This window comes from Pectobacterium peruviense (assembly GCF_003312355.2).
GTDB lineage: Bacteria > Pseudomonadota > Gammaproteobacteria > Enterobacterales > Enterobacteriaceae > Pectobacterium > Pectobacterium peruviense.
In genome coordinates this window covers 3,400,961-4,323,706 of the sequence record NZ_CP161826.1, presented here as the reverse complement: position 1 = coordinate 4,323,706, position 922,746 = coordinate 3,400,961, and the positions used below count along the sequence as shown (strand labels likewise).

Sequence of the window (922,746 nt, the reverse complement as noted above, 5' to 3'; positions counted from 1 at the left end):
TTAACCGCGGTGGTGAAAAGATCGCTGCCGAAGAAATCGAAAATCTGCTGCTCAAGCATGACGGCATTCTCCATGCCGCGCTGGTATCCATGCCCGATCCGGTCATGGGCGAAAAAAGCTGTGCTTTTCTGGTGGTCAGCGATTCCTCACTGAAAGCCATCACGTTAAGAAAATATCTTCGCAATCAGGGTATTGCCGAATTCAAACTGCCGGACCGCTTCGAGATGATCGACACCTTGCCCGTCACACCGGTCGGCAAGATTGATAAGAAATCACTCCGTCAGCGTATCCAGACCCAACTTAGCATTCACGACCCAATTTAGTATTCAAAATAAATAAGGATTTTGTGATGGCAATCCCTTCTATTGCTTCTTATCCCCTGCCGCGCGCACAGGATTTCCCAGAAAACAAAGTTTCCTGGGCGTTTGAACCTGAACGTGCGGTGCTGCTGATTCACGACATGCAGGACTATTTCGTGAATTTCTATGGTGCGGATAGCCCGCTGGCACAGCAGCTGATTGAGAATATTTCGGCGCTGAGAACCTACTGTAAAGCTCTGGGGATCCCTGTGGTGTATACCGCGCAGCCTAACGCGCAGAGCGCCGCTGATCGTGCGCTGCTGAATGATATGTGGGGCGCAGGGCTGAATAATCATCCTGAGAAACAGCGTGTTGTGAGCGCCTTGGCTCCGGATGAGCATGACACGGTGCTGGTGAAGTGGCGCTACAGCGCATTCCATCGTTCCCCGCTGGAACCGATGATGAAAGAGATGGGCAAAGATCAGCTGATTATCTGCGGCGTTTACGGGCATATCGGCTGCATGATTACCGCGACGGATGCCTTCATGCGCGATATCAAACCCTTCATGGTGGGCGATGCTATTGCGGATTTCTCACTTCAGGAACATCTGATGGCGCTGAAATATGTGGCGACGCGCGCCGGACGGGTGGTCAGTACAGCAGAACTTACGGGAGAGAAAATGGCACAGGCACTGACGAAACAAGGACTGAGAGCGCATCTGCTGAGCTTAATCGACGAAGAAGAAGATCAGTTCGATGAAGATGAAAACCTGATCGATTATGGTCTGGACTCGGTGCGCATGATGGCGCTGCTGACCGAATGGCGCAATCAAGGCGTTACGCTGAGTTTTGTCGATCTGGCGCGTAACCCCAGCCTGAATGCCTGGTGGGCGCTGATCGAAAAACAGCAGGGAGCCGCATTATGAAGCCGTTGAGCGTTGCGCAGCGCGGGCTGTGGTTAGGCCATGCGCTGAACGATGATAAGGCGACGTTCAACACGGCGGAATGCATCGCATTTGATGGCAAAGTCGATATTGACGCCATGCTGAGCGCAATTCGTCAGGCCGTGATGGAATGCGAGTGCCTGTACTGCCAGTTTGTTGAGGTTGCGGGTGAATATGCAGAGCAACCAGAGATAGGTTTTGTGGCTTCGCAACTGCCCGTTCCGATTGGCGTGCTGCCGATTGTCGAACTGTTGCCTGCACCGATGACGGACGAAGAGCAGACGATACGTCAGTGGGCGCGTGACGAAATCTCTCTGCCGCTGGATTTACTGAACGGATTACCCTGCCGTTTTGCGCTGCTATGCGGTGAAAAACGCGATTTTCTCTACAGCTGTGTTCACCATATTGCATTAGACGGCTTTGGCACCACGATGCTGTTTCAACGCATCGCCCAGATCTATACCTCGCTGACGGCGGGGCAGTCCGCACCGCTGGCCGAGTTTGGTCCGTTCAGTGAGGTGTTGGAAGAGGAACGGCAGCGCGATGCCTGCGGGCAGACGGCGCAGGCGCGTGATTTCTGGCTAGAGACGCTGAACGCGATGCCGGAACCCGCCAGTTTTAGTGAGAAGAAAGCACCGATAGCCGCGCGTTTTTTGCGTCAAAGCTGTGATATGCCTGCGGATCTCTGGCAACCGCTGACCGCTCTGTGTGAAGGCAATAAAATCAGCTGGCCGGATCTGTTTTTAGCGATGTTGGCGACGCATCTGAAACTGGTGTCCGGCATCGACCGACTGACGTTCGGGATGATGGTGATGAACCGTATCGGTTCTGCCTCGCTGATGGTGCCGAGCATGCAGATGAATATCGTACCGCTGTGTATTCAGGTGGATGAACAGGCGGATTTTGTGGCGCTGGCGCAACAGGTTGCCCGCACCAAACGCACGCTTCGTCGTCATCAGCATTATCGCTATGAGCATTTACGCCGCGACCTGAATCGCGTTGGCGGCGAACAGCGCCTTTTCGGGCCGCTGATCAATATCATGCCGTTCGATCATCCACTCAATTACGGATCGCTGTCGTCCAGCACGCTGAATCTCAGTGCCGGGCCGGTAGAAGATCTGACGATCGAGATCCATTTCAAACCTGATGGCACGCCGGTGTTGGATTTTGATGCCAATCCAGCTTGTTACAGCGCAGAAGCGCTTGCCAGCCTGCAAGAAACTCTGTTCACGCTGCTTCAGCGCTGGCTGACGCAGCCGCAGCAAACCAGCGGCGAACTGCTGGGACGCTGGCTGCGTGAAGAACGTGAACTGGCGCTGATCACCAGCCGTGAGCCTGAACCGTTTGTTGAGCCGGTTCTGACGGCGATTGCCAAGCAGGCGCGTAAAAACCCGAGTCATATCGCATTGGCGCAGCGCGATCGGCAATACAGCTATCAGCAACTGATGGATCTAAGCGGTCAGGCCGCTGCGGCGCTACATGAGCGCGGTGTACAACCCGGCGAACGCATCGGGATTATGCTGAACCGTAGCCCTGAAACCATTATCAGTTTGCTGGCCGTGATGCAGTGCGGTGCGGTTTATGTGCCGCTTGACCCTGAACAGCCGCGCGAGCGTCAGCAACACATCATCCAGATTGCCGAGCTGCGTACGATTGTGACGCAGGCGGATTACCAGCATCGGCTGGCTTCGGTCTTTTCCGGTGAAATCGTTCTGGCGGGGCATCTTCTGTCATCCAATGCGCATGCCGTGGCGCTGCCGATGGCGGAATCGAGAGAAGGCCAGATTGCCTACGTCATGTTTACTTCGGGATCGACCGGATTGCCGAAAGGCGTGGAGATCGGTGCTAGCGCGCTGGATCATTTCACTGCGGCGGCACGTCAGCGCTACGGCCTGCGTGCCGCGGATCGCGTGCTGCAATTTGCTCCGTTTAACTTTGATGCCAGCATCGAAGAGATTTTTGCCACGCTAACCAGCGGTGCGACGCTGGTGCTGCGTACCGATGAGATGTTGGAATCGATTCCCACCTTTGTCGAACAGGTAGACGCACAGGCGATTACGCTGCTCGATCTGCCGACCGCATTCTGGAACGAATGGGTGGTGGGGCTGAAAACCGGCACGCTGACCCTGCCTTCTGCACTGCGCGCTATCATCATCGGTGGTGAAGCCGTGTATCCCGAACAACTGGTGCAGTGGCAACGCCACGCGCCGGATACGCTGCGATTAATCAATACGTATGGCCCAACGGAAACCACGGTGGTGGCGACCAGCTGCGACCTGCAAACCCAGTCTGCTGATGTGGCGCAGCTCCCTATCGGTCTGCCGTTGGCAGGAGTAAACGCGTTGGTTCTGGCGACGGGCGATCGCCCTGCGGCGGAAGGTGAACTGGTGCTGCTGGGGCCAACGCTGGCCGCGGGTTACATCGGCACGGAACACACGGCGTTTACGCAGCTAGCAGTGGGCGAACGGGATCTTCCGGCTTATCGTACGGGTGACAGAGTGCGTCTGGAAAAAGGACAGCTGCTGTACCTCGGGCGCATGGATAACGAATTTAAAATCAGCGGCTATCGGATTCAGCCAGGGGAAGTCGAAGCCCATTTGCTGGCGCAACCGGAAGTCGATGAAGCCTGCGTGCAGGGCATTGTTTACCCCAACGGGGTGCGACGTCTGGTGGCGTTTATCGCCACGAAAGAGGGCGAGATCGATGCCCGCGCGCTGAAACAACGCCTGAGCAGCGTACTGCCGCCTGCCATGATCCCCACCGATTATCGTGCTTTCCATCAGTTGCCGAAAACCGGATCCAACAAGGTCGATCGCAAGCGTCTGCTGACGGAATATCACGATGATGCACCGACGCAGGCGCTAGCCAGCGACACCGAGAATCGGGTCAGCGCCATCTGGCAGCAGATCCTCGGTGTGTCGGGGATTCAATCGCGGGATAACTTCTTCGAACTGGGCGGACAGTCATTACAGACCATCCAGATCGTCAATCGTCTGGCCGCAGAGTTTTCCGTCAGCATCAAAGTCTCTGATGTGTTCGATCATCCACAGCTCAGCGACTTCTGCTGCTATCTGGATGACAGGCTGTCACAGGATGAAAACAGCGTGGAAATGGTGTGGTAGGGAAAATGATGAACAAGGCACAACCTCTTCAGTTTGATTTCAGCGGGCAGACCGTCTGGGTAACCGGCGCGGCGAGCGGCATTGGCGAAAGCATTGCCCGACAGTTTGTCTCGCTGGGCGCGAAGGTGATCGGATTCGATCGCGCATTCCAACATAACGCTTCCCCGTATAACGATCGCCCGTTTACCTGCGTGACGCTGGATATCAGCGAACCGAATAGCGTGGCGGCAGTGTGTCGTCAGCAGTTGGCGGAAACGGGACTCGACGTTCTGGTCAATGCCGCCGGGATCCTGCGTTTAGGTGATATCGATGCGCTGAGCGTGGATGACTGGCAGCAGTGTATTAACGTCAATGCCTCCGGCGCATTTTATCTGCTGAATGCACTGGTGCCGCACTTTAAGCAGCAGCGCTGCGGCGCGATTATCTGCATCGGCTCCAATGCTGCGCATGTTCCCCGCATGCAGATGGCGGCGTACTGCGCCTCGAAAGCGGCGCTTACCAGCCTGTCTCACTGTGCCGGTCTGGAGCTGGCGCCTTACGGCGTGCGCTGCAATCTGGTGTCACCAGGATCGACGGATACGCCGATGCAGCGCGGCATGTGGCACAGCGCCGATGCGGAACAGCGCACTATCGCGGGCTTTCCTGACCAGTACAAGCTGGGGATTCCGCTGGGCAAGATTGCTCAGCCGGAAGAGATCGCCAATACCGTGGTTTTTTTGGCTTCCGATCTGGCCAGCCACATCACCATGCAGGACGTGGTGGTGGATGGCGGGGCAACGCTAACGGCCTGATTTGCTGAGAGAGTGACAAGTCATGAAAGATATCGTAACGCTGTTAAAGCAGCTGGAACGGCAGGGTGTACGTCTGGCGTTAAATGCGCAAGGACAGCTGATTTCGCAGTCCAATAAAGAAGCGATCACGGCAGAAATTGGGCGCACGATTAAGGAAAACAAAGACGCTATCGTGCGCTGCCTGACGGCGCAGCAGGCGTTTGAACGCCCTATCACACCGCAGAATGCGACGTCTGGCCCGCTGTCATCATCGCAAAGCGGACTGTGGTTTATCGAACAATACGAAGAGCAATCACACCTCTACAACATGCCGGTCTATTTTCGTCTGACTGGCACGCTGGATGTGGCCGCGTTGGAGTTTGCCTTTGACGCGCTGGCGCAGCGCCATGCCAGCCTGCGCACCCGTTTTGTGGTCAATGAACAGGGCAAGGGTGAACAGCGTATCGATGCCTATCAGCCGTTTGTGATACAGCATGATGACTTCTCACGGTTGCCGGAAGACGAGCGGGAAGAGCGCTTGCAGCAACAGGTGAAAGCGGAAATCAGCCGTCCGTTCGATCTCACGGCGGGCGATCTCACCCGCGTGCGGCTGGTGAAGATGAGTGAGTGGGTACATGTTCTGATGATCACCCAGCACCACATCATTTCCGATGGCTGGTCAGTGAAGAATCTGTTTGCGGACTTCAAACCAGCCTTTTTGGCCTGTCAAAACCGCCAGCCTTATCCCGTCGAGACCACCCAGCTTAACTATATCGACTACGCACACTGGTTTAATTCCGACGCATTTCTGGATTACCACAACGAATTCAAACCGTTCTGGGTTGAGCGGCTGACGGGTATTCCTGAAGTACACAGCCTGCCGCTGGATAAACCGCGTCCGGCGCATCAGAACAGCGGCGGTGAGGTGATCTTCTCCGCGATCAACAACGATCTGTGGGATAAATTCAAGCGTCTGTGTCAGCGCTACAATACGTCTAACTTCATTGGCCTGCATGCGGTGTTCTCCCTGATGCTGGCGCGCATCAGCGGCGAGAAAGACATTGTGATTGGCTCCCCGCTGGCCTATCGCGAACGGCCGGATATCGAAGATGTCGTCGGCTTCTTCGTTAACACCATCGTGTTGCGTACCCAGTTGGAGGACAGTCAGAATTTTGTCGATTACCTGCAATACTGTCGCGAACAGGATCTCTCAGCCTTCGATCATCAGCTCTATCGCTTTGAAGCGCTGAGTGAGGCGATCGGGTCCGATCGCACCACGGCGATCAACCCGATCTTCCAGGTCATGCTGGTTTATCAAGCCAAAGTGGATTTCAACGATCTGATCCCTGGCTGTGATGCGGCGGAGGAAACTTCGCCGGTGCTGCCCGCCAAGACGGACATTTCGGTCAAGGTGACGGAACTGATGGGCGAAGTGCGGCTGGACTGGTTGTTTGCCACCTCGCTGTTTGAACGCCAGACAATCCAGTATTACGCCGACCGCTTTATCCGACTGATCGAAGCCGTGGTGGAAAACCCGGAAACCGATGTCTGGCATCTGCCGTTGATGGAAGCGGATCGATTTGCCGCCGTGCTGGCTGAAACCGAGCAGTTGCCGCGTAGCTATCCGCAGCCACAGTTGACGGTAACCGACGTGATTGAAGCCGTGGCACAGCGTGATCCACAGCAGTTGGCGATTGCCTTTGATTGTGAGGAGCGCACCGACACGCTGACGTATACCGAGCTGAACAGGCAGGCTAACCAGCTCGCGCACTGGCTGCATCGTCAAGGGCTGGGCGAACAGTCGCTGGTTGGCGTGCTGGCGAAACGCGATCGCTATTTTGTTATTGCGTTGCTTGCCATCTGGAAAGCGGGTGCAGCCTATGTGCCGCTGGATCCTGACTATCCGCCAGAGCGACTGCGCCACATTATTACCGATGCCAATCTTGCCGTTATTCTCGGCGGCGATGGGCAACAGCTGGCGCAATGGTCAGCCGAACAGCGCATCGATCTGACCGATCCGGCGGTTGTCGATCAGTGGCAGGATCTGCCGGGTGATGAACCCCCTGCAATTCCGCGTCATGCACAGCAACTGGCACAGGTGATCTACACCTCGGGATCGACCGGCTTGCCGAAAGGCGTGATGATCGAACACGGTTCGCTGATCAATCTGCTGGACGATCATCGCGATCGCATCGATTTCACGCCACAAAGCACGATGTTCAACTGCATGTCGCTCTCGTTTGATGCCGGTAACATGACGACGCTGCTGCCGCTAAGCAGCGGTGGAACGTTAGCGTTTGGCGAGCCGAACGATCGCGCAATTATGCAGGCCGAACAGGCGGGTGCGACACACCTGATCCTACCGACGGCACTGATGTCGATTCTCGATCCTAAACAGGTTAACGGTATTCAAGCGATTGGCATGGGCGGGGAAGCCTGCCCGAACGCGGTGGTGGAAAACTGGGCCGATAAGGTGGCGCTGTACAACATGTACGGGCCGACGGAATGTACCGTCACGGCGTTGAGTACCCGTCTGCGTAAAGGCCAGCCCGTCACCATCGGTAAACCGCTCACCCATATTCAGGCGCTGATTCTGGATGCGGCCGGACAGCTGTGTCCGGCGGGCGTGCCGGGTGAACTGTGCCTTGCGGGGCTTGGTCTGGCGCGTGGTTATCTCAATCAACCGCAGATGACCGCCAGCCGCTTCGAACACATCACGTTAAACGATGTGAACAATGCGGGGCACGGCACGGCAACGTTGCGTATTTATCGCACTGGCGATAAAGCCAGACTGCTGAACAACGGTGACTATGAATACTGTGGCCGTATCGATGAGCAGATAAAGCTGCGTGGTTACCGCATCGAACCGGGTGAAATCGAGGCTCAGCTGTCGACAGTCTGCCCATCGCTGAAGCAGGTTAAAGTCATCGTGGCGCAGGTGGGAAGCCGTCCTGCGCTGGTCGCTTATGCCACGGTGAAAGCTGACAGCAGCACGCCTGAACCTGCCGCCGTACTGATTGATGTTGCAAAGTACCTACCGGAATACATGGTGCCTTTCCGGCTAATGCTGCTGGAAGACATGCCGCTGACGCCGAACGGTAAGCTCGATATGAAACAATTGCCGCCGGTGCTGGAAGCCAACGAAGGCGACGGTGAGGCTGATAACCCGTTGGAAGCGGACGTGCTGGCGATTTGGCGCAGCGTGCTGAATACACCGCTGGGCGTTGAGGATGATTTTTTCCGCTTAGGCGGTGACTCTATCCTCAGTATCCAACTGACAACGCGACTGCGCAGCGCAGGCTATGCCTGCACGGTGAAAGACGTTTTTGAAGCGAAGAGTGTACGGCGTTTGTGCCGTGTGCTGGCGCAGAATAATCGAGATACAGGCACTGTCGCGGAGCAGGGCACACTGGAAGGCGGGTTCGCGCTGCTGCCGATTCAGCGCTGGTTCATGGAGCAATCTCTGGCACGTCCTGAGCACTGGAATCAGGCGGCGATGATCCAACTGCCGGAAGTGGATACCGAACGGCTTGCCACGATGTTGCAGGCGTTGATGGCACAGCACGATGCGCTGCGTCTGGCCTGTGATGCCGAAGGGCAACGCTATCTGGCGGATGCGCCTTGCCCTGCTTTGCCGACGCTGGATTATCGCCAGCTTGGCGACGATGGCCTGCAACAGGCATTTACCGTATTGCAGAGTGAATTCGATCCTGCGCAGGGAAGAACGATGGCCTGTGCGCTGGTGCGGCACCATCCACAGGCGGATACCGCCTTGTTCCTCGCTTTCCACCACCTGGTGATTGATGCCGTGTCCTGGCGCATTCTGGTTGACGATCTGGAACGGTTGTACCTCGGTGAACCGCTGCTGCCGAAAACCTCCAGCTATCGTCAGTGGGGCGCGGCGCTGCAACACTACGCCACACAGCATGTGGAACAGCTGACGTACTGGCAGGCGCAGGAAGACGGCGTAGATCTGACGGCGCTACTGGCGGCGAAAGATCCACAGGGCCATGCCAGCGCCGCCATTCTGACGCTGGATACGGAAACCACGGGCCAACTGGTGAGCGAGGCCAATCGTGCCTTTAACACCGACGTCAGCGATTTACTGCTGGCGGCGCTGACTCGCACGCTAAACGATCTCGGCTGGGGCGATAAAGCACGCATCATGTTGGAAGGGCATGGTCGCGAAGCGATTGATCCGACGCTGGATGTCAGCCGCACCGTCGGGTGGTTTACCAGCACCTATCCGGTGTGCCTGCAAGATAAGCCAGACTGGGCTTCTCTGATTCAATCCAGCAAGGAACAACTGCGTCAGGTGCCGGATAAAGGCGTCGGGTTTAATCCGCTGCGCTACCATCACCCGCAAGGCAATTCGCTGACTTTGTCGCCGATTGTGTTCAACTATCTTGGGCTGTCGGTTCAGGCTGCGGGTACGTGGCGTCCGGTAGATATCGCGCCGGGATGCTGCGTATCACCAAAGAATAAACCGGCAGAGGTTATCAGTCTCCACGGTGGTATTACGGGCGGACAGCTGACGCTGCGTCAGGTTGGTTGCCTCAATCAGCGTTACAGTGAACGTCTGATGGCGCGGCTGACCGAGAATCTGCGTGCGCTGACGGAAGCCTGTTTGACACAGCTAAGCCACGGAATCGTCTTTACCCCCAGCGATTTCCCGGCCGTCAATCTGAGTCAGACGCAGCTCGACAGCCTGTCACAGCGTTATGACATCGACACACTGTTGCCGCTGTCATCGCTTCAGCAGTCAATGTTGTACCACCGCCTGCGCTGTCCACAGGACGATGCTTACCATCTGCAAACGCCGATTCGCTATGCGCAGGCGCTGGATGTGGAAGGCTATCGTCAGGCGTGGCAGCGTCAGATTCAGCGTTTCCCAGCCTTGCGTGCCGCGCTGGAAAGCGAGTGTGCCAACGTACAGGTGATTGTGAAGCAGGCAGACCTGCCTTTCCACTATCAGGATTTGATGCAGGATGCCGATCCGCTCGCAGTCATCGAACGCTATCGTCAGCAGGATTTACGCACCGGATTTGATTTGTCACAGCCGCCGCTGTTGCGCATTGCCTGTTTCCGTTTGGGCGAGCAGGACTATCGGGTGGTTCTTAGCTGTCATCACTGCGTGATCGATGGCTGGAGCGGACCACAGTTGCTGGGTGCGGTACACCGTGACTATCAGATGCTGATGCAGGGGCAGGTGTTAATGCACGGCGACGCACCAGCGATTCAGGTGGATCGCGCCTATGTGGATTATGCGCGGCATGCCGTAGCACAGCAGCCTGCCGTCGATGCTTTCTGGCAGCAGCGGCAGTCGCTGCTGGCACAGACGAACGATGTGGGCGTGCTGTTTGCGGCTGCGGGGAAACGCGCCGATCTCAACCAGCATCTGACGCAAATTGAACCGCAGGTCACCAGCGTGAGTCTGAACGAACAGGATCAGGTGACGCTAATCGCTTTTGCCCGTGAAGTGGGCGTTACGCACAGCATTATCGCGCAATACGCCTGGCATCGGCTGCTGGCGCGTTCGACTGGCGATGCGGTCAGTATTGTCGGGAACGTGCTGTCGGGCAGAGAAAGTCCGGTGGAAGACGTGGCGAGCAGCGTGGGCCTATACATCAACAGCCTACCGCTGGCGCTGAGCTGGCAGCAGTCCGTGTCGCTACAACAGCATCTGGTGCAGTTGCAGAATGAACTGATGGCGATGAATCAGCATGCCACGCAGTCGCTGATTGCGCTTACGGCTGGACGTTCTCGTCTGTTCAACAGCTTGTTTATCTATGAGAACTATCCAGATGCGAAAGCGGAGGAAGGCCAACGCGCTGACGATCCGCATCGGCTATATCCCGAGTTTTCAGCAGCCTATGAAAAGGTAGAAATGCCGCTGAATCTGGTGGTGCGTGAGCAGTCTGGCTGCATGCTGCTGCGCTTTGAGTTTGATGCAGACGCGCTGGACAGCGCGCAGGCGCGTCGGGTGTTAATGCGCTGGCATGACGAAGTGGTGGCGCTGATCAATAGCGCACCGCAGCAGCCAGCCGAGATTATCTGGCATGGGAAAGCGACAGGCTCGGTGGCGGCACAGAAAATCGTGCCGGATAGCAGCATTAGCCAGCCTGATACGCCGTTTGCCCAAGCGCTGCTGCGCGTGTGGGCGCAAACGCTACATCCCGGTGAACCCGGCCTCGGTGAGTCTGGCCTCTGGTCACGTACGTTGTGTGAAAGTGGTGTCGATTCGCTCCAGCGTATTGCGCTGGCACAGGCGCTGAGCCGTACGCTAGCGCAGCCAGTGAGCGTGGCGCTATTGCAGCGCTACTCTTCACCGCAGGCGCTGAGTGGATATCTGGCACGGTCGAAGGCTACCGCCAATGAGGAAACGCTGTCATGATAGGGAGCAATGGTGTCATCGAGAATCTGTTGGCCGATATTCAACAACCGACAGCCTTCGGGCAGCGGGCGGGTGCCGCACACGGGGAACAGCGCCACAGCGGTGAGTTGTCCCGTCAGTATCCTGCATCATTGGTGTGCGCGGCGTGGAGCTGGCTGCTGTACAAATACAGTGGTGAAGAACAGGTCTGTGCTGCGCTCGTTACGTCCGATCTTCCTGATAACGTGAGGCCGTTGATCGCTCATTTTCAACAGCGCGATCGTCTTGTCAGCGAGTGGATCGCAGAGGTGGGATCGTCGTGTGATCCGCAGTCTGCTCCAGCGGTTCTGACCGCTGAAACCCTGCATGCGTTGTTTAGCAGCCTGCTAATTGCGGGAGATGTGGCGTCGTTACCTGAAGCCGTGCAAAAAGTGGCGCTGATCGTACAGGTGCAGAACGATCGGTTAATTCTGACCGCGCCTGATGGACAGCTCGATAATCAGCAGCTTCAGCGTATTGCGCGCCATCTCACGCGGCTACTCGATGGCCTGTTGGCACAGCGCTGGGAGCGGCTGGCGCAAATTCGCCTCAGCCCGCTGGTGGCGCCGTTACCCCACAGGACGCAGGCGCGTGCACTGCATGAGGAACTGTTCATGCGACTTGCTCAGGATGCGCGTCAGGATCGTGTCGCGATCCGTTTTCAGGAACGCGCCATTAGCTATCGGGAACTACTGCAACGTGTGGCGTTGATTCAGCAGACGTTAGCTGCGCAGGGCATCACTGCCGGTCAGCGCGTGGGGCTGCATCTCAGTCGGCAGCCTGACACGGTGGCGGCGCTACTCGCCTGCCTGTTTTCTCAGATAGCGTTTGTACCGCTGGAGCCAGATTTCCCTGGGGAGCGGCTACAGGCGATTCAGCAAGAAGCCGCGCTGGCTGCGGTCTTGCAGGATGGTTATACCGGTGGGTCGCTGACGTTTGACTGCCCGATACTGAACCTCTGTGATTTACCGGATGCAGACCGTGCCCCTTCCGTGGGCGTACAGTTGGCACAGGCGGGTGGGCCGGAAACGGCAGCCTATATGATGTTTACCTCCGGTTCGACGGGGAAACCGAAAGGCGTGGTGATTGGTCAGCGGGCGCTGCAAACCTTTATTCATGCCAGCGTAGAGCGGCTGGCCTTAACGGATAACGCGAACTGGCTGCTCATCACTACGCTTGCCTTTGATATCTCCATGCTGGAAGTGTTTGCGCCGCTGTGGGTCGGTGGCGTGCTGCATCTGACCACACATGAGGAGTACAAAGATCCGCAGGCGGTTGTGGCGTATTTTCAGGATCGACCGGAAATCAACGTGTTGCAGGCCACACCTGCTTTCTGGCGCATGATGTTCAAAGCGGGCTGGCAGGGTAAACCTGATCTGGTGGCGCTATGCGGCGGCGAAGCGCTGGATCTGCGACTGGCACAGCGCTTGGTCAGCCGTTGCAAGACGCTGTGGAATTGCTATGGGCCAACCGAAGCGACAATTTGGTCGCAGATGGCGCAAATTGACGGCGCTGCACTGGAGAACCAGCACACGATTGCGCTTGGGAATACGCTGGCGGGCTATCAACATCTGGTGATCGATGACGATCGTCATCCTCTGGCAGAAGGGATGGTGGGTGAACTGTGCATTCTCGGTGAGGCGCTGAGCAGCGGATACTGGCAGCGTGACGATCTGACGCAGGATCGTTTTGTTCAGCAGATGGAATCCGGGCAGCGAATGTATCGCACGGGTGATAAAGTCCGGTTGCTGGGGGACGATCGCTATCAGTATCTCGGGCGTTTCGACGATCAGGTGAAATTACGGGGATTTCGCATCGAACTAGGGGAGATCGAAGCGCAATTGAAGCGGATCGAACAGGTGCAGGATGCGGCCGTCAAACTTCAGGGCGAAGGGGATGACGCGGTGCTGGTTGGCTACGTTGAATATAAACCCGGTTCAGAGATGACCAAGCTGGCGCTGCGTAAACAGCTGCATCAGTTCTTGCCCGCTTACATGGTGCCGGGGCGCATCGTGACGTTGGATAAGCTCCCCAAAACTGGCAGCGGTAAGGTCGATCGTAAACGTCTGACCGACGTTTGAAAGTGATAAAGGGCAGCATCGCTGGCCAATGACATGATGCGGTGATTTCTCCGCGATGAGAGGTTTCCGAATACACAAATAATTAGGGAGTGAAATCGGAGTTGGCCGTTATCCGGCGTAAGAAATTATGCTGAGGAGATAGCAGGCTTAGGATGAGCCGCAGGGACGCGGCGAAAGCTTGCGCCACGTCGGGAACGTGTCGCAAGCGGTCCGTTAAGCCTGATGCCGACGAAGGCATCGCGCAGCGACATAATTTAGCCAAAAGCCAGGGTTCACAGGGCGACGGCGCTGAGCCGCCCTGTGTCGGGCGCGTGCTACGAGGTAGCATGAAAATGACGGTATTGTGGCGCACGAAACTGTCTCCGCGTTCGCATAAAATATGACGAAGAGACAGCACGATGGGGAAAGCCTACTGGTGTTCCTGATGGGCGTCATCACCAAACGTGATTGCACGTCCACGCGCATCTATTTTCGCTTTATCGCGGTTGAAGGCCATCTTCGCCCGGACGCCACCCAGCATACCGCCGCGTTGATAGATTTCGTTCGCCCGATCGTGGTTGTATTGGCTATCAGGGCTGATTTCCAGCGCGCGATCGATCCACACTTTCGCCAGATAGCTATTTTGGGCTACGCCTGCACCGTTACGGAAAGCATACGCGTAGTAACCTGCCGCATAGTCGCGGTTGGCATCGTCGTCGTCGTCCCATAACACCGGCAGTACGTTATCAACACAGAGCGCCTGATCTTCAGGGATATTGCTAAACAACAAAAGTGTGCTCAGTTCTCTTGCCGAGCGTTGCCAGACGGTTTTTCCCAGATTAGGGCTACGCAGTACGCTGAACAACAGTGTGCTCGCACGCTCATATTGTTCCGGCGTCAGCGTGTCATTTTCATTGATCAGATTATAGGCCACGTTGTACATGCTAATGACATGGCCTTTCTCCGCCGACACACCCTTCCAATAGCGTGATTTTTCGTGATCTTCATAAGGTGAAGGATCCCGGCCGTGCATGCGTGATAGATGGCCTGAATAGAGGTCACCGAGTGACGCCATTGAGGAGACTTCTCCCCAACTTGCGGCTTCGTGTAGCAGAAAGACCCCTGCTTCTTCGGAAACCGACTCAAACAGGTTAGCGGCGGCTTGGCCAAAATTGACATCGGATTCGAGAGTGCTGCAACGCGCAAGCAAGGCATCGCTATCGAATTGGCCTTGAGCGATGCCATAGAAACCAAATTTGCTGGCGAGCGCGGCGATAGTGGTTTCATACGCCGAATCTGCCCACGCCTGACAGCGTTCCAGAAATTTTGGCATCAAATTGAAGCTGTCTTCGATACCGGCAAAATTCACACAGCTGATTAAGGTATCGAGCGCACCCTCATCAGGGTGTGATTCAGGAAGATCAACCTGCCAGGCTTCAACCATCAGGTCATAAGCCTTCTGCATATCGGCCTTATTCCAGTGGATCTCGTTACCTTCTTCGGTTCTCGCATACGTGCTGAGGAAGCTGGCGTATTTACGTAGAACTCTAGCCCGAACATCGACATCAAGTTCAAGCGTCAGCAACCAGTCGAAGGTTCTTCGGCAGTACGCCACGCTTTCTGTGTCCTGAGCATCGGGTAGTAGCCCGTTATAGCCAATATAGTCCCAACACTGCGTAACACGCAGGCTGTTACGTTCTGGCTCTGTCAGTGCTTCACACAGCGGCCCATCAATAAATTCAGTCATTATTTCATGACTACCGCCCCAGCGTGGGTATAGGAAGTAAACGCACTCGTTACGAATGGATAAGTCCTGTGGGCGAGTGGCTAAGGTGACCCGCAGCCAGTAGTGCATGGGCTCTTCCCATTCGTGCTCCTCTCTGGCTGGCAGTGGAGTAGGCAGAGCAACAGGGAGCTCAACAAGCGCTTGCGCACCCTCATTACGCAAGTGCTGTAGGCCCGCTTCCCAAAGCTCGGGTTCAACCTGCGCCTGACGCTGCGTGTAGGTCAGAGGTTCACCGCCTTGCAGTAATACGCCTAGCCACTGTGGTTCACCTAAATAGCAGGTCAAACGAAACAGGCGCGAAAAGGTCAGGGCAGGTCGCTGATGTAACGCGCTGGCGCGCAGGTAGGCCGCGACGCCCAGATCGCGAGCCAGTTCGGCCCCCATCCAGCGATCGTCTTCTACATATTCTCCACCATTTGAGGTACGAATCCGTGCTGCCGCATTTTCCCAGTACTGCCCGGTGAGGTGGTGGGCGTGGTAGCTCTCAGGACGTGCGGCAACCCAGGCCTGCAAGTGCGACAAAATGTTGGCATGAGACACTGCTGGGTCAAAGATCGAATTGATATTCCAGTTATAGGTATAAGGCAGATTCGGGCCATCCAGCCAAATCTGGTGCTCTTGTTCCAGCAGGCTATCGAGTGCATCGAATTGATGCGTCGCGAACATCTCGCGCAGCTGCGCGCGGCGATTAATCAATACGGTGAGTGATTCAGAGATTGATGTCATAGAGTAAATTCTTAGGCCGTTGTTGAGTCATTACGCCGACAACATCACGCTTTATCAGCACTATGCGCAGGCAGGATTTCGGAGAGATATCGTGCTGTATCTCATTGATAATGAATATTGTTATACCAACAAATCGGTACGCAAACATCGATATTTACATAAATGTAAATAATCTTTTAAAACGGTGTGATTACGGCAGGGGAGAAGAGGCATATCTGAGGGGGCGTGTTATACCGCTATCATGAAACAGAAATCGGATTGTCATAAAACCATGAGAGTTTATAAGTCTCTCCTACATTTTCATGATCATTATTTACCCGCGAATAATATACTCAACGGTGAATACACATAAGAATAGTATTTCCGCTCTCTACCCCATCGATAAGAATAGGTGTTGAAGTAAAAAACTAAAGATTGCTATTTTTTTAGTTTTTTAACATGAATAAAGGTGTGCGCGTTAATTAATATCCTGTTTTATTAATTTTAATCTAGTTCAAATTGATTCCATTTCAATAAGGTAGGTGAAATTAAAAAATAAACAAAAAATTTTTACCCCTATTGAAGTGTTGTTTTCAAGGAATAGAATCACCCTGTTGGTATATTTAATTTAAATAAATATAACGTTGCGTGTTCTTGTGATTGTTGCGCTTGGTTTACTAGGGAAAGTATACCCCCAACTCTATGGTACATAGGAGATAACCATGTCTGTTATTTTATCTAATCATACCCCGACGGATTCATATAAGGGGTGCACGCCGGGTTCGCGTCGCAGCGCACTTCGTGAATTATTACAGCAGCAAAAAGGCATTCGTGTGATGGAGGCTCACAGTCCGCTTTCTGCTTTATTAATTGAACAAGCCGCTTATGAAGATGGCGATATTCATTATCAATTTGATGCATTTTGGTCTAGTTCACTCACCGATTCTACTTTGCGGGGAAAACCCGATACGGAGTTGGTCGATATCAGCCATCGTTTCCATGCAATTACGGAAATATTTGATGTTACCAGTCGCCCATTAATTTTTGACGGCGATACTGGCGGGCAAACTGAGCATTTGGCCCACCGTATTCGTGCTGCCGAAAATCTGGGTATTTCTGCCATGATTATCGAAGATAAAACCGGTCTGAAGAAGAACTCTTTATTTGGTAATGATGTAAAGCAAACGCAGGCTTCCGTAGAGGACTTTTGCGAAAAAATCACGACCGCCAAAAAAGCGCAGCTGACGCCCGAGTTTATGCTGATTGCCCGTATTGAAAGCCTGATTCTGGACGTCGGTATGGAGGATGCGATCAACCGTGCGCTGCATTATGCTGATGCCGGTGCTGATGGGATTATGATCCACAGTCGACACAAGAACCCTGGCGAAATTTTAACGTTCGCCAAACAATTCCGCGTTCATTACCCACATTTACCTTTGGTTTGCGTTCCCACCAGTTTTAACGATATTACTTTCGATCAGCTGATTGATGGTGGATTCAATATCGTGATTTATGCAAACCATATGTTACGTGCGGCTTATCCTGCAATGAAATCCATTTTGCCAGAAATCCTCAAACATGGTCGGACGCTGGAAGTTGAGGATAAATGTATGTCGATAAAAGATATTCTGGACCTTATACCCGGAACGCGCTAACGCAATATATTGGGGTGTCAGTATGATCATTTTATAACGCTATTATTTGGCGCTATAAGATGGTCGTTCTTCTTGATAAGAAAATGTTATGTCACCTCTAATTATCTGTATCACATAATGAAAAATTAAGGCGTCATCATTGCTGTTAAATACAGCATGATGCGAAGGGGAGGTTTATTGTGATTGACCCTAATAAGCTCATCGAATTTCTTGCTCAGCGCGGCGTGCATTTTTTTAGTGGCGTCCCTGACTCATTATTAAAAGCATTCTGTTTGGCAATTGGAAGTAATAACGGTGGGCTTTCACACCGTATCGCGAGTAATGAAGGTTGCGCGGTGGGTATGGCGATTGGGTATTATCTGTCTACTCGAACGCTGCCCGTGGTCTATATGCAAAATTCGGGGTTAGGCAATGCGATTAACCCTCTCTGTTCTCTGGCTACGCCGGATGTTTATGGTATTCCGCTGTTACTGATTATCGGCTGGCGTGGCGAAGTTGATGACAGCGGTAAGCAGCAGCACGACGAACCTCAGCATGTTATGCAAGGGCGAGTCACGTTACCTCAACTTAATGTGCTTGATGTTCCGCATATTGTGCTGGATAGCCATAACCCACCCCCGTGGGATGACATTCAGGCTTTGCTCCAGCGTGCGCATGATGAACGCCGTCCTGTGGCACTGGTGGTGAGAAAAAATACCTTTTCCTCGCCAGCAGTACCTGCCAACCCAGCAACTGAGCCAGCGTTGATGTGGCGAGAAGCTATCGTTGACGCATGCCTGAAAGCGCTGCCATCCACGATCCCGATTGTGAGTACTACGGGCATGTTATCCCGTGAACTCTATGAACTACGCGAACAGCGTGGCGAAGGACATCAGAGGGATTTTCTAACCGTTGGTGGCATGGGCCTCGCCAGCCAAATCGCACTGGGCCTGTGTGATGCGCAGCCGCAGCGGAAAGTTGTCTGTCTGGATGGAGATGGAGCGCTATTGATGCACATGGGCGGCCTGACGAACACCGCCCAGGCAAGCAACCTGATACACATCGTCATCAACAACGGTGCCCATGATTCTGTGGGAGGGCAGCCCACGGCGGCGTCCCGCTTACCGCTGGCACCCATCGCTGCCGCCAGCGGTTATGGAAAAACCTACTACGCCGAAACGGAAGAAGCCTTACAGGCCGCGCTGCAACAGGCTTTGCGGGCGCAAAGTAGTCAATTCATTGAGGTGCAATGCCGCGTAGGTCATCGCAGCGATCTGGGGCGGCCTGCGACGTCTCCTGCCGAAAATCGCGATGCGTTTATGCAGTTTCTTAATACAACCCCTCAGGCCTCTTGATGAGCGGCAATACCCTGAGTATTGCCACCCCTTAGCGACAAGGATTGCCGATATGACTCATTCTGTTTCTTTAGTTGGCGTTGGTGTATTAGGAAAAGCTATCTCGCTCAGACTATTACAGCGTCAGTTCTCGCTCAGCGTGTTCAACCGGACTTACAGTAAAGCGAGCGAGGTTGCCGCCGAAGGCGCTCAAGCCGTCCCTGAACTGCACCAGCTGTTCACGCAGGAAAAACAAGTTGTGCTGATCTGCCTGAAGGATGCGGAGGCGATACGTGACGTTTTTCAGCCGGAGGAGGTCACACAGAAACTGACCCGCTATCGCCCTTTGTTAATCAATATCAGTACGATAGGGCCGGAAGAAAGCCGCTGGATGGAGGCTTTTTTTCACCAGCACGGTGCACATTATGTGGAATGCCCGGTGTCGGGCGGGCCGGAGGGCGCGCGACAGGGCAAGCTTGCCGCCTGGGTGGGGCCGTGTGTGGATGATTTTGCCAGCGTGGTTAACGGTGTCGTCACCAGCCTGTCGGATCGCTATGTGCTGATGGCGAGTAACTACAGTGCACAGACCATGAAGGTGATTAATAACTATTGCGAGGCGGTGCATCTGCTGGTGGCGGCGGAAGCGCTATTGGTGGCGGAAGGCCACGGCATCGCCCCCGATGTACTGGCAGACGCGTTAACGCTGGGGCGCGGCCGTTCGACCTATATGGACGTCATGTTAGATCGCTATCTGAACCCGCGTGAAGCTGTATCTGTCCCTTTATCCATCCGACTGAAAGATCTCGATCTGGCGCATACGCTTTTCCAACGCGCCGAGATCCAAAGCGAATTCTTCGATACGGCGCGTCAGTGCTATCAACACACGGCGGATCTCTCGGCTGAGCCTCAGGATCAAACTGCCTGCTTTTCTTATCTCTCACGCAGCTTGTCTGCGGGGAGGGAGTAGATGTCAGAGTTAACACAGCGCCAACGCTGGATGTCCATTCTTGCTCACAGCGATCCTGCCGAGCTGGAAGAACACTGGGGAACGTTGAATTTCCCAACGAATTACCAGCTATTACGCCCGACACAGATTGGTTTGATCCAGCTACAGGGAAGAATGGAGGTTGATGGCCCGCGCTTTATTGTGGGCGACATGACGGTGACCCGTGCGGCGGTACAGCTGGAAGATGGAACGTGTGGCTACAGCTATATCGCGGGCAGAAACAAACCGCATGCCGAGCTTTGCGCCTGGATCGATGCGCTCTTGCAAACCCGATCCTATTTCCATGAAATCTGGGAGCGCATCATCACGCCATTAGCAGACCAGCAATGTGCGCACCGGGAACAGCTACAGCATGAAGTGGCTGCCAGCCGGGTAAATTTCTTTACTTTGGTCAGGGGGGGAATGATTTGTCATGACAACGATGACGGGCTTCGCCCACCCTGTATTTGGCACACAGCTCTGCTTTCGTAAAATCGTGAAGGCAATGAGCGAGCCGGGCTCTCTGGTGACGGTGCCGAATGTTTCCGGTCTGGAATCGATATCGTCTGCCACGGCGGCCACGCTGCTTACGCTGACCAGCCACACTACGCCGCTGTTTATCGATCCTCGGATTGGTAACCCGCTGCTGCTGCGCACGCTTTGCCTGCATACGAACGTGCCAATCGCCACGACGCTGGAAGAGGCCTACTTTGTGCTGCTGAGCGGCAACCCTTTTTCTTATGATCTAATGGCGCTCTCCTGCGGCAGCGAAGTCGAACCAGAAAAATCCACCACCGTTATTGTCGAAGTGGAAGGAATGCATGACGGGCCTTGTTTAAAACTGACCGGTCCGGGCATCAAGACACATCGCATTATCTCTCCCCGTTTGCCCGGTAGTGTCAGGAACTATCTGTGCAACCGCCCTCATGCTTTCCCTACAGGATTGGATTTTCTTTTTACCTCTGGGAAAAAGCTCTTTGCGATCCCGAGAAGTACCCACGTGGAGGAATGCTAATGTACGTTGCCGTCAAAGGTGGGGAAAAGGCCATTGAGGCCGCTCACCAGCTACAGTCCTGTCGCCGCCGCGGGTGCACGGATATTCCAGAATTAGACTGTTCACAAATAGAACAGCAGTTGAATTTAGCCGTCGATCGCGTCATGACCGAAGGCAATATTTACGACCGCCAACTCGCCGCACTAGCCATCAAGCAGGCCAGTGGCGATCTGGTAGAAAGTATCTTTCTCTTACGAGCCTACCGTTCCACGCTGCCACGCTGGGGAATTAGTCAGCCGCTTAATACGCCTGATATGCGTCTTGAGCGCCGCGTTTCGGCCATTTTCAAGGATTTACCGGGCGGGCAGCTATTGGGCCCGACCTACGACTATACCCATCGCTTGCTGGATTTCTCTCTATTGGCCGACGGTGAGGATCCTGTCGCACCACAACCTGACGCTGTTGATGAGGATGAAGGAACCCGTGAACACATTCCTCATGCGTTTCAGTTCCTTGCTCAACAGCACTTGGTCCCCGAACGGAATATCAACGACGACAGCGATCCGCCAGACATCACGATGGAGCCGCCGAGTTACCCCGGCACGCGTGCGGCGCGTCTTCAGCAGCTGTTTCGCGGCGACGAGGGGTTTCTCCTGTCACTCGGGTATTCAACCCAGCGCGGCTATGGCCGCAACCATCCGTTTGTCAGTGAGATCCGCACGGGATATATCACCGTCAGTATTGTCGCCGAAGAGGTGGGCTTTGCCATCGATATTGGGGAGATCCTGCTAACCGAATGCGAAACCGTAAACGGCTTTGTTAAACCCACCAACGACGCGCCGCATTTTACCCGTGGATACGGGCTGGCATTCGGCCGTTCGGAGCGTAAGGCCATCACGGTGGCATTAGCCGATCGCGCGCTTCAGGCCGCCGATTATCAAGAGGAAATTCGCGGCCCGGCTCAGGATGAGGAGTTTGTGCTTTCCCATGCGGACAATGTGGAGGCCGCGGGGTTTGTCTCGCACCTGAAGCTTCCGCATTACGTCGATTTCCAGTCAGAGCTGGAGCTATTAAAACGACTACGTGAGGAATACCTCGCGTCTGTGCCAAGGAGTAACGCGTGATGGGCCAGACAACGATCTCCCGCCAGAAAGGTAGCCGGCCAGAAACGGCATACGACGATTCAGACACGGAATACAACTATGCTTATCTGGATGAAAGCACGAAGGGCATGATACGGCGCGCGATCTTGAAAGCGATCGCCATCCCAGGGCATCAGGTGCCGTTCGGCAGCCGGGAAATGCCAATGCCTTACGGCTGGGGTACCGGCGGCATTCAAATCACCGCCAGTATCATCGGGCCGGACGATACGCTCAAAGTTATCGATCAAGGCTCCGACGATACGACCAATGCGGTATCGATCCGTACCTTTTTCCGCAAGGTGACAAATGTGCCTACCACGGAAAAAACCAGCGAAGCGACGCTGATTCAAACGCGACACCGCATTCCTGAAACGCCGCTTAAGGAAGATCAGATCTTGGTCTTTCAGGTGCCGATCCCTGAGCCGCTGCGCTTTATTGAACCGCGTGAAACCGAGACGTGCAAAATGCATGCGCTGGAAGAATACGGTGTCATGCAGGTGAAGCTCTATGAAGACATCGCGCGCTTTGGGCATATCGCCACGACTTACGCTTACCCGGTGAAGGTGAATCACCGCTACGTGATGGATCCATCACCCATCCCGAAATTCGACAACCCGAAGATGGACATGATGCCCGCGCTGCAACTTTTTGGTGCCGGGCGTGAGAAGCGGGTCTATGCCGTTCCGCCGTATACCGTGGTGGAAAGCCTAGATTTCGACGATCACCCTTTCACAATACAGCAGTGGGACAAGCCGTGTGAGCTGTGTGGCGCACGCGACAGCTTCCTGGATGAAGTGGTGATGGATGATGACGGCACACGCATGTTCGTCTGCTCCGACACAGACTATTGTCAGCAGCGCCAGAGTCAGGGAGGAAAAACGTCATGACGACAGAACATCACGTATCCGACAGCCCTCTGCTTGATGTGCGACATCTCACGCATTTATATGCGCCGGAAAAAGGCTTCCGCGACGTGTCGTTTCAACTGTGGCCGGGGGAAGTGTTAGGGATTGTCGGCGAATCGGGTTCAGGAAAGACGACGTTGCTGAACGCGATTTCCGCACGTCTGGCACCGCAGGATGGTGAGGTTATCTACCGTAACGCCGAGCAGCAGGCGCTCTCGATCTATGACATCAGCGAACGGCAGCGGCGAGCGCTAGTGCGAACCGAGTGGGGAATCGTCTGGCAGCACCCGCTGTCAGGGCTACGCCCGACCGTGTCTGCGGGCGGCAATATTGGCGAACGGCTCATGGCAATTGGTCATCGGCACTACGGCGATATCCGTAGTAAGGCAGCGCAGTGGATGGCAAACGTCGAACTGCCCGAAAATCGGCTGGACGATCTGCCGACCACATTTTCCGGCGGGATGCAGCAACGCCTTCAGATCGCGCGCAATCTGGTGACGGCACCGCGGCTGATATTTATGGATGAACCCACCGGCGGGTTAGATGTGTCGGTTCAGGCGCGGTTGCTCGATCTGCTCAGGACGCTGGTGGTGGAGATGCAGCTTTCTGTCGTCATCGTGACCCACGATCTCGGGGTAGCTCGTCTGCTGTCACATCGTCTGCTGGTAATGCAGCGAGGGCGAGTTGTCGAGCAGGGATTAACGGACAGGGTGCTCGACGATCCGAGCCATCCTTATACCCAGTTGCTCGTTTCTTCCATTCTGTAAATCCAGACAAAAGGACGCTTGATGGATACGCAATTACGCATCGAGAACGTTGATAAAACGTTCGTATTATATAACCAGCAGGGCACACGGTTGCCCGTTTTCCACGATATTAGCCTGTCCGTGAAATGTGGTGAATGCGTCGCGCTGCATGGGCATTCAGGGACAGGAAAATCCACGCTGCTGCGCTCGCTATACGGCAACTATCGGCCCGATGGCGGCCATATCTGGGTGCGCCACCGCGAACACTGGGTCGATATCGTCAACGCGGATGCCCGGCATGTACTGGAAATCCGCCGTGAAACGGTGGGCTGGGTAAGCCAGTTTCTGCGCGTCATTCCGCGTATTAGCACATTGAACGTGGTCATCCAGCCGTTACTAGAACGCGGCATGTCGCGTCAGGAAAGCGAGATTCGCGGCGGTGAACTGCTGACACATCTGAACGTCCCCGAGCGGCTCTGGTCGCTCGCGCCCGCCACCTTTTCCGGCGGTGAACAGCAGCGCATCAATATTGCTCGCGGATTTATTGGTGATTACCCGATTCTGCTGTTAGACGAACCGACGGCCTCGCTGGATGCCAAAAATCGGCTGGCCGTCACACAGCTCATCGATGAGGCAAAAAACAAAGGGTGTGCCGTCGTCGGCATCTTTCATGATGATGAAGTTCGCCAACACGTCGCCGATCGCCTTTACTCAATGGCAATGATTTCCCGCACTCAGGAGAACGTAAATGATCATTAATAACGTCAATATGGTGCTCTCGCAGGAAATCATTCATGGCTCATTGGAGGTGCGCAACGGCGTAATTCACCGCATCAGCGATAGGCCAAGTCGTCATCCCGGTGCGCTGGATGGTGAACAGGCTTGGCTCCTGCCTGGGCTTGTCGAGTTACATACGGATAATCTTGATAAATGTTTTACACCGCGCCCCGGCGTTAACTGGCCTTCTGAGGCGGCGATGCGCAATCACGACGCGTTGATTATCTCCAGCGGGATCACCACCGTTTTGGATGCCGTTGCGGTCGGGGATGTGCGCGACGGTGGGCATCGGCTTGAGAACCTGCGGCGCATGACGGATGCGGTGTTGTACAGCCAGCAACATGGCACCAATCGGGCTGACCACCATCTGCATCTGCGCTGTGAGCTGCCGCATCAGGATACGTTTCCCCTCTTTGAACAACTGGCGGATATTCCACTGGTCGCGCTTGCATCATTAATGGATCACTCTCCGGGGCAGCGGCAATTTTCTTCCCAAGAGAAATATCATCAGTATTACAAAGGCAAGTATCACCTCAATGATGAACAAATGGCTGCGTTTGAGGAGGAACAACTCGCCGGTTCACGCCGCTGGTCGCAGCCGAACCGTGAGGCTATCGTTCGCCTTTGCCATGAAAAAGGCATCACGCTGGCTAGCCATGACGATGCGACGCCTGAACATATCACCGAGTCCCACCAGCATCGTGTCGCCATCGCTGAATTTCCCACCACCGAGATCGCGGCACAGCAGGCACACGGTGTTGGAATGGACGTGCTGATGGGGGCACCGAATGTCATCTGCGGCGGCTCGCATTCCGGCAATGTATCGGCACATCATCTGGCTACGCTTGGTGTGCTTCACATCCTGTCTTCGGACTATTACCCGGCCAGTTTGCTGGAGGCGGCATTCATGATCGCAGAGGACGCTCGCAATGATTACGATCTGCCGCGAGCCATTGCTCTGGTTAGCAGCAACCCCGCTCAGGCACTGAAATTTGACGATCGCGGCTGCATTGAAGAAGGGCGGCGAGCCGACCTGCTGCTCGTCAAACGGCAAGCGCCGCAAATGAAGCTGATGCGAGTGTGGCGTCAGGGCGTTCGGGTATTCTGATCATGACAAAACTCATCTACCTTATTGGCCCTTCCGGCGCAGGCAAAGACAGCCTGCTTCGGGCGATCCGTCAACTGCCGCTGCCACGCCTGCTGGTGGCGCATCGGTACATTACCCGTCCCGCAGAAATTCAAGGAGAGAACCACATAGCGCTTACCCCCGAAGAGTTTGCGATACGTCAGCAGCTTGGTATTTTCGCACTCGATTGGCAGGCGCATCAGTGCCATTACGGCATCGGGATAGAGATTGATGACTGGTTACAGCGGGGGAGCTACGTCATCGTTAACGGCTCGCGAGCTTATCTGACTCAGGCGCGTGAACGCTACGGCAATACGCTATTTCCGATATGCCTGACCGTCTCTGAATCTGCACTGCGGCAGCGGCTACGCGCCAGAGGGCGGGAAAGTGAACAGCAAATTGCCACACGTTTACAGCGTGCCGAGGACGAGCAAAGCCACTTACAAAGCGACTGTGTTTTGTTGAACAACGACGGCGATCTGCAACGCACCTTATCCACCTTTCAGTCGCTGCTGCCGTTCGACCGGGCTTGCGCGGCGCACCGCGAAGAATAATAGGTCGGGTGACAAGCGTACCGAATAGCAGGAGAAAACCGATGATAGCAAATATAGCAGCAAATAGTGACGGGATCGTTTTTCACTTTCTGGGAACCGGCGGTGCGCAGCAGGTTCCTGCATTTGGCTGTGAATGTGAGGTTTGCCAGCAGGCGCAACGCGATGAAAGCAAACGGCGTCGTGCCTGCTGTGCGGCAATCACAACAAAAGACCGTATCATCCTGATTGATGCCGGATTACCTGAGCTATCGCCTTATCTACTCCCCTATCCGCATCGACATATTTTACTGACCCACTATCATATGGATCACGTTCAGAGATTATTTCCCCTTCGCTGGGGCTACGGTGAGCCCATTCCTGTCTTTGGCCCACCAGATGAGGTGGGTTGCGACGACCTCTTCAAGCACCCAGGGATTCTGCATTTTCAAAAACCGCTGATGGCTTTCCAACCCTTCGAACTGGACGGCATCAGGCTCACGCCGGTTCCCTTAATCCATTCCAAATTAACCTATGGCTACCTCATCCAAACGCCGACGCATACGCTGGCCTACCTGACCGACACCATCGGGTTACCGCCCGAAACGACTCAGTTTCTCTCCGCCCACACGCTCGATTATGCGGTTGTCGATTGCAGCCATCCTCCCCAGACAACGCCTCCACGCAACCACAACGACGTCACTCGTGCGCTGGAGATCTTCACCCAGCTTAAACCTAAACAAATGCATCTGACCCACATCGGCCACGAACTGGATCGCTGGCTCCAAACGCAAACGCTGCTGCCTGAGAACGTTCATGCGGCGTATGACGGGCTGGTGCTGGGGCTTTCGTGAGCAGCGTTCAAATTGGCTTCGCTCATCCCAGTCACTGACCGATGTAAGCTTCTGGGGATTCCCTGCGCCACCATCTTCCTAAAACTCGAATTATTTAAAGTATACCCGTAATACTTCAAGCTGCATGTGCGTTGGCTGCGTTCACTCACCCGAATCACTTACTTGAGTAAGCTCATCGGGATTCCCTCTCTTGCCGCCTTCCTGCAACTCGAATTATTTAAAGTATATGAATTTCACGTTAATTAATTTTTAATGTTACCCGTCAATATGTCGTAGTAATTGATTTTATAGATCTTTATTTATATTTAAATGGTTAAATGTAAACTCTTATTAAATGAGATAATGATCAATGTCTGTTATTTTTAAAAAAGTTTTTTCTGATTTATTTTAAATATAGTTAAATCAAATGCATGTTGTAAATAAACACCATGGTGTTAATTATTCTAACTGATATTTTGTTAATTAATGGTTTTTTGTTGGGCGGTTATCGTGATGAATATATTGAATTAATTGCTTACGGTGTGTTTTTTTAATGCGTAAATAAATGTTTATTTTGCTATTAAATAGGCTGGTGTTTATTTTTTAAATGAAAAATATATTTGCATAATATGGAATAGTGGCAACAATTAAATGGTTCTTTCTGGAACGTAGTACCGTAGTCAATTTTCTAAAAATACCGATCCCATAGCTAATTACACTCTAAATAATTCGAGTTTTAGGAAGGCGGCAAGAGAAGGATAAATTCGTCAGGAACGAATTTATCCATCCGGCGGCTGGCCTTTGGTGAGAGACATTCTGTCTCCCATTTCATCCCGATGAGCTTACACAAGTCAGTGATTCGGGTGACTGACAAATCTGTCATAGGCAGGTTTGAACGCTGCTTGCAGCGGGGCGAGATATACGTAGTAAGTGTATCGAGTCGCGCAGCCAACGCACAGGCAACTTGAAGTATGACGAGTACATACTTAAAGGAAATACATTTATGTCTTCATATAGTCTTTCTGTGTTAAATGCTAGTGGTGCTCCAGCAAACATTGCCATCTATCAGACTTACCCTAACCTCACTGCAGGTTTGCCCTTGGTATGGTTGCTGCAAACGGTTAATGATGGAAATACCAACACTTACAATTGGACAATCGATTGGGCGCTTAACTGGGGTACAACTCAACAACCCCTGGCGCCGGGCGTTAAGTGGACTTCTGGTGGGCCGCTCCAAAGCATGGACCCTACAGCATCTAGTGGAAACAACTCGATGGGGGTAACTTACTCCGGCGGTCAGTTCAAAACAGATCCTTTGGCATTCCACAACCAAGACGTGTCAAGCGGCAGCATGTTAGTAAGTACCGACTCAACATTTACCGTCACACAATCACAAGCGATGAGCCTTGCTGTTTACATGAACTCTTTACCGGCATTTGCCATGCAAGGCAAACCGAATGGGAATTTCTTGTTTGATACACATCCAACCTATTGGATTTGTACTACTGATTCAAAACAAGGCGTTGCTGTCTCGGGAACATTTGTTAGTAGCCCAACGCAATTCTCCTTCGCGGCTGGCGTCACGTCGTTGCAGTTCAAACTCAATGAAACGTTGCAATTTATTCCAGTCTAATAGTGCGGCTTTCTTAGGAAGAAAATAGAGCATCTTGTTTATGAAGAACCAATCTGTAGTAAACCGCAGATTGGTTCCTCAATATTTTGTATTGAGAGTTAAGTATTCCTCTTTAACCATGTTAATTTAAAATTTATTTTAAGTCTGTTAACCAATACGTTAACTATTCTATTATCCACAATGTTTATTCATATTTACTTTTAAAGAGGACGCCCGATCGTGACTTATTCTGTAAACGTAACGAATAGCAGCGGGGCGCAGCAAAATATCGCTATATTCCTGTCTGATGCCTCAAATAACAGCGGGTTTTCTCTGGTTTGGTCACTGAAGACGATAAATGATGGTGGGAATTACTTATTTCAATGGGATCAAAATGCCTTTGGACTAGGTTGGGGAAGCAGCTCACTACCTATTGATGCCAGTGTTCAATTCAACAGCGGACAGTCCCCAACGGCGGTTTACCCTGGTGTCGCAGGGGGAACGAATGGGCTTCCTATTCAATACAAGAGTAGTAGTGGCTTTTTTTCGGGATCCCCTTATGTAAATAGCAGCCTTTACAATAAATTAGAAATTATGACAGACACCAGCTTTACCGTTCAAAATTCATTGACGATGAGTGTTGCTCTATATATGGGTACATCGCCGGCCTTGGTAATTCAAGGTGCGCCGAATACCTACTATTATTTCGATCTCTCACAAATTTCATACTATTTAACGGTAACTAACCTTACACAAGGAAGCGCGCTGCCAAAACCTAATACAAATAGTAACCTTCTTCTCAAGCCAACGGCGAGTATAAGTAATCCGACTAAGATTGAATTTTCTTTAGGAGCACCGAGCCTTGCGTATATTTTGAATGAAACGCTGATTTTCAAAAAAATCTGAATTGAGCGGCGATTTTATTGATGGCATAAGGAATACTGGTCAGGCAGCCATTTACGGGTGAGCCATGTCCGGCTGTTCAACGTCGATACCGTAATCGTGTGGCAGCTATAACAGTCATTGTGGGTACACCCGATAATAAAATAATGGATGCAATTTATCTCCTATCAGACTTAATTGTGATTAAAGAAAAAATAGTATATTTTTCGAAACGGAATTACTGAACGATAAAGAATATATAAAACCGTATTGATCGATTCCAGAATTTTATTGAAAGAGCATAGCGTGAAACAGCGCAAATGTATGGCTACCATATTACAGACGAAGATATGCATAAACCTATTCATGGTCACCTGACCTTCCCCCAGTCATTAATGGTTTTTTTTGCGTGAACGATATCGCTGAACCAGTGCTCATTTAGACATTCGGCACGATGTTGCGACAGATCCGTTACCTCACACATGACTTCCACGGCTTCCCGCTTCTGGTCTGTCGTCAGAACTTTCGGCCCAGAGCCACCTGCAGCGCCTCCTTATCCAACATGGCTTCGGCCTCGCGGAGGATACTAATGATCTGTTCGTCGGAAAAACGCTTCTTCATGGAGATGTCCTCACGTTGTTGATGAAGATATTACTAACATCGCGGTGTGTTAATTCACGGGGAGCAGGTCACTGCCATCAATAATGATGGCAGTGACCTATGTTAGCGCATGACTCAGCCTGATAGTCGGCGAGGCGCTGTGAGCGGACCGCAAGCCTTACTGTGGGAGAACGAAATGGCGTATTGAATAACTCAGTGACCGTGAACAGTCAATCCTACCAACCGAGTAACAATGGGACGGACAATCAGTATGCAAACAAAAGCAGCTGGCATGGCAACCTGATAAGCATTCATCACATTTTCCATGTAATGTGGCCCCATTCCAAATTCGGCAAGAATGATGACCAGACACATCAGAAATGCCATGATGGTCGCCATATAAAGAGCAAATACGTAAGGTGAAGTGTGCTTCGGGAAGCGGAATCGCGAGGTATTTTTAGCAACAGCATTAGTCATCAAGTTATCCTGGTTAACAACGATTAGTGAAACGGCTGCTAACCTATCAAGCTAACCAAGACGGCAGTAGAGCCGTTATGCTTTAATCATTATTAAATAAAAGTAACGAATAAAGCGTCGAGGATAATATGGATGTGTTAGGGCTGATTAGCAATTTTATCCGCGTGGTGGAGAACGGCAGTATCGCCGCGGCGGCACGAGCTAAAGGTATGAGTCCGGCGGCGGTAAGCCAGAGCCTTTCACGGCTTGAGACACATGTGGGCGTGCGTCTGATATCGCGCACCACTCGTAGCATGACATTAACCGAAAACGGTAAACGTTATTTCGAGAAAGTACGTCATATTCCACATGATATCGAGCTTGCTTCGCAGGCTGCTGCGAGTGAAACCAAACTGCAAGGTCCGCTTTGCATCGCGACGACTGCCGCGTTTGGTCGGTACGTTATCGCATCCACTGATGCCTGCTTTCAAAGAATCTTTCCCCGATATTGATATCGAACTGATTAGTACCGATCGTAACGTCAACCATCGGTCGGAAGGCGTTGACGTCAGCATTCGCATCGAGGCACAGCTGAACGATCAGTTGATTGCCAGAAAAATCGCATCGCTGCCATTTGTATTCTGCGCGGCCCAGGCTTATCTGGATCGTGCGGGCACCCCTCAGACTCCCGAAGAACTAAGCCAGCACGCCTGCCTGGTTTTCCGCTATCCTACAGACGGACGTTTTCTTCCCTGGACATTTATGGTCAATGGGCAACCTGTTAACGTGAAGCTCAACCCTAAATTTATCAGTGATGATATTGATATTATTGCAAAAATAGCAGCAAACGGAGGCGGAGTTACCCGTCTGGCAAGCTTTGTTGCCCAGCCGTTGATAGACAGTGGTCAACTCACGCCTTTGTTCTGCTCAGACCGCAGTAGCGGTAACCACGTAGAGTCTTTACCGATGAATATTTATGCCTGTGTCAATGAACGCTCGGCACTGAATTCAAAGGTAAGGGCATTTATTGCGTTTTTAGAAGCTGAGATTTAAGGCGAGGACGCAGCGATTTTCTGCGTGAATACAGTTAAATGTAGGCTCAGTAGTTAGGCTGGTTTTTTGAGTAAGTGGCCTGTAGTGTCGTTATGTGTGGAGTAGTTCCACACATAACAGGGCTAAAAACCCACATTTTGGAACGGGTGTTTCGAGATAATGCATCGAAATCATTGTGATAAATATATTGATTTAACTGATATTTTTTATTGTTTTTTGAGATGTTTCTAGGCGTCAGTTGAGATAACTAAACAGCGTGGCTCAATTCAATCTCTTTAAGCTTCTGAGTCCGGGCTAAAAATGTTGTTCCAGAACCTTCTCAAGCTTACCTACTGCCGCGCTAAATTTGGCCGGATTTTTAGCATGTAAAGCCGATAAATTACGCTGTTTCCAGCGAATGGCGGGAAGATGTTGAATATCAGGATAGCGATACAGCGACCAGTCAGGGTTGTTTTGCTTATAGCTGAGTAAGAATTGCCGGTCCTGAGCGGTAAAATGAGATTTCAACGCCTGCGGCAGTAGAGTCGCTACTGATAACAGCGATTCCAGTGATGTTTCCTGCTGCGTCATGCCTGAAAATTCCTGTGCGTATAGTGTGGCGATCCGCGATGTGTCCCAATTCGGTGACAGCAGTTCGGCAATAGGGCGAGGATGTCCTGCCAGATAGCAAAGAAAACCATCAAAAATCTCACGCGTCAGGCACGGTTTTTCCAGCATATTAAGTACATCAAACAGATCGCGCGGATGCTGGCGGTCAAGCGCAGCGCAGATTTTACCGCCGTAAAGATCTGCCAGAGAGACGAGATTCATGGTGGTAAAGCCGAATTCCATTTCCACCTGCTCGCATACCGGCATTTCTGCTGGAGGTAACAGCAATCCACGCCAAACCGGGCTGACTTCAATCTTTATCTGCGCATCAACGGTGTTAACGATGATGCGTTTTTCATCGGCTTTATTCTCCTGCCGGATCGCTGTGATCCCCTGCCTGCCGTTCAGCGATTCCGTAATACGCATCAATGCATCGTCAATAGCGATTAGATCGGTATCACGATCTATGAAGGTTTGATAAACCAGATCGATATCTACCGATAGACGAGGAAAATCCTGCACAAATAAATTAATTGCTGTGCCGCCTTTCAGCGCGAAACAAGGTTCTTTCGCCACATACGGCAGGGCGGTCATTAACAACTTGACCTGTCGGGCATAAATATCACGCTGATCCATCTTCGACTCCTTCCGATTTAAACTCCCTGGGAACAGTGATCTGGTAATCCGGTTCCAGCCAGCCGCCGGGGACAATTTGCCGCTTTCCAGCGCCTGTTTCTATACCACTTTTATCGAGATACTGAAAATAAGGATGTCCATTGCGCTGGGCAAGGTAGAGCATCACCCTGTTGGTTTTTACCGAATGGCTGGCATAGAGCAGTGCCTGTAATTTACGCGGACTGAGAAGGTGTAGACCCTGAAACAATGCATCAGCATGCTCAAATGATATTTGTGTGGGAACACCGCAGGCGATTTCATATGCGGCAAGTTCTGGCACGCTGCCAGTCAGCCGCCGATCGCCGATTCTCAGTTCTGTCGTGAATGGCATCACATCAACCGACAGGCCCGATGTATAGAGCACGACAAAGGTGGCGGATGGCTCAAAGGCGGCGAACCATCCCGGCAGCTTTATGTAAGCCGGGAGCGTGAGCCAAACTTGAGGTTTACCCAGTTCGGTATAATGGGAATAGCCCTGTAGCGCAAGGCTGGTCAGCCCTGCCACCCGCACAGGTTTTTCCCATTGAGTTTGCAGGCAGTAAATCGCATCCACCCAGTCTGGTTCACGACCCGTCCGGCAGTAAACGCCGTGAGCGATCCGCCTGAGCCAACCGTTTTTGACATAGACGTAAGAGAGCTTACGGTTTATGCCGTTGCGGGTAAGCCATGACTGTAGCAACACCTGGCCGGGCAGGGTGTTTTGCATCAGCCAGTTTAGATAATTTTTCAAATGTCGCCTCTGAATAGACAATTTTAAAAATTATTAAACCATCTTAGGTTCATCCGTTCTGCATAACAAGATTAAGTTTGATTATTTTATGATTTGTCGATTATCAATCGACAAATTGTGAAAAATATAAACCTTGAATGGAAACGGGTACCCTCAGCTCAACTGATAGTAGGTTACGTGTTACCGCAAAATATGGCGCGGACGCTGACCGTGCTGTTAGGGGAACTGGTTCGCTATTTTGCCGCAGGGCTGAAAGCACCGCGCTGGATACGCACCGCGGACGGGGTGAAATTTATTGATGAGGTGACCGAATGAATGAGCAAGATTGGCATCCTGCCGATATTATTGCTGCGCTGAAAAAGCGGGGAACATCGCTGGCGGCGGTTTCACGTAACGCTGGGCTGGCTTCTTCCACGTTGGCAAATGCGCTGAAAAGGCACTGGCCCAAAGGGGAACGGCTGATTGCGGAAGCGTTAGGTTCATCACCTGAACAAGTATGGCCGTCACGCTATAACACATAGCCGAACCCAGTTCAGAACCCAATCCCCAAAAGCAAAAAACCAGCCGTTAGGCTGGTTTCTTTAAATTAGTGGTGCCCGGACTCGGAATCGAACCAAGGACACGAGGATTTTCAATCCTCTGCTCTACCGACTGAGCTATCCGGGCAACGGGGCGCATTAAACCTTAATCCCGTATGATCGTCAACCCTATTTAGGGAAAAGCTGTTCAACTGCTTAACTTTACGGCAATCTGATCGGGCAGGTGTCAATTTTGCACAAATCTTCCAGATTGATGCGTATGAACGGGTAATGCTGATAGCGAAAAGAGGGGAGCGAGATGGCGAACGACTGGCTTGAGCTACGTCAGCATGCAGATACGGGAATTGAAACGATCAAGGCTCACTTTGAGGGGCACGCCTACGATCCACACTGGCACGACAGCTACCTCGTGGGGGTGACGCTTTCCGGTACGCAGCAGTTTCACTGTCGCCGTGAACGACATCATAGTCGTCCTGGCGACGCCTTTCTGCTGGAGCCGGGTGAAATCCACGACGGTGACGCGCCAGTAGATGGCGGGTTTACCTATCTGACGTTTTATCTCGATGAGCAGTGGCTGACCAATGCGCTGCACGGTTTATATGCTTCCATGCCAGGAAGTTACTCGCTTCATTTTGCGCAAACACTTACACGTGATCCACCGCTGATTCGTTCGATTGGCGACACGTTCGCCACGCTTCACAACGATGAAATGAAAATTGTGCAGCAGAGCGCTATGGATAACCTGCTCTCACAGATTACCGCACATTGTCACTGGCGAAAAAGGTTACCCTCGCAGCTGCAAAGCACGGCGGTGGCTCATTGCGCACGCGATTATCTTTATGCGCATCTGGGCGAAAATATCGGTCTGTCTGACCTCGCGCGGGAGACGGGCACCGATCGCTTCACGCTGACACGTTGCTTTAAACGTGAATTTCATCTTGCTCCGCACGCCTGGCTTATCCAGCTGCGTTTGGCGAAAGCACGACAGCGATTGGCATGTGGTGAGCAGCCTGCCGACGTGGCTGCGACCTTAGGTTTCTCCGATCAAAGCCATCTTGGCCGTTGGTTTCAGCGGGCGTATCGGATCACGCCTGCCCATTACCGTCGGTTGTGCACAAACCTTCCAGACGTTTCCAGAAAATAGCGGCACAGTCAGGGCTCTTAAAAAAGGAGTGACCTGTGAGTTTGATGCCGTTTCTGCTGTTTGCATTTGTCGCCTCGATAACGCCGGGGCCAACAAATATCCTGATTTTAACCAATAGCCAGCGCCATGGCGTGAGAAACACGCTACCTGCGGTGGTCGGTGCCTGTGTGGCAGCAAGCGCTATCGTCCTGATTTCTGGAGCTGGCGCGGGAGAGATGCTGCATCAGTATCCGGTGGTTCGTCAGGTGATGAGCTGGGCTGGTGTGCTGTGGCTAAGCTGGATGAGCTGGCAGTTATTCAGGGCGCCAGCGGTTAATCTCTCTGGCGAATCGCATAACCGTTTTACGGCTCGCGCAGCGGCGTTGTTACAGGTGATTAACCCGAAAACGTGGATGATGGCATTGGCTGTCGTCAGCCTGTTCGCCCCCGCGGGGGAGCATGCATTGCGGGAGATATCAATAATGGCGCTGTGGTTTTTGATTATCTCGATGGGCTGTCTGGTGTGCTGGGCAGGGCTGGGAAAGGCCGTGAACAGAGTGTTTCGCACCACCGTTGCCATGGTGCGCTTTCAGCGCCTGATGGCGCTGTGTCTGTTCGTTTCCTCCTGGGCAGGCATGCTCGCTTAGGTCAACGCGCCGTTTTTGCGGCACAGCGCAAAGCGTAATACATCCTCTGCTAACCGTTGGGCGGTGGCGATGCTGGCGGCCTGATGTTTGACCAGCAGGTTACTCAGGCAGCCTTCCAGAATCAGTTCCATCTGCTGTGCGACCATCTCGGGATCGTCGGTTTCCAGCTCTTCCAGCAAATCGCGAGTGTAGCTGTAGGAAGCCAGCTTCTGCTGTTCTGCAATTTGGTGGATAGGGTGATTGATATCAGGGAAAAAGCTGCACGCTGCGATAAACAAGCAACCTGGATAACGCTGTTTGTTCACCGACTCATGCAGCACCTGATAGCGTGCCAGCAGCTTTTGCTCGATACTTTTCTCGTCGTCCAGTAGCAACTGACGCCGCCAGGTATCGACCTGTTGGCTGTGGTGACGCAGGCCGTCGTACAGCAGCGCCTCCCGATCCGGCCAAAATGGTGTCAGTTCCCCGACAGGAACACCCAGTTTCTCCGCCAGCATATCCAGCGTCGTCATGGCAAATCCGTGCTGCTCCAGTAGAGTAAGCGCATGTTCAAGAACATCTTCCCGTTGCATTAGGTCTCCTCCAGAAGCACAAAAATCGAATAGAAAGTGTCGTTTATGGGCTGAACTTCTGCAAATGTGCCTGAAATTGTTCAGCATTCATAAAGCCGGTGACGCGCGAGCCGGGGATCTCTTTCCCCTGAGCGTCAAAAAACACGATAGTCGGTAATCCTAAAACCTGTAGCTTTTTCAGCAGCGCGTTCTGTTCTTCGCGGTTAGCGGTAACATCCGCCTGTAGCAGCGTGATGCGCGACAGATGGTTCTGCACCACCGGGTCGCTGAACGTGTATTTCTCAAACTCTTTGCAGGCAACGCACCAGTCAGCGTAAAGGTCGAGCATAACAGGCTGATTGTTCTTTGCTAGCGCGCTGTTGAGATCGGCAATATTAGCGACAGGAGCGAAGTTCAACGCTGATGTGTGGGTTTGCGCCACGCTAGCCGAGGGAAATACCCAATCTTGCAGCGGTTTGGCGCTGATCACCACGCCTGCCAGTAACAGCAACTGCACGCCACGCATCCAGCCTTTTTTGCTGCGCAGCGTCAGCATGAGCGCCCAGCCGAAGAAGGCGATGCCCAATGCGCTCCACAGGCGTATTCCCCAGACCTCGCCGAGAATACGCTCCAGCAGGAAGACAGGCAGCGCCAGAATGATGAAGCCAAAGGCTTCCTTAACGTACTGCATCCACGGGCCGCTGTGTGGCAGCAGTTTGTTGCCGAACAGCGTGACCAGAATGAGTGGTAAGCCCATACCAAGCGCGTAGAGATAAAGCGTGCCGCCACCTGCCAGCATGTTGCCGCTCTGCGCGATGTAAAGCAGGATGGCGCTAAGCGGGGCAGTGGTGCAGGGTGAACAAATCAGACCTGCCAGTGCGCCCATGCAGAATACGCCAGTGACGGAACCGCCCTGCTGGCGGTTGCTCCACTCTGTCAGCCGGGTTTGTACCGATGACGGGAGTTGGAGCGTATAAAGTCCAAACATGGACAGCGCCAGTGCGGCAAACATCACCGACAGGCCAATCAGAATGTATGGATGCTGGAGCGCCGCCTGAAAGCGTAATCCTGCGGCAGCGACAACTAGCCCGAGCAGCGTGTAGGTCAGCGCCATACCCTGAACATAAGTCATCGACAGCAGCAGCGTGCGGCGCGGCGTCAGCTGTTCTTTTCTGCCCAGTACCAGACTGGCAATTAACGGATACATCGGCAGGACGCAGGGGGTAAAGGCGACGCCGATGCCAATCAACAGCGCCCACCACGGTGAGAACGGCATGGGCGTTGTCTGCGGCGGTGCGGTCTGGCTCGATGTGATATTGAGTGGTGCATCCGTACCTACGTTAGCAAGCACTTGACTGAGCGGTACGGTACGCGTTTCTGGTGGATAGCAGAAACCCGCATCAGCGCAGCCTTGATAGGTCACTTTGACGGTCGCACCGCTTTCGGCTTGTTCAATCGGAACCGCTAGCGCCAATCGATCCCGCAGAATAAAGACCTGACCGAAGAACTCGTCATTATGGCTTTCGCCCTGTGGCAACTCCACCTTACCAAGCGTAGCGCCGTTCCCTTCGATCTTGATTTGCGCGCGGTACAGGTAGTAATCAGGATGGATGTCCCAGCGCAGATTGAGCTGGTTTCCCTGCTGCTGAAACTCAAAGGCGAAAGCCCCATCGACGGGTAGAAACCGTGACGTCGTGCTGTTGCCGAACAGTTTCTGACCAAAAGAAGAAGCGGCCACATGGGGTGTGCCGACAGCTGTCCATAACAGGAAAATCAGCGTAAAGATGCGTTGAGCCATGTCAGATAATCGCTATCGCCCCCAGATACCGGCAGGACAAGCAGCTCCGGCGTATCATAAGGGTGTTGTTGTTTCAGATGAGTCAGCAGCGCTTGCTGATGTGAGGTGTCGCTTTTTATCAGCATTTGTACTTCTGATTGCTGTTCGAGCTTGCCTTCCCAGTAATAGAGCGAACGGGCACCGGGCAGCAGGGTGACACAGGCGGCAAGCCGCGTTTCCAGCAGCGAGTTGGCAAGCCGTTGCGCACAGGCATCGTCAGGTGCGGTACATAATATGACGACAGCATCGCAAAGCGGGCGGTCAGACATCATATCCTCCGTGTCAGATGAACAAAATCCCAGCTAACCAGAGCCACACTATACCTTGCTTTATTGTTTGAAGGGAATGAACTGCTCGAAGGGAAATGATACGGATCGACCTGTCAGGCCGATCCGCGAGGTACTGCTCGAAGGGCAATCTTTAGATCAGGATGTTGCCGAGGATAAAGCCAAATATCACCGACAGCGTAATGGCGATCACGCCGGGAATCAGGAAGGAGTGGTTAAACACAAACTTGCCGATACGCGTTGAGCCAGTGTCGTCCATCTCCACCGCCGCCAGCAGGGTTGGGTAGGTAGGCAGAACGAACAGGGCAGAAACGGCAGCAAAAGAAGCCACCGCCGTGACCGGAGATACGCCCAGCAGCAGCGCGGCAGGCATCAGCGCCTTCGCCGTTGCCGCCTGAGAATAAAGCAGCGTGGCGGCGAAGAACAACACGATGGCCAGCATCCACGGGTAGCTTTGCAGCAGTGCGCCTGCGGTGTCCTGAATATCGGAAATATGCGCTTTAACAAAGGTATCGCCCAGCCAGGCAACGCCCATCACGCAGATACAGGCGCTCATGCCGGACTTAAATGTGCTGGCTGAGAGGATGCGTGAGGTGTCGATCTTGCAGGTGATGCAAATCAGCGTGGCGATGGTCAGCATGAAGACCACAATCGCTTCGTTACGTGGCAGAACTGGATTCTGAATCAGCCCAACGGTGCCGCTGATTGCCGTCGCATACAGAACGACCGCGATAATACCAATCAGGAACAGCACCACGGACAGCTTGGCGCCCGGTTTGATCTCATGCTGGCTATTACCGCGCCGCGTGGTTTCCCCTTTTTTCAGACGTTCCTGATAAATCGGATCGTCTTTCAGCTCTTTGCCTAGGAAGTTAGTCACAATCGCCGTCAACATGATCGCGGCTAACGTGGTAGGAATACAAATCCCTAACAGCAGCAGGTAGCTGACGCCATGTGGTTCAAGAATACCGGCGACAAACACCACCGCCGCAGAGATTGGCGAGGCGGTAATGGCGATTTGCGAGGCGACAACGGCGATGGAGAGTGGGCGAGAAGGGCGAATGCCTTGCTCTTTGGCGACTTCAGCGATAACGGGCAGAGTGGAAAATGCGGTGTGCCCGGTACCTGCCAGAATCGTCATGAAGTAGGTGACCAGCGGTGCGAGAAAGGTGACGTATTTAGGGTGTTTGCGCAGCAGTTTCTCCGCCAGACTGACCAGATAATCCATTCCGCCCGCCACCTGCATGGCAGCGATGGCGGCGATAACGGCCATGATAATTTCAATGACATCAAAAGGGATTACGCCGGGTTTTATCTGAAACCCTAACGTAAGTACAAGCACTCCTAGGCCACCGGCGAAACCAATGCCGATGCCTCCTAGTCGTGCCCCCAAATAGATGGCGAGCAGAACAATGAATAACTCAAGACCAAGCATGACTATGCTCCTTAATTAATAATAAAAATTTCATAACTTATTCTTATGGCTGTATGCGGCAAAAAATAAAGGCACGCTGTTCTTCGTGAACGGACGTGCCTGAAAAAATTAAATGTCGGTGTTAAGGAAGCTCGTTTTCGTCAGTGTAGCGTTTGGCTTTGTACGCTGGATGCATCAGGTTCTGGATGGAGAAAATGTCATCCAGCTCAGCTTCTGTCAGCAGACCTCGCTCCAGTACGACCTCGCGCACGCTCTTTCCTGTTTCCGCACAGATTCTGCCGACGATATCGCCATTGTGGTGGCCGATGAACGGGTTCAGGTACGTCACAATTCCGATGGAGTTGAAAACATAGGCTTCGCAGACACCCTTATTAGCGGTGATGCCGCTGACGCATTTCTCCAGCAGGTTGTAGCAGGCGTTGGTCAGAATGTGGGTTGATTCAAACATCGCCTGACCGATAACTGGCTCCATCACGTTCAACTGGAGTTGCCCGGCTTCCGATGCCATGGTCACGCAGGTGTCGTTACCGATGACTTTGAAACACACCTGATTGACGACTTCCGGCACCACGGGGTTAACCTTGGCGGGCATGATTGAGGAACCCGCCTGCAATTCCGGCAGGTTGATTTCATTCAGGCCAGCGCGAGGGCCGGAAGAGAGCAAACGCAGGTCATTACAAATCTTCGACAGCTTCACGGCCAGACGCTTTAACGAGCTGTGCACCATGACATAGGCACCACAGTCTGATGTGGCTTCGATTAAGTCTTCTGCTGGCACGCACGGCAGTCCGCTGACTTCCGCCAGACGTTGCACCGCCAGTTGTTGGTAGCCGTCCGGTGTGTTCAGACGCGTACCAATCGCGGTAGCACCTAAATTGACCTCAAGCAGCAGTTCTGACGTGCGCAGCAGGTTTTTGATTTCTTCCTGCAACAGCACGTTAAATGCATGAAACTCTTGGCCGAGGGTCATCGGCACGGCGTCCTGCAACTGGGTCCGCCCCATTTTCAGAACGTCTTCAAATTCTTTGGCTTTGTGCTCGAAGCCATCGCTCAACTTCGCTATCGCATCCGTCAATTTCAGTATGGCTGCGTAGACCGCAATACGAAATCCGGTAGGGTAGGCGTCATTGGTGGACTGGCATTTATTCAGGTGATCGTTGGGGTTCAGATACTGGTATTCGCCTTTTAGATGGCCCATCAGTTCTAGACCAATGTTGGCTAATACTTCGTTGGTATTCATGTTGACCGACGTACCTGCGCCCCCTTGATACACATCTACCGGGAACTGATCCATGCATTTGCCGTTATTCAGCACTTCATCACAGGCGCGGATAATGACGTCAGCGATTTTTTTCGGGATAGTTTGCAGCTCTTTGTTCGCCAGCGCGGCGGCTTTCTTCACCATGACCATGCCGCGTACGAACTCGGGAATGTCACTGATTTTATTATTACTGATATAGAAGTTTTCGACGGCGCGCAGCGTATGAACGCCATAATACGCGTCTGCGGGAACTTCTCGGGTGCCTAACAGGTCTTCTTCAATACGGATGTTTTCTGACATGAAAATTCCTATCCTGTTGTACGACTAGTGATGTGACTAGACGTTGTGGGCTGGTTTTTCGGATGGCCTTACTTCGGAAAACGCCTTACTTCGGAAAATAGCGCGACTACGGATAAACCGTCTTCTCTCGGCAATAGTATTGGGATGTTTGACCAACCATATATCCATTGCCGTGAGGATATGTCGTTACGACAGTGAAAAACAGGTGTTTAGATCACTATACTGGCGTTCTCTACCGTTACGGTAAATGAACTGTGATTGTAGTCACGAGTCATTATTTTAGAACAATAATCGTGGGATGGCGGCTTGAAAACGTGCAAAGGCGCACCCATTTAACTAAATCATGATGTGCCGGATCGCAGAGCAGGGCGCGTGCTTTACCTAATCCATAGGGAGTAAAGCGTATCTGGATTTTCAATCGCGATGGCTTAACACGTTTTCATTAATACGCGTTCTTATTAACGACAGTACGCGTAAAAAAACACAGGAGAACCGGGTGCGCTGGTTACCGTTATTACTTATTTTTCTTTTAGCTTACATCGAGATATCGCTGTTTATTCAAGTGGCTGAAGTGATGGGCGTCGCCATGACTCTGTTGCTGGTCGTCTTCACTTCCTGCCTGGGCGTTTCGCTGGTGCGCAATCAGGGGATGAAAACGCTGGTGCAGATGCAGCAGAAAATGGCGGCAGGTGAAAGCCCAGCGGCTGAAATGGTAAAAAGCGTTTCGTTGGTGCTGGCTGGCTTCCTGCTCCTGATTCCGGGCTTCCTGACTGATTTTCTGGGGCTGTTGCTGTTACTGCCGCCTGTGCAGAAAAGCCTGACGTTAAAGCTGATGCCTCACTTGCACATCTGGCGTTCCGGTTCCAGTGCATCGCCTTCCGATGGGAACACCTTTGAAGGTGAATACCAACGCAAGGACGGCGGGCGCGGAAATATTGAACACCGAGACGATCGGGATGACCGTTAACGTCGCGACAGTCTGAAAAGCAGATAAGGATTATCATATTGATAATCCTTATTTTTTATCTGCTATTGGTAACGCGTAGCCGCCTAACGCAAAAAAAATGAATTTTTTCCCTTGAAGGGCTAAGAAACGCCCCCACTTAGAACACCACAAGGCCGATTATGAAAACATAGTCGGTGTTTATCCTAAACCGATATGGACTTTCTCAAAGGAGAGCTATCAATGAATATTCGTCCATTGCATGACCGCGTGATCGTCAAGCGCAAAGAAGTCGAGTCAAAATCTGCTGGCGGTATCGTACTGACTGGTTCCGCTGCTGGTAAATCTACCCGTGGTGAAGTTCTGGCCATAGGTCACGGACGTATCCTGGAAAATGGCGAAGTGAAGCCGCTGGATGTGAAAGTGGGCGACATCGTTATTTTCAATGATGGCTATGGCGTGAAAGCAGAAAAGATCGATAACGAAGAAGTGTTGATCATGTCTGAAAGCGACATTCTGGCAATTGTTGAAGCGTAATTGCGCGTAATCATCTGAACTGAACGAATTTAAGGGAAGTACATCATGGCAGCTAAAGACGTAAAATTCGGTAATGACGCTCGCGTAAAAATGCTGCGCGGCGTGAATGTACTGGCTGATGCAGTGAAGGTTACCCTGGGCCCGAAAGGCCGTAACGTAGTTTTGGATAAATCCTTCGGTGCACCGACCATTACTAAAGACGGCGTATCTGTTGCACGTGAAATCGAACTGGAAGACAAGTTTGAGAACATGGGCGCACAGATGGTGAAAGAAGTTGCCTCTAAAGCGAATGACGCAGCAGGCGACGGCACCACGACCGCAACCGTATTGGCTCAGTCCATCATCACTGAAGGCCTGAAAGCTGTTGCTGCGGGCATGAACCCGATGGATCTGAAGCGCGGCATCGACAAAGCAGTGATTGCTGCTGTTGAAGAATTGAAAAAACAATCTGTCCCTTGCTCTGATTTTAAAGCAATCGCACAGGTTGGTACCATCTCTGCAAACTCCGACGAAACCGTGGGTAAATTGATTGCAGAAGCGATGGAGAAAGTAGGTAAAGAAGGCGTTATCACCGTTGAAGAAGGCACAGGCCTGCAAGACGAGTTGGACGTAGTTGAAGGTATGCAGTTTGACCGTGGCTACCTGTCTCCGTACTTCATCAATAAGCCGGAAACTGGTTCTATTGAACTGGAAAGCCCGTTCATTCTGCTTGCCGACAAAAAAATCTCCAACATCCGTGAAATGCTGCCAGTACTGGAAGCCGTAGCGAAAGCGGGCAAACCGCTGCTGATCATTGCAGAAGATGTTGAAGGTGAAGCGCTGGCGACACTGGTAGTGAACACCATGCGCGGTATTGTGAAAGTGGCTGCGGTGAAAGCACCGGGCTTCGGTGACCGTCGTAAAGCTATGCTGCAAGATATCGCGACGTTGACTGCGGGTACCGTAATCTCTGAAGAGATTGGCCTGGAGCTGGAAAAAGCGACGCTGGAAGATTTGGGTCAGGCTAAACGTGTTGTTATCAACAAAGACACCACCATCATCATTGATGGCGTGGGTGATGAAGTGGCAATTCAGGGTCGTGTGACTCAGATTCGCCAGCAGATTGAAGATGCAACGTCTGACTACGACAAAGAAAAACTGCAAGAGCGCGTGGCTAAACTGGCGGGTGGCGTAGCCGTTATCAAAGTTGGCGCCGCGACTGAAGTTGAAATGAAAGAGAAGAAAGCACGCGTTGAAGATGCGCTGCACGCCACTCGCGCCGCTGTTGAAGAAGGCGTTGTTGCAGGTGGTGGTGTTGCACTGATTCGTGCTGCGGCTTCTATCAGTGTATCTGGCCTGAAAGGCGATAACGAAGACCAGAACGTGGGTATCAAAGTTGCGCTGCGCGCAATGGAGTCTCCGCTGCGTCAGATCGTAATCAACGCCGGTGAAGAAGCCTCCGTGATTGCCAATACCGTTAAAGCGGGCGAAGGCAGCTACGGTTATAACGCCTACACCGAAGAATACGGCGATATGATCGCAATGGGTATTCTGGATCCGACTAAAGTAACGCGTTCTGCTTTGCAGTATGCAGCTTCTATCGCTGGTCTTATGATTACCACCGAATGTATGGTGACCGACCTGCCGAAAGGCGATGCGCCTGATTTAGGTGCTGGTGGCATGGGCGGTATGGGTGGTATGGGCGGCATGATGTAATGTGACTCCCCTTGTCGCCGGAAGCCGTTTTCCGGTAGCAGGACGTCAGGTTACAGAAGCTCGTCTTTCTGTCCTTTAAAGAGCACCATCCGGTCGCGATACCGGGTGGTGCTTTTTTTATGCGCCGTATTGCTGAAATGTTGCTACATCGGGGATGAATTGGTTTATAGCGTGTTATCAGGGGAGCATTCTGCGCTACAATGGGGGCGCTTACTTTATTTGCGAATACGTTTATTTACGAAGACTTGTATTTGCAAAGTAACCTGTTCGGAGTAGGGAAATGTCTGACGATGCGTCAACGCTTCTGCGCACCATATCCTGGTTTACTGAACCCCCTTCGGTATTGCCTGAACACATTGGTGACTGGCTGATGGAAACCAGTTCCATGACACAGCGGCTTGAAAAATACTGTGCCGAATTGAAGGTCACGCTTTGTCGTGAGGGTTTCATTACGCCACAGATGCTGGACGAAGAGCGCGATCAATTACCGCCTGACGAACGTTACTGGCTGCGTGAAGTGGTGCTGTATGGTGACGATCGCCCTTGGCTTTTCGGCCGAACGATTGTCCCGCAACAGACGCTCGAGGGTTCTGGCGCGGCGTTGACGAAAATAGGCAATCAGCCGTTAGGTCGTTATCTGTTTGAGCAAAAATCGCTGACGCGTGATTATATTCATACCGGATGCTGCGAAGGCTTATGGGCGCGGCGTTCCCGCCTGTGTCTTTCCGGTCATCCGTTACTGTTGACTGAGCTTTTCTTACCGGAATCACCGGTTTATTACACACCTGGTGATGAAGGTTGGCAGGTAATTTGAGGAGATAAATCCTTGGAAAGAAGTGTTACAGCAGGGAAATGGCTGGCTTATTGTCGCTTGATGCGGATTGATAAACCGATAGGTTCCCTGTTACTGCTGTGGCCAACGCTATGGGCGCTGTGGCTGGCGGGAGGGACTACACCTGCACCGTGGACGCTCTTTGTTTTTGTCGCGGGTGTCTTCTTAATGCGTGCTGCGGGTTGCGTCATCAATGACTATGCCGATCGACATTTTGACGGCCATGTAAAACGCACGGCTTCTCGTCCGTTACCTAGCGGCGAAGTGAGCGAGCAATCTGCCAAAGTTCTGTTTGTCGTGCTGGTTTTGCTGGCGTTTGGTCTGGTGCTGACGCTGAATAAGATGACGATCTTGTTGTCTGTCGCTGGGCTGGCTTTGGCATGGGTCTACCCGTTTATGAAACGCGTCAGCCATCTGCCTCAGTTTGTGCTGGGTGCGGCATTCGGCTGGTCGATACCTATGGCTTATGCTGCGGTGAGTGAAAGCCTGCCTGCGACCTGCTGGATGATGTTTCTGGCGTATATCTGCTGGACGGTGGCTTACGATACGCAATATGCGATGGTCGATCGTGATGACGACTTGAAGATCGGCGTGAAGTCTACTGCGATCCTGTTTGGGCGTTTTGACAATATCATCATCGGATTATTGCAGTTCAGTATGCTGGCGTTGCTGCTGGCTTTGGGAAACATCACCGGATTGGGAATTCCCTACACTATTTCACTGCTGGTGGCTGCTGGGATGTTTATCTATCAGCAAATACTGACAGCCGGGCGCGAACGTGATGCCTGTTTCAAAGCATTCCATAATAATAAATATGCAGGAATGGCGATATTTATTGGTGTGCTGTTTGGCCTGTAGGCGGATCGGCAGATACAAAAAAGCAGCGATAAATCGCTGCTTTTTTTATGACGGAATGTGCTGTGTACTTGCTATGCCAGAGGTATCCACAGTTTGATGACGGTACTTCTCCGCCATCTTTCCGTTACTTCTGTCTGGCTATTCCTGTGTTTTTTCTTCCACTGCCTGACTACTTTCCATCTCAGTAGATGAGCTGGCGCTTTCGATAGTCAACCGAACTTCTGGCGTGATCAGATCGCCGAGGATGTTATAGATTGCCACGATATCGCCTTGCGCCGCTTCCGCACTGTCGGTGATATACCCTTCCGTACGTAAGGTTGCGACCAACGTTGAGAACACTGCTTTATCAAAGAATTCCGGCGCATTGATACCGTGTAGAACGGATAAGCGCTGTGCCATGTTTCGGCTTTCTTTCTCCAACGTTCCACGGTTGATTTCTGGGTTTGCGCACAGCAACGATAGCGTAATCGCATAACGTTGCAGCGTTTCACGCACGCCTGCCGATAGCAGTTGTAGCGTACGGATGCGTGGCGGGTTAATCGCCAATTGACCATCACGGCTACACAGTAACTCTTGTCGAGTCAGTTCGTTGGCCAACGTTTCCAGTACGTCCGGCAATTGTTCTTTGGAATAGTGCAGGAACAGCTCGGCTTGCAGCAGCGGATAGATCAGCGTGATTTGTCGGACGACTTCAGCAAGCGTAATTCGGCGATGATGGATGACGATGCTGGCGATCAGCGACGGTAACACCAACAGATGCTGGATGTTATTACGGTAATACGTCATCAGAACCGCCTGCTCGCGCGGCAGAATGATGATGTCGCCAATACTGTCCTTCTCCACTTCGAACTTGTTCATGCTCAGCGCGTGTTCCAACAGCTCATCCGCTGTCTTCTTAGGTGCTGTAATATCTTTGTGGTAGGGAACCTGACGCAGCAATTGCAGGTAGCAATCCAGCTGTTCGTGCATTTGCTCACGTGTCAGTGAGCGCTGGCGCGATGCTAACAGGGCGGTGGAGCACAGGTTCATCGCATTTGCTGCCGCAGCGTTATTGATGCGCACCATGATATCCATAGAGATATCCTGCACCGTCGGCGTTAGCCAGCTTGGACGCTGTGCCTCGATGGGATCAATCGCATCACGCCATTGCGGTACATGTTGGTTCAGATAGGTTGTGAGCGGGAGCGGTTCGCCGAAGTTCACGTAACCTTGACCCAGATTACGCAGCTTACGTAAACCGCGCACCATCTGCATAAAGCCTTCTTTTTCCTTCACCGCGCCGCGCAACTCTTTTGCATAGGTGCCGACTTCCATCACATGCTCGTAACCGACATAAATCGGCACCAGTGTGATAGGGCGCGTACCGCCTCTGAGCATGGCCTGAATGGTCATGGCTAGCGTACCGGTTTTGGGATCCAGAAGACGCCCTGTACGTGAACGCCCGCCTTCCATGAAGTATTCAACCGAATAACCCCGGGCAAACAGCTCACCCAGATATTCGCGGAAAATCGTGGAATAGAGTTTGTTGCCTTTGAAGGTACGACGAATAAAGAACGCACCAAGACGGCGGAAGATCGGTCCCGCTGGCCAGAAATTAAGATTGATACCGGCAGCGATATGCGGCGGTACTAAGCCTTGATGGTACAGGACATAGGAAAGCAGCAGATAATCCATATGGCTACGGTGGCAGGGCACATAGACAATGCCGTGGCCATCCTGCGCCAACTGACGAACGCGTTCGGCGTTATGGACGTTAATTCCCTGATAAAGGCGGTTCCACGTCCAGCTCAATACGCGGTCTGACAGACGCACCGCTTCGTAGGAGAAGTCGGCAGCGATTTCTTCCATGAGTGCAATGGCGTTTTGCTGCGCTTTCTCATGAGAAATCTTCTTACTGCGAGCCTCATCGTCAACGGCTTTCTTGATCGCTTTTGAATCCAGCAGCTTATTAAACAGCTCCTGACGCACCGGTAAGCGTGGGCCAACTGCCGCCAAACGCTGGCGAGAGAAGTGCATACGTGCGACACGTGCCAGTTTGTGGGCTATGGTTTTGTCAGTGCCATGCTCGGTCGCCATATAGCGTAGTGACACGGGGCTGGAGAAGCGGACAAAGCTGTCACGGCCTAACCACAGGACGGCGAAGAATTTTTCAATGCCGTTGAGCAATCGCAGGTGTGGTGTGGACTGAGAGTGACCTTCCCGACCAGGAGAGCGCCCAAACATCACGGAAACAGGCACCATCTGTACGTCTAAATCTGGATTGGCGCGGTGCAGGTCCAGATAATCGTGGAACAGCTTGACGGATTTCTGCTTGGGAACGTAATAACGGAAGACGCGCGGCCCGTCATTAATAAAGACGTGGCTAGGGAGTTCGACGCCATTGAATTCGAACGATTGCGAAGGATCGGGTAAGCCCAATGCCAGACATTTCGTGCGTAGCGTCAATAGATCTGCCTGAGAGTTATAAGGCAGAACATAGAGTATAGGACGTGAGGGATCTAACCCCAACTCGACCACGGGATCTGCGGGAATAACTTTACTTTTCACCAGCAGTTTCAGCGGGAGATTCAATAATTTATAATAAATTTTACGCCAACCTGACATAACAACGTGGAGCCTCTTGTTAGCAATTCGCCGCAAGGATACCAGAAACTGCGCCGGAGATCTGTGGTGATGAGACAACGCAGGTGCGTTAAAATGCGAACTATTTTGCATATACTCGTCATACTTCAAGTTGCATGTGCGTTGGCAGCGTTTAGTCACCCGAATCACTTACCTGAGTAAGCTCATCGGGATGAAATGAGAGACATCCCGTCTCTCACCAGAGGCCAGCCGTTGGCTGGTCAAATTCGTTCCCGACGAATTTGTCCCTCTCTTGCCGCCTGCCTGAAACTGGAATTATTTAGAGTCTAAATAATGGAGGATAAATGAATAAAGCAACGGGGATGACCCGGATTATCAAGGCTACCGGTTATTCCTTTAAGGGGCTGAAGCAGGCGTGGCAGCATGAGGCGGCGTTTCGTCAGGAAACGATACTGACGATTGTCGGCGTCATTATTGCTTGTTTATTGCCAGTGACGCTGGTCGAAAAACTGCTGCTGATTGGGTCTGTAGTATTGATTATGTTGTTTGAACTGGCCAACAGCGCTATTGAAGCCGTCGTCGACCGCATTGGTCTCGAGCATCACGAATTATCCGGCCGGGCGAAAGATATCGGGTCGGCGGCTGTCTTTGTTGCCATCTTGTTGGCTGCTGTCGTATGGGGCAGCATCCTCTGGCAACATTTTGCTTGACGGTGCGCATAAATGAATAAAAGTCAGGGGCTTTGCCTATATCCCGATTCCCAATTGTGCCTTACCTGTATATACTCACAGCAAGACTGTATAAACAACCAGGGGGCGGAATGAAAGTATTAACAGCAAGGCAGCAGCAGGTTTATGACCTGATCCGCGATCATATTGCGCAAACCGGAATGCCGCCAACGCGTGCGGAAATTGCTCAACAACTGGGATTTCGCTCTCCGAATGCGGCCGAAGAACATCTGAAAGCGCTGGCGCGTAAAGGCGTGATTGAAATTGTGTCGGGTGCTTCTCGTGGTATTCGCCTGTTAATGGAAGAAGAAACGGGTATTCCTCTGGTTGGGCGTGTGGCGGCAGGTGAACCTCTGCTGGCACAGGAACATATCGAATGCCGTTATCAGGTTGATCCTGCGATGTTTAAACCTAGCGCTGACTTTTTGCTGCGTGTCAGCGGTATGTCGATGAAAAATATCGGTATATTGGATGGCGATTTGCTAGCTGTACATAAGACAGAAGATGTGCGCAACGGGCAGATTGTCGTGGCGCGTATTGAAGATGAAGTAACCGTTAAACGCCTTAAAAAACAAGGCAATACTGTGCATCTTCTCGCTGAAAATGAAGAGTTCGCCCCCATCGTTGTTGACCTGCGTCAGCAAAGTTTTTCGATAGAAGGCTTAGCGGTTGGCGTGATTCGTAACAGCGACTGGAGCTAACCGTTATTGATGCACTGCTCTCCAATCTGGATCAGTGCATCATGTTCTGTGTATTAATCTGCTAGTCATATATATTTAGTTACATTTAGCTGCGTTCTCTACTCTCCCCTATTACCGCCTGTTTTTTCACTGCTTTTTTGCGATAGTTTTCCCTTTCTTTGCTCTATCCTAGTTACAGATACTTGGTTTTTTATTTTTAGTAAAATATTCGACTATAATTTTTATCAAGGTAAGCATTTTTGTCTTGATTGGTCGTTTGATGATTGATCATTAACTATCACATTTAGGTTCACCCAGTAATCAAGGGAGACAGTGGCGAAGAACACCGTGATGGTTAATACATTTATGATGCTACTTACTGAATAAGCCTATTTATCTGAAACTGACGCATAAGTTGGTCGTGACGATTCGTTTATGCGCAATGCACCTAAGGTATGGAGATTCTTATGAATAAAGACCAAGCCAGCGGTAACTGGAAACAGTTTAAAGGTAAAGCGAAAGAGCAATGGGGCAAATTAACTGATGACGATCTGACGGTCATCGAAGGTAAACGTGACCAACTGGTGGGTAGGATCCAGGAGCGTTACGGGTATGAAAAGGAAGCGGCAGAGAAAGAAGTTAAACACTGGGAAGATCATCACAAATATCACTGGTAGCAAACGTGATGTCTCTCCGCAGAAAAGGAACGATAGCCCTCAGGGCTATCGTTTTTTAATGGGAACGGTATGGTCGTGATCGCAATGATCCGGCTGTTTGCATGTCGCTACTTCCTGACAGCCTCCGCACAACCCGTGTGCTTCCACAACGCTGTGACGCAGTGTAAATCCAGACTGCTGTGCCAAGCTGCGTAGCGTTTCTTCCACACCTTCGGTTTGACGTTCCGTGACCTGCCCACAGCGATCGCAGATGAAAAGGGCAGACGTATGGCTGTGGTCTTCGATATGGTGACACAACACATAGCTGTTGTTTGATTCGACTCGATGAATGAAGCCTTGTTCCAGCAGAAAATCCAGCGCGCGATAGACGGTCGGCGGCTTGGCCTGAGGCTCGGAAACTCGCAGTAGGTCCAGCAGGTCATAGGCGCTGATAGCACCGGACTGCTGTGCCATAAGGCGTAAAACCTCTAGCCGCTGTGGAGTGAGACGCACAGCGCGCTGCTGACAAATCTGTTCAGCCTGGGCAAGAAGTTTGTCCTGTTTGGTTGAATCCATTGTCATATCACCCTGACGCATTGAGGAACAAGACGGATATCTTACCACGACTGAGTAAAAACGCCGAGTGAGTGACGTTTTCCTGCGAAGACAACAGACAGAGGAACTACACGACCAGATCGATGAGCAGTGCCCGCAACGGTGATTCTGCCTGTAGCGTCAACGTCGTTTCTTCCTTGATGAAGGCTCCGTCGCCACAGTGTAATGTTTCGCTGTGCTGGCTACCTTTCACCGCCATGGAACCGTGGATCAACTGGAGATAAGCCTGATTTCCCTGTAGGGCGATCGTGCTTTGCTCATTGGCCTGAAGATCGACATGATGGATCCAGACCTGCTGGCGCAGTTGTAGACTATCCTGCTCGCCTTCTGGTGAGGCAAGTAGAGTATGATTTGATGAATCCAGCCCCATACGCTGTAACGGGCTGTTCTCTCGGGTCTGGCAAGCATTCAACCATAACTGCAAGCGTGTCAGTGGTTTACTGGCATTGGTATTATGTTCGCTATAGCTGACGTTCGGCTGAGTGGCGAGCAACAGCACATCTCCCGCTTTAGCCTGAATGTGGCAGCCGTTGCTGTCGCGGTATTCCGCTTCGCCCTGAAGAATAATGTTCAGGATATCTACACGCGGATAGGTTCGAGGCTGGAATGAGGCTCCCGGCGCCAACACTTCCTGATTGAGCACGCGAAGAGAAGCATATCCCAGTAACTGTGGGTCAAAATAGTGACCGAAAGAGAATGTATAGCGTGCCTGCAACCAGCCATAGTCGGCTTGGCCGCATTGCCCCGCTGCTCTTCGTGTGATCATAATCTTTATCCCCCAGAGAATTATTTATTAAACTGATAGTAATTGTGTGGACGTTGGATTGTTAGCTAGTTAATCTGGTCGGTATATTCAAAATTCCTGAATGAGTACGAAGATGGCGAGAGAACGAGCATTGACGCTGGAAGCCCTGAGGGTGATGGATGCGATCGATCGTCGTGGCAGCTTTGCCGCCGCGGCAGACGAGCTGGGTAGGGTGCCTTCGGCACTGAGCTACACCATGCAGAAACTGGAAGAAGAGCTGGATGTGGTGTTGTTCGATCGTTCCGGGCATCGTACTAAATTCACGAATGTCGGACGAATGCTGCTGGAACGCGGACGTATCCTGCTGGAAGCTGCGGATAAACTCACTACGGATGCAGAAGCACTGGCACGTGGTTGGGAAACGCACCTGACGATTGTGACGGAGGCTCTGATTCCGACTCAGCGGATTTTCCCATTAATCGATAAACTGGCGCTCAAAGCGAATACGCAGGTATCAATCCTGACGGAAGTGCTGGCGGGTGCGTGGGAGCGTCTTGAGCAAGGTCGCGCTGATATCGTGATTGCGCCGGACATGCATTTTCGTGCGTCTTCCGAAATGAATACCCGCAAGCTGTACACGATGAATAACGTTTATGTTGCTAGCCCAGAACATCCTATTCACCAAGAGCCGGAGCCGCTGTCGGATGCGATCCGTGTAAAATATCGTGGGATTGCCATGGCGGACACCGCGCGTGAGCGTCCAGTGCTGACCGTGCAACTGTTGGATAAACAGCAGCGTCTGACGGTGAGTTCACTGGATGATAAACGGCGTGCGTTGCTGGCTGGGCTAGGTGTCGCGACTATGCCTTATCCGATGGTGGCACAAGATATTGCAGAAGGGCGTTTACTGGTGATTGGGCCAGAGCACCAGATGGAAAGCCAGATTATTATGGCGTGGCGGCGAGACAGCATGGGCGAGGCAAAATCCTGGTTCCTGCGTGAAATTCCAAAACTCCTGAACCAGCCCTAAATCCTGCGTTTTCTGAGGCAAGATGTGGAGCCACACCTTGCCTCAACACTTCATGCTTTACGTCAAACGTTAGTATAAATCGACAAACGCCCTATCACGGTGGTGAGGCTGGTTCAGATCTTGCTCTGGACCCAGCGAAATCACTCCGTGAGGATTAATCGTGCCGTGGCTGCGATAGTAGTGATGACGAATATGCGCCATATCGACAGTCTCAGCGATGCCAGGCGTCTGATAAATATCACGCAGAAAACCGAACAGATTTGGATAATCGCTCAGGAGATATTTATCGCACTTAAAATGCGTGTGATAGACCGGATCGAAACGGATCAGCGTCGTCCACAGCCGCAGGTCGGCTTCTGTTAACTGCTCACCAGTCAGGTAGCGCTGTTTTGCCAGTATGGTTTCCAGATCGGATAACGCAGCGAAAACGGTGGTTGCAGATTCATCATAGGCTGACTGAGTCGTCGCAAAACCGGCTTTGTAAACACCGTTGTTGACCTTGTCGTAAATCCAGCTGTTCAATTCGTCAATCTGAGTACGTAGTGCTTCTGGGTAGTAATCTCCCGCTATTGCACCTACGCCATCAAACGCGCTGTTCAGCATGCGGATAATATCGGCGGATTCGTTACTGACAATAGTATGTTGCTCGGTGTCCCACAGGACGGGTACGGTTACCCGACCGCTATAGTCTGATTTGGCGTGCAAATAGAGTTGATAGAGGAATTCATGCTGATAGAGTGAATCACCCGTTGCGGCCTCAAAATCGGTACCGAACGTCCAGCCGTGATCGAGCATGAGTGGGTGAACCACCGAAACGGCGATGTGATCCTCTAACCCTTTCAACTGCCGCATTAACAGCGTGCGATGTGCCCACGGGCAGGCGAGAGAAACATAGAGATGATAACGGCCAGACTGGGCGGGAAAGCCGCCTTTGCCGGTGAGGCCGGGGGCTCCATCGGGTGTTACCCAGTTGCGGAATACCGATTCTGAACGCTTAAAGTGACCGCCGGTAGATTTGGTTTCATACCAGGTATCGTGCCATACGCCGTCAACCAGTTGTCCCATAAATCCTCCCGTTAGTGAATGATGATAAAACAACGGCAAGCCTTGAATGCTTGCCGTCGCTATTGAGTGTATTCGCTATTCAACTATTAAGTGTAGTACAGGCCGGAGAAGGCTCGTCTTACCACTTTTTGCCCAGCAGGCGGTCGATGCTGAATGCGCCTGGACCCGTTACAGCCAGCAGGAGGTAGCCACCCGCGATGGTCAGGTTTTTCATGAACATCAGTTGGTTCATGCCTTCCGCAAAGTTAGAGTGGAAAAGCAGTGCGGTCAGCAGCGTAAAGCCCGCGGTGAACAGTGCGACAGTACGAGTCAGCAGGCCAAACAGAACCGCCAGACCACCACCCAGTTCCAGCAGAATTGTCAGTGGCAGCAGGAAGGTCGGTACGCCCATCGCCTGCATGTATTGCTGTGTGCCTGCATAGGCATCGCCCAACTTACCGTAACCTGCAACGATAAACAGAATCGGCATTAAGATACGTGCAACCAGTAGGGCCGTGCTTTCTAAATTTTTCATCATATCTCCAATTAATTTTATTGTGGGCTATGTCGCCCTGTTGTGTTTGTTATAGCAGGTGCTGTCTGAAATCTCGGCCCGCCATCAGGTTATGGGCAGATAGTATAGAGAGATGATTTCCGCTACCAGCGAGTATAATTGTTGTTTTATTTCAGAAAAATTGATGTTCGGTTAAATCTGCAAGAACGCGCTGCCATGACGTGAGCGCGTTAGGCAAGAGTGAGATAAAAAAGTGAGAGGAAAAGTGTCGTATAGGAAAGGAAAATAACCGAAGCGATAGAATGGGTTACGTACGTTGGTCAAATGTTTTGCGGACGAGCCTGAATGTCCCCCACAGCCCGACGAGGCGGCGTCCCCAGCGAATCATGCGGCTGGGATGGCGTACGCCATAGAGCGCCACGAGGCTGGAGCCAACGATCCAGTATTTACGCCACTGCATCAGGCTTTGCCAGCTGCGATCGTAGCGAGCAGTGGTATCCAGCCAGTGTTTCTTACCTGCCGATAAATCCAGCCGCTGTTGCTGTATTCGGCGTAGTAGCTGGGCTTTTTCTCTGTCTCGTTGCTGACGTTGGTTCACTTGGGATCGTCCCCCAGCAGCGATCTGTCGGTCGCCAGCTCCTTACGCGTCGCTTTGAGTAAGGTAGAACGGCGTACCTTCAGGAGTGTCCATATGCCGCCTATCAACGCCAGTCCAAGCAATGTGGCGGTAATACACCCCAGCGCAAAGAGACGATATTGCGGGTCAATGCCCCAGATGATCAGCGCAATCAAGCTCATAATGCCAAAAGCGGCAAAAAGTAGCGTCAGGCCGACCATGATCAGCAACTGAATTAGATTGGCTTTTTCTTCCTCTAATTCGATTACAGCTAGTCGGACGCGGCTTTCTACCATGCTGACAATAATGGAGATGATGCGCTGGGCAGAAGCCATGACCCCGCTAGCGGGGCCTTGTTGAGATTTATCCGTCATAACAATCCGCTAATTAGCGACGAGACAGCAGGACGCCAAGCACGACACCAACTGCCGCGCCAATGCCGACACCAGTCCACGGGTTCTGACGTACATAATCGTCCGCAGATTCAACCGCTTCTTTGGTTTGGGAAGCAATACGCTCACCGGTATCGCTCAGGCGGCTGCGTGTTTCTTTCAGCGCGCTTTCGGCCTTGTTGCGCAGTTTGTCGAGCTCTGCTTTAGATTTATCGCTGGAGGTACTTAATACTTCTTCCAGCGTGTCCGCCAGTGATTTCAATTCAGCGCGTAGGTACTCAGAATTTTGATCTTTAGCCATATTAATAACCCTTCATGTTATAAACCTGAACGTTAACTATAGCTGAAGTTGAAATTTATGCCGCCCTAAACGGGTACGGACAATTCTGATAACTCGCTGTAAATTTTAGTGATTTGGTTTTTGATTGTAAAATGAACAGTTGTCGTGTGTTTTGTATGGACAATGTTTTACAGAAGCGTGTGGTGATGGGTTATTGCGACACGCTACTTTCCGCAGCGCGTAATTCCTGCTCGGCTTCTGCTAACTTTCTTTCGCGTTTGAGGATCTTGTCTGCATCATCCCCTTTCTGGCGGCTTTCGCTCAGTTCCTGTTGCCGTTCAGCGACTTGTTTACGTTTTTCCGCAATGGCTTCCTGACGTTTCTCTGCTAGCCCGGCATCCGTGCAGTGGGTTTTTACACCCTCCAACGCCTTTTCTAACCCATTGATACGGTTTTGGTTACCGTGCTTGTGTGCTTCATCGATTTGGCGCTGAATGTCCTGCGCTTTTTGCTGACAGGTTTCTACCTGACCGGAGGTATTAGCAAGAGCATGACCGGAAAGCAGGATAGATAATGCGATAACGGATGGAGATAGTTTCATATTCGTCACCCCAGTTTGGATTGTTTTTGTGTCAGTTTCTGCTGCCAAAATGGTGTCGGGTTTGTTGCCTGCTGCGCGGTAATGGTGACTTTAGGCAGAGACAAACGCAGAACGTCTCTGGCTGCGATGCTCTGTTCCGGCGAAGCAAGGCGAACGATCAGGCTATCTTGCTCTGGCGTAATGCTTTTGATCGCAATCCCTTTTTCATTGAGGCGCTGATACACGTAAAAGCCATCTGGCAATGCGGCACCTTCATAAGGCTTGATGTGTAGCATAGCATCGTCTTGGGAATGACGTGGTGACTGGGACTGCGTCAATACGATAATTGGCAGAGCAAGCAACAGCAGTATGCGGCCTATTTTCCTGGGGGATAACGTGGGGAATAACCAGCGGATTGACACGGTTAGCTCCCTTTTTCTGCATTATTTGCTTTAGTGTCGCGTTTTTTACGCCAGAGTACAAAGAGTGATCCAAACAGGCCGACAAACAGCAGTACCAGCGGCAGCATCATAAGGCAGAGCATGAGTTCGTCTTCATATTTCAGGAATATTGTCGTTTTTCCTAAAGCGAAGCCCAGCGTAACCAGAATAAATACCCACAGGAACCCGCTCATCCAGTTAAAGAACTGAAAACGTGCGTTGTTCAGGCCTGACAAGCCTGCAATGGTGGGTAATAGCGTTCGGACAAAAGCCAGAAAGCGACCAACTAAAAGCGCGGATAATCCATGACGGTGGAAGAGCTGGTGGGCACGTTGGTGATAGTGTGCGGGCAAATGTGATAGCCAGCCCTGAACAATTCCCGTATTGCCAAGCCATTTCCCTTGGATATAGCTTGCCCAGCAGCCGAGGCTAGCGGCCGTCGTCAGTAGAAATATCGTAAAAGGGTAATTCATTGTGCCTTTGGCGACGAGAACGCCGACCAAAATGAGCAGGCTATCGCCGGGCAAGAAAGCGGCCGGAAGCAGGCCATTTTCCAGAAAGATAATCAGAAACAATAATATATAGATGGTCCACACCAGCTTTGGGTCGGCTAAAATATCGAAATCCTGATGCCAGAGTGCGTTTAACAGTTCTTTGATTAATTCCATCCGGTATTCCTAATACTGCTGTTGCATTTTAGCCTTGGCGACGATCACGCTTCTAGACATAACAAGAGTGAATAGTGTTATCAGGGCACAGGATTATGATTTTTTGATGATCTCTGTTTTTTCCGCCCGATAGTGGCGCTGGTGTCTGACTTGATGCTCGCTTTTCGCTGCGAACCCGATAAACAGGCAGCTTAGGGATTGTTTGGCCTTGGCAGACTTTGCATCCAAAGCGGCGGATTAAGCGTAAGAAAGACGCGTTAACTGTAACAAAATAGGTGTTGCTGAGACAGAAAAATATTACGACAACTTGGGCGGTTTAGGGGGATTTTTCGAGGAAGAGTTGGGATTTCTGCGATATTTTACACTCGCTGACAGAAATCAACGTTTTCTGACTTTTTCCCCTCTGGTGCAAAATTTTCCCCTTCGCTTAAAACGAGGGGGAAGATGCACATCTTAGGACTTGCCAGTGTGAATTTGGTCGAGATGAACAACCGGATTTTCGGCGAACATATAGCGATCGACGTTAAACTCGAAATCATCCGTCGTGGCGCGAAACAGCATCTGTTTCGTATTTTCCAGATGTTGCCACATTGCCAGTTTTGCCGCGTAAGGATCTTTGCGAATCAGCGCTTTAAGGATGCGGTCATGCTCTTCGCACCAGCTTTCAATCGACTTGTCGTCAATGTGTTCATGCAGTTTGCGCCAGTAGGGATTGTGAATCCGTTGGCTCCACATTTTCTCAACGATAGTTGCCATTGCTGAGTTTTGTGTTGCGAGTGCGACCTGAACGTGAAATTTGAGATCCCACTGAGAATCACGGAAGCGGTCTTCCTGACGCGCATATTCCTGAATTTCCATCAGTTGGATGATGTCCTGACGGGTCACCTGCGTTGCTGCAAACTCAGCAATATTGCTTTCAATGAGTTGGCGTGCCTGAAGCAGCTCAAACGGACCGGCTGCGACGAATTCGATATCACCGCTATTAATGAACGCGTTCTTCTGCTGGCTGGAAATAACGTGGATGCCTGAACCCTTGCGGACTTCAACGTACCCTTCGACTTCCAGCATAATGATGGCTTCACGCACCACGGTGCGACTGACGTTCATTTCTTCAGCAATATAACGTTCTGCCGGTAATTTTTCGCCGACCTGATACATACCGCTTTCGATACGCTGTTTTAATTCTGCGGCTAACTGCTGGTATAGCCGTCGGGGTTCAGTGAGTGCCATGATGATGTCTACTCTCGATAGATGACGGTCCATGTGCCACGTCAGGGCCTGAGTGTCTATCTCGTTAATCTTTGAGGAATGATTTGTTATACCACTTAATAATAGCAGCAACCAATGTTGTGGTCACAGTTATTACAATGTGTTAATGGGGAGGTGGCTCACCCGGTATCGGATCATACCGGATGAGTCAGGATAATGCAGGAGTTATCAGTGCTGGTTGGCTTCTTTCAATGTTTCAGCGGCTGCGGCGACTTCTGACGCGGGTTGGTTTTTCAACACCGTCCAAATCACGACAGCGCCTAACAGGTCAAAGACTGCTAGTGCAGCAAACAGCGGGCTAAAGCCCATCGTATCAGCCAGTGCGCCGACAACGAGTGCAAACATGGTACTTGCCATCCAGGCAGCCATCCCTGTTAAACCGTTCGCCGTGGCGACTTCATTACGGCCAAATACGTCAGATGACAGAGTAATCAGTGCACCAGACAGCGACTGGTGCGCGAAACCACCGACACACAGCAGTGCAATGGCGACATAAGGACTAGAGAACAGCCCGATCATCCCCGGAGCAATCATCAGTACTGCACCCATGGTGACAACCAGTTTGCGAGAAACGATCAGGTTCACTTTGAAATGCTTTTGGAACAGCATCGGCAAGTAACCGCCCAAGATGCAGCCGATATCGGCGAACAGCATCGGCATCCAGGCGAACATGGCGATTTCTTTCAGGTTAAAGCCGTAGGCTTTAAACATGAACAATGGGATCCATGCATTGAAGGTTCCCCAGGCTGGCTCAGCCAGGAAACGTGGCAGCGCGATACCCCAGAATTGGCGATTACGCAGAATCTGCCAGGCAGACATTTTCTTCGCATTATTGGTTTGGTGCTGTGCTTCTTGCCCACTAAGAATATAGTCGCGCTCTTCGTCGCTGAGTTTTTTCTGATCTTTCGGGTGCTTATAGAAAATGAGCCAGCAGATGGCCCAGACCATGCTCAGTGCGCCAGTGATGATAAAGGCCATTTCCCAGCTGTGCGCCACAATGGCCCAGACCACCAGCGGTGGAGCGATCATCGCGCCGATGGATGACCCCACGTTGAAGTAACCGACGGCGACTGAACGCTCTTTTGCCGGGAACCACTCGCTGCTGGCTTTCAGACCCGCAGGGATCATCGCCGCTTCCGCCATACCGACCGCGCCGCGGGCGATAGCCAGGCCACCCCAACTGTTTGCCAGTGCGGTACCCATACAGCAGATCGCCCATATAATGGCAAACATGGCATAGCCGATTTTTGTGCCAAGCAAATCCAGTATATAGCCAGCGATGGGCTGCATAATGGTATAACAAGCTGAGTAGGCTGCAACGATGTAAGAATACTGCTGTGTGGTGATATGCAATTGATCCTGTAGCGTTGGTGCGGCGACAGAAATTGCATTACGCGTCAGATATCCCAGCACGGTGCCAATAGTCACCAGGCCGATCATATACCAGCGTAATCCTTTGATTTTACGCATTTAACTTTCTCTCCGAGTCAATGAAAAACACGGTGATGGCTCTTGAGTAGCGTCACGGTGTGATGTGTCTTGTGATGTCATGCAACACGTTTTTTTGTTGTGCTTGGCAGGAAAACCCTTCTCTTTATGAGATAGCGATTGAATCCTTGCTTAAGGCAGCGCTACAATAATTTGTCATACAACTTTAAAAGTTGAGTGATATCACAAAACCATTATTTTTATGCGGAATAACGAATCCCTCGTTTAAACGAGAGAGACAAGGCATTTAAGGCGATAGGTGCTGGGTTATTGTACTGTTTGTTACATTTTTGCGATCATGACCTCACAAATACTGTGAGATATCGCGCATAATTGGTGTGATATCTTTTAATGACCAACCCATTTGGTGCACAAGAAGCACGGTAAGGAAGAAAACATGCCCCAGTTTCTGAGTGAAGATTTTCTGTTAGATACTGAATTTGCTCGTCGCCTTTATCATGAGTATGCCGTCGATCAACCTATCTTTGATTACCACTGTCATTTACCGCCTGAGCAGATCGCGGAAAACTATCGTTTCAAAAATTTGTATGACATCTGGTTGAAGGGCGATCACTACAAATGGCGTGCGATGCGTACCAATGGCGTGCCTGAGCGCTTGTGTACGGGTGATGCCAGCGACTGGGAAAAATTTGAAGCCTGGGCTGCAACCGTGCCACACACCATCGGCAACCCGCTTTACCACTGGACACATCTGGAACTGCGCCGTCCGTTTGGCGTAACGGGCACGCTGCTGTCGCCAGGCACGGCAAAAGACATCTGGGATCGCTGTAATGCGATGCTGGAGCGTGATGATTTTACTGCGCGCGGCATCATGCAGCAGATGAATGTGAAAATGGTCGGTACGACAGACGATCCGATTGACGATCTGCGCCACCATAAAGCCGTTGCTCAGGATTCAAGCTTCTCTATCAAAGTGTTGCCGAGCTGGCGCCCAGATAAAGCGTTCAACATTGAGTTGGCAACCTTTAACGACTATATGGCGAAGTTGGGTGAAGTCTCTGACACCGACATTCGTCGCTTCAGCGATCTGCAAACAGCGCTGACCAAGCGTCTGGATCACTTTGCGGCGCACGGCTGTAAAGTATCTGACCACGCGCTGGATGTGGTGATGTTTGCCGAAGCGGATGATGCCGCGCTGGACAAAATTCTGGCGCGTCGCCTTGCTGGCGAAACGTTGAGCGAACATGAAGTGGCACAGTTCAAAACGGGTGTTCTGGTTTGGTTGGGTGCGGAATACGCGCGTCGCGGCTGGGTTCAGCAGTATCACATTGGCGCACTGCGCAACAATAACCTGCGTCAGTTCAAGCTGCTGGGGCCGGATGTGGGCTTCGACTCCATCAACGACCGTCCGCTGGCTCAGGAACTGTCTCGCCTGCTCAGCAAGCAGAATGAAGAAAATCTGCTGCCGAAAACCATCCTTTACTGCCTGAATCCGCGTGATAACGAAGTGCTCGGCACGATGATCGGCAACTTCCAGGGCGAAGGGATGCCGGGCAAGATGCAGTTCGGTTCCGGCTGGTGGTTCAACGATCAGAAAGATGGCATGCAACGCCAGATGACTCAGTTAGCACAACTTGGTTTGCTGAGCCGCTTTGTCGGCATGCTGACCGATAGCCGTAGCTTCCTGTCTTATACCCGTCATGAATATTTCCGCCGCATTCTGTGCCAGATGATTGGCCGCTGGGTGGAAGATGGCGAAGCGCCAGCAGATCTGCCGTTGCTGGGCGAAATGGTGAAAAACATCAGTTTCGATAACGCTAAAAACTATTTTGCCATCGAGCTGTAATTCCGCCGCGTCGTAAGGTGTGAATTGCGCGAGATACGCGGCAGTAAGATTCCCAAAGGGGCTTACGCCGCGGTTCTCGATGCCTCGGTCTTTTGTCATCAGCGCGCGTGGTTATTTGGTGCTGGTGAATATGAATATAGGGATGACGGTGGTCGATCGGTCGTGCCCTGAATGTGAGATTCGTCCTAAGGTAGCCTGTTAATGCAAACGTTAAATCGTCGTAACTTCCCCGGTCGTCAACACCCGGATCGTGTTATTCAATTTGGTGAAGGCAATTTCCTGCGCGCTTTTGTGGATTGGCAGTTGGATTTGCTGAATGAACACACCGATTTGGATGCGGGCATTGTTGTGGTTCGCCCGATCGATTCTGATTTCCCGCCCGCGCTGGACACTCAGGATGGACTTTACACCACTATTATCCGTGGCCTGAACGAGCAGGGTGAGGCGGTTCGTGAACCGCGTCTAATCCGTTCAGTAAACCGTGAAATCAATGTGTACCGTCAGTTCGATGAATATCTGGCTCTGGCGCACGATCCAAACATTCGCTTCGTTTTCTCTAATACCACAGAAGCGGGCATCAGCTATCACGCAGATGATCGCCTGAGCGATGCTCCACCTGTCAGTTTCCCGGCGAAATTAACCCGTCTGCTGTATGAGCGCTTCTGCCATTTTGACGGCGCGGCGGATAAAGGCTGGGTGCTGCTGCCGTGCGAACTGATTGATTACAACGGTGTAGCGCTGAAAGAGCTGGTACTGCGCTATGCCGCGCAGTGGGAGCTGACGCCAACGTTTACCGCCTGGCTGAACGATCACAACACGTTCTGCTCGACGCTGGTTGACCGTATTGTCACAGGTTACCCGCGTGCCGAAGTTGAGGCGCTACAGCAGGAGATGGGCTATCAGGATACATTCTGGGATACAGCGGAACACTTCTATCTGTTCGTGATTCAGGGGCCACAGTGGCTGGCAGAAGAATTACGCCTGAACAAGCTGGATCTGAATGTCCGTATCGTTGATGACATCAAGCCATATAAAGAACGCAAAGTGGCAATTCTCAACGGTGCGCATACCGCGCTGGTGCCGGTCGCATTCCTGGCAGGTCTGGATACCGTTGGCGAATCGATGAATGATGCCCTGGTTGGCAAATTCGTGGAAAAGACCATTGCCGAAGAGATTGTGCCGGTATTGGATTTGCCGCATGACGAGCTAACCTCGTTTGCTCAGGCCGTGCTAAGCCGCTTCCGCAACCCGTTCATTCAGCATCAGCTGTTGTCTATCTCGCTGAATGGCATGACCAAATTCCGCACCCGCATTCTGCCGCAGTTGTTGACTTACCGTGAACGTCACGGGGAACTGCCTGCGCGCTTGACGTTTGCGCTAGCGGCTCTGATTGCATTCTATCGCGGCGAACGCAGCGGTGAAGGCGATGCGTTACAAACCTATCCGTTGCAGGATGACGCACACTGGCTGGAGCGTTATTCCACGCTGTGGGCGGGCGTAAAAGAAAACACCGTCAGCCTGGCTGAGCTGGTGAATGTAGTACTGCGCGATGCAGACCACTGGGAACAGGATTTAACGCAGGTTCCTGGTTTGGCTGCGCAGGTGACTGAACAGTTACAAACCATCGTTGAACGCGGTATGCGCTCAGCTGTGGAAGGTTATTGCTAATCAGCAAGAAGGGTTATCCATGCAAAGTATTATAAAAATTCATTCTCTGGACAATGTGGCTGTCGCCCTGCGTGATGTCGAGCAAGGCGAAACGGTGTCGGTGGATAGCCATACGGTGACACTTCAGCAACCTGTCGTGCGCGGACATAAGTTCGCGCTAGAAACCATCGCACCGGGAGAAATGATTACCAAGTATGGCCTGCCGATCGGCCATGCATTGGTGTCTATTGCTCCCGGAGAACATATTCACTCCCAGAATGCGAAAACCAATCTGAGCGATCTGGATGAATATCAGTACCAGCCTGAATTTCTCGAACTGCCAACACAGATGGGCGATCGGGACGTGCAGCTTTATCGCCGCAAAAATGGCGATGTCGGTATCCGTAATGAACTGTGGATCCTGCCAACCGTCGGTTGCGTGAACGGGATTGCCCGCCAGATTCAGCAGCGTTTCCTGAAAGAAACCAATGATGCTGAAGGTATCGATGGCGTTTACCTGTTTAGCCATACCTTCGGCTGTTCACAGCTCGGTCAGGATCACGAGAATACCCGCACGATGCTGCAAAACATGGTGCGTCACCCGAATGCCGGTGCGGTGTTGGTGATCGGTCTGGGATGTGAAAACAACCAGGTTGACGCGTTCCGCAGCACATTGGGTGGTTTTGATTCTGATCGCGTCACGTTCATGGTATGTCAACAGCAGGACGATGAGGTTGAAGCTGGTCTGGAGCGTCTGCACACGCTGTATGAAGCGATGCGCCATGATAAACGTGAACCGGGTAAGCTGAGCGAACTGAAGTTTGGTTTGGAATGTGGTGGCTCCGACGGGTTGTCTGGTATTACTGCCAATCCGCTGTTAGGCCGTTTCTCCGACTATCTGATCGCCAACGGTGGCACGACTGTGCTGACCGAAGTGCCGGAAATGTTCGGTGCGGAACGTATTCTGATGAGCCGCTGCCGTGATGAAGCCACGTTTGAGAAAACGGTGCACATGGTGAATGACTTCAAACAGTATTTCATCGCGCACAACCAGCCGATTTATGAGAACCCATCGCCGGGTAACAAGGCGGGCGGGATCACTACGCTGGAAGAGAAATCACTGGGCTGTACGCAAAAAGCGGGGCAGAGCAAGGTGGTGGACGTGCTGAAATATGGTGAGCGCTTACACACTCCAGGGCTTAACCTACTCAGCGCGCCGGGGAATGATGCTGTAGCAACCAGCGCGCTGGCGGGCGCGGGTTGTCATATGGTGCTGTTCAGTACCGGGCGCGGCACACCTTACGGCGGATTTGTCCCTACCGTAAAACTGGCGACCAACAGCGAGCTGGCGAAGAAGAAACCGCACTGGATTGATTTCGATGCGGGGCGTCTGATCCACGATATGCCGATGGATGAACTGCTAAGTCAGTTTGTAGAACTGATTGTGGAGACTGCTGACGGTAAGCAGACGAAGAATGAAGTAAACGACTTCCGTGAATTAGCCATATTTAAGAGCGGCGTAACGTTGTAAATATTATTCATTCCAATTAAAATAAAACGGCGTTTCATTTTTATAATGGCGCCGTTTTTTTTCGCAGCAACTTTTTAGAGGCAGGGATCATGACACAGTATTGGATTGCCCAGTCTGTTGGTGTACTGGCGTTTCTGGTCGGTATCACCATGTTTTTCAACCGTAACGATCAAAAATTCAAAATACAGCTATCGGCATACAGCGCCGTGATTGGCCTGCACTTCTTCTTGATGGGGGCAAATGCGGCAGGTGCAAGTGCAGTGTTGAACTCGGCACGTACGCTCATTTCACTAAAAACGCACAATATTATTGTGATGTTTGTCTTCATCTCGCTCACGCTGCTGTTTGGTTTGTCGGGCATGCGTCATGCGATGGAACTGTTGCCGATAGCCGGTACGGTCGTCAGTACCTGGGCGCTGTTCCGCACCTCTGGGTTAACGACTCGCTGCGTGATGTGGTGTTCAACTGCTGGCTGGGTTGCGCACAATATCTGGCTGGGCTCGATTGGTGGATCGCTGATCGAAGGCAGCTTCCTGCTGATGAATGGCTTTAACATCATCCGCTTCTGGCGCATGCAGCAGCGCGGTATCGATCCTTTTAGCGTAGAGAAGAAAGCATAATTTCAGGTTTTGCTCGTAACCCTAACGCCGCTCGTTCTTAAGCGAACGGCGTTAAAGATCAGATAAGATTAATCATCCCCTACGATTTACAGCAGATTTAAGCGCTCTTTTTCCGCCAGTTTGGCATCTTCCGCGTGACACACGGCGGCGATGAACATCACATCTGTTGAGGAGTTCACCGCTGTTTCTGCCGAGTCCTGCAAGACGCCGATGATGAAGCCAACGGCAACGACCTGCATGGCGATATCGTTGGAAATACCAAACATGCTGCACGCCAGCGGAATCAGCAACAGTGAGCCACCCGCCACGCCCGATGCACCACAGGCACACAGCGATGCGACGACGCTAAGCAGCAGCGCCGTCGGTACGTCGATCTGAATGCCGAGCGTATGTGCGGCGGCCAACGTCAGTACCGTGATGGTAATCGCCGCGCCTGCCATATTGATGGTGGCACCCAGCGGGATGGCGACAGAATACGTGTCTTCGTCCAGATTCAGCTTACGGCACAGCTCCATATTGACCGGAATATTAGCGGCGGAGCTGCGGGTGAAGAAGGCGGTCACACCGCTCTCACGCAGGCAGCGCAGCACCAGTGGATAAGGGTTGCTGCGAATCTTCCAGTAAACGATCAATGGGTTGACCACCAGCGCGACTAGCAGCATGCCGCCGATCAGTACCATCAGCAGATGAGTATAGCCCCACAGTGCACCGAAGCCGGTTTCCGCCAGCGTTGACGCCACCAGACCGAAAATCCCCAGCGGCGCGAAGCGAATCACCACGCGCACAATCATGGTGACCGCGTTGGAGGCATCGTTAATCATGTTCTTTGTGCTATCTGAACCGTGACGGAACGCAATGCCTAGCCCAACGGCCCAGACCAGAATACCGATGTAATTCGCATTCAGCAGCGCGTGAATCGGGTTGGCGATGACGCTCATCAACAGCCCTTCCAGCACTTCGACAATACCTGACGGCGGCGTGATGTCGGCGGCCTGCGCGTTGAGCGCGAGCGTGGAAGGGAAGAGGACGCTTAGCACGACGGCAATCAGTGCCGCAGAGAAGGTGCCGATGAGATAGAGAAACAGCACAGGGCGGATATTAGTTTTTTGCCCTTGCTGGTGGTTGGCGATAGAGGCCATGACCAGCACCAATACCAAAATTGGCGCGACGGCTTTCAGTGCGCCGACGAACAGCGTTCCCAATAAACCGGCAGCCAGCGCGGCCTGCGTAGACAGAGAGGCCAAGATAATACCGGCCGCAAGCCCCAGAAGGATCTGTTGAACCAGACTACCGCGAGTAATGTATTGCAAAAAGCGAGACTGTTGAGTTTCCATAATTTTGACGGTGTAACCGTTCCGTTTAGTGATTGTGTGTACGGAGCTGACACCTCTGGCATGTGCCGGGTGGCTTTTTCTTTCCGTAACTAAATGTGTTTGCGTGTATCAGTATATGAAAATTTACTTTTGAGAAAAGCGATGATGTGGTTTTTTATGACGGACATCCTTGTCCATCACCCTTCGGGCCGTTGCTGTGCAACGTTGAAAAACGCTCCCGACGTTTTTTTATGACGGATATCTTTGTGTAGCACTGATTTTCGCGCAGAACGTGCGTGGGAATGATTGAATATGGAAACTTGAATGAGGGAAGACATCTCCGCACAGCGGGAGCCGTGCGGAGAGGAAGAAAAGGATTAACGCTCGGCGCGTTTGTTCACCCAGACGTTGATCAGCATGGTAATGATCAGGATGCTGGCAACGACGCCCAGAGAAATCGCCACTGGAATATGGAAAATGTCGATGAGCATCATCTTGGTACCAATGAAGATCAGAATGACGGCCAGACCATATTTCAACAGCGAGAAGCGTTCTGCCACGCCAGCCAGCAGGAAGTACATCGCACGCAGGCCCAGAATAGCGAACAGGTTAGACGTCAGTACGATAAAGGGATCGGTCGTGACGGCGAAAATAGCGGGGATACTGTCAACGGCGAAAATCACGTCGCTGATTTCAACCATAATCAGCACTAAAAACAGTGGCGTGGCAAACAGTATGCCGTTACGACGGACAAAGAATTTATCGTTCTCGATGCTATCCGTCATGCGCAGGTGGCTACGCAGCCAGCGCACCAGCGGTTTGTCACCGATCGCTCCATCACCTTCTTTAGCCAGTGCCATTTTAAGACCGGTGAACAGCAGGAACGCGCCGAACACATAGAGCAGCCACTGGAATTGTGTGACGAGCCAACTGCCGCCAAACACCATCAGCGTTCTGAGAACGATGGCACCCAGCACGCCGTAAATAAGCACGCGACGTTGGTATTGCGGAGGAACGGCGAAATAGCCGAAGAGCATCAGCCAGACGAAGACGTTATCGACAGCGAGCGCTTTCTCAATCAAATAACCGGTCAGGAAGGCTAGCGACTGCGCGTTAGCGACTTCGCGACCGACTGTGCCATCCAGATACCACCAGAAGCCGGCGTTGAACAACAGAGAGAGCGTGACCCAGATGATCGACCAGACGGCAGCCTGTTTGAACGTCATTACCGTCGACCCTTTGCGCCCTTGATAGAGCAGGTCGATGGCCAGCATCACTATAACAATGGCAGCGAAGCTGCCCCATAACCATGGCGTGCCGATGGTGTGCATAGCAAGATCCTTAAATAGAAACAAAAACGGCCAACATCGGAAGGACGCTGGCCGCTTGTTATTAAAGCTGCAAATGCACCTCGCCTCCCGGCAAGGTCTCACTTACAACGTTAATGAAGCTGTTTCATTAAGAATCAAGCTTTTCATCAAAGTTGCCCAGTAACCGGATGCGGTAAGCATCGTAATGACGATTAGCTGGCGGAAAAGTTACTCCCCTTTGCCTGACAGAAGATAGGTGAAAAGATGATCTTGGTCAAATAATTATCACCGTCTTAATCCGCATTTCCCGGTGTCGCGGCATCGGCAGGAAACACGACACCCGTTTGGCGGCGAATTTCCGTCAGCAGTCCAGCAACGGTGCGTGATCGTGCCAGTTCTGCATGGTTGATGTCGTTATCGTTCACCAGTGTGGCAAAGGTTTCTGCTTCGTACAGCATGCTATTGATATGCTGTGGCTGGCTGAGATCCAACTGCTTGCCTTCACGCGGGATGAATTTCACGTTATGGCATTCAGAGACTTTTTCAATCACCAGCGAACCGTCCTCCCCCTGAATTTCGCTGGGAATGGCGGAGTGGCTGACTTTGGAATGGACGATGGTGACATCGAAATCGCCGTAATTCAGGATGATACTGCCATGTGCGTCCACACCGCTTTCCAACAGCGTTGCGCTGGCCTGCGTAGTGCAGGGTTCTCCCCACAGCGCTACGGCGAAGGCCAGACAGTAGTAGCCGATATCCATGATGGAACCGTTTGAAAACGCCGGATTGAAGGTATTCGGGTTCTCGCCAGCCAGATAGCGCGGGTAGCGCGAGGAATACTGGCAGTAGCTCAGTACCACTTTACGCAATCTGCCGACTTTCGGCAGCGCCTGCTGCACCACGCTAAAGTTAGGCAGGCTGGCGGTTTTGAACGCTTCAAATAGCACGACCTGATTTTCTCTGGCACAGGCTATCATTTGTTCGACTTCATAGCGGTTGGAAGCCAGTGGTTTTTCACAGATGACATGCTTGCCGTGGCTCAGGAAAAGCAGGGCCTGTTCGCAGTGCAGTGAGTTAGGGCTGGCCAGATACACGGCGTCTATAAGGTCGGATTTCGCCATGGCTTCCAGTGAATCAAAGAGCGTATCCACCATGTAATCGGCTTGAAACGGCTGCGCTTTTTCTACCGTTCGGGAATAGATGGCGGTGAGCTTCAGCTTGCCGGTTTCATGGGCGGCATCAACAAACTGACGGGTGATCCAACTGGTTCCTACAATAGCGAAGCGAATCATAAGCGTTTGGTATCCTGAGGGCATCGGTGATGAATAGGCAGATTATCACGGTGAAATGACAAGGCAACGTCAATCATTTCCCTTTCTGGCAGAGAAAAGCATTTACTGATGAGCTATTTTAAGGGATAAACAGCGCAAATTTTATGATGTAGGAGAGGCTAATGAGCCAACTCGAATTGGAAACGTGCAACCTGACGTTGGTGCGTTACCCTCAGGTCGCTGAAAACTCGGCGCTACAGGCTTGGGATGCCGCAGATGAATACTTGCTGCGTGAGCTGTCCACCATGGAAATCGCGCCGGGTCCGCGCCTGATTTTCAATGATACGTTTGGTGCATTGGCTTGCGGTTTGCAGGCGCAGTCGCCTGTCAGTATCAGCGACTCTTATCTTAGCCAACTGGCGACGCGGCATAATCTGGAACTGAACGGCTATGATGCCGCTGCAGTAACGCTGTTGGATAGCATGGCGGATCTACCCGATGCGCCAGCGCTGGTAGTGATGAGGATTCCCAAAACGATCGCGCTGCTGGAACACCAGTTGAGAATGTTGCGTAAGGTTGTCACGCCGCAAACACGCATTATTGCCGGGGCGAAGGCGCGGGATATTCATACTTCTACGCTGCAACTGTTTGAGCGCGTGATGGGGCCGACGAAAACCTCGCTGGCCTGGAAGAAGGCGCGTCTGGTTCACTGTGAGTGGGCGGAGCTCAAAGTCAGTGAGCAGTCACTTACTACTGAGTGGGAGCTGGATGGCTACGGCTATCGTATTCAAAACCATGCTAACGTGTATTCGCGTAATGGGCTGGATATCGGCGCACGTTTCTTTATGCAGCATTTGCCGGAACAGATAGACGGTAAGATCATCGATCTCGGTTGTGGCAACGGTGTCATTGGGCTGGCGGCGCTGGAAGCCAACCCGGACGCCACCGTCGGTTTCTTTGATGAATCCTACATGGCGGTAGCATCGAGCCAGATGAACGTTGAAGTCAACCGCCCGCAGGATGTTGAGCGCTGTAGCTTTGTGGTGAATAACGGATTGTCCCGCGTTAGGCGCGATACGTTGCAGGCCGTGCTGTGTAATCCGCCATTTCATCAGTTACAGGCCGTGACCGATGAAATCGCCTGGCAGATGTTTATGGATGCTCGCCGCTGCCTTCAGGTTGGTGGAGAGCTGCGCATTGTGGGTAATCGCCATCTGGATTACTTCCACAAGCTGAAGCGTCTGTTCGGTAACTGTGAAACCATTGCCAGCAACACGAAGTTCGCCGTACTGCGTGCGGTTAAAACGAATTCGTCCCGCTAAGCTGCTTCTGTATAAATTACAACGTTAACGCTAGCCGGGTGGCCTGATCGATTGCCCGGCGAGCGTCTAATTCCTGTGCCACATCTGCACCGCCAATCAGATGAACATGACACCCAGCAGCCAGTAAGGGGTCATACAGTTTTCGGTTGGGTTCCTGACCGGCACAAATAATGATGTTATCCACCGGCAGGCAGCGTATTTGCTGGTCGTGGATAATGTGCAGCCCCTCATCATCAATATGGCGATATTCCACGCCGCCCAGCATCGTCACGCCGTGACGCAGCAGTGTCGTGCGGTGTATCCAGCCTGTCGTTTTCCCCAAATTTTCGCCGGGCTTGCCCGTCTTCCGCTGTAATAAGGTAATGTCCCGCTGGTGGGGAAGCTCGTTAGCGTGGTGAGGCAACAGGCCGCCCCGGTGCTGTAACTGCTTATCAATCCCCCATTCCGCATAAAAGTCGCCGTCCAACTGAGAAGTGAGGGGGTTGGGACGATGGTTGTGATTAAGGAGATAGTGCGCAGTATCAAACCCGATGCCGCCTGCACCGATGATCGCCACGCGTTTGCCGACCGGCTTTTTGTCGCGCAGTACGTCCAGATAGCTCAGCACGCTAGGGTGATCAATGCCAGTAATCGGGGGGATACGTGGCACGATGCCAGAGGCCAGAATGATGTCATCAAAACCGAGTAAATCAGCGGCGGTTGCCTGCGTGCTCAGGCGAAGCGTGACGCCGTGGAGTTCTAGCTGTCGACGGTAGTAGCGCAGTGTTTCATAAAACTCCGCTTTGCCGGGAATCTGTTTGGCAATATTGAATTGCCCGCCGATATAGGAAGACGCTTCAAACAGCGTGACCTGATGGCCGCGTGCAGCGGCGTTGACGGCAAAGGCCATGCCTGCGGGACCCGCGCCGACCACCGCAAAGCGTTTACTGACTCGCGCGGGTTGGATAGGTAGTTCGGTTTCATGGCAGGCGCGTGGGTTGACCAGACAAGAGGTAACCTTGCCAGCGAAAATCTGATCGAGGCAGGCCTGATTGCAGCCGATGCAGGTATTGATTTCATCGGCACGCCCCGATTGTGCTTTTGCCACCAGTTCGGCATCGGCGAGAAAAGGACGCGCCATCGATACCATGTCGGCGCAGCCCTCAGCCAGCAACTGTTCCGCCACGCCGGGGTCGTTAATACGGTTAGTGGTAATCAGCGGGATGCGGACTTTCCCCATCAGTTTCTTCGTCACCCAGCCGAATGCGCCGCGTGGCACTAGCGTAGCGATAGTCGGAATTCGTGCTTCATGCCAGCCGATCCCAGTATTGATGAGGGTAGCACCCGCTTGTTCAATCGCCTGTGCCAGTTGAACAATTTCCTGCCAGCTTGAGCCTTCCTCTATTAGGTCGAGCATGGACAAGCGGTAGATCAGGATGAAATCAGGCCCCGTTCGTTCCCGTACGGCGCGGACAATCTCAAGCGCGAAACGGCAGCGGTGTTGGAAATCCCCGCCCCATTCGTCATCACGATGATTGGTATGCGTCACCAGAAACTGATTAATCAGGTAACCTTCCGACCCCATGATTTCCACGCCATCGTAGCCTGCTTGCTGCGCCAGTTCAGCGCAACGAGCAAAGTCGTCGATGGTTTGCACAATATCTTGCGTACTCATTGCCCGTGGCGCAAAACGGTTAATTGGTGCCTGAATGGCCGAGGGTGCAACCGGATCGGGCTGATAGCTGTAGCGGCCGGCGTGGAGAATTTGCAGGGCGATTTTCCCACCTGCATCGTGTACCGCTTGCGTCAGTACCTGATGGTGCGCCAACTGCGCGCCGTCATGCAGGGTGGCACCTCCTTTGGCGACGGCGCCTTTTTCATTTGGCGCAATACCGCCTGTGACAATCAGGCCAACGCCGCCCCGCGCACGCTCATGATAAAATGCGGCTAGCCTTTCGGTGCCATCCGGGTGTTCTTCCAGGCCAGTATGCATGGAGCCCATCACAACGCGGTTCTTTAACGTCGTGAAGCCAAGATCTAGTGGGGAAAGCAGCGTGGGGTAGGCAGTCATTACACTCTCCGGTGAAGTTAACTGGTCTGATGAGTTATGGTGTTCAATTTAGCCGTAATTGAGTGAGTTGTGAAATTTATGTTTATTTATTGTGATTGATGTCATTGCTGAATGTAGGGAGAACCGCGTGTACGCAAGGGATCGTGCGCTGGAATGTTTGTTGTCGGGGGCGTGTGACATTATAATCCGCGGGTTTATTGGGCAAAGGTATCGTTATGCGGGTGGAAGAGTTGGAATATCGGCTGGATAGCGCGCTTCAGGCGTTAGAGCAAAGCGTTCAGCGGCAGCAGCAGACGTGGCGGCAGGAACATCAGTCCCTTCAGCAGCAGTTGCTTCAGGCGAAAGAACGTGACGCTTACCTTTGTACGCAGATTGAACGGCTTTCTGCGCAATTGAGTGCGATGGATAGTTCACCAGAGCGAAACCCGTTGATTCAGAAAATGAAAGTCATTCATGCCCATCTTGATGCGCTGGCACAAGAGGCCACCGCCTTTAGGCGTTCACTTCGGTAATGGCACCGCGAGCCTTTTTCACCCATTGGCGCGCGGTGTTGTAGAAGCATTAAGGGCAATGCAGCAATATCGCGCTACGTCGTTAACGGAATACTTCCGCTCCTTACACAATTCCTCCTCATTCTCCATAATTGCCGCAAATGTGGAGCCGACACTTGCAGAGATTTACCCTTACTCTAATTAACTGAAGGTGTCAGGCCTATACTTTCTCTCGTAGCACGGCACCCGCCGTCGACAAGTCAATTCAGAGAGAGGAATAAAATATGCGTAAACTCACTGCAATGCTGGTTGCTTCTTCTTTGGCATTGGGCGCGGCAGGTATCGCGCATGCTAATGAAGCACCTAAAGGTCCTGGCTCGGAACACAAGATGATGATGAAAGAGGGTCGGGAGCATCGTGGCATGATGGGGCCGGATGCGATGTTTAAAGAGCTGAATTTGACGGAAGCGCAGAAGCAGCAAATTAAAGACATCATGAAAGATTCCCGCGAGAAAATGCACAAAGCTATGCAGGATGATCGTCGTGATATGCATAGTCTGGTCGCATCAGATACGTTTGATGCCGCTAAAGCACAGGCACAGTTGGATAAAGCCGATGCCACACACAAGGCCAGAATGCTGAGCGGGCTGGAAACCAAAAACAAAATTTACAATGTTCTGACGCCAGAGCAGAAGAAGCAGTACAACGACAGTTTTGAAAAACGACTGACTCAACCACCAAAACCTGACGGCAAGCCTGTTCCTACGGAATAACGCGTCCGCGCGGAAATAAATATACTCTAAATAATTCGAGTTTCAGGCAGGCGGCAAGAGAAGGACAAATTCGTCGGGAACGAATTTGACCAGCCAACAGCTGGCCTCCGGTGAGAGACAGGATGTCTCTCATTTAATCCCGATGAGCTTACTCAGGTAAGTGATTCGGGTGACTAAACGCGGCCAACGCACATGCAACTTGAAGTATGACGAGTATAAGTTAGTAAGACCACCGGATTGACGTATTACCTCACGGGTAATGCATCAGTCCGGTGGTTTTTTTATTTATTTTCCCCTCCACCATCACACTGTGAGTAGGGAAATGATTAATGTTATTCTCACAGGAGACAGCAGGCGCGGGACTATCGGATAGCGGGCGGTAAAGGACAGATGAATAACGATTTGACGTTGAAAACTATAAAATTCATGCCGCTTCTGTTTCTGACCACCCTAATCGTGAGCTGTATGGGATTTCGGTTTCGAGTGCTGGATGAACTGTCGCTGTTTTGGCCTGCCAATATTCTGGTTTTTTGTCTCATGATTAGTTTCAGGGCCAGAAAAGGGACGATAAAAGGTAAAGTACTCTCGATCAGTGCGGGTTTTTTGGTGAGTTATGTGGCAATGCTGTCGGCAGCGTTACTGATGGACAATAACTCACCGTTAAAAACCAAGGTACTGTTATGTTTGTGCAATATGGTTTTTGTGGTGGCGGCCTGGTGCGCCTTTTGCCTGATGTGTCGGTTTACCGGAAAGTGGTCGACATTTGAAAAATTCAGCAAATATTATGCCTATATTATTTTCGCCTCGACGTTTGTAGGCGCGTTCTTATCCGGTGTGGTGTATGGGTTTTATGCGTATGTCTACGATACGGGGAATCGCTATGACGAGTTTATGGACTGGTTCAGTGAACAACTGGGAACCGGCATTATTCTCGCGTTCTTTTTCCTGCGAGCGAAAGACATCCTGAGGGCGCTACGGAATATTCCGCTTTGTCCTAAGCACGTCAGAGAAAATATTTTTCCCTTTCTGGTCTTCATCATTTTCTTACTGGTTAGCCTATTTTTTCTGGATGCTAGCCTAATTACGCTGTCCGTTATTCCACTCACGCTGTGTGCGTTCAATTACTCTTTCCCGATTATGTCGTTGCTCTGTGCAATTACGGGCGTAATACTGAATTATCTCTATATTAATCAGGTTGGTATACTCATCAATTCAAATTCCGAAGCGTACATTAATTCGTTTCTCACCACGGCACGGCTGAATATTGCGATGCTCATTATGGCGATGTTAAGCGTCTCGCATTTTGTCTCGATGAACCGGCGACTGATTAAAATCATCGAAAGCAACAGCCTGAAGGATGCGCTCACGAATACCTTCAATCGCCGCGCTTTTCTCAGTATGTTGAACGGGAGACAGGGCGTGCTGATGAATAAGAAAAAGCGTCAAATAACGCTGCTGTTTCTGGATATCGATTATTTTAAGCAGGTCAACGATACCTACGGGCATGCCTGTGGTGATGAATTGATCGCCAGCTTTGCCCGCATGCTGAGTGCGAATATTCAGCCGAGCGATATTCTGTGCCGCTGGGGTGGGGAAGAGTTCGTGATTGCGGCTTATGACCTGACGGATGAGCAATCTGAAGCCATGGCCGAAGCGCTGCGGCGTCGTACGGAATCCACTCCGCTTATGCTGTCCGATGGCCGGGAAATCTATTTTACTGTCAGCATCGGCGTTGCCATATTTTCCCAGTATGAAGGCGGCAATATTTACGATCTCATCGGTCTGGCGGACGAGCAGCTCTATAAAGCGAAGGCTCAGGGGCGTAATTGTGTCTGCATGCGTCTGGCCGAGAGCGTCTGAATCTTTTCTTGACCTTCCCCTTACTGGAACGTCTACCCTCAAGAAGTACTGTGACTGATTGAGGGGTTATGATGAAGAAAGTCCATTTGTTATTAACAGCGACCTTGCTGGTTCCATTTCTCTCGTTTGCGGCCGACAGCGCCCATAGTGGCCATGGTTCAACGAACGGTGAGTCGCCTTCCCAACAGGCGTATACGAAAGGGATGGATGCGATGCATACCGAGATGATGGACGGTATGAAATCCAGCGACCCTGATATTGCCTTCGCCAAAGGGATGATTGCGCACCACCGCGGCGCGATTGATATGGCGAAGACGGAACTGCAATACGGCAAAGACCCGGAGCTGCGCAAGCTGGCCGAAGAGATTATCAAAGCCCAACAGCCGGAGATCGACCAAATGGAAGCCTGGCTGAAGAAGCAGGGCAAACAGTAAATTTGCCGATGGCGTTTCTTTGAGAAGCGCCATTTTGTTTTTACGGCGTCGTCGAGTCGTGGATTAGGCGGCTTTGCCGGATTGGCAGAAATTTAGTGACTGTTTTCACAGAATAAAACGTAGAGATAGCTTTCTCTGCGTTAACTTGTTAGAAAACAGGAAAGGACGTCACCAGAATTTTCTGGGCGAGACCTGGATAAAGCAGCGTATACCGCACGCTGCTTTATCCAGGTTTTTTTTTGCTTATTTTCCAGCTGGCCAGCGGATAACAAGCGGGATGACGTGTATTAGGCAGTCGCAGCCATTGACGAAACGGGAAGTCATTATGAATAGCAAAGTGCTCGCTGAAAATATTCTGGAGTTAGTCGGAGGGGAAACCAACGTTTCTACTCTGGTGCATTGTGCAACACGCTTGCGCTTTAAGATTGTTGATCACGGTAAAGTCGATGTGGCTGCGCTGGAGGCGTTAGAAGGTGTCATTACGGTCATCAATGCTTCCGGGCAGTTGCAGGTGGTTATAGGGAATCGAGTGCCGGAGGTTTACCGCGCCTTTGGGCCGATCTCCAAATTGCTGGAAGACGGCGACGGGAAACGCCAGACGGCGGAAAGTGAGCAATCGACCTCTGCTATGGGACGCTTGATCGATCTGGTTGCTGGGATCTTTACTCCCTTGTTGGGAGCGATGGCGGCGGCGGGGGTGCTGAAAGGGGCGCTGGCTATCGTAATTGCGCTTGGCTGGCTCAATACCAAAGAAAGTACCTATGTCATCCTGCATGCGGCGTCCGACAGCCTGTTCTATTTTTTGCCGATGCTGTTGGCGATTACCGCTGCGCGTAAATTCGAAACCAACATTTTTGTGGCGGTGTCGATTGCGGGTGCACTGGTTTACCCGACGATTCAGGGGTTGTTTGATGCCGGTCAGCCTGTGACATTCTTCGGCCTGCCGGTCGTGATGATGAAATACACCTCCTCAGTGATACCGATTATCTTCAGCGTGTGGTTGATGTCATACATCGAACGTTTCCTGAATCGCCATATTCACGAAAGCGTGCGCAATATCCTGACGCCGTTCTTCCTGCTGGTGCTGATGGTGCCGCTAACGCTGATGACCATCGGGCCGATTGGGATTTCGGCCAGTAAGCTCATTGCGTCGGTGTTCGTCAATATCTATGAATTCAACCCGATTATTGCCGGGGCGCTTATGGCGGCGTCATGGCAGGTCTTAGTGATATTTGGTGTGCATTGGGGCTTCGTCACCGTCTTTATCAACGATCTCTCGGTTATGGGGCACAGTTATCTTAAAGCAGCTTCCAGTCCGTCGGTCTTTGCCCAATCCGGTGCGCTATTGGGCGTAATGGTGCGAACCAAAGATAAAAAGCTGAAAGCGTTGGCAGGAAGTACCTTTATCGCGTCGCTGTTTGGCATCACAGAACCTGGTGTTTACGGCGTCACGCTGAAGCTGAAAAAGCCGTTTATCTGTGCGGTGATCGCTGCTGCGCTGGGTGGCGCTATCGTTGGCTATGCGAAAAGCTCGGCGGTCTCTATGGGGATGCCCGGCTTGCTGACGTTGCCGATTTTCTACGGAGAAGGCTTTGTTGGATTCCTCATCGGCTGCGCGATTGCTTTCGTGGCAAGCTTTGTACTGACGGTTATCGTCGGGTTTGACGATCCCGCCCCGCCTGCTGAGAAAGCGTCAACGCCGCCGCGTTCACCATCTACAACACCTGCTGCGCCAGTAGCACGTCAGAACACAAATGCTCTACCGCTGAAAGACGCTCCAGAGACGGCTGAACAGCTGGGATCGCCAGCAAAAGGCGAGTTGATCTCATTGGAAGAGGTGAACGACAAGGTGTTCTCTTCCGGCGTCGTCGGGCAGGGCGTTGCCATCCTGCCGCAGGAAGGCCGTATCTATTCGCCAGTGGACGGCATGATTGCCAGCACGTTCGCCAGCGGCCATGCTGTCGGAATTCTCTCGCAGAAAGGGGCGGAGATCCTGATTCATGTCGGTATCAATACGGTACAGCTGGAAGGTCAGCATTATCAGATGCACGTTGCAGAAGGTGACAAGGTGAAAAAAGGTCAACTGCTGCTGGAGTTCGATCTGGAAGCGATCCAGAAGGCGGGCTACGACACGGTGACGCCAATGGTTATCACAAACGCGGAAGAATATCGCGTATTCAGCCAGGGCGCTGCACGTCAGCAGCAGGCCGGAGAGACGATCATCGCGCTGGCTCATGTTTAATTAGCTAATAAAAAAGACGGCGCAGTGTGAACGCGCCGTCTGGTTTTCTAGATTGTTACAACGACTTTCCGTTGCTGCTAATCACATCCTGATACCAGTAGAAACTGTCTTTGCGCCGACGTTCCAGCGTGCCTTTGCCTTCATCATCACGATCGACATGAATAAAGCCGTAGCGTTTTGACATCTGTGCCGTACCCGCGCTGACCAGATCGATTGGCCCCCAACTGGTGTAGCCCAGCAGTTCTACGCCGTCGTCGATGGCTTCCCGTACCTGAATTAGATGGCGACGCAGGTAATCAATGCGGTAGCTGTCGTGAATACTGCCATCGTCTTCCACCACGTCGCGCGCACCCAGCCCGTTTTCTACAATAAACAGCGGCTTCTGATAGCGGTCATACAGCTCGTTCAACAGGAAACGCAGACCTTCGGGGTCGATCTGCCAGCCCCATTCGGACGCCTCAAGATGCGGGTTAGGAATCAGGCGGATAATGTTGCCGCGCGAGGACTGGTATTTTTCCGGCTCGAAGGTTGCACAGCCGCTCATGTAATAGCTGAATGAAACAAAGTCTACGGTGTGGCTCAGATCGTCTTTGTCCTGCGCGGTAATAGTGAGTTCGACGTCATTTTCCCGGAAATAGCGCTGAATCCAGGCCGGATAGGTGCCGCGTACCTGCACATCACCGAAGAACAGCCATTCCCGGTTCTTGTTCTGCGCTTCCAGCACGTCTTTCGGGTGGCAGGTCATGGGGTAGCGCACGGCGCCCAGTAGCATATTGCCAATTTTGGCATCAGGGATGATGTCGTGACAGGCTTTCACCGCGCGTGCGCTGGCAACCAACTGATGGTGGATGGCCTGATAAATATCCTGTTTTGACGGTTCGCCGCTCAGCCCTATACCCGTAAAAGGTGAGTGCAGCGCCATGTTGATTTCATTGAAGGTCAGCCAGTGCTTCACCTTGTCTTTGTAGCGGCTAAAGACGGTACGGGCATATTTCTCAAAATGGTCGATGACGGCGCGGTTGCTCCAGCCCCCCAGCTTTTTCACCAGACCGTACGGCATTTCATAGTGCGATAGCGTAATCAGCGGCTGAATATGATGCTTCGCCATTTCATCAAACAGACGATCGTAAAAGGCCAGACCCGCTTCGCAGGGTTCTGCTTCATCGCCTTCGGGATAAATACGCGTCCAGGCGATGGAGGTGCGCAACACCTTGAAGCCCATTTCGGCGAACAGCTGTATATCCTGCGGGTATTGATGATAAAAATCGATTGCCTGATCTTTGATGCAGCTAATGTTCTCATCGCGTTCTGTCACCGGACCATGCACGCCCTTTAGCTGAAGATCGGAGGTCGACACGCCTTTGCCGTCTTCATTCCATGCCCCTTCAACCTGGTTTGCTGCGACTGAACCGCCCCATAAAAATCCTTCGGGGAATGCTTTCATGGTATTTCTCCTCATCGTTTTCTACATCATTACGCTGTGCCGGACGGCGGCCTCGCGCTGTCGCGCAGGGAATTGCCGAACAACAGGCAAAAAAAAACTTGGGCAGAAGAGAGTAGTGCTACTCACCTCTGCCCAAGTCTCGCCCGCCATTGGCGGTAACGTCTTGTTAGAACACTATACAATCCTGAATTTCTGCGGCAATGCCCCCGTCTGGTTATGTGACTTTGGTCACGACATCTCTGTTGGCATGATCCGCGCCGAAAGGCGTTAGGTGTTTTCCCCTAACGCCTGCTGATACGGTAATTACGCTTTCGCTTGCAGTGCCTTGACGACAGCTTCGCCGAGCGCTTTAGCGGATGCTGGGTTTTGGCCGGTGATCAGTCTTCCATCAACGACGACTTTATTTTCAAAGATCGGGGCTTCTTCAAATGTTGCGCCATCCTTTTTCAACGCGGCTTCAAGTTCAAAAGGCACAATCTTGTCGTAATGGCGGAATGCCTCTTCTTCTGCCGTAAACCCGGTAAGGTGACGCCCTTTAATTAACAATTCGCCGTTGCTGAGCTTCACATTCAATAAGCCAGCCGGGCCGTGGCAGACTGCGCTGACGATGCCGTTGTTTTCATATGTTGTACGTACGATGTTGATCAACTCAGGGTTGTTGACGAAATCCCACATTGGCCCGTGTCCGCCGACGAGCAGGATCGCGGTGTACTTAGCGGGATCAACCTTCGCGAGTGGGATTGAATTGGCCAGCTTGTTGCGATGCTCCGGGTTAGTCCAGAAATCCAGACTCGCCTGATCTTTCAGATCGAACCCGTCGAAGGGCGGTAATCCTCCTTTAGGGCTGGCAATATCGTAATCCAGCCCGGCTTTATCGAAGACTTCAACCGGATGAGTCAGTTCTGGAAACCAGAAACCGCCAACAAGCTCTGGCGTCTTTTTATCCAGACTGGAGACGACAATTAATACCTTCTCTTCTTTCTGTGCGTTCTGCGCAAAAGCAGAGGTGGAGGCTGCAAATACAGCCATCGCGGCGATAAGACCTGTACAGCGTTTTATTATTGACATAGAAAATTCCTTCAGCAGGTGGTGTCTGCCGACTATATCTTTGATAACTGGTTGAAAATAGACGGTAAAAATGGAACGTATTGTTTAATAAATCGATGTAATAATTTTGTATTGGCGTGAGAAACTGTCGTAAATTACGTTTGATAATCCCTGTATCGCATGACGATGAGGAACCCTAATGGGGCAATCCGATAGCTTTGATGGACTTGCAGAATTTCTGGCTATAGCGAAACGATTGAGTATTCGCAAAGCGGCGCTCGATCTGGGCAAGACGCCGGGCTCGGTGAGCTTGTCGCTCCAGCGACTGGAACATCGCCTCGGCGTGCCACTTTTCCACCGCACGACGCGCAAGATGGCACTGACAGAAGCGGGAGAAGACCTGTTACTGAAAATTGGACCTGCCGCACAAGCCATCGCGGCAGGTTTTGAAGATGTCGCGCAATCGGCAAAAAAGCCGTCGGGGACGTTGAAGCTGATTGTAGAGCGTTTAGCGCTCCCTCATGTTATCGAACCGCTCATTCCAGCATTTCGTCAGGCGTGGCCGAATTTGAATGTCGATATCACGGTGAGTAATCGTCACGATAATTTCGTCTCTGAAGGCTATGATGCCGGCATCATGATCGGTTCGTACATAGAGCAGGATATGATCGCGATACGGCTCTCCCCACCATTTAAGTGGGCAGTATTTGGATCGCCTGACTATTTTAAAGCGCATGGAAAGCCGAAAGCCACGTGCGATCTAGTACATCACGAATGCATTCGCTTTCGCCGCCCTGAAAAGGGAGATGTTTATCGGTGGGAGTTTATCGAAAATAAAGAAAGTGTAAGATTCGAACCAACGGGCACAATTACCGTCAACGATGGCGAGCTAATGCGTAGCCTTGCAGTGAGAGGCGTCGGACTTATTTATTCATCCACTTTCCATACCTCACGCGAACTTGCAAACGGCACGCTGGAAGCGGCATTACTCGATCTCTCGCCGGGAAACGATGGCCTTTTTCTCTATTTCTCAAAAGCCGCGAGGAATCAACCCAAACTGCGTGCATTTATCGACGTGTGTTCGCAGGTTGTTAGGACGTGAATTCTTCTACCCTAATAGTTTCGCAATGAAAATAACTCTGCAAAGCTCCCCTTTTCAGCGGCATGTACGCCAACAGCGGTAAACATCACAATACCGCTCAACACGCAGGTTAAAATCTTACTCATGAGTTCCTTTCAGATATTTATCGTAACTAGCGCTATTTTTATAGTGTATTTCTCTAAAAAATAAACTGATAACAGCACGTAGGAAAACGGTAGGTGCAATGAACGTGGAGTTTGTTGGGGCATTCTGCGGGGGTAAAGTATCTGAATTACTGTTTAGCGTAACGGTTAGATAGGGTAAAAGTTGTTGCTGTTGGTCATCTGAGAGTATAATTTTTACCACTTTTTTACACTCTATCCGGCTAAAATTCTTTGACAAGTTTTGAAGTTTTGCCGAGCGTGAACTTAGCCTAATGACAACATCGAATTCTCATCTTTCACACCCAAAGTACCGCCCCGACATTGACGGATTAAGAGCCGTTGCTGTTCTCTCTGTTGTGGCTTTCCACGCCTTTCCTGATTGGATGAAAGGTGGTTTTATTGGTGTTGATATTTTTTTGTTATCTCCGGCTTTTTGATTTCCACCATTATTTTCGAGAATCTAGATAAGGGAACATTCAGCTTTTCTGAGTTCTATGCACGCCGTATCAAGCGGATATTTCCCGCCTTGCTACTGGTTTTGACTGTTTCTATTGTATTTGGCTGGTTTGCTTTACTTGCTGATGAGTATAAGCAATTAGGTAAGCATACAATGGCGGGGGTTGGATTTGTTTCCAACTTAGTGCTATGGGGCGAATCTGGCTATTTTGATAATGCCGCAGAAACTAAACCACTTTTGCACTTGTGGAGCTTAGGTATAGAGGAACAATTCTATTTTCTCTGGCCTTTGCTGTGTTGGCTTTTTTGGCGAATGAATTTTCGCCGAATTGCGTTACTACTTAGTTTTATTTTGGCTTCTTTTGTTCTGAATATTTATATGATAAGGAGCGATGGAGTCGCAACGTTTTACTCTCCATTGACCCGATTCTGGGAACTGTTGTTCGGTAGTTTATTGGCGTTTATCGTTCTTTATCACAAGAGCTTTGTCGATAAGTTTCAAAAAAATCAGTTTGTGATAAATGGCTTTTCACTATTTGGTTTTTTGATCTTGGGTTTTGGCTTTTTATCCATCAATAAAGATGCATACTTTCCTGGCTTTTGGGCTCTTATTCCCGTTATTGGTGCTGTTTTAATCATTTTTGCCGGCCCTAATGCGATGCTCAATCGTTTGTTTTTGAGCAATAAGATAGTGGTTTGGTTTGGTTTAATCAGTTTCCCTTTGTACCTATGGCATTGGCCGTTATTGACTTTTTTGAGAATTGTAGAAAGAGGCACGCCAGATCGTTTTTTGCGATTAGCCGCTGTCTTTTTATCGATCTTATTGGCCTGGCTTACGTATAAATTTGTTGAAGGGAAAATAAGAAAATCAAAGGGATATAAATTTGTTGGTACATTGGTTCTTTTAAGTGTTGTACTATTTTTATCTGGTTCTGCTGTTTTTTATAAAGATGGATTTGCAGAACGCAAGGCTGTGACAACGAGTGATTTTACCAAAGAGGTCCAGTATCAGTTTATGGGGCCAATATGGGCCTATACAAAGAATGATATTTGCCTGTCTGAATACCCTTATAAAGATCAGAATACACTCGCTTGGTGGTTCTGCATGAAGAGTGGGACTAAGCCGCCAACGATTCTTCTTTTGGGGAATAGCTACGCAAACCAGCTCTATCCTGGGTTCGCTAAAAATGAAAAATTGAAGCACCAGACTATACTTTCGATAGGAACGTGTGGGGTTGGTTTTGATAACTCTGGTGACGATCCGAGAAGCCCTTGCTATGGCTCCAGGATAACCGATCAAGCAAAATTTATTGATGACATTATCAAGAGAACACCATCCATAAAATTTGTTATTTTAGACGGTCTGTCACGACAGCCGTCTAGCGATGAGATTGCCAGAGTGATTCAACGCATCGACTTCCTTGAAAAACAGGGGGTGAAGGTTATTATTTTTACGCCACACATAAGACCGGGTTTTCATCCAAAGGCCTGCTTTAAATCGCCCCTTAAACAGCATCCAAAGGATTGCTTGGCTTCCTCTGATGTTCGTAGTTCTATTCTGAAAGATTTCAACCCACTGCTCGTGGCGGTTAATAAAACCCACCCCAGCGTGCTTGTTTTTGAACAGAATGATGTATTCTGCGATAGAAAGGACGGTAAATGTTCTTATGTTAAGAATGGCCTTCCATTATATCGTGACGAGGGCCATACCTCAGAATATGCTTCACTGCTGCTTCAGGATTACTTTACTAAGTGGGCATCGAGTCATGTTCCATCGATTCTCGATTCAGCGCCTGCCGACAATTAATAGTGTGAGTACATCTATTTTATTTTCACGCTTTTCTTGAGGTAGTCAGCTTTTCGGCTGGTATTTTCCAGTACCAGCCTATTCAGATATTCACGGGGCGCTTGCTGTTATAATCATACAGAGAGCACCCCGTGGTTTATTTGATTTTACCCCCCGTTCTGAACAGGTAAAAATCCAGTCTTTCTGTCTGGTATTTCCGGTTAAACCCTTCGATAAAAACACTCTGGTTGACTCGATTTGATAAACCTCAAGCCACGCCATTGAAATGGTAATGGCCGATATTGCGAATACTATGATGTGTTTTTCTCAATCGAGAGGCAGGCGAGTTAATGCTAGTGAGTCGTGGGTGAGGTAAAGCGCTGTGATGGTGTTTGCTAACCACGCATCCTGTTTGAAAACACCCTGGAAAAACAAAGGAGTCACGCTATTAACGCAACTCCTTGAATTTGGTGGCCCCTGCTGGACTTGAACCAGCGACCAAGCGATTATGAGAACAATGAACTATCTTTTAAAATCAATGGTTTATTTTATTTTTCAAGTGCTTGGCTGTTGAGTGTTATTGATCAATATTGAACTTTTGAGTCCTAGGGGGACAATAAGGGGGCATGCTAATAAGGAGCAAGATTCTCTTTTGCAAGCCTGAGTAAGTCATTAGGTGTTTGAGAAAAATCAGGCCAATTCTTAAATATTGATATTGACTCTTCAATCTGATGCTTTAATTGTGCTTCTAGAAGAAATCTCCAAGTATTATCAATCCTGTTCTCAAATATAATTCTGTAAGCATCAGCGAATGAAGGAGGCGCCGTGTGGATTATTTTTAAAATTGCGAAGCATAGTATCGCTTCCTGCTTTAATTCTGTAGTGTAATAATTCATTAAGAAACTTTTGGTTTCTGATTTGCATATTTCATCAATCTGATTGTTATCATCGTAATTGACTATATTATAATGTCTTGTTGCTTTTATTATTGTTCGTTTTTTTCTGTCAAACCATTCTTCAAGTTTTATTTCATTGCCATTGGTGTCGGTGATTGTTTTTTTATCTATTGCAGAATTTAATTCACGTAGAAGTAAAGTGAATTCCCTTGTAAATTGCTCGCTTGATAATATACTCATCTGTTCTTTGTTTATTTTTCTTGACTCGTAATTGAAGTATAATATAGCAATTAAACTTGCAAAGGATAAAATGACGCTATACACACCACCAATGTACGAACCAAAATAACCCCAGTCATCATTTTTTGGGGAAAATTTTACGCTCATATTTGATACATATAAAATAATTGGCACTGCGAGTATTACGAGTGCGCTGATAATGAATATGATTGTTTTTTTATTGGTTAAGTTATTTTTCATTCTAATTTTCCAATGGATTGTATTTTAAAGCGTTTTCAAAATGATCAGGTGCAAAATGCGAATAACGCATCGTCATTTTTATATCGGTGTGGCCGAGTATCCTTTGTAACACCAAAATGTTGCCGCTGTTCATCATAAAGTGGCTGGCAAAGGTATGGCGTAGAACGTGGGAAAGTTGGCCGTCTGGTAATTCTATTCCTGTTCTCTGCATCGCTTTACGGAATGCAGAATAACAAGGAGTGAATAACGCACCGTTTGTTTGTGGCAGTGATTCATAAAGTGCCCGGCTAATGGGCACAGTTCTGTTTCGGTTCCCCTTTGTGTTCATGAAGGTAATTCGATACGGCGTGACGTGCACTCGTCGTAGAGATTGTGATTCACTCCATCGCGCGTCGATAGCCAGGCAAATACGCACCACGTCATATAAGCATTCTGAGCGGCTGTTCTGACATTCTTGCAAAAGCAGGTCTATCTGCTCTTTTGTCAGGAAGGACATTTCACTTTCTTCTGTCTTGAATGGGCGCATGGTTTCTAGCGGATTTTCATGTTTACAATGCTCCAGCCGTTTTAACTCATTAAAAACACAAAGGAAGTAGGCCAGTTCTAAATTCATCGTCCTCGGCGAAACTTGCTTAACTCTGGCTGTTCTCGATATCTCGCCCGAAATGCGTTTTTCTCTGTCATCCAGCGTCATGCCGTGCTCATCGAACCACATATAAACCAGTTGTCGCAGCGTCCGGCGATCTTCTTTTCCGTCAAGCCACGGCTTGTTATGTAGGTTTTCAATAACGTGATTTTGATACGCTAGGGCTTCCTCTTTTGTGGAGAACGTCTTGCGAATTCTTTTGCTGGGTTTGCCCTTTGGTTTACCTTCTGGATAGAAATCCAGAAGCCATTTACCGTCTGGGGTTCTCCTTATAGACATAGGAGTTTATTAAAGAGCCTTAATCGAGGAACGGAAAGTTTCACTATTAACACATTCATATCTTGTATTGCCATGATTGAATAATAAATTGTTATTTTCATCTGTGCCGAGATACTTTCCATATACAGTATCTTCGTCGTAAAATTCTGTCCCAATGGGATCTATTCCTAATGTGTCAGATATAAAACTAAATGTTTTCCCTGTAAGTAACCCAACCCCACCCACAGTAGGTTTACCCATCCATGACTGTGTTTGTTTACTTATGGAAAATGGATTATTATTACTTTTTGGCGATGAAATTCTAGATACCTTTGCATCAAGATTCCTGATTAAATCATAAAGAACTGATTCTTGGTCATTTAATTGTACTTTGCTGACTTGTGCCGGTTGAATCCTGAGCAGATTGACGATGGAGTTTATATCATCTTCACTGGCTTCCTCCGTTTCCTTTAGCATCGCCGAGATTTCCTCTATATCACCTAGGACGGTATCAATTCGTAAGGAATCTGAATATTTAACATAACGAAATCCGGTGATATCGAAAGGAGTCTGTGTCATACCATCTGTAATTAGAATCGTTTTTTTATTGAATGCTTGGCGAAGACCTAGTTCGTAAAAAACATTGGCATTCTTTGAGCTTAAATCACAAATAGCCATGTCGCATTCGACAATGTTTTTTTAAATATCAAACATAATCATATGAGAAGCCTTTGCATCATCAGCTCGAATTACTTTATACCCGGCTTTTTCACATGCTGGTTTTATTAAATGGTTATATACACGGGTAAAATGACCAGGGGTGTAATCAGAATGATCAGCTATAGGCATGATCGCAAAACAGGTCTTTTGCTTTTCTTCAGTAGACTCTGTCTGTGGTTTTTCGGTTGAAGCGGTTTTCTTTGGTGTAGTCATTTTAGTTTCCTTACTCAATTCTCATTACGACTCGACCTAATATGGATATATCTTCCAACGCACAATCAAACGCCATACCTACGCCACTAACGCACAGGAATTCGTGTCAGCGTTCTAATGCTTATTTTTTCTTCAATCTCAACCAGCCATTGACTGTCATAAACATCGGCAAACGTTTGATCGATGATGGACTGCGTCTTTTCATCAATGATGCAGGTAGGGTTTTCCGTTAGGGAAAAACCAAGAAGAAAGAGCGCGTTATCTATCATAATATAGCTGGAGTCGAGTAACCGACCATCAATCAGCTGCTTGAATGGAGACTTAATCATATTTAAGGCTTCATCGTCAAACTTCTTGCCTTTGCCAGTGGCTATTCATTCAGAGTTAGCTCCTGTTTCAGCTATACGGTGAACAACGAGATTGACTGGAAAAGTCTGTCTTTTGTATAGCATGGAGAGGTTAATTGCAGAAACATTGAAGTTAATAGGAAATTTTTCTCGATGAACGGGAAAAGTGCATCAACGTCATTCAGGACGGGGCAATTTTTTAACAAAAAAGCCACCGTAAAAGGTGGCTTAATCATATGATTTTAAATCTAAAATATGGTGGCCCCTGCTGGACTTGAACCAGCGACCAAGCGATTATGAGTCGCCTGCTCTAACCACTGAGCTAAGGGGCCGAATGGGCGGTGATTATACGGTAATGTGCAGGGGAAGGTCTATAGCCTATCTGCCGGGTGGTGATTTTATACTCAAGATAGCTTGTTGTTATTCTTATCAGAATTTACGATGGGCGTAGTCAACGGCGGTAGGGAAAGACATGATTACCGATATTCTAGCTATGAACCTTCAGGTTGTTTTCTGCGGTATTAACCCAGGGCTGTCGACGGCCCATCACGGTTACCACTTTGCTAATCCCAATAATCGCTTCTGGAAAGTGATTCATCAGGCGGGTTTTACCGAACGTTTGCTGACACCTGCGGAAGAACAGCATCTGCTGGACACGGGATGCGGCATTACCATGCTGGTGGAGCGTCCAACGGTTGAGGCGACCGAGCTAGGGCGAGATGAGCTGTTGCAAGGCGGGAATGCGATCGTTGAGAAGATGACGTGCTATCAACCGCGTGCGCTGGCCGTGCTAGGGAAACAGGCGTTCAGTCAGGCGTTTGGTATCAAAAAGGTTTCATGGGGGCGTCAGGAGCGGCGTATTGGTGAGACGCAGGTTTGGGTACTGCCGAACCCTAGCGGGCTGAATCGTGCGACGCTGGAGTCGCTGGTGGCGTCATATCAGGAACTGCATCAGGCATTGCAGGATAACGTATAAGCGCGAGCTGAGTATTCTGACAGGCAAAAAATAACCCCAGCGAGCTGGGGTTATTTAGAGAGAAAGCTATTTAGCGTGGATTAGCTGAGAGATTAATTAATCATCCAGGAAGCTACGCAGCACTTCGGAACGGCTTGGGTGGCGCAGTTTACGCAGCGCTTTCGCTTCGATCTGGCGAATACGCTCACGGGTAACGTCAAACTGTTTGCCCACTTCTTCCAGCGTATGGTCGGTGTTCATATCGATACCGAAACGCATGCGCAGGACTTTCGCTTCACGCGCAGTCAGGCCAGCCAGTACGTCGTGTGTCGCAGAACGCAGGCTTTCCGACGTCGCGGAATCCAGCGGCAGCTCCAGCGTCGTATCTTCGATGAAATCGCCCAAATGTGAATCTTCATCATCACCAATCGGGGTTTCCATTGAAATCGGCTCTTTCGCGATCTTCAGCACTTTGCGGATCTTGTCTTCTGGCATCAACATACGTTCAGCCAGCTCTTCCGGCGTTGGCTCGCGACCCATTTCCTGCAACATCTGACGAGAGATACGATTCAGTTTGTTGATCGTCTCAATCATGTGTACCGGAATACGGATAGTACGCGCCTGATCGGCGATAGAACGGGTGATCGCTTGACGGATCCACCAGGTCGCATAGGTCGAGAATTTGTAACCACGGCGATATTCGAACTTATCTACCGCTTTCATCAGACCGATGTTACCTTCCTGAATCAGATCGAGGAACTGCAAACCACGGTTGGTGTATTTCTTCGCGATAGAAATAACCAAACGCAGGTTGGCCTCCACCATTTCTTTCTTGGCGCGGCGAGCTTTCGCTTCACCAATCGACATACGGCGGTTGATGTCTTTAACTTGCTCGATCGTCAGACCGGTTTCTTCTTCGATCTGTTGCAGTTTTTGCAGGCTGCGGGTGACGTCTTCTTCAACATCATTCAGTTTTTCAGACCAAGGTTTGCCCATCGCTACTGCTGCGGCAAACCAGCTGTTGTTGGTTTCATTGCCAGTGAACATCGTGACGAAGTTTTTCTTCGGCATTTTGCACTGTTCAACGCACAACTTAATGATCAAACGTTCCTGAGTACGGACGCGATCCATCATGGAACGCATGCTGTTAACCAGGAAATCAAACTGTTTCGGCACCAGACGGAACTGTTTGAAGACTTCAGACAGATTCAGGATTTCCTGTGCTGCCAGCGCATGGCTACGACCGTGGGCTTTTATCACCTGGCGAGTCGTTTCATACTGCTCACGCAGTTCGGTGAACTTCTCACGTGCCAGCTCAGGATCGATGCTGTTATCGTCTTCTTCTTCTTCCTCGTCTTCTTCCTCGTCGTCATCGTTTATTTCTTCGCTCGAAAGCTCGGAACCGACGTGAGTCGCGGTAGGGGCAATGTCCTCTTCCGCATTAGGATCGACGAAACCGATGATCAGATCGGACAGGCGGCTTTCGCCGGCTTCGACACGATCGTATTGTTCCAGCAGATAGGTAATGGCTTCAGGATACTCCGCGACAGAGCACTGAACCTGATTGATACCGTCTTCAATACGCTTGGCGATATCGATCTCGCCTTCACGCGTCAACAGTTCAACGGTACCCATTTCACGCATGTACATGCGAACCGGATCGGTGGTGCGACCAATTTCCGATTCAACACTGGATAGAACCTGCGCAGCAGCCTCTGCCGCATCTTCATCGGCATCATTGGTGTTTTCGGCTAGCAACAGATCGTCAGCATCCGGTGCTTCTTCCATCACCTGGATGCCCATGTCGTTAATCATCTGGATGATATCTTCGATCTGATCCGAGTCGATGATATCTTCCGGCAGATGGTCATTGACCTCAGCATAGGTCAGGTAGCCTTGCTCCTTACCACGGGTAACAAGCAGCTTCAGCTGTGACTGCGGGTTTTGCTCCATAAGACGGTATCCACACTTCAGAGTATTTGGGTTGGTGTCGGTCAGCGTAGTTCGCTAACAATAGCATTAGGGGTATTTTTCTTATCGCCGCGGCCCCTGCAGCGGCTCTTTGCAGGGATCAACCCTGCTATTTATCGGCAATTAAGCCTCGGTATCAGTGTTTTCTGGTCAACGCCAGTTGCAACGACCAAAGCTCTTTTTTTTCTTTGGCGTTGAGCCCATGCGTTCTGTCACGGGCAATTAATGTTTCTTGTCGCTGTTTCAGCAGTTGATCGTAGAGCTCTGCCAGACTGATTCTGAACTTCTCGTCTAGCTCTTCCTCTTCAATCATATGGTTCCATGAAGCCATGGTTTCAAGCTGTTTGCGGTACGTGCTGTCGCGATATTTTTCCAACAGCAGACCCATATTCATTCCAGGGCTGGCATTACAAGTTTTCACCAAATCCTGAAATAGCGATAAACCGGGAACTTTGTCTTCTTCAATCCCTTCTAGCGCAAGGTCAGGAACCTCTGCAGCCAGTCTCGGGTTTTGTACTAAAAGTCCTACAAGTATACGCATAGTTGTGACTTTTAGTTGTGGCGGCTGGTAGGACTGAGCCTGATCTGCCACTTTGGGCAGCAATCTGTCCAACTGACTGTCGTCCAAAATTCCCAGCTTGTTGCCGAGCTGCTGGCGTAAATACAGCCGCAGCGTTTCTCCCGGTACCTGACCTATCAGCGGCAGTGCCAGCGTGCTGAGCTTGGTACGGCCGTCGGGTGAACTCATATCCACCTGCTGTTGCAGTGTTTCAAACAGGAACTGCGACAGCGGCAGCGCGTGTTCCATGCGCTGCTCAAATACGGCTTTACCTTCTTTACGCACCAGCGTGTCGGGGTCTTCACCGTCCGGCAGGAACATAAAGCGTAGCTGACGACCATCATTCAAATAGGGTAGCGCAGTTTCCAGTGCGCGCCATGCTGCTTCGCGTCCGGCACGGTCGCCGTCGTAACAACACACCACCAGGTCTGTGGCACGAAATAGTAACTGAATGTGATCGGCTGTCGTGGAAGTACCCAGCGAGGCCACCGCATAATCAATTCCAAACTGTGCCAGCGCCACCACATCCATATAGCCCTCAACAACCAACAATCGCTTGAGTTCTGGGTGGTTTTGCTGTGCTTCATACAGGCCGTACAGTTGACGACCTTTATGAAAAATCTCTGTTTCCGGCGAGTTAAGGTACTTTGGGGTACCGTCGCCTAATACGCGTCCACCGAAGGCGATGACTCGACCCCGTTTATCGCGGATGGGGAACATCACACGCTCGCGGAAGCGGTCATACATTCGGCCCTGATCGTTAGTCACCAGCATGCCGGCATCGTTCAATGTGCTGCGATCGTCATTATTGCGGCCAAAGCGCTTTAAAACATTATCCCAGCCGGGCGGAGCGAAACCAATCGCAAAATGGCTGATAACCTCTGCGCTTAAACCGCGCTGTTGCAGATACTGCAACGCTGGTGTTCCGATCGATTGGCTCAGTGCTTGCTGATAGAACCCGCTGAGCTGCCCCATCAATTCGTACAGACTTTGCCGTTGGTGACGCTCTAACTGGGTTGGGCCTGTGCCAGTTTCATAAGGCACTTCGAGGCCGTATTGCGTGGCAAGTTCTTCAATGGTTTCAACGAATTCGAGACGATCGTAATTCATCAAAAAATCAATGGCGTTGCCGTGTGCGCCACAGCCAAAACAGTGATAGAACTGTTTGTCACCGTTTACGGTGAATGAGGGGGTTTTTTCGTGATGGAACGGACAGCACGCATGGTAGTTTTTGCCCTGCTTTTTCAGTTTGACGCGCGCGTCAATGAGATCGACGATGTCGGTGCGAGCCAGCAGGTCATTAATAAATACGCGTGGGATTCGTCCAGCCATAAGCCCCTGGTGTATACCTTTCTGTAACGTGGTTACATTGGATATAGCTTATAAACGACAACAAGCCGCGCTTCCTTTAGGAAAGCACGGCCTTCGTATGCAACTGCTAAGTCTGCGGATTAATCACGCGTTGGAGGGAAACCCTCCTGAAAATTAATACAGACGAGTGCGGCGTGCGTTTTCTCGAGCCAATTTCTTCGCATGACGTTTCACTGCAGAAGCTTTGGCGCGCTTACGTTCGGTCGTTGGTTTTTCATAAAACTCACGACGACGAACTTCAGCCAGAACGCCCGCTTTTTCACAGGAACGTTTGAAGCGACGCAGAGCTACGTCGAACGGCTCGTTTTCACGTACTTTAATTACCGGCATGTGCCTCTCACCTCAATAAATTCGGTTTGCCGCTGGCCTTGTGCCAGCCTTTTCAAAATGGTGCGGAATTCTACTGCAAACGTGACGCCTTTGTAAAGCATTGCGGTGATCATAAAACACCCAACCGCGGCCAGCGCAGAAATCAGGTCGCTTATGGTAGACTATCCGCAGTTTGAAGCAAGCGGCATTTTACGAATGCTCGTATCGTCATCAAAGTAGGAACAGCAATGCGCGTATTGGGTATCGAAACATCCTGTGATGAAACCGGAGTGGCTATTTATGGCACGGAAGTGGGTTTGCTCGCCAATCAGCTATACAGTCAGGTCAAATTACATGCTGATTACGGTGGCGTAGTACCTGAGCTAGCCTCACGCGATCACGTGCGCAAAACGGTTCCTCTGATTCAAGCGGCGCTGCGTGAAGCCGGGTTACAGGCTGACGATATCGATGGTGTGGCTTATACCGCCGGCCCTGGTTTGGTTGGCGCGCTATTGGTGGGCGCGACGGTCGGCAGGTCGTTGGCGTTCGCTTGGGGCGTGCCAGCGGTTCCTGTGCATCATATGGAAGGGCATTTGCTGGCGCCGATGCTGGAAGATAACCCACCAGCGTTCCCCTTCGTGGCGCTGCTGGTTTCTGGTGGTCATACGCAGCTCATCAGCGTGACAGGCATTGGCGAATACCGCTTGCTGGGCGAATCGGTTGACGATGCGGCGGGTGAAGCGTTTGATAAAACGGCGAAGTTGCTGGGATTGGATTATCCCGGTGGTCCAATGCTATCGAAAATGGCGCAGGCAGGTGATTCTCAACGTTTTACATTCCCGCGTCCGATGACCGATCGTCCGGGGTTGGATTTCAGTTTTTCTGGGCTAAAAACGTTTGCTGCCAATACGATTCGTAGCAACGGTGATGACGACCAAACGCGTGCCGATATTGCGCGTGCTTTTGAAGATGCCGTCGTGGATACGCTGGCCATCAAGTGTCGTCGTGCATTGGATGATACGGGCTTTAAACGACTCGTCATGGCCGGTGGTGTGAGCGCAAATCGGACATTGCGCCAGCGCTTAGGTGAAGTAATGGCAAAACGCGGTGGTGAAGTGTTTTATGCGCGTCCCGAATTCTGCACGGATAATGGTGCGATGATTGCCTATGCGGGCAGCGTACGTCTGCTGCATGGCGCAAGCCAGACGCTGGGCGTATCCGTTCGTCCACGTTGGCCGTTGGCTGAATTACCTGCGGTGTAAAAATGCCTGAACGATACTCGCTACGTGTAGCGGCCTACACGTAGCGAGGAAGGCGCAGCAAAGAATTGAGTAACCAAAAAACGGCAGCGGACAAGTGGAATTACAGCTCTTGTTCGAAGAGTACCAGAATCGCTTCGTAAAGCTGTTTGACGCTGAAGCCTCTTGCTGGGGTGGTGAAGATGGTGTCATCACCAGCGATAGTGCCAAGAATCCCTTCTGACTTCCCTAGTGAGTCCAGCAGACGAGCAATGAGCTGTGCGGCACCTGGGCTGGTATGTATGACGACGACCGAGTCGTTGTAGTCAACGTCGAGCACAAGGTTCTTCAGCGGGCTGGATGTGGTAGGGACGCCGAGTTCAGCAGGGAGGCAATACACCATTTCCATTTTTGCATTGCGTGTGCGCACCGCGCCAAATTTCGTTAGCATGCGTGACACTTTGGATTGGTTGATGTTTTCAAATCCTTCGTCTTGCAATGCCTGAACAATCTCACTTTGAGAGCTGAACTTCTCTTCCTTTAACAGCGCTTTGAACGCTTTAACGAGGTCTTCTTGTTTTGTCGAATTTCGCATTCTGCACCGGATTAATTGTTATGGTTAATCTTTCTATTATGCAGTTGTGTGAATTTTTATGCAATTAAATCGCCTATAATTCCAGTCTATTTCCCCATATATGCGCTAGTCGCTGTTTTCAAAAAAATTCATCCTATCGGGTAGTCCGAGAAATGCGTCCTGCGTCACATAAAAGTAAATCAAATGTTATCAGAATGATGTTGTTTGGACGCCATTGATCGGTGTAATGTAGCCCACTGGTTAAACGCACGTGAATGAACACCACGTTATAGCTCAATAGCTTATTAACTTTACTTACCTTTCAAACGAATGATTGTTTTTGATTTATTATTAGAGACATAGCGAATTTTTTGTCTCTCGTTCATTTGTAGAAAAATAAGTAGACTGATTTTATCCCCATTTTTATATTCTGTTTATAACCAAATGAATTCACGGCACTTTTTTATTTTACGATAATAAGGAGTTTAGGATGAAAGTTGCAGTTCTCGGAGCAGCAGGTGGTATCGGTCAGGCACTCGCACTCCTCCTCAAAACCCAGCTTCCTTCAGGTTCAGAACTATCCCTCTACGATATCGCTCCGGTAACGCCGGGTGTTGCCGTCGATCTGAGCCATATTCCTACAGCAGTGAAGATCAAAGGCTATAGCGGTGAAGATGCTAAACCGGCGCTTGTTGGCGCGGATATCGTGCTGATTTCCGCAGGTGTGGCACGTAAACCTGGTATGGATCGTTCCGATCTGTTCAACGTCAATGCTGGCATTGTGCGTAATCTGGTTGAGCAAATTGCGGTTACCTGCCCGAAAGCCTGCATCGGTATCATTACCAACCCAGTGAACACGACCGTTGCCATCGCAGCCGAAGTGCTGAAAAAAGCCGGCGTGTATGACAAAAACAAACTGTTCGGCGTAACCACGCTGGATATCATCCGTTCCAACACGTTCGTTGCTGAGCTGAAAGGCAAACAGCCGCAGGATATTAATGTGCCGGTTATCGGCGGGCACTCTGGCGTGACGATTCTGCCTCTGCTGTCTCAGGTTCCTGGCATTAGCTTCAGCGAGCAGGAAGTGGCCGATCTGACCAAGCGCATTCAGAATGCGGGCACCGAAGTTGTTGAAGCCAAAGCAGGTGGCGGATCGGCAACGTTGTCTATGGGTCAGGCTGCTGCGCGTTTTGGTCTGTCTCTGGTTCGCGCGCTGCAAGGTGAAAGCGGTGTGGTTGAGTGTGCATACGTTGAAAGCGATGGCAAACATGCGCGCTTCTTCGCACAGCCAATTTTATTAGGCAAAGATGGTGTCGCTGAGCGTAAAGATATCGGCGCATTAAGTGCGTTTGAGCAAAACGCACTTAACAGCATGCTGGATACGCTGAAGCAGGATATTGAGTTAGGCGAGACGTTCATCAAGTAATTGATTACCCGTCATACTTCAAGCTGCATGTGCGTTGGCAATACTTGGCTCATTTCTGAGCCTCGCCCTAGAGGGCCGTCGCAAGCGACGTTCAAATTGGCTAAGCCAATTTTTCCTCGCTCACCCCAGTCACTTACTTATGTAAGTGACTGGGGACTCTCTGCGTCGCCGCCTGCCTGCAACTCGAATTATTTAGGGTATTATTGAATGTTAATAATACGCAGAATAAAAAGCCGGAGATGTCTATCTCCGGCTTTTCTTTTTTAATCGGGGCGGATGAGTTTTTTTCTATCGATGAGCTCATTGGTCTCTGGATTGTAGTACCGGCTGGGCCAAATCTCTGATGGATGAATACTCAGCGCATCGGCGATAAGCCATTCTCCCTTGGGCCAAGGGCGTGAGAGCGCGTTGGCTAGCGTAGATGAGCTTAATCCGGCCGCTCGCGATACCGCCGCCAGCGTCGTATTTTTCTTGCGCAGTGCAGCAATGATATCAGCGGGATGCCAGTCTTGTTTCCTTAAAATCATAATCCTTCCCTTATTTGCTATAAGACGACTGTAGATTAGTGGTATAAATAACGGATGTTAGTTATATGCCGAGCTAACATGACATTATTATTTGGAAATAATATAGCATTAATTTTTCTTAAAATTCTCAATTAATTTCCAAATAAGCGCGTTTTTGTTAGGGATGGCACTATCAGGATGAATGGCAATGAAAAAAGAGTGGTTTGCTACCAGCGAATTGGTTGGAGTCGGCGGCCTTCCGAAATCAAGACAAGGATTAAATAAGCGCGCCCGCGAGGATGGATGGGAGAAACGCCGCCGTAAAGGCGTCCAGGGAAGAGGAGTGGAATACTCAATTCATAGCTTGCCGGATACGGTAAAAAAGTCCCTATTACTCGAAAACGAGCCTTCCGCCTACTCGGCGAAACAGCCTGCGGCACTAGCCGTATGGATGCAGATTTATCAGCAACTATCTGAAAAAGAAAGAGATGAGCTAATCGCTTATATTTTGCGAATCGGTGTGTCCGCCACACTGAGCCAGTTAGGTATTACGCCGTCGGATGAGGAACCACTCTCATCAATGGTGATTGACTGATTCGCTGCTGACGATCTCTCCGAACGTTAATCATCAGCGATGAAAAGAAGCTGTATTTTCTTTTGTTTTGTCGCATTTTTTTTAGCTGCGGTGTTTGGGCATCGCGCTAGATTTCATCATTTCTTCTATGTCTTAGGTGTGTCGGTAACGTGTAAGGGTTAGCAGTTTAGGTAATTATAGTCTATTATATGGAAACTTTTGGGCGAGTTGACGTAATGCCTGTTCAAAACAAACAAGGGAGTGACGAGTATGGACAAAGAATGGTTTGCAACAAGTGAGCTGGTTGGCGTAGGTGGATTGCCTAAATCACCGCAGGGGCTGAACAAACGGGCGCGTGACGACGGTTGGGAAAAGCGCAGGCGGAAAGGGGTTCAAGGGCGTGGCGTCGAGTACTCCATTCGCAGTTTGCCGAATGAAGTCAGGCATTCTCTGTTAGTGAAAGAGAATCCGCCAACAGAATATTATCGTATTGATAATGAGCCGACCCTGCTGTCGTCATGGGTGCATATTTTCCATCAGCTATCCGTTGATGAGCGAGCCCGACTGATTAATTTCATCTTGCGTGAAGGAACAATAGCGATGTTGTCTCGACTGGATGATGTCACGCTCGATCAAACCGCCTAGTCTGTCGAGCGAGTAGCGCTGCAAGGCAGCGCTACTTAGGCCGAATCTGAATCAACGATCTTGTCAGATAAAATCCCACACCACGTTAGAAATCGCGCTGTACTGCCAAGTGGGCGAGGCCTTCAAGCGCCATGCGGTATGGTGTTTCTGGTAGATGCTGTAGTGCGCTGATTGCTTTATCAGCCTCTTCTTCAGCACGCTGACGCGTATAATCAAGCGAACCACATTGTTGCATCGCGGCAAGAACCGGTTCCAGCAAATGACGTCCGTTTCCTTCTTCAATCGCCTTACGAATCAGCGAGCTCTGTTCCGCATTACCTTTACGCATGGCATGCAACAGTGGCAGCGTTGGTTTGCCTTCATTGAGATCATCGCCCGTGTTTTTGCCTAGCGTTTTACCGTCAGCACTGTAGTCAAGCAGATCGTCAATTAACTGGAACGCGGTGCCCAGATAGCGGCCATAGTCCTGAAGTGCTTTTTCTTGCTCTGGCGTAGCGCTCGCAAGGATGGATGAAGATTGCGCTGCGGCTTCAAATAAACGCGCTGTTTTGCTGTAAATGACGCGCATATAACTTTCTTCGGTGATATCCGGGTCGTTGCAATTCATTAACTGCAAGACTTCTCCTTCAGCAATCACGTTGACTGCTTCTGACATCAGTGCCAGCACGCGTAAGGATTCGAGGCTGGTCATCATCTGGAAGGCGCGGGTATAGATGAAATCACCAACCAGCACGCTCGCTGCGTTGCCAAAGGCCGCATTTGCTGTCGCTTTACCTCGGCGCATGTCAGATTCATCTACCACATCATCATGCAGCAGCGTTGCGGTATGGATAAATTCGATCAGTGCGGCGACAGTGACGTGTTTATCACCGTTATAGGCAAGGGCTCTAGCTGCAAGCACAGCAATCATTGGACGTATACGTTTCCCGCCACCGCTGATGATGTAATGACCAAGCTGGTTGATCAAAACGACGTCGGAATTCAGTTGTTCAAGAATGACTTTATTAACAGCAGCCATATCCTGCGCGGTTAATGTTGTAATTTGTTCTAGGTTCATGGTTTGTGCCAACGTATGTCTTCAACACTGCCGTAAGATTACTGTTGCATATCGGCAAGACGAAACTGATAGAGCCGATTGTACTTGAAAAATGAGAGAGATAAACGGCAGTTCATTCGTTGTATTCTTTTTCTTCACATCCGTTGATTATGCACTTGTCATCCTCAGTATTTTTGCGTAGAATTCGCGCCCTATTATGAATATTTATAGCGCGCTCTGAAACCTATTAATGGGTGCGCGGAAAGCGGAGTTTTATATGTACGCAGTTTTCCAAAGTGGTGGTAAACAACACCGAGTAAGCGAAGGGCAAACCGTTCGCTTGGAAAAGCTGGACATCGCAACTGGTGAAGCCGTTGAGTTTGACCAAGTTCTGATGGTTGCCAATGGTGAAGAAATCAAAATCGGCGTTCCTTTCGTCGATGGCGGTAAAATCAAAGCTGAAGTTGTTGCTCATGGTCGTGGCGAAAAAGTGAAGATCGTTAAGTTCCGTCGCCGTAAACACTACCGTAAGCAAGCAGGCCACCGTCAGTGGTTCACTGACGTGAAAATTACCGGCATCAGCGCTTAAGACTAGGAGAGCGGATAAATGGCACACAAGAAAGCTGGCGGTTCAACCCGCAACGGTCGTGATTCTAACGCACAACGTCTGGGCGTAAAACGTTTTGGCGGCGAAAGTGTACTGGCTGGCAACATCATCGTTCGTCAACGTGGCACCAAATTCCACGCAGGAACTAACGTTGGTTGCGGGAAAGACCATACTCTGTTTGCTTTGACTGACGGTAAAGTTCAGTTTGAAGTTAAAGGCCCGAAAAACCGTAAATTTATCAGCATCGTTGCTGAATAATTTTCCGCGTTAGGTCTTACGGATTTAAGCCCCGCAATTCTTTGCGGGGCTTTTTACATTCTGATTCTGAGTAAGCCATCTGGATAAGTATGAATACTAAACAACAGACGGGTATCGGTCTTTGTCTGGCGCTTACCACGGCTGTTTGCTGGGGGGCGTTGCCGATAGCTATGAAACAGGTTCTGGTGGTTATGGAACCTTATACGATTGTTTGGTACCGCTTTCTTATCGCATCGATTGGACTTGGTATTATTCTTTCATCCCGTAAGAAGTTACCGCCAATGCGAGTTTTCCGTCATCGGCGTTGGTGGGTTCTGTTGCTGATTGCGACGGCGGGGTTATTAGCCAATTTTGTTTTCTTTAGCTCATCTCTGCAATATCTGAGTCCGACTGCGTCTCAGGTTATTGGACAGCTTTCCCCGGTTGGTATGATGTTCGCCAGCGTACTTATCCTGAAGGAAAAGATGCGTGGCACGCAGATCATTGGTGCAATTATGCTGATCTGCGGTCTGATTCTATTTTTTAACACCAGCCTGATTGAGATTTTTACTCGTCTAACAGACTACACGCTGGGTGTGCTGCTTGGCGTTTGCGCCTCGGCAGTATGGGTATCCTATGGTGTGGCGCAGAAAGTCCTGTTACGGCGTCTGACATCGCAGCAGATTCTGTTTCTGCTCTATGTTCTGTGTGTGGTCTTTATTACGCCTTTTGCCAAACCTGACGTTATTCTCCAGCTCAGCGGGTGGCAGCTTATCTGCCTACTATTCTGCGGTGCGAATACATTGATTGGGTATGGCGCGTTAGCGGAGGCGATGGCTCGCTGGCAAGCGTCACAAGTTAGCGCGGTTATTACGTTGACGCCGCTGTTTACACTGTTGTTTTCTGATTTACTTGCGTTGGGGTGGCCGAGCCTTTTTGCTGCGCCAGTGCTGAACTGGATTGGCTATGTTGGCGCGTTTGTCGTCGTTGCTGGCGCTATGTTCTCTGCTATCGGACATCGTTTCCTTCCCGGAAAAAAAGAACCAGTTTCACCGTTGATGGCGCAAAAGTAGATTAAGAAAAGCGTATTGCGGTAGGTCACCTGCCATTTTTTGACATTCTGCATGCGTTGTTTATTTTTAATACAGATGAAATTATTGGAGCAGGCAGGTACAATCCTGCTCCTTTGCTGGAATGCGTTCTGGTGCGTCATTTTTTTAATGGTGAGTAGAAATACGCTACATGCCGTAAAATCAAAACGTTACGCCAAAGAGAACCAATAACAAGCCTAAAACACGTAGATATTCTCTATTGGTTTTTTGCGGAGAGAATCAATGAAGTTTGTAGATGAAGCCACAATTCTCATTGTGGCGGGCGATGGTGGTAACGGTTGTATCAGCTTTCGCCGTGAAAAATATATTCCCAACGGTGGCCCAGACGGCGGTGATGGTGGTGACGGCGGTGACGTTTATCTGCTGGCAGACGAAAACCTGAACACGTTGATCGACTACCGTTTTGAGAAATCCTTCCGCGCTGAGCGTGGACAAAACGGGCAAAGCCGTGATTGTACGGGCAAGCGCGGTAAAGATATTACGATTAAAGTTCCTGTTGGGACTCGTGTTCTTGATCAGGGAACCGGCGAAGTACTGGGTGATATGACACGCCACCAACAGAGCCTGATGGTCGGGAAAGGCGGCTGGCATGGCTTGGGGAACTCGCGTTTTAAATCATCCGTCAACCGTGCCCCCCGTCAGAAAACCAACGGTACAAAGGGCGAAGAACGTGAACTGACGCTGGAGCTGTTGCTGCTTGCCGACGTGGGAATGCTCGGCCTGCCTAATGCCGGTAAATCGACCTTTATCCGTGCAGTATCAGCGGCGAAGCCGAAAGTGGCCGATTATCCGTTTACCACACTGGTACCTAGCCTTGGCGTGGTCCGTATGGATAGCGAGCAGAGCTTTGTTGTGGCGGATATCCCTGGTTTGATCGAAGGCGCATCCGAAGGTGCAGGGCTGGGTATTCGTTTCCTGAAGCACCTTGAACGCTGCCGTGTGTTACTGCATTTGGTTGATCTGGCGCCGATCGATGAGTCAGACCCGATTGAAAATGCCAAGATTATTATCAACGAGTTAGAGCAGTATGGCGCTGGTTTGGCAGACAAACCGCGTTGGCTGGTTTTCAACAAGGTTGACTTGATCGATAAGGCTGAAGCAGAAAAACGTGCCAAAGAGATTGCGGCTGCGCTTGGCTGGGATGATAAATATTATCTGATTTCTGCGGCAAACCGTGAAGGTGTCACCCCACTTTGCTGGGACGTGATGAACTTCCTGAACGCCAATCCGAAAATAACAGCGATTGCTGAAAGTGCACCGGAAAAAGTTGAATTCATGTGGGATGATTATCACCGTGAACAGCTGGCTGAAGTAGAAAAAGAAGCCGAAGAAGAGTGGGATGATGATTGGGACGATGAAGATGATGAAGGCGTTGAGATTATCTATCAAAAGTAATCCATTCTTCAGCTAGTCAATTCTCGCCTATCGCGGCCTTACCCTGTCAGGGTAAGGCCGTATTTTTATGCTAGTTGCTCTGATAAATATCTTTGTAGAGACGGCTTTCAAATCTCACCAGAGGGACGCGACGTTCTCGCTGGTCTTCTGGTGGTACGGCATAGCCGGACAGGAACTGAACGAAGGCCATGCGCTGGCCGCTTGCGGTGGTAATGAAGCCCGCCAGATTGTATACGCCCTGTAACGCCCCTGTCTTAGCCGAGACTTTGCCATCTACGCCAGCTTCGTGCAGGCCGCCACGATAACGCAGCGTACCGTCATAACCGGCAAGTGGGAGCATCGTGATGTAATTCAGCTCATTATCATGCTGCGCGATGTACTGTAATACCTGCATCATCGTTTCCGGTGAAATCAGGTTGTGTCGTGACAGGCCTGAGCCATCGACAACAATACTGTTTCCTAAATCCACACCCGCTTTCTGACGCAGAATCTGGCGCACTGCGTCGGCACCAGCACGCCATGTTCCCGGTATGCTAAAGCGTTCATGCCCGATAGTACGAAAAACCGTATCGGCAATCATATTGTCCGATTTTTTTAGCATGATAGTGAGTAGGTCGTGTAGTGGAGCTGATTGCGTCTGGGCCAGCACGCTTCCCGCTGGACCAGGCTGAGTCTGGCGACGAAGGCTGCCTTTAATGCGGATATCCGCCTGCTGGAGTTCATCTTTAACGATAGCGCCAGCATAGCTGGCTCCATCCTGAATCGCGAACGCCAGCGGAAGTGGTTCTGTGCGCTGAGTCAGGCAGCCAGTGAGCGTAAAGCGGTTCAATTCTCCAGGGACCACGTCCAGTTCGCAGTACTGGGCATCAGGGGAGCCTTTAGCCAGCGTGCGTACCTCGCTGAACATCTGCACTGGATAATAGGATGCAACGCGGATAAATGCGTTATCACCCGCTTTAGGTGCGCTGTAGAGTGAGACGGAAAAGCAGTTACGATCGACAATCGCTGCACCCGGCGGTGCGCTGAAACACTGTGTCATATCGTTCCAGGGCCAACCCGGTGCTTTATCATGGCTGGCAAAAACGGAAGTATCGATCAGCACATCGCCTGCGATTTCCCGTATTCCTCGTTTCCTTAATTCCTGCACCATATTCCGTATTTGTTGGCGCTTCAGGGTTGGGTCGCCGCCAAACCGTACGATCAGGTTGCCGTTCAGAATACCGCTGGTTACGGGGCCATGGCTCTCCATCGTGGTGATGAATCGATAATCTGGACCCAGTTGCAGTAATGCTGCTAATGCGGTTATCACCTTTTGCGTACTGGCAGGTAGCGCCATTTGCTGGCTATTGAAGGCCATGCTGGGTGTTGTCGCGCCAACTTTTTGTACCAATAACGCCAAATTGGCGCCATCAGGCAAATATTGACGATGATCTTCAACAGAAGCTGCATTGGCATGCAGAACAAAAGCGCAGGCAAGTCCGGTAACAATCGATGAAAAACGCATAATCTCAGCTAAGAACGGGGTAACGTGTGGTCATACTACGGCGCAATAAGGTCTAAAGTAAACGATGACCCTCATTGAACTCTGGGGTAAAATACGTATCAAAATGCAAAACCGCTACTAGCCTGGAAATTTTGTTCCGGGGCTGGTTGCTTTTGTTTTATGTCCAGTGAGGACTGGGACGTTGCAGAGACTCCGTCGCCTTTGATTTTTAGCGCGTCAGGATGACGATTATTTGAGTCTTACGGACTTTTTTAGAGGTATAGACAATATGAAACAATTTCCGATGACGTTGCGTGGCGCTGAAAAATTGCGCGAAGAGCTTGACCACCTGAAATCTGTACGCCGACCTGAAATTATTGCGGCGATTGCCGAAGCACGTGAGCACGGCGATCTGAAAGAAAATGCAGAATATCATGCTGCACGCGAGCAGCAGGGCTTCTGTGAAGGGCGAATTCAAGACATTGAAGCCAAACTGTCTAACGCTCAGGTTATCGATGTCACGAAAATGGCCGCTAACAACGGGCGCGTCATTTTTGGTGCAACCGTGAAGGTGATGAATCTCGATAATGATGAAGAGCAAACCTACCGGATTGTTGGCGATGACGAAGCGGATTTTAAGCAGAATCTGATTTCTGTTAACTCTCCGATCGCGCGTGGTCTGATCGGCAAAGAACAAGATGACGTTGTGGTCATTCGTACACCGGGCGGCGATGTGGAATACGAAGTACTGAAGGTCGAATATCTATAAATTTTGCCGAATTGTTGATTTAAACAGCAAAAATTGTAAAGAAAAGAAAAAGGCCGCTTGCGGCCTTTTCTCTAACCGAGAGGCATGGCACCTTTCCGTTAAAACCGAGTATCCTGAAATAAAAAGTGTTATCGTGGTAACACAATTTTACGTTCTTTCGCAGGACGGTAGAGCACCAACGTATGGCCGATGACCTGGACGTTAGCGGCACTCGTTTCACGAACAATCGCTTCAACAATCAAGGCTTTGGTTTCACGATCTTCTGTCGCTACTTTTATCTTGATCAGTTCGTGATGCGATAATGCTTGTTCGATCTCAGCCAGAACACCTTCGGTGAGACCGTTATTGCCTAGCATGACAACCGGTTTTAGCGGATGTGCCAAGCCTTTCAGGTGTTGTTTTTGTTTATTACTTAGGTTCATTGTCTTTTTTACTTAGGTTGGGATTGAAAACGGTTCATTCTACCGCCATCTCATGATTATAACCAATTTGACTGTTCTGATTGGTAATATGTGAGAAGTTTCTCCCCACCACGAGCGTGTTACTGAGAATAGTTGGAAAATCGATGGCGAATAAAAAGCGTTCTGCAAGCTCCAGTCGCTGGTTGCAGGAACACTTTAGCGATAAATATGTGCTGCAGGCCCAGAAAAAAGGGCTGCGCTCACGTGCTTGGTTTAAACTTGACGAAATACAGCAGAGCGACAAACTGTTTAAACCTGGGATGACGGTTGTAGATTTAGGCGCTGCACCTGGCGGCTGGTCACAGTATGTGGTCACGCAAATTGGTGGAAATGGTCGAATTATCGCGTGTGATATTTTACCGATGGATCCGATTGTTGGCGTCGATTTCCTGCAAGGGGACTTTCGTGATGAACTGGTCCTCAAAGCCTTGCTCGAAAGGGTTGGCGATAGCAAAGTTCAGGTGGTGATGTCTGACATGGCCCCTAACATGAGTGGTACACCAGCCGTTGATATTCCGAAGTCGATGTATCTGGTTGAATTAGCACTTGGTATGTGTCGGGATGTATTAGCGCCAGGCGGAAGTTTCCTGGTGAAAGTGTTTCAGGGAGAAGGCTTTGATGAATACCTGCGGGAAATTCGCTCCCTGTTTACGAAGGTGAAAATTCGTAAACCAGACGCCTCACGTGCCCGGTCTCGTGAAGTGTATATTGTAGCGACAGGGCGCAAACTGTAGTACCCTAACGCTGTTTTTTAACACAGTTGTAATATGAGGTTAATCCCTTGAGTGACATGGCGAAAAACCTAATTCTCTGGTTAGTCATCGCAGTTGTGCTGATGTCTGTTTTCCAGAGCTTTGGGCCCAGCGAGTCGAATGGCCGTAGGGTGGATTATTCAACCTTCTTGACTGAAGTGAATCAGGATCAGGTCCGTGAAGCACGTATTAACGGGCGTGAGATCAGTGTTATCAAAAAAGACAGCAACAGATACACGACTTACATTCCTGTCAATGACCCCAAGCTACTGGATAACCTGCTAACGAAGAACGTGAAAGTTGTTGGTGAGCCACCGGAAGAGCCGAGCCTGTTGGCTTCTATCTTTATTTCCTGGTTCCCGATGCTGTTACTGATTGGCGTCTGGATCTTCTTCATGCGTCAAATGCAAGGCGGCGGCGGTAAAGGTGCCATGTCTTTCGGCAAGAGCAAAGCGCGTATGTTGACTGAAGATCAGATCAAGACGACGTTTGCTGATGTAGCCGGTTGCGACGAAGCGAAGGAAGAGGTTAGCGAGCTGGTCGAGTACCTGCGTGAACCTAGCCGTTTCCAGAAGCTGGGTGGTAAAATTCCATCAGGCATTTTGATGGTCGGCCCGCCGGGAACGGGTAAAACGCTGCTGGCGAAAGCCATCGCCGGTGAAGCGAAAGTGCCTTTCTTTACGATTTCCGGTTCTGACTTCGTTGAAATGTTTGTGGGTGTCGGTGCTTCACGTGTTCGTGACATGTTCGAACAAGCGAAGAAAGCTGCACCTTGTATCATCTTCATCGATGAAATCGACGCCGTTGGCCGCCAGCGTGGCGCAGGTTTAGGCGGTGGTCACGATGAACGTGAACAAACGCTGAACCAAATGCTGGTTGAGATGGACGGCTTTGAAGGCAACGAAGGCATCATTGTTATTGCGGCGACCAACCGTCCAGATGTTCTTGACCCAGCATTGCTGCGTCCAGGCCGTTTTGACCGTCAGGTTGTAGTTGGGCTGCCGGATGTTCGCGGTCGTGAACAAATTCTGAAAGTTCACATGCGTCGCGTCCCCTTGTCTCCAGATATCGATGCGTCAGTGATCGCTCGCGGTACACCAGGCTTCTCTGGTGCAGATTTGGCTAACCTGGTTAACGAAGCTGCATTGTTCTCCGCTCGTGGTAACAAGCGTGTAGTTTCGATGGTCGAGTTCGAGAAAGCGAAAGACAAAATCATGATGGGTGCAGAGCGCCGCTCCATGGTAATGACTGAAAAGCAGAAAGAATCGACGGCGTATCATGAAGCGGGGCACGCTATCATTGGTCGCCTGGTGCCAGAGCACGACCCTGTCCATAAAGTGACGATCATTCCGCGTGGTCGCGCACTCGGTGTGACGTTCTTCCTGCCTGAAGGTGACGCAATCAGTGCTAGCCGTCAGAAGCTGGAAAGCCAGATCTCTACGCTGTACGGAGGTCGACTGGCCGAAGAAATTATTTACGGTGTGGAACATGTCTCTACTGGTGCGTCCAATGACATCAAAGTTGCAACGTCTATCGCGCGGAACATGGTGACGCAGTGGGGCTTCTCTGACAAATTGGGTCCATTGCTCTATGCGGAAGAAGAGGGTGAGGTATTCCTCGGTCGCTCCGTAGCAAAAGCCAAGCACATGTCAGACGAAACGGCACGCATCATCGATCAGGAAGTGAAATCTCTGGTTGAGCGCAACTATGTGCGTGCTCGCGAACTGCTGATAGCAAATATGGACATCCTTCATTCAATGAAAGACGCGTTGATGAAGTATGAAACCATTGATGCACCGCAGATTGATGATTTGATGGGACGCAAGCAAGATGTACGTCCACCAGCTGGTTGGGAAGAGTCTCGCTCTGACAACGATTCTGGTAATAGCGGTGGTACACCTAAAGCGCCTACGCCAGTAGATGAGCCACAAACGCCTAATCCAGGTAACACAATGTCTGAGCAAGTGGACGATAAATAATTCGTCCGTGATAGACATCTGTAACGTTACGAAACCCCAGCTCAGGCTGGGGTTTTTTACTGGTCATGTTCTTCAAATCATATTTCATACTCACTACACCAGAATGCGGAGGTAAATCATGCAGCTGGTTGCCAGAGACTCAACCCTGGACCTTTCCTGCCCACACGTCATGGGCATTCTTAATGTTACGCCGGACTCTTTTTCCGATGGCGGTAAACACAACAAGCTCGATGCTGCATTACTGCACGTTCAGGAGATGATTACCGCTGGTGCGACTCTGATCGATATTGGCGGTGAATCGACGCGTCCTGGTGCGAGTGATGTGAGCACGGAGGAAGAACTGGATCGTGTGGTTCCCGTGATTGAAGCGATTGCTAAGCGCTTTGACGTATGGATCTCGGTCGATACCTCAAAGCCGGAAGTGATGACGGCGTCTGCGCTGGCAGGAGCGCATCTGATTAATGATATTCGCGCTTTGCAAGAGCCTGGTGCTCTGGAAGCTGCTGCAGCCACCGGTCTGCCAGTGTGCTTGATGCACATGCAGGGTATGCCGAGAACCATGCAGCACAAACCTCATTATGATGACCTGATGCAGGACATTGGGGATTTCTTACAACAGCAGATTGAACGCTGTGTGAACGCCAATATTCCGAAAAGTAAGCTATTGCTGGATCCTGGGTTTGGATTCGGTAAGAATCTTGCCCATAATTACGCGCTTCTGGCTCGCCTGAGTGAGTTACATCGTTTCGAGCTGCCGCTTTTGGTTGGCATGTCGAGGAAATCGATGATTGGACAGCTCCTCAATGTACCGCCTGCACAGCGTGTACATGGTAGCGTCGCCTGTGCAGTCATCGCGGCGATGCAGGGTGCACAGATTATTCGCGTTCACGATGTTAAAGAAACGGCTGATGCCATGCGCATTGTTGAGGCCACGCTTTCTGCGAAGGAATAAAAACAAGATGAGTAACCGCAAATATTTTGGTACCGATGGTATACGTGGCAAGGTTGGCGATACGCCGATTACACCTGACTTTGTGCTTAAACTGGGCTGGGCAGCAGGGAAAGTGCTAGCGCGACACGGTTCTCGTAAAATTATTATCGGCAAAGATACCCGCATTTCTGGCTATATGTTGGAGTCTGCGCTGGAAGCTGGGCTAGCCGCTGCCGGTTTGTCGGCTTCTTTTACCGGCCCAATGCCTACGCCTGCGGTTGCTTATCTCACGCGAACATTCCGCGCTGAAGCTGGCATCGTTATTTCTGCTTCTCACAATCCTTATTATGACAACGGTATTAAATTCTTCTCGATTGACGGCACCAAACTGCCTGATGACGTGGAAGAAGCCATTGAAGCTGAGATGGAAAAACCGCTAACGTGTGTTGAGTCCTCGGAGTTAGGTAAAGCTAGCCGGATTGTTGATGCCGCCGGACGCTATATCGAATTTTGTAAGGGGACTTTCCCGAGCGAGCTGAGCCTCAATGGCCTAAAGATTGTTGTCGATTGCGCCAATGGTGCCACCTATCATATCGCCCCCAGCGTCTTGCGTGAGCTTGGTGCTAAAGTCATCGCGATTGGCTGTGAGCCGGATGGCATGAATATCAATGAAGAGTGCGGCGCAACGGACGTCAGACAGCTACAGGCTCGCGTGCTGGCTGAAAAGGCGGACGTGGGTTTGGCCTTTGACGGCGATGGCGATCGGCTCATCATGGTCGACCATTTGGGTAACAAGGTTGATGGCGATCAGATTCTGTACATCATTGCCCGCGAAGGCCTGCGTCAAGGGCAACTACGTGGCGGTGCGGTGGGTACGCTGATGAGTAATATGGGACTAGAGGTCGCGTTAAAGCAGCTCGGCATTCCGTTTGCTCGTGCCAAGGTGGGCGACCGCTATGTATTAGAAATGATGCAGTCAAAAGGTTGGCGTATTGGCGCGGAAAACTCCGGCCATGTCATCCTGCTAGATAAAACTACCACGGGTGACGGTGTGATTGCCGGTTTGCAAGTACTTACCGCGATCGTGAAAAACCATATGAGTCTGCATGACTTATGCAGTGGTATGAAGTTATTCCCACAGATCCTGGTTAACGTGCGGTTTACGGGTGAAAACGATCCGCTTGAAGACAACACTGTGCAGCAGATTACGCTGGATGTAGAAAAAGAGTTGGCCGGACGCGGACGCGTATTGTTGCGAAAATCTGGTACTGAACCACTCATTCGCGTAATGGTTGAAGGCGAACACGAAGAGACAGTGATCGCGCTGGCGAATCGTATTGCTGATGCGGTGAAAGCCGTCAGCTAAGGTTTTTTGATTCATCAATCAGGTAGATAAGGCTCTCGATGTGCACCTTGTGTCGAAAGCCGCTGTTTTTTTCTGCAATCAACCTGCGGTGACCAAATTACCCTTGCGTACGTTACATCCTTTGGTTAGTATTCAGACCCGCTTGATATGGGATGTCTCTACATCCTGCTTAGCGGAATGACACGCGGTTTACCGCCAGAATATAGCATCTCCATGAATCATGGAGAAAACGGTTAACGGGTACGACTATGTACGAAGCTCTATTAGTGATTTTCCTGTTAGTATCGATCGGGCTAGTTGCCTTGATCATGCTTCAGCAGGGTAAAGGTGCTGATATGGGAGCCTCGTTCGGAGCAGGTGCTTCTGCCACTTTGTTCGGTTCGAGCGGCTCTAGTAATTTCATGACCCGCATGACGGCGATACTGGCGACCCTGTTCTTCATTATCAGTCTTATTCTGGGCAACTTAAGTTCGCTGCAGAAAAAAGGCGGAGCATGGGATAACCTGAGCCAGCCAGAAAAAGTCGAACAGACGACAACGCCTGTTGCGCCTTCAACGCCGGCGAGTGACATTCCGAAGTAAGCGTTTTAAAGCAGTAATTGTGATGCCGTGGTGGTGGAATTGGTAGACACGCTACCTTGAGGTGGTAGTGCCCGATTGGGCTTACGGGTTCAAGTCCCGTCCTCGGTACCAACATAAAAAATAGACGTCAATAGACGTCTATTTTTTTGTCTTTAATTTCTCATATCAGCCTTACAGGCGTACCAGTTGCTTGCCAAAGTGTTTGCTGTCTAATAAGTCGATAAAGGCCTGAGGCGCATTCTCTATTCCCTCAATAATATTCTCCCGATATTTCAATCGTCCTTTCTCAACGGCATCCAGTAGCCAAATATCGGCTTCCGCATAGTCTTTGAACCATTCGGTCACGATAAAAAAGCGACTCAGCGGGGCATTAGGCAGAGAAGAGAAAAATGCTACCGGGCTGGAGGCGTCAACGTTAGGATCTTGATTGTATTGTGCTGCACTGCCACAGACGGGAACGCGAGCGCCTTCGTTCAGTAATTTAGCGACAAATAGCGAAACCCGACCGCCAACGTTTTCAAAATAGATATCAATTCCATTGGGACAAGCGGCCTGCAAGGCGTGATTTAAGTCATCTTCTTTATAATTAATGCAGGCATCAAAGCCTAATGTCTCAACGACATAGCGACACTTTTCTTCGCTACCAGCAATACCGACAACTCGGCATCCTGCCTGTTTACCTAACTGACCGACAGCGGATCCCACGCCTCCCGACGCAGCGGATACCACCAGTGTTTCTCCTGCTTTAGGTTTAGCAATTTTGTTCATGCCAAAATAGGCGGAGCGCCCAGGTGTTCCTACTGCGCCAAGAAAAATAGACGGTGAAAAGGTCGTTGGTGGCACTCGGTGGGTAATGAAATCCTGAGGCGTGCCGACATAGTATTTCTGCCAACCTGAAAAGGTGAACACGCAATCCCCAACCCGAAATTTGGGGTTTTTCGTGGCGACGACATAGCCTATCGTTTCGCCCTGAATGACCTCTCCCTCTTTGATTGAACTGACGTAGGCCGTGCTTTTATTGAGGCGAGGGCGCATGTACAAATCAATAGACAGCCATTTATTTTCAACCAGATACTCACCGGGCTGTAGCTCATTGACATCACGTTCTTCCAATCTGAAATTGTCTAGCTGTGCAGGGCCATCAGGATGGCGATTCAGCACAACCAATTTGTTTTCTAACGGACTCATAATATTCCCTATATTCATCGTTCATTATGTTATGCATGGCTGGATGACCAATTCAGGCAGCGTTATCGTGTGCATGTGAAGACCAGCGATACGTTGGCCATTTGAAACTGAAGATCACCAGCAGTAACGTAAGCGGCCATCCGCTAATGAGGACAAGCGTATCCATCGGTAATTCTGGCTGGCGGGAGAGGGTGTAGATGATGATGGCTTTCACCAGATAAACCAGAATCCAGACGAGAGCTACCTCGTTCCAGACTTTGACGTACAGCGGTGAGCCATAGACGGGCAGCGTCTTGAGTTTTGGTGTGGCCTGTTCCGCCAATGTCCGTATCACTGGACGTCCCTTGATGCTGTAAGCGCTAAAGATAATGACGGTAGAAATTGCGCCGCTGACCGATAAAAAGACGCTCTCCTGCCTGATATCAAACAGCATGACCCCTTCCAAATAGAGATAGTGGCTAAGCCCTGAGACCAGGATGAGGGCGATGATTGGCAGAGTCCCTTCCCAACGGCTGAAATATTGCAGCGCACCAGAATAGATGGCTGTAATTAACAGAGCAACGCCAGCTCCCCCCAGCCAAAATGCGATGTTGTAAATAACGACCGGTATGATTATGGTCAGAAGGGCATCGCGTGATACCAGATATCGCCAAACGGTTAATGACGGGGGATGGCTCATTTTTTCTCCTCGCTTACGTAATAAAACCGCCGTTCTACCCTTGAAGGCGTAGACGGCGGACGTGTTATCGCAATATGTTCTTTAGCTGTTCGGCTATGCGGGAAATATGTGGTGCATTCATCATCGAGATATGATCGCCGGAAGCCGGCAGTACCGTCAGGCATCCTGCCGTGAGACGCCGCCACCCTAGCCCTGACTCTGGCAGGCGGGTACGACCCGGTAAGATATCTTCCGCCTCGACGACCAGTACATCTCCTGGATAGGGTTGACCACGATAAGCTTCTGTTGCGTAGATATGGGCTTGCAGGATGTTGATAAAGTCCTGAAATTCCGCCAGCCCAATCGACTCAGGAACTAATCCCACGCGTTTAAATTCAGCCAGAAAACGCGCTGTTCGCTGCTCGTTGCTTATGTCTGAAAGTGACTGCTCTGAAAGATCGAAAGATGCGCCAGTAAATAAGGCGACTTTCTGCGCAAAGTACGACAGACGCTCGGCCTCGTTCATATCTGCCGATCCGTCGATGTTGATCTCTGGCGCAGGCTGGTCCAGCACTAATACGGTGGGTTTTATGCCTTTTTCCGCGAGCTGTTGCGCCATTTCAAACGCGATAGTTGCGCCGAGAGACCATCCTCCGAGCACCAGACGAGAGTGATGAATAACGTCACCCGCCTGTGAAACATAAAAAGCCGCAAGCGCTTTGATATCTGAGTTATAAGGTGGGTTACGGCTGAAATCGGGTACTTGAATGCCGTAGATCGGATAGCTCCCGCCCAATTCACGCGCCAACGCGGAATAACACAGCACGTTACCGCCCGCAGGGTGGATCAGAAGCAAAGTAGATTTATTTTCAGGCTGCCCAATATTGATCGTCACCCTTGCTGTTTGAGTCTGGGATCCTTTTTCTCCAATAACGCAGGCCAACTGGGAAATGCTGCTGTTTTCAAACAGCTGTCCCAAAGACAGGGATGTCCCAAAATGCTGATTAACGCTGAGGATGAGTTTTAACGCGCTGAGAGAATTCCCGCCAAGCGTGAAAAAGCTCTCCTGCGTATCAACGGTATCGTTTTGTAAAATATCGCGATAAATCTCATGCAGATCGTGCTCGCGCTGATTTTCCGGGGCATGGAACGAGACATTTTTTTCCATCGAAGGCATCGGTAACGCGGCATAATTTATCTTGCCGCTGGCCGTTAATGGCATCGCATCTAGCCACACCCAACGTTCGGGATGCATATAGTCCGGCAGCTTGTTGTGCAGTGCTATTTTTACTGCGGCCTGATTGGGTTCAGTAATGCCGCACAGGTACGCGGTTAGGACTGCATCCCCGTGTGGCAGCGTATTTTGTTTAATGGCAACGTGAGTCGCATTAGCGACCTGCTGTAATGCCTGCTCGATCTCCGCCAGTTCGACACGGTAGCCACGTACTTTAACCTGGCGATCCAAGCGCCCCATAAACTCAAGGTTGCCATCAGGCAGGAAGCGGCCTTTGTCACCGCTGCGATAAAGCCGTTCGCCCTCAAGGTAAGGATGAGGAATAAAACGTGCGTCATTCTGCTCCGGCAGGCCGATGTATCCTTCCGCGACATGTGAACCACCCAGATAAATTTCTCCCGGCAATCCGTTTGGAACCAACTTCTGATAAGGATCGAGCAGCAGCACATGGCTATCGGATAAGGGTTTACCGATGGGTAAATAGTCACCCGAAAGGGCACTGAGGTCGTCTGGTACTGGGTAGGTAGTGACGCCGACGGTGCACTCGGTTGGGCCATAATGATTGAGGATGCGGCAAGGCGATCGGAACTCACGTACGCGCGTGATGAGGGACAGAGGGACGCGTTCTCCGCCGATAATCAACAGGCTATGCGGTAATAACGCTTCAGCTTGCGATGAAGTCAATAACGTCGCTAAATGCGATGGCGTAATTTTTATGCAATCCACCGGATAGTGCGCCAGATAGGCGAATAGTTCCTGTGGGGAACGGAGTAATTCAGTCGTGATCACGTCCAACTGACCTTGATGGATCAGCGCGGGAAATAACACCGTGTGTGCCAAATCGGTTGTGAAGGATGAAAACATGCCGTAGCGAGCATCTGGCGGCAGGTTGAGTACCGGCTGAATGGCTTGGCAATAGTGGCTTAACTGCGAATGTTTGACCCGTACACCCTTTGGTTTCCCTGTGCTGCCCGAGGTATAAATGATGTAAGCGGGGCCATCGATAACCGCCTGTGGGTTACTGTCTGGCATCATGCTGCGGTTTTGTTTTACGTAGAGGCAGGGGAGCATTTCACCGGGCGCTTTTTCGTCGATGATGACACAGCGGGCGGCGGCGTTTTGCAGTATGAACTCAATCTGCTGAGTGGGGAGGTCCATATCGACTGGAACATAGCATCCGCCAGCTTTTAACACAGCCAGAATCGCGACGACGTAATATTCGCTTTTAGGCATAAAGATCGCGACGCACTCACCATGAGAGACCCCGTCTTTCTGTAGCTGATGAGCTAGCTGGTTGGCCCGTTCATTGAGCTGAGCATAGGTAAGCGTGCGCCCTTCACAGCGAACCGCGATGGCATCCGGCTTTTGTTGTGCCTGTTGTTCAAACTGCGAATGAACCGCAGGCGGGGGCGTGTTCACTGTCGAGTGGCATTGCGCGATTGTTGCGCTGCGTTCTTCGTCGCCTAACAGTGAGATATCCCGCACGGTTAACTGCGGTTGGGTGATTAAGGTTTCAAGAAGGGTTCGCAGATCGTTCAGCATGCGCTGGATGGTAGCGCTGGAAAATAGCGCGCTGCTGTAGTTCATCGTGAATAGCAGGCCGTCGCTATCTTTGTCTTCCTCTACCCATAAATTCAGATCCAGCTTGGCAGTGCCGTAATCCACTTTTAACGGCTTATATTTGAATCCGCCATGGCTGCTGTGAAAATGAGGAAAGACCTGATAGGTCAATATTGCCTGGAAGATCGGGTTGATCTGGGGATTACGCACATAGGTAATCTCGTCTAGGATATAATTGAACGGCACATCCTGATGCCTCATAGTTTCTTCACATTCGGTGCGCGCGCCCTCAATCAGGGAGGCGATACTGGCATCAGGATCGATATCAAAACGTAATGGCAGGGTATTCATGAATAGCCCCATCATGTTTTGCGTGACGGGCAGATTCCGGTTGGCAAACGGCGCCCCGATGATGATTTCCTGCTGTCCGCTGTATTTATGCAGTAGGAGTTGGTAAGCCGTGAGGATAACGTGGAATTGCGTTGCCTGATGCTGCGCTGCACAGGTTTGTAAACGCTGGCAGAAGGACGAATCAAAGAACTGGCTGGCTATTTTCCCAGCCGTGCTCATTTTCGCAGGGCGAGGGTAGTCCATTGCCAGATCTAATTGCCCCGTGATGCCATCCAGTTTTTTCGTCCAGTAGGCAAGCCCGGTCTGGTATTCCCCTTGGGCATACCATCGATTTTCCGCCAGCGCGTAATCGGCGAACTGGAGCGTTTTTTCGATGGGTAATGTCCCTCCTTGCAACAGACGAAAGTAGTTTTCCATGAGCATCTTGAAAAACACATTGACCGTCCACCCATCGGAAATGATGTGATGAAATGTCAGGAACAGGACATATTCATACCGATGGGTTTTGACCATATGGAGATAAACCAATGGGCCATTTTCCAGATCAAAAACAATTTTTCCTTTTGCCTTGGCCGTATCCGAGACATATTTTTCAATGTCTTCCTCGTTGAATGCTGAGATGTCGTCAAAGCTAAAAGTTGTGAAAGACATATCGTCAGCAATGCATTGGCACACGTCGTTATCGACCAGACGGAAGGTTGTACGCAGAATGTCATGTTGTTGCATTAGATAGTTGAGCGTTTGTTGTACTCGCGCCGGCTCCATGTCGTGTTCAATCCTGCATGCAAGAACATAGGGATTATTATAGACCTGACTATCGTCAAGGTATTGGGCGAGCATCCAGATACTCTTCTGCGTACTGGTCATGGGGAAATGCGTTTTGCCAGGCGTGGCATGCGGAGTAATGGTTTTGCCTGATAGCGCGGCACCTGTTTTTTTCTTTTCTCTTGCCAGCTTTTTAATCTCATCCAAGCTGAGTGAGGTGAGTTTTCCAGTGGGAAGATGCGTCATTATCGAGTCTCATTTTATGGCATTCGGTTTTCACGTTAGCAGCCGCCTTCGGCGCTTATGCTGAAGGCGGCCGTTCCCTTATTCCTGCAATAAGGCTTCCAGCTCAGTGAGGATCAGCGTCGATAGCCCTTTCACTGTCTGGTTCTGATAAAACAGATCAACGCGAATATCGATTTCAAATATGCCGGAAACGGTGGAGACAACCTGTACTGCCAGCAGTGAATTCCCGCCGAGTTCAGTAAAGCTGTCGTTAACGCCGATACCCGAAATCCCCAGAATGGATTGCCAAACTTTGACGATCTCTTTCTCAATGTCATTTTCTGGCGCAATGTAATCCACAGAGAGTGCCGGTCTGGCGTAGCCTTCCGTTGCTTCGCTGTCTTGCAGGGTGAGTTCAGGCGTTTCCTGCTCAGGAATAGACTCATAAATGAGTTGTTCCAGATCGCTGGTAACGACCACTAATTGGTCAAATTCCAGGTGTGCGAGCTGGCGTTTTATCGCATCCAGACCTTCTGATAACAGAATGTCTTTATCTGCCAGATTCACTTTCACTGCGGCTGGAATCGCCACTGAGGCGTTTTCCTGCGTGCCGACCTGATTGCCCAGCGTCATCTTCATCAGCGTGTAATTTTCCAGCGTCAGCAGCCGAACGCCTGTCGGTGAAAGGAACGTGATATCCATGACGATGGCACTATCCTGCGGTTGATAGGCTTGCTTGAGCTTGACGTGGGCGTAACACTCTTTCTCCAGCGGAGATAAGAAAGCCATTTTCCCATAGCTGATTGGCAGGAAGTTCTCCTGGGTAATCAATGCTATGCAAGATATGGCCGTTGCATCAATAAGTGCAGGATGGTACGGGTAGCGAGTAAGATCGTGCTCATATTCGCTCCCCAGCTCTTTATGTATCAGCCATTCGTTATGGCCCTGAACGATCTCGCGGTGGTTGTTCCAGCGCTGGCTGAACGACAGGAAACTCTCGCCCGTGTTGGCATTTCCCAGCTCGGTGATAAACGGCGAGTAGGCAATCTGCGTGGTGCAGCGCTGTCTGATCGCATCAATCGACAGTGGCGTGATGTCAGCCGCCTGAGCGCTGTGGCCAATGCCCCCGAATGCGTGTTCTTGCCATACGAGCTCAAGCACGCCCCGGCTCTTAAGGCTGAACTTATAATTTTTCCCCTCTGGCGTGATGAACAGTCTCATCTTTCGTGGCCAGTCATCGGTGTAAATAATAGGCTTAGTCAGCATCAGATTTTTGACCTGAAGGCTTTCCTGTGGCTTAACGTGCGTAATGAACTCATGCAGCAGCGATAAGATCGTCGCGCCAACCAGCGATGCCTGACCTGCAAGGCGGTGTTCATCAATAACCCAGTCCTGCTGCACAGCGAGATTGACCTGATAGCTTTCCTGCATACCTTCGCGTTCGACGAGGGTAAGCAGGTCACCTTTGGTTTCTTCAACTGCGGGTAGCTTGCTGTGTTTCTTCTCTTGCAACTGCTTGCTCCAGCGAGCTGCCATCCCCACATCACCCCATTGTCCCCAGTTCAGCGAGACGGTGCGTCCACGGCGACGCTGGTTGCGATAATGGGCAAAGGCGTCCATAAAGGCATTGCCTGAGCAGTAATCGATGCGGGCTTCATCACCCACAATGGCGGTAATGGAGGAAAACAGAACAAAGAAGTCAGGCTGCTTGTCTTGCAGAAGTTCATCCAGAATGAGCGAACCTGCGACCTTAGGATCAAGCACGCTGGCGCAATCGGTATCGCTTTTCAGTGGAATGATGCCACCGCCGGGCACACCTGCGGTATGGAACACGCCATCGATCTGTGGGAAGGCGGATAGCACGTCACGCATACCGCGATAGTCACTCACGTCTACCTGTGCCAGATGTACCGGGTTGCCACGCGCTTCCAGACGTAAAATGCTCGCCAGTTTTTCACTGATAGCATCATCGACAGGGTGCTGCTGGAGCCAGGTTTGCCATTCCTCACGAGGCGGCAGCTCGGTACGGTACGTCAGGATGATCGTTGCATTGCTTTGTTCGGACAGGTGATTGGCGACCAGTATTCCCAGGCCACCGAGACCGCCAGTGATGAGATAGACGCCGTCGTTTTTCAGTTCAGCCGGTAAGCCAATAGTGTCCTGCTTCAGATGCACGGCCTGGTAACTTTCTTCCCAGCGTTGATTTCCGCGGTAGGCCACCAGATTGCCATGTGTTGCAATATGGCTTTCTGCAATCAGCCACTGGGCAAGTGCATCTGGCTGAGCGGCATTCTGTTTTAGATCGACATCTACCAGATGGCACTGTACTTCGGGATATTCGTGATAGAACACACGCGAAGGCCCAACGAGCAGCGCATTTTCTGGTGAAGTGACGCGCTCGCCCATGACGCTGAATGTGTTGCTGGTGGCAAAGATCACATGCAGATCGTCCAGCAAATTCTCGTTCACCAGCGCCTGTTGGAGATAGAGGGCAGGGTAGAACGTATTCAACGGTGAGGAGAGATAGGTATGCTCAAGCGGCTGTGCCTGTCCTTCCGCCGTAAGATTCCATAAATACAGAATATGAGACGGTCGCAGCCCTTGTTCCGTCAGGCTTTTCAGTAGCCGGACATGATCGGCTCGCGCGGACGGGTTGAGGGTATATCGTCCTTCGGAAAGCGTTTCCTGATACTCCGCTCCAGGGCTGATAACGAAGACCTTATGCCCATCATTTTCCAGCAGTTGCTTCGCGTGTTCGGCGATGCCCAGCGTATCGGTCAGGAGCAGCCAGCAGGTGCTCTCAGTTTCAGCGCGTTTGCCTGCCATGTATTTTGCCGGAATAGTTTTCTTCCAGGTCGGCATATAGAACCAGTCACCGATATCGGCCTGTTTGCGCTTTTTAGCTTTAACGGATTGTTCGCTTTGCGCATCATGGCTTGCTGACGACAGAGCAGGCAGGGCGAAGCGTTTGCGCTCGAAAGGATAGCCCGGCAGCGGGATGCGGCGGCGGTGTTGTTCTGAATGATGCTGATGCCACGGAACGTCAACGCCGCTTGCCCACAGTGCGCCCAGCGTCGAGAGGATATGCTCGCCGGATAAAGCAACGTCTTTGGCCGTTGGCAGTGAGGCGTAAATCAATGCGCCGTCTTCTGCGCTGAAATGCTGCTTGGCGGACGATTCCAGTGAACGCCCCGGCCCGACTTCGAGAAACACAAAATCCTGATGTTCTTCAGCCATCAACGTTTTGAAGGCATGAGAAAACATCACTGGGTTACGTACGTGACGCACCCAGTAGTCGCTGTTCTTCGCCAGTTCTTCAGTGACCCATTCCCCGTTAACGGTAGAAACAAACGGGATCTGCGGCGCGTGCAGCTTGATGCTATCAATGACCTTTTTGAAGGCGGGTAGCATGGGTTCCATCATGTGCGAGTGGAAAGCATGCGAGGTATCCAGATGTTTGCAGAAGATATTCCCGTCTTCTAACTGCTGTTGGAAACGTGCGATATCACTTGAAGCACCAGCGATGACGCATAGTCCTGGGTAGTTAACTGCTGCAATTTCCAGCTTGGTGCCGTGAAGTTTTTCCTTCAGGCTTTCTTCATCGAGCAGGACGGCCAGCATATCTCCTGCCGGTAATGCCTGTACCATCTTGCCGCGCAGCGCCACGGCTTTCAGCGCATCTTCCAGTGAGAACACGCCGGACAGGCAGGCTGCCACGTATTCACCCACGCTGTGGCCAATCATGGCATCCGGCTGAATGCCCCACGACATCCACAGTTTTGCCAGACAGTACTCCACCACGAACAAAGACGGCTGGGTAAATTGGGTTTCATTGATGCGGGAAGCGGCGGTATCGTCGGTGTCTTGGAAGATAATCGACTTCAGGTTGACGTCCAGAATCGGTTCCAGATAGTCACAGCATTGATCCATGTTCTTGCGGAAGACGTCGTATGTGGCGTATAGCTCGCGCGCCATATTGATATATTGATTGCCTTGTCCTGGGAACATAAACACAACGGATTTTTGATTTTTCCCCTGTCGTGTCACCATCAGTGAAGGCTGATCCAATTTGGCCAGCAGCGAATCGCGATCCTTTCCAATAATGGCCGTGCTGTGTGAGAACCTTTGTCTTCCGACCTGTAGGGTGTAGGCGATATCCGCCAGATTGGCGTCGTCATGCGCACTGAGGTAATCGCGCAGGCGGCGTTTCATATCGTCCAGTGCCGTACGGCTTTTCGCGGAGAAAGGTAAAACCAGCAGACTATCGTCATGGGCATCACCCGCGTCTAACGGCGGTGCGGCTTCCAAAATGACGCAGGCATTGGTACCGCCAACGCCGAAAGAGTTCACCAGCGCACGATGCGGTGTTTCCGACGGTTCCAGCTCACTGAGTTCGGTATTCATGACAAACGGGCTGGTTTCAAACTCAATGTTAGGGTTTGGCGATTCGAAATGGAGCGAGGCGGGTAGCTTGCCAGTTTCCAGCGCCAGTGATGCTTTGATGAGGCTAGCCATGCCCGATGCCGCGTCCGTATGGCCGATATTGGTTTTTACCGAGCCCAGGCGGCAATACTGGGTTTTATCCGTGTATTCCTGAAACGTTTGTGTGAGCGAGGTGAATTCGATGGGATCGCCCAGCGCTGTCGCGGTACCGTGAGCTTCAACAAAATTGATTGTTGCGGGATCAAGCTGCGCATTCGCGATTGCCTGCTTGGCAACGGCGATTTGCCCGTGGATGCTCGGTGCGGTAAAGCCTGCTTTCAGGTTACCGTCGTTATTTACCGCGCCGCCTTTCAGCACGGCGTAAATATGATCGCCGTCGCGTACGGCGTCATTCAGGCGTTTCAGTAATACCACGCCCGCACCACGGCTGAACACCGTGCCATTGGCACGTGAGTCAAAGGCATAGCAGCGGCCATCTGCGGATTCCATGCCGCCTTGCATATAGGGGTAACCCCGGCGTTCTGGCGTATCCACGGAAACACCGCCAGCGACGATCAGATCGCTTTCCCCGTTCAGCAGGCTGTTCATGCCCATCACGACGGCGACCATCGCGGTTGAGCAGGCTGTCTGTACGTTAACACTCGGCCCTTTGAGGTTGAGTTTGTAAGACACCCGGGTCGTTACGTAATCTTTATCGTTGTTGGTGACGACCGATGCGCCGCTGGCGTATTTCTGTACTTCAGGATGGGCATTCACTTTACTTAAATGCCAGGCGGTTCCCGTTCCGCCAAATATGCCAACTTTGCCGGGGTAGGTGGTGGGCACATAGCCCGCATCTTCAAACGCGTGCCAGCAGCATTCCAGAAAGACACGATGCTGTGGATCCATAATTTCGGCATCACGAGGCGTAATATCAAAGAAATTAGCATCAAAGTGTTGTGCGTTACCCAGAATTCCCCGACGGCGAACATAGTTGGGTGAGGCGATCATCTCTTCTTCAATACCTGACTCCCTCAGTTCTTCTTCACTGAATGTGCTGATCGTCTCCACGCCGTCCAACAGGTTTTGCCAAAATATTGCGGTATCTTCTGCACCGGGAAAGCGGGCTGACATTCCTACAATGGCAATATCCTTATCGCGGAACTGTTCTTGCTGTTTCATTTCATTACCTCACCGTGAATATATTCGCCTCCTTTCACGGCGCAGGCCGTTAACCTTCCCTCTGCGAATGATATTCAGAGAAAGAAAGGTCGACGTCCTACGCCGTGAATATAGAAGGGACAGCTAAATTAAAAGTGAATTACTTTTTGCTACCTGCGATTTCAGCAGTAATCCGGCTGATAACGCTTTTCAGGCCGGATGCTGACGGGTGTTGCAATGATGCTTTGAGTGAAACTGGAATGGCTGGAATAGACTTCGTACGCCAGTATTTTTTGACGTTAGGAAGAATTTTCTGACCAATCGCATAGTAGTGAGCGGGTTTAGATGAGTTTTGGTGACTCAGAACAACATTAATTGCTGAAGCCACTTTTGCTTTTACTGCCGAAGCAGAGTTCAGTTGATTTGCAGACATGGTATTACCACCTATTATCAGTGAAATAAGAATGATGAAACACATTGCCCATTGCTGGGCGGTTATTCCCCCGGCTGATATACGCGTCATACTTCAAGTTGCATGTGTGTTGGCAGCGTTCAGTCACCCGAATTACTTAATTGAGTAAGTTCATCGGGATTCCTTCGCTTGCCGACTGCCTGAAACTCGAGTTATTTAGAGTATAAATCCGCTTTTTGGCGTAATTACTTCTTGTTGCTTGATTTCCCAGCGTGTATTTCGCTAATACGCTTGCTTAGCATCTGTACCGTTGGGTATTGGAATAAATCAACAATAGAGATGGGTGACTCTATTTTATTTTTTATTTCTCGATAAACTTTGGACATCAGCAGGGAATTCCCTCCCGCATCGAAGAAGTTTTCTTGAATGGAAACCTTTGGATTGTTAAGTACAGCCCGCCAGATAGAAATAATATTTTTTTCTATTTCTGAAGGTAATATTGCTTTGTCATTTGACATTTTTCCACCATTAGTTATTTACGCAGGAACACAGTTTAGATTTATCAATTTTTCCATTGGGATGTGTTGGCATTTTTTCCAACGCAACGAAATGAGAGGGCACCATGAAAAAAGGCAATATTTTGGCAAGGTGCGCTTTTATCTCCTGGATATCGATGCTCTTTTGATGTCGTAATACATAAAACGCCGAGAGTGATGGCGCAGCGCTTTCCAGACGCCTTTCGAGAATAACTGCGGCATGGTTAATTTGCGGTAGCGCCTGTAGGTGAGTTTCTATTTCTGCCAGCTCAATACGGTGCCCGCGCAATTTAACCTGACTGTCTATTCGGCCAATGAACTCCAGTACGCCGTCGGCACGCTGCTTAACCCAGTCACCCGTTTTATACATTTTTTGTCCAGCCTGGTGGCTGAATGGGTCATCCACAAATCGCTCCCGTGTCAGCTTTTCCGCATGCAGATAACCTTTTGCCAGAATATCCCCTGCCAGATAAAGCTCGCCGCTTTCCCCCAATTCGACAGGCTGTTGCGCTTCATCTAATACATAAGCGGCTGCATGAGGGATTGGCTTGCCAATTGGGGCGATTTTTTCCTCTGCCCCCGGTTGGCAGTGCCAATGGCAAGCAAATATTGTTGCTTCGGTCGGGCCGTAGAGGTTGTGGATTTTTCCCAGATATTGCTGGGAAAGATCGTTGACTAGGCTTTGATCGAGCGCTTCACCACCGGAAAAGATATGGCATAGCGAGGTGCAGCGAGATAGCACCTCCGCATCAGCAATAACACGCAGCGCCGTTGGCACAAACTGTGCGACGGTGACCTGATGACGGCACATAAATTCTGCCAGCAGCAGTGGATCGTACTTTGCGTCCTCGGTGATGACTGCACAGCTTGCGCCAGCGATCAGTGGCCAGAAAATTTCCCACACCGACACGTCAAAACTGAACGTAGACTGGTTAAGGACGACGTCTTTGTGATGCAGGTCGAAGGCGCTTTGCATCCACGCCAAATAATTGACCACCGTCCGATGGCTGACCATGACGCCCTTTGGTGTTCCGGTTGAGCCGGAGGTGTACATCACATAGCAAAGGTGTTCTTCGCTGACCGTGGGAAGCGTTGGCATTAGCTGAGAGGTCAGATCGATCTGGTTGATATCAACAATCTCACAACGGTCTGGCGTCAGCGTCAGCGCGTGTTCATCGTCAGTAATGACCAAACGCGCATCGGCATGATTGACCATATAATCCAGACGCTCATGCGGGTAGTACGGATCAAGCGGTAAATAACATGCACCGGTTTTCAATACGCCGAGCAGACTGACGATCAGATTCGGGCTTTTATTTAAATAGATACCGACAACATCCTCTGGCTTTACGCCCCGCTGCAACAGATCGCTCGCCAGCGCGTTTGCACGCTGATCTAATTGCCGGTAGGTCAACGTTTCTGTATCGCTTCTCAGGGCGATGGCGTCCGGCGTCTGATGCCGCTGCTGTTCAAATAAGGTATGGAGCACTCTTGCCGATGCCATGATCTGATCCTCTGGTGATGCCAGGGGTCACGCCAGGCATCCTTTTACGCGTTATGCAGGTACGGCATGCACTATGCCGCTGAGTAATGTGTTTTGATTATGACGATGCTTCTTGCTGCTCCGTAGACGCTGGTGGCGCGGCGTTTTCCGCTGTTTGTGGCGTACTTTTTTCTGCTGGAGTGCTTGGCCTGGTTGCAGCATCGGTCAGGAAATCGATGACACGCATGAGCGCTTCAGGCGCAGGTTGGCGTTTTACCTGTGTGTGAATGCTGTATTTGGCGCGCGTGTCCGTAGTCCGGGTCTGCGCTGATTTGTGTGATACCCGACCGGCCATTTTGACCTTGAAAGCCCCCCATCCCAGTGAAGCAGCCAGATTGCCGTCTTCTCCCGTGTCATCGGATGAAGATTCACTCTGTGTCACTTCAAGCTCGAAATCGATTGTCCCTTCTTCAATAGAAATGATCGGATGGGTAATCGCGGCAATCAGCGGTATGCGCATCGTTTTCGTCACCGCGCCTTTTGCTACGCCACTTTCATCAATCAGTGTCTCGTCGTAATCGAATTGGATGGCGACGGCTTTATTATTCTGAATGCATACGGATAATAGAAAATCCGTGTAGGCCTTGCTGGCTTGAACCTGTGCGTTAATCATTGCCTGTAATGGCCCGCTAATCATATTTTCCAGCGGTAACGCATTAATAACAGAACCGATAAATTGTGAATCCATCGGAGCCTCCAATTATCTGCAAATAGGGTGTGATGCACTGTCAATAAAAAATAGCAAAGGGAAGGGGAAATAATACCCGTCAGGGTACGGGGAACCTGTCGAATTCTGGCGTAGTCCTTTTGGTATATAGGCAATCATGTCTTTTATTTGTTAAACCCATACTCAGGCATACGTGTTATTCCGCGAGCCTTTCCTGGTATTGGTATAGCGAACCCATCGATTTGTACAATATTAATTATCACCGCATGAGATACCGGAATTCGCGTTAGATCCATTCCCGCAAAAAAGCATCCTTTTACAATATGGAAGGAAAATGATGAAAAGTAGAAAAGCCGTCTTTGAAATTATCTCTGAATGGTCATTGAAAAAGCCCAATAAGACTGCGGTGGAATTTAATGGCGATAGGTTGATTTATCAACAGTTAGAAGCACACTCACGCCTGTTGGCCGATTATTTGTTATCACGCTATCCGGATAATAAACGTGGCAGAATTGCCGTCTATCTGGAACCTGGCGTCATGATGCCCGTGGTCTTACTGGCTATTTTAAAGGCTGGACACACCTATGTTCCTCTTTCTCATTTTCATCCGTCAGAAAGAATAATTCAGATCCTTGATGATTCTTCGGCGTTTTTACTTATCTCGACGCGAACGATGGTAAATAAAACAGCTATCGATAAGGTTTTTCCCTCCACGCTTGCACTAGAGGATATTCATTATCCCGATGAACCTGTGGCGGTGTTACCACCCGTTTGCGAAAACGATCTCGCTTATATTCTCTATACCTCTGGTTCTACAGGGAAGCCAAAAGGGGTGGCTATTGAACACCGGAACCTGAGCTATTATCTGAACTGGTTTAATGAGGATGTGTGGCCAGAGACCCGTGCGACGCTCCCTTTGACATCGACACTCAGCTTTGCCGCCGCCGTGACACAGCTCTATGCGCCTTTATTACGCGGCGACACTCTCTTTATTTTGCCTGCCGATAGCTTGAATGAGCCGGAGGTTTTATTACGCTGGCATCAACAGCATCCGGACGGGGCTATTTACTGCGTGCCGACCGTTTGGGATGAACTGCTGCGCTATCAGAAATCTTCTTCTCACGCATGGGCTTTGCCTAAAACGGTCTTTCTCTCTGGCGAACCCGTCTCTTTTGATTTGAAAGAGCGCACGTTCCAGCAAATCCCTGATGTTAGGCTCTTTAATCTGTATGGCCCGACGGAAACGACGGCCAACTGCTCGTTTGCTGAATTAAAACCAGGGAAAAGTGTGACGCTCGGTAAGGCACTGCGTGGCAGCGAAATTCTGATCGTGGATGAGAGTCTGCTCCCCGTGTCTGAAGGGGAAGAGGGGGAGATTTGCGCTATTGGTGAAGGCGTCGCCCGTGGCTACATTAACCGCGATGAACTCACTCAACAGCGTTTCTTTACCCATGTCAGCGGCGATAAAAGCTATTGGGGACATCGCACCGGCGATCTGGGGAAAAGGACGCCGGACGGGGAGATCCTATATCTGGGACGTATCGATCGGCAGATTAAGATTAATGGTATTCGTATCGAACCTGAAGAGGTCGAAATCGTTTTACGTCAGCATGCGGATATCGATAAGGCGCTGGTGCGGCCGATTCAGGAAAATGGGCGTCAGCGTTTGGTGGCCTATCTGGTGAGTCGTAATCCATCGCTTGCGACAAACGACCTGCGCCGATTCTTGCAAGACAAGCTGCCGAGAGCGATGCATCCGTCCCATTTTATTATGCTGGAAACCCTACCTAAACTGCCTAATGGAAAACTGGATGTGAGCCGGCTCCCGGCGCCTTGTCCGCAGCGCCCTGAGCTAGGATACCCTTTTAAAACCGCAGGTAATGAGCTGGAACAGGAACTGATTGATATTTGGCAGGAGGTGCTTGGCTATCGTGAACTCGGTGCCAACGACAACTTTTTTGATTTAGGGGGCGATTCACTTCAGGCGATGAAAGCTAGGCTACTGATTCGCAAACGGCTGTTTAGCGAAATTGATTACCCACTATTTTTCAACAACGCGACGCCCCATTTACTTGCTTTCATCGTTCCTTACTATGTTAACGATGATGAGCCCGCGTTTGATGAGAGTAAAACGGATATCGAGGCACTCGCGCCATCATCGCAGCAGCGCTATTTTCTAACGCTGGATCAGCTCAGCCCAGAGCCATCGGTCTATCAATTAGCTTTTCGTCTGACGGTAGAGGGCACGCTGGATGAGTCTGCCGTGGAATGGAGTCTCCGGCGTATTTTGGAAGGTAACCCGGTGCTGCGAACCCGCTTTGATCTGGACAGGATGCAATGCCTTGAAGGGGATTATCCGATCGAGGCGATTCCGATTGAACGACTGACGGCTCTCCCTCCTGGTGGGTTGGCCAATACGCTGGGTGACCGACAACTGCTGGAGCTGGTCAATACGCCAGAGATGGATGTAGAACATTCGCCGCTCATCTGTTTTCATCTGGTCTCGCTGACGACTCAACGGCATATTCTGCTGGTGCGTGTGCACCATACGGTATTCGACCATGATGCGATTGGATTATTTTTCAATCAATTTGTTGAATATATCCGGGCTTATAGCGCGGGTGACCGCAGCTACAAGATAGGCGGTGAGGAACGTTATCTGCATTATCGGCAACAGCAGTTGCGTATCAAAGATAAATGCTATCCGGTAGAGCGCCAGTTCTGGCTGGATAAGATGGAGGATTACCTGACTGCGGGAGCCGATGCGACGGCATTTCCGCTACGTGAAAGCCAGAACGGGGAAAATTATTGGTGCATTTTGTCCGATACGCTAACGCAGGCGATAAAACACTATGCCCAGCAGCATCGCACGACGCCGTTTGTCTGCATGCTGACGGCCTTTACACTGCTGCTCAAAACAACAGACTATCGTCATGTTCCTATCGGTATTCCCGTGTCAAATCGCATGCTGACAGAGAACGCCACTACGGTAGGTTGTTTCGTTAACATGGTAACTTACTACGATGATTCGCCTGCTCAGGAATCTTTCAGAACGCTTTTAGCGCGTAACCAGAATAAGATCCATGCCATTTTGGACAATCAGACGTTGCCCTACGATGTATTAATGACTGACGTCCGAGCCAAAGGGTGGGCTGATAAGCTGCGTTTCCCTGTCAGCTTTAACTATCTGACGGCAATGCCGCAGGTTGTGCAGATTAATGAGGCTGAGTATCAGATTGCGGATATTGCGAGTCGTCAGGCCCGGTTGGATTTAACGCTCTCTGTTTATGACGATGATGCACTGACGCTGTGTTTTAATTATCAGCAAGCAGCGTTTAAAGCGGAAGATATCGCTGTGCTGTCCCATCAGTACCATCAAATTCTCATGGATATCGTACAGCCAACGACCCCTTTCTTATGCGGTAATCTATAGCTCATGCAAACGAGGCGTCCCGTGCTGAGACGCCTCGTGGAGATGACTGTATGGCTGTGCAAGTGGGGGAAATGATAACAGGAAGGCTGAGAGGCGCCTTCCTGTTATGTGGACGACTTACGGTTGAGGAGAGGTGATTAACGGTCTGATGAGTTTTTGTCATCGGGCGTTTTTTCCCGAGCCTCATTGATCGAATGAACACCTTTCGTTGCTTGTTTTATTTCCGATGCGACATCCAGGATATCGCTATTCTCCCGATAGCTGAAGAAATTTGCCAGCAACGTAACCAGGCCTACGCTAATAGCACCAACCAGATAACCTAATCCTATTGCGTTCTCCATTTTACTGATATTAACGTGCAGCAATTCGGCGATGATTCCTACCAGTGAAAAGGCCGCTGAAATACTGATGATAATAATAATTAAGGCAGCGACAAACTTGTCGTAATTATCCAGTTTTTGTGGCCGCCAAAAGAAAGAAATACTGAGGCCACCGAATAATCCTGCAACTGATGCAATAATATCACTGATCAGAATGTCATAAATGATAGGGATTTCTGAAGTATCCATAATATATCCACAATGATTTTCTCTATGAAATGGCGAATTTAAAATAGTAGTTTGGCTAGACGGCCTGTAGGAAAAGTGCTTCTTCTGCTTTTCTACGGCGCAGGAGTCCTTCCACGACTTGCTCACCATCTTTGTCCCAGCGTGGAAATTGATCGGCAGCGGCGCTATAGTTGCCCTGATTAAGCAGGCGTAATAATGTCGATTCTGCCAGGTTTTCTACTCCCAGGTTGTAAGTAAATGAAGTTAATGCACCAAATTGATTTCCATTGAGATCAACTTTTACGTGCTTTTGAACCCCATTTTCCGCTGTTTTTAAGTCTTGACGTAATAGAGATTCAGCCTCCTGAGAGGTGATTCCATTATCAAAATTCTCATTTGGTAGTATTAAATGTCCATATCCAATGGTCCATCTGCCTGCTGTATCAAGATACTTTGTTAATCTCAATCCTTCAAAGCTCTTAATCAAATTAAGGCCAGCCTCGTTGATTGTATCTGGAATGTTAGCCATTGTTTTTTTCCTCTTGGGTTATTCGGGGGAGAACAAGATTGGTATACTCATCAATTAACCGCATGATGCTTTCTGGTGGTTCGATCGAAGTGAACTGCATTTCTATATCGACGTGTTGACTATTTCGTCCCTTTTTCTCTTTGCCTGAAGGTGAAATGCTGACGTGAAAGTTACTAACGTTATAATCGTCTAAAGGGGAGGCTATTTCGTCCTTGCTGACTGAATCGGTTCTCACCGTCATCTGCACTTTCATTTTTTCCAGCATCAATCCCCTTGGACTAGAAAGGGCGACCAGCGGTAGTTCGACGTGGTGGCGAGAATCGAGCTGAATTGTAATTGTCTTTGGGGTTAACGTGCCATTCGCATCACGTTCAAAAAAAGGATCGAGCGTTTGTTGATATTGGTGGGCAATAAATTGATTGGCGGCGGTAGCTGCGTGCTGCATGCCACGAGCAATGTCTGCTAGTGTCATTGCCTTTGATGATGTAACGTGATTATTCAATGTGGCGTGATTGTTTTTCTCTTGGCTATTATCAACACTATCTGGTTTTTTATTTTTTCCCGTGATCCAATTTTTGAATGACATTCTCTCACCTTATCTTATTTTTTCAGTTGCTAAACGCAAATAATCTGAAGGGAAATAAATAATAATTTGAGAAAACGTTAACAACTAATGAAAGGGAAACATATCCGTCATTGTGTTGGATATAGAATGAAATGTGTCATAGGCCATTTTTCTACGAATTGATAATTCATTGCGTTAATCTTTATGTGTTTATGAAATGATTACATCATTATAATTTATTTTGAGGTACCATTATTATTGGTAATGGTATTCCTCCGTGGTTTCTTATCTGAAATTATCATGTCAGTATGCGCTAATAGATATGAAAATGTCCATAAGGTAAACGGCGTATGCCAAATAGCGTGACATTGTTTTTTCAAGATAGGCTAAAACTTCTTAGAGGATTTTTTTAAATATAGCATTTTAAAATAAATGTAAATGGAGATTGCACAGTGAATGTTGTTATTATCGATAAATCCCCTATTTTTATTCATGGTCTATCTGTTGGGCTGAATGATTTCATGCGTGATGTTAATATTGTTGGCGTAAATGATATTGACAATGTATGGCCTTGCCTTGAGGGGATGAACAACGCTTTTATTTTACTAAATTGTAATAAAGAAAATGGACAGTACAGCCTTTTTCTTGAAACTCTTCATGAGAAATATGTTGGTGTCAGCGTGATTATTATGGTTGATGTTATTGAAAAGCATGTTTTGAATAATTACCTGAAACACCATGTTATGGGCGTCATTCTTAAAACATCACCCGTTGATTCGATTGCTCAGGCATTAAAAACAGTGTCGATGGGGATGGTCTGTCTGCCGGATGATGGGGTGGTCTATGAAGGGTGGAGTGTAGATAACAGCGTAAAAGGCAAACTCAGTGAAAGACAGCATGAGGTTTTGCAACTGATTGCATCAGGTGCTTCTAATAAACAAATTAGTCGGACATTAAACATCAGCGCAGGAACCGTGAAGTCACATTTGGAGTCGATTTTCAGACGACTTAATGTGCGTAACAGAACGCAGGCTGCGATCGTGTTGTTAGAAGAAGAACGAAGATAAGTTTTATTTATTGCATCATTTAGATTTAGTTATTGTTTGATTTAAGCATCAGGGAATCTTCATCGCATTATCTCTTTCTGCCGCCCTTGGCAGTAGGTCTTTCCTCAATGGTTGACCAGCTTTGTGGCTAACGTGACGATACAAGATCTGCCCACAAAACGTGGAGTGCAATTGCGCGATGGCCGCGACCAGGCGACCCGCGTTTGTTGACAAAAGAACGCATTCCGCGTATAAAAATCGGCTTCGAACCAATCCTATGGATGACTTGCATTTATGCAGTTGTCAGCGTAGTATTTGCCACGTTTTCGGACGCGGGGTGGAGCAGCTTGGTAGCTCGTCGGGCTCATAACCCGAAGGTCGTCGGTTCAAATCCGGCCCCCGCAACCACTTAACTTCCAGTAAAGTGTTTTTTCAAATACGTTCTTCACTCAATTTCTATCTCTTTTTGCAGTGATTTTTGAAAAAATCCTTCACCGAAGTTATGCCGCGTTGTCAGCGGTATTAGGGTCCAGTTGCATAAAGCCCCGATTTATCGGGGTTTTTTGTTATTTGGCAACAAACAACTGGGCTATTAGGCCCTTTTTTTATGTCTTGGGGGTGGACTTGTCCACATTAGAGCAAAAATTAACAGAGATGATTTCAGCACCCGTTGCCGCATTAGGCTACGAATTGGTTGGGATTGAGTTCATCCGCAGTCGCCAATCGACGCTGCGTATCTATATTGATAGTGAAGATGGGATCACTGTTGATGATTGTGCTGATGTCAGCCACCAGGTCAGTGCGGTATTGGACGTAGAAGATCCAATCACTGTCGCCTATAACCTGGAAGTTTCGTCTCCAGGGCTTGAGCGTCCCTTATTCACGGCGGCACATTATCTGCATTTCGTCGGTGAAGAGGTGACAGTGGTGCTGCGTATGGCAGTCCAGAATCGCCGTAAATGGTTGGGTGTGATCAAAGCTGTTGACGGCGAAATGATCACCATAACAGTGGAAGGCAAAGATGAAGTATTCGCGCTGAGCAACATTCAGAAAGCGAATCTTGTACCCCACTTTTAAAGTTTGGATGAGGCAACTAGGATGAACAAAGAGATTCTGGCTGTTGTTGAAGCAGTTTCCAATGAGAAATCCCTTCCGCGCGAGAAGATTTTTGAAGCGTTGGAAACCGCACTGGCGACAGCGACCAAGAAAAAATATGAGCAGGAAATTGATGTGCGCGTCAGTATCGATCGCAAAACGGGCGATTTTGATACCTTCCGTCGTTGGTTAGTGGTGAATGAAGTCACTCAGCCAACTCGCGAAATTACACTTGATGCCGCCCAATTTGAAGATCCTTCGCTTGATGTTGGCGGTTACGTTGAAGATCAAATCGAATCCGTAACCTTTGACCGCATCACGACGCAAACGGCAAAACAGGTTATCGTACAGAAAGTTCGTGAAGCTGAACGTGCGATGGTTGTTGATCAGTTCCGTGAACAAGAAGGCGAAATTATCACCGGTGTCGTGAAGAAGGTGAACCGTGATAATATTTCGCTCGAAGTCAGACCTATTGATGGTTCGAACACCAGTGCAGAAGCGGTAATTGGCCGTGAAGATATGCTGCCTCGTGAAAACTTCCGCCCTGGCGACCGTATTCGTGGCGTACTGTACTCTGTTCGTCCTGAAGCTCGCGGTGCTCAACTGTTTGTCAGCCGTTCCCGTCCGGAAATGCTGGTTGAACTCTTCCGCATTGAAGTGCCAGAAATCGGTGAAGAAGTTATCGAGATTAAGGCAGCGGCCCGCGATCCGGGTTCACGTGCGAAAATTGCAGTGAAGACGAATGACAAGCGTATCGATCCTGTCGGTGCTTGTGTTGGTATGCGCGGTGCACGTGTACAGGCTGTCTCCAGTGAACTGGGCGGCGAGCGTATTGACATCATTCTGTGGGATGATAATCCTGCGCAGTTTGTGATCAATGCAATGGCACCTGCCGATGTGGTATCGATCGTGGTTGATGAAGATACCTACACGATGGATATCGCCGTTGAGTCGAGCAATCTGGCTCAGGCGATTGGTCGAAACGGGCAGAACGTCCGTCTGGCTTCCCAACTGTTGAAACAGCATCGTTCAGACGATCGTTGGGAACTGAACGTGATGACAGTGGAAGATCTTCAAGCCAAGCATCAGGCCGAAGCACATGCTGCAATCGACGTCTTTACCAAGCACCTTGATATTGACGAAGAGTTTGCCACTGTGCTGGTTGAAGAAGGTTTCTCCTCACTTGAAGAACTGGCCTATGTGCCAATCAAGGAACTGTTGGCCATCGAAGGCCTTGATGAAGAAACCGTTGAAGCATTGCGTGAGCGTGCTAAAGCTGCATTAACAACGCTGGCACTGGCGCATGAAGAGAGCCTTGGTGACGGTCAACCTGCTGAAGACTTGCTTAGCTTGCCTGGGCTGTCGCGTGAGTTGGCGTTCAAGCTTGCTGCGATCGGTGTTTGTACGCTGGAAGATCTTGCTGAACAGGGCGTTGACGACCTGACAGATATTGAAGAGCTCAATGATGAGCAAGCGGGCGAATTGATTATGGCCGCACGTAATATCTGTTGGTTTGGCGACGACAACGAATAACGAACTGTAGCAGGAAAGGAACAGCATGACAGATGTAACCGTAAAATCGCTGGCCGCAGAGATTCAAACTCCGGTTGACCGCCTGGTACAGCAGTTTGCTGATGCGGGAATGACCAAGTCTGCATCGGACTCTGTGACCCAGCATGAAAAAGAAACGTTATTAGCGCATTTGAACCGCGATCGCGGTAATGCGCCGAGTAAATTGACGCTGCAACGCAAAACGCGCAGCACGTTAAATGTCCCTAGCACCGGCGGTAAAAGTAAGTCGGTGCAGATCGAAGTCCGCAAGACACGCACTTATGTAAAACGCGATCCGATTGAGGCCCAACAGGCTGAAGAGGAAGAGCAGGCACGGCGTGAAGCGGAAGAACAGGCACAACGTGCCGCTGAAGAGCAGGCTAAACGCGAGGCCGATCTGCGCGAAGCCGCTGAGAAAGCGAAGCGTGCTGCCGACGAGCAAGCCAAACGTGAAGCCGCTGAAAAAGCTAAGCGTGATGTAGCGGAAAAAGAAAAAGTGACGAACCAACAAAACGAAAATATGACCAAGCCGGCTCAGTCTGAGAAAGCGAAACGCGAAGCGGAAGCTGCCGAACTTAAGCGTAAAGCAGAAGAAACTGCACGTCTTAAAGTTGAAGAAGAAGCGCGTCGTATTGCTGAAGAAGCTCGCCGTATGGCTGAAGAAAACGCCGGGCGTTGGGAAGCGGAAAGCGCGACTAAACCTGAAGAATCTGCCGATTATCACGTGACGACGTCTCATCATGCCCGTGAAGCGGAAGATGAAAACGACCGTCAGGTTGAAGGTGAACGCCGTACACGCACCCGTGCTGCTAAAGTAACCAAGCAGAAGAAAGGCAATCGCCAATCTGAGTCCAAAGCTGACCGCGAAGAAGCGCGTGCCGTTACCCGTGGCGGTAAAGGCAAGCGTAAGCCAAGCTCACTGCAACAGAGCTTCAATAAGCCTGTTCAGGCGGTTAACCGCGATGTTGTAATTGGTGAAACCGTTACCGTAGCTGAACTGGCTAACAAAATGGCCGTTAAAGGCTCTCAGGTCATCAAAACGATGATGAAGCTGGGTGCGATGGCAACCATCAACCAGGTCATCGACCAGGAAACCGCGCAACTCGTTGCGGAAGAGATGGGCCATAAAGTCATCCTGCGTCGTGAGAACGAGCTGGAAGAAGCGGTAATGAGCGACCGTGACATGGGCGTGGCAGCAGAATCCCGCGCGCCAGTCGTGACTATCATGGGTCACGTTGACCACGGTAAAACCTCACTGCTTGACTATATCCGTTCAACTAAAGTAGCAGCAGGTGAAGCGGGTGGTATTACCCAGCACATCGGTGCTTACCACGTTGAAACTGACAACGGTATGATTACGTTCCTGGATACACCGGGACACGCCGCGTTTACCGCAATGCGTGCTCGTGGTGCTCAGGCTACGGATATCGTGGTACTGGTTGTTGCGGCGGACGATGGCGTGATGCCTCAGACAATCGAAGCTATCCAGCACGCGAAAGCGGCTAAGGTTCCGGTTGTTGTTGCAGTAAACAAAATCGATAAGCCAGATGCCGATCCGGACCGTGTGAAAACCGAGCTGTCTCAGTACGGTATCATGCCGGAAGAGTGGGGCGGTGAATCTCAGTTTGTCCATGTATCTGCTAAAGCTGGTACGGGTATCGACGAGCTGCTGGATGCAATTCTGTTGCAGGCCGAAGTTCTGGAACTGAAAGCCGTCCGCAGCGGCATGGCAAACGGTGTGGTGATCGAATCCTTCCTGGATAAAGGTCGTGGCCCGGTTGCAACCGTACTGGTACGTGAAGGTACGCTGAATAAAGGCGATATCGTTCTGTGCGGCTTTGAATATGGCCGTGTCCGTGCGATGCGTGATGAATTAGGTCGTGAAATTACGTCCGCAGGTCCTTCTATTCCGGTAGAAATTCTCGGTATGTCCGGTGTGCCTGCCGCAGGTGATGAAGCTACGGTAGTTCGTGACGAGAAGAAAGCGCGTGAAGTTGCCTTGTATCGTCAGGGTAAATTCCGTGAAGTCAAACTGGCTCGTCAGCAGAAATCTAAACTGGAAAACATGTTTGCCAACATGACAGAAGGTGAAGTTTCTGAACTGAACATCGTTCTGAAATCTGACGTACAGGGTTCTTGCGAAGCGATTTCCGATTCACTGCAGAAACTGTCTACTGACGAAGTGAAAGTGAAGATTGTCGGTTCCGGTGTGGGCGGTATCACAGAAACGGACGCCACGCTGGCAGCGGCATCGAATGCGATTATCCTTGGCTTTAACGTTCGTGCAGACGCATCAGCTCGCCGTGTCGTTGAAGCGGAAAGCTTGGATCTGCGTTATTACTCCGTCATCTATGATTTGATCGACGAAGTGAAACAGGCTATGAGCGGTATGCTGGCGCCAGAATATAAGCAAGAGATCATCGGTCTGGCCGAAGTGCGTGACGTCTTTAAATCACCGAAATTTGGCGCTGTCGCTGGTTGTATGGTGACTGAAGGTATCGTTAAACGTCACAACAAGATCCGTGTACTGCGTGACAACGTGGTTATCTATGAAGGCGAGCTGGAATCTCTGCGCCGCTTCAAAGATGACGTTAGCGAAGTCCGTAACGGCATGGAATGTGGTATCGCCGTGAAGAACTACAACGACGTTCGCCCAGGCGATATGATCGAAGTCTTTGAAACGATTGAGATCAAACGTACGATCGCGTAATCCGTTTTTAGCGACGATGTAAGTGATTCGTAAGGGGGGCCTAGTGCCCCCCGATTTTTACTGGAGGATTTATCATGGCAAAAGAATTCAGCCGCACCCAGCGCGTTGCGCAGGAAATGCAAAAAGAAATCGCCATTATCATTCAACGTGAAGTGAAAGATCCACGCATCGGCATGGCGACCGTATCCGGTGTGGAAGTTTCTCGCGATCTGGCGTATGCCAAAGTTTTTGTGACCTTCCTGAATGATAACGAGCCAGAGCAAGTTAAAATAGCGGTGAAAGCACTGCAAGATGCGTCTGGTTTTATCCGTATGATGATCGGTAAGGCAATGCGTCTGCGTGTTGTTCCAGAATTAACGTTCTCCTATGACAACTCATTGGTTGAAGGGATGAGAATGTCCAATCTGGTGACCAATGTAGTCAGAAACGATACGGAACGTCGTTCTGTTACGGGCGAAGATCAGGAGGATTAATGAGTCGTCCTCGTCGCCGTGGCCGTGATGTACACGGCGTATTGTTATTAGATAAACCGCAGGGCGTGTCGTCTAATGATGTTTTGCAGAAGGTAAAACGGATTTTTAACGCTAATAGAGCGGGCCATACGGGTGCGTTGGATCCATTAGCAACCGGTATGCTGCCGATTTGCCTTGGGGAAGCGACGAAGTTTTCCCAATACTTGTTGGATTCTGACAAACGCTACCGTGTCATTGCTCGGCTTGGGCAACGAACCGACACCTCTGATGCCGACGGTAATGTGATCGAAGAACGTGCCATTGGTTTTTCTGCTACGGATCTGGAGCAGGCGCTGGAGAGCTTTCGCGGTACCACGCAACAAGTGCCATCTATGTACTCGGCGCTGAAATACCAAGGGCGTAAGCTGTATGAGTATGCGCGTCAGGGGCTGACGGTTCCGCGTGAAGCACGTGAAATCACCGTTTACGAACTTCAGTTCATTCGCTGGGAAGGTGATGAACTGGAACTGGAGATTCACTGCTCTAAAGGGACGTACATCCGTACCATTATTGACGATCTGGGTGAACAACTAGGCTGTGGCGCGCATGTGATTTATCTGCGCCGCTTGCAGGTTGCGACCTATCCTACCGAAAGAATGGTGACGCTGGAGCAGCTAGCGGCATTGGCCGAGCAAGCTCAGACGCAAGAACACCCACTGTCGCTGAGTCTTGATCCGTTGCTCATGCCGATGGAAAGTCCGGTTATTGATTTCCCTGAAGTGAATTTGCCGCCCGTTGTTGCAGGCTATTTGAAGCTGGGACAAGCGGTTCAGGCAGCGAATGCACCGTTGAACGGCATGGTGAGGATCACCGAAGGTGACGCGCATAAATTTATCGGAATGGGTGAAATTGACGGCGATGGCCGCGTTGCACCTCGGCGTTTGGTTGTTGAGTATCCGGTGTAAACCCGCCCGTTGCTGCCTTGCTATCGCAGAACGCTGAGGGTAGAATAGCGCGGCTTGACTATTGGGTGGCTGAATTAGAGATCGGCGCCTGTTTTTTTATCTATAATGTTTTGGAGTATTACAATGTCTCTAAGTGTTGAAGCTAAAGCTAAAATCGTAGCAGACTTCGGTCGTGGCACTAACGATAGTGGTTCTACTGAAGTTCAGGTTGCTTTGCTGACTGCGCAGATCAACCATCTGCAAGGCCACTTTTCTGAGCACAAAAAAGATCACCACAGCCGTCGTGGTCTGCTGCGTATGGTTTCTCAGCGTCGTAAGCTGCTGGACTACCTGAAGCGTAAAGATGTAGCACGTTACACCAGTCTGATCGAGCGTCTGGGTCTGCGTCGCTAAGTCTTCTGTGTTTCAGTGGGAAGGGGCCTCTTTTGGCCCCTTTCTTCTAGGAAGCATTAGCAAAACAGAGTAGTGTATTGTTGTTAAATATGATCTTTCATTACAGAGGTTCGCGCGGCTAATGAGAGGCTTTATCTGCATAAGCAAGATAAGGGTTGTCATTAGTCGTGAGGATGTAGTGCAAAGGTCGGGAGTTCACTGGTGCGTTTATCTTGAATACGTGTAACGCGCCCCAGCTAAGGATATTATTTTGCTGAATCCGATCGTTCGTAAGTTTCAATATGGTCAGCATACCGTCACATTAGAGACAGGTATGATGGCACGCCAGGCTACCGCCGCTGTGATGGTAAGCATGGATGATACAGCGGTATTCGTTACCGTTGTCGGCGCTAAAACCGCCAAACCCGGACAAAGTTTCTTCCCGTTGACGGTTAACTATCAGGAGCGTACCTACGCTGCTGGACGTTTCCCTGGTGGTTTCTTCCGCCGTGAAGGCCGTCCAAGCGAAGGTGAAACACTGACCTCTCGCCTGATTGACCGCCCAATTCGCCCGCTGTTCCCAGAAGGTTTCCTGAATGAAGTTCAGGTGATTGCGACCGTTGTTTCCGTTAACCCACAGGTTAACCCTGACATCGTCGCCATGATTGGTGCCTCTGCGGCGCTGAGCCTGTCTGGTATTCCGTTCAACGGCCCTATCGGTGTTGCACGCGTCGGCTACCTGAACGACCAGTATGTCCTGAACCCAACGATGGATGAGCTGAAAGAAAGCCGTCTGGATCTGGTGGTTGCAGGTACAGAAGGCGCAGTTCTGATGGTGGAATCCGAAGCTGAAGTGCTGAGTGAAGATCAGATGCTGGGTGCGGTGGTGTTTGGTCACGAGCAACAGCAGATCGTTATCCAGAACATCAACTCACTGGTTGCTGAAGCGGGCAAACCGAAGTGGGAATGGCATGCGCCAGAAGTTAACGTTTCTTTAGAGCAGCGTGTACAGGCGTTGTCTGAAGCACGTCTGGGTGACGCTTACCGCATCACTGAAAAACAAGAGCGCTATGCACAAGTTAACGTCATCAAATCTGATGTTGTTGCTGCGCTGCAAGCCGAAGACGAAACGCTGAATGCTGGTGATATCCAGGAAATTCTGGGTAACGTCGAGAAAAACGTCGTACGTAGCCGCGTGCTGGCTGGCGAACCGCGTATTGATGGCCGTGAAAAAGACATGATTCGTGGTCTGGATGTGCGTACTGGCGTACTGCCGCGTACCCACGGTTCTGCGTTGTTCACCCGTGGTGAAACGCAGGCGTTGGTTACGGCAACGTTGGGTACTGAGCGTGATGCGCAGAATATTGATGAACTGACCGGTGAACGTACCGATCGCTTCCTGCTGCACTACAACTTCCCTCCGTACTCTGTCGGTGAGACTGGTATGGTTGGTTCGCCTAAGCGTCGTGAAATTGGTCACGGTCGTCTGGCTAAGCGCGGCGTGCTGGCAGTGATGCCAAAGGCGAACGAATTCCCGTACACCGTGCGTGTGGTATCTGAAATCACGGAATCTAACGGTTCTTCTTCCATGGCGTCTGTCTGCGGTGCTTCTCTGGCACTGATGGATGCAGGTGTGCCAATCAAATCAGCCGTTGCGGGTATCGCGATGGGTCTGGTGAAAGAAGGCGACAACTTTGTTGTACTGTCCGACATTCTGGGTGACGAAGACCACCTGGGCGATATGGACTTCAAAGTTGCTGGTAGCCGTGAAGGTATTACTGCGCTGCAAATGGATATTAAGATCGAAGGGATTACCCGTGAGATCATGCAGGTTGCTTTGAATCAGGCCAAAGGTGCACGTTTGCACATTCTGGGTGTGATGGAACAAGCAATCAGCACGCCACGTGGCGATATCTCCGAGTTCGCACCGCGTATTCACACCATCAAAATCAGTACCGATAAGATCAAAGATGTAATCGGTAAAGGTGGTTCAGTGATCCGTGCGCTGACTGAAGAGACGGGCACGACCATTGAAATCGAAGACGATGGTACTGTGAAGATTGCTTCAACTGACGGCGAAAAAGCGAAACACGCGATTCGTCGTATTGAAGAGATCACTGCCGAAATCGAAGTTGGTCGCGTGTATCAGGGTAAAGTTACCCGCATCGTTGATTTTGGTGCTTTCGTCGCTATCGGCGGCGGCAAAGAAGGCTTGGTGCATATTTCTCAGATCGCCGATAAGCGTGTTGAGAAAGTGACTGACTATCTGCAGATGGGTCAGGAAGTGCCGGTCAAGGTTCTGGAAGTTGATCGTCAGGGCCGCGTGCGCTTAAGCATCAAAGAAGCAACTGCGCAAACTCAGGAAGCGGCAGCCCCGTCTTCTGAGGAATAACGACTGTTAGAAAACGGTCTTATGGCACCTTGCCTGATTATGGCAAGGTGCTGCATGTATCGTAAGGGTATGGATGTCCTTGCGTTGAGCGGTCCGGGACAGGATGTTCATCCAATGTTTGTCTTCGGGAGTGGGAAATGAAGCCTTTCTTGCGCTGGTGTTATGTTGCAACAGCACTCATGCTGGCAGGATGCAGCAACACGGATTGGCGTAAAGACGCAGTATTGGCGATTCCGTTACAGCCGACTTTACAGCAGGAAGTGATCCTGGCACGCATGGAACAAATCCTTGCAAGCCGGGCATTAACCGATGATGAGCGAGCACAGCTATTATATGAGCGCGGAGTGCTGTATGATAGTCTCGGGTTACGGGCATTGGCGCGGAATGATTTTTCACAAGCGCTGACGATCCGCCCTGATATTCCAGAAGTTTTTAACTATTTGGGTATCTATTTAACGCAGGCAGGCAATTTTGATGCTGCCTATGAAGCGTTTGATTCTGTACTAGAGCTTGATCCAACTTACAATTACGCGCGTTTAAACCGTGGCATCGCTTTGTATTATGGCGGTCGCTATCTGTTAGCGCAGGATGATCTGCTGGCGTTTTATCGAGACGATCCGAATGATCCTTTCCGTTCGTTATGGCTGTATCTTGTGGAGCGAGAAATCAATCCAGAGACGGCCAAAATTGCGTTGAAGAAACGCTATGACGACGTGAAGAAAGGGCCTTGGGGATGGAATATTGTCGAATTCTGCCTGGGTAGTATCAGTGAAAAAACACTGATGCAGCGTTTACAGGAAGAAGCTACGGATAACACTTCGCTCGCTGAGCATCTCAGTGAAACTGACTTCTATTTAGGTAAGCACTACCTAAGTCTGGGGGACAAGAACACCGCTTTGGCGCTGTTCAAGCTGACGGTTGCTAACAACGTTCATAACTTTGTTGAGCACCGCTATGCATTGTTGGAATTGGCGCTATTAGGCCAAGAGCAAGACGACCTATCAGGATCGGACCAGCAATAGCTGACGAACACTTAATCAGCCTGAAAAAACTTCGGTTATCACCTTCACGGGTGAGGGCTTTTTTGTTCGCTTTTTAATCCAATTTGAGCCGGTTCACACTTTTCAATGAAAATGACTGAAAATTTTCACGACGAGTTATGTAGACTGGCCGCCATGTCTAATGAGGCACGTTTACATGACTGATTTACTTACTTCTTTTTCCGATTTGGGGCTGTCTGCTCCTATTATTAATGCCCTGACCGATCTGGGCTATGAAAAACCATCGCCGATTCAGGCTGAATGTATTCCTCACCTGCTGAACGGTCGTGATGTGCTGGGTATGGCACAGACCGGCAGTGGTAAAACTGCGGCTTTTGCTCTGCCATTACTCAATAATTTAAAACCTGAGTTAAAAGCACCGCAGATGCTGGTGTTGGCTCCAACCCGTGAGCTGGCTGTTCAGGTTGCTGAAGCCTGTAATGATTTTGCCAAGCATATGCATGGCGTTAATGTTGTTGCCTTGTATGGCGGTCAGCGTTATGACGTTCAACTGCGTGCTTTGCGTGGTGGAGCACAGATCGTTGTTGGTACTCCAGGTCGTCTGCTGGACCACCTGAAACGCGGTACGCTGGATCTGTCTAACCTGAGTGGTTTGGTACTGGATGAAGCTGATGAAATGCTGCGTATGGGCTTCATCGAAGATGTTGAAAACATCATGGCTCAGATCCCTGCTACGCATCAGACGGCGCTGTTCTCTGCAACCATGCCGGAAGCGATTCGCCGTATTACGCGTCGTTTCATGAAAGATCCACAGGAAGTTCGCATCCAATCAAGCGTGACTACGCGTCCAGACATCAGCCAGAGCTACTGGACGGTGCAGGGTATGCGTAAAAATGAAGCATTGGTACGTTTCCTGGAAGCTGAAGATTTTGATGCGGCGATTATTTTCGTTCGTACCAAGAACGCTACGCTGGAAGTGGCCGAAGCGTTGGAACGTAGCGGTTACAACAGTGCTGCGCTGAACGGCGACATGAACCAGGCGCTGCGTGAACAAACGCTGGAGCGTCTGAAAGACGGTCGTCTGGATATCCTGATTGCGACCGACGTTGCGGCGCGTGGTCTGGACGTTGAGCGTATCAGCCTGGTAGTAAACTACGATATCCCGATGGATTCCGAGTCTTACGTTCACCGTATTGGTCGTACCGGTCGTGCGGGTCGTGCTGGCCGTGCACTGCTGTTTGTAGAAAACCGCGAGCGTCGCCTTCTGCGCAACGTTGAACGCACAATGAAGCTGGCAATTCCTGAAGTGGAATTGCCAAATGCGGAATTGCTGGGACAACGTCGTCTGGCTAAGTTTGCTGCTAAAGTACAGCAACAGCTGGAAAGCAGCGATCTGGACATGTACCGCGGGCTGCTGACTAAACTGCAACCGCAGGAAGAGTTGGATATCGAAACGCTGGCTGCTGCGCTGCTGAAAATGGCACAGGGCGAACGTCCTCTGATTCTGCCACCGGATCAGGCATTCCGTCCTCGCCGCGAATTCCGCGATCGTGATGAGTCTCGTAGTGATTCACGTGGCGATCGTCGCCGTGAACCCCGCGATGCTCGCGATTCCCGTGAACCCCGTGACGGTGACCGTCCACAACGCCGTGAGCGTCGTGAGTCTGGTGAGATGGAACTGTATCGTATCGAAGTGGGTCGTGATGATGGCGTTGAAGTTCGCCACATTGTTGGTGCTATCGCCAACGAAGGGGATATCAGCAGCCGTTACATCGGTAACATCAAGCTGTTCGGGTCCCACTCAACGATCGAACTGCCGAAAGGCATGCCGGGCGATCTGTTATCACACTTTACCCGCACGCGTATTCTGAACAAACCAATGAATATGCAATTGCTGGGTGATGCAGTTGCACAGCCAGAACGTCGTGGCGGTGGTCGTCCTGCTGGTGCAGGTGGCGAGCGTCGCGATGGCGCAGCTCCACGTCGCTCTTTCGGCGGTGGTGAACGCCGTGAAGGTAACGGTAACGGCGGTGAGCGTCGTGAACGTTCTTTCAATCGCGATGCTGCACCGCGCGCTCCACGTCGTCGTCCTGCTGACGCGTAAGCTTCAATACAGTTTGTTTTAATGCGGACTGTTTCAACGAAATAAGCTGCAATGCAAAACGACCCGTTCACGGGTCGTTTTTTTTGGGCTGCAATAAATCTAGCTATACATGTTAGAGCGTCTTCTGCACATCCATCGCGATTTCAAAAGATTGCAGCCGTGCCTGATGGTCAAAGATCTGGCCAGTGATCATCACTTCATCTGCCTGTGTTTCACGTAAAAGACTCTGCAACCCATGACGGACTTTCGCACGATCGCCGACAATCGACAGCCGCAGTGCTTGCTCCGTGCCAAACTGCTCAGCAGGTGACCCGACCGTGTCGATGTTTTCTACCGGCGCGGGTAACGGGCCAGGTGTGCCACGGCGAAGGTTGATGAACTGTTGCTGCATCGAAGTGAAGAGGAAGCGCGCATCACGGTCACTATCGGCTGCAACCACATTGACGCACACCATCGCATAAGGTTTAGCGTGAGTGGCGGAAGGGATAAATTTTTCGCGGTAGAGGCGGAATGCTTCCAGCAACATATCGGGAGCGAAATGGGCAGCGAAGGCAAAAGGTAAACCCAGTCTTGCCGCTAGCTGCGCACTGTACAAGCTCGATCCCAATAGCCAGATCGGAACGTGTAGACCCTGTCCGGGGACGGCCTGTACTGCCTGACCCGGCTGTGCATCGGCGAAGTAGCGTTGCAGTTCCTGCACATCGCGTGGGAAATCGTCAATATCGGCATTAAGGTGACGGCGCAGTGCCATCATGGTGCGTTGATCGGTGCCGGGAGCACGGCCTAACCCTAGATCGATACGGCCGGGATAAAGTGATTCCAGCGTACCGAACTGCTCGGCGATGACGAGCGGTGAGTGATTCGGCAACATCACACCGCCAGAGCCAAGACGGATGCGTTGCGTACCGGAGGCAAGATAGCCGAGAAGCACCGATGTTGCTGCGCTGGCGATACCGGTCATGCTGTGGTGTTCCGCCAGCCAATAGCGGTGATAGCCCCATTTTTCTGTATGTTGCGCCAGATCCAGCGAGCGATGGAAAGCGTCACGTGCTGTCGCGCCTTGCGGAATCGGTGCAAGATCGAGGACGGAAAACAGAGCGGATTGAGAAGGTGTGGACATAATATGGCTCACTTTGTTGTTCACTGACTCTACCTTGTCGGTAGATGCTAATGCCGTCAGTCAATGATGAAAGTCAGATCAGTATGATGGAATGTCGCGGTTATACGTAGTTCAAAGGTGCGCTTAGGAAGGAAAAGGGCGGTTGGCCGCCCTGATAGGATGTGAGTTATTGAACGAGTTCTAGCCCTGCGACGCGACGCCAGTAGCCGTTACAATCGGCCTGATTTTGCAGCGTTAATGGCATATAGCCTTGTTCGTTGGCGCGGAAGGTATCCAGCATGGCTGGAGTGGTGATGTCGTTTGGCGACAGACGAACAATATCGACCAGATCTCGCATTGACGTCAGCTCGTTGCCGAGGTTGTAGCAGTAGCCGCTTTGCGTCTGGATGCCATTGAGGACAAAGACCTGCTGATTTTCCTGCGATAGCATTTTTCTGCCTTGCGGATAGCTTAGGCAGCAGGTTTCGCATTCATCTTTTGGTCGATCTTCTGAACGGGCAGTAAAGCAGCGGGCGGAATAGGCTAACGGTAAATGGCCATAGCTAAGTACTTCCACTTCAAACTGATGGCGAAAGCCAAGCTCTTCACATTGGTTCAGCAGGTTTTGCAGCCAGTCACGAGAAAGCTCGACCGGCATGCACCAGCGCACCATGCCTTGTTTGTGCAGCACACGTAGGGTGTAGGCGTTGTAGCAGTTGAGCGCGTGTCCGGCGACAAACGGCAGGTTGCGTTCGGCTGCGATGTTGACGGCGCCCAGATCGTTAGCTTCCAGCAAGAACTCGCCATTTTCCACATAACGCCTTAACTCTGTGAGTTCAGACGGTGCCTGTAAGAGTGCCAAGGTAGAGATCACCACCTGCTTGCCGCTGTTGGCGACTTCGCGGGCAACGTTGAACCAGTCCGCCACTTTCATCAGACGGCGCTTGCTGCACACCGTTTCGCCGAGATAAATGATATCGGCGCTGCTGCTCACCGCGGCCTGATAAAACGCCTCGACGTCTTCTTTCGGCCAATAGTAGAGGATATTGCCTAATGCGTATTTCATATGTTCTCCTGCTACTGCCATTTGCGGTGATACGCGCCAAGCGTGGTCTGCGTGCCTTCTGCCACTGCGCCTAATGCATCCATCCAGGACTGAGTGGGTACGAATGTCTCAGGATTGGCGCGGCAGCGATCGATAGCCTGTCGCCACACCTGCGTAATCTGGCTGACGTAGGCTGGACTGCGCTGGCGACCCTCTATCTTCACGGAGGCAATATTGGCAGCCATCAGCTCAGGCAGAAGCTCCAGCGTGTTAAGGCTGGTTGGCTCTTCCAGCGCATGGTAGCGCTGTCCATCGACCAAATAGCGGCCTTTACACAATGTGGGGTAACCGGCGTTTTCATCGTCCTGGTAGCGGTCGATCAGGATATTGTTCAAGCGCGACTCCATGCCGTTTTCCGTCTGCTGCCAGCGTACAAACCGCGCAGGCGAGCAGGCACCCACGGTATTCGGTGATTCACCAGTCAGATAAGAAGAAAGATAACAGCGTCCTTCCGCCATGATGCACAGGCTACCGAAGGCGAAAACTTCGAGCGGTACGGGGCTGGTGCGAGCGATTTGCTTCACCTGATGAATGGACAGCACGCGCGGTAGCACGATGCGTGAGACATCGAAATGACGATGATAGAAGCGGATCGCTTCGGTGTTTGTTGCGGAAGCCTGAACCGACACGTGACGTTCAATGTTGGGATAGCGCTCGGCGGCATATTCCAACATGGCGAGATCGGCGAGGATCAGCACATCGGCGCCGATCTGCGCGGCCATATCTACGGCGCGCTGCCAGCGTTGATAGCCATCCGGGTGAGCAAACGTATTGATGGCGATATGCAGTTTACGTCGGTGGCGGTGCACGTACTCACGTGCTTCCTGTAGTTTCTTATCAGTAAAGTTCAACCCGGCAAAATGACGTGCGTTGGTGTCATCTTTCAGGCCGATATAGACCGCATCTGCGCCATTATCGATGGCAGCTTTCAGTGCCGGCAGATTACCAGCGGGGCAAAGCAGTTCCATACACAATCCTTCATTAATCCCTTCGGGCCGTAGCGGGTCGGTGCGATCAATGATGTTCAGACTGATACCGCTTTTATGACGTGCGTTTTGTCAGCCACCCTTGCGGGTCGTCGTAAGCGATTATTTATCAGTCGATGAATGTTATTAACGATTGGGAATCTTAATTAACCCATCAGGTAAGGACTTTGATTTAAGGCAGTTTATGGTGCTAATCGTCGCGCAAGGACAAAATCTGTTGGGCATAATCGGATAAGCGACTAGATTATTGACATAGACCTCTGCCGCTTGCGGTGGATGTGGCAAAATGTTTGCAGATTATCTGAACAGTCAGATTGCTTTAAGAGGAGTACGCCAGTGTTGGAAAAACTACGAGCGCAGATTGTGCGTCAGGGGCCGAGCTTATTAGGTAAGCCACTCAAGTTCACCCCCTTTGCGCTACAGCGTCAGGTTTTGGAACAGATGTTGGGCTGGCAGTTCCGTCAGGCGCTGGAAGAGGGCGATCTGGCATTTCTCGAAAGCCGCTGGCTGAAAATTGAGGTGCGTGATGTCGGTTTGCAGTGGTTTATGACGCTGCGTGAAGGTCGTCTGGTGGTAAGCCACGATGAGACGCCAGATGTCAGCTTCAGTGCGGATGCAAACGATCTGATTTTGATCGCCGCGCGTAAAGAAGATCCCGACTCGCTGTTTTTCCAACGTCGTCTGCGCATTGAAGGCGACACCGAGTTAGGTTTGTATGTGAAGAACCTGATGGATGCTATTGAACTGGAAGCGATGCCTGCGCCGCTGCGTATTGGTCTGCTGCAACTGGCGAACTTTGTTGAAGCTGGGTTACAGGAGGGCGTGGTGCAAGCAACGAATCACGCGCCAGTATCATGCTAGTTCGGGTGGAAATTCCCGTTGATGCCGCAGGGATCGACAGCTTATTGCGCCGTTCTTTCCCTACGGGTGCAGAAGCAGATCTGGTGCATCAACTGCGAGAAGACGGCTTATTGACGCTTGGCGTCGTAGCAACCGACGATGAAGGTGGCGTGGTGGGTTACGCCGCATTCAGCCCAGTACTGATCGAAGGTGAGGATCGGCAGTGGGTGGCGCTTGCGCCATTGGCGGTAGACGACAGTCTGCGCCGACAAGGCGTGGGGGAGAAGTTGGTCTACGAAGGGCTGGATGCACTGAATGAATTTAGCTATACCGCCGTCGTCGTGCTGGGTGAGCCTGCCTACTATTCTCGCTTTGGTTTCGTTCCGGCGACAGAGCACCAGTTGCATTGTCGCTGGCCGGACAGCGAATCGACGTTTCAGGTCTACCCACTGGCGGACAATCAGGTTGCTGGTGAAGATTCGCCTGAAGGCGAAAGTGGATTTGAACATGTGACCGGGCTGGTTGAATATGCTGAGCCGTTTAACCGCTTTCTCTAGCCGATAGCGTATCAAGACAAATCGTCTGAGGCTGGTCTTGTACCAGCCTTTCTTTTTGGTTTTTGCTCAACTGCTTAATGCGGTATTCCAGCTTGAGTGCATTTGAACGATCGCCAGCTAGACATTGAAACACCAGCGTCAACTCCCCTTTCCCCCGCAGTGCTTTTGCCCCTTTCCCTGCTTGATGTTGATTCAGACGGCGGCTGACATCCGTCGTGATACCCGTGTACAGCGCCCCAGTAACCGTGCGCAGCATGTACAGATACCAGTGGGAGTGTTCGGCGTGTTCGGTCATGGTTTTGTCTGCGGTTTCTCGGAAGCAGTTTTGTTGGCAGTCAGTGTAGGGTGCTTATCTTGTCACGTGAAGTAGCACGTCGCTGTTGTGAAACGGATTGCAACCTTCCGTAGGGAAATAATTTTCTTGCTCTGCTGCGGTTTCCCCCTGTACTTAGGGAGAAGCCGCTATGCTTATTCTATACCCGTCATACTTCAAGCTGCATGTGCGTTGGCTGCGTTACTTGGCACACTTACGTGTCCCTCGCCCCGCAGGGGCCGCTGCAAGCAGCGTTCAAACCTGCCTCTGGCAGATTTGTCAGTCACCCGAATCACTTACTTGAGTAAGCTCATCGGGACTCCTTCGCTTGCCGCGTTACGAGGCCATAAATGGGCCTCGCCCTAAAGGGTCAACGCTTTGCGTTGTTCAAAACGTTAACGTTTTGTCCTGAAACTTGAATTATTTAGGGTATATATATGACTTCAACCAGAAGCATTGGGCGATCTGCGACTGTGTGCTGCCGCCTCTTTATTCATTTATGAAGGGCGGAGCTGGCCGACAAGGCTGTCACTTTTAATTCATCGGATGAACCTTATTCTGGGCAGTATGTGTGATAAAAATCACATATAATCATTATCTATTGCATTTCTCTTACATCAAGTGTGAATGAATGCACAAAATAGTCCGGCATGGCGTGTTCAAATATCTGATATGCCCACGTGTATAAAGCGTTTCTTTCGATATCGTTCTTTCGGTGTTGAAATAATCACAGGATGAAGGGTTGAGGAAGGTTGACTGCGGTGAGAAGGATCTCAGTGCCGCTACAGGTTGTTTCTCCTGAGCGCTATCTTCAAGGAACCAAGTCCGCTCGCCAAACGTGCTGGTTTTACACCAGTTAATGTTCAGGGCCGGTTAGACCGGCTGACGAGTTGGAGAGTTGTATGACCAAACTGACCACGGCCGCGCAACGCGCGCTGGCGCTAATGGATTTAACCACGCTGAATGAAGATGATACGGATGAAAAAGTGACGGCACTCTGCCGTCAGGCAAATAGCCCGGCAGGAAAAACTGCTGCTATCTGTATCTATCCACGTTTTATCCCTCTGGCGAAAAAGATCCTGCGTGAGCAGGGTACGCCGGATATTCGCATTGCGACAGTGACCAACTTCCCGCACGGCAATGATGATATTGACATCGCTGTTGCAGAAACCAGAGCGGCGATAGCCTACGGCGCTGATGAGGTTGATGTCGTATTCCCTTACCGAGCACTGATAGCAGGCAATACGCAAATCGGTTTTGCGCTGGTGCAGGCATGCAAAGCCGTATGTCAGGATGCCCACGTGCTGCTGAAAGTGATCATCGAAACGGGTGAGCTGAAACAGGAGGCGCTGATACGTCAGGCGAGCGAGATTGCGATTGATGCAGGTGCCGATTTCATTAAAACCTCAACCGGTAAAGTACTGGTGAACGCGACGCCGGAAAGTGCAGCGATCATGCTGAAGACGATCCGCGATAAAGGCGTGGGCGAGCATGTCGGCTTTAAAGCTGCTGGAGGTGTGCGTAACGCGGAAGATGCCGCCATCTATCTGCAACTGGCGGACGATATCATGGGTGCTGAATGGGCGAATGCGCAACATTTTCGCTTTGGCGCATCCAGTTTGCTGGCGAGCCTGCTGACAACGCTCGGGCACGCGACAGCAGCCCCACAGGGCAGCTACTAATCACGCGCATACGGCGCACTATTTTATTCGTGACAACATGTTGTTGATGACCGCATTGGTTCACAACAGCAAATGTGCTCACAGCGATAGGCTGCTGAGCCATATCAGAATTCATCAGGAGTACAGACCTTGTTTCTGATTCAAGAAATTATTCGTAAGAAGCGTGATGGAAAAACTCTGAGCGAAGAGGAAATCCGCTTCTTTATCAACGGGGTTCGTGACAACACCGTTTCTGAAGGTCAGATCGCCGCTCTGGCGATGACCATTTACTTTCACGACATGTCGATGGATGAGCGTGTGGCGCTGACGTTGGCGATGCGTGACTCCGGTACGGTGCTGAACTGGAAGAGCCTGAACCTGAACGGTCCGCTGGTGGACAAACATTCTACCGGCGGCGTAGGGGATGTCACCTCGCTCATGCTGGGGCCGATGGTCGCCGCCTGCGGGGGCTACGTCCCGATGATCTCTGGGCGTGGGCTGGGACATACTGGCGGCACGCTGGACAAGCTCGAAGCGATTCCGGGACTGGACATTTTCCCGAACGATGAAAATTTTCGTCGCATCATCCAGCAGGTTGGCGTCGCGATTATTGGGCAGACTTCATCGCTGGCTCCGGCGGATAAACGCTTTTACGCCACGCGTGACATTACTGCTACGGTCGATTCGATCCCGCTGATTACGGCATCGATTCTGGCGAAGAAGCTGGCTGAAGGGCTGGATGCGTTAGTGATGGACGTCAAAGTGGGGTCTGGGGCGTTTATGCCGACCTATGAGCTGTCCGAACAGCTGGCACAGGCGATTGTCGGTGTAGCAAATAACGCAGGATGCCGCACCAGCGCACTACTGACAGACATGAATCAGGTGCTAGCCTCCAGCGCGGGTAATGCGTTGGAAGTGCGGGAAGCCGTGCGTTTCCTGACGGGAGAGAGCCGCAATCCACGCCTGTATGATGTTACTATGGCGCTATGTGGCGAGATGCTTCTAGCGGGCGGGCTAGCAAGCTCGGCGGACGACGCGCATTCACGTTTGCAGGCCGTGTTGGATAACGGCAAAGCCGCCGACGTCTTTGGCCGCATGGTCGCCGCACAGCGTGGACCGGGCGATTTTGTCGAACACTACGATCGTTACCTGCCGGTGGCGACGTTAAGTAAGCCGGTGTTCGCGACGCGTGAAGGCATTGTGACCGCGATGGATACCCGTGCTCTGGGCATGGCGGTCGTGTCGCTGGGCGGCGGACGTCGTCAGGCCTCGGATACGATCGATTACAGTGTCGGTCTGGATAGCATGATTAGCCTGGGTGAACGCGTTGACGCGCAGCGCCCGCTGGCGGTGATCCACGCCAATACGGAAGCGCAATGGCAGCAGGCGGCGAATGAAGTCCGAGCTGCGATCCAACTGGGCGATACGGCACCAGAAAAGACTCCGATGGTCTATCGTCGGGTGAGTGCGGAAGCGTGATTGCGTAGGGTTGGCGATAGATAACCTTGAATTGATTTTCCCCTGCCGGTAGGCAGGGCGTGAGCGCATCGCTGCGCAGGAGAGAAAGAATGAAACGTGTACATATTATGATTCTCGACTCGTTCGGGATCGGCAGCAGTGCTGATGCAGAACGCTTTGGTGATGTCGGTTCGGATACACTGGGCCATATTGCTCAGGCGTGTGCGGCGGGAAAGGCGAATAAAGGGCGCAGCGGCGCGCTGCATTTGCCAAATCTGAGCCGTCTGGGTCTAGGTAAAGCCGCCGAAGCCTCAACGGGAACGTTCCCAGCAGGGCTGGATGAAAACGCAGAAATTATCGGTGCTTACGCGCACGCCAGCGAAATTTCTTCGGGTAAAGATACGCCGTCTGGTCACTGGGAAATTGCTGGTGTACCTGTCCTGTTCGACTGGGGCTATTTTAAAGATGAAGAAAACAGTTTTCCGCAGGAGCTGTTGGATAAACTGGTAAAACGCGCCAATCTGCCGGGCTATCTGGGCAACTGTCACTCTTCCGGTACGGTGATTCTGGATCAATTGGCTGAAGAACATATGAAAACGGGCAAGCCGATTTTCTACACCTCTGCGGATTCGGTGTTCCAGATTGCCTGCCATGAAGAAACTTTCGGCTTGGATAAGCTGTACGAGCTGTGTGAAATCGCCCGCGAAGAGCTGACCGAGGGGGATTACAATATCGGGCGAGTGATCGCGCGTCCGTTTATCGGTGACAAACCTGGCAACTTCGAGCGTACTGGCAACCGTCACGATCTGGCGGTTGAACCGCCAGCGCCGACCATCCTGAAAAAGCTGGTGGATGAAAAAGGCGGTGAAGTGGTTTCTGTCGGTAAAATTGCGGATATCTACGCGCAGGTCGGTATCACGAAGAAAGTGAAGGCGACCGGCATTGATGCGCTGTTTGACGCCACGCTGAAAGAAATGGATAGCGCGGGCGACAATACTATCGTGTTTACCAACTTTGTGGATTTCGACTCCGCCTATGGCCACCGCCGCGATATTCCGGGCTATGCGGCCGCGCTGGAGCTGTTCGATCGCCGTTTACCTGAGTTGATGTCCCGCGTGAAAGACGATGACATCTTGATTCTGACGGCCGACCACGGCTGTGACCCGAGCTGGCACGGCACCGATCATACCCGCGAGAACGTACCGGTGTTGATCTATGGACCAAAAGTGAAGCCGGGATCGTACGGTCACCGCGAAACCTTCGCCGATATTGGGCAGACGGTTGCAGCTTACTTTGGCCTGTCGTCTATGGACTACGGCAAATCGATACTGTAAAAACACCGTTTTTAGTGAAACTTGATTAATTAAGGAATAAACGCATGGCTACGCCACATATTAATGCAGAAATGGGTGATTTCGCTGACGTTGTACTGATGCCGGGCGACCCGCTACGCGCTAAGTTCATTGCAGAAACCTTTCTGGAAAATGCCCGCGAAGTGAACAACGTGCGTGGCATGCTGGGTTTCACCGGCACGTATAAAGGCCGTAAAATTTCGGTCATGGGTCACGGTATGGGCATCCCATCCTGCTCGATCTATGCGAAAGAACTGATCACTGAATTCGGCGTGAAGAAGATCATTCGTGTGGGTTCCTGCGGTGCGGTGCGTGAAGACGTCAAACTGCGCGACGTAGTGATCGGTATGGGCGCTTGTACGGATTCCAAAGTGAACCGTATGCGTTTCAAAGATCACGACTATGCAGCGATTGCCGATTTCGACATGGTGCGTAATGCCGTTGATGCGGCTAAAGCACGCGATGTTTCTGTGCGCGTAGGTAACATCTTCTCTGCCGATCTGTTCTACACGCCAGACCCGCAGATGTTCGACGTGATGGAAAAATACGGCATTCTGGGTGTGGAAATGGAAGCGGCCGGTATCTACGGTGTTGCGGCAGAGTTCGGTGCGAAAGCGCTGGCAATCTGTACCGTTTCTGACCACATTCGTACTGGTGCACAAACCACGTCAGAAGAGCGTCAAAACACGTTCAATGAGATGATCGAGATCGCGCTGGAATCCGTTCTGCTGGGCGATAACGAGTAACCTCATCACAGCCCGGACATCCGCTCCGGGCTGTGTTTTTCCTGTCTTCGTCTTCACATCCTTCCGTAAGAAACCTGCTGACCGTCCACCTCTGGTGACGTAATCGAACAATCGATAGCGTGGCTCCCTGATCCCTCTTTTTCCTCTGGCGCGAGTGGCGTTAACGGTATCTGATGCGTGAAACAAGCCAGCATGGCAGGCTGATGGCTGACGGCCAGAACGATGGTTTCTGGCAGCGTTATCCTGATGTGCTCTAACAGCTGAAGCGCCGCCGCATCATCGAGTTGACTAGTGGCTTCATCCAGACAAAGCAATGTCGGGCGCAACAGCAGCGCACGCGCCAGTGACAGACGTTGCTGTTCGCCGCCAGACAGCTCTCGGCCCCAGTTCGCCTTGTCATCCAAACGCGGAATCAGTGAGGCGAGTCCGGTTTGTTCTAATACCGTGGAGAGTTGTGAGCGATCGGCTAGCTGCGCCTGCGGATAACACAATACCTGACGCAACGTATCCTGCGGCAAATAGACTTTTTGCGGCAAGAATAGTGATCGACCCACCGGAAAGTGCCACTCTCCCTGCGATGCAGGCCACAGGCCTGCCAGCGCCCGCAGCAGGGTGGTTTTCCCACTGCCGCTAGCTGCGCTGAGTACCGCCCACTCGCCAGCCGGAAGCGTGAGCGTAAGCGGGGCGAAATACGGTGAACCATTCGGGCGTGCTACAGATAACGCGTTGATATGCAGAGCTTGCCCTTCATGGCGCGGCGCGTCTGGCGTCGGTAACTGCTGTAAACGGTGCTGGAATTCCCACAGCCGTTCAATTGTCGAAGACCACTGAACCAACTGACGATATGCATCGATAAACCAGCCAAAGGCATCCAACACATACCCGAAGGCGGATCGCGCCTGCATAATCGCCCCGAGGCTAATCTGGCGGGCGAGAAACAGCGGCAGGGTCGCGAAAACGGGGATAATCAGGCTGAAACGAAAATAGCTGGTGGTAAAGCTTTCTAATCGAAACTCCCTCGCCATTAAACGCTGCCAGTTTTGCACGATAGGCAGAAAGTGTTGCCGCATCCGCTGCTGTTCGGCGTCGCTGCCCTGATAAAACGCGATTTGCTCGCTGTTGTCCCGCACTCGCAGCAGCGTGGCACGGTAATCGGCCTCTGTCCGCTGGCGCTCAGTATTCAGCTTGTGCAGACGGTGTCCCAATAGGTGCGTCACGACGCTGGCTAATGACGCGTAAGCTAGCGCGATCCACACCAGATAGCCGTGTATCGTGAGGGTGTAGCCGCCCAGCGTGAAGGTATGGACGCCGGAAAGCTGCCAGAGAATGACGATGAAGGAGAAGAATCGGGCAATGTTCTTTAGCAAAGAGAGCAGGAGTTCGAGGCTTTGTTCGATCAGCAGACGAATATCTTCCGCAATGCGCTGGTCTGGATTATCCAGCCCTGAATTGAGCTGATAGTGGGCATGATTGCTCAGCCAATCCTGTTCATACTGACGCGTCATGGTATCGCGCCAGCGGATAATTAGCTGTTTCTTGAGCCAGTTTCCGCAGATGATCACCAGCACGAATAGCAGCGTGTAGGCAAGATAGCGCACGGCCATATCGTAGATTGAGGCGTGCTGAAAGTAGTCGGCCAGTGCGTCGTAAAAATCCCGGCTCCAGTTATTGTACTGCACGCTGATCCACACGACAGACAGCGTCAGGCTCATAATCAACATCAGTAGCAGCCAGAGCAGGGTTGCACGCGCGGTCAGCCAGAAAGGCGCGACCAGCGAATAAAAGCGTTTAAGAGTTTGCATAATGGATTGAGCGATAGCCTGCCAGCAAAGGCTGGCAGGCGAGTGCGCTTAGAAATTCCACTTCGCGGTTAGCATAAAATTACGTGGGTCGCCGTAATAGTTATTGCCGCTGAGGTGGCGGTTATTCAGGTTCAGGAAGTAGGTTTTATCCGTCAGGTTATTGCCTACCAGATTGAAGCTCAGATTTTTGCTGTGCTGATAACGAATATTGGCGTTAAACAGCGTGTAGCCGCCCTGATGCAAGCCATAAACCCGATTAGGGTAGGTTTGTGTTTCGGTTTGTGCCGTCATTCCCGCGCCAAGCGTCCATTGGTTCAGCTCACCTGGCAGGTTGTATGAGGTGTACAGTTTGAACATATGCTTCGGCGTGCGTGGGCTGAACTGCGCGGCCTTTTCGCTCGCGCTTCCTTCAAGGTATTTACTGTTAGTCAGGGTATAACCCGCCTGAACCTGCCAGCCTTCAGCCAGTTTCCCCGTGATATCGAACTCGACTCCTTGGCTGCGTACTTTGCCTTCGGATTGCGAGCAGCTTGTCCCGATCAGGCAAGATGAACTATCCGCGACGGCCATCGCTCGGTTCGCTTGAATGATGCGGAACAGCGCCAGCGAGGTATTCAGATCGCCATCAAAGAACTCGCCTTTCACGCCGGTTTCATAGTTGGTGCCGGTAATGGCGGGCAGCAGCTTACCGTTGCGATCTTTTTCGCTTTGCGGCTTGTAGATCTCGGCATAGCTCAGATACCAGGTGTAGTTGTCAGCAAAGTCCCACAGCAGGCCACCGTAAGGCACAAACTCATTGCTGGCATGCAGGCTGCTGAGCGAAGACGTGTTGCGAATATGGTTCGTGAAGTATTCGTCATAGCTGTAGGCGCTGTAGCGGCCGCCCAGAATCAGCTTCCAGTCATCCGCCAGTTCGAATCTGGCCGTGGCGAATGCGCCGCGCTGGTACAGATTAAAGCGGTCATTGTAGTTATTGCTGTAGAGACTCGCATTTGACCAATCTGGCTCTGCCAGCGAATTGGGCTGCCAGTTGAAGATGTTCACGGCGCTGGTGTTGTTGATACGGATGTGGTTGTTATCGAAGTTCTCTTTCTGATAATCACCGCCCACCACCAGTTCATGGTTGCGTCCTAGCAGTTCAAACGGACCGTTCAGGCTTAGGTTGTAGCCCCACTGTTCGGCCTTATTGTCGTAGCGTAGGTTATTGTTCAGCGAAGAATTTCCCGTCGCCGGGTTCACGCCGCTCGTGCCGTTCATGATTCCGATATAGCTGCTTGCCGCGCGGGAGTGGACATAATTCAGTGCGGTTTTCAGCGTCCAATCGTTATCGAACTGGTGCTCCAGTTCGACGAACGGGTTAATTTTTTCAAATTCGATGCGGTTCCAGCTTGCGCCCAGATACGTCGAACGAGGCAGATTCAGGCTGCTTTTATTGGTGGCAAATGGGACGCCATACACGTCAGGCACGCCTCGGGTCTTCTGCCAGTTGATACCGCCAGTAACGGTAGTGGACGGCGTGAGGTCGTAGGCTAGCGTACCGAACAGCACTTTTCTTTCACTGTGCTCGTAATCTTTAAAGCTTTGCTTATCCTGATAAACGCCAACGACACGGCCGCGCAGGCTGGCATCGTCGTTCAGTGGCCCAGAGACATCGAGTTCGCTGCGGTAATTATCCCAACTACCTGCGCCCACGCTGCCAGACGCCTGAAAGTTGTGAGTCGGCTGTTTGCGCACCAGATTTACGGTACCGCCGGGTTCACCATTTCCCTGCGACAGGCCAGACGCCCCGCGCAGGATTTCGACACGATCATAAATCGCCAGATCGGGAGATTCGCTTGAAGACTGCACCGCCCCCATGTTGGATACGCTGTTTTGGCTGGAAAAGTTAACGCCGTCTTCCTTGATATTATCCATCACGAAGGCGCGCGATTCGTATTTCACCTGATAGCTATTCTGATTGACCACGTTGATGCCGGTGGTTTGCTTCATAGCCTCATCCAGCGAAGTCATATTTTGATCGTTCATCTGCTGGCGCGTTACGACGCTCACCGACTGCGGTGTTTCTCGCGGTGACAGATTCAACTGTGTTGCGGTGTTCATGCTTCGCGTGGTGTAGGACTGTGTGCCTTCGGTCACGCCATTGCGGTTGACGCCTGCCACGACCAGCATTTCATCTCCTTGCGGTATTCTCTGTAAGCGCCAGACGTCGTTAGGCTGCGGAATCACCTGAAGCCCGCTCCCAGCCAGCAGCGCTGAAAATCCACCATCGACGCTGTAATTCCCTTTTAGGGACGGCCCGGTTTTTCCTGTCGCCAGTTGTGCATCGCCGACCAGATAAACGCCCGACTGGGCAGCAAACTGGTTGAGTTGCTGGTTAAGCGGCCCGGCGGGGATGGAATACGTTTTGGTTGCCGCAGCAGTTGTCGTTTCTGCCGCCGTTGCGGTGGAATGCACAAGCAGAGGTGCACCGCATAGCAACAGATGGACGGCAATCGCCAGTTTGGACGGTGTGCGCTGTGTAGAGAAAAATGGAATCAATGCCATGAAAATTCGCCTTCTGACCCAGAGTAAAAATTGGTGGTTTTACTGTGAATCGAACGACAGTGGAAAAAGGGGAACTCAAAAGAGAAAGTTTTTTGTCTGTATTCAAAAAACGGTAGCTAAAAAGGGTGACGGGTATGAGAGCAATATCAGTGTGGCTCGACGGTCACCCACCACGGAAAACGTTGATGGATACGGACCGGGAAGGCCTGCGCCAGCATGTTCAACGCCATGTCGGTATCGGTTAACGGGAAGGTGCCCATCACGCGTAAATCAGCGATGGCAGGCTGGCACGCCAAATAGCCGTGGCGATAGCGTGACAGCTGTGTCACGAGTTCTCCCAGCGGCATATTGTCCGCCTGTAGCACGCCGTGTGACCAGTCGGCATCGTTCTGCTGGTTGGGCAAGATGTCACCCTGACCGTTCGCGTTAAAACGCAGGTGATGGCCTGAATTAACCCGACGCGCGGTGGAAGCGTATGTGGCGTTGACGTCGACGGCATGCTGGTAAACGGCTAGCGTGGTCGTGTCCGATTCCTGCGCGACGCTGAATCGTGTGCCCAGTGCCTGCAAGCGCCCTTGTGCCGTGGTCACAAAGAAAGGACGGGCGTCGGCGGCGGTATCAATCAGAATACCCCCTGTCAGCAGGGCTATTTCCCTACGCTGGTCGCTGTAGCGGATATCAATCGCGCTGGCGGTGTTCAGCCATAGTCGGGTGTTGTCCGATAAGGTGAGGGATTTGATTTCTCCTACCGCACTGTGATGATCGGCCGTCATCGCCAGTAGCGAGCCTTTTAACGGCGTATGGCGGTACGTCAGCCAGGAAAGCAGCGAGCCAGTGCTAAACAGCGCGGCGAGCTTGAGTGCACGGCGGCGGCTAATGGATTTAGGTTGGTGCAGTAGCGTATTCAGTGCGGGCTGCTGACCATCGCCGCGCAGTGGTTGGAAACGCTGACTGACCATTTGTACGTATTCCCAGGCATGACGATGCTCTTCGCTTTCCTCCACCCAGCGCTGCCAGTGGTGGTAATGCTCATCGTCAGGTTCCCGATCGCACAGTTGGGCGTACCATTGCGATGCCTGCTGTAAGGCAATAAAGCTGGGTTTATTGATGCTGGGTTTACTCATGAATGAACGACCTGACCGTCCGCGTCTATCTCCGCTTCCAGCAGCACGCAGTGCAGCATGGCCTGCGCCATGTATTTTTTCACCATGCGTTCGGAAACGCCCAGTGTTTCAGCAATTTCCCGATAAGGCTGCCCTTGAACCTGCGCCATGATGAAAGCAGCACGCACCTTCTCTGGCAGCGCACGCAGCATCGCATCGACCTGATACAGGGTTTCGAGAATGATATTGCTGTCTTCCGCCGACAGCGCAACCGGCTCCGGCTGTTCGGCTAACGAGGTGAGCCAGACCCGCTCAATTTCGCGTTTACGCCAGAGATCGACGCACATGCCCTGCGCCATCACGCTCAGATAAGCTCGCGCACCGGCGTGGTTGTCGAACTGCCGTGGTTTCAGCAGCAGCCGTAAGAACACATCCTGCGCCAGATCGGCCGCGTCACACAGATTCCCCAGCCGCTTGCGCAATAGCCCTTGCAACCAGCCGTGATGCTGACAATAGAGCTGATGCATATCTGCTGAGGTATCAATATTGGCTGATGACATGTCTGGTGCCTGAAACGGAGCGATAGGAGGTCAAATTTCAGGCGCATCTTAGTTGAGAATGATTTTTATTTCAACGCTAAGGAAAATGTGGGTAACGATGAAGAAGGGGAAGGCGAGGTGCGGGGGGACAACAAGGCTGGAAAGCACCACACCCGTTAGCAACTGCTGGTGTGGTGCTTTCCACGAAATCGGCATGAACTAGCCTGAGCGCCAGACTATCCCAACCCGTTACTTAATTGCCTGAGAAGGAACCTGCGCAGCGCTGTTAAAGCTGATCTCGTTGATGGCGCTCCACTTGTTCACATCGGTGCCAAACGTATCCAGCTTAAAGAATTTTGCTTTAACGGCAGGGAAGGTGAATTTTTCACCGTCTTTGGCATTGCTGGACGTGACCAGATTGTCGGCCAGTTTTTTCCAGGCTTTACCATCGGTGGAGTAGGAAACGGAGAACTTCAGCTTGCGCTCGTCCGCTTTGAAAGGAACCAGAACAAAGTTCTCAACGGATTGTTCTTTATCCAGTTCTAACTGAACCCAGCTCTCACCATTTGCCGCCCAGCGCGTTTTTACGTCGCCGTCGGCAATATTGGCAGGCTTGTGGCCCTTGTCTGAATCATAAGCGGAGGCCGTAACCGCCGTGACTTGTACCGCGTAAGCGGAAAGAGAGAATAAACCGCACAGGAGCGTCGTGGCCAGAGTGTATTTTTTCATATTATTCCTCGTAGATAACGGATAAACCATGGCATGCCTGCAAACCAGAAACATGAAATGGAACCTTATTGTGATAAAAAAGAAACGAGGTTTTATTTATGACGATCACGTTGCGGGGATTTTTCTGTCGGGAAAAAAGGCAGAGCGGGACGGGGCGCACATTATGGCACCCGTCTTGTCGCGAGGAGTATAGATAAAGAGGTTAGCCGAGTGGCAGTGCCATGAGGATCGCGTCCTCTCGGCCTTGTGTTGCGGGATAATAATCACGGCGCACGGAGACTTCGTTAAATCCCAGGCTTTCATACAGCGCGATAGCCCGTGCGTTTGACTCGCGGACTTCCAGCCACAGCGTCACAATACCGCGCTGCTCCATCTCGTCGATCAGGTGTTCCAATAGCTGTCGGCCTAGCCCCTGACGCTGGTGGTCGGGATGCACGGCGATATTGAATAACGTTGCTTCATCCAGCACCACTTGCGTGATGGCGTAAGCGGCAAGCTGACCGTCATGGCTCAATTTCAGATTGAAATAACGTTCACCCTGATTGCTGATAAACGTTTTTTCCGTCCAGGGAAAGGCGTGGCTAGCTTGTTCAATTTTAAAGGCTTGTGCCAGATCGGCTGGCGTCAGAGAAGATATCGTGTTCATGTTCACAGATCTGTTGCCACAGCGCCCGTTTGGCGTCGGCATTTTGATAAAGTTCGGAAAGCAGAGGGCTGGAAAGCTGAACGCCCTGTAGCGCAATGGGCTCCGCGATGCCCAGCCGCCAGCTATGGCAGCGTGCATCGGCGGGCAACATCTCTATCTGCTGCGGCGTCAGGCGGTAGGCTTGCGCAGGGGTGAGCGCAAGACTGTGCAGAACGTCGGTCAGTAGCGGTTCATCATCGGCCAGCGGTTCGGCGGAGACGATCACCAGACGCACCTGATCGGGCAGACTGACGGCGATTTCGCCTTGCAGCACTGTCGGGCGACGCAGCGTCCACTGCGTAATCCCCAGTTGCTGTAGCAGCCTGTCACGTCTTGATTCCATGCGTTATCCTGTCTGGCGTGCGAGAAAATGATTCGTGCCTATGCTAACAAACCCCGCCATGCTGCGCCAACGTCGGTGCGGTTATTTCCTCTCCGCTCTGCAACTTCGAGGCCGAAGCGTATATAATCCCCCGTTCAATGATTAAGGAGCCGTAGCCCGATGTCCGCATTAACCCCCGCCAGTGAAGTCATACTGCGCCATAGTGACGAATTTCTTTCACGCCGAGTTCTGTTTGCCGGTGATTTGCAGGATACCCTGCCCGCGCAATTTGAGGCGGCGTCGGTACGTGTCCATTGCAACCAATATCACCACTGGCAACAGATGGCAAAGCCACTTGGGGATAATGCTCAATATAGTCTGGTAGCGGATGCTGAGCTGGTGGCGGATAGCGATACGCTGATTTATTACTGGCCAAAGAGCAAACAAGAAGCGGAATTCCAGTTGCGTAATCTGCTGTCACTGTTGCCGGTCGGCGCGGAGATCTTCGTTGTTGGGGAAAACCGCAGCGGGGTACGCAGCGCTGAAACTGTGCTGTCTGACTTCGTTGAACTGGTAAAAATCGACAGTGCGCGTCGCTGTGGGCTTTACCACGGTCGAATTGATAAGCAGGCCAGCTTCACACTGGATGAGTGGTGGGACGAATATGTGACGGACGGCGTGACTGTCAAAACGCTTCCGGGCGTCTTCAGTCGTGATGATCTGGATCCAGGTAGCCGACTGCTGCTGTCTACGTTTGAGCCGCATATGAAAGGCAAAGTGCTGGATATCGCCTGCGGTGCGGGCGTGCTGGCATCGGTGCTGGCGAAACAGTCGCCGAAAATCCGCCTGACGCTGAGCGATGTCAGCGCCGCAGCGGTGGAGTCCAGCAAAGCTACGCTGGCGGCGAATGCGCTGGAAGGCCGTGTGATTGCGAGTAACGTCTATTCAGATATCGATGGCCGCTTCGATGTGATCGTGTCCAATCCGCCGTTCCATGATGGCTTGCAGACTAGCCTGCAAGCCGCGGAAATGCTGATTCGTGGTGCGGTGACCCATTTACCGATTGGTGGACAGCTACGCATCGTCGCTAACGCCTTCCTGCCTTATCCGGCGCTGTTAGATGCCGCATTTGGTAGCCATGAAGTGTTGGCGCAGACCGGACGCTTCAAGGTGTATCAGGCCACCGTTGGACGCCCTCCGCGCACAGGCAAAGGCCGCCGCCGGTAATCATCATTTCCCTACTGATTAAGCGCCGCCATACTCTCCTTGCCGTAGCGTTCACCTGCTGCGGCATCGGGCGGGAAGATGGCATTAATGGCGGCCAGTTCCTCTTTCGTCAGTGTGACATCCAGCGCCGCAACGTTCTCTTCCAGATAGCGGCGGCGTTTGGTACCTGGAATCGGCACGATATGTTCGCCCTGCGCCAGTACCCACGCTAACGCCAGCTGTGATGGTGTGACCTGTTTTTCCTGCGCCAGTTGGTTAATTTTCTCTACCAACTGCAGGTTTTTTTCGAAGTTTTCCCCCGAGAAGCGTGGATTGGTGCGACGAAAATCGTCGGCAGCCAGATCGTCCGGGCTACGAATTGCGCCAGTCAGAAAGCCACGCCCGAGCGGGCTATAAGGCACAAAGCCGATGCCCAAACGCTCGCAGGTGGGCAGAATCTCGGCCTCCATATCGCGCGTCCACAGTGAATATTCGCTCTGTAACGCCGTAATCGGGTGCACGCGATGTGCACGTTCCAGCGTGGTGACGGAGGCTTCACTCAGGCCGATGTAGCGAATCTTGCCTTCTTTAACCAGCTCGGCCAGCGCACCCACCGTCTCTTCAATTGGAACCGCCGGATCAATACGGTGCTGATAGTAAAGATCGATAACGTCCGTACCGAGCCGCGTCAGGCTGCCTTCCACCGAGCGACGGATATAATCCGGTTTACCGCAGACGCCGCGAGCGTTGGGATTCGCCGGATCGCGCACGATACCGAATTTCGTCGCCAGAAAAATCTGCTCGCGCTTGCCTTTTATCGCTTTGCCTAGCAACAGTTCATTGGTGTGAGGGCCATACATATCGGCGGTATCCAGCAAGGTGACGCCCAGCTCCAGTGCGCGATGCAACGTGGCGATGGACTCTTTTTCATCCTGCGCAGTAGAGTAAAAATCACTCATTCCCATGCAGCCTAGCCCAATCGCTGAAACCTCTGGACCGTTCGCTCCTAATTTTCGCTGTTGCATTGTCATCTTCCTCATCTCGTTGGCAGTGAAAGCAGTCTGGTTGTTTATCCAAAAAAGATAAATACCGCTTTTTATGCAACACTATTCAAAAATAACCAACAATGGTGGTGGCGATGGATCATATTCAAGCGATGCGGGTTTTTGTTCGTATTGTTGAACTGGGCAGCTTTAGCCGTGCAGCGGAGCGGCTGGCGTTACCGCGTGCAACGGTGAGCAACACCATCAAACAGCTTGAAGGACGGCTGGGTGTACGTTTACTGCAACGCACGACCCGCCAGGTGCACATCACCGATGAAGGGCGCGTTTATTATGAACGTTGCCTGCAATTGCTCGCTGAAATTGAAGAGATCGACACGCTTTTCACACAGCAAAAGCTACAGCCGGTTGGTAAAGTGCGGGTGGATATGCCGCACTCTCTGGCGCGGGAAATCGTTGTTCCAGCATTGGGTGAGTTCTATGCGCGTTATCCGCAAGTGACGCTGATGCTGAGTGCTAACGATGCGGCGATTAATGTGCTGCGTGAAGGCGTCGACTGCGTGCTGCGTGCCTGGCAAACGGATGATGAGACGCTAGCGACCCGCCATTTGCCGTCGATGCCGCAGGTCACCTGTGCGTCTGCTGACTATCTGGCGCGATATGGCGTGCCGCGTTCGCTTGATGAACTGTCGGGGCATCACATGGTGGGTTATTTCTCTCTGCGTACCGAGTTCCTCTATCCGCTGGAATTTATGTCTGGCGACGAGCGTATTACGCGTATGCTGCCCGGCACGTTGCAGGTAAACGGTGCTGATGCCTATATCGCAGGTGCGTGCGCTGGGCTGGGGATTATTCAGGCGCCGCGTCGTGGTCTGCGTCCTTTTCTTGAAAGCGGAGAGCTGGTAGAAATTTTGCCGGAGATACCGCCGCCCGCAATGCCGCTTTACGTGATGTATACACCCGGTCGCTTTCTTGCGCCGCGGATTCGGGTGTTCATAGAATGGCTCGATGAACTCTTTACGCGCAACGCCGTTGTGAGATGATGAATTTTGCAGCAAACCCCGCATTCCAGAGGAAATAATCATTGACGTGAACGCGAAAACCTCTAGAATTCGCCCCCGTAGTGATATTGCGTAAAGCAGTGTTGCGAAGGTGGCGGAATTGGTAGACGCGCTAGCTTCAGGTGTTAGTGTTCTTACGGACGTGAGGGTTCAAGTCCCTCTCTTCGCACCAACATCACTACGACGGTTCTGGTTTGTCGAACCGAAGCAGTAATCAGTATTGCGTGACCAGAAATACATGACAGAATTGCGAAGGTGGCGGAATTGGTAGACGCGCTAGCTTCAGGTGTTAGTGTTCTTACGGACGTGAGGGTTCAAGTCCCTCTCTTCGCACCATGTCGTGATAGGTTTGCCGCATAAGACAGTTATTGCATAAAATAGTACTGTGTAAGACAAGCAACGTTCTCAGTGCGAAGGTGGCGGAATTGGTAGACGCGCTAGCTTCAGGTGTTAGTGTCCTTACGGACGTGAGGGTTCAAGTCCCTCTCTTCGCACCACCGAACGCCTCGGTATTTTCCTGATTTTCCTCTCTGTTTATTCTTTTTTATCTTATTCCTAGCTATAGCGCTTTTCTGCGTTTGTTGGCCATTCTGTGCTGTTTATCATTCCGCGTGTGTTTATAACGTCGTCAAATTAAACATAACGGATAGCGCCGCCAAACCGCCAGCCAGCGCAATGCAGGATGGCAGCAGCAAATAGTGGCGCAAACGTTGATGAAACAGCATGGCGAGGGTTGCCAATAAAGCGATGGCGATAATCACTTTCAGGTGCGTCAGGTTCAGATTGAGCAGCGCTAGCAACGGCATAATGGCACAAGGTAACAGCACGCCCCAGGCACTAGACAGATGCTTCCCCATACACCAGCTCACACCCCATAGCCCACAAGCTGTGATCATTGCTGTCAGCATTTCTCCACCCGTCAAAAATGATAATGATAACCAATATCATATAAGAATTTATATCAATTACTAGTTTTTTGACGAGCAGATTGCTGGAATTTTCTACTTAGCGGCATTAATCGGAATGTTGGCGACTTAGATGCTGGCGTATCAGGTGGATCATGTTCACGATCACGGCTGATCGTTCATGTTTACGCCAGATAGCCGCAATTTGTGTATGGACTTCGGGCATGCCGATATCATGATAGGTTACATTATCAGCCTTAATACAGGCGAGCGACTCCGGTATAAGGGTAATGCCGAAGCCTGCGGCGACCATCCCGATGGTGGCCGTCAACTGTGGGGCAAAGGGACTCGGTTTGGGACCATAACCTGACAGGTAGCAAGTCCGAATAATCATATCGTGCAGCCCCGGACATACCTCGCGTGGGAAAATAATCAGCGGTTCCTGGCGCAACTCGCTTAGCGAGACCTGCGTTTTATGGCTAAGCGCATGCCCAGCAGGTAACACCAATTTCATTGGCTCTTCGGCCAAAATTTCCCCGTTAATATCATCACTGAGATCGCAAGGTAAGCGCAGAAATGCGATGTCGATATTGCGTTCTTGCAGCGCGGTGATGAGCAATGCTGGATTTTCTTCCTTCGGTAGCGGCTGAACATGAGGATGCTGCTGGCAGTAGCAATGCAGCAGCCCAAGCACGGTGGGATGGAACATGGCCGACGGTGAAAAGCCCACGTTCAGGCTACCTTTTTCGCCTCGTGCAATGCTTCTTGTCCGCGCGATCGCCGAATCGGTGAGTTGCAGAATCCGGCGCGCGTCCTCATACAGTGCTTGTCCCGCCTCCGTCATTTCTACGCCGCGCGTCAGCCGCTTGAACAGCGGTGTACCGATCTCCTGCTCGAATTTCTTGATTTGCTGGCTGAGGGGCGGTTGTGACATCCCCAGATTTTCTGCCGCACGAGTGAAATTCCGGGCTTGTGCAACGGCGACAAAATAGCGCAGGTAACGTAGTTCCATTCACGTAACTCCATATCTTTCCGATCTTGAAATGACCTTTATTGCATATTGGAATTTTGTTCTCTCCTGCGTCAATCTTTATCTAAAGATTAGTAATGTTTAAGTAATTGGGCGGTGAGAAGGAATGTATGAAAACGAGTATCGGTGAACAATCCTGTGAAGAAGCCTTTGCTAGCTACGCTTATGACTTTCGGCAGGAGCACGCAGACTGCGTTATTTATCAGACTTCATTAATGAGTGGGCTAATAAATGGCGTATACGAAGGTAGCAGAACGATGGCTGAATTACTGGAGCATGGCGACTTTGGATTAGGAACATTTAATAGTTTGGATGGGGAACTGGTTGCATTAAATAGCCAGATTTTCCAACTGTTATCTGATGGTAGCGCACGGGCGGCGAGGCCGGAGCAGAAAACGCCATTCGCGGTAATGACGTTCTTCCGCCCGACGGAAACGATCCGTTTTCATCGCTGGACCTCACGTGAAGACGTACATCGCCAGATCGATGAGATCGTAGGAACGGACAACCTGTTCTGTGCGTTGCGGATTGATGGACGTTTTCGCTGTGTTGAAACGCGTACCGTCCCTCGGCAGTGCCGGCCTTATAAGCCGATGCAGGAGGCCATTGAAGGGCAGCCGACGTTTCATTTTGAACACCGGAGCGGCAGCGTTATTGGGTTTCGCAGCCCAGCTTATACTCAGGGAATTAATGTCGCGGGTTACCACGAACACTTTATTACTGACGATCGCCAAGGCGGTGGCCATATTCTGAATTATGACGTTGAAAACGGCACGCTGACATTTGGCGTGATCGCCAAATTGATCATCGACCTGCCTCAGGATCGGGAGTTTCTCAATGCCGATCTGTCATCAGAAAACCTCAATAGCGTAATCAAGTCAGTAGAGAGCTAGTCATTTCATCGGAGTCATGTCATGGAAAAGTCCACCGAACAGCAAAGCTGGAGTAGCGGAGCCGAGCTGATTGTAAAACACTTAGAAGCGCAGGGCGTGAAGCATATTTTTGGTATTCCCGGCGCAAAAATTGATCGTGTGTTTGATGAGCTGGAAGACTCGACGATTCAAACGATTCCAGTACGGCACGAGGCGAACGGCGCATTTATGGCGGCGGCAATAGGACGCCTCACAGGGAAAGCTGGCGTGACGCTGGTGACATCCGGCCCCGGCTGCTCCAATCTGGTGACGGGATTGGCGACGGCAACCGCAGAGGGAGATGCCGTCGTGGCGCTGGGCGGAGCGGTTAAAAGAGCGGATAAGCTCAAGTTGACGCACCAGAGTCTGGACACGGTTAGCCTGTTTCAGCCAGTCAGTAAATTCAGTGCGGAAATCACGGCATCTTCTGCAATATCGGAAGTGTTGGCTAATGCATTCCGGGCAGCGGAAAGTGGGCGGCCGGGGGCGGCGTTTGTCAGCCTGCCGCAGGATATCGTCAATGAGCCGGTTATTAGCCCGATACTGGCCTGCCCGCATTTGCCGCTGTTAAACGGTGCGCCACAGAGTGACATTGCTGAAGCGGCCAAACGGCTGCGGCAGGCTAAAAATCCAGTGTTGCTGCTCGGATTAATGGCCAGCCAGCAGGAAAATGCACAGGCACTGCGCCGTTTTCTGCACCATAGTCAGTTGCCGATGACCAGCACGTATCAGGCTGCTGGCGTAATCGACCAGCAACAGTTCAATCATTTTGCCGGACGTGTCGGACTATTCAACAATCAGGCTGGAGATAAGCTGCTGCAACAGGCGGACGTGATTGTCACCGTGGGTTACAGCCCGATTGAGTATGATCCATCGTTGTGGAACAACGGCAAAGCGACGCTGATTCACATTGATGTGCTGCGAGCGGAGATCGACAGTGCCTATCGCCCTGATATTGAGCTGCTCGGGAATATCGCGATGACGATGGACACGTTGAATGCCTGTATCAGTGAACCTTTTATCTTGTCTGCTGATACACAGTCTGTATTGCAGGATCGTCAGCGCCAGCGGCACGATCTCAGCACGCGTGCCATCAACATGACAGGATTTGCAATCCACCCGCTGCGTCTGGTGCGGGCGATGCAGGATATCGTGAATGAGGATGTCACGCTGTGTGTGGATATGGGGAGCTTTCATATCTGGCTAGCGCGTTACCTGTATAGCTTCCGGGCACGACAGATTCTGATGACTAACGGTCAGCAGACCATGGGGGTAGCATTACCGTGGGCGATAGCCGCATCGCTGGTACAACCCGGCAAAAAAGTGGTCTCCGTTTCCGGCGACGGTGGATTTATGCAATCCAGCATGGAGCTGGAAACGGCGGTGCGCCTGAAAAGCAATCTCCTGCATATCATCTGGGTGGATAACGGCTACAACATGGTGGAAATCCAGCAACTGCACAAATACCATCGCCCTGCGGGCGTGTCGTTCGGGCCGATTGATTTCAAAGCCTACGCAGAAGCGTTTGGCGCGAAAGGATTTGCGGTAGAATCTGCCGATGAACTGGTTAGCAAACTCCGCCAGGCAATGGACGTTGACGGCCCCGCAGTGATTGCCATTCCGGTTGATTATTCGGACAACCACTGGCTGATGGAGAATCTGAATATTAGTGTGCTGATTTAGTGTGTATAGATTTAGCGTATATACATGTTGTGCCCGCACAGTAACGAGAGCGGGCACAAAACAAAGCCTTGTTGTCATGCGCTAATAAATGGTTATAAAACCTCAATAAATAGACTGATACAGCGCTTTTATGTCGTCGATGTTGGTATCGCGCGGGTTACCGCCGGTGCAGACATCGTCAAAGGCGGCCTGCGCCAGCGCTGGAATATCCTCTTCTTTCACGCCGACATCGCGCAATCTCGGTGGGATATCTACATCGTGAGAAAGCTGTCGCACCGCATGAATCGCCGCTTCTCGCGCCTGAGTGATTGGCATGTCTGCCGCGCCTTTTACCCCCATCGCAACCGCAATATCCCGGAATTTTTCACCGGTGTAATCGGCGTTGTAGGCCATGATGTGCGGCAGCAGGATCGCATTAGCGACGCCGTGCGGGGTGTTGTAGAACGCGCCGAGCGGGTGCGCCATGCCGTGTACCAGCCCAAGTCCAACGTTCGAGAATCCCATACCGGCGATGTATTGCCCCAGTGCCATTTCTTCCACGCCTTTCGGCTGCCCGGCAACGGAATCGCGCAGTGAACGGCTGATAATTTCAATGGCCTTTAGGTGTAGTGTATCAGTCAGTTCCCAGGCGGCTTTGGTAGTGAAACCCTCAATGGCGTGCGTCAGAGCGTCAATCCCCGTTGCAGCTTTAAGCGAGGCAGGCATGCTCATCATCATATCGGGATCGACAATGGCAACAATCGGAATGTCATGTGGATCGACGCACACGAATTTGCGGCGTTTTTCTTCATCGGTGATTACGTAATTGATCGTAACCTCAGCTGCCGTGCCGGAGGTGGTCGGGATAGCGATAATCGGGACGGCAGGGCGCCGGGTGGCTGCAGCGCCTTCGAGGCTGCGAACATCGGCGAATTCAGGATTATTGATAATAATTCCGATAGCTTTACAGGTATCCTGCGGTGAGCCTCCGCCAATCGCGATCAGGTAATCGGCCTGCGAGGCCTTGAAGCGCTCAATGCCCCTTTCCACCACGCTAATAGTGGGGTTTGGAATCACCTCATCGTAGATATCGTAGGGCAACCCAGCAGCATCCAGCTTCGCCGTAACCTTGGCAGCGACACCGAATTTAACCAAATTCTTGTCTGTCACCAACAGCGCTTTCTTGAACCCTCGCCGCTTCACCTCATCGACTATCTGAGCGATGGAACCGGCACCAAAATAGGATGTTTCGTTAAGGATCATTCTGTTAGCCATCATCTCTCTCCTAATAGCGTTTGATTTTGATAAATCGAAAAATACATGCTGCGCAATTCCTTGCTATTAGTATGGGAAATGTTGGCTATGAATGCCTTCCACCTGCTGCCATGTACAGCTTGTACGCTGGCACTGAGGTAAAGACGCTTGAGAAGTGGCTCACAGAATCGTGATGGTGGTTGTGTAAGGGGGGAAGCTAGGTTGAGATTCGCTGTTAGATTTTGATTGAAAAAATCTAATTTAGGTCTGTTTTTATCATTATTTTATCTAATCCGAATAGGTTTTTTATTCAGTTGGCATTTCCTGAGTTATCCAGTTTTAATGTCATAAATTCGTGTTATCTACTCGTTTAAATAATTTATGTGCTTAATTTTGCCTATTGTTAAGCATATTACGCTGCTTTGTTTTTTGTGAGTGACTCGATTTTCTTCTCTTTCTATATAATTTATCTTATGACTAAGAGTGTGGTTTAACCTGCGCTTCGGTGGTAAGTTCAGTTAGAAGATATCGTTTGCGCAGTGTGTTTTATCGCCTGAACGCCGTGCGCTGAAGAGGGATGAGGAATGGCAAAGCAGACCCCGTTGTACCAACAGCATCTGGCCGATGGCGCCAAAATGGTGGATTTTCATGGCTGGATGATGCCACTGCATTACGGCTCCCAACTGGATGAGCACCACATTGTGCGTCGGGACGCTGGCATTTTTGATGTCTCCCACATGACTATCGTCGATTTGCATGGTGTGAGAACCCGTGAGTTTCTGCGTTATCTGCTGGCGAATGATGTCGCCAAACTCACACAGCCAGGCAAAGCGCTTTATACCGGCATGCTGAATGCCTCCGGCGGTGTGATCGACGATCTGATCGTTTATTTTCTGACAGAAGACTATTTCCGTCTGGTGGTGAACTCTGCAACGCGTGAAAAAGATCTCGCTTGGATCGAGCAGCATGCTGCCGCGTTCGGTGTCGAAATCCGTGAGCGCGACGAGCTGGCGCTCGTCGCGGTACAAGGTCCGCAGGCGCAGGAAAAAGTTCAAGGCCTCCTGAAGGCAAAAGGCCTGAGTGATGAAGACGTGGCTGCGGTTGCCAGCATGAAGCCGTTTTTTGGCAAGCAGGCGGGGGACTTCTTCGTCGCCACGACGGGATATACGGGCGAAGCGGGTTATGAAATCGCGCTGCCAAATGAGCAGGTGGTCGATTTCTGGCAGCAACTGCTGGCGGTTGGCGTGAAGCCTTGTGGACTGGGCGCACGCGATACGCTGCGGCTGGAAGCTGGGATGAACCTGTACGGTCAGGATATGGATGAGGGAATTTCGCCGCTGGCGGCCAATATGGGCTGGACAATCGCCTGGCAGCCGGAAGATCGCCAGTTTATCGGGCGTGAGGCATTAACGCATCAGCGTGAAAAAGGCACCGAGCAACTGGTTGGTTTGGTACTGACGGAAAAAGGCGTATTGCGCAATGATTTACCTGTGCGCTTTACTGATAGTGATGGCGTAATGTGCGAAGGGGTGATCACCAGCGGATCGTTCTCGCCGACGCTTGGCGTCAGTATTGCGCTGGCGCGTGTTCCGGCGGGAATTGGTGAGCAGGCTATCGTGCAGATTCGTAATCGCGAACTGCCCGTGCGCGTGACCAAACCCGGCTTTGTTCGTGCCGGAAAAGCCATCGTTCAGTATTAATAGCAGCTTGCTTATCAAAATAAGCCTATAGAATTAACGACTTTAAGAAAGAGGGGATTTAATGAGCAATGTACCAACAGAATTAAAATATGCCACGTCACACGAATGGGTACTGCATGAAGGCGGCGGTATCTACAGCGTGGGTATTACCGAACATGCGCAGGAACTTCTGGGTGACATGGTGTTTATCGATTTACCGGAAGTGGGCACGGTAGTCGCGGCAGGCGAGGATTGTGCGGTGGCGGAGTCGGTAAAAGCGGCCTCGGATATTTATGCGCCTATCAGCGGTGAGATCGTGGAAGTTAACGACGATCTGGAAAACTCCCCTGAGCTGGTTAACAGCGCGCCTTATACTGACGGCTGGCTGTTCCGTATCAAAATTTCTGATGAGTCTGATTTGGATGAACTGCTTGATGCCGAAGGCTATCAGGCGTCGTTAGAAGAAGACGAGTAGTTATTGCGCCCCGGCCTTTGTGCTGGGGCGTTTGATTTTATTCGCTGCGTCGTATTCCAACGCGGCAGCGATTTATTACGATTGATGCAGGAATTTACTGTAATGACCCAGACACTCAGTCAACTCGAACATGACGGCGCGTTTATCGAGCGCCATATCGGTCCTTCCGTCAGCCAGCAGCAGCACATGCTGTCGGTGGTGGGGGCGACATCGCTGGATGCGCTGATTCGCCAGATTGTCCCTGCGGACATTCAACTGCCTAGCCCGCCAGCGGTGGGGGAAGCCGTGACGGAACATGAGGCGTTAGCTGAGCTGAAGGCCATTGCAGGACGCAATCAACGTTATAAAAGCTATATCGGCATGGGCTACAGCGCCGTGCTGATGCCGCCAGTGATTTTACGCAACGTGCTGGAAAACCCAGGTTGGTATACCGCCTATACGCCGTACCAGCCGGAAGTCTCGCAGGGGCGTCTTGAAGCGCTGCTGAATTTCCAGCAGGTTACACAGGATTTAACCGGGTTGGATCTGGCCTCCGCTTCGCTGCTGGATGAAGCCACTGCCGCTGCGGAAGCGATGGCGATGGCAAAACGCATCAGTAAACTCAAACAGGCCGAGCGTTTCTTCGTTGCCGATGATGTACACCCGCAAACGCTAGACGTGGTGCGTACCCGTGCGGAAACGTTCGGTTTTGAAATTGTGGTCGGCAAAGCTGAAGAGGCGCTGAAAGACGATGCGGTGTTCGGCGTCCTGCTGCAACAGGCAGGAACCACGGGCGAACTGCACGATTACAGCGACCTGATGGCCGCACTGAAAGCGCGTAAGGTCGTCAGCTGCGTGGCGTCAGATATTATGGCATTGGTTGTACTGACCGCGCCGGGCAAGCAGGGCGCGGATATCGTCTTTGGTTCAGCACAGCGTTTCGGCGTGCCGATGGGCTACGGCGGCCCACATGCGGCGTTCTTCGCCTGTCGTGATGAACATAAACGTGCCATGCCGGGCCGTATTATCGGCGTGTCGCGCGATGCGGCGGGCAATACTGCGCTGCGCATGGCGATGCAGACGCGTGAACAGCATATTCGCCGCGAGAAGGCGAATTCCAATATTTGTACTTCGCAGGTGTTGCTGGCCAACATTGCAGGGATGTATGCGGTATTCCACGGGCCGGAAGGGCTCAAACGTATTGCGGGGCGTATCCATCGTCTGACTGACATTCTGGCGGCAGGGTTAACGCAGGGCGGACTACTGCTGCGCCACCGCAGCTGGTTCGACACGCTAACCATTGAGGTTGCGGACAAGGACGCGGTACTGAGCCGGGCATTAAGTTTTGGCATCAATCTGCGCAGCGATTTGGCGAGTGCCGTGGGTATCACGCTGGATGAAGCGACTACGCGTGAAGACGTGCTGGCGCTGTTCGCGGTGTTGTTAGGTGAGGATCACGGGCTGGATGTTGAAGCGCTTGATGCGTCCATCGGTCAGCAGGCTGCAACGATCCCGGCTGGTTTGCTGCGTCATGATGCGATCCTGTCGCATCCGGTTTTCAACCGCTATCACAGCGAAACCGAGATGATGCGCTATCTGCACCGTCTGGCGCGTAAGGATCTGGCGCTGAATCAGGCGATGATCCCGCTCGGCTCTTGCACCATGAAGCTTAATGCGGCGGCGGAAATGCTGCCGATTACCTGGCCTGAATTTGCCGAACTGCACCCGTTCTGCCCGCCGGAACAGGCGCTGGGCTATCGTCAGATGATCGAGCAGCTATCGGGCTGGCTGGTGCAGTTGACGGGTTATGATGCCGTTTGCATGCAGCCTAATTCGGGCGCACAGGGTGAATATGCGGGGCTGTTGGCGATCCGTCGCTATCATGAGAGCCGCAATGAAGCGGGTCGCCATCTTTGCCTGATCCCTAGCTCCGCGCACGGAACTAACCCAGCATCGGCGCAGATGGCGGGGATGGAAGTGGTGGTCGTTGCCTGTGATAAACAGGGCAACATCGACCTGCACGATCTGCGTGAGAAGGCGCAGGCGGCGGGCGAACAGCTTTCCTGCATCATGGTGACCTATCCGTCTACCCACGGCGTCTATGAAGAGACGATTCGCGAAGTGTGCCAGATCGTGCATCAATACGGTGGTCAGGTGTATCTGGATGGCGCGAATATGAACGCACAGGTCGGCATTACGACGCCGGGCTACATTGGCGCGGACGTATCGCACCTGAACCTGCATAAAACCTTCTGTATTCCGCACGGCGGCGGCGGGCCGGGCATGGGGCCGATTGGCGTGAAAGCGCATCTGGCGCCGTTTGTGCCGGGTCATCAGGTGGTCAAAATTGATGGTGTGCTGACGGAACAAGGGGCTGTCTCTGCGGCACCGTTCGGTAGCGCCTCTATCCTGCCGATTAGCTGGATGTACATCCGCATGATGGGCGCGGAAGGGCTGAAGCAAGCCAGCCAGATGGCGATCCTGAACGCTAACTATATCGCAACGCGCTTGCAGCAGGCCTATCCGGTGCTTTATACCGGCCGTGATGGTCGTGTTGCGCACGAGTGCATTCTGGATATTCGTCCACTCAAGGAAAGTACGGGCATCAGCGAAATGGATATTGCCAAGCGTCTGATTGATTACGGTTTCCATGCGCCAACTATGTCGTTCCCAGTAGCGGGCACGCTGATGGTGGAACCGACGGAATCAGAAAGTCAGGTGGAGATCGACCGCTTTATTGATGCGATGCTGGCGATCCGTTCCGAAATCAATCGCGTTGCGCAGGGCGAATGGCCGCTGGACGACAACCCGCTGGTCAATGCCCCGCACACGCAGGCAGAGCTGGTGGCTGACTGGGCGCATCCATACAGCCGCGAGCTAGCGGTATTCCCGGCAGGTAGCGAACACAAATACTGGCCGAGCGTGAAGCGTCTGGACGATGTTTACGGCGACCGTAACCTGTTCTGCTCGTGTGTGCCGATGAGCGACTATGCGTAATTAACCGCACTGGCAGTCATTTACAACGTCAGTCGCGTTGTTGCTCATGGTTCTTTAAAGCCTCCTCTCTACAGAGGAGGCTTTAATTTATTGATTTTGTTATTTTTATCCCTCCTCAGTCGGCATCGTGTGATTAGCCACCATCAGCCAATGTTTTGCCATGTGCCCTCATCCAGTCTGCCAGCGAATCCAGCGTTGGCTGGAGCGATTTGCCCAGTGGCGTGATCTGGTACTCCACTCGCGGTGGCACTTCGGCATACACCTTACGTTGCACCAGCTTGCGCTGTTCAAACAGGCGCAGTTGTCGTGTCAGTTCCTTCTGAGTGATAGGGGCGATAGCGCGTTGTAGTGCACTAAAGCGCACGGGTTCGCCGATCACGATCAGGCGGTACAGTATGGGGATCGCCCATTTCCCCGCGATGAGATTGACAAAATTTACCATTGGGCACGGTTCTGCCATGTCAGATGGCGTATTTGCTGATGGGCCGTGAACAGACATAGGGTTCCAATATCCTCTTTAGTATCCAATTGGTGCCTACTTACAAAAGGATACTATTGATGAAATACTGCCGTTTTTCAAGCAACGAGACAGGACACATCATGATGAAACGGCTACAAGATAAGTTTGCTTTGATCACGGGTGGCACCAGTGGCATTGGGATAGAAACGGCACGTCAGTTTCTGGCCGAAGGGGCGACGGTCGCGATTACTGGACGCGATGAGAACGCGCTGGCGCGTGCGCAGGCTGAGTTAGGCCATTCTACGTTGGCGATCCGTTGCGATGCCGGAGACATCCGCGCCCAGCATGATCTGGCGCAGACGCTGGCACAGCAATGGCCGCGTCTGGACGTGTTGTATGCTAATGCAGGCGATGTCACCCATCGTTCCCTGGAGGACTGGGATGAAGCGGCTTGGGATCGACTCATGGCAACCAATATCAAAGGGCCGTTCTTTCTTGTTCAGGCACTACTGCCGCTGCTGAACAACCCGGCCTCGGTGATCCTATGTGGATCAACCAGTGCCCATATTGGTTTACCGCAGAGCAGCGCCTACGCCGCGAGCAAAGCGGGATTACTCTCACTGGCGCGCACACTGTCGGCTGAACTGGTGACGCGCGGCATTCGGGTTAACGGCTTGAGTCCTGGCCCCACCGAAACGCCCGCGCTTGATAAACTGGGTCTGTCCCCCGAACAGCAACGTGCCATGCAGGAGCAAATTCGACAGTTGGTGCCGATTGGTCGAATGGGAACGCCGTGGGAACTGGCGAAGGCTGCTGTTTTCCTAGCCTCTGACGAATCCCGCTTTGTTGTCGGAACGGAACTGCTGGTCGATGGTGGCGTTGCTAATTTGTAGAAGATGGGCCTGCGAAATCATTCGCAGGCATATTTTCCCAATCGGAAAACAAACTGTCATTAAACTGACGCCCCTTTGACACGCTGGCGTTCTAGGGTAAGGCCTCTGTGTTTCACACTGAGCGACCCTAGAGTTATGCGTGCAAAATGCTTTCCCTACCTTGTGCTGTTGCCGACGCTGGTTTTTTTGCTTGCCTTCACCTATTTCCCTCTGCTGCGTTCAGTCATCGACAGCCTGTATGACACTCGTTTGAATGCCGATACGCCGCTGTTCGTCGGGTTGGATAATTTTGTGCGTCTGGTGCAGGACGCCGTGTTCTGGCAGGCGTTGCTGAACAACGTGCTGTATATCCTGATGACGGTCGTGCCCGGCGTGCTGTTGGCGCTGTTGCTGGCGGTGCTGCTGTGGGAAAACACGCGCGTGAATCGCTGGCTGCGTACTGCCTTTTTCTTTCCGATGATTATTCCGCTAGTGAGCGCCGCAACGCTGTGGCTGTTCATCTTTATGCCGGGGCTGGGGCTGCTGGATTATTATCTGGCGAAAGTGTTCGGCCCGATGAACAACAACTATCTCGGTATGAGCGACAGCGCGCTAGTGGCGGTGAGCGTCATTGGTATCTGGAAGTTTGCGGGTTATTACATGCTGTTTTTTCTCGCTGGTCTGCAAGCGATTTCTGCCTCTGCACGCGAGGCGGCGCTGATGGAGGGAGCCTCGCGGCGTCAGGTGTTTTTCTACGTCACGCTGCCGCTGCTGCGGCCAACCATCGCCTTCGTGGTCACCATCGCTTTTATCTACGCCATTACTCAGATTGATCACGTCGCCGTGATGACGCGCGGCGGGCCGAATAACGCCACGACCGTGCTGCTTTATTACATTCAGGATCTGGCGAATGACACCCACGATCTGGGCAAAGCCTCTGCGGCTACCTTCCTGACACTGGTGCTGTTGTTCGCCTTTTCCATTATGAATCTGAAGGTGCTGGAGAAGGGGGCACATTATGAGCGCTGAAAATCAGATCGTTGACGTTCGGAGCGTGAAAAGCCAGCGCGCTGAAAGCCGAAGCGCGACCAACCCTCTACGTATCACGACGCGGTTCACGTTGCCGCTGCTGCTGATTTGCGCCGCGTTGCTGTGGGTCAGTCCGTTTATCTGGATGCTGTCTTCTTCCGTCAGTGCCAGCAGTTTTGGCGTGGATATGGCCTCGCTGTTGCCGCGTTTTCCGTTGACGTTCGACAACTTCCGCGATGCGTGGGACAGCGCCGACTGGTTACGGCTCTACACCAACACGCTGATCTTTGCGGTCGGCACGTTTCTGGTTCAGTTGGTCACGATCACCACGGCGGGCTACATCTTCGCTTATCACGAATTCCGTGGCAAAACGCTGCTGTTCTACCTGTTGCTGATTCAAATGATGATCATGCCTGTCGTCATGATGGTGCCAAACATGATGACGCTAAAACAGCTTGGCCTGCTCAATACCCTGACTGGCGTGATGATGCCGTATTTCGCCTCCGCATTTGGCGTGTTTCTGATGCGTCAGGCGTTTCTCAATATCGCTAAAGAGATCGAAGAAGCCGCGTTGATGGAAGGCTGCCGCTGGTGGCAGGTGGTGTTTCACGTCCTGATTCCTATGACCTGGCCGTCGATTCTGGCCTTCGCCACGGTCAGCATTACCTACCACTGGAACGAATATCTCTGGCCGCTGATGGTACTCAACGACCCGGACAAACAGGTGCTGACCATCGGGCTGGTGTCGTTCGCGATGGGCGCAGAGTCCGGCGGACAGTGGGGATTGATCTGCGCGGGTACGCTGCTGGTGTGCCTGCCGCTGATGGTGGCCTTTGTGGTGTTCCAGAAGCAGTTCCTGAGCAGCTTCGGCTTCTCGGGCATTAAGTAAATAAATCGCCAACGGGAAGATGCGGGTTACTTACTTTTATTGATTAGGAGAAACACAGGGGGAGGTTCCCGCAGGGACGCCTCACCCCTGTGGTCGCTCCGTGTATCTCGATCCTTAAGCGATCGGTGTTCGCCAACGGGCGAAATAATGATAGAGGTGGTTGTTATGTTGCTGGCTCAGATTTCCGATCTGCATTTTCGCAGTGAAGGGCGCAAGCTCTATGAGTTTATTGATATTAACGGGGAAAATGCCAAAGTCATCAATCAGCTAAATGCGCTGAGCGAGCGGCCGGACGCGGTGGTCATTAGCGGCGACATCGTCAACTGTGGGCGTCCGCAGGAGTATCAGGTTGCCCAGCGTGTGTTACAAATGCTGGATTATCCGCTGTACGTGATTCCGGGAAATCATGATGACAAACAGCATTTTCTCAACGCGATGCGTCCACTTTGCCCGCAATTGGGCGATGATCCAGAAAATATTCGCTATGCGGTGGATGATTTCCCGATGCGTCTGCTGTTCATCGACACCAGCCTGACTGGTCAGGCGAAAGGCTGGCTGACGCCGTCCACGCTAGGCTGGCTGGAACAGCAATTGCAGGATCACTCAACGCGTGAAACGGCGATCTTCATGCACCACCCGCCGCTGCCGTTGGGATCGGCGCATATGGATCGTATCGCCTGCGAAAATGGGCACGAGCTGCTGACGTTGATCGAACGCTTCCCGCAGCTTACGCGGATCTTCTGCGGCCATACGCATCGCCTGATTATGACGCAGCATCGGCAGGCGATTATCGCTACGGTGCCGGGCACCGTCCATCAGGTGCCGTATTTCTACTATGACGACACGTCATACTATAACCTGGAACCCGCCAGCGTAGTCATGCACCGCTATGTACCAGTAACCGGGCTGGTGAGTTACAGCCAGTCGATCGCGTCGAACACCGGGCCTTACCTCTACGATCCACGAATCAGCTGTCCGGTGGATGCGTAATGGCCGTGATTCAGTTACGCAATATCAGTAAACGCTTCGAACACATGCAGGCGCTGGCGTCGCTGTCGTTAGATATCGCCGACGGTGAGTTTCTGGTGCTGGTCGGGCCGTCCGGCTGTGGCAAAAGTACGCTGCTGCGTATGTTGGCCGGTCTGGAAGACGTGAGCGATGGGCAAATTCTACTGGGTGATGACGACATCACGACATGGAGTCCGAAGCAGCGCAATTTCTCGATGATCTTCCAGAACTACGCGTTGTTTCCGCACCTGACGGTTGAGCAGAACATCACTTTCGGCATGCGGATGCGCGGTGAGCCGAAAGCCGAGTATCCACAACGGGTACAGCGCGTTGCCAGCCTGCTTCAGCTTGAGCCGTTACTCAACCGCAAGCCGGGAAAACTGTCCGGTGGCCAACGTCAGCGCGTGGCGATGGCTCGGGCGATCGTGCGCGATCCACGCTTGTTTCTGATGGATGAACCGCTGTCGAATCTGGATGCTCGGCTGCGCAGTGATGTGCGGGACGGCATTATGGATCTGCATCGGCAGTTGAAAACGACCACCGTCTACGTCACGCACGATCAGATCGAGGCAATGACGATGGCGGACAGGATCGCCGTGCTGGATCGCGGTGTGTTGCAGCAGGTCGGTACGCCGGAACAGCTGTATTCTCACCCGGCTAACGTCTTTGTTGCCGGATTTATCGGCACGCCCGCAATGAATATGGTGACGCTGGCATGTTCCGATGGTCACGCGTTTTTACAAGCATTGCCTGTGGCGCTGCCCGCGAGTGAAGAAACACGTTCATTAACCAGTGTGCTGCTAGGGGTTCGACCGGAGCATCTTACCGAACACGCCGCGTCAGACGGCGATTTGTCATTGTCGGGAACGGTGAAGCAACGGGAGCTGTTTGGCGCGGAGTATCTGATTCATGTGGATACGCCGTTGGGCAATATTCGCTACCGTCGTCCAAATCGCGATGGCGTGCCGAACATCGGCGCGTCCGTGGTGCTTCATTTTTCACCGCAGGATTGTCATTGGTTTTCTGGGCAAACCGCCCGTAATTTATCCCAGGAGAAAAGAAATGCGTAAGCCTCGTATGATGGCGCTGGCGATAGCCTTGCTGATGTCTGGCCCTGCTCTGGCAAAAGAGAATATCGATTTTATGTTCCCCGCGCCGGTTGATGGCAAGCTGACGATGGAAATGACGCGCATCATCAAAGAGTACAACCAATCGCAAGATCAGGTTGAAGTGCGTGGGATCTTCACCGGCAGTTACGACACGACGAAAGTGAAAGCGGAAGCCGCTGCCAAAGCGGGCGATCCGCCAGCGCTGGTGATTATGTCTGCAAACTTCACCGCCGATCTGGTCATCAAAGATGAAATCCTGCCGATGGACGAGCTGTTCAAATACGGCAACGAAAAAGCCACGCCTTTCCTGACCAAAAACTTCTGGCCCGCGCTGCATCAGAACGCGCAGGTGATGGGGGTGACTTACGCGATCCCGTTCCACAACTCGACGCCGATCCTCTATTACAACGAAGACATGCTGAAGAAGGCGGGCTTTAACGAACCGCCAAAAAATTGGGATGAAGTGGCTGCGGTCGCCAAAAAACTGACCGATCCGGCGAAAGGGCAGTGGGGCATCATGATCCCGTCCACGAACGATGACTACGGCGGCTGGATGCTGTCTGCACTGACGCGTGCTAACGGCGGGGCGTATTATAATGCCGACTATCCGGGTGAAGTGTATTACAACACCGCATCGACCAAAGGTGCGCTCCAGTTCTGGCGTGATTTGGTGTACCGCGACAAAGCAATGCCTGCCGGTGTGCTGAATTCCAAACAAATCAGCGCCGCGTTTTTCTCCGGCAAGTTGGGTATGGCGATGCTGAGCACCGGTGCGCTGGGCTTTATGCGCGAAAACACCAAAGATTTCTCGCTCGGTGTGGCGATGATGCCGGAAAAAGAGCGTCGCGGTGTGACCATCGGCGGGGCGAGTTTGGTGAGCTTCAAAGGGATTTCCGAGGAGAAGAAGAAAGCGGCCTGGCAGTTTATGAACTATCTGGTCAGCCCGGAAGTCAGCGGAAGCTGGAGCCGCTTCACTGGCTACTTCGCACCGCGTATGGCAGCCTACGATCTGCCAGAAATGAAAGACTATCTGGCGAAAGATCCGCGCGCAGCCATTGCGTTGTCACAGTTGCAATATGCCCATCCGTGGTACGCAACCTATGAAACGGTCGCGGTACGCAAAGCGATGGAAAATCAGCTTGCGGCGCTGTTAAACGATCCAGCGAAAAAGGTCGATGACGCTGCTGCCGCTGCACAGAAAGAGGCCGATGGCATCATGAAGCCTTACGTGGATAAAACCGCGCTGCGAGACGTGAAATAACACTATCTCCCCCGCCCTGTTGATACTCATTCAACGGGGCGGGATGAGTGCCCGGAGTGAGACAGTTTTTAGTGCGCAGCCTGAGAATGTAGATTCGTCGTACTGCGTGAAGATGACAGCGTAAAGGCGGAGATCACCGTAAAGGTGAGCGCGATGCCACCAAGAATCAGGTAAGTCTGGTTGAAGCCGATACGATCGTACAGATTGCCCGCGGCAGAGGAGAGAAATATCGCCATGAACTGTTTAGCGAACTGGAAGCCCACCAGATAAATCGTGGCCGACAAGCGCGAATCAAACGTATTGGCGATGTATTTAAAGACCCCGATGAGCAGTAACGGCACTTCGAAGGCGTGCAGCATCTTCAGGATGATGACTTCTGTGATAGACGTAGCGCAGGCTGAACCCAAGATTCTGATCGACATAATGGTTCCCGCCACCAGCAGCGCATTTTTGGCACCGATCCGACCGATCAGCCACGGTGTGCAGAACATCACCAGCGCATTCGCCGCTTCCCCAGCCGTGGTGACAAAACCAAAGATCTGATTACCCTGTTCCTGTGAACTAAAGAACGATTTAAAGAAATTAGCGAATTGCTGATCGTAGACGTCATAAATACAGGCGACGCCGACCACGTACAGCACCAGCAACCAGAACTGACGATTGGCCAGCAGGCCTAATGCCAGCTTCAGGCTAAAAGGCGAGGCATTGGCACCGAGCGAGTCTATGACGGCGGCGGTCGGGTTACTTTCTGTCTTCGCCAGACACAGCAGCACGATCAAAATAATTGCTGACCCGGATCCCATCCAAAACACAATATCGGGATTGATGTTAAACAGCATACCCGCCGTTGAGGCACAGATTCCCCAGCCAAAGCAGCCAAACATGCGCGCCTTACCGTACTCAAAATGGTGCTGTCGGCTGATGCGTTCGATATAGGCTTCAATGGCTCCGGCTCCTGCGCTGAAAGAGAAGCCGATATACAGGCCGCCGACTAAAGCACCCAGTATCACGTTGATTTTTAACAGCGGGGCGAAAACATACAGGAAGAAAGGGGCAAAAAAGAGCAGCAGCACGGATATCACCCAGAGCAGGTGCTTCTTCATGCCCAGCTTGTCGGACAGAATGCCGAGGAACGGTTGAAACAGGATTGCGAACAACGACAGGAAGGAAAAGACGATGCCAGTATCGGTTTTATTGAGCCCGATAACGTCCGACAACCAAATCGGCAAAAACGGAAAACACGTCGCCATGATGAAAAAATAAAGAAAGAAGAACGCGCCGAAAATCCAGAAGTTACGGTTATTTTTGTAGTAGCAGGAAGTAGTAGGCATCTTTATTCCCTCCTAGAGGGCAGAAGTCATCATGACGCGGGACAGTGCTGTCCCGCGCGGTCGTGTTGCGAATGTGTAGGGCTGGGGAAAAAGCTAGCTGCTGGTGCTCTCCGGTACCGCGGAAAGCTCGACCAGAATGGCGGTTTCTGGCGTCAGGATGGGGAGGGCAAGACCGGCCTGCATCAGCCAATCGCCGGACACCACCAGCGGTTGGCGTAACCAAGGTGGAAGTTCACGCATGGTGCCGCCACCTTCGCGCACCGTTTTGATTTCCGGGCCGTCCAGCAGTTTGATTTCATAACGTGCGTCAGGCAGCAGGCCAGGGAAGCGAAGCGTGCCTGCTAGCGAATAATCTGGCATGCGCAACTGGGCTACCTGGAAAACGGCATGCTGCCGATCGCGGCTCACCACGCCAGTGACTTGCACCGTATCGTCCGGCATCTCGACCCGCCAGGTTGTGCCGCTGTGCAGCAGCGGGCGCAGCGTTTTATGCAACTGGATATAGTGGCGATAGCCTTCCAGCTCGTCATCATCGGCTTTGACAGGATCGAGCTCGATTCCCATATGGCCGAACAGGGCGGTCAGGCCGCGAAACGCGATAGTGTGACGCCGATACGTGGCGTGGCAGCGGGCGTGTCCGATGTGTTGCCCCATCACCTCTGGCGGGAAGAAGTAGCTCATACCGCGTTGGATGGTCTGACGCTCCAGCGCGTCGTTGTTATCCGATACCCAGAAACGTTGGGTGCGCGCCAGCACGCCATAATCGATGCGGCCGCCGCCGGAGGCGCAGGATTCAAATTCGACATGGGGAAAACGCTGGCGCAGGGTATCGAGCAGGCGATAAAACTGTCGGGTTTGCGCATCGGCGGCCAGACGTCCTTCATGGCCGGGCTGCACCAGTTCGCGGTTCATATCCCATTTCACATAATCGACAGGGTGCTCGCCCAGCAGCCAGCTCAGTCGCTCCAGTAAATAAGCGAAGGCGTCGGGCTGGTTTAAATTCAGCACATACTGGTAGCGACCCGTGGGCTGCTCGTAGCCGGGCAATTGCAGCACCCACTCAGGATGAGCACGGAACAAATCGGAATCGGGGTTAATCATCTCCGGTTCGACCCAAATACCGAACTCCATTCCCAACGCTTTGACATGCTCAATGACCGGCATCAGCCCGTTAGGGTACTTTTCCTCGTCCAGATACCAGTCACCGAGCGCGGCTCTGTCGTGATGACGCCCGCGGAACCAGCCGTCGTCGATAATGAAGCGCTCTACGCCGACGTCGGCTGCTTTGCTCGCCATCTGCATGATGTACTCTGGGGAGTGATCGAAATAGATCCCTTCCCACGTATTGAGGTGCACCGGGCGGGGCTTATCGCCGCAGAATTGGATCAGCGATTGGCGTAAGAAGGTGTGATAGCGCTGGCTCATGCCGTTCAGGCCAGTGTCGGAGAACGCCGCGTAGACCCACGGTGTCGTGAGCGATTCCGACTGTGCCAGCGTGATTTCGCCCGGCAGATAAAGGGCTTCTGCCTGTACGACGCGACGTCCGTCGGTTTTGATATCGGCACGCAGACGGTGGTTGCCGCTCCAGCCTAAATGCACGCCCCAGACGGTGCCACGCTGTTCGCTAAACGCGGACTCACCGAGAATAAAGGCAGGGAAATATTCGTGCGAGCTTCTTCCCCGTCGGCTTTCCTGAATAAAACCGCCGTGCTGCAACGTGAGGCGATGAGCCTGAAACTCACGCAGCCAGCGACCGTGAAACGCCATGACATCGCTCGCTCGTTCTGGGACGGGCAGCGTGACGGCAAGACGCTGTACTTGCCAGGCGTCAGCGCGCAGATTCTGTAACGTGTGGCGCAGTTGTAGCACATCGGTCTGCGGATCCAGTCGCAGTTCACTGGTCAGGCGAAGGCCAGCCTGTGTGTCGTCTGCCGTGATGGTGAGCGTGTTGTCTTGAACATCAACCTGCGTGGTCGTGAAGATCGGCGCGGCGTCGTAACCTGAACGGTGGCCTTCAATACCCGGTGAACCGAACTGACCACGTCCGTATTCCATCGCCAGCGTCAGGGGGAGATCGACATCCAGACGACCATTGGCGACGGGGCGTTGCAGAGAAACGATATCTTCTGGCGAAAAACCGCGCAGCTGTGGCCCCCAGTAGAGAATTTCTGCTGCCGGGGCGCAGCGCACGATGACATCGCACGCTGCGCTGGTTAATTGAACAATATCACGCATCATAAGAAAGGCTCCAAATTACGACCAAACTGCAAGTTGTGCCTTTCAGTGAAAGCTTAAACGTTTAAGTCATCAACTTAAACGTTTAAGAAATGTGATTTTGTTAAAATAATCGTCAGTAAATGGGAGCGAATTTCGATGAAGATGTGAACGGCGTCTCGCTGGCGGCTGGCATAAAAAACCAACCGATGTCTTTATGAGAGAGGGGGCGGAATAGCTTAGGCGGGAAAACTCGTTTTACCGATGCGCAGCGTCGGCTGCCATAACACCTGCAAATTTTCTACGGCTTCGCCTGCGATGAGCGCCTGCGTCATGCTGGCAATCTGTTCGCCAACCTGTTCGCGTGTCGCCTGTTCTATTGCGGTTACGTTGAGGTCGGTCAGGCTGTCCTGTGGTAAACCGTCATACATCACTAACGCGATAGGATGTGAACCGGAAAGGCGACCAGCCTGCTGCAATACGGCAACGGCGCCGTCGCCGTGAACGTTACCATCCATCACAATCGCGGTTGGCGGTTCAGGTAACGCCAGAAGGTCGAGCATGGCCTGGTAGCCCGCGCGACGTGTTGGATCAACACCACGCAGATAGGCATCGTGAAACGGCAAATCGTGGCGTTGCAGAGCATCGCGATAACCCTGACGGCGCTGCATGATGAACGCCTGCGGATGGTCTTCGCTTAACATGGCGATGCGGCGGTGGCCGAGCGTAATCAGGTGTTCAGTCGCCAGCGCCATGCCTGCGCGGTTGTCAAAATCGAACCAGGCGTAAGGGTGTGGTAGCTGGCTGCGTCCCAGCGCCAGAAAAGGCACCTTGTGGCGTTGTAGCAACATCAGTCGCGCATCCTGTTCGCACGTGTGTGCCACAATCAGCGCGTCGATACGGTGGCTGGTGATCAACCGGACAGCGCCCTGACAGGCGTCTTGTTCGTCTGCCAGTAGGAGAAAATCCACGTCGTGCTGCGCCAGTTTGCTGCTGATCGCGCCAATCATCTCAAAAAAGATATCGTTACTCAGGGAGGAGGCGTAGGGATAGACCAGCCCAACCGCATTGCTTTTGCCCATTTTCAGTCGTCGCGCGTGCGTATTGGGGCGATAGCCGATGCGTTCCGCTTCTTCCTGAATACGCTGGCGCGTAGCTTCGGAGATATCCCGATGACCGTTCAGAGCGCGGCTCACCGCCGCCACCGACAAACCCAGGTTATTCGCGATTGTTTTTAAAGACATCACCCTCTCCTGACGTGAATGCCCGGCGACGGGGCGTCTATCGGGAAAACCGAATTATAGCAACCATCCCTTGGCTTTGGCGTCTTCCAGATGCTGCTTCATGTATTGCCACAGTTCCGGGTTGATCGTGGCGATGAACTCGGCGCGGTCGAGAACCTGTTCCAGACGGATGCCGTTTTCTACCCAACTTTGGCCGCCGTTGTACAGATTCATCAGCATCGGCATAACGCGATCGAGCACCAGAGCAAACTGGGCGCTGGGGGTTTCATTCGCTTCGTATTCTTCCCACAGATCGTGGAATTGTTGACGCTGCGGCTCCGGCAGCAGGCCGAAAATGCGGGCTGCGGCAGCGACTTCCTGGTCGTGAATCGCAAGACGCGCGGAAAGATCGTAAACGATCACATCGCCCGCATCGATTTCGACGATATCGTGAATCAGCGCCATTTGGATCACGCGCTGAATATCTACGCCTTCACCCGCGTAAGGCGCCAGCGCCATCGCGGCGACGGCAAAATGCCAGCTGTGTTCGGCAGAATCTTCGTGACGTTCGCTGCCGATAATCTTTGTGCGACGCTGCACGCTTTTCAATTTATCGATTTCTATCAGAAAGCCGAAGACATCGGTCATGGAACCGAAATTCAGAATAGATGGGGAAGATGACATGAAAAGCTTACCTCTTGCAGTGAAAACGATGCAGTAAAAATCATGCACTGACAAATACAGAAAGGCGCTGTGAGCGTCTGAACCGGATAACCGTTAATGCGAATAACCGATAAGGACGACAGAGCCCTTCAAAAAACAGGAAGATATCGAAGTCGGACATTCTAGGGGATGTTGCCCGAGATTGACATGCATGATCGCACGTTAAGAGGGCGGAGAAGCCAAAAGTAAGGCGGGAATAATTATTTTAGCTTACACGTGTACACTGAAACTATTCTCAGTTAATCTGCTCAAAGGTTAAACACTTCGCCTGTTTCGCCCTGCACAAGAACGGGAAAGGTAAGGTGGATGACGTCAGCGCACGACGCTGTTGAATGTGTACTGTTAATACTACGGAACCTATTGATGTCAAAAAATGCACAGATGTCGGACTACTCGCTGGCAGAGGAAATTGCGAATAGCATAAGCCATGGAATTGGTGTGATTTTCGGTATTGTGGGTCTGGTTTTACTGCTGGTACAGGCGGTCAACAATGACGCTGGCAGCGTGGCGATTACCAGCTACAGCCTCTATGGCGGCAGCATTATCCTGCTGTTTTTAGCGTCGACGCTGTACCACGCGATTCCCTCGCCGCGCATCAAACCGTGGCTGAAAAAATTCGACCACTGCGCTATTTATCTATTGATTGCCGGAACCTATACGCCATTTTTGCTGGTCGGGCTGGATTCACCGCTGGCGCATGGCTTGATGGTTGTCATCTGGAGCATGGCGTTGTTGGGTGTGATCTTCAAGCTGGCGTTTGCCCACCGTTTTGAAGTGCTGTCGTTGATTACCTATCTGGTCATGGGCTGGCTGTCGCTGGTGGTGATTTATCAGATGGTGATGAAGCTGTCGGCGGGGAGTGTGACGCTGCTGGCGGTGGGCGGCGTGGTGTATACGCTGGGGGTGATTTTCTACGCCAGTAAGCGCATTCCCTATAATCACGCGATTTGGCACGGATTTGTTTTAGGCGGCAGCGTTTGCCACTTTTTGGCGATTTATCTTTATATTTAAGTTCGTATAAAACGCATGAGCCTAACTGGCTCATGCGTGATGTCACTCGTCGGATTAATCCGTGATCTCATACGGTAGAGGTTGAACCGTGAGTTGGCTTTCGGCATCGTCACGTACGCGCAGGATATTCTCTGCGTTCAGATCGTTATTCAACACCGCCTGCACCCACACGTCACCGTTCTGCAATTGGCTGGCGGCCAATATTGTCCCGGTACGACGCCAGTTCTCGCCAAGTTGCAATTCGAGATCGTCCCCAGCCTGAGGCACCCGGTTTGCTTTACCCGCCAGCCAGTAGAGCGCACGCTTATTCGCCCCGCGATATTTTGCTCGAGCGACCATTTCCTGACCGGTATAGCACCCTTTGCTGAAGCTAATCCCATTTAATGCCTGTAAATTAGTCGCTTGCGGGATGAACTGCGCACTGTTTGCGCTGTCAATGATGGGCTGACCTGCTTCAATCTCTAGCGTCAGCCACTGACGGCTGTCATTTAAACTGACTTTATCGCCGAGCTGTTCAAGCAGCGAAGCGCTCTGCTCAGGAGACAGCACCAACAGGAAACGTTCTGCAGGATGGGTGAAATGCAGTAAGGTTGCGCCTTCGTGCTGAACGACAGGGTGCTCGGCATCTGGAAGTTGGCTAAATACAGAGGCCAGCAACTCGCGGATACCTGCACCCGCGGCGCCCAGCAGGATAGCGTTATCGTCTGGCGCGATGGTCGTTTTCGAGAAAACGGCGTATTTTTTCAGTTCGCTAAGTTGGGCGTCGCGTAGATTACGGCGCTCAATGAAAGCAAAGCCTTCGCCGTGATGAAACAGACGCAGGTTGCTCCACATTTTCCCTTTCGCGTCGCAGTGGGCGCAAAGGATGTGCCCATCGTCAGGCAGCGCCCCGACATCTGCGGTGACCTGCCCCTGAAGATACTTGACGGTATCCGGCCCGACCAGCGTGGACAGTGCCCAGTCATCCAGTGAGATGAGCGTGGCGGCCAGTTGGGCGGAAGCAAATGGGAGCTGTGAGGCAAACGGAAGTTGATGGGCCGTATGTTGGTTAACCATATAGTACAATCCTGCGCTAAGGGCGATACCCGAATGGCCTAATGGTAAAAGAGCGCTCAGGGTTTGCAAGTGGTTATTCACGCAGCGTTATGGCATAGCACATCTTGATGCTGATGAACGCACTTGGCGCAGTGCATGCGGGTAAACTATGTCAAAATGTTACTATTAGTTGATACCCGCTACCGGAATCAGAGTACACTAGCGGCAAGCAGCGATAACAAGGTGGACATGAAATATGGAAATCGATAATAAATCACGCATTCATTGGGCATGCCGCCGTGGTATGCGTGAACTGGATATCGCGATCATGCCGTTTTTTGAGCATGACTATGACACACTTAATGACAGTGATAAGCGCACGTTTGTACGCCTGTTACAAAGCGACGATCCTGATTTATTCAACTGGCTGATGAACCACGGTGAACCGAAGGACGGAGAGTTGAAACGCATGATTTCCCTTATTCAGACGCGAAATAAAGATCGTGGCCCAGTGGCAATGTGACCTTCGCGTTTCCTGGCGCATGCAACTGCTGTCACTGGTTGTGCATGGCCTATTAGTGTTGCTCATTCTGCTGGCACCGTGGCCGGACGGCTATGCATGGCTATGGCTATGCCTGGTCACGATGGTTATGTTCGGTTTTATTCGTAGCCAAAGGAATATCAAATCCCGACAGGGGGAAATCGTTTTGCTTAGCGAAACGACCCTGAACTGGCGGCAGAAGGAATGGCAGATCGTCAAACGACCGTGGCTTTTGAAAAATGGCGTGTTGTTGGCGTTGCAGTCGGTTAACGATAAAGAAAAACAACAGCTGTGGCTGGCATCAGACAGTATGGGCGATGAAGAGTGGCGCCATCTGCGTCAGCTTCTTTTGCAGCAGAAGCACTGGGCGAGATAACGACGCATTTTTACGCGGTGTATCGCGCCCCGTGTGTAGAAAAATCACCACGATGATTTACGGAAATAATCGCAGCAGGTATCTTACGCCGCTTCGTGAGGATAGGATATCGGCTGTTCCCGTCAGGGGAATGTCGGCTTTCCTTTCTCTTTTTCCCTGTTTGAACCTGAGTTTATTCGGTCACCGCCTGACCGTGCCTTACAATCTGTAGGGTATAACAATCTATTGGGTATAACTGATGACTAAGCCCGCAGTGCAAAAAAATGGTCTGCATCCTCGTAATCGCCATCGCGACCGTTATGATTTTCCCTCGCTCAAGCAGAGCTATCCTGCTCTGATCCCGTTTGTGAAGGTGAATGCCTACGGTGATGAGTCAGTGGACTTTGCCAATCCCGAGGCGGTGAAAACGCTGAATCAGGCGTTGTTGTTGCATTTTTATCAGATTGAGCACTGGACGATTCCAGACGGCTTTCTGTGCCCACCGATCCCCGGTCGCGCTGACTATGTCCACCATCTTGCTGATTTACTGGCGGAAGATAACCGTTCGGTGGTACCGCGTGATGCATCCGTGCTGGATGTCGGCTGCGGCGCTAACTGCGTCTACCCGCTGATTGGGTTCCGTGAATATGGCTGGCGCTTTACTGGCAGCGAGATTAATCCGCTGGCGATGAAAGCGGCCAATGAGACGATTGAGGCGAACCCTGGCTTGAACCGATCGATTCGCCTGCGCCGTCAGAAAAATAGCAAAGCGATACTGGCAGGCATTATTCACAAGAACGACACGTTTGATGCCGTCATGTGTAATCCACCGTTCCATGCCTCCGCGGAGGATGCCCGCGAGGGATCGCAGCGCAAGTTGCATAATCTGGGGCTGGATAAACGCTCCCCGCTGAATTTTGGCGGTCAGCAGGACGAGCTGTGGTGTGAAGGTGGCGAGTTAGCCTTCATTGGTCAGATGATCAAAGAGAGCGCCGGTTTTGCCCGTCAGTGCCTGTGGTTTACGTCGCTCGTATCGCGCAAAGAGAACTTGCCGGAGATTTATCGTGCGCTGGAAGCGGTTGAGGTGGAAAAGGTCAGAACGATAGATATGGCGCAAGGCCAGAAGCAAAGCCGCTTTGTCGCGTGGAGCTTTATGGATACCGCCGCGCGGAACCGCTGGTTACAAAAGCGCTAAGCGACTTCAGGCTTTACGGATATCAATATTCGCGGATACGTCACAGAGGTATCCGCGAACGTTTTACTCGACGCTAACCGTATCCGGTTCCTGTTTGGTCACCTTCAACGATGTACCCTGAATCGCCATAAACACCGCTTCCCGCCTTGTCAGATAGCCTTTGACGGGATGTGGCTTAATGGCGCCAGTCAGCGAGGTATCGGTGATGATGCCGCAGCCTGTCGCGTGCGCTATTTGCTGTGCCGTCTCATCAAACCTTGAGAAATCGATATCGTAATATTGCGGCACATCGCATTTCCCGCCCAGATTTTTGGCGTATTCCTCAGTGCCTGTTTGCGCACAGCCTGCGAGCAATAATCCTGCGACTGCGATGAGTAACATCTTCATCGTGTTTACCCCTGTTGACGCGTACCGTTTACAGCAGTGACGCCATTTCCTGTAGGATCTGTTCGCACCACTGCTCCAGCCGTTCATCGCTGAGATCGTATTGATTCACTTCGTCCAACGCCAGCCCGACAAAATGTTTGCCGTCAGCAGCCAGCGGTTTTGGGCTGGTGAAGTCGTAGCCATCGATTGGCCAGTACCCAATGAATGTGACACCTAACGGCAGCAGTTGTTCATGCAGCATGCCCAGCGCATCAAGGAACCATTCGCTGTAGCCAAGCTGGTCGCCCATACCGTAAAGTGCGACGACTTTGCCTTTGAGGTTCAGCGTTGCTAACTGGCCCCAGATGTTCTCCCAGTCTTCCTGAATCTCACCGAAATCCCAGGTTGGGATGCCGAGAATCAGCGTACTGTAGTCTTCCATACGTTGAGGGTCGACATCCTTAACGTTGTGCAGATCCACCAGTTCTTCGCCCAACATGTCGCGAATTTTTTCCGCTGCCATTTCGGTGTAACAGGTGCTTGAGCCGTAAAACAGACCGATTTTCATACTATCTATAAGTCCATGATTTAATTATTTTCTACAATCAATGCGTTGATTCAGTCTCTGCGCTGTAACGTGATTGCCTAAAGGCGACAAGTCCATAACTCATGTGCAGCAGAAAACAGGTAATGGCTGCCATATTCGATGATATTGAGGTCTTTTACAATCGCTGGTGAAGCACGCGGTGCAGAGCGATTGGCTTCAATGGTGGAGGTTAGGGGATGATTTCAGGGGGAGGAACGCCTCTCTGCGATGGACAAGTGAAAAGAGGAGGAACCTCCCTCGGTGCCGCGACCCACAACGAAATATGTGTCGCCAGCATCACCGACATCGTGAGTATCGATGTCGGTGATGCTGGCGGCGTTGTCATTTTGATTGGCTATGGTCTGCTCCATTGAACAGAAAGTTGCGGCTACTGATCGTTTGCGATCGACAAATATTCCTCCAAAACATTGGTGCGTTCGCAGAGACGAAAAATTTCTCTCTGCATGACTTCAAAGCTGCTCACCGTTTCGCTGCCATAGAGTGACGACTCAAAGGTCTTGCTGGCGCTGTGGAAATCGAGCCAGGCGCGCTCGGCGCGGATCAGATTGTCCTTGGCCGTGCCACTCTGTTTGCTGAGCAGCGCTTTATAAGCAGCGTTCAATCGTGCGTCTTGTCGTTTTTTCTCCGCAGATTGACATGCAGCAAGTGCGATGTTTTCTGATCCCGCATTTTCAACGCAGCTATAGAACACATCGGTAATGCCTGCTGGCGCTTGACGTTTGATGACCTGAGCGGTGCTCTCATTCGCCTGTGCGCCCGACGCATACATAACGAGTGCGAGGCTGAGGGTAAAAATTCCGGTTGCTGTTTTCATGCGATTCCAACCTCGATGTAGGAAAGTGTTGAAAGAAAGTGTTTGCTCGGGTGCACGGTGGGCACATGGATCACCTTGGAATTCGCCGTGTACCCTGAACTACAATGAGTTTGTTGCCGTTCTCACCCTGCGCCACATGATCGATCTGCTTAAACCCTGACTGACAAGCCGCTAAAGCCAACGTGCCGGCTGCATTGCAGGCGCGCTGATCGGAGGCGATGCCGTGCTGGGCATTGATCTTCTCCATACCGCGGTAGGTGATGACGATTGCCCCTGTGACACGCTTGTACGGTGCGCGTGTAGTATGACTTGAAGAAATGGAAGCGGCAAAAAATCGAAGTTAATCGAAGTGCGAGAGAGCAGGTGAGGTACGTGCTGCTCAGCGGAGCTTGACCTGGTGGCTCCGTACGATGCCTCAAGAAACTCACCTGTTCTTGTTTGAAAATTTCAGCTAACGGATACGGACTGGAGGACTGCAAGCGCTGTAGTAAGTCTCGCATTTCTTGTCTGTTTCATTACACTTTTTCAAGCCATCGGCAACCGCTTGGTGAAGTGTGGCCATGGCCCCGCGGTAATAGTTCCGTTCGCCGATCGTAAAAGCGGTGCAGCCGTTTACATAGGAAATCTCGATCTGGCAGTTGTCACCACCTTTGACTTTGCAGTGATTCAGCGCAGCCGACTTTGCGGCTTGCTCACTTGGGAACTCAGCGGATGCACCCAATATGAATTTGGGTCCATCGAATGCAATTGCGCCCCATCGATCCTCCCACACAGGCTCGGGAGCACTGGGCGCTTGCTGTTGTCCGCTGCCGTTACCGGGAATAGGAGCGCATCCTGCTGTGGCACCTCCGCCAATCGGGTAGGAACCTGGCGGGCAGTTTCCTTCGGCATGGACGTCTATGCTGAAGCAAGAAAGAGCGAGCAACGCACCTGCCAAGTGTATGTGTTTCATTGCCGTGCTCCCGGATCACCTTGATAGGGCTTCACGCTATCAGAAGGCTCGCGCGCTGGTCAATTAATTCAGGACACTTCTACAGGTGGTTCTGATGCCATCGTCCGTTCGTATACGGTCGGTGGTAGAGAGCTCAGCTTTGAGTGAAGCCGTTCGTTGTTATAATACCCAACGATGTATTCCGTGATGTCTCTTATCGCCTCGGCATGATTGGCGTAATCGCGCCTCCAGACAGGCTCCATTTTTAAACTCAGGAAAAAACGTTCAACGATGCCTTGAGTTGTACAACCACAGGGCAACTGTGCTGAACAGGCGCCTTGGCACGCTTCTGGGCCTCGTAGAAGCCGGATCGACTGACATTCAGTATCGACAGGCATACGCCACCGAATTTGATTGTTACATCGACAGGCTTGTTGGTATACCTCGCTTAATTAGCGTGGTAAATGCGGAAATGTATCAAAGTGATAATAACAAAAGGTGATGATTTGAGGTGGTAACGGGCTGGTGCCAGCGTGAAACAGGAAAGATGCAGTGAGGGCCGTAGCCCTCACGGAAGGGAAATTATCCCAGAGACTGGTGACGCGTTTCTTTAGTTAACAGCAGCGCAATCAGCGTCAGTGACGCCATGGCTGCCAGATAAACGCCGACATAGAACAGGCCGTAGTTGGCTGTCAGCCACGCGGCGATATACGGTGCAACCGATGCGCCGAGAATCGACGAGACGTTATAGGAGAATGACGCGCCGGTGTAACGGACTTCCGTCGGGAACAACTCCGGCAGCAGGGCACCCATGGGGCCGAACGTCAGCCCCATGATGCTCAGACCCAACACCAGGAAGCCCATCACCAGCGCCTGATTGCCTGAACCGAGCATATAAGGGAACAGCATGGCGAAGACGATCATGAGGCAGGTAATGGTAATCATGGTCTTACGGCGGCCAAAGGCATCCGCCAGATAGCCTGCGACTGGCACCATCAGACCAAAGCCGATCACCGCGATCATCAGCATCAACAGGAAACTGTTACGTGAGAAACCCAGTCCCTTAGGTGCTGGCGTCGTACCGTACGTCATGGAGTACACGGTCATGATATAGAACAGCGTGTAGGTCGCCAGCATGATGAAGGTGCCGAGAATCGTGACTTTCATATGCTTGCTGAGCAGCGTGCCCAGCGGCATACGTACCTGCTTACCGGCTTTGACCGCTTTGGTAAAGACCGGAGCTTCATGCAGTGATATGCGGACATACAGGCCAACCAACACCAGCACGGCAGACGCAACGAACGGCACACGCCAGCCCCAGCTCATGAACTGTTCTTCCGTCAACAGCCAGGACAACAGCAGGAAGGTGCCGTTAGCGAAGAAGAAGCCAATCGGTGCGCCAAGCTGGGGGAACGACCCATAGAGTGCACGTTTATTGGACGGGGCATTTTCGGTCGCCAGCAGCGCCGCGCCACCCCATTCACCGCCAAGGCCCAAGCCCTGACCGAAGCGAGCGATGGCCAACAGAATTGGTGCAAAAATACCGATGGTTTCGTAGGTGGGTAACAGTCCGATCAGAACGGTCGAAATACCCATTGTCAGTAGAGACGCGACCAGCGTGACTTTACGTCCGACGCGATCGCCAAAGTGACCGAATACCGCCGAGCCAATAGGACGAGCCACAAAGGCAATCGCAAAGGTTGCCAGCGACTGTAGCGTGGCGGCAGTCGGATCGCCCTGTGGGAAGAAAATGTGCGGGAAAATCAGCACCGCAGCGGTGGCATAGATATAAAAATCGAAAAATTCGATAGCGGTGCCAATGAGTGACGCAACAATCACTTTATTGCGTGAATTTACGGGTGGTGCTTCCGCTTCGGCATCGAGAGTGGGGGTGATGGTGGCTTGCATAATGTTTCTTTATTTTAACAACACGAACAGCCATTCTACGCATAGAAAAATCGGCTTTTCAACGTTGATTAAGTAAGGTCAATACCAGTAGACATGCGGCTTCAAGGAGCCTGTTCCGATATATTGACGATACATAAAATATAATGTGCCTTGGCCTTATTTTTGCCGGAGAATGTTATGGCGATGTTGAGGTTCACGGAATATGTGAGATCGCACACAATTCCGTTTGCGAGAGAATACCGCCTTGATGAAGGTGTAAAGTCGTCGCTTCATCGGCATAATATTGCCAATAAGTGAAGAGGGACACGGCGATGCAAGAACACGATCAGGCACTCATCGAACAGTTTCTCGATGCGCTGTGGCTGGAAAGAAATCTGGCCGAGAATACGCTGGCGTCTTATCGCTTGGATCTGCGTTCGCTTGCGGAGTGGCTTGCGCACCATGATAACGCTCTGCTACAGGCGCAGGCGCTCGACCTTCAGGCGTTTCTTGCCGATAGGATTGAGGGAGGCTATAAAGCGACGAGTTCGGCTCGTTTGCTGAGCGCGATGCGTCGCTTCTTCCAGTACCTTTATCGAGAAAAACAGCGTAGCGACGATCCGAGTGCCGTGCTGTCGTCTCCGAAACTGCCGCAGCGTCTACCCAAAGATTTGAGCGAGGCGCAGGTTGGTGCGTTACTCGATGCCCCGAGCATTGAACAACCGCTGGAATTACGCGATAAGGCCATGCTTGAGGTATTGTATGCGACGGGGCTGCGCGTTTCCGAACTGGTTGGTTTGACGATGAGTGATGTCAGCCTGCGGCAAGGCGTGGTACGCGTGCTGGGTAAAGGCAATAAAGAACGGCTGGTGCCGCTGGGTGAAGAGGCGGTGTATTGGATCGAGTATTATCTGGAGCACGGTCGTCCGTGGTTATTAAACGGGCAGACGCTGGATGTGCTGTTTCCCAGCAATCGCGCACGGCAAATGACGCGCCAGACGTTCTGGCATCGCATCAAGCATTATGCGGTGCAGGCGTCGATCGACAGCGAAAAGCTCTCGCCGCACGTTTTGCGTCACGCGTTTGCTACCCATTTATTGAACCACGGCGCGGATTTACGGGTCGTACAGATGCTCTTAGGGCACAGCGATCTTTCCACGACGCAGATTTACACCCATGTGGCGACGGAACGGCTGAAGCAGCTCCATCAGCAGCACCATCCGCGCGCATAGCATAGAGTAAATAGACAGAGTAACAGGATGTTATCTGACTGGCGGGGCCTCTCGCCAACCACCTTAGCGTATTGCTACGAGCGACGTATTCACCATGACGTTGCGACACAAACAGGATTGATGAAATGAAAAAAGGGTTATTACTGCTTTCTTTGCTGGTGGCGACGGCGACCAATTTTGCCCACGCCGACGATGCCGCAATCAAGCAGACGCTGACGCGTCTGGACATGCAAGGTGCGGAAATACTGCCTTCGCCGATGGCTGGCATGAAAACTGTCATTACCGAGAGCGGCGTGCTGTACATCAGCGAAGACGGCAAGCATTTGCTGCAAGGCCCGCTTTATGATGTGAGCGGCACGATGCCGGTCAACACCACCAATAAAATCCTGATCGGCAAGCTGGATGCGCTGCAGGAACAAATGATCGTTTATAAAGCCGCGCAGGAAAAACACGTGATTACCGTTTTCACCGACATCACCTGCGGCTATTGCCACAAACTGCATGAGCAGATGAAAGATTACAACGCGCTGGGCATTACCGTGCGCTATCTGGCCTTCCCGCGTCAGGGCATGAAATCGCAGGCAGCGAAAGATATGCAGTCCATCTGGTGCGTGGCCGATCGCAATAAAGCGTTTGATAACGCGATGAAGAGCGAAGCGATCTCGCCAGCAACATGCAAAACCGATATCGCTGCGCATTACCAACTGGGCATCCAGTTTGGCGTGCAGGGGACTCCCGCTATCGTGCTGCAAGACGGCATGGTTGTCCCTGGATATCAAGGGCCGAAAGAGATGCTGGCCATGCTGGAAGCACACAAAGCCTCGAAGAAAACTGGCGGTTGATGCTACGTGGATATGATTACCCAACTCCGTCGGCGTCCGCTGGCGGAAGACATTGATTTACCTGACTCCGTTCCGCCTTTGTTGCGCCGTCTTTATGCGCAGCGCGGCGTTAAAGGGGCTCAGGAGCTGGAACGTGGCCTGAGTGGTTTACTCAATTACCGTTTGTTAAGCGGCATTGATAAAGCGATCGACCTGTTGCAACTGGCGCTAGCCGAGAAGCGCTGCATCGTGATTGTGGGCGACTTTGATGCCGATGGTGCCACCAGCACCACGCTTGCCGTACTGGCGCTGCGCAGCATGGGCGGCGCAAACGTAAAATATCTGGTGCCGAACCGTTTTGAAGATGGCTACGGGCTAAGCCCGGCCGTGGTGGCGCAAGCTGCCGCGCTGGGGGCTGAGGTGATTGTTACCGTTGATAACGGAATATCTTCTCATGCGGGCGTCGAAGATGCGCATCGTCGCGGTATCACAGTGCTGGTGACCGATCACCACCTACCGGGCGAAACCTTGCCTGACGCCGATGCCATGATTAACCCTAATTTGCCTGACTGTCAGTTTCCCTCCAAAGCGCTTGCAGGCGTGGGCGTCGCGTTTTACTTGATGATGGCGCTGTTTGTGCGCCTGCGCGATAGCGATTGGTTTACGCAACAGGGTCTGGCGAAGCCGAATCTCGCCGAATTACTGGATCTGGTCGCGCTGGGCACGGTGGCGGATGTTGTTCCGCTGGATGCCAACAACCGGATTTTAGTGGCGCAGGGGCTGAATCGTATTCGTGCCGGCGAGTGTCGACCGGGCATTCGAGCGCTGCTGGAAGTGGCGAACCGCGATGCCAGCCAACTGGTCGCCAGCGATTTAGGCTTTGCCATCGGGCCACGGCTCAATGCGGCCGGGCGGCTGGATGACATGACGGTCGGGGTCGAACTGTTATTGAGTAACGACATTACTCAGGCGCGCATGTTGGCTAACGATTTAGATGCGTTGAATCAGGATCGACGAGAGATCGAACAAGGAATGCAGGTCGAAGCCTTGCGCCTGTGCGAATCGCTGGAGCGTACACGCACCGAATTGCCTTACGGTCTGGCGATGTATCATCCTGAGTGGCATCAGGGCGTTGTGGGCATTTTGGCCTCGCGCATTAAAGAGCGTTTTCATCGTCCGGTGATTGCCTTTGCGCCTGCCGGTGACGGCATACTGAAAGGATCGGGACGCTCCATTGCAGGTCTGCATCTGCGTGATGCGCTGGAAAGATTGGATACGCTGTATCCCGGCATGATGGATAAGTTTGGTGGACATGCAATGGCCGCAGGGCTATCGCTGCATGAAGATCGATTTGAGGATTTCCGCCAGCGCTTTGGCGAACTGGTTGGTGAGTGGCTCGATCCGTCTCATCTTGAAGGCGTCGTCTGGTCTGATGGCGAATTGGCTCTGCCGGAGCTGAATTTGCTCTCAACGGCAGAAATGCTGCGCTACGCCGGTCCATGGGGGCAAGCGTTCCCTGAACCCACATTCGATGGCTGCTTCCGCATTCTTCAACCTCGCCTACTCAAAGAACGTCATTTGAAAGCGATGTTTGAGCCGATCGGTGCAACAGGAGCCGTGCCACTGTTAGATGGCATCGCGTTTAATGTTGATACGACCGTTTGGCCGGATCCGAGCATTAAAGAAGTGGAAATGGTGTACCAGCTGGATATTAACGAGTTTCGCGGTAAACGCTCGGTGCAGTTGCTGATTCAACATCTGTGGCCGCGTTAACTTTGCGAACCGAATAGGGTGGGCGGAAAGTCTATAAAATGCGCCTTTTATCCGCTAGAATGGCGGGTTACATCATTCCGTTGTCAACGACTTAACGTAAGAATATAAAAAATCATGTTTGAAATTAATCCGGTAAAAAACCGCATCCAGGATCTGGCTGAACGTAGCGCCGTTCTTCGGGGGTATCTTTGACTATGATGCCAAGAAAGAGCGCCTCGAAGAAGTAAACGCCGAACTGGAGCAGCCAGATGTCTGGAATGAGCCTGAACGTGCTCAGGCATTGGGAAAAGAACGCTCCTCGCTGGAAGCTATCGTCGACACCATCGATCAACTGGCTCAGGGTCTGGAAGATGTGACCGGTCTGCTTGAGCTCGCGGTGGAAGAAGACGACGAAGACACCTTTAATGAAACCTCAGTAGAACTGGATGTGCTGGAAAATAAATTAGGCCAGCTCGAATTCCGTCGCATGTTCTCTGGTGAGTACGACAGCGCGGATTGCTATCTGGATATTCAGGCGGGATCTGGCGGTACGGAAGCGCAGGACTGGGCCAGCATGCTGGTGCGTATGTACCTGCGTTGGGCTGAAGCCAAAGGGTTTAAAACCGAAATTATTGAAGAGTCAGACGGTGACGTGGCCGGTACGAAATCCGCCACCATCAAGATCATCGGTGACTATGCGTTTGGCTGGCTGCGTACGGAAACCGGCGTACACCGCCTCGTGCGTAAGAGCCCATTCGATTCCGGCGGTCGCCGTCATACCTCATTCAGCTCCGCGTTTGTCTACCCGGAAGTGGATGACGATATTGATATCGAAATCAATCCAGCCGATCTGCGTATTGACGTTTATCGCGCATCCGGTGCGGGTGGTCAGCACGTTAACCGGACAGAATCTGCGGTGCGTATTACCCACCTTCCGACCAACATTGTCACACAGTGTCAGAATGACCGTTCCCAGCATAAAAACAAAGATCAGGCGATGAAACAGCTGAAAGCCAAGCTGTACGAGTTTGAGATGCAAAAGAAAAATGCTGAGAAACAGGTGATGGAAGACAACAAGTCTGACATCGGCTGGGGTAGTCAGATTCGTTCCTATGTTCTGGATGATTCGCGCATCAAAGACTTACGTACCGGAGTGGAAACACGTAACACTCAGGCCGTACTTGATGGCGATCTGGACAAATTTATTGAAGCAAGTTTAAAAGCGGGGTTATAAGAATTCGCATGGCTGAATCACAATCACAGGGTGCCGATCAGGCGCAAGATCTGAATAATGAATTAAAAACGCGTCGTGAAAAGCTGGTGACGCTGCGTGAAAACGGGATCGCATTCCCGAATGATTTCCGCCGTGACAGCATCTCCGATCACTTGCACGCTGAGTTCGATGCCAAAGAGAACGAAGAGCTGGAAGAACTGGGTATCGAAGTGACCGTTGCGGGCCGTATGATGACCCGTCGCATCATGGGTAAAGCCTCTTTCGTGACCTTGCAGGACGTCGGTGGCCGCATTCAGCTGTATGTTTCCCGCGACGATCTGGCGGAAGGCATCTATAACGAGCAGTTCAAGAAATGGGATCTGGGCGATATCCTGGGTGCGCGTGGCAAGCTGTTCAAAACCAAAACGGGCGAGCTGTCCATCCACTGTACCGAACTGCGTCTGCTGACCAAAGCGCTGCGTCCGCTGCCGGATAAATTCCACGGTCTGGCCGATCAGGAAACCCGCTATCGTCAGCGTTATCTGGATCTGATCGCTAACGACGACTCCCGCAATACTTTCCGCATCCGCTCTAACGTGATGGCAGCCATTCGCCGCTTCATGGTGGATAACGGCTTTATGGAAGTGGAAACGCCGATGATGCAGGTGATTCCCGGCGGCGCGTCTGCCCGTCCGTTCATCACGCACCATAACGCGCTGGACATCGACATGTACCTGCGTATTGCACCGGAACTGTACCTGAAGCGTCTGGTTGTCGGTGGTTTTGAGCGCGTGTTCGAGATTAACCGTAACTTCCGTAACGAAGGTGTTTCCCCACGTCACAACCCTGAATTCACAATGATGGAACTTTATATGGCGTATGCCGATTATAAAGACCTGATTGTGTTGACGGAAAACCTGTTCCGTACGCTGACGCAGGACGTGCTGGGCTCGACGACGGTGGTGTACGGCGATCAGACGTTCGATTTCGGTAAGCCGTTCGATAAGCTGACGATGCGCGAAGCGATCTGCAAATATCGCCCTGAAACCAACGTTGCCGATCTGGACGATCTGGAGAAAGCGACCGCGATCGCACTGTCTCTGGGCATCAAGATCGAGAAAAGCTGGGGCTTGGGCCGTATCGTTACCGAGATCTTCGAAGAGACGGCAGAAAGCAGCCTGATCCAACCAACCTTCATCACCGAATATCCGGCTGAAGTATCTCCGCTGGCGCGTCGTAACGATCAGAACCCGGAAATCACCGATCGCTTTGAGTTCTTCATCGGCGGTCGTGAAATTGGTAACGGCTTCTCCGAGCTGAATGATGCTGAAGATCAGGCAGAGCGTTTTGCTCAGCAGGTCAATGCTAAAGATGCGGGCGATGATGAAGCGATGTTCTACGACGAAGACTACGTGACGGCGTTGGAGCACGGTTTGCCGCCAACAGCGGGTCTGGGTATTGGTATCGACCGTATGGTGATGTTGTTCACGAACAGCCACACCATCCGCGACGTCATCCTGTTCCCAGCGATGCGTCCACAGAAGTAAGCTCGTTTTAGCTGAGCCTTCTAAACCGGTGCAATTGCACCGGTTTGACGTTATCGGCTACGTCAAATTTTAGGGGAAACACGGGGATGAGGTTCCCGTAGGGATACCTCGCATGTATCTCGCTCTCACCTCGATAGTACTACCTCTCGTTTTGTCTCTGCATTCTTGTCGTCATTTTGTAATTGTTGCCCGACGGGGGAAGATGCTATTTTCAGGCATTCATTCACTGTCGGAACGCCCTCATGATGACTTACCGCGATGCCTGGTTTGAGCTGGCGCTGTTAACCAACGGCCGCAGCTTTCCACGTCATACGCACGATGAGTTCGTCATCAGCGCCAATCTCAGCGGATTGGAAACGGTCTGGCTGGATGGAGAGACCTTTGTTGCCACCAACGATATGGTGACGACTTACAATCCTAATCAGTTACAGGGCAGCGATAATGCGTTTGGCCGCTGGCAGTGCGCATCGCTGTACGTTCACCCGCAGGCATTCGAGCATTATTTCCATCAAACGTTTTTATTCTCACAGGGCTGGAATCCGTCGGCGCAATTAGCGTCCGAGCTAAAACAGCTCGTCACCTCTGATTTGGATGACAGCAGCCGTCAGGAGCGCATTATCCTGCTGTTGGCAGGATTGATGGAAGGTCAGCACCGAATGCTGCCTCAAAGCCAAGTCAAAGAGGCTGAGCGGATCACGCGGATCAAAGAGGGGCTGCTGAACGATCTCAGCGATGTCCCCACGCTTGATCAGTTGGCGCAGCAGGAAAGTCTGTCGGTTGCACATCTGGTACGTTCATTTAATCAGGCGGTTGGCTTGCCACCGCTGGCGTGGCTAATGCAACGGCGTATGTGTAAAGCGCGAGAACTGCTGCGGCAGGGCACCGCGATTAGCCAAGTCGCAGGTGATGTCGGGTTTGCCGATCAAGCGCATTTCACCAAAGCCTTCAACCGCTACAACGCAATGACACCAGGGCAGTTCCGCCGTATCAATTTTTGACAATACAGTGTTTCCTCCGAGCTCTACACTCGCCTTATTGCTTAACGCTCGAAGGGAATATCATGCTGTTAGTTGTCTTCACGGGGATATTGCTATCCCTGTCGTTGTGTCTCGATCTGGGGATGGTCAATACCGCGATTATTAACCGTGGGCTGCGGCACGGGGCGCGTTCGGCGTTTTATATCGGGCTGGGTTCCTGTTTCGGCGATCTGTTTTATGCCACGTTGTCGGTGCTAGGGCTGGCGGTGGTGTTTAATCTAACACCGGTGCGCTGGGTGCTATGGATTGGCGGCGGACTGATTCTGATCTGGATGACGATCAGCATGGCGCGTGCGGCATGGCGTGACTATCAGGTTAAACGCTTTGCCGATCTGTCTACGACAGCGAATGCGGTGGATTCCACCACGCCACCTGCCCGGTACACCGAGTTTTTCAGTGGCGTCGGAATGGCACTGGCGTCACCGACGGCGCTACTGTGGTTTGCGGCGATTGGCGGCACCATTATTGCGCAGTCTACGGATGGCTCTGCTTTCATGATCAGCCTGTTTCTGCTGGGTTTTTTCGTCGGCGGTGTACTGTGGACGTTCTTCCTCGCGGCGCTGGTGAAGTACGGTCAGCGGTTGCTGAAAGAACGCATCTCATTTTACTGCAGCCTGATCTCCGCGCTGTTATTTGCCTACTTTGCCTGGCACGTCATTTCCAATGGCTATGAGACGTTGTTCCTACCGCTATCCACGGCCGCATGACCGGTCAAAACAACAGCACTTTGCCGGGTTTTTTACTTGCTCGGCAACGGCATAGCGCTATAATGCCACTCGCCTCTCCGTGCGAGTGTAGTTCAATGGTAGAACGGCAGCTTCCCAAGCTGCATACGAGGGTTCGATTCCCTTCACTCGCTCCAAAACATTTCTGATCTCTTGATTCTAAAAATACCTATCTGCGTGATATACAATCAACTGCATTACCCTATGGTTACCCATTAAATTTGTAACTGCTGGACTACGTCTGCGTAATTCCCAAGAGAGTCATGATTTCTCGGCCACTGATGAACAAGTTGAGCAAATTACTCGCTATTATTGTGGCGCTGGATGAGGAAAGAGGGATTTAATACCCGTTTCTATTGAATTTTCACGTCAGAATGTTCTGCGCCACGTTACTGAGGTCAATGCTTATGAAGCCACATCCGATACGCGAAATCATTGAAGCCTGTGATAGAGCAATATCTGAACGAAATTTTGATGCCTTGATGAATTATTATGCCGAGGATGCCGCACTTGTTATCAAGCCTGGAATGGTTGCAAAAGGGAAAGGTGATATAAGAAAAGCATTTGTCGCTATTGCCGATTACTTTAAAAATCAACTTGTTGTTGAACAAGGAAATATGCAGGTCATAGAGGGCGGTGGTGACGCTTTAGTTATCATGGAAACGGTGCTTCATTACCCAGACGATCAGGGGAATATTGTCACAACAACTCGGCGAGCGACCTATGTGTTCAGGAAAGAAGCTGATGGAAACTGGCTTTGCACCATTGATAACTCCTATGGAACAACACTTCTTGACTGATTATGTCTAGTCAATTCAGGTGCGCTCGGGATGATTCTGGCGCGTTTTTATTCTCTTTCCCCATGTTTGAATATGAGGCCCGCGAGTGGCCCCAGTTTCTTTCATTTCCCCGGTTTAATCACAGTCGCTATCCAGTAGGGTAAATCCCAGGTGCCCCCGAGGCGGATCATACGGCATGAGCCTGTAATTGATGCTCGGCTTTGCTGGAATGTTTTGCCATCCCATACCCAGGCACTATCGCTCATGCAGTCTGCGAGTCCACGCCCTTTCTGTACGGCGGTAATTTCACCGTTTTCGTAGCCTACGCCGATTGTGGTCACGAGTTGGGGCTGAGTTTGCATGGCGTTGTCGATGACCCAGTAAGCATAGCCTTCGTTGTAGGCTGCACGCCAGCAAAGGGTGCTGAGTAGCGACATGTTGCCATTGAGCGGCGTGAGAATCATCGGTTCTGCTGCTCTGTCCTCCTGTGGCGGAAAGTCATCGCAGTCATCTTCCTTTAGCGTCTTAAGCAGCTTTTTCTGGATGGCAGCTTGTTCTGTATTCGTCAGATGTCGTGAGGGTTCCTGTTGGGTTGCTGCCGAGTAGATAACGGGGGCTGCTACGGCAGGGTGCTCACTGCTTTTGTTGCCTTTTTTGGTGATGGCGTCCGTCGTACCAATGCGACCCTGCCTCTCATCCATCTTTAGCAAGACAGCGTAGGCACCTGTTCCAGACAGTTCGGAAACGATGCCATCATGCAGAAACGCGACTTTCCCGCTTCCTTTCAGCGCCTGTAATACGGCAGGGATTTGTGTTTCATTGAGCTGCCAGAGATTGTCTTCGGTTGAGGTGAGTGGACCTTTATCCACACCGTCAACGGTTAGCGTGAGTTTGGTGCCTTTAGGAATCTCTTTGTCTACCTCAGCGAGTGTCACCTCAGCCGTTATTGGCGTGTTTTTTCCGGCATGGCGCGTTATAAGCAGGGAAACGTCTTGCGCTTTTTCATCTTCTCCCATGCTTTTCTCCTCTGACGTGTAGCCTGCTGCCCGGCACGTTAGCGTGTTATCGCAGACCACTTCCCAGTCTTTATGAAAGAAAGTGCTATCGGCGAATGTTGTGGCAAAAGCTAGCGTAGGAATGCTGGCGATCACAACAATTAATGCATTGAATCGGTAAGGGAGAGAAAAGAACATTTTCAATCAAATCCTTGATTATGCTATGGCTTGTTATTCTCTGTGACCTGATGTCGGGAAGCCAGTCGCGTTTGTTGGCGCAGGGTATTATGTTAGCTTCAGGTTGTCTCAGATTGCGAATATTTCTTATCCAACTACTCCTTTATTGAGTGTGAATCAGGTATGATACCGCTACCGTCAGCCGTTCATCGGCTGTGCAAAATCCCCTCTGTGTTATCAGCATGTTTATCCTGCTTTTTAACCTCATGCGCGATAACGGTCAGAATTAAGTTTTCCACACAGCTGAAACGATCCCTATAAATAAGTGTCATGATAGATGTAGCGCGATGAGAACGACTCTTTATGCGGTACGCTGTTAATCACTTAAAGATGAGTATCATGAAGATTAAGCAAACATTTACCAGGGCATTACTCCACCCGCGCTATTGGACGACTTGGTTCGGCCTTGGCGTGCTGTTTTTATTAGTCCAACTTCCTTATCCGCTGTTGATGAAAATCGGAAGCAGTGCAGGTCGTTTATCCCGTATCTTTCTTAAACGTCGGGTGTCGATTGCCCGGCGCAATCTTGAACTGTGTTTCCCTACGATCTCTGATGACGAACGAGAAGCCATGATCGACAGCAACTTTGCTTCGCTCGGAATGGCATTGGTTGAAACTGGCATGGCCTGGTTTTGGCCCGATCGTCGCGTGCGTCACTGGTTTGATGTTTCAGGGTTGGAACATTTACAGCGTGCTACCGCAAAAGGTCAGGGCGTGATGGTGATTGGTATTCACTTCATGTCGCTGGAACTGGGCGGTAGGGCGATGGGGCTGTGTCAGCCGATGATGGCGATGTACCGTCCGCACAACAATAAAGCGATGGAAATGGTGCAAACCTGGGGACGTTCTCGCTCGAACAAGGCGATGATCGATCGTAAAGATTTGCGTGGCATGGTGCAATCACTGAAACGTGGTGAAGCGGTATGGTTCGCTCCCGATCAGGATTACGGCCCTAAAGGCAGCGTGTTTGCACCGTTCTTTGCGGTGAAAAATGCGGCGACCACCAGCGGTACCTACACCATCAGTCGTCTGGCAAAACCCGCGATGATGACGACGGTGCTGATTCGTAAGCCCGATGCTTTGGGTTATCAACTGGTGATTCAGCCTGAATTACAGGATTATCCTTATCATGATGAACAGGCTGCGGCTTGCTACATGAATAAGGTGATTGAGAAAGAAATCATGCGTGCGCCTGAACAGTATCTCTGGCTGCATCGTCGCTTTAAAACTCGCCCAGCAGGTGAAGTCTCACTCTATGCCTGATGACGTAGTGAAAGTGTATAGTGAGATAGCGTAAACACGTGTGATATCGGATGGCGCTTCGGCGCCATCACTGCACAGCGAGCAGAATCCGTTACGCAAGGTGTAGGAAGGAAGGTAGAGAAACAAGGAAAGCGTACAAACAAAAATGGCTACCAGATGGCAGCCATTTTAGGGTGGTTAACGTACAGAGTACGATTAACGGAAGATAGCGTGGGGGTTAACACCGCGATAGGTTTTGCCCAACGCTTTTAATATTTGATTGATTTTGCGGACAACGCGCATCTTTTTTATCCCCACGATTCTTAAATAATTATTGGTTGAAAGTACCAAAGTTGATGTTGATGTTTTCAAACATAGCGATGATTTTGTTCAGCAGTTTCATGGTCATTTCCTCATTGTTAGTTGATTTGTTTTCTGTGATGCTGTTCACGTTTTTAAGAATACTCGCACTGATACGGGTGGTCAACTTTTTTGTGATGTGAATCACAAAAAAATGAACGATCAGTTTGTGAGGAGTAAACCGCTGTTTTGATTTCCGTCTAAGAACCCTTTCTGCTTTTTCTTCATACTGGTGTGTTTTCAGCGAGTTGTCGGATTGACGATTACCTGTACTGGCTGCGCATTTCCTTATCGAAAAGATGAAGTGAGATAGGTAAATTGTCTCGATTAGCAGTTGAAATAAGCGCAGGGGAAGCGGGATAATCGTGCGCTTCGCATTGCCTGCCATCGTTTTATCCAGCTTGTTTTAGTACAGCCTGTTTTGATTCGGCAATGTCTTGAGACAGTAACGTTTTTCCGGTTCTGCATTCAGCGAGCTAATCGTTTGCGTGCGGGGCTATAGCCTAAATAATTCGAGTTGCAGGAAGGCGGCAAGAGAGGGAATCCCGATGAGCTTACTTGAGTAAGTGATTCGGGTGACTGAACGCAGCCAACGTACATGCAGCTTGAAGAATGACGGGTATATACGGTTCATGATGCGCCAGCGATGCTGGTGCACTCGCGGGGCAAGGCTGCGGGAGCCGTTCAGTATTGATCTTAAATAATAATGACATTTCAGGGGATACCACCATGTCAAACACCACTCGTCAGGCTGGCTCGCAAGGCTCGCTTGATGCTTTTTTCAAAATTACACAGCGCGGCAGTAACGTGCGTCAGGAAGTGTTAGCAGGCCTGACGACGTTCCTGGCCATGGTCTACTCGGTGATTGTCGTGCCGAGTATGCTGGGCAAGGCTGGCTTCCCGCCGACGGCCGTGTTCGTTGCGACCTGTTTGGTTGCCGGACTGGGATCGCTGTTGATGGGATTGTGGGCCAATCTGCCGATGGCGATTGGTTGTGCGATTTCTCTGACTGCATTCACCGCGTTCAGTCTGGTGCTGGGACAGCAAATCAGTATTCCCGTGGCGCTGGGTGCGATCTTCCTGATGGGCGTGCTGTTTACCATCATTTCAGTTACGGGCATCCGCTCTTGGATCTTGCGTAATCTGCCGCTGGGTGTGGCGCACGGTACAGGAATTGGTATCGGTCTGTTCCTGCTGATTATTGCCGCCAACGGTGTGGGTCTGGTGGTAAAAAACCCGATTGACGGCCTGCCGGTTGCGCTGGGCGACTTCACCTCTTTCCCCGTCATTATGTCTCTGTTGGGGCTGGCGGCGACTATCGGTTTAGAGAAGCGTCGCGTACCGGGCGGTATTTTGCTGGTTATCGTCGTGATCTCTGTTCTGGGACTGATTTTTGATCCGAATGTAAAATACGCTGGCTTCTTTGCATTGCCGAGCCTAAAGGCCGCTGACGGTTCATCGCTGATCTTCAGTCTGGATATCATGGGTGCGTTGCAGCCACTGGTTCTGCCAAGCGTGTTGGCACTGGTAATGACTGCCGTGTTCGATGCCACGGGCACGATTCGTGCTGTAGCTGGACAGGCGAACCTGTTGGATAAAGACGGGCAAATCATCAACGGTGGTAAGGCTCTGACCGCAGACTCCGTGAGCAGCATTTTCTCCAGTCTGGTCGGGACGTCACCGGCAGCAGTCTACATTGAATCCGCAGCGGGTACGGCAGCCGGCGGTAAAACTGGCTTAACGGCAACCGTCGTCGGTGTGTTGTTCCTGCTGCTGCTGTTTGTCTCTCCGTTGGCATATTTGGTTCCTGGCTATGCTACTGCGCCAGCGCTGATGTACGTCGGTCTGCTGATGTTGGGCAACGTCTCTAAACTGAATTTTGATGATTTCGTTGATGCGATGTCAGGTTTGGTATGTGCCGTATTCATCGTACTGACCTGTAACATCGTGACTGGTATCATGCTGGGCTTTGGTGCGCTGGTATTAGGACGCATCTGCTCCGGTGAATGGCGTAAACTGAACATCGGCACTGTGATTATTGCTGTTGCGCTGGTGGTGTTCTACGCGGGCGGTTGGGCGCTGTAATCCCTTCTCACAGACCTTCTGGCTCGGTCCAGAAGGTCTGTCATTCCTCGTTTTTCCCTCCTTCATCATTACCCGCGCCAAATGCGATTTTATGTGCCCTTTTATTGGCTTTGGGTTGATGTTACTTGTGTGATAATCAAGAAAGTAATTATCCGTCATACTTCAAACCGCATGTGCGTTGGCAATACTCGGCTCATCTCTGAGCCTCGCCCTGAAGGGCCGCCGCTAGCGGCGTTCAAATCGGCTAAGCCGATTTGTCCTCGCTCACCCCAGTCACTTACTGATGTAAGCTCCCGGGGATTCGCTGTGTCGCCGCCTTCTTGCAGCTTGAATTATTTAGGATGAAACCTCTCTTCTTTACCGAGAAATCCATTTTCATACCGGACTAAATGCGTTAAATATGGAAGGGCAGTTCACGCGCTCGCAGGCAGAATTTTTTGATTTAGGAGTACGTCTAAGGAAAGCATGGAAATATTTTTTACGATTCTTATTTTGACCCTGGTTGTATCCCTGTCCGGGGTAGTTACGCGCATTTTACCTTTTCAAATTCCTCTGCCTTTAATGCAAATCGCGCTGGGTGCCATCCTTGCCTGGCCCCAATTCGGTTTGCACGTTGATTTCAATCCTGAGCTGTTTATGGTGCTTTTCATTCCGCCATTGCTGTTTGCTGACGGCTGGAAAACACCCACGCGTGAGTTCCTGAGACACGGTCGAGAGATTATCGGTCTGGCGCTGGTTCTGGTACTGATCACCGTGGTGGGCATCGGCTATTTCATCTACTGGATGGTGCCGGGAATGCCGCTGATTGCTGCTTTTGCGTTGGCTGCTGTGCTGTCGCCGACGGATGCCGTGGCGCTGTCTGGCATCGTGGGTGAAGGTCGTATTCCGAAAAAACTGATGGGCATTTTGCAGGGCGAAGCATTGATGAATGATGCGTCCGGCTTGGTATCGCTGAAGTTTGCTGTCGCTATTGCGATGGGTACGATGGTATTTACGGTTTCCGGTGCGGCGCTGGAATTTACTCAGGTAGCGCTAGGCGGGCTGTTGGCGGGCGTCGGTGTGACCTGGATATTCGGTAAATCGCTGCGCGTTATCAGCCGCTGGAGTGGTGATGACGCTGCAACGCAGATCGTATTGTTGCTGTTGCTGCCTTTTGCGTCGTATCTGATTGCAGAACATATTGGCGTGTCGGGCATCTTGGCTGCCGTAGCTGCGGGGATGACGATTGGTCAGTCTGGTGTGATTCGTAGCGCGCCACTCACGATGAGGATGCGTGCCAACGGCGTGTGGTCGATGTTGGAGTTCGTGTTCAACGGCATGGTGTTCATCATGCTGGGTCTGCAATTGCCGGACATTCTGGAAACCTCGGTTACGCAGGCGGAGCTGGACCCAACGGTTGAAACCTGGATGCTGTTTACCGATATTGCGATCATCTATGGTGCCTTATTGCTGCTACGTTTCAGCTGGCTGTGGGTGATGAAAACATACAGCACGCATATCCAAAAAAAGCGGCCGATGGTTTTCGCCGAGTTTTCCACGCGTGAACTGTGGATCGCGTCCTTTGCTGGCGTCCGAGGGGCGATTACGCTGGCGGGTGTGTTGTCTATTCCGCTGTTGCTAACTGACGGCACGGCGTTCCCGTCACGCTATCAGCTGGTGTTTATCGCCACGGGCGTCATTTTATTTTCTCTGCTGTGTGGCGTACTGGCGTTACCGTTTCTGCTGCGCGGCGTGGTGGTGGCAGACAAAGCGGCGCATGCCAAAGAAATCCGCATGGCGCGCATGGCTGTGGCTGAAGTGGCGATCAAAAGCATGCACAAAATGGAGGAGCGTCTGGCTGCCGATCGAGAGGAAAACATTGATGAGCAGGTGCTGAAAGAAGTCAGCGCACGCGTTATCGGTAATCTACGTCGACGGCTAATTAATAAAGACGATCCTGAAAACGGTATGTTGATTGAGGATCTGGAGCGGCGTTTTCGTCTGACTGCGCTGAATTCCGAACGTGCAGAGCTGTATCACCTGCGTGCCACGCAGCAGATCAGCAATGAAACGTTGCAAAAAATGCTGCGCGATCTCGATCTGATGGAAGCGCTCCTGATCGAAAATGAGTAAGACGCTGTGAGACGATCCCCGCTACTGCGTTGATTTATTTCTCTTCTCTTTCTTTCCTCTACATCCCCATGGCGTAAGCGATGGGGATGTTTTTTATACGCCTAACCTAAGAACTGTGTCAGGTGATTGTAAACTGCTTGTCACTAAATGATAATGATTGTTATTATCCGTAGGATTTTTCTTAGCAGTAGAGAAATCCTGAGTAAAAAGCTAAGAAGTAGAAAACCAGAAATAAAAAACGGCCCGCACGGTATCAGAACCGCGTGGGGTGAATGGCTGTTTGAAAGACCAGATAAAAAATAAACGGACATTAACCCTGAATTAATTAGGTAATAAGCCACGTTTATAGAGGAAAATTATGCGTGTATTAGTGGTTGATGATGATTCTGTACTGTGCCATTGGCTCGGGTCTAAATTACATTCCCACGGCCATTCTTGCCGGATGGTGCACGATGGCGCACACGCATTAAAAGCGATCAAGGATGAAGTTTATGATGTCGTTCTGTTGGACAGAATGCTCCCTATCATGGATGGATTTACGGTATTACGTGAATTACAAGGGTCACGTCATCCGCCTATTATGCTGCTCTCGGCACTGGATCGTGATGTCGATCGAGTGATGGGACTGGAGCTGGGTGCGGAAGATTATCTCGGCAAGCCTTTTAATTTTAATGAGCTTAGATTACGTCTGGATATTATGGCGCGGCGCGGTAAACGTCATGTCGATAATCCCTCTATGCTGACTTTTGAAGATCTACAACTTGACCGTATGCAGCGCGTAGCATGGCGCGGCGGCAAGCGTATCGATTTGACCGATAAAGAAATCAAGTTGCTGATTATATTGATGGAAAATCCGGGGCAGGCGATTACGCGCACGATGCTGTTAGAGCGAGTATGGGGCTACAATTTTGATCCGCAAACCAATCTGATCGATGTTCATATGTCAAAGCTGCGGGCGAAAATTGATAAAGGATTCCCTCGTCCATTAATTAAAACGCTGAGAGCGATGGGCTACGCATTAGGCGCGGTAGATAAGGACAAAACCGATGTTGGCAGCCACGCTGAATAGAATAAAAATAAAGAGGCTGGGGCAGCGCTGGCAGATAAAAATAAAACACTGGCAATTACTGGGGGCAAGCCAATATCCCGGATTTTTATGCACCTCTAATTTTCGTCAGGCAATAACCATTGTTTTTCTGTTCTTATTAATGATGCTGATGTGTATTGTCGGCTTCAGTTCATTAAGCGAAACACTGATTCGAACGCATGTCCGTGAAGTTATTCTGGGTAATATTTACGATTACTCGATGCAGTCTCGTTTAACGAATGCCGATAGCTTGATTGCGCAATTACGACAGGATAATCGATCGAAAGGTGATGAATTACCGCTGTTTTTGGTGATGAATAAACACGGCGATATTCTGTATCACAATCATCCTTTAAGAACGCATCCTTTAAGAACGAACCCATTAACGTCTGATTCTGCCAACACACATCCTCTGGAAATGCGGCAGCATACTGATTGCCGGATGGATGTCAGCTGTCTTAAAGCCGAAATTTCCAGCCCAGACGACCCTAATCTGATCGGTTTGTCCGTCATGTTGGATGATGGGGGCGTGTTGTTTACTGCTTACAACATTCGTCCGATGTTAGAGCGGGTGAGGACGATCCCGCTTGTAGCGGGGGCGGGATTATTTATCGTGCTGCTCTTCTGCCTGTTTGTCAGCCGTCATTTCAGCTTACGTAGTTTGCGCAGCGTGGAGAAAATTCGCGCGGCGCTGCATCGCTACAGCAGCGGTGAGCAACAGGTGCGTATGCCTCTATCGCCTTACGATGATGATTTTGACAGCCTGAGCGCCGATATTAACCAGAACCTGGAACGGATTGATCGCCTGATGGAACAGGTGCGCAATACATCGAGCCACGTCGCACACGAACTGCGTACCCCGTTGACGCATCTGCAAAATCGTCTGTTCAACCTGACGGAGCGTGCAGGGCTGGATAACGATATTCGTGATGAATTGAATCTGGCGGTGGACGAGGTACATAAAATCCTCGGACTGTTCCGTACCGTGATGCGTATCGGCGAAATCGAAAGCGGACGCTGCGTGCACCAGTTTGAGAACATTGAGGCGCGCCAACTGCTGGAGGAAATTGCCGAATATTATCAACCGCTGGCGGAAACGCGCGGCTGTCGCCTGAAGATTGAAATCAAAGCTGGAATCCAGCTCTTTGGCGACCGTGCTCTGCTGTTTCAGGCGCTGGCGAATCTGGTGGAAAATGCGCTGAAATACGCGGCACAGGGGAAATACATCACGTTGAGCGTGACGCTTTATCGCGGCTGGATTGCCCTAAGTGTTGCGGACCGTGGCCCGGGGATTCCACCCGCACTCCACGGCAAAGCGCTACAGCGTTTCCAGCGGCTGGATACCTGGTTTCAGTCCGGCTATGGGCTGGGATTGTCTCTGGTTCAGGCGATTATCGATCTGCATGGCGGTAAACTCTATCTGGACTCCTCCGAGCCGGGATTGAACGTCTATCTCTGCCTTAATCGCTGTTGATGTCTTTTTTCTCGCGATGAATACGACTCGTGGTAAGCAGTTTGTACTCTGTTTACCACGACGATCCTCTCTTGTTTTTATGAATATCCCTGCAAAAAATATGAATATTTATTAATTTTCTCTGTAGCGGAATTTATGTTAATTATTGATTTATATTGATAATTTTTCGTATGAAAAGATTAACGAATATTAATGTTCTGCTGCTTGCGGTGTTTGATAATAAGTCTCATTATTAATCTTATTATCATCATGGCATCCCCCGAATCCCAGAGTAGGCCATGATTTCTTTGGCTGCGGATTAGAGAGTCTTCCTATGAAAAATATGAAAGCAAAATTGCGTTCTTTCCTGCGTGACGAGAGCGGTGTAACGGCGATCGAATACGGCATCCTTGCCGCGGCAATGGCTGCGGCTATCGGTGCGATTTTCGGCGGCGACGGTATTTTCGTAAAAGCGCTGAATGAAAAATTCACCCAAATCGCCGATCAAATTACTGGAACGGGCACCAGCGGCGGTACATCCGGCGCAGCGAAATAAGCGCGAGATGGCGGATTACACGCACTGGCTGCAGACGGCACTGCTGATGGGCTGCCTGCTGTGGTGTATCAGTACCGATCTGTTAGTACGCAAAATCACGAATCAGGCGGTATTGATTTTATTGCTGGGCTGGCTGTTCTTCAGCGCTTCACATGTCCTGCAATCCGGTGCGTTAGATAGGTTGGCACTACAGAAAGTGTTGTGGGCGCTGCCAGGCGCGGCGGCAGTGCTGGTTGTGGGATTTTTGCTTTTCCTCACCGGCAGATTAGGCGCCGGGGATGTCAAGCTGATGAGTGTGCTGTGCCTGTGGGTTGGGCAAGGACACCAGATCGTTTTCGTCATGGTCACGGCACTGGCTGGTGGGGTTTTAGCACTCAGTCTGCCGCTGCTTAATACCGTACCCACAGCGGTGGCGATGGGCATTCAAACCACCAACCGGGTATTCAAGAGTCGGTTGCCTATGCCACCCGCGTTGCCCGCCGATCTTTCTCAAGGCATACCTTACGGTGTCGCCATCGCGTTTGGCGCAATGTATGTCCTGATTTTTCCCTTGTTTTAATTCTGTCGCAGCTTTAAGACACACACGCTAGGGTAGGCAAGTTGAAATGAAAGTGAACTCTACATACGTACTGTCAGGCGCACTCGTGCTGGCAGGCATTGTTGCGCTGATGGTGCGTAGCTACCTCTCTTCTGAACCCCCAGCACCGCCTCCGGTGGTTGCTCAAGCGCCGGAAAAAGCCGCTGTTTTGGTGGCCGCGAAAGATCTGAATCCCGGTGATTTTATTGATTCAACCTCGCTGCGCTGGCAGGTCACCGAAGAACCTGTTTCCCGCACATTCAATTTTATCCGTGGTAAGGACAGCCAATCACTATTATTTGGGGCGACGCTACGTGAAACCGTGCCCGAGGGTTCTGCACTGACGAGCAACGTCTTGGTGAAGCCGAATGAACCCGGTTTTATTGCCGCAGTCTTGAGTAAAGGGATGCGAGCCATTTCAGTTCCTACTAGTGCTGTTGCCAGCAATGCTGGGTTAGTGACGCCAAACGATCGGGTTGATGTCATCCTCAGCATGAGAAGAGATGACCAGTCTGAGTTACCGCCAAGTCGCGTTCAACCGGTGGTTATGCCGCTGTTGGCCTCACAAACGATTGCGAGTGATTTACGCGTTCTGGCGCTGAACGAAAAAACCATGAACCCTATTTACCCCCGTGCGGATGTTGCAGAAGACGGCGCTGCGCTTGATACCGCTGCCAAAAGTCGTGAGCCTGCAGCGGGTGTTCGTTCGCGTTCGACTACCTATCAAACCGTCACGCTTGAAGTGACGCCTCAGCAGGCAGAAGTGCTGGCCGTTGCCAAAGAGTTGGGCGTTTTGCATCTGGCGTTGCGCAGCGCCAATCAGGGAGATGTGGTCGATCCGCTGACAGGGCGGTCGCATGTAACCACCGTGCCACAGGCAACGGACATCTACGGTGCGTTATCTGCTGGTGGTCATAAGGTTAAAACGTATCGCGGTGAGCAAAAAGACGTGGTGACGTTCCCCTCCCGATAGAACAAATACGTAATCTGACAACCTGCGGGGTGCCGCGAGTTGCTCATAGAACAATGAAGCCCATTACGGAAATTAAGTAAATGACGATGTTTTCGCTGTTTTTGAAATCGGACTTTCGGGGTACGTGCAAACGATTGCTGGCCGCTGGCCTGTTTAATGCGATATTGCCTGTCACGCTGACGACGATGATGTTGCCTGTGACCACGCTGGCTGCTGGGGTATCTGAAGTGGCTGAAACCAACGTGGTGCACCTGACCGTGCATCAAGGACGGTTGTTACAGCTCGACGCGCTGCCAGACAGCGTGCTGGTGGCCGATCCGAATATTGCCAGTTTTGAACTGCCTTCACCGGGCAACCTGTTTGTTTACGCCAAAAGCGTCGGTACCACCACGCTCTATGCGATGGACGAAAATGGCAATGTCATCAACGCCATTCGTCTGGTGTCTGAACATGATTTGAAAGCGTTGGGTGAACGCATGAAGCGTGAATTCCCCGGTGCGGATATCCAACTGGAAGCCTCGATTCCCAGTGGTGTGATTGTGCGCGGCAGCGTCGATACGCCGCAGGATGCCAAGCGTGTTATCGACAGCATACAGGCTTATATCAGTGCATCCTCAAGCGGCGGGCAGGGCGGCGGTGGAGGCGGTGGTGAAAAACTGCCAGGCTCCAGCGAATCCTCTAGCAAAGTGATCAACCAACTCAAAATCAAAACGCCTTCGCAAATCAATATTCAGGTTCGCGTCGTGGAAGTGTCCCGAGCACTTACACACGAACTGGGTTTTAACTGGGAAGCGTCGTTGAATGGTGGATTAAGCTGGGATCATGGACGCACCGTTGGCGGTATTGGTGGGGCAATGGGAACTAGCCGCGGATTTTTTAATTCAGCAACAGGTGCAATCACTAACCCTACTGGAAACTCGATAGGTCTTGGTTTTGGGGGAAAAGATGGCTCGCTTAGTACGTTGCTCACGGCGATGAACCGACAAGGTATGGCAAGTGTGTTAGCCGAACCCAACCTGACGGCGATGTCAGGGGAAACCGCTGCGTTTGCTGCGGGTGGTGAAGTGCCTATTGTCCTGATCACCAATAACAGCGTCAGCATTGATTACAAATCCTACGGTGTGATCCTGCGTATGACGCCGACACTGCTGTCTGCCAACCGTATCAGCCTGCACATTGCGCCGGAAGTCAGTGAGTTAACTGATGTGGGTTCCGTACAGCTGGAAGGCGGATCGCGCATTCCAGCATTGAAGGTGCGTCGTGCAGATACTACGGTGGAATTGGCCAGCGGACAGAGCTTTGCCTTGGCGGGAATGTTGCGCAGTGCGGGTAGTCAGACTGTAAACAGTGTTCCGGGGTTGAGCAGTATTCCATTCCTAGGACGTGCATTTGAAAGTGAAGCCACCAGTCAGGAAGAAACGGAACTGGTGATTATCGCAACCGCTTATGTGGTCGAGCCGGTTAATGCAGGCGATCTTCAGACGCCGGGACAAGGCATAAAAACACTGGATGCTGCAATGCCACGTTCTGCATCTATTGGCTATCTCTACTGAGTCTGTGAGGGGCAATAAAATATGAAAACGATCAATAACAGCTACCCTCCGTTTCGCCCGCTGCACATGCGTGGGGCAGTGCTGACCGCCGTTTTTCTGCTGGCAGGATGCGAGGCGGATCGGCCGATTAACGATGTGCGTATGCAGCGCTTCGATCAGCCTGCGCTTCAACCTGTTGCCGTCCAGCCTTCATCGGTGTCTGTGTCGTTGCTGGTTGCACCGAACGGACGAGGCTTTCTGCCTGAATCCCTGAAACAGCTCAACATTATGTTGAAAGATCAGGGGCGGTTATCCGCACAAACGCTAACGCTTATCCCGCACAGTGTGAGCGGCGAGCAGATGGCTGGGCGACTGGCGACGGTGCTGAAAAATGCCGGTGCCAATGCGCAGAATGTGAAACAGATGCGCCGTTCTACTGCGAGCGGACAAACTGGCGATCTGGAAGTGATCTCCGAGGCGTTGGTTGTCAAAACCACCCGCTGCACGATCAACGATCCCAATCAGCTGATGGTGAAGCCGTTTGATGGTGTGGGCTACCTTGGCTGCGCCACGAAAAACAATCTGGCGATGATGGTCGCCGAACCCCGCGATCTGATTCAGGCGAAAGCGCTGGATAGTGCGGATGGTGTGGCGGCAGTCAATAGCATCGAACGCTACCACAAAGGTGAAGTGAAAGAGCTCATCGACATTAACTTTGAAGAAGATTAAGGGCGTGACATTCCATGAGTGAAATTACCCCTAACGATGGTGAAGAACTGGCGCTACCGCTGGTGGCGTTCGCCAATGATGTGCGCGATGTGGCCGATATCAGCGATCTCTTTGCTCGCCTGAAACAGCCGGATGTGCCGGTGATGCCTAGCGGCATTGCCGCTGCTCGTCAATGGTGCGAATTGAATGTCCCGCCGCGCGTTTTACTGGTGGATCTGGAAGGGGCGCACTGGCCGCTTCCCGCGCTGGAAGAACTACTGAGCGTCTGCGGCCCTACCAGTCAGGTTATTGCGACAGGCAAAGAGCAAGATGTGAGTTTATACCGCGCGCTGCTTCAGGCGGGCGTGGTGGACTACCTGGTGAAGCCGCTCACGCTGGATTTGCTGGCAGCAACGCTGGCGAAGTGTGAAGGCCAACAGGCAGGGCCGGAATATGCACGCATGGGCAGAACGATTGCGGTCGTCAGCGCCAGCGGCGGAAGTGGTGCCAGTACCGTGGCGATGGGGCTGAGCCGCCTGCTGTCTGGTGAACGTCATTTACCCGTGGCGCTGGTGGATTTTGACCGTCGTAACGGTGACCAATTGCTGCTGCAAGGGCAAACCGATGATGCGGGTCTGGCGGCGGTGTTGGGGACTCAGGAACTGGATACCCGACTTTTGCAGCGTGCCATGCTGCGCGTGGATACCCGTTTGCACCTGTTGGCGCAGAAGCCAGAGCTGGGCGAATTGAGCCCGGTTGAGGTGGATAACGTGCTGAATCTCGGTGGTGCGCTGTGCCGCATGTTCAATCAGGTGATTTGGGATCTGCCCAGCAGCTATCCGACCGGGGCACTGGACGTACTGACCTACGCGGATCTACGCATCATCGTGACGGAATTGACGCTTCAGGATGCACGTAATGTGCGGCGTGTACTGAATGAAATCGGCGACGAAAGCGAAGGGCAGCGTCTGCTGCTGGTGCATAACCAGAGCCGTTTTGCTACGAACGCGCCGTTAAGCCGCGATCAGTTTGAACAATTTACCGGCCGGAAGATTGATGTCGTGTTGCCGAATGCAGGCCACGCGCTGGCGCAGAGCCTCACGCTCGGCGCATTGAATCTGGCTGCGGCTCCTGCTTTCCAACAGGGATTACGCCAATTGGTCGATCTGGCCTGCGGCGTGCGTGCCAGACCAGCAGAAAAACGCTGGTTCTCGCGTTGGTTAAAACGCGCCTGATGATGTTAAGCGTTTGCCGTTTTTCAAAGGGTTAAGGACTATTTTAGGGTTACGAACATGTTGATTCGTAAGAATAACCTGCAAAAAAGTGAAGCAGGGAAAAGTGCGCCTCAGGCCGCGCCTGCTGCCAACGTGGCAGAACTGAAAACGCGTCCGGCTGCGGAGAACCGTACACAGCCAACGGCGAACACGTCTTCTGGAGCTGCCCCTGCTGCCCGCCAGACGGACAATCGGAACAGCCAGCGTCGGATTATCCGCGCACAGCTTTACGATCAGATCGATGCCGGTAAAGCGGCGATGATGGGGCGTGACAAACTGCTGGTGCAGATCGAAACGGTGATCCGCCGCATCTGTGATGAGCAACGGTTACAGCTTTCTCGGCAGGAAGAGGAAGCTATCGCCACCGAAATGCTGGATGAGATGACGGGAATCGGGCCGATCCAGCCGCTGTTGGCGGATGACACGGTCAACGATATTCTGGTTAACGGTGCTGGTCAGGTGTTTGTCGAGCGCTTTGGCAAACTGGAACTGTCGCCGATTACCTTCATCGACGAAGAGCATGTGTTTAACACCGCGCAGCGTATTGCCGCCGCGGTGGGACGCCGTATCGATGAAGCCAGCCCGATGGTGGATGCGCGTCTGCCGGACGGCAGCCGCGTTAACGTCATTACTTATCCGCTGGCGATCGACGGCACCACGATCTCGATCCGTAAATTTATGCGCCGCAACCTGTCGCTGGAAATGCTGGCGGAGCGCCGCTGCATGTCCTACGCGATGGCGGATGTTCTGAATAAAGCGATGCAGGCACGCGTTAACGTGATCGTCTCCGGCGGAACGGGTGCGGGTAAAACCACCTTGCTGAATGCGCTGTCGCAGAAGATTGGCACCACCGATCGCATTATCACCATTGAAGATGCCGCCGAGCTGCAATTGCAGCAGGAGCACGTGGTGAGATTGGAAACGCGTCCTGTCAGCGCCGAAGGCACTGGCCGCATCGATCAGCGCGATCTGATGCGTAACGCCCTGCGTATGCGCCCCGACCGCATCATTCTGGGTGAAGTACGTGGCGGCGAGAGCTTCGACATGTTGCAGGCGATGAACACTGGCCACGATGGTTCGCTGTGTACGGTGCATGCCAATACCTCGCGTGACGCGATACAGCGTCTGGAAAACATGGTGATGATGGCGAACATGCAGCTGCCGCTGATGGCGATCCGTCGTCAGATCGCCAGCGCGGTCCACCTGATCGTGCAGATCGAGCGTATGCGCGACGGTATGCGTCGTGTGGTGTCCATCACCGAAGTGTGCGGCATGGAGAACGAAGTGATCCAGCTTCAGGATCTGTTCAGCTTCAACATTCAGGGGATGGATGGACAGGGTCTGTTGACGGGGGAATATGTTCAACACATTCAGCGCCCACAGTTCTACAGCGATAAAGCGCATCTGTTTGATGCGCAATGACGAACTGAGGAGACGCTGATGAGTGATATACGCCTGAATCTGATCACGCTGCTGGTATTTGGCAGCGTGCTGATGCTGCTCTTGGCGGTCAACGCCTGGAGAAAATCACGCCAGAACCGTTTGCAGCGTGAACAGCGCTGGCTGCAGGTTTTAAACGAAGTCAGCCCGTCGGCTGCGGCTGCCGTGTCTGATTCGATCCTGCGTGACGAGATCAAAACGCCGTTGATGGGCGTCCCTGTCATTGGACGCTTGCTCGCTATCCTCTGGGCGCAAATGACGTTCATCGGCTGGAAAAAAAACCTACCTCAGCGTTCTCTTTCACTGGGGGCGGTCAGCCTGATACTCGGCATGATCTTAGGGCAGCGTACTCTGCTGCCGCTCACGATGGGACTGATGTTTACGCTGCTGCTGTTTGTCAGCATCGGCATGATGTTGTTTCGTTCGACGCTGCAAAAACATCTGAAAGCGCTGCGCGAAAGTCTGCCCGAAGCCATTGATGCGATTACCCGCAGCTGTCGTGCTGGTGTTCCGGTGGCGAATACTTTCTCGATTGTCGCCGAGCACCTGACTGGGCCGTTGGCGAATGAATTCAAGACGATTGACCACTGGCTGAAACTCGGTATTCCACTGCGTCAGGTCATTCAGGCCTCGGCGACGCGCGTGCCGATGGCTGAATACCGCTTTTTCGTGGTCATTCTGATCATCAATCAGGAAGCGGGTGGGCGACTGGGGGAAACGCTGGAGCGTCTGTCCGCGACGCTGCGTGACCGTCGGGAACTGCAATTGAAAGTGCAATCCAAGACGTCTGAAGCGCGTGCGTCTGCCAAGATTGTCGCCGCGCTGTTCCCCGGCTGTCTGGCCTATTTGTACATGAAATCACCCGACGATTTCAGCTTCCTGTTCTCCGATCCGGTCGGAACGACGGTACTGATTTACGCCTTGTGCAGCGTCTCGGTCGGCATGCTGGTGACGCACGTTATGGTTAAACGGATAGGGTAAAGGGAGAGCCACTCATGACTGTTTTTGACGATCCCTTACTGTTGTTGGCGCTAGTGCTGATGGTGGCTGGAATCTATCTGGCCCGTACACAACATAAAATCCAGCAATACAAACAGCTGGAAATTCGCATGCGTGGGCATTTACCCAGCGCCTCTATAGAGGCGGCCTCTCAGGATAACATCCTGAGAGGCCAGGGAACGGCATTATCCCCCCTGTTGGAAAAGCTGTTGCAGCCTCTCGCCACGCAGGGCGAACGCCTGTCGGGATCGGATCGCGATCGCCGCAATCTGCGTCGCCTGCTGGATCTCGCAGGGCTTCGCCGTAACGAAGCGGTGGGCTGGCTGGTGATGGGGAAATTTGCCGCTGGGGCGCTGCTCGCTATCGCCCTGGTGTGGGGCTGGTTGCCACCTGCCGATCGTGCGGGCTTGACGGGCGTAGCTGCAGGTCTGATTGGCTTCTTTGTCGGCTCCATGGTGCCGGAGTGGTGGCTGAAATGGCGTGCGGCAAGCCGAGGTGAAAAGCTGGCGCGTGCGGTGCCGGACGCGCTGGATCTGATGGTGGTCTGCGCCGAAGCCGGTCTACCTATCGGACGCGTGTTACAGGTGGTATCGAAGGAGTTAGGGCTGTCTTCACCGGAAATGGCGGATGAACTGCATTACACCGCCGCCGAATTACAGATCCTGTCGGATCGTACGCTGGCGATGAAGCATTTGGCGGAGCGTACCCGGGTCAGCGAGATCGAAAGTATGGTGGCGACGCTGATTCAGGCGGAGCGCTACGGCACACCGCTGTCTCAGGCGCTGCGTACGATTGCCGATGAAAGCCGCAAGACGCTGATTCTGGGGCTGGAAGAGAAGGCTGGGAAATTGCCTGCGCAGCTGAGCGTGCCGTTGATGGCGCTGATCTTGCCGCCGATTATCGCGATTATGGCATCACCCGCGTTGGTGCGAGTGATTCGCCTGCTGGCGCAATAGCTTTTTACTTTCAAGATATTGATTTTAAAGCATTGATTTTAAAACGTTGAGTTTACAAACATCGATTTCCGGTATGAACCGGAAATTACTAGCGTTACAACCGATGGAGTTATCGAAGATGGTCGATCTGGTAGCAAAACTTAAGCGCGGCGCGCCTATGCTGGCACTGCTGATTGTCAGTACCGTGCTGGCGGGATGCGGCAGCTCGATGGCGATTAAAGGCAGCAAAGATGAAGGCTTGCGTCTGGCTCGTCTGCTACGCGATCAAGGACGTGTTGAAGCGGCGACGGAAGTGTACGCGCGCCTCGATAGTCGTGATGCGCTGAAAGGGGCAGAGATGCTGGAATATGCCAGCGTTGCGGCTCTGGCACGTTCGCCACAGCAGACGCTAGAACTGTACGGACGAGCGCGTCAGGCGCTGGGCGGTGATACCAACCAAATGACGTCGGGAGAAGCGCTGGCGGTGTGTCTGGGAATGGGACGTGCGCAGCTAGCATTAGGACGTAATGCGATGGCGCAAACCGACTTTGCCTGTGCGCTGAAAGCACAGCCGAATGACGCTGGCGCACTCAATGGCATGGGCGTGGTGATGGATGCATCAGGCAAACACGCAGAAGCGCGTCAGCTGTTTGAAAAAGCATTGCAGGTGAACCCAGCCGATGTTGCGGCACTCAACAATCTGGCGCTTTCATGGTTGGCGAGCGGTAATACGGACAAGGCGATTTCTCTGCTGCGTTCGGTGGATGAGAGTAACGCAACCAGCAGGCTGAATCTGGCGCTGGCCTACCTTTCTGGTGGCAGGGACGATGAAGCGCGTTCGGCGCTGGCGACCATTGCACAGCCACAGCGTATTGATGGCTTAATGGACGAACTGAATCAGCGTTTACAGCAGATGCAGCAGGATAAATCCCGCGGCGAAGCGCTGCTTTTGTCCAGCCGTCAACGTCTGCAATTGAGTGCACCTGAGTAATGGTGTGGCTTCGTAATCGCGACCCGTGGCGTAAGAAAGGTCTTGTGCCATGGCATGAACGTAACTGGCGCAGCACGCGCGGCGTGATTGCTACGGAAGTGGCATTTCTGGTGCCGGTGGTGCTGGTCGGGGTGATGATGCTGTTTGAACTGGCTCGTATCGGGCTGGTGATCGCCGTTGGCAGCGCCGCGCTGGATAAAGCCGTACAGACGTTTCGTCTTGATAACCTTGTTACGGACAGTGCGGAACAGATGGGAACGCGGCTAAAAGCGCGCATGGTTGAATCAGGATACGGCTACCTCAAGGAAGACGATTTAACCGTCAGCGTATTGCACTTCGACAATCTGACTCAACTTGGCGGGCTGACGAACGGCAATAGCAGTCAGGACAACCCCAATGACGAAGAAACGACGACGCTGCCAGTGTGGTCCGTGACGGTGCAGATTAAAAAAGCGTTTATTACGCCGCTGCCGGAAGTGTTAACGCTGGGTGACACTTTCCGTTATCAGTACAAACATGTGTTTGGGACGGAACTGCGTAATGACTGATCGCTTATTGAAAGCCTGTCGTTTATTAAAAACCGACCGTTTCCTGAGCGGGATCCATCGCTTCTGGTATTCTCGCCGTGGTTCTCTTGCGGTAGAAACGGCGCTGGCGTTTCCGATTGTACTGGCGATAGGTTCGCTGTGTGCGGATCTCTACACCGTCGGGCTGGAACGTACGCGCATGGAACAGCGAGCGGGTGCCATTGCGTCAATATTAGCGATGCAGCAGAAGCTGGATGAAAAAGGGCTAAAGGGGCTGCTCGATACGGTATTGCCAATGGAAGGGGCAGGGAACTATCAGTTGTTAATCAGCAACGTGCGCCAAACTGGTGAGCTGTACTGGCAGTTGAGCAGAGGCACAGCAGAAGCGCTGTGTGTGGAAAGTGAAACACTGCCAGGTGAAGAGTATCTCCCTGAACTGCCGGAAAGAGATCGTGAAGAAGGCAGTAAGACTACCTCCATGATAGTGGTCGAGATTTGCCGTCAGGGTAAAGACGTGAGCCTGCTGGGCGGTATGTCGCTGGGCGGTCTGCTGCACGCGTCGTCAGTCAACCGGGTCGCTATCAACGTGGTTGAACTGGATGAGGTACTCAGAAAAGAGGCTCTGCTAGAGGAAGAAGATCAGTAATAACCGACGTATATAGAGATACAGAAGCGGCAAATAGACCGCAAACGGCAGCGAGTGTCTCGTTACCGAAATAACGAAACGATTAAGACAAATAGGCATATGAGCAATGTCGTTTTTATTTTCCCGTTTTATGGGCGGGTTAAGTACGTGCTGAATCCAGGTATACAGGACAGGAAGTAATGAAAAAAACCTTACAGAACAGAAGCGTAAAAAAAGACGACATTGGAATAACGCTATTCTGGCGTGAGCGCCTGTCTGCCTTCATTCAGCAGGAAAAGGGGGCGGGTACTGCATTCTATACGCTAGGTGCGATGGCCTTATTAGTGACAGCGGCTTTTATCGTCGATACCTCGACGGCAACGGGTGACGCGACGCAGATCAAACGCGCGACAGATGCCGCCGCGCTGGCTGTCGGGCATCAAGCGACCATTAATGGCGAAGAATACAGTCAGGAAGATACCAATAAGTTGGCGTATGAATACGTCAAAAACAATCTGGGGATGAATAAGGCCCTGAGTGAAAAACTGCTGGCGAGCGATGTGTCCGTTACTGAAGGGCGCAACAGTGCCACACGTAAAACCTATACCGTTACTGCCGCCTTTGAAACCAAGCCTAGCCTGCTGAGCCTAGGCGCAAAGAAGCAGGAAGTGTATTCGACCTCGGAAGTCATCAACCGGCCGACCGAAATTGCCTTTGTTATGCCAGTGACTGGCGATATGAGTGATGGGGATATCCGCTCGCTGAAAAGCGTCAGCCGCGCGTTTGTCGAACGCATGCTAAGCAGCGCGGACGGTAAACGCGACAACCTGTGGCTATCGCTGGTGCCGTACAGCCAGTCCGTAAACGTGTACGACGCAGAAGATGCGAATCGCATTCGTCGCTGGTCTACGCCGAGCGCGCTAAACCCGCCGGAGCTGCGTTCGCTTTTTGCCAGTGGCGTTGTCAGCAGTCTCGCCGATCGCCGTTTCCCCGATCGCCGCGCTAACCTACTGTGCATGTATCGCGGGCTAGGCCGGGAAGAAAACTTCTTTTGGGATGAGCCGCCCGCAGGGCAATTCCGTATTTACTACCGTCACGACTTGCCGCAAAACGGCAGCCCCGGCGCACCGCCGATCTCTTGGCGCGGCCCGAATCCCGACCTCTATCCGTGGGATAACAACTCCAATGCCGTAGATACCCGCTTTATTGTGGCAGACCGTGGGTGCCCAAATGCGGCGCTGATGCCGCTGACCAACGAAGAAAGCCTACTGAATCAGCGTATCGAGCAATTTTCTGCCCGTTTTAACGTGAACTACGCCATCGGTATGTCGTGGGCGGGCGCGGCGCTGTCACCTAATATGCGCGGCTCAGACGGCTGGGGTGATTCCAAACTGCCGCTGGACTTCAATCTGGACGGCAATGGTGATGGGCAAAAAGTGATCATAATGATGGCGAATACCATCGGTAACTGGTTTGACACCGACAGCTATAACTTCAATCGCAATGAATTTCGGGGTAGTACCGGAACGGATCCTGCCCGTTCCTTTGCCGCACAGCGCTTCCGCGATCTGTGTTCCAGCTTCCGTGCGAGCAATATCAAATTTTATTTTGTCGGCATTCGTCCCGGCGACCCTGAAGACTTTGGCCGCAACCTGTTCGACAGAGAAGCGACGCCGGGCCTACTGGTCTGCACTGAAGGCGAAAAACGTATGAGCTTTATCGATGGTTCAGGCTTCGGCGCAGAAGGCGTTGAGGATCAATTGATTCAACGGTTGGATCGTATTGCTGGCCAGATCGAAACCGAGGGCGGCTATGTTCGGCTGGTTGAATAACTGCTGAATGTAGCCAGGAATGACGCGATTTGCCCCTTTTATTACAGGACATGACACGATGACTTTTTCCCGCTCAAAATCTGGTTCAGCCTTAACGCGCACGCCGCGTCAGGCGTGGGTATTGGAACCGCGCATGATGTTTGATGCCGCCGCTGTGGTCACCGCAGTGGATGTGGCTGCGCACGTTGCGGCAACGGACACCGCGCCCGGCGTCGATGCCACGCCAGCTAAGGCAACGGTCACCATCACCGATTCCAGCGACAGCTTTGCGCCTATTGATCTGTTCAGTAGCGTTAGCGTGTCAGCGGATAAAGGCGGGCAGGAACTGAAAGATCTCGTGATTACGGTCAACCGCACGGGCGCGAATCAGGCATTAGTCATTGATGGCACTGAAATTACATTAGAGTCTGGTAATGGTGCAAAAACGACTGTTGGTGCTGGTCAATATAGCTATACGGTTGCTGTCAGTGGCGCGACGACAACCGTCACCGTTAGCATTGCTTCATCTGAAGCGTTTGAGCCTAATGACGTTGCTAAGCTGATTGATGGTATTGCCTATAAGCCACTTGATAAAACCGTGGCTGGCGGCGATGTGACGGTAACGTTGAAAAGTCTGAGTGACGACAGCGACACGGCCGATCTGAATATTCATGCGACCGTCACTATCGACAGCAAGATCAATGTGGCGCCCGTGGTGTCTGCATCGGATGCGCCCGAACTGGCCGAATTGATCATCGTACCCGGTATGGAATCGCCACAGGACGTGCGTTATTCCAATAATGGCGATCGCGCCTATGCCATAGGAAGCGATGGCACACTGGGGGTCTTTACCGTTGGCGAGCATGGCAAACTGACGTTGAGCCAAACGCTGAGTGATATCAGCGCGCTCAAGGATGTGAAAGACATCGCACTGAGTGCGGACAATCGTTCACTTTATGCCATCACGGGCGATAGCAATATTGTCGCACTTAGCCTTGATGATAACGGACAGGTCATTCAGGTCGATGGCAGCTATACCCAAACCATCCCCTCGCAAAACGGCAATATTACCGGGCTTGCCGTCTCCAGCGATGGCACTCAGGTTTATGTTGCCACTCAGTGGAACGGCATGGTCATCTTTACTCGCGATGCGACGACAGGCGGCCTGACATTCCTCCAGCGCGTGAATGACAGCGGAATCGATCGCAGCGGTATTGTGGCGAGCAGCGGTAACTATGTTGTCACGATGGGGATGGGGGCAAAGCACACGCTGTCGGTTTATCAGCGTAGTGAAACCGGAACATTAACCTCTGTCGCGACGCTGGAAACGTCTGGGGAAGGTTATGGCGCGGTAGATTATCAACTGACGATCTCGAAGGATCAGCAGTTCATCTACGTTGCCGATCCTGACAGCGGTGAAATCAGCGTCTATCAACTGCGCGATGGTACTGAAGGGAAGACGCTGACCCGCACGGATACGAAAACGCTGGAAGGTGTCAACGCACTCTATCTTAACGCCGACGGTAGCCAGCTCTATGCTTTAAGCAGCGAAGGCACATTGCAGATTTATAGCGTCAGCGCCTCTACGGGAGCGCTAAGCGAAAGCGGTCAGATTAAGGATATCGGCGATACGCGTGGCATGGTGCTATCGCCAGATGGGCAGTCACTCCTGATCGCCGGTGAGGCGATTCAGCGCTTTAGTGCGTTACGCACTTACCTCTATGGCAGCGACTTACCGTTTGCCGATCATGTTGCGCTTTCGGATAGCAATCTGGATGTGTTAAACGGCGGCGCAGGTAACTATAACGGTGCCACGCTGACCATCGGTCGTGAAACGCCTTCCGCAGACGATCAATTCGGCCTGAGTGCAGGTAACAGCCTGACGCTGCAAGATGGCAAAGTTCTGCAATCAGGCACAGAGATTGGCACCTTCGCACAGAATCAGGGCACGCTCAGCGTAACCTTTACCGCGGATGTCACGAAAGAGACAGCCAATGCCGTCCTGAAGCAAATCACCTACCGCAACATCGGTAGCCAGAGCGCTACCGAAACGGTGGTGCTGACGGTGACCGCGAACGATGGCGAGCTGAACAGCACGGTGACTACCGTCGCGCTATTGCTGACCGCCAACAGCGCACCAACGCTGGTTAGCCAGGGCGGAAATAACCTGACGCTGGATACGCGCGGTGGCTCCGTCACGCTGTTCAAAGATACCGCGATTAACACCGGAGAAGCCGGACAGGCGCTGACAAAACTGTCGATCGGGATTGATGGTCTAAACAACCCGCATCAGGAATACCTGACGGTGGATGGCACGGTCATCGACCTGAGCAAAGACAGCGCTGGCACCACGGTGAGCGGTTACCAGTATAGCTACACCTATAACGCCCCGAGCGGTGAATCCTCACTGGTGCTAAGTAGTGCTCAGGGCATCAGCAGCATGGCGATGATGAAGTTGGTCGATGGCCTGAACTACTCGGCTGGCAAAGAGAGCACCAGCGCCAGCGGGTTGCGTACCATCACCTTAACCGAGTTACAGGATAACGGCGGCACCGCCAATGGTGGGAGCGATACCGCGACGCTGGTGGTATCCGGCAGCGTCAATCTCGCCTTCAACGAACTGCCAACGATCGAGGCGACCTATTCCCCCGATGCTGCGCTGTTTTACAACGATGGGAAACTCAGTGACTACAACGAGCGCGTTTCGGCGATCGGTGTTTCTCAAGATGGTAAGACGTTGTTGGTCACCGGCAGTGAAGGGAACAATAACAGCGGCAAGACCTACCTGCGCGTTTACGCTCGTGATGCGGAAACCGGCGAATTGACGTTGTTACAAAGCTTCACGCAGGGCGAACAGGACGATCCGTCCACCCCTGTGATTGAAGTTAACGGCCTGAATACCCTCACCACGCTGGTACAGTCGAAAGACGGCAGTAGCGTGTATGTGGCAGGGGGAAGTGGAAGCGCCTACTCTTTGGTGCAGTTTAGTCGTGATGCCACGACGGGGCTGCTCAGCTATGTCGGGATTGTCGCCACACAAGGTGTGAATGGCGTTAGCGGCCTGGATGCGGCGGTTTCCGAGATCGTGCTGTCCGACGACGGCACCTCGCTATATACCATTAACGGCGTGACGCCGACGGATGGATCGACCAATAAAAACGCCGTTGTTTTCTTCTCACGCGATACCACTTCCGGTGCGCTAACGTTTGTCGGCTCGCTGGTTGGTAGCGATACCATTCCGCTGAAAAGTCCAAGCGGCATTGTGCTGTCCAGCGATGGTAAATCGGCCTATATCTCTAATCTGGGGAACAACAGCATTACCGTACTGTCGCGCGATGCGGAGACGGGGAGCCTGAGCTATGTCAGTACGATCAATAAAAGTACGATCGCTGCTGATGTGAACAGCGCAGACATTCCTAAGGACGATCGTTACCTCACCGCACTGCAAGATATCGTTATTTCACCCGATAACCGTTTTGTTTATGTGTCGTCAAATACGCAGGGTACCGTCTCAATTTTCAGCCGTGATGGGGACACCGGGGCGCTGACCTACGCGGGGACAATGGATTTATACAACAGTGAAAGCCATGTTCCTGCGGAGCTACGTGCGACATCACTGCGCGAAATTATTCTCTCTCAGGATGGTTCAGCGCTGTATGTTGCGGCGTTCGGCGGTAAATCACTGCTGGTCTTCGCCCGCGATGCTGATTCTGGTGCCTTAACGTACCGTAATAGTGTTGAGCTCTCGGTTGCCACCGTCAACCACCTCGCTGTTAGTGCCGATGGTAAAAATATCTATGCGGGCGTCAGTACGTTCTTTGCGGGGCTAAACGTGTTCACCGCAGCGGCAAATGCACCTTATAGCCAGACGGCAGATATACCGTTTGCAACCAGCGTTACGCTGTCAGACCAGGAGCTGGATGCTGCTGATGACTATAAGAGTGCATCAATCACTATTAGCCGTAATGGCGAAGCATCGGCAAACGATCACTTCGCTTTCCAGAGCGGAAGCGATCTGACGTTGTCCGGCAGCGAGATTCAATATCAGGGTGCGACCATTGGCACCTTCAGCGTGAGTGAAGGGACGGTGACGGTGGTGTTTACCGAAAGCGTCACTAAAGCGGTCGCCAATCAGGTTCTGCATCAGATTACCTATCGCAATGATGGTGATACGGCTGGCGCATCGATTCCACTGAATATCACCTTTAGCGATGGTGCTAAGGATACCAGCCTGCTGTTGACGCTGGTGCCGAATAAAGCACCGATCGTAGATAACGTGGAATATGTCCCTGCGTCTGGTGCTGCTGGCCAGTCGTATAACGTGGAACTGCCAGAAAACTTGTTCCTCGATCCTGAAAATGGCGCATTGACGTGGCGGGTCAACGGTCTTCCTGATGGATTAACCTTCGATTCTGCAACCCGCACGATTTCCGGTACGCCAGCGCTTAATGGCGCAGGATCCTTTGCTATTACCGTGATAGTGACCGATGAATCGGGCGCTGAGGCGGAACAGACGCTGATGTTGAACATTGCTTCCGAACCCGCACAAATGCCAGCGATTGGCGGTGAGTCGAGCGCCCTTCAGAATGATTACGGCCTTGATGGCTATGACTCTACTAGTTATGTCGATGTGCTGAGCGGGGTAAAAGATAGCGCGCTGGCTGCGGATGGGAAAACCCTCTATGTCGTGAGTTCACCTGAGGGGGGATCTGCGGTACTGAGTATTTTTGTACGTAATGAGGAAGGCAAATTTACCCTGTCGAAAACCTTCTTTAATTACCGCTCTGTTTATAACGATGAGACAGGGCAAAACGATAACGTTGTGGACAATGCAGGATTAGCCGGTGCGTCAGATGTGATTCTGTCCGCTGATGGGCAATACCTGTATGTGGTGGGTAGCGAAGGCAATGCGGTGACCATTTTCAGCGTTGGCAGCGACGGTGAGCTGACGCAGGCTGGCGTCCTTGATCAAGCCGCGCTGGGCGGTCGTTCGCTGGATGTGCGTTCTCACATTGTTTCTCAGGGCGATTACCTCTACCTCACTACTGCCCAATCTGACAGTGATAATGACAGTCGCAGCGTGCTGGTGTTTAAGCGCGGTACGGACGGTAGCCTGACATCGGTTTCCCAGACCGATAATCTGATCGGGGCGAGCCGTCTTGTGCTTGATTCAACCGGGCGCTATCTGTTTGTGTCGGGTTCCGGCGGTACCGTCGGTGTCACCGCATTCAGTATTGATGCTCAAGGCGCGTTGTCTCAGGTCGGCCAGATTAGTGGAGCGAGCGAGTATTACATCAATTCACTTGCTCTCTCACCTGATGGCAAAACGCTGTATGCGATTAATGCCGATGTGGGTAATTACACGCTCAATACGATAACGGTAGGTGCAGATGGGGCACTGACGCTTACGGATACAACGTCAATCACCGATGACGGTGGTGATTCCGGTGAAGCGCTGGCGACCAATCTGGTGGTTTCTGCTGATGGCACGGCGCTGTTCGTCATTGGCAAGAATATTTCTGTTTTCGCTCGTGCTGAAGATGGCAGCCTGACGTTGAAGCACACGATTAGCGGCAGTTGGGATAGCCCGCTCAATATTTCCTTCTCTGATCTGCAAAACGTCGAATTGAGTGCAGACGGCAAGCAGCTGTACCTGATTGGCGGCGATAAGATCCATGTGCTGAATGTCGGTACTGCTGGGGCCACCTACACCGAAGATACTGATGCAACGGTGCTGCTGCCATCAGGTCGTTTGTCCGATCCGCAGTTAGATGCGTCAAATAACGGTGCGGGTAACTATAGCGGCGCGAGCATCACGGTGGGCCGACAAGAAGGCGGGCTACCGGAAGATACATTTGGCTTTAAGGCGGATAACGGTCTAACGCTGGACGGTAACACCCTCGTTAAAGATGGCACTACGATTGCTACCTTTACGCAGATTAATGGCGTGCTCACGGTGACCTTTACGGCTGCGGTGACAAAAGCCGATGCGCAGAATGTGCTGCGTCAGATTACCTACCAGAACACCAGTCAGGATCCAGAACATGCGGGATCGTCACCTGCCTTCACCTTCAGCATCAATGATGGCGACAATAACGTCGCTACGATGGACGTGACGGTTAATCTTGTTGGCGTAAACGATCCGGCTGTACTGAATACGACGGTGCTGAATCCACAAATTCCGGGCAACGGCGAGTTCGTTAAGCTGTTTAAAGATACGCATATCGACACCGTCGAGAGTGGACAAACCATCTGGCAGGTGGTGCTGACGTTTGATGTCTCAGGGCCAAATGAGACGATCAGCGTCGATGGCAGTACGATCGTGCTCGAAAAATCCAACGGTACACCGCGCACAGCCAGTGGATTGCAATATTCCGTTGAAGTGAAAGACGGTAAAGCCACGGTTCTTCTGTATGTCGGGAAAGACGGTAGCGGCACGGCTGAGATTATTGACAGTATCGGCTACAACTATCTGGGCAGCGATCCAAGCGGGGAACGCCACGTTACCCTGATGGTCAAGGAAAATAACTATAGCGGTAGCGCCCCGGAAACTACGCTGGAACAAACCATTACGCTGACGCTGGTACCTGCGGCAGAAGCCAATACCGCGCCGGTTATTACTGTTCCGGCTACAACACCGACGTATACCGAACGCGCCGATCCTATCGTGCTGGCACCTGACGCAACGGTGTCTGATGCGCAGATGGACAAACTTAACGGCGGCAAAGGCAATTACGACGGCGCGACGCTGAAGATTACGCTGGGTGACGGTAAAACGGCGCTGGATAAGCTGAGTCTGAATGCTGGCAACGGCCTGACATTATCGGGTGATACGCTTCAGAAAGACGGTGTGGCGATTGGTCAGGTCAGTAATAAAGACGGCGTGCTGACGATTCATTTTAATAGTCATGCAGGCACGATCCCCACCACGGAAGATGTGCAGAACACGCTACGTCAAATTACCTACGCCAGCGACAGCCATACGCCTGCCGCACTGGTCGCGGTGACGGTAACGCTAGCCGATCGCTATCTGGAATCTCAGGTTACGGCCTTGTCGGTGGCGATTACCGCTATCAACGACACGCCTGTGGTGGCGAACGATCCGGTGCTCTCTGCCGATGAATTGCGCTTGGTGAATGCGTATACCGCGATTACCGGGCTAGGCACGGTGACGGCGGCAGCCCGCACGGCAGATGGGCTGGCGGTGTATGTCAGCGATGATAAAGGGGCGATTGCCTTATTCCAGCGTGATGCGAACAGCGGCGAATTAACCTATGTGCGTACTTTTGCCGCCGTAGACGGTGTCCAGGGGATAAGCCAGTTACAGGTTTCTGTTGAGGGCAACAGCGTGTATGCACTGCGTGCCGACGGCAACGCGATTGTCTGGTTTAGCCGGGATGCTGAAGGCAATCTGGAACATAAAGAAACCATCGTTGATGTCTACGAAATACACAATAGTAACCTTTACGACATCAAAGGCATCACCCTGTCTGATGATGGCAAGACGCTGTATGTCATCAACAACTACAACCTCCTCTGGTTTACCCGCGATACGGCAACAGGCAAGCTCGATTATGTTGGATTGATCGAGGGGGGGATGTGGAGTGAACCTTACCTATGGCAAGCCAGCGAAGTAGTTAGCCGTGGCAATTTGCTATTTGTGACGACAAATACCAGCAGTGGTTCATCACTGATTGTGTATACGCGTGGTGACAACGGCGAGCCGACGCTATTGGGGAACATCCGCGACTTTACCGATGCCTCAGGTAATACCGTGCAGCTTTCTGGGCTGGAACAGATAACGGTCAGCGCCGATGGACGCAGAGTCTTTGTCGCCAGTGCAGGGCAGATCGATGCCTTTGCGCTGGATACGGCAACGGGAACCTTCACGCACCTTGCCCGCGTCGCAGCAGAAGGCTCGGTGAGTGACATCGCTTTCTCTGCTGATGCGCGAGTGCTGTACGTTACGCAAAGTGACGGTTCGCTGACTCGCTATGTGCTGAATGGTCAGGCGCTGATACCGCTCGATACGCAGGTAAGTGGCGGTGCAGGCTTCACCCATCTGCTGTCGGTTGACGGTGGTCTGATTGCGCTCGGCAATGGCGTAACGGCGCTGGATGAAGTCTCTCGTCTGCCGATTTATCGCATTGATGGCTCAGCGGTTATCGTCGCGCCGTCTATCATCTTCAGTGATGCGGAACTGGATGCACTGAACGGCGGGACGGGAAATTATCAGGGTGGGTCGATCACGCTACAGCGCGGTGAAGCGGCGTCAGCAAGCGATCGTTTCGATTTTACCGCTGGTAATGGTTTCACGTTGGCGAATGGTGTGATTAGCAAAGAAGGACAAGCGGTCGCGACCTTCACACAGGTGGACGGCAAACTCACGGTAACCTTCACCGCTGCTATTTCTCGTGCGGATGCGACGGCGCTTGCACGTCAGATTAGCTGGGCGACGAGCGCTCCACTGACCGGAAGCGCGGTATCACTGACGTTGGTATTCAATGATGGCGAAGCCAATTCCACCGCGCAGACGCTCGGTGTTACGTTGCTAAGAGAGAACAATCTACCGCCTGTTGGTCATGCTGAGCAGTTCACTCCGCCAGCCGCACAGGTTGGCACCCGCTGGTCTTATTCCTTGCCTGATAGTCTTTTCAGTGATGCGGAAAATGACGCACTGACGCTGTCGATCAACGGTCTACCGAACGGGCTGACGTTTGATACCGCAACGCGCACGATCGGGGGCGATCCGACCGTGTCGGGAACATTCAGCCTGACGATTACTGCCACGGACAGCGTGGGCAACGCGACGGCGCTGAATGTGGCGCTGACGGTCAATGCCGCCTCGACGCCAGTCGACCCCGGTACACCAACGGAGCCAGCCAATCCTGACAACACCTCCACAGCGGCACCGGTCATTCTGGTGCAGCAGGGGGTAAGCCTGCCTGTTGATTCGGACGAAAGAGAACGCGAACAACCGCTGGGTGCGATTGTCGCCGATCTGTCTCGTCCAGACGTTCAACCGCTACCGACTAACATTACTGCCGAACCTGTGCGGCAGCGCGATGCTGATACGGCGCGCCAGTCTGATGCCCCGTGGGTGCTCGATCCCGTGATGTCACAGCTGATGCCGACGCTGGATCAGGTCAACTTCTCTTCTCGTGCTAACACCGTCGTGCGCGATAGCACGGCAGTCTCTCCGGCGGATTCCAACCTGTTCCTGAGCGTGCGCGGTCAGACAACGGCATTGGAATCGGCGTTCAGCAGCGTGCAGGGCGCGTTACGGCCGGATGCCTCCGGCGCACTCGCCTTTAGCTTGCCGCAGCGCATGTTCAGCGTGCGTGAAGGCAATGCCACGCTGACGCTGCAACTGGCGAACGGGCGTCCGCTGCCTGCGTGGGTGCAGTTTGATGCCCGCAGCGGCGTGGTGCGGATTACCGATGCCAGTGCGTTGCAGGTGAATCAGATCCAACTGGCGCTGAAAGCCCAAACTGCAGACGGCACCAGCCGGACGGTGCCGATCACGCTGCAAACCGGGCAGAACGATGGCGCAGCGATGGCCACTGACCGCGGCGCGATGCAATCTCCTTCACTCCCCACTGAAAACCGGGATGTGGAGCCGTTAGCGCAAGCGGGGAAAACTGCCTTTACCGAACAGTTGCGTCAGCATCAGCCTGAACAGGATGAACTGCTGGCGGCGCTCAGTGAGCTGAGCAGCCTGCGTACATAGCACACGTAGGCTGAATATTAAGACGAGATTTTATTTACTTATACCCTAAATAATTCGAGTTGCGTGAAGGCGGCAACTGCACGAATCCCCAGGAGCTTACTCAGGTAAGTGACTGGGGTGAGCAAGGGCAGCCAACGCACAAGCAGCTTGAAGTATGACGGGTATAACCACTAACCCGGGCGCTTGCAGGTGGTAATCAATCCACAGCCTGCAAGATGAAGGGAACAGACAAATAGAAGATGGGGAGAACCCGGGTGAATCAGCACATAGCGCATTTCTGGGATAGCCAGCAGCACGACAGTCAGCAGCAGAACGTTCAACGCGAGGCTACACCACGCTCCGCAGGTTCCCGGGCGTTACGGATCGCGGTGACCCTCGCCTGTCTGGGGTTGGCAGGCTGTGCCGTCAAACCTGAACCGGTAACGGTTGAACAGCAGGTTGCACAGGCGCTGAGTGACAGAACACAGATGTTCGCCAATCAGGAACCGGTGCGCGGCACGATCACACTGGATGAAGCGATTGCCCGTGCGCTGAAATATAACCTGCAACAGCGGGTCGCACTGATGGAACAGGCAATGGAAGATGACCTGTTGGGCGTACAAAATCTGGACATGTTGTTGCCGAAACTGACTGCGCGTGCCGGATTACAAACCCGCGATAACGTGGCAGGTTCCAGCAGCCAGTCGGTCACTACTGGCCGACAGTCGTTGGAAGCGTCTACCAGTCAGGATCAGACCCAGCGTACTGCCGATCTGACGATGAGCTGGAATGTGCTGGACTTCGGTATCAGTTATTTCAACGCCAAAGTGCAGGCAAATAAATCGCTGGCGGCGGAAGAGCGTCGTCGTCGCGTCGTGGCAGATATTACCCGTCAGGTGCGGACTGCCTATTGGGAAGCGGCTACCGCGCAGCGTTTGCAGCCGGAAGTCACTACTTCGCTGACGCAGGCACGTCAGGCGTTGGAATACGCGCGTCAGACCGAACAGCAGCGTCTGCTGGCACCGGTTGAGGCGCTGCGTTTCCAGAAAAATATGCTGGAGATGGTGCGCCAGTTAGAAATTGTCGATAGCGATCTGGTAGTGGCGAAATCCCGTCTGGCGGCGTTGATGAACCTGCCGCCGTCCAGCAAATATGATGTTGTCGTGCCTAATGAAAGCAGTCTGGTTGCACCGAAGATGGCTTACTCGCTCGACGATCTGGAAAACTTCTCGATGGTGAAACGTCCGGAAGTGCGTGAAGAGAACTATCTGGCACGCAACAGCGTACTGGAAACCCGGAAATCGCTGTTGCGTCTGCTGCCGGGCGTGTCGTTGTTTGCCGGTATCAACGGCGACAGCAACAGCTATCTGGTCAATCATCAGTGGGCGAACGCGGGCGTTCAGGTCAGCGGCAACCTGCTAAACGTGCTGTCGTGGTCATCGGTGAAACGTGCCGGACAGGCGAATGAAGATCTGGCAGAAGTCCGTCGTCAGGCGTTGCGTATGGCAGTGCTGACGCAGGTGAACGTCGCCTGGCAAGAATACCAGCAGAGCACGCGGATGTTCGGTCGTTATCAGGAACTGGCGCGGATTCAGCGCGGCATCCTGAACCAAACCACGCTCAGCGTACAGCATCGTGCCGAGACGCAGATGGAGCAGGTGCGCGTCAGTACGGAAACCATTCTGACGACCCGCGCGCGTGACCGCAGCTTTGCCGATGTGCAGAATGCGCTGGGTGCGGTGTATCAGGCTGCTGGGCTGGATGTGCTGCCGGATAACGTGAACGATGTCAGCCTGGCTGCGTTAAGCAGTTCGATTGCCCGCACCACGGGGAATCTTGAAAAAGGCGGGGTTGCGGTGCCGCGCTTGTCCTTGTCAACACCGGCTACGCCTGCCACCACGACGGCTTCTACCGTAATAGCTCCATCTGCAACCAAGCCCATCACGCCTGTTGCCGTGACGCCATCGGCTAATGCAGGGAAACCCTATCGCGTGGTGAACACGGATATGTGGGACAACCTGCAATCTCTACAGGCGGGAGGCTCGCGTTAATGGCTGTCGGCATGATGCGTCCGCTGTTGCTGGTGAGTGCGTTAAGTCTGCCCCTGTGGGGGCAGGCTGCGACCACGGGAGACATTCGCGTGCAGCTCAGTGCGCAGCGTTATACCGTGTTATCCAGCGAAATTGCCGGGAAAGTGACGGATATTGCAGTGAAAGAGGGCGAACACTTCAAACAGGGCGATACGCTGGTGACGTTTGACTGCACCGTGCTGCGCGAAAAGCTGAACTACTCGAACGCCGCAGAGAATGCCGCGCGTAAGAAGCTGGCGATTGCCGATCGGTTGGATAAGCTCAATTCGATCAGCCTGTCGGATGTCGATCAAGCGCGATCGTCGGTGTCGATGGCGCAGGCGGAAAGCGGCGTCAATCGGGCGATGCTGCAACGCTGTGTGATTAAAGCCCCGTTTTCCGGTCGTGTAACGGAAACCAAGGTTAAGCGTTGGGAATCCGTGGCGGAAGGGAAAGAGCTGTTGGCGATTTATGATGACAGCGCGTTCGAGTTGGAAATGATCGTGCCGTCGCGTTGGCTAGTGTGGTTAAAGCAGGGTAGCGCTTTTCAGGTTACGCTGGATGAAACTGGCCTGAGCTATCCGGCAGAAATCAGCCGCCTCTCGTCGGCTATCGATCCGGTCAGTCAGTCGGTGAAAGCCTTTGGTCGGATTACGCAATCCACCGCTGGATTACTGCCGGGTATGAGCGGCGTCGCGCAGATTGCACCGCCTGACGCAAGTAGCGTAACGCCATGACCGAGCGGCATTCGACGACAGTAGCATCAACCGAACAGGATACCCGGCTGGCGCTGTTGGCCGAGCTGTTACAGTTGCAAAGCCGCGCCAGAGCGCGAGAAACGCTGGATGAACTGGCGTTTTTCATCGTCAATGAGACGCACAATCTGGTGAAGTATCGGCAGGCGTTGCTGTGGGATAGCGACAAACGACGTTTGCAGGCGGCTTCCGGGCTGGCCTCGCTCGACCACAATGCGCCGTTTTGTACCGAATTTAGCCGCCTGTGTCGCCAGTGGCAGGAGGAAGGGCGCCAAACGCAGGTGCTGCAATGCCGAGAACTTCCTACCGACGATCAAGTTCTATGGCAGGAACACCTGCCGGAGTTTTTACTCTGGCTGCCACTGCGTTTACCGCAGGGGGATGCGCCGCTGGTACTGGTGTTAGCACGCGATAGCGCATGGCTACCTGCCGAAATCGTGCTGTTGGAAAAGCTGGCTGACGCCTACGCGCATGCGTGGTCTAGCCTGTGCAAAGTGCGTCGTCGCCCATCGAAAACGCCGCCTGCCAGACGTCGCCTGATCCTCGGCGCTGTGGGGGCGCTGGTGTTGATCTTATTGATCCCCGTTCGCCAGTCGGTGTTGGCTCCGGCGGAGATCGTCGCACATCGTCCGGTTATGGTACGCGCCCCTGTCGCGGGCGTGGTGGATGACATTCTGGTTCGACCTAATCAAACCGTCAGCGCTAACCAGCCGCTGGTGCGGCTGGACGTGCGCGAACTGGAAAACCGGCTGGAATCGGCGCGGCAGGCTTTTGCGACTGCCGATGCCCAGTACCGTCAGGCTCAGCAGCAGGCGCTGTTCGATGCCAACAGCAAGGCCAGTCTGGCCGTGCTACAAAGCCGCCGCGAGCAGGCGCAGAGCGACATGGATTTTCTGCAACGTCAGCAGGAACGTATGCAGCTGATTTCCCCGCGTGACGGCGTGGCGATTCTTGATGACGCCAGTGACTGGATTGGGCGTTCGGTAGCAGTGGGAGAACGCATCATGATGATCGCCGATCCACACGATGTAGAACTGGAGATCCAATTGCCTGCGGCTGATGCCATTGCGCTGGAGAATGGTGCGGATGTGCGCCTGTTCCTCAATGTCGCACCAAATTCGGCACAGGAAGCGCGGCTTGAGCAGATTGGCTATCGCGCAGCGCCGACGCCGGATAATGTGATGGCCTATCGACTGCGGGCGCGTTTTACGCAGGATGACCCACAGCTTCGCGTAGGCCTGAAAGGCACCGCCAAGCTGTATGGGAAACGGACGGTGCTATTTGTGTATCTGCTGCGTAAACCGCTCGCGTCCCTGCGCGTCTGGCTGGGCGTCTAACGATGGCTGGAGCTGCAACGCCAGCCGCCGGGCTTAGCCCGCTGCGCGATGAACTGATCCTGCATGCTGGGCCCGCTAACCGTGATGGATCGCCAAGCTGGACGCTGGAAGATCCGCTACGCGGTCTTTATTTTCGCATCGGCTGGGCAGAAATGGCGATGCTATCGCGCTGGTCGATGGGGAACGCCGAGCAGATCGTGGCCGAGGTTAATCAGACTTCTGCGCTGACACTCGATGACAGCGATGTGCAGTACTTCAACCGTTTCTTGCAGGCTAACAGCCTGACGCGTGTTTCCGGTGATGAAGCGCTGGCGCAGTTTACCCGTCAGGTGGAGCAGTCGCGCGTCTCGATTTGGCGCAAGCTGCTGAAGAATTATCTGTTCTTCCGCATTCCCTTATGGCATCCCGATCGCTTTCTGGGCGCTACGCTGCCGTGGATCGCGCCGCTTTTCAGCCGTACTTTTCTCAAACTGACGCTGCTGGTGGCTGTGCTGGGGCTATTCCTCGCCGGACGCCAGTGGGAAACGTTCAAGCATACGTTTCTGCACTTCTTCACGCTGGAAGGGGCGGCGTTAGCGGGGCTGACGCTTTGCTTTACCAAGATCCTGCATGAGTTCGGCCATGCCTACACCTGCAAGCGCTTTGGTGCGCGGGTCGCTACCATGGGCGTCGCGTTTCTGGTGATGATGCCGGTGCTGTATACCGATACGTCCGGTTCATGGAAGCTCACCCGCCGCCGACAACGGATGGCGATTGGCGCGGCGGGCATGATGACCGAACTGGTGCTGGCGGCGTGGGCAACGCTGGCGTGGAGTTTTTTACCGGACGGCATGCTGCGTAGCGCCGCGTTCATGTTGGCGACGACGACCTGGATCATGACGCTGGCGATTAACCTCAGCCCGCTGATGCGCTTCGATGGTTATTTCCTGCTTTCTGACGGATTACAGGTGCCGAATCTACAAAATAGAGGCTTTGCCATCGGCCGCTGGCAGATGCGCGAATGGCTGTTCGGGCTAGGGGATGCGCCGCCGGAACACTTTCCGCGCTGGCTGCAACGCACGCTGGTGGGCTATGCCTTTGCGGTGTGGATATATCGCTTTTTCCTGTTTACCGGTATCGCGATTCTGGTTTACCACATGGCGTTCAAGCTGCTGGGGATGCTGCTTTTTGCGATTGAAATCGGCTACTTCGTGGTGATGCCCGTGGTGAATGAAGTGCGTGAATGGAGTAAACGCCGTAAGGACTATCGTATGAACCGTAATATGACGACGACGCTGTCCGTGAGCGCCGTGATTCTGCTCTTGCTAATGATTCCCTGGCAGCGCAGCGTGTACGCTCCGGCACTGTTGCGGGCGGAACAGCAAAGCAGTCTGTATATGCCCGTACCCGCGATGATTCAACGCATTGAGGTGCAGGTTGGTCAGCCTGTACACGCTGGGCAGACGCTATTTACGCTGTCGTCTGATGCGCTGGCGCATGAACAACAGCAGTTGGAGCGACAAATCGCTACGCTGAACTGGCAAAGTACCTTTCAGGTATTCAACAAGGAAGCGGCTGGCGATCACCAACGGGTGAAGCAGGAGCACGAAGCCGCGCTGCAAAAATTGCAGGTATTGCAGCGTCAGTCTGAACAGTTGACGGTACGTGCGCCGATAGACGGCGTGGTGGCAGACATGGCGACGCCGCTGGAAACGGGCGAGTGGCTGGGGCAAGGCGAATGGCTAGCCGTGGTGACCAAGCCAACCGGCGGGCTGGTGGAAGCATTTGTGTCGGAAAAAGACTGGCAGCGGCTCAGCACGGGTGGAAAAGGCACGTTTTATTTACAGGATGTCAGCCGCTCGTCGCTGCCGCTCACGATTGTGGAAATTGCCAGCACGGCGACCCGCGATCTGAATGCCGCGCCGGAACTCGCTTCGGTTTACGGCGGCGATATTGCCACGTTGAGCGATTCACAACGTAAGCTGCATCCTGAGCAGGCAGTTTATCGCGTACTACTCAGCCTGCCTGCCGATTATCGTGCTCAGCCGCAAGTGCTGCGCGGCACAGTCGTCATGGACGGCGAGGCGCAAAGCCTGTTGATTCGCGGTTGGAAAGTGGTATCTGCCGTGCTGATCCGCGAACTGTCATTCTGATCGGTTTTGATTTCTGCGATGTCGATCCTGACTTTCTTCCCGCTAGTGCCAGATTCTTGTTTTTGCTGGCAGTAGCGTGAAGGAGGGCGCTTATCTCCTCGATTATGTTGTTCCTGATATCTCTATCCCATCTATTTAAAATGGCAGAAATTTTTAATTTCAGCGACAAGGTTTGGTGCCATACCGAGATACACGGGGCTACCACGGTGCGAGGTGTCCCTGCGGGAACCTCATCACCGTGTTTCCCCTAATATCTGACATTTGCCGTGGCCTGAACCACCGTGATGAAAATTCTTGTCTAACCGACTGAACACAAGAGGGCTGACTGTGAAGCGATCTGTCTTGTTGTTGGTGGGTGTCATGCTGGCACCCTATAGCTATAGTGCACAGGATAATGCCGTGTCGTTATCCGTTTCGGGCTTGAATACCGTTCTGGATAACGGCTTGCTGAAAGCCACATTCGGGGAGGATGGCAGCGCGGTGGGCATGGTAACGGGCGGCAAAAATATTGTCACCAACCTGTCTGGTGCGGCGCGCGATCCGAGTAAAACGCGTAGCGCTTACCTCGATTACTATATTAACGATGCTCATGCTAAAGGCGTCAAAGATTTCACCCCCGAGCGAGTGGAAGTGCTACGTAACGATCGTGAGATGGCGCATGTGGCCTATATCGATGACCGAGGCGGATTGCTAAAGCTTGAATACCACTTGATTATGCGTCGCGGCGTTAGCGGTCTTTACAGTTATGTGGTGGCCGAAAATAGCGGACGTCAGGATGTTAACGTCAGTGAGCTGCGTAATGTCTATCGCTTCGACCCTGCACGGTTAGACCATCTCTATAGCGGCGTTCGTCAGGGTAAACCGCTGCTCTATAGCCAGCTTGAAGCCTCGCCAAAGGTGCAGGATGAAACCTGGAGACTGCCGGATGGCAGTATCTATTCCAAATATGACTTCGCTGGTTATATGCGGACCGCGCCTTTCTGGGGTGTTTTCGGCAATGGCGTGGGTGCATGGTTGATTCACGGCAACCGGGAGTATTTCTCCGGTGATGCGCTTAAGCAGGATTTGCTGGTGCATCAGGATGCGATCATTCTGAACTATATGACGGGGTCGCACTTTGGCACGCCGGATATGGCGGTACCACCGAGCTGGAAAAAATTCTACGGCCCGTGGTTGCTATATATTAATCAGGGCGATACCGAACAGATGCTGGCGGATGCCCAGCGTCAGGCGCTGACGGAAACGGTCAGTTGGCCGTATAAATGGGTGGACGATTCCCGCTATCCTATCGATCGCACTCAGGTCAGCGGACGCGTTGCCAGCCAGCAGTCAGTCACTGTTGTGCTTTCATCATCATTGGATGAACCGTTTGATGTGCAAACCCGCGGCTATTCGTATCAGGCAACGACTGACTCGCAGGGGAATTTTGCCATTCCTCATGTCCGACCGGGTAATTACCATCTGGCCGTGTACGCTAACAGCGGTACGCAGCCGGGGATACTGGCGGAGCAAACGCTGTCCGTTTCTGGTGATAAGCAAGTACTGCCGATGATAACGCTGCCTAAAGCCGAATCGGTTGTCTGGGCCATTGGGCAAGCCAATCGGCAGGCGAGCGAATTCCGCTTTGGTAACGAAGCACGTAACACCCGCTGGCAGCATGAGGTTCCGGCAAATCTGACGTTCGATATTGGCCGCAGCGATTATCAGCGCGACTGGTATTACGCGCAGACCAAACCGGGAAAATGGGATATCCGCTTTGCTCTAAAACCTGAAAAGAAAACCTATTTCCTTAACATCGCACTGGCGGCAGCCAGCAACAGCGGCATGAGCGAGCCAACCGTGCCACAACTGGCGGTAATGGTAAACGGCACCACGCTGGAGACACTAACTTACGACAACGATAAAGCCATCTATCGCGGTGCGCTACAGAGCGGTCGCTATCACGTTGCGCGTATCCCCGTGTCATCCGGTTTCCTGAAAAAAGGCAACAACACGATCACGCTGCAATTAAAAGGCGGTAGTGTGATGTATGACGTGGTGACGTTAAGCGAGGAGTAAACCCCGTTTCAGCAACTCAGAGCGTAGGATTTCATAAAGGAGCTGGCCCGCGAAATGCGGGCCAGAGAGAGACAGAGATTAGTGAGAACTGCCTTTTGAAGCACCGACGCCGGTTTGTGAGCGGACAAACTGCGCATGGAAGCGAGCACGTTCCTGCTGTCCTGTTTCGGAACGATCGGTGATGGAGAAGAACCAGATACCGATAAACGCGACCAGCATGGAGAATAGCGCTGGATAATCGTAAGGATAAATCGGCGTGGCGTGACCGAGGATTTTCACCCAGATCGTCGGCCCCAGTACCATCAGAATGACGGCCGTTAACAGCCCCGCCCAACCACCAATCATGGCGCCGCGTGTCGTCAGCTTCGACCAGTACATGGAGATGATAATGATGGGGAAGTTACAGCTGGCAGCGATGGAGAACGCCAACCCAACCATGAAGGCGATATTCTGGTTCTCAAACAGGATACCGAGCGAAATAGCCACGACACCCAGCACCAATACGGTGATTTTCGAGACTTTCAGCTCATCACGTTCTGTCGCTTTCCCTTTCTTGATCACGTTAGAGTAGAGGTCGTGGGATACGGCAGAGGCGCCCGCCAGCGTCAACCCAGCGACGACGGCCAGAATGGTGGCAAAGGCCACGGCGGAGATAAAGCCGAGGAAGAAATTGCCGCCGACCGCATCGGCCAGATGCACTGCCGCCATGTTATTCCCACCGATGAGTGCGCCCGTCGCGTCCTTAAACGCCGGATTGGCACTCACCAGCAGAATAGCGCCGAAGCCGATGATGAAGGTCAGGACGTAGAAATAGCCCATGAACCCAGTGGCGTAGAACACGCTTTTTCTGGCCTCTTTGGCATCGCTGACGGTGAAAAAACGCATCAGAATGTGTGGCAAACCGGCCGTACCGAACATTAGCCCCAATCCGAGAGACAATGCGGATATCGGGTCAGAAACCAGTCCGCCGGGGCTCATGATCGCTGCGCCTTTCGGGTGAACCGCCATCGCCTGTTTGAACAGCGCATCAAAGCTGAATCCGACGGATTTCATTACCATGACCGCCATGAAGGTGGCGCCGAATAGCAGCAGGACGGCTTTGATAATTTGTACCCATGTGGTGGCGAGCATGCCGCCAAACATCACGTACATCACCATCAGAATGCCGACCAGTACCACGGCTACATGGTAGTTGAGGCCGAACAGCAGTTCGATGAGTTTCCCTGCGCCCACCATCTGTGCGATGAGGTACAACGCCACGACCACCAGAGAGCCGCAAGCAGAGAGGCTGCGGATGGGGTTTTGTTTCAGACGGTATGACGCGACGTCAGCAAAAGTGTAACGCCCGAGGTTGCGTAGTCGCTCCGCGATCAGAAACAGAATAATCGGCCAGCCGACTAGAAAGCCGAGTGAGTAAATCAGACCGTCGTAACCGGAGGTATAGACCAGCGCAGAAATACCGAGGAAGGAGGCGGCTGACATGTAGTCACCCGCAATCGCCAGCCCGTTCTGGAAACCGGTAATGTTGCCGCCAGCCGTATAATAGTCGCTACGTGAGCGGGTTTTCTTCGACGCCCAGTAAGTGATATACAGCGTGCCGCCGACGAACAGCAGAAACATCACGATAGCCTGAATATTCAAGGGCTGGCGCTGGACATCCCCCGTGAGCGCATCTGCCGCCCACGCAATCACGGGTAGCGTCAACAGTCCGAACAGCATCATAAAGCGTATTTTCATTGCTTTACCTCATCCAGTAACTGCTTGGTCAGGCGATCAAATTCACCGTTAGCGCGATACACATAGACGCCCGTCAGAATGAAGGAAATCACAATCAATCCCACGCCAATCGGAATACCACGGGTAATGCTCGAATCGGGAGCGATCGGTGTTCCCAGCCAGCCTGGTGCAAAGGCGATCAGTAGAATAAAACCGACATAAAGCACCAGCATGATTAGCGAAAGGAAAGCGGCAAAACGCTGTCGCTTGTTGACCAGTTCTCTGAATAGAGGGTTACTTTCAATCCGTTGATAAATGGCATCATTCATCGTAAGTCTCCAGTAATCTGTTAGGTTGAGTATTGCCGCAACGTTGCTACCTGATTTATCGCCAGCCACATCCCCGCAAGCCACGTCATGGCTTACGGGAATAGAGAAAGCTTGGGTCAGGTCGTTATTGAGAGGCGGTACTCATGGCCTGCTTTTCTTCGAGCAGTTTTTCGACGACGCCAGGATCGGCCAGCGTTGAGGTATCCCCCAGATTGCTGGTGTCACCGGCGGCGATCTTACGCAAAATACGACGCATGATTTTGCCGGATCGCGTTTTCGGTAAGGAGTCAGTCCAGTGCAGGATGTCCGGTGTGGCAATGGGGCCGATTTCCTTACGCACCCAATTGCGCACTTCCGTATACAGCTCGCTGGACGGCTCTTCGCCGTGATTTAGTGTGATATAGGCGTAAATGGCCTGCCCTTTCATATGGTGTGGGATACCCACCACGGCCGCTTCGGCAATCTTAGGATGTGCGACGAGCGCAGACTCGATTTCTGCCGTCCCCAGACGGTGCCCGGAAACGTTCAGCACGTCGTCAACACGACCGGTGATCCAGTAATAACCATCCTCGTCACGGCGCGCGCCGTCGCCGCTGAAATACATGCCTTTGAAGGTGGAAAAGTAGGTTTGCTCAAAGCGATCGTGATCGCCAAACAGCGTTCTTGCTTGGCCTGGCCAAGAATCCACAATCACCAGATTGCCTTCGCTGGTGCCTTCCTGTGGATTGCCAAGATTGTCGACTAATGCAGGTTGTACACCAAAGAATGGGCGCGTCGCGGAACCGGCTTTCGCTTCGATTGCGCCGGGGATCGGGGTGATCATGAAACCGCCCGTTTCTGTTTGCCACCAGGTATCGACGATAGGGCATTTACCATTGCCGATTTTGTTGAAATACCATTCCCAGGCTTCCGGGTTGATCGGTTCGCCAACGGAACCCATGATCCTGAGCGATTCGCGCGATGTGCCTTCGATCGCCTTGTCACCTTCAGCCATCAATGCGCGGATCGCAGTAGGAGCGGTATAGAGAATGTTGACCTTATGCTTATCGACCACTTGCGCCATACGTCTAGCGTCCGGCCAGGTTGGTACGCCTTCGAACATCAGCGTAATCGCGCCGCATGCCAGCGGACCATAAAGCAGGTAGCTATGCCCCGTAACCCAGCCAACGTCTGCTGTACACCAGTAGATGTCGCCGGGATGGTAGTCGAAGACATACTTGAAGGTCAGTGCGGCATAAACCAGATAGCCGCCGGTGGTATGCAGAACGCCCTTGGGCTTACCGGTCGAACCCGATGTATAAAGGATAAACAGTGGGTCTTCCGCATTCATCTCTTCTGGTGGACAGTGATCGTCTGCTTTTTCAACCAGTTCGTGCCACCACAGATCGCGCCCGTCCTGCCATTCATTGATTTTACCTGTACGGCGGAAAACGATAACGCTGGAAATGGTGGTGACGTTCGGGTTCTTTAATGCTTCATCAATGTTCTTTTTCAGCGGAATCACACGCCCGGCGCGTATGCCTTCATCGGCGGTGATGACCAGCTTGGCGCTGGAATCGATGATGCGCCCAGAAATGGCTTCAGGAGAGAAGCCCCCGAAGATCACCGAGTGGATAGCGCCGATTCTGGCACAGGCCAGCATTGCGACAGCGGCTTCCGGCACCATCGGCATATAAATAGCAACGACATCACCTTTTTTGACGCCCTGTGACTTCAACACATTGGCGAAGCGGCACACGGACTGATGCAACTCACGATAGGTGACTTTTTTACTTTCGGTTGCGTCATCCCCTTCCCAGATGATGGCGGTTTGATCGCCACGCTCGGCCAGATGGCGATCCAGACAATTTGCTGCCACATTTAATGTACCGTCTTCAAACCAACGAATACGGATATGGCCAGGGTCGAATGAGGTGTTCTTGATCGTTTCATAGGGTTTTATCCAATCGACGATCTTTCCCTGTTCACCCCAAAAGGCGGCGGGATCGTCAACGGACAGCCGATACATATTTTCGTATTGCTGGGCATTTATCAGTGCATTTTCCGCAATAGCGGCGGGAATGGCGTGTTTATTATGTTGTGTCATAGCGCTTCTCCTTAAACATGTTAATGCTATGTCAAATAATGGTTAATTGTAGTTAACCTGTTATCTTTGTTTCTTTTTTGCGCGATTGATCACGCAATGCAGGAAAAGCAATGAAGCGTTACTTAAAAGATAGTCTTTTGGTTCAGAAAGTAGGCAGTTTTTTCGTGATAGCCAAAATGCGATAAGTGATGTATGTCACAATATGAAAGTCAGCAGAATTATGTAGGCTGTTATAATGTCATTAACGATCAATTCATTGTTTTCAATAGATTATATCTATTGTTATCAAGTTTTTGATCGCCCTTTACGATCAAAAGGCATAAAGATCCCGCTTATTCAGCCGATAGTAAAAAACCTGTTCAGAGTATATTCCTACGTGAGCCAGCTATTTAGCGCGTTCAGTAGTGGTCTGTGTGTTGAAATTTTGTTCTAGTTGTTAATTATATGTAGGCTATTAATGAAATAGATTTATCTGATTATCAACGAGCAGATAAGTGTGAATAATCTACACTCTAGGTGGGTTCCACAGCACAGATGTGGGCCATTCTTAAAATGGGTAAAGATGCTGTGTGCTAGCCGCTAACAAAAAGAAAAGTGAAGTGTTATTTTTTGTGTCTTATTCAGAAATATCCGGTTTCCAAAAATAAATAACATAGATATACCCAACATCACTGACGCTGAGTAAGGCGGCAGATGTTTGAGCCCCGGTAACCAGAGAACCGATAAACGGTTCCGGTTAGCGAAATTCACTATTTTCATTAGGTGATTTTCTGGGGTTGGGAAGAACACTATTAGTCCGGAAACCTTTTAAATTCCGGTAGGTTGATTGCTTATCAATGGTGTGCCGTGACGTCATGGCACGCTGTGAGATATCTTTTTACATAGCATGATGCAGAGGAAACAATGAGTCTGATATTTGGCCGGAATGAGATTTTAGGCATGCTTTCTCAACCAGTTCAGAATGATCGGCGTGCTGTGGCGGTGATTGACGAAAAATGTAAGGTCGTCTGCGCGAATTCTGCCTTCAACGCCCATTTTGGATTGCGTGCTGAAATGAATACGCCCGTCTCAATTGATGATGTACTCCCTATTAACGTGAAGTTTGCCTATCACGACTTTATGACCAATTCCAACGTGTTGAGTACACGCGTGGTCTCGGATCTGCTGTCTGATGGCTTTACTAAAAAGCAGTTAAGTACGCTGTCTTTTTCTAAGCTGAACGTTGAGAATCGAGTGCTTTCTCTGCTGATCCTGAATCAGGATGCGGTTGAGCCTTCGACAAACTTGGCTTCATAAGCTTGAGTCATTGTAGATTATCTGGCCGGAAGAGTAGATATGTATACTTTCCAGTGGAAAATAACGACAAAAGACAAATTGTTGTTATTGATAACGTTGTTATTGCTAATTTAGCATCGTTTTATCAACAGCAATCGATTGCGTTGGTTATTCTCTGATTACCCACTGGCGGCCAGTAGAACGATAAAGCAGCACCAATTTTTCGTGCATGGAGAATAAAAAACGTTTTTATTAACCACCATGATGTGAAAAGTTAAGAAAAATAGAGAGTTAACTATTTTATTGCATATAGTATGCTTCTTTAAAATAAACAGCGAAACGTTTCGATATCATCCCGCCTTTCTCCTTGCCTATTCCCTTTTCCTTCTGCCTTTTTTTGGATTATTCCTTTAGGCAACATGGTTTATTAATCATTGATAATAAGCTCTGAAAATTTTCTTTATTTTTAGTGCGTTGAATCATGATGGATGACAAATGAATAAATAGACTCTCGTCTAATTATTGATGAGGTCGAGCCGATACAGCGCTTATCGACATATAGCACTTTTTGATAAAATTCGACGTTGGTTTTTTATAGTTAATGGTATTTCTGCACATGGGGTTACCAATATCGGCAACGCAATTTCCGTAATATTTCTGATTCATAACGCTTACTTTAATTATTTTTCGATTTTTAGTTCCCCTTTTTACTCTCTCAATTGGCATAGCTTCTGAAAACAAGCGTTTCTTATGCGATAGGGGATAAATAATGGTTACATTCCGTACCCACCTGTTGGCTCGTATTTTACGTGCCGGGGTACTTGGGGCATCGTTTGCTTCAGTGCTGCCAATGGCGGCGGTCTATGCTGCATCTGCGGTATCCGTTCAACAATACGCGGTGTCGTCCGGCCCGCTCAATCAGGTGCTTAATCAATTTGCCCAACAGGCTGGCGTATTACTTTCTTACGATCCAGCATTAGTGGCGGGTAAACGCGGTGCGGGGTTACAGGGGAACTACAGCGTTGAGCAGGGTTTCCAGCAGATTCTCAGCAATAGCGGCCTCAGTGCACAGTACAGTGCTGATGGCAGTGTGACGCTAGTGCCGCGCGCGGCGGGTGAGCCAGTACCCGTTTCTGCACCTGTTGGCGCTAAAAACGATCGAATTGTCGTTACTGCTCCACCGAATACTGCGATGAAGTTGGATGTACCCATTTCAGAGACGCCGCGTGCGGTTGCCGTTGTGACAGAGAAACAGATCGAAGAGCGCGGGGCGCAAAAAATCGATCAGGCGCTGCGCTACAGCAGCGGTATTCTGGCGACGCCATATGGGCCGGATAACAAGGCTGAATGGGTGACTATTCGTGGATTTAGCGATCAATCTCGGTTCCAAAATGGTCTGGCTACGCTGAATGAAGATGGATTCTATGGTCAGCAGATTGAACCGTTCGGCGTCGAGCGTATCGAAGTGCTGAAAGGCCCAGCCTCTGTCCTGTACGGACAAAACCCGCCGGGCGGCCTGGTTAATGTCATCACCAAACGACCGACGCGTCTGCCGCAGGGAAAAGTGGAGCTGGAATACGGTTCTAACGACTATCGCCATCTGGCCGTCGACAGTGCGGGTCCGTTAAATGATGATGGCTCGGTGCTGTATCGCGTTGTCGCGCTGGCTCGCGATACCTCGGGTGAGATGGATTTCTCGAAGAGTAAGCGACTTTACCTGGCTCCGAGCGTCACGTTCCTCGGAGAAGACACGGAACTGACCGTATTAGCCAGCTATATGGATACTAACTCGGACACGACCAACGGCTTTAAGCTGCCGTACGGTACATTACATGGCACGCCGTTTGGCAAAGTTGGCTATAAAACATCGCTGGGTGAACCGGGAATGAACCGCCATGATACCCGGCAGTTCACTCTGGGTTATGAGTTCACGCATCATCTGAATGACACCTGGACGTTCCACCAGAACCTGAACTACGCCTACCTTAATTTGGATCTGCGTAATGCTTATGCGCTGAGTATGGCTGATGCGCGTCATGCTAATCGTGGGTTGACCTACCGCGACGGCTTTGCGCAAAACTGGGCCACGGATAACCGCTTAGTGGGGGAATGGCAGTGGGAAGATATTGAAAACACTCTGTTGCTCGGGTTTGACTATCGCCGCGCCAATGCGCAAAGCCGCGATGGTAATCTGTACTCCTTTGGCGCCCCTATCGATATCTTTAATCCGGTTTACGGTAACTACACGTCACCGGACAGCCAGTTGTTCGATCACCGCTCTGGACGCCATCAGACCGGTTACTACGTTCAGAATCAGATCAAATATGACGAGCGTCTGATCTTCTTACTGGGTGGACGTTACGATGTGGCGAAGTCTCGCGACCGTAATTTGTCATCAGGCGCGGATACCCGAACAGACGATACCAAATTCACCAAGACTGCTGGGGTAATGTATCTGTTTGATAACGGAATTTCCCCTTACATCAGCTACTCGGAATCGTTCCTGCCGGTGTCGGGCCGCGATGGTTACGAACGTCCTTATGTGCCAGAAGAAGGCCAACAGACGGAAATTGGCGTGAAATATACGCCGGAAGGCTTTAACGGTTATGCGTCTGCTGCCTTGTTTAATCTGGAACAGAAAAACGTTAAAACGACGGATCCTAAAAACCCGAGTCTGACTATTCAGGCGGGTGAAGCTCGTTCACGCGGCCTCGAATTGGAATTGAGCGGTGAGGTCTATACCGGTCTGACGCTGACGGCAAACTATACTTACAACGAAGTGGAGACGACTAAATCCGGTTCCGTTGGCGAAGTAGGCAAACGTCTTCCGGGACTGCCTGAGCAAATCGTGTCTGGCTGGGCAACCTATGCCTTTAACGGCAAACTGGAAGGGTTAAGTATCGGTAGTGGCGTGCGATATGTTGGCAGTTCTTACGGCGACATAGCCAATACGGCGGATATGAAGGTTCCGGCTTATACGCTGTGGGATGCGATGATTGCCTATGATTTCAGCAAAGACTGGCGGTTGCAGGTTAATGCCACCAACCTGACAAACCGTGAGTATGTCAGCGCCTGTAACTACTGGTGCTACTACGGCGAAGGCCGTAACGTTAGCGCGAATGTCAGCTATCGTTGGTAATCTCCCGTTTTGAATATCGCTGAAAGAAGCCTTCGGGCTTCTTTCTTTTTTGTACCGCTCGCCATGTAATCCCTCCTTTTTACTGTAATCGGCACGATAGTCGTTGACTTTGCTTTTAATGATAATGAAAATCATTTCATTGCTGTCACATTGAGCGACCACCGTGAAGAGTCCCGCCGTTACCTGCCCTAATCAGCCTGAAACCTTAAGCGTTCAGCAGATTTATCATGACCACCATGCCTGGTTACAGGGATGGTTACGTCGACGTTTAGGATGTTCACAGCAGGCTGCGGATCTGGCGCAAGACACGTTTTTACGTTTGATCTGCCAACATCAGGCCGATCACATTCGTGAACCGCGTGCCTGGCTGACGACCGTGGCCCGCGGGCTGGTGGTTAACCACTGGCGACGTAGAGACATCGAGAATGCCTACCTTCAGGTGCTGGCTGAGCAAGAATTTAACTTTTCCCCTTCGCTTGAGCAGCAGGCGATGGTGGTTGATGCGCTGCTAGCCATCGACCAGATGCTGTCTACATTGCCAGTTAAGGTGCGTCAGGCATTCTTGCTGGTGCATCTTGACGGCTTGACCTATTGGCAGGTTGCTGAACAATTAGCCGTTTCCGAGCGGATGGTAAAAAAATATATGGCACAGGCAATGCTGAATTGTCTATTGTGTCAGGACTTATGATTTCCTCTATTACTTCTTCTATTCCGAAAGATGTTCTTTATGCTGCCGCTGAGTGGTATGCGACGCTGTATGACGAAGACTGTTCCGAACACGATCGTCAGACATGGCAGCGATGGTTACATGAAGATGAAACCCATCGGCTTGCCTGGCAGCAGGTTGAACAGATTCATGCCCGTTTCCATGCGGTAGACAGCCAATTAGCTTCCTCGGTACTGAGCAAGCGGGGTGAAGAACGCCGACGTATGCTCAAATTGTTGGTTATCGCCAGCGTGACCGGAGGTATGGGTTTTAGTCTGCCGTGGGAAAGCTATGCAGCCGATTACCGCACGGGAACGGGAGAAACGCGCGAGCTCAGCATCGAAACGGGGATGACCGTCTGGTTGAATACGGATTCAGCATTGAATCAGCAGGGCAACCCCGCCTTGTCTCAGCCGCTGACGTTTCAATTGATCAAAGGTGAGTTGATGCTGGACAACCAAACTGCCCATGCAGCCCGGTTGACCACACCCCATGGCGATCTCGCTGCTGCTGCGCATTCTTGCCAATTGACGCTCCGCTACACTTCTACCCACAGCGTCCTCTCTGTTTTTAGCGGAGAGGTTTTGCTACAAACGGCAGTACCCGCTGCACAGCGCGTGACGGCGGGGCAACAGGTTACTTTTACTCGAGACAGGTGCAGTGAGCCTGCGCCCGTTGAGAATTTCCGCCAGAGCTGGCGCAAGGGGCAATTGGTCGCGGATAGCATGCCGTTAGGGCAGCTCATCAATGAAATTTCCCGCTATCATAATGGCTATTTTCATGTCGATTCTGCTGTCACAAATCTACGGATTTCGGGTGTTTTTCCGTTGAATGAAACCGATCGCCTGCTTGACGCCGTCGCACGGACGTTGCCAGTGAAGGTGAGTAGACGTTTTTCATGGTGGGTGGATATCCGCCCAAGCTAAAACACTGCTGGTATTTCGCCGATAAAACACCAAAAATATGCCCCAATTGTTAGCTGGTTGGTTATCACTCGCAGATTAAACACAAATCTGGGGCATATATATCAATCTGTTGATACCGAAAAAGGCGTAGCATACTCCACAAAGGGTATTCTCAGCGTTGCCTCTTCATACGGGATGTCATCATGCAGTTACTGAACCTGAAACAAGCTCGCCTGTTGAGCTTTTTCTTTATTATGGGTGGCCTGTTTATATTGCTGCCTTTACGCCTGCTGACCTGCTTTATTGCCGGTTTTTTGGTGTATGAAATTGTGAATTTGCTGACTCCCTATTTTCAACGGGTCATCAGTGGTAAACGCGCTCGTTGGATTGTGGTCGCAGTGATCAGTACGCTGGTAGTCAGCCTATTGAGTCTATTGTTTGGCAGCCTGGTCGGATTGTTGATGCAGGAAATGAAGGATACTGCCGCGTTCAATATACGCATTGGCTACATCCTCAATGACATCCAGCAGCAGATTATCCACTACTTACCGGGGTATCTGCCAGTCAGTATTGAAGAACTCCAACACGAGTTTCTGCAATGGGTTCAGGCGCATATTGTGATGTTGCAGAACATGGGGAGAAGTTTCCTGCATGGATTTGTGACGATGCTCATCGGTATGGTGCTTGGGGCGATTGTCTCGCTTTATAACGTCGATCCGGACACGGAGAAACCGTTACTAAAAGCGGAGTTACTGCGCCGGGTTTCGTTGCTGTCGGCATCGTTCCGCAACATTGTTTTCGCCCAGGTGAAGATTTCTGCCGTTAACACGTCGCTGTCCGCCATTTTTATTCTCGGCGCTTTGCCGCTGTGCGGTATTCATCTGCCGTTTGCCAAAACGCTGGTGGTGCTCACCTTTGTTTTTGGTTTGCTACCGGTCATCGGTAACCTGATTTCTAACTCCATCGTCTTTCTGTCTGGTTTATCCCTTTCGCTGCCAATCGCGCTGGTTGCGCTGGTGTATTTGATGCTGATTCACAAGCTTGAGTATTTCCTCAATGCACAAATCGTCGGAACGAGGATCAAAGCGCATGCATGGGAAATTCTGTTGGCAATGCTGGTGTTTGAAGCGGCATTTGGCTTGTCCGGTGTGATTGCGGCTCCGATATACTACGCCTACCTGAAAAGTGAATTGAAAGAAGCTTCACTGATTTAATCCTGCATTTAGGCAGGTGATTGACGCAATCGCCTGCCATATTCTGCCATTTCCATATAGATCGCTACAACGGCGCACCAACGGCCCAATATCATCCTTTCCTAAATGATACCCTTAGCAGCATTACTATCGTCGTACGGATTCGTGAAGTATGAGTAAAGATGTTGCTGTTGTTGTTCGCCGTTTGGGATTTGCCTTGATGCTGGCGGTGATTGTGGGCCTGGTGTTACTTGCGCTGTTTATTGATGTGGTGGTGCTGAATAACGCAGTGGAGGAGATTTCCATTACTGAGTTTTCTCAGGAGGCGTTCTTATTATTGACTGGGCTGCTGTTCTTGCGCATCGGAATAAAATGGCGTGCGCGTCGAGGTGGCTATCTGCTTATCGCTGGGTTCTTTTTCTGTTTGTTGATTAGAGAAATGGACTTCTTTTTGGATAATATTGCGCATGGCAGCTGGTTCTATTTTGCCACACTGTGTGCGGTGGTCTGCATTGGCTACGCGGTGTCTTCACTAAATAATACGTTTGCTGGGCTGGCGCATTTTCTCCAGCACGCTAGCTACAGCTATATGGTGTGTGGGTTACTGGCTGTTCTGGTCTTCTCTCGCCTGTTTGGTATGACCCAGCTGTGGGGAACGCTGATGGATGATGGGTATATCAGAACCGTGAAAAACGTTGCAGAGGAAGGGGCTGAACTGTTCGGCTATACGTTGTGTCTGATCGCTGGCGTGCTGTATACCCGCTCTGTTAATCAAAAAACGACGCTCTAAATAAATCAACCCAATGCGAGATTGGGTTGATTGTTAAGAATACTTGTTTTCAATAAACGATGATCTTCAATAAACGATGGTCTTCGATTAATGCTGTGGAGTAGCAACCTGCGGTTTCGCCTCTTCTGGCTGAACACCTAATGGGTTGTTGCCCCAGCACTTCTCATATTCCCAGCCTGTCAGCTCTTCAGCAACAACACGAGCATGAGCTGGGATATCGGCAATGGCACCGCCTGCTTTGATACGTGCAATTTCTTCCAGCAGAATGGCGTGGTTCTTACGATCCAGCTTCATCTGCGTCGTGTAGTAAATCGCAACCAGTGCAAGAGCGATAACGCCCAGTGAGAACACACCAACAATCGCCTGTACGGCAGATTCCGGCTGTACCGACTGTCCGGATACAAAGCCAAATTGGCTCAGCGTCCAACCCATTGCGAAGACGATGACGGAACGCACCATTTTGCCCGCAAACGTCATTGCGCCTGCGTAAATACCTTCACGGCGACGTCCAGTCAGAACTTCATCCACATCGGCGAGGAAGGTATAAACCGTCCAGGGAATGTAGTAAATACCGCCAGTGCTGAGGCCAAATACAGCAGTAATGGCAAACAGGACGAAGATAGTCATGTCTTCTGACCAGTTTGCAAAATAGAGCGCCGCATAAGCGATTACGCTGACAATCACCACCATCAACGCTAGACGGAACGGCCGTGCAAAGCCCATTTTGACGCAGATACCGATGAAGGCTGCGGTAGATATGAGCTGCATGACTGAACTGAAACTGTTGAGGTGTGACACCAGCGCGGTGTTCTGTTTCAGGCCAAAGACGATGAAGTAGGTAAACGCGGAAGCGAAAAGCCATTCAGCGCCGAAGCCAAACAGGTACATTCCCAGATGCTTGCGGAAGATGCGCAGGCGGAAAGTGGAGACCATATCCACACTCAGCTTTTTCATGGCCTGCCACAGGCTTGATGTGCTTTCACGGACAATTTCGTTTACCGGACGCTCCCAGGATGTCATATAAAGCGCGATCATCGCCGCAGCCATAATGGCACCGTAGACCAGGCCGGTGTAGAAAAATGGCGTTGCTGAATCTTTACCGTAGACGGCAATAAACTGCCCCGGAATGAACGCTGCCAGGAAGTTGGCGATTTTACCGAAAATGGCTTTAGAACCTGTCAGCTTAGACCGCAGTTTAAAGTCGGAGGTCATTTCGGTAGCCAGCGTCTCATACGGCACCATGATCGAGGTATAAATCAGCTCGAACAGCACGTATGTCGCCAGATAATACCAGAAGCCAAAGCCTTCAACCCATAGCATGGGGTAGACCAGAACCAGTGGGGCACCTAGCAGAATAAAGAAGCGTCGGCGACCAAATCGGCGACCAATACGGGTGTTGTAAAAATTATCACTGATGTACCCCATGATGGGGTTACTGATAGCGTCAATGATGCTGGCGACGGAGAAAATAGCAGCAGCCTGAACCAATGTTAAACCACAAAATGTGGTGTAAAAGTACATCAGCCATGCGCCGCTGATAGCAAGCGCGCCACTGCCGAGCAGGTTCGCGCTGCCGTAGCAGAACGTATGTTTAAAAGAGATTGGTTTATTCATGATCAGCCTAATTACAAATATGAAACAATATTTCAGTTCGATTGAACTATCATTTCTTTATAATTTGCTCTATTGAAAAGAAAGTAAACTGACGATCACGCTTTTGAGTGCTTTTAATAACGATCTGTCAGGTGGATCATGAAATAAGATATTTTAATTTGATTTTTATAATTTTCTGATTTTTGTTTTATGTTCTTAATTTACAAAGTTTGTAGGTTTACTACAACAGCGCCGTACACGTATTGATTGGCGAAGAGACGATAGTGGGCGCTACCCCACAAATCGATAGCATGGTATGAAATAACGCATTGACCTCAGAGAGGAAATGTCGTCATCATCCCGCCCAGTTTACTTTATCGTATTCCCTCATCAGGAGCCGTAACGTGAGTCATTTGCTGGTCTATGCCATTATTTATGTGATTTTTATTGCTGTGGTTGGGTTGTTTGCTTTTCAGGCCTGGTTGCCTTCTTCTGCGCCGCGTGGATTGAGAGATCGTGCAGGTATTCTGGTCGGGGTATTACGGTGTGTTACGTTGTTTCTTGTCGTTTCCGCGTTGCAGATTCTGTTTCCCAATTCGCTGCTGGATAAGCTTGTTTGGCTGGTGGCCGCAGCGATGTTAGTGATCGCGGTTATCGGCGGGGGAATGAGCTGGTCATCGCTGCCGTGGTTGGATGAAACAAAAGGTAAAAGCCGCACTCTATCACTGGGTGCCCAAAGTGCGGTATATCTTGTGTTGCTTGGGTTTATCGTTATTTAAAGTCTTGTACCAGTGCAGCTACGGTGTTCTTTGCGCCGTGATCGCGCAGCTTCAAATAAGCCTGTGCGATAGCGTTAAATACATCGTGGTTTGCAGGCAGATCCTCACCAAAAATAGAACGAATATTGAGAAACGCACTGACCCGCTCGGCGCTATCTGACGTCTCTGCAACGATGTATTCGAGCTTCTCCGCTAGCGGATCGCGGATTTCGATAGGATTACCTGCATCATCTTTTCCACTGACATAACGCATCCAGCCAGCGATCCCCAATGCCAGAACACGATAGTCCCCTCCATTACGCACATGCCAGCGTAGGGATTCCAACATGCGCTGAGGTAGCTTCTGTGAACCGTCCATCGCGATTTGCCAGGTTCGATGCTTGAGCGCTGGATTAGAAAAGCGGGTAAGTAGCTGAACAGCGTAGTCTTTCAGATCGATATCCACCACGCTGAGCGTCGGTGCCTGCTCCAGCAGCATCAGATGAGACACAGTCCGACGATAATTCTCGTCATTCATACAATCGCTGACGTGATCATAACCGGCGAGATAGCCCAAATAGGCTAAAAACGAGTGACTGCCGTTCAACATGCGCAGTTTCATTTCTTCAAATGGCAGAACATCCTGCACCAGCTGTACGCCTGCTTTTTCCCACTCTGGTCGTCCGGCCGTGAAATGATCTTCAATCACCCATTGAATAAAGGGCTCACAGGCTATTGCGCAGGGATCGGTTACGCCAAGATGCTCGGCAATTTCCTGCAATGCTTCAGGCGTCGCAGCAGGGACAATGCGGTCCACCATCGTATTTGGGAAGGATACATTAGCCTTGATCCACTCGATCAGATTCTGATCGTTGATCCCCGCAGATTCCAGCACTGCGTTTTTGGCCGTTTTGCCATTTTCCGGTACGTTATCGCAGGACAGTACGGTGAACGGCGCGATCCCACGTTCGTGACGCAGGCGCAGCGCTTCTGCCAGTAACCCCGGTACGGAGGCGGGATGTTGGGGATCGATAAGATCCTGTTGAATCAATTTATTGTTACGATCCAACTTGCCGCTTGTTCCATCCATGCAATAGCCTTTTTCGGTAATTGTCAGGGAAACGATGGCAGTTTCTGGCGCAGCGAGTTTCTCAATAATAGCGCCAATGCCTTCTATTTTGGCATGTAACGATTCGCACACGGCACCGACGACAATCGGCTGATTGCCCGTTGCGGCTTTTTCCAGTACGGTAAACAGATGATCCTGCTGACGAAGCGCATTGATCATGGTGTCGTCACTGAATAGCACGACTTCACAAATTCCCCAGTCTCCTCCCACCATATTCAGCACGCGATCGGTTAGCAGCGCCTGATGAGCGCGATGGAAAGCGCCAAAACCGATATGGACGATGCGCGGCTTCAGCGCCCGGCGATTGTAGTGAGGGAATTGAACGTTAGCGGGCAATTCGCAGGTGGCGATATTTTTTATTTTATCAGTCATTTATTGCGCTTTCGGGTGGGTGATCCATGACGTTAAAAGTAGCTGTGATTTACGGGCGGTGCAATACGCGACGCGCAGATAGGTTACGGTGCGCACGTTTTTTTCTCTGCGCAAATTTTAGCGCTTTTTCAGATTAGGTTCAGCGGCAGTGTGCGGTTTTGTGAGGGGGCTCCAGCGTAATAATGTAACGCTGAAATTTAGTCTTGTTTTTACTAACTTATCTCCATTTCTTCTACATCATCAAGTGCCTTTCCCGATTGCAGTCTGCTATTTTGTTTCGATATTTCCTCACTCCAACGATCAACAAAAAGGCCTGTAAGATGAAACTTGAGTCCCTCGCGCTACATCATGGTTATGAATCTGAAGCGACAACGAAGTCCGCCGCAGTGCCGATTTATCAAACGACCTCTTACACTTTTGACGACACGCAGCACGGTGCCGATCTGTTTGATCTGAAGGTGGCGGGCAATATCTATAGCCGTATCATGAACCCGACGAACGCGGTGCTGGAACAGCGGCTTGCGGCTATTGAGGGCGGGATCGGTGCGCTGGTGCTTTCATCCGGCATGGCGGCAATTGCCTATTCGCTTCAGGCACTCACGCAGGTTGGGGACAATATTGTCAGCACCAGCCAACTGTATGGTGGCACCTATAACCTGTTTGCTCACACGTTGCCGCGTCAGGGTGTTGAAGTGCGAATGGCTTCTTTCGATGATTTTACGACGCTAGAATCGCTGATTGATGAGCGCACCCGCGCCGTTTTTTGTGAATCTATCGGGAATCCGGCGGGAAATATCGTGGACATTGCTAAAATCGCGGAGATTGCACATCGCCATGGTGTTCCGGTGATTGTTGATAACACCGTGGCGACGCCCGTGCTGTGCCGACCTTTTGAGCACGGCGCAGATATCGTCGTTCACTCGCTGACCAAATATATTGGCGGTCATGGCACCACGATCGGCGGTGCGATTATCGATTCTGGCAAGTTTGACTGGGTCGCGAATAAAGCACGTTTCCCGTTATTGAACGAGCCTGATCCTTCTTATCACGGTGTGGTGTATACCGATGCTTTCGGTCCCGCGGCCTATATCGGACGCTGCCGTGTGGTGCCGCTGCGTAATACTGGCGCGGCGCTTTCTCCTCACAGCACGTTCTTGTTGTTGCAGGGATTGGAAACGCTTAGCCTGCGTGTTGAACGCCATTGCAGCAATGCGGAAGCGTTGGCTGGCTACCTGAATCAGCATCCTCTGGTGACTTGGGTGAACTATGGCGCATTGCCAGATAGCCCTTACAAGGAAAACTGCGACAAAATTACCTCGGGTAAGGCGTCTGGAATTATCAGCTTTGGCATCAAAGGTGGGAAAGCATCGGGTGGCCATTTTATTGATGCGCTGAAGATGATCTTACGGCTGGTCAATATTGGCGATGCTAAATCGCTTGCGTGCCATCCGGCGAGTACTACGCACCGGCAGTTGAATGCGGAAGAGCTGGCGAAAGCGGGAGTGAGTGAGGATCTGGTTAGAATTTCAGTCGGCATTGAACATATTGACGACATCATCGCTGATGTGGCGCAGGCGCTGGAAGCCTCGCAGAAAAGTTAAACAGTAGAGTGTTTGAGAAACACGTTGGAAACCTGAATCGGTTTCCAACGTGTCATAGCGATTACGAACGGTTAGCGTTGGCTTCTGTCGTAGTCGTCTGTGGCTCAACGGGGGCCGCGTTTTGTACTGCATTGAGGCTGTCTTGCAGCTGTGCTTCCGGGGCTTCTTGTTGTGTTTCTGGTGTAGCAGGTGCTGCAGCAGATTCAACTGGGATTGCCGGTGTGGCTTGTTCGATCAGACCATTGATTTTGGTCGGCATACCAGAACGTACCTGGATTGCCTGATCGACTTCGCTCGTGTTCACGCTAGCATCAGCCAGAACCTTGCTCACTTTTGGCGTCATGCTGATCGGTGCCGGAGAATCAGAATGGAATTCTTCTACCGTACGGGACAGTGGATTGTGAACTTCGACATAGCGTGAACCGTCCGGCTCAACAGTGGCTTTCACGGGCTCGTTGATGAATTGAACACGTGTACCGACTGGAACATGGTCGAACAGGTATTTGATATCATCAGCACGCAGACGAACACAGCCGTGGCTTACGCGCAGGCCGATACCGAAATTGGCGTTGGTGCCGTGGATCGCGTACAGGTTGCCGATGTACAGCGCATACAGCCCCATTGGGTTATCTGGGCCAGCTGGGAAAACTTTTTGCAACGTTTCGCCGCGTGCCGCATATTCTGCGTGCATCTTCGCGGTTGGTGTCCAGGTTGGACCCGCTTTCTTACGCTGAACGGAGGTTGTCCAGTTAATCGGCGTATCTTTACCTAACTCACCAATCCCGATTGGCAGCACGATCACGGTCTTGGAGCCTTTCGGATAGTAGTACAGACGCATTTCTGCGCTGTTGATGACAATGCCTTCACGCGGTGCATCCGGCAGAATTAACTGATGAGGAATCACCATTTTGCTGCCGGGAATTGGCAGGTAAACGTCCGCATCTGGGTTGGCTTCCATCATATTGCTCAGACCCATTTGGAACTGTGCGGCAAAATGCTCCAACGGCTGCGTGCTATCTGCCGGTACGGTGATTTCCAGATTCTCGCCTATCAGTCGGCTGTTAGCCGCTGGCAGGGGATAAACAACGGCAAAAGCGGCCTGGCTGAATGTGGCGGCTGCAAGAACTAAAGTAAAGATCGCGCGAATACTCATTTTCATTTCTTTATTTGAGTGATAAATGCGCCTCCGAATAGGGAGGCCGGGCTGCTAAGGTCGATAACGACCGGATGCGCATTATATGTGCAGAATGGCCTTTGAGGGAAACAACATGTGCAACTAATCACACTTTTTGACGCACCAATGAGAAAGCCGGTTTATCGAGTATATCGCTAACTCAGTTTTCTCCTTCCAGCGTGGGTTTTTGAAAGCGGCGATTAGCCAGTACTGGAAGAGCCCGACGAGCGTACGCCAGCCGTTCTGGCTCAATGTTGGCATAGATAAGAGCGGGTGTTTCCGGTGCCTGAACCACGACAACGCCCAGAGGATCGACAACCATGCTGTTGCCGATATTCTTGACGCCGCATTCGCCAACAGCAACGAGATAAGTGGTGTTTTCGAGTGCTCGTGCGCGCACCAGTAGCTCCCAATGCACTTCTTTCAGCGGCCCCTTAATCCAGGCGGAAGGGAGGACGAGTACGTCTGCGCCGTCCAGCACCAGACGGCGAGCAAGCTCAGGGAAGCGAATGTCGTAGCAGGTCATCAACCCGACGTTTAGTCCGGCGATGCTCAACAGCGGTGGAATCGCTTCACCTGCCAGTACATTTTCCGACTCTTGTACGGAAAACGCATCATACAAGTGCAGCTTGCGGTATTGAGCGATGATCTCGCCATTGCGCAGCGCCAGTAGCGTATTCCAGACTTTCCCTTCTCCGTTCGGGATATGCACACACAGCATGGTCGTCAGGTTGTTGCCCTTGCTGGCTTCCAGCAGATGCGACACAAACGGGCCATCAAGCGGCTGAGCGGCGGTGAGCACCATGTTGGGGTTGGTGATATCGCGAGCCAGCACGCCTTCAGGCAGCACCAGCAGATCGGCACCGTTTTGCTGTGCTGCCGACATGAATTCAGCGATTGTTGTGGCGTTTTGTTGCCACTCGCGGTCAACGGCGAATTGTCCCAGCGCGACTTTCATTATTGATCCTTCTTTACCTGATTAATCACGTTTGGCTGGCATCATGCGCAGTAGCGTGTTGTCTTTCATGACATAGTGGTGGAGCAAGGCTGCCGCGGTATGCAGTGCAATGAGCCAGTAGCCCAACGGTGCCAGCGTTTCATGCCAGCCAATCAGTGTTTCAGCGAGCTCGAAATTCGGCGTAGCGGATGTTGGCATTCCGATACCAAAAAGCATCCAGTCGCGGCCGTTGTAGTAGCGTGAGGCAACGCCCAATATCGGCAGTGTGATAAACAGCAGGTAAATAACGGCATGAGTGAGTGAACCCAGTGCACTCTGCAAACGGGACGGCGGTGGGGTAATCGCGGGTGAGGTATGCCGATGGCGTAAGAACAGACGAGCCAGCATGAGAACCAGTATGGCTACGCCACAGCTAAAGTGCGTCACGATCATCACGGTGCGCAGCAGTGAACCTCGTTCAGCAAATCCGCGTAGTTCTATCGTGGCATAGGTAACAACGAGCAAAATAAAAACCAGCCAGTGCAGTGCAATCTGCGATGGTGCGAACTTTCCTTTCATGTTTCATCCTCTGCAACGTTGAGATCGATTTAACACCGTAACGAGCGAATAATCCCATAAAGTATAAGGTAACGCGCTTCTTGTCAGCCCTTCTTTACCCTGCCTGACAAACTGGATTACCCGCGTTGGATTTTTTGGTATTAATCCCAGTTTGCTGCTCCGTTTGTCGTAGGGATCAGCAGATAAAATCGCATTGATGAGCCAGTACAAAGGGGAGCGTGAGAGTAAACGCAGAGATAAAAAAACCGGCCGAAGCCGGTTTGGAGGGAAAAGGTTATTCCTGCGGGTTTTTCTCTGCCTTGCCTGCCATCATGGTCAGGAAGTCAAAGCGACGGCGCAGATCCAGTTCTGCCTCTTCATAGAGCCGCGCGGTTTCTTCCGGCATCATGCTATTCAGGCGGCGGAAGCGTTGTTCTTTCAACAGCGTTTCGCTCAGGCTGCTTGATGGCGGACGAGAATCCGTCACTAACGCGGCTTTACCTTCTTCGGTGCGACGTGGGTCGAAGCGATAGAGTGGCCAGAAGCCGGTAGCCGTCAGTTGACGCATCTGATCGTGGCTGAATGCCAAATCGTAGCCGTGTTCTTCACACGGGCTGTAGGCGATAATCAGTGACGGACCCGGCCAGGCTTCGGCTTCCTGAATCGCTTTCACGGTCTGGTTCAACTGTGCACCCAGCGAGATCTGCGCGACATACACGTGACCGTACATCATGACGTTGATGCCCAGATCTTTACGCGCTTTGCGTTTACCTTTCTCACCAAATTTGGTCACTGCGCCCAGTGGTGTCGCTTTGGACTGTTGGCCGCCGGTGTTGGAATAACATTGCGTATCCAGCACCATCACGTTGACGTTTTCGCTCAGGCTCATGACGTGATCTAACCCGCCGTAGCCGATGTCATACGCCCAACCGTCACCACCGATGAGCCAGATGGATTTATCGACAAAGTGGTCGGCTTCGCTCGCCAGCACCTTGGCGTCAGTATCATTGATGGCTGTCAGCAATCCACGCAGTTGCTCAATCTGCTGACGGCGCAGATCGGGCGCGATAGACTCTTCCTGCAACGCACTGACCAGATCCTGCGGTAGCTGCGGTGCCAGTTTATTGAGCAGGCGCGCGGCGCGCTGACGGTGTTGATCGACGCTCAGACGGAAGCCCAGGCCGAATTCGGCGTTATCCTCGAACAGCGAGTTAGCCCAGGCCGGACCGCGACCGTTGGCATCGGTAGTCCACGGCGTGGTAGGCAGGTTACCGCCATAAATAGATGAGCAGCCCGTCGCATTCGCTACCAGCAGACGATCGCCATAGAGCTGCGTTAATAGTTTGATGTACGGCGTTTCGCCACAGCCGGAACAGGCACCGGAATACTCGAACAGCGGTGAAATCAGCTGAGAAGTACGGATATCAATACGTTCCAGCGTGGATTTGTCGATTTCCGGTAGTTGCAGGAAGAAATCGAAGTTCTCTTTTTCCACCGTCAGGTTATCCAGACGGGATTCCATATTGATGGCTTTGATTTCTGGGTTCTGACGGTCTTTGGCCGGACAGACTTCCACACATAAATTACAGCCGGTGCAGTCTTCTGGGGCGACCTGCAATACGTATTTCTGGCCGCGCATGTCGCGCGCTTTCACATCCAGTGATTGCAGTGAAGCTGGTGCATTCTCCATCGCATCTGGCTGGACAACTTTGGCGCGGATGGCCGAGTGCGGGCAGGCGGCGACACAGTGGTTACACTGCGTACAGAGCTGCGGCTGCCATAGCGGAATCTCTTCCGCGATATTACGTTTTTCCCACTTGGTGGTGCCGGTTGGCCAGGTGCCATCGGGTGGGAGGGCAGAAACGGGCAGCGTATCACCCAGCCCAGCCAGCATCGCGGCTGTGACGGTCTTGACGAAATCAGGTGCGGCGTCGGAAACCACTGGTGGCCACTGCGGGCTGTCTGGGTTGACGGCTTCTCGCGGGACTTCTGCCAGTGCTTCCAACGTGGCGCTCAGCGCCTGCCAGTTACGTTCAACCAGTTCCTGACCTTTACTGCCGTAGCTCTTGGCGATGGCGGTACGCAGTTTTTCTACTGCGACATCCGCTGGCAGAATCTGTGACAGGTGGAAGAACGCCATCTGCATGACGGTGTTAATACGCGCACCCAAATGGCATTCGCGGGCAATTTTAGCGGCGTTGATACAGTACACGCGTGCGTTGCGCTGATTCAGCCCTGCCTGTACTTCCTGCGGCAAACGGTGCCACAGATCGTCGCTGCTATATGGCGAGTTGATCAGGAAAACGCCGCCGGGTTTCAGCCGCTCGACCATGCTGTATTTGTCGATAAACTGCCACTGATGACAGGCGACGAAATCGGCCTGATCGATCAGATAGGCTGAGTTGATCGGGTGTGGGCCAACGCGCATGTGGGAAACGGTGAGGCTACCGGCCTTTTTCGAGTCATAAACAAAGTAGCCTTGCACAAACATCGGGGTGGTTTCACCGACGATTTTGATCGCATTCTTGGTCGCAGAAACAGTGCCGTCACTGCCCAGACCGTAGAACAGGGCCTCTAGTGATGCGCTGCTTGGAAAGTGCTGCTCTGGCAATGGCAGGGACAGATTAGTGACATCGTCATAAATCCCCACAGTAAAGCGAGGTCGTGGGTTAGCGAGTGCTAACTCATTAAAGATTGCCTGTATGCACTGCGGGGTAAATTCTTTGGAAGACAGCCCGTAACGTCCACCAATCACGCGTGGCATAAGTGAACGCTCACCAGCGGAGAACGCCTCGGCTAGCGAGGTCATCACATCGAGATACAGCGGCTCTGCCAGTGCACCTGGCTCTTTAGTGCGATCCAGTACTGCAATGCTCTTCGCCGTTTGTGGAATGACGGCCAGAAAATGTTTGGCAGAGAACGGGCGATACAGGCGAATTTTCACCACGCCGACTTTCTCGCCGCGCATCAATAGCGTATCGACCACTTCTTCGCAGGTGCCTACGCCGGATCCCATAAGGATGACGATTTTGGTCGCTTCCGGGTGGCCGTAATATTCAAACGGTTGGTACTGGCGTCCTGTCGCGGCAGCGAAATCGTTCATTGCCTGCTCAACGTGCCCATAGCCTGCGTCATACCACCGGTTAGTGGCTTCACGTGCCTGGAAGAAGGTATCTGGGTTAGAGGCGGTACCACGAATTACCGGACGTTCCGGTGTGAGTGCTCGCTCACGGTGAGCATCAATGGCCTTCTGTGGCAGAAGCTGAAGGAGCACATCATCACTCAGCGGTTCAATCTTATTAATTTCGTGCGAGGTACGGAAACCGTCGAAGAAATGAATAAACGGCAGACGGCTGTTCAAGCTGGCGATGTGCGAAATCAGCGCAAAATCCTGTGTTTCCTGCACATTGCTGGCACACAGCATCGCGCAACCCGTCTGGCGTACGGCCATGACGTCCGAGTGATCGCAGAAGATGGACAGTGCATGCGTCGCAACCGTACGCGCCGCGACGTGCAAGACGAATGGGGTTAGCTCACCGGCCAGCTTATATAGCGTTGGGATCATCAGCAGCAGACCCTGCGATGAGGTAAACGTGGTGGCGAGTGTGCCCGTCTGCAATGCGCCGTGGACGGTAGCGATCGCGCCGCCTTCCGATTGCATTTCAACAACGCGGGGCGTGTCTCCCCATATATTCAGCCCGCCGTCGCTCGACCACGCAGCCGCGTGCTCAGCCATGCTGGAGCTGGGAGTAATGGGGTAGATGGCGATGACTTCATTGCTTCGCCACGCCACAGAGGCGACTGCGTTATTACCGTCGGTGGTGATCATGACCTATAGCCTTCTTGCTCACTAAGCCTTTCATTTTACATGGTCTTTTCGGGCGATGAAAATGACTTGGCATAAACGAAAATACGATTTTTATCGGAGGATTATCGCATTTCAGGAAAAAAGAGGGTGGAACGATGTATGCAGAGTTGTATCAATATGTGTTTTATCTCCGCCATACTTCAAGCTGCATGTGCGTTGGCAATACTCGGCTCATCTCTGAGCCTCGCCCTAGCGGGCCGCCGCAAGCGGCGTTCAAATTGGCTACGCCGATTTGTCCTCGCTCACCCCAGTCACTTACTGGTGTAAGCTCCTGGGGACTCGCTGCGTCGCCGCCTACCTGCAACTCGAATTATTTAGGAGATGCCCCGTCATACTTCAAGCTGCCTTTCTGCGCGTTGCTTTCGTAATGAGGAAGAGCCCGCGTTTCCGAAAGATGGGCGTTATTATACACCTCAGCGCTGGTTGATGTCTTTTTGTACCTCTTCAAGAGTACGGGTGCGTGATTTTGTTTGCTCATTACTGTCATGACAGGTAGCGTGCTTATACTAAAATAACATCTGCAATGAATGTATGAAGGAACCGAACGATGGCAAATGATGAAATAAAAAATAAATTGGTTTCCGTACTGGCTTCACAACAGGCGCAGGGAAAAACGCCAGAACAGGCCGTCGAACACATCCTTCAGGCATTGGGTGGGCGAGCGGGTGATGTGTCCAGGATTTCAGTTTTGACGTCGACATTAATTGCTGATGTGCTTTATACCGTGTATCAAGATGCGATAACACACCAAGAGATTGCGGTGATTTTACGCAAACTGTGTTACGCCGCTCGCGATATTGCCGTCGCATCACACGCCATCTACCCTCAGTTGACGGTGCAGGAAATTGGCCAGCTTTTGCAGAGCCCAGAGATTTATCCGACGATCGATCGCGCCGCGCTACTCGATGCGTTGATCTACGCAAACTTTTCCAAAGCGGAAGGCGAGCAGGCTGCTGATGCTCTCGGTGTTTAATACCAGAGCGATTCGATACCAGAACAGTACCGAAGAGTAGACAGCCAGACTCGTGATTTTCCTATAGCCGCTAGCGGACTATTGTTCGATAGCGGTGACTTTAACGTCCTTGACCCAAGCGTGACTCCCGCTATTTCCTGATGCCGTCGTCAGGGCGTACAACCCCACTTTAGCGCCGACCCACTTGCCAGGGCCTGCGGCGAAATGTTCGTCAAGCGTACAGTATTCCCCGTTATCGCCCAGCCAGGCGAACTGGCAAATAGCATTCTGCCGCACGGTGACGCGCAGGGTGATGTTCCGCTGTCCGGGCAATACGGCCAGAGGTTTCTGATATTGCTCCAACTGCTGTGCGTCACTCATCCAGCCAAATCCAGTCACTAATTCAAGGCCTTCCGCACTTTTCTCAACGCCGAGAAAAGCGAAGCGTTCGCCATAAATAATCAGGCCGCAGCGATCGCCTATCTGCTCAAGAACCGGTGTCAGGTGTGTCGTCACCACGAATTCTTCTGCTGGAAATTTTTGCATCAGCAAATTAGGGACGTCATACCATGACGGTTCGCCCGCGCGGACAGGCATAGGCTGACAGAATAACTGGAGCCCCGGCTGAGTGAGTGTCAACCAGCGTGCGTCTGGGTTTGCTTGCCACTGCCATTGCTTTCCCAGTGTGACTGAAGAGAAATCGTCGGAGGTTAATGGCTGTTGCATGGCAACAGGAGTATTAACACGAGGTTTGAGGGCTTCCAGCACCGGTTGTCCTAATCCCTGAGAATTATGCTGTTCGCCGATCAGCGGCCAGTCATCCTGCCAATGCATCGGCTGCAGATGGACAACCCGGCCATAGGCATGGCGATCCTGAAAATGCACGAACCAGCTTTCGCCGTTATCTAATTCGACCCAGCCGCCCTGATGCGGGCCATTAACTGAAGTGGTTCCCTGATGCAGAACGATCTTGCTCTGCCACGGCCCATTCAGCGAACGTGCGCGCAGCACTGTTTGCCAGCCGGTGGGAACGCCACCTGCTGGGGCGAAAATGTAATACCAGCCGTTGCGCTTATACAGCTTCGGCCCTTCGATGGTTGGCTGTGTTGCCCGACCATCGACAACGATCCTTCCTTCATCAAGCAGAGATCGGCCATCTTCTGCCATTTTGCACAGTTGCAGCAGATGTTTCTTGCCACTGCGGCTGAAGGCGAAAGCGTGGATTAGCCACGCCGTGCCGTCATCGTCCCAGAACGGGCACGGATCGATCCAGCCTTTAACCTGCTTCAGGCAATGCGGTGTGCTCCATTTACCTCTGAGATCGTCAGCCTGTGACATAAAGATCCCTTCGTCGGGCGTGCTGAAAAACACCCAGAACTTTCCAGCATGATAACGAATGCTGGGGGCCCATACGCCTTTGCCGGGTTGAAACTGTTCATATCCTGGTAGATCAAGTTGGCTGAATACGTGATTGATCAGTGTCCAGTTCACCAGATCCTGAGAATGCAGGATTGGTAACGCAGGCATGTGGTTAAAGCTGGACGACACCATGTAAAAGTCATCGCCGACGCGCACGATGTCAGGATCGGAATAATCGGCGCATAAAATCGGATTTTTATAACGTCCATTGCCCAAGTCTGGGTTCCAGGGAGAATGTGTTGTATTCATGTCATCATCCTGATAGTTAAAGAGCGGGCAGCGTGCTACCCGCAGATATCGCGATTAGGCTGCGCCTTTTGGCGTTAGACCCTGATCGACAGGAAGTTCGCTTTCCGGCGCGCGGTCAGCCGTGCTGTGACGCTTCGCTAAATCGGCCTGAATGGTTTCCATCGTCTTATCGTCCAGTTTGTAAAAACGTACCAACCAATACAGCACCAGATAGGAAAGCGATGGCCCGATGCTCAGCAGGCCGATAATGCCAGCGGTAGCAAGTGGCGTTTGCGTAGGGGAACCCGCGACATAGCCGAACCAGCCGAGTGAAAAGCCAACGGTGGCTCCGGCAATTGCCATACCCAGCTTCAGCGCAAACAGATTGCCAGAGAAAGACAGGCCAGTAATGCGGCGGCCCGTTTTCCACTCGCCGTAATCGGCGGCGTTCGCCATCATGTTCCATTTGAAAGGTTGGTACATCTGGTGGAAAAAGCCGATCAAAAAGTAAAGTGGGAACACGACAGCCAGCCACTGTGGCGGCACCATGAACAGGATGACGCCGACAAACACCAGCAGCAGGTTGATGTTTTTGAATAGACTTATGCTGCTGAAGCGCTTGCCAAAGTAGCCTGCCATCATTGCGCCAATAATAGTGCCGACAACGCTGGTGGTAATAAACGCGGATTTCATTGCCGTTCCGGCGGCGCTACCCTGATCTGGCCCCACCATCAGGTAGGTTGCATAATAAAGCGTTGCCGCGCCGCGCATGACACCTGCCATGCTGGAAAAGAACGTAATGATGGCTACGATACGCCATTGATCGTTGCTCAGCAGGTTTCTGACATCGTCCCAAACATTCTGATTTTTATCTACGGCAGGGTTGATACGTTCGTTTGTAGTGAAAAAGCAGAAAAACAGCATCACGACAGCCAGGCTGCCCATGATCATCATCGTGCCTTGATAGCCTAATTGCTTGTTGGTGCCGCCAATCCAGTCAACCAGCCACAGCGTGCCGACCGACACCACAAGCCCAGCCATTGAGGAGATGGTAAAGCGGTAAGACTGTGCGGAAATTCTGTCCTTTTCATCACTGGTGATGACACCGCCGAGCGAGCAGTAAGGAATGTTGATAAAGGTGTAGAACAGCATCAGCAGCGTGTAGGTGATGTAGGCATAAACCAGTTTGCCGGTGCCGTTCAGCTCCGGTGTGGTGTAGGCCAACACAGCAATCACGGCGTAAGGGACGGCAAACCAGACTAGCCACGGGCGAAAATGTCCCCAGCGGGTTTTGGTGCGGTCTGCAATCAGGCCAATCAGCGGGTCAACGATGGCGTCCAGCACGCGGGTTACCAGAAACATCACTCCTACCGCAGCGGCGGAGATGCCATAGATATCCGTATAAAAGTAGGTAAGGAACATGGTTACGGAAGAATAGACGATGCCACAGGCGGCATCGCCCATGCCAAAGCCGATTTTCTCCGCAACGCTCAGCTTATTATTGTTGGTCATTGGAAACTCCAAAAAATGATCGAGGAACTTCTTGCCAGGCTCGCGGCTATTGTTATCCCCTTGGCTGGGATTAACTATTGCGGATTTTATTAAGAAGGTTACGTTTCTTGGTATGTGTTAGACAGGTCACAAAAAAATGACAGCAAAAGTAGCGTAAATAGACGGTGTGCGGAGCTATTTCCATTTAATATCAATAAATTAACGTGGTTTTTTTCTAATTTATCTGTATGACAAGTTATCTTGCGGATCTATTTATTGGGAAAATGGCCATCTGTAGATGGCTTTCGAAGCCCGATGGTGGGGAAATTGCGGAGCAGTGGCGTGGATTTGGTCATGTGGATCGGAAGCCCATCGCGCTACTGTATGGAGGGATTCGTCAGGCTGTGTAACAGATTTTTAATCCACTGACTGGCTTCCGAACGGCTATTGCGGCGATGGCTATAAATCTTCACGCGATAGGACGGCACAGTGAAAGGAAGGGCGTGAATGCGCAAAGGCAGAAATTGTGCAAAGATTGTCGCGACATTGCGCGGTAATGCCATGATCAGCGTCGAATCGGCAATGATAAACGGTGCGCTCATCATGGACGGCGTTTTCAGCGCGACATGACGCTTCTTATTGAGCTTATCCAGCGCGTAGTCAATCACCCCGCGTGATTCATTCCATGGCGTAACCACAAGGTGCCGTGCGGCAAGGTAATCATCCAGCGTAAGCGTTGACGGATAATTCGCGGCAGTGATGATGACATAGCTATCTTCAATCCAGTCTATTTCCTCAATCTCTCTGTTCTCGGCTTGCGTCATGTCGGTGAACCCTAAAGCAAAGTCGATTTTTCCCGCTAATAAATCCGTAATCGCGACCTTCTGCGGTGAATAGACCAGATTGAATTTGATATGGGGCGCCAGCTTTTCCATGTGCGCCATCAGGGTAGGAAATACCGAAAATGCGGTGTAATCGGTGATGGAGAAGGTAAAGCTTTCCGTACTGCGTGCAGGATTAAAACGTGGTCGCGGCGTCAGTCCTTGCGTTAGTAGCGCCAGACTTTCCGCTATCGGCCCAGCGATATCTTCCGCTAATACGGTTGGGTGCATGGTGTTGCCAACCCGAAAAAACAGCTCATCAGAAAACGTATTGCGCAGACGCGTCAGCGCATGGCTGACTGCCGATGCGCTCATCGCAAGCTCTTTTGCCGCGTCGGCGACAGATCGATGCTGATAAACGCTGTTAAACACCACGAGCAAATTTAAATCGATACGCCGTAAATCCAGATGCATGATGTTCATCAGTCGCTGTAGAAAATGCAGTTCATACAGTATTTTTAATCCGGTAGCATGGCAAGCCTTGGTTATGGTTGGTACTGGAAAGCTAGCACCGGAGAAGAGAGATTTTATGGACATAGTTATTCGCACCGCGAAAAAATCAGATGCGAGCGTGATTCTGGATTTAATTATTGAACTGGCCGTGTACGAGAAAGCGCGTCACGAAGTGCTAGCCTCGCTTGAGAATATTGAGCACTCGCTATTTGGCGAAGATGCGACGGCCGAAACGCTGATTTGTGAGATTGACGGCAAGCCTGTCGGTTATGCGATTTTCTTCATGAGCTACTCAACCTGGCTGGGGAAATACGGCATCTATCTGGAGGATCTCTACATTGCGCAGGCGTATCGTAATGCTGGAGCGGGAAAAGCGCTGCTGAAACAGGTTGCGCGTCTTGCACAGGAAAGACAGTGCGGACGGCTAGAATGGAGCGTGTTGGACTGGAACCAACCTGCGATCGATTTCTATAAAAGTATTGGTGCGAAGCCGCAGGATGAGTGGGTTCGCTATCGGATGGACGAGAAGGGCATTGCTGATTTCGTTACGGCATCGTAACGACGTTGCTCCTGCTGGCTTTGAGGCAGCAGGAGCCCTATTGCATCAGCGCGTTGACGCCGCCAACGTAGTGCCTGCCAGAATAAAGATCCCACCCGTTGAGCGGTTAAACAGCTTGATGCGACGTGGGTTGGAAAACAGGCCCGAGAGACGGCGGCCGGTGCAGGCATAGATAAACATGATGCTGAAATCGAAGAAAGCCCAGGTTACCGCCAGAATGATGAGCTGCAAGGCGTGCGGCGCGCTGGTATCGATAAAATTTGGGAACAATGCAGCGAAAAACAGCAGGTCTTTTGGATTGCTGATCCCGACCAGAAAGCCTTTACGGAAGAGGGGAAACCAGCCCGGTGCAGATGCTTCCTGCACGTCCTGCTCCGCTGTGGTCATATCCTTGGAACGCCATGACGCGATGCCTAACCAGATGAGATAAACCGCACCAATAATTTTTAAGGCGATAAATGCGGTGGTTGACGCGGCGAGGATGGCACCTAACCCCAATGCTGAACAGGACATCAATATCATTGCCGCGCTGACTCCGCCGAGTACGGTTGCTGTCGCGCGCGACGCGCCGTAGCGTAAACCATGCGACATGCTGATTAAGGCGGACGGGCCCGGAATGGCAATCAGGGCGATGATGATTCCTGTATAAGCCAGCCAGAGGTGAAGGCTCATGATTTCTCCTGCGTGTAGTTCACTGTGAAAGCGTCATTGAGAACGATGATATTGAGCGAAATATATTTACATGCATAACGCCATTTTCCAACGCGTGATAGTAACAGAAAAGGGGCTGATGGCGCTCTCCTTCTTATCAACATTCTCTTGCTGACGCGGGTGTAGCACTTGGAACGCGGCGGTAACCACGCCTGATATTATTCCTTCACGCTTAAATCGATATCGCCAAAATAGCGCTGCTGTATATTGGCATATATGCCTTTTTGGACGATATTTTTCAGCCCCTGATTGATGAGCTGCCTTGTTTTTATATCGTCTTTGCGTACACCGTATGCGGAACCAATACTGAATAAATCTGCGTCGGTGACTTCTGGGCCTTTTAGCTCAAAGCCCTTGCCCTGCGGAGTTTGTAAAAATCCAAATGTCAGAGCAACGGACGGGCATAGCGCAGCTTCAACTCTGCCTGAATATAAATCCTCATAAATGGCTTCCTGATCAGGATAGCTTTTAACGATTACTCCAGTGGGCAGCCAATATTTGTTGGCGTAGGCTTCCTGAATGGTGCCTTGCTGTACCGCGATATTTTTCCCGCGCAGCATATCGACATTGGGAAGAATATTTGCCTCTTTCCTTGCGACAAGTTTGGTGGGGACGTGGAAGACGTAGTTACTGAAATCTATCGATTCTCTTCTCTTTCGCGTCACTCCAAGCGGAGCAATAACGTCTATTTTTTTCGAGAGAAGAGCGGGAATCTGGGAATCGAATGTGTTGACGATATAGTCGCATTTTATATTTATTGATTGGCAGATGGCATCGGTCACCTCAATATCAAAGCCCGATGGATTGCCATTTTGACTCATGCTCTGAAAAGGAGGGTATGTTAAATCGACGCCAATACGCAGTATGTCCGATTTTGCACATGCAAAGGGTGAAATAGAAAAAATGATAACGATCTTCAGGAGAGATAATTTTCTGAACATAGCAGTAACACCTCTTTTTAGTCGTATGAAATGAATAATAATGTTCCGACAGTCGTATTATCACCAGTGATAGGTCGTGAATGGTAATGCGGTGTCATCCAGCCCACACTTGAAAAATTGACGTTAATTTACACTTTAAATTATAATCAATTGTTATTGTTTTCTTTCGGGATGTAAGATTGAGAAAACAATGATGTCAGACGTGTAAGCAGGAAATAATTTCCTCTCGATAATTTCACTGTTGGCCGGAGAGTTTCACTTATAGGTAAAACGATAATCGACAATATAAGTGCCGAGTTTATTAACCCGTGCGGTGATCCATAATTCATCCATTCCTTGTCTTCTTTTTTTAAACAATGTCTCTCTATTGGTACACAGTTGTTTAAATTGACCGGTATGCACATCTTTAATCCATAAACCTGCTTCGCAACGACTACTTTTTCCTTTGGATGGCCCAGGGAAAACGATCTCATAGTCTGATGTGTAATTAATCACGTCATCGGGGAACAGATAAATGTATACGTCAAAAATATTTACGATCAAAAGAAATCCCAAAACAAAGCCACCCATGAACATTTCGAGCATGTGTTTTAGTTTTTTCTTTATTGATTGAGAGTAGAGCGCTCGCACAGCAAAGATCAGCCCCAGAACGATCCCAAAGGTAAGATAGAGGGCGAAGTCTGGAAGTGTCTTTATCAATATTGTGCTACGCGACAGGTTCGACGCCCAAAGCATGTACCAGAAAATCAGTAACATGATAGATAAGGCGAGAAGAGTAACGAGAAAATCCTTGGATAATAAATAGGTTATTGATTTTTTATAGAGACGCCGCATCTATCCATGACCTTGTATCAACAGCTTGTTTTGTCGATATGTTACATGACTTTACTACTTAGAGAACCAAGATGATTACTTGTTATTGCTTAGGGATTGTGCGCTGAGCTTACCAGCCAGATCGAACTAGATGTGTTTATCCTTCACGCATGAACATTCGATGTTGACGACATTAATATCTTACTAATAATCAATGTATTAATGGAAAATTAATCGGTGAGTTACCCATCACTTGAGTGCATTTTCTGGTTATAACATTTATCATAATGATTTGCGGGTACTTAGTCTGGTTAGATTGACTTGACCAATTTCCGGCGACGCATTATGATTAAAATATATACAGATAATGAATGAGAGGATGTGATGGAAAAGGTAAACATCTACGAGGCAAAAACGAATCTTTCCAGACTACTTAATGATGTGGTGAAAACAGGAGAGCCATTCCTAATTGCGCGCAATGGCAAGACGTTGGTAAAGGTTGTGGCTTACACGGAAGAGAAGCCACAGCGTAAGCTGGATTTTCTAAAGGGTAAAGGAACGGTTCCGGATAACTTTGACGAGCTTAATAGCACAGATATTCAGGATATGTTTGAAGGGAAATATGAATAATGTATTTACTCGATACCAATATTTTGATCTTTCTTGCCTATAGTTCAGAACACCTCACGGAAGAGGTGAAAAACATTATTCAAGATACCGATAATGAACTTTATTTCAGTTCTGCTAGTATTTGGGAAGTTGCGATCAAATTTTCTTTAAATAAACCTGATTTTAATATTAACCCAGATTCACTAAGGAAAGGGCTTTTTGATAATGGATTCAAGGAGCTTGTGGTTAAAGGGGAACACTCACTCAATGTGTTAAATTTACCAGAGTCGCTACATAAAGATCCTTTTGATAGAATGCTTATTGCACAAACAAATCATGAAGGTTTTACCTTTATTACATCAGATAATAAGATAATCGATTTATCCTCTAATTTTATATCAATTATACCGAATCGATAAGGTTTATTAGCTCAAATTTTATCTGGCGGTGTTCTTCTGCGATAGAACACGATTAAACCTGACAGTCGGCAATCATCTGCTAGCTGCACGTACTATGTGTTTAACATAGCAATATTCTATTGGCAGATTTAGGCTTGGCGGTTTTTATCTCTGTATCCGTGAGCGGTTTTGTCAGACGTGCCTTTAGGTACCTCTACGATTTAGGTACCTAAAGGCACCAGAAGTCACAAGACATTAGAAGATGTCCAAGGGCACAAAAAAGCCCGCAGGGCTTGCGCCGTGCGGGCTTTCCGTACTTCATCGGACTTATCGGGCTGGGGGAGGTTGAATAATTCACGTAACTCAATGATATTCATGTTTTAAGTTTGAGTTCAGACTTTATTCATAGGCCTAAGCGTGAGCCTACGAAAAATGACGATGAATATGTGAGATAAAAATGAGAACAATTTTTACTCAATTCTTCACGCTTTAATTTATAATTCATCTAGATCGACCCTAGCGCGTTTCCCCTTCATCTGTGATACGGAATTTAACGCCCAATCCAAAAAGCAGCAATAGGGGGTATAGACATGATGCCAAGATAAAAAGATTTTGTACAAAACTGTTCACTCTCTTCACCTTTCATTTTTTATCTTTATTTTTAGCGGGTTAAGTGGTTAACACTGAGTGAACAGGTGACGAGCCACTCATCACCCATGCAGGTAAGATACGCCTAGGTCGTAATTGTGATACTCTTTATCGCATATATATGCGGATTAAAGGTGAAAGCACATGCGCTATGAAATGGCGGTACTCGCGGCTCTGGTACAAGAGGATTCCCCTAATACGCACTCTATCGTGACCGCTACAGGTATCTCTGAAAGAAAAGTACAGGACGTGTTAAACACGCTCCAGTCAACGATGGATATCAGCATTACACGCGTAAAAAATGGCAAACGGCAAGCCTTGTCTATCTCGTCATGGGGCGTGTTTGGTGACGGAGAAAGGTTGATCGAGAAATTGAAAAATACCGATCTGTCGATATTTAAACAACACCGGAAAATCACGACAAAAGCACTGCCAGACAAAGCGCGATCCCCGCGTATGGTGACGCTGGAAGAAAAGCGTGATTACTACAATCAGGTGAAACTCAAAAACTATCGGGACAGTATGCGTCTTGAAGGATTCAGAGTTGAGGATACGCCACTTCCCGCAGACAAGCAGGAAAGGGAAGCGCTGAGAAAAAACCTGATTGCCATTTATAAGGCGAGTGGTTATGTCTGATAAATACGGCTCAGGGCAAGATCCTTATACCTACCCTGATAGCGATGTTCTGATAAATAAGCTCGGCATCAATGATGACAGCCAATTCGATGATGCGGAGCGTCAACTATCCGAACTGGCTGTTCTCGATATTGAATTTGAAGAACCGCCTTACGATCTGCATTATTGGTGTGGTCTGCACGGGAAAATATTCGGGGATTTATTCGATTGGGCAGGAGAAATACGGCGTATCGATATTTCTAAAGGTCAAACACGTTTTTGCACCGTATCCCGTATTGAAATTGAAGCCAATAAAATTTTTATGCAGTTATCCAATGATGATTTTTTACAAGGCCTTGAACGTCGAGCACTAATAACTCAGTTAGCTGAATATTATTCAGATTTGAATGTGATTCACCCGTTTCGGGAAGGCAATGGACGTTCTCAGCGTTTATTGTTCGAGCATATGATTATCAATTGTGGCTATGGTGTTTCTTTCGAAAATATCAGCGTTCAGGAATGGTTAGCGGCTAACGTGGCCGGATACCACGGCAATATTCGACCATTAGCCGATATTTTTGAGAAAAGTATTCTCTGACGTCCCAATAAAAAGATTTTTCACAAAACTGTTCACTCCCTTCACTACGGTTTTTTATTTTTACTAATCAATGAATCAATGAATCAATGAATCAATGAATTAATGGGTGATGAGTTTGTGAACAGGTGATGAGTAACTCGTCACCCGTTGAAGTGTCTGGACGTAAAAAAACCGGCCGGAGCCGGTTTGTCGTTTCTGGTGTCTACCTCGCTATCTCGCACTTGGGTAGCCAGTCGGCGTCGGATTCGTCTTTTAGTTCAAGGTTAGTCTGTATGCCCTGATTGGTTCTGCCTTTGAGGTACGTCTGCCCGTATTCCGACATCATGTTCGGCAGTACCTTACCAAAGGCCGTCAGGCTGATGGGCTTCTGGTGGCCGTGCGACTCCATAAAGGACAGATAGGCGTGGTACAGGTATTTACGCGGATTACGTGGCGTAATGTTGGCGTTACCCATATACAGCCCGGTAGTGTCGCCGTGCGCCAGCAGGTAACCGCAAAAATCAACCAGCGGGTCAGCCTGCCGTTTGATTTCCAGTGCCTCAGCGGAATGTTGCTGTGCCTGTAACAGCGTTCGGGCGTCGTTCGGGTCGGCAAAGCGCTTCATCAGGTGACGCACAATCACCGCCAGCTCTGCGCGGATTTTCTCTTTCAGCTTGGGGTCGCGTTCGCTGGCCGGGATGGTTTCGCCGAAGTGGATTATCACCCGGCGACGGGACACGCCGCCGCTGCGGTCGCTAAAGCGCATCGGCGAGTTATTCACGGCCAGAATCACCGCCGGAATACGGGTGGAATAGGCGTCACGGTATTTCGGGTCAACCATCACCGCATCGCCGCCGGTAATGGCCTTGATACCTGCGCCGTCACCGCTCCATTTTTCTTGGTCAGGCAGCACGATTAACGAGAAGCCAATAATCGACGAACGCTCACGGGACGATTCAATGGTGTTGATGGTGGCCGCTGTGGTGTTGTCCTCCCCGGCCAGCATGGTGGCGATTTCAGCCAGAATACTTTTCCCGCTACCGCCGGGGCCGGTGACCTCAAGGAACAACTGCCAGTCGTAGCAGTTCGCCAGCACCATAAATAGCGCGGCCAGAATACGCTCCTGCTTATCCGCGTGGTTCCCGGCGGCACGGGTCAGCCAGCGCCAGAAGTGCGGGGCATTATCAGCAAGGTTTTCCCCGGCCTTAAACGGCGTGTAATCCACATCATTGACGGTATTCAGCCAGTGCTCCCGGCGGTGCGGTTTAAATTCACCGCTGACGGTATCAAACACGCCGTTACGAAAACCGATTAACCAGCGCTGGGGCTTCTCCTGCATCGGCACAATCAGTTTCAGGGTGTCCAACACGCTGCCAATGCCGGACGCGGTAAAGGGGGCGTGTATCTTCTGAAACAGCGCCGCGATATCCCGGCTTAACAGGCGATAGGGCAACACTTTCCATGCGCCGTTCTGATACTGGAAGAACGTTTCCCCAAACGCATCAATTGCCAGCGTATCGCGGTAGTGGTCGCGTATCTTCTCCGCTTTCTCGCTGGCGCTCATGGCCTTGAACTCGGCCTCGCCCAGCGACGCAAACGGGCTGACCGGCTCTGGTTGAGTCAACGCATTCAGATGCTGCCGGGTGGCGTCGGCACCCTCGGCACGATACACATCATTCCAGTCACCAAACACCGGCGGCAGCGCGACACGACCATTCACAGCCGCGGCGGCTTGTTCGGCCTTGGTCTGGCCGGTGCCGTTCTCGTCCCGGTCAGCGGCTATCAGCAACGTGACCGCCGGGTGGCGGGTTTTCAGCTCACGGGCAAGGGACGGCAGGTTGTTCGCACTGAGCGCAACATACACCGCATCACCGGTTAACTGATGCAGCGTTAAGCCGGTGGCGTAGCCCTCAGCCAGCCAGATAACGCTGGCCTGTTTGCCACTGAAACAGTGAAAGGTGCCCTTGACCTGCCCGCCTTTCAGCGTGCGCTTGTCACCCTGTGCATTGATAAGCTGGAGATTCACTACTTCACCGTCCGGTGTGGTCAGTGGCACCAGTACATCACCGGGCTGATAGGTGATACCACCCACGCGCAGCGGCTTACCCTGTAGGGTGGGTAAAGCGATATCCGGCCAGCCTTTGGCGCAGAGATACGCGTTGCCGGGTTGTGTCACTGCCTCTTTCAGTTTCGCCTGTGCCTGAACCGCCGCCCGTTGCCGGGCGGCCTCGCTGTCTTCTTCATCGGGTGTTGATGCTGCCGGGCTGTCCGGCAGGTCGCCCAGCCATGCGCCCACTTTCAGGGCGGCTTCTGTCGGCGTCAGGTTCAGGGCTTTCTCCACCAGATTCAGGCCGTCCCCCGCGCCGCACTGGTTACAAATCCATGTGCCGCGCCCTTCCTTGTTATCGAAGCGGAAACGGTCTTTGCCCTCGCACATCGGACAGGCGGTATGCTGCCCGGTGGCATCAATGCGGATACCCACTGCCGGGAGCAGTTGCGGCCAGTGGCCGCTGGCGCGTTTCACAGTCTGTGTCACGGTAAGGTGTGCCATGCGTTGCCCCTTAATGCAGTGTGGTGGTTGGGGTCGCCACTGTCGCGCACTGGCACAGCTCCCCCATGATGATGTGCCCCAGCGCGGTTAACCGGGGTTTATCAGTCAGTAACGTAGGCTGCACCATATCGCCCAGCATGGCGCAGGCGATTTCCATCCCGGTGGCGGTGCCGTGCTCACGCACGTGTGCGCCCTCCAGCTCCAGCGCAATGGCGATTTCCAGTTCGGTTAAGTTGCAGTTCAGGGCAATGCCGGTTTCCCGGCAGTTATCCAGATAAGCCTGTGCCACAGCGCGGCGGTACACGGCAGTACGCACTTCCAGCGGAATACAGGACTGATTATTAATGTTCATTGTGCTGTCTCCCGTGCGGTGAAAAGGTGGGCTTCACAGTGGGTCATGACGTGGCCTATCTGGTCAGTCAGCAGCGCCACCAGTGCGGCCATATCATCGGCCGGTAACGTATTGGGTTTGGCGGCGGTCATGCCGCATTGCTGAGCGTCCAGCATATCGAGAAACATCACACCGACGCGGTGCGCATGAGACAGGCGCAGGTAGTCAGCGTGGGGAATGGGATAGGTATCATGGTTATTGAGACGGGCGGCTAAGCTATTCTGATCCTACCCACGTAATGTGGACACGGCACTAAGCGAGGTTCTGGTTTTCAAATTGTTCAGGACTAAGCCCGCCACAGGCACTGTGGCGACGCCAGCGATTGTAATCGCACTCGATATAATTAAATATCGTTGTTCTCATCATTTCCCGGCTGATAAAGCGTTCTCCGTGGATACATTCCACTTTCAACGAGTGGAAGAAGCTTTCCACACACGCATTATCATAGCAGCAGCCTCTGGTGCTCATGCTCCCGCGCAGATTATGCCGCTTCAACAGGGCCTGATAATCCGCTGAGCAGTACTGACCACCGCGGTCAGTATGAACAATGACATTTTCAGGACGCTTGCGCCGCCACAGCGCCATCTGTAACGCATCGCAGGCCAGCTGTGCCGTCATTCGCGCTGCCATTGACCAGCCGATTACCGCTCGCGACCACAGGTCAATGACAACCGCCAGGTAAAGCCAGCCTTCATCTGTACGTAAGTAGGTGATGTCACCCGCCCACTTCTGGTTCGGGCCGCTGGCGTAAAAGTCCTGCTTCAGCAGGTTCTCCGACACCGGTAGTCTATGCTCCCGGTAACTGACCGGGCTGAACTTGCGGGCTGCCTTTGCCCGAAGCCCCTGAAGACGCAGGCTGACAGCTATCGTTTTGATGTTGTAGGTCGGGAGTTCGTCCGCGAGTCGTGGCGCACCATACCGCTGTTTTGCATCAGTGAATGCCCTGAGAACAGCGGCATTATAGGTCAGACGGAACTGCTGTCGCCTGTTTATCTGATGACGCTGGGAGCACCAGGTATACCAGCCGCTGCGGGCAACCCGCAGCACCCGGCACATGGCTTTGATGCTGAACTCAGCCTGATGCTTTTCGATAAAGACATACTTCATTTCAGGCGCTTCGCGAAGTATGTCGCGGCCTTTTGGAGAATGGCCAGCTCCTCTGCCTGCTCCGCAAGCTGGCGTTTAAGCCGGGCATTTTCAGCAGCCAGTTCGCTTTTGCGTTCAGATGACGTCAGTTGTTGCTGTTGTTTGCTGCGCCAGGTATAGAGCTGAGACTCATATAGACTGAGTTCGCGAGCAGCAGCGACGCCAATGCTTTCAGCAAGTTTAAGGGCTTCTTGGCGGAATTCGGGTGTGTGCTGCTTACGCGGCTTTTTACTGGCTGTTACTGATTTTGTCATGTGAGCTACCTCTGGTTGAGAGTTTACTCACTTAGTCCCGTGTCCACTATTGGCGGGTAGGGTCATGCTGACCAGTCCAATCAAACGGATGCAAAAAGGTCAGGCTATACGCGAACAGCGGGAGAATGCTAAATGATGTCTTGCCCGTTCTGTGGTCATGCCGCCCATGCCGCCCGTTATCGGAGAACGTCAAGCAGCGTTATCACCAGTGCCGGAATATTGAATGCTCGGCAACCTTTCGGACACTGGAATCGATAGAGGAAATTATTCAGCCATCGAATAGACGCGATCTGCCGGTGCCGGATATTCCGTTATCACCTGCCATGCAGAAAAAATATAAGGATTACCCAGCCTCCGCCCTGCGGAACTAATTAGCCAGATTATAATTTCATTATTCCCAACATCAGGAAACGGCTCACCACTGTGTGTAATGCCAGTCAGTTAAGCAACTGACTGGTTGTTTTTACAAGCTTTTCCGTATTTTTGCGGCCTTTCTTTTACCACTCGGGGGAAGGCCCTTTCCCGCCGCATCGGTAATTTTACCAGTTGACCCAGACTCTCCAGATCGCGCATCAGCTCCGGGATCCGGCCAGGTGAAGCTCCCTGTAAACTCATCAACATTCTCATGACCAACCCGCATGACTCTGAGAAGCTCAGTTGATTTGCCCAATATCCTTTCAACTGACTTGCCATCTTTATCATCTGATACCTCACCAGATTGTAGGCCAGCAGCACGCCCCAGAGTTCCTGCTCCACAAGCGCCGGTTTTTTGCTCCTCAGTGTCAGTCTGCTCAGTAACATCGTCTGCTTTATTTCACGGTATCCCAACTCTATTTCCCACCGATGGCCGTAAAGCTCGACCATTTCTCTACCCGGATAGCGCATGGCGTCTGTCATTGACGTCAGCAGATAATACGTCTTTTCTTTCCGGGTAAACGTCAGCAGCCGCGCCGTTATTTCCCTTTCCAGACCCGACCACTTCTTTCGTGCCTGAGGGCTGGTTTTCAGCTTTACCAGATAATCCCCTTTACCCAGCTTTCTTACCTCCTCGTACTGCGCCCCCTTTTTCAGCGGTATCATCCAGTGTCGATGCCTCCCTGCCTGATTCCAGGCATTCAGCAGGCCCAATGAGTAATAACCTTTATCAAGTAATGTCAATGTGTTATCACCGGTCTGGCTTATCAGTTGTTCAGCCAGCGTACACTCGCTTTCTTTCATTGTGCCGAAGGCGGCTGCCGTTAACAGATGGCTGGTCAGCTCCATCTGACAGACCATCTTTACCTGAGGGTAGAGTCCGGGTTGACCGGCATAGGTCTGACGCGGGAAAGCCGCATCATTCTCCGGCGTATCGGGTGTTCGCCAGACAACCCCATCCACAGCCAGCAGGGTCAGACCGCACCAGTGAGGGTGAGTGGTGGCACCGTGCCACAACTGCGCGGTTTGTGTGAACACACGGCGAACAGCCTCGCTCCCCAGTCTCTGCCGGGCCTGGATAACTGCGCTGGTTGCCACGAAGGGGCGGTCACCCGGCAGCATAATATCAAGGCGGTTAACTATCTGATGAAGCGGCTCTTTGCGCTCCAGCGCCATACCCACAATGCACCAGACCATCATTTCCAGCGGGAGACGGCGTTTACGCAGAGTGACAGTCCCGGACTCTTGAAGACAACGGGAGATGAGCTCCGGGTCAAGAAAGTCACCCAAAGACGTCAGGGGATTACGGGTGGAGTCGTAGCAGGAGACAAGATCAAGAGCCTGAGCAATACGCATAAAAAAATCCGGAAACGAAAGACATTTCCGGATTTTTACACAATGACTGGATCGTTCAACCGATCCTTAACTGATCGGCATTACTCACCACTGTGTGGGCTTTTTTGCGAGTTTTTTTCTCTTGCTAGCGATTTTTTGATCGTGCATACATACGGTGCATGGATTTGCATGCAATACTTACCACCTAATCTGCCCTACAGCGCCAGTATTGGCGCGGCCTGAGCGCTTCCATGCAACTGCATGAAATGCGCTACATGAAGCGGGCAGGCGTGGCGGGGATAGCATTGCGTGCGGGGGGGAGTAAGAGCATGGCTGCGTGAAGGCAGCTATTGAGGATTGAGGATACTTGTTTTACTCGTTCGATTTTATTGCATCGAAATTATGAAGGGCTAGCTTGAATTAATTATTTTTTCAATGTTACAATTTTTCTATCTGTTTTTTTTGCAAGGTTTTATTCACCCTACCCTAATGTGCTTAAACTCTAAGATACTTGTAGTGTTACATTGTTATTATGGCTCGAATGAACCCTGGGGGCTTTAAGTTATACACTGAAGCATTGTTATGTATATAGTAGAAGTGATACAAAAGGATAAATAAGAGAGGGAAGTAATTGGATGTGTTTGTAATAGTGCCTTTTTCGAATGTTTGTGTGTATTTTTTTTAGGTGGTTATTTCTATAACATTTTTAATGAAAGTACTTGTCTTTTTAGGAAGGTACTTTCATTGTTATGAGGTAAGATATTGCTTTTGTTAAAACCCTTCTAATAACTGATTTATTCCATTGCTTTCGTCTTCATTGATTTTTTGTAACTCAGTTAATGCTCCTTCATATTTTAACTTTGGTGATTTATCAAATGATAAAATATAGTTTATTAAATTCATTTTGCACTCGCCTGAACATAGTATAATAGTTTCTTTAGAGATATCTATTTTTGTCTCAGGGTTCTCTTCGACAAGTTGCTTTAGTTTAATACTCTCTTCAGGTTCATCATAAGTGTGTACCTGAATCTTTTTAAAATACTCAGGGTTCCTTGATTTCAATATATTAAGAATATACTCGGTTATTGTGTTACTTCTTGCAATCACAATCCAAGTATTACTGATGTCAAGAAGGCTGGTACTTAAGTACCCGAATTCTGAATTCAATTCTTTGAATTCACGTAAATCTCCATTAATAAGATTGGTTAGTTTTTCGCTTTCTTTCTTTTTATCAAATATGTAAATTAGTTTTCTTCCTGAAAATAAAATCTCAACTTTATTATTTATATGTTTGCAATGTGTGCTTTTGGCGTGTATCTCATCATAAAGATTTATGTAGTCGATAAGTAGTATTTTTATCACACTTGCTCTAAATGTTGAAAAGTCAATGTCCGCACAAAGCTCGAAAAGATTCTTATAACGTATTGCACCAGAGTTTTTATATAACTTTATAAGTATTTCTTGCTGTCTTTCTTTGGTGTCTCGACATATAAACATTGCTGCGAAATACTCCATCAGAGATTTATGTGACCATCTAACGATGGCGCCTTCTTGTACAAAAAGAGGGACCGTTTCCACAAGATCTTTTACAAGTAAAGCAGCTGGCGTTTCTAGGCCAGGTATTTTTGAGATAATGCTATGAAGTATTATTTGCAAGTCATCTTTAGTAAATTCAATTTTACCCCCTTCTTTCAAACACCAAAAGGCAAGCCTTCTCAATATATGATGGAAGTCTGTAGAATCAAGACCAGAAAATTTTTCTCTCACATAACCGAGTTCTTTTGTTAGATCGTGAGATTCATATAGTGCATCAAACACTTGGCTATAAAATAATTCTTTTTTTCTTGGTATTATAGGTTTGAATTTATAAGCGCAGAAAAGTAATGATACATATAATGGGGTGGAAAGAAATTCATCTAGATTTCCTCCCTCTTCATGTGTGAGGCCATTGATTAATCTGGATGATATGTAACCATAATTATCATACTTTCTTAGTAGGCTATGTGCTTGATATCTATCTAAAGGATTTATTCTGAATCGAGTGAATCCATATAACTCTGACAAAAAACCATCATGTCTTGACGTTATTACTATTTTACTTTCTGAAAAAATTTCAGAGAATTTTTTTAATTGTGATACGACGTTTGATTTTATATTTTGAGGGATTTCATCAATGCCATCAAATAAATATATAAATGGTATTTCTTGGAGTACTTCATCTGAGATATTTTTACTTAAGCCAAGTTCATTCTTTATTTGTGTAGATATGCTGTGTTCTTCAATTTTTCTTAATTCAATATAAAAAGGAATGTAAATACCTTGGTCAATACAATCAAGAACAATCCTTTTTAATATTGTTGATTTCCCCATGCCCGCTGAGTCAGTAAGTAATATACGATTAAAATCCTTTATCGCGGCAATGTTTTTATTTATTAAACATTCATATGTCTCTTTCTCACTTTCGTGTATGATGCTCATAGGTTCGTATATGTTTAATAAATTAATAGGCGTATTTTTAAAAGCTAAGGTATTTACTAAAGTACAGTGGCCTTTTACTTTTGAAAGGAATCTTCCTAAGCTGTCATGTAGAAAACGCTCAGCTCTAGCATCGGCGATTTGTCCACCTAGTTTACTATAAATCACAGGGAGTATTTTGTTTTTTATAATGTCTTTAGCCCAAGGGAGCGATGCAGCAATCACCCCTTCAAGTGTAAATTCTTGCATTTTATTTCCTTTTTATTAGAATGACTATTTATTGGTAGCCTTTAATCCCCACCAAGTCATTAGTTCTACTCTTGCACTTAAATAAGTAGAACGATTATATGCCTTACGTACTTCATTTCTATCACTATGAGCCAACGTCGCCTCAATCACATCAGGATTAAAACCGGCTTCATTCATGGCGGTACTGGCTATCGAGCGTAAACCATGTGCGACCAGTTTGCCACCGTAGCCGATGCGTTTTAACGCGGCATTCGCGGTCTGGCTGTTCATGGGCTTTTTAGGATCGTTACGGCTGGGAAATACGTGTTCGCGGTTACCGCTGATAGGGCGCATGATGTCGAGCAGTTCCAGTGCTTGAGCTGAGAGCGGCACGATATGATCACGCTTGGCTTTCATTCGTTCAGCCGGAATGCCCCACGTTCTTTTTTCAATATCGATCTCTGCCCATGCTGTGGCTGAGGCTTCCGCTGGGCGAATCAGTGTCATTAGTTGCCATTCCAATAGGCAGCGGGTCGGGATGGACAAGTTAGACATGGCAATGGTGCGCATCAGCTTGGGAAGTTCTTCTGGCCGGATAGTCGGCATATGCTGCTTTTTAGGGCGTTCAAAGGCCATACCAATGCCAGAGGCGGGGTTAGCGTCAATCAGCCCCGTATTGACCGCGTAAACCATGATTTCGTTAATGCGCTGCACTAACCGCCTGACGGTTTCCAGTGCGCCACGGGCTTTAATCGGTTCTAGCGCCTGTATCAGCGTGCGGGCTTTGATTTCTTGTACCGGGATATTCTCAATCGCTGGGAGCACGTCTTTTTCCAGCGATCGCCAAATGTCTTTGGCGTGATCCGCACTGACTTTGGTCTGCTTCAATGTGAACCAATTACGTGCCACATTGATGAAGATGCTTTCTACCGCGATTTGCGCTTCTTCTACTTCCTTAGCCACTTTTTCCTGTGGGTCTATGCCTTTTGCAAGCAGGGCTAAATGTTCTGCCCGTAGCTGTCTTGCGTCAGCCAACGATAAGGCTGGATAGCTGCCAAAAGAGAGTGTCGTGCGTTTCTTGGTATCAGGGCGTAGATAGCGAAATCGCCATAATTTTTTCCCTGACGGTTTGATAAGTAGAAAGAGGCCATCGCCATCATGCAGGCTTAACTCTTTATCAGGCGTTCGTGCTTTGCTGACTTCGGTATGTGTCAAAGGGCGGGCAATTCTTGGCATAGCGGTGTCGTCCGTGTTTTAGGCCTACGTTTTTAGGCCTATATGATACCGTAGGCCTAAACGTAGGCCAATAATCTCTGGATTCAGGCGAATATCGTCGGACAATAGCGGACACAAAAAAGCCCACAGGGCTTGCGCCGTGCGGGCTTTCCGTACTTCATCGGACTTATCTGGTAATACCCGATGTCTAAATTGGTGGAGCTGGGGGGATTTGAACCCCCGTCCGGAACTACTCTACCGTCGGTACTACATGCTTAGTCAGTCTTTACATTCGCTTGCCAGCTGCGGACAGACACGCCACTAACAAACTAGCCTGATTAGATTTAGCCCTTCAACCCCAGGCAGGGCATCCACGCGATCTCTTTTGGGTTTGACCTCTCTTGATCCCCGTCCTAAGAGCGGAGGCTAGGGAGAGAGGGCTCTTAGCAGGTTATTAAGCTGCTAAAGCGTAGTTTTCGTCGTTTGCGACTATTTTTTTGCGGCTTTTTACGAGGCAAACCGCCCCTCGGCATGCACCTTGGGCTTTGCAAATCCCGTCGAATCCAGAATCAGCCCCCAAGAAACAGTCACCAGTATATCAGAACTTACCGTTGTTAAGCCAGTGGCTTAGCGATTGGCGTTCTTCATGATACGGGCTTTATCTAACTTCCATTCACGTTCTTTAATGTCATCACGCTTATCGTGATCTTTTTTGCCTTTCGCTACGCCGATTTTGATTTTGCTCCAGGCATTTTTCCAATACATGGACAGCGCGACGACCGTGTAGCCATCACGGCTGACGCGGCCAAACAGCGAATCCATTTCGCGTTTGTTGAGCAGAAGTTTGCGCGTGCGGATGGGATCGCAAACAACGTGCGATGAAGCCACATTCAGCGGCGTGATCGTTGCGCCAAACAGGTAAGCCTCACCGTTCATGAAGGTGACATAGCTGTCGCTGAGGTTTGCTTTGCCTGCGCGCAGTGATTTGACCTCCCACCCTTGCAGCACAAGGCCAGCCTCAAATTCTTCCTCAATGGAGTATTCGTGACGGGCGCGCTTGTTCTGCGCAATGGTGGCGGAACCGGGTTTGTATGCTTTTTTCTTTGTCATAGTACTGTCATTATACTGGATGTCATTGGGAATGAAATCCCCGCAGTGCGTCCGTGTCGTGGTTAATGATATCGTGCGATAAGCTTCGCAGAATTTTTGCCTACCGGGCTATCAATGCTATTATTTTGCGCGTTTTATGAATCTCGGAAAATAGTATGCCAAAGATAAGTCGTTCCGCACTGGTGCCGTTCAGTGCAGAGCAGATGTACAAGCTGGTGAATGATGTCGCTTCCTACCCTGCGTTTTTACCGGGCTGTACGGGAAGCCGCGTACTTTCTTCCTCAGAAGAGGGGATGACAGCCGCAGTAGACGTTTCCAAAGCCGGCATCAGCAAGACATTTACTACACGTAATACGCTGACGCACAACCAGAATATCAATATGCAACTGGTCGATGGCCCATTCCGTCAACTAACTGGCGACTGGCACTTTACACCGCTGAGCGCGGATGCCTGTAAAGTTGAGCTGCATCTGGAATTTGAATTCACCAATGCCTTGATTGAACTTGCTTTTGGCAAAGTATTCAAGGATTTGGCAGGAAATATGGTGCAAGCTTTCACGCAGCGAGCAAAAGAGGTTTACCGTGTCCGCAATGCAGGTTGATGTGGTCTACGCGTTGCCGGAACGCCAGTATCTACGCACGGTGAAGCTGGAAGAGGGTAGTACGGTTGAGCAGGCGATTGTGAAATCAGGTCTGCTGGAGCTGCGCCATGATATCGATTTGCAGGTGAATAAAGTCGGTATTTACAGCCGTGCGGCGAAATTGGCCGATGTGGTGCGGGATGGTGACCGCGTAGAGATCTATCGTCCGCTGATTGCCGATCCGAAAGAGCTACGCCGACAGCGTGCTGAGCGTTCTAAGAACAAACCCTGAGCAATACTGTTAAACGACAAATGTCGTTTTCCTGATACTCCTAAGCGAAATACCCTTATAAAAAAACACAGGCAAACCTGAAATGTTCAGATTTGCCTGCTGTTATATCTGTCATACATCAAACCGCGTACGTTGGCTTCCTTTAAGTACTCTGCCGCAGTGGGCTTCGCCTTAAAGCGACGCTTCTCGCCGATAGGATTATTCGCCCTGATTCAACTGAGCGGCATTGAAAGCATTAATCCAGCGCAGGCTTGTTGTTGATGTTGGTTAACACGCCACTGCCGCTGAAGGTTAGCGTCAGCGTCTGCTGTTTTACTGATTCATGGCCAGGCTGCTGGCGGAAGATGTAAAACCAGGTATCGCTGCCAAACGGATCCTGCATCATAGGCGTACCCAGCGTATAAGCGACCTGTTGTTTGGTCATGCCGGTGTGAATTTTTGAAACGTCAGCCGGTGCCAGATAGTTTCCCTGATTGATGTCCGGCCGATACACCACCTTTTCCAGCGTGGAACAACCGGCGGTCAGCATAACAACCACCGCGGCGACGACAGTCAGCGTTTTACAGCGCATAGTGATTACATTCCTTAAGGGCATAGGTTGCCGATGATAATAGACCTTGCAGGACTTGGAAACCTACAAGGCGATTGTATGACCCCAGGAAGGTAAAAAAGTTGAGCTTTTTTACCTGTGATGCACCTTTCTTGCCCTGTCGGCAGCGGATTTTAGGCTGCCAACAATTCTTTGGCGTTCGCCAGCGTGTTTTTGGTCACGGCGCTGCCGCCCAGGAGACGAGCCAATTCCTGTAACCGTGCGCGTTTATCCAACGGCTGCATCAACGTTTCTGTTTCTGCGCCGTCCGTTTGTTTGCTCACGAAGAAGTGTTGGTGACCGCAGCCTGCGACTTGCGGCAGGTGTGTCACGCACATGACCTGCGTGGATTCGCCAAGCTGACGCAGCATTCTGCCGACGATGGCGGCGGTTGGTCCGCTAATACCCACATCGACTTCATCGAAGATCATCGCTGGTGTATCCATTTTCTGCGCGGTAATGACTTGAATAATCAGCGCGATACGCGACAGCTCGCCACCCGATGCTACTTTCGCCAGCGTCTGATGTGGTTGACCAGGGTTGGTGGTTACGCGGAATTCGATATTGTCGGCACCGGTAGCGGTCAGGCTATCTGGCGTAAATTTCACATCAATGGTGAAGTGGCCGTGTGGCATGGCTAATTCACGCATATTGGTGGTGATGAGCTGTGCCAGTTCACTGGCATGGTGCTGACGGCGAACGTGTAATTGTTCTGCAAGGTGCAACGCCTGCTGGTGATATTCACCAACGGAGGCGCTAAGCACCTCATGGTCGCTTTCCTGTTGTTCCAGTTGTCGGTGTTCTTCCAGCAACTGCTGATGGAATGCTGGGATCGCTTCTGGCGCGATATGGTGTTTGCGTGCCAACGCCAATTGACGCGACAGGCGCTGTTCTAGCTCATACAGTCGAATCGGGTCGAGGTCCATTTGTTCACTGTAGTGCCGCAGCTCATCGCTGGCTTCGCTAAGCTGAATGCCTGCTTCTTCGAGCATGGACAGCACGCCGGACAGCTTGTCATCCATGCCAATCAGTTCGCCAAGCTGATTTTCTACGCGGTGCAGCATACTGAGTATGTTCTGCTCTTCGTCTTCGCTCAGCAACTGCATGGCCTGTTGGCTCATTGTCAGTAGTTGACCGCTATTCGCCAGACGCTTGTATTCAACGTCAATCTGTTCATATTCGCCAGGCTGTGGCGCGAATTCATTCAGCTCTTTTAATTGGTATTGCAGCAGTTCTCGGCGGGCTTCGCGTTCAATTGCTGCTTGTTGCAGCTGCGCCAGTGCGCGACAGCTTTGGTGCCACTGATGCCAAACCTGTTGCATCGCAACCAGCAATTTCGGTTCATCGGCATACGCATCCAGCAGGTGTTTTTGATGATCGGGGCGCAGCAGTAGCTGATGAGCATGCTGGCCATGTACCTGAATCAGGTGCTGACCGAGTTCACGCAGTTGAGACAGCGGCACAGCGGTGCCGTTAATAAAACCGCGTGAGCGACCATCGGCGCTAATTACACGGCGTAACAGGCACTCGTTGCTGTCATCCAACTGGTTTTCTTCCAGCCACTGACGTGCCATTGGGGTATCCGTCAGCGCGAAGCGGGCACAGATGTCGGCTCGGGCAGCTCCCGGCCTGACCATGCTGGCGTCAGAACGATTTCCCAGACATAAACCGAGGGCATCAATCGCGATCGATTTCCCCGCACCGGTTTCTCCGGTGATTACGCTCATTCCTGACTGAAAATCGATTTCTAATTCGCGCACGATGGCGAAGTTACTTATAGTGAGTTGCGCCAGCATGATAGTTTTCCTGTATGGGGACTGTGTTTACATACAGTATAAACTGGTTTTATATACAGTAAAGTGGCTTGGTGGAATTTTAGAATAATTTTTTTGACCAGCCGAGTTTTGAACTTAGTGTATTGAAATAGCTATAGTTTTTTGGATGGATTAAATTCAGGTAATGTTCGCTACGGCGAATCAGCACTTCTTCACCTTCCTGCACCGGTAGCGCAATCTGGCTGTCGCAGCTGATTTCCAGATCGTTGGTAATACAGGAAAATTTCAGCCGAATTGTGCTACTGCTGTTGATCACCAGCGGACGGGCAGACAATGTGTGCGGGAACATCGGCACCAGCGCAATGGCTTCCAAAGACGGCGTCAGGATAGGGCCGCCGGCGGAAAGCGAATAGGCGGTTGAGCCTGTCGGCGTGGCGATAATCAGGCCATCCGAACGCTGGGAAAAGGCGAATTTGTCGTCAATATAGACTTCAAATTCAATCATATGTGCCACTTTCCCCGGGTGAAGTACCACTTCGTTAATGGCAGTGCTGATGCTGTCGGGCTGGTTGGTGCGGCAAACGTGCGCTTCCAACATAAAGCGCTGTTCGCTCAGATAATGACCGTCGAGAACGTCAGAAAGCTGCTGCTGCGCATGATCGGGATCGAGGTCAGTCAAAAATCCGAGATTGCCGCGGTTCACGCCGATCACCTTGATGTCATAGCGCGACAACACGCGTGCCGCGCCCAGCATGTTGCCATCACCGCCAACGACCACTGCCAGATCCGCCTGCTGACCGATGTCGGCAAGGCTACCTGTCGGCGCATCCTTCAGGTTCAGTTCACGCGCGATCTGCTGTTCGATCAGAACGGAGTAACCTTTTTCGGTGAGCCAATGGTAGAGCATTTCATGCGTTGCCAACGCCGTTGGGTGGCGCGGGTGGCCGACAATGCCAATACAATTAAACGGCCTGTTCATTGTAAGCGGTGTGTTCATTGCTGTTTTGTCCTCAGCGTGGTGTATCGGCAGCGTTGGGAACCAATATATGACCGATTCCCTTGAATCCCCGATTTTGATCCCCATAATAAGCAACTAGCGAGATTAATGCTAAACCGCGGAGAATTTCATGAGTAGTAAAGAACAGAAAACGCCTGACGAGCAAGTCCTGGATCAAAAGGAAGCAGCAAAAGGGCAGCAAGCGGATGCCACGCCAGAGACGGCAGACGTAGCTGACCCGCGTGATGCGCGCATCGCCGAGCTGGAAGCCCAGTTTAGTGAACTGCAACAGCGCGAACGTGACAATATGCTTCGCGTCCGTGCTGAAGCCGATAACGTTCGCCGCCGTGCGGAAATGGATGTCGAGAAAGCGCATAAATTTGCGGTAGAGAAATTTGCCAGTGAAATGCTGCCGGTCATCGATAACCTGGAACGTGCGCTGGATACGGCGGACAAAGCCAATGAATCACTGGCTTCAATGATTGAAGGTGTCGAGCTGACGCTGAAATCGCTGCTGGATGCCGTGCATAAGTTCGGTATCGAGGTGGTTGGTGATGTGGGTGTACCGTTTAACCCAGAAGTGCATCAGGCGATGACGATGTTACCTTCAGCCGATCATCAGCCGAACCATGTTATGATGGTCATGCAAAAAGGCTATACGCTGAATGGCCGCTTGCTGCGTCCGGCGATGGTTGCTGTATCAAAAGCACAAGACTAATACTTTCTGCTTTTACGTACGCTATTTAAAACGTATCTTCATCCCAAACCCCGTGCTTTCCGCATGGGGTTTTTTGTTTATATCTTGTTAAGATTTGTTTGATAAAAAAGATGTTTTTTAGGTTTTGAATGACTCATCATCGTTAGCTATCAAAAGAATTGGTATTACCACTCTAAATGCACTTGATAATCATTATCATTTTTGTGAGAGTAATAAAACAACAGTGTTAGAAGGGTCATACTATGCCGGGTAGCCGTGTCATTGAGTCAACAAGCCGTACCTCAAGGAAGGTTAAACTTTCTTTGATGGGCCCGGCGTTTATCGCGGCGATTGGTTATATCGATCCGGGCAACTTTGCCACAAACATCCAGTCTGGCGCGGCCTATGGTTACACGTTGCTGTGGGTGGTGGTGTGGGCAAACCTGATGGCGATGCTGATTCAACTGTTGTCTGCCAAGTTAGGCATCGCAACAGGCAAGAATCTGGCAGAACATATCCGCGATCGCTTTCCGCGTCCTGCCGTTTGGGCGTACTGGGTGCAGGCAGAAATTATTGCGATAGCGACCGATCTGGCTGAGTTTATCGGTGCGGCGATAGGTTTTAAACTGCTATTGGGCGTGTCGCTGCTGGAAGGCGCGATTCTCACCGGGATTGCCACTTTCCTGATTCTCATGCTGCAACAGCGCGGTCAGAAGCCGCTGGAGATGGTCATCGGCGGCCTGCTGCTGTTTGTTGCGGCAGCGTATATTGTCGAACTGGTGTTTTCTCAGCCTGAGTTGTCCGCTTTAGCCAAAGGCATGGCGATCCCTAGCTTGCCGACCTCTGATGCCGTGTTGCTGGCCGCAGGCGTGTTGGGGGCAACGATTATGCCGCATGTGATTTACCTGCACTCTTCTCTGACGCAGCATGGAGGCAGCCATTCCCGTGCTGAGCGCTATTCTGCAACGAAAGTCGATGTCGCGATTGCGATGACGATTGCTGGGTTCGTTAATCTGGCGATGATGGCAACGGCGGCGGCGGCGTTCCATTTCAGCGGCAATCAGGACATTGCCGATCTGGATAAAGCCTACCTCACGTTAGAGCCTCTGTTGGGTAAAGCCGCCGCGGTGATTTTCGGTCTGAGTCTGGTGGCGGCAGGCCTTTCTTCTACCGTTGTTGGTACGCTGGCGGGTCAGGTGGTAATGCAAGGGTTCGTGCGCTTCCATATCCCGCTTTGGGTTCGTCGTTCTGTGACGATGCTGCCGTCGTTTATCGTGATTCTGTCCGGTATGGATCCGACGCGCGTGCTGGTGTTGAGCCAGGTGGTGCTGAGCTTCGGGATTGCGCTGGCGCTGGTTCCTTTGCTGTCGTTCACCGGTAACCGTGAACTGATGGGATCGATGGTTAACGGCAAATGGGTGCAGCGCATCGGGCAACTCATTGTCGTGCTGGTGGTTTCTCTGAATATGTATCTGTTGATTGATACCATGTTGGGGATATACCCGTAATACTTCAAGCTGCATGTGCGTTGGCCGCGTTCACTCACCCGAATCACTTACCGGAGTAAGCTCATCGGGATTCTCTCTCTTGCCGCCTTCTTGCAACTCGAATTATTTGGGGTATATAAATCTGGTGCCACATGGCGTGGCACCGTTTCGCTATTTGCTTGCCTTCCTCAGCTCCGTCACTGGCACGCCGCCGATTCCCCAGTTGTCCGTTTCGACTTCATCAATCACCACCACGGTGGTTTTCGGATTTTTGTTGAGTACATCGACCAGCAACTGAGTTACGCCTTCGATCAATTGACGTTTTTGTTCAGCGGTGACGCCTTCATTGGTGATTTTGATATTTACATATGGCATAGGTTCTCCGGGATTAGGGTGATGAGCGGCGGTGGGGTAAGCAGAGTCCAGCCGCGATGAAAAGTGCTGCTGCGCTACATACAATCGCTGGCGCGATAGCGTGGGTAGTCGTCAGGACGCTGGTGAGTATGGGGCCAAGAATCTGACCAATGCCGTAAGTGAGCGTCACCAGCCCAAGCAGGTTGATGCCGTGCGGCGCGTGTAGCCGTTTGGCTAATGGCATCACCAGCGAGGTGGTTCCCATAAAAGTAGCACCAAAGCCGATACAGCTGAATATCAATGCCACGAGAGAGTGGCTGAACAGCGTCATCAGGACACATACGCCCTGAATCAGCAGATTGGCTGTCAGGCAGGGTAACGTTCCCCAACGGTTGGCTGCCCATAGCCAGAAAAAGCAGCCAGGAATGATTGCCAGCCCAACCAGTGACCATAAATGCAGGGATAATCGCGGTACGTCTAGCGCCGTCACCATCAACGGCAGATAGGTAGCGATGACGATATAGCCGAAGCCCGCGAGGCCGTATAGCAGCGCGAGCCGTCGCCAGCCAAGGTGAGGTGGTTCATCGACATTGGCTATCTTCTGCTGCGGTACAGTGTTTTTATGGGGCGAAAGTATGAGTAGGGCGATCAGAAGTAGCGCGGAGATCAGCGCAGCTCCCCACCACAATAGTTCGGCAGTCAGAGCGTAATGTTGCCCAATAATGATGTATTCATTGCCTAACACGATCCCTACGCCAACTCCAGCATAGAGCGAGGCAATAATGCCGGTATGCCTTGTGTGGTGTAAAACGATCAGGGACCCGAAGATCATCATCGCCGCGCTGGCGATCCCCGTGATGAAGCGAATGAACATGACCAGCATTGTATTGGTGGTCAATGTCATCGCGAAGAGCAACACGCTGGTCGCAGCGGCTGCGGCAAACAGCAGGAACACGGGCTGAGAGGTTGAGGCACGACGGCTGAAAGAGAAAAGCAGGCTGCCGAACAGATAACCAGCGTAGTTTGCGCTGGCAATATAGGAAAGCTGGCTGAAGGTGAAATCACTTTCCTCCAACATAACGGGCAGCATCGGTGTATATAAAAAGCGTCCAAGCCCCATACCCAATGCCAGTACGACCGTCCCAAAAAGGGCAAGAATCAGCGTGTCCGATAGTGCGATAAAGCGAGGACGTTCCATCAAATGATGACCTAAGACATAGAGAATATGTCCTTATCCTGCCCGTTTTCTCATCAAATAAAAGTGAATAGTAATGAGCAGGTTGATGACGCAGAGATAACGTCTCTGGCATGAATACGGTAGTGAGAAACGAGTTGGTTATACCAAGCCCGGCTCCATTGTACTGATCTCGCTGGAGCCGGTTTTTTTACCTCAATTACGGTTAGCTGATGGTTTTACTGAATGCATCGACGGCAATAATCGCGTGGGCGACGTCTTCAGCCGTTAACCCGCTGTCCAGATTTTTCAACGTATCGGCGTCGCTGCACGCCAGTTCACCCACTTTGATCAGATTCTCAAATGGTTCATTTTCCAGATGCAGATCTTTTAGCCGCGTCGGCATGTTAATCGCGCGGTAGAAGCGAATGTAGCGTGCAATTTCTTCGTCAGGACGTTGCTCCAACACCATATGTGTCAGCGTGCCGTAGGCAACTTTTTCCCCGTGCGTGAGGTGGTGAATATCGCCTTTAATCGCGGTAAATCCGTTGTGGATGGCATGAGCGCCAGCTAATCCACCATTCTCAAAGCCCAAGCCGGAAAGTAGCGTGTTGGCTTCAACTACGGATTCCACCGCGGGCGTTACCACGCCTTTTTCCACCGCTTTGTAAGCGCTGTAGCCGTAGGTTAGCAGCGTTTTTTCGCAGGTTTCGGCAATCGCCATACCCGCTAGTGTGGGTTTACCGCCCAGCATGGAAAGCGCGTGAGAGCGTAGAACCGCCTGTGCTTCGACAAAGGTTGCCAGACCATCGGCAATGCCGGAGGCAAACAGGCGTGCGGGTGCCTGCGCACAGACGGCGGTATCGACCAACACCAGATCAGGATTCTTGTCGTAAAAGCGATAGGACTCAAACACGCCTTCGTCGGTGTAGATGACGGACAGCGCGCTGCACGGTGCATCCGTTGAGGCCACGGTAGGGACAATCGCCACATTATGTTTTAGCTCATCGGCGACCGCTTTTGCCGTATCCAGCGTTTTACCGCCACCTAACCCAACAACAATGTTCGTGCCCGCGTCGCGCGCGAGCTTAGCAAGACGGGTGATTTCGTTGCTGGATGCTTCACCGTTAAAACACTCGTAATGGTGGCCGATGCTCGCCTGCTTGAGGGACGCATCAACGCGCTGGCCGATGATGTCCCAAACAACGCCGTCCGCCATCAGAAACGCTTTTGTTCCCAGCGGCTTGAGTTGTTCACCCAGTTCATCCAGCACGCCGCGACCCTGAACATATTTTCTAGGTGAAGAGAAAATGAAATGACTCATGTTATCTACCTCGATGATGTGGTTTGAGAAGTGATGCAGTATTGAATTCGAGTGAATCATGGAAGGCGGTTGCGTTACGCGCATGATGACGAGACGAGTTGACGGTAGTGATGGGGGAAACGAAAGCGCAGCGCGACTTCCTGAAACAGGACTGATTTAAGGTATAGCATAGTCGATAAACGTCAGATGGACGAAAAGAGCGGAATGAGAGCGTGAGACTAAACCATGAATATCATAGGGTTGGTGCGTAACTCTGCTGTGATTTCCACCAGACATACGTTTCCTTACCCGTTTATGCAGGAGTTCAAAAGGGATATGATGGCATCGTCGTTATAAATGAATGCGCTCTTCCAACCATCGATCACCGAGGTGTTTGCATGTCGTCTCCTATTGATATCGTCGAAAAGAAGCTGCTATCCGATAACTGGTATATTCTGAATAAATATACTTTTGATTTAAAAAGAAACAATGGCGGCGTAGTGCGCCAGGTTCGTGAGGTTTACGACCGAGGTGATGGTGCGACGATTCTGCTGTACAACCGGGCGAAAGGCACGGTGATCCTGACACGACAATTCCGTATTCCCACCTACGTTAACGGTAACGAAAGCGGCATGCTGCTGGAAGCCTGCGCCGGTTTGCTGGACGACCATTCGCCTGAAGAATGTATCCGTAACGAGTCAATCGAAGAAACTGGCTATGCAGTCGGCAATGTGGAAAAGCTGTTCGATGCTTATATGTCGCCGGGCAGCGTAACGGAGCGACTGCACTTTTTCGCTGCTGAATACGATGAGTCTCTGCGGGATAATGCGGGCGGCGGTGTAGAAGATGAAGATATTGAAGTGCTGGAGCTGCCGTTCAGCGAAGCCGTTGAAATGATGAACGATGGCCGGATTAAAGACGGCAAGACCATCATGTTGCTACAGCACGCCATCATTCGCGGCTGGTTTGCCAAAGGGTAAACGTATTTTATGGCACACGGATCTCTCCGTGTGCCGTTTGATTTGTAGTGGTAGCGTTTTCATTTTTGGGTGATTCCGCAGTGACGATGTGATTATGCCAATTATTACCTGAGTAAACGTTTTGTTTGTTCTTCTTTTTCTGGTTTTTTACTTAAATTTCAATTGTATGAGTTGGTTTTTAGGTTGGTTTTCATCACTTTTATCGGTCAGTTATAGACTTTTTTTGAGGAAACTTTTCCTAAATTTCTTGTATTGAGATCGAATATTCAGCTATTTCTCTCCCTGTTATGTGACCCGTATCACTGGATGAAAGAATGTAAGCGGTGTAACTCGTTGCTTCATTATGCAGTAACTCATATTCTCTCTTTACAAAAAGTAAAGAAGGACTGCGCTGATGAAGATCAAGAATAAAGTATCTACCCTATTTGCAGTTTCATTTTTCACGCTCGGCTTATCGAGTCAAAGCCTGGCTGCTGACGTCACCGTATGGGCCTGGGATCCTAACTTCAATGTTGCGGCAATGCATGAAGCTTCATCAATATATAAAAAAGCTGATCCAAGTTTCAGCCTGAAAGTGATCGACTCAGGTAAAGAAGATATTGAACAGAAATTAAATACCATGTTGGCTTCTGGGGTTAAAAATGTTCTTCCTGATATTGTGCTTATAGAAGATTATAATGCACAGAAATACCTTCAGGCTTATCCTGACGCGTTTGTGCCATTGCAGGATGCCATCGATTACAGTCAGTTCGCGCCTTATAAAACGAAAGTGATGACGATAGGGAATAAGGTTTACGGTGTTCCTTTTGATTCCGGCGTGGCAGGGATGTTCTATCGGCTCGATTATCTGGAAGCTGCCGGATATAAAGAGAGTGATATGGTGAACATTACCTGGGATAAATACATTGAGATCGGCAAGAAGATAAAAGAAAAAACTGGCGTTGATATGCTGACTTACGATATGAACGATGTTGTTCTTCCTCATATTATGATGCAGTCTGGTGGAGAATGGTTCTTCGATAATCAAGGTCAACTTAATCTCACCAAAAACGCGGCATTGAAAGAAACGTTAAAAACGATTAAAGCGATTAACGACGCGAAAATCGCGCGTCCTATTTCTGGCTGGTCGAGTTTTGTTGGTAGTTTTAATGCTGGGAAATCGGCGAGTGTGGTTTCCGGTGTATGGGTGATTGGCTCAATTAAAAGTGCCGAAGATCAAAAAGGAAAATGGCGTGTTGCGCCGATTCCACGGTTAAATCTCGACAAAGCGGTGCGAGCATCTAATCAAGGTGGGTCGAGTTGGTATGTATTAAAGGACGGCAAAAATACCCAACAGGCGATTGAATTCCTGAAAAAAACATTCGCAGCGGATAGTGATATGTACCAAACCCTTTTGGTTGATCGCGGCGCGCTTGCAACCTTCCTTCCCGCCACTTCTGGCCCCGCTTATGCAGTAAAAGATCCGTTCTTTGGTGGGCAGCCCGTGTTTGCTGATTTCTCTAAATGGGTGACTGAAATCCCACTGGTCTCCTATGGCATGTATACCCAGGAAGTTGATAACGCGATTGCTGCTGAAATACCCGCATTACTGAAAGGCGATTCTGTTGATGACGTTTTAAAACGCGCCGAAACTGCATTAAAAAGTCAGATTATGCAGTAGTGAGTCTGAGCTTGGGGACAGCGAGTCCCCAGGCACTTCTCTCCAGAAATCTATGGTGTGATAATGATGTATAAACCTAAAATGAATAGGCTTTATAACATCAACGGCTGGGCGTTTGTCTCTATAGCTGTTGGGTTAATTGCCCTAATGACGATATACCCTATTTTCAAATCACTTTGGCTTTCCTTTCAGTCTGGCCGTGGTGTGGTGACGCAATTTGTCGGCCTGGGAAATATCATTCGTTTATTTAATGATCCGATGTTTAAAACGGCGCTTTGGAATACACTGACGTTTCTGGTGATCCAGGTGCCGATTATGATTTTGCTATCATTAGCGATTTCTTCTTGCCTGAATTCGTCGCAGCTTAAATATCGCCAGTGGTTTAGAATTGCGATTTTTTTACCCTGTGTGACATCGCTGGTAGCCTACTCGATTCTATTTAAGAGTATGTTTGAACTGGATGGCGTGATTAATTCATTCTTGATGTTTATTCATGTTATTGACGATCCGATTCCGTGGCTATCCGATCCTTTCTGGGCGAAAGTGACCATCATTATCGCAATCACATGGCGTTGGACGGGATACAATATGATATTTTATCTTTCCGCCATGCAGAATATTGATAAATCGATTTATGAAGCCGCCAGAGTCGATGGTGTTAGTCCAATCAAGCAATTTATTTTTATCACCATACCATTATTGAAACCGGTCATTCTTTTTACCAGTGTGACATCAACAATTGGCACACTACAGTTGTTTGATGAAGCTATGAATATCACGAATGGCGGTCCGGCAAATGCGACCCTGACATTATCACTTTATATTTATAACCTGTCGTTTAAATTTGTACCTAATTTTGGTTATGCGGCAACAGTTTCGTACGTGATTGTCGTTTTTTCAGCCATATTGGCGCTGATTCAATTTAAAGCGGCACGGAAGGGATAATATGAGAAAAAGTAAAATTAACAGCATATTGATGCATGCTTTTCTCGTGTTGATGAGCATTTTCTCACTTTTTCCGTTCTATTGGATGGTGGTATCCAGTACCAATAGCACCAGCCAAATCAACATGGGGAAATTTACGTTTGGCGATCAGCTATTGGTCAATTTCACCAACTTGACGAGCCAGGTGGATCTCGCGTTGATATTTTGGAATACATCAAAAATTGCGCTGATCAGCACCGTATCGACGCTTGTGGTGTGCTCCATTGCGGGTTATGCATTTGAGATTTATTCCAGTAAACATCGTGAACGTGTCTATGTCGCACTATTAGCGACGATGATGATTCCGTTTGCGGCGTTAATGATCCCACTCTTCACCATGTTTGGTAAGGCGGGTTTACTGGACACACACTTTGCCGTGATTATGCCGACGGTGGCAGGGGCATTTATTATTTTCTACTTTAGGCAGTGTACTAAAACGTTTCCGAGAGAGTTGATCGATGCTGCCCGCGTGGAAAGCGTCGCAGAGTGGAAAATTTTCCTGTATGTCTATGTGCCAATTATGCGAGCCAGCTATTCTGCTGCGTTTATCATTGTTTTCATGACGTCATGGAATGCTTTTCTCTGGCCGCTTATTGTCCTCCAGTCTACTGAATTAAAGACGATTAATCTGGTGCTATCCAGCTTTGCTTCGGCCTATTCTCCAGACTTCGGGCTTATTATGGTGGGAACGGTTATTTCTACTCTTCCTAGTTTGCTTATCTTCTTCGCCATGCAAAAGCAATTTATTGCCAGTATGACGGGCGCAGTGAAGTAATACACGCGCAATGGAAAATTAAGTTTGAGGTTCAATATGGCTGATATTTTATTAAAGAATATAGTGAAGCGTTACGATAAGACGGAAACGATCCATCGTATCAATCTTGAAATTAATTCAGGCGAATTTGTGGTATTTGTTGGCCCGTCTGGATGTGGTAAATCGACGTTACTGAGAATGATCGCGGGATTGGAAGAAATAACAGATGGCGAGATCCATATTGATAATCGCGTAGTTAACCATTGCGATCCCGCAGAGCGGGGAATTGCAATGGTGTTCCAGTCATATGCGTTGTACCCGCATATGACGGTGGCTGAAAATATGGGGTTTGGGTTGAGAATGAACGGGCACCCCAAAGCTGAAGTCGAAAAAATGGTGCGAAAGGCTGCGATGACACTCCAGCTAGAAGCCTTGTTAGATCGGACACCGAAACAGCTATCTGGCGGTCAGCGTCAGCGCGTTGCGATTGGGCGGGCCATTGTACGCGATCCTAAAGTGTTCTTATTCGATGAACCCTTATCGAACCTTGACGCCGAATTACGCGTTGAAATGCGTTTGCAAATTGCCCAGCTTCATCAGGAAATGCGTAACACCATGATTTATGTGACGCACGATCAAGTGGAAGCAATGACGTTGGCGGATAAAATCGTAGTGTTAAACAAGGGGGATATTGAGCAGGTCGGGACGCCGATGGAGCTATACCATAAGCCAGAAAATATTTTTGTCGCCGGTTTTATCGGTTCGCCGAATATGAATTTTCTACCCGGTGAAGTGTTGCAGGTTGAAGGAAATAACGTGAGCATCTTGATTAATAAGCTCAATACGCTTTCCATTAATCTTGCTAGCCACGGATTGCGTGTCGATCAGAGAATTACCGTAGGTATTCGTCCTGAACACCTGAGTATTGATCCGCAGGGGGGAGATGTCAGCCTGTCGATCAATAGCGAAGTAACAGAAAGGCTGGGTAATGCCACGTATATTTTTGGTACTTACTCTGGAGTTAATCATTTTAAAGTACATTTGTCAGGTGACAATAGTATTGTGCCTTACTCGACGATCCCGCTCACATGTCGTAGTGAACATCTTCATTTTTTTGATGAAAATGGGAAGCGAATGAATTAACTATAAATAACTGGTTGTATGGGGATCAATAACGCCATAGAAAATGCTACGTTGACTCAGTGGAAGAGTCATGAATTTAACTAAGCAGCCGTTTGTATTCACATTAGCTGCTTATTTTACTATGCGATATTTATTTTTATAAATATCGTCCTCTGTTTTTAATCTGTCCCTAGAAATACCCTTTAAGAGTATCGCCTCAAGGAGAAATGAATGAAAAAGAATAATTATTCAGGAATGATCTCTATATTGTTAATGTTATTTATAGGGTTCATGGCAGCCAATGTGGCGAAAGCAGCGCAGCCGTTTGCTTATGGCGCGGATATTGGCTGGGTAAAGCAATTGGAAGATCGGGGGGTGACCTGGCGTGACGATGCCGGAACTCAGCGCGATGTATTACAGATATTGCGCGATCACGGCGTAAACTCTGTACGGCTACGCATTTTCGTTAATCCTGACCCCAGTGCACTATGGCATAAAGATAATACGACCTGGACGATGCTCGGTTATACGGATAAAACTCGCGTGGTGGATGCCGCTCAGCGTGCCAAAGCGATGGGAATGCGTGTCATGGTAGATTTCCACTACAGTGATGTCTTCGCGGATCCAGGTCATCAAATAAAGCCAGCCGCGTGGGCGAACTACAATATTAGCCAATTAACTACGGCCGTTTATAACCACACACATGAGGTGATGACTGCGCTCATTTCCGCTGGCGTGACGCCGGAATGGGTGCAGGTTGGTAACGAAATGAACCCGGGGATTTTACTACCGGAAGGGAGCACAAGTCGGTTTGCTAATTTAACGCAGCTACTGAATGCAGGCTATGATGCGGTTAAAGCGGTCAGTCCTTCCTCTAAGGTGATCAGCCATTTGGCGCATGGGGATAATAATTCAAACTCTCGCTGGTTTTTTGACAATTTCCTCACCACGCACGGTGGGAAAACTGATGTGATTGGCTTTTCATTCTATCCCTACTGGGAAGGGAAAAATTATTGGGAGCTCACCGGCGCACTGGCTAGCAACCTCAATGATATGGCGAGCCGCTATGGTAAGGAAGTCATGGTCGTTGAAGTCGGCGGCTTGGAAACTAACCCGACAGACAGTTACTGGACGATTAGGGATACGATTAATCTTGTTAAAGCGGTGCCGGGAAATAAAGGCATCGGGGTTTTTTATTGGGAACCTGCGGGTAATGCCAATGTGCTGCTGGATGGCTACGCATTAGGTGCGACGAGACAAGTTTCAGCTAATGTATTGCAATTTACCCGAGCTCTGGACGCATTTGCCGAATCACAAATCAATTTTATCAACGGAACCCGCTATAAGATCGCTAATCGGCATAGTGGTAAATCGCTTAATGTCGTGAGCGGCTCACATGAGGATGGCGCATTTGTTGAACAATACAGTGACGGTAACTGGGACAGTCAGCGTTTTTATTTTAACGCGATTGGCAATGGTTACTTCAATCTGGTGAATGTTAATAGTGGAAAGTACATTGATATTGATTCCAGCGCTAATGAAGATGGTGCGCAAATTCTCCAAATGTATAACACCGGTCATTTTAGCCAGCAGTGGCTGATTTTGGATGCCGGCGATGGCTATTATAAAATTCTGAATAGGAACAGTGGGAAGCTTTTGGATATTAACAGCCGTTCGATAGAGAATGGTGCATCAGGTATTCAATGGCATGATAACGGGGGATGGAATCAGCTGTGGAAAATAACGGCTAATTGACGCCCGTCGGCCGCGTAATTTCTTTGCGTGGCCGCATTATCTTTTCAGGTAAGTGTGCCGAGTCGCGTAACCAACACAGTCAACTTGACGTATGACGGATATATAAGTAGGTACCGTTATATCGTGCTGAGTGTGAAACTTTCACGCCAAACCATGTCATAACCAATCTGTACGTGTTTCTTATAATGGCGTCCCGCGACGAGTTCTAAAAACAGATCGACGGCGGCTTCGCCCATTTCATTGGGATAGAGTCGCATTGTGGTCAGGCTGGGGTTGAGGTGCTGCGCCATGGGGATATCATTCATTCCAATCACTTTTATTTGTCTGGGAATGGAAATGCCTTTTTCTTGAATCGCGCGGTACACACCGATAGCGATAATGTCTGTCGCGGCGAACACAACATCGGGCCATTCTTTTTGTTGCAGCAACTCATTCATCGCCTGATAGCCGGATGCAATACAGAATAGCTGACTGACCTTACATCGTGATTCATGATAGATACCGTATTTTTGGGTTATTTCTTGAAATACATGTAGTCGACTCTCATTGTTCCCGATGAATGCAGGGCGCTCAGCACCGCTCTTAACAATGTAGTGTAATACTTCGCGCGCAGCCGCTTCCCGGTCAAAAATCACGGCGTCACATTTTTTATCGAGGGGAGCCGAATCGATAAAAATCAGGTTTTTATTTAATGAATAGATTAAGGCGATATCATCATCGCTAAAATGCCCTACGCAAATGATCGCCTGCGCCTGAGATAACGTATGACTATTGGATGATAAGTTTGTGGTGAATATATTTCGCAATGAAATAGCAAAATGGTGGCAGCGATTTTCAATGCCAATGCGCATTGCGGTAAAATAAGGATCGTTGAGTTCTTCAGAGGGTGTAAGAAAATGGACGACGGCGAGATGTAATGAATTGTCGTTATCCATTTTAAAATGAGATCGTACAACAAGCGAGTTCTCTAACTTTTTTTTCTGCTGCTTGCGTTGTGTGGGCGATAAATAGGCCAACTCATGGGCAATGTTCTTGATAAGCTGGCGCTTTTCTTTGGTTACCGACAGGCTGGGGTCGTTATTAAGTACGCGAGAAACGGTTGATGCTGCGACCCCGGCTTTTTGGGCAATATCTCTAATCGTTGTCACAAAAAATTTTCCATAATTTTCCTATGAAACTGATATTAGCCAATGATTAATTAATTTAACATCCTCATTATTCAAAAATACGAGTAAATCGTCAGAAATCTGATAGTTGCCAATAGCAATGACTGTACCTGCGTTGTTACAGCACCGTTGAGAAAAAGGCCTGCGTACGGCGGTTTTGCGGGGCATCGAGTAGCTGTCTGGCTGGGCCCGTTTCGACAATTCTGCCATTTTCCATAAACACGATGTTATCGGCAATCTCACGGGCGAAACCGATCTCGTGTGTGACGATGACCATCGTAATACCGGAATGCGCCAGCTTTTTAATTACCTGAAGCACTTCGCCGACCAGTTCCGGGTCTAACGCCGAAGTCGGTTCGTCAAAGAGCATCACCTGGGGATTCATGGCGAGGGCGCGGGCAATGGCCACCCGCTGCTGTTGGCCACCGGAAAGCTGGTGCGGCCAATCGTCGGCTTTTTCTACGAGTCCAACCTGTCGCAGCAGCGAATACGCCTGATCGAACACTTCCTGCCGAGCGCGTTTTTTGACACGCAGCGGTGCATCGCTAACGTTTTGCAACACGGTACGGTGAGGGAACAGGTTAAAGTGTTGAAATACCATACCAATCTTGCTGCGCTGGGCCGCGACCTGTTTGTCACTCAATTCATAGAGCCGATGGCCTTTTTGCCGATATCCGACCAGCGTGTCGCCAACGCAAATCGTGCCGCCATCGAGCTTTTCGAGGTGGTTAATACAGCGTAGCAGCGTTGATTTACCCGCACCGGACGGACCCAGAATCGCAGTAACCGAACCCGCCTCCATCTGCAAATCGATGTCATCTAAAACCAGGTTTCCCGACAGGGATTTACGCACGTTCCGTAGTGTAATGGCCTCGCCCATAGTTGAGTTTCCTTCATGATTCATTGAGTGCATGACATTGTTTGCCAGTCGTTGATGCGCGATTGCCCGCCGGTTCAGGCGCTGGGCTGTGGCCTATTCGTTGGCTGATCACGTTGGGTAAACCTTGCGGCACGCAGTTTGCGGCTTTTACCTGGCTTGTTGCGTTTGAGCGTTGAACGGCCGAAATAGCGTTCAACATAGTATTGGCCGACAGACAGCACGGAGGTCAGCAGCAGATACCAGATAGTGGCAACCAGCAGCAGCGGGATGACTTCATAGGTTCGCTGATAAATGATCTGTGCCGAGTACAACACATCCTGAAGTGAAATCACCGAAACCACCGCTGTGGTTTTCAGTTGGCCGATGACCTCATTGCCCGCCGGAGGCAGGATGGCGCGCATCGCCTGCGGCAGAACGGTGTAGAAGAATATCTGCGGTTTACGGTACCCCAATGCTCTGGCGGCTTCCAACTGACCGGGGTTGACGCTCTGAATACCTGCGCGAACAATCTCCGCCGCATAGGCAGATTGATGCATAACCAGCGCCAGCACGGCGGCATTAAACGGGCTGATGAGCGTATTGCCAGGAACGCTGAAAACCTCGCCGAAGAATGGCAGCGAGAGTGAAATCGTCGGGTAGAGCGCTGCAATGTTGTACCAGAGAAACAGCTGCACCAGCGTGGGGACGCCACGAAAAAACCAGGTGTAGCCGCAACTGACTGCCACCAGCACGGGGTTGCTGGATAGGCGCATCAGCGCCAGTATCGTGCCGCCGCCAAAGCCTAACACCACCGACATTGCGGTCAGTTTCAGCGTCATGATGACGCCCTGAAGAATGGAGTCTTCCGTAAAACTGTCCACAACGACCCGCCATTCAAAGCGGGGGTTGTTCAGTACAGAATGGGCGATAGCGCCTAATAACAGCAAAACCAGCAGGGCGCTGAGCCAGCGCCCATAGTGTCGGTTGGCGACAATATGCAGTTCCTGATGTGAAGAGGGGAGACTCATCCGAAGATCTCTGCGTTACGTTTCGCCTCTGGGACCGCGCCGTAGCCGATATCCCACTTATCCAAAATCTTCTGATAGGTGCCGTCTTTAATCAGCGAGTTCAATGCGGCCTGAACGGCGTCTTCCAGAGCAGAATCTTTAGGAAACGCAATAGAGACTGGCGCATCGTTGACGGCGATATCACCGCTGATGGCTAGCCGTTTGACCTGACTCACCTGATAGCGTAACCCTTCATAAGGGCCGAAGAACAGTGGAACACGTCCGCTGATCACCGCCTGTACGCCGGATGGACGATCGGGGAAGATCGCAATTTTGATTGCGTCTTTCTGTTCTGCAACACACTGTTTGTCGGCTTCTTGTAAGCGCAGTAGCTGAGTGGTACCGGCCCCCGCACCAATGTCTTTACCGCACAGTACGCTGAGGGAGGTAAATGGCGCGACGTTAGCGTCTTTAAGGGAAATGATGGCCAGTTTTGACGCGTTGAAATAACCGATGAAGTCGATCTGCTCAAGGCGCTTCGGTGTTGCATTGATATTCGACAGTGCCACATCGTAACGGCCTGATTTTAAACCAGGAATAATATTGTCGAACCCACCGGTATCGTGCCAGTTCACCGGCACGCCCAGCCGGTCGCCAATGGCGTTCATGATATCGATCTCGCGGCCTGCCAGCGTTTTATTATCTTCCTGATAAAAGGTGGTTGGCGGCGTATTGGGATTGGTGCCTGCAACGATAAATCCTTTTTGTAAGACGGCCTCTGGCACTTTGGCTTTTAAGGCCGCATCGGGCTGTATCTGAAAGGTGCGAGTCGTGGGGACGTTTTGATCGGCAGAGAAGGCAGGCGGTAATACGGCAAGCATCAGTAATGGAAAGGCAAACAGGTTTTTTTTCATTATCTTTACCCAGATTAATTAGCATGTCCTTTTCATCGGACATGGAAAAATAAATGCATTTCTCTTATCAAAAGAAAAGGGACTGATGCGGTATGTGATTTGCCAAACGGCATTTTTTGACACCTTTCTCTTTTAATCTTCAGGGTAAAACCGGACAAATAAAAAAAGGTTATAAGTTATAAGAGGGCGATTTTGTTACTTTTTTTTTTGCAAGAAAAAGTGGGCGAGGTATTTTTTATCTCTAATAAACAGAGTGATAGAAGACGTTTTATTGTTCACACTTCAGTATGAAGACTAAAGAAGAAATATCGCAAAGCAAAGGTGAACCACAGATATACCCGATGCTCTGCCAGATGGTAATCGCCGAGACTCTACCCAACAGCGGCGGTTTGCCTGGCTAATGGGTGAGGCTTACTCTTGCGGAGCGATACGGACGATATGAATAATCAGGTACAGCATTTCGTCATTAGAAATGTCGATATTGAGCAGGTTGTGAATATAGTCTTTGATCAGTCGGCTGCATTTATAAGCATCAGGATATTCTTTGGTGACCTGATCAAAAATAAAATCATCATTTGAATGAATCAGGCTGTTTTCCAACAGGCGCTGGATAAAGAATTGCATGTGCGTCAGGAAGCGTGAGTAGTTAATCGATTCTTTATCAATCACGATATGGAAGTTGTACTGGATGATATTAAAGATATCTTTCAGCATCTTGACCGACTGGAGCGTGTTCTCCATATTCTGGACGTCGGTTTGCGCATTGACTAAATGAAACGCGATATTGCCTGCTTCCTCTTCTGGCAATTCCAGCGTCATCTGCTGGTTAATGTCGTTGAGCGCCCGCGAGGCAATCGCAAACTCCTGCGGGTAGAACCGCTTTACCTCATAAAGCAGACGATTTTGTATGCTGATGCCTTTGCGATAACGCTCAATCGCAAAGCTGATATGGTCGATCAGCGTAAAAAAGACCTGCTCGCTCAAGCGGCCATGAAGCCGTCGGTTCGCATCATCAATAATCTTATTCACGATGTGAACATATTCTTCCCCGACGTGCTCAATCAAACGGGCAAATTCACGTGGTGACGTGCCATCCTTGAGAATAAAGGTTTTCTCAATTTTGGTAGGATCGAGAATATCTCCGGTCTTGCTGTTAAAACCGATCCCTTTTCCCATGACAATGATTTCGTTGTTATCTGCATCAGAAGATAACACTAGGCTATTGTTCAGTATTTTTATTGCTTTTATTGGTTCAGCCATCATGCGTTTCTTGAGTGATATCAGTGGGAACGTGAGTGAAATAATAACCTATTTCTTCTCTTTCATGTTGCGGGTGGTGGTCCCGCAACATAAGTGGTTCAGAGTAGGGCTTATCCCCGTTTTAACACGGTGTTCTGGGCGTCAGCATTAGGGCTCGCGGGGAAATAACCCGGCACCGTTTGATGCTATGACACCCTGATACCAGTAAAAACTTTTCTTTTTAATACGGCGTAGATCTTTCAGATCGAATTCATCGCGGTTCACATAAATAAACCCGTAGCGCTTACCGTAGCCTTGATGGGTGCTGACCACATCGATCGCCGACCACGGACAATAGCCAATCAGATCAACGCCATCGCTGATGGCGAGCTGCATTTGTTCAATATGACGGGCAATAAAATCGATACGGTATTGATCGTTGATTGTACCGTTTGCCTCAAGTTTATCTGGCGCGCCCATGCCGTTTTCCGTAATCAATATCGGCAGGTGATAGCGCTCGTAGGTTTTACGTAATGTTAAGCGCAGGCCAACAGGATCGATGATCCAGCCGTAGGGCGTTTTATCAACGTGCGGGTTTTCCGCTGCGCGATAGACGCCGGGTTCACCCAGCATGATTTGCTGATCGCCCGCGCGGGCGCTGACGTCTGATGCATCGCCTTTGCTGGCGGCAATGGTGGCGGTGGAATAGTAGTTGATCGCCACGTAGTCGGGCTTTCCTGACTGTAGGATCTCGTCATCGCCGGGTAATGTCTCCGGTGCCAAACCGCGATCTTCCAGATAACGCCAGGCTAGCGCGTTGTAGCGACCGTGCACGGCGACATCCAGAAAGCTCCAGCAGCGCAGCGTTTCCCAGTTGTGCGCGGCGATAGCGTCTTCCGGTTTACTGGTGGCCTGATACATCGACGTGGTGTTGATCGCCGGACCAATCAAACCGTTGGGTGCGAGTTCGTGACACAACGCCATGACCTGAGCCTGCGCCAGCATCATGTGATGGTTCTGCTGATACAGCACTTTTTTGGATGGCAAAACGCCACTTTCAGGTAAGCCAATCGCGCCGGGATGCAGAATCATGGTGTTCTGCTCATTAATCGTTAGCCAGTATTTAACCTTGTCACCGAAATGCGTAAATAGCGTGCGGGCGTAGTGAACAAAGGCATCAATCGTGGCGCGATTTTGCCAGCCCCCCTGAGCTTCGAGACAATAAGGCAAATCGAAATGGTAGAGCGTTACAACTGGTTCGATACCGTGCGCGTTCAGCTCATCAATCAGCTCGTTGTAAAACGCGATGCCCAGCGGATTTACTACACCGGTGCCGTTGGGGAGAATACGCGTCCAGGCGATAGAGAAACGGTAAGCCTTCAACCCCAGCTTGGCAAAAAGCTGCACATCGTCTTTAAACCGATGGTAGTGATCGCTGGCTACGGTGAAGTCAGCGGTATTTTCCGGGTGCTGACACTTATCAATGATCGACGGGCTTTTCCCATCGGCCTGCCAGCCACCTTCTACCTGATAAGCTGACGTCGACGCTCCCCACAGAAAGCCCGCCGGGAAATGTTTTTGCTGTTGATAGTGCATATTTTCTCTCACATCAAGAAAGACGGTAGAGGCAGTGGGTAGGGCACCCAATGCCGTTATACCCGTCATACTTCAAGCTGCATGTGCGTTAACTGCGTTCAGTCACCCGAATCACTTACCTGAGTAAGCTCATCGGGATTCCTTCCCTTGTCGCCTTCCTGCAACTTGAATTATTTAGTGTATATGGGCGATCAGGCGTTCACGTTAATGATGGTATCCATCGGAGCGATCGGCTGTGGCGCGGTGCAGACGACGCTAGCGTATTCATCGCTGTTGATGATCACGACTGGCGTAATCGGGTCATAGCCCAAACGCGTTATCTCATGCAGATCGAAGCTAATTAACCTGTCGCCAGCGGTGACACGGTCGCCCGGTTTGATGTAGCCGGTAAAGTGCTTGCCGTTGAGGTTCACGGTATCGAGACCGACATGAATCAGTAATTCCAGACCGTTATCCGCGCGGATACCGACAGCATGTTTGGACTCAAGGAACGTGATGATCTCGCCACTGACGGGCGCGACGACTTCACCATTGTCAGGAATAATCGCAACGCCTTGCCCCAGTAATCCTTGTGAGAATACGTCATCGTTGATGTCGCTCAGCGCGACCAGCTTGCCGGACAGCGGACTGAGAATAGCTTGCGGCTCAGCGTGGTTTTCTGTGGCCTGCGATTTTTGTGTGGTATTCGCTGCTGGTGCAGATTGGCGCGCGTCTGATTGGGTCGAGTCGGTTTGGGCGTTGTCAGTTTCATCCACCGGATCGTCGAATCCCATAATCCAGGTGAGCGCAAACGTGACGACAATCGCAATGGCGCAGGTGATCAGCGCATGTACGATGTTCATCGGGTTTTCACCAATAAAAGCAGGCAGCGCTGCCAGACCCGGTGAGACGAAGGCATAGCGAACCAGCCCCGCTAAACCGGCATAGATACCCGCACAGCCCCCGCCAATCATGGCGGCAATCAGTGGTTTCTTCAGTTTTAGCGTGACCCCATATAAAGAAGGCTCGGTGATACCCAATAGCGCGGTGAAACCCGCTGAAGAAGCCAGCTGTTTCAGGTTTTTATTCTTGGTTTTAAACGCGACGCACAGTGTGGCGGCACCCTGAGCAATGTTTGAAGCCAGCATGCCGGGACCGTTAATCATCTCGAAACCGTTGCGGGTAAGCTGCGAGGTGGCAATCGGCGTCATCGCCCAGGCCGTACCTGTGATCACCAGGAACGGTTGCAGGCCACCCATCAACATCGGAATGAGCCAGCTTGCCTTTCCGTCAATAATGGCAGCACCGCTGGCGACTAAATCGTTGAGGAAAATACCGAAAGGCCCAATCACTACCAGCGCCAACGGTGCGGTAAACAGCAGCACGATCATTGGCTTGGTGAAAAAGGTGATCATCGAGGGCGAGATTTTTTCAGCGAAGCGCTCGATGTAGGACATGATCCACACGGTGAGGATGATCGGTAACACCGATCCGGCATAGTCCGCCAGCCGAACGGGAATACCGATAAAACTGATCGGCCCGCCTGATGCGAGTAACTGAGCCAGATTTGGGTGCAGCAAGGCACCCGCAATCGTCATCGCCAGAATCGGGTTACAGGCGAACTTGATGGAGGCACCGTAGGCCAGCAGCACGGGCAGGAAGAAGAAGGCCGCATCGGAGATGGTGTCTAGCAGGCGATAAGTCGTGCTGTCGGCGGAAATTAATCCGGTCAGTTTGAGGATCGCCAGCAGCGCTTTGATCATTCCCGCGCCGGTAATCGCTGGAATAACGGGGGTGAAGGTGGTGGAAATTACGCTGATGATTTGCGTAAAAATGCCGCCTTTTTTCTGCCGATCTTTGCTAGCGGTACTGCGCTGGCTATTCATCTCGCCAATCTCGTTCAAAATCGCCCGGTAGGTGATTTGAACGTCGTTGCCGATCACCACCTGAAACTGACCGCCGCGATCGACCACGCTGATGACGCCAGGAAGTTTAGCAATTGCTTCTGCCTGTACGGCATGGCTGTCGTTGAACTCAAAACGTAAGCGAGTGGCGCAGTGGGTCAGTTTGCTGACATTCTGCTTGCCGCCGCTCAACGCGAGTATGTCGACCCCAAGTTTTTGATAATTCATTTTTTGATAATTCATAGTTTCACCCTGTGTTGACGCCAATTAGGCCAAAAAAAAAGACCAAAATAAAAATGCACCTCTTAAAAAGAGGAAATGCATTTTTACTTTGGTCTTGCCTGCCGTAGCAGTAGCACGCCGCGATAAAAATAGGCTGGTGCAACGTGTTGTGTTGCGCCGCAATATCAGCATGCGGCGCCAGAGTCATGCAATGTACTCAGGTGAATTAATTGATCTGGATCACAAACAATATCGCCGTTTACGATCCTTTTGCGGGTTATATCGCAGTCTTACTTCGCTGCAATATAACCCATCACAATACTAACTCAGCAGCGCCTGCGCTTTTTCGACCACGTTATCGACAGTGAAGCCGAATTCTTCGAACAGCAGTTCAGCCGGAGCCGACTCGCCGAAGCTCGTCATACCAACAATCGCGCCGTTCAGGCCGACGTACTTGAACCAGTAATCCGCGATACCCGCTTCAATCGCTACTCGCGCCGCTACGGCTTTCGGCAGTACAGCTTCACGGTAAGCCGCATCCTGCTTGTCGAATGCGTCCGTTGACGGCATCGACACCACGCGTACCTTGCGGCCAGCGGCAGTCAGCTTGTCATACGCACCGACAGCCAGCTCGACTTCAGAACCGGTAGCAATCAGGATGAGTTCCAGCTGACCGTCGCTGTCTTTCAGCACATAACCACCCTTCACCACGTTCGCCAGCTGTTCGGCAGTACGCGTCTGCTGCGCCAGATTCTGACGGGACAGGATAAGCGACGTCGGACCGTCCTGACGCTCAATGGCGTATTTCCACGCCACCGCCGTTTCTACCTGGTCCGCCGGACGCCAGTTGCTCATGTTCGGCGTGACGCGCAGGCTGGCCAGCTGTTCAACCGGCTGGTGCGTCGGGCCGTCTTCGCCCAGACCGATGGAGTCGTGGGTGTAGACGTAGATGCTGCGGATTTTCATCAGCGCCGCCATACGCACGGCGTTACGCGCGTATTCCACAAACATCAGGAAGGTCGCGGTATACGGCACAAAGCCACCGTGCAGCGCAATTCCGTTGGCAATGGCGGTCATGCCGAACTCGCGCACGCCGTAGTGGATATAGTTGCCCGCATGGTCTTTATCCAGTGACACCGAGCCGGACCAGATGGTCAGGTTGCTCGGGGCCAGGTCGGCAGAGCCGCCCAGGAATTCCGGCAGCAGTTTGCCGTAGGCTTCCAGCGCATTCTGTGACGCTTTACGGCTGGCGATTTTCGCCGGATTGGCCTGCAGGTCTTCGATAAATTTCTGTGCATCGGCCTGCCAGCTGGTCGGCAGTTCACCACCGGTACGGCGTGTGAATTCGGCAGCAAGTTCAGGATACGCGCTGGCGTAGGCGGCAAACGCCTCGTCCCAGGCCGCTTCCTTACGCTGACCGGCCGGTTTCGCATCCCAGGCGGCATAAATATCGGCCGGAATATCAAACGGTGTGTGCGTCCAGCCCAGCTGTTCGCGGGACGCAGCGACTTCACCCTCGCCCAGTGGTGCACCGTGCGAGTCGTGCGTACCGGCCTTGTTCGGTGAACCGAAGCCAATCACGGTTTTGCACATCAGCAGCGACGGCTTATCGGTCACCAACTGTGCTTCGCCGATGGCGCGTTTGATGGCATCCGCATCGTGACCGTCCACGCCGCGCACTACGTGCCAGCCGTAGGCTTCAAAGCGGGCGGCAGTATCGTCGGTAAACCAGCCTTCTACGTGGCCGTCGATGGAGATGCCGTTGTCATCATAAAATGCGGTCAGTTTGCCGAGCTTCATGGTGCCTGCCAGCGAACAGACTTCGTGGGAAATCCCTTCCATCATGCAGCCGTCACCCAGGAAGGTGTAGGTGTGATGGTTAACGATGTCGTGGCCCGGGCGGTTGAACTGCGCCGCCAGCGTGCGCTCGGCAATCGCCATCCCGACCGCGTTGGCAACACCCTGACCCAGTGGCCCGGTGGTGGTTTCGACACCGGCGGTGTAGCCGTATTCAGGGTGACCCGGAGTTTTGGAATGCAGCTGACGGAAGTTTTTCAGTTCTTCAATCGGCAGGTCATAGCCGGAGAGATGCAGCAGGCTGTAAATCAGCATGGACGCATGACCGTTGGACAGCACGAAGCGGTCGCGGTTGACCCAGTTGGGGTTGGCCGGATTATGGTTGAGATAATCGCGCCACAGCACTTCGGCGATATCGGCCATGCCCATCGGTGCGCCCGGGTGACCGGATTTGGCTTTCTGCACTCCATCCATGCTCAGCGCACGGATAGCATTGGCAAGTTCTTTACGAGAGGACATGCTTGACTCCAAAAGTTACAGCTTGGCCGCCAGCAGCGCTTCCAGCTTTTGTTGATCGGCGGCGAACAGGCGAATGCCTTCCGCCAGTTTATCGACAGCCATCGCATCCTGATGGTGTTCCCAGCGGAATTCGGCTTCAGACAGCGGTGAAGGGGGATGGAATGCTTCGGTGGACGGTGTCAATTGGCGTTCGACAGGAGCACTGCTGTTTTTCAACTGCTCCAGCAGCGCAGGGGAAATCGTCAGACGATCGCATCCCGCCAGCGCCAGAATCTGTTCTACTTTACGGAAGCTGGCGCCCATGATCACGGTTTGGTAGCGGTGACGTTTGTAATAGTCGTAGATATCACGTACGGAGATCACGCCGGGATCGCTTTCGGCCTGATAGTCGCTGGTGGGCTGTTTTTCCTGATACCAATCATAAATCCGGCCCACAAACGGCGAGATCAGGAAGACGCCCGCTTCGGCGCAGGCACGCGCCTGAGCAAACGAGAAAAGCAGCGTCAGGTTGCAGTTAATCCCTTCTTTTTCCAGCTCTTCAGCCGCGCGAATGCCTTCCCAGGTGGCGGCGAGTTTGATCAGAATACGCGAGCGCGGAATGTCTTTTTCCTGATACATCCCAATAAGTTTACGGGCTTTGGCGACGCACATCCCGCGATCGAATGAGAGGCGGGCATCCACTTCGGTGGAGATGCGGCCGGGAATACTTTTCAGGACTTCTGCGCCGATGTTCACCGCCAGTCGGTCGCTGGCGTTGATGAGCCGCGTTTCCGGGCTACCGCCTTGCTGGTTTGCATAGGCAATCGCGTCATCAAACAGCGGCTGGTATTGGGGCAGGGTGGCAGCTTTTAAAATCAGAGACGGATTCGTGGTGGCATCTTGCGGTGAAAATTGGCGAATGGAGTCGATATCGCCGCTATCGGCGACTACCACGGTAAACTGCTTAAGGGCTTCTAATTGATTCATGATTGAGCTCCTTGATGTCAATAAAGAAAGGGCATGCGCAAAACAGAGCTAACACACTGCACCATGAGGTCGTGGAATAACATGCGCTTTTTCCGATTGCTGCGGTTGGGCTCTCTCGACTGAACACTATTTTGCTGCACGGAAAGTCGACTGAACGAACAGTAAGACGGACGGCCAGTCAGTCTGGGGATAACTGCGGGCCGTCAGACAGGATTACTGGTGTTTTTCCTGATGTTCGTAGTAGCCGATTTTCTCGACTTTAGGCGCGGACCCGCCACCTTCAAACTCGGCATCCAGCCAGGCGCCAATAATCTCTTTTGCCAGTTCGGGACCGATAACCCGCGCACCCAGTGCGATGACCTGCGCATCGTTACTTTTTCTGGCTCGCTGAGCGGAATAGGTGTCATGGCACTGAGCGGCACGAATGCCGTTGACCTTGTTAGCCACGATACACATGCCGATCCCGGTGCCGCACAACAGGATCCCACGCTGATGCTTACCGTCTTTAATCGCGTGTGCCAGCGTGTAGGCAATATCGGGGTAGATCGGGTTTTCCCCGCTGGGATCGTAGCTGTAGTCGGTCACCGTCAGCCCTTTCTGCTGTAAATAATCAGTAATCGTGTTTTTCAGATCAATCGCGGCGCTGTCTGCACCAATTGCAATCGAGAGCATATCTATCTCCTGCCTGGCTGAGGGTCAAAGTGAGCCTGATATGTCGCTTTCGTTAGGTTGTTTATAAAAGCATTAATAAACAGAAGCTAACGAGAATCTCTCTGCCTGATTCCGTACATTTCCGGCCTTTTCATGGCTAAACATATACTGCTTCTTTCAAATGTTCAACGTGTGATTATTTGTTTTTTGTTTTGTCAGGGAAGATAAGGCGGTAAAAAGAGTGATCTTGGTCACTTTTACACCTTTTATGGCGATATTTTACCTTTTTTATACATATTTAGATCATGCTCACAAATTTTAAACAGATAGATAGGCAAAAGATCGGGGCGAATATATCGTTCATATGTTCATTGTGTGTATTAATGATCTAAATCTTTTAGAGGACATAACAATGTGTCAGACCTGTATGCAAACCATAAAAAAGACAACAAACAACAAAGGTCACACCGGGTATCGAATGACGAAAGAGGATGAAATGCAGGAACAGCCTAGCGTAGAGGCAATGACAGGGAAGGGATTGGCTATCGGTAGTAAGGGGGCTGTATGAGTAAAGTATCGGCTACTGCAACGACGGGGCAATCTGCCACAAACCCGTCCACCACAAAACCATCTGCTGTAGAACAATCTGCCATTCGCAAGATCTCCTGGCGTTTGGTGCCTTTCGTCGGCTTGATGTTCTTCATTAACTTCCTCGATCGTACGGCCATTTCGTTTGCGGGCCCGAATGGCATGAATGCCGATCTTGCGCTAACCGTCGCACAGTTCGGGCTAGCTTCTGGCATTTTCTTCATTGGTTATATTCTGCTGGAAGTCCCTAGCAACCTGGCGCTGCACCGCTTCGGGGCACGCAAATGGTTGTCGCGCATTATGGTGTCGTGGGGCATCGTGTCACTGCTGTTTACCTGGGTAAGCAGTCTTGAAGGGTTGTATATCCTACGTTTCCTGTTGGGGATTGCAGAGGCGGGGTTCTTCCCCGGGGCGATCTTGTTCCTCAGTATGTGGGTGCCTGCCCGCTATCGCAGCAGAATCCTGTCATTGTTCTATCTGGCACAACCCCTGACGGTGGTACTCGGTGCGCCACTGGCTGCCTGGCTGATTGAGCAGCATGGCCTGTTCGGACTGTCCGGTTGGCGGGTGATGTTCCTCGGTGTCTCTATTCCCGCCATTATCGTCGGTATTATTACTTGGTTCTATCTGGTGGATCGTCCGGCCGATGCCAAGTGGCTTAACGCCGATGAGAAACGCTGGCTGGTCAGCGAGCTGGAAAGCGAACACGCCACTAAAAATCACAACAAGCACCCTGGCGTTATGACCGTGATGTTTAATAAACGCGTGTGGGTATTATGCCTGATTTACTTCGGTTTTATTTACGGTCTCTATGCGCTGGCGTTCTTCCTGCCTACGATTATCGCGGGTTTCCAACAGCAGTTCGGCACGACGTTTAATGTCATGGATAAAGGGCTGATTACCGCCATTCCTTACTTGCCAGCAGCCATCGTGATGTATTTCTGGTCGCGTGATGCAACGCGCCGCGGCTGCCGTTCATGGCACATCGCCATCCCAGCCTTGACCGGTGCGATCAGCATTCCGCTGGCGCTGTTTATGGAATCCCCGACGGCGACCATTGCGGTGATCACCGTAACGGCCTGCTCCATCTTTGCTGCGTTACCTAACTTCTGGACATTACCGACCCAATTCCTGACGGGAGCATCAGCGGCAGCGGCTATCGCGCTCATTAATACCATTGGCAATGTTGCCGGATTTTCAGCGGGATACATCACCGGTGCGGTACGGGGCGTAACGGGAACCTACGTGATGCCTATGATGATTGTCGGCGGATTTATGCTGCTTTCCGCTGTGTTAATGGTTCTGCTCAGTCGTTCGGATCGGGTATCGAAAGCCGCCTCAGTAACACAGGAGCATTAATATGACGTATTTGTTCAACCAACCTTCCGCCTTTGCTCGGGAACTGACCGAAGGCTTTGTGGCGGCGCATGCTGACAAAGTGCGTCAGGTACCTGGCGGCGTGGTCAGAAGTACTCGCAGTCGTGAAGGTGGGGTCGCCATTGTGGTCGGAGGTGGCTCCGGCCACTACCCGGCGTTTGCCGGACTGGTCGGTCAGGGGCTGGCGCACGGTGCGGCGATGGGTAACCTGTTTGCTTCGCCATCAGCCCAGCAGATCTGCTCCGTCGCCCGAGCGGCACACAATGGCGGTGGCGTGCTGCTGACGTTCGGTAACTATGCAGGCGATGTGCTTCATTTCGGACAGGCCAAGGCACGTCTGAATGCGGAAGGAATTCCGTGTGAGCTGCTGGCGGTTACCGATGACATTTCCAGTGCGCCACTGAACGAATGGCAAAGGCGTCGCGGGGTTGCCGGCGATCTGATGGTCTTCAAGGCTGTCTCTGCGGCGGCGGAAGCGGGCTACGATTTGGCCGCCGTGCTTGAGGTTGCCGAACGCGCTAACCAGCGCACCCGCTCGCTCGGCGTGGCCTTTTCTGGCTGCACTTTGCCGGGCGCGGAACACCCGTTGTTCACCGTTCCTGAAGGAATGATGGCGGTGGGCATGGGGATTCACGGCGAGCCGGGCATCCGTGACGTCCCCATCTCAACTGCCGATGAATTGGCTGAACTGCTGGTTAGTTCACTGTTGAAAGAAGTGCCGCACGATATTACGACGCTCTCCGGGCAGCGGATCAGCGTGGTACTCAACGGCCTCGGTGGCGTGAAATACGAAGAGTTGTTTGTGGTTTATCGCCGCGTTTCACAACTGCTGGTTGAGCAGGGACTGACGGTGGTTGAACCGGAAGTTGGTGAGCTGGTAACTAGCTTTGACATGGCGGGTCTATCGCTCACGCTGTTCTGGCTGGATGAAGAACTGGAGCGTTTCTGGCGTGCGCCTGCTGATGCACCTGCCTTTCGTAAAGGCAGTATGTCTCCCGCCGAACCGCTGGCTGAGCGCACATTCACGGCAGAATTCGAGGTGATCCCACCCGCTACGGCGGCATCGAAAGCGGCAGCACATTGTGTTGCCGCGGCGTTGAATGCGGCGCGTGACATTGTGCTGGCTAATGTCACCGAGTTGGGTCGTATCGATGCGATTGCCGGAGATGGCGATCACGGCATTGGCATGGAGCGCGGGGTGATTGCCGCCGCGGAAAAAGCCACGGAAATGCTGGAACGGCAGGCGGGGGCTGGCACGTTATTGCAACGTGCGGCAGATGCCTGGGCTGATCAGGCTGGGGGGACGTCTGGCGCAATTTGGGGAGTTGCGTTGAATGCGCTGGGAACCGTGTTGGGTGATGAACAACGCCCTGACGGTCGCCGTGTGGCAGATGGCGTACGTCAGGCCAAAGAGAGCGTGATGCATTTCGGTAAAGCAAAACCGGGGGATAAAACGCTGGTGGATGCTCTCATCCCCTTTAGTGTGGCACTGACGCAACAAGTAGAAGCGGGAGTGAGCTTGCCAGAAGCCTGGCAGCAGGCCGCGCAGTGCGCCCAACAGGCCGCTGACGACACGGCACAACTGTTACCCAAAATTGGCCGCGCCCGCCCGCTGGCAGAAAAAAGCCTGGGCACGCCCGATGCGGGGGCGATATCGCTAGCCATGATCCTTGACGCGGTGTCGGTCGTGTTGAACCGCGATACGACATCAACTCTCTCGAATCAGACGGCGACACAAGCGGAGAGTGAGCGATGAGTTCGCGCAAATTGACGCTGGGCGTCAGCCTGAAAATGTATTTCGGCTATCAGCAGACACTCGACTGGTGCCAGAAAATCCACGAGATAGCCGAACAGCATCCGCTGGCGTCACTGCCCTCAGCCCGGCTGTTTGTGCTACCTGCGTTTCCTACGTTAGCACCCGTGGTGCAGCGGTTTGCTCAGTCTCCCGTTCATGTCGGTGCACAAGATCTGCACTGGGCGGATAACGGTGCCTTCACCGGGGAAGTGAGCGGCACCCTGCTGCACGAAATGGGGTGTCGCTATGTCGAAATCGGGCACGCCGAGCGTCGCCGCTATTTCGGCGAAACGGATGAACATTTCGCGCTGAAAACGGCGGCGGCCTGGCGAAATGGGCTAACGCCGGTGCTGTGCGTCGGCGAGGAACAACGTGGCTCGACGCAACAGGCAATCGACACCTGTCAGGCCCAACTGGCGGCGGCGCTGAATCTGGCCCAGAAGCAACAGCTGACGGGCGATCTGGTGCTGGCCTATGAACCGCAGTGGGCGATTGGCAGCACGGAGCCGGCCCCAACGGCGTACATCAGCGAAGTCTGTCAGGCATTAAAACAGCATCTTCCAACACAGGTTGGCGTGCGCGAGGGGCGAATTATTTATGGCGGTAGCGCCGGGCCGGGATTGCTGAGCCAGCTTGGCGACGCCGTTGATGGCCTGTTTCTGGGGCGCTTTGCCCACGATCCGGCCGCGTTTAACGCCATTATGGATGAAGCCTTCACGCTCAGCTCGCAGGCGTAAGAGAGAGGAAATAACCATGGCAATTGGATTAAGTACCTACGCGTTCTTCTGGCGAGCCTCTTCTCGTGTGCCGAATCCGCTCGGTTTGGAAGCCATGCTGGAGCAAACGGCAGAGTCTGGTGCGGGCGTTTTTCAGATTTGTGATTACGCGGCGGTGGAAGCACTCTCGTCTGCCGAGTTGGAGAAATTGCGGCAGCGCGCGGTCGATCTCGGTATTCAACTGGAACTGGGAACACGAGGATTAGCTACTGAACACCTGACGCGCTATCTCACGATGGCTCGTGCGCTGGATGTCCGTTTTATCCGCACCATGTTCAACACCGCAACACACAAACCGACGCAAGATGAGGCGCTTGCTTTGCTGCGTCGCGTGCTGCCTGAGTTTGAGCAGCACAACATCCAACTGGGGTTGGAAACCTACGAACAGGTAAAAACGCGCGACGTGCTGGCGGTGGTTGACGCCATCGACAGCCCGGCGCTGGGTATTTGTCTCGATCCCGGTAACTGTGTTGCCGCGTTGGAATACCCGCATGAGGTGATTGAATTAACCGCCTCTCGGGTGGTTAACCTGCACATCAAAGATTTTGCGTTTGCCCGTCAGGAAGGATGGGTGGGCTTTACCTATTCCGGCTGTCTGCTGGGAACTGGCCTTTTGGATTACGACGCGCTTCACCAGATCGTACGCCCGAACGAACGAAATATTAACCAAATCGTTGAGCATTGGCTGCCGTGGCAGGCCAGCGCGGAAGAAACGTGCCGTCTGGAAGACGCCTGGACGCGCCATAGCCTGAATTATCTCTACACGCGTAATCCCTATGCGAACCGTTCATCACACATTCTTTGAATATCCCAAATCTGAGGAGTAACAATCATGGCTGCTGAATTGAAAACCATTACCGTACTGGGCGCTGGCGGAAAAATGGGCATGCGTATCTCTGCCAATTTCCAGAAAAGTGACTATCAGGTGTTTTACTGCGAGAACTCGCCACGTGCGCAGGAGCAAGTGGTTGCCGCAGGTAGGGAATTGTCCATTGCTGAACAGGTGATTCCTGAAAGCGATGTGGTAATTTTGGCTGTGCCGGATATTGCGCTGAAAGTGGTCTCTGGGATTGTCATTCCGCAGATGAAAAGCAACGCAGTGCTGCTGACGCTGGACCCGGCTGCGGCCTATGCCAATCTTATCGCCAAGCGTGATGATATCGATTATGCCGTCGCCCATCCGTGCCATCCTTCCGTGTTTCTTGATCGCTTCACGCCGGAAGAACATGCCGATGCTTTTGGCGGCGTGGCCGCGCCACAGCACGTTGCCGCTTCTTATGAGACGGGCAGTGACGAGCAGAAAGCCACGTTAGCCCGCGTAGTTAAAGTGATGTATGGCCCGGTGATTGATGTGCACTGGGTGACGGTAAAACAGCTGGCCTATCTGGAACCGACGCTGGTTGAAACCGTCGCCTGTATGGTTGGTACGTTGATGAAAGAAGCGCTGGATGAAACCATCAACACGATTGGCGTGCCGGAAGCGGCGGCGAAAGCCATGCTTTATGGTCACATTCAGATTGCACTGGCCGTGGCTTTCCGCAGCACTAACCCGTTCTCGGATGCGTGTATGATCGCGATTGAATACGGTAAAGAGAACATCATCAAACCGGATTGGAAGAAGATTTTCGATGAGAAAGAGCTCGACCTGGTGATTGCAAAAATGCTGAAGATCGATGCTATTGAGCGGTAATGTGTCACGTTGCCGGAGTCAGTCTTTTTGTCTGGCTCCGGCGCTTCTGCCTCTGTCCGTTTGCGCCACCATCAGGGATAATCGCGCTGGGCTTGAGCCTCTCCTCCCGGCGTGTAACAATTATTCATTGCGACGGTTTTCATCTGTAGACACAGCGTCTGTATAAACCGATCCCCCTGCGTAAGGAAAATGTGACCAGATGGAAAAACAATCAGGATCTCAGGAAAGCGAACTTCTGACTGAAATCGCCGTCGCTTATTATCAGGACGAAATTACTCAGGAAGAGATCGCCAAGAAATTCGGTATTTCGCGCATCAAAGTCGGGCGTTTGCTGAAACGCGCGAAAGAAGAAGGCATTGTTGAAATTACCGTGCGCTATCACCCAGTCTTCAGTACGCGCCTTGAACAGCAGATGCTGGAGCGTTTTTCGATCAAGCGCGCCCTGATTGCGCTCGACCATCAGGATGAGGAGGAACAGCGGCGGCAGGTTGCGGCACTGGTTTCCAACTATCTGGCGCTGTCGTTGAAAGACGATACGGTGGTCGCGGTGGGTCAAGGACGTAATGTGGCGGCGGTCGCCGACCATGTGAGCAACGTGACGGAACGTAATTGCCGCTTTATCTGCGGTATCGGCGGAACACACCGTCCCGGTGATGCGATTAACGCCGACCATATCAGCCGCCGTCTGGCAAAAAAATTCGGTGGCAGCAGCGAAACGCTGTATTCACCCGCCTATGTCGAAAACCGGGCGCTGAAAGAAGCTTTCATGCAGAACGGTACCATTAAAGAAACGCTGGATCGGGCGCGCAAAGCCGATATCGCGCTGGTGGGCATTGGGGATATGAATGAGAACAGCTACATGGTCAAACTCGGCTGGTTCACCCCGCATGAAATTATTGACGCCAGCCTCAACCAAGGCGTGATTGGCGATATCGCCGGATATGATTTCTTCAACGCGCAGGGCCTGCATGTCGATACGGTGATGAACGAACGGGTGATTGGCGTGAGTATTGAAGAGTTACATAAAATCCCCTGTGTGATTGCGATTGCCTCTGAAAACACCAAAGCCTTAGCGATTCTCGGCGCGCTGCGCACGGGAGCCATCGATATTATCGCCACCAGTGCAGGTAACATTCGTACTATTCTGAATATGACGCAGTAACCTCTCTTTCTCCGTTGCGTGGTGTGTTCACATCACGCGACGATCTTCCCCGTTTTCTCTGTATCTCTCCCGATTATCCTGCTCGGCGTATCTGACACTGACTGCAAGCTGAACAAAAAACCGTCAAATAAAATAACTATATTAACCAGCATTGCCCCTCAGTTTTTGCCATCCTCGGTAGTTTAGCCATTGGTAAACATTATAACCTAAATAATTCGAGTTGCAGGAAGGCGGCAACTGCGCGAATCCTCAGGAGCTTACACAGGTAAGTGACTGAGGTGAGTAAGGGAAGCCAACGTACATGCAGCTTGAAGTATGACGGGTATATACTGGGTACTCTTTACCCTACAGACACAAAAAACCGAAAAGGTACGTAAAATGGATGAACAGCTAAAGCAAAGCGCCCTTGATTTCCACCAGTATCCGATTCCCGGCAAAATTCAGGTTTCCCCAACGAAGCCGCTGGCAACGCAGCGCGATCTGGCGCTGGCGTATTCCCCAGGTGTCGCTGCACCCTGTCTGGAAATTGCGGCGGATCCGCTGGCCGCTTACAAATACACCGCGCGCGGCAATCTGGTCGCCGTTATTTCTAACGGAACCGCCGTTCTGGGCCTCGGCAATATCGGTGCACTGGCCGGTAAACCGGTAATGGAAGGCAAGGGCGTTCTGTTTAAAAAATTCTCCGGCATTGATGTTTTCGATATCGAAGTCGACGAGCTGGATCCTGACAAGCTGATCGATGTGATCGCCTCGCTGGAGCCGACGTTCGGCGGTATCAATCTGGAAGACATCAAGGCACCGGAGTGTTTCTACATCGAGAAGAAACTGCGCGAGCGGATGAAGATTCCCGTCTTCCACGACGATCAGCACGGTACTGCGATCATCTGTACCGCCGCCGTTCTGAACGGTCTGCGCGTCGTCGAGAAGAATATTTCCGATGTGCGTCTGGTGGTGTCCGGTGCGGGCGCGGCGTCTATCGCCTGTTTGAACCTGCTGGTGGCGCTGGGTCTTCAGAAGCACAACATCGTGGTGTGTGATTCGCGCGGCGTAATTTTCCACGGCCGTGATGAAAATATGGAAGAAACCAAGGCCGCTTACGCGATTGAAGACAATGGCGCACGCAAGCTGGCTGACGTGATCCCTGATGCGGATATTTTCCTTGGCTGTTCCGGCCCCGGCGTACTGACGCCAGACATGGTGAAAACCATGGCACCACGCCCGTTGATCATGGCGCTGGCTAACCCGGAACCGGAGATTCTGCCGCCGCTGGCGAAAGCAGTACGACCAGATGCGATTATCTGTACTGGCCGTTCAGACTATCCAAATCAGGTGAACAACGTACTGTGCTTCCCGTTCATCTTCCGTGGCGCACTGGATGTCGGCGCCACCACGATTAACGAAGAAATGAAGCTGGCCTGCGTGCACGCGATTGCCGATCTGGCGTTGGCAGAGCAGAGCGAAGTTGTCGCCTCTGCCTACGGCGATCAGGAGCTGTCATTTGGCCCGGATTATCTGATTCCGAAACCGTTCGATCCACGTCTGATCATCAAGATCGCACCAGCGGTGGCGAAAGCGGCGATGGATTCCGGTGTGGCGACGCGTCCGATCGAAGATTTCGATGCCTATGTCGAAAAACTGACTCAGTTCGTCTACAAAACTAACCTGTTCATGAAGCCGGTCTTCGCACAGGCTCGTCAGCAGCCGAAACGCGTGGTATTCGCCGAAGGTGAAGATGCTCGCGTATTGCACGCCACGCAAGAACTGGTGACGCTGGGGCTGGCGTTCCCGATTCTGATTGGTCGTCCGAGCGTCATTGAAATGCGTCTGCAAAAGCTGGGGCTGCAACTGACCATCGGTAAAGATTTCGAAGTGGTTAATAACGAATCCGATCCGCGCTTCAAAGAGTACTGGAGCGAGTATTTCGAACTCATGAAGCGTCGCGGTGTGTCGCAGGAAAAAGCGCAGCGTGCGGTGATCGGTAATCCAACGCTGATTGGTTCGATCATGGTTCACCGTGGTGAAGCGGATGCGCTGATTTGTGGCACGATTGGCACGTATGAAGAGCACTTCGACGTCGTCGAGAAAGTGTTCGGCTACCGCGAGGGCGTACATACGGCGGGGGCGATGAACGCGCTGATGCTGCCGAGCGGCAACACCTTTATCGCCGATACCTACGTCAATGCGGATCCGACACCGGAACAACTGGCGGAAATTACCCTGATGGCGGCAGAAAGCGTACGTCGTTTCGGTATCGAACCGAAAGTCGCGCTGCTGTCTCATTCCAGCTTCGGCACCTCTGATTCTCCGACGGCGCAGAAAATGCGTGCAACGCTGGCGCTGGTCAATAAGCTGGCACCGGAACTGGAAATTGATGGTGAGATGCACGGTGACGCCGCGCTGGTGGAAGCGATCCGCCGCGAGCAAATGCCGGACAGCCCGCTGAAAGGCTCCGCCAACATCCTGATCATGCCGAACATGGAATCTGCGCGTATCAGCTATAACCTGCTGCGCGTGTCGTCTTCAGAAGGTGTGACGGTTGGGCCGGTGCTAATGGGGATCTCGAAACCGGTACATATCCTGACGCCGATTGCTTCGGTACGCCGGATTGTAAACATGGTCGCGCTGGCGGTGGTGGAAGCACAAACTCAACCGCTGTAAGTTATTTCCAGTAATACAGACAAACCCAGTCGATTGTTGGCTGGGTTTTTTATTTACCGCAGTTTATCGACCAAATAATCGCCTAACCAATATGAACCTATGAGGCCAAAAACGCCGGCGGGAAACAACAGGTTATCTGGGAATATAGATACGACGACAACAATAGAAAAAATACAGAGAATAAATGTCAGTATCATGGAAAGAATATCGAATAAAACAGATTTCACAGCTTTCAGCATTGCTTCATCATCCTTAAATTACTTTTCCTTTAACCTCTTACAACTAACACGTCATTTTTAGCAGAGCGTGGATTTTCCCATACGGTGGCATAAGTTAAATCAATGGAATAATTTTCGTTTTATGCCATGATCCCGCCTCGTCTGTAGGAGCCCCTTTTTTCCGGACTCGATAAAAAAACCAACGAGCGAATATCGGCTATGGCAACACGCGCAGTGAAAGAAAATACAGTAGAAAAAAACGGTACAGAAAAACGTCTTCCTTCGCTGTTTGGTGGGGCGATGATTATTGCAGGGACGATTATTGGCGCTGGGATGTTTTCCCTGCCGGTGGTGATGTCGGGCGCCTGGTTTTTTTGGTCATTTGCCGTGTTGGTCTTCACCTGGTTTTGCATGTATCACTCGGGATTAATGATTCTGGAGGCTAACCTTAATTATCCGGCGGGTGCCAGCTTCGATACGTTGACTAAAGATCTGTTGGGTAAGAGTTGGAATGTAATTAACGGCATATCGATTGCCTTTGTCCTCTACATTCTGACCTACGCCTATATCTCTGCGAGTGGTTCAATCATTCACCACACGCTGGCTGAGATGTCGGTCGATTTCTCTGCCCGCGTCGGTGGCTGCCTGTTTGCACTGTTTGTTGCGTTTACCGTATGGCTGAGCACGGCGGCGGTGAGCCGCATGACCGCGTTTTTTCTGGCAGCAAAGGTACTGACCTTTTTCATGACGTTCGGCAGCCTGCTGTGGAATGTGAAGCCCGTTGTTCTACTCAACGTTGCGGAAGAAGCACCCAGCTACCTTCCATATGTGTTGATGACATTGCCATTTTGTCTGGCCTCTTTCGGTTTTCATGGCAACGTTCCCAGTCTGGTGAAGCATTACGGCCACAAGCCACAGGTAATCAAGCGTTGCCTGTTTATTGGCAGCGCGCTGGCGCTGGTGATGTATGCCATCTGGTTGATTGGTACGATGGGAAATATTGCCCGTCCTGATTTTATCGGGATTGCAGAGCGGGGCGGTAATATTGATGTTCTGGTACAGACGTTGGGTAGCGTGCTGAACAGTCCTTATCTGGACGTGTTGCTCACTGTCTTTTCCAACTTCGCCGTCGCCTGTTCGTTTCTTGGGGTAACGCTGGGGCTGTTTGATTATCTGGCAGATTTGCTGAAATTTGATGATAGTCGAACCGGAAGAGCTAAAACGGCGCTGGTAACTTTTCTGCCGCCTATTATTGGCGGGCTGGTCTATCCGAACGGTTTTATTTACGCGATTGGGTTTGCTGGGTTAGCCGCCACCGTATGGGCTGTGATTACGCCTGCGCTGCTGGCGCTTGCATCGCGTCGCCGCTTCGGTAGCCCGCTGTTCCGTGTTCGTGGCGGTAATGCGATGGTGGCGCTGGTGCTGCTATTTGGTATTGGCACCGCGCTGATACATATTCTTTCTAGCCTCGACTTGCTACCGGTTTATCGCTAGTCGATATCGCCATCCCAGTGACCTGCTAAAGCAGAAGAGACAGGATGGCGAGCGTTCCAGATAACGACTCTCAGATAGTTATGGCTTCCGCACCTGCTGCAACCACTTGTCCAGTTCATTAGCAAACTGCTGGCGATCCCGCTGGTTCAAGGTGCTGGGGCCACCGGTCTGTATCCCGCTAGCGCGCATGGTATCCATAAAATCCCGCATGTTCAGCCGTTCCCGAATGGTATCTGGCGTATAGCGCTCGCCGCGCGGATTCAACGCGATGCCACCTTTTTCTATCACTTCTGATGCCAGCGGAATATCGGCGGTGATCACCAGATCGCCTGATTCAACGCGGCGTACAATTTCATTATCGGCGACATCAAAGCCTGCCGCGACGCGCAGCGTGCTAATAAAGCGTGACGGCGGTACTTTTATGGTCTGGTTGGCGACCAGCGTGACCTGCATTTGTGTGCGATCCGCCGCGCGAAATAGCACTTCTTTAATGACGTTAGGACAGGCGTCGGCGTCGACCCAAATCTGCATGACTTATGCTTCCTTGTTGTACGTATTACTTTCTGCCAGCCAGTCTCTGGCGGGCAGGAAATCTCGATAAAGTGCGGCTTCCGGGCTATCCGGTTCAGGTTGATGCTGGTATTCCCAGCGTGCCAGCGGCGGCATCGACATTAAAATGGACTCGGTGCGTCCGCCGCTTTGCAGGCCAAACAGCGTACCGCGATCCCAAATCAGGTTGAATTCCACATAGCGGCCACGACGATAGAGCTGGAATTCGCGCTCGCGTTCTCCCCACGGCAGATCTTTACGCCGCTCGACGATGGGTAGATAACCATCGATAAATCCATTACCAACGGCACGGATGAAGGCGAAGCTGGTAGCAAAATCCGGCTCGTTCAGATCGTCAAAAAAGAGCCCGCCGATACCGCGAGCTTCATTACGGTGTTTGAGGAAGAAGTAATCGTCGCACCACTTTTTGTAGCGCGGATACACATTGTCACCGAACGGCTGGCACAGGTCGTGGGCGGTCTGGTGCCAGTGCACAGCATCTTCTTTAAAACCATAATAAGGTGTGAGATCGAATCCGCCGCCAAACCACCAAACCGGCACTTCTCCCGGTTTTTCGGCGACGAACAGGCGTACGTTGGCGTGGCTGGTGGGAATGTAGGGACTTAGCGGATGAATCACCAGCGACACGCCCATCGCCTGAAAGCTACGACCTGCCAGATCGGGGCGATGCGTGCTGGCAGAAGGGGGCAATGACTTGCCGGTCACGTGGGAAAAGTTTACGCCAGCGCGTTCAAAGATACGTCCGCCCGACAGCACGCGACTGCATCCACCGCCGCCTTCGGCACGTTGCCATTCATCCTCGGCGAAATCGGCTCCGCCATCGATCGCCGCAAGCTGCTGACAGATATCTTTCTGTAAGCTAAGCAAAAAATGTTTTACCGCGTTGATGTCAGACATAGTGGGGATCTCGTTTCCATAGCGATGGTGGCACAGTAATAAGGCGGGCAGTATACCATCAATAAAATCGATCCCCGGTCACCCGTCGTGTGATTCCTGATAGCGGCGCGCAATTTTGGATTGCGTCTGATAAAAATCACGCGATAATCACGATTTACCTTATTGCAAAATGGCGACTGTGATGGAAATCCGCATATTCAGGCAGGATGACTTTGAAGCCGTGATCACCCTCTGGGAACGCTGTGATTTGCTGCGCCCGTGGAACGATCCTGAAATGGACATCGAACGTAAGCTCAATCACGATCCCGAGCTGTTTCTGGTCGCAGAGGTGAACGGTGAAATCGTGGGATCGGTAATGGGCGGTTACGACGGCCACCGCGGTTCGGCGTATTATCTGGGCGTACACCCTGATTTTCGTGGACGCGGCATTGCGAATGCGTTGATTAGCCGGTTGGAGAAAAAGCTGATTGCCCGTGGCTGTCCGAAGATCCATCTGATGGTGCGTGAAGACAACGACGCCGTGATCGGTATGTATGAAAAACTCGAATATGAGACCGTCGATTGCATCACGCTAGGAAAGCGTCTGATTGAAGATCGGGAATATTGAGCGTTATCTCACTGACGCTAAACCGCTATTCCCGTACTGTTTTGCCTCCTCTATTTTCCCTTTAAGTAAAAAAGTGTGCCTTCGCCAGCGCACTTTTTTATTTAACCTCAATGCGTTACTTCGACTTGTAATGATATTGCATGCAACGTGTTAGATCTTGTAGATAACAGTTTTCATTTGTAAAACGATTCTCATTTGTATTATTATTTATTAATGTTGCCCGATCGACCTTGACATGTTTTTTGGTGTTTCGATCTTGCTTACATTTTTATCGCCTGGAAGATTGTGATTGCACGACTGACACCAGGAAGTTGACGTTCAAGAAACGGAGTTGGATAGTGAGTCGTGAAAATCTTCATGGGGCTTTATTGGGTGCGAATCGCACCGGCAGCAGAGTATTGCTTGCTCCTCTTACTCATTCCTATTCAACCACAGCGCTAAGCCCCGATGTGCCTAACTGGCGCTCGCTGGCCTTTTTTGTTTTGTCCTGCGTGGCGCATGCGGCGCTGGCGGTTTTCTTTTTATTGCACTATTCCCCGAAAGAAAGCATTGAAGAGATGGCGGGAAACGCAGGCGGAAGCATGCAGGTGACGATGATGGCTGCGGCGATGTCACAGGCTGCTGATACGTCGCCACCTGTAGCCGACCCTCCCGTTGCTCAACCGACTCCCGTAGTGATGCCGATTTTAACGCCATTACCAGAACACCCCAATCCTGTCATTAAACAGCCAGTCATCGAGCGCAAGCCTGTCACCCCTGTTGCGGAAAAGAAACCGCCAGTGCGTGAGAAAAAACAGCCTGAAAAAAAACCGGAAGAGAAACCGAAAGAACAGCAGCAGGCCCGATCGCAGCAAACACAGCAGACACAGCAGGCAGAGAAGAAAAGTGAGTCTCCGGTAGCGACAGCTCAAACCGGTGATGCCCCGTCTCCGATGCCATCTTCTGTTGGCACGCCGGGTAGTGCGTCAACGGCCAAAGCAGGAGAAAGCGAGAGCGGTCAGGCAGCGCGTGGTGCAGGGAAAAGTAATAGCCAAAATTTCAAAGCGCTGCATCGCCGCGTGAATTATCCCTCTCGGGCAAAAGCGCTGGGCGTGGAAGGAAACGTACGCGTCAAATTCGATATTACCGGTAGCGGGACGGTCACTAACGTACAAATTCTGTCTGAAACGCCAGACGGCGTATTTGGTGATGATGTGATGAAGGACATGGCGCGTTGGCGCTATCGGACAGAGGCACCGGTTGAGAATCAGGTGGTTTCCATCGTTTTCAAATTGAATGGTCACATTCAGGTTGACGATTAGTCGTAAGCATTACACGCGGTACATACAACAATAATTTTATTTTTTAATAATTGGATTTATTGGGGATTTTGAATAAATGAATAAGAACGTCTATTTAATGATGCTACTGTCATTATTATCAGGGCCTGCACTCGCACAGCAAAACGACACCTCTGCCGATGACAATCAGCAGAAAAAAAATGCAGAAAGCGAAGAGGAACAGCAGGGTGATTCGTCTTCGGGAAATAGTGAAGATACCATTTTAGTTCGCTCAACCCCGACCAGCCAGTCGATGGGGACGCAGATTCTGAATGCTGAGCAGATTAAAAAAATGCCAACCGGAAACGGGTCGGTCACCGAATTATTAAAGAATAACCCCGCAGTGCAGTTCTCGAATACGGCGAATAGCAGCAATATTCCAGGGGAACTGTCACCGGAAAATGTCTCGTTTCACGGTGAGAAGTTTTACAACAATAACTTTATGATCGACGGGTTATCGAATAATAGCAATATCAACCCCGGAGCCAATAAAGGCCAGATGAATGGGGATCCTGACGGATATAGCGCGATAGATTTGCCTTCGGGTGGACCACAATCGTTCTGGATTAACTCGGAACTGATTGAAACGTTGGAAGTGTTTGACAGTAATATCTCCGCTAAGTACGGCGATTTCACCGGTGGCGTGGTGGATGCTAGACTGATGGACCCCAAGCTAGACAGCGTATTTGGCAAGATCTCTTATCGTACCTCGCGCGATAGCTGGACGAGTTATCATGTCGATGGGGGGATTAGCGAAGACTTCTATTCTGCTACTAATCTGTACTACCAGCCTAAATTTAAGAAACAGTTCTATTCAGCTACCTTTAATCAGCCGTTGAGTGATAAAGCAGGCTTTATTTTTGCCTATAACCGGCAGCAGTCAGATATTCCTTATTATCATTCCTATATGGGACAGTGGGACGATCAGGAACGCATTAGTGAAACCTACCTGCTAAAAGGTTCCTATCTGGCGGACAACGGCGATATTATCCGCATGACGGGCATGTATTCCCCGCACGAATCTAAATATTACAAAAAGAATATCAAGAACGGTGCATTTACCAATACCGGCGGCGGCTACCGCTTCAATATGGAGTGGGAGCACAATGCCAGTTGGGGGAAAATGACCAGTTTGGCAGGCTATCAGTTTGAACAAAATAAGACTGAGCATGAAGCTAATGAATTTACTCAGTGGGTTTACAGTACTTCTCGGGTGCCAGGAGGTTTTATCTCTCCATCGCTGGACTGGCAATCGGCCGCGACAAACTCACAGATTGGTGGTTATGGGACATTCAGTACAGAAAAAAAGACCACCACGTTAAAGCAGGATTACGAACTTAACCCTAAATTTTTATTGGGGATGACCCATCAGATCGATTTTGGCTGGCAGGCTGACTTTGCGAGTACGCAGTATAGACGTTTTCAGGATGCTTATACCTCCAGCGTTGCGGCGAATGCTACCTACGTCAATCCCAACGTTGTGTGTTTACCCGGTGATTCAATGTGTATTCCTGGTGAGCAGTTTGCAGGCACCCGTACGCTCTTTCCTGCGAGATCTGTGCAAGCCAGCTACAACAGCTATGCTGCCTATTTACAGGACAGCATGAGCTACGGTCGCCTGGAAGTGACCCCTGGCGTGCGTGTCACTTACGATGATTTCCTGGAGAATCTGAATTTTGCCCCTCGTTTCGCCGCCTCTTACGATGTATTCGGCGATCGCTCAACGCGCGTATTCGGTGGAGCAAACCGCTATTATAGCACGAATATGCTGTCGTATAAGCTGCGTCAGGGTATTGGCACGAATATCCTGGAAAGACGCACCTCATCCACTGCACCATGGGTTTCCGATCCCGCAAGGTTGGGTAGCAATTACACTGTTTCTGATTTAAATACGCCTTATAGCGATGAAGTGACGCTGGGCTTATCGCAGCGTGTGATGAATACGGTGTGGACGGCCAAATGGGTCAGCCGTCAGGGTAAAGATCAGTTTGGTCGCGAATCGATAACGGCTAATGGTCAAAGCTACCGCGTGATGAATAATCAGGGCCGAACAGAGGGGAATACACTGTCTCTGGAAGTGCAGCCCATCAGCCCGCACCGTTTCAGCTTCGCGGAAGTGAACTGGAAATTGGGTGCCAGCATGGTGAAAAATAAATCTAACTCAATCGCTTACTATGATGATACGAATACCGATGAGAGTCGGGTGATTGTTGATGGCAAGTTGATGTATAAGGGTGACATGGATGCGATGGACTTCAATACCCCATGGACGGCTTTCTTGAGTGTGGATACCTATTTCCCGGCGATTCGTGTCAACTGGGGCCAGCGCGTGGGCTATACCTCCGGCTACAAAGGCTATCTGACGGCGTCAGCACAGACGGTGTGCCCTGGAGGTAGTCCAGCGTGTGACGCGGATCCTAGCTTTTCAGGGAGTGCTGCGGAACATGTTTCAACTAAGTACGACGACTTTATCTCCTACGACTGGCGTTTATCCTACTCTCAGCCAATCTACAAAACTCAGACGCTGGATTTCACGTTGGATGTGCTGAATGTGCTCGATAACGTCGTGGAAACTCAGCAAATTTCGCGTTTTGATACCAAAGTTGTCACCTACAAACCCGGCCGTCAGTTCTGGCTTGGCGTCGCTTACACCTGGTAAATCCTATGCCCCGTCATACGTCACATTCTGACGTCTGACGGGGCATTTTGCATTGATGCACTCAAAGAATTGCCTTACAGGCAAAAATAAAAACGAAAAGGTTGTTATGAACTGGAAGAAATGTTGCTGGTTATCGCTAACGGCTGTCAGCCTGTTAGCGGGAAGCGTGGTAAGCCAGGCCGAAGAAATAAAAAGCCCGTTGCCAGCCATTAAAGAAGGCACGCTGGCGAATGGATTTCGTTACACCCTCGTTCCGCTGGAAGGGACGAAGACGCGGGTGGATGTTCGCCTGATTGTTGATGTTGGTTCGATTGATGAGAAAGACAACGAATCCGGCGTGGCACACATGGTGGAGCACATGGTGTTCCGCGCCAGCGATGCGTTTCCTCAAGGCGTGAGTACGGAGCTGCATAAGCAAGGTTGGGGACGCGGACAGAGCTATAACGCCGTGACCAACTACGAACGTACCATGTATATGATGAGCCCGCCGAAAGGCAATCTCGATCTGGGCGTGACGCTACAGGCGTTGAGCCAGATGACGGGCCATGCCAAGCTGTTGCAAAGCGATCTCGACGATGAGCGCAAAATCATTCTGGAAGAGTGGCGTGGCAAGCTGGGTGTAGCAGAGCGCATGAACCAGCAGCGTGTACAGGCGATTCGCCATGACTCCCGTTATCCTTCTCGCCCTGTGATTGGCACGGAACAGTCGATTAATGACACGCCAGCTAGCGTGCTACAGGATTTCTATCAGCGCTGGTATCACCCGGCGAATATGCGTTTGATGATTATTGGTGATATCACGCCTGCGGATGCGGAACGTGAAATTCAACGCTATTTCGCAGCGCTGCCCAATGTCGCGGTGCCTGTACGTGATTACTACGAGCCGTTACTGAAACCGCGGCTTAACGTGGCGCGTTTGCAGGATAGCCAAAGCGGCAGCAGCCAGGTGTCATTTGTTTACCGTTTCAATGATAAAGACGCATTCGGCCAATCAGATTACCGTCACCGTTTACTGACGCAAATCACCATGTCTGCGGTCACGCGTCAGATTCGTCGACAACAAGCGGAACTACCGCAAGACGCCAGTAGTCTGGTAGTGCGTAAATCGGATATCGGTAAAACTACCGCCGCGCTGGGCTTTTTCGCGAACGTGATGCCAGGTGGCCATGACGCTGCGATTTCTGCGGTATTGAAAGAAATTGAGCGGTTAAAACGCTATCCGTTAAACGCGCAGGACATCACGGAGATCACCTCCGACATTCGTGAGGTCGCGCAGCGTATGAGCGTTACCCCTGAAACTCGCGAGTTCGCGGATTGGGTTCAGCAGTTGACCATCGTATGGCAGCAGGACCGCCCTTATGTTGGTAGCCAGCAGCGTGGTAAAGATGCGCTGGAAGCGTTGGATACCATCACGGCGGAAGATGTGAATCGCCATTTGCAGCGCTGGTTAGCGTCACCGGATACCCTGGTGCAGTTTAGCGTGCCGGGCGCGACGCCTTTCACGCTGCCTAAGCCGGATGCGATTATCAAATTGCAGAAGCAATGGGCGGTGGCGACACTAACACCGTTGCAGGTAGAAAAAGAGAAAGTCATCCCTGAACTTCCTGCTGTGACACAAAGTGGAAAACGCACGGCAGTGAAGACCTTTGCCGCACAAAAAGTCGAACAGTGGCAGTTGAGTAATGGCGACCGTGTGGTATGGCTGCGTGCGCCGGAAGCGGGTAAAAAAATCTGGCTGACTGCCGTCAGTCAAGCAGGGTTCATGGCAACTTCGCTGAACCCATGGCAGGCACAGTTGGCGAGTCAACTGGTCAATCAAAGCGGCCCCGCGACGTGGAGTGGTGAAGCGTTAAGTAACTGGAAAAAAGAAAAAACGCTGTCGCTGAGCATCGATCAGGAAGCGGAACAACTGACGTTGAGTGGAACCGCACCAACGGAACAGTTAGCAAATCTGCTGGGGTTATACCGTGAGCTGAATGTGGCGCCGGGCATCGATCCTGATGTGATGAAAGAGAGCATGATGAGTCTGGCGCGTCAGAAGGCCAATGACGATCAGTCCGTCGGTGGAAAACGTGCTAGCGAAATGACTAAACTGCGCTTTGGTGAACCCGCCTGGCAGCAGCCTGAAATTGCAGAACTGAAGAAAATTTCTGCGCCAGCCTTGCTGTCACAGTGGCATAAAGCCGCTGCTGCACCGGTGACGTACTATTTGATCGCAGATATGCCTGCTGCACAGCTGTTGCCACCGGTTGAACGCTATCTCGCGACCATTCCGCGTCAGCCTGCCAGCGAGGTAAAACAGCATCTGGCACTGCCGGGCAAGCGTGAAGCAACCTCTGCCATCAATATCGAACCGCGTGCCGATATCCTGACCTGGAGCTTCACGCCACATGCGTGGACGCCGCAGGCAGCGGTGCAGGTGAGCATTGCCCGTAACATTGCGAGTAAATATCTCAAGACGAGCCTGCGTGATGACGCTCTGGGTATTTACCGCATGCGTGTCGATAGCGAGCTGGAAGATAAAAAACAGCGTATTGAGACGGAAGTGAGCTTCACCAGCGCGCCTGAACGTGCGCAAGAATTGTGGAAACTGGCGGAACAAGCCTTCGCTGAACTGCCGACAAAGATTACTCAGCAGGATGTGGATGAGCAGAAAGCACAGTTCATCCGTGCTGAAAAAGGGCGTCAGAGCGATCTCATGACGATACAGCGCCGCCTGCTGCTGAGCTATCGCCATTACAACGATCCGCGTTACCTGAGTAGTGTCTCTACACTGGCAGACAGCATCACGCTGGAAAGCGTACGCGCGATGTCAGCGAAGCTGTATAACCCGGATAACCGCGTGCTTTACATCACCTTGCCGCAAGAGGTGAAAGAGTGAAGAAGGTTATGGCACAGTTTGTCGATCTGTGCCGTCCCTTCTGGGGCGGTAAACGAAGCTGGCAGGCTTGGTTGCTCTTGTTCATTGCTATCGGGATGGGCGGAATGATCGTCTATCTCAACGTGTTGTTAAACGAGTGGAGCAAATCCTTCTATGATGCGTTAGGCGCATTCGACAGCAGTTTGCTGTTGTCCCTGATGAAAGATTACGGTATTTACATCCTGATCTATATCGGGGTGATCGTGTATCAGGAATGGTTTACCAAACTGCTGATTATCCGCTGGCGCAGTGCATTAACCGCAGAGCTGGTGGATAGCTGGCTGGCGAAGCGGGCATTTTACCGCATGTCAGTTGCGGGCAAGATTGATAACCCAGATCAGCGTATCGCCGAAGATATCAACCTGTTCGTCGACAAAGCTGTTAGCCTCGTTGTCGAGTTTTTGATCGTGACGGCACGCTTGTTCTCTTTTGTCGTTATCCTGTGGGGGTTATCGGGCGTTCAGCGCTTTACCCTGTTCGGTGAAGAGTGGGTAATCAAAGGTTATCTGGTCTGGATCGCAATTCTGTATACGTTGATCGGCAGCCTGATCACGCATGTGGTTGGAAAGCGCCTGCACGATATTAATTACGAGAAGCAAAAGGCGGAGGCCGATTTCCGTGCTGCTTTGCTGCGTAAGCATGATAACGCGGAACAAATCGCGCTGTACGGCGGTGAGGCGCAAGAGAAGCGTCACCTTCAGCGTCATTTCTCGTCCATCGTGTCGAACTGGCGGCGTTTTATGAGTGCCGAGCGTAATTTGGGCTTTTTCACCACGGGCTACATGCGTGTGAGCCTGATTGTGCCTGTCTTTGTTGCCATGCCTGCTTTCCTGAGTAAGACGGTAACGCTGGGCGGACTGATGCAGATCCGTGGGGCGTTTGCGCAAGTACACGGTGCACTCAGTTGGTTTATCCATAAATACAAGGAATTGGTGATTCTGTCCGCCAGTATGGCGCGTCTGAGCCAGTTTAAGGAAGAAATCAAACGTCATCAGTCTGAGCAGACCGATGCACCAGTAGGTCAGGATTTGCGTATTGAGCAACTCTCCTTGGCTACCCCGCAAGGTTCTCCGCTGTTGCAAAATGTGGATCTGAGTTGTGACGCAGGTAGCTGGAGTAAACTTTCTGGCCGCAGCGGGTTAGGAAAGTCTACGCTGCTGCGTACGTTAAACGGTCTGTGGCCGTATTACGATGGCCGCTGGCAGTCGCTTGAAGGGCGCACCCTGCTGTTACCGCAGCAAAGCTATTTGGGGCAAGGGACGCTGGCAGAGATTCTCTGCTACCCGCATCCACCGCTGGCCGATAGCGAGATGCTGCGTCAGACGCTGGATAGTGTCGGGCTGGGTGCATGGCGCGATCGGTTGGATGAGCAATTAAACTGGGATCGGGTATTCTCCGGTGGCGAACGGCAGCGTATCGCTTTTGCTCGTGCGTTGATTGCTAAACCGGATACGCTCTATCTGGACGAAGCGACCAGCAATCTGGATCATGACTCTGCCAGACAACTTCTGGCGCTGGTCAAACTGGCGTTGCCGATGTGCACCGTGGTGGCAATTACGCACCAGACGGAGCTGGACGATCTGTTCCCGCATCGTTATGACTTAACGGATTTTGCCTCACAGCGTAGTTAATGTTGTCCGCTGGCCTTCCGACTCTCGGGAGGCCAGCAGTTCTGGTAGGTTTCTTCCCATATGCCCCCTATAATCCTCTGCAAGATTATCTAATGCCGATCGTTTAAAGATCGAGATAACGGGGCGACCACGGTGCGAGGCATCCCTGCGGGAGCCTCATCCCCGTGTTTCCCCTCAATCCACGATTAGGTGAACGGTATGGCATCAGCGTGATTTCGTCTTTTACGGCACTTTTCGTCGCTCGCAGACTCAAATCCCCATCTTGCTAGGGTGTCTGACGACAGAAGCCGCTCAATTTTGAGGAGTACATACCATGAATTTTCGCCCGCTGGGTTTATCGCTGGTGTTGGGTTTACCGCTGTTGCTGGCTGGATGCAGCACGCTTTCCAATTTCTCCTGGTCTAGCCTGTCGCCGTTTAACTGGTTCGGCAGTGCATTACAGGTCACCGATGCAGGCGTCGGCGGCATCAATGCGGGTACACCGTTGTCCGAAGGGGCGTTACAGAACGCGCTGGATGGCAATTATCAACTGCGTAGCGGAATGGGGACATCCAACGGTCAACTGGTCGCGTTTTATCAGGCGCTGGACGGCAAAGACGTGAAGATAATCATCAGCGGCCAGCCGAAGGGCAGTGTGCGTAAAGTTGAAGTCATGGATCCGGCGATTGGCAGCGCAGGTGGCGTGAAAATCGGTGACGCCTTTAGCAATACTTACAGCAAAGCGTTTGAATCCTGCCAGTTGGGACAAGGTGACGATGCGCAGAGCGTTGAGTGTGCTGCGCCGCAGAGTGCGCATATCAGCTATGTCTATTCCGGCGAGTGGGGCGGCCCAGAAGGCTTGATGCCATCTGACGATATCCTGAAAACCTGGAAAGTGAGCAAAATCGTCTGGCATGCGCAGGCGCGAAATTAATTCATCTTAATGTAAAAGACTAATTTGTTTTTACGCAAGGTAAAAGTCAGGTGGCTTCGGGTATGATACCCGCGCCGCCTGATATTTTTTCGGCAGCCGTATTTGCCATCACTACCGTAGTAAACCATAACAACAAAAGAAAAAACTGACGCTTGAGGAAGCAGAAATGACACCAATTCAAAGCGGTATTTTATTGGAACACCGCCGTTTTGCCATTTTTATGGAAGCGATGATTCAGGGAGAGTTTGATGCTATCCGGCAGGGATGCAAAAAATTCTGTCAGATGTTACACGATTTGCAGCAGCAGTATCCCGACGCCGGGTTAGGCGCGGTGCTGGCGTTCGGCAACGATGTTTGGCGCGATCTGGACTGTAACCACAGTGCGGCAGAGCTGAAATCATTTACGCCGTTGGGTAACGGGCTTGCTCCTGCTACGCAGCGCGATTTGCTGATCCATATTCAATCGCTCCGCCATGATGTCAATTTCACGCTGGCACAGGCGGCACTGGCCGCGTTTGGTAGCGCGATTCGTATCGAAGAAGAAACACACGGCTTCCGCTGGGTGGAAGATCGCGATTTAAGTGGCTTTGTCGACGGCACGGAAAACCCGCAGGGCGATGCCCGCCACGCCGTGGCGATTATCCCTGAAGGCCAGCCGGATGCGGGTGGCAGCTACGTGTTTACCCAGCGTTGGGAACACAATCTGAAGCAGTTGCAGCGCTTTAGCGTGGAACAGCAGGAACAGATGATCGGGCGTACAAAGCAGGATAATGAAGAGCTGTCGTCCGATGAGCGCCCTGTGACCTCGCATCTCAGCCGCGTGGATTTAAAGGAGGACGGCAAAGGTCTGAAAATCCTGCGTCAGAGCCTGCCTTATGGCACCGCCAGCGGGAAGAACGGGCTTTACTTCGTCGCTTACTGCGCGCGTTTGCACAACATTGAGCAGCAGTTGCTGAGCATGTTCGGCGATCGTGACGGTAAACGTGACGACATGCTGCGCTTTACGCGCGCTGTCAGCGGCAGCTACTTCTTCGCGCCATCTCTGGATCAGCTTTTGTCGCTGTAAGATCCAACGTGTTTTCCTGATGCCTGTCTCCGTGCAGGCATCGGTTCTTTCTCCTTCTTTTCATCGGCTAGCCTGCTACATTTTTTCCTGTTATCCCTCGCCGTGGTGTTATGCCCTTTAGCGCTTAAAAACTCCGAAATGTTATATATAAAGGTTATATGTTAACCACCACTTCCCCCTACACTGATTTGCACTGACAAGTGCATTTTATTCAAAAAATGGCTATGCAAACGATAGACCACCTATAACAAGGCCTACCGAATAGGCTCTAACTCTGGCAGGAAATAAGATGAATCAAGTACAGGTGAAAGGCTGGCTGGTGAAGGGTTCTCTGGCGCTGTCATTGCTGCTGGGCGGACAGAGCGCTGTCTCTGCTACCGAGTTGCTGAACAGTTCTTACGATGTGTCTCGTGAGCTATTTGTTGCGCTCAATCCCGGCTTTGAAAAGCAGTGGTTGGCGCAGCACCCCAACGATCCGCTAACGATCAAGCAGTCGCATGCTGGTTCGTCCAAGCAGGCGCTGGCTATCCTGCAAGGCTTGAAGGCTGACGTCGTAACGTATAATCAGGTGACTGACGTCCAGATCCTGCACGATCGCGGTCAGCTGATTCCCGCCGATTGGCAGGCGCGTTTACCGAATAACAGCTCTCCGTTCTACTCAACCATGGCCTTTCTGGTTCGCAAAGGCAATCCAAAAGGGATTCACGACTGGAACGATCTGGTACGTGACGACGTTAAGCTGATTTTCCCGAATCCAAAAACCTCCGGCAATGCGCGTTATACCTATCTGGCAGCCTGGGGCGCGACCAGTAAAGCCAACGGTGGTGATGAGGCTAAAACCCGCGCGTGGATCACGCGTTTTCTGGCGAACGTCGAGGTATTTGATACTGGTGGCCGCGGTGCAACGACCACGTTTGTGGAGCGTCAGTTGGGCGATGTGCTGATCAGCTTTGAATCCGAGGTAAATAACATCCGTAATCAGTACGGTGCCGAGAATTACGAGGTGATCGTCCCGAAAGTCAACGTACTGGCGGAATTCCCAGTAGCGTGGATTGATAAGAATGTCGAGAAGAATGGCACCGAGCAGGCGGCAAAAGCCTATCTGAATTACCTTTATACGCCGGAAGCACAGAAGGTGATTACCGATTTTTATTACCGTGTGAATAACCCTGAACTGGCGCAAGCGCTAAAATCCCGCTTCCCAGAGACCACGTTATTTCGGGTAGAAGATCAGTTTGGGTCATGGCCCCAAGTGATGAAAACTCACTTCGACACCGGTGGTGAATTGGATAAATTGCTGGCGGCTGGTCGTCAATAATGTCTTTTGGTTCGGGTAACCTCTTTTCTGGTTCCAGTAAACGGGTGCTGCCGGGATTCGCGCTGAGTCTGGGCAGCAGCCTGCTATTTGTCTGTCTGATTCTGTTACTGCCTTTAAGTGCGCTGGTGATGCAACTCTCAGAAATGAGTTGGGCGCAGTACTGGGCGGTGATTACCAATCCACAGGTGATAGCCGCTTACAAGGTGACGCTCTTGGCGGCCGGGTTGGCGACGGTATTTAATGCGGGATTTGGCCTGTTAATGGCGTGGATTCTGACGCGTTACCGCTTTCCCGGCCGTGCTCTGCTGGATGGGCTGATGGACTTACCCTTTGCGCTCCCCACCGCTGTAGCGGGGCTGACGCTGGCTGCACTGTTTTCAACCACCGGTTGGTACGGCGCATGGCTGGCCGAATACGGTATCAAGGTGTCCTATACCTGGCTTGGCATTACGATCGCGATGGCGTTCACCAGTATTCCTTTTGTGGTGCGTACCGTTCAGCCCGTGTTGGAGGATCTGGGTCCAGAATACGAAGAAGCCGCGCAGACGCTGGGGGCTAATCGCTGGCAGTGTTTTCGCTACGTCATTTTACCAGAATTAACACCTGCGCTATTAACGGGCACCGCGCTGTCGTTTGCCCGCAGTCTGGGCGAATTCGGCGCAGTTATCTTTATTGCGGGGAATATTGCCTGGCAGACGGAAGTCGTTTCGCTGATGATTTTTATCCGTTTGCAGGAATTTGATTTCCCTGCCGCCAGCGCGATTGCTTCCGTCGTGTTAGCGGTTTCCTTATTGATACTGTTTGCTGTCAATGTGCTGCAAAGCCGTTTTGGTCAACGGACCCGGAGCGTGTAATGGCGGAAATTCCTGATGTGAAGCCGCAGCGCCAACCTCACCCTGTTCGACAGGAGCGCAATTGGGCGAAAGCGGCGTTGATTGCGCTGGGCGTGATATTATCGCTCATCATGCTGGTCATCCCCTTGGTGTCAATTTTTGCCGCTGCGCTATCGCACGGGCTGGGCGGTGTCTGGCGTAATCTGAGCGATCCTGACATGCTGCATGCGATCGGCCTCACGCTGCTGGTGGTCGCGATTGTCGTGCCAGTGAATCTGGTCTTTGGCACGCTGCTAGCGTGGCTGGTCACGCGCTTTCAGTTTCCGGGGCGACAACTGTTGCTCACGCTGATCGACATTCCTTTTGCCGTCTCGCCAGTAGTCGCCGGTTTACTGTATCTGCTCTTTTACAGCACTAACGGCCCGGTCGGCGGCTGGCTGGACGAGCAGGGGCTACAGCTGATGTTTGCCTGGCCGGGCATTGCGCTGGTGACGATATTCGTAACCTGCCCGTTTGTGGTCAGGGAACTGGTTCCGGTGATGATGAGTCAGGGCAGTCAGGAGGAAGAAGCTGCCGTGCTGCTCGGCGCGTCAGGCTGGCAGGTGTTCTACAAGGTGACGTTACCGAATATTCGCTGGGCGCTGCTTTATGGCGTTGTGCTCACCAATGCCCGAGCGATTGGTGAGTTTGGCGCGGTATCCGTGGTTTCTGGCTCGATTCGTGGCGAAACCTATACGCTGCCGTTGCAGGTCGAATTGCTGCATCAGGATTATAACAGCGTAGGGGCGTTTACCGCTGCGGCGCTATTAACTGTGATGGCGATACTGACGCTGTTGATCAAAAGCGCTATTCAGTGGCGTGTAAAACGGCAAATGAACAAACACTAACTTTTATCTCACTCACGTTGTACGCGTGAGTTTTTTAGGACTCAACTTGTGACAACGCTTGAGCAGTGTATTGGCAATACCCCGCTGGTGAAATTGCAGCGCATGACGCAGGGGTTGAAGAGTGAAATCTGGCTGAAGCTGGAAGGGAATAATCCCGCCGGTTCGGTAAAGGATCGCGCTGCATTCTCTATGATCCAGCAGGCTGAAAATCGCGGTGACATTACCCCAGGTGACAGGCTGATCGAGGCGACCAGCGGTAATACTGGTATTGCGCTGGCGATGATTGCGGCGCTAAAAGGCTACCGGCTGCGCCTGCTGATGCCGGACAACATGAGCTATGAGCGCCAGACTGCGATGCGTGCGTATGGCGCAGAGCTGGTGTTGGTTAATCGCAAGCTGGGGATGGAAGGGGCACGAGATCGAGCGAAGCAGATGGTGCTGGCGGGAGAAGGGAAAACGCTCGACCAGTTCAATAATCCGGACAACTCGCTGGCGCACTTTCTCACAACGGGGCCAGAAATCTGGCAGCAGACGGCGGGCAAGCTGACGCATTTTATCTCCAGTATGGGGACGACAGGCACAATCTCCGGTGTTAGCCGCTATCTAAAGCAGCAGAATTCGGCAGTCTGTACCGTAGGGTTACAGCCTGCTGAAGGGAGCCACATTCCCGGTATTCGCCGTTGGACGCCGGACTATATGCCAGGCATTTTCCGCGCCGATCTGGTCGATCGTATTCTGGATATGACGCAAGTGGATGCCGAGAATACGCTGCGGCAACTGGCGCGTCAGGAAGGTATTTTCTGCGGTGTCAGCACCGGTGGGGCGGTGGCTGGCGCGCTGCGGATTGCGGTGGAAAACCCCGGCAGCGTGATTGTGGCGATCGCCTGCGATCGCGGCGATCGGTATCTGTCCACCGGGGTATTTGATTAAGGTTACTCGAATTATTTAGAGTATTTCGAATGATTACTCCCGCTCCAGCGCATGAATCGGTTCCATCCGCGCTGCGCGACGGGCGGGGAAGAAGCCGAAGATAATGCCGATCAAGCTGGAGCACAGGAACGCGGCAATGATCGATGAACTGGAATAGATCATCGAAAAATTGCTGCTGAGCTGTGCGAATAGCACGCCGATAGCCAACGACAGCGCCACGCCCGCAATACCGCCGAACAGGCAAACCAGCACGGCTTCGATAAGAAACTGCTGCATGATGTCGCTAGTGCGTGCGCCGACCGCCATACGAACGCCGATCTCTCGGGTTCGCTCCGTCACCGACACCAACATGATATTCATCACGCCGATACCGCCGACCAGCAGCGAAATCAGGGCGATCATCGAAACCAGTAGCGTAAGCGTGGTGGTGGTTTTCTCGATCATCTGTCGGATGCTATCGGTGTTCATGATAAAGAAGTCTTTCGTACCATGCCGTTGCATCAGCAGGTCGGTAATCCTCTGCTCGGCGATGCTCATATCAATATTGTCTTTCACCCGCACCGTGATGCTTTTCAGGTAGGACTGCCCGACCATGCGCTTCATCACCGTGGTGTACGGCAACCAGACGTTCAGGTTTTCATCGCTGCCAAAGCCGTTTTGATTCTTGCTGACGACGCCAATAATCCGAACGGGCAACGATCCCAGCAAAATCACCTGACCAATAGGATCTTCGCCGTGGGGAAAGAGCTTATCGCGGGTATTTTTGTCAATCACCGCATCCTGCGTTAGCTCATCGACGCTGCTACGAGGGAAAAGCACGCCACGTTCCAACGTATAGCCACGCACGGTGAAGAACTGTTCGCCGACCCCAGAAACGCTGGCGGAAACGGCAATGTTACCGTAGCGCATCGTTACGCTGGTGGAGACAGAGGGCGTCACGCTATGCACGTAGGGCTGCTGCGTCAGTGGCTGAATATCGCTGGCGCGTAGCGTCTGGATAGCACTAGCATCCATGTCGCCGAAACCTTTGCCGGGGAAGATCTCCAGCGTGCTGGTGCCCATCGAGTTGATATCGGCTAGCACCTGCTCTTGTGAGCCTTTTCCCAGAGCGACCACTGAAACGACGGACGCGATACCGATGATAATGCCAAGCATGGTCAGAAAGGTGCGCATCCGCTGGGCGTTCATTGCCAGCAGCGCCATTTTAAACGCGTCAATAAAGCGATCTTTGAACTGATTCAGGGCGGAGGTGGCCGGAGAGTTTGCCGCTTCTGGTAACGATGCGATAGCTTCTTCGGGGCGCGTCTGTCTATCGGCAATCACTTCGCCATCGCGCAATTCGATGATGCGCTGTGCATGTTCAGCAATCGTCATATCGTGCGTGACGATCACGACCGTATTGCCCTGTCTGTGCAGGTCACGAAGTATGCTCAGAACCTCATTGCCGCTGTGGGTGTCCAGTGCACCAGTCGGTTCATCCGCCAGAATGATGCCGCCAGCGTTCATCAGCGCCCGCGCGATACTCACACGCTGCTGTTGACCGCCGGAAAGCTGGCTGGGTCGATAGTGAAGGCGGTTTTCCAGCCCCAGTCTGGTCAACAGATCTGCTGCCCGTTGACGGCGCGCCAATCGGCTCTTTCCTGCATAAATCGCGGGTACTTCGACATTTCCCAGTGCGGTCAGATCGCCAAGCAGGTGATAGCGCTGGAAAATAAAACCGAAATGTTCGCGGCGCAGTTCAGCGAGCTGGTCGTTATCCAACTCACCAACGGAACGTCCTGCTACCTGATAGTCACCGGCGGACGGTTTATCCAGGCAGCCGAGAATATTCATCAGCGTGGATTTTCCCGATCCTGACGCGCCGACAATCGCTACCATTTCGCCCTGATTGATGGTCAGGTTGATGTCTTTGAGAACGGTAACGTCCTGTTCGCCGTTGGAAAAGCGGCGCGTAATACCGGTCAGCTTAAGTATGGATGTGGACATGCGTTACATCCCCATCGGCGGGCTGGGATGCGTGGAGGCTGCATCGCCGGATGACTGGGTGACAACCACCTGCTCACCGACGCTGAGCCCCGAGCGGATCTGGGTACGCACGTTATCGTTGAGGCCAAGCGTCACCAGACGAGACTCAATCTTCTTATTCGCGTTCACGACCTGCACGTACCACATGCCATTGCGTAAAGTGAGTGCGGTCGCGGGGACGACGATGGCATTTTTCACCGAGGACAGCAGAATATAGACCTGCGCCGTCATTGAAATACGCAATACGCCGTCGGGATTTTTCACATCGAACTGGCCGTTGTAATAGATTGCGGTACTGGATGATGAACTGGAGCTGCTTGTGCTGGATGACGTCGTGGTGGTATCCGTGTTGATGGAGTCGGGCGCGGGCTCGATCGAACTCAGCGTGGCTTCGTAGCGTTTATTCGGCTCGCCCAGAATGCTGAACCAGACGGGCATACCGGTTTTTACCTTGACGACGTCGGCTTCTGAGATTTTTACCTTGATGGTCATGGTGTCCAAATTGGCGACCTTGGCGATGGTCGGCGTCGTCTGGATCGCATTCACCGTTTGGCCTGCTTCAACCGGAATCGCGACGACGGTGCCATCCATCGGTGAGCGAATCTGCGTATATCCCAGATTAACCTTGGCAGTGTTGACGGTGATCTGTGCCTGAACGATTTGGGCATCTAGTGCGTCGATATTGGCTCTGGTCGCGTCGAGTGTCGCCTTCGCACTATCGTAATCGGCCTGTACGCCCACGCCGCGCTTCACCAGCATTTGCTGACGCTGCCAGCTTAATTCGTTATTACGCAATTCCGCCAGTTTGGCGGCTCGCTGAGCCTGAACGTTTTTTAGCGCAGCTTCGCCATTCTTCAATGTGTCCTGCTGGGTGAGGTCATCAATCTCGGCGATCAATTGCCCTTTTTTCACTTTATCGCCGAGTTCGACGTGCAGCGCTTTGATTTGTCCTGAGGCTTGTGCACCGACGCTGACCTGCTTCTGTGCCTCAATTTCCCCGTCGGCGAGTACCGTCTGTTCGAGATCCGCAATCTCTGCGGCGGCAGTGAGCGCATTGGGTGCTGGCGATGGCTTGTTGAAAAATAAATGAATAAGCACGGCTGTGACGATAAGACCAATGGCGATCGTTGTACGGCGGCGTGTAAAAAATCGTGGTTGCATCAGGGGGAGTCGTCCTTAATGAATGCATCTGTATCCGTCATACTTCAAGTTGCATGTGCGTTGGCTGCGCTTAGTCACCCGAATCACTTACCTGAGTAAGCTCATCGGGATTCCCTCGCTTGCCGCCTGCCTGAAACTCGAATTATTTAGGGTATCAACGGGAGTAAATAGCGCAGGTGAGTAATTTACCCTGAGTCCGTAAAGGTATCGGTAATCTTTGCTGAAAGAAATGGTAAGGATTAAGTAAATCTGGCTGCGAATATTCACGTCAGGCCTGAGAATACATTATCTATACTCGTCATACTTCAAGCTACCTGTGCGTTTTCCCTCTCATAGCTCGAATTGTTTAGGGTATATCCGATTAATGAGGACTGGATATGAATATTTTATTGGTCGATGACGACGTAGAGCTGGGCGATATGCTCTGTGAGTATCTGAACGCGGAAGGGTTTTCCACATCTCGCGTGCTAACAGGAAAAGAAGGCGTCGATGGCGCGATATCGGGTGATTATACCGCGATGATCCTGGATGTCATGTTGCCGGATATGAGCGGGATTGATGTGCTGCGCCAGATCCGAAAAACCCAGCAACTGCCCGTTATTATGCTGACGGCGAGAGGTGACAACATCGACAGGGTCATCGGTTTGGAAATGGGGGCGGATGACTACATGCCTAAACCTTGTTACCCGCGTGAACTGGTGGCAAGGCTGCGTGCGGTGCTACGTCGCTATGACGATCAGCCGAGTACAAAACGAGACGAAAGTGTGGCTGCCAGTGGCGATCTGGTATTGAACCCCGCAACGCGCATCAGCGAATGGCGTGGGAAGCCGTTTGATCTGACGGCGTCTGAGTTTAATTTGTTGGAGCTGCTGCTCCGTTCCCCTGAGCGGGTTGTGTCAAAAGATGAGCTGTCCGAAAAATGTCTGGGGCGTCGCCGCGAGGCCTATGACCGCAGTGTGGACGTGCACATCAGCAATATTCGTCAGAAGCTTGGAGCCTTGGCAGGCAACACGATGACGATTGAAACCGTGCGCAGCGTAGGATACCGGATTCGCTGATGATGATTCGTGGAAGACTTTTCTGGAAGATATTACTGGGATTTTGGCTGACGTTTCTCGTCATGTCTCAACTGCTGTGGTTGGCTTTTTCCTTGAGTGGAGATCGTCATAAGCCGTTGGAAGAAATTGTGGTTTCACGCATTGCGACGATGCAAACCGAGATAGTGGCCGCGGCGTTGCAACATGGCGGTTTGGGGGAGCTGAACGATGTGATGTCGCTGCTACCGGAGAAAGAGCAGCAATACATTTCCATCACGGAATCGCCTCTGCCGCTGTCGGAACAGGAATTAGTTTCCTCCCCGCAAAACGCTTTGCTCGACGAGGCTTTTGCACCGGAAAAACGTGGCGTGCAGCGTGCCACCTACGTTATCAAACAGGTCAGCGGCCCAGCAGGAAAGTGGTATCAGATACGCTATGACGCTGAATTGCTACGCAGCGAATTTCGTCCTCCTCGTCCCGTCGAGTTCCTCAATGTGCCTGCGCCGTTTGTAGTCATTGCGGGGTTTGGTGGACTGCTGTTCAGCTCGGTGCTGGCATGGAGTTTGGCACGTCCGTTGAACCAGATCCGCGCCGGTTTTGATCAGGTTGCGCAGGGCGATCTGAATGTGCGCCTGCTGCCGGTGATGCGTAAACGTCACGATGAAATTAGCGATGTAGCGCGCGATTTTGATTCCATGGTCGAACGGCTGGACAGCTTGGCTAGCGCGCGTGAACAGCTGCTTCATGATGTTTCGCATGAGTTACGTTCCCCACTGGCGCGTTTGCAGCTTGCCATCGGGCTGGTGAGGCAGAACCGGGACAATCTAGAGAATTCCTTGCAGCGCATCGAGCGTGAAGCTTTATTGATGGATAAGATGATCGGCGAACTGCTGACGCTATCGCGCACGGAGAATTCCGGCATTGAGGAAGCCTATTTCGATCTACTGGGGTTGGTGACAGCCGTGGTAAACGATACACGCTATGAAGCGCAGGTCACGGGCGTTGAAATCCTGCTCGCCGCGGATGAAGACGACGATTACACGATTAAAGGCAATGCGGAGCTGATGCGTAGGGCTGTCGATAATGTGATGCGCAATGCGTTACGTTTTTCTGCACCCGCACAGCAGGTTGCGGTGTCGTTAATTGGCAATGAGCAGGAGTGGACGATTCAGGTTGCCGATCAGGGGCCTGGCGTGGAGAAAAGTAAGCTCTCCAGTATCTTCGACCCTTTCATTCGGGTTGATTCGCCGCTGTCCGGCAAAGGCTATGGATTAGGGCTGGCGATTGCCCGTAAAGTGGTGCTGGCGCACGGTGGACATATTGAGGCGGATAATGGTGAGCAGTGCGGGTTAGTGATTCGGCTGTGTGTGCCGCGCTGGAAAGCCTGAAACGAAAACGGCACCATCCTGGTGCCGTTTCGTGCAAACGTAGTAAACCATCCGTAGAGTGGCGGCTTACTTTTTGATACGGATAACCGGCGTTTCACCGACAACAACCGTACCACTCAGTTTGGTCAATTCCTTGATTTCATCCATGTTGGAAATAACCACTGGTGTCAGGGTAGACTTCGCTTTTTCTTCTAGCAGAGCCAGGTCAAACTCGATAACGACATCGCCTTTCTTCACGCGTTGGCCTTCTTCAGCGATACGCTTGAAGCCTTCGCCTTTCAGTTCAACGGTATCGATACCAAAGTGCACAAACAGCTCAATGCCGCTGTCAGACTCGATGGAAAACGCATGGTTGGTTTCAAAGATTTTACCGATGGTGCCGTCTACCGGTGCGACCATCTTGTTGCCAGTTGGTTTGATGGCAATGCCGTCGCCGACGATTTTCTCTGCAAACACGACATCAGGAACATCTTCAATATTGACGATTTCACCAGACAGCGGGGCAATGATTTCGATGCTGCCAGTGTCTTTTTTATCGTCAGAAACCAGAGATTTCAATTTATCGAACAAACCCATGATTCTCTCCTAAGTATTAATATTGGGCCAGCGTATACCCTAATCTTTCAAGTCGGTGTGGCATTAGCTTTCTTCGCTACCCCGACTGCGATGGTATCGCTTGTCGGGGGTGCTGATTGCCACCTTGAAACCTATTAGGTAAAGCAGAATCAGCAGAGCGTTTTTTCTTTAATGAAGCGGCTCACCAGATTGCTTAACTCTTGTGCTGTCGGTTGAGCTAATGCTTGCTCCGCCAGCGCCTTCGCATCTTCGTAATTCGCATTACGGATGATTTTCTTGATGCTCGGGATAGAGATCGCACTCATGCTGAATTCGTCCAGACCCATTCCCAATAACAGTAGTGTAGCACGTTCGTCACCGGCGAGCTCACCGCACATCCCTGTCCATTTGCCTTCGGCGTGAGATGCGTCGATGACTTGCTTAATCAGCGTCAGAACGGCTGGGGACATCGGATTATAGAGATGAGAAATCAGCTCATTACCGCGATCAACTGCCAGAGTATACTGGGTTAAGTCATTTGTCCCAATACTAAAGAAGTCGACTTCTTTGGCTAAATGTGGCGCGATAGCAGCGGCGGCAGGTGTTTCAACCATAACGCCGACTTCAATGCTTTCGTCGAAGGCTTTACCTTCTTCTCTCAGCTGCGCTTTTAGCATCTCCAGTTCGGCTTTCAGCTCACGTACTTCTTCCACGGAGATGATCATCGGGAACATGATACGCAGTTTGCCAAATTTGGACGCGCGCAGAATAGCACGCAGCTGTGCGTGCAGGATTTCTTTACGATCCAGACAGATACGGATGGCACGCCAGCCAAGGAACGGGTTCTCTTCCTTCGGCAGGTTCATGTAAGGCAGGTCTTTGTCGCCGCCGATATCCATGGTACGGACGATAACGGCCTGAGCGCCAACGGCTTCGGCAACGGCCTTATACGCTTGGAACTGCTCTTCTTCGGTTGGCAGTGAGTCACGATCCATGAACAGGAATTCGGTACGATACAGGCCGACACCTTCTGCGCCGTTACGTTCTGCACCTGCGACATCACGCACGGTACCGATGTTGGCACAGACTTCAACCTGATGACCGTCCAGCGTGATGGCTGGCAGATCTTTGAGCTTGGCCAGCTCATACTTTTCAGCGTGGTATTGCTGCTGAACAGCTTTTAATTCTTCAATTTTATCCGCAGTCGGATTCTGGTAAATCTTGTTGTTTACCGCATCCAGAATCAGATAGTCGCCGTTTTTGACCTGACGGGTCACATCGGTCGTGCCGACGATCGCAGGCAGTTCCAGAGAACGGGCCATAATGGAGGTGTGGGACGTGCGGCCACCGATATCGGTAATGAAGCCCAGCACTTTGTCCAGATTCAACTGCGCGGTTTCTGACGGTGTCAGGTCCGTTGCGACCAGAATGACTTCATCCTGAATATCGCCCAGATCGACGATGGTCATATTGAGAATGTTGCGTAGCAAACGCTTCCCAATATCACGCATGTCCGCAGCGCGTTCTTTCAGATATTCATCATCAAGCTCTTCCAGTGCTTTGGCCTGATTTTCAATAACGGAAAACGCAGCAGCGTCGGCGGAAGCATGTTCATCTTTAATCAGGGCTATGATTTCCTGCTCGAACTCTTCATCTTCAAGCAGCATGATGTGCCCTTCAAAGATGGCTTCTTTCTCTGCGCCCAGCGTTTCGCCCGCTTTCTTCTTGATAGCTTCCAACTGTGCGGATGCTTTGGAACGGCCAGTCAGAAAACGTTCAATTTCCTGCTCTACCTGATCCGCAGAGATTTTTTTCCGGTTGATGAGAATTTCATCTTCTTTCAGTAACAGTGCCTTACCAAAAGCAATACCCGGTGATACTAATATGCCTGAAATCATAACCCTACCTTACTCGATTCTGGTGTTCACTAAAAAACTCGTCGGTTACTCGAGCTCAGCCATCAGCTTGACCAGGTGTTCAACCGCTTTTTGTTCGTCTTCGCCTTCCGCAGCGATAGTAACCACAGTTCCTTGTGTTAAGCCGAGTGTTTGTAATTTGAACAGGCTCTTGGCGCTAGCGCTCTTGCCGTTGGACGTCACGGTGATGTCTGATGTGAAGCCTTTAGCTTCTTTGACGAACTGAGCAGCGGGACGAGTGTGCAGGCCATTCGGTGCGGTGATAGTCACTTCTTGCTGGAACATGCTTTTTTCCCCAACTTATGGATTAGATTAATGTTGTGGAACTAAAGTTTAGCTGATTCACTGAACTTTAGCCTGTTTGGTTAGCTCCTGATTTATGTTACAGGGGCAGGCCACGATGCGACAAGAAAACCGTCAAACGTATTTCCTGAATAAAATACCATCAAACACCGCAGATTCCGCCACCCATTATCTTAACCTCAGTCGCAAAACGGCGATGTGGGCTATCGTGCGCAGGAAACAAACCGTCGTACGCAGGACAAAACAATGTGATGGGGCGTGGTCTTTGTCGGATATTAATTTCACGCATCAAAATAATTGTTCGGTTAAATACTAAACCTGATGCAGAAAAGCAATCTGTATGTGGTGGAAAGTTTGAAGTGTGCCACAAAAAAGCACCTAAATAGGTGCTTTTTTAACACATTGGTTACTTATTGTCCGAGGATGACCTAGTGGACTATTGTTGCAGTTCCTGCTCGGTGAACAGGTCGGCAAAGAGTGCGGTGCTGAGGTAACGTTCGCCGGAAGAAGGCAAAATTACGACGATAGTTTTACCGTCGAACTCTTTCTCTTTGAGCAAATTCAGCGCTGCGGCAACGGCTGCACCGGAAGAAATACCAGCCAGAATGCCTTCTTCTTCCATCAAACGGCGTGCGGTGCTGATCGCTTCTTCATTCGTTACTTTTTCTACGCGGTCAATCAGTTCCAGATCCAGGTTACCGGGAATGAAACCTGCGCCGATGCCCTGAATCTTGTGTGGGCCTGGTTTTAATTCTTGGCCTGCTAGCGCTTGGGTGATTACTGGTGAATCAGTAGGTTCAACCGCCACGCTGATGATGGCTTTGCCTTTGGTGTTCTTGATATAGCGGCTCACGCCAGTCAGCGTACCGCCTGTACCGACACCAGAGATAAAGACATCAACCTGACCGTCGGTATCTTCCCAGATTTCAGGGCCAGTGGTTTTTTCGTGGATCTCTGGGTTAGCTGGGTTGCTGAACTGCTGCAACAGCAGATAACGGCTCGGATCGCTAGCGACAATCTCTTCTGCTTTGGCGATAGCTCCTTTCATGCCTTTTGCGCCTTCGGTCAGCACCAGGTTAGCACCCAACGCTTTCAGCAGCTTACGACGCTCGATACTCATGGTTTCAGGCATGGTGAGCGTGAGTTTGTAACCGCGAGCCGCCGCGACGTAGGCCAGGGCAATCCCTGTGTTTCCGCTGGTAGGTTCAACCAGTTCGATACCCGGTTTGAGAACGCCGCGCTTTTCTGCATCCCAAATCAGGTTGGAACCGATACGGCATTTTACGCTGAAGCTGGGGTTGCGGGATTCTACTTTAGCCAGAATGCGTCCGTTGCCGATACGGTTCAGGCGAACCAGCGGCGTATGGCCGATTGTGAAAGAATTGTCTTCGTAGATCTTGCTCATAGCCTGTCCTTATAACTGTATGAAATTTTTGCGAACGTAGAGAGAATACCCGTTCACACTTTTCAGTGAAGTAAAGAATTGCTATATCGTTATGTTCTTAAGAAATATCTTTTCATTACAATAGAAAGCACTGGCCGCTGTGAGCCAGTGCACATTGTTTCTTATGGCGCTTTTTTCGGCAGCGTTGCGGATAGATTCCGATAACGATCCACCCACAGCTGCGTTGCGCCACAGACTGCGACGGGCATGATGACCAGATTCAAAAAAGGTACCAGCGTAAACAGGCTGACCAATGCGCCAAACTGCATATTGGCGACCTTGTGGCGGCGTAATGCCTGCCGCATCGTGGCAAAGCCCACTTTGTGGTTATCAAAAGGATAATCGCAGTACTGAATTGCCAACATCCACGCGCTGAATAGGAACCACAGAACCGGAGCAACAGTTTGCCCGATGCCGGGAATGAAATAGAGAAGCAATAGCACAATGGCGCGCGGCAGGTAGTACGCCAGCTTTTGGACCTCACGCTTCATGATGCGAGGGACGTCTTTGGCGATACCCAATATGCCGCTGTCTGGCAGCGTTTGGCCGGTTAATTTTGCTTCTAACTGCTCCGCCAGCAAGCCGTTAAACGGTGCGGCAATAAAATTGGCGATAGTACTGAATAGGTAGCTGAATACTAGCAAGATGGAGAGTACGGCGAGTGGCCAAATGAGGTAGCTGAGCCATTGAAGCCAGCTTGGAATATGACTCATGATCTGAGGAATCCAGGCATTCAGCTGAGTGAAAAGCCACCAAAAAGCGCCGCCCATCAGCACGATGTTCATGAGCAAAGGAAGAATAACGAAACGCCGGATGCCCGGCAGTGAGATCAAGCGCCATCCGGCAAGAAAATAGTGTACGCCGCTGCGAGTTTGGTCTGGCGTGTTGTTGTAAGACGGTTTTTCGGAAGACGATGGTTTTTCTGGAAACATGGTGCCGATATACTCAGTCATTTGTTTGTTAAGGCATCATATCGGGATGATCTTATGCTGGCTAGCCTGCATTTGGATGAAAAAACAGCAAAAAAGTGCGTTATGCCTATCTTTATTGTCATAAAGTACCGTGCAGGCTTGCACTTGTGTACTCAGGCAAATAGAGTTAGTAGTATAAGTATTTGTCATGTTGGCAATGTATTGTCGGAAAAATTGGGATAGCAATGATGCAGGACTTGCGTCTGATATTAATCGTTGTTGGCGCTATCGCTATAATAGCGCTTTTACTTCACGGCTTGTGGACCAGCCGTAAAGAGCGTTCGTCCCTTTTTCGTGACCGCCCGGTTAAACGTGCAAAGAAAGCGCGCGATGAAACGCCGCTTGACGATCTGGATGAAGGCGTTGGCGAAGTTCGCGTGAAAGGTGCTCGTCCGCAGCAGAGCGAACCTTCATTTGGCAGTGCTTCGGTTGATCATTCCTCATTTGATAACACTTCGTTTGATAACTACAACGCGCGCGAAGAGGCTCGTTCAGAGGCGAAATCGCCGTTTGAACATCTGTCTCCCGTCTCTTCTTACGATCCGTTACTGGACGAAGCGACGCCAGTAGATTCTCCGCGTTCTCAGGTGCGTGGCGATGCCAATCCGCTTGCTGTCGACCCTAGAGAAAACCCTATTCCTGACGCCCCGCGTGAACCGTTTGCATATGATGCTCCGCCATCTGCGCCACAACAGCCTGTCGCGCATTCGCTACATGAGAAAGTACAGCCTGCACCTCAGCAACCTGCTGAACCTGCTGCGGCAAAAGAAGCCGTTTTGGTGCTGCACGTGGTGGCACATCAAGGCGGTGTCATCGGTGGTGAACTGCTGTTACAAAGCCTGCTTCAGGCCGGTTTCCAGTTTGGTGAAATGAATATTTTCCATCGCCATGTGAACCCCGCTGGCGCAGGGCCGGTGTTGTTCAGCTTGGCGAATATGGTTAAACCTGGTTCGTTTAATGTGGACACAATGTCTGAATTCTCGACGCCCGGCGTGTCCATTTTCATGATGGTGCCGTCTTATGGTGACGCCAGCCAAAATTTTAAACTGATGCTACAGTCTGCGCAGCGTATCGCTGACGATGTTGGCGGTGTAGTGCAGGACGATGAGCGTCGTATGATGACGCCGCAAAAGGTTGAATCCTACAAAGCTCGCATTCGCGATGTGCTGAAGGCCAACACTTGATAGCATAATGTATGTGAAAGCAGTAGGTGAGAGAGAAGCCTCCGTCAGTGGAGGCTTTTTTTTATCCTTCGATCCGACCGTGATTCTTTGATCCGACATTGATGTAGAAAAGCAGGAAAAGGTGAAACGTTGTGAGTGAAGCAAAAGGATTAAAACAAGAGCTTGGCCTGATTCAAGGCGTTGGGCTGCTTTCTACTTCGCTATTGGGGACCGGGGTGTTTGCGGTTCCTGCGCTGGTCGCGCAATTGGCACAGCAAGACAGTCTGTGGGCATGGCCGATATTGATCCTGTTTGTTTTTCCTATCGCCATTGGCTTTGCTGCGCTGGGGCAACGTTTTCCTCATGCGGGCGGTGCCGCACACTTTGTTCATTTAGCCTTTGGGCCGCGCATGGCGCGTGTGACCGGCTGGCTATTCCTTTCCGTTATTCCTCTTGGCCTGCCTGCGGCTTTGCAGATTGCTGCGGGGTTCTGGCAGGCGGCATTTGGCTGGAGCGATCTGGGGCTGCTCTGCGTACAACTGTTGACGTTAGGTGGTATCTGGCTGCTTGGCCTGCGCAGTGCAGGGTCCAGCGCTAACATTCAGATCGTCATCGCGATGTTAGTTGTAGGGCTGGTTGCCGCGATCTGGTGGCAGGGTGATATTGCGCCTGCGCACATTCCTTGGCCGTCGGTGAGTGAACTGTCATGGCCTAACACCTTCGGCGCGCTGGCTGTGATGTTCTGGTGCTTCGTTGGTCTTGAAGCGTTCGCTCACATGGCGACGGAATTTCGGGTGCCGGAGCGAGATTTTCCACGGGCTTTACTCATCGGCATGCTGGTTGCTGGCGCGGTTTATTGGGGATGCACGGTAGCGGTATTGCATTTTAAGGCTTACGGGGAGGGGATTGCCGCAACGGCGTCACTGCCAGGGATCGTCGTGCAGTTGTTTGGTCAGCACGCCTTGTGGATTGCCTGCTTTGTTGGGTATCTGGCCTGTTTTGCCAGCGTGAATATCTACACGCAGGGATTCGCCCGTTTAGTCTGGTCGCAGGCACCGAAAGGCAGTGCGCTGGCGAAGCTGTCCGCAGGGCAGGCGCCGGTGAATGCGCTGTCGATTGTTGTTGCCTGTTGTCTGGTGTGCTGCCTGTTAATTTATTGGCTCAGGCTGCCGTTGGATATGCTGATTGTGTACGCGAATGGCATCTTTGTGCTGATCTATCTGCTGTGTATGCTGGCAGGGTGGCGTTTGCTGAAAGGCCGCGCCAGAGTGATGGCGGCAATAGGAGGCATGATTTGTTGTGCGCTGTTGCTGATGATCGGCTGGAAATCGCTGTACGCGTTAATTATGCTGGCCGTGTTATGGCTGTTTCTGCCGCGCAAGTCGGTTGAACTGATTTCCCACTGAGCGGGCGATCGTCGCTGTTGTGGTGATAATCGAGCAACGCCCTGAGCAGGGCGTTGTATCGCGATGATGATTAGTCGTTTTCCGGCGCGACTTCCTGCACTACGGCTGGCTTTTCTTCCGCAGACAATTTTGCTTCCAGGTCGGTCATGCGTTGTTCCAGGCGCGCAACCTTCTCGCGCGTGCGCAGCAGAACTTGCGTCTGAATATCGAACTCTTCACGGTTCACCAAATCCAGTCGGGTCAACTGTGCTTGCAAGACCTGACGAATCTTTTTCTCCACATCATCACCCAATTCCCGGATACCTTTTGGCATGGATTCATGCACTTGACGGGCGATTTGCTCAATCTTCTTTGGGTCAATCATGTCGCTTTCCTGATTAGGTTATGTAAGTAATGACTATAGCAAAAGCAAGTGTAATGCCTATAAACGAAATCCGACATCTGCTTTGCACATATTCAGCATAATTTTACTGTAATCCAGCATACGTTTTGCCCTATTTCCTGCCGTGGATCAATTGCCCTCTCGAGGTATTAGCGTTATAGTAAACCCGCTTATTCTCAGGGCGGGGTGTAATTCCCCACCGGCGGTAAACCAGTGAACATATGAACGAATAAGGTTCTGTGTACTGGAAGCCCGCGAGCGCTCACGCTATGTTTTTCGATATTGATTGGTTTTCCGATTTTATTATCGATTTCACAACGTGAGGTCAGCAGACCCGGTGTAATTCCGGGGCCGACGGTTAAAGTCCGGATGGGAGAGAGTAACGGTATCTGTCGAGCTTTATGCTCGCTCGCGTTATTTTTGTTAGCCATTGCTATGCAACCAGTAGTAGTGGTTACTCCTCAAGCTCGCCCTGATTCTGGTAACCCATAATAACATTGAGGTTTTTTACCATGAATCAGACATTACTTTCTGAATTTGGCAATCCTACTGAACGCGTAGAACGCGCACTTGATGCATTGCGTCATGGCCGCGGCGTGTTGGTACTGGATGATGAAGATCGTGAAAACGAAGGTGACATGATCTTTTCCGCTGAAAATATGACCGTTGAACAAATGGCGCTGACGATTCGTCACGGCAGTGGCATTGTGTGCCTGTGCCTGACGGAAGAGCGTCGGCAGCAGCTGGAATTGCCGATGATGGTGGAGAAGAACTCCAGCCATTACCAAACGGCGTTCACTGTGACGATCGAAGCCGCTGAAGGCGTGACGACAGGTGTTTCCGCTGCGGATCGTTTGACCACCATTCGTGCTGCGATTGCGGATAACGCTAGACCGAGCGATCTGAATCGCCCTGGTCATGTATTCCCGTTGCGTGCTCAGCCGGGTGGTGTACTAACGCGCGGTGGTCACACCGAAGCGACGGTAGATCTGATGACGCTGGCGGGCTTGAAGCAGTCTGGCGTCCTGTGTGAGCTAACGAACGATGACGGCTCAATGGCGCACGCGCCGGAAGTGATCACGTTTGCCAAGCAGCACGATATGCCGGTGCTGACGATTGAAGATCTCGTTGCTTACCGCATAGCGGCAGAGCGCAAAGCGAGCTGATTCACGCAGATAGAGAACCAAAAGGGCCGATTAATCGGCCCTTTTCTATTTTATGGTTCAGGTTGTTAACGACCTATTTCTTAATGAATTAGGCTTTTTAACGGCTGATGCGATTAGATTTTTCTTGCCAACAGCGTAGCGAAACGCAGCTTGATGCGATTACCCTGCGCATCTGTCTTGTGTAGTTCGCCCATGTCCTCGTTGTATTTAAGGATTTCCCAATCGGTGTAATAGTTCTTCAACTCGTCTTCTTTAAAGGTAAACGAGAAGGGCATCGGGCACGGACAGTCTTCCGTCGACATTGCTGCGATAATCAGGTTATAGCCACCGTCAACGGTGCTGTTTTGCATATTGCTGATGATGTGCGGAATACGGTCGCGTTCCAGGAACATCAATACGACGGTCGACAGGATGAAGTCGTACTGCTCTTTGATTTCAGCCTGATTGATGTTGTAAACGCCCGCTCGAATGTTTTCCAGCGCTTCGCTCTGGATGATGTTATTCAGCGAATCAATGCTTTGCTCGTGTTTATCACAGGCGGTCACGTCAAACCCGCGCAGGTTCAGATACAGCGAGTTACGTCCGCCACCGCAGCCTAAATCCAGCGTTTTACCCGGTTTGATGTGCTGTACTGCGTTGATCACTTCGGAATGGGTTCGCGTCAGGCCGTATTTTTTATGGTAGAAATCTTCCGCCGAACAGAAAAAGCTAAGCTGACATTCCAGATCGTCAGAGAACGAGACGATGCGGTGCCACGCCTGTGGCTCCACAAACGGCGGCTGATTCTGCTCAGAGAAGTGGAACGTCTCCAGCGTATCGCCATCTTCGGTCAGCATGGAAAAGGTCATTTCCCCTTTCAATACGGTCAGTTTTGCCCAAGTGCCTTCCTGCGTGTTGTGCTTTTCCTGAAACGCGGCAGGCAGCGTCTGGCTGTTCCACTGCGGCATCTTCTTATAACAAATGAGATCTTGCATCGTTACCTCGGTCCGTAAATTCAACAATCTATAGCCGTATTCTATTAATCCGCACGCAGGCTGACCAGAAATATGTATTTTAAATGCATTATTTATTTTTTGCCGTCTCAGACGGTGGCAGAAAGCTGTCGAAGTAGCGGAAATGCCTCTTTCATCCGCTCACCGCCGACCACAAAGGCACGCAGCCTTTGCTGACTATCCAGCGCTTTGGCCACCATACCCTGTTCGTTCCATTCCTGTTGCCAGTGCAAATCGCTGCTGGTGGTATCGCCTGCCATCTGTAAGGGAAACTGCGGCGTCTTGATTTTAACCAGCATCGGCGGCAGGGTTAACGCCTCATTGGCACCCAGCAGGTTTTTCGCCAGCGTAATCGCGCTGAGTTGAATGGGTTGCAGGAACGGTAAAAGTTTACCGCCAATTTCCGCGCAGTCGCCTAACGCATAAATCTGCGGATCGATGGTCTGTAACTGCGCATTAGTCTGGATGCCTTTCTGCACCGCCAAACCTGCCGCTGTTGCCAGCTGCGTGTTGGCCTGCAAACCGACGGCGGAGATGATTTCGTCCACCTCCACCGTGCGCCCATCGGTAAACATAGCCTGCACGCCTGTTTCGGTTTTCTCCAGTTGCTGCACAGTCGTGTTCAGCAACAGCGAAATGCCTTGCTGCGTCAGCGTGAATTGTAGACGTGCGCTGACTTCGGGTGGCATCAACGCAGGCAGAATGCTGCTGGCGCAATCAACCAGTGTGACGTGTTTTCCGGCGCGGCTCAGATCCATTGCCAGTTCAGTGCCGATGAGTCCGGCACCGAGCACCAGCACGCGTTCGGCCTGCCAGAGTCGGGCTTCGTGAGTGCGGTATTCTTGCTGACTGTTGAGCGTCAGCATATGTTCGCGCCCTGGAATCGGTGGCACGATTGCGCTAGCCCCGGTCGCGAACACCAGCTTGTGGTAATCGTAACGCTTCGTGCCACAGACAACCTGTTGCGCGTTGCGGTCAATGGCGGTAACGCGGGTGTTTGCCAGTAGCGCAATGCGGTTTTCTTCAGCAAACGCGGTTGCCTGCATCTTGGTTAGATCGTCGGCGTGTTGTTGCAGGCTCATCACATGGCTTAAATCCGGCTTGTTGTACTCATCGCCGCTGTCGGCGGTGATCAAGCGGATAGAGCAGTGGGCATCTAGCTTACGTAGCTGCCGGATAAGCTGGCGGGCAGCAAAGCCTGCGCCAATAATCACGATATCTTTCATCACCCTCTCCTTAGCGAATCGGATTGAAAACGTCTTTACCCAGCCCACATTCCGGACAGAGGAAGATGTCTGGCACGTCCGACCACATGGTGCCTGGTGTGACATCCTGCATCGGTTCGCCAAGTGCCGGATCGTAGATCCACTGGCAGACGCTGCACTGCATACAGCCGCTTTCTGACTGTACCATCGGCTGTGCGGTTGTCTGTGGTGCCGCGACTTCATTGCATCCACAGGCGCTTTCGGCAGGGGCGTTCACACTTTGTGGTGCGGTTGCGGCTTGCGGTACGGCAGCCTGTTTTGTGGGGGAAATGACGCGACGGGCAGGCGTATCATCCAGTGGATGCAGCGCCCACTGGCGAGCAATTTCGCGGCCGTGCTCGCGGCAAATTTCCAGCGCCGAACCGTCAGGACGCCACTTGGTTTTCAGCGCCAGCGTGGTTTCAAAACCGGCGTCCATTAGGCGGGTTTGAACGCGGTCTACCGCACCACCGTTCCAGCCATAGCTACCAAATGCCGAGGCTTTCTTGTTTTGGAAGCGCAGGCCAGTGATCTCTTCCAGCATGGCGGCGACTTTCGGCATCATTACGTTATTCATGGTGGATGAACCGACTAACACGCCTTTCGAGCGGAAGACCTGCGTCAGGATTTCGTTCTTGTCGTGGCGGGCGACGTTATAGATTTTCACCGCGACACCGGGATCGACATCGTTGATGCCTTGCGCAATCGCGTCGGCCATCATGCGGGTGTTATTGGACATGGTGTCGTAAAACAGTGTGATGCGATCTTCCTGATAGCTGTCCGCCCACTTCAGATACAGATGGATGATCTGGGCTGGATCGTCGCGCCACACTACACCGTGGGAGGTAGCGACCATCGACAGCGGCAGGTTAAAGCCGAGCACTTCGTGGATCTTGGCAGTTACCAGACGGCTGAATGGCGTCAGAATATTGGCAAAATAGCGCTGACACTGCTCGAACAGCTCAGTTTGATCCACTTCGTCATTAAACAGATGCTCATCACAGTAGTGCTGACCGAACGCATCGTTACTGAACAGCACGGCATCCTCGGTCATGTAGGTCATCATACTGTCCGGCCAATGCAGCATCGGGGTTTCGATAAAGATCAACTGCTTGCCGTTGCCGATATCCAGCGAGTCGCCAGTTTTGACCGTGTGGAAATTCCACTCAGGATGATGGTGATGGCCGGTAATGGAATCGATCGCATTATAGGTGCAGTAAATCGGCGTGTTGGGAATACGCGCCATCAGCTCGCTCAGCGCGCCAGCGTGATCCTCTTCGGCATGGTTGATCACGATGTAGTCAATCGTGTTCAGATCCACTTCCGCCATCAGGTTCTGCACAAACTCACGGCTGAATTTGTGATCGACGGTATCGATCAGTACGGTTTTCTCTTCGCGGATCAGATAGCTGTTGTAGCTACTGCCTTGCAGCGTTTTGTATTCCGTGCCGTGAAAATCACGGACTTCCCAGTCGCGTTGTCCAACCCAGTGGATGTTGTTCTTTACGTGAATCGTCATATTCTGAAACCTCAATAAGCATATGCGAGAAAATATGCTGTAAGGATTGCAGGAAGTATGCCAGTTTTTAATGTATTGATTCATAAGGTTTTGATAAATGTTAATTGTCAAAGTGACACACTTTATCTATTGTCTTAATGACACAGGTATTGTCATTAGGACACACCATGACGCTTTCTATTAACGCCCTTGCCCGTATCGCTATCGAGCTGCAAATGGGACTATCGAATCAGGATCGTTTTCAGCGCTTGATCAACAGCCTGCGCCAACTGCTGCGCTGTGATGCGTCGGCGTTGCTGCGTTACGAAAATCAGCTATTCCGCCCGCTGGCGATAGATGGCCTGGCACCGGACGTGCTGGGGCGACGTTTTCGCCTGTCCGACCACCCCCGTCTGGAGGCAATTGCCCGTGCTGGGGATGTCGTGCGTTTTCCGGCGGACAGTCAGCTTCCCGATCCGTATGACGGCCTGATCCCCAGTCAGGAGGATCTTAAGGTGCACGCCTGCGTTGGCCTGCCGCTGTTTGCCAATCAAAACCTGATCGGAGCGCTGACCGTAGACGGCATGGATCCGTGCCAGTTCGACCATTTTAGCGATGAGGAACTGCGGCTGGTGGGGGCGATGGCGGCGGCGGCGCTGAGTAATGCGCTGCTGATGGAACGTCTTGAGCGGCAACTGCCCGCGCCGGTGCGTGCCGAAAGTCCGGCAGCGGAAAACGTGGAAGAAATGGTTGGATTATCAGAACCGATGCAGCGGTTGAAGAAAGAGGTCGATATCGTCGCGGGTTCCGATCTGAACGTGCTGATCATGGGGGAGACTGGCGTTGGGAAAGAACTGGTAGCGCGTGCGATTCATCATGGTTCCAGTCGTGCAAATTATCCTCTGGTGTATCTGAACTGCGCCGCGCTGCCGGAATCGGTAGCAGAGAGCGAATTATTTGGTCATGTGAAAGGGGCGTTTACTGGGGCGATTCATCATCGAACCGGCAAGTTTGAAATGGCGGACAACGGTACGCTGTTTCTGGATGAGATCGGCGAGCTGTCGCTGACGCTACAGGCGAAGCTGCTGCGCGTGTTGCAGTATGGCGACCTACAGCGCGTGGGGGATGACAGTAGCCTGAAAGTAAACGTGCGCGTGCTGGCTGCGACCAACCGCGACCTACGGCAGGCGGTGCTGGATGGCGCGTTTCGTGCTGATTTATTCCACCGCTTGAGCGTGTTCCCACTGTCTGTACCGCCGCTGCGTGAGCGCAGTCAGGATGTGGCGCTGTTGGCCGGTTTCTTCTGTGAACGCAGTCGTGCACAGCTTGGGCTGGCACGTCTGGCGTTAACCGCGGAAGCGGGCGCATTGCTGGAACAGTACGACTGGCCGGGGAACGTACGCGAGCTGGAGCACGCCATTTACCGCGCCACTGTGCTGGCGCGTGCCGGACAAGAATCGGGCGAAGTACTTTTAGGCCCTGAGCATTTCAATCTCGAACTTCCCTCTCAACCTGTTCATTCCAGATCAGGATCGTCGAATGCTATTGAAACCGCGCCTGCCTATTTCATCAGCGGCGGCCTTCGAGAGGCAACGGATGACTACCAGCGTCGGATTATCCAACAAACGCTGGCGCGTCATGAGGGAAACTGGTCATCCTGTGCGAGAGAATTAGAAATGGACAGCGGCAACCTACACCGTCTGGCGAAGCGACTGGGTATCAAATAAAAAACGCCCCGATAGTCGGAGCGTTAGCGGCTAACCTCTAATCACGCAAAAGCTTCTTTAACCGCATTTCACGCACTTGGCGCTCTGAATCACCTGGAAGAAATCGTTGCCTTTATCATCAACCAGAATAAAGGCCGGGAAATCTTCGACTTCGATTTTCCAGATAGCTTCCATACCCAGTTCAGGGTACTCGACGCAGGTCAGGCTCTTGATGCTGTTCTGCGCCAGAATCGCTGCCGGGCCACCGATGCTGCCGAGGTAGAAGCCCCCGTGTTTATGACATGCGTCGGTCACCTGCTGGCTGCGGTTGCCTTTTGCTAGCATGATCATGCTGCCGCCGTTGGCTTGCAGCAAATCGACGTAGGAATCCATGCGGCCAGCGGTGGTTGGGCCTAATGAACCTGACGGGTAGCCTTCCGGTGTTTTTGCTGGGCCTGCGTAGTAGATCGGGTGATCTTTGATGTACTGCGGCAGGCCTTCACCGTTATCCAGACGCTCTTTCAGCTTGGCGTGAGCAATATCACGACCCACGATGATGGTGCCCGTTAGGGAAAGACGGGTGGATACCGGATACTGCGACAGCGTCTTCAGGATCTCTGTCATTGGGCGGTTCAGATCGATTTTAACCGCATCTCCTTCGCCCGTTTCACGCAGGTGCTCAGGGATATATTTACCCGGATTCTGCTCTAGCTGCTCCAGCCAGACGCCCTTGCGGTTGATCTTGCCTTTGATGTTGCGGTCAGCGGAACAGGACACACCCATCCCGACCGGACAAGATGCACCGTGGCGCGGCAAGCGGATAATCCGCACGTCGTGCGCAAAATATTTACCACCGAACTGTGCGCCCAGACCCAGATCGCGTGCCGCTTCCAGAATTTCCTGTTCCAGTGCGACATCGCGGAATGCCTGACCGTGCTCGTTGCCTTCGGTTGGCAGTGCATCATAGTACTTGGTCGAGGCCAGCTTAACGGTTTTCAGCGTGGTTTCTGCCGAGGTGCCGCCAATCACAAACGCGATGTGGTACGGCGGACAGGCCGCGGTGCCCAGTGAACGCATTTTCTCGATCAGGAAGCTTTTCAGCTTACCCGGCGTCAGCAGCGCTTTGGTTTCCTGATACAGATAGGTTTTATTGGCTGAACCGCCGCCTTTGGTGACGAACAGGAATTTATAATCTTCGCCCTCGGTGCTGTAGAGATCAATCTGTGCAGGCAGGTTGGTGCCAGTGTTGACCTCTTGGTACATATCCAGCGCGGCGTTCTGCGAGTAGCGCAGGTTGTCTTCAATGAACGTGTTGTACACGCCCTGCGACAGTGCTTCGGCATCGTTACTGCCAGTCCAGACGTTCTGGCCTTTTTTACCGACGATAATCGCGGTACCGGTATCCTGACAGGTCGGCAGAATGCCCTTGGCGGAAATTTCTGAGTTGCGCAGGAATTGCAGGGCAACGTATTTATCGTTTTCGCTGGCTTCTGGGTCGTGGAGAATATCGGCAACTTGCTGCTGATGAGCGGGGCGGAGCATGAAAGAAGCATCGTGGAAGGCTTGCTGTGCCAGAAGGGTCAACGCTGCTGGCTCGACTTTCAGGATATCCTGGCCTTCAAATTGCGCGACAGAGACAAAATCGCTGCTCAGCAGGCGATATTCGGTGTCATCTTTACTCAGTGGAAAAGGATCTTGGTAATAGAAGGGTTTATTCGACATTTTTTTCTCACTTGCAATTGCATTAATTAGTAAATTCCGACCTTTATAGGATTCAACGTCTTATTATTAAGGTAAGGCGTATTACCGCAGCACCACAGGGATGTCTCGAATACAAAAGTAGTAATCCCTATAATAGTATGGTTTTTTGTCGGGAAGTACTACTTTGGTACATCACAATAATAATGATGATGTGCATTATTTTTTCCTGTGACAGACGAGAGAAGCCGCGCGCAGCACAGGTTTTTCGTGTGCAGGTGACACAGGAAAATGCACACGGATTAGCGTGGAAATATTCCTCTTTTAATTGCCTTAATTAAGTAAAGTAAACGGTGAAATTAAAAATAATAACCATTTAATCTTTAATGTTATCCATTGGCGATATAAAGGAACCGTTGTCGGCTTTTTATCTCTTCATGGAAAACGAGCGCATCACAAAAGCCATCGCGCTGCGACCCGTAGGATGCCCGCTGTGATTTTGCCTGCGTTATGACGGCGTATTCTCTTGTTGAGCAAGGAGATTGTCGATCATCCACAGCCCAGCAGGGCCGGGCGGATGAGGTTTAGACCAGACGACATCGACGTCAATCCACTGCGGCCAGCCTGACACAGGCAGTTCCACCAGTTTTTGTCGGTCGTATTGCGCCACCAGCCAGCGCGGCAGGATGCTCCAACCATGCCCCTGCTGTGCCATTTCCAACAGCATAAGGTAGGACGGCGCAGACCAGACGATCCCTTCCGGTTGCAGTCGGTCGCTACGTTTATAGGTATTGAGATAGAGTTGGCGGACGGTCGCCAACTGGCTACGTGTTACGGTTTCTTCAGTCGCGAGCGGGTGGGCTGCCGATACGAAGACGGCCATTTCAGTCTTAACCTGCAAACGCGCAGCGGCAATATCGGGTGGATAATCTGTCTGAGCGCGCAATAGCCCGACATGCGCGCGGTCCATTTGCAGCAGGTCGATGACATCGTCGCCTTCCGCAACCAGACATTCAAATTCAATATCGGGAAAGTTGTGTGCGAAACGCTGAATCACGGGTTCGTAATGGGTGGCTTGCCAGATGTCGGATAGCACGAACGTCAGGTGGGGCTCGATATGGTCGGCCAGACGGATCGCCAGCTCATCCAACTGCTCGCTGGCGGATAAGATAGCCTGTACGTGAGAAAGCACTTTTCTGCCTGCCAGCGTCAGTACCGGTTGGTGGCCGCTACGATCAAACAGCGTCAGCCCCAGATCGGCTTCCAGATTGGCAATGGCGGCGCTGATGGTGGACTGGCTTTTATGCAAGCGCCGGGCGGCAGCGGAAAAGGAACCTGCATCAACGGTGGTGATAAAAGCCAGCAAAGATTCTGGTGAATAACGCATAATGCACCTATCGTTTTTATCGATGGAATCTAACTGTACTCTACCATCTTATGCGATGAAAATAAGGCCGTAATACGATGCCATCCATGGTCATGGCAAAAAACTGACCAGTAACGTGCAATAAATAAAAGTGAATATGCTATGCAGAACAAGAGCAGCAAAACCTTACGTGAACGCCTGTGCCATGCCGTAGGCTTTGAGCTGATTGCGTTGATGATCTGTGCGCCAGCGGGTGCCTGGCTGCTGAATAAATCCCTTTTCGATATGGGCGCGTTGGCGATTATGTTGTCCAGCGTCGCGATGATCTGGAATATGATCTACAACTCGATATTTGATCGCTTATGGCCTGCGGATCGCGTGAAGCGTCGGCTGCCGATCCGTGTCGCGCATGCGTTGGGGTTTGAAGGCGGTTTTATCCTGATTGGTCTGCCGCTGGCGGCGTGGATGCTGAACGTTACGCTGTGGCAGGCGCTGATGGTGGAGATCGGCTTCTTCCTGTTCTTCCTGCCGTATACCGTGGTGTATAACTGGGCTTACGACACATTACGTGAGCGCATTGTGAATCGTCGCAATCATGTCCAACACGTGTCGGCGAACTCCCGCCTGCGCTAGTTCCTTCCTTTACCGGTGTGTCAGTTTGAAACTCTGATACGCCGGTAGCTCAAGCGATCGCCATAAATACCATGATGCCACCGTGCGATAAGGCTGACATTGCAGGCTCAGTGCCTGCAAATCGCGCGGTTTCGGCATATCCGGTAAATCATAGACGTAGCGCAATCCCTGACGAATGCCCAAATCGTCGAGCGGCATGATGTCGGTGCGTTCCAGCGAATAAATCAAAAACATTTCTACCGTCCAGCGCCCGATTCCCTTGAGCGAGGTGAGCTGCTGGATAAGCGTATCATCGTCCATATTTGCGGCCCGTTCGAGGCTCGGCACCAGCCCGCTGAGTGCACCCTGTGCAATGCCATGTAGCGTATCCGATTTGCGGGCAGAAAAGCCGCACTGCCGCAGTGTGTCGGTGGGGCAGGCCAGCATCTGTTCCGGGCTGGGAAAGACATCGTCATGCACTCTCAGGAGCTTTGCGACCATCGCATCCCCGGCACGCGTCGTCAGTTGCTGATAGGCAACGGCACGCATCAACGCCTCATAGGGTTCTCGGTGTGGCGCGGTCTGATGGCGACAGTCGCCGACTTGCTCGATCACGCTTGCCCAGCGTGGATTAATTGCACTGAGATGTGTTTTGGCGTGCTGCATTAAATCTGACGGCGAGTGGGATGGCATAAACGGCTTCCGTTGTGAGAACGCAAAGGGCAGGAAACGAGCATAGGTGATTGCCGTGCGGCGCGCCATCTGGGAAGGGCTATTCGTATGAAAAAGAAAACCCGAATGAAAAAGCAAGAGTTGAACGTGTGCGTAGGGGGGCTTCGGTTTAGCGTTAGCGCATGACGTGACTTTCAGTAATAGTAAGACTGTCAGCCATACTGAATGAGAATGAGGTGCACCAATGCGTAACGACACGATGCTTAATGATACGCCATTTCAGGATGCTGACTCGCGCTGGCAGGCAGTGGTTACGCGTAATAAGGCGGCTGACGGCTACTTTATCTATGCGGTGAAGACGACGGGGATTTACTGTTCTCCATCCTGTGCATCACGCCAGCCCCAGCGTGAAAATGTGGTGTTCTTCGCGATGGCTAATGAAGCTCAGGCCGCGGGTTTCCGCCCGTGTAAACGGTGTCGTCAGGGGACGCTGTCGCGACAGGAACAGCAGACACAGCAGATTGCCCGTGCCTGCCGGATGATAGAGCAGTCGGATCGTCCGCCGACGCTGGCGATGCTGGCTCAAGCCGTAGGGATAAGCGCTTTCCATTTTCATCGCATGTTCAAAACCACAACGGGTCTGACGCCAAAACAGTATGCCAACGCCCATCGTCACCTGCAGTTACGTGAACAATTGGCCGATAATGATGAGGTGACCACGGCGATTGTCGCGGCGGGCTATGACGCCAGTGGGCGTTTTTATGCCGAAGCCGGTACGCATTTAGGAATGACACCGACGGCGTTTCAGAACAAGGGAAAGGGGATGACGATCCACTTTGCGATTGGCTGCTGCTCACTTGGCGACGTGCTGGTGGCGGAAAGCGAAAAAGGGATCTGCGCGATCCTGCTGGGAGACGATCCTGAACCTTTGCTCAATACGCTTCAGGAGATGTTTGCTAACGCGCATTTGGTCGGCGGTGATGCTGCGTTTGAACGACGGATGGCGCAGGTCGTCGGGTTTGTCGACGATCCATCCATCGGCCTGAAGCTGCCGCTCGATATTCGCGGCACAGTATTTCAGCAGCGTGTCTGGCAGGCACTGCGAGCCATTCCGGCAGGAGAAACGTTAAGCTATCGTGAGGTTGCTGATCGAATTGGCTCGCCCGCTGCCGTGCGCGCTGTTGCGGGTGCCTGTGCGGCAAACCGGCTGGCGGTCGCGATTCCTTGTCATCGCGTGGTTCGGCATGATGGCGCGCTGTCAGGCTATCGCTGGGGCGTTGAGCGTAAACGTGCCCTATTGGAGAAAGAGCAAGTGGAGAAAGAACAAGCCGCACATCATTCAGAGGACTCGCTGCCGTGAATCGTGGTTTATTTGCCGATGAAGCGCCACCGTACGGTAAGGCTGACAGAGCAAGCTAAGCGTCTGCAACTCGTACGGCTTCGGCATCTCCTAAACGTAACGCAGCCCTGAAATTATTCAATGGCATGGTGAGTTTTTCGTTTTTCTCTTTGCTCATTTATTTTTCACCGTCTTTGATTTTGCACAATACGTTGCTCCCATACAGGCAACGGTAATTGCCAGTATGCCGCTAGATTGAGCGAAGCTAAGTTTTTCTCCCAATATAAAAAAACCAGATAATGCACTGACGGCGGGCGATGCACTCATCAGAATTCCAAAGGTATTGCTAGATAAGCGGCGCAGCGCATAGATATCCAGTAAAAAAGGTAGCGCACTCGACATAATCGCAATCAAAAAACCGAGCATGAAAATATCGGGAATAAGAAGTGCAAAGCCGCTCTGATAAATACCGATTGGTACGATAAACAGTGAGGCAAAAACAGTGCCAATAGCAACGCCACGACTACCAAACTCTGCCGCTTTGCTGCCAACTCGTACATACATTCCCCAGCAAAAAGCGGCGGCTATGACGTAGGCGATCCCGCGTGGATCTAGGGAACCATTCTGGCTGCCTAACGGTAGTAGTAGAAGTCCAAGAATGGCAAAACTGATCCATACCAAATCGGATTTTTGGCGCGAAGCGAGCATTGCAACGGTGAGTGGCCCCAATACTTCAATGGAAATGGCGATGCCCACGGGAATGTATTTGAATGACATATAGATGAGGATGTTCATTGCCCCCATCATCACACCGTAGATGGCGAGAGTTTTCCATCCCTTTTTGTCCGTTCGTAATTGCCAGGGTTTAAATACTGCAGCGAGCAACAGCATGGCGATACCCACTCTTAGCGCAGACATACCAAATGGTCCCACCACGGAAAAGGCACTTTTGGCAAAAGCAGCCCCTACCTGGATAGAAATAAGCGAAACGAAAACAGCCAGTAATGGCAGGTGAACGGATTTATTCATTATGGTGTCGCTATTTCTTAGTTAAAAAAGAACACGTTGGCAAATATTTAGAAAAACGGTTTTGCCGCCATCATTGGTATCGTTAGCGCGGTAAATTTTACCAATGACAGGGTGGTGGATGTGTGCAAACATCTTCATGTAATGCATTTAAATTGACGTAAAGCGGCAAGATATTTTCTTTTTTGAAGGAAACGGCTAAGTATGAAATTAGACGCTATCGATCGTCGTATCCTTGCTACCTTGGTCAGCAACGGCAGAATGACTACAGCAGAGGTGGCAGAACGCATCGGGCTTTCGCCTACGCCTTGTGGGAGACGTATCCGGCAGATGGAAATGGCTGGGGTGATTGAGGGATATTCTGTAAAGCTAAATCCCGGTGCACTTGGTCTGGGGATTTGTGTTCTGATTTCAGTTAAATTGTCTCGCCCTAATCCTGGCGCGCATCGGGAGTTTGTTAACGCGGTGAAAGGCATGGAAGAAGTCACCGAATGTATGCTTGTGACAGGAGAAAGTGATTACATGCTGAGAGTATGGGTAAAGAGCATGGACACGCTGGCGGATTTTGTCACTACTGAGCTTCAGGGGATACCTTGTGTCGCAGAAACGTCGACTACGCTTGTGATGAAACACATTGGCGGGACACCGTTGGTTCCCTAGTGAGATAGGCTAAATACCGTGAATTTTGATTTATTTGCCGATGAAGCACCGCGTCGCTGGACAGAAACGTTAGCACCGGGTGCGCTGATCTTGCGTGGTCGCGCCTATGACGATGCGCCAGCGTTGCTGGCGGCGCTGCAAACCGTCATTGCGCGCGCACCGCTGCGTAATATGGTCACGCCGGGCGGCTTTGTTATGTCGGTGGCGATGAGTAACTGCGGGCAGCTCGGCTGGGTGACGGATGAACAGGGCTACCGTTACACTTCACACGATCCGCTAAGCGGAGAAGCGTGGCCCGCTATGCCGGAGGTCTTTTTCCGACTGGCGCAGCAGGCGGCGAACGAAGCCGGTTTTGCTGATTTTGAACCGGATGCCTGTCTGATCAACCGCTATGATGTCGGTACGCGCATGTCTCTGCATCAGGATAAAAACGAACGGGATTTTCACCAGCCCATCGTGTCTGTTTCGCTGGGGCTTAGTGCGACATTCCTGTTTGGCGGCATGGCTCGTAGCGATAAAGCACAGCGCGTTCCGCTGACGCACGGCGATGTGGTGGTCTGGGGCGGTGAATCGCGGCTCTATTTCCACGGTATTCTGCCGCTGAAAAATGGCACCTTACCGGAAGGAATGCCTGATGAATGTCGTTTTAATCTGACGTTTCGTAAAGCCGGATAAGAGAGCGCTATGCTGCTTACCGTGGATTTCGTTTGTGTTTGAGTGAATTCCTTTTAAATAGATAGCCAGCCTACATCGGCATACAGGCTGGCTTAGGGGCATAATGCTGATCGCTTAAGCCCGTTGTTAGGGGAAACACAGGGGGAGGTTCCCGCAGGGACGCCTCACCCCTGTGGTCGCCCCGTGTATCTCGATACTTAAACGAACTGCAGTAGACTTAAGGGACGAGCTTATTTCTTGCTGAACTTCATATAATCAAGGGCGCTTTCTGCCGCAATACGACCTGAGTTGAGCGCAAAGCCAAACGTGCCGCCGCCTAACAGCAGGTCATAGGTGTCGCCATACATGCCAGCGGCATCATTACCTGTCACGTACAGGCCCGGAATGACCTCACCGGATTTATCTATCGCCTGCATTTTCTCGTCGATTTTCACGCCACCCAAGGTGCCCAGCGCGGCGGGTTGCATTCTCACCGCATAGAACGGGCCGGTTTTTATTGGACGCAGGTAATCCATGTTTTTGTTGAACACGTCATCCCGTTTTTGTGTCGCAAACTTGTTATTTTCTTCCAGTGTATTTTTCAGCACGCTGGCATCAACGCCCATCTCTTTCGCCAGTCCGTCAACGGTGGCGGATTTGAAGACGAAGCCGCGATTTTTCTGACTTTCCTTCGTAAATTCGCTATCGAATTTAGTCAGCTTGGTATTGGCGATAACCCATTCGCCAATCGGTACATCAATACCATCTTCGACGTAATGCTTACGGGATGCCTCGTCAAAAATGGAGTACATAATGCCGCCTGCTTTTGACAACGCGTTACCGGAGTGTGGCCAGATGATGACGTTGGATTCATCGGTAAAGCGGCGACCATGCTGATCAATCCACAGATAGGGCTGACGCGCAGCGGCTAACAGGTGAGAGTTAGGCGCGTAGTCTGGCAGGCCGGGACGATAGGCTTGCAGCAGACCCAGACCGTCCGGTTTAGCACCGGCTTTCCAGGCCATATTAATCCCGTCACCGTCTTTACCGACGTTGCCAACCATAATGGTATCGGGGAAGGCGGCGTATTTTTGCAGCATCTCTTTATTGTTGGCGTAGCCGCCAGTGGCGATGATGACGGCCTTGGCGTCTATCTGGAAAGTGTTGCCATCGCTATCTTGTGCAATGACGCCCGTGACTTTACCGTCTTTCACGACCAGATCTTTACCCGCCGTTTTCACCAGCGTGGTGACATCCATACTTTTAAACTGCTCATGGAATGTCTTAATCAGGTGGCGTCCGTGGCCGGGGCCGTCGATCACATGCCAGGTCAACATACCGCCGGGGCCGCCGGGGCCGATGTATTCAAACTTGATGCCTTTCGATTTCACCCACTCAATCGTGTCCGCCGAGCGGTTGACAAAGGCGCGAACCACGAAGGGATTTGCCATCCAGTGGCTGTAATCCATGATGGTTTTAAACGCCATATCAGGCGTCACTATAATCCCCTGACGTTTCTGCATGCTGCTGTTGGCGGCGAAGATGCCTTCGGCAAAGTTACCTGTGCCACCGACAATCGGCTGTTTTTCCAGTAAGACGATTTTCGCCCCTTTTTCTGCGGAGGCCATGGTTGCCGAGGTGCCAGCCGCGCCTGCACCGATAATAACGATGTCGGCACTTTTCGGAATTTCCGGCTTTGCCGCATCCGCCGCCTGTGCGGTAGACCAGCTCATCATCGAGAGGCAGAGCGTCGCGAGTACACTTTTTCTGAAGCGTTTCATGATGTTTTCCTTGATGTTATTAATATTCTTACAACACGGTGTGTTATCGCCGCGTTCCCGCTGCCGTGTTTCGCGCATGGAGAGCGTTGCACGTGGAGAACCGACGGTATTAATTCGCCTTAGCCTGTGAGTACGCGTCTTCCGCCGCTTCTTGCACTGCGCCACTGGTCATCGTGGCACCCGACACGCCATCAACCTGTATGCTCTGCTTTTCGGTCATGGTTTTTGCGAGTTCAATTGCCGCTTCCCCGCCGACTTCGGGCGTCTCTTCTGGGGCATCAATCGTCGATTTGAGGACTTTCCCCTGTGCATCGATATCGAGCGTGACGGTGACATCGCCGCCGATACCCTGTCTGGCGGCAGAGTAGGTGCCAGCTTTAAAATTTCCGTCTTGTGCGACTGCGGTTCCCATGACGAATAACAAACAAAGTGGAAGGATTCCTGAGCATATTTTCATATCAATAGTTCCGTTAGTTTTTGAATGAATACGGTGAATAACTACGTTATCTCCCATAAATAAAGTTATCTCCCATGAATAAAGTGATAGCCGTCGTCGTTATTGAGGGGCCTGAATATCAGGCAGCAAATTGGTAACCCAATGCCGAGTAATAAAAATAACAGGCTGAAATGGTTAAGATTGAGAGCGATTTCGAACTGAGAAAGAACGCGTAATATCGGAAACGTCAGCGTCATACTGAGCATGACAGAAAGCAGTTGGCTAATGGTTAACAGGTTATTACCGCTGTGGTACGTGCTGTTATTCAGATTACTGAAAGCCAGTGTGCTTTCCGCTGAATATAACGTCGAAATCAGCACACCTAAGAGCATGGCGATAATACCGATGAGGTGCATCGATCTCTCTTGCACGGCGACACTCAAGGCAAGCACGCACAGCGATGTGATGCCGGTCGTCAGCATCAACAATCGTCGGTAGCCGATACGCTTGACCAGTGGCTCGAACAGCAACTTTGACAGCAATGCACCACTGGAAAAGAGCAGCAGAATCAGGCTGGTTTCTGCGGGTTTACAGGCCAGCGTCGTTTGCAGCATGAGTGAGAGCACGACGGGTATTGATGCCAGTAGCGTTCGCGTCACAATGCCGCCAATAATGCCGATAGAGAAAGTTCTGATGCCAAACAGGGCGCGAGGGAATAATGCGGTCTCTGCAATGAGATGTTGCCGGTAATAAATAAAAACCAAACCCAGCGTGCTGCAAGATAGGAATAACATGACGAACGTTGGCAGTATATTTCTTGTGGCGGTGGTTAACATGAAGGCCACAAGGAATAGCATCAAAATGGGAAAGGCGACTTCATAGGCACCGGTGCGTGACGTCTCTTTAATCGTCGCAACAGGAATATATTTGGTTGCCAGAAAAAAGCAGACGAAAGCCAGCGGAATATTAACGAGAAAAATAGCCTGCCAGGAAAGAAAGCTAACCAGAATATTACCAAATACGGGGCCGATTAGGGTGCCGAGTAATCCCAGCAAGGTCACCCGATTAAGAAAGCGTAATTTCAGGCTCTGCGGGGTGGTACGCAGTATCACGGTTCTGATGATGGGCAGCATGAGCGCACCGCCGATGCCTTGAATAAAGCGGTAAACGCTTAAACTGCCGAGTGTGGTAGCCGTCATGCACAGCAGCGAACCGAGCGTGAAAATGGCAATTGCTATCTGGTAGGTTTTCCTTTCTCCGAGTCGTTCCGCCAGCCAGCTATTGGCCGGCGTAAACGCGACGACCGTGACAATATAAGAAATCACGATCGTTTCCATATGCAATACCGGCTGATGCAGCGACTGTGCGATAGCCGGAATGGCGATATACACCATGGTGGTATCCAGGGATTGCATGAAAAAGGTGGCGGAAGCAATCCAGAATAAGACCCATGACGTATTCATTTAGGCCACCGTCATTTGTCCGGCATAAAGCACGAACAGTCGTAGCAGGAACACGCCGAACAGGCTCATGACGGCTAAGGTAATCACTTGCCCTTTGCCGGAATGGGCAGAGGGTTTGCGTACCCGATTGATAATCGAGGGGATCACAATGCCGATGCCGATAATGCCAATCCAGAATACGCCTCCCCAGAAGCCCGATAGCGCGGTCTGGGCGGCGACAACTTTTTGCCCGCCGCCAAGCAGCAGCCCGACAAAAAATGCGAGCAGAAGGAACAGTTCGGCATACACCACCGGGGTTTCCACACGATGGATGAAATGCAGGGAGCGTGAATTCCCTGATGCCTGATGCCCCCACGCGCTGGCCAGCAGCATGACGGCAATACCGGATGTCGTACCGGATACTAAAAACAGGACGGGCAGAACGGGGTTGTTCAGTAACGGGAACGATTTCAGCGCGGACAACAGGAAACCGGTATAGCAGCCGAGCAGGACGGCCAGTACCAGCAGCAGGTTTTCAATTATCGCGGCATTTTTAACGATAATCGCCGTTAACTTACGCGCTCGTGCAGCCAGTGCGGGACGGTGCCAGACGGTCTCAAGCTGGGTCAGCCATACGTCATGATAAAGCGTAATGAGCCATAACAGCATCACGACGAAATACACCTGAAAGAGCATCACGCCAAGCGACATGATGGAGGTGGGATTGTAAAAAACCATCAAATACCAAAAGGTCAGCGGTTTAGTCAGATGAAAAATCAGAATCACCAGCCCGAGGATCACGGCGAGCGGTGCCACGATGGCCGTGGCTTTGATCATGCGATTACTGCCGTGGTATTCGGTGGGAACGTAGTGCCTGAGGAGCAGAGACAGCGACACCATCCCCGCCGAAATGCCGACCAGAAGAAGGTAAACGGCGATGGGCCAATCCCAGACCAGCGTGTCGAACGTGAAGGCATTATGCATTGTCGATTGCTCCTCGTTTCCCAGGAATACGATAGAGTTGAGGCTCGGTGCCCAGATAAACCTTGGAGCGGTAGGTCGCGTTGCTCTCGATCATCTTAGAAATGTTGCTTTCAGGGTCGTTGAGATCGCCAAATACCAACGCTTTAGTGGGGCAGATTTCTACGCAGGCGGGCTGCTTCCCTGCTGCCAGATTGCTTTCCCGACAAAAATTGCATTTGTCTGCCGTTTTCGTGACGGGGTTGATGAAACGCACATGGTAAGGGCACGCGGCAATACAGTAGCGGCAGCCTACGCAGCGCTTATCGTTGACGTCGACAATGCCAGTGAGCGCATCTTTGAAGGATGCGCCCGTTGGGCAGACGGCAACGCAGGGCGGATTCTCACAGTGCTGGCAGGACTTACGGAAAAATTGCTTGATGGCGCGCGTTTTCTCGACGGCGGGAATGTCGACGGTTTGCAGTATGTCCAGCCGGGTTACGCCGTCAGGGACGTTATTCGTCTCTTTGCAGGCTTTGATACAGGCTTTGCATCCGATACAACGCATCTCGTTATGCAATAAGCCATATTTAACGGCTACTTTAGCCTGCGGCTTTTCTGGCTCATTTTGCGCTTGTGCGAGACCGATATTTCCACTAACGGCAATCGCACTTCCCATATAGGCAATAAAACGACGGCGAGATAACTCTTCCATATCATAAATCTTCACATTGAGGTGATAGCCGTGCGAACCCCTATCTGTCATAGACATTATTAACCCAATAATAATGTTAATCGTTCGCAGTGTGATGCTAATAGAAAAGAGTGACCCATAATTACGATGGAAATAATGAATAGGCCACGTTTTTATTGTGGTTTTATTGGAGCATGGCAATAAAAGGCTAAGTGTGCGTTTGGTCACATTTGTTTTTTTGTAGTTTCCTATATAACAAACATCGATTTGTTATATATGCCATTCAATTGGTTTTTTTTATTTATTTCTTAGAAGGGTTGTTTTTAGGAGGCAGCGTTTCCATTGGAGTGGTTTGTTTTTTTTATTTTTTCCGTTCGCGATGATAGTGAATAATTGATGTATGTCAGATTATACGTTTTTTTATCCGATAATGATGGCGTATAAATTGAGGTTAGTCTTTTGTTTGCAACAAATAAAAAACGTTAGTGCTTATTTGTCACTAACGTTTATGTAACATAAATAATTAAGAATAGAAAATATTAATGGTAGGTTGGTATCAGGGTTTTAAGTGCTTATCAAGAAAGCGGACGGTAATCTGCATGATGTCCGGTTGCAACCAATGTGGTCCGCCGTGCTCTGCATCCTTAACGCTATAATAGGTCGATTCGATATTTTTCGCCGTCAGAGCCTGATGCAGGCGCTCGGTCTGGCGTGGAGAAACCACCGTATCGTTTGTACCGTGCATGATCAGGAATGGAGGCGTCGCACCGTTGATAAAGTTAATAGGGTTAGCCGCTGCGGCTTTGTCAGGATAGCGGGTGATTGCGCCACCCTCATTAAATACCGACGTGCCGTTGACCCAGATAGCTTCTGTTGCAGAAGGCGACGTGTGTCTCTGAACGACATCGTCAGGGAAGCCTTCACCAACGAGCGTCAGATCGGATAATCCATAGAAATCAATCACGGCCTGCACATCACTGCTTTGGTCAAGATTATCGCCTTTATCGTAGGCTTTCGAGCCATTGGTTGCCCCGGCAAATGCTGCCAGATAGCCACCCGCAGAAGCGCCGAAAACCGCCGCATGTTGGCCGTCAATACCAAATTTTTTCGCATTAGCGCGCAGATAACGAATGGCGGATTTTACATCTTCCAGCGGCGCGGGGAAAAGAACGGTAGGGGCGACACGATATTCCATACTAGCAACCACATAACCCGCTTCGGCAAGGTTAAGACGCTGTTGCAGGTAATTATCCTTATTGGCATTAACGAATCCGCCGCCCGTAATGAATAATACGACGGGGAGTGCTTTCTTCGCTTCAGGCTGAAGAATATCCATTTTTAATGCAACATTCGGATAGCCCCGCACCGATACCTGAGAATAAACGACGTCAGAGATTAATTTCACCGATGTGGTTTCCTGCTTTACGGTGATGTCATGTTGATTCGGTGCTGCATTGATTGCAGTGGTGCTCATCATTGCCAAGGTTGCTAACCCTATTTTTGTTGTTTTCGAATAATCCATATCTTAAGTCCTTTTGTTAGGGGGATGTAAACTTTTTTGGTTTGTGAGGAGTGATGTTATTATTTGTAAAGATAATATTAAAAAATCTTTAATATTATTGATGTGCCGCCTTAGCTAATCAACTATTTCCTTATTGATAATAAGTTGACTACATCTACCATTAACGTTATTTCTCATTAATTAAATGTGCATCTAATCACATTTGATTATTTACAAAGCTATATAATTATTATTGTGGTTAGTTATAAATGAGGCAGTTGATGCGTAATATAAAACAATGTTTAGTATAAAGCGTGTGATTTATTATCAGGAACTCATCCGGGTCGGGAGTTTCACCAAGGCGGCGAAAGCGCTGAATATCTCTCAGGCTTTTTTGTCACAGGAAATCGCGCGCCTGGAGATTGAAACGGAAAGAAAACTGATTAACAGAACCACTCGACAGTTTTCTCTGACGCCATTTGGGAAGATCTTTGCTGACAAAATTCAGGGAATGATTAAAGAACATTATGAGCTGGAACAGTTCGTTAGCAGCTATGAGGAAAGCACGGACGGCGCACTGCTGGTTGGCGTAATCCCGATTTTTAATCGTCTGGCCCACTACAATATGTTTAACCTGTTTCAGAAAGCCTACCCCAATATTGATATCTCTTTTATTGACGGCGTGAGCACCGATTTGCTGGAAAGGGTGCGCAATAGCGAGATCCATCTGTCTTTTTCGACGCCTTTCGATGAATACCTGAACGATCCTTTGTTTCATCACACCATTTGCCAGATTGACGACATTGTTGCCGTGATGGCGACGTCGCATCCCCTTGCTGATAATAAAACGCTAAGCCTGCCGCAGCTGGTAAAAGAAAAGCTGATCGTTCCGCAGAAAGGGACGGGGGAGCATGCCGCTGTTTCTGAATCCTTCACCAGACAGGGCATCAACCCCAGCTACTTTCGTGAATGCAGCAACATGGACATCATTATGGATCTGGTGATGAACCTATCCGGCGTGGTCTTCCTCTGTTCGTCTGTCGCCAAAAGCCTGACGGCTTACGATGTCGCGGTTATTCCGCTGGAAGAGCAGTTAAAAAGGACTTTTGCTATTAGCTATCTAAAACGCAGCGTGAACATCCCCATGGTGCGCCTGTTTTTGGATTTCCTGCAAGATTACAGCGAGTCTGTTCGGTAGCGCATTTTACCTCCCTCGATTCATTCAGCTTCCGCTTCCCACTATTCACACGTTTTAGGTAAATGTTGCAAATGTGAATAAATGTGAGGCGATTCAAATTATCGTTATTAATATACTTGTATGGTAGTCAGCACAAACGAATGACTACATGCATAGAAGGATAAGTAACGTGAAGATTGTCAGCGCTGAAGTGTTTGTCACCTGCCCGGGGCGGAACTTTGTCACTCTGAAGATTACGACAGACAGCGGATTAACCGGCCTTGGTGATGCGACGCTCAATGGGCGTGAGCTGCCGGTCGCTTCTTACCTCAAAGATCATGTGTGTCCGCAGCTTATCGGCCGTGATGCGCACCAGATCGAAGACATTTGGCAGTATTTCTACAAAGGCGCGTACTGGCGTCGTGGCCCGGTAACCATGTCCGCGATTTCGGCCGTCGATACCGCGCTGTGGGACATCAAGGCTAAAGCCGCCAACATGCCGCTCTATCAGCTGTTGGGAGGCGCATCGCGCACGGGGGTGATGGTGTATTGCCACACGACGGGTCACTCGATTGATGAAGTACTGGATGATTACGCCAAGCATCGCGACCTGGGCTATAAAGCGATTCGTGTGCAGTGCGGCGTGCCCGGCATGAAAACCACCTACGGCATGGCGAAAGGCAAAGGGCTGGCGTATGAGCCTGCAACAAAAGGCAGCTTGCCGGAAGAACAACTGTGGTCCACGGAAAAATACCTCGATTTCACGCCGAAGCTGTTTGAAGCCGTACGCGACAAATTTGGCTTCAACGAACACATGCTGCACGACATGCACCATCGCCTGACGCCGATTGAAGCGGCGCGCTTTGGTAAAAGCGTTGAGGACTATCGTCTATTCTGGATGGAAGACCCGACGCCAGCGGAAAATCAGGAGTGCTTCCGTCTCATTCGTCAGCACACCGTTACGCCGATTGCGGTGGGAGAAGTCTTCAACAGCATCTGGGATTGTAAGCAACTGATTGAAGAACAGCTCATCGACTACATCCGTACCACCATTACCCACGCGGGTGGGATTACTGGTATGCGCCGCATCGCCGATTTTGCCTCGCTCTATCAGGTGCGCACCGGTTCACACGGCCCGTCGGATCTGTCGCCTATCTGCATGGCGGCGGCGCTGCATTTTGACCTCTGGGTGCCAAACTTTGGCGTGCAGGAATATATGGGTTACTCGGAGCAAATGCTGGAAGTATTCCCACATAGCTGGACATTCGATAACGGCTATATGCACCCAGGCGAAAAGCCAGGTTTAGGCATTGAGTTTGATGAAAAGCTGGCGGCCAAATATCCCTATGACCCCGCGTATTTGCCGGTTGCCCGTCTGGAAGACGGCACATTGTGGAATTGGTAAGAGTCGAATGGGTAATTAGAGGCCAAAACATGAAAAGTATTGTGATACAGCAGCCAAATGCGCTGGTGATTGAAGAACGTAGTATTCCACAGCCAGCGGCAGGTGAAGTTCGGGTGAAAGTGAAGCTGGCGGGTATCTGTGGTTCCGATAGCCACATCTATCGCGGGCATAACCCTTTCGCTAAGTACCCGCGCGTAATCGGACATGAATTTTTCGGCGTGATTGAGGCGGTCGGTGACGGTGTGGATGCCGCTCGGCTGGGCGAACGCGTCTCGGTCGATCCGGTGGTGAGCTGTGGCCACTGCTACCCATGTTCAATCGGTAAGCCGAACGTTTGTACCTCGCTGGTGGTGCTGGGCGTGCATCGTGACGGTGGGTTCAGCGAGTACACTGCCGTACCGGCGAAGAATGCACACGTCATTCCCGATGAGATTCCTGATGAATTTGCTGTGATGGTGGAGCCTTTTACGATTTCCGCCAACGTGACCGCGCAGGTGAAACCGACAGAACAGGACATCGCCCTGATTTATGGTGCAGGGCCGATGGGGTTGACCTCGGTTCAGGTACTGAAAGGCGTGTTCAACGTGAAAGAAGTGATCGTCGTTGACCGCATTCCTGAACGTCTGGATATGGCATTACGTAGCGGAGCGGACAGGGTCATCAACAATGCGTCGCTGTCATTAAAAGATGAGTTGGAGGCGCTGAATATCAAGCCTACGCTGATCGTTGATGCCGCCTGCCATCCGTCTATTTTGCAGGAAGCGATTACGATTGCTTCTCCTGCGGCGCGTATCGCCATCATGGGCTTTTCCAGCGAACCTTGTCAGATCAGTCAACAGGGAATCACCAGCAAAGAGCTCTCCATTTTCTCATCGCGCTTGAATGCCAATAAATTCCCTATCGTGATTGAGTGGCTGAAAGAGAAACGTATCGATCCGGCAAAGCTGATCACACACCGATTTGATTATCAGCAGGTAGTACAAGCGATTGAGGTCTTTGAAAAAGATCAAAAACGCTGCTGCAAAGTCCTGCTGACGTTTAATGATGCATGACACGTTATTGGCAACAGGGGATATATAAAAGGGAAACACACTATCGATTACAGAAAACTATAATGATTCCTTTGAAGTAATTATTTCTCTCTTAATCACTCCAGACCATAAATAACGGGCTGGAGTGGATTGCGACACCATGATGAACAGTAACTTTACTTACTGTTATTTATACCCTAAATAATTCGAGTTGCATTAAGGCGGCGACGCAGTGAATCCCCAGGAACTTACATAAGTAAGTGACTGGGGGGAGCGAGTAAACCAACGCACATGCAGCTTGAAGTATGACGGATATACCATAATTACAAAACGTCGAGAGTATATATATGAATACGAAAATAGCATCTGGACAAAATAAACCTGCAAGAAGTACCTCTGACTTAGTTAAAGCGGCGGTGTCCGGCTGGCTGGGCACGGCATTAGAATTCATGGATTTCCAACTGTATTCGCTCGGGGCGGCGCTGGTCTTTCATGAAATATTCTTCCCTGAACAATCAGCGGCGATGGCGCTGATTCTGGCAATGGGCACCTATGGCGCAGGCTATATTGCACGTATTGTCGGTGCCTTTATTTTTGGCCGCATGGGTGACTCCATCGGTAGAAAGAAAGTGCTCTTTATTACCATCACCATGATGGGTATCTGTACCACGTTAATCGGTGTGCTGCCGACCTACGCACAGATTGGTATTTTTGCACCGATCTTGCTGGTGACCTTGCGTATTGTGCAAGGGCTAGGGGCGGGCGCTGAAATTTCCGGTGCAGGCACCATGCTGGCTGAATACGCGCCGAAAGGGAAACGCGGGATTATTTCCTCACTGGTTGCCATGGGCACCAACTGCGGCACGCTCAGCGCTACGGCTATCTGGGCCGTGATGTTTTTCACCCTTGAAAGAGAAGAGTTACTGGCATGGGGCTGGCGTGTACCGTTCCTGGCCAGCGTCGTCGTGATGATATTCGCGATCTGGCTGCGTATGAACCTGAAGGAAAGCCCAGTCTTTGAGAAAGTCAGCAATGACGTCTCTGGTACTGAAGATCCATCATCTGCTCCGGTGGTTGAGCAAAGCGAGCAAAAATCCATATTGTCGATGTTCAAAGGCAAAGCGTTTTGGCTGGCAGTCGGGTTGCGTTTCGGTCAGGCGGGAAATTCAGGATTAATTCAGACCTTCTTGGCTGGGTATTTGGTTCAAACGCTGCTGTTCGAGAAGTATATTCCGACAGATGCCTTGATGATTAGCTCTATTATCGGTTTCATCACCATTCCATTCTTAGGATGGTTGTCAGATAAAATCGGTCGTCGTGTGCCTTATATTATTCTGAATATCTCGGCGATATTGTTAGCCTACCCAATGCTCTCTCTTATCGTTGATAAAGAGAATAGCGTTAATGTCATTATCGTCAGCATTATCATTATTCATAACTTTGCGGTGCTGGGATTATTTGCACTGGAGAATATCACTCTGGCAGAAATGTTCGGCGGACGTAGCCGCTTTACGCAAATGGCGATTGCCAAAGAAACCGGTGGTTTGGTTGCCGTTGGTTTTGGTCCGGTATTAGCTGGTATTTTCTGCAACATGACCGGTTCGTGGTGGCCGATTGTTGTGATGCTGATTGCTTATTCCGTGATTGGCTTATTCGCGGCTATCTGCATGCCGGAAGTCAAAGATCGCGATTTAGATGAATTAGACGACGCAGCATAACGTTCAGATTGTCATTGTTCGAGTTGCAGGGGCGTTGACCTTTCTGCAACTCGAATTATTTAGGGCGTAGACGTATTTTTTGAATCACCTATCAGGGATAACGATGAGTATTAATGAGTTTTCTACCCTTAAACCGCAGGTTGCGGTGCCGCGTTACGACCGACGCCTGCTAAAAACACGTATTGCGCATATTGGCTTTGGCGCATTCCATCGGGCGCATCAGGCGGTCTGTGCCGATAAACTGGCGGCGGAGCAGAGCAGCGACTGGGGTTATTGCGAAATTAATCTGATTGGCGGCGAGCAGCAGATTGAGGCTATTCGCCAGCAGGATTTACTGTGGTCGGTTTCCGAAATGGCGGACAGCGGCTGGAATAGTCGGGTCATCGGCGTGGCGACGACCGCACTGCATGCGGAAGTCGAAGGCATCGAGGCGGTGCTGGAAGCGTTAAGCGCACCGGATATCGCCATCGTGTCGATTACCGTAACGGAGAAAGGCTATTGCCACCATCCGGCGACGGGGCAGTTGAATAGTGAACATCCGCTGATTTGCCACGATCTGGCGTTACCCGCAGAACCACGCTCCCTGCCCGGTGTGATTCTGGCTGCTATCAAACGCAGACGGGAACGCCAGCTACCGGCATTCAGCGTGATGTCCTGCGACAATATGCCGGAGAACGGGCACGTTACGCGCAACGTTATCGTACAGTTGGCGGAACAGCAGGATGTCGAACTGGCGCGCTGGATTGAACAGCACGTCACCTTTCCCTCCACCATGGTGGACAGGATTGTCCCTGCCATTACCGAAGAAACGCTGGAGACAATCCAAGGGCAACTGGGCGTCGCCGATCCGGCTGGGATCGCCTGTGAACCGTTCTTCCAGTGGGTGATTGAAGATAACTTCGTTAACGGTCGTCCCGCATGGGAAAAGGCTGGTGCGGAGCTGGTACAGGATGTGCTGCCGTTTGAGGAAATGAAACTGCGCATGCTCAACGGCAGCCACTCGTTTCTGGCGTATCTCGGCTATCTTGCTGGCTATCAGCATATCAGCGAGTGCATGCAGGACAGCGCGTTGGTCGCGGCAGCGCACCATCTGATGCTACGTGAACAGGCACCGACGCTACGTACGCAGGGTGTCGATCTTGCCGCCTACGCCGGTGCGTTGCTTGATCGCTATCGTAACCGGGCGTTAAAACATCGTACCTGGCAGATTGCGATGGACGGTTCGCAAAAACTGCCGCAGCGGATGCTGGATTCGATCCGCTGGCATCTGGCGAAAGGTAGCCGTTTTGATGCGCTGGCGCTCGGCGTAGCGGGATGGATGCGCTATGTCGGCGGTGTGGATGAGCAAGGGCAACCGATTGAAATCAGCGATCCGCTGAAAGAGGCGATTGCCGAAACGGTGCAAAACAGTATGGAAGGGGAAAGCCGTGTCGTTGCATTGCTGGCGCTGACGGCGATTTTCGGTGAGGATTTACCGCAGAATCCCGCTTTTGTGGAAGCCGTGACGCAGCACTATTTATCGCTGTTAGCTAAAGGTGTGAAAGAGACATTGCAGGCGACGGATTGGTAGGATGAAAAGCGCGGCGGGTTCGGTAACACTGACACTCGCTGCGCTAAGCGTGTATCATAAGCGGTAAATTTCTTGGCTAAGCACAGCGGCATGGATACCTCTTTTCAGATCAACAACAGCGAACCAGTCAACCAGCAAATTTATCGCGTACTGCGCAAAGACATTGTGGAATGCAATATTCCGCCGGGTAAACTGCTGTCTGAAAAAGAAATCTCTGTGCGTTTTGATGTTTCTCGCCAGCCGGTCAGAGAAGCCTTTATCAAGCTGGCCGAGGCCGGATTGGTGCAGATCATGCCGCAGCGCGGCACGTTTGTAATGAAGATCTCCGAACAGCGCGTGGCGGATGCTCGCTTTATCCGTCAGGCACTGGAATGCGCCATTGTGCGCCGTGCAGCCGAAATGGTGACGGACGAGCAACTGCTGACGCTGGAGCACAACTTGCGCCGTCAGGAATTGGCTGCGCAGAATGAGCAGGTTCGCGAGTTTCTTAGCCTCGATGACAGCTTCCATCAGCTTCTGACGCAGATTGCCAACTGTCCGCTGGCGTGGGAAACCATCGAATCGATCAAAGCGACGATGGACCGCGTGCGTTTTCTCAGCCTGAGCCAGGTTTCTCCCCCACCAAGCTTGATCCAACAGCACTACCTGATTTTTAGCGCCCTGAAAGCGCGCGATCCCGATGCGGCGGAAAAAGCGATCCGTGAGCATTTACAGGAAATGATCTATTCGATCACGCCGATTGCACAGCAGAATAGCGACTGGTTCGAGCACGTCTGAGTCGCTATTGCGTTGAATAATTTGGTGGGAAGCACTCGCTGAAGTCCATTGTCCTCAGCGAGTGGGTGAGGCCGTCCTATCTTCTGGCTGCTATCACAGCATGGCGTTTATGTGCTTATGCTGTGATGGTTTGCTCACTCAGCGCGATAACGCCACAATTTCACTGCCGCTCAAGGCTCCATCGTAGATTTTGAAATAATCATATCGGCCTTTCATATAGGGATCGGTTGGGTATTGCGAACGCCCAAGATAGGCGCTATTCAGCTCACCGAGTTGATAAGGTGCCTGAGTGAATGTGTCGCTGCGAGCCACTTCTGTGCCGTTAATATAAAGAACGGCGACATTGTCTGACATTGTCATTGCGGCGGTTACCCAGCTACCGAGTGGGAATGTCTCGCTGGTGCTTTCAAATGCTTCCATCATGTAGCCATGCAGAATAGACATTCTGAAGGACATCTTTCCAGCATTGCTAAACGGCAACAGCGCGATCCAGCGTCGGGTGCCAGAACCCATGTCGAAAATACGTGCCCAGACTCGCCTGTCGTCCGCACAGAAGCGGGTAATGACGGTGAAGTCACCTAAATTTTCCATCACTTTACCGGTAAGGCTGACATAGCCATCGACGCCGTCTAACACCAGCGCAACGCCTGAACCATCCGGCCCGGTTCCCCAACTGACTCCGCCGTGCAAGGTGCTGGCTTCCCATTTTCCAGTGCTGTCAGCCAGTGTGGTGCCTGAACCTTCATTGAACGCCAGATGGAAGATTTCTTCCGCTTTGATCGCGACGCTCACCGCATTAGATGCCGTGGTTTCTGCGCCATTAACTACGGCCTTAACGCGATAGTAATAGCGGATTGCGTTGGCAGCGATATCCCGATCGCTATAGGTCAGCCGATCGGTAATATCGTAAGCGATGGTGCTAAATGCGCCATTCGCAGAGGCGGAACGTTCAAGCGTATAGCTTGTGGCGCCGACGACACCCCACCATGAAAGCTCAATACTTTGCCCACGGCGATAAGCGGTTAACCCCGTTGGCTTCAAGGCAGAATTCTCGACGGTCAGTTCGCGGGTATACAGCAACGTGCCATAGCCCGTACCATCACCACCTCCGCCATTTTCGGGTGAGAGTCTCTGCACCTGTTTATAAACGTAGGGCGTATCAATCCCTTTGCGTTTGGCGTAGTGGTTATAGATGGTTTCCCAACATGGTCGGTTATTCCCTTGGCTCACCGTGCCCAACCCTTCCATCCAGCCATGTCGGTTGCGATAGGTTTTCCACGGTACGGGATAATAGGCACCGTTTGCATCGGCAAGATTGGATTTCGCGACATATTCGGCACCGGCGAGAAAACGGTTGTTAGCATAGCCGTAGATATCGTCTCCCTGATTCCACGCCATTTCACAAAATGCGACACCCAAACTCATTCCTAACGTGGTGTGTCCCTGATCGCGGCCGCTTTCTTGCCATTGCCCCAGATAGCCGGGGTGTAAATGAACCACGGCCTGCATACCGGCGCCGTTGCCCTGACCATACTTGTAGTAATCAAGCGCTTCCTGATAGATATCCGGCCGGTCGCACAGCACGCCAATCGCCAATATGTTGGCAATGGCACACTGATCCCAGTTAGCCCAATAGTTTGTGATGTCCGCGCCATTATGAGCGTCTAAAAAATTACGCGACATCGGATAGAAAATGGTCAGCATCATGTTCTGGAAACGCTCAAGGTCAACCTTGGCCCAGCCGGAGTAGGTACGCATAATTTCTGCGACGTTAGCAAACTGATAGCCATAGATACCTGCGGCTAACCAACGGTCTGCGTTGCCTGTGATCGTTTTTAGAGTAGAAGACCACGCGTTGAGATATCGCAGAGCTTCATCAGCATAGGACGTATCCTGTGTGATTTTCCAACGTACCGCCAGACGATAGGAACGCTGAACGTCGATATATAGAATCGGGAAATTTTGCCCATCGCCCCCGCGTATCAGCGTTTCTGCTGCACGAGGGTTGGCACCTATCTGCGAATACGGATCGGCAATAAAAGGCGTCCACGCTTCTGTCCAGGGGCTCTCTTTTCTGGCGAGCTTTTCTCGAATGCGAGAAAAATCCTCTTCGGTATGCAAGAGACCTGGGTGCGAGAAGGTACGATCTTCGGCATAAATTGAGGGCGCAATAGCGCCTGTTGCCACTGCGGCGATGGCACGAGTGAGAAAATTACCTTTGAATTGCCCTAATAATCCACTGAAAGCCACGCCCGCTCCGGCTTGTAAAAAGCGGCGACGAGGCAATGACCCCAGCTTTTCTGTTTTAGCGTGTGAATCAATAGATGTGTTTGAATTCTCGTTGTGTCGCTGTTGCGGTATTTTTTTCATGGTGGTTTAACTTCCCTATTGAATACGTGTGTTGAATCACTTCACCTATTACCAACACCGCTCCGGTTTTCCATAACCTGTCGATTATCAGGCAACGGAAAAGGGCTGTGCGATCCCTCAGTTGCTCTGTACCTGTATTTTTTGATGTGTTGCACACACCGAGTGCCGAAAATAAGGCTTTCTTTATTGAAGTGTCGAGGGAAATCGTGCTGGAAAATTTTTGATCTGTATTACGGGGAGGTATGGGAAGCACGCATTGATTTTTTTATGAAAACCAATGAGCGTAGCGTGTTATCTCAGCTTTTTTGGGGCGTTTAGCATGAGCCTCCGGTGGAGACCCATGCTGCGCGCTATCTTATTGAAATCGCTATTTCAGCGGTTGCGTCAATGTAATCAACCACAGCTCGTTATCGGCTTCTGGTTTCTGCAACGGTTTGATTTCCAACGTCGTATCGACTGCTTTTCCGTCTCGCGTGAGTTTGCCGTCGGCAGTGACCTGGTAGTCGTCCGCTTTGTCTTTTGCTTTCACGGGAGAATGCAGTACGGATTGCAGGCCAAAGTCGTTGTCGTTAATGATGGCTAGCGTTTGTTTATCGACTAGCGCCAGACCTTCCACTTTCTCCTGCTGCCAGCCGAGCTTACGTAGGTCAACCAGCTCCTGCTTGTGCGCGAGCGTTATACCGCGTTTTTCCAATTGGGCGGGATCGTCAAATTCTGGCGATTTACCGTTGGCATCGAACGGCGTCAGGTCGCTCGCCTTACTGAGATCGACCAGATAGATACGGTTCTGCATTTGTTTGTCTTTATCCGTACCTTGCTCGACCAGTAAAATACGCTGATTGTCCAGTGCGACGATATCGCCGATCTTGGCATCCTTCGCTTTCTTATAGCTGTCGATGTTGATGGGATAACCCAGCATGCGGCTGGTTTGGGTTTCCGGGTTAAACATCACCAGACGCGTAAACTGCGCTTTGTTTTTACTTTTGCCGTCGATATCCAGCGTACTCTGCACAGCCATGACGATGGTGCCGTCCGGCAGGCGAGTCAGCCCTTCAAAGCCCCGATTCGGCTGACGCCACTTGATAATATTTGGTAAGCCGCTGGCAACCGAGTGCTCATTGCCCGCAGGCGTTGGGCCAAATTTTTGCAGGATCTTCCCACTGGCATCAACGTGGATCAGGAACGGGCCGTATTCGTCACACAGCCAGAAGCCGCCTTTGCCATCCGGCGTAACGCCTTCAGTGTCGAGTCCACGCTGGCTGGTGCTGAGCGGTTGCAGGGTATCATTCAGCGCCACTTCATTGGTGGCGCCAATAAAGTCTGCTGGCAGCGGCAGGCCAGTGATGTTGCCCTCTGCATCGTGCAGCGAGCGAGGGTTTATGGCTTCGGCTGCTTTCGCGCTGACTCGAATATCCATCATCAGTGGTGCGTAATCAGGGCTGGCGAATATCTTGGCGTCTTTCTCGCCGACCAGCGGTGCATCGGCATTCGGGCCACGATCGGTGACGGTGGTGAACATCAGGTCATCGCCCTGTTTACCAGTGAAATAGAGGCCAGAGCCAATGCCGACAGGCAGACCGTTGGGGAAGTTTTTGGCGAATTTGCCCTGATATGGAACCTGATCGCCAGCCGGGAAGGTGACGACATAGCGCGTCACTTTTTCTCCTTCGGCTTGCGCGCTGAACGGCAGAAATCCGGCAACCAGCAGTGCTAACAACGTGTGTTTCATGCTATTCCCCATCAAATGTCATTCTGGTGGTGGCTACGGTGCGGTGACCGTGCCGCCTGTCGTGGATGAAGGGCTGTCTTCCTTCGTTTTCTCTTTTTCTTTCACACCACCCGGATTGGGCTGTGGGTAATCATAATCAATACGCAGAGGATGCGCGTACGCACTGTTCCACAGTTGTGTATAGAGCAGGTCTACCCGCTGCGCCATCGCTGGGTTCTGAATCACCATCTCGAGATTACGCGAGTTATCCAGATAGCCGCCGCTCCAGTTACTGGTGCCGATCCAGGCTTTTTTGCCGTCGATGGTCATGATCTTACTATGGATCACGCGGGCAAAAGGGATGAAGCCGCTGCTGGCTTGGGGTATCGACACCGTTTTTATCTGGATATTTGGGATCAACGCCAGACTTTTCAGGTAGGCGATATTCGGCATTTTGGTGCTCCATTCGGACACCATCAGCTCTATCTGTACGCCGCGTGCGGCGGCGGTGCGAATCGCATTATCGATAACTGCATAATACGGGCGCGTTTTATCGGGGCCGTAGGAGAGCGGGACATAGTCCATCACCTGAATGCGAACCTGTTGCTGGGCTTCCGCCAGCAGACGAGGGAGTTCTTCTTCGGAATCAATCACGCCAGCGGGATTAAACGCTTTGGGGCTGGCAACCAGATAGTTGCCTGAACGGTCAACGGCGTCCGTTGATGCGGGTAGTGGCGGAACGGTTTCACCGCTAGCCAGTCGTGCCTGTGCCTGCCAGTCTTGTTCAAAAATGGTGCTAATCTGCTTAACCACGTGCGGATCGTCGATCAATAGCCCCGTTTCGTGAATGTGCTCCAGTGCTCGCCAGTCAAGATTCTGGCTACCCATGTAAGCCTGTTTGCCATCAACCAGCAGGTATTTGGCATGCACAATACCGCCGCTCAGACGTTCAAAGGGAATCACGCGCAGTTCCAGATTCGGAATGGTTTTTAGCTGATCCAGCGTGTCCTGCGTGGAGATTTTTATCCCTTTTTCTTCGAGCAACAGGCGGATTCGCACGCCGCGTTCTCCGGCGGCACGCAGATGCTGCAAGACGCTATCGAAGCGAGTGCCTGCCTGATTAGCAACATAGAATTGGCCCAGTTCAATCGTGTGCTGGGCGTTATCAAACAGCGATATCCACACCGCATCGCTAGGGCGTAAATCGGGGGCGGTCAGCGTGGTTTCTACCGGGGCGTCATACACTAATTCATAGCCGAGAATGCGATAGCCGCTCGCACTAGGGTCGGCATGGGCTGACGCACTGACAATAAACAATACGCCTCCTGCTAGCAGCGTGTAGATGGAATGCTTCCAACGTCGCCCCGGATAGGTGAAACCACCACGATTAAGCATAGCGTTTCTCCGCCATCGCTTTCTCTGTCATGGAATTATGTGCCACCGCAGGGCCCGCTTTCTGTTGGCGAGTATGCGGCATTCCGGCGCGAATCAGCAGGACTTTCAGCATTTCGTTGATGTGTTCCATCCGGCTTTGCAGGAAATTATTCCCCAACAGGCACACCAGCGCGATGGCGATCCCCAACCCGGTAGCGTACAGCGCAGTTCCCATTCCGGCAGAAACCTGACTTGGGTCGGAAATTCCGGCGGCGGACAGGGCTTTGAAGGTTTCGATGATCCCCATGATGGTGCCGAGCAGCCCCAGCAACGGTGCTGCGGTAACGACGGTTTCCAGAATCCATAGCCCGCGAGACAGCTGTGGCTTGCTTTGCAGATATTGTGCGTCGATCAGGTCGTTAAGCGCATCGCGGTTTTCTGCCTGATGTGACTGCGCCAGAACGGGGGTGACTACCGTGATAGGCAGGCTGGGGCGCTGGGTCAGTGCGTCCGGCAGATCGTGGACGTGGCGAATATCTGCCGTTAGCGCGCGGTCCAGACGTTTGGCCTGCCGACGCGTATAGGAAAAATAGAGACTGCGTTCGATGATGATCATCAGGGCGATCACCAGTGAGGCGTACATGACGTAGAAAATAATCTCGTGCAGCATATCGGCGTTCATGGCCTGATCCTTCTGTTGCCTTGTTGGGCGTGATTTGTGATTGGCGACAGCGCGGTTGCCCGCGCTGTCGTATTACGTAATTGAATTAGAACGTGGCTTCCAGTGAGGCGCTGAAGGTGCGTTCTTCCCCGACGTTGTAAAACGGTGTGCCTGCCGATACGCCGTTATACGATCTCGAGTTGAAGCTCACCGAGCGCGCCGAGTCGAGATATTCTTTGTCGAACAGGTTGCTGACGCCAAAGCGTAAGGTGGCACTTTTCACGATCTTCTTATCCACTGGCAGATAGACACCGGCGCTGAGATCGAAAACGGTACGTCCGCCGATTTTCTCGTCATTGGTCATATCGCCGTAGAACGAACCGACGTAGCGGCTATTCACGCCCGCGTAGTAGAGGCCGTCGTCATAGCCCAGTCCGAGGTTGAGCATATTCTTCGGTGCATTGGCGACCTGCTTGCCCGTGGTGGGGAGCTGGCTGCCGCTGGTGGCGAGATTATTTTTCTGCTCGGTGTCGGTGTAGGTGTAAGCGGCGAAGTAGTTGAAGTTATGAGGCAGCTTGCCGCTCCACTCCAGTTCCAGCCCTTTGTTTTCTACTTTCCCGGCATTGATCATTTCGTAATCGCCGTTGGCGTCACGGCTGGAGATCTGGCGATCGGTAAAGCGGATAAAGAACAGCGAGGCGCTCAGCAGCATGTCCTCATCCTGGAAGCGCCAGCCGAGTTCCTGATTCCAGCTCAGCTCAGGTTTGGTATTGATGGAATCGCCAACGTTGTACAAGACGTAGTTGGGCGGGGTGCGCATATTGCGCGTGATGTTGTAGAACAGCTGATTTTCGGTATTGATGCGGTAAGCCGCGTTAAAGCTGGGCAGGAATTCGTGGTACTTCTTGTTCTTTTTCTCTGCAACGTTATACAAGCTGCCGAGGTTGGTGCCGTCACGTTCTACGTGCTGATAGGCCAAACCGCCGGTGAACGTCCATTCAGGTGAGAAGAACCAGGTGTCCTGTACCCAGATTTTATGTGCTGGCGTGACGGTAAACTGGTTACGACCCTGAACCACTTTCCCGTTGGCGTCGGTGATCTGATTCGCATCGCCGGGTTTGCCGGAGACGTTAACGGGGTTGCCGTCACTCTGGATCGGAATGAATGGCTGCGTTTGGCGTTGGCGGGCACGTTCGAACCAGTAGCCGATATCTAGGCTATGCTCGTCGTTAAGATCCCATTTCAGCTTGGTGGTGATACCCGGTCGCCAGGTTTCCGTCCACGACGGGCGGTAGTAGGTGTTGGATGTCAGATTACTGAGATCGTAGTTACCTGCACGGTCTGATGTTGCAGACAATACGCTGGCGCTTCCGCTGCCAAAGCTGCCTCCGTTCGTCGAGAAATAATAAGGCTGTAAGGTCAGTGCCAGATTATCGCGTAGCTGCAATTTCTGAGTAAATGTGACGTTCAGCGTTTCAAAGTTATTACGGTTGAGTTTGTAGTATTGGGAAATCTGTCCACGGTTGTTGTAAACGGGCGCAGTGGCGTAATCCATCGTACGACCGTTTTGCTCGAACTGCCGTTTGCTCAGCGTCGAATAGTTGATGGTATCTTGCTGATTATATTTCACGATCAGGCTGCTGCTGTGGCCATTTTCATGTTCGTACAGGCCATTCCACTCGACTTTATCGGCGCGGGAATACCCTGCGCCACGCCATTTGTCGGAATCGGTATACGAGTAAGAAAGCCAACTGCTGAAGCCGTTGTGTTTACCGGTTTCCAAGCGTGCGAAGGTCTTGCTGAGGTTGTTGCTGCCGAATGTCTGCTTAACGAAGCCGCCAAATTCTTTCGCCGGACGGTGGGAAACGAGCCCAATGTTACCGCCGCTGGCACCGATGTGCGGACCATCCATTTCTGACGAACCTTGGGTAACGAAAATCTGCTCCAGGTTTTCCGGGTCGCCCATTCCGTTCGGGTACACGGCGTAGTCGCCAGAGTCATTGACGGGAATGCCGTCCGACGACAGGCCGACCTGATCCGCACTCATGCCGCGCATGGTATAGCTGACGCCGCTCAAGCCGCTGGCGTCATTGCTGCTGACGTTCAGGCCTGCGGTGTATTTCAGTTTATCGATGGCGTTGCCTGCTGCGGGCATTTTGTCCAGTGCGTCTTTTGTCACGGTCGAGCGCGATTTGGCGCTGTCTTCCTGAACCATTAGCCCTGCGCCGAGCGGTTGCCCCTGAACGTTGATGGTGCCGACATTTGTCGCCTCCTCCGCCAGCGCGGAGCCTGCCAATAATGCGCCGACGACGGACAAACATACCCCAGAAAGTTTGAACGGTTTCATTTCACAATCCTAATATTATCAGTAGCTTGTTTATCAACGTATTGTTGACGTTATTTTGCTGATTCACTCTCTTGCTCAGGTGCGAAACGCTACTGCGCCTGATAATCAAACGTGGCTAAAAAGCGTTTTGTGCTTTGTCCTGCAAAGGCATCGGCAGGGAAGGCCCGAACCTGTTTGATGCTCTGTAAACTGGCCTGTGCCGCGCGGTTCAGCAGCATATTGGGCGCTTTGCTGTTGATCCCAGAATTGATGACTCGCCCTGTGCGATCGACTTCCAGCCAGACTTCAACCCGACCTTCGGGGCGTTCAAGCGATGCCTGTCGTCCAGTCGGGTAGCGTTTGGTTTGTTCAAGCTGTGCGCGTAGCGCCTGTGCATAGCTATTTTCCAGCGCGGCGACATTCACCGACGGCGCGGAAGGAGCAACTGGTACCGTACGCTTGGCCGGAGCTTCCGGGCGTGGCGTAGTCGGCTTAGCTGGCGTGGGGGTCGGTTTAGGTTTGGTTTCCGCCTTGTGCTTAACCTCTGGTTTAGGCTTAGGCTTCACTTCCGGTTTCGGAGGCGTAACCGGCGGGGCTTCTATGATCGGATCAGGGTCATTAACCGGCGTCGGCTCAGGCTCGGGTTCAGGTTGTGGCACCGGCTCTGGTTCAGGGATCGGTTCGGGCTGGGGAATCGGTTCCGGTTCAGCCAGCGTGATCGCCATGGCCATTTCGTCGTACTGCTGCTGAACTTTCAGCGGCGGCTGTTGGCTGGCGAAGAACAGGCAGGTGGCAAAGACCGGCAATGGCAACCAGCTGATGGCGTGGCGTGAACGATAGAGCTGATACATGTCACAATTTCCGGGTAGCGATAGAAATGGACGAGAACCCACCCTGACGCAGGGTATCCATCACGGCGACCAGACGCTCAACTTCGACGCTTTTATCGCTGTTGATAATGATGGTGGTTTGCTGATCTTGCTGCTGCTGTTGCAGCGTCGTAACGAGATCGCTCAGGGCCATCGGCTGTCCGTCCAGCTCAAGATGATCCTGTGCGCCAAGCGTGATGATCGCTTTTTTCTGCGGCTTAAGTTGTTGTGCGCTGCCTGCGGCGGGGAGCTGCGTTTTCAGGCCTAGCGCAGGAATAACGTTCATGCTGATCAGCACAAAAAAGACCAGCAGGAACATCATCACATCGATCATGGGGACCAAATCGATGTGGGCTTTTTGCTTCTTGGGTTCGTTCCAGTTTCTCATTACTCACTTCCCTACAGGCGCGAATGTCTGAATGTTTGAACAGGGCAATTCGCGTGGCGCCGAAACAAAGCAGCCAATATAGGTAGGGTTTGTTTAATTTTTTTTACATTTATGTGATTAATTTTTCATACTGATACGAATTGGTGGTGATTTTTTGTCAAAAAATAAGTTTTTTGATGTTTTTACATCATTTATAACAAGGGAGGAATTCCCTGAGAAAGGGAGAGGTACATAGGGCGGGGCTAAGCGAGAGAAATGAATGGCCAGCAGAGCCACTGGCCGGAGCGTTATCCCTTTCCGCGCGGTTTCCTGAAAGCGAAAAAGAGTTGTAGCGTATTGCACAGCACCAGAACGGCGGTGATGACGAAAACCCAGCGGAAGCCCATCAGGGCGGACACGCCGGAACCCACCAGCGGCCCCAGTACGTTGCCCAGATACATGAATGATTGGTTATAGCCGAAGATGCGGCCTGTCACTTGCTGGCTGCTGTATTTGACCAACAGCGCCTGCACGGTTGGCATCAGTGCGCCATCGGCAAAGCCCAACAGAAAGCGCAGGATGCCGAGCTGTGTAGGGCTTTGTACCAGCGCCATGACCAGGAACAGCAGTACGCTGATCGCCAGTGCGGCGATCAGGACGCGATGTGCGCCGATCCGGTCGCCTAAACGGCCAAGTCGCGGGGCGGAAAGCAGGGCGGACACGCCGGGAATCGCGGCAATCACGCCGCTGATAAAGGCAATATTGTCGGTGCCGGGAGCCAGATCGCGGATGAACAGGGTCAGGATGGGGCTGATGGAACCGTTCGCCATCTGGATCATCATTGTCGTAATGAACAGACAGATGATGAGTGCCGGATACGGCAGCGACGCGAAGACGGCTTTTCCGCTGAGCCGATTCTCTTTGGTGACTTTAACCACACTCTCTTTAATCGCGAAAAGCGTAATCAGGAAGCTGATAAACAGCATGCCGCCAGTGATGAAAAAGACGATGCGTAGCCCGATATAGTCGGCCATAAATCCGCCGAATAGGGGGCCGAGAATGACGCCCGCGATTTGTCCAGTCGATAGCATGCCTAGCGCCCAGCCGCTTTTTTCACGCGGAACCTGTGAGGCGATCAGCGCCATCGCGTTAGGAATGTACCCAGAGGTCAGCCCCATGAGCGTGCGCAGTATGAACAGGTGCCATACGTTGGTTGCCAACCCTTGCAACGACATCACGATCGCCATGCCGAGTGCGGCGCGCAGCAGCATGAGTTTACGGCCTTTACGGTCGGCGAGGCTTCCCCACAGTGGCGCAACGGCGGCTGAGACGAGGAAAGACGAACTGAAGATCAAACCGGACCACAGGCTTAGCGACTCATGCGAGTGAACGCCAAGCTGCTCAATGTACAGCGGCAAGAAGGGTAATATCTGGCTCATGGCCAGCCCGGTGAAAAAACATCCCAGCCAGGTAGAGAAGAGGTTAAGTTTCCAGGTTTCCATGGGGGTCGGAACGGGCCTTCATCAGCGAATAACCAATGGCGAAACCGTGGTGACTGCGCGTGAAAAAGTGTGCTGCCGACAGTGAATGGCGCTCAATTAATAACGAACAGTGACTAAAATTTCGTCTTTCATCATGAGCATAGCATAGCCAGCGGCGTATTGGTCACTGAGGGTAATGATTCGCAACAAAAGAAAATGAGGGTGGATTGGGGGAGGGGGCAGGTGAATTTTATTGTGTGACTTGCGTCACAAAAAATGTGCTTTTGCTCAACAAGGGTGTACAATTCACCATCATAAGGCAGGTCACTGCCAGTAAGACAAGATCAACTCCATCGCGTCATTAGAAAGTAAAACCAAGGTGAAAAAAGTGCGTAACTTATTTAAAAAAATGCTGGCGGCTTACCTGAATACCTATAAAAACGTGCCGCCTGGCGCACTGTTCTAAGAATCTATACTCTAAATAATTCGAGTTGCAGGCAGGCGGCAAGAGAAGGAATCCCGATGAGCTTACTCAAGTAAGTGATTCGGGTGAGTGAACGCTGCTAACGTACATGCAATTTGAAGTATGACGAGTATGTGCTATGCATCGCATAAAGCAGGCCGCCATATTGGCGGCCTGTTTATTTATGGTGATCCGTCCTGAATAGCGTTGACACGTCCCTGACTTAAATACGGAGAACGTGATGATGACTGAGTTCAAACGTACCCAACGTGATTATCCTCTATCCTTTAAAATAGCCGTCGTTGAACAGGTCGAAAAAGGCGAGATGACCTATAAACAGGCCCAGCAGCGATATGGCATTCAGGGGCGCTCCACCGTTCTTGTCTGGCTGCGTAAATATGGCCAGCTTGACTGGAGTCCCGGACTTCCTGACCTGATGAAAAGGAAACTGCTTGTGGCTCAGACAAATACCCCACTTACACCCGAGCAAAGAATCAAAGAACTTGAAGAGCAGCTTAAGCTGGCGAATCAGAAAGCTGAGTTTTTTGAATCTGTTATCAACGTCCTGAAAAATGATTACGGGGTAAGTGTCGTAAAAAAGCGGCCCGGCAAGTCCTTGCGCAGAGTCAGGCCCCAAAAGTCACCGTGACACGCGCATGCCAGCTCCTGGGGCACAGCAGACAGGCATGGTACCAGCATAATGCAAGGTGCAATAAACGACATGAACACAATAGTCAGGTTCTTGATTTTATTGCCCGAGTTCGGTGCCGTCAGCCACGTATAGGCACACGCAAACTCCACTCTCTGTTGAACCGTCAGGCAGGTGAAACACTCAATATCGGGCGTGACCGCCTGTTTAGCCTACTGGGTAAACACCGGCTTCTGGTACCCGTAAAGCGGGCATACCACAAAACGACCAACAGCCATCATCGTTTTTACCGGCATCCGAACTTGCTGAAGTCTGGCCCCGAACAGGTTACTGTCCTTCAGCCGGAGCAAGTCTGGGTCGCCGATATTACTTATCTACCAGTACGCAGTGGCACGGTCTATCTGAGTTTGGTCACGGATGCCTGTTCCAGAAAAATCATGGGTTACCATGTAGGGGATAATCTGCAAACTGAAAATGTGGTAAAAGCCTTCAAACGTGCGTTACGACAAAGAAAAACAAAAGGGCCGTTGATACACCACTCTGACAGAGGGCTACAATACTGTTCAGCGCTTTACCAGTCGGTACATGAGAGAAATGGGATAACCTGTTCAATGACAGATGGTTATGACTGCTATCAGAATGCGCTGGCTGAACGGATAAACGGCATCCTGAAAAATGAGTTTTTACTCTCTCGCCCAGCTAATCTGGCACAAGCGAGGAAAATGGTAAAAGAATCTGTGGCGATTTATAACCATGAGCGGCCACATCAGGCCCTGAAATACAAAACGCCCGATGAGGTTCATCAGGCGTTTTACAGGCAGAAAACTGTCAACCCATATCAGGACTAGTCATGGAGCCGACTTATTTTTAGAACCAACATGGTGTGGTTCTAAGTCAACTCCCTTTTCGTGGTGAGATTATTTCGTGCTGTAGACCGGCACCGCTGTCACTTCTGGTACCGCTTCAGTCAGGTAAGCACCCGCTGCGCTGCTTCTGACTTCCTCTTCATCAATAAAACCATAGAACACGCCCTGCGACGCGGAAACGCCGCGAATTTCTGCATCTCCACGCATCTGCGCATTGCCTGACAGCACAATGCCGCGTTCATAGGCTCCTGGTCCCATGAAGACCGTATGCAGTCGCGCGTTATCGCGCACGATAGTATTGCCCTGCATTACCGTCAGGCCGCTGACAACGGCGCGTCCTTCCACCGTTCCGCTCAGAATCGTTGCACGATCTTCAATTCTGGCGTTATCCCTCACCGTACCACCGATCACGCGAGCATAAGGCCCAACGTATGCGGTAGGGGCGACATTCGCAGAGTTAGATACCCAGCCGCCGCCGTTTGCGTGGCGAGAACCGTTAGCGGTTGGATTCGGTGCGCCAGGTTGACTTCCTTCCGGCCAAACGCCAGTGAAATCAGCCATCCACGGGTAGCGATAAAGAGAGTAGTAAGCCTGATCCCACTTGATTTTCTGCATTTGCGACGGTGTACCCATTACCACCATGTAAATGCCGCTATCGTCCTGTCGGATGGTGAAGTTTTTCACCGTGGCAGACGCGCCGCGCTGCAATTCGCTGTAGCGTGAAACGCCGTCCGAACCGATAGCGACAATACCCCAGCGCCAGTCGGAATTCGGCTGTGGCATCGTTGCTGGATCGTTTTTCAGCCCAGGGAAGCGGGTAATGGCCGATTTGCTCTGCACCATGCCACGGAATTTAACGGTGATTTTCGTCGCACCACTTTCTGGAATCAGCCGGACGATGTTGTAGCCCAACTGCTGCGGAGCCTGATCGAACGGTACGGAGAAGCGTCGCAGGCTAGCATTGGCACCAGCAACCGGCTCAAGCGCGGTGGTTCTCAGCAGGCGGTCGGCGTTATTCTGGTTGGGTTGGACTGCACCATAACCGCCGTAGGTTGAACGATAAAAACGACCACGATCGAAGCCGTCTGGATCAATGTAATCCCAGTTGACGTTATGCATCGCCCAGTCACCGAAGGTATCGTTGAATTCAGACTGGCTCCAACCCATGTTAGTACGCAGAACGGACAATGGATCGGCGGTAGACTGGCCGCTTTCGCCCCCTTTCGGCGCTTTTGACCACATGTCATTGATGGCGCTATAGCCAAAGCGGTTCTTCAGATATTCCATAAACTGCCAGTTGCAGTAACGGTTACGTGTTGAACCCAGATAAATATGTGAATAGTTGACCTGCATTTCCGAACAGTGTGCAGACGTACCGCGGAATTCATCCATCTGGTGCGTCATCCAGTTCGCGTGGGATTCCCAAATCCAGCCAACGTAGTCATCCCCGCCCGCACCCTGGAAGCCGCCGGTTTGCCCTTGTAACGCATGGGTAAATTCATGCGCCAGTCCCCAGTTGTCCTTCAGCGATGCTGGGCCGATCCACATTCCCATGCTGCCACCGCCAGCAATACCACCGCTGAGTCCAAAAGTGGGATCAATGTGAATATTGGCTTTATATTTTACCGTCTGCTTGCAGTAAGGCTCGGGGTACTGAATTTGGTTAATGAACTTATCCCAAATTTGTTCCAGTTTCTGCCCCGCGGCAACCGCATCATTACGGTTAACGTCGTTATTATTCCAGCGGAAGGCAAAGTGCTCAGTCTGGTATTTTACGGAAGGCATATCGGTGATGGAACTATTTACCTGCCAGTTACCCGCGACGCAAGCTTCAGCAGCATTTGCCGTATTGACCATCAATGCACCACTTAAAACGAGTAGACAGTTTAGCGGCGTGAGAAGTGTTTTTATTTTTGGCATAAATCCTTTTCCTAGCATGAATATTGCTAATCAGCCTTATTATTTCACGAGAGGGAGTTTCTCGTTGATATATAAGACCCCATCCTATATATCCGTCATATTGAAAACTGCTCGAGCGTTACTACTACATGCAGTTAGAATTATTCAGGAACTATTTTTTTCTTAAGTAAAAAATTCGACCTCTGTAGAAAGAGGTCGATTGGATTATAGATTATTTTTATCTTGTTACCTATTTCATTTTAAATTTTGGTTATGTTCTGGTTTCCTAAAATGAATAGAGTTATTGGTATAAATCTTTATTAGCCAATAGAGAAGACTGGCTCCCAGTAACGAATTAAACGCGGGCACGCCCCATTCAAAGGCTAATCCGACGATGGAACCGACAATACTGGCAATAATAGCCGGCCAGCCAATCAGCGGCGTTTGTGCGATGTCGGGTAGCTGGCCTTCGGCACGACTGGTGTCGAGCAGCGTTCTGTGAGTGCGCAAAATATAATAATCAACCAGCATCACGCCGATAATGGGTGGAAACAGCACGCCCAATAGCGTCAGAAAATCGATAAAACGGTCTAGAATACCCGCGACGGATAGCGCGGTGCCGATGAGGCCAATCACCAGCGTTATCGAGACATAGCGTAATTTTTTCCCCGTGACGCCCTCTATGGCATTGGCGATTCCCAAAGAGGAGGAATAAAGGTTGATATCGTTCACCCTCAATGTCGAAAATATAACGGCAATTAGCCCGATGCCACCAGCCGCCTGGGACATGATCGTCACGACATCTGCGGTATTGAGTGCGCGGGCAATAATGATGGCGAGGCCATTCACAATAAACTCCCCGACGATAATCGACAGCATCGTCATCCAGAACACGTGTTTTCCCTTTTGGGAATAACGCGTCATATCTGGAGTAATTAAGCTGGCGACGATGCAACCGCCTACTACCATCGTCGCGCCAGCACTAATGGAAATGACCTCGCCGTTAGGCGCTGAGGCGATCAGTTCAGCAATATTGTGACCTGAGAGCGTCATTATCGAGATATAGCCGATAACGATAATAAACATGGGTACGGCGATTTTGGCCGTGAAACGTAATGCTCTGAAACCAAAGGCAACCAGTAGCGTCAGCGCCATGCCGGACAGGGCGGCAGACCAGCCAAAGCCGAGCTTATCTGCCATCGCAAAGTTAAGCGCTTTGGCGAACACGGCATTCTGGACGCCAAACCAGCCGATGAGGCTAATGGCGATCACCAGCCCAATCAGGACGGAGCCAATACGGCCAAAGCCACACCAGCGTACGAGCAGGCTGCCCGACATCCCTTCTTTCATTCCCGCATAACCCAGCCCCACGGTCACTACGCCAAAAATGGCGCTGCCAATAAAGATGGCGAGAAATGCCTGGCCTAGCGTCATGGAGTGGCCGAGCACCGCGCCTAACATAAACTGGTCTAGCGCGGTTAGCATGCCGATGTGCACTAATGCTACATTTAAAAAAGGCAGCCGGACACTAAGTGGAACGCGATTGACCGGATAGTCATCTATTTTTTCCATAGGGATATACGAGCCTATATAAACTGAATGCCTTTTGTGATGAGTGAGCGGGGAATATAACCATCCACGCCAAGGTTCCGGCAAAATGCTTCAAATTGATGGAGAGAATGCACATCCGCTTTTTGATACATGTTATAGACTCTGTTCTCTATTGTTTTCGGCGAGACATTCATTTTTCTGGCAATTTCTTTATTTGAAAAACGCTGTAATAGCAGGAAGATAACGTCGAGTTCTGCTGGCGTAAAAACATCAGTGGTGAGTTCTGTTTGTAATAGAGTAGGTTTTTGTTGATTGATATAGATCAGCGGCGACAACGAGTCTAACTGTCTGGCGCTCCACATGGTTCCAATGCAGATTTTATTTCCATCAAAGATAGGAATCTTTTCGCTAACACAGGGCGTGAGCGTTTTTTTTCCATACCAGTAATGTGTCTCTATCACGGTTACTCGCTTTTCACTATTTTCTGTCAGACGGTCATGCTCTTTTAAATCGTCGGAGAGCTCCGCCCAACTCGCGGGAAATTCATCATCAAAGCGACCTTCGATATCAAATTTTTCTGGCGTACTGGTGTAAATATACGCGGCCTTGTTCATGTAAATATGTCGCGATGATAAATCCTTAATCCCCCATGGCTCGTTTAAACACTCCATCATAGTAATCAGGTTATGAATGTAGTCAGTCATGTGTTCCGCTGATGGTGACACTCAGCCCTCCTTGAAGGTGGCATAATTCAATGGGTGTTAATATTGAATTTTAGTTAATAGTACAATGATCATTATTATCAGGGTAATTTATTTGGCTGCGAGTTAATTTTCTTTATCATGAACATTTTTGTCATGCAAGGGTGTTTTTTGCCTTTTATGGTTTTATATTCTTATGCTATAATTTTCGCCACTGCGTTTTACGCCAATTATATGTCGATAACTTCGCAAAATTAAACGAATATTCGCCGCACCAGGGAAATAATACCGAATCCTGTAAAGGATGGTATTTGGTCTTACATCGAAAAATAAAAAGATATCATTTACACGTTACTCGTTGACTATTAATAATTTTTATATCGTTAATTTCTCTGTGTTCTTTTGAAGGCGCAGAGTATCGCCCGGTTTGTGCCAGCGAAGTGTATTACCGTTTCGCTGGCCCTCTATCTCCTTCATTCTCCTCCCCCCACCAACGTATGTTGCGCCATGTGTAAAAAGGCGACGCCACGGCGACTACCTAGCCGATAAAACTCTGCTCAACCGGTCAAGTGAATATGTCGTTGTATCAGGAAGAATTCTGGATCATCGCGTCACCGGAATGGCGATTTCTGTCTAGAAGTATCTTCAGTAAGACGATTATCGGTTTAGGTTTGCCGTGAGGGATTGAACCGATACTGAAATCACTCAGGCAGATGTCGGATTGCCACTGGCCGTTCTTGGGCTGGCTGGGCTGTTATAAATGTCACGTATGTTCTTTTTGTAACAATACCTTGTTAACGACATGGTGATTCATTCTTTTCTATCAGTCTGTATTTTAAGGAAATTAACCATTTCATTGAAATAACAATAATAATGCGTATAGTTATCATTTACCTTTCTGTGCAAATGTTGACAAGAAACGCATCAGCATCTCGCCAAAATCATCATTCGTTAACCAAGGATATACCATGTCTTTTGGAGTTGCTCGCGCCGGAAAAACGCGCGTTTGTGATTCTTCGCTGGCTGGAACAAAACCATTCGGAGTCTCTCTTCTCGCCCTATTGATTTCTGCCTCTTTCCTGCCTGCTCAGGCTATTGCCGAAGAAAATCCTGCCTCAGGCGACACGCTTGTTGTCAGCGCTAACGCCAATGCTAATGCAGAAGCCAGCGATCCACTGGATTACAGCGTGAAAGTCACTAGCGCCGGAACGAAGATGACGCTGACGCCGCGTGATATCCCGCAGTCGGTGAGTGTCATCAGCAAGCAGCGTATCGAAGATCAGAACCTGCAAACCATTGGTGAGGTGATGGCGAACACGACGGGTGTGTCCTCTAAAATTATCGACTCCGAACGTGCGACGTATTTCGCTCGTGGTTTCCGTATCACTAACTATCTGTTTGACGATATTCCGACAGTGGTTAACGAAATCTGGGATTTTGGTGATTCAGGCTCAGACACGGCGATCTATGACCGTATTGAAGTGGTACGCGGTGCGACGGGACTCATGACGGGAACAGGTAACCCTGCTGCTGCGGTGAACATGGTGCGCAAGCATGCGGACAGCCGCGAGTTCAAAGGCTCGGTATCTGGCAGCTACGGTTCATGGGATAAACAACGGATGGTGGCCGATCTGTCTGCGCCGTTGACGGAATCCGGTAACGTGCGCGGGCGTGTAATTGCGGGCTATCAGGATAACGATACCTGGCTCGATCGTTACCATAGTCGTAAGAAATTCCTCTACGGCGTGATTGATGCTGATGTAACAGAATCCACCACGTTGTCGCTTGGCTATGATTATCAGGAACACAACACCGATAGCCCTACCTGGGGTGGTTTGCCGACGTGGTTTACCGATGGCAGCCCCACGAATTTTGGACACAAATTTAACTCCGCGCCGAACTGGAGTTATTCCGATAAAACGTCGAGAAAAGTGTTTGCCGATCTGACTCAGCGTTTTGATAACGGCTGGCAGGTGCGTATGAACGGGACGCATGGCGAAACCAACTTCGATTCTAAACTAATGTATGCCAACGGTTTCCCGGATAAAGCGACTGGGCAGCTTGTTGATCCGTATGGCGCTAATGTTGGTGCTTATGGTGGATGGAACAAAGGAACCCGTAAAGTGGATGCGGTTGACACTTATGCTTCTGGTCCGTTCGATCTACTGGGACGCCAGCATGAGTTGGTGGTAGGCGGCAGCTACAATCGACAGCGTAGCCAGTTCTATAACTCTCAATCCACGATTAGCACTGCAGATATGGGTAATTACTACAACTGGGATGGCAATATTGCCGATCCAGCTTGGGGGGCTTGGGCAGATTATGAACATTCAACCACGCGCCAAAAATCGCTCTATGCGTCGGCTCGTTTCTCTCTGGCCGATCCGCTGCATCTGATTGCAGGCGCGCGTTATACCGACTGGAGCATCATTGGTTCGACAGGTGATACCAGCAATAATCGCGTGACGCCTTATGTTGGTCTGGTTTATGACATCAACGATACCTGGTCGACGTATGCCAGCTATACCGATATCTTCCAGCCGCAAACGCAAAAAGATATTAATAAAAAATATCTGTCTCCGACTACGGGTAAAAACTATGAAACGGGTGTTAAAGGGGATTGGTATAACAGCCGCCTTACTGCCTCGGTTTCAATTTTCCGCATTGAGCAGGATAACTTGGGACAATCAACAGGAATCGCGATTCCTGGCGGTGGTGGGGAATTTGCCTACCGTGCCGTTGATGGTGTTGTCAGTAAAGGGATTGAATTTGAAGTGAATGGCGCGGTGACAGATAACCTGCAAATGACGTTTGGTGGTTCGCGCTATGTGGTTGACGATCAAGATGGTAAGTCGGTCAATCCAGAACAGCCGCGCACGTCGTTCAAGCTGTTTACCCGCTACCAATTACCAACGCTGCCGGAGTTAACCGTTGGCGGCGGCGTGAACTGGCAAAATGGTATCTGGCAGGAGGGTTCCGGCCCGCAAAATACCACGCTGCGTGCCGAGCAAGGCAGCTACGCGCTGGTTAACCTGTTTAGCCGCTATCAGGTCACTAAACAGCTGGCGGTACAGGCGAATATCAATAACCTATTTGATAAAGAGTACAACGACTACCTTGCGCCTTATGCTGTGTATGGCGCGCCTCGCAGCGTCTCTATGACGGCCAACTATAATTTCTAAGTTGATATTTTGAGCTGATGAATAAGTATCGGTTCAAGAATGTAGGTGTAGCATCACTCGTGTTGTAATACTGTTTCCTCGCTCACCATATCGGTGAGCGAGGAAACTATTGCTAATTAACCCGCAACTAACCAGAAAGAAAGCATTGGGACTTTAATATAGAACAACGTTTTGTCTTCAACCGGCCACAGTTGAAGGCTGACGCTAAGGTTTTCATATTGTAAATCATCCAGGAAAATAGCATTTCCGCCTTTATAATTGTGCGGGTTATTGGCTTTTCCTTCGCGATAGCGAACATTCTCTACTGGACCACCATCGAAACTGACGGTGGCAGAACCAGATGTTGAACTCGGATCTTTATCAAGCAGGTTAATATCCACCGTCGCATTAAAAGGGACGTGATGAATATTGACTGCAATAGTGATATTGGCGCTGTAATCACTAATAGAATTAACTTTGATCGTACCACATTCACTCATGCTGCCTCTGGAGAACAATTGCCATGATGCTGGCAGTAATTTTCCAGCAGTGGCTTCGGTTCCTACAAACTGTGTGATTTTAGCCATGATTATTTTCTCTCTATTAGGTTTTATTGTGTGTTTCCCATGCTTCACAAATAAAATAATTAATTCTTTCCTTGTTAAGGTTGAATTGAAAATATTTTCTTTGTTTGCATGTTGGATTAATTTAGTTATGAATAGGGTAATGCACAATATGACCTGTGGATGAGGGGGGGATGGCATACGTCAAATTAAATATAATGTTATTATGCTGGTGATGTTTTTTTCGGACTATTATTTTTGTTGAACTAATACAGAGTTATTTTTTATTTCACGCTGTGTTAGGATATTTTCACTCATTACCTGTCAGGAAGACTGCGTATGATCTCAACGCAATACATCAGTCGAATCGCGCTGGCACACGAAAAAGTGGATTCACTTGAGGTGTATCCGTTTTCGATTCCGTCGATTCGCTCACTGGATAAGCTGGATCTGCATCCAAAAGTCACGTTTTTTATCGGCGAGAATGGCTCAGGAAAATCTACGTTGCTGGAAGCCATTGCGGTTTCGATGGGATTTAACCCTGAAGGCGGCACCCGCAATTTCAACTTCGGCACCCGTACCTCGCATTCCAGACTCTCGAATTTCTTGCGGGTAGCGAAAGGCATCAAGCGGCCTAAAAATGGCTTCTTCTTACGCGCGGAGAGCTTCTTCAATGTCGCGACGGAGATTGAGCGGCTGGATAGCGAGCCTGGCTTTGATCCACCCGTGATCGATTCCTATGGCGGTCATTCGCTGCATGAACAATCCCACGGCGAATCCTTCATGGCGCTGCTGCTCAACCGTTTTGGTAAAGAGGGGATTTATCTGCTCGACGAACCAGAAGCCGCACTGTCGCCCAGTAAGCAGCTGGCTGCGATTGCCCGTATGCACGACCTCATTCTTGAAGGATCGCAGTTTGTTATCGCGACCCATTCCCCGATCCTGATGGCGTACCCTGATGCTACTATCTTTGAGTTCAGTGAAGAGGGAATACAGCAGGTGTCCTATGAGGACACAGAACACTATCAAATCACGCGTTCTTTCCTGAACAACCCTGAGCGAATGTTACGTGAGCTACTGGCAGAGTAGGGATTAACACGGCGTTGGGGTAAAGGATAATGAGGCGTTATATCAAGACGGGAAACCGCCTTTTTTCTTTTAGAACATTTTAAGGGATTAAGAAATGAAGTGCTTAAACTGCGATAACGATGCGCGTAAAGAGTCTGGCTTGTGCTCAGAGTGTGAAGAGAAAGAACAACAGAAGATTAACGGCATTCTTTACCTTCCGGCGCTGGGAATTATTCTTTCTGTCATTATGACGCCGTTCTCACTGTATGACATTATCAACGCGATGCTTATCCACTTTAAGAACACTGGGTTTCTCAGCTATTACGCTTTGGCTCTAGTGTGTTTCCTGCTTGCCATGTTCGCACTGGAAATTTTCGCTGCAATGAGCTTCTTCCGACGTAAAAAACGTACGCGGAATGTTATGGTTGCCTACTATCTTGTTAGCGCGCTGCTGGTGGGATATATGACATTGCTACCAGCTTACTTGTTTGATGCTAAGCTCGATACTGGCGATATTCGCGCAATTGCCTCTTCGGTTTTCGGCATTGTCGTTTGGATTCCGTATTTCATGTTATCGAAAAGAATTCCGGTGGTATTTAGTCGATAAAAGGAAACCACTATCCACGTTAGCTGATAACATACCAAACGATCGGTAGAGGATAGCGAACCATGAATATCAAACAATTGCGTTATTTCTGTAAAGTGGTTGAAGCAGGAGGAATAAGCCAGGCCGCGAAGGTTTTTTCTCTTGCTCCTGCGGCAATCAGCCTGCAAATCACGTCGCTGGAAAAAGAGTTGAACGGTGAGCTGTTTAACCGAACTTCTCGACCCATTACGCTGACAAAGCTGGGCGAGTTTCTTTTTAACAAAGCTCATGAAGTGATATTCAGCTTTGACAAGCTCGAAAGGGACGCGTTGCAGTATGTGAGTACTGCATCCGTTAATCTCAATTTGGGGTTTGTCCGGTCGGTAATGTTTAATCTTATTCCCGAAACGATCAAACTTTTTTCAGAAAAGCACGGCCATATTAGTATCACCCTAAAAGAGGTGCTTTCTGAATATCAGACCGATCTGCTATCAACGCAATCCATTGATATTGGTTTCACCCGTGAAATGGATATCAGCGAGCCGACTGACGGGCAGGAGCTGTCGCGTGAGCTGATTTTGGTTGATCCCCTTGTGGCAGCGATTCCGATTAATCACTATTTGAGCCGGAAGAATTTTATTACGCTGCGAGATTTTTGTAATTCACCCTTTATTATTTTTCCGAGCGATCCTAAAAGCAGTTATGCCATGCGAATTCAGGATAAATTTATCGAATATGGCGTACAGCCCGCCGTTGCTCATCGCACGGTCGAAATACATACGGCGTTGGCATTGGTCGGGGCAGGATTAGGCGTCACGCTTGTTGGAAGATCAACGATTCCTAATAATCGTCAGGATATTCTTTTTCTGCCAATCGAAGATTTTAAATGCTTGAGCTATATCTACGCCGTTTATAACGCGAAGAACCCGAACCCGAATATTATGAATTTTATTGAAACGATGAAGACGATATCAGGTTGAGTGCGGCTGGCTTTCGTTTAAAGGCACATCCTTGTGCCTTAACGATAGGATGATTAGGCTGCTTTCCGATCAATTTGATCGTCAGAGAGCGGTTCAGAAATGGTGAAGAGGACAAGCAAGCATAAGAAAGAGCCTAGCGCCATGAATCCGAAAACGTGTCCCCAGGTGTAATGATCGAGCAAGTATCCTGCGACCAAAGGACATACCGCACCGCCTAACTGGCCTCCGGTATTAATTAACGCCCCAGCAACTGGAAAGACATCTTTAGTCGTCAGTGACATCGGATAGACCATATAAGCTGAGAAGCCGAGATTGAACAGAATCCCTGTCAGTAACAGCAATGGACCAAGAATCATCGGGTTGTCTGGTGCATTGATGAGGATCACCATCATGATCACCGTTGCAATCGCTGATAGCATCATTAAAGGCTTGCGGCGTTTATTGAGAATGCGATCTGAGCACCAGCCACCAATAATATTGCCAATCACTGCGCCAACCCACGGTGCAGAGGCCAGCATTCCCATTTTGATAATGGAAAAGCCTTTTTCATTCATTAAATAGGTAGGGATCCAGGCAAGGAGAACATTCACAATCCCCATCATGAAGAAGTAGCCTAACGTGCTGCCAAGAATATTCCAGGACTTGAAGATGCCCTTGGAATTATCAATCAGTTTCACCTGCTTGGCACGAATCAACTTGTCCAGCAGTGTGAAGCGTCGAACAGGGACGACTTTTTTCTGCGTGGCCGTATTCGCCGATGGTGTGGAAACACTGTCTCGTTCTTCAATTAGCGCGATCTCGCTTTCGGAACAAAAGCGACTTTCCTGTGGCGTGTTAGGAACGAGCAAGTACCATATAACGCTAAGAAAAATACCCGGAATCGCGAAGAAATAGAAAACGTAGTGCCAACTATAGTGATAAAGAATAAAGGCACAAACCGGAGGAACAAGCACAGGGCCGAATTTTGCGGCGGACAAAAATATTGAGGTGACAATGCCTTTCTCGCGAGAAGGGAACCATCGATTGATTGTCGATGTTATACCAATCGGCAATGGACCTTCCGCAAGCCCCAGGATGAAACGGGAAACTTTGAGCCCGAGAATGGAGGTAGAGAAACCCACCAAGCCAGTTGCCAATGAGGTCAGGATCATGGATAGGGAGAATATTTTCCTCACGCCGAATTTTGAATACAAAAAACCGCTTGGGATCTGCGCTATTGCATAAGCGAGCAGGAATAAACTTGCTAAGGCGCCAGCTTCTGTATTAGACATATGAAAATCGTTACGGATGAACGGTAAAACAACCCCGATGTTGGCTCTATCCGCTGCGGCAATGGTGTACACGAAGAAAATCAGTGTTGTGACAACCCAGCGAAACGTACTGCTATTTTTTATTTTATTCATTTTTTTTACCTGCTGATTAAATAAGTAAGTGTTTATCTTTCATTTGGTTTTAATTATTTATTTTTATAACGTGCTTCTTTTTTATGTTTTTACTTTTATCCGACATGATGCCATGCCGGGATGTTTATTTCAGATTCAGATTTTTAAAAATGCTATTTAGCTCCATTAATTCAGCCGTTGATGAACCCTGTGATATCTTTTCTTTGTAGATGTTCTCTTTTTCCTCACGCTCTTCAGAAAGATGGATAACCTCTTCCAGACGTGATTGCTCTATGACGACGAGGCCGTCTGAATCACCGACGATAATATCGCCGGGATGAATTACGCAGTCACCAATCAGAAGTGTTTCATTCATTTTCCCTGGCTGCTTTTTCTCTGTACCGCGAATAGAAAGCCCTTTTGCAAAAACGGGAAAGTTTGACTCGATAATCGCATCGCTGTCTCTTACTGCGCCGTTCACGACTAGTCCAGCCAGGCCAATATTTTGCGCCTGTGCTGTTAACACATCACCCCAAATGCCTGCGCCAGTGAATCCATCGCAGTTGATGACCAGCACGTCACCTTTTTTAGCGTGGAGCAGTGCATAATGAATCATCAAATTGTCCCCTGGTCTCATCTGTAGCGTCGTTGCAGGGCCAACGAGTTTCATACCCCGTGCCAGTGGTTTGATAGAAGAATCAAGTGAGCCTGTTGCTCCTTGTGCTTCATAGAGCGTTGCCGTACCCAAGCGTTTTAATTTCTCTGTTAATTCGATATTTAGTGTGTTTTTTTCATTCAACATATTTTCATTCAACATAGTTGTGCCTATTCTATTTTCCAGGTGCGATGTTTGACGCATGTAAATAATTTTTTCACATGTGTAGATCAAATCTATTTGGCTGTGTTTAATTCTATTGTTTATTTTTGTAGTGTTGTTTTTTTCTCGATATTGATAATCCAATAGATAGAGAGAAATAGTGTTTCTATTAGCTGCTCCGTTCTTGGTAGTGATGATAGAGGTAGCGCGGAATTACTCAATATAGGGTTATTTAAAACAGTTTAAGAAAAACTTAACATGAGGGGATGTCTGGCTGGAAAGAGAAGAGGGTTGTTATAGAAAGTGATTTAATACAATGATTTAAACTATTTTTTAAACGATAAAATATAGTTTTCTAGCTAAACTGACTGCTGATTATGTGATTTCTGAGTAATTTTTTATGTACGGCATTATAGCGAATGACTGAGCCGCCGGTTTTTGGGAAAGCACATCGCGGCCCAGATCTTAGCCTCGTTATAAATAGCTCAAGGTGAAGTTCGCCGTTGCCACAAAATCACCGGATTGAATCAGGTCGTCGCGTATCTTTTCGATGCGAGCCGAAAAGGGAATGGCGTTGTCCCCGCTTTGCAGCACCACACTACCCGTGCTGTTGTTAATGCCGACCAGTTTGTTTTCATGGTAAATGCCAACTGCGATGCCTTTGGCACCCGATGAGGTATCCAGCGCTAACCGCTTTGGTAATAACGGCTCTTCTTTTCCTGAAAAAAGGATCGTGACGTTTTGGTAGGTATCCAGATTGCAGTCCGTAAGGTTAATCGTGAAGTCATGCCAGTCACCGTAACTATTGGCTTTTAAATAGCGATCGGAGACTTCACTCATGTCCACCACAATGGCTTTGCTCTCCGTACTCACATTGCAGGCGGCGTTGACGACTAAAACGTGAAACGTCACTTCATGGTCGTCCAGTGATGACTTCTGTTGTGCGATGGACGACCCCGATGGCAGAGCCAAAATACCGAGTGTGAAAGCGAGTAATGCGCCGCGTGGCCTGGCTTTCATTACCGTGTTGTCATTTTTTATCATCGTTGCGATCTCGCGTATGAAGACAGATTAATGATAATTAAACCGCAGAATAATATTTTTCTCGGTATCGCCTATTACGGCGGGGCCGGAAGCGTAGAGCTTGGCTGTATAACGCCGTTCGAGCATGCCGCTTGATGCCGTGAGGCCGTCAACCAGACCGATGAACTGGTTAAACGCCACGTTATTACCGCTGCGCATATCTTCGATTTTTAATGTGGCGCCATTTCCCATATTCATGCCGTCTATCCCGACGAGCGAATTGCCCCGCGAAGAGGCATCAAAGTTGATGTCGAGATCGAATCCCTTACCGCAGTCTTCTCCACCGTCGGTCGATACGTTGATGTGGAACTCCGTTTGCGCCAGCGCGTTGGCCTCTGTACCTGACCACGCTCTCACCGTACCAAAATCGACATAGCTATCGGGCGAGACATTGATCTTCGCCGCGCACTGCATAATGTCGATGCCGTGTAGCCCTGACAGGCTTAGGCCATAGTTGCTATCGGGCTTATTGTTGATGCCCCCTTCACCGTCAATCTGGAAGACGCGCAGTGAATCGACTCCCGCTGTGGTGTCGGTGATATTCGCCGTTTTTTCGAGATAGAGCTGCACCGTGACATTGAGCATGGTCGGGTTGGACGGCGGTGCTGAACCATTGGGCCCCGGCGAGATCCATTGTCCTGTGGACACGCGAGAGGCGGTAGTGCCGCCATTGGTAATCACACCGAGATCCTGGCCGTTATAGATGATGCCAATTCCAACGCCTTGGCTGATGACCTTGCCTTCAGGATTGGGATAGAAATAGGACATCTCACCCTGCGGGCGCACGGATTTATACGCCCAACAGGCCAGGCTGCGGGTATAGGGTTTTGATGTCCAGAGACGGCTGCCAATAGGCAAGGTCGCTGGGATTTTTAGCGTACCGATATCCTCATAATCGGCGACGGGGCCGGTCACTGTGCCCAGACGGCATTCCAACGCGCTGGCGTTAAACGCCGTTAGACCGAAAAAGAGTGCCGCGCAGAGGGCGACATAGCGATGTTGACGAGCGGCTAACCAATACATGGCGGATATCCCTGTAGCTTATTTACGAATTACGGGCTGGCACTGGTTTTGTACGCAGGTAAAAGGCAACTCCAGATGGCCGCCGTAGTCATTCACGTAGTACAGATAGAAGCGATCGACAGCACCATCATTCACCTCAATCGAGAGGGTTGAGCGTGGCGCGATCATAAAGGCATTTCCCTTCAGCAGGCTGGTCGGGGTGGCTCGCGTCGCTTTGGGCTGTTTCAGTATGCTGCTTACCGTGATGTAGTACGGCGTTGGGTTTTCTACCTGAAAGGTCTTTCCCGTTTTTCTGACGATCAGCTTTTCCTGCCATATTTCGTCTTTGGCTGGCTTTACGCTGCGGGGACGGAAGAACACCTTGATTTCAGACTGAATCGCTATCTGTAGTACGTTAGGTTTTTCCGCCTTGGGGGGGATTTCCCGGACGTTAAGGTAAAACAGCGACTCGCGGTCTGTCGGTAATTGGCTGATTTTTTCGGTTTTGACCAGACGGATCAGGCTATATCCTTTTGCTTCGATGCGCTGTAATGGCGGTAGCACCATCAACGGCGTGGTCACCTTATTGTGTCGCTCGTCCGTCAGCCACGACTGCGCCAGAAACGGGTTCTCTGCGTTTTGGTTCATCAACATGACTGTCGCGGATTGCTCATCATCGTTAAAAATAACGCGGGTGCGATCGAGGCTCAGGGCGCTATAGGCCGAGGGCATCAAAAACAGGCAACCGATGATGAATCCTACTGCTCGCCGATAAGATGGGTATTTCATAACGTACTCTCCGGGCTTCTCTATATTCTTCACGCCGCTTATTTACAGGGAAGCAGCAGCGCATCAAGGTGATTTAAGGTGGCGGGTAGGGTGATGGAACACTGCGTTCTCCCCTCCCAGATGACGGATAGCGTTTCGTCAGGCGATACGCCCGTGATATAGGCCTGTCCGCCGTTGGTAACCATGGCGATATCGCGGCCCTTCTTGTTCTTGATCTGGGCGGCGAATGGGGGATATTTGCCATCGGCCAGCGCAATGTGTGCCATGACTTTTTCCCCGCTCACCACCTCGAATTTGCGGTAGCCAATCGCGCCTTCGGTCAGCGTGCCTTGAACCACCGTCGTCATGGCTTCAATATTTTGCGGTAATTTCTGTATATCGATGCGGGTCGACACATCGTAGTAGCTACTGGTACCGGCAATGACGGCCAGGCCATAGCGGTTAGTTTCGACCTGACTGCCAGAGAACGGTACGTCCGCCTGTTCTGTGTCGACCATGATGCGAGTGCCGCCCTGGTTGCCTTTCGGATGTGCCGCGACGCCATGGCGGGTTGCGGTAATCCCGCCGCGCAATGAGCCATTCAGGTAGGTATAGCGATCTTGCTGCCAGGCAACGCCCACGGTGGCATCCGTCATCGGTGCCAGATGGGTGTAGTTGCCGCTTAGGTAGATGTTCTCTTTGCTGTCGTGCCGGGTACTCAGATTCCAGGTACGACGCGGATCGGCGTTATTGGAATAGGTCAGTGCCTGATTGCTGCCGTCGTTATAGTGTCCCATGCTGTAGCTCAGGCGATCTTTTTCTCCGAGTGGAATAGAAAAGCTCAGATACAGACTGTCATCGGTACGGCGGTTGAATTCGGTGCGATAGGCCGATAAATTCGCAGAAATTCCTTTAAATGCGCCGATATCAAGGTACTTGTTGAGCGAAATGCCGTAGCGATCCTGCTCGGCTTCATTCCAGTAGGTTTGGCGTGTATAGGTAACGTAGGTCGACAGCCCGCTCAGCAGCGAAGATGACTCTTGTGTCGCGAAGTTTTTTGAGAGCGTAATGGTGTAGCGCTCTTTTTCATTGCGATCGCGGTTATCAAGATTCAGCGCATAGAGATACTGCGCCATGCTCATGTAGGTCTTCTCTGAAAAGCGATAGCCAGCAAAACTGACCTGGCTATCGATCGAATTGAAATATTTAGACCAGTTAAGCGAAAACGCATGCCCCATTTGCGACGAGGACATTGTCGGAAGCGTCGCGCGCGACTGTGTGATATCTGCGGACAGTGCGCCCAGCAGGTAGAGATTTTTCCCTATGCCTGCTGACCAGGACTGGTAGTTATTGGACAAAATACTGCCGCCGTACACCGACCACGCGTTGGATAATCCCCATGAGGCTTCGGCAGCAGAAAAGGCCGGGTCTTGCAGACGGTGGTTGGCATTCGAGGGTTTACCTGCGGCGAGTTTGTACTGCACGTGTCCGGGGCGTGTTAGGTAAGGCAGGTTGGCCGACTCGGTCTGGAACGTCGTGACCGTGCCGTCTTCTTCCGTCACCCGGACATCTAGCGTTCCGCTGACGCCATTTTTCATATCCTGAATCGCAAAAGGGCCAGCAGGAACGGTGGTTTCATAGATCAGCCTGCCATTTTGCGTGACGGTCACCGTCGCGTTTGACTTGGCGACGCCGCGAATTTCGGGCGCGTAGCCACGCAGTGAAGGGGGAAGCATGTTCTCGTTATTGGCTAATGACACGCCGGTAAAGCGATAGCTATCGAACAGATTGCTGTTGAAATACATTTCACCCAGCTTGAGATCGGCTGACAGGGTGGGAAGTGGACGATAGGCGTAAAACTGATCCCATGAGAAGCTATCGCGATTCGAGTTGCGCGATTTTTGCAGAAAATAGCGGTAATCGGCACGGTAGCGCCAGGCTCCCTGATTAAATCCGGCTGTTCCATAGCTGCTTAGATAATGTGATGTGCCTCTGCCATTGGTCTCACGACGTACGTTTCCGACGAGGTTATAGTCCAGCAGTGCGCCGCCGATTCCATGATCCCATTGTTCGGGCGGAATCCAGTTGCGATCGCTGTACACCAACCAGGCCTGAGGAATGGTAATATTTAGCGTTCCCATGCCTATTTGGTTAGAGATTTTGACGCCAGCAATTGGCGTCAGATCGACACACGTGCCGTTATTCCATAATTCAGCTTGGTCGCGTGCTTCTTTTTTTAGCGCCAGTTTATCGACGAGTTCAGTCGAGAGGCAGGCCGTTGGTCGAGGGCGTTTATTACCTTCCGGCAGGTAGCTAATCATCTCTTGCTGTATTTCACGTGCGTTGACTTTTATTGATAAAAGATAGGTGCCAGGCGTGACGTATTCGGGGTCAGAAAAATGGCTAAGATCAATGTCACTGCGCTCATCGACATCCAGTACATTAATGTTAAATTCCGTTGCACTGAGTGATGTTGAACTCAAAGAAAAAATAAAAATACCATAGTGAAATAAAGCGAGTTGTATTTTTTCTTTGAGTGTAATGTTCTTCATTTCCATAGGATTATATGCTTAAGCAGATGCAGCACTGTGGTGTCCATTCATGTCAAACGACATGTGGAATAAAGAAAGGGTATAGGGGAGGAGACCTCCCCGTTTGGTTACAGATACCCTGTTGCTAGCGCATAAATATTTTATTGATAAGACACAACAAAATTAGCTGTGCTGGAGAAAGCCCCTGTGGTTATTGTTGGTGACTCGCCGTCCTGTGGGGTTGGGAGTTTGGCGACATAAGACGTGAAGGAGAAAATATTATCTCCGTTTGCCAGCGGCGTAGCAGGAACGGCTGGTGTTGTTCCGTCGAATTTAATTTTTTCGCCGATGCGTTCTACGGCAATACCTGCACCAGTTGCACTGCCGTTTAATGCCAGAAGCTCATTATTGGTGCCTGATGCCGCGCCGCCGGAGAAAACAATTTTGGCGCTGGTTGCGGTATCCAGACTGCAATCTTTTAATGTGATATCAAACGGCTTAATTTCTGAGGTGCCGCCGTTTTCCAGCACGGTTTTGCTGATTTCGCCAAACTCAATAGTTTGATGCAGATCTTCCTGAGAAACTGAGCAAGGCGTATCAATAATTTTTCCTTTAAACGTCACCGATCCATTATGTGAATCTGCGGCATAGGCACCGACAGAAAATATCACGGAGATGATAGATGCCAGGGTGATTATTGATGGTTTCATATTATGCTCTCTCTGTTGGTTACTCTATTTAAAAGATGAACGCTATGTATGAGTGTTCACCGTATTCATACATAACGGATAATGCTTTCTCTATTGATTGACTGACGGCTTACCACCTTTCATGTGGTGGATATATTTCCCAGCCTGTCCAGCTTATTGCTCTGGAACGAGGTGAATAGTAATGATGGTTGATTTTATGGTCAAATATATTGCTTTAAATATATTTATTTAGTTTATATGTTTTAAATTTACAATTATTTAGGTTTTTATGCTGATGTGGGTTTTTTCTTGTTTTAGATGTATTTTAAGAAGGGAATATCGTTTTTAGATATAAATCATGTTAATTCAATGCGTTATTTTACGATCTATTTCCTTTTCGTTGATGGGGTAAAATGGCTGTTTAGCTATAAAAATAATGAAATGTCTTTTTTGTTTAGGTAGTGATTTAATGAAAGTTAAATAATCTTTGACAATAAATGGGGAAGTTTTTATCCTTGCCGAAGATAGCCTCGCTAAGGCTATGTATATAATCAGTTTTACTTTTATAGATAACCTGTTTTTTTCTCATGGCGATTTTTCAGATTATTCCGTAGGTTTTATGATCATAAAAAAGCATATCTATAATGTTACTGTAACAAATGAATAGTGTCTCTAATCTTGATGGAAAAGGTCGAATGGTTTATTTGATTAATGATTTAATCATTTTCAACGAGGGAGAGGGAACACTGGCATGGATAGAACGTGAAAATGAAGCAACCTCTGTGAATTTTCCTATTTCTCGATTGCTCTGTTTATTAATAGAAAATCAAGGGGTAACGCTAAGCCGTGATTTTTTGTTAAAGGAAGCACTGGAAAAGCATGCACTTTGTCCTTCTCTTAATAATCTCAATAATTATCTATCTCTACTAAGGAAGGTATTGCGCGAGTTTGACCTTTCAGATTCGATAGTGACTATTCCTAAAATGGGTATTGTCTTTAACGTTGAAAGTATTGTTTTACATCTGAATGAGGATGTGGGAGATGAAGAGAAAAAAAAGTTAAATCAGGAGGTTGAAGAGGGATTTGAAGAAAAAGGTTATGAAGAAAAAAAACCATTTTCTATGAAACATCATACTATTCCTGAACCAGTAAGGACGCAGCAATATATCAAATTTTTTCTTATCTGTGCTGCGATAGTCGGGGCTTTCCTACTCGTGTTGGCGAACGTAAACCGTTTCCCGTATCGGCACCTTGTTGATGTGAAGATGAACGGGAAATGCGAGCTTTTCTATTTATATGATAGCGTTGGCTACCCTCTCCCTACTGATTATGAAAAATTGTGTTCAGATAACATATTGTTCTTCCTGTCGAAAAAGATCGTTATCTCTGAAATGCTGGATAAGAAGAGTGAAATTGTTATTTCCTGCAAGAAAGACGGGAAGGGATGTGTGACTTATGTTAATAATTAAAGTCAGAAAGAAAATTTTTTGCACCGTGGTGGTGCTTTGTATTTCATTTTCTCTTGGGATCATTTTTTATTTAACAAGTAATTTATACAGAAAACCGCTGATATGCCAGGGTGAGGTAAAGCTCTACGCAGAAGATCAGACGATCAGAAAGGAATATGACGTCTATTTTTATCTCAATAACCAAAATAAGGCACTGGTTTTGGTCAACGGTTTTTACATTGGCGAAGATGGCGTGCCGCTAACGATTCGGCGTACGTTCAGCTTTGATTCAGTGTGGGAGGGGAGTCGTCTGGTGGTGAACAATATCGCGATGAATAAGCATACCAATGACAATTCCCCCAATGAAGCAATCCCCATTCTGGCTGAAAATGATGTTATTCAGTTTGAAATGTTGACGAAACATACCTATCTGATTAGTAACGTCCAATCAAAAATGGCATGCAACATCCGCGATTAATGTGTGTTGGAACGATGCGTGCACATTAATCGCTACTCGGAATGGACTGCTCACGTGCGTCACAACACGCGTTGTATAAAATCATCAATATCTTCAATTGCTTGCTGAAAATCGGCCGGGGAAGGGTTAATAATCAAATGGTCAGAGTAGCCGTTTAACAATGCGCCCAACTGGCGGGAGACGCGCTGAGTATCGGCATTTTTAAAGGCACCGGATGCGACGCCTGACGCAATAATGTCTTCCAGTAAGGCAAACCACTTCTCTGTCATTACCTGGGCGAGCTCGGCGTAAGCGGTATTGTGAACCGCCAACTGCCATAGCGATCCATAAAGATTCCAGATGACGTCAGTGGCATCCGGTAGGTAATTTTTTACCAACCCGCGCAGTTTTTCTTTCGGCGTCAACGTGGCGATTTCTGCCGCGACGTCTTCCAAATCTTTCTGCATGAACACTGTTAGCGCCTCAATCGACAGTGTCTGCCAGTCAGGAAAGTAGTGATAAAGATGGCTACGCGAAATACCGACGTGCTCTGCCAGTTCGCGTGTTGTCACTTTCTCTATACCTTTCTCAATAAATAGCTCGATTGCGCCACCAAGGATTTTGTCTTTTAGCGCTTTCGTCGTCTCTTTCATTCCCGTCCCCGCGTTGACTTTGAGCAGGTGCTCAAATACAATTTTTACTCTTGAGCAACCGCTCAAGTATAACTCTGTTAGATGCTATTCTCATGCAAACCCATAATATCAGCGAACCGGTTAAGGTTTCGCATAGTGCCGCTGTCACCCTTAAAAAACTGGGAAAGCTGCATGGCAAAAAACTGATTCTCACCCTGCTGTTAGTGGTGGCTGAGAATGTGACTTATCTGCTTTATCCCCTCATGGCGGGCTTCGCGATTAACGCGATTCTGAATACTCAGCCCTGGCATGCGGTATTGTATGCTCTGATGGTTTTTATTATGTGGGCTATTGGCGCAGCGCGACGCAGCGTGGATACGCGCACATTCGCCCGTATCTACGCCGCACTGGCGGTGCCGGTTATTCTGGCGCAGAGAAAAGAAAACCACAGTCACTCGACGATTGCGGCGCGTGTGGCGCTGTCGCGCGAGTTCGTGGATTTTTTTGAAATCCATCTTCCAGTGCTGATCACATCACTGGCGTCGATCATCGGCGCCGCCGTGATGCTGCTGGTGATTGAATCCTGGGCGGGCGTTGCCTGCATCGTCATTCTGCTGTTTTTTACCCTGTTCCTGCCAAGTTACACGCGTAAAAATGAAGTCCTGTTCGGCAAATTAAATAACCGTCTGGAAAAAGAGGTAGGTTTTGTCAGCAGTGCGACGGCAGCTTCATTGGCCAAACATTATCACGTGTTGGCTGGGCTGCGCATTCGCCTGTCGGACCGTGAGGCGCTAGGTTACTTAGCTATCGGGGCGGCTGCGGCCGTGCTGTTTTCACTGACCATCCTGTATATGACGCTTAATGGCGGAACTAACGCGGGACATATCTATTCGGTGATGACCTATATGTGGATGTTTGCCATGAGTCTGGACGACGCGCCCGGCTTGTTAGAAAAATATTCGCAGCTAAAAGATATCGGTAAGCGCGTGGATACGGGCGTGGTGTGAGTGCATCCCGTCAGCGTTCGATAATTCGTCTGTTTTTCTTTTAAATAAGAAACCCAGCGCTGCGGCTGGGTTTCTCAATCAATACTCACGACTTCTCTTTACACCCGTTCTTTCAATGGCAACGTCGTCATGCAGGTCTGGCTGTCGTCATAGGTCGCAAACGTTGAGCTTGCCACGCGCCCCTGATAGGTGACATTAATCGTCCCTTCAATATTGCGCGGTAACCATACGCCAACAAAACCGTTTTGGTGGCTGTTTAGGGTTTTTTGCACGATAACGTTACCGGCTTTATCCGTGATTTTTACGTCAAACGCCGTATTAGCGAGTTCACCCTGACACCCAGACAAACTGTGGTTAAAGCAGGGATGCGTTTGTTGAATATAAGGGGCGAATGAGAGATAGAATTTATTTCCCAGCGGATAGCGATACTGCTGCTGCCCATCTGACAATTTCAGTTCTTTGCTGGTAATGGACGCGCCGTAGGCCAACGGCCTTGCCTGCGGCGATTGATCGATAACATCGACAATCTGCTCGACAGTTTTCCCCGCCAGTCCTTGTTTGGCGAGAAAGGCATTGGCGTCAGCTGTCGCTGCGAAACCTGAGCCGCTTAATGTCAGACCGAATAGTACCGCCATCATCTTTATCTTCATCATTACTTCCCCTCAATAGAGTCATTATCTTGGAATCACATGCAATGACGTTACACCTTCCCCCTACGGGAAGGTCAAAAGGTGGAGCGTATAGAAAAGTAAAGTAATGTATTTACTGGTTTTTTATTGATTTTGGTCAATTTTAAACCATAGTGAGTAGCGGCGATATGAGTGCCATTATTGATGCCGGTCATGAGTCGGGGATCCTTCCTTCACGCTTACTGACCTGACCAGTAAAACTCGATGCGGATTCCACTCGGTTCATAGCACATCATATGCATTGCCGGACCAGCATTAATCGGAGAAGGCGCGAACTCAATGTTGATGTTATGGGCCGATAATTTCTCAAAGATCTCAAACAGCGCGGCTTTGTTATCAACCTTAATGGCAAGATGATGTAACCCGACGTTGTTTTTTCGATCGAACGCAACAGGCTCGCTGGTTTGTACTTGCCACAGTGTGAGCATTATCGTTCCGTCGCTGACAAAAATAGCGGGATAATCCTCTCGTCGTTTTACCTCTTTCCATCCCAGCAGCGTGGTAAAAAAGTGCGCGCTTTCTTCCAAGGCTGATACCGTCAAACCAATATGGTGAACGCCTTGTGTGGCTGGTGAATTCATGGCTAGTTCCTCAATTAAAGACAAAACCTAGGGTGACTACGCGTTCGTCGGTTCGCTTTGCTTTGCCGATGTGCGATAGGCACCGCGTTATTACTGGCTAAGAGAAGAATGGGATAAGGCTAAGAGCTTCGCGTGTCGGCGATAAACATCCTCTCCGCTGGTTAGGCCGATAAATTCCGCTCTCACGATCATCCCTTCAAGAAACGTCATGATAGCTTCGGCTTTATATTCCTTGTCTGGTTCTTCGGGAGTGAAGATTGATAGTAAAAATGACTTGAGCCAGGTTTTATGGCGCAGCGCTAGAGCGGTAATGGTTTCATCTTGTCCTTTAAATTCAGCCAGCGCATGCATGAACATACATCCTTTAAAGTTCACGGTTCGGAACCAGGAAAAATGCCAATCCATCACGGCATCCAAGCGGCTTTCCGCGTCTTTACGCCCTGATACCACGCGCGTGAGCCCTTCCTCAAAATGCGTATGCCGACGAATCAGCACGGCTTCAATCAGCTTGTTTTTTGAACCGAAATGGCGATACATGGAGGTCTTGGAGACTTCCGCCTTATCTCGAATCAAATCCACGCCAACGGCGGTATAGCCAAATTCATTAAAGAGCGCTTCGGCGATATCTACAATGTGCTCTTTCTTACCCATGCTCTCTTTCATCGTTTTTCTTCATCAGTAATGGGTTGTTTTTGTGTGTACAGATCTGTACTATTTATTTGGTTGTGTACAGATCTGTACACACAATATAGCACGGCAATTTCATAAAACTCACATTTTTATCGGGGATGAGCAATGAAGAAACTCAGGGGGGGCGGTGCTTTACCGCCAAAGCCAACGTTTACCCAATTAATGAAAGGGTTAGTGGGTGGGAGCGTAGGGATTCTGATCCTAAGTTACTTGGGGCAATCCACTGGCGTACCGTGGTTGATGGCACCTTTTGGAGCAACGTGCGTCATTTTATTTGCCGCGCCAGCATCGCCATTCGCACAGCCAAGGAACGTAATTGGAGGACATTTCATTACGTCAGCCGTGGGCCTGATTGCGTTATATGGATTCGGTGACACGATCGTTGTTCTGTCACTCGCGGTTGGTGTGGCGACGATGTTGATGCAATATTTTCGTGCGGTTCATCCACCGGCTGGCGCTAACCCACTGGTCATTATTCTGGCAGGGAAAAGCGCCGTGGGGTTTGAGTTCTTAGTCACGCCCGTTCTGCTGGGGAGCATTGTGCTGGTGGCTATCGCCGCCGTGATCAATAACTACGCTGAGGAAAGTCATTGGCCTGCGTATTGGCACGGCATTGGGCAGCGCAAGCGACAACCCTGAGATGGCATGCCTCAGGGATGAGGTAAGTCGTTGGCTATTTTTTGATGTGGGGCGTTTTCTTACTAATCCAGTCTTAGACCTAGACCGCTTCAGCTGTTTTGCAGGGAAGCGTTATTGACGCTCGTTTATACAGCACCTTTGCACCATAGAAATAATCACATGGAATAGCTCATCCCTAGCCTGTTGTTCCGTAATAATTCCTTTAACCGCAGCATAAGATAATCCTTCTGCGGAACCGAGCATGGCACGCAGTGCGGCGTCATGAAGTGGTTGGCTTGCACAGAATGGAGCAAAAAGAGTACGGCATTTCTCCGTGAAAATGGCATCGTACTCCTGTCTGATGTATTCCAGTTCGGGAGTGCCAGTGAGTGCTGCCATAACGTTAGGCATTTCGCGCCCCTGAAGCAGCACGCAATCAATGTATGAGGTGGCAATTACTGTCGCCAACTTATCGAGTACGGGTTCAGTCTTACGGATAATGTCATCCATAATTGCCGTCTGGCGAGCATCATATTCCTTGTAAAGTGCAGCTAGCAGCCCCGAACGGTTAGTAAAGTGATCGTAAACCACCGGTTTCGTTACGCCCGCCCGCTCTGCCAGATGCCCAAGCGTCAGCGCTTCCGTACCTTCCTCCCGAATAATCTGCCAGGTGGCTTGTATCAGTTGTATATGGCGCTCTTCTCTTGATAAACGCTGTCGTGCCTGTGGTCTGGACATCACCGATATTATCCTGTTGACATTCTTATGTACCAAAAGTAACTTACTAATGGTAGGTTACTGTTAGTATATAAGACTATATCTGACGTCGTTTTATGGCAATAGGGAGCACCCAGAATGCATGCATTACTTGTCGTTTCTCATCCTGTTAATACCTCATTAACCCATAGTGTCGCGACCGCTATCGCGGAAGGGATTGTTGGGGTAAACCCGACAAATACGTTTGAAATCGCAGATCTCACCCAGGAAGGCTTTAACCCAGTGTTTTCTGTGTCAGATATGGCGGCTTTTCAGCGCACAGATGCAACACCGCCTGACGTTATTGCGCAGCAGTCCCGTATTGATAACGCAGATGCGTTGGTGCTGGTCTTCCCGATTTATTGGTGGTCCATGCCGGGGCTGTTGAAAGGGTGGATCGATCGTGTTTTTGCAAACGGTTGGGCCTATGAAGAAACAGCTGATGGACGTGTGATAAAGAAACTGGGGCATTTACCGGTGCACCTTGTGGCTCTGGGCGCTGCCAACCAGAGAACATTCGAAAAGCGTGGCTACGCAGATGCCTTTCATGCGCAGATCGCACATGGGATTTTTGACTATTGCGGTGCGCCAGTCTTGACGTCTGAAATGCTGTTGATGCCGGAGTTGGGAACACCAGTGGCCTGTATTGATGCCGCACGTCATATTGGTGAGAAGATTTTTCGATAATCACTGTTATTGATCGCTTGTTAGCAGAGCCTATTTTTTAAAATAATATCGCTTTATACCCCAAATAATTCGAGTTTCAGGACAAAACGAGTTCGTTTTGAATAACGCGAAGCGTTAGCCCTTTAGGGCGATGCTCATTAATGAGCATCGTAACGCGGCAAGCGAGGGAATCCCGATGAGCTTACTCAGGTAAGTGATTCGGGTGAGTGAACGCAGCCAACACACATGCAGCTTGAAATATTACGGGTATAATTCCTTATTTCTTTTGGCCGAGACATAAATAGCTGATTATGGCTCGGCCAAATGGATGATACCTTTTTAGCCTCATTTCAGCATACTTTGCGTATCGCCATAAATGACGTGCTAAATAGTCATTCCATCCTCGCTATGAAATCAGATAATAAAGGGAAAGATATGAATTCCGCTGAGAATATAAGACGTATTTCAGAAATAATGATGATGCCTTTAGCTGCAAAAACATTATGTGTCGCAGCGGAAATAGGGATAGCAGATAAAATAGAAGAGCAGGGTTCAACCATTTCTGAATTAGCAAAGGCATGTCATACATGTGAAAAAAACCTTTTTGATATCATAAAGGTACTTGAGGTATTTGGTTTTTTTGAAGTGAAAGATGAAAACTTTATTAAAAATAACGCATGTTCTACGCTACTGATGTCAGATAACGTCAGTTCAATGAAAAGTTTCTGTATGTTATTTGGCAATGAATACTATCAGGGGTTTGATGGATTACTGCATACGTGCCGTACAGGGGAGTCGGGATTTAAGCAGAGGTTTGGGCTGACACTATATGAGCACCTGGCAAACTCCGCATCACGAGCCGAAGTTTACGATCTTGCCATGCGGGATTTATCGCGCCCGGTTGGATCTGTACTGGCTAAAGAATATGCGTCACTTTTTAAAAATACTGGCAGCGTCATTGATATTGGCGGCGGTAGCGGCGTTATTTTGACTGAACTTATAAAGCAGTACCATAATCTAACCGGTTGTCTTTTTGACATGACTGGCGTCTGTAGCCGAAGCGAAAAGAGCGTCGCACAGCACTATCCTGCATTGAAAGAAAGAATGGTTTTCACTCCCGGCAGTTTTTTTGAAGCGATTCCTTCTGGTTATGATGTCTATCTGCTTAAAAACGTATTACATAACTGGAATGATGAATTCTGCCTGAAGATCTTAAAAGAAATAGCGAAATCAATTGGAAATTCAACACTGTTAATCATCGAGCCTCTACTGGAGCATGAAGAAGCGTCACCAAGATTATTGATGAATGCACTTTTCCAATCCGTTATCTGCCAAGATGGCACACGATACAGGACATTGAAAGATATGGCAGATATTCTGGCGTTAGGTGGATTAGTAGTCGTTGGCACAAAGAAAATAGCAACCGGCCACACGGTCGTTGAAATTAAATTAAACACAGCGTTGCTAGAATGAATGGCGTAAAAGACCTATTTTCTTACGTTTTTCATATCGACATTCTCATGACTACTGTTATTAAAAACATGTTATTAAAAACAGTATTGACACTGTTTTTAAAATCCGTAAATTGGTTATCAACAGCGGCGAAGTTCCAGTCTGCTGTTATAGTAAAGACAACGAACACGTTCTTTAATAAGAGTTTTGCGATAAAGGCCACGAAGTATTTTTTGTATGGGTAATCAATGTTGAGAGGCGTTAATATTCTCGCTTGATGATGCTTAAGGCCACGTAGTCAGTATCTACGATCGCAAAAGGGGACGAAAGCGCGATGATGTAAGGCTATGATTTAATTTTTATTGTTTGCGATAGGCGGTGATTGAGCCATTCGCAACATGAGTAAGGCCACGCATCAAAGAGTATATATCGCGATGGGGGATGTACCTGTACCTGCCATACCACTAAGGTTGGTAGGGGGTTTAAACCAGTAAATATAGGGGGAGGTTTAGTTAATTTTAGTACCCAATATTATCTGTTATAAACGTGTACATTTGAAGCAGTACAAATAGTAGTAAAATGTTATTAAGTCAATGAATGTTAAATCTTAAATCTGTAGTACCTTAAAAGCCCTGGCTAACACAGTCAGGGCTTTTATCATTTTGTACATCTCACTATTAGAATATTCCTTCGGTCGGCAGACTGAACGTTAATCCCCTATGCTTTCGTCCTGCGAAAGAGGGCTGTTGAAACCATTAGCAAATGTTCGACCAACTCACCTGAAGCAGCCTCTATAGCAATTTATAAAAGAAGGTTGTGCCATCGAGAGTACCTGCGGAGCTGCGAGCAAACTGTGGGATTTGACCCGCTTCCTGATAGCCCGATTTACGATACAAAATGGAGGCTGTGTCATTGGTGCGGGTATCAAGGACGAGTAGGGTACGCCGATTGACCTGCGCCTGGCGTTCTACTTCTGCCATTAACTGCTGAGCAATGCCACGTTGACGAAATGCCGTATGCACCATTAGTTTTTCTACTTCAGCACGGTGGTTGCCATTTTTCTTTGGACAATAGCTGATCTGCACTGCGCCCGTGATGCGCTCCGCTTCACGCGCTACCAATAACGTACGATCGCCTTCAGCCAGATCGGCAGCGACCCCCTGCCAATAGCGTTCTGCTTCACCGGCTTCCAGTGGCGCAAGAAAACCAATCGATGCTCCACTTTCCACACAATCATTCAATAAGATAACTAACTCATCATGGCTTTCTGACAGAGTACTCAATTGCTCAATTTTCATTATGTTCTTGTCTCATCTTTTGCAAAACTGCCGTTTAGTCTTTTCAGCACCTCGCTTATTCCTCTGCTGACAATCCGATCCTCCCGCATTACCGTCGCGAGGGTCCGGTACAGAAAGGGCACCATGGAATACACGCTGAGCCCCTGCCTTTCTCCCATGCTTCTAACGGACATGCGGGGAACGATGCTGTAACCCAAACCGGCACGAACCATCCTTTTAATGGCTTCAATACTGCCAAGCTCCATCACAGGACAGGCAACATGTCCGGCATAACGGAACCACTCATCAATCAGGGCGCGGGTCCCGCTTCCGGGTTCAAAGATAATCAGCGGCAGTGACAAAAGGTCGTCCGGAGACAGCGGCTTGGCACTCTGCCCTAACGTATCTTTTTCCATGATGATAACAAACTCATCCGTACCCAGCGGGTTAACGCTCAGGCATTTACCAGCTGCTGGCAGTGTTACCAGACCAATATCTATACGATTTTCTTCCACGCCCCGCACAATATCTGAAGTATTGCCAGTGCGTACGTCCACTTTCAACAGAGGATGCATCTGTCGTAACTGCTGCAGTAAGGGGGGCAGAAGATGAATGCAGGCCGTTGCGCCGGTACCGACAGTGACGGTGCCGGTTATATCGTCTGAATGCAGGGACACCGATTCAATCGCCGCACTTACCACTGCATCAATTTTCATACAGTGCTCAGAGAGCGTCATTCCAGCAGGCGTTGGCCTTATTCCCCGGCTGGTTCTCTCAATAAGACGGGCCTGAAATACTTGTTCCAGCTGTCTTATCTGCAGGCTGACGGCTGGCTGTGACAGTCCGAGAGCTTCTGCTGCCCCGGAGAAACTGCCCCGGCTGATGACCATCCTGAAGGTAGTAAGGTGAGCGAGGTTCAGGGTTGCCATATCAAAGTTTTCCTTATACCGCTGATAAGCCCCGTGGCCTGTCTGAAAATATTAATCCGGGTTAGTCTCTGTTTATGAAAGTAAAAGGAACCATACCGATGGAAATAACTGAAGCAGACGAACGACATATTCCTGCGATTCAGCAGATTTATGCTTACCACGTATTACATGGCACCGCCACTTTTGAAACCGAACCGCCGGATGCGGTTGAAATGACCATCCGCTTGAAAAAAGTGCTTACAGCAGGGTTGCCCTGGCTTGTAGCGGTTGATGAAGGACAGGTCCGGGGATACTGCTACCTGTCTTTTTACCGGGAACGGTTTGCCTACCGCTTCACCCTAGAAGACTCTATATATATTGACCCCACGTTTCAAGGGCGGGGTATCGGCAAACGGCTGTTGTCCCATGCAGTCATGTGGGCAGAAGCCCGTGGTTTTCGTCAGCTCGTAGCCGTGGTGGGTAACAGTGAGAATGCCGCCTCTCTTTCCCTGCATCGTGCCGCGGGTTTCAGCATCACTGGCACACTCACATCCGTAGGGTTCAAACACGGGCGCTGGCTCGATACGGTCATCCTGCAGCGTACGCTCGGACAGGGTGATACCACGCTTCCAGAGTGCAACGATTGACAGGCGGGCATCTGACTGGCCGCACCGTTTTCTGCACCGGGATGACGCAGCTTATCAACTGGGGGATCACGTTCTACATGCCGGGTGTTTTCGGAACCGCCATCATGGCTGAAACGGGCTGGTCTCCTGTTGTAATATTTTCCGGCCTGACTGTTGCCATGCTGGTTATGGGGCTGGTTTCACCGCTGACCGGGCCCGTTATGGCACGTACTGGCGGACGAGCATTGATGATGGCGGGTACTCTCGCCATTGTCGTCGGGTGTTTTCTGATGGCTTTTATCCATTCAACAGCCGCGTGGATTGCCGTCTGGATCCTGATGGGAGCTGGCATGCGGCTTGCCCTGTATGATGCCGCGTTTGCCCTGCTTGTGGAAACCGCAGGTGCAGGTGCCCGTCGGGCAGTCTCTCTGGTCACCCTACTGGGTGGCCTCGCTTCAGCTGTGTTCTGGCCTGCAGGGGCTGCCCTGCTGCACGTCACTGACTGGCGACATGCCGTTATCGTTTATGGCTGTGCTGGCTTGGTGAGTTTGCTTTTTCTGACCGCTGTTCCGGCCGGCCATCAGGTAAAACCTCCCGCTGCTGGTTTGTCTGGTTTTCCGGCATCGGCGACAGCAGAGAATCGAAAAACACTCACTAGCGGCCTGTGGTATGCCGCCTTGATTGCGCTGCTTAGCTTTGTCTCCACCGGCGTATCCACGCATTTTCCCCAGATACTGGCCGCTTATGGTATGCCTGCCCTGGCTGGCATGCTCTGGGGCGTTGGACAGGTGGGTGCCCGCCTGCTGGACGTGATTTCTGGCGCACGAATCTCCGCGCTACGTCTGAATCTTATTATCGGCATCCTACTGCCGATCTGCTTTCTGGTCGGTCTTGCGGGTAACGTTACCCCGTTTGCGACAGTCTTATTTGTTCTGGCTTATGGGGCCGTGAACGGGCTGTTCACGGTCGTAAAGGCCCTACTTCCTCTTATGCTATTTGATCCGCAGCGGTACGCCCGCAAAACAGGCTTACTGCTGTCACCGGGGTTTTTCCTCGCGGCGCTGGCCCCGTCTGCATATGCCATGCTGCTGGAGCAGTACGGTATACAGGGCACGCTGCTTGTTTCCACCATCTTGACCTTGTTCATTACGGCAATATCTGTGGTGCTCTGGCGACGTCATTCCGGCTCTGCTGTGCCGAACTAGATGGATAAATTCTACGATGTCTAACCTTCTTTCCCCGTTCTCGACTTTGGCGATAAACGATTGGGGACGCTCCTGCTCCGTTGTCCTGATTATGCCTGCGTCAGCAGACGTGCTAAGTCCGTCCATATCCCTTTCAAAAACCCCACGCGCGGCGAGATTGCCCATCTCGTTCTCGATTTCACCGGCATCTGTCCCCGAACAACGTGACTGATACGGAGGTATTCCTGGGACTTATCCGTTAGACCCATCGTAAGATTAGAGTGGTTTATTCAACAAAGCCCCTGAACAACTGACGATCGGTTAACTATATACAGAATGAAGAGCATAACGGCTGAAAGCGTCGTTATGCTTTTACCGTTTAAATCATCACGGATAATCCAGACACTTCCCCGCCAGCAATAACCCATCACGATAAATCGTCTACGCCAAAAGGCGGATTTCTTTTTTTATCTCTGCTGTTATTTTTAAAAATGTTTATAGCGAAAATGTATGTCTGATGAATATCATTTTAATGAGGAGATAAAGATATGCCATCTATTTATTATCGCGGGGATAATCGGGCTATTGGGGAAATTCAGAAAGCTGGGTTCCAGCCACAAATAGAGTCGTGCCGAGGGAGAACACCAGTCCAGGCAATAGCGTATATTCAGAAAATTATTAAAGATAACAATTTCAAAAGCCTTGCTGATATTGGCGCTTATATTATCAGTAACTCAAAAGGTGACTCTGTTTCCACCTCTTGTGTCCTGGATGGCGCATCCTACGGGAAGTATAAGTATCAAATTACTGCACCGGATAATGCCCTGTATTTTGAATTCAACCTCGATGGTAGCGTGGGCGCGCAGCAGCCAAATCAAGGGATAATGTACGGGCGCAAGCCGTACTACATTTTAACCAACGTTAACCCGGCGCTCAGTCTGTACGTCATTGTTGGCACACGGACTGCCACACAAGAAGCCACGTTTTTTACTGATATCCCCAGTGGCTGGGTAACGTTACTGAGCTAATTGTATCTCATCATTGTCATTATCGTAACGATGCGTCATTTTTTATTGGGGTTCAAAACCTGAATATTTTTTGCGATGTCATTAATATTACGGCTATATAGCTGCAATGCCGTTGGTTTAATCAACAACGGCATATTTTTCCACATAACCAAATTTCAACAGCGAACAATCCAGACTATTGTTACAATATATTCAGGCTTTCTTGCAGCGAGAGAATATCGTCCGGCGATCCTTTACCTTCTACGGTATTGGTAAAGTAGTTGTAATCGAGATCAATCCATTTCTGCAATTTCGCTTCATAGTTCTCTGGATATTGCGCCTGCTCGATAGCTGGTAATGTCTTATAGTGGTCCAGCACCTCGCTAAAGAAACCAGTCAGTTTCCCGCTACTGTTGTATTCCGCCATCGCTTTGGCGACCACCTCTTTGCGCCATGCATATTCTTGATCGTATGACTCTTCCCATGCCGCTCTTCTTTCGTTGGTGGTATAGAGTCCACTGTCGTCATAGGTAATTAAAGCAAGCTGATCGCGTGAAAGGCCGGCAAACGGATTCTTTCCGGAACCATTAACAAATTTTGTGGCGTCTGCTGCCCTGCCCAAACGTTCAGGATCGGAAGAATCGGGCACTTCAGCGTTATTGATCGCCCGCTTAGCGTCATAATCTGGCCCGGTGATTTTTTTGAGCAGCATGGTGGCTTTATCGCTGAGTTCTTTTCTGCTGAGGCCCGCATACTCGGCATCAGCACGATTTGCGCTGTCGCTTAATTGCTGCGCCAGAGAGGAAAACACCACCTCTTGTTTGGTCTGGCTGTCGGCATTTACGATCACGCTATTCGCAGTGGCAGATTGGGTTGCCGCGCGCTGGGTATCTGCGGCCTGTGTGCTGGTGCTATAGGCGGTTCCAACCTGGTTGATCATACCTGAATTTCCTTCTGGCAGTTTTTTTAAGGCGTTGGATGAATACGGTGGGCCGGTATCGGGCATCGCTTCTCATCAAAACAATAAAGATATCGGTCAGTGAAGGGCAATCTTTATACGTTCGGGTGCGAACGGATCACTCCCGTTCGTCGAACTGGATGACTCGCAATCTGACCCACAAATTCCCCGATACGAAGGGATAAATCAAAACGCATCGGAAAAGATCTTTACGTCAACTTATTGAATCAAAAAACAGAGGAGCAGACTTGCCTGAACGGCGAAAATTTACTCTTTATCTACTACATTGGAATAATTACAGAATACAAATATTTAAAATTAAATCATAATAAAATAAATATTTAGAGAAATTACTAATATGAGAAATTATATTTTCTACGTTAATTATTATGGTTGCGTGTACTAGCAGTTTGTGTGTTTTGCTGAAAAAACTTTAAGATTGATCTGATTGTTATTCTAAATTTTTTTTATGTGATATATTATCCGGCACGGAATAGCGTTAATAATAAAACTTAATGGATTAAGATTAAAAAGTGTCTACTAATCAGATGAATATTTCCTATGGAAATGATTTTTTTGTTATTAAATTGATGGACTTTTTATCAATAAACTTGACGTTAATAGTCAGCGCTAGTCTATTTATGATGGGCGATTTCGATGATGTCATTATGATTAGTCTGCTATTCTCAACCTCTTTTTTACTTATTGGGGAATATACTGGATTATATCACCATGGCCTTAAAAATATGCAGCCTGGTGGACAGAGAAGACTGTGGGGTTCCGCATTATTTTCGGTCATCTTTGTGGAGTTAGTCAGGAATTATGCCGGTACGCTGTACTCGCTGGGTCTATTGCATCAATTCGATAATATATATTTTTCCGCAACGCTGTACTGGTATATTATTTCGTTATGTAGTCTCTATATTACGCGTTTAATTACGTTTAAATTTACAACTAAAAAACGGATCCGAATTGCTATTGTGGGATTAACGCCCGGTGGGTTAGCGGCGGAAAAAGCATTGCTTAAAGAATATGCCAACATGCAGTTAGAATTGGCTTTTTACGACGATCGTAGCCCAGCCCGTTGTGGCTATCTGTTTAAGAGCCAATTTAAAGGCAAAGTGAGTAAGCTGGTTGAAGAAGCTAAAGCGGGCAGAGTGGATGAGATTTATATTGCGCTGCCGATGGTTGCGCTACAACGCATTCGTTATTTTCTGTCGATGATGTCCGATACGACGGTAGATACCTATATCATTCCCGATCTTTATTCCTACAGCTCATACGTATCGCAGTTTCGCTCCATCAATAACATTCAGACCATCAGTATTTTCAGATCGCCGTTTGATGGTATTGGCTCGCTGATTAAGCGCGTTGAGGATTTAGTGATTGGTGGCGTTATTACGCTGATGATTTCGCCATTGCTGCTGGTGATTGCTATTGGTATCAAACTGACGTCACGGGGGCCGGTGTTATTCAAGCAGGATCGTTACGGCCTGAGCGGCAATAAAATCAAAGTGTGGAAATTCCGCTCGATGCACGTGATGGAAAACGCCGGCGTCGTGACGCAGGCGACTAAAAACGATCCGCGTGTTACGCGTTTTGGCGCATTTTTACGCCGGACTTCGCTGGATGAACTGCCGCAATTTTTCAATGTATTGCAAGGGACGATGTCGATTATTGGCCCGCGTCCTCATGCCGTCGTGCATAACGAGCAGTATCGTCAGCTAGTCGAGAATTACATGATTCGCCATAAAGTGAAGCCTGGAATTTCAGGCTTGGCGCAGGTTAATGGTTATCGCGGCGAAGTGGATACCCTCGATAAAATGGAAAAACGGGTTCACTACGATATTGCCTATATTCAGAGTTGGTCCCTTTGGTTGGATATCAAAATTATCTTTAGAACCATTTTCAAAGGCTTTATCGGTGAAAATGCGTACTGAATTGATCATCGCCGCTGGAATGATAATCCCCCTCACATCCTGGGCCGACCTGATGCCGAAATCGCATATCGGTGTCGCCGGTATTGATTTTCAAAGCCAGGTGGGGCTGGACTATGGGCATGAGAATAACGTGACCTATCAGGCTGATGATCAGGATGCGGTGAGTTCTCATTTTCAGAGCGTCAGGCCAATGATTAAGGCCATTGGCGTGCGTTATCAGGATCAATATCTGTTGATGTATTCCGGTGATTATCGTCGTTACGACAGCGATCCGGCGGATAATTACACTGACCATTTCTTTCGCTTTAATGGCGCATGGCGCTACGGGTTGAGGCATGGATTAACGCTCAGTCTTGAGGAGGCGCTTGGGCACGAAGTGCGTGGGCGCGGTATTACCGAAGGTTTTCGACCACAACAGTTCAGCGATTTCGGTATTCATTCGCCGTTGAGTACCGCGCTTTTCAACAGTGAATTGCGTTATAGCTATGGCGCGCTGAAAGGGCGCGGTAAAGCCGATGTCGCGCTGCTGTTTAGAAAACTACGGTTAGGCCGCACGGAGGATATTAAAAATACCGATATTGATTTTTATAACTATGTTCTTGGGCAGGAATGGCACGAGAACGGTTTGATCGCCGAATTATCTGACCAATACTCGTCGGCAACGCGCTTTCGCTACCGTTTTATTGGTAATCAGCGGCGTTATGAAATCGATTCGCAAAAAGATAGTGATGAATATTATCTGGAATACGGCATTAAATCGCAGCTTACGGGAAAAACCGGTATTGATGCCAATGTGTCCTGGCTCTACAAGACATTCATTAATAACCCGAACGCCAGGGATTTTAGCGGGATAAACTGGGATATTCAGACCGAGTGGAAACCACTTAAACAATCCATTTTTACCGTACATACATCGCAGCATATCAAAGACCCGTCAGAAATCGGCGGCTATATCCTGGCTTCTAAATACGGCATCTCTTATCAGCACTTTTGGCTCGTCGATCGTTTCTCCACCACGTTTGACTATTCATACCTGACGGACGTTTACAAGAATTACCCGCGAGATCGTAAAGACAGAAACAGGGTGTTCACATTCGCCATGAATTATAACTTCAGGCCCTCTATTAACGTTGAATTAAAGTATCAACTGAACACGCTACGTTCCAATCAAGATAGCGATTCTTTCTTTATTGGCCCTAACGGCGATCGCCAGGTCGTCAGAATGCTGGGCCGTGATAACTCTCTGATTATGTTTACGGCTAAGGTACAGATCTAACGTGAAAATAATAAAACTGTGCATTTTTCTGTGCCTCAGCGTCTGGCTAGCAGGATGCTCCCTGTCGAGCCAGCGGCAAATGGACAAACCTGAAAGTGAAACCACCGGTTATCAGTTAGGTGAAGGCGATGTTGTCAATATTCTGGTGTACGGCGAGCCGGAGATGACGATGAAGTTCATGCTGGATAAAAGCGGCGCGATTACCTTCCCCTACATTGGTCAACTGGTGTTGAAAGGGAAAACGCCAGAGCAGGTGGGCGAGGAGTTGGCTAATCGCCTGCGCGGCGACTATCTGCAAAATCCGATGGTGACGGTCAGCATCGCCGAGTTCCGGAAATTCTATATCACTGGTGAAGTCGAGAAACCGAACGGGTATGCCTACGAGCCGGGCTTAACCGTTGAAAAAGCGCTGGCGCTGGCCGGCGGATTTACCGATCGCGCAGACCGCAAGGATGTGGGTATTCGTCTATCGAATAGCAATCAACTGATTGAAAATGTTGATGTAAGACGTGTCGTTCATCCTGGCGATACCGTGATTGTCGGTATGAGCTTTTTCTGACCATGAGTCTGTCTATCGTGGAAAATGGCAGAAAACTGGAAAGCATCATCGATGTCTCCAGATTTGCCCAAGAGATCAAACAGAACGGCTGGAAGATCGTGCTGGCCGGCCTGATTGTGGTGGTAGTGGCTTACCCGCTGATTAACATGATCACGCCCAAATATGTGTCGACCGCAACGGTACTGCTTAAAGCACAGCAGGATAACGTTTCGCCTTTGCCGCAGGTCGATGGTTATGATTCCACCCGTAGTGGCTATTACGAAACCCAGTATGCGTTGATGCAGTCGCGTATTGTGCTGGAACAAGCCGTGCGGGACATCAAGCTGGACCAAAACCCAGCGTTTAACGGCGGTACAGACAAAAACGCGGATAACCGTGGCGATGCGCAACAGCGGGTCGATCACGCACTGGATTCGATAGTGGCAAACCTCACTATCACTGGCGTTCGCACCACGCACCTCGCCACTATCTCATACGAATCGGCGTCGCCTGAGCTGGCGGCCGACATCGCTAACGGCGCGGCGCAGGCATTTATTGACTATACGGCCAGGCAAAAGCACCTCAAGACACTGAAAGCCAAAACGTTGAACCAAAAACAGATGGAAGAGGTGTGGCAGCAAGTCGTCGAGCAACAGGCCGTCATCGACCAATTTCTGAAGAAAGAAGGGCTGCTGACTTTCCGCGGCGTGGATGGCTTCGAAACTGAACAACTGGGGATCGTCACCACCAAGTTAGCGGATGCCACCCAACGTCGCATCAGGGCGGAAACGAATTACAACAGCGTGCGTTTGAATGTGGGTACGTCGCTGGAAAACATCATTTCTCTGCCTGATATTTCTAATCATGCGCAAATTCAGGATTTGCGCATTGCGCTAATTCAGGCCCGGCGTTCTTTATACGAGTTACGGAAACGCTACGGGCTGAAGCATACCAAAATTTTAGAAGCCGAAGCCCAGGTTCAGGCGATTGAAGAGCAAACCCACACCGTGTTACTCGAACTGGAAGCGGGGCTGAATAAGCAGTATCAGGCGGCGTTGAGGGATGAAAAATATTATCAGCAACTGCTGGAGAAACAGAAAGCGGATTTCCAAACGCTAGCGTCTAAACGTGATGAATACAATAACCTGATCACCGCGTTGGATAAAACAAAAGAGCTGTATAAGGCGCTCTATCAGCGCACCAAAGAGCAGACGCTGGCAGGTAACTATTTAGAGCCGGACGCGGTACTTTACGACCCTGCTGTACCGGCGGACCACCCGTCGAAACCTAATAAAGCGATGCTGCTGGTGATGGTTGTCATGCTAACCCTGATTTTCTCGGTGGTTTACTTCATCGTGAGAGCCGCGCTGGATAATTCAATCAACAGTATCAGCCAGATGAAAAAGCGCCTGAATGTGGCGCCGGTGGGGGAAATTCGCATCTTCGCCAGTGGCGTGAAGCGCTCACAGGTTGTGCGTTTGATCACCAAAGCACCGCTGTACGTCGATATTGTCCACAGCATGCGAACCCACATTTTGTTATCGCATCCATCCTGCCAGGCCATTGCCATCAACTCGGCAGAGCATGGCGAAGGGCGATCGTTGCTGGCGCATTTGCTGGCGACATCTTTCAGCGCTGACCAAAAAACGCTGCTTATCGACCTGGATTTCTTTAACGACGGCGGGCTGACGCAAGACCTGGCGCCCCCTTCCGCTATCGGTGTGGCGGAACTGCTGCAAGGGCAATCACCGTTGGATGTCGCACTGGTGACAATCAGTGAAAATTTAAGCTTCCTGCCGCGTGGTAATGCCTTGATGTCTTCTTTACTGATGCTGTCGTCCGAACATGTCGTGACGTTGATGGCCGAGCTGAGAACTCGCTATCAGCGAATAATCGTTGATGTGGCCGCGGTGAATCAAACGCAGGATAGTCAACTCATTAGCCGGGTAATAGACGGCGTGGTTTTTGTGCTGAAAGCCGGCGAGGGGCGTACGGGTGATGTGCTTAATGCCATTGAGAAAGTTAAGCAGCACCGCGCGGTGCTGATTGGCGCGGTAATGAATCGGGTTGCGGATAAAAACCTCGAAACCAAAGAGGGGATACGTTCCCTAAACCATAGTATGAATGCACTAATCGACAGTACCGGTCACCTGTGAGTTTATTAAAAAGATGAGTTTACTAAAAAGCGTTTCTACCATTGCGGGTTCATCGGTGGTTTCACAACTGATTGGCGCGCTGTCTATCTGGCTGATTTCGCATAAATACAACATGGCCGAGGTGGGGATCTACGCGCTGAGTTACAGCATCGTGTTGGTGGGGGCGCAGGTCTGTACCTTTGCATCGCAACTGCTGATTCCGAAACAGCAAGACAGTGAACTGGCGCAGAGTGTGGTGTTCAGCACACTACAAAGCCTGCTTATCGCAGTGCCCTATGCAATGTTGACCGCATGTCTGTTTCAGCGAAATGTGTTCTTTCTCTATCTGCTCACGCTGTCCTATGCACTGGTGCTGATCTCGGAGAATTTGTCGCTGCGCGAGGGTAACTACCGTTTTCTGGCCTTTCAGCGACTCGCCGTCTCGGTGGTGGTCGTGCTTTCGCTGGTGTTCACTTCACATACCACCGCGTTTTATTGGTCCTGGGCCTGCGCCATGATGGTGCTGATTAGCGGCTGTATTCTGTTCTCGTTCAATATCCGCACCGTTACGTTTGGACATTTTAGTCTGCAACGTAATAGGGCTTTCTTTCATCAGCATGCTCATCATCTCACCCGCGTTGGCAGCGCCGAAGTGCTGGCGATGGTTAATAATAATTTGCCGGTTATGCTGATTAATTTTTGGTTTTCCGCATTGACGGCGGGGTATTTCTCGGTGGTGAGTCGTTTTTGTTTGTCTCCGGTGGTGATTATCGGCAATGCGGTGCGTCATTCTATTTTTTCAACTTGGTCTACCGATTTCAGAAATAAACGTTTCAACTATGATGAGTTCAAAAAAGTCCGGCTGGTATTATTGATGTCGGGGGTGGTCTGCACGCTAGGCGTGTTTATTTTCTATCCGTTGGTGATGCATCTGTTTTTTAGCGAGGAATGGATTAACTCTATTCCAACCTCTCGCTATATGTTGCCTTATTTATTTCCGGCGCTGGCGGTGTGTCCGCTGACGGTGATTGAACTAATATTTGGTTCTCATCGCTATTTTTTACGTATTCAATTAGAACAGTTGAGTGTGGTAGTAATCGCATTTGTGATTGTGCCTTATTTTTATAATCACTATGCCACATCAATAATTCTTTTTTCTGTGCTGACGTTTGTACGTTACGCGTTTATTTATCTCAAAGTAAACAAACGTGCTAATGGGCTGAAAAATATGATGACAGAACCATGATCTTGAATACAGGGCTTTACCTACAGGTTTATGTTGTTATCACGCTGGTATTCTGCGGACTGACGCAGTATTTCACCGGTTTGTTGGCGGTGCTGTGGTTACCCTTTATTTTGGCGCTGAACATGGTGGGGTTGCTGATTATGCAGACTCGCTACGATAGATTGCATTTGGATACGCAGGAATTGATAGTTCTCACGCTTTACCTCTCTTTTCTGGCGATGGCGGGATTATCTACCCTTTTACAGGGCGGAATAACCGTCGCTATCGTTGGGTTTAAAAACGAGGTTGCATTGTCGCTGATGATGCTTTGCCTGCTGCTGGGGTTTTGCCGCGAATCACAGATTTATCGCGTGACCCGCAGTTTGTATTGGGTGTTCTACGCGCAGTTCCCGGTGGTGATTTATCAGGTGTTGTTTGTTTTACCGCGGCGGGTGGCATTGCGGGGAGAAGACGAAAAATGGGACTCGGTCGTCGGCACTTTCGGTGGCGACCCGATGGGCGGGGGAAATACTGCGGCGATGGGGTTGTTCTGCCTGTTGATTATGCTGCTGAAAGTCTCGGAATTTAAACATGGTTTGACGTCGTTTAAATCCACGGCGCTGCATATTGTTCTGGGGTTTGGCTTGTGTATCCTGGGGGAAGTGAAATTTGTGATCCTGGTATCGCCGTTATTACTGGCCTGGGTTTGGTTAATGCCGAGCTACATCAAAGGCATGAATAGCGTAAACCTGAAAGCGATTTTGCTTATTTTCACCGGCACGGCGTTGCTGATTACCGTAGCGATTACCATTTTGGCCTCGGGTTACTCCTCGGCGTTTGGTGGCGACCCGACGAAAAGCGCGATGAGCGTATTTCTGGATTCATTGAATTATATTTTTGATACCAGCTACATTATGGAATCCGGTGAACTTGGGCGTCTTACTACGCTATTTTTCTGGCTGAAAAATCACGATATGTGGGGGATCTCCGGCACGTTGTTTGGCTATGGATTAAATGCGACAAATAGCGGCAGCGCTGTCTCTCCCGGCTTTTTGAATATCATCTATAACCTGATCATTGATTCAACTTCATTAAGTGTGCTGCTATGGGAAGTCGGCGTGGTTGGAACGCTATTTTTCATCGGGTTAATTATTTATATCTTAATCATTACGCAGCCAAAGCCGGGACTAGATCGTAATAAATTAGACCAACAGGATCTGCAACTGCTGAGTTTTTCTCCGGCCTTTAACGTTTTTGCGGTTGGGTGCCTGTTGAGTCTGCCTTATAGCCAGATCCTGATGATTATTCCCATGCTGCAATTCCTATTTTATTTATCTCTGGGCTCAAGTCTGGTGATTCGCCATTCTGTCCGCCGTTATATCGGAAAACTGTATGAGTGATAAACCTTTTATTTCAGTGAGTATTAAGACATTCAATGAGGCGGAATGCATCGGAAAAACCATCGACAGTATTCGTCGCCATATTGTGGATTACCCCCATAAAATCATTGTTGCCGATAGCTTATCAACCGACAACACTCAGCAGCTTGCCAGCGCCAAAGGCGTTACCGTGGTGTCGCTGACTGAACCGTCCGAACGCTGCTGCGGCGTGGGGCATCAGCTTGGTTACCTGTACAGTCAGGGGGATTATTTGCTGCTAATGGACGGCGATATGGAGCTGGAAGATGGCTTCATTGAGCAGGGCATCGCATTTTTAACCGCACACCCTGATTACGCCGGCGTGGCTGGAACGGTAGAGATGGATGGCGCGGCGAACTATGAGTTTACATCACGTAAACAGCGGCTTCATAAAATATATCCGTTGGGCGACTGTGGCCATTTAGGCGGTGGGGGCTTATACCGCCGCTCGGCAATTGAAAAAATAGGTTATCTCACCAACCGCAGCTTGCATGGTTATGAAGAGGCTGAATTAGGCATTCGCCTGCGCTATGCCCACTATAAATTACATCGACTTAATGTTCCTTATTTCCGTCACACGTCGTACACCATGCCAACATATAAAATGCTGCAATATCGTTGGCGGAACGGTTTTCTCTGGGCTCCGGGCGAGCTTTTACGCAGCGCATGGGGGATGCCTTATTTCCGTGAGGCATTGCATATCGTTAAAAACGAGGCAGTTTTTGCGGTTTATTTGCTGGTGCTGTTGATGAGTTTATTGACGTTTAACGCCGCTGTTATTGGCATCGCGTTGCTGCCGTTACTCGCTTTTGTGGTATTAAAAACGATTAAGAACCGTTCACTGCTGAACGGGGGGCAGAGTGTGATGAACCTGGCTGTGTTTTCTGCGGGATTGATAAAAGGGTTAACCAGACCCGTGCGCGACCCTATGACACCACCAAGCAGCAAGGTTATTCATGAATAGGCAGGTATGATGAAAGTTTTATTGGTCAATAAATTTTTCTATATTAAGGGCGGCGCTGAAACGGTTTATTTTCAAGAGATTGATATGTTGAAAAAGGCTGGCGTTGACGTTATCGCTTTCTCTATGCAGCATGAAAATAACTTCCCGTCAGACTACGCGCCCTATTTTGTCGGTAATGTGGATTATCATCAAAATAGCAATGCGATTGGGGCAATTAAAACCGCGGTTAACTTTATTCATAATGCTGAGGCATGTAAGAAATTGCTGGTGCTATTGCGTAAAGAAAAGCCAGATATTGTTCATTTTCACAATATCTACCACCAGCTCACGCCGTCGTTGATTAAAATTGCCCGTCAATTTGGGTGTAAAACCGTGTTAACGGCTCATGACTACAAGATTATCTGCCCTTCGTACACCATGCTGCGCGATGGCAAAGTCTGTGACGCGTGTTTAACTGGTTCGGTATTTAACGCTTTTAAATATCGGTGCCAGCAAGGTTCTGCATCGAAAAGTCTGCTTCTTTCGTTAGAAGGTGCCTGGCAGAATATTGCCAAAAATTATCAGGCGCTGGATGTGATCGTTTCACCCAGCGAATTTCTGCGTAACCAATTAATGCGCAAGCTGCCGAATGTTCGTATTGACGTGATTGTTAACGGTATTAATGACAGCCTGTCGGTGGAGGATGTTAAAGACGACGGTTATTTGCTGTTTATTGGTCGCCTGAGTCGGGAGAAAGGCGTTGCTACGCTTGCCAGGGCGCATCAGCAAATGCGGAATAAAATTCCGTTAAAAATTGCGGGCAGCGGGCCGCTGTATAACGATTTGGTCGCGCAATTTCCGCATGCGGAATTCCTGGGTTATAAACAGCAGGGCGAAGAACTTAACCGGCTGATTAAATACGCACGCGCGGTGGTGGTACCTTCCGAATACTATGAAAACTGTTCAATGTCGGTACTGGAGTCGATGGCATTCGCTAAACCGGTGGTAGGCGGGCGTATTGGCGGTATACCTGAACAAATTCGCGATAAGATAGACGGCATTTTATTCGAACCCGGCAATGTGCAGGCATTAGTCGATGTGCTGGATGACTTGGCGTTGAATCCGCAAAAAGCCAGAGAAATGGGATTAAATGCGCGCCAACGTCTTCGCGAAAAATATTCATTACATAAACACACAGAATCTCTATTGGCGCTTTATCGAGAAATAGTAATCGAAAAATAATATGACTACGAAAATTACCGTTCTGGGAACACGTGGTATTCCAAACGTGTTGGGTGGTGTGGAAACACATTGCCAAAATTTATATCCGACGATTAAACAGCAATTCGACGTGGATATTTGCGTTCTCGCACGCTCACCTTATGTGAATTATAAAAAATCACAATATCGAGGCGTGATGACTCGCGCTTTACTGTCGCCGAAAAAGCGTTCATTAGAGGCTATCGTTCATTCGGTGCTGGCAGCATTTATCACCTGCTTTGATCAGTCCACGGTGGTGCATGTTCACGCTATTGGTCCAGGTCTGGTGGTGCCGCTTTTGCGTTTGCTGGGTAAAAAAGTGGTTTTTACTCATCATGGCCCAGACTATGACCGCCATAAATGGGGATTCCTGGCAAAGAAAGTTTTATTGCTGGGTGAAAAGGTTGCCGTGAAATATGCCAATGAAGTGATTGTGATCTCCGAAGTGATTAATAATATGATCAAGCAGAAATATGGCCGCAATGATGCCCATCTTATCTATAACGGTGTGAATCTACCCCAGCGACTTACTGCGGACGTTATCCATCAAACATTGGTGCGTTTTTCTCTTCAGCCACAACACTATTTGGTTGCGGTTGGCCGCTTCGTGGAAGAAAAAGGCCTGCATGATCTTATTGCGGCCTATCGGCAATCGGGCGTCACGATGCCACTGGTTTTGGTTGGCGATGCCGATCACCCCACTGCGTATAGCATGCGATTAAAACAGTTAGCCCATGAAACCCCGAATGTGATCCTGACCGGATTTTTAACCGGCCAGGAACTACAAACTGTTTTTTCACAGGCTAAACTCTTTGTGATGTCTTCATATCACGAAGGGTTACCCATTGCGTTGCTGGAGGCCATGTCATTCTCATTGCCTGTCGTGGTCAGCAATATTCCAGCCAATCTGGAGGTGAAATTAGCGCCAGAAACGTATTTCAATGTAGGAGATGTGGCGGATTTATCCGAAAAAATCACATTGCGCTCTAAATCGTTATCTGTTGATTACTCTGAATATTTACAACGGTATAATTGGCAACAAATCGCGGAACAAACGATGGCTGTTTACACCGCAGTAAATGAATGAGTCGATAGATCAATAGGCTAATAGTGAGTGAGTCGAATAAACGCCCGTTAGTCATTGAGCGCTTCTATGAAGCCCTTGATGGAAAAACCGATACAGAACTGACCTCGGAACAGCGGCTGGCCGTTGAGCAGGCGGTGCTGTCGATTACGGCATCTTCAATGCATTGGGTCGACGTGCGTAAGAGTTTCCCTTTTTTGAACAGGCGCTATTACTTCGTTTTTTTGTTCGGTCTGGATCACCGCAAGCGTCCACGCAAAGAGTCAACGCTATTTCGCATACTGCTGACTGCGTTGATCCTGTTTACTGGCTTGTCCTGCATGCTTGCGGCGCTATTGATGCTTTACATGATTAAGTCTGCCTTGGGTATTGATATTTTCCCACATTTCCACTTAGGAGTTTGGGATTGGTGGCTCAGCCTGAAGGATCACTGACCCCCGGTTTCTACTGATGTGGAAATAAGGAGTCATAAGTGCATTGTAAAATTATCGCTGTAGGAGGTTTGCTATTTTCTGTATTGGGTGTGGCCGATGGCGTGATGACGACCGTCACCCCCAGAGGGCTAACTGGCCCGCTAACGAACCCAGGTACTGGCGTCGCCAGCTTTAACAAGGGTAATGGTACAACGTTGTCGCTGGCTGATTATCCCGACACCGGCATTGAATATGATCGTTTGTACTGGAATGAACTTGAGCCAGCAGAAGGCCAATATAATTTTCAAGCCGTGGACGCTATTTTCGAACTGGCTAGCCAGCATCAACCACCGATGAACGTGGGGTTGCGCTTTATGGCGCTTGATGAGCCTGCCAGTGGTTCGGAGATTCCTGACTGGCTGATCCAAAAAGGCATCAAGGGCGAATGGACGCCGGACAAAAAAACCTTTGTGCCGGATCTGGACGACCCGGTGTTTATCGAATACAGCCAGCGTTTGCTTAATGCTTTTGGGCAGCGCTATGACGGTAATTCGAATTTGGCTTATATCGATATTGGGTTGGTGGGGTCATGGGGCGAGTGGCACAACACCAATTTCCCGACCATTACGCCGCTGATTGAACGCTACACGTCAGCCCAGTTGGATAAATACGTGGAAATGTATTTTGCCGCGTTTCCCAACAGCCCAAAAATTATGCTCATTAACGGCGGCGACACGTTGGTCAGCGCAGTGAAGCAAGGCGCTGGATGGCGCGCGGATTGCTGGGGAGACTGGCATAATTTTTCGACCACATGGAGCCACATGCAAGATGATTACCCGCAGCGGCTGCAAAACGCGGAGGCGCTTTATCCCAATTTTAGCTCTGCGTGGCAACGTGCGCCGGTGAGTCTGGAAATCTGTGGTCATATGTCGGAGTGGCAGAGCGTGCAGCACTATACTCGTGCGCAAGTGCAGGTGGCCTTTGACTGGGCGCTGGCACAGCACGCCAGCACCATTAATCTGAAATCGCGCAGCGTGCCGACGGAATATCGGGACATTGTGGATAATGCGCTGACCAAACTCGGCTATCGTTTCCGTTTGGCCTCGTTAACTCATGAGTCTGAACTGGCACAAGGGCAGAGCCTGACGTTAAACCAGCAGTGGTTTAACGACGGCGTAGCGCCCATTTACCTGAAATATGATGTGGCCTATCGTGTGGTGAATGATGCCAACACCGTAATGAGTATGGGAAAAACGGCTGATGACATCCGCACTTGGTTGCCAGGGCAGCATACCTTCGTCTACCAATTGGCGATGCCGGAAGCGCTTCCTGCCGGGCAGTATAATATTGACATGGCGATGCTGGACGCAAAGGGTGTATCGCGAATTAATCTCGCCAACGAGGGCAAGCAGGCTGACGGTTGGTATCGAATTTCCACGGTAACGGTGCGCTGAGCACGGAATTAAGAATAGATATTCATATGCTGAAAAATATCGGCCATGTATGGTGTGAAATAAAAGCGGCGGGCAGTATTAAAGCTAAACTAGTCATACTGCTGTTTCGCCTTTCAACCATTTACCAGTCATCAAATGCGCTGCTGAAAATTATCAGCGTTCCTTTTGTTGTCCTGAATAAAGTGATTAATGAGTGGCTGTTCTGTGTGGAAATTCCGCACAGAACTCAAATCGGTTTTGGGCTAAAAATATATCATCCGCACTGTATTGTGGTGAATTATGATGTAATCATCGGGGCGAACTGTACATTACGCCAGGGGGTCACCATTGGTAGCGTGATAAACCGTGAGGGTCATGTCACCAAAAGCCCGGTGCTGGGTAATCAGGTGGAGCTTGGTGCCAATGCCATTCTGCTAGGCGACATTACATTAGGTGATAACGTAAAAGTCGGCGCGGGAACCGTGGTAACAAAAAGCCTTGCTGCTGGAAAGGTGGTCGTAGGGTATGGAAACAGGGAATTGAATTGAGTGTGTATGCTCATTTCTGTGCAAGTGTAATGTGACAGCGGGTTGCCATTCTTGCTGTCTACTAAATAATGGGCCACATGCGATAAAGAAATGTCCGGCTCGTTCCTTCGGTTCAATTTCCTGCGACGTCGATAAGTCGTAATGACATTGGCGTTATGTTATCTGTATGATTAATATCCAAAGCGTGTGCCAGAGGATAACATCATGCCAGCGACGAACAGCGTTTCTGTTAAACGCGAAACGTTGAATTTACGCATCAAGCCTGCCGAATGCGATCTGATGGATCGTGCTGCGAAGGCCAGAGGGGAAAATCGCACTGATTTTGTCCTTGAAGCTGCTCGCGTTGCCGCAGAGGAAGCGTTGATCGATCAACGCATCATTATGGCAGATCCCGACGCTTATCAGGAATTCCTAGTCCGTTTGGATCAGGCTCCTGCACCAAATGCCGCGCTGCGTAAAACCATGCAAACGCCCGCTCCGTGGGAACAGAAAAAATGAATGGTTAGGTTTAGTGGGGATTACAGTATAGGTAGTGCTAAAAGTAAGGGGGAGGAGGGAAATCATTAGGTTCTCCGTGGGAATATTTGGGAATAAATCGATGTACATTTTTTAGAAGAAAATTTAACTTAAGGGAGTAGTTATGTCTTTTGTACTTTTGGTTATTTTTGCATTTTTAACTAAACCGATCCTTGAATCATCTATGGTTAGAGGACGGTTAGGTTTCTTTAAAACATATTTTATCTTTGGTGGGGTTGTAACTTTTACTGTTATGTTTTTAGTCATGTATTTTGTTATGAATGACATTGCCGATATGGGGGGGCGAGGTGCAGTTTTTAAATTAAAAAGTGTAACCAAAGCTCTTTTAACGATAGCCTCTTTTTATTACCTGATACTGAGTTTATCTTTATACAATGTCGCAAGAAGGAAAAGCACTTATGTGGTTAAATTAGCTTGCTATCTATTTATTTTTGTTTTTATCTTCACTGCAATTACTGGAATATTTTTTAGCTTTGTTAATTCCTTTATATACATAGCTCTGGTGTTTTTCATCTACAGATTTGTGTGGAAACAAGGTTTTTCCCAAGTATTACAATCAACTGTAAATCTCTGATAGCAGATTAGTGCCACTAAACAGGCCTATATCAGATAACACCCCTCTCTAGAGAGGGGGGCGATTGCTAGAAAATCCCATGTTTCTGCATTAGGTTCTGTTTTTATTAGTAACCGTAGATTGCGCTCTCGATATTTTTTATGCCCCGTGGGTAGGATCATCCTTGCTCGTTTGGGTCAGGATCCTGTGCTGAATACCGCGCTGAGTAAAACGATGCAAACACCTGCACCGTGGGAACTGGAGGAATGACCTCCTCTCCTAAGTCATTTCACGCTTGATTGTTAAGATCTATGTCAACTAGAGGCCTGAATACGGAATCCAATTTGTTGTATTGTCTTTCTCTTTGACCAATAGGGAAAAGAGTAATAGTGAAAAAACGTATAAAAAAGATGCTGTTAAGTAAGGCGCTGGATAAATATTTTTCTACGGTTTCGCGACATAAACGAGGGCAATTGCAGGAGTTCTACCGAATCAACGTTATCAAGCGTTCGCGTTTGGCTAACAGAAATATGGATGAAATTTCATCTATAGACATTGCAGAATATAGAGATAACAGATTATCGGAATTTAACGCCAGAACGCAAAAGTCGATAAGTGCGAATACAGTGAGACTGGAATTAGCATTGTTATCAACGCTTTATAATCTGGCAAAAGTGGAGTGGGGAACGTGCTCAATAAACCCCGTTGAAAATGTTCGCAAGCCTACCGTATCGTCAGGCCGTACTCGGCGGTTAACGACTAAGGAAGAGCGACACCTAACCCGATATTTCAAAGATAAAAATCCTGAATTGTTGGCTATTTTTCAGATCGCGTTGGAAACGGGAATGCGGCAAGGCGAAATTTTGTCGTTGCGATGGGAATATACCGATCTTCGCCTTGGCGTTGCCCATTTACCTTTGACGAAAAATGGGACATCACGAGACGTTCCATTGTCATCAAAAGCACGGCAAGTTCTGTGTGGCCTGGGTGAACGGCCACATCATGAGAATGGCTATATTTTTAGCTACACGTCGAGTGGGTTTAAAAGCGCATGGCGTGTGGCTCTGAAGGCTCTGGCTATCGACGATCTGCATTTTCACGATCTCAGACATGAGGCAATCAGCCGATTCTTTGAACTGGGAACGTTAAATGTTATGGAAGTGGCGGCGATATCAGGCCATAAATCAATGAATATGTTGAAACGCTATACCCACCTTCGTGCAGCACACCTCGTAAGCAAACTGGATGCACATAAGAAACAGGCTAAAAAGCTCGCCTCCATCTTTGTTCCTTACCCAGCGGATATTGATGTCGATGATACAACGGTTACGCTGAAATTCTCCGATCTCGATAACCTGTCTGTGACGGCTTCAACGCATGATGACGCCCTGAGAATTGCCTCTGTGGAATTACTTCGATTTCAGGCTATAGCGGCGAAAAACGGTAAGAGGCTTCCGCCACCCGGCGCTATCTCAGTCAATTCGATTGATCGAGTTCTTATCAGTCCACTGTAACGATGTCGGTAACCTTATATGACGATGTTGAGTTAAATATCGTCATTTTTTATTCCGAGAAACTCGACTTACCAGACATCCTACCCAGACGACGTTTTTAACATATCACACTGATAATCCGGTGTGTTTTAGTGATTGTTGTACATAACATAGGGATGTTACGGGTCATTGAGTCGATAGCAATAATTAATTTAGCACCTCAGAAAGATGATGCCTGCTGATTTTGCCTGATGCCGCACCGGATTATCAGTATGGCAAATGAACGTATTACTGAACATAGCGCTAAACAGAAAGAAAATGCTGAATCGAGTTGCAGTATTGATGCTCTGGCCGAGCGTAGACAGGATGAGTCCTGTTCACCACTACACAACGATCTTTTTGATATCCCAAGCAGTACCCCTAATTTCCGCACCGAACTGGCTGGTCAGCTTGCTGAACTGATTCCAGAGGCTGTTGCTGATGGCAAGCTGGATGTTGAAAAGCTCCGTGAGCTGCTGGCTGATGATGTGGCTGACAGTAACGAACGCTTTGGCCTGTTTTGGCCGGGGAAAAAACGAGCTCTGCGTGCCGCACAAGCCCCGACAACTGCAACACTGAAACCAGACTTTGCTAACTCAAAAGACTGGGACGCGACGCAGAATGTGTTTATTGAGGGAGACAACCTTGAAGTACTGAAGATCCTGCAACGACACTATCACAACAAGGTCAAGCTGATTTATATCGATCCCCCTTACAACACCGGCAACGATTTTGTTTACCCTGACAACTACAGAGAGGGGCTGGATACTTACCTTGAGTGGACGCGGCAGGTGAACGAGGAAGGCAAGAAGGTTTCCACCAATAGCGAGACCGAAGGGCGTTATCACTCCAACTGGCTGAACATGATGTATCCGCGTCTGAAGCTAGCACGCAATCTGCTTACTGATGATGGTGTGATTTTTATTTCGATTGATGACCATGAACAGGACAACCTGAAGAAACTATGTAATGAAGTATTCGGCGAAAGGAATTTTATTGCCCAACTTGTATGGGAAAAGAAAAAGAAAGGAGCCTTTTTATCTGAGAGTTCAACAAATATAAAGGAGTATGTTTTTGTATATTCTAGGAGCGTTTCTAATTTCAATGGACTTATTGGTGAAATTGCACGAAATGTAGAAACATATCCTGTGATTAAAACTACGAATTCTCGTGGTGTACGCCTTATCAAAAAAGGGATACCGAGTAGATTCAAATCAAAAAATCATATTGTTCCAAGCGGAAGCCGGATTAGCTCCGGCAATATGGAGATGATTTTACTATCAGACCTTGTTATCAAAGACGGTTTTTTGGCTGAGGATGTCAAAGTTGATAGTAATTGGATTTATTCCCAAAAACTCTTGGATAGCTATGCTGATGAGAAGAGCTTGTATGTTACGCAAGATCTTTATTTTCGTCGTATTGTCAGTGAACCTAGAGAGAAAAAACTGAAAGATCTACTTCCTATGAGGGGGACTTCTTCCTCTGGAGCAAATTTTTCAATTTCGGACGATTTATTTTCGGATGGTTGGGGAACGAATGAAGATGCCTTTGATGAGCTGCATGCTATCTTTGGGCTTCAAAATATAATGAGTTTTCCGAAGCCAACAAAGCTATTGGCAAAACTATTCCTTGCTGCAAGCCGCTATGATCCTGATTGCATCGTTCTCGATTTCTTCGCCGGCAGTGCCACCTCTGCCCACGCTGTAATGCAGCTCAATGCTGAAGACAAAGGCAAGCGCCGCTTTATCATGGTGCAACTGCCGGAACCCACGCCTGAAGGATCTGAAGCACGTAAGGCAGGCTTTGCTACTATCGCCGATATCTCGCGCAAGCGCATCGAACTGGTGGGCGAGAAAATAAAGTCCGATGTTGTAGAAAGCCATGTAGATACCGGTTTCCGCGCCTATAAGCTGGCGGACACCCACTTCACCAAATGGCGCGTCACCAGCGATATCGAACCTGACAAGCTAACCCAGCATTTGCTCGACTTGCGCGACAGCAGCACTGATGATGCCAACCCAGACGGCCTGCTTACTGAGCTGCTGCTGAAGCTCGGCTATTCGTTGAGCGAGCATCTCAGTACTAAAGCTATTGCTGGGTTAGATGTATGTAACATTGCTGGTGATGCCGACAAGCCGCGTCTGCTGGCGTATTTGAACGAGAGAACTAAACCCACACTGGAACAATTGCGGGAACTAGTGAATGCCGAGCCTATGCGCCTGATCGTTCTGGAGGATGCCTTTCAAGGCGACGACGAACTGAAAACCAATATTGCTCAATATGCCAGGAGTAAATGTATTGAGCTGAGGACGGCGTGATGAACCATCATTCTCAAAATACGGGCTTTCAATTTGATTCGCAGCAGCAGTATCAGCTTGATGCCATCAATGCCGTGGTGGATTTGTTCGATGGTCAGCCAAAGGATGCCGACAAGATCGCGATTGCCTTGCGTGGCAGCGTTGCCTGCCGGGAAGGTGAGCTGGATTTAGGTATTGAGCAGGAGATCGGCGCTATCGGCAATAATCTGGTACTGGATGAAGGCACTATCCTTGCTAACTTACAAACGGTACAGGATCGCAACGGGCTGGAGGTCAGCGAAAAACTGGTTGATGACAAACTGGATTTCGACATCGAAATGGAGACCGGTACGGGTAAAACTTACGTTTATCTGCGGACTGTTTTCGAACTGGCAAATAAGTACGGTTTCACCAAGTTTATCGTTCTGGTTCCCAGTGTTGCCATCCGCGAGGGCGTGAACACCAGTATTCGCCTGATGCGCGAGCACTTCCGCAGCCTCTATCCGGCGCAGCCTTTCGATGCCAATGTCTACAGTGGCGACAGAGCTGAGGAAGTGCAAGCTTTTGCCACCGCGACTAACGTGCAAATACTGGTGATGACGATTGACGCGATACGCGGTGATAAGAATACGCGCATCATTCATAAACCACGCGACAAGCTCAATGGCTTGCGTCCATTGGATTACCTCAAAGGTACGCATCCGGTGGTTATCATGGATGAACCACAGAATATGGAATCACTTCTATCGCAGTCCGCAGTAGGCGAACTCGATCCCGTATTTACGCTGCGTTATTCGGCCACGCACAAGCAGTTGCGAAATTTGGTTTATCGGCTCGATCCGGTTGATGCACACGAGCTCGGTCTGGTGAAACAGATTGTCGTAGCTGAAGTCGCACAGCACGGTGCGGACGTTGCGCCTTACGTCAAACTACTGGAAGTGAACGACACGAAAGCCGCGAAACTTGAGCTGGCTTGCCGCAAGGCCGATGGTTCTATTGCGCGTCGTAGCAAAAAGGTCAAGCCGCATCAGGAATTGTCCTATGTCACGGGAAATCCGGCTTACGCTGGCTGGCGTATTAATGCGTTGAGTATCGCCGCTTTCGGTGAGTCAGCCAGTATTGAACTGACGCCAAATGGAAGCCTGCTGTACGAAGGTGAATCCCTGGGAGGCGCAACGGGCACGATTTACAAGGAAATGATTCGGGAAACCGTGCGTGAGCATTTGCGCAGGGAGGCCATGTTGCGCCCGAAAGGGATCAAGGTGCTGAGCCTGTTTTTCGTGGATAAGGTGGCGAGTTTTCTCGGTGACGGGGTGAACAACGAAGACGCAAACGGCGAGTTCACCAAGTGGTTCGATGAGGTGTTCAGAGAAGAGCGTAGTAAGTCTGACGTTTACCAAAAATTGCTGCCGCTGGAACCTTACGAATTACGTCGGGCGTATTTTTCTCAACTGAAAACGCGTGGCGGAACGACCTTTGTGGATTCATCCGGCACAACAGCCAAAGATGACGACGCCTACAAACTCATTATGCAGGACAAGCAGCGTCTGCTGGACGATGCAGAACCCGTACGTTTCATTTTTAGCCATTCCGCATTGCGCGAAGGCTGGGACAACCCCAACGTGTTTCAGATTTGTACGCTGCGTGAAATGGGCGCGGAAACGGAACGTCGGCAGACGCTGGGGCGTGGTCTACGTTTGCCGGTAGCGAAAACAGTAAAAGGCTATGAGCGTGTTACCGACCGTAGCATTGCACAGCTCACCGTGGTTGCTAACGAATCTTATGCTACGTTCGCTCAGAATCTGCAAGCCGAATACAAAGATGCGGGCGTAGCTATTGGAAAGGTACGCCCCAATGAATTTGCCAAATTGATGAAGCGGGATTCCCATGGTGCGATGACCGATGACATACTGGGGTTCAACGCCTCTTCTGCCATCTTCAAACATCTGGAAAACGCGGGATTCATCAAGGATGGTAAGACAACCTCCATGTTTCTGCCGGATGCAGAAGGATTCTCATTACATCTGCCTGATGAGCTCAGGCCCTACGAATCAGATATTATCCGGTGCATCCTTAATGCGGGTATTGAGAAATATGTGAAACCTGTAAGTGCGCGGGCTAAGCGCAAATTCAATAAAGAGCTCTACGCCTCGCCGGATTTTGAGAAGCTTTGGAGCGCTATCAGCCAGAAAACTACTTATCGGGTGACAGTTAAACACCCTATGCTGGTTGAGGCGTGTATAAAGGCGATCAAGGCTGAACCCAAAATCCAGCCGTTACGTATTAATGTCACCCGTGCGGGGGTCAGGGTGCTGCGTGGCGGCACGCGAGGGCAAGAGCTGGGTGCGCGGACTGTCGACCTAAAAGGCAGCTATGACCTGCCGGACATTATCGGTGAGTTGCAGCAAGGTACGTCTCTTACGCGCAAGACGCTGGTGGACATTCTCACCGGCAGCGGCAGGCTGGACGAGTTCATTGCCAATCCGAACGACTTTATGGCGATGGTACGCCGTTGTGTAGAGGGCGAACTACAGCGCGTCATTGTCGAAGGCGTTCAGTATGAAAAGATCGGCGGATCCGTCTATGAACTCCGCGAGTTGCAAGCCGACGGCCTTGCCGAAAAGGATTTTTTCAAAGAACATCTGTACCGTGTTGAACACCCCGAGAAAACTGACTTTGATTATGTCGTGTTCGATGGCGGACCAGACAGCCCGGAGCGAAAATTCGCCGAGTTTCTCGATCACCGCGAGGATATCAGGTTGTTTATGAAGCTGCCGCCAAGATTCCAGATCGACACGCCGGTTGGCCCCTATAACCCAGACTGGGCCATCATCAAATCCGAAGACGGCGAAGACCGCATCTATATGGTGCGTGAAACCAAGAGCACCATGGATGAACAAAAAAGGAGACCCTCCGAAAATGCCAAAATCAAGTCTGCCGAGGCACACTTTAGAGAAATTGGCATCGAGTATGCGGTTTCAGTACCTGAACAGTGGAATATCTGAGTGTCGGCTGTAGCTGCATGGGCCTGTGAGGAATAGGCTGGATAATCAGTGTGGTAAACCTGCCTCTTTGACGGCAGGTTTACCAAAAAATAGATTACTTGATCTTTTCAACGTTACGTTTTGGCACTCCGTTTTCTGCCGACGGGGAATTTTCGATATAAGGTATCTACTGCTACGTCATAAATCAGTGCCACCTGCTGTCGCGGGACGCCATTAGCCAGAAGATGTCCGGCTTGCGCCCATTGCTCCGGCGTCAGCTTGGGCCTGCGTCCGCCTATGCGTCTTTTAGCCCTAGCGGCAGCCAAACCTGCGCGGGTTCGTTCGACAATTAGTTCTCGTTCCATTTCAGCCATCGCCCCCATAATGTGAAAAACAAACCTTCCCATTGGCGTGGCGGTATCTATGGAGTCGGTTACGCTACGAAAATGAATCCCTCGTTGTTGTAACGTGTCCATTAGTTTGACTAGTTGTCTCATACTGCGTCCCAGTCGATCCAGTTTCCACACCGCGAGCGTATGGGTCCAAATCATGGGGAGGGGGAGGCGAGATAGCGCTTTCGTAGAGAATCGAACGGTGTTCGATGAAGAGTCCACAAGCCAGAAACGAAAAACCCCCGCCAAAGGCGAGGGTTAAGAATTAGTGGTGCCCGGACTCGGAATCGAACCAAGGACACGAGGATTTTCAATCCTCTGCTCTACCGACTGAGCTATCCGGGCAACGGGGCGCATTAAACCGTATTGACCGCGTGGCGTCAACGGGTTTCTGTCACAAAGCGGAGAGCCTGCGCTATTTTCAGGCAATTATATTATTTGCTAGCCGATTCCTGGCGATCCTTTCAGCACGCTTATACCCGTCATACTTCAAGTTACATGTGCGTTGGCTGCGTTTAGTCACCCGAATCACTTACCTTAGTAAGCTCATCGGGACTCCTTTCCTTGCCGCGTTATTCGGCCTTATGGCCTCACCCCTTTGGGGTCAGCGCAAGCGCTGTTCAAAACGAATACGTTTTGTCCTGAAACTCGAATTATTTAGGGTATAGCGCGGTAATGCTTCTTCCCGTATACGTTCGGCATGTTTCGTTGCACTTTTTACCGCGTTGAGTTCGGGCTGGATTGTTGAATTTGATGAAGAATAATGCCACTATTGCGCGGTTTTTAACGTCCCGTTCACCTGAACGCCCCTTTAAGCGTAGTTAGCGTATAGCTAAAAGAGGATCGCCGATATGTCAGATTCATTGCTCATGGTGCAGAACGCTCGCGCCAGCTCGTTGATGACGTCACTGCGTGTATCTTCTTATCACCACTGCGCGGTTTACTTTTCTTCCCGTCGATTATCCTCCTTCACCATGCGGTGAGGCGTTCGTTCGCTCGCTGTTAGGCATGAGTAAAAATAGAGGGCTGCTCTGCTTTTACTGATGTCTATCGGATGGTGCTGGCTCCAGTTTTTCCATTCTTAGCCTACAGTTTACCTGTAGGGATCATACGCTTGTCGTTATTGATTGGCATTGTGATTGGTCGGGATTGTTATCCCTGAACGGTGTCTTCTAGGCACGTACACTTACCCTTAACCGTTTGGGTTTGGTTACATGAAACAGTTAAAAATTGCGGCGAATGCAGCGGTTGCCACCCGTTTAATCACAACGCGCGAGATTGTCGCGTTGAGTCAGACTGACTTCACGGATGTGGCGGCGGTCGTGGTTTCTATTGAGGAAGCCCGTAGCGGTATCCTGTCGATATTGCAGAACACCGGTTTTACCATCCCGGCGTTTGTCGAAGAGCCCGATGAAGATAAAGAGTCAGATGTTCTGCCTGCGGGCAGCGAATGGCTGGTTCTCGATGATGAAGGTGAGCACGCGAGCGTGCTGGAGCGTGCGGCGAAAGGCTATCAGGATGCGCTGCTGCCGCCATTTTTCGACACGCTGACCAAGTACGTCAAAATGAAAAATACGACGTTTGCCTGCCCGGGACATCAGGGCGGTCAGTTCTTCCGTAAGCATCCGGCAGGGCGTCAGTTTTTTGAGTTTTACGGTGAGAACGTTTTTCGTTCTGATATCTGTAATGCCGACGTCAAACTGGGCGATTTGCTGATCCATGAAGGAGCGGCGAAGAAGGCACAGAAGCACGCCGCGCGCGTGTTTAACGCCGATAAGACCTATTTCGTGTTGAACGGCACGTCCTCTGCGAACAAAGTGGTGACGAACGCGCTGTTGGCGCGTGGCGATCTGGTGCTGTTTGACCGTAACAACCATAAGTCGAATCATCACGGTGCGCTGATTCAGGCGGGCGCGACGCCGGTCTATCTGGAAACCGTGCGCAATCCGTTTGGCTTTATCGGTGGCGTGGATGCGCACTGTTTTGATGAAGCCTATCTGCGCAAGCTGATTGCAGAAGTCGCGCCGGAACGCGCCAATGAGCCGCGCCCGTTCCGTCTGGCTGTCATCCAGCTTGGTACCTATGACGGTACCATTTATAACGCCCGTCAGGTTGTCGATAGCATCGGGCACCTGTGTGACTACATTCTGTTTGACTCTGCATGGGTCGGCTACGAGCAGTTTATCCCGATGATGGAGCAGTGCTCGCCGCTGTTGCTGGATTTGAATGAGAACGATCCGGGCATCTTCGTCACCCAGTCGGTGCATAAGCAGCAGGCGGGTTTCTCTCAGACCTCACAGATCCACAAAAAAGATACGCACATCAAAGGGCAACGCCGTTTTTGCAACCATAAGCAGCTGAATAACGCCTTTATGCTGCATGCGTCGACCAGTCCGTTTTACCCGCTGTTCGCCGCGTTGGATGTGAATGCCAAAATGCACGAAGGAGCCAGTGGGCGTCGTATGTGGATGGACTGCGTGAAGCTGGGCATTGAGGCACGTAAGCAACTGCTGACGCGCTGTTCGCTCATCAAACCGTTCGTCCCTGTCACGGTGGGCGGTGCGCTCTGGCAGGATCACGATACGGAGACGATCGCGCAGGATGTGCGTTTCTTCAACTTTGAACCGGGCGAGAAATGGCACGCGTTCGAAGGGTACGCAGAAGATCAGTATTTTATCGATCCTTGCAAATTACTGCTGACTACGCCAGGTATTGATGCGATTAGCGGCGATTACACCGAATTTGGTATTCCGGCTACGATCCTTGCCAACTATCTGCGTGAGCACGGCATCATCCCTGAGAAATGCGACATGAACTCGATCCTGTTCCTGTTAACGCCAGCGGAAGACGGCGCCAAAATGCAGGAACTGGTTAATGCGCTGGTTCATTTTGAAACGCTGATCGCCCGCGATGCACCGCTGAGCGAAGTGCTGCCTAGCCTGTATCAGAAATATAAAGAGCGCTATCGCGGTTACCGACTGCGTCGGCTGTGTCAGGAAATGCATGATTTTTACGCCCAGCATAATGTGAAAGATCTGCAAAAAGCGATGTTCCGCAAAACCGAATTCCCGTCAGTGGCGATGTTGCCGCAGGATGCCAACAGGGAATTTGTGCGCGGGAATATTGAGCTGGTTCCCATCGTTGAAGCTGAAGGACGTATCGCGGCGGAAGGCGCATTGCCATACCCGCCGGGCGTGCTGTGTGTCGTACCGGGGGAAGCCTGGGGCGGAGCGGTACAGCGCTATTTTCTGGCGCTGGAAGATGGGATTAACCTGCTGCCCGGCTTTTCGCCGGAATTGCAGGGTGTTTACAGCGTCGCGGAAGAAGATGGCAGCAAACGGCTGTACGGTTACGTAGTAGAAAAGTAACGATATTTCTCTTCAACTCAGGAACTCAGGCTCGGAAACGAGCCTGAGTTTTCTCTGTCTTAAGGCATTGTTTCTTATCGTAAGATCGTTAACGCAGGTTGGATTCCTGCTGGTTAGCGAGTTTCACTGCTTCGCGCTGCTTTTTCAGTCCGCGCCAGCCTATCATCAACATGATTGCCAGCACCGGAATCGTTGCAATCGTCCAGGTTCCGTTCGGGTAATCGAACGCCATCAGTCCCAATACGCTCACCAGAAAAGCCAGCGTCAGCCATGATGTTACCGGTGCACCGGGCATTCTGAACGCAACTGGTTTGGCTTTCCCTTGATGAATCGCTTTACGCAACTGCATCTGGCACAAGATGATGAACGCCCAGGAGCAGATAATGCCGATCGAGGCGATATTCAGGACGATCTCAAACACCTGCGACGGCACCACATAGTTAAGCACCACGCCGATAATATGGATGCAGACCGTCACCAAAATGCCGGTATAGGGGACGGACTGGTTGCTCATTTTCGACAGGAAAGCGGGAGCCGAGCCACCCAGCGACAGCGAGCGCAAAATTCGACCCGTCGAGTACAGACCGGAGTTCAGGCTAGACAGCGCGGCGGACAGCACCACGATATTCATGATTGTCCCGATATAGGGAACGCCCAGCTTGCTGAAGAAGGTTACGAACGGGCTTTGTCCTGCCTGATACGCATTCCACGGCAGCAGGCAGACCAATAGCACGACAGAACCGACGTAGAACAGGCCGATACGCCAGATCACACTGTTGACGGCTTTCGGCAGCACCTGCTCCGGGTTTTTACACTCGCCTGCCGTTGTTCCGATGATCTCGATACCAGCAAAGGCAAATATCACCCCCTGAACCAGCACGAGTGCGGGCAGAATACCGTGTGGGAACAGGCCGCCGTTATCGGTAATCAGATGCAGGCCGGGCGTGTTGCCATCCAGCGGGCTGCCTGTGCCGAGATAGACCGTACCGACCACCAGAAAAATGGCGATAGCCGCGACCTTAATCAGCGCGAACCAAAACTCCATTTCTGCAAACCACTTCACGCCGATCAGGTTCATTAGCGTGACGATGGACAGCGCCCCTAGTGCGAACAACCACTGGGGGATATCGGCAAAGGTGCCCCAGTAGTGCATGTAGAGCGCGACGGCGGTGATGTCGACAATCCCGGTCATTGCCCAGTTGAGGAAGTACATCCAGCCTGCCACGTAGGAGGCTTTTTCACCCAGAAACTCACGCGAATACGAAACGAAGCTGCCGCTGGTGGGGCGATGAACGATCAGCTCGCCCAGCGCGCGCAGGATGAAAAAAGAGAAAATACCGCAAACCAGATAGACCAGCGCCAGTGCTGGCCCCGCCATTTGCAAGCGTGCACCCGCCCCAAGAAACAGCCCGGTGCCGATGGAGCCGCCAATCGCGATCATCTGTACATGACGGTTGCCGAGACTTTGGTGATAGCCTTTTTCGTGGAGGTTCTGCTGAGCGGTATGGTGCTCACTATGAGGGGAAGAATGTTGTGTCATTGATGTCGATGTTTTCCTGTCTGTCACGCATCCTGTGGTGATGCGTTCGTTATTATTATTTAAAACTCAAATGGTTATGTTTTTACCTGCGGTATTTTTTTATTGTGCATTTAACGCGGTCGGTCGCATGGCAGAAAACAACGGCAGCGATGCTACCTTTTCCTGCCTTCTGTGGCAAAAAATGGAGAGAAGGAAAGTGTGTCAGGGAATGATGGCGTGTGGGATGCGCGGTGCATTAGACGGCGGAATTTTCACCGCCCCGTCTATGTGATGGATATCTGGGGCGGGATGAAGAGCAAAAGGTAACGAATTACACGCTGATATCCGCGCGCGTTGGTCCTTGAAAATGGATGGCATTGATATGACAGCTGCGCGGCTGGGTGATGACAAAACGCATCGCTTCCCATATCGAGCGAGCGTTCAGCAAGTGCTCACCCATTTTTTCTCCGCTAGCGGGATATTCATCAAAGCCGGTAACCTCAAAATCTGGCGGATAAAACCCTGTCACGCGAATATTCTCCTGTGCGACATGATGTGCCAGATTCTGGCTAAAACCGCTCATGCCGTGCTTGGCGGCGAAGAAGGCGGGGTGGGCGATCGAGTTGTTGAACTGCGGGATGCCGCAGACGGAAACCATCGCCAGAATATCGGCACTCTGTGAACGGCGTAAGCTCGGCAATAGCGCTTTGGTGAGCAGGATAGAGCCGGTCAGGCCGGAGTTGATGGTGCTGACGATATCCGTATCGGCATCTTCTTCTCCCAATGCGCCTTCCAGCCATTGCGCGGCGCTTAGCACGAGAATATCGACGGGCGTGCTGTCGTCCAGCAGTTGCGCAGAAAAATCCCTGACTGAATCAGGATGGGCAATATCGCACTGATAGGCGCGAGCCGTGCCGCCCTCCCGATGAATGATGTCCACGCTGGCCTGTGCATCGGCCAGTTTGCGGGCGCACAGATCGACTTTCACCCCTTCGCGAGCTAGCCAGACGGATACCGCTTGTCCAAAGTCGCGACCACCGCCAGTGACAATCGCGCGTTTACCTTTCAGCATCATGTTTTCCCTGATCACCGTATCTTCTTTCGTTCATACGCATCCGGCAATGTGGTGGGATGCGGCATGACTGTATTCGTTAGGTTTTCGGTGAGTCGGCCTGCGCGGCATCTTCTTCCGCCTGCCGTAAAATAGCTTTGGCAACCCACTGAGTGACATCCTGAATACCGTCTTCTTCCAGGTTCCAGATATCTTTCAGCACCAGAAAAACTTCGGAACCATAAATGAGCGATAGGGCATAAATCACCCGCTGTTGCGCGTCTGGCGTGATTTTTCCCTCCAATGGCTCGGTGGCAATCTTGAGCAGGCGTTTACGATTGCCGCGTGTCAGCGTATCGGTATGAAGACGATTAGAACGGCGATCGGCCCACTGCTGGAGTGAAAGATGCAGGGCGGCACGTAGCGCACCTTCATGCTCCAGCATCCTTGGGTAAGCAAAATGCAGCAGTTCGGCAACGCGTTCGCTGGCGTCCGGCTGTGTCGGATGCCAAGCCAGAATCGGACCAAGGCTTTCGCCAACAACGGCTGAAACTAACGCGCTTTGCGTCGGAAAATAGCGGTAGGCCGTCGCGCGTGACAGCTGAGCCGCAGCGGCAATATCGGTAATGGAAGGAAATATGCCTTGATCGAACATATTCATGGCGGTATCAATCAATAAACGACGAGTTTTCGCCCGCGTTGATGTCAGTTTTTCATCCTGTTCAATCACATAGACCTCATTGAATTTTTCTGGCCGGAAGCTATCAGGCAGTACGGCGTTATAGCCTGAACTATAGCAAATTGAGTGATTCTTGTGCCACGTCAAGCTTTCTTACTGGTAGTGTGTTGCCATACATAACATTTTGAGACTTTTGTCTCATTTGGGTATTTAATGATTTGTCTTTCTGATACTCAAGTCTCAATATGGCGACAAATTAATCTTATCTGTTTTTGGCTTATTATAATTATCATTTATATCAATCTGTTAATTGTTTCGCTAACGGTGGGAGGGATACCAAGTGGGAAGTGAAGTTGGCAGCGTTTATATTGCGAGTACAGCGGATACTAAAGGAAAAGAGCAGATTTATGTCCGCGATCTTATTGCCGCAACGGGCTTGAAAACGGTCATGGTCGATCTTTCAACGCACTCACGAATGTCGAATACAACAGATATCAGCGTAGAAACGGTGGCATCTTACCACCCACAGGGCGCATCGGCGGTATTTTGCCACGACAGAGGACAGGCGATTAGCGCTATGGCCGTTGCATTCGAGCATTTCATGCTGTCGCGCGATGATATTGCCGGGGTGCTTGGTCTTGGCGGTTCCGGCGGTACGGCGCTGATCACTCCCGCCATGCAGGCTCTACCGATTGGTATGCCCAAGCTGATGGTCTCGACGATGGCCTCTGGCGATATTTCCGGCTACATCGGTGCCAGCGATATCAGCATGATGTATTCCGTTACCGATGTGGCGGGTCTGAACCGTATTTCCCGTCAGGTTCTCGGCAACGCCGCCCACCAGATCGCCGGAGCCGTGAAGTTTCATATTCAGGAACACCATGAAGATAAACCCGCGATTGGCCTGACCATGTTTGGTGTCACGACGCCCTGTATTCAGGAAGCCAGCAAATTGCTGGAAGCGGAGTTTGACTGTCTGGTCTTCCACGCGACGGGCAGCGGCGGCAAAGCGATGGAAAAGCTGGTGGACAGCCATTTGCTCACTGGCGTGCTCGATCTCACCACGACCGAAGTGTGTGATTTACTGTTTGATGGCGTGCTGGCCTGTGGGCCGGAACGGTTTGATGCGATTGCCAAAACTCAGGTGCCTTACGTGGCGTCCTGCGGTGCGTTGGACATGGTTAACTTTGGCGCCCCTGCTAGCGTGCCGGAGAAATATGCGCATCGCCTGTTCTACAACCACAACGCACAGGTCACTCTGATGCGTACCACGATAGATGAGAACATTGCGATGGCGCGCTGGATTGGAGAGAAGCTTAACCGCTGTGAAGGCGAGGTGCGCTTCCTGATTCCTGAAGGTGGCTTCTCAGCACTGGATGCGCCGGATCAGGCATTCTGGCACCCCGAAGCGCGTGACGCGTTTATCAGCACGTTGGAGAGCATTGTCCAGCAAACGGCAAGACGACAGATTATTCGTCTGCCTTTCCATATTAACGATCCTTTATTTGCCCTCGCGGCTGTCGATGCGTTCCGGGCGTTAGTGAAGTAACAGGGAGAAAGCATGATGTCAGGCATAAATCGTCAGGAACTGCTGGCAAAATTCCGCGAGATGATCGCCCGCCGTGAACCGATTATTGGTGGCGGTGCGGGAACAGGGCTTTCCGCAAAATGTGAAGAAGCGGGCGGCATCGACCTGATCGTGATCTACAACTCCGGGCGCTATCGCATGGCGGGGAGGGGGTCGCTGGCTGGCCTGTTGGCTTACGGCAACGCGAATGAGATCGTCGTGGATATGGCGAAAGAAGTGCTTCCTGTTGTTAAGCACACGCCAGTGTTGGCGGGAGTAAACGGTACCGATCCTTTCTGTCAGTTTGATAAGTTTCTGGATGACCTGAAAGCGCTAGGTTTCTCTGGCGTACAGAATTTCCCAACCGTCGGCCTGATTGACGGTAATTTCCGTGCCAATCTGGAAGAAACCGGTATGGGATATGCGCTGGAAGTCGACATGATTCGTCTGGCGCACGAAAAAGACATGCTGACCACGCCTTATGTGTTCAACGCAGAAGATGCGGTCGCGATGACGCAAGCGGGCGCGGATATTATTGTGCCGCACATGGGGTTAACGACTGGCGGTAACATTGGGGCAGAAACCGCGCTTAATCTGGCGGATTGTGTTCCATTGATTAACCACTGGGCGGATGCGGCGAAGGCCGTGCGTAAGGATGTGATTGTACTGTGTCACGGCGGACCGATTTCAACGCCGCAGGATGCACAGTTCATTATGGATCACTGCCCGCAGTGCGATGGTTTTTACGGTGCCAGCTCCATGGAGCGGTTGCCGACAGAAACAGCGTTAACAGCGACTACACAGCAATTCAAAAAAATTAAGCGTTAACAGACTTTTTTGGCTCTATATCCGCCGATGTCCTAACTCAGGAAGAAAAACGGGTAAATTTTGTGCCAATATCAGGGAATACGGCCAGCTTATGCTGGCCGTAGTTTTTTGTGCATTAAGAAGAGGTACTAAATAGCGTTTTAGGTCGCATAGGAAAGAAAGCCATTGTTATAAATACTGTTTTTCACAGTGCAGAAACTTCGGAGAAATAGGTATGACATGGCGTATCACAATAGGATTGCTCACGAACTTACTACTCAGCTTTGCTGTTATGGCGGATGCCGGTATTGGGTTTCAACAAATAACGTTGGCCGATGAGGCCAATCATCGGCAGTTGGACGTCGCCGTCTTTTATCCGACGTCGTTATCACAACAGACTGAGATAATCGGTGAAAATGTTGTTTTTCCCGGTATCGCAGTGAGCAAAAACGCTGCGCCTGAATCCGGTGCACATCCTTTGATTGTGGTTTCACACGGCTACGGTGGGAACTGGCTTAATCAACTGTGGCTGGTGCAGGCGTTGGTTAAACAGGGCTATATTGTCGCTGCCCCCAATCATCCAGGAACCACCACTAAAGATATGCGGACGGAGAACGCTCAGGAATTGTGGCAACGGCCTAATGACATCAGCCGAGTCATTACGGCATTACTTGCTACGCCAGAAAAGACGGGGCGAGTTGATGAGAAGCGGATTGCGGCTGTGGGCCACTCGTTAGGAGGATGGACGGTGCTTGAGCTTGCGGGTGGACGTTTCAGCACGGATCAATTTGAGCGGGACTGTCTAACGCATGTCGGGCTGGCGTCCTGTAAGGCCTATGAAAAGATGCAGATCGCAAAAAGTGCCTCATCGCGTGCGCAGCTTGATAAGTCATTAGCGGATCCGCGCATCAGCGCAGTGGTATCGCTGGATATGGGACTGGCGCGAGGGTTTACCGCAGAGAGTCTGGCAGCAATAAACATTCCGGTATTGATCTTCGCGGCAGGGTATCCGAGTGAGGAACTGCCTGCCGACTTGGAATCTCACGATTTGGCGCGGAAGCTGTCACCTGCGCATTCAGCCTATAAGGAAATTGCTGACGCAACGCACTTTAGCTTTATGCAGCTTTGTAAGCCGGGTGCCGTTGAGATCATCAACGCTGAGAACCCAGGGGATGGCATGATTTGTCTCGATGGTGGTGAACGTTCGCGTGAGCAGATTCATCAGGAAGTGGCAAGGGATATCAGCGATTTTCTTCAGGCGGCGTGGCGGAAGCCGTAGCCTGTTCCCGAAGTGGGTACTGACTACGCCAGACGCTGGGGCTCATGCCCGTTAGCCGCAAAAACTCGCGGTTGAAGTTTGATTTAGTCTGAAACCCGCTCTCCAGCATGATATCCGTGATGCGTGCATCCGTTTGGCTGAGGAGGCGCTTAGCCTCCTCGATTCGGTATTCGTTGATCACCTGCGAGAAATTACGGCCGTGAACGCGGTTGATGGTTTCGGACAGGCGTCTGAGTGGGATTCCCATGCGTCTGCTCAGGCGCTGAAGCGTCATGCTCGGATCGGTATACAACGCATGAGTACGAATGAAATCATCTAACGTTTTTGCCAGTTGGTGTTCATCATCGGTAGCGGGTGGCGCTTCCGGCTTTTGGTCATGTGTAACGATAAGCTCAGTCTGCGAGCGTGCAGAATGCGTGACGATAAGCATGGCCAGGATCGCCAACATGACAATATGGAATACGGTAATGATGGTTGCCGCGTGGCTACCGTTGTTGAAGGCGATATCCAGTGCAATCACTAGATCGATAGCGCCGGAGATAAGGACATACCATCCTGCGATAAACGGTGCGCTCTTCCACATGGAGGAGGACGTTCGAGGATGGCGAGCGGTGTATACCAGCGAGACTCCATAACCGAAGTAAACACTCACCAGCGTGATATCGATGAGCGGAATAGTCGTTCTACTTTGGATTACGCCTGCACCAAGGGTGAATAACGGCGGTAACAGATGAAGGAAGGTCGCTTGCTGTCTGCGGGGTAAGGCATCTGGCGCGTTCTTGCTGTAGGGGAAAAGGCAAAGCCATAGCAGTGACGGAATTGACGCGGCAATCGCGGGCTGGATGAACGCAGGGAAAGCCATATCGCTGCCCCAGCGCAACGCCACCAATGTCAGGGCAATACAGCTCACCCCGATGAATATCGCCTCTACTTTGCTATTACGTCTTTTTGTTTTGTTGTTATGAATATCTATGTTGTTTTGAATATGCAGAAACTGGATGCGAAAAAACAAAATAACCAGCAAAAGTGCGGTAATAAACGGTAAGGGAATCGTGGTCATATTGCTCGTCTGATGACGCCGCGCTGCCGGAGTAAAACCGGTAGCGCGGCGTTCTGTGGCTGACGCGGATTAGCGGCGATAATTTTTCTGCGCCGTGTTCACTTTGTTCAGGTAGCGACGTGATTCACCAGAGGGGTGTTTCGTCGTCAGCGTTTGGTAGACATCGCCCGGTGACATGTTATTGATAATGCCTACGGCGCGATCCCGATCGCTGGAGAAGACGCGCAACACGCTGCCTGCGCCACCGTTATAAGCGGTAATGACGGCGTAGCGTTTCGACGTTGGGTTCTCAATACCGGCCAGATAGCTGTTCTTCAGAATCGACAGATAGGCAGTACCCGCGTCGATATTTTGTTCTGGGTCGAACAGATAGCTGCGGCTCGGCTGCCCCCATTTCCCTTTCATTTTGAAGACATCACGTCCTGCGCTGTGCTGCACGACCTGCATCAGACCTAGCGCATCGGAACGGCTGACGGCGTAAGGGTTGAAGCTGGATTCTGTCTGCATAATCGCCAGAATCAGCGACTCTTCAATGCCGTAACGCTCAGAGGCTTTACGCACTAGCGGCAGGTATTTGTGCGCACGTTTGTCCAGATGGTTAGGGACGAGCTGGATCGTGACCGACCAGATAACATGCAGGCCGGAGGTGCGTTTTTGCAGACGATTTTGGAGCAGGTAATCCGCGAAGCTGGCGGCACGGCCTTCCCAACGGATCGCTTGTCCCGTGTTATCCAGCACCTGTCCATACAGCAGCGGTTCGCGGCTGATTTGAATATCGTTAGCGTCGGAATACAGGTCGGTGTTACTGGCGTCATCACCCATCAACAGGGTCGTGATAATCGCCTGACGCAGGCTGGCGACGGAGTTGGTCGCCGAAAGGGTTTCGATAGTGATCGAACCGGCATCAAAGTTGATGTGGCTACGCGTCTGATATTGATCGGTATATTTGACGTAGTCTTTCGGACCAGCGATCAGAACTTCATTCATCCCCCAGATATTTTCGATGTTGTTGGCAAATTGCCCCATCAAAATATCGAAGGCGTTGGTATCCTTGAGAAACTCTTCGTTGTCGGTATTCCCTTTGTTTCCCGAACAGGAAACCAACAATGGTGCAATCACCAGCAGAGCTAACATTTTCTTCATATAACAAGCCGTGTCGGAATAGGGACGTAAGCGGGCCCGAAAGCCCGCAATCTCAATGGCTCGGAGGCGTATAGCCTTCGATGTGAACGTCCTTCCCTTCAAACAGGAACTTGATCATTTCCTGTTCCAGCAGCTTACGGTCGTCAACATTCATCATGCTGAGTTTTTTCTCGTTGATCAGCATTGTTTGCTTGGTTTGCCACTGCGCCCAGGCTTCTTTAGAAATTTCGTTATAGATGCGCTTGCCCAGATCGCCGGGGTAGAGCTGGAAGTCCTGCCCTTCAGCGTCGCGTTGTAACACGGTACAAAAAATCGTTCTGCTCATGCTTCTTCCTCATCAATTGCGCAGGCATTCAAAAGTGTTGACTGTGGGTGAGCCAGTTCCCTCAGCAAGCGTTCTACCGGGGCGGCCAGTCCGACAGACGGCGGCTGCGCTAAGTTATACCAGAGACCTGCACCGTCATCCATGCAGGACCTGTTTTGTGAGCTATCGGTCTGCGATACGTTCAACCAGAGTGGAACGATATCCAGATGAAAATGGCTAAATGTGTGGCGGAACGCGACAAGCTGTTGCAATCCATCAGGATTCAGACCACGTTGTTGCATCCAGAGTTCCAATTCCTGACGTTCGCTAAACTGTGGGAAGCAAAATAATCCGCCCCATAGGCCTACGGCAGGGCGCTGTTGCAGCCAAACCTGAGAGCCTTGTTGCATCAGCAGGAACCAGCCGGTTTTTTCCGGTAGCGTCTGTTTCGGTTTCTTACCGGGGTATTGTGCCCAGCTGTGGTTAGCGTAAGCGACGCATCCCGTGCTCAGCGGGCACAGCTCGCACTTGGGGCGGCTGCGGGTGCAAACCATCGCGCCGAGATCCATCATCGCCTGATTAAACTGGCTGACACCTTCGGCGGGTGTGACATCCTCACTCCGTGCCCACAGCTTCTTTTCGACCTCTTTCTTGCCCGGCCAGCCGTCAACGGCGTAGCAGCGTGCCAGCACGCGCTTCACGTTGCCATCGAGAATGGGGTAATGCTGGCCGAGAGAGAGTGATAACACAGCTCCAGCGGTAGAACGGCCAACGCCCGGTAACGCGGCGACTTCATCAAAGGTGGCTGGGAATTTGCCGCCGTGGTGTGAAACGATGGTCTGTGCCGCTTTGTGTAGATTACGCGCACGGGCGTAATAGCCCAGCCCGGTCCATAAGTGGAGCACTTCATCCAGCGGCGCTGCCGCTAGTGCGTTAACGTTGGGAAAGCGTTCCATAAAGCGTTGGAAATAGGGGATAACCGTGGTGACCTGCGTTTGTTGCAACATCACTTCGGATAGCCATACTTTATAGGGAGTTTTCTCAAGCTGCCACGGCAGGGTTTTGCGGCCATAGCGTTGATACCAGTCCAGCACCTGATGGGCGAACTGTTGCGCTTGCATCATAAAATGGAGTCACTATCCGACAAATAAAAAGTTTGATAGCGATTCCAGCACAGAGTGAATGTGCTGTAAACCGGAACTTTCCGAGGCTGTGGGCTTGCTAAACCACGGTATCCTTGCATAATGCGCGTTTCCTTAACGAAATCGGACAGCAAGTAAGCACTCTTTATGATTAACAACGTCATTTCACCGGAATTTGATGAAAATGGGCGCCCGATGCGTCGTATCCGCAGTTTTGTCCGCCGCCAAGGGCGTTTGACCAATGGGCAACAGCTGGCGCTGGATAACTACTGGCCGGTGATGGGCGTGGAATATCAGACCGATCAGGTAGATTTTAACGCGCTATTTGGGCGTGACGCACCCGTGGTGCTGGAAATTGGTTTTGGGATGGGCGCATCGCTGGTGACGATGGCGGCACAGCATCCCGAGCAGAATTTCCTCGGTATTGAAGTTCACTTGCCGGGCATAGGGGCGTGTCTCGCTTCCGCACAGGATGCCGAAATCAGTAACCTGCGCGTGATGTGTCACGATGCGATCGAGGTTCTGGTGAAGATGATCCCTGATGGTTCATTGTCCATGGTCCAGCTCTTCTTCCCAGACCCATGGCACAAAGCTCGCCATAATAAACGCCGTATCGTGCAGGTGCCATTCGTCGAACTGGTGCAGAGTAAATTGAAAGTTGGCGGTGTGTTCCATATGGCAACAGATTGGGAACCTTATGCGCAACACATGCTCGAAGTGATGACGTCTGTCGCCGGGTACCGTAATCTTTCCGATAATAATGAGTACGTTGTGCGGCCGGAATCCCGTCCGCTGACGAAATTTGAAGCACGCGGCCAGCGTTTGGGGCATGGCGTGTGGGATCTGATGTTTGAGAGGATAAAATAAAATGGCACAAGCTCGTAGCCGTCGTTTACGTAAAAAACTTCACATTGATGAGTTTCAGGAATTAGGTTTTTCGGTCAGCTTCCGCTTCCCAGAAGGCACTGATGTGGAAGACATCGATAAGCTGATGGATAAGTTCGTCGACGATGTCATTGAACCAAAAGGGCTGGCATTTGAAGGCAGCGGTTATTTGCTCTGGGAAGGGCTGGTCTGTCTGCAAAAAATTGGTCACTGCACCGACGAGCATCGCCAACTGGTTAGCCGCTGGTTGGAAGAGCAGAAACTGACAGACGTGAAAGTCAGCAATCTGTTCGATATCTGGTGGGATCTGCCAGAACACCTGCTGTAATCCTTGGTCTTATCAAGGAATGCCTGAGCTGATTCTGGCTCAGGCGTTATCTGCCTCATCAAAGGGCGCATTGCCGCTTTCTCGCCACTGTCGTTGTTTTCTTCAGGAGAAAATATGTCGCGTAAAATGACCTTGGGTTTATTGATGTTGCTGTCCTGGCAAGCCCAGGCGGCTTACCAGTGCAACGTGAATCCGCAGGACGACATTATTATCAGTCCGCAGCACGTACAGGTTGTGGGTGCCAGCGGCAATTTACAGCTTTCTCCACAGGGCGATATTGTCCGTAACGGAACGCCATTGACCCTGAACGCCGAACAGCGCCAAAAATCCAAAGCCTATCAGTCAGATTTACGCCAGCAACTGCCGTGGATCGACCAGGGAGCGCAGCAGCATCTGGAAAAAGCGCGAGTCGCACTGGATAAAGTGATTGTGCAGGAGCTTGGCAGCGACAGTAATGTGCGCAATCGTCTGACTACGCTGGATAAACAGCTCAAACAGCAGATGAACCGTATTATCGAACACCGCAGTGATGGTCTGACGTTCCACCATCAGGCGATCAAGCAGGTTGAGCAAGATGGCAAGCAAATCGTGCAGCAAAGCATGGGCGGCGTCTTGCAGGACAGCCTGAACGAAATGGGCGTAAAACAGATGTCCAGTGGCGGCAATCCGCTACAGGCGATGATGGGCAACCTCGGCGGTTTGCAGAAAGCGATTCAGGCCGAGTGGAACAATCAGGAACTGGAGTTCCAGCGTTTCGGCAATGACGTATGTAGCCGCGTTACGTCGTTAGAAGACCAGCGCAAGAGCCTATTGCAGTCGCTGAAGTAAGCGCGCAGTAGATCTACATATATTGCTGTGCATCTACAAACATTAAAAAACCGGGCGATGCCCGGTTTTTGCGTTTACGGTGCCGGGAACGTGAAGCGGCGGTGGATGGCTTCTAGTTCATCGAGAATCTCGCCGTCCAGCGTCAGGTTCTGGCTATCCAGGTTGATTTGCAACTGTTCCAACGTGGTTGCGCCCAGCAGTGTACTGGCAACGAATGGCTGCTGACGAACAAATGCCAATGCCATCTGTGCCGGATTCAGACCGTGCTTTTGCGCCAGTGCGACATATTCGGCAACGGCTGCCTGAGCCTGCGGGCCGGTATAGCGGGTGAAGCGGCTAAATAGCGTGTTGCGGGCATCTGCGGGTTTTGCGCCATTGAGGTATTTACCCGTCAGCGTACCGAACGCCAGTGATGAATAGGCGAGAAGTTCCACGCCTTCATGCTGGCTGATTTCCGCTAAGCCAACTTCAAAACTGCGGTTCAGCAGGCTGTAGGGGTTCTGAATCGAGACGATGCGCGGCAGATCGTGTTTTTCCGCCAGATGCAGATAGCGCATCACGCCCCACGGCGTTTCGTTGGAGACACCGACGTAGCGAATTTTACCCGCACGCACCTGCTCATTCAGCGCTTCCAGCGTTTCCAGCAGCGTCACTACCGATTTGTCGTCGGTATATTGCGGTTTGTCATCAGTATATTGATAGTTCAGCTTGCCAAAGCAGTTGGTCTGGCGCTGTGGCCAATGCAACTGGTAGAGATCGATATAGTCAGTGTTCAGGCGTTGCAGGCTGGCATCCAGCGCTGCGCGGATGTTTTTCCTGTCTAATGCTTGTTGCGGGCGAATGCTGTGATCGTTTCCGCGCACAGGGCCGGAAACTTTGCTCGCCACGATCAATTTTTCACGTCCGCCACGGGATTTCAGCCAGGAACCGATATAGCTTTCGGTTAACCCCTGTGTTTCTGGGCGAGGAGGAACGGCGTACATTTCTGCTGTGTCAATCAGGTTAACACCTGCGGCAATGGCGTGATCTAACTGAGCATGAGCGTCAGCTTCGCTGTTCTGTTCGCCAAAGGTCATCGTACCAAGACCCAGCACGCTCACTTCTAAAGAACTATGGGGAATACAGTGATATTGCATTGCCAGCTTCCTTATGTCTGAAAATAGCAGGCGCATTTCCCATCATCTCCGCATGATTTGCTGCGATTCCAATGAGTTTGGGAAGACACACCTGAATTCGACTATAACGAAGCCGTGACGAGTGGGGAAGTCTCTTCTGTTATCCCTTTCGGATTATTCTTGATAGTACTACCCGATGTGAGGTGATCGTTTCGAGTTGGCTGCGATCTCAACGCTGCACGATCTGGGAGACTTGGTCGCTGTTTATTTGTTTCTGGTTACCTTGCTCATCGGTATAGCTAAGTAAGCCAGTATCTTTATCTAACACAGGTTTCCCCTGTGTCAGGAGCATTTGCCCCTCTTTTGTCGCCATCACATAGTTACTGGAACAACCCACAAGGGTGAATAATAACGCCAGTGTTACCGCCATTTTCATCCGTTTTTTCATCATATCAACCTGTTAATAAATGCAAAATCTAAAGTGAGTCTAGCAAATGGTCGCGGGGGATAACGTAGGAATAATGGAAAAAATGCGTATAGAGGGAATTAATGTTGTGTAATCAGGCGGCAGGTTGCCGCCTGATGATGACGTCTTTATCGATAAAGCGCGTTATGCGGCGATTAGTGCGCCGTTTTTTCTTTCTTACTACGTAACAGGTTCAATGCCTCGACTGACATCGAGAAGAACATGGCGAAGTAGATATAGCCTTTTGGTACGTGAACGTCGAAGCTTTCCAGAATCAGTGTGAACCCGACAAGGATCAGGAATGATAAGGCCAGCATTTTGACGGACGGATGGCGTTCAACAAACTCGCCGATAGGGCGTGCGGAGAACATCATCACGAGAACGGCGATAATCACGGCAGCCATCATAATAAACAGATGGTCAGACAGGCCGACGGCAGTGATCACCGAATCCAGGCTGAAGATAATATCCAACATCATGATCTGCACGATCGCACCAAAGAAAGAGTATGTCTTGGAGGTATGATCTTCTGAACCGCCTTCGACCGTTTCGTGAATTTCCATGCTGGACTTCCAGATCAGGAAAAGCCCTCCGAAGAACAGAATCAGATCGCGTGTGGAAATTTCATTGCCTGCTACGGTAAACAGCGGGTCGGTTAGACGCATTACCCAAGCGATAGACGCGAGTAGCCCCAAACGCATAAACATTGCACCCATCAGACCGATACGGCGAGCTTTGTTTTGCTGGGCTTTAGGTAATTTGGCGACAACGAGGGACAGGAAAATAATGTTATCGATCCCAAGAACGATTTCCAGAATAGTCAGCGTTCCCAATGCCAACCATGCGTTCGGATCAACAATCCAATCAAACATTATATCAATACACCTTAAACGAAACGTAAACGATATTATACTCTGCCAGCTCGGTGCGTAGGCAAGTGAAAGTGTGATGTCGTGAAAAGATACTCGTCATACTTCAAGTTGCATGTGCGCTGGCGTCCCTTTTTGCTCTGGGTCGGCGTCAGGCGTTTCCCTGAGTCGTATTCCTTTGTCGCACGATATGCGGCATATGGCATATCGTGGGGTCTATAAGGCTAGTGTACGATGAAGCGCCATGCTGATGAAGTATCATGCTAATAGAACATAGCGCTAATGAAACATGATGATAATGACATTCAGTTGCTGAGCTGCATAAAGTGGCGGGCCAGTAGCGGAGCGGTAAAGGTTTTTTTCAGGTAAAACCCGCGCGGTAAGGTCAAAATCGGTTGACCAAACTCGCCAATGGCCTCTGTTAATGCTCGACTGTTTGCCGCTTTGGGGCGTAATTGCAGTACTTCGCCATGTCGGGCGGTGATGCTTTCTACCCGGCCAAGCACAATCAGGTCCATCAACTCTTCCCAGTCACAGCGCAGCTGTTCTTCCTCTTCTTCATTCGGGCTCCAGATCAGCGGCGAGCCAACACGCCGTTCTCCCAGCGGAATGTGACGCGAACCTTCCACCGGAATCCACAGTACCCGAGCGAGCTTGTGTCGTACGTGGCTGCTTTCCCACGTTACGCCGCTATTACCTGTTAACGGAGCGACGCAGACGAAGGTGGTTTCAAGCGGTTTACCCTGTTCATCAATAGGGATGGTTTTTAGCTCGACACCAATTTCAGGGAAATCCTGCTCGGGTTTGCTGCCTGCGCTCGCACCTAGAAAACGTTCCAGCAAGATGCCAATCCAGCCTTTATCGCGTTTCAGATTGGCGGGAAGGGGCAGGAGAGCGATGTCCGCTAATTCCGCAAGATTATAGCCTGCGAGGGACTGTGCACGTTGTAGCAACGCTTGTTCATTTTGCGGCGCAGCCGTGTGGACCGAGGGTGAATTCATAGCGTATCGCTCGATATTTTTTCGCTCAAAAAAAATACAACAAATGGAAAATACAAATGTACAACCTGCAAGGTTGTGGAGAGAAACAATAATAGCATGATTCGTAGCGTTTTTTTTCAGTGTGATGGCGATCACTGAACGCAGTTTTACAAACTGTGCACGTATAGCCACCGACAATGAACAGGATCTTACACTAGGTTATCCACAGATTTCTTGGATAACCCACGTAAACATGGATTACTGGTTCCATTTACAGCCTTGACTCACAGCATTTTTGCTGTGTTTGCCTATTTATTGCCTGAGTTTGAAACATTCCCTGTGGATAAAATCGGCATAGTGCGATCTTTCGCCAATCTTGCATTGTATGCCATTTGAACAAAAATAAAGGGGTAGTCATTTCAATTAAAAAGGTTTGTAATTTTATGAATAAAAAGAATTATTTTTTAATTGTTAGTGGTTTTTTTTCTTTGTGGAAAATGAGTTTTACTCACTTCTTCATGGGTTCTGCACAAAGATGTCCACAGAAAAAGTGAATAAACTGCAGGTTATAGCCTTTACATGTTTATAACTTCGATCTTATCTGTGGGTTATCTTACTTTTATTAGTATCACATGCTTTCTAAGCAGTGGTTTACCGCCTGACGGGAGTGTGAAACAATCAGGTCATCTTTGCATTGATGTTTATTGAGGTAGTCCGGTGATCGATGATGATGGCTACCGCCCAAACGTTGGTATTGTAATTTGTAATCGGCAGGGACAGGTGATGTGGGCCCGGCGCTATGGTCAGCACTCATGGCAATTTCCACAGGGGGGAATTAACCCCGGTGAAAGTCCCGAGCAAGCGATGTTCCGCGAACTGTTTGAAGAAGTCGGGTTAAGAAAAAAGGATGTGCGCGTGTTGGCATCTACCCGTAACTGGTTACGCTATAAATTACCAAAGCGTTTGGTGCGTTGGGATACAAAACCGGTCTGTATCGGCCAAAAGCAGAAATGGTTTTTGCTACAGTTGATGTGTAATGAGTCGGATATCAATATGCAGAGCAGCGGCACGCCGGAATTTGATGGCTGGCGCTGGGTGAGTTACTGGTATCCGGTACGTCAGGTCGTCTCTTTTAAGCGAGATGTTTATCGTCGCGTGATGAAGGAATTTATCAGCCCGGTGATACTGCTTCAGGAGAGTGTTGCGGCTCGGGTGGCGACTCCATCCGGTCCCCGGCGAAAAAGAGGGTAATTCAGGCACATTATGCTCACGCGCTTGCGAGAAATTGTCGAAAATGTTGCGGCAACGGCCCGCCTTAGTGATGCGCTGGACATTCTGGTCAATGAGACCTGTCAGGCTATGGACACGGAAGTCTGTTCCATTTATCTGGCCGATCACGATCGTCAATGCTATTACCTGATGGCGACGCGCGGGTTGAAAAAGCCGCGTGGTCGCTCGGTTACGCTGGCATTTGGGCAAGGCATCGTCGGGCTGGTCGGGCAACGTGCTGAACCCATCAATCTGGCCGACGCTCGCACACATCCTAGCTTCAAATATATCCCCGCGGTCAAAGAGCAACATTTCCGTTCTTTTCTCGGTGTTCCCATTATTTACCGTCGCCACCTGTTGGGTGTGTTGGTTGTCCAGCAGCGTGAACATCGTCAGTTTGATAAAAACGAAGAATCGTTCATGGTGACGCTGGCCACGCAGATGGCCGCTATTCTTTCTCTTTCGCAGATAAAAACGCTCTTTGGCCAGTACCGCCAGACGCGCGTTAAGGCGTTGGTCGCTGCACCCGGAGTGGCGATTGCCCCCGGCTGGCAGGATTGTACCCAACCTTCTCTGGAACAGATTTTCCCCGCATCCAGTTTGGATAGCGAGCGCGAGCGTTCCCGTTTAACGCAGGCACTAGAGGAGGCGACGGCGGAGTTCCGTCGCTTCAGCAAACGCTTCAACGCTAGCGCGCAGAAAGAGAGCGCGGCGATTTTCGATTTGTATTCGCACTTGCTGAATGATGCGCGCCTCAAACGTGAACTGTTTCAGGAAGTGGATGCGGGCAACGCCGCCGAGTGGGCTGTGAAGCTGGTTATCGAGCGTTTTGCCGCACAGTTCACCAATTTGCAGGATACCTATTTACGCGAGCGCGCTGGCGATCTGCGTGCGTTAGGACAACGCCTGCTCTTTCATCTCGACGATAACGCGCAAACCATGGGGCAATGGCCTGAGCGCTTTATCCTCGTTGCGGATGAATTAACGGCCACGCTGCTCGCGGAACTGCCGCCGGAGCGGCTGGCGGGCGTCGTTGTCTATGACGGTGCTGCCAATTCGCATGCGGCGATTCTGGTTCGTGCCATGGGCATTCCTACGCTGGTTGGCGCGGACATTCAGCCTGAGCTATTGCATCAGCGACAGTTGATCATTGACGGCTATCGCGGTGAGTTGCTGGTCGATCCTGAACCGGTACTGGTGCAGGAATACCAGCGCCTGTTGACGGAAGAAAACGAGCTGACTCGTTTGGCCGAAGGCGAGATGGAGCAGCCTGCCGTGCTGAAAAGCGGTGAGCGCATTCAGGTTATGTTGAATGCAGGATTAAGCGCCGATCATGAAAAACGCTTTATCAATCAGGTTGATGGTGTTGGGCTGTACCGCACGGAAATCCCTTTTATGTTGCAAAGCGGGTTTCCGTCCGAAGATGAGCAGATGGCACAATACCAAAGCATGTTGGATCTTTATCCTACGCGCCCTGTGATGCTGCGTACGCTGGACATTGGTGCGGACAAGCCGCTGCCTTATCTGCCTATCAGCGAGGAGAATCCATGTCTTGGTTGGCGCGGGATTCGTATTACGCTCGATCAGCCTGAAATTTTTCTGATTCAGGTGCGCGCCATGCTGCGTGCTAATGCGCATATCGGTAATCTCAATATTCTGTTGCCAATGATCAGCAGCTTGGATGAAATCAGTGAGGCACGTCGCCTGATCGATCAGGCCGCTGGCGAGGTAGAAGAATTACTGGGCTTCCAGCAGCCCAAGCCGCGGATTGGGATCATGATCGAAGTGCCATCGATGCTGTTTCTGCTCCCTCATCTGGCTTCCCGTATCGATTTTGTTTCGGTTGGCACCAACGATCTGACGCAATATCTGCTGGCGGTGGATCGTAACAATGCCCATGTGGCATCGCTCTATGACAGTCTTCATCCTTCTATGTTGCAGGCGCTGAAGATGATCGCGGTCGAGTGCGAACGACATAACATTCCGCTTTCCGTGTGCGGTGAAATGGCCGGAGAAGCGCTTGGCGCATTGCTATTGACCGGGCTGGGGTATCGTTCGTTCAGTATGAACGGACGCAGCGTGGCGCGAATTAAATACCTGCTGCGCCAAATTACCTTAGCTGAATCGCAGGCGCTGGTGAAGCAATTGCTGAATGCGCAGAGTGCGACGGAAGTCCGACAGTGGGCGGCGATCTTCATGGAAGAGCGTGGGCTGGGCGGCTTGATTCGCGGCGGGCGCTAATGCGTAGCGCAGCCAACGCGCATGCAACTTGAAGTATGACGAGTATAAATGTTTTACAGAACTTTTCCCCACAGTGAGCAATGAGCACGGGCGCGTATGCTATGATTCGCCACCGCGGTTTGCAGGAACAGATTCATTCTCCTGCCTTTTGCCTATCAATGACGATCCCGAAAGCAGGGATAACACAATAAAATATGTGGTGAATGATGACGACAAGCTATCTGGCGTTTCCTCAGTTTGATCCAGTGATTTTCTCAATTGGCCCGTTGGCGCTGCACTGGTATGGGCTGATGTATCTGGTGGGTTTTGTATTTGCCATGTGGTTGGCGGTGCGTCGGGCGAATAAACCGGGTAGCGGTTGGACCAAGGATGAAGTCGAAAACCTGCTGTATATGGGGTTCCTTGGGGTCTTCGTCGGTGGGCGTCTGGGCTATGTCCTGTTTTATGCCTTCCCTTCATTTCTTGAAAATCCGCTCTATCTTTTCAAAGTCTGGGATGGCGGTATGTCGTTCCACGGCGGCTTAATGGGCGTTATCTGCGTCATGCTGTGGTTTGCTCATCGAACCAAACGCCATTTCTTCCAGGTTGCGGATTTTATTGCGCCTCTGATTCCTTTTGGGCTCGGTGCTGGCCGCTTGGGCAACTTTATCAACGGCGAACTGTGGGGGCGTGTCACGACAGATACCCCATGGGCCATGCTGTTTCCTGGCTCGCGTAGCGAAGATATGATGCTGGCTGTTAGCAACCCGCAATGGCAGACGATTTTCAATCAGTTCGGTATGCTGCCGCGTCATCCTTCCCAGCTGTATCAAATGATGCTGGAAGGCGTGGCATTGTTTATCATTCTGAACCTCTTTATTCGTAAATCTCGGCCAATGGGCAGCGTGTCGGGGCTTTTCCTTATCTGCTACGGCATGTTCAGGATTATTACCGAATTCTTCCGCCAGCCGGATGCGCAGCTGGGTCTATTTGGCGACCTTTTCAGCATGGGGCAAATCCTGTCGTTGCCAATGGTGATCGCCGGTATTCTGATGATGGTTTGGGCGTATCGCCGCCAGCCCGCACAGCAATAATCCGCCGTCCTTCTTTAATATTTGTGGTGAGGTAGTATGAAACAGTATCTGGATCTGATGAAAAAAGTGCTTGAAGAAGGCACGCCGAAGGCCGACCGTACCGGTACGGGCACGCGTTCCATTTTCGGCCATCAGATGCGTTTCAACTTGCAGGACGGATTTCCGCTGGTTACCACCAAAAAATGCCACCTGCGTTCGATTATCCATGAACTGCTCTGGTTCCTGAACGGCGATACCAATGTTGCTTATCTGAATGAAAACAAAGTCAGTATTTGGGACGAATGGGCAGATGAGAACGGTGATTTGGGGCCGGTTTACGGTAAACAGTGGCGTTCGTGGGGAGCCGCAGACGGTCGTCAGATCGACCAGTTGAAGAATGTCCTGACCCAGTTGAGACAGGATCCTGATTCTCGCCGTATTATCGTGTCTGCTTGGAACGTGGGCGAGCTGGACAAAATGGCGCTGGCACCGTGCCACGCGTTTTTCCAGTTCTACGTGGCGGATGGCAAACTCTCTTGCCAGCTTTATCAGCGTTCATGCGATATCTTCCTCGGCCTACCGTTCAACATCGCCAGCTATGCGCTTCTAGTGCATATGGTGGCGCAGCAGTGCGATCTGGACGTCGGTGATTTCGTCTGGACCGGCGGTGACACGCATCTGTACAACAACCATATGGAACAGACGCATTTACAGTTGAGCCGTGAACCGCGCGCGCTGCCTAAACTTGTGATTAAGCGCCGCCCGGATACGCTGTTCGACTATCGCTTCGAAGATTTTGAAATCGAGGGATACGATCCGCATCCCGCCATCAAAGCGCCAGTGGCAATCTAAAGCCTTTCACTGTTTCTCAGGGTCGCGTAATGCGGCCTTTTTTGTTTCCTCGTTTTCCCATCTCCCCGTATATTTTCCCTGTTGTTACATCGTTGCAGTAAAACATTGCGAACCGCCGCGTATAGCGCTGTTAACATGCTGTTTTTGCGGATAGCACTCACTATCCTGATGCCATGAAAACAGGGAATCGACAACAGCGGGGATTTACCTTGCTTGAATTATTGGTGGTGCTGACGATCGTGGCGCTGATGGCTGGCGGCGGCCTACATGGCTGGATTCAATATCAGCAGGCCATCCGTCTGGAACAGAGTGCGCAGCAACTGCTCGACTTTTTGAGTCGGGTTCAGGCCAATGCCTACTGGCATAACGAAACTCGGACGGCGAAGCTGATACCACAGGGGGCGCTGTGGTGCATGGTGGCTGGGCAGAATGAAAAACAGGCAGAGGAAGCATGTCGTGAGAACCACCCGCGACAGTTTGTTCGCCGCACACAGGATGTCGTGTTGGCAAAGTCTACCAGTAATGTTTTCACGTTCTTTGGCTTACGTAACGCCGCACAGGCTGGGCACATCTCGTTGTCGAATTCTTCGGGGCAACTGCGTCTGGTTATCTCGGTGAGGGGGCGCATTCGTCTGTGCAGCGAGTCGCAAGCTGTCTTGGCGATTCCACTATGCTGAGGCAGAAAGTGTTGAGACAGAACGTGTTAAGACAAACGGGGTTTAGGTGTGAACAACGTGGCTTCACACTGCCGGAAATCCTGTTGGCGTTGAGTTTAGGTAGCCTGATTATGCTGTCGGCAGCGCAGTTGTACCCTCTGTTACGCAGCCAAAGTCAGGACAGTGCGCAGCTTTTCCGACTGGAACAGCTATTCAGTCAGGTAGCGATGGGGATTGAGAAAGATATCCGTCGGGCGGGGTTTTGTGCGGGAACGTGTCAGGGAAAGGCGATCAGTATGGGGAATTATCCGGGAGAAGCGGAAAACAGCTGCCTGAATGTCTCTTACGATCTGAACCGGAATGGCGTGTGGGATGGTGGAGAGCAGCAGGATGCCGAGTCTTTCGGCTATCGCCTGCGCGGCAGGTCGTTGGAAATTCAAAGCGGGGCGCATAACTGTCAGGGTGACCGATGGGAGAAGCTGTTTGATCCGCAAGAGGTGGTGCTCACGGTGTTCCGACTACAGCGCCTGTCTGCGCAGAATGATGTGGCGTTGTACGAACTGCAACTGGCTGGTTATTGGGCCAAACGCCCCGCCGTTCGGCAGCATACCACTCGCATTATTCTCGGTCGTAACCAATGAAAAAAGGAAAGCAAGAAGGGAGTGGAACACTGGCTATGGTGCTGCTTATCGCTATTATCGGCCTGCTGTTAATGTCAGGTTTGCAACGCCAGTTTGATGCCGCCATTCAGATGGGGAGCGATGAACGGCACTATCTGAGAGCCTTCAATCAGGCATTGTCCTCGCTGAATTGGGGAAGAGGGCAGCGCTGGGGCGCGCTAACGGAAAACTGGCAGTGTCAGCAGTTGTCGGCAGATCAGTTGGTGGTGTGCCTGCGTGCGGCCTCGGATGGGGAGCAAGGGTTACTGCGTGGTGAAGGTGCGATCCCTGCTTCGATGCGACCATTGAGGCTGTACCAGCGTGTGTCATTTTCGGCACTGTCATCGGGTCAGATTGCTATTCAACCGTTAGGTAATGGTTGGCTAGACTTTTGCCCAGATAAAGATGTCGCGCGCTGTGATGCAACGGAGTAGTGCAGTGAACAACAGATGCGTGAGTTATCAATCGGGTTTCAGCCTACCGGAGACGCTGGTGGCAGCGTTGTTGTTTGCCGTATCGCTGATGGGGTTACTGCAATATCACCAGATCTTGCAACAGTCATTTCAGCACCAGTTGCAACAGCGTCAGGCCTGGCGGTTTGCTATGCAACAGCTTGAGGCTTATGAAGCGGGTGTGCCGTATCATCCGTTCAATCTTGATGATTTGGCGTCTTCTTCGAGTAAAAACTGGCAATTTAGCCTGTTAGAACAGCAACAGAGCGGAGAATGCCGTCAGGTAACGGCAAGAGTCATGACGCCACGTTGCTATCAGGCTACACTGAACCGTTGGTTTTGCAGGTCATCACACCAGTAAGTGATTGGGGTGAGTAAGAGAAGCCAACGCACATGCAGCTTGAAGTATGACGGGTATATGAATGATCAATCGTAAGCAGCGGTAGCAGGAGCCAGAATGTTTAGAATCTATCACTCCAATCAGTTGGATATCTTGAAAAGACTGATGGTTGAGCTGATAAAGCGTCAGCCGCTTGTGGATCCTTTCCAGCAGGAAGTGATTTTGGTACAAAGCCCGGGGATGGCGCAGTGGTTGCAAATTGAACTGGCTACGGACTTTGGTATTGCTGCCAATATTCAATTCCCCTTGCCCGGCGTTTTTTTGTGGAATATGTGTCGCCATGTGCTGCCGGATATTCCAAAAGAAAGCGCCTTCAGCAAGGATGCGATGACGTGGAAACTCATGCATTTGCTGCCCGATTTGTTGGCGCAGCCTGATTTTTCAGCACTTAACCACTATTTGCAGGATGATGATAACCAGCGCAAGTTGCACCAACTTGCCGGACGCGTGGCGGATCTTTTCGATCAATACCTGATTTATCGCCCTGATTGGATTAAAGCATGGCAAGAGGGGAAACAGGTTGACGATCTCGGTGGTAACCAACTGTGGCAATCGGCGCTGTGGCGCGCGCTGGTGGATTACACGCGTGAACTGGCGCAGCCCGAATGGCACCATGCGATTCTATACCAACGTTTTATTCATGCGTTAGAACAGGCAAAAACATGTCCTAAAGGTCTGCCGCCACGCGTTTTTATCTGCGGTATCTCCGCGTTACCTCCGATCTACTTACAGGCGTTGAACGCACTGGCGCAGCACATTGATGTGCATCTGTTATTTACCAATCCCTGCCGCCATTACTGGAGTGACATTCAGGATTATAAATTTCTGGCGAAACTAAAAGCCCGCAACCGCCGCTTACATCGCTTTGACCGCGAGCAGACTGATGAGACTCGCCCGCTATTTCGCGATCTTTCACAGGCAGAAACGCTGTTCAATGACGACGGTAAACAGTCGATTAATAACCCGCTGCTCGCATCGTGGGGCAAGCTGGGGCGCGATAACCTGTATCTGCTGGCCGAATTGGATAACGTTCAGGAAATCGATGCCTTTGTTGAGTCGGATGGCGAAAACTTACTGCAAACTTTGCAGCGCGACATCCTTGAGCTGGAAGATCATGCGGTAGTGGCTGTAAGCCACGAGACACAGAACACAAGTGCTCAGAAACGCCGTCTGGAACCCGATGACCGTTCGATTGATTTCCATGCCTGCCATAGTCCGCAGCGTGAGGTTGAAGTGCTTCACGATCGGCTGTTGGCCATGATGGCAGATGATCCTGATCTGATGCCGCGCGATGTGATCGTGATGATGGCGGACATCGACAGCTATACCCCGTTTATTCAGGCCGTGTTTGGCAACGCGCCGGACAACCGCTATCTGCCTTTTGCCATCTCCGATCAGCGTGCGCGACATGCGCATCCTGCGTTGCAGGCGGTGATCAGTCTGTTAGATTTGCCCACGAGCCGTTTTACGGCGGAGCAGGTTTTGGCGTTGCTTGAAGTGCCCGCACTGGCTGCCCGTTTCGGTATTCAGGAAGAAGGGCTACGGCGTCTGCGCCTATGGGTGGTGGAATCGGGCGTGCGTTGGGGGTTGGATGACGACAACGTACGCGATCTGATGCTTCCGCCAACGGGGCAGCATACGTGGCGTTTCGGCCTGACGAGGATGCTGCTGGGCTATGCGATGGATAGCCAGGTTGGCGACTGGCAGGGCGTGCTGCCTTATGATGAATCCAGTGGGTTGATTGCGGAGTTGGCTGGTCAACTGGCCGAGCTGCTGATGCAGATTCATCAATGGCGTGAGCGCCTGTCCCAGCCACGTTTGCTTGTCGATTGGTTACCACTATGCCGAGAACTGATCGAAACCTTCTTTGATGCGGATAGCGAGACCGAAGCGGCGCTGGCGCTAGTTGAAAAACAGTGGCAGCACGTGATTGGCATGGGCACGATGGCGCATTATCCGCAACAGGTGCCGATCTCCCGGTTACGTGATGAACTGTCACGGCGTCTCGATCAAGAGCGACTCAGTCAGCGTTTTCTGGCCGGTGCTATCAACTTTTGTACGCTGATGCCTATGCGTTCCATCCCCTTCAAGGTCGTGTGTTTACTGGGCATGAACGATGGCGTTTACCCTCGGACGCTGCCACCGCTTGGGTTCGATCTGATGGGGCGGAAAATCAAGCGTGGTGACCGTAGCCGGCGTGACGATGACCGCTATCTGTTTCTTGAAGCGCTCCTGTCGGCACAGCATAAACTTTATATCAGCTATATAGGGCGTTCGATCCAGGATAATACGCGCCGCTATCCTTCCGTATTAGTTAGCGAACTGACGGAATATATCGCGCAGAGCTATGTCCTGCCGGGCGATGAAGCGCTGGATATTGATAGCAGCGCGGAACGCGTTGTAAAGCACCTCTGCCGTGAGCATAGCCGTATGCCTTTTGATGCGCATAACTTCTTGCCTGCACCGCAGCCGTTAAGTTTTGCGGCAGAGTGGCTGGCGGCGGCGAATCGAAAAGGGGAAGCCCAGCCTGATTTTGATCGTGAAGCGCTGTCCGAAAGATCAAGTGATAGCGATGTTAGTTTGGACGATCTGAAGCGTTTTTATCGCCACCCTGTGCGAGCCTTTTTTCAACTGCGGCTTGGCGTAAGCTTTATGCTGCACAGTGACGAACTATTGGATGAAGAGCCTTTTGTGGTTGATAGCCTGAATCGCTATCAATTGAATAGCGAGCTGCTTAATACCTTGATTAATGAAGGCGATACGGAAAAACTGTACCGTCGCGCTAGGGCTGCTGGCGAATTGCCCTACGGCGCGTTTGGCGAAATTTACTGGCAGGAACAGCAGCAGGATATGGCGCAGCTAGCCGCGCGTGTGCGTGATGAACTAACGCCGTCGCTGTCGGTGAGCCGGGAAGTGGATATCCTCCTTGATGGCGTGCGCGTTAGCGGCTGGCTGAATCAGGTTCAGCCGGATGGCTTGCTGCGCTGGCGTCCCGGTACGCTTTCCATGAAGGATGGCATTACGCTGTGGCTGGAACATCTGGCCTATTGTGCAACGGGTGGACAGGGAGAAAGTCGGCTGTATGGGCGGGAAGACACCGCATGGCGCTTTGCCGCACTGTCGGAAGCGCAGGCCAGAGAACATCTGAGCGTCATGTTGGATGGATATCGTCAGGGAATGAGCAAGCCGCTGTTACTGCTCAATAAAGCAGGGAGCGCGTGGCTGGCTGAATGTTATGATCGTGAAAGTGATAGCTTGCGGTCAGATGACGAGACGCAGAACAAGGCGCGTGCCCGCTTGCTGCAAGCCTGGCAGGGCAACATGGGAATGCGGGGTGAAGGTGAAGATTATTACCTGCAACGCATTATTCGTGAGTTGGATGAAAAACGAATGAATGAGGTGATTGAAGCGGCGCAAATCTGGCTACTGCCGCCGTTCCGCTCTAATCTGGCTTGATGAATGTGTTTTGAATAATGTCTGTGTAGATTTCGAGGTGCGAAAAGATAACGCACTGCAACGTGAAAAGTGATGGATATGAGGTTGGAGAATTGCATGCGTAAACAGTGGGTCTGGATTACCGGGTGGTTTCTTTTATTCACATTCTGGCTTCCGGCGAGTTGGGCTGAAACGGGTTGGCAACCGCTGGCTCAGACGATTCGAAAAAGCGAAAAAGATCCGCGACAATATCAGGCGATCAAACTGGATAACGGAATGACGGTTCTGTTGGTTTCCGATCCGCAGGCACCCAAGTCGCTGGCATCACTGGCGCTGCCGATTGGCTCGTTGGACGATCCCAATAACCAACTCGGGTTAGCGCACTACCTCGAACACATGGTGCTGATGGGCTCGAAACGTTACCCAGAACCAGAGGCGCTTTCCGAGTTTTTGAAAAAGCACGGTGGTAGCCACAATGCGAGCACGGCCTCTTATCGCACTGCCTTTTATCTGGAAGTGGAAAACGATGCGTTGCGACCTGCCGTGGATCGGATGGCCGATGCTATCGCGGAACCGCTGCTCGACCCGGTAAATGCCGATCGCGAGCGTAATGCGGTCAACGCGGAATTGACGATGGCGCGTTCACGTGACGGTCACCGCATGGCACAGGTAGGGGCGGAAACATTGAATCCGGCGCACCCAAGCGCACGTTTTTCAGGCGGTAATCTTGAAACCCTGAGCGATAAACCCGGCAGCAAACTGCATGATGAGCTGGTGAAGTTCTACCAGCAATACTACTCAGCCAACCTGATGAAAGGGGTGATTTATAGCAATCAACCTCTGCCTGAAATGGCGAAACTCGCCGTCGACACATTCGGGCGTATTGCCAACCACAACGCCAGCATTCCTGCGGTTACGGTTCCCGTAACGACGGAGAAGCAGCGTGGCGTAATGATTCACTATGTTCCTGCCCAGCCGAGAAAACAGCTGCGTATTGAGTTTCGCGTCAGCGATATTAGCCAGGAATTCCGTAGCAAGACGGATACCTATATCAGCTATCTGCTCGGCAACCGTAGCCAGAATACGCTCTCTGACTGGCTGCAAAAGGAAGGACTGGTTGAGTCTATTGGTGCCGGTTCTTCACCGATAATCGACCGCAACGGCGGCATGTTCGCTATTTCAGCCTCGCTGACCGATAAAGGTCTGGCGCAGCGTGATGAAGTGATTGCAGCTATATTCCGTTACCTGCAACAAATCCGTACCGAGGGAATTCAGCAGCGTTATTTTGATGAGATCGCACATGTTATGGATCTGGATTTCCGCTATCCGTCCATTAGCCGAGATATGGATTACATCGAATGGCTGGTTGATACCATGCTGCGCGTGCCAGTCGAGCACACGCTGGATGCACAGTATGTCGCGGATCGCTACGATCCGAAGGCTATCGCCGCACGACTGGATGAGATGACACCGCAGAATGCGCGTGTTTGGGTCATCAGCCCGAATGAGCCGCATAATAAGGTCGCCTATTTTGTCGATGCGCCGTACGAGATGGATAAAATCCCGTCTGCGACCTTTGCAAAATGGAAAACGCTGGGTCAGAAAATGTCTCTGTCGTTGCCGACGATTAACCCTTACATTCCGGATGATTTCTCTCTGATCAACGCAGATAAGGCGATGACTAAACCGACGCTCCTGCTGAATCAGCCGGGGTTGCGCGTGCTGTACATGCCAAGTCACTATTTCGCCGATGAGCCGAAAGCAGAGATCACGCTGTTTCTCCGTAATCAGGAAGCGCGCAGTACCGCACGTAATCAGGTGCTGTTTGCGTTAAACGATTATCTGGCTGGCCTGGCGTTGGATGAACTAAGTTATCAGGCATCGATTGGTGGTATCAGTTTCTCCACCCGCAGCAATGATGGCCTGGTGATTAGTGCCGATGGCTATACCCAACATTTGCCACGGTTGCTACTGACGTTGGCGGATGGCTATGCTTCCTTTACCTCGACGGAAGCGCAGTTGGAGCAGGCTAAATCCTGGTACTTGCAGCAGTTGGATGCAGTCGAGAAATCAAAAGCCTTTGAACAGGCGCTACAGCCGATTCAGGCGGTATCGCAACTGCCTTACTTTGAGCGTGGCGAACGCCGTAAGCTGTTGAAGGATATCCGTTTACAGGATGTGGTTAATTACCGCAACGATCTGCTGCAAAACGCGACACCTGAAATGCTGGTCGTTGGTAACCTGGCGCCGGAGCGGGTAACCGAATTGGCGAACACGCTGAAAGCGCATCTGAAAGCTAACGGCGAAAATCTGTCGCGCAGTGATGATGTTAAAGTCAGTAAGCCTCAGCTTGCTAACCTACAGCGCCCGGGCAGCAGTACGGATTCTGCGTTAGCGGCGGTATATGTACCTACTGGTTATTCGGAAACGGAAAGCATGGCCTATGGCTCAGTACTGGGGCAGATCGTTCAGCCTTGGTTCTATAGCCAACTGAGAACGGAAGAGCAGTTGGGCTATGCGGTGTTTGCCTTCCCGACGACCGTTGGCCGACAGATGGGCATCGGCTTCCTGCTGCAAAGCAATAGCAAACAACCTGCTTATTTGTATCAGCGCTATGAAGACTTTTTCCTGAAAGCGCAAAAGCGACTGCGTGAGATGAGTGAAGAAGAGTTTGCGCAGTATAAGCAAGGCGTGATGAATGAACTGAGCCAGCGTCCGCAAACATTGGGCGAAGAGGCCAGCCGACTGCGTCGCGATCTGGATCGGGAAAACTTTGCTTTTGATTCGCGCGAGAAATTGCTCGAACAAATCAAGCCGCTGACGGTGAAGCAACTGGCGGATTTCTTCCAACAGGCGCTGAAGCCTGAAGGTCTGGCGGTGCTGTCGCAGGTTTCTGGTAGCCATCATGGTAAAGCTGACTATGCTGCACCGAAAGGATGGCATACCTATGCTGATGCGTCTTCATTGCAGAAAACGTTACCGCGTGAGAAAGCACCCACGATGATCCCTGCACCCGTAGCACAGCCAGCGGCATCGGAAGCTGTCAGTAAGGTTTCAGCAGAATGAAAAATGCCGCGCCGCAATCATTAGACGTCATGACGTTGCCGCTCTTAGGAGAGCGGCTGATTGAGGCGTCGGCTGGAACGGGGAAAACCTATACGCTGGCTGCGCTCTATCTACGTCTGCTGTTGGGGCTGGGTAAGCAAGCCGCGTATCCACGGCCGTTACTGGTCGAAGAAATTCTGGTTGTGACCTTTACGGAGGCCGCGACCGAAGAGCTACGCGAACGTATCCGTGCCAGAATTCACGCGTTGCGCATCGCCTGTCTGCGTAAAAGTGCGCAGGGTGACACGGCGCAGGAACCTAAGGATACCTCGCTAGCACAACTGCTGGCGGAGATTTCAGATCATCGTGAGGCCGCCGATGTATTGCTGGCAGCTGAACGGCAAATGGATGAAGCGGCGATCTACACGATCCACGGTTTCTGCCAACGTATGCTCAGTACCAATGCGTTTGAATCCGGCGTGCTTTTTGAACAGGTACTGATAGAAGATGAACAGCCGTTGCGCCGTCAGGCCTGTGCCGATTTCTGGCGTCGTTATTGTTATCCGCTGCCGGTAGAAGTTGCGCGTATTGTCGGTCTGGAGTGGAAAGGGCCGGAGAATTTGCTGGCCGATCTGGCGCCTTATCTGCACGGTGAAGCGCCTGCGTTTCGCCTGCCGCCAGAAGAGGACGAAACGTTGCTGAGTCGACATGAGAAAATCGTGGCGACCATCGATGCTTACAAACAACGCTGGCTGGCGTCAGCATCGGATTTGGAAGCGCTGATTAGTGCTTCTGGCGTTGATAAGCGCAGCTATAGCAGCAAGCATCTTCCCAACTGGCTACAGAAAGTCACACTGTGGGCCGAGCAGCCAACGTTGGATTATCAATTGCCGAAAGATCTGGTGAGGTTTGCCCAGCAAACGTTAATCGAGAAGACGAAGAAAGGCGAACCGCCCGTTCATGCCATCTTTGAGGTAACAGAGCGACTGCTGGAAACGCCACTATCGCTGCGTGATTTGGTCATTGTACGTGCGCTGTCGGCAATCCGAGATTCTGTGCGTGAAGAAAAACGGCAGCGTGCGGAACTGGGGTTTGACGATCTGCTGAGCCGTCTGGATGACGCATTGCAACAGCCGAGTGGGGAGCAACTTGCCAGCGCCATTCGTGAGCGTTATCCGGTGGCAATGATCGATGAGTTTCAGGATACCGATCCCCAACAATATCGTATTTTTCGCACGCTTTATGTCGGTCAGCCGCAGTGTGGGCTATTGCTGATCGGTGACCCTAAGCAGGCTATTTATGCATTTCGCGGTGCGGATATTTTTACTTACATGCACGCGCGTGGAGAAGTGGCCGCACATTATACGCTGGGCACGAACTGGCGTTCGTCGCACCAGATGGTGCGCGGTGTTAATCGTCTTTTTGAACGTATTGAGCACCCTTTTATTTTTCACAACATCCCTTTTTTACCGGTCAATCCTGCGGAATCTAAGCGCGGTTTGGTGTTTGACATCGCCGGACAGCCTCAGCCTGCGCTGCAATTCTGGCTAACGGGTGAAGAACCGATTGGCGTCGGGGATTATCAGCAGCAGATGGCGCGCCAGTGTGCGGCACAGATTCGCGACTGGCTGGCGGCCAGCCAGCGCAATGAGGCCTGGTTGGTAACCGATGATTCCCGGCGTTTGGTCAAAGCCTCTGACATGAGCGTACTGGTGCGTAGCCGACGTGAAGCGTCGCTGATTCGCGATGCGCTGAGCCGTTTGTCCATTCCCTCGGTGTACCTGTCCAATCGCGATAGCGTGTTCACTACGCCTGAAGCCAGCGATATGTTGTGGCTACTGCAGGCGGTGTTGGCACCCGAGCAGGAGCGCACGTTACGCAGCGCCATGGCGACGGTTCTAATGGGGCTGGATGCCGAACAGGTTGATGCCTTAGGGCAAAGCGAAACCGCGTGGGATGCGCTGGTGGATGAGTTTGCTGGCTACCATGCGCTGTGGCGTCAACGTGGTGTATTGCCAATGCTGCGTGCGCTGATGAGCCACCATCAACTGGCGGAGAACCTGCTGGCGAGCGCAGAGGGAGAACGCCGTATTACCGATATTTTGCATATCGGTGAATTATTGCAGGATGCCTCGGCAACGCTCGACAGTGAACACGCACTGGTGCGCTGGCTATCACAACAGATTGTCCAGCCTAATCCGCAGGCAGAAAACCAACAGCTGCGTCTGGAAAGCGACCGCCATCTGGTGCAGATCGTGACGATCCATAAATCGAAAGGGCTGGAGTATCCACTGGTGTGGCTACCTTTCATCAGCAATTTCCGCGTGCAGGATCAGGGAATTTATCACGATCGCGATAGCTATCAGGCTGTGTTAGATCTGCAAAATAATGAAGAAAGCCAGACGTTGGCGGAAGAAGAGCGGTTAGCAGAAGATTTACGTTTGCTGTATGTCGCACTAACCCGTTCTATCTACCACTGTAGCGTTGGCGTCGCGCCCGTTCAGCGGTCGCGTAAGAAAGATGGCAGCAGTGATATGCACCACAGTGCGCTGGGCTATTTGCTCCAGCGGGGTCAAGAGGCGGATGTTGCCACCTTGGTCAGCGAGCTTAAGGAAATGGTGGGCGACGGTGTTGCATTGACTCCGTTACAGACAACGGAAGCGCAGCGCTGGCAACCGGATCAACCCGAATTGGCAGAATTGCAGGCTCGTCATATTGAGCGCCAACTACGCGACGGCTGGCGAGTGACCAGCTATTCGGGGCTTCAGCAACACGGTTCAGCAAACGCGCAGGATCTGGTGCCGCGTCTGGACATTGAAGCGATAGGTGAACGTCAGGAAGTAGGGGAAACCCAATTGACGCCGCATACGTTCCCGCGCGGCGCGAGTCCGGGGACGTTTTTGCATAGCCTGTTTGAAACGCTGGATTTTACCCAACCTGTTGATGATGACTGGCTGGCTGAACAGTTGCAGCTTCAGGGGTTTGAAGCGCACTGGCACCCGGTGTTGAAGGCGTGGATGGATACGCTTTTGAATACGCCGCTTAACGAGCAAGGAATTACGCTATCGGCGCTGGATAATTCGGATAAGCAGGCTGAACTACAGTTCTATATACCGATTAAGGCACCGATACAGGCAGCGCAGCTTGATCGGTTGGCAAAGCACTACGACCCGCTATCCGCACAGTGTCCGGCGCTCTCTTTTCAGCAGGTTAAAGGCATGCTGAAAGGGTTTATCGATCTGGTCTTTCGCTGGGAAGGACGTTACTACCTGCTGGACTATAAATCCAACTGGCTTGGTCCTGATGCCAGTGCCTACACCCAGACTGCCATGGCTCAGTCGATGGCCGAGCACCGCTATGACTTGCAATATCAGCTTTACACGTTGGCTCTGCATCGCTATCTGCGTCATCGCATTGCGGATTATGACTATGAGCGCCACTTTGGTGGCGTGTTTTATCTGTTTTTACGCGGCGTCGAGGATTCTCATCCCGGTAATGGCATCTTTGCTTTTCGTCCTTCTGCTGAATTTGTTTTCGGGCTTGATGCGTTGTTCGAAGGCGATTTTTTCAACGGTGACGTGTTCAACGATGATGTGTTTGGGGGAAAGGCACCTGATGATGCTGACACAGGAGTTTCGTCATGATTGCCTTGCTTGAAATGGCGCAGGCCCAGCGGTTACTGCGCGCTCTGGATATCCAGTTTGCCAGAATGTTGGCAGATGATACGCAGCCTGAACTGCTGTTGGCGGCCGCCTGCCTGAGTGCACATTCGGGCGCGGGGCACGTGTGTCTACCGTTGAAGAACTTGCAGGCGCAGACGCTATTTGACGGTCGTGAACCTGAACTGGCGCAACAGTTGATCACCGAGTCAGGGATCAACACGGTTGCTGTCTGGCAGCAACGTTTGCTGGCGTCCGATGCCGTAAGCGACGGTAGCAAACCTACGCCTCTGGTGCTGCAAGGCGAAAAACTTTATTTACAGCGTAGCTGGCAGAGTGAAGGGCGCGTGGCGCAGTTTATCGCCAGCGAGCGTGAAACGGTGTCGGTCGATGAACCTGCGATTCGGGCGGTGCTGGATCGGCTGTTTCCTGATACGGGCGAAGAGATTGATTGGCAAAAAGTGGCCGCCGCTGTTGCCCTGACGCGCCGTATTGCGGTTATTTCCGGTGGACCGGGGACGGGGAAAACGACGACGGTTGCTAAGCTGTTGGCGGCGCTGATTGAGCTGAATACAGGGGAGGCGTTACGTATTCAATTAGCTGCGCCTACCGGAAAGGCAGCCGCGCGGCTAACGGAATCGCTGGGGTTGGCATTGCACCGTCTGGCGGTGGATCAACGACAGCGAGATGCGTTTCCGAAGGAAGCGACGACGCTGCATCGCCTTTTAGGCGCAGTGACGGATAGCCAGAGACTGCGTCACCATCAGGGAAATCCGTTGCATCTGGATGTGCTGATTGTGGATGAGGCTTCGATGGTTGATTTGCCGATGATGGCGAATGTGATCGCCGCGCTTCCGGTACAGGCCAGAATTATCTTTCTGGGCGATCGCGATCAGCTGGCGTCCGTCGAGGCGGGGGCGGTGTTAGGTGACATCTGTCGTTTTGCTGAGGCTGGCTATAGCCGTGCGCGGGCGCAGCAGTTGCAGCGGTTAACGGGCTGCGCACTGGATGAGAGCGGCCCCGAAGTGCAGACAACGGTCAGTGACAGTATTTGCCTGTTACGTCGGAGCTATCGCTTTGATCCACATTCCGGTATTGGGCAACTGGCGCTGGCGGTGAACGGCGGCGATGATGCCCGCGTGCGTGCGGTGCTGAACGGCGAGTTTGCCGATATCACCTGTAGCCCGTTAGCCGAGGCTGAAGAGTATCAGGCGATGCTGGCACAGTGCGTTGAAGGGTATCGTAATTATCTCGATCTTATTGCAGCGGGAGCGACATCGGATGCTGTGCTGCATGCTTTCCAGCGTTATCGCCAACTGTGTGCGTTGCGCGAAGGGCCGTTTGGCGTAGCGGGACTCAATCAGCGCATCGAGCAGGCTTTGCATCAGTCTGGGCTGATTCAGCGCAGTCGCAACCCGCTTAACCGTTGGTATCCCGGTCGACCAGTGATGATTGGACGTAATGATGCCGCATTGGGTCTGTTCAATGGCGATATTGGTATCGCTATGATGGGGGAAAACGGGGAACTGCGCGTGTTTTTCCCCTTGCCGAATGGCGAAACCAAAGATGTTACGCCAAGCCGTCTGCCGCCGCATGAAACGGCTTATGCGATGACGGTACATAAATCGCAGGGATCGGAGTTCGATCATACAGCGTTGGTACTGCCGAACCACTATTTGCCGGTGCTGACGCGGGAGTTGGTATATACCGCTATCACGCGTGCGCGCCAGCGCCTGTCACTCTATACCGATGTCCGAATTCTCTGTCGGGCGGTGAAAACGCCAACGCAGCGCTATAGCGGGTTGGAAGAGAGAATTAGCGCGTTCATTAATGGAACGCCGTTGCCTAAATAATTCGATTTGAAAGGCAAGGCGTTACCGTTTTGGACAACGCACATTCAGCACGGACATGCTGCTTGAAGTATTTCGGGGATAACGTCAGGCGGACTCGCGCTCAATGAGTGAAAAGCCGATATCCATGACGAGGGAGGGCACGTTTTTCCCCTCAATCTTTTCCGCTAACATTGCTGCGGCATCAGTGCCGATCTTCCAGCGATCGACCTTGACTGTGGTAATACTTGGCGTGTTGTGTGCGGCGAAATCAAGATCGCCAAATCCCATCACTGCCAGTTGCTTCGGCACCGCTAATCCTCTGGCGGTGGCTTCGATAATCACACCCTGCGCCAGCGTATCGGAGCTGCAAATAATGGCATCAAAAGCCTCGCCATCGGCGAGAAGTTCGCTCAACCCCTGACGCCCTAATGCCAGCGTCGCGGGCCAGGGGGCGATGGCTTCACGCACGTAGTTCCCCGATTGTTGCTGTATTATGTCGTAAATGCCTTTCTTGCGCAGTCCGGCGCGTGCATCTTCCGTCCAGACAAGACCGAAGCGCGAATGTCCCTTACCGATCAAATACTGCCCAATCGCATTCCCGATATTTTCATGGGAAAAACCGACCAGCATATCGAGCGGCGTCGGAGTCAGATCCCAGATTTCAACGACGGGGATGGCGGCGTTGAGGAGGAGTCGCTTGAGTTCGGGCGTGTGGTGAATACCGGTGAGGACGATGCCGTCCGGGCGGCGCGAAAGCAGAGTGGCGACAATATCCGCCTCGGATTCATTGGTATAGCCAGCGACGCATAACAGCATGTGATAACCGCGCGCGGCCAGCTCATCGCTGATCGCCTGAACGGTATCAACAAACATGCTGTTATTGATTTGTGGCACAACAACGGCAATGAGCTTGCTGCGTCTGGAAGCCAGTCCGCCTGCTAACATATTGGGGATGTAGCCCGTGGCACGGACGGCTTCTATCACCTTGTTCACGGTTTCCACACGAACAATTTTCGGGTTGTTCAGGGCGCGGCTGACGGTCATGGGTGAAATGCCTGCGGCGCGAGCCACATCTTCAAGCGTGGGGGCGCGAGGCGGAGTGCTGCTGGCGTTCTTATCGCGTTTCAATCACAGGTTCCCTTTTGAGCTGCGCGCACATTCACATGTTGTGGGATTATCGTTGATGGTACATCGATTTTCCAGTCACCCGTGTTTTTAGCAAACTGCCGAATTTCTCGTTTTTTCGCGTTGGCAATTGAACTTCCCGCTTCGTATTTTCGTTTTATCCTCTTACTTTTTGTGGTGATTGCGCAATCATTATTTGGTTGTTTGAGATATGTAATGGGCATTTTAATGATTAATTTGTGATCTATATTGCATGTTTTTTCTTCATTTATCGCTATCTTCCTTTTGGTTAATAAATGTTAGCGCAATCATTTTACGAGGTGAGATATGACCATCAGTGCAAATTCAGCGGCGGTTAGCTATGCAAAAGTCACGAACGTCAGAACGGCTGCCGAGTCAGGCGATCGAATCGAATGGGTAAAACTCTCTCTGGCATTTTTGCCGCTGGCAACGCCGGTTAGCGATGCGAAAGTGCTGACAGGCAGGCAAAAGCCGCTGACTGAAGTGGCGATTATTTTTGCCGAAATTCGCAGTCGTGATGGATTTGAAGGGGTGGGGTTCAGCTACTCCAAGCGGGCGGGTGGACAAGGCATCTATGCTCATGCGAAAGAGATTGCGGATAACCTGCTAGGCGAAGATCCGAACGATATCGATAAGATCTATACCAAACTGCTGTGGGCTGGGGCATCGGTTGGCCGCAGCGGAATGGCGGTGCAGGCTATTTCTCCGCTCGACATTGCACTGTGGGACATGAAAGCTAAGCGTGCAGGTTTGCCTTTGTCGAAGCTGTTGGGTTCACACCGTGATTCCGTTCAGTGCTACAACACCTCCGGTGGCTTCCTGCATACGCCGTTGGATCAGGTATTAAAAAATGTCGTGATCTCCCGCGCAAGCGGTATCGGTGGGATCAAACTGAAAGTTGGCCAGCCGAATACGGCGGAGGATATCCGTCGTCTCACCGCGGTACGCGAAGCGTTAGGAGACGATTTCCCGCTGATGGTGGATGCTAATCAGCAGTGGGATCGCGAAACGGCGATTCGGATGGGCAGAAAGATGGAAGCCTTTAATCTGGTCTGGATTGAAGAGCCGCTGGATGCTTACGATGTAGAAGGTCATGCGGCGCTGACGGCAGCGCTGGATACGCCGATTGCCACGGGTGAGATGTTGACCAGTTTCCGCGAGCACGAACAGCTGATTCTTGGTAATGCCAGTGATTTTGTTCAGCCTGATGCGCCGCGTGTGGGTGGGATTTCTCCTTTCCTGAAAATCATGGATCTGGCGGCAAAACATGGGCGTAAGCTGGCGCCACACTTTGCGATGGAAGTGCATTTGCACCTGGCTGCGGCCTATCCGATTGAACCCTGGCTGGAACATTTCGAATGGCTGAACCCGCTCTTCAACGAGCAGCTAGAGTTGCGCGATGGGCGCATGTGGGTGTCCGATCGTCTGGGGTTAGGGTTTACGCTGAGTGAACAGGCAAGGAAGTGGACGACGCTGAGCTGTGAGTTTGGCAAGCAGCCCTAAACCGATGAAATCATCGTGGCCGATTTTACTATCGGCCACGAGAAGCTTTATTGAATGGAATAATTCAGAGGTCCAGCACCAGAATCTTCGAGCGACGCTGATAGTTGTACAGCGCCTGTTTTTTCTTCGGCAGCATTTCCACTTCGGCGGGTAAAAAGCCGCGCTCCTGAAACCAGTGGATGCTGTGTGTGGTCAGCACGAACAGCTTTTGTAGACCCTGCTGGCGCGCCTGAGCGGCAACGCGCATTAACAGCATATCGCCACGTGATGAACTGCGGTAATCCGGGTGAACCGCGACGCAGGCCATTTCACCGATGCTTTCTTCCGGGAACGGATAAAGCGCGGCACAGGCGATGGTCAGGTTATCACGTACCACGACGGTGAATTTGTCGATCTCCATTTCCAGCTGTTCACGCGAGCGTCTAACCAGAATGCCTTGTTCTTCCAGCGGACGGATCAATTCCAGAATACCGCCGATGTCATTGATGGTCGCACGGCGAACCTGCTCGGCGCTTTCCATCACGATCTGCGTACCGATTCCATCGCGTGAGAACAGTTCCTGCAACAGCGCGCCGTCGTCCTGATAGCTGATCAGGTGGCTACGGCGCACGCCGCTACGACAGGCTTTGACTGCACCGCGCAGGAATCTGACCGTACCAGAATGGTAATCGCCAGCCTGTTCCAGTACATCAATACGCTGCTGCGCATCGTCCGGGAACAGCTCGGAGATGATGCGGCCCTCTTCATTGGTCACACCCTGTGACGAGCAGAAGCCGATCATCTTCTCTGCTTTCAGCTTAATGGCGAGCTGAGTTGCAACCTCTTCTGAGGTTAAATTGAAACTTTCGCCAGTGACTGAAACAGCAACTGGGCCAAGCAGCACAATCGCGCCGCTATTCAACTGGCGGTGAACCGCTTCTTCATCAATACGGCGAATACGGCCACTGTGGCAGTAGTCCACACCGTCATCAACGCCAAGTGGCTGCGCGATAATAAAATTACCGCTGACGACATTAATATGGGCACCTTGCAGCGGTGTGTTGTTCAGGCTCATCGACAGCCGAGCGGTGATGTCCAGTTGCAGCATACCCGCCGCCTGTTTAACCAGTTCCAGCGTGGCGCTGTCGGTGATACGGGTATTTTTATGATAGTGGGGCTCGTAGTGGTGCGTTGTCAGGTTGGCATCGATCTGGGGACGGGCACCATAAACGACGACCAGCTTGATCCCCAGACTGTGTAACAGCCCAATATCATTTACGATGCTAGAGAAGTTGGCATGTTCAATGGCCTCGCCACCTAACATGATGACAAACGTTTTGCCACGGTGGGCATTGATATAGGGAACTGAATGGCGGAAGCCCTGAACCAGCTCTGTACTACGTTCCTTCACTGTGAGCCCTCTTTGCATTTTTATTCGTAATTTCTGTATTTTTATTCTTTATAGCGTAAAACGCAAGAGGAAGTATTAACCAGAAAAACGAGAGTTTTGTTTCATATCGTCACCATGCCCTAAATAATTCGAGTTGCAGGACAAAACGTTGGCGTTTTGAACAACGCAAAGCGTTGGCCCGTTAGGGCGGGGCTCATTTCTGAGCCTCGTAACGCGGCAACCGCGCGAGTCCCCGGGAGCTTACATAAGTAAGTGGGGTGACAAATCTGTCGGGAGCAGATTTGAACGCTGCTTGCAGCGGCCCTTCAGGGCGAGGCCCACGACGGGCCGAGTATTTAAGGGAAGCCAACGCACATGCAGCTTGAAGTATGACGGGCATGCACAGGATTTTTGCATGACAGGGCGGAGCAGATTCGTTAAAGTTTTTGACAATTTTTACCTTTATTCATTTTTTGATGGCATATCCGCGCAGTGGTAACACGACAATGCAGGATAGCGCACAGCAATTAGATCGGAGCGGCATGTCTTATTCGAATCATCATCTGACTCGACGGCGTCTATTACAAAGCGCAGCAGCAACCTGGCTATTAAGCGTAAGTGGTGTGGGTTTGGCTGCGACGGCACAGGTTATCGCCGTGCGTGTTTGGCCGTCTTCCGCCTATACCCGCGTCACGTTGGAATCCAATCATTCGCTGAAATATAAACAGTTTAGCCTCAGTAATCCTGAACGCATCGTGGTGGATATCGAAAATGTTCATCTGAACAAGGTACTGAAGGAAATAGCCAGCCAGTTTCAGCAGGATAACGATCCGCTGATTAAAGAAGCGCGCATCGGGCAGTTTGATAAAAGTACGGTGCGTTTTGTGTTGGAACTCAAACAGCAGGCAACGACCAAAGTCTTTACGCTGGGGCCAGTGGCTGAATTCAAACACCGGCTGGTGCTGGATTTGTACCCTGCCGCAGGGCGCTACGACAACGAAGACGATCCACTGCTGGCGCTGCTGGAGGATTACAACAAAGGCGATTTAGAACGCACGCTGCCAGCGGAAGCGCCGAAAGCGGGGAAGGCCGGGCGAGATCGCCCACTGATTATTATGCTCGATCCCGGTCACGGTGGTGAGGATCCTGGCGCGATTGGCAAGAATAAAACGCGCGAAAAAGACATCGTGCTGCAAATCGCCCGCCGCTTGCGCAAGCTGATCGATAATGAATCCAATATGAAAGCGTATATGACGCGCAATGAAGATGTATTCATTCCGCTGCGTGTACGGGTGGCGAAAGCGCGCAAGCAGCGTGCCGATCTGTTCATTTCGATTCATGCGGATGCCTTTACCAATCGAGCTGCCAGGGGATCGTCGGTTTTTGCACTCTCGAAGAAAGGGGCAACCAGCACCGCTGCTAAATTTTTGGCTGAGACGCAGAATGAATCGGATTTGATCGGTGGGGTGAGTATGAGCGGTGATCGCTATTTGGATCATACCATGTTCGATCTGGTGCAGACCGTGACGATTGGCGACAGCTTAACGTTTGGTAAAGAGATCCTGACTCGGCTGGGCAAGGTGAACCGTCTGCACAAAAACAGTGTTGATCAGGCCGGATTTGCAGTACTGAAAGCCCCGGATATCCCTTCTGTTCTGGTTGAGACGGCATTTATCAGTAATCTGGAAGAAGAACGTAAGCTGCGTACCAGTCATTTCCAGCAGCAAATTGCCGAATCCATTTTCGCAGGGATTAAAGCCTACTTCGCTAGTCAGGCGGAGCGGTAGTGGGTGTGGTGAGTAGCGTCAATATTACGCAGTAACCGCGTCTTGTCGGCGCGGTTTAAAGGAAATATGTCGTAGACGAGTGTAGAAGTAGGGCATGCGTAGAAAACATGTGGCACAAAAAACAAAAAAGCACCCGTTAAGGTGCTTTATCGTTTACTTCTTAAAAGATAGTTTTAGTTGGTTGCGGGAGCCGGATTTGAACCGACGACCTTCGGGTTATGAGCCCGACGAGCTACCAGGCTGCTCCATCCCGCGTCCGTAATAACTAATCTTCACTGCTTTGATGGACGATTCACATCAATTGGTTGCGGGAGCCGGATTTGAACCGACGACCTTCGGGTTATGAGCCCGACGAGCTACCAGGCTGCTCCATCCCGCGTCCGTACTGACTTATCTTTACTGCTTTTGATGGACGACTCACATCAATTGGTTGCGGGAGCCGGATTTGAACCGACGACCTTCGGGTTATGAGCCCGACGAGCTACCAGGCTGCTCCATCCCGCGTCCGTGGATGCGCACTATACTCTCCGCGAACATTGATGCAACCTATTTCTGTAAAAAACGCTGTATTTGGCTGTTAGGTGATTGATTTACCGCCGGATGGATTGTTTTGTGAACGTAATGGGGGTGATTTACCGAAAATGGCTTCTTGCGATACCGCGTACCGAACCGTTCTTCCTTACCTCATTGATTTATGCGCTGTCCCATTCCTTTCTCGATAGGCGTTTGTTATCGTTCGACGGTAAATTTTTGATGTAAAAAGCGAGCGCAAAAGATGAAGGGACGGTGGGGAAAATATGTGCTGACCGCAGTGGTCATTGCCATTCTGGCGGGGTGCCAATCCAGGCCAACCGATCGCGGGCAGCAATATAAAGATGGTCACCTCAACCAGCCTCTGGAATTGGTGAATGAGCCTAATGCCAAAGGAAAGCCTGTCAACGCGCGGGATTTCATCACTCAGGTTTCGGAAATTCGGTCCGCGTCACCGAATCTCTATACGCGCAATAATACGATTTTTCAGGCGATTGAAAACTGGATGATGTCAGGGGCGGATACCCGCGAACTGAGCAAATTTGGTCTGAACGCCTGGCAGATGGAAGGTGTTGATAACTTTGGTAACGTGCAGTTCACGGGTTACTACACGCCAGTATTGCAGGCGCGGCATACCCGTCAGGGGGAATTCCGCCATCCTTTATATGCCATGCCGTCAAAGGGTAAAAATAACCGCCGTCTACCGGATCGTGCCGGAATTTATTCAGGCGCGTTGGATGAGCGACTGGTTCTCGCCTGGACCAACTCGCTGGTTGATAACTTCATGATGGAAGTGCAGGGCAGCGCCTATATTGATTTTGGCGATGGACGCCCGCTGACGTTCTTTGGCTACGCAGGCAAAAATGGTCATGCCTACCGCAGTATTGGCAAAGTGCTGATCGATCGTGGTGAAGTGGCGCGTGAGGATATGTCCATGCAGGCGATTCGCAAATGGGCGGAGGAGCACACCGAATATGAAGTGCGTGAACTGTTTGAACAGAATCCTTCTTTTGTCTTCTTTAAGCCGATGATGTCTGCGCCTGTGAAAGGGGCTAGCGCCGTGCCGCTGGTGGCGAAAGCTTCCGTCGCCTCTGACCGCTCGCTGATTCCAGCAGGGACTGCCCTGTTAATGGAAGTGCCGCTATTGGATAACGTTGGCAAATTCACTGGCAAGTATGAGATGCGGCTAATGATTGCGCTGGATGTCGGTGGGGCAATTAAAGGCCAACACTTCGATATGTATCAGGGCATTGGGCCAGATGCAGGGCACTCGGCGGGTTTTTATAATCACTATGGACGAGTCTGGGTGTTGAAGAACGGACAAAGCAGTACGGCGAACGGCTCAGACTCGCTGTTAGTCAGTAATCCGCAGTAGCTATTCCTTTCGTTTGATATCTCAGAAGTGGCTCTTATTTACGCCACTTCTGAGAGTAAATCCTCGCGTACTACACGCTAATCCCGAGAAGATAATCAGCTTTTAAAGCCGTATTTGCTGCTCAGTCCTAATTCGTTCACGATGCGAACGCCGGAATCCAACGCTTCGCCCTGTAATCCTCTCAGTGGACGGCGCAGGCTGCCTGCCGGTAAACCTACCGCCTTCATCAATGATTTCACCGCCACCGGGTTGATTGCCGAATAGGTGTAATGCAGCAGCGGCAGCAAATGCTGATAGGCTTTACGGAAACGTTCTGCATCCTCGCCGTTTTTCCACGGGCGAGAAATTTCGGCCAGTTCTGCTGGCGCAATATTGCCTGTCATGTTGGCTGTTCCATGGCCTCCCAACGACATTGTTGGTACCACTAAACCCAGATTGGGCGAGTCGCAGCACATCACCGAAACATCAGGATTCCCCGCCAGAACTTGTGCGACCTGACCCACGCGAGTCGTGGACTCTTTATGAATAACGTAGTTCGGGTGTTTGAAAATACGCAGCAGCGACGTCCAGTGCAGATCCGTTTTCACGCGTGGTGGGTTGTTATAGATCCCTAGTGGCAAATCGGTCGCGTCTGCAATTTCCAGAAAGTAGCTTTCGATATCGCTTTCGCTGGCGCAGATATAAGCCGGTGCGGCGATAATGGCACCGTCGGCGCCGCTGTCATGCGCATAGCGAACATAGTCAATGGTGGTATCGGTATTGTTACCGGTGCAGCCGTAGAACAGCTTCATTTTACTGGTGCTGTATTGTGCGGTACGGCGGATGATCGCTTTTCTCTCGTCGGGGGACAGCATGGAAACTTCCCCCGTTGATCCCATAATCAAAACGGCGGCCGTGCCGTTGTCTTCCTGGAATTTTAATAACGCCTCAAATGCGCCGAAATCCACGCTACCATCGTCATTAAAAGGTGTGATGAGGGCAACAAATGACCCTTCAATTTTTTCTCTGCTCATGTTTGTTTCCTGTTGGCGTATGCGTATTACGGATAAATAAAGATCGGAACTACTGCTCGCGATAAGTGTGTATTTATGAGGCCTCAGTCAGTGGTGCGGCGATAAAGCCTGCCTCGACAAAACGTAATAGATGCGACAGCACGCGATCGTCATCGCGGTTGTCACATAGCCCTTTGGAGAGCAACGCCAGACGACCAGAACGCGGATCGGCGTCGGTTAATACGTGCATGGCAGCACCACGGGCAAATTCATAGCGCCAGATCACCTCTGCGCGCGATAACGCTGGCAGCGCATGTGTAAAGGCATCGATAAAACGGTGGGCGACCTGATCGAACTGCGCCGAAAGCAGGGCGGTGACTTCCAGACCCGGCGTCGCGCGTAGGTGCTGTAATAGTCGAACGACAATACGTCCGCCATCGGGCGTGCGGGCCGTTTTAACCAGCGGGCGCAATAGTGCATCCAGCAGCGCGGCAACGGGCAGAACACCACCCTGATTGGCTTTTTCCACCTCATCCAGCAGACGCGTTCTTTCGTCATTTAACGGGCCAAGAACATGGTCCAGAACGGCACGCAGCAATCCTTCTTTCGAGCCAAAGTAATAATTCACTGACGCCACATTCACGTTGGTGGCTTCGGTAATTTCACGAATCGTCGTGAGTTCACTTCCTTTGCTGGCGAAGATCGTGATGGCCTCACGCAGGATGCGCTGTTTAATGTCTGCCTCTTTTTCTTTGCTTTGCGCTTTAGTTTTCAATAACTCCATCATGATTCATCCTTTTTGTTCTTGCGCGACGCCGTGTGCACTGCCGCCATGCGTTGTTATGTTTAGATCGTGGGACAATGAGCTGTCGTTCTCGCTATCCTCGGCTATTGATAACCCCAACTCCTGATAAACCAAGGTCGCCCAATAGCGGATCCCTAATGGGATCAGTGCATCATTAAAGTCGTAGTGAGGGGTATGCAGGTGGTGCACGCTGGCCGCACCTTTGTCGCTGTTTCCTAGCATCATGAACGCGCCGGGACGCTGCTCCAGCATGTAGGCAAAGTCTTCTGCGCCGAGCAGCGGCGTCATGGCGGTTTCAACCTGCTCGAGTCCGACCACCTGCGCAGCGGCGTTAACGGCTAACTGCGTGGCGTGTGTATCATTAACCAGCGCGGGATATTGATGTTCATAGTGCACATCGGCCGTCGCACCAAAGCCCTGCGCAGTGCTGTGTGCCAGTTCTCGTAGACGTGTTTCCAGCAGGCGGCGAACGCTCGGCGAGTAGCTCCGTCCGGTTCCTTTAAGGATGACGCTGTCAGGGATAACGTTCGGGGCATGGATATCGCCGCCCTGAATATGCCCAATGCTGAGCACCGCTGCGTCCATTGCGGGGACGTTGCGACTGACGATCGTTTGCAGGCTCAGCATAAATTGCGCGGCAGGCAGCGTTGGATCGATAGAAAGGTGGACGCCTGAACCGCCGTGTCCGCCCGTGCCGTGAAACGTGACCTGCCAGGTGTCGCTGGCTGCCAGCATCGGGCCGCTGCGAATCGCGAACTTACCGACTTCGATACCGGGCTTGTTGTGAAGGCCAAATAGTCGATGGCAGGGGAACGTGGTCAGCAGGCCGTCATTTAGCATGGCAAGCCCGCCGCCCAATCCTTCCTCTGCCGGTTGGAAAATAAAGTGCACGGTGCCAGCGAAATCGGGGTGCAGAGACAAATAGCGTGCGGCACCCAGTAGCATGGTGGTGTGCCCATCATGTCCACAGGCGTGCATTTTCCCTGCGTGTACCGAGGCATAAGGCAGATCGGTTTTTTCACTTATATACAGCGCATCCATATCTGCCCGCAGGCCGATGCTGTCTTCACCGGGGTAGCGGCCGCGTAAGGTGGCGACCACGCCCGTTCCACCGATGCCGGTGGTGACGGAAAGTCCCCATGTTGTCAGCTTTTCCGCTACCAGTTGTGCGGTAGCAAACTCTTCGAAGCCGATTTCTGGGTGCTGATGAATATGCTGACGAATCGCTATCAGCTCAGGTAAAAAATCCTGAATGACCGATTCCATAACCGTTTGGTCAATAACGGTCGATGTGCTCGCTTTGTGTTCACTGTGCTTATCCATGCGCTTGCCTGCTCATCTGCTGTGTAGACACAGGCGCTTCGCGCTGCCCGCCGCCGGGGACGGCATCGATCAGTTTGCGGGTATACGGATGCTGTGGCTGATGCCAGATGCTGTGGTGATCGCCACTTTCCACACAGCGCCCGTTTTGCATGACCATGACTCGGTCGGCGATATAACGTACCACCGCCAGATCGTGGGAAATAAACAGCAGCGACAGGCCCATTTCGTTTTTTAACTCCACCAGCAGATTGAGAATTTGTGCCTGAATAGAGACATCGAGTGCGGACACTGGCTCGTCGCAAATCACCAGTGAAGGGCGTACGACCAGCGCACGAGCAATGCCGATACGCTGGCGCTGTCCGCCGGAAAACTCATGAGGATAGCGATTCAGGCTGCTTTGCGGCAGACCGACGCGCTCGATGATAGTGTTGATCGCCTGCTGTCGCTGCGAACGATCGCCAAGGCCATGCACAATCAGCGGCGTTTCAAGAATATGCTGAATGCTGTGGCGTGGATTCAGTGAGGCATAGGGATCCTGAAAGATCATCTGTACCCGCTGACGTAACGCTTTCAGCCGAGATTCTTTTAGCGTGGTGATGTCTTGCCCGTCAAAAACGATCTGTCCGTGTGAAGGTGGTAACAAACGTAGAATGGTTTTGGACAAGGTTGATTTACCACAGCCGGATTCGCCCACCAGACCCAGCGTTTCTCCAGGTAAAATCGTCAGTGACACATCGTCAACCGCCAGCACCTTGCCCTGCGGTGTTGAATAGTGGGTCTGAATATTTTGCAGTGAGAGCAGCGGCTGCTGGTTCGTATCGGTGGCTCGGTGAATCAAGCTGGGCGGCGTCAGCAGCGTAAAACTGGAGTCGTCGTTCGTCGCCGCATGATGGATTTCCGCCAGCCGATGGGTACGGTAATGTCTGTCCTGATCCATATGCAGCGATGTCGCCAACAGCCCGCGCGTGTAGCTGTGTTTGGGGAAAACGTTATGCTTGGATGACTGAAACAGGTCAGATGCCTGTGCTTCTTCTACTTTTTGCCCGGCATACATCACCGCCACGCGGTCGGCCCATTGCGCAACCAGCCCAAGATCGTGAGTAATCAGCAGCAGGCTCATCGAGAATTCACGTCGCAGATTATCCAGCAGCGCCAGAATTTGTGCCTGAATGGTGACATCCAGCGCGGTGGTTGGTTCATCGGCAATCAGCAAGCGCGGGCGGCATGCCACTGCCATGGCGATCATGACGCGCTGACGCTGACCGCCAGACAGGTTATGTGGATAGTCATCCACTCGTCTGGCTGGCTCAGGGATCTTGACCAGATCCAGCAGCTCGATAGCACGAGTCCGTGCCTGTGCGGGCGTTAGCGCTTCATGTAACCGCAGCGTTTCACTAATCTGCTGCCCGATAGAGAGCACGGGATTGAGCGACGTCATCGGTTCCTGAAAAATCATCGACAGCGCATTGCCACGCAGTTGGCGCATCTTGCGATCCGGCAGGGTAAGTAAGTCGTGTCCGTCAAACAGAATGCGGCCGCTGATTTTGCCCGGCTCGGCGACCAGTCGCATCAGGGACAGCGCCGTCGCGGATTTACCGCAGCCGGATTCACCGACCAGCGCCAGCGTTTCTCCGGCATTAATCGTCAGGTTTAGCCCTCGAACGGCTTGGTGGCCGGGAAAGTCGACGCGTAAATCTTGAATATCGACCAGCGGCTTCATGCGCTTCTCCCCCGTAAACGTGGATTCAGGGCATCGTTCAACGCGTCGCCAACCAGATTCAGTGACAGTACGGTTAAGACTAGCGCAGTGCCGGGTAGGGCGGTAAGAAACCAGGCGGTACGCAGCGATTCGCGGCCTGCGCCGATCATGCTGCCCCAGCTCACGCGGTTCGGATCGCCAAAGCCTAAGAAGGATAAGGCGGACTCAATCAAAATGGCCGAGGCGACCATGACCGACGTGGTGACGATGATCGACGGCAGTGCATTCGGCAGCATTTCCTGAAAGATGATACGCAGGCTGGAAAATCCCTGACTGCGTGCGGCTAACACAAAATCGCTTTCACGCAGCGAGCGAAACTCGGCTCGTACCAGACGTGCAATCGTTGGCCATGCGGCAATACCGATGGCCAGAGAAATCAGCGTAACCGAAGGGGAACCGATGGCGACCAGCACCACGACCAGCAAAAAGGTCGGGAAGGTCTGGAACAGTTCGGTGATGTGAACCAGCAGGTCATCCACCCGACCGCCAAAATAGCCGGCCAGCGCACCGACGACGGTGCCAATTAACAGGCTGACCATCACGGCTGAGAAGCCGATTTGCAAGGAAACCTGTGAGCCGTGGACGATGCCAGCAGCGACATCCCGGCCCATTGAATCGGTTCCGAATGGGAAATCAGGGTTTTCGCCCGGCCACAAGAAAGGCTGAGCGACCATATCCAGCGGATCGCCGGGATACAGTAACGGCGCAAACACCGCCATCAGAAATACCGTAATCAGCAACAGCAGGCCTGCCATCCCCGCGGGATTACGGATAAAGGCACGCACCTCCGGTGACAGGCGAAACGATGTTTTTAACGGACGAGTCGCCGCTGAGCTAACAACGCCATCTGCTGCCGCTTTCTTCGGCGCGAGGTTTTCAGGAGAAAGGTTATTCATATCAGCGAGCCTTAATTCGGGGATCGAGCCAGGATTGCAGTAAGTCCACCAGCACGTTAGCCAAAATGACTAAGAAAGCGGAAAGCAGCAGGACACCCAGCAAGACGTTGAAGTCACGTGCCATCACCGCTTCCAGCGCGAGACGACCCAGTCCCGGCCAGCTAAAGACCGTCTCTACCACGGCCGCGCCGCCCAGCAGATTGCCGAAGTGCATACCCGCAACGGTAGTAATTGGCAGCAGCGCACAGCGCAGAATGTGTCTGACGGTGACCCACAGCGGCGATAGCCCTTTGGCATGCGCGGTGCGCACGAAATCCTGCTGGGCTATTTCCAGCATGGCCGCTCGGGTCAGGCGGGCATAAATGGCAATGAAAAAGCTGCTCAGCGCCAGTACCGGGAGAATGGCATGCTGCAACATATCCTTGAAATACGCCCAGCCAGTCAGGTTTGCACCTATGGTGATGTTGCCGCCGCTTGGCAGCCAATCAAGATGAACGGAAAACAGAATCAGCGTCATCAGGCCGATCCAAAATCCCGGTGTGGAATAGAGCAGCAGCGCGATCAGAGAAAGCAGGCGATCGGGCCATTTACCTGCCCACACCGCCATTATCGCTCCCAGCGTGATACCGATAACGATGGCAAATACCTGTGACAGCAGCATCAGGAACAGGGTGCCCGGTAGCCGTGACAGGATCAGGTCCATCACCGGTGCGTTGTAGCGGGGAGAAAAGCCGAGGCTGAACTGTGCCAAGTTACCCAAATAAACCGAGAGCTGTTGCAGTATGGGCTGATCGAGACCGAATTGGGCGCGCAGGTGTGCCATGGTCGCTTCGGTCGCATTGCCTGATTCGCCAGCCAGCACATCAACGGCGTCTCCCGGCACCAACTGCAACAGGAAAAACACCAGAATGATAATGCCAATCGCCGTTGGCAGCGCATGAAGCAGGGTACGCCACAGTACGCGCCCGATTCGTTCTACTTTATTCATCACATACCTTCATGAGAGTTCCCCTGCCCGCGCAGGGGAATGCTGTATTACGATTACTGATCCACCCACACGTCGGCCAGGCTGCCGTTAACGCCCTGAATATCCGTCACGACGTTATGCACGCGTTTGTTGTAAATGGTCTGGCGCTTAATCTGGAGCAGGTTCAAATCAGGAATATCCGTGGCGATGATGCGTTGGAACTGTTTGTACAATTCCACACGTTTTTCAGGATCGGTTTCCACCGAGGCCTGCTCAAGCAGACGGTCGACTTCTGGGTTGCTGTAATGTGAGCCGTTGCCGAAAGGCACGCCCGGTTGATAGGTTTTTGACCAGTACAGGCGCTGCACGCCTACCGCTGGATCGAACAGGTTTGAAATAGAGCCGTTGTTGAAATCAAAGTCGCGGTCGGTATAAACACGCTTAACGAAGGTGGCGAAATCCTGAGAGCGAATGGTGACGTCAATACCGACTTTAGCCAGCGACGATTTGAGATACTCTGCTACGCGTTTGAAGCTGTCACCATAGGGCATGAAGTCATGTACCAGCTTGAAGCGGATGCCGTTTGCCTGACGTGGGAAGCCCGCTTCGTCCAGCAGCTGGTTCGCTTTGGCAATATCGAAACCATAAGGTGACGGCGTCGTATCATGGAACTGCGCCAGCTCCGGCGTAATCGGTGTTGGAGAGCTTACCGCATAGCCGTACCACACCACATTTTTCAAGACATCAATGTTGATGCTGTGTGCAATGGCCTGGCGAACCTTCAGGTTCTTCAGATAAGGGTTATCCAGATTGAATTCGATGCGGGTTTGCGTCGGGCTGTAACCATAGCCAGCGGTTTCAATGCCCAGCTTGGGGTTTTTCTTGATGCGTTCAATTTCACTCAGCGGAACAGGAGAGTCGCTTCCCAGATCCAATGCGCCGGTTTCAAGCGCAATTGTGCGAGTGGCGGCATCGGGGATGATCTTCACCACCAGTTTATCGACGTATGGCTTAGGGCTGTCCCAGTAGTTCGGATTACGTTCATAAAGGATATGGCTGCCACGCACCCATTCCTTGAACACAAACGGACCAGTACCAATCGGCGCGGTATTGTGAGGGTTAGACAGAATGTCTGTACCTTCGTATAAGTGCTTCGGCACGATAGGTGCTTCGTTGGCGGAGAACGCGCTCAGCAGATAAGGTGCGGGTTTTGACAGCTCCAGGATCGCGGTATACGGATCGGGTGTCTTCACTTCGGTGACGTTGGCAAACGTGCCCTGACCGCGTGAATTGTATTTTTTGACGGTCAGAATGGAAAACGCGACATCCGCAGACGTGAAGTCTTGCCCGTCATGCCATTTCACGCCTTTACGCAGGTGGAACGTATATTGTTTACCGTCCGGGCTAACCGACCAACTGGTCGCAAGCTGCGGGGTTGGCTTCATATCGAAATCGTAATTCAACAGCCCTTCAATCACCTTGGCGTTGATCTTCATCACCGCGCCGCTGGTGCTAACCAGACTGGTTAAGACCGGCGGCTCAGGCTCGGCCAAAAAATTCAGCGTGCCGCCACGCTTGGGCGTCAACGTTTCCGCCTGTGTGGCAAGCCCGAAGAGCGAAGATGTCAGAATCAGCGCTGACAAGAAGAAATTTTTTTTCATATTTCCCATCCGTATGCAGAGGGCATAGGTGTGCTCCCCGCTGTTATTTTTTAATAGCGTGTTTTGAATGATGTGTTTGGGGTGACAACGCACTTTTCTCTGAAGAAGAGAAATGAGGTCAACATCGGGGCAGTAATGAAATAACGTCATTACTGTTGCTGTGTGGCGTAATGGTTTTCATGCTGCGTTCCTGGTTTGAATAACGAACAAAGAATAAAACTGCCTGAATTTTAAGGCGGGTCACTTAAGCCTCATTTTAGGAGAAACACGGGGATGAGATTCCCGCAGGGATAGCTCGCCCCGTGGTCACTCCGTGTATCTCGGTTCTTAAACGATCGGCCTTATCCTGAACCACCTCTTTATTTTCTGGTTAAACCCTAGCCCAACATGTGTTTTAAACGAACGTTTAAATATGGATAACTAATGCCAAATTATGCATAAGTTATTCACTCTTCTTGCTGTTGGGGACGTGGATAATTCAGGTTATTATCCATCCTGCTAATTATTTATCCTGAGGTTGTCATGGCGATTAAACGTTATCCACATCTTGCGCATTGGGGCGCGTTTACCGCTGTGGTTGAAGACGGTAGGCTGATTCGATGTGAGCCGTTTTCGGGCGATCCAGCCCCTTCCGGCATGCTCGATTCCATCGTGCCGCTGGTGTATTCCGATCGACGTATCCGTCGGCCTTCGGTGCGCCGTTCCTGGCTACAGAAGCGGGAAAACAGCGATAAAACGCTGCGTGGCCGAGAGGATTTTGTTGAGGTGGATTGGGACGTGGCGCTCGACCTGGTCGCACAGGAAAATCGCCGTATTCGCGATCGCTATGGTGCGGATGGCCTTTTTGCCGGTTCTTACGGCTGGTCGTCGGCTGGACGTTATCACCATGCGCGTTCTCAGGTGCGCCGCTTCTATTTCTCCGGCGGTGGCGCGGTCGACCAACAGGGGAATTACAGCTGGGGTGCTGCACAGTTCTTCCTGCCTTATGTGATCGGCACCTTCCACCCGCTGACGGGCAAGGTGACTGAATGGCGCAGCGTCGCCGAACATTGTGATATTTTCCTCGCGTTTGGTGGGCTGGCGTTAAGAAATTCGCAGATAGCCTCCGGCGGTGCCGGGCACCATACGCTGAAGCCTGCACTGGAAGCGCTGGTGGAGAAAGGGATTCCCGTTATTAACATCAGCCCGATGCGCGACGATTGCCCTGAGTTTGTGAATGCCGAGTGGATTCCTATCCGCCCGAATACCGATGTCGCCCTGATGTTGGCGCTAGGCTATGAGATTCAGCGTTTGGGCGCTGACGATAAGGACTTCCTGCAACGCTACTGCGTCGGTTATGAGCAACTGAGTGACTATTTGCACGGTCGTGGTGACGGCGTGGTGAAAACGCCTGAATGGGCCAGCGATATCACGGGCATCCCCGCCGAGCGGATCCGGCGTTTGGCGCAGCAACTGATTGGTGTGCGCAGCTTTATTACCTGTTCTTACTCGGTGCAGCGCGCGCACCGTGGCGAACAGCCGTACTGGATGATGATCGCGCTGTCTTCCATGCTGGGGCAGGTGGGGCTACCGGGCGGTGGCTTCTCCTTCGGCCATGGTTCGATGAACAGCGTCGGTAACGAACGGATTTCAACGCCTGCACCGGCTTCGCCGTCTACCCCGAACGCAGGACGGGCGATCCCCGTGGCGCGTATCGCCGATATGCTACTGCATCCGGGAACGCCTTATACCTTTCAGGGTGAAACGCACACTTACCCCGATGTTCATCTCATTCACTGGGCGGGCGGTAATCCGTTCCACCATCACCAGCAGTTGAACCGTCTGGTGGACGGCTGGCACAAGCCGGATACGGTGATTGTGCAGGATATCGTCTGGACACCCGCGGCGCAGATGGCTGACATCGTGCTGCCTGTCACCACCACGCTGGAGCGTAATGATATCGGCGGATCGTCCCGCGATCGCTTTATCTTTGCCATGCATCAGGCGATTGCGCCGCAACATCAGGCGCGTAACGACGTGGATATCTTCAGCGAACTGGCGGAGCGTCTGGGCTATAAAGACACGTTCACGCAGAACCGCAGTGAGCAGCAGTGGCTGGAACATCTTTATGACGAGTGTCGAGCAAAGCAGCGAGATTTTGCTGACAGCTGGCCGTCATTTGAGGATTTCTGGCAGCAGGGTCATGTAGAAATCCCGATGGATGAAAAGCCGTTTGTATTCTTTGAGGATTTCCGCCGCGATCCGCAGCAACATGCCTTGAGTACGCCAAGCGGTAAGATCGAATTGTTCAGCTCTGCCATCGCCAGCTATGGCTATGCCGATTTTGCGCCGCATCCTGAGTGGCAGCCTCCCGTTGAATGGCTGGGAGCCAAAAGCACGGAAGAATGGCCGCTGCACTTTATTTCCATTCAGCCATCTGACCGCTTACACAGCCAACTGGCGGCTACGCCGCAGGTTGCCGCGAATAAGACCGCAGGAAAAGAGACGCTGTACATGCATCCGCAGGACGCTGCTGCACGGGATATTATCGACCGTTCACAGGTGGAAGTCAGAAATGCGCGTGGTCGTATTCTGGCTGGCGTACAGATTACCGACGGCGTAAAGCCGGGCGTCGTGATCATGTCCACCGGTGCCTGGTTTGAGCCCGGCTTCGGCCAGAAAACGTGGCATCCGGTTGAACAATCAGGAAATGCGAATGTACTGACGCTGGATATTGGCACGTCGCCGCTGACGCAGGGGCCGAACGCCATGAGCTGTCTGGTGGATGTCGTGCGGGTTTAGCGTTATTCTGAGCCGCTTTTATTTTCCTGTGATTTTGTTTTCGTAAGGTTGGTTGAATGAATACGCAATTATCCGAAGCCTATTTGCAACGCTTCGGCGGCACCGCGCGGTTATATGGTCAACAGGCGCTGGCGCTGTTTTCTCAGGCTCACGTTTGCGTGATTGGCATCGGTGGCGTCGGTTCCTGGGCGGCTGAGGCGCTGGCACGTACTGGCATCGGCGCGATCACGCTGATCGATATGGATGATGTGTGTGTCAGTAATACCAACCGCCAGATTCATGCATTGCGTCAACATACCGGACAGTCGAAGACGGAAGTGATGGCGGAACGTATTCTGGCGATCAACCCAGAATGCAACGTCACCTGCGTGGATGATTTCATCAGCGCGGAAAACGTGGCCGAGTTTCTCGACCAAAACTTTAGCTATGTGATTGATGCCATCGATAGCGTGCGCCCAAAAGCTGCGCTGTTGTCATACTGCCGCCGCTATAAGATCCCGGTGGTGACAACTGGCGGCGCGGGTGGGCAAATTGATCCGACTCGAATTGAGGTCGTCGATCTAGCCAAAACGATTCAGGATCCGTTGGCCGCCAAGCTGCGTGAACGGCTGAAGAACGATTTTAACGTGGTGAAAAACAGCAAAGGAAAACTGGGTATCGACTGTGTATTTTCCAGCGAACCGCTGGTTTATCCGCAGCCTGACGGTTCCGTCTGTGCGTCTCGCAGTACGGCTGATGGGGTGATGCGTATGGATTGCGCGTCAGGCTTTGGCGCGGCGACGATGGTCACCGCAAGCTTTGGGTTTGTTGCGGTATCTCATGCGCTGAAGAAAATGATAGCGAAAATGGAGCGAGCGTCTGCGGTGCAGAAATAGCATCGCGTAATTTGCTATTTGCTTGCTGCTTCTTGCTCGGCAATGTCCTTGATTCTGGCGGCTAACGCAGCCAGACCGCTTGAACGTGAAGCGCTGAGCTGAGCACGTAGCCCCAGCGTATCGAACAGTGCCAGCGGATCCTGCTGTAACAGCGCTTCTGGCGTTTTTTCCTCAGCGGCGGTTAGCAGTATCGCCAGTAATCCCCGCACGATGCGCCCGTCGCTATCACCGTAAAAATGTAGCCTGCCGTCTTCCTGACGTTGGTAACCTAGCCAGACGCGATTTTCACAGCCGGATAATGAAATATCTTCGGTTTTTAGTGCATCGGGAAGCGCTGGTAGCGTCTTTGCCAGCAAAATGAGCTGTCGATAGCGATCTTCCCATGCCCGGCAATTATCAAATCGTGCCAGCAGATCGGCAACGGTGATGGGGTGGCCAAAAGGATGTGTGTTGTCGGTTGTCTCGGTCATAGTCCGTGGTCGATCAATAGGTTGTGGGCGACAATAGTGTGTAGTTGATTATCGTTTGTAGCGTTGATTAGTCACTCAGTAATTCAAGTGCATTGCCCATCGCGGCGATCAGTGCAGCAACATCTTGCTGGTTATTATACGGGGCAAACGAGGCACGGATCGTGCCACTGATGCCGAGTGCGTCCATTAGCGGCTGCGCACAGTGGTGTCCGGCACGCAGTGCGATGCCGCTTTCGGCTAATAGCGTAATCAGATCGCTGTGGTGTACATCGGCAATGTCAAAGGACAGCACGCTGGAATGTGGGCTACGGAAACTACGAAAGCCGGGAAACTGTGCCAGATGCTTCTCGGCAAGCTGCGCCAACTGTTGACTGTGCTGCTCTGCGGCGTGCCAATCCAGTGTGGTCAGCCAGTCTACCGCCGCAGACAGGCCAAGCACACCGGCAATATGTGGCGTTCCCGCTTCAAACCGCTGTGGAATCGCCTGCGGTTTGAAGCCGTCAAAGGAAACCTGCGTCATCATTTTCCCGCCGCCTTGCCACGGCATCATGCTTTCCAGCAATGCGGTTTTGCCATAGAGCACGCCAATCCCGGTGGGCGCATAAAGCTTGTGCCCGGAAAATGCGTAGAAATCGATATCCAGCGCCTGTACATCCGGTGGGCAATGAACGATGCCCTGCGCGCCATCAACCATCACCACCGCGCCATAGCGGTGAGCCAGCGTAATCGCACGCGCTAGGTCGGGTAAACCACCCGTCACGTTTGACATCTGACCTAGTGCCAGCAGGCGCGTTTTTGGCGTGATCAACGTGGCTAGCAGTTTAATATCCGGTAAGAAGTCCGCACCTATCGGTAACTTCACCACGCTTGCGCCAGTTTGCTGCGCCACCATCAGCCACGGGATGAGGTTAGCGTGATGCTCCGCTTCGCTAACGATGATCTCATCGCCCGGTTGAAGGCGAGGGCGGGCATAGCTCTGCGCGACCAGATTGATCGCTTCCGTCGTGCCTCTGGTCCAGACAATTGAACGCGGATCGTCTGCATGAAGTAAGGCGGCGACTTGCTCACGAGCACCTTCAAAACGCTGGGTTAGCGCCTGTGCGCCTCGATGCTGACTGCGGTGCACCGTGCCACTCTCGCTGCAATAGAACTGCTGAACAGCATCAATGACGGACTGCGGTTTCAGCGCGGTCGCGGCGCTATCAAGATATACCGTCGAGTGCTGGAGTGCGGGGAACTGTTGGCGAAAAGTTGCAGGGTTAAACGGTGTCATGAGCATCCTCTTATAGAGGATAGATCCTGTCCCATTTTGTCGAGAGAGACAAGTTTAGGACTATGCCTAATGCGATTTTATGGAAAAAAAAGCAATTATTGCTACGCTTTAAAGTGTTAATTTTCAGGATTTCCTGATGCAGAAGGTTAACTATAAGACATTTAAATTCATCGAGGGTTAACTATGAAGAATAAAATTTCTATCTTTGCCGCCATCGTGATGGCGTTTTCTCTGGCAGCCTGTTCGAGTAATTACGTCATGCATACGAATGACGGGCGTACCATCGTGGCTGAGGGGAAACCGAAGGTTGATGATGAGACGGGTATGATCAGCTATACCGATGCTTACGGTCAGCAGCAGCAAATTAATCGTGATAATGTGAAAGAAATGGCGAAAGGAAAATAGCGCCGTTTGCCTGTTATCACACACTGCCTGTTAATCTGCGCCAGACTTACCTAGACTGTCATGCGTTCAGGCACGAAATCGTAAGCAAAAAAAAGCACCGCAATTTGCGGTGCTACATAAAAAATCACTTTGGACAGACAGGGTAAATGTACAGGAAGTGAATAGGGTAGACTCGCTACCACATCTGCAAAAGGCAGACAAACAAATAGCAAACACAACATCACAACCACAAGCCAAAAGCACCTCAGGTCACCCCTCCGCACTTTTCGTTCCGGCCCAGGAAGTTGCGCTAATATAGGTATTTGCTGGTACATCCTCAACGGACAAATTATAATGCCTCGGATTACAAAAACTAATATATGTACCCGTCATCTTTTTCTTGCAGAGAGTCTGGCTGTTACCGCTGGTGTTAATCGCGTAGCCAGCTAATTGGCTGGCGATCTTTCCCGTTGTTGCCTTTCTGCATCTTAAGATTTAATGGGGACGAATGTGCCTGATAAATCGCTGATTTAGCGCAAACAAAAAGATTTCATTCATGTCAAAACGTCTACCTCCGCTCAACGCATTGCGCGTTTTTGATGCGGCGGCTCGCCATTTAAGTTTTACCAAAGCGGCAGAAGAGCTGTTTGTCACGCAGGCTGCTGTCAGCCACCAGATTAAATCACTGGAAGATTTTCTGGGGCTGAAATTATTCCGCCGTCGTAATCGTTCCCTGTTACTGACCGAAGAGGGGCAGAGTTACTATCTTGATATCAAAGAGATCTTCTCATCACTGAATGACGCGACGCGTAAGCTGCAATCTCGTAGCGCGAAAGGCGCATTAACGGTGAGCCTGCTGCCCAGCTTTGCTATTCATTGGCTGGTGCCGCGTCTTTCGAGCTTTAACTCCGACTATCCGGGGATTGATGTTCGTATTCAGGCGGTGGATCGTGACGAAGATCGTCTGGCCGATGATGTGGATGTCGCTATCTTCTATGGTCGAGGAAACTGGCCGGGATTGCGGGTGGAAAAGTTGTACGCCGAGTATCTTCTGCCAGTTTGTTCACCCGTGTTGCTGACGGGGAATCATCCGTTGAAAACGCCAGACGATTTGGTCGCGCACACGCTGCTGCACGATGCGTCGCGCCGTGATTGGTTGTCCTATACTCGCCAGCTTGGCGTGCAGATTAACGTGCAGCAGGGGCCGATTTTCAGCCACAGCGCGATGGTATTGCAGGCGGCGATTCACGGGCAGGGCGTGGCACTGGCGAATAATGTGATGGCACAAACGGAGCTCGAAGCTGGGCGACTGGTGTGTCCGTTTAACGATGTGCTGGTCAGCCGGAATGCTTTTTATCTGGTATGTCATGACAGTCAGGCAGAACTGGGTAAAATAGCCGCCTTTCGTCATTGGATTCTGGCGCGGGCGGCCAGCGAGCAGGAAAAGTTTCGCTTCCGCTATGACAACGGTACACGCTGAAATTACATCGTCGGCCGTTGAAGATTGACTGACCGAATCACTCACGTAGGTAACTACGTATCAGGCTGATGACAGACCTATTTGCCGAACGAAAACGACGGCCTTTGTCAGCAACCTTGTTTACAGGTAATAACGTACAGGTAATAACGATGAATAGTCGTTTCATGTTGGTATTTGCCGCTATTAGTGGTTTTACTTTTGTCGCGCTAGGCGCGTTTGGTTCCCACGTTCTTAGCAAAACGCTAGGTGCAACGGAACTGGGCTGGTTAAAAACCGGCCTTGAATATCAAGCATTTCATACGCTCGCGATTCTGGCGCTGGCGGTTGCGATGCAACAGCGAACTAATCTGTGGTTTTACTGGAGCAGCGTTTTTCTGGCGTTGGGAACGGTACTCTTCAGCGGAAGTTTGTACTGTCTGGCGCTTTCTCACCTGAAACTGTGGGTTTATGTGACGCCGATTGGCGGAGCCTGTTTTCTGGTGGGATGGATATTAATGTTGATTGGCGCACTGCGTCTGAAGAGAAAGGCTGAACGCCATGAATAGAGTCATTTTGTATTGTCGCCCTGGGTTTGAGAAAGAGTGTGCGGCGGAAATAACGGAAAAAGCTACGCATCACAATGCTTTTGGCTTCGCGCGAGTAAAAGAAAACAGTGGCTACGTCGTGTTTGAATGCTACCAGCATGAAGATGCCGAACGTCTGGTGAAAACGCTGCCGTTCCATGAGCTGATTTTTGCCCGCCAGATGTTTGTTAGCGGTGAACTGTTGCGCGACCTGCCGCAGGAAGACCGGATCACGCCGATCGTGGGTATGCTGACTGGTGCGATTGAACGTGCTGGGGAGCTGCGCGTTGAAGTGCCTGACACCAATGAAAGCAAAGAGCTGATGAAGTTCTGTCGCAAATTCACCGTGCCGCTGCGCGCGGCGTTGCGTGAACATAAAATTCTGCTGGGCTATGAAAAAGCGGATCGACCCGTGCTGCATGTGCTGTTTATTGCGCCTGGCTGCTGCTATGTCGGTTACTCCTATAGCAATAACAACTCACCGTTTTATATGGGTATCCCACGCCTCAAGTTCCCTTCTGATGCACCAAGCCGTTCGACGCTGAAACTTGAAGAAGCGTTTCACGTTTTCGTTCCTGCGGATGAGTGGGATGAGCGTCTGGGCAGCGGCATGTACGCAGTGGATTTGGGCGCTTGCCCCGGCGGCTGGACTTATCAGTTGGTCAAACGCAGCATGATGGTTTATGCGGTAGACAACGGGCCAATGGCACCCAGCCTGATGGACACTGGGCAGGTGATGCACCATCAAGCGGATGGTTTCCGCTTCGAACCACCGCGCAACAATGTGTATTGGCTGGTGTGCGACATGGTAGAAAAACCCGCTAAAGTCACAAGCCTGATGAGTGATTGGCTGATTAAAGGCTGGTGTCGTGAAACGATATTCAACCTGAAATTGCCGATGAAGAAGCGCTATGAAGAAGTGTCACAGAATCTGGCTATGCTGCGTGAACGCCTGAGTGAAAATGGTATTCATGCCGAGGTGCATGCCAAGCATTTGTACCATGACCGTGGAGAAGTCACTGTGCATGTGCGTCGTTTCTGGAGCGCGGTACCTGGCCGTCGCGACGAGCGATAGTATTGTGCTGATGCGTATCTGGTGTCATTCAGGTACGCAACCGTATTAATCCTGCTGCGAGTAAGAATGCGGCTGAGCGCTACTCTGCACGGGTAGCCTCAACTGTTGCAGATTGCCATTAAGCGTTAAATCGGTACGCAGCGTGGCAACCTGACGGCTGATCAGTGCCATTTCTTTATGTTGCTCCAACTTCTTGCGCCACTTCTCTGGCACCGCATCTACTTGCTGGTACAACGCTTCCAGACTTCCTGCCTGTTGCAAGAGCTGTGCGGCACTTTTAGGGCCGATACCCGCAACGCCTGGGATCTTGCTGCTGCTAATGCCTGCCAGCCCCCAGTAGTCAGTTAACTGCTGCGGTGAAACGCCAAATTCCTGTTCGATAAACGGCAGATCGAGCCAGCGCTTCTGAAAGTAATCCCTGATCTGAATGTGTGGTGCCAATAACTGGCAGTACCCTTTATCAGTCGACACAATCGTTGCCTGATGACCCGCTGAGGACAGCTTGGTGGCCAGTGTGGCAGCCAGGTCGTCGGCTTCATTACCGGGGCTATGCCAGCTTTCTACGCCAACGGCGGCAAACGCCGCTTTAATCTGCGAGAGCTCCTGCTTCAGATTATCCGGCATCGGCGTGCGTCCTGCCTTGTAGTCCGGCAAGAGTTGGTGACGCCAACTGGTATCGCGATCTTCATCATCAAAGACGGCTACCGCGTGTGTAGGCTGGCTGTGCTGTATCAACTGATGCAGCGCATGTTGGCATGCGGTGATACAGGGCGAACCTTGTACCGCGTGAATACGACGTATCAGATTGAGCGCGTCGACAATCAGCAAATGGACGGGCATCGCATCATTCCTGTCGTGCTATCCGTGAGTAAAGGGGGAAGCTAGGCTTCCCCACGTAGGTGTTGGTTGAGCGAGCGGTTATGAGCAGATTTCGTAGCAGGGAATATAGGCGCTGCCGGGCAGCTTCATACGCTGCTGTGCGACAAAGCCTTGTAACAGCGTATCCATGCTTTTCATCATCTGCGGGTCGCCATGAATTTTGTACGGCCCACGCTGTTCTATTGCCTGAATACCGACTTCCTTCACATTACCAGCCACGATGCCAGAAAATGCCCGGCGCAGCGCGGCAGCAAGCTCTTCAGCTGGCTGATTCGGATGCAGGTTAAGATCGGCCATATTTTCATGGCTCGGCTCGAAGGGTAGTTGCAGATCCGGTGCGATGCGCAGTGACCAGTTAAAGCTATAGGCATCGCCTGTGTGGCGGCGGCTCTCTTTCACCAGTGGCATCGCTTTCTTCATCTGACGGGCGACTTCTGCGGCGTCATTAATGATGATCGAGTAGTAACGGCGCGCCTGACGGCCTAGTGTGCCAACAATGAACTCGTCCAACACGCTGAAATAGTCTGCGCTTTCTTCCGGTCCGGTTAGGATAATTGGCAGCACCTGTTCGCTGTTTTCCGGATTCATCATAATGCCCAGCAGATAGAGGAACTCTTCTGCCGTTCCGACCCCGCCAGGGAAGATAATGATGCCATGCCCGATACGGACAAAGGCTTCAAGACGCTTTTCGATATCCGGCATGATGATCAGTTCATTGACCAGCGGGTTCGGTGGCTCTGCGGCAATGATGGACGGTTCGGTCATGCCAATGAAGCGTCCCTCTTTGTAGCGCTGCTGCGCGTGGCCGACGGCAGCGCCTTTCATTGGTGCTTCCATCGCGCCTGGGCCACAGCCCGTGCAGATATTCAGTTCACGCAGGCCGAGTTGGCTACCCACCTTGCGGGCATACAGGTATTCGATTTCATTAATCGAGTGACCACCCCAACAGACCACCATATTCGGTTCTTCGCCGACGTGGAGCGCCTTGGCATTACGCAGGATCGAAAACACCAGATTGGTGATGTGAGCGGAATTTTCCAGATTCAGGTTCTGATAGCGACCCGCGCTGGCGATTTGGCCGTTAACGAACAGAATGTCGCGCAATACGGCGAACAGGTTAGCCTGCAAGGCTCGAATGATGTTGCCATCAACAAAGGCGTCTTCCGGCGGGTTCACCAGTTCCAGTTTGACGCCGCGTTCACGACGCAGCACGTTGATATCAAAGTCTTCATAACGAGACAGCAGCTCTTTGCTGTTATCTGTCTGGCTACCGGAATTCAGTACGGCGAGGGAACAGTTGCGAAACAAACGGTAGAGGTCGCTGCTGGCCGTGCTTTTCAGCATGTCGACTTCCAACTGCGATAACAAATCCATCGATCCCAATGGGCTGATATGTGTAATCAATTTTGCTCCTTGAAACGCAATATAATTCGCGATGCCATGCTGGCTGCCGAGAGCACAATCCGCTGCTACACGCTCGACGGTTTCAGCAACATGGCACGAATGTCATTCATTTAAGCCGCTATCGCGAATAAGTTAAATACCGCGAACCTAAATGAAACCTACTTGAGCACCGTTCAGACGTTATGGATCTTTTGTTGTCTGGCATACCACCTTAACGCGCTGCCATCATTTTTTCCAATGTTGGCGGCAGTCTATCTCCTAACTTGCGTGACGCCACGCATCTTACCGTGCAAGCACGCGGCCTATCGGTCGGTTACTGGCGTGGCAGACGGCCATTTGGCGCGTTAAATGGGGTGTTGCTGCGCCACGGGTTGATGTCCAGCCCGCCGCGCCGGGTGTAACGCGCATAAACGCTGAGTTTTTCCGGCTGGTAGTAGTGCATGAGATCGTTAAAAATTCGCTCCACACACTGTTCGTGAAATTCGTTATGATGACGAAACGAAACAATGTAGCGCAGCAGCGCTTCACGATTAATGCGCTTACCGCGATAGTGAATTTGTACGGAGCCCCAGTCAGGCTGATGGGTGATCAAACAGTTGGATTTCAGCAGGTGGCTGACCAGCGTTTCTTCAACGACCGGCGCATCCTGTTCATTTGTCGCCAGATAGTTGGCGTTGAAGTCGTAGCTGTCGATCTGAATGTCTTGATCGTCAATGCATTCGCCTGTGAATCCGGCAAGCGGTTGACCTTCAAGCTCGCTGAGTTTGAAAAGTGTGACGCTGACGTCTCCCTGTGCGCAGTGCGCCAGATCGTTGGCTAACGTTGTGCGCACGCTTTCCCAACTGTCGAATGTCGTCTGATTAAAGCTGTTCAGATACAGCTTAAAACTTTTTGATTCAATCAGATTCAGGCTTTCTGCGTTAAGGTGCATTTCACCAACGGCCACTTGAGGTACACCGCGGTTGTTCAGCCAGGAAAGCTCGTAGAGCGTCCAGATATCTGCGCCATGAAAAGGCAGGCTGTCAGGATAAATACCGAGTGGATCGCGATTAAGGCTACGTGGCACGGGCTGTAGAAGTGCGGCATCATAGCGGTCGTGATAGGGCGTGGGTTTGCCCAGTGTCAGCCCGCTTAGGGCCTGATGCTTGTCATAAACGGACATGCTGTTACCTTGATGTGATGAGCGTGATGGCTAATAGTTTAACCTGACTAAAAGAGTGATGAGAAAAATTATGGAGCATGAGGTTGTTTCTGCACTAGCGGCGTTTACCCAGCGCTATGTTGCCTGTTGGCAGCAAGAGAAGGGGCATTTGCCTGCCAGTGAAGCACTTTACGGCATACCTTCCCCGTGTATTGTTGAAAATCATGAGGATACGGTTTACTGGTCGCCACAGCCTTTTGCCCTTTCAGCCGCATTGGATGGGGTGGAACGTGCGTTGGAAATCAACCTGCATCCTGATGTTCACGCGTTCTACACTGCGCAATATGCTGGAGATATGGCTGCGCAGTTTGATTCACTCTCTTGCCAACTGTTGCAGGTGTGGAGCGAGGATGACTTCACCCGTATGCAGGAAAACCTGATTGGCCATTTATTAACGCAGAAGCGCCTTAAACTTACGCCGACGCTGTTTTTAGCGACGACGGATTCTGAGATGACAATGGTGTCGTTATGTAATGTTTCAGGGGAAATCGTTCTGGAAGAATTCGGAACGAAGAAACGTCAGCACATAGCGCCGACCCTGGCGGCGTTTCTTTCTGGCCTTAACCCGCTAGCGGTCTAATGGTTAATCGAATTTCACTTTCGGCTTTGTGAGAGATCTCTTACATTTGCTGTAAGAAATGTCTTATCTTTAATGTTGAAAATAGGTTTCATTTTTATTTTTTCATTATTAATTAGTTAATTACAACAAAAATTCACTGTGCTACTTAAGGGGCATTGAGAAACATTGTCACTTACCCCTTGCCGAAAGCTGACAATTAATACATCTTATTACTTAAATTAGTAACCGGTTACAGTGTATGTAACGGTGACTATCGGTAACAAAATAACGTTACTGCACTCGGGTTGTTTTCAGGAAGATGCATTGTTTTCAGGAAGAAACAGTCGTTTCAGGAAGAAGCGCGGTTTTCAGGAAGAAATACGATTTCAGGATGAAATCAGGGACACCTCCAGGAAGGAGACCGAGAGCCGATTAGGAATGTCGGTGGGGCAGGAGCCTAAAGGGATTGAATCACGGAAGATACAGGATGGAAACGTCAGGACGAAAGTGGGACGCCAGCAAGGATTGTGGGTCAGGATGACCAAAAAGGAAAAGTTTTCACGGATGAGCAGGGATGCAAATGTGTAGCGGGATAGCTATAAAACGAACCGGGGGTACTGAGCAATCAGTACCCCCAACTTTTTGCCTGTATGACATGCTTTTCCCTCCCCGAACGCATTGATGTAGTCGCGTTACAAAGAAAAAACACTCCAAACGTTATACCCGGGCTGCAACTGAATGTTGGCGGTGAGCCTGCATCTAGAATTTGCAATTAGTCTGAAATTTTACTAAATTAGTTTTTTGGTAAATTATCGGACTATTTAGCAAAGGAAAACGCAGTGATGAAATTCAATGTAAAAATGCTGTCAGTCACACTTGGCCTGTTTACCAGCCACGCTTTTGCACACACCGTCTATGAAAATGCACGGATTTATACCGTTAATGATCAACAGCCAACGGCGTCAGTTCTGGTCGTGGATCAGGGGAAAATTATCTACGTCGGCGGAAACGATGGTGCGAAGCAATTTAAAGCAACCGCTGCCGAGTTGGTGGATTTAGAGGGAAAAACCGTACTGCCAGGTTTTATTGAAAGTCACGCTCACCCTGCAACGGTAGCGGTGATGCAGGCGGGTGATTTTGTGTATGTTGACGGTGCGGCAAGCCTGACGCAGATTCTGAGCCAGTTAAAAGATTATTTAGCTGCGCACCCGAAAGCTAACTATTTGTTGGCTCAAGGTTTTAACGTTGCCTCGCTCGGCTTGCCACAAGGCGCGTTGCCGACTGCTGCTGATTTAGACACCGTCTCCACGAGTATTCCTATCGTGGTTTATGACAGCGGAATGCACGCAGGATGGGCGAATAGCGCAGCGTTGAAAGTCGCCCACGTCGATGCGAATACGCCCGATCCTATCTCAGGGAAACACTATTTTGAGCGTGATAACAAAGGCAACCCTACAGGCTTCATGCATGAAAGCGCGATGCATAATGTTGTCGACGCGCAGCAATTTAACACGGTAGAAAACGTCGCCGAGCAACTTAAACCGATTTTAAATACCTACCACTCTCTAGGTTTCACCGCGATTACGGATGTCGGCGATACTTTTAGCACGACCGCTGCTGCCATTGCCCGCTTAAACAAGCAGGGGAAATTGAAGGTATATTATCAGCGCGGCTATTTTTATGATGCGGCCAAATCGACGGAACAAAATATTGCCAGCCTTAAAGCCCTGCGTGAAAAATATAACCAGGGGAATTTGTCGATGAATCTGTATAAATTATTTATGGATGGCACGATAGAAATGGACTCAGGGGCGATGTTCAAGCCCTATCCCAATGGCAACATCGTTGAGCCATTTTTAAGCCAGAAGCAGATTAACGACAATGTTGCGGCAGCGTTGAAAGCGGGCTTCTCTGTGCATGTACACGCAATAGGTGATAAAGCGCAGCAGTCGATTTTAGACGCATTTGAGGCTAGCAAAAAAATTAACCCGCATTTGGCTCGCGTGATTGCCCACAACCAAGTGTTTGAGCCGCAGGGTGTGCAGAAATTTGCCGCAATGAAGGACAATTTATTCCTGCAAACGACGCCAAACTGGACGGTGCTCAATGAAAAAGATGAAACTAAAACCAAAATTGGTAGCGATGCCTACAATCATCAATATCTGCTCGGGCAAGTGGTACGCGAGGGCGTCGCGGTAACCTTCGGTTCTGATTATCCCGCTAATACCTTTGATGCGGTGAATCCGTTCAGCCAAATGTATCATGCCATCAAGCGCGGTCAGCCAAATGCTGGCTATCTTCCTCCAACGGATGCGGCAATGACGCTTGATCAAAGTTTGCGGGCTTACACAATTAATGGCGCGAAGCAGCTTGGCATCAGTGATATAACCGGCAGTCTTGAGAAAGGGAAAAATGCCGATTTTATTATTGTGGATACCGATATTGATAACGCGGATCTGGAAAAATTGAAAAATACCAACGTGTTGGCAACCTATTTCAAAGGGGAAAAAGTGTACTAACGTACATCATGTCCACTATAATTCGGCCGCGCGGAAAGGCAGCAACCGAATGAATTCCCCGGAAGCTTGTACAAGCCAGTAACTGGGGAAGTCGTCACGCTGCCGAGTAGAGGAACTGCCGTAGCCCCAATAGCACGAAGCCTATGGATGGGCCGGGAATCATATCAGCGCATCTATCATCCGAAATAGGTCGGATAGATAACGCGGCGATTGGATTTCATTGCCTTGGCGATTTTGAGCAATTAGCCCATTTGTAGGATATTTCATATGCATCGATTAGATGAATTAGGCAGACAACTCAATCACCTCGATAACTTGTTTCAACAATGGATGAAGAAGTTAGGCTTTAATCAAAACGCCTTTGCAGTTCTGCATTCGTTGGCGGTATCCCCAGACGGAAAATGCACGCAAAAATATATTTGTGAGCGATGGAGCCTGCCTAAGCAAACTGTGTTTAGCATCTGCAAGCTATTCAAAGAGCAAGGGTTGATTGACATCACTGAAAGCGAGCATGACAAGCGGGAAAAAATCCTGACGTTAACTGAGCTGGGGAAACAACGCACTCAACCTATTTTGACGCAATCGAAGATATTAAGTGAACGTGCTTTCGGGGCGTTAGGTCAGGAACAAACGCAGCAACTTTTCTCCAATTTAGAGGGATTTTGCAGGGTGTTTGAACAAGAGATGGATAATGTGCCTGGGCGTAGTGAGTAGGCGTACAGCCTTCTCTTACTGGCGATTGGGTCAGGCTGATATCAATGCTATGCTTTGCCGCCATTACTGTTGGCTTCAAGGGCGAGAAACCACATGAGCAGAGAGAATCAGATTCGTCAGTCATTATTCGATATTGAGCGCGCATTGAGGGAAAGCCCTTTCTGGCAGGTTGTTCCGCCGGAAGATGAGGCGTTTAACAGCACTGAGCCCTTCAGCCTCGATACCATGCGGCCTGAAGAGTGGTTGCAGTGGGTCTTTTTGCCGCGCATGCACGCTTTGCTGGACAGCGAGTTAGCGCTGCCTGCCGAGCTGGCTCTGCTCCCCTATTTTGAAGACGCGCTGGAAGGCACCCCGGAACAGACGGCGGCGATTCTTTTGCGTATCAAGCAGCTCGATGAGCTATTTAACCCCGACGTACAAGATGGCGCAGTGAACGATGCTTGAGATTATTTATCAGGATGAGCATCTGGTTGCCGTCAATAAACCCAGTGGCTGGCTGGTGCATCGTAGTTGGCTGGATCGCAAAGAGAAGGTTGTAGTGATGCAGACCGTACGCGATCAGGTTGGCCAGCACGTGTATACCGTTCACCGCCTCGACAGGCCGACATCCGGTGTTTTGCTGCTCGCGCTGTCCAGCGAGGTGGCACGAGCGCTATCCCAGCAGTTTGAATCGCACCAGATGCAAAAAACGTATCATGCCGTTGTGCGCGGCTATGTGCTGGATGATGGTGTGATCGACTATGCGCTCACCGAAGAGCTGGACAAGATTGCCGATAAGTTTGCCAATCCTGATAAAGCGCCGCAGCCTGCCGTCACGCATTACCGTTCTTTAGCGCAGGCTGAGATGCCAGTCGCCATCGGCCGTTATCCAACGGCACGCTACAATTTGATGGAACTAAAGCCGCAGACTGGGCGTAAACATCAGCTACGCCGTCATATGTCACATCTTCACCATCCGATTATCGGCGACACCGCGCACGGTGACTTGCGACATAACCGTGGTATGGAGACGCATTTCTCCTGCGGTAGGCTCATGCTGCATGCCAGCGAGCTACAGCTGAATCATCCCGTGACCGGGCAGCCATTGACGTTGCAGGCACGCTGGGATTCGCCGTGGCAGGGGGTGATGAGGCAGTTTGGCTGGCAGGGGATTCTCCCTGATTTTGAAGGGGTTGAGTTTCCTGCCGAGTCAGGTCAGGATAGCGGGCATCTCGTCGAGTAATACCTGTCGTATTGCCGTCGTATTACGTACATCCGAATTGAAAAGGGAGTCAGAAGCATGGCGCAGATTGGTATTTTTGTGGGTACGGTCTACGGGAATGCATTGCTGGTGGCTGAAGAAGCCGAAAATATTCTCAAGGATCGCGGCCACGAGGTTAAGGTCTTTGAGGATGCGACGCTGGAATCCTGGCTGGACTATCGTGAGCATGCGGTTTTAGTTGTCACGTCAACGACGGGACAAGGCCAACTGCCTGATTCTATTGTTCCGCTTTACGCGGCACTGCGTGAAAAAGGCGGCTATCAGCCTACGCTGCGCTATGGCGTGATTGCGCTGGGCGACAGTAGCTATCCGAATTTCTGCGCAGGCGGCCATATTTTCGATGCGTTATTGCAGGAAATCGGTGCTACGCGTCTGGGTAACGTTTTGGATATTGATGCGGTCGAAAATCCTGAACCTGAAGTCATTTCATGCCCGTGGGTTGAAGAATGGGCAGATTTGGTTGATGCACAGTGATGTCGCGCTGAGATAAAAAACGGGAGCTAATATGGCTCCCGTTTTTATTTGCTTTCCATCATCACGATATGTTTTAACGACGATGAGGTTTAGAGATGATCGTATTTAGCGATTCTTGGTCAACTTCTCTAAATCCGCTTCGATTTCGGTAATTTTGTGGGAAACGACGCTTTCCAAATGACGTAGATCGTCGAGGATTTTGCGCTTCAGATCGACTTCAACCTGTTCCTGTTGGCAAATCTTGTCTAATTCATCAATCACATAACGCAGATTTGGGCTGATCTCATTGATCTCTTTATAGCCCTGCCCACTGTTGTCTGCAACGATGGTCTTGCGCTGGCGTGGATATTTGAATTTCACACTTTTAGCAAAAAACTCGCCCTTATCCTTACGGAAATAGATCTTCAGGATGTCGTTATTCGCTTCCTGACGCAGGCTATAGCGATCAATATCATCGGGATTGGTAATGCCCAGGCTTTTTAGATTGTCATACATAACGTCACCTTCTTGGTAAAAAAACGGCGGGTGATTAACCCGCCGTTTCTAGTTTAGTCGATGGAGCGTAATAGCTCATTGATGCCCACTTTGCCGCGGGTTTTCGCATCCACTTTCTTCACAATGATGGCACAGTACATGCTGTGGCTACCATCCTTGGATGGCAGGTTGCCGGAAACCACGACGGAACCCGCAGGAACGCGGCCATAGTGAATTTCACCGGTTTCACGATCGTAAATACGAGTGCTTTGGCTGATGAACACGCCCATGGAAATGACGGAACCTTCCTCAACGACAACGCCTTCCACCACTTCAGAACGCGCACCGATGAAGCAGTTATCTTCGATGATGGTTGGGTTAGCCTGTAACGGCTCCAGCACGCCACCGATGCCGACGCCACCGGACAGGTGAACGTTTTTACCGATTTGGGCGCAGGAACCGACGGTTACCCACGTATCTACCATCGTACCTTCATCGACATAAGCACCGATGTTGACGTAAGACGGCATCAGTACGGTATTACGTGCGATATAAGCACCGCGACGTACGCTGGCTGGTGGTGCAACACGTACGCCTTCACGCTGGAAACGCGCTTCATCATAGTCAGCGAATTTCATTGGCACTTTGTCGAAAAAGCGAGTTTCTCCGCCTTCGATAAGTTGGTTATCGTTAATACGGAAAGAGAGCAGCACGGCTTTCTTCAGCCACTGATGGGTAACCCATTGGCCGTCGATTTTTTCTGCAACGCGCAGGGCGCCGCTATCCAGCAGGCTAATCGCCTGATTAACGGCTTCACGCGTGACAGTGTCTGCGTTTGCCGGAGTGATGTCTGCGCGGCGCTCGAAAGCCGTCTCAATGATGTTCTGTAATTGTTGGTGCATCCTGATTTCTCTTTCCTGATTGTAAAAATTAACTCAATGGTACTTTATCGTTTGGGTTAAGGGCTTCTGTCAACCGTTCTTGCAATTTAAGACGCAATTCCGGCTTCAATGCCCGCCTGTCGCTGTCGGCCAGGATGAAAAGATCCTCCACCCGTTCGCCGATCGTCGAAATGCGTGCGCCATGCAGCGACAGATTGAGATCGGCAAAGATCTCACCGATTCGTGCCAGCAGCCCTGGTTGGTCAAGTGCGCTGAGCTCCATGTAGCTGCGTCTGTCGGTATGCGTCGGCAGGAAGTTGACTTCGGTTGGCACACTGAAATGACGCAGCTTGGGCGACGGCCGTCGTACGCGCGGATGCTGGTAGTGTCGGTGTGTCAGCGACTGTTCCAGCGCCTGGCGTATCATTTCATGCCGATCCTGTGCCAGCGGACTACCGTCCGGTTCCAGCACAATAAAGGTATCCATCGCCATGCCGTCGCGGCTGGTAAAAATCTGTGCGTCGTGCACGCTGAGATTGCGCCTATCCAGCTCACCGGCGACTGCCGCGAAAAGATAAGGTCTGTCGGGGCTCCAGATAAAGATCTCCGTACCGCCACGACTGGCCTGATGGCTGATCAGCACCAGCGGTTTGTTGGTATCGTGCTCCAGCAAATGGCGCGCGTGCCAGGCAATCTGGTTTGGTGAGTGGCGCAGGAAGTAATCGGCTCGACAGCGGCTCCAGATATGGTGCAGCGCTTCTTCGTCAATGTTATCCATACGCAGTAGCGCCAACGCCTGCAAGCGGTGATGCCGCACACGTTCGCGTAAATCTGGCGTATTTTGCATGCCACGGCGCAGCTGTTTTTCGGTTGCGAAATAGAGTTCACGCAACAGGCTCTGCTTCCAACTGTTCCACAGGGTTTCATTGGTGGCGCAGATATCCGCAACCGTCAGGCTGACCAGATAGCGTAAACGGGTTTCGCTTTGTACTTCCGTAGCAAATTGCTGAATAACCGTGGGATCCTGAATATCGCGACGCTGTGCGGTGACGGACATCAGCAGGTGGCAGCGTACCAGCCAAGACACCAATTGAGCTTCGCGTGAATTCAGTCCGTGCAGCGCGGCAAATTCCAACACATCCTGTGCGCCCAGTTCAGAGTGATCGCCTCCACGGCCTTTGGCGATATCGTGGAACAGTGCGGCCAGCAGCAGCAATTCTGGCTGGGGCAGGCGAGGGTAGAGCTCTACGCACAGCGGGTGCTGCGGTCGCGTATCCTCGTCGGCGAAGCTTTCCAGCTTGAGCAGAACGCGGATCGTGTGCTCATCCACCGTATAGGCGTGAAACAGATCGAACTGCATCTGACCGACGATATTCCCCCACAGCGGCATATACGCCCACAGCACACTATGGCGGTGCATCGGCAGCAACGCACGGCTTACCGCATACGGATGGCGTAGAATATTCATGAATAGCTGGCGGGCTTCTGGAATGGTGCAAAGCGGGCTGGCGAGATGACGACGAGCATGGCGCAACTGGCGTAATGTGGTGGAATAAATGCCGCTGATGTCGCGGTTACGCACCATCAGGTAGAACATGCGCATGATGGCTTCCGGCTTTTTGATGAACAGGTTTTCATCCCGCAGGTCTACCAGATTGCCGCGTAGCTGGAATTCATCGTCAATCGGACGGGGTTTTTCACTCGCATCCAGCGCCAGAATTGCTTCATCAAAGAGCTGCAACAGCATCTGGTTCAACTCGCTGACGCGACGCGTCATGCGGTAGAAATCCTTCATCATGCGCTCTACTGGCGTGTTGCCTTCGCCCTGATATTGCAACAGTTGCGCGACGTTAAGCTGCCTGTCGAACAGCAGACGGTTGTCGTAACGCGGCAGGATCAGGTGTAGGGCGAAGCGAATGCGCCACAAAAAACTTTGGCACTCATTAAGCTCTTTACGCTCGGCCTCTGTCAGAAAGCCGAAACCCACCATCTCGTTGAGCGAGGTCGCGCCAAAGTGGCGTCTTGCGACCCACAGCAGCGTGTGAATGTCGCGTAGCCCGCCCGGACTGCTCTTGATGTCGGGCTCCAGATTGTAGCTGGTGCTGTGATAGCGTTGATGGCGTTCCTGTTGTTCGGTGATTTTTGCCGGAAAAAACGTGGATGACGGCCAAAACTCATCACTGAATACGTTTTTTTGCAGCGTGAGAAACAGGGCTACGTCGCCGCATATCATGCGTGATTCGATCAGATTGGTCGCGACGGAAATGTCTGCACGCCCTTCCTGTAAGCACTCTTCCAGCGTTCTGACGCTATGGCCGACTTCCAGCTTCAAATCCCACAGCAGGGTAATGAATTGGCCGACACGCTGGGAATGTTCTTCACTAAGCGCTGTCTGGCTTAACACCAGTACGTCGATATCTGAAAGCGGGTGCAGTTCGCCGCGGCCATATCCACCAACGGCGACCAGCGAAGTTTGAGCAATATTTTCAAAGCCGTGGAAGTACCACAGCCGCTGCAACAGGCGATCGATGAATAAGGTTCTAGCATCAATCAGCTTTTCTGCGCTGACACCAGAACGGAATTCTGAACCGAGCCAAAGCTGAAATAATTCCAATTGCTGTTTCAACGCCTGGCAATTCAACATGTCATCAGCGTAGGTCAGTGGTGACGCGGGGGGCTGTGTTGCCGCAATGGCATTTACAGGGCTGTCTGGTGAGGAAGCATCAGGTGGCGTACTGTCTGGCGAAAAGCGTTTATCTGTCATAGCGCAGCCCATAAAAAAAGCCGGCATCTGCCGGCTTAGTGTTTACTGTTCATGCGTGATGATGTTGGGGATGGTGTCATCCTTTCGCAACGTCATTATTTCGCAGCCGTTTTCGGTTACCACAATAGTATGCTCGTACTGTGCCGACAAGCTGCGATCTTTGGTTTTTACCGTCCAGCCGTCTTTCATCGTACGGATACGGAAATCACCCGCGTTGAGCATAGGCTCGATCGTAAATGCCATACCTGCCTGCAACACAACGCCACCGTCATCTGCATCGTAGTGCAGAACCTGCGGCTCTTCGTGGAAGCCCTTGCCGATGCCGTGACCACAATACTCACGTACCACGGAGAAGTTGTGCCCTTCTGCAAATTGCTGGATTGCTTTGCCCAGCGTACGCAGGCGAATACCCGGCTTAACCATTTTCAGCGCCAGATAAAGGCTTTCCTGCGTGATGCGGCAGAGACGTTCGCCCAGAATGGTTGGTTTGCCAGCGATAAACATTGTTGACGTATCGCCGTGGAAACCGTCTTTGATCACGGTGACGTCGATGTTGACGATATCGCCATCTTTTAAAATACGCTCGTCGCTAGGGATCCCATGGCATACCACTTCGTTGATGGAGATGCAGACGGATTTCGGGAAGCCGTGGTAGCCCAAACAAGCAGAAATGGCCTGCTGCTTATTGGTGATGTGATCGTGACAGATTCTGTCTAATTCGGCGGTGCTCACGCCGGGTACCACGTGAGGTTCGATGATTTCCAGAACTTCGGCAGCTAGACGACCCGCTACGCGCATTTTTTCGATGTCTTCAGAGGTTTTAATTGAAATTGCCATTGATGATTGTCCGCAGGTGCCTGTTAAGCACGAAAATTAAGAGCGATAACTAATAACTTATGTTACCAGCCCTGCCGCTGGCTTGCCAAATTATCATTCGGATTAGTAGATTGGCGAATAACAAATGTTGGTGTCGCAGGCTGATTTATGGTATAAAGCGCGCCGATGATCCGGCTGGATATCGGTTATACGGTATTCAACCACATCGACTAAACTCACTTTGTGTAAATAACACACACATGTCGGCACGTTCGCCGGGGTGCTCCTGAGGTGTTTCACCGGATGGGGTCGGCGCAATGGGACATGTGGAGGCATAACCCCATACTTAATTAATAGAGGTAATCATGGCAACTGTTTCCATGCGCGATATGCTCAAGGCTGGCGTACACTTTGGTCACCAGACCCGTTACTGGAACCCGAAAATGAAGCCATTCATCTTCGGTGCGCGTAACAAAGTTCACATCATCAACCTTGAAAAAACTGTACCAATGTTCAACGACGCTCTGGCTGAGTTGAGCAAAATTGCTTCTCGCAAAGGCAAAATTCTGTTCGTTGGTACTAAGCGCGCAGCAAGCGAAGCGGTAAAAGATTCTGCTAACAACTGCGATCAGTTCTTCGTGAACCATCGTTGGTTGGGCGGCATGCTGACTAACTGGAAAACCGTTCGTCAGTCCATCAAGCGTTTGAAAGATCTGGAAATCCAATCTCAAGACGGCACGTTCGACAAGCTGACCAAAAAAGAGGCGCTGATGCGCACTCGTGAACTGGACAAGCTGGAAAACAGCCTGGGTGGTATCAAAGATATGGGTGGCTTGCCAGACGCGCTGTTCGTTATCGATGCTGATCACGAGCACATCGCAATCAAAGAAGCTAACAACCTGGGTATTCCGGTATTCGCTGTGGTTGATACCAACTCTGATCCAGATGGCGTTGACTTCATCATCCCTGGTAACGATGACGCAATCCGTGCAGTTAACCTGTACCTGAGCGCTGTTGCTACTGCTGTCCGCGAAGGCCGTTCTCAAGATCTGGCTGTGCAGGCAGAAGAAGGCTTAGTAGAAGCTGAATAATAAGTCTGGCTCGTCGAGCCCTTATTAACCAGGTAGTACTAGTTTGGTTAGGGGCCTTTTTATGGCCCCTTTTTCACTTTTAAAGCTGTTTGGTCGTGACGACCGGGCAGAACAAATCTTCCGAGGATTTTAGAATGGCTGAAATTACCGCATCCCTGGTAAAAGAGCTGCGTGAGCGTACCGCAGCAGGCATGATGGAATGTAAGAAAGCGCTGGTTGAAGCTAACGGCGACATCGAGCTTGCAATCGAAAACATGCGTAAATCCGGTGCGATCAAAGCAGCGAAGAAAGCAGGTAACGTTGCTGCTGACGGCGTAATCAAGACTAAGATCGACGGTAACTACGCTGTGATTCTGGAAGTTAACTGCCAGACTGACTTCGTTGCTAAAGATGGTGGTTTCCAGGCGTTTGCTGACAAAGTTCTGGATGCTGCGGTTGCAGGCAAAATCACTGATGTTGACGTGTTGAAAGCACAGTTCGAAGAAGAGCGTGTTGCACTGGTTGCTAAAATCGGTGAGAACATCAACATCCGTCGCGTTTCCGCTCTGGAAGGCGAAGTTCTGGGTAACTACCAACACGGTGCGCGCATCGGTGTTCTGGTTGCCGCTAAAGGCGCTGATGAAGAGCTGGTTAAACACCTGGCTATGCACGTTGCTGCAAGCAAGCCTGAATTCGTTAAGCCAGAAGATGTGTCTGCTGAAGTGGTAGAGAAAGAGTACCAGGTTCAGTTGGAAATCGCGATGCAGTCTGGCAAGCCGAAAGAAATCGCAGAGAAAATGGTTGAAGGCCGTATGAAGAAATTCACTGGCGAAGTTTCTCTGACTGGCCAGCCTTTCGTTATGGATCCAGCCAAGTCTGTTGGCCAACTGCTGAAAGAGCACAACGCTGACGTGACTAACTTCATCCGTTTCGAAGTGGGTGAAGGCATTGAGAAAGTTGAGACTGACTTTGCTGCTGAAGTTGCAGCGATGAGTAAGCAGTCTTAATAGTAAAAAAAGAGCCGCCAGTTGGCGGTTCCTTTTTATTCAGCCCCACGAGTTTTAGTTCGCTTGGCTTCCTGCATTCAGGCAGGATCTGGGTGGAACAGTTTTGATTTTTACAGTATTGATTTATACAACCCCCCCAATACCACGACAGCCTGTAGGATAAGAACACCATGGCAACCAATGCAAAACCCGTCTATCAACGAATCCTGCTGAAACTCAGTGGCGAAGCTTTACAGGGAACTGAAGGTTTTGGTATCGATGCGAGCATTCTGGATCGCATGGCTCAGGAAGTGAAAGAACTGGTTGAGTTAGGCATTCAGGTCGGTGTAGTTATCGGCGGTGGTAACCTGTTTCGTGGCGCGGGTCTGGCTAAAGCGGGTATGAACCGCGTTGTGGGCGACCACATGGGAATGCTGGCGACCGTCATGAATGGTCTGGCAATGCGTGATGCGTTGCACCGTGCCTATGTGAACGCTCGCCTGATGTCTGCGATTCCCCTGAATGGCGTCTGTGACAACTACAGCTGGGCGGAAGCGATCAGCCTGCTGCGTAATAATCGCGTAGTGATTTTCTCCGCTGGGACAGGTAACCCGTTCTTTACCACGGATTCTGCGGCTTGCTTGCGCGGCATTGAGATTGAAGCGGATGTCGTATTGAAAGCGACCAAAGTCGATGGCGTCTATTCTGCCGATCCAGTACAAGATCCTTCAGCGACGATGTATGAAACGCTGACCTATCAAGACGTGTTAGAACGTGAACTGAAAGTGATGGATCTTGCTGCGTTCACGCTGGCACGCGACCATAATTTGCCGATCCGTGTTTTCAACATGAACAAACCTGGCGCACTGCGTCGTGTTGTCATGGGTGAAAAAGAAGGGACGTTGATTAGTCAGTAACTCAAATTATGGGGTAATATATCCCCAGTATTGCGCCTATGCCAGCCGAGCGCTGGCATTAATTATTCACTGGGTCATGTACTGACATGGCCTGCCAGGCAACCAGTTTTCAAGGGTTCACAACGTGACTAATGAAATCAGAAAAGATGCTGAAACGCGCATGGACAAATGTGTTGAAGCGTTTAAAAACCAGATCAACAGAATCCGTACCGGCCGTGCATCGCCTAGTATTCTGGATGGCATTCAGGTTGAATACTATGGCAGCGCAACGCCATTGCGCCAACTCGCTAACATCGTGGTAGAAGATTCCCGTACGCTGGCGATTTCGGTATTCGATCGCTCACTTAGCCCAGCGGTTGAGAAAGCGATCATGGCCTCCGACCTCGGCCTGAACCCGTCTTCTGCTGGCACCGTAATTCGTGTTCCATTGCCACCTCTGACGGAAGAACGTCGTAAAGATCTGATCAAAGTCGTCCGTGGCGAAGCAGAACAGGGGCGTATCTCTGTACGCAACGTGCGCCGTGATGCTAACGACAAGTTTAAAGCACTGTTGAAAGACAAAGCGATCAGTGAAGATGAAGAACGTCGTGCTCAGGACGATGTGCAGAAATTGACCGACAACTTCATTAAGAAAGTGGACGTCGCACTGGCAGAAAAAGAAGCGGAGCTGATGGAGTTCTAATCAGCCTGTTGGATATTGCGCCGCAGGATGTTTTTTCCGGCGGCGCTTTATTTTTATATAATGCGTGTTATGTAATCAATGGGTGAAGGCCAGCCCCTCTGGGTAGTAAACAATTTTTTGCTGTGCATATACCTGTGGCTATCGTGACTGTGATCGATAGCAGAGATATATCATGGTAATCCTCTCAGACTCGTGTACCTTCCTGTCATCAAATCCGGTTATTCAGAGCATTTTTAATGAAGCAACTGACAATTCTTGGTTCCACTGGCTCTATTGGCGTCAGTTCTCTGGCTGTGATTAAAGCCAACCCCGATAAATTTGCCGTACGCGCGCTATCCGCTGGGTATAACGTCAAGCTTATGCTGGAACAGTGCCTCGCTTTCCAACCCGCCTATGCCTCAATGGCTGATGAAACCTCAGCTGCTGCTCTGCGCCAGCAGTTGGCGGAATACGGTTGCAAAACAGAGGTCCTGGCGGGAGAACAGGCGGCGTGCGAACTTGCTGCATTGGATGGTGTCGATCAGGTCATGGCTGCGATTGTTGGTGCGGCTGGGCTGTTGCCGACGCTGGCGGCAATCCATGCCGGAAAACAGGTTTTGTTGGCGAATAAAGAATCACTGGTTACCTGCGGGCGTCTCTTTATGGATGCCGTCGCGCAAAGTGGTGCGCAGCTTTTACCGATTGATAGCGAACATAATGCGATTTTTCAGAGTTTACCTGAGCAAATTCAGCGCCAATTAGGCTACGCTTCATTGTCGCAGCATGGGGTCGAACGTATTGTTTTGACTGGCTCCGGTGGGCCGTTTCGTGAAACTCCTGTGTCGGCGCTGGCAGACATGACACCGGATCAGGCGTGTGCGCATCCAAATTGGTCAATGGGGCGCAAAATTTCGGTTGATTCTGCCACGATGATGAATAAAGGGCTGGAGTATATCGAAGCGCGCTGGTTGTTTAATGCCTCTGCCGAACAGATGGAAGTCATTATTCATCCGCAGTCGGTGATTCACTCGATGGTGCGTTACCGTGATGGCAGCATTCTGGCGCAACTCGGTTCGCCCGATATGCGCACGCCGATTGCTCATGCAATGGCTTATCCCGAACGTGTGGCATCGGGTGCAAAAGCGTTAGATTTTTGCCAAATTGGCGCGCTGACATTTTTAGCACCGGACTATGCGCGCTATCCTTGTTTGCAGTTGGCGATTGATGCCTGCAATCACGGTCAGTCAGCCACTACGGCATTGAACGCCGCAAATGAAATTGCGGTGGCAGCATTTTTGCAGTCGCAGATACGCTTTACGGATATCGCGGCGGTAAATCAGCATGTTATTGAACAACTTACATTGCCAGAACCCACCAGTGTTGATGATGTTTTGTCCATCGACAGCTGGGCTAGACAGGTCGCAGCACAGACCCTGACACATTACGCGCGATAGCCGGATAGACCCATGGCACAATTTGTTCATGTGCGGTGGAGGTGGTATAGTCTGCGCCACTCAATGGTTGATTATGCGAAAGTTGTTTAATCGACCGTGAAGCTAAGCCGTGATCGTTCACGGCTTTTTTTGCGCTAACGGGGTCTGATGTTACGGAAGGACTGTTGTATTTCTTGCTTGAGGAAATAAGTACGCGTTATGCCGTCCGATAATCAAAAGAATACTAACGATCTGCCACTCGCCGGGCCACGGCATGTTGCCATCATCATGGATGGCAATGGTCGCTGGGCAAAAAGCCGGGGGAAGATGCGGATTTTTGGCCATCAGGCTGGTGTAAAGGCTGTGCGACGTTCAGTCAGCTTCGCGGTGAGCCAAGGGCTGGACGCACTGACACTTTACGCATTTAGCAGTGAAAACTGGAACCGTCCGGCGCAGGAAGTTTCCGCACTCATGGAGCTGTTTGTTCGAGCGCTGGACAGCGAAGTGAAAAGTCTGCATAAGCACAATGTTCGCTTGCGGGTGATTGGTGATATCGGCCGCTTCAGCCCGCGTTTACAAGAGCGAATCCGTCGTTCAGAAGTGCTGACAGAAAAGAATCAGGGGCTCACACTGAATATTGCCGCGAATTATGGCGGCCGTTGGGATATTATTCAGGGAGTACGGCAACTTGCAGAGCAGGTGCAGGAAGGCATTCTGCGCCCTGATAGCATTAATGAAGCGTCATTATGTCAGTATATCTGTCTGAATGATCTGGCTCCGGTTGATTTGGTGATCAGAACCGGTGGAGAACACCGCATCAGTAATTTTCTTCTGTGGCAAATTGCTTATGCTGAACTTTACTTTACTGATGTCCTCTGGCCTGATTTCGATGAACAAGTCTTTGAAGGTGCGCTGAATGCTTTTGCACAACGCGAGCGCCGCTTCGGGGGAACAACACCTATCGATGCTGATGCATCCTAGGGGGAACTTTTGCTGAAGTATCGCCTGATTACTGCTTTTATCTTGATTCCGATGGTTATTGCAGCGCTGTTCTTGCTGCCTCCTTTGGGATTCACGCTTGTTACGTTGGCTGTTTGTATGCTGGCGGCATGGGAATGGGGTCAATTGGCGGGGTTTGCCTCTTATGGTCAACGCCTATGGCTCGCGATCCTATGTGGTTTCTTGCTGGCGCTGATGCTGTTATCACTCCCAGCCTACCATTACTCCGTTCATATCCCGCAAATCAGTATTGCGCTCTGGTCATCACTGGTGTGGTGGGGTGTTGCGCTGTTTTTGGTTCTGTTCTATCCGGCTTCTGCCTCATTCTGGCGTCATTCACGCGCATTGCGGCTTGTGTTTGGCATCATGACGATCGTGCCGTTTTTCTGGGGCATGGTTGCGCTTCGTCATTACAATTACGCGATTAATCCTTTCGCTGGTGCCTGGTGGCTGCTGTACGTCATGCTGCTGGTCTGGGGTGCGGACAGCGGTGCCTACATGTTTGGCAAACTGTTTGGTAAGCGGAAACTCGCGCCAAAAGTCTCGCCTGGCAAAACCTGGGAAGGTTTTCTCGGTGGCCTGGCAACCTCAGCGCTCATCTCTTTGCTGTTTAGCCTCTATGCCCCATTAACGATAGCGCCAGTGACGTTACTGATCTGTTCTATCGCCGCTGCGTTGGCCTCGGTATTGGGGGATTTGACGGAAAGCATGTTCAAACGTGAGGCGGGCATCAAAGACAGTAGCCATTTGATTCCGGGGCATGGTGGTGTGCTCGATCGTATCGATAGCCTGACGGCTGCGGTTCCTGTGTTCTCTTGCCTGATGCTGCTGCTGTTTAAAGTGGCTTAGAATAAAGCGGTAGAGCTATTTATGTTGAGTTTTCTCTGGAATCTTGCCGCGTTTATCATCGCACTGGGTGTGTTGGTTACCGTCCATGAATTTGGACATTTTTGGGTGGCCCGTCGCTGTGGTGTGAAGGTGGAGCGCTTCTCTGTCGGCTTCGGTCGCGCACTATGGCGTCACCGTGATCGTACCGGTACGGAATTCGTCATTGCGCTGATCCCGCTTGGCGGCTACGTGAAGATGCTGGATGAGCGTGTCGACACCGTAGCACCAGAATTCCGCCACCAATCCTTTAACAGTAAAACGGTCTGGCAGCGCGCGGCTATCGTCAGCGCGGGTCCGATTGCCAATTTTCTGTTTGCCATTGTGGCGTACTGGTTGGTGTTTATTATCGGCGTGCCGGGTGTGCGTCCGGTAGTGGGTGAAATACTACCCAACTCCATTGCTGCGCAAGCGGAAATGTCGGCGGGAATGGAACTAAAGTCCGTTGATGGTATCGAAACGCCTGATTGGGATACCGCGCGTCTGGCGCTGATCGGTAAAATCGGCGATAGCGATGTCGTGATCGGAACCGCACCTTTGGGCTCAGACCGTGTCGTCCAGAAAACGCTGGATTTACGTGAGTGGCAGTTTGAGCCTGATAAGCAAGATCCGGCTTCCTCGCTTGGGATTATCCCGCGCGGTCCGCGAATTGAGCCAGTGTTGCAGCAGGTGCAGGCAGGCTCGGCAGCGGAAAAAGCAGGTTTGCAAGTCGGAGATAGGATCGTTAAAGTCGACGGGCAGGCGCTAGCGCATTGGCGTGATTTTGTCATCGCCGTGCGTGATAACCCCGGGCAATCTATTGCTCTGGAGGTGGATCGACACGGTGCAGCGGTACCGTTGACGTTAACGCCAGACAGAAAATCTGTGGGAAGTGGCAGAGTTGAAGGTCTGGCTGGCGTGATGCCAAGCGTGACGCCGCTGCCTGAAGAATACAGGACTGTGCGCCAGTATGGGCCGTTCAGTGCTGCCTATCAGGCAACAGATAAAACCTGGCAACTGATGAAATTGACCGTCAGTATGTTAGGGAAACTGGTTATGGGTGATGTTAAGCTGAATAACCTGAGTGGTCCCATTTCGATTGCTCAGGGTGCAGGAATGTCAGCAGATTATGGATTGATTTATTACCTGATGTTTTTGGCCTTAATCAGCGTCAATTTGGGGATCATCAATCTGTTCCCTCTGCCGGTATTGGATGGTGGACACCTGCTCTTTCTTGCGGTTGAAAAGCTGAAGGGCAGGCCGGTTTCTGAGCGTGTGCAGGACGTTAGCTATCGCATTGGTACAGTGTTGCTGATGTTGTTAATGGGACTCGCACTTTTCAATGATTTCTCTCGTCTCTAGGCGCGGGATTAGGTTAGGAAAAACGCATAACAACGATGGCGATCAAAAAGTTGCTCATAGCGTCGCTGCTGTTTAGCAGCGCAACCGTATACGGTGCAGACGGGTTCGTAGTGAAGGACATTCATTTCGAGGGCCTGCAAAGGGTTGCCGTCGGGGCGGCACTACTCAGTATGCCAGTCCGCGTTGGTGATACCATCGGTGACGATGATATCGGTAACACCATCCGTGCCTTGTTTGCGACCGGAAATTTTGAAGATGTTCGCGTCCTGCGCGATGGCGAAACGCTGATTGTGCAGGTGAAAGAGCGTCCGACAATCGCCAGTGTCACGTTTTCCGGCAATAAGTCAGTCAAAGACGACATGCTGAAAGAAAACCTGGAAGCCTCGGGCGTGCGCGTTGGTGAAGCGTTAGACCGCACAGCGCTCACCAGCATTGAAAAAGGACTGGAAGATTTCTACTACAGCGTCGGTAAGTACAGTGCGTCGGTTAAAGCCGTTGTCACACCACTGCCGCGTAACCGCGTAGACCTAAAACTGGTCTTCACGGAAGGCGTTTCCGCCCAGATCCAGCAGATTAATATTGTCGGTAACAAAGCATTCAGTTCCGACGAATTGATCTCCCGTTTCCAACTGCGTGATGAAGTGCCGTGGTGGAACGTGGTCGGTGACCGTAAATACCAGAAACAAAAATTGTCTGGCGATCTGGAAACCCTACGGAGTTTCTATTTGGATCGCGGCTATGCACGTTTCAACATCGATTCTACTCAGGTGAGCCTGACGCCAGATAAAAAAGGCATCTATATCACCATCAATATGACGGAAGGCGAGCAGTACAAGCTGTCCGGCGTGGCGGTGAAAGGCAATCTGGCAGGTCACTCTGCGGAAATCGAAGGGCTGACGAAGATTGAACCTGGTGAGCTCTACAACGGGACGAAAGTGACCCGTATGGAAGAGGACATCAAAAAGCTGCTGGGTCGTTATGGCTATGCCTATCCGCGCGTGGTAACACAGCCGGAAATTAATGACGCAGACAAGACGGTGAGATTAAACATCAACGTTGATGCGGGTAACCGCTTCTATGTGCGTCATGTTCGCTTTGACGGCAACGATACCTCGAAAGATTCTGTTCTGCGCCGTGAAATGCGCCAGATGGAAGGTGCCTGGTTAGGCAACGATCTGGTTGAACAAGGCAAAGAGCGTCTAAACCGATTGGGATACTTTGAAAGCGTTGAGGTAGAAACACAGCGTGTTCCCGGTGTCGCCGATCAGGTTGATGTGACGTATAAGGTTAAAGAGCGCAATACGGGTACATTCAACTTTGGTGTTGGTTTCGGTACAGAAAGTGGCGTGAGTTTCCAGGCTGGGGTTCAACAGGACAACTGGCTGGGAACGGGTAACTCCGTTGGTATCAGCGGGACTAAAAACGACTACCAGACGTATGTTGAGCTATCACTGACCGACCCGTACTTTACCGTCGATGGCGTTAGCCTCGGTGGGCGCATCTTCTATAACAAATTTGAAGCGTCTGACGCCGATCTGTCCGACTATACCAACGTGAGCTATGGCGTTGGCAGCACTCTGGGTTTCCCGATTAACGAGAATAACTCGCTGCGTGTCGGTCTGGATTATGTGCATAACGATCTGTCGGACATGAGACCGCAGGTGTCGATGTGGCGTTATCTGGATTCCGTGGGTGTTAATCCATCCGTGGTCCAGGAAGGTAATAAATCTAGCGCTGACTTTAAAGCGAACGATTTCTTCCTGAATACTGGATGGTCATATAACAACCTGGACCGCGGTTACTTCCCGACGAAAGGAACGCGTGCGTCCGCGAATGCCAAGATCGCGGTGCCTGGTTCGGACAACGAATACTACAAACTGACGTTTGATTCGGCGAGCTACTATCCGTTGACCGAGAGTGGTAAATGGGTGGTGATGGGCCGTACGCGCGCAGGCTTTGCGGATGGTATCGGAAGTAAAGAAGTGCCGTTCTACGACAACTTCTATGCTGGTGGTTCCAGCACGGTACGTGGCTTCCAGTCGAACACAATTGGGCCTAAAGCGGCATATTACAAATGTGCAGCGGGTGCAACGTCTTATTCCAATTGCCCGATTGATTCAACCAATCTGGATGATGCCGTTGGCGGTAACGCGATGGCTGTGCTGAGTGCGGAGCTGATCGTACCGACACCGTTTATCAGTGATAAATACGCGAGCTCTGTGCGTACTTCCTTCTTCGTGGATGGCGGTACGGTATGGGATACCAACTGGAAAAATACACCTGCAACGATTGCCGCAGGCGTGCCAGATTACAGCAAGGCGAGCAATTTCCGTGTTTCCAGCGGTATCGCATTGCAGTGGATGTCTCCGCTTGGGCCATTGGTCTTCTCCTATGCCCAGCCGGTTAAAAAGTACGATGGAGACAAGTCGGAACAATTCCAGTTTAACATTGGCAAAACCTGGTAGTGTGACGTCCGTAGGTCGTATGCAGGGAATGTCGCATCGTTGCTCATTGGCATGAATGCTGGAAATACAGCTGATGCCATGACGCGATGCCCATCATTAAAGTGTTAAGACACAAATTTAGGTTAGGTTGAGGAGTTTATAGTGAAAAAGTGGTTATGTGCCGCAGGCCTCGGTTTAGCATTGGCTGCTTCAGCCAGCGTTCAGGCTGCAGACAAGATTGCCGTTGTTAACGTTTCCAGCATCTTCCAACAGTTGCCGCAGCGTGAAAGCGTTGGCAAACAGCTGGAAAACGAGTTCAAAGGCCGTGCTTCTGAACTGCAATCGATGGAAAACGACTTACAGACCAAGATGCAGAAGTTGCAGCGTGATGGTTCTACCATGAAAGCGAGCGATCGCAGCAAAATGGAAAAAGACGTCATGGCGCAGCGCGAGCAGTTCTCTACGAAAGCGCAGGCTTTTGAGCAGGACAACCGTCGCCGTCAGACTGAAGAACGCAACAAAATCCTGAGTCGTATTCAGGATGCGGTGAAAGCCGTTGCAACCAAAGAAGGTTATGATGTCGTGATTGACGCTAACGCTGTTGCGTATGTCGCCAATGCCAAAGACATTACTGCCGATGTGCTGAAACAGGTTAAATAAACCATGTATTCAATTCGACTGGACGCGTTAGCTCAACAGTTGGATGCACAATTACACGGTGATGGCGATATCGTCATCACCGGTGTTGCTTCTATGCATTCGGCAAAAACTGGGCAAATTACGTTTCTTTCCGACAGTCGTTACCGTGAGCAACTGGCCGGGACGCAAGCGTCTGCGGTCGTGCTGACGGAAGCGGATTTACCTTACTGTCAGGTTGCTGCGTTGGTAGTGAAAAATCCCTACCTTACCTATGCCCGCATGGCGCAGCTGCTGGACACGACGCCGCAACCGGCCACTGATATTGCTCCGAGTGCAGTGATTGCTCCCGATGCAACGCTGGGTCAGCAGGTGTCCGTTGGCGCAAATGCTGTCATCGAATCTGGCGCACAGTTGGGTGATGGCGTTGTCATCGGCCCAGGCTGTTTTATTGGTAAAGATGCCCGTATTGGTGCCGGAACCCGTTTGTGGGCAAATGTAACGATTTATCACCGCGTTGAGCTTGGTGAGCATTGCCTGATCCAGTCTGGGACGGTGATCGGTTCTGACGGCTTTGGCTATGCTAACGATCGCGGCAACTGGGTGAAGATCCCGCAGTTGGGAACGGTCAAAATTGGCGATCGAGTTGAGATTGGCGCGAGCACGACCATCGATCGTGGTGCGTTGGATGATACGGTCATTGGCAATGGTGTTATCATTGATAACCAATGTCAGATTGCGCACAACGTCGTGATTGGCGACAATACCGCGGTCGCGGGTGGCGTCATTATGGCGGGGAGCTTGAAAATTGGTCGTTATTGCATGATCGGCGGTGCCAGCGTGATTAATGGGCACATGGAGATCTGCGATAAAGTGACGGTAACAGGAATGGGTATGGTCATGCGACCAATCACTGAACCTGGGGTATACTCTTCGGGTATTCCTTTGCAACCCAATAAAGTGTGGCGCAAAACTGCAGCGCTGGTGATGAATATTGATGAGATAAGCAAACGGTTGAAAGCCGTTGAACGAAAAGTCGATAACGTTTAATCACTCGCGTTTTATTTGCGGCCTGCCTGAAGACACCTAATTTAGGGTCTGCGCAGGCCGTGTTGTTGATGGCATCAGTTTTTTATGGACAGGAAGAGTATTTTGACTACTGACACTCATACTCTGAATATTGAAGAGATTTTAGAATTATTACCGCACCGTTTCCCGTTTTTACTGGTTGATCGGGTACTGGATTTTGAAGAAGGGAAGTTTCTGCGGGCGGTGAAAAACGTCTCTTTCAACGAACCCTTTTTCCAGGGGCATTTCCCGGGCAAACCTATTTTTCCCGGTGTATTGATTCTGGAAGCAATGGCTCAGGCTACGGGTATTCTGGCGTTTAAAAGCGTCGGTAAACTGGAGCCGGGTGAGCTGTACTATTTCGCCGCTGTGGACGAAGCGCGCTTTAAGCGCCCCGTGCAGCCAGGCGATCAAATGATCCTTGAAGTTGAATTCATTAAAGAGCGTCGTGGCGTTGCGCGCTTTAAAGGTGTTGCCAAAGTTGATGGCGAAGTGGCCTGTGAAGCGTCAATGATGTGTGCTCGTCGTCGGGAGTCCTGATAACGTGATTGATCAAACCGCCTTTATTCATCCTAGTTCGATTGTTGAAGACGGTGCCATTATTGGCGCTGGTGTTCATATTGGCCCTTTCTGCTACATCGGTTCTCAGGTTGAGATCGGTGCAGGTACGGTGCTGAAATCGCATGTCGTCGTCAATGGCGTCACTAAAATTGGCCGCGACAACGAAATCTATCAGTTCACGTCAATTGGTGAAGTGAATCAGGATCTCAAATATGCTGGGGAACCGACCCGCGTTGAGATTGGCGATCGTAACCGCATCCGTGAAAGCGTCACGATTCATCGTGGCACGTCACAGGGCGGCGGGTTGACTAAAGTTGGTAGCGATAACCTGTTGATGATCAACACGCATATCGCGCACGACTGCGTAGTGGGCAATCGCTGTATTCTGGCGAATAACGCTACGTTGGGCGGCCACGTTTCCGTCGATGATTTTGCGATTATCGGTGGGATGACGGCTGTGCACCAGTTCTGCATTATCGGTGCTCACGTGATGGTTGGTGGGTGTTCTGGTGTGGCGCAAGACGTGCCGCCGTATGTTATCGCGCAGGGTAACCACGCTACGCCGTTTGGCCTGAACATCGAAGGCCTGAAGCGTCGTGGATTCGAAAAAGAAACGCTGCATGCGATCCGTAACGCGTACAAGCTGCTCTACCGTAGCGGTAAAACGCTGGACGAGGTGAAACCGGAAATCGAAGCGCTGGCGGCTGAATATCCAGCCGTGCAGGCATTTACCGATTTCTTTGCCCGCTCTACCCGCGGCATCATTCGTTAATCCATGTCATCACGTCCTTTGACTATTGGGCTAGTCGCCGGAGAAACTTCCGGCGACATCCTTGGCGCGGGTTTGATCCGTGCGCTAAAAGAAAAGGTGCCCGATGCGCGGTTTGTCGGTGTTGCTGGACCGCGTATGCAGGCTGAAGGTTGTGAAGCCTGGTACGAAATGGAAGAGCTAGCCGTTATGGGCATTGTTGAAGTGCTCGGACGCCTTCCTCGTCTGCTGAAAATTCGGCGGGATTTAACCCAGCGTTTCAGCGAACTTCAGCCCGATGTCTTCGTGGGCATTGATGCACCTGATTTCAATATCACGCTGGAGGGCAACCTCAAACAGCGCGGTATCAATACCATTCACTATGTCAGCCCGTCCGTGTGGGCCTGGCGTCAAAAACGTGTTTTCAAAATAGGTAAAGCGACCAATCTGGTGCTGGCTTTCCTGCCTTTTGAAAAAGCGTTTTACGATCGTTTCAATGTACCTTGTCGCTTTATCGGTCATACGATGGCTGATGCGATGCCGCTACACCCCGATAAAATGGCCGCCCGTGAGACGTTGGGTATTGCGCACGATGCACACTGTTTGGCGCTGCTGCCGGGCAGTCGTGGCGCAGAAGTTGAAATGCTTAGCGCGGATTTTCTCAATACGGCTGTGTTACTACGACGGCATTTTCCCGATCTGGAAATTGTTGTTCCTTTGGTGAACAGTAAGCGTCGTGAACAGTTCGAACAGATAAAAAATAGAGTGGCCCCCGATCTGCACGTGCATTTGCTGGATGGGCAGGCACGTGAAGCCATGATTGCCAGTGATGCGGTGCTATTGGCATCTGGTACTGCGGCACTGGAGTGCATGCTAGCGAAGTGTCCGATGGTGGTGGGTTATCGCATGAAACCCTTCACCTTCTGGCTGGCGCAGCGCTTGGTCAAAACACCGTGGGTGTCGCTGCCGAATTTGCTGGCTGGGCGTGAGTTGGTGACTGAATTGCTACAGACCGACTGTACCCCAGATAAGCTCGCCGCTGCGCTGCTGCCGCTGTTTGCCGATACGGATAAAATGGCTGAGCTACGCACGACATTTGTGGATTTACACCAGCAAATTCGCTGTAACGCCGATGAGCAAGCCGCCCAGGCGGTACTGGAATTAGTCACGCCTCGTTGATAAAAACATGTTAATAACACTATGAGCGAAATATTTATTTACCCGCAGGCGACCTGCATCGCTGGCGTTGATGAAGTGGGCCGTGGCCCTTTGGTTGGTGCTGTCGTGACGGCTGCAGTGATTCTTGACCCGGCTCGGCCAATTGTCGGGTTGGCGGATTCCAAACAGCTGAGTGAAAAACGTCGGCTATCGCTCTATGATGAAATCAAAGAGAAGGCGCTGGCGTGGAGTCTTGGCCGTGCGGAACCGGAAGAGATTGACCAACTGAATATTCTGCATGCTACCATGTTAGCTATGCAGCGTGCGGTGGCTGGTTTGGCTATTGTGCCTGATTTTGTTCTCATTGACGGCAACCGTTGCCCAGTGTTGTCGATGCCCGCGCAGGCGGTTGTTAAAGGGGATAGCCGCGTGGCAGAAATCAGCGCGGCCTCAATTATGGCCAAAGTGACTCGCGATCGTGAGATGGTCGAGTTGGATCAACGCTTCCCCGCTTATGGTTTTGCCCAACATAAAGGTTATCCAACGGCTTTTCATCTGGAGAAACTGGCCGCACTGGGTGCCACTGAGTTTCACCGTCGGAGCTTCGCGCCAGTTAAGCGTGTGTTAGGGCTGGCGTAAAACATCATCATTAACTCTCTGTGTTGTGATATCACGATTGCAACGCTGACTACTCAATAAATTCTGGGATCTGGAGATGGCCGAACCACGTTTTGTTCACCTGCGTGTTCACAGTGACTATTCCATGATCGATGGGCTGGCCAAAGTCGGTCCGCTGGTAAAAAAAGCGGCGGCACTCGGCATGCCAGCGCTGGCGATTACCGATTTTACCAACCTATGTGGGTTGGTTAAATTCTATGGCGGCGCGCATGGCGCTGGGGTCAAACCTATCATCGGCGCAGACTTCTATGTCGAAAGCGATGAGCTAGGGGATGAGCTGGCACATCTCACTGTGCTGGCCATGAACAATGAAGGCTACCAGAACCTCACGCTGCTGATTTCCCATGCTTATCAACGTGGTTATGGGGCTGCCGGGCCTACGATTGACCGCGATTGGCTGATCGAACATCAGGAAGGCCTGATTTTACTGTCAGGCGGTCGCCGGGGGGATGTTGGTCGATTTTTGCTGCGTGGTAATCAGGCGCAGGCTGAAGAGTGTCTGGCGTTCTACCAGGAACATTTCCCTCAGCGTTACTATCTGGAATTGACCCGCACGTCTCGTCCCGACGAAGAAAGCTATATACACGCGGCCGTGGAGTTGGCAACCAAGTACGGGTTACCCGTTGTGGCGACCAATGAAGTGTGCTTCATAAGTACTGATGATTTTGACGCTCACGAAATTCGTGTAGCCATTCATGATGGCTACACGCTCGACGATCCCAAACGCCCACGTCATTACAGTCCACAGCAGTACATGCGCTCGGAAGAGGAAATGTGCGAGCTGTTTGCCGACATTCCCGAAGCGCTGGCGAACAGCGTTGAAATTGCCAAACGCTGTAACGTAACGATCCGTTTGGGCGAATATTTTCTGCCGCAGTTCCCGACGGGCGATATGAGCACAGCTGATTTTCTGGTTCAGTGCTCGAAAAAAGGGCTGGAAGATCGTCTCGAATTCCTTTTCCCTGACCCAGAAGTACGCGCCGAGCGTCGGCCTGAATATGATGAGCGTCTGGATATTGAACTGGGCGTCATCAACCAGATGGGTTTCCCCGGCTACTTCCTGATCGTAATGGAATTTATTCAGTGGTCGAAGGATAACGATGTGCCTGTTGGTCCGGGACGTGGTTCCGGTGCGGGCTCGCTGGTTGCTTACGCGCTGAAAATCACCGATCTGGATCCGCTAGAATTCGATCTGCTGTTCGAACGCTTCCTCAACCCTGAACGTATCTCGATGCCTGACTTTGACGTCGATTTCTGTATGGAAAAACGCGACATGGTTATCGACCACGTTGCGGAGCTGTACGGGCGTGATGCGGTATCGCAGATTATCACCTTTGGTACGATGGCAGCGAAAGCGGTTATTCGTGACGTAGGGCGCGTGCTTGGGCACCCTTATGGGTTTGTCGATCGTATTTCAAAACTGGTGCCACCCGATCCGGGAATGACGCTGGAAAAGGCCTTTGCCGCCGAACCGCAACTGCCAGAAATTTATGAAGCCGATGAGGAAGTTAAGGCTCTCATCGATATGGCACGCAAGCTCGAAGGGGTAACGCGTAACGCCGGTAAACATGCGGGTGGGGTGGTGATATCCCCCACCAAGATTACCGATTTCGCGCCGCTGTATTGCGATTCGGAAGGGAACCATCCGGTTACCCAGTTTGATAAGAACGATGTGGAATATGCTGGGCTGGTGAAGTTCGACTTCCTTGGCCTGCGTACGTTGACCATCATCGACTGGGCGCTGGAGATGATCAACGCCCGTCGTGCGAAGCTAGGACAGGAACCGATTGATATCGCGGCGATTCCGCTCGGCGATAAGAAAAGTTTCGATATGCTGCAACGCTCGGAAACCACCGCGGTATTCCAGCTTGAATCGCGCGGCATGAAAGATCTGATCAAGCGCCTGAAGCCCGACTGCTTTGAAGATATGATCGCCCTGGTAGCGCTGTTCCGCCCTGGTCCGCTGCAATCCGGCATGGTGGATAACTTCATCGACCGTAAGCATGGTCGTGAAGCAATTTCGTATCCTGATATTGAATGGCAGCATGAGTCACTCAAGCCTGTGCTGGAGCCGACCTACGGTATTATCCTGTATCAGGAACAGGTCATGCAGATCGCTCAGGTTCTGGCGGGTTATACGCTGGGCGGCGCGGACATGCTGCGTCGTGCGATGGGGAAAAAGAACCCCGTTGAAATGGCGAAGCAGCGTGGTGGCTTTGAGGATGGTGCCAAATCTCGCGGCGTGAACGGCGAATTGGCGGTTAAGATTTTCGACCTGGTGGAAAAATTCGCCGGTTATGGCTTTAATAAATCTCACTCCGCGGCCTATGCGCTGGTGTCTTACCAAACGCTGTGGCTGAAAGCGCACTATCCGGCCGAATTCATGGCGGCGGTGATGACGGCCGATATGGACAACACGGATAAAGTGGTGGGGCTGGTTGATGAATGCTGGCGGATGGGATTAAAAATCCTGCCTCCGGATATCAACAGCGGCCTGTATCACTTCCACGTTAATGACGATGGCGAGATTGTTTACGGTATCGGTGCAATTAAAGGCGTCGGTGAAGGCCCGATTGAGGCGATTATTGAAGCGCGTAATCAGGGCGGCTATTTTAGAGAGCTGTTTGACCTTTGCGCGCGCACTGACATTAAAAAGCTGAACCGCCGTGTGCTGGAAAAGCTGATTATGTCTGGGGCGTTTGACCGTCTTGGGCCGCATCGCGCCGCGCTGATGAACTCATTGGCTGATGCGCTGAAGGCTGCCGATCAGCATGCTAAAGCGGAAGCCATCGGTCAGGTGGATATGTTCGGCGTGCTGGCCGATGCGCCTGAGCAGGTGGAGCAATCCTACAGCACCGTGCCACCGTGGCCGGAACAGGTCGTGTTGGATGGTGAGCGGGAGACGCTGGGGCTGTACCTGACCGGTCACCCGATCACGCAATATATTAAGGAAATTGAACGCTATGCCGGTGGCGTACGTTTGAAAGATATGCACCCGACGGATCGGGGTAAAATGACCACTGCCGTTGGGCTGGTGTTGGCGGCTCGCGTCATGGTAACCAAGCGGGGCAACCGTATTGGTATCTGTACATTGGACGATCGTTCCGGTCGGCTTGAGATAATGCTGTTTACCGATGCGTTGGAAAAATATCAGCATTTACTTGAGAAAGACCGTATCCTTATCGCCAGTGGACAGGTCAGCTTTGATGACTTCAGCGGCGGGCTTAAAATGACCGTCCGAGAGTTAATGGATATCAGTGAAGCGCGGGAAAAATACGCGCGCGGGCTTGCTATCTCGCTGACTGACAGGCAAATTGATGACCAGCTATTAAACCGTCTCCGCCAATCGTTGGAACCCCATCGATCGGGGACGATCCCAGTGCATCTCTATTACCAGCGTGAAGATGCGCGCGCCCGACTACGTTTCGGCGCAGCATGGCGTGTAACGCCTGCCGATTCGCTATTGAACGAGCTGCGTACATTAGTGGGTAATGAGCAGGTGGAACTGGAATTTGACTAATATAGGAATACTATGAGTCTGAATTTTCTTGATTTTGAGCAGCCGATTGCAGAGTTGGAAGCGAAAATTGACTCGCTGACCGCAGTCAGCCGTCAAGACGAAAAATTGGATATTAATCTGGACGAAGAAGTCCAGCGCCTGCGTGAGAAGAGCGTTGAACTGACGCGCAAAATCTTCGCCGATTTGGGTGCTTGGCAGGTTGCGCAATTAGCGCGCCATCCGCAACGTCCTTATACGCTTGATTATATTAAGCACATTTTTACCGATTTTGATGAATTGGCTGGCGATCGTGCCTATGCCGATGACAAAGCGATTGTCGGCGGGATTGCCCGTTTGGATGGACGTCCGGTGATGATCATTGGTCATCAGAAAGGTCGTGAAACCAAAGAAAAGATTCGCCGTAATTTCGGCATGCCTGCTCCAGAAGGGTATCGCAAAGCGCTGCGCCTGATGGAAATGGCCGATCGCTTCAGGATGCCGATCATCACCTTTATCGATACGCCGGGTGCTTATCCAGGCGTTGGCGCAGAAGAACGTGGTCAGTCTGAAGCTATCGCACGCAACCTGCGTGAAATGTCGACGCTGCGTGTACCAATCATCTGTACCGTTATCGGTGAAGGTGGTTCCGGTGGTGCGTTGGCTATCGGCGTGGGCGACAAGGTCAACATGTTGCAGTACAGCACCTACTCGGTCATTTCACCAGAAGGCTGTGCGTCTATACTGTGGAAGAGCGCGGATAAGGCACCGTTGGCGGCTGAAGCCATGGGCATCATCGCGCCGCGTCTGAAAGAGCTGAAACTGATCGATACCGTGATTCCTGAACCGCTGGGTTCCGCGCATCGTAACGTTCCGGTAATGGCTGCGGCACTGAAAGCGCAACTGCTTGCCGATCTGCTCGACCTCGAAGGCCTGAGCGAAGAAGCACTGCTGAACCGCCGCTATCAGCGTTTGATGAACTATGGTTATTGCTGATACACAGTGTTATTGCTGATGACGTGACTGTCTGATTGATTGCAGTCTTATCAATCAGGCTATTCTGGCGTTACTCTGAAAATCCGTTGTCAGGAATGACAGCGGATTTTTTGCTATGAGGGTTTGAAGAATGCTGAAATTGCTCGATGTACACCACATTGCGGTGATTGCCTCTGACTATGAACGCAGCAAAGCATTTTATTGTGACGTGCTGGGATTTACGTTGAACAATGAGGTCTATCGTGCCGCGCGGCAGTCATGGAAAGGCGATCTCTCGCTGAATGGGCGTTACACCATCGAGCTATTTTCTTTCCCTCATCCACCTGCGCGTGTCAGCCGACCTGAGGCTTGCGGTTTACGCCATCTGGCTTTTGCTGTGGCTGATGTAGAACAGGCCATTGCCTCACTGGCGCAGGCTGGTGTCATTTGTGAATCCGTACGGATCGATCCTGAAACGCAGCGGCGTTTCACGTTTTTCTCCGATCCTGACGACCTGCCCTTAGAACTGTATGAGATCTGATACCGTGGACCGTACCGAACCTGACGATGAATTACTCCAGACGATCGTGATGCAAACGGCCGGATGCGAGTCGATCCTGCTGGCCTATAGCGGTGGTTTGGACTCTAGCGTGCTATTGCATCTGTTGGTGACCGTGCGTCAGCGTTCTGGGCAGACTATTCGTGCGGCTTACATCCATCACGGCTTAAATCCGCTGGCGGATAGCTGGGCTGAACATTGTCGCCAGCAGTGTGAACGCTGGCAGGTGTTGTTTTCCTCGCTGGCAGTGACGGTTGAGGCGCAGAACGGCGGCATTGAAGCCGCAGCCAGAACCGCCCGCTATCAGGCGTTGCAAGCGCACCTGAAAGAGGGAGAAACCCTGCTGACTGCGCAGCACCTTGATGACCAGAGCGAAACCTTTTTATTGGCGCTTAAACGCGGTAGCGGGCCTGCCGGATTGTCTGCGATGGCGGCTGACAGCTTCCTCGGTGAGCATCGTTTAGTACGTCCGTTGTTAGGTTTTTCGCGTTTACAATTAGAAGCGTACGCGCAGCAGCATCAGCTTCACTGGATTGAAGACGACAGCAACCAGGATGAACGTTTTGACCGCAATTTTTTACGCCGCCAGATCTTACCGAGACTGACGCAGCGCTGGCCGCATTTCCCCTCTGCCGTCGCGCGTAGCGCCCAGCTTTGTGCCGAACAGGAAGAACTGCTCGATGAGTTACTGGAGGAGTCATTGCGGGCACTATGCCAGCCGGATGGCGCGTTGAGCATTGATGGTCTGTTGCCGCTAAGTCCGGTGCGGCGTTTTGCGTTACTGCGGCGTTGGCTTGCGCAACAAGGGGCGACCATGCCCGCGCGCGATCAGTTGCAACGACTCTGGGATGAGGTTGCGACGAGCCGGCTGGATGCGGAACCTATATTGCAACTGAATCAGATGCAGATTCGCCGTTTTCGTCAGCATCTTTATCTACTGCCGCTGATGCCATCGCTCAAAGACTGCGTTCTGCCATGGCAACCGACGTCATGCCCGTTATCTCTCCCTGACAACTTAGGTACGCTGTTGCTCGCTGATAGTGGGGTGGCGGTTCGTGCGCCGAAAAACGGTGAAGCGGTGAGTATTCGCTTTTCGACCAGCGGAACCGTGCATATTGTTGGCAGAGCACACGGTCGGCAAATCAAGAAACTCTGGCAGGAGCTGGATGTTCCGCCCTGGTTGCGCGACCGGACGCCGCTGGTGTTCTATAACGAGCAACTGATTGCTGCCATTGGGCGATTTGTTACGCGGGAAGGGCAAGTGAGAGAACATCAGCCTGTGTGGCACATTACGTGGGAAAAACAAGTTTTGGAAAATAAACCTGGGGAAAAAACCGGGGAAACATGATGTTAGTTAGCGCTGAAATAAAAACGGACAACTGGTGTTGTCCGTTTGGGAAGCATTTATTCAGCGTTTGCCGCTAAATGAAAGGAGAAGTCTGTCAGGATTCGCTGACGACGACCTTCCCGATTTCAGGATGACTAAAACTGACGATGTGGTCGAGGCGCAGTTCGCGCGTAGCACCGGATGCTTCAATCACCAGATATTCGACCTGCTTACGTGAGATCATGTCACTGGCTTTACCGGTCACAACTTCACCATTACGTAGTTCCAGCGTCAGCGTTAGATTCTGCTGACAGGTGGCTTCCAGGCTGTCGTAATCATCACAGTTGATGGGTTGATATTCATTACTCATTGACATAATCACTCACCAATAAGTTAGCGGCGGCAAAAGCTGCCTGTTCCCTGACGGAGGATGGCAACGCCTCATTCGCGGCAATGCCATCCAGGGTTTTTAAAACACAACCCAGCGAATCGGGTATATAGCCCAGAGCGCCACCGGCGATCTCTGCGTATAAGCGACGTACTAATTCACAGTATTCTTGCACTATATCCTCCCTTGAAAGCTTAGCTCGGTAGATATTCATGCATCATCACTCGTTGTGGTGCGCGATGTTGTAAGCCTACGAAGATAAACTCTATTTATCAAACCGACTATAGCATAGGGACTAACAGGATATCAGTAGTCCTTAGAGGCCTAATCTATCGGTTACGTGGCAGATATCACCTTTACTGTGAGGATGGCGCTAACTCAAGTAAACTAGGGGGGAATAAATACGAGGTCACGATGGCATTAAAAGCAACGGTTTACAAAGCAGTAATCAATATCGCCGATATGGATCGGAATTTTTTTCACGACGCGAATCTGACGATAGCGCAGCATCCGTCTGAAACTGAGCAGCGTATGATGCTGCGGCTTTTAGCGTGGATTTGCCATGCTGATGAAAACCTGCGCTTTACCAAAGGGCTCAGCGCAGATGACGAGCCGGAAATCTGGCGACGTAATGATACGATGGAGCTGGAATTGTGGATTGAGCTAGGCCTGCCGGATGAAAAGCGGCTGAAGAAAGCCTGCAACCAGTCCCGTTCCGTTGTTTTGTACGCCTACAGCGAGCGTGCGGCACAGGTGTGGTGGAATGCGATATCGAATAAGGTCTCCGGGTACAAGAATCTGGCTGTCCGCTTTTTAGATGACAATCAACTGGCTCAGATTGCCGGACTAATCCAACGCACCATGTCATTACAGGCAACCATACAGGACGGCACGATCTGGTTGTCTGACGATAAGAATAGTCTTGAAATAGCATTTTCTGAGTGGAAAATTCCCCAGACTCAGGGATGATAACGAGTTGGGTACGTTCCAGCGTATTGAGTAAGAACGGGAAAACAGGACAGAGGGACAGAAAAATAATGATGAAAAAACTGGCTATCGGTGTGCTGTTGATTGCGGGGATTTCTGGGTTGATCGGGTGCCATACCCGCTCACAAGTTCAGGAAGAGCCCCTTAAACCAATGGCGCAAAGTTATCGTGGCGTTTTACCCTGTGCGGACTGTGGAGGGATTGATACGTCACTGTTTTTGGAAAAAGACGGGACTTTTGTTCTGCGTGAACAGTATCAAACGACGAGAGAGGGTAACAACACGTTCGCTTCCTATGGGCAATGGAGACGTACCGCAGATAAGCTGGTGCTGACGGATAGCGCGGGCGAAAAACGTTACTTCCGCCCAGTTGATAGCGCTCTTGAAATGTTGGATCAACAAGGTTTGCCCATCAATTCCTCTCTTCCTCGCCAGCTGACTGCAACCGAGCAGCCGCTGCCAAACACGCCGATGGTAATGAAGGGAATGTACCGCTATATGGCGGACATCGCGACCTTCTCTGACTGTGCGACAGGAAAAACCTTTGTGATGGATGACAGCGCGGAGTTGGAAAGACAATATTTTCGCGTGAGAGATAAAGCCGCTGAACCGGTATTACTTGTTCTCACTGCGCATTTTGCCGTTATTCCGTCGATGGAAGAAGGGCAGATGGTGAAAGCAGTTGTCCCCAACGGCAGTGATAAAGTACGCATGAAGGCACGAGCAAATTGCGATACACAGATAGACTGATTTGACGTTTAAAAGAAAAGGCACTGATTTTCAGTGCCTTTTTGCTTTATTTGCTCCGTTCTGACTCGCGTTAGAGCATTTTCTTTAGCTGATACAACCAATCCAGCGCCTGACGTGGTGTGAGCGCGTCAGGGTCGATGGCTTCCAGCGCTTCAATCGCTGGTGATGGTTCATCATTATTCAGCAGCGCCAACTGCGCGCCATCGATATGGCTGGATGATGCGTTATTCGATAACGTTTCCAGCTCTTTCAGTTTCTGACGTGCACGTTTAATCACTTCTTTCGGTACACCCGCCAGTGCGGCGACGGCAAGCCCATAACTTTTGCTGGCTGCGCCATCCTGTACGCTGTGCATAAAGGCGATGGTATCGCCGTGCTCGCGGGCATCTAAATGGACATTCACCACGCCTTCCATTTTTTCCGGCAGGGTGGTCAGTTCAAAGTAGTGCGTTGCAAACAACGTCATCGCTTTGATGCGGTTAGCCAGACTTTCGGCGCACGCCCATGCTAGCGACAAACCGTCATAGGTTGAGGTTCCGCGGCCGATTTCGTCCATCAGCACTAGACTGTTTTCCGTGGCATTGTGCAGAATATTTGCCGTTTCGGTCATTTCTACCATGAAGGTGGAGCGGCCAGATGCCAGATCGTCTGCTGCACCCACGCGGGTGAAAATGCGATCGACGGGACCAATGACCGCCTGATCCGCAGGCACAAAGCAGCCGATGTGCGCCATTAGTACAATTAGCGCGGCCTGACGCATATAGGTACTTTTACCACCCATGTTGGGGCCGGTAATGATCAACATACGACGCTGCGGTGAGAGCGACAGGGGGTTAGAGATAAACGGCTCACGAAGTACCTGCTCGACGACGGGGTGACGACCGCCTGCTATTTTGATGCCGGGTTTGTCACTCAGTGTCGGACAGACGTAATTCAGCGTATCCGCGCGTTCCGCCAGATTCGTCAGGACATCCAACTCGGCCAATGCGGCCGCACTTTGTTGGAGTTCCGCTAAATGAGGCAGCAGTCGGTCGAAAAGCTCATCGTAGAGTGCTTTTTCTAGCGCCAGCGCTTTGCCCTTCGAGGTCAGAACCTTGTCTTCGTATTCTTTCAGCTCTGGAATGATATAGCGTTCGGCATTTTTCAGCGTCTGGCGGCGTACATAGTGGATCGGCACCAGATGGCTTTGGCCACGACTGACCTGAATGTAATAGCCGTGCACACCATTGAAGCCGACTTTCAGCGTATCAAGCCCCAGTTTTTCACGTTCGCGAATTTCCAGACGATCCAGATAATCGCTAGCACCGTCAGCTAACGCACGCCACTCATCCAGCTCTGCATGGTAGCCCGGCGCGATGACGCCGCCGTCGCGAACCAAGACCGGCGGTGCTTCGACAACGGCGCGTTCCAGTAAATCACGTAGTTCATCAAATTGCCCAATCAGGCTGACCAAACGGCGAACGGAATCAGTATCCAGCGGCGCAAGCTGTTCGCGGATATCGGGAAACTGCTGGAAAGCATGGCGCATGCGTGCCAGATCGCGCGGACGTGCCGTGCGCAACGCGAGGCGCGCCAGAATACGCTCCAGATCGCCGACCTGCCGCAGGTAGGGTTGCAGATCCGGTGTGATTTCCTGCAATGCGCTGATAGCCTGCTGACGCTGCTTAAGCGCATCAATATCGCGGCTAGGCATGTGAATCCAGCGCTTCAGCATCCGGCTGCCCATCGCTGTTACGGTGCAGTCCAGTACGGCAGCCAGCGTATTTTCTACGCCGCCTGACAGGTTTTGCGTCAGTTCAAGGTTACGGCGAGTTGCCGCATCCATGATGATGCCATCCTGTTGGCGCTCCATTGTAATGCCACGAATATGCGGCAGCGAGGTGCGCTGTGTGTCTTTCGCGTATTGCAGCAAACATCCGGCGGCTCGCAGCGCGAGCTTTGCCTGTTCTACGCCAAAACCGGTCAGATCGCGGGTACCAAATTGCAGGTTAAGCTGCTGGCGTGCGGTATCGGGTTCAAATTCCCACATCGGACGACGACGGAGCCCATGACGATTGTCGATCAACTCCATGGACTCAAAGGATTCTGGGTAGAGTAATTCTGCTGGATTGGTGCGCTGTAATTCGGCCGCCATGGTTTCCCGATCGGCGGGTTCACTTACGCGAAAGCGTCCAGAGCTGATGTCTAGCGTGGCGTAACCGAATCCCCGACCGTCCTGCCAGATTGCTGCCAGCAGGTTATCCTGCTTTTCCTGCAATAGCGCTTCGTCGCTGATGGTTCCTGGCGTGACGATACGTACGACTTTACGTTCCACTGGCCCTTTGCTGGTGGCGGGATCGCCGATCTGTTCGCAGATTGCGACGGATTCGCCCATTTGCACCAGTCTGGCAAGGTAGTTTTCAACGGCATGGTGAGGAACGCCCGCCATCGGGATCGGTTCCCCTGCGGAAGCGCCGCGTTTCGTCAACGAAATATCCAGCAGTTGAGAAGCCCGCTTGGCATCGTCAAAGAACAGCTCGTAAAAATCGCCCATACGGTAAAACAGCAGGATTTCTGGATGTTCAGCCTTTAACCTAAAATACTGCTGCATCATTGGCGTGTGGGCAGTGAAATCCTTGTCGGTAGAATCTTTCATATTGATTTTACTCAGTCTTAACGCTTTGGTTCATTCAGATGATGGCGTAGGGTCGATGTTAAATCTTGCCAATGGCTCGTCACCTGAGCATTGAAATGGAATGCCAGAAGTATACTGACTGGCAGATGAAAAACATCACCTGCGAGTGCGCTATCTTACCATTGATGGTCGTTATTTGGCGTCAGACGACGTTACCAGACTGAGACAGGGATGCGTATGCGATTTTTCCTCTATTGCTCAGGCGCGCGAGGCGGCTCGCAAGTTTGCCCGGAATCCTTAAGTCAATGAAGCGAAGATCGAATGCGGCCTGAGGCTATCACTATTGTGAAGCTGATAATAGGTGGGATTTTTGCCCAACGTCGCGATCATTCATAAGGTAAGATTGACACAGAAAAGTAAGGTATCAGCCTCGATAACGGGTTCAAAGCGCTTGCTCGTCAGGAATTGAGAAAGCAGGGGATTGAGCCGAAGGGGCGAAAGTTAGCTAATTAGCAGAACAGATAACCAAGGGAATGGATGATGGTTCTCAATGTTCTTTAACGTCAAGGATGCGAGATATGGACAATTACCTAAATAGAAATAGTGTTAATAATCAATATTTTTTGGCTATGGCTCAGGCAGCCTCGTTTGATCTAATAAAGACAGCCAGAATTGTTTCCGCTCGTCATATTAACGATCTCTTTCTTAAAGCAAAATTTGAAGACGAAATTCGACGTTTTTCTAATGGAAATCTGGACATCGTTAGAAATGCCAGTAGCTCATCGGAATGTCAGATTGCTATTAATAATATCAAGGAAGAATGTACCAATATTGAAAAACAAGGAAAAATGCTTTCTCTTGAAAAAGCCAAGGTATTTATTACCATCAGCATGGAGAAAAGAGATAAGGAATTTGGTTATACAATAAATGCAATCGGTGTAATTGTTGGTGGTGCCCAGTTTGTTTCTGGAGTTGGAATCGCTTATGCCGCGACTGGTTATTTAGGTCGATTTATTGGGGCACATATCGCTCTAAATGGAGCAAATTCACTTAGTGAGAGTATTTTTCATCTTATTGGGCGTGAGGATTCAGTAGGATTTATGAAGTCTGGCTATATACGTACAGCAGAATTTTTGGGGTTTGATAAAAGATCAGGCTTGTTGGCTTATCATTCAGTCGATCTTGTCACTTCATTCTATGGTATCGTCAAATTAACGCTGAAACCTGATGCCTGGAGGCTTTTTCGATATATTCCCAGCGATTATTATAGAAAAATAAATACGATGAGCAGAGCATCGCTGATGTTGAAGATGATCGGGGCTGGAAATAAGATACGAATAATGTCTGATATATATAAAGATGACTCTCTTTAAGATAATAGGCTGGATCAGCCCATCTTACCCTTTCTCTTTAGGTAGGAATATGACTTATATGCCAATTTCATTGGCCCCATGTGATAAACTAAAAAAAGAGAAAGCATCATGACAAAAAAGTAAACAAAGAATTCAATTAAATCAGCTCGTGTGTTAAAAATAAAATTAATGGTAAATGCAGCTATTATAACAACAAACAAAAAGCACCCGTTATAAAACCGTGTTCGTAATGTATGAATCAATCTCTGTAGCGTCTCTTCACTATCCTCACCACGAGAGATTATCTTTCTCATGAAGTTAATATCATTCTGTGTGAAACCATTCGCTAAGAGTTCCTTTTCTGTCTCTTGGTCATTCATGGTTTTTTCTCCTGGTTTTTATTATATTTTATAGGGTGTAGCAATATTTGAACACTATCACCCATCAATTATGTATTAGTAAGTCGAATCAGTCCATAAGAGGAAAGAACTGGTTCTTGCTACCACATGCTCCCATTCGATTGATGCAAATTTGAACGAAATGCTTTCCTGTGGCTGGGTTTCATTATGTGTTAATGAGTTAGGATAGAAAAACTGAATGTCATTGATAATGGCGTCTCTTCGCACCATTTTAAAATAGAGTTCGTTGCCACCGGATTGGGACGTTCTGTAAAACAGAAATTCACAGGTTAGTTTTTCGTTATCACCTAATGCCTGTGCCAGAAGAGGCGTTGCCTTATCTATCGGTTTTCTGATTTCCACAGGGTTGAGGGAAACATTATCCTGCCGAGTTATTCTATTCATTAACTCATAAACAAAAATCTCATCTTCATGGGAAGTCTGATATTTATTGCCAATCGAGTCTGCACTTGAACAGCCCGCAGAGATAAGACCTTGCGTTACGCCAGTGAGTTTTAGATAGATCAAATTTGCCATTATTTATTCCTTAATATTATCCATAATTCTGCCCCATAAATCCTTTTTCCTTATGGGAGGGTAATTTCTGCATTTTTTGGTAAATGAGTCAATAGCCGTTACCGCGCATTGCGCGAGGCGGTTCGCACGTTTCTTGCAGCATCATAGGTAGCAACTAGACTGATTATTCTGTCACTCATTCGGAAGAAAGGAATCTGGATATGGCATTTGATGATTTACGCGGTTTTTTAAACGCGCTTGATGAAAATGGCCAACTGTTGCATATCGATGAGGAAGTTCAGGCTGAGCCAGATTTGGCCGCTGCGGCCAATGCAACGGGACGTATTGGAGAAGGGGCACCCGCGCTTTCTTTTACGAATATTAAAGGATTCGTTGATGCACATGTCGTTATGAATACGATAGGTTCATGGCCGAATCATGCCATCTCGATGGGATTACCGGGAAATACACCGGTAAAACAGCAAATTGATGAGTTCATTCGCCGATGGGATAACTTCCCAGTTGCGCCGGAACGACGCGAGAACCCGCCGTGGGCAGAAAATGCACTGGAGGGGGATGACATCAATCTTTTCGCTCTCCTGCCATTGTTCCGTTTAAATGACGGTGATGGTGGCTTCTACCTAGATAAGGCCTGCGTTGTTTCACGCGATCCCGACGATCCTGAGCATTTCGGTAAGCAAAATGTCGGTATTTACCGGATGGAAGTCAAGGGCAAACGTAAGCTGGGTCTGCAACCGGTGCCGATGCACGATATTGCCATGCATCTCCGGAAGGCAGAAGAACGCGGCGAGGATTTGCCCATTGCTATTACCCTCGGTAACGATCCCATTATTACGCTAATGGGGGCAACGCCGCTGAAATATGATCAATCGGAATATGAAATGGCCGGTGCGCTGCGTGAAAGTCCGTACCCTATATCTACTGCACCACTTACCGGTTTTGATGTTCCCTGGGGCTCCGAAGTTATTCTGGAAGGCGTGATTGAAAGCCGTAAGCGCGAAATTGAAGGGCCGTTTGGTGAATTCACTGGGCATTATTCTGGTGGCCGTAGTATGCCCGTGGTGAGAATTGATAAAGTGTCCTATCGCTCTAAACTGATTTTTGAATCTCTGTACCTTGGTATGCCTTGGACCGAGGTCGATTATCTGATTGGCCCCGCAACCTGCGTGCCGCTCTATCAGCAATTAAAAGCGGAGTTCCCAGAGGTTCAGGCGGTTAACGCGATGTATACCCATGGATTGCTGGCGATTATCTCCACCAAAAAACGATATGGAGGGTTTGCTCGTGCAGTAGGGTTGCGTGCCATGACGACACCGCACGGACTGGGATATGTGAAAATGGTTATCATGGTTGATGAGGACGTCGATCCTTTTAACCTTCCCCAAGTCATGTGGGCACTGTCTGCCAAAGTGAACCCAGCTGGCGATCTGGTCCAACTGCCGAATATGCCTGTGCTGGCGTTGGATCCGAGTTCAAGCCCTGCAGGTATCACCGACAAACTGATTATTGATGCTACAACGCCTGTCGCGCCGGATATCCGTGGTCACTACAGCCAATCCGTGAAGGATTTGCCTGAAGCCAAAGCCTGGGTTGAAAAACTGTCTGCCATGCTGGCGAATCGATAACTAAGGAGTCACAAATGGTGTGTCCACGTTGTGCCGATGAGCAGATTGAAGTGATGGCTACATCGCCAGTGAAAGGCGTCTGGACGGTATATCAGTGCCAGTGCTGTTTGTATACCTGGCGTGATACCGAACCGCTGCGCCGTATTAGCCGCGAGCATTATCCTGAAGCCTTTCGTATTACGCAGAAAGATATAGCGACGGCGCTTGAGTTTCCCGCTATTCCGCCCTTGTTGACGAAATAGGTGGTGTTGAATTAATCATCTCAATCGTGGTTATTTTTGAACGCGATGCGCCGTGTTTCAGGGTACCTCGCGTTTATTCCTTATTCGGCGCTTGCTTCAATATTCTGGACTTTCTGCCAGCTAGCCAGATTTTTCAGCCGCTGTGAATAGCGTTGAATATTGGGGAAACGTTCAGTAGGAACGAGTCGTTCCACGACGGTATTAATAACGAAGCCCAGCATAATATCCGCGCCAGTTAAGGTATCACCCACGATAAATTCTCTCGAAGCCAGCGTGTCGTCTAAAAATGAGAAGACTTTGTCGAATTCGTTGTCAGCGTAACCCTCAAGGAAATTCAGTGTGGTGCCGGTATTCTTTTCAAATTCGCCAAAAATCTTCAATAACACCGGCAGCATGGCGGAGCTTTCTGCAAAGTGTATCCACTGAAGATAATCAATGTATTCGGCTGCGTTTGCATCTGGCGCTAAGTGTCTCGCATGGCGATTGATCAGGTATTCAACGATCGCACCAGATTCTGCGATGACTTTTCCATCCTCTTCAATCAACGGTGATTTACCTAAAGGATGTATCGCTTTCAGTGATGCGGGTGCCAGATGCGTTTTTTCATCTCGCTGATATCTGACAAGCTCATAAGGTATCCCGGCTTCTTCAAGCAACCAGAGGATACGAACAGACCGTGAATCATTAAGATGGTGTAATTTTAATCCCATATTACGTTTCCTTAAATTCTGATGGGTTGAGCTAATCGCCATGATGTTGCCCCACGACGTGTATTTATTCCGTGTAATACACGTAGAGTAGCGATTCCGTTGGCCTTCGGCTAACAAGGCTCTTTTTGTAGGGGCATAAATATTTTTATGAGGTTGCTGCGTTCACCTTGATGGATAAGAACATGATCCGCGCTCACTTCACTACACACATTGGTTGACCTGATACCGGCTCGGCGTGGATCTCCGCATCGATGCTGAATACCCGTTGCAGTAATTCGGGTTTCATCACTTCGTGCGGAGAACCCTGCGCTATCACGCGTCCATCCGCCAACATCACCAGATGATCGCAGTAGCGGCTGGCCTGATTCAGATCGTGCAGGACAGTTACCACCGTTTTTCCAGCCTGATTCAGTTCGCGCAGCAGCTTCATCAGTTCCACTTGATGATTGATATCGAGGTAAGTCGTTGGTTCGTCGAGCAGTACAACGGGGGTATCCTGCGCCAGCAGCATTGCCAGAAACGCCCGTTGACGTTGCCCACCGGACAAATCGGTCAAGCGTTTGTCGGCCAGCTCGACGATGTGCGTTTTCTCCATTGCGAGCTGCACGCGCTGGCGATCGTCTTGTGATAATCGCCCCCACAGCGATAGCCAGGGGCTGCGTCCGTAGGCCACCATATCACGTACGGTAATTCCTTCCGGCGTCAAATGCTGCTGTGGTAACAGCGCCAGATGACGTGAAAGCTGGCGAGCAGAGAACGCAGATAGCGGCTTGCCATTGAGCTGAATAGCACCGGATTCTGGAGTGAGCAGCTTGGCGAAGCACTTCAGTAGCGTTGACTTCCCACAGCCGTTGGGGCCGAGTAGGGCGGTAATTTTTCCCGCAGGCAGCGACAGCGACAGGCCATCAAGAATACGTTTGTCGCCATAACCTGCCGTCAGGTTTTGTGTGGTGAGTTCCATTTAGCGCATTCTCACGAGAAGCCAAAAAAACCAAGGGGCACCAATAATCGCGGTTAGCACCCCGGCGGGTAATTCCATTGGTGGGTTCAGCGTACGCGCCAGCAGATCGGCAAGCAGCAGTACCAACGCACCAGCAACGGCTGAAGCAGGAAGAAGCCAGCGGTGTCGTCCTCCCACCAGATAGCGGATCAGATGCGGCACGACGAGGCTGATAAACCCGATGGGCCCGCAAACGGCCACGCTGGTTGCGGCGAGCGCCACTGCAAGCGTCAATCCCCAGAACTGAATATACCCAATATTGACCCCCAGCGTACTGGCACGGTCGTCGCCTAGCGCCAATAAATCCAGATCGCGGCAAAAGCGCAGGCTGATCGGAATCAGTACGCAGAGGACGGGCAGCGCGACCATGACGAATGACCAGTCGCGTCCCCATAGGCTCCCCGTCAGCCACAGCAGCGCGTTGTTGATATCCTGCGGGCGGGAGAGGATCAGATAATCGGTGAGGCTTGCCCAGGTAGCAGAAAGCGCAACGCCGATGAGCGCCAGCCGCATGGGTGATGATGTTCCCGCGATAAGTCTCAGAAGTAGCAGCCCGACGATGCCGCCGATGAACGCGAGGAGCGGCAACCAGATCACCGGCAGTGAAGGCACCAGCATTAGCGCGCTGACAGTTGCCAGACTTGCCGCGTGATTTACGCCGAGAATATCCGGCGAGGCTAGCGGGTTACGTACTATCCCCTGAACCAATACGCCGGAAATTGCCAGCGCTGCACCGACGAACAGCGCCAGCAGCACGCGGGGCAAGCGATACTGCGTCAGCACGTAATGGTGTTCGTTGGCGTTGTACCAACCGCTTATCAATGCCGACCACGGTAGCGGAATGGCTCCCATGCGCAGCGCCAGAACGCTAGTGGCGAGTAACAGCAGCGTAATCGAGATAAATACAGTGACGGGGCGCATTATCCTCGTTTCCTTGCCAGCCAGACAAAACAGGGGGCACCGATCAGTGCCAGTACCGCGCCGGCAGGCAGTTCGCCCGGCCAGGCGAGCGCACGGGCAAGCAGATCGGCCAGTAGCATAAATACCGCGCCCATCAGCATACTCATGGGCAGCATTTTTCGCTGGTCGTACCCGATCCAGAAACGTGCCAGATGCGGTATTAACAGACCGATAAACGCCACCGGACCGGCTACGCTCACGCAGGCACCGACTAATACCAGCACTGCCAGATTCAAGACAAGGCGTAGGCGACCCAAGTTGACGCCCAGCGTATGGGCGCTTACGTCACCAATATTCAGTAAATTAAGCTGGTTTGCCATTAGCAGGACAACGGGGGTGACGATGATGACAAAGGGGAAGAGTTGCCAGAATTCCACCCAGCGTGCGTGCGATACGCCACCTGCCAGCCAGTAAAAAATGCCATAGGCGTGATCTTCTGCCAGCAGCAGCGTGATGCGAGTTAAGGCCATGCACAGGGCAGAAAGCGCGACACCTGCCAGAATCAGGCGATTACGATCGAGCGTTTGTCGCCAGCCGCCGCCCGCTGCCATCACCATCAGCCAACACAGGCCACCGCCGCAGGCGGCAACAAAGGCGATGGGATAGCCGGAAAGCGAAGACGTGAACGCACTGGTCAGTGCCATCGCCAGTGCTGCGCCGCTGTTGATGCCGAGCAGAGAAGGAGAAGCCAGAGGATTATGGGTCAGGGTTTGAAGCAGAGCGCCGGACAGCGCCAGACTGGCGCCGATCAGTACGGCAACCAGACTACGAGGCAGGCGCAGGTTGAGCACCAGCGCCTCCGGTAGCGAAGACGGCGATCCCGTAATCAGCGCTTTGATAGCACTCAGTGCAGGAATGGGGATCGCGGAATAACAGAATAGGCTGAGCCAGAACACGCCCAGCAGCACTGTTATCGGTAATCCCCAACGCCAGAACGGATGGAAATTTTGCCTCATTGCTCGCTGCTGATGCTAACGGGCTGATGTTTAAAAATCTTCACCGTATCGCTGCCGACGCGTTCCGCTGCAAAGATGCCGCGCATCCGCGCCCAGGCGTTGCTGTCGACAGCGGCAATCTGCTGTTTTTGCTGTGCTTCCAGCATGTTCCAGAGTGCATCCTGCTGCCAGCGTTTCACAATACTTTCTTCGCGATAGTGCGTCACAATCAGCCACTGTGGGTTAATCGCCAGCAACTGTTCCAAATTGATGGAGGCCATCGGCGCATTGTTAATGGGTTTCGGCACGCTCAGACCCAGAGCAGCCAACACGCTGCCGGTGTAGGCTTCGCTGGAATACAGGTTAAACTGCTGTTCGCGCGAGGTGCCGAAAGCGACGCTCGTGCCTTTGGGAAGCTGGTCTGCGTAGGCTTTCATTGTCGCGCGATGCTTAGCAAGACGAGCCTGCATCGCACTGTCTTTCCCTAATACCTTGCCGATGATTTCCGCCGAATGCAGGTTTTCATCATAGGTTTCGTTGCGTGATTTCAGCAGCAGTACCGGAGCGATAGCCTTCAGCGCCGTGTAAATACCGCTGTGGCGACTGCTGTCGGCGATAATCAAATCAGGCTTCAGCGCGCTGATGGCTTCGAGGCTCGGCTGCGCACGCGTTCCCACGGAGTGCCAGGGTTTTAGGTGTTCACGGACTTCCGCCAGGATCCGGTCTGGATCGTTGTCATCGGCGATGCCTACTGGGCTGACGTCTATCGCGGCCAGTGCATCGGCAAAAGAGAGTTCCAGCACCACAATGCGCTGAGGCGGCGTGTCGAGCGTAAAGGAACCCTGTTCATCCTGCACCGTTACTGCATTGGCGCGACCCAGTCCGAACAGACAAAGCACTGTAATCAGTGCAACGCGAAGTAGAGCAAACATAGCGTAACTCCTAATAGTCGTGATCATTCAATAGTCAGGCCGGGCATCTGCCCGGCGAGAGAGAGCGTGACAGTCAGAATTTCAGCGAGCCCTGCATATAGAAGGTGCGGGGTTGGCCAGCATAAATCCCTTTGTTGTTGTCATCGCTGTTCGAACGCGTGTAGTAATCGTGGTCGAACAGATTTTTCACACCAAAGGCCAGATTGAGGTCAGAGAACTGCGGGCCGAAGTCGTAGGCGGCACGAGCGCCCCACAGCATAAAGCCGGGGATACGTCCGGCACTGCCATCGGCGCTTTCGGCAACGGTGTTGGTATTATTGGCAAACTGGCTGGACTGGAACTCACTGTTCAGGTTGAACGTCCAGTTGCCCGGTTGGTAATCGATGCCGAATCCACCCCGATGTTTTGAAGAGAAGGGCACTTGATTACCGTAGGTATCGCCCGCTTCGAGAATTTCAGCATTCACATAGGCGTAGCGCGCATAAACCGATACCGTTTCTAAACGAGGTGACAGGTCGGCGAGGTGATAGCGAGCCTGTGTTTCTAGCCCCGAATGGCGGGTTTTCCCTCGGGTGGTGACGGTATCGTTGGTCTGGTTGGAGTCATACTGGTTATTAAAGTTGACCAGAAAGACGCCCATTTCTGCCGTTAGCGCACCATCGTCGTAGCGGGTGCCGGCTTCCCAGGTACGCGCTTTTTCTGGCTCCACTTTGCCGCTTTTAGCAGCCTTGCCAATTCGGCTGTACTGTACGGTGCCGAATGATCCTTCGGTGTTTGCATAAAGATTCCAGCTGTCGTTGACGTGATAAAGGACGTTCAAGGCAGGCAGCGGCGCGTTGTAGCTGACCGCTTCACCTGTGCCTTTCAGCGTATTGTCCTGATGAGATTTGATGTGCTCGAAGCGCATACCCGGCGTAATTGTCCAGTTGCCAATATCTACGCGATCGTCGATGTACCAGGCGTGCGCTTCTGTCCCCGCGCGGGTTTCGCGGTCGATGGGGCTATTGGTACTCGGCAGCGTCTTGCTAGCGGTACTGGTGAAATAACGCACTTCGTGGGTGGATTCGCTGACATAGCGATAACCTACGCCCACTTCATGAGCGGAGGAACCGAGAGTAAAACTCTGGCTGTAGCGGGGTTCAATGCCGCGCACCCAATATTCGCGTGGAGACAGGGTAAGGATCGCGTTTTGTTCCAGATAGCCGCTGCGCAGCGTGCGCGTGTAGAAGCTCTGAATGTTGAATTTGTGCTGCTGATCTGGCTGGTATTGATAGCCAAAACTGGCAAGCTGACGACGTCCCCAGAAGCGATCGTACGAACGTGTTGACTGCCAGCGGTCAGCATTATAATCGGCACGCGATAGCCCGCCGGGCATATCGGCGCTGCCATCATAATATTGCAGCAGGCTGTTAAAGGTGTGCACCTCGTTTGGCGCGTAGCGGCTTTTCAGCATGACGTCGTCAATACGCGTCGCGCTATGCTCGCGCCAGTCACTGCCGCGCGTGCCGGAGTAAAGCAATGCCGAGCCAAAACCGTTATCGGCCGTGCCGCCAACCAACAGGTTGTGGGTTTCTTTCGGATTGTGCTGTGAAGACGTCGGGCTATGTTGGCCTTCTACGCCAGCGCTAATGCCAAACGCTTTCGGGATCGCGCGGGTGACAAAGTTTACGACGCCACCGACGCTCTGTGGCCCGTAGCGTACTGCGCCGCCGCCGCGTACTACGTCAACAGCATCCATATTGCCAAGAGAAATGGGGGCGAGGGAAAGCTGCGGCTGACCGTAGGGAGCAAAAGGTACCGGAATGCCGTCCATCAGAACGGTGGAGCGACTAGCCAGACGCGGACTCAGACCGCGGATACCAAAGTTCATGGCCAGATCATGACTACCCGTACCGTTATTTTCCGGCGCATAAACACCCGGTATACGGTTTAAGACGTCGCGCATGGTGGTGGCACCGGTCTTGGCGAAGTCTTCACGGCGGATCACATCACGCGCGCCAGCGTGTTCAAAGACATCATTTTCACGGGCTTCACCCAGCCAGTCACCAACGACCGTCAGCGTTTCTTCGGCTGCCGTCGGGATTGGTTCCAGCGTCCAGGCGTTATCACCCAACGCTTTCACTTGCAAACCGCTACCCGCAAGCAGGGCTTTCAGGCCGTCATTAACGGTGTAGTCGCCGTGCAGGCCGCTACTGCGCTTTCCCTGTGTCAGGCTGGCATCCACCGACAGCGTAATCCCGCTGCGGGCGGCATAGTGGTTAAGTGCTTTGTCTAAATCGTCAGCCGCAATATCGTAGCGTGCTGTGGCGGCTGCAGTGGCTGCGTAGGCTATTCCTGTCGTGATACCGACTGTCGACAGCAGGCTGAGCTGTATTGCCATAGCTAAAGGTGTTGCTTTACGAATGGCGCGTAAGAGCGTCATAACATCTCCATCATCATTTTTTTGCATCTATACCTAAGTCGAACGAGAGGGAGAAAAAGGACAATCAAGAATGATAATTTTTTTCGTTATCGTTTAGTTTGCGGGGAAGATATTGACCCAGTAGCGCGTAATATACTGAATTTTAACGGGTAGTGTTTTCTCAATGACCTGTAATACCGTATCGGTATTCTTCAGCGGGAAGGTGCCGCTTAAGCGCAGCGTTGCGACCTCAGGGCTACAGCGCAGCACGCCGTGACGGTAACGCGAGAGGATCGCCATCACATCGCCGAGCGGTTTATTACTGAAGCTGAGAATACCCTGCGTCCAGTTGCTGTCTTCTTCCTCTGCGGATTGGGTTTCACCTAGTTCCCGCGCACTGAAGTGCAGGCTTTCGCCCTGACGCACGATGCGCACTTGTGTCGGATCGTCTGCCAGTACAACTTTCACTGCGTGTTGTTGTACGCTCAGCACCGTGCTGCCTTCTTCCTGACGTACCGTAAATTTGGTGCCCAGCGCGGTCAGTTGACCCTGTCGGGTTTGCACGTAAAAAGGGCGGTTATTGGCATCTTGCCCGGTGGTAATCGCGATTTCGCCATACCAGAGATGAATGCGTCGCTGCTGTGGATCGAAGCGGACATCGACGGCGCTGTTGGTGTTAAGCGAGAGCAAAGTGCCATCTTCCAGGCGCTGCTGACGGATCGCGCCTTTAGCCGTGGCGTAGTCCGCCCGCAGACCTGTTCCAGCGTCAGAACGCCAAAGCTGCCAACTGCCACCCACGCCCAACAACAGCAGCAAACCTTTCATCACTCGGCGACGAGTGAGCTGGGTATCCTGAAGCGCGCGGTGGGCGACGTTGCCCGGCACGACGTTCATCTGGCTGCGTAGGTTTTCTACCTGTAGCCAGGCCCACTGGTGATCTCGATTTTGTTCATACCACTGCTGCCATTTCTCGGTTTGTTGCGGGCTCACGCGTTCGTCGCTCAGTACCGCATACCAATGCGAGGCAGAGCGCAGCGCCTGACGTTGGGAGTCGGTCAGCGGAAGACTCACAGCCCGTGCTCCAGACGAAACAGCAGGCAATGTTCCGTGGCTTTGGCAACATACTTTTTGACTGAGCTGACGGAGACATTGAGCCGCGTGGCAATCTCACCGTAGGCCATGCCATCAAGCTGGGACAGCAGAAACGCCTGTCTCGCTTTGTGGTTCAGTCCATCAAGCATGAGATCGACCCGCTGGAGTGTCTCAAGCTGCTGTTGCTGGATCTCTGGTGAGGGGGCAAGCGCCTCCGGCAACTGCGCCAGCCTGTCTAGATAGGCTTTCTCCAGCGCATTGCGGCGAAAGAGATCGACCATCACGCGTTTGGCAACCGTACACAGGAAAGATTTAGGGTCGCGGATTGCAGTGAGCGACTCGCCGTTCATCACGCGCAGGAAAGTGTCCTGAGCAATGTCATCGGCATCAAAAGAAGATTGGAGTTTGCCCGTCAGCCAGTGCTTTAGCCAGCCGTGATGCGAACCATAAAGCGATTCAAACGTCAGTTCAGCAGAAGTGGTTGCGTGGTCAGACATAATGGTCAGGAGTAGAAAAGTGTATCGGCGGTCAATAATAGAGCGCTATGTTATTATGATAATGGTTCTCATTACAATTGAATCGCGGTGAGATATCGGCACGACAAATGGAATAGAAAACAACTGTCTGTTTTTTAAAGCAAATAGAAAAGAAAATAAATATGTTGCTCTCATGCCGCTCAGACCCTTTGAGCCAGACGGTTATCAAGGCTCTGAAATCCTAATTATTTAGGATATCCATACATTGTCGGAAAAGGTTATGTGCTATGTTGAGTTTCTCGTGATGATGATACGTCGCCCTTCCTATGAGAAAAAACCTGTTAGCTTATTTTCAAACGCTCTATTTTAAGAAAGGTTTGTTCTTATTATCCTTCTGCCTATTTTTTATTCTGGCTTCGCTTTTTGCGTTGGCGCTTGCGATCCATTCGGCTTTCACGCTCAAACAGTTTGAAGGGGATGTAGAGAATTTTTCTAGCGTCACAATTGAACATGCTGGTGAAATAATGGCGCAGGCAACCTCTGCGCTGGATAGATTAGAAGAATATCGTTTGCCTTATTGCGAGGCTCCTCACCTGAATGTGCTCCGCAAGGTGGCTTACGACAATGATTATATTCAGGACGTAGTCTATATCGACGGGAATCGGCCTCGCTGTTCTTCGATGTTGAACGAAATTAATACGATGTTTCTTTCCGCGCCCGACTTTGTCTATAAAAACGCCTACGGGGTTTGGTATAACGTTGAAAGCCCGCTGAATAGCAATAAGAGAATGATTTATGTTGGCGCAACGTATCATCTTGTGGTGTTGAACCCGCGCTCATTTCTGGATGTTTCTTCCTATAGCCATAATATCCAGAGCGCATTGCTGGAGAGAAAGAAACAGGATGGGCAGGTTATCCTGTCGGATTCGATCAATGACGGCGTTTTTCCCCGCCTGATAACGGGAGAAAATCGAACCGATAGATTTTATATTGATAATAAATATTATGTTCTGAAACCGCTATCAAACAGCGATCTTTCTCTAGTGATAAGCGCAGATAAGCCAGTCAGTACCGCACGCTATCTGACGATTTTTTTCTCGGTTTTGCCTCTTCTTATTCTGCTTTCCTTGCTGCTATCCACGTTGATTTCCCGACGAACCTTGACTATTCAGAGCCCACTTTATGTTCTTAACCAGGCACTGAAGCAAAAAGAGTTTGAATTACATTATCAGCCGATTATTGCACTGAATACCGCGCAGGTTGTGGGATGTGAGGCATTGATACGTTGGCGTCATTCAGACGGACACTTAATTATGCCGGATTCTTTTATTCCCATGATCCGTCAGGTTGGGTTGATGAAAGAATTGACGTTATACGTCATTGATGAAGCGCTACAAACCGCTAGCGTATTGAAGAGAAGTTACCCCGAGATGTTTGTCTCCATCAATCTTGAGGCGGCGGAATTCGAGGATATTTCCATTTTCAATTATCTTGTGGAGCACATTACTGCACACGAGCTTGAAGGGACGAATATTAGCGTTGAATTAACCGAATCATCAATGATCGAACCACAAAAAGCCGGACTCATGGTCGAACTGTATCAGCAAAAAGGGATTGACGTTGCCATTGATGATTTTGGTACCGGCTATGCCGGTCTGTCATATCTTGAGCGAGTCAAAGCCAATACGCTTAAAATTGATAAGTCTTTTGTCTGGAATATTAATAACCATTCACCCACGGATATTGTGTTGTCCCATATTGTCAGCATGGCACATTGTCTTAACCAACAAATTGTTGCCGAAGGCGTCGAAACCCCCATTCAGGAAGCCTACCTGAAAAGCCTTGGCGTAGCTTATGCGCAGGGCTGGTTGTATTCCAAAGCGCTCACGCAAGAAGCATTAATTGCGTTTCTGGCGGCAAGGCGAGAAACCATGTCAGACGGGCAGTAAAGTCACGGTAAATGCTGCTTCACTATCAAAAATGAGCATAAAAGGGTAAAATATCGAAAATATGGTAGTTACCTAATGATATTTATTACTTTTTTATTATGAATTTTTCAGGAGTTTATCATGCAACAGTTGCCTCATTGTCCAAAATGCAGTTCTGAATACACCTGGCAAGAGGGTGAAATGCTCAACTGCCCTGAATGCGGAAATGAGTGGTCGGCGACGGGTGATGCGGCGGCTCAGGATGACGCTTTAGTGGTAAAAGATGCCAACGGTAATCTGCTGGCGGATGGCGATACGGTAACGGTTATTAAAGACCTGAAAGTCAAAGGTAGCTCGACTCCGCTGAAAATCGGCACCCGCGTGAAAGGGATTCGTCTGGTGGAAGGCGATCACAACATTGATTGTAAAATCGACGGTTTTGGCCCGATGAAGCTGAAATCCGAGTTTGTGAAGAAAAACTGATTCGAGTGTGGTGATGCGCGCTGGTCTTCCATTTGGTCGGTGCGCGGCACTTTTTCACCTCTGGCTGGTTTTTTCACATCAGACAATCCTTTACCATAGCTGATATTGATTTCTTACCTGGCTATACGGATATCTGATGCGTCATTTGGTTCGTTTTCTCCCTCTGCTCGTTTTGCTCTCTGCCTGTAGCAGTCAGCCAGCTCCTCCTCCCACAGAAGCGCCTTCGGGGAATCCTTTCAAAGGTGGTTTCCTGCTTGAACCTGCACACAATGTCCATCCGTTGGGCGGTGATTTTGCGACTAACGCCGCCACTGCGCGATTTGTCGATAAAATGGTGCTGGAACATGGCTTTAATCGTCAGCAATTGCATGATGTGCTGGTACAGGCGAAAAGTCTGGATTGGGTGATCCGTCTGATGGATAAACAGGCCCCGACATCACGACCGCCTTCAGGGCCGAACGGTGCCTGGAACCGTTACCGCAATCAGTTTATTACGCCAGACAACGTGCAGAACGGCGTAGCGTTTTGGAATCAATATCAGGATGCGCTACAGCGTGCCCAGAATATTTACGGCGTTCCTCCTGAGATCATCGTCGGCATTATTGGCGTTGAAACCCGCTGGGGCAGAGTGATGGGGAAAACGCGCATCATTGATGCATTGGCAACGCTGGCGTTTGATTACCCACGACGTGCCGATTACTTTGCGGGCGAGCTGGAAACCTTCCTGCTGATGGCACGTAAAGAAGGCAACGATCCACTCAGCCTGCGTGGTTCTTACGCGGGTGCGATGGGCTACGGGCAGTTTATGCCTTCATCTTTCAAGAATTACGCCGTGGATTTCGACGGCAACGGACACACCAACCTGTGGGATCCGGTGGACGCGATTGGCAGCGTCGCCAATTATTTCAAAGCGCACGGCTGGGTGAAGGGCGCGCCTGTTGCGGTGCCGGCAAACGGTCAGGCGCCGTTACTCCCGAACGGTTTTAATACCCGCTACTCACTCACTGAACTTCAGGCCGCAGGGTTAACGCCACAGCATTCGCTGGCGGGATACAATGAAGCCAGCCTACTGCGGCTGGATATCGGCACGGGATATCAATACTGGTATGGATTACCGAACTTCTACACCATCACGCGCTACAACCACAGCACGCACTATGCGATGGCCGTATGGCAGCTTGGCGAAGCGGTAGGCCGCGCGCGACAGAACCAGAATTACTAAATTTTGTTGCTTGCTAATAACGGCTGACCACAATCTCTGGGCTGTTTCTTACATAATGCAGGGACGTAAGTGGGGGTTGGCCGTTATCCGGCGTAAGAAATTATGCAGCGGTGAGCGTGACCGCCGAGTGAGCGGCATGGATGCCGCGAAAGCCAGTGCCGCGTCGGACAAAAACGTCAGAGACGTTTTTGAACAGCACTTGTGCTGGCCCGAAGGGCGAGCCCCATTTATGGGGCGAGTAAACGCGTCACTGGTGGCTCGGGTAGCGGTCATGAACACCGATGGCATCGCGCAGCGACATAATTTAGCCGGAAGCCAGGGTTCGCAGGGCGGCGGCGACTGAGCGCCCTGCGTCGGGCGCGTGCTACGAGGTAGCATGAAATAACAGCATTATGGCGCACGAAACGCTCTCTGCGCCTGCATAAAGATGTGACTCCAAGAATCTCACTCTTCCCAATGCTACCTTTGCCTCCAATTTTCCTTGAATCAGCCTCAATACAATCCGCATAGACACCCGCCGCCACCTTATTGGAATATTCGTTCGTGGGGTCTTTTGTAAATCAACCTGTTGCAAACCGAGGCAATCAATGACGACGATGATGGTGGTGTTTCTGCTGGCTGGCATGGTGAAAGGTGTGATTGGCCTGGGATTACCGACGATCGCCATGGGGCTGTTAACGCTGGTCATGCCAGCAGCCAGCGCAGCAGGGTTGCTGATTATTCCTTCGCTGGTGACCAACATCTGGCAGCTCGTCTGCGGCCCGGCCTTTCTTAGCCTGATTAAGCGGTTTTGGACGCTATTTGCCGGAATCATTATTGGGACGTTATGGAATGGGCTGCCCGCGCTAACCTCATCGTCGTCATGGACGAGCGCAGCGCTCGGCGGTATTTTGGTGGTTTACGGCCTCTGGGGCATCGTGGCGACGACCTTGCCGCAGCCGGGACGCCATGAAATCTGGCTCTCGCCGCTGGTGGGCTACATCACTGGAGCAATCACGGCGGCAACGGGAGTCTTTGTGATTCCTGCCGTGCCTTACCTGCAATGTCTGCGACTCAATAAAAACGATTTGGTACAGGCGTTGGGGTTGGCGTTTACCGTCTCCACGCTGGGGCTGGCGTTACAGCTCATGCGGGGGATCGGTCTAGAGGGCATCGATCTCTGGCAGTCGTTGCTGGCGCTGATTCCCGCGCTACTCGGCATGATGATAGGGCAACGTTTGCGCCACGCGATTAGTGAATCGCTTTTCCGGCGCTGCTTCTTTATCGGGCTGATTGCACTGGGTGGATACATGGCGGCACGCGGGCTGCTCTAATCCGCATGCGCTTCGGTAATAAACGCCACGAAATCCTGAACGTAGCCGGGCAAAGTGGAGAACTGACGGGCGCAAATAACCAGATTGCGCGTCGCCCAATCGTCTGACAGCGGGATGGTGTGAACCTCTAGCCGTTCCATCATCCGCTGTGCCGCATGTCGCGGAAGAATACCAATGCCGATACCGCTGTGAATCACCTGCGTGACGGCATCGAAACTGGCTAGGCGCACGCGATAATTCAGACGTTTTCCCAGCTTTCTGGCATGGTCATCAATATGTTCCTGCAACGCAGCACCTTCACTAAGCCCGACAAATTCGGCGTCGGCGATGGCGGAAAAGGCAAGCTGCGTTGTGCCAGACCAGATGCTGGTACGAGGAACCACAACCACCAGTTCATCCTGACGAAACGGGCGAGTTTCCAGTCCGTCTAGCGTCACGGAATCGGCCACAATGCCGAGGTCGGCGGTTTGGTTGCGGATCGCATCAACGATATCGCGGCTGAGCTTTTCATTCACCGCTACGGATATCTGCGGACAAACCACCAAATAGCGGCCAAGTAGGGCGGGTAAATATTCATTCAGCGCTGCCGAGTTACACAACAGGGGAATGTGGCCGCGTAGCCCTTTGCCGTATTGGTGTAATTCGCTGCGCATATGTTCTACCTGACGCAGGATAATGTGGGCATGGTGTGCGAGTGAAAAACCTGCGTCGGTAAGCGAGACGCCTGCTTTTGATCGCAACAGCAGCGGTACGCCCAGTTCCTCTTCCATTCCCCGTATTCGTTCGCTGGCGGCCTGCACGGTCAGGCTGGATGCCGCTGCACCACCGGTAATGCTGCCTGCTTTCTGAATATTGAGAAACAGTCGGAGATCGGTGAAATCGAATCGCATAGGGGAATCTGTCTCGGGTGAGCCGATACCCACTATTATGGTCGCGAGTCAGGGCGACGGCAATCGCCCAGCCTGTGACTTATTGAAACTCCACCCTATTTCTTCCTTTTTCTTTGGCTTTATAGAGCGCTACGTCTGCTGCACCGTATAGCGCATCAAAACTGGTCTTCTGCGGTGCCCAACTGACGCCGAAGCTGGCAGTAACGCGCTGCTGTGGCAGCACGCTGAGTGGCATCCTGTTGAGATCCTGATGGAGTTGGCTGGCGAGGGCGACGGCCTGCATGAGCGTATGCCCTTCCAACAGGATCGTGAACTCTTCACCGCCGACGCGACCAATACTGCTCGTGGTATTCAGGACGTGCTGTACGCGTGATACCAGATCGCAGATCACGGCGTCGCCGGTAGGGTGACCATAGGTATCATTCACCTGTTTGAAGTGATCGATATCCAACACGATGAGCGCTGCCTGATTGCGTTCCAGCGCGTGGTTTATACGTTCAATAATCGCGCCACGGTTATACACACTGGTCAACGGATCGTGGCTGGCTTTGTACTCTAACTCGACCGCCAACTGATTGAGCTGCGCATTCAGACGATTGAGCTCTTTCTCTGCCCGATCGCTGCGTGAAATCAGGCGATGCGACTCTCGTACCAACCGCTGGTAGTGATCGGTTAATGCCATTAGCGTATCGCGATAGACTTCTGCTGGCCTTTCCTGCTGGTTAGCAATGTTGCGCGCGGCGAGCAGAATGTCATATTCCGGTGTAAACAATTCAATTGTGCTCATGATTATCACTCAAAATCGTGCTGTGAAAGGTCAGGGCAGGGAAATCGATGTGGAGTTCTTCACCAAATTCTTCTGCAATGTCGTCGTCTTTGTCGTAATACCAATACAGCGCAATAGAGAGCGCCTGTTCAGCCGCTTGGTTAAGCAGGTTGAATAAACTGAACAGCATCTTGGTGCTGGAGCTGTTGAAGTAAATCAGGGAGACGTGTATTTCGATGCTCGGGAGTGCCTCATCCGGTGGCATCGTTTCTGCGCAGGTCGTCAATGCATGCAGATATGCCTGAATCTCGGTGAGCAGCGGGCGATAAAACGCTGCCGCATTCTCAGGATAAGATTCGCCGGAAAGATAAAGACGGTGTGTGTCAAAATGGAAATCAACTGCCGGGGTACAGGATGTCCCCGAAATATGGAGGTTGCTTATGGTCGTTATATTTTTCATGTCAAATGATTGCCTTCAGATAAAACGTAGATAGCCCCGTTGATGCGTCGGCCCGAAACGTAAACTGGAGTGGCTCACTGGCATCACGCGCGACGGTCAACAGCCCCATATCCGCGCCTTTACTTGATGACGGGGTTTCATCACGCAGAGAGACTTTGTAGGCGAGTCGGATTTCATCAAGCGTCATACCGCGCAACGGTTCAAGACGTCCCCGCAGCTTCTCGACATCGTCAGGGCGTACCGGATTAGCGCACAACAGGAAGTATTTCCCATTTTCGTAACCCAGACACACGGAGCCATGACGAACCTCGACGGGGCTCTCAAGAGCGGTTAACTGTGTGGCGGAATAGCGGGTGATGTTCTGTACCATTTCCACGAATGTGGAGAACAGTCGGCGACGGATACCGGCGGGAAGCTGCTTTTTCTCCAGCTGTAGCCGCATGGTTTCAGCCAGTGAACTGATGATGTTTTGTGAAAAATAGCCCACGTAATACAGCGTGATGTCATGCTGATGAGAGGGCGAAAAGAACTCGGTGTATTTGATGTTTGGCATCATTCTGCCTACCTGATTAAACAAAAGTCGAACAATGTCGGAAGCCCCAAAATGTTAAATCGTCTCGTCGGGTCTGATCGCCCTGGTAGATCTTGTGTGCTGACAGGAGTTGGTTAGCCAGCTCACGCATGGGTTGGTTTTTATAGTGCTGTAGGTGCTCCTGTAGTCGACGTTTACCAAACATAATCCTGCGTTCTCCGCCAATTTGATCCGTCAGTCCATCCGTGGTGATGAAAAACATATCGTTGTCATGAAGCGGCAATTCGTAGCTCGACCACTGGTAGTCATAAGGCGTTTCGGTATAGCCGATACCCATACGATCGCACTGGAGTGGTGTCATCTGTCCGGTGTGGCGTTGCAGCATGAAGGCTGGCATCCGTGCACCGGAAAACGTCAGCGTGTTTCGCGTCATATCGCAGAACACCAGCATCGCATCGCAGCCGTCATTAGAGGTAGAAAGCTGCCGTGATTCGCCGCGTTGCCCCAGCGTATCTTTGATGTGGCGGTTGATCGCTTGCAATAACTGCGCTGGCAACATTGGGCCGTGCTGTGTGAGTGCCTGTTCCAGTGCGGAAGAGAAAATTAGCGTCATGAATGCGCCGGGTACGCCGTGCCCGGTACAGTCCGCGACGGCGGCCAACCAGCCGTTTTGATAGGTTTTAAAGGCATAGCAATCGCCGCCGACACAGTCCCGTGGCTCCCAGGCTAAGCACCAGTCAGCCAGCGAGCGGGACATCGCCTGCGTTGACGTCGTCAGCATCGCGGCCTGAATCACGCTGGCATATTCGATGCTCTGCATAATCTGCTGATGTTGACGCAGGTGCATATCTGATACGGCCTTGATCAGATCGATACCGAGCCCGATACCGATATAGCGTCCGTTCTCGGTGATCATAAAACCGTCCGTCAGCGATTTATCACCAGTAATGACCGTTTGATCGGCGACGTCGTTTAATGAGGCCAGCGCATCAACGATCAGCGGGTTCTTATCCATAAACGCGATGCAGCTCTTTTTGTCGTACAGCTCGCGATAAAAAGGCCGGGACATCTGCGAGAGAAAAATATGGCGGTTGATTAAGCCGAAAGGGCGTCCATCCTCAACGACAGGCAGGCTGACCCATTCTTTATTTTTATTAAACAACTGCAATACGGTGGCGTTGTCGGTGTTAGGAGAAACATCCGGCAAAGGAATACAAAGATCTCGCGCCACCGGAGTACCCCGGAGGAGTGGTCGGGCGCGAGGAACGGACATGGAGATCATGGTTAATCTTTGGGCGGATTTATCTTTAAGTAAAAATACCTGCCCTTGATGACCAAATGATGACAATTACCCGCTTTGGGTAAGGTTATTGTGCGTCTAGTACGTTGGCCATGATCTGATTTTGCCAGTCGAAGTAAGGGTTAAACGTCAGGCGCACGTGGGTTTTGCCGTTTTCTCTATATCCCCAGTCGGAATACCACAGCGTGCTGCGATCCGCGCAGGCCGCCAGGTCGCTATTGGTTTGTCCATTGGCACAAATGACGATTGCTCCCGTTTTGCCGTATTCCTTATTCTCTGGTGAAAACAGGAGTGACATATGCGAAAACTGGCTGATACGCCATTCAGGTAGCGAGCCGGTTCGTACCAACACGCGCGAGGAATGCACGCCGGCAGGGCGATCGCCATACCAGATCAGGCGGCTGCGCGGATTGGTAAACTGCGTATCGAACGCGTTAACAACATAGGTCGTATCGACGACGGAATCATGCTCCGCCAGCACGATTAACACCGGTTTGTCATAAGATTTTTTGGCCAGTTGTGAACGAACACCGCTGCTGGAATAGTAATATTGGGCGAAACCATTGGTCGGTACTCGCATATAGCGGGTCGCTAGCTGCTCAGGATAGCCGGGGCGCGGTGGCATCAGCCAGTCGGTGAACACAGACAGCAGTGGCGTCATGAAATCGTATTTTTCGTTGGATTTAATGGCCGGTGAAAATAGTACCAATCCTTTGATTTCAGGATGTTGTGAGGCGTATTCCAGAGCCAGATTGCCGCCGGTCGAAAAGCCGCCCAGATAGACCTCATCGACCTCTTTACTGAGGATGGCGGCCTGCTCGGCGACCACTTTGCGCCAGTCATCAACGGTGACGTGCAACAGATCGGAGGGCCGAGTGCCGTGGCCTGGCAGCAAAACGGTTCTGACCAGAAAGCCTTGTTTGACCAATTCCGGCGTGACGTCAATGAACGAACCGGGTGAGTCTCCCAGTCCGTGCACCAGCAAAATCGCTTTATGCGGTTGACCCGCAGGACGGGTTTCACTCGGCGTGTTCCAACGTAATTCCAGCTGTTTATCCGTGGTTTGGAAGGCTCGATGCTGCGCTACCCAGCGTGTAGTGTCTTGCTGATAACGCTCGAATGATGTTTGCCCTAATGGCGTGATGTCGCGCGGATTACTATTGCATCCGACGACGAAAAGCACGCCAATGATAGCGAACAAACCTGTCATCACTCGTTTCCAGACTGCCCACGAAACGAACCGGAATACGTCTATTGTCATTTATGCTCCTTGCCTGCTGGCAACATCAACCTGCTCGCTAACGGGATATGGCGTTTCGACACCACTATATCTGAAATTATTTGGCATGCATGGCGCTCAACGTGCTGGCGCGGTGGGGCTTCATGTTATACTTCAGACAAATTGGGCGTTTTTTCTGTCTTTTGGTCAGGCCAATATTACGATGGCCGATGTTGAATAAAGGGATGGCGGTATGCGTTTATATCAGCAGATTGGTGACAATCTTCGCGCGGAAATTCTGAAGGGAAACTATCAGATTGGCGACCGCTTGCCTCCCGAACGTGATATTGCTGAAACCTACAACGTCAGCCGTAGCGTGGTGCGTGAAGCCTTAATCATGCTGGAGTTGGAAAAGCTGATTGAAGTGCGCAAAGGTTCCGGTGTCTATGTCATGCAACTCCCGACGGCACAGGGAAAAGACAGCGTCGTGGACAGCGATTATGGTCCTTTCGAGTTGATGCAGGCGCGTCAGCTACTGGAAGGTGAAGTCGCTGCGTTTGCCGCAATGCAGGCGACCAAGAGTGACATTGTGAAGATGCGACAGGCCATTGAACAAGAAAAGGCATCGCTTGAGAACGGCAGCGTGGATGAAAGCGCCGATGAACAATTCCATTGCCTGCTGGCGCAGTCTACCCAAAACAGCGTCTTAGCCAATATGGTGTATGAGGTTTGGCAGGCACGTAAGCGCAGCCCAATGTGGCAGGGAATTCACTCCCATACCGATGATTTCAGCTATCAGCGCCAGTGGCTGGACGATCATGAACAGATCCTGCGTGCCGTATCGCGTCGTGATGTGAACATGGCGCGGCAGGCGATGTGGCAGCATCTGGAGAATGTAAAAATTAAACTGTTGGAAATCTCGAATGTAGACGACCCCACATTCGATGGTTACCTGTTCGAGTCTGTTCCCTCACGTCTGGAATCCTAATTTCCCAGTATGTCTTTTCTTATGTGAACTTTCTCTCCGGCATCGCATCGGTGTACGGAGAGAAAAATATGTCAGACCAAATAGCCCTGCTCTTGACTGTTTTTTCATTCCTATAGCCTTTTTATGCATGCTGTTAGTCCAAATAACAGATTTTTTGTGTAATTGGTCAATCAATTTGTGAGTTTCGTTTGACAGCCGATTTCGGTGAGGTAGGCTTTTGCTATCTGGACGAAAACCACTATTTTGGCAAAAAAAGGGTAACTCGGTATGGAACAAACTTGGCGTTGGTACGGCCCGAACGATCCTGTCTCATTGGATGATGTGCGGCAAGCCGGAGCGACCGGCGTGGTGACGGCGTTACACCACATTCCCAATGGTGAAATTTGGACCGTTGAGGAGATTGAAAAGCGCAAAGCTGAATTGAAGGCGAAAGGGCTGGTATGGTCGGTAGTAGAAAGCGTACCGGTTCATGAAGAGATAAAGACTCAGACAGGGAATTATCAGCAACATATTGCCAACTATCAGCAATCGCTGCGCAATCTGGCGCAGTGCGGCATTGATACGGTGTGCTATAACTTCATGCCGGTGCTGGACTGGACGCGAACCGATCTGGAATATACGCTGCCGGATGGTTCAAAAGCGCTGCGTTTTGATCATATTGCCTTTGCGGCTTTTGAACTGCATATCCTGCAACGCAGCGGTGCTGAAAAAGATTACACGGCGGATGAGCAGGCACAGGCTGCCGACTACTACCGTGCGATGAGCGAAGAGGATATTGCGCGGCTGACGGGCAATATTATCGCGGGTCTGCCGGGGTCCGAAGAGGGCTATACGCTGGAGCAATTCCGTGGGCGCTTGGCGGAGTATGATGGTATCGACCATGCCAGGCTGCGTGAGCATCTTGGGCATTTCCTCCGCGAAATTGTGCCAGTGGCGGAAGCCGCGGGTCTCCGCCTTGCTATTCACCCCGACGATCCACCGCGTCCGATTCTTGGGCTGCCGCGTGTGATGTCCACGATTGACGACATGCGCTGGTTAAAGCAGACGGTTGATAGCCTTCATAACGGTTTTACCTTCTGTACGGGGTCTTACGGTGTGCGGGTAGATAACGATCTGGTTAACATGCTGGAAACGTTTGCCGATCGTGTGCATTTCACCCATCTGCGTGCTACCTGTCGCGAAGAGAATCCCAATTCGTTCCACGAAGGGGCGCATTTGCAAGGGGATGTGGACATGGTGGCGATCATCAATGCCATTCTGGCAGAAGAGCTGCGTCGTCAAAACGCGGGTGATCGTCGTCCGATCCCGATGCGGCCAGATCACGGGCATCAGATGCTGGACGATCTGAAAAAGAAAACCAACCCCGGCTACTCGGCAATTGGGCGTTTGAAAGGGCTGGCTGAACTGCGTGGTGTTGAGCTGGCGCTGAAGCGCACGCGGTTTACCGAGTTGCAGCAGGGCTGATGAAATGAAACAGACCGTGCTTAGTAGCACGGTCTGGTGAAGGTTGATGCGTCAGGACCCCAGAGGGGTTTATACCCGTCATACTTCAAGCTGCTTGTGCGTTGGCAATACTCTGCTCATCTCTGAGCCTTGCCCTGAAGGGCCGCCGTAAACGGCGTTCAAATTGGCTAAGCCAATTTGTCCTTGCTCACCCCAGTCACTTACCTGAGTAAGCTCCTGGGGATTAATGAACCTCATAAATGAGGTTCCCCCTTCGGGCTAGCGCTAGCGCTGTTCAAATCGGTTTAAAACCGATTTGTCACGCGATTGCCGCCTTCACGCAACTCGAATTATTTAGGGTATAGATATGAATTATGCCAGCAGAATTACAGAGCTTTCACGTTTGAACGGCTGACTTTGCAGTTCTTGGTATCCCATTTCTCGCCGTGTTTAGGTGATTCGCCTTTGCCTTTTTCTACACCGGTAAACTCTTCACATACAGGCGGTTTACCTTCTTTGTAGTTTTTAATGCGTAGATCGCGAATTTCAGCGACATCACCAAAGTTGCGGTTTACACCAGCAATGCTGCCGATGGTGCCGTTAACGGTTGCGCTGATGATGGTGAGGTTACGTGGGCCACCATTGTTGGTGCAGTCACCGCAAGAACGCCACAGTTTGCCGTGTTGACCTGTCAGGGTGAAATTGCCCTGTACGATAGTGTGGCTGTTTTTGGCATTCTGTTGCAGCACTTTGTCCGGTTTACCGCCAGGGCCATTGGTGGTGTTATGTGCAATACCGCCGACGATGGTCATGGTTTTACCCAGGTTGGTTGCTGCATCTTCACAGACGTCTTCCCAGATCACGTTTTCGATACGGCAGTTGCCTGATTTACAGTGGATACCGTCAGAACCGCCTTTTTCAGAGATACGCAGGTTCTTGATGCTGGCATTTTCCAGCGTGATAACAGGGGGCTGATCGTCACCGTCGCCTTTACAACTCAGACCCAGAGTAATACCGCCGCAGTCGACGGTTTTATCTTTGATCACCGCGCCCGCTTTACATTCTGAGCTGGCAGCCTTAAGTGACGCTGCGCGAAGTGGTGCCGGATCCAAACTGGCGTTGGTCGGGGCTGCGTTAGATTTCTGAACGCTATTATTGCCGCTAACCGTATCCACCCAATACCAATATTCCGACTTCGGATTAGCGGTTAAATCCGTAAAGGTTCTGTCGGTGGAATTGAGTTCTGCGATTTTTTCGCTGCCAGCCTGATTATTATTGGTGCTGCGATACACATCCTGACGAACAACATTGCCTGCATCGGTAGACCAACTTAAATAGGTAGCATTATCTTTTTTCAGCAGCATTAACATAGTGTCATCAGCTTGAGCCTGAAAAGAAAAAGCAGCAGTACATAAAAATATCGGTGTTAAATACTTAAACATGTGTTTTTCCTTGTAAATTAAACGGATATTTTTTCTCTTTATTTAGGGAATAAAGAGGGAGTCCTAGCGCATCGAGGGGGATTATATAGTAGAGAGTATGAAATGAATAATAATTCGGCGGAATTGTTGAGATTAATCAGATTATTTAATTTAGTCTGTTATTATTTTATATTTAATTTTATTAATTGTTTATTATATTTTATTTAATTATTTTTTGAATAATTAATAAGGATTCGGAAGGTTCTTATTAAAAAATAAGAAAAATGAATATCTCTGAAGAGAGAAAAATCTTACCACTCGCCGACAGATGCACGTGACGGGATTCGTTTTGTTTCCACGTTCTGTTGATACTTCATTTAATTTTCTGGTGATAATTTAATCACGCGTAAACCGTATGTCTTTTCCAAGAAACACATACCCTAAATAATTCGAGTTTCAGGCAGGCGGCAAGAGAATGACAAATTCGTCTGGAACGAATTTGACCAGCCAACGGCTGGCCTTCGGCGAGAGACAGGATGTCTCTCATTTAATCCCGATGAGCTTACAGAAGTAAGTGATTCGGGTGAGTGACAAATCTGCCAAAGGTAGGTTTGAACGCTGCTTGCAGCGGCCCCAGCGGGGCGAGACACACGCAAGTGTGCCGAGTATCGCAGTCAACGCACATGCAACTTGAAGTATGACGGGTATAGACAAGGTTTTATGTAAATGGACTTTTATTAATCTACATGTGTATGTCCGACAATTTTTAGTTTCTATAAAAGCGTTTTATTTTTCTTATTAAGCCAGAAGGAAGCGTAATTCCTTTTTTAGTGACAACAACATTGCGGATATCTATAAAGTAAGGTTTGACATGGAATATCAATCAGGCAAACGCGTTTTATCATTATCACTGGGCCTTATCGGCCTGTTTAGTGCTTCGGCATGGGCTTCTGATTCGCGAACGGTGAGCGAACCGAAAGTACCGACTTCTTGTGCGGTGCTTAAAGCAGATAGCAGCACGGCCACCAGTGCCATTCAAAAAGCACTGAATAATTGCGGGCAGGGAAAAGCGGTAAGATTGAGCGCGGGAAGTTCTTCCGTCTTTCTCAGCGGTCCGCTTTCCCTACCTTCAGGCGCCAGCTTATTAATCGACAAAGGGGTGACCCTGCGGGCTATAAATAACGCCAAGTCTTTTGAGAACGCACCTTCATCCTGTGGTGTGGTTGATAAAAACGGTAAAGGCTGTGATGCTTTTATTACCGCCGTGAGTACCACGAATAGTGGAATTTACGGGCCGGGCACCATTGATGGGCAAGGGGGCGTGAAGCTTCAGGATAAAAAGGTGAGCTGGTGGGAGCTGGCCGCCGATGCCAAAGTGAAAAAGTTAAAACAGAATACCCCTCGGCTGATTCAGATTAATAAGAGCAAGAATTTTACGCTGTATAACGTCTCTCTCATTAACTCTCCGAACTTCCACGTCGTGTTCAGCGATGGTGATGGTTTCACCGCGTGGAAAACCACGATTAAAACGCCGTCCACCGCCAGAAATACCGATGGTATTGATCCGATGTCGTCAAAAAATATCACTATTGCCTACAGTAATATTTCAACGGGTGACGATAACGTCGCGATCAAAGCGTATAAAGGCCGGGCAGAAACACGCAATATCTCCATCCTCCATAATGACTTTGGTACCGGACATGGCATGTCGATCGGTAGCGAAACCATGGGTGTTTATAACGCCACTGTCGATGATTTGAAGATGAACGGCACCACCAATGGCTTACGCATTAAAAGCGACAAATCGGCCGCTGGCGTGGTCAACGGTGTTCGGTATAGCAATGTCGTGATGAAGAACGTGGCGAAACCGATCGTGATTGATACGGTGTATGAGAAAAAAGAAGGGAGTAATGTCCCGGACTGGAGCGACATCACGTTTAAGGATGTGACATCTGAAACCAAGGGCGTCGTGGTACTGAACGGTGAGAATGCTAAAAAGCCGATAGAAGTGACGATGAAGAATGTCAAACTGACCAGCGACAGCACATGGCAAATCAAGAACGTCAACGTTAAGAAGTAGTTCCATTATTCGTTGTTTTGTCATGACAGCGCCGCACGGGAAGCCGAGCGGCGCTTTTGCTTGTGACTTATACTCATTGTACCGTGCGCTGACTTAACGCTCACGCAGCGCTTCATTGACCTTGTTCAGCGGCTTAATCAGATAATCCAGCACGCTTTTCTGGCCCGTTCTTATCTCGACGCTGGCGACCATACCGGGCACGATAGGGAATTTCTCACCCACCTTGTTAGTCAGCTCCGCCTGCATCGTTCGCACATAGACGCGATAATAAAACTGATCGCGCCTGACTTCGTCCTGAAGGGTATCGGGCGACACGCTTTCGACTTCACCCGTTAAATTGCCGTAGATGGAAGAATCATAGGCGGTGATTTTTACCGTGGCAGGCAAACCCGGTCGGATATAGGCAATATCGCGTGGATTGATGCGCGTTTCGATCAGCAACTGATCTTCCAGAGGTACGATCTCCATCAGTTTACCGCCCGGTTGCAGCACCCCGCCAACAGTGGTTACCTGAATGTCTTTCACAATCCCACGCACTGGGGACGTGATGGTGGCGCGCTTGAGCTGGTCGGCTTTTCCGCTGACCACTTCCATCTGTGCCTCCAGATCGGCGTTGTTTTTGACCTGTTCTTCCCGCGCCCGCACGGCGTATTGATTGCGTGCTTCATCGATTTTCCCGCGTATTTCAGTAGTTTGTCGGCGTAATCGGATCACCTCAACGGCGCTGGCGGCACCGCGCTGTACCAGCGGCTCCGTCATCCGCAGCTCCTGCTCCACCAACTGCATCGACTGTTGAAGGTTGGCGACCGTTTCATCGCGATTGCGCAAACGCGATTCATAAAGCTGACGTTCCCGCGCGGCCAGCGCAGGCTCCTTCGTGGTTTCTGCGCTGAATTTTAACGGTGCTCCGCTGAGTTCGGCGTGCAGACGTTCAGCCGACGCCCGCAGCGTCTGTACGCGCGAGAACGCTTCGCCGTAGACAGACTGAAAGCGGTTGATGTCCAACTGTGCCAACACCTGTCCTTTCTCGACGACGTTACCCTGCTGCACATAGAGCTGGCCGATGATCCCGCCATCCAGACTTTCAATCACTTGCGCGCGGGTCGACGGGGTTACCTTACCGCTCCCGACTGACACTTCATCCAGCACGGCGAATTTGGCCCAGACAAAAAACACGACCAGCCCCAGCAGGCTGAGCCAGATAATGACGGAGACGCGTCGACCCTGGCGTTTCAGGTCATCATGGATCGTGATGCTACTCATTGTGTTTCCCCTTACGCCACGCTTTGTGCGCTATCTGCCGGTTTACTGACGGCCTTCAAAATCTGGTCACGCGGGCCATCTGCCACGATGCGTCCGCTATCCATAACGATCACGCGGTCAACCAACCTGAGCAGGGCCGGGCGGTGCGTTACCAGAACCAGCGTACGGCCCGTGAGCCAACTGCTTAACTGGTGAATAACGTGGCCTTCCAACTGCTCGTCCATCGACGCGGTGGGTTCATCGAGCAGCACAATCTGAGGATTACGTAACAGCATCCGACTAAGCAGGATCATCTGCCGCTGCCCGCCGGATAAACCGCGCCCGCCCTCATGAATGATACGATCTAGGCTGGCGGCGTCCTGTTGGATCAGGCTGAGCGCGCCGCTAATACGCAGTGCCTGTAGCAGCTCCTGTTCGGTCGCGTGTGGATTACCGAGCATCAGGTTCTGCCGCAGGCTGCCGAAGAACAGGCGGGAGTCCTGTGACAGGAAACCCAACTGGCGGCGGACATCGGCCGGGTCGATCTGGCTGATGTCGACACCATCAATGATGACTTTGCCGCGCGTCGCGGTCGCCTGATTGGCGAGCAGCTTGAGCAGGGTAGATTTACCTGCGCCGACCTTACCCAGCAGCGCCACTTTTTCCCCCGGCTTGATGTCCAGTTTCACGATCTGTAAAGCCGTATCGCCCTGCTCGGGATCGTAGCTGTATTGGACGTTGTGGAGCTGGAAATGACCCTGAAGGATCGGGCAGTGTGCTATTTTTCCCTCTTCCGGCCGATCCAGCGGTTTTTGCAGTAGATCGTCCAGTCCGGTCATAGCGGTTTTGGCGTGCTGCCAGCGCGAAAAAACCATCGTGAGCTGCATGAGCGGGGCAATGGTACGGGAAGACAGCAGGCTACAGGCCACGAGCGTACCGGTGGTGATATCGCCTGCCAGCACCAGATAGCTACCGAACACCAGCATGCCAGCATAGGTTAACTGCTGGACGGTTGATGCCCAGCCGCTGAGTCGAGCACCCCAGACGCGCTGCTTCATCCCGATTGAGGCACTGACTTCGTGCGTTTGCTCCCACTGGCGCTGGAAGTAGGGTTCAGCCTGCAAGGCTTTGATATCTTCGATCCCTTCAATGGACTCGACCAGCACCGCATTACGCAATGCACTTTCACGCATTCCTTCTTTGGCGAGCTTTGCCATCGGCCATTGCAGCATCAGGCCGGGGATCACAATCAGCGGGATTGCCAGCATGGGAATAAACACTAACGGGCCGCCGATCATCGCCATGATGCCGAGAAACAGAAAGACAAACGGCATATCGGCTGCGGCACCGACGGTCGTTGAGGTCAGCAACTCACGCACCTGATCGATTTCCCGCAGTTGCGAAATAAACGAGCCTGTGGACTTCGGGCGGGCTTCATTTTTTATCGCCAGTGCGCGGGCGAACAGCATCCCTGACACGTTCAGATCGATGCTCTTGCCCATTAAATCGGAGACGACGGTGCGCGACAAACGGATAGCGTATTCGAGGGCGGCAGCCAGCAGCACGCCGAAAAACAGCACCCACAGCGTGGGGATCGACTGCGCCGGGATCACGCGGTCATACACCTGCATGGAGAACAGGATCCCCGCCAGTGCGAGAACGTTACCCACGATAGACGCCAGAGAGATTTCCCCGATCTGCCGTTTTGCTCCGCGAAAATGTTGCCAGAACCAGTGCTTGCGATACGGTTTGACGAAATCATCGATGCGGGAGTCTCGACCACGCTCGGCGATGCCGACCAGCACAATAATGCCCTGACTGTGTTTGATGAGCTCTGTCAGTGCTGCTTCACGCTGAAGATCGCCGCCATCATCCAGCCAGTAGGTGGCGATTCCCTCGTCATTCACTGATTCGATGACTATAACGCCGCCGTCATCGGTTTCCGCCAGCACGGGGAGAATTTTGTTGCGCCAGCGGATCTTCTCCACGTGTCGCAGGCTGATGGTTAGCCCCATCAGGTGGCTGATCTGTTCTAACTGGCGGGCGATGGGAAGCTGTTCATACCAGCTCATCTGCTGGCGTACCGACTGGGCATCGACCACTTGCCCGTAGTGGGCGGCGGCGCGCGCCATCGCGGCAATCCAGATCTCAGTGTTGGTGACTTGTGTCATTTACATTCCTGCATGTTCTTATCCGGCAGGCAAGCCGGCTTACAGCGACGGGAGCGTCTCGCCACTGGCTTGATAACGTTCAATACCCAGCATATCCAGTAGATTATCGACGGCCGCAGCATAGTTCACCGCCGCCTCCCAGCCGTCGTATAACGCGCCGATGCGTGAGGTTTCGGCCTGTAACACGTCTTGTTCGACGCTGAGCAGGTCGTTCAGGCTGCGTTTGCTGAGCTTGTATTCATCCTGATAAACGTTGCGCGTATAGGTCGCGCTGGTGATTTGCTGCTGGCTGGCTTTTTCGCGCTGCTGTGCACCGATGAGGTCGGCATAGGCCGTTGCCGCTTTCTGGTTCATATCCAGCTTCGCTGCTTCGACCTCGGCCTGCGCGGCTTCGCGCGTGCCTGATGCGGCATCAACGCGTGCGCTGACGGCACCGCCCTGATACAGCGGGGCTTCCACAACCAGCTGTAGCTGGTCGTCCCAGTAATTACGCCGATCGGTTTCATAGCGGGTACGCCCCGCCTGTACGGCAACGGTTGGCCAGTGCTGGGCTTCCGCCTGACGAATCCGGTGGCGCGAGGCTTCCTGCTTGGACTGCGCGCTCAACACTGAATTACTCTGCTGGTAAGGGAGCGCTTTGAGCGTGATTTTTTGTTGCAGCAGCACCCGTGGCAGGTCGGGCAGGGCGGTGGGGAGGACGCCGGTCAACACGCTGAGCTGTGCCAGTGAGGAACGTTCCAGCGCTCGATATTGTTCCAGTGTCGCCTTCATGCCTGCGATACGGGTTTCCGCTTGCAGGATGTCAGATTGCGTGCTGAGTCCGGCTTCGGAGCGGAGCGTCGCGATATCTTTTACCTGACTGAGTGAGGTGATATTGCGTTCGGCCGCCTGATTCAGCTCCTGATAGCGTTTGATTTTCAGGTAAGTGAGTAGGGTTTGCTGGCCGACTGTGGTCATGATGCCATAGAGCTGGTAGCGGTAGGCATCTGACAGGCTGTGCTGCTCATCAATGCTGCCGCCTGTCTTGCCGAAATCGTACAGGAGCTGTTTCAGCGTGATGCCTGCGGTGGAGTTGCTGCTCATCGTGCCACCGGTATCACTTTGATCTGACCGGCCGACGTTACCGCTCAGGCCGATTTGCGGAAACCAGGCGCTTTGCGCCACGCGCAGATCGGCGTCGCCGACGCGAATTTGTGCTGAGGCTTGGGCGATTTGCGGATTGCGTGCGAACGCGCGGAGAATGGCCTGCTTGAGATCCAGACTCTCGACCTGTTGTTCTGTTGGTGCGGCGGACCAGTCAAACGCGACGGTCTGAGCGAGCGACGGCGCGCTATAGAAGAAGGGAAGGCTGGTGCAGGCCAGCCCGAGTGCCAGCACATAACGCGGTGTGTGAGTTAGAAAAGTGCGATTGCGCGGAAAAAACATGCCCCTGATAAAAAATCTGATAAAAAATGGTGTGTGCATCAATTGCCCCTGTTTTCATTACTCTTTGTTTTAGTTCCTTTAAAGGAGGGAGAGGGCGCGCTGGCAAAATGCGTTAATACCCCTTCCACTTTCCCTCTTCGTCATATTTCTATGCTGCTGTTGAGGCTGTTTCGTGCGCGATAATGGCGCTATTTTTATGCTACCTCGTAGCACGCGCCCGACTCGGGACGGCTCAAACGCCGCTCGCCCCGAGACCCCAGGCTTTTGGCGGAAATTATGCCGCTGGCGCGGTTCCATCGGTGTTCATGAGCACGATTCGAGCCGCCAGTGACGCGTTCCCTACGCGGCACTGACTTTCGCGGCATCCATGCCGCTCACTCGGTGCTCATGCCCACCGCTGCATAATTTTTACGCCGGGTAACAGTAAAACCTCATCATAAGAGGACTGCCGTTACACCATATTGACGAGCAGCCCTTGCTGCACCAGTACGTCTCCCAGGCTGTTGGCGCTATCCAGCGATGAATGGTGGTAGACATCAAAGTGCTGGCCATCAACATCGCGCTGTCCTACCGTGCTCCAGGCTCCGTCACCCGGGATCAGGTTCACCTTGCTGCCTTCTCCCCCGAGGATCAGCAGATCATCTTCTGGCCGGTCGGTGACGTTCAGGGCGCGGTCGAGATCCAGCGTGATGCTGTTGGTACCGTTTTGGCCTAAATCGAAGATCTCCACGTTGTCGATTTTCAGCCCCAACGCGGTGAGATCCAGATTGAGTTCGATGCCATCCAGAACCAGCGTATCAATGCCGTCGCCCCCATCGATCTGGGTAAAGTCGAGGGTTGAGAGCGTAATAAGATCATCCCCTTCGCCGCCTTCGACATCCGTACCTGTTTGCACACTGCCGTCGGCCAGACTGATGACGACGCCGCCGATGGCATACACGCTGTCATCCACTTCGGTGCTGGCGCTATTGTCGATGGTGGTTGTATCGCTGAGTGCAGCTGCCGCTACTTTCGAGCTGACATGCAGAGTTTGCACATCGGTGCTTTCCTCGCTATCGGTCTGTTCAATAGACAGCGAGGCCACCTGAGCAAGACTGTGATCGTCGACATCCAGTGCCATCATGCTCATGAGCGGCAACCCAAGGGAGACACCGGATGTGAGTCCGGCGGACACCCCAGTAAAGTTACCCGCTTGATCGGTGACGGAAGCTTCAACCGCCGTGCCCAGCAGCGCGGTAAGAATCGCGGCCACGTTGAAAATGTTGATGCCCAACAACGAGCTGGTGAACTGTGCGCTCCATTTGCCATCAGCACCGACAGTCCCCTGTAGCGTTTGACCAAGCAGCGTGACGTTAACTTTTGCACCCTGCTGCACGTAGCGTGATGTCCCGCTGACGGTGACGCCGTTCGCCAACAGGCCAACGGTGTTCCCCACCAGCGACCCCACCGCGTCAATACCCAACTGCGGTAGCTGGTGAGTTTTGACAATGACATTGGCGCTAGTATTGTTGGTATTGCCATAGCGATCGGTGACTTTGACGCCGACGGATAAATTGCCATCGGTAATGTTAAGCAGGTTGGCGCTCGGTACGCTGATGCTCCAGGTGCCGTTGCTGGCGACGGCAGCGCTGACCACGAGTCCACCCACGGTCAGCGTGACATTACCGCCAGCCGCATTGGTCGTGGTTCCGCTGATGATCTGGTTCACGCCAGCTTCAGCTAGATTCAGGTAACCGTCTCCGCCAAACAGGGAACCGAGGTTGATGGTTGGCAACGCGTGAACGCCCACGCCTACCGAGGCACCCGCGCTGGTCGTTTTTCCTGCTGAGTTGGTCAACGACGCGCTGAGAGAGAGCGTTCCGTCCGTCAAACTATTGAGATCGAGTGATGGCAGGCTGACGGACCAGGTCCCGTTGTTTTGCACCACGGCAGAATACGTCTTGGTACCCAGCGAGATCTGGATAGTGGAACCTATCGCATTGGTACTGGTGCCGCTGATGAGCTGACCCGCAGCCGCTTCGACCGCATTCAGCAAACCATCACCGCCAAAGAGCGGGTTGATGGTCAGCGTTGGCTGGGCATTAATCGCCACGCTCAGAGAGCCGGTTCTTTCGCCCACGTTACCCGCAGCATCCACCAGGCGGACGCCGATGTTATTGACACCATCGGTGAGGGCTTTCAGATCGAGGTTAGGAACCGGCAGGCTCCAACTGCCGTTTGCACCGACCGTTGTGGTGTAGGTTTTGCTTCCCAATGTGACATTGAGGGCGGTACCCGCTGCCACATTGGTTGTTGTCCCGCTGATCGTTTGTGCGCTCAGCAGGCTGGTGAGATCCAGCACGCCATTGTTGAACAGCGTGTTAAGCGTGATGGTTGGCGGCAGTATGGCAATATTAAGGCCAGTGCTGATGCCATTGCTGTTGCCTGCCGGATCGGTCACTGTCGCGCTGACGGTGAGGTTGCCGTTGGTCAGACCGGACAATTGCAGCGGCGTTACGTTGGTGCTCCAGGTGCCGTCACTGGCTACGGTGGCGTTCAATGTCAGGGTGCCGATGCGTATCACCACCGACGATCCTGCTATCGCGTTGGTGGTCGTGCCGCTGATCGTCTGCGTCAGCGCCGCCTCTGCGACATTGAGGAAACCATCGCCGCCAAACAGCGAACCAAGACTAATCGTCGGCAAGTTTTTGGCAATAATGTTAATGGCGCTGTTGACTGTGCCAATGTTGCCGGAGGTATTGGTGACGGACACGCCAAGCGTCGCGCTGCCATCTGCCAGTGCGCTAAGATCTGACGGTTGCAGCGTCAGGCTGAATATGCCACCCGCCCCGACAGTAGACAGGAACGTTTTGCTGCCAAGGGTAACGGTAACTTGCGATCCCACACTTGCATTGGTAACCACGCCACCGATTGTTTGTGCCACCACGGCTTCTGCGGCATTGAGGAAGCCATCGCCGCCAAACACCGGGTTCAGCGTAATCACAGGCTGTGTGAAATCGAACTTGATACCTGCACTACCGTTGGCGCTATTGCCCACGGTATCTGTTGCAGTTGCAGCCACAGTGAAATCACCGTTGCCCAACCCTTGCAGAATACCCAATACGCTAGGGGTGACTGCGACACTCCATTTGCCATCTGCCCCGACGACGGCTGTCGCTATTTGTGAGCCTGAGACGCTGAGCGTAATGGTTCTACCAACCAGACCCGTGGCGGTGCCGCTGAGGGATTGGTTGACCAGCAGATCGGTCAGATTGAGCACGCTATCACCAAAGACCGGGTTGAGCGTAATGCTCGGCAGATTCCTGATGATGGTTGGAACGTTGACGATCTGGCTGGTGGTGTTGCCCGCATGGTCGGTGACCGCCACGCCCAGCGCTAAGGTACCATCCTGCAAGGCTTGCAAAGCAAGGGCGGGAACGGACAGGCTCCAAGCTCCGCCAGCGCCGACGGCAATACCGGCATAAATAGTGTTACCTAGCGTCACGGTGACACTCGCGCCCGCGGCGATATTCACATTGCTGACCACGCCGCTGATAATCTGGCTGGTGGCGACATCGGCCGCATTCAGCGCACCATCGGTGAAAGCGACGACGGAATCAATCACCGGCAGGGATTTCAGTACGTCAATGTTAACCAACTGGTTTTTCACATTGCCGTGTGAGTCGACGATATCGACATTCACCTGCAACAGCCCGTTACTTAATCCATTGAATAACGTCGAAGGAAGTGAAACGCTCCAGGCACCGTTGGCGCCCACCGTGGCCTCCACCGTGGTGCCTAACACTGTGACCTGTACTTTCGCGCCCAGATAGTTACCCGTCGCGTTACCACTGATGACCTGCGTCACTAGCGATTCGGCCAGGTTGAGGATGCCATCATTACCGAAGATATCGTTAATACCTGCGCCGAGCGTTTTATTGAGAGCAACGTCCAGCGTGGCATCAACGTGTGTCGTGTTGCCGGATGTATCGGTCAGCGTTACACCGATGACCTGCGCGCCGTCCATCAGGCTTTGCAAATCGACAGACAGCACGGGGATCGTCCAGGTTCCATTTGGGCCGACGGTGGTCGTGCCGGTTAACGGCCCTGCGGTGAGCGTCACGGTGGCACCTATTTCGCCCGTCCCGGTAATCGCTCCGCCTGCCAGCGCCTCTGCCAGTGTCAGAATGTTGTCATCAAACAGCGTGACGCCGAGCAGCGGGATGGCGGTATCGACGGTAACAGCCTGCGTATCGGTGGTGGTATTGCCCGCTTTATCGGTGAGGGTCGCCGTGATGGTGTGGCTGCCATCCGCGAGCTGCGCCAGATCGGACGCGGGAACATTAACCGTCCAGACTCCTGTTACGGAAACCTGCGCGCTGTAGGTTTTCCCATTCAGGCTAATCGAGACAATTTGCCCAGCATCTGCGACTGAGGCGGTACCCGTAATCGCCTGCTCTGTCGTCATTTCTGTGGCGTTGAGCACATTGTCTGACGTAAAGGAGACGATGTTTAATGTTGGGGCAATGGTGTCCACGATAACGGATGTTGTCAGGGTAGCGTCATTTGATGTGGCCGTTACGCTATAGACCCCTGACCAGCAAAGGCTGGCAGAGCTGAAATAGTTGTGCTCCAGTTACCGTTGATGTCGGTGACAATGAAAGGAGGGGTCTGAAGTGCCACTCCGTTAATCGAAACTTGTATGAGTGACATCGCTGACGAAGAACCGATAGAGCGCCCAGAGATCGTGATGTTGCCGCCTATCTCTGCGGCGTTGATGATGTTGTCGGTCGAAATTGGGTCAATGGTCATCACCGTCGGCGGTGGCGTCAGGTTGACGTTAAAGTTAACGCTGGCCGGTGTCGTTGGGTTTCCGGCCCGGTCTTCCGCACTGACGGAAAGGGCGTGCTGTGTATTGGACAGCGCGATGAGCGCCGAAGACGGGATGTTAACGCTCCAGATCCCGCCGGTGAGCACTTTCGTGGTGTAGTCACTGCCATTCAGCCTGACGGTGACATTTTGCCCGACTTCCAAACCGGTTGATGTCCCGCTGACCGCCTGCGTGGTGCGGCTTTCGACATAATCAAGGCCATTCAGACCGGCGAAGGCGGTAATAGAGACCGTCGGGGCGGCTTGTACGGCCAGGATTGCCTGAGAATTCAACGTGCCGCTGTTGCCTATGCTGTCTGTCGCCGTAATGCTGATGTTTTGGGTGCCGTCAGCAAGCAGAGCAAGTTGGACCGGCGTCAACGTTGCCGTCCAGATTCCGCCACTAAGTTGTACGACAAGCGGTTGCCCTCCAAATGTGACATTCACGCTCACCGCGTCACCCGCGTTACCGCTTAGTGTTCTGCCAGCAAGCGTTGCCGCTTCAGCGATACTTAGGTAGCCATCGCCAAACGGTGTATTGAGCGTAATCGCCGGTGGGGTGAGGTCACTGACAAACAAGATTGGTGTCGAACCGACGTTGCCTGCGGCATCAACGGCCGTCACCGTGATGGTATGCTGGCCGTCGCCCAGTGAGTTCAACGCATTCGGTGGCAGCGTAACGGACCAGTTACCTGCATTATCCACCGCCGCAGCGTAGCGAATGCCGTTGAGGTCAATCTCCAGTTTTACACCTTGCCCACTGCCGCCAATTTGCGTGCGTCCAGAGAAGGTGAGTGCTGACGCGGCTTCGGCGCTACTCAGAATGCCATCGACGCCAAACGGCAGCACGTCGACAGTCGGCGCGGGCAGGGTTAATGCTGCACTGATATCGCGTGAAACGCTGGTATTGGTATTGCCTACCCGGTCAGTGACGGTGACGGCAATGCTGTAATTGCCTTGGGTGAAGATCGCCAAATCGGCAGGGGACAGATCTCTGGACCAACTGCCTAGCCCGTCTGCAGTGGCGGTAAAGGCGGTTTCCGCCAGCGTAGTTTTATTGGTCACGGTAACGGTGACGTTTTGACCCACGCCAGTAATGCCGGTTTTACCGGTCAGGCTCTGGATAGCCAGAATTTCGGTGGTGTTAAGAATCCCGTCGCCAAAAGGCAGATCCAGCGTTGCTACAGGCAGGGTTGTCGTCAGAATATCTGCTGTACCTGACGTAGCGCTGGTATTGCCTACGGCATCGGTGATGGTGACCGTAAATGTAGCCGTGCCATCTGGCATATTAATCAGCGTGGTACTGTTCAGTGACAGCGTCCAACTGCCATCGACATTGACTGTCGCAGGGAAGCTGGTGCCGTTGATGCTGACCGACACGGTTTGCCCCACGTTGCTGGTGAGCCCCGTTTGCCCGGATAGCGTACCACCCAGTAACGCATCAGCTTCGCTCAGCTTGCCATCGCCGAAGGGGGTATCCAATGTAGCGACAGGCACACCCACAATCACGCTGGTGAACGTTCCGCCGCCTGTTCCGGTATTGCCTGCGTGGTCAGTCGCGGTCACGTTGATGGTATGTGTTCCATCGCCGAGTGAAGACAAATCGGCGGCAGGTAATGTCACATTCCACTGACCATTGGCCGCAACGGTGGCAGTGTAAGTGTGGGTGAGAGTGCCGTTGGTGATTGAGACTGAAACGCTTTGGCCTGGATCGAGTAGCCCTGTTGTACCCGTTAGCAGTTGATCGACTGTGCTTTCCGCCTGATTTAACGCACCGTCAATAAACGGCGGGGTGACGCTGACGGCGAAATTGGTATTAATGACGATATCCAACGCCCCACTCGCGCTTCCCGTATTGCCTGCGCTGTCAGTGACCGTTGCGCTGACCTGTACGTTGCCATCTGCCAGTATGCTAAGCGCATTGGCGGGGATGGTGGCACTCCATAGCCCTCCCGCCAGCGTCAGGCCCGTCACGGTATAAGCCCCTATGGTGACCTGAATCGCCGTCCCGACGGGCAGATTGGTGTAGCTGCCGCCGATGGTCGTTGCTGTTGCCAGCTCCGAGATATTAAGGACATTGTTGTCATAGAGTGCATCCAACGTCAGCGTCGGCAGAGACTGCGTTTTCAACGTAATATCAATGCTGGTCGCGCTGGCATTGCCTGCACCATCCGTCACGCTGGCTGCTAGCGTTTTCACGCCATCACCCAACGCCAACAGATCGGCCGCTGCAATGGCGATCTGCCAGATACCGTTACTGTCAGCAACGGTACTATAGACAGCCACACCGACTTTGATAGTGACCTGGAGACCCGCTTCGGCCTTGCCGCTCAGCGGTAATCCGGCTAGCGCGTCTGCCAGACCGATATCGCTGGTATCGGCCAGCATGTCGATGGACAGCAGCGGTGGGATGGTATCGACCGTAAACGGATGGGTCGCCGTGGCAGGATTCTGCGCGATGTCATTCACCGCCGCGGTGACGTCTTGGTTACCCTGTGGCAGATTTTGAACATCGCTGGCGGGAACCGTGGTGCTCCAACTGCCGTCAGCGCCAACGGTAGCCATGTAGGTTTTGTTATTCAACATCACCGTCACACGCTGTCCCGTCTGAACATTCGTCGTTGAGCCCGAGATGAGCAAGTCAGATTGGCTATTCTGCGCGCTGATGATGTCATCGCCTGACAGCGTCGCAATGGTGATGCTCGGCAGGTTGGCGGCATCGGTGATGACGGTAATCGCGTGGGTAGCTGAACCGGGGTTGCCGCTTACGTCGGTCACGCTGGCACTCACGGTTTGCTTACCATCAGGCACATTGCCGACATCCGTGGCTGGAACCTGAACACTCCAACTGCCATCTGCACCCACGGTGGCAAAGTAGGTCTGATTGTTGAGGACAAGGGTGACCTGCTGGCCCTGCTCTACATTCTGGCTGCTGCCGGAGAGTGTCAATGGCAGTCCCGACTCTGCCAGATTGAGATAATCATCGTTAGACAGTGTGGCTATTGTCAGAGTCGGTGCTTTAGCTGGGTCGGTATCCAGCGTAATTGTATGGCTGACCGTGCCGGTATTGCCTGCGGCATCAGTCAAGGTGGCGGTGATGGCCGTGATGCCGTTTGGCATGTTTTGCAAGTCGCCAGCAGGCACGGTGACGCTCCAGGTGCCATCGGCTTGTGCCAGCCCTTGATAGATCTGCCCATTGATGATGACGTTGACAATGATGGGGCGACCGCTGTCGTTGATGGGAGATGTACCACTGATTTGCAGCGGCAGCAGGCTTTCTGCGATGTTGATGATATCGTCGATGCCAATCGGGTTGATGGTCAGCACCGGTGGGGTCAAATCAACAGATGCGCCGCCCTGAACGGTGGAGGTATTACCTGCCGCATCGCTGACGGTAACGGAAATATTGAGTAGGCCGTCTGCCAGCCCAGTCAGGGCGGACGATGGCAGTTGAAGGATCCAGTTGCCGCTGCTGTCAACCGTACCGGAATAGACCGTGGTGCCAACCGTGACACTGACGGTTTGCCCTGCTCCGCGCAAGCCCGTGGTACCGGAGAGTGTCTGCCCGGCTTGTGCGTCGCTAAGATTCAGGTAGCCGTTGCTAAATGGCATATTCAGCGACGCTACTGGTGGGTTGTTGATACTGATACCCAACTGCTGTGTACCCGATAGGGCATTGCCAGCCTGATCGACTGCCGTAACATGAACTGTGGTGATGCCATCACCCAGCAGTTGCAAGTCGCTGGGCTGAATGATGGCACTCCAGGTACCGTCTGGCTGCACCTGTGCGGTATAGGTTTTTCCGTTCAATATGATGTTTACATTGGTGCCCGGCGCTACATTGACAGCACCGCCGTTAATCGTAATGCCGTTTGTCGCTTCCAGTGCGTTTAGCTGGTTATCCCCGGTGATTGGCGCAATAGACAGTCCACTTGCATTGGTATTGACCGTGACGGTGCTGCTGGAGGTGGCAGTATTGCCAGAGGTATCACTCACGCTAACGGTAATCGTCTGGTCACCGTTAACCAGCAGGGCCATATCGGCGTCCGAGATCGTGGTGCTCCAGCTCCCGTTTGACAGAACCACGGCAGTATACGGTTTGCCATTGAAGACAATCGTCACCGTCTGGCCTTGTTCTACATTCCTACTGGTGCCGCTGAGTACCTGACTGACTCGTGCTTCCGCACCGTCAATAATGTTGTTACTGGCGAAAGTACCCACCGTGATGACAGGTGCGTTTAACGGGCTGGCATCGACACCAATAGTCTGCGTGGTGGTGGTGGTATTGCCTGCCGCATCGGTCAGACGAGTTACGATGCTGTAATTGCCATCTGACAGGTTGCCCAGATCGGCTGATGGAATGGTGATGCTCCAGGTGCCATCACTACCGACGGTGCCGCTGTAGGTTTTGCCATTCAGCGTCGCGGTGACGGTTTGTCCAGCGCTTGACGGCGAGGCGGTACCCGTGAGCAACTGATTACTCAGCACCTCGGTGCTGTTCAGTACGTTGTCGGTAGCAAAGTTGGCCGCTGTCAACGTAGGCGGCGTACGAGCCACGGTAACATTGCTGGTTAGGGTATTGCTGTTTCCGGCTGCGTCGCTGACGCTAACCTGCAATGTTGTTGCACCATTTGGCAGATTTTGCAGGCCATTCACAGGCAGAGAAATCATCCAGTTACCTGCCGTATCAACGATCCCTGTGTAAGTCACACCGCCTAGTGTAGCGGTGACGATTTGCCCTGGTGAGGCGATACCGGTTGTGCCGCTGAGCGTCTGGATAACGCCAGCCTCTGCGGCATTGAGGATACCGTCGCTGAACGGCGTGTTCAGCGTCAGTATTGGGTTACTGTGGGTAAACACGTCAATGGTACGGCTGCCGCTTAATACATTCCCCGTACTGTCTACCGTGGTGACCGTTAACGTTGACGAACCGTCGGCCAGCGTGCTGACATCTGCCGCAGACACGGTGATGCTCCAGGAACCGTTCGGCTGTATAACCCCACCGTAGCTTTTCCCGTTTAACATGATTGTGACGGCGGTGCCCGTAGCCACGTTCTGGCTGCTGCCGTTGATGGTCAGATCTTGCGCGGCTTCGGTTTGATTCAGTTTGTCATCGCCTGCGACGGTATCGATGGCGATACCGCTCAGGGCGGTATTCACGGTAATCGTCTGGCTGAGTGTTGCCGGATTACCGCTGACGTCGTTGACGCCGATCGTGACGGTATGTGTGCCTTGTGCCAGATGAAGGAGATCGACAGAGGGCACGCTGACGCGCCATTGGCCGTTGCTGTCAACCGTTGTGGTGTAGGTATTGTCGCCGAGTGTAACGGTAACGCGCTGCCCAGCTTCGACATTCAGGCTGCTGCCGCTGATGATTTGTGAAACGTTGATTTCACCACCGTCGATGATGTTATTGAGCGCGATAGCATTGACGGTGAGGAGAGGCTGGTTCGCTGGGCTAGCATCCAGCGTTAATGACCCCGTGCTGGTGGTGCTGTTACCCGATGCCCCGGTCAATGTCGCCGTAACCGTGTAATTGCCGTCAGCCAAAGCCTGGAGATCGGCAGCAGGGATGGTGGTACTCCAGCTCCCATCAGCCTGAATTTGTGCCTGATAATTTTTATTGTTGACGGTGACAATGACGGTGCGTCCGGCATCCATTTGTAGCGCATGACCGGAGATCAGCTGATCGTTCAAACTTTCGGCCGCATTGATGATACCGTCGCTGGTCAGCGGTTTCAGCGTCAGAATAGGGCGAGCCATGTCGACGGTAACATCGCGAGTGCTCGGTATGCTGTTGCCTGCGGTGTCGGTCGCTTCTACACGGATGGTTTGCACGCCGGTTAACAGAGATTGTAGGTCTGCGGCGGGAAGTGCTGCGATCCAGTTACCCTGATTATCCACAGTTGCTGTATAGGTTTTGCCGTTAAGCGTGACAATGACGCTTTGTCCCCCTCCGCTGATGCCGGTTTTCCCTGTCAGGTTCTGCCCGCTGGTCGATTCGATGATGTTAAGTATTCCGTCGCCGAAAGGCTGGTCGATCGTGGGCTGTGGCAGGTTATTAATATGGATATCAATGTTGCGGCTGGCGGTCACTGGGATATCGCCGGGGTTAGCGACGCTGGCGGTAATGGTTGCTGTGCCATCCGGTAACGCGAGCATATCGCTACTGCCGATCGTGATGCTCCAACTGCCGTTCGCGGCAATCGTGCCTGTATAGTTCTTGCCATTGAGCGTAACGGTAACGCTTTCTCCTAGGGTGACGTTGACCGTCGAACCCGAAATGGTCAGCGGCTGTGATGCTTCGAGGCGATTAATCTGGTTATCAATTGCGACAATACTGATAGAGATACTGTCACTGCTGGTGTCGATAGAAGACCATATTTCATGATTCCCGGTGTTCCCTGCCAGATCGGCGATCTGGGCAGAGATAGCTACCATTCCTTCGCTGAGTTCAGCCATATGCTCAGCCGGAATTTCTACACCCCAATTGCCACCACTCTGGATGGTAGCAAAGTAGAATTTTTTGTTAAGGAGAATGGTGGCGACCTGACCTGTTTCCACATTCGAACTGGTGCCCGTCAGCCACTGGCTGACTTTGAGATCCGCCGCGCTGATAAGGTTATTTTCATCAACAAAAGCATTAACGAAGATCGTTGGCTGGAACGCAGGGTCGGCACTCAGCGTAACGGATTTCTCGACGCTGGCGGTATTCCCGACAGCATCGGTTAGCGAAGCGGATAGCGTGTAGCTGCCATCGGTCATGCCGCGCAGGGCGGCGGTGGGTAAATTGATGCTCCAGTTGCCATTGGCCGCAACAACGCCGGTATAGAACTGTCCATCGAAGGTGATAACGACGGTGCGACCTGCTTCGCTGATTGACGCGGTGCCGTTGACGGTCTGGTTGTTTTGCGATTCGACCAGATTGATGGTGTCGTCGCCCGCAATGGTGCCGATGGTCAGGGTCGGGGCGGTGAAATCGGTATGGCTGACAAACGTATGGCCAGCCTGATTGCCCGCGGCATCCTGTGCCGTCACCAACAGTGTGTTATCACCTTCTGGCAACTGCTGGAGATCGGCCGCAGGGACGGTGACTTTCCAGTTGCCTGCCGTATCAACCGTTCCTGTATAAGATTTACCGCCGAGAGACAAGATGACACTCTGGCCCGCGCCGCTGATGCCCGTGTGGCCGGTAATCGTCTGGCTGACCAACGCCTCTGCGCCGTTCAAGGAACCATTGCCGAACGGGGTATCGATCGTCGGTTGAGGCAGAGTATGAATGTGGACGCCGAGAGTGTGAGCGTCGGTTACGGCAACGCCTCCCACCACATTTACGCTAGCGGTTACGGTAGCATTGCCGTCTGACAGAAGCTGGAGATCGGCACTGGGGATTTGCAATGTCCAACTGCCATCTGCCGCAACGGTGGTGGTGTAATTTTTTCCGTTCAGCGTAACGGTAACTGTCTGCCCCGCAGGAACATTGGCGGTATTACCGCTGATCGCCAGCGGTTGAAGGGATTCTGCTCGGCTTAACAGGTTGTCACTGGCGACGATGTTGATCGCGATACTGTCGCCAGACTTGTCTACGTTGATATCCCGGCTTCCGCTCGCTCCGTTGCCTGCTTTGTTATTCACACTAACGCTAATACTGTGTGCACCGTCTGCCAGTAGTGCTATATCCGCCGTTGAAACATTGATGCTCCAGACACCGCCGGATTGCACGGTAGCAAGATAGGTTTTTCCATTCAGGCTAATGGTGACAACTTGCCCAGCCTCTACGTTAGCTGTCGTTCCGCTTAACTGCTGGCTGACTTTGGCTTCCGCACCATCAATAACGTTATCGTCTGCGAAGTTATTGATGGTGATGGTTGGGGCTGTGGTTGCGCCGCTATCAATGGTGAGCGGACGGGTAACCGTTGTGGTGTTGCCCGCGGCATCCGTCAGCGTAACGGTCAGACTTTGGTTACCGTCAGCGATAGCCACTAAATCTGCCGTTGGCAGTGTGACGCTCCAGTTCCCGTCGCTACCGACGGTGGCGGTGTAGGGTTTGGTATTCAGTGTAACGGTGACGGTAAGACCTGCTTCGCTAAGCGATGCCGTTCCACTGACGATCTGATCGACCGCCAGTTCCGCACCGTTGAGGATATTGTCTTGGGCGATGGCTGAGACGGTGAGCGTGGGCGGCGTTGTATCCACGTTGATGTTTTGCGTCACCGTGGTTTCGTTGCCTGCAATATCGCGAACAACAATTTCCAATACGCTAACGTTATCCGATGGCAGGTTTTGCAGCACGTCTTTAGGGATCGTGACCGTCCAGTGCCCGTTGGCATCCACCGTTCCGGTAACATAATACCCGCCGATCGTCAGGCTGACGGTCTGGCCCCTGCCGCTAATTCCGGTTTCCCCGCTGATGACCTGATCCTGTGCTGCCTCTGCTCCGTTTAATACGCCGTCGGTGAAAGGCGGCGTCAGCGTAATGGACGGAAGGGTATTGATGTGTACATCCAGCGTGTGGTCGACGGTGACGGTTTCTCCGCTTATCCCTTGCACGCTGGCAGTAATGGTGTTGCTGCCATCCGTCAGAGCAAGCAGGTCGGCGCTAGGGATGTCCACAGACCATTTGCCATCTGCCCCCGTTGTTGCGGTGTAGGGCTTTCCGTTCAATGTGATGGTAACCGTTTGACCCGCAGCAACGTTGGCCGTCGTGCCATCAATGGTTAGCGGCTGTCCTGCTTCCACGGCATTCAGGCGATTATCAAATGAGATGATACTGATGTTAACCGCTTCAGCGCTGGTATCCACCGTGATGGTTTGTGGTGGTAGCGTAGTGGTGTTGCCTGCTTTATCCGTTAGTGACGCAACCAGACTGTAGGAGCCGTTAGTCAGCGCCTGGATATCGCCGGAGGGAATGAAAACACTCCATGCACCATCGCTCTCTACGGTGGTGGTATAGGTGATACCGTTGAGTGTCACTGTCACTGTCTGGCCGACATCCGACAGGGAAGCCGTACCGGAGACAAACTGTGAGGATTGCAGTTCGTCGGCGGTGAGCAGATTGTTTCCGGTAAAGGGTAACAGGGACAGTTCCGGCGGTGTGGTGTCGACAATAACGGTGCGGCTGACCACGGTAATATTACCGGCATTATCGGTAACCGTGAACGACAGCGCGTGTTCACCTTCGCTCAGTGCGCGCAGGTCCGCCGCAGGAACGGTCAGGGTCCAGCTACCGGCTGCATTAATGGTGGCGCTATAGGTTTTCCCATTTAGCAAGATAGTGACTTGATGGCCCACCTCACCCGTTCCGTTGAGGACCTGGCCGTTTGCCAGCTCTCCGACGGTGAGATAATTATCACCCGTGAATTTATCAACGGTTAAATTTGGTGGCAGGGTATCAATGGTGAGATCGAGGGTTCTTTCATGGACGACGCCGTTCGCACCCGGCACGCTCACTTTTAATGCGTAAATGCCGTCTTCCAGCCCAGTAAATGCATCCGCAGGTAGCGTAAATTGCCAACTGCCATCGGCGGCTATCGTGGTGGTATAAACCACGCCATTCAACGTGATGGTGACCGTTTGCCCTGCGCTGACGCCTGTTGTTTTCCCACTGAGGATATGAGGTTGGCCGATTTCCGTACGGTTCAGCCCATTATTTCCCGCGAAGGTATCAATGGTTAAGGGGGCTGGAGCAGGAGCCGGTGTGGTGTTGTCATCGCTCGATGAGGCAACGGCGACCGCGACCCCTGCAACAGCAGCTCCGCCGAGAGCGATAGCACCGAGAACGCTGCCCAACGTGGCGGTCGATAGCGTGCTGGCGGTGCTACCGATCAGTAATGACGTCATATCACCCAGTGCAGCGTATTCTGGCGTAAGGGCAATGGCTTCTGCTGTAAGTGCGGCCCCTTCTGCGGCTGCTGCGCCGGAGAACTGCGCATGGATGAGCCGAGTACCATCATCAAAAACCAGTTCACTGTGGTAGCCAGCCGCGTCCAGCGTGAAGAAGCTTTCATAGCGGACGGTTGTGCCGTCTTTCATGTGCAAGATAAGATCGTTGCCGACGCGCTCATAGCGAGACACGATGTCTGGTGTGGCATTGATTCGAACGGTGCTGCTTTCCAGCAGCTCGACATTTGTTGCTCCCTGAGGGACTGTACTGATGAATTGGCCACCGTTACGTGACAGGATATTTGTATTTCCCGAAATAATATTCATATCTGACATGAAGTAGCCTCTTACTTATCTGCAACCATTGTCTGATACCTCTCCCAGCAAATTGAGTGCCGTAGTGGATAGGTATGGGTATATGCGCAACCAAAAAGAAGGGCGCTAAAGCTGACCTGGTTCAGAAACAAAAACAGTAAGAGTGGCTAAAGATACGGTGTGCTATCACTCTTTTACGGGGATTAGGCCATCGGGATGATATTCATCCAATTCTTGATATTTATAGGTGCGGCTTAGATAAAGATCCAACTTTTTTGAAATGTTTTGAAAATAAAAATTATGACAATATTCTTACGTATTAAATGGTTTAGCGGACTGGTTTTCTTATTTAATTATTATCTCACTAATTATCATGTTGAATTACCATCACTTAGCGTTCCTGATGGCGTGGTGGTGCGCTTTTGGCGTACATTCGGGTTAAGGGAGGGGGTAGGGATTTCGCGGGTAACCGTGTCTTTATCTATATTTATTGTATCAATGTGTTTTTATTGTTTTTTGGCGCTAAAAAATGAGCGTCAACAAAGATAGCGGTAAAAAGTGATAGCAAATCGTGATGATTTATCATGATTGCTAATGCGTTTTTCCTATGGCTCTGGGAGTGAATTTGCGGGGAGTGAGTTGGAGGGCGGGCTGAATATGAGAATTATTCTTGATATCACAGTTATCACCATTACACTGCGGACGATTGTTTTCATCATAGAGACCAGGTTGTTATGGAGTTGCTCCGCATTGTTTACCAACAATACCGTTGGCCATTTCTCGCCGTTATTATTTTAAGTTTACTGAGCGCAGCCTTAGGCATTGGGCTGATTGCCTTTATCAACCTGCAATTGATTGAAACGGTCAATCAATCGTTGAGCGTCTTGCCACAGTTTCTGGGCTTACTGCTGCTTCTTATGGGGGTGACGCTGGTATCGCAACTGGCGTTGACCACGCTCGGGCACCATTTCGTTTATCGCCTGCGCGGGCAATTTATCAAGCGAATTCTGGATACCAACATTGCCCGTATTGAGCAGATTGGGAGTGCGCAATTGCTCGCCAGCCTGTCCAGCGATATCCGCAATATCACCATCGCGTTTGTGCGCCTGCCGGAGCTGATTCAGGGCATTGTGCTGACTATCGGCTCAGCGGCTTATCTGGCGTGGCTCTCTCCAAAAATGCTAGTCGTGACGTCCATCTGGATTGTGATAACCCTCTGGGGCGGATTCATGCTGGTTTCCCGCGTGTACCGCCATCTTACTCAGGTTCGAGAAGCGGAAGACCGCCTTCAGAAAGATTACGAAACCGTGATTAACGGCCGTAAGGAACTGACGCTCAATCGGGAGCGGGCGCAAAAACTGTATGAAGAGGTTTATCAGGCCAATGCGCAAGATTATCGACAGAATGTGATTCGCGCCGACACCTTCCATCTCAGCGCGGTGAACTGGTCGAATATTATGATGCTGGGCGTGATTGGCGCGGTTTTTTTCATGGCAAACAATCTCGGCTGGGCGGATACCAATGTCGCGGCGACTTACTCACTTACGCTGCTTTTTTTACGGACGCCGATGCTTCAGGCTGTTGGTGCACTACCAACATTGTTGAGCGCGCAAGTGGCGTTTAATAAGTTGAAACGTTTTGATTTGGTTGATTATCAGGAATCTTTTTCCTCTGCAATGGCGCCTGCCGATTGGCACACACTGGAACTACGTGACGTGGTGTTTCGTTATGACGATTCCGGCTTTGAAGTTGGGCCAATCAATCTGGTGATAAAGCGCGGCGAGCTGGTGTTTCTCATTGGTGGGAACGGGAGCGGGAAATCGACGCTAGCGATGCTGCTGACAGGGCTTTATACGCCAGTGTCGGGTACGCTGCTGCTGGATAACCATCCCGTTACGCCGGAAACTCGAGGAGATTATCAAAAGCTATTTTCTGCCATTTTTACCGACTTCCACCTGTTCGGACAAATGATGGGGCCGCAGGGAGCGGAGCCGGATACGGCGCTGGTCGATGGCTGGTTGGAGCGCCTAAACATGCAGCATAAGCTGACGCTGGAGAATCATCAGGTGATGAATTTGCAGCTCTCACAAGGGCAGCGTAAGCGTGTAGCACTACTGCTGGCGGTCGCCGAACAGCGCGACATCTTGCTGCTGGATGAATGGGCCGCCGATCAGGATCCGCAATTCCGCCGCGTGTTCTATCTTGAGCTGTTACCGCAGTTGCGCGCATTGGGGAAAACGATTGTGGCGATCAGCCATGACGATCACTACTTTGAACATGCCGACCGACTGCTTGAAATGCATCAGGGTACGCTGTCAGAACTGACGGGTGCCGCGCGTGAACAGGCCTCGCAGGATGCCGTCGCGCAGATTAGCCGCTAGCGCAAGCCAGCGCGGCAAAATGTCGCGCTGTGAGTCATGGCACACCGTTAGCGTGAAGTCTGACGGGCATATATTAATTCGTTGAATTCTGGGGCATTATAAGCGCCAATGTTGGCAGGCTGCCAACAGAGTTGAGGTTTTTTACTTACAGATCAGGCACCTGACGTATCTGGTCTGCCACTTAACTCAATAAGTTGGTATATGTTATGAAAAGGATGTTTAACGCATTATTCGTTGTTGTTTTTGTTTGCTTTTCGTCTCTGGCAAATGCGGCAGAAAATCTACCTAACATTGTCATTCTGGCAACGGGCGGTACGATAGCGGGTTCCGCAGCGGCCAATACGCAAACCACTGGGTATAAAGCTGGTGCGTTGGGCGTAGAGACGCTGATTCAAGCAGTGCCAGAGCTGAAAACGCTTGCCAATATCAAAGGTGAGCAGGTTGCCAGCATCGGCAGTGAAAATATGACCAGCGATGTGTTGCTAACGCTAAGCAAGCGCGTGAACGAGCTGCTGGCACGCAGCGATGTTGATGGCGTGGTCATTACGCACGGTACGGATACGCTCGACGAATCTCCTTATTTTCTGAACCTGACGGTGAAAAGCGACAAGCCAGTCGTCTTTGTTGCTGCGATGCGCCCGGCAACGGCAATCAGTGCCGACGGCCCGATGAATCTGTACGGTGCAGTAAAAGTGGCAGCGGATAAAAACTCCCGCGGTCGTGGTGTGCTGGTTGTATTGAACGACCGTATTGGATCTGCCCGTTTCATCAGCAAAACCAACGCCTCTACGCTGGATACCTTTAAAGCGCCAGAAGAAGGTTATCTGGGCGTGATTATCGGTGACAAAGTTTACTACCAGACTCGTCTGGATAAAGTTCACACCACGCGTTCTGTGTTTGATGTGACCAACATCGATAAACTGCCAGCCGTCGACATTATTTATGGTTATCAGGATGACCCAGAATACATGTATGACGCTTCTATCAAGCACGGCGTAAAAGGCATCGTGTATGCGGGCATGGGCGCAGGTAGCGTATCCAAGCGCGGCGACGCTGGCATCCGCAAAGCGGAAAGCAAAGGCATTGTTGTCGTGCGTTCCAGCCGTACCGGCAGCGGTATCGTCCCACCAGATGCAGGTCAACCTGGTCTGGTTGCCGATTCTCTTAGCCCAGCAAAATCACGTATTCTGCTGATGCTGGCGCTGACAAAAACGACGAACCCAGCGGTGATTCAGGATTACTTCCACGCTTATTAATCGCTTGTGCGGTTTTTTAGTGTGCCAGCCCCGCCTTTAAACGCGGGGCTTTTTATACCCGTCATACTTCAAGCTGCATGTGCGTTGGCGTCGCTACTCGGGCCACTTATGTGGACCTCGCCCCGTTGGGGCCGCTGCAAGCAGCGTTCGAATCTGCCTCTGGCAGACTTGTCAGTCACCCGAATCACTTACTTGAGTAAGCTCATCGGGATGCCCTCGCTCGCCGCGTTACAAGGCTTATGAATAAGCCTTGCCCTATCGGGCCAACGCATTGCGTTGTTCAAAACGCTAGCGTTTTGTCCTGCAACTCGAATTATTTAGGGTATATTTACTGTCATCCCATTTTTACTTTTAGTTATTCAACTTTTCATTCCCACTGAGAAGTCACTTCCCTCTCTGTCGATTTTATCGGTATGATTCAGCCCACGACAAAGCTGGTAATCACCCCCATTTATCTTTGATACCCGAAATAGTTTGAGTTGCGGTACCGCACAACGCGTGTGCAGCTTGATATCGGGCGTAACGGGTGAGTAAAAAAGAAGGATTCGTCATTACATGACACACCCCATTTTTATGGTTGGTGCCAGAGGCTGTGGGAAGACCACCATTGGGCATCAACTGGCGCAGGCGTTGGGATATGACTTTGTCGATACCGACCTGTTTATGCAGCAGACGACCAATATGACGGTCGCTGATGTGGTCGAGCAGGAGGGATGGCATGGTTTCCGCCAGCGTGAAAGTCTGGCGCTTCAGCAGGTGGCGTCTAACCGCTGCATCGTCGCAACAGGCGGCGGAATGGTGCTAGCGGAAGCCAATCGTCGTTTTATGCATGATAAAGGCATCGTTATTTACCTCCACGCGGATGCAGAACTGCTGGCTCAGCGACTGGAAGAAAATCCGCAGGATGACCAGCGACCTACGCTGACAGGTCGTCCCATCGCAGAGGAAATGGCCGACGTACTGGCTGCGCGTGAAGCGCTTTATCGCGGTGTGGCGCATCACGTTATTGATGCGTCGCAGACGCCGGACGCTATTGTGACAAGCGTGTTGAAGGTGCTGCGCTCGTCGGCAGCGTAGGGTAGCAAACGGGAACTGGCAAAATAATCATCAGTCAGTGTTACTGAGCACTAACTTTCAATGAATAGATCGTGACAGTGGCTCAACTCTCCTTTTAAGATGAATTTCATGAATTTTTCGACAATAGGTGCCGCGCTATGCTGAATGTAAATGAGTATTTTGCAGGGAAGGTCAAGTCAATCGGTTTTGAAGGCGACAGCATTGGTCGCGCTAGTGTCGGTGTTATGGATGCGGGTGAATACACGTTTGGAACCGGGCAGCCGGAAGAAATGACTGTGATCACCGGGGCATTGAAAGTACTGTTGCCCGGCGCACCGGATTGGCAGGTTTTCACTCCGGGAGAAACGTTTTTTGTTCCAGGAAAAAGCGAGTTCAATTTACAGGTGGTCGAGCCGACATCTTATTTGTGTAAATACCTGTAATTTCCCCCCTCCTTACCAATAAAAAGAAAGTGGCTTTCCGTTATGAATGGAAAGCCACTTTTTGTTGCCCGCTATTTTTTAGAGTCGACAGACACTTTTCATTTTCCTTTCGTAACACTAATCATTAATTCCATATATGAGTTATTTTGTTTAATTGAGTTTATTAATTAATAATACGAAACAATAGTGAGTTTATTAAGAATTATCCCTGAATTGTTAAAAATCAATGAATAATCAACCTTATCAATAATTTTTTATTATGGAAAATAATAAGTGATTTATTCTTTGTTGTGTCTTTATCGTGGTTTTTTACTTCGGTTTTGTAGCGAGTTATTCATTACTTCTCTTTTTTTACGTAATGACTTGGTTGAACGTATTAATTTTCAAAGCAACTTTTAAGATAAATGACGGCTGTAAAATGTGATCGTACTCAAGTTTTATTTTACTGTGCCGTTATGGATAGTATAACTATTCTACGCAAAGAGTATTTTATGCTGAAAACGACCCGTTCCCGCATTCTTGCGGCCTGTTCGACCATTGTTGTACTTTCACTTGTTATCAATACCTTTCTTAATTACACCATAGCTAATAACGCAAATAAGGAATCGATCCAGAATACGCTTGATGCGGTAGCGACGAGCCACAGTATAGCGGTGAGCGACTGGGTTGCTTCTAAAACGCAGATGATCTCCGCACTGCATGACCGCGCCATTCAGGATGAAGATCCTATTCCGTTGTTTAAACAGATTGTGGCATCTGGCGGGTTCCTGAACGTATACATGGGGTACGCCAATGGTACTGCCAAGTTTGCCGATCCAGGCGGCATTCCTGCTGATTACAACCCTACTATCAGGCCTTGGTATCAGCAGGCAGTGAAAGAAGGCAAGCCGCTGGCAACTGCGCCGTACGTTGATATGGTAACGAATACGCTGGTCGTTTCTTTTGTCGCACCTGTGCTAGAAGGAAGTACGGTCAGAGGCGTAGTCGGCAGTGACGTGACGATGAAAAGCGTGATCGAAAACGTCAAGGCTATCAACCCTAGCCCGGGGAGTTTCGGCGTGTTGATTGACCGTAACGGTACGATCATTGCGCATCCGGATGAAAAACTGACGCTGAAAAATATCACCGACATCGCCCCCGCGATTAATCTGAACGACGTGCTTTCAGCAGATAGCGCCCGCGATGTGGATTTCTCCGGATCGGCAAAGCTGGTATTGGCAAAGCCGATTACCGGCACAAGCTGGTACATGCTGGTGGCACTGGATAAAGCTGAAGCTACCGCAGGCATGCGTTCTCTGCTCTCCACATCGGTCATTACGCTCGTCATCATCGCGCTGTTGGGGACGCTGGTTATCGGCTTCATCATCACGTCAACGCTCAAGCGCCTGCTGCAAATCCGCGACGCAATGGATGATATCAGCAGTGGCAACAACGATCTGACGCAACGTCTGCCGGATGAAGGGCATGATGAAGTGTCACAAATTGCCCGCTCGTTTAATATTTTTGTCGATAAGATCAGCCAGGTAATGGTGCAGATTCGGGATATCAGCGCATCGCTTCAGGTTGCTGCGGATGAAATCTCAGCGGGAAATAACGATCTCTCTGCGCGTACGGAATCTGCGGCGTCGAGTATCCAGCAAACGGCGGCTTCACTAGAAGAAATCTCTGCTGCGGTAACGCAGTCGGCAGGATCTGCGCAACAGGTTAACGCTAAAGCGCTGCTGCTGTCGAAAGATGCCGGTACGGGTGGCAAAGTCGTGTCTGATGTGATTGTCACGATGGAAGAAATCGTGGTCGCGTCGGGCAAAATTGGCGACATTATCGGTGTGATTGATGGCATTGCGTTCCAGACTAACATTTTGGCGCTTAACGCCGCCGTAGAGGCAGCGCGAGCGGGTGAACAGGGCCGTGGCTTCGCTGTTGTCGCGGGTGAAGTTCGCAGCCTTGCACAGCGTAGTGCGCAGGCCGCAAAAGAAATTAAAGAGCTGATTGAAGCGACGGTCTCCAGTGTGACGTCTGGCTCAGTACAGGTTCGTCAGGCCAGCGACAAGATGAATGAAATTGTCGGTGGTGTATCTACGGTGAGCTCGGTGATGTCTGAAATTACGCATGCAGCAGATGAGCAAATGCGTGGCATTAACGAGATCAACAAAGCTGTCGCGCAGTTGGATTCGATGGTGCAACAAAACGCCGCGCTGGTGCAGGAATCTGCTGCCGCCTCGGGTGCGTTGCAATCACAGGCTGAAGAACTGAACTCCGTTGTCGGGGCATTCCGGGTCTAACGGATTCAGTCGCTGATGAGGTATCGCCCGCCGTCTGAACGGCGGCGGGCAATCACCGACTGTATTAACAATCGATCGTATTAACGTTGGGCTTCGCCGCCTAACGCTTCAATCAGATTCGCAATCAATGCAGCCAGCTCGCTGGTCATCAAAATGAAATCGGCATCAAACCGCTGAGCAAAATCTTCCCGATCGATATCGTCATTCTGTTCCCGCAAGGTATCTGAGAACTTCAATCGTTTTACCGAGCCGTCATCAGACAAGACCAGTTGAATGCGTTCCTGCCAGTCCAACGCCAGCTTGGTAACCAGCTTGCCCGCTTCAATATGCACGGCAATTTCATCGCAGACCAAATCCTGTTTTTTACAGCGGATAACGCCACCGTCTTCCAGAATCGCTTTCAGCTCAGCTTCATCCTGTAGCGCAAAACCAGCTGCGGGCTCACCGGAACGAACCCACTCGGTCAGCGTCAGCTCGATGGGATTTTCCATCGTCAGCGGTACAACAGGCAGAGAACCCAGCGTTTTTCGCAGTAGCGCCAGCGTGTCTTCTGCTTTTTTTGCACTGGCGGCATCGACCATAATCAGGCCGTTAACCGTATCGATCCATAGCCAGACCTGGCTGAAACGGCTGAATGCACGTGGCAGCAGGCTGTGCAGCACTTCGTCTTTCAGCGAATCTTTTTCGGTTTTTTTCAGCTTGCGGTGCTGCTCCGCTTCCAGACGTTCAATTTTGGCCTGAAGGGTTTGTTTGATGACGGGAGACGGCAGAATTTTTTCTTCTTTGCGAACGCAGATAACGATTTGCCCATTAACGACGTGCGTTAATGCATCGCTATGCGATCCCATCGGCGATACCCAACCCGTTTTCATCATATCCTGACTGCCGCACGGGGTGAACGCGAAGGCGCTGAGCCGTTTTTCCATTTCATCCGCAGACAAAACGTTATCTTTGGACAGCATGCTGTCACGGCTTAGACGGTAAATCATTAAGTTTTTAAACCACAACATGGTGTTATCCCTGACTGGGCGCGCAGGTCTGCACGCGGGTTTGTAATGTTGCGCGCATGATAACGAATTCGAAGCCGCAATGTGGAATAAAATACCCGGATTCAGAGGAATACCTATCACGCTTTGGATTGCAGTTGATTGGTTTCTCTGGTTATACCCGTCATACTTCAAGCTGCATGTGCGTTGGCCTCGCTCAGTCACCCGAATCACTTACTCAAGTAAGCTCATCGGGATTTCTTCGCTTGCCGCCTGCCTGCAACTCGAATTATTTAGGGTATATATCTATATAAGAAAGTTTTCAGGTCGGTGACAAACTTACTGTTGTAGGACAAGAGCGACCACCGCTCGACCAACTTTGTCAGCGGCCTCATTTCTCGGGGAATCCGAGCCTATTTACCACACGTGGGGGAGACATCATGAGAATCGGTATCGATCTGGGCGGGACGAAAACAGAAGTCATTGCGTTGGATGACGAGGGTCAAGAACGTTTTCGGCAACGTATGCCGACGCCAAGAAATGACTATCCGGAAACCCTGCGGACTATTGTCACACTGGTGGCGATGGCTGAAAAAGCGATCGGCTGCCACGGTAGCGTCGGCGTAGGCATTCCCGGTACGCTGTCGCCGTTTACCGGCAAGGTAAAAAATGCCAACTCCACCTGGCTCAACGGTCAGGCGCTGGATCTCGATCTCGCCACGCTGTTAAATCGACCCGTACGGGTCGCCAATGACGCGAACTGTTTTGCTGTTTCAGAAGCGGTAGACGGTGCTGGAGCTGGGAAGCAGACCGTTTTCGCGGTCATCATTGGCACTGGCTGTGGATCGGGAATTGCGCTGAACGGGCAGGCTCATGTCGGTGGCAACGGTATTGCTGGCGAATGGGGGCATAACCCGTTGCCCTGGATGGATGATGACGAACAGCGCTATCGGCAAACGGTTCCCTGCTACTGCGGCAAGTCTGGCTGCATTGAATCCTTTATTTCCGGTACGGGATTTGCGCTGGATTACCAGCACCTGAGCGGTCAGCCACACAAAGGTGAGGCAATCATTGCCTTAGCGGAGCAGGGTGATGCCATCGCAGAGCTGGCATTGCAGCGCTATGAACATCGTTTGGCAAAATCGCTGGCGCATGTGATTAACCTGCTCGATCCTGACGTGGTGGTTCTTGGCGGTGGAATGAGCAATGTTTCTCGCCTTTATCAGACTGTGCCGGAAAAGATTAAGCAGTGGATCTTCGGCGGCGAGTGCGAAACGCCTGTGCGGCAGGCTATACACGGCGACTCCAGCGGGGTACGCGGAGCCGCCTGGCTATGGCCAAAGACGGAGTAAGGCTAAACGGCGTACTGCGGTGCCAGTCGGCTGACGCCCAGCCCGTTAACTTTCTGCACTTTGATCTGTACCGGAATACGCTCTTTCATGGCTTCGACATGACTGATGACGCCGATGGTTTTACCGGAGGCGTTGAGGTTATCGAGCGCATCTAACGCGATATCCAGCGTTTCGGCATCCAGTGTACCGAAGCCTTCATCCAGAAACAGAGAGTCGATGCTGGCTCTATGGCTGACCAGATCGGATAGCGCCAAAGCCAGCGATAGACTCACCAGAAAACTCTCGCCACCAGATAGTGTTTTTGTATCGCGTTCGGCATCGGCCTGCCAGGTATCCGTCACCAGAAGTTCCAGCTCGCCACCGGGCTTACGTTTTAGCTGATAACGATCGTGCAGGCGTGAAAGCTGGAGATTGGCGAGGTAGATCAGATGATCCAACGTTAGCCCCTGAGCAAATTTGCGGAATTTATCCCCTTTACTCGAACCGATCAGCGAGTTTAACGCATCCCAGTCATCATACATTTGCTGGCTTTGGGCAATCTCGTTAAGCAGGGACTGTTGATTCTCGCGCCGTTCCCGATCGTCAGATAGCTGACGTTGGAATTCTCCCTGTTGCCGCAGGTTGGCTTTCAGCGCTTCGTCCTGTTCTGACAACTGCTGTTGTACCAATTCCTGCGTTGCTTCTTCTGGTAGATATGCAGGCCGTTTTTGTTGCAGCTCAAGTAATGCCTGTTCAGCCTGCTGGTGAAGCGCCGCTGCCTGCTGCAAGCTCTGGTACAGCTTCTCTTTCAATGCTTGTAGGGTCTGCCGTTCCTGTTCATCAAGCAGCGCATTCAGGAAGGCGGTTTCATCAGCAAAAGCACTTTGCTGCAAAGCCTGAGTAAACCGTTCAGTCGCACTATCACGTTGGTGCGTGCTCTGTTCATACTGCTGTTGCGTGCGGGTCAGTTCTCCCGTCAGGCGGCTCAACGTTGTTTCTGCGTGCTGACGTGCCGACTGGGCTAATCGGAGCGTGTTGTCATACTGCTGGCTGGTTCGTTGCAGTTGTTCACGCACATCCGCTGTTTTCCTGTCGCCGAAAAGCGCTAGCCGCGCTTGTTGGCTCGTGTTGAGTGCGTTGTTGTGCTGTTCCAACTGCTGTTGCTGCGCCTGTAGCAGCTGCTTTGCCTCGGTCACGCTGTGATTCAGATGCTGAACATCGCTTTCCAGCGTGGCTAACAGAGGGATTAAGCGAGACTGCTCCTGTTCTTTGGCTTTCCAGTCTTGCCATTCGCTCTCGCGCTCAACCAGCCAGCCATCCTGAGCGTCATCTTCTGGCAAAATAAGACCTGCATTTGCCAGCGTCTGCGTGATTTCCTGAGCGTACTGCGTGAGCTGCTGCTGCACGTTTTGGAGCGACTGGGCAGTTTCTTCCTGTGTAACGCGTAGCGAGGTCTGTTGCTGGGTATTCAACGCAATTTTTTGGTCGAGTTCCCGCAGTAATGTCCCATCATTTGTCAGTGAATCCTTACTTTCCTGCCACTGCTTTTGCTGCTGTTCGCGTACGCTAATCTGCTGGCGAATATCCTGTTCTTCGGCCTCGCGTTGTGCAAACCAGGCAGCAATCGCATCCTGCTGTTCCAGCGTGCAGTTAACTTGTAAGCGCTCACTGACATCTTGCCACTGTTGCAACAGCGTTTGATGTTCGCCATCGTTCTGAGCGATATCCTGTTGCAGCTGTTCCCGCTGCTGCTCTAGCGAGGCCAGCCGTGCCGTCGTATTCGCCAGTTTCGTTGCTAATTGATTTACTTCCAGCTGTAGGGCCGTCAGGCGACGTTGAGTTTCGGATGGTTGCAGCGCCTGATAGCGTTCAATCGCCGGATGCTCAGTCGAACCGCACAACGGGCAAGGATCACCAGCCTGTAACCGTTGCCGTTCAGCTTCCAGCTTAACGATCCGTTCTTCCTGCCGGTACACCGTTTCCAGATCGGTCAGATGCTGGGTGCGTTGCTCGTACTCAGACTGTTGCTGTTTCTTTAAGGCTTCTGACTGGCTGATATGCCCTTGTATCTCATCTTGTCTGATGAGGTGCTGCTGTTTACGGGCGTAAAGACGCTGGAACTGGTCGCTGATTGCCGCGAGCTGTTGGCGTGCGGTTCGCTGGTCGATGAGTTGATGAAACCGCTGGTGCAAGGCGGAAAGTGGCTGCTGTGCTTCTTGATTTTTCAGTGTCTCATCGTGTTGTGTGAACAACTCGCGCGCGGCATCAACGACCGTTTGTTGTTCACGCTGCTGTGCCGCCAGCGTCTCGGCCTCTTGCAGGAGCGCTGTCGACAGCTCGGTGTGCTGTATCTGTTTTTGGCTTAGCTTCTGCTGATCGTCCTGAAGCTGGCGCAACTGCCGAAACTGTGTGCGCCACAGAGGAAGTTGTTCTCCCCACTGCTGATGATGCGCGTGTTGCTGACGGTAAGACTGGATTTGTTCAAGCAGTTGTTTGGCCTGCTGTTGCTCCATCGCGATCTGTGTTTGTTTGCTTTCGTCCGTTTGCAGGCGACGCTGTGTTTTTTCCAGCTCGTCCTGCTGCTGGGCTTTTTGCTGCTCCAACGTGGCAATACGATGATCAAGCGGAACAACCTGTTCGTTGATCAACAACTCTTGTTTCTGACGTTCCTGTTTATGCCCATTAACGTCCTGATCTGCCTTTTCTTCCTGCTGGCGTAACGTTGTCAAAGCCAACTGTTCTGCGCTCTGTTTCTCAGTCAGTTGTTCAATCTGCTGGACGAGCGTAAGGGATTCCTGCCGATTCCGCTCTCGTTCCTGATGTAGCGGCCTCAGTTTTTCTGCCGGTTCGCTGGTGGCTAACTTGTCGAGCTGCGGCTTGGCCTGCTGAATGGCTGATTCGGCGCTCGCGTGTTGTGCCTGCGTGTTGGTGAGCTGCGTTTGCCGCAGCGTCAATTGCTCAAACCAGCGTAGCGTAGTCAGTGCTTGCTCACGCTCGGCGTTGCCCTGTTGCTCTTGCTGGAGCAGCTCGGCAAGCTGTGTTTCTACCTGCTGACGCTGCTCATCGGTCAACAGTTGAATACCTGACGCGCGCGCCTGTAGCGTGCTCAGTGCTACGGTTGCCTGTTTGTGTTTTTCATAGACGCGTTCGGAAATCAGTCCGTAAATATCCGTACCGGTTAGTTCTTCCAGTAGTTCCGCTCTGTCGTCTGCTTTTGCGTTGAGGAACGCGGCAAATTGCCCCTGCGACAACATCATAGATCGTGTAAAACGGCCAAAATCCAGTCCAGTGAGCTGCGTGGTCATCTCTTTCTTATCATTGAGCTTTTCACACAGGATTTTGCCACTTTCAATGAGGGCGAGTTCGGCCTTGGGGGCCTGTAAATTACCATCCGGCGAATTTCTAGCCCGACGCTGGCTCCAGAAGGCGCGATATCCGACGCCTTTAACTTCAAACTCTACTTCGGCGAGACACTCTGCCGTGTTGCGGGTCATCAGATCGTTATTACCAGCGGAAAGTTGACCCAACCGTGGTGTTTCGTGATACAGCGCCAGACAGATGGCATCGAGCAGCGTGGTTTTTCCTGCCCCGGTTGGGCCGGTAATCGCAAATAAGCCGTTGCTGGAAAATGGCTCCTGCGTGAAGTCGATCTTCCATTCGCCTTTCAGCGCGTTGAGATTCTTTAAGCGCAGACTGAGGATTTTCATTTGGCAGACTCGCTATTTTCCAATTCATCAATAACCTGATTAAACAGCGTGCGCACACGCTGTTGGCGACCGTCTTCCATTTCTGTCTCCGTTGCCAGACGACGTTCAAAAACGTCATGCACGCTCAATTCGTTTAGCGTTTCTTTGTCCTGTCGGGTCATCGCCTGCAAACGCTGTTCGCGCGTGCGGCGCAGCAGAAGTACCTCAACGGGCAGGTTCTCGGTCATCGCCTGAACGCGCTTTTGCATGTCGCTCAGATAATCCTGCGTGCTGAGTTCGATACCCAGCCACACGGGTTTATCGCCCTGATAGTTCTCGAAGGCGGACAGCTGTTGTTCAATGTCACTCAGACTGCCTTTAATCAACTGCATCGGCTGGGTTACGGGAATGGGCAGTAGATCTATTTTCGGCGGCGCATCGGGTATAAAACTGACCAGACAAACGGATTTCTCGCTGCCGAGTTCATCAAAACTCAGCGGAATGGGGGAGCCGCTGTAGCGAATGTGCTCACTTTGGGTCACGCGCTGCGGGCGGTGAATATGCCCGAGGGCGATATAATCCGCAGGGGGAAAAGCCTGAGCAGGGAAGGCATCAAGCGTACCAATGTAGATATCGCGCACGGATTCCGAAGCGGTTGCACCAATCGTCGTCAGATGACCGGTTGCAATAATCGGTAGCGGTAAGCCAAGCTCATCGCGTTTTTGGCAAGCCAACTGGTAACACTGCTGGTAATGCGCGGTAATCGCTTCCTGTAGCGCGAGCTGTTTTTCATCACCGGATTGTCCGGCTTTGCTGGTTAGTACATCGCGCGGACGTAAAAAAGGAATCGCACAGAGCAGTGCGCCGGGCTGCCGCTGACGGTTTTCCAGCAGGAGCACCTGCTGGGCAGGATCGTCGCTGGCGCAGGCAATCACCCGCGTATTCAAGCAGGCCAGCAAACCGCGGGATTCATTCAGCATCGCGACGGAATCATGGTTGCCGCCGAGAATGACAAGCTGGCAGCCTGTGCGCTGTAGTTCTACCACGAAGCTATAATACATTTCCCGCGCATAGCTGGGAGGCGAACCGTTATCAAAAATATCGCCTGCGACTATAATGGCATCGACGTGGTGGTGTTCCACCTGAGCGATAAGCCAATGCAGAAAAGCCTGATGCTCAGCAGCGCGGCTTTTGGTATAAAAATATTGCCCTAAATGCCAATCGGCGGTGTGGATAATGCGCATCGTGCTCTCTCGATATTCATGCCGTGCGGCGTTGGATGACGTTGTCATTGTCCATTATGTGAAATGGTGTGTCGTCGCGATGGTGCTTTGTCACCGTAATGCCATGATTATATATAGCAGGGATGACGGCTGTCGCGGTGGAATCAAGAGTTTGGAAAGCGGCTCGAAAAATAGGATGTACGCGCTGTAACATCATGCGACGGAGGGCAGTGCGTTTTTCATAAATCTGTCATAAAACTGACGCATAATGCCTTTCGCCTGCTAACAGCGACGATGATTAACGACAGGATTAACAATGGCAAAACGCATATTAGTCGTGGAAGATGAAGCACCCATTCGTGAAATGGTCTGCTTTGTACTGGAACAAAATGGTTATCAACCCGTTGAAGCCGAAGATTATGACAGCGCGGTAACGCAACTGTCGGAGCCTTTCCCTGAACTGGTGTTATTGGACTGGATGCTGCCAGGAGGTTCGGGCCTGCAATTCATCAAGCATATGAAGCGCGAAGCACTGACGCGTGATATTCCGGTAATGATGTTGACCGCGCGTGGCGAAGAAGAAGACCGCGTGCGTGGGCTTGAAGTGGGGGCGGATGATTACATTACTAAGCCGTTTTCACCCAAAGAATTAGTGGCGCGTATCAAAGCCGTTATGCGCCGAATTTCACCGATGGCGGTGGAAGAAGTGATCGAAATGCGTGGCCTGAGCCTCGACCCTTCGTCGCATCGTGTGACGACCGAAGAGCACGCCTTGGATATGGGGCCGACGGAATTTAAATTGCTGCATTTCTTTATGACGCATCCTGAACGTGTTTATAGCCGGGAGCAGTTGCTGAATCACGTTTGGGGCACTAACGTTTATGTTGAAGATCGTACTGTCGACGTCCATATTCGTCGCCTGCGTAAAGCGCTGGAAACCAGCGGACATGACAAAATGGTGCAAACCGTTCGGGGAACGGGCTACCGTTTTTCAACGCGTTACTGAGGTGGTCGTAACCGGAGAAACACTAACGTGCTAGAACGTTTATCCTGGAAAAGGCTGGCATTGGAGCTAGCTTTTTTTTGTTTACCCGCGCTACTGCTGGGGCTGATTTTTGGCTATCTGCCCTGGTTTCTGCTGGTCGCCGTTTTAGGCCTGCTTTGCTGGAATTTTTATAACCAGCTCAAACTTTCTTATTGGCTGTGGGTTGACCGCAGTATGACGCCGCCGCCCGGTCGCTGGAGCTGGGAGCCGCTGTTTTACGGGCTCTATCAGATGCAGTTGCGTAACCGACGCCGACGCCGGGAACTGGCGCTCCTGATCAAACGGTTTCGCAGCGGTGCTGAATCCTTGCCGGATGCCGTGGTGATCACCACCGAAGAGGGGACGATCTTCTGGTGTAACCATCTGGCGCAGCACCTGCTCAATTTCCGCTGGCCGGAAGATAACGGTCAGAATATCCTCAACTTATTGCGCTATCCTGAATTTACGAATTACATGAAAGGACAGGATTTTAGCCGTCCTCTCACGCTGCAATTGAATAATTCCCACCATGTTGAATTCCGCGTGATGCCTTATTCTGAAGGGCAGCTGCTGATGGTGGTGCGTGATATTACGCAAATGCACCAGCTCGAAGGGGCCAGACGTAACTTTTTTGCCAATGTAAGTCATGAGCTGAGAACCCCGCTGACGGTGTTGCAGGGCTATCTGGAAATGATGCAGGAAGAAACGCTGGATGCGGCGCTACGCGGGAAAGCGTTGAGTACCATGCAGGAGCAGACCCGACGCATGGACGGGCTGGTCAAACAACTGCTGACGTTGTCCCGCATTGAAGCGGCGACGGCGATCGATCTGAATGAAAAAGTCGATATTCCACTGATGCTGCGCGTGTTGCAGCGTGAAGCGCAGACCCTGAGTCAGGGGCGTCATGAAATCGTCTTTCGTGTGAATGAAAATCTCCGTGTGTTTGGCAACGAAGAACAGCTGCGCAGCGCGGTATCTAATCTGGTGTATAACGCGGTCAACCATACGCCAGAGGGAACACGTATCGAAGTCTGCTGGCAGAAGATCCCACAAGGTGCGCAATTTCAGGTCAGCGATAACGGGCCGGGGATTGCCGCCGAGCATTTGCCGCGTCTGACTGAACGTTTTTATCGCGTGGATAAAGCGCGCTCGCGACAGACGGGTGGCAGCGGGCTGGGGCTAGCGATTGTTAAGCATGCGCTTAGCCATCATGATTCCCGTTTGGAAATCATGAGTGAGGATGGTCTGGGGTCACGTTTTGTCTTTACGTTGCCGAATCGGTTGATTGTCCCTACCTCTCTGGCTGAAAATACGGTGAAACCTTCAGCCTGACGGAAAATGCTATCCATGAAATCCGCCATACGTATTGCGAGCGCTTTTTTATTGCTGTTCAGCGCGTTTTGCTTCGCGCAGCCTCGCCAGATGCTGGCGGGTAACCTCTCCAGCGCGGGGTCGGATACGCTGGCTAACCTGATGGCCTTTTGGGCGGCGGATTTCAGCCAGCATTATCCGAACGTGAATTTACAGATTCAGGCCGCAGGGTCATCCTCCGCGCCAACGTCTCTGGCATCAGGAGCCGCGCAGCTTGGGCCAATGAGCCGGGCGATGAAGGCCAGCGAAATTGAGGCGTTCGTCCAGCATTATGGCTATCCGCCGCTGGCTGTGCCGGTGGCAATGGATGCGCTGGTTGTGTTGGTTAATCAGGATAACCCTCTGTCAGGGCTGAATTTGTCACAGCTGGACGCTATCTTTTCGATTACGCAGCGTTGCGGTAACCATCAGCCGATAAAACACTGGGGCGATCTTGGGCTACGCGGCAGTTGGGAAAAGCGCACGCTACTGCGCTATGGGCGCAATTCAGCATCGGGAACCTATGGGTTCTTTAAGCAAAAAGCGTTATGCCGCGGCGATTTCCTTCCTCAAGTCAATGAGCTGCCCGGTTCGGCGTCCGTTGTGCAGGCGGTTGCTGCATCAACCGATGCGATCGGCTATGCCAGCGTGGGTTTTCGTTCCAGCGGTGTAAAAATGCTGCCACTCGCCGCGCAAGGCACCGACTACATTTATCCTTCTACTGAAAATATTCGCAGTGGTTTGTATCCCTACACCCGTTATCTCTACATCTATGTCAACAAAGCTCCCGGACAACCGCTGGAGGCGCTGACGGCGGCATTTTTGGCACGCGTGCTGTCCGAAACGGGACAATCGCTGGTGAATCAGGATGGCTATTTGCCGCTGCCGGAAGAAACGCGTCGTCAGGCGCGTCAACAGATTGGCCTGCCTGAATAATTCCTCTTCCCATCATGAATTTGCGCTATTTTCACGCTACATGAATTTTATTCACGTGATGTGAAAATTCTTCTATTGCCCCGCGATTCGCCACGTGACAGGATAGTTTTAAATTTAGACGTCCAGATGGCTAAATAAGATTAAATGTAACTATCCCTCTGGGTAAATATTTCATATTGAAACTATCTGTCAGCACGCTTCTTTCCTGAAAGTGAGTGCTGACAACATGTCAGGAGCGACATATGGCGAACACCTTATCCCCTTTCCGTGCCGATATCGTCGGCAGTTTCTTGCGTCCGGCTGCGATTAAGCAGGCGCGTCTTCAGCATCAGGCGGGCGAGATTGATGATGTCGCGCTGCGGAATATTGAAGATCGTGAGATTCTGCGGGTGGTAGAAAAGCAGCGTGAAGCTGGCTTGCAGGTTGTGACGGACGGTGAGTTGCGCCGTGCATGGTGGCACTTTGACTTCTTTGCCGATTTGCACGGTGTAGAACGCTATGAAGCCGATCAGGGTATTCAATTCAACGGTATTCAGACCAAATCCCATGCGATTCGTGTCGTGGATAAAGTGAGTTTTAACCCTCAGCACCCGATGCTCGATCATTTCCGCTACCTGAACAGCATTTCTGGCGATGCAGTCGCTAAAATGACGATTCCTAGCCCGAGCGTGATGCATTTCCGCGGTGGACGAAAAGCGATTGATGCGACGGTTTATCCCGATCTAGCCGACTACTTCGACGATCTGGCGCAAACCTGGCGCGATGCGATTCACGCATTTTATGATGCAGGCTGTCGCTTCCTGCAACTGGATGACACCGTGTGGGCCTACCTGTGCTCTGACGATCAAAAACGCCAGATCCGTGAACGTGGTGAAGATCCTGCGCAGCTGGCACGTACCTATGCCGACGTACTGAATAAAGCACTGGCTGATAAACCTGCCGATCTGGTTATCGGTTTGCACGTTTGTCGTGGCAATTTCCGTTCGACCTGGATTTCTGAAGGCGGATATGAGCCTGTTGCAGAAATTCTGTTTGGGGAAGTGAATGTCGATGCATTCTTCCTGGAATACGATACTGAGCGAGCGGGTGGGTTTGAGCCGCTGCGTTTTGTTAAGCCGGGCCATCAGCAGGTTGTGCTGGGACTGATCACCACGAAGAACGGCGAGCTGGAAGAGGCTGAAGTCGTACAGGCGCGTATCGCGGAAGCGGCAAAATATGTCGATCTCAGCCAGATTTGTCTGAGCCCGCAGTGTGGCTTTGCTTCAACGGAAGAGGGCAACAGCCTGACGGAAGATCAGCAGTGGAATAAGTTGAAGCTTGTCGTGGATATCGCCAATCGCGTCTGGTGACACCGATGAGGTAACCTTATTCCTATAATGGATATACAGAGGCTGGATCATGCGATCCGGCCTTTTTTGTGGCCGTTATCCTGCTTTCTACCTGCGACGTTTTTGTGCAATATGTTTTTTTTATGATCGAACGACGCATTTTATGCCATATTTTGTCAGTTTTATTGCAATGAAATATCGATAAATGCGCAAATCATGTGTTATGCAAATCATGATAAACCAATTTATATTCTTATTTTTTAGTGTAAATAGGCTAGATACTCTGGTTTTTGGATCTCCGCTTGTCTTTTTACGCTATAAACGGTTTACTTAGCACCCAATATGGCTGTGCAAAAAATAACTCCTCTATGCTCACCATCTTTCGCGTCGACAGAGTGTTGGCACCATGCTTCGTGCTACCCGTTTGCGAACGGCTTCTGCGGCGATAAACGACACGATTTTCTTTTTATCGATTTGATACAGGCAACACGACATCACTATGAGTCATCGTTTAACTTCCAAAGATATTGTGGCATTAGGTTTTATGACCTTTGCTTTATTCGTGGGGGCAGGAAATATTATTTTCCCGCCTATGGTGGGATTGCAGGCTGGAGAGCACGTTTGGACTGCGGCAATCGGCTTCTTGTTGACGGCGGTTGGCCTACCTGTGCTGACTGTCATCGCTCTTGCCCGAGTCGGCGGCGGCGTTGATGCGCTAAGCTCGCCAATTGGCAAAAAGGCCGGTGTGGTCTTGGCGACCGTGTGCTATCTGGCTGTCGGGCCGCTGTTCGCGACGCCGCGCACGGCAACCGTTTCATTTGAAGTCGGTCTGGCTCCTTTGGTCGGTAACGGGGCGGCTCCACTTCTCATTTACAGCCTGATCTACTTTGCTATCGTCATCGGCATTTCTCTGTATCCAGGCAAACTGCTGGATACGGTCGGCCATGTGCTGGCGCCGTTGAAGATTATTGCTTTGGCGGTACTGGGTATTGCTGCGGTGCTGTGGCCTGCGGGCACGCCGATTCCTGCAACAGAAGCATATGAGCATCTGCCGTTCTCCAATGGCTTCGTTAACGGCTATCTGACGATGGATACGCTGGGTGCGATGGTCTTTGGTATCGTGATCGTCAATGCGGCACGTTCGCGTGGAGTGACGAGTTCAGTGCTGCTGACGCGTTACACCGTGTGGGCTGGGTTAATTGCGGGCATTGGTCTGACACTGGTCTATTTGAGCCTGTTCCAGCTCGGTTCTGTCAGCGGTGAACTGGCGCCGCAGGCACTGAATGGGGCTGAGATTCTCCACGCTTATGTGCAACACACGTTCGGTAACATGGGAAGCAGCTTCCTAGCGTTGTTAATCTTTATCGCGTGTCTGGTGACGGCGGTGGGGTTGACCTGTGCGTGTGCTGAATTCTTTGCACAATATCTGCCGCTGTCCTATCGCACGCTGGTATTTGTTCTCGGGGCGTTCTCAATGGTGGTGTCCAACCTTGGATTGAGTCACCTGATTCAACTTTCCATTCCTGTGCTGACGGCAATTTATCCACCGTGTATCATTCTGGTTTTACTGAGTTTTACGCTGCGTTGGTGGAATAGCGCTTCACGTATTGTAGCCCCCGTCATGCTAGTCAGTCTGTTATTTGGCATGATTGATGGTATAAAATCGTCGGCTTTCAAATCGTTGTTGCCAGAGTGGAGCCTCAACCTGCCGCTGAGTGAGCAAGGGTTGGCCTGGCTGCCACCGTCACTGCTGGTTTTACTGGTTGCAGTGATTTACGACAGACTGTGTGGTCGTCAGGAAGTTACGGTACATCAATAATATCGTTCATACCTGATCGCGCTGGGGTGGTAGGGATATCCTACTGTTCCAGCACAGCGTTGGGTTTCTGCACCACAGGTATTTGCCTGTGGTTTTTCTTTTTGTAAGTTTTTTTTTATAAGACAGGGTTGCTTATCAATGGAACAACCATCCTCCAAGCTCAAGCGTGGGTTAAGCACGCGGCATATCCGCTTTATCGCCCTTGGTTCGGCGATCGGAACCGGTCTGTTTTATGGTTCCGCTAGCGCGATCCAAATGGCTGGCCCCAGTGTATTGCTGGCATATCTGATCGGTGGGATTGTCGCGTATATCATCATGCGCGCACTGGGCGAAATGTCGGTGCATAACCCGCAATCCAGCTCTTTTTCTCGCTATGCGCAGGATTATCTCGGGCCGTTGGCGGGGTATGTCACTGGCTGGACCTACTGCTTTGAGATGCTGATTGTCGCCATTGCTGATGTGACCGCGTTTGGCATTTACATGGGCGTCTGGTTTCCTGCTGTGCCGCACTGGGTATGGGTCTTGAGCGTGGTGCTTATCATTGGTGCCATCAACCTGATGAATGTGAAAGCCTTTGGCGAACTGGAGTTTTGGCTCTCTTTCTTCAAAGTGGCCACCATAATCATCATGATTGCTGCCGGGATCGGCATTATTATCTGGGGCATTGGCAACGGTGGCGAGCCCACCGGCATCCATAATCTGTGGACTAATGGCGGGTTCTTCAGTAACGGGGTGATGGGGATGATTCTATCGCTACAACTCGTGATGTTTGCGTATGGCGGCGTGGAGATCATCGGGATCACCGCTGGTGAGGCCAAAGACCCGCATAAATCCATCCCTCGCGCGATTAACTCTGTACCGTGGCGTATTCTGGTGTTCTATGTCGGCACGCTGTTCGTCATTATGTCGATTTACCCGTGGAATCAGGTAGGCACCAACGGGAGCCCGTTCGTACTGACGTTCCAGCATATGGGTATTACAGCGGCGGCCGGCATTCTGAACTTTGTTGTGATTACCGCTTCGCTGTCGGCAATTAACAGTGATGTCTTCGGCGTAGGCCGTATGCTGCACGGGATGGCAGAGCAGGGTCATGCACCGAAGGTGTTTAGCCGTGTTTCCAAACGTGGTATCCCGTGGGTAACGGTCGTTGTGATGATGATGGCGCTGCTGGTGGCGGTGTACCTGAATTATATTATGCCTGGCAAAGTGTTCCTGGTGATTGCGTCACTGGCCACCTTTGCGACGGTGTGGGTGTGGATCATGATTCTGTTCTCTCAGATCGCATTCCGCCGCCGCCTGAGCCCTGATGAAGTGAAGGCATTGGCATTCCCGCTACGTGGTGGTATCGCGACCTCCGTGTTCGGTATCGTCTTCTTATTCTTCATCATCGGTTTGATTGGCTACTTCCCGGATACCCGCATATCACTGTATGTCGGCATCGTCTGGATATTGGTGCTTTTAGTGGGCTATGTCTGGAAGAAAAAGCGTCAGAGCGCGGTGGCTGCACAGAATTAAGCTAGCCGCTTGCTATCAGAAGAAGCGCTCAGAACAGAGCGCTTTTTTAGCCTATTTCTAGGTTTTCGGAGCCGTCATCTGCTGTCCCATTATCCGCATATCGTGGCCAGTCGGTGTTTGGTGAATACGGAGATCGAACTCCGGCAAGATCGCAAAGATATGGTCGAAAATATCGGACTGGATACTTTCGTAATCAACCCAGGCGGTGGTGTTGGTAAACGCGTAAATTTCCAGCGGTACCCCTTCAGACGTTGGCGCAAGCTGCCGTACCATCAATGTCATTCCTTTATGAATCCCCGGATGGGTGCGTAGGTAAACCTGAAGGTAGGCGCGGAACGTACCCAAATTCGTCAGACGACGGCCGTTCAGCGGCGATGTCAGGTCTGAATCGGACTGCGCATTATGCTGATCTAACTCGCTCTTCTTATTCTGAATATAAGCCGATAGTAACTTGCTGCGCAGCAATCGTACCTGCTCGTCTTCCGTCATGAAATGCACGCTGGTGGTATCGATATTGATGCTACGCTTGATGCGCCGTCCCCCAGATTCTGACATCGAACGCCAATTCTTGAAGGAATCGGACACTAGCGAGTAGGTGGGAATGGTGGTGACGGTATTGTCCCAGTTTTTCACTTTTACCGTCGTCAGTCCGATGTCGATGACGGCACCGTCAGCGCCATATTTCGGCATTTCGAGCCAGTCTCCCAGTGTCAGCATGTCGTTGGCGGAAAGCTGGATGCCTGCGACTAGCCCCATGATCGGATCTTTGAACACCAACATCAGCACAGCGGCCATTGCACCTAAACCACTAATCAGAATCAGTGGTGATTTCCCTATGAGCAGTGACACCACCATGATACTGATGACGATAGTGGCGATCAGTTTCAGGCTCTGGAAGATACCGCGCAGCGGCAGTTGTGCAGCGACCTTGGTTCGGGCGGACACATTGAGCAGCACATCGAGTAGCGAGAAGAGGGACAGCAGCGCAAAAATCATAATCCACACTTGGGAGCAGATGATGAGCGCTTCACGGGTTTCACTTTGCGCGGGAAGCCACACAAAGACCTGAATATTGAGGATTACCCCCTGTAGTAAGAAGGCCAGCCGGTTAAACAGGTTGTGTTGCGTCAGCGCCTGTTTCCACCCGTGGCCTTCTGTCTTTCCTGGCTTATTGAGTGAACGCAGAACCATTCCTTTCAGCACAACCTGATGCAAAATCAGGTGAATGACGGCAGAAATGAGCAATATAAGCCCAAGAACAATCAGTAATGCAATGATGCCAGCGTGTTGTATGTCTGCTTCTCTCAACCACAGCGCGAGGTTTTGTTGCATGCGTTCTCCTTTTATTCCATTTATTCCATCAATCTGTCGTGCATTAACACGATGTGAGGTTAAGGCTAAGGATTTAGTAACCGTGTTGCCGGTCAAGCATTTTTATGAGTCGTCATCCCATAATTTTTGTCATAGGGCTGCTGCGTATGCAGCACGCCATAACACAGATGCACCAGTTTCCTCATCGCCGCCCCTATCGCCACCATCTTCGCTTTTCCTTTTAGCCGCAATCTTTCATAGAGCGCTCTCACATGACTGTTCCAACTGATAGCCGCTATGGCTCCCATATACAGCTTTGCCCGGATGCCCGGCGGCCCTATTTTAGACAATCTGGCTCTGCCACACACCGAGGTGCCTGAACGTCTCTCTACAGGGATAACCCCCAGATACGCCGCCACCTGTTCCGCACTCCTGAAGTGATTACCCCGGATGATGGCTAACATATTCCACCCGATTTGCTCTCCAACTCCATCAATCGATTGCAGAAGTTTCAGGTCGTTTTTTAGCCTGGGATGCTTATCTATATGCTCCGCTATCAGGCGTTCAATCCTTGCCAGCTCATCCTTTAAATTTCGTTCAATCGACTCCAGCGAGGTCAGGACTTCTTCCGGGGCCACTGTGGATTTCAACGTGCTCAGCCGATTTTCTACGCGTTGTTTATCATCAAGCACGCTATCCCTGTGCTGCAATAATGCCCTGAGTTTTCTTATTTCTTGCGAAGGCGGAACCCAATTTTCTGGTTGTTTCAGGTAGCCATAGCACGCCAGAACATAGGCATCCACTTTATCCGTTTTCGTCAATATCCCCATTCCTTTGGCAAATTCACGCACTCGATGGGGATTTGCCACTGACACAAGAATGTTAGCCAGATGAAGGCCATAAGCGAGGTGTTCGTGATAAATGCCCGTCGCTTCCATGATGATATGAGCTTGGCTCGGTTCACATTTTTGCAGGGTTAACCATTGAGCCAAAGCCTGTGCTGAGTTGGGGCCATTGGGTAACACTTTCGTCTTCCGTTTACCTTTAATGCCATCAACCAATAAGCACACATCGATAAAACGTTTACTGATATCAATGCCGACGTAATACATAATGTCCCCCCTTTCACTGAAGCCGTCACGCCCGTTCCGCTTGTACATCCAGAGTCAGTGCTCTAGGTAACCGTTCAATGTTAATGCTGGCGTGAAAGGTGAAACAGAGGGCTTAAACTCAATCGCAAGGTTATAGCCTTGGCGCCCCTTGGAAGCTCACTCTGTTTCATGTAGTGATAGCTAATCACTACATGAGAAAGATACAAGCGCCCCTAGTCAACCTTTTGTATTCTCTGGGATCGCGTAGGGAAGGGGAAAATGATTAGGGAAACATCACGAACAAAATAAATATCCTCCGGCATAGCCGGAGGTTTTTCATATGCGCCTATAAGGCTCTCTTACCTGCCGCGCCCTAACAGGCGCATCGCGATCTGACATTTGCATCTATGGATTACTTACGGCCCGTAAACGGGCTGCCAGGATATGGGATCGAGAGTTGCTCACCCATTTTATCCTCTGCCAGTTGGTGCTTTATGTATTCTTGTATCCTGACCGTGTTTTTCCCTACCGTATCAACGTAATACCCTCGGCACCAAAATTCCCTGTTACGGTATTTGAACTTCAAATCGCCAAACTGCTCATAAAGCATCAGGCTGCTCTTTCCCTTTAGGTACCCCATAAATCCCGAGACACTCATCTTAGGCGGGATTTCCAGAAGCATATGGATGTGATCCACACAGCATTCCGCTTCCAGAATATTCACGTTTTTCCATTCGCACAGCTTTCTTAAAATACTGCTATCGCTTTGCGTTTTTCCCCGTAGAACACCTGCCTTCGGTACTTCGGCGCAAAAACTATGTGATATTTACAGTTCCATCGCGTGTGCGCTAAGCTCTTTTCGTCCCTCATTGGGACCCCCTTTTGATTTCTTGTTGAACGTTTGCAGTTGCCAGACCGCAAACTGTTTTAACAAATCAAAAGGGGTTTTTATAACTGGCCCAAAGCTGAAAGCTTTACTGAACCCCCAGCCTAGCTGGGGGTTTTCTGGGCACAAAAAAAAGCCAGTCGCATAGCAACTGGCTTGATTATCACATTACCCATGAGGGCAAGGATGGGTATTACAGCTTGTCTGCGTTCTCAGACAGGTATTTTGCTACGCCATCTGGTGACGCACCCATACCTGATTTTCCTTTTTCCCACTGTGCAGGACACACTTCGCCGTGCTCTTCGTGGAATTGCAGTGCGTCAACGGTACGCAGCATTTCATCGATGTTACGACCCAGTGGCAGATCGTTCACCACCTGGTGGCGAACTACGCCGTTTTTGTCGATAAGGAAAGAACCACGCAGTGCAACACCGGCTTCAGGGTGCTCAATGCCGTAAGCCTTCTGAATTTCACGCTTAATGTCAGCAACCATCGCGTATTGCACTTCACCGATGCCGCCTTTATCCACAGGGGTTTTACGCCATGCGTTGTGAACAAACTCGGAGTCGAAGGAAATACCAACCACTTCTACGCCACGCTTTTTGAATTCAGCATAGCGGTGATCGAAAGCAATCAGTTCTGATGGACAAACGAAGGTGAAGTCCATCGGCCAGAAGAAAATCACGGCAGCTTTACCGTTGATGTGCTTCTTCAGGTTGAAATTTTCGACGATTTCGCCACTGCCTAAAACGGCAGCTGCGGTGAAGTCTGGGGCTTGACGAGTTACCAGGACCATAATTACTCCTGTAGATAGCGGTTAATAATCGGAGGATGTAAAAGACAGCGATCAGTATAGGGATTCTGCTTGAGTGAATACAGGCAAAGAGACCAATCAATGAGATAGCTTTTGTCTATTGAACTCATCGCTATTTCCTTTCAATAAACCACATTAACCCTTTTAATCGAAAGGACAATAGGTTGCGTAGAAAAACGGAAAAGTTATGAACTCACAGCTGCTGCGTTTTCGCTAGCTGCATCATGCGTGGATAAAATTGCCAGAAGAGTATTTCAAATTGGTGATAGTGCTGCTCGATATCCTGAAAAGAACCGGACAGTGCGGCCAGCTTCGGGCGTCGCACTGACATTCTGTGCAGTACATCCGCGATAAACGGCAGTTCCGCATAGCGCGTCATCCAACGTTCCGGCCACAAATAGAGATTCAGGTTCTGAAAGCGTTCAGGGGTTTGCGCCAGATGGGGCTCGATTTGTGATTGAGCGCCATCGATAAAGATCTGTAAAGGCGTGTCCGGCACCAACTGTAGCCAGTGACGTGCAAGATAGTGATCCCACAAAACATCTAGCGTAATGGGGGCAACGCGGCGGAACTCATCACTGAAATACTGACGTGCCTGTTTGACTTCCGGCAGGCTGTCGGTCAGTGAGTCAACGCGGCGATGCAGGCGGATACCCGCGACGATCTCGTCAGCGTAGCTGTCCTGTGGGTTGCCGCGAACAAAGTCCGCCATCAGATTACCTAACAGGGAGCTGTCGGCCAGCGTGGCCAGATGAAGGTGGGCAAGAAAATTCATGGCAACAGTATATACCCTTCATCTTTCGAGTTACAGGCTCGTTGGCTGCCCTTAAATACTCGGCCCGTCGTGGGCCTCGCCCTGAAGGGCCGCTGCAAGCAGCGTTCAAATCTGCTCCCGACAGATTTGTCACCCCAGTCACTTACTGATGTAAGCTCCTAGGGACTCCCTCAGTTGCCGCCTTCCTGTATCTCGAAATCTATTGGGTATCATGCATTCCACGTCTCAGGTGCTTATTCCTTGCAGCCATGCGCTTGCGGCTCTAGACTAGGCCGCCCATTTTTATGTATTAACAGCTAAGTGAATTGCCATGCGTGTTGCCGATTTTTCGTTTGAACTTCCTGAATCATTAATTGCCCATTATCCACAAGCGGAACGCAGTGGTTGCCGCCTGTTGTCGCTGGATGGGCCGACGGGGGATCTGACGCACGGTGTGTTTACCGATTTGCTGGAGAAATTGAATCCGGGCGATTTGCTGGTATTCAACAATACGCGCGTGATTCCGGCACGCTTGTTTGGTCGCAAAGTCAGTGGCGGCAAGCTGGAAGTGCTGGTGGAACGTGTGTTGGATGATCATCGTATTCTTGCCCACGTTCGGGCGTCAAAAGCGCCAAAGCCGGGCACGGAACTGCTGCTGGGTGATGATGAAAGCGTCAAGGCTACGATGGTCGCTCGTCATGACGCGCTATTTGAGCTGCATTTCGATGACGCTCGCGATGTCCTGTCGATTCTGAATGACATCGGCCATATGCCGCTGCCGCCTTACATCGACCGGCCTGATGAAGACGCTGACCGTGAGCTTTATCAGACGGTGTATAGCCAGCGTCCGGGGGCTGTAGCTGCGCCGACGGCGGGCTTACATTTTGATGAGCCGATGTTGGCCGCGCTGTGTGAGAAGGGCATCGAAATGGCGTTCGTTACGCTGCACGTAGGTGCTGGTACTTTCCAGCCGGTTCGCGTCGATACGATTGAAGATCACATCATGCATGCTGAATATGCTGAAGTGCCGCAAGATGTCGTCGATGCCGTGTTGGCGTGCAAGGCGCGTGGAAATCGCGTGATAGCGGTTGGCACTACCTCGGTACGTTCACTGGAAAGTGCTGCGCAGGCCAGTCAGGATGCGCCGATCGCTCCGTTCTTCGGTGATACCAAGATTTTTATCTATCCGGGCTATCACTACCGCATTATTGATGCGCTGGTGACCAATTTCCATTTGCCCGAGTCGACGTTAATTATGCTGGTGTCGGCCTTTGCCGGTTACCATAACACGATGTCTGCCTACCGTGAAGCGGTGGCAGAGCAGTATCGTTTTTTCAGCTACGGTGATGCGATGTTTATTACGCATAACCCGATGGCCGAACAAGAGAAAGTGGGATAAATCCTGCTTTCTACATAATAGTGATGCCACAGATCACGCTCTGTCAGGCATTAATACATCATGACCATCAGACTGTTTTTCTGATGCTGGAGGCTAAGTGAAGTACGAATTACAAACAACAGACGGCCGTGCGCGACGCGGTAGATTGATTTTTGATCGTGGCGTGGTAGAAACCCCTGCGTTTATGCCCGTGGGCACTTACGGCACGGTGAAGGGCATGACGCCGGAAGAAGTGAAAGAGACTGGCGCACAGATCTTGCTTGGTAATACGTTCCATCTGTGGCTACGCCCCGGTCAGGAAATCATGAAGCTGCACGGCGATCTGCACGACTTCATGAACTGGCACGGCCCGATTCTGACGGACTCTGGTGGTTTTCAGGTGTTCAGTCTCGGCGATATTCGCAAGATTACCGAGCAGGGTGTGCACTTCCGTAATCCGATCAACGGAGACTCGATTTTCCTTAGCCCGGAAAAATCGATGGAGATTCAGCACGATCTCGGTTCCGATATCGTGATGATCTTTGATGAGTGTACGCCGTATCCTGCCGATTGGGATTACGCCAAGCGCTCCATGGAGATGTCACTGCGTTGGGCGAAACGCAGCCGCGAGCGTTTTGACGAGCTAGAGAATAAAAATGCGCTGTTCGGCATTATTCAGGGTAGTGTTTACGAAGATTTACGTGATGTATCCGTAAAAGGGCTGGTAGACATTGGCTTTGATGGGTACGCTGTGGGCGGTTTGGCGGTGGGTGAACCGAAAGAAGACATGCACCGTATTCTGGAGCACGTTTGCCCGCAGATTCCAGAAGATAAGCCGCGCTATTTGATGGGTGTTGGCAAACCGGAAGATCTGGTTGAAGGTGTACGCCGCGGCGTCGATATGTTTGACTGCGTCATGCCAACGCGCAACGCACGTAACGGGCATCTCTTCGTGACTGATGGCGTCGTGAAAATCCGTAATGCGAAGCATAAAGATGACGTCAGCTCGCTGGATGAACACTGTGATTGCTACACGTGTCGCAATTATAGCCGCGCCTACTTGCATCATCTTGACCGTTGCAACGAAATACTTGGAGCACGGCTCAATACCATCCATAACTTGCGTTATTATCAGCGTTTAATGGCAGGTTTACGTCAGGCCATTGAAGAGGGTAAATTAGAGCACTTTGTGGTGGATTTTTACCAACGGATAGGCAAAGCCATTCCGCCGCTTGCTGAAAAAGACGTTGCTGCAAGCAACTGACAGCCCGTTTGCTATGAATTGCATTTTGCTGTGAAGCGTTTTTACGATTGTAAGGTTGATAATTTATCTTTTTGATAGCTTATCTTTTTGACAAAAAAGAGGATATTTAAATGAGTCTTTTCATCTCCGATGCTGTAGCTGCAACCGGCGCTCCGGCTCAGGGAAGCCCGTACTCTCTGGTTATTATGCTGGCCGTTTTTGGTCTGATTTTCTACTTTATGATCCTGCGTCCTCAGCAAAAACGCGGCAAGGAACACAAAAAGTTAATGGATTCCATCGGCAAGGGTGATGAAGTCTTAACGACTGGCGGTCTGGTTGGTCGCGTGACTAAAGTGTCCGACACTGGCTATATTGCGATTGCGTTGAACGAAACCAATGAAGTGGTTATCAAACGTGATTTTGTGGCTGCCGTGCTGCCGAAGGGCACGATTAAGGCCCTGTAATTTCCGATTTTCCCGAAGGGAACTGCCGTGTTAAATCGTTATCCTTTGTGGAAGTACCTGATGCTGGTCGTGGTGTTGTTTGTCGGCCTGCTCTACGCACTTCCTAACCTATATGGTGAGGATCCGGCGGTACAAGTTACTGGCGCGCGGGGAACCGCCGCCAGCGAAACGACGCTGATCCAAGTCCAGAATGTTCTAAAAGAACAAAATATTACCAGTAAGTCAGTTGCGTTGGAAAACGGTGCAATTCTGGCTCGCTTCTCTAACCCTGATATTCAGCTCCGCGCGCGTGAAGCGCTCGTTAATGAGCTGGGCGAAAAATTCGTCGTCGCGCTAAACCTTGCACCTGCCACGCCAACCTGGCTGCGGTTGTTAGGCGCTGAACCGATGAAATTGGGGCTTGACCTGCGCGGCGGCGTTCACTTCCTGATGGAAGTGGATATGGATACAGCGCTGGGTAAACTGCAAGAACAAACCATGGACTCTTTGCGCAGCGATCTGCGTGAAAAGAACATTCCTTATGCCGCTGTGCGCAAGATTGATAATTACGGCGTCGAAATTCGTTTCCGTGATGCTCAAACGCGTGATGATGGCCTCAATTATCTGACGTCTCGTCACCGCAATCTGGTTCTCAGCAGCAGCGGTAGCAACTTGCTACGCGCAGTGATGTCTGACGAGCGTCTGCGTGAAGCACGTGAATACGCAGTACAGCAGAACATCAATATCCTGCGTAACCGTGTGAACCAACTGGGCGTTGCCGAACCGCTGGTACAGCGTCAGGGTGCTGACCGCATCGTTGTTGAGTTACCGGGTATTCAGGATACGGCGCGCGCGAAAGAAATTCTTGGCGCAACTGCTACGCTGGAATTCCGTCTGGTCAACAGTAATGCTGATTCGACTGCAGCGGCGAACGGCCGTGTGCCGGGCGACTCTGAAGTGAAAAACATGCGTGACGGTTCACCCGTTGTGTTGTTCAAACGCGTGATTCTGACGGGCGACCATATTACCGATTCGACATCAAGTACGGATGAATACAATCAGCCTCAGGTGAATATTTCTCTGGACAGCGCTGGTGGCAACACCATGTCCAACTTCACCAAGGACAGTATCGGCAAGCTGATGGCAACGCTGTTTGTGGAATACAAAGACAGCGGCAAGAAAGATGCTACGGGTCGTTCGATACTGGAAAAACACGAAGAAGTCATCAACGTGGCGACGATTCAGTCGCGATTGGGTAACAGCTTCCGTATCACTGGTATTGATAACCCGAACGAAGCACGTCAGCTTTCTCTTCTGTTACGTGCGGGTGCGCTGATTGCTCCAATCCAGATCGTGGAAGAACGTACCATTGGTCCAACGCTGGGGATGCAAAACATCACTCAGGGCCTGGAAGCCTGCTTGTGGGGCTTGATCGCATCGATCCTCTTCATGGTCTTCTTCTACAAGAAGTTTGGTGTCATCGCAACGAGTGCACTGGTCGCTAACCTGGTATTGATTGTCGGCGTGATGTCGCTGCTACCAGGGGCTACGCTGACCATGCCGGGTATCGCGGGTATCGTGCTTACGCTGGCGGTCGCAGTGGATGCTAACGTACTCATCAACGAACGTATCAAGGAAGAACTCAGTAATGGCCGTTCTGTGCAACAGGCTATTCATGAGGGCTACAAAGGTGCATTTAGCTCGATTGTTGATGCGAACGTCACCACTCTGATTAAGGTCATCATCCTGTACGCTGTGGGGACAGGCTCTATCAAAGGGTTTGCTATCACTACCGCTATTGGGATTGCGACCTCAATGTTTACGGCGATCGTCGGTACTCGTGCCATCGTTAACCTGCTTTACGGCGGTAAACGTATCAACAAACTGTCTATCTAGGAGTGCGTTGTGGCACAGGAATACAGCATTGAACAACTAAACCATGGGCGTAAAGTCTATGATTTCATGCGCTGGGACACATTGGCATTTGTGATTTCCGGTCTGCTGATCATTATCTCTATCGCGATCATGGGTGTACGTGGTTTCAACTGGGGGCTCGACTTTACCGGTGGTACAGTCATTGAGATTAACCTTGAGAAACCTATCGATCTCGATGTACTGCGTAGCTCATTGGAAACCTCTGGTTTTTCAGAGCCACAGGTGCAGAATTTCGGTAGCAGCCGTGACGTGATGGTGCGTATGCCACCCGTTTCTGGCAGCGAAAACGAAGCGCTCGGTAACAAAGTGCTGACGGTGGTGAATGATACCTTCCAGCAGCATGCAACGGTAAAACGTATTGAGTTCGTCGGGCCGAGCGTGGGAAGCGATTTGGCACAGGCAGGCGCACTGGCGCTGTTGTCTGCGTTGATTGCCATCCTTATTTATATCGGTTTTCGCTTTGAATGGCGTCTGGCGTTGGGGGCCGTGCTGGCCTTGGCGCACGATGTAATTATTACGATGGGTCTACTATCTCTGTTTTATGTTGAGGTTGACCTAACGATAATTGCCTCGCTGATGTCGGTAATTGGTTATTCACTTAACGATAAGATCGTCGTGTCTGACCGTATTCGTGAGAACTTCCGCAAGATTCGTCGTGGAACGCCTTACGAAATTACCAACATTTCTCTGACGCAGACGCTGCACCGTACCATCATCACTTCAGCAACCACGCTGGCGATGATTTTGATTTTGATGGTCTTCGGTGGCGCGTTATTGCATGGCTTCTCACTGACGATGTTTATCGGTGTAATCATCGGTACGATCTCTTCTATCTACGTTTCTTCTGCTCTGGCGCTGAAACTGGGTATGACGCGTGAACACCTGCTGGTTCAAAAAGTGGAAAAAGAAGGGGCGGACCAACCGTCTATCCTGCCTTAATCTGCTGACCGTAAACATAAAAAACCCCGCGTTGCGGGGTTTTTTGCATTTTAGCGCAGGGACATGTGTTAGGGGGACTCGGTTGCGGCAACAGGTGGCGGACTTTGTATTTCCTGAACCTGATGCACTCGAACAAAACCAAGTTCTTCCGGCGACAGGCCGCTCAGACGTAATTCAATAAGTGCTTCGGATTTTGGTAACAGCGTGGGAGAGACAACAAAAGACTGTGTCTGTGTGTCGCCAGCTAAAGGTTTACCACTCACGGGGTCGAGTCGTCCCCAATCAAGCTGTGCGCCAAAGGCTGGCAGCCCTTTCGCATCAAGTGTGCGAATGTGCAGTAACGCACTTGTTCCGTTCGCTTCTGTCTCGATATTGCGTAGCGATACGCTGAGTCTGCCAATACTGCTTTCCAGCATGGTGCTGGTTTGTGCTGCGGGCAGTAAATAAACGCCGGAGGTGGATTGGGAGTTCAACGCATTTTGTCGTTCTAACGCGGTGGCCTGATCGGTCAGCGTTTGTAATTGCTGATTTAACTGACCTATCTGATTCTGCAATTTTGGCATCTGGCGCTGTTCGGCGCACCCAGCAAGCAAAAGTAGTGCTGGCAGGAAGGTCAGTACGCGATATCGGGTTCTCATATCTGTGTTTCCCCTTTCGATGTTTTATACCCGTCATACTTCAAGCCGCATGTGCGTTGGCTTCGTTCAGTCACCCGAATCACTTACTCAAGTAAGCTCATCGGGATTCCCTCGCTTGCCGCCTTCCTGCAACTCGAATTATTTAGGGTATATTCATTGATCCGTTAATCCCTGTTGCTGAGTTTAGCTGTGATTAAGCCTGAGTCATAGGAGAGGCGGCTTTTTTCATCCCGCTATCAGAAGAGATGCGAAACCCTTCGCAACGTGGATCAGGAGTTTTGGTTAGTCCGTTAATTCAGGGTAAACTGTCTCTACGTTAAGGATTACTGGTCAGGACACATCATGCATTGCCCGTTTTGTTCCGCTGTTGATACCAAAGTCATTGATTCCCGTCTGGTCGGCGAAGGTTCGCAAGTCCGTCGTCGTCGGCAGTGTCTGGTTTGTCATGAACGTTTCACCACGTTTGAAGTGGCTGAACTGGTACTGCCGCGAGTCATCAAAAGCAATGAAGTGCGCGAGCCTTTTAATGAAGATAAATTGCGCAGCGGCATGCTAAAGGCGCTGGAAAAAAGGCCTGTGAGTTCTGATGACGTCGAAATGGCGATTAATCACATTAAATCTCATCTTCGTGCTACCGGAGAACGAGAGGTGACCACCAAGATGGTGGGGAATTTGGTGATGGAAGCATTGAGAAAGCTGGATAAAGTCGCTTATATCCGGTTTGCATCGGTGTATCGCAGCTTTGAAGATATCCGTGAATTTGGCGAAGAGATTGCGCGTTTGCAGGATTAAATCGTATCGATTCGACAGAGATAAGAGGTTCGGGAATGAGTGCTTTTCAGGAAAACGGCCAGTCGCCGCAGGATGAATTATACATGGCGCGTGCGTTAGAACTGGCGCGTCGTGGCCGTTTTACGACAGCACCCAACCCTAATGTTGGCTGCGTGATCGTGCGTGATGGCGAAATTGTCGGCGAAGGCTACCATTTCCGTGCTGGTGAACCTCACGCAGAGGTACATGCGCTGAGAATGGCGGGGGAACGTGCGCATGGCGCCACGGCCTATGTCACGCTGGAACCGTGCAGCCACCATGGCCGAACGCCGCCTTGCGCCGATGCGCTGATTACTGCTGGCGTTTCCCGTGTGGTTGCTGCAATGCAGGATCCAAACCCGCAGGTTGCGGGTCGTGGTTTACATCGCTTACAGCAAGTGGGGATTGCCGTTAGCCATGGCTTGATGATGGCTGAAGCCGAGAAAGTTAATGTAGGCTTCCTGAAACGTATGCGGACGGGCTTTCCTTACATGCAACTCAAAATGGCGGCGTCTTTGGATGGGCGCACTGCGATGGCATCGGGAGAAAGCCAGTGGATTACTTCACCGCAGGCACGGCAGGATGTACAGCGTTTTCGCGCTGAGAGTGCGGCGATTCTAAGCAGCAGTGCGACAGTCTTGGCCGACGATCCTTCTCTCACTGTACGGTGGTCAGAACTGGATGCTGATGTCCAGAAGCGCTATTCCGAAGCCGATCTCAGGCAGCCCGTTCGGGTCATTGTAGACGGCCAACAGCGGGTTACACCACAGCATCGGATTGTTAGCCAACCGGGTGAGACCTGGCTAGCACGAGTGCAGGCTGATGAACAGACATGGCCACTGGGCGTTGAACAAGTCATGCTACCGCAGCACAATGGTGGGGTTGATCTGGTGGCGCTGATGATGGTGCTGGGAAGACGTCAGATTAACTCTGTCTGGGTTGAAGCGGGTGCCAGTCTGGCTGGGGCGCTGCTTAATGCTGGTGTCGTTGATGAACTTATCGTTTATCTTGCCCCCAAACTATTGGGTGAAAATGCTCGTTCGCTTTGCCTCTTGCCAGGGCTGGATCAGCTGTCTCAGGCTCCGGAATTTGACATCGCAGAAGTGCGCCAGGTTGGCCCAGATTTACGATTACGCCTGAGACCCAAATTCTGATGTGCATGTAAATACGCGGTGCGTGTTCGACAAAACCGAATACGTGCCAGCAAAAATTATGATAGAATCCGCCCCCCTGCGGGGCATAAAGACCAGATAAAGGAAAGCTATGAACGTTATCGAAGGTGTTGTTGCTACTCCTGATGCTCGTGTGGCGATTGCGATTGCGCGTTTTAACCATTTTATTAACGACAGCCTGCTGCAAGGTGCGATTGATGCCTTGAAACGCATTGGTCAGGTTAAAGACGAAAACATCACCGTTGTCTGGGTGCCGGGTGCTTACGAACTGCCATTGACGGTTCGTGCGCTGACCAAAAGCGCGAAAAATGGCGGTTATGATGCTGTTATTGCTCTGGGAACGGTCATCCGTGGTGGAACAGCGCATTTTGAATTTGTTGCTGGCGAATGTAGCTCTGGCCTGTCCTCCGTTGCGATGGACAGCGAAATCCCTGTTTCTTTCGGCGTTCTGACGACGGAAAGTATTGAACAGGCGATTGAGCGTGCTGGCACGAAAGCGGGGAACAAAGGTGCAGAAGCTGCCTTGACCGCGCTAGAAATGATTAATGTATTGAAAGCGATTAAGTAAGCCTGATTAAGTAAGGGGAATTCCGTGAAACCTGCTGCTCGTCGCCGCGCTCGTGAATGTGCGGTTCAAGCGCTTTACTCCTGGCAATTATCTAAAAATGATATTGCCGATGTTGAACACCAATTCCTGAGCGAGCAGGATGTCAAAGATGTCGACATTACCTATTTCCGTGAATTGCTGGCGGGCGTTGCCACTCAAGCTGAGAAGCTTGATCAACTGATGGCACCTTTCCTGTCTCGCCAGATTAACGAATTGGGACAGGTTGAAAAAGCGATTCTGCGTTTGGCGATGTTTGAGCTGAGCAAGCGCGAAGACGTTCCTTACAAGGTGGCGATTAACGAGGCCATCGAACTGGCTAAAATCTTCGGCGCTGAAGATAGCCATAAGTTTGTGAATGGCGTGCTCGACAAAGCTGCTCCGAGTGTACGGAAAGGCAAGAAGTAAAATGAATCGAATCAGGGCCGGATATCCGGCCCTGATCGCTTTTGAATGATAGGTTGGCTGGAAAGGTTATGGTTGAAGGTGAGTTTGACCTTATTGCCCGCTATTTTAATCGGGTTCGAAGTTCACGTCGCGATGTTGAATTAGGCATCGGTGATGACTGTGCGTTACTCACGGTGGCAGATAAGCAGATGCTGGCGGTGAGTACCGACACGCTGGTATCTGGTGTTCATTTCCTACCTGATATCGATCCCGCCGATCTGGGTTACAAATCTCTGGCAGTGAATTTAAGCGATCTGGCTGCAATGGGCGCCGATCCTGCCTGGCTTTCTCTCGCTATTACCCTACCTCAAAGCAACAGCCAATGGCTGTCCGCGTACAGTGACAGCTTATTTGAACTGCTTGATTATTATGGCATGCAGTTGGTGGGCGGTGATACGACGCGCGGTCCGCTTAGCCTGACGCTGACTATCCACGGTCTGGTGCCTGTTGGCCGAGCGTTAACGCGCCGTGGGGCCAGAATTGGCGATTGGATTTATGTTACTGGATCATTAGGTGATAGCGCTGCTGGTCTGGCTATCCTCCAGAATCGACTTCACGTTGATGATGATGGAGCGCGGCAAGGGCTGCTTCAGCGTCATCTTCGTCCTCAGCCCAGAATCCTGCAAGGGCAGGCGCTGCGCGATCTCGCCAGCTCGGCTATCGATCTTTCCGACGGTCTCATTTCTGATCTACAGCATATACTTAAAGCCAGCGAATGCGGTGCGCGTATTCATCTGGACGCGATCCCACAATCTGATTGGTTGCGAAGCTGTACTGACGAAGAACAGGCTTTGCGCTGGGCGTTATCTGGTGGTGAAGACTATGAGCTGTGCTTTACCGTGCCGGAAATTAACCGTGGTGCGCTGGAGCTTGCCTTGGGGCATCTCGGTGCCGCCTATACCTGTATCGGGCAAATCGGGCCTTCATCTGAAGGATTACGTTTTTTCAGGGATAATAAAGCGACCGAGCTGAACTGGAAGGGGTATGACCATTTTAGCGAGCAAAACTGATTCCGAGAATAAGACGAAAGGCGCTGAAGTGGCAAAACGCCGCTTACGGCTGAGTAATCCGTGGCACTTGTTGGCGACGGGGTTTGGTAGCGGTTTATCGCCTTGGATGCCGGGTACGGTAGGATCGCTGGCAGCGATTCCACTGTGGTATTTCATGTCGTTCCTGCCGCTTGAATTGTATTCGCTGTTGGTGATGCTGAGTATTTGTATCGGTGTTTACCTGTGTCATCAAACGGCAAAAGATATGGGTGTTCACGATCACGGCAGCATCGTCTGGGACGAATTTGTCGGTATGTGGATTACCCTGATGGCGATCCCGGTGGATAGCTGGCAATGGGTAGCGGCGGGATTTTTCGTCTTTCGCTGTCTGGATATTTGGAAGCCTTGGCCGATTCGCTGGTTTGATCGCAACGTGCATGGCGGTATGGGGATCATGATCGATGATATCGTCGCGGGGGTGATCTCTGCGGGAATTATCTATTTTATCGGCCATCACTGGCCGATATTCTGACGCCACGTCATTAGTTAACCGGGGTCATGTGCCCCGGTTTGCGTTAATCGCTTATTCCATCCACTGCGTGATTCTGCGCTCAATGCCTGCAGCATCCAGACCTAGATCGACGCGAATTTCTTCCTGCGAACCTTGTGGGATAAATACGTCTGGTAGCCCAATGTTTAGTACCGAGACAGCAAGGCGTTTCGCCATCAAGAATTCATTAACACCGCTCCCTGCACCGCCCATAATCGCATTCTCTTCCAGCGTCACAAACGTGCTATGAGACTGCGCCAGCTCTTCAAGTAACGCTTCATCCAGCGGTTTCACGAAACGCATGTCGACGAGCGTGGCGTTTAACTTCTCTGCCGCAGCCTGAGCTTCCGGTAACAGTGTACCGAAATTCAGAATCGCGATCGTTTCGCCCTGACGGCGCACCACACCTTTGCCGATTGGCAGCTCTGATAGTGCTGTCAGCTCAGTACCCGTACCGTTTCCACGTGGGTAACGTACCGCCGTAGGACCTTTCTGGTAGTGATAGCCCGTGTGCAGCATCTGGCGACATTCATTTTCATCGCTGGGCGTCATGATGATCATATTTGGGATGCAACGTAAGAAAGAGAGATCGAATGCACCCTGATGCGTTTGCCCATCGGCACCGACGATGCCGCCGCGATCGATAGCAAACAGAACCGGTAGATTCTGGATCGCCACGTCGTGGATAACCTGATCGTAGGCACGTTGCAGGAAAGTAGAGTAAATGGCGACGACCGGATGATAGCCACCGACAGCCAGACCCGCAGCAAATGTGACGGCGTGTTGTTCGGCAATCGCCACGTCAAAATATTGCTGCGGATAGTCACGGGAAAATTGCACCATGCCGGATCCTTCGCGCATCGCTGGCGTGACCGCCATGAGCTTGCTGTCTTTGGCTGCAGTTTCCTGTAGCCATTGACCGAAGATTTTGGAATAGGTGGGTTGTGCGCCTTCTTTGCTTTTTGGCAACGTACCGCTGGCTGGATCGAATTTTGGTACCGCGTGCCAACTGATCGGGTCCTGCTCGGCGGGGGCGTAACCCTTGCCTTTCTTCGTCATGATGTGCAGAAGCTGTGGGCCTTTCAGATTGCGCATGTTTTTCAGCGTATGCGCCAATGCCTGAACGTCATGGCCGTCAACTGGACCAATATAATTAAAGCCCAGCTCTTCAAATAGTGTACCTGGCACAACCATGCCTTTAAGGTGCTCTTCGGTGCGTTTCACCAGCTCTTTGATGGGAGGCAGGCCGGATAAGACCTTTTTACCGCCTTCACGCAGGCTGGCGTAGAGCTTGCCGGATAACAGTTGTGCGAGATGGTTGTTCAATGCGCCGACGTTTTCCGAAATCGACATTTCATTGTCGTTCAGCACAACCAATAGATCGGATTTAATGTCGCCCGCGTGGTTCATTGCCTCAAAGGCCATGCCTGCGGTAATTGCGCCGTCACCGATTACACAAACGGTACGGCGACCTTTGCCTTCACGCTCGGCGGCAACGGCCATACCCAGTCCAGCACTGATTGAGGTGGATGAATGTCCGACGCTTAATACATCATATTCACTTTCATCGCGCCACGGAAAGGGGTGCAAACCGCCTTTTTGGCGGATTGTTGAAATCCGATCGCGACGACCTGTGAGGATCTTGTGCGGGTAAGCCTGATGGCCGACATCCCACACCAGATGATCAAAAGGCGTGTTATAGACGTAGTGCAGCGCAACCGTTAACTCAACCGTCCCTAACCCTGAAGCAAAATGTCCACTTGAACGGCTGACGCTGTCCAGCAGATATTGGCGCAGCTCATCGCACAGCTTTGGCAGGCTCTCTTTCGGTAGCAACCGAAGTTCATCCGGTGTTTCCACTAACGCCAATGTAGGGTACTTCGCGGTATCAAAACTCATTAGAGACTCATTAAGTAATTACTTATCGCGTTCAACGATGAAATTCGCCAGCGCTTGTAGTGGCGCAATATTCAGGGGGATCGGGCTGGATGCGACAAGATCGTCGAGCGATGCCAGTGATTCCTGATAGAGCTCCTGTGCTTTTTTTCGTGCATTATCTAACCCCAGTAAACTGGGGTAGGTGCTTTTACCTAACTGCTGGTCTGCACCCTGACGTTTGCCTGTTGTCGCGCTGTCGCCAACAACATCGAGAATATCGTCCTGAACCTGAAAGGCGAGCCCAATCGCGTTAGCGTAGCGATCCAGATGGGGCAATGCTGCGCGGCCAGTATCACCCGCGGCTAGCGCACCCATCCGAACGGCGGCGCGGATCAAGGCGCCTGTTTTGTGGCGATGAATCCGCTCTAATGCAGTCAAATCGACCTGATGGCCTTCTGCTTCCAGATCGAAAGCCTGACCGCCGCACATGCCAGCTACGCCACTTGCCTGCGCGAGTTCTGAAATCATCGCCAGCCGATCGCGGTCAGAGACCTGCGGCATCGGCGCATCGGCCAGAATAGAGAAGGCCAGCGTTTGCAATGCGTCGCCCGCTAGAATGGCAGTGGCTTCGCCAAATTTGATATGGCAGGTCGGCTGTCCGCGGCGCAAATCGTCGTCGTCCATCGCCGGTAAATCGTCATGAATCAATGAATAGGCATGGATACACTCTACTGCCGAAGCCGGAGCATCCAGACTTTCTAGCGGCATGCCAAACAGTTCACCAGTAGTATAAACCAGAAACGGACGCAGGCGTTTGCCCCCTAAGAGTGAGCCATACTCCATCGCATTGACCAGTGGACTACTCTGAAAGGGGAGGCTGGCGATGAAGTGCCCCAACATACGGTTAGTACGTTGGTAATGCGCATTCAGTTGCGTACTAAAATCGGTCATAGCGTGTCATTATCCGGCGTAAACGGTGACAGCGACGCATCGGGATCGTCGCTCAGCAGAATTTGCACGCGCTGTTCGGCCTGTTGCAGCTTTTGCTGCCCTTGACGAGCGAGCTGGATGCCATGCTCAAACTCATTTAGCGCATCGTCCAGCGGCAGTTCACCTGATTCGAGGCGGGTAACGATTTTTTCCAGTTCGTTCAGTGAGCTTTCAAAGCTGACTGGCTGCTCGGTCTTCTTAGGCATAGTGGTTTCGGAATCCTGGTGTTATACGCCGTTGGCTTGTGGCGGCAAAGCGTGGTGTTGCGTTTGGTCATCCGTGGATGGCGCGACGATTATACGGTTAAAACGCACAGTATATCTGCATATAATGATATACTCCGCGCCTTGGATGCTATTGGTAAAATCATCTCTGTTCTGGCTGATTTTACCGATAACGTGATTTTAGTGCCCAGGGTAAATTTATTTACACCTTTCTGATCAAGTAACGACAGCCACCATGAAGTTTATCATTAAATTGTTCCCGGAAATCACCATCAAGAGCCAATCTGTTCGGTTGCGCTTTATCAAGATTCTAACCGGAAACATTCGCAACGTATTAAAACACTATGATGAAACGCTGGCGGTTGTCCGTCACTGGGATCATATCGAAGTTCGGGCTAAAGACGAAAATCAGCGTGAAGCGATTCGTGATGCACTGACGAGAATTCCGGGTATTCACCATATTCTGGAAGTTGAAGACCACGCCTATACCGACGTGCACAACATCTTTGAACAGGCGTTGGTGCTGTATCGTGAACGGTTGGAAGGCAAGACGTTTTGTGTGCGGGTAAAACGCCGCGGTAAGCATGAGTTTAGCTCACAGGACGTGGAGCGCTATGTTGGCGGCGGTTTGAACCAGCATATTGAGACTGCGCGAGTCAACCTCACTGCGCCGCAGGTCACTGTGCATCTGGAAATCGAACAGGATCGTCTGCTGCTGATTAAAGGTCGCAATGAGGGGATCGGCGGCTATCCGATTGGCACGCAGGAAGATGTGTTATCACTGATTTCCGGTGGTTTCGACTCCGGTGTATCCAGCTATATGTTGATGCGTCGCGGATGCCGCGTGCATTACTGCTTCTTCAACCTTGGCGGCGCAGCACACGAGATTGGTGTGAAACAGGTGGCACATTATCTGTGGAACCGTTTTGGAAGTTCACACCGTGTTCGTTTTGTTGCTATCGATTTCGATCCCGTTGTCGGTGAAATTCTGGAGAAGGTCGATGACGGCCAGATGGGCGTCGTGCTGAAACGTATGATGGTGCGTGCTGCCTCCAAAATTGCCGAGCGTTACGGTGTTCAGGCGTTGGTGACCGGTGAAGCGTTAGGGCAGGTTTCCAGCCAGACGCTGACTAACCTGCGTTTAATCGACAATGCCTCCGATACCCTGATTCTGCGCCCGCTGATTTCTCATGATAAAGAACACATTATCAAACAGGCTCGCGAACTGGGCACGGAAGATTTCGCTAAAACGATGCCGGAATACTGCGGTGTGATCTCCAAAAGCCCGACGGTGAAGGCAGTGAAAGCGAAGATTGAGGCCGAAGAGGGCCACTTTGATTTCTCTATCCTGGATCGTGTGGTGAGCGAAGCGCGCAATATTGATATTCGTGAGATCTCCGAGCAGACCAAGCAAGAAGTGGTTGAAGTCGAAACGGTTGCATCATTTACGCCAACCGACGTACTGCTGGATATCCGTTCTCCAGATGAACAGGATGATAAGCCGCTTGAATTGGCTCAGATCGAAATCAAATCCTTGCCGTTCTACAAGCTGGGTACGCAGTTTGGCGATTTGGATCAGAGCAAAACCTACCTGCTTTACTGCGAGCGTGGCGTGATGAGTCGCTTGCAGGCGCTTTACCTGCGTGAGCAAGGTTTTAGCAATGTGAAGGTATACCGTCCGTAATAGAATAAGGCGCGCAAGCGCCTTAGACTTGCATTCCATTATCACCGTTTTCGTTCCTCAAATAGATTTATCGCCGTATCGAACACGCGCAAGCGCCTTTTTCATCTACGTTAATCGTGATAGTTATAAATTCCCGGCGGCAGAATGAGCTGTGCGGCGACCTCGGCGGCTTTTTCTTTCCCCAGTAGCAAATCAATGATCTTCAGAGCGAAATCCATGCTGGTGCCAGGCCCTTGTGTGGTTAGCAAATTCACGCGTGGATCGTAGACGACGCGTTTTTCCATCCATTTCTCTGGTGCGATACTTTCTTTGAATGTGGGATAACCCGTCATGTTTCCCACGGGGAACAATTGATGATATTCAAGCACCAGAGCAGGCGTTGCACACATCGCGGCGACAATTTTTCCTTCCAGATGCGTTTGTCGAATGCACTCCACCAGAATTGGGCTATCGCGGAAGCACTCCGCGCCTTTTAGCCCACCCGGTAACACCAGGACATCGAAAGGCCGATCGGCGACCATAGCCAGTGGCGCATCGGCCAATAGCCTGACTCCGCGTGAGCAGACGATTTCAAGATTGCCATCGCTGGCTACGCTAGCGAGTGTTACCGTTATACCCGCGCGGACAAGCAAATCTATGGTGGTGACGGCTTCAATTTCTTCACTACCAGGTGCCAGACACACCAGCGCCGATGCGGTCATAATCATTTTCCTTTTGCTTAATATAGTCAAACAGGCGGGCATTTTCGGGGAGTATCAGGCCGTGGAGACGCGCACGGCGCAGTAAATACCCAGTGATGTAGTCAATTTCGGTATGCCGCTGAGCGATGATGTCCTGCAACATCGATGAGGTATTTGCCGCGGTGTTCTGAATAATTTGATTAACGTAGATAAGTAGGCTATCTCGCGATGTATGGAAGCCTTCCCGTTCCATGACGCTGACCACTTCCTGACAAAGTGAGGCAATAAGCTCCGGGTAGGCCGAAAGCTCGCCATTGGTGCAGTGATATTTCACCGTTAGCGGATTGATGACGCAGTTAGCTGCCAGCTTCAGCCAGCAAGTGGCGCTAATGTTGGTATGCCAGGCTACATCCGGCAAGGCCTGATGTAGCATTTCAGCTAAATGACTTTGACTGCTGTCCCCGTTAAACGTACCGATATGCGTCGTGCCTGCGGCAACGTGTACAACGTTGGTTGCGTCGCGCCGTGCTGCATGAGTGGTGATACCTAGCACCAGCGGCTGCTGTAGTGACGGCAACTCTTCCCGCGTACCCATCCCGTTATGTAACAGCAGAATCGTGCAATGTGGGTTAAGCTGGGGCAACAGTACGGTAATGGCATCGGAAACTTGCCAGGCTTTTAGCGTGACCAGCAGCAGTTCGCTCTGGGCAAGATGATCGGGATCGTTAGCTGTCAGGTTGAGATTGCAGTGCTGACCGTCCAGCATGGTGACATTGACCGAACAATACGGTTGCGGAATGCGCAGCCATCCTTGGACATCATGCCCTTGCTGATGTAACGCGGCGAGCCAAAGTTGGCCCAGCGCGCCACAGCCAAGAACGGTGATTTTCATGTGCGTCTCCCTTGTTTGATGCGGGCGCTGTCGATCGCTCATCTTAGGCTATCATTCACATCGTGATCTTGTGCTATTCGGCCAGTTTACCTGATGCAGAGTAAAAATCGGGATCGTGTCTGGCATCTTGCTTATCGCAGAAGAGCGGTTATTATGCTCGCCAGCCAAATTTGTCAGGAGAGCGAATTATGCCATCTTTCGATATTGTTTCGGAAATTGATATGCAGGAAGTCCGTAACGCGGTGGAAAATGCGACACGCGATCTGAGCACCCGCTGGGATTTTCGTAATGTTCCGGCCAGCTTTGAACTGAATGAGAAATCACAGAGTATCAAAGTGGCCAGCGAATCTGATTTTCAGGTACAACAGCTGGTTGATATTCTGCGTGAAAAGCTAGTTAAGCGAGGTATTGAAGGCGGTGCGCTGGAGATCCCTGAAGAGATGGAACACAGCGGCAAAACGTACAGTGTGGAAGCGAAGCTGAAGCAAGGCATTGAAACTACGCTGGCGAAGCAACTCATCAAGCTGATCAAAGACAGCAAGTTGAAAGTGCAGGCGCAGATTCAGGGTGAACAGGTACGCGTCACCGGTAAAGCACGTGATGATTTACAAGGTGTGATGGCGTTAATTCGTGGTGGCAATCTGGGACAGCCGTTCCAATTTACCAACTTCCGTGATTGATGCTTTTAGCCATCTGCCGATGAAAAAAGCCAGCGAAAGCTGGCTTTTTGCTTAACTTAGGCTTGACCCGCTAATTGTTCTAACTGTTGGCGATTGGTCTTTTTGCTGTCTATCTTCACGTAGGCGCTGTATTCATCCGGCACGATAACCACTTCGGCGACGCCTGGCTGGGTGCGAATTCTCTGTTCCAGCTCACTATCCTGCAATGCTAAATCGGACAGTGCGATTCTCAGGCTGCTAAGGTAGGGCGGTTCCTGCATGGTGAAGCTGACAAGTAGCCAGATGGCCGCAATAGCTATGCCAGCCATAAACACAGCGGATGCACCATAAAGCTCAAACAGCCCGCCACCGAGACTTCCTCCAATTGCTACACCGATAAACTGTGTGGTGGAGTAAACGCCCATTGCAGTGCCTTTATACCCCGCAGGTGATTCCTTGCTGATTAGCGATGGCAACAGCGCTTCCATGACGTTGAAAGCCAGGAAAAACAGCTGTACGCCGACGATAATTTGCCAGAGATGGTTACCTGACGCCCACAGAACAATCTCTGCCGCTACCAGTACCACGATGCAGCCGATGAAGACCTGCTTCATCCGTCTTTTCACTTCAGCATAAATGATGAAAGGCACGACGCCAGCAAAGGAGACCAGCATGGTGACCAGATAGACTTTCCATTGTTCCTGCGGAGCCAGTCCTGCGGATTCCATTGCGCGGGGTAGCGCGACGAAGCTCGACATTAATAAAATATGCAAACACATGATGCCGATATTCAGTTTCAGCAGGCGGCTATTGCCGAGTACTTTACGGAAACTACCACGCACCATCGCTGATTCTCGGTTTAGGACGTGTGCGGGTGCAGAAGGAATCAGGGTCAGCGTGATAGCAATACCCGCGAGTGATAGGACGGCGATGCCCCAGAAGAGCGCCTGCAAACCGAAGGCGTGGGTAACGATAGGGCCAACGACCATCGCGATAGCAAAGGTGACGCCAAAGCTCACGCCGATAAATGCCATGGCCTTGGTTCGGTTCTGTTCACGAGTCAGGTCTGAAAGCAGCGCCATGACGGCGGCAGAGATGGCGCCCGCGCCTTGCAATGCTCGGCCAAGGATAATGCCCCAAATAGAATCGCTCAGTGCAGCGATGACGCTACCAAGTGCAAAAATCAGCAGCCCCCCGACGATCAACGGCTTTCTGCCAATGCGGTCGGAGACCAGACCGAAGGGGATCTGGAAAATAGCCTGCATCAAGCCATAGATACCAATCGCAATCCCGATCAGTGCTTCACTGGCACCTTGTAATGCCATACCGTAGGTGGTCAGAACGGGCAACACCATGAACATGCCAAGCATGCGTAGTGAAAAAACGGCACCCAAGCCCCATGTGGCGCGTAATTCGCCTGGGGTCATTTTATTATCGTTCATTCATTACCTCTGAAAACAATTGGCGCTATTTTAGTGTGTTATTGGCCAGACAGTAAACGATAGGTTTGTTACGTGATTTGGCGGAAGGGGAAATAGGGGGAAAAGAAAAAATACAGGGAGCGTTTTTAACGTCGTTTGTGACTGGCGTGTAGGACGTTTGCCATAAAAAAACAGGTGGACGAGCCACCTGTTTTTCTTAATGCATAGAACGAAGCTTGTGATTAACGCAGGTAGGTCAGTAGGACTTCATGCGTTGGAGCAATTGAATCCACGGACATCATGACGCTCAGTGAGGTAATCGCGACGATGGAGAAAACAAACAATTTTCTTGCCCATACGCGGTCATCAATTGCGTTTTTATAGCCAGACAATGCCATACCCAACCACCACACGCTGACTGCTGCGGCAACGATCAGATATTTATAGCCGGCATAGCCGCCGAGAGACAGCATCAATGTTGCTACTGCAAACGCGACGATATAGAGCGTGATGTGGTTTTTCGCAACGGAGATACCTTTCACCACCGGCAGAACGGGGATGTTGGCTGCCTGATAATCCTTGAAGCGGAAAATTGCAATCGCGTAGGAATGCGGCATCTGCCACAGGCTAAAGATTAACAGCAGAATCAACGCGCCAGCGTCGAACTGGTTACTGACGGCACAGTAACCGATAACCGGTGGTGCTGCGCCGGACAGGCTACCAATCAGCGTGCCATAAACAGAATGCCGCTTCATGTACAGGCTATACACACCGACATACACGACGAAGCCCATCACCGCCAGCCACATAGCCAGCGGGTTGGCTGCGATGTACAGCAGAGCAAAGCCCGCAATACCTAACAGCGATGCGTAAACCAGCGTTACCTTCAGCGAAATCAGTCCTTTTACCAGAACCCGATTTTTGGTTCTCTCCATTTTCTTGTCGATGTCGCGGTCAATGACGTTGTTAAACACGCAGCCAGACGCAACGACTAACGACACACCCACGAGGGTGGCGAGAAACAAGGGATAATCAATGCGGCCTTGTGCCGCAAGGAGAAACCCACCGATAACGGAAATCAGATTTCCGAAAATAATTCCTGGTTTAGTAACTTGCAGGTATTGCTTAATCATCTTTTACGGCTCTGTTACTGGATCATCATATTGTGGTGTGCGCTCATCATAATCCAGATGGAGCCCACAACAACAATCGCGATAATCAGGACGGCAAACACAAGAGCCACCACGTTCCAGCGCTCTTCTGAGGACGTATTCAGGTGCAGGAAGTACACCAGATGCACCAGAATTTGAACAACTGCACATCCCACCACAGTGAAAAGAATGGCGTTATGTGAGGCAGTGCCGCTCATGACCATACTAAAAGGAATGACTGTCAAAATAACGGACAGAACAAACCCTATCACATATGATTTAACGCTACCGTGGCTGGCACCTGCATGATCGGTTGTTGAATGACTCATTAGATTGCCCCCAGCAGATAAACAACGGTGAAGACACAAATCCACACCACGTCGAGGAAGTGCCAGAACAGGCTCAGGCACATCAGACGCGTTTTGTTGGTTGCAGTCAGGCCACGTTTGGACACCTGAATCATCATGATGACTAACCAGATAAGACCGCCCGTTACGTGAAGCCCGTGGGTGCCGACCAGCGCGAAGAAGGCAGACAGGAACGCACTGCGATCCGGGCCATAACCTTCCACGATCAGGTGATGGAATTCATAGATTTCCATCCCGATAAACACCAGACCGAACAAGAAAGTCACACCCAGCCAGGTATTAACCTGAGATTTGTTGCCCTTGTTCATGGCGATCATTGCCATGCCGTAGGTAATACTACTGAACAACAGTGCGAACGTTTCTACCAGCACGAAGGGCAGTTGGAAAATGTCCTTCCCGCTCGGGCCGCCCGCAGTACCGTTAACCAGTACTGCATACGTTGCGAACAGTGACCCGAAAATGATCAGGTCGCTCATCAGGTAGACCCAGAAGCCGAAGACCTTGTTGGCTCCTGTGTCGTGGTGCCCATGCTCAGCATGGGCAGTATTGTGGTTAGTCAGAGTTTCAGTTGACATGTTTCACGCCTGCCTTACTGAGTTGATCAAAATTCTGATTCTCAATTTGCTCAATTTCTTTAACCGGTACGTAGTAATCCACGTCCTGATTAAAGCTGTGCACAATCCAGGTCACAATCATGCCTGCGAAGCCAGCGATGGCCAGCCACCAGATATGCCAGATCATAGCAAAACCGAATACCAGGCTAAATGCCGAGATAATCACACCGGCACCAGTATTCTTCGGCATGTGAATCTCTTCATAGCTGGCAGGACGTTTGTAAGCTTCACCTTTCTCTTTCGCTTCCCAGAAAGCATCACGCTCGTCAACATGCGGCACGATAGCGAAGTTGTAGAACGGCGCAGGAGAAGAGGTTGCCCACTCCAGCGTGCGTCCACCCCATGGGTCGCCCGTCAGATCGCGGTTCTGGTCACGGTCACGGATACTGACGTAGAACTGGATAACCTGACACAGTACACCGATACCGATTAATACTGCACCGATGGAGGCCACAACCAGCAAGGCGTGGAACTCAGGGTTGATTTGCTGGCTCAGACGACGCGTCATTCCCATGAAGCCGAGGACGTACAACGGCATAAAGGCAACGAAGAAGCCGATAATCCAGAACCAGAACGCGCGTTTACCCCAAGTTTCGTTCAGCGTGAAACCAAAGGCTTTCGGGAACCAGTAAGTAATACCCGCGAAGCAACCAAACACCACGCCGCCGATGATCACGTTATGGAAGTGAGCAATCAGGAACAGACTGTTGTGCAGGACAAAGTTTGCGCCCGGTACGGCCAGCAGTACGCCTGTCATCCCACCGATGGTAAAGGTGATGATGAAGCCCGTGGTCCACAGCATCGTGGAGTGGGGCTGAATACGACCTTGGTACATAGTGAACAGCCAGTTGAAGATTTTAACCCCAGTTGGGATTGAAATAATCATAGTGGCTATACCAAAGAAGGCGTTGACGTTCGCGCCGGACCCCATGGTAAAGAAGTGGTGCAGCCAAACGATGAACGATAGAACCGTAATCGCAATGGTTGCCCACACCAGTGAGGTGTAGCCAAACAGACGTTTTCTACAGAAGGTAGCAACCACTTCGGAGTAAACACCGAATATCGGCAGCACCAGAATGTAAACCTCAGGATGACCCCATGCCCAAATCAGGTTGATGTACATCATCATGTTGCCACCCATATCATTGGTAAAGAAATGGGTGCCGAGGTAACGGTCAAGTGTCAGTAGCGCAATGGTAACGGTCAATATCGGGAATGCGGCAATGATCAGCACGTTGGTACACAGCGCTGTCCAGGTAAATACCGGCATTTTCATCAGCGTCATGCCTGGCGCACGCATCTTCAGAATCGTCGCGAAGAAGTTAACACCAGTCAGCGTGGTACCTATACCGGATATCTGTAGACTCCATATCCAGTAATCGACCCCGACGCCGGGACTGTACTCCTTTCCTGAAAGTGGCGGATAGGCCACCCAGCCAGTCTGCGCGAACTCACCGACCCCGAGAGAGAGGTTGATCAAGATAACGCCAGCCACAAACAGCCAGAAGCTGAGGGAGTTCAGGAATGGGAAAGCAACGTCACGCGCACCGATCTGCAAGGGAACCGCAAGGTTCATCAAGCCAACAACGAACGGGGTTGCCACGAAGAAGATCATGATGACACCGTGCGCGGTGAAAATCTGATCGTAGTGGTGAGCGTTTAGGAAGCCTTCTTGCCCGGCAGAGGCAAGAACCTGCTGACCGCGCATCATGATGGCATCGGCAAAACCACGTATCATCATCACCAAGCCGACGATGATATACATGATACCGATTTTCTTGTGGTCTACGGAGGTGAACCACTCGGCCCACAGCCATTTCCACTTACCTAAATAAGTGATTGCCGCCAGCAGCGCAAGGCCACCAACGATGATCGCCGCCACGGTGACCATAATAATGGGTTCGTGGTACGGAACCGCATCGAGTGTAAGTTTTCCGAACATCGTATTATCCCTCGGCTCCTTTGTGCGAGCTATGCTCGCCCATGTTCATACCCTCACCGTGTTGCATGTTTTCATCGGGCTTCATGCCTTCACCATGATGTTGCATGTTCATGTCGTTGCCTATGAATTTGCGAATAATATTATTGAACAAATCCGGCTGGACACTGGAGAAGTATTCGACAGGATGGAATTCACTTGGCTTAGCCAACGTGTTGAATTCATCCATGGTATTCAGTGTCTTGGCGGACGCACGAACGTTCGCAACCCACTGATCGAATTCCTGCTGGGTTGGTGTGGCAATCGCGGTGAACTTCATACCAGAGAAGCCTTTTCCACTATAACCACCAGAGATACCGTCGTATTTGCCCGGTTCATTAGCAATTAAATGGAGCTTCGTCTGCATTCCGGCCATGGCGTAAATCTGTCCACCAAGACGAGGGATGAAGAAGGAGTTCATCACGGAGTCGGATGTAATCTTGAATGCAACAGGCACATTGGCAGGGAAAGCCAATTCGTTAACCGTAGCGATACCAAGATCTGGGTAAACAAACAACCATTTCCAGTCAAGCGAAACAACTTCGACATTGATAGGTTTGACGTCTGATACCAGCGGCTTGTACGGATCAAGCGAGTGAGTCGTCTTCCAGGTAATCGTGCCAAGAATAACGATAATGATAATTGGTACAGTCCAGACTACAGCTTCTATCTTGTTGGAATGTGACCAGTTCGGGGTATATTTTGCCTTTTCATTAGAAGCACGGAACTTCCAGGCAAAAGCTATCGTCATAACGATAACGGGAATCACAACGATCAACATCAGCCCGATGGCAGTCAGTATTAGCGATCTTTGTTCTAACCCGATCTCTCCTTTGGGGTTCATTAGCGCCATATCGCAACCGCTCAGTAGAACAGTGGCTGCAAATAAAGACAGCATCCCAAAAATTTTATTGTATTTCTTGAGTCTCATCTAGCGACCTCAATAACAAGGGCTCTATTGTCATTTCATGCGAGCGGGCATTTTACGGGAAGGTTACTGCACTGTAAACATGATTAAGGTTATGTCAGCCGATTGTTGCTGTTTTTTGCCCTTAATGTCACAAAGATAGCCAAAATAAAAATGGTATTTAAAAACAGCAAATTAAGCGGCTACCCAGATGAGAGTATGGATGGATAATAAGAAATTACAACTGACCGTAACGCTTATTTTCTGTTGTTATTTTGGTGAGGTTTTTTGCACAACATGTGTTTTTGATAACGAATGAAATTATTTCTGAAGAGATTTTACGAGGAAATAAAATTCCCTCTAGCAAGATAATTATGAAAAAAATAATTAAATAAAGAAAATGGTGTAATAGGTTCAGGCAGCAAATGGCGCTACCTGAACGAATATCGTCAGTGTACGGATGGCTTAGACGCTCGTCTGAGTGACAGATAGTCCAGCAAGCTACCGAAGAAAATGCCCGACAACGCGAGCGTACAGCCTGCGGTGAGCAGGTATTCTGCCAACAGATGTAATGAATACCATTCCAACGCATTGCTGATGAGCAGAATGAGCCAGAGTGCCAGTAATATCACTCCTAGCCCTAACACATATAAGGCCTGTTTGTAATAATTCTGAAAGCGTGTGCGTAACTGAAAGGTGTCTGTTTTCTGGGTAAATTCCAGCGTCTCGCGGCAAATCATCAGGATTGCCAGGCCCGGTAATGCGGCAAAAATCGAGAACAGATAGAACCATGCCCAGCCGTAGGATTCGACAAACCAGCCTGCAATAGGGCCGACGTAAACCCTCCCGACGGCTGCAAGGGCAGAGAGCAGGGCAAACTGTGTAGCTGAGAAGGATTTATTACACAACGTCATCAACAGTGCGACAAAGGCTGCTGTTCCCATACCGCCGCAGAGATTTTCCAGAAAAACAGCGCTGGCCATGGTGAAGAGACTTTTGTCTGTGATAGCCAGCAGCCAGTATCCTGCATTGGAAACGGCCTGGAGGAGTCCAAACAACATCAACGCTCTGAACAATGAGAGTCGCTGCATCAGTAATCCGCCGTAAATCGCGCCCACGATGGTGGCGAATAGTCCAAGCGTTTTATTAACCAGCCCGACATCACCCGCATTGAAACCAACGCCGCGTATCAGGAAGGTCGTCGTTAAACTGATCGCAAAGGCGTCACCGAGTTTGTATAACACGATCAACAGAAGAATGAGCCAGGCGTTATTACGTTCGAAAAAATCGCGTAGAGGGGCAACAATCGCTTGCTCCATGGTGCGTGGCGCAGGCTGGCAATTCAGTGGTTCTGGTGCAAACAGGGTAGCAAATACCCCAATCAGCATTAATCCTGCCATCAGCCAATAGGTTGCCTGCCAGCCGAGATAGCGATCGGCCATCCACAGTGCCAGCCCACCTGAAACCAGCATGGCAAGCCGGTAGCCTAATACTGAGGTAGCCGCACCCGTACCGCGTTCTTCAGGGGGAAGTAAATCCGTCTTATAGGCATCAAAAACAATATCCTGAGAAGCCGAACAGAACGCGACCAGAACCGCCAGCGTAGCCAGCCACCAGAGATCGCGAGCTGGGTTCATAAACCCCATACCAATAATGGCAGCAATCAGCAGAAGTTGACTGAGAATCAGCCAGCCACGGCGTCGGCCAAGAAACGGTGGGGTGTAGCGGTCCATCAGCGGGGACCACAGAAACTTGAATACGTAGGCTTGGCCAACCAGAGAGAAAAAACCAATGGTTTTCAGATCGACATTCTCGACGGTCATCCAGGCTTGCAATGTGCCGGAGGTCAATGCCAGTGGTAAACCGGAAGCGAAGCCAAGTAACAGCATAAAAAGCGAATTACGTTGGCTGAATAAAGTAATGATGCGACTAAACATGAAGAGTCCTTTCCCTTGCTCCGCGATAGGTCAGGAGCAAGGGAAGCGGCGTACAGAAATTAACGGGCGTTTTCTTTGACGAAGCTGCTTACGCTGGTGTCTTGCGCCATGTCGTTGATGACATCGCCTAACACGGTGTTAACCGCATCAGTGATTTTTTCGTTGCTCGCAGTGAAAGCACCCTGAACGTTATAGGTTGAGCGGTAGTTTTTCACTTGCTTGTTGCCATTTGCTGCCTGAGACATGATGGATATATCGGCTTTGGTCGTGATGTTGTAACGCAGGTTGCCTTCAGAGACATCGGCGTACAGGTGGTTTACCACGATCTGCAAGGCGACTGGGCCACCTGTTCCGATCATATAGCCACGCGCGGTCATTTGCTTTTCCAGTGCTTCTTGCAACAGGAAACGCAGATCGCGGGAAGGTGTCAGCGTAACCAGTTGTCCATCGCGATTCACTTTTGCCAGAGCCTGATCGGCGCGCTGGTCTGCACCATTGATGCTAATCGTCACGCCCATCAGCGTCGGATCCTGAGAAGGCAGGCTAATTTTTGGGGTGACGTTCAGCGTGTTGCTTTTTGCTGCACACCCGGCAAGCAGGATGACGGCCAGAAGAGGGAAAAATAATTTTTTTAACATTCGTATTTTCTCAATAATGATTAGTGTGGTGAGCTGACAAATATTGTTGATATCATATCATCGCCACTGGCAGGAAAAAGAGCCGATAGCAGGTAAATTGTCCTGAAATTCATCTTTTTCATGCTTTTGACCTGAAAAAACTGTTTTTGTCACATCAATACCGTCGATTGCATATCAACCTGTTGCGAATACGCCTCTGCTCGTCATGCCGTTTTTACGCATAACAGGTTGAAAACCGCTAAGGTTATAATGATTCGGGCATCGGTGAATGACAGTCATGTCACGTTGATCTCCCATTTTCCCCAAGCCGAAAGGGTAGCCGTATGATGCGTGAAACGATAGAAGAGAAGCTGCGTGTGGGTTTTGAACCCGTTCATTTAGAGGTCACTGACGAAAGCTATCGGCATAACGTGCCTGCTGGAGCGGAAAGTCATTTTAAAGTTGTGCTGGTCAGCGATAAATTCACCGGGGAGCGCGTGATTGGGCGACATCGCGCAGTTTATGCCGTACTGGCTGCGGAACTTGCGGGTTCGGTGCATGCGTTAGCGCTGCATACGTATACGACAAAAGAGTGGGTCAGCTTGCAAAACGCCGTCCCTTCTTCACCGCCCTGCGGTGGTGCTGGCATCCTTTCTTAAGTCATGAATATGACCCGTTCCTGACATATCGGAGCGGGTTACTGACAAAAACTGTGAATTCGTTGCTGTAATAGTCTGCCCGCCGTTCTCGACTCATCCTCTCTATATCGCTATAATGCTGCGTCTATTTTTCCTGAATGTATTCGGGACGCTTCTGACTACAAGGACGGGGTTGGCAATTTCCCGGTTCTGCGGGGTTGATTCGAGCGGTGCACCTTAGGTGGTGGCAGTCTGAATAAGCTTTGCTGTCGTGAGAGTTTTTCGTCGCGAGAATAGTTTTGGGGTTGACCGATCACTGTGATTTTTTGAGGTAACAAGATGCAAGTTTCAGTTGAAACCACTCAAGGTCTGGGACGTCGCGTAACGATTACCGTTGCTGCTGACATCATTGAGAGTGCGGTGAAGAGCGAGCTGGTCAACGCGGCCAAAAAAGTACGTATTGACGGTTTTCGTAAAGGCAAAGTGCCGATGAATGTTGTTGCTCAGCGTTATGGTGCCTCTGTGCGCCAGGACGTATTGGGTGACCTGATGCAGCGCAACTTTGTTGACGCTATCATCAAAGAAAAAATTAATCCGGTTGGCGCGCCTAACTATATCCCTGGCGAATATGCCGTAGGTGGCGACTTCACTTACTCTGTTGAGTTTGATGTGTACCCGGAAGTCGAACTGAAAGGTCTGGAAGCAATCGAAGTTGAAAAACCGGTTGTTGAAGTGACTGATGCTGACGTTGATACCATGCTGGACACGCTGCGTAAGCAACAGGCAACATGGAAAGAAACCGACCGCGCTGCAACAGCAGAAGATCGTGCAACGATCGATTTCACGGGTTCTATTGACGGTGAAGTCTTCGAAGGCGGAAAAGCGTCTGACTTCGTACTGGCAATGGGCCAGAGCCGCATGATCCCTGGTTTTGAAGACGGTATCGTTGGGCACAAAGCGGGCGAAGAATTCACTATCGACGTGAACTTCCCAGAAGATTACCACGCTGAAAATCTGAAAGGAAAAGCGGCTCAGTTCGTTATCGTCCTGAAGAAAGTTGAAGAGCGTGAGTTGCCTGAACTGACTGAAGAATTCATCAAACGTTTCGGCGTGGCTGATGGTTCTCAGGAAGGTCTGCGTGCTGAAGTTCGTAAAAATATGGAACGTGAGCTGAAAGGCGCGGTGCGTAACCGTGTGAAAACTCAGGTTCTGGACGGACTGATCAACGCAAACGAAATCGAAGTGCCAGTTGCACTGATCGATGGCGAAATCGATGTTCTGCGTCGTCAGGCTGCACAGCGTTTTGGCGGCAACGAGAAGCAAGCGCAAGAATTACCGCGTGAGCTGTTCGAAGAGCAAGCGAAACGCCGTGTTGTGATCGGTCTGCTGCTGGGCGAAGTGATCAGCAGCAACGAGCTGAAAGCTGACGAAGCACGCGTTAATACACTGATCGAAGAGATGGCTTCTGCTTACGAAGATCCGCAGGAAGTTATCGAGTTCTACAGCAAGAATAAAGAGCTGCTGAACAACATGCGTAACGTCGCTCTGGAAGAGCAAGCGGTAGAAACTGTGCTTGCTAAAGCCAAAGTGGTTGAGAAATCAGTAAGCTTCAACGAACTGATGAATCAAACGACTACGGCATAAACCTTGTTGATATCAACATTGTTTATTGCGTAGCGGGGTGCTTCCCTATTAAAGCCCGTGCCTTATGGCGCGGGCTTTTTGCTTATAGCGTTGCGTAATCGTCGTGCTGATGGCGATCGTTCAGGCGATCTTTGATCTTCGGTGTTGAACGTCTTCGTTCTCGTCAGACAATACGCAAGGGATGACCGCCTGAAATTGCACTACTATTAAGTTAGGTGAAGAATTTATTAGTTTAGGCAGAGAATTTATTAGTTCAGGCAAAGAGTTAAACCACAGATTTGCTATGCCGATAACGTGTTAATAATAAAACAATTGGCTCTTTAATAGAGAGCGATTGATAGTGTAAGCTTGAAATACAATGCATGTGCCCCCACTCACTGAAGAGGAAACGCTGGCACAGCAGGTAAGGATTCTCGGCCGTTGGGTTGTTCAACAGGGCGGGGTGGGGTTCCGTAGTCATCCCTATCTATCTCTAGTAGAATTGAGCAATGCAATGATTGAACAACGCAATAAGAGTGCCGGACGCATTTTATCTAGGAGACGTGAATGTCATACAGTGGCGAACAAGAAAGACAAGCACCTCATATGGCGTTAGTGCCGATGGTGGTTGAACAGACCTCGCGTGGGGAACGTTCTTACGATATCTATTCCCGTCTGCTAAAAGAACGGATAATCTTCCTGACTGGTCAGGTTGAAGATCACATGGCGAATCTGGTTGTGGCACAGATGCTGTTTCTGGAAGCCGAAAACCCAGAAAAAGACATTTATCTGTACATTAACTCTCCAGGTGGCGTGATTACTGCGGGTATGTCCATTTATGACACCATGCAGTTTATCAAGCCGGATGTAAGCACGATCTGTATGGGGCAGGCTTGTTCAATGGGCGCGTTCCTGTTGACGGCGGGAGCCAAAGGCAAACGTATTTGCTTGCCTAACTCGCGCGTCATGATTCACCAGCCATTGGGTGGTTTCCAAGGGCAGGCAACGGATATTGAAATCCATGCCAAAGAAATACTGAAAGTGAAAGCCAAAATGAATGAGCTGATGGCGAAACACACGGGACAATCTCTTGAAGCGTTAGAGAGAGACACAGAGCGCGATCGTTTCCTCTCTGCCAGCGAGGCAGTAGAATACGGTTTGGTAGACTCCGTATTCACTAACCGTGGGTAATTCTCCGCCATAGTAGCGGTTTTGGTGTAGCTAAAAATCAGTGTTCGACCGATAGTCTGTTGTGCGGGGTTATTTGACGCGTATTGGCTATAAGTATCGGCGTTCGTTGTAGCGATATCGCTGTGGTTGGCCTGCGGGCAAAAGACGAAGAAGAGGTTTAACTCATGACAGATAAGCGCAAAGACGGTTCAGGAAAGTTACTGTACTGCTCTTTTTGCGGCAAAAGCCAGCATGAAGTGCGTAAGCTGATTGCCGGGCCGTCGGTGTATATCTGCGATGAATGTGTTGACTTGTGTAACGACATTATTCGCGAAGAAATTAAGGAAGTTGCGCCACACCGTGAGCGCAGTGCGTTGCCGACGCCGCACGAAATTCGCCGCCACCTTGACGATTACGTCATTGGTCAAGAACAGGCCAAGAAGGTGTTGGCCGTTGCGGTATATAACCACTATAAACGCTTGCGTAATGGTGACAGCAGCAACGGGATCGAACTGGGTAAAAGTAACATCCTGCTGATCGGTCCGACCGGGAGCGGTAAAACGCTGCTGGCTGAAACGCTGGCGCGTTTCCTGGATGTTCCGTTCACTATGGCGGATGCTACCACGCTGACCGAAGCCGGTTACGTCGGTGAAGATGTTGAAAACATCATTCAGAAGCTGTTGCAGAAGTGCGATTACGATGTGCAGAAAGCGCAGCGTGGGATTGTCTATATCGATGAAATCGACAAGATTTCTCGTAAGTCAGACAACCCGTCTATCACCCGTGATGTGTCTGGTGAAGGCGTGCAGCAGGCGCTGTTGAAGCTGATCGAAGGAACCATCGCAGCGGTTCCGCCGCAAGGTGGGCGCAAGCATCCGCAGCAAGAGTTCTTGCAGGTTGATACCTCCAAGATCCTCTTTATCTGTGGTGGTGCATTTGCGGGGCTAGATAAAGTGATCGAGCAACGTACCGACACGGGACGCGGCATCGGCTTTAATGCAACGGTTAAAGGATCGGCTGAAAAAGCGACCGAAGGCGAGCTGTTAAGCAATGTTGAGCCGGGTGATTTGATTAAATTCGGTTTGATTCCTGAGTTCATCGGTCGTCTGCCTGTCGTTGCGACGCTGAGAGAATTGAGCGAAGACGCACTGATTCAGATTCTGCGTGAGCCGAAAAATGCGCTGACCAAACAGTATCAAGCGTTATTCAATCTGGAAGGCGTTGATCTGGAATTCCGCGATGAAGCGCTGACGGCGATTGCCAAGAAAGCGATGGCGCGTAAAACCGGTGCTCGCGGCCTGCGTTCTATCGTTGAAGCTGCTCTGCTCGATACCATGTATGACCTGCCATCTCTGGATAGCGTGGATAAAGTCGTCATTGATGAATCTGTTATTGCGGGCCAGTCCGAGCCATTGCTGATCTATGGCAAGCCTGAGACACAGCAGGCTTCCGGCGAATAATTAATCAATTTGGCTGTATCAAAAAATAAAAATGGGGGATTTATCCCCCATTTGTTTTTTACACGCATGCTGGTCGTTGAATGTGAGACATTTATCCCCATATACTCAAATACCTATTTGATGAAACCGTGAAAACCGCGTTTCACGAGATTCCCATAACCTGGCGGAAACGAAACTAAGAGAGAGCTCTATGAACCCTGAGCGTTCCGAACGCATAGAAATCCCCGTATTGCCATTGCGCGATGTGGTGGTTTATCCGCACATGGTCATTCCGTTGTTTGTTGGTCGGGAGAAATCGATTCGGTGCCTTGAAGCCGCAATGGATCATGATAAGAAGATCATGCTGGTGGCACAGAAAGAGGCCTCAACGGATGAGCCAAGTATTAACGATCTTTTCTCGGTAGGGACAGTAGCCTCAATTCTTCAAATGCTGAAACTGCCAGACGGCACGGTAAAAGTGCTGGTCGAAGGGTTACAGCGTGCGCGTATTACGACGCTTTCTGACAGCGGTGAGCATTTCGCTGCACACGCAGAATATCTTGATTCCCCGGCGATTGATGAGCGCGAGCAGGAAGTTCTCATGCGCACGGCAATCAATCAGTTTGAGGGATACATCAAGCTGAACAAGAAGATTCCGCCGGAAGTTCTGACATCTCTGAACAGCATTGACGATGCCGCGCGTTTAGCCGACACCATTGCTGCGCATATGCCGCTGAAATTGGCTGATAAGCAGTCTGTACTTGAAATGTTCGACATCACTGAACGCTTAGAGTACCTGATGGCGATGATGGAATCCGAAATCGACCTATTGCAGGTAGAAAAACGAATCCGCGGCCGTGTTAAGAAGCAAATGGAAAAGAGCCAGCGTGAGTACTATCTGAATGAGCAAATGAAAGCCATTCAGAAAGAGCTGGGCGAGATGGATGACGCACCGGATGAACACGAAGCGTTAAAGCGTAAGATTGAAGCGGCAAAAATGCCGAAAGACGCGCGTGAAAAAGCCGAAGCTGAATTACAAAAGCTGAAGATGATGTCGCCAATGTCTGCGGAAGCGACGGTGGTGCGCAGCTATATCGACTGGATGGTGCAGGTACCGTGGAATGCGCGCAGCAAAGTGAAGAAAGACTTGCTGAAAGCGCAGGAAATGCTGGATACCGACCATTATGGTCTGGATCGTGTGAAAGAACGTATCCTTGAATATCTCGCAGTACAGAGCCGTGTCAGCAAGATTAGAGGGCCGATTCTGTGTCTGGTAGGGCCTCCAGGTGTGGGTAAAACCTCACTCGGCCAGTCTATCGCCAAAGCGACTGGACGTCAGTATGTGCGCATGGCGCTAGGTGGCGTGCGTGATGAAGCGGAGATCCGTGGGCATCGCCGTACCTATATCGGTTCAATGCCTGGCAAACTGATCCAGAAAATGGCGAAAGTCGGGGTGAAAAACCCGCTGTTCCTGCTGGATGAGATCGACAAGATGTCTTCCGACATGCGTGGCGATCCGGCTTCTGCCTTGCTGGAAGTACTCGATCCTGAGCAGAACGTCGCGTTTAACGATCACTATCTGGAAGTCGACTACGATCTGTCCGATGTGATGTTTGTTGCGACGTCTAACTCCATGAACATCCCAGCGCCGTTGCTTGACCGTATGGAAGTCATTCGTCTTTCTGGCTATACCGAAGACGAAAAACTGAATATCGCCAAGCAGCACTTGCTGCCGAAACAGATTGAACGTAATGCGCTGAAAACGGGCGAAATCTCAGTAGAAGACAGTGCGATTGTTGGCATTATCCGTTATTACACGCGTGAGGCTGGCGTGCGTAGTCTGGAGCGTGAGATCTCCAAACTGTGCCGTAAAGCAGTAAAAACGCTGTTGATGGATAAATCCACTAAGCATATTCAGATTTCGGGCGATAACCTTAAGGATTTCCTTGGGGTACAGCGTTTTGACTATGGCCGTGCGGACGATGAAAATCGCGTAGGGCAGGTGACTGGATTGGCCTGGACGGAAGTTGGCGGCGATCTGTTGACGATTGAAACCGCCTGCGTGCCGGGCAAGGGTAAACTGACCTATACCGGTTCGTTGGGTGAGGTCATGCAAGAGTCGATTCAGGCTGCGCTTACCGTCGTTCGCGCCAGAGCGGAAAAATTAGGCATCAATACTGATTTTTACGAGAAGCGTGATATCCACGTTCACGTTCCTGAAGGTGCGACGCCAAAAGACGGCCCGAGTGCGGGCATCGCGATGTGTACTGCGCTGGTTTCTTGTCTGACAGGTAACCCAGTGCGTGCTGATGTGGCGATGACGGGTGAGATTACCCTGCGTGGTTTGGTGCTGCCGATCGGTGGTCTGAAAGAGAAACTGTTGGCCGCACACCGTGGTGGTATCAAGACGGTATTGATTCCTGATGACAACAAGCGCGATCTGGAAGAAATCCCACAGAACGTGATTGCCGATCTGGAAATTCATCCGGTGAAACGTATCGAGGAAGTGTTGGCGCTAGCATTGCAGAATGCGCCTTCTGGTATTCAGGTGGTCTCGACCCCTAAAGCCAGAGCCAAGGCCAAGGCAAAATAGTGACCTGTCGCAAAAACCCTTGAGAAAATCAGGGCTGGTGAGTGAAATCGTGCTTGCCAGCTTTTTTTTGTACCGCTAAGTTAGAGCACTGTTAGTTTTAGCCGTAACTGGCTAAGACATGACAGTATTGATTATAAGTTACGTGTCGCGTCTTGGGACATTGAAGCGCGATAAGAGAATTCCAGAGGGGATGACAGAGTGAACAAGTCACAATTGATCGACAAAATTGCCGCAGATGCTGATATTTCCAAAGCGGCAGCAGGGCGTGTGTTAGATGCAATTATTGGTTCCGTTACCGAATCCCTGAAAGAAGGGGATGATGTTGCTTTGGTTGGCTTTGGTACTTTCTCAGTGCGTGAACGTGCTGCGCGTACCGGTCGTAACCCGCAAACTGGTAAGGAAATCAGTATCCCTGCGGCAAAAGTACCAGGATTCCGTGCTGGTAAAACGCTGAAAGACGCCGTTAACTGATTATTACGTCACAGGTTTGGCTGATAACCACTTCGGGTGCCAAACAATACCTGACGCAATGATATTGGTAGGGTAAGATACGAGGCGCATCATTTTATGATGTGCCTTTTATTTATCAGGACTATACATTCCCGACACTCGACAGAACGTGGCGGGCAATAAGCTTAAGTGCGCCCTAGCCTTGTATTGGGCTATAGCAGTCGCAAGGATGCATGGCTCCGGCCAGCGCAGGGAGTTTTATCCATTCTACAGCGGAGTGTTGTCACATTATGATGGACAATTTACGTACGGCCGCGAATAACGTCGTGCTCAAAATTATTCTTGCTTTGATCATCGCATCATTCGTTTTAACCGGCGTTGGTGATTATCTTATTGGTGGTTCAGGAGATTACGCTGCGAAGGTGAACGGGCAGGAAATTACCCGTGCACAGCTTGAGCAGGCGGTACAAAACGAACGCAGTCGTCAGCAGGAAACCCTGGGTGAGAATTTCTCTCTCCTGGCGAGTAATGACGGTTACATGCAGCAGTTGCGTAGGCAGGCACTCTCCCAACTCATTGATGAAACCTTGTTGGATCAGTATGCCAACAAACTGGGACTAAACATCAGTGATGCGCAAATCAAACAGGCGATCTTTGACGTTCCCGCGTTTCAGACAAATAACCGTTTTGATAATGAAAAGTATCTGGATCAGGTTCGTCGACTGGGCGTAACACCGGATATGTATGCTCAGATGCTGCGTAAGCAACTGACTTCACAACAGCTGATTCGCGGTTTTGGCAATACATCGTTCCTGCTGCCGCAGGAGATCGAGAATCTGGTGAAACTGGCTGCGCAGGATCGCGTTGTTCGTGTGGCAACCATTGATATTGCTGCCAAGGCAAAAGCTCAAGCGGTTGCTGACGATGAAGTTCAGGGCTATTACGACCAGAACAAAGGGAATTTCATCGCACCAGAAGAATTCAAAGTCAGCTATATCACGCTGGATGCAGCAAGCATCATGGATAGCGTGAAAGTGGACGATGCGGCTATCAACGATTTCTACGAACAGAATAAGAACGACTATTCCCAACCTGAGCGCAAAAAATTCAGCGTCATTCAGGTGAAGAATGAGGCCGATGCAGCATCTGTTCTGGATTCGCTTAAGCAAGGTGGCGACTTCGCTGCGTTAGCGAAGGAAAAATCAACGGACATCATCTCACGTCGCAACGGTGGCGATCTGGGATGGATGGACGAAAACAGCATGATTGATGAGCTTAAGCAGGCAAAACTGACTGAGAAAGGTCAGGTTTCCGCAGCGATTAAATCATCTGTTGGTTATTTGATTGTGCGTCTGGATGATGTTCAGCCACAGCAGGTCAAACCGCTGAGCGAAGTGCGTGCCGCGATTGCTGAGAAAGTGAAGCACGAGAAAGCGCAGGATGGTTACTATGCGCTGCAACAAAAAACCAGCGAAGCGGCTAGCAACGACAACGAATCCCTGGCTTCAGCAGAAGAAGCGGCCGGCGTGAAAGCAACGCAGACAGACTGGTTCACGCGTGAGAAGGTTCCAGCTGCGCTGAACTTCCAACCAGTAACGCAGGCTATCTTTAGCGGTGCGTTACTGGGTGAGAACGGTGCTGCGGGCAACAACTCTGATGTGATTAACGTTGACGGTGACCGTGCTTTTGTTCTGCGTATCTCTGAGCACAAGCCTGAAAGCACTCGCCCTTTGGATCAGGTTCGTACCGAGATCGTAGAGGCGTTGAAGCGTCAGAAGGCTGAACAGCAGGCTCGTGTGGACGCTGAAAAAATTCTGGCTGAGCTGAAGCAAGGCAAAGATGACGCGCTTAAAGCTGCCGGGTTGAGCTTTGGTGAAGCAAAAACGATGTCTTCTATCTCTCAAGGTGATGCAACGGCTGAGGCGATTTTTGCTATGCCGCATCCACAAAAAGATAAGCCGTCCTATGCGATTACTCAGGATCAGGCGGGTAACATCGTGCTGGCTGCGCTGGATAGCGTGACGCCACATCAGCTAAGCGATGAGCAGAAAACACAGTTTGCCAGCCAGGTTCAGCAAGGTTCTCTGGGCGCGCTGTTTGATTCTCTGCTGTCCAGCTTGCGTAGTGAAGCGAAAATCAAGATGGGCAATGCGGCGCAGGAACAGCAATAAGCTCCGCAAAAATTTGCAAATCGTTGCAACAACTAAAGGCCGCTTTCGCGGCCTTTTCCACATTTAAATTCTGCTGTTTGCGGTGTTGATGGGTCTGCGGCAAGGTAGCCGTGCTGTCACACACAAGGAGGAAACAGCATGAAAAAATCAGGAATAAAAGCACTGTGTTTGATCATTGGAATGAGTTTGTCTGGGTTGCCATTACTGGGCCAGGCTGCAGCTAAAGCCGCTGACAGTACAGCGACGGCGGTGAAGTCTGCGCCAGCAGATCAGAAAGCGGAAAAGGCAACGCTTCCTGATGGTGATGAGGATAAGGTAAGCATTAATACGGCGAACGCTGCGGATTTGGCTGAAATAATGAACGGTGTCGGCCTTAAAAAAGCGGAAGCGATCGTTAACTATCGTGAGCAAAATGGCGCTTTTACCCAGATCGATCAATTAACTGAGGTCCCAGGAATTGGCGCTGCATTAGTTGAACGTAATCTCTCTCGTTTAAAACTGTGACGTTTTTAATACTGTGATACCGGTCGCAGCCCAGTTGAGCACTTCCTCGGGGCTGCGAACCTCTGCTAGGCTAATTATCAGGTCATACCAGTTGTTGGTTTTGTCACAGGAGCATGAGTGTTATGCAGACTTTCATTACCGTTCGTGGTTATCACATTGATGTCTATCAGCACGTTAATAACGCGCGCTATCTGGAGTTTCTGGAAGAGGCGCGTTGGCAATGGCTGGAAACGTTGCCCGCTTTTGGCTGGATGCAGAGTAACAATATTGCTTTCGTCGTAGTGAACATCAATATCAACTATCGCAAGCCTGCCGTTCTCGGTGACGTTCTGCGTGTTGATAGTGAATTACTTCAGATGAATACGAAAAGTGGCGTGATCAGTCAGAAGATAACCCGAGTATCTGATGAAAGTGATGTAGCGGATGCAACGCTGACATTTGTCTGCATTGATTTATTGACGCAAAAAGCACTGCCGCTTGAGGGAGAGTTACTGGAACACTTAAACGAGATTCGTCGTTAACATAAAGCAACATGCCGCATCTGTTCGACGTGGCATGCTGTTTTTACTGGATGCGTGAAATTTCTGCGAGCCGAAGTCTCAGCGTAACCCAACTTTCTGCTTCAGTGAGGCCATGACCGCTACAGCGTCTTTTTGATATTGTTCGAGTCCGTTTGCGCGTAAATGGCAGGCGGCACACTGACCACATCCATCACCCTTGATGCCGTTATAGCAGGTTAGCGTGTGGTAACGCACGGTATCGAGCTGCTGGTAATAATCCGCCAGCGCCCAGGTCTCGGCCTTATTGAGCCACATTAGTGGAGTTTCAAAGCGGATATCGCGGGCGATACCAAGGACAATAGCCTGATTTAGCGCCTTTACGAATTCGTCGCGACAGTCTGGGTAACCGGAAAAGTCGGTCTCACACACGCCAGTAATGACGGCTTCTGCACCAACCTGATAGGCGTAGATAGAAGCGAGTGTCAGGAAAAGTATGTTTCTTCCCGGAACGAAGGTGTTGGGAATTCCTTGTGCATTGGCGTCGTAATCAGGAACCGGGATGCTGTCGCGCGTTAGGCTGCTGGTGGCGAGTTCATTCAGTAAGCCGACGTCCAGAACCTTATGCGCCGTTGCGCCCAGTTTCTGGCTGAGTTCTTGGGCGACATCAATTTCCGCGCGGTGGCGTTGTCCGTAATCGAAGGTGATGCAGTGGACGTCATCATAATATTGCAGAGCCTGAATCAGGCAGGTTGTGGAATCTTGTCCACCGCTAAAAACGACAACAGCACGTTTCATTCTTCATTCACCTTAACGCGACGTTAACCGCAAGACGTCTCTAACGCACTGCGGTGCAAAGTCGCTATGTTACCTGAAACCAGGTTACCTGAAAAATAGCCTGTATTCAGCGTTGTGTCCGCGCGTTGACTACACCAGCCTCACGCTAGGCTGGGTTCCTGCATGATAGCGGACATCTTCGGATTGTTCAGGGCGTTGAGGTAAGGGCCAATGTCGCCGATGTTTTTTTCTACCCAACTGCTGTTGTAGTAGGTGTCCAGATAACGTTCGCCGCTGTCACATAACAGGGTCACAATCGCGCCTTTTTGGCCACGATTAACCATTTCTTTGGCTAATTGCAGCATGCCCCAGACATTCGTACCGGTAGAGGCACCTGCTTTTCGGCCTAATACGCTTTCCAGCCAGTACAGCGTTGCGATGCTGGCAGCATCCGGCACTTTGATCATGCTATCAATAACACCTGGAATAAAAGAAGGCTCGGCACGCGGGCGGCCGATACCTTCTATCCGACTGCCGCACGGGCCAATGATGGAACGATCCTGTTTCTGATAGCAGTCGTAGAAAACGGAGTTTTCTGGATCGACGACGACCAATTGCGTATCCAGACCCTGATAGCGAATGTAGCGCCCGAGCGTGGCTGACGTGCCGCCCGTACCGGCACTCATCACAATGTAGTCTGGTACAGGATGGGGTTCACGGGCCATTTGGCGGTAAATACTGTCGGCAATATTGTTGTTGCCACGCCAGTCAGTGGCGCGTTCCGCGTAGGTGAACTGGTCCATATAGTGGCCGTTCATCTCTTGCGCGAGCTGTTCGGAGGCGGCATAGATTTGTCCCGCCTGCTCAACAAAATGGCAGCGTCCGCCATAGAAAGCGATTTGCTCTATTTTTCTTTTTGCGGTGCAGGACGGCATGACGGCAATAAACGGTAAGCCAAGCAGGCGTGCAAAATACGCTTCTGATACAGCGGTACTGCCAGATGAGGCTTCGATAATTGGCGTGCCTTCTTTAATCCAACCGTTACACAGCCCGTAGAGAAACAAAGAGCGCGCCAGTCGATGCTTCAGGCTACCGCTGGGATGTGTGCTTTCATCTTTGAGATAAAAATAGATACCGGGATAATCCGGCAGGGTAAGGCGGATAAGATGCGTATCAGCCGAACGCTGAAAATCAGCTTCGATAGCGCTGATGGCATTTTTAACCCAGGCATTGGTCATGATGAAAACTCGGTTAGATAGCTATGCGAATAGATTAACGAGTTTTCAGGATAAAAAAATTACCTTTTTATCTCTTGATGGGTGGTTTAAGGGAATTATTTACTCTTTATTGATTCATGTGGGGGTGTTTTTACTATCGAGATACAGGAAGGGTCGCTATCCTAAAAATCATGGTGACGGTGATGGTCTTGCTGTAAAAGTCATTAAGGTCATCAGCTATACTGATGGCACCAATAATGCGATCCCCTCGTTTTTGGGCGGAAAGAACATTGCTTTTATCTCTTAATGGCGGAAAGTAGGGAAATACTTTCTATGGATCGGCCTTATGTTGGGTAAAACATATTGGGTAACACTATGCTGGATAAAATTGATCGAACACTGCTGAATATGTTGCAACAGGATTGCACGCTTTCGCTTCAGACGCTGGCTGATGCGGTTAATCTGACATCCACGCCGTGCTGGAAGCGTCTTAAGCGTCTGGAAGAAGAGGGAATCATTCGGGCTCGGGTGGCGCTGCTGGATAATGAACGTCTGGGATTAGGGCTAACCGCGTTTGTCTTATTAAAAACGCAGCAGCACAATCGTGACTGGTATCAGACCTTCACTCGCGTGGTGTCCGACATGCCGGAAGTGCTGGCCTTTTATCGCATGGCGGGCGAATACGACTACCTGATGCAGGTCCAGGTCGCTGATATGAAAAGCTATGATGATTTCTATAAGCGGTTAGTGAATGGTATTCCCGGGCTGGTCGATGTAACATCTAGCTTTGCTATGGAACGAATCAAACATACCACGGCACTGCCTTTATCCCTGTGATTCATCGTCCATACTCGTCATACTTCAAGTTGCATGTGCGTTGGCAGCATTCAGTCACCCGAATCACTTACTTGAGTAAGCTCATCGGGATTCCTTCTTTTGCCGCCTTCCTGAAACTTGAATTATTTAGTGTATATCCATCTTTTGTATAATCACTTTTCTGAGTCTGTCATGACCCATTTGGCTATTGGAATGAAAACCGCGTGAGACTGTTTGCTCAACTGAGTTGGTATTTTCGTCGTGAATGGCGGCGCTATCTGGGGGCGGTCGCGCTATTGATTGCGATTGCTATTCTACAATTACTCCCTCCAAAACTGGTCGGCGTTATTGTCGATGGTGTGACGCAACACGGCATGTCGATGACCGAAATGATGAAGTGGATTGGCGTTATGCTGCTTACCGCCGTCATGGTCTATCTGTTGCGGTACGTGTGGCGCGTGTTCCTGTTTGGGGCGTCATACCAGTTGGCGGTTGAGTTACGAGAAGATTTTTACCGCCAACTGAGTCGTCAGCATCCTGCATTTTACCAACGCAATCGTACAGGTGATCTGATGGCGCGCGCCACGAACGATGTCGATCGCGTAGTCTTTGCCGCCGGAGAGGGCGTACTGACGCTGGTCGATTCGATGGTGATGGGCTGTGCTGTGCTGGTTGTCATGTGCACTCAAATCAGCTGGGAACTTACCCTGTTGGCGCTGCTCCCCATGCCGGTCATGGCGCTTTTCATCAAACGCTACGGCACCCAACTGCATAACCGTTTTAAATCCGCACAGGCGGCGTTTTCTTCGCTTAACGATCAGGCGCAGGAAAGCTTAACCAGCATTCGGATGATTAAAGCCTTTGGGTTGGAAAACTACCAATCTTCGCGTTTCGCACAGGTTGCGGCGGATGCCGGCGCTAAAAACATGCACGTCGCTCAGGTTGATGCCCGCTTCGATCCCACGATTTATATTGCCGTCGGGCTTTCAAATTTGTTGGCGATTGGTGGCGGCAGTTGGATGGTGATTAACGGTTCGATAACGCTGGGCTTATTGACCAGCTTTGTCATGTATCTCGGATTGATGATCTGGCCGATGCTGGCGCTAGCCTGGATGTTTAATATTGTGGAACGTGGCAGCGCGGCATATGGCCGCATTCGTCAGATGCTTGCGGAAGAGCTGGTGGTGAAAGACGGTGAAGAATCATTGCCTGCCGGACGGGGCGTGTTGGAAGTGAATCTCTCTGCATTTCGCTACCCGGATAATACCCGTGATGCTTTACAACATGTTCAGTTTACGTTGGCGCCGGGGAATATGCTGGGGTTATGTGGGCCGACAGGGTCAGGGAAAAGTACGCTGCTGGCGTTGATTTTACGTCATTTCGATACTCTGCCGGGAGAGATTCGCTATCACGATCGTCCCTTGAACACGATTCGTTTGGATGAACTCCGGAGCCGTTTTGCCGTTGTAGGGCAAATGCCTTTTTTGTTTTCGGACACGGTAGCGCAAAATATTGCACTAGGGCGGCCTGATGCCACGCAACAAGAGGTTGAACAGGCGGCGCGGCTTGCGAGTGTTCATGACGATATTCTGCGTTTGCCTCAGGGCTACCAGACCGAGGTTGGCGAGCGTGGTGTGATGCTATCGGGCGGTCAGAAACAGCGGATTGCGATTGCGCGTGCGTTATTGCTAGATGCTGAGATCTTGGTGTTGGATGATGCGCTGTCTGCGGTTGATGGGCAAACGGAGCACCAGATTTTACAGAATCTCAAAACATGGGGTGAGAAACGGACGCTGATCATCAGCGCACATCGCCTGTCCGCGCTAACTGAAGCGAACGAAATCGTGGTGTTGCAACAGGGACAAACAGCGCAGCGTGGCACGCACAGAGCGTTGGCAGCAGAGCCCGGTTGGTATCGAGATATGTACCGTTATCAGCAACTGGAGGCGGCGCTGGATGATGTGCCGCAGTTGGAAGGAGCGGAAAATGAATAGCCCTCAACGGTTTTGGCCCACCCTGAAACGTCTGCTAGCTTATGGTTCCCCTTGGCGGAAACCGTTGTTACAGGGTGTCCTGATGCTGTGGATTGCTGCTATCGCTGAAGTTTCTGGTCCCGTTTTGGTCAGTTATTTTATTGACGATCTGGTGGCAAAAGGCCAATTTCCGCTGGCGATTGCGGCTGGCTTGGCAATGGCCTATATCCTGCTGCAAATTCTGGCAGCCTCGCTGCACTATTTTCAGACCCTGCTGTTTAATCGGGTCGCTGTGGGTGTTGTTCAGCAACTGCGTATTGATGTAATGGATGCCGCGTTGCGTCAGCCGCTTAGCACATTTGATACACAACCTGTTGGACAGTTGATTTCACGCGTCACCAATGACACCGAAGTAGTTAGAGATCTGTACGTCATGGTGGTGTCAACGGTATTACGTAGTGCGGCGTTGGTTGGTGCAATGCTGGTGGCGATGTTCAGTCTGAACTGGCAGATGGCGCTCGTCGCGCTGATGATTTTCCCCGCGGTCGCAACGGTCATGGTGCTGTACCACCGCTTTAGTACGCCGACGGTGCGCAAGGTGCGAAGCTATCTGGCGGACATTAACGATGGTTTCAACGAAGTGATCAATGGCATGGGCGTCATTCAACAATTTCGCCAGCAGGCACACTTTGGCAAGAAGTTGGGGGCAGCCAGCCATAAACATTATGAAGCGCGTATGAAGGCCTTGCGTCTGGAAGGTTTTCTGCTGCGGCCGCTGCTGAGCTTATTTGCCGCGATGGTACTGTGTGGCTTGTTGATGCAATTTGGTTTTAGCTCGATGGGATCGGTTGGCGTTGGGGTTCTGTACGCGTTTATCAACTACCTTGGCCGCCTGAATGAACCACTGATTGAGTTGACTACCCAGCAATCCATGTTGCAGCAGGCGGTCGTCGCTGGTGAACGTATCTTTGAACTGATGGATGGCAAAAAGCAGACCTACGGCAATGACGAGCGTCCTCTGGTTACCGGGCGTGTCGATATTGACGATGTCTCTTTCTCATATGGCACAGAGAAACGTGTGCTACAGAATATTTCTCTGACGATACCTGATCGCGGATTTGTCGCTTTAGTCGGGCATACCGGTAGTGGGAAAAGTACACTAGCGAGCTTGCTTATGGGGTATTACGCGCCAGATGAGGGTGAAATTCAGCTTGATGGTCGGCCGTTATCGACGCTCTCTCATACCGTTTTGCGCCAAAATGTGGCAATGGTCCAACAGGATCCCGTTGTGCTGGCGGAGTCCATGTTTGTGAATGTGACGCTGGGACGTGATATCAGCGAAGAGGCCGTCTGGCACGTGCTGGAAGTGGTACAGCTTGCTGAACTGGTTCGAGATTTTCCTGAAGGATTGCATACGCGCATCGGCGAACAAGGGAACAACCTGTCTACCGGACAAAAACAGCTGTTAGCGATTGCGCGAGTCTTGGTGCAAACGCCTAAAATCCTGATTCTCGATGAGGCCACTGCGAATATCGACTCAGGTACGGAGCAGGCGGTGCAAAAGGCGCTACGTATCATCAGGGAACAGACGACCTTGATTATCATCGCCCATCGGCTTTCCACTATCGTTGAGGCTGACACGATTATGGTGCTCCATCATGGGCAAACGGTTGAGCGGGGAACGCACGAGCAACTGCTGCAACAGCAGGGGCGCTATTATCAAATGTATCAATTACAGCTAGCCGGAGAGGATCTCGCTGCCATCAGCACGGAATCTTGCCCTGCATAACACGATTATCGGTAATGCCACGGTCTGCACTGCCTCGTATGGTGCAGACCAACAGTCTACGCATCGCTTCGCACCATCAGTAAGCATCGTGATTCTGGTTTTTACTCGCTCTGCACTAAAAATACCCTCCATGCACTAATTTAGTGCAATTCTTGCTCCGAATTCTTCACTATTCCAGTCCTGTCGCGTTTGCTTTTTGCACTTTTCTCTCTCTAATCGCGTTCTCCCTCCTGATTTATGCCAGATAAATCATTTATGGCACACCGTTTGCTTTAATCATGACGTAGACCGACTTCATAGAGTACGTAATCGAACAAGTGGCGGGCGAAAGCCTGAACGTAATGGCTAGGGGGAAGATAAATGAAACTGGTTACTGTGGTGATAAAACCATTCAAGCTGGAAGATGTACGTGAAGCGTTATCTTCTGTCGGCATCCAGGGGCTCACCGTCACTGAGGTGAAAGGATTTGGTCGTCAGAAAGGGCACGCGGAGCTATATCGTGGCGCAGAATACAGCGTTAACTTTTTACCCAAGGTAAAAATTGATATCGCGATTGCAGACGACCAACTGGACGAAGTGATCGACGTCATCAGCAAAGCCGCGTACACCGGAAAAATTGGTGATGGCAAAATTTTTGTCGCCGAGTTGCAAAGGGTTATCCGTATTCGTACGGGTGAAACTGACGAAGCCGCACTTTAACAACACCTAGCGTAGATACGTAAATAGGGATGGATGAAAATGAAAAAACTACTCTCTTCATTAGGTCTCGGTGTGGCGGCATTACTCCCGTCCTGGGCAATGGCTGCGACACCGACGATTGATAAAGCGGATAACGCTTTTATTATGATTTGTACCGCATTGGTACTCTTTATGACTATACCGGGCATCGCACTGTTTTATGGCGGCCTGATCCGTTCTAAGAACGTTCTGTCCATGATGACGCAAGTAAGCGTAACGTTCGCGATGGTCTGTATCCTGTGGGTAGTTTACGGGTATAGCCTGGCCTTCAGCGAAGGTAACGCCTTCTTCGGTGGTTTCAGTACGTTTATGCTGAAAGGCATTGGGATTGAGTCCATCAGCGGCACCTACTACCAGTTTGTGCATGTGGCTTATCAAGCTTCCTTCGCCTGTATCACCGTTGCGTTGATTGTCGGGGCGATCGCTGAGCGTATTCGTTTCTCTGCTGTGCTGATTTTTGTTGGGCTGTGGCTGACATTCTCTTACCTGCCAATGACGCACATGGTATGGGGCGGTGGCTATCTGGCGGCGGATGGCGCATTAGACTTTGCTGGTGGTACGGTCGTTCACATCAACGCCGCGGTTGCTGGGTTGGTTGGTGCTTACCTGCTGGGTAAACGTGCTGGTTTTGGTAAAGAAGCCTTCAAACCGCACAACCTGCCAATGGTGTTTATCGGTACCGCGATTCTGTATATCGGCTGGTTTGGTTTCAATGCGGGTTCTGCGGGTGCTGCGAACGGTGTCGCTGCTCTGGCTTTCCTGAACACGGTTGTTGCAACTGCTGCTGCGATTCTGGCATGGGTTGGCGGTGAGTGGTTGGTGCGCGGTAAGCCTTCTCTGTTGGGGGCGTGCTCTGGCTGTATCGCAGGTCTGGTGGCAATTACCCCAGCGGCGGGTACGGTTGGTGTGGGTGGCGCTCTGATCATCGGTCTGGCTGGTGGTGTTGCAGGCCTGTGGGGCGTAACGGTACTGAAAAGATGGCTGCGTGTGGATGACCCGTGTGATGTGTTCGGTGTTCACGGCGTGTGCGGTATCGTTGGTTGTATCTTGACGGGGGTATTCACGTCGGCATCGCTGGGTGGAACGGGCTATGCAGAAGGTGTGACAATGGCACATCAGGTTTGGGTACAGCTGTTCAGCGTGATTGTTTGTCTGGTGTGGTCTGGCGTGGTGGCATTTGTCGCCTTCAAGGTAGCGGATATGATCGTCGGTCTGCGTGTACCTGAAGAGCAAGAGCGCGAAGGTCTGGATGTTAACAGCCATGGCGAGAGCGCTTACAACCAATAAGTAAGGCAGTTCAGATACAGTGAACAGGCGTGGAGGAAACTCCACGCCTGTTTTGTTTTACGGCTAACGTTGTTCAAACTGCGTTGTTTTAGCGTTGTAATACGGTTTGTCAGCAGATTTACTGCTGGCGACGACGCATCACGCCTTCCTGCACGCTGGATGCAACCAGCACGCCTTCTCGAGTATAGAATTGCCCACGAACGAAGCCACGAGCGCCGGATGCGGATGTGCTTTCCACGGTATAGAGCAGCCAGTCGTCCAGCCGGAAATCACGGTGGAACCACATTGAGTGATCGATCGTGGCGACCTGCATACCCGGTTCCAAAAAGCCAACGCCATGAGGTTGTAAGGCGGTGAGTAGGAAATTGCAGTCAGACGTATAGCCAAGCAGATATTGGTGAATACGCTTATCGTCCGGCAACGGGCTGCTGGCACGGCACCAAACGTGTCGTACTGGCTCGTCTACTTCGCCCTTGAGCGGGTTATGGAATTTAACCGGGCGCATCTCTATCGGGCTGGCCTGAATAAATTTATCGCGAAAGCGGGGTGGAAGAAGATGCTGCATATCTTGTGCGATTTCTTGCTCGGATCTCAGCGCCTCTGGCGGTGCGACATCTGGCATCACATTTTGGTGCTCAAAACCTTCCTCATGGCTTTGAAATGAGGCGGTCATATAAAAAATGGGGCGACCATTCTGGATAGCGCTAACGCGGCGAGCGCTGAAACTGTTGCCATCGCGCAGGTTTTCAACGTCATAAATAATCGGTTTCTGACTATCGCCGGGTAACAAAAAGTAGCTATGAAAAGAGTGAATGTTGCGCTCGACAGGAACGGTCTGCTTAGCGGCCGACATAGCTTGACCGACGACCTGCCCACCAAAGACCTGGCGCAGCCCCAAATCATCGCTTTGTCCGCGAAATAGTCCTTCTTCGAGTTTCTCTAAATGCAGGAGGTCGAGAAGGTGTTGTAGTGATTGACTCATGGTATCGGCCTCAATGGATGCGGATGGTAATTATCTATTTGTTTTTAAAGGTATAAAGTATCCATCCATGGACTTTTATTATAATGAATGTGCGGTTTTCAGGGAAAAAATCAGAATTTTGCACCATCATTATTGTGTTTAGTGACTCATACTGTTTATGAGTGCCGGTTTTCGATGCCGGTAGTCTGACAATAATAAAGGAGACTGACCGAATGAAATTATGGCATATCTTAGGCGGTATCACGTTATCGATGACTCTGGCTGCATGTGCACAGAGAAGTGATTATGGTGTTTCTCCTCAGACAGGTGCACCTGTCACCAGTGTTTCCTCTCAGCGCCCGGCTGTTGCGATGCCAGCGGTAACGGGTACTGTAAATATTCGTCAGCGCATTGCGCTACCTCACAACGCGGTTTTGACCGTCACAGTATCTGATGCATCTCTGGCTGATGCGCCTTCAAAAGTGATTACTCAGCGCGTGACGCGTACGGAAGGAAAGCAGGCTCCTTTCCAATTTGAGTTGCCGTATAACCCGGCTGATATTCAGCCCAACGCGCGTATCTTACTTAGCGCAGCGATTGCGATCGACAATCGTATCGTCATGGTGACGGAGAACGTCTTGCCGGTCATTAGCAACGGGGTAAATAACGCCGATTTGGTGTTGGTACCTGTCGCTTCTGTTCCCTTACCGGCGAAAAATCAGGAATCAATGATATCTAACCCGACGAATCAGACCCCTCATATGCTTCAGGGACAGCCTGCATCGTCATCGATGGCTCCGCAGCCAGTCTGGTAATACATCGGTATACGCGCCGTTATGGCGCGTATTGCCAACGATATTTAGCAAGATCAATCTTTCCCTGACGATTAAAAATGATGCCTTCTGCCTGCAATGCAGACTTCTGGCGCACATAATCTCCACCGACTAGCGATATTTCTCCTTTACGATTGATTACCCGATGCCAGGGGAGTTTGCTGTCTTTCGGTAGGCGTTTTAACACTCCGCCGACTTGCCTCGATGCTCTGGGTGAGTCGGCAAGCTGCGCGATGTCGCCATAGGTTGCTATTTTCCCATAAGGAATCGCCGCGACAATTTGAAAAACGCGTTGGCGGAAATTATCGTTTTCTTCTGACATCCGCGGGTGTTCCCGTGTTTCTAAGCCGATTGATCATCATAGTGGCATAGTGAGGTGAGTAAGAAAACAACGGTTAGTATGGGTTAGCTTGCAATTGCCTATCTCATCGCCGATAATGCCCACCGCTTTGTGACACACTGTTGTTATCATGTGCAAGCTGTTATGAAGTCGTCAATGGAGGCCCTGTCGGTTCTCCCGCAACACTAACCTGTGGACTCGGTCAGATCCGGAAGGAAGCAGCCGCAGCAGGAGACGTGTGTGCCGGGATGTAGCTGGCGGGGCCTCCACCAATTTAGCTTCTGTATAACCACGCTATCGTCAGATCGACCTTTGTTTTCTACCCATAGATCCCATCCTTTGTCACATACCCTAAGTCGCTCTCCAAGCATAAGCTCTGAGTCACCATTTCCTGCTCTCGGTTTTCTGGAAAGATTACTCATGCTTCTTTGCTTAGCGAGTAATAATCGCGGCAATTATTACGCCCTCTGTTTTTATCACACTATATACTATTAGTGATGTTATCGATGCGATTGTTATAAATGATAAGTGGCGAGGGAATAAGCGTGAAGTGAGAGGTGATTTTCATTTTTACTTAATATTAAAAATACAATTTGTTACAAGTATTACTTAATTAATGCATTAAAAGATAATAAAAACAAAGGCCGATAATATTATCGGCGCAGTGTATTTAATGTCAGTTTTTGTATGCGAGTCGTTAGAAATTAACGTACGTATCGCCATACTGCGGTAGGGATTTTGTCGTAGAGTTTGTTCATTGTCAGTTCAGCCAGACGATGATCGGCTGCGGAAAAGAACATCTCCAGTTCATCATTGGAGAGCTCATACTTGTTTTTTTCAATAACACGTTCGAGAGTGTCAATGGTTGTGCATTTACGCAAACGCATCAAATAGTCGATTTTTTTCATAATGGCCTATGCAAACAGTACCTGGTGGTTAAAAAATATAAATAAATTATTGCTTAAGTTTTAGCAGGCGTACAGACGTTCTCCCCTGAGAACATTCCGAATAATTTTGCTTTGGATTTCTGCCAGCGCCGTAGTTCAGCATCATTAATGCCATAGTTGCTAAACAAGACGTAAGTATCATCCAAATACTTTTCAACCTGCTCTGAAAGCTCACTTTCGTTAGGGTATTTTATTTTAAATGTGAGAATAAACGTAGCGATATGCTCAATAAGTTCATTTAATTGGAGATTGATCGCAGATGTTGGATCGTTGACCCAGCCGTGACTGCTATCGCCTAACGTTGCTATGCTTTCGTCACACAGATTCTCACATAAGAATCTGAGTTGGGCAATATCATAATGTTTCGGTGTGTACTCATCCATATCAATCCCTCCGTTAAGCCGTTATTCAGTGTTACTGCGGTTAACACCTGGTAAACAGGTAGACTGATGAAACTTGCAAGATAAAGACATTAGCATTGTTTCGTATTCATGCTGTTACAGGCAATACGTTGATGCATTGTGATTCGTTCAGCAATGAATGAAAAAACAGAGATTTTCTTACCTCCTACTATCTACTATGTCGCGAAATAGGGTTGGCGTAAATACCAACATATCATGACTTAACCTTAAGTATAGCTCTACCGTGTTGGTTACGATTACGTCATTCTATATATGACTATAGCAAAAGTGTTCGTAAAATTCGCGGATAATAGATAAGGTTTTCATTGCTATTTATTTTGATTAAACCTCTGATTTTTTGTTGTTGTAGTCAGCGTAGAATAAACTTGGCTGCGGATTATTTAATTATTTCTATCTGAAAATATGAGTAATGGCAGAAGTAATGCGAAGAGGCTTTCAATTGATAAGATGGAGGGAGGCTCGTTATCTTATTGTTTCAGCTGTTTTTTCATGAAAGTAATCCCGTACAGCCTTGTTAGTGTCATAACGCAGACTGTAGCGGGATGCGCTAGGGAAAGATTAACCTTTTTTCTTTTTTCCGCCTTGCACGGCCTTAAAGCGCGGGTTGGATTTACATATAACGTAAACTCGCCCACGACGGCGGACCACAATACAATCTTTATGGCGATTCTTTGCTGAACGCAGCGAACTAAGCACCTGCATTTAATAACCCTCTCTGATTACTTGAAGAAGTTCCCGAAACGCTGCTGGAAGCGCGCCGTGCTACCTTCTTTGGAATATTCTTTTTGCTTCCCGGTGTAATAGGGATGCGATGCCGAAGAAATCTCGATGACGACGTAAGGGTAGTTGGTCCCCTCAAGCTCAATGGTCCGATCGGTTTTAATGGTTGACCCAGTCCTGTAATAGACATCCGCGCTGGTATCATGAAATACCACTGTGCGATAGTCAGGATGAATACCCGCTTTCATAGTTACCTCAATTGTTATGTTATAACATATCTATCATGTTGCGCTTTTTTAGCATCAGGATCAACTATTATGTTTCTGTGAGGCGGCAGTATTCTCTAAGCCGCTGTAGATACGGATAAGATGAAAACAACTCGGTGCGTCGGGAAGTGAGGGGAGGGACGTAAAAAAGGCCGCTAGGCGGCCTTTTAGGGGATATATAGGTGGGGTTCAGTCTTAGTGAGCGGTTGTATCGTCTACTTTCTTGCTGAAACGACGGCGGACAACAACGAAGAACACCGGAACGAAGAAGATAGCCAGCACGGTTGCCGTAATCATCCCGCCCATTACGCCAGTACCAACGGCGTTCTGTGCACCGGAACCAGCACCGCTACTGATTACCAGCGGCATTACACCGAGGATAAAGGCCAGTGATGTCATCAAGATTGGACGCAAACGCATACGAACAGCATCCAGCGTTGCTTCAATCAGTCCTTTCCCTTCTTTTTCCATCAGATCTTTAGCAAATTCGACGATCAATATGGCGTTCTTCGCCGATAGCCCTATGGTTGTTAGCAGGCCCACCTTAAAGTAAACGTCATTTTCAAGACCCGTCATATTCGCTGCAATCAATGCACCGATGATCCCCAATGGAACAACCAGCATGACGGAGAACGGAATTGACCAGCTCTCATAAAGCGCCGCCAGACACAGGAACACGACAATCAATGAAATGGCATAGATTGCAGGAGCCTGGTTGCCTGATAACCGCTCTTGATAGGACATTCCCGTCCATTGGTAGCCGATACCTTGCGGTAATTTAGTGACGAACTCTTCCATCAATGCCATGGCGTCACCGGAACTTTTACCTGGAGCCGCTTCGCCCTGTATTTGCATGGATGGCTGGCCGTTATAACGCTCCAGACGCGGTGAACCGTATTCCCAGTGACTCTGCGTGAAGGCGGAGAATGGCACCATCTGTCCGTTACTACCGCGGATGTACCAGTTTTTGATGTCATCTGGCAGCATACGGAAAGGCGCGTCGGCCTGAACGTAAACTTTCTTCACGCGACCGCGATCGATAAAGTCATTCACATAAGAACCACCCAGCGTTGTTGCCAACGTTGAGCTGATATCTGACAGTGACACACCAAGTGCTTGTGCTTTTTCCTGATCGATATCAAGACGGAATTGCGGCGTATCTTCCATCCCGTTCGGACGAACTTGCACCAGCGTATCAGGGCGTTGTGCTGCCATGCCCAGTAACTGATTACGTGCTTCCGTCAGTTTTGCGTGCCCAAGGTTAGCCTGGTCAATCAACTGGAAGTCGAAACCTGTTGCGGTACCCAGTTCGATAATCGCAGGAAGGTTGACTGCGAAAACCATAGCTTCTTTATACTGGCTAAAGGCCGCGTTTGCTCGGCCTGCAATCGCCATAACTTTATTTTCTGCGCCGCTTCGTTCACTCCAGTCATTCAAGCTGGCGAAGGCCAAACCGGCATTCTGCCCACGACCAGAGAACCCGAAGCCCGTCACGGTAAACACAGACTTGACGTTACCTTTCTCATTGTCGAGATAGTATTGCGTCATTCTGTCCATGATTTTCTGGGTGTTTTCCTGCGTTGCACCTGAAGGTAACTGAACAATGTTCAGGAGAACCCCCTGGTCTTCGTCCGGCAGGAAAGACGTTGGCAAACGTAAGAACAACAGTGCCAGGCCCACAACAATCAGCAGATAGATGACCAGATAACGGCCAGTGCTGCGCAGGATATTCGCCACGCTGTCGGTGTAGTGCTGCGTGCTCTTCTCAAACAGTCGGTTGAACCAGCCGAAGAAGCCTTTTTTCTCACCATGATCGCCTTTGGCGATTGGTTTCAGCAGTGTTGCACAAAGTGCTGGTGTCAAAATCAACGCAACCAGAACCGACAGCACCATCGCCGAAACGATTGTGATGGAGAACTGACGATAGATTGCCCCTGTTGAACCACCAGTAAACGCCATCGGGATGAATACGGCGGACAGCACCAGTGCAATACCGACCAACGCGCCTTGGATCTGCTCCATGGATCGTTTGGTCGCTTCTTTAGGCGGCAGACCTTCTTCCGCCATAACACGTTCTACGTTTTCCACGACGACGATGGCATCGTCCACCAGAAGCCCGATGGCAAGAACCATCGCGAACATCGTCAAGGTGTTTATCGAATAACCAAACGCGGAGAGAATAGCAAAGGTCCCCAGCAAGACGACCGGCACTGCGATTGTTGGGATCAACGTGGCACGGAAGTTCTGCAGGAACAGGTACATCACAAGGAATACCAGTACAATAGCTTCCACCAGCGTTTTCACTACTTCGCTGATCGAGATCTTAACGAAGGGCGTTGTATCGTACGGGTAAACGACTTTCAGGCCAGAAGGGAAGAACTCTTCCGCTTTCGTCAGGGCATCTTTTACGGCAGTTGCGGTATCCAGCGCGTTCGCGCCTGTTGCCAATTTGATACCGATACCGGCAGCAGGTTTCCCATTGAAACGTGCGATAACGTCGTAGCCTTCTGCACCCAGCTCAACGCGTGCGACGTCTTTAAGGCGAACCTGAGACCCATCCGCGTTAACTTTCAGCAGTATTTTAGAAAACTCTTCTGCTGAATTCAGACGGGTTTGCGCAATGATCGAGGCGTTCAACTGCTGGCCGGGAACCGGTGGAGCGCCCCCCAATTGTCCTGCGGCGATCTGGTTGTTTTGAACACGGATTGCTGCGCTGACGTCACCTGCAGTTAACTGATAGTTATTAAGCTTGTTCGGATCCAACCAGATACGCATGGCGTACTGGGAGCCAAATAGCTGCGCGTCACCTACGCCAGATGTACGGCTGATAGGGTCTTTAACGTTAGCGGCCACGTAGTCAGCGATATCTTCCTGCGACATTTTACCGTCTTCACTAATGAAGGCGGCAACCATGAGGAAGCTGCTACTTGATTTCTGAACGTTAACCCCTTGCTGCTGTACTTCCTGCGGTAGCAGCGGCATGGCCAGTTGCAGCTTGTTCTGCACCTGAACCTGCGCGATGTCCGGATCGGTACCAGCCTCAAAGGTCAGTGTAATCTGGACTGTACCTGAGGAGTCACTGCTTGATGACATGTACATCAGGTTATCGATACCGTTCATATTCTGTTCGATAACCTGCGTAACGGAATCTTGCAGCGTTGATGCATCGGCCCCAGGATAGTTTGCTGTTATTTCAATCGCGGGTGGCGCGATTGTTGGATACTGGGCAATGGGTAATTTAACAATTGCCAGCAACCCCGTCAGCATCACCATGATGGCGAGTACCCATGCAAAAATGGGTCGATCTATAAAAAACTTAGCCATGAATTGTACCGGCTCCTGTTAGAACGTCTTAAGACTTCGCGGGTTCTGCTGACGCTTGTTGCGCCTGCTGATTTTCTGGAGCGACTTCTTTAGCTTTCACCTGCGCACCGGGTCTGATTTTTTGCAGACCAGTGACAATAACGCGATCGCCCGCTTTCAAGCCTTCGGTAACCAACCATTTGTCACCAATTGCTTTACTGGTTTTAAGCGTGCGTGGCTCCACTTTATCGCCTTCCCCAACAACCATCGCCGTGGCCTGACCACGCGGATCGCGGGTGATACCTTGTTGAGGTACTAACAAGGCCGTTGGGTTAACACCGGAATCGAGGCGAGCTCGTACAAACATACCGGGGAGCAGGTTATGCTGTGGGTTTGGGAAAATAGCGCGCAGCGTGATGGAACCTGTGGTTTCATCTACCGTTACATCAGAGAATTCCAATGTACCCGCTTCGGCATATTCGGTACCGTTTTCCAACAGCAGGCGAACATTCGCTTTGCCTTCATTCTGTTTCAGCGTGCCGTTTTCCAGCTCTCTCTTCAGTTGCAGGAAATCATTACTGGACTGCGTGACATCGATATAGATTGGATCCAACTGCTGTACGGTCGTTAATGCCGTTGCTTGGCCGGTGGCCACCAATGCGCCTTCCGTCACCGTGGATTTACCCACGCGGCCTTCGATTGGGGAATTAACTTTGGTGTACGCCAGATTTATTTGTGCAGTGTCTACTGCTGCTTTAGCTGCCTGAACCGCTGCGTCAGCCTGACGAGAAGTGGCAACTGCCTGATCGTAATCCTGCTTGCTGACGTAGTTGGTGCCCAGCAGTGGTTTATAGCGGTTAACCGTCAGGCGGGCAATTTCTGCCTGAGCCTGTGCCTGAGCAAGTGAACCTTTGGCGCTATTATAGTTTGCCTGGTATGTCGCAGGATCGATCTGATACAGCGATGCGCCAGATTTAACGTCAGATCCTTCAACGAAGTTGCGTTTGAGGATAATACCGCCAACCTGTGGGCGAACCTCTGCAATGCGGTAAGCACTTGTACGGCCCGGCAGTTCGGTCATAACATTCAGTGCTTCCGTTTTCAACGTAACAATACCCACTTCAGGCATCTGCTGCTGTGCGCCGCCTTGCTGATTGTTGCCGTCATCACATCCTGCAAGCATTAAGCCGCCAGAAAGCATCAGAACTGCCGCCAGAGGCGTTAGCCCTCTGTTTTTGTTCATAGATAAACCTCAAGTGTCCGATTTGAAATTGACCAATGGATCACAAGCTCAAAAACCCATTGCTGCTATAGTCTTATGTTCATGCTATGTTACATACATACTTGAATGTATGTAAATCTCACTTTCCTTCAAATACAGCGATATGGCACGAAAAACCAAATTATCATGGCACGAAAAACCAAAAAACAGGCTCAGGAAACCCGGCAACAGATACTGGATACTGCGTTAAGAGTGTTCTCTGAGCATGGTGTGTCTGCGACTTCATTGTCTGACATTGCGACTGCTGCTGGTGTGACCCGCGGTGCTATTTATTGGCATTTTAAGAACAAAGCCGAAATTTTTGATGAAATCTGGGCTCTGGCAGAGTCAAAAATCAGTGAGTTTGAAATAGAGTATCAGACAAAATTCCCTGATAATCCACTCCGTGTGATGCGTGAATTATTGATTTATATGCTGCGTTTAACCGTTAGCGATACTCACTGGCGTTCCATTATGGAGATCGCTTTTCACAAATGTGAGTTTGTCGGTGAAATGTTGCAATCGTATAATGCACGCAAAGAGCTTTATCTTTCCTGCTATGTCGATATCGAAGAAAACCTGATTAAGTGCATCCGCATGGGAATGTTGCCAACGGACATTTATCCCCGTCGTGCGGCGATTGCGCTGCGGGCTTATTTTTCCGGCGTGATGGAAAACTGGTTATTTATGCCGGAAAGTTTCGATCTCGATCAGGAAGCGCCAGCGCTGGTGGATGCCTTTATCGATATGTTGCATTTTAGCCCTGCGTTACGCAAACCTGCTGAGTAAGTCGTGGTTCGCCCGCGTTAACACCTCTTGTCTTTAAAGCGCTGAGCTATTTGCCTTGGGCGGAGGATTCAGCGTTGCTTTCTTCTTGCGAGAGCTTTTTCTCAAAATCGGCTCGTACCATTGCCAGTGCGGCTAGCGCGATACGAGGGTCGATTTGGTTTTCTTCCAGCAGCATAATCAAATCAACCGCCAGCTTGACTTCGGGTGGGGCGTTTTCAAGTGACATAAATCAGTACCTCTCCTTTCTCGGCGAAGCTGCCGCGCTACAGTCCTTGTTCCCGGCGTTCGATCTGACGCTCCAGGCGTAATAGTGCCTGACGGCAGCGTGACAGCCGTCCTTCCAGCGCGGCCAGCTCTTTTTGCAGCCGTTGTTGCTCGCTGAAAAGCGTCTGTGTAATGAGCAGACTTTCTCTGTCCTGAATCATGGAAAGCAAGCGGCGTTCATAATCCTGATGCTCCGCCAGCTTGTGATACACATCTTCCTGTTGTGGTGCGACACGTTGCTCTTGCTTGCGCAATGATTGCGTTGCCAGTTCACGCTGCAATGCCGCTATCTGGCTAACCAGCTTTTCAGCCAGAAATGCCACACGATCGGTGCGCTGTTCGGCGACTAGCTGTTTTATTGCATGCAGGTTTTGTTCAACCTCGGCGCGATAGTCACGTAGTCGGGTGCCGTAGCTGCTAAAAAGCTGACGATCAAAGCGCGATTGCGGCACCGCTTTATCCGCCAACGGTTCAAGCTCTTTCGCCAGCGTGTTAATTTGTTGTTCAAGCGCCTGCAGCAATTGATGCGTATTCACTTTTTTCCCTTACGGTAAGGCTGATGATTCAGCAAGCCGCCTTTATGTGGTGTGCCAGCGCGTGGTATATCGCATAACTAGCCTACGTCGCTTTATGTACTGCATGAGGATATCTTAACTAATCCATCAGGCAAGGTGGTGATAAAGTGTGATGGATATTGTCGTAGGCAAAGCATATTGAGTAGACAAAACATATTTGGTAGTGAACAAAGCGTAAAGGTGAATATGTATCGTGTGTTGCTGATTATACTGGGGTGGGTTTCCGTTGTGCTGGCAACGTTGGGTGTCGTATTGCCTTTATTACCGACCACACCATTCTTGTTACTGGCCGCTTGGTGTTTTGCCCGCTCGTCCCCGCGTTTCCATGACTGGCTGCTGTACCGATCCTGGTTTGGTAGCTATCTGCGCCACTGGCAGCAACATCGAGCCTTGCCGCCAGGAGCCAAGTGGAAGGCCGTCACCATGATTCTACTGACGTTCGCGCTTTCGCTCTGGCTGGTCAAGCTAGTCTGGGTCAGGCTCTTGCTGTTGGTCATTTTAACTATTTTGCTGACCTTCATGCTTCGTTTACCTGTGGTTGATCCAGAACAACAAACGCAGGGCGCGGATCCGAAAAGATAGCGCAAACGGCGGCCTCCGTGACGGGTAGACAAAAAATACCCACCCAGAGTGCGGATGGTTGCATTTATCCGTCACTTTGACTAGATTTGAGCGTTTTCGTGCACGGGTCGCCATTTTCCTCTTTGTCATAATGCTTATTCATCACATCGTGCGATGATAAAAGCCTTGTGGCGACCGGCATTTGTATGTTCAGAACGTTTTATCAGGCACAACTATGACGACCGTAACAGCGCAGCAGCAGGCAGAATTAATTAAAAACAGTATCAAAAGCATCCCCGATTATCCAAAGCTGGGCATACTGTTCCGTGATGTCACCAGCCTGCTGGAAGATCCTGTGGCCTATGCGGCCAGTATTGAAATGCTGGCGAACCGTTATCGCAACACCGGTGTGACGAAGGTTGTCGGCACCGAAGCGCGTGGTTTTCTGTTTGGCGCCCCAGTTGCGCTGGCGCTGGGTGTGGGTTTTGTTCCCGTGCGTAAACCGGGCAAACTGCCACGTCCAACGATCAGTGAAAGCTATGAACTGGAATACGGTTCAGATACGTTGGAAATTCATGCCGATGCGATCTCCGCTGGTGATAATGTGCTGGTGATCGACGATCTGCTGGCAACGGGCGGTACGCTTGAAGCTACGGTGAAATTGATCCGTCGTCTGGGTGGCACGGTAAAGGATGCCGCTTTTATCATTAACCTGTTCGATCTGGGTGGCGAGCAACGCCTGACTGAGATGGGTGTAACCTGCTATAGCCTGGTTGACTTCCCCGGACATTAATCATAACAGTCTCGCCGATAGCGGCGTGGCTGTGTTAGCATGATCGCCTCAATAACTCGACTGTTGCGGTATTGATGAGCTATCAGGTTCTTGCCCGTAAGTGGCGTCCCCAAACCTTTACCCAAGTTGTCGGTCAGGAACATGTCCTGACCGCGTTGGCTAACGGCCTTTCCTTAGGTCGAATCCATCACGCTTATTTGTTTTCTGGCACCCGCGGTGTCGGGAAGACGACAATTGCCCGTTTGCTGGCAAAAGGGCTGAATTGCGAACAGGGCGTGACGGCAACGCCGTGCGGCCAGTGTGATAACTGCCGAGAAATTGAACAGGGTCGTTTTGTCGATTTGATTGAAATCGACGCCGCATCTCGTACTAAAGTCGAAGACACGCGCGATCTGTTGGATAACGTGCAGTATGCTCCTGCGCGTGGGCGATTCAAGGTGTACCTGATTGACGAAGTACACATGTTATCGCGCCACAGCTTTAATGCGTTGTTAAAAACGCTGGAAGAGCCACCTCCGCACGTCAAATTCCTGTTGGCGACCACCGATCCGCAGAAACTGCCAGTGACCATTCTGTCGCGTTGTCTGCAATTTCATCTCAAAGCGCTGGATGTCGAACAGATTCGTGCGCATTTGGAACAGGTACTACAGGCGGAAAATCTCGTCAGTGAACCACGTGCGCTGCAGCTTCTGGCGCGTGCTGCCGATGGTAGCCTGCGTGATGCGTTAAGTCTGACCGATCAGGCCATTGCCATGGGGCAGGGGCAGGTCACGACGGCTTCAGTCAGCCAAATGCTGGGTACGCTGGATGATGAGCAGCCGTTGGCACTGATTGAAGCGCTGGCGAAAGGCGATGGCGCACAGGTGATGTCACTGCTTGATCAGGTTGCGGCTCGGGGAGTGGACTGGGAATCGCTATTGGTGGAAACCCAGACGCTGTTACACCGTATTGCGATGGTTCAACTGCTGCCTGCGGCGTTGGGCGATGATTACGCGGCAGTTGAAGCCCGTATCCGAGAGTTGGCGCGAGCGTTGCCGCCTGCGGACGTGCAGCTTTATTACCAGACGATGCTCATTGGCCGCAAAGAACTGCCTTTTGCACCAGATCGTCGTATGGGTGCTGAAATGACGCTGTTGAGAGCGTTGGCGTTTCATCCCAGCCAGATTATTGCCGAACCTGTTGCACCAGTGAGTGCCGCGCCTGCTCAGGCTGCGCGTGCGCCTTCTATCCAGCCGACTGCACAGCAGCAACCTGCGGCAACGGCATCGACGATGGCTCGTGCGCCAATGCCGCACAACACTGAATCTCATGGCGACGTACTACCGTCATCTTATTCTCCCGAACCGCCGATGGATGCCTCCGCGTATGCGCCGCCGTTAGGGGAACCAACTGCTACGGTCGGTTCTGCGGATCAGCATAGTGAGAGTGAATTACCTGATGCGACGTCCCAATTGTTACAGGCTCGCAGTCAGCTCCTGCGAAAACAGGGGAGTACTCCACCAAAAAAGGCTGAACCGGCAGCGTCTGACAACACGCGGCCGGCAACCTCAGCACTGGAGCGATTGGCTTCGGTAACTGAGCGCAGCATTCAACGGCAAAACGCGAAAACCTCTTCCACCGAGCCTAAAAAGCCGGAAGCGTACCGTTGGCGGGCGCAGAATAAAGTCGAGGAAGAGAAGGTCGATGTGGCGACGCCAAAAGCGCTGCGTTCGGCATTAGAGCACGAAAAAACGCCTGAACTGGCGGCACGACTGGCGGAAGAGTCATTGGAACGGGATCCATGGGCGGCGGAAATCCATCGCCTGACGCTGCCAAAGCTGGTACAACAGCTGGCACTCAATGCGTTTAAAGAGAGTGATGAGGCAGGCAAGATGCATCTGCATCTACGTTCATCTCAGCGGCATCTGAATTCGCCTGCGGCGCAAAAGACGCTGCTGGACGCATTGACGGCTCACTATGGGCATCCTGTAGAATTACTGATTACGGAAGACGACAACCCAGCGGTGCGAACGCCGCTGGAGTGGCGTCAGGCCATATATGAAGAGAAGCTGGCGCAGGCGCGTCAGTCGATTCTAGACGATACAACGATTCAAACGCTGCGGCGTTTCTTTGATGCGGAACTGGACGAAGAAAGTATCCGCCCTGTTTAACCGCTGCGAGTGCGCAGCCCGACGTGATAGAGAGAAAACTATGTTTGGTAAAGGTGGAATTGGCAACCTGATGAAGCAAGCCCAGCAGATGCAGGAAAAAATGCAGCAGATGCAGGAAGAAGTGGCGAATCTGGAAGTCACGGGCGAATCGGGCGCGGGTCTGGTGAAAATCACGATCAACGGTGCGCATAACTGCCGCCGTGTTGAGATCGATCCAAGCCTGATGGAAGACGACAAAGAGATGCTGGAAGATCTGATCGCAGCAGCGTTCAACGATGCCGCTCGCCGCATCGCTGAAACGCAGAAAGAAAAAATGGCATCGGTTTCCAGCGGTATGCAATTGCCGCCGGGCTTCAAGATGCCGTTCTAATGCAGACCAGTCCGCTTCTTGAATCATTGATGGAAGCGCTGCGCTGCCTGCCGGGCGTTGGGCCCAAGTCGGCGCAGCGCATGGCGTTTCAACTGCTGCAACGTAACCGCAGCGGTGGTATGCGCCTAGCGCAGGCGTTGACGCGGGCGATGTCCGAAATCGGTCACTGTAGCGATTGTCGGACATTCACCGAGCAGGACGTTTGTGCGATTTGCTCGAATCCGCGCCGTCAGCAAAATGGGCAGATTTGCGTTGTAGAAAGCCCGGCTGATATTCATGCTATTGAACAGACGGGGCAGTTTGCCGGTCGTTACTTTGTACTGATGGGGCATTTGTCGCCGCTGGATGGCATTGGCCCGGACGACATCGGTTTGGGGCGGTTGGAAGAGCGCCTGCAAGTGGAATCGGTAAACGAAGTCATTCTGGCTACTAACCCGACGGTAGAAGGCGATGCCACAGCGAACTATATCGCTGAACTCTGCGCACAACACGGCGTGATGGCTAGCCGCATTGCACACGGTGTTCCCGTTGGCGGTGAGCTGGAAATGGTCGATGGCACAACGCTTTCCCATTCGCTCGCGGGTCGTCAGCCTTTCCGGTTTTAATCTGTCGGCTGTCAGCGTCACTCTCTGGCAGCCGCAGTCTTCTTTTCTTCTCCCACCATTTTCGTGATCCGCTGAAATTTACCCCTTGAAATCATCTTGGTTTATCCCCACTTGCTACTTATCGTCAGTTTAATCAGCCTGAATAATATTAGGATTGAGGTAAGCAACAATGAGTATGAAAGGCCAAGAAACTCGCGGGTTCCAGTCCGAAGTTAAGCAACTCCTGCATTTGATGATCCATTCGCTTTATTCCAACAAAGAAATTTTTCTGCGTGAATTGATCTCCAACGCCTCCGATGCGGCAGACAAGCTACGTTTCCGTGCGCTGTCCACACCAGAACTGTATGCGGGCGATGGCGACCTGCGCGTGCGCGTATCTACGGATAAAGAAAAACGTACTCTGACGATTTCTGACAACGGTATCGGCATGAGCCGTGACGAAGTGATTGATAATCTCGGTACGATTGCGAAATCGGGCACTAAGTCCTTTCTGGAATCCATGGGTTCCGATCAGGTTAAAGATAGCCAACTGATTGGTCAGTTTGGTGTGGGCTTCTACTCTGCCTTCATCGTTGCGGATAAAGTGACCGTGCGTACCCGTGCTGCGGGCGCAAATGCCGATCAGGGCGTGTATTGGGAATCTGCCGGTGAAGGCGATTACACGATTGCTGACATCACCAAAGACGATCGCGGAACGGAAATCACTCTGCACCTGCGTGAAGGTGAAGACGAGTTTCTGGATGACTGGCGTGTGCGTTCTGTCATCAGTAAATATTCCGACCATATCGCGCTGCCAGTAGAAATCGAATCTCAGACAGAAAGCGAAGAAGAAGGCGGTGAGTCCACCGTTAGTTGGGAAAAAATTAACAAGGCACAAGCCCTGTGGACGCGCAGTAAATCTGAAGTCAGCGATGATGAGTACAACGAATTTTATAAGCACATCTCCCATGACTTTACCGATCCGCTGAGCTGGAGCCACAACCGTGTGGAAGGCAAGCAGGAGTACACCAGCCTGCTCTACATTCCCGCACATGCACCGTGGGATATGTGGAATCGCGATCATAAACACGGTCTGAAATTGTATGTTCAGCGTGTATTCATTATGGACGACGCCGAACAGTTCATGCCGAACTACCTGCGTTTTGTTCGCGGCCTGATAGATTCTAACGATCTGCCGTTAAACGTTTCCCGTGAAATTTTGCAGGACAGCCGTGTGACGCAAAACTTGCGTAATGCGTTGACCAAGCGTGTGCTGCAAATGCTGGATAAACTGGCGAAAGACGACGCGGAAAAATACCAAACGTTCTGGCAACAGTTCGGCTTGGTGCTGAAAGAAGGCCCAGCGGAAGACGGTAGCAACCGTGAAGCAATCGCGAAACTGCTGCGTTTTGCTACCACGCAATCCGACAGTTCCGCGCAGACGGTATCGCTGGAAGATTACGTTAGCCGGATGGTGGAAGGTCAGGACAAGATCTACTACATCACCGCAGACAGCTATGCAGCGGCGAAGAGCAGTCCACACCTCGAACTGTTCCGTAAGAAAGGTATCGAAGTCTTGCTGTTGTCCGAACGCATTGACGAATGGATGATGAGCTACCTGACCGAGTTCGACGGTAAATCCTTCCAGTCTGTCAGCAAAGCGGATGACACGCTGGATAAACTGGCTGATGAAGAAAACGATGCGCAGAAAGAAGCACAAAAAGCGCTGGAGCCGTTTGTTGAGCGAGTGAAAACTCTGTTGGGCGAACGCGTTAAAGACGTACGTTTCACATACCGTCTGACCGATACGCCTGCGATTGTCGTGACGGATGCCGACGAGATGAGTACGCAGATGGCGAAACTGTTCGCCGCTGCGGGCCAACAGGCGCCAGAAGTGAAGTACATTTTTGAACTGAACCCAGAGCACGCGTTAATTAAACGTGCAGCTGACGTTTCTGATGAGGCTGAATTTGGCGAGTGGGTTGAACTGCTGCTGGATCAGGCTCTGTTAGCCGAACGCGGTACGCTTGACGATCCGAACCTGTTCATTCGTCGTATGAATCAGCTATTAAGCGCCTGATATTGATGTTCTTCAGACCCCGGAACCAACCGGGGTCTTCCCCGATTTTTACTCGTCCTTCCTCTTACGAGGGTTTCTTCGTCTACACTGAATGGCAACATTGGGCAGGCGGCAAACCATATTTTTAGGTATCTGACTTTTTTTCATCTGCCTACGCGATGCTGAACCGAGCCCGTTCCTTGAGCATAAGCGTCTGGAATGGTATGGTTCAGCGTTTTTCAAATTTATTTTATAAATATTACATAGCAAGGGGATTTACGCGATGCGTATTATTCTGCTGGGCGCTCCGGGCGCAGGCAAAGGTACTCAGGCTCAATTCATCATGGAAAAATACGGTATTCCGCAGATTTCCACGGGTGACATGCTGCGTGCAGCGGTAAAAGCCGGTACTGAATTGGGCAAGCAGGCTAAAGAAATCATGGACGCGGGTAAACTGGTCACTGATGAACTGGTTATTGCTCTGGTTAAAGAGCGCATCGCACAGGACGATTGCCGTAACGGTTTTCTGCTGGATGGCTTCCCACGTACCATTCCGCAGGCCGATGCTATGAAAGATGCTGGCATCGATGTGGATTACGTTATCGAATTCGCAGTTCCTGACGAACTGATCATCGATCGTATCATTGGCCGTCGCGTACATGCGGCGTCCGGTCGTGTTTATCACGTAAAATTTAATCCGCCTAAAGTTGAAGACAAAGACGATGTGACAGGCGAAGATCTGAGCATTCGTAAGGACGATCAGGAAGATACCGTGCGCAAGCGTCTGGTTGAGTACCATCAGCAGACTGCGCCACTGGTTTCTTACTATCAGAAAGAAGCTGACGCAGGCAACACGCGCTATTTCAAAGTGGAAGGCACGCGTAAAGTGGAAGAAGTTCGCGCAGAACTGGAAACCATTCTGGGCTGATTTTTCTAAGCGAACCGGATTCCACCCTCTGAATGCCAGACAATTGTCTGGCATTTTTTCGTTCTGAAACCCTCTCTTGTTTATTTTCCTCTATTAGTAGCATCGGTATTACCCTTGTTATCTACCCGTATTTGTTTAGCTTTTTTTCGCTACAATAGGAATCTGATGTTACGCACTGGCGGGCTGAAAGAAAGCCTGCTTCTCCATAAAAGGAAGACGGCGATGAAACAAGAGAAATACGGCGTGCTGATGGTGAACTTAGGGACACCCGATGCCCCGACGCCGCAGGCGGTGAGGCGTTATCTGGCAGAGTTTCTGAGCGATCGGCGCGTTGTGGATACGCCGCGTCTGCTATGGTGGCCGCTGCTGCGCGGTATCATCCTGCCAATTCGTTCCCCACGAGTGGCGAAGCTCTATCAATCGGTCTGGATGGAAGGGGGATCGCCGCTGTTGGTGATTAGCCGTCGACAGCATCAGGCGCTGGCTGCACGTATGCCAGACACGCCGGTTGAGCTGGGTATGAGCTATGGTTCGCCCAGCTTGCGTTCAGCGCTGGATAAGCTATTGGCGCAAGGTGTAACGCAACTGGTGGTCTTGCCCATGTATCCGCAATATTCCTGCTCAACGACCGCCGCCGTGTGGGATGGGCTTGCTGCGCAACTGCGTGATAATCGCCAGTTGCCTGCGATTCGCTTTATCCGTGATTACGCTGAACATCCTGCTTATATTGCGGCGTTGAAGCACCGTGTTGAGCAGTCTTTTGCTGAACATGGCGAACCGGACAGATTGGTCATTTCCTACCACGGCATCCCGGTGCGTTATGCCAATGAAGGGGATGACTATCCGCAGCGCTGTCGAGCGACCACAGAGGCGCTGATTGCCGCACTGGGGTTGCCGGAAGGTAAAATAATGATGACCTTCCAGTCTCGTTTTGGCCGTGAGCCCTGGCTGACGCCTTACACAGATGAAACCATGAAGGGGCTACCTGCGCAGGGAGTCAAACACATTCAGATTATGTGCCCCGGTTTTGCCGCTGACTGTCTGGAAACGTTGGAGGAGATTGAAGAACAGAATCGTGAAATCTTCCTGCACGCTGGTGGTGAGGCATTCCACTATATTCCCGCACTCAATGACGATCCGCTGCACATCGATCTGTTGGAACAGTTAGTTGGAAAAGCCGAGTAGAGAAGAGAGTGTTTTTGTCTGGCGGTGCTTGAAAGCATTGTGCTTGCACCTGACAGCGTAAAAAAATGGCGGGCATAATGTGCCCGCCATTTTTGTATTCAGCCTGTAGCGGCTTAGATAGGACACGCCTGAGGTGCTGGTGGGATTTCATCCAGCTTCAGCAGCGTGATCATACTGTTAGCGATTTCCCGTTCGCCCATTACCACCTCGTTGGCACCGTGTTCGGTAATGTAGCTAACTTCATCGTCATAGTGCGCGCGAGCAATAATCTCCAGATCGGCGCGTTTCTCACGGGCCGCCGCGACGATTTCACCGGCTTCATAGCCGTTAGGAATTGTCAGTAATAGCCAACGAGCACAGTCGATACGAGCAATATCCATGACTTCAGGCTTTGTGGCGTTGCCCAATACGGCTTTAATGCCTTGCTCACGTAGGGCATCGACGCGTGTACGTGAATTCTCAACGACTACCACGGGAATGCCTGCCTGATGCAATTTGGCGCCAATCAGGCTACCAACGCGACCATAGCCGACCAGCAGAGCATGGTTGCACATATCGACAGGAATCTGTTTCTCTTCTTCGATGGCTTCTTCTACGATCTGCTCTTCTATTGTTTCGTTCTTCGCCAGATAGCGTTCAAGCAGCGTAAACAGCAGCGGGTTTATCATGATAGAGAGAATGGCACCAGCTAGTACCAGATTTCGACCTTCTTCGGACAACAGCCCCAACACAATGCCGAGTCCGGCTAAAATAAAGGCAAATTCGCCGATTTGCGCCAGACTGGCAGAAATCGTCAACGCTGTCCGTTTTGAGTGACCAAAGAGGCGAACCAGTGCGAAAGCAGCGGCTGACTTACCGAACACAATGATTGCCAGAGTGATAAGCACGGAAATTGGGTCGTTCAGCAGGATCATCGGATCAAACAGCATGCCGACAGAAACGAAGAACAGCACGGCGAAGGCATCGCGCAACGGCAGCGTATCGTGAGCTGCCCGCTGACTAAGTTCAGATTCGTTCAGCACCACACCGGCAAAGAATGCGCCCAGTGCAAAGGAGACATCAAACAGTTTCACTGCGCCAAAGGCGATACCCAGAGCCATCGCTAATACTGCCAGCGTGAAAAGTTCGCGTGAGCCGGTGCTGGCGCTTTTTGCCAATACCCACGGCACTAGACGGCGACCTACCACGATCATCAGGGTGATAAACGCGATGACTTTACCGATGGTCCAGGCTAAATCAGCCAGCAGCTTGCTGGTGTCAGCATGCTCAGCCCCGATCATGTCGCCAAAGGCTGGCAGCAGAACCAGCGTAAGCACCATCGCCAGATCTTCTACGATCAGCCAGCCGATAGCGATTTGGCCACGCTGGCTATCAATAAGCTGGCGTTCTTCCAGCGCACGTAGCAGAACCACGGTACTGGCGGTTGATAGACAGAGGCCAAAAACCAGGCCGCTCGCCAGGTTCCAGCCCAGCATGGTGGATAGCCCCATTCCAAGTAGCGTTGCCACAGCAATCTGGGCTATCGCACCGGGAATGGCTATAGACTTTACCGCCATGAGGTCTTTCAGCGAGAAGTGCAGACCGACGCCAAACATCAGCAGGATTACGCCAAGTTCAGCCAGTTCTGATGCTAGTGAGGTATCGGCAACAAAGCCGGGAGTAAAAGGACCGACAAGCACGCCTGCGGCAAGGTAACCAACAAGGGGAGAGATACGTAGGCGGTTTGCCAGAATACCAAGGATGAAGGCAAGAACCAGCCCCCCAGCAATAGTAGAAATTAGCGGTGTTGCAGCATGCATCCCAACTCCTTGTGCCATAGGTGAAACGTAATTGAGCGGATTTACCCTTCTTGCCTTGAAGCTACAGCGTGGTTAGCGGCGCTTACGTACCCTTATCACTCTTATTATGTACCGAAAAGCGCATTGGGATTCGTTCGTTTGCTGTCTGGCTGCAACGCCAATATATTCTGGGTATACACAAATTCTATTGCATATAGCGAAATGTTGCTTGGATAAAAGTGGTATTTTATGAAAAACATCACCTTCTCAAGTTAAAGATAGTGTAACACAGATTTAGGGATGGTTTCTCACGATAAGCATTGATAAACATGCGTAATTATTCTGATGGCGTGATGTTCTAGGCTGTAATGCCTTACTGCTTTTCTGTGTATTCAGCGGAATAAATTTATCCACCTGCGAAAATCCTCAGAAAACAGAGGATAAACGGCGTGATGTCAGGTTATTCCAATGAAGCATCCATATTAGCAAGAGTTTATGACGGCGTGACGATGGCACCAGGCCAGCGTGATATCACTACAGCTGCTATACCTAATATGGTTTTTTTGCCTATCGCACATTGCTGATGGACAGCGTGAATGCGCTTCGCGCATTGTTCATCTGGCTGTGCTAAGTTGTGCGATAAATTATAGTCTGTGCGATGAATTTCTCAGTGGTTCCACTGAGTCTTTAAAATAAACGGAGATTTATCATGCGTTTTTCAATAAAAGCTCTGGGATGTGCGATGGCGGTATCGCTAGCGCTAACGCCTGTAATGTCAATGGCTTGGGAAAAAGACAAAACATACGCCATCACTATTTTGCATACGAATGATCACCACGGCCATTTCTGGCATAACGATCACGGCGAATATGGTCTGGCGGCGCAAAAAACATTGGTCGATCAGATTCGTCAGGAAGTGGCGAGTAAAGGTGGCAGCGTATTACTGCTTTCCGGCGGTGATATTAATACCGGCGTGCCTGAGTCCGATTTGCAGGATGCGGAGCCCGATTTTCGTGGTATGAACATGGTTGGCTATGATGCGATGGCGCTCGGCAACCACGAATTCGATAATCCACTGTCTGTACTGCGTCAGCAGGAGAAATGGGCAAAATTCCCACTGTTATCGGCCAATATCTACCAAAAAAGCACCGATAAGCGGTTATTCAAGCCTTATGCCCTGTTCGATAAGCAAGGTGTGAAAATCGCGGTTATCGGCCTGACAACGGATGATACGGCCAAATTAGGCAATCCTGAGTATTTTACCGATATCGAATTCCGTAATCCTTCGACGGAAGCGAAACAGGTTGTTGAGCAATTGCGTAAGAGCGAAAAGCCAGATGTGATTATTGCCGCGACGCACATGGGGCACTATGACGATGGTAATCATGGCTCTAATGCACCGGGTGATGTGGAAATGGCGCGTAGCTTGCCTGCTGGCTATCTGGACATGATTGTCGGCGGTCACTCGCAGGATCCGGTCTGTATGGCGCAGGAAAACAAAAAGCAGGTGGATTATGTGCCTGGCTCGCCTTGTGCTCCCGATCGCCAGAATGGTACCTGGATTGTTCAGGCGCATGAGTGGGGTAAATATGTGGGTCGTGCTGATTTCACATTCCGCAATGGTGAATTGAAACTTGAGCATTATCAGCTGATTCCGATCAACCTGAAGAAAAAGGTAGAGAAAGACGGCAAAACTGAACGTGTCTTCTATACGCATGAAATCATGCAGGATTCTGACGTCATGAAAATGCTGACGCCGTTCCAGGAAAAAGGACAGGCGCAGTTGGGTATCAAGATCGGTAGCGTGAAAGGCAAATTGGAAGGCGATCGCAATCAGGTGCGTTTCCGTCAAACCAATCTGGCACACGTGCTGCTGTCTGCGCAACTTGAGCGTGCAGAGGCAGATTTTGCCATTATGAGCGGCGGCGGCGTCCGTGATTCGATTGAACCGGGTGATATCACCTATAAAGATGTACTGAAAGTTCAGCCGTTTGCCAACACGCTGGTTTACGTGAATATGAAAGGCAGCGACGTCGAGAAATATCTGGCCGTAGCCGCCAATAAAAAGGTGGATTCCGGTGCCTATGCGCAATTCCTTAACGTCAGCCTGACGGCAGACGGGCAGGGTGTGCAGAACGTGAAAATCAAAGGCGAACCGTTGCAGGCCGATAAAGTTTACCGCATGGCAACGCTGAACTTTAACGCGATGGGTGGTGATGGTTATCCGCGTCTTGATAACCTGCCGGGCTATGTGAACACCGGTTTTGTTGATGCTGAAGTACTGAAGCAGTACATCGAGAAGCATTCTCCGCTGGATGCGGAAGCCTATGCCCCGAAAGGTGAGATTGTTTATAAGTAATTAATAATCATGGCGGTTTTTGTCTCTCGACCGATGACAATACCGCCATTTTTCTGGGCGCTATCCCGAGAAGTCATACTGCATCTAAGCCTGTAATTACCTACATGGAACAAATCTAATTTACTGATTTAATTGATTAAATAATCTTATGCTTAGTAAAGTGCTTTAAAATAACAGACCAACCAAATAAACGATACTCCTGATACACCCTCACTAACGGAGTAGTCGGCACGATGAAAAGCGTAAATATTGAAATTAATGTCTGTGACAGTACAGGTAAATCAACATGTACTGTTAATCCCCCGATTCAGGTTAATTCTCACTCTTGCTGCCATTCAAATAACGGAGACGGGCAAGATCCCGGTGTTTCTGGTGTTTCCTCCGTATTTGGACGGACTGGCGTTGTCACTGCACAATCCGGTGACTATACGGCCGATCAGATTACCGAAACCGCCACCAGAAAATTTGCTACACCGGATGAAAAAGCAGTCTGGAATGCGAAGCAGGCTGAATTAATCTCTGGAACGAATATCCGCACGCTCTTTGGTCAATCGTTGTTAGGTAGCGGTGATTTTTCACCAACGCCAGCGCAAATGGGTGTATCAGCGGTAGGGCATACTCACACCACATCAGAAATCACCGACTACACGCAAAAAACAAAGCAGCTTATCCATTCCTCACTGGAAGCAGGGGCAGGCGTGACGCTGAGCTATAACGCTGCGAGTGAGAAAACAGTAATTAGCACAACGGGTGGTTCCGGCAGCGGTAACTCTGGTTATATCGTCGCCGAACGTCAGGGTGCAGCGGCAGGGCAAAATCACGCGTTTACCATTAGCCCACAAAATACGTTCAATCTTGCGGCGTATGCGCTGAAAGAAGAAACTGGGGCTGCGAATCAGACTTATGTGGTTGATGATTTTAATGCGTCGAGCAAAATTAACTATGAAACAACAAATGATGTTGTTTTTGATGGAAAAATATATCCGAATATTGGCGGAAGTGTTGAGCTTGTTAAGAACGGTGATTTTTATTCATCGGAGGTGAATTCGGGTAATCGTGCTGTCTCTATTAGTCTACCCAGTGTGTCAATTGTACCCGTAATGACGGCAGACTCTGATCGCGGTTATATTGCATCGGCATCTTCAATATATTCGCCATCGTATCCTGCATATATCGCATTTGATAGAAATGATTCTAGCCCCAATAACGTGCGTGACTGCTGGGCATCGAATCAGAGGCCGACAGACAGTAACCCTCAATGGCTGAGTTTGAAATTCCCTGACCATCAATATATTACTGAGTATGCGATAACAAACCGTGTATATGCTGGGCTGTCAAATCCAAGGTCATGGGAATTACAAGGGAGTAATAACGATAATGACTGGGCCACTCTGCATGCTGTATCAAACGATGAAAACAACACATCGGGCGTTATTCGCCGATTTACAGTATCGACTCCGGGGCGATACATGTCGTATCGATTATTGTTCACAGCATCGAATGGCGGCGATAATTTTGTTTGCATCAAAGAATTATCGTTGTTCACCGGTTCAAAGATGTTACTTAAAGCGGGTGATCAATGGTTTACTGTGAGAAATGGAATTTTGTCAAATGTTCCTGCTCCAACCAGTGCCAGTGATTTTATTCGTGATGGTTTTATCGCATCAGGAAATATCCAACAATACCCATCCAGTAATATATATTCAGGGGAGGGAATACATGTTGACGTTCTTTACACACCACAATCCCAGCTATCAATTCAACGCTCTCTGCTCCCTGGTGGATCATGGTCACAAATCAATTCCGCAATCTTAACAGCTACGCAGACGGGCAGCGGCAAAGTGCGCGTCGCCGTAACGCGAGATCTGATTAACTGGCATGTCTTGCGGAACGGGGCGTGGGTTGATGTTGGTGCGCTGTCAGCAGATACGGCAGGTGCAACGGCGTTGATTGCTGATGGTATGACGCCAGCCGAGCTTGGTGGGATTACTGCGGCACAGTGGACGCAGTTGTTCTCATCAAACAATGGCGTACCGGACTCGCTTGCGTTTGCATTCGCACTTGATATCACCGATCCGGTGGCAGACGCTGCGACCATTGATCGGCTGGTGCTGAACGTCAACGACGCGTCTAGCTGGAAAGTGCAGTCACCTGCGGAAGTGGGAATCCGCTGGCGCACTGATAGCGTGACATTCCGTACCGTGACGGCGGGTAATTACAAACTGGCGTATCAGGTTCCGTAATTCTTCTCTCTACTGCCTATTCCAACGGCCGCGTATATCGTGGCCTTTTTTCATCTTGGTTTTATATAAAAAGAATAAATTATTAAAACGCTTTAAAATAATACTCTCTCTAAATAAACGACACTTCTGATGCCTTTTATCAATGGAGCCATCAGTACTATGAAAAACATCAATATTGAAATCAATGTTTGTGACAGTACAGGCAAATCAACATGTACCGTTAATCCTCATCCTTGCTGTCATTCCGATAACGGAAGTGGGCAAGAACCCGGTGTTTCTGACGTTTCCTCCGTATTTGGACGGACTGGTGTTGTCACTGCACAATCCGGTGACTATACCGCCGATCAGATTACCGAAACGGCCACCAGAAAATTTGCTACACCGGATGAGAAAGCAGTCTGGAATGCGAAGCAGGCTGAATTAATCTCTGGAACGAATATCCGCACGCTCTTTGGTCAATCGTTGTTAGGTAGTGGTGATTTTTCACCAACCCCAGCGCAAATGGGCGTAGCCGCAGCAGGGCATACTCACACCACATCGGAAATCACCGACTACACGCAAAAAACAAAACAGCTCATCCATTCTTCACTGGAAGCAGGAGCAGGCGTGATGCTGAGCTATAACGCTGCGAGTGAGAAAACGGTAATTAGTTCAACGGGCGGTGGTTCCGGCAGCGGCAACTCTGGCTACATCGTCGCCGATCGTCAGGGCGCAACGGCAGGGCAAAATCACGCGTTCAACATTAGTCCACAAAATAAATTTAATCTCGCGGCGTATGCGCTGAAAGAAGAAGCGGGTGCTGCGAATCAGACTTATGTGGTTGATGATTTTAATGCGTCGAGTGAACCAAATTACAAAGCGACGAGTGCAGTTATTTTTGATGGCATGGCCAGTCTTTATACTGGTTCAAACTATCAATTAATGTCAGATGAGGGTTTTTACTCTGCTGAAGTAAAATCGGATGGTGAGAAATTAGATATCGCGGTAATGGCTGATTTTTCTTCGTCCGTTATTCCTTTTATGACATCTAATACATTGCCAGTAGGTTATACAGCGAGTGCATCTAATGAATCTCTAGGGATGTATAAAGCTTTTATCGCGTTTGATGGATCTAACAATTCAGGTCCGCCACCCAACTGTTGGGGAACTGATGGTACATGGGTACCTTCTATTGAACGTCCCCACTGGCTACAAATCGACTTACCAGCGGAAGAGGTCATCGGTGGTTATCAAATTACCAACCGTAGTCAACTGGATATGGGGAATATTCGAACGTGGAAACTCCAAGGCAGCAATGATAAGAGTGTAACGTGGGATGATTTACATTCCGTTACCGATGACGCGAATAATGAACCTGGTGCGATAAGGAATTTTACTCTCTCACAAGTCGCTAGTTACAAAAGTTACCGTCTGTTAATTACAGCTATTAATGGTAGTAGCCCATATGTCACTATTTCAGAATTAAAATTTTTTCAACCAAATGGAAAGTTTGTCATCCATACTGGTGGGAAAAACTATGGCTTCTCTGGAAGCATACTGACTGAAATCACTGGAGAGTTGACCCCAGAAAAAATAGATCTGTTAGGTGTATCGAAAATCGATTCATTAAATACGACGCTGCCTATTTTTACTACTCCTGTAAAACTGATTTCTGATCGGCAGATTAGTGTGCGCACAACATATACACCATTAGAGCAATTAGTCATTCAGACGTTATTAACATCAACTGATTCATGGTCACGAATTAATTCCGCAACGTTAACGGCAACGCAGGCGGGCAGCGGCAAAGTACGCGTCGCCGTCACGCGGGATCTGATTAACTGGCATGTCTTGCGGAGCGGGGCGTGGGTTGATATTGGTGCATTGTCAGCAGATACGGCAAGCGCTACGGCGTTGATTGCTGATGGTATGACGCCATCTGAGCTCGGTGGGATTACTGCATCACAGTGGACGCAGTTGTTCTCATCAAACAATGGCGTGCCGGATGCTCTCGCGTTTGCGTTCGCGCTTGATATCACCGACCCAGCCAAAGATGTTGCGACCATTGACCAACTGGTGCTGAACGTCAACGAGGCGTCTAACTGGAAAGTGCAGTCACCTTCGGAAGTGGAAATTCGCTGGCGCACCGACAGCGTGACATTCCGTACTGTGGCTGCGGGTAATTACAAACTGGCTTACCAAGTTCCGTAATCGCTCACCAGGTTAAATATTCCAATGGCCGCGTATATCGCGGCCTTTTTTTATTCTTAATTTTATAGAGAAGGAGGTATCAGATTAGTAAAGCACGTTGAAATAATACACGGGTCAAATAAGTGATATTTACAATTCCTTTTATCAATGGAGTTATCAAAATAATGAAAAGCGTAAATATTGAAATTAATGTCTGTGACAGTACAGGAAAATCAACATGTACCGTTAATCCTCACTCTTGCTGCCATTCAAATAACGGAGACGGGCAAGAACCCGGTGTTTCGGGTGTTTCCTCCGTATTCGGACGCACTGGCGTTGTAACCGCACAAGCGGGTGATTATACCGCCGAGCAGATTACCGAAACTGCCACCAGAAAATTTGTTACACCGGATGAAAAAGCAGTCTGGAATGCGAAGCAGGCTGAATTAATCTCTGGAACGAATATCCGCACGCTCTTTGGTCAATCGTTGTTAGGTAGCGGTGACTTTTCACCAACGCCAGCGCAAATGGGTGTAGCAGCGGTAGGGCACACTCACACCACATCAGAAATCACCGACTACACGCAAAAAACGAAACAGCTCGTCCATTCCTCGCTGGAAGCCGGGGCGGGTGTGACGCTGAGCTATAACCCGGTGAATGAGAAAACCATCATCAGTGCTGCTGGTGGTTCCGGCAGCGGCGGTTCGGGCTATATCGTCGCCGAACGCCTGGGCGCAACGGCAGGACAAAATCATGCGTTCAGCATTCGCCCACAAAATGCATTTAATCTCGCGGCGCATGCGCTGAAAGAAGAAACCGGTGCGGCGAATCAGACTTATGTGGTTGATGACTTTAATGCATCAAGTGAGCCGAATTACAATGCGACCAATGCGGTTATTTTTGATGGCGCAATGCATGAATATACCGGCGATATATTCACGCTTAATAACCATGATGGCATTTATTCTGCACCAGTTCGAGCTGATGGAGAGTCGATTAATCTTTCCGTTGTTGCAAAATCTGTTGTTCCGAAAATGACATCAAATACAAATCCAATCGGATATGTCATTAGTGCCAGTGATATGTCCAGACCTCAATTTTTACCCTACTTTGCATTTGATAATGACAATAATTTATCTAGTAATGAATATGATTGTTGGGGAGGGTTAAATGCTGCGACTGTAGCCAATCCTCACTGGATTAGGGTTGATCTACCAACTCCAACAACAATTTCCGGTTATAGCTTTGCTAACAGAACGGTCATTTATAATAATGGTCCGAAAGACTGGATTTTTCAGGGCTCTAATGATGGGGGGGCAAGCTGGGATGACTTACATGTTGTAAATAATGATGTCAATAATACGCTCGGCGCTGTCCGCCGCTATAATTTCTCGCCTGCGGAGGGATATAAGAGTTTTCGGCTGTTTATTACCGCTGGTGGCAATAACAATAACTACCTGACATTAAAGAAATTTAACCTATTTCAGTCTGAAAAGGTTTTAATTAGCAGCAAGGGTAAATGGTATTCTGCAAATAATGGTTCACTGACTGAGGTTTCCTCGGCTGATTTTGATAGTGGGTTTACTCATTCAGGCTGGATTTCAAATGAATCAATCTCTGATTTGCTGCCAATCAAGATTGTTGGTAGTGCTCAAATTGATTTACGGTCGTCGTATATTCCTTATACGCAGATTGCTATTCAAAAATCACTGACGTCTGCCGTGTGGTCAAAAATCAATGCCGCAACACTAACAGCAACGCAGACGGGCAACGGCAAAGTGCGCGTCGCCGTGACGCGAGATCTGATTAACTGGCATGTCTTGCGGAGCGGGGCGTGGGTTGATGTTGGTGCATTGTCAGCAGATACGGCAGGCGCTACGGCGTTGATTGCTGATGGTATGACGCCATCTGAGCTCGGTGGGATTACTGCATCACAGTGGACGCAGTTGTTCTCATCAAACAATGGCGTGCCGGATGTTCTCGCGTTTGCGTTCGCGCTTGATATCACCGACCCAGCCAAAGATGTTGCGACCATTGACCAACTGGTGCTGAACGTCAACGAGGCGTCTAGCTGGAAAGTTCAATCCCCTGCGGAAGTGGAAATCCGCTGGCGCACCGACAGCGTGACATTCCGCACCGCGACGGCAGGCAATTACAAACTGGCGTATCAGGTTCCGTAATCGCTCACGATACTCAACATTCTACTGGCCGCGAATGTCGCGGCCTTTTCTTTTGATGTCGTCCAATTTTTCTCCCGCCACTCACTACGTCATTCTAACCGCTTAGCACGCTATTCTGCCGCCTACCCAAATACCCGCTCTACGCGCGTACGCGATGACGTACCGTGCCGCCACTATCTTCCTTATCTGAAATACGCGATGACTTGCGTTATCGCACGGCGCTTTACCAGGGTTTATTTTTCTACCGCTAACAAAATCAAACGATTGTGATTTTTAATTGAAGGATGTCTTATGAAGAACAATTCCATTCTTAAACACATCCCCTGGATGATTCTTGGAATCATTGGGGCTGCCTGCCTGGGCGTAGTTGCACTACGTCGCGGTGAGCATGTCAGTGCCTTATGGATTATTGTTGCTTCTGTCGCCGTTTACCTCGTGGCCTATCGATACTACAGCCTGTATATCGCACAAAAAGTCATGCAGTTGGATCCGACCAGAGCAACACCTGCCGTTGTTAATAACGACGGCCTTAACTATGTACCAACGAACCGTAACGTCCTGTTCGGGCACCACTTTGCCGCTATCGCAGGTGCAGGTCCGTTGGTCGGGCCGGTGCTGGCCGCGCAGGTTGGCTATCTACCGGGTACCTTATGGTTGCTGGGCGGTGTAGTGCTGGCGGGTGCCGTGCAGGACTTCATGGTGCTGTTTATTTCGACCCGCCGTAATGGTGCGTCGTTAGGCGAAATCGTTAAGAAAGAACTCGGTCCTGTACCGGGTACGATTGCGCTGTTCGGCTGCTTCCTTATCATGATCATCATTCTTGCCGTACTGGCGCTGATTGTGGTGAAAGCGCTGGCAGAAAGCCCGTGGGGCGTCTTTACCGTTTGTTCTACGGTACCGATCGCGCTGTTTATGGGCGTCTACATGCGCTTTATCCGTCCGGGTAAAGTCGGTGAAATCTCGGTGATGGGGATCGTGCTGCTGGTTCTGGCAATCTGGTTTGGTGGTGTCGTTGCACACGACCCGTACTGGGGCCCAGCGCTGACCTTCAAAGATACGACCATCACCTATACGCTGATTGGCTATGCTTTCGTATCCGCATTGCTGCCAGTATGGTTGATTCTGGCTCCGCGTGACTATCTGGCGACCTTCCTGAAAATTGGTGTCATCGTCGGTCTGGCGATTGGTATCGTGATCCTGAATCCCGATCTGAAAATGCCAGCGGTAACGCAATTTGTGGATGGTACCGGCCCAGTCTGGAAAGGTACGCTGTTCCCGTTCCTGTTTATTACTATCGCCTGTGGTGCTGTATCTGGCTTCCACGCGCTGATTGCTTCTGGCACTACGCCGAAATTGATGGCTAACGAAAAAGATGCACGTTTCATCGGTTACGGTGCGATGTTGATGGAATCTTTCGTGGCGATCATGGCTTTGGTTGCGGCGTCTATCATTGAACCAGGTCTCTACTTCGCGATGAATACCCCGCCAGCAGCGTTGGGTATTACGATGCCGGATCTGCATCGACTGGGCACGGCGGATGCGCCGATGATTCTGGCACAGTTGCAGGACGTATCCGCACACGCGGCGGCGACCGTTAGCTCCTGGGGCTTCGTGATTTCTCCTGAGCAGATTATGCAAACGGCGAAAGACATCGGTGAACCTTCTGTTCTGAACCGCGCAGGCGGTGCACCAACGCTGGCTGTCGGTATCGCACACGTGTTCCACCAGATCATTCCTGGTGCCAACATGGGCTTCTGGTATCACTTCGGTATTCTGTTTGAAGCGCTGTTCATTCTGACGGCACTGGATGCGGGTACACGTGCCGGTCGCTTCATGTTGCAGGATCTGTTGGGTAACTTCGTTCCTTTCCTGAAGAAAACTGATTCTCTGATTGCCGGTATGATCGGTACGGCGGGCTGCGTCGGTCTGTGGGGCTACCTGCTGTATCAAGGCGTGGTTGATCCACTGGGCGGCGTGAAGAGCTTGTGGCCGTTGTTCGGTATCTCTAACCAGATGCTGGCTGCGGTAGCGCTGGTACTGGGTACTGTTATCCTAATTAAGATGAAACGTACGCAGTACATTTGGGTAACGCTGGTTCCTGCGGTTTGGCTGCTGATCTGTACCACTTGGGCGCTGGGTCTGAAACTGTTCAGCGACAACCCACAGTTGGAAGGCTTCTTCTACATGGCGAACATGTTTAAGGGCAAAATTGCAGAAGGCGGTGCCGATCTGAGCGCGCAGCAGATTTCGAACATGAACCATATCGTGACTAACAACTACACCAACGCTGGTCTGAGCATTCTGTTCCTGATCGTGGTGTACAGCATTATCGCGTACGGTATCAAGGCGGCATTGGCTGCACGTAAAGTGGCTGAACGTACCGATCAGGAAACGCCGTATGTTCCGGTTCCTGAAGGTGGCGTGAAAGTTTCTTCCGGTCACTAAGCCACACGCGCCCGTCAGATTTTGCGAGACAGCTTGCAAGGTTGAACGTGAAAGATGACGGGTACAGATACCCTGTATAATGTATAACGTTATACAGGGTATTTTTTATCTAGCCGCTATTGCAGGCGATGGTCTGGAGGTAATGATGTTTGGCAATCTGGGAAAAGCAGGAAAATATTTGGGCCAGGCGGCGCGTATGCTGGTCGGTATGCCAGATTATGATACCTATGTGCAGCATATGCAGACCAATCACCCAGATAAACCTGCGATGACGTACGAAGAATTTTTCCGCGAACGCCAGCAGGCGCGTTACGGCGGAGACGGCAAAGGCGGGATGCGCTGCTGTTAACGACTTGGAACCGGTTATGACTCAACCTTTATCATCTGATGTAACTAAACCCGTGTATGTCACTATTCTGACCGGGTTTCTCGGTGCAGGAAAAACCACCTTATTGCGGCATATTTTGAATGCCGAACACGGCTATAAGATTGCCGTGATTGAAAATGAATTTGGTGAAGTTCCGATTGATAACACGTTAATCGGTGAACGTGCCAGCCAGATTACGACGCTGAGTAACGGTTGTATCTGCTGCACGCAGTCCAATGAGCTGGCCGATGCGCTGCTCGATCTGGTTGATGGTGTGGATAACGGCACGTTGGATTTCGATCACGTTATCATTGAATGCACTGGTATGGCCGATCCGGGGCCGGTGGCGCAAACCTTCTTCTCTCATGAAGTTATCTGCGAACGCTTTGTTCTGGACGGAATCATCACGCTGGTTGATGCGGTGCATGCGCAACAACAGCTCGATCAGTTCACCATCGCGCAGTCGCAGATTGGCTATGCCGACCGCATATTGCTAACCAAAACTGATGTGGCAAGCGAAGATGAGACGCTGCTACCGCGTTTGCAACGCATCAATGCGCGTGCGCCGATCTATCCTGTGGTACACGGTGATATCGATCTGAGCGTGCTGTTTAACATCGATGGCTTTGTTCTTAGTGACAAGCTGGACGTGAAAACGCCGGTATTTCGCTTTGTCGCCCCTACGCAGAATAACGTGCAGTCGATTGTTGTGTATCTCGATGATGCCGTTGAGCTTCAGGCAGTCTCCGATGTGATGGAAAACCTGTTGCTACAATTCTCCGATAACCTGCTGCGTTATAAAGGCATTTTGGCCATCAACGGTGATAACCGTCGCCTGCTGTTTCAGGGTGTCCAACGCTTGTATAGCGCTGACTGGGACAGAGAATGGCTTTCTGATGAAGAAAGAAAGAGCGTGATGGTCTTTATTGGTGTGGATTTACCTGAACAGGAAATCCGTGACGCTTTTGCTCGTCTGACGGCATAACGCTATTTTTCTTATCTGTGCTGGCCGCCCAGGTCAGCACAATCTCTCTAGTCTACGTTCTTTCGTGCTTTCTGCTCTGCTTGTATAGCGCCGCGTCTAACGGAGGCGGTACGCGTCATACGCCTATTCTCTGCATGGGAATCGTGCAATTGCACGAAAAAATCCCTACCTTATTGTAATTATTACGAATACATCTAAAACGTGATCGTCTCTCGCTTTTTAATGGAATGTTGGTGGTATTTTATTAAAACGATATTTCATTATTTAGTGGGGTTAAGTATGCGTAGTGGTCTTGCTCTGTCATTAATGGCTTCCTGCATCACGCTGGGTATTCAAGCTGGTACGGCACAGGCCGCCAGTTCAGTGAAATTCCCAGATAAAATCTGTGACGTCACGCAATACGGGGCCGAAGGTCACCGCCTACAGATCGCACTAAATACCGAAGCGTTCCAGAAAGCGATTGATGATTGCGCTGCGGCGGGTGGCGGAACGGTACACGTTCCTCGCGGTAACTATCTGGTCGATCCGCTGTTCCTGAAAAGTAACATCCGACTGGATTTGGCAAAAGATGCGACTATCGTTGCGTCGACTGAAGTGGCGGCGTATCGCGCAACGGAAAAAACCAAGTACGCTGAAGCGGAAAATGGCTGGCTTCCCTTTATCAGTATTGCTGATGCGCAGAACGTGGCTATCACGGGACAGGGCACGATTGATGGGCAGGGCGCCGTCTGGTGGGAGCGCTGGCGTGAGAATATTCGCGCAACCGGTAAGAAAGGTGGGACCGATCGTCCCCGTCTGATTTATATCAAAAGTTCCAGTAATGTGCTGGTGGACGGTGTCACGCTCACGCATTCCCCGAGCTTCCACGTTGTGATGCGTTACTCGCATGATGTGGATGTGAACGGCACTCGGATTCTGTCTCCGTGGCATGCACCAAACACCGACGCTATTGATCCGATCGACAGCCAGAATATCCGTATCACTAACAACTATATCGACTGTAATGACGACCATATTGCGATAAAAGCCGAGAAACCGGATAGCCGCTTCCCGAATGGCGTCGTGGATAACATCTATATCGCCAACAATATCCTGAAGCAGGGGCGCGGTATTTCCATCGGCAGCGAAACTTCTGGTGGTGTGAATAACGTGCTGGTTGAAAACAACCAGTTTGAAGGTTCCATGTACGGTATCCGCATTAAAACCCTGCGCGGTAAAGGCGGCGAAGTGAAAAACATCACTTACCGTAATACCAAAATGGTAGATGTCGAAATACCGCTGGTTTTTGCCGCTTACTATAAAGCTGCGCCGATTGTGCAGGCTGAGGTAGACAAAATGCTGGCCGAAGGCGGCTTCACGATGGGTGAGCAGATTTATCCACCGGATACCGATCCAGAGCAGCCATTTGATCAGTACAAGACACCGCATTTCAGCAATGTCACCATTGAAAATCTGGAATCTACCGGTAAGACCAAGGCCGCTGCGTACATTATCGGCGTGCCGGAAGCGCCACTCAGTGGTTTCCACTTTGATAACGTGCGGATTGATGCGGATAAAGGTATTCGCGTAAGGAATGCGGAACTGCAAACCAAAGGCCTGATGGTCAATGTGAAGGAAGGCCCGGTGATGCAGTTGGATAAAGGGGCGAAAGTCGATCAGTAATCGATTATACCCTAAATAATTCGAGTTTCAGGAAGGCGGCAAGGGAAGGAGTCCCGATGAGCTTACTCAAGTAAGTGATTCGGGCGAGTAGTGCAGCCAACGTACATGCAACTTGAAGTATGACGAGTATATGAAGCGGTAGCAGGGGACACACTGGCCGTGGAGTCCTCTGCTATCTGCTTCGCTTTGATACAATATAGCCAGGCAGGTTATGCTCGTTTAATCGCGGTATTAATCATGCTTGGCGATATCGGCAAAGGTGGCGCGCAGTAGCCGCGCCAGATCGTCTGCCGACAATTCGATATCCAATCCACGTTTACCGCCGGAAATGAAAATGGTACCGAACTGGCGTGCCGGTTCATCAATCACGGTCGGCAGCAGTTTCTTCTGCCCAAGCGGGCTGATCCCTCCCACCAGATAACCTGTTACGCGCTGAGCGATGACCGGATCGGCCATATCGGCTTTTTTGGCGGACAGTGCACGGGCGACTTTCTTGAGATCCAACATTCCAGCGACTGGAGTGATGGCCACAGCAAGATTTTTTGCATCACCATTCAGAGAAACGAGCAGCGTTTTATAAACCTGTTCTTTATTCAGCCCCAGCTTTCTAGCCGCTTCCTCACCAAAGTTGGTTTCGTCGCTGTCGTGGTGGTAGCTGTGTAGCGTAAAGGCGATCTTGTTCTTTTCGAGTAAATTGACTGCGGGTGTCATGACTTCACTATCCTTAAACCCTTTTTGGGTCTTATCTTGCGGACGCGCTGATGCGTCATAGTGTGTTCTTTCACGGAGTGGTTGAATGACCGTTGTTGAGCAGCGTAGGTAAATTCTCATCGCCATACAGATGCAGCGCACCGACGGCTACCACGTAGTTTCCGGGCGGCAGCGCCTGAAGCTGTTGTTGCCAACGACGGTTACGCTGACCCATCAGCAGGTCGGTCATTTCATTGCTGAACGTTGCGGGGATATCCGGTTTATAGGTGCCGGGCTTGCTGTCTAGCCACCAGCCCACCATCGTTTGCAGCAAACGCGCGTTGGTGTGCCAGTGCTTAATGGTGTCTTCCAGCAACAGCAGACCGCCCTGAGGCAACTGTTGTAATAGGTCAACCTGCGTCTGCTGTCCTTCCAGTTCAATAACCTGAATACCATGAGATTTCGCAGCGTTAATCAACTGATAATCAATGCCGTAATCGGGGCGTAAGCCCAGCAGCTGTGCTTGTCTCGCTTGCAGCATCAGCGCGGCCTGCCAGCCTGGAAGCGTATTGATATTACTCTCATCGAAAGAGAGCGATTCACAGATTTTTTGTAGCTGTCGGTAGTTTTCCGGGCTGAGGCGCTGTGCGAGCGGTAGCTCGGCATCGCTGTGTCCGAAGGGAGAATGAGAATCAGAGATATCGGCTTCTACAATGAGTGCAGTTGCCTGCTTGAGCTGTTGCAGCAGTATATCGGGCAGCGGTGCCATATCCAGGCTACCCATATGAATACTGCCGACCAGATGCAGCTGTCGTTCATTGGCAAGCTGAACATCTATCGCCGGGTAGGCATAAGCCAGCGGTGAAATAAAACCAAGAAAAGTCGCGATTCTACGCAGCAGTTGCCCCATTGATTCCGCCTCCTGATGTGGGAATAGCTATGCTAAACGCTAGATGCAGAACAACACAAGGTATACCGCGGGTCGAGCTACTGTAGTGGTGTGGTAAGACGATTATGCGTAAGAAAGGGGGCGCCATCATTCGCGATGAAGATGGCGCACTAACATTACTGATTTTTAGGTTTAAAACGCAGTAAGCGGTTGGCGTTACTGACTACCGTGATGGAGGACAGTGCCATGGCAGCACCGGCGACGACTGGGCTAAGCAGCGTTCCGGTCAGTGGATAGAGCACGCCAGCAGCAATCGGAATACCCAGCGAGTTATAGATAAATGCGCCCAGCAGATTCTGCTTCATGTTACGCAGCGTGGCATTGGACAGTGCCAGCGCATCGGCGACGCCGTGCAGGCTGTGGCGCATCAGTGTGATAGCCGCGGTTTCAATCGCAATGTCGCTGCCGCCGCCCATCGCAATACCGACATCGGCCTGCGCCAGTGCGGGGGCATCATTGATACCATCGCCAATCATTGCCACGCGTTTGCCTTGTGCCTGTAGCTTTTTGATGGCCTCCGCCTTGCCGTCTGGCAGCACCCCAGCGATCACCTGATCGATACCCGCTTCTTTAGCGATGCTCTTCGCCGTTAGCGGGTTATCCCCCGTGAGCATAACGAGCTGATAGCCCTGCTGATGCAGGCGCTGCAAGGCGCTGACGCTATCCGCTCGCAGCGGATCGTGGATAGAGAACACCGCGATGATGTGACCATTCGCCGCCAGCAACACTGGCGTGATACCGCGCTGAGCCTGTTCGTTGATCAGCGTTTCACCTTCGGTGGTATCGACCTGATGCTGTTGGAGCAGCGGCGGATTTCCCAGCAGCAGATTCGCATCGCCAATCTTACCGCTGACGCCGAGACCGCGCAGCGTGCGGAACTGCTCGACTTGCGTTAGCGTAAGATTTTCCGCTCGTGCAAGAATTGCCTTCGCCAGCGGGTGATTAGACCCCTGTTCCAGCGAGGCCGCCCATGCCAGTGCCTGCTCCTCTGTTACGCCGCCGAACGTGTGAATTGCCACGACGCGCGGTTGTCCCTCAGTTAGCGTACCGGTCTTGTCAAACACCAGCACATCCAACTTGCTGGCCTGCTGTAACGCATCGGCATCCCGCACCAGTACGCCAAACTCTGCTGCTCGCCCGACGCCGGAAATGATCGACATCGGCGTTGCCAGCCCAAGCGCACAAGGGCAAGCAATGATCAGGACGGTTGTGACGATAATGAGCGTATAGACTATCTGCGGCTGTGGCCCCACGAAGAACCAGATCGCGCCGCTGAGAAGCGCGATGGCAACAACAACGGGAACGAATACGGCAGAAATCCGATCCGCGAGCTGCCCGATAGCGGGTTTGCTGCTTTGCGCCTGCCTGACCAGTCGGATGATACGCGACAGGGTGGTTTGGTTGCCGATCGCGTCCGCACGGAAGAGAACGCTGCCATCCGAAACCAATGTGCCTGCGTGAACCGTATCGCCGGACGTTTTGGATTGTGGGATTGGCTCACCGGTTAGCATGGCTTCATCTACCCATACTTCGCCTTGCAAAATCTCGCCATCGACTGGAATACGGTTGCCAGTTGTCAGGCGTAGCGTCATGCCGGACTGGACTTCAGACAGTGGAATAGATTTCTCACCTTCCGGCGTCACGACGCGAGCAGTTGGGGGCGTTAAATCCAGCAGCCGCTCTAAAGCGCGTGAAGAGCGTTGGCGAGCACGTTGTTCCAGCGCATGACCCAGATTGATTAAACCGATGATCATCGCGCTGGCTTCATAGTACAGATGACGCGCCGCCATTGGGAAAAGATCCGGCCACAGGTTAACGGTAATAGAGTAAAGCCATGCCGCGCCCGTTCCCAGCGCGACCAATGTATCCATGGTCGCCGCCCCGTTTTTCAGGCTGCGCCAGGCGTTACGGTAAAAATGATTGCCGGCTAATACCATCACCGCCAGCGTCAGAATACCGATGACGAGCCACGGAGTTTGGTTCTCTGGCGTCAGGCTCATGCTGCCGCCCAATACGCCCCATAGCATCAGCGGTACACCCAGCAGTAAACCTAGTGCTGCCTGCCATTGAAAACGGCGAATGGCCTGCTGAGACGTTTGCTGCTGGCGCGCGCGGCGTGCTTCTTCGTCCTGAATAATTTCAGCGCCATAGCCTGCTTGCTCAACGGCAGCAATCAGCGCTTCCGGCTTGGCGTGACCACTCACTAACGCGCTACGCTCAGCCAGATTCACCCGCGCCTGCGTGACACCGCTGACGTTTTGCAGCGCCGTTTGTACGCGGTTCACGCAGCTGGCACAGCTCATCCCCTGAAGCAGGAGCTGTACGCTGTCGTCAACATTGGTGGAGTGGGTAGTTATTGCCGGAAGAATACTCTCGGCCGCTGGCAGCGCTTCCGGCGTCGTCGCTACCTGTGCCAGCGGCTCAGTTTTTGGGTGAACATTCTCCTGCACGCTGGCGTGATAGCCAGCTTCTTCAATGGCGCTAATCAGTATGGTGGCTTCGACGTTGCCATACACGGTGGCTTGTTCTTTAGTGACATCTGTCGCCACGACGCCGGGAATGGCTTCCAGCACTTTACGCGTAGCGGCGACACAGTGGTTGCAGCTCAGGCCAGAAAGCTGAAGAGACACATCCGGCGTGGTGGCAAGCTGTGCGTCGTAGCCTGCCTGCTCGATAGTGTCGATCAACATTTGGGTATCAATGTCGCCGCTGACTCTGGCGTACTGCTGAGTGACGTCGGTTTGTTCGATAGCGGGTAGCGCGTCCAGTGCTTTTTTAACGCGTTGGACACAGTGCCCGCAGGTCAGTCCCTGCAACGACAAGACGATAGTTTGAGACATAATAATTTTCTCCCGTGATCACAGCCGGAGGTGAAAGACGTTGACCGGCCATCTGATTTCTACTAGTTATTGAATAAGGTAAACCTTCTAGCAAGGGGAGGGTCAAGGGGGAAATCATGAATATCAGTGATGTTGCGAAAAAAACCGGCCTCAGCAGTAAAACCATTCGCTTCTATGAAGAGAAAGAACTTCTAACCACGCCACTGCGTTCTGAAAATGGTTACCGCAGTTACGATGACCATCACGTCGAAGAGCTAACGCTGCTGCGTCAGGCCCGTCAGGTGGGGTTTAATCTGGATGAATGTCGGGAACTGGTTACGTTATTTAACGATCCGCTGCGGCGAAGTGCGGATGTCAAAGCGCGAACTTTGCAGAAAGTGCAGGAAATCGAGATGCATATCGAAGAGTTGAAAACGATGCGTGAACAGTTGCTGGCGCTGGCTGAACAGTGTCCGGGGGACGGTGGCGCGGAATGTCCGATAATCAATAATCTGGCAGGCTGTTGTCAAAACGATAAATTGTCAAAAAGATAAACCGGCAAAAGAGTAAACGATCAAAAAAGTAAACTGGCATAAAGGGGAGACAGGCTCCCCCCAAATAATGCGTTATGTTAGCGCTCGGTTGGCCGCACATGCAGCGTGATGCCATCAATGGCAATCACTTCAACATGAGTACCGACAGGCAGATCCTGCTCTGATTTTACGCGCCAGCTGCTGTCGCCGATGTTTACCCGACCAAAACCGTTAGTAATGGGTTCTGACAGGGTAGCTCGCAGGCCAACCAGCTGTTGTCCGCGCTGGTTGAGCGTCGACTGAGGACGGGACAGCGTCCGTTTACGCAGCCAGTACCACCAAAGCAGCGCCGTGACGATGGTCAGAACGGCGAAAATCGTTCCCTGCCATGGCCAACCCAGCGGCATCACCCACGTTAACAGCCCAACCAATACCGCCGATAGGCCGCTCCACAGTAAATAGCCACTGGCACCCAGCATTTCGGCGGCCAAAAGCAGACCGCCGAGTGACAGCCAGAACCAGTGTGCATTTTCCATCACCAGTTCAATGCCCATTATTGACCTCGGCTATTTTTACTGTCTTTAATTAGCTCCGTGATCCCGCCAATAGCGCCCATCAGGTTGCTGGCTTCCAGCGGCATCATGATCACTTTGCTGTTATTAGAAGAACCGATTTGCTGCAAGGCATCGGTATATTTCTGTGCAACAAAGTAGTTAATCGCCTGAATGTTACCTGCCGCGATAGCTTCAGATACCATTTTGGTTGCCTGCGCTTCTGCTTCCGCTGCACGTTCACGCGCTTCCGCTTCCAGGAACGCGGACTGACGCAAGCCTTCTGCTTTCAGAATCTGTGACTGCTTTTCCCCTTCGGCTTTCAGGATAGCGGCCTGACGAATCCCTTCGGCTTCCAGAATATCGGCACGTTTGTTACGTTCTGCTTTCATCTGCGCGTTCATCGCAGCAATCAGTTCCGCTGGCGGGCGTACGTCACGGATCTCAATACGTGTGATCTTAATGCCCCATGGGTTGGTGGCTTCGTCAACGATGTGCAGCAGGCGCGTGTTGATGCTATCGCGCTGAGACAGCATTTCGTCTAGTTCCATCGAACCCAGTACGGTACGGAAGTTGGTCATGGTGAGGTTTACGATAGCCTGTTCCAGATTGCTAACTTCATAGGCGGCCCGCGCGGGATCGATCACCTGAATAAAGCAGACGGCATCAATGGCTACATTGGCATTATCGCGTGAGATAATTTCCTGAGAGGGAATATCCAGCACCTGTTCCATCATATTAATCTTACGGCCGATACGATCCATAAACGGCACGACTAGGTTAAGCCCCGGCATCAGCGTTTTGGTATAGCGACCAAAACGTTCTACAGTCCATTGGTATCCCTGTGGTACGACTTTGATGCCAGACCAGACGATGATAAGTGCAACAAAGATCAAAACGGGAATGACGGTGAGCATAGTATTAACCTCTATTTATGGCTGTTTTTGTGAGTGTCCCAGAGAAAATTAGACGGAAATGTATTGCGTTGACGATTCTAGCGCCATCCTCGGCTAAAACCTATCTTTGACGGCAGTCGGCCGGATTATCCAGGCCGACTGGCTAACAGGGGAAAGAGGTAATAACGAATGGTTTGTCTGTTATCAGACGCGAGAGGCCACTGCTGGTAAACCCGTCAATAGGCGCTGCGGCGCGTTGATGAACTGGGGCGTACTAACAGAATCAGTAAGAACAAAGGTGGATACGGATGCCGATAGCTGTTGCGCCAAATCTTGCAGCGATTGTGTCGCTGCGGTGGACTGTTCAACCAACGACACATTTTGCTGTGTAGCCCTGTCAATTTGCCCGATGGCAAGATTGATCTGATTGATTCCTTCGCTCTGCTCCCCGCTGGCACGCGCGATTTCATTCATAATCTGACCGACAGTCGACGCGTTGTCGACCAGTGCACCAATGGATGATTCAGCCGTTTCAACCATCTCCATGCCTTCGTAGATTTTCTCTACCGAGTTATCAATCAGTGCTTTAATCTCTTTGGCGGCTAATGCGCTACGTTGTGCCAGATTACGCACTTCACCCGCGACGACGGCGAACCCACGTCCTTGTTCACCCGCTCTGGCGGCTTCAACGGCCGCATTCAGCGCCAGAATATTGGTTTGAAAGGCGATGCCGTCAATGGTACCGATAATTTCCACCATACGCCGCGATGAATCACGGATATCGCGCATTTTCTCTGTCACCTGCTTCATCGTTGTTGTGCTGTCTTGCATATCCTTCGATGCTGCGGAAGCAAGGGTGTCAGCACGATGGGTATTTTCGGCGGTATTTTGCAGTGTGGACGTTAATTGTTCCACTGATGCAACGGTTTCTTCCAGCGAGCTGGCCTGATGTTCGGTTCGCGCTGACAGATCGCTATTTCCAGCACTCAACTGCGATGTTGCGGTGGAAATCGCACTGGCACCATCACGAACCTGACTGACAATATCTCGCAGGCTGGTTGTCATATTGTTTAATTCATTAAGTAAGATACCCGCTTCATCTTTTGTCGAGCTTTGAAGAGAATGCGTCAGATTACCTTTTGCGACCTGTTGGGCTAAATGCAGTGCCTGTGTTAATGGCGGAATAATGCTGCGAATGACGATGCGAGAAATAATAAAGCTAAAGATAATACCCGCTATGATAATAAATAGAAGAAATAATCTGGCTGTTTGATATTCATCGTGCACCGTTTTTTCCGATTGAATCATTCTATTATTTGATTCATCAATAAATTGTTCGGCGAGTGACTTTAGCGTGGTGCCGAGTGGCCAGGTTACATGCAGCGCTTGTTCACGCAGCCCGTCTTTATTTCCTATTTTTGCTTCATGAAGTAAGTTGTCGCTCGACTGGGCAAAGGCCTGATGCGCTTTTTCCAGTTCGCCCAATTTCTCTTGAAGCCCGGGATCGCCGACGACCAGTTTCTGTAGTTGATCCAGAGTGTTGAGCATATTACTGCGATGTTTTTTAATCGCTTCAATCGTAGCATCGGTGTCCTCCTGCTTTTCATGGATAAAAAAAGCGGACTGTTCGACGAATACGTTATTTATTTCACTAATTAAGGTATTGGCATAAGCCGTGGTGGGGTATAACGTTTGAACAATTTTCTCTACTTGATTATTAAGGCTAGATAAATTAATCGTTGAAATAAAGCCAATAATAGCAAGTATTACCATCCCTGCACCGAATCCGGTGTTTAATCTTGTACTTATTCTCATGTGATATATCCTTTTTTTGCTATGTATAATCAGAAAGGTAAAGCAAATGTATATCTGGTTGTGACGTGATGGTTATTATTATGGCATGGTGTGTTGATGTTATTTATTTGTTCTGAGTAGAGAGAAAATAACCAAATAATCGAGCTTATTCAATTAAATAATCTTCAATAGCAAGGACAAAAAATATGAAAGAGATGGGGGCTAGATATCGAGTTCGATGTCGCCTTGCGGCATACAGCAACAGGGTAGGATTTCATCTTGTTGGATGCAGGCCAGCGGTGTTTGCCGATACGCTACGCGGCCTTTTACCAGACGCAGTCGACAGGAACCGCAATAGCCAGAGCGGCACTGATATTCAATGCTGACACGGTTGGACTCCAGCACATCCAGCAGGGAAGAACTATCGTCTGAACAGGAAAACTGCGCACCGGATGTGCGCAGCGTAATAGTTGGATTGCTCATCGATTACAGTTGGAAATCGCTCAGATCGTCATCGCTGACTTCTGAATCGATCTGACCGACCAGATAAGAGCTGACTTCGACTTCTTGAGGTGCGACCTGCACGTTATCAGATACCAGCCAGGCGTTGATCCATGGAATAGGATTGGTGCGCGTCTGGAACGGCAGTGGCAGACCCACGGCCTGCATGCGGATGTTGGTGATGTATTCCACGTACTGGCACAGAATATCTTTGTTCAGGCCAATCATTGAGCCGTCGCGGAACAGGTATTCAGCCCACTCTTTTTCTTGCTGAGCGGCGAGTACGAACAGGTCATAGCACTCTTGCTGGCATTCTTCGGCAATCAGCGCCATGTCAGGATCGTCATGGCCGGAACGCATCAGGTTCAGCATATGCTGCGTGCCAGTCAGGTGCAGCGCTTCATCGCGGGCTATCAGCTTGATGATTTTAGCGTTGCCTTCCATCAGTTCGCGTTCCGCAAAAGCAAACGAGCAGGCAAAGCTGACGTAGAAGCGGATCGCTTCCAGCGCGTTCACGCTCATCAGGCAGATATACAGCTGCTTTTTCAGCGCATACAGGTTCACCGTTACGGTTTTGCCGTTAACCTGATGGACTCCTTCACCCAGCAGATGATAGTAGCTGGTCATCTCAATCAGCGAGTCGTAGTAGCCGGAAATATCCTTGGCGCGCTTCAGGATCTCTTCGTTAGTGACGATATCGTCAAACACCAGCGAGGGATCGTTCACGATATTACGGATGATGTGCGTGTAGGAACGTGAGTGAATAGTTTCCGAGAATGCCCAGGTTTCCACCCAGGTTTCCAGCTCAGGGATAGAAATCAGCGGCAGCAGCGCTACGTTCGGGCTACGTCCCTGAATCGAATCCAGCAGCGTTTGGTATTTCAGGTTGCTGATGAAGATGTGCTTTTCATGATCGGGCAGCGCCTGATAGTCGATGCGATCGCGGGACACGTCAACTTCTTCCGGGCGCCAGAAGAAGGACAGCTGTTTTTCGATCAGCTTTTCGAAAATTTCATATTTTTGCTGGTCGAAACGCGCAACGTTGACAGACTGGCCGAAGAACATCGGTTCGAGCAGTTGGTTATTTTTGTTCTGTGAAAAAGTGGTATAGGCCATGAATCTCTCCAAAAAAATGCTGGAAGCATTTTTTAACGCCAGTTGCGGCTACGGGTTGGACGCCCGCGCTAAAAGGATGAAAGGCTGCAATGCAGCCTTTCATTATTGGCTTAAATCTTACACGCGCCGCCTTCGCAGCCATCGTCCTGCGGTTCTGCCAGCAGGTCGTCTTGCACGTCTTCAGCGCCGTCACGGGTGTTTTGATAATACAGTGTCTTAACGCCAAATTTGTAGGCTGTGACCAGATCTTTCAGCAACTGTTTCATCGGTACTCGACCTGACGGGAAGCGTGATGGATCGTAGTTAGTGTTGGAGGAGATCGCCTGATCGACAAATTTCTGCATCACACCAACCAGTTGCAGGTATCCATCGTTATTTGGCATTTCCCACAGCAGTTCGTAAGCATCTTTCAGCGTTTCGTATTCTGGCACGACTTGACGCAGAATGCCGTCTTTGGACGCTTTGACGCTGATGTGGCCGCGCGGTGGCTCAATGCCGTTGGTGGCGTTAGAGATCTGAGACGAGGTTTCAGACGGCATTAGCGCAGACAGCGTGGAGTTACGCAGGCCGTATTCTTTGATATCGCTACGCAGCGCTTCCCAGTCGAGATGCAGCGGTTCATTACAGATCGCATCCAGATCGCGCTTATAGGTATCGATAGGCAGAATACCCTGTGAATAGGTGGTTTCATTAAACCACGCGCAGGCACCTTGCTCACGCGCCAGCACATTCGACGCCTTCAGCAGATAGTATTGAATCGCTTCAAACGTTTTGTGCGTCAGGCCGTTGGCGCTGCCGTCGGAGTAACGCACGCCGTTTTTCGCCAGATAGTAGGCGAAGTTGATGACGCCAATTCCCAATGTGCGTCGGCCCATCGCACCGCGCTCTGCTGCCTTAATCGGATAATCCTGATAGTCCAGCAGGGCATCCAGCGCGCGTACTGCGAGCGTCGCTAAATCTTCCAAATCATCCAGACTATTAATCGCGCCGAGGTTAAACGCTGACAGCGTACACAGTGCGATTTCACCGCTCTCATCATTCACGTCGTTCAACGGCTTGGTCGGCAACGCGATTTCCAGGCACAGGTTAGACTGACGAACTGGCGCAATCAGCGGATCAAACGGGCTGTGCGTGTTGCAGTGGTCAACGTTCTGAATATAGATACGGCCCGTGGAAGCACGTTCCTGCATCATCAGGGAGAACAGTTCAACCGCTTTGATACGCTGCTTGCGGATGCTGTCATCCTTTTCATATTGCACATACAGGCGTTCGAATTCATCCTGATCGGCGAAGAAAGCGTCGTATAACCCCGGTACGTCAGATGGGCTGAACAGCGTGATCTCTTCACCTTTTACCAAGCGCTGATACATCAGTTTGTTTAACTGCACGCCGTAATCGAGGTGACGAACGCGGTTGCCTTCTACGCCACGGTTGTTTTTCAATACCAGCAGGCTTTCTACTTCCAGATGCCACAGCGGATAGAACAGTGTGGCAGCACCGCCGCGTACGCCGCCCTGAGAGCAGGATTTTACGGCTGTCTGGAAATGTTTATAGAAAGGGATACAGCCGGTATGGAACGCTTCACCGCCGCGAATTGGGCTGCCGAGTGCACGGATATGGCCTGCGTTGATGCCAATACCCGCACGCTGGGAAACATATTTCACGATAGCGCTGGACGTCGCGTTGATGGAGTCCAGACTGTCGCCGCATTCGATCAGAACGCAGGAGCTGAACTGACGAGTTGGGGTACGCACGCCCGCCATGATTGGCGTCGGCAGAGAAATTTTGAACGTGGAAATCGCGTCATAGAAACGTTTAACGTAATCCAGACGGGTTTCACGCGGGTAGCCGGAGAACAGGCAGGCGGCGACCAGAATGTACAGGAACTGGGCGCTTTCGTAGATATCACCGGTGACGCGGTTTTGTACCAGATATTTCCCTTCCAGCTGTTTAACCGCAGCATAGGAGAAATTCATGTCGCGCCAGTGATCGATGAAAGCGTCCATCTGGGCAAATTCTTCGGCGCTATAGTCTTCCAGCAGGTGCTTGTCGTATTTGCCCAGTTCGACCATGTTGGTGACGTGAGTCAGCAGGGCTGGCGGCTCAAACTGGCCGTAGGCTTTTTTGCGCAGATGGAAGATGGCCAGACGCGCAGCCAGATATTGGTAATCTGGGCTTTCGCGGGAGATCAGATCGGCTGCGGCCTTGATGATGGTTTCATGAATATCAGAAGTTTTGATGCTGTCATAAAACTGAATGTGGGAACGCAGTTCCACCTGAGAAACGGAGACATTGTGTAAACCTTCTGCGGCCCAGGTAATGACGCGGTGGATTTTATCCAAATTGATTTTTTCTTTGCTGCCATCGCGTTTTGTAACTAGGAGGCTCTGGTTCATGTTGGGGTTTACCTGTTGATGAAAATAAAAAATATCCCCTGTTTACCCACAGAAATACCTCTGTGACTAACTCTGTGGATAAATACTAGATATAGGTGTTTTTTGATAAAAAGCTACTACATGGTGAGTATTGTAGTGGGGATTCTTTTAAGAACAAGAGTTGATTTTAGGTTAATTTACGGTTCCTAAATCTCGTATTTTGTTAAAATCCTCGCCTGATAAGGCCTGTGGCGATGTCAATATTCTGGCAAAAAAAAAGAAAATTTGACGATTTGATGGCTTTAACAGCAGAAGCGGAAAGGCGCACGGCAAAAAGCCGTGCAGCATTTAAGACTATTCTGGATTAGCACTGTTTGTCGTGGCTGGTATGCAGCATGTAGTTCACGTCTACATTTGGCCCAAGTTTAAAGCGGTCCGTCAGCAGATTGTAGTGCAGTCCGGTGATATGCCTTTCGCGCAGTGGCGTATCATCAACCCAGCGCATCAGCTCTGCCGGGCGAATAAATTTCTTAATATCGTGCGTGCCGCGTGGCACCATTTTTAAAACATACTCAGCACCGATAACGGCCATCATCCACGCTTTCGCATTGCGGTTGATCGTGGAGAAAAACACGTGTCCACCGGGCTTGACCAACTTAGCGCAGGCTTGCACTACGGATTGCGGATCGGGAACGTGCTCCAGCATCTCCATGCAGGTGACCACATCGTAAAGGCCTGAGTGGGCGTCTGCATGTGCTTCTACCGTTTCTTGCACGTAATCGACCGTGACGCCGCTTTCCAGCGCATGCAAGCGCGCGACCTGCAGCGGCTCTGCGCCCATATCCAGCCCGGTGACGTCCGCGCCTTCACGTGCCATGCTCTCGGCCAAAATGCCGCCGCCGCAGCCGACATCCAACACTTTCTTGCCGAACAAGCCTTCCGCGCGCTGCGAAATATAGCCCAGACGCAGTGGGTTAATGCGGTGCAGTGGCTTGAATTCGCCTTCTAAATCCCACCAGCGTGAGGCGATAGCCTCAAATTTGGCAATTTCCTGATGGTCAACGTTCGGGGTTTGATTTTCTACATTCATGTTTCATCGCAGCCTTTCATTATCTTCTACTGCCGCGAGTATACCCCTTCATGTCGTAACGTGCAGCGGTGTCGCTTTTCTCTACAGGATAAACACGGATTGGGAAAACAGTCTGCTCAGGGCGGAAGGGAGTTTCCCCCGAAACGGCGGTTTGTGATATAATTTTTCACCTTTTGAACAGTTCACCTTTCTGAACGGTTCACTTTTCTGAACACGGGTAGATGCCTAAATAGAGGGATAGCGGCTCCATGAGCGACCTTGCCAGAGAAATCACACCGGTCACTATTGAAGAAGAGCTGAAAAGCTCGTATCTGGATTATGCGATGTCCGTTATTGTCGGACGTGCATTGCCAGATGTTCGAGATGGACTGAAACCGGTACACCGCCGCGTACTGTATGCAATGAGCGTACTGGGTAACGACTGGAACAAACCGTATAAAAAATCCGCCCGTGTCGTCGGGGATGTCATCGGTAAATACCACCCGCACGGCGACTCTGCCGTTTATGAAACCATCGTGCGTATGGCGCAGCCTTTCTCGCTGCGCTACATGCTGGTTGATGGTCAGGGCAACTTCGGTTCGATTGACGGCGACTCTGCTGCGGCCATGCGTTATACCGAAATTCGCATGTCGAGAATTGCTCATGAACTGCTGGCCGATCTCGAAAAAGAGACGGTCGATTTTGTGCCGAACTATGACGGCACCGAGCAGATTCCTGACGTCATGCCTACGCGTGTTCCCAACCTGCTGGTTAACGGTTCTTCCGGTATCGCTGTCGGGATGGCAACGAACATTCCACCGCACAACCTGACAGAAGTCGTGAACGGTTGTCTGGCGTATATCGACGATGAAAACATTAGCCTCGAAGGGTTGATGGAACACATCACAGGCCCGGATTTCCCGACGGCGGCGATCATCAATGGCCGACGCGGTATTGAAGAAGCTTATCGCACCGGGCGCGGCAAAATTTACATCCGTGCGCGTGCCGAAGTTGAAGCGGACGCGAAAACCGGACGTGAAACCATTATCGTGCATGAAATTCCGTATCAGGTGAACAAAGCTCGCCTGATCGAGAAAATTGCCGAGCTGGTCAAAGATAAACGTATTGAAGGTATTAGCGCACTGCGTGACGAATCCGATAAAGATGGTATGCGCATCGTTATCGAGATTAAGCGTGACGCCGTGGGCGAAGTGGTTCTGAATAATCTGTACTCTCAGACGCAGCTTCAGACGTCATTCGGCATCAACATGGTGGCCCTGCATCAAGGCCAGCCGAAGATCATGCCGCTGAAAGATATTCTGGTTGCGTTTGTGCGCCACCGTCGTGAAGTGGTGACGCGTCGTACCATTTTTGAACTGCGTAAAGCCCGTGACCGCGCCCATATTCTGGAAGGTCTGGCGATTGCGCTGGCGAACATCGATCCGATTATCGAACTGATTCGTCGTGCCGCATCACCCGCTGAAGCAAAAGCCTCACTGATCGCACAAGCGTGGGAATTGGGCACCGTTGCCGCCATGCTGGAACGTGCGGGCGATGATGCTGCACGTCCAGAGTGGCTGGAGCCAGAGTTCGGCATCCGTGAAGGTCATTACTACCTGACGGAACAGCAGGCACAGGCGATTCTGGATCTGCGTTTGCAGAAACTGACTGGCATGGAGCACGAAAAGCTGCTGGATGAATATAAAGACCTGCTGGCGGAAATCGCCGAGCTGCTTTATATCCTCAATAGCCCTGAGCGCCTGATGGAAGTGATCCGCGAAGAGCTGGAAGCGATCAAAACGCAGTACAGCGACGGGCGCCGCACAGAAATCACAGCGAACACCGCCGACATCAACATCGAAGATCTGATCAATCAGGAAGATGTAGTTGTCACGTTGTCTCACCAGGGTTATGTGAAGTATCAGCCGCTGAGCGACTACGAAGCACAGCGTCGCGGTGGCCGCGGCAAGTCTGCTGCACGTATAAAAGAAGAAGATTTTATCGATCGTCTGCTGGTGGCCAACACCCACGATACGATTCTGTGCTTCTCTAGCCGTGGTCGTCTGTATTGGATGAAGGTATACCAATTGCCGGAAGCCAGCCGTGGTGCGCGTGGTCGTCCGATCGTCAACCTGCTGCCGCTTGAACCGAATGAGCGTATCACCGCGATTCTGCCGGTACGTGAATACGAAGAAGGCCGCCACATCTTCATGGCAACCGCGAGCGGTACAGTGAAGAAAACAGCGCTGACGGAATTCAGCCGTCCGCGTAGTGCGGGGATCATCGCGGTTAACCTGAACGACGGTGACGAGCTGATTGGCGTCGACCTGACCGATGGCAGCGATGAAGCAATGCTGTTCTCTGCGGAAGGTAAAGTGGTGCGCTTCTCCGAACAGGCAGTGCGCTCCATGGGCCGTACGGCAACGGGTGTGCGTGGTATCAACCTGCAGGGTGAAGATCGCGTGGTATCGCTGATCATTCCTCGCGGCGAGGGCGATATCCTGACCGTCACGCAAAATGGCTTTGGTAAGCGTACTGCCGTGAATGAGTACCCAACCAAGTCGCGTGCGACGAAAGGGGTTATCTCTATCAAGGTTAGCGAGCGTAACGGTAAAGTGGTTGGTGCGGTTCAGGTTGATACCGCAGACCAGATCATGATGATCACCGATGCGGGAACGCTGGTGCGTACGCGTGTATCTGAAGTCAGCATTGTGGGTCGTAACACACAGGGTGTGACGCTGATTCGTACAGCGGAAGACGAACATGTTGTTGGTCTGCAACGTGTTGCCGAACCGGTAGAAGATGAAGAGCTGGATGGCGTAGTAAAAGTCGAAGGCGAAATCGCCGAAGACGATGATGCTATCGACGACATTGATGGCGATGATGATATCGCTGAAGATGACGAATAAGCCTTTTCCTTAAACCGGAATGAGTAGAGTAAGCCAGCGCGATGCGCTGGCTTTTTTTATCGACTCTCGGTAGTGTATCAGCAAACGGGTTCTCCCCTCATTCAACGGTATCCACTTGAAATATCTCGCCTCATTCCATACCACATTAAAAGTCTCCCGCTATTTGTTTCGGGTTCTGGCGGTCATGCTGTGGGTGTTGGGCGCGCTGATATCCATTTTCTATGTTACTAAAGTATTGAATGAAAAAGAGTCAGAGCTGAGGCAGGAATATAATCTCAGCTTTGATCAGTCGCAGGGTTACATCCGACATGCGTCGGATATTGTGCGCGAACTCCAGTATCTGGCGGCAAATCGTCTTGTGCTAGCGAGAGAAAAAGCAGAACCGCCAACTGAAGGAGGCCCCGGTGTCTCCGTTTATGCCCTTGCTCCTGGCGCAACGTGTTCCACGCAATATGGCGGGAATGCGGCACTGCTCTCATTGAGCCATTTTTTCAACGGTTGGCAGGATAATTTCTCTGCCGTCTACGATCTTAATCGGGTCTTTTTTGTCGGCGGCGATCGGCGCTGTATGGTTGATTTTGGCATCCGCAACCAGTCACTTGACCGCGATAACTTGCTTAAAAACGTGCAGGATCGGTTTCAGGATCAGAAGAAAAATCGCCCCCAAACCGGTCGTGATGAAACGCTCTATTGGATTACTCCCGCGTCTATCCCCGATGTCGGCTATTTATATGCGCTGACGCCGATTTATGTGGATAACAAGCTGGAAGTCATCATGGGAATTGAACAGACGATTCGTCTGGATGACTTCGTCACCGTGGGTAAGTTTCCCATCAATGCCAGACTGCTGGATCAATATAATCAGGTTGTTTTGCAGTTTTCCGATGCTAAAGATCGCTATACGTCTTCGGTAGACAGTTATCCTTCCGATCATAACTATTTTGGCTATGTGAATGGGTATGATGAACTCATTCTGAAAAAGTCGCTGCCACCGACGTCATTCAGCATCGTGTATACGCTGCCGTTGAAAGTCCTGCTCTCTCATATCAGCGCATTGATGATTAACATGCTCGTGCTGAATATTCTATGGGCAATTTTTCTGTTTGTGTTGGCTTTGGTATTTGAGCGGAAAATGCTGTTGCCTGCGGAAGTGAATGCGTTCCAGTTGGAAGAGAATGAGCAATTCAACCGCAAAATTGTGGCGTCGGCGCCAGTAGGGATTTGCATCCTGCGTATTAATGACGGCACGAATATCCTCAGTAACGAGCTGGCGCACAACTATCTCAACCTACTGACCCACGAAGACAGGCTGAGAATTACCCGCATCATTTGCGAGCAGCAGTCCAAGTTTGTCGATGTCATGACCAGCCGCAATCATCATCTGCAAATCAGCTTTGTCCATTCGCGCTATCGTAATGAAAATGTGGCAATTTGCGTGCTGCTGGACGTCAGCGCGCGCGTCAAAATGGAAGAATCGCTACAGGAAATGGCGAATGCCGCCGAGCAGGCAAGCCAGTCGAAATCGATGTTCCTTGCCACCGTCAGCCATGAATTGCGTACGCCGCTTTATGGGATTATCGGTAACCTCGACCTGCTGCAAACCAAGTCGCTGCCTAAGGACGCCAACCGTCTGGTCGTGGCGATGAACAACTCTTCTTCGCTGTTGCTGAAAATCATCAGCGATATCCTCGATTTTTCCAAGATTGAGTCGGAGCAGTTGAAGATCGAACCGTGTGAGTTTGCGCCGCATGAGGTCATCAGCCACATCACCAGTAACTATCTCCCGCTTGTGGTCAAAAAACGCCTGACGCTGTACTGCTTTATCGCTCCGAATGTTCCTGTCAGCCTGTTTGGCGATCCGGTGCGTTTGCAGCAGGTATTATCTAACCTGTTGAGCAATGCCATCAAATTTACGGACACGGGCTGCATCATCTTTGAAGTAGGCTGTCGCGATGGCTATCTGGAATTTGTGGTGCGCGATACCGGCGTGGGTATTCAACCGCGCGAGGCAGTGAAGCTATTTGATCCATTCTTCCAGGCTGGGAGTGGTGTGCAGCGTCATTTTCAGGGCACAGGTTTAGGACTGGCGATTTGTGAAAAGCTGGTCAATCTGATGGACGGCGACATTACCATCGAATCGGAGCCTGGGCTCGGCAGCCTGTTTGGCGTCAGGATTCCGTTGTATAAAGCGCGCTATGCCCCTATGGCAATCAACGCCAGCCTGCAGGGGAAAATATGCTGGCTGAGGGTGCGTAATGCTCGGCTGGAGGCGTATCTACTCGCTCTGTTGCAGGAGCAAGGCATGCTGGCTGTGCGTTACCAGAATCAAATTGTGTCGCCCGATGATGTGATGATTAGTGATTACACCTCGGCAGAGGACATTGGCGTTCGGGCGCATATCGTGATGAGTGGCGCACATAACGGATCAGCGCAGAAAGTTAGCGAAGGTCACTGGTTGCAAGGGACATCGACACCTCAGCACTTGCCTGATTTGCTCGAGAAAATCTATCGCTCAGAAAGTGAGGACAGAACTAGTCTCGAGATTTCACCGCCGCTGACTAGCTATGTGCGTGCTGAGAATGGCGACATTATGATTCTGGTCGTTGACGATCATCCGATCAACCGTCGACTGCTGGCCGATCAGCTTGGCTCTCTGGGCTATCAGGCGATGACGGCGAATGATGGTGTAGATGGGCTGAGTGTATTGAGTAAAAACCACATTGATATCGTGCTGACAGACGTCAATATGCCGAACATGGATGGTTATTTGTTCACACAGCGTATGCGTGAGCAGGGGTTACGCTTCCCGGTTATCGGTGTAACGGCAAATGCGCTAGCGGAAGAACGAGATCGTTGCCTTGGGGCAGGGATGGATAACTGTTTGTCAAAACCGGTTACGCTGGATACGTTGCAGCAGGCGCTGGCGTATTACAGTAACGTGGTGCGTCAGGCGAGAACATCCGTGGAATAACCTGCACCAGCGATTGCCGGTGCAGGAGAGGAAAAACTTAGTCTACCTGAGTGCCATTAACGGAAGACAGGTAGTTCAGCAGGGCGATATCGTTCTCGACGCCCAGCTTGGTCATGGCTGACTTCTTCTGGCTACTGATCGTTTTAATACTACGATTCAGTTTTTTGGCGATTTCGGTAACCAAAAAGCCTTCTGCAAACAAACGCAGCACTTCACTTTCTTTCGGGGACAGGCGTTTATCGCCGTAGCCGCTGGCACTGATTTTCTCCAGTACTTTGGATACGCTATCCGGCGTGAATTTCTTCCCTTTTTGCAGGGCTGCCAGCGCTTTGGGTAAATCGGTCGGCGCGCCCTGTTTCAGCACGATGCCTTCGATATCCAGATCCAATACTGCGCTCAGAATCGCCGGATTGTTGTTCATGGTGAGAACAATAATCGAGAGGTGAGGGAAATGGCGCTTAATGTATTTAATGAGGGTGATGCCATCGCCGTATTTATCGCCAGGCATGGATAAATCGGTGATTAAAACGTTAGCGTCCAGCTTAGACAGGTTATTGATCAGCGCTGTTGAGTCTTCAAATTCGCCAACCACATTGACCCATTCAATCTGCTCAAGCGATTTTTTGATGCCAAAAAGGACAATAGGATGGTCGTCGGCAATAATTACGTTTAGGTTACTCATCGTTTTGGTTACTCATCTTGTTGGCTACCTTGCTGCCCTTTAGGTTCTATTGGGGATAGTAATGCACTGACAAACCGCTCAATTTCATGAAGGTTAGCCTCGATTTGTACACTATCGTGCGCGGTAATATGCTGTTCAAGCTGTTCACACAGCTGTTTGCCAGGATGCAGATTCAGCATGGCAAACACGCCTTTCAGCCGGTGTGCCGTCTGCGAAAGCGACGGGAAATCGCCTGCTTCCGCTTCAGTATACAGCCTCTTTAAATCATCCGGTACTGTCTCCACGAACAGCGAATAATAGTCACTTGACGCCAATTGAGCGGCGTAAAATTCGACATCGTTCGGTTCTCCCTCTTGCATTGCATCGGGTGGTGTTTCCAGTTGTAGTTCAATCAGCTTAAGCAATGCCTCCAGCAGGAGGTGGCTGATATTATAGTTCACCCGCAAACGGCGCGGGCCCAAAGGTGTTACTGTGTCATCTTCATGACTCAAGAGCAGCGTATAATCCGCTTTTTTCTCCGGGTCATCAGTAATAAAGATATCTGCTTCCTGATTAATCTGACGTTCATCGCTGACTTGGTAATTAGCGCCCCAGTTTGTCAGCATATGGCCGACAATATGCTGTACTTCATCAGACGTCACATCTAGCAGAACGGTAATACCATCCAGCAGTTTTTCTTCCTCAACGGGAAGCGTTTCCGGTTCCAGTTTGAGCGTCAGGATATAGTGTGTGCCTAACCCGGACTTACTGTTGATAGTTAACGCGCCGCCCAGTTTATTACAGAGTTGATTGCACAAAAATAAGGTCAATCCTGAATTTTGTCCGAAACGATCGGAAGCGGCAGGATGTAGGAAAGGATGTCGAATATTTTCCTGCTCTTTGCCTGAAACATTCGTCCCTGTATCGCTGACCTGAATAATCAGCGTGTCCGACTCATTATTTTTTCTATCAATCGACACCGTAATTTTGCCGTAATCCGTATTGGTTACCGAATAATTTAGCAGCAGCGCCAGCGTTTTTTTCAACAGCTCTGCATCACCGATGTAAGTTTGATTACTGTCCAAATTGTAATGATGGAATAGGGTCAGCCCTTTTTGATTCAATCGCGGCAGCAGTTCAAGGAGCACATTATCGATAAGCGCCAGCGGTGAAAAGCTGTCGTTGACCACGGCCCATTCCTGCGCTTCCAGCTTTTCATGCAACGCGATATTTTCCAGCAGTTCGATAGCGCAGCAGGTATCTGCTGTGAGTTGATCCAGCGTTTGTGTTGGTACGGTTGCCGTATCGCTGTGGCGTATCGCATGAATATGCTGCTGTAGTGAAATCAGCGGCTGTTTGAATTCGCTGAGCAGGTTTTGGAATAAACGTTTTCTGGCATGAATATTCTTTTCGTATTCACGTTGGGCTAGCAGTAATTTCCGCTGCACCAGAATCTCTTTATCCTGCTCACGCAGTAGGAAGAGGCAATAGTCTGGCGAATATTGGCTACGGATTTGGCGGATTTCATACATCTCATTATTAATGGTGACCTGAATGATGCCCTGATGCTCGTCCGCCATATTGGTGATTTTTTGCAAACTCAGGTGCGGAAGCAAATGCTCCGCACGTTCATTTTGTATGATCACTTTGTTGCTGTTGAAATCATAAACCAGCACACCCATCGGGATTTTTCCCGTTGTCTCGCGGTAAATATCCAGCTTCTTCTCTAACTGATGAGATAAATCCTCCCCAGGATGCGCATACTTCCGACGGAAAAGATAAAAACCCGCGATGGATACACTCAGCAGAACCAGATTCAACAGCAGAAGCCAGATGTTATTGCGCAATGAATCAATAATCAGTGCTTTTACGGGCATCTGAAAAACGATTTTTATTGGCGCATTCACGAGCGTAGCGGAGATGTCTAAATTAGAACCATGAAGCTGCACGTCGGCCATGCCTTCGCTCGCATTGCTGCTATCCATATTGCTGGCCGCTGGCGTATCCGGCTTCAGCATAAGGTACTCACGCGGAATGGTGTCTGGAATTAAATCGTTAATCGGCAGATCGAACGCCAGAATTGTCGCCAGATGACCCGGCTGATTGAATGTAGTGCGCAGCGTAAAATAGTAGTCGTTATAGAAACGTAATTTACGCAGCGGAGAAAAACTTTCGCGTTCGTCTAACACATTCGCCTGTTGCAGCATTTCCGTCCGGCGGGCTTCGGCGATAACCGTAATATAATTGCCGCGGAACTGTGAGGAGATATCTTTCAGCGTCTGCGTAGAGATCATCGTCAGGCTATTGTCGATGCCATTCAGGTAATACATGGAATAGACGTTATTCTCTGCTCCCCAGAGAATATCGAGGTAACGCGATATGCGGCGGACCGATGTCAGCGTTGCCTTATCATGTTGCCCAAAAATCAGAGCATCCGTCTTCTGACCGTTTTTTTCTACGTAGAAAACATCGGGCATTAAATTAATCGCGGTAATGCTGGCGTCGCTAGTGGACGGTTCGCTGTTCAGGCTGCCGTAAATTTGGTACGTGAAGAAACGGTAGGTATCGATACGTTTCTGTATGCCTTGGGCAATGGTCGTCAGTGAATGTTTTTTGTCCGCCAACAAATCGTTGATGTAGCTATAGCCGAACGTTCCGGTAATAAGGAACGATAATACGGTAAGGAGGGTAAAATAACGCAGGATCATGGCTGGCATCAATTAACGCTCCTGATTAGCGGATTACGGCACGCGCGCTGGCGCTGACGGCAAGCAACAGCAGAGCGACAAACCCGAATGCGGTGGCTAGATTGCTGAACTGGGCAATAAAACCGAGAATGGTCGGGCCGATCAGAATACCTGCATAGCCTACCGTTGTAATAGAAGCGATGGCCAAATTTGGCGGCATGATTTTTTGATTCCCCGCGGCGCTGAAGAGGATTGGTACCACATTGGATGCGCCGATACCGACCATAACGAAGCCAAGAATAGCGGTGATTGGGTTATCAATGCTGATCGTTAACACCAGACCGAGTGCAGCACAGAGGCTGCCACCGGTAAGAATGGCGTAGCGTCCAAGTGCATTAACGATGCGATCGCCATTCAGCCTGCCCAGCGTCATTGCCACGGAAAACGCGGCATAGCCCATGCCCGCTTGCGCGCCGCTCAGGTTGCGTTCAACCGTTAAAAAGAGGGCGCTCCAATCCAGTATGGAACCTTCGGCTAAGAACATAATGAAGCACAGTGAGCCAATGAACATCACCCAACCGCGTGGAATAACAAACAGTGGGCCGCTGTTATCTTGATTCGTGGTGCGCAACAGGTGCTTGTGCGCGGTTGTCATGAATATCAGCATGAGGGCGACAATAGCCAGAATAGCCATCAGTGGAGACAGGCCAAGCCACAGCAGGGCGCTGACGCCACCGGCCCCGACAATCCCCCCGACGCTGAAGAAACCATGAAAGCCAGACATCATGGCTCGGCCGCTGGCACGTTCCACGATGATAGCCTGAATGTTCATCGCGACATCGATCATGCCGATGGACGCGCCAAAAAAGAGTAGCACGATCGCCATCATAGGCAGTGTCTCTGCCTGCGTCAGTGCGGGCAACACCAGACAAAGCAGTGCACTTGCCAGCAAAATAACGCTGCGGCATCCCAGCTTGCTGGTGAGGAAACCGGTGAGTGGCATGGCCAACAGTGATCCAATCCCGAGAGAAAGCAGCAACATCCCCAGAGAGGCATCGCTGATAGCCAGTCGCGTTTTGACAAACGGCACTAACGGTGCCCAGGACGCCATGGCAAAGCCTGCAACAAAGAAAACGATGCGTGTCGCTGCCTGTGCTTTTTTGCCTGGCAGATTCTGATTACTGCATAACGGGTTGGAATTCAGTGTTGTACTCATCCTGAATGAGGCTATCCGGTCGACGTAACAAGGGCCTATTTTTACCATAATTAGCGGTCTGAATGAAAAGAATCGTGGTGCTCATCACGCCTATAATTGACAACAAACTTTGCTGGCTACTCTCCTTCGTACAGCCTTAGCTGCTTTTGGCTTGCAGATCGAATGTGGCACGAGCTTGCTCGATGATTTCAAGGTTTTGCTCAGCCCACACCCACACGCCACAGAACGCTGCTCCAAGCCCAAGACCGAGATCCGTCAGGCGGTACTCCACCTTTGGGGGGATAACGGGATGTACGGTGCGGATCACTAACCCTTCACGTTCCATCTCACGCAGGGTTTGCGTCAGCATTTTCTGGCTGATCCCTGCCACTTTCTTTGCCAATTGTGTGAAGCGCAATTCCCCGTTTTCAGCCAGAACCTCAAGGATGAACATCGTCCATTTGTCCGCTACTCGGCCGATCACTTCGTTAACCAGTGCTTCTACGCGTGGATCTTGCTTCGTCGCTGATGAAAGCTCTCTCTGGACTTCTGAGTGTTTAGCGAAATCGATGCTCATAGGACACTCTCTTTCTTGTGGGTAATGGTGATCATTATGATGCTTTTCTTTCCCGAAGTTTGCGTATCGCAGCGTCGAGAGTCAAGTATCGAAGTTCCTTAAAGCCCGTATTCTCTACGCTTACTATTTGGTAAGTATTGCACTTTATGGTGCCTACTTCCCAAAAGTTTGTGAGGTGCTTATTCTTTGAAGCCTACCCGCTTTCCAGTAGAAAAGTGCGTCTGCATTTGTGCGCAGCTCTGTTTCGTCGAACTGCGACGTTGTGCCCTATTGCGCACGAATACTGTCGGAAGACGGGCATCGACTATGCGGCTGCATAGCGCCTGAATTTAAAAGAGATAGTTCCTGAATGTAAACGAGAAGGGGAAAGCTAATTATGCAAACGGCAAATAACACAATACTCATTACGGGAGGGGGTTCCGGCATTGGTCGCGAGCTCGCACAGCGTTTCAACGATCTCGGCAATACGGTCATTGTGACGGGTCGGCGAGCTTCTCTCCTGCAGGAGACGATCGATGGACGACAAAATATGCACGCGTTCGAATTAGATATCGATGATCCCAAGGCTATCAATGCGTTTGCACAGCGGATCGTGACGGAATATCCATCCCTCAACATCCTGATTAACAATGCTGGCATCATGCGTTACGACGATCTGAGTACTAGAAGCGATCTGTGCGATGCGCAGGCGCAGGTTACTACGAATGTGCTTGGGCCTATCCGCCTCACAAATGCCTTCATCGATCACCTGAAGAGCCAACAGAATTCAGCAATCGTTAACGTGTCTTCCGGTCTGGCTTTCGTTCCGCGCGCTGATGCGGCGGTTTATAGCGCGACTAAGGCTGCCGTTCACTTCTACACCCTGTCATTGCGGCATCAGCTCGTGGATCAGGTGGAAGTCATCGAACTTGTTCCACCGGGTATCCAAACTGAGCTCACGCCCGGTCAGTCGGATCGCGAAGGTTACATGCCTCTCAACGCATACATCGATGAAGTTATGGCACTGTTTTGCGAGCAACCGACGCCAAACGAGATCGTTGTGAAGCGCGCTCAACTGCAACGCTTGGCTGAGCGTGAAGGGCGCTTCGAACAGGTGTTTGATTTGATCAACGTGCGGGCAACTGAGCAGCGCGCTAAGGGTAAATAAGCCGTCGTCATACAGGCGGTATCGCTTTCTGCCGTAATCTCAAATCAACAGTGAAGGATTTCGTTATGTCCACACAAGATTTCAACAATCCCGTTCGTTCTAGTGAGGCTAGCCTTTTCAGACGCAAGATCCTGACCGCCGCCGCCATGGCAGCGCCAGCCATACTGTTAATGGGAGCGGCGAGTAGCGGAGTTCAAGCCGCACAACTCAAGCCGGCTACTGGCAAAGTCGCATTGGTTACGGGATCGTCACGCGGGATCGGCGCAGCCACTGCCAAGGAATTGGAAGGCCGCATGATTTCGGTCAATGCCATTGCTCCGGGATTGGTCAACACGACTCTCTTCACCGATGGCAAGACGCCGCAGCAAATTGCTGGTTTTGCCCAGCGCCCGCCGCACAAGCGATTGGCTGAACCAGAAGATATTGCCAACGTCATCTCTACGCTTTTCAGTAATGACGGCGGGTGGGTGAACGGTCAAACCGTGTTTGCCAATGGTGGCATTATCTGACGGTGGGGCAGTGTACGTCTATGATGGCGGAAACCGCTGCGCTGGCTTGATAAATTTAGGCTGGCGTATCGGATCGTCGTAACACGGATGGGGGCGTTCGGCGAAGTGCTTGGCCTGGAACACTGTAAAAAAAATGCCGATTAGATAATCGGCAAAAGAAATCAGTCAAATTGAAGCAATAATGATGATGGAATAGGATTTTAGTGCGATGCACGCGCTCAGTTTTGTTGTTTGATGCGATTTCAGGTTGTGCTCACCGTTATTGTCATGCCCGTAAGGGTGGCGAACAGGGATGGCACGTTATAAAAAATGCGATCGGGCGTACTCTGCTGAAGGTAGCCTCTTGGTCTTGAATAACCTCTCACCCACGACGTGTTTTTTTCCCGTATAATCCCCTACTTTGTGTTAGGTCTCCGGGGTAACGGTGAAACAACTTTCCGACTTGCTGCGGCATTTGCAGCAGGATTTGCGCGAGCCACAGCCTGAACGCGCAGGTTTCAGACAAATAACGCGTTCCTTAACTCTCAGCGATGCGTCTGAGCTACTACCGTGGCTGGCGACCCAGCCAGTGTACCCCCAATTCTATTGGCAGCACCGTCAGGATCGTGAAGAAACCGCCGTTTGCGGCAAGGTGTGTGGATTTCATCACCTTCAGGATGCTGAGGCATTCCTCGTTCAGCAGCAGTGCGATCCCGATGTGCGTATCTGGGGATTGAACGCGTTTAATCAGATAAAAGAAGGTAGTACCTCATCACCTGGCTATCTGTTTTTGCCTCGGGCAGAACTGCGACGTCAGGATGATACGCTCAGCCTGAGTATTAACCTGTTCAGTGAAACGTCATTGCAGCAGGATGCCGATGAAGCCTCGGCATTTATTAACCTGCTGCTGCCACCAGCGTCACTGCCTATTTTGCATGCGGAAGTGCAATCCGTCGGGCACCAGCCGGAGCGCCAGGGGTGGATTGATTTACTCCAGCGGGCGCTGCATGACATTAAAGCTGGGCTGATGGAAAAGGTCGTTCTGGCGCGGGCAACTACACTAACGCTCACACAGCCGCTTCAGGCAACCACCTTTATGGCCGCCAGCCGTGCGGCGAATCACCACTGTTTCCATTTCATGCTGGCGCACGATGCGCGCCATGCATTTCTCGGTTCTAGCCCAGAGCGGCTCTATCGCCGACGGGGGAGAGAACTGGAAACGGAAGCATTGGCAGGAACGGTGGCAAGCGATCGCGATACGCTTAAAGCCGCTGAGCTGGCTAGCTGGCTGATGAAGGACACTAAAAATCAGCATGAGAACATGTTGGTGGTGGATGATATTTGCCAGCGATTACAGCAGTCGGCGCTGTCGCTGGATGTGATGCCGCCGGAAATTGTGCGTCTGCGCAAGGTGCAGCATCTGCGCCGTACCATTCATGCCACGCTACGCACGGCTTCTGATAGCGCGTGCCTCGATGCATTGCAGCCTACGGCGGCGGTAGCGGGGTTACCGCGGCAAGAAGCGCGCCGTTTTATTGCGGCGCATGAACCGTTTGAGCGTCGTTGGTATGCGGGTTCTGCGGGTTATCTTTCCCGTCAGCAGTCTGAATTCAGCGTGGCGCTACGTTCGGCCGAGGTGCGGGATCATGTTTTGACGCTTTATGCCGGAGCCGGAATTGTGGCGGGTTCTGATCCAGAACAAGAATGGCAGGAGTTAGAAAACAAAGCCGCTGGGCTGAGATCCCTGCTAGACGGTGATATGTCATAGTTTTGTTTTATGATTGTTGTGTCAGGTACTGGTTTATATCAAAGTCAGCGTAGTAAAAAAAAATATAATAAGGCTGATCGCGATAGTCGTTGAAGGGCAACCAGGCCACCAACAGTTTGATCATTATTATTTGCTATACCCTAAATAATTAGAGTTGCAGGCAGGCGGCGAGCGCACGACTCCCAGGAGCTTACATCAGTAAGTGACTAGGGCGAGTAAGAGAAGCCAACGCACATGCAGCTTGAAGTATGACGGGAATAACCTGCAACCTGAGTTGTTGAGTCCATCATGTCAACAAGTGTATTTAATCGCCGCTGGGCTACATTATTGCTGGAATCGCTGACCCGCCACGGTGTCCGGCATATCTGCATCGCGCCTGGTTCTCGCTCCACCCCGCTGACGCTGTCCGCGGCGGATAATCATGCGCTGATTTGCCATACGCATTTCGATGAGCGAGGGCTTGGGCATCTTGCGCTGGGGCTGGCAAAAGCCTCGCGTGAACCTGTTGCGATTATCGTGACATCCGGCACGGCTGCCGCGAATCTCTATCCCGCAATCATTGAAGCAGGGCTGACGGGTGAACGGCTGGTCGTTCTGACGGCTGACCGCCCGCCGGAGCTGATTGACTGCGGTGCGAATCAGGCGATTCGTCAGCATGCACTGTATGCTTCACACCCTACGCTGGCGCTGGATTTACCGCGCCCTACGCCCGATATTCCGGCCACCTGGCTGGTTTCCTCTGTGGATAGTGCCATGGCGCGGCTTACGCACGGCGCGTTGCACATTAATTGCCCCTTTGCTGAACCGCTGTATGGTGCCGATGACGGCACGGCTTATCAGGACTGGTTAATGACGCTGGGTGACTGGTGGAACAGCCGCGAGCCTTGGCTGCGTGAAATGCGCCAGAGTTCGCTGGTGGTGCAGCCGGACTGGCCGCAGTGGCGCCAGAAACGTGGCGTCATCCTCGCTGGTCGCGTTAGTGCTGAACAAGGCACGCGTCTGGCGGCATGGGCGAATGAACTGGGTTGGCCGCTGATTGGTGATGTTCTGTCGCAAAGTGGGCAGCCTTTGCCCTGTGCAGATATTTGGTTGGCGCACCCTGAAGCGGCGAGTCTTTTACGGCAGGCGGAAATCGTCCTACAGTTCGGCGGAAGCCTGACCGGCAAACGTCTGCTGCAGTGGCAGGAACAGTGCCAGCCGCAAGAGTTTTGGTTAATTGATGATTTATCGGGACGACTGGACCCGGCTCACCATCGCGGACGCCGTCTGGTGGCGGACGTTAGCGAATGGCTGTCTGCACATCCGGCAGATAAACAGACGCCGTGGGCGGACTTGCTGGTGGATATTGCCGATAGAACGCAGCGGCAGGTCGACGCGCATCTGGTTTCCCGCTTTGGTGAAGCGCAGCTGGCGCAGCGAATACCGGCGCTTTTGCCGCCTGACGGGCAGCTGTTTGTCGGCAACAGTCTCGTGGTACGCCTGATCGATGCGCTGGCACAGCTCCCGCAAGGGTACCCTGTGTATGGTAATCGAGGGGCCAGCGGTATTGATGGCCTGATTTCCACACTGGCAGGTGTACAGCGTGCCACGGCGAAAGCGACGTTGGGCATCGTCGGCGATCTCTCCGCGTTATACGATTTGAATGCGCTGGCGCTGTTGCGTCAGTCTCCCGCTCCGTTAGTGTTGATCGTGGTGAACAATAACGGTGGCCAGATATTTTCCCTGCTACCAACGCCGGTTGAACAGCGCGAAGCGTTTTACTGCATGCCGCAAAATGTGGAGTTCGGGCATGCTGCTGCGATGTTTGGCCTGAATTACGTGCGAGCCGAAAGCTGGGAACAACTGGCGGACACGGTGTCGGATTGCTGGACTCAGGGTGGCGTCACGCTGCTTGAAGTGGTGGTTGAACCGAAAGACGGCGCGGAAACGCTCAATGAACTGGTCGCGCAGGTGGCGGCGTGGACTCACTAGATTTTCAGGGGCTAGTCTGCCGGAAAGTGACGCATGGCGCGGTTGCTCCGATGCAGCCGTGGCTGGTATGCCTACATGGTTTACTAGGCAGTGGCGAGGACTGGTTGCCTGTTCTGCCGTTTTTTCGTGACTGGCCTGTGCTGCTGGTGGATTTACCCGGGCACGGCGCGTCACGAGCCATTGCTACCGCAGATTTTGCCGAGGTAAGCCGTCAGCTAACCGCAACGCTGCTGGCGCAGGGTATCGAGCGTTATTGGCTGTTGGGCTATTCGCTCGGCGGGCGCGTTGCGATGTATCACGCCTGCGAGGGGCACCATGACGGCATGTTGGGGTTACTAGTCGAAGGTGGACACCCCGGCTTACCAACCCCCGAGCAGCGTACGGAGCGTATCCAGCATGATGCACGTTGGGCGCAGCGCTTTCGTCAGGAGCCACTGCCGGATGTCTTGCTGGACTGGTATCAGCAAGCGGTTTTTGCCGATATTGACTCAGTACAGTGCAAACAGCTGATCGCGCGCCGCGGTGCTAATCACGGCGCATCTGTTGCGGCGATGCTGGAAGCCACCTCGCTGGGGCGACAGCCTTTCTTGGCGGAGCGTCTCCAGTATCTGTCGATACCTTTTGTTTACTTATGCGGTGCCAGTGACGTGAAGTTTCAGACGCTGGCGGCGCAATACGGCCTGCCGTTACTGAGCGTTGCTCAGGCGGGTCATAATGCTCATCAGGCGAATCCGGCGGCCTACGCCGAGCGGGTTCGCACTTTTCTTTCGCATCCCGTTAAGGATTGATAACTATGCTTTATCCGAGTGAAGAACTGCTTTACGCACCGATTGAATGGCACGATTGCAGCGGCGACTTCGCCGATATCCTCTACCATAAATCCATCGATGGTATTGCCAAAATCACCATTAACCGTCCTCAGGTACGCAATGCGTTCCGTCCGCAAACGGTAAAAGAGATGATTCAGGCGCTCGATAATGCCCGTCACGATGACGGTATCGGGACGATCATCCTGACCGGTGCTGGCGATAAAGCATTCTGCTCCGGCGGCGATCAGAAAGTACGCGGTGACTACGGCGGCTATCAGGATGACAGCGGTGTGCATCACCTGAACGTGCTGGATTTCCAGCGCCAGATTCGCACCTGTCCGAAACCCGTCATCGCAATGGTGGCTGGGTATTCCATCGGTGGTGGACACGTTCTGCACATGATGTGTGACCTGACGATTGCGGCAGAAAACGCCATCTTTGGTCAAACTGGCCCGCGTGTCGGTTCCTTTGACGGTGGCTGGGGCGCGTCTTACATGGCACGCATCGTTGGTCAGAAGAAAGCGCGTGAAATCTGGTTCTTGTGCCGTCAGTACGACGCTGCGCAAGCGCTGGATATGGGGCTGGTGAACACCGTTGTACCGTTGGCCGATCTGGAAAAAGAAACCGTGCGCTGGTGCCGTGAAATGCTGCAAAACAGCCCGATGGCGCTGCGCTGCCTGAAAGCGGCGCTGAACGCGGACTGCGATGGTCAGGCTGGTTTGCAGGAACTGGCAGGCAACGCCACCATGCTGTTCTATATGACGGACGAAGGGCAGGAAGGTCGTAACGCGTTCAATGAAAAACGCCAGCCGGACTTTAGCAAATTCAAACGGAATCCGTAATGCGTCAGGTCACTCTCTATCGTTACAGCGTGCCGATGGAAGCCGGAGTGGTGCTGCGCAATCAGCGCCTGAAAACTCGCGATGGCCTTATCGTTCGCCTGCAAGAAGGTGAACGGTTGGGCTGGGGTGAGATTGCGCCGCTGCCGGAGTTCAGTGTGGAAACGCTGGCAGAAGCGCAATCGGTCGCGCTTGAACAACTGGTTGCGTGGGCGGCAGGACGTGCATTTTCTGACGATCTTCCGCCGTCCGTTGCCTTTGGTTTGAGCTGCGCGCAGGCCGAATTGGATCAGCACCTGCCACAGGCGGCGGACTATCGCAAAGCGCCCTTGTGCAATGGCGATCCTGATGAGCTGTTCGAGATGCTACAGGCGATGCCGGGCGAGAAAGTGGCAAAAGTTAAAGTTGGCCTGTACGAGGCTGTGCGTGACGGGATGATCGTTAACGTACTGTTGGAAGCCTTACCAGATCTGAAACTCCGTCTGGATGCCAACCGCAGTTGGACGCGTGCCAAAGCGGACGGCTTTGCCCGCTATGTCGCCCCGTCATTACGTCCACGTATTGCCTTTCTCGAAGAGCCCTGCAAAACCCGTGATGAATCCCGTGAGTTTGCGCGTGAAACGGGCATCAACATCGCCTGGGACGAAAGCGTGCGCGAAGCGGATTTTCGGGTGGAAGCCGAACCGGGTGTGAGCGCGATTGTGATCAAGCCGACGCTAGTTGGCAGTCTCGCGCGCTGCCAGCAACTGGTGCAGGAAACGCATCAGGCTGGATTAACGGCGGTGATCAGCTCCAGCATTGAATCCAGTCTGGGCTTAACGCAACTGGCGCGTTTGGCACACTGGCTGACGCCGGATACGGTTCCTGGGCTGGACACGTTGGATCTGATGCAAGCACAGGTGATTCAACGCTGGCCGGATAGCACGTTGCCGCTTCTGGCTGCTGAGCAACTGGACGTGGTATGGCAATCCTGACTGACTGGCCGTGGCGATACTGGGCTAGCCAGACGCCCCAGTCTGTCCCGTTGAATGAGCCTGTCGCGCTGATTGAAGATGAAACCCGCTGGAGCTGGCAGGTGCTCGCCCGGCGGGTAGATCGTCTGGCAGAGCATTTCGTACAGCAGGGCGTGACTGCCGAAAGTACGGTAGCGCTACGCGGGAAAAACAGCGTACAGATGCTGTGCAGCTATCTGGCGCTGTTACAGTGTGGTGCGCGTGCGTTACCGCTGAATCCACAGTTGCCCGATACGTTAACCGAGATGCTGTTGCCCGCGCTGAATGTGACCTATGGCCTGTGTCTGGCGGATAAGCCGTGGCCGAATGCTGTACGCTCACTTTCTTTACCATCAGCTTCCTCGTCATCGGGTGATACCGAAGAAACCAACTACACAACGCGATTACGCTGGCAGGCTGATCGGCTGGCGACGCTGACATTGACATCCGGTTCTAGCGGAATGCCGAAAGCGGTAGCTCATACGTTCGCAGCCCATCTCTCCAGTGCGGAAGGCGTGGTTCAGATGATGGCGTTTTCTGCCAGCGACAGTTGGTTGCTGTCACTTCCGCTCTTTCACGTTTCTGGGCAGGGCATCGTCTGGCGCTGGCTTGCTACTGGGGCAACGATGGTTGTTCGCGCGCATCAGCCTTTGGAGAGTGCGCTGCGTGATTGCACCCACGCTTCTCTGGTGCCGACTCAGCTATGGCGACTGCTCTCGGAAAATGCCTTTCCTGAAGCATTGAAAGCGGTATTGCTCGGCGGTGCGATGATTCCGCAGACGCTGACACAACAGGCGGAGGCACGCGGTGTCAGCTGCTGGTGTGGCTACGGTCTGACTGAGCTGGCGTCCACGGTCTGTGCTAAGCGTGCCGATGGGCGTTCAGGCGTCGGAATGCCGCTGCAAGGGCGCGAGATCCGACTTATGGACGAGGAGATTCTGCTGCGTGGCAGCACGCTGGCTGCTGGCTATTGGCGTGACGGAAAACTGATTCCACTGGTCGATGATGACGGCTGGTTCCACACATGCGATCGCGGGCTATTTACCGAAGGCGAGTGGCATATTCAAGGGCGTCTGGATAATCAGTTCTTCAGCGGCGGGGAAGGGATCCAGCCGGAGAATATCGAGGCCGTGCTGTTGACGCATCCCGATGTTCAACAGGTATGTATTGTTCCCATTGAAGACGCGGAATTCGGCCACCGTCCTGTTGCGGTGTTGGAGCTGACACACACCACGACGCTCGCCGCGGTACGCGATTGGCTACAGCCGCAGCTTGCTGGCTTTCAGCGCCCGGTTGCGTATTATGCGCTGCCAGCCGAACTGAAGAATGGTGGAATTAAGCTGTCTCGCCAACAGGTAAAAAACTGGGTCAAGGCAACCTATCTCCACCCTAAAGGGTAGGGCATCTCGGCTGGATGCTATTTATCTGGAGTGTGAGAGCCTGAACCCACCTTGAACCTTTGATGGTTGGCGCTGGTTTCGCGATCAAACTGCGCCAGTTTTTCTAAAAACCACATGTCCTGAAACTGTATTGGGCTGCGTCTTTCGGCATTCACCGTAGGATGAACGTCTTTCTCTGTGGTGCTTTTCCCTACCGCTACTTTTCCTTCTCTCACGATCGCTTCCTTCCGCCTATTTTCCCATCATCCATGATGAGTACTATTGTCCACTTTGTGTTTTTTGGGCAAATAGGTGGCACTTATTGCTGCTATTGTCAGCAATTTCCAATGAGCATTTTTATGATTATTAACAGAATAAATCACTGCTCAGGGCAATTTCATGCTGGAGTGGGGAGATGTTTCGGGTAGAATCGGCAACGATAACATCTTTACACGCGCGTTTAACGACGGTTTTAAGGATATTGAAAATGAAAAAGTTTGTGATTGCCTGTGCGGGAAGCCTGTTACTTGCAAGTGCTTCTGTACATGCCATTAGCCTTTCTGGGGAAGCAGGTCGTGATTACGCTGGTGCCAGTGCGGGCTTCGGTCTGGGTATTCCTGGTCTTGCTGGCAATGTGAGCTACGCCCACGGCGACAACAACAATGACGTCTACGGTTTTGGTCTGGGATACACCATTCCCGTTGGTCCACTCAAGCTGACTCTGGGTGGCAAAGCGCTGTATTTGAACCAGGATCACGGCAATGATGGCTATGGCGTTGCACTGGGTGGTGGCGTGCAGTGGCCGCTGAGCCGCCAGTTCTCGCTGTATGGCGAAGGTTATTATGCACCGGATGCTTTCTCCAGCCATGTCGATCACTATGTTGAAGGGAAAGCGGGCGTACGTTGGCAGGTGTTTGCACCGCTGAGCGTCGATGTCGGTTACCGTTACATCAATATGGCGCGTGAAAACGGCCCAGATAACAAGTTGGCTGATTCTGCCTATGTCGGCGTTGGTCTGAGCTTCTAATATACCCGTTATACTTAAAGCCGCAGGTGTGCTGGCTTTATGTTGTAGCCGGAAAGAAAAAAGAGCGTGAATGTTGAGTTCACGCTCTTTTTTTATGACGGACATCCTTGTCCGTCACCCTTTGGGCCGTTGCTACGCAACGTTGAAAAACGCTCCCTGCGTTTTTTTATGTCTAGGGCGGCCGAAAAGATTAGCTGATTGACGGCAGCCAGCCTGCCACCATCGCCAACTGGATCAGGATGATGCTTATGCCGCTGACGAAGACCATAGCCAGAACCGGCACACCGCCACGAGTTGCACGTATTTCAGGATTCTGTTTGCGTACTTGCCAGCTCAGCAGAACGGGAATGAGTAATGCCAGCACGGCCAGTGCAATCGCCGCATAGCCCAGCGCCATTACGAACCCTTGCGGGTAAAAGAGTGCGAACACCAGCGGTGGAATAAAGGTCAGCAATCCCGTCTGCGCGCGCCCTGTGACGCTATTTTTACGCTTAAATAAATCGGCTAAATAATCGAATAATCCGAGCGCCACGCCGAGGAAAGAGGTCGCCAGTGCCAGATCGGCAAACAGGTGGACGGCCAATTCAACGTGCGGTGAGGCAACGAGTGTGCGAATTGCCTGCATCAATCCATTCAATCCTGCCTGATCGGTCAAAATAGCATTGAATGTCGAAGAGCTCAGACTGCCCAACATCGCGAGCTGCCAGAAAATATAGGCAATCAGCGGTATCACGCTACCAATAAGGAATATCCGGCGCAGCTTACGACTGTCACCACCCATGTAGTGCACGATACTGGGGATACTGCCGTGAAAGCCGAATGAGGTCAGAATAACGGGTAATGCTGAGAGCGTCAGACCCTGTTGCAGCGGCAGCGTTAACAGATTGACGCGCTGAATATGCGGAACCATGACGGCTAGCATGATGACGAGCATCAGTACTTTGCCGCTAAACAGGATGCGGTTGAATAAGTCGACCGAAGATGTCCCGATGCAAACGACACCGCCAGCAACCAGCGTGAAGAGCAAAATCCCTGCGGACAGCGGAAGTGAGTAGCCACTCCACTGGCTGATGCTGCTGGCGAGCAGTTCGCCTGCGCCGCTGATATACGCCGCCGTTAGCGCATACATCAAAAATAGCATGCTGAAACCGGTAATCCACTGCCCCCAACGGCCGAGGTAGATTTTTGCCAATGTGCCTAACCCCGTGTGCGACGGTTGATGCTGATACACTTCAACCAGCAACAAGGCGCTGTAACACATCAGTGCCCACAGGACGATCAATATCATTAATGTGGTACCAAATCCGACGCCCGCTGTTGCCAATGGCATCGCCAACATTCCTGCTCCAATTGTGGTACCAGCAACGATGAAAATACTGCCAAGAGTACGATTTTTCACCTATTCCTCTATATATATAGCGTGGTTATGCAGATATTTTTGGCTGCAGGGTAGAGTATTCAGTGATTCCTGTCAAAACGCCGTTACGAAGGGTGTAATTTTATATTTACACTGGAGTGAGATGCGTCGGCGTGGCGCATTATCGGGCTGGCTGAAAGAAATATTGTGTTTGTTCATCTGACTTTCTAAAGTGGTTCCAGAATCATCATCAGGAGTGAAAAAATGCTTAGGGTTGAGATGTTATGTACCGGCGATGAAGTGCTGCATGGTCAGATTATTGACACCAATGCAGCCTGGCTGGCGGATTATCTGTTTCAGCAGGGACTACCGATGACCAGCCGGATGACGGTGGGTGACGAGCTCGATGCGCTGGTGACGGCGATAACACAGCGTAGCCAGATAGCCGATATCCTGATTGTGAATGGCGGCTTAGGGCCGACCAGCGACGATCTCAGCGCATTGGCAGCGGCCACCGCAGCAGGTGAAGGGCTGGTTGAGCATGCCGAATGGCTGGCGCGTATGGAGGCTTTCTTTGTCGAGCGCGGCAGAGTGATGGCGCCCAGCAACCGCAAACAGGCACAAATCCCCGCCAGTGCGGAGATGGTGGATAACCCGGTGGGCACCGCCTGTGGTTTTGCGCTTCAATTGAACAAATGCCTGATGTTTTTTACGCCGGGCGTACCCTCTGAATTCAAGGTCATGGTCGATCAGCAAATTATGCCGCGTCTGCGCGAGCGTTTTGCTGTCGCAGATGCGCCGCTGTGCTTGCGTTTGACCACTTTTGGGCGCTCCGAGAGCGATCTGGCAAGCCAGTTGGATGGCATGGCATTACCGCCGGGCGTGGTGTTGGGCTACCGTTCCTCTATGCCGATTATCGAGCTGAAATTGACTGGTCCAGCGGCACAGAAGGAAAAAATGGAGCAGCTGTGGGAAACCGTGCGCACCGTCGCAGGGGAAAATGCCATCTTTGAAGGCACTGAAGGGCTACCGGCACAGTTGGCTCGACGTCTTGCCGAACGTGATATGACGTTAGCGGTGAGTGAACATTTCACTGCTGGGTTGCTCAACTGGCAGCTCCAGTCTGCAAGCGTTCCGCTGGCGGGCGGAGAATTGTTGGCAAACGCTCAAGACACCAGCCTATCTGGGCTAGTTGACTATGCACGCCATCTGGCAGAGCGCCAAGGCGCATCGTTAGCGCTGGTGGTCGGTAGTCGGGACGATGCTGAGCTTTCCTTGGCTCTGCATACGCCCGAAGGATCTTTCGCCCAAACGATACAGTTCAACGTGCAGCGCTACAGTCTGAAAACCCATCAGGAAGTCGTTGCGATGCTGGCGATGAATATGTTGCGCCGCTGGCTAAACGGCTGGCCAGTGTACGGCGGGCACGGTTGGATCTCGGTGCTGAAGACGCTGTAGTCAGCGAGGAATTGAGGATCTGATCCTAATGCTGCCTCTTAGCCACATTTCTATTCGGCTTTCGGGGCAGTTTCGTGCGCGATAGTACCGTTATTTTCATGCTACTTCGTAGCACGCGCCCGACAGGGGGCGGCTTGTATCTTTCTCATGTAGTGATTAGCTATCACTACATGAAACAGAGTGAGCTTCCAAGGGGCGCCAAGGCTATAACCTTGCGATTGAGTTTAAGCCCTCTGTTTCACCTTTCACGCCAGCATTAACATTGAACGGTTACCTAGAGCACTGACTCTGGATGTACAAGCGGAACGGGCGTGACGGCTTCAGTGAAAGGGGGGACATTATGTATTACGTCGGCATTGATATCAGTAAACGTTTTATCGATGTGTGCTTATTGGTTGATGGCATTAAAGGTAAACGGAAGACGAAAGTGTTACCCAATGGCCCCAACTCAGCACAGGCTTTGGCTCAATGGTTAACCCTGCAAAAATGTGAACCGAGCCAAGCTCATATCATCATGGAAGCGACGGGCATTTATCACGAACACCTCGCTTATGGCCTTCATCTGGCTAACATTCTTGTGTCAGTGGCAAATCCCCATCGAGTGCGTGAATTTGCCAAAGGAATGGGGATATTGACGAAAACGGATAAAGTGGATGCCTATGTTCTGGCGTGCTATGGCTACCTGAAACAACCAGAAAATTGGGTTCCGCCTTCGCAAGAAATAAGAAAACTCAGGGCATTATTGCAGCACAGGGATAGCGTGCTTGATGATAAACAACGCGTAGAAAATCGGCTGAGCACGTTGAAATCCACAGTGGCCCCGGAAGAAGTCCTGACCTCGCTGGAGTCGATTGAACGAAATTTAAAGGATGAGCTGGCAAGGATTGAACGCCTGATAGCGGAGCATATAGATAAGCATCCCAGGCTAAAAAACGACCTGAAACTTCTGCAATCGATTGATGGAGTTGGAGAGCAAATCGGGTGGAATATGTTAGCCATCATCCGGGGTAATCACTTCAGGAGTGCGGAACAGGTGGCGGCGTATCTGGGGGTTATCCCTGTAGAGAGACGTTCAGGCACCTCGGTGTGTGGCAGAGCCAGATTGTCTAAAATAGGGCCGCCGGGCATCCGGGCAAAGCTGTATATGGGAGCCATAGCGGCTATCAGTTGGAACAGTCATGTGAGAGCGCTCTATGAAAGATTGCGGCTAAAAGGAAAAGCGAAGATGGTGGCGATAGGGGCGGCGATGAGGAAACTGGTGCATCTGTGTTATGGCGTGCTGCATACGCAGCAGCCCTATGACAAAAATTATGGGATGACGACTCATAAAAATGCTTGACCGGCAACACGGTTACTCAAGCGCCGCTCGCCCCGTGACCCCAGGCTTTTTGGCGTGAATTACGCCGCTGCGCGGTGCCTTCGTCGATCGTTCCCGCTTTCGAGCCGCCAGTGACGCGTTTACTCGCCCCATAAATGGGACTCACCCTTCGGGCCAGCACAAGTGCTGTTCAAAAACGTTTCTGACGTTTTTGTCCGACGCGGCACAGGCTTTCGCGGCGTCCATGCCGCTCACTCGGCGGTAACGCTCACCTCAGCGCAATTTTTACGCCGGGCAAACCTGCCCGAAACCATCGAATCAATTCAGCATAAAACGATGAAAAAACAACGGTGCTGATACTTGTTTGAAAATAAGAAGGCCAGAATCAACGTTCTGGCCTTTTTCACAAGAGAATTAATACAGCAGCGAATAAAGCTGACGACGGTAGCGGGCGGCGAGGGCGTCGCTGGTGCCGAGGGCGGCCATGATGTCCATTAGCGTTTTACGTGCGCTGCCGTTAGCGACGGCCAGATCTTTCTTCAGGAATCCCATCAGCAGTTCAAGCGCTTCTTCATTACGACCAACCTGATGCAGTTGCAGAGATAGCTGCACTGCCAGATCTGCATTTTGCGGGTCCGCGTCCAACTGCTGCTGCAAATGCTGAATTTCTGGTGTATCTGCTGCCTGTTTCAGCAACTCAATCTGAGCGACGAGGCTGTGATAGCGAGTGTCTTGATCTTGCAAAGGAATGGTAGCCAACACGGCTTCGGCGTCTTCACTGCGTTTAATTTGAATCTGTACTTCCGCCAACATCAGGCCGATGTCGCTGCGCTGCTGGCTGAGTTGCCAGGCGTCTTTCAGCAACTGCATTGCTTCCGGCAGTTTGTCTTCCTGAATCAGCTGCTGTGCCTGAGCGACTTTTAGCTCTTCTTCTTTCGGCAGTGCGCGTTTCAGCAATTCGCGAACCGCTTCTTCCGGCTGTGGGCCTTGAAAACCATCCAGCGGCTGTCCGTCTTTAAACAGATAAACGGTTGGGATTGAGCGCAGGCCAAACTGGGCGGCTACGCGCTGCTCGGCATCACAGTCAACCTTCGCCAGAACAAACTGTCCTGCGTATTCCTGCGCCAGCTTGTCCAGCACTGGCTCCAGTTCCAGGCAGTGTTGGCTACGCGCCGACCAGAAGTAAAACAGGACGGGCAGTGTCGCGGAGTGTTCCAAAACCTGATTTAGGTTGGATTCGTTAACGTCAACGATAGTCGCTTGTTGTTCTAACATGAGTATTCTCTCTTACTTCTTGAATTCGTTTGATCTTTAGATGGGGCCTGTTGATGTGACTTACAAGCCTCGTGCAGAGGTGAGTGCGCAATACGTCACCCTCTGTCGCCTTATCCTCGTAATACTTTATCCAGCAGACACCCCGGTAACAGACGACGCAGCCAGGTTAAGGCGTGAGCCACCAGCGTTACGGGGTAGCGTAATTTAGGTCGTGAACTTTCCAGCGCATGATGGAGTTTCGGCAGTATCGCTTCCGGCGGCAACGTGAAGCGTTTGGCGATACCGGGATTGGTGACCGGCTTGTCCGTCTGCGTTTGCGCCACGTTATCAGTAAAGCGTGTGCTAATCGGGCCGGGTTCGATCAGGCTGACGCGCAGCCCGCTGCCGTGGAGCTCCATGCGCAACGCATCCGACCAGGCTTCCAGTGCATATTTGCTGGCGGCATACGCGCCGCGTCCCGGCGTGGACACCAGCCCCATGACCGAACTGGTCTGGATGATACGGCCTTCGCCGTGTGGCAGCATTGCGGGCAATAGCAACTGCGTGAGCTGATGCGTGCCGAACAGATTGCTGGAAAACTGCTGTTCGAGCTGCTGGCGTGAAATCGTATTGAGTGGCCCATACAGGCCGTATCCGGCGTTGTTAAACAAACCATACAGACGGTTATCGGTCAGTCTGATCACGTTCGCAGCGGCCTGTTCAACGCTGGCGCTGTCATCCAGATCGAGCGTGATTGCTTCCAGACCCAACGCGGCAAGACGCGTGACATCCTCTACGCGACGGCAGGCCGCAATCACACGATAACCGCGTTTTTGCAAATCCTGCGCGGCAATCAGGCCAATGCCGCTAGAGCAACCGGTAATGAAGACCGTTTTTTGCATAACTTTACCTAATTCAAAAGCCTATTTATTAAGACTCATGGTTAACTAAGGGTTCCAGCTGCTTCGCCATCCATTCTGCGATAAACGGTTGTGCATCACGGGTTGGATGGATGCCATCTTCCATCATCCACTCCGGTTTAAGATACACCTGCTCCATAAAGAAAGGCAGCAGAGGAAGCGCAAACTGCTCCGCAAGTTTGGGGTACATATTGCTGAATGACTCGGTGTAGCGGCGGCCATAGTTGGTTGGCAAACGAACCTGCATGAGCAGCGGCTTAGCGTTAGCCTGTTTGACTAGCGTAATGATTTTCGCCAGATCCTGCTCGATATTGGGTGCAGGAAACCCCCGAAGCCCGTCATTGCCGCCCAGTTCAATCAACACCCAACGCGGCTGATGTTGTTTCAGTAGAGCAGGGAGGCGTGCCAGCCCCTGTGCGGTGGTATCGCCGCTAATGCTGGCATTAACCACGGCGATGCCTTTTTTCTGCGTCTGCCACTGCGTGTTCAGCAGCGTTGGCCAGGCGTTAGCGGCTGGCATCTGGTAGCCCGCACTGAGGCTATCGCCCAGAATTAATAATGTGTCAGCGGCGAAAGCGCGTACGCTGCATAATCCCAGAAGCAAAAGGACGAAAACATGTTTGCGAAGACCAGCCCAGCGAGTGCTACGCCAAGCAAAACTGCGCACGTAGAAAACATTCTTGAAGTTCATCATCTTAGTAAGCACGTTGGTCAAGGAGAGAATCGGCTTTCCATCCTTACCGGAGTTGAGCTCATTGTCAAACCTGCGCAGACAATTGCCCTGATTGGCGAATCCGGCTCCGGTAAGTCAACCTTGCTGGGGATTCTGGCTGGTCTGGATGATGGCTCCGAAGGTGAGGTTAGCCTGATGGGCAAATCGCTGAACGCACTGGACGAAGAAGGTCGCGCGGCACTGCGTGCTCAACACGTCGGTTTTGTCTTCCAGTCTTTCATGCTGGTGCCGACGCTGAACGCGTTGGAGAACGTGCAATTGCCTGCGTTGCTGCGCGGTGAAAGCGACAGCCACAGCCGTGGGCAGGCCGAGCAACTTCTGCAACAGCTCGGGCTGGGTGAGCGCTTACATCATCTTCCCGCCCAGCTTTCTGGCGGTGAACAGCAGCGTGTGGCGCTGGCGCGTGCGTTCAGCGGTCGTCCTAACGTGCTGTTTGCCGATGAGCCCACCGGGAACCTAGATCGTAAAACCGGTGAACGCATCGTTGATTTGCTGTTTTCCCTCAATCGAGATTATGCCACTACGTTAATTCTGGTGACGCACGATGAGCAACTGGCGGCACGCTGCGAGCGACGTCTGCGGTTAGTCGACGGCAAACTGCGGGAGGATGCATGATCTGGCGGTGGTTCTGGCGCGAATGGCGCTCTCCTTCCTTACTGATTGTCTGGCTGGCGTTAACGCTGGCGGTGGCCTGCGTGCTGGCGCTGGGTACGATCAGCGATCGCATGGAAAAAGGGCTCAGTCAGCAGAGCCGTGATTTTCTGGCGGGTGACCGCGTGCTGCGTGCATCGCGACCTGTCGCGGATACCTGGCTTCTGGACGCGCAGCAGCGCGGGCTGACGCTCAGTCGGCAGATCTCCTTTATGACCATGACGTTCGCGGGCGATACGCCGCAACTGGCGCAGGTTAAGGCTACCGACCAGCGCTATCCGCTGTACGGCAATTTGCAGACGCGTCCTGAGGGGCTGCATGCCGAAGCGGGAACGGTGCTGGTGGCCCCGCGCCTGCTGGCGCTACTCGGCTTGAACGTCGGTGACATGCTGGACGTCGGCGATACCTCGTTGCGTATTAGCGGTGAACTGATTCAGGAACCGGATTCCGGCTTTAATCCGTTCGAAACCGCGCCGCGTATTCTGATGAATCTGGACGATGTCGAGAAAACAGGGGCGATTCAGCCGGGCGGCCGCATTACCTGGCGCTACATGTTTTCCGGCAATGAAAAACAGATTAGTGAGTTCAGTAACTTCATCAAGCCACAGCTCAAGCCCGATCAGCGCTGGTATGGCATGGAAGATTCTGAAGGCGCGCTGAGCCAGTCGTTAAAGCGGTCACAGCAGTTCTTGTTGTTGTCGGCGTTGCTCACGCTGCTGCTGTCTATCGCCGCCGTTGCAGTGGCGATGGGGCATTACTGCCGCAGCCGCTATGATTTGGTCGCTATTCTGAAAACATTGGGAGCAGGTAAACAAGCGCTGAGGCGTTTAATCATCGGCCAATGGCTCTCTGTGCTCGGGCTGGCGGCGGTTTGCGGTAGCGTGCTTGGGCTGGGATTTGAAGCGCTGTTGATGAAAATGCTGGCTCCGGTGCTACCTGCTGCATTGCCAGCCTCTGGGCTATGGCCGTGGGTATGGGCGTTGGGATCGCTGGTGTTGATTTCGCTGTTGGTTGGGCTAAGGCCGTATCGACTGCTATTGGCGACACAGCCACTGCGCGTGCTGCGTCAGGATGTGGCGGCGAACGTGTGGCCGCTGCGCTACTACCTGCCGATTGTTGTGCTTATTGTTGTCGGCCTGCTGGCCGTGTTGTCCGGCGGCGGCGTGCTGCTGTGGTCGCTGCTCGGTGGTGTTGCTGTACTGTCGCTACTGTTGGGCGTTATCGGTTGGGGCGGGCTGCTGCTGTTACGGCGTTTGACGGTTAAACGACTGGCGTTGCGTCTGGCTATTAATCGCCTGTTGCGTCAGCCGTGGTCGACGCTCAGCCAACTGGCCGCATTTTCTCTGTCCTTCATGCTATTGGCGCTGCTGTTGGTGATGCGTGGTGATTTGCTGGATCGCTGGCAGCAGCAGTTGCCGCCGGGTAGCCCGAACTATTTCCTGCTGAACATTACGGCAGAACAGGTGCCGCAGGTGAGGGATTTTCTCTCTCAGCATAATGTGATGCCAGAGCAGTTCTTCCCGATTATTCGCGCGCGTCTGACGGAGATTAATCAACAGATCGCGACGGAAGTGATCCATGAGGACGATCCGGGTGGTAACACGGTAAACCGTGAATTGAACCTAACGTGGATGAATGGGATTCCACAACATAACGTGCTGGTGGAAGGGGAAGCGCCGAAGGCGGGCGAAGTCTCGATGGAAGCGAAAGAAGCCAAAGAGATGGGCATCAAGATTGGTGATACGCTGACCTTTACTGGTGATACGCAGCCGTTTAGCGTCACGGTGACCAGCTTCCGTCAGGTGGACTGGGAAAGTCTGCGCCCGAACTTCTTCTTTATTTTCCCCGTGGGGGCGTTGGATAACCAGCCACAGTCCTGGCTGACCAGCTTCCGTTACGATGGCGATGAGAAGATGATTACCCAAATGAATCGTCAGTTCCCGACGGTGAGCGTGATGGATATCGGCAGTATTCTGCGTCAGGTAGGGCAAGTCTTGCAGCAGGTCAGTCGTGCGCTGGAGATTATGGTCATACTGGTGCTGTTCTGCGGTGTCTTGCTGCTGCTGGCACAAATTCAGGTCGGGATGCGTCAACGGCGTCAGGAGTTGATGGTGTACCGGACGCTGGGTGCGGGATTACGCTTGTTGCGCACTACGCTGTGGTGTGAGTTCGCGGTACTGGGTTTGGTGGCTGGAACCGCGGCGGCGATTGGTGCTGAATCGGCCCTGTGGCTGTTACAGCGGAAGGTCTTTAACTTTGCCTGGGAACCGAATGTCACGATGTGGATAACGCTTCCGTTAATCGCGGCGTTCCTCCTCTCGCTCTGTGGTGGTTGGCTGGGTGTGCGGCTACTGCGCGGCAAAGCGTTATTCCGGCAGTTCGCGGGGTAACGATTGCATACCGCCATACTTCAAGCGGCATAGGCGTTGGTTTTGTTACTTGGCCCATTCGTGGGCCTTATCCTAAAGGGGTAACGCCTTGCGTTATTCAAAACGCTAACGTTTTTCCCCGCATTTCTAATTATTTAGAATATATAACGTCAAATACTCGATATTAGCGATGTGCTGATTTGGTGGCTAGAGTTAATTATTTCAGACCGGTTTTATTTTAAAGTATTGTTATTTTCGCTGGAGGAAATAATAACGACGAAAGTGTCATTCTTATAAGTTCGCCTCTTTTTTATTTATCAAACGGGAATGCTTTTTATTTGAGAGTCATAAGATTCTGCGATAAATGACGCCCATAAAATAATAATGATTATTATTTCCTTCCGATAGTGCTTTCCATGTGTCAACACCAGTGAGGTAACTGAAGCGATCTTACTCATGTTTTTATGAATAATAAATTTTTGATGATTAAAAAATGATGCAAATCAATTCGATGTTATGTGCAAGGAGTAATCAGTATTGCCATTAAGTTTGTAGTGAGTTGCTCACTGGCTAACTGAAGGTATGTAAGAATAATGACTGAAGAAAATAAAATGTTTTTCCGTGAGGGTGTCAATCGTCGTGATTTCATGAAGCTGTGCGCTGCGCTGGCTGCCACCATGGGGCTGAGCAGTCGAGCGGCGGCTGATATCGCTTCCTCGGTGAGTTCTTCTGCGCGGCCACCCGTTATCTGGATTGGAGCACAGGAATGTACAGGCTGTACGGAGTCTTTATTACGGGCGACTCACCCGACTATTGAGAGTCTGTTGTTAAACGTTATCTCTATGGAATATCACGAAGTGCTTTCGGCAGCGTTTGGTGAGCAGGCGGAGGAAAACAAACACCACGCTATTGAGAAATACAAAGGCCAATATGTGCTGGTTGTGGATGGATCTATCCCCATAAAGGATGGTGGAATCTACTGCATGGTGGCCGGTAAGCCAATAGTTGACCACATTCGCGAAGCCGCGCAGCACGCCGCAGCGATCATCGCAATTGGGTCTTGCTCCGCATGGGGCGGGGTTCCTGCAAGCGGTGTTAATCCTACCGGCGCGGTCAGTTTGCAGGAAATCCTGCCTGATAAAACGGTCATCAACATCCCTGGCTGTCCCCCTAATCCGCATAACTTCCTGGCCACCGTCGCCCACATCATTACCTATCAGCGTCCCCCTGCGCTTGATGCGAAAAACCGTCCCGAGTTCGCCTACGCCCGTCTGATTCATGAGAATTGCGAGCGCCGCCCGCATTTCGATGCGGGGCGTTTTGCCAAACAGTTCGGTGATGACGGCCATCGACAGGGGTGGTGTCTGTACCACCTCGGCTGCAAGGGGCCGGAAACGTACGGTAACTGCCCGACTCTGGAGTTCTGTGATGTCGGTGGTGGCATATGGCCGGTCGGAATCGGCCATCCATGCTATGGCTGCAATGAGCAAGGTATCGGTTTTACTAAAGGGATAGCTCAACTCGCCAGCGTCGAAAACCCCACACCGCGTAATGCCAAACCAGACGTGATGAGTCAGGAAGGGGGGAATGTCAGCCTGAGCACGGTCGGGTTGCTTGGCGGTGTTGTGGGGCTGGTGGCTGGCGTCAGTTTGATGACGGTGAAAGAGCTGGGGCGGCAACAAAAGACCAATCGTAACGATGGTGATCAGCCCTCGCGCAAGGAGTAAGCCGTGGACAGACGTAATTTTCTAAAACTGGCTACTGGCGGGATGATGACGGTCGGCATCGCCCCCTCTGCGTTGGCGAAAGCAGAGAACAAGCCGCCAATTCCGAACTCGCTTGGCATGCTGTATGACTCAACGCTGTGCGTGGGGTGTCAGGCATGCGTCAGCCAGTGTCAGCGCATCAACCATAGTGATGCACCGCATGGGGCGACCTACGCCTATGCGGGCACGGAACCGATATGGTCGAACAACGATAAGCTCAGCCCCTACACCAACAACATTATTCAGGTGTGGAGTGATGGGAGCGGCGTACATAAAGACCAGACGGAAAACGGTTATGCCTATATCAAAAAACAGTGCATGCACTGTGTGGATCCCAACTGTGTATCCGTTTGTCCGGTGCAAGCATTACGTAAAGACGCCCATACAGGCATCGTGCATTACGATCCCGATGTGTGTACCGGTTGCCGTTACTGCATCGTGGGGTGCCCGTTTAATGTGCCGAAATATGACTATGACGACCCGTTCGGAAAAATTCACAAGTGTGAGCTTTGCAATCAGAAGGGCGTTGAGCGGTTGGATAATGGAGGGTTGCCGGGGTGTGTTGAAGTCTGCCCGACGGGGGCGGTGATTTTCGGCACGCGGGAGCAACTGCTGGACGAAGCTAAAATGCGCCTTGCAGGGAAAAGAGGAGAGCCTTACCGGTTTCCACGCCAGACATTGCAGGGGAACGATCGGTACGAACATCCTCTTCCACATTACCAGCAACATGTGTACGGCGAGTTGGAGGGGGGCGGAACACAGGTGCTGGTGTTGACTGGCGTACCGTTTGAAAACTTAGGGTTGCCACCGCTGGATAGCCTATCAACGGGGGCGCGTTCCGAACATGTACAGCACTCCTTGTATAAAGGCATGGTTCTGCCGTTTGCTGCACTGGCAGGGATCACTTTCCTGGTGCAGCGCAACATGGGTAAGCACGATCAGGACGAAAAAGAGGATGAACATGACGATGCATAAAACGAGCCCCCTTGGCGGGCGGCTGGTGAGTTGGCCCGTGATGTTGCTGGCACCTTTCATTGTGTTGTGCCTGTTGTTGATCGTGAAAAGGCTGGTGCTGGGGATTGGTTCCGTTTCCGATTTAAATGGTGGCTATCCATGGGGTATCTGGATTGCTTTCGATCTGTTGGTCGGAACCGGTCTGGCGTGTGGTGGCTGGGCATTGGCTTGGGCTGTCTATGTTTTTAACCGCGGCGAATATCATCCATTGGTGCGTCCTGCGCTGCTGGCTAGTCTGTTCGGTTACTCACTCGGCGGGTTATCCATCACGATCGACGTGGGGCGTTACTGGAATCTGCCCTACTTCTTCATTCCCGGTCATTTCAATACGTCGTCAGTGCTTTTTGAAACGGCAGTGTGTATGACGATATACATCGGCGTGATGGTGTTGGAATTTGCTCCGACGCTGTTAGAGCGCTTGGGGTGGAAGGTTTCGCTCAGGCGGTTGAATAAGTTGATGTTTTTTGTTATTGCGCTGGGGGCTTTGCTGCCATCAATGCATCAGTCATCTATGGGTTCGCTGATGATTGCCGCGGGTATCAAGGTGCACCCGCTATGGCAAAGCTACGAAATGCTGCCGCTGTTCTCGCTGTTAACCGCTGCTATTTTGGGATTCTCAATTGTGATTTTTGAAGGATCTCTGGTTCAGGCGGGCCTTAGGGGGAAAAGCGTTCAGGAGACACCGTTATTTACTCGGTTGACCCGCACCATCGATATTCTACTGTTGTTGTTTATTGTACTGCGCTTCGGGGAGCTTATTGCGCGAGACAAGACCGCGTATTTGTGGCACATCGATCGTTTCGCCCTTTCATTCTGGGTGGAAACACTGCTGCTGGCGATCCCTCTGCTGCTTTTTCGCCGGAAGAATAATCGTCGCGACCCTCGCTTGTTGTTTATCGGTGCGCTGTGCATGGTCTTTGGTGCGGCGTTCTGGCGTCTGAATTATTCCCTATTGAGTTACAACCCAGGCAACGGCTACGGCTATTTCCCAACATTCAGCGAGCTGCTGATATCCATCGGTTTTGTGGCAATAGAAGTCTGTGCCTACATCCTGTTGATCCGGTTGTTGCCAGTGTTGCCTGTGCATCAACACAAAAATGAAAATAAATCGTTAGAGGTAGAGCATGAGCCAACGCATCACCATTGATCCCGTCACCCGTATTGAAGGGCATCTGCGCATCGATTGCGAAATTGAAGACGGCAAAGTGGTTAAAGCCTGGTCATCCGGCACCATGTGGCGCGGTATGGAGGAGATAGTCAAAGGCAACGATCCGCGCGATGCGTGGATGATTGTGCAACGTATTTGTGGGGTGTGTACCACCATTCATGCGTTGGCCTCTGTGCGGGCGGTGGAAAATGCACTGGGGATGGAAGTGCCGGTCAACGCCCAATATATCCGTAATATCATCGCGGCGGCGCACAGTATTCATGACCATATCGTGCACTTCTACCAACTTTCTGCGCTGGATTGGGTTGATATCACTTCGGCACTACAGGCCGACCCGAAAAAAGCCGCAGATCTGCTAAAAGGCCTGTCAAACTGGCCGCTGAACAGTGAAGCAGAATTTGCTCAGGTGCAGCAGAAGATTAAAAATCTGGTCGGTAGTGGCCAGCTCGGTATTTTCGCTAATGGCTATTGGGGACACCCGGCGATGTCGTTGCCGCCGGAGATTAACCTGATTGCCGTCGCTCACTATTTGCAGGCGCTGGAGTGTCAGCGTGATGCCAACCGGATAGTCGCGATTCTGGGGGGAAAAACGCCGCATATTCAGAATCTGGCCGTTGGCGGCGTGGCAAACCCTATCAATCTTGATTCACCGGGCGTGCTGAATTTGGAACGCCTGATGTATCTGAAATCCTTTATCGATCGTCTTGGTGATTTCATCGAACAGGTTTATTTGGTCGACACGGCAGTTATCGCTGCTCATTATCCTGAGTGGTTCACTGTGGGGCGAGGAGCCGACTGTTATCTCTGTGTACCAGAACTGCCTGTCGATCGTAAAAGTGAGACGTTCCTGATGCCGGGCGGGTTTCTGGATAATGGAAAATTTCGTCCGATAAACAATCCGCATGATGAATACCTGCTCAAGGGGATCGAGGAAAGTGGCAAACATGCCTGGTATCAGGATGATCAGCCGCTGGCTCCTTGGGAGGGGTTGACCCGCCCGAATTACACCGGCTGGCAGGATGACGGTAAATATTCCTGGGTGAAATCGCCAACCTTCTACGGCAACGCGGTAGAAATGGGGCCTTTGGCGTGGCTGCTGTGTAATCTGCGAGCTGGCTATCAGCCCGCACAGCATTATTTCACACGCGCCAATGATATTTACAAAACGCTAACCGGTAACGTAATGACGGAGGAGCAACTGCCATCAACGTTGGGGCGGGTTTTAGGGCGCACCGTACATGCCTGCGTGCTGCATGACACGCTGGCACAGCAGTGGCAGGCGCTGGTGACGAATATCGGTAATGGCGATCATGAAACGTTTATTCCCCCTAACATTCCTGATAAAGGTGAATTCCGCGGTGTGGGCTTTATTGAAGCACCGCGCGGTGCGCTGTCACACTGGGTGGTTATCAAAGATGGCAAAATAGCCAACTATCAGGCGGTTGTGCCTTCAACCTGGAATGCGGGGCCGCGCAATTTTAACAATGAGCCTGGCCCTTATGAACGTTCTCTGGTGGGGACGTCGGTGGCAGATCCGTACAAACCGCTGGAAGTCGTGCGAACGATTCATTCGTTCGATCCCTGTATGTCCTGCGCCGTGCATCTTGTCGATACCACCGGTCAGGAAGTGACCAAGGTTAGGGTGCTGTGATGAGCATTCTGGTGCTGGGGATTGGCAACCTGCTGTTGGGCGATGAGGCCGTGGGCGTTCGCATTATTGAAGCGCTTGAGCAGCGCTACCGTTTGCCGGAGCACGTCGAGGTATTGGATGGCGGCACGTCAGGAATGGAACTGATGGACGTAATGGCAAACCGTGATCACCTGATTGTGGCCGATGCGGTTCTGGCTGATAGCCCACCCGGCAGTGTCGTGGAACTGCATGATGAGGAAATCCCCGCGTTCTTTACCCGCAAAGTGTCGCCCCATCAGCTCGGGCTTTCCGATGTACTGATGGCGCTACGGCTGACGGAGGAATTCCCACGCCGGTTGACGCTGGTGGGCGTTGTGCCTGCATCGCTTGAACCCGGTATCGGCCTGACGGCCTTGGCCAGTCGGGCGATTGAGCCTGCGCTGGCTCAGGTTCTGGCGGCGTTACGGTCTAGCGGCGTGGTCGCCGAGTTGCGGGAGGCGTCTGATGCCGGATGTTGTTAACGGGTTTCAGCACAATCCAGCTGCACAGTTAGAAACGGCTTTTCAGGCGATCGCGGAGAGGGAAATGCAGTCTTTGCCCTTTTTTCAGCCTCAGATTCCGGTGTCCGCGTGCGGATTTCAACTGTTTGAGCACCAGTGGATTGGCTGCATGTTGACGCCTTGGATGCTGAGCTTGCTGGTACTGCCCGGCCCGGATCAGTGCTGGCTACGACGGACTGTCGGGGAATCGCTGGGGCTGAGCCTGCCTTGCGGCGATATCCGCTTTACTGTGGGTTATGTTGACGGATGTGGACAATATCTGGCTTCATCTCTGATGTCACCGTTGAAGAAAACCCTGACGGCGGAAGCGATGCTGACGCTGGCAGAACAAACCGCTCGCATGGCACTTTCCTTACCTGTGGTGGACGGCAATATGCCTACCAGTCGAGGTCGTAGGGCATTTTTTCATCTCTCGTAGAAGTGTATAAGTCAGTGAGAGCACGCTGGCGTTATCCGCCAGCGTTTTCACGATGTGCATGCTAACAAATGCGCGGTAAAGGCTCCGCATGAGGAAGATCCAGCGTGCGCTTCACGCTGTAAAGCCCGGTTATGCGTACACCTTTCCGTTCGGTTACTTCGCCAATCAACGCCGCATCACATCCCAATGGGTGCTGATGTAGGGCCTCCATCACGGCGGACGCGGATTCTCGGCGGGTAATAATGACCACTTTACCCTCATTGGCGAAATTTAGCGGATCCAGTCCCAGCAGTTCGCACACGCCGCGAACAACGGGTTTTACTGGCAACTGCGCCTCGATAATGTCCATCCCATATCCGCTGCTGGCTGCAAATTCATGTAGCACGGCATTCACACCACCACGTGTGGCATCGCGTAGCGCTTTGACGCCGGGTATCGGTAGCAGCGTTTGAATCAGGGGAGTTAACACCGCACAGTCGCTGGCGAGCTCACCTTCCAGACCAAGCTGTTCGCGCAGATTGAGGATCGTCGCCCCGTGATCGCCCAGCGTTCCGCTGACGATAATGACATCGCCTTTGTCGATCTGATGGGTTCCCCAGCACACCTGATGGGGAATGGCACCGATGCCTGCCGTGTTAATAAAAATTTTATCCGCCGCGCCGCGCGGAACCACTTTGGTGTCGCCAGTGACGATATCCAGACCCGCTTCCTGAGCGGTTTGCGCCATGCTGCGCACGATAGTTTCCAGCATCTCCAAACTTAACCCCTCTTCGAGGATAAAGCCGCAGGAGAGCCAGCGTGGTCGCGCACCGCTAACGGCAATATCATTGGCTGTGCCACAGATTGCCAGTTTTCCAATATTCCCACCGGGAAAGAATAACGGATCAATGACATAGCTGTCGGTAGAGAAAGCCAGCCTGTCACCGCTGGCAGTGAGCTCCGCCAGCGATAAGCGTGCCGCATCTTCTTGTTCTGCGAGCCATGGATTAGAGAAGGCCTCTATAAACAGGCTAGAAATCAACTGTTGCATCGCTCGGCCGCCGCTGCCGTGGGCGAGGGTAATGGTTTTCATCATGCTGTCTCCTGTGCGCGATATTGATACCAGGCGGCGCACGCGCCCTCAGAAGAAACCATCAGCGCGCCGAAGGCACTTTGTGGCGTGCAGATTGTGCCGAAGAGCGAGCATTGATGGGGTTTACAGCGTCCGGTTAATACGTCTCCACAGCATGCCCGCGGATCGTCACTGGTTTCTTGCGGCTGTAGGCGAAAATAACGTTCCGCATCGAACTGCTGGTAATCTGGGGTTAATGTCACGCCGGATTCACCAATAATCCCCAGACCACGCCATTCGGCGTCACCTTTCAGCATGAAAACATCCGCTATCGCTTTTTGCGCTAGCGTGTTGCCTGCATCTGGCACCACACGGCGGTACTGGTTTTCAATATCAGGTTGACCGGCGAGTTTTTGCTCGATCAACATGAGAACACTTTGCAGCAGGTCAACCGGTTCAAATCCCGCTATGACCAACGGGCGCTGGAATTCAGTGGCGATAAACTGGTAAGCATCAACCCCGATTACCATGCTGACATGTCCCGGTGCGATAAAAGCGTCAATGCTGTTATCCGGCTGTAACAGCAGGCTGCGTAGGGTGGGGATGATAGTAATGTGCTGACAAAAAAGGTAAAAATTGTCGACGCCATCGGCCTTGGCTTGTTGCAGGGTGAGTGCGGTTGCTGGCATGGTGGTTTCAAACCCTAGGGCGAAAAACACCACGTTGCGCTGTGGATTATCGCGAGCCAGTTTTAGTGCATCCAGAGGGGAGTAAACCACGCGGATGTCTGCGCCACGGGCGCGGGCATCCAGCAAAGAGCCATTTTTCCCCGGAACACGGAGGGCGTCGCCGAAGGTACAAAAAAGCGTTTCTGGATGGCTGGCTATCTCAAGGCAGTTGTCGATACGCCCCATCGGCAGGACGCACACCGGGCAGCCTGGGCCGTGAATAAATTCAATATTTTCCGGCAACAGTTGATCAATACCAAAGCGGTATATCGCGTGCGTATGACCTCCGCAGACCTCCATAATGCGCAACGGACGCTGTTTGGTATAAGAAAGCATCGGGGCCCGCTGGTTAAGGTGGGCAATAAGCGCCATCACTTTCTCGGGATCGCGGTATTCATCGACAAGATGCATTAGCGCTGATCCTCACCGTACAGCAACACGCCGACATCGGGTTCGACGCCAAACATCTTTTGTAAAATCTCCAGCGTGTTGCGGGCTTCCTGTTCGTCAATCACGCTCATGGCGAAGCCGACATGCACCAATACCCACTGATCAATTCGCGACTGGCCATCGTCGTCATATGCGCCGACTAATAACATGTTCACTTCGCGGCGAATGCCGCAAACATCGACCCAGGCAGCACTGTCGCCGATAAGCTCTTTTACCTGACCGGGAACGCCTATGCACATTGCTGTTGCGCCTCCAGCCACGTTAACCACTGCTCCATACCGTCCCCTTTGGTGGCGGAAACCAGCAGGATTTCAATATCCGGGTTAACCTCACGGGCGTAGGCTAGACATTTTTCAACGTCAAAATCGAGATACGGCAGCAAATCCACTTTGTTCAGTAGCATTAGGGAAGCCGCTGCAAACATATGTGGATATTTTAGCGGCTTGTCTTCTCCTTCCGTGACGGAAAGAACCACCACCTTGTGACGTTCACCCAGATCGAAACTTGCAGGGCACACCAGATTGCCAACGTTTTCGATAAACAGTATCCCATTATTCGCCAGCGGTAGACGCTGCATGGCGTCATGGATCATTTGTGCATCCAGATGGCAGCCTTTTCCGGTGTTGACCTGAATGGCAGGTGTACCTGTTTCGCGGATACGGGCGGCATCGTTGCTGGTTTGTTGGTCGCCTTCAATAACAGCACATTCGGCGCGACCGCGCAGGCGTCGCAGTGTTTCCGTCAATAGCGTGGTTTTGCCGGAACCGGGGCTGGATACCAGATTGAGCGCCAACTGCTGTCTGGTGGAAAACTGCGCGCGATTGTGGGCGGCGATCTGGTTGTTTTTATCAAGAACATCGATTTCTATTTGCAGCATTCGGCGCTGCGTCATTCCCGGTGCGTGGGTTCCCGCTTCCCCATGTCCGTAGTGCAAATCTCCCGAACGGGTTTCCTTAGGTATAAAAGAAGGTGTTTTCAGTCCGGTAATCTTTATGGCTGGATGCACGGCTGGTGCAAAAGGGGCACTGCGAAAAGCGGAATGGGGATTATGTTCATCCCCTTCGATATAGCGGTTACCTTCGCCGCAACCACAGGTTGTACACATATTAAATCTCCTGTTCTATTTCCATGCGTTTGAGCTGGATGCCATCGTCTGCCACAATTCGCAGGTTATCGCCCTGACATTGCGGGCAGCGACGTACCTGGATGGTTAACAGCGTGACAGACTGTTGGCAGTCGTAGCACCAGCACTCTGCTTCCTGCTGGTGGAGATGGAGCTGGCATCCTTCCGCCAGCGTGCGGCGACATACCATGCCAAAACAAAAATCGAGGGCGCTGGTTTCAACGCAAGAAAAAGCGCCAATCTCTAGCCAGACGGCTGTGACCTTTTTGGCCCCGTGTTGTTGGGCTTGTTGTTCAATGATTTCGATGGCGCGCTGACAAAGCGTGAGTTCATGCATAATGTCTCCGAAGCAAAACCATACCGCTGTAAGCGATAGGCCATACTTGTCCGGCTGCTTTTTCTGCCTTAAGAAGTTCTATTTTCTCAGCTACTGAAACCCTTTTTTTTGATGCTGTCGGGTATTGTGATGAGATTTCGCCCAAATCTTTCCAGCGGTGGGATGAAAAGTAAGGCTAATAAGAGACTCACTGCCAAAGAGGTATGCGGGAAGCAATACGCGTGCCGTTGTTTTTGACGGCATTCTATTATTGCTCATCAATATAAGAATGTGCGGTATGTGAGAGTTTAATTATATTCCGGTAACAAGTGCCGATGATTTCATAATAAATGAGTTTTTTATGACTGGTTGGTATATATCATGCTTAAAGTCTATGGGGTGCAATATTATCGTCGTGTTGTTGTATTATTCTCTATCGTTATAATAAATTAATTTATCGGCAGGTTATAGGAATAATACTGCGATATGTAGCGAATGTTATTACGCCATCCCAAAGGTAGAGTAATGTTTCTTAGTTAATGTTTTATTAATAATTATTTATCATGCTATGTTTTTTACTCTACAAAAAATGTAGGCGCTAAACGTGAGAAAATAAAATATTGTGTCAGATCAAAGTACCGGGTACTGTCGATTTTATTATTTTCCCACCTCCTTATAATTAGCGCATCTTAATTCGGAAGTGGTAGCTAAATCCCCGATGATTTCACTAAATACTTCCCGAGTTGCTGGCAACTGGGATATCCGGCGCGAGAAACTGGTCGATATCGCGGAGGCATTGCTCCGCCAGCAGGATCCACTCTCCGTTTTATCGGTCCTGACCGCGCTATCCTCTGGGTTCGTTTTCTTCCAGTCGGCTACGTTGTCGTTGCCCAGCTATGGTTTCTGGCAGCAGAATGTCACGCAGGAAACACCACAACAGGATGAGTTTTGCACTGGTGGTGGACACTGTACCGTGCCACTAAATGGTACGAGTCTATTACAGGGGGAATTGAGTTTTATTCGTTCCCGTGGTGGACATTTTACGCCAGAAGAGCTTGGTTTTCTGCGTCAGGTGGCCTGCCTTGCTGGCGGAGTGCTTTCCCATATTTGCCACAACAAAACCTTGCTTGATGAGTCCCAGCAGATGCGACATCAGCGCGATCATTTCCGCATTCTGGTCGATATTACGAACTCGGTGCTATCTCATCTGGAGATGGATGCGCTGGTGCAGGAGGTCTCACGGGAGATCTACCGTTTTTTTGGTGTTCAGTATATTGCGATGGCGCTCAGCAACAGTGAAAAAACCGCTGATTTCCGCCTGTGGTCGACCTATTATCCCCCTGATTCCCCGGTATCCCGCCATCAGAGTACATTTCCTCGTGCGAAATCGTTAACTGAGCACGTTCTACACAGCCACGAGGTCGTCGTGCTCAATCTTGACGACGATCGCTGCCAACAGGCTCACGATATTTTTTTTGATGAATTGCGTTCTCGCCAGTTGTCTACGGTGTGTCTGTTGCCGCTTTCTTTCAATAGTGAGCCGCTAGGTGTGCTGGTTCTGGCTTATGAGCAAGCGGATTTTTTTCATGACAATCATCTGAATTTGTTGCAGCAAATAGCGGCTCGTATCGGCATCGCTGTGGATAACGCCGATGCTTACGGTCAGATTTCGCGTCTGAAAGATACCCTAAAGAATGAAAATATCTGGCTCAATGCGCGTATTCAGAACACGGATGCCGAGGGCGATATCATATATCAAAGCGCTCAGATGCGGTCGGTATTGGAGCAAATGAGTATGGTGGCGACGAGCGACAGTACCGTACTGATCCTCGGGGAAACCGGTACGGGTAAAGAGCTGATTGCACGGGCTATCCATAAGATGAGCTATCGCCATAAGGGGGCGATGGTAAAAATGAACTGTGCCGCGGTGCCTTCCGGTCTGTTGGAAAGCGATCTATTTGGGCATGAAAAAGGGGCATTTACTGGCGCTTCCACGGTTCATATCGGGCGTTTTGAAATGGCGGAAGGCGGCTCGCTGTTTTTGGATGAAATTGGCGATATGCCGCTTGAGCTTCAGCCCAAGCTGTTGCGGGTGCTACAGGAGAGGGAAATCGAGCGGCTAGGGAGTAATAAGGTCATCCCAGTCGATGTACGCCTGATTGCCGCAACCAATCGCGACCTGAAACAGATGTCTATGGATCGCGAATTCAGAAGCGATTTGTATTACCGGCTGAATGTTTTCCCGATCTCTATTCCGCCGCTACGCGAACGGCCTGAAGATATTCCTCTGCTGGCGAAATTCTTTGTCCAGAAAATTGCGCATAGAATGAAACGTAGCATAGACAACATTCCGGCGCAGGCGCTGCGCCAGCTCTGCCAGTATCCCTGGCCGGGAAATGTGCGCGAGCTGGAAAATGTCATCGAAAGGGCGGTGATCCTGACCCGAGGTTCAACGCTGAATTTGCAGATGCACGAGCTGAATGTGTCTGTACCGTCGGTATCGGTGAAAGAGAATAAAATTGCTCTGACACCGCCGCCAGAAAACGATGAGACTGAACGTCAGCGCATCATTCAGGTGCTGCGAGAAACCAACGGCGTGGTGGCTGGACCACGTGGTGCGGCCCTGCGGTTAGGGCTGAAACGCACCACGCTGCTTTCGCGTATGCAGCGGCTGGGGATTTCGATATACGATTTATAACCGTTTGACGGGTAAATAGCCGGAGCATGGCTCCGGCATCATGCTAGCAGGCTAGGCTTCTTCAACCGTGAGTTGAGCAAACGGGCCGTCACCTTCCCATTCCGGCAGTTTCCGATACACGGTTTCCACTGCCTGTTTGATTTTTTCCGTCATCGGGTAACAAAACCCGACAATATCTGGCTGAATCCCCAGAAAAATAACATCTGGAACCGTCTCTTTTAATCGCTCTATTAAGAAGTTAAGCGGCATGTTGTGCGTGCTCATCATAAACATTTCGGCAATGTCGTCTGGGTCGATAAGTCGTATGTCGCCCGGCATTAAGCCCATATCGGCAGCATCCACAATGAGTACCCGGTCGGGGTGTAACGCCTGAATGTGATGCGTCATATCTTCCGGCGTAGCGCCGCCATCAATGGGAATCCAGCCCGTAATCGGGCCGGCCGCCATCATTTCCGCCAGCAGCGGGCCGGCACCGTCGTCACCCATCATTTTGTTACCGACGGTCAGAAGGATATCAGGTGTGGTATGTGTCATCGGTTCATCCTACTTTATTGGCAATCTGTTTTTTTACGATGAGATAAATAGCGGGTTCTTGCTGAATTTCTGCCAGCAGACGCAGTAGTGTGGTACTCCAGGTTTTAAACGGCTCCAACTGCCTTGTTTGCGCCAACGGGGCCAGCGCGTGGGCCAGCATGTCGACGTGCGTGCTATCAATATAAATTTCTCCGAAGGTCAGCAGACCGTTCATTTTGCGCTGTGCGTCTCCGGTGCCGAGCATGGCTGTCCACTGCGGATAGCGATCGAGATCGCAGGTCAACTCGGCTTTCAGGCAATCGATCACGCCAACATGGTGGCCAATCGCCAGTGAGTAATACATCACCTGCTGGGGCTGTTCGGGCACAGATTCACTGTCGAGAAATTTCTGGCGCAGCGACCAAAAGATAACCTGATCCTCAGACATTCGGTGCCTCCCGCAATAGCTGCATCAGGCTCTGTACGATTTCACGCAGGCGTGGGTCGTTTTCCTCGCTGAGCCAGACATCCAGTTTTTGGGCGGCAGTAGAGAGATCGGAGCCCGCCAGCAGAGTCAGTAACCGATCGCTGATTTCACGGCCTTGCCGATATCCAGCCAGTCGACGGGCTTCCCGCTCAACCATAACGCGTGTCGCCAGCGGTATGGTGGGCAGCAGAGTTTCCGCGCGCTCTCCCGGCAACTGAATGTGGTCTTGCCCTTTCAGTTTTTGCTCCAGCAGGCCGAGTGCTACGGCAAAGCCGTGGATCGTCGCGGCGGGTGTCGGCGGGCAGCCAGGGATCCAGACATCGATAGGGACAATGCTTTCACTGCCGCCCCATACGCAATACAGGTCGTGGAAAATGCCACCGCCGCAGCCGCACGCCCCGTAGGAGATACAAATTTTAGGGTCCGGCGCAGATTCATAGGCTCGCAGGGCGGGAACCCGCATTGCGCGGGTGACCGCACCGGTAAACAGTAAGATATCGGCGTGACGCGGCGAGGCCACCACTTTGATACCGAAACGTTCGGCATCAAAGATAGGCGTAATCGCGGCGAAGATTTCGATTTCGCAACCGTTACAGCCACCACAGTCAACGCGATAGACGTAAGCCGAACGCTGAATATCTTTCAGCAAACGGCCTTTCAACTGGGCAGCCTGCTCATCGAGGGTAATGGGCTGGCTGACATGATGGTTTATTTTCATTTTTGGCTGGCTCATTTTGCCTCTCCAATGTGATAACTCAGATTGGTGCGACCGTGATGATTCAGACTTTGTTCACGTTTGCAGGCCGGACAGGTTTCAAACTGGGGTCGCATTTCTTCTATGCTCTCAGCATCAATACCGGAATGGGCCAGCAGCGCCATGGCATATTCCACCGATTTCTCTGCGGCGAAGGGCTGACTGCACACTCGGCACTTCAGCAGCGTGAAGGTAGCGCGGGTGTATAAGTCCGGCTTGTGGGTTACGGCCAATTCAAAATCTGCTGATAGCTGAATGGCGCGAGTTGGGCACACTTCTTCGCAGCGGCCGCAAAAGATGCAGCGCCCAAGAAACAACTGCCAGGTGCGGGCACCTGTCTCAATGTCGGTTTCCATGGTCAGCGCATTGGCTGGGCAGGCGATGGTGCAGGCACCGCAGGCGATGCATTGCTGGGCGTCGTATTCCGGTTTACCGCGAAATCCAGGGCAAACCTCCAGAGGCGCAAACGGGTATTTGACGGTGACATTGCCAGCCTGCCAGATGGTTTTAAATAATTTCAGCATCATTCATCCCTCATTTCAGCGGCGAATTCTTACGTTCAATGCTGTAACGCTCGATCTCTTTGTAAGGCACCGTAGTGGATTTGCGTTTTTTAATGTCCACCAGCGTAACGCGGTCGGTGCATGAATAGCAGGGATCGAGACTACCGATAATAAGCGGCGCATCGGAGATGGTGTTACCGCGCAGCATATAGCGCAGTACCGGCCAGTTGGCGTAAGTTGCCGCGCGGCAGCGCCAGCGGAACAGTTTCTGGTTGTCGCCTAGCATGCTCCAGTGCACGTCTTCTCCGCGCGGGGCTTCGGTATAGCCCAGTGCGAACTTATACGGTCGGTAGGTAAAGCCTTCGGTCAGCAGAGGGCCTTCCGGCAGGTGAGCCAGACCAAACTCCACCATAGATAAGGATTCCAGCGTCTCTTTCACCCGCACCATTACGCGGGAAAACACATCGCAGCCGTCCAGTGTGAACAGCGTTTTCGGCAGCGCGCTGTAGCCTGCGTAATCATGGTCGAAACGCATATCGCGGGCAAAACCACTGCCGCGAATCATCGGGCCAACCGGGCTGTAGTCACGCGCGATCTTACGATCCAGCAGGCCGATGCCTTGGGTACGTTGCTCCATATTGGGTGTGTTGAGCAGCATATCGACCAGTTGGGTCACTTCGGCCCGCATTTCCTGGACCAGTTTGATTCCTTTCTGGCGCTGTTCTTTCAGGATGTCGCGGCGGATACCGCCGATCAGATTGAGTCCGTAGGTTTTCCGCGCGCCAGTTAGCAACTCCGCCAGCGCCATGGATTTCTCTCTGACTCGGAAGAACTGCATAAACCCAGTATCGAAGCCAATAAAGTGGCTGGACAACCCAATATTGAGCAGGTGGCTGTGCAGGCGCTCCACTTCCAGCAATATACTGCGGATAGCGTGAGCACGCGGTGGCACGTAGATGCCCAGCGCGTTCTCCACCGAGGAGGTATAAGCTACGCTGTGCGCGAAACCACAGATCCCACATACCCGGTCAGACAGGAACGTCACTTCGTTATAGCCCATGCGGGTTTCCGCCAGTTTTTCCATGCCGCGGTGGACATAGAATAGGCGGTAGTCCGCATCGACAATACGTTCTCCGTCAACAAACAGGCGGAAGTGGCCCGGTTCATCGGAGGTAATGTGCAGCGGACCGACGGGGACGATCCGTGCCTCGCTGCCGCCTTCATTTTTAAATTGATAGGTTTCAGTTTGGGTCGTTGGCTCTGGGCGTAGCCGATAGTCCATGGTGTCTTTACGCAGCGGGTAGAGATCGTCGGGCCAGTCATCCGGCAGCACCAGACGGCGTTCATCCGGTAGCCCGATGGGTATCAGGCCGTACATGTCTCGAATTTCGCGCTCCCCCCAGACGGCGGCGGGAACTCGCGGGGTGACGGAGGGGAATTCCAGCGTCAGGGGATCCACATACGCCTTAACCACGATCCAGCACTTCTCCCCCTGTTCCATGGAGAGCGCATAATAGACCGCGAAATTACCGTTTAATGTTCGTTCGTCGTTGCCAAACAGCACAGGTAGCCAGCCGCCTAACGGGTAATAAATAAACTCTACGACGTCTGGCAGCGACTCGGTTTTTATCGTAATAGTCAGTTGATCGTGAGTTTGCCACTCCTCATCGAGTACCGCCGCCGGGAATTTTTGGCGAATTTGCGCCAGGTAGTTCCCCCCCAGTTTTTGGTCGCTCTGAATGGCCCTGACGTGATTATCGTAAGTCACTTTTCTCTCCTGATGAGGTATTAACAGCACGGCGGCCAGCGGTACTCACGGAACCACTTGCCCAGGGCCAGGTGTAATGCGGCTGTACGGCACGGCTGTCGCGTTGCAGCACGACGCTGGCCGCGTTTTCGAGCATCTGTACTACCGGATGTGGAATGTAGGTTCCCATGATCAGCATGAGCACTAGCAGGATCGCCATGGGCAAGGTGGTGAGAAGCCCGAGTTCACCTCGGCTGACCTGCTGCGGTGCGGAACCAAAAATGATGGCCGAGATCATGCGCACCAGCCCTCCCATCACCAACGTCAACAGCAGCAGTAGCACGATGGTTAGCCAGACATGATCGGCGCTTAGTGCAGCGACCACGGTCATGAATTCGCTCAGGAATAGGTTGAAAGGGGGCATTCCACCCAGCGCTAGCGCACCGCCAGTCATCAGTACGGCGGAGAAGGGCACGACGTTCAGCATGCCTTTGACGACGGTAATATCACGCGTGCCGTATTTCAGCAGGACATTACCTGAACCGCAGAACAGCAGGGTTTTTCCCAAACTGTGGTTTAGTGTGTGAAGCATCGCCGCCAGCACGCCCAGCGGGCCGCCAATCCCCAATGCCACGGCAATGAGCCCCATATTCTCTACCGAGGAATAGGCCAACAGACGTTTTATGTCGGTTTGTACCAGAATAAAGAATGCCGCGACTGCAATGGAAAGCAGGCCGAAAACGATAAGCAGTGTGCTGGTGAAACGGCTGCCGATGGTGCCGTTAATAATGATGTTGTAGCGGAGAATGATCAGTAATGCGCAGTTCAACAGCACCGCAGAGAGTAGGGCGCTGACCGGACTTGGCGCTTCGCTGTGCGCATCTGGCAACCAGGCGTGCATAGGAAACAGGCCTGCTTTAGTACCAAAGCCAATCAGAACAAACACGAACGCCAATTGCATCAATACCGGATCCAATAGGGAGGCATGTTGCAGAACATCGGTCCAGAAAATGGCGTCGTCTGGGTTGGCCAGAATGTTGGTGGCGTTGGCGTAAACCAGAATAGTACCGAACAGGCCAAACGCGACCCCGACGGAACAGATGATAATGTATTTCCACGCGGCTTCTAGAGAGGAACGCTGATTGTAGGTACCGACCAGAAAGGCGGAACTTAACGTGGTGGCCTCAACCGCTGCCCACATCATAATCAGATTATTACTGGTGATGGTCAGCAACATGGTGAATATGAACAGATGGAAGAAGCCGTAATAGTTGCACAGCCCGGTAACGGACACCTCGCCATCGTCCACTTCATGGCGCATATACCCGATGGAGTACAGCCCTGTAATAAAGCTGACTATACCGAGAATGGCCAAAAACAAGAGGCTCAGGGCATCCACATGCAACCATTTATGCGCGGCCAGAATGTCACCGTGATAATAAATCAGGGAAACCACCCACAGCGATTCGACTAACAGCGCCGCAATCCCGATAGCATGCAGTGTCGTGACCAATATTCGTGCGGCAGATCCCGCCAGATGGCAGCTAAAATTCAGCACGGAGATCCCGAGTGGTGTCAGCAGCAGCAATAAAAGTACAGATGTATCGCTCATCCTGTTACCCCTTCAGCGCGGTCAGTTGGTCGACACTCAGCGTATTGAGTGTGCGCCAGATCTTACGGGCCAGTATCGTCATGATGATGACGGCAAAGATTGCGTCAGTGGCGATACCAATTTCCACCAGCTCTGGTGCCTTATTCGCCAGCAGAGCGAGGGTGAGGTGCGAGCCGTTCTCCATCAGGCAATAGCCAAATACCTGTTTAAGGATGTTGCGCTGTGTGACGATGCAGAGCAGGCCTACCATAAAATGGCCCAGCGAAACCGCCAGCGCCGGTTTCAGCGTTGCAAGCAGCGGTAGCTGAACGGGTTCAGCGACAAACCAACACAGAATGACGATGGCGGCGGCGAGGATCATCAGTACCGGAAGGCTTATCACACTGCCTTCGTGGGCAGGATCGCGCATGGTGCGAAACGCGAAATACAGGATGGCGGGGACGAGTACAACCTTCGTAAAAAAGGCGCTAATGGCCCATGTCCTCAATTCGTGGGCGTCCAGCGTATAAGACAGCGTTAAAAACAGCAGTACCAGTATCAGCGCCTGAAGTGAATATAGCCAACAGGATGCCGTAGGACGTTTTACGCCGATGACCATCAGCGAGGTGAACATCATCAGCCCCGCCAGATTATTGACGATAAGTGAACCGGTCATAATCAATCTCCCTTATCCAAGCCAGATTACGGCAATGACGCTGGAACAGAACGACATCACGATCAGTACCAACAGTACCAGTCGCATCGTTATGGGCAGCGGTGAAGCCTGAACCAGTTCTTCACTCGGTTCTCCGGGGACAACCTGGCCGAACCAGTAGATAAGCCAGGCGAAGCTGGCGACAGACTCGATCAGCACCAACACCATCAGCGGCGTCATTACCCAGAATTCGTGAGACATGGCGAACCCTGCTGCAAAGATGGGGAATTTGCTGAAAAAGCCGTTAAGCGGCGGAACGCCAGCGATAGCCAGTGCCGCGATACAGAAACCGATACCCACGACGGGCATTTTGTTGATCACGCCGCGTAAACGCGGTAACAGGCGGGTGCCGCAACAGTAGCTGAGGGAACCGGCCACCAGGAAGAACAGGCTCTTCGCAAAGGCGTGGTTGAAAATGTAGGCAATCCCACCCTCAAAGGCTTCACGGGAGCCAAAAATGGCGATGGACAAAGCAAGGAAGATGTAACCCAGCTGGGTGATGGTGGACCACGCTAACAGGCGTTTCATATCTTTCTGCGGCAGGTACATCAGGAAACCGTAGACGATAGTCAACGTGGCCATGCCAATGCCTACCCAGCCAATCACCAGCGGGATATGCCCAGATTCAACAATCGCGCGGGCATAGATATAGACCCCGACTTTCACCATTGAGGCGGCGTGCAGATAGGCACTGACCGGCGTCGGTGCTTCCATGGCATCCGGTAGCCACGCCTGCAACGGCAACTGGGCCGATTTGCCCCAGGCCGCGAACAGAATGCCGCCGAACACCAGCAGCGCCGGGGTGCCGCTTAGCTGAGACAAGGCAATCAACGCAAACGTACCCGTTGAGATAAATAGCATGGCGGCGGCAATAAACAGGCCCAGAGAGGCGACGTGGGTTATCAGCAACGCTTTCAACGCTGAGCGCTGTGACTTCGCCGTCTGATAGTAGCCAATCAGCGCCCACGAGCAGCCACCCGTTATTTCAAAAAATAATAACTGGCCGAGGATCGTGGAGGACATGACCAGCCCAACCATGGCACCAATGAAGATCAGCAGGAAAGCATAATAGCGGTTGGTCCCCTCATGCGGATGTTCTCGGTTGCCTGTATTCAGATAGCCGATTGAATAGAGACTGACCAGTAGACCGAGGAAGACGACGGCAAAAACGATCAGCGTACTGATGCGATCGACCGTAAAACCAAACAGCGCCACGTTGCCATAGCTCAGAAGAGGAAGCGTAACGGCTACTTTCCCGTGTTCCAGGAAGCTCCAGCCCAGAATCAGAGTGCCAAGCGTCGCCAGCAAAGCGAACCCTGTGCAAAGCCATTTCGCGCTGTGCTTCGGCGAACATGCCGTCAGCAACGCGCCAATAAATGGCAGTAACAACGTTGCGAGGGCCGTATTGGTCATAAAGGATGAACTTTCCATCATGATGTTTCAGACTCCCTACAGACCGGTCAGATAAAACACAAATGACAACGTGGCAACGCCAAACCCTATCCAGGTGACCCGGTGGGTCAGCAGGAAGCGTCCGCGAGCCAGACTGTTTTCAAATAGCGACGCCAGTACAAAAATCACCAGCAGTTTGATAAGCATCAGGACAAGCGCTAGCACCAGAGAGCCTGCGGTGATCTCCGACGCTTTACCGAATGGCATGAACACCGCCAGAAACAGTGCGGCAACCACCACCTGCTTTAGGCCAATGCCCCATTTCACCAGCGCTAAAGCACAGCCGGAGTATTCGGTCAGCGGCCCTTCCTGCAATTCCTGCTCCGCCTCTGCCACGTCAAACGGGATTTTTCCCATCTCGATAAAACTGGCGAAGCCGCAGGCCAGCAGCGCTAGCAGCGTAGCCGTTGGTGAGCTCCAGGCGTCCGTCAGCGTGGCGCTGATAGTCCCGATGTTCGTGGAACCCGCTATCAGGGCGACAACCAACAGGCCAAGAATGAGTGTCGGTTCAACCAACACGCCCAGTGTTAGTTCACGACTGGCACCGATACCCGCGAAGGTGCTGCCAGTGTCGAGACCGGATAGGGAAAAGAAGAAACGGAACAGCGCAAACAGATACAGTAGGGTGATGATGTCACCCGCACCGCCAAAGGGCGACGTACGGGTCAATACCGGTAGCGTCATTGCTATCAATAACATGCTACTCAGCAACACCCAGGGCATCGCGCGAAAGATGATGCCGGATTGCGCCGGAGCGACGTCCTGACGTCCGAGCAGTTTGACTATATCGCGGTAGTCTTGCCAGATACCCGGCCCACGGCGTGAGTGCATGCGGGCGCGGATCTGGCGGGAAATACCGGTAAATAAAGGTGTCAGTAACAAAAGTATCCCTGCCTGTATCAGCGCAAAGATGCCCATCATTAGTGACGGAGTTTCTTGCATCGTCATGATTTCTCCCTCACACCGCGACAATCAGCAGCAGTACGGTCAGTGCTGCAACTACGTACAGACAGTAGAGACGGAAGTCGCCGCCCTGTAATCGCTGTAGCTGTGCGCCAATACGCCGTACCAGACGCACCAACGGGTAAATGATTTTTTCATCCCAAAACGGCTCGGTGATGGTGGCTCCCTGAGTGATACCTTGCAGCGCTCTGGATAGCTGAGGGGCTGGGTTAAGCCGCTGGCGCATGCGATAGAGCCCGCCGAACATCGCGCGCAGAGGTTGCGTAAAGCCGCTGGCCGAGACGGCCATCTGCGGTTCCCAGGCGTAACCACACGCCCATGGGTCACCCTGGCGGCGAAACGCGGGACGATTACCTTTCAGGAATAACCAGATCAAGAGCGGCAGCACCGGCAACGCGATGAGCAGGATAAAGACGAGTGCCGGGGAGAACATCGCCTGCTCGGCCTGAGCCGGAATCAGCAAGTTTCCCTGCGCGACTGCCACATCCTGAGCACCGCTCAGCGACATCGCAACCTGAGCAATAATGGGCGCTACCTTGCTTGCACCAAGGCCTAGCGCTACGCAGCACAGTGCCAGCAGCAACATGGATAACGTCATTTGCCACGGTACTTCTCGGGCCTGACTGGCTTCCTCGCTACGTGGCGCGCCGCAAAAACTCACGCCATAGACTTTGACGAAGCACATCGCGGCTAATGCCCCCGTGATGGCCAGCATCACAATGGCTACGGGGGCACTGAGGCGCATGAGAACATTGCCGTCGTGGCTCATGCTGAACAGTGACTGGTAGGTGTACCATTCACTGATAAAGCCATTGAGCGGCGGCAGGGCGGAGATGGACATGCAGCCAATCAGAAAGGCCAATGCAGTTTTGGGCATGAGTTTGCCGAGGCCGCCCATTTTTTCCATATCACGGGTATGCAGGCGGTAGATGACGGCACCCGCGCCTAAAAACAGTAGCCCTTTAAACACGGCGTGATTCAGCAGGTGATAGAGCGCGGCCAGCAAGCCGAGCGTCGCTAATACCTGATGCTGAGTGGCGATACCGACCATCCCTACGCCAACACCCATCAAAATTATCCCGACGTTTTCGACGGTATGCCAGGCTAGCAGACGCTTAATGTCGTGCTCTGCCAGCGCATACAGCACACCCAGTACGGCGGAAATGGATCCGAACGCCAGTACCACAATCCCCCACCACAGCTGTGGTGCTGCCAGCAGATCGATACCCACTTTGATGATGCCGAAGATACCTATTTTCACCATGACGCCGGACATCAACGCGGAGGCGTGAGACGGCGCCGCTGGGTGGGCGCGCGGCAGCCAACTGTGCAATGGCAGCATGCCCGCTTTGGCACCGAAACCGAAAAAGGCCAGCAGGAAGACGACCGAGGACAACACTGGAGAGAGCGATAACCGGCGGAATTCCGCAAAATCCAGGCTGCCGCTTTCTCTCCACATGAGGAAGAACGCGATCATAATCAGCACCGAACCGGCATGGGCAATAAAGAAGTAGAGCAGACCTGCGCTGACGGATTCACGATCCTGTTCAGAAATAACCAGAAACCAGGAGGCTAGCGACATGGCTTCAAACAGAATAATGAAGTAGAACGCATTATCCATCACGACCAGACCCACCATGGAAGCGATAAACAGATTCATAAAGCCCCCCATACTGCCGGCACCTCGTCCTATATATTCACGGACATAGGCGATGGAGTAGAGCGAGCAGACTGTGACCAGCAGCGAGATGACCGTCACCATAAAGGCGGCCAGCATATCGAGACGCACAGTAAAAGCAGCAAAGTTAAATAGGCCCTGCGTAGCGTATAGCTGAATCTGCCCGCTCAACAATACGGGTACGGCGCTGCATAACCCCAGTACGCCACCGCAGATAGCGGTAATGGCGGCGATGATGATTGATGCATTTTCTTTGCGCGCCATAAGCAGGGATAACACGGCGCCTGTGAGGTAACAGATCGCTGACCACTGAAGCAACTGAAGTGAATCCATGATTATTCGCCCCCTTCCTGCTGCACGGACATGAAACCCCGTTCATGAAAGGATGACAGCAGGGTTTTCAAACGTCTGGACTGGCTGTTGGTGCTGATGGATTGGCTATCCACCAGAGAGATGGATTTGGTCGGACAGACCCGGATACATTCAGGACCCGTATCTTGGAAATCACACAGATCGCATTTCACCGCGATGGCGCGAATACCGGCGTTCCAGGCGATAAAAGGGTTAGTACCGGGCGCGCTACCGGGAACGTCACGCAGCAGCGCTTCGGGAATCCCGTTTTGTAGCAGAGTTGGGGTATTAACCGACGTGCTGCCGGACGGAGTAATTGCGCCGAAAGGGCAAACCAGCCCGCAGAGTTTACAGCCGATGCACAGACTTTCATTCAGCACAATGGCGGCGTTTTCATGCGTAATAGCATTGACCGGACAGACGCGGGCGCAGGGAGCATCTTCGCACTGGCGGCACATTAACGGGGCCGTTTTATCCTCGGTTTTCACCACGGTTAGCCGGGGGAGTCCCTGTAGCCCCTGCGCTTTATGTACTGACGTACATCCGGCCATGCAGGTATTACACCCGATACAGAGCTCGGGGTCCGCAATAACAAAGCGGTTCATGTTCAGTCCTCAGGTTCAGACGACGGAAAGTAAATCATCACCTGCACCATAAGCACAATTCGTACCATTATTTTATTTTGTTTTTATTCAATTAGTTATGTTTTATTTGAGCGAGAAGTGCCGCGAGTGTCGAACCTCATACCTTGAATATCGTCACTTTTGTCTACGCGTGTGACAGTGGAAAGTGAGGGGCGATTGCTGAGGGAGTGGCAAAACGGTGGCGTGGTTTCCCTTAGCCGGGAAGTACAGAAAAACGCTGCAAAAATGTGAAGATAAATAAAATCTGCCTGACAAGCATCAACGTTTTCACTCCTGGACTATGAATAATCACATAAAGAATATGGATATTGGTTGGGATGAATCAGGAGCCTATTCTTTGCTTGTATTCTTGTGTCTCGCATCGTCATAAGTGTCGAAATCGCTAATTTTGACAATGTTATTTAAAAAAACATATTAAAAACAGATTGTTATTGATTGGCGCGTTTTATGCATACCTGACTAAGTACGATTAAAAAAATAACCTCGTAGTCGGAGAATATGATGAACCGTTTTGTCATTGTTGATTCGAGCAAATGTATAGGCTGTCGCACTTGCGAAGTGGCCTGTGTCGTGTCGCATCAGGAAGCGCAGGATTGCGCCTCCCTGACGCCGGAAAGTTTTTTACCCCGCATTCACGTCATCAAAGGGGCGAATGTTTCAACGGCCGTCATGTGTCGGCAGTGCGAAGATGCCCCCTGTGCCAATGTCTGTCCGAATGGGGCGATTACGCGTGAAAAAGATTTCATACATGTCCAGCAGTCACGCTGCATCGGCTGTAAAACCTGTGTTGTTGCTTGCCCCTACGGTGTCATGGAAGTGGTTTCCCGCCCGGTGATGAAGAAAAGGATCACCGGTGAACCGTTCCTGTCATACAAGGTGGAAGCCAACAAATGTGACCTTTGTAATGGTCATGTGGAAGGCCCTGCATGTATCAACGTCTGTCCGACGAATGCCATTGTCTGTATTGACCGAGATAAGCTGGAATACATGAACGTCGAAAAACGTCGCCGTGCCGCGCTCAATTCGATTGAAATCCTGAATTTCTGATGATACCTGACTTCGGTCAGGCCCGAATTCTTTCACTTTTAACAGGCCTGTTATTAATGAAAAAGATCACTAGCGTATGTCCGTACTGCGGTGCGGGTTGCAAACTCAAACTTGTTGTTGAAGACAACAAGATTATCCGAGCCGAAGCGGCTGACGGCGTCACGAACCAGAATGAACTGTGCCTGAAAGGGTACTACGGGTGGGATTTTCTCAATGACACCCAACTGCTGACTCCCCGCCTAACGCAACCCATGATCCGCTATGAGAAAGGGGGGCGACTGACTCCCGTTTCCTGGGACGAAGCTATCCGCTATACCGCACAGCGTTTTAGCGAGATTAAAGCGAAATATGGCCCGCGCTCCATTATGACCACGGGGTCATCACGCGGGACGGGTAATGAAACAAACTACGTGATGCAGAAATTTGCCCGTGCGGTGCTCAACACCAATAACGTGGACTGCTGCGCACGCGTTTGTCACGGCCCTTCCGTGGCGGGGCTTCAGGAAGTACTGGGTAATGGTGCGATGAGTAACTCCATCAGCGATATCGAAAACTCTAAATGCCTGCTGATCTTTGGTTACAACAGTGCGGACTCGCATCCGATTGTAGCTCGTCGCGTGGTGAAGGCTCATCAGAATGGGGCCAAAATCATCGTTTGCGACCCGCGCCGTATCGAGGCAGCGCGTATTGCCGATCAGCACCTCCAGTTGAACAACGGTAGCAACATGGCATTGGTGAATGCGTTCGGCTATGTCCTGCTGGAAGAGAAACTCTACAACCAGCACTATGTTGACCGTTTTACCGAGGGGCTGGACACCTACCGTGAAATCGTCAAGGACTATGCGCCGGAAGCGGTCGAACATCTCACCGGTGTACCGGCGGTGGATGTGCGCCAGGCAATGAGAACCTTCGCGGCTGCGCCATCAGCGACCATTATGTGGGGAATGGGTGTCACCCAGTTCGGTCAGGCTGTTGATGTTGTTCGTGGGCTGGCGGGGCTGGCGCTGTTGACCGGTAATTTAGGTCGTGAAAATGTGGGCGTCGGCCCGATTAGAGGCCAGAACAATGTACAGGGGGCCTGCGATATGGGGGTACTACCGAACATGTTCCCCGGCTACCAGTCTGTAACGGATCCTGATGTCCGCGCGAAGTTTGCCGATGCCTGGGGAATTTCACCGGCGGTGATGGATGACAGCATCGGAACCCGCATCACCGAAGTGCCGCATATGGCGCTGGAAGGGAAAATCAAAGCCTACTACATCATGGGAGAAGATCCTTTACAGACCGAGGCCGATCTCAGTCTGGTTCGTAGAGGGGTCGAAGCGCTGGATTTTCTGGTGGTTCAGGACATCTTCATGACTAAAACCGCTGAAGTGGCTGATGTGCTGCTGCCAGCTACCTCTTGGGGTGAACACGGCGGCGTATTTACCTGTGCGGATCGTGGGTTCCAACGTTTTGAAAAAGCGATTGAACCGAAAGGCAATGTAAAACGTGACTGGGAGATTATCAGCCTGATCGCCAGCGAAATGGGTTACCCGATGCATTATGCTGATAACCAGCAGATCTGGGACGAAATGCGTAATCTTTGCCCGTTGTTCTATGGTGTCACCTACGAAAAAATGGGCGATATGGGCCATATTCAGTGGCCGTGTCCGACGTTGGATCACCCCGGGACGCCCTATCTGTATCAGGATAGCCACTTTGATACACCGACCGGCAAAGGCAAACTGTTTGCCACGCAGTGGCGTGCGCCAGCGGAAGTGCCGGATGACGCGTACCCGCTGGTGTTGTGCACCGTTCGTGAAGTCGGGCATTACTCCTGCCGTTCCATGACGGGTAATTGTGCTGCGCTACAGGCGCTGGCAGATGAGCCGGGGCGTGTGCAGATGAACCCGCAAGATGCGAATCGACTGGGGATTAAGGATAACAATCTGGTCTGGGTCAGTTCACGACGCGGTAAAGTGATTAGTCGTGCTGATATCAGCGAGCGCATCAATAAAGGCACTATCTACATGACCTACCAGTGGTGGATCGGTGCCTGTAATGAATTGACTCAGGACAATCTGGATCCGATATCCAAAACACCGGAAACCAAGTACTGCGCGGCGAAGGTGGATGTGATTGAGGATCAACGCTGGGCGGAAGACTTTGCCAGTACGTCCTATAACGATATGAAAGCCCGCTTGCGCGCAGCCGTGGCGCATTGAGGCAAGGGGACATGCGGGGCGCAATGGATAACACGGGCGTGGTGCTGAGTATTCGGGGCAAGGTTCAGGGGGTTGGCTTTCGCCCCTGGGTCTGGCAACTGGCGAAACAGATGCATCTGTATGGCGATGTCTGTAATGATGGCGCTGGCGTGCAGATTCGTCTGATATCGGCACCGCAGGCGTTTATCCATGCGCTTCATACACAGTGTCCGCCGCTGGCGCGTATTGATGTGCTGGATCAGTCTGTCATGTGCTGGAAAACGTTACCGACGGATTTTACCATTCGCCCCAGCCATGGCGGCACCATGAATACCCAGATAGCACCGGATGCCGCTACCTGCCCATCTTGTCTCGCTGAAATGAACGATCCGGCGCAGCGGCGCTATCGCTATCCCTTCATTAACTGCACTCACTGCGGGCCGCGTTTTACCATTATTCATGCCATGCCCTATGACCGCCCGTTGACGGTGATGGCGGAGTTTCCGCTTTGTCCAGCCTGTGAGTCGGAATACCGTAATCCCCGAGATCGGCGTTTTCACGCCCAGCCTGTGGCCTGCCCAGATTGCGGCCCCCATGTCTTTTGGCAGACGGTTGATCGACGTTGTGAGGGCGAAGCGGCCCTTCAGGCTGCGGTAGCGATGTTGAAGGCCGGGGGAATTGTTGCGATCAAGGGGATTGGCGGCTTTCATTTGGCCTGCGACGCCCAAAACGATGAGGCTGTCCGGTTGTTGCGTTTGCGTAAACACCGTCCAGCGAAACCGCTGGCAGTGATGATAGAAAACGCCAGCGGCCTGCCCGAGTTGACGGTAGCGCGGTTAAGCAGCCCAGCAGCGCCAATTGTTCTGGTAGACAAGCGGATAATTGGTTCCCTTAGCGAGAACATCGCCCCTGATCTGAATGACGTGGGGGTTATGTTGCCATCTAACCCATTACAGCACCTGCTGATGCAGGATATCGGACGTCCGCTGGTGATGACGTCTGGAAATCTTAGTGGGCATCCTCCGGCGCTAACCAATGAACAGGCGTTGAGTGAACTGGCTGGTATTGCCGACGGTTGGCTAATGCACAACCGGGATATTACCCAGCGAATGGACGATTCGCTGCTGGATACGCGCGGCATGATGATACGACGAGCCAGAGGGTTCGTACCGGATGCGATCGCCTTGCCTTCTGGCTTCAAGAATATCCCGCCTATGGTGTGTTTGGGGGCGGACCTGAAAAACACGTTCTGTCTGGTGCGCGGCGAGAGTGCGGTATTGAGCCAGCATCTGGGTGATTTAAGCGACGATGGCGTTGAATCGCAGTGGCGCCGTGCGTTTGATCTGATGTGCCGGGTTTATGACTTCACGCCTCAGCAGGTCGTGGTGGATTCCCACCCCGGCTATCACTCTCTCCGATTGGGGCAGCAGATGGCGTTGCCGTGCCATTACGTTTTGCATCACCACGCCCATATTGCCGCTTGTCTGGCTGAACATGGCTGGCCGTTGGACGGAGGAACCGTTATTGGTCTGGCGCTGGATGGCGTGGGAATGGGGGCTGAAGGGCAGCTTTGGGGCGGAGAGTGCCTGAAGGTGGATTACCGCGTCTGCGAGAGATTGGGCGGGTTGCCACCGGTCGCTCTGCCGGGGGGCGATCTAGCTGCACGGCAGCCGTGGCGCAATTTGCTGGCGCATTGCCTGGCTTTCGTTCCTGACTGGGAGACTCTACCGGAAACGGATAGCGTTCGCCGTCATCCTTGGGGGCCTCTGGCCAAAGCGATCGCACGGGGGATCAATTCTCCTACTGCATCGTCCGCTGGGCGGCTTTTTGATGCCGCGGCAGCAGCGCTGGGATGTACGGCCGAGGTTCAACGCTATGAGGGAGAGGCGGCTGGGCGGCTGGAGGCAATGGCTACGCGGTGTGGCGGGGTTGAGCATCCGGTGACGCTGCCCTGCGTTGCGGGTCAACTGGATATGGTGACCTTCTGGCGGCAGTGGTTGAACTGGCGTGCGGAGCCAGAAGCCAGAGCATGGGCGTTCCATGACGTGCTGGCAACCGGGCTGGCTTCTCTGGTCCGTCATCATGCACAACGACTGAATATCGATACCGTCGCCTGCGCGGGCGGTGTGTTCCACAACAGGCTGTTATGTCAGCGGCTGGTGTCTCGTCTTGATGGCCTTAACGTGCTGTTACCTACGCGACTGCCTGCTGGCGATGGTTCAATTTCTTTGGGGCAGGCGGTGATAGCCGCCGCACAGTTACAATCGACTATAAAGGATAAACTTGATGTTACTTCCCGTTCTGCGCAACCATCCCCGTAGCGCGATGCTGTTAATATTGCTGTTGTCGGCAAATCTTGTTTCATGGTGCTGGGCACTGGTTGTGTTCCAGAATAATGGTGCACTGATAGCGGCCTGTTTGCTGGCCTGGTCTTACGGTTTGCGGCACGCGGTGGATGCCGACCATATTGCCGCGATTGATATCGTTACCCGTAAAATGATGCAGCAGGGACAGCGCCCGTTAGGGGTAGGGGCCTGGTTTTCACTCGGGCACTCAACGATTGTGATCTTGGCTACGGTGGCGATTGCGGCGACAGCGGCGGCGTTTCAGAAAGATATCGAGTGGTTCCACGATGTCGGCGGCATTATCGGAACATCGATTTCTGCCTTTTTCCTGTTGGCGATGGCGCTGGTGAATCTGGTTATTTTGCGCGGCGTCTGGCGAAATTTCCGGGCCTTAAAACGTGGTGAACCGCTGCAAAACCGTGATGAGATGGGCGCTTCTGGCGGGATGATGAGTTGGCTTTTCCGCTCCACCTTTCGGATGGTCGATAAAAGCTGGCATATGTATCTGGTCGGTTTTTTGTTTGGGTTGGGCTTCGATACCGCGACGGAAATTGGTGTACTCGGTATCTCCGCTGCCAGCGCCTCTCTCGGTGTATCCATCTGGTCAATTCTCATCTTTCCAGCCTTATTCGCCAGCGGTATGGCGCTGATCGATACCTTGGACAATATCCTGATGGTAGGCGCATATGGATGGGCATTTAACAAACCACAGCGCAAACTGTATTACAACATGACTATCACCGGCGCTTCGGTGGTAGTGGCTCTATTTATTGGCGGTCTTGAGGCTCTGGGGCTGCTGGTGGATAAGTTTGATTTGCAAGGCGGGGCATGGACTGTGGTCAGCAGTCTCAATGATAGCCTTGGCAATGCCGGCTTTATCGTGATTGGTATATTCGTTGTCTTCTGGTGCGTATCAATGCTGATTTATCGCTGGAAAGGCTATGATTCATTGGTGGTAAGCTAGTATCGCTTGTTCTACGTGGGTTGCATTTTTTGCCAACCGCGACGGAAGACTCGATCGGGTTTTAACGGTGACAGCATTTCTGCGTGCATACATGCAGGCTGCTGTTATCGAGCTGTGGATGCTGGTTTATCTATGGGGATTTTCTGGGTAAGAGTAAGACAGAAGTGGTAAGGCTCCGCAGGAGAGCCTTACAAATATGATGAACCGACAGTATTACTCGGCAGCATAGCCCTGTGGTGGGATACGCACGCTGTCCAGCCAGGCTTCATTATCACGCATCACCAGTCTGCCGTTCAGGAACCAGTTAATGACCATCGGATAAATCGTGTGCTCATGCGTCTTAACGCGTTCGCTTAGACTTTCTTCCGTATCGTCATTAAATACAGGCACCTTCGCTTGCAGAATCAACGGGCCGCCATCCAGCTCATCAGTGACAAAATGTACGGACGTGCCGTGCTCCCGATCGCTATTTTCCAGCGCCTTACGGTGCGTATGCAATCCAGGATATTTTGGCAGCAGAGACGGGTGAATATTCAGCATTTTTCCTGCAAATTGAGCGACGAACTCCGGACTGAGAATTCGCATATAGCCCGCTAGAACCACCAGCGCTGGTTCATATTGCTCAATTTCGTTTGCCAGTGCCGCATCAAATGCGGCGCGGTCAGCAAAGTCTTCAGGATTCAGGACGCAGGTAGGGATTGCGGCATCCTGTGCGCGTACTAATCCATAAGCCTCCGCATTATTACTGAATACGGCGACGATATTTCCTTTAAGGCGTCCGTTCTTACAGGCGTCAATCAACGCCTGTAAGTTGCTTCCATGACCTGAAACCAAGACAACGATGTTTTTCATCAGTTAATAACCACTGCGTCTCCGGCATCGGTTTGGGTAATGACGCCGATTTTCCATGCGTTTTCGCCGCTGCTGTTGAGTAATGCAACGGCCTCGTCTGCCTGTTCGGCTGGCAGTGCGATGATCATACCAACACCGCAGTTGAAAGTACGATACATTTCGTGGCGGCTAACATTACCGGCCTGTTGCAACCACTTGAAAACCGCAGGCCATTGCCAGCTGGATTCGTCGATAGTTGCCTGCATGCCTTCTGGCAGAACGCGTGGGATATTTTCCCAGAAGCCGCCGCCAGTCAGGTGAGAAATGGCGTGGACATCCACTTTCTCAATCAGGGACAGGATAGATTTCACGTAGATTTTAGTCGGTGCCAGCAGGTGGTCGGCCAGTGATTTACCTTCCAGCTCGAATTGCTCTGGATCGGTTTTGCTGACTTCAAGCACTTTACGTACCAGTGAATAGCCGTTTGAGTGCGGGCCGCTGGCGGCGAGGGCAACCAGAACATCACCGTGTTGAACTTTGCTGCCGTCGATGATTTCTGATTTTTCTACGACACCGACGCAGAAGCCAGCAACATCGTAGTCTTCGCCGTGATACATGCCCGGCATTTCGGCGGTTTCGCCACCGACCAGTGCACAGCCTGATTGCTTACAGCCTTCCGCGATACCGGTAATCACGCTGGCAGCGGTGTCGACATCCAGCTTGCCCGTTGCGTAATAGTCGAGGAAGAACAGCGGTTCGGCACCCTGAACGACCAGGTCGTTCACGCACATTGCAACCAGATCGATACCAATCGTATCGTGGCGCTTCAGGTCCATCGCCAGGCGCAGTTTGGTGCCGACTCCGTCAGTGCCGGAAACCAGAATCGGTTCGCGGTATTTTTGCGGTAAGGCGCACAAGGCACCGAAACCACCCAATCCACCCATAACTTCCGGGCGACGAGTCTGTTTCACTACACCTTTGATACGGTCTACCAATGCATTACCTGCATCGATATCCACACCTGCGTCTTTATAGCTGAGAGAGGTTTTGTCGGTCACTGCTGAGTCCCCACGAAGGTTACGGGTTGTATTCAAAAACAGACTTGTATTAAAAAACATGGCATTCAGAAAACACGGTATTTGGAAAACATACTGTGGTAAAAATAATGCGCGCTAATTCTAACAGTGTAGGCAATCGTTTGCGAGTGATGAGTCATCGGCTGGCTATTTTTCGTTAATGCCGACAATTTCTCTTCTCGGTTGATCTGGATCAGGCTTAATCGTATGGCGCTAAGTAAAAAAGGCGGTATAATCCCGCGATTTTTTTTACGACGGGCTCTCATGCCCGCCGCCCTGCGGGCCGCCGCAAGCGGTGTTTAAAAACGCATTTAGCGTTTTTTGTCCGTCCACTAGCCGATGGGGAGATAATGATGAAGATCGTCGAGGTGAAACACCCACTCGTCAAACATAAACTGGGTTTGATGCGTGAGAACGATATTAGCACTAAGCGTTTTCGTGAGCTGGCTTCCGAGGTAGGAAGTTTGTTGACTTACGAAGCGACGGCCGACCTGGCAACCGAAAAAGTCACCATTGATGGCTGGTGCGGTCCGGTTGAAGTCGATCAGATCAAAGGCAAGAAAATTACCGTCGTACCGATTCTGCGTGCAGGATTGGGGATGATGGACGGCGTGCTGGAAAATGTTCCTAGCGCGCGTATCAGCGTTGTCGGCATCTACCGTGATGAAGAAACGCTGGAGCCTGTTCCTTATTTCCAAAAGCTGGTTTCCAATATCGAAGAGCGCATGGCGCTGGTTGTTGACCCAATGCTGGCAACCGGTGGTTCAATGATCGCGACGATCGATCTGCTGAAGAAGGCAGGTTGTCACAGTATTAAGGTACTGGTGTTGGTCGCGGCGCCAGAAGGGATTGCCGCACTGGAGAAAGCTCACCCGGATGTCGAGCTGTACACGGCATCAATCGATAAAGGCCTTAACGAGCAGGGTTACATCATGCCGGGTCTGGGTGATGCGGGCGATAAAATATTTGGTACGAAATAACAGGTAAGCCGACTTGATAGTCGGCTTTTTTTTGGCGTAAACCTAAGTATTTCCTATGGTTCGCCACAGCCTGTATTACGTCACACGCGTTCTTTTATTACATCAGCAGTCAACATCATCCTGCTTCACTACGGTGGGGCGGGGTGAGTCTGGCTGTGATAACAAGTGCGGCTCTACCTGCACAACACTACAGAGGATATTGAAGATGACTCGTCGCGCCATCGGGGTGAGTGAACGACCCCCCTTGTTACAAACCATCCCGTTGAGTTTCCAGCATCTGTTCGCGATGTTTGGCGCTACCGTTCTGGTACCCATTCTGTTCAAGATCAACCCAGCAACCGTGCTGTTATTCAACGGTGTGGGTACGCTGCTTTATTTATTCATTTGTAAGGGAAAAATCCCGGCGTATTTGGGATCGAGCTTCGCATTTATTTCCCCAGTATTACTGCTACTGCCGTTGGGATATGAAGTTGCGCTGGGTGGCTTCATTATGTGCGGCGTGTTGTTCTGTCTGGTGGCGCTGATTGTTCAGAAAGCGGGTACTGGCTGGCTGAATGTACTGTTTCCGCCTGCGGCAATGGGAGCGATTGTCGCTGTCATCGGCCTTGAACTGGCGGGTGTGGCGGCAGGAATGGCTGGGTTGTTGCCTGCGGATGGTGCATCTGTGGATTCCACCGCGGTGACGATTTCACTGGCGACGCTGGCGATCACCATTCTGGGATCGGTGCTGTTTCGTGGCTTTCTGGCGATCATCCCGATTCTGATTGGGGTACTGGCTGGCTATGCGCTGTCATTTGCTCTGGGTGTCGTTGACTTGACCCCGATTCGTGAGGCGCACTGGTTCGCGATGCCGACATTCTATACGCCGCGTTTTGAGTGGTTTGCTATTCTGGCGATTCTGCCTGCGGCGTTAGTGGTGATTGCGGAACACGTTGGCCACTTGGTTGTGACGGCGAATATTGTGAAGAAAGATCTGATGCGCGATCCGGGGCTACATCGTTCCCTGTTCGCCAACGGGATTTCTACCGTGCTGTCTGGTTTCTTCGGTTCTACGCCGAACACCACCTACGGTGAAAACATTGGCGTGCTGGCAATTACCAAAGTTTATAGCACCTGGGTTATCGGCGGTGCGGCGATCCTCGCGATCCTGCTTTCCTGCGTGGGCAAACTGGCTGCGGCGATTCAGGCTGTACCGGTTCCTGTCATGGGCGGCGTGTCGCTACTGCTGTACGGCGTGATCGGTGCATCCGGTATTCGCGTGCTGATTGAATCTAAAGTGGATTACAACAAAGCGCAAAACCTGATCCTGACCTCCGTGATTCTGATCATCGGCGTCAGCGGCGCGAAAGTGCATCTTGGCTCGACCGAGCTGAAAGGCATGGCGCTGGCGACAGTTGTTGGTATCGGTATGAGTCTGGTATTTAAGGCCATCAGCCTGTTCCGTAAAGAGGAAGAGATCCTCGATGCGCCGGAAGAGAACGACGCACGTTCATAACCGCGTCATTCTCCTTGTTGAGGCCGTGCGTATCGCGGCCTCAACAGGGCCAGGTTTCTGTGGTAAACTCGATCCGTTTTCCTGCCCGTTTTGCTTGAGGTGATTCTGAACACGCCGGCACAGCTTTCATTGCCACTCTATTTACCCGATGACGAAACATTTGCCAGTTTCTATCCGGGTGAAAACGCGTCTCTTCTTGCCGCCGTCAATAATGCGTTGTATCAAGAGCATGGTAGCTACATCTATTTCTGGTCACGCGAAGGGGGCGGACGCAGCCATCTGCTGCATGCAGCCTGCGCTGAGCTGTCGCGTCAGGAACGCGCGGTGGGCTATGTGCCGTTAGATAAACGTGCCTACTTTGTGCCGGATGTGCTGGAAGGCATGGAACAGCTGGCACTGGTGTGTATCGACAACATCGAATCGATTGCAGGCGATGAAGCGTGGGAAATGGCGGTATTCAATCTGTATAACCGCATTCAGGAAACGGGACGAGCCCGGCTGTTAATTACCGGCGATCGTCCGCCGCGTCAGTTGAATTTACGTCTGCCCGACCTTGCTTCTCGTCTCGACTGGGGACAAATCTACAAGCTACAACCGTTGTCGGATGATGAAAAGGGTGAGGCGTTACAGCTTCGTGCCAGACTGCGTGGGTTCGAATTGCCGGAAGACGTGAGTCGTTTTCTGCTCAAGCGTTTGGATCGGGAAATGCGCACGTTATTTATGACGCTCGATCAGCTTGACCATGCATCCATCACTGCACAGCGCAAGCTGACCATTCCTTTTGTGAAAGAGATCCTCGGGCTGTAACTGAAGATTGCTGACGACTATCGTTTCAACGATCACTCACAACTACCTACATTACAACGACAGAATCTCCAGCACCTGTTCTGGCGGGCGGCCAATGCGTGCCTGACCCTGCGCCACGACGATAGGACGCTCGATAAGTTTCGGATTATCGACCATCGCCTGAATAAGCTGCGTTTCTGTCAGCGCGGCGTCGGACAATCCCAACTGCTGATAAATCTCTTCTTTGGTTCTCATCAACTCGCGTGCACTGTTAAAGCCTAACTGCTGGATAAGCTGAGCCAGCGTCGCGGCATCGGGCGGCGTGTCGAGATAGAGCACGACGTCAGGGGCAATATTGTGCTCTTGCAGCAGCGCCAACGTTTCACGGCTCTTGGAGCAGCGCGGGTTGTGGTAAATCGTCACGGATGGTTTGGTTGAAGATGCTGTCATCGTCATGCTCCTTGTCAGGATTTTTGGTACTGGCGGAAACGCTGCTGTAACTGACGGAGTTGGTCGATGCGGGCGTCGTAGCGCGCCTGCTCCAGACTCCCCAATTTGACCAGTGAACTCGCGTTGCTCAGTAACCGAATAGATTGATCGAGCTGACCGTTAAGCGCCAGGCTCTCTGCGCGTGCAGCCAGCTCTTCTGCGCGCTGTCCTTGGGCTGCTGCGGTTTGCGCCAGCAGATCCCAGCCGTTCGGATCGTCAGGGTGCGCATAGGTGTAGCGATACAATATTTTGCCGGCAGCAGCAGGCTGTTTCCCTTCAACATAGGCATTGGCCAGATTAAGCTGAAGTACTGGGTTAGCCTGCATTCCGGGCACGCTTTGTAAACGGGCGATAGCCTGCGCCGCGCGATTTTGTCCCAGATCGATGTCGGTCATCATGTCCAGAAACCACGGATTGTCAGGCGCGCTGCTTAGCAGCGGTTGTAACACGTTACGTGCTTCATCGTACTTCTTCGCCTGATAAAGCTGAATCGCGCGGCCATACTTCGCGGCCAGCTGTTCTCGTACGTTACCCTTTTCCCATTGCACCAGCAGATCGTCGTTCAGCGGGCGATCCGGTGAGCCATACATGCCAAAGGTGCGTATCTTGGCGAACAAGAAATCTTGAGAAGACTGCACCGGCGTTGAGCGCATCTGGTTGGCGCGGTTGCGTGCATCAGACAGGCGACTTTCTGGCAATGGGTGAGTCAGCAACATTTCCGGTGGTTTTGAAGCATAGCGCGATTGATCAGCCAGCTTTTGCAGGAAATTCGGCATAGCTTGCGGATCAAAGCCCGCGCGCTGCAGCACTTGAATCCCGATGCGGTCTGCTTCTTGTTCATTCAGCTGTGTGAAGGTAATCATTCCCTGCTGTGCGCCCGCTAGCGTACCGCTGAGCGCTGCCATCCCCAACTGTGGGTTGGCCATTGCCAACAAGATGGAGCCGAGTGCACCGACCCAGGTGAGTGGGGCGCTGCGCTGCTGAGATTCCATGCTGCGCGCTAAATGTCGTTGGGTAACGTGGGAGATTTCATGCGCCAGCACGGAGGCCAACTCGCTTTCGCTATCGGCATAACGGAACAGGGCGGAATGCAGTACTACGTTGCCACCGAAGAAGGCGAAGGCGTTGATGTCGTCATTACGGATCAGATAAAAATGGAACGGCGTGCGCACGGAATCGGCCTGTTTGACCAATCTATTGCCGAGCTGATTAATGTAATTGGACAGCAGTGGATCGTTGATAAGCGGCGCGCCCGCTCGTAGCTGACGGACGTAAAAGTCGCCCATCGCCAGCTCCTGATTGATACTGAGCGTACCGCCTGCGGTGGTGCCGATATCCGGCAGTCGATCCTGCGTGTCGGCCTGAGCAGGAAGCAGGTTGCCAGCCAGTAGCGCCCCAAACAGGACGGACATGACCGTTTTTCTTAACCGAATAGACATAACGGAAGATAACCTTATCAACAGCTAACGTGAAAGCATTCTGCCGACTATCTTAGCCAGCGATGGCAGACAAAGAAATGCCCGAACGGGAAAAACGTGGTGAAGAGAGAAAAAGGCAGGAAAAACCGGCACCGATTACGGTGCCGGTGGACGATCTGAAAACCGCGAATCAGGCGCTTTTCAGATAATCGAGAACGATGTCGTGGTGGTTGCTGGTTTTGAAGTCGTCAAAAACCTTCTCTACCTTGCCGTCTTCATCGATCAGGAAACTGATGCGATGAATACCGTCATAGGTTTTCCCCATGAACGTTTTCTCTCCCCAAACGCCAAATCCTTCTGAAACCTGATGATCCTCATCAGAAAGCAGCGTGAAATTTAAGACCTCTTTCTCGACAAAGCGAGACAGTTTTTCTGATTTGTCTGTGCTAATACCGAGAACTTCAACACCACGTTTTTTCAAATCATCCATGTTATCGCGCAGGCCACAAGCCTGAACGGTGCATCCTGGCGTCATCGCTTTAGGGTAGAAATACACCAACACTTTCTGTCCCTGGAAGTCGGTTAAATTTACTTGTTCGCCATCTTGGTCGGGCAAGCTAAATTTCGGTGCAATATCACCGGCTTTCAGTGTGTTCATCACGACTCTCCGTCTTGTTTCTCTTCATGCTGTGGATATACCCATAAATAGACTATTGGGCATAGTTAACGACGCTAATACTGCCTTGTGCGTGCAGTTCTGTACATAGCTGATGAAAGGCTGGCTCAATAATTGAGCTATCAAGCGTAGCAGAACTGTGTGCGGCAATCTGAATATACAGCTGCGGCGGTTTGCCACCCTCTGCGGGCTGCGTTTTGGAAACCAGCTCGGCAATGTTTAACTGGTGAGAATCGAACAAATCGGTAAAGCGCTCAATGATGTGAGGGGAGTCGGCAACGTCAACCTTCACCCAAACGGTAGAAGGGGTTGGCTGACTGGCCTGTGACTCCGTCCGTTTCATCACGATCAGCAAATCCATCTCTGCGCCTTTCAGCGGCAGGGTAGATTCAATCAGCGTTATCGCGTTCCAACTGCCGGACAGCAGCATAATAAACGTGAATTCTTTGCCCAGCATGGCAAGACGGCTATCTTCGATATTGCAGCCACAGCTACTGACGTGCCGGGTAATCGCATTGACAATACCGGAGCGATCAACCCCCAGCGCGGTAATAACCAGATAGTGTTCTTGTGAGCTTGGCAACATCATGCTTCCTGTCTTTTTTCCCATTAATACATGGTAAACATAAAAAATTGCCTGGAGCAATTTTTAACGCCGTTTACGGCGGCACAAAGGGCGGCGGGCAGGGATAGTCCGCCGTAAAAAACTGGAGCAATTTTTAACGCCGTTTGAGATTGCCCAGACAATATTTCGTGATTACGGGCATTCCGCGTTAAGGTGAGTTCTGGTCACCAGAGATAAAGCGCTTTTAACCATGCGACGCCATCACGTTAATAACGACTGGGTAAAACAGGCTCAGCATCCTGCTTCGTTCGAGCGAATTGAGGCTTTCTTCCGTGGGCATGGCTACGAACCCCATCGGCATGACACCTATGCGATTGGGCGGACGCTATCCGGCGTGCAGCGTTTTCACTATCGCGGCAGCCTGTGCAATAGCGTGCCGGGGGGGACGTTGGTGCTTCATCCGGATGAGATCCATGATGGTGAGGCGGGTTCTGTCGACGGTTTTCAGTATCGTATGATTTACCTTGAACCTGCATTGATCCAAAAAATCCTCGGCGGTAAACCCCTACCTTTCATTAACGGCGGCATATCCAACGATCCACGCCTGTTTGCTGCAACGGAACCGTTGCTCAGAGCGATGGAAGACGCTTTCGATGAACTGGAGGAAGATGATGCGCTCTACGATCTGGCGCAGGCGCTGTCTGCCGTTGGTGGGCAACGATATCAGCGGCGTTTATTCGACTATCATGCTGCCGAACGGGCGCGTGAATATATTCATGACGCCTTTGATAAGGCGATTACGCTTGATGAGCTGGCGCAGGTTAGCGGTCGGGATCGCTGGAGTCTGACGCGCGATTTCCGCGCACTCTTTGGCACGACGCCCTATCGCTATGTCACCATGCGTCGCCTCGAACACTGTCGGCGACGCATGTTGGCGGGTGACAACCTCGCCGATATTGCCGCTCTTGCAGGCTTCGCTGACCAAAGCCACATGACGCGCCATTTCGTTAAAGCGTTTGGCATTTCCCCCGGTCATTGGCAGCGTATGTTCACTACGTTTTAGCCTGCTTGCACAATCGTTCAATACAGTCGCTACTCTGCTTCGCTAACCTGAAGGCGTCATCATAAGGAGAGACAGTATGTATAAATCGATTAATTTTGCCCAAAAGTTAGCGTTATTTGACGATTGCTGGCAGCCGAAAGTGATTGCTGAGATGAATGACTATCAATTCAAGATCGTTAAGATTCAGGGTGATTTCATCTGGCATTCCCATCCCGATACGGACGAAACGTTTATTGTGCTGGAAGGTCAATTGAGAATTGATTTTCGTGACGGCGATGTGCGTATCAATGCAGGGGAAATGTATGTCGTCCCGCGCGGCGTTGAGCATAAGCCTTATGCAGAACACGAAGTGAAACTGTTGCTCATTGAACCGAAAGGCGTGTTGAATACGGGTCATGAAGGTGGCGAACGGACGGCTGAAAATGATATTTGGATTTGATCAGTTGGGAAAAAAATGCCGTAAAACGTCTTACGAGTGATATCTCCGTCGCAGTGAACGGACTGCTTTTGTGCCAAAACATCAGAAGCATTTTTAATTTCGTTTGCTGCGTCATAAAAAAACCTGCGTCAGACGCCTACAACGCCCTTGTCCGCTTGCTTTTGCATAGAGGTCAAAAGTACCATGAAGCACTTGTTTGTGGAGGGGATGGCCAATGTTTACGGGAAGTATTGTTGCGCTAGTTACGCCGATGGACGCCAAAGGCGCCGTCGATCGGGCGAGCTTGAAAAAACTGATTGATTATCATGTCGCTAGCGGTACATCGGCGATTGTCTCTGTCGGCACAACGGGCGAATCTGCCACGCTGAGCCATGACGAACATGGCGATGTCGTGCTGCTGACACTGGAACTGAGCGACGGACGTATTCCTGTTATCGCGGGAACGGGTGCTAATGCCACCGCTGAAGGCGTTTCTCTGACCAAACGGTTTCATGGCACGGGCGTTGTTGGCTGCCTGACGGTCACACCGTACTACAATAAACCGACGCAGGAAGGTCTATACCAGCACTTCAAAGCGATCGCCGAGCATACCGATCTGCCGCAAATCCTGTATAACGTACCTTCCCGCACTGGCTGCGACATGCTGCCAGAAACCGTTGCCCGTTTGTCTGAAGTGAAAAATATTGTCGCAATTAAAGAAGCGACGGGGAACTTAAGTCGGGTAAGCCAGATCCAAGAGCTGGTTAGTGAAGACTTCATTTTGCTGAGCGGCGATGACGCCAGCGGTCTGGACTTTATGCAACTCGGCGGTAAAGGTGTGATTTCCGTGACAGCGAATATCGCTGCGCGTGAAATGGCAGAACTTTGCAAGCTGGCGGCGCAGGGCAATTTTGTCGAAGCGCGCCGTTTAAATCAGCGCCTGATGCCACTGCATCAGAAATTATTTGTTGAACCCAATCCTATCCCAGTGAAATGGGCTTGTAAGGAATTGGGACTCATGGCGACCGATACGCTGCGCCTGCCGATGACACCGCTGACCGATTCCGGTCGTACGGTGATGGGGCAAGCACTTAAGCAAGCGGGTCTGCTGTAATCGTTAGGGAGATTTAATGAGTTATTCATTACAAAAGTCGATGGTGGCGAAAGTCGTTGGCTTATCACTCGTGATGTTGCTTGCGGCTTGTTCCAGCGATCAACGCTATAAGCGTCAGGTCAGTGGCGATGAATCCTATCTGAAGGCACCGGCGCAGCACGCGCTGAATACGCCTGCCGGGATGATTTTACCGGTGCAGAACGGGGATTTTGATATACCGCCAGTTACCCTGAATGGCGCGGTCGGCAAAGAGCTGGATATTCGTCCTCCAGTACAGCCATTGGCTTTGTTGAATGGTTCCCGTACCCAGACCTCAGGAGATACGGCAACGCTGTTGTTAGAAAACAGCGCGCAAAACAGCCAGATCTGGTCTCAGGTTATCCGCGTGCTGCAAGACAAAGCGTTTACTATTGCCAACCGTCAGGATGCCAGCCAAACGCTGACGACCGACTGGATCTCATGGCCGCGTGAAGATGAAAACGTTCCGTATCAGGGGCGTTATCAGATTTCCGTACAGCAGCAGGGTTATCAGGTTGCTCTAATCGTGAAACTGCTGGGCTTACAACTGAACGGTCAGCCGGTGACGACGAGCGATCAGACGCAGCGCTACGCTGGCCTGATGCTGAATGTCCTCAGCAATGGTCTGGACTCTCAGGCAACGGCACGCGAAAATGCGCTGGCAAACCGCACCGTTGGTTCGTTGGATGTGCAGAGCGGCGCGGATGACACTGGCCTGCCGCTGCTGATTGTGCGCGGTCCGTACACCGTTGTGTGGGAGCGTCTGCCTGTCGCATTGGACAAGATCGGCATGAAGGTTAACGATCGCAGCCGTCCGCAGGGTTCTGTTTCCGTGACGTATCGAGCACCAAGCGGCGGAACCTGGGATGACCTGGGCGCGAAAAACCCTGAACTGCCTAACGGCGATTACAAATTGCAGGTCGGTGATTTAGATAACCGCAGCAGTCTGCAATTTATCGATTCCAAAGGACATACGCTAACCCAGTCGCAGAACGATGCACTGGTGGCCGTATTCCAGGCGGCGTTCAGTAAATAACGCATAAACCAAGGGTCGGATTATCCGGCCCTTCTTCATTCAACAATCTCTACCCTAATTGACGGGCGCTATCGGCAACCGTTCGGGGAAGCGTTAAATATCGGGTCGTATTTTTTGACCCTCACTGTGTGGAGTAATTAAAGATGCAAAAGCTAGCTGAGCTGTATCGTGGAAAGGCGAAAACCGTCTACACCACCGAAGATCCCGATCTACTGGTGCTGGAATTTCGCAATGATACATCAGCAGGAGACGGTGCGCGCATTGAGCAGTTTGATCGTAAAGGAATGGTGAATAACAAGTTCAACCATTTCATCATGAGCAAACTGGAAGAAGCCGGAATCCCAACCCAAATGGTGAGCCTGCTGTCTGACAATGAAGTGCTGGTGAAGAAACTGGAGATGGTGCCGGTCGAGTGTGTCGTGCGCAACCGCGCGGCGGGATCGCTGGTAAAACGTCTGGGTATCGAAGAAGGCATCGAGCTGAATCCGCCGTTGTTCGATCTGTTCCTGAAAAACGATGCCATGCATGACCCGATGGTGAACGAATCTTACTGTAAGACGTTCGGCTGGGTGAACGAAGAGAATCTGGCTCGCATGAAGGAACTGAGCTACAAAGCGAACGATGTGCTGAGCAAACTGTTTGGCGACGCTGGGCTGATTCTGGTCGACTTCAAGCTGGAGTTTGGTTTGTTCAAAGGCGAAGTGGTGCTGGGTGATGAGTTCTCACCAGACGGTAGCCGCCTGTGGGACAAAGAAACGCTGAACAAAATGGATAAAGACCGTTTCCGTCAGAGCCTTGGTGGTTTGATTGAAGCGTATGAAGAAGTTGCGCACCGTATCGGCGTAAAATTAGACTAACTGCGCAATCGTTTACGTTCAGGTCGCTAATCGGCAATATACTGGCGACCTGAATGTTTTACCTATTTCCCTCTCGAAAAACCGCCTTTCTCTTCTCGTCTTTGTCCGAATGATTTGCTGACCTGTCCCTCACTCCGATTAGTGCTATTATCGCGGTTTGCTTAACGCGCAACCTGACTACTTTCGACAGACTCTCATCCATGGCTTACTTCGATCCAACGTTGTTAATTCTGCTCGTCCTGGCGGGGCTGGGTATCATCAGCCACAACATGACCGTCACGCTGGCGATTCTGGTGCTGCTGGCGATACGCATCACGCCGTTGAACAGCTATTTCCCGTGGGTAGAAAAATACGGTCTGAGCATCGGTATCGTTGTTCTGACTATTGGTGTGATGGCACCGATTGCCAGCGGAAAAATTACCGCCAGTGAAGTGATGCATTCCTTCCTGCATTGGAAATCTCTGCTGGCGATTCTGATTGGTGTCGCCGTGTCCTGGCTTGGCGGACGCGGTGTGTCGCTGATGAGCAATCAACCCTCGGTTGTGGCGGGGCTGCTGGTGGGAACTGTCATGGGCGTGGCGCTGTTTCGCGGTGTGCCCGTCGGGCCACTGATAGCCGCAGGGCTACTTTCTCTGCTGATCGGCAAGACCTGACCGATCTGGCGCGTGTGATGATATTGCGTGATTTTCTCCACAGCCAACACCAGCAGCAACGCTATGGCGCCCGGCGACTGCTGGTGCTGAGCGGTGAGGCGAACTGGTGTGAAGAACAGGCGCTAACGCTTAGCCGCCAGTCAACGGGTGACTGGCTATGGATTAGCGAACACGCACCTGACTTTGTCACTTCGCTGCCAGCCAGTCGTGTTCGGACATTACTGGGGCGAGAGTTTCTTCACTCGGTATTTGATGCGCGCAGCGGTGTGGATGTCGAAGCGCTGGCGATGCTGTCAGGCACGTTACAGGCTGGTAGCTGGCTGATTATGCTGGTTCCGTCGTGGCAGGAATGGTCGACGCTGCCGGATCAAGACAGCCTGCGCTGGAGCGAAAACGCGCAGCCGATTGCTACTCCGCACTTTATTCAGCATTTTCAGCGACGGCTGCTGGCCGATGACGATGTGGTTCTCTGGCAACAAGGCCAAGAACCTGTGATTTCGCCACTGGCTGTAAGATCAGACTGGCAGCCTGCGCAGGGTGAACCGACCGCGCAACAGCAGCACATCCTCCATGAGCTGAATACCGCCGAGTCTGGCGTATTTGTGATTACTGCACCGCGCGGGCGGGGAAAATCGACGCTGGCGGGAATGCTGACACAGCGTAGCCGCGGAGTTTGCTGGATCACCGCACCTTCCCGTTCAGCGACGGATATTCTGCAACAGCACGCGCGCGGCGATGCGCCATTCTGGGCACCGGATGCGCTGCTGGCACACTGTCGCCTTCATGGTGTACCTGATGTCGACTGGCTGCTGATTGATGAAGCAGCGGCGATTCCGTCTTCTGTACTGACTGCGCTGTTGCCCTATTTTCCTCGCATTTTGATGACCACGACGGTGCTGGGGTATGAAGGCACGGGACGGGGTTTTCTGCTGAAGTTTTGTGCGGCATTGCCGCAGTGTCGCGTATTTTCGCTGGAAGATCCTCTGCGCTGGGCTACTAACGATCCGCTGGAACGCGTGTTGGATCAGGCGCTATTTTTCAACGAACCAGCCTTGCTTCATTCTCCGCTGAATCCCGCTGATGGCGCACTGACTCAGCCCTCTGCCGAACTGGATATTCGAACCGAACGTGCCGACGACTGGCTGACACATCCCGAACGCCTGATGTGGTGCTACGCGCTATTGTGCAGTGCTCATTATCGTACCTCGCCGTTGGATTTGCGCCGATTGATGGATGCGCCGGGCATGCATATTGCCAGCGCACAGGTGGCGGATGATATTTGTGGCGTGCTATGGCTGGTGGAGGAAGGCGGTCTGTCTGAGTCACTGGCTCATGATGTTTGGGCAGGACGGCGACGCCCGCGCGGTAATCTGGTGGCGCAATCGCTGGCAGCGCATGCTGGCTTGTGGAAGGCACCGACGCTGCGTGCGCGTCGTGTGAGCCGGATTGCGATTGCGTCGTCATCTCGCCGACAGGGGATAGGGCGAGCATTAATCGCAGAGCAGACACGTGAGGCACAAAAGCAGGCGCTGGATTATCTGTCGGTTAGCTTCGGCTATCAGCCAGACCTGTGGGCGTTCTGGCAGTCGTGTGGGTTTCAACTGGTGCGCATCGGCAGCCATCTTGAGGCCAGTAGTGGCTGCTACAGCGCGATGGCGATACTGCCGCTAAGTGACGCGGGGTATGAACTGGCACTGCAGGGGAGCCAGCAATTGGCGCGCGACTGGTATTGGCTACAACGCATGATTCCGCTGAGCCTCGCGCTGCCGCAGACGGAAAATACGGAGCTGGATACCGAAAGTATTGCGCTGAATGACGACGACTGGCGTGAGCTGGCGGGTTTTGCGTTTGCGCATCGGCCGATGGAGGCGAGCTTCGCTGCGATCTGCCGCCTGCTGATTCACACCTCGTTCCCGCTGCCTGCGCTACGTCTGTTGGCGGAAAAACCGAGTGAAGGCGAACAGGCTGCTGCTACGTTAGGGCTAACTGGCAAAAAAGCACTACTGAAACGCTGGCGAGAAGAAACTACCAGTGCGCTAATCGAGCTCGATGCGCAACGCTGTGAGCGCTGGCGAAGAAGCGTAATGTAGGTATAGATAGCAACACGAAATCCACTCATTGCATCACTTTTCAGAGACACGCCGCGAATTTTTGCAGCACGTTTGCTATTTCCAATGCTTCCGATGCAGAGAGCTCAACGGGGTCGTGATGTTCTGTCATTGCCTGGATCTGGATAGATGTGCCTTGTTCGATCCAAATGCGAACGGCTCCATCACTGGTTTCAAAATAGTTTTGCGTTGATTCGTCTTGCATGGTTATTCACCCGAGTAGGAAAGTGTGTGGATGTGTTTATTGAATCCTTTTAAACCCACGAACAACGGCCTTAACCGTGCCTCGATAGCAATGTTGATCGTTACCTATCAGGCTATTCGACCATTTTTTTACTATTGAATCATCAGGTTTATTGGCGGGGCGGCAGGTGTATCTACTTTTTCGCTATCATGCTGACGCTGACAGCGTGGCTGCCAGCATCATGCGTGACCAGAAGGACGCGTCAACGCCGCGTTATGAAGGTGCAGACTACTGTATCAGTCCAGCTGTGATTTGAAGGCGGGCGCATGACGAAGCAATTCCCACAGCGTTTCCTGTAAGGGGATTTTCTGCGCTTCTGACAGCTGTGGGTAGCGCTGATAAAATGCGTCCTCTTTCGCGGAAAAATCCGAGTTCTCCTGAAGCCACTGTTCACGTAGCGCGGTAATTTGCTCATCCGTTAGCTTTTTGCTCGGCGTGGCGTCTTCCTGTGCCTGAAACCAGCGGAAGCGCTTATCTGGCGTTGCGCGTTCTTCTCTGCTCCATCCGTCTTTAATTTGCAGGATTTGCGCCAGCGCGAAGCCAAGAGTGGTGCTGATGCTGCGCCAGCTATCAGCGTCGGACGCGGCAGGCGGCGGCGATAGGCTGGCGAGTATTGTTGCAATATTCTTTTCCAGACCCAGTTCGGTAGCCGCTTTTTCTTCCCAGCTTATCGCCTGCTGGTGCAGTGCCGTCCATTCGCTTTCTGCCACGGCTTCACCCGCTAACAGCTGTGAAATTGCCTGAACCCACTGCTGGCGTAAGCCATCTACGGTTTTATCTGCCAGCCAGTCAGACCATTGATTCTCTTCGTGACTTAACCAGTGGTGCAGCCATTGAAGCGCAACGCCATCTGCCGTTTTTCCCGGAGCGAGAGCCGCAAAGAGGGCATCAACCTGTTCTGGCGTGGTGCTCGGCAGTTTCTCCAGCAGCAGGCCGAGCGAGGCCGGTAATCCGGTGATGCGTTCAAAGATGCGAATGTCTGCATTGTGCGCCAGCGCAGCAGAGACTGAGCCTTTGTTGTCCTGCCAGTAGGGGGAAAATGCGTGTTCGATATTGCCGTCCACCGCATGCTGACGTAGGCGCTGGTGGAGGAAAGTGTGCAGCGAAGCATCACCATAGAACGTGCTCCACGTAACGCGAGTGTCTGCCAACGGCTGCGTGGTGTTCTGTATCGCAATCTCGTGCGATTCCAGCCAGCCGCGTAGCTGCGCCAGCGTTTTCACGCCGATCTGCCGTGAAATCTCTTGCCCATTTTTAAACAGCAGCAGCGTAGGAATACCGCGCACGCCAAAACGCTGCATGAATGCCGGATATTGCTCCACATCCAGCTTGGCGACGGTCAGGTTGTCTGGCGTGTTATCCGCAATCGTGTTCAGCAGTGGAGCCAGCGTTTTACACGGCTGGCACCAGGGCGCCCACAGATCGAGCAGAATGGGTTTGTCGCTAGTCGTGAGCAACGCATCCAGCGAGGTATCGGTGGCAGTGATAATGGCGTCTGACATGGTGTCTCCGTTTAGAGAAAATCGTGAGTAAGTTAAGTAGGGGGCAATGAACCGTGACGCACGGCTTACTGCGAGCCGCCTACGGTCATGTTGTCGATACGAAGCGTTGGCTGGCCGACGCTGACGGGCAGGGATTGGCCTTCTTTAGTACAAGCGATATTGCCGTCATCCAAAGCCAGATCGTTGCCCACCATCGCGACGTGCAGCAGTGCTTCTGGTCCGTGACCAATCAGCGTGGCACCTTTAACCGGGCGGGTGACGCGTCCGTTTTCAATCAGGTAGGCTTCTGTGGTGGAAAAGACGTATTTCCCGCTACTGATATCAACCTGCCCGCCGCCGAAGCCGACGGCGTAGAGGCCATTTTTGACCGACGCGATCACTTCTTCGGCAGGATATTGTCCGGCCAGCATGTAGGTGTTGGTCATGCGCGGCAGCGGCAGCGCGGAGTAGGAAGCCCGACGCGCGTTGCCCGTCAGGGCGGTATTCATCAGTTTGGCGTTGAGGCTGTCCTGTAAATACCCGCGCAGGATGCCATCTTCGATTAATGTCGTGCACTGCGACGGCGTGCCTTCATCGTCCACATGCAGCGAACCCCGCCGGTTGGCGAGCGTGCCGTCATCCACGACGGTAATGCCCGGCGCGGCGACGCGTTCTCCTAACAGACTGGAAAATGCGGAACTGCCTTTGCGATTAAAATCGCCTTCCAACCCGTGCCCGATAGCTTCATGCAGCAAAATGCCGGGCGAACCTGCACCGAGGATTACGCTGTAAGTGCCTGCCGGAACCGGACTGGCATCCAGATTATTCAGCGCTTGATCGACAGCCTGATTAACCCACTGGCTGACCGTCTCGTCAGCAAAGAATCGGTAGTCGAGGCGTCGCCCGCCACCGCTGGAACCATTCTCCCGGCGACCCTGCTGTTCGACGACGACATTGATGACCAGATTCACCAGCGGGCGAACATCGGTGGCGAGTCGACCGTCATGTCGAGCGATCAGAATGGTTTCGTGTGAAGCATTCAGGTAAGCCGTTACCTGCGTCACGCGGGGATCGCGGGCGCGTGCCTGTCTGTCGATCGAGAGCAGAAGCTGACGTTTATGTTCTTCGGTTACGGCCAGTAAGGGATTGTCTGACGGGTAGAGCGCGGTAATGCCGTGCGGCAGCGTTGCGGGGAGTGCCACCGTGGCGTTCTGTCCCTGACGGCTGATTTCTCTTACGGTATTGGCCGCTTGCAGAATCGCCTGCGGACGGAGGTCATTCGTGTAGGAGAACGCCGTTTTCTCGCCGCTGACGGCGCGGACGCCAACGCCCTGATCGCGACTAAATCCTGTTGGGCGCACGATACCGTTTTCTAACTGCCAGCCTTCCTGCTGGCGGCGTTGGAAATAGAGATCGGCATAGTCCACCTGACGCTGCATGATGTGGTTCAGCGCGTGCGTTATCTCCGTCGTTTCCAGCGAAAATGCCGACAGCGCAGGTGAAACTCCCGCTCTGGAAGCGTGTATTGGCATGATGGTGATCCTGTTTCTGTGACGCGATGTGGGATTACTGCCCGGCGATCTGCATCTCTTCAATCAATAGGGAACCGCAGGAGAGATTACCCTGCGTGTGGATGTCCGCCCCGAGCGCGACACAGTGCAAGAGCAGCGTTTTCAGGTTGCCTGCGATGGTGATCTCTTCGACCGGATACTGAATCTCGCCGTTTTCGACCCAAAAGCCCGCCACGCCCTGCGAATAGTCGCCCGTCATTGGGTTCAGTCCGTGTCCTAGCAGCGTGGTGACCAGCAGTCCTGTGTGCATCTGGCGCAGCAGCGCTGGCAAGTCATCGCCAGCGCGACTTTGGCTGCTGCTGACACTCAGGTTATAGGCTCCACCTGCGTGTCCGGTCGTCGTGAGCCCCAGGCGTCGAGCGCTGTAGCTTGAGAGAAAATAGCCTTGTGCAATGCCGTCGTGGATGACATGCCGCGGAGTCGCGGCGACGCCTTCTGCATCAAAGCAGGCGCTAGCTAGTGCTCCGGGAATAAACGGATTTTCATACAGGCTCAGGTGCGGTGCAGTGATGGACTCACCGAGGCACTGACCCAGAAATGACGTGGAGCGATAAAGCGCCGCACCGCTCAGCGCACCGACCAGATGATGAACCAAGCTGTGCGCCACGGGGGCATCAAACAGCACTGGACAGCGGCGGGTTGAGAGTTTTCGTGCACCTAGCTGTGCTACCGCACGTTGCGCGGCGGTGTGTCCGATAGTCTCTGGCGAGGTCAGCAGAGATGGCGCTCTGCCGGTGGTATGCCAGAAACCCTGCTGGCGTTGCGTATCGTTACGCGCAATCGCATGGCTCCACAGGGTGTGTAACGATGTTGGGTAGCCCGCCGAAAAACCGGCAGAGTTCGCCAGAATAAAATCTCCCTGCTGCGAGGTGATTTCCGTGCTCTCGCTGTAGCCATGTTCATGCGTGGTATTGGCGGCCTGCTCGGCACGCAGTGCCAGCGACAGCGCTTGCTCAACTGTCAGCGTATCGGCGTTGTGCAGCGAAAGATCGTAAATCTCACGGGCGAAATACTGCGCTTCCGGCAGACCGCTACACGGGTCCTCATCGGCATATTTTGCCAGCGTGCTGGCGGCGTCAACGGCATCCTGCAACGCTTCCTTGCTAAACAAGGTCGAAGAAACGGTGCCCGCGCGCTGGCCGAAGTAGACCGTAACGGACAGGAAGCGGCTTTGGTTTTGCGTCAGCGTATCAATATCGCCGTTCCTAACGCGGATGGTGCGGCGGTTTCCCTGCGAGACGCTGACGACCGCCTGACTCGCGCCTTTTGCGGCCGCGAAGTCCAGCACGTCTCCGGCCAGCGACTGAAGCGTGTCGGTCTGCGGCGTAGCAAGAACGGGGGATTCATCAAGAGAAGACATTATTCGGTATCCATGCGTGACAGTGTTCTACTCATGATGTGCAACGAAGAAAGAAAAGCGTCACCACACGCCGAAACTTTTTTTACGCTGAGGCATTTGGATGATGGAGAAGATGATGCGCTCTGATGCTGGCGAGGCTGTCAGCACCAGAGCGAAAGAGGAAGTCAGGGGGCTTTGACGGGTTGCAGGACGAAATCGATTTTGCTCAGGCCACGCTGCTGGGCATTCGTCATGACATACGCTACCCGACCATATTCGACGGCCTGATCGGCAAACAGCCGTATATTCGGGTGAGTGCCTTCGGATGAGGCCGCATCGAGTTTGGCGATCAGTTGGGCATCATCGACCGCTTCTTTATTCCAGTTAATTTGTCCGGTTGCGGTAATCGCGATATCCACAGCTTGTGGATCTTTCTTGATTTTTTCGACGCTGGCGCGCGGTAGTTCCACTTTGACGGCATGATTAATGACCGGCAGGGTGATCATGAACACGATCAGCAGCACCAGCATGACATCAATAAACGGCGTCATGTTGATGTCGTTAAGCAGGGCGTCTTCCTGACTTTCAAACGGGGATGACATACTCATGGCGATGTTCCTCTTCAGGCGGAGCGCTCAACGGGGTGAGTCGGCTCATACCGCGCCGCACTATTAAGGTCGGTAATACTGGTATCCACGCGTGCGCCAGTCAGCAGGTAAGCGTGCAGATCGTGCGCAAAGCGATTCATGGCATGCAGAACGATGCGATTGCGGCGGTTGATCGCGTTGAATCCCAGTACAGCGGGAATCGCCACGAACAGGCCAAACGCCGTCATGATCAAGGCTTCGCCGACAGGGCCAGCAACCTGAGCCAGATCGGGCTGGCCGATGGTACTGATGGTTTGCAGCGCGTGAAAAATGCCCCACACGGTGCCCAGCAAGCCGATAAACGGCGCGGTACTGCCGATAGATGCCAGCGTGCCGAGGCCGGATTGCAGTTTGCCTGAGTTGGTGTCCAGCGTGTTGCTCAGGCCGCGTACCAGCCAGTCGCTGAGATCGACGTGTCCGCCCAACGTGGAAGAGAATTTGTGTGGGTGTTTCAGCAGCGCATGCCCTTCGATCACCAGATCGCGGAACGGGTTAAAACGCTGCTTACCGAATTTCTCGACGCTCTCTTGCAGGCTGGTCGTCTGCCAAAAGGTATTCCGACTGTATTGCACGCTCTTGTTCAAGGCGAACAGCTGTCGTGCTTTGAGCAGCATGACCGTCCATGATAGCAGCGACATAATCAGCAGAATGATGGCTACCGAGTGGGTGACTACGTCGCCCTGCTGCCAGAAATGGTGGATATCTAACGTGTTCATGTGTGACCTCTTATGCAATAACCTGATTCGGGCGTTTTTGCGAAACGGCGGATGCGCTATTTCAACGCGGGTGCTTTCTTAGTGAGTCAGCCGGAAATTAACGGGCTGAATCGTCATGACGGTAATGGCCTGTCCATTTTCGCGGTAAGGCGTACAGCGTGCCTGTGCTACGGCTTCAATCGCGGCCTGATCGAGGGCGTCATAGCCGCTACTGCGGGCAATGTCGTGTCGAATCAATCGTCCCTCCGGGCTAATTACCAGACGAACCAGCACATTGCCTTCCTGCTGGAGACGCTTGGCGCGGCGAGGGTAGTCAGGTTGCGGGACGACACAGCCAACGGATGCGACCTGCTTAGGCTGCGCACCTGGGCTGTTCTGCATCAGATTGCCTTTGCTGGCGGTCGACAGCGGGCCTAGCGTCGCTTCCGGTGTGGCGGGAGACGGCTCCGGCGCCGGACGCGCCGCAGGCTGACGCTCGGCGGTGGTTTTTGGGCGGACGGGCTGCGGTTTTACCACTGGTTTAACCGGCGGCTGGTGAACCTCTTTTTTGACCGGAGGCGGTGGCGTTTGCTGTTCCTCAACGACTGGCTTTTCAGGAACGGGCGCAATTTCACGTTCACCCTGTTCTGATGTCAGCACGGGTGGCTCCGGCGACGGTTCAGGAATCGGTTCAGGTTCCGGTGCGTCAACCATCGTGGCCTGAATGCTGATACTGGCTGCTGGATTGAGCAGGTTGATTGGTGTGTATTCGGTGGTTCGCGTGATGAGTAAGGCGGCGACACCAGCATGGATCAGCGCAACCGTCAGAAAGCTGAGCGCAATCTTCCCCATTTCTCCCCGGGCGGGCGCTGCCACCGTCATGCTGCGCGACGGCTGTGCGGGTGCGACGTCACGCCGTGCGGCGGGTGCCGCATCAACGCGCGCGTTTAACGAAAGGTGTTGCACGGATGCCTGTTGCACGTTTTCCTCTGCTGCTCTTGCTTACGGTGTTGAGCGCTTTATGCCGCCCTGAACATCGGGATTGTGATGACCTCTATTAACGATGTGCAACGAGGCAGGAAAAGTGTCACCACGTGCGTGAAATTTTTTGCGGCTTGCCATCCCTGACTACCACCTTTGCGAGCCATCGCTTATACGCGTCTGGCGTCGGCGGCGCGGATATGTATCCAGTAATCGGTGGTATGCACAATCGCGATGGGCATGGTTTGCGCCAGAGAGTCCAGCGTGTAGTTCAGATTATCTAGCGGGAAATTGCCGCTGACGCGCAGATCGGCGATAGCGGGATCTAACCGGATAATGCCGGGAGTGTAATCACGCAGCTCGCTGATGACCGAGGCCAGAGAGCGATCGCGGACTTCCAGACGACCCTGCATCCAGGCGCTTTCCGCCTCCGGCGTGACGGCAACCTGATAGAGCGTTGAGCGATCGAACCAGACGCCTTGACCCGCGTGAAGGCGCAGGCTTTGGCCTGCGTGGTTAGTCACCTTGGCGATGTTATCCAGCACGCCGACGTGGATACCGCCGCTTTCATGACGCACGTTCACATTGGCTTGAAGCGCGACGATATTGCCCATGTGGGTATCAATAATAAAAGGGCGCTGTGCATCCGACTTAATCTTCGCGAAGACACCGCCGTTGAGAATGCCGACCTGACGAAGGGTATTTTCTGGTTCAACGTTGATATCGACGGCGGTACGCGCGTTCAACATGAGCGTGCTGCCATCGCTGAGCGGAACCTGCTGACGCTGTGCCGTGGCAGTCTTCACATCGGACAGAAGCGGTGACAGGGGGTAATGCTGGTTAAGTAGCAGACTGCTTAGCGAGGCGACAGCCACCATGCCCAGACCATATTGCAGGACTTTGCGCCGACCTGATGGTGCTAATAGCGCCTGGCGAATCGGTTCGTGAGGCAGTGCGGCGAGAAGCGGCTGAAATTTCCCCAGCGTTTGCTCGATGCGTTGGCAGGCGCGCTCATGTAGAGGGTTTTCGTATCGCCAGCGGCGGTACTCATCGTAATCGGTCTGTGTTGCTTCGCCGGAACGCAGCAGCACCATCCATTCAATCGCCTGTTCGGCAATCGGGTCATCCATGTGTCGTCTTGCCATGCGGTTCACCTATAAGTCACTGCTGTCCTGCGTGGCCAGATAGCAGTTGGTCAGCGCTTTGGCGATATATTTTCTCACCATACTGGCGGAGACATCGAGCTGTACGGCAATGTCGGCATAGGTCATGCCATCAAGCTGGCTGAACAGAAATGCCTGCCGTGCTTTGGTGGATAGCCCATCCAGCGCTTGATCGATAGTGAGCAGCGCCTCCATCAACAGCTGTTGCTCTTCCGGCGACGGATGGTGAAATTCAGGTTTACTCGCCAGCGCGGTGAGATAGGCTTTTTCCAGATCGCGGCGACGCCAGTTTTCATACAGTACGCGTTTGGCGAGTGTGGTTAGCATCGCGCGCGGTTCCTGTACGTTGGCAAGATTTGGTAGCGAGGCTAAACGTAAAAATGCCTCTGAGGCGACATCTTCCGCTTCACAGCCGTAGGCAATACGGCGGCGTAATCTTTCCGTTAGCCAGCGATAATCGCTGCGAAATATCAGTGACAGTAAGTCGGGTTTTTTAACAGCCTCTGTGTACATGGGCATCCTTAAATCGCGTAAATCACAACAATGCTTGAACCGGGATACCCCAGGGCCGCAGAAAAAAAGGAACGATGCGTCCTGTGCTGTTTTTAAGTCAAAATTTGCAGGAGTCAAACAACGTTTTTTTTCTATAGTTAGTTAGAAATGTTCTGTTACTGACCGGAATGGGTAAATTGCTATTTCTGGATGTTTCTTGGCGGGAGATAAAAAAGACGATTCAGAAGCGTGATTCATTTTTTATATTTAAAAATACAGAGAAAAGGTTTTTCCAAATCAATCTGTTTTCTACCGAGAAAAAATAATTACGGGAAAAATGACTTTCCCGCTGTCACTTTTTCATCGTCATTGCACAAATCATACGAAGACCAATAAAAACTGATTTTTTGAAGCAATTGACGAGGGAAAAATGAAAAAACGTAATACTGCCTCTCCCGCTCTGGGGTTGAGTTTTAAGAAGCGCTTATTCTTCACTAATATGTTGGCGATTAATTCTGCGTTATTCGTGGGGGCGACGACCGTTCCTATGGCCGTCTATGCGGCGGGTGAAAATGACACCGTGGCATTTTCTATTCCTGCGGGCGACCTGCAAAAAGGGCTATTGGCAATCGCCAATCAAAGCAAACAGACACTCTCTTTTAATCCTGCGCTGGTGGCGAATTATCAGAGTGCCGCGCTGAATGGCAATTATTCAACGCGTCAGGCTATTTTACGCTTGCTGCAAGGTACGCCGTTATTATTGACGACGACGGGTAATGGCACGTTGACCATTGTTTCTTCCCGCGCTAATGATGCAGAAGTGGCGCAGGCGAGTGATAAAACGCTACCAGCGATTACCGTCAGCGCAGGCAGTGAAGATGAAACCGTATTGAACCCCAGCACCTCCTCTTCGGCATTACGCACCAGCACGTCGTTGCAGCAAACGGCACAGTCGGTTCAGGTGATCAGTAATAAGCTGATTACGGCACGTCAGGCCACATCGCTGGAAGAGGCGTTAAAAAACTCGGGCAGCGTGGTCACCATTCAGTCAAACCGTGGTGCGCCTACGTATTGGATGCGCGGCTATGCCGTAACGTCCGGTGCGACGGATGGCCTGTCGGGCTCCAGCAATGCTGGTATTGGTCAGGGCACGGCGATTGAGGGGGTCGAACGTGTCGAAGTGCTGAAAGGGCCACAATCGGTGCTCGCGGGGAGCAGCTCCGCCGCGGGAACCATTAACGTTGTGCGTAAAAAACCGGTAACCGAACCGTTGCATGTCCTCAAAGTCGAGGCGGCGCGCTACGGTGAATTTAAAACGGCTATCGATCTGGGCGGCGCGCTCACGGACGATAAAGCGTTCAGCTACCGTTTGAATGCCTCAACCATGAAATCTCAGCACTCCTTTCCTGATTACAACGGTAACCACGGTGATTATTTAGCCCCAGCGCTGACCTGGAAAAACGACAATACGCGGATCACTGTTGGCGCGGAAGTGAATCAGGCACGTAAATCGGGACCTGCCGGAACGATTTACGCTAACGGAAGAATACAGAAGCTGCCGGAATATCGTCTGGGGGATAAAGACGATCATAACAAGATGAAAACGACGAATGCCTATTATGAATTGGAGCAAAAGCTCGTCGACGATTGGACATTTAATAGTAAAGCGGGTTTCCAGAGCACGGCTTCGCAGATGAAGATGAACGAAACGCTGGATATCGCCGCCAATGGCAACAAAATCAGCCATCCGCTGGCCTATAAATCCACTAATCAGACGTGGAGCCAGCAAAATGATATTCGCGGGAAAATCGAAACCGGGCCCGTCACTCAGACCCTGTTGGTTGGTCATGACTATAAGCATGAACGCTACGCCAGCTATGACGGCAGCTTTATCCTGATGACCAATGGGAACGTGTATAACCCAGACTCGCTGGTATTCCCCAGCATCGGTGAACCGAATAGCCGGACGTACACGTCTAAGCTGATTCAAAGTGGTTTCTTGTTCCAGGATCAGATCGATGTCTTTGACCGTCTGCATTTCCAATTGGCGGTGAAGCGCTCGACATGGAACAACAGCTATTTGGTGGGAACGCGAGCATCGACGTACACCGCGACCAAGTGGATCCCCAATTACGGCATTAGCTTCGATATCACACCGGACGTTACGATTTACGCCAACTTGCTGAATAGCTTTAGCGGCAGCGCGCAGGTTTCGCGCTCTGGTGTCCAGCTCCCGCCAACGACGGGGCAGTCTAAAGAAGCCGGGCTGAAGTTTAACCTGCTTGATGACAACCTCACGCTGACGACAGCCGTATTCAGCATTGAGCAAAAAAATCTGGCGGTAACGGATAGAAACGGTTTCCCGATTGCGACCACGGGGAGAAAGAGCGAAGGCTTTGACGTGGATTTGAATGGTTCTTTGTTGCCGGGATGGGATGTCACGGCCAGCTATACCTACTCGGACAATAAGGATCCTACTACCGTTCGTAGCACGATTACGCCGCGCCACTCTGGAAACGTGTGGACGTCTTATGAAGTGCAGTCTGGACGCTATCAGGGTGCCGGTGCATCAGTCGGTATCAGCGGTTCATCGAAAACGCAGAACGGCCCGGCCAATAACGTCTTCACTATCGGCAGCTCGGCATCAACCGATGCATCGGTGTTTTACCGCCAGCCTGACTGGTCGCTGACGCTGGGCGTCAATAACGTCTTCGATCGCGATATCTACTACACCAGCACGACGCCGCTGTATATCGGTGTGAAAGAAGGGCGGACGTGGCGTCTCACTGGGACGTATTCGTTCTGATAATCCGTTCGGCCAATCTGTTAGACAAATAACGAGAACGGTCATTCACACGAATCAGCAGGTAGAAACGGCGCATGAACGCAAGCGAGACGAGTACGACAAGACCGGGCATCGGCCAGATTCTGATGCCCTATTGGCAGGCGCCAGAGAAGTATCTGGCGCTGTTTATTCTGGCGGTGATTATTAGCATCAATCTGGGTACGGCCTACATCAGCGTGGAGGCGAACCGAGTCTCGGGGAAATTCACCGATGCGTTGATTGGGCTGGATTGGGAGCAAATAAAGCCGCTGTTTATCTTCAGCTTCATCCTCGGTTTGAGCGCGATGATGCTGAGATGGGTAAACGTGCTCAGTCAAGGGTATCTGGCGTTGCGCTGGCGTACCTGGATGACGCTCAATTATATCCGGCGTTGGACGGGGACATCGGCTTATTACGAAATAGAGAGAGACGGTGCGCTGTCGAATATCGATCAGCGTATCGCCGATGACGTTAACGAACTGGTGTCGGCCTCGCTGAACTTTTTTCTCGGCCTTATCTCGGTCGTCATCAGCACTGTCACGTACACGGCGCTGCTGTGGTCGGTGTCTGGGGTACTGCGTTTCTCGTTTATGGGCAGCGACTGGGCGATATCCGGCTATATGGTTTACGCCCTCTATATCGAATATATCCTTCAGGTTGCGCTGTCGCACTGGCTGGGTAAGGCGTTGATAAAGCTGAATATGAATCAACAAAATGCGGAAGGTGACTTCCGTTTTCTGGGTGTTCAGTTACGTGAAAACGCGGAACAGATTGCTTTCTATCAGGGAGGGGCGCGGGAAGGCGAACGGCTGGCCCAGCGGTTTGCTCGCGTGCGTGACAATGCGCTAGCTGTGCTGCTGCGTGGTTTTAAGGTGTCGTTTGGTCAGAGTCTGTTTAGCCATTTTCTCTCACCGTTGCCGACGCTATTGGCGCTGCCACAGCTGTTACGTGGAGAGATCACCTTTGGCGATTTGACGCGGATTCAGATGGCTTACGGTTCTCTGGGGGCGACGCTGAGTTATTTTATGCAGGCGTATCAGTCCTTTACGCGCTGGCTGGCGCTGACGAAGCGTTTGCAGGATATGGAAGAAGCGCTGAACAAAAGCGTGCGGAAATCATCACCTATTCGGGTGACGGAACACGATGGCCTTGGGTTTTCCTGCGAGAATCTGCGGCTGTTAACGCCGGATGGCCGTGCGCTGACCGCGTTAGATGACTGGCAGGTCTTGCCCGGTGAGCGCTGGATGATCAATGGAGCATCGGGCGTGGGTAAAAGCACGTTGCTGCGCGCCTGTGCCGGACTATGGCAGCACGGTAGCGGGGCGATTGCACTGCCTCGCCACTGTCGCACGCTGTTTTTACCGCAGAAAAGCTACCTCCCGACGGGAACGCTGAAAGCGGCATTGTGCTACCCCAGCAATGTGCGGGATTTTACCGACGGACAGTGCCGACAGGCGCTTATCAGCAGCGAATTACCGGACATGGCCTCGCAGCTGAATGATGAGGATCGCTGGCAGCAGCGGTTATCCGGCGGTGAGCAGCAGCGAATGGCGATAGCCCGTGCGTTGTTGCATCGGCCCGATTTTGTTTTTCTGGATGAAGCCACCAGTGCGCTCGATCCTGAGACAGAGCAACTGGTGTATCAGGCATTGGTCACTGCCTTACCTGACAGCGCGATTATCAGCGTAGCGCATCGGGAATCGCTGGCGGCTTTGCATACTCATCATCTACACCTGACACCGTTAGCCGAAAGTGACCGTCGGTATGCGAGGGATGCTCATGTGGGCGATGACGCACCGCCGCATCCAGATTCTGATAGGGCATTTAGTGAACGTGGTTTGGCCTGGCGCGGTGAGTGATGTTTTCTGCTGTCTTCAATGGGAGACTTCCGCTCAAACAGGGGCGGAGTTATTGCGTTTCTAAGAGTCGGAAAACCAGAGACGTTTTCCCCAGTTTCTCTGGGTAGTCGGCAATTAACGTCAGTTCGGTCTTTTTCTCTCCAGACCAGAGCTGGCATTCCACTCTCTTGCGCTGAGGGGAGGCGTCCATCGCGTAACTGCACAGGGGAATTCTGCCCGTTCTATCTGGTATAAAAGCTATGTCATAAGGCGGAAGCGTCAGCTCCACCATGTTTTCCCCCACACTATCCAATTCCTCAAGAATCTCTTCGTAAATAGCCGGGCTCACGCCAAAACCCACTAAAGCAGCCGGATCGCCATGTTGGATGCTGCGCAACAGTTCGCCCACGAATCGATAGATTTCATCTCTGTCCTGTGCCATTTCTTACTTCCTTTATTTCAGAATTGTGGTGGCTGATATGGTAGAAAAAGGATACCTAAAAAGAGTGAGTCTGCACTTTCTAATATAACGTGTTCTTTTCGGTGACGGCGTGGATATCAAATTGACGCCGACGGAGATACCGCCAGCGTCATAGATTATTAGAAGGAAACGTCGACGCCGCCGCGCAACACTTCTTCGTTACCGCGATCGGCAAAGTGTTTGTCAGCACGTAGGAAGAAACGCGCATCTGCCGCTTTACCCACGTCCAGCCTCACGCCTGCCCACTGCGAGTCTTTGTCCAGTCGAATGCCCGGTATATCGAGGCGTTCTCCTTCGCGGCCCAGTCCGCTCCAGCGGGCGGAGACATCAAGCGATGGGTTGGTAAATGCATGTTGGTACTCACCGCTAACCCCGATGCTGCTCCACCATCCCTGATTCCATTGCAGCAGGGCGCGCAGATTAAGCCCTGTCAGACCAACGGTACGCGAATAATCGTTGCCTTCTCCCGTCAGCCCCAATGCGCTGCCGGTATCCGTAAATCCGCCAGTAGACAGGTAGCTGTATTTGAGACCTGCATAGGGTTGAACGCTAAAGATATCGTTGAGTGCAAATTCGTATCCCGTTTTGAGCAGGCTCTGCCAGCTATCGCTTGACGTGCTGCTGGAAACGGCTTCGACATTATTCAGCAGGATAGAACGCTTCAGCTTATCGCGGCCGTGCTGATAGCTCAGGTTGCCCTGAACGAACCATTCCGGCGTGAGGTTGTAGCGCGCGTAGGTCATTACTCCGTGCAACTCATTCTCACTACTACCGCCGCTACCGTCGTAGTCTGCTTTGATCTGGCTGTTGGTATAGGCAATCCCGGCGCGTAATCCTGGGGTGTTGAAATCGGTATCCGTACCGATGGCTGTCAGGGTGATATCGTAATGGCTACCCAGATAGCCGGACTGTTTCAGATCGCCGCGCAGCTTGCCAGTTTCAATCCATAGCCCGTAGTTCTTCCCGTTCCCTAACAGATCAAGTCGGTTATTCAGTAACTGGTTCTGGTAATCCAGGCTGTTAAACAGAATGGCATTGCTGGATGCATGCGCCTGACCAGACAGTGAATCCAGCGCGATGGCTGCGGCACTCGCGCTGCCTAACTGCTGGAATGCGGCGGCTTTCGTCAGCAAACTGGATTGCTGCTCGCTGGTCGAGGATAAGGCTGACCAGCGGTCGGCAACCTGTAGCGCCGATTCAACATTGGCAGCTGTCTGCAATTGTGCGGCGCTTTGCAAGCCGCTGTTGATGACCGCGTCTACGGTATTAAGGCGGCTGAATGCGCCCGTGACCTCGTTGCTGCCGTAAGTCAGGTTTCCTGTCAGGAATAGCCCGAGGTCGGTGGTGCTAAACGTGCCGCTGATGCCCTGATTGCTGTGCAGCAGCGTTTCCTGCGTTTGGACGATGTAGGTGTTGCTGGGCAGGCCAACGCGTAATCCACCATTTAACGTAGCCGTTCCCTCTATGGTAAACGGATTTGCCAGTGTCACGTTCAGCAGGCCGCTGCTGCCCTGAGTATAGTTACCTGCGACGGTCAGTCCGCCTTCTGCGGTGGTGGCAACGATACCCGTATTATTCACATTACCGCCAATCCGGCCTTTTCCTGCTAGCGTGCCGAAGCCGGATACGCTGGCGTTGCCCGCAATTGAGCCGTCAACGTACAAACGGTTGGCGGTGATTTGTGTATCACCTTTATAGGTGTTGGTGCCGGTCAAATGCAGAGCGCCACCTGCATTGCTGGCGCCGTTGACGATCAGGCCGTAGTCGCCGCTGATATCGTTAGCGAACGTGTAATCGCCTGCGGTTAAACGAGCGGTGAAGTTATCGGCATAAAACATTGCCGGGCCTTTTACGGCTTTATCGACGTCCAGATCGCCCCAGCCAAAGGTATCGTTATAAGGGCGTCCGTTGGCGGTATCAGCTACCGCGATATAAGCGGGATGGAAAATACTTCCTGTGACGTTACCTTCGCTGTCCCTGATGATTTCGTAGTAAGAATTCTCCGCGTCGTATCGGGTATAGCCATCGGTGTGGTAGGTCGCGGTGGTGAGCAATGTCTGTTGCAGGTTGTAGCCGATCATCCACGGATAGGCCGCCTGTACTCGGGATGCCCCGCCTGCAACGCGTGGTGCGGCAAAAGAGGTGCCGTGCGAACGTTCAGACGAACTGCTGCCTACAACGGGATAATCCACATAGCCTGGCGCACTCATGCAGTAGGCCGCGACATTGCCGCACTTATCAAAAAGGTAAAGTTCAGCAGGGCGCTCGGTTCCTTCCTGCCCGACCCATTCAGGGATGTAGCCAGTAACGGCGAGAATGCCTTTTTGCAGCGAGGCATCACCAAAAATCAGTGGGATCTGAGTATTAGGCGAGGGGGTGGAACCAGCATTATTCCCCGTGGCGACGATGCTCAGTGCCTCGGCATCGACGATGCTTTTCAATTCGTTACGGACTAAGAGATAGCTAAAGTTGTTACTGGCATTATTCAGCTCTGCGGTGGTGGTGAGACGCTCATCCGCGGCGTAGGACATATTGATAATTTTCACGCCTGAATTGAGCAGCCAATTCACGGCGGATGTGGTGTTTTGATAGTTAAAGCGATTGTTTGCCGATGCTTGTGCGATGTAGAGTTCGCTATCTGGTGCCACGCCTCCCGCATAGCTTTCCGTCGCCAAACCAGCCAGCGCCAGTGCGACCAGCGTACCGTGCCCGTTAACGCCTTGATCATCGTTAAGTTGCGGGCTGCCTCCAATAAACGATGAAAAATGCAGGTTGCCGTAATTAAATTCTGGCCGACCTGCTTCCAGGCCGGAATCAATAATTCCGACTTTAACGGCGGAGGCTGTCGGCGTTTCCGGCGTGGTTGGCGTCGTGGGTGTGGTAGGTGTCGTCGGTGTTGTTGGGGATGGTGACGTTGGCGCGACGCTGGCGGTTTCACCGCTGCCTCCTCCGCTACTGCCACAACCTGCCAACATCAGCAATGCGATACTGATATTGGCGGCGATGATGGATTGACGAAATGTTTTTCTTTTTAACGACGCATTCTTTTTTAATGAAAATAGCTGCGCTGCTGCTGTCATTTTATTTTCCCTGCATTTCTAGAACATGGAACCGCCTCCCAAATAAAAAGGGATTTGGAAAGTAAGGTTGACGTTAATGCGATGCATTATTTCGGGGTATAAACCTTATTTGCATGAAGGACGGTTTCTGGTAGAAAAGAACCTCAGTCTCCTTCACTGATCTTTGTGCAATAACCACGGAAAAGTGACAGCGAGAGCGCCATAATTTTTTGTTGAATCAGGATAAGCCGATGCTGGAATTACGCCCTAACTGTGAACACTGCGACTGTGATTTGCCGCCGGACGCCGAAACGTATATCTGCTCCTATGAGTGCACGTTCTGTCCTGACTGTGCGGATTCTGTATTTCACCACGCCTGCCCGAACTGCGGTGGTGGATTGGTCAAACGGCCGGTGCGTCCGGCGCGTTGTTTGACGAACGATCCAGCCTCAACGATCCGTATTATCAAACCGCACTGACAGGACGAGGCTGTGAGGTTTTCCCTCTGTCATTGCAAAAAATGGAACATCTCGTTCAGTAATTCCCGATTTCTCCTGTCAGTGCGCGGCGTATAGTGAAAATTAACCGTACTTTATGACGACTGTCGCCAGGTGTTGCGTTTGACGCATGCCTTCAGGAGAGAAACGTGAATCAAGATTATGTTGTTGTTCAGCAACCCTCAGAAGCAAATCGATTAATCCTGCTGTTTCATGGAGTAGGCGATACCGCCGCAGGCATGGCGCAGATTGGGCGCTATTTTGCCGCCGCCTTACCGCAGGCGATTGTGGTCAGTATTGCCGGGCCGTTCAGTACTGGCTATGGCGACGGGCGGCAGTGGTTCTCTGTTCAGGGCGTCACGGAAGAGAATCGGTTATCTCGTATTGAAGCAAACTTGCCGCGTTTTGTTGATACCGTGCGTCACTGGCAGGAACAAAGTGGCATTAGCGCGGAACAAACCGTGCTGGTGGGGTTCTCGCAGGGGAGCATCATGTCGCTGGAAGCGTTGAAGTCTGAGTCCTCGCTGGCTGGGCATATTATTGCGTTCAGCGGACGCTTTGCCGTTTTGCCAGAAAAAGCCTTTGCTGATGTCGCTGTGCATCTGATTCACGGTGAAGCAGATGGCGTGATTGTGGTCGGGCATGCTCATGCTGCCGCGCATCGCTTTCAGGAATTGGGAACGTCGTTTACGTTGGATATCGCACCCGGTGTCGGGCACGGTATTGATGAGCAGATGCTGAAGCAGGCGCTGGTTTATCTGAAATAAATATACTCATCAGATTATCTTATTGGTGATGTTTGATGTGGCAGTGTTCGTTATCATTACGTACGGTGTGCGTAATGATTTTTCGGCGCTGCCACTATTTAATGTAGAGGATATATTTTCTGGAATGAGATTTTATCCATATTAAAAATAATATAATCCATATTCTGATGTTAAATAATATAGGCAATATTTTTATTTGTGTTGAGTGTTCAATATTTCCCTTCTTTTTTCGGATATAAATATCACATCCTTATGGAAAAAGAGGGTGTGCCATGTTTAAGCGTATTAAAGTCATTACTATCCTTGTTATTTTATTGTTTGTATTAGGAATATCTCAGTTTTTAACAGGGGCGCTATCCGTTCGAGCATTGATGAGCGATAGAGACAGTTTCCTTGTTTCTCAACGCTCTAACCAGAATGTGGCCGCCTTTACTGATGCCTGGATTATGATGAATCAGACGCGCATCGCTATCGGTTCTATTATACAAAACATGATGCTGGGGAATGCGGATAAAGAGGCCATGCAGGCGCTTTTACAGCAGGCTAAATCACAACTGGCTGCCTCAGAGAGTAGTTATAAACACTATTTGTCTCTGCCTAATACACCCGGATTAGATGACGCATTATCCAAAAAACTTGAGGCGAGTTATACCGCTTACGACAAACTACTGAATGATATTGTGGATTCGCTTTCCGGTGGATTGGCGGGGGCGGCGATGAAATTGAGTAGTGGGGCGACGCCGTTTAACGTGGCGATGCAGGATGCCTACATAACCTGGCGTGCGGCACAAAATCAGCTGTCGGATGATGGCTTACAGGAAAACCACGTCGCATTTGAAACGATGCTGTGGCTTTTGGGCGCACTGTCCGTGGTCGTCGTGCTGGTGATTATTCTCAGTTGGATCGGGTTGCAGCGTATTCTTTTGCACCCGCTGCGTACGCTCATGCGGCATATCAGCGCTATCGCCGAGGGTAATCTGACGCATCATATTGATACCGCAGGTCGTAATGAGATGAGCCAACTGGCGGCGGGGCTGCACGATATGCAGCAGTCATTAATCCGTACTGTGAGTCTGGTTCGTGACAGTTCCAACTCCATTCATTCCGGGGCCAGTGAAATTTCGGTAGGCAGCAACGATCTGTCTTCGCGTACGGAGCAACAGGCCGCATCGCTACAGGAAACAGCGGCCAGCATGGAGCAGCTAACCTCAACGGTGAAACAGAATTCAGACAACGCGCGTCAGGCTACGCTGCTGGCAAAAAATGCGTCAGAAACGGCCAACAAAGGTGGCACTGTCGTCGATAATGTCGTGAAAACGATGAATGAGATCTCTGACAGTTCACAAAAGATCGCCCATATTACCAGCGTGATTGATGGCATTGCTTTCCAAACCAATATTCTGGCGTTGAATGCGGCGGTAGAAGCGGCACGAGCGGGAGAGCAGGGGCGGGGCTTTGCCGTGGTGGCGGGCGAAGTGCGCACGCTAGCACAGCGCAGTGCTCAGGCTGCCAAAGAGATCAAATCGCTGATTGATGATTCGGTTAGTCGCGCCAATACCGGTTCTTTGCAGGTTAAAGACGCGGGCGATACGATGAAAGAAATCGTCAGCGCCGTGAGCCGGGTAACGGATATTATGGGCGAAATCGCGTCGGCATCGGATGAACAAAGCCGGGGGATCGATCAGGTCGGACAGGCGGTCAACGAAATGGACCGTGTTACGCAGCAAAACGCCTCGCTGGTTGAAGAGTCGGCTTCTGCCGCGGCAGCATTGGAAGAGCAGGCCAGATTTTTGCAGAATGCGGTTGAGGTGTTCAAAATTAATCAGGCGGTAGCGCAGGAACACCGCGCGGCGAGCGCATCTTCTCTTACTGCATTACCAAAGTCGCTTCTGCCCAAACCCACGTCCGCCGGATCATCAAATGCGAATTGGGAAACGTTTTAACCGAGGAATCGTGTTGCTGTTCCCCAAAATGTGTAGCACGAAGAAAGCAATGCAGGCAGTAATGGCCTGCATTGTCTTTTAACTGACAACAACCCGCTTTAAACGCGTTCGACGATCATCGCGATGCCTTGCCCACCGCCGATGCATAGCGTCGCCAATCCCAGCGTTTTGTTATAGCTGTGCAGCGCATGTACCAGCGTGACGAGAATACGCGCACCGCTCGCGCCGATAGGGTGGCCCAACGCAATTGCACCGCCGTTGACGTTCACTTTCTCTGGATCGAGATGAAGATCGCGCTGTACCGCTAGAAACTGTGCGGCAAAAGCTTCATTTGCTTCAATCAGGTCAATATCACCGATCGTCAGCCCAGCCTTAAGCAGGGCTTTCTGTGTCGCGGGAATCGGCCCCAGCCCCATCACTTCACTCGGTACTCCAGCAGACGCCCAACTGCGGATCCGCGCCAGCGGGGTAATACCCTGTTTTTTCGCTTCGGATTCACGCATTAACACCAGCGTCGCGGCGGCATCGTTAATGCCGGATGCATTGCCGGCGGTGACGGTGCCGTTAGCGGAAAACGCCGGACGTAACGCGGCCAGCGATGCCAGCGTGGTGTCGGCGCGAGGGAATTCATCCCGATCGAAAATCCGCGTCTCTTTTTTGCTACGCAGTGACAGCGGGGTTATTTCGGCTTTGAAGCGGCCAGCTTCAATCGCGGCGACGGCTTTCTGCTGTGATGCCAGCGCCACTTGATCCTGTTCTTCTCGCGTGAGCTGGTAGCGCTCGGCGATATTTTCCGCCGTGGTACCCATGTGGTAATCGTTAAACGCACACCACAGGCCATCCTTAATCATGATGTCAACGAGCTTGCCGTCTCCCATGCGGTAACCGTGGCGCGCTTTCTCCAGCAGGTAAGGCGCGGCGCTCATGTTTTCCATCCCGCCAGTCACGCAGACCTGATTATCGCCGGACAGAATAGACTGTGCGCCCAGCACAACCGCCTTCAGACCGGAGCCACATACTTTGCTGATGGTCAGTGAAGGCGTTTCAAAAGACAGACCGGCAGCCTGGCTGGCTTGATGTGCGGGGTTTTGGCCCAGACCGGCTTGCAGCACGTTGCCGAGAATCACTTCATCAATCGCCAGCGTGTCCGGCAGCGTCGACAGGCAGTCACGGATGGTGGCAGATGCCATGTCGATGGCAGAGGTGTTGGCCAGACTGCCTGCAAATTTACCAATTGCGGTGCGCTTGGCATTAACAATAACAACGGAGTCGTTCATGATCGCCTCGATTAATGAATGCTGAATGGTTTTACATCGGCGGACACGATGAAGTTCGCCTCGGTTTTTTGGCGCAGTTCGTCCACGGTGATGTCAGGGCTGATTTCGGTCAGCACCATCTGCTGATCGATAAACTGGAAGACCGCCAGTTCAGTGACGACCATGCTGACTTTATTGGCGGCGGTTAGTGGGTAGGTACATTGGTGCAATAACTTCGCATCGCCATTTTTGGCGCAGTGCTCAAGGGCGATGATGACCTTCTTCGCCCCGACCACCAGATCCATTGCGCCGCCCATGCCAGGCACCATTTTTCCCGGCACCATCCAGTTGGCGAGGTTGGCGTGTTCATCGACCTGCAAGCCGCCCAGCACGCAGACATCGACATGGCCGCCGCGAATCAGCGCAAAGGAAAAGGCGCTGTCGAACATTGCCGCCCCCGGCACCATGCCGCATGCCTGACCCCCAGCGTTAACCAGATTGCCATCCGGTTCGGTAATCGCGCCGAGCCCCAAAAAGCCGTTCTCTGATTGGAAGGTAACTTCAATGCCGTGCGGCACGTAATTCGCGACTTTGGTGGGTAAGCCAATCCCTAAATTCACCACGTCACCGTTTTTCAGTTCCAGCGCGACGCGGCGGGCGATTAATTCTTTCGCATCCATTATTTCTCTCCCAAATAAAGGTGATCGACCAGCGCCGCTGGGGTGACAATACATTCCGGCGCAAGTTGGCCAACCGGAATAACCTGCTCGCATTGCGCTACGACTTTCTTCGCGGCAAGCGCAATAAGCGGATTGAAATTACGGGCGGTGAGGTGATAAATAAGGTTTCCGCTGGTATCGGCAATGCTGGCCTGTAATATGGCGAGATCTGCTTTAATTGGCAGTTCTAATAAATAGGTAATATCGTCAATTGTTATTTTTTGTTTATTCTCTTCGACGATGGTGCCAACGCCGGTTGGTGTCAGAAAACCGCCTAAGCCCGCGCCGCCGCTGCGAATACGTTCCGCCAGCGTCCCTTGTGGCACCAGCTCTACGTCAAGCTCGCCGGAGAGCATACGGCGTCCGGTTTCCGGGTTAGTACCAATGTGTGAAGTAATCAGTTTTTTTACCTGACCACTGACAATTAACGGCCCAACGCCGGTATCGACAAACCCGGTATCATTTCCAATCAGCGTTAAATCAGAGACGCCGGATTTAATGATTTCATCTACCAATAATTTCGGTGTTCCGACGCCCATAAAACCACCGAACATAATTGTCATTCCGTCAAATAAATAAGAACGGAAATGGCTGGCATCAATGACTTTATTGTTCATTGCATATTTACTCTTAAATAATGACTCTGAAAGTTGTTGCTCTGAAAAATGGCCGCACGAATCCCCGCAGATAAATAAATATCTGCTAATCATGGCGGCACATGTACGTATTTTTCGGGAACAGAGGGAATTGAATAACTCCACCTGTTCCCTGTTATCGGATTAAATATCGATATCCAGTATGGCCGAGCTCAATCCTTTACCGTGCATGTCCAGCGCCAGTGAGCGCGTGACGCCGCCGCCGAGTGCGCCGTACATGACGAAGTTCAGTGCGCCGATGCTCGGTAACTCATAGCGAACGACATCACCTGTCACGATATCGGCAAACCAGGATTTCACTTTTTCGGCAGTGATCTTCTCTTTCAGCACTTCATAATCTTCCGCACGGTAAGCAATCAGCGAAATATTGGAGGTATTTCCTTTATCACCGGTACGAGAGTGAGCAATTTCACGCAGTTTCATTATTTAATCTCCAGATAATCAACGGCTGGTGTGACGCAGGCGCGAGACAGCAGGGTGGAATCCATCGCCAGTATTTCTTTCACTGATTTGTTAACACCGCCGCCGCCTGCCGGGCCGTTGGTATAGAGCGTTTCGACTTCGTTGCCCACTTTCACCGCCTGTGCTCTGGAGGTGCAGCGTGCTGCGACGCGAGCGCGAACTTCATACGGCTCGCTGCTTTGCGACCGCTGTGCGCCGTGCAGTGAATCAACGCCGATCAGGTCGTAGCGCACTTCCTGAGGATCAAGCTGGCACAGGGCAAAACGTCCTTTGACGATGTCCAGCGCTAAACGGCCACGTGCCACTGCACCGGGACCGGCGTAAGAAATTTCACCTTCGCCGATGAACCCGTCCTGATAGCCGACAGACACTTTCAGCGTGTCGGTTTTTGCGCGTCCGGTTGCACCCTGTACACGCACGCGGTTCTCACCGTCTTGCGTAAATGTTACGTGGCTGAAATCGGCAATCACGTCTGGGGTGATGTAGCTGTCCGGGCGGTGGATTTCGTACAGCAGCTGTTCTTTACAGGTATCCACACAGACGCAGCCGCCGGAACCTTCAACCTTGGTGATCACGGCGCTGCCATCTTCGGTAATTTCCGCAATCGGGAAGCCCAGACGGTCAAGGTTAGGGATGTCTTTAACACCAGGGTCGGCATAGTAACCGCCGGTGATTTGTCCCGCGCATTCCAGCAGGTGGCCGAGGCAGGTGCCTTTGCCCAGACGATCCCAGTCATCGGCAGCCCAATCGAATTCGTACATCATTGCGGACAGGAACAGAGAGGGGTCGGAAACGCGACCGGCGATAATCACGTCCGCACCCTGACGCAATGCTTCAACCAGCGCATCCGCACCCAGATAGGCGTTGGCGGAAAGAATGTCTTTACCGCAGCGTGAAACCGGTAGGCCAATCTCATCCAATTTGGAATCTTGGGCAATCAGTACCGAGTGCACATCGTCACCAGTAACGATCGCAATCTTCAGCTTGTCTGCGCCGAGTTCTTTGGCGATTTCCAATACGCGCTGACCGGCGGCGACAGGGTTCGCCGATCCCATATTGGTGATGATCTTGATACCTTTTTCCAGACAGAGCGGCAGCACGGCGTGCATACGGTCGGCCAGTAGTTCGTTGTAGCCTTTTTCCGGGTTCTGCTGTTTCTGCTTTTGGCCGATAGCGATAGTACGCTCCGCCAGACATTCAAATACCAGATACTGAATGTCGCCTTTTTGAGCCAGTTCTACGGCCGGTTCGATGCGATCGCCAGCATAGCCAGCGCCAGAACCAATACGAATTGTTTTCATAAACTTACCTTTATCAATGAAATGTGTCTGTTGGCGTAATCAAGGGGAATCGTGTGTTCCCTACAAGGGGAAGACCCCGAAGATGACGCAGGCGAACGTCATGATGACGCTGGCGGCCCAGAGCACAGGAATAGAGAACTTCTGGTGGTCGGCGAGATCGACACCCGCGAGACTGACCAGCAGGAAGGTGGCTGGCGTCAGCGGGCTAACCGGGAAGCCGGTGGTCATCTGTCCTAATACGGAAGCTTGTGCGACCTGAATCGGCGGTACGCCCAGCATGTCCACGGTGTGGGCAATCACTGGCATGATGCCGAAGTAGTACGAATCAGGGTCGAACACCAGACTCAGCGGCATGGAGATCAGGCCGACGATAAACGGAATGTGGGAGGCAAAAGATTCCGGCACAAAGCTGACTGCCGAGAGCGACATGGCTTTCAACATGCCCGTACCGCTCATGATGCCGGTGAAGGCACCCGCCGCGAACAGAATGCTGGCCATCATCAGTGCGGCTTTAGCGTGGGCGTTAATACGCTCTTTCTGCATTTCAACGTTGGGGTAGTTGAACATCAGCGCCAGCGTCAGGGCGATCATGAAGGCGACCGTCGGTGAAATTTTGGTAAACACCATGGTGCCGATAACAGCAAGAACCAGCGCAATGTTGACCCAGAACATCTTCGGACGACGCAGCACTTTTTCTGCATCGGTCAGCTCTTTCACATGCTCTTCAGCCGTGATGGATCGCGAGCCACCTGCCAGTGGATTACCTGCTGCCAGCCCCAGACGTTTCTCTTCTTTCTTGCCCCAGTAATAGCCCATGAGCACCATGAACGTCAGGCCACAGACCTGTGCCGGGATTAGTGGAATGAACAGGTCGTGTGTGGTGGTGTTCAACGCGGCGGCGGCACGGATCATCGGCCCGGTCCACGGCAGGAAGTTAACCCCCGCGCTGAGTGCCGTAATGCCGACCAGAATACGCTTATCCATACCGAGCTTATTAAACAGCGGTAGCATGGCAGGAATGGTGATCAGGAACGTGACGGCACCGTTGCCGTCCAGGTGTGCAATCAGTGCTAACACGCCCGTACCGATAATGATTTTTACCGGGTTGGTGCCGACCATGCGTAAGATCCCTTTGATAATAGGATCAAACATACCGGCATCGGTGACTACACCGAAGAAGGCGATGGCAAAAACAAACATCGCTGCCATCGGTGCCAGCTTGGTGATGCCGTCCACGACGTATTTCGCGGTATCGGTGCCGCTACCTGCGGCAAGTGCACCGAGAACCGGAATAACGATGAGCGCCACCAGAGGCGACATTCGCTTTGTCATGATGAAAAATAGCAGGGTAGCTATGGTGAGTACCCCGATGAGAGCCAGCATAAAAGTTCCTCATTAGTATAATTTACCCGTCATACTTCACGCTGCTTGTGCGTTGGCCGCCCTTACTCACCCCAGTCACTTACCTGAGTAAGTTCCTGAGGATTCGCTCGGTTGCCGCCTTCACGCAACGCGAATTATTTAGGGGACTGTATGTTGCCCATATGTTTCATTTACAATAAATTAAACAACTCAATAACAATCCATGTAATAATTAACAAATAAAAAATGAATGCTTATCCCAGAGTCATTTGATTTTTTGTCTGCGCTATTTTTATCACCTCTGCCCCTCTTTATACTAACTCGTAATAGCAATGGTTTTATTCGTAAATCTGATGGGTTTATTTCATTTGTTAATGGAATTAATTGTTCTGGTTTTCTTATTAATGGCTAATTGGTTGATTTGGTTTGTATAGTTAGGTCTTTTTGTTCAATTGTTTTTTACGGTTTGTGATATTTATCTAGAATGTCCATTTTTATGAATGCCGGACGTTGTTTGAATGGAATTAAATAAATGCGGGAAGGATCATAAAAATAGTAGGTGCCATTCGTTTTCTATTGAATTTGTTCCTTTCTTACCGGAGACTTCATTTTATTTATATAAAAACACTATGAACCTATCGATAAAACAATTACGCGCCTTTATCGCACTGACTGAGACTGATAATTTCACGCGTGCCGCTCAGAAAATAAATCTCTCTCAGCCTGCATTTAGTTCATTAATTGCCGGGCTAGAGGAAGAAGTCGGCTATCGGCTATTTGACCGTGATACACGCAAAGTGCAGCTCAACGCCGACGGCCTCCATTTCATTGATATCGCCCGTCGACTGGTGCAAACCCACGATGATGCCGTGGGTGAAATCAAGTCTTATGCCACAGGCTATAAAGGGAAAATTGTGCTGGCGGTACTGCCGTCAATGGCGGTGGAATGGTTGCCTCAGGTGCTAGCGCAATATCACCGCGCTTACCCCAAGATTAAGGTTGAACTGCTGGATACGCAGTGGGATCGCTGTCTGAAAGCCGTGCTGGATGGGCGTGCCGACCTGGCGCTGACGGCAGGGCAGCCGTCAGCGGGAACGTTCAGCTCCCGTATGCTGTTCGCCGACAGTTTTTATTTGATCTGCCATAATTCGCATCCGCTGGCGCAGCAAAACAGTGTTGATGTGGTCGACGTGGCGCAATACCCGTTTGTCGGGTTTTGCAAAGGCACCAGCATCCGGCAGTACACCGATCAGCTTATCGAACCGGAGGGTTTTAACTACGTGCTGGAAGTGCGTCAGTTAACCACCATGATGGGGCTAGTGGCGGCAAATTATGGCGTAAGTATTGTGACGGGGCTGACGCTGTTCCAGTTCCAACACAAAGATATCGCGATTATTCCATTCCGGGATTTATCGTTGCAGCGTGGCATCTATCTGGTAACGGATAAAGAACGCCAGCTTTCGGTGTGCGCAAAAGAGTTTTATGATTTTCTTCTGGATCGTGCGGAAAGTTTTGTTCCCGCTGCGTGAGAATCCAAACTGCCTGCAACGCGAGCTTAGCTGGCGTGCAGACAGTTTGGTGATGACAGGCGTCAGGGTTTTTTCTTCGGCCAGTCGTCGTCTTCTTCATTGTCCCATTTATCGTTGTTGTCACGATGCGGCGGCAATTTCGGTTTGTTGAGCAGAAAACGCGTATGGTCAACGTTGCGTAATTCTTTGATGCCGTTAATCAGCATGCCTATCAGGATAATCAGGATTATCCACCAGTAATCAGCCAGCCATGCCATGGTCACGCCTCATCAACGTTATGAATGTAACGGGTAAACAGCTGCGGCAAGTGCTGGCAAAGCCAGTGGTAGCCTGCAATGTCTTCATCTTGCCAGGCGGCAAGGATGAGGTCCGGTGTAAGCTGTTCTTCCGCATACTGTGCTAATGGATAATAGCTGATATGCCAGGGTTCGACTGCGACACCGCCGAGATCGTGCGCATAAGGCCGGTAAAAACCGTATTCATGCATGTGCGCGCTCAGCCACGTGTTCAGTGCGGAAAAATAGCCACCTTCTTCATACTCCCACGGCTCCAACTGGAGCGCGCTGTCTGCGGGTAATAAATCCGGGTCGTAGATATCAAGATCGCTGCCCCAATGGTGACGGCTGGAGCCGGGCATCGCAGACCAGCGCAGAATGGCTTCACAGCGTTCGCCGTCGTCCAGAGACGAGATATCTAGCGGTTGGCTGTTGGCATCCATGACGGCACGTTCGCCACGAAACTTGCTATTCCAGATCTGACGCTGGCGCTCGAAATCGCGAAACGTGCTGGCGGGCTGTAGGTTAAATCCCGCTGTTTTTGCCGCATGCTGTAGCGCCAGAAACGCCGTTACTGCCTCCGGCTGAAGACGATGACGACCGTGTAAAGCGACCAGATGCTGGTCACTTTTACCGGTTAACATTGCTGGCGTCATCATGCGATGAGCTGCTCCATAATGCGCTGGTACATCCGGCTCAGTAGTTGCAGGTCTGCCGCGCTGACGCATTCGTCCACTTTGTGGATCGTGGCATTGACGGGGCCGAGTTCAACAACCTGCGCACCCATGCGGGCAATGAAACGGCCATCGGAAGTGCCGCCATTGGTCAGCAGCTCTGGGGTGACTTCGTTGTAATGTCTGACGGCATTCACCACGGCATCGACCAGTTCGCCGCGTGCGGTCAGGAATGGCTGTCCGGAGAGTTTCCAGTCGATGGTGTAATTAAGCTGGTGGCGATCCAGTAATTCCGCCACGCGCTGCTGGATTAACACATCTGTTAATTCGGTGCTGAAGCGGAAATTGAACTGCACAAACAGTTCGCCGGGGATGACGTTATTGCTACCCGTGCCGGCCTGAATATTGGCGATTTGCATGGTGGTCGGTGGGAAGAAATCGTTGCCCTGATCCCACTCGGTGGCGATCAGTTCGTTTAGCGCTGGTGCTGCTCGGTGAACGGGGTTGTCCGCCAGATGAGGGTAGGCAACGTGCCCTTGCACGCCGTGTACGCGCAGATTCGCGGTGATAGAGCCGCGACGACCGTTTTTCACCACGTCTCCCACGACATGCGTGCTGGATGGCTCACCGACCAGACAGTAGTCCAACCGCTCGTTACGTGCCATTAGCGCGTCGACCACTTTTACGGTGCCGTTAACGGCGCTGGCTTCTTCGTCTGACGTAATCAGAAACGCTAAGCGCCCCTGATGGTTAGGATGGGCTGCGACAAAGCGCTCGGCGGCAATCACCATGGCTGCCAGTGAACCTTTCATATCTGCCGCGCCGCGACCATACAGCATACCGTCACGAATGATGGGCTCAAACGGCGGATGCTGCCAGTGGCTTTCATCGCCGCTGGGAACCACGTCGGTGTGCCCGGCGAAAGCCAGAGTCTTCCCTGTGCCGCGCCATGCCCAGAAGTTTTGGGTATCGCCAAAATCCATCGCTTCGACGGTAAAGCCAATTGCCGTCAGGCGTTCAATCATGAGTGCCTGACAGCCCTCGTCATTCGGACTGAGGGAAGGGCGTTTAAGTAACTGTTGAGCGAGCTCTATGACTGGGCAAGACACGTTATTTGTTCTCCGCAATAAATTTCTGATAGCTGTCGATACTAAATCCAAGCAGCGCATTGCCGTCATCGGCAATCAGTAAAGGCCGTTTAATCACTGCAGGCTGTTCCAGCATAATATTTTTAGCGGCCTCTGCGCTGTCGAGAGTATCGCTGTTGATCCGTTCACGCAGTTCTTCGCTGAGCTTACGCCAGGTTGTTCCGCGCGTGTTGAGTAAAGCCTGAAACCCCAGTTGATCGATAAAACGCTGTAGCAACTGTGCATCCAGACCGTCGGCGCGGTAATCATGAAACTGATATGCCACCTGTTGATCTTCCAGCCAGCGGCGCGCTTTCTTCATGGTGTCACAGTTTTTAATGCCGTATAGGGTCAGCGCCATAGGGGTAAAATCCTTTCTGCTTATTGGTTTGCATGACGATTGCTGTGTAGGACAGCATGGCCTGATTGGGCACAATCGTGCGATAGCCCAGCATGCCGAAAAAAGGCGGGCAGATCTACTGTGAACTGCGTTGCAGAAATAGACGATAGTACACTTTTTATACTTTCATAACACTTTTACCTGATTAAAAAGTGTGCGTATAATATGTCGCCGTTAATCACCAAGAGGTTCGCATGGTAGAAGCTGAAGTGAGTACTTGGAAAGATTTTATTGAAGCAATGTTACGCAAATAATAACGAGAAGTACCGATAGTCATTGCATACCAGGAATAAAATCATACGAATAAAGCAGTATTGAGTCTCTCAATACTGCTTTTTTTCTATGCCCGTCATACTTCAAGCTGCATATACGTTGGCAATACTCGGTCCATATCTGAACCTCGCCCTGAAGGGCCGCCGCTAGCGGCGTTCAAATTGGCTAAGCCAATCTGTCCTCGCTCACCCCAGTCACTTACCGATGTAAGCTCCTGGGGATTCACTGTGTCGCCGCCTTCCTGCAACTCGAATTATTTAGGGGTAAAAAGGGGAAACTTGAGTAAATAAAAGAGGGTATTATTGGTTAGTGTGCGAATCTTGTTTTTCTCTATTAAATTCATCAGGATGACTGGTTAAGTGCAAATTTCGCTGCAGCGATGGCGTGGAGGTAACTGGTATCAAAAAGAGGAACCGTCGCATCTCCAGCGCTGATTAATAGCGGGATCTCTGTACAACCCAGAATGATGCCTTCCGCTCCTTGCTGTTCAAGCTGCTGGATAATTTCCCGATAAACCTGCCGCGATGTGTCGTTAATGTTGCCAAGGCACAGTTCGTCGTAAATGATGCGATTAACTAATTCTTTCCCCGTTTGGTCAGGAACAATCACGTCTACACCAAACCGTTCCTGAATGCGCAGGCGATAGAAATCCTGCTCCATTGTGTAGCGGGTACCGAGCAAACCGACTTTCTTCAATCCGTGCTGTTTCAGGCTGACACCGGTGGCATCGGCAATATGCAAAAGGGGAAGCTGGCTGCTGAGTTCAACCTCATCAGCGACTTTATGCATGGTATTGGTACAGATGACGATAGCGTCTGCCCCCGCTTGGCGTAATCCTACGGCGATATTGCTCAGTACGGCCGCTGCCTGCGCCCAATCACCTTGTGACTGCAATTGTTCGATCTCATGAAAATCGACACTGTGAAGAATGATTTTGGCGGAGTGCAGGCCACCAAGTTGGTTTTTCACATATTCATTGATAATGCGGTAATACGGGATCGTGGATTCCCAACTCATACCCCCGATCAGACCCAGCGTTTTGCTTACCATGGTGCTTCCTTTGATATCATAAAAAGTGATGAATCGGCCCGAGCTGAGCTCTCTGCGTTCTGCATCGAGTTAAAATAGGGCAGCGAAGTCGCTCGGTATACATTTTTAGCGACTTTTATCACTTTTTATCCAACTTCAACTGGACAAAAGGTCAATCTATTGTTGTACTGTACCTGACACAGATTTTGTGTCTTTCATTCATGTAAAGGTAAGTTTGATGTCTAAGATTAAAGGTAGTGTTAAGTGGTTTAATGAGTCGAAAGGCTTCGGTTTCATTACTCCAGAAGACGGTAGCAAAGATGTGTTCGTACACTTCTCTGCAATCCAGAGCAATGGTTTCAAAACTCTGGCTGAAGGTCAGCGTGTAGAGTTCGAAATCACTGACGGTGCCAAAGGTCCTTCTGCTGCTAACGTTAACGCTATTTAATTATACCGATTTCGTGAAAAACCCGCCAATGGCGGGTTTTTTTTGCTTTATTTTCCATGTTATATCAGTGTGTTGTCACCCAGGTGACCAAGGTAAACGCCAATGCGGTCATAAGTAATGAGCCCGCCAAATTCAACAGCACGTGTAACCCTGCCGCAGCCAGCTGTCCGCTTTGCAGAAACATCACGACTTCTGCGGAAAAGGTCGAGAACGTCGTTAAGCCGCCGCACAGCCCAGTAGTAATCAATATTTTCCAGTCCTGATCGAGATGAGGATGGCGCAGGAAGAAGGCTAACGCGCCGCCAATAACGAAAGCCCCAATCAAGTTGGCAAGCAGAGTGCCCAACGGTAGCGTTGGATACAGGCTGTTAAACTTAACGCCCAACTGCCAGCGCGCCACGCTACCGACTCCGCCACCGATAAATACCGCGAGTAATGTACTAAACATAGAGACCTTTCTTGGATTGCTTTTGCATGGATTATTTTCGCATGGATTGTTTTGCGATCTCGGAGAGTCTTGGGCAGGACGCTACGCCCTCTCTGCGAGGTGGACGTAGACATCATTAGCCGAGCGGCGGTTGCACCCTATTTTTCAGGCCGCCAGCGTTTTTATCGGCGTTAGGGTAGGGAGGAATGTCATCTCCGCTTTAGTGTGAAAAGTTTACGCCGTCAGACGGGATTTTTGTAGTGATGCAGGGCGGAAAGTTGTAAAGCAATCTGAATGCACGCGAAAGCGCCGTCTTACTTTGTTACAGATGGCAATTGTGTCGTGCTGCGTAAGGTTTTACATAGAGGACATAGGATACAAAGAGTTTTTTCGACAACCATTTTTTTCGACAACAATAGTTCGACAAGTACGTGTTCTCGTTCGCTGGCGTCTCCAGCCTCTGTAAATCAGGTAGGTTTGTATGGAAGGTATCAGTATTGCCAAACTGTTGGTAATTGGCGCATTAATCATTCTGCTGTTCGGTACGAATAAACTTCGTAGCTTGGGCGGCGATTTAGGTGCGGCGATTAAAGGCTTCAAGAAGGCGATGAATGACGATCAACCGGCCAAGACGGATGAAACGGCTGCGCTGAATGATTCGTCTCGCAAAGAATTCTGATCGCACTCCACATAACAAAACGGACGGCAATTGCCGTCCGTTTTTTATTCCACACAAAAAATGTGTAAAAAACTATGAGCGCTTATTTTACTTCAATGCCCTTGGCCTGCAGGTCGGCATGGTAGGACGAGCGAACAAACGGGCCGCAGGCAGCGTGGGTAAAGCCCATCGCCATCGCTTCGGCTTTCATCTCATCAAACTCATCCGGGCTGACGTAGCGCTGTACTGGCAGGTGATGACGGCTTGGCTGTAAATATTGTCCTAGCGTTAGCATGGTCACCCCGTGGCGTCGCAGATCGCGCATAACTTCCACGATTTCAGCATTGGTTTCCCCCAATCCAACCATCAGGCCAGATTTAGTCGGGATATCCGGGTGCGCGCTCTTGAAGTTTTCCAGCAGCTTCAGCGACCATTCATAGTTCGCACCAGGGCGAACCTGACGGTAAACGCGCGGCACGTTTTCCAGATTGTGGTTGAACACATCAGGTGGCGTGGCGGTCAAGATTTCCAACGCACGATCCATACGACCACGGAAATCTGGCACCAGCGTTTCGATACGAATATGCGGATTTTTGCGGCGAATAGCGCTAATACAATCCGCAAAGTGCTGAGCTCCACCGTCGCGCAGGTCATCGCGGTCAACGGAGGTGATCACGACATAGCGTAAGCCCATGTCGTGGATCGTCTGTGCCAATTTCTCTGGCTCATTAGCATCCGGCGTGAGCGGGCGGCCGTGGGCAACGTCACAGAATGGGCAGCGACGCGTACAAATGGCACCCAGAATCATGAAGGTCGCGGTGCCATGGTTGAAGCACTCGGTCAGATTCGGACAGGACGCTTCTTCGCAAACTGAGTGCAACCCGTTTTTGCGCATTGCCGCTTTGATTCCCTGAATACGGCTCGAATCCGCCGGAAGTTTAATCTTCATCCATTCAGGTTTGCGCAGAAGCTCTTGGCGTTCGGTGACGACGGTACGTACCGGAATTAGGGCCATCTTATCGGCATCGCGGTATTTGACACCGCGTTCGATCTGAATCGGTTTACTCATGTTTGCGTAAGTTCCAGTTCTGAATCGTTTCTTTAAATTTATTATTCAAATTCAAAGGATTATGTTTTTTGTTAAACTTTTTTTTAAAAAACTATAAAAATTATATCATCTTGCCTAATCACAATCAGCCCTTGCACGATCAAAATGAAGAAATTATGTGAATAAAATGTAATTTATCAAAAAACGGTCGTCTAACTAACTGATTTTTATTGACAGAATGAAACAGGTTAACCAAAAAGCGGCTCACCCTGAACGTCCAGATTCCACGGAATATATTCGGGTGCGGAATAGCCGACTAACTGCAAAAAGGTCTTCACCAGCACGGGCGAGGTGTCATCCAGCGTGACGCCCGGCACCAGATCGCTTAGCTGCGTCATTTCCATACCCGCGTAACCACAGGGGTTGATGCGTAGGAAAGGAGAGAGATCCATGGCGATATTGAGCGCAAGCCCGTGGAAAGAGCAACCTTTACGAATACGCAGCCCTAGCGAACAGATTTTACGCTCACCTACGTAGACGCCGGGTGCATCAGGGCGCGCATGGGCTTCAATCTGGAAATGTGCCAGTGTACCAATCACGGTATTTTCAATCGTGGTAACGAGTTGGCGAACGCCGAGCTTACGACGTTTCAGGTCAATCAACACGTACATCACCTGCTGACCAGGGCCGTGGTAGGTCACCTGGCCGCCTCGATCGCTCTGAATCACGGGAATATCGCCGGGCATCAGTACATGTTCGGTTTTGCCAGCCTGACCTTGTGTGAATACGCGAGGATGCTGAACCAGCCAGATTTCATCTGGGGTTTTATCATCACGTCGGTCGGTGAAGTTATGCATCGCCAGAGAGACGGGTTCATACGGTTGCACGCCGAATTGACGTACGATGATCTTATCCTGTAGCAAGTGTGTCATCTTCAGGTTAAGGAAAGGTGGGGTGATTATAACGGCGGGAAGCCTCAGCGAACAGCACTATGCAAAATTACACAATACAAAGCTATGGTCACAAAACCATAGTTACGCAGCCATGCCGCACTCGCCAATGTTCCCGCACGTTCTTCTTACAACACCATCCGCACGATGTCGATATTGCCCAGTTCTTCGTACAGTGTTTCCACCTGCTCAATGTGAGTCGCCGTGATGGTGATGGAAACAGAGTGATAATTCCCTTTGCTGCTGGGTTTGATCTGCGGAGTGTAGTCGCCAGGCGCATGACGCTGTACCACTTCAACGACCAGATCAACTAACTCCGGCTTTGCTTCACCCATGACCTTGTAAGTAAAAACGCACGGGAATTCAAGCAGTTCGTTTAATTTGGTTTTCATTTGCGCTCCAGATAGGGTAATACCGTCGGTATTAGCACTGACATATGTACATCATACTAGAAAATATAACTCCCGCATTCTGCGGGAGTTAAGGATACGACTTATATGGGGACGTTTAGGCCCCAGACAAGGGGGATTAGCCGAACCAGTGATGGAACATCAGTTTGATGTAATCGATCATGCGGCCAAAGATTCCGCCTTCTTTCACTTCGTTCATCACCACCAGCGGGCGCTGATCGATGGTCTTGCCATCCAGTTGGAAGTTGATGGAACCCACAACCTGATTTTTGGCTAACGGTGCATGCAGTTCTGTGTTGTCCAGAACATAGCTGGCTTTCAGATCTTTCATACGGCCGCGCGGAATGGTCAGGTAGGCATCTTTCTCCACGCCCAACGCAACGCGATCGTTGTCGCCAAACCAAACTGGCTCAGAAGCGAATTCTTTACCTGCTTTCAACGGTGCGACGGTTTCAAAGAAGCGGAAGCCCCAGGTCAGCAGTTTTTTGCTTTCTGATTCGCGTCCTTTAGCATTACGTCCGCCCAGTACCGCCGAAATCAGGCGCATCTGACCTTCTGTTGCCGAAGCGACCAGATTAAAGCCAGCTGATGACGTATGGCCTGTTTTGATGCCGTCAACATTCAGGCTGGAATCCCACAGCAAGCCGTTACGGTTAGGCTGGCGAATATTGTTGAACGTGAACTCTTTCTCTTTGTAGGTCGCGTACTCTTCTGGAACATCTCGGATTAACGCCTGACCGATCAAGGCCATATCACGCGCTGAACTGAACTGGCCGGGTGCATCCAGACCGTGCACGGTTTCAAAGTTGGTGTTTTGCAATCCCAGCGCTTTAACGTAACCGTTCATCAGGTTAACGAAAGCATCTTGGCTACCCGCAACGTAGTCGGCCATCGCGACGCAGGCATCGTTACCGGATTGCAGGATAATGCCGCGATTTAATTGGGAAACAGGCACACGGTCGCCTGGCTTCAGGAACATCAGGGAAGAACCCTGGAAGGTTGGGTTACCCGTTGCCCAGGCATCTTTACCGACGGTAACGATGTCGTTCGGGCTGATTTTTCCTGATTTAATCGATTGACCAATGACGTAGCTGGTCATCATCTTCGTTAAGCTGGCCGGATCGCGGCGCGTGTCGGCATTCATTTCCGCCAACACTTTCCCAGAGTTGTAATCAATCAGGATGTAGGATTCAGCATCGATTTGCGGGACGCCGGGGATCATCGTTTTAAGATTGATATCTTCGGCATAGGCAAAGGAAGAGGCACTAATGACGAGCAGTGCGCCAAGCGCAGTACGCTTAGTAAAACGAGACGTGTTTACAGTATTCATGATTGGAACAACAACATCCGTGGGTATGAGTTAAAAACGAGCCACACTATAGCAGATGGGGAAAGGGCAGGCATCAGGCATTACGTTACGTGATTTTGCAAAAGGGCGGTATGTTCAATGCCATAGCCGCCGCTTTTGCTTCGTGAGCCTGCCGATTATCCGTTACTAGAGAGTGCCGGGTGCGGCGGTAATAAACGACTGCTGCTGAGCTTCGACTGACAAACGTTGTTGAAGTTCAGCGGCTTGCTGACGATTCTGGAATGGCCCCAGTTGGATACGGTACAGCCCACCACTTGCCGTGACTTTACCCACCACACGGAAGCGTTCACTTAGGCTGCGCTGCCAGGTTTGCGCTCGCTGCTGATCGCTCAAGGCACCGACCTGTACCACATAGCGACCTGTAGTAGCAGAGGACGTTGTTGCTGCAGGAGCGGTAACCGCAGCGGCAGCTGGCGCGATGTTCATTGGCGCAGTGGATGGTGTTGCGGTTGGCGTCACGTTTGACTCAACCACGCCAGCACGCAGTGCAGAAGGCGCCCCTAAAAAACCGCCGCCGTGCGATGGTGCGCTGCTCTGCGGCTGAGCATTTTCTGTTGGTGTGCTCAGGCTGCTATTGCTGATCGGGCGAACGGCGCTGTTGGCGGTGGGGGACGTCGTTTCCATCATGGGCGTACCCAGTCCGCTGGCACCAAAGCTCGGGCGTTCCGGCAGGGAGAAGCTTTGCTTGGCAACGGTGGTGCCTACGGTTCCTGGACCGGAGAGCGTGCCGTCAGGCGCGACGCTGATGAAATCCACTTTTACTTTGGTGTTGTTAGAAATGTTGAGTCGATCGCCTGCCGCTTTCGACAGGTCGATGATTCTGCCCGGCGTGTAAGGCCCGCGGTCGTTGACTCGAACAACCAGACGGCGACCGTTGCTTAGGTTAGTCACGCGCACATAGCTCGGTAGGGGCAGCGTCGGGTGGGCAGCAGTTATTGCATTAGGGTCAAAAACTTCGCCGATTGACGTGCGGTTACCGCTGGCTTCTTCGCCGTACCATGTTGCTAAACCCGCTTCGCTAAAGTTTTGCGGATCTTTGACAATTTTATAGGTCTTGCCTTTGATGCTGTAGTCTTGCAGAGTACCCTGATTGTAGGGTTCATAACGAGGTTCTGCACCACCGATCTCTTCCGTCGGTCCGCTGTAAACTTGGGTGACTGGCGGCGCTGGTTGCCGCTGTTCCGTTGTGGTACAGGCCGCAAGCGCCAGAGTTGCTACGCCGACCCAAAGCCAATCCTTACGCATTGCTCACCTCGTGTTATAAATTCTTAGATAGCAGTTTGCGGTGAGTATGTATCGACATGACGATACCGAACCCCGCCATTAAGACGACCAGCGCCGACCCGCCGTAGCTGATTAGCGGTAGCGGCACGCCAACGACAGGAAGTATACCGCTAACCATCCCGATATTGACGAAAACATAGAAGAACAGAATTAACATCAGCCCGCCGACCATAACCCGGCCAAACGAGGTTTGCGCATTAGCGGCGATCATCAGACCGCGCATGATCATGAACAGATACATCGCGAGCAGAATCAAGACGCCAATTAACCCGAGCTCTTCTGCCAGCACAGCAAAGATAAAGTCAGTGTGTCGCTCTGGCAGAAACTCTAACTGAGACTGTGTGCCATGCAGCCAGCCTTTTCCAGACAAGCCACCTGAGCCTATGGCAATTTTCGACTGAATAATATGGTATCCGGCACCGAGGGGATCGCTTTCTGGATCGAGCAGCATCATGACTCTGGCGCGCTGATAATCATGCATAAGGAAGAACCAGAGTAGCGGAATAAACGCGGCGAGTAGCAGCACGGCGATGCCAATTAAGCTCCAGCTCATCCCCCCTAGAAAAAGGACAAACAACCCGGATAACGCGACCAGAATTGAGGTGCCTAAATCCGGCTGTGCGGCAACCAACAACGTAGGAACAAAAATCAGAATCAGTGCGATCGCCGTATTTTTTAGCGACGGCGGGCACATATCACGGTTGATAAAACGAGCAACCATCAGAGGTACGGCGATCTTGGCTATTTCCGATGGCTGGAAACGAATGAAACCCAAGTCCAGCCAGCGCTGTGCGCCTTTACTGATTTGTCCAAAAATATCCACGATTAGCAGTAAAATCACACAGACTACGTAGAGATAGGGGGCCCAGCCTTCGTATACGCGCGGGGGGATTTGCGCCATCACGATCATCACCGTAAATCCCAGCACAATTTGAATGACTTTTCGCTCCATCATGCCGACGTCTTGCCCGCTAGCGCTCCACAAGACAAATAGGCTATAGCCCAGCAGTGCCAGAATGCAGAGAAGAAATGGCAGATCGATGTGGATTTTCGCCCAGAACGATCCCTTTTGTTGGCTATCGGTCATGAATGTCTGTTACTCACTTTCGCTACCCGGTGGCGCAGGTGGCGCACTAGGTAAATCGGTATTGTTATCACCCAGCAGGATATGATCGAGGATCTGGCGGGTGATGGTGCCAACGGTCGGGCCTGCGCCACCGTTTTCCAGAATAATCGACATCGCTACTTTAGGGTCCTTATACGGGGCAAACGCAACCATTAATTTATGGTCTCGCAGATGTTCTGCGATCTTGTGCGCATTATAGGTTTCGTTTTCTTTCAGGCCAAAGACCTGTGCCGTACCGGATTTTGCTGCAATTTTATAAGGTGCATCATCGAAACTTTTGTGGGCAGTTCCGTTAGGCCTATTCGCTACGCCATACATGCCGTCCTTCGCCACTTCCCAATAACCTGAGTGGATGTTGCCAATCTGCTGATTTTCGGTCTGTTTGAAAGGTATGATCGCGCCATTTTCCCGCGAGCTATAAAGCAGATGCGGCGTTTTGACCTGGCCGTCATTGATCAGCGTAACCAAGGCTTTATTCATCTGGATAGGCGTCGCAGTCCAGTAGCCTTGACCAATCCCGACTGGAATAGTATCACCCTGATACCAGGGTTTTTTGAATCGTCCTAATTTCCACTCTCGCGTTGGCATATTGCCTTTGCTTTCTTCCGAAATATCGATACCGGTTCTTTCGCCGTAACCAAATTTGGTCATCCATTCAGACAAGCGATCGATACCCATGTCATAAGCGACCTGATAGAAGAAGGTATCCGCGGACTCTTCCAATGATTTGGTGAGGTTAAGGCGACCATGGCCCCATTTTTTCCAGTCACGGAAGCGTTTTTCTGAGCCAGGCAATTGCCACCAGCCGGGATCGAACAGGCTGGTGTTAGTGGTGATCACACCTGCGGTCAGGGCGGAAACCGCGATATAGGGTTTAACGGTAGAGGCTGGAGGATAAATCCCCTGTGTTGCACGGTTGATCAACGGACGATTAGGATCGTTTTGTAATTTTGCATAATTTTTGGTGGAAATTCCGTCGACAAACAGGTTGGGGTCGTAACTGGGCGTGGAAACCATCGCCAGAATACCGCCGTCGCGTGGGTCGGTCACGATCACGGCGGCGCGGCTGCCTTCCAGCAATTTTTCAATGTAGATTTGCAGGCTTAGGTCCAGCGTCAGATAAATATCACGCCCAGCCTGCGGTGGCTGTTCGTGGAGCTGGCGGATCACTCGGCCACGGTTGTTAACTTCAACTTCTTCATAACCGGGTTTGCCGTGGAGCAGATCTTCGTAATGACGCTCAATACCCAGCTTGCCAATGTCACGCGTGGCGGCGTAATCGGCAATTTTTTCTTCTTTGGTCAGTCGCTCCACTTCTTTGTCGGTGATTTTGGAGACATAGCCTGTGACGTGGGTTAGTGCAGATCCATAAGGATAATAGCGGCGTTGATAGCCCTTAACCTCAACGCCGGGGAAGCGGTATTGGTTGACGGCAAAACGGGCAACTTGAATCTCATCGAGTCCGGTTTTTACCGGAATAGAGGTAAAGCGGCGTGAACGCTTGCGCTCTTTTTCAAAATTTTCCAGATCGCTATCGGTCAGATCGACGACCGGGCGCAGCGCTTCCAGCGTATCGTTAAGGTTGTCGACTTTGTCGGGCACCAGCTCTAATTGATAGATGGTGCGGTTCAACGCCAGCGGCGTACCGTTACGGTCGTAGATAATGCCGCGACTGGGCGCGATAGGAACCAGCTTAATGCGGTTCTCGTTGGAACGCGTGCGATAGTCATCAACACGCAAAATTTGCAGATGATAAAGATTAGCGACTAATACACCGGAAAGCAGCAAAATGCCCAGAAATGCCACCAAAGCGCGGCGCACGAACAGGGCAGACTCAGCCGTATAATCACGAAAGGGTTTACGTTCTACTTTCATCCAGTGTTATTTCACATGTTTCATCGTATCGCCTTACTCCCGGTGGTAAGGGTGATTAGTCGTAATGCTCCATGCACGATACAGGCTCTCCGCTACCAGTACACGCACCAACGGGTGTGGCAGCGTTAATGGTGAGAGTGACCAGCTTTGCTCCGCTGCGGCTTTGCACTCCGGCGAAAGCCCTTCAGGTCCGCCAATCAGCAGACTGACATCGCGCCCATCCTGTTTCCAGCGCTCCAACTGTTGCGCCAAATGCGGCGTCTCCCAGCGAGTACCTGGAATATCCAGCGTAACAATACGGTTGCCTTTGCCTACTGCCGCCAGCATCTGTTCGCCTTCGCGCTCCAGAATGCGTTTGATATCGGCATTTTTACCCCGCTTCCCCGCTGGGATTTCGAGCAATTCGAAAGGCATGTCTTTCGGGAAGCGCCGCATATAATCGGTGAAGCCAGTCTGCACCCAGTCGGGCATTTTGGTGCCAACGGCGACCAGTTGCAGTTTCATGCTAGCCCCACAGCTTTTCCAATTCGTATAACTGGCGGCTTTCTTCTTGCAATACATGAACCATCACGTCACCTAAATCGACAACAACCCAGTCAGAGGCATTTTCACCCTCAACGCCGAGTGGAATCAGACCCGCCGCGCGTGAGGATTGCACGACGTGGTCGGCAATAGATGCAACATGACGTGTAGATGTGCCCGTGCAGATAACCATGTAATCGGTGATGCTGGATTTACCCTGGACGTTGAGTACAACGATGTCCTGAGCTTTTAAGTCATCGACCTTATCAATAACGAAGTCTTGGAGTGCTTGACCTTGCAAAGGTTCCCCCTCAATGGCGTTCTGTCAGTAATTGATGAACGCGTGTGGCGCTGAATTGTTTAGGAAAAATGTAAATCACCGAGTAATTGCCGAGAATTTCCGTTTTTCCCGGTGATTGAAACCAGCCGCGGAGTATATCACGCGCTTTTGCCGAGTGGTATAAAGCCCGTGGCTGATGGGTGGGAAAACCTGCGCTATTGGTACAGGCTGTGTTCGTTGATGTAACGGAGTACGACAGGCGGTAATAAATCGTGGCAATCCAGACCTTGCTGGCGTCGCTGGCGAATATCCGTTGCGGAAATAGTGACCAGCGGTGTGTCTGCCAGGAAGATTCGCCCATGCGGTTGCTGATGAAGATCCTCAGGCATGTGAGTCTGATGATCGTCAAGCCACTGTTGTAATTCTGGCGTTTCCAGCGTCGAGCGATAGCCGGGGCGAGCGCACACGAGCAAATGACAAACGCCGAGCAGATCCTGCCAGCGGTGCCAGTGGTGTAGCGTCAGCAGCGAGTCTTGCCCGATGATAAATCCCAACGGCGCATCATGGCCTTTTTCAGCTCGCAGTGCTTCCAGCGTATCAATGGTGTAGGAGGGCGTTTGCCGTTGCAGTTCACGATCGTCCACGGTAAAGAGCGGGTTGCCTTCCACAGCCAGTTCAGCCATATGAAAACGCTGCCGGGAACTGGCTTCGGGTTGTTGTCGATGTGGCGGAACGTTATTGGGCATCAGGACGACCTGAGTCAATCCCACTAGCTTTGCCAGCGCGGTGACCGGCTGAAGGTGTCCGTAATGAATGGGATCGAACGTGCCGCCAAAAAATGCTGTTAACGATGGCACTGCGGTGGGCTTATTCAGATGAATGCCTCCGGCAAGGCTTTGCCGCACAGCAGCATGGCAAGTGATTCAAGTTCAGACCAAACGGACTGACCATAGTCTTGCTTTAACGTTATCTCCACCTGCGCCAGCAATCGCACGGCCTGCTGTAGCTGCTGAAGAGAGAGACGCTGTAGTGCCTGAGTGAGCAGGTCACGCCGGTTTTGCCATACTTTTTGCTGATCGAATAACGTGCGCAGCGGTGTGTCTGACATGCGCCGTTTCAGCGCCAACAGCTGTAGCAATTCACGCTGCAGCGTACGCAGTAAAATGACGGGTTCGCAATCTTCCTGCTTTAGCTGCTGCAAAATGTGCCACGCGCGTTTGCCTTTTCCTGCCAGTAACGCATCAAGCCAATGGAACGGTGTGAAGTGAGCGGCATCGTTGACTGCATTTTCTACGCGTGGCAGGGTCAGCTTGCCATCGGGGTAAAGCAGCGCGAGCCGTTCTAACGCCTGAGACAGTGCGAGAAGGTTGCCTTCATAGCAATAGCAAATGAGCTGCGTGGCCTGTTCATCCAGCGTCAACTTCATGACTTTGGCGCGTTGAGCAACCCAGCGTGGGAGCTGTGCCTGTTCTGGCGTCAGGCAATTTATATAGACACTGTCTTGTGCCAGCGCTTTGAACCAGGCGCTGTTTTCCTGCGCTTTAGTCAACTTATGACCGCGCAGAATCAGCAAAATGTCGGGGTGTAACAATCCAGAGAGCTTGACCAGATTTTCGCTCATCGCTGCATTCGGGCCGTTTTCCGGCAAGATCAGCAGGAGAGATTGGCGCGAAGCAAACAGGCTGAGCGCCTGACAGGTACCGAAAACTGCATCCCAGTCGGTGTGCAGGTCTAGGATGAAGCTGAAATGCTCGCTGAATTCGTGTTGTTGAGCGACCCGTTTAATGCTGTCGAGACTTTCCTGCAGCAAGAGCGGGTCTGTACCAAAGACCAAATAACAACCGCGCAGCCCCTCATGGAGCTGCGCGGTGAGTTGTTCGGGGTAAAGCCGAATCATGAACGCTTGGCGGAAGTGATTGAGTCGGTGGACTGCAGCCGATTTTTGACTTCCTGGCTACCGTTGATGGTCAGCAATTTACGTACTAACTGCTGGGCAGCCTGCTCACGCATTTCCTGACGGACGATGTCCTGTTCGGCATCTTTCGCCAGTGCAGCCAGCGGGTTATCAAAGAACGTGCGGAACACCGTCACACTGAGCGGATAAATATCTTCACCCGGCATCAGCACTTGCGCCTGCAACGTCAGCACCATTTGGTATTCCGCTGTTTTACCATCCTGAAAAATAGAGACGGTATCGCGCGTTTCGCTTGAGCCCAGTACCCGCAGAGACGGGATATCCTGACGCGTCGCGTCGTCAACGATTTTCACATCGCTGAGACGGAGCTGCTCGCGCACTGAACGCGTTAGCGGGCCATAAGGGTCACTGCTGTCGAGCACCAGCGTTTGTAACTGCGCAGGCACTTGTGTCGTGCCGCGCAGATGAAAACCACAGCCAGCGGTGATTAACACTGCTAGCCCCAGCACCAACGTGAATAGACGATGTCGCACAGTTCCTCCTTGCCTTAACCCACAACCAGGTTAAGCAGTTTACCAGGGACATAAATCACTTTACGAACTGTGACGCCGTCCAGATATTTCGCGACCAGCGGTTCCTGAGCAGCGCGTTCGCGAACCTGTTCTTCGCTGGCGTCAGCGGCAACGGTAATTTTACCACGTACTTTACCGTTAACCTGAACGACGACAAGCTTGGAGTCTTCTACCATCGCGTTCTCATCAGCAACCGGCCACGGCGCAGTATCAACGTCGCCTTCACCTTGCAGCGCTTGCCACAGGGTAAAGCAGACGTGCGGCGTGAACGGATACAGCATACGAACGACGGCCAGCAGCGTTTCCTGCATCAGCGCGCGATCCTGATCGCTTTCCTGCGGCGCTTTTGCCAGCTTGTTCATCAGCTCCATGATGGCGGCGATCGCGGTGTTGAAGGTCTGGCGACGGCCGATATCATCGGTCACTTTAGCGATAGTTTTGTGCAGATCGCGACGCAGTGATTTCTGATCTTCGGTCAGTGTAGTGATATCCAGTGCTGTTACAGCACCTTTCGCGGTGTGCTCGAATGCCTGTCTCCAGACGCGTTTCAGGAAGCGGTTCGCGCCTTCTACGCCGGATTCCTGCCATTCCAGCGTCATTTCTGCCGGAGAAGCAAACATCATGAACAGACGAACGGTATCTGCACCGTATTTCTCTACCATGACCTGCGGGTCGATGCCGTTGTTTTTAGACTTCGACATTTTACTCATGCCTGCGTAGACCACGTCACGGCCTTCGTTATCTACGGCTTTAACGATGCGTCCTTTCTCATCACGATCAACGGTAACGTCGGTAGGAGAAACCCAGTTGCGCTCGCCGTTATTACCCAGATAGTAGAACGCATCGGCCAGCACCATGCCCTGACACAGCAGACGTTTGGCAGGTTCATCGGACGTAACCAGACCGGCGTCGCGCATCAGTTTGTGGAAGAAGCGGAAATACATCAGGTGCATGATGGCGTGTTCGATACCGCCGACATATTGATCAACGGGCAGCCAATAGTTGGCAGCAGCCGGATCCAGCATCCCTTGATCGTACTGCGGGCAGGTGTAGCGCGCGTAGTACCAGGATGATTCCATAAAGGTGTCGAACGTGTCGGTTTCACGCAGCGCTGGCTGACCGTTAACGGTCGTCTTCGCCCATTCTGGGTTAGATTTCAGCGGGCTGGTGATACCATCCATCACGACATCTTCCGGCAGAATGACTGGCAACTGATCTTCTGGCGTTGGGACAACGGTACCGTCTTCCAGCGTCACCATTGGAATTGGCGCGCCCCAGTAGCGCTGACGGGAGACACCCCAGTCGCGCAGGCGATAGTTAACTTTACGCTCACCAATGCCTTTTTCTACCAGCTTATCGGCAATGGCATTGAATCCAGCCTCGAAATCCAGTCCATCAAATTCACCGGAGTTGAACAGGCTGCCTTTTTCTGTCATCGCCTGAGCGGACAGATCGGGCTCGCTGCCATCGGTATTCAAAATAACTGGTTTGATAGACAGATCATATTTGGTGGCGAATTCCCAGTCGCGCTGGTCGTGGCCCGGAACGGCCATCACTGCGCCTGTGCCGTATTCCATCAGAACGAAGTTGGCAACCCAGATAGCGACTTTTTCACCGTTCAGTGGGTGAATGGCATACAGGCCGGTCGCCATGCCTTTTTTCTCCATCGTCGCCATATCAGCTTCAGCGACTTTGGTATTACGGCATTCTGCAATGAAATCAGCCAGCGCTGGATTTGTTGCGGCAGCTTGCGCTGCGAGAGGATGACCTGCGGCAACAGCAACGTAGGTCACGCCCATGAACGTATCTGGGCGAGTGGTGTAAACACTCAGTTTCTCTTCACTGTCTGCCACGTCAAAGGTGATTTCCACACCTTCGGAACGGCCGATCCAGTTACGCTGCATGGTTTTGACCTGCTCAGGCCAGCTTTCCAGCGTATCCAAATCATTCAGCAATTGGTCTGCGTAAGCGGTGATTTTGATAAACCACTGCGGAATCTCTTTACGTTCAACCTTGGTATCGCAGCGCCAGCAGCAGCCGTCGATAACCTGTTCGTTCGCCAGCACGGTCTGGTCGTTCGGGCACCAGTTAACGGCGGAGGTTTTTTTATAAACCAGACCTTTTTCGTACAGCTTGGTGAAGAACCACTGTTCCCAACGATAGTAGTCGGGTTTACAGGTCGCGACTTCACGATCCCAGTCATAGCCAAAGCCCAGCAGTTTGAGCTGGTTTTTCATGTAATCGATGTTGGCGTATGTCCACGGGGCTGGCGCAGTATTGTTTTTGACCGCAGCACCTTCAGCAGGCAGGCCAAACGCATCCCAACCGATCGGTTGCAGAACGTTTTTCCCCAGCATGCGCTGATAGCGGGAAATCACGTCGCCGATGGTGTAGTTACGGACGTGGCCCATATGTAGTCGGCCAGAAGGGTAAGGCAGCATGGAAAGGCAATAGTATTTTTCCTTGCCAGGCTGTTCGGTGACTTTAAATGTCTGCTTCTCTTGCCAGTGAAGCTGGACGTCCGCTTCTATCTCTTCTGGGCGGTATTGCTCTTGCATGGCTGCCAGGGGTCCTGTTTAGTGAAGAATCGCTACGTGAGTAGCCTCTTCTGATTCATAACAAAAGATCCGCATAGCATAGCCGTAAGCGGCGCGGGCAACAACACCCAGCGCCCGACTGAGGAATATTTCTGATCTGTAAGCAACATACTGCGAGGGATTGCGCAAATTGGCGACAATTCCTCAGACAGGTGGAAAAAATAATCTAAAATAGAGAGAGATAGGCAACGTATCGGTTTTTGGCCTGATGTGTCAGACGGCGAATCGTCGTTCTTTATCACCTTTCAACCCGCTTATTCAGGAGGAAGCATGAATAAAATAGCCCGCTATTACCGCGAGTTAATGGCTTCAGTGACGGCTCGGCTGAACAACGGTGAACGCGATCTCGACAGCCTGGTGCTGAGCGCCCGTAAAACCTTGCAGGAAAGCTCGGAACTGACGCAGAAAGAAATAGAACAGATAATTCAAGCTGTTCAGCGCGATCTGGAAGAGTTTGGCCGCAGCTACAGTGAAAATCAGAATGAATTTACCGACAGCGTTTTTATGCGGGTGATCAAAGAAAGCCTGTGGCAGGAGCTGGCGGATATTACGGATAAAACGCAGTTGGAGTGGCGTGAAATCTTCAAAGATGTGAATCATCACGGGGTGTACCACAGTGGTGAAGTCGTGGGGCTAGGTAATCTGGTCTGCGAAAACTGCCATCACCACATCGCGTTCTACACGCCGGAAGTCTTGCCACTCTGCCCGAAATGCTCACATGATCTGTTCCATCGCCAGCCATTTCAGCCGTAAGGCTGTCTAATATAGAAACTGTGTCATGGCATATTTAGGTTATTGGTAAGCCCATTTGCAGAACGAGAACGGTGATAATGGGATAGAAGAGTAAAGCGTTTGCGCCATGGATGGCGCAATCCGAGCGTACAGGGATGTATTTACAGCGTCTTTACGATCTACCCATTACCACCGCTCGACGCATTTTGTCCGTCCAAAGCGTGCCTTACGGCACGCTTTGAGGGATATTAATGCAGGATTTTCGCCAGGAAGTCTTTCGCGCGTTCGGACTGCGGGTTATTGAAGAAATCATCCTTACGGGTGTCCTCAACGATTTTTCCCTCATCCATAAAGATCACGCGGTGCGCCACTTTGCGGGCAAAGCCCATTTCATGGGTGACGACCATCATGGTCATGCCTTCTTGCGCCAGTTCAACCATGACATCCAGTACTTCGTTGATCATCTCTGGGTCGAGCGCAGATGTCGGTTCATCAAATAACATTGCGATAGGATCCATACACAACGCGCGGGCAATTGCGACACGCTGCTGCTGACCGCCGGAAAGCTGTCCTGGATACTTGTTAGCGTGCGCCGACAGCCCCACACGTTCCAACAGCTTCTGCGCTTTGGTTTTTGCTTCCTCGCGTTTGCGTTTTAGTACTTTTACCTGCGCTAGCGTCAGATTTTCGATAATCGACAGATGCGGGAACAGTTCAAAGTGCTGGAACACCATTCCCACTTTGGAACGTAACTGGGCCAGATTGGTTTTTTTATCGTTAACGATAATGCCATTGACGGTAATGTCACCTTTTTGAATTGGTTCCAAGCCGTTTACGGTTTTGATCAGGGTTGATTTGCCCGAGCCAGAAGGCCCGCAGACGACTACGACTTCACCCTTTTTTACTTCTGTGGAGCAGTCGGCTAGCACCTGAAATTGGCCGTACCATTTAGAGATATTTTTCAGGGAAATCATCAAACCGTCCTTTTTTTCAGGTAACTGACCAGCATTGAGGCAGTAATGCTGAAGAGAAAATAAATGAACCCAGCAAATAGGATCATTTCAACTTGTGTTCCGTCACGCTCGCCAATGGTTGAGGCGGTACGGAAGAAATCAGCGAGGCTGAGCACGTAAACCAGTGAGGTATCCTGAAACAGAACAATCCCTTGCGTCAGCAACAGTGGCACCATAGCGCGGAATGCCTGTGGCAGAATAACCAGCTTCATGGATTGCCAGTGTGTCATCCCTAATGCTAACGCGGCGGAGGATTGACCGCGTGATACGCTGAGGATACCCGCACGAATGATTTCCGAATAATAGGCTGCCTCGAACAGCGAGAAGGCTACCATAGCTGAAATCAGTCGAATATCGGTTTTCGGCGATAGCCCAAGCACATTTTGTAATAAGCTAGGAACGACCAGATAGAACCACAGCAGAACCATGACGAGCGGAACGGAACGGAATAGGTTCACATACAGTTTGGCGAACCAGCTAATCGCCTTTATCGGCGACAGGCGCATCACCGCCAGAACCGTACCCCAGACAATCCCGAATACTACCGCTGTTAGTGTAATTTTGAGTGTGACTACCATCCCCTGAATCAGGTACGGCATGCTTGGCCCAATTGAGCTCCAGTCAAATTCATACATGGTTTATTTGCTCCCCATATTGCCCGGCAAACGGGTTTTTCGCTCAACGACCTGCATGATCAACATAATGATGGCGTTGATGCCAACGTACGCCAGCGTGATGGCGGTAAAGGATTCATACGCATGGGCGGAATAGTCCAGCAGTTTCCCTGCCTGTGCCGCCATATCAACCAGACCAATCGTGGATGCGATAGCCGAGTTTTTTACCAGATTCAGCATTTCTGACGTCAGCGGCGGAACGATCACGCGATACGCATTGGGCAGTAACACATAACGGTAAGTTTGTGGCAGCGTCAGACCCATCGCCAGCCCAGCGGCTTTTTGCCCGCGAGGTAGCGATTGGATGCCTGCTCTCACCTGCTCACACACGCGTGCAGCGGTGAAGAGCCCCAGACAAATCATTGATGACAGGAAGAACTGAATATTGGGGTCTAACTCGGCTTTAAACCACATACCGATGTCGACGGGAAGTAGCTCAGGAACCACCAGATACCAGGTAAAGAACTGGACAATCAGTGGGACGTTGCGAAATAGCTCGACGTAGCAAGTACCAATGCTCGAAAGAAAACGGTTCGGGACGGTACGTAAGATTCCAAATAAAGAACCAATGAGGAAGGCGATAATCCAGGCACAGATAGATAATGTGACGGTGACTTGCAGACCGGACAGAATCCACCCGAGGTAGGTTGTGTTGCCGAAGGGGGCGTCTTGTAGAAATATGCCCCAGTTCCAATCTATTGACATAACGAACTCCGGTAAAAAAAGGGTAGCGAAGCTACCCTGAAGATTGATGAGCGGCCATATTCCCGTTCTTTTTCAAACTACAGGCGTATTGTTTATTTTCCTGTTTATCGAAATTTCTCGGGGCAACATGTGATGGGGAACGACCATCACATGCCTGTCTGTCCTGCCACGAATCAGCAATCAGAGGGCAGAGTGATTCTGCCCTTATTCTCATTATTAATTAGTTTAGCGCTTTGTCATTTGGCGCTTTGAACAGCGCTTTCATTTCGTCTGACAGTGCAAAGTTCAAGTTAAGATCTTTTGGCGGAATCGGTTGTTTAAACCAGCGATCAAACCATTTTTCTGCTTCGCCAGAGGTTTGTACTTCGGCGATGGTGTCATCAACCAGTTTCTTGAATTGTGGATCGTCTTTACGCAGCATACAGCCGTAGGCTTCTTCAGACTGGGCTTTACCAACGATATCCCACTGATCGGCACTTTTCGCTTTTGCACGTTCGCCAGCCAGCAGAGCATCATCCATCATAAAGGCTACAGCACGGCCGCTTTCCAGCGTACGGAAGGAGTCGCCATGATCTTTTGCACTGATGATGCGCATCTTCATCTGTTTTTCTTCATTCAGCTTGTTCAGCAGAACTTCAGAGGTTGTACCGGAGGTCACTACGACAGTTTTACCTGCCAAGTCTGGGAAGTCTTTTACGCCGGAATCTTTTTTGGCTAACAGGCGCGTACCGACAACGAAAATGGTGTTAGAGAACGCGGCTTGTTTCTGACGCTCCAGATTGTTGGTCGTCGAACCACATTCCAAATCGAATGTACCGTTCTGTAACAGAGGGATACGGTTCTGAGAGGTGATAGGAAGTAGTTTGACCTGCAGGTTAGGCGCATCCAGTTTTTTCTTAATCGCTTCGACAATTTTGTCAGAGTAGGCCTGAGAATAGCCGACGACTTTCTGCGTATTATCGTAGTAAGAAAAAGGGACGGATGATTCACGGTGGCCAATGACGATCACGCCATTATCTTTGACCTTTTTCAATGTACCGGCCAGATCTTCAGCCTGGGCTGCACTGGCGGCAGTGCCAAGCAGAATCAGTGATAATGCCAGTTTACGCATTTGCATGTTCTAACTCCTTTGCTGTCGTTGCTGCAATAGTTATAGCGCTGTCATCAATAACCATAAGGTTAATGTGTCCGTTATCTTCAAGTTAACACTGTCTTCAAGTTGACATCGTATCGCTGAAGCACTCATGACACGTTGCTACTTCTCAGTGATAACGTTGCACCGTTAAAGCGCGAAGTTACTGCGTACACAGTTAAAAAGTAGCTGATTGTAAATAGATTGAAATGGAAATGTTTTCTTTTTGCGATATCCGCCGCACCAAATGGCAGCAAAGTCAGAGGTTGGCACCAAGTTGGTGCGTTACTTGCCCTGCGAGAGGGCTTTACGCTGACGTAATATCCAAAAAAATACAGAAACAACCCTTTACAGGGTAATAAGAGGCAAATACCGTGCCATAAATAAAAAAGGCATGCAAAAGCATGCCCTTAGGGAAGTGAGGAGAGAGCTGATTATCGGCGACGTAAACCGAAGAAGACCGCAGTGATGCCACCCAGCAGCGTAACGAACCAAAGCGGCCAGGAACCGAAGCGTGCATAAGGCGTTATACCGGTTGCAGGAACCACCTGCGTGTCCAACACCGCACGCGTAAACTGCGGCAGACTGGCACTGACCTTGCCATCTGGCGCAATCACTGCGGTGACGCCGTTGTTGGTACTACGAACCAGAGGGCGCCCTAATTCCAGCGCGCGCATGCGTGCCATCTGAAAGTGTTGCCATGGGCCGATTGAGCGGCCAAACCAGGCGTCGTTCGAGATGGTCAACAGCATATCGGTGTCTGGCCGAAAATTATCGCGCACCTGTTGGCCTAAGATGATTTCATAGCAAATGGCGGCATTAAGTTTGAAACCATGGACAGAAAGCTGTGGCTGAACATAGTCACCTCGGCTAAACGACGACATCGGCAGATCGAAGAACGGAGCCAGCGGGCGTAACAGCGTTTCTAGCGGGACAAACTCGCCGAAAGGCACCAGATGATTTTTGTTATAACGGTTCATCGTAGGGTAGCTGTACGGCTTTTTGTCACCGAGTACGATAATTGAGTTATAGAAATCAGTCTTGTTGCCATCACGCCGGATATCGACGATACCCGTAATCAGGCTGCTATCACGGCTACGCAGGATATCGTCAATCTGCTTCAGATACGCACCCTGACGGCTTTCAATATCGGGAATAGCGGTTTCCGGCCAGATAACGATAGGCGCCTTATCCATATAGGGCAGGCTGTTATCCAGATAGATCCTCAGTGTATTCAACAACTCATCTTGTTCCCACTTCATTGCCTGCGGGATATTGCCTTGTACCAGCGCGACATTGACGGCACGTTCCGGTTGCAGGGTATACCACTGCACGTTGCGCAGCGGCCATGATAAAACGAAAACACCGATAGCGATGGCCGCTGGTGCGATTTTTCGCTGATTGATGGCATAAACGAGCAGTCCGCTGAGGCACATCAATAGGAAGGTAATGGTGTCGATACCCAGAATGGGCGCGATACCTTTTAACGGGCCGTCAATTTGGCTGTAGCCGAATTGCAGCCACGGAAAGCCGGTGAGCACCCAGCCGCGCAGAAATTCGGTTAGCTGCCAGAGTACGGGAGCGGCAAGCGCCAGACGCCACAGCGTTGTTTTCGGCCACAAGCGTGAGAGCAGGGCAGAAAACAACAGAGGATAGAGCGACAAATAGGCGGCGAGTAAAATGACTATCGCAACATTGACAGGGCCCGGCATTCCGCCAAATTGCGCGATACTGACGTAAACCCAGTTTACGCCGCTGCCGAATAGACCAAATCCCCAACAAAACCCTATCCAGGCTGACTGGCGAGCGGTGCGGTTTAGCGTCAGCGCCTGCAGACCCATGAGCGAGATAATCGCCGCAGGCCAGAAATCAAAGGGAGAAAACGCCAGCGTGCCACAGGCACCAAATAAGAGCGCCAGCAGGGCTTTAACCTGCTGGCGTTGTAGAAACGAAGCGACAACCATTGCCAAATTATTCTTCCAATTTTGGTTGAGGGGCATTGTCAGGGATTCTGACATGAACCTGAATAATACGGCGACTGTCTGCCATCGCAACCTTAAACAGGTAACCTTCTATGTCGATGGTTTCGCCACGAGCAGGAAGATGGCCGAAAGACTGCATAACCAGGCCACCAATGGTGTCGACCTCATCATCGCTGAACCGGGTGCCGAAAGCCTCGTTAAAATCTTCGATATCGGTTAACGCCCGAACGGTGTAAGTCTGACGATTAAGCTGACGAATATCTCTGTCTTCTTCATCGTCGTATTCATCTTCAATTTCGCCGACGATCAGCTCAAGGATATCTTCAATCGTGACCAAGCCGGATACGCCACCAAATTCATCGATGACAATCGCCATGTGATAGCGCAGCGAGCGGAACTCATTCAGCATTCTATCAACGCGTTTACTTTCCGGCACAACAACAGCGGAACGCAGAACTTTATCCATACTGAACGGTTCGGAATCGCTGCGCATAAACGGCAGCAAATCCTTGGCCATCAGGATGCCTTCAATATGGTCTTTATCTTCGCTAATGACGGGGAAACGGGAGTGGGCGGATTCGATAATCACGTCCAGACACTCTTCCAGCGTTTGATCGCGCTTGAGCGTAATCATCTGTGAGCGAGGGATCATGATGTCGCGCACACGCTGGTCGGCGATATCCATGACGCCTTCGAGCATATCTCGTGTTTCAGGATCGATCAGTTCATTCTGTTCGGAATCACGAATCAGAGTGAGTAAACCGTTACGATCTTTTGGCTCGCCGTGAAAAAGCTGATTAAGAATAAGAGAAAAGAAGCCCTTTTTGGGACTGGGTGCATCGCTGTTTTGAGAATGGTCGTCGCTCATGCGTTTTAATTAACATCACTCTTGTTAAAGGATTATTGCCAGCAACTGGAAGCGGCACAGTGGCTGATGTGGAACAGATAAGTACCCGATATCTTCCCGATCTCGGGCTAGATAAAATGTATTTCTATTTATTCGGTGAGGCCATCTTTTTCTGCAAGGTAAGGGTCGGCATAACCCATACTTTGCATAATTTCGATTTCTAGCGCTTCCATTTCTTCGGCTTCGCTGTCTTCGATGTGGTCATACCCTAGCAGATGCAGGCTACCATGGACAACCATGTGCGCCCAGTGCTCTTCTACGGTTTTTTCCTGCTCTGCGGCTTCGCGTTCTACAACCTGGCGGCAGATGATTAAATCGCCAAGCAGAGGAAGCTCGACCTCAGGCGGTGCCTCGAAAGGAAACGACAGCACGTTGGTCGGCTTGTCTTTACCGCGATAGGTGTTATTCAGGTCGCGACTTTCGGCCTCATCCACGATACGGATGGTGACTTCAGAGACTTCCTGAAACTGCGGCAGAACGCCTTCCAGCCAGCGCTGAAAGTCTTTTTCTTCCGGCAATCCCTGTGCTCGCTCGCTGGCGATTTGTAAATCGAGAATCACCTGACTCATTTTTGCTCCTGGTCTGATGCTGCAGCCTGTGCTTCCCGCTTACGCTGTTCTGCTAAGGCGTCTTTACGTTTCTGGTCGGCATTTTCCCATGCTTCATAGGCATTCACAATCCGCGCAACTACCGGATGGCGTACCACGTCTTCGCTGTGGAAAAAGTTAAAGCTGATCTCTTCCACATCGGCCAGTACTTCAATCGCGTGGCGTAAGCCTGATTTCAGATTTTTTGGCAAGTCGATCTGTGTGACGTCACCGGTGATGACGGCTTTTGAGTTGAAGCCGATACGTGTCAGGAACATTTTCATCTGTTCGATGGTGGTGTTCTGGCTTTCATCCAGAATGATAAAGGCATCGTTCAGCGTTCGGCCACGCATGTAAGCCAGTGGTGCAACTTCAATCACGTTACGCTCTATGAGCTTCTCGACACGTTCAAAGCCCAGCATTTCAAACAGAGCATCATAAAGTGGGCGCAGGTAAGGATCGACTTTCTGGCTCAGATCGCCAGGCAGGAAGCCCAGCTTCTCACCAGCTTCGACCGCTGGGCGTGTTAACAGAATACGGCGAATATCCTGACGTTCCAATGCATCCACGGCGGCTGCAACGGCTAAGTAGGTTTTCCCCGTTCCCGCCGGGCCAACGCCGAACGTGATGTCATGATCGAGGATGTTGGCGACATACTGCGCCTGATTCGGCGTACGCGGTTTGATTACGCCGCGTTTGGTGCGGATATTGACCACTTTGCCATAGTCCGGAGTGTGTTCCGCAGACTGCTCCAGCACGCGAGATTCTTTAATCGCAAGATGAATTTGCTCAGGGTCGATATCACCGATGACGCCGCGCACTGGAGCCGTATCGACATACAGGCGTTGCAGGATATCGGCGGCAGCTTGCGTCAGCAGGTTCTTGCCGACCAGTTTGAACTGATTGTCTCGGCGATTGATTTCGATGCCTAAGCGACGCTCTAACTGTTTAATATTGTCATCAAACGGGCCGCAAAGGCTGAGCAGGCGTTGGTTATCTGCGGGTTCAAGGGTAATTTCTTTTGTTGTTACGTTCAAATTATTCCTCTTGAGCGTTACGGTGCTGGCACTCTTTCTACCCGCACAAAATGAACTGTTATTAGATGGCCTGATGTATCCGCCATGTGAGTGAATTATTCATCGTGAATGCCCGATGCTGCAAGTCACAATAATGATATTGGGATGCTGTCTCGCAAAAGCAAATGTAAGCGCCTTGAAATTGAAACTGATTGAAGGCTAAAAATAGCCTGCTATAAAAAATGCAGGGCAGCAGCTCAAAGGGGACAGCAATGGTAGTCAGCCATAAAAAATGGGTGACAAAGCCACCCATCATTGCGCTTAGGCTGGAATAAACGTTGATTACGGCTGGTAAAATCCAACGCCGATTTCATTCTCTTTGCGAGTACGAGCAATCACGGAAGACGGTGATTCATGCACGCGCAGATCCATTTGATCTTCGGTCCGCACTACGATGCCGCGCAGCGAGTTGGTATAAACGTCAACAATTTCAACATCGACGAATTTACCGATCATATTCGGCGTGCCTTCGAAGTTGACGACGCGGTTATTTTCCGTGCGGCCAGATAGTTCCATCACGCTCTTACGCGAGGTGCCTTCCACCAGAATACGCTGGACGGTGCCCAGCATGAGGCGGCTAAATCGCATTGCCTGCTGGGTGATGCGTTCTTGCAGAAGGTACAGGCGCTGTTTTTTCTCTTCTTCCGGCACGTCATCGACCATATCCGCAGCCGGTGTTCCCGGACGAGCGGAATAGACAAAGCTATAGCTCATATCGAAATTCACATCGGCAATCAGCTTCATGGTTTGTTCAAAGTCAGCCTGCGTTTCGCCAGGGAAGCCGATGATAAAGTCAGAGCTAATCAGGATGCCTGGACGCGCATTGTGCAGCTTACGGATGATGGCTTTGTATTCCAACGCAGTATGACGGCGTTTCATCATCGTCAGAACACGGTCAGAACCGCTTTGCACTGGTAAATGCAGGAAGCTGACCAGCTCCGGTGTGTCTTCATAAACGCTGATAATATCGTCTGTAAATTCAATCGGATGACTGGTGGTGAAACGAACACGGTCGATCCCGTCAATGGCGGCGACCAGACGCAGCAGTTCGGCAAAAGAACAGATTTCACCGTCATAGGTTTCGCCGCGGTAGGCGTTAACATTCTGCCCCAGAAGGTTAACTTCACGCACGCCTTGCGCGGCTAGTTGAGCGATTTCAAACAGCACATCATCGCACGGGCGACTGACTTCTTCGCCTCGGGTATAAGGCACAACGCAGAATGTGCAATATTTATTGCAGCCTTCCATGATGGAAACGAATGCTGTCGGCCCATCGGCACGCGGTTCTGGCAGGCGATCGAATTTTTCGATTTCAGGGAAACTGATGTCAACGATGGGGCTACGCGTACCCTGAACGTGATTAATCATTTCCGGCAGGCGGTGCAAGGTTTGTGGGCCAAAAATAACGTCAACGTAGTGCGCACGTTCACGAATGTGTGCACCTTCCTGCGAGGCAACGCAGCCACCGACGCCAATAATCAGTTTCGGATTAAGATCTTTCAGCGCTTTCCAGCGACCAAGTTGATGGAAGACCTTTTCCTGCGCCTTTTCACGGATCGAGCAGGTATTGAGCAGTAAAACATCGGCTTCTTCAGCGATTTCAGTAAGCTCATAGCCGTGCGTACTTCCCAGTAAATCAGCCATCTTTGATGAATCGTACTCATTCATCTGACAGCCCCAGGTTTTAATATGCAGTTTTTTTGTCATCGACTTGCCATTACTCAGTGCGGAAGGAATAGGAAAAATTCCCCTCATTTAGGATGGGTATTGTAATCGTTCGCTGACGTTGTGACCAGTGCTGGAAGCCGAGCTAATTTGATAACCCCTTACTTTCTATAAAAATGCGGCTTTTCTGAAAAGTTACCCGCAAATCCAGTACACTATTTTCATGCATTTTTACTGGTGTGAATAAACCAGAATCAGAGGGGATTAGCCAATATGCATTACGATGCGATTGTGGTTGGCGGTGGAATGGTTGGCGCGGCCGCGGCGCTCGGGCTGGCACAGCAAGGATTTCAGGTTGCGGTGATTGAGCAGGAAATACTAACGCCATTTGATGCCACCAGTCCGCCAGATTTACGGATCTCAGCAATTGGCTATGCGTCGGTTGCGTTACTGAAAGAACTAGGTGCATGGCAGCGAGTGCAGCAGATGCGCAGCGCGCCTTACCGCCGGCTGGAAACCTGGGAATGGGCGAACGCCAGAGTGGTTTTCGATGCTGCCGACATTCACCTGCCTGAACTAGGTTTTATGGTGGAAAACCGTGTGCTGCAACGGGCACTCTGGGAAAGTTTGCAGGAGGATAAGCGTTGCCAATGTTATTGCCCAGCGACGCCGCAGGGTCTGCAACGCAGGGATGATGGCTGGTGTTTACAGCTTGCTGACGGGCAGAAGCTAACGGCTTCGTTGCTGATTGGTGCTGATGGCGCGAACTCTCAGGTTCGCCAGTGGGCAGGGATTGGCATCAGCGGCTGGCAGTATCGTCAGTCTTGTATGTTGATCGGCATTGAAACTTCACAACCCCAGCAGGATGTTACCTGGCAGCAGTTCACACCGAGCGGCCCGCGTGCGTTTTTACCGCTGTTTGACCAATGGGGATCGCTGGTGTGGTATGACAGCCCACAGCGTATTCGCCAGCTTCAGGCGATGCCGCTTGCACAGTTGGATAAAGAGATTGCTATCGCGTTTCCTGAGCGGTTGGGTTCAGTCAAAGCGCTCTCTGCTGGGTCATTCCCGTTGGTCAGACGCCATGCGCAAACCTATATCAAGCCTGGCTTGGTACTGTTGGGTGATGCCGCGCATACTATCAATCCGCTGGCGGGGCAGGGCGTTAATCTGGGATATCGCGATGTTGAGGCGCTGCTGGATGTGTTGATTAGCGCGCGTAATGCGGGAGAAGAATGGGCTTCTGAACGTGTATTACGGCGCTACCAGTGCCGCCGTATGCCGGATAATTTGATGATGCAAAGCGGGATGGATTTGTTCTATAACGCGTTCAGTAACGCATTACCGCCGCTGAGTTTTGCGCGCAACATGGCATTGATGGTCGCACAGCGCGCTGGTGTGTTAAAACAGCGCGCATTGAAATACGCCATTGGCATCTGACTGATTATGCGGACACCGCCCGCTACAGTGCTGGCTCGGCGGTGAAGATAATATCGGTGTCCGCATTAGTGGTTGCCTTAAAGCGAACATTTCCTATCTGCCGAACGCCTTTACCCGAGGTCTGGCTATCCTGAAGCAGGCCGAACATCATCTCGGTCATCTCAGGGCTTTCGAGACTATTTCCACCTGATAACGTGCTCTCACCCAATAGCGCAGAAAACGCGGCAGTGACGATTTGCAGATTCTGTCTTGTTGCTTCGGGGGATTCTGACGCGGCGTTGAGTATCACGAGCCCATTAAGCTGTTGGCTTTTACTCTCTATTGACCCAATTAATCCGACGTGCTCGTTAAAAATGTGCTGGAAATCATCGACGGATGTTCCCTTTTCCACGTTAATAGCCAGTTTGAGCGGGATATTGAGTTTCGTCAGATTAGCATTCATCCGGTCAGCGAACGTTTGCGCTGACATCTTGAAAGAAGCTACTCCGGCAGCATAAGTTGGTGTGAGAAAGCAAAACAGCAATGCCACGCTGAGTAACAAAGTGGTTAACTGCGCACGTATGGCTGATCGCCACGACTTGCTGACGTTATTCTGCCGTGGCACCACAATGTGGCTGAAATCATGAGTAACAGAGGATATAGATAAAACCTTCATGACTGCCCTTTTGGGAAAATCGAATAATTGATTTGGATATGTTAGCACTAGACTATGTTAATACCAGACATAACAAAACGGGGCGACGTCTTTCGACTGTCGCCCCGTTTCTTTGCTGTTTTACCAGCTTAATTTGGCTGGGGTACGAGGATTCGAACCTCGGAATGCCGGAATCAGAATCCGGTGCCTTACCGCTTGGCGATACCCCAAAAATTTGGTGGCTACGACGGGAATCGAACCTGTGACCCCAGCATTATGAGTGCTGTGCTCTAACCAGCTGAGCTACGTAGCCAAATGTACTGCTGTTATCACTTCATCTAAAAAACTTTCTACTATCTAGTAGATGGCTGGGGTACCTGGATTCGAACCAGGGAATGCTGGTATCAAAAACCAGTGCCTTACCGCTTGGCGATACCCCAATAGGACAACATATTTTTCTAACATACTATTTGAAATGGCTGGGGTACCTGGATTCGAACCAGGGAATGCTGGTATCAAAAACCAGTGCCTTACCGCTTGGCGATACCCCAATCACAACAAACACTAACAAGCTTCGAAAAGCAATGTCAAACCGAGAAGATGATAATGGTGCGGGAGGCGAGACTTGAACTCGCACACCTTGCGGCGCCAGAACCTAAATCTGGTGCGTCTACCAATTTCGCCACTCCCGCAGAAAGATGGTGGCTACGACGGGAATCGAACCTGTGACCCCAGCATTATGAGTGCTGTGCTCTAACCAGCTGAGCTACGTAGCCATCTTTCCGCTTCACCTTCATCGGCGTTGCGGGGCGCATTATGCGTAGTTGGTCTAATTGCGTCAACTAGTTTTTTCCCGAAAAGTGCCCTCAATGTATCGTTTGTTTGGGTTGTGAACAGTATGGTGAGAAAAACGTCAAAAAGCACGCATTCCCAATCAATTAAGCGCACAAAAACGGGCCATGAAAGGCCCGTTGACTGATGAAATTAAATCGAATTATTTGTAGGCTGATTGGTGTACACCAACCGCTCGGCCTGATGGGTCATCCAGTTTTTTGAAGGATTCATCCCACTCAATCGCTTTAGCCGACGAACAAGCGACTGACGGGCCACCAGGGACACATTCTGCTGCACTCGGAACGGGGAACAGCTCTTCGAAGATTTCACGGTACAGGTAGGCTTCTTTGGAGCCTGGGGTGTTGTACGGGAAGCGGAAGCGTGCAGTTTCCAATTGTTGATCGGTAACCTGATTTGCAGCTACTTCTTTCAGAGTGTCGATCCAGCTGTAGCCCACGCCATCGGAGAACTGTTCTTTCTGACGCCAGGCAACGCTGTGCGGCAGGTCAGATTCAAAGCACTCACGCAGGATGTGTTTTTCCATCTTGCCGTTGCCGCACATTTTGTCGCGCGGGTTGATGCGCATGGCGACATCGAGGAAGTTTTTGTCCAGGAATGGCACGCGAGCTTCCACGCCCCAAGCTGACATCGCTTTGTTAGCGCGAGCGCAGTCATACTGGTGCAGTGCCAGCAGCTTACGTACGGTTTCTTCATGCAGTTCTTTGGCGTTTGGCGCTTTGTGGAAATAGAGGTAGCCGCCGAACACTTCGTCAGAACCTTCGCCTGACAGCACCATCTTGATGCCCATCGCTTTGATTTTACGCGACATCAGGTACATCGGCGTTGAGGCACGAATCGTGGTGACGTCATAGGTTTCGATGTGATAAATCACGTCGCGAATCGCATCTAGCCCTTCCTGCACGGTGAAATGAATTTCGTGGTGCACGGTACCGAGGTGTTTAGCGACTTCCTGCGCGGCTTTCAAATCTGGCGCACCTTCCAAACCAACGGCGAAAGAGTGCAACTGAGGCCACCAGGCTTCACTGCGCGCGTCATCTTCTACACGACGTGCGGCATATTTTTTGGTGATCGCGGAGATAACGGAAGAATCCAGGCCACCAGAGAGCAACACGCCGTAAGGCACGTCAGACATCAGGTGGCTTTTCACCGCTTCTTCCAGCGCATCGTGCAGCGCTACTTTATCCGTTTCGTTGTCTTTTACGGCATCGTAATCAAACCAGTCACGCTGGTAATATTCACGGATTTCACCGTCTTTGCTCCACAGGTAGCTGCCTGCTGGGAATTCTTTGATGGTACGGCAAACTGGCACAAGCGCTTTCATTTCAGAAGCGACGTACAGGTTACCGTGCTCATCGTAGCCCATGTACAGCGGGATGATACCAAGATGGTCACGACCGATCAGATAGGCATCTTTTTCGCTGTCATACAGCGCAAAAGCGAACATGCCGCGCAGTTCGTCCAGGAATTCAGGGCCTTTTTCCTGATACAGCGCAAGGATGACTTCGCAGTCGGAGCCAGTTTGAAACGCATAACGGTCACCGTACTGCTGACGCAATGCCTGATGGTTATAAATTTCACCGTTAACGGCCAGAATGTGGGTGCGCTCGGCGTTGTAAAGCGGCTGTGCGCCCGTGTTGACGTCAACGATAGACAGACGTTCGTGAGCCAGAATCGCTTTGTCGCTGGCATAAACGCCGGACCAGTCTGGTCCACGGTGACGCATTAAGCGGGATAATTCCAGTGCTTTCTTACGCAGTTCAACAGGATCGCTTTTCAGATCAAGCACACCAAAAATAGAACACATACATGACTCCCAGTAATTACGAATTCGACCTTAGTGCCATTGATTTAGCATCAAAACGCCATAGGAATTCAATATTATTTAATGAAAAAAGCAATTGGTGTGGTGTTTCGTTAATTTATTGGCTTTTTTTGTGTTGATTCGTCAAATTCATGCAGGGGAAAGGCCGGGTTTTTAGTGATTACATAATCCGGCCAGAAAGGGAATCAGGCGTTTTCGAGCAATTGCTGTAGCAGAACACCGTTTAGCATCGCACGTTTGACCAATGCGAAGGCGCTGATAGCCGAAAGATGGTTGAGGCTGGAGATCTCAATTGGCAGATTATGACGAAATTCTTTCAATACCTGCGTGTTGATGCAGCGTTGAATCGCAGGAAGCAGTGTTTTTTCTGCTTCGGTAATTTCACCAGCAATCACGACTTTCTGTGGATTGAACAAATTGATCGCGATGGAAAGTGCTTTACCAAGATTGAGTCCAACCTGTTCGATGACCTCACGGGCGAGGTCATCGCCTCGGTTAGCCGCTTTGCAAATTGCTGAAATCGAACTGTTATTCGCAGAAAGCTTGCTGGGATAGCCCTGACGGAGCAGATGCTGTACGCGTTGTTCAATTGCGCCGTTGGCGACGACGGTTTCCAGACAGCCAAAGTTACCGCAATGGCAGCGATCGCCGAGTGGATCGATCTGAATATGACCGATCTCGCCGACGTTGCCGTTACTGCCGAGAAAAATTTGTCCGTTGACGAGAATTCCTGCGCCTGTACCGCGATGCACACGTACCAGAATTGAATCCAGTGAATCGTGGGTGGCGCCAAAATAGTGTTCCGCCAGTGCCAGACTGCGGATGTCGTGACCGACAAAGCTGGTGACGTTGAAGTGGCGTTGCAGATTTTCGACCAGTTTCCAGTTATTCACGCTGATATGCGGCATATAGCGGACGATACCTGCAACCGGATCAACCAACCCCGGTAGCACCACAGAGATCGCAATAAGCTCGCGGATACGGCGCTGGTGGCTGGCAATAAAGTCGCTGATAGACTGAAATAGCGTGGCTTCCAGCGACTCCTGTGTTTTCTCTTGCAGCTCGTAGTGCATTTCTTCCAGCGCTTTTCCCTGCAAATCGTACAACGCGATGGTGGCGTCATAACGACCGAGACGTACGGCGATGGTATGGAAAGGGCGGTTTTCGGTGATAATTGAAATGGCGCGTCTGCCGCCAGTTGAAGCCTGCTGATCGACTTCTTTGATGAGCCCGCGCTCCAGAAGCTGGCGGGTTATTTTGGTAACGCTGGCGGGAGCAAGCTGGCTCTGCTCTGCTATTTGAATCCGTGAGATCGGGCCTTGCTGATCAATCAGGCGGTAAACCACCGCGCTGTTTAATTGCTTAACCAGATCGACATTCCCTATCTGCGCCTGTCCGCCTGTGGTCATTAAAAGGTTACTCGCTTCTTTAGGTATAACGCGTTGTTTCGTCAACATGGGGTAAACCTTATCTTGGTTTCCCCCACGTATTTCCGCTTTACCTCAAGACGCTTTTCGCTTTATCCCCAAACAGGATTGCCGTTAACAAACGTCTTGAGAATGTGATAATCACGGTCAAATGCGGTTAGATTGGCCACTTTACCGCTTTCAATACTGCCTAAATGTTGATCGACGCCGATGGCGCGAGCTGGATAGAGCGTTGCCATCCGAATGGCTTCATCCAGAGCAATACCTGCGTGTTCGACGCTGTTACGTACGGCTTCGATCATCGTCAGGGCCGAACCGCTCAGGGTGCCGTGTTCATCGACGCAGAGACCATCACGGTAGTATATGGTTTTACCAGCAAAAATGAACTGGTCAATATCTGCGCCCGCCGGTGCTGTGGCATCGGTCACCAGCACCAGCTTATCGCCCTTGATACGCTTACTGTTGCGAATATTGGCCCAGTCTACGTGACGTCCATCCGCGATAATGCCGCAATAAACTTCCGGAGCATCGTAAATCGCGCCGACGAGCCCAGGTTCACGGCCAGTCAGATAAGGCATGGCGTTGAACAGGTGAGTGGCGAAGCGGATGCCAGCGGCAAAACCCTGCTTAGCCTGTTCCCAGGTCGCGTTAGAGTGTCCGGCGGAGACGATAATGCCTGCCGCAGTTAACTGGCGGATGACTGCTGGTTCGACTTCTTCCGGTGCCAGCGTGATTTTCGTAATCGCTTCTGCGTTGGCACACAGAAAATCGACGAGCGCTTGTGTCGGTTTGCGGATAAAGGCAGGGTCATGTGTGCCTTTTTTTATCACGTTCAGCCACGGGCCTTCGAGGTGCAATCCAAGCGCTTGATGCTTATTCTGCGCCAGCCAGTCTCTCATCACGTTGACGCTGTGTTCCATGAACGCATCGCTGGAGGTAATCAGCGTGGGTAAAAAACTGGTACAGCCCGAACGCTGGTTCGCCTGCTGCATGATCTCCAGCGTTTTGACGGAGATCGTGTCCAGCGAGTCGTTAAATTGCACTCCGCCGCAGCCGTTCAGTTGGAGGTCGATAAATCCCGGAGCGAGAAACGCACCGGCCAGATCGTGTTGTTCAATGCCGGCTGGGAGCTCAGCAACTGGGCAGACTCGCTCGATCAGCCCATTGGCAATCACGACAGCGTGATTATCCAGAATCTGATGGCCGGTAAAAATCCGGCTATGGGTTAACGCGTACATCATCGACTCCCGCGATCGGTTAGAGGTTCTTCATACTTTCCGTTTCTAACTCACGGAAGTATTTAACGGTTTTTACCTTCAGCTCCATCGTTGAAGGTTCGTCGCAGACCATGATGGCTTTGGCATGAAGTTGCAGACAACTGATGGTCCACATGTGGTTGACGTTGCCTTCTACCGCAGCCTGTAGCGCCTGGGCCTTGTTACGACCGGTCACCAAAATCATCACTTCTTCAGCATCCAGCAGCGTACCGACACCTACGGTCAGGGCAAATTTAGGCACCAGACTGACGTCCCCGCCGAAGAAACGGGAGTTTGCGATACGGGTTTCTTCCGTCAACGTTTTGATGCGGGTCCGGGAAGCCAAAGAGGAGGCGGGCTCATTGAAGGCGATATGTCCGTCATTGCCCACGCCGCCCATGAAAAGATGAATTTTCCCGTAGGACTTTATTTTCTCTTCATAACGGCGACATTCTGCTGTGATGTCTTCTGCGTTGCCGTTCAACAGGTTAATGTTTTCACGCTGAATATCAACGTGATTGAAAAAATTCTGATGCATGAAGGTATGATAGCTTTCCGGATGATCGGTTGGCAGGCCGACATATTCATCCATATTGAAGGTCACAACGTGTTTAAAGCTCACCAGACCCGCTTTGTGCATGGCAACCAGCGATTTATAGGCTTCCAGTGGTGAACTGCCCGTCGGTAGCCCAAGAATGAAAGGGCGCTCAGCGCTGGGCTTGAAAGCGTTAATTTTCTCAACGATGTGGCGGGCGGCCCATTTTCCGACGTCGGCGGCGGTAGTTAAGGGAATGAGTCTCATCAGCGCTCTCCTGATTTTTTAGTGGAATTAAATATGTTATTGCGTAAATCGCGCCGGTTGCGCGTTTTGTCTATGCATTAAAATTAGTCTACTCCGTTTTTTTTAATCTTGAAATAAGTTGGGGTTTTATTCAGGTATAAACTTTTTGTATGCAGTTTTTTGGTGATTTTTATCACATAATTACGGGGTTTAATTTGTGTAGCGAATTATTTTTCTTACACTCCCCCTAAGAACCCTCGCTGGGTCTGTTTTTTCGACAATGACGCTTTTTGACAGTGAAGTTTTTCGGCAGGTTTGTTTGCCCCACAACATTTCATTTACCTCACAAAGGTAAGAGAGGGAAAAGTGAGTACTCTGAGCTATTTACAAAAAGTCGGTCGGGCATTGATGGTGCCTGTTGCGACACTGCCTGCTGCCGCTATCCTGATGGGTATAGGTTACTGGATCGATCCGGTTGGTTGGGGAAGCGAGAACGCGTTGGCGGCACTTCTCATTAAATCGGGTGAGGCGATTATCGGGCATATGGCGGTACTGTTTGCGGTCGGTGTCGCTTATGGTATGTCGAAAGATAAGGATGGCGCGGCAGCATTGACCGGCTTTGTTGGTTATCTGGTGCTGACCACGCTGTGTTCACCGGCCGTTGTCGCCATGATTCAGCGGATCCCTGTTGAACAGGTGCCCGCTGCGTTTGGCAAGATTGAAAACCAATTTATCGGGATTCTTGTTGGTGTGATGTCCGCTGAACTGTATAACCGCTTCAGCCAGGTGGAATTGCCTAAAGCGCTGTCGTTCTTCAGTGGGCGGCGTCTGGTGCCGATTCTGGTTTCTTTCCTGATGATTCTGGTGGCGTTCATTTTAATGTACGTCTGGCCGGTGATTTACAATGCGCTGGTATCGTTTGGTGAACACATTCAACAGTTGGGGTCGGCTGGTGCTGGGGTTTATGCCTTCTTTAACCGCTTACTGATTCCTGTTGGGTTACACCACGCGCTGAATTCCGTGTTCTGGTTTGACGTTGCGGGTATCAACGATATCCCTAACTTCCTGGCTGGTCAGCAGTCTATCGATTCAGGCAAAGCCGTGGTGGGGATCACAGGGCGTTATCAGGCGGGCTTCTTCCCGATTATGATGTTCGGCCTACCGGGAGCCGCGTTAGCGATCTACCACTGCGCGCGTCCTGAGAACAAAAGTAAAGTTGCCGGGATTATGCTGGCGGCGGCGTTTGCTTCATTCTTCACTGGGATCACCGAGCCGCTGGAATTCTCATTCATGTTCGTGGCACCAGTGCTGTACTTCCTTCATGCGCTACTGACGGGTTTTTCCGTCTTTATCGCTGCCAGTATGCATTGGATTGCCGGGTTTGGCTTCAGTGCTGGTCTGGTGGATATGGTGCTGTCCTCGCGTAACCCGCTAGCCACCCAGTGGTACATGCTGATTGCACAAGGGCTGGTATTCTTCGTCATTTATTATGTGGTGTTCCGCTTCACGATTACTCGCTTCAATCTGTTAACACCGGGACGTGAACTTGCCGTGAGCGGTAGCGAAGCCGATGGATATGACGTGAGTACTGCATCTGCGGGTGAGAAATCAAGCGATACGGCGACGTTGGCGCGTGGTTATTTGCAGGCGCTGGGCGGCAAAGCCAATCTGATAGGTATTGATGCCTGTATCACGCGTTTGCGTTTGAATGTGGCTGACTCTTCTCTGGTTGATGAGGCGCAGGCGAAACGTCTTGGTGCGGCAGGTGTTATTCGTCTGAATAAGCAGAGTGTGCAGATTGTTGTGGGCACACAGGCTGAATCAATCGCAACCGCGCTGAAAGCGGAACATGATAAAGCGTAATATGACATCGTTACTTGTTTAACGCGGTGTTATGTCGATGAAAGTGATGGGCGAGATAGCAATCTCGCCCTTTTTTTCGTTATGAATAATTAACGGTTGTTTCCCAGCGTAGCTTGTTGGATCATTGTCGGTTATACGTCGTTTTAGCATTGAGGAATGAAGAATGAGTGAGGCTGAAGCCCGCCCGACTAACTTTATCCGTCAGATTATTGATGAAGATCTGGCGTCCGGTAAGCATGACCATATTCAGACGCGTTTCCCGCCAGAGCCGAACGGCTATCTGCATATTGGGCATGCGAAGTCTATTTGCCTGAATTTTGGTATCGCACGTGACTATCAGGGGCAGTGCAATCTGCGTTTTGATGACACCAATCCGGTGAAAGAAGATATCGAATACGTTGAGTCGATCAAACGTGACGTCGAGTGGTTGGGTTTTTCATGGAGCGGCAACGTTCGTTATTCTTCTGATTATTTCGATCAATTGCACGCTTATGCGGTTGAGCTGATCGGTAAAGGGCTGGCTTACGTTGATGAATTGACGCCCGAACAGATTCGTGAATACCGCGGCACGCTAACGGCGCCGGGTAAAAATAGCCCTTACCGCGATCGTACCGTGCAGGAAAACCTGGCACTGTTTGAAAAGATGCGCAACGGTGGGTTTGCTGAAGGTACAGCTTGTCTGCGTGCAAAAATCGATATGGCCTCGTCCTTTATCGTGATGCGCGATCCGGTGTTATATCGCATTAAATTTGCCGATCACCACCAGACGGGCAATAAGTGGTGCATCTACCCGATGTATGATTTCACCCACTGCATTTCCGATGCGCTGGAAGGGATCACGCATTCACTGTGTACGCTGGAATTCCAGGATAACCGCCGTCTGTACGACTGGGTGCTGGATAACATCACCATTCCTTGTCATCCGCGTCAGTACGAGTTTTCCCGCCTTAACCTTGAATACGCGATTATGTCTAAGCGTAAGCTGAATCAGCTGGTTGTGGAAAATGTCGTTGAAGGATGGGACGATCCGCGTATGCCGACCATTTCGGGTCTGCGTCGTCGTGGCTATAGTGCGTCTTCTATCCGTGAATTCTGTGTGCGCATCGGTGTAACGAAGCAGGATAACAACGTGGAAATGGCCGCGCTTGAATCCTGTATCCGTGATGATCTGAATGAAAATGCCCCGCGTGCGATGGCAGTGCTGGATCCGGTCAAAGTGGTTATCGAGAATCTGCCAGCCGAGCACGAAGAGTTTGTTGCGATGCCTAACCATCCGAATAAGCCAGAAATGGGCTCACGTCAGGTAGCATTCAGCCGTGAAGTTTATATCGATCGTGCTGACTTCCGTGAAGAAGCTAACAAACAGTACAAGCGTCTGGTCTTGGGTAAAGAAGTTCGCTTGCGTAATGCCTATGTGATCAAAGCCGATCGCATTGAAAAAGACGAGCAGGGCACTATCACCACCATTTACTGTAGCTATGATGCGGAAACGCTGAGCAAAGATCCGGCAGATGGTCGTAAAGTGAAGGGCGTCATCCACTGGGTTTCTGCGGCGCATGCGGTGCCAGCGGAATTCCGTTTGTACGATCGTCTGTTCAGTGTGGCAAACCCTGCGGCGGCGGATGACTTCCTGTCAACGATTAACCCAGACTCACTGAAAATTACGCAAGGTTTTGTAGAAGCGAGTTTGGCACAGGCCGAAGTAGAGAAAGCGTATCAGTTTGAGCGTGAAGGTTACTTCTGTGCCGATCGCGTTTACTCCAGTGCAGAACACCTAGTGTTTAACCGTACGGTTGGACTACGTGATACTTGGGTAGGCTAAGGCCACCGATAAGAAGACAAGAATAAAACCGCCTCGGCGGTTTTATTCTTTTATGCGGTCGATTTATCGTGTGGCGTCGTGCAGGGTTTCATCCTCGCGGCAATCCCCTTCACTGCAATGCCCATAGAGATACAAACTGTGGTTGGACAGTTTAATGCCATGTCTTTCTGCGATCTCGCGTTGACGTGCTTCGATAGATTCATCGCGGAATTCAATGACTTTGCCGCAGTCGAGGCAAATTAAGTGATCGTGATGATGCTGCTGCGTCAATTCAAAGACGGATTTGCCGCCTTCGAAGTTATGACGGGTTACGATGCCCGCATCATCAAACTGGTTAAGTACGCGATAGACGGTAGCAAGACCGATCTCTTCGCCCATATCAATCAGTCTCTTATATAAATCTTCCGCACTGACGTGATGGCAGACAGGATCCTGTAACACTTCCAGTATTTTCAGTCTTGGAAGAGTGACTTTCAGGCCGGCCTTCTTTAATGCGGTATTGTTGTCAGTCATGCGGGTTTAGTCCTGTTGCTTACTTATCAATGGAGGCTGCCTAGCCTATGACATCGGTCGGCTTAAAAAATGTAATCACGTCTCAATTATAGAACCGCGCATACAAAATGAAAACAAGGGAATGTTAACAATATTGTCCCCATTCACACTACTGATATACAACGCAATCCGTTGTTGATGAATGAGGAAATGGTTATGCACGTATAAAACCGATGGGATTATTGTACAGGTTTACTGATAGAAGTTAAAAAAATGTATCAATTATTATGAAAGGTTTTACCTATCAATGCTGTTTTGGCTCTGATAGGGGATATCAGAGCCAAAATGGCTTAGCCAACTAGCTCTTTCAGATTCAGTTCATCACTGATCTGCTTCACCCACGTCGTCACGCGTTCGTTGGTGAGTTCAGGCTGACGGTCTTCATCGATAGCTAAACCAATGAAGTGATTGTCGTCGGCAAGCCCTTTAGATGCTTCAAAATAATAACCTTCTGTTGGCCAGTGGCCGACAATCGTCGCGCCGCGAGGTTCAATGATGTCACGAATGGTGCCCATAGCATCACAGAAGTATTCCGCGTAGTCTTCCTGATCGCCGCAACCAAACAGAGCAACCAATTTTCCTGTGAAATCAACTTCTTCCAGTGACGGGAAAAAGTCATCCCAATCACATTGAGCTTCACCGTAATACCAGGTTGGAATACCCAATAGCAGAATATCGAAACCTTCGAGGTCTTCTTTGCTGCTTTTGGCGATGTCATGAACATCCGCAACGCCGCTGCCTAACTGCTGTTGGATCGTTTTGGCAATGTTTTCAGTGTTGCCCGTATCGCTGCCAAAGAATATTCCGATGAGTGCCATGAATTGAATAACCTCTTGATTCCTAATGGTATGGTGTAATATTTCACCCACTTATCCGTTAATAATAACAGACACTCACATCTGGAGAAACTCGTATCGGTAAGGAGGCGTAAATCAAGAGCGGGTGACAGGCGGAGGCAAGGAAGGGAAATGAAAAACATCACTGTTAATGTTAAATTCCACATGGTTAATAAGGTTTATGTTATCGTCTGAGAGTAAACGCACATTTCCTTAATATCGTCGCGGTTATTTATTCATAACAATGTTTCATTTTTTATGAATGTGCTTTTTATTTTTACAACTTGTACCGGTTGTAATTAAAAGCAGGCTTCTTTTTGTGAAAAATAAAAGTCACGGAACGGAACGTTACTATTCAGGAGAATTAAAATACATACAAAGGATAATGTTTTTTAGCGAATTGAAAACCTGTAACATTTTGCGGGAATATTCCTAATGAAAGGAAATAAGAATTATAACCATTTGCAGCTGAAACGATGCAATGCCGTGATGATGATTTTATTCTTTTGATGTTAAAGAATAAAATGAAAAATCACCTCTAATTGCTTTGCTGCGAAATGGCATATCCCTGCTATCAGAGATGTGGCGAGTATGGATAATGCTCTTACTTGCAACCCTCTGATTAAAATCCTTATATCTATAAAATAGGTGGGTTTATTCTCAATGTGAAAAATTATATTAATAAATATAGCGAGAACGCTAAATATTCTCTGTATTTAGCCGATGAGTTAGCGTGGTTTTTGAGTTTTCAACTCGGTGAAATTTGAACGCTAGGGAGAAGTGACCTGTTTCATGGTGTGAATTTTCTGATTCATATCGGTTGATTAGCGATAAAAATCTTTTTAACCATTTTCCTGATTTGGAGTGAGCTATGAGACTTATAAAAAATATTGCCATCAGAACCGCTATGCTATGGGTGCTGGGCACTTTTTGCGTTCTTTGGGGCGGCGTATCGATATATACCATGTTCTCTTTTAAAGAGATGACGGCGACCTCGAAGACCAGCACCTTGCTGGTTCAGAACATGAATTTTATCAACCAGGGCAACGATCAATACTTCCGTATGGTAACCCGTCTGGCGCGCGCTGTTGACGCTCGTCGTAGTGGCGATAACGCAACCGCAGATAAAGAGCAGGCATCGGCGTTAGTTGCACTGGATAAACTGAAGTCTGATCTGGTGGCGTTTAATGCTATCGATCATGCGAGTCTGGACGATGCGCTGGTACAGGCTGTCAGCCGTGACTGGAATAATCTGGTTGTTCAAGGCGTTGAGCCACTTTACCAAAAGGCCGCAGCCAACGCGCTGGATGACTACCAAAATCAGGCCAAGAACGTTGTGCCGCCATTGAGTCGCCAGTTTGGCGCATCTCTATCCGCGTTCAGTAACGCCAGCGCAGAGAAATTCGATGCGGCGGGTGTGCGTTTTGAACAAATCACCACGATTGGGCAGAACATTTTGCTGAGCGGGTTGTTTATCGGCCTTATCATGCTGTTCCTGACCGACCGTTATCTGGTGGTGTGTCTGGTTCGTCCGTTAAATGACCTGCGTTATCACTTTAGCGTGATTGCTTCTGGTCATCTGGGTAAGCCAATTCTGGACTTTGGTAATAACTGTGTTGGTCGCCTCTTCCCATTGCTGCGTGAAATGCAGGGAAGCTTGGCCAGTACGGTTAGCACCATCAGAAACAGCACGGACTCTATCTATCAGGGCGCTTCTGAGATTGCTGCGGGTAATAACGATCTGTCTTCACGTACCGAAGAGCAGGCTTCCGCATTGGAAGAAACCGCAGCCAGCATGGAGCAACTGACGGCAACGGTGAAACAGAACGCCGAAAACGCCAACCACGCCAGCCAACTGGCATTACAAGCCTCGACAACGGCGAAGAAGGGCGGTGAGATTGTTGAGAACGTGGTGAAAACCATGGCGGAAATATCCGGTAGCTCAAGAAAAATCGCAGAAATCACCACCGTGATTAACGGTATTGCTTTCCAGACCAACATTTTGGCACTGAACGCAGCGGTAGAAGCGGCGCGTGCGGGTGAACAGGGACGTGGGTTTGCCGTGGTAGCAGGAGAAGTTCGTAGTCTGGCGCAGCGCAGTGCGCAGGCAGCGAAAGAGATTGAAGGGCTGATTTCTGAATCGGTTCGCTGTGTGGATACCGGCTCCAATCTGGTTAGCGACGCCGGTGACACCATGCAGGATATCGTCCGTGCGGTTACCAATGTGACGGATATCATGGGTGAAATCGCCTCTGCCTCGGAAGAGCAGAGCAAAGGTATAGCGCAGGTTGGTCAGGCTGTGGCGGAAATGGACAGCGTAACGCAGCAAAACGCCGCGTTGGTTGAACAGGCATCGTCGGCAGCCTTGTCGCTGGAAGAACAGGCGGCGTTGTTGAACCAGACTGTGTCGCTGTTCCAACTGTCCGATTCGCAGTCAGCGCTGCAAGTGGCTGCAAAACCGGTGCAGAAAGCGCAGGCGATTGCGCCGCGTGCAAGCAAAGCGCTACCGGCCAGTAGCGACAACTGGGAAAAATTCTAGCTGTCGCTTTAATCCAGGATGGTATTTTTAGTCTTGGGTTAACGTTCAGGCGGCGTCAGAAATGGCGCCGCACAAGATGTGAATACTGCATTATGTGAATCGCGTGTTACGTCAATCAGGAATGCTGTTCGGCCAATTGTGCCAACAGCATCTCTTCAATCAATTCACTGCGGCTAATGTTCCGCTCTTCAGCAAGGCTGTTCAGGATATCGACAGCATCGCTGTTAATTTTTAATTCAACACGGCGCAAGCCACGAACTTTATCGCGACGTAGTTGATTACGCTTGTTAATTCTTAGTTGTTCGTCACGAGTGAGCGGGTTGGTCTTGGGGCGGCCCGGACGACGCTCATCTGCGAACAGATCCAGTGTGGTACGATCCGTTTGTTCTTTTGCCATAAGTAATGATACTGCAAGGTATTCGGACCAAAATACACCACGCTGCCTGTCTTGTTCACAAATAAAACCGATGCCTATTCTTATCCTGCAACAGGATTGTCAGGTTGCGGTTTGCCTATATGTGGAACATGCCGGGAAGTGGTGCGTGCATTTTGATGAAGTGGTTACAATGCTTGTGGCTGAATCAGCCGTCCCTCTACTGCGAGCGCCATCATACCCTAGCCACACTGGCGGCGACAACGGTTAACTGCCGTCGTCGCTATGAATCCGCCAGTGTGCGTACCGTCTGGTTAATTCGCGTCCAGAAAACGGTGGATAGCACGCAAAACCGCATCAGGTTTTTCTGAGTGAACCCAGTGGCCAGCGCCGCTGATGACATGTGCACGCGCGGTTGGGAACTGGCGCAGCAGTGAATCACGGTATCGATCGTCCAAATAGGGGGAATCACCGCCACGAATGAACAGTATTGGTCCTTGCCAGGCCGGAACCTCTTGCCAGCCCACGATGTTTTCGTACTCATCCCACAACACTGGCACATTAAAACGCCACTCTCCCTGCTGGAAAGATTTCAGCAAAAACTGAATTACCCCTTCTTCTTTTATATGCTGGCGCATGAGTGCTGTCGCTTCGGTTCGTGATGTCAGACCGGCTTCCGTTACGGCGCGTAGCGCAGCGAAAATGGTGTCGTGGCGGCGTACCTGATAATCCACTGGTGCGATATCAATCGCGACTAGCTTGTCCAGCCGTTCGGGAATCAGTGCGCTGAGCGCCATGGCCACTTTTCCGCCCATCGAATGGCCAATGACAATAGCGCGTTCGATGTTCAGCTCGTCCAGCAGCGCCAGCACGTCCTGCGCCATTGCGGGGTAGTTCATCTGCGATGAACGCGGCGACAAACCGTGATTGCGTAAATCGATTTGCAGAATGTCATGCGTATTTTGCAAATCTCGACCCAATACACCAAGGTTATCTAATGTGCCAAACAGGCCATGAATCAGGACAACAGGGAGTTTATCTGTGGGCTGGTGCGCATTTTGCCAGCGATGATTCAATTTCATGGTGAAGTTCATTCAGAGAGACATGGGCTTAGGGTATCATGACTTTAGAATCGATGTTGTCACTGAAGGAACAGCATAGCTACTCGAAGGAATGTGAAAGGCATTGGGGCATAGTCTGACTTTTGGTATTGTCCCATTATGCCGCTGTTCGATAATGTTTGAACGCCTGTATAATCCTTTTGATTTGAGTCATCTACCCACCGATGTCGGGTTGCAGGAGGGAAACGCCTCTGTAATTTGCATGATAATGGGTAAAAACAGCACTGGATAAAGATGAAAACTATTGAAGTCGACGAAGAGCTTTATCGTTATATTGCCAGCCACACACAGCATATTGGTGAGAGCGCATCGGATATTTTACGGCGCATGCTGAAATTTACTGCTGGGCAGCCTATCGCAGCGCCAGCAGTAGAGGCGACGGCAACGGTGATATCTCAGCCTGCCGCTGCGCCAAGTCCGCGCGATCGGGTACGAACCCTTCGTGAGCTGCTGCTGTCGGATGAATACGCTGAACAGAATAAGGCTATTAATCGCTTTATGCTGGTTCTGTGCACACTGTATACCTTGTCGCCACAGGAATTTGCTGCCGCGACGGAATCGCTTCATGGCCGCACCCGAGTCTACTTCGCGGGCGACCAACAGACATTGCTTCAGCATGGCACACACACAAAGCCTAAACATATTCCGGGCACGCCATACTGGGTGATTACCAACACGAATACTGGCCGTAAACGTAGCATGGTTGAGCACATCATGACGACGATGCAGTTACCTGCGGAACTGACAGAAAAAGTGTGTGGAACCATCTAATCATCTATTTATGCCCTAAATAATTCGAGTTGCGCGAAGTCAACGCACGGATTAAGGGGATAACATTAACCACTTATCTAACAACACTAACTACAGCGTTAGGGAGAAGCGCCAATGGCTAATCACCCAAGGGCCGGACAGCCTGCCCAGCAGAGCGATTTGATTAATGTGGCACAGTTAACGTCACAATATTATGTGCTGCGCCCAGAAGTCGGCAACACAGCGCACGCGGTGAAATTCGGTACGTCGGGCCATCGTGGTAGCGCGGGGCGTCATAGCTTTAATGAACCGCACATTTTGGCGATTGCACAGGCGATTGCTGAAGAGCGCAAAAAGCAGGGCATCAGCGGCCCTTGCTATGTAGGTAAAGATACTCACGCGCTCTCTGAGCCGGCATTTATTTCCGTGCTGGAAGTGTTGGCTGCTAACGGTGTGGACGTCATCGTTCAGTTGGATAATGGTTTTACCCCAACGCCTGCGGTGTCTAACGCGATTCTGGTTCACAATCGTCAGGGCGGTGCGCTGGCGGACGGCATTGTGATTACGCCGTCCCATAACCCGCCGGAAGATGGCGGCATTAAATATAATCCACCGAACGGCGGCCCTGCGGATACCAACCTCACCAGCGTGATTGAGACGCGGGCGAATGCGTTGCTGGCAGATGAACTGCGTGACGTGAAACGCATTACGCTGGATCAAGCGTTGCAAAGCGGGCATGTCCACGAGCAGGATCTGGTTCAGGCCTATGTAGAAGGTCTGGCTAGCGTGGTAGACATGGCGGCGATTCAGCGCGCCGGTCTGAAGCTGGGCGTCGACCCGCTGGGTGGTTCCGGTATTGCCTACTGGCAGCGCATCGCAGAGCATTACAAGCTGGATCTGACGTTGGTTAACGATGCTGTCGATCAGACATTCCGCTTTATGTCGCTGGATCATGACGGCGTGATCCGTATGGATTGCTCGTCAGAGTTCGCTATGGCTGGGCTGCTAGCGCTGCGTGATAAATTTGATCTGGCGTTTGCCAACGATCCTGACTATGACCGTCATGGTATTGTCACCCCGGCAGGGCTGATGAACCCGAACCATTATCTGGCGGTGGCGATCAACTATCTGTTCCAGCATCGTCCACAGTGGGGACAATCTGTTGCCGTCGGCAAAACGCTGGTATCCAGTGCGATGATCGATCGCGTGGTGGCAGATTTGGGCCGCAAGCTGGTGGAAGTACCGGTTGGCTTCAAATGGTTCGTTGACGGTCTGTATGACGGCAGCTTTGGCTTCGGCGGTGAAGAAAGCGCGGGAGCTTCTTTCCTGCGCTTTGACGGTACGCCGTGGTCGACGGATAAAGACGGGATCATCATGTGTTTGCTGGCAGCAGAAATTACTGCCGTGACGGGTAAAAACCCGCAGCACCATTATGATGAGCTGGCACAACGCTTTGGTGCGCCGAGCTACAACCGTATTCAGGCTTCTGCAACGCATGCACAAAAAGCCGCGCTGTCTAAACTGTCGCCTGAGCAGGTATCAGCCAGCACGCTGGCAGGCGATCCGATTACTGCTCGCCTGACCGCTGCGCCGGGCAACGGGGCATCGATTGGTGGCCTGAAAGTGATGACGGAGAACGGCTGGTTTGCTGCGCGTCCTTCCGGTACGGAAGAAGCCTACAAGATCTACTGTGAGAGCTTCCTCGGGGTCGAACACCGTGAGCGCATCGAGAAAGAAGCGGTAGAGATTGTTAGTGCGGTGCTGGCAAGCGCCAAATAAGTGAAAAAGGCGCTGCTTGCAGCGCCTTTTTTAATCTCGTACAACCAGAAAATGCAGAACACCTTTATCCTAACGCAACAAGTAGTGCGCCCACCGAAATGAGTGCAACGCCGGCTCCCGCCACCAGTGAAATTTTTTCTCCCAGCAGGATGACTGCCAACACGACGGCAAATACCACGCTGAGCTTATCGATTGGCGCGACCTGTGCGACGTTACCGGTCTTCAACGCGACAAAGTAAAACAGCCACGACAAGGCACCCGCGACGCCACTGAGCACAATGAACAACAGCGCTTTCTTATTGGCAATAATCTCGCCGACTAGCACCAGCTTACCTTGTGCGACCACCACTCCCACCAGAAAAAGTGCCATGATGACGGCACGAATTGCGGTCGCCGTATTAGCGTCCAAATTTTGCAAACCGATCTTGCCAAATATCGCGACCATCGCGGCGCATACCGCAGACAGCAAGGCGTAAATCAACCAACTACTCATGACGATGTATTCCTGAAGAAATGACGGGCACGTACCGCGGGAGAGATTCTCCATGGACGTCGCCTGATACAGAAAGATGATTTTACGGCATAAATCGATAACCGATAGCGGTTTCAGTCAATAGATGGCGCGGTCTGGCGGGGTCGCTTTCCAGCTTCTGGCGCAGATGCCCCATATAAATACGCAGATAGTGGCTGTGCTCGACGGCGTTTGGCCCCCAGACCTGCGTCAGGAGTTGGCGCTGCGTCAGTACTTTACCTGGGCTAGCGAGTAAGGTTGCTAGCAGACGAAATTCGATGGGCGTCAGGTGCAACTCCTGACCATCGCGATTTACCTGTCGGTTAAGTAAATCGACGGTGATCGTACCGAAACTCACCAGCGGTGTTTCCTGCTGGGTATGGCTGTGGCGACGCAGCGCGACGCGCAGTCGAGCCAGCAATTCGCCGATGCCAAACGGTTTGGTTAGGTAATCATCGGCACCTGCGTCCAGTGCGTCTATTTTATCCTGCTCGTCAGTACGGGCAGACAGCACAATGACAGGCAGGCTGCTCCACTGGCGTAAATCACGGATGTAGTCGATACCGTTGCCGTCCGGCAGGCCTAAATCGAGAATAATCAGATCGGGTTTACGGGTGGCCGCTTCTAACAGGCCGCGCTGCATCGTTTCTGCGTCAAACACGCGGCAGCCTTCGCCTTCCAGCGCCTGACGTACAAAACGACGGATCTCTTTTTCATCTTCAACGATCAGAATAGTGGCCTGCAATGGATTCAGTGCTCCTCAATATCTTCCGGTTCGAGATCCGGTGGTGCCGACAAGGGTAGGGTGAAATGGAAGGCTGCACCGCCACTTTCCGCATTCGTTGCCCAGATACGGCCGCCGTGAATTTCCACAATTGCCCGGCAGATGGCTAGCCCCAGTCCGACACCGGGAATCGATGACTCTTTGTGGCCGCGGGAGAATTTATCAAAAATCATGCTTTCCTGTCCGTGCTCAATCCCTGGGCCATTGTCCTGCACGATGATTTCCAGTTCGTTTTCCTGCGTATCGGTTTGCGTGATGGTATTTATTGAAATAACGCTTGCTGAAATAGCGATCGTGGCCTGCTCTCCGGCGTACTTCAGCGCATTCTCCAACAGGTTAATGAACACGCGTTCCACTAAGCTGGCATCACAATAAACCAGAACCATCTCATCAGGTAGATTAACCTGAATGGTGTTTTTCGCCAGTGCGGTTTCCAGCTGTTGCAGGGCACTACCGATTAACTCCTCCGGCGTTTGCCACTCTTTGCGCAGGTTAAAACCATCCGACTGAATGCGCGCCATATCGAGCAGGTTATTTACCAGCCGCGTGGTGTTCAAAATGTGCTGGCGGATCTGGTTAGCCTGCTGGGCATAAGGCGAACCTTCGCTTGCCAAATTCAGCGTCAGAATTTCAGCCTGACCAAAAAGCACCGTCAGTGGAGTGCGTAAATCGTGCGAAAGTGCAGCAAGCAGCGAGTTACGCAATTGCTCACGCTCGGCATCCAGTCGGGCATTTTCCGTACTCTGCATCAGATGCAGACGTTCCAGCGCATTGGCGATCAGCACGGTAAAAGTTTCCAGCAGGCGCTGCTGCTCGGGAATCATCAACTGCCGCGCGTTATTGGGTTCTATCGCCAGCACACCGAAGATTTGCTGCGTGGTGGCGAGCGGCAGAATCTGATACGACACGCCGGGCAGGGTGGATGTTCCCGCTCCGGCAGGCGCACGATGATCGAAGCTCCAACGAGCGATAGCGTTATCGACAATCAGTTGGTGATTATCCCGCGCAGGTTGCGGCAAGTCGGGCGAGGTGTGATGCAGGCTATCGGTCAGCAGAACTGCGATCTTTGCCTGAAACGTGGTGCTAAGAAAATGCTGGCTGGCTTCGACGATATCGGCGCTGGACAGGCTGCGGTTCAGCGCTTTGGACATCTCATACAGATGACGGACGCGCTGCTCGCGATAACGGGCGACTCTGGCCTGATAGCGCACGCCTGCCGTCAGGTTACCGACCAGCAGGCCGACGCCGAGCATCACGGCAAAGGTCACCAGATATTGGGCATCGGATACGGCAAATGTGCCGCGTGGCAGAATAAAGAAGAGATCGAAACTGGCGACGTTGATGACAGCAGCGAATACCGACGGCCAGCGGCCAAAGAAAAGCGCGACAACCACGACGGCCAACAGATAGATCATCACCAGATTGACCGGCTCCAGCATGGCAAACGGCGACCACGACGCGAGCAGAGTGATAAAGGCACACAGTAGCGTTGCCAACCCGCAGCCGAATAACTGCATGCGCCATTTTTCTACCAGCCCGCGCGCATCGGGCGTTTTAATCGGTGCGGCAGACACGTCGTCCTGCACGGCGACCACAACCAGATCGAGATCGGGCCCCAGTCTGCCGAGTCGTTCGGCAAAACGCGTGCGCCACCACCAGCCGAAACGCTGCTCCACATGACGACCAATGACGATTTTTCCGAGGTTATGTTCACGCGCGTAGCGCAGGACGGCAAGCTCTTCATCGGGTTCGGACAGCGTAACGGTTTCGGCTCCGAGATCCTGCGCCAGTTTTAATGCACGTAAAATGGCACGTCGCTGCGGTTCGGGTAAGCGATGCAGGCGCGGCGTTTCGACATAAACGGCGTGCCAGGCACTGCCTAGGCGCGCCGCTAACCGTGCTGCTGTACGCACCAGTTTTTCATTGCCCGTGCCGTGGCCGATGCATAACAGAATAGCGTCGCGGGTATGCCAGACCTGCTCGCGACCTTGTCCGGCACGCATAGCGCGCATTTGATCGTCAACCCGATCGGCCATGCGCCGTAGTGCCAGCTCGCGCAGGGCGATCAAATTGCCTTTACGGAAAAAATTCTCGACGGCACGTTCGGCCTGTAGTGGCAAATACACTTTGCCTTCATTCAAACGCTGCCGCAGGTCGTCTGGCGGCAGATCTACTAAAATGACTTCGCTAGCCTGATCGAAGATCGGATCTGGCACCGTTTCTCGCACCCTGATCCCGGTGACGCCGCCGACCACGTCATTCAGGCTTTCCAGATGCTGAACGTTCACCGTAGTAAAGACGTCGATACCGGCATCGAGCAGTTCCTGCACATCCTGCCAGCGCTTGGGGTGGCGCGAACCGTTGACGTTGCTGTGCGCCAATTCGTCGATCAGAATCAGTGCCGGACAGCGTGCCAGCGCGGCATCCAGATCGAATTCGACAGTATGGCGACCGTGATGACGAAGATGTTTGAGCGGCAGTTGCGGCAACTTATCCAGCAGCGCGGCGGTTTCGCTACGTCCGTGGGTTTCGACCACGCCAACAAGAATATCCAATCCCTGCGCCCGTAGCCGTTGCGCTTCCTGCAACATGGCATAGGTTTTCCCTACGCCCGCGCAGGCGCCAAAGAAGATTTTCAGCTTCCCACGCGGTGGCGCACCCACCTGTGCGAGCAGGCTATCGGGATCTGGGCGGCGATCTTCACCGTCAATCATGGTCTATCCCTTATTGGAGCGGCCTGAACAGTTGCCAGGCCGCAGCAAAGACGGCGGGGAGTCTGGCTCCCCGTATATACCCTAAATAATTCGAGTTGCATGAAGGCGGCAACCGCGCGAATCCCCAGGAGCTTACACAAGTAAGTGACTGGGGTGAGTAAGGGCAGCCAACGCACAAGCAGCTTGAAGTATGACGGGTATAATAATTAATAGTAACGCACTGTCGATTATGGCAGCGGTTTTTCCTTATCCAGTGCTAAATTCAGCAACAGAACATTGATCGCTGGCTGCCCGATGAAGGCGGGCTTGCTGGTCTCAGTAAAGCGATCGATCAATTGCTGTACCTGCTGGAGCGACATCCCTCTGGCCTGCGCGATGTAGAGCGCCTGATAGCGTGCCGCCTCTGGAGAAATCTGCGGATCCAGCCCGCTGCCGGATGCCGTCAACAGCTCAACTGGAACCGGCTGCTGATTGCCGATGGCCTGATGCCAGTAAGTGGCGCGTTCACCAATCTGTTTATCCAACGCCGGATTGCTGGCGGCCAAGTTGCTACCGCCGGACGCCAGCGCGTTATAAGGTGCATCTGACGTCGCGGAAGGACGCCCCTGAAAATAGCCAGCCTGACTGAATGACTGCCCGATCAGGGATGAACCGATGACGGCATTGTCACGATAAATCAGCGAGCCGTTTGCCTGTGTCGGGAATAGCCACTGTGCCAGCACGGTCGTCAGCAGTGGGTACGCCAAACCAGTAAACAGCAGCAATAACAAGAATAAAAACAAAGAAGAACGTAAATAGCGCATACCCGTCAGTCCTTAAGCCAGATTCAGTCCGGTCAGTAACATATCAATGAGCTTGATACCGAGGAACGGCACCAGCAGCCCGCCAAGACCATAAATCCACAGATTGCGACTTAACTGTGCCGCCGCGCTCATGGGTCGATAGCTAATCCCTTTAAGCGCCAGCGGGATCAGAAATACGATAATTAACGCATTGAAGATCACCGCCGACAGCATGGCCGATGTGGGGGAATGCAACTGCATCACGTTTAGCGCATTGAGCTGCGGATAGGTGGCAGCAAAAGCGGCCGGGATAATGGCGAAATATTTCGCCACGTCGTTGGCGATACTGAACGTCGTCAGCGAGCCGCGTGTCATCAGCATCTGTTTGCCGATATGCACCACTTCAATCAGCTTGGTCGGGTTGGAATCCAGATCGACCATGTTGCCCGCTTCTTTCGCTGCTTGCGTACCGGAGTTCATGGCAACCGCCACGTCGGCCTGCGCCAGTGCGGGAGCATCATTGGTGCCATCGCCAGTCATTGCCACCAGCCGACCTTCGGCCTGATATTGGCGAATCAACGCCAGCTTGGTTTCCGGTGTGGCTTCCGCCAGAAAATCATCGACGCCTGCTTCTGCGGCAATGGCTGCTGCCGTAAGCGGGTTGTCGCCAGTGATCATCACGGTTTTGATCCCCATGCTGCGCAGTTCGGCGAAGCGTGCCTTGATACCGCTTTTCACGATATCTTTCAGCTCCACCACGCCAAGCACGCGTTTGCCTTCTGCAACGACCAGCGGCGTCCCTCCACTGCGTGCGACGTTGGATACCGCTTCCTCGACCTGATGCGGGAAATCGCCATTATTTGCTTCAATGTAGCGACGCAGAGCATCAACAGCGCCTTTACGAATGGCACGTTGGCCGAAATTGACACCGCTCATACGCGTCTGGGCGGTAAAGGGAACAAAGGTCGCGTCCAGTGAACGTAAGTCCTGTTCCGCCAGGTTAAAGCGCTGCTTTGCCAGCACCACGATGCTGCGGCCTTCGGGGGTTTCATCCGCTAAAGACGCGAGACGTGCGGCGTCAGCCAGCGCCTGCTCGGTGACGCCCGGTGCAGGCAGGAAAGCCGAAGCCTGGCGGTTACCCAACGTAATGGTGCCAGTCTTATCAAGCAGAAGAACGTCGATATCGCCCGCTGCTTCGACTGCCCGACCGCTGGTGGCAATGACGTTCGCTCCCAACATTCGGCTCATCCCCGCTACGCCGATAGCCGATAGCAGGCCACCGATAGTGGTCGGGATCAGACAGACGAGCAGGGCGACAAGTACCGTCACGCCGACGATATCGCCGCTGTGATTAGCCTGTACACCAAACCATGAAAACGGGTAGAGCGTGGCCGTGACCAGCAGGAAGATGAGCGTTAACTCGATCAACAGAATGGTCAGTGCGATTTCGTTTGGCGTTTTACGACGCTGCGCCCCTTCGACCATGGCAATCATTCGGTCGAGGAAGGTTTCGCCGGGGTTGACGCTACACTGAATCACCAGCCAGTCGGACAGCACGCGCGTACCACCAGTGACGGACGCGAAATCACCACCGGACTCGCGGATTACTGGGGCGGATTCCCCAGTAATGGCGCTTTCATCGACGGACGCGCCGCCTTCCAGCACCTCACCGTCGCACGGGATGGTTTCACCCGCGCTCACCAGTACGAGATCGCCTTTACGCAGGCTGTCGGCTGGAACCGATTCCGAACTGGCATCGTGATTGGGTGCAGAGAGCTTGTTCGCCCAACTGGTTTTCTTTACGCCTTTCAGCGCGTTTGCCTGTGCTTTACTGCGACCTTCCGCCAGCGCCTCGGCCATGTTGGCAAATAGCACGGTAAACCATAACCAGAGTGATACCAGCCCGGTAAACACGGCATTGCCTTCCGTTTTACCCGCCAAAATAGCCAGCCAGACGAGGGTCGTCAGCATGCTGCCAAGGTACACCACAAACATGACCGGGTTGCGCCACTGCACGCGCGGGTCGAGTTTCTTCAGCGCATCTTTCAGCGCCGAGCGGATTAATGTTCTGTCAAACAGCGTTTGCTGCTTACGTTTGCCAACGTGGCGGGAGGCCTCACCCTGTTGAGATGAGGTCGGTTCCTGTGTTGCCTGATGATTCATCGTGTGACGAGTCATAAAGAGTCTCCAGCCTTAGTGAGTCAGGCCGAACTGTAAATGTTCAGCAACTGGCCCTAACGCCAGTGCAGGGATAAATGTCAGTGCGCCAATCAGCAGAACGATAGCGATGAGCATGCCGATAAACAGCGGGCTGCGCGTAGACAGTGAACCTTTGCTTTCTGGCTGGCGCTTTTTCACGACCAGCGAACCGGCGATCGCCAGCACGGGCACCATAACGGCAAAACGGCCCAGCAGCATGGCGACAGCGAGCAAGACGTTATAGAACGGCGTATTGACGCTCAGGCCAGCAAATGCGCTGCCGTTGTTGTTCGCGGCGGAAGATACGGCATAGAGCACTTCACTGAAGCCGTGCGCGCCGGGGTTCAGAATGCCGCTGCGACCGGCTTCTGTACTCAGCGCCAGCGCGGTGCCGAGCAACACCAGTGCGGGGGGAATCAGAATCGCCAGCGCCGTCATCTTCATCTCATAGACTTCGATCTTTTTGCCCAAATATTCCGGTGAGCGACCAATCATCAGGCCAGCGATAAAGACGGTCAGAAGCACGAACAGCAGCATGCCGTACAGCCCAGAGCCGACACCACCGAATACCACTTCGCCAATCTGCATCAGCCACATGGGAACCATGCCGCCGAGTGCCGTGAAGGAGTCGTGCATGGCGTTCACCGCACCTGTCGACGTCGCCGTGGTGACAACGGCATACAGGCTGGAAGTCAGAACGCCAAAACGTGTCTCTTTGCCTTCCAGATTTGCCGCGCTGTCCGCCCCTAATGTCAGTAGATGCGGGTTACCGGTGACCTCCATTTTCATCACGACGGCCGCGGCGACGATAAAGATCAGCGCCATCGCCCACAGCAGCGCATGGCCCTGACGCTTGTCGCCGACGGCTTTACCAAAAGCGAAGCACAGCGCAGTAGGAATCAGCAGGATCGCCAGCATTTGCACGATGTTGCTGAGTGCCGTCGGGTTTTCAAACGGATGCGCCGAGTTTGCGCCAAAGAAACCGCCGCCGTTGGTACCCAGCAGTTTAATCGCTTCCTGTGAGGCGACCGGCCCCATCGGCAGCGTTTGGGCTGTGCCGCCCAGCGTGGTCAGATGTTGATAAGGCAGCAGATTCTGCAACACACCCTGACTGACGAAGAACAGCGCCAACAGCAGGGATAGCGGCAGTAACACGTACAGCGTGATACGCAACAGATCGAGCCATGCGTTGCCCAGTGTATCGACACAACGACGGGAAAATGCGCGGATTAACGCGAAGGCCACCGCAATACCGCTGGCGGCGGAAAGGAAGTTTTGTACCGTTAGGCCGACCATCTGACTCAGGTAGCTCAGCGTATTTTCACCGCTGTAAGCCTGCCAGTTAGTGTTGGTGACAAAGCTGACGGCCGTATTTAACGCTAAATGCCACGACAGACCTGGCATATTTTCTGGGTTAAGCGGCAGATAGCCCTGCGCCATTAACAGCACAAATAGGACGATAATGCCGATCAGGTTGAGGGTCAAAATAGCCGCAGCATACTGCTGCCAGCGCATCTCCGTTGTATCCAGAGCGAAGAAGCGCGCCGTCCCCGTTTCGAATTTTTGCAGGAACATCCCTGTTTCGCCCTCAATCAGGCGAGCCAGTCCGCTACCCAACGGTTGGGCTACGATCAGCACAGTGAGCAGCAGGCCAAAGATCAGTAAAAAAGCGTCAGCGGCCATCAGAATTCCTCCGCCTTCAATAAGGCATAAACCAGATAGGCCAGTAACAGCAGCACGAGTAGGCCGCCTAAGACGATGCTAAGCGTCACAACACACCTCCAGAACAAAATAGACAGCATCAGGGTAGGAAAACGCAGGAAAAGAAGGTGCAAATTTCCCGCCTGTGGGCGTAAAAAAAGTATAAAAATGGAGTGAAAAGTAGACGCTGGAGGTGGTGATGGGGTTACGGTGCGAACAAAATCGTCTGTGGCGAGAAGGTGGGAGTAAATTGATCCAATCTAAAAACCATAAATTAACTAATGGTAAGTTTATTTTTAACCTTGTTGTAACTTAATGACGTGATGGCGAAAAAAGTTGGCGATTATTTCATCTTTTACTGGTCAGATGAGTAGTAAACTTTCAGAAAAGGCGGTAAAATTTTAACCAATGTCACAGTTCTTATTTTATCGTTATGAAAAGCGCTTCTGAAAAAGAGTGCTTATCCCAGAGGAGGATCGTTATGTCGCTTTATACTACTTATCCCTTGCACCGTATTCTCCTGCGTCGCGCTGCCGTGATTGCTATCGGCGTGCTGGCGTTACCGGTGATGCTGTTTCGCCGCGATCGGGCGCGTTTCTACAGCTATTTACACCGCGTCTGGCTGAAAACCAGCGATAAACCGGTATGGATGGCGCAGTCCGAAGCCGCCGCCTGCGATTTCTATTAATATTATTGATGTTGTCGTTGACCACCCTGTGCGTGTAATGGTGACGTCAGCACATTGCGTACTGACGTCACTCGTTTGAAAAAACATCACATTTAACGGCAACCATTAAGCGCCAAATCCGCAGCGGAAATGGCGCTTATTTTGTTTTTAGCGCATGAAATCGTAACGCCAGCAACATCACCGATAGACTGATAAACACCGCAACGCTTGCCATTGCCATACCATCCCCGACTGAACCTTGCTCGAACTGACGCCAGACAAAAATGGACACCGTCTGCACGCCAGCAGGTGATAGCAAGAGTGACGTCACCAGCTCGCGTGACGCGACGGCAAAGACCAACATCATGGCTGCCAGCAGGCTGGGAAATACCAGCGGGAAAACAATCAGCCGTAATGCTGCCATTGCGCTAGCACCGTGAACGCGTGCTGCAGACTCCAAATTACTGCCAATTTGCGCCAATGCCGCACTGCTATAGCGGACGGGGTAGGGTAAAAGCAGGCAGCTGTATGACAGTAGCAAAATTACCCAGGTGTTATAGGGCGTTATCGGCCAGAAACTTTGATTCCAGGCAAGAATCAATCCCACCCCGACAACAATTCCCGGCAGGGCAGCAGGTAACATCGACAGTCCATCCAGCACTGCCGCCCCTCGAATACGCTTGGCGACGACAAACCAGGCTGCGAGAAAGCCGACGGTTCCTGTCAGTAACGCACTGCCGACGGCTAGCCCCAGACTGGTCGTTAATGCGGGTAGTGCTTCGTTTTCATAATCAATCAACATGGTGAAGTGCTGCCAGGTTAAATTTTGCCAGGAAATAGTGCTGGAGATGGTGGCAGAAAACGCCGTAATTAGCATGGAGGCAAGTGGAACCCCTACGGCCAGCAACCCCACGACGCTAAACAGCATTAACACCGGCCAGCGCCATATTCCTAATGGACGAGTGACAATTGCGGTGGGTTTGCCTGTGGTTGTTTCCACATTGCTACCGGCGACGATCGCCCGCTGTAGGGTAAATGCACAGAGCGCGATAGCAACCAACAGCAAAGACAGCACCGCTGAGCCGGAGAGATCGATCGGCCAGTCCGCCAGACGCTGCTCGATATTTGTCGTCAATACCTGAATACCTGCCCGCGATCCCAGTGCTGCGGGTATGCCGTACTCTTCGATCGCCAGCGTGAAGGCGAGTAGCAGGCTGGCCGCTGTCGCAGGTAGCGACAATGGCAGTGTGACCCGCAAGAATGCCTGCCAGCCGTTGGCACCGTGAACGCGTGCGACATCGGCAAGGCGGTTTCCGCTCGCGGCCATACTGCGTGAAACGGCGAAATAGACTACCGGGAAAATATTTAGCGTCATTACGCCAATCATGCCAGGTAATGAAAACAGAGCCTCGCCCAGTTGAATAGGCAATATCTGTTCGGCATAACCCCTTGGCTGTAGAGCCAGCATCCACGATAGTCCGGCGATATAAGGTGGGATCAGGAAGGGAATGAGAAACAGTAAATCCCAAAATTTTGCCAGCGGTAGCGCAAAGAGCCCGCGCAGCGCACCGAGTGGAATAGCAATTACCGCACAACACAGCGCAACACCAAGTCCAAGCAGTAGCGTATTTTTCAACAAAGCAAACAGGCGCGCTTGCGCGAAAACGTCCGCAAAGGCCGAGAACGGATTCGAAAAAGAACCGGCACCTAAATTTGGGAAGATTGCCTGTAGCGCAACAAACAATACGGGAATGCCAACCAGAATAAAAAGTACCGCCACCGTCAGCAGTGGCAGTATAGCAAACTTGTTCATCTGATACTCCAGCCTTGCTGACTGTTGTCAGCAAGGCATTATCGATACTCGTCATCCTTCAAGCTGTTGAGCACTTGCTTGGTTGCTCGATCCCTCCGTGGATTCATGCATGTATTGCTCAGAAATATCGCGTTGTTCAAAACGCGAACATTGTGTCCTACAGCTTGAACTATCCAAGGTATGTCATGACTGAACAGGCTTAGCGTTGGCCAAACAAGGCGGCGAAGCGATCGAGAACGGCTGCGCGGGAAGCTGAAGCGCTATCGCCTTCCGGCAGCAGCGTCAGGTTCTTAAACAGAGGGCGTTTGGCTTCAATATCCTGACGCGCTGGCATCAACCAGGCTTCCGCCACGGCTTTCTGGCCTTCAGGCGACAACATGTAGTTGATGAAGTCTTTTGCCTGCTGTTGGTTTTTGCTGCTTTTCAGGATCATCATTGGGCGAGGGGCAATGACGGTGCCGCTGGAGGGGAAAATGACTTTAATTGATTCACCTGATTCAATGCTGCCGTAAGAAACGTAGTCTACCGCACCGAAAACGGCGGCTTTCGCGCCCTGCAACACGGGCGTTAATGCCTGTGCATTCGGGCCTGCGATGATCATGCCGTTGGCTTTTAAGCGATCGAACATCTCCCACGCTTTATCTTTTTCCGCATTTTGCAAACCAATCAACAGATCGAGCGAAGCGCCGGACAGCGCAGGATCGGGTGTCGTGACTTTATCTTTAAATTCAGGCTTGGTCAGGTCGTTCCAGTCTTTAGGTTCTGGGGTACCACTCTTGCTATTCCACACAATGCCCAGCGCGGAAATGCCCTGTGCCACGTAGAAAGGGGTTTTGAACTGTGCAGGCACGGTGGCCGCATTCGGGCTATCAAATTCCAACAGCCAACCGCGTTGCTGCAAATCTGTTGCGGTATCCCAAGAGGCAGAAATCAGGACATCTGCACGTGGATTGGCTTGTTCGGCTTCCAGTCTGGCCATGACTTTACCGGTTGTTGCCTGAAAAACATCGACTTTCACGCCAGTCTGTTTTTCATAACCGGCTGCCAGTTTCTTTGCCAGTGCTCCCGGTCCAGCGGTGTACAGCGTCAGGGCATGTGCGCTGCCTGTCACCGCGGCTAATGAGAGAGCTATACCCATAATGATGCCTCGTTGATTCATGGCAAACAGTGTGTTTTTCATTGCATTTTTCCCCAAAGTTAATGTGTGGTGATATCAGTAATGTGGCCTTGCGACATGTGAACAATGCGGTGTGCCAGTATGTTGGCTTCGCCTCTGTCGTGGGTGACATAGACCGCGGTGGTACCAAGATGGCGTAAGAGTGATGCCATCTCCTGACAAAGCGATTCGCGTAGATCCCGGTCGAGATTGGATAACGGTTCATCAAATAGCAGGATGTTCGGTTCCGCGATAATGGCGCGAGCCAGAGCGACTCGCTGTTGTTGGCCGCCGGATAAATCGGCAGGTTTACGATCGGCAAAATCGGCCAGACCGACGCGCGCTAGCGTGACGTCAACTCGTTGACGGCAGATATCGCGTGGGACCTTCCTCATCAGCAGCGGGAACACGACGTTTTGTGCCACGGTCATATGTGGCCATAGGGCGTAGTCCTGAAATACCATGCCAAGATTGCGCTGTTCAGGCGGTAGGGATAGCTGGTGACCAGCAACCTGACGATCGCCAAAATGGATGGTGCCTGCATCTGGCTGTAGCAACCCAGCTAGCAACTTTAGCAACGTACTTTTGCCGCAGCCGGAAGGCCCCAACAAGGCCAGAATGGTGCCTTTCGGCACATTGAGGCTGATAGAGTCGAGAACCGTTTTTCCTGCGAAAGCGTGGGATAATCTGTCGATCGCAATCGCGGTGGGCGTGGTGAGTTCAGCCGTGGTCATCATCACCTCCGTGCAATAACGGGAGGCGATATCCATTGTGATATCGGTGGAGCAGACGAGCGCTTTTGGGCTGCCAGTTTAAAAGGCATAGCAAAGCGTCCCGCCAGTAAAGCAGGGGGGAAAAACATGGGGTATCCTCTTTGGGACTCTATATCGGAATGGGGATTGTAGTCGGGGAATAAGGCTATTTGATGACAGATAAAAATAGAGTAGCGGTGTGTCTTTCTGATATGAATTCTGGCCGCAGAGAACTCGTCCCTATTTGATCGACATAATCCATCAATCTCATGATTTATTACTTTATTCTTCACTGCAACTACACAGAATCGTGGTGAAATCCGCTATGCTGATCAGAGGGTTTGCAGAATGTCATCAAGGCAAGCCACATTGACAAGCGTGAGGATAAATCATGACGTTCGAACTCATCCCTATTGGTATCAGCGCCTGTCTGCTCGGCAACCCCGTGCGGTTTGATGGCGGACACAAGCGTCTGACGTTTGCCGCTGAACAGCTGGCGCCTTATTTTCGTTTTGAACCTGTTTGCCCGGAAATGGCGATTGGTTTACCCGTACCGCGTCTTGCACTCAGGCTAGTGCGAGAGGGGGAAAACCACATCACACTACGTGCCAGCAACGGCTCATCGCTGGATGTCACCCAGCAGATGACGGTGTTTTCTGCTGACAAAGTCAGTCAGCTTCAGCATTTATGCGGGTATATCGTTTGCGCTAAATCGCCAAGCTGTGGCATGGAGCGCGTGAAAGTTTACGATGAAGCGCAAAAGGATGCGCGTAAAAGTGGAATCGGCCTGTTTACGCAGGAGTTGATGCGGCAAATGCCTTGGCTACCGGTTGAAGAAGACGGACGCCTGCACGATCCCGGCTTGAGGGAAAATTTCATTGAACGCGTTTATGCGCTGCACGAATTGAATCAGCTATGGAAAAACGGGCTGAGCCGTGGCGCGCTTATTGCCTTTCATAGCCGCTATAAATTACTGCTGCTGGCGCATTCCCAGCCAGAATATCGTGAGCTGGGGCCGTTTGTTGCGGGGATCGATAAGTGGGAATCGCTGGAAGACTACATTGTTGAATATCGGACGCGGCTGATGAAGCTGTTGTCGACGCCTGCGACGCGACGCAATCATACCAATGTGCTGATGCATGTGCAGGGCTACTTCAGACGTCAGTTGAATTCTCAACAGCGACAGGAATTGGCTCTGCTCATCGATCGCTATCGGCAGGGCTTGCAGCCGCTATTGGCACCGATCACGTTGCTAAAACATTACATGGCGGAGTACCCCGATGCGTATCTGGCTCAGCAACGTTACTTTGAGCCATACCCGGAAGCATTGCGCCTGCGTTACGGACACTAGTTTGATCGCCCGAGGAATTTCATGACCACGCATGTCGTTACACATCATGCCGTTACACATGTAGTCTGGCTGCGCAATGACCTGCGCATTACCGATAATCTGGCGCTGTACTCGGCCTGTCAGGATCCGAATGCGACCGTGTTGGCGGTATTTATTGCGACGCCCGCACAGTGGGAAAAGCACGATATGGCACCGCGTCAGGCGGCTTTTCTGCTAGAAAATCTAACGCTGGTGCAGTACGCGCTGGCCGAGAAAGGCATCCCGCTGCATTACCATGAATGTGGTGATTTTGCGGCATCGGTTGACTGGCTGGTGCAGTTTTGTGTGCAGCAGCAGGCCACCGATCTTTTCTACAACCATCAGTATGAAATTAACGAGCGCCTGCGTGATAAGCAGGTGAAAGATCGGCTGGCCGATAGTCTGGTTTGTCACGGCTATCATGACAGCCTGTTGCTGCCGCCGGGTAGCGTGCTGACGGGCAATGGCGAGATGTATAAAGTGTTCACGCCATTTCGCCAAGCCTTTATCAAGCGCCTGTTGGAAGCGGATACCACGTGCGTACCGGCACCGGATACACGCGGCGAGCCGATAAATAACGTGCAGGCAATGACGCCGTTCAGCTATCCGCAGCGCGAAGTGGATAGCAACGATTTTCCCAGCGGTGAACGTGCGGCGTTGCAGCAGTTGCGCCGTTTTTGCCGCGAGCAGGTGCAGGATTACGATCGGCAGCGAGATTTTCCGGCGCTGCCCGGCACCAGCAAATTGTCTCCGTATTTGGCGCTTGGAATCGTATCGCCTCGCCAATGTTTTAATCGCCTGCGTGCCGAATGCCCGGAGCTGCTGGAACGGCGTGAGGGCGGTGCATTTACCTGGTTTAACGAGTTAGTCTGGCGTGAATTTTACCGCCACCTGATCGTCTCCTGGCCGCAGTTATGTAAACACCGTCCGTTCACCGCGTGGACGCAGTGGGTGAAATGGCGGGAATCACCGGAGGATTTAGCCGCCTGGCAACAGGGTAAAACGGGCTATCCAATTGTGGATGCCGCGATGCGTCAACTGAATGAAACGGGGTGGATGCATAATCGACTGCGTATGATCTGTGCCAGTTTTCTCGTCAAAGATTTACTGATCGATTGGCGTGAAGGCGAACGCTACTTTATGTCGCAGTTACTGGATGGCGATTTGGCGGCGAATAACGGCGGCTGGCAGTGGGCGGCGTCGACGGGTACCGATGCGGCACCTTATTTTCGTATTTTTAATCCGACAACGCAGGGCGAGCGTTTCGATCCCGAAGGTCGGTTTATTCGTCACTGGTTGCCTGAGCTGGCTGCGGTGCCGGATAAAGACATTCATCAGCCCCATCGCTGGGCCGACAAACAACATTTTAAGCTGAACTATCCGCTGCCAATTGTTGACCATAAAACCGCCCGTCAGGATACGCTGGCGGCGTTTGAAGCGGCAAAAAATATCGGCATGGCGAATAACGATCAAGAAGAGAAGGGTAAGTATGCGTAATACGGAACTGGAAAGCGTCATTAATGAGAAACTGAGTACGGCGGCGTTTCAGGATTACGCGCCTAACGGTTTACAGGTTGAGGGGCGTGCCGAAGTAAAACGTATTGTGACGGGTGTCACCGCCTCGCAGGCGCTGCTGGATGCGGCGGTAGAGAAGCAGGCCGATGCGATTCTGGTTCACCACGGCTATTTTTGGAAAAACGAACCGCAGATTGTTTGTGGTATGAAGCGTAACCGACTGAAAACGCTGCTGCTTAATGATATCAACCTGTACGGCTATCATCTGCCGCTGGACGCACACCCGGAATTAGGGAACAACGCACAGCTGGCGGCGCTGCTGGAAATTCAGATGCAGGGCATGATCGAACCGCTGGTGCCGTATGGCGAGCTGGCACAGTCCATGACAGCAGAGGCGTTTTGCCGCCGTGTAGAAAAACGGCTGGGGCGCACTGTGCTGCATTGTGGGGATAATGCACCGCAACAGATACGGCGCGTAGCGTGGTGTACCGGCGGCGGTCAGGGTTTTATTGAGCAGGCCGCACGATTCGGGGTCGATGCTTTTATCACTGGCGAAGTGTCTGAGCAAACTATCCATATCGCTCGCGAGATGGGGCTGCACTTCTTCGCAGCCGGACACCACGCTACCGAGCGCGGCGGCATTCGCGCATTGGGTGAATGGCTAGCGGCGCAGCATGGTTTCGATGTGACATTTATTGATATTCCTAACCCAGCCTGATGGGCTGAAAGTGTCGGTATCGCACATAAATCATGGCGCATTTTTTATGTTGGCATCGTTGTTGCTTAACTATTGAGAAGAGAGTGTATCAGTAAGCAAGGCTAATCATTTGACCCTGTTCACCATGATGGATAAAACGCGATTCAGGAGGAAAGATTGCAACGAGCACGGTGTTATCTTCTGGGCGAGAGAGCTGTCGTACTAGAACTGGAACCGCCAATGTCGCTGGAGAGCCAGCAGCGGATATGGGGACTTGCTGAGCGCCTGAATCACCATGAAGAGGTGCTGGAGGCGATTCCGGGCATGAACAACCTGACGGTGTTGTTGGCGCATCCGCAACAGGTGGCGCTGGATGCGATTGAACGTTTGCAGAGCTGGTGGGAAGAAAGCGAATCGCTCGCGTTTGATCCACGATATATCGACATTCCTGTCATTTATGGCGGAGAGGCGGGGCCGGATTTGACGGAGGTTGCTGTTCACAGTGGCCTGACGGTGAGCCAGGTTGTTGAAGCGCATGCGGCTGCACAGTACGTGGTCTACTTTTTGGGCTTTCAGCCGGGGTTTGCCTACCTCGGCGGGTTAAATGAGAAACTGCATATGCCGCGTCGTGCCGAACCTCGCCTGCGTGTGCCTGCGGGATCGGTCGGGATTGGTGGCGCGCAGACGGGTATCTATCCGCTGGCAACGCCGGGCGGCTGGCAGCTGATCGGCCGCACCTCATTGAAGTTGTTTAATCCGCAAACGATGCCGCCAACGCTGCTGCGCCCTGGAGATAACGTTCGGTTTCTGCCACAGAAGGAGGGCGTATGCTGAAAGTTATCCATGCCGGATTGCATACATCAGTGCAGGACGGTGGTCGCGTCGGCTTTCGTCGTTTGGGAATCAGCCAGTCAGGTGCGCTTGATCTACCTGCCTTGCAAATGGCTAACCTGCTGGTGGGCAACGCGGAGAACGCCGCTGCACTGGAAATTACACTGGGCAAGTTTACTGCAACGTTCACCACGGCCTGCTGGGTGGCGCTGACTGGTGCGGACTGCCACGCTGAGCTGGATGGAAAACCGCTCTGGACTGGCTGGCGTTTTGCGGCAAAACCGGGGCAAACGTTGAAAATGCGTCTGCCGCGTAACGGAATGCGTAGCTATTTGGCTCTGTCCGGCGGTGTGGATGTGCCAGAAGCGCTCGGCTCGCGCAGTACCGATTTGAAAGCTGGATTTGGTGGTTTTGATGGGCGTTTACTCATTGATGGCGATGCGCTTCCGCTGGGAACCCCGACTCGCGAACTGACGCGAGAAGTCGGAATCAAGCAGCTGTTATTCAGCAACCGCGTGCGGGCATTGCTGGGGCCGGAGTATCAGGAGTTCAGCGAAGAGATGCAGGAGCTGTTCTGGCGAACCTCCTGGCAGTTGAGTCCGCAAAGTAACCGCATGGGTTACCGTTTGCTGGGCGCTGAACTACAGCGCACCACACCGTCAGGCAATAAACCCCGCGAGCTACCATCACATGGGTTGCTGCCGGGCGTCGTGCAGGTTCCACATAATGGTCACCCTATTGTACTGCTGGCAGATGCGCAGACTACGGGGGGGTACCCGCGTATTGCGAGCGTGATCGAAGCTGACTTATTCCATCTGGCTCAAATTCGACTCGGTGAACCCATACATTTTATTCACTGTACACAGGCTCAGGCGCAAAAAGCTGCTGACGAACAGCGGCGTTACCTCGAACAACTGGCGTGGAGGCTGCATGACTATTGATCTGAATGCCGATCTGGGCGAGGGCGGTGAGAATGACGAAGCGCTGCTGAAGTTGGTGACCTCTGCCAATATCGCCTGTGGATTTCACGCGGGTGACGCGCAAACCATGCGTCAGTCGGTACGCTGGGGAATAGGTTATGGCGTCGCGCTTGGTGCACACCCTAGTTTTCCGGATCGTGAACATTTTGGCCGCAAGGCGATGAATGTGCCTGCGGAAATTGTCTTTGCGCAGGTGGTGTATCAGCTTGGCGCGCTCAGCGCGATTGTCGCTGCTGAAGGAGGGACGCTGTCCCACGTTAAGCCTCACGGTATGCTTTACAATCAGGCCGCGAGCGAGCCAGCATTGGCTGATGCGGTAGCCAAGGCGGTGAAGGTCGTTAATCCGGCGTTGCGTTTGGTCGGACTGGCGGGAAGTGAGTTGATTCGTGCCGGAAAACGATTAGGGCTAGAAACTCGTCAGGAAGTGTTTGCCGATCGCTGTTATTTGCCAGACGGGTCGCTGGTGCCGCGTACTCAGGCTGGAGCGCTGATTAATAGCGATGAACTGGCGTTGGCGCAAACGCTGGAAATGATTCAACGTCAGCGGGTTAGGGCGATTGACGGTTCTTGGGTTAACGTACATGCGGATACTGTGTGCATCCACGGCGACGGGCAACACGCGCTGCTGTTTGCTCGCAAGTTACGTAACTGCTTTAGCCAGCACCAGATAGCAGTTGCTGCGACATAATCATTATTTTTGTATGACGGGGATAATAGATGAAAACCGTTTTGATCACGGCATTTGAACCTTTTGAGGGCGAAGCGATTAATCCCTCATGGGAAGCGGTAAAAGACCTTCATCAGCGAGAGGTTGGCGGTGCGCGAGTGGTAGCTTGCCGTTTATCTTGCGTCTTTGATCTGTCACTGGAGCAGCTTTATCGTGCGATAGCCGAATGGCAGCCGGAAGTGGTGATCGCGGTGGGGCAGGCGGGAGGCCGTGCTGATATTTCTGTCGAACGCGTGGCGATTAATATTAATGATGCCCGAATTGCGGATAACCGAGGCAACCAGCCGATTGATACGCCTGTGGTGGAAAAGGGGCCAGCAGCGTATTTCTCGACGCTGCCGGTGAAAGCGCTGGTGCAGGCATTACGCGTAGCGGGAATTCCAGCCTCAGTGTCGCAAACCGCAGGGACGTTTGTCTGCAATCACGTAATGTACGGGCTTTTACATCAGTTACATCAGCAGGGTGATGTGGTTCGCGGCGGATTTGTTCATATTCCGTATTCACCTGAACAGGCTGCACGACACCCCGGAGAACCGAGCATGCCAACGCCGTTAGTCACGGCGGCGTTGGAAGTGATGATTAAGCAATCGCTGGTGCAGCAGGTTGATGTGGCGGTCACTGGCGGGGCATTACATTAATTTAGCGAATCGCTCAGTCGCAGAGCATCTGATTTTCAGGGAGTAGTCGAGTATGCCGGAAGGGCCGGAAATTCGCCGAGCGGCCGATAAGCTGGTTGAGGCCGTCGTGGGAGAAACGCTGACGCGCGTCTGGTTTGCGTTTCCAGAGCTGAAACCGTACGAAACAGAATTAGTCGGACAGCAGATCAGGCAGATCGAAACGCGCGGGAAGGCGCTGCTGACCTATTTTAGCAACGATCGGGTGATGTATAGCCACAATCAACTGTATGGCGTGTGGCGAGTCGTGAATGCGGGTGAATCGCCGGAAACGAAGCGGGATTTACGCATCCGGCTGGAGACGCAGGATCGCGCCATTCTGCTCTATAGCGCGTCAGATATTGAAATGCTGACACGGGATACACTGACTACGCATCCTTTCTTGCAACGCATTGGGCCGGATGTATTGGATCTTTCCCTGACGCCAGAAAGGGTCTGTGAGCGTTTGTTATTATCGCGTTTCCGTCGTCGTCAGTTCAGCGGGCTGTTGCTGGATCAGGCTTTTCTTGCGGGCTTAGGGAATTATCTGCGCGTTGAGATTCTGTGGCAGGCGCAGCTGGCACCGCAGCATACGGCTTCGCAGTTGAATGAGGAACAGTTGCAGACGTTGAGTCGAGCGCTGCTGGAGATTCCTCGGTTGTCCTACAACACGCGCGGCACCGTGGATGAAAATCGACATCATGGGGCAATTTTTTCGTTCAAGGTTTTCCATCGTGAAGGGGAAAATTGTGAGCGCTGCGGCGGAACCATCGAAAGAACGATGCTGTCATCACGCCCGTTCTATTGGTGCCCGCACTGCCAGAAGTAAAGGACGAAGCGCTGTTTTTAGATGAATTGAAAAGGATTTCGGATGAGTAATAGAAATGATATTAGGGATGGTTCTCTCTTTGATAGGCTCAAATCAGGTATTGTTTATACCGAAGTGAAATTCTTGGGCGGAAGAGTTAAGGCATGAAAGTAATAAAGTATCTATTACTGCTTGTGGTTCCTGCTGCAATGGTGGGGATGTTATTTGTATTTATTGTAGTATCGGGTTCCACGGAGATAAGAACGTATACTGAAAGTGATTATTTCGCCTACTATGCGTTCACCGATGAAGATATTCGCAACGCCCCAAGGATATCGCGCAATTACGCTTTTGAATATGTGCCCGGTGATGGTTATGCTCCATCAAATGCTATCATTTTTAGTGATACCTCTGATGCTACTCCGCTAAAAATGTACCTAATAACATTGGGATATGAGCAGCAGAAGCGGAAGGAAGGGGGGCAGGATGTCTGGAACAAACAGACCGAGATTGAAGAGGCAACATTCTATGTCTGGGTTAATAAAGAAGCTAAGCAGGTTCACCTTACTAAGATATTCCATTACTAACAGCGTAATTTCTGTATTTCAACCTACATTAAAATTCATCATGAGTGACTAGTCCTGATATGGGTTGACAGTTTTCTGCCTGTAAAACGCCTGATGAACCTCATCGGGCGTTTTGTATTTCAGGGCCTGATGTGGCCGCTCATGGTTATAAATCGCCACAGATTCTTTTACCATTTTCCTCGCTTGTGCCAGATTAGCTGGGCGAGAGAGTAAAAACTCATTTTTCAGGATGCCGTTTATCCGTTCAGCCAGCGCATTCTGATAGCAGTCATAACCATCTGTCATTGAACAGGTTATCCCATTTCTCTCATGTACCGACTGGTAAAGCGCTGAACAGTATTGTAGCCCTCTGTCAGAGTGGTGTATCAACGGCCCTTTTGTTTTTCTTTGTCGTAACGCACGTTTGAAGGCTTTTACCACATTTTCAGTTTGCAGATTATCCCCTACATGGTAACCCATGATTTTTCTGGAACAGGCATCCGTGACCAAACTCAGATAGACCGTGCCACTGCGTACTGGTAGATAAGTAATATCGGCGACCCAGACTTGCTCCGGCTGAAGGACAGTAACCTGTTCGGGGCCAGACTTCAGCAAGTTCGGATGCCGGTAAAAACGATGATGGCTGTTGGTCGTTTTGTGGTATGCCCGCTTTACGGGTACCAGAAGCCGGTGTTTACCCAGTAGGCTAAACAGGCGGTCACGCCCGATATTGAGTGTTTCACCTGCCTGACGGTTCAACAGAGAGTGGAGTTTGCGTGTGCCTATACGTGGCTGACGGCACCGAACTCGGGCAATAAAATCAAGAACCTGACTATTGTGTTCATGTCGTTTATTGCACCTTGCATTATGCTGGTACCATGCCTGTCTGCTGTGCCCCAGGAGCTGGCATGCGCGTGTCACGGTGACTTTTGGGGCCTGACTCTGCGCAAGGACTTGCCGGGCCGCTTTTTTACGACACTTACCCCGTAATCATTTTTCAGGACGTTGATAACAGATTCAAAAAACTCAGCTTTCTGATTCGCCAGCTTAAGCTGCTCTTCAAGTTCTTTGATTCTTTGCTCGGGTGTAAGTGGGGTATTTGTCTGAGCCACAAGCAGTTTCCTTTTCATCAGGTCAGGAAGTCCGGGACTCCAGTCAAGCTGGCCATATTTACGCAGCCAGACAAGAACGGTGGAGCGCCCCTGAATGCCATATCGCTGCTGGGCCTGTTTATAGGTCATCTCGCCTTTTTCGACCTGTTCAACGACGGCTATTTTAAAGGATAGAGGATAATCACGTTGGGTACGTTTGAACTCAGTCATCATCACGTTCTCCGTATTTAAGTCAGGGACGTGTCAACGCTATTCAGGACGGATCAGAGATAGAAAAAAGGCCGGATAGCGATATCCGGCCTTTTTTATTTACGTACTGAATGAATTAATCGTGTTTCAGATTAGACGAGAAGTCACGTTTGTCGTAGCCGGTGTACAACTGACGTGGACGGGCAATTTTGATGCCGTCGTCGTGCATTTCGCTCCAATGCGCAATCCAACCTACGGTACGTGCCATCGCGAAGATAACGGTAAACATGGACGACGGAATCCCCATCGCTTTCAGGATGATACCGGAGTAGAAGTCCACATTCGGGTACAGTTTCTTCTCAATGAAGTACGGGTCGTTCAGCGCGATATGTTCCAGCTCCATCGCCACTTCCAGCAGGTCGTCTTTTCTGCCCAGTTCTTTCAGCACTTCATGGCAGGTTTCACGCATCACTGTGGCGCGTGGATCGTGGTTTTTGTACACACGGTGACCGAAGCCCATCAGGCGGAAAGAGTCGTTCTTGTCTTTTGCACGTTCGATAAACGCTGGGATGTGTTCTACGCTGCTGATTTCTTCCAACATACGCAGACAGGCCTCGTTCGCGCCGCCGTGCGCCGGTCCCCACAGCGAGGCGATCCCCGCGGCGATACAGGCAAACGGGTTTGCACCAGACGAACCAGCAGTACGTACGGTAGACGTCGAGGCGTTTTGTTCGTGATCGGCATGCAGGATCAGAATACGATCCATCGCACGTTCTAGCACCGGATTCACAACATACTCTTCACAAGGTGTGGAGAACATCATGTGCAGGAAATTACCCGCATAGGACAGGTTGTTTTTCGGATAAACAAACGGCTGGCCCAGTGAGTATTTGTAGCACATTGCCGCAACGGTCGGCATTTTGGACAGCAGGCGATAGGCCGCGATTTCGCGGTGGCGTTCAATATTGATGTCCAGTGAATCGTGGTAGAACGCCGCCAGTGCACCGGTAACACCGCACAGGACAGCCATTGGGTGTGAGTCGCGACGGAAACCGTGGAACAGACGAGTAATCTGCTCATGGATCATGGTGTGACGAGTAACGGTCGTCTTGAAGGTTTCATACTGTTCTACGGTCGGGGTTTCGCCGAACAGCAGAATGTAACACACTTCAAGATAATTAGATTTTTCAGCCAGTTGGGAAATTGGGAAGCCACGGTGCAGCAGAATGCCTTCGTCACCGTCAATATAAGTAATCTTGGATTCGCAAGATGCGGTAGAGGTAAAGCCGGGGTCAAATGTGAAGTAACCTTTGGAACCGAGGGGACGAATATCAATCTCATCATATCCTAGCGTACCAGATAGGACATTTAGCTCAATCGGTTCTTTACCTTCTAGGGTAAGTGTTGCTTTTTTATCAGCCATTTACAGTCTCCTTAGCGCTTTTAATTTTAAAAATTTTCACTGAAGAAATACCGTCATGCCTGCGCACCGGACGAAAAATGACCAGTGAAACTCTGTTGTGACACAGTCGTCAAATAGGATACAGAGTAAGGCGGATAGCCGCATTCAGGATGAAAAATTCGTTCTCCAGGTAATTAGCGATCTTCAGGCAATTAACCATGCTCTGAATAGATTGTAGTCATTACCTATGACTTTTACGTGGACTCTCTTCACTGTTACATAAGTTAGGTCAGTGTGGAAGTGTCGCCGTCGTGCTTTAACACATCATAAGAAATTCAATCCCCTATTTGTAATTGAAATGTTGAACTTTTGTCAAATCAGATAATTAATTTTATATAAATTGTGAAATTCGTGATCTAAATCACTGTTCGGGGCAAATGTCACCAAACAGTTTGTATGGGAATTGTAATGGGAATGTGAAGGACCTATACTCCCGCCAGGTCTCCGGAATCACCCTGCAGTAGGAGCACCCAGTATGAAAGGATCATGCGCTGTTTAGACACCGGAATGTCGATGTTTGAGCGCGTATCATAAACCCACTCTCAGGGCTGTAACTTTCATACTGTCTGACCTCACATCAGGCCCGGAGGAAGAAACAATAATAAAAGCTGTGTGGGCAAATCCGTGAAAAAACAAAGACCTGTCAATCTGGAATTGCAGACGATTCAGTTTCCCGTTACTGCGATAGCATCTATTCTTCACCGCGTCTCCGGCGTTATCACCTTTGTCGCTGTCGGTATTTTACTGTGGCTGTTAGGCACTTCTCTTTCTTCCGAGGAAGGATTCCTGCGCGCTGCGGAAATTATGGATAGTTTCATCGTCAAATTTATCGTTTGGGGTATCCTCGTCGCGTTGGCTTATCACATTGTTGGTGGGATACGTCACCTGTTGATGGATTTCGGCTATATAGAAGAAGACCTTGCCGCAGGTAAGCGTTCTGCAAATATCTCCTTTATTATTACTGTCGTGCTTTCAATTCTGGCTGGAGTCCTCGTATGGTAAGCAATGCTTCTGCGTTAGGACGCAATGGCGTACACGATTGGTTACTGATTCGCGCTTCCGCCATCGTCATTGTTCTGTATGTAATTTATCTCATTGGCTTTATTGCTACGGCTGGCGACATCACTTATGAAATCTGGCATGGTTTCTTCGCGATGGCCCTCACCAAAGTATTCACACTGCTAACGTTATTTTCCATTCTGGTTCATGCCTGGATAGGGATGTGGCAAGTGCTGACCGACTACATTAAACCGCTGGCCCTACGCCTGACTTTACAGTTGGCGATTGTGATAGCGCTGTTGGTGTACGTCATTTATGGAACAATTGTGGTGTGGGGTGCGTGATGAATTTGCCAGTCAGAGAATTTGATGCAGTGGTTGTGGGTGCGGGTGGCGCAGGTATGCGTGCCGCACTACAAATCTCCCAAATGGGCCTGTCCTGTGCCCTGTTATCTAAAGTGTTCCCAACCCGTTCCCATACTGTGTCCGCGCAGGGCGGTATTACCGTTGCGCTGGGTAACACCCATGAGGATAACTGGGAATGGCACATGTATGACACCGTAAAAGGGTCGGATTACATTGGCGATCAGGATGCAATTGAATATATGTGTAAAACCGGCCCGGAAGCGATTCTGGAACTGGAACACATGGGATTACCGTTCTCCCGTCTGGATGATGGCAGCATTTATCAGCGTCCGTTCGGTGGTCAATCCAAGAATTTTGGCGGTGAGCAGGCCGCACGTACCGCCGCTGCCGCTGACCGTACTGGCCATGCGCTGCTGCATACGCTGTATCAGCAGAACCTGAAAAATCACACCACTATTTTCTCCGAATGGTACGCACTCGATCTGGTGAAGAATCAGGATGGTGCGGTTGTCGGCTGTACGGCGATTTGTATTGAAACCGGCGAAGTGGTTTATTTCAAAGCGAAGGCAACCGTGCTGGCAACCGGCGGTGCGGGGCGTATCTACCAGTCCACGACCAATGCGCACATTAATACTGGCGACGGTGTAGGGATGGCGTTGCGTGCCGGTGTTCCGTTGCAGGATATGGAAATGTGGCAGTTCCACCCAACCGGGATTGCGGGTGCGGGTGTGCTGGTAACCGAAGGCTGTCGTGGTGAAGGCGGCTATTTGCTGAATAAGCACGGTGAGCGTTTCATGGAACGCTATGCGCCAAACGCGAAAGATCTGGCAGGCCGTGACGTTGTTGCCCGTTCTATTATGATCGAAATTCGTGAGGGCCGTGGCTGTGAAGGCCCGTGGGGACCACACGCCAAGCTGAAGTTGGACCATCTGGGTAAAGACGTTCTGGAATCCCGCCTGCCGGGTATTTTGGAATTGTCGCGCACGTTTGCTCACGTCGATCCGGTGAAAGAGCCGATCCCTGTTATCCCAACCTGCCACTATATGATGGGCGGTATTCCGACCAAAGTCAGTGGTCAGGCGTTGACGGTGAATGAGAAAGGCGAAGATGTGGTGATTCCAGGGCTGTTTGCCGTGGGTGAAATTGCCTGCGTATCCGTCCATGGTGCTAACCGTCTGGGCGGTAACTCGTTGCTCGATCTGGTGGTATTCGGCCGCTCGGCGGGTATCCACCTGAAAGAGTCTCTGGAAGAGCAGGGCGAAAGCCGTGATGCCAGCGAATCCGATATTGATGCGTCGCTCGACCGCATGAATCGTTGGAACAATACCCGTTCTGGTGAGGACCCGGTGGAAATCCGCAAAGCGCTGCAATCCTGTATGCAGAACAACTTCTCGGTATTCCGCGAAGGTGATGCGATGGCGAAAGGGTTAGAAGAGCTGAAAGTCATTCGTGAGCGCCTGAAAGACGCGCGTCTGGATGATACATCAAGCGAGTTCAACACCCAGCGCATTGAGTGTCTGGAACTGGATAACCTGATGGAAACCGCGTATGCAACGGCAGTTTCGGCTAACTTCCGTACTGAAAGTCGTGGAGCCCATAGCCGCTTCGATTACCCGGAGCGTGATGATGAGAATTGGCTGTGTCATTCGTTGTATCTGCCGCAAACCGACAGCATGACGCGCCGTGAGGTGAACATGCAGCCTAAATTGCGTCCGGCGTTCCCGCCGAAAATACGTACTTATTAATTGCGGAGATCAAACGATGAAAGTCGAATTTTCTATTTATCGTTACAACCCGGATGTTGATGATGCTCCGCGGATGCAGGATTACCAGTTGGAGGCGGAAGAAGGCCGCGACATGATGCTGCTGGATGCGCTGATGCTGCTGAAAGAGCAGGATCCGACGCTCTCATTCCGTCGTTCGTGCCGTGAAGGC

The 922,746-nt window shown here is 51.4% G+C and carries 781 protein-coding genes, 18 tRNA genes, 2 other RNA genes, 9 pseudogenes and 2 riboswitches (2 of these 812 only partly in view); of the genes and pseudogenes, 425 read left to right on the top strand and 385 right to left on the bottom strand.

What is annotated here, in order from left to right:
* The 6 genes in view from DUT67_RS19445 to DUT67_RS19420 are tightly spaced (at most 26 nt apart) and all read left to right on the top strand, a layout consistent with a single transcriptional unit that may run on beyond the window.
* Positions 1–323, top strand: partial view of a (2,3-dihydroxybenzoyl)adenylate synthase gene (locus DUT67_RS19445; protein WP_113626373.1) — the 3' end only. 1,306 nt of this gene lie to the left of the window's left edge; the window shows 323 of its 1,629 coding nt (coding positions 1,307–1,629); its start codon lies beyond the left edge, outside the window; its stop codon occupies positions 321–323.
* A 26-nt stretch (positions 324–349) separates the two neighbouring features.
* Positions 350–1,225, top strand: coding sequence for an isochorismatase (locus DUT67_RS19440; RefSeq protein ID WP_113626372.1), 876 nt, complete (start codon positions 350–352; stop codon positions 1,223–1,225).
* Complete coding sequence (locus DUT67_RS19435) at positions 1,222–4,365, top strand: non-ribosomal peptide synthetase (RefSeq protein ID WP_113626371.1); 3,144 nt, start codon at positions 1,222–1,224, stop codon at positions 4,363–4,365. Before DUT67_RS19440 ends, DUT67_RS19435 begins: the two co-directional genes overlap by 4 nt.
* A gap of 5 nt (positions 4,366–4,370) precedes the next feature.
* Positions 4,371–5,156: a 2,3-dihydro-2,3-dihydroxybenzoate dehydrogenase gene (gene dhbA / locus DUT67_RS19430; protein WP_113626530.1), complete on the top strand. Its 786-nt coding sequence runs from the start codon at positions 4,371–4,373 to the stop codon at positions 5,154–5,156.
* Between the two features lie 22 nt (positions 5,157–5,178).
* Positions 5,179–11,529 carry a non-ribosomal peptide synthetase gene (locus DUT67_RS19425; protein ID WP_113632123.1) on the top strand — a complete coding sequence of 2,117 codons (6,351 nt, stop codon included), beginning with the start codon at positions 5,179–5,181 and terminating at the stop codon, positions 11,527–11,529.
* Positions 11,526–13,628 (top strand): amino acid adenylation domain-containing protein, encoded by a 2,103-nt coding sequence (locus DUT67_RS19420; protein ID WP_113632122.1) that lies wholly within the window; start codon positions 11,526–11,528, stop codon positions 13,626–13,628. The genes DUT67_RS19425 and DUT67_RS19420 overlap by 4 nt, the downstream gene beginning before the upstream one ends.
* Positions 13,629–14,037: 409 nt before the next feature.
* On the opposite strand, the gene DUT67_RS19415 is transcribed toward DUT67_RS19420, so the two are convergent.
* Positions 14,038–16,119, bottom strand: a complete 2,082-nt coding sequence (locus DUT67_RS19415; protein ID WP_113626367.1) for a DUF4034 domain-containing protein — start codon at positions 16,117–16,119, stop codon at positions 14,038–14,040.
* A 701-nt stretch (positions 16,120–16,820) separates the two neighbouring features.
* On the opposite strand from DUT67_RS19415, the gene aepX reads away from it, so the two are divergent.
* The 14 genes from aepX (at position 16,821) to DUT67_RS19345 (ending at position 29,622) form a co-directional block, all read left to right on the top strand.
* Positions 16,821–17,753 carry a phosphoenolpyruvate mutase gene (gene aepX, locus DUT67_RS19410; protein ID WP_048258525.1) on the top strand — a complete coding sequence of 311 codons (933 nt, stop codon included), beginning with the start codon at positions 16,821–16,823 and terminating at the stop codon, positions 17,751–17,753.
* 179 nt (positions 17,754–17,932) lie between these two features.
* Complete coding sequence (aepY, locus tag DUT67_RS19405; protein WP_113632121.1) at positions 17,933–19,087, top strand: phosphonopyruvate decarboxylase; 1,155 nt, start codon at positions 17,933–17,935, stop codon at positions 19,085–19,087.
* Positions 19,088–19,139: 52 nt separating this feature from the next.
* A complete protein-coding gene (locus DUT67_RS19400; RefSeq protein ID WP_113626365.1) occupies positions 19,140–20,033 on the top strand; it encodes an NAD(P)-dependent oxidoreductase in 894 nt (297 codons plus the stop codon).
* Positions 20,034–20,543, top strand: a complete 510-nt coding sequence (gene phnG, locus DUT67_RS19395) for a phosphonate C-P lyase system protein PhnG (protein ID WP_223254601.1) — start codon at positions 20,034–20,036, stop codon at positions 20,541–20,543.
* On the top strand, positions 20,485–21,066 hold the full coding sequence (phnH, locus tag DUT67_RS19390) for a phosphonate C-P lyase system protein PhnH (RefSeq protein ID WP_048258529.1): 582 nt from the start codon (positions 20,485–20,487) through the stop codon (positions 21,064–21,066). The genes phnG and phnH overlap by 59 nt, the downstream gene beginning before the upstream one ends.
* Complete coding sequence (locus DUT67_RS19385) at positions 21,066–22,169, top strand: carbon-phosphorus lyase complex subunit PhnI (RefSeq protein ID WP_113626364.1); 1,104 nt, start codon at positions 21,066–21,068, stop codon at positions 22,167–22,169. The genes phnH and DUT67_RS19385 overlap by 1 nt, the downstream gene beginning before the upstream one ends.
* A gap of 107 nt (positions 22,170–22,276) precedes the next feature.
* Positions 22,277–23,074: an alpha-D-ribose 1-methylphosphonate 5-phosphate C-P-lyase PhnJ gene (locus DUT67_RS19380; RefSeq protein ID WP_262983468.1), complete on the top strand. Its 798-nt coding sequence runs from the start codon at positions 22,277–22,279 to the stop codon at positions 23,072–23,074.
* The gene (gene phnK, locus DUT67_RS19375; protein ID WP_113626362.1) at positions 23,071–23,859 is read left to right on the top strand and encodes a phosphonate C-P lyase system protein PhnK; all 789 of its coding nucleotides are present in this window, start codon (positions 23,071–23,073) and stop codon (positions 23,857–23,859) included. Before DUT67_RS19380 ends, phnK begins: the two co-directional genes overlap by 4 nt.
* A 21-nt stretch (positions 23,860–23,880) precedes the next feature.
* Complete coding sequence (gene phnL / locus DUT67_RS19370; RefSeq protein WP_113626361.1) at positions 23,881–24,597, top strand: phosphonate C-P lyase system protein PhnL; 717 nt, start codon at positions 23,881–23,883, stop codon at positions 24,595–24,597.
* Complete coding sequence (phnM, locus tag DUT67_RS19365; RefSeq protein WP_113626360.1) at positions 24,587–25,723, top strand: alpha-D-ribose 1-methylphosphonate 5-triphosphate diphosphatase; 1,137 nt, start codon at positions 24,587–24,589, stop codon at positions 25,721–25,723. The genes phnL and phnM overlap by 11 nt, the downstream gene beginning before the upstream one ends.
* Positions 25,724–25,725: 2 nt before the next feature.
* A complete protein-coding gene (gene phnN, locus DUT67_RS19360; protein WP_113632149.1) occupies positions 25,726–26,295 on the top strand; it encodes a ribose 1,5-bisphosphokinase in 570 nt (189 codons plus the stop codon).
* A gap of 41 nt (positions 26,296–26,336) precedes the next feature.
* Positions 26,337–27,125 (top strand): phosphonate metabolism protein PhnP, encoded by a 789-nt coding sequence (gene phnP / locus DUT67_RS19355; RefSeq protein ID WP_189339496.1) that lies wholly within the window; start codon positions 26,337–26,339, stop codon positions 27,123–27,125.
* 982 nt (positions 27,126–28,107) lie between these two features.
* Entirely contained in the window at positions 28,108–28,737 is a 630-nt protein-coding gene (locus tag DUT67_RS19350) for a hypothetical protein (protein WP_113626358.1), read from the top strand.
* A 219-nt stretch (positions 28,738–28,956) separates the two neighbouring features.
* On the top strand, positions 28,957–29,622 hold the full coding sequence (locus DUT67_RS19345; protein WP_189339495.1) for a hypothetical protein: 666 nt from the start codon (positions 28,957–28,959) through the stop codon (positions 29,620–29,622).
* Between the two features lie 424 nt (positions 29,623–30,046).
* On the opposite strand, the pseudogene DUT67_RS19340 reads toward DUT67_RS19345, so the two are convergent.
* Together DUT67_RS19340 and DUT67_RS19335 are read right to left on the bottom strand one after the other, a co-directional pair.
* Positions 30,047–30,219, bottom strand: a pseudogene (locus tag DUT67_RS19340) (IS3 family transposase); the annotation flags it as partial.
* A gap of 192 nt (positions 30,220–30,411) precedes the next feature.
* Positions 30,412–30,675 carry a DUF2798 domain-containing protein gene (locus DUT67_RS19335; protein WP_113626356.1) on the bottom strand — a complete coding sequence of 88 codons (264 nt, stop codon included), beginning with the start codon at positions 30,673–30,675 and terminating at the stop codon, positions 30,412–30,414.
* Between the two features lie 128 nt (positions 30,676–30,803).
* On the opposite strand from DUT67_RS19335, the pseudogene DUT67_RS19330 reads away from it, so the two are divergent.
* Positions 30,804–31,707 (top strand): annotated as a pseudogene (locus tag DUT67_RS19330) (LysR family transcriptional regulator).
* Between the two features lie 294 nt (positions 31,708–32,001).
* On the opposite strand, the gene DUT67_RS19325 reads toward DUT67_RS19330, so the two are convergent.
* A complete protein-coding gene (locus tag DUT67_RS19325) occupies positions 32,002–32,931 on the bottom strand; it encodes a nucleotidyl transferase AbiEii/AbiGii toxin family protein (protein WP_113626355.1) in 930 nt (309 codons plus the stop codon).
* Positions 32,918–33,700, bottom strand: coding sequence for a type IV toxin-antitoxin system AbiEi family antitoxin domain-containing protein (locus tag DUT67_RS19320; RefSeq protein ID WP_113626354.1), 783 nt, complete (start codon positions 33,698–33,700; stop codon positions 32,918–32,920). Before DUT67_RS19320 ends, DUT67_RS19325 begins: the two co-directional genes overlap by 14 nt.
* Positions 33,701–33,877: 177 nt before the next feature.
* Between DUT67_RS19320 and DUT67_RS19315 the strand changes: the two genes are divergently transcribed.
* Both DUT67_RS19315 and DUT67_RS19310 read left to right on the top strand, forming a co-directional pair.
* Positions 33,878–34,015, top strand: coding sequence for a hypothetical protein (locus DUT67_RS19315; protein ID WP_189315191.1), 138 nt, complete (start codon positions 33,878–33,880; stop codon positions 34,013–34,015).
* Complete coding sequence (locus DUT67_RS19310; protein WP_048258541.1) at positions 34,012–34,221, top strand: helix-turn-helix transcriptional regulator; 210 nt, start codon at positions 34,012–34,014, stop codon at positions 34,219–34,221. The genes DUT67_RS19315 and DUT67_RS19310 overlap by 4 nt, the downstream gene beginning before the upstream one ends.
* Before the next feature lie 69 nt (positions 34,222–34,290).
* On the opposite strand, the gene DUT67_RS19305 is transcribed toward DUT67_RS19310, so the two are convergent.
* Positions 34,291–34,366, bottom strand: a tRNA-Phe gene (locus DUT67_RS19305).
* A gap of 171 nt (positions 34,367–34,537) precedes the next feature.
* On the opposite strand from DUT67_RS19305, the gene DUT67_RS19300 reads away from it, so the two are divergent.
* The gene (locus DUT67_RS19300) at positions 34,538–35,383 is read left to right on the top strand and encodes an AraC family transcriptional regulator (RefSeq protein WP_113626353.1); all 846 of its coding nucleotides are present in this window, start codon (positions 34,538–34,540) and stop codon (positions 35,381–35,383) included.
* 35 nt (positions 35,384–35,418) lie between these two features.
* Positions 35,419–36,009, top strand: coding sequence for a LysE family translocator (locus DUT67_RS19295; RefSeq protein WP_113626352.1), 591 nt, complete (start codon positions 35,419–35,421; stop codon positions 36,007–36,009).
* On the opposite strand, the gene DUT67_RS19290 is transcribed toward DUT67_RS19295, so the two are convergent.
* The 5 genes from DUT67_RS19290 to aspA all read right to left on the bottom strand — a co-directional run bounded on the left by DUT67_RS19290 (position 36,006) and on the right by aspA (position 41,680).
* Positions 36,006–36,581: a transcriptional regulator gene (locus DUT67_RS19290; protein ID WP_048258634.1), complete on the bottom strand. Its 576-nt coding sequence runs from the start codon at positions 36,579–36,581 to the stop codon at positions 36,006–36,008. The two genes, DUT67_RS19295 and DUT67_RS19290, sit on opposite strands and share 4 nt — an antisense overlap.
* A 43-nt stretch (positions 36,582–36,624) precedes the next feature.
* On the bottom strand, positions 36,625–38,358 hold the full coding sequence (locus DUT67_RS19285; RefSeq protein WP_113632119.1) for a protein-disulfide reductase DsbD: 1,734 nt from the start codon (positions 38,356–38,358) through the stop codon (positions 36,625–36,627).
* The gene (cutA, locus tag DUT67_RS19280; protein ID WP_014914061.1) at positions 38,334–38,666 is read right to left on the bottom strand and encodes a divalent cation tolerance protein CutA; all 333 of its coding nucleotides are present in this window, start codon (positions 38,664–38,666) and stop codon (positions 38,334–38,336) included. Before cutA ends, DUT67_RS19285 begins: the two co-directional genes overlap by 25 nt.
* A 151-nt stretch (positions 38,667–38,817) precedes the next feature.
* Complete coding sequence (locus DUT67_RS19275; protein WP_048258637.1) at positions 38,818–40,119, bottom strand: anaerobic C4-dicarboxylate transporter; 1,302 nt, start codon at positions 40,117–40,119, stop codon at positions 38,818–38,820.
* 121 nt (positions 40,120–40,240) lie between these two features.
* A complete protein-coding gene (gene aspA, locus DUT67_RS19270; protein ID WP_113632118.1) occupies positions 40,241–41,680 on the bottom strand; it encodes an aspartate ammonia-lyase in 1,440 nt (479 codons plus the stop codon).
* A gap of 496 nt (positions 41,681–42,176) precedes the next feature.
* Here aspA and DUT67_RS19265 point away from each other — a divergent pair, with 496 nt between their 5' ends.
* The 5 genes from DUT67_RS19265 to ubiA all read left to right on the top strand — a co-directional run bounded on the left by DUT67_RS19265 (position 42,177) and on the right by ubiA (position 46,545).
* Entirely contained in the window at positions 42,177–42,647 is a 471-nt protein-coding gene (locus tag DUT67_RS19265) for an FxsA family protein (protein ID WP_113632117.1), read from the top strand.
* A 219-nt stretch (positions 42,648–42,866) separates the two neighbouring features.
* Positions 42,867–43,160, top strand: a complete 294-nt coding sequence (locus DUT67_RS19260) for a co-chaperone GroES (RefSeq protein ID WP_011092242.1) — start codon at positions 42,867–42,869, stop codon at positions 43,158–43,160.
* Between the two features lie 45 nt (positions 43,161–43,205).
* Positions 43,206–44,855 carry a chaperonin GroEL gene (gene groL / locus DUT67_RS19255; protein WP_011092243.1) on the top strand — a complete coding sequence of 550 codons (1,650 nt, stop codon included), beginning with the start codon at positions 43,206–43,208 and terminating at the stop codon, positions 44,853–44,855.
* Between the two features lie 280 nt (positions 44,856–45,135).
* The gene (ubiC, locus tag DUT67_RS19250) at positions 45,136–45,669 is read left to right on the top strand and encodes a chorismate lyase (protein WP_048258641.1); all 534 of its coding nucleotides are present in this window, start codon (positions 45,136–45,138) and stop codon (positions 45,667–45,669) included.
* 12 nt (positions 45,670–45,681) lie between these two features.
* Positions 45,682–46,545: a 4-hydroxybenzoate octaprenyltransferase gene (ubiA, locus tag DUT67_RS19245; RefSeq protein WP_113632116.1), complete on the top strand. Its 864-nt coding sequence runs from the start codon at positions 45,682–45,684 to the stop codon at positions 46,543–46,545.
* A gap of 138 nt (positions 46,546–46,683) precedes the next feature.
* Here the strand turns inward: ubiA and plsB are convergent, their stop codons facing one another.
* Positions 46,684–49,149: a glycerol-3-phosphate 1-O-acyltransferase PlsB gene (plsB, locus tag DUT67_RS19240; RefSeq protein ID WP_113626346.1), complete on the bottom strand. Its 2,466-nt coding sequence runs from the start codon at positions 49,147–49,149 to the stop codon at positions 46,684–46,686.
* 323 nt (positions 49,150–49,472) lie between these two features.
* Between plsB and DUT67_RS19235 the strand changes: the two genes are divergently transcribed.
* The 3 genes from DUT67_RS19235 (at position 49,473) to DUT67_RS19225 (ending at position 51,213) form a co-directional block, all read left to right on the top strand.
* Positions 49,473–49,838: a diacylglycerol kinase gene (locus DUT67_RS19235; protein WP_010282908.1), complete on the top strand. Its 366-nt coding sequence runs from the start codon at positions 49,473–49,475 to the stop codon at positions 49,836–49,838.
* Positions 49,839–49,948: 110 nt separating this feature from the next.
* The gene (lexA, locus tag DUT67_RS19230) at positions 49,949–50,557 is read left to right on the top strand and encodes a transcriptional repressor LexA (RefSeq protein WP_048258646.1); all 609 of its coding nucleotides are present in this window, start codon (positions 49,949–49,951) and stop codon (positions 50,555–50,557) included.
* Between the two features lie 446 nt (positions 50,558–51,003).
* Positions 51,004–51,213 carry a CsbD family protein gene (locus DUT67_RS19225; RefSeq protein WP_039289892.1) on the top strand — a complete coding sequence of 70 codons (210 nt, stop codon included), beginning with the start codon at positions 51,004–51,006 and terminating at the stop codon, positions 51,211–51,213.
* A gap of 45 nt (positions 51,214–51,258) precedes the next feature.
* Here DUT67_RS19225 and zur read toward each other — a convergent pair whose 3' ends face one another.
* Positions 51,259–51,768 (bottom strand): zinc uptake transcriptional repressor Zur, encoded by a 510-nt coding sequence (gene zur, locus DUT67_RS19220; RefSeq protein ID WP_039303032.1) that lies wholly within the window; start codon positions 51,766–51,768, stop codon positions 51,259–51,261.
* A gap of 106 nt (positions 51,769–51,874) precedes the next feature.
* The gene (locus DUT67_RS19215) at positions 51,875–52,573 is read right to left on the bottom strand and encodes a pirin family protein (RefSeq protein WP_048258648.1); all 699 of its coding nucleotides are present in this window, start codon (positions 52,571–52,573) and stop codon (positions 51,875–51,877) included.
* A 112-nt stretch (positions 52,574–52,685) separates the two neighbouring features.
* Between DUT67_RS19215 and DUT67_RS19210 the strand changes: the two genes are divergently transcribed.
* A complete protein-coding gene (locus DUT67_RS19210) occupies positions 52,686–53,582 on the top strand; it encodes a LysR family transcriptional regulator (RefSeq protein WP_039481961.1) in 897 nt (298 codons plus the stop codon).
* A 69-nt stretch (positions 53,583–53,651) separates the two neighbouring features.
* On the opposite strand, the gene DUT67_RS19205 is transcribed toward DUT67_RS19210, so the two are convergent.
* The 10 genes from DUT67_RS19205 to DUT67_RS19160 form a co-directional block, all read right to left on the bottom strand.
* A complete protein-coding gene (locus DUT67_RS19205; protein ID WP_113626345.1) occupies positions 53,652–54,647 on the bottom strand; it encodes a glutathione S-transferase family protein in 996 nt (331 codons plus the stop codon).
* A gap of 118 nt (positions 54,648–54,765) precedes the next feature.
* Positions 54,766–55,161: a DoxX family protein gene (locus DUT67_RS19200; RefSeq protein WP_012822487.1), complete on the bottom strand. Its 396-nt coding sequence runs from the start codon at positions 55,159–55,161 to the stop codon at positions 54,766–54,768.
* A 286-nt stretch (positions 55,162–55,447) separates the two neighbouring features.
* Complete coding sequence (locus DUT67_RS19195; protein WP_048258650.1) at positions 55,448–55,738, bottom strand: YqjK-like family protein; 291 nt, start codon at positions 55,736–55,738, stop codon at positions 55,448–55,450.
* Positions 55,735–56,130, bottom strand: a complete 396-nt coding sequence (locus DUT67_RS19190; RefSeq protein ID WP_113626344.1) for a phage holin family protein — start codon at positions 56,128–56,130, stop codon at positions 55,735–55,737. The genes DUT67_RS19195 and DUT67_RS19190 overlap by 4 nt, the downstream gene beginning before the upstream one ends.
* A gap of 13 nt (positions 56,131–56,143) precedes the next feature.
* A complete protein-coding gene (locus DUT67_RS19185) occupies positions 56,144–56,449 on the bottom strand; it encodes a YqjD family protein (RefSeq protein WP_005971326.1) in 306 nt (101 codons plus the stop codon).
* Between the two features lie 190 nt (positions 56,450–56,639).
* Positions 56,640–57,029 (bottom strand): DUF1090 domain-containing protein, encoded by a 390-nt coding sequence (locus DUT67_RS19180; RefSeq protein WP_113626343.1) that lies wholly within the window; start codon positions 57,027–57,029, stop codon positions 56,640–56,642.
* 5 nt (positions 57,030–57,034) lie between these two features.
* Positions 57,035–57,430, bottom strand: coding sequence for an EnvZ/OmpR regulon moderator MzrA (mzrA, locus tag DUT67_RS19175; RefSeq protein ID WP_048258653.1), 396 nt, complete (start codon positions 57,428–57,430; stop codon positions 57,035–57,037).
* A gap of 2 nt (positions 57,431–57,432) precedes the next feature.
* Entirely contained in the window at positions 57,433–58,116 is a 684-nt protein-coding gene (locus DUT67_RS19170; protein ID WP_048258654.1) for a DedA family protein, read from the bottom strand.
* Positions 58,117–58,569: 453 nt separating this feature from the next.
* On the bottom strand, positions 58,570–59,346 hold the full coding sequence (gene exuR, locus DUT67_RS19165; RefSeq protein ID WP_048258655.1) for a transcriptional regulator ExuR: 777 nt from the start codon (positions 59,344–59,346) through the stop codon (positions 58,570–58,572).
* A gap of 207 nt (positions 59,347–59,553) precedes the next feature.
* On the bottom strand, positions 59,554–60,855 hold the full coding sequence (locus DUT67_RS19160) for an MFS transporter (RefSeq protein WP_048258656.1): 1,302 nt from the start codon (positions 60,853–60,855) through the stop codon (positions 59,554–59,556).
* Between the two features lie 415 nt (positions 60,856–61,270).
* Between DUT67_RS19160 and uxaC the strand changes: the two genes are divergently transcribed.
* From uxaC to DUT67_RS19140, 4 genes are all read left to right on the top strand, one after another.
* Positions 61,271–62,680, top strand: coding sequence for a glucuronate isomerase (uxaC, locus tag DUT67_RS19155; RefSeq protein ID WP_113626342.1), 1,410 nt, complete (start codon positions 61,271–61,273; stop codon positions 62,678–62,680).
* 201 nt (positions 62,681–62,881) lie between these two features.
* Positions 62,882–64,348: a tagaturonate reductase gene (locus tag DUT67_RS19150; RefSeq protein ID WP_113626341.1), complete on the top strand. Its 1,467-nt coding sequence runs from the start codon at positions 62,882–62,884 to the stop codon at positions 64,346–64,348.
* A gap of 19 nt (positions 64,349–64,367) precedes the next feature.
* Positions 64,368–65,858: a UxaA family hydrolase gene (locus DUT67_RS19145; protein WP_113632115.1), complete on the top strand. Its 1,491-nt coding sequence runs from the start codon at positions 64,368–64,370 to the stop codon at positions 65,856–65,858.
* Between the two features lie 89 nt (positions 65,859–65,947).
* Positions 65,948–66,478 (top strand): YgjV family protein, encoded by a 531-nt coding sequence (locus tag DUT67_RS19140; protein WP_113626339.1) that lies wholly within the window; start codon positions 65,948–65,950, stop codon positions 66,476–66,478.
* Positions 66,479–66,564: 86 nt separating this feature from the next.
* Here DUT67_RS19140 and sstT read toward each other — a convergent pair whose 3' ends face one another.
* From sstT to DUT67_RS19125, 3 genes are all read right to left on the bottom strand, one after another.
* Positions 66,565–67,812: a serine/threonine transporter SstT gene (gene sstT, locus DUT67_RS19135; protein WP_113626338.1), complete on the bottom strand. Its 1,248-nt coding sequence runs from the start codon at positions 67,810–67,812 to the stop codon at positions 66,565–66,567.
* A 356-nt stretch (positions 67,813–68,168) separates the two neighbouring features.
* Complete coding sequence (locus tag DUT67_RS19130) at positions 68,169–69,122, bottom strand: TerC family protein (protein WP_011092269.1); 954 nt, start codon at positions 69,120–69,122, stop codon at positions 68,169–68,171.
* Positions 69,123–69,394: 272 nt separating this feature from the next.
* Entirely contained in the window at positions 69,395–70,393 is a 999-nt protein-coding gene (locus DUT67_RS19125) for a Gfo/Idh/MocA family protein (protein WP_113632114.1), read from the bottom strand.
* A 161-nt stretch (positions 70,394–70,554) separates the two neighbouring features.
* Here DUT67_RS19125 and rlmG point away from each other — a divergent pair, with 161 nt between their 5' ends.
* A complete protein-coding gene (gene rlmG, locus DUT67_RS19120; protein ID WP_113626335.1) occupies positions 70,555–71,694 on the top strand; it encodes a 23S rRNA (guanine(1835)-N(2))-methyltransferase RlmG in 1,140 nt (379 codons plus the stop codon).
* A gap of 16 nt (positions 71,695–71,710) precedes the next feature.
* Here the strand turns inward: rlmG and DUT67_RS19115 are convergent, their stop codons facing one another.
* Positions 71,711–73,744: an NADPH-dependent 2,4-dienoyl-CoA reductase gene (locus DUT67_RS19115; RefSeq protein WP_113626334.1), complete on the bottom strand. Its 2,034-nt coding sequence runs from the start codon at positions 73,742–73,744 to the stop codon at positions 71,711–71,713.
* A gap of 215 nt (positions 73,745–73,959) precedes the next feature.
* On the opposite strand from DUT67_RS19115, the gene DUT67_RS19110 reads away from it, so the two are divergent.
* The 5 genes from DUT67_RS19110 to DUT67_RS19090 all read left to right on the top strand — a co-directional run bounded on the left by DUT67_RS19110 (position 73,960) and on the right by DUT67_RS19090 (position 79,544).
* Positions 73,960–74,256, top strand: coding sequence for a hypothetical protein (locus DUT67_RS19110; RefSeq protein WP_113626333.1), 297 nt, complete (start codon positions 73,960–73,962; stop codon positions 74,254–74,256).
* 263 nt (positions 74,257–74,519) lie between these two features.
* On the top strand, positions 74,520–75,008 hold the full coding sequence (spy, locus tag DUT67_RS19105; protein ID WP_113626332.1) for an ATP-independent periplasmic protein-refolding chaperone Spy: 489 nt from the start codon (positions 74,520–74,522) through the stop codon (positions 75,006–75,008).
* 390 nt (positions 75,009–75,398) lie between these two features.
* Complete coding sequence (locus DUT67_RS19100; RefSeq protein ID WP_113626331.1) at positions 75,399–76,868, top strand: GGDEF domain-containing protein; 1,470 nt, start codon at positions 75,399–75,401, stop codon at positions 76,866–76,868.
* A 71-nt stretch (positions 76,869–76,939) separates the two neighbouring features.
* Positions 76,940–77,302 carry a DUF305 domain-containing protein gene (locus DUT67_RS19095; protein ID WP_113626330.1) on the top strand — a complete coding sequence of 121 codons (363 nt, stop codon included), beginning with the start codon at positions 76,940–76,942 and terminating at the stop codon, positions 77,300–77,302.
* 325 nt (positions 77,303–77,627) lie between these two features.
* On the top strand, positions 77,628–79,544 hold the full coding sequence (locus tag DUT67_RS19090; protein WP_113626329.1) for a beta-glucoside-specific PTS transporter subunit IIABC: 1,917 nt from the start codon (positions 77,628–77,630) through the stop codon (positions 79,542–79,544).
* Positions 79,545–79,599: 55 nt separating this feature from the next.
* Here the strand turns inward: DUT67_RS19090 and DUT67_RS19085 are convergent, their stop codons facing one another.
* The gene (locus DUT67_RS19085; RefSeq protein WP_113626328.1) at positions 79,600–80,988 is read right to left on the bottom strand and encodes a glycoside hydrolase family 1 protein; all 1,389 of its coding nucleotides are present in this window, start codon (positions 80,986–80,988) and stop codon (positions 79,600–79,602) included.
* Here DUT67_RS19085 and DUT67_RS19080 point away from each other — a divergent pair.
* A complete protein-coding gene (locus tag DUT67_RS19080; protein ID WP_113626327.1) occupies positions 80,987–81,259 on the top strand; it encodes a hypothetical protein in 273 nt (90 codons plus the stop codon). The genes DUT67_RS19085 and DUT67_RS19080 overlap by 2 nt on opposite strands.
* Before the next feature lie 32 nt (positions 81,260–81,291).
* Here the strand turns inward: DUT67_RS19080 and DUT67_RS19075 are convergent, their stop codons facing one another.
* Entirely contained in the window at positions 81,292–82,056 is a 765-nt protein-coding gene (locus DUT67_RS19075) for a type 1 glutamine amidotransferase domain-containing protein (RefSeq protein ID WP_113626326.1), read from the bottom strand.
* Between the two features lie 178 nt (positions 82,057–82,234).
* Between DUT67_RS19075 and DUT67_RS19070 the strand changes: the two genes are divergently transcribed.
* Together DUT67_RS19070 and DUT67_RS19065 are read left to right on the top strand one after the other, a co-directional pair.
* Positions 82,235–83,137 carry a LysR family transcriptional regulator gene (locus tag DUT67_RS19070; protein WP_113626325.1) on the top strand — a complete coding sequence of 301 codons (903 nt, stop codon included), beginning with the start codon at positions 82,235–82,237 and terminating at the stop codon, positions 83,135–83,137.
* Between the two features lie 576 nt (positions 83,138–83,713).
* Positions 83,714–85,543: an acyltransferase family protein gene (locus DUT67_RS19065; protein WP_262983467.1), complete on the top strand. Its 1,830-nt coding sequence runs from the start codon at positions 83,714–83,716 to the stop codon at positions 85,541–85,543.
* Positions 85,544–86,151: 608 nt separating this feature from the next.
* Here DUT67_RS19065 and DUT67_RS19060 read toward each other — a convergent pair.
* The 6 genes from DUT67_RS19060 to DUT67_RS19035 all read right to left on the bottom strand — a co-directional run bounded on the left by DUT67_RS19060 (position 86,152) and on the right by DUT67_RS19035 (position 89,414).
* Complete coding sequence (locus tag DUT67_RS19060; RefSeq protein WP_113626324.1) at positions 86,152–86,898, bottom strand: hypothetical protein; 747 nt, start codon at positions 86,896–86,898, stop codon at positions 86,152–86,154.
* Between the two features lies 1 nt (position 86,899).
* Positions 86,900–87,823: a tyrosine-type recombinase/integrase gene (locus DUT67_RS19055; protein WP_113626323.1), complete on the bottom strand. Its 924-nt coding sequence runs from the start codon at positions 87,821–87,823 to the stop codon at positions 86,900–86,902.
* Positions 87,824–87,832: 9 nt separating this feature from the next.
* On the bottom strand, positions 87,833–88,480 hold the full coding sequence (locus tag DUT67_RS19050) for a hypothetical protein (protein ID WP_189339494.1): 648 nt from the start codon (positions 88,478–88,480) through the stop codon (positions 87,833–87,835).
* 21 nt (positions 88,481–88,501) lie between these two features.
* Positions 88,502–88,735: a hypothetical protein gene (locus DUT67_RS19045; protein WP_189339493.1), complete on the bottom strand. Its 234-nt coding sequence runs from the start codon at positions 88,733–88,735 to the stop codon at positions 88,502–88,504.
* Positions 88,736–88,821: 86 nt separating this feature from the next.
* Entirely contained in the window at positions 88,822–89,064 is a 243-nt protein-coding gene (locus DUT67_RS19040; protein WP_223254600.1) for a hypothetical protein, read from the bottom strand.
* Positions 89,065–89,338: 274 nt separating this feature from the next.
* Positions 89,339–89,414: transfer RNA gene (locus tag DUT67_RS19035), tRNA-Ile, on the bottom strand.
* 140 nt (positions 89,415–89,554) lie between these two features.
* Here DUT67_RS19035 and mug point away from each other — a divergent pair.
* The gene (gene mug, locus DUT67_RS19030; protein WP_113626322.1) at positions 89,555–90,058 is read left to right on the top strand and encodes a G/U mismatch-specific DNA glycosylase; all 504 of its coding nucleotides are present in this window, start codon (positions 89,555–89,557) and stop codon (positions 90,056–90,058) included.
* A 96-nt stretch (positions 90,059–90,154) separates the two neighbouring features.
* Here the strand turns inward: mug and rpoD are convergent, their stop codons facing one another.
* The 3 genes from rpoD to rpsU all read right to left on the bottom strand — a co-directional run bounded on the left by rpoD (position 90,155) and on the right by rpsU (position 94,268).
* Entirely contained in the window at positions 90,155–91,990 is a 1,836-nt protein-coding gene (gene rpoD, locus DUT67_RS19025; protein WP_048258683.1) for an RNA polymerase sigma factor RpoD, read from the bottom strand.
* A 154-nt stretch (positions 91,991–92,144) separates the two neighbouring features.
* Positions 92,145–93,899 carry a DNA primase gene (gene dnaG / locus DUT67_RS19020; protein ID WP_113626321.1) on the bottom strand — a complete coding sequence of 585 codons (1,755 nt, stop codon included), beginning with the start codon at positions 93,897–93,899 and terminating at the stop codon, positions 92,145–92,147.
* A gap of 153 nt (positions 93,900–94,052) precedes the next feature.
* The gene (gene rpsU / locus DUT67_RS19015; protein WP_001144069.1) at positions 94,053–94,268 is read right to left on the bottom strand and encodes a 30S ribosomal protein S21; all 216 of its coding nucleotides are present in this window, start codon (positions 94,266–94,268) and stop codon (positions 94,053–94,055) included.
* A gap of 227 nt (positions 94,269–94,495) precedes the next feature.
* On the opposite strand from rpsU, the gene tsaD reads away from it, so the two are divergent.
* The gene (gene tsaD / locus DUT67_RS19010) at positions 94,496–95,509 is read left to right on the top strand and encodes a tRNA (adenosine(37)-N6)-threonylcarbamoyltransferase complex transferase subunit TsaD (RefSeq protein WP_113626320.1); all 1,014 of its coding nucleotides are present in this window, start codon (positions 94,496–94,498) and stop codon (positions 95,507–95,509) included.
* 100 nt (positions 95,510–95,609) lie between these two features.
* Here tsaD and argR read toward each other — a convergent pair whose 3' ends face one another.
* Positions 95,610–96,080 (bottom strand): transcriptional regulator ArgR, encoded by a 471-nt coding sequence (argR, locus tag DUT67_RS19005; protein WP_048258687.1) that lies wholly within the window; start codon positions 96,078–96,080, stop codon positions 95,610–95,612.
* Between the two features lie 469 nt (positions 96,081–96,549).
* Between argR and mdh the strand changes: the two genes are divergently transcribed.
* On the top strand, positions 96,550–97,485 hold the full coding sequence (gene mdh, locus DUT67_RS19000; RefSeq protein WP_048258688.1) for a malate dehydrogenase: 936 nt from the start codon (positions 96,550–96,552) through the stop codon (positions 97,483–97,485).
* Positions 97,486–97,748: 263 nt separating this feature from the next.
* On the opposite strand, the gene DUT67_RS18995 is transcribed toward mdh, so the two are convergent.
* Positions 97,749–98,012: a helix-turn-helix transcriptional regulator gene (locus DUT67_RS18995; protein ID WP_005971488.1), complete on the bottom strand. Its 264-nt coding sequence runs from the start codon at positions 98,010–98,012 to the stop codon at positions 97,749–97,751.
* 187 nt (positions 98,013–98,199) lie between these two features.
* Between DUT67_RS18995 and DUT67_RS18990 the strand changes: the two genes are divergently transcribed.
* Together DUT67_RS18990 and DUT67_RS18985 are read left to right on the top strand one after the other, a co-directional pair.
* Positions 98,200–98,586: a DNA-binding protein gene (locus DUT67_RS18990; RefSeq protein WP_048258689.1), complete on the top strand. Its 387-nt coding sequence runs from the start codon at positions 98,200–98,202 to the stop codon at positions 98,584–98,586.
* A 249-nt stretch (positions 98,587–98,835) separates the two neighbouring features.
* Positions 98,836–99,210 carry a DNA-binding protein gene (locus DUT67_RS18985; protein WP_048258690.1) on the top strand — a complete coding sequence of 125 codons (375 nt, stop codon included), beginning with the start codon at positions 98,836–98,838 and terminating at the stop codon, positions 99,208–99,210.
* 85 nt (positions 99,211–99,295) lie between these two features.
* On the opposite strand, the gene ispB is transcribed toward DUT67_RS18985, so the two are convergent.
* On the bottom strand, positions 99,296–100,267 hold the full coding sequence (gene ispB, locus DUT67_RS18980; protein WP_113626319.1) for an octaprenyl diphosphate synthase: 972 nt from the start codon (positions 100,265–100,267) through the stop codon (positions 99,296–99,298).
* A gap of 256 nt (positions 100,268–100,523) precedes the next feature.
* Here ispB and rplU point away from each other — a divergent pair, with 256 nt between their 5' ends.
* The 4 genes from rplU (at position 100,524) to cgtA (ending at position 103,597) form a co-directional block, all read left to right on the top strand.
* Positions 100,524–100,835, top strand: a complete 312-nt coding sequence (gene rplU, locus DUT67_RS18975; RefSeq protein WP_010283026.1) for a 50S ribosomal protein L21 — start codon at positions 100,524–100,526, stop codon at positions 100,833–100,835.
* An 18-nt stretch (positions 100,836–100,853) separates the two neighbouring features.
* Positions 100,854–101,111 carry a 50S ribosomal protein L27 gene (gene rpmA, locus DUT67_RS18970; RefSeq protein ID WP_005971498.1) on the top strand — a complete coding sequence of 86 codons (258 nt, stop codon included), beginning with the start codon at positions 100,854–100,856 and terminating at the stop codon, positions 101,109–101,111.
* A gap of 89 nt (positions 101,112–101,200) precedes the next feature.
* Positions 101,201–102,163 carry a DMT family transporter gene (locus DUT67_RS18965; protein WP_113626318.1) on the top strand — a complete coding sequence of 321 codons (963 nt, stop codon included), beginning with the start codon at positions 101,201–101,203 and terminating at the stop codon, positions 102,161–102,163.
* 261 nt (positions 102,164–102,424) lie between these two features.
* Positions 102,425–103,597: an Obg family GTPase CgtA gene (gene cgtA / locus DUT67_RS18960; protein ID WP_113626317.1), complete on the top strand. Its 1,173-nt coding sequence runs from the start codon at positions 102,425–102,427 to the stop codon at positions 103,595–103,597.
* 70 nt (positions 103,598–103,667) lie between these two features.
* Here the strand turns inward: cgtA and dacB are convergent, their stop codons facing one another.
* Positions 103,668–105,101, bottom strand: coding sequence for a serine-type D-Ala-D-Ala carboxypeptidase (gene dacB / locus DUT67_RS18955; protein ID WP_048258694.1), 1,434 nt, complete (start codon positions 105,099–105,101; stop codon positions 103,668–103,670).
* Positions 105,102–105,369: 268 nt separating this feature from the next.
* On the opposite strand from dacB, the gene greA reads away from it, so the two are divergent.
* Entirely contained in the window at positions 105,370–105,849 is a 480-nt protein-coding gene (gene greA / locus DUT67_RS18950) for a transcription elongation factor GreA (protein ID WP_113626315.1), read from the top strand.
* Between the two features lie 128 nt (positions 105,850–105,977).
* On the opposite strand, the gene yhbY is transcribed toward greA, so the two are convergent.
* Positions 105,978–106,271, bottom strand: a complete 294-nt coding sequence (gene yhbY / locus DUT67_RS18945) for a ribosome assembly RNA-binding protein YhbY (protein ID WP_048258696.1) — start codon at positions 106,269–106,271, stop codon at positions 105,978–105,980.
* 143 nt (positions 106,272–106,414) lie between these two features.
* Between yhbY and rlmE the strand changes: the two genes are divergently transcribed.
* The 6 genes from rlmE to DUT67_RS18915 all read left to right on the top strand — a co-directional run bounded on the left by rlmE (position 106,415) and on the right by DUT67_RS18915 (position 112,030).
* On the top strand, positions 106,415–107,044 hold the full coding sequence (gene rlmE / locus DUT67_RS18940) for a 23S rRNA (uridine(2552)-2'-O)-methyltransferase RlmE (protein WP_113626314.1): 630 nt from the start codon (positions 106,415–106,417) through the stop codon (positions 107,042–107,044).
* A gap of 56 nt (positions 107,045–107,100) precedes the next feature.
* Complete coding sequence (ftsH, locus tag DUT67_RS18935; RefSeq protein ID WP_113632113.1) at positions 107,101–109,041, top strand: ATP-dependent zinc metalloprotease FtsH; 1,941 nt, start codon at positions 107,101–107,103, stop codon at positions 109,039–109,041.
* A gap of 118 nt (positions 109,042–109,159) precedes the next feature.
* The gene (gene folP / locus DUT67_RS18930; protein WP_113626313.1) at positions 109,160–109,993 is read left to right on the top strand and encodes a dihydropteroate synthase; all 834 of its coding nucleotides are present in this window, start codon (positions 109,160–109,162) and stop codon (positions 109,991–109,993) included.
* A gap of 7 nt (positions 109,994–110,000) precedes the next feature.
* On the top strand, positions 110,001–111,338 hold the full coding sequence (glmM, locus tag DUT67_RS18925; protein ID WP_048258700.1) for a phosphoglucosamine mutase: 1,338 nt from the start codon (positions 110,001–110,003) through the stop codon (positions 111,336–111,338).
* Positions 111,339–111,586: 248 nt separating this feature from the next.
* A complete protein-coding gene (secG, locus tag DUT67_RS18920; protein WP_048258701.1) occupies positions 111,587–111,919 on the top strand; it encodes a preprotein translocase subunit SecG in 333 nt (110 codons plus the stop codon).
* Positions 111,920–111,943: 24 nt separating this feature from the next.
* Positions 111,944–112,030 (top strand) — tRNA-Leu (locus DUT67_RS18915).
* A 60-nt stretch (positions 112,031–112,090) separates the two neighbouring features.
* Here DUT67_RS18915 and DUT67_RS18910 read toward each other — a convergent pair.
* From DUT67_RS18910 to DUT67_RS18875, 8 genes are all read right to left on the bottom strand, one after another.
* Complete coding sequence (locus DUT67_RS18910) at positions 112,091–113,107, bottom strand: NADP-dependent oxidoreductase (RefSeq protein WP_113632112.1); 1,017 nt, start codon at positions 113,105–113,107, stop codon at positions 112,091–112,093.
* Between the two features lie 52 nt (positions 113,108–113,159).
* Entirely contained in the window at positions 113,160–113,786 is a 627-nt protein-coding gene (locus DUT67_RS18905; RefSeq protein ID WP_113626310.1) for a hypothetical protein, read from the bottom strand.
* 64 nt (positions 113,787–113,850) lie between these two features.
* Positions 113,851–117,921 (bottom strand): non-ribosomal peptide synthetase, encoded by a 4,071-nt coding sequence (locus DUT67_RS18900; protein ID WP_113626309.1) that lies wholly within the window; start codon positions 117,919–117,921, stop codon positions 113,851–113,853.
* Positions 117,922–117,999: 78 nt separating this feature from the next.
* Positions 118,000–123,504, bottom strand: a complete 5,505-nt coding sequence (locus tag DUT67_RS18895) for a type I polyketide synthase (protein ID WP_113626308.1) — start codon at positions 123,502–123,504, stop codon at positions 118,000–118,002.
* A 139-nt stretch (positions 123,505–123,643) separates the two neighbouring features.
* Positions 123,644–123,916: a hypothetical protein gene (locus DUT67_RS18890; RefSeq protein ID WP_223250552.1), complete on the bottom strand. Its 273-nt coding sequence runs from the start codon at positions 123,914–123,916 to the stop codon at positions 123,644–123,646.
* A 224-nt stretch (positions 123,917–124,140) separates the two neighbouring features.
* A complete protein-coding gene (locus tag DUT67_RS18885) occupies positions 124,141–124,413 on the bottom strand; it encodes a phosphopantetheine-binding protein (protein WP_113626307.1) in 273 nt (90 codons plus the stop codon).
* A gap of 10 nt (positions 124,414–124,423) precedes the next feature.
* Positions 124,424–125,935, bottom strand: a complete 1,512-nt coding sequence (locus DUT67_RS18880) for an amino acid adenylation domain-containing protein (RefSeq protein ID WP_113626306.1) — start codon at positions 125,933–125,935, stop codon at positions 124,424–124,426.
* Between the two features lie 97 nt (positions 125,936–126,032).
* Complete coding sequence (locus tag DUT67_RS18875) at positions 126,033–126,662, bottom strand: DUF2589 domain-containing protein (RefSeq protein ID WP_113626305.1); 630 nt, start codon at positions 126,660–126,662, stop codon at positions 126,033–126,035.
* Positions 126,663–126,975: 313 nt separating this feature from the next.
* On the opposite strand from DUT67_RS18875, the gene DUT67_RS18870 reads away from it, so the two are divergent.
* Positions 126,976–130,074 (top strand): non-ribosomal peptide synthetase, encoded by a 3,099-nt coding sequence (locus DUT67_RS18870; protein WP_223254599.1) that lies wholly within the window; start codon positions 126,976–126,978, stop codon positions 130,072–130,074.
* 137 nt (positions 130,075–130,211) lie between these two features.
* Here the strand turns inward: DUT67_RS18870 and DUT67_RS18865 are convergent, their stop codons facing one another.
* Genes DUT67_RS18865 through DUT67_RS18855 form a run of 3 tightly spaced genes read right to left on the bottom strand, consistent with a single transcriptional unit; the run spans position 130,212 to position 131,737 of the window.
* A complete protein-coding gene (locus DUT67_RS18865) occupies positions 130,212–130,643 on the bottom strand; it encodes a hypothetical protein (protein ID WP_113632110.1) in 432 nt (143 codons plus the stop codon).
* Positions 130,644–130,698: 55 nt separating this feature from the next.
* Positions 130,699–131,151, bottom strand: coding sequence for a lysozyme (locus DUT67_RS18860; RefSeq protein ID WP_113632109.1), 453 nt, complete (start codon positions 131,149–131,151; stop codon positions 130,699–130,701).
* Positions 131,144–131,737, bottom strand: coding sequence for a DUF2589 domain-containing protein (locus tag DUT67_RS18855; RefSeq protein ID WP_113632108.1), 594 nt, complete (start codon positions 131,735–131,737; stop codon positions 131,144–131,146). Before DUT67_RS18855 ends, DUT67_RS18860 begins: the two co-directional genes overlap by 8 nt.
* A 431-nt stretch (positions 131,738–132,168) precedes the next feature.
* Between DUT67_RS18855 and DUT67_RS18850 the strand changes: the two genes are divergently transcribed.
* The 12 genes from DUT67_RS18850 (at position 132,169) to DUT67_RS18795 (ending at position 145,404) form a co-directional block, all read left to right on the top strand.
* Positions 132,169–132,783 carry a response regulator transcription factor gene (locus tag DUT67_RS18850; RefSeq protein WP_048258714.1) on the top strand — a complete coding sequence of 205 codons (615 nt, stop codon included), beginning with the start codon at positions 132,169–132,171 and terminating at the stop codon, positions 132,781–132,783.
* Between the two features lie 310 nt (positions 132,784–133,093).
* Positions 133,094–133,170 (top strand) — tRNA-Met (locus DUT67_RS18845).
* Between the two features lie 216 nt (positions 133,171–133,386).
* Positions 133,387–133,839, top strand: coding sequence for a ribosome maturation factor RimP (rimP, locus tag DUT67_RS18840; RefSeq protein WP_010279686.1), 453 nt, complete (start codon positions 133,387–133,389; stop codon positions 133,837–133,839).
* A gap of 21 nt (positions 133,840–133,860) precedes the next feature.
* Positions 133,861–135,390 (top strand): transcription termination factor NusA, encoded by a 1,530-nt coding sequence (gene nusA / locus DUT67_RS18835; protein ID WP_048258715.1) that lies wholly within the window; start codon positions 133,861–133,863, stop codon positions 135,388–135,390.
* Positions 135,391–135,415: 25 nt separating this feature from the next.
* A complete protein-coding gene (infB, locus tag DUT67_RS18830) occupies positions 135,416–138,118 on the top strand; it encodes a translation initiation factor IF-2 (protein WP_048258716.1) in 2,703 nt (900 codons plus the stop codon).
* A gap of 74 nt (positions 138,119–138,192) precedes the next feature.
* Positions 138,193–138,591: a 30S ribosome-binding factor RbfA gene (rbfA, locus tag DUT67_RS18825; protein ID WP_005971529.1), complete on the top strand. Its 399-nt coding sequence runs from the start codon at positions 138,193–138,195 to the stop codon at positions 138,589–138,591.
* A complete protein-coding gene (truB, locus tag DUT67_RS18820) occupies positions 138,591–139,535 on the top strand; it encodes a tRNA pseudouridine(55) synthase TruB (protein ID WP_113626300.1) in 945 nt (314 codons plus the stop codon). Before rbfA ends, truB begins: the two co-directional genes overlap by 1 nt.
* 123 nt (positions 139,536–139,658) lie before the next feature.
* On the top strand, positions 139,659–139,928 hold the full coding sequence (gene rpsO / locus DUT67_RS18815) for a 30S ribosomal protein S15 (RefSeq protein WP_010279698.1): 270 nt from the start codon (positions 139,659–139,661) through the stop codon (positions 139,926–139,928).
* A gap of 250 nt (positions 139,929–140,178) precedes the next feature.
* The gene (pnp, locus tag DUT67_RS18810; RefSeq protein WP_048258718.1) at positions 140,179–142,299 is read left to right on the top strand and encodes a polyribonucleotide nucleotidyltransferase; all 2,121 of its coding nucleotides are present in this window, start codon (positions 140,179–140,181) and stop codon (positions 142,297–142,299) included.
* 137 nt (positions 142,300–142,436) lie between these two features.
* Entirely contained in the window at positions 142,437–143,321 is an 885-nt protein-coding gene (gene nlpI, locus DUT67_RS18805) for a lipoprotein NlpI (RefSeq protein WP_113632107.1), read from the top strand.
* 105 nt (positions 143,322–143,426) lie between these two features.
* Positions 143,427–143,504 carry a protein YrbN gene (gene yrbN, locus DUT67_RS18800; RefSeq protein WP_101749494.1) on the top strand — a complete coding sequence of 26 codons (78 nt, stop codon included), beginning with the start codon at positions 143,427–143,429 and terminating at the stop codon, positions 143,502–143,504.
* Positions 143,497–145,404 carry a DEAD/DEAH family ATP-dependent RNA helicase gene (locus DUT67_RS18795; RefSeq protein ID WP_113626299.1) on the top strand — a complete coding sequence of 636 codons (1,908 nt, stop codon included), beginning with the start codon at positions 143,497–143,499 and terminating at the stop codon, positions 145,402–145,404. Before yrbN ends, DUT67_RS18795 begins: the two co-directional genes overlap by 8 nt.
* Positions 145,405–145,516: 112 nt before the next feature.
* Here the strand turns inward: DUT67_RS18795 and DUT67_RS18790 are convergent, their stop codons facing one another.
* From DUT67_RS18790 to DUT67_RS18780, 3 genes are all read right to left on the bottom strand, one after another.
* On the bottom strand, positions 145,517–146,524 hold the full coding sequence (locus tag DUT67_RS18790) for a luciferase-like monooxygenase (RefSeq protein ID WP_113626528.1): 1,008 nt from the start codon (positions 146,522–146,524) through the stop codon (positions 145,517–145,519).
* A 166-nt stretch (positions 146,525–146,690) separates the two neighbouring features.
* Positions 146,691–147,569, bottom strand: coding sequence for a U32 family peptidase (locus DUT67_RS18785; protein ID WP_113626298.1), 879 nt, complete (start codon positions 147,567–147,569; stop codon positions 146,691–146,693).
* Positions 147,570–147,580: 11 nt separating this feature from the next.
* Entirely contained in the window at positions 147,581–148,576 is a 996-nt protein-coding gene (locus DUT67_RS18780; protein ID WP_113626297.1) for a peptidase U32 family protein, read from the bottom strand.
* 354 nt (positions 148,577–148,930) lie between these two features.
* Here DUT67_RS18780 and DUT67_RS18775 point away from each other — a divergent pair, with 354 nt between their 5' ends.
* Together DUT67_RS18775 and DUT67_RS18770 are read left to right on the top strand one after the other, a co-directional pair.
* Positions 148,931–149,455: an SCP2 domain-containing protein gene (locus DUT67_RS18775; RefSeq protein WP_113626296.1), complete on the top strand. Its 525-nt coding sequence runs from the start codon at positions 148,931–148,933 to the stop codon at positions 149,453–149,455.
* Positions 149,449–149,991: a GNAT family N-acetyltransferase gene (locus DUT67_RS18770; protein WP_048258726.1), complete on the top strand. Its 543-nt coding sequence runs from the start codon at positions 149,449–149,451 to the stop codon at positions 149,989–149,991. The genes DUT67_RS18775 and DUT67_RS18770 overlap by 7 nt, the downstream gene beginning before the upstream one ends.
* On the opposite strand, the gene DUT67_RS18765 is transcribed toward DUT67_RS18770, so the two are convergent.
* Positions 149,975–150,286, bottom strand: a complete 312-nt coding sequence (locus tag DUT67_RS18765) for a GIY-YIG nuclease family protein (protein ID WP_113626295.1) — start codon at positions 150,284–150,286, stop codon at positions 149,975–149,977. The two genes, DUT67_RS18770 and DUT67_RS18765, sit on opposite strands and share 17 nt — an antisense overlap.
* Before the next feature lie 920 nt (positions 150,287–151,206).
* Here DUT67_RS18765 and deoC point away from each other — a divergent pair.
* The 4 genes from deoC (at position 151,207) to deoD (ending at position 155,521) form a co-directional block, all read left to right on the top strand.
* Entirely contained in the window at positions 151,207–151,986 is a 780-nt protein-coding gene (gene deoC / locus DUT67_RS18760; protein ID WP_113632106.1) for a deoxyribose-phosphate aldolase, read from the top strand.
* 129 nt (positions 151,987–152,115) lie between these two features.
* Positions 152,116–153,444 (top strand): thymidine phosphorylase, encoded by a 1,329-nt coding sequence (deoA, locus tag DUT67_RS18755; protein WP_113632105.1) that lies wholly within the window; start codon positions 152,116–152,118, stop codon positions 153,442–153,444.
* Positions 153,445–153,533: 89 nt separating this feature from the next.
* Positions 153,534–154,757 (top strand): phosphopentomutase, encoded by a 1,224-nt coding sequence (gene deoB / locus DUT67_RS18750; protein ID WP_113632104.1) that lies wholly within the window; start codon positions 153,534–153,536, stop codon positions 154,755–154,757.
* A gap of 44 nt (positions 154,758–154,801) precedes the next feature.
* A complete protein-coding gene (deoD, locus tag DUT67_RS18745; RefSeq protein WP_048258731.1) occupies positions 154,802–155,521 on the top strand; it encodes a purine-nucleoside phosphorylase in 720 nt (239 codons plus the stop codon).
* A 53-nt stretch (positions 155,522–155,574) separates the two neighbouring features.
* On the opposite strand, the gene DUT67_RS18740 is transcribed toward deoD, so the two are convergent.
* The 8 genes from DUT67_RS18740 to DUT67_RS18705 form a co-directional block, all read right to left on the bottom strand.
* A complete protein-coding gene (locus tag DUT67_RS18740) occupies positions 155,575–157,323 on the bottom strand; it encodes an ABC transporter ATP-binding protein/permease (protein WP_113632103.1) in 1,749 nt (582 codons plus the stop codon).
* 48 nt (positions 157,324–157,371) lie between these two features.
* Positions 157,372–159,867, bottom strand: a complete 2,496-nt coding sequence (locus DUT67_RS18735) for a TonB-dependent receptor (protein WP_113626290.1) — start codon at positions 159,865–159,867, stop codon at positions 157,372–157,374.
* 146 nt (positions 159,868–160,013) lie between these two features.
* Complete coding sequence (locus DUT67_RS18730; protein WP_223254598.1) at positions 160,014–160,991, bottom strand: FecR domain-containing protein; 978 nt, start codon at positions 160,989–160,991, stop codon at positions 160,014–160,016.
* The gene (locus DUT67_RS18725) at positions 160,988–161,530 is read right to left on the bottom strand and encodes a sigma-70 family RNA polymerase sigma factor (protein WP_113632102.1); all 543 of its coding nucleotides are present in this window, start codon (positions 161,528–161,530) and stop codon (positions 160,988–160,990) included. Before DUT67_RS18725 ends, DUT67_RS18730 begins: the two co-directional genes overlap by 4 nt.
* Before the next feature lie 48 nt (positions 161,531–161,578).
* A complete protein-coding gene (locus DUT67_RS18720; protein WP_189339492.1) occupies positions 161,579–161,725 on the bottom strand; it encodes a hypothetical protein in 147 nt (48 codons plus the stop codon).
* A 33-nt stretch (positions 161,726–161,758) separates the two neighbouring features.
* Positions 161,759–162,238, bottom strand: a complete 480-nt coding sequence (locus tag DUT67_RS18715) for a discoidin domain-containing protein (protein ID WP_048258736.1) — start codon at positions 162,236–162,238, stop codon at positions 161,759–161,761.
* A 202-nt stretch (positions 162,239–162,440) separates the two neighbouring features.
* Entirely contained in the window at positions 162,441–162,884 is a 444-nt protein-coding gene (gene rimI, locus DUT67_RS18710) for a ribosomal protein S18-alanine N-acetyltransferase (protein WP_113632101.1), read from the bottom strand.
* A complete protein-coding gene (locus DUT67_RS18705; protein ID WP_048258738.1) occupies positions 162,835–163,266 on the bottom strand; it encodes a DNA polymerase III subunit psi in 432 nt (143 codons plus the stop codon). The genes rimI and DUT67_RS18705 overlap by 50 nt, the downstream gene beginning before the upstream one ends.
* A gap of 159 nt (positions 163,267–163,425) precedes the next feature.
* On the opposite strand from DUT67_RS18705, the gene rsmC reads away from it, so the two are divergent.
* The gene (gene rsmC / locus DUT67_RS18700) at positions 163,426–164,472 is read left to right on the top strand and encodes a 16S rRNA (guanine(1207)-N(2))-methyltransferase RsmC (protein WP_113632100.1); all 1,047 of its coding nucleotides are present in this window, start codon (positions 163,426–163,428) and stop codon (positions 164,470–164,472) included.
* 11 nt (positions 164,473–164,483) lie between these two features.
* On the opposite strand, the gene DUT67_RS18695 is transcribed toward rsmC, so the two are convergent.
* The gene (locus tag DUT67_RS18695) at positions 164,484–165,476 is read right to left on the bottom strand and encodes an aldo/keto reductase (protein WP_113632099.1); all 993 of its coding nucleotides are present in this window, start codon (positions 165,474–165,476) and stop codon (positions 164,484–164,486) included.
* A 113-nt stretch (positions 165,477–165,589) separates the two neighbouring features.
* Between DUT67_RS18695 and DUT67_RS18690 the strand changes: the two genes are divergently transcribed.
* The 4 genes from DUT67_RS18690 to DUT67_RS18675 all read left to right on the top strand — a co-directional run bounded on the left by DUT67_RS18690 (position 165,590) and on the right by DUT67_RS18675 (position 167,010).
* The gene (locus DUT67_RS18690) at positions 165,590–166,495 is read left to right on the top strand and encodes a LysR family transcriptional regulator (RefSeq protein ID WP_113632098.1); all 906 of its coding nucleotides are present in this window, start codon (positions 165,590–165,592) and stop codon (positions 166,493–166,495) included.
* A 103-nt stretch (positions 166,496–166,598) separates the two neighbouring features.
* A tRNA-Leu gene (locus DUT67_RS18685) sits at positions 166,599–166,685 on the top strand.
* Between the two features lie 77 nt (positions 166,686–166,762).
* A tRNA-Leu gene (locus DUT67_RS18680) sits at positions 166,763–166,849 on the top strand.
* Positions 166,850–166,923: 74 nt separating this feature from the next.
* Positions 166,924–167,010 (top strand) — tRNA-Leu (locus tag DUT67_RS18675).
* 120 nt (positions 167,011–167,130) lie between these two features.
* On the opposite strand, the gene DUT67_RS18670 is transcribed toward DUT67_RS18675, so the two are convergent.
* Both DUT67_RS18670 and DUT67_RS18665 read right to left on the bottom strand, forming a co-directional pair.
* Complete coding sequence (locus DUT67_RS18670) at positions 167,131–167,421, bottom strand: DUF1435 domain-containing protein (RefSeq protein WP_048258741.1); 291 nt, start codon at positions 167,419–167,421, stop codon at positions 167,131–167,133.
* A 106-nt stretch (positions 167,422–167,527) separates the two neighbouring features.
* Positions 167,528–168,430 carry a LysR family transcriptional regulator gene (locus tag DUT67_RS18665; protein WP_048258742.1) on the bottom strand — a complete coding sequence of 301 codons (903 nt, stop codon included), beginning with the start codon at positions 168,428–168,430 and terminating at the stop codon, positions 167,528–167,530.
* Positions 168,431–168,558: 128 nt separating this feature from the next.
* Here DUT67_RS18665 and budA point away from each other — a divergent pair, with 128 nt between their 5' ends.
* Together budA and alsS are read left to right on the top strand one after the other, a co-directional pair.
* Entirely contained in the window at positions 168,559–169,341 is a 783-nt protein-coding gene (gene budA, locus DUT67_RS18660; protein ID WP_113632097.1) for an acetolactate decarboxylase, read from the top strand.
* A gap of 21 nt (positions 169,342–169,362) precedes the next feature.
* A complete protein-coding gene (gene alsS / locus DUT67_RS18655) occupies positions 169,363–171,042 on the top strand; it encodes an acetolactate synthase AlsS (RefSeq protein ID WP_113632096.1) in 1,680 nt (559 codons plus the stop codon).
* A gap of 102 nt (positions 171,043–171,144) precedes the next feature.
* On the opposite strand, the gene fucO is transcribed toward alsS, so the two are convergent.
* A complete protein-coding gene (fucO, locus tag DUT67_RS18650; protein ID WP_113632095.1) occupies positions 171,145–172,296 on the bottom strand; it encodes a lactaldehyde reductase in 1,152 nt (383 codons plus the stop codon).
* Positions 172,297–172,859: 563 nt separating this feature from the next.
* Here fucO and gcvT point away from each other — a divergent pair.
* The 3 genes from gcvT (at position 172,860) to gcvP (ending at position 177,405) form a co-directional block, all read left to right on the top strand.
* Positions 172,860–173,975 (top strand): glycine cleavage system aminomethyltransferase GcvT, encoded by a 1,116-nt coding sequence (gene gcvT / locus DUT67_RS18645; RefSeq protein ID WP_368350106.1) that lies wholly within the window; start codon positions 172,860–172,862, stop codon positions 173,973–173,975.
* A 61-nt stretch (positions 173,976–174,036) separates the two neighbouring features.
* Entirely contained in the window at positions 174,037–174,429 is a 393-nt protein-coding gene (gene gcvH / locus DUT67_RS18640; RefSeq protein WP_048258747.1) for a glycine cleavage system protein GcvH, read from the top strand.
* Positions 174,430–174,531: 102 nt separating this feature from the next.
* Positions 174,532–177,405 carry an aminomethyl-transferring glycine dehydrogenase gene (gcvP, locus tag DUT67_RS18635; protein WP_113626282.1) on the top strand — a complete coding sequence of 958 codons (2,874 nt, stop codon included), beginning with the start codon at positions 174,532–174,534 and terminating at the stop codon, positions 177,403–177,405.
* Positions 177,406–177,538: 133 nt separating this feature from the next.
* Here gcvP and DUT67_RS18630 read toward each other — a convergent pair whose 3' ends face one another.
* Positions 177,539–177,904 (bottom strand): helix-turn-helix domain-containing protein, encoded by a 366-nt coding sequence (locus tag DUT67_RS18630; protein WP_113626281.1) that lies wholly within the window; start codon positions 177,902–177,904, stop codon positions 177,539–177,541.
* 104 nt (positions 177,905–178,008) lie between these two features.
* On the opposite strand from DUT67_RS18630, the gene DUT67_RS18625 reads away from it, so the two are divergent.
* The 6 genes from DUT67_RS18625 (at position 178,009) to DUT67_RS18600 (ending at position 184,033) form a co-directional block, all read left to right on the top strand.
* Entirely contained in the window at positions 178,009–178,758 is a 750-nt protein-coding gene (locus tag DUT67_RS18625) for an SDR family oxidoreductase (RefSeq protein WP_113626524.1), read from the top strand.
* Between the two features lie 135 nt (positions 178,759–178,893).
* The gene (locus DUT67_RS18620) at positions 178,894–179,766 is read left to right on the top strand and encodes a carbohydrate ABC transporter permease (protein WP_113632094.1); all 873 of its coding nucleotides are present in this window, start codon (positions 178,894–178,896) and stop codon (positions 179,764–179,766) included.
* Positions 179,756–180,655: a carbohydrate ABC transporter permease gene (locus DUT67_RS18615; RefSeq protein ID WP_113632093.1), complete on the top strand. Its 900-nt coding sequence runs from the start codon at positions 179,756–179,758 to the stop codon at positions 180,653–180,655. The genes DUT67_RS18620 and DUT67_RS18615 overlap by 11 nt, the downstream gene beginning before the upstream one ends.
* A gap of 165 nt (positions 180,656–180,820) precedes the next feature.
* Complete coding sequence (locus tag DUT67_RS18610) at positions 180,821–181,645, top strand: phosphodiesterase (RefSeq protein ID WP_113626278.1); 825 nt, start codon at positions 180,821–180,823, stop codon at positions 181,643–181,645.
* Positions 181,645–182,733 (top strand): ABC transporter ATP-binding protein, encoded by a 1,089-nt coding sequence (locus DUT67_RS18605; RefSeq protein WP_113632092.1) that lies wholly within the window; start codon positions 181,645–181,647, stop codon positions 182,731–182,733. The genes DUT67_RS18610 and DUT67_RS18605 overlap by 1 nt, the downstream gene beginning before the upstream one ends.
* Entirely contained in the window at positions 182,726–184,033 is a 1,308-nt protein-coding gene (locus tag DUT67_RS18600; protein ID WP_039290013.1) for an ABC transporter substrate-binding protein, read from the top strand. Before DUT67_RS18605 ends, DUT67_RS18600 begins: the two co-directional genes overlap by 8 nt.
* A gap of 68 nt (positions 184,034–184,101) precedes the next feature.
* On the opposite strand, the gene DUT67_RS18595 is transcribed toward DUT67_RS18600, so the two are convergent.
* The 4 genes from DUT67_RS18595 to DUT67_RS18580 form a co-directional block, all read right to left on the bottom strand.
* The gene (locus DUT67_RS18595) at positions 184,102–185,364 is read right to left on the bottom strand and encodes an MFS transporter (protein ID WP_113632091.1); all 1,263 of its coding nucleotides are present in this window, start codon (positions 185,362–185,364) and stop codon (positions 184,102–184,104) included.
* A gap of 93 nt (positions 185,365–185,457) precedes the next feature.
* On the bottom strand, positions 185,458–187,602 hold the full coding sequence (locus tag DUT67_RS18590) for an alpha-galactosidase (RefSeq protein ID WP_113632090.1): 2,145 nt from the start codon (positions 187,600–187,602) through the stop codon (positions 185,458–185,460).
* Positions 187,603–187,817: 215 nt separating this feature from the next.
* Positions 187,818–188,822: a LacI family DNA-binding transcriptional regulator gene (locus DUT67_RS18585; RefSeq protein ID WP_113632089.1), complete on the bottom strand. Its 1,005-nt coding sequence runs from the start codon at positions 188,820–188,822 to the stop codon at positions 187,818–187,820.
* A gap of 54 nt (positions 188,823–188,876) precedes the next feature.
* The gene (locus DUT67_RS18580; RefSeq protein ID WP_048258756.1) at positions 188,877–189,485 is read right to left on the bottom strand and encodes an HD family hydrolase; all 609 of its coding nucleotides are present in this window, start codon (positions 189,483–189,485) and stop codon (positions 188,877–188,879) included.
* 402 nt (positions 189,486–189,887) lie between these two features.
* Between DUT67_RS18580 and DUT67_RS18575 the strand changes: the two genes are divergently transcribed.
* Positions 189,888–190,535 carry a hemolysin III family protein gene (locus tag DUT67_RS18575; protein WP_113632088.1) on the top strand — a complete coding sequence of 216 codons (648 nt, stop codon included), beginning with the start codon at positions 189,888–189,890 and terminating at the stop codon, positions 190,533–190,535.
* Positions 190,536–190,589: 54 nt separating this feature from the next.
* Here the strand turns inward: DUT67_RS18575 and ygfZ are convergent, their stop codons facing one another.
* The gene (gene ygfZ / locus DUT67_RS18570) at positions 190,590–191,591 is read right to left on the bottom strand and encodes a tRNA-modifying protein YgfZ (RefSeq protein ID WP_113632087.1); all 1,002 of its coding nucleotides are present in this window, start codon (positions 191,589–191,591) and stop codon (positions 190,590–190,592) included.
* A gap of 235 nt (positions 191,592–191,826) precedes the next feature.
* On the opposite strand from ygfZ, the gene sdhE reads away from it, so the two are divergent.
* From sdhE to rlmF, 3 genes are all read left to right on the top strand, one after another.
* Positions 191,827–192,093: an FAD assembly factor SdhE gene (gene sdhE / locus DUT67_RS18565; RefSeq protein ID WP_039303362.1), complete on the top strand. Its 267-nt coding sequence runs from the start codon at positions 191,827–191,829 to the stop codon at positions 192,091–192,093.
* Complete coding sequence (locus tag DUT67_RS18560; RefSeq protein ID WP_072061993.1) at positions 192,074–192,487, top strand: protein YgfX; 414 nt, start codon at positions 192,074–192,076, stop codon at positions 192,485–192,487. The genes sdhE and DUT67_RS18560 overlap by 20 nt, the downstream gene beginning before the upstream one ends.
* A gap of 238 nt (positions 192,488–192,725) precedes the next feature.
* Positions 192,726–193,661, top strand: a complete 936-nt coding sequence (gene rlmF, locus DUT67_RS18555) for a 23S rRNA (adenine(1618)-N(6))-methyltransferase RlmF (RefSeq protein ID WP_113632086.1) — start codon at positions 192,726–192,728, stop codon at positions 193,659–193,661.
* A gap of 63 nt (positions 193,662–193,724) precedes the next feature.
* Here the strand turns inward: rlmF and DUT67_RS18550 are convergent, their stop codons facing one another.
* A complete protein-coding gene (locus tag DUT67_RS18550) occupies positions 193,725–194,048 on the bottom strand; it encodes a hypothetical protein (RefSeq protein WP_113632085.1) in 324 nt (107 codons plus the stop codon).
* A 28-nt stretch (positions 194,049–194,076) separates the two neighbouring features.
* Entirely contained in the window at positions 194,077–194,595 is a 519-nt protein-coding gene (gene fldB / locus DUT67_RS18545; protein ID WP_113632084.1) for a flavodoxin FldB, read from the bottom strand.
* Between the two features lie 215 nt (positions 194,596–194,810).
* Between fldB and DUT67_RS18540 the strand changes: the two genes are divergently transcribed.
* Positions 194,811–194,987 carry a hypothetical protein gene (locus tag DUT67_RS18540; protein WP_189339491.1) on the top strand — a complete coding sequence of 59 codons (177 nt, stop codon included), beginning with the start codon at positions 194,811–194,813 and terminating at the stop codon, positions 194,985–194,987.
* Positions 194,988–195,001: 14 nt separating this feature from the next.
* Here DUT67_RS18540 and DUT67_RS18535 read toward each other — a convergent pair whose 3' ends face one another.
* From DUT67_RS18535 to DUT67_RS18515, 5 genes and pseudogenes are all read right to left on the bottom strand, one after another.
* Entirely contained in the window at positions 195,002–195,448 is a 447-nt protein-coding gene (locus tag DUT67_RS18535) for a lysozyme inhibitor LprI family protein (RefSeq protein ID WP_011092372.1), read from the bottom strand.
* A gap of 70 nt (positions 195,449–195,518) precedes the next feature.
* Positions 195,519–195,695, bottom strand: coding sequence for an XVIPCD domain-containing protein (locus DUT67_RS18530; protein WP_368350105.1), 177 nt, complete (start codon positions 195,693–195,695; stop codon positions 195,519–195,521).
* Positions 195,696–195,899: 204 nt separating this feature from the next.
* Positions 195,900–196,400, bottom strand: a complete 501-nt coding sequence (locus DUT67_RS18525) for a DUF4189 domain-containing protein (protein ID WP_011092374.1) — start codon at positions 196,398–196,400, stop codon at positions 195,900–195,902.
* Positions 196,401–196,468: 68 nt separating this feature from the next.
* Positions 196,469–196,672 (bottom strand): annotated as a pseudogene (locus DUT67_RS18520) (IS3 family transposase); the annotation flags it as partial.
* A 289-nt stretch (positions 196,673–196,961) separates the two neighbouring features.
* A complete protein-coding gene (locus tag DUT67_RS18515) occupies positions 196,962–198,287 on the bottom strand; it encodes an MFS transporter (protein WP_048258763.1) in 1,326 nt (441 codons plus the stop codon).
* 311 nt (positions 198,288–198,598) lie between these two features.
* Between DUT67_RS18515 and xerD the strand changes: the two genes are divergently transcribed.
* The 9 genes from xerD (at position 198,599) to DUT67_RS18470 (ending at position 207,393) form a co-directional block, all read left to right on the top strand.
* Positions 198,599–199,498 (top strand): site-specific tyrosine recombinase XerD, encoded by a 900-nt coding sequence (gene xerD, locus DUT67_RS18510; protein ID WP_048258764.1) that lies wholly within the window; start codon positions 198,599–198,601, stop codon positions 199,496–199,498.
* Positions 199,499–199,623: 125 nt separating this feature from the next.
* Entirely contained in the window at positions 199,624–200,340 is a 717-nt protein-coding gene (dsbC, locus tag DUT67_RS18505; RefSeq protein WP_048258765.1) for a bifunctional protein-disulfide isomerase/oxidoreductase DsbC, read from the top strand.
* A 6-nt stretch (positions 200,341–200,346) separates the two neighbouring features.
* Entirely contained in the window at positions 200,347–202,092 is a 1,746-nt protein-coding gene (recJ, locus tag DUT67_RS18500) for a single-stranded-DNA-specific exonuclease RecJ (RefSeq protein ID WP_189315168.1), read from the top strand.
* A gap of 114 nt (positions 202,093–202,206) precedes the next feature.
* Positions 202,207–203,305 (top strand): peptide chain release factor 2 gene (gene prfB / locus DUT67_RS18495; protein WP_101749491.1). Its coding sequence is split into 2 segments (ribosomal slippage): positions 202,207–202,281 and positions 202,283–203,305, totalling 1,098 coding nucleotides; the frame shifts between segments, so codons are not numbered across the junction.
* An 8-nt stretch (positions 203,306–203,313) separates the two neighbouring features.
* Complete coding sequence (gene lysS / locus DUT67_RS18490) at positions 203,314–204,831, top strand: lysine--tRNA ligase (protein WP_113632083.1); 1,518 nt, start codon at positions 203,314–203,316, stop codon at positions 204,829–204,831.
* A 242-nt stretch (positions 204,832–205,073) separates the two neighbouring features.
* Positions 205,074–205,829, top strand: coding sequence for an AraC family transcriptional regulator (locus tag DUT67_RS18485; protein ID WP_113632082.1), 756 nt, complete (start codon positions 205,074–205,076; stop codon positions 205,827–205,829).
* A 62-nt stretch (positions 205,830–205,891) separates the two neighbouring features.
* Positions 205,892–206,575: a LysE family translocator gene (locus tag DUT67_RS18480; protein WP_113632081.1), complete on the top strand. Its 684-nt coding sequence runs from the start codon at positions 205,892–205,894 to the stop codon at positions 206,573–206,575.
* A gap of 81 nt (positions 206,576–206,656) precedes the next feature.
* A tRNA-Gly gene (locus DUT67_RS18475) sits at positions 206,657–206,730 on the top strand.
* Positions 206,731–207,000: 270 nt separating this feature from the next.
* Positions 207,001–207,393 (top strand): SgcJ/EcaC family oxidoreductase, encoded by a 393-nt coding sequence (locus DUT67_RS18470; protein ID WP_113632147.1) that lies wholly within the window; start codon positions 207,001–207,003, stop codon positions 207,391–207,393.
* Positions 207,394–207,494: 101 nt separating this feature from the next.
* Here DUT67_RS18470 and DUT67_RS18465 read toward each other — a convergent pair whose 3' ends face one another.
* Positions 207,495–208,565 (bottom strand): DUF1176 domain-containing protein, encoded by a 1,071-nt coding sequence (locus DUT67_RS18465; protein WP_113625471.1) that lies wholly within the window; start codon positions 208,563–208,565, stop codon positions 207,495–207,497.
* 378 nt (positions 208,566–208,943) lie between these two features.
* On the opposite strand from DUT67_RS18465, the gene lpxP reads away from it, so the two are divergent.
* Entirely contained in the window at positions 208,944–209,867 is a 924-nt protein-coding gene (gene lpxP, locus DUT67_RS18460; RefSeq protein ID WP_048258772.1) for a kdo(2)-lipid IV(A) palmitoleoyltransferase, read from the top strand.
* Between the two features lie 310 nt (positions 209,868–210,177).
* Here the strand turns inward: lpxP and DUT67_RS18455 are convergent, their stop codons facing one another.
* The gene (locus DUT67_RS18455; RefSeq protein ID WP_113633026.1) at positions 210,178–210,594 is read right to left on the bottom strand and encodes a hypothetical protein; all 417 of its coding nucleotides are present in this window, start codon (positions 210,592–210,594) and stop codon (positions 210,178–210,180) included.
* A gap of 341 nt (positions 210,595–210,935) precedes the next feature.
* Here DUT67_RS18455 and DUT67_RS18450 point away from each other — a divergent pair, with 341 nt between their 5' ends.
* From DUT67_RS18450 to DUT67_RS18340, 23 genes are all read left to right on the top strand, one after another.
* Positions 210,936–212,291 carry an NCS2 family permease gene (locus tag DUT67_RS18450; protein WP_048258774.1) on the top strand — a complete coding sequence of 452 codons (1,356 nt, stop codon included), beginning with the start codon at positions 210,936–210,938 and terminating at the stop codon, positions 212,289–212,291.
* A gap of 465 nt (positions 212,292–212,756) precedes the next feature.
* Positions 212,757–214,403, top strand: a complete 1,647-nt coding sequence (locus tag DUT67_RS18445; RefSeq protein WP_048258775.1) for a Na+/H+ antiporter — start codon at positions 212,757–212,759, stop codon at positions 214,401–214,403.
* A 358-nt stretch (positions 214,404–214,761) separates the two neighbouring features.
* A complete protein-coding gene (locus DUT67_RS18440; RefSeq protein ID WP_010285248.1) occupies positions 214,762–215,472 on the top strand; it encodes a response regulator transcription factor in 711 nt (236 codons plus the stop codon).
* Complete coding sequence (locus DUT67_RS18435) at positions 215,450–216,964, top strand: HAMP domain-containing sensor histidine kinase (protein ID WP_113633025.1); 1,515 nt, start codon at positions 215,450–215,452, stop codon at positions 216,962–216,964. Before DUT67_RS18440 ends, DUT67_RS18435 begins: the two co-directional genes overlap by 23 nt.
* A 313-nt stretch (positions 216,965–217,277) precedes the next feature.
* Positions 217,278–217,499 carry a Flp family type IVb pilin gene (locus tag DUT67_RS18430; RefSeq protein ID WP_010295686.1) on the top strand — a complete coding sequence of 74 codons (222 nt, stop codon included), beginning with the start codon at positions 217,278–217,280 and terminating at the stop codon, positions 217,497–217,499.
* A gap of 7 nt (positions 217,500–217,506) precedes the next feature.
* A complete protein-coding gene (locus DUT67_RS18425) occupies positions 217,507–218,058 on the top strand; it encodes a prepilin peptidase (RefSeq protein ID WP_113633024.1) in 552 nt (183 codons plus the stop codon).
* Positions 218,059–218,104: 46 nt separating this feature from the next.
* Positions 218,105–219,049, top strand: coding sequence for a Flp pilus assembly protein CpaB (gene cpaB / locus DUT67_RS18420; protein ID WP_113633023.1), 945 nt, complete (start codon positions 218,105–218,107; stop codon positions 219,047–219,049).
* Between the two features lie 80 nt (positions 219,050–219,129).
* Positions 219,130–220,602, top strand: a complete 1,473-nt coding sequence (locus DUT67_RS18415; RefSeq protein ID WP_113633022.1) for a type II and III secretion system protein family protein — start codon at positions 219,130–219,132, stop codon at positions 220,600–220,602.
* A 21-nt stretch (positions 220,603–220,623) separates the two neighbouring features.
* Complete coding sequence (locus tag DUT67_RS18410; protein WP_113633021.1) at positions 220,624–221,310, top strand: CpaD family pilus assembly protein; 687 nt, start codon at positions 220,624–220,626, stop codon at positions 221,308–221,310.
* A 14-nt stretch (positions 221,311–221,324) separates the two neighbouring features.
* Positions 221,325–222,524 carry a hypothetical protein gene (locus DUT67_RS18405; RefSeq protein WP_113633020.1) on the top strand — a complete coding sequence of 400 codons (1,200 nt, stop codon included), beginning with the start codon at positions 221,325–221,327 and terminating at the stop codon, positions 222,522–222,524.
* Between the two features lie 57 nt (positions 222,525–222,581).
* Entirely contained in the window at positions 222,582–223,985 is a 1,404-nt protein-coding gene (locus DUT67_RS18400) for a CpaF family protein (protein WP_048258784.1), read from the top strand.
* Between the two features lie 18 nt (positions 223,986–224,003).
* On the top strand, positions 224,004–224,984 hold the full coding sequence (locus tag DUT67_RS18395; RefSeq protein WP_113625467.1) for a type II secretion system F family protein: 981 nt from the start codon (positions 224,004–224,006) through the stop codon (positions 224,982–224,984).
* 14 nt (positions 224,985–224,998) lie between these two features.
* Positions 224,999–225,958, top strand: a complete 960-nt coding sequence (locus DUT67_RS18390) for a type II secretion system F family protein (protein WP_048258786.1) — start codon at positions 224,999–225,001, stop codon at positions 225,956–225,958.
* Positions 225,959–226,076: 118 nt separating this feature from the next.
* Positions 226,077–226,928, top strand: coding sequence for a tetratricopeptide repeat protein (locus DUT67_RS18385; RefSeq protein WP_113625466.1), 852 nt, complete (start codon positions 226,077–226,079; stop codon positions 226,926–226,928).
* On the top strand, positions 226,928–227,476 hold the full coding sequence (locus DUT67_RS18380) for a hypothetical protein (protein ID WP_113633019.1): 549 nt from the start codon (positions 226,928–226,930) through the stop codon (positions 227,474–227,476). Before DUT67_RS18385 ends, DUT67_RS18380 begins: the two co-directional genes overlap by 1 nt.
* Positions 227,469–228,101, top strand: coding sequence for a TadE/TadG family type IV pilus assembly protein (locus DUT67_RS18375; protein WP_113633018.1), 633 nt, complete (start codon positions 227,469–227,471; stop codon positions 228,099–228,101). The genes DUT67_RS18380 and DUT67_RS18375 overlap by 8 nt, the downstream gene beginning before the upstream one ends.
* Positions 228,102–228,280: 179 nt before the next feature.
* Positions 228,281–229,912 carry a Tad domain-containing protein gene (locus DUT67_RS18370; RefSeq protein WP_113633017.1) on the top strand — a complete coding sequence of 544 codons (1,632 nt, stop codon included), beginning with the start codon at positions 228,281–228,283 and terminating at the stop codon, positions 229,910–229,912.
* A 58-nt stretch (positions 229,913–229,970) separates the two neighbouring features.
* Complete coding sequence (locus DUT67_RS18365) at positions 229,971–239,621, top strand: beta-propeller fold lactonase family protein (RefSeq protein ID WP_113633016.1); 9,651 nt, start codon at positions 229,971–229,973, stop codon at positions 239,619–239,621.
* 254 nt (positions 239,622–239,875) lie between these two features.
* Positions 239,876–241,651 (top strand): TolC family protein, encoded by a 1,776-nt coding sequence (locus tag DUT67_RS18360; protein WP_113633015.1) that lies wholly within the window; start codon positions 239,876–239,878, stop codon positions 241,649–241,651.
* On the top strand, positions 241,651–242,406 hold the full coding sequence (locus DUT67_RS18355) for an efflux RND transporter periplasmic adaptor subunit (protein WP_113633014.1): 756 nt from the start codon (positions 241,651–241,653) through the stop codon (positions 242,404–242,406). The genes DUT67_RS18360 and DUT67_RS18355 overlap by 1 nt, the downstream gene beginning before the upstream one ends.
* Entirely contained in the window at positions 242,403–243,761 is a 1,359-nt protein-coding gene (locus tag DUT67_RS18350) for an efflux RND transporter periplasmic adaptor subunit (protein ID WP_113633013.1), read from the top strand. Before DUT67_RS18355 ends, DUT67_RS18350 begins: the two co-directional genes overlap by 4 nt.
* A gap of 2 nt (positions 243,762–243,763) precedes the next feature.
* Entirely contained in the window at positions 243,764–245,893 is a 2,130-nt protein-coding gene (locus DUT67_RS18345; RefSeq protein WP_048258795.1) for an HlyD family efflux transporter periplasmic adaptor subunit, read from the top strand.
* Between the two features lie 327 nt (positions 245,894–246,220).
* The gene (locus tag DUT67_RS18340) at positions 246,221–247,951 is read left to right on the top strand and encodes a polysaccharide lyase family protein (RefSeq protein WP_189339553.1); all 1,731 of its coding nucleotides are present in this window, start codon (positions 246,221–246,223) and stop codon (positions 247,949–247,951) included.
* A 78-nt stretch (positions 247,952–248,029) separates the two neighbouring features.
* Here the strand turns inward: DUT67_RS18340 and actP are convergent, their stop codons facing one another.
* From actP to acs, 3 genes are all read right to left on the bottom strand, one after another.
* Positions 248,030–249,688, bottom strand: coding sequence for a cation/acetate symporter ActP (gene actP, locus DUT67_RS18335; protein ID WP_113633012.1), 1,659 nt, complete (start codon positions 249,686–249,688; stop codon positions 248,030–248,032).
* Positions 249,685–249,996, bottom strand: coding sequence for a DUF485 domain-containing protein (locus DUT67_RS18330; protein WP_048258798.1), 312 nt, complete (start codon positions 249,994–249,996; stop codon positions 249,685–249,687). The genes actP and DUT67_RS18330 overlap by 4 nt, the downstream gene beginning before the upstream one ends.
* A 124-nt stretch (positions 249,997–250,120) precedes the next feature.
* Positions 250,121–252,082: an acetate--CoA ligase gene (gene acs / locus DUT67_RS18325; RefSeq protein ID WP_048258799.1), complete on the bottom strand. Its 1,962-nt coding sequence runs from the start codon at positions 252,080–252,082 to the stop codon at positions 250,121–250,123.
* Between the two features lie 903 nt (positions 252,083–252,985).
* Between acs and DUT67_RS18320 the strand changes: the two genes are divergently transcribed.
* From DUT67_RS18320 to DUT67_RS18295, 6 genes are all read left to right on the top strand, one after another.
* A complete protein-coding gene (locus DUT67_RS18320) occupies positions 252,986–253,378 on the top strand; it encodes a hypothetical protein (RefSeq protein WP_011092415.1) in 393 nt (130 codons plus the stop codon).
* Positions 253,379–254,126: 748 nt separating this feature from the next.
* Positions 254,127–256,496 (top strand): TonB-dependent siderophore receptor, encoded by a 2,370-nt coding sequence (locus DUT67_RS18315; protein WP_113633011.1) that lies wholly within the window; start codon positions 254,127–254,129, stop codon positions 256,494–256,496.
* Between the two features lie 163 nt (positions 256,497–256,659).
* Positions 256,660–257,184, top strand: a complete 525-nt coding sequence (locus DUT67_RS18310) for a sigma-70 family RNA polymerase sigma factor (protein WP_113633010.1) — start codon at positions 256,660–256,662, stop codon at positions 257,182–257,184.
* The gene (locus DUT67_RS18305) at positions 257,181–258,128 is read left to right on the top strand and encodes a FecR domain-containing protein (protein ID WP_113625452.1); all 948 of its coding nucleotides are present in this window, start codon (positions 257,181–257,183) and stop codon (positions 258,126–258,128) included. The genes DUT67_RS18310 and DUT67_RS18305 overlap by 4 nt, the downstream gene beginning before the upstream one ends.
* 182 nt (positions 258,129–258,310) lie before the next feature.
* The gene (locus DUT67_RS18300; RefSeq protein ID WP_048258814.1) at positions 258,311–259,321 is read left to right on the top strand and encodes an AI-2E family transporter; all 1,011 of its coding nucleotides are present in this window, start codon (positions 258,311–258,313) and stop codon (positions 259,319–259,321) included.
* A gap of 151 nt (positions 259,322–259,472) precedes the next feature.
* Positions 259,473–260,090, top strand: coding sequence for a hypothetical protein (locus DUT67_RS18295; protein WP_113633009.1), 618 nt, complete (start codon positions 259,473–259,475; stop codon positions 260,088–260,090).
* Between the two features lie 87 nt (positions 260,091–260,177).
* Here the strand turns inward: DUT67_RS18295 and DUT67_RS18290 are convergent, their stop codons facing one another.
* Positions 260,178–261,704: an MFS transporter gene (locus DUT67_RS18290; RefSeq protein ID WP_048258817.1), complete on the bottom strand. Its 1,527-nt coding sequence runs from the start codon at positions 261,702–261,704 to the stop codon at positions 260,178–260,180.
* A gap of 383 nt (positions 261,705–262,087) precedes the next feature.
* Here DUT67_RS18290 and DUT67_RS18285 point away from each other — a divergent pair, with 383 nt between their 5' ends.
* A complete protein-coding gene (locus tag DUT67_RS18285; RefSeq protein WP_048258818.1) occupies positions 262,088–262,462 on the top strand; it encodes a hypothetical protein in 375 nt (124 codons plus the stop codon).
* Here the strand turns inward: DUT67_RS18285 and DUT67_RS18280 are convergent.
* A complete protein-coding gene (locus DUT67_RS18280; protein ID WP_113633008.1) occupies positions 262,455–263,942 on the bottom strand; it encodes a mannitol dehydrogenase family protein in 1,488 nt (495 codons plus the stop codon). The genes DUT67_RS18285 and DUT67_RS18280 overlap by 8 nt on opposite strands.
* Positions 263,943–264,262: 320 nt before the next feature.
* Here DUT67_RS18280 and DUT67_RS18275 point away from each other — a divergent pair, with 320 nt between their 5' ends.
* On the top strand, positions 264,263–265,543 hold the full coding sequence (locus DUT67_RS18275) for an O-acetylhomoserine aminocarboxypropyltransferase/cysteine synthase family protein (RefSeq protein ID WP_048258820.1): 1,281 nt from the start codon (positions 264,263–264,265) through the stop codon (positions 265,541–265,543).
* Positions 265,544–265,604: 61 nt separating this feature from the next.
* Here DUT67_RS18275 and DUT67_RS18270 read toward each other — a convergent pair whose 3' ends face one another.
* The 4 genes from DUT67_RS18270 to nifJ all read right to left on the bottom strand — a co-directional run bounded on the left by DUT67_RS18270 (position 265,605) and on the right by nifJ (position 272,041).
* Positions 265,605–266,696, bottom strand: a complete 1,092-nt coding sequence (locus tag DUT67_RS18270; protein WP_048258821.1) for a L,D-transpeptidase family protein — start codon at positions 266,694–266,696, stop codon at positions 265,605–265,607.
* A 181-nt stretch (positions 266,697–266,877) separates the two neighbouring features.
* Entirely contained in the window at positions 266,878–267,675 is a 798-nt protein-coding gene (locus DUT67_RS18265) for a deaminated glutathione amidase (RefSeq protein WP_113633007.1), read from the bottom strand.
* A gap of 21 nt (positions 267,676–267,696) precedes the next feature.
* A complete protein-coding gene (gene cybB, locus DUT67_RS18260) occupies positions 267,697–268,233 on the bottom strand; it encodes a cytochrome b561 (protein ID WP_113633006.1) in 537 nt (178 codons plus the stop codon).
* Between the two features lie 274 nt (positions 268,234–268,507).
* Entirely contained in the window at positions 268,508–272,041 is a 3,534-nt protein-coding gene (gene nifJ, locus DUT67_RS18255) for a pyruvate:ferredoxin (flavodoxin) oxidoreductase (protein WP_113633005.1), read from the bottom strand.
* Between the two features lie 586 nt (positions 272,042–272,627).
* On the opposite strand from nifJ, the gene DUT67_RS18250 reads away from it, so the two are divergent.
* The gene (locus DUT67_RS18250; protein WP_113633003.1) at positions 272,628–273,053 is read left to right on the top strand and encodes a hypothetical protein; all 426 of its coding nucleotides are present in this window, start codon (positions 272,628–272,630) and stop codon (positions 273,051–273,053) included.
* A 78-nt stretch (positions 273,054–273,131) separates the two neighbouring features.
* Here the strand turns inward: DUT67_RS18250 and DUT67_RS18245 are convergent, their stop codons facing one another.
* From DUT67_RS18245 to DUT67_RS18235, 3 genes are all read right to left on the bottom strand, one after another.
* Positions 273,132–274,700 carry a glycoside hydrolase 43 family protein gene (locus tag DUT67_RS18245; RefSeq protein WP_113633002.1) on the bottom strand — a complete coding sequence of 523 codons (1,569 nt, stop codon included), beginning with the start codon at positions 274,698–274,700 and terminating at the stop codon, positions 273,132–273,134.
* 54 nt (positions 274,701–274,754) lie between these two features.
* On the bottom strand, positions 274,755–276,191 hold the full coding sequence (locus DUT67_RS18240; RefSeq protein ID WP_113633001.1) for a glycoside-pentoside-hexuronide (GPH):cation symporter: 1,437 nt from the start codon (positions 276,189–276,191) through the stop codon (positions 274,755–274,757).
* 356 nt (positions 276,192–276,547) lie between these two features.
* The gene (locus DUT67_RS18235) at positions 276,548–277,474 is read right to left on the bottom strand and encodes a LysR substrate-binding domain-containing protein (protein WP_113633000.1); all 927 of its coding nucleotides are present in this window, start codon (positions 277,472–277,474) and stop codon (positions 276,548–276,550) included.
* Positions 277,475–277,580: 106 nt separating this feature from the next.
* Here DUT67_RS18235 and DUT67_RS18230 point away from each other — a divergent pair, with 106 nt between their 5' ends.
* Positions 277,581–278,063, top strand: coding sequence for a GNAT family N-acetyltransferase (locus DUT67_RS18230; protein ID WP_113632999.1), 483 nt, complete (start codon positions 277,581–277,583; stop codon positions 278,061–278,063).
* Between the two features lie 45 nt (positions 278,064–278,108).
* Here DUT67_RS18230 and DUT67_RS18225 read toward each other — a convergent pair whose 3' ends face one another.
* The 3 genes from DUT67_RS18225 to DUT67_RS18215 all read right to left on the bottom strand — a co-directional run bounded on the left by DUT67_RS18225 (position 278,109) and on the right by DUT67_RS18215 (position 280,549).
* Positions 278,109–278,735, bottom strand: a complete 627-nt coding sequence (locus tag DUT67_RS18225) for a LysE family translocator (protein WP_113632998.1) — start codon at positions 278,733–278,735, stop codon at positions 278,109–278,111.
* A gap of 197 nt (positions 278,736–278,932) precedes the next feature.
* On the bottom strand, positions 278,933–279,715 hold the full coding sequence (locus DUT67_RS18220) for a transporter substrate-binding domain-containing protein (protein WP_113632997.1): 783 nt from the start codon (positions 279,713–279,715) through the stop codon (positions 278,933–278,935).
* A 255-nt stretch (positions 279,716–279,970) separates the two neighbouring features.
* Positions 279,971–280,549 (bottom strand): hypothetical protein, encoded by a 579-nt coding sequence (locus tag DUT67_RS18215; protein ID WP_113632996.1) that lies wholly within the window; start codon positions 280,547–280,549, stop codon positions 279,971–279,973.
* Positions 280,550–280,912: 363 nt separating this feature from the next.
* Here DUT67_RS18215 and DUT67_RS18210 point away from each other — a divergent pair, with 363 nt between their 5' ends.
* The 4 genes from DUT67_RS18210 (at position 280,913) to DUT67_RS18195 (ending at position 283,396) form a co-directional block, all read left to right on the top strand.
* Positions 280,913–281,158 (top strand): type II toxin-antitoxin system Phd/YefM family antitoxin, encoded by a 246-nt coding sequence (locus DUT67_RS18210; RefSeq protein WP_113632995.1) that lies wholly within the window; start codon positions 280,913–280,915, stop codon positions 281,156–281,158.
* Positions 281,158–281,556, top strand: a complete 399-nt coding sequence (locus tag DUT67_RS18205; RefSeq protein ID WP_113632994.1) for a type II toxin-antitoxin system VapC family toxin — start codon at positions 281,158–281,160, stop codon at positions 281,554–281,556. Before DUT67_RS18210 ends, DUT67_RS18205 begins: the two co-directional genes overlap by 1 nt.
* 771 nt (positions 281,557–282,327) lie before the next feature.
* Entirely contained in the window at positions 282,328–282,819 is a 492-nt protein-coding gene (locus tag DUT67_RS18200) for a YhfG family protein (protein WP_113632993.1), read from the top strand.
* A complete protein-coding gene (locus DUT67_RS18195; RefSeq protein WP_113632992.1) occupies positions 282,812–283,396 on the top strand; it encodes a putative adenosine monophosphate-protein transferase Fic in 585 nt (194 codons plus the stop codon). Before DUT67_RS18200 ends, DUT67_RS18195 begins: the two co-directional genes overlap by 8 nt.
* Positions 283,397–283,598: 202 nt before the next feature.
* On the opposite strand, the gene DUT67_RS18190 is transcribed toward DUT67_RS18195, so the two are convergent.
* From DUT67_RS18190 to DUT67_RS18175, 4 genes are all read right to left on the bottom strand, one after another.
* On the bottom strand, positions 283,599–285,926 hold the full coding sequence (locus DUT67_RS18190; RefSeq protein WP_113632991.1) for a phage/plasmid primase, P4 family: 2,328 nt from the start codon (positions 285,924–285,926) through the stop codon (positions 283,599–283,601).
* A 10-nt stretch (positions 285,927–285,936) separates the two neighbouring features.
* The gene (locus DUT67_RS18185; protein WP_113625441.1) at positions 285,937–286,278 is read right to left on the bottom strand and encodes a DUF5375 family protein; all 342 of its coding nucleotides are present in this window, start codon (positions 286,276–286,278) and stop codon (positions 285,937–285,939) included.
* Positions 286,275–286,496, bottom strand: coding sequence for a hypothetical protein (locus tag DUT67_RS18180; RefSeq protein ID WP_113632990.1), 222 nt, complete (start codon positions 286,494–286,496; stop codon positions 286,275–286,277). Before DUT67_RS18180 ends, DUT67_RS18185 begins: the two co-directional genes overlap by 4 nt.
* A gap of 73 nt (positions 286,497–286,569) precedes the next feature.
* A protein-coding gene (locus DUT67_RS18175; protein WP_113632989.1) for an IS3 family transposase occupies positions 286,570–287,717 on the bottom strand; the annotation gives its coding sequence in 2 pieces (ribosomal slippage) (positions 286,570–287,459 and positions 287,459–287,717; 1,149 coding nt in all).
* Between the two features lie 132 nt (positions 287,718–287,849).
* On the opposite strand from DUT67_RS18175, the pseudogene DUT67_RS18170 reads away from it, so the two are divergent.
* A pseudogene (locus DUT67_RS18170) lies at positions 287,850–288,088 on the top strand (ogr/Delta-like zinc finger family protein).
* Between the two features lie 70 nt (positions 288,089–288,158).
* Here DUT67_RS18170 and DUT67_RS18165 read toward each other — a convergent pair.
* The 5 genes from DUT67_RS18165 to smpB all read right to left on the bottom strand — a co-directional run bounded on the left by DUT67_RS18165 (position 288,159) and on the right by smpB (position 294,494).
* A complete protein-coding gene (locus DUT67_RS18165; protein WP_113628163.1) occupies positions 288,159–289,487 on the bottom strand; it encodes an IS4 family transposase in 1,329 nt (442 codons plus the stop codon).
* 750 nt (positions 289,488–290,237) lie between these two features.
* Positions 290,238–292,190, bottom strand: coding sequence for an NACHT domain-containing NTPase (locus DUT67_RS18160; protein WP_113632903.1), 1,953 nt, complete (start codon positions 292,188–292,190; stop codon positions 290,238–290,240).
* A 24-nt stretch (positions 292,191–292,214) separates the two neighbouring features.
* Positions 292,215–293,405, bottom strand: coding sequence for an integrase domain-containing protein (locus DUT67_RS18155; RefSeq protein WP_113632904.1), 1,191 nt, complete (start codon positions 293,403–293,405; stop codon positions 292,215–292,217).
* Between the two features lie 193 nt (positions 293,406–293,598).
* Positions 293,599–293,961: a transfer-messenger RNA gene (ssrA, locus tag DUT67_RS18150) on the bottom strand.
* Positions 293,962–294,011: 50 nt separating this feature from the next.
* Complete coding sequence (gene smpB, locus DUT67_RS18145) at positions 294,012–294,494, bottom strand: SsrA-binding protein SmpB (protein ID WP_048258847.1); 483 nt, start codon at positions 294,492–294,494, stop codon at positions 294,012–294,014.
* 155 nt (positions 294,495–294,649) lie between these two features.
* Here smpB and DUT67_RS18140 point away from each other — a divergent pair, with 155 nt between their 5' ends.
* Both DUT67_RS18140 and DUT67_RS18135 read left to right on the top strand, forming a co-directional pair.
* Positions 294,650–295,096 carry a type II toxin-antitoxin system RatA family toxin gene (locus tag DUT67_RS18140; protein ID WP_048258848.1) on the top strand — a complete coding sequence of 149 codons (447 nt, stop codon included), beginning with the start codon at positions 294,650–294,652 and terminating at the stop codon, positions 295,094–295,096.
* Positions 295,077–295,367: an RnfH family protein gene (locus DUT67_RS18135; protein WP_048258849.1), complete on the top strand. Its 291-nt coding sequence runs from the start codon at positions 295,077–295,079 to the stop codon at positions 295,365–295,367. The genes DUT67_RS18140 and DUT67_RS18135 overlap by 20 nt, the downstream gene beginning before the upstream one ends.
* 235 nt (positions 295,368–295,602) lie before the next feature.
* Here DUT67_RS18135 and bamE read toward each other — a convergent pair whose 3' ends face one another.
* The 3 genes from bamE to nadK form a co-directional block, all read right to left on the bottom strand.
* On the bottom strand, positions 295,603–295,938 hold the full coding sequence (gene bamE, locus DUT67_RS18130; RefSeq protein WP_048258850.1) for an outer membrane protein assembly factor BamE: 336 nt from the start codon (positions 295,936–295,938) through the stop codon (positions 295,603–295,605).
* A 152-nt stretch (positions 295,939–296,090) separates the two neighbouring features.
* Entirely contained in the window at positions 296,091–297,752 is a 1,662-nt protein-coding gene (gene recN / locus DUT67_RS18125) for a DNA repair protein RecN (protein ID WP_048258851.1), read from the bottom strand.
* Between the two features lie 79 nt (positions 297,753–297,831).
* Positions 297,832–298,710: an NAD(+) kinase gene (nadK, locus tag DUT67_RS18120; protein ID WP_039303620.1), complete on the bottom strand. Its 879-nt coding sequence runs from the start codon at positions 298,708–298,710 to the stop codon at positions 297,832–297,834.
* A 148-nt stretch (positions 298,711–298,858) separates the two neighbouring features.
* Between nadK and grpE the strand changes: the two genes are divergently transcribed.
* The gene (gene grpE / locus DUT67_RS18115; RefSeq protein ID WP_048258852.1) at positions 298,859–299,446 is read left to right on the top strand and encodes a nucleotide exchange factor GrpE; all 588 of its coding nucleotides are present in this window, start codon (positions 298,859–298,861) and stop codon (positions 299,444–299,446) included.
* Positions 299,447–299,688: 242 nt separating this feature from the next.
* Positions 299,689–300,933: an Nramp family divalent metal transporter gene (locus DUT67_RS18110; protein WP_113632905.1), complete on the top strand. Its 1,245-nt coding sequence runs from the start codon at positions 299,689–299,691 to the stop codon at positions 300,931–300,933.
* A gap of 150 nt (positions 300,934–301,083) precedes the next feature.
* On the opposite strand, the gene DUT67_RS18105 is transcribed toward DUT67_RS18110, so the two are convergent.
* The 3 genes from DUT67_RS18105 to DUT67_RS18095 all read right to left on the bottom strand — a co-directional run bounded on the left by DUT67_RS18105 (position 301,084) and on the right by DUT67_RS18095 (position 303,764).
* A complete protein-coding gene (locus tag DUT67_RS18105) occupies positions 301,084–301,287 on the bottom strand; it encodes a 2-hydroxymuconate tautomerase family protein (protein WP_010282462.1) in 204 nt (67 codons plus the stop codon).
* Between the two features lie 13 nt (positions 301,288–301,300).
* Positions 301,301–302,464, bottom strand: coding sequence for an MFS transporter (locus tag DUT67_RS18100; protein ID WP_223254649.1), 1,164 nt, complete (start codon positions 302,462–302,464; stop codon positions 301,301–301,303).
* Positions 302,465–302,666: 202 nt separating this feature from the next.
* Positions 302,667–303,764, bottom strand: coding sequence for a glycerol dehydrogenase (locus DUT67_RS18095; protein ID WP_113632907.1), 1,098 nt, complete (start codon positions 303,762–303,764; stop codon positions 302,667–302,669).
* 377 nt (positions 303,765–304,141) lie between these two features.
* Between DUT67_RS18095 and nudK the strand changes: the two genes are divergently transcribed.
* The 6 genes from nudK to DUT67_RS18065 all read left to right on the top strand — a co-directional run bounded on the left by nudK (position 304,142) and on the right by DUT67_RS18065 (position 310,998).
* Positions 304,142–304,723, top strand: a complete 582-nt coding sequence (gene nudK, locus DUT67_RS18090; protein WP_113632908.1) for a GDP-mannose pyrophosphatase NudK — start codon at positions 304,142–304,144, stop codon at positions 304,721–304,723.
* Positions 304,724–305,117: 394 nt separating this feature from the next.
* Positions 305,118–306,383 carry an extracellular solute-binding protein gene (locus DUT67_RS18085; RefSeq protein WP_113632909.1) on the top strand — a complete coding sequence of 422 codons (1,266 nt, stop codon included), beginning with the start codon at positions 305,118–305,120 and terminating at the stop codon, positions 306,381–306,383.
* Between the two features lie 63 nt (positions 306,384–306,446).
* The gene (locus DUT67_RS18080) at positions 306,447–307,328 is read left to right on the top strand and encodes a carbohydrate ABC transporter permease (protein ID WP_048258858.1); all 882 of its coding nucleotides are present in this window, start codon (positions 306,447–306,449) and stop codon (positions 307,326–307,328) included.
* 1 nt (position 307,329) lies between these two features.
* Positions 307,330–308,142, top strand: coding sequence for a carbohydrate ABC transporter permease (locus DUT67_RS18075; RefSeq protein WP_011092454.1), 813 nt, complete (start codon positions 307,330–307,332; stop codon positions 308,140–308,142).
* A 36-nt stretch (positions 308,143–308,178) separates the two neighbouring features.
* Entirely contained in the window at positions 308,179–309,264 is a 1,086-nt protein-coding gene (locus DUT67_RS18070) for an ABC transporter ATP-binding protein (protein WP_113625432.1), read from the top strand.
* Positions 309,265–309,474: 210 nt separating this feature from the next.
* Positions 309,475–310,998: a glycosyl hydrolase 53 family protein gene (locus DUT67_RS18065; protein WP_113632910.1), complete on the top strand. Its 1,524-nt coding sequence runs from the start codon at positions 309,475–309,477 to the stop codon at positions 310,996–310,998.
* Positions 310,999–311,114: 116 nt separating this feature from the next.
* Here DUT67_RS18065 and DUT67_RS18060 read toward each other — a convergent pair whose 3' ends face one another.
* The 10 genes from DUT67_RS18060 to rpiB all read right to left on the bottom strand — a co-directional run bounded on the left by DUT67_RS18060 (position 311,115) and on the right by rpiB (position 323,838).
* Positions 311,115–312,146, bottom strand: a complete 1,032-nt coding sequence (locus tag DUT67_RS18060) for a LacI family DNA-binding transcriptional regulator (protein WP_113632911.1) — start codon at positions 312,144–312,146, stop codon at positions 311,115–311,117.
* Positions 312,147–312,282: 136 nt separating this feature from the next.
* On the bottom strand, positions 312,283–313,044 hold the full coding sequence (locus tag DUT67_RS18055; protein ID WP_113632912.1) for an amino acid ABC transporter ATP-binding protein: 762 nt from the start codon (positions 313,042–313,044) through the stop codon (positions 312,283–312,285).
* 74 nt (positions 313,045–313,118) lie between these two features.
* The gene (locus DUT67_RS18050) at positions 313,119–314,051 is read right to left on the bottom strand and encodes an amino acid ABC transporter permease (RefSeq protein ID WP_113632913.1); all 933 of its coding nucleotides are present in this window, start codon (positions 314,049–314,051) and stop codon (positions 313,119–313,121) included.
* Positions 314,048–314,944 carry an ABC transporter substrate-binding protein gene (locus tag DUT67_RS18045; RefSeq protein ID WP_113625428.1) on the bottom strand — a complete coding sequence of 299 codons (897 nt, stop codon included), beginning with the start codon at positions 314,942–314,944 and terminating at the stop codon, positions 314,048–314,050. The genes DUT67_RS18050 and DUT67_RS18045 overlap by 4 nt, the downstream gene beginning before the upstream one ends.
* A gap of 411 nt (positions 314,945–315,355) precedes the next feature.
* Positions 315,356–316,204 (bottom strand): BglG family transcription antiterminator LicT, encoded by an 849-nt coding sequence (licT, locus tag DUT67_RS18040; RefSeq protein WP_113632914.1) that lies wholly within the window; start codon positions 316,202–316,204, stop codon positions 315,356–315,358.
* Positions 316,205–316,351: 147 nt separating this feature from the next.
* Complete coding sequence (locus DUT67_RS18035) at positions 316,352–317,779, bottom strand: glycoside hydrolase family 1 protein (protein ID WP_113632915.1); 1,428 nt, start codon at positions 317,777–317,779, stop codon at positions 316,352–316,354.
* Positions 317,780–317,970: 191 nt separating this feature from the next.
* Complete coding sequence (locus DUT67_RS18030) at positions 317,971–319,890, bottom strand: beta-glucoside-specific PTS transporter subunit IIABC (protein ID WP_113632916.1); 1,920 nt, start codon at positions 319,888–319,890, stop codon at positions 317,971–317,973.
* Positions 319,891–320,205: 315 nt separating this feature from the next.
* Positions 320,206–322,200, bottom strand: coding sequence for a transketolase (gene tkt / locus DUT67_RS18025; RefSeq protein WP_368350104.1), 1,995 nt, complete (start codon positions 322,198–322,200; stop codon positions 320,206–320,208).
* A 15-nt stretch (positions 322,201–322,215) separates the two neighbouring features.
* Positions 322,216–323,166 (bottom strand): transaldolase, encoded by a 951-nt coding sequence (gene tal / locus DUT67_RS18020; RefSeq protein ID WP_113627219.1) that lies wholly within the window; start codon positions 323,164–323,166, stop codon positions 322,216–322,218.
* A gap of 213 nt (positions 323,167–323,379) precedes the next feature.
* Positions 323,380–323,838 (bottom strand): ribose 5-phosphate isomerase B, encoded by a 459-nt coding sequence (gene rpiB, locus DUT67_RS18015; protein WP_113627220.1) that lies wholly within the window; start codon positions 323,836–323,838, stop codon positions 323,380–323,382.
* A gap of 543 nt (positions 323,839–324,381) precedes the next feature.
* On the opposite strand from rpiB, the gene DUT67_RS18010 reads away from it, so the two are divergent.
* The 8 genes from DUT67_RS18010 (at position 324,382) to mtr (ending at position 335,575) form a co-directional block, all read left to right on the top strand.
* Positions 324,382–325,764, top strand: coding sequence for an MFS transporter (locus DUT67_RS18010; protein ID WP_113632711.1), 1,383 nt, complete (start codon positions 324,382–324,384; stop codon positions 325,762–325,764).
* 1 nt (position 325,765) lies between these two features.
* Positions 325,766–327,538 (top strand): dihydroxyacetone kinase family protein, encoded by a 1,773-nt coding sequence (locus DUT67_RS18005; RefSeq protein ID WP_113632712.1) that lies wholly within the window; start codon positions 325,766–325,768, stop codon positions 327,536–327,538.
* A complete protein-coding gene (locus tag DUT67_RS18000) occupies positions 327,535–328,314 on the top strand; it encodes a triose-phosphate isomerase family protein (RefSeq protein ID WP_113632713.1) in 780 nt (259 codons plus the stop codon). Before DUT67_RS18005 ends, DUT67_RS18000 begins: the two co-directional genes overlap by 4 nt.
* Positions 328,315–328,330: 16 nt before the next feature.
* Positions 328,331–329,158: a sugar phosphate isomerase/epimerase gene (locus DUT67_RS17995; RefSeq protein WP_113632714.1), complete on the top strand. Its 828-nt coding sequence runs from the start codon at positions 328,331–328,333 to the stop codon at positions 329,156–329,158.
* A gap of 27 nt (positions 329,159–329,185) precedes the next feature.
* On the top strand, positions 329,186–330,043 hold the full coding sequence (locus DUT67_RS17990) for a phosphogluconate dehydrogenase C-terminal domain-containing protein (RefSeq protein ID WP_113632715.1): 858 nt from the start codon (positions 329,186–329,188) through the stop codon (positions 330,041–330,043).
* A 199-nt stretch (positions 330,044–330,242) separates the two neighbouring features.
* A complete protein-coding gene (locus DUT67_RS17985; protein WP_039472020.1) occupies positions 330,243–331,205 on the top strand; it encodes a sugar-binding transcriptional regulator in 963 nt (320 codons plus the stop codon).
* A 378-nt stretch (positions 331,206–331,583) separates the two neighbouring features.
* Positions 331,584–333,863 (top strand): NADP-dependent oxaloacetate-decarboxylating malate dehydrogenase, encoded by a 2,280-nt coding sequence (gene maeB / locus DUT67_RS17980; RefSeq protein ID WP_039290262.1) that lies wholly within the window; start codon positions 331,584–331,586, stop codon positions 333,861–333,863.
* Positions 333,864–334,300: 437 nt separating this feature from the next.
* Positions 334,301–335,575, top strand: coding sequence for a tryptophan permease (gene mtr, locus DUT67_RS17975; protein WP_113627226.1), 1,275 nt, complete (start codon positions 334,301–334,303; stop codon positions 335,573–335,575).
* Positions 335,576–335,653: 78 nt separating this feature from the next.
* On the opposite strand, the gene DUT67_RS17970 is transcribed toward mtr, so the two are convergent.
* Positions 335,654–336,106: a YaiI/YqxD family protein gene (locus tag DUT67_RS17970; protein ID WP_048258879.1), complete on the bottom strand. Its 453-nt coding sequence runs from the start codon at positions 336,104–336,106 to the stop codon at positions 335,654–335,656.
* Positions 336,107–336,109: 3 nt separating this feature from the next.
* On the bottom strand, positions 336,110–337,042 hold the full coding sequence (gene hemF / locus DUT67_RS17965; RefSeq protein WP_113632716.1) for an oxygen-dependent coproporphyrinogen oxidase: 933 nt from the start codon (positions 337,040–337,042) through the stop codon (positions 336,110–336,112).
* A gap of 181 nt (positions 337,043–337,223) precedes the next feature.
* On the opposite strand from hemF, the gene DUT67_RS17960 reads away from it, so the two are divergent.
* From DUT67_RS17960 to cysM, 11 genes are all read left to right on the top strand, one after another.
* Positions 337,224–337,649: a GNAT family acetyltransferase gene (locus tag DUT67_RS17960; protein WP_113632717.1), complete on the top strand. Its 426-nt coding sequence runs from the start codon at positions 337,224–337,226 to the stop codon at positions 337,647–337,649.
* A 338-nt stretch (positions 337,650–337,987) separates the two neighbouring features.
* Positions 337,988–338,950, top strand: coding sequence for a TonB family protein (locus tag DUT67_RS17955; protein ID WP_113632718.1), 963 nt, complete (start codon positions 337,988–337,990; stop codon positions 338,948–338,950).
* A 76-nt stretch (positions 338,951–339,026) separates the two neighbouring features.
* Complete coding sequence (locus DUT67_RS17950) at positions 339,027–341,627, top strand: TonB-dependent siderophore receptor (RefSeq protein WP_113632719.1); 2,601 nt, start codon at positions 339,027–339,029, stop codon at positions 341,625–341,627.
* Positions 341,628–341,733: 106 nt separating this feature from the next.
* Positions 341,734–344,508, top strand: coding sequence for a pitrilysin family protein (locus tag DUT67_RS17945; RefSeq protein ID WP_113632720.1), 2,775 nt, complete (start codon positions 341,734–341,736; stop codon positions 344,506–344,508).
* Entirely contained in the window at positions 344,505–346,178 is a 1,674-nt protein-coding gene (locus tag DUT67_RS17940) for an ABC transporter ATP-binding protein/permease (RefSeq protein ID WP_113632721.1), read from the top strand. The genes DUT67_RS17945 and DUT67_RS17940 overlap by 4 nt, the downstream gene beginning before the upstream one ends.
* Positions 346,179–346,491: 313 nt before the next feature.
* Positions 346,492–347,091 carry an RpoE-regulated lipoprotein gene (locus DUT67_RS17935; RefSeq protein ID WP_113632722.1) on the top strand — a complete coding sequence of 200 codons (600 nt, stop codon included), beginning with the start codon at positions 346,492–346,494 and terminating at the stop codon, positions 347,089–347,091.
* 166 nt (positions 347,092–347,257) lie between these two features.
* Entirely contained in the window at positions 347,258–348,157 is a 900-nt protein-coding gene (locus tag DUT67_RS17930) for a Dyp-type peroxidase (protein ID WP_113632723.1), read from the top strand.
* A gap of 289 nt (positions 348,158–348,446) precedes the next feature.
* Positions 348,447–349,475: a sulfate ABC transporter substrate-binding protein gene (locus DUT67_RS17925; RefSeq protein ID WP_011092486.1), complete on the top strand. Its 1,029-nt coding sequence runs from the start codon at positions 348,447–348,449 to the stop codon at positions 349,473–349,475.
* Positions 349,475–350,329 carry a sulfate/thiosulfate ABC transporter permease CysT gene (cysT, locus tag DUT67_RS17920; RefSeq protein ID WP_113632724.1) on the top strand — a complete coding sequence of 285 codons (855 nt, stop codon included), beginning with the start codon at positions 349,475–349,477 and terminating at the stop codon, positions 350,327–350,329. Before DUT67_RS17925 ends, cysT begins: the two co-directional genes overlap by 1 nt.
* The gene (gene cysW, locus DUT67_RS17915) at positions 350,329–351,195 is read left to right on the top strand and encodes a sulfate/thiosulfate ABC transporter permease CysW (protein ID WP_113632725.1); all 867 of its coding nucleotides are present in this window, start codon (positions 350,329–350,331) and stop codon (positions 351,193–351,195) included. Before cysT ends, cysW begins: the two co-directional genes overlap by 1 nt.
* Before the next feature lie 48 nt (positions 351,196–351,243).
* A complete protein-coding gene (cysM, locus tag DUT67_RS17910) occupies positions 351,244–352,125 on the top strand; it encodes a cysteine synthase CysM (RefSeq protein WP_113627235.1) in 882 nt (293 codons plus the stop codon).
* Between the two features lie 33 nt (positions 352,126–352,158).
* Here the strand turns inward: cysM and DUT67_RS17905 are convergent, their stop codons facing one another.
* Positions 352,159–354,111, bottom strand: coding sequence for a MacB family efflux pump subunit (locus tag DUT67_RS17905; protein ID WP_048258888.1), 1,953 nt, complete (start codon positions 354,109–354,111; stop codon positions 352,159–352,161).
* Positions 354,112–354,114: 3 nt separating this feature from the next.
* The gene (locus DUT67_RS17900; RefSeq protein ID WP_113632726.1) at positions 354,115–355,311 is read right to left on the bottom strand and encodes an efflux RND transporter periplasmic adaptor subunit; all 1,197 of its coding nucleotides are present in this window, start codon (positions 355,309–355,311) and stop codon (positions 354,115–354,117) included.
* A gap of 377 nt (positions 355,312–355,688) precedes the next feature.
* Between DUT67_RS17900 and DUT67_RS17895 the strand changes: the two genes are divergently transcribed.
* Positions 355,689–356,369, top strand: coding sequence for a response regulator transcription factor (locus DUT67_RS17895; RefSeq protein WP_048258890.1), 681 nt, complete (start codon positions 355,689–355,691; stop codon positions 356,367–356,369).
* Complete coding sequence (locus DUT67_RS17890; RefSeq protein WP_048258891.1) at positions 356,369–357,736, top strand: ATP-binding protein; 1,368 nt, start codon at positions 356,369–356,371, stop codon at positions 357,734–357,736. Before DUT67_RS17895 ends, DUT67_RS17890 begins: the two co-directional genes overlap by 1 nt.
* Positions 357,737–357,802: 66 nt before the next feature.
* Here the strand turns inward: DUT67_RS17890 and crr are convergent, their stop codons facing one another.
* From crr to cysZ, 5 genes are all read right to left on the bottom strand, one after another.
* On the bottom strand, positions 357,803–358,312 hold the full coding sequence (gene crr / locus DUT67_RS17885) for a PTS glucose transporter subunit IIA (RefSeq protein ID WP_011092494.1): 510 nt from the start codon (positions 358,310–358,312) through the stop codon (positions 357,803–357,805).
* 149 nt (positions 358,313–358,461) lie between these two features.
* Positions 358,462–360,189 (bottom strand): phosphoenolpyruvate-protein phosphotransferase PtsI, encoded by a 1,728-nt coding sequence (gene ptsI, locus DUT67_RS17880; RefSeq protein ID WP_048258892.1) that lies wholly within the window; start codon positions 360,187–360,189, stop codon positions 358,462–358,464.
* Positions 360,190–360,234: 45 nt separating this feature from the next.
* Positions 360,235–360,492 carry a phosphocarrier protein Hpr gene (gene ptsH, locus DUT67_RS17875; protein WP_002441228.1) on the bottom strand — a complete coding sequence of 86 codons (258 nt, stop codon included), beginning with the start codon at positions 360,490–360,492 and terminating at the stop codon, positions 360,235–360,237.
* A 454-nt stretch (positions 360,493–360,946) separates the two neighbouring features.
* Positions 360,947–361,915, bottom strand: coding sequence for a cysteine synthase A (cysK, locus tag DUT67_RS17870; RefSeq protein WP_048258893.1), 969 nt, complete (start codon positions 361,913–361,915; stop codon positions 360,947–360,949).
* Between the two features lie 161 nt (positions 361,916–362,076).
* Complete coding sequence (gene cysZ, locus DUT67_RS17865) at positions 362,077–362,907, bottom strand: sulfate transporter CysZ (protein ID WP_048258894.1); 831 nt, start codon at positions 362,905–362,907, stop codon at positions 362,077–362,079.
* Between the two features lie 203 nt (positions 362,908–363,110).
* On the opposite strand from cysZ, the gene zipA reads away from it, so the two are divergent.
* Both zipA and yjeH read left to right on the top strand, forming a co-directional pair.
* Positions 363,111–364,109 (top strand): cell division protein ZipA, encoded by a 999-nt coding sequence (gene zipA, locus DUT67_RS17860; protein WP_189339537.1) that lies wholly within the window; start codon positions 363,111–363,113, stop codon positions 364,107–364,109.
* A 131-nt stretch (positions 364,110–364,240) separates the two neighbouring features.
* Positions 364,241–365,494, top strand: coding sequence for an L-methionine/branched-chain amino acid transporter (yjeH, locus tag DUT67_RS17855; protein WP_048258895.1), 1,254 nt, complete (start codon positions 364,241–364,243; stop codon positions 365,492–365,494).
* Between the two features lie 70 nt (positions 365,495–365,564).
* Here the strand turns inward: yjeH and DUT67_RS17850 are convergent, their stop codons facing one another.
* Complete coding sequence (locus DUT67_RS17850; protein WP_048258896.1) at positions 365,565–365,858, bottom strand: accessory factor UbiK family protein; 294 nt, start codon at positions 365,856–365,858, stop codon at positions 365,565–365,567.
* Between the two features lie 186 nt (positions 365,859–366,044).
* Positions 366,045–366,261, top strand: a riboswitch (FMN riboswitch).
* Between the two features lie 127 nt (positions 366,262–366,388).
* On the opposite strand from DUT67_RS17850, the gene ribB reads away from it, so the two are divergent.
* The gene (gene ribB / locus DUT67_RS17845; RefSeq protein WP_048258897.1) at positions 366,389–367,042 is read left to right on the top strand and encodes a 3,4-dihydroxy-2-butanone-4-phosphate synthase; all 654 of its coding nucleotides are present in this window, start codon (positions 366,389–366,391) and stop codon (positions 367,040–367,042) included.
* Positions 367,043–367,155: 113 nt separating this feature from the next.
* Here the strand turns inward: ribB and tehB are convergent, their stop codons facing one another.
* The 3 genes from tehB to norV form a co-directional block, all read right to left on the bottom strand.
* Positions 367,156–368,016: an SAM-dependent methyltransferase TehB gene (gene tehB, locus DUT67_RS17840; RefSeq protein ID WP_113632727.1), complete on the bottom strand. Its 861-nt coding sequence runs from the start codon at positions 368,014–368,016 to the stop codon at positions 367,156–367,158.
* A 107-nt stretch (positions 368,017–368,123) separates the two neighbouring features.
* A complete protein-coding gene (norW, locus tag DUT67_RS17835; RefSeq protein ID WP_223250531.1) occupies positions 368,124–369,263 on the bottom strand; it encodes an NADH:flavorubredoxin reductase NorW in 1,140 nt (379 codons plus the stop codon).
* Between the two features lie 7 nt (positions 369,264–369,270).
* On the bottom strand, positions 369,271–370,797 hold the full coding sequence (norV, locus tag DUT67_RS17830; protein WP_113627243.1) for an anaerobic nitric oxide reductase flavorubredoxin: 1,527 nt from the start codon (positions 370,795–370,797) through the stop codon (positions 369,271–369,273).
* 167 nt (positions 370,798–370,964) lie between these two features.
* On the opposite strand from norV, the gene norR reads away from it, so the two are divergent.
* Entirely contained in the window at positions 370,965–372,503 is a 1,539-nt protein-coding gene (gene norR / locus DUT67_RS17825; RefSeq protein ID WP_113632728.1) for a nitric oxide reductase transcriptional regulator NorR, read from the top strand.
* Between the two features lie 57 nt (positions 372,504–372,560).
* Here norR and fumA read toward each other — a convergent pair whose 3' ends face one another.
* Entirely contained in the window at positions 372,561–374,204 is a 1,644-nt protein-coding gene (fumA, locus tag DUT67_RS17820; RefSeq protein WP_113627245.1) for a class I fumarate hydratase FumA, read from the bottom strand.
* Between the two features lie 484 nt (positions 374,205–374,688).
* Complete coding sequence (locus DUT67_RS17815; protein ID WP_113627246.1) at positions 374,689–375,567, bottom strand: LysR family transcriptional regulator; 879 nt, start codon at positions 375,565–375,567, stop codon at positions 374,689–374,691.
* Between the two features lie 141 nt (positions 375,568–375,708).
* Here DUT67_RS17815 and DUT67_RS17810 point away from each other — a divergent pair, with 141 nt between their 5' ends.
* Positions 375,709–376,179, top strand: coding sequence for a multidrug/biocide efflux PACE transporter (locus tag DUT67_RS17810; RefSeq protein WP_048258905.1), 471 nt, complete (start codon positions 375,709–375,711; stop codon positions 376,177–376,179).
* A 9-nt stretch (positions 376,180–376,188) separates the two neighbouring features.
* On the opposite strand, the gene DUT67_RS17805 is transcribed toward DUT67_RS17810, so the two are convergent.
* Positions 376,189–376,851, bottom strand: a complete 663-nt coding sequence (locus tag DUT67_RS17805; protein WP_113627247.1) for a DNA-3-methyladenine glycosylase — start codon at positions 376,849–376,851, stop codon at positions 376,189–376,191.
* A 223-nt stretch (positions 376,852–377,074) separates the two neighbouring features.
* On the opposite strand from DUT67_RS17805, the gene ada reads away from it, so the two are divergent.
* Positions 377,075–378,190 (top strand): bifunctional DNA-binding transcriptional regulator/O6-methylguanine-DNA methyltransferase Ada, encoded by a 1,116-nt coding sequence (ada, locus tag DUT67_RS17800; protein WP_113627248.1) that lies wholly within the window; start codon positions 377,075–377,077, stop codon positions 378,188–378,190.
* A gap of 153 nt (positions 378,191–378,343) precedes the next feature.
* On the opposite strand, the gene DUT67_RS17795 is transcribed toward ada, so the two are convergent.
* Positions 378,344–379,198 (bottom strand): DMT family transporter, encoded by an 855-nt coding sequence (locus DUT67_RS17795; RefSeq protein WP_048258907.1) that lies wholly within the window; start codon positions 379,196–379,198, stop codon positions 378,344–378,346.
* 201 nt (positions 379,199–379,399) lie between these two features.
* Between DUT67_RS17795 and DUT67_RS17790 the strand changes: the two genes are divergently transcribed.
* Together DUT67_RS17790 and alkB are read left to right on the top strand one after the other, a co-directional pair.
* Complete coding sequence (locus DUT67_RS17790) at positions 379,400–379,855, top strand: Lrp/AsnC family transcriptional regulator (protein WP_113627249.1); 456 nt, start codon at positions 379,400–379,402, stop codon at positions 379,853–379,855.
* A gap of 18 nt (positions 379,856–379,873) precedes the next feature.
* Positions 379,874–380,530, top strand: coding sequence for a DNA oxidative demethylase AlkB (gene alkB / locus DUT67_RS17785; RefSeq protein ID WP_113627250.1), 657 nt, complete (start codon positions 379,874–379,876; stop codon positions 380,528–380,530).
* A 230-nt stretch (positions 380,531–380,760) separates the two neighbouring features.
* Here alkB and DUT67_RS17780 read toward each other — a convergent pair whose 3' ends face one another.
* The 6 genes from DUT67_RS17780 to DUT67_RS17755 form a co-directional block, all read right to left on the bottom strand.
* Entirely contained in the window at positions 380,761–382,290 is a 1,530-nt protein-coding gene (locus DUT67_RS17780) for an FAD-dependent oxidoreductase (RefSeq protein ID WP_048258910.1), read from the bottom strand.
* 109 nt (positions 382,291–382,399) lie between these two features.
* Positions 382,400–382,747, bottom strand: coding sequence for an FMN-binding protein (locus DUT67_RS17775; protein ID WP_113627268.1), 348 nt, complete (start codon positions 382,745–382,747; stop codon positions 382,400–382,402).
* 65 nt (positions 382,748–382,812) lie between these two features.
* Positions 382,813–384,189, bottom strand: coding sequence for an MFS transporter (locus DUT67_RS17770; RefSeq protein ID WP_113627251.1), 1,377 nt, complete (start codon positions 384,187–384,189; stop codon positions 382,813–382,815).
* Positions 384,190–385,152: a cytochrome c nitrite reductase subunit NrfD gene (nrfD, locus tag DUT67_RS17765; RefSeq protein ID WP_113627252.1), complete on the bottom strand. Its 963-nt coding sequence runs from the start codon at positions 385,150–385,152 to the stop codon at positions 384,190–384,192.
* Entirely contained in the window at positions 385,145–385,843 is a 699-nt protein-coding gene (locus tag DUT67_RS17760) for a 4Fe-4S dicluster domain-containing protein (RefSeq protein ID WP_113627253.1), read from the bottom strand. The genes nrfD and DUT67_RS17760 overlap by 8 nt, the downstream gene beginning before the upstream one ends.
* A 535-nt stretch (positions 385,844–386,378) precedes the next feature.
* Positions 386,379–387,344, bottom strand: a complete 966-nt coding sequence (locus DUT67_RS17755) for an alpha/beta hydrolase (RefSeq protein ID WP_113627254.1) — start codon at positions 387,342–387,344, stop codon at positions 386,379–386,381.
* A gap of 277 nt (positions 387,345–387,621) precedes the next feature.
* Here DUT67_RS17755 and DUT67_RS17750 point away from each other — a divergent pair, with 277 nt between their 5' ends.
* The 6 genes from DUT67_RS17750 (at position 387,622) to DUT67_RS17725 (ending at position 395,001) form a co-directional block, all read left to right on the top strand.
* Positions 387,622–388,521, top strand: a complete 900-nt coding sequence (locus tag DUT67_RS17750) for a LysR family transcriptional regulator (RefSeq protein WP_048258915.1) — start codon at positions 387,622–387,624, stop codon at positions 388,519–388,521.
* A gap of 169 nt (positions 388,522–388,690) precedes the next feature.
* Positions 388,691–389,905 carry a D-mannonate dehydratase ManD gene (gene manD / locus DUT67_RS17745; RefSeq protein WP_113627255.1) on the top strand — a complete coding sequence of 405 codons (1,215 nt, stop codon included), beginning with the start codon at positions 388,691–388,693 and terminating at the stop codon, positions 389,903–389,905.
* Between the two features lie 29 nt (positions 389,906–389,934).
* Entirely contained in the window at positions 389,935–390,957 is a 1,023-nt protein-coding gene (locus DUT67_RS17740) for a Zn-dependent oxidoreductase (RefSeq protein ID WP_113627256.1), read from the top strand.
* Between the two features lie 326 nt (positions 390,958–391,283).
* Positions 391,284–392,654 carry an MFS transporter gene (locus DUT67_RS17735; RefSeq protein WP_113627257.1) on the top strand — a complete coding sequence of 457 codons (1,371 nt, stop codon included), beginning with the start codon at positions 391,284–391,286 and terminating at the stop codon, positions 392,652–392,654.
* 103 nt (positions 392,655–392,757) lie between these two features.
* A complete protein-coding gene (locus DUT67_RS17730) occupies positions 392,758–394,224 on the top strand; it encodes a mannitol dehydrogenase family protein (RefSeq protein ID WP_113627258.1) in 1,467 nt (488 codons plus the stop codon).
* A 90-nt stretch (positions 394,225–394,314) separates the two neighbouring features.
* A complete protein-coding gene (locus DUT67_RS17725) occupies positions 394,315–395,001 on the top strand; it encodes a GntR family transcriptional regulator (protein WP_048258920.1) in 687 nt (228 codons plus the stop codon).
* 138 nt (positions 395,002–395,139) lie between these two features.
* Here DUT67_RS17725 and DUT67_RS17720 read toward each other — a convergent pair whose 3' ends face one another.
* The 8 genes from DUT67_RS17720 to DUT67_RS17685 form a co-directional block, all read right to left on the bottom strand.
* Entirely contained in the window at positions 395,140–397,371 is a 2,232-nt protein-coding gene (locus DUT67_RS17720) for a LamG-like jellyroll fold domain-containing protein (RefSeq protein WP_113627259.1), read from the bottom strand.
* Between the two features lie 367 nt (positions 397,372–397,738).
* Entirely contained in the window at positions 397,739–399,100 is a 1,362-nt protein-coding gene (locus DUT67_RS17715; RefSeq protein ID WP_113632729.1) for an esterase-like activity of phytase family protein, read from the bottom strand.
* Between the two features lie 33 nt (positions 399,101–399,133).
* A complete protein-coding gene (locus DUT67_RS17710) occupies positions 399,134–400,474 on the bottom strand; it encodes a phospholipase D-like domain-containing protein (protein WP_113632730.1) in 1,341 nt (446 codons plus the stop codon).
* On the bottom strand, positions 400,467–401,135 hold the full coding sequence (locus tag DUT67_RS17705; RefSeq protein WP_048258924.1) for a MotA/TolQ/ExbB proton channel family protein: 669 nt from the start codon (positions 401,133–401,135) through the stop codon (positions 400,467–400,469). Before DUT67_RS17705 ends, DUT67_RS17710 begins: the two co-directional genes overlap by 8 nt.
* Positions 401,136–401,220: 85 nt before the next feature.
* A complete protein-coding gene (locus tag DUT67_RS17700) occupies positions 401,221–403,461 on the bottom strand; it encodes a TonB-dependent receptor (RefSeq protein ID WP_113627262.1) in 2,241 nt (746 codons plus the stop codon).
* An 89-nt stretch (positions 403,462–403,550) separates the two neighbouring features.
* Complete coding sequence (locus tag DUT67_RS17695; protein ID WP_113627263.1) at positions 403,551–404,291, bottom strand: energy transducer TonB; 741 nt, start codon at positions 404,289–404,291, stop codon at positions 403,551–403,553.
* A gap of 1 nt (position 404,292) precedes the next feature.
* Positions 404,293–404,697 (bottom strand): biopolymer transporter ExbD, encoded by a 405-nt coding sequence (locus DUT67_RS17690; RefSeq protein WP_010301909.1) that lies wholly within the window; start codon positions 404,695–404,697, stop codon positions 404,293–404,295.
* A 287-nt stretch (positions 404,698–404,984) separates the two neighbouring features.
* On the bottom strand, positions 404,985–406,178 hold the full coding sequence (locus tag DUT67_RS17685; protein WP_113627264.1) for a multidrug efflux MFS transporter: 1,194 nt from the start codon (positions 406,176–406,178) through the stop codon (positions 404,985–404,987).
* A 388-nt stretch (positions 406,179–406,566) separates the two neighbouring features.
* Here DUT67_RS17685 and azuC point away from each other — a divergent pair, with 388 nt between their 5' ends.
* Entirely contained in the window at positions 406,567–406,623 is a 57-nt protein-coding gene (azuC, locus tag DUT67_RS17680) for a stress response protein AzuC (protein WP_123785391.1), read from the top strand.
* A gap of 238 nt (positions 406,624–406,861) precedes the next feature.
* A protein-coding gene (locus tag DUT67_RS17675) for an IS3 family transposase (RefSeq protein WP_113628139.1) occupies positions 406,862–408,117 on the top strand; the annotation gives its coding sequence in 2 pieces (ribosomal slippage) (positions 406,862–407,213 and positions 407,213–408,117; 1,257 coding nt in all).
* 69 nt (positions 408,118–408,186) lie between these two features.
* On the opposite strand, the gene DUT67_RS17670 is transcribed toward DUT67_RS17675, so the two are convergent.
* From DUT67_RS17670 to DUT67_RS17660, 3 genes are all read right to left on the bottom strand, one after another.
* Positions 408,187–410,055, bottom strand: coding sequence for an Svx/AvrXca family virulence/avirulence protein (locus tag DUT67_RS17670; RefSeq protein ID WP_113627721.1), 1,869 nt, complete (start codon positions 410,053–410,055; stop codon positions 408,187–408,189).
* A 234-nt stretch (positions 410,056–410,289) separates the two neighbouring features.
* Positions 410,290–411,606 (bottom strand): cytosine permease, encoded by a 1,317-nt coding sequence (locus DUT67_RS17665; protein WP_113627720.1) that lies wholly within the window; start codon positions 411,604–411,606, stop codon positions 410,290–410,292.
* Positions 411,607–411,620: 14 nt separating this feature from the next.
* Positions 411,621–412,310, bottom strand: coding sequence for a LuxR C-terminal-related transcriptional regulator (locus DUT67_RS17660; protein WP_113627719.1), 690 nt, complete (start codon positions 412,308–412,310; stop codon positions 411,621–411,623).
* A gap of 944 nt (positions 412,311–413,254) precedes the next feature.
* Between DUT67_RS17660 and fhuE the strand changes: the two genes are divergently transcribed.
* Positions 413,255–415,468: a ferric-rhodotorulic acid/ferric-coprogen receptor FhuE gene (gene fhuE, locus DUT67_RS17655; RefSeq protein ID WP_113627718.1), complete on the top strand. Its 2,214-nt coding sequence runs from the start codon at positions 413,255–413,257 to the stop codon at positions 415,466–415,468.
* Positions 415,469–415,584: 116 nt separating this feature from the next.
* Here the strand turns inward: fhuE and DUT67_RS17650 are convergent, their stop codons facing one another.
* Entirely contained in the window at positions 415,585–416,034 is a 450-nt protein-coding gene (locus tag DUT67_RS17650; RefSeq protein WP_113627717.1) for a hypothetical protein, read from the bottom strand.
* Between the two features lie 315 nt (positions 416,035–416,349).
* Here DUT67_RS17650 and DUT67_RS17645 point away from each other — a divergent pair, with 315 nt between their 5' ends.
* The 3 genes from DUT67_RS17645 (at position 416,350) to DUT67_RS17635 (ending at position 418,644) form a co-directional block, all read left to right on the top strand.
* Complete coding sequence (locus DUT67_RS17645; RefSeq protein ID WP_048258935.1) at positions 416,350–417,099, top strand: AAA family ATPase; 750 nt, start codon at positions 416,350–416,352, stop codon at positions 417,097–417,099.
* A 94-nt stretch (positions 417,100–417,193) separates the two neighbouring features.
* Complete coding sequence (locus DUT67_RS17640) at positions 417,194–417,685, top strand: DUF2569 domain-containing protein (RefSeq protein WP_113627716.1); 492 nt, start codon at positions 417,194–417,196, stop codon at positions 417,683–417,685.
* 62 nt (positions 417,686–417,747) lie between these two features.
* Positions 417,748–418,644, top strand: a complete 897-nt coding sequence (locus DUT67_RS17635) for a LysR family transcriptional regulator (protein ID WP_113627715.1) — start codon at positions 417,748–417,750, stop codon at positions 418,642–418,644.
* Positions 418,645–418,697: 53 nt separating this feature from the next.
* Here DUT67_RS17635 and DUT67_RS17630 read toward each other — a convergent pair whose 3' ends face one another.
* The 7 genes from DUT67_RS17630 to DUT67_RS17600 form a co-directional block, all read right to left on the bottom strand.
* Entirely contained in the window at positions 418,698–420,047 is a 1,350-nt protein-coding gene (locus DUT67_RS17630) for an MFS transporter (RefSeq protein ID WP_113627714.1), read from the bottom strand.
* 124 nt (positions 420,048–420,171) lie between these two features.
* On the bottom strand, positions 420,172–420,843 hold the full coding sequence (locus DUT67_RS17625) for an RraA family protein (RefSeq protein ID WP_223254596.1): 672 nt from the start codon (positions 420,841–420,843) through the stop codon (positions 420,172–420,174).
* A gap of 474 nt (positions 420,844–421,317) precedes the next feature.
* Positions 421,318–421,863 carry a fimbrial protein gene (locus DUT67_RS17620; RefSeq protein ID WP_223254595.1) on the bottom strand — a complete coding sequence of 182 codons (546 nt, stop codon included), beginning with the start codon at positions 421,861–421,863 and terminating at the stop codon, positions 421,318–421,320.
* A 51-nt stretch (positions 421,864–421,914) separates the two neighbouring features.
* Complete coding sequence (locus DUT67_RS17615) at positions 421,915–422,949, bottom strand: hypothetical protein (RefSeq protein ID WP_113627712.1); 1,035 nt, start codon at positions 422,947–422,949, stop codon at positions 421,915–421,917.
* 18 nt (positions 422,950–422,967) lie between these two features.
* Positions 422,968–423,717 (bottom strand): molecular chaperone, encoded by a 750-nt coding sequence (locus tag DUT67_RS17610; protein ID WP_113627711.1) that lies wholly within the window; start codon positions 423,715–423,717, stop codon positions 422,968–422,970.
* Positions 423,718–423,755: 38 nt separating this feature from the next.
* A complete protein-coding gene (locus DUT67_RS17605; protein WP_113627710.1) occupies positions 423,756–426,254 on the bottom strand; it encodes a fimbria/pilus outer membrane usher protein in 2,499 nt (832 codons plus the stop codon).
* Positions 426,255–426,388: 134 nt separating this feature from the next.
* Positions 426,389–426,937: a fimbrial protein gene (locus DUT67_RS17600; RefSeq protein ID WP_048258943.1), complete on the bottom strand. Its 549-nt coding sequence runs from the start codon at positions 426,935–426,937 to the stop codon at positions 426,389–426,391.
* A gap of 674 nt (positions 426,938–427,611) precedes the next feature.
* Here DUT67_RS17600 and DUT67_RS17595 point away from each other — a divergent pair.
* Entirely contained in the window at positions 427,612–428,385 is a 774-nt protein-coding gene (locus DUT67_RS17595; RefSeq protein WP_113627709.1) for a winged helix-turn-helix domain-containing protein, read from the top strand.
* Complete coding sequence (locus DUT67_RS17590; protein WP_113627708.1) at positions 428,372–428,842, top strand: FidL; 471 nt, start codon at positions 428,372–428,374, stop codon at positions 428,840–428,842. Before DUT67_RS17595 ends, DUT67_RS17590 begins: the two co-directional genes overlap by 14 nt.
* 59 nt (positions 428,843–428,901) lie before the next feature.
* Here the strand turns inward: DUT67_RS17590 and DUT67_RS17585 are convergent, their stop codons facing one another.
* Complete coding sequence (locus tag DUT67_RS17585) at positions 428,902–429,474, bottom strand: TetR/AcrR family transcriptional regulator (protein WP_113627707.1); 573 nt, start codon at positions 429,472–429,474, stop codon at positions 428,902–428,904.
* A gap of 92 nt (positions 429,475–429,566) precedes the next feature.
* Between DUT67_RS17585 and DUT67_RS17580 the strand changes: the two genes are divergently transcribed.
* Entirely contained in the window at positions 429,567–430,460 is an 894-nt protein-coding gene (locus tag DUT67_RS17580) for an ABC transporter six-transmembrane domain-containing protein (protein ID WP_113627706.1), read from the top strand.
* Between the two features lie 98 nt (positions 430,461–430,558).
* Here DUT67_RS17580 and cueP read toward each other — a convergent pair whose 3' ends face one another.
* From cueP to DUT67_RS17565, 3 genes are all read right to left on the bottom strand, one after another.
* Positions 430,559–431,113: a copper-binding periplasmic metallochaperone CueP gene (gene cueP, locus DUT67_RS17575; protein WP_189339488.1), complete on the bottom strand. Its 555-nt coding sequence runs from the start codon at positions 431,111–431,113 to the stop codon at positions 430,559–430,561.
* Positions 431,114–431,328: 215 nt separating this feature from the next.
* Positions 431,329–431,730: a VOC family protein gene (locus DUT67_RS17570; protein ID WP_113627705.1), complete on the bottom strand. Its 402-nt coding sequence runs from the start codon at positions 431,728–431,730 to the stop codon at positions 431,329–431,331.
* Positions 431,731–431,820: 90 nt separating this feature from the next.
* Complete coding sequence (locus DUT67_RS17565) at positions 431,821–432,393, bottom strand: TetR/AcrR family transcriptional regulator (protein WP_113627704.1); 573 nt, start codon at positions 432,391–432,393, stop codon at positions 431,821–431,823.
* Positions 432,394–432,525: 132 nt separating this feature from the next.
* Between DUT67_RS17565 and DUT67_RS17560 the strand changes: the two genes are divergently transcribed.
* Entirely contained in the window at positions 432,526–433,059 is a 534-nt protein-coding gene (locus DUT67_RS17560) for an HPP family protein (RefSeq protein ID WP_113627703.1), read from the top strand.
* A 111-nt stretch (positions 433,060–433,170) separates the two neighbouring features.
* Here the strand turns inward: DUT67_RS17560 and DUT67_RS17555 are convergent, their stop codons facing one another.
* Positions 433,171–433,776 carry a TetR/AcrR family transcriptional regulator gene (locus tag DUT67_RS17555; RefSeq protein ID WP_113627702.1) on the bottom strand — a complete coding sequence of 202 codons (606 nt, stop codon included), beginning with the start codon at positions 433,774–433,776 and terminating at the stop codon, positions 433,171–433,173.
* Positions 433,777–433,893: 117 nt separating this feature from the next.
* Between DUT67_RS17555 and DUT67_RS17550 the strand changes: the two genes are divergently transcribed.
* Both DUT67_RS17550 and DUT67_RS17545 read left to right on the top strand, forming a co-directional pair.
* Positions 433,894–434,481: an NAD(P)H-dependent oxidoreductase gene (locus DUT67_RS17550; RefSeq protein WP_113627701.1), complete on the top strand. Its 588-nt coding sequence runs from the start codon at positions 433,894–433,896 to the stop codon at positions 434,479–434,481.
* Between the two features lie 303 nt (positions 434,482–434,784).
* The gene (locus DUT67_RS17545; protein WP_223254594.1) at positions 434,785–435,933 is read left to right on the top strand and encodes a methyltransferase; all 1,149 of its coding nucleotides are present in this window, start codon (positions 434,785–434,787) and stop codon (positions 435,931–435,933) included.
* A 770-nt stretch (positions 435,934–436,703) separates the two neighbouring features.
* On the opposite strand, the gene DUT67_RS17540 is transcribed toward DUT67_RS17545, so the two are convergent.
* Complete coding sequence (locus tag DUT67_RS17540; protein ID WP_113632073.1) at positions 436,704–437,210, bottom strand: GNAT family N-acetyltransferase; 507 nt, start codon at positions 437,208–437,210, stop codon at positions 436,704–436,706.
* Positions 437,210–438,118, bottom strand: a complete 909-nt coding sequence (locus DUT67_RS17535; protein ID WP_113632072.1) for a LysR family transcriptional regulator — start codon at positions 438,116–438,118, stop codon at positions 437,210–437,212. Before DUT67_RS17535 ends, DUT67_RS17540 begins: the two co-directional genes overlap by 1 nt.
* A 98-nt stretch (positions 438,119–438,216) precedes the next feature.
* On the opposite strand from DUT67_RS17535, the gene DUT67_RS17530 reads away from it, so the two are divergent.
* Together DUT67_RS17530 and DUT67_RS17525 are read left to right on the top strand one after the other, a co-directional pair.
* Positions 438,217–438,744 carry a GNAT family N-acetyltransferase gene (locus tag DUT67_RS17530; RefSeq protein ID WP_113627697.1) on the top strand — a complete coding sequence of 176 codons (528 nt, stop codon included), beginning with the start codon at positions 438,217–438,219 and terminating at the stop codon, positions 438,742–438,744.
* Positions 438,732–439,928, top strand: a complete 1,197-nt coding sequence (locus DUT67_RS17525) for an MFS transporter (RefSeq protein ID WP_223254593.1) — start codon at positions 438,732–438,734, stop codon at positions 439,926–439,928. The genes DUT67_RS17530 and DUT67_RS17525 overlap by 13 nt, the downstream gene beginning before the upstream one ends.
* On the opposite strand, the pseudogene DUT67_RS17520 reads toward DUT67_RS17525, so the two are convergent.
* A pseudogene (locus DUT67_RS17520) lies at positions 439,920–439,997 on the bottom strand (XRE family transcriptional regulator); the annotation flags it as partial. The gene DUT67_RS17525 and the pseudogene DUT67_RS17520 overlap by 9 nt on opposite strands.
* Between DUT67_RS17520 and DUT67_RS17515 the strand changes: the two are divergent.
* Positions 439,998–440,167, top strand: a pseudogene (locus tag DUT67_RS17515) (IS5/IS1182 family transposase); the annotation flags it as partial.
* A gap of 288 nt (positions 440,168–440,455) precedes the next feature.
* Complete coding sequence (locus DUT67_RS17510) at positions 440,456–440,935, top strand: hypothetical protein (protein WP_113627695.1); 480 nt, start codon at positions 440,456–440,458, stop codon at positions 440,933–440,935.
* 181 nt (positions 440,936–441,116) lie between these two features.
* Here the strand turns inward: DUT67_RS17510 and DUT67_RS17505 are convergent, their stop codons facing one another.
* The gene (locus DUT67_RS17505; protein ID WP_189339487.1) at positions 441,117–441,854 is read right to left on the bottom strand and encodes a hypothetical protein; all 738 of its coding nucleotides are present in this window, start codon (positions 441,852–441,854) and stop codon (positions 441,117–441,119) included.
* A gap of 566 nt (positions 441,855–442,420) precedes the next feature.
* Here DUT67_RS17505 and DUT67_RS17500 point away from each other — a divergent pair.
* The 18 genes and pseudogenes from DUT67_RS17500 to DUT67_RS17415 all read left to right on the top strand — a co-directional run bounded on the left by DUT67_RS17500 (position 442,421) and on the right by DUT67_RS17415 (position 464,009).
* Entirely contained in the window at positions 442,421–443,812 is a 1,392-nt protein-coding gene (locus DUT67_RS17500; RefSeq protein WP_048258959.1) for an undecaprenyl-phosphate glucose phosphotransferase, read from the top strand.
* Positions 443,802–445,088, top strand: coding sequence for an outer membrane beta-barrel protein (locus tag DUT67_RS17495; RefSeq protein ID WP_113627694.1), 1,287 nt, complete (start codon positions 443,802–443,804; stop codon positions 445,086–445,088). Before DUT67_RS17500 ends, DUT67_RS17495 begins: the two co-directional genes overlap by 11 nt.
* 1 nt (position 445,089) lies before the next feature.
* On the top strand, positions 445,090–445,647 hold the full coding sequence (locus DUT67_RS17490; protein WP_113627693.1) for a polysaccharide biosynthesis/export family protein: 558 nt from the start codon (positions 445,090–445,092) through the stop codon (positions 445,645–445,647).
* Positions 445,648–445,649: 2 nt separating this feature from the next.
* Entirely contained in the window at positions 445,650–447,782 is a 2,133-nt protein-coding gene (locus tag DUT67_RS17485; RefSeq protein ID WP_113627692.1) for a polysaccharide biosynthesis tyrosine autokinase, read from the top strand.
* 13 nt (positions 447,783–447,795) lie between these two features.
* The gene (locus DUT67_RS17480; protein ID WP_113627691.1) at positions 447,796–449,007 is read left to right on the top strand and encodes a lipopolysaccharide biosynthesis protein; all 1,212 of its coding nucleotides are present in this window, start codon (positions 447,796–447,798) and stop codon (positions 449,005–449,007) included.
* Positions 449,004–450,386 carry a capsular biosynthesis protein gene (locus DUT67_RS17475; protein WP_113627690.1) on the top strand — a complete coding sequence of 461 codons (1,383 nt, stop codon included), beginning with the start codon at positions 449,004–449,006 and terminating at the stop codon, positions 450,384–450,386. Before DUT67_RS17480 ends, DUT67_RS17475 begins: the two co-directional genes overlap by 4 nt.
* The gene (locus DUT67_RS17470; RefSeq protein ID WP_113627689.1) at positions 450,379–451,368 is read left to right on the top strand and encodes a glycosyltransferase; all 990 of its coding nucleotides are present in this window, start codon (positions 450,379–450,381) and stop codon (positions 451,366–451,368) included. Before DUT67_RS17475 ends, DUT67_RS17470 begins: the two co-directional genes overlap by 8 nt.
* Before the next feature lie 9 nt (positions 451,369–451,377).
* On the top strand, positions 451,378–452,589 hold the full coding sequence (locus tag DUT67_RS17465) for a glycosyltransferase family 4 protein (RefSeq protein ID WP_113627729.1): 1,212 nt from the start codon (positions 451,378–451,380) through the stop codon (positions 452,587–452,589).
* Between the two features lies 1 nt (position 452,590).
* Positions 452,591–453,694 (top strand): glycosyltransferase family 4 protein, encoded by a 1,104-nt coding sequence (locus DUT67_RS17460; RefSeq protein WP_113627688.1) that lies wholly within the window; start codon positions 452,591–452,593, stop codon positions 453,692–453,694.
* 23 nt (positions 453,695–453,717) lie between these two features.
* Positions 453,718–454,125 (top strand): hypothetical protein, encoded by a 408-nt coding sequence (locus DUT67_RS17455; RefSeq protein ID WP_113627687.1) that lies wholly within the window; start codon positions 453,718–453,720, stop codon positions 454,123–454,125.
* 38 nt (positions 454,126–454,163) lie between these two features.
* Positions 454,164–455,558 carry a DUF4832 domain-containing protein gene (locus DUT67_RS17450; RefSeq protein WP_113627686.1) on the top strand — a complete coding sequence of 465 codons (1,395 nt, stop codon included), beginning with the start codon at positions 454,164–454,166 and terminating at the stop codon, positions 455,556–455,558.
* A gap of 26 nt (positions 455,559–455,584) precedes the next feature.
* Positions 455,585–456,085: a serine acetyltransferase gene (locus DUT67_RS17445; protein ID WP_113627685.1), complete on the top strand. Its 501-nt coding sequence runs from the start codon at positions 455,585–455,587 to the stop codon at positions 456,083–456,085.
* 204 nt (positions 456,086–456,289) lie between these two features.
* Positions 456,290–456,583 carry a DUF1778 domain-containing protein gene (locus DUT67_RS17440; RefSeq protein WP_113627684.1) on the top strand — a complete coding sequence of 98 codons (294 nt, stop codon included), beginning with the start codon at positions 456,290–456,292 and terminating at the stop codon, positions 456,581–456,583.
* 142 nt (positions 456,584–456,725) lie between these two features.
* Positions 456,726–457,196 carry a hypothetical protein gene (locus tag DUT67_RS17435; RefSeq protein WP_113627683.1) on the top strand — a complete coding sequence of 157 codons (471 nt, stop codon included), beginning with the start codon at positions 456,726–456,728 and terminating at the stop codon, positions 457,194–457,196.
* Positions 457,197–457,358: 162 nt separating this feature from the next.
* A pseudogene (locus tag DUT67_RS17430) lies at positions 457,359–457,445 on the top strand (hypothetical protein); the annotation flags it as partial.
* A 119-nt stretch (positions 457,446–457,564) separates the two neighbouring features.
* A complete protein-coding gene (locus DUT67_RS17425) occupies positions 457,565–458,689 on the top strand; it encodes a site-specific integrase (protein ID WP_113627682.1) in 1,125 nt (374 codons plus the stop codon).
* 251 nt (positions 458,690–458,940) lie between these two features.
* Positions 458,941–461,025, top strand: a complete 2,085-nt coding sequence (locus tag DUT67_RS17420) for a site-specific DNA-methyltransferase (protein ID WP_113627681.1) — start codon at positions 458,941–458,943, stop codon at positions 461,023–461,025.
* Positions 461,025–464,009, top strand: a complete 2,985-nt coding sequence (locus tag DUT67_RS17415; protein WP_113627680.1) for a DEAD/DEAH box helicase family protein — start codon at positions 461,025–461,027, stop codon at positions 464,007–464,009. The genes DUT67_RS17420 and DUT67_RS17415 overlap by 1 nt, the downstream gene beginning before the upstream one ends.
* Before the next feature lie 113 nt (positions 464,010–464,122).
* Here the strand turns inward: DUT67_RS17415 and DUT67_RS17410 are convergent.
* A pseudogene (locus DUT67_RS17410) lies at positions 464,123–464,524 on the bottom strand (recombinase family protein); the annotation flags it as partial.
* A gap of 125 nt (positions 464,525–464,649) precedes the next feature.
* Positions 464,650–464,725 (bottom strand) — tRNA-Phe (locus tag DUT67_RS17405).
* A gap of 506 nt (positions 464,726–465,231) precedes the next feature.
* Here DUT67_RS17405 and DUT67_RS17400 point away from each other — a divergent pair.
* Entirely contained in the window at positions 465,232–465,363 is a 132-nt protein-coding gene (locus DUT67_RS17400; RefSeq protein ID WP_262983473.1) for a hypothetical protein, read from the top strand.
* 231 nt (positions 465,364–465,594) lie between these two features.
* Positions 465,595–467,748 carry an ornithine decarboxylase gene (locus DUT67_RS17395; protein WP_113627679.1) on the top strand — a complete coding sequence of 718 codons (2,154 nt, stop codon included), beginning with the start codon at positions 465,595–465,597 and terminating at the stop codon, positions 467,746–467,748.
* An 88-nt stretch (positions 467,749–467,836) separates the two neighbouring features.
* On the opposite strand, the gene ansP is transcribed toward DUT67_RS17395, so the two are convergent.
* Positions 467,837–469,288 carry an L-asparagine permease gene (ansP, locus tag DUT67_RS17390; protein ID WP_048258977.1) on the bottom strand — a complete coding sequence of 484 codons (1,452 nt, stop codon included), beginning with the start codon at positions 469,286–469,288 and terminating at the stop codon, positions 467,837–467,839.
* A 127-nt stretch (positions 469,289–469,415) separates the two neighbouring features.
* Between ansP and DUT67_RS17385 the strand changes: the two genes are divergently transcribed.
* Positions 469,416–469,559 carry a hypothetical protein gene (locus DUT67_RS17385; RefSeq protein WP_189339486.1) on the top strand — a complete coding sequence of 48 codons (144 nt, stop codon included), beginning with the start codon at positions 469,416–469,418 and terminating at the stop codon, positions 469,557–469,559.
* Between the two features lie 39 nt (positions 469,560–469,598).
* Here the strand turns inward: DUT67_RS17385 and DUT67_RS17380 are convergent, their stop codons facing one another.
* Together DUT67_RS17380 and DUT67_RS17375 are read right to left on the bottom strand one after the other, a co-directional pair.
* Positions 469,599–470,339, bottom strand: a complete 741-nt coding sequence (locus DUT67_RS17380) for an SDR family oxidoreductase (protein WP_113627678.1) — start codon at positions 470,337–470,339, stop codon at positions 469,599–469,601.
* 79 nt (positions 470,340–470,418) lie between these two features.
* Entirely contained in the window at positions 470,419–471,048 is a 630-nt protein-coding gene (locus DUT67_RS17375; RefSeq protein ID WP_048258979.1) for a TetR/AcrR family transcriptional regulator, read from the bottom strand.
* Positions 471,049–471,337: 289 nt separating this feature from the next.
* Here DUT67_RS17375 and DUT67_RS17370 point away from each other — a divergent pair, with 289 nt between their 5' ends.
* From DUT67_RS17370 to DUT67_RS17360, 3 genes are all read left to right on the top strand, one after another.
* Entirely contained in the window at positions 471,338–472,546 is a 1,209-nt protein-coding gene (locus DUT67_RS17370; protein WP_113632071.1) for a Tm-1-like ATP-binding domain-containing protein, read from the top strand.
* 12 nt (positions 472,547–472,558) lie between these two features.
* Positions 472,559–473,392 carry a phosphoenolpyruvate hydrolase family protein gene (locus DUT67_RS17365; RefSeq protein ID WP_113632070.1) on the top strand — a complete coding sequence of 278 codons (834 nt, stop codon included), beginning with the start codon at positions 472,559–472,561 and terminating at the stop codon, positions 473,390–473,392.
* A gap of 214 nt (positions 473,393–473,606) precedes the next feature.
* Positions 473,607–474,650, top strand: a complete 1,044-nt coding sequence (locus tag DUT67_RS17360) for an alpha/beta fold hydrolase (protein ID WP_113632069.1) — start codon at positions 473,607–473,609, stop codon at positions 474,648–474,650.
* On the opposite strand, the gene DUT67_RS17355 is transcribed toward DUT67_RS17360, so the two are convergent.
* The 4 genes from DUT67_RS17355 to mutY form a co-directional block, all read right to left on the bottom strand.
* Positions 474,613–475,710, bottom strand: coding sequence for an AraC family transcriptional regulator (locus tag DUT67_RS17355; RefSeq protein WP_113632068.1), 1,098 nt, complete (start codon positions 475,708–475,710; stop codon positions 474,613–474,615). The two genes, DUT67_RS17360 and DUT67_RS17355, sit on opposite strands and share 38 nt — an antisense overlap.
* 69 nt (positions 475,711–475,779) lie before the next feature.
* Entirely contained in the window at positions 475,780–476,853 is a 1,074-nt protein-coding gene (gene mltC, locus DUT67_RS17350; RefSeq protein ID WP_048258983.1) for a membrane-bound lytic murein transglycosylase MltC, read from the bottom strand.
* A 52-nt stretch (positions 476,854–476,905) separates the two neighbouring features.
* Positions 476,906–477,178 (bottom strand): oxidative damage protection protein, encoded by a 273-nt coding sequence (locus DUT67_RS17345; protein WP_011092575.1) that lies wholly within the window; start codon positions 477,176–477,178, stop codon positions 476,906–476,908.
* Positions 477,175–478,281: an A/G-specific adenine glycosylase gene (gene mutY, locus DUT67_RS17340; RefSeq protein WP_113632067.1), complete on the bottom strand. Its 1,107-nt coding sequence runs from the start codon at positions 478,279–478,281 to the stop codon at positions 477,175–477,177. The genes DUT67_RS17345 and mutY overlap by 4 nt, the downstream gene beginning before the upstream one ends.
* Positions 478,282–478,446: 165 nt before the next feature.
* Between mutY and trmB the strand changes: the two genes are divergently transcribed.
* From trmB to DUT67_RS17325, 3 genes are all read left to right on the top strand, one after another.
* Positions 478,447–479,166 (top strand): tRNA (guanosine(46)-N7)-methyltransferase TrmB, encoded by a 720-nt coding sequence (gene trmB, locus DUT67_RS17335; protein ID WP_113632066.1) that lies wholly within the window; start codon positions 478,447–478,449, stop codon positions 479,164–479,166.
* 1 nt (position 479,167) lies between these two features.
* Positions 479,168–479,512, top strand: a complete 345-nt coding sequence (locus tag DUT67_RS17330; protein ID WP_048258986.1) for a YggL family protein — start codon at positions 479,168–479,170, stop codon at positions 479,510–479,512.
* Positions 479,513–479,626: 114 nt separating this feature from the next.
* The gene (locus tag DUT67_RS17325) at positions 479,627–480,340 is read left to right on the top strand and encodes a DUF2884 domain-containing protein (RefSeq protein ID WP_113632065.1); all 714 of its coding nucleotides are present in this window, start codon (positions 479,627–479,629) and stop codon (positions 480,338–480,340) included.
* A gap of 74 nt (positions 480,341–480,414) precedes the next feature.
* On the opposite strand, the gene DUT67_RS17320 is transcribed toward DUT67_RS17325, so the two are convergent.
* The 4 genes from DUT67_RS17320 to mutH all read right to left on the bottom strand — a co-directional run bounded on the left by DUT67_RS17320 (position 480,415) and on the right by mutH (position 483,791).
* On the bottom strand, positions 480,415–481,476 hold the full coding sequence (locus DUT67_RS17320; protein WP_113632064.1) for an NADP(H)-dependent aldo-keto reductase: 1,062 nt from the start codon (positions 481,474–481,476) through the stop codon (positions 480,415–480,417).
* A 208-nt stretch (positions 481,477–481,684) separates the two neighbouring features.
* Positions 481,685–481,903, bottom strand: coding sequence for a YgdI/YgdR family lipoprotein (locus DUT67_RS17315; protein ID WP_048258989.1), 219 nt, complete (start codon positions 481,901–481,903; stop codon positions 481,685–481,687).
* A gap of 173 nt (positions 481,904–482,076) precedes the next feature.
* Positions 482,077–482,793: a TerC family protein gene (locus tag DUT67_RS17310; protein ID WP_048258990.1), complete on the bottom strand. Its 717-nt coding sequence runs from the start codon at positions 482,791–482,793 to the stop codon at positions 482,077–482,079.
* A gap of 302 nt (positions 482,794–483,095) precedes the next feature.
* Positions 483,096–483,791 (bottom strand): DNA mismatch repair endonuclease MutH, encoded by a 696-nt coding sequence (gene mutH, locus DUT67_RS17305; protein WP_113632063.1) that lies wholly within the window; start codon positions 483,789–483,791, stop codon positions 483,096–483,098.
* Between the two features lie 696 nt (positions 483,792–484,487).
* On the opposite strand from mutH, the gene rppH reads away from it, so the two are divergent.
* The 12 genes from rppH (at position 484,488) to recD (ending at position 503,343) form a co-directional block, all read left to right on the top strand.
* Positions 484,488–485,021 (top strand): RNA pyrophosphohydrolase, encoded by a 534-nt coding sequence (gene rppH, locus DUT67_RS17300; protein WP_048258992.1) that lies wholly within the window; start codon positions 484,488–484,490, stop codon positions 485,019–485,021.
* A gap of 12 nt (positions 485,022–485,033) precedes the next feature.
* Complete coding sequence (gene ptsP / locus DUT67_RS17295; RefSeq protein ID WP_113632062.1) at positions 485,034–487,280, top strand: phosphoenolpyruvate--protein phosphotransferase; 2,247 nt, start codon at positions 485,034–485,036, stop codon at positions 487,278–487,280.
* A 206-nt stretch (positions 487,281–487,486) separates the two neighbouring features.
* A complete protein-coding gene (gene lgt, locus DUT67_RS17290) occupies positions 487,487–488,353 on the top strand; it encodes a prolipoprotein diacylglyceryl transferase (protein ID WP_113632076.1) in 867 nt (288 codons plus the stop codon).
* 36 nt (positions 488,354–488,389) lie between these two features.
* Positions 488,390–489,184: a thymidylate synthase gene (thyA, locus tag DUT67_RS17285; RefSeq protein ID WP_011092588.1), complete on the top strand. Its 795-nt coding sequence runs from the start codon at positions 488,390–488,392 to the stop codon at positions 489,182–489,184.
* 173 nt (positions 489,185–489,357) lie between these two features.
* Positions 489,358–489,861 carry a prepilin peptidase-dependent protein gene (locus DUT67_RS17280; RefSeq protein ID WP_113632061.1) on the top strand — a complete coding sequence of 168 codons (504 nt, stop codon included), beginning with the start codon at positions 489,358–489,360 and terminating at the stop codon, positions 489,859–489,861.
* Entirely contained in the window at positions 489,855–490,481 is a 627-nt protein-coding gene (locus DUT67_RS17275) for a prepilin peptidase-dependent protein (RefSeq protein ID WP_113632060.1), read from the top strand. The genes DUT67_RS17280 and DUT67_RS17275 overlap by 7 nt, the downstream gene beginning before the upstream one ends.
* Entirely contained in the window at positions 490,478–490,933 is a 456-nt protein-coding gene (locus DUT67_RS17270; RefSeq protein ID WP_189339485.1) for a YgdB family protein, read from the top strand. Before DUT67_RS17275 ends, DUT67_RS17270 begins: the two co-directional genes overlap by 4 nt.
* Complete coding sequence (locus DUT67_RS17265; protein WP_113632058.1) at positions 490,920–491,312, top strand: prepilin-type N-terminal cleavage/methylation domain-containing protein; 393 nt, start codon at positions 490,920–490,922, stop codon at positions 491,310–491,312. Before DUT67_RS17270 ends, DUT67_RS17265 begins: the two co-directional genes overlap by 14 nt.
* A gap of 96 nt (positions 491,313–491,408) precedes the next feature.
* Positions 491,409–494,807: an exodeoxyribonuclease V subunit gamma gene (recC, locus tag DUT67_RS17260; RefSeq protein WP_113632057.1), complete on the top strand. Its 3,399-nt coding sequence runs from the start codon at positions 491,409–491,411 to the stop codon at positions 494,805–494,807.
* Positions 494,808–494,903: 96 nt separating this feature from the next.
* On the top strand, positions 494,904–497,852 hold the full coding sequence (gene ptrA, locus DUT67_RS17255) for a pitrilysin (RefSeq protein ID WP_113632056.1): 2,949 nt from the start codon (positions 494,904–494,906) through the stop codon (positions 497,850–497,852).
* The gene (gene recB, locus DUT67_RS17250; RefSeq protein ID WP_113632055.1) at positions 497,849–501,475 is read left to right on the top strand and encodes an exodeoxyribonuclease V subunit beta; all 3,627 of its coding nucleotides are present in this window, start codon (positions 497,849–497,851) and stop codon (positions 501,473–501,475) included. The genes ptrA and recB overlap by 4 nt, the downstream gene beginning before the upstream one ends.
* Entirely contained in the window at positions 501,472–503,343 is a 1,872-nt protein-coding gene (gene recD / locus DUT67_RS17245; RefSeq protein WP_113627665.1) for an exodeoxyribonuclease V subunit alpha, read from the top strand. The genes recB and recD overlap by 4 nt, the downstream gene beginning before the upstream one ends.
* Before the next feature lie 84 nt (positions 503,344–503,427).
* Here the strand turns inward: recD and DUT67_RS17240 are convergent, their stop codons facing one another.
* Positions 503,428–504,450 (bottom strand): LacI family DNA-binding transcriptional regulator, encoded by a 1,023-nt coding sequence (locus tag DUT67_RS17240; RefSeq protein WP_113627664.1) that lies wholly within the window; start codon positions 504,448–504,450, stop codon positions 503,428–503,430.
* A gap of 324 nt (positions 504,451–504,774) precedes the next feature.
* Here DUT67_RS17240 and DUT67_RS17235 point away from each other — a divergent pair, with 324 nt between their 5' ends.
* Entirely contained in the window at positions 504,775–505,971 is a 1,197-nt protein-coding gene (locus DUT67_RS17235) for an L-talarate/galactarate dehydratase (RefSeq protein WP_113627663.1), read from the top strand.
* A gap of 64 nt (positions 505,972–506,035) precedes the next feature.
* On the opposite strand, the gene argA is transcribed toward DUT67_RS17235, so the two are convergent.
* Positions 506,036–507,379, bottom strand: a complete 1,344-nt coding sequence (gene argA / locus DUT67_RS17230) for an amino-acid N-acetyltransferase (protein WP_169743488.1) — start codon at positions 507,377–507,379, stop codon at positions 506,036–506,038.
* A 503-nt stretch (positions 507,380–507,882) separates the two neighbouring features.
* On the opposite strand from argA, the gene amiC reads away from it, so the two are divergent.
* Complete coding sequence (amiC, locus tag DUT67_RS17225; protein WP_113627727.1) at positions 507,883–509,127, top strand: N-acetylmuramoyl-L-alanine amidase AmiC; 1,245 nt, start codon at positions 507,883–507,885, stop codon at positions 509,125–509,127.
* 178 nt (positions 509,128–509,305) lie between these two features.
* Here amiC and DUT67_RS17220 read toward each other — a convergent pair.
* The 3 genes from DUT67_RS17220 to DUT67_RS17210 form a co-directional block, all read right to left on the bottom strand.
* A tRNA-Met gene (locus DUT67_RS17220) sits at positions 509,306–509,382 on the bottom strand.
* Between the two features lie 47 nt (positions 509,383–509,429).
* Positions 509,430–509,506: transfer RNA gene (locus tag DUT67_RS17215), tRNA-Met, on the bottom strand.
* Positions 509,507–509,554: 48 nt separating this feature from the next.
* Positions 509,555–509,631, bottom strand: a tRNA-Met gene (locus DUT67_RS17210).
* Between the two features lie 271 nt (positions 509,632–509,902).
* Here DUT67_RS17210 and mltA point away from each other — a divergent pair.
* Positions 509,903–511,033: a murein transglycosylase A gene (mltA, locus tag DUT67_RS17205; RefSeq protein WP_113632054.1), complete on the top strand. Its 1,131-nt coding sequence runs from the start codon at positions 509,903–509,905 to the stop codon at positions 511,031–511,033.
* Positions 511,034–511,128: 95 nt separating this feature from the next.
* Here the strand turns inward: mltA and DUT67_RS17200 are convergent, their stop codons facing one another.
* From DUT67_RS17200 to DUT67_RS17170, 7 genes are all read right to left on the bottom strand, one after another.
* Complete coding sequence (locus DUT67_RS17200; RefSeq protein WP_113632053.1) at positions 511,129–512,046, bottom strand: 4-hydroxy-tetrahydrodipicolinate synthase; 918 nt, start codon at positions 512,044–512,046, stop codon at positions 511,129–511,131.
* A 73-nt stretch (positions 512,047–512,119) separates the two neighbouring features.
* Positions 512,120–512,812 (bottom strand): TetR/AcrR family transcriptional regulator, encoded by a 693-nt coding sequence (locus tag DUT67_RS17195; protein WP_113632052.1) that lies wholly within the window; start codon positions 512,810–512,812, stop codon positions 512,120–512,122.
* 3 nt (positions 512,813–512,815) lie between these two features.
* Positions 512,816–514,153: a M20 aminoacylase family protein gene (locus DUT67_RS17190; protein ID WP_113632051.1), complete on the bottom strand. Its 1,338-nt coding sequence runs from the start codon at positions 514,151–514,153 to the stop codon at positions 512,816–512,818.
* Entirely contained in the window at positions 514,146–515,873 is a 1,728-nt protein-coding gene (locus tag DUT67_RS17185; RefSeq protein ID WP_113627658.1) for an ABC transporter ATP-binding protein, read from the bottom strand. Before DUT67_RS17185 ends, DUT67_RS17190 begins: the two co-directional genes overlap by 8 nt.
* Positions 515,870–516,808, bottom strand: a complete 939-nt coding sequence (locus DUT67_RS17180; protein WP_113627657.1) for an ABC transporter permease — start codon at positions 516,806–516,808, stop codon at positions 515,870–515,872. Before DUT67_RS17180 ends, DUT67_RS17185 begins: the two co-directional genes overlap by 4 nt.
* 1 nt (position 516,809) lies before the next feature.
* Positions 516,810–517,796 (bottom strand): ABC transporter permease, encoded by a 987-nt coding sequence (locus tag DUT67_RS17175; protein ID WP_113627656.1) that lies wholly within the window; start codon positions 517,794–517,796, stop codon positions 516,810–516,812.
* 53 nt (positions 517,797–517,849) lie between these two features.
* Complete coding sequence (locus DUT67_RS17170; RefSeq protein ID WP_113627655.1) at positions 517,850–519,436, bottom strand: ABC transporter substrate-binding protein; 1,587 nt, start codon at positions 519,434–519,436, stop codon at positions 517,850–517,852.
* A 522-nt stretch (positions 519,437–519,958) separates the two neighbouring features.
* Between DUT67_RS17170 and DUT67_RS17165 the strand changes: the two genes are divergently transcribed.
* Positions 519,959–522,217, top strand: coding sequence for a molybdopterin-dependent oxidoreductase (locus tag DUT67_RS17165; protein ID WP_113627654.1), 2,259 nt, complete (start codon positions 519,959–519,961; stop codon positions 522,215–522,217).
* Between the two features lie 56 nt (positions 522,218–522,273).
* On the top strand, positions 522,274–523,092 hold the full coding sequence (gene tcdA, locus DUT67_RS17160) for a tRNA cyclic N6-threonylcarbamoyladenosine(37) synthase TcdA (RefSeq protein ID WP_113627653.1): 819 nt from the start codon (positions 522,274–522,276) through the stop codon (positions 523,090–523,092).
* A gap of 14 nt (positions 523,093–523,106) precedes the next feature.
* Here tcdA and csdE read toward each other — a convergent pair whose 3' ends face one another.
* Entirely contained in the window at positions 523,107–523,562 is a 456-nt protein-coding gene (gene csdE, locus DUT67_RS17155; protein WP_113627652.1) for a cysteine desulfurase sulfur acceptor subunit CsdE, read from the bottom strand.
* A 67-nt stretch (positions 523,563–523,629) separates the two neighbouring features.
* Entirely contained in the window at positions 523,630–524,835 is a 1,206-nt protein-coding gene (csdA, locus tag DUT67_RS17150; RefSeq protein ID WP_113627651.1) for a cysteine desulfurase CsdA, read from the bottom strand.
* Positions 524,836–525,018: 183 nt separating this feature from the next.
* Between csdA and DUT67_RS17145 the strand changes: the two genes are divergently transcribed.
* The 4 genes from DUT67_RS17145 to rlmM all read left to right on the top strand — a co-directional run bounded on the left by DUT67_RS17145 (position 525,019) and on the right by rlmM (position 528,337).
* A complete protein-coding gene (locus DUT67_RS17145) occupies positions 525,019–525,240 on the top strand; it encodes a YgdI/YgdR family lipoprotein (RefSeq protein ID WP_005975888.1) in 222 nt (73 codons plus the stop codon).
* A gap of 535 nt (positions 525,241–525,775) precedes the next feature.
* Positions 525,776–526,699 (top strand): transcriptional regulator GcvA, encoded by a 924-nt coding sequence (locus DUT67_RS17140; RefSeq protein ID WP_039301315.1) that lies wholly within the window; start codon positions 525,776–525,778, stop codon positions 526,697–526,699.
* A gap of 149 nt (positions 526,700–526,848) precedes the next feature.
* Entirely contained in the window at positions 526,849–527,244 is a 396-nt protein-coding gene (locus DUT67_RS17135; protein WP_039301317.1) for a DUF423 domain-containing protein, read from the top strand.
* The gene (gene rlmM / locus DUT67_RS17130) at positions 527,237–528,337 is read left to right on the top strand and encodes a 23S rRNA (cytidine(2498)-2'-O)-methyltransferase RlmM (protein WP_113632050.1); all 1,101 of its coding nucleotides are present in this window, start codon (positions 527,237–527,239) and stop codon (positions 528,335–528,337) included. The genes DUT67_RS17135 and rlmM overlap by 8 nt, the downstream gene beginning before the upstream one ends.
* A gap of 45 nt (positions 528,338–528,382) precedes the next feature.
* Here rlmM and xni read toward each other — a convergent pair whose 3' ends face one another.
* From xni to queF, 3 genes are all read right to left on the bottom strand, one after another.
* Positions 528,383–529,177 (bottom strand): flap endonuclease Xni, encoded by a 795-nt coding sequence (gene xni, locus DUT67_RS17125; RefSeq protein ID WP_113627649.1) that lies wholly within the window; start codon positions 529,175–529,177, stop codon positions 528,383–528,385.
* 78 nt (positions 529,178–529,255) lie between these two features.
* Positions 529,256–530,620 carry a nucleotide 5'-monophosphate nucleosidase PpnN gene (ppnN, locus tag DUT67_RS17120; RefSeq protein ID WP_113627648.1) on the bottom strand — a complete coding sequence of 455 codons (1,365 nt, stop codon included), beginning with the start codon at positions 530,618–530,620 and terminating at the stop codon, positions 529,256–529,258.
* A gap of 313 nt (positions 530,621–530,933) precedes the next feature.
* Positions 530,934–531,782, bottom strand: a complete 849-nt coding sequence (queF, locus tag DUT67_RS17115; protein WP_113627647.1) for an NADPH-dependent 7-cyano-7-deazaguanine reductase QueF — start codon at positions 531,780–531,782, stop codon at positions 530,934–530,936.
* A gap of 70 nt (positions 531,783–531,852) precedes the next feature.
* On the opposite strand from queF, the gene syd reads away from it, so the two are divergent.
* The 6 genes from syd (at position 531,853) to DUT67_RS17085 (ending at position 537,348) form a co-directional block, all read left to right on the top strand.
* Entirely contained in the window at positions 531,853–532,401 is a 549-nt protein-coding gene (gene syd, locus DUT67_RS17110) for a SecY-interacting protein (RefSeq protein ID WP_113627646.1), read from the top strand.
* Between the two features lie 821 nt (positions 532,402–533,222).
* Entirely contained in the window at positions 533,223–534,899 is a 1,677-nt protein-coding gene (locus tag DUT67_RS17105) for an amidohydrolase (RefSeq protein ID WP_113627645.1), read from the top strand.
* Between the two features lie 267 nt (positions 534,900–535,166).
* Complete coding sequence (locus DUT67_RS17100; protein WP_048259045.1) at positions 535,167–535,613, top strand: MarR family winged helix-turn-helix transcriptional regulator; 447 nt, start codon at positions 535,167–535,169, stop codon at positions 535,611–535,613.
* Between the two features lie 93 nt (positions 535,614–535,706).
* Entirely contained in the window at positions 535,707–536,057 is a 351-nt protein-coding gene (locus tag DUT67_RS17095) for a YqcC family protein (protein ID WP_048259046.1), read from the top strand.
* Complete coding sequence (gene truC, locus DUT67_RS17090; RefSeq protein ID WP_113627644.1) at positions 536,050–536,835, top strand: tRNA pseudouridine(65) synthase TruC; 786 nt, start codon at positions 536,050–536,052, stop codon at positions 536,833–536,835. The genes DUT67_RS17095 and truC overlap by 8 nt, the downstream gene beginning before the upstream one ends.
* A 57-nt stretch (positions 536,836–536,892) precedes the next feature.
* Complete coding sequence (locus DUT67_RS17085; RefSeq protein ID WP_113627643.1) at positions 536,893–537,348, top strand: flavodoxin; 456 nt, start codon at positions 536,893–536,895, stop codon at positions 537,346–537,348.
* Positions 537,349–537,453: 105 nt separating this feature from the next.
* Here DUT67_RS17085 and DUT67_RS17080 read toward each other — a convergent pair whose 3' ends face one another.
* Genes DUT67_RS17080 through map form a run of 4 tightly spaced genes read right to left on the bottom strand, consistent with a single transcriptional unit; the run spans position 537,454 to position 542,304 of the window.
* Positions 537,454–537,843 (bottom strand): DUF3461 family protein, encoded by a 390-nt coding sequence (locus tag DUT67_RS17080; RefSeq protein ID WP_011092626.1) that lies wholly within the window; start codon positions 537,841–537,843, stop codon positions 537,454–537,456.
* Between the two features lie 53 nt (positions 537,844–537,896).
* On the bottom strand, positions 537,897–538,724 hold the full coding sequence (gene dapD / locus DUT67_RS17075) for a 2,3,4,5-tetrahydropyridine-2,6-dicarboxylate N-succinyltransferase (protein WP_039301345.1): 828 nt from the start codon (positions 538,722–538,724) through the stop codon (positions 537,897–537,899).
* Between the two features lie 28 nt (positions 538,725–538,752).
* A complete protein-coding gene (gene glnD, locus DUT67_RS17070) occupies positions 538,753–541,467 on the bottom strand; it encodes a bifunctional uridylyltransferase/uridylyl-removing protein GlnD (RefSeq protein ID WP_113632075.1) in 2,715 nt (904 codons plus the stop codon).
* Between the two features lie 42 nt (positions 541,468–541,509).
* Positions 541,510–542,304, bottom strand: a complete 795-nt coding sequence (map, locus tag DUT67_RS17065; protein WP_048259053.1) for a type I methionyl aminopeptidase — start codon at positions 542,302–542,304, stop codon at positions 541,510–541,512.
* A gap of 344 nt (positions 542,305–542,648) precedes the next feature.
* Here map and rpsB point away from each other — a divergent pair, with 344 nt between their 5' ends.
* The 19 genes from rpsB to tilS all read left to right on the top strand — a co-directional run bounded on the left by rpsB (position 542,649) and on the right by tilS (position 564,246).
* Positions 542,649–543,374 carry a 30S ribosomal protein S2 gene (gene rpsB, locus DUT67_RS17060; RefSeq protein WP_039301351.1) on the top strand — a complete coding sequence of 242 codons (726 nt, stop codon included), beginning with the start codon at positions 542,649–542,651 and terminating at the stop codon, positions 543,372–543,374.
* A 134-nt stretch (positions 543,375–543,508) separates the two neighbouring features.
* Positions 543,509–544,360, top strand: a complete 852-nt coding sequence (tsf, locus tag DUT67_RS17055) for a translation elongation factor Ts (protein WP_010296401.1) — start codon at positions 543,509–543,511, stop codon at positions 544,358–544,360.
* A 170-nt stretch (positions 544,361–544,530) separates the two neighbouring features.
* Complete coding sequence (pyrH, locus tag DUT67_RS17050) at positions 544,531–545,256, top strand: UMP kinase (RefSeq protein ID WP_005975910.1); 726 nt, start codon at positions 544,531–544,533, stop codon at positions 545,254–545,256.
* A gap of 124 nt (positions 545,257–545,380) precedes the next feature.
* Positions 545,381–545,938 (top strand): ribosome recycling factor, encoded by a 558-nt coding sequence (gene frr / locus DUT67_RS17045; protein WP_048259055.1) that lies wholly within the window; start codon positions 545,381–545,383, stop codon positions 545,936–545,938.
* A gap of 236 nt (positions 545,939–546,174) precedes the next feature.
* The gene (gene ispC, locus DUT67_RS17040; protein WP_113632049.1) at positions 546,175–547,371 is read left to right on the top strand and encodes a 1-deoxy-D-xylulose-5-phosphate reductoisomerase; all 1,197 of its coding nucleotides are present in this window, start codon (positions 546,175–546,177) and stop codon (positions 547,369–547,371) included.
* Between the two features lie 198 nt (positions 547,372–547,569).
* Positions 547,570–548,331, top strand: a complete 762-nt coding sequence (gene ispU / locus DUT67_RS17035; RefSeq protein WP_048259057.1) for a (2E,6E)-farnesyl-diphosphate-specific ditrans,polycis-undecaprenyl-diphosphate synthase — start codon at positions 547,570–547,572, stop codon at positions 548,329–548,331.
* 9 nt (positions 548,332–548,340) lie between these two features.
* Positions 548,341–549,198 carry a phosphatidate cytidylyltransferase gene (gene cdsA, locus DUT67_RS17030; RefSeq protein ID WP_048259058.1) on the top strand — a complete coding sequence of 286 codons (858 nt, stop codon included), beginning with the start codon at positions 548,341–548,343 and terminating at the stop codon, positions 549,196–549,198.
* Positions 549,199–549,219: 21 nt separating this feature from the next.
* Positions 549,220–550,575, top strand: coding sequence for a sigma E protease regulator RseP (rseP, locus tag DUT67_RS17025; protein ID WP_113627639.1), 1,356 nt, complete (start codon positions 549,220–549,222; stop codon positions 550,573–550,575).
* Positions 550,576–550,610: 35 nt separating this feature from the next.
* Positions 550,611–553,040 carry an outer membrane protein assembly factor BamA gene (bamA, locus tag DUT67_RS17020; protein ID WP_113632048.1) on the top strand — a complete coding sequence of 810 codons (2,430 nt, stop codon included), beginning with the start codon at positions 550,611–550,613 and terminating at the stop codon, positions 553,038–553,040.
* Positions 553,041–553,181: 141 nt separating this feature from the next.
* On the top strand, positions 553,182–553,679 hold the full coding sequence (gene skp, locus DUT67_RS17015) for a molecular chaperone Skp (protein WP_048259061.1): 498 nt from the start codon (positions 553,182–553,184) through the stop codon (positions 553,677–553,679).
* 3 nt (positions 553,680–553,682) lie between these two features.
* Positions 553,683–554,705: a UDP-3-O-(3-hydroxymyristoyl)glucosamine N-acyltransferase gene (lpxD, locus tag DUT67_RS17010; RefSeq protein ID WP_113632047.1), complete on the top strand. Its 1,023-nt coding sequence runs from the start codon at positions 553,683–553,685 to the stop codon at positions 554,703–554,705.
* Between the two features lie 102 nt (positions 554,706–554,807).
* Complete coding sequence (gene fabZ, locus DUT67_RS17005; protein WP_005975923.1) at positions 554,808–555,263, top strand: 3-hydroxyacyl-ACP dehydratase FabZ; 456 nt, start codon at positions 554,808–554,810, stop codon at positions 555,261–555,263.
* Between the two features lie 4 nt (positions 555,264–555,267).
* Positions 555,268–556,056 carry an acyl-ACP--UDP-N-acetylglucosamine O-acyltransferase gene (gene lpxA / locus DUT67_RS17000; RefSeq protein ID WP_048259063.1) on the top strand — a complete coding sequence of 263 codons (789 nt, stop codon included), beginning with the start codon at positions 555,268–555,270 and terminating at the stop codon, positions 556,054–556,056.
* Positions 556,057–556,059: 3 nt separating this feature from the next.
* Positions 556,060–557,211: a lipid-A-disaccharide synthase gene (gene lpxB, locus DUT67_RS16995; RefSeq protein ID WP_113632046.1), complete on the top strand. Its 1,152-nt coding sequence runs from the start codon at positions 556,060–556,062 to the stop codon at positions 557,209–557,211.
* 21 nt (positions 557,212–557,232) lie between these two features.
* A complete protein-coding gene (gene rnhB / locus DUT67_RS16990) occupies positions 557,233–557,829 on the top strand; it encodes a ribonuclease HII (protein ID WP_113632045.1) in 597 nt (198 codons plus the stop codon).
* A gap of 76 nt (positions 557,830–557,905) precedes the next feature.
* On the top strand, positions 557,906–561,388 hold the full coding sequence (gene dnaE / locus DUT67_RS16985; protein WP_048259066.1) for a DNA polymerase III subunit alpha: 3,483 nt from the start codon (positions 557,906–557,908) through the stop codon (positions 561,386–561,388).
* Positions 561,389–561,400: 12 nt separating this feature from the next.
* Positions 561,401–562,360 carry an acetyl-CoA carboxylase carboxyl transferase subunit alpha gene (gene accA, locus DUT67_RS16980; protein ID WP_113627633.1) on the top strand — a complete coding sequence of 320 codons (960 nt, stop codon included), beginning with the start codon at positions 561,401–561,403 and terminating at the stop codon, positions 562,358–562,360.
* Positions 562,361–562,490: 130 nt separating this feature from the next.
* Positions 562,491–562,880, top strand: coding sequence for a VOC family protein (locus DUT67_RS16975; protein ID WP_113627632.1), 390 nt, complete (start codon positions 562,491–562,493; stop codon positions 562,878–562,880).
* Positions 562,870–564,246 carry a tRNA lysidine(34) synthetase TilS gene (gene tilS, locus DUT67_RS16970; protein WP_113632044.1) on the top strand — a complete coding sequence of 459 codons (1,377 nt, stop codon included), beginning with the start codon at positions 562,870–562,872 and terminating at the stop codon, positions 564,244–564,246. Before DUT67_RS16975 ends, tilS begins: the two co-directional genes overlap by 11 nt.
* Positions 564,247–564,340: 94 nt before the next feature.
* Here tilS and rof read toward each other — a convergent pair whose 3' ends face one another.
* Positions 564,341–564,601 (bottom strand): Rho-binding antiterminator, encoded by a 261-nt coding sequence (rof, locus tag DUT67_RS16965; protein WP_012773648.1) that lies wholly within the window; start codon positions 564,599–564,601, stop codon positions 564,341–564,343.
* Positions 564,588–564,788, bottom strand: a complete 201-nt coding sequence (locus DUT67_RS16960; protein WP_048259070.1) for a YaeP family protein — start codon at positions 564,786–564,788, stop codon at positions 564,588–564,590. Before DUT67_RS16960 ends, rof begins: the two co-directional genes overlap by 14 nt.
* A gap of 239 nt (positions 564,789–565,027) precedes the next feature.
* Here DUT67_RS16960 and DUT67_RS16955 point away from each other — a divergent pair, with 239 nt between their 5' ends.
* Entirely contained in the window at positions 565,028–565,582 is a 555-nt protein-coding gene (locus DUT67_RS16955; RefSeq protein WP_048259071.1) for a YaeQ family protein, read from the top strand.
* 71 nt (positions 565,583–565,653) lie between these two features.
* A complete protein-coding gene (gene nlpE / locus DUT67_RS16950; RefSeq protein WP_189339489.1) occupies positions 565,654–566,349 on the top strand; it encodes an envelope stress response activation lipoprotein NlpE in 696 nt (231 codons plus the stop codon).
* A 70-nt stretch (positions 566,350–566,419) separates the two neighbouring features.
* Here nlpE and mutS read toward each other — a convergent pair whose 3' ends face one another.
* Positions 566,420–568,984 carry a DNA mismatch repair protein MutS gene (gene mutS, locus DUT67_RS16945; protein ID WP_189339484.1) on the bottom strand — a complete coding sequence of 855 codons (2,565 nt, stop codon included), beginning with the start codon at positions 568,982–568,984 and terminating at the stop codon, positions 566,420–566,422.
* Between the two features lie 557 nt (positions 568,985–569,541).
* Here mutS and DUT67_RS16940 point away from each other — a divergent pair.
* Positions 569,542–570,336 (top strand): DUF4225 domain-containing protein, encoded by a 795-nt coding sequence (locus tag DUT67_RS16940; RefSeq protein WP_189339483.1) that lies wholly within the window; start codon positions 569,542–569,544, stop codon positions 570,334–570,336.
* A 14-nt stretch (positions 570,337–570,350) separates the two neighbouring features.
* Here DUT67_RS16940 and DUT67_RS16935 read toward each other — a convergent pair whose 3' ends face one another.
* Together DUT67_RS16935 and DUT67_RS16930 are read right to left on the bottom strand one after the other, a co-directional pair.
* Positions 570,351–570,695 (bottom strand): hypothetical protein, encoded by a 345-nt coding sequence (locus DUT67_RS16935; RefSeq protein WP_113632041.1) that lies wholly within the window; start codon positions 570,693–570,695, stop codon positions 570,351–570,353.
* Positions 570,696–570,770: 75 nt separating this feature from the next.
* Positions 570,771–571,250, bottom strand: a complete 480-nt coding sequence (locus DUT67_RS16930; RefSeq protein WP_113632040.1) for an Hcp family type VI secretion system effector — start codon at positions 571,248–571,250, stop codon at positions 570,771–570,773.
* Positions 571,251–571,450: 200 nt separating this feature from the next.
* On the opposite strand from DUT67_RS16930, the gene DUT67_RS16925 reads away from it, so the two are divergent.
* Together DUT67_RS16925 and DUT67_RS16920 are read left to right on the top strand one after the other, a co-directional pair.
* Positions 571,451–572,875: a non-oxidative hydroxyarylic acid decarboxylases subunit C gene (locus DUT67_RS16925; RefSeq protein WP_113632039.1), complete on the top strand. Its 1,425-nt coding sequence runs from the start codon at positions 571,451–571,453 to the stop codon at positions 572,873–572,875.
* A gap of 14 nt (positions 572,876–572,889) precedes the next feature.
* Entirely contained in the window at positions 572,890–573,117 is a 228-nt protein-coding gene (locus tag DUT67_RS16920) for a non-oxidative hydroxyarylic acid decarboxylases subunit D (RefSeq protein ID WP_113632038.1), read from the top strand.
* An 80-nt stretch (positions 573,118–573,197) separates the two neighbouring features.
* On the opposite strand, the gene DUT67_RS16915 is transcribed toward DUT67_RS16920, so the two are convergent.
* The 8 genes from DUT67_RS16915 to fecI all read right to left on the bottom strand — a co-directional run bounded on the left by DUT67_RS16915 (position 573,198) and on the right by fecI (position 581,644).
* Entirely contained in the window at positions 573,198–573,827 is a 630-nt protein-coding gene (locus tag DUT67_RS16915; protein WP_113632037.1) for a glutathione S-transferase family protein, read from the bottom strand.
* Positions 573,828–574,020: 193 nt separating this feature from the next.
* Complete coding sequence (gene fecE, locus DUT67_RS16910) at positions 574,021–574,788, bottom strand: Fe(3+) dicitrate ABC transporter ATP-binding protein FecE (RefSeq protein ID WP_113632036.1); 768 nt, start codon at positions 574,786–574,788, stop codon at positions 574,021–574,023.
* Complete coding sequence (gene fecD / locus DUT67_RS16905) at positions 574,789–575,748, bottom strand: Fe(3+) dicitrate ABC transporter permease subunit FecD (protein WP_113632035.1); 960 nt, start codon at positions 575,746–575,748, stop codon at positions 574,789–574,791. It abuts the gene before it with no gap.
* A complete protein-coding gene (fecC, locus tag DUT67_RS16900; RefSeq protein ID WP_113632034.1) occupies positions 575,748–576,743 on the bottom strand; it encodes an iron-dicitrate ABC transporter permease FecC in 996 nt (331 codons plus the stop codon). Before fecC ends, fecD begins: the two co-directional genes overlap by 1 nt.
* Positions 576,740–577,654, bottom strand: a complete 915-nt coding sequence (locus DUT67_RS16895) for a Fe(3+) dicitrate ABC transporter substrate-binding protein FecB (protein ID WP_048259081.1) — start codon at positions 577,652–577,654, stop codon at positions 576,740–576,742. The genes fecC and DUT67_RS16895 overlap by 4 nt, the downstream gene beginning before the upstream one ends.
* Before the next feature lie 73 nt (positions 577,655–577,727).
* Entirely contained in the window at positions 577,728–580,076 is a 2,349-nt protein-coding gene (fecA, locus tag DUT67_RS16890) for a TonB-dependent Fe(3+) dicitrate receptor FecA (protein ID WP_113632033.1), read from the bottom strand.
* A 93-nt stretch (positions 580,077–580,169) separates the two neighbouring features.
* Positions 580,170–581,126, bottom strand: coding sequence for a ferric citrate uptake sigma factor regulator FecR (gene fecR, locus DUT67_RS16885; protein WP_113632032.1), 957 nt, complete (start codon positions 581,124–581,126; stop codon positions 580,170–580,172).
* Entirely contained in the window at positions 581,123–581,644 is a 522-nt protein-coding gene (gene fecI / locus DUT67_RS16880) for a ferric citrate uptake sigma factor FecI (RefSeq protein WP_113632031.1), read from the bottom strand. The genes fecR and fecI overlap by 4 nt, the downstream gene beginning before the upstream one ends.
* 305 nt (positions 581,645–581,949) lie before the next feature.
* Here fecI and DUT67_RS16875 point away from each other — a divergent pair, with 305 nt between their 5' ends.
* The 5 genes from DUT67_RS16875 to DUT67_RS16855 all read left to right on the top strand — a co-directional run bounded on the left by DUT67_RS16875 (position 581,950) and on the right by DUT67_RS16855 (position 586,569).
* Positions 581,950–583,572, top strand: a complete 1,623-nt coding sequence (locus DUT67_RS16875) for an EAL domain-containing protein (protein WP_113632030.1) — start codon at positions 581,950–581,952, stop codon at positions 583,570–583,572.
* 120 nt (positions 583,573–583,692) lie between these two features.
* Entirely contained in the window at positions 583,693–584,034 is a 342-nt protein-coding gene (locus tag DUT67_RS16870) for a zinc ribbon domain-containing protein YjdM (RefSeq protein ID WP_113632029.1), read from the top strand.
* 136 nt (positions 584,035–584,170) lie between these two features.
* Positions 584,171–585,256, top strand: coding sequence for a lytic murein transglycosylase B (gene mltB / locus DUT67_RS16865; protein ID WP_113632028.1), 1,086 nt, complete (start codon positions 584,171–584,173; stop codon positions 585,254–585,256).
* Between the two features lie 55 nt (positions 585,257–585,311).
* Positions 585,312–585,599 (top strand): hypothetical protein, encoded by a 288-nt coding sequence (locus tag DUT67_RS16860; RefSeq protein ID WP_223254592.1) that lies wholly within the window; start codon positions 585,312–585,314, stop codon positions 585,597–585,599.
* Positions 585,600–585,843: 244 nt separating this feature from the next.
* Complete coding sequence (locus tag DUT67_RS16855; protein ID WP_223254591.1) at positions 585,844–586,569, top strand: sulfite exporter TauE/SafE family protein; 726 nt, start codon at positions 585,844–585,846, stop codon at positions 586,567–586,569.
* On the opposite strand, the gene DUT67_RS16850 is transcribed toward DUT67_RS16855, so the two are convergent.
* The 6 genes from DUT67_RS16850 to DUT67_RS16825 all read right to left on the bottom strand — a co-directional run bounded on the left by DUT67_RS16850 (position 586,566) and on the right by DUT67_RS16825 (position 591,778).
* Positions 586,566–587,459 carry a LysR family transcriptional regulator gene (locus DUT67_RS16850; RefSeq protein WP_113632027.1) on the bottom strand — a complete coding sequence of 298 codons (894 nt, stop codon included), beginning with the start codon at positions 587,457–587,459 and terminating at the stop codon, positions 586,566–586,568. The genes DUT67_RS16855 and DUT67_RS16850 overlap by 4 nt on opposite strands.
* A gap of 79 nt (positions 587,460–587,538) precedes the next feature.
* Entirely contained in the window at positions 587,539–588,246 is a 708-nt protein-coding gene (locus DUT67_RS16845; protein WP_011092684.1) for a GGDEF domain-containing protein, read from the bottom strand.
* Entirely contained in the window at positions 588,233–588,685 is a 453-nt protein-coding gene (locus DUT67_RS16840) for a DUF1987 domain-containing protein (protein WP_011092685.1), read from the bottom strand. The genes DUT67_RS16845 and DUT67_RS16840 overlap by 14 nt, the downstream gene beginning before the upstream one ends.
* Before the next feature lies 1 nt (position 588,686).
* On the bottom strand, positions 588,687–589,241 hold the full coding sequence (locus DUT67_RS16835) for a SiaB family protein kinase (protein ID WP_113632026.1): 555 nt from the start codon (positions 589,239–589,241) through the stop codon (positions 588,687–588,689).
* A gap of 13 nt (positions 589,242–589,254) precedes the next feature.
* Entirely contained in the window at positions 589,255–590,499 is a 1,245-nt protein-coding gene (locus DUT67_RS16830) for a SpoIIE family protein phosphatase (protein ID WP_113632025.1), read from the bottom strand.
* A gap of 85 nt (positions 590,500–590,584) precedes the next feature.
* Complete coding sequence (locus DUT67_RS16825; RefSeq protein ID WP_113632024.1) at positions 590,585–591,778, bottom strand: carboxylesterase; 1,194 nt, start codon at positions 591,776–591,778, stop codon at positions 590,585–590,587.
* A 211-nt stretch (positions 591,779–591,989) separates the two neighbouring features.
* Between DUT67_RS16825 and DUT67_RS16820 the strand changes: the two genes are divergently transcribed.
* Positions 591,990–592,724, top strand: coding sequence for an FCD domain-containing protein (locus DUT67_RS16820; protein ID WP_113627596.1), 735 nt, complete (start codon positions 591,990–591,992; stop codon positions 592,722–592,724).
* Between the two features lie 267 nt (positions 592,725–592,991).
* Entirely contained in the window at positions 592,992–594,188 is a 1,197-nt protein-coding gene (gene uxuA / locus DUT67_RS16815; RefSeq protein WP_113632023.1) for a mannonate dehydratase, read from the top strand.
* A gap of 365 nt (positions 594,189–594,553) precedes the next feature.
* On the opposite strand, the gene pelI is transcribed toward uxuA, so the two are convergent.
* Positions 594,554–595,609, bottom strand: coding sequence for a pectate lyase PelI (pelI, locus tag DUT67_RS16810; protein WP_113632022.1), 1,056 nt, complete (start codon positions 595,607–595,609; stop codon positions 594,554–594,556).
* Positions 595,610–596,459: 850 nt separating this feature from the next.
* Here pelI and DUT67_RS16805 point away from each other — a divergent pair.
* Positions 596,460–597,668, top strand: coding sequence for a glycoside hydrolase family 28 protein (locus tag DUT67_RS16805; protein ID WP_113632021.1), 1,209 nt, complete (start codon positions 596,460–596,462; stop codon positions 597,666–597,668).
* Positions 597,669–597,761: 93 nt separating this feature from the next.
* Here the strand turns inward: DUT67_RS16805 and DUT67_RS16800 are convergent, their stop codons facing one another.
* The 5 genes from DUT67_RS16800 to DUT67_RS16780 form a co-directional block, all read right to left on the bottom strand.
* Positions 597,762–598,931: an HlyD family efflux transporter periplasmic adaptor subunit gene (locus tag DUT67_RS16800; protein ID WP_113632020.1), complete on the bottom strand. Its 1,170-nt coding sequence runs from the start codon at positions 598,929–598,931 to the stop codon at positions 597,762–597,764.
* 11 nt (positions 598,932–598,942) lie between these two features.
* A complete protein-coding gene (locus DUT67_RS16795) occupies positions 598,943–601,081 on the bottom strand; it encodes a type I secretion system permease/ATPase (protein ID WP_113627592.1) in 2,139 nt (712 codons plus the stop codon).
* Positions 601,082–601,120: 39 nt separating this feature from the next.
* A complete protein-coding gene (locus DUT67_RS16790) occupies positions 601,121–602,545 on the bottom strand; it encodes a TolC family outer membrane protein (protein WP_113627591.1) in 1,425 nt (474 codons plus the stop codon).
* Positions 602,546–602,957: 412 nt separating this feature from the next.
* A complete protein-coding gene (locus DUT67_RS16785; RefSeq protein ID WP_223254590.1) occupies positions 602,958–607,022 on the bottom strand; it encodes an Ig-like domain-containing protein in 4,065 nt (1,354 codons plus the stop codon).
* Positions 607,023–607,063: 41 nt separating this feature from the next.
* Complete coding sequence (locus tag DUT67_RS16780) at positions 607,064–617,572, bottom strand: Ig-like domain-containing protein (protein WP_223254589.1); 10,509 nt, start codon at positions 617,570–617,572, stop codon at positions 607,064–607,066.
* 713 nt (positions 617,573–618,285) lie between these two features.
* Between DUT67_RS16780 and DUT67_RS16775 the strand changes: the two genes are divergently transcribed.
* The 5 genes from DUT67_RS16775 (at position 618,286) to DUT67_RS16755 (ending at position 624,969) form a co-directional block, all read left to right on the top strand.
* Entirely contained in the window at positions 618,286–619,932 is a 1,647-nt protein-coding gene (locus tag DUT67_RS16775) for a multidrug ABC transporter permease/ATP-binding protein (protein ID WP_113632019.1), read from the top strand.
* Positions 619,933–620,138: 206 nt separating this feature from the next.
* Positions 620,139–621,188, top strand: a complete 1,050-nt coding sequence (locus DUT67_RS16770) for a type II asparaginase (protein WP_189339482.1) — start codon at positions 620,139–620,141, stop codon at positions 621,186–621,188.
* Between the two features lie 555 nt (positions 621,189–621,743).
* Entirely contained in the window at positions 621,744–622,265 is a 522-nt protein-coding gene (gene aroL / locus DUT67_RS16765; RefSeq protein WP_048259097.1) for a shikimate kinase AroL, read from the top strand.
* A gap of 137 nt (positions 622,266–622,402) precedes the next feature.
* Positions 622,403–622,687, top strand: a complete 285-nt coding sequence (ppnP, locus tag DUT67_RS16760) for a pyrimidine/purine nucleoside phosphorylase (protein ID WP_005975968.1) — start codon at positions 622,403–622,405, stop codon at positions 622,685–622,687.
* 491 nt (positions 622,688–623,178) lie between these two features.
* Positions 623,179–624,969, top strand: coding sequence for a methyl-accepting chemotaxis protein (locus DUT67_RS16755; protein WP_113627202.1), 1,791 nt, complete (start codon positions 623,179–623,181; stop codon positions 624,967–624,969).
* 80 nt (positions 624,970–625,049) lie between these two features.
* On the opposite strand, the gene rdgC is transcribed toward DUT67_RS16755, so the two are convergent.
* Positions 625,050–625,979, bottom strand: coding sequence for a recombination-associated protein RdgC (gene rdgC / locus DUT67_RS16750; protein ID WP_048259099.1), 930 nt, complete (start codon positions 625,977–625,979; stop codon positions 625,050–625,052).
* Positions 625,980–626,395: 416 nt separating this feature from the next.
* Between rdgC and mak the strand changes: the two genes are divergently transcribed.
* Positions 626,396–627,307, top strand: a complete 912-nt coding sequence (gene mak, locus DUT67_RS16745; RefSeq protein ID WP_113632016.1) for a fructokinase — start codon at positions 626,396–626,398, stop codon at positions 627,305–627,307.
* Positions 627,308–627,309: 2 nt separating this feature from the next.
* Here mak and DUT67_RS16740 read toward each other — a convergent pair whose 3' ends face one another.
* On the bottom strand, positions 627,310–630,993 hold the full coding sequence (locus DUT67_RS16740) for an SbcC/MukB-like Walker B domain-containing protein (RefSeq protein ID WP_113632015.1): 3,684 nt from the start codon (positions 630,991–630,993) through the stop codon (positions 627,310–627,312).
* Positions 630,990–632,216 (bottom strand): exonuclease subunit SbcD, encoded by a 1,227-nt coding sequence (gene sbcD / locus DUT67_RS16735; protein WP_113632014.1) that lies wholly within the window; start codon positions 632,214–632,216, stop codon positions 630,990–630,992. The genes DUT67_RS16740 and sbcD overlap by 4 nt, the downstream gene beginning before the upstream one ends.
* Positions 632,217–632,511: 295 nt before the next feature.
* Here sbcD and phoB point away from each other — a divergent pair, with 295 nt between their 5' ends.
* From phoB to proY, 6 genes are all read left to right on the top strand, one after another.
* Entirely contained in the window at positions 632,512–633,201 is a 690-nt protein-coding gene (gene phoB, locus DUT67_RS16730) for a phosphate response regulator transcription factor PhoB (protein WP_005975981.1), read from the top strand.
* A 27-nt stretch (positions 633,202–633,228) separates the two neighbouring features.
* The gene (gene phoR, locus DUT67_RS16725) at positions 633,229–634,551 is read left to right on the top strand and encodes a phosphate regulon sensor histidine kinase PhoR (protein ID WP_048259103.1); all 1,323 of its coding nucleotides are present in this window, start codon (positions 633,229–633,231) and stop codon (positions 634,549–634,551) included.
* Between the two features lie 15 nt (positions 634,552–634,566).
* Positions 634,567–635,505, top strand: a complete 939-nt coding sequence (locus tag DUT67_RS16720; protein ID WP_113632013.1) for a PstS family phosphate ABC transporter substrate-binding protein — start codon at positions 634,567–634,569, stop codon at positions 635,503–635,505.
* Positions 635,506–635,747: 242 nt separating this feature from the next.
* Complete coding sequence (locus tag DUT67_RS16715) at positions 635,748–636,854, top strand: cobalamin-independent methionine synthase II family protein (RefSeq protein WP_048259105.1); 1,107 nt, start codon at positions 635,748–635,750, stop codon at positions 636,852–636,854.
* A 478-nt stretch (positions 636,855–637,332) separates the two neighbouring features.
* Positions 637,333–638,652 carry a branched-chain amino acid transport system II carrier protein gene (brnQ, locus tag DUT67_RS16710; protein ID WP_048259106.1) on the top strand — a complete coding sequence of 440 codons (1,320 nt, stop codon included), beginning with the start codon at positions 637,333–637,335 and terminating at the stop codon, positions 638,650–638,652.
* Positions 638,653–638,790: 138 nt separating this feature from the next.
* Positions 638,791–640,167: a proline-specific permease ProY gene (gene proY / locus DUT67_RS16705; RefSeq protein ID WP_113627195.1), complete on the top strand. Its 1,377-nt coding sequence runs from the start codon at positions 638,791–638,793 to the stop codon at positions 640,165–640,167.
* 57 nt (positions 640,168–640,224) lie between these two features.
* Here the strand turns inward: proY and DUT67_RS16700 are convergent, their stop codons facing one another.
* The 5 genes and pseudogenes from DUT67_RS16700 to DUT67_RS16680 form a co-directional block, all read right to left on the bottom strand.
* The gene (locus tag DUT67_RS16700) at positions 640,225–641,499 is read right to left on the bottom strand and encodes a mechanosensitive ion channel family protein (RefSeq protein WP_113632012.1); all 1,275 of its coding nucleotides are present in this window, start codon (positions 641,497–641,499) and stop codon (positions 640,225–640,227) included.
* A 92-nt stretch (positions 641,500–641,591) separates the two neighbouring features.
* Positions 641,592–642,590 carry an IS110 family transposase gene (locus DUT67_RS16695; protein ID WP_113628142.1) on the bottom strand — a complete coding sequence of 333 codons (999 nt, stop codon included), beginning with the start codon at positions 642,588–642,590 and terminating at the stop codon, positions 641,592–641,594.
* 391 nt (positions 642,591–642,981) lie between these two features.
* Positions 642,982–643,439, bottom strand: a pseudogene (gene tnpA, locus DUT67_RS16690) (IS200/IS605 family transposase).
* A gap of 209 nt (positions 643,440–643,648) precedes the next feature.
* Positions 643,649–644,251 (bottom strand): peroxiredoxin C, encoded by a 603-nt coding sequence (locus DUT67_RS16685; RefSeq protein ID WP_048259109.1) that lies wholly within the window; start codon positions 644,249–644,251, stop codon positions 643,649–643,651.
* A gap of 211 nt (positions 644,252–644,462) precedes the next feature.
* Positions 644,463–645,044, bottom strand: coding sequence for an ACP phosphodiesterase (locus DUT67_RS16680; protein WP_113632885.1), 582 nt, complete (start codon positions 645,042–645,044; stop codon positions 644,463–644,465).
* A 310-nt stretch (positions 645,045–645,354) separates the two neighbouring features.
* Here DUT67_RS16680 and queA point away from each other — a divergent pair, with 310 nt between their 5' ends.
* From queA to secF, 5 genes are all read left to right on the top strand, one after another.
* The gene (gene queA / locus DUT67_RS16675; RefSeq protein WP_113632884.1) at positions 645,355–646,422 is read left to right on the top strand and encodes a tRNA preQ1(34) S-adenosylmethionine ribosyltransferase-isomerase QueA; all 1,068 of its coding nucleotides are present in this window, start codon (positions 645,355–645,357) and stop codon (positions 646,420–646,422) included.
* 97 nt (positions 646,423–646,519) lie between these two features.
* Entirely contained in the window at positions 646,520–647,665 is a 1,146-nt protein-coding gene (gene tgt, locus DUT67_RS16670; protein ID WP_048259112.1) for a tRNA guanosine(34) transglycosylase Tgt, read from the top strand.
* 110 nt (positions 647,666–647,775) lie between these two features.
* Positions 647,776–648,108: a preprotein translocase subunit YajC gene (gene yajC / locus DUT67_RS16665; RefSeq protein WP_048259113.1), complete on the top strand. Its 333-nt coding sequence runs from the start codon at positions 647,776–647,778 to the stop codon at positions 648,106–648,108.
* Between the two features lie 27 nt (positions 648,109–648,135).
* Positions 648,136–649,983, top strand: a complete 1,848-nt coding sequence (gene secD / locus DUT67_RS16660) for a protein translocase subunit SecD (protein ID WP_072062000.1) — start codon at positions 648,136–648,138, stop codon at positions 649,981–649,983.
* A gap of 9 nt (positions 649,984–649,992) precedes the next feature.
* The gene (gene secF, locus DUT67_RS16655) at positions 649,993–650,961 is read left to right on the top strand and encodes a protein translocase subunit SecF (RefSeq protein WP_048259115.1); all 969 of its coding nucleotides are present in this window, start codon (positions 649,993–649,995) and stop codon (positions 650,959–650,961) included.
* Positions 650,962–651,029: 68 nt separating this feature from the next.
* On the opposite strand, the gene DUT67_RS16650 is transcribed toward secF, so the two are convergent.
* Positions 651,030–651,599 carry a DUF3251 domain-containing protein gene (locus DUT67_RS16650; protein WP_048259116.1) on the bottom strand — a complete coding sequence of 190 codons (570 nt, stop codon included), beginning with the start codon at positions 651,597–651,599 and terminating at the stop codon, positions 651,030–651,032.
* 342 nt (positions 651,600–651,941) lie between these two features.
* Here DUT67_RS16650 and nrdR point away from each other — a divergent pair, with 342 nt between their 5' ends.
* The 6 genes from nrdR to pgpA all read left to right on the top strand — a co-directional run bounded on the left by nrdR (position 651,942) and on the right by pgpA (position 656,153).
* Positions 651,942–652,391 carry a transcriptional regulator NrdR gene (nrdR, locus tag DUT67_RS16645; RefSeq protein ID WP_011092719.1) on the top strand — a complete coding sequence of 150 codons (450 nt, stop codon included), beginning with the start codon at positions 651,942–651,944 and terminating at the stop codon, positions 652,389–652,391.
* A gap of 35 nt (positions 652,392–652,426) precedes the next feature.
* Complete coding sequence (gene ribD, locus DUT67_RS16640; RefSeq protein ID WP_113632883.1) at positions 652,427–653,563, top strand: bifunctional diaminohydroxyphosphoribosylaminopyrimidine deaminase/5-amino-6-(5-phosphoribosylamino)uracil reductase RibD; 1,137 nt, start codon at positions 652,427–652,429, stop codon at positions 653,561–653,563.
* Between the two features lie 109 nt (positions 653,564–653,672).
* Positions 653,673–654,149, top strand: coding sequence for a 6,7-dimethyl-8-ribityllumazine synthase (gene ribE / locus DUT67_RS16635; protein WP_048259118.1), 477 nt, complete (start codon positions 653,673–653,675; stop codon positions 654,147–654,149).
* Positions 654,150–654,173: 24 nt separating this feature from the next.
* The gene (gene nusB, locus DUT67_RS16630; protein WP_048259119.1) at positions 654,174–654,593 is read left to right on the top strand and encodes a transcription antitermination factor NusB; all 420 of its coding nucleotides are present in this window, start codon (positions 654,174–654,176) and stop codon (positions 654,591–654,593) included.
* Positions 654,594–654,661: 68 nt separating this feature from the next.
* Entirely contained in the window at positions 654,662–655,642 is a 981-nt protein-coding gene (thiL, locus tag DUT67_RS16625) for a thiamine-phosphate kinase (protein WP_113627187.1), read from the top strand.
* Entirely contained in the window at positions 655,617–656,153 is a 537-nt protein-coding gene (gene pgpA, locus DUT67_RS16620) for a phosphatidylglycerophosphatase A (protein WP_113632882.1), read from the top strand. The genes thiL and pgpA overlap by 26 nt, the downstream gene beginning before the upstream one ends.
* 51 nt (positions 656,154–656,204) lie before the next feature.
* On the opposite strand, the gene dxs is transcribed toward pgpA, so the two are convergent.
* Genes dxs through xseB form a run of 3 tightly spaced genes read right to left on the bottom strand, consistent with a single transcriptional unit; the run spans position 656,205 to position 659,245 of the window.
* A complete protein-coding gene (dxs, locus tag DUT67_RS16615; RefSeq protein ID WP_113632881.1) occupies positions 656,205–658,070 on the bottom strand; it encodes a 1-deoxy-D-xylulose-5-phosphate synthase in 1,866 nt (621 codons plus the stop codon).
* Positions 658,071–658,088: 18 nt separating this feature from the next.
* A complete protein-coding gene (ispA, locus tag DUT67_RS16610) occupies positions 658,089–659,000 on the bottom strand; it encodes a (2E,6E)-farnesyl diphosphate synthase (RefSeq protein WP_113627184.1) in 912 nt (303 codons plus the stop codon).
* Positions 658,997–659,245: an exodeoxyribonuclease VII small subunit gene (gene xseB / locus DUT67_RS16605; RefSeq protein ID WP_113627183.1), complete on the bottom strand. Its 249-nt coding sequence runs from the start codon at positions 659,243–659,245 to the stop codon at positions 658,997–658,999. The genes ispA and xseB overlap by 4 nt, the downstream gene beginning before the upstream one ends.
* Positions 659,246–659,498: 253 nt before the next feature.
* Here xseB and thiI point away from each other — a divergent pair, with 253 nt between their 5' ends.
* Positions 659,499–660,947 carry a tRNA uracil 4-sulfurtransferase ThiI gene (gene thiI, locus DUT67_RS16600; protein WP_113627182.1) on the top strand — a complete coding sequence of 483 codons (1,449 nt, stop codon included), beginning with the start codon at positions 659,499–659,501 and terminating at the stop codon, positions 660,945–660,947.
* A gap of 110 nt (positions 660,948–661,057) precedes the next feature.
* Here thiI and yajL read toward each other — a convergent pair whose 3' ends face one another.
* Both yajL and panE read right to left on the bottom strand, forming a co-directional pair.
* The gene (gene yajL / locus DUT67_RS16595; protein ID WP_113627181.1) at positions 661,058–661,648 is read right to left on the bottom strand and encodes a protein deglycase YajL; all 591 of its coding nucleotides are present in this window, start codon (positions 661,646–661,648) and stop codon (positions 661,058–661,060) included.
* Complete coding sequence (panE, locus tag DUT67_RS16590) at positions 661,611–662,519, bottom strand: 2-dehydropantoate 2-reductase (RefSeq protein ID WP_113627180.1); 909 nt, start codon at positions 662,517–662,519, stop codon at positions 661,611–661,613. The genes yajL and panE overlap by 38 nt, the downstream gene beginning before the upstream one ends.
* Positions 662,520–662,707: 188 nt before the next feature.
* On the opposite strand from panE, the gene DUT67_RS16585 reads away from it, so the two are divergent.
* A complete protein-coding gene (locus DUT67_RS16585; RefSeq protein WP_011092731.1) occupies positions 662,708–663,199 on the top strand; it encodes a YajQ family cyclic di-GMP-binding protein in 492 nt (163 codons plus the stop codon).
* Between the two features lie 56 nt (positions 663,200–663,255).
* On the opposite strand, the gene DUT67_RS16580 is transcribed toward DUT67_RS16585, so the two are convergent.
* From DUT67_RS16580 to DUT67_RS16545, 8 genes are all read right to left on the bottom strand, one after another.
* Entirely contained in the window at positions 663,256–664,620 is a 1,365-nt protein-coding gene (locus DUT67_RS16580) for an MFS transporter (RefSeq protein ID WP_113627179.1), read from the bottom strand.
* 221 nt (positions 664,621–664,841) lie between these two features.
* Positions 664,842–665,732 (bottom strand): heme o synthase, encoded by an 891-nt coding sequence (gene cyoE, locus DUT67_RS16575; RefSeq protein WP_113632880.1) that lies wholly within the window; start codon positions 665,730–665,732, stop codon positions 664,842–664,844.
* 14 nt (positions 665,733–665,746) lie between these two features.
* Entirely contained in the window at positions 665,747–666,079 is a 333-nt protein-coding gene (locus tag DUT67_RS16570) for a cytochrome o ubiquinol oxidase subunit IV (protein WP_011092734.1), read from the bottom strand.
* Positions 666,079–666,693, bottom strand: a complete 615-nt coding sequence (locus DUT67_RS16565) for a cytochrome o ubiquinol oxidase subunit III (protein WP_011092735.1) — start codon at positions 666,691–666,693, stop codon at positions 666,079–666,081. The genes DUT67_RS16570 and DUT67_RS16565 overlap by 1 nt, the downstream gene beginning before the upstream one ends.
* Entirely contained in the window at positions 666,683–668,674 is a 1,992-nt protein-coding gene (gene cyoB / locus DUT67_RS16560) for a cytochrome o ubiquinol oxidase subunit I (RefSeq protein ID WP_048259129.1), read from the bottom strand. The genes DUT67_RS16565 and cyoB overlap by 11 nt, the downstream gene beginning before the upstream one ends.
* 4 nt (positions 668,675–668,678) lie before the next feature.
* Complete coding sequence (gene cyoA / locus DUT67_RS16555) at positions 668,679–669,641, bottom strand: cytochrome o ubiquinol oxidase subunit II (RefSeq protein WP_048259130.1); 963 nt, start codon at positions 669,639–669,641, stop codon at positions 668,679–668,681.
* A 425-nt stretch (positions 669,642–670,066) separates the two neighbouring features.
* A complete protein-coding gene (gene ampG, locus DUT67_RS16550) occupies positions 670,067–671,554 on the bottom strand; it encodes a muropeptide MFS transporter AmpG (RefSeq protein ID WP_113632879.1) in 1,488 nt (495 codons plus the stop codon).
* Positions 671,555–671,613: 59 nt separating this feature from the next.
* Positions 671,614–672,192 carry a lipoprotein gene (locus DUT67_RS16545; protein WP_048259132.1) on the bottom strand — a complete coding sequence of 193 codons (579 nt, stop codon included), beginning with the start codon at positions 672,190–672,192 and terminating at the stop codon, positions 671,614–671,616.
* Between the two features lie 323 nt (positions 672,193–672,515).
* Here DUT67_RS16545 and bolA point away from each other — a divergent pair, with 323 nt between their 5' ends.
* The 9 genes from bolA (at position 672,516) to DUT67_RS16500 (ending at position 683,280) form a co-directional block, all read left to right on the top strand.
* Positions 672,516–672,830 carry a transcriptional regulator BolA gene (bolA, locus tag DUT67_RS16540; protein WP_048259133.1) on the top strand — a complete coding sequence of 105 codons (315 nt, stop codon included), beginning with the start codon at positions 672,516–672,518 and terminating at the stop codon, positions 672,828–672,830.
* 318 nt (positions 672,831–673,148) lie between these two features.
* On the top strand, positions 673,149–674,453 hold the full coding sequence (gene tig / locus DUT67_RS16535) for a trigger factor (protein ID WP_048259134.1): 1,305 nt from the start codon (positions 673,149–673,151) through the stop codon (positions 674,451–674,453).
* Positions 674,454–674,999: 546 nt separating this feature from the next.
* The gene (gene clpP / locus DUT67_RS16530) at positions 675,000–675,623 is read left to right on the top strand and encodes an ATP-dependent Clp endopeptidase proteolytic subunit ClpP (RefSeq protein ID WP_048259135.1); all 624 of its coding nucleotides are present in this window, start codon (positions 675,000–675,002) and stop codon (positions 675,621–675,623) included.
* Positions 675,624–675,787: 164 nt separating this feature from the next.
* The gene (gene clpX / locus DUT67_RS16525) at positions 675,788–677,062 is read left to right on the top strand and encodes an ATP-dependent protease ATP-binding subunit ClpX (RefSeq protein WP_048259136.1); all 1,275 of its coding nucleotides are present in this window, start codon (positions 675,788–675,790) and stop codon (positions 677,060–677,062) included.
* 190 nt (positions 677,063–677,252) lie between these two features.
* The gene (lon, locus tag DUT67_RS16520; RefSeq protein WP_048259137.1) at positions 677,253–679,634 is read left to right on the top strand and encodes an endopeptidase La; all 2,382 of its coding nucleotides are present in this window, start codon (positions 677,253–677,255) and stop codon (positions 679,632–679,634) included.
* A gap of 198 nt (positions 679,635–679,832) precedes the next feature.
* On the top strand, positions 679,833–680,105 hold the full coding sequence (gene hupB, locus DUT67_RS16515) for a nucleoid-associated protein HU-beta (protein ID WP_005976031.1): 273 nt from the start codon (positions 679,833–679,835) through the stop codon (positions 680,103–680,105).
* Between the two features lie 269 nt (positions 680,106–680,374).
* On the top strand, positions 680,375–682,255 hold the full coding sequence (gene ppiD / locus DUT67_RS16510) for a peptidylprolyl isomerase (RefSeq protein ID WP_113632878.1): 1,881 nt from the start codon (positions 680,375–680,377) through the stop codon (positions 682,253–682,255).
* Positions 682,256–682,393: 138 nt separating this feature from the next.
* Positions 682,394–682,759 carry a helix-hairpin-helix domain-containing protein gene (locus DUT67_RS16505; RefSeq protein ID WP_113627411.1) on the top strand — a complete coding sequence of 122 codons (366 nt, stop codon included), beginning with the start codon at positions 682,394–682,396 and terminating at the stop codon, positions 682,757–682,759.
* 122 nt (positions 682,760–682,881) lie between these two features.
* Positions 682,882–683,280 carry a thioesterase family protein gene (locus DUT67_RS16500; RefSeq protein WP_048259140.1) on the top strand — a complete coding sequence of 133 codons (399 nt, stop codon included), beginning with the start codon at positions 682,882–682,884 and terminating at the stop codon, positions 683,278–683,280.
* Between the two features lie 78 nt (positions 683,281–683,358).
* Here DUT67_RS16500 and queC read toward each other — a convergent pair whose 3' ends face one another.
* Entirely contained in the window at positions 683,359–684,054 is a 696-nt protein-coding gene (gene queC, locus DUT67_RS16495; protein WP_113632877.1) for a 7-cyano-7-deazaguanine synthase QueC, read from the bottom strand.
* Positions 684,055–684,194: 140 nt separating this feature from the next.
* Positions 684,195–685,271, bottom strand: a complete 1,077-nt coding sequence (locus DUT67_RS16490) for a PLP-dependent cysteine synthase family protein (protein WP_048259142.1) — start codon at positions 685,269–685,271, stop codon at positions 684,195–684,197.
* Between DUT67_RS16490 and DUT67_RS16485 the strand changes: the two genes are divergently transcribed.
* The 6 genes from DUT67_RS16485 to amtB all read left to right on the top strand — a co-directional run bounded on the left by DUT67_RS16485 (position 685,270) and on the right by amtB (position 691,853).
* Positions 685,270–685,557, top strand: a complete 288-nt coding sequence (locus tag DUT67_RS16485) for a hypothetical protein (protein WP_113632876.1) — start codon at positions 685,270–685,272, stop codon at positions 685,555–685,557. The two genes, DUT67_RS16490 and DUT67_RS16485, sit on opposite strands and share 2 nt — an antisense overlap.
* Before the next feature lie 68 nt (positions 685,558–685,625).
* Positions 685,626–686,087, top strand: coding sequence for an Lrp/AsnC family transcriptional regulator (locus tag DUT67_RS16480; RefSeq protein WP_005976040.1), 462 nt, complete (start codon positions 685,626–685,628; stop codon positions 686,085–686,087).
* A gap of 203 nt (positions 686,088–686,290) precedes the next feature.
* Entirely contained in the window at positions 686,291–688,060 is a 1,770-nt protein-coding gene (locus DUT67_RS16475) for a SmdA family multidrug ABC transporter permease/ATP-binding protein (protein ID WP_113632875.1), read from the top strand.
* Positions 688,053–689,828 carry a SmdB family multidrug efflux ABC transporter permease/ATP-binding protein gene (locus DUT67_RS16470; RefSeq protein ID WP_113632874.1) on the top strand — a complete coding sequence of 592 codons (1,776 nt, stop codon included), beginning with the start codon at positions 688,053–688,055 and terminating at the stop codon, positions 689,826–689,828. The genes DUT67_RS16475 and DUT67_RS16470 overlap by 8 nt, the downstream gene beginning before the upstream one ends.
* A gap of 360 nt (positions 689,829–690,188) precedes the next feature.
* Positions 690,189–690,527 carry a P-II family nitrogen regulator gene (gene glnK, locus DUT67_RS16465; RefSeq protein ID WP_002208627.1) on the top strand — a complete coding sequence of 113 codons (339 nt, stop codon included), beginning with the start codon at positions 690,189–690,191 and terminating at the stop codon, positions 690,525–690,527.
* A 39-nt stretch (positions 690,528–690,566) separates the two neighbouring features.
* On the top strand, positions 690,567–691,853 hold the full coding sequence (gene amtB / locus DUT67_RS16460) for an ammonium transporter AmtB (RefSeq protein WP_048259146.1): 1,287 nt from the start codon (positions 690,567–690,569) through the stop codon (positions 691,851–691,853).
* Positions 691,854–691,971: 118 nt separating this feature from the next.
* Here amtB and tesB read toward each other — a convergent pair whose 3' ends face one another.
* Positions 691,972–692,835, bottom strand: a complete 864-nt coding sequence (gene tesB, locus DUT67_RS16455; RefSeq protein WP_113632873.1) for an acyl-CoA thioesterase II — start codon at positions 692,833–692,835, stop codon at positions 691,972–691,974.
* Positions 692,836–693,047: 212 nt separating this feature from the next.
* Between tesB and DUT67_RS16450 the strand changes: the two genes are divergently transcribed.
* The gene (locus tag DUT67_RS16450; RefSeq protein WP_048259148.1) at positions 693,048–693,629 is read left to right on the top strand and encodes a YbaY family lipoprotein; all 582 of its coding nucleotides are present in this window, start codon (positions 693,048–693,050) and stop codon (positions 693,627–693,629) included.
* Between the two features lie 19 nt (positions 693,630–693,648).
* Here DUT67_RS16450 and DUT67_RS16445 read toward each other — a convergent pair whose 3' ends face one another.
* On the bottom strand, positions 693,649–693,969 hold the full coding sequence (locus DUT67_RS16445; RefSeq protein ID WP_015839360.1) for an MGMT family protein: 321 nt from the start codon (positions 693,967–693,969) through the stop codon (positions 693,649–693,651).
* A 184-nt stretch (positions 693,970–694,153) separates the two neighbouring features.
* Here DUT67_RS16445 and ffs point away from each other — a divergent pair.
* An RNA gene (gene ffs, locus DUT67_RS16440) (signal recognition particle sRNA small type) lies at positions 694,154–694,250 on the top strand.
* A 441-nt stretch (positions 694,251–694,691) separates the two neighbouring features.
* Here ffs and DUT67_RS16435 read toward each other — a convergent pair.
* From DUT67_RS16435 to DUT67_RS16410, 6 genes are all read right to left on the bottom strand, one after another.
* On the bottom strand, positions 694,692–694,895 hold the full coding sequence (locus DUT67_RS16435; protein WP_011092758.1) for an HHA domain-containing protein: 204 nt from the start codon (positions 694,893–694,895) through the stop codon (positions 694,692–694,694).
* Between the two features lie 53 nt (positions 694,896–694,948).
* Entirely contained in the window at positions 694,949–695,317 is a 369-nt protein-coding gene (gene tomB, locus DUT67_RS16430; protein ID WP_005976089.1) for an Hha toxicity modulator TomB, read from the bottom strand.
* A 597-nt stretch (positions 695,318–695,914) separates the two neighbouring features.
* The gene (gene ykgO / locus DUT67_RS16425) at positions 695,915–696,058 is read right to left on the bottom strand and encodes a type B 50S ribosomal protein L36 (protein WP_005976091.1); all 144 of its coding nucleotides are present in this window, start codon (positions 696,056–696,058) and stop codon (positions 695,915–695,917) included.
* A 17-nt stretch (positions 696,059–696,075) separates the two neighbouring features.
* Positions 696,076–696,324 carry a type B 50S ribosomal protein L31 gene (locus DUT67_RS16420; protein WP_113632872.1) on the bottom strand — a complete coding sequence of 83 codons (249 nt, stop codon included), beginning with the start codon at positions 696,322–696,324 and terminating at the stop codon, positions 696,076–696,078.
* A gap of 213 nt (positions 696,325–696,537) precedes the next feature.
* Positions 696,538–699,666, bottom strand: coding sequence for an efflux RND transporter permease subunit (locus tag DUT67_RS16415; RefSeq protein WP_113632871.1), 3,129 nt, complete (start codon positions 699,664–699,666; stop codon positions 696,538–696,540).
* 28 nt (positions 699,667–699,694) lie between these two features.
* Positions 699,695–700,888, bottom strand: coding sequence for an efflux RND transporter periplasmic adaptor subunit (locus DUT67_RS16410; RefSeq protein WP_048259151.1), 1,194 nt, complete (start codon positions 700,886–700,888; stop codon positions 699,695–699,697).
* 165 nt (positions 700,889–701,053) lie between these two features.
* Between DUT67_RS16410 and acrR the strand changes: the two genes are divergently transcribed.
* Positions 701,054–701,695 carry a multidrug efflux transporter transcriptional repressor AcrR gene (gene acrR / locus DUT67_RS16405; protein ID WP_113632870.1) on the top strand — a complete coding sequence of 214 codons (642 nt, stop codon included), beginning with the start codon at positions 701,054–701,056 and terminating at the stop codon, positions 701,693–701,695.
* A gap of 46 nt (positions 701,696–701,741) precedes the next feature.
* Here acrR and rsmS read toward each other — a convergent pair whose 3' ends face one another.
* Complete coding sequence (gene rsmS / locus DUT67_RS16400; RefSeq protein WP_113627415.1) at positions 701,742–701,921, bottom strand: pleiotropic regulatory protein RsmS; 180 nt, start codon at positions 701,919–701,921, stop codon at positions 701,742–701,744.
* A 37-nt stretch (positions 701,922–701,958) separates the two neighbouring features.
* Positions 701,959–702,495 (bottom strand): primosomal replication protein PriC, encoded by a 537-nt coding sequence (locus tag DUT67_RS16395; protein WP_113632869.1) that lies wholly within the window; start codon positions 702,493–702,495, stop codon positions 701,959–701,961.
* Between the two features lie 225 nt (positions 702,496–702,720).
* Here DUT67_RS16395 and DUT67_RS16390 point away from each other — a divergent pair, with 225 nt between their 5' ends.
* The 8 genes from DUT67_RS16390 to hemH all read left to right on the top strand — a co-directional run bounded on the left by DUT67_RS16390 (position 702,721) and on the right by hemH (position 711,164).
* A complete protein-coding gene (locus DUT67_RS16390; protein ID WP_113632868.1) occupies positions 702,721–703,116 on the top strand; it encodes a DUF454 family protein in 396 nt (131 codons plus the stop codon).
* Positions 703,117–703,330: 214 nt separating this feature from the next.
* A complete protein-coding gene (apt, locus tag DUT67_RS16385; RefSeq protein WP_113632867.1) occupies positions 703,331–703,888 on the top strand; it encodes an adenine phosphoribosyltransferase in 558 nt (185 codons plus the stop codon).
* A gap of 74 nt (positions 703,889–703,962) precedes the next feature.
* Positions 703,963–706,038, top strand: a complete 2,076-nt coding sequence (gene dnaX / locus DUT67_RS16380) for a DNA polymerase III subunit gamma/tau (RefSeq protein WP_113632866.1) — start codon at positions 703,963–703,965, stop codon at positions 706,036–706,038.
* 40 nt (positions 706,039–706,078) lie between these two features.
* Positions 706,079–706,408 (top strand): YbaB/EbfC family nucleoid-associated protein, encoded by a 330-nt coding sequence (locus DUT67_RS16375; RefSeq protein WP_005976112.1) that lies wholly within the window; start codon positions 706,079–706,081, stop codon positions 706,406–706,408.
* Positions 706,408–707,013 carry a recombination mediator RecR gene (gene recR / locus DUT67_RS16370; protein ID WP_113627417.1) on the top strand — a complete coding sequence of 202 codons (606 nt, stop codon included), beginning with the start codon at positions 706,408–706,410 and terminating at the stop codon, positions 707,011–707,013. Before DUT67_RS16375 ends, recR begins: the two co-directional genes overlap by 1 nt.
* A 175-nt stretch (positions 707,014–707,188) precedes the next feature.
* On the top strand, positions 707,189–709,072 hold the full coding sequence (gene htpG, locus DUT67_RS16365; protein WP_173361620.1) for a molecular chaperone HtpG: 1,884 nt from the start codon (positions 707,189–707,191) through the stop codon (positions 709,070–709,072).
* 262 nt (positions 709,073–709,334) lie between these two features.
* Positions 709,335–709,979 carry an adenylate kinase gene (gene adk / locus DUT67_RS16360; protein ID WP_048259159.1) on the top strand — a complete coding sequence of 215 codons (645 nt, stop codon included), beginning with the start codon at positions 709,335–709,337 and terminating at the stop codon, positions 709,977–709,979.
* 222 nt (positions 709,980–710,201) lie between these two features.
* Positions 710,202–711,164 (top strand): ferrochelatase, encoded by a 963-nt coding sequence (gene hemH, locus DUT67_RS16355; protein ID WP_113632865.1) that lies wholly within the window; start codon positions 710,202–710,204, stop codon positions 711,162–711,164.
* A gap of 113 nt (positions 711,165–711,277) precedes the next feature.
* Here hemH and ybaL read toward each other — a convergent pair whose 3' ends face one another.
* Entirely contained in the window at positions 711,278–712,963 is a 1,686-nt protein-coding gene (ybaL, locus tag DUT67_RS16350) for a YbaL family putative K(+) efflux transporter (RefSeq protein WP_048259168.1), read from the bottom strand.
* A 688-nt stretch (positions 712,964–713,651) separates the two neighbouring features.
* On the opposite strand from ybaL, the gene ushA reads away from it, so the two are divergent.
* From ushA to DUT67_RS16310, 8 genes are all read left to right on the top strand, one after another.
* Positions 713,652–715,301 (top strand): bifunctional UDP-sugar hydrolase/5'-nucleotidase UshA, encoded by a 1,650-nt coding sequence (ushA, locus tag DUT67_RS16345; RefSeq protein ID WP_113632864.1) that lies wholly within the window; start codon positions 713,652–713,654, stop codon positions 715,299–715,301.
* Positions 715,302–715,534: 233 nt separating this feature from the next.
* Positions 715,535–717,544, top strand: a complete 2,010-nt coding sequence (locus tag DUT67_RS16340; protein ID WP_113632863.1) for a discoidin domain-containing protein — start codon at positions 715,535–715,537, stop codon at positions 717,542–717,544.
* A 159-nt stretch (positions 717,545–717,703) separates the two neighbouring features.
* Positions 717,704–719,734, top strand: coding sequence for a discoidin domain-containing protein (locus DUT67_RS16335; RefSeq protein ID WP_113632862.1), 2,031 nt, complete (start codon positions 717,704–717,706; stop codon positions 719,732–719,734).
* Between the two features lie 164 nt (positions 719,735–719,898).
* Positions 719,899–721,893 (top strand): discoidin domain-containing protein, encoded by a 1,995-nt coding sequence (locus DUT67_RS16330; RefSeq protein WP_113632861.1) that lies wholly within the window; start codon positions 719,899–719,901, stop codon positions 721,891–721,893.
* 291 nt (positions 721,894–722,184) lie between these two features.
* Positions 722,185–724,338, top strand: a complete 2,154-nt coding sequence (locus tag DUT67_RS16325) for a carbon starvation CstA family protein (RefSeq protein ID WP_113627424.1) — start codon at positions 722,185–722,187, stop codon at positions 724,336–724,338.
* Between the two features lie 145 nt (positions 724,339–724,483).
* Positions 724,484–724,687, top strand: coding sequence for a YbdD/YjiX family protein (locus DUT67_RS16320; protein ID WP_005976130.1), 204 nt, complete (start codon positions 724,484–724,486; stop codon positions 724,685–724,687).
* Positions 724,688–724,703: 16 nt separating this feature from the next.
* On the top strand, positions 724,704–725,690 hold the full coding sequence (gene yjiA, locus DUT67_RS16315; RefSeq protein ID WP_048259173.1) for a GTPase: 987 nt from the start codon (positions 724,704–724,706) through the stop codon (positions 725,688–725,690).
* Positions 725,691–725,969: 279 nt separating this feature from the next.
* On the top strand, positions 725,970–727,352 hold the full coding sequence (locus DUT67_RS16310; protein ID WP_113627426.1) for a glycoside hydrolase family 28 protein: 1,383 nt from the start codon (positions 725,970–725,972) through the stop codon (positions 727,350–727,352).
* Between the two features lie 231 nt (positions 727,353–727,583).
* On the opposite strand, the gene ybaK is transcribed toward DUT67_RS16310, so the two are convergent.
* From ybaK to copA, 3 genes are all read right to left on the bottom strand, one after another.
* Complete coding sequence (ybaK, locus tag DUT67_RS16305; RefSeq protein ID WP_048259175.1) at positions 727,584–728,063, bottom strand: Cys-tRNA(Pro)/Cys-tRNA(Cys) deacylase YbaK; 480 nt, start codon at positions 728,061–728,063, stop codon at positions 727,584–727,586.
* A 70-nt stretch (positions 728,064–728,133) separates the two neighbouring features.
* On the bottom strand, positions 728,134–728,952 hold the full coding sequence (locus DUT67_RS16300) for a TraB/GumN family protein (RefSeq protein WP_113627427.1): 819 nt from the start codon (positions 728,950–728,952) through the stop codon (positions 728,134–728,136).
* A gap of 155 nt (positions 728,953–729,107) precedes the next feature.
* A complete protein-coding gene (gene copA / locus DUT67_RS16295) occupies positions 729,108–731,831 on the bottom strand; it encodes a copper-exporting P-type ATPase CopA (RefSeq protein ID WP_113632860.1) in 2,724 nt (907 codons plus the stop codon).
* Between the two features lie 116 nt (positions 731,832–731,947).
* Between copA and cueR the strand changes: the two genes are divergently transcribed.
* Entirely contained in the window at positions 731,948–732,364 is a 417-nt protein-coding gene (cueR, locus tag DUT67_RS16290; RefSeq protein WP_039301792.1) for a Cu(I)-responsive transcriptional regulator, read from the top strand.
* A 77-nt stretch (positions 732,365–732,441) separates the two neighbouring features.
* On the opposite strand, the gene DUT67_RS16285 is transcribed toward cueR, so the two are convergent.
* From DUT67_RS16285 to ubiG, 7 genes are all read right to left on the bottom strand, one after another.
* A complete protein-coding gene (locus tag DUT67_RS16285; RefSeq protein ID WP_048259179.1) occupies positions 732,442–732,897 on the bottom strand; it encodes an NfeD family protein in 456 nt (151 codons plus the stop codon).
* A complete protein-coding gene (locus DUT67_RS16280) occupies positions 732,897–733,811 on the bottom strand; it encodes an SPFH domain-containing protein (protein WP_048259180.1) in 915 nt (304 codons plus the stop codon). Before DUT67_RS16280 ends, DUT67_RS16285 begins: the two co-directional genes overlap by 1 nt.
* 183 nt (positions 733,812–733,994) lie before the next feature.
* Positions 733,995–735,605 (bottom strand): methyl-accepting chemotaxis protein, encoded by a 1,611-nt coding sequence (locus DUT67_RS16275; protein WP_113627429.1) that lies wholly within the window; start codon positions 735,603–735,605, stop codon positions 733,995–733,997.
* A 201-nt stretch (positions 735,606–735,806) separates the two neighbouring features.
* Positions 735,807–736,067: a class I ribonucleotide reductase maintenance protein YfaE gene (gene yfaE / locus DUT67_RS16270; protein WP_113627430.1), complete on the bottom strand. Its 261-nt coding sequence runs from the start codon at positions 736,065–736,067 to the stop codon at positions 735,807–735,809.
* 3 nt (positions 736,068–736,070) lie between these two features.
* Positions 736,071–737,201, bottom strand: a complete 1,131-nt coding sequence (gene nrdB, locus DUT67_RS16265; RefSeq protein ID WP_113627431.1) for a class Ia ribonucleoside-diphosphate reductase subunit beta — start codon at positions 737,199–737,201, stop codon at positions 736,071–736,073.
* 110 nt (positions 737,202–737,311) lie between these two features.
* Positions 737,312–739,597: a class 1a ribonucleoside-diphosphate reductase subunit alpha gene (gene nrdA / locus DUT67_RS16260; protein ID WP_048259183.1), complete on the bottom strand. Its 2,286-nt coding sequence runs from the start codon at positions 739,595–739,597 to the stop codon at positions 737,312–737,314.
* A gap of 343 nt (positions 739,598–739,940) precedes the next feature.
* The gene (gene ubiG / locus DUT67_RS16255; RefSeq protein WP_113627432.1) at positions 739,941–740,666 is read right to left on the bottom strand and encodes a bifunctional 2-polyprenyl-6-hydroxyphenol methylase/3-demethylubiquinol 3-O-methyltransferase UbiG; all 726 of its coding nucleotides are present in this window, start codon (positions 740,664–740,666) and stop codon (positions 739,941–739,943) included.
* A 248-nt stretch (positions 740,667–740,914) separates the two neighbouring features.
* Between ubiG and gyrA the strand changes: the two genes are divergently transcribed.
* The gene (gene gyrA / locus DUT67_RS16250) at positions 740,915–743,554 is read left to right on the top strand and encodes a DNA topoisomerase (ATP-hydrolyzing) subunit A (RefSeq protein ID WP_113627433.1); all 2,640 of its coding nucleotides are present in this window, start codon (positions 740,915–740,917) and stop codon (positions 743,552–743,554) included.
* 115 nt (positions 743,555–743,669) lie between these two features.
* A complete protein-coding gene (rcsC, locus tag DUT67_RS16245) occupies positions 743,670–746,525 on the top strand; it encodes a two-component system sensor histidine kinase RcsC (RefSeq protein WP_113627434.1) in 2,856 nt (951 codons plus the stop codon).
* A gap of 37 nt (positions 746,526–746,562) precedes the next feature.
* Here rcsC and rcsB read toward each other — a convergent pair whose 3' ends face one another.
* The 4 genes from rcsB to DUT67_RS16225 all read right to left on the bottom strand — a co-directional run bounded on the left by rcsB (position 746,563) and on the right by DUT67_RS16225 (position 751,645).
* Positions 746,563–747,207: a response regulator transcription factor RcsB gene (gene rcsB / locus DUT67_RS16240; protein ID WP_011092794.1), complete on the bottom strand. Its 645-nt coding sequence runs from the start codon at positions 747,205–747,207 to the stop codon at positions 746,563–746,565.
* Between the two features lie 8 nt (positions 747,208–747,215).
* The gene (rcsD, locus tag DUT67_RS16235; RefSeq protein WP_113627435.1) at positions 747,216–749,903 is read right to left on the bottom strand and encodes a phosphotransferase RcsD; all 2,688 of its coding nucleotides are present in this window, start codon (positions 749,901–749,903) and stop codon (positions 747,216–747,218) included.
* A 16-nt stretch (positions 749,904–749,919) separates the two neighbouring features.
* Complete coding sequence (locus DUT67_RS16230; RefSeq protein ID WP_113627436.1) at positions 749,920–751,089, bottom strand: MFS transporter; 1,170 nt, start codon at positions 751,087–751,089, stop codon at positions 749,920–749,922.
* Positions 751,090–751,225: 136 nt separating this feature from the next.
* Entirely contained in the window at positions 751,226–751,645 is a 420-nt protein-coding gene (locus tag DUT67_RS16225; RefSeq protein ID WP_113627437.1) for a helix-turn-helix domain-containing protein, read from the bottom strand.
* A 376-nt stretch (positions 751,646–752,021) separates the two neighbouring features.
* Here DUT67_RS16225 and DUT67_RS16220 point away from each other — a divergent pair, with 376 nt between their 5' ends.
* The 8 genes from DUT67_RS16220 (at position 752,022) to menE (ending at position 761,059) form a co-directional block, all read left to right on the top strand.
* The gene (locus tag DUT67_RS16220) at positions 752,022–752,792 is read left to right on the top strand and encodes an SDR family oxidoreductase (protein WP_113627438.1); all 771 of its coding nucleotides are present in this window, start codon (positions 752,022–752,024) and stop codon (positions 752,790–752,792) included.
* A 65-nt stretch (positions 752,793–752,857) separates the two neighbouring features.
* Positions 752,858–753,301, top strand: a complete 444-nt coding sequence (locus tag DUT67_RS16215) for an SDR family oxidoreductase (RefSeq protein WP_113632859.1) — start codon at positions 752,858–752,860, stop codon at positions 753,299–753,301.
* 424 nt (positions 753,302–753,725) lie between these two features.
* Positions 753,726–755,048, top strand: coding sequence for an isochorismate synthase MenF (gene menF, locus DUT67_RS16210; protein WP_113632858.1), 1,323 nt, complete (start codon positions 753,726–753,728; stop codon positions 755,046–755,048).
* A 288-nt stretch (positions 755,049–755,336) separates the two neighbouring features.
* A complete protein-coding gene (menD, locus tag DUT67_RS16205; protein ID WP_113632857.1) occupies positions 755,337–757,019 on the top strand; it encodes a 2-succinyl-5-enolpyruvyl-6-hydroxy-3-cyclohexene-1-carboxylic-acid synthase in 1,683 nt (560 codons plus the stop codon).
* Positions 757,007–757,807: a 2-succinyl-6-hydroxy-2,4-cyclohexadiene-1-carboxylate synthase gene (gene menH / locus DUT67_RS16200; RefSeq protein WP_223254645.1), complete on the top strand. Its 801-nt coding sequence runs from the start codon at positions 757,007–757,009 to the stop codon at positions 757,805–757,807. Before menD ends, menH begins: the two co-directional genes overlap by 13 nt.
* Before the next feature lie 5 nt (positions 757,808–757,812).
* Entirely contained in the window at positions 757,813–758,670 is an 858-nt protein-coding gene (menB, locus tag DUT67_RS16195; protein WP_005976180.1) for a 1,4-dihydroxy-2-naphthoyl-CoA synthase, read from the top strand.
* Positions 758,670–759,641, top strand: a complete 972-nt coding sequence (menC, locus tag DUT67_RS16190; RefSeq protein ID WP_113632855.1) for an o-succinylbenzoate synthase — start codon at positions 758,670–758,672, stop codon at positions 759,639–759,641. The genes menB and menC overlap by 1 nt, the downstream gene beginning before the upstream one ends.
* Positions 759,629–761,059, top strand: coding sequence for an o-succinylbenzoate--CoA ligase (menE, locus tag DUT67_RS16185; RefSeq protein WP_113632854.1), 1,431 nt, complete (start codon positions 759,629–759,631; stop codon positions 761,057–761,059). Before menC ends, menE begins: the two co-directional genes overlap by 13 nt.
* A gap of 17 nt (positions 761,060–761,076) precedes the next feature.
* Here the strand turns inward: menE and DUT67_RS16180 are convergent, their stop codons facing one another.
* Positions 761,077–761,274 carry a catalase gene (locus DUT67_RS16180; protein ID WP_113627445.1) on the bottom strand — a complete coding sequence of 66 codons (198 nt, stop codon included), beginning with the start codon at positions 761,272–761,274 and terminating at the stop codon, positions 761,077–761,079.
* Positions 761,275–761,525: 251 nt separating this feature from the next.
* Here DUT67_RS16180 and DUT67_RS16175 point away from each other — a divergent pair, with 251 nt between their 5' ends.
* Positions 761,526–762,065 (top strand): YfaZ family outer membrane protein, encoded by a 540-nt coding sequence (locus DUT67_RS16175; RefSeq protein WP_011092807.1) that lies wholly within the window; start codon positions 761,526–761,528, stop codon positions 762,063–762,065.
* Between the two features lie 190 nt (positions 762,066–762,255).
* Here the strand turns inward: DUT67_RS16175 and tyrP are convergent, their stop codons facing one another.
* Positions 762,256–763,464, bottom strand: a complete 1,209-nt coding sequence (gene tyrP / locus DUT67_RS16170) for a tyrosine transporter TyrP (RefSeq protein ID WP_113627446.1) — start codon at positions 763,462–763,464, stop codon at positions 762,256–762,258.
* Between the two features lie 222 nt (positions 763,465–763,686).
* Between tyrP and DUT67_RS16165 the strand changes: the two genes are divergently transcribed.
* On the top strand, positions 763,687–764,880 hold the full coding sequence (locus tag DUT67_RS16165; RefSeq protein WP_113627447.1) for a nicotinamide mononucleotide deamidase-related protein YfaY: 1,194 nt from the start codon (positions 763,687–763,689) through the stop codon (positions 764,878–764,880).
* Between the two features lie 340 nt (positions 764,881–765,220).
* Positions 765,221–766,219, top strand: a complete 999-nt coding sequence (locus DUT67_RS16160; RefSeq protein WP_113628142.1) for an IS110 family transposase — start codon at positions 765,221–765,223, stop codon at positions 766,217–766,219.
* A gap of 16 nt (positions 766,220–766,235) precedes the next feature.
* Here DUT67_RS16160 and DUT67_RS16155 read toward each other — a convergent pair whose 3' ends face one another.
* The 4 genes from DUT67_RS16155 to tesA all read right to left on the bottom strand — a co-directional run bounded on the left by DUT67_RS16155 (position 766,236) and on the right by tesA (position 769,063).
* Positions 766,236–766,364: a hypothetical protein gene (locus DUT67_RS16155; RefSeq protein ID WP_258304631.1), complete on the bottom strand. Its 129-nt coding sequence runs from the start codon at positions 766,362–766,364 to the stop codon at positions 766,236–766,238.
* Between the two features lie 248 nt (positions 766,365–766,612).
* On the bottom strand, positions 766,613–767,473 hold the full coding sequence (locus DUT67_RS16150) for a co-chaperone YbbN (RefSeq protein ID WP_048259197.1): 861 nt from the start codon (positions 767,471–767,473) through the stop codon (positions 766,613–766,615).
* A 110-nt stretch (positions 767,474–767,583) separates the two neighbouring features.
* Positions 767,584–768,354 carry an SDR family oxidoreductase gene (locus tag DUT67_RS16145; RefSeq protein WP_113632268.1) on the bottom strand — a complete coding sequence of 257 codons (771 nt, stop codon included), beginning with the start codon at positions 768,352–768,354 and terminating at the stop codon, positions 767,584–767,586.
* 28 nt (positions 768,355–768,382) lie between these two features.
* Positions 768,383–769,063: a multifunctional acyl-CoA thioesterase I/protease I/lysophospholipase L1 gene (gene tesA, locus DUT67_RS16140; RefSeq protein WP_198528812.1), complete on the bottom strand. Its 681-nt coding sequence runs from the start codon at positions 769,061–769,063 to the stop codon at positions 768,383–768,385.
* On the opposite strand from tesA, the gene ybbA reads away from it, so the two are divergent.
* The 8 genes from ybbA (at position 768,989) to hybE (ending at position 778,681) form a co-directional block, all read left to right on the top strand.
* Entirely contained in the window at positions 768,989–769,720 is a 732-nt protein-coding gene (ybbA, locus tag DUT67_RS16135; RefSeq protein ID WP_113632269.1) for a putative ABC transporter ATP-binding protein YbbA, read from the top strand. The genes tesA and ybbA overlap by 75 nt on opposite strands.
* A complete protein-coding gene (ybbP, locus tag DUT67_RS16130) occupies positions 769,717–772,146 on the top strand; it encodes a putative ABC transporter permease subunit YbbP (protein ID WP_113632270.1) in 2,430 nt (809 codons plus the stop codon). Before ybbA ends, ybbP begins: the two co-directional genes overlap by 4 nt.
* A gap of 572 nt (positions 772,147–772,718) precedes the next feature.
* Complete coding sequence (gene hybO, locus DUT67_RS16125) at positions 772,719–773,852, top strand: hydrogenase 2 small subunit (protein ID WP_048259201.1); 1,134 nt, start codon at positions 772,719–772,721, stop codon at positions 773,850–773,852.
* A 3-nt stretch (positions 773,853–773,855) separates the two neighbouring features.
* Positions 773,856–774,866 (top strand): hydrogenase 2 operon protein HybA, encoded by a 1,011-nt coding sequence (gene hybA, locus DUT67_RS16120; RefSeq protein ID WP_113632271.1) that lies wholly within the window; start codon positions 773,856–773,858, stop codon positions 774,864–774,866.
* The gene (hybB, locus tag DUT67_RS16115; protein ID WP_189339505.1) at positions 774,853–776,052 is read left to right on the top strand and encodes a Ni/Fe-hydrogenase cytochrome b subunit; all 1,200 of its coding nucleotides are present in this window, start codon (positions 774,853–774,855) and stop codon (positions 776,050–776,052) included. Before hybA ends, hybB begins: the two co-directional genes overlap by 14 nt.
* The gene (hybC, locus tag DUT67_RS16110; RefSeq protein WP_113632272.1) at positions 776,030–777,724 is read left to right on the top strand and encodes a hydrogenase 2 large subunit; all 1,695 of its coding nucleotides are present in this window, start codon (positions 776,030–776,032) and stop codon (positions 777,722–777,724) included. The genes hybB and hybC overlap by 23 nt, the downstream gene beginning before the upstream one ends.
* Positions 777,724–778,224 (top strand): HyaD/HybD family hydrogenase maturation endopeptidase, encoded by a 501-nt coding sequence (locus DUT67_RS16105; protein ID WP_113632273.1) that lies wholly within the window; start codon positions 777,724–777,726, stop codon positions 778,222–778,224. The genes hybC and DUT67_RS16105 overlap by 1 nt, the downstream gene beginning before the upstream one ends.
* Complete coding sequence (gene hybE, locus DUT67_RS16100) at positions 778,208–778,681, top strand: hydrogenase-2 assembly chaperone (protein WP_113632274.1); 474 nt, start codon at positions 778,208–778,210, stop codon at positions 778,679–778,681. Before DUT67_RS16105 ends, hybE begins: the two co-directional genes overlap by 17 nt.
* Before the next feature lie 61 nt (positions 778,682–778,742).
* Here hybE and hypE read toward each other — a convergent pair whose 3' ends face one another.
* The 5 genes from hypE to hypA are packed head-to-tail and all read right to left on the bottom strand — an operon-like array spanning position 778,743 to position 782,370.
* Positions 778,743–779,753, bottom strand: coding sequence for a hydrogenase expression/formation protein HypE (gene hypE, locus DUT67_RS16095; protein ID WP_113632326.1), 1,011 nt, complete (start codon positions 779,751–779,753; stop codon positions 778,743–778,745).
* Complete coding sequence (hypD, locus tag DUT67_RS16090; protein WP_113632275.1) at positions 779,753–780,871, bottom strand: hydrogenase formation protein HypD; 1,119 nt, start codon at positions 780,869–780,871, stop codon at positions 779,753–779,755. Before hypD ends, hypE begins: the two co-directional genes overlap by 1 nt.
* Positions 780,871–781,149, bottom strand: coding sequence for a HypC/HybG/HupF family hydrogenase formation chaperone (locus DUT67_RS16085; RefSeq protein WP_113632276.1), 279 nt, complete (start codon positions 781,147–781,149; stop codon positions 780,871–780,873). Before DUT67_RS16085 ends, hypD begins: the two co-directional genes overlap by 1 nt.
* Positions 781,140–782,015: a hydrogenase nickel incorporation protein HypB gene (gene hypB / locus DUT67_RS16080; protein ID WP_113632277.1), complete on the bottom strand. Its 876-nt coding sequence runs from the start codon at positions 782,013–782,015 to the stop codon at positions 781,140–781,142. The genes DUT67_RS16085 and hypB overlap by 10 nt, the downstream gene beginning before the upstream one ends.
* Position 782,016: 1 nt before the next feature.
* Positions 782,017–782,370, bottom strand: a complete 354-nt coding sequence (hypA, locus tag DUT67_RS16075; protein WP_048259209.1) for a hydrogenase maturation nickel metallochaperone HypA — start codon at positions 782,368–782,370, stop codon at positions 782,017–782,019.
* A gap of 697 nt (positions 782,371–783,067) precedes the next feature.
* Between hypA and DUT67_RS16070 the strand changes: the two genes are divergently transcribed.
* On the top strand, positions 783,068–785,047 hold the full coding sequence (locus DUT67_RS16070) for a sigma 54-interacting transcriptional regulator (protein ID WP_113632278.1): 1,980 nt from the start codon (positions 783,068–783,070) through the stop codon (positions 785,045–785,047).
* A 51-nt stretch (positions 785,048–785,098) separates the two neighbouring features.
* On the opposite strand, the gene hycI is transcribed toward DUT67_RS16070, so the two are convergent.
* From hycI to DUT67_RS16015, 11 genes are read right to left on the bottom strand one after another with little or no spacing between them, the layout of a single operon-like run.
* Positions 785,099–785,581 (bottom strand): hydrogenase maturation peptidase HycI, encoded by a 483-nt coding sequence (hycI, locus tag DUT67_RS16065; RefSeq protein ID WP_048259210.1) that lies wholly within the window; start codon positions 785,579–785,581, stop codon positions 785,099–785,101.
* Between the two features lie 4 nt (positions 785,582–785,585).
* Positions 785,586–786,008: a formate hydrogenlyase maturation HycH family protein gene (locus tag DUT67_RS16060; protein WP_048259211.1), complete on the bottom strand. Its 423-nt coding sequence runs from the start codon at positions 786,006–786,008 to the stop codon at positions 785,586–785,588.
* On the bottom strand, positions 786,001–786,780 hold the full coding sequence (locus DUT67_RS16055; protein ID WP_113632279.1) for an NADH-quinone oxidoreductase subunit B family protein: 780 nt from the start codon (positions 786,778–786,780) through the stop codon (positions 786,001–786,003). The genes DUT67_RS16060 and DUT67_RS16055 overlap by 8 nt, the downstream gene beginning before the upstream one ends.
* Complete coding sequence (gene hyfH / locus DUT67_RS16050; protein ID WP_113632327.1) at positions 786,777–787,325, bottom strand: hydrogenase 4 subunit H; 549 nt, start codon at positions 787,323–787,325, stop codon at positions 786,777–786,779. Before hyfH ends, DUT67_RS16055 begins: the two co-directional genes overlap by 4 nt.
* Before the next feature lie 10 nt (positions 787,326–787,335).
* Positions 787,336–789,072 carry an NADH-quinone oxidoreductase subunit C gene (locus tag DUT67_RS16045; protein WP_113632280.1) on the bottom strand — a complete coding sequence of 579 codons (1,737 nt, stop codon included), beginning with the start codon at positions 789,070–789,072 and terminating at the stop codon, positions 787,336–787,338.
* Positions 789,059–790,663, bottom strand: a complete 1,605-nt coding sequence (locus tag DUT67_RS16040) for a hydrogenase 4 subunit F (RefSeq protein ID WP_113632281.1) — start codon at positions 790,661–790,663, stop codon at positions 789,059–789,061. Before DUT67_RS16040 ends, DUT67_RS16045 begins: the two co-directional genes overlap by 14 nt.
* A 4-nt stretch (positions 790,664–790,667) precedes the next feature.
* Positions 790,668–791,318 (bottom strand): hydrogenase 4 membrane subunit, encoded by a 651-nt coding sequence (gene hyfE / locus DUT67_RS16035; protein WP_048259215.1) that lies wholly within the window; start codon positions 791,316–791,318, stop codon positions 790,668–790,670.
* A 12-nt stretch (positions 791,319–791,330) separates the two neighbouring features.
* Positions 791,331–792,788 (bottom strand): hydrogenase 4 subunit D, encoded by a 1,458-nt coding sequence (locus tag DUT67_RS16030; protein WP_113632328.1) that lies wholly within the window; start codon positions 792,786–792,788, stop codon positions 791,331–791,333.
* A gap of 18 nt (positions 792,789–792,806) precedes the next feature.
* On the bottom strand, positions 792,807–793,757 hold the full coding sequence (locus tag DUT67_RS16025) for a respiratory chain complex I subunit 1 family protein (RefSeq protein WP_113632282.1): 951 nt from the start codon (positions 793,755–793,757) through the stop codon (positions 792,807–792,809).
* 10 nt (positions 793,758–793,767) lie between these two features.
* Complete coding sequence (hyfB, locus tag DUT67_RS16020) at positions 793,768–795,783, bottom strand: hydrogenase 4 subunit B (RefSeq protein ID WP_113632283.1); 2,016 nt, start codon at positions 795,781–795,783, stop codon at positions 793,768–793,770.
* 2 nt (positions 795,784–795,785) lie between these two features.
* Entirely contained in the window at positions 795,786–796,406 is a 621-nt protein-coding gene (locus DUT67_RS16015) for a 4Fe-4S dicluster domain-containing protein (protein WP_048259218.1), read from the bottom strand.
* Positions 796,407–796,946: 540 nt separating this feature from the next.
* On the opposite strand from DUT67_RS16015, the gene hydN reads away from it, so the two are divergent.
* Genes hydN through DUT67_RS15995 form a run of 4 tightly spaced genes read left to right on the top strand, consistent with a single transcriptional unit; the run spans position 796,947 to position 802,987 of the window.
* Positions 796,947–797,492 (top strand): electron transport protein HydN, encoded by a 546-nt coding sequence (gene hydN / locus DUT67_RS16010; RefSeq protein ID WP_048259219.1) that lies wholly within the window; start codon positions 796,947–796,949, stop codon positions 797,490–797,492.
* A 56-nt stretch (positions 797,493–797,548) separates the two neighbouring features.
* The gene (gene fdhF, locus DUT67_RS16005; protein WP_048259289.1) at positions 797,549–799,699 is read left to right on the top strand and encodes a formate dehydrogenase subunit alpha; all 2,151 of its coding nucleotides are present in this window, start codon (positions 797,549–797,551) and stop codon (positions 799,697–799,699) included.
* A gap of 11 nt (positions 799,700–799,710) precedes the next feature.
* The gene (hypF, locus tag DUT67_RS16000; RefSeq protein ID WP_223254612.1) at positions 799,711–801,999 is read left to right on the top strand and encodes a carbamoyltransferase HypF; all 2,289 of its coding nucleotides are present in this window, start codon (positions 799,711–799,713) and stop codon (positions 801,997–801,999) included.
* Positions 801,965–802,987 (top strand): HoxN/HupN/NixA family nickel/cobalt transporter, encoded by a 1,023-nt coding sequence (locus tag DUT67_RS15995; RefSeq protein WP_113632285.1) that lies wholly within the window; start codon positions 801,965–801,967, stop codon positions 802,985–802,987. The genes hypF and DUT67_RS15995 overlap by 35 nt, the downstream gene beginning before the upstream one ends.
* A gap of 213 nt (positions 802,988–803,200) precedes the next feature.
* Here DUT67_RS15995 and purN read toward each other — a convergent pair whose 3' ends face one another.
* The gene (gene purN, locus DUT67_RS15990) at positions 803,201–803,839 is read right to left on the bottom strand and encodes a phosphoribosylglycinamide formyltransferase (RefSeq protein WP_113632286.1); all 639 of its coding nucleotides are present in this window, start codon (positions 803,837–803,839) and stop codon (positions 803,201–803,203) included.
* Positions 803,839–804,876, bottom strand: a complete 1,038-nt coding sequence (gene purM / locus DUT67_RS15985; RefSeq protein ID WP_048259222.1) for a phosphoribosylformylglycinamidine cyclo-ligase — start codon at positions 804,874–804,876, stop codon at positions 803,839–803,841. Before purM ends, purN begins: the two co-directional genes overlap by 1 nt.
* Positions 804,877–805,247: 371 nt before the next feature.
* On the opposite strand from purM, the gene upp reads away from it, so the two are divergent.
* The 3 genes from upp (at position 805,248) to hda (ending at position 808,176) form a co-directional block, all read left to right on the top strand.
* Entirely contained in the window at positions 805,248–805,874 is a 627-nt protein-coding gene (upp, locus tag DUT67_RS15980) for a uracil phosphoribosyltransferase (RefSeq protein WP_010307474.1), read from the top strand.
* Positions 805,875–806,079: 205 nt separating this feature from the next.
* Positions 806,080–807,369, top strand: a complete 1,290-nt coding sequence (gene uraA, locus DUT67_RS15975; protein WP_113632287.1) for a uracil permease — start codon at positions 806,080–806,082, stop codon at positions 807,367–807,369.
* Positions 807,370–807,468: 99 nt separating this feature from the next.
* Positions 807,469–808,176, top strand: a complete 708-nt coding sequence (hda, locus tag DUT67_RS15970) for a DnaA inactivator Hda (protein WP_039296286.1) — start codon at positions 807,469–807,471, stop codon at positions 808,174–808,176.
* A gap of 51 nt (positions 808,177–808,227) precedes the next feature.
* On the opposite strand, the gene arsC is transcribed toward hda, so the two are convergent.
* Both arsC and DUT67_RS15960 read right to left on the bottom strand, forming a co-directional pair.
* Entirely contained in the window at positions 808,228–808,605 is a 378-nt protein-coding gene (gene arsC / locus DUT67_RS15965) for an arsenate reductase (glutaredoxin) (RefSeq protein WP_113632288.1), read from the bottom strand.
* 14 nt (positions 808,606–808,619) lie between these two features.
* Complete coding sequence (locus DUT67_RS15960) at positions 808,620–810,083, bottom strand: M48 family metallopeptidase (RefSeq protein ID WP_113632289.1); 1,464 nt, start codon at positions 810,081–810,083, stop codon at positions 808,620–808,622.
* A gap of 62 nt (positions 810,084–810,145) precedes the next feature.
* Here DUT67_RS15960 and DUT67_RS15955 point away from each other — a divergent pair, with 62 nt between their 5' ends.
* Complete coding sequence (locus DUT67_RS15955) at positions 810,146–810,271, top strand: hypothetical protein (protein ID WP_262983984.1); 126 nt, start codon at positions 810,146–810,148, stop codon at positions 810,269–810,271.
* Here the strand turns inward: DUT67_RS15955 and bcp are convergent.
* Positions 810,253–810,720, bottom strand: coding sequence for a thioredoxin-dependent thiol peroxidase (bcp, locus tag DUT67_RS15950; RefSeq protein WP_113632290.1), 468 nt, complete (start codon positions 810,718–810,720; stop codon positions 810,253–810,255). The two genes, DUT67_RS15955 and bcp, sit on opposite strands and share 19 nt — an antisense overlap.
* 52 nt (positions 810,721–810,772) lie before the next feature.
* The gene (locus DUT67_RS15945; protein WP_039301919.1) at positions 810,773–811,324 is read right to left on the bottom strand and encodes a glycine cleavage system transcriptional repressor; all 552 of its coding nucleotides are present in this window, start codon (positions 811,322–811,324) and stop codon (positions 810,773–810,775) included.
* Between the two features lie 229 nt (positions 811,325–811,553).
* On the opposite strand from DUT67_RS15945, the gene DUT67_RS15940 reads away from it, so the two are divergent.
* The 7 genes from DUT67_RS15940 (at position 811,554) to DUT67_RS15910 (ending at position 818,552) form a co-directional block, all read left to right on the top strand.
* Complete coding sequence (locus tag DUT67_RS15940; protein WP_113632291.1) at positions 811,554–812,366, top strand: AraC family transcriptional regulator; 813 nt, start codon at positions 811,554–811,556, stop codon at positions 812,364–812,366.
* A gap of 76 nt (positions 812,367–812,442) precedes the next feature.
* Complete coding sequence (locus DUT67_RS15935) at positions 812,443–812,805, top strand: cupin domain-containing protein (RefSeq protein WP_113632292.1); 363 nt, start codon at positions 812,443–812,445, stop codon at positions 812,803–812,805.
* Positions 812,806–813,019: 214 nt separating this feature from the next.
* The gene (gene dapA, locus DUT67_RS15930; RefSeq protein WP_010301562.1) at positions 813,020–813,898 is read left to right on the top strand and encodes a 4-hydroxy-tetrahydrodipicolinate synthase; all 879 of its coding nucleotides are present in this window, start codon (positions 813,020–813,022) and stop codon (positions 813,896–813,898) included.
* Between the two features lie 16 nt (positions 813,899–813,914).
* The gene (gene bamC / locus DUT67_RS15925; RefSeq protein ID WP_048259228.1) at positions 813,915–814,952 is read left to right on the top strand and encodes an outer membrane protein assembly factor BamC; all 1,038 of its coding nucleotides are present in this window, start codon (positions 813,915–813,917) and stop codon (positions 814,950–814,952) included.
* Positions 814,953–815,095: 143 nt separating this feature from the next.
* Entirely contained in the window at positions 815,096–815,809 is a 714-nt protein-coding gene (purC, locus tag DUT67_RS15920; protein WP_015839428.1) for a phosphoribosylaminoimidazolesuccinocarboxamide synthase, read from the top strand.
* A gap of 200 nt (positions 815,810–816,009) precedes the next feature.
* Complete coding sequence (locus DUT67_RS15915) at positions 816,010–816,462, top strand: DUF441 domain-containing protein (RefSeq protein ID WP_048259229.1); 453 nt, start codon at positions 816,010–816,012, stop codon at positions 816,460–816,462.
* A gap of 17 nt (positions 816,463–816,479) precedes the next feature.
* Complete coding sequence (locus tag DUT67_RS15910) at positions 816,480–818,552, top strand: tRNA(Met) cytidine acetyltransferase TmcA (protein ID WP_113632293.1); 2,073 nt, start codon at positions 816,480–816,482, stop codon at positions 818,550–818,552.
* A gap of 40 nt (positions 818,553–818,592) precedes the next feature.
* Here the strand turns inward: DUT67_RS15910 and DUT67_RS15905 are convergent, their stop codons facing one another.
* From DUT67_RS15905 to DUT67_RS15865, 9 genes are all read right to left on the bottom strand, one after another.
* Positions 818,593–818,775 carry a hypothetical protein gene (locus DUT67_RS15905; protein WP_189339506.1) on the bottom strand — a complete coding sequence of 61 codons (183 nt, stop codon included), beginning with the start codon at positions 818,773–818,775 and terminating at the stop codon, positions 818,593–818,595.
* A gap of 275 nt (positions 818,776–819,050) precedes the next feature.
* Entirely contained in the window at positions 819,051–820,316 is a 1,266-nt protein-coding gene (trxA, locus tag DUT67_RS15900; RefSeq protein ID WP_113632295.1) for a thioredoxin, read from the bottom strand.
* A gap of 65 nt (positions 820,317–820,381) precedes the next feature.
* Complete coding sequence (gene tldD, locus DUT67_RS15895; RefSeq protein ID WP_113632296.1) at positions 820,382–821,827, bottom strand: metalloprotease TldD; 1,446 nt, start codon at positions 821,825–821,827, stop codon at positions 820,382–820,384.
* Positions 821,828–821,861: 34 nt separating this feature from the next.
* The gene (locus tag DUT67_RS15890; protein ID WP_113627290.1) at positions 821,862–823,226 is read right to left on the bottom strand and encodes a TldD/PmbA family protein; all 1,365 of its coding nucleotides are present in this window, start codon (positions 823,224–823,226) and stop codon (positions 821,862–821,864) included.
* 164 nt (positions 823,227–823,390) lie between these two features.
* Complete coding sequence (locus DUT67_RS15885; RefSeq protein ID WP_113627291.1) at positions 823,391–823,813, bottom strand: biopolymer transporter ExbD; 423 nt, start codon at positions 823,811–823,813, stop codon at positions 823,391–823,393.
* Between the two features lie 14 nt (positions 823,814–823,827).
* Positions 823,828–824,568 carry a MotA/TolQ/ExbB proton channel family protein gene (locus DUT67_RS15880; protein ID WP_113632297.1) on the bottom strand — a complete coding sequence of 247 codons (741 nt, stop codon included), beginning with the start codon at positions 824,566–824,568 and terminating at the stop codon, positions 823,828–823,830.
* 78 nt (positions 824,569–824,646) lie between these two features.
* Positions 824,647–825,528 (bottom strand): energy transducer TonB, encoded by an 882-nt coding sequence (locus DUT67_RS15875; protein WP_113627293.1) that lies wholly within the window; start codon positions 825,526–825,528, stop codon positions 824,647–824,649.
* 170 nt (positions 825,529–825,698) lie between these two features.
* Positions 825,699–826,673 (bottom strand): FecR family protein, encoded by a 975-nt coding sequence (locus DUT67_RS15870; protein ID WP_223254613.1) that lies wholly within the window; start codon positions 826,671–826,673, stop codon positions 825,699–825,701.
* A 9-nt stretch (positions 826,674–826,682) separates the two neighbouring features.
* Positions 826,683–827,204, bottom strand: a complete 522-nt coding sequence (locus DUT67_RS15865) for a sigma-70 family RNA polymerase sigma factor (protein WP_048259239.1) — start codon at positions 827,202–827,204, stop codon at positions 826,683–826,685.
* 409 nt (positions 827,205–827,613) lie between these two features.
* On the opposite strand from DUT67_RS15865, the gene DUT67_RS15860 reads away from it, so the two are divergent.
* Entirely contained in the window at positions 827,614–829,989 is a 2,376-nt protein-coding gene (locus tag DUT67_RS15860) for a TonB-dependent receptor (RefSeq protein WP_113632298.1), read from the top strand.
* 74 nt (positions 829,990–830,063) lie between these two features.
* The gene (locus DUT67_RS15855; RefSeq protein WP_113627296.1) at positions 830,064–831,866 is read left to right on the top strand and encodes an ABC transporter ATP-binding protein/permease; all 1,803 of its coding nucleotides are present in this window, start codon (positions 830,064–830,066) and stop codon (positions 831,864–831,866) included.
* 49 nt (positions 831,867–831,915) lie between these two features.
* Here the strand turns inward: DUT67_RS15855 and DUT67_RS15850 are convergent, their stop codons facing one another.
* Together DUT67_RS15850 and DUT67_RS15845 are read right to left on the bottom strand one after the other, a co-directional pair.
* The gene (locus DUT67_RS15850) at positions 831,916–832,287 is read right to left on the bottom strand and encodes a hypothetical protein (protein WP_113632299.1); all 372 of its coding nucleotides are present in this window, start codon (positions 832,285–832,287) and stop codon (positions 831,916–831,918) included.
* 158 nt (positions 832,288–832,445) lie between these two features.
* Positions 832,446–835,406: an autotransporter domain-containing protein gene (locus tag DUT67_RS15845; protein WP_113632300.1), complete on the bottom strand. Its 2,961-nt coding sequence runs from the start codon at positions 835,404–835,406 to the stop codon at positions 832,446–832,448.
* Positions 835,407–835,636: 230 nt separating this feature from the next.
* Between DUT67_RS15845 and DUT67_RS15840 the strand changes: the two genes are divergently transcribed.
* The 3 genes from DUT67_RS15840 (at position 835,637) to DUT67_RS15830 (ending at position 838,592) form a co-directional block, all read left to right on the top strand.
* On the top strand, positions 835,637–835,864 hold the full coding sequence (locus DUT67_RS15840) for a DUF1272 domain-containing protein (protein ID WP_048259244.1): 228 nt from the start codon (positions 835,637–835,639) through the stop codon (positions 835,862–835,864).
* A gap of 167 nt (positions 835,865–836,031) precedes the next feature.
* Positions 836,032–836,649: an esterase gene (gene ypfH / locus DUT67_RS15835; RefSeq protein ID WP_113627299.1), complete on the top strand. Its 618-nt coding sequence runs from the start codon at positions 836,032–836,034 to the stop codon at positions 836,647–836,649.
* Between the two features lie 272 nt (positions 836,650–836,921).
* Positions 836,922–838,592: a methyl-accepting chemotaxis protein gene (locus DUT67_RS15830; protein WP_113627300.1), complete on the top strand. Its 1,671-nt coding sequence runs from the start codon at positions 836,922–836,924 to the stop codon at positions 838,590–838,592.
* 98 nt (positions 838,593–838,690) lie between these two features.
* Here the strand turns inward: DUT67_RS15830 and DUT67_RS15825 are convergent, their stop codons facing one another.
* From DUT67_RS15825 to DUT67_RS15800, 6 genes are all read right to left on the bottom strand, one after another.
* A complete protein-coding gene (locus DUT67_RS15825; RefSeq protein ID WP_113627301.1) occupies positions 838,691–839,869 on the bottom strand; it encodes an acetyl-CoA C-acetyltransferase in 1,179 nt (392 codons plus the stop codon).
* A gap of 11 nt (positions 839,870–839,880) precedes the next feature.
* The gene (locus tag DUT67_RS15820) at positions 839,881–840,528 is read right to left on the bottom strand and encodes a 3-oxoacid CoA-transferase subunit B (RefSeq protein ID WP_048259248.1); all 648 of its coding nucleotides are present in this window, start codon (positions 840,526–840,528) and stop codon (positions 839,881–839,883) included.
* Positions 840,528–841,184, bottom strand: coding sequence for an acetate CoA-transferase subunit alpha (atoD, locus tag DUT67_RS15815; RefSeq protein WP_113627302.1), 657 nt, complete (start codon positions 841,182–841,184; stop codon positions 840,528–840,530). The genes DUT67_RS15820 and atoD overlap by 1 nt, the downstream gene beginning before the upstream one ends.
* Positions 841,185–841,346: 162 nt before the next feature.
* Positions 841,347–841,646 carry a hypothetical protein gene (locus tag DUT67_RS15810; protein WP_011092873.1) on the bottom strand — a complete coding sequence of 100 codons (300 nt, stop codon included), beginning with the start codon at positions 841,644–841,646 and terminating at the stop codon, positions 841,347–841,349.
* Positions 841,646–842,986, bottom strand: coding sequence for an acyclic terpene utilization AtuA family protein (locus tag DUT67_RS15805; protein ID WP_113627303.1), 1,341 nt, complete (start codon positions 842,984–842,986; stop codon positions 841,646–841,648). The genes DUT67_RS15810 and DUT67_RS15805 overlap by 1 nt, the downstream gene beginning before the upstream one ends.
* A gap of 60 nt (positions 842,987–843,046) precedes the next feature.
* Positions 843,047–844,369, bottom strand: coding sequence for a CitMHS family transporter (locus DUT67_RS15800; RefSeq protein ID WP_048259251.1), 1,323 nt, complete (start codon positions 844,367–844,369; stop codon positions 843,047–843,049).
* 608 nt (positions 844,370–844,977) lie between these two features.
* Between DUT67_RS15800 and DUT67_RS15795 the strand changes: the two genes are divergently transcribed.
* Positions 844,978–845,877 carry a LysR family transcriptional regulator gene (locus DUT67_RS15795; protein WP_048259252.1) on the top strand — a complete coding sequence of 300 codons (900 nt, stop codon included), beginning with the start codon at positions 844,978–844,980 and terminating at the stop codon, positions 845,875–845,877.
* 62 nt (positions 845,878–845,939) lie between these two features.
* On the opposite strand, the gene DUT67_RS15790 is transcribed toward DUT67_RS15795, so the two are convergent.
* From DUT67_RS15790 to DUT67_RS15775, 4 genes are read right to left on the bottom strand one after another with little or no spacing between them, the layout of a single operon-like run.
* A complete protein-coding gene (locus DUT67_RS15790) occupies positions 845,940–846,134 on the bottom strand; it encodes a YpfN family protein (RefSeq protein ID WP_048259253.1) in 195 nt (64 codons plus the stop codon).
* A gap of 2 nt (positions 846,135–846,136) precedes the next feature.
* Positions 846,137–846,811, bottom strand: coding sequence for a M15 family metallopeptidase (locus tag DUT67_RS15785; RefSeq protein WP_048259254.1), 675 nt, complete (start codon positions 846,809–846,811; stop codon positions 846,137–846,139).
* On the bottom strand, positions 846,808–847,935 hold the full coding sequence (gene dapE / locus DUT67_RS15780; protein WP_113627304.1) for a succinyl-diaminopimelate desuccinylase: 1,128 nt from the start codon (positions 847,933–847,935) through the stop codon (positions 846,808–846,810). The genes DUT67_RS15785 and dapE overlap by 4 nt, the downstream gene beginning before the upstream one ends.
* A gap of 1 nt (position 847,936) precedes the next feature.
* A complete protein-coding gene (locus DUT67_RS15775) occupies positions 847,937–848,314 on the bottom strand; it encodes an ArsC family reductase (RefSeq protein WP_113627305.1) in 378 nt (125 codons plus the stop codon).
* Between the two features lie 233 nt (positions 848,315–848,547).
* On the opposite strand from DUT67_RS15775, the gene ypfM reads away from it, so the two are divergent.
* Positions 848,548–848,607, top strand: a complete 60-nt coding sequence (gene ypfM, locus DUT67_RS15770) for a protein YpfM (RefSeq protein ID WP_143485675.1) — start codon at positions 848,548–848,550, stop codon at positions 848,605–848,607.
* Positions 848,608–848,968: 361 nt separating this feature from the next.
* Here ypfM and DUT67_RS15765 read toward each other — a convergent pair whose 3' ends face one another.
* Positions 848,969–849,676, bottom strand: coding sequence for an aspartate/glutamate racemase family protein (locus DUT67_RS15765; protein ID WP_113627306.1), 708 nt, complete (start codon positions 849,674–849,676; stop codon positions 848,969–848,971).
* Positions 849,677–849,893: 217 nt separating this feature from the next.
* On the opposite strand from DUT67_RS15765, the gene cspE reads away from it, so the two are divergent.
* Complete coding sequence (cspE, locus tag DUT67_RS15760; RefSeq protein ID WP_005976270.1) at positions 849,894–850,103, top strand: transcription antiterminator/RNA stability regulator CspE; 210 nt, start codon at positions 849,894–849,896, stop codon at positions 850,101–850,103.
* Between the two features lie 64 nt (positions 850,104–850,167).
* Here the strand turns inward: cspE and crcB are convergent, their stop codons facing one another.
* Positions 850,168–850,551: a fluoride efflux transporter CrcB gene (gene crcB / locus DUT67_RS15755; RefSeq protein WP_048259258.1), complete on the bottom strand. Its 384-nt coding sequence runs from the start codon at positions 850,549–850,551 to the stop codon at positions 850,168–850,170.
* 99 nt (positions 850,552–850,650) lie between these two features.
* Positions 850,651–850,756, bottom strand: a riboswitch (Fluoride riboswitch).
* A 255-nt stretch (positions 850,757–851,011) separates the two neighbouring features.
* Between crcB and tatA the strand changes: the two genes are divergently transcribed.
* Positions 851,012–851,209 (top strand): Sec-independent protein translocase subunit TatA, encoded by a 198-nt coding sequence (gene tatA, locus DUT67_RS15750; RefSeq protein WP_113627307.1) that lies wholly within the window; start codon positions 851,012–851,014, stop codon positions 851,207–851,209.
* 82 nt (positions 851,210–851,291) lie between these two features.
* Here tatA and lipA read toward each other — a convergent pair whose 3' ends face one another.
* From lipA to leuS, 13 genes are all read right to left on the bottom strand, one after another.
* The gene (gene lipA, locus DUT67_RS15745) at positions 851,292–852,257 is read right to left on the bottom strand and encodes a lipoyl synthase (protein ID WP_048259260.1); all 966 of its coding nucleotides are present in this window, start codon (positions 852,255–852,257) and stop codon (positions 851,292–851,294) included.
* 227 nt (positions 852,258–852,484) lie between these two features.
* Positions 852,485–853,168 carry a lipoyl(octanoyl) transferase LipB gene (gene lipB, locus DUT67_RS15740; protein ID WP_189339507.1) on the bottom strand — a complete coding sequence of 228 codons (684 nt, stop codon included), beginning with the start codon at positions 853,166–853,168 and terminating at the stop codon, positions 852,485–852,487.
* A gap of 146 nt (positions 853,169–853,314) precedes the next feature.
* Positions 853,315–853,578: a DUF493 family protein YbeD gene (gene ybeD, locus DUT67_RS15735; protein ID WP_005976281.1), complete on the bottom strand. Its 264-nt coding sequence runs from the start codon at positions 853,576–853,578 to the stop codon at positions 853,315–853,317.
* A gap of 136 nt (positions 853,579–853,714) precedes the next feature.
* Entirely contained in the window at positions 853,715–854,926 is a 1,212-nt protein-coding gene (dacA, locus tag DUT67_RS15730; RefSeq protein ID WP_113627308.1) for a D-alanyl-D-alanine carboxypeptidase DacA, read from the bottom strand.
* Between the two features lie 165 nt (positions 854,927–855,091).
* Entirely contained in the window at positions 855,092–856,210 is a 1,119-nt protein-coding gene (rlpA, locus tag DUT67_RS15725; protein ID WP_113632301.1) for an endolytic peptidoglycan transglycosylase RlpA, read from the bottom strand.
* 13 nt (positions 856,211–856,223) lie between these two features.
* Positions 856,224–857,336: a peptidoglycan glycosyltransferase MrdB gene (mrdB, locus tag DUT67_RS15720; RefSeq protein ID WP_048259265.1), complete on the bottom strand. Its 1,113-nt coding sequence runs from the start codon at positions 857,334–857,336 to the stop codon at positions 856,224–856,226.
* Between the two features lie 9 nt (positions 857,337–857,345).
* Positions 857,346–859,250 carry a peptidoglycan DD-transpeptidase MrdA gene (gene mrdA / locus DUT67_RS15715; RefSeq protein WP_048259266.1) on the bottom strand — a complete coding sequence of 635 codons (1,905 nt, stop codon included), beginning with the start codon at positions 859,248–859,250 and terminating at the stop codon, positions 857,346–857,348.
* Positions 859,251–859,283: 33 nt separating this feature from the next.
* Positions 859,284–859,754, bottom strand: a complete 471-nt coding sequence (gene rlmH, locus DUT67_RS15710) for a 23S rRNA (pseudouridine(1915)-N(3))-methyltransferase RlmH (protein WP_048259267.1) — start codon at positions 859,752–859,754, stop codon at positions 859,284–859,286.
* Between the two features lies 1 nt (position 859,755).
* Entirely contained in the window at positions 859,756–860,073 is a 318-nt protein-coding gene (gene rsfS, locus DUT67_RS15705; protein ID WP_005976293.1) for a ribosome silencing factor, read from the bottom strand.
* A 194-nt stretch (positions 860,074–860,267) separates the two neighbouring features.
* Positions 860,268–860,927, bottom strand: a complete 660-nt coding sequence (nadD, locus tag DUT67_RS15700) for a nicotinate-nucleotide adenylyltransferase (RefSeq protein WP_189315262.1) — start codon at positions 860,925–860,927, stop codon at positions 860,268–860,270.
* Positions 860,924–861,949, bottom strand: a complete 1,026-nt coding sequence (holA, locus tag DUT67_RS15695; protein WP_048259269.1) for a DNA polymerase III subunit delta — start codon at positions 861,947–861,949, stop codon at positions 860,924–860,926. Before holA ends, nadD begins: the two co-directional genes overlap by 4 nt.
* The gene (gene lptE / locus DUT67_RS15690) at positions 861,946–862,500 is read right to left on the bottom strand and encodes an LPS assembly lipoprotein LptE (RefSeq protein WP_048259270.1); all 555 of its coding nucleotides are present in this window, start codon (positions 862,498–862,500) and stop codon (positions 861,946–861,948) included. The genes holA and lptE overlap by 4 nt, the downstream gene beginning before the upstream one ends.
* Positions 862,501–862,514: 14 nt before the next feature.
* Positions 862,515–865,097: a leucine--tRNA ligase gene (leuS, locus tag DUT67_RS15685; RefSeq protein WP_113632302.1), complete on the bottom strand. Its 2,583-nt coding sequence runs from the start codon at positions 865,095–865,097 to the stop codon at positions 862,515–862,517.
* A 309-nt stretch (positions 865,098–865,406) separates the two neighbouring features.
* Between leuS and DUT67_RS15680 the strand changes: the two genes are divergently transcribed.
* A complete protein-coding gene (locus tag DUT67_RS15680) occupies positions 865,407–865,889 on the top strand; it encodes a zinc ribbon-containing protein (protein WP_113627313.1) in 483 nt (160 codons plus the stop codon).
* A 227-nt stretch (positions 865,890–866,116) separates the two neighbouring features.
* Here DUT67_RS15680 and DUT67_RS15675 read toward each other — a convergent pair whose 3' ends face one another.
* The 9 genes from DUT67_RS15675 to miaB all read right to left on the bottom strand — a co-directional run bounded on the left by DUT67_RS15675 (position 866,117) and on the right by miaB (position 875,651).
* Positions 866,117–866,842 (bottom strand): amino acid ABC transporter ATP-binding protein, encoded by a 726-nt coding sequence (locus DUT67_RS15675; RefSeq protein WP_048259273.1) that lies wholly within the window; start codon positions 866,840–866,842, stop codon positions 866,117–866,119.
* Positions 866,842–867,516 (bottom strand): glutamate/aspartate ABC transporter permease GltK, encoded by a 675-nt coding sequence (gene gltK / locus DUT67_RS15670; protein ID WP_048259274.1) that lies wholly within the window; start codon positions 867,514–867,516, stop codon positions 866,842–866,844. The genes DUT67_RS15675 and gltK overlap by 1 nt, the downstream gene beginning before the upstream one ends.
* A 3-nt stretch (positions 867,517–867,519) precedes the next feature.
* Positions 867,520–868,260: an amino acid ABC transporter permease gene (locus DUT67_RS15665; protein ID WP_048259275.1), complete on the bottom strand. Its 741-nt coding sequence runs from the start codon at positions 868,258–868,260 to the stop codon at positions 867,520–867,522.
* A gap of 220 nt (positions 868,261–868,480) precedes the next feature.
* Positions 868,481–869,377, bottom strand: coding sequence for an amino acid ABC transporter substrate-binding protein (locus DUT67_RS15660; protein ID WP_048259276.1), 897 nt, complete (start codon positions 869,375–869,377; stop codon positions 868,481–868,483).
* Between the two features lie 449 nt (positions 869,378–869,826).
* The gene (gene lnt / locus DUT67_RS15655; RefSeq protein ID WP_113632303.1) at positions 869,827–871,356 is read right to left on the bottom strand and encodes an apolipoprotein N-acyltransferase; all 1,530 of its coding nucleotides are present in this window, start codon (positions 871,354–871,356) and stop codon (positions 869,827–869,829) included.
* A 7-nt stretch (positions 871,357–871,363) separates the two neighbouring features.
* Complete coding sequence (corC, locus tag DUT67_RS15650; RefSeq protein WP_010285415.1) at positions 871,364–872,242, bottom strand: CNNM family magnesium/cobalt transport protein CorC; 879 nt, start codon at positions 872,240–872,242, stop codon at positions 871,364–871,366.
* 128 nt (positions 872,243–872,370) lie between these two features.
* A complete protein-coding gene (gene ybeY / locus DUT67_RS15645; RefSeq protein ID WP_113632304.1) occupies positions 872,371–872,850 on the bottom strand; it encodes an rRNA maturation RNase YbeY in 480 nt (159 codons plus the stop codon).
* Complete coding sequence (locus DUT67_RS15640; protein ID WP_113632305.1) at positions 872,847–873,905, bottom strand: PhoH family protein; 1,059 nt, start codon at positions 873,903–873,905, stop codon at positions 872,847–872,849. The genes ybeY and DUT67_RS15640 overlap by 4 nt, the downstream gene beginning before the upstream one ends.
* Before the next feature lie 321 nt (positions 873,906–874,226).
* Complete coding sequence (gene miaB / locus DUT67_RS15635) at positions 874,227–875,651, bottom strand: tRNA (N6-isopentenyl adenosine(37)-C2)-methylthiotransferase MiaB (RefSeq protein WP_113632306.1); 1,425 nt, start codon at positions 875,649–875,651, stop codon at positions 874,227–874,229.
* 231 nt (positions 875,652–875,882) lie between these two features.
* On the opposite strand from miaB, the gene ubiF reads away from it, so the two are divergent.
* A complete protein-coding gene (ubiF, locus tag DUT67_RS15630; protein ID WP_113632307.1) occupies positions 875,883–877,049 on the top strand; it encodes a 3-demethoxyubiquinol 3-hydroxylase in 1,167 nt (388 codons plus the stop codon).
* A 22-nt stretch (positions 877,050–877,071) separates the two neighbouring features.
* On the opposite strand, the gene DUT67_RS15625 is transcribed toward ubiF, so the two are convergent.
* The 11 genes from DUT67_RS15625 to nagB form a co-directional block, all read right to left on the bottom strand.
* Complete coding sequence (locus DUT67_RS15625; RefSeq protein ID WP_113632308.1) at positions 877,072–877,704, bottom strand: hypothetical protein; 633 nt, start codon at positions 877,702–877,704, stop codon at positions 877,072–877,074.
* Positions 877,705–877,838: 134 nt separating this feature from the next.
* Positions 877,839–877,913, bottom strand: a tRNA-Gln gene (locus DUT67_RS15620).
* Positions 877,914–877,919: 6 nt separating this feature from the next.
* A tRNA-Met gene (locus DUT67_RS15615) sits at positions 877,920–877,996 on the bottom strand.
* Between the two features lie 52 nt (positions 877,997–878,048).
* Positions 878,049–878,123, bottom strand: a tRNA-Gln gene (locus DUT67_RS15610).
* Positions 878,124–878,159: 36 nt separating this feature from the next.
* A tRNA-Gln gene (locus tag DUT67_RS15605) sits at positions 878,160–878,234 on the bottom strand.
* A gap of 56 nt (positions 878,235–878,290) precedes the next feature.
* Positions 878,291–878,375: transfer RNA gene (locus tag DUT67_RS15600), tRNA-Leu, on the bottom strand.
* 7 nt (positions 878,376–878,382) lie between these two features.
* Positions 878,383–878,459 (bottom strand) — tRNA-Met (locus DUT67_RS15595).
* A gap of 218 nt (positions 878,460–878,677) precedes the next feature.
* Complete coding sequence (asnB, locus tag DUT67_RS15590; protein ID WP_048259291.1) at positions 878,678–880,342, bottom strand: asparagine synthase B; 1,665 nt, start codon at positions 880,340–880,342, stop codon at positions 878,678–878,680.
* Positions 880,343–880,545: 203 nt separating this feature from the next.
* Positions 880,546–881,769 carry an ROK family protein gene (locus DUT67_RS15585; protein WP_113632330.1) on the bottom strand — a complete coding sequence of 408 codons (1,224 nt, stop codon included), beginning with the start codon at positions 881,767–881,769 and terminating at the stop codon, positions 880,546–880,548.
* A 110-nt stretch (positions 881,770–881,879) separates the two neighbouring features.
* Positions 881,880–883,025 carry an N-acetylglucosamine-6-phosphate deacetylase gene (gene nagA, locus DUT67_RS15580; protein ID WP_113632309.1) on the bottom strand — a complete coding sequence of 382 codons (1,146 nt, stop codon included), beginning with the start codon at positions 883,023–883,025 and terminating at the stop codon, positions 881,880–881,882.
* 19 nt (positions 883,026–883,044) lie between these two features.
* A complete protein-coding gene (gene nagB, locus DUT67_RS15575) occupies positions 883,045–883,845 on the bottom strand; it encodes a glucosamine-6-phosphate deaminase (RefSeq protein WP_113627323.1) in 801 nt (266 codons plus the stop codon).
* A 345-nt stretch (positions 883,846–884,190) separates the two neighbouring features.
* Between nagB and nagE the strand changes: the two genes are divergently transcribed.
* Entirely contained in the window at positions 884,191–885,687 is a 1,497-nt protein-coding gene (gene nagE / locus DUT67_RS15570) for an N-acetylglucosamine-specific PTS transporter subunit IIBC (protein ID WP_113632310.1), read from the top strand.
* Positions 885,688–885,850: 163 nt separating this feature from the next.
* Entirely contained in the window at positions 885,851–887,509 is a 1,659-nt protein-coding gene (gene glnS, locus DUT67_RS15565; protein WP_113627325.1) for a glutamine--tRNA ligase, read from the top strand.
* 63 nt (positions 887,510–887,572) lie between these two features.
* On the opposite strand, the gene fur is transcribed toward glnS, so the two are convergent.
* Positions 887,573–888,022 carry a ferric iron uptake transcriptional regulator gene (gene fur, locus DUT67_RS15560; protein ID WP_048259296.1) on the bottom strand — a complete coding sequence of 150 codons (450 nt, stop codon included), beginning with the start codon at positions 888,020–888,022 and terminating at the stop codon, positions 887,573–887,575.
* Positions 888,023–888,351: 329 nt separating this feature from the next.
* A complete protein-coding gene (gene fldA, locus DUT67_RS15555; RefSeq protein ID WP_048259297.1) occupies positions 888,352–888,879 on the bottom strand; it encodes a flavodoxin FldA in 528 nt (175 codons plus the stop codon).
* Positions 888,880–889,768: 889 nt separating this feature from the next.
* On the opposite strand from fldA, the gene DUT67_RS15550 reads away from it, so the two are divergent.
* Positions 889,769–891,436, top strand: coding sequence for a methyl-accepting chemotaxis protein (locus DUT67_RS15550; RefSeq protein ID WP_113632311.1), 1,668 nt, complete (start codon positions 889,769–889,771; stop codon positions 891,434–891,436).
* 115 nt (positions 891,437–891,551) lie between these two features.
* Here the strand turns inward: DUT67_RS15550 and ybfE are convergent, their stop codons facing one another.
* Both ybfE and ybfF read right to left on the bottom strand, forming a co-directional pair.
* Complete coding sequence (ybfE, locus tag DUT67_RS15545; protein WP_113632312.1) at positions 891,552–891,833, bottom strand: LexA regulated protein; 282 nt, start codon at positions 891,831–891,833, stop codon at positions 891,552–891,554.
* Positions 891,834–892,123: 290 nt separating this feature from the next.
* Positions 892,124–892,891: an esterase gene (gene ybfF / locus DUT67_RS15540; protein WP_113632313.1), complete on the bottom strand. Its 768-nt coding sequence runs from the start codon at positions 892,889–892,891 to the stop codon at positions 892,124–892,126.
* A 273-nt stretch (positions 892,892–893,164) separates the two neighbouring features.
* On the opposite strand from ybfF, the gene seqA reads away from it, so the two are divergent.
* Both seqA and pgm read left to right on the top strand, forming a co-directional pair.
* Positions 893,165–893,701, top strand: a complete 537-nt coding sequence (gene seqA / locus DUT67_RS15535) for a replication initiation negative regulator SeqA (RefSeq protein ID WP_048259300.1) — start codon at positions 893,165–893,167, stop codon at positions 893,699–893,701.
* 114 nt (positions 893,702–893,815) lie between these two features.
* On the top strand, positions 893,816–895,459 hold the full coding sequence (gene pgm / locus DUT67_RS15530; protein WP_048259301.1) for a phosphoglucomutase (alpha-D-glucose-1,6-bisphosphate-dependent): 1,644 nt from the start codon (positions 893,816–893,818) through the stop codon (positions 895,457–895,459).
* 64 nt (positions 895,460–895,523) lie between these two features.
* Here pgm and DUT67_RS15525 read toward each other — a convergent pair whose 3' ends face one another.
* The 7 genes from DUT67_RS15525 to kdpF form a co-directional block, all read right to left on the bottom strand.
* On the bottom strand, positions 895,524–895,952 hold the full coding sequence (locus DUT67_RS15525) for an EamA family transporter (RefSeq protein ID WP_048259302.1): 429 nt from the start codon (positions 895,950–895,952) through the stop codon (positions 895,524–895,526).
* Between the two features lie 82 nt (positions 895,953–896,034).
* Positions 896,035–896,715 carry a two-component system response regulator KdpE gene (gene kdpE / locus DUT67_RS15520; protein WP_048259303.1) on the bottom strand — a complete coding sequence of 227 codons (681 nt, stop codon included), beginning with the start codon at positions 896,713–896,715 and terminating at the stop codon, positions 896,035–896,037.
* 5 nt (positions 896,716–896,720) lie between these two features.
* Positions 896,721–899,468: a two-component system sensor histidine kinase KdpD gene (gene kdpD, locus DUT67_RS15515; RefSeq protein ID WP_113627330.1), complete on the bottom strand. Its 2,748-nt coding sequence runs from the start codon at positions 899,466–899,468 to the stop codon at positions 896,721–896,723.
* A 227-nt stretch (positions 899,469–899,695) separates the two neighbouring features.
* On the bottom strand, positions 899,696–900,271 hold the full coding sequence (gene kdpC / locus DUT67_RS15510; protein WP_113632314.1) for a potassium-transporting ATPase subunit KdpC: 576 nt from the start codon (positions 900,269–900,271) through the stop codon (positions 899,696–899,698).
* A gap of 12 nt (positions 900,272–900,283) precedes the next feature.
* Positions 900,284–902,428: a potassium-transporting ATPase subunit KdpB gene (kdpB, locus tag DUT67_RS15505; RefSeq protein ID WP_113632315.1), complete on the bottom strand. Its 2,145-nt coding sequence runs from the start codon at positions 902,426–902,428 to the stop codon at positions 900,284–900,286.
* 15 nt (positions 902,429–902,443) lie between these two features.
* Complete coding sequence (kdpA, locus tag DUT67_RS15500; protein ID WP_113632316.1) at positions 902,444–904,132, bottom strand: potassium-transporting ATPase subunit KdpA; 1,689 nt, start codon at positions 904,130–904,132, stop codon at positions 902,444–902,446.
* On the bottom strand, positions 904,132–904,221 hold the full coding sequence (gene kdpF, locus DUT67_RS15495; RefSeq protein WP_039290783.1) for a K(+)-transporting ATPase subunit F: 90 nt from the start codon (positions 904,219–904,221) through the stop codon (positions 904,132–904,134). Before kdpF ends, kdpA begins: the two co-directional genes overlap by 1 nt.
* Before the next feature lie 410 nt (positions 904,222–904,631).
* Here kdpF and DUT67_RS15490 point away from each other — a divergent pair, with 410 nt between their 5' ends.
* Positions 904,632–904,838: a YbfA family protein gene (locus tag DUT67_RS15490; protein ID WP_011092929.1), complete on the top strand. Its 207-nt coding sequence runs from the start codon at positions 904,632–904,634 to the stop codon at positions 904,836–904,838.
* 136 nt (positions 904,839–904,974) lie between these two features.
* Here the strand turns inward: DUT67_RS15490 and DUT67_RS15485 are convergent, their stop codons facing one another.
* From DUT67_RS15485 to DUT67_RS15475, 3 genes are all read right to left on the bottom strand, one after another.
* Positions 904,975–906,630, bottom strand: a complete 1,656-nt coding sequence (locus tag DUT67_RS15485) for an iron ABC transporter permease (protein ID WP_113632317.1) — start codon at positions 906,628–906,630, stop codon at positions 904,975–904,977.
* A 199-nt stretch (positions 906,631–906,829) separates the two neighbouring features.
* Complete coding sequence (locus tag DUT67_RS15480; RefSeq protein WP_113632318.1) at positions 906,830–907,810, bottom strand: ABC transporter substrate-binding protein; 981 nt, start codon at positions 907,808–907,810, stop codon at positions 906,830–906,832.
* 17 nt (positions 907,811–907,827) lie between these two features.
* Positions 907,828–908,520, bottom strand: coding sequence for an ABC transporter ATP-binding protein (locus DUT67_RS15475; RefSeq protein WP_113632319.1), 693 nt, complete (start codon positions 908,518–908,520; stop codon positions 907,828–907,830).
* A 409-nt stretch (positions 908,521–908,929) separates the two neighbouring features.
* On the opposite strand from DUT67_RS15475, the gene DUT67_RS15470 reads away from it, so the two are divergent.
* From DUT67_RS15470 to DUT67_RS15430, 9 genes are all read left to right on the top strand, one after another.
* Positions 908,930–909,889 (top strand): 2-thiouracil desulfurase family protein, encoded by a 960-nt coding sequence (locus DUT67_RS15470; protein WP_048259311.1) that lies wholly within the window; start codon positions 908,930–908,932, stop codon positions 909,887–909,889.
* Positions 909,890–909,910: 21 nt separating this feature from the next.
* Positions 909,911–911,404 (top strand): deoxyribodipyrimidine photo-lyase, encoded by a 1,494-nt coding sequence (gene phrB, locus DUT67_RS15465; protein WP_113632320.1) that lies wholly within the window; start codon positions 909,911–909,913, stop codon positions 911,402–911,404.
* Positions 911,397–912,140, top strand: a complete 744-nt coding sequence (locus DUT67_RS15460; RefSeq protein ID WP_113632321.1) for a type 2 GTP cyclohydrolase I — start codon at positions 911,397–911,399, stop codon at positions 912,138–912,140. The genes phrB and DUT67_RS15460 overlap by 8 nt, the downstream gene beginning before the upstream one ends.
* A gap of 156 nt (positions 912,141–912,296) precedes the next feature.
* The gene (gene pxpB, locus DUT67_RS15455; protein ID WP_072062007.1) at positions 912,297–912,953 is read left to right on the top strand and encodes a 5-oxoprolinase subunit PxpB; all 657 of its coding nucleotides are present in this window, start codon (positions 912,297–912,299) and stop codon (positions 912,951–912,953) included.
* Positions 912,947–913,891, top strand: a complete 945-nt coding sequence (gene pxpC / locus DUT67_RS15450) for a 5-oxoprolinase subunit PxpC (RefSeq protein WP_113632322.1) — start codon at positions 912,947–912,949, stop codon at positions 913,889–913,891. Before pxpB ends, pxpC begins: the two co-directional genes overlap by 7 nt.
* Positions 913,881–914,618, top strand: coding sequence for a 5-oxoprolinase subunit PxpA (gene pxpA / locus DUT67_RS15445; RefSeq protein ID WP_113632323.1), 738 nt, complete (start codon positions 913,881–913,883; stop codon positions 914,616–914,618). Before pxpC ends, pxpA begins: the two co-directional genes overlap by 11 nt.
* A gap of 29 nt (positions 914,619–914,647) precedes the next feature.
* A complete protein-coding gene (gene pcp / locus DUT67_RS15440) occupies positions 914,648–915,295 on the top strand; it encodes a pyroglutamyl-peptidase I (RefSeq protein WP_113627340.1) in 648 nt (215 codons plus the stop codon).
* Positions 915,296–915,347: 52 nt separating this feature from the next.
* Positions 915,348–916,139, top strand: coding sequence for an endonuclease VIII (nei, locus tag DUT67_RS15435; RefSeq protein WP_113627341.1), 792 nt, complete (start codon positions 915,348–915,350; stop codon positions 916,137–916,139).
* Positions 916,140–916,282: 143 nt separating this feature from the next.
* Positions 916,283–916,705 carry a hypothetical protein gene (locus DUT67_RS15430; RefSeq protein WP_113632324.1) on the top strand — a complete coding sequence of 141 codons (423 nt, stop codon included), beginning with the start codon at positions 916,283–916,285 and terminating at the stop codon, positions 916,703–916,705.
* Positions 916,706–916,753: 48 nt separating this feature from the next.
* Here the strand turns inward: DUT67_RS15430 and DUT67_RS15425 are convergent.
* Positions 916,754–918,009 (bottom strand): IS3 family transposase gene (locus DUT67_RS15425; protein ID WP_113628139.1). Its coding sequence is split into 2 segments (ribosomal slippage): positions 916,754–917,658 and positions 917,658–918,009, totalling 1,257 coding nucleotides; the frame shifts between segments, so codons are not numbered across the junction.
* Positions 918,010–918,121: 112 nt separating this feature from the next.
* The gene (locus DUT67_RS15420) at positions 918,122–919,408 is read right to left on the bottom strand and encodes a citrate synthase (protein WP_113632331.1); all 1,287 of its coding nucleotides are present in this window, start codon (positions 919,406–919,408) and stop codon (positions 918,122–918,124) included.
* Between the two features lie 651 nt (positions 919,409–920,059).
* On the opposite strand from DUT67_RS15420, the gene sdhC reads away from it, so the two are divergent.
* The 4 genes in view from sdhC to DUT67_RS15400 are tightly spaced (at most 16 nt apart) and all read left to right on the top strand, a layout consistent with a single transcriptional unit that may run on beyond the window.
* A complete protein-coding gene (sdhC, locus tag DUT67_RS15415) occupies positions 920,060–920,449 on the top strand; it encodes a succinate dehydrogenase cytochrome b556 subunit (RefSeq protein WP_039275597.1) in 390 nt (129 codons plus the stop codon).
* Positions 920,443–920,790, top strand: coding sequence for a succinate dehydrogenase membrane anchor subunit (sdhD, locus tag DUT67_RS15410; protein ID WP_048259323.1), 348 nt, complete (start codon positions 920,443–920,445; stop codon positions 920,788–920,790). The genes sdhC and sdhD overlap by 7 nt, the downstream gene beginning before the upstream one ends.
* Positions 920,790–922,556 (top strand): succinate dehydrogenase flavoprotein subunit, encoded by a 1,767-nt coding sequence (gene sdhA / locus DUT67_RS15405; RefSeq protein ID WP_113632332.1) that lies wholly within the window; start codon positions 920,790–920,792, stop codon positions 922,554–922,556. The genes sdhD and sdhA overlap by 1 nt, the downstream gene beginning before the upstream one ends.
* A gap of 16 nt (positions 922,557–922,572) precedes the next feature.
* Positions 922,573–922,746: the 5' end (the start) of a succinate dehydrogenase iron-sulfur subunit gene (locus DUT67_RS15400; protein ID WP_048259325.1), read on the top strand. 543 nt of this gene lie beyond the right edge of the window; 174 of the gene's 717 nt are visible here — the first part of the coding sequence; the start codon lies at positions 922,573–922,575; its stop codon lies beyond the right edge, outside the window.

Coding starts and splice junctions, on each gene's coding strand:
- DUT67_RS19440 (WP_113626372.1), top strand. CDS start 350: ATGGCAATCCCTTCTATTGCTTCTTATCCCCTGCCGCGCGCACAGGAT.
- DUT67_RS19435 (WP_113626371.1), top strand. CDS start 1,222: ATGAAGCCGTTGAGCGTTGCGCAGCGCGGGCTGTGGTTAGGCCATGCG.
- dhbA (WP_113626530.1), top strand. CDS start 4,371: ATGATGAACAAGGCACAACCTCTTCAGTTTGATTTCAGCGGGCAGACC.
- DUT67_RS19425 (WP_113632123.1), top strand. CDS start 5,179: ATGAAAGATATCGTAACGCTGTTAAAGCAGCTGGAACGGCAGGGTGTA.
- DUT67_RS19420 (WP_113632122.1), top strand. CDS start 11,526: ATGATAGGGAGCAATGGTGTCATCGAGAATCTGTTGGCCGATATTCAA.
- DUT67_RS19415 (WP_113626367.1), bottom strand. CDS start 16,119: ATGACATCAATCTCTGAATCACTCACCGTATTGATTAATCGCCGCGCG.
- aepX (WP_048258525.1), top strand. CDS start 16,821: ATGTCTGTTATTTTATCTAATCATACCCCGACGGATTCATATAAGGGG.
- DUT67_RS19400 (WP_113626365.1), top strand. CDS start 19,140: ATGACTCATTCTGTTTCTTTAGTTGGCGTTGGTGTATTAGGAAAAGCT.
- phnG (WP_223254601.1), top strand. CDS start 20,034: ATGTCAGAGTTAACACAGCGCCAACGCTGGATGTCCATTCTTGCTCAC.
- phnH (WP_048258529.1), top strand. CDS start 20,485: ATGACAACGATGACGGGCTTCGCCCACCCTGTATTTGGCACACAGCTC.
- DUT67_RS19385 (WP_113626364.1), top strand. CDS start 21,066: ATGTACGTTGCCGTCAAAGGTGGGGAAAAGGCCATTGAGGCCGCTCAC.
- DUT67_RS19380 (WP_262983468.1), top strand. CDS start 22,277: ATGATACGGCGCGCGATCTTGAAAGCGATCGCCATCCCAGGGCATCAG.
- phnK (WP_113626362.1), top strand. CDS start 23,071: ATGACGACAGAACATCACGTATCCGACAGCCCTCTGCTTGATGTGCGA.
- phnL (WP_113626361.1), top strand. CDS start 23,881: ATGGATACGCAATTACGCATCGAGAACGTTGATAAAACGTTCGTATTA.
- phnM (WP_113626360.1), top strand. CDS start 24,587: ATGATCATTAATAACGTCAATATGGTGCTCTCGCAGGAAATCATTCAT.
- phnN (WP_113632149.1), top strand. CDS start 25,726: ATGACAAAACTCATCTACCTTATTGGCCCTTCCGGCGCAGGCAAAGAC.
- phnP (WP_189339496.1), top strand. CDS start 26,337: ATGATAGCAAATATAGCAGCAAATAGTGACGGGATCGTTTTTCACTTT.
- DUT67_RS19350 (WP_113626358.1), top strand. CDS start 28,108: ATGTCTTCATATAGTCTTTCTGTGTTAAATGCTAGTGGTGCTCCAGCA.
- DUT67_RS19335 (WP_113626356.1), bottom strand. CDS start 30,675: ATGACTAATGCTGTTGCTAAAAATACCTCGCGATTCCGCTTCCCGAAG.
- DUT67_RS19325 (WP_113626355.1), bottom strand. CDS start 32,931: ATGGATCAGCGTGATATTTATGCCCGACAGGTCAAGTTGTTAATGACC.
- DUT67_RS19310 (WP_048258541.1), top strand. CDS start 34,012: ATGAATGAGCAAGATTGGCATCCTGCCGATATTATTGCTGCGCTGAAA.
- DUT67_RS19300 (WP_113626353.1), top strand. CDS start 34,538: ATGGCGAACGACTGGCTTGAGCTACGTCAGCATGCAGATACGGGAATT.
- DUT67_RS19290 (WP_048258634.1), bottom strand. CDS start 36,581: ATGCAACGGGAAGATGTTCTTGAACATGCGCTTACTCTACTGGAGCAG.
- DUT67_RS19285 (WP_113632119.1), bottom strand. CDS start 38,358: ATGGCTCAACGCATCTTTACGCTGATTTTCCTGTTATGGACAGCTGTC.
- cutA (WP_014914061.1), bottom strand. CDS start 38,666: ATGTCTGACCGCCCGCTTTGCGATGCTGTCGTCATATTATGTACCGCA.
- DUT67_RS19275 (WP_048258637.1), bottom strand. CDS start 40,119: ATGCTTGGTCTTGAGTTATTCATTGTTCTGCTCGCCATCTATTTGGGG.
- aspA (WP_113632118.1), bottom strand. CDS start 41,680: ATGTCAGAAAACATCCGTATTGAAGAAGACCTGTTAGGCACCCGAGAA.
- DUT67_RS19260 (WP_011092242.1), top strand. CDS start 42,867: ATGAATATTCGTCCATTGCATGACCGCGTGATCGTCAAGCGCAAAGAA.
- groL (WP_011092243.1), top strand. CDS start 43,206: ATGGCAGCTAAAGACGTAAAATTCGGTAATGACGCTCGCGTAAAAATG.
- ubiC (WP_048258641.1), top strand. CDS start 45,136: ATGTCTGACGATGCGTCAACGCTTCTGCGCACCATATCCTGGTTTACT.
- plsB (WP_113626346.1), bottom strand. CDS start 49,149: ATGTCAGGTTGGCGTAAAATTTATTATAAATTATTGAATCTCCCGCTG.
- DUT67_RS19235 (WP_010282908.1), top strand. CDS start 49,473: ATGAATAAAGCAACGGGGATGACCCGGATTATCAAGGCTACCGGTTAT.
- lexA (WP_048258646.1), top strand. CDS start 49,949: ATGAAAGTATTAACAGCAAGGCAGCAGCAGGTTTATGACCTGATCCGC.
- DUT67_RS19225 (WP_039289892.1), top strand. CDS start 51,004: ATGAATAAAGACCAAGCCAGCGGTAACTGGAAACAGTTTAAAGGTAAA.
- zur (WP_039303032.1), bottom strand. CDS start 51,768: ATGGATTCAACCAAACAGGACAAACTTCTTGCCCAGGCTGAACAGATT.
- DUT67_RS19215 (WP_048258648.1), bottom strand. CDS start 52,573: ATGATCACACGAAGAGCAGCGGGGCAATGCGGCCAAGCCGACTATGGC.
- DUT67_RS19210 (WP_039481961.1), top strand. CDS start 52,686: ATGGCGAGAGAACGAGCATTGACGCTGGAAGCCCTGAGGGTGATGGAT.
- DUT67_RS19205 (WP_113626345.1), bottom strand. CDS start 54,647: ATGGGACAACTGGTTGACGGCGTATGGCACGATACCTGGTATGAAACC.
- DUT67_RS19200 (WP_012822487.1), bottom strand. CDS start 55,161: ATGAAAAATTTAGAAAGCACGGCCCTACTGGTTGCACGTATCTTAATG.
- DUT67_RS19190 (WP_113626344.1), bottom strand. CDS start 56,130: ATGACGGATAAATCTCAACAAGGCCCCGCTAGCGGGGTCATGGCTTCT.
- DUT67_RS19185 (WP_005971326.1), bottom strand. CDS start 56,449: ATGGCTAAAGATCAAAATTCTGAGTACCTACGCGCTGAATTGAAATCA.
- DUT67_RS19180 (WP_113626343.1), bottom strand. CDS start 57,029: ATGAAACTATCTCCATCCGTTATCGCATTATCTATCCTGCTTTCCGGT.
- DUT67_RS19170 (WP_048258654.1), bottom strand. CDS start 58,116: ATGGAATTAATCAAAGAACTGTTAAACGCACTCTGGCATCAGGATTTC.
- exuR (WP_048258655.1), bottom strand. CDS start 59,346: ATGGCACTCACTGAACCCCGACGGCTATACCAGCAGTTAGCCGCAGAA.
- DUT67_RS19160 (WP_048258656.1), bottom strand. CDS start 60,855: ATGCGTAAAATCAAAGGATTACGCTGGTATATGATCGGCCTGGTGACT.
- uxaC (WP_113626342.1), top strand. CDS start 61,271: ATGCCCCAGTTTCTGAGTGAAGATTTTCTGTTAGATACTGAATTTGCT.
- DUT67_RS19150 (WP_113626341.1), top strand. CDS start 62,882: ATGCAAACGTTAAATCGTCGTAACTTCCCCGGTCGTCAACACCCGGAT.
- DUT67_RS19145 (WP_113632115.1), top strand. CDS start 64,368: ATGCAAAGTATTATAAAAATTCATTCTCTGGACAATGTGGCTGTCGCC.
- DUT67_RS19140 (WP_113626339.1), top strand. CDS start 65,948: ATGACACAGTATTGGATTGCCCAGTCTGTTGGTGTACTGGCGTTTCTG.
- sstT (WP_113626338.1), bottom strand. CDS start 67,812: ATGGAAACTCAACAGTCTCGCTTTTTGCAATACATTACTCGCGGTAGT.
- DUT67_RS19130 (WP_011092269.1), bottom strand. CDS start 69,122: ATGCACACCATCGGCACGCCATGGTTATGGGGCAGCTTCGCTGCCATT.
- DUT67_RS19125 (WP_113632114.1), bottom strand. CDS start 70,393: ATGATTCGCTTCGCTATTGTAGGAACCAGTTGGATCACCCGTCAGTTT.
- rlmG (WP_113626335.1), top strand. CDS start 70,555: ATGAGCCAACTCGAATTGGAAACGTGCAACCTGACGTTGGTGCGTTAC.
- DUT67_RS19115 (WP_113626334.1), bottom strand. CDS start 73,744: ATGACTGCCTACCCCACGCTGCTTTCCCCACTAGATCTTGGCTTCACG.
- DUT67_RS19110 (WP_113626333.1), top strand. CDS start 73,960: ATGCGGGTGGAAGAGTTGGAATATCGGCTGGATAGCGCGCTTCAGGCG.
- spy (WP_113626332.1), top strand. CDS start 74,520: ATGCGTAAACTCACTGCAATGCTGGTTGCTTCTTCTTTGGCATTGGGC.
- DUT67_RS19100 (WP_113626331.1), top strand. CDS start 75,399: ATGAATAACGATTTGACGTTGAAAACTATAAAATTCATGCCGCTTCTG.
- DUT67_RS19095 (WP_113626330.1), top strand. CDS start 76,940: ATGAAGAAAGTCCATTTGTTATTAACAGCGACCTTGCTGGTTCCATTT.
- DUT67_RS19090 (WP_113626329.1), top strand. CDS start 77,628: ATGAATAGCAAAGTGCTCGCTGAAAATATTCTGGAGTTAGTCGGAGGG.
- DUT67_RS19080 (WP_113626327.1), top strand. CDS start 80,987: ATGGTATTTCTCCTCATCGTTTTCTACATCATTACGCTGTGCCGGACG.
- DUT67_RS19085 (WP_113626328.1), bottom strand. CDS start 80,988: ATGAAAGCATTCCCCGAAGGATTTTTATGGGGCGGTTCAGTCGCAGCA.
- DUT67_RS19075 (WP_113626326.1), bottom strand. CDS start 82,056: ATGTCAATAATAAAACGCTGTACAGGTCTTATCGCCGCGATGGCTGTA.
- DUT67_RS19070 (WP_113626325.1), top strand. CDS start 82,235: ATGGGGCAATCCGATAGCTTTGATGGACTTGCAGAATTTCTGGCTATA.
- DUT67_RS19060 (WP_113626324.1), bottom strand. CDS start 86,898: ATGAAAAATAACTTAACCAATAAAAAAACAATCATATTCATTATCAGC.
- DUT67_RS19055 (WP_113626323.1), bottom strand. CDS start 87,823: ATGTCTATAAGGAGAACCCCAGACGGTAAATGGCTTCTGGATTTCTAT.
- DUT67_RS19050 (WP_189339494.1), bottom strand. CDS start 88,480: ATGGCTATTTGTGATTTAAGCTCAAAGAATGCCAATGTTTTTTACGAA.
- DUT67_RS19045 (WP_189339493.1), bottom strand. CDS start 88,735: ATGACTACACCAAAGAAAACCGCTTCAACCGAAAAACCACAGACAGAG.
- DUT67_RS19040 (WP_223254600.1), bottom strand. CDS start 89,064: ATGATTAAGTCTCCATTCAAGCAGCTGATTGATGGTCGGTTACTCGAC.
- mug (WP_113626322.1), top strand. CDS start 89,555: ATGATTACCGATATTCTAGCTATGAACCTTCAGGTTGTTTTCTGCGGT.
- rpoD (WP_048258683.1), bottom strand. CDS start 91,990: ATGGAGCAAAACCCGCAGTCACAGCTGAAGCTGCTTGTTACCCGTGGT.
- dnaG (WP_113626321.1), bottom strand. CDS start 93,899: ATGGCTGGACGAATCCCACGCGTATTTATTAATGACCTGCTGGCTCGC.
- rpsU (WP_001144069.1), bottom strand. CDS start 94,268: ATGCCGGTAATTAAAGTACGTGAAAACGAGCCGTTCGACGTAGCTCTG.
- tsaD (WP_113626320.1), top strand. CDS start 94,496: ATGCGCGTATTGGGTATCGAAACATCCTGTGATGAAACCGGAGTGGCT.
- argR (WP_048258687.1), bottom strand. CDS start 96,080: ATGCGAAATTCGACAAAACAAGAAGACCTCGTTAAAGCGTTCAAAGCG.
- mdh (WP_048258688.1), top strand. CDS start 96,550: ATGAAAGTTGCAGTTCTCGGAGCAGCAGGTGGTATCGGTCAGGCACTC.
- DUT67_RS18995 (WP_005971488.1), bottom strand. CDS start 98,012: ATGATTTTAAGGAAACAAGACTGGCATCCCGCTGATATCATTGCTGCA.
- DUT67_RS18990 (WP_048258689.1), top strand. CDS start 98,200: ATGAAAAAAGAGTGGTTTGCTACCAGCGAATTGGTTGGAGTCGGCGGC.
- DUT67_RS18985 (WP_048258690.1), top strand. CDS start 98,836: ATGGACAAAGAATGGTTTGCAACAAGTGAGCTGGTTGGCGTAGGTGGA.
- ispB (WP_113626319.1), bottom strand. CDS start 100,267: ATGAACCTAGAACAAATTACAACATTAACCGCGCAGGATATGGCTGCT.
- rplU (WP_010283026.1), top strand. CDS start 100,524: ATGTACGCAGTTTTCCAAAGTGGTGGTAAACAACACCGAGTAAGCGAA.
- rpmA (WP_005971498.1), top strand. CDS start 100,854: ATGGCACACAAGAAAGCTGGCGGTTCAACCCGCAACGGTCGTGATTCT.
- DUT67_RS18965 (WP_113626318.1), top strand. CDS start 101,201: ATGAATACTAAACAACAGACGGGTATCGGTCTTTGTCTGGCGCTTACC.
- cgtA (WP_113626317.1), top strand. CDS start 102,425: ATGAAGTTTGTAGATGAAGCCACAATTCTCATTGTGGCGGGCGATGGT.
- dacB (WP_048258694.1), bottom strand. CDS start 105,101: ATGCGTTTTTCATCGATTGTTACCGGACTTGCCTGCGCTTTTGTTCTG.
- greA (WP_113626315.1), top strand. CDS start 105,370: ATGAAACAATTTCCGATGACGTTGCGTGGCGCTGAAAAATTGCGCGAA.
- yhbY (WP_048258696.1), bottom strand. CDS start 106,271: ATGAACCTAAGTAATAAACAAAAACAACACCTGAAAGGCTTGGCACAT.
- rlmE (WP_113626314.1), top strand. CDS start 106,415: ATGGCGAATAAAAAGCGTTCTGCAAGCTCCAGTCGCTGGTTGCAGGAA.
- ftsH (WP_113632113.1), top strand. CDS start 107,101: ATGGCGAAAAACCTAATTCTCTGGTTAGTCATCGCAGTTGTGCTGATG.
- folP (WP_113626313.1), top strand. CDS start 109,160: ATGCAGCTGGTTGCCAGAGACTCAACCCTGGACCTTTCCTGCCCACAC.
- glmM (WP_048258700.1), top strand. CDS start 110,001: ATGAGTAACCGCAAATATTTTGGTACCGATGGTATACGTGGCAAGGTT.
- secG (WP_048258701.1), top strand. CDS start 111,587: ATGTACGAAGCTCTATTAGTGATTTTCCTGTTAGTATCGATCGGGCTA.
- DUT67_RS18910 (WP_113632112.1), bottom strand. CDS start 113,107: ATGAGTCCGTTAGAAAACAAATTGGTTGTGCTGAATCGCCATCCTGAT.
- DUT67_RS18905 (WP_113626310.1), bottom strand. CDS start 113,786: ATGAGCCATCCCCCGTCATTAACCGTTTGGCGATATCTGGTATCACGC.
- DUT67_RS18900 (WP_113626309.1), bottom strand. CDS start 117,921: ATGACGCATCTTCCCACTGGAAAACTCACCTCACTCAGCTTGGATGAG.
- DUT67_RS18895 (WP_113626308.1), bottom strand. CDS start 123,504: ATGAAACAGCAAGAACAGTTCCGCGATAAGGATATTGCCATTGTAGGA.
- DUT67_RS18890 (WP_223250552.1), bottom strand. CDS start 123,916: ATGTCTGCAAATCAACTGAACTCTGCTTCGGCAGTAAAAGCAAAAGTG.
- DUT67_RS18885 (WP_113626307.1), bottom strand. CDS start 124,413: ATGTCAAATGACAAAGCAATATTACCTTCAGAAATAGAAAAAAATATT.
- DUT67_RS18880 (WP_113626306.1), bottom strand. CDS start 125,935: ATGGCATCGGCAAGAGTGCTCCATACCTTATTTGAACAGCAGCGGCAT.
- DUT67_RS18875 (WP_113626305.1), bottom strand. CDS start 126,662: ATGGATTCACAATTTATCGGTTCTGTTATTAATGCGTTACCGCTGGAA.
- DUT67_RS18870 (WP_223254599.1), top strand. CDS start 126,976: ATGATGAAAAGTAGAAAAGCCGTCTTTGAAATTATCTCTGAATGGTCA.
- DUT67_RS18865 (WP_113632110.1), bottom strand. CDS start 130,643: ATGGATACTTCAGAAATCCCTATCATTTATGACATTCTGATCAGTGAT.
- DUT67_RS18860 (WP_113632109.1), bottom strand. CDS start 131,151: ATGGCTAACATTCCAGATACAATCAACGAGGCTGGCCTTAATTTGATT.
- DUT67_RS18855 (WP_113632108.1), bottom strand. CDS start 131,737: ATGTCATTCAAAAATTGGATCACGGGAAAAAATAAAAAACCAGATAGT.
- nusA (WP_048258715.1), top strand. CDS start 133,861: ATGAACAAAGAGATTCTGGCTGTTGTTGAAGCAGTTTCCAATGAGAAA.
- infB (WP_048258716.1), top strand. CDS start 135,416: ATGACAGATGTAACCGTAAAATCGCTGGCCGCAGAGATTCAAACTCCG.
- rbfA (WP_005971529.1), top strand. CDS start 138,193: ATGGCAAAAGAATTCAGCCGCACCCAGCGCGTTGCGCAGGAAATGCAA.
- truB (WP_113626300.1), top strand. CDS start 138,591: ATGAGTCGTCCTCGTCGCCGTGGCCGTGATGTACACGGCGTATTGTTA.
- rpsO (WP_010279698.1), top strand. CDS start 139,659: ATGTCTCTAAGTGTTGAAGCTAAAGCTAAAATCGTAGCAGACTTCGGT.
- nlpI (WP_113632107.1), top strand. CDS start 142,437: ATGAAGCCTTTCTTGCGCTGGTGTTATGTTGCAACAGCACTCATGCTG.
- yrbN (WP_101749494.1), top strand. CDS start 143,427: ATGAAAATGACTGAAAATTTTCACGACGAGTTATGTAGACTGGCCGCC.
- DUT67_RS18795 (WP_113626299.1), top strand. CDS start 143,497: ATGACTGATTTACTTACTTCTTTTTCCGATTTGGGGCTGTCTGCTCCT.
- DUT67_RS18790 (WP_113626528.1), bottom strand. CDS start 146,524: ATGTCCACACCTTCTCAATCCGCTCTGTTTTCCGTCCTCGATCTTGCA.
- DUT67_RS18785 (WP_113626298.1), bottom strand. CDS start 147,569: ATGAAATACGCATTAGGCAATATCCTCTACTATTGGCCGAAAGAAGAC.
- DUT67_RS18780 (WP_113626297.1), bottom strand. CDS start 148,576: ATGGAACTGCTTTGCCCCGCTGGTAATCTGCCGGCACTGAAAGCTGCC.
- DUT67_RS18770 (WP_048258726.1), top strand. CDS start 149,449: ATGCTAGTTCGGGTGGAAATTCCCGTTGATGCCGCAGGGATCGACAGC.
- DUT67_RS18765 (WP_113626295.1), bottom strand. CDS start 150,286: ATGACCGAACACGCCGAACACTCCCACTGGTATCTGTACATGCTGCGC.
- deoC (WP_113632106.1), top strand. CDS start 151,207: ATGACCAAACTGACCACGGCCGCGCAACGCGCGCTGGCGCTAATGGAT.
- deoB (WP_113632104.1), top strand. CDS start 153,534: ATGAAACGTGTACATATTATGATTCTCGACTCGTTCGGGATCGGCAGC.
- deoD (WP_048258731.1), top strand. CDS start 154,802: ATGGCTACGCCACATATTAATGCAGAAATGGGTGATTTCGCTGACGTT.
- DUT67_RS18740 (WP_113632103.1), bottom strand. CDS start 157,323: ATGCAAACTCTTAAACGCTTTTATTCGCTGGTCGCGCCTTTCTGGCTG.
- DUT67_RS18735 (WP_113626290.1), bottom strand. CDS start 159,867: ATGGCATTGATTCCATTTTTCTCTACACAGCGCACACCGTCCAAACTG.
- DUT67_RS18730 (WP_223254598.1), bottom strand. CDS start 160,991: ATGAGTAAACCCAGCATCAATAAACCCAGCTTTATTGCCTTACAGCAG.
- DUT67_RS18725 (WP_113632102.1), bottom strand. CDS start 161,530: ATGTCATCAGCCAATATTGATACCTCAGCAGATATGCATCAGCTCTAT.
- DUT67_RS18720 (WP_189339492.1), bottom strand. CDS start 161,725: ATGCCGATTTCGTGGAAAGCACCACACCAGCAGTTGCTAACGGGTGTG.
- DUT67_RS18715 (WP_048258736.1), bottom strand. CDS start 162,238: ATGAAAAAATACACTCTGGCCACGACGCTCCTGTGCGGTTTATTCTCT.
- rimI (WP_113632101.1), bottom strand. CDS start 162,884: ATGAACACGATATCTTCTCTGACGCCAGCCGATCTGGCACAAGCCTTT.
- DUT67_RS18705 (WP_048258738.1), bottom strand. CDS start 163,266: ATGGAATCAAGACGTGACAGGCTGCTACAGCAACTGGGGATTACGCAG.
- rsmC (WP_113632100.1), top strand. CDS start 163,426: ATGTCCGCATTAACCCCCGCCAGTGAAGTCATACTGCGCCATAGTGAC.
- DUT67_RS18695 (WP_113632099.1), bottom strand. CDS start 165,476: ATGCAACAGCGAAAATTAGGAGCGAACGGTCCAGAGGTTTCAGCGATT.
- DUT67_RS18690 (WP_113632098.1), top strand. CDS start 165,590: ATGGATCATATTCAAGCGATGCGGGTTTTTGTTCGTATTGTTGAACTG.
- DUT67_RS18670 (WP_048258741.1), bottom strand. CDS start 167,421: ATGCTGACAGCAATGATCACAGCTTGTGGGCTATGGGGTGTGAGCTGG.
- DUT67_RS18665 (WP_048258742.1), bottom strand. CDS start 168,430: ATGGAACTACGTTACCTGCGCTATTTTGTCGCCGTTGCACAAGCCCGG.
- budA (WP_113632097.1), top strand. CDS start 168,559: ATGAAAACGAGTATCGGTGAACAATCCTGTGAAGAAGCCTTTGCTAGC.
- alsS (WP_113632096.1), top strand. CDS start 169,363: ATGGAAAAGTCCACCGAACAGCAAAGCTGGAGTAGCGGAGCCGAGCTG.
- fucO (WP_113632095.1), bottom strand. CDS start 172,296: ATGGCTAACAGAATGATCCTTAACGAAACATCCTATTTTGGTGCCGGT.
- gcvT (WP_368350106.1), top strand. CDS start 172,860: ATGGCAAAGCAGACCCCGTTGTACCAACAGCATCTGGCCGATGGCGCC.
- gcvH (WP_048258747.1), top strand. CDS start 174,037: ATGAGCAATGTACCAACAGAATTAAAATATGCCACGTCACACGAATGG.
- gcvP (WP_113626282.1), top strand. CDS start 174,532: ATGACCCAGACACTCAGTCAACTCGAACATGACGGCGCGTTTATCGAG.
- DUT67_RS18630 (WP_113626281.1), bottom strand. CDS start 177,904: ATGTCTGTTCACGGCCCATCAGCAAATACGCCATCTGACATGGCAGAA.
- DUT67_RS18625 (WP_113626524.1), top strand. CDS start 178,009: ATGAAACGGCTACAAGATAAGTTTGCTTTGATCACGGGTGGCACCAGT.
- DUT67_RS18620 (WP_113632094.1), top strand. CDS start 178,894: ATGCGTGCAAAATGCTTTCCCTACCTTGTGCTGTTGCCGACGCTGGTT.
- DUT67_RS18615 (WP_113632093.1), top strand. CDS start 179,756: ATGAGCGCTGAAAATCAGATCGTTGACGTTCGGAGCGTGAAAAGCCAG.
- DUT67_RS18610 (WP_113626278.1), top strand. CDS start 180,821: ATGTTGCTGGCTCAGATTTCCGATCTGCATTTTCGCAGTGAAGGGCGC.
- DUT67_RS18605 (WP_113632092.1), top strand. CDS start 181,645: ATGGCCGTGATTCAGTTACGCAATATCAGTAAACGCTTCGAACACATG.
- DUT67_RS18600 (WP_039290013.1), top strand. CDS start 182,726: ATGCGTAAGCCTCGTATGATGGCGCTGGCGATAGCCTTGCTGATGTCT.
- DUT67_RS18595 (WP_113632091.1), bottom strand. CDS start 185,364: ATGCCTACTACTTCCTGCTACTACAAAAATAACCGTAACTTCTGGATT.
- DUT67_RS18590 (WP_113632090.1), bottom strand. CDS start 187,602: ATGATGCGTGATATTGTTCAATTAACCAGCGCAGCGTGCGATGTCATC.
- DUT67_RS18585 (WP_113632089.1), bottom strand. CDS start 188,822: ATGTCTTTAAAAACAATCGCGAATAACCTGGGTTTGTCGGTGGCGGCG.
- DUT67_RS18580 (WP_048258756.1), bottom strand. CDS start 189,485: ATGTCATCTTCCCCATCTATTCTGAATTTCGGTTCCATGACCGATGTC.
- DUT67_RS18575 (WP_113632088.1), top strand. CDS start 189,888: ATGTCAAAAAATGCACAGATGTCGGACTACTCGCTGGCAGAGGAAATT.
- ygfZ (WP_113632087.1), bottom strand. CDS start 191,591: ATGGTTAACCAACATACGGCCCATCAACTTCCGTTTGCCTCACAGCTC.
- sdhE (WP_039303362.1), top strand. CDS start 191,827: ATGGAAATCGATAATAAATCACGCATTCATTGGGCATGCCGCCGTGGT.
- rlmF (WP_113632086.1), top strand. CDS start 192,726: ATGACTAAGCCCGCAGTGCAAAAAAATGGTCTGCATCCTCGTAATCGC.
- DUT67_RS18550 (WP_113632085.1), bottom strand. CDS start 194,048: ATGAAGATGTTACTCATCGCAGTCGCAGGATTATTGCTCGCAGGCTGT.
- fldB (WP_113632084.1), bottom strand. CDS start 194,595: ATGAAAATCGGTCTGTTTTACGGCTCAAGCACCTGTTACACCGAAATG.
- DUT67_RS18540 (WP_189339491.1), top strand. CDS start 194,811: ATGATTTCAGGGGGAGGAACGCCTCTCTGCGATGGACAAGTGAAAAGA.
- DUT67_RS18535 (WP_011092372.1), bottom strand. CDS start 195,448: ATGAAAACAGCAACCGGAATTTTTACCCTCAGCCTCGCACTCGTTATG.
- DUT67_RS18530 (WP_368350105.1), bottom strand. CDS start 195,695: ATGGAGAAGATCAATGCCCAGCACGGCATCGCCTCCGATCAGCGCGCC.
- DUT67_RS18525 (WP_011092374.1), bottom strand. CDS start 196,400: ATGAAACACATACACTTGGCAGGTGCGTTGCTCGCTCTTTCTTGCTTC.
- DUT67_RS18515 (WP_048258763.1), bottom strand. CDS start 198,287: ATGCAAGCCACCATCACCCCCACTCTCGATGCCGAAGCGGAAGCACCA.
- xerD (WP_048258764.1), top strand. CDS start 198,599: ATGCAAGAACACGATCAGGCACTCATCGAACAGTTTCTCGATGCGCTG.
- dsbC (WP_048258765.1), top strand. CDS start 199,624: ATGAAAAAAGGGTTATTACTGCTTTCTTTGCTGGTGGCGACGGCGACC.
- lysS (WP_113632083.1), top strand. CDS start 203,314: ATGGCTGAATCACAATCACAGGGTGCCGATCAGGCGCAAGATCTGAAT.
- DUT67_RS18485 (WP_113632082.1), top strand. CDS start 205,074: ATGATGACTTACCGCGATGCCTGGTTTGAGCTGGCGCTGTTAACCAAC.
- DUT67_RS18480 (WP_113632081.1), top strand. CDS start 205,892: ATGCTGTTAGTTGTCTTCACGGGGATATTGCTATCCCTGTCGTTGTGT.
- DUT67_RS18470 (WP_113632147.1), top strand. CDS start 207,001: ATGAAGCCACATCCGATACGCGAAATCATTGAAGCCTGTGATAGAGCA.
- DUT67_RS18465 (WP_113625471.1), bottom strand. CDS start 208,565: ATGTTCTTTTCTCTCCCTTACCGATTCAATGCATTAATTGTTGTGATC.
- lpxP (WP_048258772.1), top strand. CDS start 208,944: ATGAAGATTAAGCAAACATTTACCAGGGCATTACTCCACCCGCGCTAT.
- DUT67_RS18455 (WP_113633026.1), bottom strand. CDS start 210,594: ATGGCAGGCAATGCGAAGCGCACGATTATCCCGCTTCCCCTGCGCTTA.
- DUT67_RS18450 (WP_048258774.1), top strand. CDS start 210,936: ATGTCAAACACCACTCGTCAGGCTGGCTCGCAAGGCTCGCTTGATGCT.
- DUT67_RS18445 (WP_048258775.1), top strand. CDS start 212,757: ATGGAAATATTTTTTACGATTCTTATTTTGACCCTGGTTGTATCCCTG.
- DUT67_RS18440 (WP_010285248.1), top strand. CDS start 214,762: ATGCGTGTATTAGTGGTTGATGATGATTCTGTACTGTGCCATTGGCTC.
- DUT67_RS18435 (WP_113633025.1), top strand. CDS start 215,450: ATGTTGGCAGCCACGCTGAATAGAATAAAAATAAAGAGGCTGGGGCAG.
- DUT67_RS18430 (WP_010295686.1), top strand. CDS start 217,278: ATGAAAAATATGAAAGCAAAATTGCGTTCTTTCCTGCGTGACGAGAGC.
- DUT67_RS18425 (WP_113633024.1), top strand. CDS start 217,507: ATGGCGGATTACACGCACTGGCTGCAGACGGCACTGCTGATGGGCTGC.
- cpaB (WP_113633023.1), top strand. CDS start 218,105: ATGAAAGTGAACTCTACATACGTACTGTCAGGCGCACTCGTGCTGGCA.
- DUT67_RS18415 (WP_113633022.1), top strand. CDS start 219,130: ATGACGATGTTTTCGCTGTTTTTGAAATCGGACTTTCGGGGTACGTGC.
- DUT67_RS18410 (WP_113633021.1), top strand. CDS start 220,624: ATGAAAACGATCAATAACAGCTACCCTCCGTTTCGCCCGCTGCACATG.
- DUT67_RS18405 (WP_113633020.1), top strand. CDS start 221,325: ATGAGTGAAATTACCCCTAACGATGGTGAAGAACTGGCGCTACCGCTG.
- DUT67_RS18400 (WP_048258784.1), top strand. CDS start 222,582: ATGTTGATTCGTAAGAATAACCTGCAAAAAAGTGAAGCAGGGAAAAGT.
- DUT67_RS18395 (WP_113625467.1), top strand. CDS start 224,004: ATGAGTGATATACGCCTGAATCTGATCACGCTGCTGGTATTTGGCAGC.
- DUT67_RS18390 (WP_048258786.1), top strand. CDS start 224,999: ATGACTGTTTTTGACGATCCCTTACTGTTGTTGGCGCTAGTGCTGATG.
- DUT67_RS18385 (WP_113625466.1), top strand. CDS start 226,077: ATGGTCGATCTGGTAGCAAAACTTAAGCGCGGCGCGCCTATGCTGGCA.
- DUT67_RS18380 (WP_113633019.1), top strand. CDS start 226,928: ATGGTGTGGCTTCGTAATCGCGACCCGTGGCGTAAGAAAGGTCTTGTG.
- DUT67_RS18375 (WP_113633018.1), top strand. CDS start 227,469: ATGACTGATCGCTTATTGAAAGCCTGTCGTTTATTAAAAACCGACCGT.
- DUT67_RS18370 (WP_113633017.1), top strand. CDS start 228,281: ATGAAAAAAACCTTACAGAACAGAAGCGTAAAAAAAGACGACATTGGA.
- DUT67_RS18365 (WP_113633016.1), top strand. CDS start 229,971: ATGACTTTTTCCCGCTCAAAATCTGGTTCAGCCTTAACGCGCACGCCG.
- DUT67_RS18355 (WP_113633014.1), top strand. CDS start 241,651: ATGGCTGTCGGCATGATGCGTCCGCTGTTGCTGGTGAGTGCGTTAAGT.
- DUT67_RS18350 (WP_113633013.1), top strand. CDS start 242,403: ATGACCGAGCGGCATTCGACGACAGTAGCATCAACCGAACAGGATACC.
- DUT67_RS18345 (WP_048258795.1), top strand. CDS start 243,764: ATGGCTGGAGCTGCAACGCCAGCCGCCGGGCTTAGCCCGCTGCGCGAT.
- actP (WP_113633012.1), bottom strand. CDS start 249,688: ATGAAAATACGCTTTATGATGCTGTTCGGACTGTTGACGCTACCCGTG.
- DUT67_RS18330 (WP_048258798.1), bottom strand. CDS start 249,996: ATGAATGATGCCATTTATCAACGGATTGAAAGTAACCCTCTATTCAGA.
- acs (WP_048258799.1), bottom strand. CDS start 252,082: ATGACACAACATAATAAACACGCCATTCCCGCCGCTATTGCGGAAAAT.
- DUT67_RS18320 (WP_011092415.1), top strand. CDS start 252,986: ATGAGTCTGATATTTGGCCGGAATGAGATTTTAGGCATGCTTTCTCAA.
- DUT67_RS18315 (WP_113633011.1), top strand. CDS start 254,127: ATGGTTACATTCCGTACCCACCTGTTGGCTCGTATTTTACGTGCCGGG.
- DUT67_RS18305 (WP_113625452.1), top strand. CDS start 257,181: ATGATTTCCTCTATTACTTCTTCTATTCCGAAAGATGTTCTTTATGCT.
- DUT67_RS18300 (WP_048258814.1), top strand. CDS start 258,311: ATGCAGTTACTGAACCTGAAACAAGCTCGCCTGTTGAGCTTTTTCTTT.
- DUT67_RS18295 (WP_113633009.1), top strand. CDS start 259,473: ATGAGTAAAGATGTTGCTGTTGTTGTTCGCCGTTTGGGATTTGCCTTG.
- DUT67_RS18290 (WP_048258817.1), bottom strand. CDS start 261,704: ATGAATAAACCAATCTCTTTTAAACATACGTTCTGCTACGGCAGCGCG.
- DUT67_RS18280 (WP_113633008.1), bottom strand. CDS start 263,942: ATGACTGATAAAATAAAAAATATCGCCACCTGCGAATTGCCCGCTAAC.
- DUT67_RS18275 (WP_048258820.1), top strand. CDS start 264,263: ATGAAACTTGAGTCCCTCGCGCTACATCATGGTTATGAATCTGAAGCG.
- DUT67_RS18270 (WP_048258821.1), bottom strand. CDS start 266,696: ATGAGTATTCGCGCGATCTTTACTTTAGTTCTTGCAGCCGCCACATTC.
- DUT67_RS18265 (WP_113633007.1), bottom strand. CDS start 267,675: ATGAAAGTCGCGCTGGGACAATTCGCCGTTGACCGCGAGTGGCAACAA.
- cybB (WP_113633006.1), bottom strand. CDS start 268,233: ATGAAAGGAAAGTTCGCACCATCGCAGATTGCACTGCACTGGCTGGTT.
- nifJ (WP_113633005.1), bottom strand. CDS start 272,041: ATGATCACCACCGACGGTAATAACGCAGTCGCCTCTGTGGCGTGGCGA.
- DUT67_RS18250 (WP_113633003.1), top strand. CDS start 272,628: ATGGCAAATGATGAAATAAAAAATAAATTGGTTTCCGTACTGGCTTCA.
- DUT67_RS18245 (WP_113633002.1), bottom strand. CDS start 274,700: ATGAATACAACACATTCTCCCTGGAACCCAGACTTGGGCAATGGACGT.
- DUT67_RS18240 (WP_113633001.1), bottom strand. CDS start 276,191: ATGACCAACAATAATAAGCTGAGCGTTGCGGAGAAAATCGGCTTTGGC.
- DUT67_RS18235 (WP_113633000.1), bottom strand. CDS start 277,474: ATGAACATCATGCATCTGGATTTACGGCGTATCGATTTAAATTTGCTC.
- DUT67_RS18230 (WP_113632999.1), top strand. CDS start 277,581: ATGGACATAGTTATTCGCACCGCGAAAAAATCAGATGCGAGCGTGATT.
- DUT67_RS18225 (WP_113632998.1), bottom strand. CDS start 278,735: ATGAGCCTTCACCTCTGGCTGGCTTATACAGGAATCATCATCGCCCTG.
- DUT67_RS18220 (WP_113632997.1), bottom strand. CDS start 279,715: ATGTTCAGAAAATTATCTCTCCTGAAGATCGTTATCATTTTTTCTATT.
- DUT67_RS18215 (WP_113632996.1), bottom strand. CDS start 280,549: ATGCGGCGTCTCTATAAAAAATCAATAACCTATTTATTATCCAAGGAT.
- DUT67_RS18210 (WP_113632995.1), top strand. CDS start 280,913: ATGGAAAAGGTAAACATCTACGAGGCAAAAACGAATCTTTCCAGACTA.
- DUT67_RS18205 (WP_113632994.1), top strand. CDS start 281,158: ATGTATTTACTCGATACCAATATTTTGATCTTTCTTGCCTATAGTTCA.
- DUT67_RS18200 (WP_113632993.1), top strand. CDS start 282,328: ATGCGCTATGAAATGGCGGTACTCGCGGCTCTGGTACAAGAGGATTCC.
- DUT67_RS18195 (WP_113632992.1), top strand. CDS start 282,812: ATGTCTGATAAATACGGCTCAGGGCAAGATCCTTATACCTACCCTGAT.
- DUT67_RS18190 (WP_113632991.1), bottom strand. CDS start 285,926: ATGGCACACCTTACCGTGACACAGACTGTGAAACGCGCCAGCGGCCAC.
- DUT67_RS18185 (WP_113625441.1), bottom strand. CDS start 286,278: ATGAACATTAATAATCAGTCCTGTATTCCGCTGGAAGTGCGTACTGCC.
- DUT67_RS18165 (WP_113628163.1), bottom strand. CDS start 289,487: ATGCGTATTGCTCAGGCTCTTGATCTTGTCTCCTGCTACGACTCCACC.
- DUT67_RS18160 (WP_113632903.1), bottom strand. CDS start 292,190: ATGCAAGAATTTACACTTGAAGGGGTGATTGCTGCATCGCTCCCTTGG.
- DUT67_RS18155 (WP_113632904.1), bottom strand. CDS start 293,405: ATGCCAAGAATTGCCCGCCCTTTGACACATACCGAAGTCAGCAAAGCA.
- smpB (WP_048258847.1), bottom strand. CDS start 294,494: ATGACAAAGAAAAAAGCATACAAACCCGGTTCCGCCACCATTGCGCAG.
- DUT67_RS18140 (WP_048258848.1), top strand. CDS start 294,650: ATGCCAAAGATAAGTCGTTCCGCACTGGTGCCGTTCAGTGCAGAGCAG.
- bamE (WP_048258850.1), bottom strand. CDS start 295,938: ATGCGCTGTAAAACGCTGACTGTCGTCGCCGCGGTGGTTGTTATGCTG.
- recN (WP_048258851.1), bottom strand. CDS start 297,752: ATGCTGGCGCAACTCACTATAAGTAACTTCGCCATCGTGCGCGAATTA.
- nadK (WP_039303620.1), bottom strand. CDS start 298,710: ATGAACAGGCCGTTTAATTGTATTGGCATTGTCGGCCACCCGCGCCAC.
- grpE (WP_048258852.1), top strand. CDS start 298,859: ATGAGTAGTAAAGAACAGAAAACGCCTGACGAGCAAGTCCTGGATCAA.
- DUT67_RS18110 (WP_113632905.1), top strand. CDS start 299,689: ATGCCGGGTAGCCGTGTCATTGAGTCAACAAGCCGTACCTCAAGGAAG.
- DUT67_RS18105 (WP_010282462.1), bottom strand. CDS start 301,287: ATGCCATATGTAAATATCAAAATCACCAATGAAGGCGTCACCGCTGAA.
- DUT67_RS18100 (WP_223254649.1), bottom strand. CDS start 302,464: ATGGAACGTCCTCGCTTTATCGCACTATCGGACACGCTGATTCTTGCC.
- DUT67_RS18095 (WP_113632907.1), bottom strand. CDS start 303,764: ATGAGTCATTTCATTTTCTCTTCACCTAGAAAATATGTTCAGGGTCGC.
- nudK (WP_113632908.1), top strand. CDS start 304,142: ATGTCGTCTCCTATTGATATCGTCGAAAAGAAGCTGCTATCCGATAAC.
- DUT67_RS18085 (WP_113632909.1), top strand. CDS start 305,118: ATGAAGATCAAGAATAAAGTATCTACCCTATTTGCAGTTTCATTTTTC.
- DUT67_RS18080 (WP_048258858.1), top strand. CDS start 306,447: ATGATGTATAAACCTAAAATGAATAGGCTTTATAACATCAACGGCTGG.
- DUT67_RS18075 (WP_011092454.1), top strand. CDS start 307,330: ATGAGAAAAAGTAAAATTAACAGCATATTGATGCATGCTTTTCTCGTG.
- DUT67_RS18070 (WP_113625432.1), top strand. CDS start 308,179: ATGGCTGATATTTTATTAAAGAATATAGTGAAGCGTTACGATAAGACG.
- DUT67_RS18065 (WP_113632910.1), top strand. CDS start 309,475: ATGAAAAAGAATAATTATTCAGGAATGATCTCTATATTGTTAATGTTA.
- DUT67_RS18055 (WP_113632912.1), bottom strand. CDS start 313,044: ATGGGCGAGGCCATTACACTACGGAACGTGCGTAAATCCCTGTCGGGA.
- DUT67_RS18050 (WP_113632913.1), bottom strand. CDS start 314,051: ATGAGTCTCCCCTCTTCACATCAGGAACTGCATATTGTCGCCAACCGA.
- DUT67_RS18045 (WP_113625428.1), bottom strand. CDS start 314,944: ATGAAAAAAAACCTGTTTGCCTTTCCATTACTGATGCTTGCCGTATTA.
- licT (WP_113632914.1), bottom strand. CDS start 316,204: ATGGCTGAACCAATAAAAGCAATAAAAATACTGAACAATAGCCTAGTG.
- DUT67_RS18035 (WP_113632915.1), bottom strand. CDS start 317,779: ATGCACTATCAACAGCAAAAACATTTCCCGGCGGGCTTTCTGTGGGGA.
- DUT67_RS18030 (WP_113632916.1), bottom strand. CDS start 319,890: ATGAATTATCAAAAACTTGGGGTCGACATACTCGCGTTGAGCGGCGGC.
- tkt (WP_368350104.1), bottom strand. CDS start 322,200: ATGTCCTCTCGTAAAGAACTTGCCAATGCTATCCGTGCGCTGAGCATG.
- tal (WP_113627219.1), bottom strand. CDS start 323,166: ATGAATCAATTAGAAGCCCTTAAGCAGTTTACCGTGGTAGTCGCCGAT.
- rpiB (WP_113627220.1), bottom strand. CDS start 323,838: ATGCTCTCGATTGCAATTGGTGCAGACAGCGCCGCGATTGATCTGAAA.
- DUT67_RS18010 (WP_113632711.1), top strand. CDS start 324,382: ATGAGTAAAGTATCGGCTACTGCAACGACGGGGCAATCTGCCACAAAC.
- DUT67_RS18005 (WP_113632712.1), top strand. CDS start 325,766: ATGACGTATTTGTTCAACCAACCTTCCGCCTTTGCTCGGGAACTGACC.
- DUT67_RS18000 (WP_113632713.1), top strand. CDS start 327,535: ATGAGTTCGCGCAAATTGACGCTGGGCGTCAGCCTGAAAATGTATTTC.
- DUT67_RS17995 (WP_113632714.1), top strand. CDS start 328,331: ATGGCAATTGGATTAAGTACCTACGCGTTCTTCTGGCGAGCCTCTTCT.
- DUT67_RS17990 (WP_113632715.1), top strand. CDS start 329,186: ATGGCTGCTGAATTGAAAACCATTACCGTACTGGGCGCTGGCGGAAAA.
- DUT67_RS17985 (WP_039472020.1), top strand. CDS start 330,243: ATGGAAAAACAATCAGGATCTCAGGAAAGCGAACTTCTGACTGAAATC.
- maeB (WP_039290262.1), top strand. CDS start 331,584: ATGGATGAACAGCTAAAGCAAAGCGCCCTTGATTTCCACCAGTATCCG.
- mtr (WP_113627226.1), top strand. CDS start 334,301: ATGGCAACACGCGCAGTGAAAGAAAATACAGTAGAAAAAAACGGTACA.
- DUT67_RS17970 (WP_048258879.1), bottom strand. CDS start 336,106: ATGCAGATTTGGGTCGACGCCGACGCCTGTCCTAACGTCATTAAAGAA.
- hemF (WP_113632716.1), bottom strand. CDS start 337,042: ATGTCTGACATCAACGCGGTAAAACATTTTTTGCTTAGCTTACAGAAA.
- DUT67_RS17960 (WP_113632717.1), top strand. CDS start 337,224: ATGGAAATCCGCATATTCAGGCAGGATGACTTTGAAGCCGTGATCACC.
- DUT67_RS17950 (WP_113632719.1), top strand. CDS start 339,027: ATGAATAAGAACGTCTATTTAATGATGCTACTGTCATTATTATCAGGG.
- DUT67_RS17945 (WP_113632720.1), top strand. CDS start 341,734: ATGAACTGGAAGAAATGTTGCTGGTTATCGCTAACGGCTGTCAGCCTG.
- DUT67_RS17935 (WP_113632722.1), top strand. CDS start 346,492: ATGAATTTTCGCCCGCTGGGTTTATCGCTGGTGTTGGGTTTACCGCTG.
- DUT67_RS17930 (WP_113632723.1), top strand. CDS start 347,258: ATGACACCAATTCAAAGCGGTATTTTATTGGAACACCGCCGTTTTGCC.
- DUT67_RS17925 (WP_011092486.1), top strand. CDS start 348,447: ATGAATCAAGTACAGGTGAAAGGCTGGCTGGTGAAGGGTTCTCTGGCG.
- cysT (WP_113632724.1), top strand. CDS start 349,475: ATGTCTTTTGGTTCGGGTAACCTCTTTTCTGGTTCCAGTAAACGGGTG.
- cysW (WP_113632725.1), top strand. CDS start 350,329: ATGGCGGAAATTCCTGATGTGAAGCCGCAGCGCCAACCTCACCCTGTT.
- DUT67_RS17905 (WP_048258888.1), bottom strand. CDS start 354,111: ATGTCCACATCCATACTTAAGCTGACCGGTATTACGCGCCGCTTTTCC.
- DUT67_RS17900 (WP_113632726.1), bottom strand. CDS start 355,311: ATGCAACCACGATTTTTTACACGCCGCCGTACAACGATCGCCATTGGT.
- DUT67_RS17895 (WP_048258890.1), top strand. CDS start 355,689: ATGAATATTTTATTGGTCGATGACGACGTAGAGCTGGGCGATATGCTC.
- DUT67_RS17890 (WP_048258891.1), top strand. CDS start 356,369: ATGATGATTCGTGGAAGACTTTTCTGGAAGATATTACTGGGATTTTGG.
- crr (WP_011092494.1), bottom strand. CDS start 358,312: ATGGGTTTGTTCGATAAATTGAAATCTCTGGTTTCTGACGATAAAAAA.
- ptsI (WP_048258892.1), bottom strand. CDS start 360,189: ATGATTTCAGGCATATTAGTATCACCGGGTATTGCTTTTGGTAAGGCA.
- ptsH (WP_002441228.1), bottom strand. CDS start 360,492: ATGTTCCAGCAAGAAGTGACTATCACCGCACCGAATGGCCTGCACACT.
- cysK (WP_048258893.1), bottom strand. CDS start 361,915: ATGAGCAAGATCTACGAAGACAATTCTTTCACAATCGGCCATACGCCG.
- cysZ (WP_048258894.1), bottom strand. CDS start 362,907: ATGACTGAGTATATCGGCACCATGTTTCCAGAAAAACCATCGTCTTCC.
- zipA (WP_189339537.1), top strand. CDS start 363,111: ATGATGCAGGACTTGCGTCTGATATTAATCGTTGTTGGCGCTATCGCT.
- DUT67_RS17850 (WP_048258896.1), bottom strand. CDS start 365,858: ATGATTGACCCAAAGAAGATTGAGCAAATCGCCCGTCAAGTGCATGAA.
- ribB (WP_048258897.1), top strand. CDS start 366,389: ATGAATCAGACATTACTTTCTGAATTTGGCAATCCTACTGAACGCGTA.
- tehB (WP_113632727.1), bottom strand. CDS start 368,016: ATGCAAGATCTCATTTGTTATAAGAAGATGCCGCAGTGGAACAGCCAG.
- norV (WP_113627243.1), bottom strand. CDS start 370,797: ATGACGATTCACGTAAAGAACAACATCCACTGGGTTGGACAACGCGAC.
- norR (WP_113632728.1), top strand. CDS start 370,965: ATGACGCTTTCTATTAACGCCCTTGCCCGTATCGCTATCGAGCTGCAA.
- fumA (WP_113627245.1), bottom strand. CDS start 374,204: ATGTCGAATAAACCCTTCTATTACCAAGATCCTTTTCCACTGAGTAAA.
- DUT67_RS17815 (WP_113627246.1), bottom strand. CDS start 375,567: ATGCGTTATTCACCAGAATCTTTGCTGGCTTTTATCACCACCGTTGAT.
- DUT67_RS17810 (WP_048258905.1), top strand. CDS start 375,709: ATGCAGAACAAGAGCAGCAAAACCTTACGTGAACGCCTGTGCCATGCC.
- DUT67_RS17805 (WP_113627247.1), bottom strand. CDS start 376,851: ATGCCATCCCACTCGCCGTCAGATTTAATGCAGCACGCCAAAACACAT.
- ada (WP_113627248.1), top strand. CDS start 377,075: ATGCGTAACGACACGATGCTTAATGATACGCCATTTCAGGATGCTGAC.
- DUT67_RS17795 (WP_048258907.1), bottom strand. CDS start 379,198: ATGAATAAATCCGTTCACCTGCCATTACTGGCTGTTTTCGTTTCGCTT.
- DUT67_RS17790 (WP_113627249.1), top strand. CDS start 379,400: ATGAAATTAGACGCTATCGATCGTCGTATCCTTGCTACCTTGGTCAGC.
- DUT67_RS17780 (WP_048258910.1), bottom strand. CDS start 382,290: ATGAAACGCTTCAGAAAAAGTGTACTCGCGACGCTCTGCCTCTCGATG.
- DUT67_RS17775 (WP_113627268.1), bottom strand. CDS start 382,747: ATGAAAATATGCTCAGGAATCCTTCCACTTTGTTTGTTATTCGTCATG.
- DUT67_RS17770 (WP_113627251.1), bottom strand. CDS start 384,189: ATGAATACGTCATGGGTCTTATTCTGGATTGCTTCCGCCACCTTTTTC.
- nrfD (WP_113627252.1), bottom strand. CDS start 385,152: ATGCATAATGCCTTCACGTTCGACACGCTGGTCTGGGATTGGCCCATC.
- DUT67_RS17760 (WP_113627253.1), bottom strand. CDS start 385,843: ATGGAAGAGTTATCTCGCCGTCGTTTTATTGCCTATATGGGAAGTGCG.
- DUT67_RS17755 (WP_113627254.1), bottom strand. CDS start 387,344: ATGGATTATTCGAAAACAACAAAAATAGGGTTAGCAACCTTGGCAATG.
- DUT67_RS17750 (WP_048258915.1), top strand. CDS start 387,622: ATGTTTAGTATAAAGCGTGTGATTTATTATCAGGAACTCATCCGGGTC.
- DUT67_RS17740 (WP_113627256.1), top strand. CDS start 389,935: ATGAAAAGTATTGTGATACAGCAGCCAAATGCGCTGGTGATTGAAGAA.
- DUT67_RS17735 (WP_113627257.1), top strand. CDS start 391,284: ATGAATACGAAAATAGCATCTGGACAAAATAAACCTGCAAGAAGTACC.
- DUT67_RS17730 (WP_113627258.1), top strand. CDS start 392,758: ATGAGTATTAATGAGTTTTCTACCCTTAAACCGCAGGTTGCGGTGCCG.
- DUT67_RS17725 (WP_048258920.1), top strand. CDS start 394,315: ATGGATACCTCTTTTCAGATCAACAACAGCGAACCAGTCAACCAGCAA.
- DUT67_RS17720 (WP_113627259.1), bottom strand. CDS start 397,371: ATGAAAAAAATACCGCAACAGCGACACAACGAGAATTCAAACACATCT.
- DUT67_RS17715 (WP_113632729.1), bottom strand. CDS start 399,100: ATGAAACACACGTTGTTAGCACTGCTGGTTGCCGGATTTCTGCCGTTC.
- DUT67_RS17710 (WP_113632730.1), bottom strand. CDS start 400,474: ATGCTTAATCGTGGTGGTTTCACCTATCCGGGGCGACGTTGGAAGCAT.
- DUT67_RS17705 (WP_048258924.1), bottom strand. CDS start 401,135: ATGAACGCCGATATGCTGCACGAGATTATTTTCTACGTCATGTACGCC.
- DUT67_RS17700 (WP_113627262.1), bottom strand. CDS start 403,461: ATGAAACCGTTCAAACTTTCTGGGGTATGTTTGTCCGTCGTCGGCGCA.
- DUT67_RS17695 (WP_113627263.1), bottom strand. CDS start 404,291: ATGTATCAGCTCTATCGTTCACGCCACGCCATCAGCTGGTTGCCATTG.
- DUT67_RS17690 (WP_010301909.1), bottom strand. CDS start 404,697: ATGAGAAACTGGAACGAACCCAAGAAGCAAAAAGCCCACATCGATTTG.
- DUT67_RS17685 (WP_113627264.1), bottom strand. CDS start 406,178: ATGGAAACCTGGAAACTTAACCTCTTCTCTACCTGGCTGGGATGTTTT.
- DUT67_RS17670 (WP_113627721.1), bottom strand. CDS start 410,055: ATGCCAAAAATAAAAACACTTCTCACGCCGCTAAACTGTCTACTCGTT.
- DUT67_RS17665 (WP_113627720.1), bottom strand. CDS start 411,606: ATGGAAAAAATAGATGACTATCCGGTCAATCGCGTTCCACTTAGTGTC.
- fhuE (WP_113627718.1), top strand. CDS start 413,255: ATGTCTTTTGGAGTTGCTCGCGCCGGAAAAACGCGCGTTTGTGATTCT.
- DUT67_RS17650 (WP_113627717.1), bottom strand. CDS start 416,034: ATGGCTAAAATCACACAGTTTGTAGGAACCGAAGCCACTGCTGGAAAA.
- DUT67_RS17645 (WP_048258935.1), top strand. CDS start 416,350: ATGATCTCAACGCAATACATCAGTCGAATCGCGCTGGCACACGAAAAA.
- DUT67_RS17640 (WP_113627716.1), top strand. CDS start 417,194: ATGAAGTGCTTAAACTGCGATAACGATGCGCGTAAAGAGTCTGGCTTG.
- DUT67_RS17635 (WP_113627715.1), top strand. CDS start 417,748: ATGAATATCAAACAATTGCGTTATTTCTGTAAAGTGGTTGAAGCAGGA.
- DUT67_RS17630 (WP_113627714.1), bottom strand. CDS start 420,047: ATGAATAAAATAAAAAATAGCAGTACGTTTCGCTGGGTTGTCACAACA.
- DUT67_RS17625 (WP_223254596.1), bottom strand. CDS start 420,843: ATGTTGAATGAAAATATGTTGAATGAAAAAAACACACTAAATATCGAA.
- DUT67_RS17620 (WP_223254595.1), bottom strand. CDS start 421,863: ATGAAAGCCAGGCCACGCGGCGCATTACTCGCTTTCACACTCGGTATT.
- DUT67_RS17615 (WP_113627712.1), bottom strand. CDS start 422,949: ATGTATTGGTTAGCCGCTCGTCAACATCGCTATGTCGCCCTCTGCGCG.
- DUT67_RS17610 (WP_113627711.1), bottom strand. CDS start 423,717: ATGAAATACCCATCTTATCGGCGAGCAGTAGGATTCATCATCGGTTGC.
- DUT67_RS17605 (WP_113627710.1), bottom strand. CDS start 426,254: ATGGAAATGAAGAACATTACACTCAAAGAAAAAATACAACTCGCTTTA.
- DUT67_RS17600 (WP_048258943.1), bottom strand. CDS start 426,937: ATGAAACCATCAATAATCACCCTGGCATCTATCATCTCCGTGATATTT.
- DUT67_RS17595 (WP_113627709.1), top strand. CDS start 427,612: ATGGTTTATTTGATTAATGATTTAATCATTTTCAACGAGGGAGAGGGA.
- DUT67_RS17590 (WP_113627708.1), top strand. CDS start 428,372: ATGTTAATAATTAAAGTCAGAAAGAAAATTTTTTGCACCGTGGTGGTG.
- DUT67_RS17585 (WP_113627707.1), bottom strand. CDS start 429,474: ATGAAAGAGACGACGAAAGCGCTAAAAGACAAAATCCTTGGTGGCGCA.
- DUT67_RS17580 (WP_113627706.1), top strand. CDS start 429,567: ATGCAAACCCATAATATCAGCGAACCGGTTAAGGTTTCGCATAGTGCC.
- cueP (WP_189339488.1), bottom strand. CDS start 431,113: ATGATGAAGATAAAGATGATGGCGGTACTATTCGGTCTGACATTAAGC.
- DUT67_RS17570 (WP_113627705.1), bottom strand. CDS start 431,730: ATGAATTCACCAGCCACACAAGGCGTTCACCATATTGGTTTGACGGTA.
- DUT67_RS17565 (WP_113627704.1), bottom strand. CDS start 432,393: ATGAAAGAGAGCATGGGTAAGAAAGAGCACATTGTAGATATCGCCGAA.
- DUT67_RS17560 (WP_113627703.1), top strand. CDS start 432,526: ATGAAGAAACTCAGGGGGGGCGGTGCTTTACCGCCAAAGCCAACGTTT.
- DUT67_RS17555 (WP_113627702.1), bottom strand. CDS start 433,776: ATGTCCAGACCACAGGCACGACAGCGTTTATCAAGAGAAGAGCGCCAT.
- DUT67_RS17550 (WP_113627701.1), top strand. CDS start 433,894: ATGCATGCATTACTTGTCGTTTCTCATCCTGTTAATACCTCATTAACC.
- DUT67_RS17545 (WP_223254594.1), top strand. CDS start 434,785: ATGGATGATACCTTTTTAGCCTCATTTCAGCATACTTTGCGTATCGCC.
- DUT67_RS17540 (WP_113632073.1), bottom strand. CDS start 437,210: ATGAAAATTGAGCAATTGAGTACTCTGTCAGAAAGCCATGATGAGTTA.
- DUT67_RS17535 (WP_113632072.1), bottom strand. CDS start 438,118: ATGGCAACCCTGAACCTCGCTCACCTTACTACCTTCAGGATGGTCATC.
- DUT67_RS17530 (WP_113627697.1), top strand. CDS start 438,217: ATGGAAATAACTGAAGCAGACGAACGACATATTCCTGCGATTCAGCAG.
- DUT67_RS17510 (WP_113627695.1), top strand. CDS start 440,456: ATGCCATCTATTTATTATCGCGGGGATAATCGGGCTATTGGGGAAATT.
- DUT67_RS17505 (WP_189339487.1), bottom strand. CDS start 441,854: ATGATCAACCAGGTTGGAACCGCCTATAGCACCAGCACACAGGCCGCA.
- DUT67_RS17500 (WP_048258959.1), top strand. CDS start 442,421: ATGAATATTTCCTATGGAAATGATTTTTTTGTTATTAAATTGATGGAC.
- DUT67_RS17495 (WP_113627694.1), top strand. CDS start 443,802: ATGCGTACTGAATTGATCATCGCCGCTGGAATGATAATCCCCCTCACA.
- DUT67_RS17485 (WP_113627692.1), top strand. CDS start 445,650: ATGAGTCTGTCTATCGTGGAAAATGGCAGAAAACTGGAAAGCATCATC.
- DUT67_RS17480 (WP_113627691.1), top strand. CDS start 447,796: ATGAGTTTACTAAAAAGCGTTTCTACCATTGCGGGTTCATCGGTGGTT.
- DUT67_RS17475 (WP_113627690.1), top strand. CDS start 449,004: ATGATCTTGAATACAGGGCTTTACCTACAGGTTTATGTTGTTATCACG.
- DUT67_RS17470 (WP_113627689.1), top strand. CDS start 450,379: ATGAGTGATAAACCTTTTATTTCAGTGAGTATTAAGACATTCAATGAG.
- DUT67_RS17465 (WP_113627729.1), top strand. CDS start 451,378: ATGAAAGTTTTATTGGTCAATAAATTTTTCTATATTAAGGGCGGCGCT.
- DUT67_RS17460 (WP_113627688.1), top strand. CDS start 452,591: ATGACTACGAAAATTACCGTTCTGGGAACACGTGGTATTCCAAACGTG.
- DUT67_RS17445 (WP_113627685.1), top strand. CDS start 455,585: ATGCTGAAAAATATCGGCCATGTATGGTGTGAAATAAAAGCGGCGGGC.
- DUT67_RS17440 (WP_113627684.1), top strand. CDS start 456,290: ATGCCAGCGACGAACAGCGTTTCTGTTAAACGCGAAACGTTGAATTTA.
- DUT67_RS17435 (WP_113627683.1), top strand. CDS start 456,726: ATGTCTTTTGTACTTTTGGTTATTTTTGCATTTTTAACTAAACCGATC.
- DUT67_RS17420 (WP_113627681.1), top strand. CDS start 458,941: ATGGCAAATGAACGTATTACTGAACATAGCGCTAAACAGAAAGAAAAT.
- DUT67_RS17415 (WP_113627680.1), top strand. CDS start 461,025: ATGAACCATCATTCTCAAAATACGGGCTTTCAATTTGATTCGCAGCAG.
- DUT67_RS17400 (WP_262983473.1), top strand. CDS start 465,232: ATGTCAGATTCATTGCTCATGGTGCAGAACGCTCGCGCCAGCTCGTTG.
- DUT67_RS17395 (WP_113627679.1), top strand. CDS start 465,595: ATGAAACAGTTAAAAATTGCGGCGAATGCAGCGGTTGCCACCCGTTTA.
- ansP (WP_048258977.1), bottom strand. CDS start 469,288: ATGACACAACATTCTTCCCCTCATAGTGAGCACCATACCGCTCAGCAG.
- DUT67_RS17385 (WP_189339486.1), top strand. CDS start 469,416: ATGGCAGAAAACAACGGCAGCGATGCTACCTTTTCCTGCCTTCTGTGG.
- DUT67_RS17380 (WP_113627678.1), bottom strand. CDS start 470,339: ATGCTGAAAGGTAAACGCGCGATTGTCACTGGCGGTGGTCGCGACTTT.
- DUT67_RS17365 (WP_113632070.1), top strand. CDS start 472,559: ATGATGTCAGGCATAAATCGTCAGGAACTGCTGGCAAAATTCCGCGAG.
- DUT67_RS17360 (WP_113632069.1), top strand. CDS start 473,607: ATGACATGGCGTATCACAATAGGATTGCTCACGAACTTACTACTCAGC.
- DUT67_RS17355 (WP_113632068.1), bottom strand. CDS start 475,710: ATGACCACGATTCCCTTACCGTTTATTACCGCACTTTTGCTGGTTATT.
- mltC (WP_048258983.1), bottom strand. CDS start 476,853: ATGAAGAAAATGTTAGCTCTGCTGGTGATTGCACCATTGTTGGTTTCC.
- DUT67_RS17345 (WP_011092575.1), bottom strand. CDS start 477,178: ATGAGCAGAACGATTTTTTGTACCGTGTTACAACGCGACGCTGAAGGG.
- mutY (WP_113632067.1), bottom strand. CDS start 478,281: ATGATGCAAGCGCAACAGTTCGCCCATCAGGTGCTGGACTGGTATCAA.
- trmB (WP_113632066.1), top strand. CDS start 478,447: ATGATTAACAACGTCATTTCACCGGAATTTGATGAAAATGGGCGCCCG.
- DUT67_RS17330 (WP_048258986.1), top strand. CDS start 479,168: ATGGCACAAGCTCGTAGCCGTCGTTTACGTAAAAAACTTCACATTGAT.
- DUT67_RS17325 (WP_113632065.1), top strand. CDS start 479,627: ATGTCGCGTAAAATGACCTTGGGTTTATTGATGTTGCTGTCCTGGCAA.
- DUT67_RS17320 (WP_113632064.1), bottom strand. CDS start 481,476: ATGCAATATCACTGTATTCCCCATAGTTCTTTAGAAGTGAGCGTGCTG.
- DUT67_RS17315 (WP_048258989.1), bottom strand. CDS start 481,903: ATGAAAAAACGGATGAAAATGGCGGTAACACTGGCGTTATTATTCACC.
- DUT67_RS17310 (WP_048258990.1), bottom strand. CDS start 482,793: ATGTTTGATTGGATTGTTGATCCGAACGCATGGTTGGCATTGGGAACG.
- mutH (WP_113632063.1), bottom strand. CDS start 483,791: ATGAATTCACCCTCGGTCCACACGGCTGCGCCGCAAAATGAACAAGCG.
- ptsP (WP_113632062.1), top strand. CDS start 485,034: ATGCTCACGCGCTTGCGAGAAATTGTCGAAAATGTTGCGGCAACGGCC.
- lgt (WP_113632076.1), top strand. CDS start 487,487: ATGACGACAAGCTATCTGGCGTTTCCTCAGTTTGATCCAGTGATTTTC.
- thyA (WP_011092588.1), top strand. CDS start 488,390: ATGAAACAGTATCTGGATCTGATGAAAAAAGTGCTTGAAGAAGGCACG.
- DUT67_RS17280 (WP_113632061.1), top strand. CDS start 489,358: ATGAAAACAGGGAATCGACAACAGCGGGGATTTACCTTGCTTGAATTA.
- DUT67_RS17275 (WP_113632060.1), top strand. CDS start 489,855: ATGCTGAGGCAGAAAGTGTTGAGACAGAACGTGTTAAGACAAACGGGG.
- DUT67_RS17270 (WP_189339485.1), top strand. CDS start 490,478: ATGAAAAAAGGAAAGCAAGAAGGGAGTGGAACACTGGCTATGGTGCTG.
- DUT67_RS17265 (WP_113632058.1), top strand. CDS start 490,920: ATGCAACGGAGTAGTGCAGTGAACAACAGATGCGTGAGTTATCAATCG.
- recC (WP_113632057.1), top strand. CDS start 491,409: ATGTTTAGAATCTATCACTCCAATCAGTTGGATATCTTGAAAAGACTG.
- ptrA (WP_113632056.1), top strand. CDS start 494,904: ATGCGTAAACAGTGGGTCTGGATTACCGGGTGGTTTCTTTTATTCACA.
- recB (WP_113632055.1), top strand. CDS start 497,849: ATGAAAAATGCCGCGCCGCAATCATTAGACGTCATGACGTTGCCGCTC.
- recD (WP_113627665.1), top strand. CDS start 501,472: ATGATTGCCTTGCTTGAAATGGCGCAGGCCCAGCGGTTACTGCGCGCT.
- DUT67_RS17235 (WP_113627663.1), top strand. CDS start 504,775: ATGACCATCAGTGCAAATTCAGCGGCGGTTAGCTATGCAAAAGTCACG.
- argA (WP_169743488.1), bottom strand. CDS start 507,379: ATGCAAAGAGGGCTCACAGTGAAGGAACGTAGTACAGAGCTGGTTCAG.
- amiC (WP_113627727.1), top strand. CDS start 507,883: ATGTCTTATTCGAATCATCATCTGACTCGACGGCGTCTATTACAAAGC.
- mltA (WP_113632054.1), top strand. CDS start 509,903: ATGAAGGGACGGTGGGGAAAATATGTGCTGACCGCAGTGGTCATTGCC.
- DUT67_RS17200 (WP_113632053.1), bottom strand. CDS start 512,046: ATGAGCAGAGAAAAAATTGAAGGGTCATTTGTTGCCCTCATCACACCT.
- DUT67_RS17195 (WP_113632052.1), bottom strand. CDS start 512,812: ATGATGGAGTTATTGAAAACTAAAGCGCAAAGCAAAGAAAAAGAGGCA.
- DUT67_RS17190 (WP_113632051.1), bottom strand. CDS start 514,153: ATGGATAAGCACAGTGAACACAAAGCGAGCACATCGACCGTTATTGAC.
- DUT67_RS17185 (WP_113627658.1), bottom strand. CDS start 515,873: ATGAAGCCGCTGGTCGATATTCAAGATTTACGCGTCGACTTTCCCGGC.
- DUT67_RS17180 (WP_113627657.1), bottom strand. CDS start 516,808: ATGAATAACCTTTCTCCTGAAAACCTCGCGCCGAAGAAAGCGGCAGCA.
- DUT67_RS17175 (WP_113627656.1), bottom strand. CDS start 517,796: ATGAATAAAGTAGAACGAATCGGGCGCGTACTGTGGCGTACCCTGCTT.
- DUT67_RS17170 (WP_113627655.1), bottom strand. CDS start 519,436: ATGAAAAAAAATTTCTTCTTGTCAGCGCTGATTCTGACATCTTCGCTC.
- DUT67_RS17165 (WP_113627654.1), top strand. CDS start 519,959: ATGGCGATTAAACGTTATCCACATCTTGCGCATTGGGGCGCGTTTACC.
- tcdA (WP_113627653.1), top strand. CDS start 522,274: ATGAATACGCAATTATCCGAAGCCTATTTGCAACGCTTCGGCGGCACC.
- csdE (WP_113627652.1), bottom strand. CDS start 523,562: ATGACCGAGACAACCGACAACACACATCCTTTTGGCCACCCCATCACC.
- csdA (WP_113627651.1), bottom strand. CDS start 524,835: ATGACACCGTTTAACCCTGCAACTTTTCGCCAACAGTTCCCCGCACTC.
- DUT67_RS17145 (WP_005975888.1), top strand. CDS start 525,019: ATGAAGAATAAAATTTCTATCTTTGCCGCCATCGTGATGGCGTTTTCT.
- DUT67_RS17140 (WP_039301315.1), top strand. CDS start 525,776: ATGTCAAAACGTCTACCTCCGCTCAACGCATTGCGCGTTTTTGATGCG.
- DUT67_RS17135 (WP_039301317.1), top strand. CDS start 526,849: ATGAATAGTCGTTTCATGTTGGTATTTGCCGCTATTAGTGGTTTTACT.
- rlmM (WP_113632050.1), top strand. CDS start 527,237: ATGAATAGAGTCATTTTGTATTGTCGCCCTGGGTTTGAGAAAGAGTGT.
- xni (WP_113627649.1), bottom strand. CDS start 529,177: ATGCCCGTCCATTTGCTGATTGTCGACGCGCTCAATCTGATACGTCGT.
- queF (WP_113627647.1), bottom strand. CDS start 531,782: ATGTCCGTTTATGACAAGCATCAGGCCCTAAGCGGGCTGACACTGGGC.
- syd (WP_113627646.1), top strand. CDS start 531,853: ATGGAGCATGAGGTTGTTTCTGCACTAGCGGCGTTTACCCAGCGCTAT.
- DUT67_RS17105 (WP_113627645.1), top strand. CDS start 533,223: ATGAAATTCAATGTAAAAATGCTGTCAGTCACACTTGGCCTGTTTACC.
- DUT67_RS17100 (WP_048259045.1), top strand. CDS start 535,167: ATGCATCGATTAGATGAATTAGGCAGACAACTCAATCACCTCGATAAC.
- DUT67_RS17095 (WP_048259046.1), top strand. CDS start 535,707: ATGAGCAGAGAGAATCAGATTCGTCAGTCATTATTCGATATTGAGCGC.
- truC (WP_113627644.1), top strand. CDS start 536,050: ATGCTTGAGATTATTTATCAGGATGAGCATCTGGTTGCCGTCAATAAA.
- DUT67_RS17085 (WP_113627643.1), top strand. CDS start 536,893: ATGGCGCAGATTGGTATTTTTGTGGGTACGGTCTACGGGAATGCATTG.
- DUT67_RS17080 (WP_011092626.1), bottom strand. CDS start 537,843: ATGTATGACAATCTAAAAAGCCTGGGCATTACCAATCCCGATGATATT.
- dapD (WP_039301345.1), bottom strand. CDS start 538,724: ATGCACCAACAATTACAGAACATCATTGAGACGGCTTTCGAGCGCCGC.
- glnD (WP_113632075.1), bottom strand. CDS start 541,467: ATGACAGATAAACGCTTTTCGCCAGACAGTACGCCACCTGATGCTTCC.
- map (WP_048259053.1), bottom strand. CDS start 542,304: ATGGCAATTTCAATTAAAACCTCTGAAGACATCGAAAAAATGCGCGTA.
- rpsB (WP_039301351.1), top strand. CDS start 542,649: ATGGCAACTGTTTCCATGCGCGATATGCTCAAGGCTGGCGTACACTTT.
- tsf (WP_010296401.1), top strand. CDS start 543,509: ATGGCTGAAATTACCGCATCCCTGGTAAAAGAGCTGCGTGAGCGTACC.
- pyrH (WP_005975910.1), top strand. CDS start 544,531: ATGGCAACCAATGCAAAACCCGTCTATCAACGAATCCTGCTGAAACTC.
- ispC (WP_113632049.1), top strand. CDS start 546,175: ATGAAGCAACTGACAATTCTTGGTTCCACTGGCTCTATTGGCGTCAGT.
- ispU (WP_048259057.1), top strand. CDS start 547,570: ATGCCGTCCGATAATCAAAAGAATACTAACGATCTGCCACTCGCCGGG.
- rseP (WP_113627639.1), top strand. CDS start 549,220: ATGTTGAGTTTTCTCTGGAATCTTGCCGCGTTTATCATCGCACTGGGT.
- bamA (WP_113632048.1), top strand. CDS start 550,611: ATGGCGATCAAAAAGTTGCTCATAGCGTCGCTGCTGTTTAGCAGCGCA.
- lpxD (WP_113632047.1), top strand. CDS start 553,683: ATGTATTCAATTCGACTGGACGCGTTAGCTCAACAGTTGGATGCACAA.
- lpxB (WP_113632046.1), top strand. CDS start 556,060: ATGTCATCACGTCCTTTGACTATTGGGCTAGTCGCCGGAGAAACTTCC.
- rnhB (WP_113632045.1), top strand. CDS start 557,233: ATGAGCGAAATATTTATTTACCCGCAGGCGACCTGCATCGCTGGCGTT.
- dnaE (WP_048259066.1), top strand. CDS start 557,906: ATGGCCGAACCACGTTTTGTTCACCTGCGTGTTCACAGTGACTATTCC.
- accA (WP_113627633.1), top strand. CDS start 561,401: ATGAGTCTGAATTTTCTTGATTTTGAGCAGCCGATTGCAGAGTTGGAA.
- DUT67_RS16975 (WP_113627632.1), top strand. CDS start 562,491: ATGCTGAAATTGCTCGATGTACACCACATTGCGGTGATTGCCTCTGAC.
- tilS (WP_113632044.1), top strand. CDS start 562,870: ATGAGATCTGATACCGTGGACCGTACCGAACCTGACGATGAATTACTC.
- rof (WP_012773648.1), bottom strand. CDS start 564,601: ATGTCAATGAGTAATGAATATCAACCCATCAACTGTGATGATTACGAC.
- DUT67_RS16955 (WP_048259071.1), top strand. CDS start 565,028: ATGGCATTAAAAGCAACGGTTTACAAAGCAGTAATCAATATCGCCGAT.
- nlpE (WP_189339489.1), top strand. CDS start 565,654: ATGAAAAAACTGGCTATCGGTGTGCTGTTGATTGCGGGGATTTCTGGG.
- mutS (WP_189339484.1), bottom strand. CDS start 568,984: ATGAAAGATTCTACCGACAAGGATTTCACTGCCCACACGCCAATGATG.
- DUT67_RS16940 (WP_189339483.1), top strand. CDS start 569,542: ATGGACAATTACCTAAATAGAAATAGTGTTAATAATCAATATTTTTTG.
- DUT67_RS16935 (WP_113632041.1), bottom strand. CDS start 570,695: ATGAATGACCAAGAGACAGAAAAGGAACTCTTAGCGAATGGTTTCACA.
- DUT67_RS16930 (WP_113632040.1), bottom strand. CDS start 571,250: ATGGCAAATTTGATCTATCTAAAACTCACTGGCGTAACGCAAGGTCTT.
- DUT67_RS16925 (WP_113632039.1), top strand. CDS start 571,451: ATGGCATTTGATGATTTACGCGGTTTTTTAAACGCGCTTGATGAAAAT.
- DUT67_RS16920 (WP_113632038.1), top strand. CDS start 572,890: ATGGTGTGTCCACGTTGTGCCGATGAGCAGATTGAAGTGATGGCTACA.
- DUT67_RS16915 (WP_113632037.1), bottom strand. CDS start 573,827: ATGGGATTAAAATTACACCATCTTAATGATTCACGGTCTGTTCGTATC.
- fecE (WP_113632036.1), bottom strand. CDS start 574,788: ATGGAACTCACCACACAAAACCTGACGGCAGGTTATGGCGACAAACGT.
- fecD (WP_113632035.1), bottom strand. CDS start 575,748: ATGCGCCCCGTCACTGTATTTATCTCGATTACGCTGCTGTTACTCGCC.
- fecC (WP_113632034.1), bottom strand. CDS start 576,743: ATGAGGCAAAATTTCCATCCGTTCTGGCGTTGGGGATTACCGATAACA.
- DUT67_RS16895 (WP_048259081.1), bottom strand. CDS start 577,654: ATGTTTGCTCTACTTCGCGTTGCACTGATTACAGTGCTTTGTCTGTTC.
- fecA (WP_113632033.1), bottom strand. CDS start 580,076: ATGACGCTCTTACGCGCCATTCGTAAAGCAACACCTTTAGCTATGGCA.
- fecI (WP_113632031.1), bottom strand. CDS start 581,644: ATGTCTGACCACGCAACCACTTCTGCTGAACTGACGTTTGAATCGCTT.
- DUT67_RS16875 (WP_113632030.1), top strand. CDS start 581,950: ATGAGAAAAAACCTGTTAGCTTATTTTCAAACGCTCTATTTTAAGAAA.
- DUT67_RS16870 (WP_113632029.1), top strand. CDS start 583,693: ATGCAACAGTTGCCTCATTGTCCAAAATGCAGTTCTGAATACACCTGG.
- mltB (WP_113632028.1), top strand. CDS start 584,171: ATGCGTCATTTGGTTCGTTTTCTCCCTCTGCTCGTTTTGCTCTCTGCC.
- DUT67_RS16860 (WP_223254592.1), top strand. CDS start 585,312: ATGCAGGGACGTAAGTGGGGGTTGGCCGTTATCCGGCGTAAGAAATTA.
- DUT67_RS16855 (WP_223254591.1), top strand. CDS start 585,844: ATGACGACGATGATGGTGGTGTTTCTGCTGGCTGGCATGGTGAAAGGT.
- DUT67_RS16850 (WP_113632027.1), bottom strand. CDS start 587,459: ATGCGATTCGATTTCACCGATCTCCGACTGTTTCTCAATATTCAGAAA.
- DUT67_RS16845 (WP_011092684.1), bottom strand. CDS start 588,246: ATGAGCACAATTGAATTGTTTACACCGGAATATGACATTCTGCTCGCC.
- DUT67_RS16840 (WP_011092685.1), bottom strand. CDS start 588,685: ATGAAAAATATAACGACCATAAGCAACCTCCATATTTCGGGGACATCC.
- DUT67_RS16835 (WP_113632026.1), bottom strand. CDS start 589,241: ATGATGCCAAACATCAAATACACCGAGTTCTTTTCGCCCTCTCATCAG.
- DUT67_RS16830 (WP_113632025.1), bottom strand. CDS start 590,499: ATGATCTCCATGTCCGTTCCTCGCGCCCGACCACTCCTCCGGGGTACT.
- DUT67_RS16825 (WP_113632024.1), bottom strand. CDS start 591,778: ATGACAATAGACGTATTCCGGTTCGTTTCGTGGGCAGTCTGGAAACGA.
- DUT67_RS16820 (WP_113627596.1), top strand. CDS start 591,990: ATGCGTTTATATCAGCAGATTGGTGACAATCTTCGCGCGGAAATTCTG.
- uxuA (WP_113632023.1), top strand. CDS start 592,992: ATGGAACAAACTTGGCGTTGGTACGGCCCGAACGATCCTGTCTCATTG.
- pelI (WP_113632022.1), bottom strand. CDS start 595,609: ATGTTTAAGTATTTAACACCGATATTTTTATGTACTGCTGCTTTTTCT.
- DUT67_RS16805 (WP_113632021.1), top strand. CDS start 596,460: ATGGAATATCAATCAGGCAAACGCGTTTTATCATTATCACTGGGCCTT.
- DUT67_RS16800 (WP_113632020.1), bottom strand. CDS start 598,931: ATGAGTAGCATCACGATCCATGATGACCTGAAACGCCAGGGTCGACGC.
- DUT67_RS16795 (WP_113627592.1), bottom strand. CDS start 601,081: ATGACACAAGTCACCAACACTGAGATCTGGATTGCCGCGATGGCGCGC.
- DUT67_RS16790 (WP_113627591.1), bottom strand. CDS start 602,545: ATGCACACACCATTTTTTATCAGATTTTTTATCAGGGGCATGTTTTTT.
- DUT67_RS16780 (WP_223254589.1), bottom strand. CDS start 617,572: ATGTCAGATATGAATATTATTTCGGGAAATACAAATATCCTGTCACGT.
- DUT67_RS16775 (WP_113632019.1), top strand. CDS start 618,286: ATGGAGTTGCTCCGCATTGTTTACCAACAATACCGTTGGCCATTTCTC.
- DUT67_RS16770 (WP_189339482.1), top strand. CDS start 620,139: ATGAAAAGGATGTTTAACGCATTATTCGTTGTTGTTTTTGTTTGCTTT.
- aroL (WP_048259097.1), top strand. CDS start 621,744: ATGACACACCCCATTTTTATGGTTGGTGCCAGAGGCTGTGGGAAGACC.
- ppnP (WP_005975968.1), top strand. CDS start 622,403: ATGCTGAATGTAAATGAGTATTTTGCAGGGAAGGTCAAGTCAATCGGT.
- DUT67_RS16755 (WP_113627202.1), top strand. CDS start 623,179: ATGCTGAAAACGACCCGTTCCCGCATTCTTGCGGCCTGTTCGACCATT.
- rdgC (WP_048259099.1), bottom strand. CDS start 625,979: ATGTTGTGGTTTAAAAACTTAATGATTTACCGTCTAAGCCGTGACAGC.
- mak (WP_113632016.1), top strand. CDS start 626,396: ATGAGAATCGGTATCGATCTGGGCGGGACGAAAACAGAAGTCATTGCG.
- DUT67_RS16740 (WP_113632015.1), bottom strand. CDS start 630,993: ATGAAAATCCTCAGTCTGCGCTTAAAGAATCTCAACGCGCTGAAAGGC.
- sbcD (WP_113632014.1), bottom strand. CDS start 632,216: ATGCGCATTATCCACACCGCCGATTGGCATTTAGGGCAATATTTTTAT.
- phoB (WP_005975981.1), top strand. CDS start 632,512: ATGGCAAAACGCATATTAGTCGTGGAAGATGAAGCACCCATTCGTGAA.
- DUT67_RS16720 (WP_113632013.1), top strand. CDS start 634,567: ATGAAATCCGCCATACGTATTGCGAGCGCTTTTTTATTGCTGTTCAGC.
- DUT67_RS16715 (WP_048259105.1), top strand. CDS start 635,748: ATGGCGAACACCTTATCCCCTTTCCGTGCCGATATCGTCGGCAGTTTC.
- brnQ (WP_048259106.1), top strand. CDS start 637,333: ATGAGTCATCGTTTAACTTCCAAAGATATTGTGGCATTAGGTTTTATG.
- proY (WP_113627195.1), top strand. CDS start 638,791: ATGGAACAACCATCCTCCAAGCTCAAGCGTGGGTTAAGCACGCGGCAT.
- DUT67_RS16700 (WP_113632012.1), bottom strand. CDS start 641,499: ATGCAACAAAACCTCGCGCTGTGGTTGAGAGAAGCAGACATACAACAC.
- DUT67_RS16695 (WP_113628142.1), bottom strand. CDS start 642,590: ATGTATTACGTCGGCATTGATATCAGTAAACGTTTTATCGATGTGTGC.
- DUT67_RS16685 (WP_048259109.1), bottom strand. CDS start 644,251: ATGGTCCTGGTAACTCGTCAAGCCCCAGACTTCACCGCAGCTGCCGTT.
- DUT67_RS16680 (WP_113632885.1), bottom strand. CDS start 645,044: ATGAATTTTCTTGCCCACCTTCATCTGGCCACGCTGGCCGACAGCTCC.
- queA (WP_113632884.1), top strand. CDS start 645,355: ATGCGTGTTGCCGATTTTTCGTTTGAACTTCCTGAATCATTAATTGCC.
- yajC (WP_048259113.1), top strand. CDS start 647,776: ATGAGTCTTTTCATCTCCGATGCTGTAGCTGCAACCGGCGCTCCGGCT.
- DUT67_RS16650 (WP_048259116.1), bottom strand. CDS start 651,599: ATGAGAACCCGATATCGCGTACTGACCTTCCTGCCAGCACTACTTTTG.
- nrdR (WP_011092719.1), top strand. CDS start 651,942: ATGCATTGCCCGTTTTGTTCCGCTGTTGATACCAAAGTCATTGATTCC.
- ribD (WP_113632883.1), top strand. CDS start 652,427: ATGAGTGCTTTTCAGGAAAACGGCCAGTCGCCGCAGGATGAATTATAC.
- ribE (WP_048259118.1), top strand. CDS start 653,673: ATGAACGTTATCGAAGGTGTTGTTGCTACTCCTGATGCTCGTGTGGCG.
- thiL (WP_113627187.1), top strand. CDS start 654,662: ATGGTTGAAGGTGAGTTTGACCTTATTGCCCGCTATTTTAATCGGGTT.
- pgpA (WP_113632882.1), top strand. CDS start 655,617: ATGACCATTTTAGCGAGCAAAACTGATTCCGAGAATAAGACGAAAGGC.
- dxs (WP_113632881.1), bottom strand. CDS start 658,070: ATGAGTTTTGATACCGCGAAGTACCCTACATTGGCGTTAGTGGAAACA.
- ispA (WP_113627184.1), bottom strand. CDS start 659,000: ATGACCGATTTTAGTACGCAACTGAATGCGCATTACCAACGTACTAAC.
- xseB (WP_113627183.1), bottom strand. CDS start 659,245: ATGCCTAAGAAGACCGAGCAGCCAGTCAGCTTTGAAAGCTCACTGAAC.
- thiI (WP_113627182.1), top strand. CDS start 659,499: ATGAAGTTTATCATTAAATTGTTCCCGGAAATCACCATCAAGAGCCAA.
- yajL (WP_113627181.1), bottom strand. CDS start 661,648: ATGACCGCATCGGCGCTGGTGTGTCTGGCACCTGGTAGTGAAGAAATT.
- panE (WP_113627180.1), bottom strand. CDS start 662,519: ATGAAAATCACCGTTCTTGGCTGTGGCGCGCTGGGCCAACTTTGGCTC.
- DUT67_RS16585 (WP_011092731.1), top strand. CDS start 662,708: ATGCCATCTTTCGATATTGTTTCGGAAATTGATATGCAGGAAGTCCGT.
- DUT67_RS16580 (WP_113627179.1), bottom strand. CDS start 664,620: ATGAACGATAATAAAATGACCCCAGGCGAATTACGCGCCACATGGGGC.
- cyoE (WP_113632880.1), bottom strand. CDS start 665,732: ATGATTAAGCAATACCTGCAAGTTACTAAACCAGGAATTATTTTCGGA.
- DUT67_RS16570 (WP_011092734.1), bottom strand. CDS start 666,079: ATGAGTCATTCAACAACCGATCATGCAGGTGCCAGCCACGGTAGCGTT.
- DUT67_RS16565 (WP_011092735.1), bottom strand. CDS start 666,693: ATGTCAACTGAAACTCTGACTAACCACAATACTGCCCATGCTGAGCAT.
- cyoB (WP_048259129.1), bottom strand. CDS start 668,674: ATGTTCGGAAAACTTACACTCGATGCGGTTCCGTACCACGAACCCATT.
- cyoA (WP_048259130.1), bottom strand. CDS start 669,641: ATGAGACTCAAGAAATACAATAAAATTTTTGGGATGCTGTCTTTATTT.
- ampG (WP_113632879.1), bottom strand. CDS start 671,554: ATGTTTAGTCGCATCATTACTTTATTCAGCCAACGTAATTCGCTTTTT.
- DUT67_RS16545 (WP_048259132.1), bottom strand. CDS start 672,192: ATGTTAAAAAAATTATTTTTCCCTCTTCTGGCCGTCATCCTGCTTGCC.
- bolA (WP_048259133.1), top strand. CDS start 672,516: ATGATGCGTGAAACGATAGAAGAGAAGCTGCGTGTGGGTTTTGAACCC.
- tig (WP_048259134.1), top strand. CDS start 673,149: ATGCAAGTTTCAGTTGAAACCACTCAAGGTCTGGGACGTCGCGTAACG.
- clpP (WP_048259135.1), top strand. CDS start 675,000: ATGTCATACAGTGGCGAACAAGAAAGACAAGCACCTCATATGGCGTTA.
- clpX (WP_048259136.1), top strand. CDS start 675,788: ATGACAGATAAGCGCAAAGACGGTTCAGGAAAGTTACTGTACTGCTCT.
- lon (WP_048259137.1), top strand. CDS start 677,253: ATGAACCCTGAGCGTTCCGAACGCATAGAAATCCCCGTATTGCCATTG.
- ppiD (WP_113632878.1), top strand. CDS start 680,375: ATGATGGACAATTTACGTACGGCCGCGAATAACGTCGTGCTCAAAATT.
- DUT67_RS16505 (WP_113627411.1), top strand. CDS start 682,394: ATGAAAAAATCAGGAATAAAAGCACTGTGTTTGATCATTGGAATGAGT.
- DUT67_RS16500 (WP_048259140.1), top strand. CDS start 682,882: ATGCAGACTTTCATTACCGTTCGTGGTTATCACATTGATGTCTATCAG.
- queC (WP_113632877.1), bottom strand. CDS start 684,054: ATGAAACGTGCTGTTGTCGTTTTTAGCGGTGGACAAGATTCCACAACC.
- DUT67_RS16485 (WP_113632876.1), top strand. CDS start 685,270: ATGATGAAAACTCGGTTAGATAGCTATGCGAATAGATTAACGAGTTTT.
- DUT67_RS16490 (WP_048259142.1), bottom strand. CDS start 685,271: ATGACCAATGCCTGGGTTAAAAATGCCATCAGCGCTATCGAAGCTGAT.
- DUT67_RS16480 (WP_005976040.1), top strand. CDS start 685,626: ATGCTGGATAAAATTGATCGAACACTGCTGAATATGTTGCAACAGGAT.
- DUT67_RS16470 (WP_113632874.1), top strand. CDS start 688,053: ATGAATAGCCCTCAACGGTTTTGGCCCACCCTGAAACGTCTGCTAGCT.
- glnK (WP_002208627.1), top strand. CDS start 690,189: ATGAAACTGGTTACTGTGGTGATAAAACCATTCAAGCTGGAAGATGTA.
- amtB (WP_048259146.1), top strand. CDS start 690,567: ATGAAAAAACTACTCTCTTCATTAGGTCTCGGTGTGGCGGCATTACTC.
- tesB (WP_113632873.1), bottom strand. CDS start 692,835: ATGAGTCAATCACTACAACACCTTCTCGACCTCCTGCATTTAGAGAAA.
- DUT67_RS16450 (WP_048259148.1), top strand. CDS start 693,048: ATGAAATTATGGCATATCTTAGGCGGTATCACGTTATCGATGACTCTG.
- DUT67_RS16445 (WP_015839360.1), bottom strand. CDS start 693,969: ATGTCAGAAGAAAACGATAATTTCCGCCAACGCGTTTTTCAAATTGTC.
- DUT67_RS16435 (WP_011092758.1), bottom strand. CDS start 694,895: ATGAAAAAAATCGACTATTTGATGCGTTTGCGTAAATGCACAACCATT.
- tomB (WP_005976089.1), bottom strand. CDS start 695,317: ATGGATGAGTACACACCGAAACATTATGATATTGCCCAACTCAGATTC.
- ykgO (WP_005976091.1), bottom strand. CDS start 696,058: ATGCAGGTGCTTAGTTCGCTGCGTTCAGCAAAGAATCGCCATAAAGAT.
- DUT67_RS16420 (WP_113632872.1), bottom strand. CDS start 696,324: ATGAAAGCGGGTATTCATCCTGACTATCGCACAGTGGTATTTCATGAT.
- DUT67_RS16415 (WP_113632871.1), bottom strand. CDS start 699,666: ATGGCTAAGTTTTTTATAGATCGACCCATTTTTGCATGGGTACTCGCC.
- DUT67_RS16410 (WP_048259151.1), bottom strand. CDS start 700,888: ATGAACAAAAACAGAGGGCTAACGCCTCTGGCGGCAGTTCTGATGCTT.
- acrR (WP_113632870.1), top strand. CDS start 701,054: ATGGCACGAAAAACCAAAAAACAGGCTCAGGAAACCCGGCAACAGATA.
- rsmS (WP_113627415.1), bottom strand. CDS start 701,921: ATGTCACTTGAAAACGCCCCACCCGAAGTCAAGCTGGCGGTTGATTTG.
- DUT67_RS16390 (WP_113632868.1), top strand. CDS start 702,721: ATGTATCGTGTGTTGCTGATTATACTGGGGTGGGTTTCCGTTGTGCTG.
- apt (WP_113632867.1), top strand. CDS start 703,331: ATGACGACCGTAACAGCGCAGCAGCAGGCAGAATTAATTAAAAACAGT.
- dnaX (WP_113632866.1), top strand. CDS start 703,963: ATGAGCTATCAGGTTCTTGCCCGTAAGTGGCGTCCCCAAACCTTTACC.
- DUT67_RS16375 (WP_005976112.1), top strand. CDS start 706,079: ATGTTTGGTAAAGGTGGAATTGGCAACCTGATGAAGCAAGCCCAGCAG.
- recR (WP_113627417.1), top strand. CDS start 706,408: ATGCAGACCAGTCCGCTTCTTGAATCATTGATGGAAGCGCTGCGCTGC.
- htpG (WP_173361620.1), top strand. CDS start 707,189: ATGAAAGGCCAAGAAACTCGCGGGTTCCAGTCCGAAGTTAAGCAACTC.
- adk (WP_048259159.1), top strand. CDS start 709,335: ATGCGTATTATTCTGCTGGGCGCTCCGGGCGCAGGCAAAGGTACTCAG.
- hemH (WP_113632865.1), top strand. CDS start 710,202: ATGAAACAAGAGAAATACGGCGTGCTGATGGTGAACTTAGGGACACCC.
- ybaL (WP_048259168.1), bottom strand. CDS start 712,963: ATGCATGCTGCAACACCGCTAATTTCTACTATTGCTGGGGGGCTGGTT.
- ushA (WP_113632864.1), top strand. CDS start 713,652: ATGCGTTTTTCAATAAAAGCTCTGGGATGTGCGATGGCGGTATCGCTA.
- DUT67_RS16340 (WP_113632863.1), top strand. CDS start 715,535: ATGAAAAGCGTAAATATTGAAATTAATGTCTGTGACAGTACAGGTAAA.
- DUT67_RS16335 (WP_113632862.1), top strand. CDS start 717,704: ATGAAAAACATCAATATTGAAATCAATGTTTGTGACAGTACAGGCAAA.
- DUT67_RS16330 (WP_113632861.1), top strand. CDS start 719,899: ATGAAAAGCGTAAATATTGAAATTAATGTCTGTGACAGTACAGGAAAA.
- DUT67_RS16325 (WP_113627424.1), top strand. CDS start 722,185: ATGAAGAACAATTCCATTCTTAAACACATCCCCTGGATGATTCTTGGA.
- DUT67_RS16320 (WP_005976130.1), top strand. CDS start 724,484: ATGTTTGGCAATCTGGGAAAAGCAGGAAAATATTTGGGCCAGGCGGCG.
- yjiA (WP_048259173.1), top strand. CDS start 724,704: ATGACTCAACCTTTATCATCTGATGTAACTAAACCCGTGTATGTCACT.
- DUT67_RS16310 (WP_113627426.1), top strand. CDS start 725,970: ATGCGTAGTGGTCTTGCTCTGTCATTAATGGCTTCCTGCATCACGCTG.
- ybaK (WP_048259175.1), bottom strand. CDS start 728,063: ATGACACCCGCAGTCAATTTACTCGAAAAGAACAAGATCGCCTTTACG.
- DUT67_RS16300 (WP_113627427.1), bottom strand. CDS start 728,952: ATGGGGCAACTGCTGCGTAGAATCGCGACTTTTCTTGGTTTTATTTCA.
- copA (WP_113632860.1), bottom strand. CDS start 731,831: ATGTCTCAAACTATCGTCTTGTCGTTGCAGGGACTGACCTGCGGGCAC.
- cueR (WP_039301792.1), top strand. CDS start 731,948: ATGAATATCAGTGATGTTGCGAAAAAAACCGGCCTCAGCAGTAAAACC.
- DUT67_RS16285 (WP_048259179.1), bottom strand. CDS start 732,897: ATGGGCATTGAACTGGTGATGGAAAATGCACACTGGTTCTGGCTGTCA.
- DUT67_RS16280 (WP_048259180.1), bottom strand. CDS start 733,811: ATGCTCACCGTCATTCCCGTTTTGATCTTTGTTGCACTTATCATCGTC.
- DUT67_RS16275 (WP_113627429.1), bottom strand. CDS start 735,605: ATGAGAATAAGTACAAGATTAAACACCGGATTCGGTGCAGGGATGGTA.
- yfaE (WP_113627430.1), bottom strand. CDS start 736,067: ATGAGCAATCCAACTATTACGCTGCGCACATCCGGTGCGCAGTTTTCC.
- nrdB (WP_113627431.1), bottom strand. CDS start 737,201: ATGGCCTATACCACTTTTTCACAGAACAAAAATAACCAACTGCTCGAA.
- nrdA (WP_048259183.1), bottom strand. CDS start 739,597: ATGAACCAGAGCCTCCTAGTTACAAAACGCGATGGCAGCAAAGAAAAA.
- ubiG (WP_113627432.1), bottom strand. CDS start 740,666: ATGAATGTAGAAAATCAAACCCCGAACGTTGACCATCAGGAAATTGCC.
- gyrA (WP_113627433.1), top strand. CDS start 740,915: ATGAGCGACCTTGCCAGAGAAATCACACCGGTCACTATTGAAGAAGAG.
- rcsB (WP_011092794.1), bottom strand. CDS start 747,207: ATGAGTAACCTAAACGTAATTATTGCCGACGACCATCCTATTGTCCTT.
- rcsD (WP_113627435.1), bottom strand. CDS start 749,903: ATGCCAGCCATGATCCTGCGTTATTTTACCCTCCTTACCGTATTATCG.
- DUT67_RS16230 (WP_113627436.1), bottom strand. CDS start 751,089: ATGAGTACAACACTGAATTCCAACCCGTTATGCAGTAATCAGAATCTG.
- DUT67_RS16225 (WP_113627437.1), bottom strand. CDS start 751,645: ATGAGCATCGATTTCGCTAAACACTCAGAAGTCCAGAGAGAGCTTTCA.
- DUT67_RS16220 (WP_113627438.1), top strand. CDS start 752,022: ATGCAAACGGCAAATAACACAATACTCATTACGGGAGGGGGTTCCGGC.
- DUT67_RS16215 (WP_113632859.1), top strand. CDS start 752,858: ATGTCCACACAAGATTTCAACAATCCCGTTCGTTCTAGTGAGGCTAGC.
- menD (WP_113632857.1), top strand. CDS start 755,337: ATGTCAACAAGTGTATTTAATCGCCGCTGGGCTACATTATTGCTGGAA.
- menB (WP_005976180.1), top strand. CDS start 757,813: ATGCTTTATCCGAGTGAAGAACTGCTTTACGCACCGATTGAATGGCAC.
- menC (WP_113632855.1), top strand. CDS start 758,670: ATGCGTCAGGTCACTCTCTATCGTTACAGCGTGCCGATGGAAGCCGGA.
- menE (WP_113632854.1), top strand. CDS start 759,629: ATGGCAATCCTGACTGACTGGCCGTGGCGATACTGGGCTAGCCAGACG.
- DUT67_RS16175 (WP_011092807.1), top strand. CDS start 761,526: ATGAAAAAGTTTGTGATTGCCTGTGCGGGAAGCCTGTTACTTGCAAGT.
- DUT67_RS16165 (WP_113627447.1), top strand. CDS start 763,687: ATGCTTAGGGTTGAGATGTTATGTACCGGCGATGAAGTGCTGCATGGT.
- DUT67_RS16160 (WP_113628142.1), top strand. CDS start 765,221: ATGTATTACGTCGGCATTGATATCAGTAAACGTTTTATCGATGTGTGC.
- DUT67_RS16150 (WP_048259197.1), bottom strand. CDS start 767,473: ATGTTAGAACAACAAGCGACTATCGTTGACGTTAACGAATCCAACCTA.
- DUT67_RS16145 (WP_113632268.1), bottom strand. CDS start 768,354: ATGCAAAAAACGGTCTTCATTACCGGTTGCTCTAGCGGCATTGGCCTG.
- ybbA (WP_113632269.1), top strand. CDS start 768,989: ATGTTTGCGAAGACCAGCCCAGCGAGTGCTACGCCAAGCAAAACTGCG.
- tesA (WP_198528812.1), bottom strand. CDS start 769,063: ATGAACTTCAAGAATGTTTTCTACGTGCGCAGTTTTGCTTGGCGTAGC.
- ybbP (WP_113632270.1), top strand. CDS start 769,717: ATGATCTGGCGGTGGTTCTGGCGCGAATGGCGCTCTCCTTCCTTACTG.
- hybO (WP_048259201.1), top strand. CDS start 772,719: ATGACTGAAGAAAATAAAATGTTTTTCCGTGAGGGTGTCAATCGTCGT.
- hybB (WP_189339505.1), top strand. CDS start 774,853: ATGACGATGCATAAAACGAGCCCCCTTGGCGGGCGGCTGGTGAGTTGG.
- hybC (WP_113632272.1), top strand. CDS start 776,030: ATGAGCCAACGCATCACCATTGATCCCGTCACCCGTATTGAAGGGCAT.
- DUT67_RS16105 (WP_113632273.1), top strand. CDS start 777,724: ATGAGCATTCTGGTGCTGGGGATTGGCAACCTGCTGTTGGGCGATGAG.
- hybE (WP_113632274.1), top strand. CDS start 778,208: ATGCCGGATGTTGTTAACGGGTTTCAGCACAATCCAGCTGCACAGTTA.
- hypE (WP_113632326.1), bottom strand. CDS start 779,753: ATGAAAACCATTACCCTCGCCCACGGCAGCGGCGGCCGAGCGATGCAA.
- hypD (WP_113632275.1), bottom strand. CDS start 780,871: ATGCATCTTGTCGATGAATACCGCGATCCCGAGAAAGTGATGGCGCTT.
- DUT67_RS16085 (WP_113632276.1), bottom strand. CDS start 781,149: ATGTGCATAGGCGTTCCCGGTCAGGTAAAAGAGCTTATCGGCGACAGT.
- hypB (WP_113632277.1), bottom strand. CDS start 782,015: ATGTGTACAACCTGTGGTTGCGGCGAAGGTAACCGCTATATCGAAGGG.
- hypA (WP_048259209.1), bottom strand. CDS start 782,370: ATGCATGAACTCACGCTTTGTCAGCGCGCCATCGAAATCATTGAACAA.
- DUT67_RS16070 (WP_113632278.1), top strand. CDS start 783,068: ATGATTTCACTAAATACTTCCCGAGTTGCTGGCAACTGGGATATCCGG.
- hycI (WP_048259210.1), bottom strand. CDS start 785,581: ATGACACATACCACACCTGATATCCTTCTGACCGTCGGTAACAAAATG.
- DUT67_RS16060 (WP_048259211.1), bottom strand. CDS start 786,008: ATGTCTGAGGATCAGGTTATCTTTTGGTCGCTGCGCCAGAAATTTCTC.
- DUT67_RS16055 (WP_113632279.1), bottom strand. CDS start 786,780: ATGAGCCAGCCAAAAATGAAAATAAACCATCATGTCAGCCAGCCCATT.
- hyfH (WP_113632327.1), bottom strand. CDS start 787,325: ATGCTGAAATTATTTAAAACCATCTGGCAGGCTGGCAATGTCACCGTC.
- DUT67_RS16040 (WP_113632281.1), bottom strand. CDS start 790,663: ATGAGCGATACATCTGTACTTTTATTGCTGCTGCTGACACCACTCGGG.
- hyfE (WP_048259215.1), bottom strand. CDS start 791,318: ATGACCGGTTCACTTATCGTCAATAATCTGGCGGGGCTGATGATGTTC.
- DUT67_RS16030 (WP_113632328.1), bottom strand. CDS start 792,788: ATGGAAAGTTCATCCTTTATGACCAATACGGCCCTCGCAACGTTGTTA.
- DUT67_RS16025 (WP_113632282.1), bottom strand. CDS start 793,757: ATGACGATGCAAGAAACTCCGTCACTAATGATGGGCATCTTTGCGCTG.
- hyfB (WP_113632283.1), bottom strand. CDS start 795,783: ATGGATTCACTTCAGTTGCTTCAGTGGTCAGCGATCTGTTACCTCACA.
- DUT67_RS16015 (WP_048259218.1), bottom strand. CDS start 796,406: ATGAACCGCTTTGTTATTGCGGACCCCGAGCTCTGTATCGGGTGTAAT.
- hydN (WP_048259219.1), top strand. CDS start 796,947: ATGAACCGTTTTGTCATTGTTGATTCGAGCAAATGTATAGGCTGTCGC.
- fdhF (WP_048259289.1), top strand. CDS start 797,549: ATGAAAAAGATCACTAGCGTATGTCCGTACTGCGGTGCGGGTTGCAAA.
- hypF (WP_223254612.1), top strand. CDS start 799,711: ATGCGGGGCGCAATGGATAACACGGGCGTGGTGCTGAGTATTCGGGGC.
- DUT67_RS15995 (WP_113632285.1), top strand. CDS start 801,965: ATGTTACTTCCCGTTCTGCGCAACCATCCCCGTAGCGCGATGCTGTTA.
- purN (WP_113632286.1), bottom strand. CDS start 803,839: ATGAAAAACATCGTTGTCTTGGTTTCAGGTCATGGAAGCAACTTACAG.
- upp (WP_010307474.1), top strand. CDS start 805,248: ATGAAGATCGTCGAGGTGAAACACCCACTCGTCAAACATAAACTGGGT.
- uraA (WP_113632287.1), top strand. CDS start 806,080: ATGACTCGTCGCGCCATCGGGGTGAGTGAACGACCCCCCTTGTTACAA.
- arsC (WP_113632288.1), bottom strand. CDS start 808,605: ATGACAGCATCTTCAACCAAACCATCCGTGACGATTTACCACAACCCG.
- DUT67_RS15960 (WP_113632289.1), bottom strand. CDS start 810,083: ATGTCTATTCGGTTAAGAAAAACGGTCATGTCCGTCCTGTTTGGGGCG.
- DUT67_RS15955 (WP_262983984.1), top strand. CDS start 810,146: ATGGCAGACAAAGAAATGCCCGAACGGGAAAAACGTGGTGAAGAGAGA.
- bcp (WP_113632290.1), bottom strand. CDS start 810,720: ATGAACACACTGAAAGCCGGTGATATTGCACCGAAATTTAGCTTGCCC.
- DUT67_RS15945 (WP_039301919.1), bottom strand. CDS start 811,324: ATGTTGCCAAGCTCACAAGAACACTATCTGGTTATTACCGCGCTGGGG.
- DUT67_RS15940 (WP_113632291.1), top strand. CDS start 811,554: ATGCGACGCCATCACGTTAATAACGACTGGGTAAAACAGGCTCAGCAT.
- DUT67_RS15935 (WP_113632292.1), top strand. CDS start 812,443: ATGTATAAATCGATTAATTTTGCCCAAAAGTTAGCGTTATTTGACGAT.
- dapA (WP_010301562.1), top strand. CDS start 813,020: ATGTTTACGGGAAGTATTGTTGCGCTAGTTACGCCGATGGACGCCAAA.
- bamC (WP_048259228.1), top strand. CDS start 813,915: ATGAGTTATTCATTACAAAAGTCGATGGTGGCGAAAGTCGTTGGCTTA.
- purC (WP_015839428.1), top strand. CDS start 815,096: ATGCAAAAGCTAGCTGAGCTGTATCGTGGAAAGGCGAAAACCGTCTAC.
- DUT67_RS15915 (WP_048259229.1), top strand. CDS start 816,010: ATGGCTTACTTCGATCCAACGTTGTTAATTCTGCTCGTCCTGGCGGGG.
- DUT67_RS15910 (WP_113632293.1), top strand. CDS start 816,480: ATGATATTGCGTGATTTTCTCCACAGCCAACACCAGCAGCAACGCTAT.
- DUT67_RS15905 (WP_189339506.1), bottom strand. CDS start 818,775: ATGCAAGACGAATCAACGCAAAACTATTTTGAAACCAGTGATGGAGCC.
- trxA (WP_113632295.1), bottom strand. CDS start 820,316: ATGTCAGACGCCATTATCACTGCCACCGATACCTCGCTGGATGCGTTG.
- tldD (WP_113632296.1), bottom strand. CDS start 821,827: ATGCCAATACACGCTTCCAGAGCGGGAGTTTCACCTGCGCTGTCGGCA.
- DUT67_RS15890 (WP_113627290.1), bottom strand. CDS start 823,226: ATGTCTTCTCTTGATGAATCCCCCGTTCTTGCTACGCCGCAGACCGAC.
- DUT67_RS15885 (WP_113627291.1), bottom strand. CDS start 823,813: ATGAGTATGTCATCCCCGTTTGAAAGTCAGGAAGACGCCCTGCTTAAC.
- DUT67_RS15880 (WP_113632297.1), bottom strand. CDS start 824,568: ATGAACACGTTAGATATCCACCATTTCTGGCAGCAGGGCGACGTAGTC.
- DUT67_RS15870 (WP_223254613.1), bottom strand. CDS start 826,673: ATGGCAAGACGACACATGGATGACCCGATTGCCGAACAGGCGATTGAA.
- DUT67_RS15865 (WP_048259239.1), bottom strand. CDS start 827,204: ATGTACACAGAGGCTGTTAAAAAACCCGACTTACTGTCACTGATATTT.
- DUT67_RS15860 (WP_113632298.1), top strand. CDS start 827,614: ATGAAAAAACGTAATACTGCCTCTCCCGCTCTGGGGTTGAGTTTTAAG.
- DUT67_RS15855 (WP_113627296.1), top strand. CDS start 830,064: ATGAACGCAAGCGAGACGAGTACGACAAGACCGGGCATCGGCCAGATT.
- DUT67_RS15850 (WP_113632299.1), bottom strand. CDS start 832,287: ATGGCACAGGACAGAGATGAAATCTATCGATTCGTGGGCGAACTGTTG.
- DUT67_RS15845 (WP_113632300.1), bottom strand. CDS start 835,406: ATGACAGCAGCAGCGCAGCTATTTTCATTAAAAAAGAATGCGTCGTTA.
- DUT67_RS15840 (WP_048259244.1), top strand. CDS start 835,637: ATGCTGGAATTACGCCCTAACTGTGAACACTGCGACTGTGATTTGCCG.
- DUT67_RS15830 (WP_113627300.1), top strand. CDS start 836,922: ATGTTTAAGCGTATTAAAGTCATTACTATCCTTGTTATTTTATTGTTT.
- DUT67_RS15825 (WP_113627301.1), bottom strand. CDS start 839,869: ATGAACGACTCCGTTGTTATTGTTAATGCCAAGCGCACCGCAATTGGT.
- DUT67_RS15820 (WP_048259248.1), bottom strand. CDS start 840,528: ATGGATGCGAAAGAATTAATCGCCCGCCGCGTCGCGCTGGAACTGAAA.
- atoD (WP_113627302.1), bottom strand. CDS start 841,184: ATGAACAATAAAGTCATTGATGCCAGCCATTTCCGTTCTTATTTATTT.
- DUT67_RS15810 (WP_011092873.1), bottom strand. CDS start 841,646: ATGAAACTGCGTGAAATTGCTCACTCTCGTACCGGTGATAAAGGAAAT.
- DUT67_RS15805 (WP_113627303.1), bottom strand. CDS start 842,986: ATGAAAACAATTCGTATTGGTTCTGGCGCTGGCTATGCTGGCGATCGC.
- DUT67_RS15800 (WP_048259251.1), bottom strand. CDS start 844,369: ATGCTGGCTCTCATCGGGGTACTCACCATAGCTACCCTGCTATTTTTC.
- DUT67_RS15795 (WP_048259252.1), top strand. CDS start 844,978: ATGAACCTATCGATAAAACAATTACGCGCCTTTATCGCACTGACTGAG.
- DUT67_RS15790 (WP_048259253.1), bottom strand. CDS start 846,134: ATGGCATGGCTGGCTGATTACTGGTGGATAATCCTGATTATCCTGATA.
- DUT67_RS15785 (WP_048259254.1), bottom strand. CDS start 846,811: ATGATGACGCCAGCAATGTTAACCGGTAAAAGTGACCAGCATCTGGTC.
- DUT67_RS15775 (WP_113627305.1), bottom strand. CDS start 848,314: ATGGCGCTGACCCTATACGGCATTAAAAACTGTGACACCATGAAGAAA.
- DUT67_RS15765 (WP_113627306.1), bottom strand. CDS start 849,676: ATGGTAAGCAAAACGCTGGGTCTGATCGGGGGTATGAGTTGGGAATCC.
- cspE (WP_005976270.1), top strand. CDS start 849,894: ATGTCTAAGATTAAAGGTAGTGTTAAGTGGTTTAATGAGTCGAAAGGC.
- crcB (WP_048259258.1), bottom strand. CDS start 850,551: ATGTTTAGTACATTACTCGCGGTATTTATCGGTGGCGGAGTCGGTAGC.
- tatA (WP_113627307.1), top strand. CDS start 851,012: ATGGAAGGTATCAGTATTGCCAAACTGTTGGTAATTGGCGCATTAATC.
- lipA (WP_048259260.1), bottom strand. CDS start 852,257: ATGAGTAAACCGATTCAGATCGAACGCGGTGTCAAATACCGCGATGCC.
- lipB (WP_189339507.1), bottom strand. CDS start 853,168: ATGACACACTTGCTACAGGATAAGATCATCGTACGTCAATTCGGCGTG.
- ybeD (WP_005976281.1), bottom strand. CDS start 853,578: ATGAAAACCAAATTAAACGAACTGCTTGAATTCCCGTGCGTTTTTACT.
- dacA (WP_113627308.1), bottom strand. CDS start 854,926: ATGAATACTGTAAACACGTCTCGTTTTACTAAGCGTACTGCGCTTGGC.
- rlpA (WP_113632301.1), bottom strand. CDS start 856,210: ATGCGTAAGGATTGGCTTTGGGTCGGCGTAGCAACTCTGGCGCTTGCG.
- mrdB (WP_048259265.1), bottom strand. CDS start 857,336: ATGACCGATAGCCAACAAAAGGGATCGTTCTGGGCGAAAATCCACATC.
- mrdA (WP_048259266.1), bottom strand. CDS start 859,250: ATGAAAGTAGAACGTAAACCCTTTCGTGATTATACGGCTGAGTCTGCC.
- rlmH (WP_048259267.1), bottom strand. CDS start 859,754: ATGAAACTGCAACTGGTCGCCGTTGGCACCAAAATGCCCGACTGGGTG.
- holA (WP_048259269.1), bottom strand. CDS start 861,949: ATGATTCGGCTTTACCCCGAACAACTCACCGCGCAGCTCCATGAGGGG.
- leuS (WP_113632302.1), bottom strand. CDS start 865,097: ATGCAAGAGCAATACCGCCCAGAAGAGATAGAAGCGGACGTCCAGCTT.
- DUT67_RS15680 (WP_113627313.1), top strand. CDS start 865,407: ATGAATAAAATAGCCCGCTATTACCGCGAGTTAATGGCTTCAGTGACG.
- DUT67_RS15675 (WP_048259273.1), bottom strand. CDS start 866,842: ATGATTTCCCTGAAAAATATCTCTAAATGGTACGGCCAATTTCAGGTG.
- gltK (WP_048259274.1), bottom strand. CDS start 867,516: ATGTATGAATTTGACTGGAGCTCAATTGGGCCAAGCATGCCGTACCTG.
- DUT67_RS15665 (WP_048259275.1), bottom strand. CDS start 868,260: ATGTCAATAGATTGGAACTGGGGCATATTTCTACAAGACGCCCCCTTC.
- DUT67_RS15660 (WP_048259276.1), bottom strand. CDS start 869,377: ATGCAAATGCGTAAACTGGCATTATCACTGATTCTGCTTGGCACTGCC.
- lnt (WP_113632303.1), bottom strand. CDS start 871,356: ATGGTTGTCGCTTCGTTTCTACAACGCCAGCAGGTTAAAGCCCTGCTG.
- corC (WP_010285415.1), bottom strand. CDS start 872,242: ATGAGCGACGACCATTCTCAAAACAGCGATGCACCCAGTCCCAAAAAG.
- ybeY (WP_113632304.1), bottom strand. CDS start 872,850: ATGAGTCAGGTGATTCTCGATTTACAAATCGCCAGCGAGCGAGCACAG.
- miaB (WP_113632306.1), bottom strand. CDS start 875,651: ATGACAAAAAAACTGCATATTAAAACCTGGGGCTGTCAGATGAATGAG.
- ubiF (WP_113632307.1), top strand. CDS start 875,883: ATGCATTACGATGCGATTGTGGTTGGCGGTGGAATGGTTGGCGCGGCC.
- DUT67_RS15625 (WP_113632308.1), bottom strand. CDS start 877,704: ATGAAGGTTTTATCTATATCCTCTGTTACTCATGATTTCAGCCACATT.
- asnB (WP_048259291.1), bottom strand. CDS start 880,342: ATGTGTTCTATTTTTGGTGTGCTTGATCTGAAAAGCGATCCTGTTGAA.
- DUT67_RS15585 (WP_113632330.1), bottom strand. CDS start 881,769: ATGACCACAGGCGGACAGGCGCAGATAGGGAATGTCGATCTGGTTAAG.
- nagA (WP_113632309.1), bottom strand. CDS start 883,025: ATGTACGCGTTAACCCATAGCCGGATTTTTACCGGCCATCAGATTCTG.
- nagB (WP_113627323.1), bottom strand. CDS start 883,845: ATGAGACTCATTCCCTTAACTACCGCCGCCGACGTCGGAAAATGGGCC.
- glnS (WP_113627325.1), top strand. CDS start 885,851: ATGAGTGAGGCTGAAGCCCGCCCGACTAACTTTATCCGTCAGATTATT.
- fur (WP_048259296.1), bottom strand. CDS start 888,022: ATGACTGACAACAATACCGCATTAAAGAAGGCCGGCCTGAAAGTCACT.
- fldA (WP_048259297.1), bottom strand. CDS start 888,879: ATGGCACTCATCGGAATATTCTTTGGCAGCGATACGGGCAACACTGAA.
- DUT67_RS15550 (WP_113632311.1), top strand. CDS start 889,769: ATGAGACTTATAAAAAATATTGCCATCAGAACCGCTATGCTATGGGTG.
- ybfE (WP_113632312.1), bottom strand. CDS start 891,833: ATGGCAAAAGAACAAACGGATCGTACCACACTGGATCTGTTCGCAGAT.
- ybfF (WP_113632313.1), bottom strand. CDS start 892,891: ATGAAATTGAATCATCGCTGGCAAAATGCGCACCAGCCCACAGATAAA.
- seqA (WP_048259300.1), top strand. CDS start 893,165: ATGAAAACTATTGAAGTCGACGAAGAGCTTTATCGTTATATTGCCAGC.
- pgm (WP_048259301.1), top strand. CDS start 893,816: ATGGCTAATCACCCAAGGGCCGGACAGCCTGCCCAGCAGAGCGATTTG.
- DUT67_RS15525 (WP_048259302.1), bottom strand. CDS start 895,952: ATGAGTAGTTGGTTGATTTACGCCTTGCTGTCTGCGGTATGCGCCGCG.
- kdpD (WP_113627330.1), bottom strand. CDS start 899,468: ATGATTGACGGTGAAGATCGCCGCCCAGATCCCGATAGCCTGCTCGCA.
- kdpC (WP_113632314.1), bottom strand. CDS start 900,271: ATGCGCTATTTACGTTCTTCTTTGTTTTTATTCTTGTTATTGCTGCTG.
- kdpB (WP_113632315.1), bottom strand. CDS start 902,428: ATGACTCGTCACACGATGAATCATCAGGCAACACAGGAACCGACCTCA.
- kdpA (WP_113632316.1), bottom strand. CDS start 904,132: ATGGCCGCTGACGCTTTTTTACTGATCTTTGGCCTGCTGCTCACTGTG.
- DUT67_RS15490 (WP_011092929.1), top strand. CDS start 904,632: ATGTCGCTTTATACTACTTATCCCTTGCACCGTATTCTCCTGCGTCGC.
- DUT67_RS15485 (WP_113632317.1), bottom strand. CDS start 906,630: ATGAACAAGTTTGCTATACTGCCACTGCTGACGGTGGCGGTACTTTTT.
- DUT67_RS15480 (WP_113632318.1), bottom strand. CDS start 907,810: ATGAAAAACACACTGTTTGCCATGAATCAACGAGGCATCATTATGGGT.
- DUT67_RS15475 (WP_113632319.1), bottom strand. CDS start 908,520: ATGACCACGGCTGAACTCACCACGCCCACCGCGATTGCGATCGACAGA.
- DUT67_RS15470 (WP_048259311.1), top strand. CDS start 908,930: ATGACGTTCGAACTCATCCCTATTGGTATCAGCGCCTGTCTGCTCGGC.
- phrB (WP_113632320.1), top strand. CDS start 909,911: ATGACCACGCATGTCGTTACACATCATGCCGTTACACATGTAGTCTGG.
- DUT67_RS15460 (WP_113632321.1), top strand. CDS start 911,397: ATGCGTAATACGGAACTGGAAAGCGTCATTAATGAGAAACTGAGTACG.
- pxpC (WP_113632322.1), top strand. CDS start 912,947: ATGCTGAAAGTTATCCATGCCGGATTGCATACATCAGTGCAGGACGGT.
- pxpA (WP_113632323.1), top strand. CDS start 913,881: ATGACTATTGATCTGAATGCCGATCTGGGCGAGGGCGGTGAGAATGAC.
- pcp (WP_113627340.1), top strand. CDS start 914,648: ATGAAAACCGTTTTGATCACGGCATTTGAACCTTTTGAGGGCGAAGCG.
- nei (WP_113627341.1), top strand. CDS start 915,348: ATGCCGGAAGGGCCGGAAATTCGCCGAGCGGCCGATAAGCTGGTTGAG.
- DUT67_RS15430 (WP_113632324.1), top strand. CDS start 916,283: ATGAAAGTAATAAAGTATCTATTACTGCTTGTGGTTCCTGCTGCAATG.
- DUT67_RS15420 (WP_113632331.1), bottom strand. CDS start 919,408: ATGGCTGATAAAAAAGCAACACTTACCCTAGAAGGTAAAGAACCGATT.
- sdhD (WP_048259323.1), top strand. CDS start 920,443: ATGGTAAGCAATGCTTCTGCGTTAGGACGCAATGGCGTACACGATTGG.
- sdhA (WP_113632332.1), top strand. CDS start 920,790: ATGAATTTGCCAGTCAGAGAATTTGATGCAGTGGTTGTGGGTGCGGGT.